At 55.9% G+C, this 915,852-nt stretch carries 870 protein-coding genes, 13 tRNA genes, 9 pseudogenes and 2 riboswitches (2 of these 894 cut by a window edge); of the genes and pseudogenes, 412 read left to right on the top strand and 480 right to left on the bottom strand.

Annotated elements, in window-relative coordinates:
* The 6 genes from ACR3EJ_RS13425 to purC all read right to left on the bottom strand — a co-directional run.
* A protein-coding gene (locus ACR3EJ_RS13425; protein ID WP_170539492.1) for a ribonuclease E/G crosses the window boundary here: on the bottom strand, nt 1-2,346 show its 5' portion. The gene continues 447 nt to the left of window position 1, outside the view; only the first 2,346 of its 2,793 coding nucleotides appear in the window; it begins with the start codon at nt 2,344-2,346; its stop codon lies beyond the left edge, outside the window.
* 510 nt (nt 2,347-2,856) lie between these two features.
* Complete coding sequence (locus ACR3EJ_RS13430) at nt 2,857-4,191, bottom strand: sigma-54-dependent transcriptional regulator (protein ID WP_010439922.1); 1,335 nt, start codon at nt 4,189-4,191, stop codon at nt 2,857-2,859.
* A gap of 11 nt (nt 4,192-4,202) precedes the next feature.
* Complete coding sequence (locus tag ACR3EJ_RS13435) at nt 4,203-5,981, bottom strand: sensor histidine kinase (RefSeq protein ID WP_480422974.1); 1,779 nt, start codon at nt 5,979-5,981, stop codon at nt 4,203-4,205.
* Nucleotides 5,982-6,017: 36 nt separating this feature from the next.
* Nucleotides 6,018-6,686 (bottom strand): phosphoribosylformylglycinamidine synthase subunit PurQ, encoded by a 669-nt coding sequence (gene purQ / locus ACR3EJ_RS13440; protein WP_010439918.1) that lies wholly within the window; start codon nt 6,684-6,686, stop codon nt 6,018-6,020.
* Nucleotides 6,687-6,712: 26 nt separating this feature from the next.
* On the bottom strand, nt 6,713-6,943 hold the full coding sequence (purS, locus tag ACR3EJ_RS13445) for a phosphoribosylformylglycinamidine synthase subunit PurS (RefSeq protein WP_170539489.1): 231 nt from the start codon (nt 6,941-6,943) through the stop codon (nt 6,713-6,715).
* Between the two features lie 101 nt (nt 6,944-7,044).
* On the bottom strand, nt 7,045-7,800 hold the full coding sequence (gene purC, locus ACR3EJ_RS13450) for a phosphoribosylaminoimidazolesuccinocarboxamide synthase (RefSeq protein ID WP_010439911.1): 756 nt from the start codon (nt 7,798-7,800) through the stop codon (nt 7,045-7,047).
* A 187-nt stretch (nt 7,801-7,987) separates the two neighbouring features.
* Between purC and ACR3EJ_RS13455 the strand changes: the two genes are divergently transcribed.
* A complete protein-coding gene (locus ACR3EJ_RS13455; RefSeq protein ID WP_170469973.1) occupies nt 7,988-8,308 on the top strand; it encodes a DUF1476 domain-containing protein in 321 nt (106 codons plus the stop codon).
* A 122-nt stretch (nt 8,309-8,430) separates the two neighbouring features.
* Entirely contained in the window at nt 8,431-9,444 is a 1,014-nt protein-coding gene (gene bmt / locus ACR3EJ_RS13460; RefSeq protein ID WP_170539486.1) for a betaine--homocysteine S-methyltransferase, read from the top strand.
* 8 nt (nt 9,445-9,452) lie between these two features.
* On the opposite strand, the gene ACR3EJ_RS13465 is transcribed toward bmt, so the two are convergent.
* The 10 genes and pseudogenes from ACR3EJ_RS13465 to ACR3EJ_RS13510 form a co-directional block, all read right to left on the bottom strand.
* Nucleotides 9,453-10,229: an enoyl-CoA hydratase-related protein gene (locus ACR3EJ_RS13465; protein WP_170469967.1), complete on the bottom strand. Its 777-nt coding sequence runs from the start codon at nt 10,227-10,229 to the stop codon at nt 9,453-9,455.
* Between the two features lie 73 nt (nt 10,230-10,302).
* Nucleotides 10,303-10,758: a cytochrome c-type biogenesis protein gene (locus ACR3EJ_RS13470; protein ID WP_170539483.1), complete on the bottom strand. Its 456-nt coding sequence runs from the start codon at nt 10,756-10,758 to the stop codon at nt 10,303-10,305.
* Nucleotides 10,755-12,719: a heme lyase CcmF/NrfE family subunit gene (locus ACR3EJ_RS13475; RefSeq protein ID WP_170540399.1), complete on the bottom strand. Its 1,965-nt coding sequence runs from the start codon at nt 12,717-12,719 to the stop codon at nt 10,755-10,757. Before ACR3EJ_RS13475 ends, ACR3EJ_RS13470 begins: the two co-directional genes overlap by 4 nt.
* Nucleotides 12,720-12,793: 74 nt before the next feature.
* Nucleotides 12,794-13,371, bottom strand: a pseudogene (locus ACR3EJ_RS13480) (holin family protein).
* Nucleotides 13,362-13,973: a holin-associated N-acetylmuramidase gene (locus tag ACR3EJ_RS13485; protein WP_170539480.1), complete on the bottom strand. Its 612-nt coding sequence runs from the start codon at nt 13,971-13,973 to the stop codon at nt 13,362-13,364. Before ACR3EJ_RS13485 ends, ACR3EJ_RS13480 begins: the two are co-directional and overlap by 10 nt.
* 123 nt (nt 13,974-14,096) lie before the next feature.
* A complete protein-coding gene (gene ccmE / locus ACR3EJ_RS13490) occupies nt 14,097-14,543 on the bottom strand; it encodes a cytochrome c maturation protein CcmE (RefSeq protein WP_010439882.1) in 447 nt (148 codons plus the stop codon).
* Nucleotides 14,544-14,550: 7 nt separating this feature from the next.
* The gene (gene argC, locus ACR3EJ_RS13495) at nt 14,551-15,579 is read right to left on the bottom strand and encodes an N-acetyl-gamma-glutamyl-phosphate reductase (protein WP_170539477.1); all 1,029 of its coding nucleotides are present in this window, start codon (nt 15,577-15,579) and stop codon (nt 14,551-14,553) included.
* Between the two features lie 94 nt (nt 15,580-15,673).
* A complete protein-coding gene (locus ACR3EJ_RS13500; RefSeq protein WP_170539474.1) occupies nt 15,674-16,483 on the bottom strand; it encodes a glutamate racemase in 810 nt (269 codons plus the stop codon).
* An 8-nt stretch (nt 16,484-16,491) separates the two neighbouring features.
* The gene (locus tag ACR3EJ_RS13505) at nt 16,492-17,370 is read right to left on the bottom strand and encodes a lysophospholipid acyltransferase family protein (RefSeq protein WP_170539471.1); all 879 of its coding nucleotides are present in this window, start codon (nt 17,368-17,370) and stop codon (nt 16,492-16,494) included.
* Nucleotides 17,371-17,469: 99 nt separating this feature from the next.
* The gene (locus ACR3EJ_RS13510) at nt 17,470-20,889 is read right to left on the bottom strand and encodes an indolepyruvate ferredoxin oxidoreductase family protein (protein ID WP_170539468.1); all 3,420 of its coding nucleotides are present in this window, start codon (nt 20,887-20,889) and stop codon (nt 17,470-17,472) included.
* Nucleotides 20,890-21,058: 169 nt separating this feature from the next.
* Here ACR3EJ_RS13510 and ACR3EJ_RS13515 point away from each other — a divergent pair, with 169 nt between their 5' ends.
* The 5 genes from ACR3EJ_RS13515 to grxD all read left to right on the top strand — a co-directional run bounded on the left by ACR3EJ_RS13515 (nt 21,059) and on the right by grxD (nt 27,821).
* Complete coding sequence (locus ACR3EJ_RS13515; RefSeq protein WP_170539465.1) at nt 21,059-21,967, top strand: LysR family transcriptional regulator; 909 nt, start codon at nt 21,059-21,061, stop codon at nt 21,965-21,967.
* Nucleotides 21,968-22,236: 269 nt separating this feature from the next.
* Nucleotides 22,237-24,480: a mechanosensitive ion channel domain-containing protein gene (locus ACR3EJ_RS13520; RefSeq protein WP_170539462.1), complete on the top strand. Its 2,244-nt coding sequence runs from the start codon at nt 22,237-22,239 to the stop codon at nt 24,478-24,480.
* 190 nt (nt 24,481-24,670) lie between these two features.
* Nucleotides 24,671-26,830 (top strand): phosphoribosylformylglycinamidine synthase subunit PurL, encoded by a 2,160-nt coding sequence (gene purL, locus ACR3EJ_RS13525; RefSeq protein ID WP_170469940.1) that lies wholly within the window; start codon nt 24,671-24,673, stop codon nt 26,828-26,830.
* 142 nt (nt 26,831-26,972) lie between these two features.
* A complete protein-coding gene (locus ACR3EJ_RS13530; RefSeq protein ID WP_010439863.1) occupies nt 26,973-27,209 on the top strand; it encodes a BolA family protein in 237 nt (78 codons plus the stop codon).
* 249 nt (nt 27,210-27,458) lie between these two features.
* The gene (grxD, locus tag ACR3EJ_RS13535) at nt 27,459-27,821 is read left to right on the top strand and encodes a Grx4 family monothiol glutaredoxin (protein WP_170539459.1); all 363 of its coding nucleotides are present in this window, start codon (nt 27,459-27,461) and stop codon (nt 27,819-27,821) included.
* Between the two features lies 1 nt (nt 27,822).
* Here the strand turns inward: grxD and ACR3EJ_RS13540 are convergent, their stop codons facing one another.
* The 3 genes from ACR3EJ_RS13540 to ACR3EJ_RS13550 are packed head-to-tail and all read right to left on the bottom strand — an operon-like array spanning nt 27,823 to nt 29,398.
* Complete coding sequence (locus ACR3EJ_RS13540) at nt 27,823-28,173, bottom strand: MliC family protein (RefSeq protein WP_170539456.1); 351 nt, start codon at nt 28,171-28,173, stop codon at nt 27,823-27,825.
* The gene (locus tag ACR3EJ_RS13545) at nt 28,173-28,565 is read right to left on the bottom strand and encodes a cell division protein ZapA (RefSeq protein WP_170469928.1); all 393 of its coding nucleotides are present in this window, start codon (nt 28,563-28,565) and stop codon (nt 28,173-28,175) included. The genes ACR3EJ_RS13540 and ACR3EJ_RS13545 overlap by 1 nt, the downstream gene beginning before the upstream one ends.
* On the bottom strand, nt 28,565-29,398 hold the full coding sequence (locus ACR3EJ_RS13550; RefSeq protein WP_170539452.1) for a hypothetical protein: 834 nt from the start codon (nt 29,396-29,398) through the stop codon (nt 28,565-28,567). The genes ACR3EJ_RS13545 and ACR3EJ_RS13550 overlap by 1 nt, the downstream gene beginning before the upstream one ends.
* 235 nt (nt 29,399-29,633) lie before the next feature.
* Between ACR3EJ_RS13550 and tkt the strand changes: the two genes are divergently transcribed.
* Nucleotides 29,634-31,658 (top strand): transketolase, encoded by a 2,025-nt coding sequence (gene tkt, locus ACR3EJ_RS13555; protein WP_170539449.1) that lies wholly within the window; start codon nt 29,634-29,636, stop codon nt 31,656-31,658.
* Between the two features lie 54 nt (nt 31,659-31,712).
* Here tkt and ACR3EJ_RS13560 read toward each other — a convergent pair whose 3' ends face one another.
* The gene (locus ACR3EJ_RS13560; RefSeq protein ID WP_170539446.1) at nt 31,713-32,000 is read right to left on the bottom strand and encodes a hypothetical protein; all 288 of its coding nucleotides are present in this window, start codon (nt 31,998-32,000) and stop codon (nt 31,713-31,715) included.
* Nucleotides 32,001-32,129: 129 nt separating this feature from the next.
* The gene (locus tag ACR3EJ_RS13565; protein WP_010439850.1) at nt 32,130-33,101 is read right to left on the bottom strand and encodes a DUF808 domain-containing protein; all 972 of its coding nucleotides are present in this window, start codon (nt 33,099-33,101) and stop codon (nt 32,130-32,132) included.
* 180 nt (nt 33,102-33,281) lie between these two features.
* Here ACR3EJ_RS13565 and gap (ACR3EJ_RS13570) point away from each other — a divergent pair, with 180 nt between their 5' ends.
* From gap (ACR3EJ_RS13570) to gap (ACR3EJ_RS13580), 3 genes are all read left to right on the top strand, one after another.
* Nucleotides 33,282-34,283, top strand: a complete 1,002-nt coding sequence (gene gap / locus ACR3EJ_RS13570) for a type I glyceraldehyde-3-phosphate dehydrogenase (protein WP_170539443.1) — start codon at nt 33,282-33,284, stop codon at nt 34,281-34,283.
* Between the two features lie 73 nt (nt 34,284-34,356).
* Nucleotides 34,357-34,500: a hypothetical protein gene (locus ACR3EJ_RS13575; RefSeq protein ID WP_008757368.1), complete on the top strand. Its 144-nt coding sequence runs from the start codon at nt 34,357-34,359 to the stop codon at nt 34,498-34,500.
* Between the two features lie 81 nt (nt 34,501-34,581).
* The gene (gene gap, locus ACR3EJ_RS13580) at nt 34,582-35,586 is read left to right on the top strand and encodes a type I glyceraldehyde-3-phosphate dehydrogenase (RefSeq protein ID WP_170539440.1); all 1,005 of its coding nucleotides are present in this window, start codon (nt 34,582-34,584) and stop codon (nt 35,584-35,586) included.
* Here gap (ACR3EJ_RS13580) and coaD read toward each other — a convergent pair.
* From coaD to ACR3EJ_RS13595, 3 genes are all read right to left on the bottom strand, one after another.
* Entirely contained in the window at nt 35,578-36,069 is a 492-nt protein-coding gene (gene coaD / locus ACR3EJ_RS13585) for a pantetheine-phosphate adenylyltransferase (RefSeq protein WP_170539437.1), read from the bottom strand. The two genes, gap (ACR3EJ_RS13580) and coaD, sit on opposite strands and share 9 nt — an antisense overlap.
* Nucleotides 36,070-36,151: 82 nt before the next feature.
* Nucleotides 36,152-36,589 (bottom strand): CBS domain-containing protein, encoded by a 438-nt coding sequence (locus ACR3EJ_RS13590; protein WP_010439840.1) that lies wholly within the window; start codon nt 36,587-36,589, stop codon nt 36,152-36,154.
* A gap of 60 nt (nt 36,590-36,649) precedes the next feature.
* Nucleotides 36,650-37,552, bottom strand: coding sequence for a LysR family transcriptional regulator (locus ACR3EJ_RS13595; protein ID WP_010439839.1), 903 nt, complete (start codon nt 37,550-37,552; stop codon nt 36,650-36,652).
* 104 nt (nt 37,553-37,656) lie between these two features.
* Between ACR3EJ_RS13595 and ACR3EJ_RS13600 the strand changes: the two genes are divergently transcribed.
* Together ACR3EJ_RS13600 and ACR3EJ_RS13605 are read left to right on the top strand one after the other, a co-directional pair.
* Nucleotides 37,657-39,156 (top strand): CoA-acylating methylmalonate-semialdehyde dehydrogenase, encoded by a 1,500-nt coding sequence (locus ACR3EJ_RS13600; protein WP_039535334.1) that lies wholly within the window; start codon nt 37,657-37,659, stop codon nt 39,154-39,156.
* 188 nt (nt 39,157-39,344) lie between these two features.
* On the top strand, nt 39,345-39,944 hold the full coding sequence (locus tag ACR3EJ_RS13605; protein WP_170539434.1) for a L,D-transpeptidase: 600 nt from the start codon (nt 39,345-39,347) through the stop codon (nt 39,942-39,944).
* A 78-nt stretch (nt 39,945-40,022) separates the two neighbouring features.
* Here ACR3EJ_RS13605 and ACR3EJ_RS13610 read toward each other — a convergent pair whose 3' ends face one another.
* The gene (locus ACR3EJ_RS13610) at nt 40,023-40,499 is read right to left on the bottom strand and encodes a fasciclin domain-containing protein (protein WP_170539431.1); all 477 of its coding nucleotides are present in this window, start codon (nt 40,497-40,499) and stop codon (nt 40,023-40,025) included.
* Nucleotides 40,500-40,570: 71 nt separating this feature from the next.
* The gene (locus tag ACR3EJ_RS13615) at nt 40,571-41,422 is read right to left on the bottom strand and encodes a class I SAM-dependent methyltransferase (protein ID WP_170469896.1); all 852 of its coding nucleotides are present in this window, start codon (nt 41,420-41,422) and stop codon (nt 40,571-40,573) included.
* Nucleotides 41,423-41,556: 134 nt separating this feature from the next.
* Between ACR3EJ_RS13615 and ACR3EJ_RS13620 the strand changes: the two genes are divergently transcribed.
* Complete coding sequence (locus tag ACR3EJ_RS13620) at nt 41,557-42,672, top strand: carboxylate-amine ligase (RefSeq protein WP_170539428.1); 1,116 nt, start codon at nt 41,557-41,559, stop codon at nt 42,670-42,672.
* A 2-nt stretch (nt 42,673-42,674) separates the two neighbouring features.
* On the opposite strand, the gene ACR3EJ_RS13625 is transcribed toward ACR3EJ_RS13620, so the two are convergent.
* Nucleotides 42,675-43,535, bottom strand: coding sequence for a hypothetical protein (locus ACR3EJ_RS13625; RefSeq protein ID WP_010439825.1), 861 nt, complete (start codon nt 43,533-43,535; stop codon nt 42,675-42,677).
* A gap of 160 nt (nt 43,536-43,695) precedes the next feature.
* On the opposite strand from ACR3EJ_RS13625, the gene ACR3EJ_RS13630 reads away from it, so the two are divergent.
* From ACR3EJ_RS13630 to ACR3EJ_RS13645, 4 genes are all read left to right on the top strand, one after another.
* A complete protein-coding gene (locus tag ACR3EJ_RS13630; protein ID WP_170539425.1) occupies nt 43,696-44,838 on the top strand; it encodes an acyl-CoA dehydrogenase family protein in 1,143 nt (380 codons plus the stop codon).
* A gap of 7 nt (nt 44,839-44,845) precedes the next feature.
* Nucleotides 44,846-45,886 (top strand): enoyl-CoA hydratase/isomerase family protein, encoded by a 1,041-nt coding sequence (locus ACR3EJ_RS13635; RefSeq protein ID WP_170539423.1) that lies wholly within the window; start codon nt 44,846-44,848, stop codon nt 45,884-45,886.
* 3 nt (nt 45,887-45,889) lie between these two features.
* Nucleotides 45,890-46,762, top strand: coding sequence for a 3-hydroxyisobutyrate dehydrogenase (gene mmsB / locus ACR3EJ_RS13640; protein WP_170539420.1), 873 nt, complete (start codon nt 45,890-45,892; stop codon nt 46,760-46,762).
* A 108-nt stretch (nt 46,763-46,870) separates the two neighbouring features.
* Entirely contained in the window at nt 46,871-47,263 is a 393-nt protein-coding gene (locus ACR3EJ_RS13645; protein ID WP_170539417.1) for a hypothetical protein, read from the top strand.
* 6 nt (nt 47,264-47,269) lie between these two features.
* On the opposite strand, the gene uvrA is transcribed toward ACR3EJ_RS13645, so the two are convergent.
* The 4 genes from uvrA to ACR3EJ_RS13665 form a co-directional block, all read right to left on the bottom strand.
* A complete protein-coding gene (gene uvrA / locus ACR3EJ_RS13650) occupies nt 47,270-50,128 on the bottom strand; it encodes an excinuclease ABC subunit UvrA (protein ID WP_170539414.1) in 2,859 nt (952 codons plus the stop codon).
* 107 nt (nt 50,129-50,235) lie between these two features.
* Nucleotides 50,236-50,802: a methyltransferase domain-containing protein gene (locus ACR3EJ_RS13655; protein WP_170539411.1), complete on the bottom strand. Its 567-nt coding sequence runs from the start codon at nt 50,800-50,802 to the stop codon at nt 50,236-50,238.
* Nucleotides 50,803-50,908: 106 nt separating this feature from the next.
* Nucleotides 50,909-50,985, bottom strand: a tRNA-Asp gene (locus ACR3EJ_RS13660).
* 52 nt (nt 50,986-51,037) lie between these two features.
* Nucleotides 51,038-51,114, bottom strand: a tRNA-Asp gene (locus ACR3EJ_RS13665).
* A 213-nt stretch (nt 51,115-51,327) separates the two neighbouring features.
* Here ACR3EJ_RS13665 and ACR3EJ_RS13670 point away from each other — a divergent pair.
* A tRNA-Val gene (locus ACR3EJ_RS13670) sits at nt 51,328-51,402 on the top strand.
* Between the two features lie 73 nt (nt 51,403-51,475).
* Here ACR3EJ_RS13670 and ACR3EJ_RS13675 read toward each other — a convergent pair.
* A complete protein-coding gene (locus ACR3EJ_RS13675; protein WP_170469869.1) occupies nt 51,476-51,703 on the bottom strand; it encodes a hypothetical protein in 228 nt (75 codons plus the stop codon).
* 248 nt (nt 51,704-51,951) lie between these two features.
* On the opposite strand from ACR3EJ_RS13675, the gene ACR3EJ_RS13680 reads away from it, so the two are divergent.
* Nucleotides 51,952-53,538 carry an APC family permease gene (locus tag ACR3EJ_RS13680; protein WP_170539408.1) on the top strand — a complete coding sequence of 529 codons (1,587 nt, stop codon included), beginning with the start codon at nt 51,952-51,954 and terminating at the stop codon, nt 53,536-53,538.
* 47 nt (nt 53,539-53,585) lie between these two features.
* On the opposite strand, the gene lon is transcribed toward ACR3EJ_RS13680, so the two are convergent.
* The 4 genes from lon to ACR3EJ_RS13700 form a co-directional block, all read right to left on the bottom strand.
* On the bottom strand, nt 53,586-55,994 hold the full coding sequence (gene lon / locus ACR3EJ_RS13685; protein WP_010439805.1) for an endopeptidase La: 2,409 nt from the start codon (nt 55,992-55,994) through the stop codon (nt 53,586-53,588).
* A 234-nt stretch (nt 55,995-56,228) separates the two neighbouring features.
* On the bottom strand, nt 56,229-56,639 hold the full coding sequence (locus tag ACR3EJ_RS13690) for a DUF6636 domain-containing protein (protein ID WP_170539405.1): 411 nt from the start codon (nt 56,637-56,639) through the stop codon (nt 56,229-56,231).
* Nucleotides 56,640-56,731: 92 nt separating this feature from the next.
* On the bottom strand, nt 56,732-57,862 hold the full coding sequence (gene tgt / locus ACR3EJ_RS13695) for a tRNA guanosine(34) transglycosylase Tgt (RefSeq protein WP_170539402.1): 1,131 nt from the start codon (nt 57,860-57,862) through the stop codon (nt 56,732-56,734).
* 63 nt (nt 57,863-57,925) lie between these two features.
* A complete protein-coding gene (locus ACR3EJ_RS13700; protein ID WP_170539399.1) occupies nt 57,926-58,837 on the bottom strand; it encodes a nucleoside hydrolase in 912 nt (303 codons plus the stop codon).
* Nucleotides 58,838-59,012: 175 nt separating this feature from the next.
* On the opposite strand from ACR3EJ_RS13700, the gene ACR3EJ_RS13705 reads away from it, so the two are divergent.
* From ACR3EJ_RS13705 to ACR3EJ_RS13715, 3 genes are all read left to right on the top strand, one after another.
* Nucleotides 59,013-59,903, top strand: coding sequence for an SPFH domain-containing protein (locus tag ACR3EJ_RS13705; protein ID WP_010439798.1), 891 nt, complete (start codon nt 59,013-59,015; stop codon nt 59,901-59,903).
* Entirely contained in the window at nt 59,903-60,181 is a 279-nt protein-coding gene (locus ACR3EJ_RS13710; RefSeq protein ID WP_170469854.1) for an NfeD family protein, read from the top strand. Before ACR3EJ_RS13705 ends, ACR3EJ_RS13710 begins: the two co-directional genes overlap by 1 nt.
* A gap of 96 nt (nt 60,182-60,277) precedes the next feature.
* The gene (locus ACR3EJ_RS13715) at nt 60,278-60,640 is read left to right on the top strand and encodes an SUF system Fe-S cluster assembly protein (protein ID WP_010439793.1); all 363 of its coding nucleotides are present in this window, start codon (nt 60,278-60,280) and stop codon (nt 60,638-60,640) included.
* 220 nt (nt 60,641-60,860) lie between these two features.
* On the opposite strand, the gene ACR3EJ_RS13720 is transcribed toward ACR3EJ_RS13715, so the two are convergent.
* A complete protein-coding gene (locus ACR3EJ_RS13720) occupies nt 60,861-61,193 on the bottom strand; it encodes a hypothetical protein (protein WP_170539396.1) in 333 nt (110 codons plus the stop codon).
* Between the two features lie 176 nt (nt 61,194-61,369).
* Between ACR3EJ_RS13720 and ACR3EJ_RS13725 the strand changes: the two genes are divergently transcribed.
* Complete coding sequence (locus tag ACR3EJ_RS13725) at nt 61,370-61,735, top strand: HesB/IscA family protein (RefSeq protein ID WP_170469848.1); 366 nt, start codon at nt 61,370-61,372, stop codon at nt 61,733-61,735.
* Here ACR3EJ_RS13725 and ACR3EJ_RS13730 read toward each other — a convergent pair.
* Entirely contained in the window at nt 61,732-62,646 is a 915-nt protein-coding gene (locus tag ACR3EJ_RS13730; RefSeq protein WP_170539393.1) for an isopenicillin N synthase family dioxygenase, read from the bottom strand. The two genes, ACR3EJ_RS13725 and ACR3EJ_RS13730, sit on opposite strands and share 4 nt — an antisense overlap.
* 121 nt (nt 62,647-62,767) lie before the next feature.
* On the opposite strand from ACR3EJ_RS13730, the gene tpiA reads away from it, so the two are divergent.
* Nucleotides 62,768-63,517 carry a triose-phosphate isomerase gene (gene tpiA, locus ACR3EJ_RS13735; protein ID WP_170539390.1) on the top strand — a complete coding sequence of 250 codons (750 nt, stop codon included), beginning with the start codon at nt 62,768-62,770 and terminating at the stop codon, nt 63,515-63,517.
* A 6-nt stretch (nt 63,518-63,523) separates the two neighbouring features.
* Here the strand turns inward: tpiA and ACR3EJ_RS13740 are convergent, their stop codons facing one another.
* From ACR3EJ_RS13740 to ACR3EJ_RS13765, 6 genes are all read right to left on the bottom strand, one after another.
* On the bottom strand, nt 63,524-63,835 hold the full coding sequence (locus ACR3EJ_RS13740) for a DMT family transporter (RefSeq protein WP_170539385.1): 312 nt from the start codon (nt 63,833-63,835) through the stop codon (nt 63,524-63,526).
* Between the two features lie 157 nt (nt 63,836-63,992).
* The gene (locus ACR3EJ_RS13745) at nt 63,993-65,369 is read right to left on the bottom strand and encodes a TRAP transporter large permease (RefSeq protein WP_170469835.1); all 1,377 of its coding nucleotides are present in this window, start codon (nt 65,367-65,369) and stop codon (nt 63,993-63,995) included.
* Entirely contained in the window at nt 65,369-66,046 is a 678-nt protein-coding gene (locus ACR3EJ_RS13750) for a TRAP transporter small permease (protein ID WP_170539382.1), read from the bottom strand. Before ACR3EJ_RS13750 ends, ACR3EJ_RS13745 begins: the two co-directional genes overlap by 1 nt.
* Before the next feature lie 116 nt (nt 66,047-66,162).
* Nucleotides 66,163-67,164, bottom strand: a complete 1,002-nt coding sequence (locus tag ACR3EJ_RS13755; protein WP_311201786.1) for a DctP family TRAP transporter solute-binding subunit — start codon at nt 67,162-67,164, stop codon at nt 66,163-66,165.
* Between the two features lie 368 nt (nt 67,165-67,532).
* Nucleotides 67,533-68,762 (bottom strand): sigma-54-dependent transcriptional regulator, encoded by a 1,230-nt coding sequence (locus tag ACR3EJ_RS13760; protein WP_170539378.1) that lies wholly within the window; start codon nt 68,760-68,762, stop codon nt 67,533-67,535.
* A complete protein-coding gene (locus tag ACR3EJ_RS13765) occupies nt 68,759-70,540 on the bottom strand; it encodes a sensor histidine kinase (protein WP_480422989.1) in 1,782 nt (593 codons plus the stop codon). The genes ACR3EJ_RS13760 and ACR3EJ_RS13765 overlap by 4 nt, the downstream gene beginning before the upstream one ends.
* Here ACR3EJ_RS13765 and ACR3EJ_RS13770 point away from each other — a divergent pair.
* Nucleotides 70,539-71,720, top strand: a complete 1,182-nt coding sequence (locus ACR3EJ_RS13770) for a cytochrome P450 (protein WP_170539375.1) — start codon at nt 70,539-70,541, stop codon at nt 71,718-71,720. The genes ACR3EJ_RS13765 and ACR3EJ_RS13770 overlap by 2 nt on opposite strands.
* A 125-nt stretch (nt 71,721-71,845) precedes the next feature.
* Here the strand turns inward: ACR3EJ_RS13770 and ACR3EJ_RS13775 are convergent, their stop codons facing one another.
* Nucleotides 71,846-72,319: an Lrp/AsnC family transcriptional regulator gene (locus ACR3EJ_RS13775; RefSeq protein WP_170539370.1), complete on the bottom strand. Its 474-nt coding sequence runs from the start codon at nt 72,317-72,319 to the stop codon at nt 71,846-71,848.
* Between the two features lie 245 nt (nt 72,320-72,564).
* Between ACR3EJ_RS13775 and ACR3EJ_RS13780 the strand changes: the two genes are divergently transcribed.
* The 6 genes from ACR3EJ_RS13780 (at nt 72,565) to infC (ending at nt 77,412) form a co-directional block, all read left to right on the top strand.
* Complete coding sequence (locus tag ACR3EJ_RS13780) at nt 72,565-72,879, top strand: DUF2849 domain-containing protein (protein ID WP_170469818.1); 315 nt, start codon at nt 72,565-72,567, stop codon at nt 72,877-72,879.
* Between the two features lie 65 nt (nt 72,880-72,944).
* Nucleotides 72,945-74,609 (top strand): nitrite/sulfite reductase, encoded by a 1,665-nt coding sequence (locus ACR3EJ_RS13785; RefSeq protein ID WP_170539367.1) that lies wholly within the window; start codon nt 72,945-72,947, stop codon nt 74,607-74,609.
* Complete coding sequence (locus tag ACR3EJ_RS13790; protein ID WP_170539364.1) at nt 74,599-75,360, top strand: phosphoadenylyl-sulfate reductase; 762 nt, start codon at nt 74,599-74,601, stop codon at nt 75,358-75,360. The genes ACR3EJ_RS13785 and ACR3EJ_RS13790 overlap by 11 nt, the downstream gene beginning before the upstream one ends.
* On the top strand, nt 75,357-75,764 hold the full coding sequence (locus ACR3EJ_RS13795; RefSeq protein ID WP_170469810.1) for a DUF934 domain-containing protein: 408 nt from the start codon (nt 75,357-75,359) through the stop codon (nt 75,762-75,764). Before ACR3EJ_RS13790 ends, ACR3EJ_RS13795 begins: the two co-directional genes overlap by 4 nt.
* Before the next feature lie 107 nt (nt 75,765-75,871).
* Nucleotides 75,872-76,705, top strand: a complete 834-nt coding sequence (locus ACR3EJ_RS13800) for a ferredoxin--NADP reductase (protein ID WP_170539361.1) — start codon at nt 75,872-75,874, stop codon at nt 76,703-76,705.
* 245 nt (nt 76,706-76,950) lie between these two features.
* Nucleotides 76,951-77,412, top strand: a complete 462-nt coding sequence (gene infC / locus ACR3EJ_RS13805; RefSeq protein WP_260026346.1) for a translation initiation factor IF-3 — start codon at nt 76,951-76,953, stop codon at nt 77,410-77,412.
* Nucleotides 77,413-77,544: 132 nt separating this feature from the next.
* Here the strand turns inward: infC and ACR3EJ_RS13810 are convergent, their stop codons facing one another.
* Together ACR3EJ_RS13810 and ACR3EJ_RS13815 are read right to left on the bottom strand one after the other, a co-directional pair.
* Nucleotides 77,545-78,861, bottom strand: coding sequence for an aspartate aminotransferase family protein (locus ACR3EJ_RS13810; RefSeq protein ID WP_170539359.1), 1,317 nt, complete (start codon nt 78,859-78,861; stop codon nt 77,545-77,547).
* Entirely contained in the window at nt 78,858-79,619 is a 762-nt protein-coding gene (locus ACR3EJ_RS13815) for a beta-keto acid cleavage family enzyme (RefSeq protein ID WP_480422993.1), read from the bottom strand. Before ACR3EJ_RS13815 ends, ACR3EJ_RS13810 begins: the two co-directional genes overlap by 4 nt.
* A gap of 108 nt (nt 79,620-79,727) precedes the next feature.
* On the opposite strand from ACR3EJ_RS13815, the gene ACR3EJ_RS13820 reads away from it, so the two are divergent.
* A complete protein-coding gene (locus ACR3EJ_RS13820) occupies nt 79,728-80,627 on the top strand; it encodes a MurR/RpiR family transcriptional regulator (protein ID WP_170539355.1) in 900 nt (299 codons plus the stop codon).
* A gap of 45 nt (nt 80,628-80,672) precedes the next feature.
* Here ACR3EJ_RS13820 and ACR3EJ_RS13825 read toward each other — a convergent pair whose 3' ends face one another.
* The 5 genes from ACR3EJ_RS13825 to ACR3EJ_RS13845 all read right to left on the bottom strand — a co-directional run bounded on the left by ACR3EJ_RS13825 (nt 80,673) and on the right by ACR3EJ_RS13845 (nt 86,578).
* Nucleotides 80,673-81,464: an FAD binding domain-containing protein gene (locus ACR3EJ_RS13825; protein ID WP_170539353.1), complete on the bottom strand. Its 792-nt coding sequence runs from the start codon at nt 81,462-81,464 to the stop codon at nt 80,673-80,675.
* A gap of 95 nt (nt 81,465-81,559) precedes the next feature.
* The gene (locus ACR3EJ_RS13830; RefSeq protein ID WP_170539352.1) at nt 81,560-83,920 is read right to left on the bottom strand and encodes a xanthine dehydrogenase family protein molybdopterin-binding subunit; all 2,361 of its coding nucleotides are present in this window, start codon (nt 83,918-83,920) and stop codon (nt 81,560-81,562) included.
* Nucleotides 83,921-83,971: 51 nt separating this feature from the next.
* The gene (locus ACR3EJ_RS13835) at nt 83,972-84,457 is read right to left on the bottom strand and encodes a (2Fe-2S)-binding protein (RefSeq protein ID WP_010439719.1); all 486 of its coding nucleotides are present in this window, start codon (nt 84,455-84,457) and stop codon (nt 83,972-83,974) included.
* Between the two features lie 154 nt (nt 84,458-84,611).
* Nucleotides 84,612-85,613, bottom strand: coding sequence for a molybdopterin-binding protein (locus tag ACR3EJ_RS13840; protein ID WP_170539351.1), 1,002 nt, complete (start codon nt 85,611-85,613; stop codon nt 84,612-84,614).
* Entirely contained in the window at nt 85,610-86,578 is a 969-nt protein-coding gene (locus tag ACR3EJ_RS13845; protein WP_170539350.1) for an XdhC family protein, read from the bottom strand. The genes ACR3EJ_RS13840 and ACR3EJ_RS13845 overlap by 4 nt, the downstream gene beginning before the upstream one ends.
* A 206-nt stretch (nt 86,579-86,784) precedes the next feature.
* On the opposite strand from ACR3EJ_RS13845, the gene ACR3EJ_RS13850 reads away from it, so the two are divergent.
* Nucleotides 86,785-87,285 carry a hypothetical protein gene (locus ACR3EJ_RS13850; protein ID WP_010439711.1) on the top strand — a complete coding sequence of 167 codons (501 nt, stop codon included), beginning with the start codon at nt 86,785-86,787 and terminating at the stop codon, nt 87,283-87,285.
* Nucleotides 87,286-87,288: 3 nt separating this feature from the next.
* On the opposite strand, the gene ACR3EJ_RS13855 is transcribed toward ACR3EJ_RS13850, so the two are convergent.
* Nucleotides 87,289-88,545 carry a vWA domain-containing protein gene (locus ACR3EJ_RS13855; RefSeq protein ID WP_170539348.1) on the bottom strand — a complete coding sequence of 419 codons (1,257 nt, stop codon included), beginning with the start codon at nt 88,543-88,545 and terminating at the stop codon, nt 87,289-87,291.
* Between the two features lie 34 nt (nt 88,546-88,579).
* Nucleotides 88,580-89,488 (bottom strand): AAA family ATPase, encoded by a 909-nt coding sequence (locus ACR3EJ_RS13860; RefSeq protein ID WP_170703246.1) that lies wholly within the window; start codon nt 89,486-89,488, stop codon nt 88,580-88,582.
* A 146-nt stretch (nt 89,489-89,634) separates the two neighbouring features.
* Here ACR3EJ_RS13860 and pyrC point away from each other — a divergent pair, with 146 nt between their 5' ends.
* Nucleotides 89,635-90,672: a dihydroorotase gene (gene pyrC / locus ACR3EJ_RS13865; RefSeq protein WP_170539344.1), complete on the top strand. Its 1,038-nt coding sequence runs from the start codon at nt 89,635-89,637 to the stop codon at nt 90,670-90,672.
* On the opposite strand, the gene ACR3EJ_RS13870 is transcribed toward pyrC, so the two are convergent.
* Both ACR3EJ_RS13870 and ACR3EJ_RS13875 read right to left on the bottom strand, forming a co-directional pair.
* Entirely contained in the window at nt 90,669-91,964 is a 1,296-nt protein-coding gene (locus ACR3EJ_RS13870) for an MmgE/PrpD family protein (RefSeq protein ID WP_170539342.1), read from the bottom strand. The two genes, pyrC and ACR3EJ_RS13870, sit on opposite strands and share 4 nt — an antisense overlap.
* Before the next feature lie 38 nt (nt 91,965-92,002).
* On the bottom strand, nt 92,003-92,446 hold the full coding sequence (locus tag ACR3EJ_RS13875; protein ID WP_170539340.1) for a type II toxin-antitoxin system RatA family toxin: 444 nt from the start codon (nt 92,444-92,446) through the stop codon (nt 92,003-92,005).
* Nucleotides 92,447-92,518: 72 nt separating this feature from the next.
* Between ACR3EJ_RS13875 and hpt the strand changes: the two genes are divergently transcribed.
* Nucleotides 92,519-93,067 carry a hypoxanthine phosphoribosyltransferase gene (gene hpt, locus ACR3EJ_RS13880; RefSeq protein WP_010439696.1) on the top strand — a complete coding sequence of 183 codons (549 nt, stop codon included), beginning with the start codon at nt 92,519-92,521 and terminating at the stop codon, nt 93,065-93,067.
* 162 nt (nt 93,068-93,229) lie between these two features.
* On the opposite strand, the gene ACR3EJ_RS13885 is transcribed toward hpt, so the two are convergent.
* Both ACR3EJ_RS13885 and lipA read right to left on the bottom strand, forming a co-directional pair.
* Nucleotides 93,230-94,375, bottom strand: coding sequence for an amidohydrolase (locus tag ACR3EJ_RS13885; RefSeq protein WP_170539338.1), 1,146 nt, complete (start codon nt 94,373-94,375; stop codon nt 93,230-93,232).
* A complete protein-coding gene (gene lipA / locus ACR3EJ_RS13890) occupies nt 94,372-95,322 on the bottom strand; it encodes a lipoyl synthase (RefSeq protein WP_170539336.1) in 951 nt (316 codons plus the stop codon). The genes ACR3EJ_RS13885 and lipA overlap by 4 nt, the downstream gene beginning before the upstream one ends.
* 264 nt (nt 95,323-95,586) lie before the next feature.
* Between lipA and ACR3EJ_RS13895 the strand changes: the two genes are divergently transcribed.
* Nucleotides 95,587-96,135, top strand: coding sequence for a peroxiredoxin (locus ACR3EJ_RS13895; RefSeq protein WP_010439686.1), 549 nt, complete (start codon nt 95,587-95,589; stop codon nt 96,133-96,135).
* A gap of 51 nt (nt 96,136-96,186) precedes the next feature.
* Here ACR3EJ_RS13895 and ACR3EJ_RS13900 read toward each other — a convergent pair whose 3' ends face one another.
* Nucleotides 96,187-97,110 (bottom strand): hydrogen peroxide-inducible genes activator, encoded by a 924-nt coding sequence (locus ACR3EJ_RS13900; RefSeq protein WP_170539334.1) that lies wholly within the window; start codon nt 97,108-97,110, stop codon nt 96,187-96,189.
* 52 nt (nt 97,111-97,162) lie between these two features.
* On the bottom strand, nt 97,163-98,260 hold the full coding sequence (locus tag ACR3EJ_RS13905) for a DUF6456 domain-containing protein (RefSeq protein ID WP_170539332.1): 1,098 nt from the start codon (nt 98,258-98,260) through the stop codon (nt 97,163-97,165).
* 252 nt (nt 98,261-98,512) lie between these two features.
* On the opposite strand from ACR3EJ_RS13905, the pseudogene ACR3EJ_RS13910 reads away from it, so the two are divergent.
* A pseudogene (locus ACR3EJ_RS13910) lies at nt 98,513-98,799 on the top strand (DUF6477 family protein).
* On the opposite strand, the gene ACR3EJ_RS13915 reads toward ACR3EJ_RS13910, so the two are convergent.
* Both ACR3EJ_RS13915 and ACR3EJ_RS13920 read right to left on the bottom strand, forming a co-directional pair.
* Entirely contained in the window at nt 98,800-100,344 is a 1,545-nt protein-coding gene (locus ACR3EJ_RS13915; RefSeq protein ID WP_170469757.1) for a trimethylamine methyltransferase family protein, read from the bottom strand.
* A 135-nt stretch (nt 100,345-100,479) separates the two neighbouring features.
* Entirely contained in the window at nt 100,480-100,920 is a 441-nt protein-coding gene (locus tag ACR3EJ_RS13920) for a GNAT family N-acetyltransferase (RefSeq protein WP_170539330.1), read from the bottom strand.
* Between the two features lie 70 nt (nt 100,921-100,990).
* On the opposite strand from ACR3EJ_RS13920, the gene guaA reads away from it, so the two are divergent.
* The 8 genes from guaA to ACR3EJ_RS13960 all read left to right on the top strand — a co-directional run bounded on the left by guaA (nt 100,991) and on the right by ACR3EJ_RS13960 (nt 109,448).
* A complete protein-coding gene (gene guaA, locus ACR3EJ_RS13925; protein ID WP_170539328.1) occupies nt 100,991-102,550 on the top strand; it encodes a glutamine-hydrolyzing GMP synthase in 1,560 nt (519 codons plus the stop codon).
* A 109-nt stretch (nt 102,551-102,659) separates the two neighbouring features.
* The gene (locus ACR3EJ_RS13930) at nt 102,660-103,565 is read left to right on the top strand and encodes a DMT family transporter (RefSeq protein WP_260025889.1); all 906 of its coding nucleotides are present in this window, start codon (nt 102,660-102,662) and stop codon (nt 103,563-103,565) included.
* Nucleotides 103,566-103,682: 117 nt separating this feature from the next.
* Nucleotides 103,683-104,909, top strand: a complete 1,227-nt coding sequence (locus ACR3EJ_RS13935; RefSeq protein ID WP_170539326.1) for an outer membrane protein transport protein — start codon at nt 103,683-103,685, stop codon at nt 104,907-104,909.
* Between the two features lie 150 nt (nt 104,910-105,059).
* The gene (locus tag ACR3EJ_RS13940; RefSeq protein ID WP_170539324.1) at nt 105,060-105,932 is read left to right on the top strand and encodes an ATPase; all 873 of its coding nucleotides are present in this window, start codon (nt 105,060-105,062) and stop codon (nt 105,930-105,932) included.
* Between the two features lie 38 nt (nt 105,933-105,970).
* Nucleotides 105,971-106,888 carry a homoserine O-acetyltransferase MetA gene (metA, locus tag ACR3EJ_RS13945; protein ID WP_170539322.1) on the top strand — a complete coding sequence of 306 codons (918 nt, stop codon included), beginning with the start codon at nt 105,971-105,973 and terminating at the stop codon, nt 106,886-106,888.
* Nucleotides 106,878-107,831 (top strand): alpha/beta fold hydrolase, encoded by a 954-nt coding sequence (locus tag ACR3EJ_RS13950; protein WP_170539320.1) that lies wholly within the window; start codon nt 106,878-106,880, stop codon nt 107,829-107,831. The genes metA and ACR3EJ_RS13950 overlap by 11 nt, the downstream gene beginning before the upstream one ends.
* A 49-nt stretch (nt 107,832-107,880) precedes the next feature.
* Nucleotides 107,881-108,750: a polyphosphate kinase 2 gene (gene ppk2 / locus ACR3EJ_RS13955; RefSeq protein WP_170539318.1), complete on the top strand. Its 870-nt coding sequence runs from the start codon at nt 107,881-107,883 to the stop codon at nt 108,748-108,750.
* Between the two features lie 83 nt (nt 108,751-108,833).
* Entirely contained in the window at nt 108,834-109,448 is a 615-nt protein-coding gene (locus tag ACR3EJ_RS13960; RefSeq protein WP_010439657.1) for a TetR/AcrR family transcriptional regulator, read from the top strand.
* 24 nt (nt 109,449-109,472) lie between these two features.
* Here the strand turns inward: ACR3EJ_RS13960 and ACR3EJ_RS13965 are convergent, their stop codons facing one another.
* Nucleotides 109,473-110,690 carry a tetratricopeptide repeat protein gene (locus tag ACR3EJ_RS13965; RefSeq protein ID WP_260025882.1) on the bottom strand — a complete coding sequence of 406 codons (1,218 nt, stop codon included), beginning with the start codon at nt 110,688-110,690 and terminating at the stop codon, nt 109,473-109,475.
* A 165-nt stretch (nt 110,691-110,855) separates the two neighbouring features.
* Here ACR3EJ_RS13965 and ACR3EJ_RS13970 point away from each other — a divergent pair, with 165 nt between their 5' ends.
* The 5 genes from ACR3EJ_RS13970 to ACR3EJ_RS13990 all read left to right on the top strand — a co-directional run bounded on the left by ACR3EJ_RS13970 (nt 110,856) and on the right by ACR3EJ_RS13990 (nt 116,732).
* Nucleotides 110,856-111,203 carry a hypothetical protein gene (locus tag ACR3EJ_RS13970; RefSeq protein WP_170539314.1) on the top strand — a complete coding sequence of 116 codons (348 nt, stop codon included), beginning with the start codon at nt 110,856-110,858 and terminating at the stop codon, nt 111,201-111,203.
* A gap of 1 nt (nt 111,204) precedes the next feature.
* Nucleotides 111,205-112,845, top strand: a complete 1,641-nt coding sequence (locus ACR3EJ_RS13975; RefSeq protein WP_170539312.1) for a sulfatase-like hydrolase/transferase — start codon at nt 111,205-111,207, stop codon at nt 112,843-112,845.
* 99 nt (nt 112,846-112,944) lie between these two features.
* Complete coding sequence (locus ACR3EJ_RS13980; protein ID WP_170539310.1) at nt 112,945-114,612, top strand: sulfatase-like hydrolase/transferase; 1,668 nt, start codon at nt 112,945-112,947, stop codon at nt 114,610-114,612.
* A 45-nt stretch (nt 114,613-114,657) separates the two neighbouring features.
* On the top strand, nt 114,658-115,902 hold the full coding sequence (locus ACR3EJ_RS13985) for a DUF3179 domain-containing (seleno)protein (protein WP_170539308.1): 1,245 nt from the start codon (nt 114,658-114,660) through the stop codon (nt 115,900-115,902).
* Nucleotides 115,903-115,979: 77 nt separating this feature from the next.
* Nucleotides 115,980-116,732, top strand: a complete 753-nt coding sequence (locus tag ACR3EJ_RS13990; RefSeq protein ID WP_480423003.1) for an outer membrane protein — start codon at nt 115,980-115,982, stop codon at nt 116,730-116,732.
* 85 nt (nt 116,733-116,817) lie between these two features.
* On the opposite strand, the gene ACR3EJ_RS13995 is transcribed toward ACR3EJ_RS13990, so the two are convergent.
* Nucleotides 116,818-118,125: an aminotransferase class I/II-fold pyridoxal phosphate-dependent enzyme gene (locus ACR3EJ_RS13995; RefSeq protein WP_170539306.1), complete on the bottom strand. Its 1,308-nt coding sequence runs from the start codon at nt 118,123-118,125 to the stop codon at nt 116,818-116,820.
* 97 nt (nt 118,126-118,222) lie between these two features.
* Between ACR3EJ_RS13995 and ACR3EJ_RS14000 the strand changes: the two genes are divergently transcribed.
* Entirely contained in the window at nt 118,223-119,101 is an 879-nt protein-coding gene (locus ACR3EJ_RS14000) for a LysR family transcriptional regulator (RefSeq protein ID WP_170539303.1), read from the top strand.
* A 50-nt stretch (nt 119,102-119,151) separates the two neighbouring features.
* Here ACR3EJ_RS14000 and ACR3EJ_RS14005 read toward each other — a convergent pair.
* From ACR3EJ_RS14005 to pyrH, 10 genes are all read right to left on the bottom strand, one after another.
* Nucleotides 119,152-119,241 (bottom strand) — tRNA-Ser (locus ACR3EJ_RS14005).
* A gap of 64 nt (nt 119,242-119,305) precedes the next feature.
* Nucleotides 119,306-120,133: an exonuclease/endonuclease/phosphatase family protein gene (locus ACR3EJ_RS14010; RefSeq protein ID WP_170539301.1), complete on the bottom strand. Its 828-nt coding sequence runs from the start codon at nt 120,131-120,133 to the stop codon at nt 119,306-119,308.
* An 87-nt stretch (nt 120,134-120,220) separates the two neighbouring features.
* Complete coding sequence (locus ACR3EJ_RS14015) at nt 120,221-122,668, bottom strand: DUF3772 domain-containing protein (protein ID WP_170539299.1); 2,448 nt, start codon at nt 122,666-122,668, stop codon at nt 120,221-120,223.
* Nucleotides 122,668-123,702, bottom strand: a complete 1,035-nt coding sequence (locus tag ACR3EJ_RS14020; RefSeq protein WP_170539297.1) for a cysteine synthase A — start codon at nt 123,700-123,702, stop codon at nt 122,668-122,670. The genes ACR3EJ_RS14015 and ACR3EJ_RS14020 overlap by 1 nt, the downstream gene beginning before the upstream one ends.
* A 69-nt stretch (nt 123,703-123,771) precedes the next feature.
* Nucleotides 123,772-124,887 (bottom strand): NUDIX domain-containing protein, encoded by a 1,116-nt coding sequence (locus tag ACR3EJ_RS14025; RefSeq protein ID WP_170539294.1) that lies wholly within the window; start codon nt 124,885-124,887, stop codon nt 123,772-123,774.
* A gap of 29 nt (nt 124,888-124,916) precedes the next feature.
* Nucleotides 124,917-125,357: a TrgA family protein gene (locus tag ACR3EJ_RS14030; protein WP_170539292.1), complete on the bottom strand. Its 441-nt coding sequence runs from the start codon at nt 125,355-125,357 to the stop codon at nt 124,917-124,919.
* Between the two features lie 15 nt (nt 125,358-125,372).
* Entirely contained in the window at nt 125,373-126,581 is a 1,209-nt protein-coding gene (locus ACR3EJ_RS14035; RefSeq protein WP_170539290.1) for an SAM-dependent methyltransferase, read from the bottom strand.
* 61 nt (nt 126,582-126,642) lie between these two features.
* Nucleotides 126,643-128,076 (bottom strand): cryptochrome/photolyase family protein, encoded by a 1,434-nt coding sequence (locus ACR3EJ_RS14040; RefSeq protein WP_170539288.1) that lies wholly within the window; start codon nt 128,074-128,076, stop codon nt 126,643-126,645.
* Nucleotides 128,077-128,123: 47 nt separating this feature from the next.
* Nucleotides 128,124-129,350 (bottom strand): aminotransferase class V-fold PLP-dependent enzyme, encoded by a 1,227-nt coding sequence (locus ACR3EJ_RS14045; protein ID WP_170539285.1) that lies wholly within the window; start codon nt 129,348-129,350, stop codon nt 128,124-128,126.
* 277 nt (nt 129,351-129,627) lie between these two features.
* Complete coding sequence (gene pyrH / locus ACR3EJ_RS14050; RefSeq protein ID WP_010439624.1) at nt 129,628-130,380, bottom strand: UMP kinase; 753 nt, start codon at nt 130,378-130,380, stop codon at nt 129,628-129,630.
* Nucleotides 130,381-130,477: 97 nt separating this feature from the next.
* Between pyrH and miaA the strand changes: the two genes are divergently transcribed.
* The 5 genes from miaA (at nt 130,478) to ACR3EJ_RS14075 (ending at nt 138,239) form a co-directional block, all read left to right on the top strand.
* A complete protein-coding gene (gene miaA / locus ACR3EJ_RS14055) occupies nt 130,478-131,377 on the top strand; it encodes a tRNA (adenosine(37)-N6)-dimethylallyltransferase MiaA (protein WP_170539283.1) in 900 nt (299 codons plus the stop codon).
* A 366-nt stretch (nt 131,378-131,743) separates the two neighbouring features.
* On the top strand, nt 131,744-133,414 hold the full coding sequence (locus ACR3EJ_RS14060; protein ID WP_170539281.1) for an ABC transporter substrate-binding protein: 1,671 nt from the start codon (nt 131,744-131,746) through the stop codon (nt 133,412-133,414).
* Nucleotides 133,415-133,533: 119 nt separating this feature from the next.
* Nucleotides 133,534-134,580: an ABC transporter permease gene (locus tag ACR3EJ_RS14065; RefSeq protein WP_010439620.1), complete on the top strand. Its 1,047-nt coding sequence runs from the start codon at nt 133,534-133,536 to the stop codon at nt 134,578-134,580.
* 13 nt (nt 134,581-134,593) lie between these two features.
* Entirely contained in the window at nt 134,594-136,057 is a 1,464-nt protein-coding gene (locus ACR3EJ_RS14070) for an ABC transporter permease (protein WP_170539278.1), read from the top strand.
* Nucleotides 136,058-136,151: 94 nt separating this feature from the next.
* A complete protein-coding gene (locus tag ACR3EJ_RS14075; protein WP_480423008.1) occupies nt 136,152-138,239 on the top strand; it encodes a dipeptide ABC transporter ATP-binding protein in 2,088 nt (695 codons plus the stop codon).
* 116 nt (nt 138,240-138,355) lie between these two features.
* Here the strand turns inward: ACR3EJ_RS14075 and ACR3EJ_RS14080 are convergent, their stop codons facing one another.
* The 3 genes from ACR3EJ_RS14080 to ACR3EJ_RS14090 all read right to left on the bottom strand — a co-directional run bounded on the left by ACR3EJ_RS14080 (nt 138,356) and on the right by ACR3EJ_RS14090 (nt 141,108).
* Nucleotides 138,356-139,342, bottom strand: a complete 987-nt coding sequence (locus ACR3EJ_RS14080) for an MBL fold metallo-hydrolase (RefSeq protein ID WP_170539276.1) — start codon at nt 139,340-139,342, stop codon at nt 138,356-138,358.
* 128 nt (nt 139,343-139,470) lie between these two features.
* The gene (locus tag ACR3EJ_RS14085) at nt 139,471-140,433 is read right to left on the bottom strand and encodes a LuxR C-terminal-related transcriptional regulator (protein WP_170539274.1); all 963 of its coding nucleotides are present in this window, start codon (nt 140,431-140,433) and stop codon (nt 139,471-139,473) included.
* A 96-nt stretch (nt 140,434-140,529) separates the two neighbouring features.
* Nucleotides 140,530-141,108 (bottom strand): lytic transglycosylase domain-containing protein, encoded by a 579-nt coding sequence (locus ACR3EJ_RS14090; protein WP_010439608.1) that lies wholly within the window; start codon nt 141,106-141,108, stop codon nt 140,530-140,532.
* 207 nt (nt 141,109-141,315) lie between these two features.
* Between ACR3EJ_RS14090 and ssb the strand changes: the two genes are divergently transcribed.
* Nucleotides 141,316-141,801, top strand: coding sequence for a single-stranded DNA-binding protein (gene ssb, locus ACR3EJ_RS14095; RefSeq protein ID WP_010439606.1), 486 nt, complete (start codon nt 141,316-141,318; stop codon nt 141,799-141,801).
* Nucleotides 141,802-141,819: 18 nt separating this feature from the next.
* Complete coding sequence (locus tag ACR3EJ_RS14100) at nt 141,820-142,890, top strand: site-2 protease family protein (protein WP_170539272.1); 1,071 nt, start codon at nt 141,820-141,822, stop codon at nt 142,888-142,890.
* A gap of 7 nt (nt 142,891-142,897) precedes the next feature.
* Here ACR3EJ_RS14100 and aroB read toward each other — a convergent pair whose 3' ends face one another.
* Together aroB and ACR3EJ_RS14110 are read right to left on the bottom strand one after the other, a co-directional pair.
* Nucleotides 142,898-144,007 (bottom strand): 3-dehydroquinate synthase, encoded by a 1,110-nt coding sequence (gene aroB, locus ACR3EJ_RS14105; RefSeq protein WP_170539270.1) that lies wholly within the window; start codon nt 144,005-144,007, stop codon nt 142,898-142,900.
* Nucleotides 144,007-144,594: a shikimate kinase gene (locus tag ACR3EJ_RS14110; RefSeq protein WP_170539268.1), complete on the bottom strand. Its 588-nt coding sequence runs from the start codon at nt 144,592-144,594 to the stop codon at nt 144,007-144,009. The genes aroB and ACR3EJ_RS14110 overlap by 1 nt, the downstream gene beginning before the upstream one ends.
* 79 nt (nt 144,595-144,673) lie before the next feature.
* Here ACR3EJ_RS14110 and ACR3EJ_RS14115 point away from each other — a divergent pair, with 79 nt between their 5' ends.
* From ACR3EJ_RS14115 to ACR3EJ_RS14155, 9 genes are all read left to right on the top strand, one after another.
* Nucleotides 144,674-144,823: a hypothetical protein gene (locus ACR3EJ_RS14115; RefSeq protein WP_010439599.1), complete on the top strand. Its 150-nt coding sequence runs from the start codon at nt 144,674-144,676 to the stop codon at nt 144,821-144,823.
* Nucleotides 144,813-146,339, top strand: coding sequence for a hypothetical protein (locus ACR3EJ_RS14120; protein WP_170539266.1), 1,527 nt, complete (start codon nt 144,813-144,815; stop codon nt 146,337-146,339). The genes ACR3EJ_RS14115 and ACR3EJ_RS14120 overlap by 11 nt, the downstream gene beginning before the upstream one ends.
* Nucleotides 146,340-146,341: 2 nt before the next feature.
* A complete protein-coding gene (locus tag ACR3EJ_RS14125) occupies nt 146,342-147,298 on the top strand; it encodes a tyrosine recombinase (RefSeq protein WP_170539264.1) in 957 nt (318 codons plus the stop codon).
* Nucleotides 147,299-147,361: 63 nt separating this feature from the next.
* Complete coding sequence (locus tag ACR3EJ_RS14130; RefSeq protein WP_170539261.1) at nt 147,362-148,669, top strand: HlyC/CorC family transporter; 1,308 nt, start codon at nt 147,362-147,364, stop codon at nt 148,667-148,669.
* Between the two features lie 105 nt (nt 148,670-148,774).
* Nucleotides 148,775-151,192, top strand: coding sequence for a GcvT family protein (locus tag ACR3EJ_RS14135; RefSeq protein WP_170539259.1), 2,418 nt, complete (start codon nt 148,775-148,777; stop codon nt 151,190-151,192).
* A gap of 31 nt (nt 151,193-151,223) precedes the next feature.
* Complete coding sequence (locus ACR3EJ_RS14140) at nt 151,224-151,838, top strand: nucleotidyltransferase family protein (RefSeq protein ID WP_170539257.1); 615 nt, start codon at nt 151,224-151,226, stop codon at nt 151,836-151,838.
* Between the two features lie 746 nt (nt 151,839-152,584).
* Nucleotides 152,585-154,021 (top strand): Do family serine endopeptidase, encoded by a 1,437-nt coding sequence (locus ACR3EJ_RS14145; protein ID WP_170539255.1) that lies wholly within the window; start codon nt 152,585-152,587, stop codon nt 154,019-154,021.
* A gap of 164 nt (nt 154,022-154,185) precedes the next feature.
* Nucleotides 154,186-154,866, top strand: coding sequence for a response regulator transcription factor (locus ACR3EJ_RS14150; RefSeq protein ID WP_010439589.1), 681 nt, complete (start codon nt 154,186-154,188; stop codon nt 154,864-154,866).
* A complete protein-coding gene (locus ACR3EJ_RS14155) occupies nt 154,823-156,229 on the top strand; it encodes a sensor histidine kinase (protein ID WP_260025827.1) in 1,407 nt (468 codons plus the stop codon). Before ACR3EJ_RS14150 ends, ACR3EJ_RS14155 begins: the two co-directional genes overlap by 44 nt.
* A gap of 36 nt (nt 156,230-156,265) precedes the next feature.
* Here the strand turns inward: ACR3EJ_RS14155 and ACR3EJ_RS14160 are convergent, their stop codons facing one another.
* Entirely contained in the window at nt 156,266-157,489 is a 1,224-nt protein-coding gene (locus ACR3EJ_RS14160) for a cytochrome P450 (RefSeq protein WP_170539253.1), read from the bottom strand.
* A 91-nt stretch (nt 157,490-157,580) separates the two neighbouring features.
* Here ACR3EJ_RS14160 and ACR3EJ_RS14165 point away from each other — a divergent pair, with 91 nt between their 5' ends.
* Entirely contained in the window at nt 157,581-157,928 is a 348-nt protein-coding gene (locus ACR3EJ_RS14165; RefSeq protein ID WP_170539251.1) for a TfoX/Sxy family protein, read from the top strand.
* 59 nt (nt 157,929-157,987) lie between these two features.
* Here the strand turns inward: ACR3EJ_RS14165 and ndk are convergent, their stop codons facing one another.
* Together ndk and ACR3EJ_RS14175 are read right to left on the bottom strand one after the other, a co-directional pair.
* On the bottom strand, nt 157,988-158,410 hold the full coding sequence (gene ndk, locus ACR3EJ_RS14170) for a nucleoside-diphosphate kinase (RefSeq protein ID WP_008757405.1): 423 nt from the start codon (nt 158,408-158,410) through the stop codon (nt 157,988-157,990).
* Between the two features lie 104 nt (nt 158,411-158,514).
* Nucleotides 158,515-159,717: a multidrug effflux MFS transporter gene (locus tag ACR3EJ_RS14175; protein WP_170539249.1), complete on the bottom strand. Its 1,203-nt coding sequence runs from the start codon at nt 159,715-159,717 to the stop codon at nt 158,515-158,517.
* A 105-nt stretch (nt 159,718-159,822) separates the two neighbouring features.
* On the opposite strand from ACR3EJ_RS14175, the gene ACR3EJ_RS14180 reads away from it, so the two are divergent.
* The 11 genes from ACR3EJ_RS14180 (at nt 159,823) to ACR3EJ_RS14230 (ending at nt 173,567) form a co-directional block, all read left to right on the top strand.
* The gene (locus tag ACR3EJ_RS14180) at nt 159,823-161,673 is read left to right on the top strand and encodes an ABC-F family ATP-binding cassette domain-containing protein (protein ID WP_170539247.1); all 1,851 of its coding nucleotides are present in this window, start codon (nt 159,823-159,825) and stop codon (nt 161,671-161,673) included.
* The gene (locus ACR3EJ_RS14185; RefSeq protein ID WP_170539245.1) at nt 161,673-162,062 is read left to right on the top strand and encodes an ACT domain-containing protein; all 390 of its coding nucleotides are present in this window, start codon (nt 161,673-161,675) and stop codon (nt 162,060-162,062) included. Before ACR3EJ_RS14180 ends, ACR3EJ_RS14185 begins: the two co-directional genes overlap by 1 nt.
* Nucleotides 162,059-162,679, top strand: a complete 621-nt coding sequence (locus ACR3EJ_RS14190) for a MarC family protein (RefSeq protein ID WP_170539242.1) — start codon at nt 162,059-162,061, stop codon at nt 162,677-162,679. The genes ACR3EJ_RS14185 and ACR3EJ_RS14190 overlap by 4 nt, the downstream gene beginning before the upstream one ends.
* Before the next feature lie 41 nt (nt 162,680-162,720).
* A complete protein-coding gene (locus ACR3EJ_RS14195; RefSeq protein ID WP_170539240.1) occupies nt 162,721-163,302 on the top strand; it encodes a retropepsin-like aspartic protease family protein in 582 nt (193 codons plus the stop codon).
* A gap of 49 nt (nt 163,303-163,351) precedes the next feature.
* Nucleotides 163,352-163,978, top strand: a complete 627-nt coding sequence (locus tag ACR3EJ_RS14200; RefSeq protein ID WP_170539238.1) for an ImuA family protein — start codon at nt 163,352-163,354, stop codon at nt 163,976-163,978.
* 43 nt (nt 163,979-164,021) lie between these two features.
* The gene (locus tag ACR3EJ_RS14205) at nt 164,022-165,236 is read left to right on the top strand and encodes an MFS transporter (RefSeq protein ID WP_170703274.1); all 1,215 of its coding nucleotides are present in this window, start codon (nt 164,022-164,024) and stop codon (nt 165,234-165,236) included.
* On the top strand, nt 165,233-165,829 hold the full coding sequence (locus tag ACR3EJ_RS14210) for a YceI family protein (protein ID WP_170539234.1): 597 nt from the start codon (nt 165,233-165,235) through the stop codon (nt 165,827-165,829). The genes ACR3EJ_RS14205 and ACR3EJ_RS14210 overlap by 4 nt, the downstream gene beginning before the upstream one ends.
* A gap of 80 nt (nt 165,830-165,909) precedes the next feature.
* Nucleotides 165,910-167,133, top strand: coding sequence for an MFS transporter (locus ACR3EJ_RS14215; RefSeq protein WP_010439558.1), 1,224 nt, complete (start codon nt 165,910-165,912; stop codon nt 167,131-167,133).
* A 102-nt stretch (nt 167,134-167,235) separates the two neighbouring features.
* Entirely contained in the window at nt 167,236-168,954 is a 1,719-nt protein-coding gene (gene metG, locus ACR3EJ_RS14220) for a methionine--tRNA ligase (RefSeq protein ID WP_170539232.1), read from the top strand.
* A gap of 293 nt (nt 168,955-169,247) precedes the next feature.
* Nucleotides 169,248-170,426: an efflux RND transporter periplasmic adaptor subunit gene (locus tag ACR3EJ_RS14225; protein ID WP_170539230.1), complete on the top strand. Its 1,179-nt coding sequence runs from the start codon at nt 169,248-169,250 to the stop codon at nt 170,424-170,426.
* Nucleotides 170,427-170,429: 3 nt separating this feature from the next.
* On the top strand, nt 170,430-173,567 hold the full coding sequence (locus ACR3EJ_RS14230) for an efflux RND transporter permease subunit (protein ID WP_170539227.1): 3,138 nt from the start codon (nt 170,430-170,432) through the stop codon (nt 173,565-173,567).
* Between the two features lie 72 nt (nt 173,568-173,639).
* Here ACR3EJ_RS14230 and glpD read toward each other — a convergent pair whose 3' ends face one another.
* Entirely contained in the window at nt 173,640-175,208 is a 1,569-nt protein-coding gene (gene glpD, locus ACR3EJ_RS14235) for a glycerol-3-phosphate dehydrogenase (RefSeq protein ID WP_170540381.1), read from the bottom strand.
* Between the two features lie 191 nt (nt 175,209-175,399).
* On the opposite strand from glpD, the gene ACR3EJ_RS14240 reads away from it, so the two are divergent.
* From ACR3EJ_RS14240 to ACR3EJ_RS14265, 6 genes are all read left to right on the top strand, one after another.
* Nucleotides 175,400-176,161 (top strand): DeoR/GlpR family DNA-binding transcription regulator, encoded by a 762-nt coding sequence (locus ACR3EJ_RS14240; RefSeq protein WP_170539225.1) that lies wholly within the window; start codon nt 175,400-175,402, stop codon nt 176,159-176,161.
* 101 nt (nt 176,162-176,262) lie between these two features.
* Entirely contained in the window at nt 176,263-176,418 is a 156-nt protein-coding gene (locus tag ACR3EJ_RS14245) for a DUF5993 family protein (protein WP_170539223.1), read from the top strand.
* A gap of 11 nt (nt 176,419-176,429) precedes the next feature.
* Nucleotides 176,430-176,999, top strand: a complete 570-nt coding sequence (locus tag ACR3EJ_RS14250; RefSeq protein WP_170539221.1) for a disulfide bond formation protein B — start codon at nt 176,430-176,432, stop codon at nt 176,997-176,999.
* A gap of 34 nt (nt 177,000-177,033) precedes the next feature.
* Nucleotides 177,034-177,396, top strand: coding sequence for a DUF3302 domain-containing protein (locus tag ACR3EJ_RS14255; protein ID WP_170539219.1), 363 nt, complete (start codon nt 177,034-177,036; stop codon nt 177,394-177,396).
* Between the two features lie 21 nt (nt 177,397-177,417).
* Nucleotides 177,418-178,563, top strand: a complete 1,146-nt coding sequence (locus ACR3EJ_RS14260) for an HlyD family secretion protein (protein ID WP_170539217.1) — start codon at nt 177,418-177,420, stop codon at nt 178,561-178,563.
* A gap of 11 nt (nt 178,564-178,574) precedes the next feature.
* On the top strand, nt 178,575-180,125 hold the full coding sequence (locus tag ACR3EJ_RS14265) for an efflux transporter outer membrane subunit (protein WP_480423015.1): 1,551 nt from the start codon (nt 178,575-178,577) through the stop codon (nt 180,123-180,125).
* A 3-nt stretch (nt 180,126-180,128) separates the two neighbouring features.
* Here ACR3EJ_RS14265 and mprF read toward each other — a convergent pair whose 3' ends face one another.
* Nucleotides 180,129-182,735 (bottom strand): bifunctional lysylphosphatidylglycerol flippase/synthetase MprF, encoded by a 2,607-nt coding sequence (gene mprF, locus ACR3EJ_RS14270; protein WP_170539213.1) that lies wholly within the window; start codon nt 182,733-182,735, stop codon nt 180,129-180,131.
* A gap of 91 nt (nt 182,736-182,826) precedes the next feature.
* Nucleotides 182,827-183,255, bottom strand: coding sequence for an Lrp/AsnC family transcriptional regulator (locus tag ACR3EJ_RS14275; RefSeq protein ID WP_010439529.1), 429 nt, complete (start codon nt 183,253-183,255; stop codon nt 182,827-182,829).
* An 86-nt stretch (nt 183,256-183,341) separates the two neighbouring features.
* Here ACR3EJ_RS14275 and rocF point away from each other — a divergent pair, with 86 nt between their 5' ends.
* From rocF to ACR3EJ_RS14290, 3 genes are read left to right on the top strand one after another with little or no spacing between them, the layout of a single operon-like run.
* Entirely contained in the window at nt 183,342-184,262 is a 921-nt protein-coding gene (gene rocF, locus ACR3EJ_RS14280) for an arginase (RefSeq protein ID WP_170539211.1), read from the top strand.
* Nucleotides 184,262-185,182, top strand: a complete 921-nt coding sequence (gene ctlX, locus ACR3EJ_RS14285) for a citrulline utilization hydrolase CtlX (RefSeq protein ID WP_170539209.1) — start codon at nt 184,262-184,264, stop codon at nt 185,180-185,182. Before rocF ends, ctlX begins: the two co-directional genes overlap by 1 nt.
* A gap of 6 nt (nt 185,183-185,188) precedes the next feature.
* Nucleotides 185,189-186,232 (top strand): ornithine cyclodeaminase, encoded by a 1,044-nt coding sequence (locus tag ACR3EJ_RS14290; protein ID WP_170539207.1) that lies wholly within the window; start codon nt 185,189-185,191, stop codon nt 186,230-186,232.
* A 50-nt stretch (nt 186,233-186,282) separates the two neighbouring features.
* Here the strand turns inward: ACR3EJ_RS14290 and ACR3EJ_RS14295 are convergent, their stop codons facing one another.
* From ACR3EJ_RS14295 to ACR3EJ_RS14305, 3 genes are read right to left on the bottom strand one after another with little or no spacing between them, the layout of a single operon-like run.
* Complete coding sequence (locus ACR3EJ_RS14295) at nt 186,283-187,686, bottom strand: TRAP transporter large permease (RefSeq protein ID WP_010439523.1); 1,404 nt, start codon at nt 187,684-187,686, stop codon at nt 186,283-186,285.
* A gap of 3 nt (nt 187,687-187,689) precedes the next feature.
* The gene (locus ACR3EJ_RS14300; protein WP_170539205.1) at nt 187,690-188,319 is read right to left on the bottom strand and encodes a TRAP transporter small permease subunit; all 630 of its coding nucleotides are present in this window, start codon (nt 188,317-188,319) and stop codon (nt 187,690-187,692) included.
* A 60-nt stretch (nt 188,320-188,379) separates the two neighbouring features.
* Nucleotides 188,380-189,396, bottom strand: coding sequence for a C4-dicarboxylate TRAP transporter substrate-binding protein (locus ACR3EJ_RS14305; RefSeq protein WP_170539203.1), 1,017 nt, complete (start codon nt 189,394-189,396; stop codon nt 188,380-188,382).
* Between the two features lie 408 nt (nt 189,397-189,804).
* On the opposite strand from ACR3EJ_RS14305, the gene acs reads away from it, so the two are divergent.
* The 8 genes from acs to ACR3EJ_RS14345 all read left to right on the top strand — a co-directional run bounded on the left by acs (nt 189,805) and on the right by ACR3EJ_RS14345 (nt 199,198).
* Nucleotides 189,805-191,769, top strand: coding sequence for an acetate--CoA ligase (gene acs, locus ACR3EJ_RS14310; protein ID WP_170539201.1), 1,965 nt, complete (start codon nt 189,805-189,807; stop codon nt 191,767-191,769).
* Between the two features lie 7 nt (nt 191,770-191,776).
* Nucleotides 191,777-192,460, top strand: coding sequence for an adenylate kinase (locus tag ACR3EJ_RS14315; protein WP_170539199.1), 684 nt, complete (start codon nt 191,777-191,779; stop codon nt 192,458-192,460).
* 183 nt (nt 192,461-192,643) lie between these two features.
* Nucleotides 192,644-192,928 carry a DUF4212 domain-containing protein gene (locus ACR3EJ_RS14320; protein ID WP_010439512.1) on the top strand — a complete coding sequence of 95 codons (285 nt, stop codon included), beginning with the start codon at nt 192,644-192,646 and terminating at the stop codon, nt 192,926-192,928.
* Nucleotides 192,929-192,933: 5 nt separating this feature from the next.
* Nucleotides 192,934-194,718 carry a sodium:solute symporter family protein gene (locus ACR3EJ_RS14325; protein ID WP_170539197.1) on the top strand — a complete coding sequence of 595 codons (1,785 nt, stop codon included), beginning with the start codon at nt 192,934-192,936 and terminating at the stop codon, nt 194,716-194,718.
* A gap of 107 nt (nt 194,719-194,825) precedes the next feature.
* Nucleotides 194,826-196,649 (top strand): DUF294 nucleotidyltransferase-like domain-containing protein, encoded by a 1,824-nt coding sequence (locus tag ACR3EJ_RS14330; RefSeq protein WP_170539195.1) that lies wholly within the window; start codon nt 194,826-194,828, stop codon nt 196,647-196,649.
* Nucleotides 196,650-196,676: 27 nt separating this feature from the next.
* Entirely contained in the window at nt 196,677-197,195 is a 519-nt protein-coding gene (locus tag ACR3EJ_RS14335) for a hypothetical protein (RefSeq protein ID WP_170469566.1), read from the top strand.
* 2 nt (nt 197,196-197,197) lie between these two features.
* On the top strand, nt 197,198-198,610 hold the full coding sequence (locus ACR3EJ_RS14340; protein ID WP_170539192.1) for a 3'-5' exonuclease: 1,413 nt from the start codon (nt 197,198-197,200) through the stop codon (nt 198,608-198,610).
* Nucleotides 198,611-198,697: 87 nt separating this feature from the next.
* A complete protein-coding gene (locus ACR3EJ_RS14345; protein WP_170469560.1) occupies nt 198,698-199,198 on the top strand; it encodes a flavin reductase family protein in 501 nt (166 codons plus the stop codon).
* Here the strand turns inward: ACR3EJ_RS14345 and ACR3EJ_RS14350 are convergent.
* From ACR3EJ_RS14350 to ACR3EJ_RS14360, 3 genes are read right to left on the bottom strand one after another with little or no spacing between them, the layout of a single operon-like run.
* On the bottom strand, nt 199,195-199,674 hold the full coding sequence (locus ACR3EJ_RS14350) for a DUF6505 family protein (protein WP_170539189.1): 480 nt from the start codon (nt 199,672-199,674) through the stop codon (nt 199,195-199,197). The two genes, ACR3EJ_RS14345 and ACR3EJ_RS14350, sit on opposite strands and share 4 nt — an antisense overlap.
* On the bottom strand, nt 199,674-200,369 hold the full coding sequence (locus tag ACR3EJ_RS14355) for a biotin/lipoate--protein ligase family protein (protein ID WP_170539187.1): 696 nt from the start codon (nt 200,367-200,369) through the stop codon (nt 199,674-199,676). Before ACR3EJ_RS14355 ends, ACR3EJ_RS14350 begins: the two co-directional genes overlap by 1 nt.
* Complete coding sequence (locus tag ACR3EJ_RS14360) at nt 200,366-201,427, bottom strand: Mrp/NBP35 family ATP-binding protein (RefSeq protein ID WP_170539185.1); 1,062 nt, start codon at nt 201,425-201,427, stop codon at nt 200,366-200,368. Before ACR3EJ_RS14360 ends, ACR3EJ_RS14355 begins: the two co-directional genes overlap by 4 nt.
* Nucleotides 201,428-201,559: 132 nt before the next feature.
* On the opposite strand from ACR3EJ_RS14360, the gene ACR3EJ_RS14365 reads away from it, so the two are divergent.
* Nucleotides 201,560-202,288: a cytochrome c family protein gene (locus ACR3EJ_RS14365; protein ID WP_170539183.1), complete on the top strand. Its 729-nt coding sequence runs from the start codon at nt 201,560-201,562 to the stop codon at nt 202,286-202,288.
* Here the strand turns inward: ACR3EJ_RS14365 and ACR3EJ_RS14370 are convergent.
* Nucleotides 202,282-204,237 (bottom strand): 4Fe-4S binding protein, encoded by a 1,956-nt coding sequence (locus ACR3EJ_RS14370; RefSeq protein ID WP_170539181.1) that lies wholly within the window; start codon nt 204,235-204,237, stop codon nt 202,282-202,284. The two genes, ACR3EJ_RS14365 and ACR3EJ_RS14370, sit on opposite strands and share 7 nt — an antisense overlap.
* A gap of 258 nt (nt 204,238-204,495) precedes the next feature.
* Here ACR3EJ_RS14370 and ACR3EJ_RS14375 point away from each other — a divergent pair, with 258 nt between their 5' ends.
* From ACR3EJ_RS14375 to ACR3EJ_RS14420, 10 genes are all read left to right on the top strand, one after another.
* Entirely contained in the window at nt 204,496-205,050 is a 555-nt protein-coding gene (locus ACR3EJ_RS14375; RefSeq protein WP_170539179.1) for a DUF3305 domain-containing protein, read from the top strand.
* Entirely contained in the window at nt 205,047-205,628 is a 582-nt protein-coding gene (locus ACR3EJ_RS14380; protein WP_170539177.1) for a DUF3306 domain-containing protein, read from the top strand. The genes ACR3EJ_RS14375 and ACR3EJ_RS14380 overlap by 4 nt, the downstream gene beginning before the upstream one ends.
* 4 nt (nt 205,629-205,632) lie before the next feature.
* Nucleotides 205,633-206,244 carry a molecular chaperone TorD family protein gene (locus ACR3EJ_RS14385; protein ID WP_170539175.1) on the top strand — a complete coding sequence of 204 codons (612 nt, stop codon included), beginning with the start codon at nt 205,633-205,635 and terminating at the stop codon, nt 206,242-206,244.
* A 56-nt stretch (nt 206,245-206,300) separates the two neighbouring features.
* Entirely contained in the window at nt 206,301-206,489 is a 189-nt protein-coding gene (locus ACR3EJ_RS14390) for a ubiquinol-cytochrome c reductase iron-sulfur subunit N-terminal domain-containing protein (protein ID WP_170469532.1), read from the top strand.
* A 105-nt stretch (nt 206,490-206,594) separates the two neighbouring features.
* Entirely contained in the window at nt 206,595-209,489 is a 2,895-nt protein-coding gene (locus ACR3EJ_RS14395) for a formate dehydrogenase subunit alpha (RefSeq protein ID WP_170539173.1), read from the top strand.
* An 11-nt stretch (nt 209,490-209,500) separates the two neighbouring features.
* Nucleotides 209,501-210,094 carry a formate dehydrogenase FDH3 subunit beta gene (gene fdh3B / locus ACR3EJ_RS14400; protein WP_010439472.1) on the top strand — a complete coding sequence of 198 codons (594 nt, stop codon included), beginning with the start codon at nt 209,501-209,503 and terminating at the stop codon, nt 210,092-210,094.
* A 73-nt stretch (nt 210,095-210,167) separates the two neighbouring features.
* Nucleotides 210,168-211,376 carry a formate dehydrogenase subunit gamma gene (locus tag ACR3EJ_RS14405; RefSeq protein WP_170539171.1) on the top strand — a complete coding sequence of 403 codons (1,209 nt, stop codon included), beginning with the start codon at nt 210,168-210,170 and terminating at the stop codon, nt 211,374-211,376.
* The gene (locus ACR3EJ_RS14410; RefSeq protein WP_170539168.1) at nt 211,377-212,639 is read left to right on the top strand and encodes a c-type cytochrome; all 1,263 of its coding nucleotides are present in this window, start codon (nt 211,377-211,379) and stop codon (nt 212,637-212,639) included. It begins immediately after the preceding gene.
* A gap of 13 nt (nt 212,640-212,652) precedes the next feature.
* The gene (locus tag ACR3EJ_RS14415) at nt 212,653-212,778 is read left to right on the top strand and encodes a hypothetical protein (RefSeq protein ID WP_480423021.1); all 126 of its coding nucleotides are present in this window, start codon (nt 212,653-212,655) and stop codon (nt 212,776-212,778) included.
* On the top strand, nt 212,779-213,651 hold the full coding sequence (locus tag ACR3EJ_RS14420; RefSeq protein WP_170539166.1) for a helix-turn-helix transcriptional regulator: 873 nt from the start codon (nt 212,779-212,781) through the stop codon (nt 213,649-213,651).
* A gap of 39 nt (nt 213,652-213,690) precedes the next feature.
* Here ACR3EJ_RS14420 and ACR3EJ_RS14425 read toward each other — a convergent pair whose 3' ends face one another.
* From ACR3EJ_RS14425 to ACR3EJ_RS14470, 10 genes are all read right to left on the bottom strand, one after another.
* Nucleotides 213,691-214,506, bottom strand: a complete 816-nt coding sequence (locus tag ACR3EJ_RS14425; RefSeq protein WP_170539164.1) for an extracellular solute-binding protein — start codon at nt 214,504-214,506, stop codon at nt 213,691-213,693.
* A gap of 22 nt (nt 214,507-214,528) precedes the next feature.
* Nucleotides 214,529-215,263 (bottom strand): ATP-binding cassette domain-containing protein, encoded by a 735-nt coding sequence (locus tag ACR3EJ_RS14430; protein ID WP_170539162.1) that lies wholly within the window; start codon nt 215,261-215,263, stop codon nt 214,529-214,531.
* Nucleotides 215,256-215,969 carry an ABC transporter permease gene (locus ACR3EJ_RS14435; protein ID WP_170539160.1) on the bottom strand — a complete coding sequence of 238 codons (714 nt, stop codon included), beginning with the start codon at nt 215,967-215,969 and terminating at the stop codon, nt 215,256-215,258. Before ACR3EJ_RS14435 ends, ACR3EJ_RS14430 begins: the two co-directional genes overlap by 8 nt.
* Nucleotides 215,970-216,124: 155 nt before the next feature.
* A complete protein-coding gene (locus ACR3EJ_RS14440; protein WP_010439453.1) occupies nt 216,125-217,114 on the bottom strand; it encodes an ABC transporter substrate-binding protein in 990 nt (329 codons plus the stop codon).
* Nucleotides 217,115-217,174: 60 nt separating this feature from the next.
* Nucleotides 217,175-218,020 (bottom strand): ABC transporter permease, encoded by an 846-nt coding sequence (locus ACR3EJ_RS14445; RefSeq protein WP_170539158.1) that lies wholly within the window; start codon nt 218,018-218,020, stop codon nt 217,175-217,177.
* On the bottom strand, nt 218,017-218,934 hold the full coding sequence (locus tag ACR3EJ_RS14450) for an ABC transporter permease (protein WP_170539156.1): 918 nt from the start codon (nt 218,932-218,934) through the stop codon (nt 218,017-218,019). The genes ACR3EJ_RS14445 and ACR3EJ_RS14450 overlap by 4 nt, the downstream gene beginning before the upstream one ends.
* Complete coding sequence (locus ACR3EJ_RS14455) at nt 218,931-219,362, bottom strand: GNAT family N-acetyltransferase (protein ID WP_170539154.1); 432 nt, start codon at nt 219,360-219,362, stop codon at nt 218,931-218,933. Before ACR3EJ_RS14455 ends, ACR3EJ_RS14450 begins: the two co-directional genes overlap by 4 nt.
* Complete coding sequence (locus ACR3EJ_RS14460; RefSeq protein WP_170539153.1) at nt 219,362-220,159, bottom strand: ABC transporter ATP-binding protein; 798 nt, start codon at nt 220,157-220,159, stop codon at nt 219,362-219,364. Before ACR3EJ_RS14460 ends, ACR3EJ_RS14455 begins: the two co-directional genes overlap by 1 nt.
* Nucleotides 220,160-220,214: 55 nt before the next feature.
* Nucleotides 220,215-221,669, bottom strand: coding sequence for a dihydropyrimidinase (gene hydA / locus ACR3EJ_RS14465; RefSeq protein ID WP_170539150.1), 1,455 nt, complete (start codon nt 221,667-221,669; stop codon nt 220,215-220,217).
* A 93-nt stretch (nt 221,670-221,762) separates the two neighbouring features.
* The gene (locus ACR3EJ_RS14470; RefSeq protein ID WP_170539148.1) at nt 221,763-223,013 is read right to left on the bottom strand and encodes a Zn-dependent hydrolase; all 1,251 of its coding nucleotides are present in this window, start codon (nt 223,011-223,013) and stop codon (nt 221,763-221,765) included.
* A 169-nt stretch (nt 223,014-223,182) separates the two neighbouring features.
* Here ACR3EJ_RS14470 and ACR3EJ_RS14475 point away from each other — a divergent pair, with 169 nt between their 5' ends.
* On the top strand, nt 223,183-223,791 hold the full coding sequence (locus tag ACR3EJ_RS14475; protein ID WP_170539146.1) for a TetR family transcriptional regulator C-terminal domain-containing protein: 609 nt from the start codon (nt 223,183-223,185) through the stop codon (nt 223,789-223,791).
* A gap of 3 nt (nt 223,792-223,794) precedes the next feature.
* Here the strand turns inward: ACR3EJ_RS14475 and ACR3EJ_RS14480 are convergent, their stop codons facing one another.
* From ACR3EJ_RS14480 to ACR3EJ_RS14495, 4 genes are all read right to left on the bottom strand, one after another.
* Nucleotides 223,795-224,274 carry a hypothetical protein gene (locus ACR3EJ_RS14480; protein WP_010439437.1) on the bottom strand — a complete coding sequence of 160 codons (480 nt, stop codon included), beginning with the start codon at nt 224,272-224,274 and terminating at the stop codon, nt 223,795-223,797.
* 73 nt (nt 224,275-224,347) lie between these two features.
* The gene (gene preA, locus ACR3EJ_RS14485; RefSeq protein WP_170539144.1) at nt 224,348-225,652 is read right to left on the bottom strand and encodes an NAD-dependent dihydropyrimidine dehydrogenase subunit PreA; all 1,305 of its coding nucleotides are present in this window, start codon (nt 225,650-225,652) and stop codon (nt 224,348-224,350) included.
* A 45-nt stretch (nt 225,653-225,697) separates the two neighbouring features.
* On the bottom strand, nt 225,698-227,032 hold the full coding sequence (locus ACR3EJ_RS14490) for an NAD(P)-dependent oxidoreductase (protein WP_170539142.1): 1,335 nt from the start codon (nt 227,030-227,032) through the stop codon (nt 225,698-225,700).
* A gap of 159 nt (nt 227,033-227,191) precedes the next feature.
* The gene (locus tag ACR3EJ_RS14495) at nt 227,192-227,824 is read right to left on the bottom strand and encodes a cupin domain-containing protein (protein ID WP_170539140.1); all 633 of its coding nucleotides are present in this window, start codon (nt 227,822-227,824) and stop codon (nt 227,192-227,194) included.
* A 152-nt stretch (nt 227,825-227,976) separates the two neighbouring features.
* On the opposite strand from ACR3EJ_RS14495, the gene ACR3EJ_RS14500 reads away from it, so the two are divergent.
* The 3 genes from ACR3EJ_RS14500 (at nt 227,977) to ACR3EJ_RS14510 (ending at nt 231,052) form a co-directional block, all read left to right on the top strand.
* Nucleotides 227,977-228,972: a hypothetical protein gene (locus ACR3EJ_RS14500; protein WP_170539138.1), complete on the top strand. Its 996-nt coding sequence runs from the start codon at nt 227,977-227,979 to the stop codon at nt 228,970-228,972.
* 72 nt (nt 228,973-229,044) lie between these two features.
* The gene (locus ACR3EJ_RS14505; protein WP_010439425.1) at nt 229,045-230,337 is read left to right on the top strand and encodes an O-acetylhomoserine aminocarboxypropyltransferase/cysteine synthase family protein; all 1,293 of its coding nucleotides are present in this window, start codon (nt 229,045-229,047) and stop codon (nt 230,335-230,337) included.
* A gap of 4 nt (nt 230,338-230,341) precedes the next feature.
* Complete coding sequence (locus ACR3EJ_RS14510; protein WP_170539136.1) at nt 230,342-231,052, top strand: GNAT family N-acetyltransferase; 711 nt, start codon at nt 230,342-230,344, stop codon at nt 231,050-231,052.
* Between the two features lies 1 nt (nt 231,053).
* Here the strand turns inward: ACR3EJ_RS14510 and ACR3EJ_RS14515 are convergent, their stop codons facing one another.
* Nucleotides 231,054-231,749 (bottom strand): SIMPL domain-containing protein, encoded by a 696-nt coding sequence (locus ACR3EJ_RS14515; RefSeq protein WP_170539134.1) that lies wholly within the window; start codon nt 231,747-231,749, stop codon nt 231,054-231,056.
* Nucleotides 231,750-231,913: 164 nt separating this feature from the next.
* Here ACR3EJ_RS14515 and ACR3EJ_RS14520 point away from each other — a divergent pair, with 164 nt between their 5' ends.
* Nucleotides 231,914-233,839: a hypothetical protein gene (locus ACR3EJ_RS14520; RefSeq protein ID WP_170539132.1), complete on the top strand. Its 1,926-nt coding sequence runs from the start codon at nt 231,914-231,916 to the stop codon at nt 233,837-233,839.
* 56 nt (nt 233,840-233,895) lie between these two features.
* Here ACR3EJ_RS14520 and hppD read toward each other — a convergent pair whose 3' ends face one another.
* A complete protein-coding gene (hppD, locus tag ACR3EJ_RS14525; RefSeq protein WP_170539129.1) occupies nt 233,896-234,993 on the bottom strand; it encodes a 4-hydroxyphenylpyruvate dioxygenase in 1,098 nt (365 codons plus the stop codon).
* A 147-nt stretch (nt 234,994-235,140) separates the two neighbouring features.
* Here hppD and ACR3EJ_RS14530 point away from each other — a divergent pair, with 147 nt between their 5' ends.
* Nucleotides 235,141-235,596, top strand: coding sequence for an Lrp/AsnC family transcriptional regulator (locus tag ACR3EJ_RS14530; protein WP_170469462.1), 456 nt, complete (start codon nt 235,141-235,143; stop codon nt 235,594-235,596).
* A gap of 20 nt (nt 235,597-235,616) precedes the next feature.
* Nucleotides 235,617-237,500, top strand: a complete 1,884-nt coding sequence (locus ACR3EJ_RS14535) for a monovalent cation:proton antiporter-2 (CPA2) family protein (protein ID WP_170539127.1) — start codon at nt 235,617-235,619, stop codon at nt 237,498-237,500.
* Here the strand turns inward: ACR3EJ_RS14535 and cobT are convergent.
* Entirely contained in the window at nt 237,497-238,507 is a 1,011-nt protein-coding gene (gene cobT, locus ACR3EJ_RS14540) for a nicotinate-nucleotide--dimethylbenzimidazole phosphoribosyltransferase (RefSeq protein ID WP_170539125.1), read from the bottom strand. The two genes, ACR3EJ_RS14535 and cobT, sit on opposite strands and share 4 nt — an antisense overlap.
* A gap of 79 nt (nt 238,508-238,586) precedes the next feature.
* On the opposite strand from cobT, the gene cobS reads away from it, so the two are divergent.
* Entirely contained in the window at nt 238,587-239,351 is a 765-nt protein-coding gene (gene cobS, locus ACR3EJ_RS14545) for an adenosylcobinamide-GDP ribazoletransferase (RefSeq protein WP_170539123.1), read from the top strand.
* Here cobS and ACR3EJ_RS14550 read toward each other — a convergent pair.
* The 6 genes from ACR3EJ_RS14550 to ACR3EJ_RS14575 all read right to left on the bottom strand — a co-directional run bounded on the left by ACR3EJ_RS14550 (nt 239,348) and on the right by ACR3EJ_RS14575 (nt 245,243).
* On the bottom strand, nt 239,348-240,109 hold the full coding sequence (locus ACR3EJ_RS14550) for an ion channel (protein ID WP_170469450.1): 762 nt from the start codon (nt 240,107-240,109) through the stop codon (nt 239,348-239,350). The two genes, cobS and ACR3EJ_RS14550, sit on opposite strands and share 4 nt — an antisense overlap.
* Nucleotides 240,110-240,233: 124 nt before the next feature.
* Nucleotides 240,234-240,743, bottom strand: a complete 510-nt coding sequence (locus ACR3EJ_RS14555; protein WP_010439402.1) for a CarD family transcriptional regulator — start codon at nt 240,741-240,743, stop codon at nt 240,234-240,236.
* Nucleotides 240,744-241,027: 284 nt separating this feature from the next.
* Nucleotides 241,028-241,366 carry a ferredoxin FdxA gene (fdxA, locus tag ACR3EJ_RS14560; RefSeq protein ID WP_010439399.1) on the bottom strand — a complete coding sequence of 113 codons (339 nt, stop codon included), beginning with the start codon at nt 241,364-241,366 and terminating at the stop codon, nt 241,028-241,030.
* A gap of 65 nt (nt 241,367-241,431) precedes the next feature.
* Nucleotides 241,432-241,797 carry an RNA-binding S4 domain-containing protein gene (locus tag ACR3EJ_RS14565; RefSeq protein ID WP_170539121.1) on the bottom strand — a complete coding sequence of 122 codons (366 nt, stop codon included), beginning with the start codon at nt 241,795-241,797 and terminating at the stop codon, nt 241,432-241,434.
* 6 nt (nt 241,798-241,803) lie between these two features.
* A complete protein-coding gene (locus tag ACR3EJ_RS14570; protein WP_170539119.1) occupies nt 241,804-244,611 on the bottom strand; it encodes a helicase-related protein in 2,808 nt (935 codons plus the stop codon).
* A 23-nt stretch (nt 244,612-244,634) separates the two neighbouring features.
* A complete protein-coding gene (locus tag ACR3EJ_RS14575; protein ID WP_170539118.1) occupies nt 244,635-245,243 on the bottom strand; it encodes a tetratricopeptide repeat protein in 609 nt (202 codons plus the stop codon).
* A 30-nt stretch (nt 245,244-245,273) separates the two neighbouring features.
* Between ACR3EJ_RS14575 and ACR3EJ_RS14580 the strand changes: the two genes are divergently transcribed.
* The 3 genes from ACR3EJ_RS14580 (at nt 245,274) to ACR3EJ_RS14590 (ending at nt 248,436) form a co-directional block, all read left to right on the top strand.
* On the top strand, nt 245,274-245,564 hold the full coding sequence (locus tag ACR3EJ_RS14580) for an SCP2 sterol-binding domain-containing protein (protein ID WP_010439389.1): 291 nt from the start codon (nt 245,274-245,276) through the stop codon (nt 245,562-245,564).
* A complete protein-coding gene (locus tag ACR3EJ_RS14585) occupies nt 245,564-246,535 on the top strand; it encodes an alpha/beta hydrolase (protein ID WP_170539116.1) in 972 nt (323 codons plus the stop codon). The genes ACR3EJ_RS14580 and ACR3EJ_RS14585 overlap by 1 nt, the downstream gene beginning before the upstream one ends.
* Nucleotides 246,536-246,615: 80 nt before the next feature.
* Nucleotides 246,616-248,436 (top strand): M3 family oligoendopeptidase, encoded by a 1,821-nt coding sequence (locus tag ACR3EJ_RS14590; RefSeq protein ID WP_170539114.1) that lies wholly within the window; start codon nt 246,616-246,618, stop codon nt 248,434-248,436.
* A gap of 28 nt (nt 248,437-248,464) precedes the next feature.
* Here the strand turns inward: ACR3EJ_RS14590 and ACR3EJ_RS14595 are convergent, their stop codons facing one another.
* The 5 genes from ACR3EJ_RS14595 to ACR3EJ_RS14615 all read right to left on the bottom strand — a co-directional run bounded on the left by ACR3EJ_RS14595 (nt 248,465) and on the right by ACR3EJ_RS14615 (nt 252,883).
* A complete protein-coding gene (locus ACR3EJ_RS14595; protein ID WP_170539112.1) occupies nt 248,465-249,358 on the bottom strand; it encodes a DMT family transporter in 894 nt (297 codons plus the stop codon).
* Nucleotides 249,359-249,373: 15 nt separating this feature from the next.
* On the bottom strand, nt 249,374-249,643 hold the full coding sequence (locus ACR3EJ_RS14600) for a DksA/TraR family C4-type zinc finger protein (protein WP_010439380.1): 270 nt from the start codon (nt 249,641-249,643) through the stop codon (nt 249,374-249,376).
* 56 nt (nt 249,644-249,699) lie between these two features.
* Entirely contained in the window at nt 249,700-250,674 is a 975-nt protein-coding gene (locus ACR3EJ_RS14605; protein ID WP_170539110.1) for a Gfo/Idh/MocA family protein, read from the bottom strand.
* A gap of 130 nt (nt 250,675-250,804) precedes the next feature.
* Entirely contained in the window at nt 250,805-251,701 is an 897-nt protein-coding gene (gene rpoH / locus ACR3EJ_RS14610) for an RNA polymerase sigma factor RpoH (protein WP_170539108.1), read from the bottom strand.
* Between the two features lie 147 nt (nt 251,702-251,848).
* The gene (locus ACR3EJ_RS14615; RefSeq protein WP_170539106.1) at nt 251,849-252,883 is read right to left on the bottom strand and encodes an RluA family pseudouridine synthase; all 1,035 of its coding nucleotides are present in this window, start codon (nt 252,881-252,883) and stop codon (nt 251,849-251,851) included.
* Here ACR3EJ_RS14615 and ACR3EJ_RS14620 point away from each other — a divergent pair.
* Entirely contained in the window at nt 252,882-253,184 is a 303-nt protein-coding gene (locus tag ACR3EJ_RS14620) for a DUF6476 family protein (protein ID WP_010439370.1), read from the top strand. The two genes, ACR3EJ_RS14615 and ACR3EJ_RS14620, sit on opposite strands and share 2 nt — an antisense overlap.
* A gap of 8 nt (nt 253,185-253,192) precedes the next feature.
* On the opposite strand, the gene ACR3EJ_RS14625 is transcribed toward ACR3EJ_RS14620, so the two are convergent.
* From ACR3EJ_RS14625 to ACR3EJ_RS14645, 5 genes are all read right to left on the bottom strand, one after another.
* Nucleotides 253,193-255,187, bottom strand: a complete 1,995-nt coding sequence (locus tag ACR3EJ_RS14625) for a hypothetical protein (protein ID WP_480423028.1) — start codon at nt 255,185-255,187, stop codon at nt 253,193-253,195.
* Between the two features lie 155 nt (nt 255,188-255,342).
* Nucleotides 255,343-256,479 carry an N-acetylglucosamine-6-phosphate deacetylase gene (gene nagA, locus ACR3EJ_RS14630; RefSeq protein ID WP_170539102.1) on the bottom strand — a complete coding sequence of 379 codons (1,137 nt, stop codon included), beginning with the start codon at nt 256,477-256,479 and terminating at the stop codon, nt 255,343-255,345.
* Entirely contained in the window at nt 256,476-257,504 is a 1,029-nt protein-coding gene (locus ACR3EJ_RS14635; RefSeq protein WP_170539100.1) for an SIS domain-containing protein, read from the bottom strand. Before ACR3EJ_RS14635 ends, nagA begins: the two co-directional genes overlap by 4 nt.
* Before the next feature lie 12 nt (nt 257,505-257,516).
* Nucleotides 257,517-258,272 carry a GntR family transcriptional regulator gene (locus tag ACR3EJ_RS14640; RefSeq protein WP_170469405.1) on the bottom strand — a complete coding sequence of 252 codons (756 nt, stop codon included), beginning with the start codon at nt 258,270-258,272 and terminating at the stop codon, nt 257,517-257,519.
* Nucleotides 258,259-259,146 (bottom strand): BadF/BadG/BcrA/BcrD ATPase family protein, encoded by an 888-nt coding sequence (locus tag ACR3EJ_RS14645; RefSeq protein WP_170539098.1) that lies wholly within the window; start codon nt 259,144-259,146, stop codon nt 258,259-258,261. Before ACR3EJ_RS14645 ends, ACR3EJ_RS14640 begins: the two co-directional genes overlap by 14 nt.
* A gap of 158 nt (nt 259,147-259,304) precedes the next feature.
* Between ACR3EJ_RS14645 and ACR3EJ_RS14650 the strand changes: the two genes are divergently transcribed.
* The 6 genes from ACR3EJ_RS14650 to ACR3EJ_RS14675 all read left to right on the top strand — a co-directional run bounded on the left by ACR3EJ_RS14650 (nt 259,305) and on the right by ACR3EJ_RS14675 (nt 265,330).
* Nucleotides 259,305-260,228, top strand: a complete 924-nt coding sequence (locus ACR3EJ_RS14650; protein ID WP_170539096.1) for an N-acetylmuramic acid 6-phosphate etherase — start codon at nt 259,305-259,307, stop codon at nt 260,226-260,228.
* Nucleotides 260,225-261,475: an ABC transporter substrate-binding protein gene (locus tag ACR3EJ_RS14655; protein WP_170539094.1), complete on the top strand. Its 1,251-nt coding sequence runs from the start codon at nt 260,225-260,227 to the stop codon at nt 261,473-261,475. Before ACR3EJ_RS14650 ends, ACR3EJ_RS14655 begins: the two co-directional genes overlap by 4 nt.
* A 67-nt stretch (nt 261,476-261,542) precedes the next feature.
* Nucleotides 261,543-262,457 carry a carbohydrate ABC transporter permease gene (locus tag ACR3EJ_RS14660; protein ID WP_039534942.1) on the top strand — a complete coding sequence of 305 codons (915 nt, stop codon included), beginning with the start codon at nt 261,543-261,545 and terminating at the stop codon, nt 262,455-262,457.
* A 10-nt stretch (nt 262,458-262,467) separates the two neighbouring features.
* The gene (locus ACR3EJ_RS14665; RefSeq protein ID WP_170539092.1) at nt 262,468-263,307 is read left to right on the top strand and encodes a carbohydrate ABC transporter permease; all 840 of its coding nucleotides are present in this window, start codon (nt 262,468-262,470) and stop codon (nt 263,305-263,307) included.
* A complete protein-coding gene (locus tag ACR3EJ_RS14670) occupies nt 263,304-264,338 on the top strand; it encodes a Gfo/Idh/MocA family protein (RefSeq protein WP_170539090.1) in 1,035 nt (344 codons plus the stop codon). Before ACR3EJ_RS14665 ends, ACR3EJ_RS14670 begins: the two co-directional genes overlap by 4 nt.
* The gene (locus tag ACR3EJ_RS14675) at nt 264,335-265,330 is read left to right on the top strand and encodes an ABC transporter ATP-binding protein (protein WP_170539088.1); all 996 of its coding nucleotides are present in this window, start codon (nt 264,335-264,337) and stop codon (nt 265,328-265,330) included. The genes ACR3EJ_RS14670 and ACR3EJ_RS14675 overlap by 4 nt, the downstream gene beginning before the upstream one ends.
* A gap of 761 nt (nt 265,331-266,091) precedes the next feature.
* Here ACR3EJ_RS14675 and ACR3EJ_RS14680 read toward each other — a convergent pair.
* Nucleotides 266,092-267,033, bottom strand: a complete 942-nt coding sequence (locus ACR3EJ_RS14680) for a response regulator (protein ID WP_170539086.1) — start codon at nt 267,031-267,033, stop codon at nt 266,092-266,094.
* A gap of 718 nt (nt 267,034-267,751) precedes the next feature.
* Here ACR3EJ_RS14680 and ACR3EJ_RS14685 point away from each other — a divergent pair.
* Nucleotides 267,752-268,354: an acyl-homoserine-lactone synthase gene (locus ACR3EJ_RS14685; RefSeq protein WP_170469386.1), complete on the top strand. Its 603-nt coding sequence runs from the start codon at nt 267,752-267,754 to the stop codon at nt 268,352-268,354.
* Nucleotides 268,355-268,759: 405 nt separating this feature from the next.
* Nucleotides 268,760-269,896 (top strand): response regulator, encoded by a 1,137-nt coding sequence (locus ACR3EJ_RS14690; protein WP_170539084.1) that lies wholly within the window; start codon nt 268,760-268,762, stop codon nt 269,894-269,896.
* A 63-nt stretch (nt 269,897-269,959) separates the two neighbouring features.
* On the opposite strand, the gene ACR3EJ_RS14695 is transcribed toward ACR3EJ_RS14690, so the two are convergent.
* Complete coding sequence (locus ACR3EJ_RS14695) at nt 269,960-271,324, bottom strand: cytochrome P450 (protein ID WP_170539082.1); 1,365 nt, start codon at nt 271,322-271,324, stop codon at nt 269,960-269,962.
* Between the two features lie 271 nt (nt 271,325-271,595).
* Between ACR3EJ_RS14695 and ACR3EJ_RS14700 the strand changes: the two genes are divergently transcribed.
* From ACR3EJ_RS14700 to ACR3EJ_RS14710, 3 genes are all read left to right on the top strand, one after another.
* A complete protein-coding gene (locus ACR3EJ_RS14700) occupies nt 271,596-273,029 on the top strand; it encodes a sensor histidine kinase (protein ID WP_170539080.1) in 1,434 nt (477 codons plus the stop codon).
* Between the two features lie 1,793 nt (nt 273,030-274,822).
* Complete coding sequence (locus ACR3EJ_RS14705) at nt 274,823-275,275, top strand: hypothetical protein (RefSeq protein ID WP_170539077.1); 453 nt, start codon at nt 274,823-274,825, stop codon at nt 275,273-275,275.
* Nucleotides 275,272-275,514, top strand: a complete 243-nt coding sequence (locus ACR3EJ_RS14710) for a helix-turn-helix domain-containing protein (RefSeq protein ID WP_170539075.1) — start codon at nt 275,272-275,274, stop codon at nt 275,512-275,514. The genes ACR3EJ_RS14705 and ACR3EJ_RS14710 overlap by 4 nt, the downstream gene beginning before the upstream one ends.
* Before the next feature lie 92 nt (nt 275,515-275,606).
* Here ACR3EJ_RS14710 and ACR3EJ_RS14715 read toward each other — a convergent pair.
* Nucleotides 275,607-275,693 (bottom strand) — tRNA-Leu (locus ACR3EJ_RS14715).
* A gap of 130 nt (nt 275,694-275,823) precedes the next feature.
* Between ACR3EJ_RS14715 and ACR3EJ_RS14720 the strand changes: the two genes are divergently transcribed.
* Both ACR3EJ_RS14720 and lipB read left to right on the top strand, forming a co-directional pair.
* Entirely contained in the window at nt 275,824-276,483 is a 660-nt protein-coding gene (locus ACR3EJ_RS14720) for a DsbA family oxidoreductase (RefSeq protein WP_170539073.1), read from the top strand.
* Nucleotides 276,484-276,522: 39 nt separating this feature from the next.
* Nucleotides 276,523-277,179 (top strand): lipoyl(octanoyl) transferase LipB, encoded by a 657-nt coding sequence (gene lipB / locus ACR3EJ_RS14725; protein ID WP_170539071.1) that lies wholly within the window; start codon nt 276,523-276,525, stop codon nt 277,177-277,179.
* 396 nt (nt 277,180-277,575) lie between these two features.
* Here the strand turns inward: lipB and ACR3EJ_RS14730 are convergent, their stop codons facing one another.
* The gene (locus ACR3EJ_RS14730; protein ID WP_170539070.1) at nt 277,576-277,995 is read right to left on the bottom strand and encodes an HIT family protein; all 420 of its coding nucleotides are present in this window, start codon (nt 277,993-277,995) and stop codon (nt 277,576-277,578) included.
* 280 nt (nt 277,996-278,275) lie between these two features.
* Here ACR3EJ_RS14730 and ctaD point away from each other — a divergent pair, with 280 nt between their 5' ends.
* From ctaD to ACR3EJ_RS14745, 3 genes are all read left to right on the top strand, one after another.
* Nucleotides 278,276-279,934 carry a cytochrome c oxidase subunit I gene (gene ctaD / locus ACR3EJ_RS14735; protein ID WP_010439338.1) on the top strand — a complete coding sequence of 553 codons (1,659 nt, stop codon included), beginning with the start codon at nt 278,276-278,278 and terminating at the stop codon, nt 279,932-279,934.
* Nucleotides 279,935-280,082: 148 nt separating this feature from the next.
* Nucleotides 280,083-280,682: a 2-hydroxychromene-2-carboxylate isomerase gene (locus ACR3EJ_RS14740; protein ID WP_170539067.1), complete on the top strand. Its 600-nt coding sequence runs from the start codon at nt 280,083-280,085 to the stop codon at nt 280,680-280,682.
* A 45-nt stretch (nt 280,683-280,727) separates the two neighbouring features.
* Nucleotides 280,728-281,213: a DUF2244 domain-containing protein gene (locus ACR3EJ_RS14745; protein ID WP_170539065.1), complete on the top strand. Its 486-nt coding sequence runs from the start codon at nt 280,728-280,730 to the stop codon at nt 281,211-281,213.
* Here the strand turns inward: ACR3EJ_RS14745 and ACR3EJ_RS14750 are convergent, their stop codons facing one another.
* Complete coding sequence (locus tag ACR3EJ_RS14750) at nt 281,214-281,696, bottom strand: GatB/YqeY domain-containing protein (protein ID WP_170539063.1); 483 nt, start codon at nt 281,694-281,696, stop codon at nt 281,214-281,216.
* Nucleotides 281,697-281,879: 183 nt separating this feature from the next.
* Here ACR3EJ_RS14750 and carA point away from each other — a divergent pair, with 183 nt between their 5' ends.
* Nucleotides 281,880-283,046: a glutamine-hydrolyzing carbamoyl-phosphate synthase small subunit gene (gene carA, locus ACR3EJ_RS14755; protein WP_170539061.1), complete on the top strand. Its 1,167-nt coding sequence runs from the start codon at nt 281,880-281,882 to the stop codon at nt 283,044-283,046.
* Between the two features lie 79 nt (nt 283,047-283,125).
* The gene (locus ACR3EJ_RS14760) at nt 283,126-285,030 is read left to right on the top strand and encodes a glycosyltransferase family 2 protein (protein ID WP_170539051.1); all 1,905 of its coding nucleotides are present in this window, start codon (nt 283,126-283,128) and stop codon (nt 285,028-285,030) included.
* Here ACR3EJ_RS14760 and ACR3EJ_RS14765 read toward each other — a convergent pair.
* Entirely contained in the window at nt 284,987-285,634 is a 648-nt protein-coding gene (locus ACR3EJ_RS14765; protein WP_170469329.1) for a GntR family transcriptional regulator, read from the bottom strand. The genes ACR3EJ_RS14760 and ACR3EJ_RS14765 overlap by 44 nt on opposite strands.
* Nucleotides 285,635-285,734: 100 nt before the next feature.
* Here ACR3EJ_RS14765 and ACR3EJ_RS14770 point away from each other — a divergent pair, with 100 nt between their 5' ends.
* The 3 genes from ACR3EJ_RS14770 (at nt 285,735) to ACR3EJ_RS14780 (ending at nt 287,984) form a co-directional block, all read left to right on the top strand.
* Complete coding sequence (locus ACR3EJ_RS14770) at nt 285,735-286,379, top strand: pyrimidine 5'-nucleotidase (protein ID WP_170469326.1); 645 nt, start codon at nt 285,735-285,737, stop codon at nt 286,377-286,379.
* Between the two features lie 87 nt (nt 286,380-286,466).
* Entirely contained in the window at nt 286,467-286,715 is a 249-nt protein-coding gene (locus tag ACR3EJ_RS14775) for a hypothetical protein (RefSeq protein ID WP_170539049.1), read from the top strand.
* Nucleotides 286,716-286,787: 72 nt separating this feature from the next.
* Entirely contained in the window at nt 286,788-287,984 is a 1,197-nt protein-coding gene (locus ACR3EJ_RS14780; RefSeq protein ID WP_170539047.1) for a UbiH/UbiF family hydroxylase, read from the top strand.
* A 32-nt stretch (nt 287,985-288,016) separates the two neighbouring features.
* Here the strand turns inward: ACR3EJ_RS14780 and ACR3EJ_RS14785 are convergent, their stop codons facing one another.
* Nucleotides 288,017-289,144 (bottom strand): aminotransferase class V-fold PLP-dependent enzyme, encoded by a 1,128-nt coding sequence (locus tag ACR3EJ_RS14785; RefSeq protein ID WP_170540378.1) that lies wholly within the window; start codon nt 289,142-289,144, stop codon nt 288,017-288,019.
* Nucleotides 289,145-289,375: 231 nt separating this feature from the next.
* Between ACR3EJ_RS14785 and ACR3EJ_RS14790 the strand changes: the two genes are divergently transcribed.
* Nucleotides 289,376-290,077 carry a GntR family transcriptional regulator gene (locus ACR3EJ_RS14790; protein ID WP_170469317.1) on the top strand — a complete coding sequence of 234 codons (702 nt, stop codon included), beginning with the start codon at nt 289,376-289,378 and terminating at the stop codon, nt 290,075-290,077.
* Here ACR3EJ_RS14790 and ACR3EJ_RS14795 read toward each other — a convergent pair.
* A complete protein-coding gene (locus ACR3EJ_RS14795; protein WP_170539046.1) occupies nt 290,074-290,532 on the bottom strand; it encodes an Lrp/AsnC family transcriptional regulator in 459 nt (152 codons plus the stop codon). The genes ACR3EJ_RS14790 and ACR3EJ_RS14795 overlap by 4 nt on opposite strands.
* Entirely contained in the window at nt 290,529-290,984 is a 456-nt protein-coding gene (locus tag ACR3EJ_RS14800) for an Lrp/AsnC family transcriptional regulator (protein ID WP_170539044.1), read from the bottom strand. The genes ACR3EJ_RS14795 and ACR3EJ_RS14800 overlap by 4 nt, the downstream gene beginning before the upstream one ends.
* Nucleotides 290,985-291,116: 132 nt before the next feature.
* Here ACR3EJ_RS14800 and ilvC point away from each other — a divergent pair, with 132 nt between their 5' ends.
* On the top strand, nt 291,117-292,139 hold the full coding sequence (gene ilvC / locus ACR3EJ_RS14805) for a ketol-acid reductoisomerase (RefSeq protein WP_170469311.1): 1,023 nt from the start codon (nt 291,117-291,119) through the stop codon (nt 292,137-292,139).
* Between the two features lie 45 nt (nt 292,140-292,184).
* Here the strand turns inward: ilvC and ACR3EJ_RS14810 are convergent, their stop codons facing one another.
* Entirely contained in the window at nt 292,185-292,640 is a 456-nt protein-coding gene (locus ACR3EJ_RS14810; protein ID WP_170539042.1) for an SRPBCC domain-containing protein, read from the bottom strand.
* Complete coding sequence (locus tag ACR3EJ_RS14815; protein WP_170539040.1) at nt 292,637-292,948, bottom strand: ArsR/SmtB family transcription factor; 312 nt, start codon at nt 292,946-292,948, stop codon at nt 292,637-292,639. Before ACR3EJ_RS14815 ends, ACR3EJ_RS14810 begins: the two co-directional genes overlap by 4 nt.
* 78 nt (nt 292,949-293,026) lie before the next feature.
* On the opposite strand from ACR3EJ_RS14815, the gene ACR3EJ_RS14820 reads away from it, so the two are divergent.
* A complete protein-coding gene (locus ACR3EJ_RS14820; RefSeq protein WP_170539037.1) occupies nt 293,027-293,929 on the top strand; it encodes a DMT family transporter in 903 nt (300 codons plus the stop codon).
* On the opposite strand, the gene glmM is transcribed toward ACR3EJ_RS14820, so the two are convergent.
* From glmM to ACR3EJ_RS14865, 9 genes are all read right to left on the bottom strand, one after another.
* Nucleotides 293,926-295,269, bottom strand: coding sequence for a phosphoglucosamine mutase (gene glmM, locus ACR3EJ_RS14825; protein WP_170539035.1), 1,344 nt, complete (start codon nt 295,267-295,269; stop codon nt 293,926-293,928). The genes ACR3EJ_RS14820 and glmM overlap by 4 nt on opposite strands.
* Nucleotides 295,270-295,301: 32 nt before the next feature.
* Entirely contained in the window at nt 295,302-296,300 is a 999-nt protein-coding gene (gene folP / locus ACR3EJ_RS14830) for a dihydropteroate synthase (protein ID WP_480423039.1), read from the bottom strand.
* Nucleotides 296,297-297,217, bottom strand: coding sequence for a dihydroneopterin aldolase (locus ACR3EJ_RS14835; protein WP_170540372.1), 921 nt, complete (start codon nt 297,215-297,217; stop codon nt 296,297-296,299). Before ACR3EJ_RS14835 ends, folP begins: the two co-directional genes overlap by 4 nt.
* A gap of 102 nt (nt 297,218-297,319) precedes the next feature.
* Complete coding sequence (locus ACR3EJ_RS14840; RefSeq protein WP_170539033.1) at nt 297,320-298,693, bottom strand: multicopper oxidase family protein; 1,374 nt, start codon at nt 298,691-298,693, stop codon at nt 297,320-297,322.
* 73 nt (nt 298,694-298,766) lie between these two features.
* On the bottom strand, nt 298,767-299,405 hold the full coding sequence (locus ACR3EJ_RS14845) for a cell wall hydrolase (protein WP_170539031.1): 639 nt from the start codon (nt 299,403-299,405) through the stop codon (nt 298,767-298,769).
* A 186-nt stretch (nt 299,406-299,591) separates the two neighbouring features.
* Nucleotides 299,592-302,177 (bottom strand): putative PEP-binding protein, encoded by a 2,586-nt coding sequence (locus ACR3EJ_RS14850; protein WP_480423041.1) that lies wholly within the window; start codon nt 302,175-302,177, stop codon nt 299,592-299,594.
* 12 nt (nt 302,178-302,189) lie between these two features.
* On the bottom strand, nt 302,190-304,409 hold the full coding sequence (glyS, locus tag ACR3EJ_RS14855) for a glycine--tRNA ligase subunit beta (RefSeq protein WP_170539029.1): 2,220 nt from the start codon (nt 304,407-304,409) through the stop codon (nt 302,190-302,192).
* 9 nt (nt 304,410-304,418) lie between these two features.
* Nucleotides 304,419-305,657, bottom strand: a complete 1,239-nt coding sequence (gltS, locus tag ACR3EJ_RS14860; RefSeq protein ID WP_480423042.1) for a sodium/glutamate symporter — start codon at nt 305,655-305,657, stop codon at nt 304,419-304,421.
* Nucleotides 305,633-306,154 (bottom strand): DUF6446 family protein, encoded by a 522-nt coding sequence (locus ACR3EJ_RS14865; protein WP_170539027.1) that lies wholly within the window; start codon nt 306,152-306,154, stop codon nt 305,633-305,635. Before ACR3EJ_RS14865 ends, gltS begins: the two co-directional genes overlap by 25 nt.
* Nucleotides 306,155-306,232: 78 nt before the next feature.
* Here ACR3EJ_RS14865 and ACR3EJ_RS14870 point away from each other — a divergent pair, with 78 nt between their 5' ends.
* Entirely contained in the window at nt 306,233-306,865 is a 633-nt protein-coding gene (locus tag ACR3EJ_RS14870; RefSeq protein ID WP_170539025.1) for a MarC family protein, read from the top strand.
* A gap of 8 nt (nt 306,866-306,873) precedes the next feature.
* On the opposite strand, the gene ACR3EJ_RS14875 is transcribed toward ACR3EJ_RS14870, so the two are convergent.
* Nucleotides 306,874-307,803 carry a glycine--tRNA ligase subunit alpha gene (locus ACR3EJ_RS14875; RefSeq protein WP_170539023.1) on the bottom strand — a complete coding sequence of 310 codons (930 nt, stop codon included), beginning with the start codon at nt 307,801-307,803 and terminating at the stop codon, nt 306,874-306,876.
* Between the two features lie 207 nt (nt 307,804-308,010).
* On the opposite strand from ACR3EJ_RS14875, the gene ACR3EJ_RS14880 reads away from it, so the two are divergent.
* Nucleotides 308,011-309,750, top strand: a complete 1,740-nt coding sequence (locus ACR3EJ_RS14880) for a serine protease (protein WP_170539021.1) — start codon at nt 308,011-308,013, stop codon at nt 309,748-309,750.
* A gap of 56 nt (nt 309,751-309,806) precedes the next feature.
* Here ACR3EJ_RS14880 and ACR3EJ_RS14885 read toward each other — a convergent pair whose 3' ends face one another.
* From ACR3EJ_RS14885 to metZ, 5 genes are all read right to left on the bottom strand, one after another.
* On the bottom strand, nt 309,807-311,381 hold the full coding sequence (locus ACR3EJ_RS14885; protein WP_170539019.1) for a thiamine pyrophosphate-binding protein: 1,575 nt from the start codon (nt 311,379-311,381) through the stop codon (nt 309,807-309,809).
* Nucleotides 311,381-312,829, bottom strand: a complete 1,449-nt coding sequence (locus tag ACR3EJ_RS14890) for a TrkH family potassium uptake protein (RefSeq protein WP_170539017.1) — start codon at nt 312,827-312,829, stop codon at nt 311,381-311,383. Before ACR3EJ_RS14890 ends, ACR3EJ_RS14885 begins: the two co-directional genes overlap by 1 nt.
* 51 nt (nt 312,830-312,880) lie before the next feature.
* On the bottom strand, nt 312,881-313,648 hold the full coding sequence (locus ACR3EJ_RS14895; RefSeq protein ID WP_170539016.1) for a hypothetical protein: 768 nt from the start codon (nt 313,646-313,648) through the stop codon (nt 312,881-312,883).
* A gap of 281 nt (nt 313,649-313,929) precedes the next feature.
* Nucleotides 313,930-315,033: a GTP cyclohydrolase FolE2 gene (gene folE2, locus ACR3EJ_RS14900; protein ID WP_170539014.1), complete on the bottom strand. Its 1,104-nt coding sequence runs from the start codon at nt 315,031-315,033 to the stop codon at nt 313,930-313,932.
* A 181-nt stretch (nt 315,034-315,214) separates the two neighbouring features.
* Nucleotides 315,215-316,405: an O-succinylhomoserine sulfhydrylase gene (gene metZ / locus ACR3EJ_RS14905; protein ID WP_170539012.1), complete on the bottom strand. Its 1,191-nt coding sequence runs from the start codon at nt 316,403-316,405 to the stop codon at nt 315,215-315,217.
* 62 nt (nt 316,406-316,467) lie between these two features.
* Nucleotides 316,468-316,545, bottom strand: a riboswitch (SAM riboswitch).
* A 130-nt stretch (nt 316,546-316,675) separates the two neighbouring features.
* Between metZ and ACR3EJ_RS14910 the strand changes: the two genes are divergently transcribed.
* Nucleotides 316,676-317,365: a glutathione S-transferase N-terminal domain-containing protein gene (locus ACR3EJ_RS14910; RefSeq protein ID WP_170539010.1), complete on the top strand. Its 690-nt coding sequence runs from the start codon at nt 316,676-316,678 to the stop codon at nt 317,363-317,365.
* A gap of 141 nt (nt 317,366-317,506) precedes the next feature.
* Here ACR3EJ_RS14910 and ACR3EJ_RS14915 read toward each other — a convergent pair whose 3' ends face one another.
* A complete protein-coding gene (locus ACR3EJ_RS14915; RefSeq protein WP_170539008.1) occupies nt 317,507-317,770 on the bottom strand; it encodes a hypothetical protein in 264 nt (87 codons plus the stop codon).
* A gap of 503 nt (nt 317,771-318,273) precedes the next feature.
* Between ACR3EJ_RS14915 and ACR3EJ_RS14920 the strand changes: the two genes are divergently transcribed.
* Together ACR3EJ_RS14920 and ACR3EJ_RS14925 are read left to right on the top strand one after the other, a co-directional pair.
* Nucleotides 318,274-318,597 (top strand): 2Fe-2S iron-sulfur cluster-binding protein, encoded by a 324-nt coding sequence (locus ACR3EJ_RS14920; protein WP_010439247.1) that lies wholly within the window; start codon nt 318,274-318,276, stop codon nt 318,595-318,597.
* Entirely contained in the window at nt 318,597-319,319 is a 723-nt protein-coding gene (locus ACR3EJ_RS14925; RefSeq protein ID WP_170539005.1) for an FG-GAP repeat domain-containing protein, read from the top strand. The genes ACR3EJ_RS14920 and ACR3EJ_RS14925 overlap by 1 nt, the downstream gene beginning before the upstream one ends.
* Nucleotides 319,320-319,425: 106 nt before the next feature.
* Here the strand turns inward: ACR3EJ_RS14925 and purD are convergent, their stop codons facing one another.
* Nucleotides 319,426-320,688 (bottom strand): phosphoribosylamine--glycine ligase, encoded by a 1,263-nt coding sequence (purD, locus tag ACR3EJ_RS14930; RefSeq protein ID WP_170539003.1) that lies wholly within the window; start codon nt 320,686-320,688, stop codon nt 319,426-319,428.
* 74 nt (nt 320,689-320,762) lie between these two features.
* Between purD and xseA the strand changes: the two genes are divergently transcribed.
* Nucleotides 320,763-322,247, top strand: a complete 1,485-nt coding sequence (gene xseA / locus ACR3EJ_RS14935; protein WP_170539001.1) for an exodeoxyribonuclease VII large subunit — start codon at nt 320,763-320,765, stop codon at nt 322,245-322,247.
* 3 nt (nt 322,248-322,250) lie between these two features.
* A complete protein-coding gene (locus ACR3EJ_RS14940; RefSeq protein WP_170538999.1) occupies nt 322,251-322,898 on the top strand; it encodes a glutathione S-transferase family protein in 648 nt (215 codons plus the stop codon).
* 2 nt (nt 322,899-322,900) lie between these two features.
* On the opposite strand, the gene ACR3EJ_RS14945 is transcribed toward ACR3EJ_RS14940, so the two are convergent.
* The gene (locus ACR3EJ_RS14945) at nt 322,901-323,296 is read right to left on the bottom strand and encodes a hypothetical protein (protein WP_260025401.1); all 396 of its coding nucleotides are present in this window, start codon (nt 323,294-323,296) and stop codon (nt 322,901-322,903) included.
* 141 nt (nt 323,297-323,437) lie between these two features.
* On the opposite strand from ACR3EJ_RS14945, the gene ACR3EJ_RS14950 reads away from it, so the two are divergent.
* From ACR3EJ_RS14950 to ACR3EJ_RS14970, 5 genes are all read left to right on the top strand, one after another.
* On the top strand, nt 323,438-324,076 hold the full coding sequence (locus tag ACR3EJ_RS14950; RefSeq protein WP_010439232.1) for a lysoplasmalogenase: 639 nt from the start codon (nt 323,438-323,440) through the stop codon (nt 324,074-324,076).
* Nucleotides 324,077-324,134: 58 nt separating this feature from the next.
* Nucleotides 324,135-325,274 carry a signal recognition particle-docking protein FtsY gene (ftsY, locus tag ACR3EJ_RS14955; RefSeq protein ID WP_170538996.1) on the top strand — a complete coding sequence of 380 codons (1,140 nt, stop codon included), beginning with the start codon at nt 324,135-324,137 and terminating at the stop codon, nt 325,272-325,274.
* Between the two features lie 88 nt (nt 325,275-325,362).
* Nucleotides 325,363-326,265, top strand: a complete 903-nt coding sequence (locus ACR3EJ_RS14960) for an EamA family transporter (protein WP_170538994.1) — start codon at nt 325,363-325,365, stop codon at nt 326,263-326,265.
* Nucleotides 326,266-326,281: 16 nt separating this feature from the next.
* The gene (locus ACR3EJ_RS14965; protein ID WP_170538992.1) at nt 326,282-326,884 is read left to right on the top strand and encodes an inner membrane-spanning protein YciB; all 603 of its coding nucleotides are present in this window, start codon (nt 326,282-326,284) and stop codon (nt 326,882-326,884) included.
* Nucleotides 326,885-326,995: 111 nt separating this feature from the next.
* Entirely contained in the window at nt 326,996-327,664 is a 669-nt protein-coding gene (locus tag ACR3EJ_RS14970; RefSeq protein ID WP_170538990.1) for a Crp/Fnr family transcriptional regulator, read from the top strand.
* Nucleotides 327,665-327,896: 232 nt separating this feature from the next.
* Here the strand turns inward: ACR3EJ_RS14970 and ACR3EJ_RS14975 are convergent, their stop codons facing one another.
* From ACR3EJ_RS14975 to rpiA, 6 genes are all read right to left on the bottom strand, one after another.
* Nucleotides 327,897-329,345 carry a Do family serine endopeptidase gene (locus ACR3EJ_RS14975; RefSeq protein ID WP_480423350.1) on the bottom strand — a complete coding sequence of 483 codons (1,449 nt, stop codon included), beginning with the start codon at nt 329,343-329,345 and terminating at the stop codon, nt 327,897-327,899.
* A 176-nt stretch (nt 329,346-329,521) separates the two neighbouring features.
* Nucleotides 329,522-329,716, bottom strand: a complete 195-nt coding sequence (locus ACR3EJ_RS14980) for a DUF2065 domain-containing protein (protein ID WP_010439218.1) — start codon at nt 329,714-329,716, stop codon at nt 329,522-329,524.
* The gene (gene hflC / locus ACR3EJ_RS14985) at nt 329,716-330,612 is read right to left on the bottom strand and encodes a protease modulator HflC (protein ID WP_010439217.1); all 897 of its coding nucleotides are present in this window, start codon (nt 330,610-330,612) and stop codon (nt 329,716-329,718) included. Before hflC ends, ACR3EJ_RS14980 begins: the two co-directional genes overlap by 1 nt.
* The gene (gene hflK / locus ACR3EJ_RS14990) at nt 330,612-331,754 is read right to left on the bottom strand and encodes an FtsH protease activity modulator HflK (protein WP_170538986.1); all 1,143 of its coding nucleotides are present in this window, start codon (nt 331,752-331,754) and stop codon (nt 330,612-330,614) included. Before hflK ends, hflC begins: the two co-directional genes overlap by 1 nt.
* Before the next feature lie 72 nt (nt 331,755-331,826).
* Nucleotides 331,827-333,185 carry a glutathione-disulfide reductase gene (gene gor / locus ACR3EJ_RS14995; RefSeq protein WP_170538984.1) on the bottom strand — a complete coding sequence of 453 codons (1,359 nt, stop codon included), beginning with the start codon at nt 333,183-333,185 and terminating at the stop codon, nt 331,827-331,829.
* A 130-nt stretch (nt 333,186-333,315) separates the two neighbouring features.
* On the bottom strand, nt 333,316-334,101 hold the full coding sequence (rpiA, locus tag ACR3EJ_RS15000) for a ribose-5-phosphate isomerase RpiA (protein ID WP_170538982.1): 786 nt from the start codon (nt 334,099-334,101) through the stop codon (nt 333,316-333,318).
* 167 nt (nt 334,102-334,268) lie between these two features.
* Here rpiA and ACR3EJ_RS15005 point away from each other — a divergent pair, with 167 nt between their 5' ends.
* From ACR3EJ_RS15005 to ACR3EJ_RS15020, 4 genes are read left to right on the top strand one after another with little or no spacing between them, the layout of a single operon-like run.
* Complete coding sequence (locus ACR3EJ_RS15005) at nt 334,269-334,970, top strand: glutathione S-transferase family protein (RefSeq protein ID WP_170538981.1); 702 nt, start codon at nt 334,269-334,271, stop codon at nt 334,968-334,970.
* Nucleotide 334,971: 1 nt separating this feature from the next.
* Entirely contained in the window at nt 334,972-336,345 is a 1,374-nt protein-coding gene (locus ACR3EJ_RS15010; RefSeq protein WP_010439206.1) for an L-serine ammonia-lyase, read from the top strand.
* Nucleotides 336,346-336,371: 26 nt separating this feature from the next.
* The gene (locus ACR3EJ_RS15015) at nt 336,372-336,788 is read left to right on the top strand and encodes a GFA family protein (protein WP_170469215.1); all 417 of its coding nucleotides are present in this window, start codon (nt 336,372-336,374) and stop codon (nt 336,786-336,788) included.
* A gap of 45 nt (nt 336,789-336,833) precedes the next feature.
* A complete protein-coding gene (locus tag ACR3EJ_RS15020; RefSeq protein WP_170538978.1) occupies nt 336,834-337,748 on the top strand; it encodes a DMT family transporter in 915 nt (304 codons plus the stop codon).
* Here the strand turns inward: ACR3EJ_RS15020 and ACR3EJ_RS15025 are convergent.
* Nucleotides 337,693-338,400 (bottom strand): thiamine diphosphokinase, encoded by a 708-nt coding sequence (locus ACR3EJ_RS15025; protein WP_170538976.1) that lies wholly within the window; start codon nt 338,398-338,400, stop codon nt 337,693-337,695. The two genes, ACR3EJ_RS15020 and ACR3EJ_RS15025, sit on opposite strands and share 56 nt — an antisense overlap.
* Nucleotides 338,401-338,520: 120 nt before the next feature.
* Between ACR3EJ_RS15025 and ACR3EJ_RS15030 the strand changes: the two genes are divergently transcribed.
* On the top strand, nt 338,521-340,233 hold the full coding sequence (locus tag ACR3EJ_RS15030) for a hypothetical protein (RefSeq protein ID WP_480423050.1): 1,713 nt from the start codon (nt 338,521-338,523) through the stop codon (nt 340,231-340,233).
* 249 nt (nt 340,234-340,482) lie between these two features.
* Here ACR3EJ_RS15030 and ACR3EJ_RS15035 read toward each other — a convergent pair whose 3' ends face one another.
* The 7 genes from ACR3EJ_RS15035 to nthA all read right to left on the bottom strand — a co-directional run bounded on the left by ACR3EJ_RS15035 (nt 340,483) and on the right by nthA (nt 344,489).
* Nucleotides 340,483-340,728, bottom strand: coding sequence for a hypothetical protein (locus ACR3EJ_RS15035; RefSeq protein ID WP_170538972.1), 246 nt, complete (start codon nt 340,726-340,728; stop codon nt 340,483-340,485).
* Nucleotides 340,729-340,743: 15 nt separating this feature from the next.
* A complete protein-coding gene (locus tag ACR3EJ_RS15040; protein WP_170538970.1) occupies nt 340,744-341,040 on the bottom strand; it encodes a hypothetical protein in 297 nt (98 codons plus the stop codon).
* 79 nt (nt 341,041-341,119) lie between these two features.
* Nucleotides 341,120-341,362 (bottom strand): DUF2842 domain-containing protein, encoded by a 243-nt coding sequence (locus ACR3EJ_RS15045; protein WP_170538968.1) that lies wholly within the window; start codon nt 341,360-341,362, stop codon nt 341,120-341,122.
* Nucleotides 341,362-342,654, bottom strand: a complete 1,293-nt coding sequence (locus ACR3EJ_RS15050; RefSeq protein ID WP_010439192.1) for an adenylosuccinate synthase — start codon at nt 342,652-342,654, stop codon at nt 341,362-341,364. The genes ACR3EJ_RS15045 and ACR3EJ_RS15050 overlap by 1 nt, the downstream gene beginning before the upstream one ends.
* A gap of 220 nt (nt 342,655-342,874) precedes the next feature.
* A complete protein-coding gene (locus ACR3EJ_RS15055; RefSeq protein ID WP_170538966.1) occupies nt 342,875-343,204 on the bottom strand; it encodes a nitrile hydratase accessory protein in 330 nt (109 codons plus the stop codon).
* On the bottom strand, nt 343,201-343,878 hold the full coding sequence (gene nthB / locus ACR3EJ_RS15060; RefSeq protein ID WP_170538964.1) for a nitrile hydratase subunit beta: 678 nt from the start codon (nt 343,876-343,878) through the stop codon (nt 343,201-343,203). Before nthB ends, ACR3EJ_RS15055 begins: the two co-directional genes overlap by 4 nt.
* Nucleotides 343,875-344,489, bottom strand: coding sequence for a nitrile hydratase subunit alpha (nthA, locus tag ACR3EJ_RS15065; RefSeq protein ID WP_170538961.1), 615 nt, complete (start codon nt 344,487-344,489; stop codon nt 343,875-343,877). Before nthA ends, nthB begins: the two co-directional genes overlap by 4 nt.
* Nucleotides 344,490-344,640: 151 nt before the next feature.
* Here nthA and secG point away from each other — a divergent pair, with 151 nt between their 5' ends.
* From secG to ACR3EJ_RS15120, 11 genes are all read left to right on the top strand, one after another.
* Nucleotides 344,641-345,009, top strand: coding sequence for a preprotein translocase subunit SecG (gene secG, locus ACR3EJ_RS15070; RefSeq protein WP_170469190.1), 369 nt, complete (start codon nt 344,641-344,643; stop codon nt 345,007-345,009).
* 160 nt (nt 345,010-345,169) lie between these two features.
* Nucleotides 345,170-346,813 (top strand): CTP synthase, encoded by a 1,644-nt coding sequence (locus ACR3EJ_RS15075; RefSeq protein ID WP_170538959.1) that lies wholly within the window; start codon nt 345,170-345,172, stop codon nt 346,811-346,813.
* 102 nt (nt 346,814-346,915) lie between these two features.
* On the top strand, nt 346,916-347,692 hold the full coding sequence (locus tag ACR3EJ_RS15080) for an isocitrate lyase/PEP mutase family protein (protein WP_170538957.1): 777 nt from the start codon (nt 346,916-346,918) through the stop codon (nt 347,690-347,692).
* A 71-nt stretch (nt 347,693-347,763) separates the two neighbouring features.
* Nucleotides 347,764-348,057 carry a DUF1330 domain-containing protein gene (locus ACR3EJ_RS15085; RefSeq protein ID WP_170469182.1) on the top strand — a complete coding sequence of 98 codons (294 nt, stop codon included), beginning with the start codon at nt 347,764-347,766 and terminating at the stop codon, nt 348,055-348,057.
* 41 nt (nt 348,058-348,098) lie between these two features.
* The gene (locus tag ACR3EJ_RS15090) at nt 348,099-348,548 is read left to right on the top strand and encodes a tellurite resistance TerB family protein (protein WP_170469179.1); all 450 of its coding nucleotides are present in this window, start codon (nt 348,099-348,101) and stop codon (nt 348,546-348,548) included.
* 21 nt (nt 348,549-348,569) lie between these two features.
* On the top strand, nt 348,570-349,007 hold the full coding sequence (locus ACR3EJ_RS15095) for a tellurite resistance TerB family protein (RefSeq protein WP_170469177.1): 438 nt from the start codon (nt 348,570-348,572) through the stop codon (nt 349,005-349,007).
* 132 nt (nt 349,008-349,139) lie between these two features.
* Nucleotides 349,140-350,315 carry a S41 family peptidase gene (locus tag ACR3EJ_RS15100; RefSeq protein WP_170538955.1) on the top strand — a complete coding sequence of 392 codons (1,176 nt, stop codon included), beginning with the start codon at nt 349,140-349,142 and terminating at the stop codon, nt 350,313-350,315.
* A gap of 269 nt (nt 350,316-350,584) precedes the next feature.
* Complete coding sequence (locus ACR3EJ_RS15105; RefSeq protein WP_010439167.1) at nt 350,585-351,361, top strand: ABC transporter ATP-binding protein; 777 nt, start codon at nt 350,585-350,587, stop codon at nt 351,359-351,361.
* Nucleotides 351,362-351,392: 31 nt separating this feature from the next.
* Nucleotides 351,393-352,106, top strand: coding sequence for a transporter substrate-binding domain-containing protein (locus ACR3EJ_RS15110; RefSeq protein ID WP_010439165.1), 714 nt, complete (start codon nt 351,393-351,395; stop codon nt 352,104-352,106).
* Between the two features lie 75 nt (nt 352,107-352,181).
* Complete coding sequence (locus ACR3EJ_RS15115; RefSeq protein ID WP_029621742.1) at nt 352,182-353,069, top strand: ABC transporter permease; 888 nt, start codon at nt 352,182-352,184, stop codon at nt 353,067-353,069.
* Nucleotides 353,066-353,872 (top strand): ABC transporter permease, encoded by an 807-nt coding sequence (locus ACR3EJ_RS15120; protein WP_010439160.1) that lies wholly within the window; start codon nt 353,066-353,068, stop codon nt 353,870-353,872. Before ACR3EJ_RS15115 ends, ACR3EJ_RS15120 begins: the two co-directional genes overlap by 4 nt.
* Here the strand turns inward: ACR3EJ_RS15120 and ACR3EJ_RS15125 are convergent.
* On the bottom strand, nt 353,869-354,678 hold the full coding sequence (locus tag ACR3EJ_RS15125; RefSeq protein ID WP_170538953.1) for a M90 family metallopeptidase: 810 nt from the start codon (nt 354,676-354,678) through the stop codon (nt 353,869-353,871). The two genes, ACR3EJ_RS15120 and ACR3EJ_RS15125, sit on opposite strands and share 4 nt — an antisense overlap.
* Nucleotides 354,679-354,889: 211 nt before the next feature.
* Between ACR3EJ_RS15125 and ACR3EJ_RS15130 the strand changes: the two genes are divergently transcribed.
* From ACR3EJ_RS15130 to ACR3EJ_RS15150, 5 genes are all read left to right on the top strand, one after another.
* Nucleotides 354,890-356,209: a glutamine synthetase family protein gene (locus ACR3EJ_RS15130; RefSeq protein WP_170538951.1), complete on the top strand. Its 1,320-nt coding sequence runs from the start codon at nt 354,890-354,892 to the stop codon at nt 356,207-356,209.
* Nucleotides 356,210-356,267: 58 nt separating this feature from the next.
* A complete protein-coding gene (locus ACR3EJ_RS15135; protein WP_170538949.1) occupies nt 356,268-356,948 on the top strand; it encodes a type 1 glutamine amidotransferase in 681 nt (226 codons plus the stop codon).
* The gene (locus ACR3EJ_RS15140; protein WP_170538947.1) at nt 356,948-358,306 is read left to right on the top strand and encodes a glutamine synthetase family protein; all 1,359 of its coding nucleotides are present in this window, start codon (nt 356,948-356,950) and stop codon (nt 358,304-358,306) included. The genes ACR3EJ_RS15135 and ACR3EJ_RS15140 overlap by 1 nt, the downstream gene beginning before the upstream one ends.
* Nucleotides 358,307-358,318: 12 nt before the next feature.
* Nucleotides 358,319-359,623 (top strand): NAD(P)/FAD-dependent oxidoreductase, encoded by a 1,305-nt coding sequence (locus tag ACR3EJ_RS15145; RefSeq protein WP_170538945.1) that lies wholly within the window; start codon nt 358,319-358,321, stop codon nt 359,621-359,623.
* A gap of 112 nt (nt 359,624-359,735) precedes the next feature.
* Nucleotides 359,736-360,935, top strand: coding sequence for a DegT/DnrJ/EryC1/StrS family aminotransferase (locus tag ACR3EJ_RS15150; protein WP_170538943.1), 1,200 nt, complete (start codon nt 359,736-359,738; stop codon nt 360,933-360,935).
* Between the two features lie 2 nt (nt 360,936-360,937).
* On the opposite strand, the gene ACR3EJ_RS15155 is transcribed toward ACR3EJ_RS15150, so the two are convergent.
* The 4 genes from ACR3EJ_RS15155 to ACR3EJ_RS15170 all read right to left on the bottom strand — a co-directional run bounded on the left by ACR3EJ_RS15155 (nt 360,938) and on the right by ACR3EJ_RS15170 (nt 364,780).
* Nucleotides 360,938-361,699, bottom strand: a complete 762-nt coding sequence (locus ACR3EJ_RS15155; RefSeq protein ID WP_170538941.1) for a trypsin-like serine protease — start codon at nt 361,697-361,699, stop codon at nt 360,938-360,940.
* Between the two features lie 8 nt (nt 361,700-361,707).
* Complete coding sequence (gene phaR, locus ACR3EJ_RS15160) at nt 361,708-362,262, bottom strand: polyhydroxyalkanoate synthesis repressor PhaR (protein ID WP_170538939.1); 555 nt, start codon at nt 362,260-362,262, stop codon at nt 361,708-361,710.
* A 136-nt stretch (nt 362,263-362,398) separates the two neighbouring features.
* Nucleotides 362,399-362,845 (bottom strand): phasin family protein, encoded by a 447-nt coding sequence (locus ACR3EJ_RS15165; protein ID WP_029621740.1) that lies wholly within the window; start codon nt 362,843-362,845, stop codon nt 362,399-362,401.
* A 132-nt stretch (nt 362,846-362,977) separates the two neighbouring features.
* Nucleotides 362,978-364,780, bottom strand: coding sequence for a PHA/PHB synthase family protein (locus ACR3EJ_RS15170; protein WP_170538937.1), 1,803 nt, complete (start codon nt 364,778-364,780; stop codon nt 362,978-362,980).
* Nucleotides 364,781-364,891: 111 nt separating this feature from the next.
* On the opposite strand from ACR3EJ_RS15170, the gene phaZ reads away from it, so the two are divergent.
* Together phaZ and ACR3EJ_RS15180 are read left to right on the top strand one after the other, a co-directional pair.
* Nucleotides 364,892-366,163 (top strand): polyhydroxyalkanoate depolymerase, encoded by a 1,272-nt coding sequence (gene phaZ, locus ACR3EJ_RS15175; protein ID WP_170469145.1) that lies wholly within the window; start codon nt 364,892-364,894, stop codon nt 366,161-366,163.
* Entirely contained in the window at nt 366,160-366,744 is a 585-nt protein-coding gene (locus ACR3EJ_RS15180; RefSeq protein WP_170538935.1) for a DUF6151 family protein, read from the top strand. Before phaZ ends, ACR3EJ_RS15180 begins: the two co-directional genes overlap by 4 nt.
* Here ACR3EJ_RS15180 and ACR3EJ_RS15185 read toward each other — a convergent pair.
* The 6 genes from ACR3EJ_RS15185 to ACR3EJ_RS15210 form a co-directional block, all read right to left on the bottom strand.
* A complete protein-coding gene (locus ACR3EJ_RS15185; RefSeq protein ID WP_480423059.1) occupies nt 366,741-366,983 on the bottom strand; it encodes an alpha/beta fold hydrolase in 243 nt (80 codons plus the stop codon). The two genes, ACR3EJ_RS15180 and ACR3EJ_RS15185, sit on opposite strands and share 4 nt — an antisense overlap.
* Nucleotides 366,984-367,005: 22 nt before the next feature.
* The gene (locus tag ACR3EJ_RS15190; RefSeq protein WP_480423060.1) at nt 367,006-367,440 is read right to left on the bottom strand and encodes an alpha/beta fold hydrolase; all 435 of its coding nucleotides are present in this window, start codon (nt 367,438-367,440) and stop codon (nt 367,006-367,008) included.
* Between the two features lie 86 nt (nt 367,441-367,526).
* Nucleotides 367,527-368,141: a hypothetical protein gene (locus ACR3EJ_RS15195; RefSeq protein WP_170540364.1), complete on the bottom strand. Its 615-nt coding sequence runs from the start codon at nt 368,139-368,141 to the stop codon at nt 367,527-367,529.
* Between the two features lie 20 nt (nt 368,142-368,161).
* Nucleotides 368,162-368,587 (bottom strand): VOC family protein, encoded by a 426-nt coding sequence (locus ACR3EJ_RS15200; protein ID WP_170540362.1) that lies wholly within the window; start codon nt 368,585-368,587, stop codon nt 368,162-368,164.
* Complete coding sequence (locus ACR3EJ_RS15205; protein WP_170538934.1) at nt 368,587-369,579, bottom strand: alpha/beta fold hydrolase; 993 nt, start codon at nt 369,577-369,579, stop codon at nt 368,587-368,589. The genes ACR3EJ_RS15200 and ACR3EJ_RS15205 overlap by 1 nt, the downstream gene beginning before the upstream one ends.
* Entirely contained in the window at nt 369,579-370,328 is a 750-nt protein-coding gene (locus tag ACR3EJ_RS15210; RefSeq protein ID WP_170538932.1) for an alpha/beta fold hydrolase, read from the bottom strand. Before ACR3EJ_RS15210 ends, ACR3EJ_RS15205 begins: the two co-directional genes overlap by 1 nt.
* A 216-nt stretch (nt 370,329-370,544) precedes the next feature.
* On the opposite strand from ACR3EJ_RS15210, the gene thrS reads away from it, so the two are divergent.
* From thrS to ACR3EJ_RS15235, 5 genes are all read left to right on the top strand, one after another.
* Nucleotides 370,545-372,503 carry a threonine--tRNA ligase gene (gene thrS, locus ACR3EJ_RS15215; protein ID WP_170538929.1) on the top strand — a complete coding sequence of 653 codons (1,959 nt, stop codon included), beginning with the start codon at nt 370,545-370,547 and terminating at the stop codon, nt 372,501-372,503.
* Nucleotides 372,504-372,725: 222 nt separating this feature from the next.
* On the top strand, nt 372,726-373,028 hold the full coding sequence (locus tag ACR3EJ_RS15220; protein WP_010439128.1) for a BufA1 family periplasmic bufferin-type metallophore: 303 nt from the start codon (nt 372,726-372,728) through the stop codon (nt 373,026-373,028).
* 71 nt (nt 373,029-373,099) lie between these two features.
* On the top strand, nt 373,100-373,957 hold the full coding sequence (gene bufB, locus ACR3EJ_RS15225; RefSeq protein WP_170538927.1) for an MNIO family bufferin maturase: 858 nt from the start codon (nt 373,100-373,102) through the stop codon (nt 373,955-373,957).
* Entirely contained in the window at nt 373,954-374,715 is a 762-nt protein-coding gene (locus tag ACR3EJ_RS15230; protein WP_170538916.1) for an HvfC/BufC N-terminal domain-containing protein, read from the top strand. Before bufB ends, ACR3EJ_RS15230 begins: the two co-directional genes overlap by 4 nt.
* Entirely contained in the window at nt 374,712-375,230 is a 519-nt protein-coding gene (locus ACR3EJ_RS15235; RefSeq protein WP_010439120.1) for a DoxX family membrane protein, read from the top strand. Before ACR3EJ_RS15230 ends, ACR3EJ_RS15235 begins: the two co-directional genes overlap by 4 nt.
* 1 nt (nt 375,231) lies before the next feature.
* Here ACR3EJ_RS15235 and ACR3EJ_RS15240 read toward each other — a convergent pair whose 3' ends face one another.
* Both ACR3EJ_RS15240 and ACR3EJ_RS15245 read right to left on the bottom strand, forming a co-directional pair.
* Nucleotides 375,232-375,600, bottom strand: coding sequence for a hypothetical protein (locus tag ACR3EJ_RS15240; protein WP_170469113.1), 369 nt, complete (start codon nt 375,598-375,600; stop codon nt 375,232-375,234).
* Nucleotides 375,601-375,642: 42 nt separating this feature from the next.
* A complete protein-coding gene (locus ACR3EJ_RS15245) occupies nt 375,643-375,960 on the bottom strand; it encodes an ArsC/Spx/MgsR family protein (protein WP_170538913.1) in 318 nt (105 codons plus the stop codon).
* Between the two features lie 214 nt (nt 375,961-376,174).
* On the opposite strand from ACR3EJ_RS15245, the gene ACR3EJ_RS15250 reads away from it, so the two are divergent.
* Nucleotides 376,175-376,381: a cold-shock protein gene (locus ACR3EJ_RS15250; protein WP_010439113.1), complete on the top strand. Its 207-nt coding sequence runs from the start codon at nt 376,175-376,177 to the stop codon at nt 376,379-376,381.
* Between the two features lie 123 nt (nt 376,382-376,504).
* Here the strand turns inward: ACR3EJ_RS15250 and thyX are convergent, their stop codons facing one another.
* Nucleotides 376,505-377,416: an FAD-dependent thymidylate synthase gene (gene thyX / locus ACR3EJ_RS15255; RefSeq protein ID WP_170538911.1), complete on the bottom strand. Its 912-nt coding sequence runs from the start codon at nt 377,414-377,416 to the stop codon at nt 376,505-376,507.
* Nucleotides 377,417-377,594: 178 nt separating this feature from the next.
* Between thyX and ACR3EJ_RS15260 the strand changes: the two genes are divergently transcribed.
* Both ACR3EJ_RS15260 and ACR3EJ_RS15265 read left to right on the top strand, forming a co-directional pair.
* Nucleotides 377,595-378,023, top strand: coding sequence for a VOC family protein (locus ACR3EJ_RS15260; protein WP_170538909.1), 429 nt, complete (start codon nt 377,595-377,597; stop codon nt 378,021-378,023).
* Nucleotides 378,017-378,712 (top strand): DUF1194 domain-containing protein, encoded by a 696-nt coding sequence (locus ACR3EJ_RS15265; RefSeq protein ID WP_480423352.1) that lies wholly within the window; start codon nt 378,017-378,019, stop codon nt 378,710-378,712. Before ACR3EJ_RS15260 ends, ACR3EJ_RS15265 begins: the two co-directional genes overlap by 7 nt.
* Nucleotides 378,713-378,792: 80 nt before the next feature.
* On the opposite strand, the gene ACR3EJ_RS15270 is transcribed toward ACR3EJ_RS15265, so the two are convergent.
* From ACR3EJ_RS15270 to ACR3EJ_RS15280, 3 genes are all read right to left on the bottom strand, one after another.
* Complete coding sequence (locus ACR3EJ_RS15270; RefSeq protein ID WP_170538906.1) at nt 378,793-379,290, bottom strand: MarR family winged helix-turn-helix transcriptional regulator; 498 nt, start codon at nt 379,288-379,290, stop codon at nt 378,793-378,795.
* 77 nt (nt 379,291-379,367) lie between these two features.
* The gene (locus ACR3EJ_RS15275; RefSeq protein ID WP_170469099.1) at nt 379,368-379,625 is read right to left on the bottom strand and encodes a succinate dehydrogenase assembly factor 2; all 258 of its coding nucleotides are present in this window, start codon (nt 379,623-379,625) and stop codon (nt 379,368-379,370) included.
* Nucleotides 379,622-380,014, bottom strand: a complete 393-nt coding sequence (locus tag ACR3EJ_RS15280; protein WP_170538904.1) for a helix-turn-helix domain-containing protein — start codon at nt 380,012-380,014, stop codon at nt 379,622-379,624. Before ACR3EJ_RS15280 ends, ACR3EJ_RS15275 begins: the two co-directional genes overlap by 4 nt.
* A gap of 92 nt (nt 380,015-380,106) precedes the next feature.
* Here ACR3EJ_RS15280 and ACR3EJ_RS15285 point away from each other — a divergent pair, with 92 nt between their 5' ends.
* Together ACR3EJ_RS15285 and ACR3EJ_RS15290 are read left to right on the top strand one after the other, a co-directional pair.
* The gene (locus tag ACR3EJ_RS15285) at nt 380,107-381,309 is read left to right on the top strand and encodes a pyridoxal phosphate-dependent aminotransferase (protein WP_170538902.1); all 1,203 of its coding nucleotides are present in this window, start codon (nt 380,107-380,109) and stop codon (nt 381,307-381,309) included.
* Between the two features lie 7 nt (nt 381,310-381,316).
* The gene (locus tag ACR3EJ_RS15290) at nt 381,317-381,718 is read left to right on the top strand and encodes a hypothetical protein (RefSeq protein ID WP_170538901.1); all 402 of its coding nucleotides are present in this window, start codon (nt 381,317-381,319) and stop codon (nt 381,716-381,718) included.
* 4 nt (nt 381,719-381,722) lie between these two features.
* On the opposite strand, the gene ACR3EJ_RS15295 is transcribed toward ACR3EJ_RS15290, so the two are convergent.
* The 4 genes from ACR3EJ_RS15295 to ACR3EJ_RS15310 form a co-directional block, all read right to left on the bottom strand.
* Complete coding sequence (locus ACR3EJ_RS15295) at nt 381,723-383,087, bottom strand: MATE family efflux transporter (protein ID WP_170538898.1); 1,365 nt, start codon at nt 383,085-383,087, stop codon at nt 381,723-381,725.
* A 120-nt stretch (nt 383,088-383,207) separates the two neighbouring features.
* Entirely contained in the window at nt 383,208-384,137 is a 930-nt protein-coding gene (ppk2, locus tag ACR3EJ_RS15300; RefSeq protein WP_170538896.1) for a polyphosphate kinase 2, read from the bottom strand.
* Between the two features lie 180 nt (nt 384,138-384,317).
* Nucleotides 384,318-384,926 (bottom strand): peroxidase-related enzyme, encoded by a 609-nt coding sequence (locus ACR3EJ_RS15305; RefSeq protein ID WP_170538894.1) that lies wholly within the window; start codon nt 384,924-384,926, stop codon nt 384,318-384,320.
* A 113-nt stretch (nt 384,927-385,039) separates the two neighbouring features.
* Entirely contained in the window at nt 385,040-385,723 is a 684-nt protein-coding gene (locus ACR3EJ_RS15310) for a TIGR02466 family protein (RefSeq protein WP_139056595.1), read from the bottom strand.
* Between the two features lie 215 nt (nt 385,724-385,938).
* Here ACR3EJ_RS15310 and ACR3EJ_RS15315 point away from each other — a divergent pair, with 215 nt between their 5' ends.
* The 5 genes from ACR3EJ_RS15315 to ACR3EJ_RS15335 all read left to right on the top strand — a co-directional run bounded on the left by ACR3EJ_RS15315 (nt 385,939) and on the right by ACR3EJ_RS15335 (nt 390,562).
* Nucleotides 385,939-386,517 carry a hypothetical protein gene (locus ACR3EJ_RS15315; RefSeq protein WP_170538892.1) on the top strand — a complete coding sequence of 193 codons (579 nt, stop codon included), beginning with the start codon at nt 385,939-385,941 and terminating at the stop codon, nt 386,515-386,517.
* A 36-nt stretch (nt 386,518-386,553) separates the two neighbouring features.
* Nucleotides 386,554-387,054, top strand: a complete 501-nt coding sequence (locus ACR3EJ_RS15320; RefSeq protein ID WP_480423066.1) for a helix-turn-helix transcriptional regulator — start codon at nt 386,554-386,556, stop codon at nt 387,052-387,054.
* Between the two features lie 270 nt (nt 387,055-387,324).
* The gene (gene parE / locus ACR3EJ_RS15325) at nt 387,325-389,283 is read left to right on the top strand and encodes a DNA topoisomerase IV subunit B (protein ID WP_170538891.1); all 1,959 of its coding nucleotides are present in this window, start codon (nt 387,325-387,327) and stop codon (nt 389,281-389,283) included.
* Complete coding sequence (locus ACR3EJ_RS15330; RefSeq protein ID WP_170538888.1) at nt 389,280-389,957, top strand: DUF2971 domain-containing protein; 678 nt, start codon at nt 389,280-389,282, stop codon at nt 389,955-389,957. Before parE ends, ACR3EJ_RS15330 begins: the two co-directional genes overlap by 4 nt.
* A 323-nt stretch (nt 389,958-390,280) precedes the next feature.
* Nucleotides 390,281-390,562 (top strand): hypothetical protein, encoded by a 282-nt coding sequence (locus ACR3EJ_RS15335; protein WP_170538886.1) that lies wholly within the window; start codon nt 390,281-390,283, stop codon nt 390,560-390,562.
* 59 nt (nt 390,563-390,621) lie between these two features.
* Here ACR3EJ_RS15335 and ACR3EJ_RS15340 read toward each other — a convergent pair whose 3' ends face one another.
* The 5 genes from ACR3EJ_RS15340 to ACR3EJ_RS15360 all read right to left on the bottom strand — a co-directional run bounded on the left by ACR3EJ_RS15340 (nt 390,622) and on the right by ACR3EJ_RS15360 (nt 395,434).
* Nucleotides 390,622-391,392 carry an alpha/beta fold hydrolase gene (locus ACR3EJ_RS15340; protein WP_170538884.1) on the bottom strand — a complete coding sequence of 257 codons (771 nt, stop codon included), beginning with the start codon at nt 391,390-391,392 and terminating at the stop codon, nt 390,622-390,624.
* Nucleotides 391,393-391,659: 267 nt separating this feature from the next.
* A complete protein-coding gene (locus ACR3EJ_RS15345; protein ID WP_010439065.1) occupies nt 391,660-392,694 on the bottom strand; it encodes a TRAP transporter substrate-binding protein in 1,035 nt (344 codons plus the stop codon).
* A 51-nt stretch (nt 392,695-392,745) separates the two neighbouring features.
* Complete coding sequence (locus ACR3EJ_RS15350; RefSeq protein ID WP_010439063.1) at nt 392,746-394,065, bottom strand: TRAP transporter large permease; 1,320 nt, start codon at nt 394,063-394,065, stop codon at nt 392,746-392,748.
* Nucleotides 394,062-394,643, bottom strand: a complete 582-nt coding sequence (locus ACR3EJ_RS15355) for a TRAP transporter small permease subunit (RefSeq protein WP_170538882.1) — start codon at nt 394,641-394,643, stop codon at nt 394,062-394,064. Before ACR3EJ_RS15355 ends, ACR3EJ_RS15350 begins: the two co-directional genes overlap by 4 nt.
* Entirely contained in the window at nt 394,640-395,434 is a 795-nt protein-coding gene (locus ACR3EJ_RS15360; protein WP_170538879.1) for an N-formylglutamate amidohydrolase, read from the bottom strand. The genes ACR3EJ_RS15355 and ACR3EJ_RS15360 overlap by 4 nt, the downstream gene beginning before the upstream one ends.
* Before the next feature lie 123 nt (nt 395,435-395,557).
* Between ACR3EJ_RS15360 and ACR3EJ_RS15365 the strand changes: the two genes are divergently transcribed.
* Nucleotides 395,558-396,427, top strand: a complete 870-nt coding sequence (locus tag ACR3EJ_RS15365; protein WP_029621737.1) for a MurR/RpiR family transcriptional regulator — start codon at nt 395,558-395,560, stop codon at nt 396,425-396,427.
* Nucleotides 396,428-396,508: 81 nt separating this feature from the next.
* Nucleotides 396,509-397,264 (top strand): annotated as a pseudogene (locus ACR3EJ_RS15370) (hypothetical protein); the annotation flags it as partial.
* Nucleotides 397,265-397,271: 7 nt separating this feature from the next.
* On the opposite strand, the gene ACR3EJ_RS15375 reads toward ACR3EJ_RS15370, so the two are convergent.
* Nucleotides 397,272-397,946 carry a TIGR04283 family arsenosugar biosynthesis glycosyltransferase gene (locus ACR3EJ_RS15375; protein ID WP_029621734.1) on the bottom strand — a complete coding sequence of 225 codons (675 nt, stop codon included), beginning with the start codon at nt 397,944-397,946 and terminating at the stop codon, nt 397,272-397,274.
* Between the two features lie 73 nt (nt 397,947-398,019).
* Here ACR3EJ_RS15375 and ygfZ point away from each other — a divergent pair, with 73 nt between their 5' ends.
* Nucleotides 398,020-398,757, top strand: a complete 738-nt coding sequence (gene ygfZ / locus ACR3EJ_RS15380) for a CAF17-like 4Fe-4S cluster assembly/insertion protein YgfZ (RefSeq protein ID WP_170538877.1) — start codon at nt 398,020-398,022, stop codon at nt 398,755-398,757.
* Nucleotides 398,758-398,847: 90 nt separating this feature from the next.
* A complete protein-coding gene (locus ACR3EJ_RS15385) occupies nt 398,848-399,801 on the top strand; it encodes an ABC transporter transmembrane domain-containing protein (protein ID WP_170538875.1) in 954 nt (317 codons plus the stop codon).
* A gap of 34 nt (nt 399,802-399,835) precedes the next feature.
* On the opposite strand, the gene efp is transcribed toward ACR3EJ_RS15385, so the two are convergent.
* Nucleotides 399,836-400,399 (bottom strand): elongation factor P, encoded by a 564-nt coding sequence (gene efp, locus ACR3EJ_RS15390; RefSeq protein ID WP_010439041.1) that lies wholly within the window; start codon nt 400,397-400,399, stop codon nt 399,836-399,838.
* A gap of 219 nt (nt 400,400-400,618) precedes the next feature.
* On the opposite strand from efp, the gene ACR3EJ_RS15395 reads away from it, so the two are divergent.
* Complete coding sequence (locus ACR3EJ_RS15395) at nt 400,619-400,939, top strand: DUF6280 family protein (RefSeq protein WP_008757056.1); 321 nt, start codon at nt 400,619-400,621, stop codon at nt 400,937-400,939.
* Between the two features lie 64 nt (nt 400,940-401,003).
* Here the strand turns inward: ACR3EJ_RS15395 and ACR3EJ_RS15400 are convergent, their stop codons facing one another.
* Nucleotides 401,004-401,573, bottom strand: coding sequence for a cobalamin biosynthesis protein CobQ (locus ACR3EJ_RS15400; RefSeq protein WP_170538873.1), 570 nt, complete (start codon nt 401,571-401,573; stop codon nt 401,004-401,006).
* A 60-nt stretch (nt 401,574-401,633) separates the two neighbouring features.
* Here ACR3EJ_RS15400 and ACR3EJ_RS15405 point away from each other — a divergent pair, with 60 nt between their 5' ends.
* Nucleotides 401,634-403,091, top strand: coding sequence for a cobyric acid synthase (locus tag ACR3EJ_RS15405; protein ID WP_170538870.1), 1,458 nt, complete (start codon nt 401,634-401,636; stop codon nt 403,089-403,091).
* A 3-nt stretch (nt 403,092-403,094) separates the two neighbouring features.
* On the opposite strand, the gene ACR3EJ_RS15410 is transcribed toward ACR3EJ_RS15405, so the two are convergent.
* The 3 genes from ACR3EJ_RS15410 to ACR3EJ_RS15420 form a co-directional block, all read right to left on the bottom strand.
* Nucleotides 403,095-403,844: a hypothetical protein gene (locus tag ACR3EJ_RS15410; protein ID WP_170538868.1), complete on the bottom strand. Its 750-nt coding sequence runs from the start codon at nt 403,842-403,844 to the stop codon at nt 403,095-403,097.
* A 73-nt stretch (nt 403,845-403,917) separates the two neighbouring features.
* Nucleotides 403,918-405,336 carry a TolC family outer membrane protein gene (locus ACR3EJ_RS15415; RefSeq protein WP_170538866.1) on the bottom strand — a complete coding sequence of 473 codons (1,419 nt, stop codon included), beginning with the start codon at nt 405,334-405,336 and terminating at the stop codon, nt 403,918-403,920.
* Nucleotides 405,337-405,431: 95 nt separating this feature from the next.
* Nucleotides 405,432-406,085, bottom strand: a complete 654-nt coding sequence (locus ACR3EJ_RS15420) for a protein-L-isoaspartate O-methyltransferase family protein (RefSeq protein WP_170538864.1) — start codon at nt 406,083-406,085, stop codon at nt 405,432-405,434.
* Between the two features lie 225 nt (nt 406,086-406,310).
* Here ACR3EJ_RS15420 and ACR3EJ_RS15425 point away from each other — a divergent pair.
* A tRNA-Cys gene (locus ACR3EJ_RS15425) sits at nt 406,311-406,384 on the top strand.
* Nucleotides 406,385-406,588: 204 nt separating this feature from the next.
* Here the strand turns inward: ACR3EJ_RS15425 and ACR3EJ_RS15430 are convergent.
* Nucleotides 406,589-406,999: a very short patch repair endonuclease gene (locus ACR3EJ_RS15430; RefSeq protein WP_480423071.1), complete on the bottom strand. Its 411-nt coding sequence runs from the start codon at nt 406,997-406,999 to the stop codon at nt 406,589-406,591.
* Nucleotides 407,000-407,162: 163 nt separating this feature from the next.
* On the opposite strand from ACR3EJ_RS15430, the gene ACR3EJ_RS15435 reads away from it, so the two are divergent.
* From ACR3EJ_RS15435 to ACR3EJ_RS15445, 3 genes are all read left to right on the top strand, one after another.
* The gene (locus ACR3EJ_RS15435; protein WP_480423073.1) at nt 407,163-408,431 is read left to right on the top strand and encodes a DNA cytosine methyltransferase; all 1,269 of its coding nucleotides are present in this window, start codon (nt 407,163-407,165) and stop codon (nt 408,429-408,431) included.
* A gap of 54 nt (nt 408,432-408,485) precedes the next feature.
* Nucleotides 408,486-409,451: a hypothetical protein gene (locus tag ACR3EJ_RS15440; protein ID WP_480423075.1), complete on the top strand. Its 966-nt coding sequence runs from the start codon at nt 408,486-408,488 to the stop codon at nt 409,449-409,451.
* Between the two features lie 272 nt (nt 409,452-409,723).
* Nucleotides 409,724-410,992, top strand: coding sequence for a hypothetical protein (locus tag ACR3EJ_RS15445; protein WP_480423076.1), 1,269 nt, complete (start codon nt 409,724-409,726; stop codon nt 410,990-410,992).
* 346 nt (nt 410,993-411,338) lie between these two features.
* Here ACR3EJ_RS15445 and ACR3EJ_RS15450 read toward each other — a convergent pair whose 3' ends face one another.
* The 5 genes from ACR3EJ_RS15450 to ACR3EJ_RS15470 are packed head-to-tail and all read right to left on the bottom strand — an operon-like array spanning nt 411,339 to nt 421,020.
* Nucleotides 411,339-412,934: a type III secretion system chaperone family protein gene (locus ACR3EJ_RS15450; RefSeq protein ID WP_480423078.1), complete on the bottom strand. Its 1,596-nt coding sequence runs from the start codon at nt 412,932-412,934 to the stop codon at nt 411,339-411,341.
* A complete protein-coding gene (locus ACR3EJ_RS15455) occupies nt 412,935-414,224 on the bottom strand; it encodes an AAA family ATPase (RefSeq protein ID WP_480423080.1) in 1,290 nt (429 codons plus the stop codon).
* A gap of 3 nt (nt 414,225-414,227) precedes the next feature.
* Nucleotides 414,228-416,087: a DrmB family protein gene (gene drmB / locus ACR3EJ_RS15460; RefSeq protein ID WP_480423081.1), complete on the bottom strand. Its 1,860-nt coding sequence runs from the start codon at nt 416,085-416,087 to the stop codon at nt 414,228-414,230.
* A 4-nt stretch (nt 416,088-416,091) separates the two neighbouring features.
* Nucleotides 416,092-419,355 (bottom strand): helicase-related protein, encoded by a 3,264-nt coding sequence (locus tag ACR3EJ_RS15465; RefSeq protein ID WP_480423083.1) that lies wholly within the window; start codon nt 419,353-419,355, stop codon nt 416,092-416,094.
* A gap of 3 nt (nt 419,356-419,358) precedes the next feature.
* Nucleotides 419,359-421,020: a nuclease-related domain-containing DEAD/DEAH box helicase gene (locus ACR3EJ_RS15470; RefSeq protein ID WP_480423084.1), complete on the bottom strand. Its 1,662-nt coding sequence runs from the start codon at nt 421,018-421,020 to the stop codon at nt 419,359-419,361.
* Nucleotides 421,021-421,567: 547 nt separating this feature from the next.
* Here ACR3EJ_RS15470 and ACR3EJ_RS15475 point away from each other — a divergent pair.
* Nucleotides 421,568-422,209: a hypothetical protein gene (locus tag ACR3EJ_RS15475; protein WP_480423085.1), complete on the top strand. Its 642-nt coding sequence runs from the start codon at nt 421,568-421,570 to the stop codon at nt 422,207-422,209.
* 560 nt (nt 422,210-422,769) lie between these two features.
* Here the strand turns inward: ACR3EJ_RS15475 and ACR3EJ_RS15480 are convergent.
* The 20 genes from ACR3EJ_RS15480 to ACR3EJ_RS15575 all read right to left on the bottom strand — a co-directional run bounded on the left by ACR3EJ_RS15480 (nt 422,770) and on the right by ACR3EJ_RS15575 (nt 445,958).
* Nucleotides 422,770-424,290, bottom strand: a complete 1,521-nt coding sequence (locus tag ACR3EJ_RS15480; protein WP_480423087.1) for a YfjI family protein — start codon at nt 424,288-424,290, stop codon at nt 422,770-422,772.
* A gap of 135 nt (nt 424,291-424,425) precedes the next feature.
* Nucleotides 424,426-424,611: a helix-turn-helix transcriptional regulator gene (locus ACR3EJ_RS15485; protein WP_480423088.1), complete on the bottom strand. Its 186-nt coding sequence runs from the start codon at nt 424,609-424,611 to the stop codon at nt 424,426-424,428.
* Nucleotides 424,612-424,694: 83 nt separating this feature from the next.
* The gene (locus ACR3EJ_RS15490) at nt 424,695-425,372 is read right to left on the bottom strand and encodes a hypothetical protein (protein ID WP_480423089.1); all 678 of its coding nucleotides are present in this window, start codon (nt 425,370-425,372) and stop codon (nt 424,695-424,697) included.
* Entirely contained in the window at nt 425,365-426,594 is a 1,230-nt protein-coding gene (locus tag ACR3EJ_RS15495) for a tyrosine-type recombinase/integrase (RefSeq protein ID WP_480423354.1), read from the bottom strand. Before ACR3EJ_RS15495 ends, ACR3EJ_RS15490 begins: the two co-directional genes overlap by 8 nt.
* A 692-nt stretch (nt 426,595-427,286) precedes the next feature.
* Nucleotides 427,287-428,255 carry a sugar-binding transcriptional regulator gene (locus tag ACR3EJ_RS15500; protein ID WP_170538862.1) on the bottom strand — a complete coding sequence of 323 codons (969 nt, stop codon included), beginning with the start codon at nt 428,253-428,255 and terminating at the stop codon, nt 427,287-427,289.
* Nucleotides 428,252-429,274, bottom strand: a complete 1,023-nt coding sequence (locus tag ACR3EJ_RS15505; RefSeq protein WP_170538860.1) for an ABC transporter permease — start codon at nt 429,272-429,274, stop codon at nt 428,252-428,254. The genes ACR3EJ_RS15500 and ACR3EJ_RS15505 overlap by 4 nt, the downstream gene beginning before the upstream one ends.
* Nucleotides 429,271-430,302 carry an ABC transporter permease gene (locus tag ACR3EJ_RS15510; RefSeq protein ID WP_170538859.1) on the bottom strand — a complete coding sequence of 344 codons (1,032 nt, stop codon included), beginning with the start codon at nt 430,300-430,302 and terminating at the stop codon, nt 429,271-429,273. The genes ACR3EJ_RS15505 and ACR3EJ_RS15510 overlap by 4 nt, the downstream gene beginning before the upstream one ends.
* Complete coding sequence (locus ACR3EJ_RS15515; protein ID WP_480423091.1) at nt 430,299-431,819, bottom strand: sugar ABC transporter ATP-binding protein; 1,521 nt, start codon at nt 431,817-431,819, stop codon at nt 430,299-430,301. Before ACR3EJ_RS15515 ends, ACR3EJ_RS15510 begins: the two co-directional genes overlap by 4 nt.
* A 144-nt stretch (nt 431,820-431,963) precedes the next feature.
* Nucleotides 431,964-432,980, bottom strand: coding sequence for a substrate-binding domain-containing protein (locus ACR3EJ_RS15520; protein WP_170538855.1), 1,017 nt, complete (start codon nt 432,978-432,980; stop codon nt 431,964-431,966).
* A 356-nt stretch (nt 432,981-433,336) separates the two neighbouring features.
* Nucleotides 433,337-433,621, bottom strand: coding sequence for a putative quinol monooxygenase (locus tag ACR3EJ_RS15525; protein WP_480423093.1), 285 nt, complete (start codon nt 433,619-433,621; stop codon nt 433,337-433,339).
* Between the two features lie 3 nt (nt 433,622-433,624).
* Entirely contained in the window at nt 433,625-435,238 is a 1,614-nt protein-coding gene (locus tag ACR3EJ_RS15530) for a GMC family oxidoreductase N-terminal domain-containing protein (RefSeq protein WP_170538851.1), read from the bottom strand.
* Nucleotides 435,239-435,257: 19 nt separating this feature from the next.
* Entirely contained in the window at nt 435,258-436,268 is a 1,011-nt protein-coding gene (locus tag ACR3EJ_RS15535) for a zinc-binding alcohol dehydrogenase family protein (RefSeq protein ID WP_170538849.1), read from the bottom strand.
* Nucleotides 436,269-436,272: 4 nt separating this feature from the next.
* Nucleotides 436,273-437,784, bottom strand: a complete 1,512-nt coding sequence (locus ACR3EJ_RS15540) for an FGGY-family carbohydrate kinase (protein ID WP_480423096.1) — start codon at nt 437,782-437,784, stop codon at nt 436,273-436,275.
* Nucleotides 437,777-438,619: a class I fructose-bisphosphate aldolase gene (locus ACR3EJ_RS15545; protein ID WP_170538843.1), complete on the bottom strand. Its 843-nt coding sequence runs from the start codon at nt 438,617-438,619 to the stop codon at nt 437,777-437,779. The genes ACR3EJ_RS15540 and ACR3EJ_RS15545 overlap by 8 nt, the downstream gene beginning before the upstream one ends.
* Entirely contained in the window at nt 438,610-440,331 is a 1,722-nt protein-coding gene (locus tag ACR3EJ_RS15550) for a glycerol-3-phosphate dehydrogenase/oxidase (RefSeq protein WP_170538841.1), read from the bottom strand. Before ACR3EJ_RS15550 ends, ACR3EJ_RS15545 begins: the two co-directional genes overlap by 10 nt.
* A 30-nt stretch (nt 440,332-440,361) precedes the next feature.
* Nucleotides 440,362-441,357, bottom strand: a complete 996-nt coding sequence (locus ACR3EJ_RS15555; protein ID WP_170538839.1) for an aldo/keto reductase — start codon at nt 441,355-441,357, stop codon at nt 440,362-440,364.
* The gene (locus tag ACR3EJ_RS15560) at nt 441,347-442,327 is read right to left on the bottom strand and encodes a sugar-binding transcriptional regulator (RefSeq protein WP_170538837.1); all 981 of its coding nucleotides are present in this window, start codon (nt 442,325-442,327) and stop codon (nt 441,347-441,349) included. The genes ACR3EJ_RS15555 and ACR3EJ_RS15560 overlap by 11 nt, the downstream gene beginning before the upstream one ends.
* Nucleotides 442,327-443,322: an ABC transporter permease gene (locus tag ACR3EJ_RS15565; protein ID WP_170538835.1), complete on the bottom strand. Its 996-nt coding sequence runs from the start codon at nt 443,320-443,322 to the stop codon at nt 442,327-442,329. The genes ACR3EJ_RS15560 and ACR3EJ_RS15565 overlap by 1 nt, the downstream gene beginning before the upstream one ends.
* Nucleotides 443,323-443,345: 23 nt before the next feature.
* Complete coding sequence (locus ACR3EJ_RS15570; RefSeq protein WP_170538833.1) at nt 443,346-444,851, bottom strand: sugar ABC transporter ATP-binding protein; 1,506 nt, start codon at nt 444,849-444,851, stop codon at nt 443,346-443,348.
* 90 nt (nt 444,852-444,941) lie between these two features.
* A complete protein-coding gene (locus ACR3EJ_RS15575) occupies nt 444,942-445,958 on the bottom strand; it encodes a substrate-binding domain-containing protein (protein WP_170538832.1) in 1,017 nt (338 codons plus the stop codon).
* A gap of 477 nt (nt 445,959-446,435) precedes the next feature.
* Between ACR3EJ_RS15575 and ACR3EJ_RS15580 the strand changes: the two genes are divergently transcribed.
* A complete protein-coding gene (locus ACR3EJ_RS15580; RefSeq protein WP_170538830.1) occupies nt 446,436-446,879 on the top strand; it encodes an adenylate/guanylate cyclase domain-containing protein in 444 nt (147 codons plus the stop codon).
* Nucleotides 446,880-447,004: 125 nt separating this feature from the next.
* Here the strand turns inward: ACR3EJ_RS15580 and ACR3EJ_RS15585 are convergent, their stop codons facing one another.
* From ACR3EJ_RS15585 to ACR3EJ_RS15595, 3 genes are all read right to left on the bottom strand, one after another.
* Nucleotides 447,005-447,412, bottom strand: coding sequence for a universal stress protein (locus ACR3EJ_RS15585; RefSeq protein ID WP_170468943.1), 408 nt, complete (start codon nt 447,410-447,412; stop codon nt 447,005-447,007).
* A 60-nt stretch (nt 447,413-447,472) separates the two neighbouring features.
* Nucleotides 447,473-447,946, bottom strand: a complete 474-nt coding sequence (locus tag ACR3EJ_RS15590; RefSeq protein ID WP_480423098.1) for a phasin family protein — start codon at nt 447,944-447,946, stop codon at nt 447,473-447,475.
* 109 nt (nt 447,947-448,055) lie between these two features.
* Nucleotides 448,056-448,526: a cytochrome c family protein gene (locus ACR3EJ_RS15595; protein WP_170468940.1), complete on the bottom strand. Its 471-nt coding sequence runs from the start codon at nt 448,524-448,526 to the stop codon at nt 448,056-448,058.
* A gap of 264 nt (nt 448,527-448,790) precedes the next feature.
* On the opposite strand from ACR3EJ_RS15595, the gene ACR3EJ_RS15600 reads away from it, so the two are divergent.
* Nucleotides 448,791-450,011 carry an amino acid permease gene (locus ACR3EJ_RS15600; protein WP_170538828.1) on the top strand — a complete coding sequence of 407 codons (1,221 nt, stop codon included), beginning with the start codon at nt 448,791-448,793 and terminating at the stop codon, nt 450,009-450,011.
* Between the two features lie 48 nt (nt 450,012-450,059).
* Nucleotides 450,060-451,676 carry an MFS transporter gene (locus ACR3EJ_RS15605; RefSeq protein ID WP_170538826.1) on the top strand — a complete coding sequence of 539 codons (1,617 nt, stop codon included), beginning with the start codon at nt 450,060-450,062 and terminating at the stop codon, nt 451,674-451,676.
* Nucleotides 451,677-451,685: 9 nt separating this feature from the next.
* Here the strand turns inward: ACR3EJ_RS15605 and ACR3EJ_RS15610 are convergent, their stop codons facing one another.
* The 3 genes from ACR3EJ_RS15610 to ACR3EJ_RS15620 form a co-directional block, all read right to left on the bottom strand.
* Complete coding sequence (locus ACR3EJ_RS15610; RefSeq protein WP_170538824.1) at nt 451,686-453,260, bottom strand: trypsin-like peptidase domain-containing protein; 1,575 nt, start codon at nt 453,258-453,260, stop codon at nt 451,686-451,688.
* A gap of 150 nt (nt 453,261-453,410) precedes the next feature.
* A complete protein-coding gene (locus tag ACR3EJ_RS15615; RefSeq protein WP_170468929.1) occupies nt 453,411-453,914 on the bottom strand; it encodes an Hsp20/alpha crystallin family protein in 504 nt (167 codons plus the stop codon).
* A 294-nt stretch (nt 453,915-454,208) separates the two neighbouring features.
* Nucleotides 454,209-454,586, bottom strand: a complete 378-nt coding sequence (locus tag ACR3EJ_RS15620) for a nuclear transport factor 2 family protein (RefSeq protein WP_170538822.1) — start codon at nt 454,584-454,586, stop codon at nt 454,209-454,211.
* A 587-nt stretch (nt 454,587-455,173) separates the two neighbouring features.
* Here ACR3EJ_RS15620 and ACR3EJ_RS15625 point away from each other — a divergent pair.
* The gene (locus tag ACR3EJ_RS15625; protein WP_170538820.1) at nt 455,174-455,797 is read left to right on the top strand and encodes a hypothetical protein; all 624 of its coding nucleotides are present in this window, start codon (nt 455,174-455,176) and stop codon (nt 455,795-455,797) included.
* 293 nt (nt 455,798-456,090) lie between these two features.
* On the opposite strand, the gene ACR3EJ_RS15630 is transcribed toward ACR3EJ_RS15625, so the two are convergent.
* The 5 genes from ACR3EJ_RS15630 to ACR3EJ_RS15650 all read right to left on the bottom strand — a co-directional run bounded on the left by ACR3EJ_RS15630 (nt 456,091) and on the right by ACR3EJ_RS15650 (nt 461,029).
* Nucleotides 456,091-457,089, bottom strand: coding sequence for a glycosyltransferase family 2 protein (locus ACR3EJ_RS15630; protein ID WP_170538818.1), 999 nt, complete (start codon nt 457,087-457,089; stop codon nt 456,091-456,093).
* 94 nt (nt 457,090-457,183) lie between these two features.
* A complete protein-coding gene (locus tag ACR3EJ_RS15635) occupies nt 457,184-457,795 on the bottom strand; it encodes a class I SAM-dependent methyltransferase (RefSeq protein ID WP_170468912.1) in 612 nt (203 codons plus the stop codon).
* A complete protein-coding gene (locus tag ACR3EJ_RS15640) occupies nt 457,788-458,795 on the bottom strand; it encodes a glycosyltransferase family 2 protein (protein ID WP_480423101.1) in 1,008 nt (335 codons plus the stop codon). Before ACR3EJ_RS15640 ends, ACR3EJ_RS15635 begins: the two co-directional genes overlap by 8 nt.
* 46 nt (nt 458,796-458,841) lie before the next feature.
* Nucleotides 458,842-459,771, bottom strand: coding sequence for a hypothetical protein (locus ACR3EJ_RS15645; RefSeq protein ID WP_170538816.1), 930 nt, complete (start codon nt 459,769-459,771; stop codon nt 458,842-458,844).
* A gap of 301 nt (nt 459,772-460,072) precedes the next feature.
* Complete coding sequence (locus ACR3EJ_RS15650; RefSeq protein WP_170538814.1) at nt 460,073-461,029, bottom strand: NAD(P)-dependent oxidoreductase; 957 nt, start codon at nt 461,027-461,029, stop codon at nt 460,073-460,075.
* A 145-nt stretch (nt 461,030-461,174) separates the two neighbouring features.
* Nucleotides 461,175-461,377: riboswitch (cobalamin riboswitch) on the top strand.
* Nucleotides 461,378-461,462: 85 nt separating this feature from the next.
* Here ACR3EJ_RS15650 and ACR3EJ_RS15655 point away from each other — a divergent pair.
* The 7 genes from ACR3EJ_RS15655 to cobJ are packed head-to-tail and all read left to right on the top strand — an operon-like array spanning nt 461,463 to nt 469,445.
* The gene (locus ACR3EJ_RS15655; protein WP_170468906.1) at nt 461,463-461,843 is read left to right on the top strand and encodes a DUF1636 family protein; all 381 of its coding nucleotides are present in this window, start codon (nt 461,463-461,465) and stop codon (nt 461,841-461,843) included.
* Nucleotides 461,840-462,895 carry a cobalamin biosynthesis protein CobW gene (gene cobW / locus ACR3EJ_RS15660; RefSeq protein WP_170538812.1) on the top strand — a complete coding sequence of 352 codons (1,056 nt, stop codon included), beginning with the start codon at nt 461,840-461,842 and terminating at the stop codon, nt 462,893-462,895. The genes ACR3EJ_RS15655 and cobW overlap by 4 nt, the downstream gene beginning before the upstream one ends.
* Nucleotides 462,896-462,900: 5 nt before the next feature.
* Nucleotides 462,901-466,194 (top strand): cobaltochelatase subunit CobN, encoded by a 3,294-nt coding sequence (gene cobN, locus ACR3EJ_RS15665; protein ID WP_170538810.1) that lies wholly within the window; start codon nt 462,901-462,903, stop codon nt 466,192-466,194.
* Entirely contained in the window at nt 466,191-467,330 is a 1,140-nt protein-coding gene (locus ACR3EJ_RS15670; RefSeq protein WP_170538808.1) for a cobalamin biosynthesis protein CobG, read from the top strand. The genes cobN and ACR3EJ_RS15670 overlap by 4 nt, the downstream gene beginning before the upstream one ends.
* A complete protein-coding gene (locus ACR3EJ_RS15675) occupies nt 467,330-467,959 on the top strand; it encodes a precorrin-8X methylmutase (RefSeq protein WP_170703495.1) in 630 nt (209 codons plus the stop codon). The genes ACR3EJ_RS15670 and ACR3EJ_RS15675 overlap by 1 nt, the downstream gene beginning before the upstream one ends.
* Entirely contained in the window at nt 467,956-468,684 is a 729-nt protein-coding gene (gene cobI, locus ACR3EJ_RS15680; RefSeq protein WP_170468891.1) for a precorrin-2 C(20)-methyltransferase, read from the top strand. Before ACR3EJ_RS15675 ends, cobI begins: the two co-directional genes overlap by 4 nt.
* On the top strand, nt 468,681-469,445 hold the full coding sequence (gene cobJ, locus ACR3EJ_RS15685) for a precorrin-3B C(17)-methyltransferase (RefSeq protein WP_170468888.1): 765 nt from the start codon (nt 468,681-468,683) through the stop codon (nt 469,443-469,445). Before cobI ends, cobJ begins: the two co-directional genes overlap by 4 nt.
* Here cobJ and ACR3EJ_RS15690 read toward each other — a convergent pair.
* Nucleotides 469,436-470,167 carry a cobalt-precorrin-6A reductase gene (locus tag ACR3EJ_RS15690; protein WP_170538804.1) on the bottom strand — a complete coding sequence of 244 codons (732 nt, stop codon included), beginning with the start codon at nt 470,165-470,167 and terminating at the stop codon, nt 469,436-469,438. The two genes, cobJ and ACR3EJ_RS15690, sit on opposite strands and share 10 nt — an antisense overlap.
* Between ACR3EJ_RS15690 and cbiE the strand changes: the two genes are divergently transcribed.
* The 13 genes from cbiE to mdoH all read left to right on the top strand — a co-directional run bounded on the left by cbiE (nt 470,166) and on the right by mdoH (nt 484,870).
* Nucleotides 470,166-471,365, top strand: a complete 1,200-nt coding sequence (gene cbiE / locus ACR3EJ_RS15695; RefSeq protein WP_480423105.1) for a precorrin-6y C5,15-methyltransferase (decarboxylating) subunit CbiE — start codon at nt 470,166-470,168, stop codon at nt 471,363-471,365. The two genes, ACR3EJ_RS15690 and cbiE, sit on opposite strands and share 2 nt — an antisense overlap.
* A complete protein-coding gene (locus ACR3EJ_RS15700) occupies nt 471,362-471,730 on the top strand; it encodes a cobalamin biosynthesis protein (RefSeq protein ID WP_170538800.1) in 369 nt (122 codons plus the stop codon). The genes cbiE and ACR3EJ_RS15700 overlap by 4 nt, the downstream gene beginning before the upstream one ends.
* Nucleotides 471,727-472,521, top strand: coding sequence for a precorrin-4 C(11)-methyltransferase (cobM, locus tag ACR3EJ_RS15705; RefSeq protein WP_170538798.1), 795 nt, complete (start codon nt 471,727-471,729; stop codon nt 472,519-472,521). The genes ACR3EJ_RS15700 and cobM overlap by 4 nt, the downstream gene beginning before the upstream one ends.
* Nucleotides 472,514-473,830, top strand: coding sequence for a cobyrinic acid a,c-diamide synthase CobB (locus ACR3EJ_RS15710; RefSeq protein ID WP_170538796.1), 1,317 nt, complete (start codon nt 472,514-472,516; stop codon nt 473,828-473,830). Before cobM ends, ACR3EJ_RS15710 begins: the two co-directional genes overlap by 8 nt.
* Nucleotides 473,827-474,555: a uroporphyrinogen-III C-methyltransferase gene (gene cobA / locus ACR3EJ_RS15715; protein ID WP_170538794.1), complete on the top strand. Its 729-nt coding sequence runs from the start codon at nt 473,827-473,829 to the stop codon at nt 474,553-474,555. Before ACR3EJ_RS15710 ends, cobA begins: the two co-directional genes overlap by 4 nt.
* A complete protein-coding gene (cobF, locus tag ACR3EJ_RS15720; RefSeq protein WP_170538791.1) occupies nt 474,548-475,291 on the top strand; it encodes a precorrin-6A synthase (deacetylating) in 744 nt (247 codons plus the stop codon). Before cobA ends, cobF begins: the two co-directional genes overlap by 8 nt.
* A 76-nt stretch (nt 475,292-475,367) precedes the next feature.
* On the top strand, nt 475,368-475,832 hold the full coding sequence (locus ACR3EJ_RS15725; RefSeq protein WP_170538789.1) for a DUF302 domain-containing protein: 465 nt from the start codon (nt 475,368-475,370) through the stop codon (nt 475,830-475,832).
* 79 nt (nt 475,833-475,911) lie between these two features.
* Nucleotides 475,912-477,531, top strand: a complete 1,620-nt coding sequence (locus ACR3EJ_RS15730; RefSeq protein ID WP_170538787.1) for a thiamine pyrophosphate-binding protein — start codon at nt 475,912-475,914, stop codon at nt 477,529-477,531.
* The gene (locus tag ACR3EJ_RS15735) at nt 477,518-478,702 is read left to right on the top strand and encodes a CoA transferase (protein WP_170538785.1); all 1,185 of its coding nucleotides are present in this window, start codon (nt 477,518-477,520) and stop codon (nt 478,700-478,702) included. The genes ACR3EJ_RS15730 and ACR3EJ_RS15735 overlap by 14 nt, the downstream gene beginning before the upstream one ends.
* A gap of 180 nt (nt 478,703-478,882) precedes the next feature.
* On the top strand, nt 478,883-480,253 hold the full coding sequence (locus ACR3EJ_RS15740; RefSeq protein ID WP_170538783.1) for a tetratricopeptide repeat protein: 1,371 nt from the start codon (nt 478,883-478,885) through the stop codon (nt 480,251-480,253).
* 35 nt (nt 480,254-480,288) lie between these two features.
* The gene (locus tag ACR3EJ_RS15745; RefSeq protein WP_170703496.1) at nt 480,289-481,506 is read left to right on the top strand and encodes an OpgC domain-containing protein; all 1,218 of its coding nucleotides are present in this window, start codon (nt 480,289-480,291) and stop codon (nt 481,504-481,506) included.
* On the top strand, nt 481,503-483,002 hold the full coding sequence (locus ACR3EJ_RS15750; RefSeq protein ID WP_170538779.1) for a glucan biosynthesis protein G: 1,500 nt from the start codon (nt 481,503-481,505) through the stop codon (nt 483,000-483,002). The genes ACR3EJ_RS15745 and ACR3EJ_RS15750 overlap by 4 nt, the downstream gene beginning before the upstream one ends.
* On the top strand, nt 482,999-484,870 hold the full coding sequence (gene mdoH / locus ACR3EJ_RS15755; protein WP_170538777.1) for a glucans biosynthesis glucosyltransferase MdoH: 1,872 nt from the start codon (nt 482,999-483,001) through the stop codon (nt 484,868-484,870). The genes ACR3EJ_RS15750 and mdoH overlap by 4 nt, the downstream gene beginning before the upstream one ends.
* Here mdoH and ACR3EJ_RS15760 read toward each other — a convergent pair whose 3' ends face one another.
* Entirely contained in the window at nt 484,871-485,686 is an 816-nt protein-coding gene (locus tag ACR3EJ_RS15760; RefSeq protein WP_170538775.1) for a CE1 family esterase, read from the bottom strand. It lies immediately after the preceding gene.
* The gene (locus ACR3EJ_RS15765; protein ID WP_480423109.1) at nt 485,686-486,156 is read right to left on the bottom strand and encodes a rhodanese-like domain-containing protein; all 471 of its coding nucleotides are present in this window, start codon (nt 486,154-486,156) and stop codon (nt 485,686-485,688) included. Before ACR3EJ_RS15765 ends, ACR3EJ_RS15760 begins: the two co-directional genes overlap by 1 nt.
* Before the next feature lie 212 nt (nt 486,157-486,368).
* Between ACR3EJ_RS15765 and ACR3EJ_RS15770 the strand changes: the two genes are divergently transcribed.
* Genes ACR3EJ_RS15770 through selD form a run of 7 tightly spaced genes read left to right on the top strand, consistent with a single transcriptional unit; the run spans nt 486,369 to nt 494,464 of the window.
* Entirely contained in the window at nt 486,369-489,239 is a 2,871-nt protein-coding gene (locus ACR3EJ_RS15770) for a monovalent cation/H+ antiporter subunit A (protein WP_170538770.1), read from the top strand.
* Nucleotides 489,239-489,598 carry a Na+/H+ antiporter subunit C gene (locus ACR3EJ_RS15775; protein WP_010438934.1) on the top strand — a complete coding sequence of 120 codons (360 nt, stop codon included), beginning with the start codon at nt 489,239-489,241 and terminating at the stop codon, nt 489,596-489,598. The genes ACR3EJ_RS15770 and ACR3EJ_RS15775 overlap by 1 nt, the downstream gene beginning before the upstream one ends.
* Nucleotides 489,595-491,142 (top strand): monovalent cation/H+ antiporter subunit D, encoded by a 1,548-nt coding sequence (locus ACR3EJ_RS15780; RefSeq protein ID WP_170538769.1) that lies wholly within the window; start codon nt 489,595-489,597, stop codon nt 491,140-491,142. Before ACR3EJ_RS15775 ends, ACR3EJ_RS15780 begins: the two co-directional genes overlap by 4 nt.
* Nucleotides 491,142-491,639, top strand: a complete 498-nt coding sequence (locus ACR3EJ_RS15785) for a Na+/H+ antiporter subunit E (RefSeq protein WP_170540348.1) — start codon at nt 491,142-491,144, stop codon at nt 491,637-491,639. Before ACR3EJ_RS15780 ends, ACR3EJ_RS15785 begins: the two co-directional genes overlap by 1 nt.
* On the top strand, nt 491,636-491,905 hold the full coding sequence (locus ACR3EJ_RS15790) for a K+/H+ antiporter subunit F (protein ID WP_010438928.1): 270 nt from the start codon (nt 491,636-491,638) through the stop codon (nt 491,903-491,905). The genes ACR3EJ_RS15785 and ACR3EJ_RS15790 overlap by 4 nt, the downstream gene beginning before the upstream one ends.
* Before the next feature lie 7 nt (nt 491,906-491,912).
* Nucleotides 491,913-492,299: a Na+/H+ antiporter subunit G gene (locus ACR3EJ_RS15795; RefSeq protein ID WP_010438925.1), complete on the top strand. Its 387-nt coding sequence runs from the start codon at nt 491,913-491,915 to the stop codon at nt 492,297-492,299.
* Between the two features lie 5 nt (nt 492,300-492,304).
* Complete coding sequence (gene selD, locus ACR3EJ_RS15800) at nt 492,305-494,464, top strand: selenide, water dikinase SelD (protein ID WP_170538767.1); 2,160 nt, start codon at nt 492,305-492,307, stop codon at nt 494,462-494,464.
* Here selD and mnmH read toward each other — a convergent pair.
* Nucleotides 494,455-495,507, bottom strand: coding sequence for a tRNA 2-selenouridine(34) synthase MnmH (mnmH, locus tag ACR3EJ_RS15805; protein WP_170538765.1), 1,053 nt, complete (start codon nt 495,505-495,507; stop codon nt 494,455-494,457). The genes selD and mnmH overlap by 10 nt on opposite strands.
* 146 nt (nt 495,508-495,653) lie before the next feature.
* On the opposite strand from mnmH, the gene ACR3EJ_RS15810 reads away from it, so the two are divergent.
* The gene (locus ACR3EJ_RS15810) at nt 495,654-497,306 is read left to right on the top strand and encodes a tetratricopeptide repeat-containing sulfotransferase family protein (protein WP_170538763.1); all 1,653 of its coding nucleotides are present in this window, start codon (nt 495,654-495,656) and stop codon (nt 497,304-497,306) included.
* A 50-nt stretch (nt 497,307-497,356) separates the two neighbouring features.
* Here the strand turns inward: ACR3EJ_RS15810 and ACR3EJ_RS15815 are convergent, their stop codons facing one another.
* Nucleotides 497,357-498,940, bottom strand: a complete 1,584-nt coding sequence (locus ACR3EJ_RS15815) for a bifunctional metallophosphatase/5'-nucleotidase (RefSeq protein ID WP_170538761.1) — start codon at nt 498,938-498,940, stop codon at nt 497,357-497,359.
* Nucleotides 498,941-499,049: 109 nt separating this feature from the next.
* On the opposite strand from ACR3EJ_RS15815, the gene ACR3EJ_RS15820 reads away from it, so the two are divergent.
* Genes ACR3EJ_RS15820 through arsC form a run of 4 tightly spaced genes read left to right on the top strand, consistent with a single transcriptional unit; the run spans nt 499,050 to nt 501,209 of the window.
* Entirely contained in the window at nt 499,050-499,388 is a 339-nt protein-coding gene (locus ACR3EJ_RS15820) for a DUF952 domain-containing protein (RefSeq protein WP_170538759.1), read from the top strand.
* A complete protein-coding gene (locus tag ACR3EJ_RS15825) occupies nt 499,385-499,816 on the top strand; it encodes a DUF1330 domain-containing protein (protein ID WP_170538757.1) in 432 nt (143 codons plus the stop codon). The genes ACR3EJ_RS15820 and ACR3EJ_RS15825 overlap by 4 nt, the downstream gene beginning before the upstream one ends.
* Entirely contained in the window at nt 499,813-500,871 is a 1,059-nt protein-coding gene (locus tag ACR3EJ_RS15830) for a quinone-dependent dihydroorotate dehydrogenase (RefSeq protein WP_170538755.1), read from the top strand. Before ACR3EJ_RS15825 ends, ACR3EJ_RS15830 begins: the two co-directional genes overlap by 4 nt.
* The gene (arsC, locus tag ACR3EJ_RS15835; RefSeq protein ID WP_170538753.1) at nt 500,868-501,209 is read left to right on the top strand and encodes an arsenate reductase (glutaredoxin); all 342 of its coding nucleotides are present in this window, start codon (nt 500,868-500,870) and stop codon (nt 501,207-501,209) included. The genes ACR3EJ_RS15830 and arsC overlap by 4 nt, the downstream gene beginning before the upstream one ends.
* Here the strand turns inward: arsC and ACR3EJ_RS15840 are convergent.
* Genes ACR3EJ_RS15840 through ACR3EJ_RS15850 form a run of 3 tightly spaced genes read right to left on the bottom strand, consistent with a single transcriptional unit; the run spans nt 501,206 to nt 503,461 of the window.
* Nucleotides 501,206-502,522, bottom strand: coding sequence for an MATE family efflux transporter (locus ACR3EJ_RS15840; protein ID WP_170540345.1), 1,317 nt, complete (start codon nt 502,520-502,522; stop codon nt 501,206-501,208). The two genes, arsC and ACR3EJ_RS15840, sit on opposite strands and share 4 nt — an antisense overlap.
* 2 nt (nt 502,523-502,524) lie before the next feature.
* Nucleotides 502,525-503,040, bottom strand: coding sequence for a PaaI family thioesterase (locus ACR3EJ_RS15845; protein WP_010438904.1), 516 nt, complete (start codon nt 503,038-503,040; stop codon nt 502,525-502,527).
* 1 nt (nt 503,041) lies between these two features.
* Nucleotides 503,042-503,461 carry a PaaI family thioesterase gene (locus tag ACR3EJ_RS15850; protein WP_010438901.1) on the bottom strand — a complete coding sequence of 140 codons (420 nt, stop codon included), beginning with the start codon at nt 503,459-503,461 and terminating at the stop codon, nt 503,042-503,044.
* Nucleotides 503,462-503,578: 117 nt separating this feature from the next.
* Here ACR3EJ_RS15850 and ACR3EJ_RS15855 point away from each other — a divergent pair, with 117 nt between their 5' ends.
* From ACR3EJ_RS15855 to ACR3EJ_RS15890, 8 genes are all read left to right on the top strand, one after another.
* Nucleotides 503,579-503,947, top strand: coding sequence for a MerR family transcriptional regulator (locus ACR3EJ_RS15855; protein WP_170468808.1), 369 nt, complete (start codon nt 503,579-503,581; stop codon nt 503,945-503,947).
* Between the two features lie 173 nt (nt 503,948-504,120).
* Nucleotides 504,121-504,522 (top strand): MerR family transcriptional regulator, encoded by a 402-nt coding sequence (locus tag ACR3EJ_RS15860; protein WP_039536426.1) that lies wholly within the window; start codon nt 504,121-504,123, stop codon nt 504,520-504,522.
* A gap of 36 nt (nt 504,523-504,558) precedes the next feature.
* Nucleotides 504,559-506,340 carry an acyl-CoA dehydrogenase C-terminal domain-containing protein gene (locus ACR3EJ_RS15865; RefSeq protein WP_170538751.1) on the top strand — a complete coding sequence of 594 codons (1,782 nt, stop codon included), beginning with the start codon at nt 504,559-504,561 and terminating at the stop codon, nt 506,338-506,340.
* Nucleotides 506,341-506,393: 53 nt separating this feature from the next.
* Nucleotides 506,394-506,606 carry a hypothetical protein gene (locus ACR3EJ_RS15870; RefSeq protein WP_010438892.1) on the top strand — a complete coding sequence of 71 codons (213 nt, stop codon included), beginning with the start codon at nt 506,394-506,396 and terminating at the stop codon, nt 506,604-506,606.
* Nucleotides 506,607-506,672: 66 nt separating this feature from the next.
* The gene (locus ACR3EJ_RS15875) at nt 506,673-507,311 is read left to right on the top strand and encodes a glutathione S-transferase (protein WP_170538749.1); all 639 of its coding nucleotides are present in this window, start codon (nt 506,673-506,675) and stop codon (nt 507,309-507,311) included.
* 12 nt (nt 507,312-507,323) lie between these two features.
* A complete protein-coding gene (locus ACR3EJ_RS15880) occupies nt 507,324-508,535 on the top strand; it encodes an acetyl-CoA C-acetyltransferase (RefSeq protein WP_170538747.1) in 1,212 nt (403 codons plus the stop codon).
* A complete protein-coding gene (locus tag ACR3EJ_RS15885; protein ID WP_170538745.1) occupies nt 508,535-509,023 on the top strand; it encodes a cupin domain-containing protein in 489 nt (162 codons plus the stop codon). The genes ACR3EJ_RS15880 and ACR3EJ_RS15885 overlap by 1 nt, the downstream gene beginning before the upstream one ends.
* Nucleotides 509,016-511,217 carry a 3-hydroxyacyl-CoA dehydrogenase NAD-binding domain-containing protein gene (locus ACR3EJ_RS15890; protein ID WP_170538743.1) on the top strand — a complete coding sequence of 734 codons (2,202 nt, stop codon included), beginning with the start codon at nt 509,016-509,018 and terminating at the stop codon, nt 511,215-511,217. The genes ACR3EJ_RS15885 and ACR3EJ_RS15890 overlap by 8 nt, the downstream gene beginning before the upstream one ends.
* A gap of 44 nt (nt 511,218-511,261) precedes the next feature.
* Here ACR3EJ_RS15890 and ACR3EJ_RS15895 read toward each other — a convergent pair whose 3' ends face one another.
* Both ACR3EJ_RS15895 and ACR3EJ_RS15900 read right to left on the bottom strand, forming a co-directional pair.
* Nucleotides 511,262-512,020 (bottom strand): Hint domain-containing protein, encoded by a 759-nt coding sequence (locus tag ACR3EJ_RS15895; RefSeq protein ID WP_480423116.1) that lies wholly within the window; start codon nt 512,018-512,020, stop codon nt 511,262-511,264.
* Nucleotides 512,021-512,235: 215 nt separating this feature from the next.
* Nucleotides 512,236-513,180 carry a DMT family transporter gene (locus ACR3EJ_RS15900; RefSeq protein WP_170538741.1) on the bottom strand — a complete coding sequence of 315 codons (945 nt, stop codon included), beginning with the start codon at nt 513,178-513,180 and terminating at the stop codon, nt 512,236-512,238.
* Nucleotides 513,181-513,328: 148 nt separating this feature from the next.
* Between ACR3EJ_RS15900 and ACR3EJ_RS15905 the strand changes: the two genes are divergently transcribed.
* On the top strand, nt 513,329-514,342 hold the full coding sequence (locus ACR3EJ_RS15905; protein WP_170538739.1) for a hypothetical protein: 1,014 nt from the start codon (nt 513,329-513,331) through the stop codon (nt 514,340-514,342).
* A 3-nt stretch (nt 514,343-514,345) separates the two neighbouring features.
* Here ACR3EJ_RS15905 and upp read toward each other — a convergent pair whose 3' ends face one another.
* The 7 genes from upp to ACR3EJ_RS15940 all read right to left on the bottom strand — a co-directional run bounded on the left by upp (nt 514,346) and on the right by ACR3EJ_RS15940 (nt 520,738).
* Entirely contained in the window at nt 514,346-514,978 is a 633-nt protein-coding gene (gene upp, locus ACR3EJ_RS15910) for a uracil phosphoribosyltransferase (RefSeq protein WP_010438870.1), read from the bottom strand.
* Nucleotides 514,975-515,961, bottom strand: a complete 987-nt coding sequence (locus tag ACR3EJ_RS15915) for an adenosine deaminase (protein WP_170538737.1) — start codon at nt 515,959-515,961, stop codon at nt 514,975-514,977. The genes upp and ACR3EJ_RS15915 overlap by 4 nt, the downstream gene beginning before the upstream one ends.
* Entirely contained in the window at nt 515,958-517,169 is a 1,212-nt protein-coding gene (locus ACR3EJ_RS15920; protein WP_170538735.1) for a phosphopentomutase, read from the bottom strand. The genes ACR3EJ_RS15915 and ACR3EJ_RS15920 overlap by 4 nt, the downstream gene beginning before the upstream one ends.
* Nucleotides 517,166-518,473 (bottom strand): thymidine phosphorylase, encoded by a 1,308-nt coding sequence (locus ACR3EJ_RS15925; protein WP_170540340.1) that lies wholly within the window; start codon nt 518,471-518,473, stop codon nt 517,166-517,168. The genes ACR3EJ_RS15920 and ACR3EJ_RS15925 overlap by 4 nt, the downstream gene beginning before the upstream one ends.
* Before the next feature lie 4 nt (nt 518,474-518,477).
* Nucleotides 518,478-518,870, bottom strand: a complete 393-nt coding sequence (locus tag ACR3EJ_RS15930; RefSeq protein WP_170538733.1) for a cytidine deaminase — start codon at nt 518,868-518,870, stop codon at nt 518,478-518,480.
* 97 nt (nt 518,871-518,967) lie between these two features.
* Complete coding sequence (locus ACR3EJ_RS15935; protein WP_170538731.1) at nt 518,968-520,071, bottom strand: cupin domain-containing protein; 1,104 nt, start codon at nt 520,069-520,071, stop codon at nt 518,968-518,970.
* The gene (locus tag ACR3EJ_RS15940; protein ID WP_170538728.1) at nt 520,034-520,738 is read right to left on the bottom strand and encodes a hypothetical protein; all 705 of its coding nucleotides are present in this window, start codon (nt 520,736-520,738) and stop codon (nt 520,034-520,036) included. The genes ACR3EJ_RS15935 and ACR3EJ_RS15940 overlap by 38 nt, the downstream gene beginning before the upstream one ends.
* A 196-nt stretch (nt 520,739-520,934) precedes the next feature.
* On the opposite strand from ACR3EJ_RS15940, the gene ACR3EJ_RS15945 reads away from it, so the two are divergent.
* The 3 genes from ACR3EJ_RS15945 to ACR3EJ_RS15955 all read left to right on the top strand — a co-directional run bounded on the left by ACR3EJ_RS15945 (nt 520,935) and on the right by ACR3EJ_RS15955 (nt 527,000).
* Nucleotides 520,935-523,208, top strand: a complete 2,274-nt coding sequence (locus ACR3EJ_RS15945; protein WP_170538726.1) for an NADP-dependent malic enzyme — start codon at nt 520,935-520,937, stop codon at nt 523,206-523,208.
* A 287-nt stretch (nt 523,209-523,495) separates the two neighbouring features.
* Entirely contained in the window at nt 523,496-525,385 is a 1,890-nt protein-coding gene (gene prpE, locus ACR3EJ_RS15950) for a propionate-CoA ligase PrpE (protein WP_170538724.1), read from the top strand.
* 181 nt (nt 525,386-525,566) lie between these two features.
* The gene (locus tag ACR3EJ_RS15955; protein WP_170538722.1) at nt 525,567-527,000 is read left to right on the top strand and encodes an amidase family protein; all 1,434 of its coding nucleotides are present in this window, start codon (nt 525,567-525,569) and stop codon (nt 526,998-527,000) included.
* A gap of 280 nt (nt 527,001-527,280) precedes the next feature.
* Here the strand turns inward: ACR3EJ_RS15955 and ACR3EJ_RS15960 are convergent, their stop codons facing one another.
* The gene (locus ACR3EJ_RS15960) at nt 527,281-528,042 is read right to left on the bottom strand and encodes an NAD kinase (RefSeq protein ID WP_170468759.1); all 762 of its coding nucleotides are present in this window, start codon (nt 528,040-528,042) and stop codon (nt 527,281-527,283) included.
* Nucleotides 528,043-528,210: 168 nt separating this feature from the next.
* Between ACR3EJ_RS15960 and glyA the strand changes: the two genes are divergently transcribed.
* On the top strand, nt 528,211-529,506 hold the full coding sequence (gene glyA / locus ACR3EJ_RS15965; RefSeq protein ID WP_480423120.1) for a serine hydroxymethyltransferase: 1,296 nt from the start codon (nt 528,211-528,213) through the stop codon (nt 529,504-529,506).
* Nucleotides 529,507-529,777: 271 nt separating this feature from the next.
* Here glyA and ACR3EJ_RS15970 read toward each other — a convergent pair whose 3' ends face one another.
* Entirely contained in the window at nt 529,778-530,152 is a 375-nt protein-coding gene (locus tag ACR3EJ_RS15970) for a hypothetical protein (RefSeq protein WP_170543664.1), read from the bottom strand.
* Nucleotides 530,153-530,241: 89 nt separating this feature from the next.
* On the opposite strand from ACR3EJ_RS15970, the gene ACR3EJ_RS15975 reads away from it, so the two are divergent.
* A complete protein-coding gene (locus ACR3EJ_RS15975) occupies nt 530,242-531,000 on the top strand; it encodes an alpha/beta fold hydrolase (RefSeq protein WP_170543662.1) in 759 nt (252 codons plus the stop codon).
* Here ACR3EJ_RS15975 and ACR3EJ_RS15980 read toward each other — a convergent pair whose 3' ends face one another.
* The 6 genes from ACR3EJ_RS15980 to ACR3EJ_RS16005 form a co-directional block, all read right to left on the bottom strand.
* The gene (locus ACR3EJ_RS15980; RefSeq protein WP_170543660.1) at nt 531,001-531,186 is read right to left on the bottom strand and encodes a hypothetical protein; all 186 of its coding nucleotides are present in this window, start codon (nt 531,184-531,186) and stop codon (nt 531,001-531,003) included.
* A gap of 85 nt (nt 531,187-531,271) precedes the next feature.
* Entirely contained in the window at nt 531,272-531,664 is a 393-nt protein-coding gene (locus ACR3EJ_RS15985) for a rhodanese-like domain-containing protein (RefSeq protein ID WP_170543658.1), read from the bottom strand.
* A gap of 72 nt (nt 531,665-531,736) precedes the next feature.
* Nucleotides 531,737-533,077, bottom strand: a complete 1,341-nt coding sequence (locus ACR3EJ_RS15990) for an HlyD family type I secretion periplasmic adaptor subunit (protein WP_170543656.1) — start codon at nt 533,075-533,077, stop codon at nt 531,737-531,739.
* A gap of 3 nt (nt 533,078-533,080) precedes the next feature.
* Nucleotides 533,081-535,372: a type I secretion system permease/ATPase gene (locus ACR3EJ_RS15995; RefSeq protein WP_170543654.1), complete on the bottom strand. Its 2,292-nt coding sequence runs from the start codon at nt 535,370-535,372 to the stop codon at nt 533,081-533,083.
* Nucleotides 535,373-535,408: 36 nt separating this feature from the next.
* Nucleotides 535,409-537,352: a type I secretion protein gene (locus ACR3EJ_RS16000; protein WP_170543652.1), complete on the bottom strand. Its 1,944-nt coding sequence runs from the start codon at nt 537,350-537,352 to the stop codon at nt 535,409-535,411.
* A gap of 131 nt (nt 537,353-537,483) precedes the next feature.
* The gene (locus ACR3EJ_RS16005; RefSeq protein WP_170543650.1) at nt 537,484-539,895 is read right to left on the bottom strand and encodes an MSCRAMM family protein; all 2,412 of its coding nucleotides are present in this window, start codon (nt 539,893-539,895) and stop codon (nt 537,484-537,486) included.
* A 612-nt stretch (nt 539,896-540,507) separates the two neighbouring features.
* Here ACR3EJ_RS16005 and ACR3EJ_RS16010 point away from each other — a divergent pair.
* Together ACR3EJ_RS16010 and ACR3EJ_RS16015 are read left to right on the top strand one after the other, a co-directional pair.
* Nucleotides 540,508-541,269: a response regulator transcription factor gene (locus ACR3EJ_RS16010; RefSeq protein ID WP_170543648.1), complete on the top strand. Its 762-nt coding sequence runs from the start codon at nt 540,508-540,510 to the stop codon at nt 541,267-541,269.
* Nucleotides 541,262-541,759, top strand: coding sequence for a hypothetical protein (locus tag ACR3EJ_RS16015; protein ID WP_170543646.1), 498 nt, complete (start codon nt 541,262-541,264; stop codon nt 541,757-541,759). Before ACR3EJ_RS16010 ends, ACR3EJ_RS16015 begins: the two co-directional genes overlap by 8 nt.
* An 8-nt stretch (nt 541,760-541,767) precedes the next feature.
* Here the strand turns inward: ACR3EJ_RS16015 and ACR3EJ_RS16020 are convergent.
* A tRNA-Leu gene (locus tag ACR3EJ_RS16020) sits at nt 541,768-541,853 on the bottom strand.
* A 215-nt stretch (nt 541,854-542,068) separates the two neighbouring features.
* On the opposite strand from ACR3EJ_RS16020, the gene ACR3EJ_RS16025 reads away from it, so the two are divergent.
* The 10 genes from ACR3EJ_RS16025 to ACR3EJ_RS16070 all read left to right on the top strand — a co-directional run bounded on the left by ACR3EJ_RS16025 (nt 542,069) and on the right by ACR3EJ_RS16070 (nt 552,200).
* On the top strand, nt 542,069-543,112 hold the full coding sequence (locus ACR3EJ_RS16025) for a pyridoxal-phosphate dependent enzyme (RefSeq protein WP_170543644.1): 1,044 nt from the start codon (nt 542,069-542,071) through the stop codon (nt 543,110-543,112).
* A complete protein-coding gene (locus tag ACR3EJ_RS16030; RefSeq protein WP_170543642.1) occupies nt 543,109-544,254 on the top strand; it encodes a M24 family metallopeptidase in 1,146 nt (381 codons plus the stop codon). Before ACR3EJ_RS16025 ends, ACR3EJ_RS16030 begins: the two co-directional genes overlap by 4 nt.
* A complete protein-coding gene (locus ACR3EJ_RS16035; protein ID WP_170476910.1) occupies nt 544,251-544,964 on the top strand; it encodes an aspartate racemase/maleate isomerase family protein in 714 nt (237 codons plus the stop codon). Before ACR3EJ_RS16030 ends, ACR3EJ_RS16035 begins: the two co-directional genes overlap by 4 nt.
* A gap of 132 nt (nt 544,965-545,096) precedes the next feature.
* Nucleotides 545,097-546,197 carry an ABC transporter ATP-binding protein gene (locus tag ACR3EJ_RS16040; protein ID WP_010442565.1) on the top strand — a complete coding sequence of 367 codons (1,101 nt, stop codon included), beginning with the start codon at nt 545,097-545,099 and terminating at the stop codon, nt 546,195-546,197.
* A gap of 102 nt (nt 546,198-546,299) precedes the next feature.
* Nucleotides 546,300-547,391: an extracellular solute-binding protein gene (locus ACR3EJ_RS16045; protein WP_170476914.1), complete on the top strand. Its 1,092-nt coding sequence runs from the start codon at nt 546,300-546,302 to the stop codon at nt 547,389-547,391.
* A 70-nt stretch (nt 547,392-547,461) separates the two neighbouring features.
* Entirely contained in the window at nt 547,462-548,736 is a 1,275-nt protein-coding gene (locus tag ACR3EJ_RS16050; protein ID WP_170476917.1) for an ABC transporter permease, read from the top strand.
* A 5-nt stretch (nt 548,737-548,741) separates the two neighbouring features.
* On the top strand, nt 548,742-549,953 hold the full coding sequence (locus ACR3EJ_RS16055) for an ABC transporter permease (protein ID WP_010442568.1): 1,212 nt from the start codon (nt 548,742-548,744) through the stop codon (nt 549,951-549,953).
* A 160-nt stretch (nt 549,954-550,113) separates the two neighbouring features.
* Entirely contained in the window at nt 550,114-551,334 is a 1,221-nt protein-coding gene (locus ACR3EJ_RS16060) for an aminopeptidase P family protein (protein WP_170543640.1), read from the top strand.
* A gap of 165 nt (nt 551,335-551,499) precedes the next feature.
* Nucleotides 551,500-551,814, top strand: coding sequence for an ArsR/SmtB family transcription factor (locus ACR3EJ_RS16065; protein WP_170543638.1), 315 nt, complete (start codon nt 551,500-551,502; stop codon nt 551,812-551,814).
* Nucleotides 551,811-552,200: a VOC family protein gene (locus ACR3EJ_RS16070; protein ID WP_170543636.1), complete on the top strand. Its 390-nt coding sequence runs from the start codon at nt 551,811-551,813 to the stop codon at nt 552,198-552,200. The genes ACR3EJ_RS16065 and ACR3EJ_RS16070 overlap by 4 nt, the downstream gene beginning before the upstream one ends.
* A 212-nt stretch (nt 552,201-552,412) precedes the next feature.
* Here the strand turns inward: ACR3EJ_RS16070 and speB are convergent, their stop codons facing one another.
* Entirely contained in the window at nt 552,413-553,384 is a 972-nt protein-coding gene (speB, locus tag ACR3EJ_RS16075) for an agmatinase (RefSeq protein WP_170543634.1), read from the bottom strand.
* 316 nt (nt 553,385-553,700) lie between these two features.
* On the opposite strand from speB, the gene ACR3EJ_RS16080 reads away from it, so the two are divergent.
* Nucleotides 553,701-555,071, top strand: a complete 1,371-nt coding sequence (locus tag ACR3EJ_RS16080; protein WP_170543632.1) for a DUF3179 domain-containing protein — start codon at nt 553,701-553,703, stop codon at nt 555,069-555,071.
* Here the strand turns inward: ACR3EJ_RS16080 and ACR3EJ_RS16085 are convergent.
* From ACR3EJ_RS16085 to ACR3EJ_RS16165, 17 genes and pseudogenes are all read right to left on the bottom strand, one after another.
* Nucleotides 555,072-556,758 (bottom strand): annotated as a pseudogene (locus ACR3EJ_RS16085) (chloride channel protein).
* A 104-nt stretch (nt 556,759-556,862) separates the two neighbouring features.
* On the bottom strand, nt 556,863-558,512 hold the full coding sequence (gene recN / locus ACR3EJ_RS16090; protein ID WP_170543630.1) for a DNA repair protein RecN: 1,650 nt from the start codon (nt 558,510-558,512) through the stop codon (nt 556,863-556,865).
* Between the two features lie 35 nt (nt 558,513-558,547).
* A complete protein-coding gene (locus tag ACR3EJ_RS16095; protein WP_170476932.1) occupies nt 558,548-559,408 on the bottom strand; it encodes an outer membrane protein assembly factor BamD in 861 nt (286 codons plus the stop codon).
* Between the two features lie 126 nt (nt 559,409-559,534).
* A complete protein-coding gene (gene lpxC, locus ACR3EJ_RS16100) occupies nt 559,535-560,455 on the bottom strand; it encodes a UDP-3-O-acyl-N-acetylglucosamine deacetylase (protein ID WP_170476934.1) in 921 nt (306 codons plus the stop codon).
* A gap of 214 nt (nt 560,456-560,669) precedes the next feature.
* Nucleotides 560,670-562,271, bottom strand: coding sequence for a cell division protein FtsZ (ftsZ, locus tag ACR3EJ_RS16105; protein WP_170543628.1), 1,602 nt, complete (start codon nt 562,269-562,271; stop codon nt 560,670-560,672).
* Between the two features lie 348 nt (nt 562,272-562,619).
* Nucleotides 562,620-563,039: a hypothetical protein gene (locus ACR3EJ_RS16110; protein ID WP_260025015.1), complete on the bottom strand. Its 420-nt coding sequence runs from the start codon at nt 563,037-563,039 to the stop codon at nt 562,620-562,622.
* A complete protein-coding gene (gene ftsA, locus ACR3EJ_RS16115) occupies nt 563,026-564,360 on the bottom strand; it encodes a cell division protein FtsA (RefSeq protein ID WP_010442579.1) in 1,335 nt (444 codons plus the stop codon). The genes ACR3EJ_RS16110 and ftsA overlap by 14 nt, the downstream gene beginning before the upstream one ends.
* Before the next feature lie 8 nt (nt 564,361-564,368).
* Nucleotides 564,369-565,373 carry a cell division protein FtsQ/DivIB gene (locus ACR3EJ_RS16120; protein WP_170543626.1) on the bottom strand — a complete coding sequence of 335 codons (1,005 nt, stop codon included), beginning with the start codon at nt 565,371-565,373 and terminating at the stop codon, nt 564,369-564,371.
* A complete protein-coding gene (locus ACR3EJ_RS16125; RefSeq protein ID WP_170543624.1) occupies nt 565,361-566,278 on the bottom strand; it encodes a D-alanine--D-alanine ligase in 918 nt (305 codons plus the stop codon). Before ACR3EJ_RS16125 ends, ACR3EJ_RS16120 begins: the two co-directional genes overlap by 13 nt.
* A gap of 111 nt (nt 566,279-566,389) precedes the next feature.
* Entirely contained in the window at nt 566,390-567,313 is a 924-nt protein-coding gene (murB, locus tag ACR3EJ_RS16130; RefSeq protein ID WP_170543623.1) for a UDP-N-acetylmuramate dehydrogenase, read from the bottom strand.
* Entirely contained in the window at nt 567,310-567,603 is a 294-nt protein-coding gene (locus ACR3EJ_RS16135) for a hypothetical protein (protein WP_170543621.1), read from the bottom strand. Before ACR3EJ_RS16135 ends, murB begins: the two co-directional genes overlap by 4 nt.
* 22 nt (nt 567,604-567,625) lie before the next feature.
* The gene (locus ACR3EJ_RS16140) at nt 567,626-567,892 is read right to left on the bottom strand and encodes a DUF2484 family protein (RefSeq protein ID WP_170476949.1); all 267 of its coding nucleotides are present in this window, start codon (nt 567,890-567,892) and stop codon (nt 567,626-567,628) included.
* Nucleotides 567,889-568,137: a DUF2484 family protein gene (locus ACR3EJ_RS16145; RefSeq protein ID WP_170543619.1), complete on the bottom strand. Its 249-nt coding sequence runs from the start codon at nt 568,135-568,137 to the stop codon at nt 567,889-567,891. The genes ACR3EJ_RS16140 and ACR3EJ_RS16145 overlap by 4 nt, the downstream gene beginning before the upstream one ends.
* Before the next feature lie 4 nt (nt 568,138-568,141).
* A complete protein-coding gene (murC, locus tag ACR3EJ_RS16150; protein WP_010442586.1) occupies nt 568,142-569,548 on the bottom strand; it encodes a UDP-N-acetylmuramate--L-alanine ligase in 1,407 nt (468 codons plus the stop codon).
* The gene (locus ACR3EJ_RS16155) at nt 569,545-570,636 is read right to left on the bottom strand and encodes a UDP-N-acetylglucosamine--N-acetylmuramyl-(pentapeptide) pyrophosphoryl-undecaprenol N-acetylglucosamine transferase (protein ID WP_170543618.1); all 1,092 of its coding nucleotides are present in this window, start codon (nt 570,634-570,636) and stop codon (nt 569,545-569,547) included. Before ACR3EJ_RS16155 ends, murC begins: the two co-directional genes overlap by 4 nt.
* A complete protein-coding gene (gene ftsW / locus ACR3EJ_RS16160) occupies nt 570,636-571,799 on the bottom strand; it encodes a putative lipid II flippase FtsW (RefSeq protein ID WP_170476957.1) in 1,164 nt (387 codons plus the stop codon). The genes ACR3EJ_RS16155 and ftsW overlap by 1 nt, the downstream gene beginning before the upstream one ends.
* Nucleotides 571,800-571,969: 170 nt before the next feature.
* A complete protein-coding gene (locus ACR3EJ_RS16165; RefSeq protein WP_170543616.1) occupies nt 571,970-573,016 on the bottom strand; it encodes a Hint domain-containing protein in 1,047 nt (348 codons plus the stop codon).
* Between the two features lie 241 nt (nt 573,017-573,257).
* On the opposite strand from ACR3EJ_RS16165, the gene ACR3EJ_RS16170 reads away from it, so the two are divergent.
* Nucleotides 573,258-574,436: a BaiN/RdsA family NAD(P)/FAD-dependent oxidoreductase gene (locus tag ACR3EJ_RS16170; RefSeq protein ID WP_170543614.1), complete on the top strand. Its 1,179-nt coding sequence runs from the start codon at nt 573,258-573,260 to the stop codon at nt 574,434-574,436.
* Here the strand turns inward: ACR3EJ_RS16170 and ACR3EJ_RS16175 are convergent.
* The 9 genes from ACR3EJ_RS16175 to mraZ form a co-directional block, all read right to left on the bottom strand.
* The gene (locus ACR3EJ_RS16175; RefSeq protein WP_259462652.1) at nt 574,433-574,807 is read right to left on the bottom strand and encodes a glycine zipper family protein; all 375 of its coding nucleotides are present in this window, start codon (nt 574,805-574,807) and stop codon (nt 574,433-574,435) included. The genes ACR3EJ_RS16170 and ACR3EJ_RS16175 overlap by 4 nt on opposite strands.
* A gap of 112 nt (nt 574,808-574,919) precedes the next feature.
* Nucleotides 574,920-576,314 (bottom strand): UDP-N-acetylmuramoyl-L-alanine--D-glutamate ligase, encoded by a 1,395-nt coding sequence (gene murD / locus ACR3EJ_RS16180; RefSeq protein WP_170543613.1) that lies wholly within the window; start codon nt 576,312-576,314, stop codon nt 574,920-574,922.
* A 150-nt stretch (nt 576,315-576,464) separates the two neighbouring features.
* Entirely contained in the window at nt 576,465-577,547 is a 1,083-nt protein-coding gene (gene mraY / locus ACR3EJ_RS16185; protein ID WP_010442593.1) for a phospho-N-acetylmuramoyl-pentapeptide-transferase, read from the bottom strand.
* Nucleotides 577,548-577,581: 34 nt separating this feature from the next.
* The gene (locus ACR3EJ_RS16190; RefSeq protein WP_170543611.1) at nt 577,582-578,976 is read right to left on the bottom strand and encodes a UDP-N-acetylmuramoyl-tripeptide--D-alanyl-D-alanine ligase; all 1,395 of its coding nucleotides are present in this window, start codon (nt 578,974-578,976) and stop codon (nt 577,582-577,584) included.
* The gene (locus ACR3EJ_RS16195; RefSeq protein ID WP_170543609.1) at nt 578,973-580,454 is read right to left on the bottom strand and encodes a UDP-N-acetylmuramoyl-L-alanyl-D-glutamate--2,6-diaminopimelate ligase; all 1,482 of its coding nucleotides are present in this window, start codon (nt 580,452-580,454) and stop codon (nt 578,973-578,975) included. The genes ACR3EJ_RS16190 and ACR3EJ_RS16195 overlap by 4 nt, the downstream gene beginning before the upstream one ends.
* Before the next feature lie 22 nt (nt 580,455-580,476).
* The gene (locus ACR3EJ_RS16200) at nt 580,477-582,264 is read right to left on the bottom strand and encodes a peptidoglycan D,D-transpeptidase FtsI family protein (protein WP_170476974.1); all 1,788 of its coding nucleotides are present in this window, start codon (nt 582,262-582,264) and stop codon (nt 580,477-580,479) included.
* Nucleotides 582,261-582,629 (bottom strand): cell division protein FtsL, encoded by a 369-nt coding sequence (ftsL, locus tag ACR3EJ_RS16205; protein ID WP_170476976.1) that lies wholly within the window; start codon nt 582,627-582,629, stop codon nt 582,261-582,263. Before ftsL ends, ACR3EJ_RS16200 begins: the two co-directional genes overlap by 4 nt.
* A complete protein-coding gene (gene rsmH / locus ACR3EJ_RS16210) occupies nt 582,626-583,618 on the bottom strand; it encodes a 16S rRNA (cytosine(1402)-N(4))-methyltransferase RsmH (RefSeq protein WP_170543607.1) in 993 nt (330 codons plus the stop codon). Before rsmH ends, ftsL begins: the two co-directional genes overlap by 4 nt.
* A gap of 4 nt (nt 583,619-583,622) precedes the next feature.
* Nucleotides 583,623-584,126, bottom strand: a complete 504-nt coding sequence (mraZ, locus tag ACR3EJ_RS16215) for a division/cell wall cluster transcriptional repressor MraZ (RefSeq protein WP_170543605.1) — start codon at nt 584,124-584,126, stop codon at nt 583,623-583,625.
* Between the two features lie 901 nt (nt 584,127-585,027).
* On the opposite strand from mraZ, the gene ACR3EJ_RS16220 reads away from it, so the two are divergent.
* A complete protein-coding gene (locus ACR3EJ_RS16220) occupies nt 585,028-585,252 on the top strand; it encodes a DUF1127 domain-containing protein (protein ID WP_170543603.1) in 225 nt (74 codons plus the stop codon).
* 370 nt (nt 585,253-585,622) lie between these two features.
* Nucleotides 585,623-585,913, top strand: coding sequence for a DUF1330 domain-containing protein (locus tag ACR3EJ_RS16225; protein WP_010442602.1), 291 nt, complete (start codon nt 585,623-585,625; stop codon nt 585,911-585,913).
* Between the two features lie 3 nt (nt 585,914-585,916).
* Here ACR3EJ_RS16225 and ACR3EJ_RS16230 read toward each other — a convergent pair whose 3' ends face one another.
* Entirely contained in the window at nt 585,917-588,313 is a 2,397-nt protein-coding gene (locus ACR3EJ_RS16230) for a UvrD-helicase domain-containing protein (RefSeq protein ID WP_170543601.1), read from the bottom strand.
* 168 nt (nt 588,314-588,481) lie between these two features.
* Here ACR3EJ_RS16230 and ACR3EJ_RS16235 point away from each other — a divergent pair, with 168 nt between their 5' ends.
* From ACR3EJ_RS16235 to ACR3EJ_RS16245, 3 genes are all read left to right on the top strand, one after another.
* On the top strand, nt 588,482-590,272 hold the full coding sequence (locus ACR3EJ_RS16235) for a sensor domain-containing diguanylate cyclase (RefSeq protein WP_480423131.1): 1,791 nt from the start codon (nt 588,482-588,484) through the stop codon (nt 590,270-590,272).
* A gap of 324 nt (nt 590,273-590,596) precedes the next feature.
* Nucleotides 590,597-594,034 (top strand): pyruvate carboxylase, encoded by a 3,438-nt coding sequence (locus ACR3EJ_RS16240; protein ID WP_170543598.1) that lies wholly within the window; start codon nt 590,597-590,599, stop codon nt 594,032-594,034.
* Nucleotides 594,035-594,105: 71 nt separating this feature from the next.
* Nucleotides 594,106-594,489 carry an MAPEG family protein gene (locus ACR3EJ_RS16245; RefSeq protein WP_170543597.1) on the top strand — a complete coding sequence of 128 codons (384 nt, stop codon included), beginning with the start codon at nt 594,106-594,108 and terminating at the stop codon, nt 594,487-594,489.
* Between the two features lie 15 nt (nt 594,490-594,504).
* Here ACR3EJ_RS16245 and ACR3EJ_RS16250 read toward each other — a convergent pair whose 3' ends face one another.
* Entirely contained in the window at nt 594,505-594,660 is a 156-nt protein-coding gene (locus ACR3EJ_RS16250; protein WP_170543596.1) for a hypothetical protein, read from the bottom strand.
* A 146-nt stretch (nt 594,661-594,806) separates the two neighbouring features.
* Between ACR3EJ_RS16250 and ACR3EJ_RS16255 the strand changes: the two genes are divergently transcribed.
* The 4 genes from ACR3EJ_RS16255 (at nt 594,807) to ACR3EJ_RS16270 (ending at nt 597,290) form a co-directional block, all read left to right on the top strand.
* Nucleotides 594,807-594,881 (top strand) — tRNA-Gly (locus ACR3EJ_RS16255).
* A gap of 34 nt (nt 594,882-594,915) precedes the next feature.
* Nucleotides 594,916-594,990 (top strand) — tRNA-Gly (locus tag ACR3EJ_RS16260).
* A gap of 112 nt (nt 594,991-595,102) precedes the next feature.
* Nucleotides 595,103-596,320, top strand: a complete 1,218-nt coding sequence (locus tag ACR3EJ_RS16265) for a RidA family protein (protein WP_170543594.1) — start codon at nt 595,103-595,105, stop codon at nt 596,318-596,320.
* Nucleotides 596,321-596,942: 622 nt separating this feature from the next.
* The gene (locus tag ACR3EJ_RS16270) at nt 596,943-597,290 is read left to right on the top strand and encodes a GNAT family N-acetyltransferase (protein ID WP_170543880.1); all 348 of its coding nucleotides are present in this window, start codon (nt 596,943-596,945) and stop codon (nt 597,288-597,290) included.
* Here ACR3EJ_RS16270 and ACR3EJ_RS16275 read toward each other — a convergent pair.
* Nucleotides 597,287-597,526, bottom strand: coding sequence for an Lrp/AsnC ligand binding domain-containing protein (locus ACR3EJ_RS16275; RefSeq protein ID WP_170543593.1), 240 nt, complete (start codon nt 597,524-597,526; stop codon nt 597,287-597,289). The two genes, ACR3EJ_RS16270 and ACR3EJ_RS16275, sit on opposite strands and share 4 nt — an antisense overlap.
* Before the next feature lie 154 nt (nt 597,527-597,680).
* On the opposite strand from ACR3EJ_RS16275, the gene hisB reads away from it, so the two are divergent.
* Together hisB and hisH are read left to right on the top strand one after the other, a co-directional pair.
* Nucleotides 597,681-598,268 carry an imidazoleglycerol-phosphate dehydratase HisB gene (gene hisB / locus ACR3EJ_RS16280; protein ID WP_170543591.1) on the top strand — a complete coding sequence of 196 codons (588 nt, stop codon included), beginning with the start codon at nt 597,681-597,683 and terminating at the stop codon, nt 598,266-598,268.
* Nucleotides 598,269-598,907 (top strand): imidazole glycerol phosphate synthase subunit HisH, encoded by a 639-nt coding sequence (hisH, locus tag ACR3EJ_RS16285; protein ID WP_170543589.1) that lies wholly within the window; start codon nt 598,269-598,271, stop codon nt 598,905-598,907.
* A gap of 4 nt (nt 598,908-598,911) precedes the next feature.
* On the opposite strand, the gene ACR3EJ_RS16290 is transcribed toward hisH, so the two are convergent.
* A complete protein-coding gene (locus ACR3EJ_RS16290) occupies nt 598,912-599,313 on the bottom strand; it encodes a DUF2147 domain-containing protein (RefSeq protein ID WP_170543587.1) in 402 nt (133 codons plus the stop codon).
* A gap of 133 nt (nt 599,314-599,446) precedes the next feature.
* Here ACR3EJ_RS16290 and hisA point away from each other — a divergent pair, with 133 nt between their 5' ends.
* Nucleotides 599,447-600,169, top strand: a complete 723-nt coding sequence (hisA, locus tag ACR3EJ_RS16295; protein ID WP_170543585.1) for a 1-(5-phosphoribosyl)-5-[(5-phosphoribosylamino)methylideneamino]imidazole-4-carboxamide isomerase — start codon at nt 599,447-599,449, stop codon at nt 600,167-600,169.
* A 4-nt stretch (nt 600,170-600,173) separates the two neighbouring features.
* Entirely contained in the window at nt 600,174-600,638 is a 465-nt protein-coding gene (locus ACR3EJ_RS16300) for a DUF2867 domain-containing protein (protein WP_170543583.1), read from the top strand.
* A gap of 12 nt (nt 600,639-600,650) precedes the next feature.
* On the opposite strand, the gene ACR3EJ_RS16305 is transcribed toward ACR3EJ_RS16300, so the two are convergent.
* The gene (locus ACR3EJ_RS16305; RefSeq protein WP_260024968.1) at nt 600,651-601,097 is read right to left on the bottom strand and encodes a DUF302 domain-containing protein; all 447 of its coding nucleotides are present in this window, start codon (nt 601,095-601,097) and stop codon (nt 600,651-600,653) included.
* A 120-nt stretch (nt 601,098-601,217) separates the two neighbouring features.
* On the opposite strand from ACR3EJ_RS16305, the gene hisF reads away from it, so the two are divergent.
* The 4 genes from hisF to ACR3EJ_RS16325 all read left to right on the top strand — a co-directional run bounded on the left by hisF (nt 601,218) and on the right by ACR3EJ_RS16325 (nt 603,712).
* Entirely contained in the window at nt 601,218-601,979 is a 762-nt protein-coding gene (gene hisF / locus ACR3EJ_RS16310; RefSeq protein ID WP_170543581.1) for an imidazole glycerol phosphate synthase subunit HisF, read from the top strand.
* Nucleotides 601,976-602,293, top strand: a complete 318-nt coding sequence (locus ACR3EJ_RS16315) for a phosphoribosyl-ATP diphosphatase (RefSeq protein ID WP_170543579.1) — start codon at nt 601,976-601,978, stop codon at nt 602,291-602,293. The genes hisF and ACR3EJ_RS16315 overlap by 4 nt, the downstream gene beginning before the upstream one ends.
* Nucleotides 602,294-602,362: 69 nt before the next feature.
* Complete coding sequence (locus tag ACR3EJ_RS16320) at nt 602,363-602,929, top strand: hypothetical protein (RefSeq protein ID WP_170543578.1); 567 nt, start codon at nt 602,363-602,365, stop codon at nt 602,927-602,929.
* Between the two features lie 186 nt (nt 602,930-603,115).
* Entirely contained in the window at nt 603,116-603,712 is a 597-nt protein-coding gene (locus ACR3EJ_RS16325; RefSeq protein ID WP_170543577.1) for a LysE family translocator, read from the top strand.
* Nucleotides 603,713-603,826: 114 nt separating this feature from the next.
* Here ACR3EJ_RS16325 and ACR3EJ_RS16330 read toward each other — a convergent pair whose 3' ends face one another.
* From ACR3EJ_RS16330 to rlmB, 4 genes are all read right to left on the bottom strand, one after another.
* Nucleotides 603,827-604,297 (bottom strand): CoA-binding protein, encoded by a 471-nt coding sequence (locus ACR3EJ_RS16330; RefSeq protein WP_170477018.1) that lies wholly within the window; start codon nt 604,295-604,297, stop codon nt 603,827-603,829.
* Nucleotides 604,298-604,498: 201 nt separating this feature from the next.
* On the bottom strand, nt 604,499-604,870 hold the full coding sequence (locus tag ACR3EJ_RS16335) for a YHS domain-containing (seleno)protein (RefSeq protein WP_170543575.1): 372 nt from the start codon (nt 604,868-604,870) through the stop codon (nt 604,499-604,501).
* 175 nt (nt 604,871-605,045) lie between these two features.
* Entirely contained in the window at nt 605,046-605,318 is a 273-nt protein-coding gene (locus ACR3EJ_RS16340; protein ID WP_260026327.1) for a hypothetical protein, read from the bottom strand.
* Nucleotides 605,319-605,330: 12 nt separating this feature from the next.
* Nucleotides 605,331-606,104 carry a 23S rRNA (guanosine(2251)-2'-O)-methyltransferase RlmB gene (rlmB, locus tag ACR3EJ_RS16345; RefSeq protein ID WP_170543573.1) on the bottom strand — a complete coding sequence of 258 codons (774 nt, stop codon included), beginning with the start codon at nt 606,102-606,104 and terminating at the stop codon, nt 605,331-605,333.
* Between the two features lie 116 nt (nt 606,105-606,220).
* Here rlmB and ACR3EJ_RS16350 point away from each other — a divergent pair.
* Nucleotides 606,221-606,304, top strand: a tRNA-Tyr gene (locus tag ACR3EJ_RS16350).
* 203 nt (nt 606,305-606,507) lie between these two features.
* On the opposite strand, the gene ACR3EJ_RS16355 is transcribed toward ACR3EJ_RS16350, so the two are convergent.
* Complete coding sequence (locus tag ACR3EJ_RS16355) at nt 606,508-607,353, bottom strand: LysR family transcriptional regulator (RefSeq protein ID WP_170543572.1); 846 nt, start codon at nt 607,351-607,353, stop codon at nt 606,508-606,510.
* A gap of 106 nt (nt 607,354-607,459) precedes the next feature.
* Here ACR3EJ_RS16355 and ACR3EJ_RS16360 point away from each other — a divergent pair, with 106 nt between their 5' ends.
* The 5 genes from ACR3EJ_RS16360 to ACR3EJ_RS16380 are packed head-to-tail and all read left to right on the top strand — an operon-like array spanning nt 607,460 to nt 612,254.
* The gene (locus ACR3EJ_RS16360) at nt 607,460-608,059 is read left to right on the top strand and encodes an amino acid synthesis family protein (RefSeq protein ID WP_170477060.1); all 600 of its coding nucleotides are present in this window, start codon (nt 607,460-607,462) and stop codon (nt 608,057-608,059) included.
* Nucleotides 608,031-608,819 carry an alpha/beta fold hydrolase gene (locus ACR3EJ_RS16365; RefSeq protein WP_170543570.1) on the top strand — a complete coding sequence of 263 codons (789 nt, stop codon included), beginning with the start codon at nt 608,031-608,033 and terminating at the stop codon, nt 608,817-608,819. Before ACR3EJ_RS16360 ends, ACR3EJ_RS16365 begins: the two co-directional genes overlap by 29 nt.
* Nucleotides 608,806-609,729 carry a flavin reductase family protein gene (locus tag ACR3EJ_RS16370; RefSeq protein ID WP_170543568.1) on the top strand — a complete coding sequence of 308 codons (924 nt, stop codon included), beginning with the start codon at nt 608,806-608,808 and terminating at the stop codon, nt 609,727-609,729. The genes ACR3EJ_RS16365 and ACR3EJ_RS16370 overlap by 14 nt, the downstream gene beginning before the upstream one ends.
* A 3-nt stretch (nt 609,730-609,732) precedes the next feature.
* Nucleotides 609,733-610,767 (top strand): LLM class flavin-dependent oxidoreductase, encoded by a 1,035-nt coding sequence (locus tag ACR3EJ_RS16375; protein ID WP_170543566.1) that lies wholly within the window; start codon nt 609,733-609,735, stop codon nt 610,765-610,767.
* Nucleotides 610,768-610,775: 8 nt separating this feature from the next.
* Complete coding sequence (locus ACR3EJ_RS16380; RefSeq protein ID WP_170543564.1) at nt 610,776-612,254, top strand: aldehyde dehydrogenase; 1,479 nt, start codon at nt 610,776-610,778, stop codon at nt 612,252-612,254.
* A gap of 126 nt (nt 612,255-612,380) precedes the next feature.
* Here the strand turns inward: ACR3EJ_RS16380 and ACR3EJ_RS16385 are convergent, their stop codons facing one another.
* The 6 genes from ACR3EJ_RS16385 to ACR3EJ_RS16410 all read right to left on the bottom strand — a co-directional run bounded on the left by ACR3EJ_RS16385 (nt 612,381) and on the right by ACR3EJ_RS16410 (nt 618,439).
* On the bottom strand, nt 612,381-613,076 hold the full coding sequence (locus ACR3EJ_RS16385; RefSeq protein WP_170543561.1) for an ABC transporter ATP-binding protein: 696 nt from the start codon (nt 613,074-613,076) through the stop codon (nt 612,381-612,383).
* Nucleotides 613,069-613,800: an ABC transporter ATP-binding protein gene (locus tag ACR3EJ_RS16390; protein WP_170543559.1), complete on the bottom strand. Its 732-nt coding sequence runs from the start codon at nt 613,798-613,800 to the stop codon at nt 613,069-613,071. The genes ACR3EJ_RS16385 and ACR3EJ_RS16390 overlap by 8 nt, the downstream gene beginning before the upstream one ends.
* Nucleotides 613,788-614,729, bottom strand: coding sequence for a branched-chain amino acid ABC transporter permease (locus ACR3EJ_RS16395; protein ID WP_170543557.1), 942 nt, complete (start codon nt 614,727-614,729; stop codon nt 613,788-613,790). The genes ACR3EJ_RS16390 and ACR3EJ_RS16395 overlap by 13 nt, the downstream gene beginning before the upstream one ends.
* A complete protein-coding gene (locus ACR3EJ_RS16400; RefSeq protein ID WP_170477078.1) occupies nt 614,729-615,655 on the bottom strand; it encodes a branched-chain amino acid ABC transporter permease in 927 nt (308 codons plus the stop codon). Before ACR3EJ_RS16400 ends, ACR3EJ_RS16395 begins: the two co-directional genes overlap by 1 nt.
* Nucleotides 615,656-615,685: 30 nt before the next feature.
* Nucleotides 615,686-616,978: an ABC transporter substrate-binding protein gene (locus tag ACR3EJ_RS16405; RefSeq protein ID WP_010442637.1), complete on the bottom strand. Its 1,293-nt coding sequence runs from the start codon at nt 616,976-616,978 to the stop codon at nt 615,686-615,688.
* 90 nt (nt 616,979-617,068) lie between these two features.
* On the bottom strand, nt 617,069-618,439 hold the full coding sequence (locus ACR3EJ_RS16410) for a hypothetical protein (RefSeq protein ID WP_170543555.1): 1,371 nt from the start codon (nt 618,437-618,439) through the stop codon (nt 617,069-617,071).
* A 54-nt stretch (nt 618,440-618,493) separates the two neighbouring features.
* On the opposite strand from ACR3EJ_RS16410, the gene ACR3EJ_RS16415 reads away from it, so the two are divergent.
* Nucleotides 618,494-619,261 carry a copper chaperone PCu(A)C gene (locus ACR3EJ_RS16415; RefSeq protein ID WP_170543553.1) on the top strand — a complete coding sequence of 256 codons (768 nt, stop codon included), beginning with the start codon at nt 618,494-618,496 and terminating at the stop codon, nt 619,259-619,261.
* A 69-nt stretch (nt 619,262-619,330) separates the two neighbouring features.
* Here ACR3EJ_RS16415 and ACR3EJ_RS16420 read toward each other — a convergent pair whose 3' ends face one another.
* Nucleotides 619,331-620,134, bottom strand: coding sequence for a ferredoxin--NADP reductase (locus tag ACR3EJ_RS16420; RefSeq protein WP_170543551.1), 804 nt, complete (start codon nt 620,132-620,134; stop codon nt 619,331-619,333).
* A gap of 225 nt (nt 620,135-620,359) precedes the next feature.
* On the opposite strand from ACR3EJ_RS16420, the gene ACR3EJ_RS16425 reads away from it, so the two are divergent.
* A complete protein-coding gene (locus tag ACR3EJ_RS16425; protein WP_170543549.1) occupies nt 620,360-621,526 on the top strand; it encodes an amidohydrolase family protein in 1,167 nt (388 codons plus the stop codon).
* A 61-nt stretch (nt 621,527-621,587) separates the two neighbouring features.
* On the opposite strand, the gene ACR3EJ_RS16430 is transcribed toward ACR3EJ_RS16425, so the two are convergent.
* From ACR3EJ_RS16430 to ACR3EJ_RS16460, 7 genes are read right to left on the bottom strand one after another with little or no spacing between them, the layout of a single operon-like run.
* Nucleotides 621,588-622,013, bottom strand: coding sequence for a MarR family winged helix-turn-helix transcriptional regulator (locus tag ACR3EJ_RS16430; RefSeq protein WP_170543547.1), 426 nt, complete (start codon nt 622,011-622,013; stop codon nt 621,588-621,590).
* An 8-nt stretch (nt 622,014-622,021) separates the two neighbouring features.
* Complete coding sequence (locus ACR3EJ_RS16435; protein ID WP_170543545.1) at nt 622,022-622,606, bottom strand: amino acid synthesis family protein; 585 nt, start codon at nt 622,604-622,606, stop codon at nt 622,022-622,024.
* Nucleotides 622,603-623,184: an amino acid synthesis family protein gene (locus ACR3EJ_RS16440; RefSeq protein WP_170543543.1), complete on the bottom strand. Its 582-nt coding sequence runs from the start codon at nt 623,182-623,184 to the stop codon at nt 622,603-622,605. The genes ACR3EJ_RS16435 and ACR3EJ_RS16440 overlap by 4 nt, the downstream gene beginning before the upstream one ends.
* A complete protein-coding gene (locus ACR3EJ_RS16445; protein ID WP_480423138.1) occupies nt 623,171-624,034 on the bottom strand; it encodes a UPF0280 family protein in 864 nt (287 codons plus the stop codon). Before ACR3EJ_RS16445 ends, ACR3EJ_RS16440 begins: the two co-directional genes overlap by 14 nt.
* Complete coding sequence (locus ACR3EJ_RS16450) at nt 624,031-625,515, bottom strand: 6-hydroxynicotinate reductase (protein ID WP_170543540.1); 1,485 nt, start codon at nt 625,513-625,515, stop codon at nt 624,031-624,033. The genes ACR3EJ_RS16445 and ACR3EJ_RS16450 overlap by 4 nt, the downstream gene beginning before the upstream one ends.
* Complete coding sequence (locus ACR3EJ_RS16455) at nt 625,515-628,250, bottom strand: molybdopterin cofactor-binding domain-containing protein (RefSeq protein ID WP_170543538.1); 2,736 nt, start codon at nt 628,248-628,250, stop codon at nt 625,515-625,517. Before ACR3EJ_RS16455 ends, ACR3EJ_RS16450 begins: the two co-directional genes overlap by 1 nt.
* On the bottom strand, nt 628,250-629,077 hold the full coding sequence (locus ACR3EJ_RS16460) for an FAD binding domain-containing protein (RefSeq protein WP_170543536.1): 828 nt from the start codon (nt 629,075-629,077) through the stop codon (nt 628,250-628,252). The genes ACR3EJ_RS16455 and ACR3EJ_RS16460 overlap by 1 nt, the downstream gene beginning before the upstream one ends.
* Before the next feature lie 172 nt (nt 629,078-629,249).
* On the opposite strand from ACR3EJ_RS16460, the gene ACR3EJ_RS16465 reads away from it, so the two are divergent.
* From ACR3EJ_RS16465 to ACR3EJ_RS16495, 7 genes are read left to right on the top strand one after another with little or no spacing between them, the layout of a single operon-like run.
* The gene (locus ACR3EJ_RS16465; protein WP_170543534.1) at nt 629,250-629,981 is read left to right on the top strand and encodes a GntR family transcriptional regulator; all 732 of its coding nucleotides are present in this window, start codon (nt 629,250-629,252) and stop codon (nt 629,979-629,981) included.
* Between the two features lie 5 nt (nt 629,982-629,986).
* Entirely contained in the window at nt 629,987-631,012 is a 1,026-nt protein-coding gene (locus ACR3EJ_RS16470; protein WP_170543532.1) for an ADP-ribosylglycohydrolase family protein, read from the top strand.
* Nucleotides 631,009-631,941 (top strand): PfkB family carbohydrate kinase, encoded by a 933-nt coding sequence (locus ACR3EJ_RS16475; protein WP_170543530.1) that lies wholly within the window; start codon nt 631,009-631,011, stop codon nt 631,939-631,941. Before ACR3EJ_RS16470 ends, ACR3EJ_RS16475 begins: the two co-directional genes overlap by 4 nt.
* A 41-nt stretch (nt 631,942-631,982) precedes the next feature.
* Entirely contained in the window at nt 631,983-633,023 is a 1,041-nt protein-coding gene (locus ACR3EJ_RS16480; protein WP_170543528.1) for an extracellular solute-binding protein, read from the top strand.
* Nucleotides 633,024-633,051: 28 nt separating this feature from the next.
* A complete protein-coding gene (locus ACR3EJ_RS16485; RefSeq protein ID WP_170703596.1) occupies nt 633,052-633,915 on the top strand; it encodes an ABC transporter permease in 864 nt (287 codons plus the stop codon).
* The gene (locus tag ACR3EJ_RS16490; protein WP_170477118.1) at nt 633,912-634,697 is read left to right on the top strand and encodes an ABC transporter permease; all 786 of its coding nucleotides are present in this window, start codon (nt 633,912-633,914) and stop codon (nt 634,695-634,697) included. The genes ACR3EJ_RS16485 and ACR3EJ_RS16490 overlap by 4 nt, the downstream gene beginning before the upstream one ends.
* Nucleotides 634,697-635,761: an ABC transporter ATP-binding protein gene (locus ACR3EJ_RS16495; RefSeq protein WP_170543524.1), complete on the top strand. Its 1,065-nt coding sequence runs from the start codon at nt 634,697-634,699 to the stop codon at nt 635,759-635,761. The genes ACR3EJ_RS16490 and ACR3EJ_RS16495 overlap by 1 nt, the downstream gene beginning before the upstream one ends.
* A gap of 419 nt (nt 635,762-636,180) precedes the next feature.
* Here ACR3EJ_RS16495 and ACR3EJ_RS16500 read toward each other — a convergent pair whose 3' ends face one another.
* The 4 genes from ACR3EJ_RS16500 to ACR3EJ_RS16515 all read right to left on the bottom strand — a co-directional run bounded on the left by ACR3EJ_RS16500 (nt 636,181) and on the right by ACR3EJ_RS16515 (nt 642,148).
* Nucleotides 636,181-637,698: an ABC transporter permease gene (locus tag ACR3EJ_RS16500; protein WP_170703597.1), complete on the bottom strand. Its 1,518-nt coding sequence runs from the start codon at nt 637,696-637,698 to the stop codon at nt 636,181-636,183.
* A 10-nt stretch (nt 637,699-637,708) separates the two neighbouring features.
* Entirely contained in the window at nt 637,709-638,758 is a 1,050-nt protein-coding gene (locus ACR3EJ_RS16505; protein ID WP_170543520.1) for a quaternary amine ABC transporter ATP-binding protein, read from the bottom strand.
* Nucleotides 638,759-638,822: 64 nt separating this feature from the next.
* A complete protein-coding gene (locus ACR3EJ_RS16510; protein WP_170543518.1) occupies nt 638,823-639,791 on the bottom strand; it encodes an ABC transporter substrate-binding protein in 969 nt (322 codons plus the stop codon).
* A 35-nt stretch (nt 639,792-639,826) separates the two neighbouring features.
* Nucleotides 639,827-642,148 carry a DUF1989 domain-containing protein gene (locus ACR3EJ_RS16515; protein ID WP_170543516.1) on the bottom strand — a complete coding sequence of 774 codons (2,322 nt, stop codon included), beginning with the start codon at nt 642,146-642,148 and terminating at the stop codon, nt 639,827-639,829.
* A 104-nt stretch (nt 642,149-642,252) separates the two neighbouring features.
* Here ACR3EJ_RS16515 and ACR3EJ_RS16520 point away from each other — a divergent pair, with 104 nt between their 5' ends.
* Entirely contained in the window at nt 642,253-643,266 is a 1,014-nt protein-coding gene (locus tag ACR3EJ_RS16520) for a LacI family DNA-binding transcriptional regulator (protein WP_170543514.1), read from the top strand.
* A 104-nt stretch (nt 643,267-643,370) separates the two neighbouring features.
* Here ACR3EJ_RS16520 and ACR3EJ_RS16525 read toward each other — a convergent pair whose 3' ends face one another.
* A complete protein-coding gene (locus tag ACR3EJ_RS16525) occupies nt 643,371-643,724 on the bottom strand; it encodes a winged helix-turn-helix transcriptional regulator (RefSeq protein ID WP_170543512.1) in 354 nt (117 codons plus the stop codon).
* 41 nt (nt 643,725-643,765) lie between these two features.
* On the opposite strand from ACR3EJ_RS16525, the gene ACR3EJ_RS16530 reads away from it, so the two are divergent.
* Together ACR3EJ_RS16530 and ACR3EJ_RS16535 are read left to right on the top strand one after the other, a co-directional pair.
* Nucleotides 643,766-644,887, top strand: a complete 1,122-nt coding sequence (locus ACR3EJ_RS16530) for an NAD(P)/FAD-dependent oxidoreductase (protein WP_480423357.1) — start codon at nt 643,766-643,768, stop codon at nt 644,885-644,887.
* Between the two features lie 58 nt (nt 644,888-644,945).
* Nucleotides 644,946-645,701: a globin domain-containing protein gene (locus ACR3EJ_RS16535; protein WP_170543508.1), complete on the top strand. Its 756-nt coding sequence runs from the start codon at nt 644,946-644,948 to the stop codon at nt 645,699-645,701.
* A gap of 220 nt (nt 645,702-645,921) precedes the next feature.
* Here ACR3EJ_RS16535 and ACR3EJ_RS16540 read toward each other — a convergent pair whose 3' ends face one another.
* From ACR3EJ_RS16540 to ACR3EJ_RS16615, 16 genes and pseudogenes are all read right to left on the bottom strand, one after another.
* Nucleotides 645,922-646,890, bottom strand: coding sequence for a D-2-hydroxyacid dehydrogenase (locus ACR3EJ_RS16540; RefSeq protein WP_170543507.1), 969 nt, complete (start codon nt 646,888-646,890; stop codon nt 645,922-645,924).
* A gap of 53 nt (nt 646,891-646,943) precedes the next feature.
* Nucleotides 646,944-647,147: a hypothetical protein gene (locus tag ACR3EJ_RS16545; RefSeq protein WP_170543505.1), complete on the bottom strand. Its 204-nt coding sequence runs from the start codon at nt 647,145-647,147 to the stop codon at nt 646,944-646,946.
* Nucleotides 647,144-647,887, bottom strand: a complete 744-nt coding sequence (locus ACR3EJ_RS16550) for an aspartate racemase/maleate isomerase family protein (protein ID WP_170543503.1) — start codon at nt 647,885-647,887, stop codon at nt 647,144-647,146. Before ACR3EJ_RS16550 ends, ACR3EJ_RS16545 begins: the two co-directional genes overlap by 4 nt.
* Complete coding sequence (locus ACR3EJ_RS16555) at nt 647,884-648,966, bottom strand: aminotransferase class I/II-fold pyridoxal phosphate-dependent enzyme (protein ID WP_170543501.1); 1,083 nt, start codon at nt 648,964-648,966, stop codon at nt 647,884-647,886. The genes ACR3EJ_RS16550 and ACR3EJ_RS16555 overlap by 4 nt, the downstream gene beginning before the upstream one ends.
* A complete protein-coding gene (locus ACR3EJ_RS16560; protein ID WP_170543499.1) occupies nt 648,963-650,612 on the bottom strand; it encodes a hydantoinase B/oxoprolinase family protein in 1,650 nt (549 codons plus the stop codon). Before ACR3EJ_RS16560 ends, ACR3EJ_RS16555 begins: the two co-directional genes overlap by 4 nt.
* Complete coding sequence (locus ACR3EJ_RS16565) at nt 650,609-652,708, bottom strand: hydantoinase/oxoprolinase family protein (protein WP_170543498.1); 2,100 nt, start codon at nt 652,706-652,708, stop codon at nt 650,609-650,611. The genes ACR3EJ_RS16560 and ACR3EJ_RS16565 overlap by 4 nt, the downstream gene beginning before the upstream one ends.
* Nucleotides 652,709-653,107: 399 nt before the next feature.
* Nucleotides 653,108-653,712, bottom strand: a pseudogene (locus tag ACR3EJ_RS16570) (IS6 family transposase); the annotation flags it as partial.
* A gap of 61 nt (nt 653,713-653,773) precedes the next feature.
* Nucleotides 653,774-654,766 (bottom strand): C45 family autoproteolytic acyltransferase/hydrolase, encoded by a 993-nt coding sequence (locus ACR3EJ_RS16575; RefSeq protein WP_170543496.1) that lies wholly within the window; start codon nt 654,764-654,766, stop codon nt 653,774-653,776.
* Nucleotides 654,767-654,774: 8 nt separating this feature from the next.
* Complete coding sequence (locus ACR3EJ_RS16580) at nt 654,775-656,223, bottom strand: biotin carboxylase (protein WP_170543494.1); 1,449 nt, start codon at nt 656,221-656,223, stop codon at nt 654,775-654,777.
* A gap of 17 nt (nt 656,224-656,240) precedes the next feature.
* Entirely contained in the window at nt 656,241-658,973 is a 2,733-nt protein-coding gene (locus ACR3EJ_RS16585) for an aminotransferase class I/II-fold pyridoxal phosphate-dependent enzyme (RefSeq protein WP_170543492.1), read from the bottom strand.
* Between the two features lie 42 nt (nt 658,974-659,015).
* Nucleotides 659,016-659,984 (bottom strand): carbon-nitrogen hydrolase family protein, encoded by a 969-nt coding sequence (locus tag ACR3EJ_RS16590; RefSeq protein WP_170543491.1) that lies wholly within the window; start codon nt 659,982-659,984, stop codon nt 659,016-659,018.
* Between the two features lie 130 nt (nt 659,985-660,114).
* Nucleotides 660,115-660,465 (bottom strand): hypothetical protein, encoded by a 351-nt coding sequence (locus ACR3EJ_RS16595; protein ID WP_170543489.1) that lies wholly within the window; start codon nt 660,463-660,465, stop codon nt 660,115-660,117.
* Nucleotides 660,462-660,935: a VOC family protein gene (locus ACR3EJ_RS16600; protein ID WP_480423145.1), complete on the bottom strand. Its 474-nt coding sequence runs from the start codon at nt 660,933-660,935 to the stop codon at nt 660,462-660,464. Before ACR3EJ_RS16600 ends, ACR3EJ_RS16595 begins: the two co-directional genes overlap by 4 nt.
* Before the next feature lie 155 nt (nt 660,936-661,090).
* Nucleotides 661,091-661,402, bottom strand: coding sequence for a cupin domain-containing protein (locus ACR3EJ_RS16605; protein WP_480423146.1), 312 nt, complete (start codon nt 661,400-661,402; stop codon nt 661,091-661,093).
* A gap of 107 nt (nt 661,403-661,509) precedes the next feature.
* Nucleotides 661,510-662,218: pseudogene (locus tag ACR3EJ_RS16610) on the bottom strand (IS6 family transposase).
* A gap of 339 nt (nt 662,219-662,557) precedes the next feature.
* A tRNA-Ser gene (locus ACR3EJ_RS16615) sits at nt 662,558-662,647 on the bottom strand.
* Nucleotides 662,648-662,851: 204 nt separating this feature from the next.
* Here ACR3EJ_RS16615 and ACR3EJ_RS16620 point away from each other — a divergent pair.
* From ACR3EJ_RS16620 to ACR3EJ_RS16655, 8 genes are all read left to right on the top strand, one after another.
* A complete protein-coding gene (locus ACR3EJ_RS16620; RefSeq protein WP_170543486.1) occupies nt 662,852-664,153 on the top strand; it encodes an SPOR domain-containing protein in 1,302 nt (433 codons plus the stop codon).
* A 19-nt stretch (nt 664,154-664,172) separates the two neighbouring features.
* Nucleotides 664,173-665,339 carry a D-alanyl-D-alanine carboxypeptidase family protein gene (locus ACR3EJ_RS16625; RefSeq protein ID WP_170543484.1) on the top strand — a complete coding sequence of 389 codons (1,167 nt, stop codon included), beginning with the start codon at nt 664,173-664,175 and terminating at the stop codon, nt 665,337-665,339.
* Entirely contained in the window at nt 665,336-665,962 is a 627-nt protein-coding gene (gene tmk / locus ACR3EJ_RS16630; protein WP_170543482.1) for a dTMP kinase, read from the top strand. The genes ACR3EJ_RS16625 and tmk overlap by 4 nt, the downstream gene beginning before the upstream one ends.
* Before the next feature lie 7 nt (nt 665,963-665,969).
* On the top strand, nt 665,970-667,091 hold the full coding sequence (locus tag ACR3EJ_RS16635) for a DNA polymerase III subunit delta' (protein ID WP_170543480.1): 1,122 nt from the start codon (nt 665,970-665,972) through the stop codon (nt 667,089-667,091).
* Entirely contained in the window at nt 667,088-667,894 is an 807-nt protein-coding gene (locus ACR3EJ_RS16640) for a TatD family hydrolase (protein WP_170543478.1), read from the top strand. The genes ACR3EJ_RS16635 and ACR3EJ_RS16640 overlap by 4 nt, the downstream gene beginning before the upstream one ends.
* A complete protein-coding gene (locus tag ACR3EJ_RS16645; RefSeq protein WP_170543476.1) occupies nt 667,891-668,688 on the top strand; it encodes an MBL fold metallo-hydrolase in 798 nt (265 codons plus the stop codon). Before ACR3EJ_RS16640 ends, ACR3EJ_RS16645 begins: the two co-directional genes overlap by 4 nt.
* A 44-nt stretch (nt 668,689-668,732) precedes the next feature.
* Complete coding sequence (locus tag ACR3EJ_RS16650; protein WP_170543474.1) at nt 668,733-669,665, top strand: AEC family transporter; 933 nt, start codon at nt 668,733-668,735, stop codon at nt 669,663-669,665.
* Between the two features lie 72 nt (nt 669,666-669,737).
* Nucleotides 669,738-670,424 (top strand): CbiX/SirB N-terminal domain-containing protein, encoded by a 687-nt coding sequence (locus ACR3EJ_RS16655; RefSeq protein ID WP_170543472.1) that lies wholly within the window; start codon nt 669,738-669,740, stop codon nt 670,422-670,424.
* Between the two features lie 11 nt (nt 670,425-670,435).
* Here the strand turns inward: ACR3EJ_RS16655 and ACR3EJ_RS16660 are convergent, their stop codons facing one another.
* The 5 genes from ACR3EJ_RS16660 to ACR3EJ_RS16680 all read right to left on the bottom strand — a co-directional run bounded on the left by ACR3EJ_RS16660 (nt 670,436) and on the right by ACR3EJ_RS16680 (nt 674,817).
* Complete coding sequence (locus ACR3EJ_RS16660; protein ID WP_170543470.1) at nt 670,436-671,434, bottom strand: GGDEF domain-containing protein; 999 nt, start codon at nt 671,432-671,434, stop codon at nt 670,436-670,438.
* Entirely contained in the window at nt 671,431-672,018 is a 588-nt protein-coding gene (locus tag ACR3EJ_RS16665) for a heme NO-binding domain-containing protein (RefSeq protein ID WP_170543468.1), read from the bottom strand. Before ACR3EJ_RS16665 ends, ACR3EJ_RS16660 begins: the two co-directional genes overlap by 4 nt.
* Nucleotides 672,019-672,140: 122 nt before the next feature.
* Complete coding sequence (locus ACR3EJ_RS16670) at nt 672,141-673,700, bottom strand: trimethylamine methyltransferase family protein (protein WP_170476496.1); 1,560 nt, start codon at nt 673,698-673,700, stop codon at nt 672,141-672,143.
* Nucleotides 673,701-673,820: 120 nt separating this feature from the next.
* On the bottom strand, nt 673,821-674,513 hold the full coding sequence (locus ACR3EJ_RS16675; RefSeq protein ID WP_170543466.1) for an HAD family hydrolase: 693 nt from the start codon (nt 674,511-674,513) through the stop codon (nt 673,821-673,823).
* A 19-nt stretch (nt 674,514-674,532) separates the two neighbouring features.
* Nucleotides 674,533-674,817, bottom strand: coding sequence for a DUF3572 domain-containing protein (locus tag ACR3EJ_RS16680; RefSeq protein WP_170543465.1), 285 nt, complete (start codon nt 674,815-674,817; stop codon nt 674,533-674,535).
* Between the two features lie 89 nt (nt 674,818-674,906).
* On the opposite strand from ACR3EJ_RS16680, the gene ACR3EJ_RS16685 reads away from it, so the two are divergent.
* Nucleotides 674,907-676,307, top strand: coding sequence for a diguanylate cyclase (locus tag ACR3EJ_RS16685; protein WP_170543463.1), 1,401 nt, complete (start codon nt 674,907-674,909; stop codon nt 676,305-676,307).
* Nucleotides 676,308-676,311: 4 nt separating this feature from the next.
* Here the strand turns inward: ACR3EJ_RS16685 and ACR3EJ_RS16690 are convergent, their stop codons facing one another.
* Genes ACR3EJ_RS16690 through ACR3EJ_RS16705 form a run of 4 tightly spaced genes read right to left on the bottom strand, consistent with a single transcriptional unit; the run spans nt 676,312 to nt 678,195 of the window.
* Nucleotides 676,312-676,785 (bottom strand): periplasmic heavy metal sensor, encoded by a 474-nt coding sequence (locus tag ACR3EJ_RS16690; RefSeq protein WP_170543462.1) that lies wholly within the window; start codon nt 676,783-676,785, stop codon nt 676,312-676,314.
* The gene (locus ACR3EJ_RS16695; protein WP_170543451.1) at nt 676,782-677,126 is read right to left on the bottom strand and encodes a hypothetical protein; all 345 of its coding nucleotides are present in this window, start codon (nt 677,124-677,126) and stop codon (nt 676,782-676,784) included. The genes ACR3EJ_RS16690 and ACR3EJ_RS16695 overlap by 4 nt, the downstream gene beginning before the upstream one ends.
* A complete protein-coding gene (locus ACR3EJ_RS16700) occupies nt 677,119-677,733 on the bottom strand; it encodes an RNA polymerase sigma factor (protein ID WP_170543449.1) in 615 nt (204 codons plus the stop codon). The genes ACR3EJ_RS16695 and ACR3EJ_RS16700 overlap by 8 nt, the downstream gene beginning before the upstream one ends.
* Nucleotides 677,734-677,739: 6 nt before the next feature.
* Nucleotides 677,740-678,195: an EF-hand domain-containing protein gene (locus ACR3EJ_RS16705; RefSeq protein ID WP_170543447.1), complete on the bottom strand. Its 456-nt coding sequence runs from the start codon at nt 678,193-678,195 to the stop codon at nt 677,740-677,742.
* A gap of 221 nt (nt 678,196-678,416) precedes the next feature.
* On the opposite strand from ACR3EJ_RS16705, the gene ACR3EJ_RS16710 reads away from it, so the two are divergent.
* Both ACR3EJ_RS16710 and ACR3EJ_RS16715 read left to right on the top strand, forming a co-directional pair.
* Complete coding sequence (locus tag ACR3EJ_RS16710; RefSeq protein WP_170543446.1) at nt 678,417-678,815, top strand: DUF983 domain-containing protein; 399 nt, start codon at nt 678,417-678,419, stop codon at nt 678,813-678,815.
* Nucleotides 678,812-679,513, top strand: coding sequence for an NUDIX hydrolase (locus ACR3EJ_RS16715; protein ID WP_170543444.1), 702 nt, complete (start codon nt 678,812-678,814; stop codon nt 679,511-679,513). Before ACR3EJ_RS16710 ends, ACR3EJ_RS16715 begins: the two co-directional genes overlap by 4 nt.
* Here the strand turns inward: ACR3EJ_RS16715 and ACR3EJ_RS16720 are convergent.
* The 33 genes from ACR3EJ_RS16720 to ACR3EJ_RS16880 all read right to left on the bottom strand — a co-directional run bounded on the left by ACR3EJ_RS16720 (nt 679,510) and on the right by ACR3EJ_RS16880 (nt 708,422).
* Nucleotides 679,510-681,177 (bottom strand): ribonuclease J, encoded by a 1,668-nt coding sequence (locus ACR3EJ_RS16720; RefSeq protein ID WP_170543442.1) that lies wholly within the window; start codon nt 681,175-681,177, stop codon nt 679,510-679,512. The two genes, ACR3EJ_RS16715 and ACR3EJ_RS16720, sit on opposite strands and share 4 nt — an antisense overlap.
* Entirely contained in the window at nt 681,174-681,953 is a 780-nt protein-coding gene (locus ACR3EJ_RS16725) for a type III pantothenate kinase (protein ID WP_010442755.1), read from the bottom strand. The genes ACR3EJ_RS16720 and ACR3EJ_RS16725 overlap by 4 nt, the downstream gene beginning before the upstream one ends.
* 11 nt (nt 681,954-681,964) lie before the next feature.
* A complete protein-coding gene (locus tag ACR3EJ_RS16730) occupies nt 681,965-682,714 on the bottom strand; it encodes a biotin--[acetyl-CoA-carboxylase] ligase (RefSeq protein WP_170543440.1) in 750 nt (249 codons plus the stop codon).
* Nucleotides 682,715-682,768: 54 nt separating this feature from the next.
* On the bottom strand, nt 682,769-684,211 hold the full coding sequence (gene nuoN, locus ACR3EJ_RS16735; RefSeq protein WP_170543438.1) for an NADH-quinone oxidoreductase subunit NuoN: 1,443 nt from the start codon (nt 684,209-684,211) through the stop codon (nt 682,769-682,771).
* 15 nt (nt 684,212-684,226) lie between these two features.
* A complete protein-coding gene (locus tag ACR3EJ_RS16740) occupies nt 684,227-685,771 on the bottom strand; it encodes an NADH-quinone oxidoreductase subunit M (protein WP_170543436.1) in 1,545 nt (514 codons plus the stop codon).
* Nucleotides 685,771-687,933 (bottom strand): NADH-quinone oxidoreductase subunit L, encoded by a 2,163-nt coding sequence (gene nuoL / locus ACR3EJ_RS16745; protein WP_170543435.1) that lies wholly within the window; start codon nt 687,931-687,933, stop codon nt 685,771-685,773. The genes ACR3EJ_RS16740 and nuoL overlap by 1 nt, the downstream gene beginning before the upstream one ends.
* A gap of 6 nt (nt 687,934-687,939) precedes the next feature.
* Nucleotides 687,940-688,245, bottom strand: coding sequence for an NADH-quinone oxidoreductase subunit NuoK (gene nuoK / locus ACR3EJ_RS16750; protein ID WP_005984024.1), 306 nt, complete (start codon nt 688,243-688,245; stop codon nt 687,940-687,942).
* Nucleotides 688,246-688,249: 4 nt separating this feature from the next.
* Complete coding sequence (locus tag ACR3EJ_RS16755) at nt 688,250-688,852, bottom strand: NADH-quinone oxidoreductase subunit J (RefSeq protein WP_170543433.1); 603 nt, start codon at nt 688,850-688,852, stop codon at nt 688,250-688,252.
* Nucleotides 688,849-689,259, bottom strand: coding sequence for a carboxymuconolactone decarboxylase family protein (locus ACR3EJ_RS16760; RefSeq protein WP_010442761.1), 411 nt, complete (start codon nt 689,257-689,259; stop codon nt 688,849-688,851). The genes ACR3EJ_RS16755 and ACR3EJ_RS16760 overlap by 4 nt, the downstream gene beginning before the upstream one ends.
* Nucleotides 689,256-689,750 carry an NADH-quinone oxidoreductase subunit NuoI gene (nuoI, locus tag ACR3EJ_RS16765; RefSeq protein WP_170543431.1) on the bottom strand — a complete coding sequence of 165 codons (495 nt, stop codon included), beginning with the start codon at nt 689,748-689,750 and terminating at the stop codon, nt 689,256-689,258. Before nuoI ends, ACR3EJ_RS16760 begins: the two co-directional genes overlap by 4 nt.
* Before the next feature lies 1 nt (nt 689,751).
* Entirely contained in the window at nt 689,752-690,789 is a 1,038-nt protein-coding gene (nuoH, locus tag ACR3EJ_RS16770; RefSeq protein WP_170543429.1) for an NADH-quinone oxidoreductase subunit NuoH, read from the bottom strand.
* Nucleotides 690,782-690,997: a hypothetical protein gene (locus tag ACR3EJ_RS16775; RefSeq protein ID WP_170476535.1), complete on the bottom strand. Its 216-nt coding sequence runs from the start codon at nt 690,995-690,997 to the stop codon at nt 690,782-690,784. The genes nuoH and ACR3EJ_RS16775 overlap by 8 nt, the downstream gene beginning before the upstream one ends.
* Nucleotides 690,994-693,015, bottom strand: a complete 2,022-nt coding sequence (gene nuoG, locus ACR3EJ_RS16780; protein ID WP_170543427.1) for an NADH-quinone oxidoreductase subunit NuoG — start codon at nt 693,013-693,015, stop codon at nt 690,994-690,996. The genes ACR3EJ_RS16775 and nuoG overlap by 4 nt, the downstream gene beginning before the upstream one ends.
* Before the next feature lie 3 nt (nt 693,016-693,018).
* Nucleotides 693,019-693,423 carry a DUF5333 domain-containing protein gene (locus ACR3EJ_RS16785; RefSeq protein WP_170543425.1) on the bottom strand — a complete coding sequence of 135 codons (405 nt, stop codon included), beginning with the start codon at nt 693,421-693,423 and terminating at the stop codon, nt 693,019-693,021.
* 98 nt (nt 693,424-693,521) lie between these two features.
* Nucleotides 693,522-693,878: a hypothetical protein gene (locus tag ACR3EJ_RS16790; protein ID WP_010442767.1), complete on the bottom strand. Its 357-nt coding sequence runs from the start codon at nt 693,876-693,878 to the stop codon at nt 693,522-693,524.
* 75 nt (nt 693,879-693,953) lie between these two features.
* Nucleotides 693,954-694,457 carry a DUF3291 domain-containing protein gene (locus tag ACR3EJ_RS16795; protein ID WP_170543424.1) on the bottom strand — a complete coding sequence of 168 codons (504 nt, stop codon included), beginning with the start codon at nt 694,455-694,457 and terminating at the stop codon, nt 693,954-693,956.
* On the bottom strand, nt 694,454-694,870 hold the full coding sequence (locus ACR3EJ_RS16800) for an MAPEG family protein (RefSeq protein WP_010442769.1): 417 nt from the start codon (nt 694,868-694,870) through the stop codon (nt 694,454-694,456). The genes ACR3EJ_RS16795 and ACR3EJ_RS16800 overlap by 4 nt, the downstream gene beginning before the upstream one ends.
* Nucleotides 694,871-694,875: 5 nt before the next feature.
* A complete protein-coding gene (gene nuoF, locus ACR3EJ_RS16805) occupies nt 694,876-696,174 on the bottom strand; it encodes an NADH-quinone oxidoreductase subunit NuoF (RefSeq protein WP_010442770.1) in 1,299 nt (432 codons plus the stop codon).
* Nucleotides 696,175-696,186: 12 nt separating this feature from the next.
* Nucleotides 696,187-696,408, bottom strand: coding sequence for a DUF5337 domain-containing protein (locus ACR3EJ_RS16810; protein ID WP_010442771.1), 222 nt, complete (start codon nt 696,406-696,408; stop codon nt 696,187-696,189).
* 30 nt (nt 696,409-696,438) lie between these two features.
* Nucleotides 696,439-697,539, bottom strand: coding sequence for an NADH-quinone oxidoreductase subunit NuoE (gene nuoE / locus ACR3EJ_RS16815; RefSeq protein ID WP_170543422.1), 1,101 nt, complete (start codon nt 697,537-697,539; stop codon nt 696,439-696,441).
* Nucleotides 697,539-698,762, bottom strand: coding sequence for an NADH-quinone oxidoreductase subunit D (locus ACR3EJ_RS16820; RefSeq protein WP_170543420.1), 1,224 nt, complete (start codon nt 698,760-698,762; stop codon nt 697,539-697,541). The genes nuoE and ACR3EJ_RS16820 overlap by 1 nt, the downstream gene beginning before the upstream one ends.
* Entirely contained in the window at nt 698,762-698,887 is a 126-nt protein-coding gene (locus ACR3EJ_RS16825; RefSeq protein WP_010442774.1) for a hypothetical protein, read from the bottom strand. Before ACR3EJ_RS16825 ends, ACR3EJ_RS16820 begins: the two co-directional genes overlap by 1 nt.
* Nucleotides 698,887-699,060: a hypothetical protein gene (locus tag ACR3EJ_RS16830; protein WP_010442775.1), complete on the bottom strand. Its 174-nt coding sequence runs from the start codon at nt 699,058-699,060 to the stop codon at nt 698,887-698,889. The genes ACR3EJ_RS16825 and ACR3EJ_RS16830 overlap by 1 nt, the downstream gene beginning before the upstream one ends.
* Nucleotides 699,060-699,665, bottom strand: a complete 606-nt coding sequence (locus tag ACR3EJ_RS16835) for an NADH-quinone oxidoreductase subunit C (protein WP_170476545.1) — start codon at nt 699,663-699,665, stop codon at nt 699,060-699,062. The genes ACR3EJ_RS16830 and ACR3EJ_RS16835 overlap by 1 nt, the downstream gene beginning before the upstream one ends.
* A gap of 12 nt (nt 699,666-699,677) precedes the next feature.
* Complete coding sequence (locus tag ACR3EJ_RS16840; RefSeq protein WP_010442777.1) at nt 699,678-700,211, bottom strand: NuoB/complex I 20 kDa subunit family protein; 534 nt, start codon at nt 700,209-700,211, stop codon at nt 699,678-699,680.
* Nucleotides 700,202-700,567 (bottom strand): NADH-quinone oxidoreductase subunit A, encoded by a 366-nt coding sequence (locus ACR3EJ_RS16845; RefSeq protein WP_010442778.1) that lies wholly within the window; start codon nt 700,565-700,567, stop codon nt 700,202-700,204. The genes ACR3EJ_RS16840 and ACR3EJ_RS16845 overlap by 10 nt, the downstream gene beginning before the upstream one ends.
* A gap of 182 nt (nt 700,568-700,749) precedes the next feature.
* Nucleotides 700,750-701,532, bottom strand: coding sequence for a crotonase/enoyl-CoA hydratase family protein (locus ACR3EJ_RS16850; RefSeq protein ID WP_170543418.1), 783 nt, complete (start codon nt 701,530-701,532; stop codon nt 700,750-700,752).
* Between the two features lie 2 nt (nt 701,533-701,534).
* Complete coding sequence (locus ACR3EJ_RS16855) at nt 701,535-702,389, bottom strand: hydroxymethylglutaryl-CoA lyase (RefSeq protein ID WP_170543416.1); 855 nt, start codon at nt 702,387-702,389, stop codon at nt 701,535-701,537.
* Between the two features lie 79 nt (nt 702,390-702,468).
* Entirely contained in the window at nt 702,469-704,400 is a 1,932-nt protein-coding gene (locus ACR3EJ_RS16860; protein ID WP_170543414.1) for an acetyl-CoA carboxylase biotin carboxylase subunit, read from the bottom strand.
* A gap of 3 nt (nt 704,401-704,403) precedes the next feature.
* Entirely contained in the window at nt 704,404-704,829 is a 426-nt protein-coding gene (locus ACR3EJ_RS16865; RefSeq protein ID WP_170543412.1) for an ASCH domain-containing protein, read from the bottom strand.
* Nucleotide 704,830: 1 nt separating this feature from the next.
* Nucleotides 704,831-706,438, bottom strand: a complete 1,608-nt coding sequence (locus ACR3EJ_RS16870) for a carboxyl transferase domain-containing protein (protein WP_170543410.1) — start codon at nt 706,436-706,438, stop codon at nt 704,831-704,833.
* Nucleotides 706,435-706,899, bottom strand: a complete 465-nt coding sequence (locus tag ACR3EJ_RS16875; RefSeq protein WP_170543408.1) for a lysozyme inhibitor LprI family protein — start codon at nt 706,897-706,899, stop codon at nt 706,435-706,437. Before ACR3EJ_RS16875 ends, ACR3EJ_RS16870 begins: the two co-directional genes overlap by 4 nt.
* Nucleotides 706,896-708,422: an AMP-binding protein gene (locus ACR3EJ_RS16880; protein WP_170543406.1), complete on the bottom strand. Its 1,527-nt coding sequence runs from the start codon at nt 708,420-708,422 to the stop codon at nt 706,896-706,898. The genes ACR3EJ_RS16875 and ACR3EJ_RS16880 overlap by 4 nt, the downstream gene beginning before the upstream one ends.
* A 136-nt stretch (nt 708,423-708,558) precedes the next feature.
* On the opposite strand from ACR3EJ_RS16880, the gene ACR3EJ_RS16885 reads away from it, so the two are divergent.
* Nucleotides 708,559-709,164 (top strand): OmpW family outer membrane protein, encoded by a 606-nt coding sequence (locus ACR3EJ_RS16885; RefSeq protein WP_170543404.1) that lies wholly within the window; start codon nt 708,559-708,561, stop codon nt 709,162-709,164.
* A 46-nt stretch (nt 709,165-709,210) separates the two neighbouring features.
* Here the strand turns inward: ACR3EJ_RS16885 and ACR3EJ_RS16890 are convergent, their stop codons facing one another.
* The 3 genes from ACR3EJ_RS16890 to ACR3EJ_RS16900 form a co-directional block, all read right to left on the bottom strand.
* The gene (locus ACR3EJ_RS16890; RefSeq protein ID WP_170543402.1) at nt 709,211-710,374 is read right to left on the bottom strand and encodes an isovaleryl-CoA dehydrogenase; all 1,164 of its coding nucleotides are present in this window, start codon (nt 710,372-710,374) and stop codon (nt 709,211-709,213) included.
* Nucleotides 710,375-710,537: 163 nt separating this feature from the next.
* The gene (locus ACR3EJ_RS16895; protein WP_170543400.1) at nt 710,538-711,728 is read right to left on the bottom strand and encodes an aminotransferase class I/II-fold pyridoxal phosphate-dependent enzyme; all 1,191 of its coding nucleotides are present in this window, start codon (nt 711,726-711,728) and stop codon (nt 710,538-710,540) included.
* 39 nt (nt 711,729-711,767) lie between these two features.
* A complete protein-coding gene (locus tag ACR3EJ_RS16900) occupies nt 711,768-712,439 on the bottom strand; it encodes an HAD-IA family hydrolase (protein ID WP_170543398.1) in 672 nt (223 codons plus the stop codon).
* A 134-nt stretch (nt 712,440-712,573) separates the two neighbouring features.
* Here ACR3EJ_RS16900 and glmU point away from each other — a divergent pair, with 134 nt between their 5' ends.
* Genes glmU through ACR3EJ_RS16915 form a run of 3 tightly spaced genes read left to right on the top strand, consistent with a single transcriptional unit; the run spans nt 712,574 to nt 716,443 of the window.
* Nucleotides 712,574-713,926 (top strand): bifunctional UDP-N-acetylglucosamine diphosphorylase/glucosamine-1-phosphate N-acetyltransferase GlmU, encoded by a 1,353-nt coding sequence (gene glmU / locus ACR3EJ_RS16905; protein ID WP_170543396.1) that lies wholly within the window; start codon nt 712,574-712,576, stop codon nt 713,924-713,926.
* A gap of 3 nt (nt 713,927-713,929) precedes the next feature.
* Nucleotides 713,930-715,753: a glutamine--fructose-6-phosphate transaminase (isomerizing) gene (gene glmS / locus ACR3EJ_RS16910; protein ID WP_170543394.1), complete on the top strand. Its 1,824-nt coding sequence runs from the start codon at nt 713,930-713,932 to the stop codon at nt 715,751-715,753.
* 6 nt (nt 715,754-715,759) lie between these two features.
* Nucleotides 715,760-716,443, top strand: coding sequence for a DNA alkylation repair protein (locus ACR3EJ_RS16915; RefSeq protein ID WP_170543392.1), 684 nt, complete (start codon nt 715,760-715,762; stop codon nt 716,441-716,443).
* Here the strand turns inward: ACR3EJ_RS16915 and ACR3EJ_RS16920 are convergent.
* Complete coding sequence (locus ACR3EJ_RS16920; protein ID WP_170543390.1) at nt 716,431-716,847, bottom strand: hypothetical protein; 417 nt, start codon at nt 716,845-716,847, stop codon at nt 716,431-716,433. The genes ACR3EJ_RS16915 and ACR3EJ_RS16920 overlap by 13 nt on opposite strands.
* Nucleotides 716,848-716,938: 91 nt before the next feature.
* Between ACR3EJ_RS16920 and moaA the strand changes: the two genes are divergently transcribed.
* Nucleotides 716,939-717,946, top strand: a complete 1,008-nt coding sequence (gene moaA, locus ACR3EJ_RS16925; RefSeq protein WP_170543388.1) for a GTP 3',8-cyclase MoaA — start codon at nt 716,939-716,941, stop codon at nt 717,944-717,946.
* 1 nt (nt 717,947) lies between these two features.
* Nucleotides 717,948-719,243, top strand: a complete 1,296-nt coding sequence (locus tag ACR3EJ_RS16930; protein WP_170543386.1) for a 3-deoxy-D-manno-octulosonic acid transferase — start codon at nt 717,948-717,950, stop codon at nt 719,241-719,243.
* A 77-nt stretch (nt 719,244-719,320) separates the two neighbouring features.
* Here ACR3EJ_RS16930 and ACR3EJ_RS16935 read toward each other — a convergent pair whose 3' ends face one another.
* From ACR3EJ_RS16935 to ACR3EJ_RS16955, 5 genes are read right to left on the bottom strand one after another with little or no spacing between them, the layout of a single operon-like run.
* Nucleotides 719,321-720,484 (bottom strand): M20 aminoacylase family protein, encoded by a 1,164-nt coding sequence (locus ACR3EJ_RS16935; RefSeq protein ID WP_170543384.1) that lies wholly within the window; start codon nt 720,482-720,484, stop codon nt 719,321-719,323.
* 17 nt (nt 720,485-720,501) lie between these two features.
* Entirely contained in the window at nt 720,502-721,665 is a 1,164-nt protein-coding gene (locus ACR3EJ_RS16940) for a M20 aminoacylase family protein (RefSeq protein WP_170543382.1), read from the bottom strand.
* 14 nt (nt 721,666-721,679) lie between these two features.
* Nucleotides 721,680-722,846 carry a M20 aminoacylase family protein gene (locus ACR3EJ_RS16945; protein ID WP_170543380.1) on the bottom strand — a complete coding sequence of 389 codons (1,167 nt, stop codon included), beginning with the start codon at nt 722,844-722,846 and terminating at the stop codon, nt 721,680-721,682.
* 20 nt (nt 722,847-722,866) lie between these two features.
* Nucleotides 722,867-724,033 carry an acetylornithine deacetylase gene (gene argE, locus ACR3EJ_RS16950; protein WP_170476590.1) on the bottom strand — a complete coding sequence of 389 codons (1,167 nt, stop codon included), beginning with the start codon at nt 724,031-724,033 and terminating at the stop codon, nt 722,867-722,869.
* A 5-nt stretch (nt 724,034-724,038) separates the two neighbouring features.
* Nucleotides 724,039-725,859, bottom strand: a complete 1,821-nt coding sequence (locus ACR3EJ_RS16955; RefSeq protein ID WP_170543378.1) for an ABC transporter ATP-binding protein — start codon at nt 725,857-725,859, stop codon at nt 724,039-724,041.
* Between the two features lie 285 nt (nt 725,860-726,144).
* Between ACR3EJ_RS16955 and ACR3EJ_RS16960 the strand changes: the two genes are divergently transcribed.
* The 3 genes from ACR3EJ_RS16960 (at nt 726,145) to ACR3EJ_RS16970 (ending at nt 729,926) form a co-directional block, all read left to right on the top strand.
* Nucleotides 726,145-727,851 carry a peptide ABC transporter substrate-binding protein gene (locus tag ACR3EJ_RS16960; RefSeq protein ID WP_010442802.1) on the top strand — a complete coding sequence of 569 codons (1,707 nt, stop codon included), beginning with the start codon at nt 726,145-726,147 and terminating at the stop codon, nt 727,849-727,851.
* Nucleotides 727,852-727,945: 94 nt separating this feature from the next.
* The gene (locus ACR3EJ_RS16965; protein ID WP_010442803.1) at nt 727,946-728,953 is read left to right on the top strand and encodes an ABC transporter permease; all 1,008 of its coding nucleotides are present in this window, start codon (nt 727,946-727,948) and stop codon (nt 728,951-728,953) included.
* Complete coding sequence (locus ACR3EJ_RS16970) at nt 728,946-729,926, top strand: ABC transporter permease (protein ID WP_170543376.1); 981 nt, start codon at nt 728,946-728,948, stop codon at nt 729,924-729,926. The genes ACR3EJ_RS16965 and ACR3EJ_RS16970 overlap by 8 nt, the downstream gene beginning before the upstream one ends.
* Before the next feature lie 6 nt (nt 729,927-729,932).
* Here ACR3EJ_RS16970 and ACR3EJ_RS16975 read toward each other — a convergent pair whose 3' ends face one another.
* From ACR3EJ_RS16975 to ACR3EJ_RS17000, 6 genes are all read right to left on the bottom strand, one after another.
* Nucleotides 729,933-731,069, bottom strand: coding sequence for an MFS transporter (locus ACR3EJ_RS16975; protein WP_170543375.1), 1,137 nt, complete (start codon nt 731,067-731,069; stop codon nt 729,933-729,935).
* A gap of 69 nt (nt 731,070-731,138) precedes the next feature.
* Entirely contained in the window at nt 731,139-732,416 is a 1,278-nt protein-coding gene (locus ACR3EJ_RS16980; RefSeq protein WP_170543373.1) for a DUF3422 domain-containing protein, read from the bottom strand.
* A 106-nt stretch (nt 732,417-732,522) separates the two neighbouring features.
* Nucleotides 732,523-732,879, bottom strand: coding sequence for a VOC family protein (locus ACR3EJ_RS16985; RefSeq protein ID WP_170543371.1), 357 nt, complete (start codon nt 732,877-732,879; stop codon nt 732,523-732,525).
* Between the two features lie 160 nt (nt 732,880-733,039).
* On the bottom strand, nt 733,040-734,494 hold the full coding sequence (locus ACR3EJ_RS16990; RefSeq protein ID WP_170476605.1) for an NAD(P)(+) transhydrogenase (Re/Si-specific) subunit beta: 1,455 nt from the start codon (nt 734,492-734,494) through the stop codon (nt 733,040-733,042).
* A gap of 13 nt (nt 734,495-734,507) precedes the next feature.
* Nucleotides 734,508-736,079: a Re/Si-specific NAD(P)(+) transhydrogenase subunit alpha gene (locus ACR3EJ_RS16995; RefSeq protein ID WP_170543369.1), complete on the bottom strand. Its 1,572-nt coding sequence runs from the start codon at nt 736,077-736,079 to the stop codon at nt 734,508-734,510.
* A gap of 132 nt (nt 736,080-736,211) precedes the next feature.
* A complete protein-coding gene (locus tag ACR3EJ_RS17000; RefSeq protein ID WP_170543367.1) occupies nt 736,212-736,661 on the bottom strand; it encodes a methyltransferase family protein in 450 nt (149 codons plus the stop codon).
* A gap of 218 nt (nt 736,662-736,879) precedes the next feature.
* Here ACR3EJ_RS17000 and kynU point away from each other — a divergent pair, with 218 nt between their 5' ends.
* Nucleotides 736,880-738,073 carry a kynureninase gene (gene kynU, locus ACR3EJ_RS17005; RefSeq protein WP_170543365.1) on the top strand — a complete coding sequence of 398 codons (1,194 nt, stop codon included), beginning with the start codon at nt 736,880-736,882 and terminating at the stop codon, nt 738,071-738,073.
* On the opposite strand, the gene ACR3EJ_RS17010 is transcribed toward kynU, so the two are convergent.
* On the bottom strand, nt 738,066-738,644 hold the full coding sequence (locus tag ACR3EJ_RS17010; RefSeq protein WP_170543364.1) for a TetR/AcrR family transcriptional regulator: 579 nt from the start codon (nt 738,642-738,644) through the stop codon (nt 738,066-738,068). The two genes, kynU and ACR3EJ_RS17010, sit on opposite strands and share 8 nt — an antisense overlap.
* A gap of 99 nt (nt 738,645-738,743) precedes the next feature.
* On the opposite strand from ACR3EJ_RS17010, the gene ACR3EJ_RS17015 reads away from it, so the two are divergent.
* Nucleotides 738,744-739,208, top strand: coding sequence for a (2Fe-2S)-binding protein (locus tag ACR3EJ_RS17015; protein WP_170543363.1), 465 nt, complete (start codon nt 738,744-738,746; stop codon nt 739,206-739,208).
* A 3-nt stretch (nt 739,209-739,211) separates the two neighbouring features.
* Nucleotides 739,212-741,452 (top strand): molybdopterin cofactor-binding domain-containing protein, encoded by a 2,241-nt coding sequence (locus tag ACR3EJ_RS17020; RefSeq protein ID WP_170543361.1) that lies wholly within the window; start codon nt 739,212-739,214, stop codon nt 741,450-741,452.
* Between the two features lie 39 nt (nt 741,453-741,491).
* On the opposite strand, the gene ACR3EJ_RS17025 is transcribed toward ACR3EJ_RS17020, so the two are convergent.
* From ACR3EJ_RS17025 to ACR3EJ_RS17035, 3 genes are all read right to left on the bottom strand, one after another.
* On the bottom strand, nt 741,492-742,271 hold the full coding sequence (locus tag ACR3EJ_RS17025; protein WP_170543359.1) for a gamma-glutamyl-gamma-aminobutyrate hydrolase family protein: 780 nt from the start codon (nt 742,269-742,271) through the stop codon (nt 741,492-741,494).
* Nucleotides 742,272-742,404: 133 nt separating this feature from the next.
* A complete protein-coding gene (locus ACR3EJ_RS17030; RefSeq protein WP_010442816.1) occupies nt 742,405-742,830 on the bottom strand; it encodes a GlcG/HbpS family heme-binding protein in 426 nt (141 codons plus the stop codon).
* 81 nt (nt 742,831-742,911) lie between these two features.
* Nucleotides 742,912-745,086: a malate synthase G gene (locus ACR3EJ_RS17035; protein ID WP_170543357.1), complete on the bottom strand. Its 2,175-nt coding sequence runs from the start codon at nt 745,084-745,086 to the stop codon at nt 742,912-742,914.
* A 205-nt stretch (nt 745,087-745,291) separates the two neighbouring features.
* Here ACR3EJ_RS17035 and pepN point away from each other — a divergent pair, with 205 nt between their 5' ends.
* The 6 genes from pepN (at nt 745,292) to ACR3EJ_RS17065 (ending at nt 753,159) form a co-directional block, all read left to right on the top strand.
* Entirely contained in the window at nt 745,292-747,844 is a 2,553-nt protein-coding gene (gene pepN / locus ACR3EJ_RS17040; protein WP_170543355.1) for an aminopeptidase N, read from the top strand.
* A 38-nt stretch (nt 747,845-747,882) separates the two neighbouring features.
* Nucleotides 747,883-748,269, top strand: coding sequence for a hypothetical protein (locus ACR3EJ_RS17045; RefSeq protein WP_260022846.1), 387 nt, complete (start codon nt 747,883-747,885; stop codon nt 748,267-748,269).
* Between the two features lie 126 nt (nt 748,270-748,395).
* A complete protein-coding gene (locus tag ACR3EJ_RS17050) occupies nt 748,396-749,649 on the top strand; it encodes a hypothetical protein (RefSeq protein ID WP_170543351.1) in 1,254 nt (417 codons plus the stop codon).
* Between the two features lie 77 nt (nt 749,650-749,726).
* Nucleotides 749,727-751,238, top strand: coding sequence for an Asp-tRNA(Asn)/Glu-tRNA(Gln) amidotransferase subunit GatB (gene gatB / locus ACR3EJ_RS17055; RefSeq protein WP_170543348.1), 1,512 nt, complete (start codon nt 749,727-749,729; stop codon nt 751,236-751,238).
* Nucleotides 751,239-751,390: 152 nt separating this feature from the next.
* On the top strand, nt 751,391-752,629 hold the full coding sequence (gene pepT / locus ACR3EJ_RS17060) for a peptidase T (RefSeq protein ID WP_170543346.1): 1,239 nt from the start codon (nt 751,391-751,393) through the stop codon (nt 752,627-752,629).
* 98 nt (nt 752,630-752,727) lie between these two features.
* The gene (locus tag ACR3EJ_RS17065; protein ID WP_170543344.1) at nt 752,728-753,159 is read left to right on the top strand and encodes a DUF4177 domain-containing protein; all 432 of its coding nucleotides are present in this window, start codon (nt 752,728-752,730) and stop codon (nt 753,157-753,159) included.
* 273 nt (nt 753,160-753,432) lie between these two features.
* Here the strand turns inward: ACR3EJ_RS17065 and ACR3EJ_RS17070 are convergent, their stop codons facing one another.
* The gene (locus ACR3EJ_RS17070; RefSeq protein ID WP_170543342.1) at nt 753,433-753,867 is read right to left on the bottom strand and encodes a hypothetical protein; all 435 of its coding nucleotides are present in this window, start codon (nt 753,865-753,867) and stop codon (nt 753,433-753,435) included.
* A gap of 278 nt (nt 753,868-754,145) precedes the next feature.
* On the opposite strand from ACR3EJ_RS17070, the gene ACR3EJ_RS17075 reads away from it, so the two are divergent.
* Nucleotides 754,146-754,646 carry a hypothetical protein gene (locus ACR3EJ_RS17075; protein ID WP_170543340.1) on the top strand — a complete coding sequence of 167 codons (501 nt, stop codon included), beginning with the start codon at nt 754,146-754,148 and terminating at the stop codon, nt 754,644-754,646.
* A 1,417-nt stretch (nt 754,647-756,063) separates the two neighbouring features.
* On the opposite strand, the gene ACR3EJ_RS17080 is transcribed toward ACR3EJ_RS17075, so the two are convergent.
* Complete coding sequence (locus ACR3EJ_RS17080) at nt 756,064-757,608, bottom strand: ShlB/FhaC/HecB family hemolysin secretion/activation protein (protein ID WP_170543338.1); 1,545 nt, start codon at nt 757,606-757,608, stop codon at nt 756,064-756,066.
* Between the two features lie 124 nt (nt 757,609-757,732).
* Entirely contained in the window at nt 757,733-758,032 is a 300-nt protein-coding gene (locus tag ACR3EJ_RS17085) for a hypothetical protein (RefSeq protein WP_170513675.1), read from the bottom strand.
* 568 nt (nt 758,033-758,600) lie between these two features.
* Here ACR3EJ_RS17085 and ACR3EJ_RS17090 point away from each other — a divergent pair.
* The 4 genes from ACR3EJ_RS17090 (at nt 758,601) to ACR3EJ_RS17105 (ending at nt 761,294) form a co-directional block, all read left to right on the top strand.
* Entirely contained in the window at nt 758,601-759,116 is a 516-nt protein-coding gene (locus ACR3EJ_RS17090; RefSeq protein WP_170547684.1) for a DUF805 domain-containing protein, read from the top strand.
* Nucleotides 759,117-759,190: 74 nt separating this feature from the next.
* Nucleotides 759,191-759,961 (top strand): hypothetical protein, encoded by a 771-nt coding sequence (locus ACR3EJ_RS17095; protein WP_480423165.1) that lies wholly within the window; start codon nt 759,191-759,193, stop codon nt 759,959-759,961.
* A gap of 37 nt (nt 759,962-759,998) precedes the next feature.
* Nucleotides 759,999-760,481: a hypothetical protein gene (locus ACR3EJ_RS17100; protein ID WP_480423166.1), complete on the top strand. Its 483-nt coding sequence runs from the start codon at nt 759,999-760,001 to the stop codon at nt 760,479-760,481.
* 612 nt (nt 760,482-761,093) lie between these two features.
* The gene (locus tag ACR3EJ_RS17105) at nt 761,094-761,294 is read left to right on the top strand and encodes a hypothetical protein (RefSeq protein WP_170547390.1); all 201 of its coding nucleotides are present in this window, start codon (nt 761,094-761,096) and stop codon (nt 761,292-761,294) included.
* A gap of 74 nt (nt 761,295-761,368) precedes the next feature.
* Here the strand turns inward: ACR3EJ_RS17105 and ACR3EJ_RS17110 are convergent, their stop codons facing one another.
* Nucleotides 761,369-761,836 (bottom strand): P-loop NTPase family protein, encoded by a 468-nt coding sequence (locus ACR3EJ_RS17110; RefSeq protein WP_170703751.1) that lies wholly within the window; start codon nt 761,834-761,836, stop codon nt 761,369-761,371.
* A gap of 269 nt (nt 761,837-762,105) precedes the next feature.
* Nucleotides 762,106-763,371, bottom strand: coding sequence for a hypothetical protein (locus tag ACR3EJ_RS17115; RefSeq protein WP_170703750.1), 1,266 nt, complete (start codon nt 763,369-763,371; stop codon nt 762,106-762,108).
* Nucleotides 763,372-763,523: 152 nt separating this feature from the next.
* Between ACR3EJ_RS17115 and ACR3EJ_RS17120 the strand changes: the two genes are divergently transcribed.
* From ACR3EJ_RS17120 to ACR3EJ_RS17140, 5 genes are all read left to right on the top strand, one after another.
* Nucleotides 763,524-763,811 (top strand): transposase, encoded by a 288-nt coding sequence (locus ACR3EJ_RS17120; RefSeq protein ID WP_170703282.1) that lies wholly within the window; start codon nt 763,524-763,526, stop codon nt 763,809-763,811.
* A gap of 26 nt (nt 763,812-763,837) precedes the next feature.
* A complete protein-coding gene (locus tag ACR3EJ_RS17125; RefSeq protein ID WP_480423359.1) occupies nt 763,838-764,653 on the top strand; it encodes an IS3 family transposase in 816 nt (271 codons plus the stop codon).
* Nucleotides 764,654-764,734: 81 nt separating this feature from the next.
* Complete coding sequence (locus tag ACR3EJ_RS17130) at nt 764,735-764,908, top strand: site-specific integrase (RefSeq protein WP_170547383.1); 174 nt, start codon at nt 764,735-764,737, stop codon at nt 764,906-764,908.
* Between the two features lie 3 nt (nt 764,909-764,911).
* Nucleotides 764,912-765,085 (top strand): hypothetical protein, encoded by a 174-nt coding sequence (locus ACR3EJ_RS17135; RefSeq protein WP_170547381.1) that lies wholly within the window; start codon nt 764,912-764,914, stop codon nt 765,083-765,085.
* Complete coding sequence (locus ACR3EJ_RS17140; protein WP_170547379.1) at nt 765,085-765,225, top strand: hypothetical protein; 141 nt, start codon at nt 765,085-765,087, stop codon at nt 765,223-765,225. The genes ACR3EJ_RS17135 and ACR3EJ_RS17140 overlap by 1 nt, the downstream gene beginning before the upstream one ends.
* A gap of 771 nt (nt 765,226-765,996) precedes the next feature.
* On the opposite strand, the pseudogene ACR3EJ_RS17145 reads toward ACR3EJ_RS17140, so the two are convergent.
* From ACR3EJ_RS17145 to ACR3EJ_RS17180, 8 genes and pseudogenes are all read right to left on the bottom strand, one after another.
* A pseudogene (locus ACR3EJ_RS17145) lies at nt 765,997-766,206 on the bottom strand (IS6 family transposase); the annotation flags it as partial.
* Between the two features lie 72 nt (nt 766,207-766,278).
* Nucleotides 766,279-767,940: a Na/Pi cotransporter family protein gene (locus ACR3EJ_RS17150; protein ID WP_480423168.1), complete on the bottom strand. Its 1,662-nt coding sequence runs from the start codon at nt 767,938-767,940 to the stop codon at nt 766,279-766,281.
* A 36-nt stretch (nt 767,941-767,976) separates the two neighbouring features.
* On the bottom strand, nt 767,977-768,771 hold the full coding sequence (locus ACR3EJ_RS17155) for a metallophosphoesterase (protein WP_170547375.1): 795 nt from the start codon (nt 768,769-768,771) through the stop codon (nt 767,977-767,979).
* A gap of 2 nt (nt 768,772-768,773) precedes the next feature.
* Nucleotides 768,774-769,583: a carbohydrate ABC transporter permease gene (locus ACR3EJ_RS17160; RefSeq protein ID WP_170352096.1), complete on the bottom strand. Its 810-nt coding sequence runs from the start codon at nt 769,581-769,583 to the stop codon at nt 768,774-768,776.
* Nucleotides 769,580-770,473, bottom strand: coding sequence for a carbohydrate ABC transporter permease (locus ACR3EJ_RS17165; RefSeq protein WP_117872581.1), 894 nt, complete (start codon nt 770,471-770,473; stop codon nt 769,580-769,582). Before ACR3EJ_RS17165 ends, ACR3EJ_RS17160 begins: the two co-directional genes overlap by 4 nt.
* 59 nt (nt 770,474-770,532) lie before the next feature.
* Nucleotides 770,533-771,789, bottom strand: coding sequence for an ABC transporter substrate-binding protein (locus ACR3EJ_RS17170; RefSeq protein ID WP_170547373.1), 1,257 nt, complete (start codon nt 771,787-771,789; stop codon nt 770,533-770,535).
* Nucleotides 771,790-771,845: 56 nt separating this feature from the next.
* Complete coding sequence (locus ACR3EJ_RS17175) at nt 771,846-772,862, bottom strand: ABC transporter ATP-binding protein (protein ID WP_170547371.1); 1,017 nt, start codon at nt 772,860-772,862, stop codon at nt 771,846-771,848.
* A 2-nt stretch (nt 772,863-772,864) separates the two neighbouring features.
* Nucleotides 772,865-773,641, bottom strand: coding sequence for a DeoR/GlpR family DNA-binding transcription regulator (locus ACR3EJ_RS17180; protein WP_170547369.1), 777 nt, complete (start codon nt 773,639-773,641; stop codon nt 772,865-772,867).
* Between the two features lie 270 nt (nt 773,642-773,911).
* Here ACR3EJ_RS17180 and ACR3EJ_RS17185 point away from each other — a divergent pair, with 270 nt between their 5' ends.
* Entirely contained in the window at nt 773,912-774,796 is an 885-nt protein-coding gene (locus ACR3EJ_RS17185; RefSeq protein ID WP_170547367.1) for an HAD-IIA family hydrolase, read from the top strand.
* A 163-nt stretch (nt 774,797-774,959) separates the two neighbouring features.
* On the opposite strand, the gene ACR3EJ_RS17190 is transcribed toward ACR3EJ_RS17185, so the two are convergent.
* Together ACR3EJ_RS17190 and ACR3EJ_RS17195 are read right to left on the bottom strand one after the other, a co-directional pair.
* Complete coding sequence (locus tag ACR3EJ_RS17190) at nt 774,960-775,127, bottom strand: hypothetical protein (RefSeq protein ID WP_170547365.1); 168 nt, start codon at nt 775,125-775,127, stop codon at nt 774,960-774,962.
* 108 nt (nt 775,128-775,235) lie between these two features.
* Nucleotides 775,236-775,595 (bottom strand): winged helix-turn-helix transcriptional regulator, encoded by a 360-nt coding sequence (locus tag ACR3EJ_RS17195; RefSeq protein ID WP_170547363.1) that lies wholly within the window; start codon nt 775,593-775,595, stop codon nt 775,236-775,238.
* 111 nt (nt 775,596-775,706) lie between these two features.
* Between ACR3EJ_RS17195 and ACR3EJ_RS17200 the strand changes: the two genes are divergently transcribed.
* Nucleotides 775,707-776,363 (top strand): nitroreductase family protein, encoded by a 657-nt coding sequence (locus ACR3EJ_RS17200; RefSeq protein ID WP_170547361.1) that lies wholly within the window; start codon nt 775,707-775,709, stop codon nt 776,361-776,363.
* 16 nt (nt 776,364-776,379) lie between these two features.
* Nucleotides 776,380-777,240 (top strand): glyoxalase III HchA, encoded by an 861-nt coding sequence (gene hchA, locus ACR3EJ_RS17205; protein ID WP_170547359.1) that lies wholly within the window; start codon nt 776,380-776,382, stop codon nt 777,238-777,240.
* Nucleotides 777,241-777,324: 84 nt separating this feature from the next.
* Here the strand turns inward: hchA and ACR3EJ_RS17210 are convergent, their stop codons facing one another.
* Genes ACR3EJ_RS17210 through ACR3EJ_RS17225 form a run of 4 tightly spaced genes read right to left on the bottom strand, consistent with a single transcriptional unit; the run spans nt 777,325 to nt 781,540 of the window.
* Nucleotides 777,325-778,107 carry an arginine deiminase family protein gene (locus ACR3EJ_RS17210; RefSeq protein ID WP_058276078.1) on the bottom strand — a complete coding sequence of 261 codons (783 nt, stop codon included), beginning with the start codon at nt 778,105-778,107 and terminating at the stop codon, nt 777,325-777,327.
* A 3-nt stretch (nt 778,108-778,110) separates the two neighbouring features.
* A complete protein-coding gene (locus tag ACR3EJ_RS17215) occupies nt 778,111-779,715 on the bottom strand; it encodes a 5-guanidino-2-oxopentanoate decarboxylase (protein WP_170547355.1) in 1,605 nt (534 codons plus the stop codon).
* The gene (locus ACR3EJ_RS17220) at nt 779,712-780,896 is read right to left on the bottom strand and encodes a pyridoxal phosphate-dependent aminotransferase (protein WP_170547352.1); all 1,185 of its coding nucleotides are present in this window, start codon (nt 780,894-780,896) and stop codon (nt 779,712-779,714) included. Before ACR3EJ_RS17220 ends, ACR3EJ_RS17215 begins: the two co-directional genes overlap by 4 nt.
* Nucleotides 780,893-781,540, bottom strand: a complete 648-nt coding sequence (locus ACR3EJ_RS17225; RefSeq protein ID WP_480423172.1) for a TetR/AcrR family transcriptional regulator — start codon at nt 781,538-781,540, stop codon at nt 780,893-780,895. The genes ACR3EJ_RS17220 and ACR3EJ_RS17225 overlap by 4 nt, the downstream gene beginning before the upstream one ends.
* 93 nt (nt 781,541-781,633) lie before the next feature.
* On the opposite strand from ACR3EJ_RS17225, the gene ACR3EJ_RS17230 reads away from it, so the two are divergent.
* Genes ACR3EJ_RS17230 through ACR3EJ_RS17245 form a run of 4 tightly spaced genes read left to right on the top strand, consistent with a single transcriptional unit; the run spans nt 781,634 to nt 784,748 of the window.
* A complete protein-coding gene (locus tag ACR3EJ_RS17230; RefSeq protein WP_170547340.1) occupies nt 781,634-782,431 on the top strand; it encodes an ATP-binding cassette domain-containing protein in 798 nt (265 codons plus the stop codon).
* A 38-nt stretch (nt 782,432-782,469) separates the two neighbouring features.
* Nucleotides 782,470-783,234 carry a transporter substrate-binding domain-containing protein gene (locus ACR3EJ_RS17235; RefSeq protein WP_170547337.1) on the top strand — a complete coding sequence of 255 codons (765 nt, stop codon included), beginning with the start codon at nt 782,470-782,472 and terminating at the stop codon, nt 783,232-783,234.
* Between the two features lie 9 nt (nt 783,235-783,243).
* Nucleotides 783,244-783,990: an ABC transporter permease subunit gene (locus ACR3EJ_RS17240; RefSeq protein WP_170547334.1), complete on the top strand. Its 747-nt coding sequence runs from the start codon at nt 783,244-783,246 to the stop codon at nt 783,988-783,990.
* Nucleotides 783,987-784,748, top strand: a complete 762-nt coding sequence (locus ACR3EJ_RS17245) for an ABC transporter permease subunit (RefSeq protein ID WP_170547330.1) — start codon at nt 783,987-783,989, stop codon at nt 784,746-784,748. The genes ACR3EJ_RS17240 and ACR3EJ_RS17245 overlap by 4 nt, the downstream gene beginning before the upstream one ends.
* 55 nt (nt 784,749-784,803) lie before the next feature.
* Here the strand turns inward: ACR3EJ_RS17245 and ACR3EJ_RS17250 are convergent, their stop codons facing one another.
* Nucleotides 784,804-785,511, bottom strand: coding sequence for an IS6 family transposase (locus ACR3EJ_RS17250; protein ID WP_170547326.1), 708 nt, complete (start codon nt 785,509-785,511; stop codon nt 784,804-784,806).
* A gap of 446 nt (nt 785,512-785,957) precedes the next feature.
* The gene (locus tag ACR3EJ_RS17255) at nt 785,958-787,397 is read right to left on the bottom strand and encodes an IS1182 family transposase (RefSeq protein WP_480423175.1); all 1,440 of its coding nucleotides are present in this window, start codon (nt 787,395-787,397) and stop codon (nt 785,958-785,960) included.
* Between the two features lie 199 nt (nt 787,398-787,596).
* Between ACR3EJ_RS17255 and ACR3EJ_RS17260 the strand changes: the two genes are divergently transcribed.
* Entirely contained in the window at nt 787,597-788,013 is a 417-nt protein-coding gene (locus ACR3EJ_RS17260) for an Hsp20/alpha crystallin family protein (protein WP_170547320.1), read from the top strand.
* 248 nt (nt 788,014-788,261) lie between these two features.
* Nucleotides 788,262-789,107: a universal stress protein gene (locus tag ACR3EJ_RS17265; protein ID WP_480423176.1), complete on the top strand. Its 846-nt coding sequence runs from the start codon at nt 788,262-788,264 to the stop codon at nt 789,105-789,107.
* Between the two features lie 177 nt (nt 789,108-789,284).
* On the opposite strand, the gene ACR3EJ_RS17270 is transcribed toward ACR3EJ_RS17265, so the two are convergent.
* The 3 genes from ACR3EJ_RS17270 to ACR3EJ_RS17280 all read right to left on the bottom strand — a co-directional run bounded on the left by ACR3EJ_RS17270 (nt 789,285) and on the right by ACR3EJ_RS17280 (nt 793,384).
* A complete protein-coding gene (locus ACR3EJ_RS17270) occupies nt 789,285-790,802 on the bottom strand; it encodes a bifunctional aminoglycoside phosphotransferase/ATP-binding protein (protein ID WP_170547317.1) in 1,518 nt (505 codons plus the stop codon).
* A gap of 43 nt (nt 790,803-790,845) precedes the next feature.
* Nucleotides 790,846-791,325, bottom strand: a complete 480-nt coding sequence (locus ACR3EJ_RS17275; RefSeq protein ID WP_170547315.1) for a c-type cytochrome — start codon at nt 791,323-791,325, stop codon at nt 790,846-790,848.
* A gap of 274 nt (nt 791,326-791,599) precedes the next feature.
* Nucleotides 791,600-793,384, bottom strand: a complete 1,785-nt coding sequence (locus ACR3EJ_RS17280; RefSeq protein WP_170547312.1) for an AMP-dependent synthetase/ligase — start codon at nt 793,382-793,384, stop codon at nt 791,600-791,602.
* 133 nt (nt 793,385-793,517) lie between these two features.
* Between ACR3EJ_RS17280 and ACR3EJ_RS17285 the strand changes: the two genes are divergently transcribed.
* Together ACR3EJ_RS17285 and ACR3EJ_RS17290 are read left to right on the top strand one after the other, a co-directional pair.
* Nucleotides 793,518-794,783, top strand: coding sequence for an aminotransferase class I/II-fold pyridoxal phosphate-dependent enzyme (locus ACR3EJ_RS17285; protein ID WP_170547310.1), 1,266 nt, complete (start codon nt 793,518-793,520; stop codon nt 794,781-794,783).
* A 12-nt stretch (nt 794,784-794,795) separates the two neighbouring features.
* Nucleotides 794,796-795,578, top strand: coding sequence for an SDR family NAD(P)-dependent oxidoreductase (locus ACR3EJ_RS17290; protein WP_170547307.1), 783 nt, complete (start codon nt 794,796-794,798; stop codon nt 795,576-795,578).
* Between the two features lie 4 nt (nt 795,579-795,582).
* Here the strand turns inward: ACR3EJ_RS17290 and ACR3EJ_RS17295 are convergent, their stop codons facing one another.
* The 5 genes and pseudogenes from ACR3EJ_RS17295 to ACR3EJ_RS17315 all read right to left on the bottom strand — a co-directional run bounded on the left by ACR3EJ_RS17295 (nt 795,583) and on the right by ACR3EJ_RS17315 (nt 799,579).
* The gene (locus ACR3EJ_RS17295; protein ID WP_170470355.1) at nt 795,583-796,641 is read right to left on the bottom strand and encodes a hypothetical protein; all 1,059 of its coding nucleotides are present in this window, start codon (nt 796,639-796,641) and stop codon (nt 795,583-795,585) included.
* Nucleotides 796,631-798,121, bottom strand: a complete 1,491-nt coding sequence (locus tag ACR3EJ_RS17300) for a GH3 family acyl-acid amido synthetase (protein ID WP_170547304.1) — start codon at nt 798,119-798,121, stop codon at nt 796,631-796,633. The genes ACR3EJ_RS17295 and ACR3EJ_RS17300 overlap by 11 nt, the downstream gene beginning before the upstream one ends.
* A 607-nt stretch (nt 798,122-798,728) precedes the next feature.
* Entirely contained in the window at nt 798,729-798,980 is a 252-nt protein-coding gene (locus ACR3EJ_RS17305) for a DDE-type integrase/transposase/recombinase (RefSeq protein WP_480423180.1), read from the bottom strand.
* 19 nt (nt 798,981-798,999) lie between these two features.
* Nucleotides 799,000-799,152: pseudogene (locus tag ACR3EJ_RS17310) on the bottom strand (IS6 family transposase); the annotation flags it as partial.
* Between the two features lie 109 nt (nt 799,153-799,261).
* Nucleotides 799,262-799,579 (bottom strand): hypothetical protein, encoded by a 318-nt coding sequence (locus ACR3EJ_RS17315; protein WP_480423181.1) that lies wholly within the window; start codon nt 799,577-799,579, stop codon nt 799,262-799,264.
* A gap of 331 nt (nt 799,580-799,910) precedes the next feature.
* Here ACR3EJ_RS17315 and ACR3EJ_RS17320 point away from each other — a divergent pair, with 331 nt between their 5' ends.
* On the top strand, nt 799,911-801,083 hold the full coding sequence (locus tag ACR3EJ_RS17320; protein WP_170547301.1) for a cation:proton antiporter domain-containing protein: 1,173 nt from the start codon (nt 799,911-799,913) through the stop codon (nt 801,081-801,083).
* Here the strand turns inward: ACR3EJ_RS17320 and ACR3EJ_RS17325 are convergent, their stop codons facing one another.
* From ACR3EJ_RS17325 to ACR3EJ_RS17335, 3 genes are all read right to left on the bottom strand, one after another.
* Nucleotides 801,084-801,335, bottom strand: coding sequence for a hypothetical protein (locus ACR3EJ_RS17325; RefSeq protein ID WP_170468756.1), 252 nt, complete (start codon nt 801,333-801,335; stop codon nt 801,084-801,086).
* Nucleotides 801,336-801,479: 144 nt separating this feature from the next.
* On the bottom strand, nt 801,480-801,728 hold the full coding sequence (locus ACR3EJ_RS17330; protein WP_170514567.1) for a hypothetical protein: 249 nt from the start codon (nt 801,726-801,728) through the stop codon (nt 801,480-801,482).
* A 39-nt stretch (nt 801,729-801,767) separates the two neighbouring features.
* Nucleotides 801,768-803,627, bottom strand: coding sequence for a Na/Pi symporter (locus ACR3EJ_RS17335; protein WP_170547298.1), 1,860 nt, complete (start codon nt 803,625-803,627; stop codon nt 801,768-801,770).
* Between the two features lie 261 nt (nt 803,628-803,888).
* Between ACR3EJ_RS17335 and ACR3EJ_RS17340 the strand changes: the two genes are divergently transcribed.
* Entirely contained in the window at nt 803,889-804,059 is a 171-nt protein-coding gene (locus ACR3EJ_RS17340) for a hypothetical protein (RefSeq protein WP_170547296.1), read from the top strand.
* Nucleotides 804,060-804,315: 256 nt separating this feature from the next.
* Here the strand turns inward: ACR3EJ_RS17340 and ACR3EJ_RS17345 are convergent, their stop codons facing one another.
* Nucleotides 804,316-804,678: a nuclear transport factor 2 family protein gene (locus ACR3EJ_RS17345; RefSeq protein WP_170547292.1), complete on the bottom strand. Its 363-nt coding sequence runs from the start codon at nt 804,676-804,678 to the stop codon at nt 804,316-804,318.
* 669 nt (nt 804,679-805,347) lie between these two features.
* Here ACR3EJ_RS17345 and ACR3EJ_RS17350 point away from each other — a divergent pair.
* The gene (locus ACR3EJ_RS17350) at nt 805,348-807,228 is read left to right on the top strand and encodes an adenylate/guanylate cyclase domain-containing protein (protein ID WP_480423184.1); all 1,881 of its coding nucleotides are present in this window, start codon (nt 805,348-805,350) and stop codon (nt 807,226-807,228) included.
* Between the two features lie 301 nt (nt 807,229-807,529).
* Here ACR3EJ_RS17350 and ACR3EJ_RS17355 read toward each other — a convergent pair whose 3' ends face one another.
* On the bottom strand, nt 807,530-808,069 hold the full coding sequence (locus ACR3EJ_RS17355; RefSeq protein ID WP_480423185.1) for a nuclear transport factor 2 family protein: 540 nt from the start codon (nt 808,067-808,069) through the stop codon (nt 807,530-807,532).
* Between the two features lie 306 nt (nt 808,070-808,375).
* On the opposite strand from ACR3EJ_RS17355, the gene ACR3EJ_RS17360 reads away from it, so the two are divergent.
* Nucleotides 808,376-809,491 (top strand): adenylate/guanylate cyclase domain-containing protein, encoded by a 1,116-nt coding sequence (locus ACR3EJ_RS17360; RefSeq protein ID WP_170543302.1) that lies wholly within the window; start codon nt 808,376-808,378, stop codon nt 809,489-809,491.
* Between the two features lie 136 nt (nt 809,492-809,627).
* Nucleotides 809,628-810,146 (top strand): RNA 2',3'-cyclic phosphodiesterase, encoded by a 519-nt coding sequence (thpR, locus tag ACR3EJ_RS17365; protein WP_170543300.1) that lies wholly within the window; start codon nt 809,628-809,630, stop codon nt 810,144-810,146.
* Nucleotides 810,147-810,626: 480 nt separating this feature from the next.
* Here thpR and ACR3EJ_RS17370 read toward each other — a convergent pair.
* Nucleotides 810,627-810,702, bottom strand: a tRNA-Thr gene (locus tag ACR3EJ_RS17370).
* 179 nt (nt 810,703-810,881) lie between these two features.
* On the opposite strand from ACR3EJ_RS17370, the gene ACR3EJ_RS17375 reads away from it, so the two are divergent.
* Nucleotides 810,882-811,757, top strand: a complete 876-nt coding sequence (locus ACR3EJ_RS17375) for a hypothetical protein (RefSeq protein ID WP_170543297.1) — start codon at nt 810,882-810,884, stop codon at nt 811,755-811,757.
* A gap of 10 nt (nt 811,758-811,767) precedes the next feature.
* On the opposite strand, the pseudogene ACR3EJ_RS17380 reads toward ACR3EJ_RS17375, so the two are convergent.
* The 8 genes and pseudogenes from ACR3EJ_RS17380 to ACR3EJ_RS17415 all read right to left on the bottom strand — a co-directional run.
* Nucleotides 811,768-811,878, bottom strand: a pseudogene (locus ACR3EJ_RS17380) (GapR family DNA-binding domain-containing protein); the annotation flags it as partial.
* A 252-nt stretch (nt 811,879-812,130) separates the two neighbouring features.
* Nucleotides 812,131-812,529: a RidA family protein gene (locus tag ACR3EJ_RS17385; RefSeq protein ID WP_170543292.1), complete on the bottom strand. Its 399-nt coding sequence runs from the start codon at nt 812,527-812,529 to the stop codon at nt 812,131-812,133.
* Complete coding sequence (locus tag ACR3EJ_RS17390; protein WP_170543290.1) at nt 812,522-813,436, bottom strand: sugar kinase; 915 nt, start codon at nt 813,434-813,436, stop codon at nt 812,522-812,524. The genes ACR3EJ_RS17385 and ACR3EJ_RS17390 overlap by 8 nt, the downstream gene beginning before the upstream one ends.
* Nucleotides 813,437-813,491: 55 nt before the next feature.
* Complete coding sequence (locus tag ACR3EJ_RS17395) at nt 813,492-814,547, bottom strand: D-TA family PLP-dependent enzyme (RefSeq protein WP_170543288.1); 1,056 nt, start codon at nt 814,545-814,547, stop codon at nt 813,492-813,494.
* The gene (locus ACR3EJ_RS17400; protein WP_170543286.1) at nt 814,544-816,010 is read right to left on the bottom strand and encodes a M81 family metallopeptidase; all 1,467 of its coding nucleotides are present in this window, start codon (nt 816,008-816,010) and stop codon (nt 814,544-814,546) included. The genes ACR3EJ_RS17395 and ACR3EJ_RS17400 overlap by 4 nt, the downstream gene beginning before the upstream one ends.
* A gap of 88 nt (nt 816,011-816,098) precedes the next feature.
* Nucleotides 816,099-817,139, bottom strand: coding sequence for a TRAP transporter substrate-binding protein (locus ACR3EJ_RS17405; protein ID WP_170543284.1), 1,041 nt, complete (start codon nt 817,137-817,139; stop codon nt 816,099-816,101).
* A 36-nt stretch (nt 817,140-817,175) separates the two neighbouring features.
* A complete protein-coding gene (locus tag ACR3EJ_RS17410) occupies nt 817,176-818,459 on the bottom strand; it encodes a TRAP transporter large permease (protein ID WP_010443244.1) in 1,284 nt (427 codons plus the stop codon).
* Nucleotides 818,456-818,974 carry a TRAP transporter small permease subunit gene (locus tag ACR3EJ_RS17415; RefSeq protein ID WP_170543282.1) on the bottom strand — a complete coding sequence of 173 codons (519 nt, stop codon included), beginning with the start codon at nt 818,972-818,974 and terminating at the stop codon, nt 818,456-818,458. Before ACR3EJ_RS17415 ends, ACR3EJ_RS17410 begins: the two co-directional genes overlap by 4 nt.
* A 201-nt stretch (nt 818,975-819,175) precedes the next feature.
* On the opposite strand from ACR3EJ_RS17415, the gene ACR3EJ_RS17420 reads away from it, so the two are divergent.
* Nucleotides 819,176-820,111 carry a MurR/RpiR family transcriptional regulator gene (locus ACR3EJ_RS17420; protein ID WP_170543280.1) on the top strand — a complete coding sequence of 312 codons (936 nt, stop codon included), beginning with the start codon at nt 819,176-819,178 and terminating at the stop codon, nt 820,109-820,111.
* A 333-nt stretch (nt 820,112-820,444) separates the two neighbouring features.
* Here ACR3EJ_RS17420 and ACR3EJ_RS17425 read toward each other — a convergent pair whose 3' ends face one another.
* Nucleotides 820,445-820,915 carry a nucleoside deaminase gene (locus tag ACR3EJ_RS17425; protein WP_170543278.1) on the bottom strand — a complete coding sequence of 157 codons (471 nt, stop codon included), beginning with the start codon at nt 820,913-820,915 and terminating at the stop codon, nt 820,445-820,447.
* Nucleotides 820,916-820,996: 81 nt separating this feature from the next.
* The gene (locus ACR3EJ_RS17430) at nt 820,997-822,367 is read right to left on the bottom strand and encodes an amidohydrolase (RefSeq protein WP_170543276.1); all 1,371 of its coding nucleotides are present in this window, start codon (nt 822,365-822,367) and stop codon (nt 820,997-820,999) included.
* A gap of 100 nt (nt 822,368-822,467) precedes the next feature.
* Between ACR3EJ_RS17430 and ACR3EJ_RS17435 the strand changes: the two genes are divergently transcribed.
* Nucleotides 822,468-823,388 carry a LysR family transcriptional regulator gene (locus ACR3EJ_RS17435; RefSeq protein WP_170703712.1) on the top strand — a complete coding sequence of 307 codons (921 nt, stop codon included), beginning with the start codon at nt 822,468-822,470 and terminating at the stop codon, nt 823,386-823,388.
* A 336-nt stretch (nt 823,389-823,724) separates the two neighbouring features.
* Nucleotides 823,725-824,819 (top strand): BMP family ABC transporter substrate-binding protein, encoded by a 1,095-nt coding sequence (locus ACR3EJ_RS17440; RefSeq protein ID WP_480423191.1) that lies wholly within the window; start codon nt 823,725-823,727, stop codon nt 824,817-824,819.
* 350 nt (nt 824,820-825,169) lie between these two features.
* On the opposite strand, the gene ACR3EJ_RS17445 is transcribed toward ACR3EJ_RS17440, so the two are convergent.
* Nucleotides 825,170-825,439: a DUF2312 domain-containing protein gene (locus ACR3EJ_RS17445; RefSeq protein ID WP_010443248.1), complete on the bottom strand. Its 270-nt coding sequence runs from the start codon at nt 825,437-825,439 to the stop codon at nt 825,170-825,172.
* Nucleotides 825,440-825,586: 147 nt separating this feature from the next.
* Between ACR3EJ_RS17445 and ACR3EJ_RS17450 the strand changes: the two genes are divergently transcribed.
* Nucleotides 825,587-825,805, top strand: a complete 219-nt coding sequence (locus ACR3EJ_RS17450; protein ID WP_170543270.1) for a hypothetical protein — start codon at nt 825,587-825,589, stop codon at nt 825,803-825,805.
* 9 nt (nt 825,806-825,814) lie between these two features.
* Here the strand turns inward: ACR3EJ_RS17450 and ACR3EJ_RS17455 are convergent, their stop codons facing one another.
* Nucleotides 825,815-826,030: a hypothetical protein gene (locus ACR3EJ_RS17455; RefSeq protein WP_010443250.1), complete on the bottom strand. Its 216-nt coding sequence runs from the start codon at nt 826,028-826,030 to the stop codon at nt 825,815-825,817.
* 242 nt (nt 826,031-826,272) lie between these two features.
* Here ACR3EJ_RS17455 and ACR3EJ_RS17460 point away from each other — a divergent pair, with 242 nt between their 5' ends.
* Genes ACR3EJ_RS17460 through ACR3EJ_RS17475 form a run of 4 tightly spaced genes read left to right on the top strand, consistent with a single transcriptional unit; the run spans nt 826,273 to nt 828,461 of the window.
* On the top strand, nt 826,273-827,136 hold the full coding sequence (locus tag ACR3EJ_RS17460) for an MBL fold metallo-hydrolase (RefSeq protein WP_170543268.1): 864 nt from the start codon (nt 826,273-826,275) through the stop codon (nt 827,134-827,136).
* Between the two features lie 27 nt (nt 827,137-827,163).
* Complete coding sequence (locus tag ACR3EJ_RS17465; RefSeq protein WP_170543266.1) at nt 827,164-827,592, top strand: YeeE/YedE family protein; 429 nt, start codon at nt 827,164-827,166, stop codon at nt 827,590-827,592.
* The gene (locus tag ACR3EJ_RS17470) at nt 827,592-828,023 is read left to right on the top strand and encodes a DUF6691 family protein (protein WP_010443253.1); all 432 of its coding nucleotides are present in this window, start codon (nt 827,592-827,594) and stop codon (nt 828,021-828,023) included. The genes ACR3EJ_RS17465 and ACR3EJ_RS17470 overlap by 1 nt, the downstream gene beginning before the upstream one ends.
* A 9-nt stretch (nt 828,024-828,032) precedes the next feature.
* Complete coding sequence (locus ACR3EJ_RS17475; RefSeq protein ID WP_170543264.1) at nt 828,033-828,461, top strand: TIGR01244 family sulfur transferase; 429 nt, start codon at nt 828,033-828,035, stop codon at nt 828,459-828,461.
* A 5-nt stretch (nt 828,462-828,466) separates the two neighbouring features.
* Here ACR3EJ_RS17475 and ACR3EJ_RS17480 read toward each other — a convergent pair whose 3' ends face one another.
* From ACR3EJ_RS17480 to ACR3EJ_RS17500, 5 genes are all read right to left on the bottom strand, one after another.
* A complete protein-coding gene (locus ACR3EJ_RS17480) occupies nt 828,467-829,561 on the bottom strand; it encodes a flagellar motor switch protein FliM (RefSeq protein WP_170543262.1) in 1,095 nt (364 codons plus the stop codon).
* Nucleotides 829,562-829,638: 77 nt separating this feature from the next.
* A complete protein-coding gene (locus ACR3EJ_RS17485; RefSeq protein ID WP_170543260.1) occupies nt 829,639-832,320 on the bottom strand; it encodes an ATP-binding protein in 2,682 nt (893 codons plus the stop codon).
* Nucleotides 832,308-832,628 carry a hypothetical protein gene (locus tag ACR3EJ_RS17490; RefSeq protein ID WP_170543258.1) on the bottom strand — a complete coding sequence of 107 codons (321 nt, stop codon included), beginning with the start codon at nt 832,626-832,628 and terminating at the stop codon, nt 832,308-832,310. The genes ACR3EJ_RS17485 and ACR3EJ_RS17490 overlap by 13 nt, the downstream gene beginning before the upstream one ends.
* A complete protein-coding gene (locus tag ACR3EJ_RS17495) occupies nt 832,625-833,005 on the bottom strand; it encodes a response regulator transcription factor (RefSeq protein ID WP_170543256.1) in 381 nt (126 codons plus the stop codon). The genes ACR3EJ_RS17490 and ACR3EJ_RS17495 overlap by 4 nt, the downstream gene beginning before the upstream one ends.
* 78 nt (nt 833,006-833,083) lie before the next feature.
* Nucleotides 833,084-834,379, bottom strand: coding sequence for a helix-turn-helix transcriptional regulator (locus tag ACR3EJ_RS17500; RefSeq protein ID WP_170543255.1), 1,296 nt, complete (start codon nt 834,377-834,379; stop codon nt 833,084-833,086).
* A 176-nt stretch (nt 834,380-834,555) separates the two neighbouring features.
* On the opposite strand from ACR3EJ_RS17500, the gene ACR3EJ_RS17505 reads away from it, so the two are divergent.
* The 4 genes from ACR3EJ_RS17505 to aat all read left to right on the top strand — a co-directional run bounded on the left by ACR3EJ_RS17505 (nt 834,556) and on the right by aat (nt 837,780).
* The gene (locus ACR3EJ_RS17505; RefSeq protein WP_010443260.1) at nt 834,556-835,092 is read left to right on the top strand and encodes a helix-turn-helix domain-containing protein; all 537 of its coding nucleotides are present in this window, start codon (nt 834,556-834,558) and stop codon (nt 835,090-835,092) included.
* Between the two features lie 150 nt (nt 835,093-835,242).
* A complete protein-coding gene (accB, locus tag ACR3EJ_RS17510) occupies nt 835,243-835,740 on the top strand; it encodes an acetyl-CoA carboxylase biotin carboxyl carrier protein (RefSeq protein ID WP_170543253.1) in 498 nt (165 codons plus the stop codon).
* Between the two features lie 9 nt (nt 835,741-835,749).
* Nucleotides 835,750-837,099, top strand: a complete 1,350-nt coding sequence (gene accC / locus ACR3EJ_RS17515; RefSeq protein ID WP_039534085.1) for an acetyl-CoA carboxylase biotin carboxylase subunit — start codon at nt 835,750-835,752, stop codon at nt 837,097-837,099.
* 48 nt (nt 837,100-837,147) lie between these two features.
* Nucleotides 837,148-837,780, top strand: coding sequence for a leucyl/phenylalanyl-tRNA--protein transferase (gene aat, locus ACR3EJ_RS17520; protein ID WP_170543251.1), 633 nt, complete (start codon nt 837,148-837,150; stop codon nt 837,778-837,780).
* On the opposite strand, the gene ACR3EJ_RS17525 is transcribed toward aat, so the two are convergent.
* The 6 genes from ACR3EJ_RS17525 to ACR3EJ_RS17550 all read right to left on the bottom strand — a co-directional run bounded on the left by ACR3EJ_RS17525 (nt 837,744) and on the right by ACR3EJ_RS17550 (nt 841,606).
* Entirely contained in the window at nt 837,744-838,103 is a 360-nt protein-coding gene (locus ACR3EJ_RS17525; protein WP_170543249.1) for a DUF2155 domain-containing protein, read from the bottom strand. The two genes, aat and ACR3EJ_RS17525, sit on opposite strands and share 37 nt — an antisense overlap.
* Nucleotides 838,100-838,552: an outer membrane lipid asymmetry maintenance protein MlaD gene (gene mlaD / locus ACR3EJ_RS17530; protein WP_010443265.1), complete on the bottom strand. Its 453-nt coding sequence runs from the start codon at nt 838,550-838,552 to the stop codon at nt 838,100-838,102. Before mlaD ends, ACR3EJ_RS17525 begins: the two co-directional genes overlap by 4 nt.
* Nucleotides 838,553-838,555: 3 nt before the next feature.
* A complete protein-coding gene (locus ACR3EJ_RS17535; RefSeq protein WP_170543247.1) occupies nt 838,556-838,939 on the bottom strand; it encodes an NADH:ubiquinone oxidoreductase subunit NDUFA12 in 384 nt (127 codons plus the stop codon).
* 79 nt (nt 838,940-839,018) lie between these two features.
* Nucleotides 839,019-839,381 carry a RidA family protein gene (locus tag ACR3EJ_RS17540; RefSeq protein WP_170543245.1) on the bottom strand — a complete coding sequence of 121 codons (363 nt, stop codon included), beginning with the start codon at nt 839,379-839,381 and terminating at the stop codon, nt 839,019-839,021.
* A gap of 191 nt (nt 839,382-839,572) precedes the next feature.
* Entirely contained in the window at nt 839,573-840,838 is a 1,266-nt protein-coding gene (clpX, locus tag ACR3EJ_RS17545; protein ID WP_010443268.1) for an ATP-dependent Clp protease ATP-binding subunit ClpX, read from the bottom strand.
* A 135-nt stretch (nt 840,839-840,973) separates the two neighbouring features.
* On the bottom strand, nt 840,974-841,606 hold the full coding sequence (locus ACR3EJ_RS17550; RefSeq protein ID WP_010443269.1) for an ATP-dependent Clp protease proteolytic subunit: 633 nt from the start codon (nt 841,604-841,606) through the stop codon (nt 840,974-840,976).
* 295 nt (nt 841,607-841,901) lie between these two features.
* On the opposite strand from ACR3EJ_RS17550, the gene ACR3EJ_RS17555 reads away from it, so the two are divergent.
* Together ACR3EJ_RS17555 and ACR3EJ_RS17560 are read left to right on the top strand one after the other, a co-directional pair.
* Complete coding sequence (locus ACR3EJ_RS17555) at nt 841,902-842,243, top strand: ArsR/SmtB family transcription factor (protein ID WP_480423194.1); 342 nt, start codon at nt 841,902-841,904, stop codon at nt 842,241-842,243.
* Between the two features lie 188 nt (nt 842,244-842,431).
* The gene (locus ACR3EJ_RS17560) at nt 842,432-842,569 is read left to right on the top strand and encodes an entericidin A/B family lipoprotein (protein ID WP_010443271.1); all 138 of its coding nucleotides are present in this window, start codon (nt 842,432-842,434) and stop codon (nt 842,567-842,569) included.
* A gap of 1,417 nt (nt 842,570-843,986) precedes the next feature.
* Here ACR3EJ_RS17560 and ACR3EJ_RS17565 read toward each other — a convergent pair.
* A complete protein-coding gene (locus ACR3EJ_RS17565) occupies nt 843,987-846,269 on the bottom strand; it encodes an adenosylcobalamin-dependent ribonucleoside-diphosphate reductase (protein ID WP_170543242.1) in 2,283 nt (760 codons plus the stop codon).
* A gap of 114 nt (nt 846,270-846,383) precedes the next feature.
* On the opposite strand from ACR3EJ_RS17565, the gene ACR3EJ_RS17570 reads away from it, so the two are divergent.
* The gene (locus tag ACR3EJ_RS17570) at nt 846,384-846,815 is read left to right on the top strand and encodes a DUF1489 family protein (RefSeq protein ID WP_170543240.1); all 432 of its coding nucleotides are present in this window, start codon (nt 846,384-846,386) and stop codon (nt 846,813-846,815) included.
* On the opposite strand, the gene hisG is transcribed toward ACR3EJ_RS17570, so the two are convergent.
* From hisG to hisS, 3 genes are read right to left on the bottom strand one after another with little or no spacing between them, the layout of a single operon-like run.
* Complete coding sequence (hisG, locus tag ACR3EJ_RS17575) at nt 846,812-847,501, bottom strand: ATP phosphoribosyltransferase (protein ID WP_170543238.1); 690 nt, start codon at nt 847,499-847,501, stop codon at nt 846,812-846,814. The genes ACR3EJ_RS17570 and hisG overlap by 4 nt on opposite strands.
* Nucleotides 847,498-848,586, bottom strand: coding sequence for an ATP phosphoribosyltransferase regulatory subunit (locus ACR3EJ_RS17580; RefSeq protein WP_170543235.1), 1,089 nt, complete (start codon nt 848,584-848,586; stop codon nt 847,498-847,500). Before ACR3EJ_RS17580 ends, hisG begins: the two co-directional genes overlap by 4 nt.
* Nucleotides 848,587-848,589: 3 nt before the next feature.
* The gene (gene hisS / locus ACR3EJ_RS17585) at nt 848,590-850,077 is read right to left on the bottom strand and encodes a histidine--tRNA ligase (protein ID WP_170543233.1); all 1,488 of its coding nucleotides are present in this window, start codon (nt 850,075-850,077) and stop codon (nt 848,590-848,592) included.
* A gap of 125 nt (nt 850,078-850,202) precedes the next feature.
* On the opposite strand from hisS, the gene ACR3EJ_RS17590 reads away from it, so the two are divergent.
* Complete coding sequence (locus ACR3EJ_RS17590) at nt 850,203-850,397, top strand: SlyX family protein (RefSeq protein ID WP_010443294.1); 195 nt, start codon at nt 850,203-850,205, stop codon at nt 850,395-850,397.
* Between the two features lie 4 nt (nt 850,398-850,401).
* Here ACR3EJ_RS17590 and ACR3EJ_RS17595 read toward each other — a convergent pair whose 3' ends face one another.
* From ACR3EJ_RS17595 to dnaE, 3 genes are all read right to left on the bottom strand, one after another.
* On the bottom strand, nt 850,402-850,773 hold the full coding sequence (locus tag ACR3EJ_RS17595) for a hypothetical protein (RefSeq protein ID WP_170543231.1): 372 nt from the start codon (nt 850,771-850,773) through the stop codon (nt 850,402-850,404).
* 2 nt (nt 850,774-850,775) lie between these two features.
* Complete coding sequence (locus ACR3EJ_RS17600; RefSeq protein ID WP_170543230.1) at nt 850,776-850,985, bottom strand: YMGG-like glycine zipper-containing protein; 210 nt, start codon at nt 850,983-850,985, stop codon at nt 850,776-850,778.
* An 86-nt stretch (nt 850,986-851,071) separates the two neighbouring features.
* Nucleotides 851,072-854,572, bottom strand: a complete 3,501-nt coding sequence (gene dnaE / locus ACR3EJ_RS17605; protein ID WP_170543228.1) for a DNA polymerase III subunit alpha — start codon at nt 854,570-854,572, stop codon at nt 851,072-851,074.
* A gap of 344 nt (nt 854,573-854,916) precedes the next feature.
* Between dnaE and xdhA the strand changes: the two genes are divergently transcribed.
* The 7 genes from xdhA (at nt 854,917) to ACR3EJ_RS17640 (ending at nt 864,327) form a co-directional block, all read left to right on the top strand.
* Entirely contained in the window at nt 854,917-856,278 is a 1,362-nt protein-coding gene (xdhA, locus tag ACR3EJ_RS17610) for a xanthine dehydrogenase small subunit (RefSeq protein WP_170543226.1), read from the top strand.
* On the top strand, nt 856,275-858,677 hold the full coding sequence (xdhB, locus tag ACR3EJ_RS17615; protein ID WP_170543224.1) for a xanthine dehydrogenase molybdopterin binding subunit: 2,403 nt from the start codon (nt 856,275-856,277) through the stop codon (nt 858,675-858,677). Before xdhA ends, xdhB begins: the two co-directional genes overlap by 4 nt.
* Nucleotides 858,677-859,642 (top strand): xanthine dehydrogenase accessory protein XdhC, encoded by a 966-nt coding sequence (xdhC, locus tag ACR3EJ_RS17620; RefSeq protein ID WP_480423197.1) that lies wholly within the window; start codon nt 858,677-858,679, stop codon nt 859,640-859,642. Before xdhB ends, xdhC begins: the two co-directional genes overlap by 1 nt.
* Nucleotides 859,639-861,156 (top strand): ABC transporter ATP-binding protein, encoded by a 1,518-nt coding sequence (locus ACR3EJ_RS17625; RefSeq protein ID WP_170476697.1) that lies wholly within the window; start codon nt 859,639-859,641, stop codon nt 861,154-861,156. Before xdhC ends, ACR3EJ_RS17625 begins: the two co-directional genes overlap by 4 nt.
* Nucleotides 861,157-861,219: 63 nt before the next feature.
* On the top strand, nt 861,220-862,302 hold the full coding sequence (locus tag ACR3EJ_RS17630; protein WP_010443302.1) for an ABC transporter permease: 1,083 nt from the start codon (nt 861,220-861,222) through the stop codon (nt 862,300-862,302).
* On the top strand, nt 862,302-863,222 hold the full coding sequence (locus tag ACR3EJ_RS17635; protein WP_170476699.1) for an ABC transporter permease: 921 nt from the start codon (nt 862,302-862,304) through the stop codon (nt 863,220-863,222). The genes ACR3EJ_RS17630 and ACR3EJ_RS17635 overlap by 1 nt, the downstream gene beginning before the upstream one ends.
* Nucleotides 863,223-863,253: 31 nt before the next feature.
* A complete protein-coding gene (locus tag ACR3EJ_RS17640; protein ID WP_170476701.1) occupies nt 863,254-864,327 on the top strand; it encodes a BMP family ABC transporter substrate-binding protein in 1,074 nt (357 codons plus the stop codon).
* A gap of 65 nt (nt 864,328-864,392) precedes the next feature.
* Here the strand turns inward: ACR3EJ_RS17640 and ACR3EJ_RS17645 are convergent, their stop codons facing one another.
* The 3 genes from ACR3EJ_RS17645 to ACR3EJ_RS17655 all read right to left on the bottom strand — a co-directional run bounded on the left by ACR3EJ_RS17645 (nt 864,393) and on the right by ACR3EJ_RS17655 (nt 866,998).
* Entirely contained in the window at nt 864,393-865,199 is an 807-nt protein-coding gene (locus ACR3EJ_RS17645) for a class I SAM-dependent methyltransferase (RefSeq protein ID WP_170543220.1), read from the bottom strand.
* Nucleotides 865,200-865,360: 161 nt separating this feature from the next.
* Nucleotides 865,361-866,593: an HlyD family secretion protein gene (locus ACR3EJ_RS17650; protein ID WP_170543218.1), complete on the bottom strand. Its 1,233-nt coding sequence runs from the start codon at nt 866,591-866,593 to the stop codon at nt 865,361-865,363.
* A gap of 3 nt (nt 866,594-866,596) precedes the next feature.
* Nucleotides 866,597-866,998 carry a hypothetical protein gene (locus ACR3EJ_RS17655; protein WP_170543335.1) on the bottom strand — a complete coding sequence of 134 codons (402 nt, stop codon included), beginning with the start codon at nt 866,996-866,998 and terminating at the stop codon, nt 866,597-866,599.
* A 203-nt stretch (nt 866,999-867,201) separates the two neighbouring features.
* On the opposite strand from ACR3EJ_RS17655, the gene ACR3EJ_RS17660 reads away from it, so the two are divergent.
* The 3 genes from ACR3EJ_RS17660 to ACR3EJ_RS17670 all read left to right on the top strand — a co-directional run bounded on the left by ACR3EJ_RS17660 (nt 867,202) and on the right by ACR3EJ_RS17670 (nt 869,326).
* Nucleotides 867,202-868,269, top strand: a complete 1,068-nt coding sequence (locus ACR3EJ_RS17660; protein ID WP_170543216.1) for an NAD(P)/FAD-dependent oxidoreductase — start codon at nt 867,202-867,204, stop codon at nt 868,267-868,269.
* The gene (locus ACR3EJ_RS17665; RefSeq protein ID WP_170543214.1) at nt 868,266-868,919 is read left to right on the top strand and encodes a DUF938 domain-containing protein; all 654 of its coding nucleotides are present in this window, start codon (nt 868,266-868,268) and stop codon (nt 868,917-868,919) included. Before ACR3EJ_RS17660 ends, ACR3EJ_RS17665 begins: the two co-directional genes overlap by 4 nt.
* 71 nt (nt 868,920-868,990) lie before the next feature.
* Nucleotides 868,991-869,326, top strand: coding sequence for a carboxymuconolactone decarboxylase family protein (locus tag ACR3EJ_RS17670; protein ID WP_170543213.1), 336 nt, complete (start codon nt 868,991-868,993; stop codon nt 869,324-869,326).
* 66 nt (nt 869,327-869,392) lie between these two features.
* Here the strand turns inward: ACR3EJ_RS17670 and ACR3EJ_RS17675 are convergent, their stop codons facing one another.
* The 4 genes from ACR3EJ_RS17675 to ACR3EJ_RS17690 all read right to left on the bottom strand — a co-directional run bounded on the left by ACR3EJ_RS17675 (nt 869,393) and on the right by ACR3EJ_RS17690 (nt 875,806).
* Nucleotides 869,393-871,900 carry a GcvT family protein gene (locus ACR3EJ_RS17675; protein ID WP_170543211.1) on the bottom strand — a complete coding sequence of 836 codons (2,508 nt, stop codon included), beginning with the start codon at nt 871,898-871,900 and terminating at the stop codon, nt 869,393-869,395.
* 138 nt (nt 871,901-872,038) lie between these two features.
* Nucleotides 872,039-873,283 (bottom strand): hypothetical protein, encoded by a 1,245-nt coding sequence (locus ACR3EJ_RS17680; protein WP_170543210.1) that lies wholly within the window; start codon nt 873,281-873,283, stop codon nt 872,039-872,041.
* A gap of 111 nt (nt 873,284-873,394) precedes the next feature.
* Entirely contained in the window at nt 873,395-874,792 is a 1,398-nt protein-coding gene (locus ACR3EJ_RS17685; protein ID WP_170543208.1) for an FAD-linked oxidase C-terminal domain-containing protein, read from the bottom strand.
* 27 nt (nt 874,793-874,819) lie between these two features.
* A complete protein-coding gene (locus tag ACR3EJ_RS17690; protein WP_170543206.1) occupies nt 874,820-875,806 on the bottom strand; it encodes a 2-hydroxyacid dehydrogenase in 987 nt (328 codons plus the stop codon).
* 136 nt (nt 875,807-875,942) lie between these two features.
* Between ACR3EJ_RS17690 and ACR3EJ_RS17695 the strand changes: the two genes are divergently transcribed.
* Nucleotides 875,943-876,464, top strand: a complete 522-nt coding sequence (locus ACR3EJ_RS17695) for an SH3 domain-containing protein (protein ID WP_411353642.1) — start codon at nt 875,943-875,945, stop codon at nt 876,462-876,464.
* 28 nt (nt 876,465-876,492) lie between these two features.
* Here ACR3EJ_RS17695 and ACR3EJ_RS17700 read toward each other — a convergent pair whose 3' ends face one another.
* Nucleotides 876,493-877,002: a ferritin gene (locus tag ACR3EJ_RS17700; RefSeq protein WP_170543204.1), complete on the bottom strand. Its 510-nt coding sequence runs from the start codon at nt 877,000-877,002 to the stop codon at nt 876,493-876,495.
* Nucleotides 877,003-877,366: 364 nt separating this feature from the next.
* Here ACR3EJ_RS17700 and ACR3EJ_RS17705 point away from each other — a divergent pair.
* Together ACR3EJ_RS17705 and ACR3EJ_RS17710 are read left to right on the top strand one after the other, a co-directional pair.
* A tRNA-Gln gene (locus ACR3EJ_RS17705) sits at nt 877,367-877,441 on the top strand.
* A gap of 330 nt (nt 877,442-877,771) precedes the next feature.
* Nucleotides 877,772-878,104, top strand: a complete 333-nt coding sequence (locus ACR3EJ_RS17710) for a hypothetical protein (RefSeq protein WP_170543202.1) — start codon at nt 877,772-877,774, stop codon at nt 878,102-878,104.
* A gap of 180 nt (nt 878,105-878,284) precedes the next feature.
* Here ACR3EJ_RS17710 and ACR3EJ_RS17715 read toward each other — a convergent pair whose 3' ends face one another.
* From ACR3EJ_RS17715 to ACR3EJ_RS17730, 4 genes are read right to left on the bottom strand one after another with little or no spacing between them, the layout of a single operon-like run.
* Nucleotides 878,285-879,229 (bottom strand): ABC transporter substrate-binding protein, encoded by a 945-nt coding sequence (locus ACR3EJ_RS17715; protein WP_170543200.1) that lies wholly within the window; start codon nt 879,227-879,229, stop codon nt 878,285-878,287.
* 48 nt (nt 879,230-879,277) lie between these two features.
* Entirely contained in the window at nt 879,278-880,285 is a 1,008-nt protein-coding gene (locus ACR3EJ_RS17720) for an ABC transporter permease (protein WP_170543199.1), read from the bottom strand.
* Nucleotides 880,282-881,808: a sugar ABC transporter ATP-binding protein gene (locus ACR3EJ_RS17725; protein ID WP_170543197.1), complete on the bottom strand. Its 1,527-nt coding sequence runs from the start codon at nt 881,806-881,808 to the stop codon at nt 880,282-880,284. Before ACR3EJ_RS17725 ends, ACR3EJ_RS17720 begins: the two co-directional genes overlap by 4 nt.
* Nucleotides 881,809-881,849: 41 nt before the next feature.
* The gene (locus ACR3EJ_RS17730; RefSeq protein ID WP_170543195.1) at nt 881,850-883,403 is read right to left on the bottom strand and encodes an altronate dehydratase family protein; all 1,554 of its coding nucleotides are present in this window, start codon (nt 883,401-883,403) and stop codon (nt 881,850-881,852) included.
* An 84-nt stretch (nt 883,404-883,487) separates the two neighbouring features.
* On the opposite strand from ACR3EJ_RS17730, the gene ACR3EJ_RS17735 reads away from it, so the two are divergent.
* The 8 genes from ACR3EJ_RS17735 to ACR3EJ_RS17770 are packed head-to-tail and all read left to right on the top strand — an operon-like array spanning nt 883,488 to nt 890,773.
* Nucleotides 883,488-884,225, top strand: coding sequence for a GntR family transcriptional regulator (locus ACR3EJ_RS17735; RefSeq protein ID WP_170543193.1), 738 nt, complete (start codon nt 883,488-883,490; stop codon nt 884,223-884,225).
* Nucleotides 884,222-885,274 carry an aldo/keto reductase gene (locus ACR3EJ_RS17740; protein WP_170543191.1) on the top strand — a complete coding sequence of 351 codons (1,053 nt, stop codon included), beginning with the start codon at nt 884,222-884,224 and terminating at the stop codon, nt 885,272-885,274. Before ACR3EJ_RS17735 ends, ACR3EJ_RS17740 begins: the two co-directional genes overlap by 4 nt.
* Nucleotides 885,264-885,692 carry an RbsD/FucU domain-containing protein gene (locus tag ACR3EJ_RS17745; protein WP_170476771.1) on the top strand — a complete coding sequence of 143 codons (429 nt, stop codon included), beginning with the start codon at nt 885,264-885,266 and terminating at the stop codon, nt 885,690-885,692. Before ACR3EJ_RS17740 ends, ACR3EJ_RS17745 begins: the two co-directional genes overlap by 11 nt.
* Complete coding sequence (locus ACR3EJ_RS17750; RefSeq protein ID WP_170543189.1) at nt 885,689-886,519, top strand: amidohydrolase family protein; 831 nt, start codon at nt 885,689-885,691, stop codon at nt 886,517-886,519. Before ACR3EJ_RS17745 ends, ACR3EJ_RS17750 begins: the two co-directional genes overlap by 4 nt.
* Before the next feature lies 1 nt (nt 886,520).
* Nucleotides 886,521-887,633, top strand: a complete 1,113-nt coding sequence (locus tag ACR3EJ_RS17755) for a fumarylacetoacetate hydrolase family protein (RefSeq protein WP_170543187.1) — start codon at nt 886,521-886,523, stop codon at nt 887,631-887,633.
* A 12-nt stretch (nt 887,634-887,645) separates the two neighbouring features.
* Nucleotides 887,646-889,148: an aldehyde dehydrogenase (NADP(+)) gene (locus tag ACR3EJ_RS17760; RefSeq protein ID WP_170543185.1), complete on the top strand. Its 1,503-nt coding sequence runs from the start codon at nt 887,646-887,648 to the stop codon at nt 889,146-889,148.
* A gap of 8 nt (nt 889,149-889,156) precedes the next feature.
* Entirely contained in the window at nt 889,157-889,912 is a 756-nt protein-coding gene (locus tag ACR3EJ_RS17765) for an SDR family oxidoreductase (RefSeq protein ID WP_170543183.1), read from the top strand.
* A gap of 18 nt (nt 889,913-889,930) precedes the next feature.
* A complete protein-coding gene (locus tag ACR3EJ_RS17770) occupies nt 889,931-890,773 on the top strand; it encodes a fumarylacetoacetate hydrolase family protein (protein WP_170543182.1) in 843 nt (280 codons plus the stop codon).
* A gap of 688 nt (nt 890,774-891,461) precedes the next feature.
* On the opposite strand, the gene ACR3EJ_RS17775 is transcribed toward ACR3EJ_RS17770, so the two are convergent.
* The gene (locus tag ACR3EJ_RS17775) at nt 891,462-892,235 is read right to left on the bottom strand and encodes an FGGY family carbohydrate kinase (RefSeq protein ID WP_170543180.1); all 774 of its coding nucleotides are present in this window, start codon (nt 892,233-892,235) and stop codon (nt 891,462-891,464) included.
* 121 nt (nt 892,236-892,356) lie between these two features.
* Between ACR3EJ_RS17775 and ACR3EJ_RS17780 the strand changes: the two genes are divergently transcribed.
* From ACR3EJ_RS17780 to ACR3EJ_RS17810, 7 genes are all read left to right on the top strand, one after another.
* Nucleotides 892,357-893,382, top strand: coding sequence for a LacI family DNA-binding transcriptional regulator (locus ACR3EJ_RS17780; RefSeq protein WP_170543178.1), 1,026 nt, complete (start codon nt 892,357-892,359; stop codon nt 893,380-893,382).
* 94 nt (nt 893,383-893,476) lie between these two features.
* A complete protein-coding gene (locus tag ACR3EJ_RS17785; protein WP_170543176.1) occupies nt 893,477-894,781 on the top strand; it encodes an ABC transporter substrate-binding protein in 1,305 nt (434 codons plus the stop codon).
* Between the two features lie 107 nt (nt 894,782-894,888).
* Nucleotides 894,889-895,755, top strand: a complete 867-nt coding sequence (locus ACR3EJ_RS17790) for a carbohydrate ABC transporter permease (protein WP_010443327.1) — start codon at nt 894,889-894,891, stop codon at nt 895,753-895,755.
* Between the two features lie 12 nt (nt 895,756-895,767).
* Nucleotides 895,768-896,598, top strand: a complete 831-nt coding sequence (locus ACR3EJ_RS17795) for a carbohydrate ABC transporter permease (protein ID WP_170543174.1) — start codon at nt 895,768-895,770, stop codon at nt 896,596-896,598.
* Nucleotides 896,599-896,610: 12 nt separating this feature from the next.
* Nucleotides 896,611-897,615 carry an ABC transporter ATP-binding protein gene (locus ACR3EJ_RS17800; RefSeq protein WP_170543172.1) on the top strand — a complete coding sequence of 335 codons (1,005 nt, stop codon included), beginning with the start codon at nt 896,611-896,613 and terminating at the stop codon, nt 897,613-897,615.
* Nucleotides 897,612-898,385, top strand: a complete 774-nt coding sequence (locus tag ACR3EJ_RS17805; RefSeq protein WP_170543170.1) for an L-iditol 2-dehydrogenase — start codon at nt 897,612-897,614, stop codon at nt 898,383-898,385. Before ACR3EJ_RS17800 ends, ACR3EJ_RS17805 begins: the two co-directional genes overlap by 4 nt.
* Complete coding sequence (locus ACR3EJ_RS17810) at nt 898,385-899,896, top strand: mannitol dehydrogenase family protein (protein ID WP_170543168.1); 1,512 nt, start codon at nt 898,385-898,387, stop codon at nt 899,894-899,896. Before ACR3EJ_RS17805 ends, ACR3EJ_RS17810 begins: the two co-directional genes overlap by 1 nt.
* A 666-nt stretch (nt 899,897-900,562) precedes the next feature.
* Here ACR3EJ_RS17810 and ACR3EJ_RS17815 read toward each other — a convergent pair.
* From ACR3EJ_RS17815 to ACR3EJ_RS17835, 5 genes are all read right to left on the bottom strand, one after another.
* Nucleotides 900,563-901,645, bottom strand: coding sequence for an ABC transporter ATP-binding protein (locus ACR3EJ_RS17815; protein ID WP_170543167.1), 1,083 nt, complete (start codon nt 901,643-901,645; stop codon nt 900,563-900,565).
* 3 nt (nt 901,646-901,648) lie between these two features.
* Nucleotides 901,649-903,304, bottom strand: coding sequence for an alpha-glucosidase (locus ACR3EJ_RS17820; RefSeq protein WP_170543165.1), 1,656 nt, complete (start codon nt 903,302-903,304; stop codon nt 901,649-901,651).
* A 9-nt stretch (nt 903,305-903,313) separates the two neighbouring features.
* Complete coding sequence (locus tag ACR3EJ_RS17825) at nt 903,314-904,462, bottom strand: carbohydrate ABC transporter permease (protein ID WP_010443334.1); 1,149 nt, start codon at nt 904,460-904,462, stop codon at nt 903,314-903,316.
* A 12-nt stretch (nt 904,463-904,474) separates the two neighbouring features.
* The gene (locus ACR3EJ_RS17830) at nt 904,475-905,482 is read right to left on the bottom strand and encodes a carbohydrate ABC transporter permease (protein ID WP_170543163.1); all 1,008 of its coding nucleotides are present in this window, start codon (nt 905,480-905,482) and stop codon (nt 904,475-904,477) included.
* Nucleotides 905,483-905,547: 65 nt separating this feature from the next.
* On the bottom strand, nt 905,548-906,903 hold the full coding sequence (locus ACR3EJ_RS17835) for an ABC transporter substrate-binding protein (RefSeq protein WP_170543161.1): 1,356 nt from the start codon (nt 906,901-906,903) through the stop codon (nt 905,548-905,550).
* Nucleotides 906,904-907,116: 213 nt separating this feature from the next.
* On the opposite strand from ACR3EJ_RS17835, the gene ACR3EJ_RS17840 reads away from it, so the two are divergent.
* Nucleotides 907,117-908,148, top strand: a complete 1,032-nt coding sequence (locus tag ACR3EJ_RS17840; RefSeq protein WP_170543158.1) for a substrate-binding domain-containing protein — start codon at nt 907,117-907,119, stop codon at nt 908,146-908,148.
* Nucleotide 908,149: 1 nt separating this feature from the next.
* Nucleotides 908,150-909,460, top strand: a complete 1,311-nt coding sequence (locus ACR3EJ_RS17845; protein ID WP_170543156.1) for a GH1 family beta-glucosidase — start codon at nt 908,150-908,152, stop codon at nt 909,458-909,460.
* 6 nt (nt 909,461-909,466) lie between these two features.
* Here the strand turns inward: ACR3EJ_RS17845 and ACR3EJ_RS17850 are convergent, their stop codons facing one another.
* Nucleotides 909,467-910,036, bottom strand: a complete 570-nt coding sequence (locus tag ACR3EJ_RS17850; protein ID WP_480423204.1) for a ZrgA family zinc uptake protein — start codon at nt 910,034-910,036, stop codon at nt 909,467-909,469.
* Nucleotides 910,037-910,233: 197 nt separating this feature from the next.
* Between ACR3EJ_RS17850 and ACR3EJ_RS17855 the strand changes: the two genes are divergently transcribed.
* The 6 genes from ACR3EJ_RS17855 to ACR3EJ_RS17880 form a co-directional block, all read left to right on the top strand.
* A complete protein-coding gene (locus ACR3EJ_RS17855; RefSeq protein ID WP_170543153.1) occupies nt 910,234-911,502 on the top strand; it encodes an imelysin family protein in 1,269 nt (422 codons plus the stop codon).
* Between the two features lie 128 nt (nt 911,503-911,630).
* Nucleotides 911,631-911,924: a (2Fe-2S)-binding protein gene (locus ACR3EJ_RS17860; protein ID WP_170476823.1), complete on the top strand. Its 294-nt coding sequence runs from the start codon at nt 911,631-911,633 to the stop codon at nt 911,922-911,924.
* Entirely contained in the window at nt 911,872-912,357 is a 486-nt protein-coding gene (gene bfr / locus ACR3EJ_RS17865; protein WP_010443342.1) for a bacterioferritin, read from the top strand. The genes ACR3EJ_RS17860 and bfr overlap by 53 nt, the downstream gene beginning before the upstream one ends.
* Complete coding sequence (locus tag ACR3EJ_RS17870) at nt 912,317-913,864, top strand: di-heme oxidoredictase family protein (protein ID WP_170543151.1); 1,548 nt, start codon at nt 912,317-912,319, stop codon at nt 913,862-913,864. Before bfr ends, ACR3EJ_RS17870 begins: the two co-directional genes overlap by 41 nt.
* Before the next feature lie 3 nt (nt 913,865-913,867).
* Complete coding sequence (locus ACR3EJ_RS17875; protein WP_170543149.1) at nt 913,868-914,878, top strand: imelysin family protein; 1,011 nt, start codon at nt 913,868-913,870, stop codon at nt 914,876-914,878.
* 3 nt (nt 914,879-914,881) lie between these two features.
* Nucleotides 914,882-915,852: the 5' portion of a DUF1513 domain-containing protein gene (locus ACR3EJ_RS17880; RefSeq protein WP_170543147.1), read on the top strand. 115 nt of this gene lie beyond the right edge of the window; 971 of the gene's 1,086 nt are visible here — the first part of the coding sequence; the start codon lies at nt 914,882-914,884; the stop codon falls past the right edge of the window.

Consider the following 915,852-nt stretch of genomic DNA (forward strand, 5'->3'; position numbering starts at 1 on the left):
CTCGGTCTCAACAGTTTCAGCCCGTTCAGCCGCCTCAGCGTTATTCTCGGCCTCAGTTTCGTCAGTATCACTATCAGACGCCTCTGAACCGCCCGCGTTCTTTTTGCGCCGACGCCGACGACGCTTGCGCTTGGGCTTGGCATCTTCCTCGTTCTGTAGTGTGACTTCTTCTTCGCTTTCTTCCTCGTCGGTGGCGTCGACCAAATCCATCAGGGACGCATCCACCGATACCACCGGGGCAGTAGCCTCGGGAACAACGCGACTGGCGGTTTTGAACTTCTCCATCGAGAAATCAGGGCTAACCAGATGCACATCCCCTTCGATGCGCACCGACAAACCATACCGCGCCTCGATCTGAGCGATATGTTCACGTTTCTGGTTCATCAGGAAGTTGGCGATGCTGACCGGACACCTCACCAGAACCTCGCGCGAACGGCGGCGAGTGCCTTCTTCTTCGATCTGGCGCAAGATCGACAGCGCCATATTGTCATCCGATCGGATCAGACCGGTGCCATGGCAAGATGGGCACGGCTGTGTCGTCGCTTCAAGCATACCGGGCCGCAGACGTTGGCGGCTCATCTCAAGCAGACCAAAGCCCGAAATCCGGCCCACCTGAATACGGGCGCGATCTGTTTTCAGCTTATCCTTCAAGCGTTTTTCAACAGCCGAGTTGTTCTTACGCTCGTCCATATCAATGAAATCGATGACGATCAGGCCTGCAAGATCGCGCAGACGCAATTGGCGTGCCACCTCTTCTGCGGCCTCTAGGTTCGTTTTCAGCGCAGTTTCCTCGATCGAGCCTTCTTTGGTCGCCCGACCCGAGTTCACGTCGATTGCCACCAGGGCTTCGGTCACGCCGATTACGATGTAGCCACCCGATTTCAACTGAACCGTCGGGTTGAACATCCCCGCCAGATAGCTCTCCACTTGATAACGCGCGAACAGTGGCAGCGCATCCTCATACCGTTTCACGTTTTTGGCATGGGACGGCATGATCATCTTCATGAAGTCTTTGGCGATGCGATACCCGCCCTCACCTTCAACCAGAACTTCATCGATATCACGATTATAGAGATCGCGGATCGATCGTTTGATCAGGTCGCCTTCTTCGTAAATCTTTGCCGGCGCGATGGATTGCAGTGTCAGTTCGCGGATCTGCTCCCACATACGTTGCAAGTATTCATAGTCGCGCTTGATCTCTGACTTGGTGCGCTTGGCCCCTGCCGTGCGCACGATCAGACCCGCACCTGTTGGTACGTCGATCTCCGAGGCGATGTCCTTCAATTTCTTCCGGTCAGCCGCGTTGGTGATCTTGCGGCTGATCCCTCCACCGCGCGCCGTGTTTGGCATCAGCACGCAATAACGACCGGCCAACGAAAGATATGTGGTCAGCGCCGCACCCTTGTTGCCACGTTCTTCCTTGACCACCTGCACCAGCAGAACCTGGCGCACCTTGATGACTTCCTGAATCTTGTACCGGCGTGGGCGCGGTTTACGCGGAGGACGGATGTCCTCGCTATCATCCTCATCCGCTACGGATTCGATCGAGTCGTCTTTCGAGGCAGCGTCCGGCGCCTTGGCCTCCTCGCTCTCGTCCACGTCTTGATCAGCCTCCTCCGAGGTCTCCGCGTCAACAGAGCCCTCAACGGCTTCTTCCTGAGCCACATGCTCGGCAGTCTCTTCGGATGCTCCTTCCGTGACATCCTCTGCAACAGCTTCGGAATGCTCCTCAGAGGTATCTTCCGCGCTGGGTGCCTCTTGCTCGGCAACCTTCTCAATCGCGGTCTCTTCCGGCTGGTCAACTGCTTCGTCGGCCGGTTCCTCTACAGGGGTCTCGGCAACCGTTTCCATGGGCGAAGTCCCCTCGGGAACCGATAGATCGGTCTCCTCAGTTTCATCTCCCAGATCGATGGTTTCCATACCGGTGGGTTCGGACGAAACTTCGAGGGTTTCGACCGGATCATCCGTTTTCACATCTGCCGCCTTGCTTCGTGAGCGCGAGCGACGTTTTTTGGGTTTGGATTCCTCTGCTTCATCCCGCGCCCTCATGGCTTCGGCATAAGCGCGCTCTTCTTCCATCAGCGCTTCGCGGTCGGCGACCGGGATCTGATAATAATCCGGATGAATCTCAGAAAACGCCAGAAACCCGTGCCGGTTCCCGCCATAATCCACAAAGGCCGCCTGAAGCGACGGCTCAACCCTCGTTACTTTTGCAAGATAGATGTTGCCAGCAAGCTGGCGTTTGTTTTCGGATTCAAAGTCAAATTCCTCAACCTTGTTTCCATCGACCACCACAACGCGGGTTTCCTCCGCGTGGGTGGCATCGATAAGCATTTTCTTAGCCATGTGTCCTTGGTGCACCGCGCCAAACGCGTTGTCCTGACCCGTCCAGGCGGACAGGCGCTTTTGGGGAGGTGTCTTGTACGGGCGATTTCAGACGGCGCGCGGCAGGGTGCGGCGCTGTGGCCCCCTGCCCGTATACTCAATCGTTGCGCGCGCGTCATCGCGGTTCTTCTCCGACAGGCGCGGGATAGGGCCGCGGCCTGCCCATTATTCCTTTCACCCGCCAGAACGGGTTCAGGTACTCAGTTGCCCCGGCTGGGGCACAATCGGCCTGCTGAACTGCGTGGAAATGATCCTCAGCAGCAGATCAGCAGCGAAACTCAATGATTCGGGACTTCTGGGCGTCAAATCGCCCGGCCCGTCCGAACACAATAAAAGCAGTCCTGTGGAAAAGACAATGGGCAAACTGAATAACACCCACAGATCACGGCACAGGATCTCTTCATCTGGCTGAAAATATCTCGGGGGTGAATTGAGCCTAAGGCTCAAGAGGGGGCTGGCCCCCTCTCCGACCTACAGGTAATCCGAGCGCTGCAATCCATACTTTGCCATCTTTTCATTCAAAGTTCGGCGCGGCAGGCAAAGCTCTTCCATCACGGATGCGATCGAACCTTTATGGCGGCGCATCGTATTGTCGATCAGCATCCGTTCGAAAGCTTCGACATATTCCTTTAGCGGCTTGCCCTCGGTGGTCATTACGGGCTGCATCTCTTCATGATCTGACATCAGCAGCGACGCAATCGTCCCTGATCCGCGTCGCGATTGAAGCACTGCGCGCTCGGCAATATTGATCAACTGCCGAACATTCCCCGGCCAAGGGGCTTGCAATAGCTGCGCCGCTTCTTGTGCGCTGACTTGGGGTGCATCGCAACCATATTCCTCGGCAAACTGTTCGCTCAAGCGCGTAAACAGGGTCAGGATATCCTCGCCGCGCTGACGCAGCGGCGGCATCGTGATGCGCAAGGCCGCAAGCCGGTAGAACAGGTCAGGCCGCAAAACATCCTCGGATGTCTTGCCGGCCTCCTGCAGATTCGAGATCGCAACGATCCGCGTTTCCGCAGGCGTCCCCTGTTCGTTCATAACACTCAGCAAACGCGCCTGCAGCGTATCGCTCAGCGCTTCGACATCTTCCAAAACCAATGTCCCGCCTCGTGCTTCTTCGATGGCAGGCAACTGAGTATCCTCTGGCAGCATCGGGCCAAACAAGCGCTTCGACAGCGCTTCCTCCTCCAACGCGGCACAAGAAACCAGAACAAACTTTTTGCCCGCCCGGCTCCCGACGGCGTGCAAGGCATGCGCCACCAAAGTCTTCCCGGTCCCCGTTTCACCATCGATCAGAACGTGACCATCGGCCTGCCCCAGATCAAGAATATCCTCGCGCAAGCGTTCCATGACGGGGCTGGCACCAATCAGCTTATTCATGATCTGAGTGCCACCCGACAATTCGCGGCGCAGCGCCCGGTTGTCCAGTGTCAAACGTCGTGCGTTGCTGGCCCTCTTGGCCAGTTCAGACATCTTGTCAGGATTGAACGGTTTCTCAAGAAAATCAAAAGCACCCACCCGCATGGCTTCGACGGCCATTGGAACATCGCCGTGACCCGTGATCATGATCACCGGCAATGTGCTATCCGCGCCCATCAATTTCTTTAGAAGCTGAATGCCATCCATGCCCGGCATCTTGATGTCAGAGATCACGATCCCCGGATATTCAGGACCAAGCACCTTGAGCGCATCTTCGGCGCTGGCGAATGTTTCCGTGTCATACCCCGACAGAGCCAGCCACTGGCTAATCGACTGGCGCATGTCCTGTTCATCATCCACGATGGCGATTTTCATGGCCTGTGCCATAGTCACTTCCTTTATTCCGCGGCCTCAAGGCCGTCGCTTCCCAGAATGGGCAATTGCATCTCAAACACCGCGCCGCCCTGTTGGCCGTTTCGTGCAGTCAAACGTCCGCCATGGTCGTTCACGATCCCGGACGAGATGGCAAGCCCTAGACCCACACCGTCTCCGGGGCGTTTGGTCGTATAAAACGGCTCAAACAGGTTTTCGATATCTTCGATCCCGTGGCCATTATCACGTACGGTCAGTACAGCAGTATCTCCTGCGGCCAGGATAATCTCGACATCAGGTTCAGCTACAGATTTGGTGGCATCCAGCGCATTGCGCAAGAGATTGACCATAACCTGTTCAATCCGCATCCGATCCCCCATCACTATAACAGGGACTTCGGGTAAAATCTGGGTTATCTTAACGTGCCTTTGACGGAGCTGCGGCTCCATCATCGACAGGCTCGATGCCAGCGCTTCGCCTAGATTTACAGGCGAAAACGCATCCGCGCCCTTGCGGGCATACGACTTTAGCTGGCGCGTGATCGCACCCATCCGTTCAATCAAACCATCAATGCGACCAAAACTTGCCAGAGCTTCTTCGGGTCGGTTCCGACGCAACAGCAAACGCGCGCCTGCCAGATAGGTTTTCATAGCGGCCAGCGGCTGGTTCAACTCGTGGCTCACCGCTGCCGACATCTCACCCAGCGCCGCCAGTTTCGAGCTTTGAGCAAGCGTTTGCTCGGCAACTTCCAGCGTCTTTTCAACCCTTTCTCGCTCAGCGATTTCCCGCTGCAGCCTGGCGTTCAATGCGCGAAGCTCCGCCGACTCTCGCTGGAACAAAGTCATGCGCGAGGTGGCCCTGCGACTGAGCGCATAGAAGGTCAGTGCCAGAAGAATCGCAAATGCCATGATTTCAAGCGCGAGGACGCTGTTCACACGTTCCCGGATTGACGAATAGGTGGTGAACGATGTCATCTGCCAACCCCGGAACGGTATGCGAGTTTCCATTCGCATCACAGCTTCGCCTTGCAAGTAAGCATCCGGCGGCAGCGCATTCCAGTCGGCCGTCGCGCGGATCGCACGTTGAATGGCACTTTGAGGGGGCTGGCGCAGAATAGCACTTCCTTCTTCCAGGCCGCGCCATTGTGGTTCAGTCGACAGAATGATCGCACCGGTGCTGTCTGTCACCATCACTGCATCAGAAATCCCGGCCCAGGCGCGCTCGAATTTTTGCAAATCGACCTCGACCACAATCACCCCGAGTATCTCTGCATTGGCTTCAATTCTGCGTGAATAGACAAAGCTGTATCCCCCAGCCTCGCGCGGGATGACCGAGAATATCGTAGCATTCGATCGCATCGCATCAATGAAGTAGGGAGAGCTACGATGCCCCTCACCCAATCGATTGCGATCGGTTGCCGCCACCGTAAGCCCATCTCCGTCCAACAGAACCAGCGACGCCGCTCCAATTTCTTCTACAAAAGAGATCAGCCGCTGAGTCGACAGCGTATAGTCACTGGACTGCAAGGCCGAGATCAGTGTTGGGTCTCTGGAAAGAAGTTGCGGAACGATGGAATTGCGGCGCAGTTCACTGAGCAAGTTACCGGAATACAGCGCCAGACGCAGTTCAGCCCGGTTGCGGGTGGATTCTGTGAAACGGCTGGTCAGAAGACTGTTGGTAATCCAGACCGTGGCAACCGTTACAAGCAGCAGCACGAACACAGCAAGACGCAGCCGCCAGCCCATTGGCGAGCCACGCAGTCGGTTCAGGAACCCGTTGCGGTCTGATTGATCTTGGGCAGTCATGTTCTGACGCTACGCGTCCCGACTGATGACCTCAAGTCACGCTGGCGCCAACACCCCGGCCAATGCGCGGAAGAGCGCCGTTCCATCAGTGCCTCCGTGGCCTGAATCCGCCGCCCGCTCGGGGTGGGGCATCATGCCTAACACGCGGCGGTTGTGTGATAAAATGCCTGCAATATCGTCGCGCGAACCGTTGGGATTCTCGGCGTAAGTGAAGGCAATGCGATCCTGATCCTTAAGTTCAGAAATGGTCGCGTCGTCGGCGAAATAGTTACCATCATGATGGGCAATCGGGATATCGATCACATCACCGGCATTATACCCTTCGGTAAATGCACTGTCGCTGGTTTCGACTTTTAGTCCGATAGTTTTGCAGATGTATTTCAGACCAGCATTTCGCAGCAGTGCGCCGGGCAGAATTCCGGTTTCGGTCAAAACTTGAAACCCGTTGCAGATACCGACGGCGTAACCACCACGCTCGGTATGCGAAGCCAGCGCTTTGCAAATCGGTGACTGCGCCGCAATCGCGCCACAGCGCAGATAGTCGCCGTAGGAAAATCCACCCGGAACACCAACGATATCGATACCCTCGGGCAGCGCGGCATCCTTGTGCCAGACCATATCGACGGAAAAACCGGCCTGTTCGAAGGCGACAGCGAGATCGCGATCGCAGTTGGAACCGGGGAAAACGATGACGGCTGCGCGCATGGCGGACCCTCCTAGGTCGGAAAAACTCAGAGCAGTTCGATCTCGAAGCGTTCGATGACCGTGTTGGCCAACAGCTTTTCGCACATTTTAGTTACGTCCGCTTCGGTCGCGCCGTTGGTCAGTTCCAAATCGATCACTTTGCCCTGACGGACACCTTCGACCTGATCAAAACCCATCGCACCCAATGCGTGACGCACAGCCTCACCCTGCGGGTCCAGAACCCCGTTCTTGAGCATCACATGCACACGTGCCTTCATTTTTCGAAAACTCCACTGGTGGACCGCTCTACGATCCGTTTCGTTGCGCGCGGGATACCCCGCTTGGTCGTGTCGGACAACCCTGCCCGTCTGGGGCAAGATCAGTTGATCAGCGTTGGCTTGGTCACATTACTTTTGGGCAAGACGCCAAGGCGTCTGGCGACTTCCGAATACGCATCCGTCAGGCTTCCCAGATCGCGGCGGAACACATCCTTGTCCAGCTTCTGACCGGTTTCGATATCCCAAAGACGGCAACTGTCGGGGCTGATCTCGTCCGCAATGATCAGGCGTTGGAAATCACCTTCGAACACGCGCCCGATCTCAATCTTGAAATCGACCAGTCGAATGCCGACAGCCAGCATTACACCGCTCATGAAATCATTCACACGCAGTGCAAGGCTCAGGATATCGTCCATGTCCTGCTGGCTAGCCCAGCCGAATGCCGCGATGTGCTCTTCAGTCACCAGCGGATCACCCAGCGCATCGTCCTTGTAGCAGTATTCAACAATCGGGCGCGGCAGCTGAGTCCCCTCGGCGATACCAAGACGTTTGGACATCGTTCCGGCGGCATAGTTGCGCACGATGACTTCCAGCGGCACGATCTCGCAATTCCGCACCAGTTGTTCGCGCATATTCAGGCGTCGGATGAAGTGCGTTGGCACCCCGATCTGGGCCAGACCGGTCATAAAGAATTCACTCAGACGATTGTTCAGAACACCCTTGCCGTCGATGACATCTTTTTTCTCGGCGTTGAAAGCGGTGGCGTCGTCCTTAAAATACTGCACGATGGTCCCCGGTTCCGGGCCTTCATACAGAATTTTGGCTTTACCTTCGTAAATCTTCTTGCGACGCGCCATGAGCGACCTTTCCAGGCTGGGGAAAGGGAATGAGTCCCCTTACGTTGGCGCCCTCATAGTGCAAGCCCCGCCTTCCCGCAAGTTCGCGACCCCGAGAGGCTTTGACGCAGCGCAAATACCTTGCGCCCGAGGCGTCGTATAGTCATATCATCAGGAAAGAGAATTCAAGCCAAGGGGTCCCGAACCAATGACCACATTCGACGAACGCGAAGCCGCATTTGAAAGCAAATTCGCTCATGACGAAAAGATGCAGTTCATCGCGCGGATGCGCCGTAACCGGTTTATGGCTGTCTGGGCATCGGCACTGAAGGGCGAAACCGTAGAGCAAGCTCGGAAATATGGCCAGGAACTGGTCCATACCGATCTGCAGAATGTCAGCGAGGACGATGTCGTCGAGGCGGTTAAAGGCTATCTTGGCGATCTTGCAGACGAGGCCAAGATTCGTGCGAAAATGGCGGAACTGCTGGTTGAAGCCAAAGAACAGGTTATGGCGGAAGCCGAAGATTGATTGCGTAAAATGCAAAACTCATGATCTTCATGAGTTTTATGAATTTGATTTGACGCCCCGGTCATGAGACACGGGGCGTCTCATATTTTGACGGGCCACGGCCTTATTCTTGGAATACCTCAATGACAAACGCGCTCAGCACTCTACTTGAAACCGTCGACGTCATTCTTGCGGATGGTGCGACGGGCACGAACCTGTTCAACATGGGCCTGCAATCTGGTGATGCACCTGAGTTGTGGAACGTCGATGCTCCCGACAAGATTCGCGCGCTGTATCAGGGCTCGGTCGATGCCGGTAGCGATCTGTTTCTCACCAACACATTCGGCGGAACCTCAGCACGTCTGAAACTGCATGATGCCCAGAACCGTGTGACCGAATTGAACCGTATCGGGGCAGAGCTGGGTCGTGAAGTTGCAGACAATGCAGGCCGCCCAATTGTTGTGGCAGGTTCTGTTGGCCCGACCGGTGAAATCATGGAGCCCGTTGGCAGCCTTTCGCATGCTGAAGCCGTCGAGATGTTTCATGAGCAGGCAGAGGCGTTGAAAGCCGGAGGCGCAGACGTTCTGTGGCTTGAGACCATCAGCGCCCCAGAAGAGTTCCGCGCCGCAGCCGAGGCCTTTGCTCTGGCCGACATGCCCTGGTGCGGCACCATGAGCTTTGACACCGCGGGCCGGACCATGATGGGTGTTACATCCTCTGATCTGGCGATGATTGTCGAAACCCTACCCAATCCCCCTGTGGCCTTTGGGGCCAATTGCGGTACGGGTGCGTCCGACATTTTGCGTACGGTGCTTGGTTTCGCTGCCCAGGGCAGCGAACGTCCTCTGATTTCCAAGGGAAACGCGGGCATTCCGAAATACGTGGACGGACATATCCACTACGACGGAACGCCCGAACTGATGGGCCAATACGCCGCCATGGCCCGAGATGCAGGTGCGACAATTATTGGCGGGTGCTGCGGCACCATGCCTGCGCATCTGCGCAAGATGCGGGAAGCACTGGATAGCGGCCAACGCGGAGATCGCCCGACCCTGGATCAGATTACATCGGCGCTTGGTCCGTTTACCTCAGCCTCAGATGGCACCGGCGACGAGGCGGTGCCTGAACGACGCACGCGACGTCGCCGCCGCGCCTGAATGATCTCTCAGCGCCCCTCGAATTTCGGGGGGCGCTTTTCCAGAAATGCCACCACACCTTCGGCAAAGTCACGGGTTCTACCGCATTCGCCTTGCAGGTGCGCCTCGGCGGCAAGCTGTTTCGGCAATGTTCTATCGTAGGTCCCCCGGATCGCCTGTTTGATTGCCCGGAACCCGGCAGTTGGGCCATTAGCCAGATAGGCGGCCCGTTCGCGCCAATGCGCGTCGAACTGATCGTCAGAGACTGCTTCCCAGATCAACCCCCAGTCGTCCGCCTGACGCGCGCTGATCTTGTCTGCAAACAAAGCAGCCCCCATCGCTTTGGCAAATCCCATCTGACGCGGCATGAACCAAGTTCCGCCAGCATCAGGCAGCAATCCGATCCGAGCAAAGGCCTGCAGGAAATAGGCGCTCTCGGTTGCGATTACGACATCGGCACAGAGTGCAAGATTCGCCCCTGCCCCTGCTGCCGCCCCGTTAACGGCCGCGATCGTTGGCACCGGGCAGTCGTAAACCGCCTCGAGCATAGGCTCATATTCATCCCGTAATGCTCTTTCGAGATCGATCTTTCCTGTGCTCGACGCGTCCCCTAGATCCTGGCCAGAACAGAACGCAGGCCCGGCCCCTGTCAAAACAATTGCCCTGGCATGGCGAGCCGCTTCTTTCATCGCATAGGTGATCTCGGCCCGCATCTGCGTCGTCAGCGCATTCATCTTGTCTGGTCGATTCAATGTCAAAACCGCCAAATCATCGGTAATATCCAGAAGGACCGCTTCGTATTCCATGTACAACCTCACCTGCGCAGTGTTTCGCAAAACCCTGACGCAAATGTGGAAAAAGGAAAAGCAGAACCGCGCGTCAGTCTTCCAAGATTTGGCGCAAGCGTTCCTGTTCTTCATCGGTCAGCGCATCAGAATGCGCCGCTTGTTGGTGCCGCGAACGCTTCCGCAAAAAGCTCCAGCCCATGCCCGCCGCGATCAGCAACATGATCGGGCCTGCCAACCAAAGCATCAGATTGGCTCCGGTCGTGGTTGGTTTCAGAAGAACGTATTCGCCATAGCGATCAACGATAAATTCGACTGCCTCTTGGTCCGTATCGCCCGCAACAAGACGTTCCCGCAGCAGAATGCGCAAATCACGCGCAAGCTCGGCATTACTTTCATCAATGCTTTCGTTCCGACAGACCAGACAGCGCAAGCCCGTGCTGATATCCCTCGCCCGCGCTTCAAGCGCCGGGTCGTCCAGAACTTCGTCCGGCTGAACAGCCAAGACCGGTGACGCGATCAGTAGCAGTATCAAAAGTAAACGTTTCATTCGGCCGGCACCCCACCTGCAGGCGTCTTACGCGCGCCAGCTGCGACCCGGAAACGGCGGTCCGACAGGCTGAGTGCACCACCCAGAGCCATTAAGATACATCCGCCCCAAATCCAGTTGGCGAGAGGTTTGATGTAGGTTCGCATCACCCAGCCGCCATCCGCCTGTTGATCACCGATCACAACATAAAGATCACGCAGGAACCGATAGTCAATTGCGGCTTCTGTCGTCGGCATGCGGGCCACGGGGTAGTCGCGCTTTTCGGGGTTAAGCGTCGTGACAAAACGCCCATCCTGTTCCACCCTCACATCCGCCATCGTCGAGAAATAGTTCGGTCCCTGGACCCGGCGCACATCCTGCAATGTCAACGTGAACTGCCCAACTTCGTATGGCTGACCGGGTTGGGCGACTCGAATATCTTCGACTTCCCACGCTGTCAGCCCCGCGATGGCAAACATTGTGACACCCAAGCCAGTATGGGCGACGGCTTTACCCCAATCAGCACCCGGAAGGCGGAACAGGCGTGCAAGGTTGCCTTTGCGGCCTGTTCGGCTCCAAAGATCGACAAGAGCGCCGAACGTAATCCAAGCGCCAAGGAACAGACCAACAGGCCCTAAAGCGCTGCGCCCTGTCTGCATCACCCAGACCAGTATCGCCAACGCTACTGCAAGAATGAATGCATAGCGCAGAGACCACGCCGCGCGACCCAACCTGCCACGCTTCCAGGGCAGCATAGCGCCAACAGGCAGCACGATCCCTAGGGCAATCATGAATGGTGTGAAGGCCGCATTAAAGAATGGCGCTCCGACCGAGAGTTTCCGGTCAAATGCCATCTCAGCCACCATGGGCCACAGCGTACCAAAGAACACGACGAAACAACTGACTGCCAGCAGGATATTGTTCAGAATCAGCGCGCTTTCCCGGCTGACCATCCCGAACACTCCCTTTGCTTCCATCGCCTGCGCACGGGCCGCAAACAGGGTCAGTGCGCCGCCGATGAAAATCACCAGAATGAACAGGATGAATACCCCCCGTTCGGGATCATTTGCGAAGGCATGGACCGAGGTCAAAAGCCCCGAGCGCACGATAAAAGTCCCGATCAGCGAGAACCCGAAGGCGATGATCGCCAGCAAAATAGTCCAGCTTTTTAGCGCCTCGCGCTTTTCGACAACGATGGCCGAATGCAGCAGCGCTGCGGCCAGCAGCCATGGCATAAAGCTGGCATTTTCGACCGGATCCCAGAACCAGAAACCACCCCAACCCAATTCGTAGTAGGCCCACCAAGACCCCAGTGCGATACCAATGGTCAGGAAAATCCACGCTGCAAGCGTCCAAGGTCGCACCCAACGGCCCCATGCCGCGTCCACGCGGCCTTCGATCAGGGCCGCGACAGCAAAGCTGAAGGCCATGCTCAGGCCGACATAACCCAGATAAAGAAACGGTGGGTGAAACGCTAGGCCCGGGTCCTGCAACAGTGGGTTCAGGTCCCGACCGTCGAAAGGTGGAACTGGCAAGCGATCAAACGGGTTAGATGTGAACAGAATGAACGCAAAAAACGCAACAGCGATGGCCGACTGCACCGACAGAACCCGTGCTTTGAGCGTCGGGGGCAATCCGCCGCCAAAGATCGCAGCCATTGCCCCGAAAATTGTGACGATAAGGACCCATAGCAGCATGGAGCCCTCGTGGTTTCCCCAAGTCCCACTGATCTTGTACAGCATCGGCTTGGCGGAATGGCTGTTCTCAACCACAATCCGCAACGAAAAGTCGGACGCCACGAAAGCCCAGACCAGTGCTCCAAAAGAAAACGCGGTCAGCAAAAACTGAGCGATGGCCGCAGGTTCTGCGAAAACCATCCATCCGTTCCAACGTTTGGCAGCCCCGACCTGAGGCACCACAGTCTGAACAATGGCGACCAGGAAGGCTAGGATCAGTGCGAAATGGCCAAGCTCTGTAATCATGACGCGCTTATACTGCGGCAGGTCGGCATGTGCCATTAACATTCGTCAAGTATCACCGCACATAGTGTCGCGCCTCAGGCTGCGCGCAGCCGTCGCCAATCTTCTAGTGCAGGGTTGAAATCGGCCTGTATTACTGCTTCGGTCAGGGCCGCGTCCGACCGGGTATCCGCGATGCCGGGACTGTCCTCGCGAAGTTCACGGATTTTCGCTATGTTGGCCAATACTTCTGGCGCTCGCAGCACCGTTTGATTGATCTCGCGCTGAAAATCCTGCGCTTTGATCTGATGCCTTGCGCCAAAGTAGAATGACACGACCACACCCAACAGCCACCACAGCGGTTCCGGCACCAGTGCAATGCCCTGCATGCGCGCCGCAAACCAGTGCGGGTCGATCATAGCGGCAAGGAACAGGCACAAGGTGCCCAACGCCAGAGCCGGGCGCGGCAGTCGATTTAGCCCGTCCATGAATCGATCAAACCCCCTTGTCGGGGCACTTGGAACTCGGCCCCGAACTGTGCCATCGCCGCACTGCGTAACGTTGTGCTCCGCTGCGCCGCGCTTTCAGCATTTTCTCGAAATATCTCGGTAGTTTCACGAACCACATTGCGGCCTCCACCGAACAACAGGGCTAAAAGGCCAGAGATCAAACCCATCCTGAAATCCTCCTCTGAAAGTCTGCTTCCGTCAGGTGATACTGAGGAGACAAAAACTCTTCAGCGCGCTTGATCCAACCGCCTTTGCCCCCGGCCCGGGTTCGGGCATATTTACGTAGTGAAACCCTCCGATCTGCTAACCGGAAATAATAGTTACGCCGTGCGACGCCATAGACCTCTGTTAGGGCCTGAGGTTTTGGTTTGGCAGCAGCATTTGTTGCACGCGCGGTTTGGGCCCCGATCACGCCATCAACCGTGACCTCAAACCCCATTTGGCACAGCAGGTTTTGCAATATTCTGACTGCCTGCGAACCCGCATTGACGTACATGTCAAACACCGAGGCCTGTACAGCCAGGGGTAGCAACTCAAGGCGAGGCCTTTCAAAATAGTGGTCGACAAAGATGTCTATGGCCTGCGCCCTGGTCAGAACTTTCACATCCCGATGTGTCACAGCACCGTCGCGATCCAGATCAAGACCCAAACGCTGCATGGTGTGGATCGTCACACCAAATTTTGTCACTCCACCGGGATCGTCGGGATCGTCGACAAAGCCACCTTCCCGCGCCACGATTTCATCTGCGATCTGTCGAACCGTCCTCATGCCCGCCCCCTTTGCTGTGGTCAGGCAAACGGTCCAGCAAATAAGTTAATCCGACGATAGAACAAAGGGCGCTGCGTGTACCTTGCACGCAACGCCCCCAAGATTTGAAAACGTTGAAATTGATCAGCTGTCGCCGGCTTCTTTGTAAACACCTTGCTCTTTCAATGCGTCCACAACCTCTTTCGGCATATAGGTTTCATCGTGTTTCGCAAGGATTTCAGTGGCTTCGAAGACACCGTTCACATAGCTACCTGTACCGACCATACCTTGATTTTCTGAAAACAGATCAGGCAGGACACCCGTGAAAGCGACTTTGACGCTTTCACCGCCATCGGTGACGACGAAATACACAGTTTCACCCTGCCCACGTATGATCGAGCCCTCTTCGACAAGCCCACCGATGCGGAACACTTCGGACGGCTTAGGCGGCTCGGCGATCACTTGACTGGGTGAGCGGAAGAAGTTGATGCCATCTTTCATGGCCACCCCAATCAACGCCGTCGATAAGGCAAGGGCCACCGCGGCTAGCACAATGATCTGTATTCGACGACGTTTCTTGAGCGTTTTCATACCGTCCTCACGGGAACAGAGGGGCCATCATCAGCCCTTGGGTTTCATCCTCACCTAACATCAGGTTGGCGTTCTGCAAGGCTTGCCCGCTGCTACCTTTTGTCAGGTTATCCAAAGCTGCCACAACGATTGCGCGGCGTTCGATCCGATCACCAACGACACCGATATGGCAAAAGTTCGACCCCCGTACATGGTGGGTTGAAGGTGTTTCTCCGAAGGGCAGCACCTCGACGAACGGCTCATCCTCATAGGCCGATTGCAAAGTCTCATAGACGCTCTGCGGATCGCCCTTCACGTAAGAGGTCGCCAGAATACCCCGATTGGCCGGGATCAGATGTGGCGTGAATTGAATATGAACGGTTCGACCGGCAAGCTCAGAAAACTCCTGATCGAACTCACCCAGATGCCGATGTGTCCCACCTACTGCATAGGCATTTGCTCCTTCGCTGAGCTCTGCGTGCAGAAGGTTTTCTTTCAGTGCCCTACCTGCGCCTGAAACTGCGCATTTCAAGTCTAGAATGATGTCATCCAGATCAATAACGCCCGCTGATATCAATGGCCGCAGCACATATTGCCCGGTCGCTGCGTTACAACCTGTGCCAGCGACGAGCCGCGCAGAACTGATATCATCACGATAGAATTCAGTTAGGCCATAAACGGCTTCTTCCTGATGTCCCAACGCGGCGTGCGGGTTGCCGTACCATTTCTGATATTCGTCTCCGCCCCGAAGCCGGAAATCAGCCGAAAGGTCAACGATTTTCAATGTGTTGGGTAGATCACGGATGACTTCCTGGCTGGTCTTATGCGGCAGGGCACAAAAGCACAGGTCGATCTGGGAAAAGTCGATCTCGGAAATCTTGCAAAGCACTGGTAAATCCATATGCCGCAGATGCGGGAACACTTGCGCCATTGTCTGCCCGGCCTTGCGCTCGGCGGCCAGAGCCTTGATCTCCATATTCGGGTGCCCAGCGATCAGCCGTACCAGTTCCGCGCCGGTATAGCCGGAAGCACCTAGAATTGCGATATTATGGGTCATGTCAGACCTCTTTCATTCATGTGTCACATGGGGTGACCGCCGATGCGACGGTCAACGAATTACAAAATCAGAAAAGCGCCGTCCTTGACCAAAATCAGGCGGCTTCAAAGGTGATTTGTCGTCGGAGGAATTGCGTTGCGCGATCCGACACTGTGCTGGGCTTGCCGGTGGTCATGAACCCACCTGCACCTTCGCCGAGCATGTTTGGGTGACGTTTCAGGTAGTCTGCAAGGCTTTCAGCCACCAAGTCTCCTTGGCTATAGACCCTCACATCAGGGCCTAATGCATTCTGAAATGTTTCCGCCATCAACGGGTAATGGGTGCAACCCAGAATAGCTGCTTGCGGTTCCGGCATCTTGCGTTTCAGCGCATCCACATGGCTGCGCACCAAGGCTTCGGCCAAGATCATATCGCCATCCTCAATGGCGTCGACCACACCACCACAGGCCTGCGCCTCTACATCCACGCCAATCGCCCGAAACGCCAGTTCTCTCTGAAACGCCCTGCTAGACACAGTCGCGGGTGTCGCAAACAGCGCGACATGTTGCACTTCGACCTCTCGCGGAGGTGAATTGTCACCCCATTGCCGCTCGGTCAGCGCTTCGATCAAAGGAACGAACACGCCCAGTACCCGCTTACCATCGGGCACACCCGCCTCCTGCATCCGGCGCAAAGCGGCAGCACTGGCTGTGTTGCAGGCCAGAATCACCAGATTGCAGCCGCGATCCCAAAGATCATGAACGGCAGTGCGGGTCAGGTTGTAGATGTCTTCGGCATCGCGAACGCCGTAAGGCGCATGCGCGCTGTCCGCAAAATACAGGAAATCCACGTCCGGCAGATGTTTCTGCGCGGCGTTCAGGACGGTTAGACCGCCCAACCCGGAATCAAAGATACCTACTGCCATTTGCCCCTTCAGGCGCGATGCCGTTCCTCAAATTCATAGCCGTAGTCATAAGACTTTAATGGCTCTGGAGACAGCTCATACGTCGCTTTGCGCAGGAAATCCATCATCTTGCGCGTATCCTTGCCCAATGGGTCCAGAATGTCGCGCCCGATGGGGTCTCCAACAACCACGCGCACTGGAGTATCAACACGTTTCTTGAACTCTTTGATTAGAAGACCCATGCGCAACGTGTTGTGCAGATGGCTAGCAATCTGGAACAATCGCGAGGTGTGTCCATCAAAAAACACTGGCACAACAGTCGCATCAGATTTGGCCACCATCCGAGCGGTAAATCCGCGCCACCCCGGGTCCATCGGATGCGCAAATGGCTTCGCAGCCGTGCTGACGGTGCCACCCGGAAATATCCCGATTGCCCCGCCGTCGCTTAAATAGCTCAGAGCAGTCTTGCGGGTCTCAAGGTTCAACCGCATCGCCTCTTTGGTGGCATCAAAAGAGATTGGCAGGACGATCCGATCCAAATCTTCAGCTTTGCGGAAGACATGGTTGGCAAGAATACGAAAATCTCCGCGCGTCTGAGACAGGATATGACCCATCATCAGCCCGTCCAGAATGCCGTATGGATGGTTCGCAATCAAAATCAGCGGGCCATCTTTAGGAATTTTCGATAACGCGCCACCGACCACATCCAATGTCAGCCCATAGCGTCCCACCATCACCGACCAGAAATCACGTCCCTGTGCAACTTCCTGATCGTAGCCATCTGCGCGACGGATAAGACGCAGGCGGCCCGTTGTGTTTTCCATCAACTTGATCACCATACGCCCACCCCGCGTTTCTGCGGAATGAGCGTAGGATATGTCACGAGCGACGTGATGATGCGTCGGCATTGGCTACTCCGGTTTGCTACCGACTAAATATGACGAGGTAACCAATTTGCCTAGGTTTGTAACCAATTTGCCTAGGTTTTATGACAGGATTGTAAAGCCTCACTCTGCCGCAGCTTGCATTTCAGGCCCGCCATTGCGGATAACAGCCAGTAATTCTTCGCGCCGTTTCGCGGCCTTGGCCTCATTCGCGACCAGAACCGGACCAAATCCACGAATCTCCAAAGGCAGAGCGGCAAGCGCCGTAATTGCATCGCCAGTCTCGGGTGTCAGCTTGGGCAGAACCTCTTTCAAATCCTTTTCATACTGACGGATCAAAGCACGCTCCATTTTGCGCTCCGCCGTGTAGCCGAACAAATCCAGAGGAGTGCCACGCAGAACTTTCAGTTTTGCAAGCACTTTCAGAGGGCCAAGAAACCACTCGCCAAAGGCTTTCTTGGCCGGACGTCCATTATCGCCCTTTTTGCCCAAAGTTGGCGGTGCAAGATGGAAGGTCATTTTGAAGTCGCCGTCAAACTCGGCCTCTGCCTTCTGGCGACTGTCGAGCAGCAACCGTGCGACCTCATATTCATCCTTATAGGACAAGAGCTTATGGTAGCCTTTGGCGATTGCTTCTCGGACCTTCTGATCATCGACGCTTTCGACCAGATTACGATAGCGTTTGGCCAATCGCTTGCTCTGATAGTCGATCAGATGTGCCACGCGGAAATCGATCACCTGATCCAACGATTTAGGTAATTCGGCCACGTTCGGGCTTAGGATTTTGTTGACCTCTTCGGGATGGGTCACAGCCCAGCGGCCAAGTTCGAAGGCACGTTTGTTGCGTTCGACCGCCGCACCGTTCAGTTCAATCGCTTCCATGATCGCCTGATGGCTGATCGGTAGCAGGCCACGCTGCCAGGTGGCGCCAAATACCATCATGTTGGAATAGATCGAATCCCCCATCACCGCGCGGGCCAGATCGGTTGCATCGAATAGTGCTACCCTATCCTTTAGCCGTGCTTGCAGGGCAAGCTGCAGCTGATCGCTTGGAATGGTAAACTCGGTATCCCGAGTGAAATCACCGGTAATGATCTCATGGCTGTTCACAACTGCCCCGGTACGACCAGTCTGCGTTAGACCCAGCGTTTTTGCCCCTGCCGAGACCACCAGATCACCGCCGATCAGTGCGTGCGCTTCACCAGTGGCGACACGGATCGCGCTGATATCTTCCGGATGGTTTGCAAGCCGGCAGTGGATATGAACGGCACCGCCCTTTTGTGCGAGGCCCGCCATCTCCATCATGCCTGCCCCTTTACCGTCGATCTGTGCAGCCTGTGCCAGCACCGCACCTATCGTGACGACGCCTGTGCCGCCAACACCCGTGATTACGACATTATGGGTTCCATCGATCTGCGGCAGCTCAGGTTCCGGCAGGTCAGGTAAATCAAGCTCAGTGGTGGCTTCTTTGCGGATTTTCGCGCCTTCTACCGTCACGAAGGAAGGGCAGAACCCATTCAAGCATGAGAAGTCCTTGTTGCAGCTGGATTGATCAATAGCACGTTTGCGCCCGAGCTCGGTTTCTTTCGGGACAATTGAGACACAGTTCGACTGGACACCGCAGTCTCCGCAACCTTCACAGATATCAGTATTGATGAACACACGCTTGTCCGGGTCCGGGAACGTGCCCCGCTTGCGCCGCCTGCGCTTTTCGGCAGCGCAGGTCTGGACATAAACAATGACTGATACGCCCTCGATTTCGCGGAACTTTTCCTGAACCTTCATCAGTTTGGCACGCTCAAAGGTCTCGACGCCCGAGGGTAGCGCCCCGAAGTTCACATCTTCTTTTTCGTCATAGACGACGGCAACGTTGCTGACACCCATCGCGCTGACCTCAGCAACGATACGCTCAGCACTCAGACCACCTTCGTTCTCTTGCCCACCAGTCATGGCAACGGCATCGTTGTATAGAATTTTGAAGGTTATATTAGTGCCAGCCGCCAACGCGGCCCGGATCGCTTGAACGCCCGAGTGATTATAGGTTCCGTCGCCAAGATTCTGAAACACGTGCTTGGTGGTCGAGAACGGAGCCTCGCCAATCCAGTTCGCCCCTTCACCGCCCATCTGGGTGAATCCGGTGGTCTCGCGATCCATCCATTGCACCATGTAATGACAGCCAATCCCGGCATAGGCACGGCTGCCTTCCGGCAACTTGGTCGAGCTATTATGCGGGCATCCTGAACAAAAGTAGGGCAATCTTGCTGCGATTTCCTGAGCATTATCAGCGCGGCGCGCCTCGTCCAGTTTTGCAAGACCTGCGCGAACGCCATCGGTATCATGGCCTTCCTCAACCAGAATCTGCCCAAGTTTTTCAGCAATCATGATTGGATCAAGCGCCCCTCTGGTCGGGAACAGCTCTTCGCGGTGCAACGTCCCTGCCCCGCCTTTGTACCAGCCGTAAACGCGACGACCACGCCGATCGTCGAAGATCGCCTCCTTGACCTGAACCTCAATCAGCTTGCGCTTTTCCTCGACGATCACAATCAGGTCGAGACCTTCCGCCCAATCGTGGAAACCCCTCATATCCAGAGGGAACGTCTGTCCGATCTTGTAAGTTGTAATACCAAGTCGCTCTGCCTCGTCCGCATCAATGTTCAGCAGTGACATTGAGTGCATCAGATCAAGCCAGTTCTTGCCCGCGGCAACAAACCCGATCTTGGCACCGGGTTTTCCCCAGACCCGTTTGTCCAGTTTGTTCGCATGCGAGAACGTCTCAGCCGCAAAACGTTTATAGTCAATGACCCGCGCTTCCTGTAGATGCGGCGTGTCTCCCAGCCGAATGTTCAGCCCTCCTTCGGGCATATCGAACTGTGGGATAGTTATCTGCATCCGATCGGGGCTACCATCCACGACCGAAGTGACCTCGATCGTGTCCTTCATCGTTTTCAACCCGACCCAAACCCCGGCAAATCGGCTCAGCGCAAATCCGTAGACGCCGTAATCCAGGATTTCCTGAACTCCGGCCGGACTGACGACTGGCATATACATATCGACCAAAGACCATTCAGACTGATGCAGAACGGTCGAGCTTTCGCCCGTATGGTCGTCGCCCATGGCCATCAAGACGCCGCCTTGTTGCGCAGTACCGGCCATGTTGGCATGACGCATCACATCTCCGGACCGGTCGACCCCAGGGCCTTTGCCATACCAAAGGCCAAATACACCATCGAACTTGCCGTCGCCACGTAACCCGGCTTGCTGACTGCCCCACAATGCGGTGGCGGCAAGATCTTCATTCAGACCGTATTGAAACGTCACATCGCTTTCGGCCAATTGCTTTTCAGCGCGCGACATCTGCAAATCGACAGCCCCAAGGGGTGATCCTCGATATCCCGTAACCAGACCCGCAGTATTAAATCCCGTCGCGCGGTCACGCTCTTTCTGCATTAACATCAGACGCACCAACGCCTGCGTTCCGTTCAAAAGAACCGGGCTTTTGGATAGATCAAACCGATCATTTAACGTGATCTTCGGCTGACTCATCTGACGTCTCCCCTCGTCGGATTAGTGTGCTGTATCTTTAGGTATTTTAGGTCATAATTGCTGACCTGTATAGTAATTTTCTCCTTTGCCGTAACGATTTCCCGGTTTGAATGTGGAATTTGTTACGTGTTTCATATAGGGCTGCCGAAAGATAACGAAAGTTGCGGCGATGGATTGGGACAAGCTCAGAATATTTCACGCGGTTGCGGATGCAGGCAGCCTCACACATGCAGGGGACAAGCTCAATTTGTCTCAATCTGCTGTGAGCCGTCAAATTCGCGCTCTCGAAGAATCACTGGATGCGACCTTATTCCACCGCCATGCCCGCGGCCTGATTCTAACTGAACAAGGCGAATTGCTGTTCGACGCGACTTCGGCAATGTCCAAACGTCTGGACACTGCGGCTGCAAGAATTCGGGACAGCGAGGACGAGGTGTTCGGTGTTTTGCGTGTTACCACCACGTTTGGTTTCGGCACGCTCTGGCTCGCACCTCGACTGCCAAAGCTTTACGAAAGATATCCCGATCTCAATATTGATCTGATGTTGGAAGAACGCGTTCTTGACCTGCCGATGCGCGAAGCAGACGTCGCCATCCGCATGAAAGAGCCCAGTCAGGCGGATTTGGTGCGCAAGCGCCTGATGACAGTGCAAATGATGCTCTATGCCACCAAAGCCTATCTGGACAGCCACGGCGGCAAACCTGAGTCACTGGAAGAAATTGCCAAGCACAGATTGATCTGCCAGACACCATCTGCTCCTCAGGTCGGGGCCGGCGCATCGATGGTAAAGCACCTAATGACCTATAATCCTGGATCGTTATTAACCGTGAACAACTATTTTGGCGTTCTGCAAGGTGTACTCCACGATCTTGGAATTGGTGTCCTGCCCGACTACGTGACCGAGGACTTTCCCGATCTGGTTCCGATCCTTTCGGACATTGAAACTGCTGATGTACCGGTTTACCTCGCCTATCCCGAAGAGCTTCGCCATTCCAAGCGGATCGCTGCCTTTCGGGATTTCGTGCAAGACGAAATCATAGCCCACCGCAAACATCTGAGGCAGATGGGGAAACTCTAGCCATGCACTCAGGACATAGCGGGCATGACGATCTTATCTCCTATTAAACCTTGATCGTTAACAAACTGATCCCTAAATGAGCAATTGAAGGCGATGATGCTGTAACGCTCATCATCTTCATACCTCCCTGTTGGACTACGGCCGAGCTTAGTGCTCGGCCTTTTTTTTTGGCCTTACGTTCGGCAATTCTCAGGAAAGCACTGGGAAAATTGAATACACGAGCCTATGATCCCGAAAAAACACTTAAAATCGTGTTCGAGGGCTAATTCATGTTCCATTCATTGCGCCTATTGTTGGCGATGATTTCAGTTTTGTTTCTGGCGGTGCCGCTGCACGCACAAGACACAAGCACAACTTCTACGGTTACGATCCCCCAGGATCTAACGCCTGAGCAAGTCGATGATCTGGTTGCGCGTATGTCTGATGACCAAGTACGGGCGATCTTGCTTGAACGCCTTGATGCAGTTGCCGAAAAACATGCCGCAGAGAAGGAAGGTCACGAAGATCCGCTGACTGAACTGAACGAGATCTGGGCGGAAATGGTTACCTCTTGGACGCAAGTATTAACGACAGTTCCCAATATCGTCAGTGCGCAAATAAAATCGTTCAGCAATTTTGCGGATAAATTCAACGAAACCGGAGTCTTTACCCTGATCGGGCTAGTGCTATCGGTCCTACTGGTTGGATATGTAGCAGAAAAGCTGTTCAGCATACTAACCCGTCGCTGGTCAAAGGCATCCGAAGTCGGAGATGAAGCTGACCTTTGGGGAGCCGTGCAGTACCTATTCCGCCGGTTTTGCCGCGAAATTGCCGGTCTCATCGTATTTTACGTGGTTATCCGCGCGCTTGGTCGCGCATTACTAACCCCCGAACAAATCACGTTTGCCGCGCCATTCGTATTCTTCTTGATTTGGGTCCCACGTCTTGGGGCGGCTGTTTCGCGATTTGTACTCGCACCGCAAAAACCTCAATACCGATTGGTGAATATTGATGACCACTGGGCTAAATACCTGCACAGAAATCTGATTGGCCTTCTGATCCTGATCGGATTCACGCTGTTTGTTGTCCGCTTCAATGCGCTCAACGGAATTACTCCAAACGAGACGCGCATCGGCTTTTGGCTGAATGCGGCAATCCACATATATATCGGTGTAATCGCCTGGACTGCACGCGAAGGACTGTCGCAGATGATGCTGGGCACAGACCCGGATCGCACCAAGTTTGATGAGGAGGTCGCGCATTATTACCCCTACTTCGCCATTGGCGTGTCGGTGGTGATCTGGTTGCTCGTTGAATTCCTCGTAGCACAGCGTAATCCGGCAATCTTGCGCGTGATTGGAACCGGGGCGCATTTCACCACTATGTTCTGGCTGTTGATCGCACCAGCGCTCGATACGTTGATACGTGGATTGGTGCGCCATCTGCAGCCACCGCTATCGGGTGAAGGACCTTTGGCGGAACGCGCCTATCGCTCGGCCAAGCGCAGTTATATCCGGATTGGGCGGGTTATTGCGGGGCTGTTCGTGGTCCTGATGATATCGCGTGCCTGGCAACTTGACCTTCGCCATGTCGCATCAGCTGGCATCGGAGCAGAAGTCGGTGGCGCGGTCATCCAGTTCCTGCTGATCATCGCAGTCGGCTACATCTTGAACGAGATTGTCTCGCTCTGGATCAATCGTCGTCTGGCGAAAGAACAAACTGCTGCGGAAGAGCTGGATGAAGAAGCTGGCGGCGAAGGTGGCGGTGCTGGTGGTTCGCGTCTGGCAACGGTTCTGCCTTTGCTGCGGATCACTGCACAGGTCACAATCTGCGTCATCTTCGGCCTGCTGGCGTTGAGTGCGCTTGGGATCAACATTACACCACTACTAGCCGGTGCTGGTGTTCTGGGTCTGGCTATTGGATTTGGCGCGCAAAAACTGGTGGCCGATATCGTTGGTGGTATTTTCTTCCTGATCGATGACGCCTTCCGTGTCGGCGAATATGTCGATGTCGGCGGTACGATGGGAACGGTCGAAAAGATCTCGATCCGATCCATGCAATTGCGCCACCATCGCGGGCCCGTTCACACGATACCATATGGCGAGATTCAAAAGCTGACCAATTTCAGCCGCGATTGGGTCATCATGAAGCTCAAGTTCACTGTGCCTTTCGATACCGATCCCAATAAGGTCAAAAAGATCTTCAAGAAGATCGGTGCCGAGATGATGCAGGACGAAACTCATAAAGATGGGTTCCTGCAGCCGTTCAAATCTCAGGGTGTGTTCGACTTTGATGATGTCGGTATGATCATCCGAGGCAAGTTCATGGCCAAGCCGGGCAAGCAGTTCACGCTGCGTAAGGAAATCTTCAATCGCGTGAAAGCAGAGTTCAACGCCAATGGCATCGACTTCGCCCGCCGAGAGGTGCGCGTTGCGATACCTGGCAGCGAGAATATGACTGAAGAACAAAAAGCAGCCGCCGGTGCAGCTGCAGCTGCAGCTGATGCCGTCAACAAAGGTCAGAACCCGGCCTAAATCGGTAGGATTGGCGCTGGGATTTTACAGCGCCAATCTATAAGCCAACCTCCAGATGTGCGGAATCGGCGGCATTGTCGGTTCCGCATTTTCTTTTCTAAATGGCCCTGCGGTGACTTGACCCTTCCCACGGAAGCGCCCTTGCCCTAAAAGGCCCGCAATCTCGGCCACTATGGACACAGGACAGAAGATGCAAGAGCCCGCCATCACCCCGGATCTGATTGCTGCACACGGGCTCAAGCCCGAGGAATACGACATGATCCTCGAGATCATCGGGCGCGAGCCAACATTCACCGAACTAGGCATTTTCTCGGCTATGTGGAACGAGCATTGTTCATATAAGTCCTCGAAGAAATGGCTACGCACGCTGCCCACCTCTGGCCCACAAGTTATCTGCGGCCCGGGTGAGAACGCAGGCGTGGTTGATATTGGTGACGGCCAGGCCGTGGTGTTCAAAATGGAAAGCCACAACCACCCCTCCTACATTGAGCCCTATCAGGGTGCCGCGACCGGCGTTGGTGGCATTTTGCGGGATGTCTTCACCATGGGGGCCCGCCCAATTGCCTCGATGAACGCTTTGTCCTTTGGCGAACCGGGCCACCACAAAACCCGTCAGCTTGTAAATGGTGTGGTCGAAGGCATCGGCGGCTATGGCAACTGTTTCGGCGTACCTTGCGTTGGCGGTGAGGTCCGTTTTCATCCTGCATACAATGGCAACTGCCTTGTAAATGCTTTTGCCGCAGGTCTGGCCGACAGTGACAAGATTTTCTACTCGGCCGCGTCGGGCGTGGGTATGCCGGTTGTTTATTTGGGCGCTAAAACTGGCCGTGATGGCGTTGGCGGTGCGACTATGGCTTCGGCGGAATTCGACGACACCATCGAAGAAAAACGGCCCACTGTTCAGGTCGGCGACCCCTTCACCGAGAAACGCTTGATGGAAGCCACGCTGGAACTGATGCAGACCGGCGCCGTGATCTCGATTCAAGATATGGGTGCGGCAGGGCTGACCTGTTCGGCCGTTGAGATGGGAGACAAGGGTGGCCTAGGCGTTCGCCTTGATCTGGAGAATGTCCCTCAGCGCGAAGAGAACATGACCGCGTACGAAATGATGTTGTCTGAATCTCAGGAGCGGATGCTGATGGTCCTCAAACCTGAGCTTGAAGCCGAAGCCCGTGCGGTTTTCGAGAAATGGGATCTGGATTTCGCCATTGTCGGTGAAACTATCGCCGAAGACCGGTTCCTGATCATGCATAACGGCGAAGTCAAAGCAGACCTCGTCCTTTCCAAACTGTCTTCAACGGCACCCGAGTACGACCGCCCATGGGAACCAACGCCCAACGCGGAAGAGCTGACAGATGTGCCCCAAATCGACCCTGTTGATGGCCTTCGCGCCCTGCTCTCTTCGCCGAACTACGCAGGCAAGCAATGGGTGTACGAACAGTATGACACCATGGTCATGGCCGACAGCTCCCGCACGCCTGGTCTGGGTGCTGGAATGGTGCGTGTGCACGGAACTGACAAGGTGCTGGCGTTCACCAGCGACGTGACCCCGCGCTATGTCCGCGCAAACCCTGTTGAGGGCGGCAAACAGGCCGTAGCCGAAGCCTACCGCAACCTGACTGCCGTGGGCGCCAAGCCGCTGGCCACAACTGACAATCTGAATTTCGGCAATCCCGAAAAGCCTGAGATCATGGGCCAGTTTGTAGGGGCAATCCAAGGCATCGGAGCCGCAGTCGGAGCCTTGGACATGCCCATCGTTTCCGGCAACGTGTCGCTATATAACGAGACTGATGGGCAGGCGATCCTGCCAACTCCCACGATTGGGGCCGTGGGCCTGCTGCAAACTGCCGATGAAATCATCGGCAACGAGGTTCGTGAAGGCCATGTCGCTCTGGTTATCGGCGAAACCCAAGGCCATCTGGGCCAGTCGGCCCTGCTGGCCGAAGTCTTCAACCGCGAAGACGGGGACGCCCCACATGTCGATCTGGACGCTGAACAGCGCAACGGAGAGTTCATTCGCGCCAATCGTGAAATGATCAAAGCCTGCACCGATCTGGGTGACGGTGGCCTTGCCCTAGCCGCTTTTGAACTAGCCGAGGCTGCTGGTGTCGGCGTTTGCCTCGACGATGCCTCGACCGAGTTCCTGTTCGGAGAAGATCAGGCGCGCTATCTGGTCGCCTGTAACTTTGATCAGGCCGAAGCATTGATGATCGCAGCTGGTCAGGCCGGTGTTCCCCTAGTGTCAGTCGGACGTTTCAGTGGGGATAGTGTCAAAATCGGCAGCTCCGAAGTCTCGCTTGCCGAGCTGGCGGATACGTTCCGCAGCAGCTTTGCCGAAGCCGTTGCCTAGTCATTCTCTGTTCTGGTGCGATCAAACAGATTTCTTGCGCGTGTCAGCGCGCAGGAATTGTTGTTGAACGCAACCGGCCCCATCTTGCACGCCCCGTCTCATCGCTCTACATCTTGGGAAAGACCTTCAGGAGTAAACCTACATGCCGATGAGCGCCCACGAAATTGAAACTCTGCTACGCGAGAGCTTTCCAGATGCGGAAATCCAGGTTGGTGGCAGCGATGGCGTGCACATGTCTGCCATGGTCGTGGATGAAAGCTTTCGCGGTAAGAACCGCGTTCAGCAACAACGTGCTGTTTATGCCGCGTTGAAAGGCAAGATGGATGGCCCGGATGGAGAGTTGCACGCGCTGGCGCTGACCACGAAAGTACCGGAGTAATATGGAGCACGCGATTGTAATCTCAATTACATTCACCGTCTTTGTTGTGTTGATCGCGCTCATAGCTTGGAACCATTCAAAGGCGGGACGTAATACAAGACGAGGATCGCCACCTGGACAGGGAGAACACCTCCTGCATTCCTCCTACAATTCACATGACGGTGCAATTAGCTCGGCGCAGACCCATATTCCGAAGAATCCTCAAGACCACGCCAAAGCAATAATGCCGAAGAGCAAAGGAAACACCAAATGACCGACGTGAAAACCCAGATCGACGAAACCGTCAAAGCCAATGACGTGGTGCTGTATATGAAAGGTACCAAAGAGATGCCGCAGTGCGGGTTCTCGTCGCGCGTCGCTGGTGTATTGAACTACATGGGTGTCGAATATACCGACGTGAATGTTTTGGCGGACGACTCTGTCCGTCAGGGCATCAAGGATTATTCAGACTGGCCAACTGTGCCCCAGCTTTTCGTCAAAGGCGAGTTTGTCGGCGGCTGCGACATCATCACCGAGATGACCCTTTCGGGAGAGCTGGATACTTTGTTTGAAGAAAACAATGTCGGCTACGACAAAGATGCAGCCGACAAAATCCGTGAAGCAAACGCCTAATTCACCGGCTAGAGCAGTCCTTGAACAAGACACGTTCGGGGGCTGTGCTGCCTTGGGCCTGATGGCTGATCGTAGCTTCCCAGCCTTTGGATCGAAGGGTGTATGTCCCTGCCCCGTCTACAGATTCGTAGCGAATACCTGATCCGCTTTGAACCTGTTTCAGCGCAATTAACTGGTCCTCAATCAGCATCGCGGCAGCACCTGATCCATCTACGGCATTGAAATAGGACACTGGCACCTGCGTGTTGTTCTCGCAGTTAAATGTCACAGACAGTATGTCGATCTCGGCCAAACCTGCCGTAGCGTACAAAGACAATACCGCGGTCCCTGCTGCCGTTCGAACAAAGCCCATCAGGCGTTCCTTTCCTCGATCACCGCAGCCAGCGCTTCTGCACGCGCGGCCATCTCCGCCAATGTGTCTGTTACCGAAGGCGGCACCACTGCAACTTCAATTCGCTCGGGCTCGGGCAGAGGTTGACTACGCAGGCGATTTAACTCGGCTTCGGCTTCCACAAGCTTTGCCTCGGCCAGCTTCAGGCGATCTTCGTGCGCTGCAGCTTTGTCGGCCAACATTAGTCCGGCCATCAACAACATGCGCGATTCAGGCATGCGTCCAATCTGGTCCGACAATACCTGTGCTTCATCATCCAAAAGCTTGGCCGCGGCCTGCAGAAAGGGTTCTTCACCGTCCTGGCACGAGACATCAAATCCTCGTCCACCGATATGAATGGTCACCTCGGGCATTATTCAACCTCTCCTTCAGCCAGATTGGCATGGGTCAACAACGGTTCGAGCCGGGCCAGAACCGCGTGTGCTTCGGCCGCGTCCGAGGCTCTTGCGGCACGCGTTGCCTCCAACTCTGCAGCAGTTGCGCGATTCAGCATGTCTGCATCGGTCACACCCTCTTCTGCAGCGGCGCGCAATTCATCCACTGTTCCACGCAACTGTTCGTTTGCCTTGCGCAACCGTTGCAAATCGTCATCCAGTCGCGACATCGCCGCGCCATGGCTGGCACGCTCGGCACGCAGCATTTCAAGCTCGGCGTTCAATTCGGTCAGCCGCTCGCTATCGACCAATTCAGCGCGCAGACGGGACAGCTCTGCCTCCATCTCTTCGGCGCGATCTGCGATGGGGGTCAATTGCTCGACCTCGGCCCGCAACGACTCGGCTTCTTCTGCGGCATTTTCCATGGATCGCAGGGTTTCGATTTCGGCTTTCAGCGAATTTACTTCGTCGCTGTTATCCAGAGCGGCCTTGGCCTCGGCTAACTCTGCGCGCGCGGCCTCGACCGTCGCAAGCTTTGCGGTCGCCTCGGCCAATTGATCACGCAATGCAGCAACTTCTTCTCCTGATCCCGCCTGCTCCCGGAGGGCATCAATCTCAAGAGCGTGCCTTTCTATGAGCGACTTCAGCCGCTCTTCCAACTGCGCATTGGCCAACCGCTCTTCTTCAAGTTCTGATCGTAATGCAGCACCATTATCGACCGCGGGCTCAGCGTCCTGCAGTGCCTCGACTCCGGTGCCGATCCGCTCCATCGCAGTAATGATACGGCGTTGTAATTCTTCGATCTGACTCATGCCCCTGTCACCTCTTTATCAAGGTTCGTTCTGCTATACGCCTGTCCGAATCAAAAGCGGCGGCTCTCTGTACTAGTCTAACGGAATGTAACAGAAAATACCCACTGTTTGGTTTCAATCACTTGCACACCGCTCTTGAAGCGCCAGTTCGGCGCAGAACCCGGTTCTGCTTGCACTTTGTCAGACGGATGGTATTCAGCGCTAAATCTGCCCGTAACCCAAAGGAATAACGCCCGTGGACCTGACTGCGCTGCGCAATGCCAACCCCGAACACTGGGACAAGGCTGCGGCCATCCGCACCCTGACCCTCGACGCTGTCGCCGCCGCCAATTCCGGCCATTCCGGTATGCCAATGGGCATGGCCGATGTTGCGACTGTATTGTTCGAAAAGCACCTGAAATTTGACGCCTCTGCCCCGAATTGGCCGGATCGTGACCGGTTCATCCTGTCGGCGGGTCACGGTTCGATGCTGGTCTATTCGCTGCTTTACCTAACTGGTCATGGCGACGTTACGCTGGAAGAAATCAAAAACTTCCGCCAGTTGGGTGCCAAAACAGCCGGCCACCCCGAGAACTTCCTGATAGACGGTGTCGAAACCACCACTGGCCCTCTGGGTCAGGGCATCTCGAACGCTGTGGGCTTTGCCATGGCTGAGGAAATCCAGCGCGCGCATTACGGCAAGAAGATCGTTGATCACTACACTTATGTGATTGCGGGCGACGGCTGCCTGATGGAAGGCGTTAGCCAAGAGGCGATCACCCTGGCTGGCCGACACGAACTGAGCAAGCTGATCGTCTTCTGGGACAACAACAACATCACCATCGACGGCACCGTTGATATCGCCGATCGCACCGATCAGGTGCGCCGTTTTGCGGCTTCGGGCTGGCATGTGCTTGAGATTGACGGTCATGACCCCAAGGCCATCGACGACGCCATCGTGCGGGCGAAAAAGTCGAACAAGCCGACAATGATCGCCTGCGAGAGCCACATCGCACTTGGCCACGCGGCGCAGGATACTTCGAAAGGCCACGGCGCACTGACCGATCAGGATCAGTTGAAGGCGGCCAAAGACGGCTATGGCTGGCCGCATGATGCGTTTGTCATCCCCACAGAGGTCAAAGCCGCATGGGAAGCTATCGGTACACGTGGTGCTGCCGAGCGCACGGCATGGCAAGAGCGTTTCGCGCAAATCTCCGACCGTAAGCAGGCGGAATTCAACCGTGCCTATGCGTTTGAAGCGCCGAAGAAACTGGCTGGTGCCATTCGTTCGTTCAAAAAGCAGATGTCCGAGGATCAGCCGAAACTGGCAACCCGAGCCTCGTCCGAAAAGGTTCTGAACGTGGTGAACCCGATCATGCCAGAAACCATTGGTGGTTCGGCTGACCTGACCGGTTCAAACAACACCAAATCGGCGGATATGGGCGTGTTCCTACCGGAAAACCGCAAGGGCCGCTATATCCACTATGGTATCCGTGAACACGGCATGGCCGCTGCGATGAACGGTATGGCTCTGCACGGGGGCATCCGCCCCTATGGCGGCACCTTCATGGCTTTCACTGACTATGCCCGCCCTTCCATGCGTTTGGCTGCCTTGATGAAGGTGCCTACGGTCTTTGTGATGACACATGACTCGATTGGTCTGGGCGAAGACGGCCCGACCCACCAGCCGGTGGAACATCTGGCGATTTCGCGCGCAACGCCAAACACCTATGTCTTCCGCCCCGCTGACACTGTTGAGACTGCCGAAGCTTGGGAACTGGCACTTACCTTCAAAGACAGCCCCTCGGTCCTGTCGCTGACCCGTCAGGGCGTGCCAACAGTGCGGACCGAGCACAAAGGTAAAAACCTGACCTCACAAGGCGCATATGTGCTCGCTGACGCAGAAGCCAAACGTCAGGCAATCCTGATCGCTACCGGATCCGAGGTCTCGCTGGCCATGGAAGCCAAAGCGATGCTGGAGGCCGAGGGCATCGGCACCCGCGTCGTATCAATGCCCTGCATGGAGTTGTTTGCCGAACAGGATGAATCCTATCGCAAACGCGTCCTACCTGCCGGTGCCGTCCGCGTTGGCATCGAGGCCGCCGTACGCGCTGGCGGATGGGACCGCTGGTTGCTGGGTGAACGTGGCCGCGAAGCCAAAGCTGGGTTTATTGGCATGTCGAGCTTTGGTGCATCAGCCCCGGCAGGTGAGCTTTACAAACACTTTGGCATTACCGCAGAAGCGACCGTCGCGAAGGTAAAAGAACTGCTGGGGCTGTAAGCACACGGCTCAACAGTTGTAGATACAAAGGGCGGCTTTCTCGGCCGCCCTTTCTTATTTTGGCTGGCCCAATTTCGCCCTTAACGCCTCATATGCCAATTTCGCAAAGTCCAATCGCAGTTCGTGCCGTTCCGCTGGCACGATCCCTCCGGGTACGTTTTGCCCTGCCCAAGACAAAACTTGCCGCACATGCGTTCCATAAAGCGGAATGAAGTGCGCAGATTGACCCGTAAGCAGGTTGAACATTCGCCCGCCTGCCCACTTGGCACGTTCGGCAGCTTTGTCCGCCGTATCGATCCGAAAATGCAGAACCCGATACAGTGCGTTCGGTTCAAACGGCATTTGTTCCCATGGCAGCCAATGCCGCTGCTTTACGTTTGGCAGCGAGCCCCCTCAACTTAAACCGAGTGCGGACTTGAACCGGTCGAAAGGCTGGTAAATGACTAAGATCCATCACCTCACGCCTTCGATTCAATGAACTCCAGGCTTATTTGAAAACTTCCCGATCATCGGCGCTATCACCTTTGTCGCCAGCGGTATCAGTACAAACCCCCAAGCCAAGCCAAACACCCCATCCATTGTCGCTTTTGCGATCCATTCGGCGGCTTTTTCCCATTGGGCAGGCACGGCGTGTCCTACCGCATAAGCCCAGTCATGAATATGATGGCCCAACCAGCCAAAGCCCAGAACCTCCATCCCGTGGATGATAATCGATCCTCCGACCCAGAGCATCGCGGCAGTTCCAACGATTGAAAGTGTCTTCATCACGCCGGGCATGGCTTTGACCAAGCCCCGACCAAGACCTCGGCCTACGGGCGTCGGTGCGTTCTTAGCCAGATATAACCCGACATCATCCATCTTCACGATCAGCGCAACCGAGCCGTAAACCGCCAGAGTCACACCCAACCCAACCACCGCAAGCGTCGCAGCCTGCATCCAGATGTTGGGCGCTTCGATAGCCGCCAATGCGATGGTCATGATCTCGGCGGACAGAATGAAATCGGTCTTGATTGCCCCCTTGACCTTCTGCTCTTCCAAATGCCCTGGGTCGCGGTTTTTCATGTCTTCTTCGATGACGTGACTGCCATGCGGGAATAAGACATGAAAGATCTTCTCGGCACCCTCAAAACACAGATACGAGCCGCCTATCATCAACAAAGGCGTAATCAGCCATGGCGCAAAGTTCGCCAACAGCAGTGCCACGGGCAACAGCAAGACAATCTTGTTGAAAACTGATCCGCGAGCGATGCGCCAGATGATGGGTAATTCTCGTGCCGGCGCGAACCCCTGCACGTATTTAGGAGTTACCGCCGCGTCGTCGATTATTACACCGGCAGTCTTGGCCCCGGCCTTGCCAGCCGCTGCTACGACATCGTCCACTGATGACGCTGCAACCTTTGCAATGCCTGCCACATCATCCAACAGGGCCAACAGACCACTCATCGCGCATCCTCTTGTTTATCCGCTGTTGCCGACACTACCTGATCCAACCCTTAGCGCAAGCGTTAGCGCAACCGGCACAGGTTTGCGCTAACACCTTAAAAATATGCCATTTTTGCCCTTTTGAGATTCGGTTTTCACGGCTATATGGCCAGCAACACAAGCGCAGTTTGGAGACGTCGGATGACCATCAAGGTCGGTATCAATGGTTTTGGCCGCATCGGCCGCTGTACACTGTCGCACATCGCCGCATCGGCGCGTAACGACATCGAAGTGATCAAGGTCAACGCCACTGGCCCGCTGGAAACATCAGCACATCTGCTGAAATATGACAGCATTCACGGCCGTTTCCCGCGCGAAGTGTCTGTCGAAGGCAACACCATGGATCTGGGCCGTGGCCCGATGGAAATGTTCTCGACCTATGACATGACCGAGCTTGACTGGGAAGGCTGCGATGTCGTCCTGGAATGTACTGGCAAGTTCAATGACGGGCTAAAGGCAAAGACGCACCTAGATCGCGGCGCTGGTAAGGTGCTGCTTTCGGCACCAGGTAAGAATGTCAATAAGACAATTGTGTTTGGCGTAAACCACAACACCCTGACTGCAAACGATAATATGGTGTCCAACGGCTCCTGCACGACCAACTGCCTTGCCCCGCTTGCCAAAGTTCTGGATGAAGGCATCGGTATCGAGCATGGCATCATGACCACGATCCACGCTTATACCGGCGACCAGCCCACTCTGGACCGTCGTCACAGCGACCTGTATCGCGCGCGCGCAGCGGCGATGTCGATGATCCCGACCACAACCGGTGCTGCGGCAGCGCTAGGTGAAGTCCTGCCTAACCTCAAGGGCCGCTTGGACGGTTCCGCGATCCGTGTACCTACCCCAAATGTCTCGGCCGTCGACCTGTCGTTCCGCGCATCGCGCGACGTGAACGTAGAAGAGGTTAACGCGATCGTTGAAGAAGCCGCCAAGGGCCCGATGCAGCGGGTCCTGGGCTATGAGCCTGCGCCTCTGGTCTCGACCGATTTCAACCACACCGAGGAAAGCTCGATCTTCGCTCCAGACCAGACCCGCGTCGTTGACAACCGTATGGTGCGTGTACTGGCATGGTATGACAACGAATGGGGCTTCTCGGTGCGTATGGCGGATGTCGCCGTTGCGATGGGCCGCCTTAACTGACCCTTCGCACATCGCTTGTACCTTGATGCCCGCTCAGGTTATCTGAGCGGGCATTTTCGTTCAGGGCGCAGCAATGACAAATCAAATCGCCATCTGGCTTGGAGTCCTGATCCTGGGTGGGCTGATGCTGGACGTTGCACTGTTCGGCACCGAACACCTGCTGTTCCTTGGTAAGAAACTCTACGATTTCCTGGATTGGCTCGCCTTCTGGCGATGACAGAGGTTTTGCTTGACTTTCGCGCCAATCTAGCTTTGTTAGCGCTAACCATCAATCGACCGAATTCTGACGGAGCGCATTATGACACTCAAGCTGGCAATCAACGGATTTGGACGGATCGGGCGTGGCGTTCTGCGAGCCGTCATGGAGTCCGGACGTACTGATGTTGAAATCATCGCAATCAACGATCTGGCAAAGCCCGAAATGAACGCACATTTGTTCGAGTTCGACAGTGTGCATGGCCGCTATCCCAGACCTGTCACACTGACTGACGCCGGTCTGGATGTTGGTGCCGGACCGATCCGGTTGACCAGCGAGCGAGACCCCGAAGCACTGGACTGGTCTGATGTGGATGTGGTTCTGGAATGTACCGGCGTCTTTCGTACCCGCGAAGCAGCCGAGCGGCATCTGAAAAACGGATCAAAGAAAATACTGATCTCCGCCCCTGCCCGCGGCGATGGCGGTGTGAAGACCGTCGTCTTTGGCGTAAACGATCATGAGCTGACCGCTGACGATATCGTTGTCTCGAACGCCTCGTGCACAACCAACTGCCTGTCGCCCGTGGCCGCAGCACTGGACGCAGGGCTTGGCATCAAGCACGGCAATATGACAACCGTTCATGCCTACACGGCGAGCCAACCGGTTCATGACACAGCTGGGAAAGACCCCTACCTGTCGCGCGCAGCAGCACTGTCGATGATTCCCACGACAACCGGCGCGGCGTCTGCAGTGGGTCTGGTTTTGCCACAACTGGCCGGAAAGTTGACCGGGCAAGCCATTCGCGTGCCTACGCCCAATGTCTCAGTTGTTGACCTGGTCGCCGAAGTATCACGCCCAACAACCGAAGAGGAGGTCAATGCCCTCTTCGTAGAAGCCGCCGCGAAAGTCCCCGGCGTTTTGGCAGCCGAGAATCGCCCGCTGGTATCGATCGATTTCAACCACGACCCACACAGCTCGACCGTTTCGCTGGCTGAAACCAAAGTAACCGACGGCACGCTGGTGCGCGTCCTCGCTTGGTACGACAATGAGTGGGGCTTCTCGAACCGAATGCTGGACACGGCCGCCGCGATGGGTGCCCTAGCCTAAACGCTCACGAAGAGCTTCATTGACGCGGGGCGTGACGAATTTCGACACGTCCCCGTTTAATCTGGCGATTTCTTTGACCAGTTTCGAGGCAATCGCCTGATGCCGAGCCTCGGCCATTAGGAAGACCGTTTCAATCGAGTCGTCCAGCGCGCGGTTCATGCCAACCATCTGGAATTCATACTCGAAATCCGCGACCGCGCGCAGACCGCGCACAATGATTTGCGCCCCGGCATCTCGTGCACAATCGATCAGCAGGTTTTCAAATGGGTGCGCTACGATTTCGGTTCCGGTCTGTTCGGTGAGATGCGCACACTCGGCTTCGATCATCGCGACTCGTTCTTCCAAAGAAAACAGAGGGCCCTTGTCGCGGTTGATAGCGACGCCAATCACAAGCTTATCCACCAATGCAGCGGCACGGCGAATGATGTCGATATGGCCCAATGTGATTGGGTCAAAGGTACCGGGATATAATCCAACCCGCATAGGGCTCTCCAGCGCAACAAAATTTCTGCGCAAGCAAACATAACTTTGCCGCAGGTGCAAGAGGCTGAAACAGCCCCCGCGCTCAGTGGCCCATGATCATGCCTTCAAGCGCGTCTTTTTCCATAGCAAGTTCAGCCAGTTGCGCCTTGACCGCATCGCCCAGCGTTACGATCCCGACCAGTTTGCCCTCTTCCAGAACAGGCATATGGCGAAATCGACCTTCCGTCATTTGTGATAGGATGGATTCGACCGAGTCCTGCTGGCTGGCTGTTACAAGCTTCTTGGTCATGTAGGTACTGACCGGCTTGTCCAGACACCCGCTACCACTGGCCGCCAGCTCGCGCACGATATCACGTTCGGACAGGATGCCCGAAGCCGTCTGCCCGCCATCTTCGGAAACGATCACAGTACCGATCCGATTCTCCGCCAGAATTGCGGCGGCCTGCGAGACCGACGCCGATGGTTCGACCGTCACTACGCCGCTGCCAGCTTTGGACTTGAGAATGGCCTGAACGAGCATCTGCAAAAACCTCCGGAATAACGTACTGTTTTCTAAGCGTTGCCGGAATGTCTGAAGGTGTCAAGGTGAAGCTTCGGCTTCCAGCCGCGCTACTTCGTCCCGCAGGCCACGTGTCAGTGCTTCGGCAAACCGATTCAACCGCTCATTGCGCTGGTCACCCTGATGGCGGACCAGATAGAACCCCCGGGTCAGACTTACCTGATCCGTCAGTATTTTTTGCAATCCCCGGTGGAACGGCAATGTAAAATCATGCGCAACACAAACCCCGGTGCCCAGCGACACCTGCCGCAACTGAACTGAGACCGAGTTTGATGCAAGCGCGACACGCTCAACACCAATATCGTTGAGGTAGTCAAGTTCCCGATCGAAGATCATGTCCGGGATATAGCCGATCATTCTGTGCCCTTTCAGATCCTCAATGGATCTAATTTCAGCGTGGCGATTCAGGTAATCTTTCGTGGCGACCATGTGCAGCCGATAATCGGATATCTTTTGAACCAGCAATTGCCCGGCAGTGGGCGCACTGACAGTGACCGCCATATCGGCCTCTCGCCGGGATAGGTTGATAATGCGCGGCAACGCCAAAATCTGAATATCGAGGTCAGGATTCGCATCGCTGATCTTGGCGCAGACCTGCGGCAAAAGGTAATTGGCACTTCCATCCGGCGCACCAATTCTGATCTGACCACTCAGCGACTTGGCGGAACCCGACATGACACCTGTCGCCGCGCGCATAGCCTCTTCTGCCTGTAGACCATGCTCCATGAGACGCTGCCCTGCAGTCGTCAACACATAGCCCTGCTGTGATTTCGTGAACAACACAGCGTCCAAAGCCGCTTCCAATCGCGCGATTCTGCGACCGACAGTCGCCGGGTCTATCTTAAGAACCCGTCCCGCTCCCGAAAGGCTTTCGTCGCGAGCAACTGCTAGGAAAACCCGCAAATCATCCCAATTCGGTGTCATGCCTCGCCCTTTGCATTTTTGCAAAACTGATTTGAAATATTGCCTCTGTTCAGGTGATTTTCGCAAGTCTATTCTGCGCGCAACCTAATCCGGAGGAATTTGCCATGCAGAACCTGACCCATTTCATCAACGGCGAACATGTCGCCGGTACATCTGGCCGCTTTGACGATGTGTTCAACCCGGCAACGGGCGAAGTGCAGTATCAATGCCCGATGGCAAGTGTTGCCGAGACCACCGCAGCGATTGAGGACGCCGCCGCAGCTCAGGTCGCTTGGGGCGCGACCAACCCGCAGAAACGCGCGCGCGTCATGATGGCGATGGTTGGCTTGATGAACCGCGACATGGACAAACTGGCCGAGGCGCTCAGCCGTGAACATGGCAAGACCATTCCCGATGCGAAGGGTGACTTGCAGCGTGGTCTGGAAGTGATCGAATATTGCATTGGCGCGCCCCAGATGCTGAAAGGTGAATTCACCGACAGCGCGGGCCCGGGCATCGATATGTATTCGATGCGTCAGCCGCTGGGTGTGGTCGCCTCGATCATGCCGTTCAACTTCCCGGCCATGATGCCGCTGTGGCATGTCGGCCCTGCTCTGGCCTGCGGCAACGCAGTTGTTCTGAAACCGTCCGAGCGTGACCCATCTGTTCCATTGATGCTGGCTGAACTGTTTGTCGAAGCTGGTCTGCCCAAAGGCGTGTTCCAGGTTGTAAACGGCGACAAAGAGGCCGTGGACACCCTGCTCGACAGTGAAATCATTCAGGGCGTGTCGTTCGTGGGTTCGACCCCGATCGCGCAGTACATCTATGCTCGTGCAACCGCCAACGGCAAACGCGCGCAGTGTTTCGGTGGCGCTAAGAACCACATGATCGTTATGCCTGACGCCGATCTGGATCAGGCCGCGGACGCGCTGGTCGGTGCTGGCTTCGGCGCAGCTGGCGAACGCTGCATGGCAATCTCGGTCGCTGTACCGGTTGGCGAAGAAACCGCAGACGCACTGATCGAAAAACTGATCCCGCGTGTCGAAAAGCTGAAAGTCGGCCCCTACACAGCAGGTGACGACGTTGACATGGGTCCGGTGGTCACTGCCGCTGCAAAAGAACGTATCCTTGGCCTGATCAACTCGGGCGTTGAGCAAGGCGCGAAGCTGGTTGTCGACAACCGCGATTTTAGCCTGCAGGGTTATGAGGACGGTTTCTTTGTCGGCCCGCACCTGTTCGACAACGTCACACCTGACATGGACATCTACAAGCAAGAGATCTTTGGCCCGGTCCTGTCGACCGTACGCGCAGGTTCCTACGAAGAGGCGCTGAAGCTGGCGATGGATCATGAATACGGCAACGGCACAGCGATCTTTACCCGTGACGGTGATACCGCGCGTGATTTTGCTAGCCGGATCAATATCGGCATGGTTGGCATCAACGTCCCGATCCCGGTTCCGCTGGCCTATCACACCTTCGGAGGATGGAAGAAGTCCATGTTCGGTGACCTGAACCAGCACGGCCCGGACAGCTTCAAGTTCTACTCGCGCACCAAGACTGTCACATCGCGCTGGCCGTCGGGTATCAAAGAAGGCGGCGAGTTCAACTTCAAAGCCATGGACTGATCTGTTAGTTCATTGATCGGGAAGCCCGGCCTAACGCAGGCCGGGCTTCTTTCGTTTTGGGCCTGTTCCCGCTGGTTCAGCCACTTCACAAGAAATTCAGAGACCCACCTCTGGAAAAATCAGGCAATAACCAATATTTTATCGGCGATTCAACTAATCGAGCAGTTCGTATCTTTCCGGAGGCAACCTTGTCCCAAAATCGTTTGACCCGTCGCCATGCCCTGTTGGCCGCCGCATCTCTGATTGCGACACCGGCCATCCTACGCGCCCAAAGCATCGATGCTTTCCCGCAGGATGAAGAAGCGATCAGCACACAATTACCCGTCCGTCGCAATGTTTCGTCATTCTCGCAGCAGAATTGGCAGGATCACTTTGACGAACTGGGCGTCGGTGCGTTGCTGGCCGATATCACCAGCCGGGCTGTGCATTACTGGGGACCCGATGGGACCTATAAACTCTATCCCAGCTCTGTCCCGATGAGCGAAGAGCTCACCAAGCGCGGATATACCAAAGTCACGCGCAAGTCGGAAAACCCAAGCTGGACTCCAACTGCATCAATGCGCGAACGCGATCCGTCGTTGCCGGTTCGCATGGAGGGTGGCGAACCCGGGAACCCGTTGGGGACCCGCGCTATGTATCTTGGCTGGCCTGCCTATTTGGTTCATGGCACCCACGATACCCGCAAGATCGGTCGTCAAAGCTCGTCCGGCTGTATCGGTCTTTATAACCAACATGTGGAAGAGCTGTATCCGCTGGTGAAGGTCGGTACTCAGGTACGTTTGGTATAAACGGCAGATTTCTACTCGGAACTCAAAAAAGCCCCGTCCATCAGGAACGGGGCTTTTACGTTTGTGGAAGTGGTAGATTTATTCGGGGATAATCACTTCATCTACAACGTGAATGACGCCGTTACTGGCTTCGATATCAGCCTGCACAACTTCGGCGCCGTTAACTTTCACACCATTCTTTGCGTTCACGCTTAGACGATCACCTTGTACGGTCAGAACCTTTGCTCGTTTCCCAGCGATGTCACCAGACATCACTTTGGCTGGCACAACATGATAGGTCAGGATCGCTACCAGTTGGTCCTTGTTTTCTGGAAGAAGAAGAGTTTCAACCGTTCCTTCGGGCAGAGCGGCAAAAGCCTCGTCTGTGGGTGCAAAGACAGTGAAAGGCCCATCGCTTTTCAACGTTTCAACCAAGCCAGCGGCCTGAACGGCAGCGACCAGAGTGTTGAACGACCCGGCGGCGACTGCCGTATCGACGATATCTGCTGCCTGTGCTTTGACGGGTAGTGCAAGTGCAAATGCGGCGGCAGCGCCCATGAATGTGCGACGGAACATGGCTGTTAACTCCTCTCCAGCTTGTTATGCAGAGGATTACGAGCCTTTTAGCAAACCGGATCACATGTTGATCATTTTTCTTTGAGCTGCACCCATATGCTCTGCGCGCGACCGTCTTTCAGAAACGGCAATGCCTCCACCGCGTCGGGGCGTTCCTGTTGCAAATAATATCCGGGCCAAAGCATTGAATAGAAGCCAGATTGCAGCAAGGCGTGCAGCATATATTGCTCGCCCCAACCCGGACAATCATAGAAGAACCGCTTAGGATATTCGTAAGGCAGAAAAACATCGTGGACGTGGATGACAACGCCCGGTTTCAGCGCCGGAATGATCCGACAGAATAAATGAGCCACGTCATTGCTTATCCGAACCACGTGGCTTGAATCGATGAAAAGAACGTCTCCGGCTTCAAGCTGTCCGAATACTGTGGGATCGACCTCTTCCAGTCGCTTTTGTTCGAACTGATCGACGACATGAGCGATATCGGCACGCGGATACGGATCAATTGCGGTGATGGTCGTATCCAAGCCTCCGTCGATTATCGCTTGGCGCGTCACGCGGGTCGAGTTTCCGCAGCCGACCTCGATCACGCGTTTTGGCTGAAAGCGGCGGATCATCAGATAAAGCGCATCCGCATCCGGGCTGTCATAGTACCCATTGTTGGTTACATAACCTGTCTGATTCCGCGCAGGATCTTTTAGCGCCGCAAGATCGTCGGCGTGTCGCGTGTACGCGTCCACCAACTGTGTGATATCGAACTCTTCCATCCCCGGTGACAGGGCATATGCAGGGCGGGTCAGCCCCCCTGCCCGCTCAAAGGCTTCAAGCCGCGCCCGTTCATCCTGTTCCGTGACCTTGTCGATCAGCTTCACTCCTAACTCGTCCAGAGCAGCGTTGATCTGTGGAAATTTTCTGGGTTTCACGAGGATGGCTCCAATCTACGTTGCGCCTTTCCTTACCTTTGCTCGCGGCACCTCTGCAAGAACCCTTGAGCCAAACCCTTGGCAAAAGAGAAAATTCCGTATTCACTGATTGGAATTGAACGACGAGGACCGCCATGCAGCAGGAATTCACGTTAGGCATCGAGGAAGAGTATCTGCTGGTTGATCGCGACAGCATGCAGCTTGCGCATGCCCCGACCGCGTTGATCGAAGCTTGTCAGAATGATTTCGAAGGTCAGGTCAGCCCCGAATTTCTGCAATGCCAGATCGAGGTCGGAACCCGCCCGCACGCCACCATCAAATCCGCCCGAGAAGACCTAAAGCGGTTGCGGTCCTGTGTCTCAAAGCGCGCGGCTGAATACAATATGGCACCAATCGCGGTTTCCTGCCATCCATTCGCAAACTGGAAAGATCAGCATCATACAAGAAGAGAGCGCTATGACGCATTGCAGCACGCTCTTGGCGGCGTTGCACGCCGAATGCTGATCTGCGGGATGCACGTGCATGTGGGGATCGAAAACCAGGCCCTGCGCGCCGATCTGATGCCACAGCTGTCTTACTTTCTGCCGCATCTCCTGGCTTTGTCTACTTCGTCACCTTACTGGAACGGCGAGGATACGGGCCTATCCTCCTATCGGTTGACCGTATTCGATAACTTGCCCAGAACCGGTTTACCTCCGGTATTCAGTAGTTGGGGCGAATATGAACGTACAACCGGAGTTTTGGTCGAACTCGGGGTAATCGAAGATACCTCAAAAATCTGGTGGGACCTGCGCCCTTCGCATCGCTTTCCAACGCTCGAAACCCGGATCATGGATGTCCAGCCCCGGCTGGAACACACATTGTCTTTGGCGGCTTTGGCGCAAGCCTTGACCCGGATGTTATGCCGTCTGAAAGCGCGCAATCTACGTTGGCGGCAATATGACAAGTTCCTGATCGGCGAAAATCGCTGGAGAGCGCAACGCTATGGCGTTGGCGAAGGGCTGATTGATTTCGGGGATCGCTCGATCAAGCCGATGGCCGAGCTGATGGGTGAACTCATGGGTATGCTGGCTGAAGATACGGAAGCGCTCGGCACGATGACCGAGATTGCACGTCTAAGGCACATTGCCGAGACAGGCACTTCTTCAACCCGCCAACGTCGCGTCCATGCCGAGGCTGTCGCGCGCGGAGATGATCCGGGGAAAGCCGTGGTTAGCCATCTGATCGAAGAGTTTCACGCTGATTTGTAGTTTCAGACTGCGGCCAGAATATCCTTAATCCGTTCTGCCACCGGTTCGTACAGGTCCCGGTCTGTCCAATATCCGTTGTGCGAGAACGGGTTCCATGACGTAAATATTTTGCCCGCATTGATTGGTTTGTCTTTCAAGGCTCTGCTTTGTGCCAGCTGCGCATAGCTCGGCGCGCTTTTGCCCAACGGAAACCCAAGAACATCGTGACGATCATAGTAGTTGTGCCACCATGTCGTAAACCGGAGCGCGGGTGGAAGCTCGCGATTAGGAGCCATAATCGGGAATATCTCATTCTCGGGATACGCGAACAAGAAGATCGGAATATTGCATCCGAAGGTCACGATCCCCGCGACTGTTTTCATGTTTTCTACATGTGTCGGATGAACCGGCGATCCACCCTGCCGCAGATGCCTCTGCATGTCGTAGATATAGTTGGACATTATGTGCCCGCCCAGTGAATGGGCCAGTATCAGGACGGGGCCGTCATGGCCTACCTGATGTTTGACCACACCCATCACATTCTCGATTTTCTTGTGGATCGCATCATAGATTTTGTCACCGTCATCCGGCGTCGGGCGATACGAGGCAGCATCGGACAAGTTACACACAACAAACTCGCGCAGCTTGTCATAGCCCAAACTACGGTTGATCTTGCGCAGATAATCTTTCTGCCGCCCCTGCAGGATTTGCGCCCAAACAACCTCATGCCAGATCACATGGCTCATATCGGCTCCGATCCGGTTCGCGACGCGACGCTTCAGTCCTTTCGAAAATGTTGGGGTTGTCGATGCAGGTTGCCCTTGGGGTCTGTATTGGCTTCCCATTCCGTGAATGGCGATCACGGCCATTTTGTGAGACGGCATCAGAATACTCCATAAAATCGATCTTTTGAATTTCCTCAGTATAGCGCAGGCAAGTAATTCTCCCAAACCCGTCCGCAACGTTTGCCGCCGCTGAAAAATTTCTGTAAGGATTGAAGAATAAAACGCTTGTTCAATTCTGCAGTTTACAGGGACCACCGCCATGGATTTCGCGTTGACCGAAGAACAGACGGCCATTTTTGATATGGCCTATGCCTTTGGCCAGGAACATATCGCCCCATTCGCGCGCCAATGGGAAGCTGACGGCACGATACCGAAAGATCTTTGGCCCCAGATTGGCGAACTTGGTTTTGGCGCCCTCTACGTCTCGGAAGAAAGTGGCGGATCAGGCCTGAGCCGCCTTGATGCGACGCTGGTGTTCGAAGCCCTGTCGATGGCCTGCCCCTCGGTCGCGGCTTTCCTGTCGATCCACAACATGTGCGCCAAAATGCTGGACAGCTTTGCCAGTGATGATCTGAAATCGCGCATCATGCCTGACATTCTCAGCCTTAAGACGTTGCTCAGCTATTGCCTGACGGAACCTGGTTCCGGCTCAGACGCTGCCGCTTTGAAAACCCGGGCTGAACGCACGAACGAGGGATACACCCTGAACGGCTCTAAGGCCTTCATCTCGGGCGGCGGTTATTCGGATGCCTATGTCTGCATGGTCCGCACGGGTGAGGATGGTCCCAAGGGAATTTCGACAGTCTATGTCGAAGACGGGACCCCCGGCCTTAGCTTTGGCGCTCTGGAGCAGAAAATGGGCTGGAAAAGCCAGCCCACCGCGCAGGTCCAGTTTGATGACTGTAAGATCCCCGCGGGAAACTTGGTCGGTGCAGAAGGCGACGGATTCAAATACGCCATGATGGGGTTGGATGGCGGACGCCTGAACATCGCTTCATGCTCATTAGGTGCAGCGCAGAATGGATTGGATTTGACGCTGCAATACATGTCCGAGCGCAAAGCATTCGGCCAATCCATCGATCAGTTCCAAGCGCTGCAGTTCCGCCTCGCCGATATGGAGATCGAATTGCAGGCCGCCCGCACCTTCCTACGGCAAGCTGCGTGGAAACTGGATCAAGGTGCGCCTGATGCCACCAAATTCTGCGCCATGGCCAAGAAATTCGTCACCGAAACCGGATCGAAGGTGGTTGACCAGTGCCTGCAATTGCATGGCGGCTACGGTTATCTGGCCGACTATGGCATCGAAAAGCTTGTGCGCGATCTGCGCGTGCACCAGATACTTGAAGGCACCAACGAGATTATGCGCGTCATCGTTGCACGGCAAATGCTGGCGAACCGCTGAGGGTCCAATGGCTGACATCGATTTACGTACCGTAGGGCGCGCCGGGCGCATCACGTTAACTCGCCCAAAGGCCCTGAATGCACTTAGCTATGAGATGTGCATGGCCATCGACACCGCTCTCCGGAGTTGGCGTGAGGATGATGCAGTCGATTTGATCATTTTTGACGCCGAGGGTGAAAAGGCTTTTTGTGCCGGTGGCGACATTGCAGAGCTTTACGCAACTGGCACCAATGGCGATTACGATTATGGCCGTACCTTCTGGCGCGACGAATATCGGCTGAATGCTAGAATCTTTGAATACCCCAAACCTGTTATCAGCTTCCTGCAAGGCTTTACCATGGGCGGCGGTGTTGGCATCGGCTGCCATGGCAGTCATCGCATCGTTGGCGAAAGCTCGCAGATTGCTATGCCGGAGTGTTCGATCGGTCTGGTCCCTGATGTGGGCGGAACACTGATGTTGGCGCTGGCGCCAGGGCGTCTAGGCGAGTATTTGGGATTAACCGGCTACCGAATGGGCCCCGATGACGCAATCTTTGCTGGCTTCGCGGATCATTTCATTCCGCAAGACCGCTGGGCGGGCCTTATCGAAATGCTGGAAGCTTCCGGTCGTGCAGAATTTGTTGAAGAGCACACTGAAACTCTCCCGAAAGGCAAACTGGCCGAGCTCCAACCACAGATCGACGCGTTTTTCGGCGGAGAAAGCCTGACCGATATCCTGAACATCCTGCGTAGCGACGGCCTAGAGTTTTCTTCGGAAACTCTCAATGGCCTCAAACGAAATGCTCCGATTTCGATGGCCTGTTGCATCGAAATGCTGCATCGGTTGCGCGGACCAAATCTGACCCTGCGCAAGGCATTGGAGATGGAGTATCGCTTTACCTATCGCGCGATGGAACACGGAGATTTTCTGGAAGGCATTCGTGCACAGATTATAGACAAGGATCGCAATCCAAACTGGCAATTTGCAGATATGAACGTACCTGCGGCAGCAGTCTCGAATATGTTGCAACCATTAGGTGAGAAGGCGCTGACCTTTTCAGAGGAGTAAGGGATGAAAATCGCATTCATTGGACTGGGCAACATGGGCGCCCCAATGGCAGCCAATTTGGCAGCGGCCGGTCATGAAGTGGTCGGCCATGACATGGCAGACATATCGATCGATGGTGTGACGATGGCCGCGTCAGGGGCCCAAGCCGTTTCTGGCGCAGAGGCGGTCATCACCATGCTTCCCAATGGCCAGATACTGCGCACCGTGGCCAATGAGGTTATTCCTGCGATGCAGAACGGTGCGGTTCTGATCGACTGTTCGACCGTAGATGTCGACAGCGCCCGCGTCGTAGCCCAGCAAGCCACAGACGCCGGTCTGCTCTCGGTGGATGCACCGGTTTCAGGTGGAATTGGCGGCGCCGCAGCCGGCACGCTGACCTTTATGGCTGGTGGCTCTGACACCGCTTTTGCCAAAGCCGCGCCGTTGTTTGAAATCATGGGCCAGAAAGCGGTTCACTGCGGCGAGGCGGGCGCTGGTCAAGCCGCCAAAATCTGCAACAACATGATCCTCGGCGTCACCATGATTGCCACCTGCGAGGCATTTGCACTGGCTGACAAGCTAGGGTTGGACCGCCAAAAAATGTTTGATGTGGTTAGCACTTCTTCTGGCTACAGTTGGACGATGAATGCATATTGCCCTGCGCCGGGTGTTGGCCCCGAAAGCCCTTCTGACAATGATTATATCCCTGGCTTTGCCGCCGAGCTGATGCTGAAAGATCTACGCCTCAGCCAACAGGCTGCAGAAAGCGCTGATGCCGATACTCCCATGGGAGAAATCGCAACGAAGCTTTATGAACAGTTTGTCGAACACGAAAATGGCTTAGGTCGCGATTTCAGCGCCATGTTGCCACGGTTCGAGACGCGCGGCCGAAGCTAACACTCTAGCAGCGGAAAACCGCACAGGGCTGGAATACAAGGAGGCGCGCTCCTACGTGATTGGGTATTGTACAAGCAAATACAAACACCCACGCCGGAGTGCGCCTCGATGAAAATTATGACCTGCCTTTCAATGATCGCCCTGATTGCGCTGAGCCCAGCCGTAGCGTTGGCCGGGAATGGCAATGGTAAAGGTAAGAACAAGTCCAAGTTGCAGGTCGAACGAGTCGCTCCGCAATCTGGTCTGGTGCTTAGCAATGCTGGCCATTGCCCTCCGGGGCTTGCGAAAAAGGCTGTGCCTTGCGTGCCACCCGGGCAGGTCAAAAAGCTCTACCGAAAGGGTGATCGGCTTGATGACTACATCTGGATTGACGACCCTTATCGCTATGGATTGCGGCGCGGTGGCAACTATGTGCGTGCCGGTGACTATGTCTATTCAATCGACCCGGACACGCGCAAAGTGTTGAACCTCATCGGCGCAGTTGCCGATATCCTCTACTAGAGTTCGCTATTCAGCGGCCACACGTTCAGTATTGAGCATCGGTTTTAGGTAGCGTCCGGTATGACTGCTCTCGCATTCCGCGACATCTTCAGGTGTGCCCTCTGCCACGATCTGGCCGCCTCCGTCGCCTCCCTCGGGACCGATGTCGATAATCCAGTCAGCGGTTTTCACCACATCCAGATTGTGTTCGATCACCACAACCGTATTTCCCTGATCCACCAGTTCGTGCAGCACTTCTAGGAGCTTACGAACATCTTCGAAGTGCAGACCGGTTGTCGGCTCATCAAGGATATATAGTGTTCGCCCGGTCGAACGTTTGCTGAGCTCTTTCGACAGCTTCACGCGCTGCGCTTCACCACCAGACAGCGTTGTTGCTTGCTGACCGACCTTGATATAGCCCAGCCCGACGCGCGCAAGGGCATCCATCTTGTCTCGGATCGAAGGCACGGCCTTAAAGAACTCCTGCGCATCTTCGACAGTCATATCAAGCACATCCGCGATGGACTTACCCTTGAATTTGATCTCAAGCGTCTCGCGATTATAGCGCGCGCCCTTACAGGTTTCACAAGTCACATAGACATCGGGCAGGAAGTGCATCTCGATCTTGATCACACCGTCACCCTGACAGGCCTCGCAGCGTCCACCTTTAACATTGAAGCTGAAGCGACCGGGTTTGTAGCCACGCGCCTTGGCCTCGGGCAGGCCCGCAAACCAGTCGCGGATCGGGGTGAAGGCCCCGGTGTAAGTCGCTGGATTTGAACGTGGAGTCCGGCCTATCGGACGCTGATCGATATCAATCACCTTATCCAAATGCTCTAGACCTTTAATCGTCTCGCAAGGCGCCGGTGTCTGACGCGCACCATTCAGCCGCATCGAGGCGGTTTTGAACAAAGTCTCAATCGTCAGGGTGGATTTACCGCCTCCTGAGACCCCAGTAACACAGACGAACTTGCCCAGCGGAAAGTCTGCCGTGACATTTTTCAGGTTGTTTCCGGTGGCCTTGACCACGCTCACCTTCTGCTTCTTACCTTTTCGCCTCTCTGCAGGTACCGCAATTTCACGCGTCCCAGACAGGTACTGACCGGTAATCGAAGCCGCATCACCAGCGATGTGTTCGGGCGTGCCATGGCTGACGACCTGCCCACCGTGAACACCAGCCCCGGGTCCAATATCGAAGACATAGTCAGCCTCGCGAATGGCCTCTTCGTCGTGCTCTACGACGATAACGGTGTTGCCCTGATCGCGCAGGTTCTTGAGTGTCCCCAACAGCCGGTCATTGTCGCGTTGATGCAGACCGATCGAAGGTTCATCAAGTACATACAATACCCCGGTCAGGCCCGATCCGATTTGGCTGGCCAAACGAATGCGCTGGCTCTCGCCACCGGACAAAGTGCCACTTGAACGTGACAGTGTAAGATATTCCAAACCCACATTATTCAAAAAGCCGAGCCGTTCGCGGATTTCCTTCAGAATGGCCCGAGCGATTTCGTTCTTTTGCGCAGTCAGATGGTTCGGCGCATCCTCAATCCAGGCCAATGCCTCTCGGATCGACATCTGGACCACCTGCCCCACATGCAGTCCTGCAATTTTTACAGCCAGCGCTTCTGCGCGCAGACGATATCCCTCGCAGGTGCCGCAGGGACGATTGTTCTGATAACGCTCGAATTCTTCGCGAATCCAGGCGCTGTCAGTCTCGCGATATCGGCGCTCCATGTTGGGTATGACGCCCTCGAAGCTGCGCGTGACCTGATAAACGCGACCACCTTCGTCATAGCGGAACTGGATTTCCTCATCGCCAGAACCACGCAGGAAGACCTGCTGAACTTTATCGGGCAAATCCTTCCACGGCGTGTTTTTGTCGAACTCATAGTGCCGCGCGATGGCTTCGATGGTTTGCAGGAAATACGGGGATTTCCCCTTCCGCCACGGCGCCAAAGCCCCATCATACAGCTTCAGCGTCTGGTCCGGCACAACGAGGCGTTCATCAAAGAACAGTTCAACCCCCAGACCGTCGCAATCGGGGCATGCTCCGAAAGGCGCGTTGAATGAAAACAGACGGGGTTCGATCTCGGGGATCGTGAACCCACTGACCGGGCAGGCAAAATTCTCACTGAACGTGATCCGCTCGGGGTCGCCCTCTTTCGGTGCGGTTTCGAGAATTGCAATCCCATCGGCAAGATCTAGCGCTGTCCGCAGGCTGTCAGCCAAGCGCGTTTCCATCCCTTCACGTACAACCAAACGATCAACCACGACGTCGATATCATGTCGGAATTTCTTATCCAGCGTTGGCGGTTCATCCAACTCGTAGAACTCGCCATCGACCTTGACGCGCTGGAACCCTTGTTTGCGAAGTTCCAGGAATTCCTTTTTGTACTCGCCCTTCCGGTCCCGCACGATTGGGGCCAGCAAATAGCCACGGGTGCCCTCCTCCATGGTCATGATCCGGTCGACCATGTCTTGCACTTGCTGCGCCTCGATAGGCAGCCCTGTGGCCGGACTGTAGGGCGTTCCAGCACGAGCAAACAACAGACGCAAATAGTCGTAAATCTCGGTCACGGTCCCCACGGTTGAGCGGGGATTCTTGGACGTCGTCTTCTGTTCGATCGAAATAGCAGGGCTCAGGCCGCTGATGTGATCTACATCGGGCTTTTCCATCATATCCAGAAACTGCCGCGCATAAGCCGACAAGCTTTCGACATAGCGGCGCTGACCTTCGGCGTAGATAGTATCAAACGCCAGCGAGGACTTGCCCGAGCCAGAAAGACCGGTGATCACCACCAGCTGATCACGCGGAATGTCGACATCAATGCTTTTGAGGTTATGCTCGCGCGCGCCGCGCACCTCGATATTCTTCAGCTCAGCCATTCTGGCCCCCAACAGATACGTCTTTCAGAGATAAGCGAGCAGCGCCGAGTCTCCAATCGAAAAGTTAGAACAAAGCAAGAACTAGCGGATTTTCTCCGGCTTACCAACTACTGAATCGATTTCCGGGCCAATGCCCATGCGCAAATTGGGAAATCCGGGTCATTTTCCAAATCGTCGGTCTCGGGATCGTAGGTCGGTGGCCAATCCAGTTCCAGATTTCGTTGGGCTGCAGGGCGATTGCCCCACTGCTCTGCTTTGATGCCAGTCGGATCAAATCCGCACTCACCTAGCAAATTCTTCAAACCTCGCGCAGTCCACCGAGAACAATCCTGCGGAGCTGCGTGAAACGGAATGAAAAAAGGCACTGCGAGCCAGAAGTAACCGCCAGGTCGCAACATCTCCAACACATTCAAAGTCGCCTCATAAGGTCGATCAAGATGTTCCCAGACCTGATTGGCCAGGATCAGGTCAAATTGCCGGACTTGTCCGTGTTCATCCAGCAATGGTCCGCAGCAGAGATCAAGCTGACGCTGCCAGGCTTGCGTATAGCTTCGAAAGGCGAATTGCTTGCCCCAGGAACCTGAAATCTCGAAAGCCTCCAGCTTCTGCGGATTGAGCACATGAATCCACTGACGGCTGCGGCAGGCCATCACGACCCGGTTCAAGCTTGTCATGAGCACCCTCTCGGACAGAACTAAGTCGGACGGAAACGTCATGCCAGACCTCAAGACACCCTGCAATGCGATAGCGTGGGTATGGGTGTCTGATTTCAAAGGAAAATGGCGCGGTTGACGGGGCTCGAACCCGCGACCCCCGGCGTGACAGGCCGGTACTCTAACCAACTGAGCTACAACCGCGCATTTTGGGTCTATGTGTGATCCGTTTGCCCGGATCAAAGGCTGACAGTGATGGCGCGGTTGACGGGGCTCGAACCCGCGACCCCCGGCGTGACAGGCCGGTACTCTAACCAACTGAGCTACAACCGCCCACTGCCCGTTCATCTCTGAACGTTGGGGTGTATTATGGCCACCGCTGTGCAGCGTCAAGCGGCGTTTTCAAGTTTTTTGCTTAATCACGGATTTTTCCAATGCGAGTAACTTTGAACAATGCTAACGCATCGTGAAAACCCTGCTCCACGGCCAACGGATAACGATTTCAGCTTGCGAATATTTCTTGGTTTCCTTATTTGAGCCCGCCAAGGGTGATTAGCTCAGTGGTAGAGCGCTTCGTTCACATCGAAGATGTCAGGAGTTCAAATCTCTTATCACCCACCATGTTTTCAATAACTTATTAGCTGCAAGTAAAGTGCTGGGATCCTTTCAGATCAAACGCGCAGCACACCCTGCACTAACCACCGACATACACGCCGGACTTCGGGCGATAGAATATCTTCTGGTCATGTAGCCTGCCGAGTAATTCGTGTGCTTTGCGCACAAAGTTCTCGCGGGCCTCTCTGTCCTCATTGCCTTCATCAACAAGTGCGACGGACCTGGCCGAAATCGCATGGCGCATTGCCTCTTCAATCAATTCCATATCTTCCACCGAAAGTTCGAACAGATCGTTGTACCGAGGCATCCTGGGGTCTCCTACAATGGCGCGGGCTCTCAGCGTGCTTGATATTCCAACCCGCGTCCAGCGTTATGATACCCTGAAGATAGACACTCGTGGCAGAAAGTGCTCGACACAACTGGAAAACTTTCCAATTCGTTGCTTTAGGCACTGAGATTCTTGCATGATTATAGAGACTTGCCATGTTTCCTACGGCCTGCTTATCCTGAAATAGTGGTCTTTAGAACCAACGGATTTCCTGGGTGGGTTAACAAATGGCGAAACTAAAGCGGGAAATCGGCCTCGTTGGTCTTACGTTCATTTCAGTCGGCGGCATCATCGGATCGGGCTGGCTATTCGGCCCACTGCTCGCCGTGCAGCATGCCGGCCCTGCCGCTATTCTTTCCTGGATCATCGGCGCGGTTGCGATGTTCATTCTGGCGATCACATTTGCCGAAATCTCGGCGATGCTGCCTATCCCCGGCGGGATCGCACGAGTCCCGCAGTTTTCACACGGCAATATCGTGTCGATGGCTATGGGCTGGACGGCTTGGATTGGCTACAACACGACCGCCCCAATCGAGGTTGAGGCCATGCTTAAATACCTCGCGCCATACGCGTCTTGGCTCCATACGGCAGAAACTGGAGAACTGACCGGGGCCGGTGTCTCTGTTGCACTGCTATTCATGCTGTTATTCGTCGCGGTAAACGCGCTTGGGGTTAAATTTTTCACCCAGGTAAATGCGACACTGACCTGGGCTAAAGTTGCGATCCCAGTTGTCTTGTCAGTTCTGTTGATCGTATCAAGATTTGAAACGCAAAACTTTACGACGCCAGATGGATTCGCCCCCTATGGTCTTAAGGGTATCATGGCGGCCGTATCTACTGGCGGGGTGATTTTTTCCTTCATTGGATTCCGACATGTGGTTGATATGGCTGGGGAAGTTCGCAATCCGAAATTTGCTATACCGGCTGCATTGGTTCTTTCCATTGTGCTGTGTGCACTGATCTACCTCGGACTACAGGTTGCCTTTATAGGAGCACTGGACCCCACAATGATCAGCCAAGGCTGGGCGCACCTGAGCTTTGGCGGTCAAGGGCCATTGGATGGTGTCATCATGTCAGTTGGGCTGTTGTGGTTTCTCAGCCTTTTGAACGTCGGTTCGATTATCGGCCCGTTTGGCAATGGGCTTGTAGCAACAGGTTCAAATGCAAGGATCGCAATGGCCCTGTCACAAAATGGATTCCTGCCGAAGCGGTTGCAGATGCTCTCATCCTTTGGCGTCCCTTTGTGGGCGCTGGCGCTGAACTTTCTGATCGGCACGCTGTTCTTGCTCACCGTACCGTTCACCACCGTCATCGCCTTGAACGGGGCCGCAATCGTCCTCTCATTTGCGGTCGGCCCCATCGCCGTGGTGTGCCTGCGCGATCTGCTACCTGATCAACCCCGCTCGATCCGTATCCCCGCGGTCAAACTTGTCGCGATCACAGCCTTCGCCATTTCAACGTTGATCGTTTATTGGAGCGGCTGGGACACGGTCTGGAGGCTTGGTATTGCCTTGCTTATTGGCATGGCGCTGCTGCTGATCCGCTTTCACAACCGGCTTGATGAGATGGACGCGACAGAAGCCCTTTGGCTGATGCCATATTTCTGCGGCCTGGGGCTGATATCTTACATGGGGCAATTTGGAGACGGTGCGCAGAAACAAATCCCATTCGGTTGGGATATTTTGCTTTGTGTCGTATTTTCGATGGTGATCTTCACACTCGCTGTACGTTCGTCCCTGTCGGATAAAAAGTTTCAGGCTTACATCGCTGATGAAGAAGTGCTCGATCCGTCCAAACCGGTCATCGGCCTTTAAACAAAAAAAGGCGGGGATGACCCCGCCTCTTAACTTTATCAGCAGTCTTAGTGAGCTGTCGCAGACGGTCCGGCACCTTCGGCCGCTTTTGCAGCCGCCGCGGCAGCCTCTTCCGCAGCCTCGTCCCAATCAATCGACTCAGGCGCACGGATAAGTGCCTGCTCAAGGACTTCCGAAACGTGCTTGACCGCGATGATTTCCAGTCCTTCCTTCACGTTATCCGGAATATCTGCCAGATCCTTTTCGTTCTCTTCAGGGATCAGAACAGTTTTGATCCCACCACGAAGAGCAGCCAGCAGTTTTTCCTTCAACCCACCGATTGGCATCGCGTTGCCGCGCAGCGAGACCTCGCCTGTCATGGCGATGTCCTTACGCACCGGAATACCTGTCAGGACCGAAACAATCGAGGTCACCATCGCCAAGCCCGCTGACGGCCCATCCTTGGGAGTCGCACCATCGGGCACGTGGACGTGGATGTCGATCTTGTCGAACTTCGGCGGCTTCACCCCGATCTGAGGCGAAATCGACCGAACGTACGACGATGCTGCGTCGATGGATTCTTTCATCACATCGCCCAGCTTCCCAGTGGTCTTCATCCGACCCTTACCGGGCAGTTTTAGCGCCTCGATATGCAGCAAGTCGCCCCCGACCGAGGTCCAGGCCAAGCCGGTGACAACGCCGACCTGATCGTCCTGTTCTGCAAGGCCGTAGCGGAACTTAGGCACGCCTAGAAAGTCATCCAGATTTTCCGGCGTCACCGTCACGGTTTCCGCTTCTTTCTTGATGATCTTGGTCAGCGATTTTCGCGCCACTTTGGCGATTTCACGTTCAAGGTTCCGTACACCCGCCTCACGCGTATAGGTGCGGATGATCGATTGCAGTGCCTCATCGGTAAGTTCGAACTCTTTGTCCTTCAGACCATGGTTCTTGACCTGCTTACCGATCAGGTGCTGCTTGGCGATCTCGCTCTTTTCGTCTTCGGTATAACCTGCCAGCGGGATGATCTCCATCCGATCCAGTAGAGGCCCGGGCATATTGTAGCTGTTCGACGTGGTCAGGAACATCACGTTGGACAGGTCATATTCGACCTCCAAGTAGTGATCCATGAACGTGTTGTTCTGTTCTGGATCCAGCACCTCCAGCATCGCTGAGGCCGGGTCGCCACGGAAGTCCTGCCCCATCTTGTCAATCTCGTCGAGCAGGATGAGCGGGTTCGTGGTTTTCGCCTTTTTCAGCGCCTGAATGATTTTACCCGGCATCGAACCAATATAAGTCCGACGGTGACCCCTGATCTCGGATTCGTCGCGCACGCCACCCAGCGAGATGCGAATAAACTCGCGCCCCGTGGCTTTGGCGACGGACTTACCCAGTGAGGTCTTACCCACGCCCGGAGGGCCAACGAGGCACAAGATCGGGCCTTTGAGCTTCTTCGAACGCTGTTGAACTGCGAGGTATTCAACAATCCGTTCCTTGACCTTTTCAAGACCATAGTGATCAGCGTCCAGAATGTCCTGTGCACGGCCCAGATCCTTTTTGACACGGGATTTGGTGCCCCATGGCAGAGCAAGGATCCAGTCCAGATAGTTGCGCACAACAGTGGCCTCGGCCGACATCGGCGACATGTTCTTGAGCTTTTTCAGCTCACCCTCGGCCTTCTCGCGCGCTTCTTTCGAAAGCTTGGTCTCGTTGATTTTGGCTTCCAGTTCAGCGACTTCGTTGCTGCCGTCCTCACCATCGCCGAGCTCTTTCTGAATGGCCTTCATCTGCTCATTCAGATAGTACTCGCGCTGCGTCTTCTCCATCTGAGATTTGACGCGGGTCTTGATTTTCTTCTCGACCTGCAGAACAGACATTTCGCCCTGCATCAGGCCATAGACCTTCTCAAGCCGCTCGCTGACGCTGAGGGTTTCCAGAAGTTCCTGCTTCTGTTCGACCTCAATGCCCAGATGACCTGACACAAGGTCGGCCAGTTTCGCAGGCTCAGTGGTTTCGCCGACTGCAGCCAGTGCTTCTTCGGGAATGTTCTTGCGCACTTTGGCATAGCGCTCAAACTCATCCGCGACAGTGCGCAAAAGCGCCTCAGTCGTGGTGACATCGCCGGGAATTTCGGTCAGATACTCGGCACGCGCTTCAAAAAACTGATCGTTTTCAAGGAATTCTGTGATCTGCACACGTGCCTGCCCTTCGACCAGCACTTTAACGGTGCCATCGGGCAGCTTCAGCAGCTGCAGCACGTTGGCCAGAACGCCCGAACGGTAGATACCGTCGATCTCCGGATCATCCTCACCAGGATCAATCTGGCTCGACAACAGAATTTGCTTGTCATCCTGCATCACCTCTTCCAGTGCGCGGACCGATTTGTCTCGGCCCACGAAAAGCGGCACGATCATATGTGGGAATACCACGATGTCGCGCAGCGGCAGGACGGGGTATGAGGAATTCAGAGGCTCTTGCATGCTCTATCCTTATCATTGGCAAGACGGCGCTGGTCCCTGGATCAGGCAACCATTGGCTGTCTCCTGTCTTGGACGATAAAGGTGGGGCACCTGTTCCCCCATTTCAACCTCATCGCCGTTTGTCGTGATGCAGCATGACCCGATGAATTGGGGACTTCAAGGCGTCCGGCAGACATATCCACCGATTTTGGCCCGGCGCGCTGACAAAACCTCCAATAAATTGTCAGTTGGGGATTAAAATATCCGCTGCTTGGCGCGAGATAAAAAGAACCCGTGGCCGACTTCATTCCTGCATTCCAAACCCTTTTTCGAGGAATGGCAGATAAATCCACCAAACGTCCCGGTAACGCCATATTCTGCGCGATCATAACCGTTGCGGTTTTGATTGACGGGTTGGCACAGCATGCGGACAGCGCCTTTATCGGTCATGAAAAATTCATGTCCCCAATCAGACTGACAATCCGCAGGTCGTGGCAAAGCAGGCGCGCCGCTACGCTCAATTATAGTGCAAGACAAATCCGAGGTTCCGGCATCCTGCCCGACAACACATTGGATGTTTTCAGACGGGGTTTCAAAGGTCCAGACATCTGCGTGGGCCAAGGATGCACAAAGAACGATTGCTATAGAAACAAGTAAGCGAGGCATGGAATCCTCCTTAACAAAACAATGAAATTGATGAAACAAACTGAGAACAGTATAGCAAACAGGGCGATGTTTGTCACCGCATGAGACGAAATCTAGAGTGGTTCTATATCGCCCTGCTCTCGTTTTGCATGAAACTGCGCCTGCCACTGCGCAAATGTTCCGTTGGAAATCGCGCCACGCATGCCCTGCATGATTTCCTGAAAGTAGTGAAGGTTATGCCAGGTCAGCAGCATTCCCGAGATCATCTCATTTGACCGGAATACATGGTGCAGATAGGCGCGGGAATAATTTGAGCACGCAGGGCACGTACAATGCTCATCCAGAGGACGCGGGTCGTCAGCATGGCGGGCGTTCTTGATGTTGACCACACCGTAGCGCGTAAACACCTGCCCGGTACGTCCGGACCGCGAAGGCAGCACGCAATCCATCATGTCGATACCGCGTGCCACGGCACCCACGATGTCGTCGGGTTTGCCCACACCCATCAGGTAGCGCGGCTTATCCTCAGGCAGGAATTCTGGTGCGTAGTCGAGGCAGCTGAACATGGCCTCTTGCCCCTCGCCCACCGCGAGCCCACCAACCGCATAGCCTTCAAAACCGATCTGTTTTAGCGCTTCTGCGCTTTCTTCACGCAGGTCTTGTTCCAACCCGCCCTGCATGATCCCGAACAAGGCATGTCCGGGGCGATCACCGAACGCATCCCGAGACCGTTCGGCCCATCGCATCGACAATCGCATCGACTCGGCGATGCGGTCCCGATCCGAAGGCAATGCCGGGCATTCGTCGAAACACATCACGATGTCCGATCCCAAAAGGCGCTGGATCTCCATCGAACGTTCAGGTGTCAATTCGTGCTTTGACCCATCGATATGAGATTTGAAGGTCACGCCCTTCTCAGTCAGCTTGCGCAAGCCAGCCAGCGACATGACCTGAAACCCGCCCGAGTCTGTCAGGATCGGGCGTTCCCAGTTCATGAACTTGTGCAAACCACCCAGGCGGTCGATCCGCTCGGCCGTAGGACGCAGCATCAGGTGGTAAGTGTTGCCCAGCAAGATATCCGCACCGGTTGCGCGGACGCTTTCGGGCATCATTGCCTTAACCGTCGCCGCAGTCCCAACGGGCATGAATGCAGGCGTCCGCACCTCGCCGCGAGGCGTGTTGATCACGCCAGTGCGGGCCTTGCCATCTGTGGCTTTCAGGTCAAACGAGAAACGGTCGGTCATGTTGGGGCCTCGGGTCGCGGAACCGGGCAGGCTTTGCCCGATCTGCTGGTTCAATGCAACCCGTCAGGGCAGAGATGCAACACGTTCGGTAAACAGTTGTACAACCCCTGCCCCGTCCACATTCCGGCATACGCGTACTGCAGGCCGCGAAGGGTTAATACGTGTGGCCCCGATGTCAGGTCCTTCGAGCGACACCTGCAAACCAGTTTCAACTACATCGAACATTGGCTCATGCGTGCAAGCGATTACTGCCGTTGAATCGTGCAGGCCACAACCTTCAAGCCCGCCAACCTCTTTGTAGAACTTCAAATAGAACCGCGAGATGTCGCGCAGAAAACCACCCATATCGGGGGATTTCTGAGCCAACCCTTCGAAGTCGGCAGTTTCATAAAGCGTTTTCAAGGTCACATCCAAGCCAACCAGCACGGTCGGCAGAGACGCTGCGAACACTTCATCGGCAGCCTTGGCATCATGGTAAATATTCGCTTCGGCATACTCGGTGATGTTACCCGGGCAGTAAACCGCGCCACCCATGATCACCAGCTTGGCCACATTGTCGGCAAAATCCGGGTCAAGCTTGATTGCATCCGCAATATTGGTAAGCGGGCCAACAGCACAAACGACCAATTCACCGCGATGCGCGCGCGCCATTTCAACCAGGAACTCTGCGCCTGTCAGCGCGTGGTTCTCGCCAATATGCGGGATATCGGTAAAATCACCGAACCCTTCAGGCCCGTGTACATGCTCGGACGGCGCGTGGCGGTCTTCACCACGTGCAAATGGCGCCCCTTCAGCTACTGGAATATTCAATCCAAGTTTATCAACCAGATAGCGCGCATTGCGACTGGATTGATGCACGTGAGTATTACCAAAGACGGTCGTCAGGCCAACCAACTCTATTTCCGGTGCTGCAGCGGCATAGGCGATGGCCATCGCATCATCGATGCCGGGATCAGTATCAATTATCAGTTTCATCCCCGCCCGATACCGCAAACACAGGTAGGATGCAAAGCGGTCACAGGCAAAGAATTCGCACCGCATTAACTGTTTCAAAGATTTGCATTTGGGCGCACTCAATCCATACCAGAGTTGAAATCGGGCGACTCAATCCCCAAATGTATACTATAGTACACAATAAATGAGGACAGATATGACAGAAGACCAGATTATCGGACTGCTTACTTCGAACATTATTTATCTGCTGGCGGCAGCGCTAATTGCACTTGTCATCTTCAAGGGCATCAAGATCGTGCCTCAATCCGAGAAATACGTGGTTGAACGGTTCGGCCGCTTGCGCTCGGTTCTTGGGCCCGGAATCAACTTTATCGTTCCTTTTCTTGATGTTGCACGTCATAAGATATCCATCCTTGAGCGTCAGTTGCCCAACGCAACTCAAGACGCGATCACCAAGGACAATGTTCTGGTGCAGATCGATACCTCGGTGTTCTACCGTATTCTGGAACCTGAAAAGACTGTATACCGTATCCGTGACGTAGACGGTGCGATTGCCACAACCGTGGCCGGCATCGTCCGTGCGGAGATTGGTAAGATGGACTTGGATGAAGTTCAGTCGAACCGCGCGCAACTGATTGAACGCATTCAGGAAAGTGTCGAAACCGCTGTTGACGATTGGGGTATCGAAGTGACCCGCGCCGAGATTCTGGACGTAAACCTCGACCAGGCCACCCGTGACGCAATGCTGCAGCAGCTGAATGCCGAGCGCGCGCGCCGCGCACAGGTAACAGAGGCCGAAGGTCAGAAGCGTGCCGTTGAGCTGCAAGCCGATGCCGAGCTTTATGCCGCTGAACAGACCGCCAAAGCCCGCCGTATCCAGGCCGAGGCCGAAGCCTACGCGACTCAGGTTGTTGCCAAGGCGATTCAAGATAATGGATTGGAAGCTGCGCAATACCAGGTCGCCTTGAAGCAAGTGGAATCACTGAACGCTTTGGGTAATGGCAGCGGCTCGCAGACAATTGTGGTACCGGCAAATGCTATTGAAGCGTTTGGGAATGCCTTTAACATGCTGAAAGGAGGAAAATAATGGCTGAACCTTTCTGGCTTACTTGGTGGGTCTGGCTGGCCGCAGCGCTCGCTTTGGCCATCCTTGAGGTCGCCCTGCCAGGCTTCATCTTTCTTGGCTTTGCCATCGGAGCAGCCATCACAGGATTGCTGTTGCTGATACCAGGGCTGGTGCCTTCCCTGCCCGTTCTATTGCTGATCTTTGCGGTTCTTTCGCTGGTATCCTGGCTCGCATTACGCCGCATGTTCGCACTGCCTCACGGACAGGTCAAAACCTTCAATCACGATATCAACGAGTGATTTTGTACTGGCGCCCATTCCGGGCGCCACTGCCCCTCTGGACGCTGGTCGGCGGTTTCCCTATATAATTTCTCAGGTAACAGACCCGAGGCATCAATGACCCACCCCAGCGAACAGTTTGAAGGCAGCCCGCTCATTGCGCCTTCGACCATCGAACATCCTTTGTACGACGCGATAGTGGACGCGTGCCGAACAGTTTTTGACCCTGAAATTCCGGTCAATATCTATGATCTGGGTCTCATCTATACCATCGACATCACCAATGAAAACGCGGTCAAAGTCATTATGACTCTAACGGCCCCCGGCTGCCCAGTCGCCGGCGAGATGCCCGGTTGGATCGTGGAAGCCATTGAACCCGTTGCGGGCGTCAAGGAAGTTGACGTCGAACTGACTTGGGAGCCGCCTTGGGGTATGGAGATGATGTCAGATGAAGCGCGGCTTGAGCTGGGGTTCATGTAACACCGGTCTCTCATCAGGTTTTACCGTTTGTCGTGAAACGGTTATGCGCCTGTTACAAATGCGTAGACATTGTGACACAATAAGCCGGTACTTTTCGGTTGTTGGCGCAGTGATACATATTGTGCCGGCACACCGGGTCGCAAACCTGTCTGCTGTCCCCAAATTGACCTAGCCCGGATATTGACCGCCCTTGCCCGAGGGCGGTCTTTTCCGGTTGCTACTAGTTGATTCCACAGGTCGATTTGATTTCCGCGGCTCTCGCATCCAACTGTTCGACGTAATCGCCAGAAAGCATCTTTAGGTGTTTGTTCTCGGTCCCGGTTATCAAACCCAATAAAGCTCCGGCTGGTAGGATCGAGACAACGCTTTCCGCTTGTTGTTCCTCCGCATGCTTCTTTTCTGCCGCGATCGCACGAAGATCACCCGGTGCTGTGGCACAATTGACCGGGTGCCGTTTGTCCTCACCAGCGGCGAATGTCGGATAAGCCAGTGCAATGCAAACCAACCCAGTGGAAATACTTCGACCAAACAACTGCTTTGCACTTAATGCCATCTTACTTCGCCTCTGTCAGAACAATAAATCCACGTCATCCGACCATATCCCGCGCGATATTGCCAACCCGAATTCCCGATCAACGCGCCAAATGTGTGGGAATTGTGCCCTCCCTCTCTTGAGCCCGACGAGCGTCGGCCTTAGATTGGAGATAACGCGCGAAGACGGAGCCCATCATGTTTGGCATTCCCGGCAAACAAGCCGTGACCATGACACCCAAAGCCGCTGAACAGATTGTTCGGCTGATGAATTCTGGCGGTCACGCCGGTCTGCGCATTGGCGTCAAGAAAGGCGGCTGTGCTGGTATGGAATATACCATGGACTATGTCGATGAAGCCGACCCAAACGATGAGGTGGTCGAACAGGATGGCGCCTGCGTGATGATCGCGCCAATGGCACAGATGTTCCTGTTTGGGACCGAGATCGACTATGAGGTTTCACTGCTCGAATCCGGCTTTAAGTTCCGCAACCCGAACGTGGTCGATGCTTGCGGCTGCGGGGAATCGATCAAGTTCGACGATACTCTGGCGACGCAGCGTTAAGACGCTGCCTGCAGGTGCACGTAAGTTTCATTAAATCGCTGCGTCAAGTGCTCTCCAGCCCGAATTATCTTGCCTGAATCCGGTGGGGCGACATTGGTGTCATAAGAGGGATTGAAGAACAGCGGGACCGAGATTCGCTCGTCTGAACTCCCTTTGACTCTATGTTCGGTTGCCGTGACTTCACCGTCTGTCCAGAACTCCAACATTTCGCCAAAATTGATAATGAACTGACCTGGTGCGGCGTTTACGGCCTGCCAATCGCCATCAGGCATACGCACCTCTAGCCCCGGAGTACCATCGGTGGCCAACAATGTCAGGCAGCCATAGTCAGTGTGAGCAGCGATCCCAAAATCGTTCTCTCCTGCCCAATCAGGACGTTGCGGATAGAAGTTACCGCGCAGCAAGGCCATGGGCGTATCAAAGGCGGCATCAAATCTGTTCGCATCCCGACCGATGGCAACGGCAATGGCACGCAGAACACGCATGGCAATGGCACAAGCGTCCGAATAGTAGACTTGGATTATTGTCCGGAACTCGCCGGAAAATTCCGGCCAGAGGTTGGGGGCATATACGCTCAGTTCTCGCTCTGCATAAGGATCATTGGCGGACAGTTCATAGCCGCAGTCAAAGACTTCTTTAAAATCAGGGTTCGCCACAGGATCGACTTGCTCAGAACGAGGTGCACCCCAGCCGCGGTTGGCACCGGTGGTGGCCATGTCTACAGTCCGCTTGATCTGTTCAGGTTGCCGAAAAAAGTTGCGATATTCGCTAATCACCTGATGAACGCGCTCAGCACAGAGTCCGGTATTGAAAATCGTCAGAAATCCGACCCGGCCAATGGCATGTCTCAGCTTATCCATCTCCGCCGGCTCGCGCTGGTCCAGCTTTGCAAGGTCTAGGTTGTCTATCATGCTGCCCTCTGCATTTACGCGTGCAATCTGTCCACACAATTCGCGGGCCGCAACCGGAATTGTCAGCGCTGCTTGCCAGTGATATCCGGAATGCAGAACGCACAAAACCGGAGGGATCGCAATGCGGCGTAAGTTGGCGGCAGGCAATTGGAAAATGAATGGAACCGGCGTTGCGCTGAACGAATTGAAAGAGTTGAGTGCGTCACATCCCTCTTCCCCCGTCGAAATCCTGATCTGCCCGCCTGCCACATTGCTTCATCGCGCTGGAACAACTGTCGAAGGCTCGGGAATCACTATCGGCGGACAGGATTGTCACTCCGCGACTTCGGGTGCGCATACCGGGGATCTAAGCGCCGAGATGCTGCTTGATGCAGGGGCAGACGCGGTAATACTCGGCCATTCCGAACGTCGAGAGGACCATGGCGAACAGAACGAAGACATTCGCGCCAAGGCCCGCACAGCGATGGACGCGGGCCTAAAAGCGATAATCTGCGTTGGCGAAAGCCTTGAACAGCGTGAAGCGGCGAACACACTGGACATCATTGGAGGTCAGATGTCGGGATCAATCCCGGATCAGGCGACCGGCGAAAACCTCATCGTTGCCTATGAACCCATCTGGGCGATTGGGACCGGCAAAGTGCCAACCCTGGAAGAGATCGGCGAAGTGCACGATTTCATCCGCGCCCGGCTGGAACGCCGCTTTGGTGAAGGCGTGGGCCGCTCGGTCCGGTTGCTCTATGGTGGGTCGGTAAAACCCAGCAACGCCGCCGAGATTTTTGGAGTATCAAATGTCGACGGGGCACTTGTGGGTGGCGCTAGCCTGAAAGCCCAAGATTTCTCGGGCATCATTCGCGCGCTTGAAAAGGCCTAAGTAGAATTAGGCCAGTTTCATTATTACCAAACCGGTAACAATCAGAACCGCCGCACCGATCCGCATCGGTGTCAGCGCTTCGCCCAGAAACAAGATGCCAACGGTGAACGCACCGACGGCGCCGATTCCGGTCCAGATGGTATAGGCCGTTCCAAGCGGCAATTCCCGCATGGCCATCGCAAGCAGACCAAATGACCCGATCATTGCGACACCCATGATTGCTGTCGGCCACAAGCGTGTAAAACCTGCGGTCTGCTTCATTGCGACGGCCCAGACAATCTCAAGCAGGCCAGCGAACAACAGTAATATCCAGGGCATAAGAACACCTCACTTTCCGAGTTCGGGTCGTCCCGAATGATCATCCATGATGGTGAGGTCGTCCTCTGACGCTCAGATATGTGCTTAGACTTCAGTTTCAAGACACAAAAAACCGGGCGGATTACGCCGCCCGGTTCAAATGATCGGTGTATTTGATCTAGTTGGTTATGATCTCTGGCCCCATGAAAGTGTTGGGCAGGAAGGTCGAAATCCACGGGATATACGTCACCATGATCAGGAAGACGAAGAGCACGGCCAAAAACGGCAGCGCCGCGCGCACAACACTCATCATTGGCATACCCGCGACGCCTGAAGTTACGAAAAGGTTCAAACCAACCGGCGGCGTGATCATCCCAATCTCCATATTCACCACCATGATGATGCCCAGATGAATCGGGTCGATGCCCAACTCAATCGCAATCGGAAAGACTAGAGGCGCCACGATGACCAAGAGGCCTGAGGGTTCCATGAACTGACCGCCGATCAGCAAGATCACGTTAACCACAATCAGGAACGTTACCGGCCCCAGTCCCGCGGACAGCATAGCGCTTGCGATATGCTGCGGGACCTGTTCATCGGTCAGAACATGCTTCAATATCAGCGCGTTGGCGATAACAAACAGCAGCGTGACGGTCAGCTTGCCAGCTTCGAACAGCGTATGCTTGGTGTCGGGGTGCACAAAGGCCGTGACCAGAGCATATGGCTTTTTCAACAGCGAGATGTTCTGAGCATCGCCTTCGGTGCTGAGTGGCCCCATGTCCTTGTAGACAAAGCTCGCGATCAGGAAGGCGTAGACAGCTGCAACCGCAGCGGCCTCGGTCGGAGTAAAGATACCTCCGTAGATACCACCGAGGATGATGACGATCAGGAACAAGCCCCAACCGGCCTCGCGCGCCGAGGTGAAGACTTCTCCCCAACCTTTCCAGTCTCCTTTGGGCAAGTTCTTGACCTTGGCCATAACGTAGATGGTGATCATCAACATCAGACCTGCCATCAGACCTGGAATGACACCTGCAAGGAACATCCGCCCGACCGAAACTTCGACGGCGGCAGCATAGACAACCATCACGATGGACGGAGGGATCAGGATGCCCAAAGTACCAGCGTTACAGATCACACCAGCGGCGAATTCCTTGGAATAACCAACCTGACGCATCCCTGCGATGACGATCGATCCGATGGCCACGACGGTAGCTGGCGATGAACCCGAAAGCGCGGCGAACAACATACAGGCGAACACGCCCGCAATTGCCAACCCGCCCGGCAGATGCCCCACACAGGCAATCGAAAACCGAATGATCCGGCGTGCAACGCCGCCTGTCGTCATGAAGGACGACGCCAGGATAAAGAAAGGGATCGCGAGCAACGTAAAGTGCCCTTCGAACGCCTCAAACAGCGTGCCCGCGACCGAGGCCAGCGAACTGTCGGAATAGATCAGCAGGAAGAGGGTCGAGCTGAGGCCCAGCGAGACCGCAATCGGAACACCGATCAGCAGCAGACCAATGACCATCGAGAAGAGAAGAACAACATCCATCAGTCATGCTCCCCCTGCTGCGCGCGAACCTCTTCGATCTCGTCCTCAACCTCGTGGCTAGCAACAAGGCGGTCTGTTTCGCCGCGCCAGATTTGGACCGCGACCTGTGCGAAGCGGATCACCAGCAACAGCATCGACAAGGGCAGAACGAAATACGGAACCACCTTGGGCAGTTTCTCGTAATACTCACCGTAGTTGATCATATCTTCGAGAAACCGCAGCGGTGCGACCATCGGGATATCATCAACTTCATAGAAGCTCTGGCTACGCGCACTCATGTCAAAGCCGGTCGGAAACCAGCGACCCGAAGTTGGCGGCAGATCGGCAAACACCGCCCAGTAGTCATACGACCCCTTGAGCAAGAGCAGCGAAAACACCAGACAGCACGCAACCGCTATCAGCGCCAAAACCCGGCGCGGCGCAGGGGCCAGCATGTTCAGGATCGCATCTACACCCAGATGCGCGTGTTTTTTCACGGCATAAGACGCACCTAGAAGGACAAGCCAACCAAATGTGAATACCGTCAGCTCTAGTGCCCATAGGATATTGGAATTAAACACAAACCGAGCGATCACATTGGCAAAAGTGACGATCGTCATCACGCCCAACAGACATGCAATCATGGTTTCTTCGATATGGTCGACCAGCCCGCCTTGGCCGGATTTCGCACCAGACATCTCTCTGTCCCCGCATTTTTTTGATGAGAGTGGAGGGAGTGTGGCGGGCCATCACGGCCCGCCTGACCTACGCGTCCATAACTCCCCAGTTCCCGGACACGCGGCTTGATCCGGGATCAGAACCCGGCGTTGATCGCCTGTGCAGCGTCGATCTTGTCCTGACCTACGTCGTCAGCGAATTTGTCCCACACGGGCTTCATCGCATCGACCCAAGCCTGACGCTGCTCAGGGTCCAGATCACGAATAATACCGCCTGCGTCAGTGATCGAGGCCTTAGCCGCTTCGTTCACCGCAAAGGCTTCCTTGTTCCGGGTCTCCGTCACTTCGGTTAGAATTGTCAGGAACTGATCACGGACTTCGGGGTCCAAGCTGTCCAGCCAGTCCACAGAAGTGACCACAAGATAGTCGATGATACCGTGATTGGTCTCGGTGATACCATCCTGCACTTCAAAGAACTTCTTGCCGTAAATGTTCGACCAGGTGTTCTCCTGCCCGTCCACAACACCCTGCTGCAGTGCGCCATAGACTTCCGAGAATGCCATTTTCTGAGGGCTACCACCGATGGCTTCCATCTGTGCCACCAGAACATCCGAGGACTGCACGCGGAACTTGAGGCCGTCAGCATCCGACGGATCAACCAAAGGTTTGTTCGCGGACATCTGTTTCATGCCGTTATGCCAGAATGCCAGCCCTTGCAGGCCACGACGCTGCATGCTGTCTTTCATCGCCTGACCATCAGCCGAGGCCTGGAATGCATCAACGGCATCGATGTTCTTGAACATGAACGGAAGGTCGAACAGGCGGAACTGTTTGGTGAACTTCTCGAACTTCGACAGCGATGGCGCGGCCAGCTGCACGTCGCCCTGCAGCATCGCCTCAAGCACTTTATCGTCATTGTAGAGGGTCGAGTTCGGATAGACCTCCATGCACATAACGCCGTTCATTTCGTCATTGACGCGCTGCTCCAACAGCGAGGCGGCAATACCCTTGGGATGTTTGTCAGTATTGGTCACATGGGCAAACTTGACCACGATCTCACCGTCATCACAGGCCGCCATCCCGGCCGTCGCAGTGACAGAAAGTGCAATTGCAGTTGCTGCCGTTGTTAGGAATTTCATCAGTCTTTTCCTCCCAGATTTCCCTAAAACTTCGATCAAGCGCTCAGTCCGCGCCGTATGAAGCGGAGTGAAGCGAATCAATCTCTCCCTCTCAACGGTTTGTTCCGTTACTAACCAAATTAATAATTATTGTTTATTATCAATACGTTTAATGTCCTTTTTCGCAAATCAAGAAAGCTACCGCAATGCTCTGTGCGAAATTTCGCACAGAGCAACCACGTCGAGTGCGAGTTTTCGCACAAAATCAAATCAACCCGACCGAATCGATTCGTCTGGGCAATGTGCGACCGCAGCCCGCATATGCGGGCTGCCCGGCCCAACAGTTTTGCTGGTATGTTAATACTGGCAAAATAGGCGGGAGGATCTGCCTACCGACGATAATCTTCTGGTCGTATTTCGTAGCGAGCCAACTTGTCATAGAACGTCTTGCGCGGCAGTTTCAGAGCCTTGGCCGCGTCAGAAGCCTTGCCATTGTGGCGCCCTAGTGCGGCGACCAACAATGATTTCTCGACCCGCGCCATTTGTTCGCTCAACCCTAGGTCCGCAGCCTGCCCGACCTCTTCTGGCATTCCCAACACAAATCGCATGGCGGCGGACATCAAAGAACGCGCATTTCCCGGCCAATCCTGCGCCATGAGAGTGGCCAGATGTTCAGGTGTTATCTCAGGCTCGGCGATACCAGCCTGTTCCGCCGCCTGTGCCACATAATGGCGAAAAATGATCGGAATATCCTCTGGGCGCTCGGATAATGCAGGAATGCGAACCCGCATGACATCAAGGCGATAGAACAGATCGACGTTGAACCGCCCCTGTCCAGAAAGCTGTGACAAGTCGGATGTTGTGCCTGCTATTATTCGCGCATCTGTCCCTTGCTCGATCAGTTCCAACGCTGCGTATTGAGTGGAATCCGGCATTGCGGAAACCTCATCAAGAAACAGCGACCCGCCAGCCGCGTCCCCACAGACCGTTAACAAATCTTCGGGCGTCAGGCTGGCGGCCGGGCGCTTGACAAAAGGTCCCTGCCCGACCGGAGACATCAGATGCACAACCTCCGCGACTTTGGATATACCGCTGCCCGCCGGTCCAGTGACCAAGACTTCGGCGTGTGTCGGTGCCACGCTCCGCACGCGCTCTCGCAAGGCTTCGGCTTGCTCTGACAAACCGAATAGCATTCGGGCTGCTGGATCGCCTCGCTCTAACTCGCGCTTGAGCTCACGCTCACGCAACACCTCTGACCGCGCGGCAATCGCACGCTCCAGAACCGCCAGAAGATCTGCTGCCGCACAGGGCTTTTCAAGAAAATCGAAAGCGCCTTGTCCCATGGCCTGCACAGCCATTGGAATATCCCCTTCGCCGGTCAGCAAAACAACTGGTAGTTCAGGATCAACCTCGCGCGCGAAGTTCAGTAGGTGGAACCCATCGCGGCCAGGCATCCGAATATCTGAGATTATCACACCGTCAAATTCGCTATGAATATGATCTTTCGCCGCAACAAATGATCCCGCTGTAACCGGTTCATATTCTGCCAATTCAAGCGTCTGTGCCAAAGCTTCACGAACAGCGGCATCGTCGTCGACCAAAAGCACTTTGCGGATCATGCAGCCTTATCCTCGCTGAAGGGTTCCAGTTCGACGGTAAATTCAGCACCGTCGTCGGTATTTGCGCCGCGAATGTCCCCTCCGAAACTTTGAACCAAACCGTAGGAGATGGATAGCCCCAGACCCATCCCTTCAGATGAACCCACTGTCTTCGTGGTGTAGAACGGTTCAAACACGCGATCTGGGTCTTCGATACCCGGCCCGGTATCTCTGACCGAAACACGAATGGGCTGCCCCTCCGTCAAAGTGATCGAGATTTTGCGGGCTGCCCGATCAGCCATGGCGTCTGCGCCATTATTGATCAGGTTGACGAAAACCTGCACCAAACGCACTTCACCTCCCCAGGCGTAAACCGCCGAATTTGGCGGCTCCCAACTCAATTCGACGCCTTCGTCTCGTAAACGAGACTCAGTCAATTCGGCAGCCGTATTCAAAACTTCAACCAAGTCGACGCGCCCCATCGGCTCGCTCTCGTTTCTAGCAAATGCGCGCAGGTTTTTTATGATCCGGGCCATACGCGCAGCCATGTCGGAAATCCGGCTCAGGTTTTCACCGGTTTTTTTTTCTTTACCGCGTTCCAGAAATGCTGACCCGTTATCAGCGAATTGCTGGATAGCCATCAACGGTTGGTTCAGCTCGTGGCTGATCCCCGCTGACATCTTGCCCAATGCGCTCAGCTTACCTGCTTGAACCAGTTCGGTCTGAGCTTGCTTAAGCGCCGCCTCGGCTTCTTCACGCTCAGCGACTTCACGGCGCAAAGCCGAGTTTGCCGCTGTCAGCGCTCGCGTGCGCTGGGCCACCCTGCTTTCCAATACAGTATTGGCATCCGCTAATGTTCGCCGACGTTCTGAGGCCAGAAACAACAACGCTCCAAACGCGAAACAGATCGCTGCAACCGCTGCGGCTTGTAATCCTGCCAAACGACGAGCAGGCGCGACATCAACCAGCATCTCGGCAGTCATCGCAATCACCGGCAGGTCGAGAGTCAGGTGCAACGCGCGGCGAGGAAGATAACGCCCCCAATTCAGTTTCCAAACTTCATGCCCGGCAACTCGTGACGACGCAAATTCAACATTCTCACCTGCTGGTGACATCAAACCCTGCTGGCCTTGCGCACGGTGCCAAAGCAACAGGTCCGAGCGGTTCGAAATAAAAACGACCCCATCCGCATCAACAAAGAACACCGCATCCGTACTTCCACGCCATGTCTGCTCGACATCCTGCACGTCGGCCAGAACCATCAGTGCACCCTTTATTTGCCCTGAATCTCCAAACGCTGGCGCTGCATACGAATATATCCGATCCCCACTCTCGTCTTCGACTCCATGCGCGCTCCCTAACGCGCCTTGCATGGCGCGTTCAAAAGCCGGGTGCTCAGACATATCGCGCTGCGCCACGGGCTGTGCCGCCGCCAGAGCCTGCCCATCTGTGTCCAGGTAGATCACATTAACCGCAGCGGTCTTGTCAGCCACATCCAGCAACACTTTTCGTGCTGCTTGCTGCTGCGCCCCGGCACCAAGCGCCTGTAATGCAGGATGGTCCGCCATCAACGCAGCCACTTCCTGATATACTTGCATTTGTGTGCTCAACCGGTCCGCCGCCAGCTCCAGATCCGCCTCGGCCTTTTCGCTCAGCTGCGACAAGGCCTGACGATAGCCATATGTCCAGACCCCAGCCGACAACGAACCAACTGCGCACAAAAAACCTACAATGATCCAAATCCGTTGCATATCTAGGGTCTTGCATTCAGCGACGCCCATGGCAAGTGTGCAGCGCATGAAGACGCTCTACCAATCCCCGACTGACCGGGCATTCGTGCAAAACCCCTACCCGTTCTATGACACTGCGCGTCAATTCGGCGATCTGTTCTATTGGGAGGAGTATGGCTTGGTTGCAGCCGCTTCGTACAAGGCTGTGCATACATTGTTGCGTGATCGGCGCTTTGGGCGCGAAATACCAACGGAATTTGCAAAACCCGGCCCAAGCCACCTTGCCCCGTGGCTTGAGGTTGAGTCGCATTCAATGTTGGAACTCGAACCACCCAGGCACACAAGGCTGCGATCGTTAGTCCTGCGGGCCTTTACATCCCGCGCCATTGCCGCGTTGGAGCCCGCCATAGAAGAATTATGCAACGATTTGATCGAGAGATTTCCCGATGGCCCCTTCGATCTATTGCAGGCCTATTGCACACAGGTTCCTGTCATTACGATCTGCCGCCTACTGGGCGTTCCCGAACAGATGGCACCAAAATTCCTGCATTGGTCCCACGCGATGGTGTCCATGTATCAGGCAAACCGAACCCGCGAAATCGAGGATGATGCTGTTCAGGCCACGCAAGAGTTTACGGCCTATCTTGAAGACTACATCGAACTGCGACGTCGAGACCCGCGCGATGACCTGATCACGCGGTTGATCGCAGCGGAAGAAGACGGCGAAAAACTCTCACGCGATGAATTGATAACAACCTGCATCCTATTGCTGAATGCCGGTCACGAAGCGACGGTGCATGCCATCGGCAATGGCGTGAAAACCCTACTGACAACACGCACCCAGCAGCTTCTCCTGTCACCCAACTCCATTGATGGGGTCGTCGAGGAAATTCTGCGATATGATCCGCCCCTCCATATGTTCACACGCTATGCCTATGAAGAAATAGAGCTATTTGGGCACCGCTTTTCCCGCGGAGATCAGGTCGCATTGCTTCTGGGGGCCGCCAATCGTGACCCATCGGTCTGGCACCAACCCGATACGTTCGATCCAACACGAGACATAAGCGCCAACACCAGTTTTGGCGGAGGTCTCCATTTCTGCGTCGGCGCCCCTCTGGCACGATTGGAAATGCGTATCGCGCTTCCAATCCTGTTCAACAGACATCCCAACTTGCGGCTTGCAGATGACCCTGGATACTCGAACAGTTATCATTTCCATGGGCTAACCAAACTGATGGTGGAAACGTGAATCCCAGACGCGCATAAAGCATCAACCGGTCTATCGATCCCGGATCCGTTCTTCATCTGGCCAAAAATATCCCCGGGGAGTCGCCCTTGGGCGACGGGGCAGCGCCCCCAATCACCCGCCTTAATTCAACCGACAGATTTCAATGGCAGCATGGTGGTAGATTTGATCTCTTCCATCGACAACAAAGCCGTAACGTTGTGCACTCGAACCTCTGATATCAGCGCCTGGTAAAATGCATCATAGGCACGCGCATTCCTGACCCTTACCTTCAGGATGTAGTCGATGTCGCCGGCCAGCCGATGTGCTTCCTGCACCTCAGGACGGTCTCGCAAAGCTTTCAGGAACTTCTGCTGCCATTCCGCTTCGTGTTCCGACGTACGGATCAGCACAAAGAAAGTGGCCTCGAATCCAAGCGCCTCGGCATCCAGCAGAACCGTCTGTTGACCAATGACCCCTGCACCCTTCAGCTTGCGAATACGATTCCAAACTGGCGTCTTCGAACTGCCGACGCGGGCCGCGATTTCGTCCAGCGACTGGCTCGCGTCCCGTTGCAGCTCGGCTAGAATTTTCCGATCCGTGTCGTCTATCCGCACCGACATTCCAAATTTCCTTCCAATTCAGGACAAAGGTTCCGCCTGCAGCCAGTAAAAGAACATGTGTCCTTATTTGTTGGCGCATATGGCGATTTGCCGGGAATATTTCCTATATTGCCATTCAAGTCAATTCAGTCACGAGATGATCCGATGCAGGTCAAACAGTCAGATGAACGCATGAACATGCCCGGCTTATCCCAAGCCGTGTTCGGCCTGCACCTGATCTCGGTTTTTCATAAGGAGTTTGCCTGATGGCCCGCGCTTTTACCCCTAAAGTCGTCACCGCCAACGACCTATTGGAAGGCGATGTGATTTACCAGACCGAAGATGACCGCTGGTCGCGCGATCTATCCGAGGCCGAGCTGATCACCGATGAAGCCCATGCACAGGTTCGATTGCTGGATGCCGCGCGTCAGGCAAACAAGATCGTTGGCGCGTATCTCGCCGATGCGATCGCCGGTGACAAAGGACCTGAACCTACCCATTTCCGGGAGGACTTCCGCCGGACTGGTCCGTCCAACTATGCCCACGGCAAACAGGAAACCTCCCCGCAGCCCCGGGTCTGATTTCAGGCTCTTCTCTCTCCCCTTCAAGGCCCCAGGTCCGGGGCTGCAACTAAGGACAGCTAAACATGTATCGCTACTCCGAGTTCGACACAGCATTTTTGGCAGAACGCAACGCACAGTTCCGCGCGCAAGTTGAGCGCCGCATAGACGGTTCGCTGACCGAAGACGAATTTAAGCCCCTGCGCCTGATGAATGGCCTGTATCTGCAGTTGCACGCCTATATGCTGCGCGTTGCGATACCGTACGGAACTCTGTCCAGTGCACAGATGCGTCAGTTGGCGTTACTGGCCGAGAAGTGGGACAAGGGATATGGCCATTTCACCACCCGTCAGAACATCCAGTACAACTGGCCGAAGCTGAACGACGTGCCGGATATGCTAGACGCGCTGGCCGAGGTTGGTATGCACGCCATCCAGACTTCAGGCAACACCATCCGTAACGTGACAGCCGACCACTTCGCCGGTGCTGCCGCGGATGAGATCGCCGACCCGCGCCCCTATGCTGAACTGCTACGTCAGTGGTCGACCGACCACCCGGAATTCCAATTCATGCCGCGTAAGTTCAAGATCGCCATCACCGGCAGTGAAAACGACCGCGCCGTGATCAAGGCGCATGACATCGGCCTGCAACTGGTCGAGCGTGACGGCGTTCTTGGCGCCCGCGTCATCGTGGGTGGTGGTCTGGGTCGCACGCCGATGATCGGCAAAGAACTGTCCGAATTTGTCGCCTTTGACGACCTGTTGGCATATCTCGAAGCGACTGTTTCGGTGTGGAACCAGATTGGCCGCCGCGACAACAAGTACAAAGCCCGTATCAAGATTACGGTGCATGAACATGGCATTGACGCCATCCGCGCCAAGGTAAACGAGCGCTTCCTGCAGGTCCGCCCGCAGTTCAAAGGTGCTGACATGAACCTGCTGGAAGAAATCAAAGGTCACTTTGCGCCTCCGACCTTCCGCGAAGCATCCGTCGCCTCGTTTGAAAGCACCTATACCAACGATCCGGTTTTCCGTTCGTGGGTCGACACCAACATCGCGCCGCACAAAAACGCGGACCACGCGATCGTTACGATCTCGATCAAGAAGCACGGCCAGACGCCGGGCGACGCAACTGCCGAGCAAATGCGCGTTATGGCCGATCTGGCCGAAGAGTTCGCATATGACGAGCTGCGCATCAGCCATGAGCAGAACGTGATCCTGCCGCATGTCCACAAATCAGACCTGCCTGCGATTCACGCCAAGCTGAAAGAGCACGAACTGGCCACTGCCAATATCGGCCTGATCAGCGACATCATCGCCTGCCCCGGCATGGATTACTGCGCGCTGGCCACAGCCCGCTCGATTCCGGTTGCGCAAGAGATCGCGACTCGGTTCGAAGACCTGAAGCTGGAGCATGATATTGGCCACCTGAAGATCAAGATCTCGGGCTGCATCAACGCATGTGGGCACCACCACGTCGGTCACATCGGCATTCTGGGCCTGGATCGCGCAGGCGTCGAGAACTATCAGATCACGCTGGGTGGTGACGCGACTGAAACGGCAGCCGTCGGTGATCGCACGGGTCCGGGTTTTGCCTATGATGAGATCGTTCCTGCCGTTGAACGCATCGTCGAAGCCTATCTGGACCTGCGTGATAGCGCCGAGGAAACTTTCCTCGAAACCTATCGCCGCGTTGGAATGGCTCCGTTCAAAGCTGTGCTTTACCCTGAGGCGCGGGCTAATGCCGCTTGACCTGATCCAGACGGAACTGGGTTCCAACAGACGCGAACTGACCGAAAAGGTCGACGCGCTGAATACCCGGTTCCGTCATCATAGTGCTCATGACGTGATGCACGGCGCGATTGAAGAGATCGAAGAACTTGCGCTCGTTTCCAGCTTTGGGGCGGAATCAGTCGTGCTGTTGCACATGGCGGCAGTGGTCGACAAAGCCACACCGGTATTGTTCATCGACACGCAGATGCTGTTTACGGAAACGCTCGAGTATCAGCACGAGGTTAGTGAACGTCTGGGGCTGACCAACGTGAAAATCATCCAAGCGGATAAGGACGATGTTGAGCATGACGACCCTTATGGGGCACTACATCTAAGTGACACTGACGCTTGCTGCAATTTGCGAAAGACTTTCCCGCTGCAACGGGCGCTATCTGGATATTGCGGCTGGATATCCGGGCGCAAACGGTTTCAATCAGGAACCCGCGCGGCGCTCGAATTCTTCGAAGTCGAAGACGGCACCGGACGGATCAAAGTCAATCCATTGGCCCATTGGGCGCCCGAAGATGTGCGCGCCTATATGACTGAGAACAACCTGCCCCGGCACCCGCTGGTGGCCAAAGGATACCCATCGATCGGCTGTGCACCCTGCACATCGCCGGTCAAAGAGGGCGAAGACCCCCGCGCCGGACGCTGGCGTAACAGAGAAAAAGAAGAATGCGGCATCCATTTTGTCGACGGCAAGATGGTGCGTGTTGGAGAGAAAACATGAACGTAATCGTGAATGACCAAGGCTTTTCGCCTGAGGACTGGACCGATGGCTTCGTTACTTTGGACGATGCAGCCAACGATGTTGTAGCACTCGACGTCAGCTCGGACACGGATCCGGATGAACTGATTGACCGTTTGGGCAGCGCTCAGATGGTGCGCGTCGACTTCCCGTCATCAGCAGACGGGCGCGGCTTTACGATCGCACGCGTGCTGCGGTTGAAAGGGTATACCGGTCGCCTTCGTGCAAAAGGCCATGTATTGGCGGATCAATACGCAATGGCACGTCGCAGCGGGTTTGATGAGGTCGAAATCGATCACAGCCTAGCCGCACGTCAGCCCGAAGATCAGTGGTTGGCGCGTGCCAACTGGCAAGAGAACAATTATCAGGCCCGCCTGCGCGGCTGAAACCCGCCATCGCCAGCTTGTGACACGAAAGGGGCAATCTGCCCCTTTTCCTGACTTGGATCAAAGATTAAACGGAGATACCGGTTTAGCAGATCGGTGGTGAAATTATGACAGAGATGAAGCCCGTGAGTGAAGCAACCGCCGTAAAGGCCCCCGTCCTGCCCGACGCTCAGACCGTGACCGAGGTCAAGCACTGGACCGACCGCCTGTTCTCGTTCAAGGTGTCGCGCCCGGCGTCCCTGCGTTTCCGATCGGGCGAGTTCGTGATGATTGGTCTGCTGGGTGACAATGGCAAACCTCTGCTACGCGCTTATTCAATCGCTTCGCCTTCGTGGGACGAAGAGTTGGAGTTTTATTCGATCAAGGTGCAGGATGGCCCGCTGACCTCGAAACTACAGCACATCCAGCCTGGCGATCAGATCATCCTGCGGCCCAAACCGGTTGGAACGCTGGTCCATGACGCGCTGCTGCCCGGCAAGCGCATCTGGTTCTTTGCAACTGGAACCGGCTTTGCCCCCTTCGCATCGTTGCTGCGCGAACCTCAGACATATGAGGATTATGACGAGGTCATCATAACTCATACCTGCCGCGATGTGGCCGAGCTGGATTATGGTCGCGAGCTGATCGAGAACATCCGTCAGGACGAGTTGCTGGCTGAACTGATCGGTGAAGGTTTCGCCGATAAGATCCGCTACTACCCGACCACCACGCGAGAAGAGAGCCCCAAAATGGGCCGCATCACCGAATTGCTGAAAGACGGCTCGGTGTTTGCCGATCTGGGCATCGAAGGTGGTATCAAAGCGGACACCGACCGTGCCATGGTCTGTGGCAGCCTTGCGTTCAACCATGACATCAAAGCAATTTTGGAAGAGTTCGGCCTGCGCGAAGGCGCGAATTCCGAACCCAAGGAATTCGTGATCGAAAAGGCCTTTGTGGGCTAAACGGGTTTGCCGGTCGGGTTGTCGACAGCCTAAACCGGCAAAAACACTCGAATTTCATCGAAAATTCATGCGGCTTGCAATTTATGCCGCTTGAAACACCTCTCAGCCCGGTCTAAATTCCGGGCTCGAAATTCTGCAATCATCAAAGGAATGAACCCATAGCCCGCAGACCTCACAACGCGCCGCCACAGCGAGATACCGGCCCGCGCGTCAATGACAAGATCCGAGCTCCCGAAATTCGCCTGATTGGCGCCGAAGGTGAAAATGTCGGGGTGGTTCATCCCGCAAAAGCCATGCAGATGGCCTCCGATGTTGGCCTCGATCTGGTTGAGATTTCGCCCAACGCGAACCCGCCGGTCTGCAAAATCATGGATTTCGGCAAGTTCAAGTACGAACAGCAGAAACGCGAAAGCGAAGCCCGCAAGAAGCAAAAGATCATCGAGGTGAAAGAGGTCAAGTTCCGGCCCAACACCGATACGCATGACTATGACGTCAAGATGCGCAACGTGTTCAAGTTTCTTGAGAACGGCGACAAGGTCAAAGTCACCCTGCGTTTCCGTGGTCGCGAGATGGCACACCAAAATCTGGGCCGTGAGCTGCTAGAGCGGGTGGCCGAGGACGTCAAGGATCTGGGCAAGATCGAGAACATGCCCAAGATGGAAGGCCGTCAGATGATCATGATGATCGGCCCTCTGCCGCAGAAGTAACCGCGCTTCAGGACGTGTTCAAAGGCTCCGCCAGTCTGGTCGGAGCCTTTTTTCATGCCTGGCTCTTATCGAATCCGCTCTGCAGATTTTCAACGTGCCGCGAACTATTTGAGAAGACAGCTTTCAGTTTTGTCAGATCACGTTTGAGATCGCGCGATCCAACTTGGTGACCAACTCATCGATCTGTGTGCTTTCTATAATGAATGGAGGCGCCAGAAGGATATGATCCCCATGTTGACCATCGCGTGTTCCGGACATCGGATAACAAATCAATCCTTCCGCAAACGCCGCCTTCTTGATCTTGCCCGCAACTCCAAGTGCTGGATCAAACGGCGTTTTGGTCTCGCGATTTGCCACAAGTTCGATCCCCCGGAACAAACCACGCCCGCGGATATCGCCAACATGGGGATGCTGACCAAACGCAGTGGTCATGGCTGACTGCAGTTTCTCGCCCATCAGCGCCGCCCTCAATGGCAGATCGTTCTGCGTAAGTTCCGTCACGACCGCCAATGCGGCAGCTGTTGCAACCGGGTGACCAATATAGGTGTGACCGTGTTGGAAGAATCCCGATCCGTTTTGGATTGCGTCGTAGATCCGAGCCGAACACAGCATCGCCCCGATTGGCTGATACCCAGCCCCCAACCCCTTGGCTATACACAAAATATCCGGTGCCACGCCGTCATGATCACAAGCAAACAGATGGCCGGTACGCCCCATGCCACACATCACTTCATCAAGGATCAGCAGAACACCATATTGATCACAAATCTCACGAATACGTTTGAAATATCCTTCAACCGCAGGAACGGCCCCTAAAGTCGCGCCGACCACGGGTTCTGCCATGAAGGCCATCACCGTATCGGGCCCCAGACGCAATATTTCGGCCTCCAATTCATTAGCCACACGCTGCCCGTAGTCGTAGCTGCTCTCGCGCTCAGGCTTTTCAGCGTATTCATAACAGGGTGCGATATGGGTCATCTCGATCAGCATCGGCGCAAACTGAGCCCGTCGCCATTCGTTGCCCCCCGCCGACAGTGCCCCCAGTGTGTTACCGTGATAGCTTTGCCGACGTGCAATGACATGACGGCGCTCAGGCTGACCTGATTCCAGATAGTACTGCCGTGCCAACTTGATCGCAGCCTCGGTCGCCTCGGACCCGCCCGACACGAAATACACGCGGTCCAAATCACCCGGAGCATGTTCGATCAACAAATCAGCAAGCGCCTCAGCCGGTTCCGAGGTCATGAAGCCGGTATGGGCAAACGCGATCTGCTCTACCTGCTGCTGCACCGCTTTGACCACAGTATCATTGGAATGACCAAGACACGAAACCGCTGCATCCCCGCAATCCAGATAGCGGCGACCGGTTGAATCAATCAGATAACAACCCTCACCACCTGCAGCGACCGGCAATTCAGACTTAGTGTGGCGCGGAAAAACGTGACTCATTTCGAAGTCCTTTTCAAAAGATCAATCAGAGCGGCAACGGATGCGGCGTTATCAGCCCAGGCCTGACCATCAAAGCCCGTAATACTGTTTTCAAACCCCACGCGCACATCACCACCAAGCTGTACAGCTTTTTGCAGGCACGCATGCTCTTGCCCGCCAAAGGCACAGACCATCCATGGGTCTGTCGTAGCCGGGAAGGCATCCAGATCTTCCGGTGTCGATTCCTGCGTTGTCGAGTAGCGGCCAAGTACAAACAGACGTTCGACCTGATGGGGTTTAACAACTCCATCCTTCTGCCAGCGGACCAACAACTCAACGTCGGTAGCGTCATAGAGAATGTGTTGAACGCGCGTCCCCTGTTCCGCGCACAGCGCATAAACATTTGGCGCAAGCTCCGGCGACCTAGCAATCTCGCGTACCGAAATCGAAGCCCAATCCGGGTGGACGTTCTTCAGGCAATCGAACTGGGTCTGAACGTCAAAAATTCCAGCAGCCTCTGTGGTAATCTGGATGTCCATCTGCGGTACGGCGTGGTGCAATTCCGCAAGCGTCTCTCGATACAAACCTGCATCCAGAGAATGCTGACCCGCCTGATCACGGACATGCAGATGCAATCCATTGGCACCTGCCAGGCTGCAGGCTTTCGCCGTTTCGACGATTTCTTCCATTGTGACGGGCAAGCCAGGGTGATCCCGGTGCCCTCTGCGCGCTCCATTTGGCGCGACCAATATGTAAGGCAGGGCTTCGCTTACCGACATCCCGGAACCACCTTCTGACATTTCCAAACGGCTTAATCTGATCCCGAAATATATGCAGCCCTAGTGTTTTCAATTTGCATTCTCCATAACATTTGTTTTTCTATAACCATGCAAAACAAACCAGCCCAACTGACCGAGCAGCTGCGCGCTGATATCGAAACCCTGCCCCAACAGATGCAGGCCGCAGCAAAATACATCATCGATCATCCCGGGGATTTTGGGCTCGACCCGGTCCGCGTTACGGCTGAGAAAATCGGTGTAAGCTCAAATGTCCTCGTGCGTCTGGCGTACCGTCTGGGCTTCGACAGTTTCGAGGCTTTTCGAAAACCATTTCGGCAGACCCTTGTCACCGATCGCGAGGATCGGTTGGGCCAAGATTGGTTGGGCCTCATGCGGTCAGGTGATGACTTCAGCGCGGCTCAAGCAGGGTTCGCGCAAAATGAGCTGAATGTCGTAACCCGCTCCCTGCGTCTGGCTGATCCCGCGTTGGTAAAGCAGGTCACGGACCACATGTTGTCAGCAAAACGCTGCTATATCACAGCAACCCGAGCCAGCTATGCTTTGGCCTATTATTTTCACTATGCCGGTCGGATGGCACACCCCGGATTTCAATTGGTCCCCCGGCACATGGGGTCAGCCGTCGATGATCTGCTCGAGGCCGATGCAGCGGACTGCTTGTTCGCCATCACCGTTCATCCCTATTCCTCGGACACTATCCAATCCATGCGTTTTGCGCGTAAACGCGGGATGCGGATCGTCTTATTGTCGGATAGCGAGGTCATTGCACCTGGTGTTGACCCGGATGTCGTGCTGCCGGTCAGCACCCGCACTCAACATCACTTTTCCAGCTTCTCCGGGGCCATGGCCGTGCTTGAATGCCTGATCGGTCACCTTGTTGCTGCAGGTGGGTCGGCAGCGCGCGATCGCGTCGAACGGTATCAGACGGCCCGAGAAGACACTGGCGCATATTGGCGACCGGCCAAGCCGCCTCGGGTCAGAAAAAAGTAAAGCCCCGGCTTTCACCGGGGCTTATCGATTTGGCTGCGAACCTGCTTAGCTGCAGGCTTCGACGGCCCGTTTTGTCATTACGCTGACCAGATGCGCCCGGTATTCTTTGCTGCCATGCAAATCTCCGATCATGTTCATCGGATTGATGTGCAGATCCATCAAAGCATCGGTACGGAACTCTTTGTTCAAGGCCTCCTCGGCCTCGGACCAACGGAACACTCCATCTTCGCTGGCGCCGGTTACGGCAACCCGCACGCCATCCGCAAACCGGGCAATATAGACCCCGACCAATGCAAAACGGGACGCCGGTTGCAAAAACTTCTGATAGCTCGCAGCTTGCGGCACCGGAAAACGCACCGAGGTGATAATTTCACCCTCTTCCAGCGCAGTCGTAAACATGCCTTGAAAGAAGTCATCTGCCGCAATCTGTCGCGTATTAGTGACAACGGTCGCCCCTGAACCCAGCACTCCCGCCGGATAACAGGCCGCCGGATCATTGTTGGCGACAGAGCCACCAATGGTGCCGCGATTACGCACCGCCGGATCTCCGATCTGACCAGCCAAGGCCGCCAGCGCCGGATAGCTGCTCGCTGCATCCGCCGCTACATTTGCGTGGGTCGTGGCACCACCAATGGCAACTGAACCATCATCCTCGACACAGACGCCCTTCATCTCAGCAATCCCACTGACTGAAACCAGCGTTGATGGCGCCGCCAATCGTTGCTTCAACGTGGGGATCAGGGTCTGACCACCCCCCAACGCCTGCGCATCCTCACCCGCCAACGCGGCAACCGCGTCAGCAATGGTCGAGGGCTTCTCAAACTCGAAATTGTACATTTCGTTCTTCCTTTCCGAAAGGCGCGGATCCGCCCTTCATCTGGCTATAAATATCTCGGGGAGCGCAAGGGGCTAGCCCCTCGCACCCCAATCTTTCAACCATGCATTGCCGTCCAAACACGCGACGGGCTCATCGGCATGTCAATGTGATCAACAGCCTTTCCACCCGAATTCAGCGCATCCAAAACCGCGTTGACAACGGCAGGTGGCGAACCGATTGCTCCGGCCTCGCCACAGCCCTTCACACCCAACGGGTTGTGTGTACACGGCGTCTGGCTCGAATGGTCGACCTCATAGAATGGCAGATCATCCGCGCGTGGCATCGCGTAGTCCATGAAGGACGCGCTCAGCAGTTGGCCGTTCTCGTCATAGGCGCAGTTCTCTAACAGCGCCTGACCGATGCCCTGACCAATACCACCATGTACCTGACCATCCACGATCATCGGATTGACGATGTTGCCAAAGTCATCTGCGGCGGTGAATTTCTCGATGCTGACCTGACCGGTCTCGGCGTCCACCTCGACCTCGCAGGCATAGGCGCCAGCCGGGAAGGTAAAGTTGGCCGGGTCATAAAACGCGGTCTCCTCCAACCCCGGCTCAACCTCCAATGGGAAATTGTGCGGCACATAAGCCGTCAGTGTCACATCACCCCAGGCCACCGACTTGTCAGTGCCCGCGACGCTGAACTGACCGTCCTTCAACTCGATATCGGCCTCAGACGCTTCCAACAGGTGAGCTGCGATCTTCTTGGCCTTGTCGATCACCTTCTCAGTCGCCTTGACCATGGCCGAACCGCAAACCGCAAGCGAGCGTGAGCCATAGGTGCCCATCCCGAACGGGATCTTCGAGGTATCGCCATGCACAATCTCGACCATCGACTCATCGATACCGATCATGTCGGCCACAACCTGCGGGAAGGCCGTCTCATGCCCCTGCCCGTGGCTGTGAGCGCCAACCATGACGCTGATCGAACCGGTTGCGTTTACCCGCACCGTGGCAGCATCATATAGACCCGCCCGGGCGCCCAACATGCCAACGATGTTTGATGGCGCGATGCCACAGGCCTCGATATAGCAATTAACACCCAAGCCGCGAAGCTTGCCATTGGCCTCACTCTGCGCGCGCCGTGCGGCAAAGCCAGACAAATCAGCGGCGGCCTCAAGCTTGTCCATCGTCCCGTTGTAATCTCCGGTGTCATAGGTCAGTGCGACCGGCGTGTCATACGGGAATTGGGTAATAAAGTTCTGACGACGCAGCGCAATCGGATCAACGCCCAACTCTCGCGCGGCCTTGTCGATGACCCGCTCCAACTGGAATGTTGCCTCAGGCCGGCCCGCGCCGCGATAGGCATCCACCGGCACCGTATTGGTGAACATCGCCCGCACATTCACCTGAATGACTGGTGTCTTGTAGTTCCCCGCCATCAGCGTGCCGTGCAACCAGGTCGGAACCGAACTGGAGAAGGTCGATAGATAAGCACCCAGATTGGCATGAGTGTTGGTGCGCAAACCGGTGAAGTTGTTCTCCGCATCCAACGCCAGCTCAATCGTGGTTACATGGTCGCGACCATGGGCATCCGACACGAACGCCTCGGACCGGCTGGATGTCCACTTGACCGGGCGGTTGCAGGCCTTGGCAGCGAAGGTGCAGAATGCCTCCTCCGCATAGTGGAAAATCTTGGTTCCAAAGCCACCGCCCACATCCGGGGCGACCACCCGCACCTTGTGCTCGGGTAGGCCCAGAACAAACGCGCACATCAGCAAACGGATCACGTGCGGGTTCTGCGAGGTGGTGTAGAGCGTGTACTCATCCGTGCCTCGGCTGTACTCGGCCACGGCCACGCGCGGCTCCATCGGGTTGGCAACCAGTCGGTTGTTGACCAGATCCAGCGTGGTGACGTGGGCCGCATCGGCAAAGACCGCGTTGACCTTGTCATTGTCTTCTTCGCCCAAGTGCCAGTCATAGCAGATGTTGTTCTTCAGATCGTCGTGGACAAGCGTCGCGCCATCCTGCGCCGCAGCCTTCATATCCAGAACCGCGGGCAGTTCCTCAATCTCCACCTCGATCGCCTCAGCCGCATCGCGGGCTTGCTCGAGGCTATCGGCCACAACAGCGGCAATCGGATCGCCTACATGGCGGACCTTACCCTGTGCCAGAATGGGGTGCGGGGGTTCCTGCATCGGGGCGCCGTGCCGGTCGGTGACTTCCCAGCCGCAGGGCATTCCGCCCACACCTTCAAAATCCTTGCCGGTGAAAACCTTCACCACACCTGGCATACCCTCGGCAGCAGATGTGTCGATATTGGTGATCCGGCCATGTGCGATGTCGGACCGTAGAAAATGTACATAGGCCTGGCCATGTACGTTGATGTCGTCGGTGTAATTGCCTGCTCCGGTCAGAAAGCGTACGTCCTCACGCCGCTTGGAACTGGCTCCGATGCCACTGTCTTTGGGCATTGCTTGTTCTCCTCCCTGGAAAAGAATTTTCGTCGAAAATTCTTACCCGCCTTATTCGGCGGCGATGCTGGAAACGTCCTGGCCCGAAGCGGCCATGATCGCCTTGACGATGTTGTGATAGCCTGTGCACCGGCACAGATTACCCTCAAGGTACTTCCGGATTTCCCCTTCGGTCGGGCGCGGATTATCCTTGAGCAGTGCCGCAGCGCTCATCACCATGCCAGGAGTACAAAACCCGCATTGCAGCCCATGATGATCCTGAAAGGCCTGCTGAATGACATTCAGCGAACCATCCTCTGCAGCCTGCCCTTCGATCGTACCCACATCGGCACCATCCGCTTCCAGGGCCAGCATATTGCAGGATTTGACCGCCTCACCATTCACATGCACGACGCACGCACCACATTGTGCCGTGTCACATCCGACATGTGTTCCGGTCAGCGACAGATGATCACGCAAAAAGCTGGACAGAAGCGTCCGGCCTTCAACGTCACCACTAACGGCTTTCCCGTTCACGGTCATTGAGACCTGTGTCATGAGATCCTCCCAATTTATTGTTTTTCCTTAGTCCCGAGTTAAACACGGGAAATTTTGTTTGAGAACAAAAATATTTGCCCGATTTTTCCGCAACTTCTTTGCTCATCTCACTAATCATGAGGCGTACGATCGAAACGGCAAAAATGCCGTTACGTCACTTTTGTTTGGCAGCGCGAGGTTGCGGCCGTGTGGGGATTTCCTTCAGTAGCCCTCCGACACCCATCGCTGCGATGTCAGCACCCGTCGTCTCGATCCCGCAAGCGACTCGAGACAGCACCCAGTCCGCCCCGTTCAGTGCAGGCGAACGGGCGCATCCAGGCAGACCGATGATTGGGCGACCACCTAAAGACCCCAGAAACAACAGGTTTCCCGGATCAACCGGCATCCCAAATCGGTCGACTGCGCCTCCGGCTTCTCGAACAGAGGCCGGTGCCACATCATTTTCATCCGACGTGGCCGATCCGGTCAGAATCATGACGATCTCGCCGCGAACGGACTTCAGCGAGGCTGTTAAATCACCCTGTCTATGCGGAACAACTTTAACATCGCATAGGTCCATCCCCAATGCCTCAACCCGTCCGCGAATGGCGGCAATACCTTTTTCGTTCGAAGGTCCGCCGGCAATATCGGTGATGACGAGCCCGGCGTTCTTGTATTTCGGCACCGAAAGTCGAATGGAGTTCTGCGCCTGTTCGGCTGCACGGCGAACGCCGGTTTGCTGCACCGCATACGATATGACTTTGATCGTCGCGACCATGCCGCCTGCCGTCATCTGTTGGTACTGCGGTACGGTTGCGACCGTGATCATCGGATTGACCCGATTGAAGTTTTGCAATGCATCAGTGTCCAAAATTGCCACGCCTGGACCATCAGCCAGCAAGTTGACCCGCCCTGTAAAGGCGTCGGTCACGCGTAGGTTAGCCTTTGCAGGGTCCGGCACTAGGGCTGCAGACAGCATTGCCGCCGCCTCATTCTCATGACAATCGCCGGGCTCAAGCTTGGCGACCGTTACCTCAGTCAGACCAGCCTGCTGCAATTCAGCGATATGCTGGGGCGTCAGCGTGATGCCTTTGCGCAGCCTCTGGTCACCTGCCTTGACGGAATGAGCCAGAATCGCGCCGCTGGCGTCGGCAACCGCTACCGGACCAAACTTCACGCCTTGCCCCGCAGAACTGCTGTCATTTGTGCAAGGATGGCCACGGCGATCTCGGAAGGGCTGGCCGCACCGATATCCAGCCCGATCGGTCCGTGAATCCTTGAAATCTGCTCGTCTGTAAACCCGGATTGTTTCATCCGATCGATACGCTTGGCGTGGGTGCGCTTGGACCCAAGTGCTCCGATGTAAAACACATCGGCTGACAATGCGGCCTGAAGCGCTGGGTCGTCTAGCTTGGGATCGTGGGTCAGCAGAACAAGCGCCGTTCTTGTGTCCAGCCCCAGTTTCGACACCGCCTCATCCGGCCAGTCTGTCAGGATGGTCTCTCCGGGAAATCGGGCGTCCGAGGCAAAAGCTTCGCGTGGATCAACAATCGCTGGATCGTAGCCAGCGAGGCGTGCCATCGGCACAAGTGCTTGGGCAATATGCACAGCTCCAATCACGATCAATCGCAAAGGAGGATTGTGAACCGCAACAAAGGTTTGACCATCTTCTTCGAACCCAGACCTATCCATGCGCAATCGTTCGGTATAGGCGTTTCGACGCAATGCTCGGTGGCCGGTTTCAGTGTTTACCTCATACGCCAAAGGTTCACGCCGCGCCCGTGCGGCGACCAGTTCAGCCAGCATCGGTTCGGGCAGGACTTTTCCAACCGGTTCGACGAGAACCCTGATCGTCCCACCGCAGGCCAAGCCGACGGCAAATGCGTCATCATCGCTGACCCCAAATTCCAGCAGCCGGGCCTCACCTTCTTCGATGGCCTCCAACGCCTCGACAATCACTGCGCCCTCTACGCAGCCGCCTGAAACCGAACCTTCGATCCGACCGTCGCCTGCAATAACGAGCTGCGCACCGACGCGGCGCGGTGCGCTGCCCCAGGTCTCGACTACAGTCGCCAGAGCCGCGCCCTTACCGGCGCGATACCATTCCAATGCGGTTTCCGGGCTGCTATCGAATCGTTCCATTGAGACCTCCGACCGTGCTCGGCTTCAACATAGTCAGCTTTGTAACAATGAAAAGCGTTCCGAGGTCTAAGTTACCGGCGCTAACAGGCCGGTTTTGAACTCACATTCATAAAAGATTGATTGTCACCTGACCGCACTCTAGCTTGGACGCAGTTTCGGGTACTTCCCGAAATCACCCCTGCATATTTCAAAGCGGAGACAAACAGTTGAAACGTATTCTTACACTGGGAACGGCGCTTGGCATGATGGCTGCCAGCGCCGGATGGGCTGATACATTTTTGAAGTACGGTGAGGTTGAAGGCTGGAAAGTCTTCATCGATCAAGACAAGAAATCCTGCCTGATCGAAGCGGTGGATGACTCGGAAAATGTCGTGCAGATGGGGCTGACCGAAGATCGCGGTGTCGGCTATGTGGGCGTTTTCACCAAGGCCAAAACCAATATCAAGAAGGGCGAGAAAGAAGCCGTCGCCATCCTCATCGGAGACAACATTTATGTTGGTGAGGCCACTGGCATGAAAGGGAATATCACCAAGGGCTATTCAGGCGGGTATGTTCTGTCAGACGATCCTCAGTTCGCAGACGACCTTGCCAAGAAGAAGGTGATGGTCGTGTTTCCGGAAAAAGAGTTCGCCTTCACAGTCGATCTGACCGGCACTTACAAAGCCATGGAGATGGCGCGAAAGTGCAATGAAGAACAGCTGTCTTAATATCTAGTCAGAAAGCGCGGCCATCAGCCGCGCTTTCTGACCCTGATCGTCAGGCTGAGATATCACGGCGGCCAGATCTTCCAGCGACGCAATCGAATGCCCGGCGCGGAAGCTGTCGACATGTGGAAGCATTGTCGCAACGCCCTGAGCCTTTGGCGCGAACCCATCCCAGCGCAGCAATGGGTTCAGCCAGATCAAGCGTCGCGACGACAGGTGCAAACGCTCGATTTCCTTTTCCAGCATCTCGGGATCGCCCCGTTCCAAACCGTCGGTGATCAACAACACGACCGCCCCCTGCCCCATGACACGCCGCGACCAGTCGCGGTTGAACTGATGCAGGCATTCTCCGATCCGTGTTCCGCCTTCCCAGTCCTGCGCCTCGGCCCCGGCAGCGGCCAGAGCTGCATCGACATCACGTTGATGCAGATGGCGGGTGATGTTGGTCAGGCGTGTGCCAAACGTGAATGCGTGCACTTTGGCCCAACCTGCGCCTTTGGCATTCGAAACCGCGTGAAGAAAGTGCAGAATGATCCGACTGTACTGGCTCATCGATCCGGAAATGTCGCAGAGCGCTACCAAATTCGGCCAGCGAGGTTTTGGTTGCAGGCGCGCGATATCCCGTAGCTCGCCGCCTTGCCGCATGGCTGACCTCAGGGTGCGTGCGCGATCGATGCGGTGACCGAGATGACTGGCCTGACCACGCCGAGACTCGATGGGTTTGACCGGTAGGTTCAGGCGCGACAGCATGCGTTTGGCCTGGGCGATCTCGGATGTGCTCATCTGTTCGAAATCGAGGTTGCGCAAGCGTTCTTCGGAGGACGCGGTTTGGGTCGCGTCGATCTCGATCTCACTTCCTTCTTCCTGCTCCGTCGTTTCCGGCAAGTCGCGTTCGACGCCATCCAATAACGCCTCAGCCGCGCGCTTTTCAGCCGCATCCGCTTTGCGCTCCTCCTGCACACCGCGAATGGCGGGCAGCATCATGGACATCATATGTTCGAGATAGCGCGGATCGCGCCAATACAGGCGGAAGACCTGCGCAAAAACCGTGCGGTGTTCAGGCCGGCTCACGAAACACGCATGTAGCGTCCAGTAGAAATCTTTTTTCTCGGTGAAACCCGCAGCCTGCACTGCACGGATCGCATCAACCACACGTCCGGTTCCAATCGGCAGCCCGGCCTTACGCAATGCGCGCGCAAAATGGGTGATGTTCTGGGCCAGCTTGGGGTTGTCCGGGATATCGAGTGGGAGTTGTTCGGCCATCACACCCCCGAAATATTTGCAAGCGGATGAAGCATCAGGCCGGTTCGAGGTCGGCCTTGGCCTGATCGAGAATGCGCTTGGCCTCGGAACCTTGCAGCTTTTGGATGTCGTCCTGGTATTTCAGGATCGCCCCCAACGTATCGCCAATCACCTCGGGGCTGAGGTTGATGACGTCCAGCGCCAGCAGACATTTAGCCCAATCGATGGTCTCGGCCACCCCCGGTTTCTTGAACAAATCTTCAGTGCGTAGGCGCTGAACAAAGGCGACAACCTCGCGGCTCAGCGCCTCAGCCGCTTCAGGCGCTCGGGCGTGCAGGATTTCGATCTCTCGGTCAAAGTCCGGATAATCCACCCAGTGATACAAGCAGCGGCGTTTCAACGCGTCATGCACCTCTCGCGTGCGGTTCGAAGTGACGATCACGATAGGCGGTTCAGGCGCGTTGACAGTGCCAAGCTCGGGGATCGTGACCTGAAAGTCACTGAGGGCTTCCAGCAGGAACGCCTCAAATGGTTCGTCGGTCCGGTCCAATTCGTCAATTAGCAACACAGGCGCCCCGTTTTCATCCGGTCGCATGGCCTGTAGCAACGGGCGTTCGATCAGATAGTCATCCGAAAACAACTCGGTCTGTAGCGCGCCCCGATCCGCACCGCCCGACGCTTCGGCGGTACGGATCGCCACCATCTGGGCGGGGAAATTCCATTCATACACAGCGGAGGAGGCATCAAGGCCTTCGTAACACTGCAACCTGATCAAGCGACGCCCCAATCCCGCGGCCAGCGCTTTGGCAATTTCGGTTTTGCCGACGCCCGCCTCACCTTCCAGAAACAGAGGCCGACCAAGCTTCAGCGAAAGAAACACAACCGTCGCCAAAGCCCGGCCACAGACATAGCCCTCAGAGCCCAAAAGGTCCTGCACGGCATCGATGGAGTTTGGCTGTGTCATGAGTTCCCCTTTTTCCTGCGCCCCAACAGGTCATGACCGCAACCAGAGGTCAAGACCACCATCCGTCAGAGACTTACGACGATCTGCCTCACCGGCAAGGGCAACAGGGTCTTTCGCCACCCAAGCGGCTGTGCTAGCCGGGGGCCATGACCCATTCCCTGACGATCCGCCGCCCCGATGACTGGCATCTGCATCTGCGCGATGGCGCGATGCTGCAAGCCGTCCTGCCTGAAACCGCGCGCCATTTTGCCCGTGCCATCATCATGCCAAATCTGGTTCCGCCCGTTGTGACCGGCGATCATGCGGCCGCTTACAGAGAGCGTATTCTGGCTGCTTTGCCCGATGATATGACGTTTGAGCCACTGATGACTCTCTACCTGACCGAAGACACGGACCCTGCCGATGTCGCAGCGGCGCATGCGACGGGATTGATCAAGGCGGTCAAGCTTTACCCGGCTGGGGCAACAACCAACTCTTCTTCGGGCGTTCGCGATTTCGACAAGGTGCGCCCGGTGCTGGAGAAGATGGCCGAGATCGGTCTGCCGCTGTGTGTGCACGGCGAAGTCACGGATGCCGAAATCGATATCTTCGATCGCGAAGCCGTGTTCATCGACCGCGTTCTTGATCCAATTCGCAAAACAACACCTGGGTTGCGTGTGGTGATGGAGCACATCACGACGTCAAACGGCGTGGATTACGTCAAGGCGAACGAGAAAGATTTGGGTGCGACGATTACAACGCATCACCTGATCATCAACCGCAACCACATACTGGTCGGCGGCATCAAGCCGCATTACTACTGCCTACCGGTCGCCAAACGCGAAGAGCATCGGCTGGCGCTGTTGACCGCCGCGACCTCAGGCGACGCGCGCTTCTTCCTTGGCACAGACAGCGCGCCGCATACGGATGCGAACAAGGAAATGGCCTGTGGCTGTGCTGGGTGTTTCACAGCAACCAATACGATGTCACTGCTGGCTGAAATGTTCGAGCGCGCTGATGCGTTGGAAAAGCTGGAAGCGTTTACCTCGCTTAACGGCCCGGCCTTTTATCGTTTACCTGCGAACGAAGAGACCATCACGCTGACCAAGGGGGACGAGGTCGTCTATCCCGCCAAAATCGAGAGCGGCGACGGCCCCGTGACCGTATTCGATCCGGGCTTTCCGCTGCATTGGCGCGTCGCTTAATCAGTTAGCCTTTCAGCCAAATCCGCTGCGCGCCCACCGGTGCGCAGCATCGACCAGACCGCATCTGCTTCATCCCCACCGATCAGTTTTGATGCTTTGTCCCTAACCCGATCTTCGCGGTCCGAAAGTGATATCGGGGCGAGCAGATCATGTTTGGCCTCGCGGCGGGCGCCATCGCGGCGCAAGAGGGACAGATGGGCTTGGGTCTCGGACAAGCTTTCATCTGCCTCTACACTAATCCGATCCCGCAGGGATTGAAGCCTCGGGTCTGCACAAATCTTGGCAGTATAGCTGCCCGGTAGTGCCGTATCGTACCCCATCGATTGCATTGCGATCACTGTGCGATAAGAAAACTTCGCACCCAACGCGCTTGTCGGCTGCAGTTGATTGCAAACGCTCATCCAGCGGGGGTGCGTTTTAACCTTGATCTCGGCCACCTCTGGTTCGGCAATGTCAAGATCGCGCGCGGCCTCAAGCGCCGCGTGCAGGCCATGGCAGCAGGCGTGGAACTTGTGGCTTACGTTTTCGAACAACCATTCATCACCCAACCCATCGAGCGCTGCATTGATATCGTCTGCCCCCAGATGTGTCGCCCCAAACCCAAACGGACCTTCCAACGCATCAGAACCAGGTTGAAATCCATTGCGGATCAACTGAGCCGCCTCAACGCCATTCGAAGCCGCAAGCCCGGCATTATAGGGTTTGCCCATGGTTCCGAACTGTGACTTCTGTCCGGATGCTCTTGTTGCGGTCAGTCCCAACAGATCACGCATCTGCTTGGCATCGAAGGACATGATGCGCCCCGCAGCTACCGCAGCCCCAAACGCGCCCGCCGTGGCGGTCTGGTGAAAGCCTGCCTGATAGTGACCGCGGCCCAACCACAGTCCAACGCGGATCGACAATTCCATCCCAACAAGCGCTGCTTCGAGCAAATCGACCAGCGGTCGATCCTCCCACGCCGCAAGCGCAAGGGCTGCCGGAAACACAGCAACCGATGGATGACCGATATGGGAAAAATGGGTGTCATCGTAATCAAGCGCGTGGGAAACGGTACCATTTACCAGCGCCGCAGCGCGTAAAGGGGCTTCACCACCCCCGAATAGGCGTGCTTGTGCTGCACCGCTTTCGGAAAAAACCATCTGGCGGACGATGCGGGAAACAGGCTCTTCCGCACCCGCCCGCCCCACGGCGAGCCAGTCCAACGCGGAAAGCGATGTCACGATTCGAGCCTGTGAAGTGGTCGACACAGGACCAGCGGCGAATTCGGCAAGGGCGGATGTGAGATCGGTCATGGCGCGCAGTCTAGCGCGCGCGTCACGCGCGTAAAGCCTTAGCCGTAGAGGACGGCAGCACGTTGTTCGAATGCGCGCACGATACGGTGCATGGCCTCGTTGAACACGACACCGATGATCCCTTGCAGGACCGCATTTTTGAACTCGAAGTCAACGTGAAACGAGACGTTGCAGCCGTCATCCGTATCTTCGAACTCCCAATCGGAACGCATGTATTTGAACGGACCGTCCAGATACTCGGTATCGATCCGTTTATGAGCATCAAACAACGTAACCCGGCTGCCAAAGCGTTCGCGGAACACCTTGAATGAAATAACAAGATCCGCTTCCATCACCTTGCCTTCGCCCGCGGTATAGGTCCGACGGATACGGGCCGCGGCGCACCAGGGCAAAAACTCAGGGTATTTTGCAACATCCGCGACCAGATCATACATCTGCTGAGCGGTGTAAGGCAGCGGGCGGGTCTCGGAGTGGGTTGGCATGATATCCGGGATTAACTGGTGACAATGGCGCGTGATTTCGTATGTTGCGCGCCAAAGATCAAGGGGGCAGCGATGAGCCAACGCGCATATGTGATAGATGAGATGATCTCGGCCAAGGCAATTGCCGCCCGGATCGAAGAGCTTTGCCGCGAAATCACGGCTGAGTTCGGCGGCACCGATAAACTGGTCGTTGTCGGCCTGCTGCGGGGTAGTTTCGTCTTTATCGCTGACCTGGTGCGTGAGCTAGACCTGCCCATCGAGGTCGATTTTCTTGAGGCATCGTCCTACGGAGATTCGATGGAAAGCAGCCGGGAAGTTCGCATTCTCAAAGACTTACGCGGCGCAATTGAAGGGCGTGATGTGCTGGTGGTCGAGGATATCGTGGACACCGGCCATACCCTGAACCACGTCTCCAAGCTGCTCCGCACCCGTAAACCACACCGGTTGAAATCCATCGCCCTTCTGGACAAACCCAGCCGGCGCGAGGTCGATTTCCGCTCGGATTGGATCGGGTTCGAAATCCCTGATGAATTTGTCGTGGGCTATGGGATCGACTATGCGCAACGCAATCGCAATTTGCCGTTTATTGGCAAGGTTCGATTTGTCGAAGATCAAGATTGATGAATTTGCGCCACTTCCTTCGCATGTCGCAATGGGGGCGAAATCCGCCCTCGGAACGGCGGGTGAAACTGGTGTTCGGCGCAATCCTTGTCTGTCTGGTAATTGCCGGTGTTGAATATATGGGGTGGTGGCCGGAATGGGCAGGAAGCCAACCCAGAAAACTCAAGCCTTGAGCGTTTGCTCGATCGCTGCAAGAAAAATGTCGGTCCCGATCGGGATCAAGGCATCTGGAAAATCGTAGTCGGGGTTGTGCAGTTGCGGGTGATCCCGGCCTGCTCCAAGCCAGAACATCGCGGTCTTCGCGACCTTGCCGAATTGCCCGAAATCTTCCGAGAACCTCTGCGGCGTCGGCACTAATTTGCAGGGTATTTCGCGTGTTTGGCAGGCATCTGACAGGATAAGAACGGCTTCGTCCGTATTTACACAAGCCTCAAACACATCGTCATAGCTGATTTCGACACCCAGCCCATGCGCTTGAGCGCTTGCGCTCACAAGCTGCTCCGCCTCGCGGATCAAACCGGTCATTCGCGTATCTGATACCGTCCGCAGAGTAACCCAAAGCTCTGCCATGCCAGGTGCAACCCCGAACGTGGTCTCGCCCAGCCGCGCATGGGTTACGGTCGTCAGAGCGTAATCTGCATCCAACGCCCCTCCGTGTCCCAATGCGGCCAATGCAGGTATAAGCTCAGCCAAGGCTCCAGCCGGTGAAAGCCCGTCTTGCGGTGCGGCTGCATGCGAGGTTTTACCTGTCAGCACGATCCGCATCCCGCGGGAGGCGCAATTGGCCGGGCCCGAACACAGCTCGACCGCCCCCAATTCCAGACCCGGAAGATTGTGCAAAGAATACACGTAATCCGGTGCAATATTGGCGAACTTGGGGTCGGCGCGAAAGGCTACAGCACCCCGCCCAGTTTCCTCAGCAGGCTGAAAAATCAGAACGACGCGTCCTTTTTCTGGGCGCTTATCACCAAGAACAAAAGCCACACCCAAAACCATTGCCATGTGACCATCATGCCCACACAGATGCCCCTTGCCCGGATGTTGCGACGCGTATCGCGCGCTAGATATTTCCTGGATCGGCAAACCATCCAATTCGCATCGGATACCTATCGTTGGCCCCGGCTGGCCGCTTTCATAAACTGCCGCAACGCCATGACCACCGATTCCGGTCAAAACCGCATCGGGGCCGCAAGCCAGCAGAAGATTGGAAATACTTGCGGCGGTTCCGCGCTCCTCGCCCGAAATCTCCGGGACCTGATGCAGCTCATGCCGTTTTTCAGTGAGCCAGGATTGAAGCTCGGGTTTCACACCTGATTCAACTTCTTTTGCCGGGCCTCACGCAAGCGAGCAAAATCATCACCCGCATGGTATGACGACCGGGTCAATGGGGTTGCCGAAACCATCAGGAAGCCCTTGCCAAAAGCAGCCTTTTCATAGGCCGCGAATTCTTCGGGTGTGACAAAACGATCAATGCCATGGTGCTTGGGCGTTGGCTGCAGATACTGGCCTATTGTCAGAAAATCGATATCTGCCGCACGCATGTCATCCATGACCTGACGGACCTGTTGCTCGTCCTCGCCAAGCCCGACCATGATTCCGGATTTGGTGAAAATCGACGGATCCATTTCTTTCACCCGCTGCAGTAAGCGCAATGAATGGAAATAACGCGCACCGGGGCGAACTTCAGGGTATAGCCCTGGTACTGTTTCGAGGTTGTGGTTGAACACATCCGGCTTGGCTTCGACGACGACCTCTAGAACCGAAGAATCACATTTCAGGAAGTCCGGCGTTAGAATCTCGATCGTTGTCTTGGGTGACCGGTGTCGCACCGCGCGGATGGTCTGAGCAAAGTGATCTGCGCCGCCATCCAGCAGGTCATCCCGGTCAACCGACGTGATAACAACATGATTCAAGCCCAGCTTTTGCACCGCGTGCGCCACGCGCCCTGGCTCGAACGCATCCAGCGTATCCGGCTTACCCGTCGCAATATTGCAGAAGGTACAACCACGCGTACAAATCTCACCCATGATCATCATGGTGGCGTGGCCCTGGCTCCAGCATTCGCCCACGTTCGGGCATCCGGCCTCTTCGCAGACGGTGACCAGATTGTTGTCACGCATGATCTTGTGCGTTTCAGCATACCCTTTGCCACCTGGCGCTTTGACACGAATCCACGTAGGCTTGCGCGGCGCTGCATTATCTGGCCGATGCGCTTTTTCGGGGTGTCTTTGTTCGGGTATTTTCAGATCACGCACGGCTGGATTTCCTGACTTCGGGTCAATTTGCTTGGTGCTTAACATAAACTGACTTTGTTGGTTACACCAGCGGCGCATAGCCGCTATGCAGACCGCATTCGCGACTGCAGCAAAAGTCTTAATTCAGCTACATATTATTACCTGTTTTCAGTCAAATGGCCTGCGAATAAGATATATCGCAAGTGCAGCATATCTAATGTTGAAGCCGCTCTGGAATCGTTCTAACCCTCACGTTAATCACATGTGAATCACAGGAGTTTGATGATGAAAACCGGTGCAAAACTGCCTGACGTAACTTTCCACACCCGCGTCCGCGACGAGGCAATCGAAGGCCCCAATCCCTTCCGCTGGGAAGACAAGACAACCGCAGATTATTTTGCAGGCAAGCGCGTCATCCTGTTCTCGCTGCCGGGTGCGTTCACCCCGACCTGCTCGACCTATCAGTTGCCCGGTTTTGAAAAAGGTCATGCTGATTTCGCAGCCAAAGGCGTCGACGCAATCTACTGCATGTCCGTCAACGACAGCTTTGTCATGAACAAATGGGCTGCGGATCAGGGTCTGGAAAATGTCAAAGTCATTCCTGACGGATCCGGAGAATTCACCCGCAAGATGGGTATGTTGGTCGATAAGGACAATCTGGGCTTTGGTATGCGCTCGTGGCGCTATGCGGCCATCGTCAATGACGGTGTGGTTGAGGCATGGTTTGAAGAGCCCGGCCTGATGGATAACTGCCCCGAAGACCCTTATGGCGTGTCGTCGCCAGAGAATCTGATGAAACATCTGGACGAGGCCCGCGAACCAGCGCTGGCATAATCCGATCAGTTAAACCGCTACCAGGCTCGCCATATCGGCGAGCCTTTTTTGTCAGGTACGGGTTCCCGAGACCACGTCTTCCCCAACCTCACGGATCACCCGCGCCAACCGATTGAACCACTCCTCTGCACCAGTCGAAACGCGACGCACCAAACCGATGGTTCTGGCTGGCTGCGGGGTGCCAAACCGGAGCAACCGCAGGCCAGGCACCGCATCTGTCTCGGCCTGCGCTGCGAGTTCTGGCATCAAGGTCATACCGAATCCTTCCGCGACCAACCGAGACAATGTCGCAAGCGATGACGCGCCCATATTTATCTGACCGCTGGTGCGATCCTGCCCGCAAACTTCAAGTGCCTGATCAGTCAAGCAATGCCCGTCTTCAAGCAGCATCAACTGAGCCGTCTTAAGGTCCACCGGCCGCAACGCCTCGGGGCTGATTGTCAGCCGGTCCAGCCGGGCTTGACTTCCTGCAAGCAAAAAGCGGTCTTCGAATAATGGTTCTTCGTGGAAGGCTTCGCTGCCCAGCGGAAGCGCCAGAATAGCCGCATCAATTTCACCTGAGCGCAGCATTGAAAGAAGTCGCTCAGTGCGGGCCTCACGAATTTGCACTTTTAACGAGACATCTGACGCGCGCAACGCAGCCAGCACGCCCGGCAGAAGGTACGGGGCAACGGTCGGAATTATTCCAATCGATAGGGAACGATGCCCACCAGAATGATCACGCGCGAATTGATCCAAACGCGTTGCCGCATTCAGTACATCCTGTGTGTATTCCAGAACATCTCGCCCAAGTGGGGTTAGCAAAATATCCCGCGCCTGCCGTTCAAACAGTGGCCCGCCCATCGCGTCTTCCAGCGCCTTGATCTGAACTGACAGCGCAGGCTGCGATACATTGCAGACCTGCGCACCGCGACCAAAGTTTCGTTGTTCCGCGACAGCCCGGAAATACTGCAATTGTCGAATGGTAAAATTCATAGTCTCTGACTATCATTTGCAGCCCGTTACTCAAGACCATCCTAATAGGACATCAGCCGATCATGCGGTCTTGCTCGGCCTGATCCTGATAGTGTCGCTTTAGCCGCTGCAAAGCGATACGCAGAACGATCTTGCCCGACCGCGCCGACCAGCCCATGCGCTTTTCCGCCAACTCCAACCCTTCAAGGTAGCAGCAACAACGCAAGGCAACGTCGCTCAAACCCGGCCCTAAATCTGAAAGCGCCTTTGTCACACGGTCCCTGGCACTGGAATGGCCTTGCCCGATATGGGCATCTGAAACGAAATCTCCGCGCCCTCCACAGGTCAGAAAGCGATCCCAGTTCTGCGTGATCTGAGGGCCTATCTGTGCAAGTTCAAAATCCTCACGCAAACGCTCACCCGCGCCGACCAATGTCTCATCAAGGAACGGCTTACCACTCTTGTCCCGTCGACGCGCCAATGCGATCAGGGGGCTCTCGACCGTGTTATAACGAACCTTGGGTTGATTTGAGGTATATGTACCCGAGTTTGCGGGCGTGAATGAAGTCTGAGATTCGGCCAAGCCAAATTCATTCTGAGTGCGCGCCCGGTTTTCCACTTCGGCAATCAAATGACTCAATGCCGTGCGTCCCGCACTTGAAATACGATATCGTGAAATCCGACCGGGATTGTCGCACGATATCCAGTCATTTAACGCCAGCGCCTGCGCTGTTCGGCAATCCACAACTGCTGTTTTGGTTGTCCCGCCTTCACCGTTGTCCCGAACCACTACGGCCTTATCCATGTCTTCGGCCACTGCAAGCACAGCACCGGATTCACACAAACGTCTCAGAACACGCAGCGCTTCTCGTTCGAACTCTGCGTTTTGAGATCCTGGTCGGTTCTCTTCGGATGTTACGACTGCAAACGCAGGATTTTTAAATTCCGTGAGTGAAAAATGCGATTGGGCCAGCGATTGTAACGCGGCGTCCACCAAAGGATCATCGCGACGCATCTCGACCCTGCGGATCTGTCGCAATATGGTCGAGGCATGGCATCCAGCCGACCGCGCGATATCCCGTATCGACCGCCCAGATTCTGTATGGTCAAGATATCGTTGTGCTCCTTCGGGAACCCATGCCGGAACGGTGAAAGCCACGCTGTTTTCCATATTTCTTCGCCCTTGTCGACAAAACAAACTGACAGTTTTAGCCGTCGGAATCTTAGTTAACCAAATCTAACTAGAGGTGCTTTCGTTACTCGTTCGTTAATCACAGACGGCTCAGAGCAGAATTGATTCAAAAAGATAAACAGTAGTGAAACCATAGTTCGGGGCGAATTATATCAAGGCAACACCCGCTCAGGTTGTGTCACATTTCAGACAGTGAAACTGAACGAAAAGGATACTGCCGTGCAGGACCTGATGACCTTGATTACTTCACTCCGCCGCCCGCGACTGCTGGCTCGTGCTGCCAAGATCGGGGCGCAGGACTATAATCGCGATCGTCATCTGCAACGTCTTCTGGGTTATGGATCGATTCCGGGACCGGCGCTGCGTTGATGCGCCTGCTAGAGCTGGAACGCGAAGTGAATGCACAGCGGATAGAAGAAGACGCGGCCTATTCTTTGGTGCGTCATCTGGATTTGCTGATCGCATTGAATGGCGAGGCGCAACTGTATCAAACCAGTCGCGCCGCGCAATTTCAGTGATTAGGTGAAGGCATCCGGCATGGATGCTTTCTTTTCGGCAACGTATGCGTCCAGTGCCGCATTAATCTCAGGATCAAGTTGTGGCTGCTGATAATTGGCCAAAAGATGTTCAACCCGTGCCGATGCCAGCGTCCGTGTGTCACGCGCGCCTTCTTCTTCCCAGGTTTCGAACGGCTTGTAGTCCAGCAAATCGGTTTTCCAAAACGCTTCCTTGAAGTTTGCCTGCGTGTGGGCGCACCCAAGGTAGTGCCCGCCCGGACCAACTTCGCGGATCGCATCCATGGCCTGAGCATTTTCGTCATATGCGACGCCTTTGGCCAGACCGTGGAGAACACCCAACTGATCGGCATCCATGACGAACTTCTCGAAGTCGGCAACCAGACCACCCTCAAGCCAGCCACATGAGTGCAACATGAAGTTCACGCCTGACATCAGACCCATATTCAGTGAATTTGCGGTCTCGTATGCCGCCTGCGCATCGGGCAGCTTCGAGCCGCAGAAAGAACCTGCAGACCGGAACGGCAGCCCCAAGCGACGCGCTAGCTGACCCGCACCATAGGTCACGTGAGATGCTTCAGGAGTACCAAAAGTCGGCGCGCCCGAGTTCATGTCGATCGATGAAACAAAAGCCCCAAAAATCGCCGGAGCCCCCGGACGGATGATTTGGCTATATGCGACCCCGGCCATAACTTCTGCAAGTACCTGCGTCAGCGTACCAGCGACCGATACCGGTGCCATTGCGCCACCGACGATGAAGGGCGAGATAATGCAGGCTTGGTTGTTAGCAGCGTAAACCTCAAGCGAACCCATCATCACATCGTCAAATGTCATCGGCGAATTGATGTTGGTTAGCGAGGTCATAACCGTGTTGTTCTGCACGAACTCTTTGCCGAACAGAATTTCGCACATTTCGACCGAATCCTGCGCTCGCGAAGGATCGGTGACCGAGCCCATGAACGGTTTGTCCGACAAGGTCATGTGGGCCATCAACATGTCCAGGTGACGCTTGTTCACTGGAATATCCGTCGGCTCACACACGGTGCCGCCCGAGTGGTGCAGCCATTTGGACATATAGGCCAATTTCACAAACTTGTTAAAATCGTCCATGGTCGCATAGCGACGGCCGCCTTGCGCATCGCGCACGAACGGAGGGCCATAGACCGGCGCCAGAACAAGATTCCGACCGCCAATGACGACTGACTTCTCAGGGTTGCGCGCATGTTGAGTAAATTCGCTGGGTGCGGATTTGATCAATTCACGCGCCAGACCGCGCGGCAGACGCACGCGTTCACCATCGACATCGGCACCAGCCTCGCGCCAACGTTCCAATGCCGCCGGATTGTCAACAAAATTGACACCGATTTCGGCCAGCACAGTTTCCGCGTTGGTTTCGATGATCTCAAGCGCTTCTTCATTGAGGACTTCGAAATTGGGAATGTTACGTTCGATGTATTTTGCGGTTTCGATCTTTACCGCCGTGCGCTCGGCCCGGCGGGCGGCGCCACCGCCACCTCGTGCTCTGCGCCGGGTGCTTGCCTCTGTCATGAGAAAATCCCGTTTATTGGTTGGTTCGATAAGTGTGTTACATCAACGAACCACGATGCCAGAGGTAGTTTACGGCGCAATAGAGGTAAAAGCGACATGAACTGGCAGCATCGCTATTTCCGACACATTTGCACGTCACGTCACGTTCTTCTTCATCATGACCGAGTTCCCGGTCACCTCGACCTCGTGCCAGCCAAGATGTGTATACATGGCGCGGGTTTCCCCCATAAGTCGATGCGTTCTTAGACAAAGCACGGACAACCCCGCTGTCAGCGCATCGGCTTCAGCAGCAGCAAGCAATTTTCTTGCGAGGCCCCGCCCCTGAGCTTGAGGCACAACCGCGAGATTGAAGACCATCATCACGCCAGCCTTTAGACCATAAATTATGACACCCAAAAGTTGCCCACCTTCTTCTGCGACAAGGACATTTCGGTTGGCAATATCGCCCTCGATTCCGCTTGCCACATCCGGGATATCGGCAAATTTCCTGATCGCATCGGCGTATGCGCTTGTAATACAGATTTCTATCGCATTTACGTCGCCTGGTTCCGCAGTTCTGAGAATTAGGTCAGTCATCTGAGTGCCTCCGCCACCAATTGACGTCATTGCGCTTGCACAAGCAAGGCTTGCAACCTAATAGCCAGTCATGACCCAAGCATCCCACGACCGCCTTCTGATCATCGACTTCGGCAGCCAGGTGACGCAGCTAATCGCCCGTCGCCTGCGCGAACTGAATGTCTATTGCGAAATTCATCCTTATCAGAACGTCACGATGGACTTTGTCCGACAGATGGCCCCCAAAGCTGTCATTTTCTCGGGCGGTCCGGACAGCGTTACACGAGAGGGTTCGCCCCGTGCGCCACAGGAAATTTTTGACTATGGCGTACCGATCTTAGGCATCTGCTATGGTCAGCAGGTGATGATGCAGCAACTGGGCGGCCAGGTCGAAAGCGGTCACGGCACCGCCGAATTCGGGCGTGCTTTCGTGACGCCTCAGAACCAGTTGGACATTCTTGATGGCTGGTTCGCAGAGGGTGATGAGCAGGTCTGGATGAGCCACGGCGACCACGTCAGTGAAATCGCGCCTGGCTTTGAAGTCTTTGGCACCTCACCCAACGCGCCCTTTGCCATAACGGCAGACCCGTCGCGTCATTTCTATGCCGTGCAATTCCACCCGGAAGTGCACCACACTCCCAAGGGTGCCAAACTATATGAGAATTTCGTCAAACTGGCAGGATTCTCGGGTGACTGGACCATGGGCGCATATCGCGAGCAAATGATCGCGAAAATCCGCGAGCAGGTCGGAGACAAAAAAGTCATTTGCGGCCTCTCAGGTGGCGTCGACAGTTCGGTCGCGGCAATCCTGATCCACGAGGCAATCGGTGATCAGTTGACTTGTGTCTTCGTTGACCATGGCCTTTTGCGCAAGAACGAAGCGACCGAAGTCGTCGGAATGTTCCGCGACAATTACAATATCCAGCTGATCCATGCTGACGAGAGCGAGCTGTTTCTGGGCGAGCTGGACGGGCAAAGCGATCCTGAAACCAAACGAAAAATCATCGGCAAACTGTTCATCGATGTTTTCCAGAAACACGCCGACACTATTGATGGTGCCGAGTTTCTGGCACAAGGCACCCTGTATCCCGATGTGATTGAATCTGTTTCGTTCTCTGGTGGTCCCTCGGTCACTATTAAATCGCACCACAATGTGGGCGGGTTGCCCGAGAAGATGGGCCTGAAGCTTGTCGAACCCCTGCGAGAACTGTTCAAAGATGAAGTTCGCGCCTTGGGTCGAGAGTTGGGTCTGCCCGACAGTTTCATCGGTCGCCACCCCTTCCCCGGCCCCGGCCTTGCAATCCGCTGCCCTGGAGAAATCACTCGCGAAAAGCTCGACATTCTGCGCGAAGCCGACGCGATCTATATCGATCAAATCCGCAAACATGGGCTATACGACGATATCTGGCAGGCCTTTGTCGCCATTCTTCCGGTGCGAACAGTCGGTGTGATGGGTGATGGACGGACATATGATTATGCCTGCGCACTGCGCGCGGTGACATCGGTCGACGGCATGACCGCTGATTACTATCCGTTCAGTCACGAGTTCCTGGGTGAAACGGCAACACGCATCATCAACGAAGTCAAAGGCATCAACCGATGCACGTACGACATCACTTCGAAACCGCCCGGTACCATCGAGTGGGAATAAACGCTCACACGTAAAGCACAAAAATTCTGACACGGCTATTATTCGTTGCGTTGCCTCGTGAAACACCATTAAGTCGGCCTGCCATACGTCGGGACGTAAACCAAGTTTCATGAGCAGCAACTCAATGCAGATCGGCAAGGCCGCGCTCTGGATGACCGGAGCAATTGCCTCGTTTTCATCGATGGCAATTGCCGGGCGCGAGCTTAGCGTAACTCATGATACTTTTGAGATTATGTTCTATCGCAGCCTCGTCGGGATCTGCATTGTCGCTTTTTTTCTGACGATATCGCGCAAATGGCATCAAGTCTCGACACGGCGATTAGATTTGCATGGCGTTCGAAATGTACTGCATTTTACGGGGCAAAACCTCTGGTTCTACGCGGTGACGGTCATCCCTCTTGCGCAGGTCTTCGCGCTGGAGTTTACCCAACCGATCTGGGTGATACTCCTCTCACCATTGCTGTTGAAAGAAAGGTTGACTGCGCTTCGGTTGACCTCAGCACTAATCGGATTTGCCGGAATACTCATTGTGGCACGTCCTGGCGCGGCCTCGATCAGCCCAGGAGTGATTGCTGCAGCATTGTCCGCTTTGTTCTTTGCTCTGACGACGATATCGACGAAAACCCTTACTCGGTTCGCGAGCATCGGTTGCATCATGTTTTGGCTGACTCTGATTCAGGCGGGCCTTGGATTCATCGCATCGGCCTATGACGGACAGATCTCATTACCTAGCGCAAATACAGCGCCGTTTCTTCTGCTGGTCGGCGTGGCTGGTCTATTTGCGCATTATTGTATCACCAATGCTCTCGCGATCGCTCCAGCAACAATCGTGGTACCCTTTGATTTTGCACGCCTTCCGACCATCGCGATAGTGGGCATGATCCTTTATCATGAACCGCTGGACCAATGGACGCTCCTGGGTGCGGCAGTCATCTTTGCGGGGATTTTCCTGAACGTCTGGTCAGAAAATCGTAACAAATCCGCAACACCCGTGCAGCGTGCGCACACCGAGTAACGTTCCGTCACCAATTGACCAAAATTTAAAGTTTAAGACAGTAAAAGCCGGTAACAAGGCCGGGTGCGTTTGATGGGATGAGCATTACAGGCCGCAGGACAGTGTAGGGAGAAGTATATGAAACGATCGTTGTTTCACGCATGCGCGTTGTGCATCGGGGCAACCAGTGTGCAGGCAGGTGGCCTAGATCGTAGCGGTCAGGGCGTTAACATTCTGTTTGAAGAAGGATCTGCCGTTCAGTTTCGACTGGGCTATACCAAGCCTGATGTCAGTGGCTCGATGGAAGACCAGATCCCAGGCAGCCCTACATTTGGTCAACAAGTCGACTCTGGCAATGTCTCGAACAGCTTCTTCACGCCACATCTGGCCTACAAGACTTCGTTAACAGAGAAACTCGACTTCGCTTTGGTCTATGATCAGCCCTTCGGTGCAGATATCGATTATTCGGCGGATTATCCGCTATCCCAGAACGTATTGGCGCTTGCGGGTCTTCCCGGCACCACCACCGACGTTCTTCGCGCCGAGGCTGATACAGACGCGATTACAGCGCTGCTGCGTTACAAATTGGACAATGGTTTTAGCGTAATTGGTGGCGTGAGGGCACAGCGCCTGAAAGCAAGTGTTTCAGTACCAATCGCTGGCGCAGGTGCCACGCCCACAGCTGGTGCATACCGTGTTGAAACAGACGCAGAGATTGACTTTGGATATGTTGTTGGCGTCGCTTGGGAGCGTCCGGATATCGCCGCGCGCGTAGCTCTGACTTACAACTCGAAGATTACTCACGATCTTTCACAGACTGAATCGAACGACGTAATAAATGGGTTCATCTTTCCACCGGGCATCCCAACTGTAGGTCGTGTAAGCGCTGACTCATCGACCGAAGTCATAACACCTCAATCCGTCAATCTGGACTTCCAGACAGGTGTCGCGCCTAAAACACTGCTGTTCGGCTCGGTGCGCTGGGTTGACTGGCCACAAACCGTTTACGCACCACCCGTTTATACCGGCCTGACAGGTATAAACCTCGTCGATTATGAAGAAGCAACTTGGACCTACTCGCTTGGTTTGGGCTACCAGTTCACCGACGAATTCTCGGGTGCCGTAACTCTCGGTTACGAAAGTTCGCAAGGGAATTCGGTTTCCAACCTCGGACCGACAGATGGTTTCTGGAGCATCGGTCTGGGTGGCACCTATTCGCTTGAGAAAGCCAAAATCTCCGGCGGTGTGCGCTATACCGACATCGGTGATGCCACGGCAAACGGCACCGGTCCCGACAACCGCGCCACTTTCACCGGCAACAGTGCATGGAGCGTCGGCATTCAGGTGACTTACGCCCTGGATTGATCCCAGCGGCAGCAAACACATCGGAAAGCCCCGCCTTGGTATGGTGGGGCTTTTCCAATTACACGCCTTCTTTTCATTGCGGAACACAGCAGCACAATTGACGCCGCGATCAGCCCGATTTAGCTAATGCAAAACAAGGGATGGTGGCGCATGATCTACAACTCGGCAAAGGACTGGCGCGACGCCGCGCGAAAGAAAGTACTGTTCTTCGGTATGTCCGGGTTGGGGAAATCCTATGTCTCGAACACTCTTCGGGATGCGGGTGATTGGTTCCACTACTCGATCGATTACCGGATCGGGACACGCTACATGGGCGAATACATCGCCGACAACGCCAAGGCCGAAGCGATGAAAGTGCCCTTTCTGCGCGAGCTTCTCCTATCGGATTCGATCTATATCGGATCGAACATCACGTTCGAAAACCTGACCCCCGTCTCCGCCTATCTGGGCAAACCCGGCAATCCCGCGCTTGGTGGACTTGAAATCTCGGAATACCGGCTTCGCCAGGAACAGTTCCGGCTAGCAGAGATTCACGCCCTGTTGGATACCAAGTATTTTATCGACCGAGCCGAGCGCCTGTACAGCTATCCGCATTTTATCTGCGATACCGGTGGCTCTATCTGCGAGTGGGTCGAGCCCGAAGATCCGAACGACCAGGTCCTGTCCGAGCTATCGCGCCAGACGCTGATGATCTGGATCAAGGGCGACGAGGCCCATACAGAGGAATTGGTAAAACGTTTCGACAAGGCCCCAAAGCCCATGTCTTACCAAGCCGAGTTCCTGCAGCGGGTCTGGGATGAATACCTTGCCCTTAGCAACTGCCAAGCCTCCGCGGTCGATCCGGACGCGTTCATACGCTGGACCTATGCGCAAGCGCTGGCGCACCGACAACCGAGATATGAAGCGATGGCGCGAAACTGGGGCGTCACAATAGCCGCCGACGATATCGCCAAGGTCCGCGACAGCAGTGATTTCGATGTGTTGATCGAACGCACCCTTGAGGCCCGCGCCAACCCCGCCTAAGTTCCAGACTTCTTTCGCAGTTTCAACAGCGTGACCAAATGCCGATTAAAATTCCTTCCGACCTGCCCGCCTTTGACGTCCTGACCAATGAGGGTGTAATGGTCATGGCCGAAGATCAGGCCGCACGGCAGGATATTCGCCCCTTGCGGATCGGCCTGTTGAATTTGATGCCCAAGAAAATTCAGACCGAAAACCAGTTTGCGCGTCTGATCGGGGCGACACCTTTGCAGATCGAACTTTCGCTGATCCGTATGACCGAGCATCAGACCAAAAACACCGCTGCCGAGCATATGGCCGAATTCTACCATCCTTTTCAGGAGGTAAAGGACCAGAAATTTGATGGGTTGATCATTACGGGTGCCCCAATCGAGCACCTTGATTTCGCGGATGTCACCTATTGGGACGAAATCCGTGAAGTGTTCGAGTGGACGCAAACCAATGTGCATTCCACCTTCGGCGTCTGTTGGGGTGGCATGGCCATGATCAACCATTTTCACGATGTCAAAAAACATATGCTGGATGCAAAGGCCTTCGGGTGTTTCCGGCATCGAAATCTTGCGCCAGCATCGCCATTTTTACGTGGTTTTTCTGACGATTGCGTGATCCCAGTAAGCCGCTGGACCGAGATGCGGCAGTATGAAATCGACGCCGTACCTGATCTGATCACACTGCTTGGCAGCGATGATGTGGGCCCCTGCCTGATCGAAGATCCAGCACATCGGGCACTCTATATCTTCAACCATTTCGAGTATGACAGCGACACGCTCAAGCAAGAATATGACCGGGACGTTGCCAACGGTACACCGATCAATGTCCCAATAAATTACTATCCAGACGATGATCCAAGCCAGCATCCGCAGAACCGCTGGCGCAGTCACGCACATCTGCTTTATGGCAACTGGATCAATTCCATCTATCAGACAACCCCCTTTGATTTGGAAAAAATTGGCCAGTAAACTCTTGATAACAATTGGCATTGCGCTAGCAGCCGTTGCCATAGTCACTGCCTGGCGTGGTACGCAACGCGAAGGCAGTGCCGAAGCTTCGTTTCCTCCTGAAGGTCAGATCCTGGATGTCGATGGTATCTCTGTACATGCCGTCGTCATGGGCGAAGGTCCAGATGTCGTGCTGATCCACGGTTCCAGCGGGAATACGCGCGATATGACATTTGCGTTGGCACCGATCTTAGCAGAAAGCTATCGGGTCATCGTTTTCGATCGCCCTGGGCTAGGTTATTCTGAAAGCTTTAACCCAGACGGAGAAACCGTTGTTGAACAAGCAGAAATCCTACAGAAAGCTGCCTCAGAACTTGGTGCTGAAAAACCCGTTGTTGCTGGGCAAAGCTATGGCGGGTCAGTCGCACTTGCCTGGGCAGTCACACGGCCTGACAATATCGCCGCTCTCGTTTTGATCGCTCCTGCAGCTATCCCCTGGGAGACGCCATTGGACGCATTCAACACAATGGGCGCAACAACCATCGGCAACGCACTTGGCCTGCCGTTGGTCAGCGCCTTCGTTCCTGACTGGTTCGTTTCGAAAGCACTGGATCAGGTTTTTGCGCCGCAAGTAGCCCCCGAAGGTTATGCGGAACATTTCGGCCCCGGTCTGACCATGCGCCGCGCATCGATGCATGCAAATGCCAAACAGCGAGCAAATCTGCTGGACGAAATCACCGAACTTCAACCCCGCTATAACGAGATTACGGTTCCAACTGAAATAGTCCACGGCACCGCCGATACGACCGTTGGGCTGGATTGGCATTCTGAGCGCCTGATAGAGCAAATACCAGGTGCGGAGCTGGTCGAACTGGACGGTGTCGGTCACATGCCTCAGGTAGTTGCCGCCCCAGAGGTCGCAGCCGCAATCGACCGTGCCGCCGCACGTGCGGGTTTGCGTTAACCCCATTCGTAATCCATAGTAAGTTATGGATTTTATGGCGAGGCCGCACATGACCAAATCAGAACCGGGCGCTATCGAGAGCTATTTTCGCAATGACGCGCCCAAGACTGTTCAATCGGTCATTGAGCAGGCCAAAAAAGGAGAAATTCTGAACCCGACCTACCCTTACCCGAAAAAGATTAAGGGCAAGGAATATGACCAACAGATGCAGGGTTTGCAGATCGAGCTGGTCAAGATGCAGCGGTGGGTCAAGAACACTGATCAGCGCGTCGCCATCGTGTTCGAAGGACGCGATGCAGCGGGGAAAGGTGGGACAATCAAAAGGTTCCGCGAAAACCTTAATCCACGGGGCGCGCGCAATGTTGCACTTAGCAAACCATCAGATGCTGAACGCAGCCAGTGGTATTTTCAACGCTATATTTCACATTTGCCCTCTGCCGGAGAAATCGTGTTCTTTGATCGCAGCTGGTATAACCGGGGCGTCGTTGAAAACGTCTTTGGTTTTTGCACAACAGATGAGCGTGAGCGGTTCTTCAGACAGGTTCTGCCTCTGGAAATGGGGTTCAAGAATGACGGGATCCACATGTTCAAGTTCTGGCTGAATGTAGGTCGCTCAGAACAGCTGAACCGCTTTCTTGCCCGCGAAACCGACCCTTTGAAGCAATGGAAACTCAGCCCAATCGACATAGCTGGCCTGCACAAGTGGAACGAATACAGCCAATCAATTTCCGAAACGCTGACCCGCAGCCATTCCGAAGATTGTCCTTGGACGATCATTCGGTCCGATGACAAAAAACGCGCTCGGCTGGCTGCAATTCGCACAGTGCTCAGCGGGCTGGATTATGATGGCAAAGATGCTGACGTGGTTGGTGAGCCAGACAAAACGATCAGTGGTGGACCGGAAATCTGGGATGCCTGAACTTGGTATGGGGCAATACACGAACTGCGCTGGATTAGGTCATGACCTGTGCATATATACCCGTATAAGCACTTGAGGACGGGATGACAAAGCGCGGATATCACCACGGAAATCTGAAGCAGGCCCTGATCGAGGCTGCCTTGTCTCTGATTGAACAAAAAGGTCCGACCGGATTTACGCTGTCCGAGGCCGCCAAGACGGCTGGGGTGACGCCCGCAGCGGTCTATCGACATTACGAGGGGCGCGAAGATCTAATTGCTGAGGCCGCGCGACAAGGCTTTGAGATGTTCGCTGACCTGATGCAATTTGCCTATGACAAGGGGCAACCGTCGGCACTGGCAGCGTTTGAAGCCACTGGGCGCGCCTATCTAGCCTTTGCGCGCAAGCACCCAGGCCACTACATCGCGATGTTCGAAAGCGGTATATCCCTAAACCGAACGCCCGAATTGGCCCTCGCCGCCAATCGCGCAAAGAATGTGCTGGAAAAAGCTGCTGGCGATTTGTCTCAACACATACCGCCAGAGAAAAGACCCCCTGCGTCAATGTTCAGTGCTCACATTTGGGCGATGAGTCACGGTGTCGTTGAACTTTATGCGCGCAATACCGGTGCAAGCTCTCCCTTCCCTCCTGAAGACCTGCTCGAAAGTGGGATCGGTATCTACTTACGCGGTTTGGGGCTGGTCGCGCAGGACGAATGACAAAGCTTCCAATTCCAGAGCAGGTCAGTCTGCTGTAAGAGGCGCATGGTTCCGCTCCATAACTACTCCAGCGGCTTTCATCGCTTCGACAAGTGCGTCGACCGGTTGTGACTGTTGGAAAACCCGCCGCTTTAAGGCTTCCAGTGGAAAATCGGGCCAGGTCTTTTGGTAAACACTTGCGAGCCGACGCGCCTCGGTCTGCTCTCCGTTGTTCCAGCGCGCCGCCATCAAATATGCCGCAGAAATTGGGCCGAAGGGGCCACCACGTGCGATAGTTTCTTCGTAGGTTCGGATCGCGGTTGCAAAATCACCAGAATGAAATTGAGCTGACCCGAGCACATTCCCGAACACAAGCCCACCACTGCTTTCTGCCAGTTTCTCATATCGCTCTGATTGCGAAATTATATACGTGAAGTTCATAGTATAAAGCGAGATTAGCGCATCAAATTCAGCTATATGTGGATCACTTGGTGCAAGATCGACCGCCCTACGAGACAACGCTGTAGCCTTGTCGTAGTTCCCCAATCCAAATTCCAACCAGGCGCGCGATGAAAGTGCCCATGCCGCATCCGGCTCGATCTCTAGCGCATGAGCACTGTTTTCGTCCGCCACAGCAAGCATATCAGCGGCTGCAGGATCAGAAGACTGAAGAATGGCAAGCATGGTTTCGACCTGAGCTGCTCCCGCGTACCCGCAGAAATAGAGCGGATCACGCTCAATCGCGGTTTCAAAGATCAACAACGCGGGTTTCAGGCGCGGCAAATTAACAACCGGAAACATCACATCCTGTCCGGCACTACACAGGTTCATCGCTTCGACCCGCGCCGGAGACACATCATAGATCGCGGTCTGCTCGGCTTTGACGTCGCTAGAAGACCATTGCTTTGTAAGGATGGTGGCACCGACACCGCCAAGCGCAACAAGGGTGATGGCCATCGCCGACATCACACTTATGCGCCACAGATTTGTTAACTTTCGGTACTGGCCCGTGCCCGGTCTGAACTCAGGTGCGTAACGACCAACGGGCAGCGATATCATGATAGGATCAGACGCGCCGGCGCCACCGTAATAGGCCTTCAACTTTCGTCGCACCCGACCAGCATCTACCCGCACAACGCCTTCGCGTTTTGTCAGCTCGTCGGCGCCGTAGCCATAAACATCCATCGCGATCGTTTTTGCGCGAATTTCATCGGTCCGTCCGGCAAGAGCCTCGTCGACGACATAGGTCAAGAAAGACCGCATCCGGGCCGATCCCTTAAATCCTGCCGAGTCTAAAACACGCGCTAGCGCAGAACGTACATCTTCAGAAGAGAAGTTACGCCTGTTGTCGTGTTGCCTTCCATCCCCCGTGCCGGTCAAGAACTATCCTTTCATGATAAGAACTTGTGGCTACCTTGCTACCGTAGCATGCGGCTTATTACGTTCAAGAAAATTCCTGCTGAGCGCATGCTGACCGAGCAACCAGCTTCGAAAGTGCTGCCGATGGTCGAGAGTGATTTCATTGAGGAACAGTTCCCTGAACACGCTGATCTTCTGCAAAGTTTACGCACCGAGGACAGTGAATTTGACCGGATATGTCTGGATTACCAAGAGATCTTTACTGAAATCGCTCTTTTGCAGCACTCAAACACGCCTCAGCAATCTCGGTTCCTAGCCGACTTGGCCGAAACCCTCACTGATCTGCGCTGCAGTATCGAAACCAGAATAGTTGAAGCTCAAAACATGCCTCAGAATTGCGGCAAACCCGGAGATTAATATGAAACTGATAGGCATCCTGTCCTCGTTACTTCTGTCCACCGGAACGGCATTTGCCCAGCAGTCTCCTATCATTCACGACGGCGAGTTCAACTATCTGCGCGTTCAATTCGGCGATGCGTGGGACGCACAGGATGCCGAGATCGACGCAAAGTTAGCCGAAATTCGCGAGGCGAATGGCGGTAATCCACCCAATTTTCTGTACATTCTGATCGATGACATCAGCTTTGGTCAGATGGGTGACCGCAAGATGAACTACGTGATGGGCATTGAGACACCCAGTATCAACCAGTTCGCCACCGAAGGCCTATCGTTGATGCGCATGTATACCGAGCCATCCTGCACACCGACGCGGACTGCCATGCTTACAGGTCGCCACCCTGTCCGCGCCGGGGTAACAGAAGTCAAAGTTGCGTTGGTGGGCGAAGGCCTGCCTGCCAGTGAAGTAACCCTGCCCGAGATATTGAAGGAAGTTGGCTACAACACCGTACATGTTGGCAAATGGCATCAAGGCGATATCGAACAGGCCTACCCGCACAATCAAGGCTTCGACTGGGCAGCGTTTCCCCTGCATCAACAGGTTCAACTAAGCCTTATGACCCCCGAGGCGATGCGCGCAAATAACATGCTCGGATTCGTACCCGAAGGGCAAAACAACCAGTTTCTTCTGGACGAACGTTTCAAGCCATACGGTTTGGTGACCGGGGTTGAGGCCGTGGTAGGCGGCACTGCCCGTGAGGTGGACATGTCACCGGGCGAGGTTTGGACCCAAGCCAAATACGATGAGATGAACGAACGCTATCAACGTCAGGCCCTTGAGCAGCTAGAACGTGCTGCAGCCGAAGAAGAACCGTTTTTCCTGCAATATTGGCCTCTCTACCCCCTTAATTTCGTCTATGCGGATGAGGCGCTCTCTCGCAATGGTGGCTTTCACGCCGACAAACTGCAGCTATTGGATGGATGGATCGGTGATCTTCTGACCAAGCTTGAAGAGACCGGAGAAGCCGACAATACGATTGTGGTACTGATGGCCGACAATGGGCTGATGTACCACTACGAGGGGACCTCGGGCCTTAATCAGTTGATCTATCGCGGTGGTAAGACCCAGCATCTAGAAGGCGGCGTACGCACGGACGCGTTCATACGTTGGCCCGGCGTGATCGAAGCGGACAGCGCAGCCGGTGATATCTTTCACGTGTCGGACATCTACACCACCATGGCGCGGATTGCAGGTGCGACTGATCATATCCCACGTGACCGCATCATCGACGGGATCGATCAGACGGCGCTGTTGCTGAATGGTGAAGGTCATGGTCGACGCGACTATGTGTATGTCTACGAAGGCCCTGTTTTGCGCTCAGTGGTTAAGCAGGAATTCAAGATGCACCTGCCCGCGCCCGGCCAACCCGGTGCGGCAGCCCCGACCTTCAACATCTATCGCGATCCACGTGAACTGCACCCGTTGGTTGGGTACTCGCTGTGGGCCGGAGCTTCGTTTCAGGACATGATCAAACGCCATCAAAAAATGATAGCCAAACATCCGCATTCCGAGATCGGTCGCGGCATCCCCTATGAGGGCATCGACAACCTGCGCCCGGAATCAGAATTGACCCGTGATGTGTTCATGGGTTGGCAAAATTGAAATCTACAGAAATTCTTGTTTACATATGATAATGTTTAAATGTGAAGGCAACTGCAAAAGCGTTTGCCTTCCACCAAGCAGATGACCGGGGAATATGGGATGAAGATTTCAGGGGTATTGGCTTTGTCTGTCAGTCTTGCAGCACAGGCCGCGCTGGCACAAGACAATCCAATTCAACACGACGCCGAGTTTTACATTCTGCAGGCACAACACGCAGAACAATGGGCACAGGATGATACCGCTGTTGATGATGCTCTGGCCGCTTTTAGCGACAGCAACAATGGGCAGCCCCCGAACATAGTCAGCGTTCTGATCGACGATATGGGCTTCGGCGATATGGGAATTCCCGAGCTCAACGCAGTGCGAGGTTATGGGACTCCGAATATCAACGACTTTTCGGATCAGGCCATGCGAATGGTGCGCATGTATACTGAACCTTCATGCACGCCGACTCGGGTTGCGCAGATGACCGGGCGGTTGCCCGTGCGCATGGGTATGGGCGATACAACGGTGGACATTGCCGGGTTTGGCTTGCCGGAAAACGAAGTCACCCTGGCCGAGATTCTGAAGCAGGCGGGTTACGCGACCAGCCATGTCGGCAAATGGCACATGGGTGATATCGCCGAAAGTTGGGCGATGAATCAGGGATTTGACTATGCCCAGCACGCCATCCACCAACAAGGCCAGCTGACGATCTTCAATGATGATGCGATCAAAGAACAGGTCTCGGTCGCAATCCGGGACTATGACGACAAATACACGCTAGACGGCTGGTTCCGGCCGGACTCGGCCGCGATGATGACGGTCATCGAAGGGGAAACCGGCGGGCCTATCCGCGAAATTCGTATGGAAACCGGAGAGCGCTGGAACGCTGCAAAATACGATGAGATGAACCAGGCATTTCAAGACAAGACGATGGAAGAACTGGATCGCCTCGCAAGTGGGGAAGACCCGTTTTTCCTGCAATACTGGCCGATGATCCCGCTGGACAACACCCGGGCCGGGCGATCAGGACCAGAGAGCGTGAATGGTGGTCTGTATGTCGACAAGATGCAGTTACTGGATCAGTGGCTGGGCGACTTGTTTGCGCGCATCGAAGAACTGGGCTTAACGGAAAACACCGTGGTTGTGGTCATGGGGGATAACGGCCACTTCACCAAATACGCGCCGCAATCCGGGTTCACCCCGCTGATCTATGCGGGCGGCAAAGGCGATACGACCGAGGGCGGTATCCGAGTCGACGCCTTCATCCGCTGGCCCGGCATGATCGAGGCTGACGGGTTGCTCAACAGCATCATCCATGTCTCGGACCTCTATACAACGCTGTCGCGCTTTGCCGGGGCAGATCAGTATATTCCGCGGGATCGTCTGGTGGATGGCGTGGACCAATCTGCCGCCCTGTTGTTTGCTGACGAATCCAAGGCCCGACGCGATCACGTCATCGTCTATTCCGTGAACAAACCTGAGGCGATCGTGAAGGACCAGCTTAAGCTGAAACTGCCGGGACCTGGCGAAAGCGCTATTTTGGCAAAGTTCTTTGATCTCTACCGGGACACGCGCGAGGAATATTCAGTCTCAACCGAGGTTGGCGCCTGGGGAGGGCAGGAATTCGCACGCATTCTTGGCCGACATATGGCCCGCAAAGAGAAATTCCCCGACACCACGCCAGCCTATGGCGTGCCCTATGAGGGGATCGAGAACATACGCCCCGAAACCCAGCAAGCGGTCGAGGCTTTCCTGATCAAACGCCAATCCCCGCAGCAATAACACCGTGCAACGGAAATCACGCGCTCAAGACTTTAGGATCATGACATGATTGGACTACTTCTTTTTGCACTGGGTTTGATTGGATCACTCGGGATCGGGTTCATCTATTTCCGAGACCTTGGCGATGTGTCCCAGATGCTGCTGAAAGTGAAGCGCGAGAATATGGTGCGCTTCATTCGTCATGAATATCGCCTGATCGCCATTGGGTTGGGTGCATTTGCGGTCGCAACACTTGTACATTTCATACTTGGTGCAGGTCCGTTCTGGCTGTGGCTGGTGTCGGCAGTGCTGGTCCTTTTCTTCTATGGGTTCCCATACGTCTGGGTTCATCTGGGGCTGAGAAACCAACTAAATACCGCGCAGTACTTCCCCATTGACGAGGCCCGTAAATACGTGGGGCCGACCGCGCCCGTGATGGTGATCGACAACAACGGCCACGCTCGTGCACACCCCGACGCGCAGATCATGCGACCGCATCTTGCCGGTAATGAAAAAGGGCTTGGTGGAGAGGACGTCGTCATGACGTATTGTGCCATGGCCAATCTCGGTCAGGGGTACACTCCAAGAATAGAGGGTAAGCGCCTGAATCTCGAGGTTCTCGCCCAGCACGGCAATAACCTGATCCTGCGCGACAACGAAAGCGGCGAGCCGATTCAGCAGATATATGGCTTTCGTGAAGCGGACCAGAACCCAAACACAGATGGCCTCGCATGCCCTCTCCGGCCCGAGGCCCAGATGAAGCCGTGGCCTACCTACCGGATGACATTTCGCGGCTTTCAGAAAGCCTACCCGGATGGAGAGGTTTTCCTGAATGAACCTTCCCCGAACCCATTGCTGCGCCTGCTTGATATGATGACCGAAATCACCTTTGGGTGGGGGATTGGCCGTCAACATCAGGAAGACGCTCCGGTGATGGACAACATGGATCGTTCAGACGACCGGTTGCCGAATAAAACCTATGTCTGGGGGATTGCCATTGGGCAGGATGCCACCTGCTGGACCGATGATTTCGTCGTCGACAACGATTGGATCGTTAACGCAACAGTCGGAGGTCGGGATGTCGTCGTCAGCCTTGATCCGAAATATGAGAGTTTAGGCGTCTGGTACAATGACAGTGGGCAACCCGTGACCAAATGCGACTTTTGGGGAATGTCTGATCAAGGGCAACTACAGCGGGTCGAAACTCTGCGTGCAGGCATATTCTGGCATGTCTGGTCCGAGTTCTTTCCGAGCACTGATGTCAATCGTGTTGGCGTTGGTTCAGGCAAAACCGACGACGCGGTAGCCTGACCGCAAGTCAAAACTGCGCAGATTCTCGCTGCACAGTAACGAAAATTCGAAACAAGACCTTTAACGGGAGAGCAATAATGGGTGCGACACGAAATTGCAGAGGACCACTCCTTGGAATCTCATTGGCGGGCGCAATGGCGTCAATGGCCTCGGCCCAACAGTCTGACTGGTCATACGAGGCCTCAATCTACCTGTTCATGCCGGAAACAGAAACGTCGCTGGATACCCCGCTGGGCACATTAGATGGCACGCTAAGCTTTTCCGACGCGTTGGAGAATTTGGACTTTGCCTTTATGGCTGCATTCGGAGCGACCAATGGGCGTTGGTCATTCCTGGCAGACTACAATTATACAAATCTGTCTTTCAGCAGCGACACACCTGGCCCGGCGAGCTCGGGCTTGGACACCTCTTTCACCACTCAGTTTCTGAGCGGATATGCAGGATATCGGGTCTATGACGATCAAGACGCATATGTTGATATCGTCGGCGGCTTTAGGTGGTTCAGCACTGAAACTGAATTCGACCTGCAACCCGGTGCTGCCCCTGGGCGCCGAACAACGGTCGATGCAAGCTGGACTGATCCTGTGATTGGTGCCCGCGCACGTGTCAGGTTCTCTGACAAATGGTCTGGTACCGGGTTTATTGATTATGGCGGTTTCCGGAGCGGGAGCGAAACATGGCAAGTTCTTCTAACTGCCGACTACGCAATCAATGACCGTTGGCTGATCCGGGGTGGGTATCGCTATATCTCATTTGACCACGACATCGATGGTAACGACTTTAAGTTTGATCAATCCGGTCCGCTGTTGGGTGCTACCTACCGTTTTTGATCTGCGATAGGCAGTTTGCATTGGCTCAACCAACAAAGATTGGCGTGGCCGACAATGTTCAGCGACATAGTCGGCCATCCTGTTCTCAGTTCACATAATGCAGCGTGTCAAATTCGCGACGCCATGCGGATACCTCTGACAGGATTTGTTCCCCACCCAGGCCACGCTTTATCAAATCAGCCAAACACTCGGCATCCCCAGAGGTCATGCCCCACCGCACCAGTTCTGGTGTGCCGATACGAAGACCGTTCATATCGCCTTCCACTAACTCCACCGGCAATCCAATACCGCAAGCGAGGAACCCGCATTTGCGAAGCTGCTTAGATGCGGCCTGACCTCCTCCATATGGGGCAGCCAATACCGCGAACTGGTGAGAGTTGGTGAAGCCCTGTGTTCCAGAAAAGACGGGAACACCCTTTATATCTAATGAGTTGGAGAGAGCTTTGGCCATCGCAATCATCTCGTTCGCATAGGCAGAACCATACGCTTTCCAGTCCAACATCGTGACAGCAAGCGCCGCAGTTTTGGCCGCATCGAAATTGGCGGTCATGCCAGGGAAAGCGATTGCATCCAGCGCTTTTGCGATTTCTTCGTCATCCGTTACGATCAGACCCCCAGCCGGTCCTCCGAGGCTTTTGTAAGTGCTCATGGTCATGAAATGTGCACCCTCTTTCAACGGGTTGGACCAAGCGCGCCCCGCGATGATGCCGCATTGATGGGCCGCATCGAACATAACCTTGGCACCGATTTCATCAGCTATCGCACGCACTTCGGCGACGGGATGTTCAAACAGGTTAAGACTGCCACCGATGGTGATCAGCCTTGGTCGTTCGGTTTTTGCCAACGCTCTCAACTGATCCAGATCGACGGTATAGCCATCAGCGTTAACAGGAGCTTCGACGGTATGCAGGCCGAAGAGACCCGCGCAACCCGCCAGATGATGTGTTACATGCCCCCCAATTGATCCAGGTGGGGCTATGATAGTGTCGCCAGCTTTGCAGGTCGCCATAAAGCCATAGAGGTTGGCAATCGCCCCAGAGGGCACCCGGACCTCAGCGAACCTAGCATCAAAAACCTCGGCGCAAAGCTCTGCAGCGACAACCTCAATCTGTTCGATTGCTTCGAGACCCATTTCATATTTATCACCGGGATAGCCCAGCGAGGGCCGCGACCCAATCCCCGAAGACAAAAGCGCCTCGGCCTTTGGGTTCATGACATTTGTGGCAGGGTTCAGGTTAAAGCACTCTTGCTCGTGTATGCGGCGGTTTTCATGTGCAAGATGCTCGATCCGCGCCATCAGGTCATCTGAAGATGCCGATGCCGCCTTTTTTGCGATATCCTGAACCAGTGCTTCGCTTGCAGTGGGCACCCAGTCTCTTTGTGCAAGTGTCATCTGACATCCTCCTAGTTTTTGCCACTTTGGCGGCAGTCGCGTGACACCGCAAAGCAGAAATGATATTTCTTGGTGTAGAAAAACTAAGGCTTGTGTAATGAGTGTTGCCCCCAAGCGCCCCAAAGGCCCTCCATTGAATGCGATGCGGGCCTTTGAAGCGGCGGCTAGAAACGTCAGCTTTGTTGCTGCAGCTGAAGAATTGAACGTCACGCCCGGGGCGATCTCGCAGCATATCAAGGCACTGGAAGGCTGGGCCGGTACACCGCTGTTTCGACGCAACGCGCAAGGAGTTGAACTCACGCCTGAGGGGCAATCGCTTGTCCCGGTTTTCTCCGCTGCCTTTGATCAAATGGCTGATGCAGCACGTGCCCTGCGCGACCTTAAACCAAACGCTGATTTTCATATCGCTGCCCTGCCCGCCGTTGCCCAGCTCTGGCTTCCAAAACGATTGCGACGGATCCGAGAAGAATTGCCGGAGATCAATTTCTCTGTCACCGCTATGGAAACTCCGCCCAGTCTCTCGCGAGAGATGTTTGATCTGTCGATATTTTTCGCAGTTCCGGACGGATCGTCAAACCAAATTGCCTTGGCACAAGACGTAATCGCGCCAGTTTGCGCCCCTACACTTCTGGACCGAGCGCACTGTTCAAACGGTTTCCGAGAGATACCGATTTTGCACGACCAGACCTGGAACGACGATTGGTTCACGTGGTCCCGAAATGTGGGCTTTGATTTGCAAATTGACGCAAGCGGCCCGCAGTTCTCACTCTATAGCCTTGCTGTAGAAGAAGCCAAAGCATCGGCTGGTTTGCTGATGGGGCATCTGTGTCTGATCGAAGACGCACTGGAATCCAAAACGCTTCTGTTTGCGCATTCGCGCTCTTGTCCGACAGGTCGATCTCTTGTTGTTTCATTGCCTTCGAAGACGCGACAAAGATCTGAAACAAGTCAAGTCGTTGCGTTGTTATCAAACTAATGAAGACCAACTGGGCAGCTGAGCACCCGCGAAAATTTGGCTTGAAATAGTGGCGGAGAGACAGGGATTCGAACCCTGGAGACGGTTTCCCGCCTACACACTTTCCAGGCGTGCGCCTTCGACCACTCGGCCACCTCTCCGGTAGAGGTGACTTATGCGAATTTCTGAACCGAGCGCAAGGCCCCATTCTCAAAAACAGGTGGCTCAAAATATACGAAAGCTGGCGACAAATGGCAGATGGTCTGAAACCTCGTCTTTGAACGCCTCGCGCCCCATATTCATTGTCCAATGCATCGGAAATAACCGCAGGCTGCCGCGGACATAGTCGGTGGAATAGGTTCGCGAAACAGCGAACCCGTCCAGCAGGTTGGCGCGACCCTTTTCCAGAATATGCGAGAACCGGTCTTGCAAATCCCAGCACGAAACAAAGTCCATCATGTCATCCCCACCAAGATGGTGGAAATTGCTGACGTCCTGACCGGGGATCATGTTGAAATCGCCCATCAGCAGGATCGTGCGCTGAGTCAGGCCCGGTGTCGCTCGGATTTCGGCGATCTTGGCACCGATGATCTTACATTGGCTATCACGTATCTGTTGTTCAGGCCGATCACGGCCGGATTTCAGGTGCACCGCGATCAGTTTGGCTTTGAACTTGCCGACCTGCACATCGGCGATAAGGGCCTGACGCCCGCCGGAATCATTACCTTCCGAACCGTCAATCAACTCTAGCTCCGTCAACGAAACCCCTGGTTTGTGGAGAAATCCAATGTGGATGTTGCCGTTGGGTTGCTGCAGGATCTTGACCTGATAGTCCAAGCCCTTGTCCGCCAAACCCGCTGCCAACCGGTTGATATGTTCTATTGGGCTAACCTCGACCAGCGTGATCAACTCGGCATCAAGCAGAGCCAAGCCTTCAATCTGGTGGATGACCCGCTCACTATTGGCCGGTATGCCCAGACTTGTGTTAACCGGGTTGAAACCTGCAAGGTTCCAAACTGCAATACGCACGAGGCTGTGTGAGAAAGTTACCATCGAAATTCCTCCTTCAAATAAAAATCAGACTACATCGAAATGTAACAATCCGATAATCACTTGGGAAAAATGCTTGATGTGTCGCGTTTAGCGACCGTCGCCATCCGCGTCTGCATCTGCGTCTCCTGCAGAGTCCAGATCATCAGCTGTCAAATCGGCAGGCTTTGCGGAAGGGGCAGCAGTAGATAGGTCTTCGTCGGGCTTAGCCTCCTCAGATTGGCCCGTCAGCACCTCAGGATTTCGCAGCCACAGATCGCGCTGAGCGAACGGAATCTCGATACCCTCTTTAACAAATCTGCGGTTGATCTCATGGTTCATGTCGGATTTGACCGATAGCACCCAGTTCACATCGCGCAGTATTGCCCGAATTTCAAAATCCAGTGAATCCGCACCAAATCCTTGAAACACCACACTCGGCGCTGGGTTGGCCAGAACCATCGGATGCCCATTGGCGATCTCACCCAAAATGGTTTCGACTTTTCGGGTGTCAGTACCGTAAGCCACGCCGACAGGAACGATCACCCGGCCAATGGTGTTGCCGCGGGTATAGTTGGTGACCACTCCGCTGATCAGGTCTGAGTTGGGAACGATCACATCCGTCCGATCAAAAGTCTCGATCCGCGTGGACCTGACCGAGATATCACGAACATATCCCATCATGCCGTTGACATCGATCCAGTCGCCTTTTGAGATCGGGCGTTCGACCAGCAGGATGATCCCTGAAACAAAGTTCGACACGATGGTTTGCAGACCGAAACCGATACCAACCGACAAAGCACCAGCCACGATCGCCAAGGAGGAAAGATCAAATCCAGCAACAACAATGGCGACCAACGCCGCCAGGAATATTCCGACATAGCCGGTTCCCGATACGATGGCATTCTGCCCGCCGGGATCGATACTGGTTTTTGGCAGCAATGAGTTGCGCAACCCGCTTTGCAGAAGGCGGGTCAATGTGTATCCGATGGCAAAAACTGCAACGAAGGTGAGGAAATTACTGGGTGAAATCGTGACGCCGCCGATATCGAATCCCAGCAGCAATCGTGACCAGGCCTCAAGCAGGTCTGTCTCGCGTGCACCCCAATACAGCGCCAGAATAGGCAGCGACAATATCGCCAGCGCAAACCCAACAAGAACCGAAAACAGAGAATCGCGCGCGGCCTCCCCCTGCCCCGATAACCAACCGTAAATCGTGGTGATAAACCGTCGTATGATCACAAGAGCCGCGATCAGTACCAGTGTTTTCACGGCTGGGAAAACGATTGCTTCGGCGGCATTGATATACCCCAACGCGGCCAGTATCGGTGTTGCAATCCCAAGTATGAACAAAGCGCGCCGCAGCAATTCAACCAACTGACTAAAACCAGCCGCTCTGCGAGACGTTTCTGAATCGGCTTGCTCTTCCGGTGGTTCTGATTGGCGGACCTGACGCACACGTAGCAGCAGCAGCGCCGTAACCAATACGATCGGGAAACCAACAACTGCTCGTGTTGCGTCCGAAATATTCTCAATCTGCTCAAATAGCAAAACCAGATCATGCAAAATGAGCATAACGGCCAGTAGATCGATATAGACCCGCAGTTCTCGAATTCTGCCTGCCGACAATCGTTTGAAATTCTGAGAGGCCCCCATCAGGTAGACCTGTCGACCGATCCAGTCAAAGTAGAAGATGATGGCAGCCCAATAAGGAATATTCTGAATCAGCAACGTACCGCGCAAGCCCAGAACACCAGTCTGCACGATCGCCGTGACCAATGCCAGAACGCCCAACCAAGGCAGCAGTATGCGCAGCAGAGAGACGACGAAGGTCCAGACTCCACTTCCGCGCCCCCCCAGAGAACGCAGAAAAGCGCCCCCTTTTTCGGACCACTTGCGACCAAATAGCAGCAATACCGCAGATATGGCCAACAGAACGAAAATGCCGAGACCACGCTCACGAATGCGCTCATGAACGATGTCAGACCGCATATTCGTGACGGTTTCATTGATCAGGCTCTGCGCCGCTTCCTTGACGTCGATCCAGGCTGGGCCCCAGTAAACGGGGTTGAAAGGCGATGGCCCGCGTTCCAGCATCTCTTTTTTCTGACGGTCACGAATGATCCGGTCGATTTCGCTGATTAATCCGTTGGCCCGGCTGAAAGCCTCTTCCGAGATTATGCGCGGCACTCGCAAACTGTTAAGTTGCTCTTCAAGATGTGTGCGTAGCTTTGCAATATCTTCAGGCTCGGTCTCGCCATCTGCCGGCTTCGCGCCAAGCGCCTTAAGCTGGCCCTCAAGCGTCTGAATACGATCCGTGTTTGCGCCGCGCGCCATGTTAAAGTCTTCGCGGTAACCGTTTATTTCTGAGCGCAAATTCTCTAACGCGGCATTCGATGCCCGGTTCGCGCGAATCACAGATTCCGCCCGATCCGCCGTACTGACCCAGCCCTGGTAATATTCACTCTGCCGGTCAGTGAGCTGGGCAGATGCGATCCCACCCAGCCCGATCAGGCAGAATAAACTTAGAAACAGAAACAGGCGGACCTGTCGCAGCATCACACGTCCTCGAACACGCCGGGAATGCTGCGCGGTGCTTCGGTCATCCAATCCGGAACAGGCAGTTCCTTTTCCCGCAGGAAGTCAGGATTGTACAATTTGGATTGGTAGCGCGTTCCAAAGTCACACAATACGGTCACGATGGTGTGCCCCGGCCCCATCTCTTTCGCGAGACGTACAGCGCCCGCGATATTGATCGCGGTTGATCCGCCCATCACCAGACCTTCTTCGCGAAGCAGATCAAAGATGTAGGGCAACGCGTCATTGTCGGTGATCTGCCAGGAATGATCAGGGGTGAACCCCTCTAGGTTCTTCGTTATCCGAACCTGTCCGATGCCTTCGGCGATGGAGCCGCCCTCCATCGCGATCTCACCCGTAGTGTAATAAGAATAAAGGCCTGCCCCCATTGGATCAGCCAGTCCGATTTTTACGCCTTTGGGCTGCAAAACCTCGGCGACACCCGCTAGGGTTCCACCCGAGCCGACCGCACTGACGAAGCCATCAACTTTGCCACCGGTTTGGTCCCAGATTTCTGGGCCGGTGGTTTCCACATGCGCCTGCCGGTTGGCGACATTGTCGAACTGGTTCGCCCAGATGGCACCATTGGGCTCGGTCTGGGCAAGTTCCTCAGCCAAGCGGCGGGAATAGTGCACAAAATTGTTGGGATTGCGGTAAGGCGCAGCAGGCACCTGCACAAGCTGAGCTCCGGCAAGTCGGAGCATGTCCTTCTTCTCTTCCGATTGAGTCTCAGGAATGACGATCACCGTCTTGAAACCCATTGAGGCCCCGACCAATGCCAGACCAATACCAGTATTACCCGCCGTACCCTCGACAATTGTGCCGCCGGGCTTTAGGTCTCCGCGCGCAATTGCATCGCGGATAATGAACAACGCCGCACGGTCTTTGACGGATTGACCCGGATTCATGAACTCGGCTTTGCCGAGGATCTCACAGCCTGTCTCTTCGCTGACGCGACGCAACCGGATCAAGGGTGTTTTACCGACCGCGTCGGCAAGGTCTTTCGCAATGCGCATGGCGTCCTCTTGTCATATGGTATTGCAGCAGATTTACAGGCGCCCTGACTTGATCACAAGCCGGGATAGTTATGCGCGCAGACGTTCGCGATTTCGCGCTAGCCAATGTGCCAACGAAAGAAGCGGTAAGTCCTTGAAAACATGGGTATCAACCATGTACATGAATTCGTCAAACGGTAGAATTTTACTCCGAATATCTTCCCCTTCCGTGGCAAGACCACCACTTTCAACGGTCGTCGTCAGATCACCCAGCCCGACATAGAGGTAGACGTATTCGGTTGACGATCCACTGGATGTATAGGCACCGCCTGCATATTCCAGCCGAGACAGAGAAACATGCGCCTCTTCCTGTGTCTCACGATACGCTGCCTGCTCGGGTGTTTCGCCGGGGTCAATCATACCGGCGACCGGTTCCCACATCCATGGTTCGGGGTCGTCGATCAAGAACACAGGTGCGCGAAACTGCTCGACCAGCAAAACCGTATCGCGCCTAGGGTCGTAAGGCAGGACGATGACTGCAGATCCTTGCATCAAGCCGCTGCGGTGCAATACAGGCCCCATCTTGCCATCATACTGACGGTGCTGCAGCTCTATCTCATCGATACCGAAATAGCTGACATAAGGGTGGTTGCGTTGGTGGATTACGACATCATAGTTGGTATCCCGGGCATCTCCGGTGCTTCGCTGACGCGCTGCGAGTCTGGCCCATGCCCGTATGCGGATCGCAGGGAAACTATTTGAAATCGTCGAGGCGTCAACACACCCATACTGGGCCATAACCTCTTGCGCCGCCAGCATCGACAAAGCGCTCCAATCATTTTTCCATGCCTCAAAATCCCAGAGAGTGTCGGTCTTCCATGCCTCCGATTCGGGAAAGAACACCAATGCCTGATGATTCCCATCTTCGCTGGTTTCGATCGTTTGCTGGCGCAGATCATATTCGAAGCCGCCTTCATAAAAGGCCAATCGGGCAAGCTCGTCCTTACCCAATCCTTGCACCAATACGCCATCTGCCGTTGCGCCTTTTTCAGCAACGATCATTGGAAAAGGCTGGCCTTTTACTGAATACACCGCGTGATCCGCTAAGATTGCCGGTTTCGCCGACAATTCGTCCGCAGATTGACCCATCACGAGTTCCAGCAAAGGCGCATGGCGCAAAGTGCCGTAGAAAAACAGGTTAGACAAAGTAGGAGCCCTGACTTGGCAGATCCGTTTTAACGCCAGCGTCGAAAGGCGATTTCGGTAAGTATCCCACTGACCACCGCACCAATACCAAGCGTAATCAAAATTTCACTGGGCAGCAGTTGTTCACCATAGGCCACTCCGATCTTGAAGATTTCCAGCAAGGCTTCAAATGGGCCGCCATACCGATGGCGCATCGCCTGGCTGAACATCTCGTAGGTGCCTTGAACGAACAATCCCCAGAAAACCAGCGCGGCAACACCAGTCAGACCATTGTTAACTGCAGCCGTCCAACCCCGGCCTGCCCGCTTGCCCATGATAACCCAACCACAGGCCACCGCTAACAACATGTTCACATATGTGAACCAGCCATAGCTTTTGCCCTCTTCACCATTGTTGATGATCATACTTGAAACAAGGAAGGCAATGACCAGCAGACACAACGCGGCGACGAGGCGGGAAGCTGTAGGCATTCGTAGTTCCGTTCTTCAACTTGGCTTAGCTATAGTGATCTGTGTCACATCACAATTGCCGGTGTCAAAGGCTGCGCCGCATGCAGTTAAATAATAATTCCACATGCGGCGAAAACGCTCATCAAACCCTAGCTCTGAGATCTGGTCCCACTTGGCGTTGAAGGTGTCGTACCAGCGGCGCAGTGTCAGATCATAACTTTGGCCAAATTCCTTTGAGCGTACCACTTGAAGCCCCGCCTGATCTATCTGCTCTTTCAGGATGGACGGGGCGGGAAGCATGCCACCCGGAAATATGTATTTCTGTATGAAATCAACACCATTCTTGTAAACTTCCCAGCGGTGATCCGCGACTGTTATGATCTGTAATGTCGCTTGCGCACCGGGCTTCAACCGGTCACGAACAGTGTTAAAATATGCTGGCCAGTATTTTCGACCAACCGCTTCGAACATCTCGATTGATGCAATACCGTCATATTGTCCCTGTTCATCGCGATAATCCTGTAATTTAAAATCTACAAGATCCGATAGCCCAGCCTTTTCAATGCGTTCCTTCGCGAACTTCAACTGTTCCTGACTGATCGTCAATCCAGTGACTCGGAGCCCGCGCTCTTTGGCGGCATATTCGGCGAAGCCGCCCCAACCGCACCCGATCTCAAGGATATGATCCCCAGGTTTGGCCCCCATTTCATCCACCAAACTGGCATATTTCGCGGTCTGCGCATTCTCGAGGCTTTCCTGCCCGGTCTCAAAAATGGCGCTGGAATAAGTCATCGTGTCATCCAGCCACATGCCATAGAAATCATTTCCAAGATCATAGTGATACGAGATGTTCTTCTTCGCCTGCGTCCGATTATTGCGGTGCAACCAGAACCTCAGACGCTCGTAGGCGCGAACCAGGAACTTGCCCGTGAAATCGTCATAAACGGTTTCAGTTCCCAAGTGTACCAAGTCCATAAAGCTGCGCAGATCAGGTGTGCTCCAGTCGCCTTCCAGATAGCCGTCCGAAAACCCCAGTTCTCCTTCTCGTAGCAGCCTGGCAAATACGTCGGGATCATGGATATCCACATGGGCAACTGGACCGGCTTTAGGTGCATCCGCCCGAAACACCCGACCATCCGGCAGAGCGATATCAAGGCGGCCGCTTTCCATGCGGCTCAGCATCTTGAAGACTTGTGCAAAATATCTTGGCAGGTCCTCCTGCCCTTCGGTGCTCGTCAGGAACATCCGCTCTCCCCTCTGCGGTTGCAGAATAAAGCTAGGACGGGATTCGGTTTATGGCAAGTTTTCAGTTCCTTACCGGAACTTTTCTGGTTTCATACGCGTCCAATGCTCGGATGCGACCTTCTTTCAGCCCTACCACTGGAGCGCTGTAGCTGTCTTCGTGAGAAAGCCCCCAAGACCGCGGTATGGCACTAAAATAGGCGCGTGCGGTTGGGGACGGGTCAGACCGACCCTCAGCAATCCAACGATTCAGATAATCCGAATGTGGATCAAATCGCTCGCGCTGTGTTTCTGGGTTGAAAATACGGAAATACGGGGCTGCGTCTGGCCCGGAACCCGCCACCCACTGCCATCCCATTGCGTTTGCGGCTGGGTCCCAATCAATCAGGCAATCGGCAAACCAATCAGCACCAATTTTCCAGTGCGTCATCAGATGCTTGGTTAGATAACTCGCCACAATCATCCGTGCACGATTATGCATCCGCCCGGTCACGTACATCTGCCTTAGCCCCGCATCGACAAGTGGCACCCCAGTTCTGGCCAACTTCCACGCGCGGACTTCAGGCGTGTCGGGATCAGTATTCCACGGAAACGCATCCCATTCAGGTTTCCAATTGTCGGTCAGGAGATGCGGCCAATGGTACATCAGGTGATAAGCGAACTCACGCCACACAAGCTGCCGTAGAAAGGCCTCGCCCCCGCGCGAACCAGTGCGATCCGCGTTTTGCACCCGGTGCCATATTGTGCGCGGCCCGATTTCGCCTAACGAGAGGTATTCTGAAAGATCAGACGTACCAACCTGATCCAATCGATCTCGCGCTTCCTGATATTGATCAATATTTTCCAGAAACCTATCCAACTGATCCAAAGCCGCAGCCTCTCCAGGACGGACAAACGGTCGTACGATCGTCGCGCCACGCTGCATCTCCTGATCCAGATTCCAATCGGACAGCCGATCAGAAGCAGGCCAAAGATCTGGCTTGGCAATTCGTGCAGCAGTCGGTGCTGGCATCGCAACATCTCGTCCGCTCACCGACCTCCACATCGGAGTAAATACACGAAACGGTTGCCCCGCTTTGGTCGCAATCGTCCAAGGTTCGAACAAAAGATGCCCTGCAAAGGATCGCACCTCGATCCCCTGTTCGTTCAAGCTCGCCTTGATATGCATGTCCCTGTTGATCGCCTTCGGGTCATACTCTCGCGACCAAAATACAGCTCCTGCTCCGGTTTCGTGTATCAGACCTTGCAGGACTTTCAGCGCAGTCCCCCGGCGCAGGATCAGATTGCTGCCGATCTGATCAAGGGTCATTGCAAAAGCCTCAAGACCCAAACCCAGACGCCATTTGGGCGCTGCGCCCAATGCTTGAACCTGATCGTCCAGAATAAATACGGGTACAATCGGGCGACCCGACCGCACCGCCGCCGTCAACGCCGGATGATCACTTAATCGCAGATCGCGCCTGAACCATAAAATGATCGGAGAACGCCCGGAATCCATATCCGCCTCTTGTTTTTAGAAGAATACGAACCGGTACGAATATTGGATCACAAAACGCGGTCAAGCGCCTGCAAAAGCTGATCAATTTCCTGATGACTTGTATAGTGCGTGAAGCTGAGCCGCAGAACCCCCTGATCTGGATCAACACCCATGGCCTGCAGAGGGCGATGCGCATAGAAATCGCCACCACCTGCCATGATCCCGTGTTTGGAAAGCTCAGCTGCAACAGCCTCGGCTTTTTTGTTTAGGCTTAACGCCACCGTCGGTGCGCGCTGTTCGGCCTTGGACGGCCCAATCAAACGCAAAGTGTTTCTATCTTTGACTGCATCGAGCAGTGGCTGCAGCAACGCAATTTCGTGCTGGCGCATCAGGTCATGAACAAATCCACCGCGCGCAGACGCCCCGGTTTCCGGCCCGCCGTGATGATCGCAAAGCAGACCGATATAATCCGCCATGCCAGCACTCGCGGCGATCTGCGCATGATCAGGGCCGGCTGGTGTAAACCGTTTATAGAGCGTGCCACCGTTGAAATAGTGGGCCTGGTTCGGAAGCATCTCACCCAAAGGGCGTCGAATAACCATGCAGCCTTGGTGCGGGCCATAGGTTTTGTAGGCTGAGAACAAATAGATGTCGGGCCCGAGATCACCGACGTTCGGCAGGCCATGTGGCGCATAGGAAACTCCGTCGACACAGACAAACGCACCCGCGGCATGCGCTATCGCCGTGATTTCGGTCACTGGATTAATCTCGCCGACGACATTTGAGCAATGTGGGAAGCAAACGAGGCGGACTTTCTCGTCCAACAGGTTTTCCAGATCCTGTGGGTTTAGCGATCCACTGTCCGGATCAATCTGCCATTCGCGGATTTCGATACCGTCTTCTTCCAATCGACGCCAGGGGCCGGTATTGGCCTCGTGGTCCTGATTGGTCACAACGATGGCATCACCCTGCCGCATCCACTGACGAAAGGCCTGCGACAGAACATAGGTATTCTGAGTCGTTGAGGGGCCAAAGCTCAGCTCATCCGTATCCACGCCCATGATCGCGGCCAACCGCATCCGCGCTTCATCCATTTCTTCGCCGCCCAGACGGCTGGCTTCGTATGGCGCATAAGGTTGGACCTTGCGCTGTGTATAAAACCGGTTCAGGCGATCAATCACCGGCTTACAGGTATAAGATCCACCAGCGTTTTCAAAGAAGGCCTGCCCGTTCAGGCTGGGTTCAGAAAAGGCCGGGAATTGCGCCCTAACGAAATCGATATCAAGTGTGCCCATCACACGTCTCTCCCTGATCGCATGCCTCATTTCGGAAATCCGCCCGCGCAAGGTCTGGGCACTTCCAAAACAACCAAGGCATTACTGTCCGGCCGCCATCCCCATCAGAGGACATGCTATGGCAGCAGTCCTTCTGATGGCAGCTTGCTGCAAACAAACAGGAACAGATAGTCAGACGGAAAAGATTAGGTCAAGTCACTGTGCTGATAACATTTTTCATATCTAGCGCCAAAAAAGAACCGGGCTGCTAGACCCGGTCTATGTGCTAATTGATGCGCTATCCCTGGACTTTGGTATAGGTGCCCTCACCCGCCAAAATACCGCGGAACCCGCCGGGCTCATCCAGACCAAAAACGATCAGCGGCAGATTGTTGTCACGTGCCAAGGCGATGGCCGATGCATCCATCACTCGCAGGCGTTTAGCCAGCACATCGTCATACGAAACATTGTCATAACGTACCGCGTCCGAGTGTTCTTTTGGGTCCTTGTCATAAACGCCATCGACACCATTCTTACCCATGAAGATCGCTTGGCAGGCCATCTCGTTCGCGCGCAATGTGGCGGCGGTGTCAGTGGTGAAATAGGGGTTCCCGGTTCCCGCCGCAAAGATGCAGACCCGTTTTTTCTCAAGGTGGCGTACAGCGCGGCGGCGAATATATGGCTCACACACTTCGTCCATCCGAATGGCCGAAATGACACGGGTGAAGACCCCGGCCGCCTCAAGCGCGGATTGCATTGCGAGCGCGTTCATGACCGTTGCCAGCATGCCCATGTAATCGGCGGTCGTACGCTCCATCCCCTGTGCCGAGCCGGAAAGCCCCCGGAAGATGTTGCCACCACCGATGACCATACAGATTTCGACACCCAGATCGTGTACCGATTTCACCTCTTGTGCGATGCGCTGGACGGTTGGCGGATGAAGTCCGAATCCCTGATCCCCCATCAGGGCCTCGCCCGAAATCTTCAACATGACGCGGTCATACGTTGTTTTCGGGGTCTCAGTGGTCTCGTCAGAAGGGGAAAGGCTCATGTTGCGCTCCGGGCTGGCACGGGTTTATTTTCCGGCGCAAAATGAAGCAAAACCTCCGCAGGTTCAATGCGGATAGTCAGGGATGAGGCAATCAGCGATGGCCGATACAAATGAGAACCGGCTTTGGGCGCAGTTGCCTCCGATTCCTGATGACAAACCGGTGCTGATCGCTGGGCCTACGGCTTCGGGAAAGTCAGCGCTGGCGCTTTTGGTCGCGGAGCGCTGCGGTGGTGTGATCGTCAATGCCGACGCAAGTCAGGTTTATGATTGCTGGCGCATCATATCTGCACGTCCCTCGATCGAAGAAGAAAAACGTGCCCCACATCTGCTGTACGGGCATGTCGCATATGATCAGACCTATTCCACCGGACATTGGCTTCGCGACGTCACGCCTTTGCTAAGACAAAAACAGCGCCCTATCATTGTGGGGGGTACAGGTCTGTATTTCACTGCGCTGACCGAAGGGATGGCCGAGATACCTGCAACCCCTCCTGAAATTCGGGCCGAGGCGGACGCATTATCACTAAGAAAGCTGATCGAAGGTCTTGATCTTCAAACGCTGCAGAAGATCGACACCCAGAATCGAGCCCGTGTTCAACGCGCGTGGGAGGTTCAGACCGCAACCGGCCGCTCGCTTGCTGATTGGCAGGCTGATACACCCGCCCCGATTGTGGATCTGGGGAATACAGTTCCGATTGTATTCGACGTCGAAAAAAGCTGGTTACTGGATCGTATTAATCGTCGTTTCGATCAGATGTTGGATCAAGGCGCCATGGCCGAAGTGGCCGCGATGCAGAACCGATTTGACCCTTCTCTACCAGCCTTCAAGGCCATTGGCGTGCCTGAATTGATGGCATGCCTAGAAGGCCGCATGTCCCAGGAAGAAGCCAGGGATCGGGCAACAATAGCTACACGTCAATTTGCCAAACGACAACGAACTTGGTTTCGCGCCCGCATGAAATCCTGGCACCACATTGATGCCGCGTCTCATCAGTAAGGGGCATTCCTCGGGCATTGGAAGCAGTTGGATTTCTTAGTTTTCTCCCCAAAAAAACGACCGAATGTGTTGCAGCGTGACTGTCAATTCTATCCGCGGTGCTTTCGGCTAGTTGTGCGAACGCACCACGAAATAATCCTGAATGGCTTACTTTTCCGCCTGATGTCGTTTTTGTACCATCAATGACGATTTCCGACATTGACGCCGCAATGAAACTGGTGCCGAATGGAGGTCATGGGGATGTTCAATAGTCAAGAAAACAAGCCAGCGGCCCGGTCAATCGATCCAATTCGTTGGCCGTAGCGCCCGTTTCAATCAATCACAACGCGAACTTTACCTAATAACTAGTGTCACAGGGAGACATCTATGAAAAACCAGACAATCAATGGAAAGCCGATGCACTGGGCGGCAGAGATGCATGCTCAAGAGTATCGCGACGGCAATCTGAGTCGGCGCGAGTTCATGGCGCGGGTAACCGCACTTGGCGTCGCCGTTCCGGTGGCATATGGCATGATCGGTCTGCAATCACCTGCTGCAGCGCAGGAGCCCCAGAAAGGCGGCACCATTCGCTACCAGATGGAAGTGCGCGCATTGAAAGATCCTCGCACCTATGACTGGACGCAAATTGCGACCTTCACTGCGGGCTGGCTTGAATACCTTGTCGAATACAACAACGACGGTTCATTCAAGCCGATGTTGCTGGAAAGCTGGGAAGCCAATGATGACGCCACAGAATACACACTGAACGTCCGCAAAGGTGTGAAGTGGAACAATGGTGACGATTTCACTGCCGAAGACGTGGCGCGCAACATTGCTGGCTGGTGTGACTCGTCTCTCGAGGGTAACTCGATGGCATCGCGCATGGCGTCACTGGTCGACGAGTCAACGCAGAAAGCAGCCGACGGTGCCATCACCGTTGTTGACTCGCACACCGTAAAACTGAAATGCAACGCGCCCGACATCACAATCATCCCCGGCATGGCCGACTATCCGGGCGCCATCGTTCACAGCAGTTTTGACGCGAACGACATGCTCTCCAACCCCGTTGGTACGGGCTTCATGATCCCGGAAAGCCACGAAGTGGGTGTTAAGGGTGTATTGGTTCGCAACGAAGGCTTTGACTGGTGGGGCTATGAGGCCGGCAAGGGCGGCTATATCGACCGGATCGAGTTCATCGACTACGGCACCGACCCGGCAGCCTTCCTGGCAGCCTATGAGGCCGAAGAGATCGACATGAACTGGGAGTCGGTCGGCGAATTTGTCGACATCTTCGACGGCATCGGCCTCGTCCGCTCGGAAATTCCATCAGGCTTTACCATCGTTATCCGCCCGAACCAGTTGGCTGAAGATGCGAATGGCAACAAGATCTATGGCGACAAGCGCGTGCGTCAGGCTCTGGCTATGGCCGTTGATAACGAAGTGTGTTTGGAACTGGGCATGTCAGGCTACGGCATCCCCGCCGATAACTGTCATGTCGGCCCGATGCATCCGGAGTATGATTCAGCTGTGACACGCATTCCGTATGATCCAGCGGGGGCGAAGGCCCTGATGGACGAAGCCGGAATGGGTGATTTCGAACACGAAGTTCAGTCGATTGACGATGACTGGCGTCGTAACACCACCGCTGCGGTGGTCGCGCAGTTGAACGACGCGGGCATCAAGGCCAAGCATACGGTTCTGCCGGGCTCAACCTTCTGGAACGACTGGACGAAATACGCCTTCTCGTCGACCAACTGGAACCACCGCCCGTTGGGCACTCAGGTTCTGGCACTGGCCTATAAGTCAGGCGTCGCGTGGAATGAATCCGGTTTTGCCAATGAAGAATTCGATACTCTGCTGGCCGAGGCAAACTCGATCGCAGATGTCGACAGACGTCGCGAAGTGATGGCGAAACTGCAGGCGATCATGATTGACGAGGGTGTGACCATCCAGCCCTATTGGCGGACGGCGATGCGCCACCATCGTGACAACATGGTGGGTGTTGAAAAACACATCGCCGACCTGCCGCAGCTATATAAGTTCGGCATCATCTCCTAACCAAACCACAAAGGCCGCGCCGCTCTGGCGCGGCCTTTTCGTCCTGAACACGGCGACCATAATAACAGCGATGCATGAAGCCGTTTGGCATTCATGCTGGCCGACCAACAGGGGCTAATATGGGACTTTTCATTCTAAGGCGCGTCGGCATCATGCTGGTGACTGCACTGTGCCTGACATTCCTGGTCTTCTTTTTGACCAACCTCTACCCGAACCTCGAAAAGCTTGCGAAAACGCAGGGCAACTTCCGTATGTCGGATGAGCAAGTTGAGAGCTATTTGCAGAAAAACGGTTACCTCCAATCCACTCCGATCAAATACGGTGAATGGTTGGGGGTCTTGCCTTCGTATCGGCATACGAACGAAGATGGAACTGTTCAGGGCCGATGCATTCTGCCCGGGAAAACTGCTGAAGAGTCACCCAGTTTCTGTGGTATCCTGCAGGGGTATTGGGGTTATTCGACCGTCTTCAAGGAAGAGGTTTCAACCGTAGTTGGAAACAGGCTGGCATTAACCGGGCGGTTGATGTTCTGGGTTATGCTGCTGATGGTCCCTTCGGCACTTATCCTGGGTGTTTTGGCCGGAATGAAAGAAGGTTCAGCAACCGACAGGACGCTTTCGACCTTTGCCATCACCACAACCGCAACCCCAGAATATGTTTCTGGTGTTATCTTCATAGCGATTTTCACTTCGTCCGCTGTCGGCTTGAAGTGGTTTAAGGGTACTGCCACACAAGCGATGGAGAACCCGACATTCGAGAACTTCTTCCTCCCGGTTTTGACGATTGCGCTTTACGGAATGGGCTATATCGCCCGGATGACCCGCGCCTCGATGACCGAGGTAATGACGGCGCAGTACATCCGGACGGCGCGCCTGAAAGGTGTATCGTTCTCGAACATCGTCATGAAACATGCGCTACGCAATGCGCTGATCGCGCCTTTTACAGTCATCATGTTGCAGTTCCCATGGCTGCTGAACGGCGTGGTGATCGTCGAGACCCTGTTCAACTACAAAGGGTTTGGTTGGGCGCTGGTGCAGGCGGCAGGCAATAACGACATCCAGTTGCTGCTGGCGATTTCGGTCGTGTCGGTCTTTGTGGTGCTGGTGACGCAGCTGATTTCGGATATCGGCTATGTCTACCTCAACCCGCGCATTCGCATTTCTTAAGGAGGGTTAGATCATGGAACCACTTACCTGGACCGGCTCTATCGCCTTCCTCAACCCGCTACTGTTGCTGGCACTTGGGCTTTTGGCCTTGTCCATCGTTGTCTGGATGCTGGCAAGTATCGTTCTGCCCGAAGACCAAATGACAGTGAATCCAGACGGAACGCTGAGTTCGAGCTCGGGTCTTCGCAATCTAATACAAGCCGCGCTGCGCTATAGTTTCCTAGCTATTGTGGGTCTCGCAGTTGCTTATATCGTGTTGGGTATTCTGATGGGCACCAGCGCCGGTATCATTGGCGCCATATCCCAGCAGTTCCTGCCGGTTTGGCTGTCGCTGATCATCCTTTATGCGATGTCGATTGCGTTCAAACGCAAGCTTGGACTTTACGGCAAACTTTTCGACAGCCCCATTGGCATGATCGGCTTTGGCCTTGTTATGTTCTGGGTTTTCACCGGGATTTTCGGCGCGCTCGACCTGATCGTCACCCATGACCCATTGGCTCAGCTCTCAGGCATGAAAAACAAGGTGCCGGGTACGCCTCTGGCCAGTGTGGAAGAGGGTCAATACGCCTGGTACCTACTGGGTGGCGATAACCTTGCACGCGACGTCTTCAGTCGCATGGTCAAGGGTGCCTGGATTGTTGTTCAAATCGCACCTCTGGCGACCATGTTTGCCTTCATGGTTGGTATCACTCTTGGTCTACCTGCGGGTTACTATGGCGGGCGGCTGGATACGCTTCTGTCGTTTCTTGCGAACCTGATCCTGGCCTTCCCAGTGATCTTGCTATTCTACCTGCTGGTCACACCCGAGATCGTTGCGACCGGCGTTCCTAACTATATGGCCGCCGTATTGTTCGTATTCCCAATCATCTTCCTGGGTGTTCTGCTGAATTCGCGGTACTACACACGGCCAAACTTTCGGACTCCGCTATTGATCGGAGTACTGGGCGTTGCGCTCTGGTTGTATCTCTCGTTGATTTCAACCAGCGGCTACATCATCAACACTGACAGCTACCGTATCTGGGGACTGCCGACCTATCTGGATCTCTTTGATATTCCAGGTGGTATTCTGGTGGTATTTGTCTCGGTGGTCTTCGTGAACTCACCTACGGTGTTCCGCATCGTACGTGGCTTGGCGCTGGACATCAAAACCCGAGACTACGTGGCTGCGGCCCAGACCCGAGGTGAAGGCCCGTGGTACATCATGCTGTGGGAGATTCTGCCCAATGCGCGCGGCCCGCTGATCGTCGATTTCTGTCTGCGCATCGGCTACACCACCATCCTTCTGGGGACCTTGGGTTTCTTCGGGTTGGGTCTTCCGCCGGAAAGCCCCGATTGGGGGTCTACGATCAACGAGGGGCGTAAACTCTTGTCGATCTATCTGCACCCAGCCCTTCCGCCTGCGCTGGCCCTGTTGTCGCTGGTTCTTGGTTTGAACCTGCTGGCGGATGGTCTGCGCGAAGAAAGTCTGAAGGACTGATGTGATCGAGGCCGGGGGGCCAGCCCCCCGGACCCCCCGAGATATTTTTAGCCAGATGAAGGGGATCCCCCGGACTCTCGCGAGGAGATACAAGATGAACAAACTGGCGGATTATGACGGGCCCATCCTGGAGATCGACAAGCTGTCGATCTCGTTCTTTACCCGTCTGCGGGAAATTCCGGCTGTGATGGATTTTTCGGTTAGCGTGCAACCTGGTGAGGCCGTCGGACTGGTTGGTGAATCCGGGTGCGGTAAATCGACCGTTGCCTTGGGCGTAATGCAAGACCTGGGCAAGAACGGCCGCATAGTCGGTGGTTCGATCAAGTTCAAAGGCCGCGATCTGAGCGAAATGTCCACAGAAGAGCTGCGCGACATTCGCGGCAATGAAATCGCAATGATCTATCAGGAGCCGATGGCCTCTTTGAATCCGGCGATGAAGATCGGCAAGCAACTGATGGAAGTTCCGATGATCCACGAAGGCGTCGGTGCGGAAGAAGCTTATTCACGCGCGCTTGAGGTGGTAACAGACGTGCGTCTTCCTGACCCCGAAAGGATGCTGAATTCGTTTCCACACCAGCTTTCCGGTGGCCAGCAGCAGCGGATCGTGATTGCGATGGCGCTGATGTCGAAACCGGCGTTGTTGATCCTAGATGAACCAACGACCGCTTTGGATGTGACCGTAGAGGCCGCAGTAGTCGAACTGGTCAAGGATCTTGGCAAGAAATACGGCACCTCGATGCTGTTTATCTCGCACAACCTCGGGCTCGTGCTGGAAACCTGCGATCGGCTTTGCGTGATGTATTCCGGTGAAGCGGTCGAGCGTGGTTCGATCAAGGATGTTTTCGACGAGATGCAACACCCCTATACGCAAGCACTGTTCCGGTCGATCCCGTTGCCCGGAGCTGACAAGAACTCGCGCCCGCTGGTGGCGATTCCGGGGAACTTCCCCCTGCCCCACGAGCGGCCCCCAGGCTGTAACTTTGGCCCGCGCTGCGACTATTTCGAAGAAGGTCGCTGTGATGCCAAAGACATACTGATGGAAGCAGTGCCGGGAAATGACAGACACCATACGCGTTGTCTGAAATTCCAGGAGATTGATTGGAATGCGCCAATCACAGTGGGTGAGCAAAAAGAGAAAGGTGAAATCGGCCGGACTGTCCTGAAAATGGACAACCTCAAGAAATATTATGAGGTGGCTGCGAATGCCTTGTTCGGTGGTGGTGAGACTAAAGTGGTCAAGGCCAACGAAACCCTGAGTTTTGAGGCGCATGAATCTGAAACGCTGGCCATTGTTGGTGAATCCGGTTGTGGCAAGTCCACTTTTGCAAAGGTTTTGATGGGCCTGGAAACTGCAACCGACGGGCAAATTTTGCTGGACAATCGCAACATCGAACAGGTGCCTATCGAAGAGCGGGACGCGAAGACCGTGAGCGAGGTTCAAATGGTTTTTCAGAACCCCTTCGATACGCTGAACCCGTCGATGACTGTCGGGCGTCAGATCATTCGGGCCCTAGAGATATTTGGCGTCGGTAATTCAGAGGCTGAGCGGAAAAAGCGGATGCTTGAGCTGTTGGACCTTGTCAAACTGCCGAGGGCATTTGCCGATCGCATGCCGCGCCAGCTGTCAGGTGGTCAGAAGCAACGCGTGGGAATCGCGCGCGCCTTCGCCGGAGACGCGAGGATCGTTGTCGCGGACGAACCGGTTTCGGCGCTGGATGTTTCGGTACAAGCAGCGGTGACCGATCTGTTGATGGAAATTCAGCGAGAACACAAAACCACTCTGCTGTTCATCAGCCATGACCTGTCAATCGTGCGTTACCTCAGTGACCGTGTAATGGTGATGTATCTGGGCCATGTGGTGGAACTGGGCACGACCGACCAAGTCTTTGCTCCACCATACCACCCTTATACCGAGGCGTTGTTGAGCGCGGTTCCGATCGCGGACACGTCAGTTGAGAAACAGCATATCGTTCTTGAAGGCGACATCCCTTCTGCCATGAACCCGCCGCCGGGCTGTCCGTTCCAGACACGCTGCCGCTGGAAGTCCGAAGTGCCAGATGGGCGGTGTGAGTCCCATGTACCCCCGGTTCAGACGCTTGCGGATGGACATCAGGTCAAATGTCACCTTGCCGAAGATATTCTGGCTAAAATGGAGCCTGTCATCAAAATTGCGGCCGAATAATTCCTCGTAAAAGAATGAAGAAGGGCCAGTCCTCGACCGGCCCTTTCGATTTGCGTCACGATTGGTGGGGGGACAGGAGACGCAGGTCGTGGGTGAGTGGCAGTTTCAGTTTGCAATCAACCCGTCATCACGTTGTTGCCGAAGTGCATGAACTCCTGATTCATGCCCGCTACATCCCCGGCTTCCAGCTTTAAGCTGGCGCTGTCGAGCATCTTGTAACTCTGCTGGCTTTTGACCCAATCGTCTGCCGCCTGCAGCGTCGTCAGCGTGTACGACGTAACCTCATTGAGGTAGTGTGTCGGGATGATGATTTTGGGCTTGAGCTTGGCTACAATATCATTTCCCTGATCGAAGCTTAGGATATGTTCCGACCCATCGACAGGCAAAGTCAGTACATCGACCTGCCCGATCGCATCCCAGAACTCCTGAGGCGGATTGTGACGGTTGTCACCCCAGATCAAAGTGCGAATGCCGCCGGTTTCGACTAGGTAGACCACCATATCCATGTGGCCCACGTTGTTGGGCGGGCAAGCTTCGGCACCAAATTCGGCCAATGCGTTGGTCCATTCGTACCATCCCGGCGCAACGCAGGCATGTTTGTCAGCAAAGCCCGTGATCTTTAGGTCGGCAAACTCAAAATTCCCCGCCATCCTGTCCAAAACCATTGTGGAGCTAGGCCGTTCGATAGCATCATGGTCAAAATGAGCATGAGTGGACATGGTTATATCAACGGGGATCTGCGGAAATTCGTTGCGGAACCATAACCCCCATGCGCCCGAGGGATCATCCCGCCAAGGGTCGAATAACGCGGTCGCTCCGTTTGGCGAGGTGATCTTGATGGCACAGTGACCGTAGTAGTCGATCCCAACAGTTCCCGTGCTGGCTTGCCCAGTCGAGCCTTGCAAATCAATCACATGGTTGTTGTTGCCCGGCTGCAGCCAAGCTTGAGATTGTGCTTCGGCTGGTTTGCCACCCAGAAACGAAGCCCCTGCCCCAACGCCCGCAGCACCAGCCGCCATAAAAAATGACCGGCGTGAAAGACCAGTTGCCAGAGTGTCACGTTCCCCGTTCAGTATTGTCGGCTTTAGATCTTTGCGATCCATCTTGATCCTCCCGATTGAGCGGGTGCGGCTGTATCCGCACCCTTCTGATCAGGTTAACAAGGTCATCGTGGAAGGCTCAGATCAGAAAAATCTGGGGGGAATATGGGGGTAATCCCCATATTGCCAGATCACGAAATTGACAAAAGATGGCTGCGCAGGTTCTGATCCCGCCCTTCGAGTCCCAGTTTCCGGCGAATATTATTGCGATGGAAATCAATCGTTGATGTCTCGCGCGACATGGCCCGGGCTATATCTTTGGTGGTTTTACCGGACATGACCAGTTGCGCGATTTCGATTTCCGTCGGCGTCATAACCGAAAACGCATCCGAGAGTTTGTCGGAAATCATCGTGGTGATATCTTGCAGATTTCTCAATGCCAGTTCCAGATAAACTTGCGAGGCGTCGCCTTCGGTCATTTGGCTATGCAACTTGTCCAGATACGGCAAGACCATCGAACGAACCCGTTCAACAATGTCCTGATCGCGTTCTTTCCGGTCGTCGTCCAGACTTGTCAGCAATACCCGAAGTGCAGTGTTGGTTTCTTGTAACTCACGTGTCCTCAACTCGACGCGATTTTCCAACTGGGCCAGTGTTTCATTCAGCTTTTCCTCTAGCGCGCGCCGCAGATAAACCTCTTGAATCAAAGCCAAATCCGACTCGACCATACGTGCAAACTGCGCTAGACCCTCACGGAATAGCAAAGCGCGGCGATTGCGATGGCGATCCAGAACGCAGATGGTTCCGAAAACTGAACCATCCGGCCATTTCAGCGGAAAACCGATGTAAAAGGACATGCCGTGCTCCATGTCCTCATTGTCACTCCAGGCTGGATCGCAAGTAGCATCTTCGACAACAAATTCGCCATCTCGTTCAAGGACACCCTGGCAATAAAGCTTGGGATTCAGGCGAAAATTCATGCCGACAGGGTACGGATTTTCCGGATGATCCGAGGTGATCAGGACCGCATGATCGGGTGCTTCGGTCTTCATGATCAATGTCGCTGGCACATCTGCGAGTTGTGAAACTAGATCAACCAGGTTTTGCCAGTTGGCCATCGTTTCGGCTGGTATATCCGGTCGATCCTTGATCATTACAAACCGCACAAGTCTGAGAGCTATCTACCCAGACTAAGGCAGCGCTCTGTATTTGATCAAGAAACAGCCTCTCTGCGCCGCAGCACCGGGTTTTTAGCCACCCCAGATCACTTTCACATAGTTCTGGGTCTCTTTGTAAGGTGGTATGCCGCCATGCTTTTCGACCGCTTTGGGGCCAGCATTGTACGCTGCCAAAGCAAGCCGCCAGGATTTGAACTTGCGATACTGCCACGACAGATAACGCGCGCCCCCTTCCAGGTTTTGGATGGGGTCATACGGATTGACACCCAGCAACCTAGCTGTCTGTGGCATCAATTGCGCAAGACCTAGCGCACCCTTGTGCGATTCAGCATGTGGGTTCCATCCGCTTTCCTGTTGGACAAGTCGCAAGAACAGCTCTTCTGGCACATTATGCTTTCGGGCCGCATTCCGGGCGTGATTCAGATATTGGCCCCGATAATTTCCGGTGTATCGCTTGGCAAACTTCCCGTTCTCAGTTTTAGGTCTAAGCCGATCTGAATCGCGATACTGGCTTGCGGCGCGACCGTCCAATACCTTGGATTGCTTGAGGAAAAGCGCCTTTCGATTCTTTGTTGAAAGGGTTTCCGCCTGCGCCGAAAAGGACACAAGGCAAACACCTAAAACAGAAATACCACCGATCAGAAACCGCATTAAAGCCAATCCTGCACCCTCAATAACCAGCCGAATTATAGTTAAATCAACCGGAAATGAAAGCTTGGTTAAAGTTGGCCTAATATTTTCCCATTCACCGTTGCAGCATCAATCATGTTTTAACCAAGTCCCAGCCCGTATAGGGTCAGCAGCAGAACACAGCGCCAGATTCGGGCGCCATCCAGTCAGAGTAAAACGAGGGAATAAATGGCGGGTTCAGTCAACAAGGTCATTCTGGTCGGCAATCTGGGCCGCGATCCTGAAGTGCGGACATTTCAAAACGGTGGTAAAGTATGCAACCTGCGCATTGCCACCTCGGAAACCTGGAAGGACCGCAATACCGGAGAGCGCCGTGAACGGACAGAATGGCACTCGGTCGCCATATTCAACGAAGGCCTTGTACGCGTGGCTGAACAGTATCTGCGCAAGGGTTCAAAAATTTACGTCGAGGGACAATTGCAGACCCGTAAGTGGCAGGATCAGTCCGGTCAGGATCGTTATTCGACCGAGGTGGTGCTGCAGGGCTTCGGCTCGACGCTGGTAATGCTCGACGCCCGCGGTGAAGGCGGCGGCGGTGGAGGCGGCTATGGCGGCGGACAAGCCGGCGGCGGATATGGCGACCCATATGGCGGCCCCTCCAGCGCACCAGCCCCTGCGTCTGGCGGAATCGACGATGACGAGATTCCGTTCTAAACCAAGCGGAGACTAAATATGGCATGGTCCTTCTCACTTGGCCGATTACTCGGCTCGGAACTGAGGGTCCATGTCACCTTCTTTTTGCTGCTCGCCTGGGTTGGTTTTGCGGCCTATTCCAGCGGCGGCTTGCCTGCGGCGATTGACAATGTCGTATTCGTACTCGCCTTGTTTGCCTGTGTTGTGGCGCATGAGTTCGGCCACGCGCTGATGGCGCGGAGATATGGCATCCGTACCCCTGACATCACTCTGTTACCGATTGGTGGGCTGGCGCGCCTTGAGCGAATGCCAGAAAAACCGATGCAAGAGGTCTGGGTCGCCCTCGCTGGACCCGCCGTAAACATCGCGATTTGGGCAATTCTTGTTGTCTTGGGGGCAAGCATACAGCTTGGTTCACTCGACCAGATTGACTCGGCCGCAACCGGCCTGCTCAGCCGTTTGGCCTATGTGAACCTGCTGTTGGCGGCCTTTAACATGATCCCGGCTTTCCCGATGGATGGAGGACGCGTCTTCCGCGCCTTGCTGTGCATGAAAATGGAACGCGCCAAGGCAACCCGCATTGCTGCACTCGGTGGTCAGATCGTTGCTGTTGGGCTTGGATTTCTGGGGCTGACCTCGGGCAACCCGATACTGGTTCTGATCGCCGTCTTTGTTTTCATCGCCGCCAATGCAGAAAATCAGGACGTCGCGCTGCGCTCGGTTGCGCGGCGTGTCATGGCGCGGGATGCCATGATTACCGAATTCAAAGCTCTGTCACCGGACGACACGCTGGCAACGGCAGCGCAGGCAGTCATTCACACAACTCAGCATGAGTTTCCGGTTATAGATCAGAATGGTGGACTTATGGGGTTTGTCACCCGCGACCGCCTGTTTACTGCATTGGCGGGTGACCATCCCCGCTCGGAATCGGCGGTCTCGATTATGGGTACTAATATTCCGCAGGTCGAGCTGACCAGTGGATTGGACAAAGTCCTGAATGGCCTACACAAAGGTGCGCCCGCGATTGCCGTATGCACCAAATCGGGGCACATGGTCGGCTATATCACGCGCGAAAATATCGGCGAGTTGATGGTGATCCAGGGGCGCTAAGCCTCAATCACACCTCCAACGCGTCCTTTAGTACAGAAACCACCGTCTCGCGGGGCACATCCGGTGTGACGAAAGCTTGCCCGATCCCTCGTGCCATAATGAACCGCAACTGACCGTCCATGACCTTTTTGTCCTGCGCCATCAGATCGACCAGCGTTTCTGCATCCGGCAATTCACCCGGGATATCGGCCAGATCGGTCTTCATCCCCATCGCACGCAAATGCGCCCTGACGCGGCTCGGGTCTTCTTGCGAACACAGGCCCAACCGAGAAGAGGTCTCAAACGCCAGCGCACACCCGATGGCGACACCTTCGCCGTGCAACAGACGATTTGAATAGCCCGTTGCAGCCTCAAGCGCGTGGCAGAAGGTATGACCCAGATTGAGCAGCGCCCGGTCGCCCTGCTCGGTCTCGTCGCGTGCCACGATATCGGCCTTCATCTGAACCGAACGCTTGACGGCCTGCACTCGCGCTGCCATGTCGCCGGATGCCAACAGAGGCCCGTTATCTTCTAGCCACTCAAAGAACTGGGCATCACCCAACAGTCCGTATTTGACGACCTCACCATATCCAGCGAGAAAGTCTCGCGTCTGTAACGTGCCCAGCACATCAGTATCGGCCAATACCAGTGACGGCTGGTGAAACGCTCCGATCAGGTTCTTACCCTGTGGCGCATTGATCCCGGTCTTGCCGCCAACCGAGCTGTCGACCTGCGCCAGTAGCGAGGTCGGTATCTGAACAAAGCGCACTCCGCGCCGCATCACCGCAGCAGCAAAACCCGCCAGATCGCCGATCACCCCGCCACCAAGCGCAACGACAATGTCGCTCCGTTCAACCTTTTCCGCCAGCAACCATTCCACCGCGCGCTCAAAATGCGGCCAGCTTTTGGTCGCCTCACCGGCTGGAAGCGCCAGCGCGGTCATCTCGATCCCGGCTGAGGCCAATCCATCACGCAGGGCATCCAGATGCATTCCAGCGACCGTTTCATCGGTCAGAACCGCGACACGGGGACGCTTTAACAGCGGGGCAATCCGTTCCCCGGATTGCACCAAAAGTCCGGGGCCGATTTCAACATCATAAGAACGCTCGGCCAGATCAACATGTACGGTTTGATGCATTAATTTCGTTCCAAAATATCTGGGCGTGTCACCAAGGCGGCGATGACCCGATCCACCATATCTTCGATTGCGGTCTCACCATCCGAGTCCGCCACCAGATCAGATTGTTCATAGATCGGCACCCGCGCTTCGTACAAGTCGCGCAGCGTCGCATAGGGGTTCGCTGTACGCAGCAGAGGCCGCGTATCCTTGTGTTTGACACGATTCCACAGCACGTCCAAATCAGCCTTTAACCAAACCGAGGCACCACGATCCGAGATCATTTTGCGATTACCTTCGGCAAGGAACGCACCACCACCTGTCGACAGGATACCTCTTTCTTCGTCCAAAAGCCGCCCGATAATCTGACTTTCCTTGCTGCGAAAGAACGCTTCTCCATCCCGTGCGAAGATTTCGGGGATGGTCATGTTGGCTGCCGATTCGATTTCGGTATCGCTGTCAAGAAAAGGAACACCCAGCCGGGCAGCCAGCGCACGACCCACGGCTGTTTTGCCTGCCCCCATCATTCCAACCAAAACGACGGTTTTGTGCAGTCGAAACTGCGTCGCTGTGTCAGAAGGCACCGTGTTATACTTAATTTCGCTCATTTCGTCGTGAATGACGTGATCTTAGGGAAAATGCTAGTTATAACTTGGCCAAAAGCAAAAATTGAGGCAGCGTTCACCCATGGGCCGTTTGATCAAGTTCCTGATATACATCATTTGCCTGTGTTTCATCGGGCTGGTTGGGTATGCCTATATCGGGCCGTATTTCGGCGCGGACTTCTCCGCCCCGAAAAATGAAATTCGCGAGCCGGTCATCCTGAATGCAGACTAAAGGCACCTTACTGGCGCTTTTTCTGGCCGGAACCGCACAGGCGCAAACGCAAGAGCCATTGTCAGTCATCGACTGGCTAACTGACCCGCCAGAAAACCTGCCGGGCACGGTGCTGATGGAACCCCCTGTGACGCAGACGGGACTGCAACCCGAGGTGCAGGTCACCCCGTTGGAGGCGCTGTCCCCTCCTCTGGGGTTGGTTGCGTCTTCAGTCACTGGTCTGCCGGTGGACCTGTGGCGCAGCAGCGATGCTGATCGGCTCGCGGATTTGATCTCGAAGGTACAGGTCAAGTCCAACCCAGCGATGCAACGATTGTTGTTTACGTTGCTCTTGTCCGAAGCCCGCGCCCCAGCGGATGGGCAGGCGGAAGATACATTGCTGATGGCGCGACTGGACCGTCTTATGCAATTGGGCGCATCCGATCCGGTGCAATCCTTGGTTCAACTGGCCGGTCCGACCGATACGCAAGACCGCTTTAGACGTTGGTTCGATGCCACATTGCTGACCGGTGACGAAGATCGAAGTTGCACAGCCCTGATCGCTCAGCCGAATTTATCGAGGAACTACGCCGCTCAGATATTCTGTAAGGCGCGCCGAGGGGATTGGGCCTCGGCAGCGCTTACACTTGAAGCAGCACATGCGTTGCAGGTCTTACCCGACGATCAGCTTGCCCTGCTCGATCGCTTTCTCAGCCCTGAATTGTTCGAAGGGGCCGAGTATCTTCCGCAACCCGAAGATCCCGACCCTCTCACCTTCCGAATGTTCGAAGCGATTGGTGAACGCCTGCCCACGGCATCTCTACCTCGGGCCTTTGCAAACGCTGATTTGCGGGACGTGGCGGGGTGGAAAGCTCAGATCGAAGCTGCCGAACGGTTGACGCGGATTGGTGCTCTGACGCCAAACCAGTTGCTTGGCCTTTATACCGAACGCTCCCCTGCAGCCTCAGGTGCGGTATGGGATCGTGTCTCAGCCATACAAAAGTTCGAAGCCGCGCTCGAAACTGGCAAGCCAGGGCCAGTTTCAAATGCGTTAACAGCTGTTTGGGCACAGATGAAATCGGTCGGCCTGGAAGTGCCCTTTGCCGAATTGTTTGCGCCACGTCTGGCATCGATGAAGTTACCCGATCAGACTGCAGAAAACCTCCGTTGGCGTATTCTGCTTTTGTCCGAACTATATGAAGACGCGGCACGCACGATGCCTGACGAGTCGGACGCCAACAAGTTTTTGTCTGCCCTTGCACAAGGCGATCCGCAGCGCGCGCCCTCTCCTACCCCACTCGCTGATGCCATTTCACAAGGTTTTACCTGGTCTGCACCTGTCCCTTCGGACATAAACACCATGCTGCTCAATGATCAGTTGGGAGAGGCCATTCTGGAAACGATGCAGTTGTTCGCCCATGGCGCGCGCGGCAATCTGGTGGATCTGACAGCCGCGATTGCCACGTTCCGACGTGTCGGGCTCGAAGATACCGCGCGCCGAGCTGCATTACAGCTCATGATCCTGAACGGGGCCTGAGGATGACCGCACCCTCGTCTCAGGATCTATGGGTTTCCACCTTCCTCGAAGCGCAAGCCGCTGAACTTGGGGCTGCAACCAATACCTTGCTTGCATACGGACGCGACCTTAAGGATTTCTCAGACTGGCTGGTACGACGAAAGTCTGGCTTTGCCGAGGCTGACCGAGACAGGATCGAAGGCTACTTGATCGACTGCGATGCGCAGGGCCTGTCCCGCGCCACCCGCGCACGGCGGTTGTCTGCGATCAAGCAGTTGTATCGATTTGCGTTCGAGGAGGGATGGCGTGACAGCAACCCCGCGATCCAGATCAAAGGCCCCGGACGTGCGAAACGACTGCCCAAAACGCTGGATGTGCCTGAGGTTGACCGCCTGCTTGCCGCAGCACGCCGAACGGGTCGGTCCGATGCCGACAGAATACGCAACACCTGTTTGATGGAGCTTCTTTACGCAACAGGGATGCGGGTGACTGAACTTGTGTCGTTGCCAGTAAGCTCTGCCAGAGGCGACCCCCGGATGCTGTTAGTTCTTGGCAAAGGTGGCAAAGAGCGGATGGTTCCACTGTCCCCTCCCGCCCGCGAAGCGTTAAGCGGATGGCTCATAGTCCGCGATGCGGCTGAAGAGCAAACGATAAAAAAAGGTGTACAGGCATCGCGTTTTCTGTTTCCTTCGCGCGGGAAATCAGGGCATTTGACGCGGCATCGCTTCTTCCTTCTGGTCAAAGAACTGGCCGTCGAGGGCGGCGTTTCACCCCAGAAGGTCACCCCGCACACACTGCGCCATGCGTTTGCGACGCATCTGCTAGCCAATGGTGCGGATTTACGCTCGATCCAGACACTTCTGGGCCATGCGGATGTCGCCACAACCGAGATTTATACTCATGTTCTGGATGAACGCTTGTCGGAATTGGTGCTGGAACACCACCCGCTTGCCAAGGATGACACCACAGATCAAGGCTAACCCCTTGATCGGACGAGGTCGCAGCCCCATAACGGATGCAGCAACAAGAATAGCCTAGGACCGATGGAACCCACCTCTTCTTTGCTCGACAGTGCATTCTGGATCACGACTGGATCCATTCTTCTTCTCCTTGTGCTATCGGGCTTTTTCTCTGGCTCGGAAACCGCCCTGACTGCGTCATCACGCGGAAAGCTAAGGGCGCAGGCTGACAAAGGTTCACGCGGGGCGCAGAAGGCGCTGGATATTACCGACGACAACGAACGCCTGATCGGCTCGGTCCTGTTGGGCAATAACCTTGTCAACATCCTTGCGGCTTCGCTGGCCACAGCACTGTTTACGCGGCTATTCGGCGAAAGCGGAGTGGCATTGGCGACGCTGGTGATGACCTTGCTGGTGTTGATCTTTGCCGAAGTGCTGCCCAAGACCTACGCTATTACAAACGCTGAAAAGGCCGCCGCATGGGTCGCGCCTGTTATCGGTGTTGTCGTGACGGTGTTTTCGCCCGTCGTAGCCGCCGTCCGTCTTCTCGTGCGCGGAGTGATGCGCTTGTTTGGCGTAAAGATCGACCCTGACAGCAACATCCTCGCGGTGCGGGAAGAAATCGCTGGCGCGCTGCAACTGGGCCATTCCGAAGGAGTTGTCGAAAAGGAAGATCGAGACCGTATTCTGGGTGCGCTGGATCTTGGTGATCGCGCGGTGGAAGAGATAATGCTCCATCGCTCGAATATTGAGATGATCGATGCCGATGATGAGCCCGAGGCGATCCTCAAACAATGTCTGGAAAGCCCCCATACCCGCCTGCCGGTTTTCCGGGAGGAACAGGAAAACATCGTGGGTGTGGTCCACGCCAAGGACTTGTTTCGCGCGATGTACGCCCAAGTCGGCGGTGCAGATGGCGATCCGGAGCGGCTTAAGAATTTCGACATCGCAAAGGTGGCTAACGATCCTTATTTCGTTCCTGAAACCACCACTCTGGACGACCAGATGCGCGAGTTTCTTAGGATGCACAGCCATTTCGCGCTTGTTGTGGATGAGTACGGATCGCTGCGCGGGTTGATCACGCTCGAGGATATTCTGGAAGAAATTGTGGGTGAGATCGCCGACGAGTTCGACATCGACGAAGAAGTACCCGTCACCCGCACCGATGATGGCCAATTCCTCGTCGAAGGTGCAATGACCATCCGCGACGTCAATCGCGCCCTCGACTGGGCCCTGCCGGACGAAGAAGCCAACACTTTGGCTGGTCTTGTCATTCACGAAGCACAGATGATCCCGATCGTCGGTCAGGTGTTTTCATTCCACGGCTTTCGGTTCGAAGTCACCGCACGCGACGGCAACCGGATCACGGCCCTCAAAGTGCGACCTCTTTAAGTTCGGCAGCGTTCGCAATTGACAAGCGACGCGCAGTGTCGCGAACTGAATAGTATTGCGCCAGAGCCCTCGGCAGGCTCGGCCAAAAGCCGAGGGAGATGCATCGTGAAAACCACCACCCGTGTTGTAGTGATTGGCGGGGGCGTCGTCGGATGTTCGGTCCTCTATCATCTGACCAAACTTGGCTGGTCGGATGTGATGCTCCTGGAACGGTCCGAGCTCACCAGCGGCTCGACATGGCACGCGGCAGGTGGATTCCACACGCTGAACGGCGACACTAACATGGCCGCCCTGCAGGGCTATACCATACGGTTGTATAAAGAGCTGGAAGAGATCACGGGCATGTCTTGCGGCCTGCACCATGTGGGTGGCGTCACTCTGGCCGACGATCAGGATCGCTTCGACATGCTACTGGCCGAGCGTGCCAAACACCGGTTCATGGGCCTTGAGACCGAGATTGTCGGGCCAGAAGAGATCAAGAGGATCGCTCCGATCACCAACACCGATGGAATACTTGGCGCGCTTTATGACCCCCTAGACGGGCATTTAGACCCTTCGGGCACCACCCATGCCTATGCCAAGGCGGCGCGGATGGGCGGCGCCACGATCGAAACCCATTGCATGGTGCGCGAGACCAACCAGCGACCGGACGGAACATGGGATGTGGTGACCGACAAGGGTACGATTCACGCCGAGCATATCGTCAATGCTGGTGGTTTGTGGGCGCGCGAGGTCGGCGCAATGGCCGGCATCTATTTCCCGCTTCATCCGATGGAGCACCAATATCTGGTCACCGATTCCATTCCTGAGATCGAGGCCATTATCGACGCAGGTGGCGAGCATCCGCATGTGATGGACCCCGCTGGCGAAAGCTATCTGCGGCAGGAAGGGCGTGGACTGTGCATCGGCTTCTACGAACAGCCCTGCAAGCCCTGGGCTGTCGACGGCACCCCGTGGGAGTTTGGCCACGAACTGCTGCCCGATGACTTCGACAAGATCACCGATAGCATCGAATTCGCCTACAAACGCTTCCCTGTTCTCGCTGAGGCGGGTGTCAAATCCGTCATCCATGGGCCGTTTACGTTCGCCCCTGACGGCAACCCTCTGGTCGGGCCTGTGCCTGGCGTGCGGAACTACTGGTCGGCCTGCGGTGTCATGGCCGGTTTTAGCCAGGGCGGAGGGGTTGGCCTGACCCTCGCACAATGGATGATCGCAGGCGAACCTGAACGCGATGTGTTTGCGATGGATGTGGCCCGGTTCGGTGACTGGATCAGCCCCGGTTACACACGCCCCAAAGTGATTGAGAACTATCAGAAACGGTTCAGCGTCGCATATCCGAACGAAGAGCTGCCTGCCGCACGCCCAAACCGAACCACGCCGATGTATGACATCTTCAGCGATCTCGGTGCCGTATGGGGGCAGCAGTACGGGTTGGAGGTTCCGAACTACTTTGCCAAAGGGGATGAACCAGATTTCGAAACACCCTCTTTCCGCCGCTCCAACGCTTTTGAGGCCACTGGCCGAGAAGTCCGCGCCGTACGCGAAGGAGTGGGGATCAACGAGGTTCACAATTTTGGTAAATACCGCATCACAGGTGCCGGTGCCCGCGCATGGCTGGATCGCATCATGGCAGGCCGAATTCCGAAACCGGGTCGTGTTTCGTTAACGCCCATGTTGTCGCCCAATGGCAAATTGATCGGGGATTTCACCGTGTCGTGTCTGAGCGAAAATGAGTTTCGCGTCACGGCCTCATATGGCAGCCAGGCGTTTCACATGCGCTGGTTCCTGCAAAATCAGGACGAAGGCGTAAACATCGAAAACATCAGTGACCGGCTGAACGGCTTTCAGATTGCTGGCCCCAAGGCCACCGAGGTCCTGTCGGCCTGTACCCGGGATGATGTTAGTTCACTTAGGTTCCTTGGCGTGCGCGAGATGACCATCGGCATGACAGACTGCATCGTTCAACGCGTCAGCTATACCGGTGACCTGGGATATGAGATCTATTGTGATCCGATGGCACAGCGGCAGCTTTGGTGGACCTTATGGCAGGCAGGCCAACCTCATGGCATCGCACCATTTGGCATGCGTGCGATGATGAGCCTGCGTTTGGACAAGTTCTTTGGGTCGTGGATGCGCGAGTTTTCGCCGGACTATACCGCCGCGGAAACCGGTCTGGATCGGTTCATCTCATTCGCAAAAAACAGCAACTTCATTGGCCGCGCAGCTGTCGAGGCCGAACGCGCTGCTGGCACCAATCGCCGTTTGGTTGCGTTCGAGGTCGATGCAGCCGATGCCGATGTTAACGCGTATGAACCGATATGGATTGATGGTTCAGTTGTCGGCTTCTGCACGTCAGGCGGGTATTCCCACTATGCACGCAAATCGATAGCAATGGGATTCCTGCCAACCGAACAAGCAACCGAAGGTTGCGAGGTCGCGATTGAGATACTGGGCAGGATGCGCGCGGCCCGTGTGATCACCACGCCTCTGTTTGATGCCGACGGTGCAAGAATGCGGGGATGACACAATCTGACCTTAGCGGCATGGTGGCGAGATGAAAGAGATTCCCATCATACTGCTCGCCGCTGGCCAATCCAGCCGTATGGGTGGGACCGATAAGCTGATGCAGCCAGTGGGTGGCGTGCCGCTGCTGCGCCGTGTCGCGCAAAGAGCGATTGCCGTTGGTCCTGTTTTCGTTGCCCTGCCCCCGATGCCTCATCCACGCTATACGGTGTTGAATGATCTCGATGTGCTGCCCGTCGAAATCCCGGACGCACGGGAAGGTATCAATGCCAGTCTAAAAGGGGCAATGGCGGCAATCCCAGCCCATGCGAAGGCCGTGATGATCCTCTTGTCCGACTTGCCGGACCTTACGACTGCAGATCTACGCAATGTCCTGAAATCGGTCAAAACCCATCCTGCCAATCGAATTTGGCGCGGTGCAACCAACCAGGGCGTCCCTGGGCACCCGGTGATCTTTGATCGCTCTCTCTTTGCAGAACTGACAGACCTGACCGGTGACAGTGGCGCGCAATCTGTCGTACGGCGTCACAAGGATGCAGTTCACCTTCATCGCCTGCCCAGCCAAAATGCACTGTTGGATCTAGATACACCAGAGGATTGGGCAGAGTGGGTAGCCCGCCAACCTTCTGGGCTTCACCCGAAATAAACACGGCCCGGTCGTTTTCGACCGGGCCGTATGCCCAAAACAGGACTACCACTTTCACCAATCTCTAAAGCACTATCAGATCGCCAATCAGGCTGTCCGACTTTGAGCTGCAGAACCTAAACAAGACCCCCTCGTTAACATGCCGCTCAGCGCTGTGGAGACTGAGATGTGCCTTTGACACCCCCTAGTGTCTCAGGCCCCCCTCACTTGGGCATAACCAATGTCGCCGATCAGATGCGTTCAAACAATGTAAAATTGGAAGAAATGGTAAATTTGAGCGAAGACGGTTTGGCTTTTGCGCAACAATACAACACTCAAGACTCCACCAGTGGTTGCAGTTCCTTAACTCTAATCGGAACAAATACAGCGTTAATAGTTCATCGATACGCCCATTGCGCCTATTTCATAGACACCTACACACGCACTCAAAGATTAGATTGATTGCGCGATACAACTTTAAGGGGAGTAATTCGACGGGCCGTCCACGCGCCGGTTCTTTGTTAACAAAAATGATTCAATTCAATACTTTTCCGAAATTATCGACTTCGTCGGCAACAATCCACCGATTCGCCTCGATTCTCCCAAGCTGATTCTCGCTGTTAAGCCCTTTCGAACAGAGTCATTAAAGCGGCGAAACGTGGCGAAATTAAGGTTTCTTAATTTTTCTCTCAGGATATCCCAAGGTTGCTGGGGCATCTCCTGTCTGAATGCGCGGGATCAACCGCCAAACACAGACAGGAGTCAAAATGAGCATCCGGAAATCCTCACTGCTTCTTCCAAGCACATCCAGCTGGATGGGGGCTGGCGCACTGGGCGCGGCAATGCTGGCCACAACCGTTCTGCCCGCAATGGCAGACGAGGCGCTGGCTGATCTGGTCGAAACGGTTTCACCCTCGGTGGTGACAATCATCGCCAAACAAGACGCAACGCCAAAACAGGCGCAGGGGCAGGACTTCAATTTCGAAGGTCACCCCTTTGGTGAATTCTTTGAACGCTTTGGAGGCCCGGAAGGGTTCGACATGCCACAGCGCGGTCCAAGCCAGGGTTTGGGCTCTGGATTCGTGCTGGACGAGGCGGGTTACATCGTGACCAATCACCACGTTGTCGACAACGCAACCGAAGTGACCGTCCGCCTGAGCGATGACCGTACGTTCCAAGCTGAAGTCATAGGCACTGATCCGCTAACGGATATTGCTGTACTCAAGATCGATGCCGGTGAAGACTTGCAGGCCGTCGAAATGGGTGACAGCGATGTCATCCGCGTCGGCGAAGACGTGGTGGCCATCGGCAACCCGTTCGGTCTGAACGCGACTGTTACGACTGGCATCGTATCGGCGAAGGGCCGCAATATTTCGGAAGGTCCGTACGCCGAATTCATCCAGACTGATGCCGCCATCAACAAGGGTAACTCGGGTGGACCGCTGTTCAATATGGAAGGCGAAGTAATCGGGGTGAACTCGGCAATCTATTCGCCAAGCGGAGGCTCGGTAGGACTGGGTTTTGCGGTCACATCCAATATTGTCGACCACATCACTGCCGATTTGCTGGATGACGGTGAAGTCAGCCGCGGTTGGTTGGGTGTTTCGATTCAGAATGTGAGCCCCGAATTGGCGGCAGCAATGGGAATTGATGTCGCTACCGGCGCCCTGGTATCCGATGTTGTCCCGGACAGCCCCGCCGATGGCGTGCTGCAGCAAGGCGACGTGATCCTGACTTTCAACGACGATGCCGTTGAATCCAGTAATGAACTTCCCGTTCTGGTTGGAACCACCAAGGTTGGCACCGACAGCACATTGACAGTTCTGCGCAACGGCAAGGAAGAACAGATCAAGCTGACGATCGGCCAACATCAGGCAGCATCGGCGGCCACCGACAGCGTAGCGGAAGACAAGTTCGAAGGCACCAAACTTGGCGTTATCGTGGCTCCTCTGACTGAAAGCGCCCGTGCAGAAGTTGGCGTCGCGGAATCTGTCGATGGCGTTGTTGTCACCGATCTCCAGCCTGAAAGCCCTGCGGCCAAAGCTGGTTTGCAACGCGGCGATGTTATCGTCCGGCTAGGCAATCTGGATACGGTTTCGCCGGATGCGCTGAAGGAAGCACTGGAAAGCGAAAAGACCGATCCAGCGTTGGTTCTTATCAACCGTGGCGGCAACCAAATATTTGTCGCGGTCGAAATCGTCTGACCCCACACCTAAGCGCGCCACATGATGGGGAAATCTGGTGCGCTTATTTCTGGCCGACGCGGATTGTCCACGCGCCGCCGGAACAGCCGGGTGCGGCATCGCACCCGGCATGTTTTTTTCAAACAGTATGTGTGTTTAAATCCCGATGTGAAGGAGCCCTGATTATGAGTAGACGCCTGTTAATCGTTGAAGATGACCAAGACACACGGGACTTCATTGCCAAAGGGTTTGGCGAAGAAGGGTACGTTGTCGAAGTTGCATCAGACGGCCGCGAAGGGTTGTACCACGCCACCGATGGCGGATTTGACGCAGTCGTGCTGGATCGAATGTTGCCAGGCTTGGACGGGTTGTCGCTGATCAAATCAATGCGTGCGGCTGGGGTAAAAACACCTGTGCTGATGCTAACCGCCATGAGCGCGGTCGACGAACGCGTCAAAGGCCTGCGTGCAGGTGCTGATGACTATCTAGTCAAACCATTTTCGTTCCAGGAGCTCCACGCCCGGATCGAGGCGCTGCTGCGCCGTCCACAAGAGTCAGAAGAAACCCCTTCCCTCGCCTGCCGCGATCTTGAGATGGATTTGTTGACCCGCAAAGTCACGCGCAGTGGCCGGGAAATCACTCTAACCCCGCGCGAATTTCAGATTCTGGAGTTCTTTCTGCGGCGCAAGAACCGAGTCGTCTCGCGCACCATGTTGCTAGAAGGGGTGTGGGATTATCACTTTGATCCGAACACCAATGTAGTCGACGTGCATATCTCGAAGCTTCGCCGCCAACTCGATGAAGACGGAGCCGACCCGATTATTGAAACGGTCCGAGGGGCCGGTTACATGGTTTCGGATGGATAACCTGCGCCTGTCGCTCAAAAATTCACGTACGCGGCTGGTTCTGGCCAGTATGGTTCTCAGCACGTTGCTAACAGCGGCAGTGCTTGCGATGGTCTATGTGACTGCCAACCGCACGATTACGGGCGAAACGCGCTCGGTCGTGTCGGCTGAGCTCACCGGATTGGCGGATGAATATGAACGGCACGGCATGATCGGTTTGATCACTGCGATCGAGAGGCGATTGCCAACAGCGGCCGAGCGCGATGCGTTGTATCTGTTAACCGGTCGGCAGGGTACAAAGCTGGCGGGAAATTTATCTCATTGGCCCCAAGGAATCACAGCGGGCAGCGGGTGGGTCGACCTGCAGTTGCGCAAAGGGGATACCGATCAACACGTTCCGATTTCTGCTGCTTCCATCAGATTGCCGGGTGGTGAAAGATTGCTGGTTGGGCGAGATGCGCTGGCAAGACAGCAATTTGATCGTGTTCTTCTTCGCTCGGTTGCTCTGGCACTGGCGACCGCGCTTGCGCTTAGCCTGTTGACCGGTTGGTTGCTAACTCGGCTTGTGTTCTCGCGGCTAAAGGATATTGCCGACACCGCCGACAATATCGTTTCAGGCGATCTGGCCCTGCGCATGCCCTTGCGCGGAACAGGTGACGAATTCGACCAAGTTGCAGGCACTTTGAACAACATGCTTGATCGCATCGAAGAGCTGATCAGCAACCTGCGCACAACTTCCAACTCAATCGCCCATGACCTGCGCTCACCCCTGTCGCGACTTCGTCAGCGCGTCGAGTCTCTTGCCGAACCCGGGAAAAGCGAACAGGACCGTGATATCGACTTGGCCCGTGCGACTGGGGAAATTGATCACCTGCTGCGCGTCCTCAGCCAATTGACCGAGATCTCGCGGGCAGAAGCCGGTTTGGGGCGCGAGCAGTTCGAGCCGGTTAATTTGCCGCAACTGGTCGGTGATGTGGTTGAATTGTATGAACCTGTCGCTTCTGATCAGAATATCCGTCTTGAAGTTGTTGGTAACGCCGAACCGATCCAGGGTCACCGCCCACTTCTCTCTCAGGCATTGTCAAACCTGCTCGAAAACGCGATGCGCTATGCGCCTCCCGGTACTGCGATCACCATCGAAATCCGGGAAGATGAGGATTATGCATTGCTCAGCGTCCGTGATCGGGGCCCCGGTGTTCCGGAAAACGATCTGTCACGGTTGCAGATGCCCTTCGTCACCCTTGATCCCGCACGGACTGAACGCAACGCGGGGCTAGGTCTCGCACTTGTAGCGGCCATCTCGCATATGCACGGGGGCAGCTTTCAGGCCCGGAACCGCAAGCCCGGTCTGGAGACGACTCTGAGGCTTTCACGCAAGTTTTGATAATTGAAATTCAAGCCGCAAGGCATTGTGAAATAACTAAAGAATCGCAGGGAGAGAGGCGTACCCATGAAAGCGAATGCGGCCACCTCGCACCCTAGGTTCCTGAACTTGGTAATCCGGAAACCGGTTCAGCAATCGCCCTAACGCCACGCGACCTTCAAGCCGCGCAAGGGTCAGGCCAACGCAGACATGCGGACCGCCTGCGAATGCCAGATGCCGGTTTGGCTTGCGTGTGATGTCAAAACGCGTGGCGTCGGGAAATACCTCAGGATCGCGGTTCGCCGCACCGATACAGAGGTGCAGGTTCGTTCCTTTGGCGATCTGATGTCCCCCGATCTCAACCTCTGCCGTGGTTTCCCTGTTGCCAAACTGATTGGGGGACCGAAAGCGCAAGACCTCCTCGACGGTCGAAGCGATCAGGTCAGGATTATCCAGCAGGCGTTTGCGTTGTTCCGGGTGGTCGTTCAGCAATGCCAACCCATTGCCGATAAGATTGGTAGTGGTCTCGTGACCCGCGTTCAGGATGAAGATGCAATTCTGTAACAGCTCAATTTCGCTTAATTTTTCATCTGCACCCTCACCTCGGATCAGGCGGGTCAAAACATCAATCTCAGGATCACCCGGTATTGCACGGCGACGGGCAACGAGGTCCTGAAGGTAGGCTTTGAACTCACGTACCGCGCTGTGGCCTATTTCCAGCTGAGTGTCTGTCAAAGCGGGTTCTAAAGCACCAAGAATAGCTAAAGACCAATCCCTTAGCGGTGCACGTTCATCCATAGGGACGTCCAGCAGATTACCAATAATCTGGATCGGAATCGTCGATGCAAAATCCTCAATCAGATCCACCTGTGCTTTGCCTTCCATGTCGTCGAGCAATACATCAACAGTTTCGATCAAACCCGGCTCCATCCGCGCAATTGCGCGCGGGGTCAGGGCCGAGGTCATGATTTTGCGCACCCGTGTGTGGAGCGGCGGGTCAGAGAACACCAGCGACGTTGTGTGATGCTCGAACAACGGCGAGCCAACTCCAAATTTCGGACCAAACGCTGCCTCTTTGTCCGAAGAATAGAGCGTCGTGTTGCGATAAATCGCATCCAGATCTGCATGACGAGAAAACAGTACGGAACCATCTGGTTGACGCAGTATCGGTGCGTATTCGAGCAAAGCATCGTAAAAGGGAAATGGGTCATCGACAAACCCCTCGGGCGGGTTTGTTAGGTCTAGATTTTGCGCAAGATTCTTTAGGCTTATGTCGTTCATGCTTCGCTCCCCTGACGTTTGGGTAGCGGAATAGACTGCAGCAAACAACCTTGTCGGATGACAGGCCACGTCGGACCGGATAAGACAAGGCATGTCTGACCCGATTTCATCAATCCGCAATCTTGGCCCAGCGTTCGAACAGGCCTGCGCACGGGCGGGAATTATGACAGCTCAGGAGTTGCGCGATCTTGGTGCTGATGAGGCATATGCTCGCCTGTTGCAGGCTGGAACCCGCCCGCATTTCATCGGCTATTATGTCTTAGTCATGGGCTTGCAAGGGCGCCCATGGAATGACTGTAAAGGCGAGGAAAAGAAGGCATTGCGTGAACGGTTCGATGCGATCAAGGCCAGCATCAGTCGGGCGCCTGAAAGCCAGTTGATTTCAGATCTGGATGCCGTTGGCGTGCGTGTATCGGCAAGTGACCTCAAACCTGTCTAAGCAACAAAAAAGGCCGCGCCCAACAAGGGCACGGCCAAAAACTTTGATCTGACGAAAGATTAGCCGACCAGTTCGATGCCCGAGAAGAAGTAGGCGATCTCAACCGCAGCAGTTTCCGGTGCGTCCGAACCGTGGACCGAGTTTTCGCCAACCGACTCTGCGAACTCGGCGCGGATGGTGCCGGGGGCCGCGTCAGCGGGGTTGGTCGCACCCATAACTTCACGGTTCTTCGCAATGGCGCCTTCGCCTTCCAGAACCTGGACAACAACCGGTGCCGACGACATGAATTCGCACAGTTCGTCATAGAACGGACGCTCAGCATGGACGTCGTAGAACTTGCCTGCTTGGGCTTTGGTCATGTGGATGCGCTTTTGCGCAACGATGCGCAGGCCAGCTTCTTCGAACTTGGCATTGATCTTGCCAGTCAGATTGCGGCGGGTTGCATCGGGCTTGATGATCGAGAATGTGCGTTCCAGTGCCATGGTGGCCTCTCCTTAACTTTAGGGCGCGCGACCCGCGCCGAAATCCATCGCGCGCCGCCTAGCATGGTATTTGCCTTATGAAAAGCGTTATGATCGTTTATCGTTCAGATCGCCTCAGGCAGTGGGTCGGTACGATCCAACCGTCGGACATAGAGCACTGCCAGCAATCCAACAAAGCTGCTGCCGCACATCATGCTCAATACAAGAAAAGGCCCGTTTTCGGGGCTCACAAAAGTCCCGGTCATCATGGTCAAGACTGCACCCAGTGCCACGATCAGTGCGCCTGACAGGCCGGCAGCACTGCCTGCCAGTTTCGGGCGCACCGACATCACCCCGGCCGAGGCATTTGCATTGGTCAGACCATTTCCGAAACCAACGCAGATGGCGGAACCGAAAAACACCCAGACCGAGCCCATGTTGCCGATGAATAGCAGCAAGCCGCAAAACGGCCCGACCGACGCCACGATCCGACCGAATAGGATCATTGTGGTGAGTTGAGTGCGCTTTGCGATGCGCCCGGTGACAAAATTGCCGACCATAAAACCGCCCGTGATAATCCCGATCCCAAGGCCCAGCATTGCGGGGCTCAGATCGAACCAGGCCGCAGCGACTAGCGGTGCGCCGGTGATGAAACTGAAAAAACCACCGATGGAGAACGCAGCGCATAAGGCATAGCCCCAGAACCTGCGTGCGCGAAACAGATGCGGGTATTCGCGCATCTGCGCCGCGAAAGTCGACGAGCGATTGGTGTTGGTTTCACCCATGTCGACCCACAACAGCAGTAGTACCCCTGCCCCAAGCAGCGAATACATTACGAACCCGGCGCGCCAACCGAACAGCATGTCCAGCGCGCCGCCCAGCATCGGTCCAAGCATCGGTGCCAGAGCCATCGCCATCGCGACATACCCCAGTTTGCTGGCTGCTTCATTTGGGGGATATCGGTCGCGGATCGAAGCGCTCGACAGAACCGGCCCGGCCACCACCGCCGCCTGAACCATCCGAAATGTAAGGAATGCCCAGATCGAGTCTGCCAGCACGCATCCAATCGATGCAGCTACAAATATGGCCATCGCGATCAGCAATACCGGCCTGCGTCCGTAGCGATCCGATAGCGGTCCGACGATCAATTGCAAGACCGCCGAGACACATAGATACCCGGCCACGGATACGTTCATCAGGCCATAATCCACGCCGAAATCTTCGCTCATATGCGCCAGCGACGGCAGGAACATGTTCAATGTCAGAACTGATAGCGCCGTCGCAAAAATCAGCGTTATCAGGGTCGGAGGAGTTTGAGCCGGACGCATATCGAAACCGTTTGGAAGACGAACCGGAACAGCGCTAACACATTGCTTCTGGCTTGAACATGGTGACCTCTGGCGGCGTCTTGGATGCTCTGATAAGAGCGCGTCATGCTACGGATTGAGAACATAAATTATGCCGTTGAAGGTCGTCCCCTGTTCGACGGGGCCAGTGCGACCATTCCCGACGGCCACAAGGTCGGCCTTGTCGGGCGCAATGGTACCGGAAAGACGACGCTCTTCCGGTTGATCCGTGGTGAGCTGTCGCTGGAATCAGGCAATATCTCGTTACCGAAACGCGCGCGGATCGGCGGCGTGGCGCAGGAGGTGCCGTCGTCGGATGTCTCGCTGATCAACACCGTTCTGGCAGCGGATGTCGAACGAAGTTCATTGATGGCCGAAGCTGACAACGCGACCGACCCGGATCGGATTGCTGAAATCCAGACCCGGCTGACTGATATCGACGCTTGGTCGGCTGAAGCGCGCGCGGCCTCGATCCTCAAAGGACTGGGCTTTGACGATGAAGATCAGCTGAAGCCCTGTTCGGATTTCTCGGGTGGGTGGCGCATGCGGGTGGCGCTGGCCGCGGTGCTATTTTCGCAGCCAGATCTGCTGCTGCTGGACGAACCGACCAACTATCTGGACCTCGAAGGTGCGCTGTGGCTGGAAAGCTATCTGGCGAAATACCCACATACTGTCATCATCATCAGCCACGACCGTGGGCTTCTAAATCGTGCGGTGGGCTCAATTCTGCATCTCGAAGACCGCAAGCTGACCTATTACGCGGTTCCCTACGACAAGTTTGCCGAACGCCGCGCCGAACGTCTGGCGCAAGCCGAATCCGAAAATGCCAAAGCCAAGGCACGCATCGCACATCTGCAAAGTTTCGTGGATCGTTTCCGTTACAAAGCGTCAAAGGCCGTACAGGCCCAATCTCGCCTCAAAATGATTGAGCGCATCCAGCTGGTCTCAACCCCACAAGAGGCAGCTTTGCGCGCCTTTTCCTTCCCCGAGCCGGAAGAGCTGTCGCCCCCGATCATCCAGCTTGAAGGAGGCGTGACCGGTTATGGTGAGACCGAGGTTCTGCGACGACTGAACCTACGCATTGATCAGGACGATCGCATCGCTTTGCTGGGCAAGAACGGTCAAGGCAAGTCGACCCTTTCGAAACTGCTGTCCGACCGACTGCCCCTGATGGCGGGAAAAATGACCCGCAGTTCCAAGCTGCGCATCGGCTATTTCGCACAGCATCAGGTGGATGAGCTGCATGTGGACGAAACGCCTTTGGATCACCTGCGCCGCCTGCGCCCGAATGAGGCACCCGGCAAGTGGCGCTCGCGCCTGGCAGGGTTCGGGTTGAATTCGGATCAGGCGGAAACGCTGGTCGGTCGTCTGTCGGGTGGGCAAAAGGCGCGTCTGTCACTGCTGATTGCTACGATAGATGCGCCGCATATGCTGATCCTCGACGAACCGACCAACCACTTGGACATCGAAAGCCGCGAGGCGTTGGTTGAGGCGCTGACAGCCTATTCCGGCGCGGTTATCTTGGTCAGCCACGACATGCATCTACTGTCGCTTGTCGCTGACCGGCTATGGCTGGTCTCGGATGGCACCGTGAAGCCCTTCGACGGCGATCTTGAGGCCTATCGCTCCCTTCTGTTGTCCCGCGAAAAATCGGTCAAAGAGAAGCCACAGACCGCCAAACCCAAACGTGCATCACGCGAGACGGTATTGGCGCTGCGCGCAGATCTGCGCAAATGTGAAGATCGGGTCGAGAAACTCACGGATATGCACGACAAGCTATCGGCCAAGCTGGCGGATCCGGCGCTCTATGAAGACGACCGGATCAACGATTTGGAAACCTGGAACCGCAAGTTCACCGAGGTGGTCGAGGCCATGCAAAAGGCTGAGGCCCTTTGGGTTGCCGCCGCAGAACGCTTGGAACAGGCAGAAAGTTCGTGATGAAACCCGTCTCTGAAACCAACGCAATGATCGCAGGCATGCGCCCCGAGCTTCAGCCAGGTGTCTTCGCCTTTGTTATCTGGCCAACACAGAAAGAATGGCCCGAGAACACACGGGCGAGTTGTGTTGAGGCCGAAGGCTTGTCACTGATCGTTCCCATCGAGGTCGCCCCGTCTGATGCAGTAAGTATGCGCTGTATCACCTTGCAGGTTCATTCGTCGCTGGAAGGTGTAGGTCTTACTGCCGCTGTCTCTGCCGCGCTTGCGAAATACAACATTCCGACGAACATGGTGGCCGGATATCACCATGATCATGTGTATGTCCCATTTGATATGGCAGACGAGGCCCTTGCCATTTTGATCAACCTTCAGAAAGGGGCTGAGGAATGATTGATATGGCCTTCTTTATAACGGCATTCACCACGATGTTCGTGGTGATCGACCCGTTCGGCACTACGCCGGTCTTTGTTGCTTTGACACAGGACATGGATGCCGCAACGCGCCGTAAGATTGCCATTCGCAGTTGCTTGACCGCCGTTTTCATCCTGATCGCCTTTGCCGCGTTTGGTGAGGCGGTTCTGGGCTTTATTGGTATCTCGATGCCTGCGTTCAAAGTGGCCGGCGGCGCATTGTTGTTCCTGACCGCGCTCGACATGCTGTTCGAGCGGCGCAACAAGCGGCGCGAGAACCGTGCGGAAGAGGAAGAGCATCCTGACCCGTCGGTGTTCCCGTTGGCCATTCCACTGATCGCCGGACCAGGCTCAATCGCAACTATCATTCTGTTGGCCGGACAGAACCCCGGCATTCAAGGGATCGCAGCCGCCTGTGCCGTCATGCTGGGCGTCATGCTGGTTGTTTTTGTGTTCTTTCTGGCCGGAGGTCTGATTGCTCGCATCTTGGGCAAAACCGGGTTGAACGTACTGACACGGCTGCTGGGTATGCTGCTGGCCGCACTATCGGTTCAGTTCATTCTAGATGGCCTTAAAGCCTTTGGTTTCGCCTCCTGAGGCACCATATTGGCATCAGACAACTGTATTCGGGTGATTGAATGGACGGCGAAGATTTTGGGCGATTGACCTATCTGGTTCTGCTGGGAGCCGCCCTGTTGATGTGGTTTTTCACTCAGAACCGCCAGTCATTGGGCAAAACCATGCAGCAGGTCGCGGCTTGGGTGTTTATCTTTATCGGCGTCATCGCCGTCGTCGGGCTGTGGGATGACATCCGCTCGACCGTCAGCCCTACCCCACAACTGACCGTGACCGATCAGAGGATCGAAGTGCCCCGCTCGTATGATGGACACTACTATTTGCCGATGCTTGTGAATGGCAAAGCCGTGACCTTTCTGGTCGATACCGGGGCCAGCAATATCGTCATTAGTCCGAAAGATGCCGAACGAATTGGAATCGATACGGATCAATTGAACTATCTGGGCCGCGCTTCGACGGCCAATGGCATCGTGCGTACGGCTCCGATTCGGCTGGACAACCTGTCTCTGGGCCCGATCACGGATCGCAATATCCCGGCCTCGGTCAATGAGGGCGACCTGGATCAATCCCTGCTGGGGATGGAATATCTGCATCGGTTCTCGAATATCCAGTTTGCTGACGGACGCCTGATTTTGTCGCGCTGACGGCAATCCTCAATTGAGAACAAATTGGGAACATGCTAGTTTGATAAGCATGTCCACCCATCTTCTTGGCCGCAAGCCCGCGCGCACCCCGCCCGGGGTGGCCCTGCACCCACAGATCAGCCTGCAACTGGCCCGTGTGCACGAGGCCTGCGGCCCTGCCCGGCGCAGTTTTGCCCTGTGGGTGGCGGGGCAAACTCAGGGTCCGGTAATGTGGATTGCCCCGGCGTGGGAGGTCGCCCAGCTGCATCCCGAAGGCATGTTACCTTTTGCTGACCCGTCCCGGTTTCTGCTGATCCGCCCTGATAAACCCGAAGACCTATTGTGGTGCATGGAAGAAGCCTTGCGCAGTGGTGCCGCGCCCCTGGTTATCGGCGACCTGCCCGGCCCGCCGGGTCTGACCCCTGTTCGGCGGTTGCATCTGGCCGCCGAACAGGGTGGCACATCGGGTCAGGTCCCTCTGGGACTGTTGCTGACACCTGACGATGGCGGCGCGCAGGGGATCGAGACGCGCTGGCATATGGAGCCGACTTATCGGGACGAGGCCTGCAGTTGGCGCCTGACCCGCCGCCGTGCCCGCGCCCTGCCCCCGGCCAGTTGGCACGTGACGCGGACGGCCCCACATTTCGGCCTGCAGTTACAACAGATCAAAACCGAAGACGCACCCACGTTCACATAACTTGTGACTGGTCAAAGCAGGACTTGCACCCTAGCGTGCCCGCATGACACATCCGATCCATGACAGCCGATACTCCTGGCTTCGCCTGCTGATCACTCTGGCGATCGCAACGGTGGTCAATGTGGGTATGTGGGCTGTGGTTGTCGTGATGCCCGCCATCGAGGCCGAATTTGGAGCAGGCAGAGCTGCCGCATCGATGCCCTATACGCTCACCATGATCGGTTTTGCCTTTGGCAACATGTGGCTTGGCAAGCTGGTGGATAATCTGGGCGTGACAAAGGCTCTGATCGGGGCCGCCCTCTTAAGCGCATTAAGCTATTTGCTGGCCACGCTTGCACCAAACATTGCCCTCCTTTCAGTCGCGCATCTGTTGCTGGGTCTTGGAACATCGATCGGGTTTGGCCCACTGATCGCCGATATCTCGCATTGGTTCATGCGCAGGCGCGGGATTGCCGTGGCGCTGGTGGCCAGCGGCAACTATCTGTCAGGTGCAATCTGGCCTACGCTGTTATCGGGCATTCTGCAGCGCGAAGGATGGCAACAGGTTTACCTGAGCCTCGCCCTCATCACATTGGTCGTTGTCATACCCCTGTCCCTGCTCCTACGTCGCCAAGTTCCGGTCGACGCGCACAGCACCGCAGCTGCCGCAGCAGAGATCAAAGCACAAAGCGTCGGCTTTTCACCCCGCACCCTGCAATACATCCTCGGGCTGGCTGGTATCGGATGTTGCGTGGCCATGTCGATGCCGCAGGTCCATATCGTGTCTTATTGCGTCGGCCTTGGCTACGGTCCGACGGTTGGAGCTGAAATGTTATCATTGATGCTGCTGGGGGGCGTTGTCAGCCGGGTGATTTCAGGGCTGGTCGCGGATCAATTGGGAGGGCTTACCACCCTTTTGATCGGCTCGGTCCTTCAGTGCATCGCTCTGTTCCTGTTTCTGCCTTACGACGGTATGGTGTCCCTGTACGTTGTCAGCATGCTGTTTGGATTGGCGCAGGGTGGTATCGTTCCAAGCTATGCTTTGGTTGTGCGCGAATACATGCCGCCACAAGAGGCCGGAGCGCGTGTGGGTTTTGTCATGATGATGACCATTCTGGGCATGGCGCTGGGCGGCTGGATGTCCGGCTGGATCTACGATGTAACCGGCAACTATCAACTCGCCTTTATCAACGGCATCGTTTGGAATGGCATGAACATCGCCATCCTGCTGATGCTCTTGAAACGCTCAAGGCCACGCGGCGACACAGCATTGGCATGACCGACCTCACGCGCCGCACACTCATCGCTGGCCTTGCGGCTCTACCGTTCGCGCGCGACGCTCATGCAGCACTCACCCCGTACGTTCTGGCAACGGCGCGCAGCTCGGTTGAATTTACCTACACTCTGTCTGGCACAGCACAAACAGGTACGATGCCAGTTCAGACGGCGCAGATTCTAATCGACACGAGACGCCTTCAAAACAGTAGGGTCGATGTTGTGATGGACGTGGCCCGAGCTCGTACGAAATTGCCCTTTGCGCGCGGTCCAATGCTAGGCAGCAGCGTGTTGAACGCCGCTCGATATCCAACCATTCGGTTCGTCACGACTAAAATTCAACTTGGACCCACGGGTCGCATCTCGGAAGGCGCGACAGTAACGGGGGATCTGACAGTGCGTGATGTAACCCGTCCCGTAACGCTGAATGCTGATCTTTATCGAAGACCAGGCAGCGCAGTGGATGATCTGGACATCCTGTTCATAAGGTTGGTGGGCGCGCTTAATCGGCACGAATTTGGTGCCTCAGGCTATCCTGATCTGGTACAGCCAATGATTGGTTTAAACATCCGAGCCGAAATCATTCGACAGGATTAACCAAGGAACGCCAAAAAACGACGCTAAGGTGTCGAATAGATACGCGCAATTCGTGACAACAAAGACAAGCTGCCCCCATCATGCGTACTATCATTTCATTTGCCGCACTTTTTCTTTCGGTCATACTATTGCAACTGTCGACCGGTGGTGTTGGGCCATTGGATGCGATCTCGGGCCTGACATTGAACTTTTCGACAGAACAGATCGGTCTGTTGGGGTCTTCGCATTTCCTTGGCTTTTTCATTGGCTGCTGGTGGGCACCGCGCCTGATGGGAAGCGTCGGACACTCGCGCGCATTTGCCGTTTGCACCGCCTTGGGTGCGATGGGGCTGTTGGGACACACGCTGACTGAGAACCCCTATGTTTGGGCCATCCTACGGATCGCGTCGGGCACTTGCGTTGCCGGGTGCTACACGGTGATTGAGGCGTGGCTAAATGCAAAGGTCACAAATGAATCACGTGGACGTGTGATGGGAAGCTATCGCATCGCAGATCTGGGCGCCTCGCTTTGCGCGCAGTTGATCATCGCGGTTCTGCCTCCGGCATCCTATGTTTCATATAATCTTCTGGCCATCTTATGCTGCGCATCGCTACTGCCTTTGACGCTAACACGCGCGAGCCAACCCAAAACCCCGGACGCACCACGCTTACGGCCCCGGCTGGCGTGGCAAAACTCACCGCTTGCAGTGGCCGGGGTCATCGTCGCAGCCCTAAGCTCGGCCTCATTTCGAATGGTCGGCCCGGTTTACGGTCAGGAGGTGGGGCTGGCCGTCGATCAGATTGCGTTCTTTCTGGCCTCATTCGTTCTGGGCGGCGCACTGGCGCAGTACCCGCTGGGCTGGCTGGCCGACAAATATGACCGACGCTGGGTGTTGATCTGGTTATCGGCCGCAGCGGTCTTAAGTTGCGGCATCACAATGTTGGCCAGCGGAACCGGCACAGTCGGCGTCATGCTGACAGCGGGCTTTTTCGGCCTGACCACATTCCCGATCTTCTCGGTTTCATCAGCCCATGCAAATGACTTTGCCACCACCGAACAACGCGTGGAACTGGCCGCAGCGCTGATGTTTTGGTACGCGCTGGGGGCGATTGCCTCACCATACATCTCATCCACGTTGATCCAGCAGTTCGGCCCTGGCGCCCTATTTGCCTTCGTGGCTCTGGGTCATGCATTCCTGATCGTGTTCGGCCTTGCCCGCATGCGCTCTCGCCCAACGCCCGACGAACGGACAAATTACGTCTATGCGCCGCGTACTTCGTTTACGATTGGCAGATTGCTGAAAGGTTCGCGTGAAAAGCACTAAGCGCGATTTCAGTGTGAAATACACAGAGTCTCAAAACCCGGCCTTTTGCTAACCGCCGACATACTGTAGACGGGCGCGCAGACAGTTATCTGGAAACGCAAAATGGCTCGGATTCTAATCACCTCGGCGATCCCTTATATCAACGGGATCAAACACCTCGGCAATCTGATCGGCTCGCAGTTGCCCGCCGATCTATACGCGCGCTATCTGCGTGGTCGGGGGAATGAGGTCATGTTCCTGTGCGCAACTGACGAACACGGCACCCCTGCGGAACTGGCTGCGGCGAAAGCGGGCAAACCCGTCGCGGAATACTGCGCCGATATGTATGCGGTGCAAGCAGACATCGCCAAACGCTTCGGTCTGAGTTTTGACCACTTTGGCCGTTCATCCAGCGATCAGAACCGTAACCTGACCCAGCACTTCGCAGGCAAACTGGATGAGGCCGGGCTGATCCGCGAGGTCAGCGAGAAGCAGGTTTATTCAAACGCCGACGGCAGATTTCTACCTGACCGTTATATCGAGGGTACATGCCCCAATTGCGGCTATGATCGCGCGCGTGGTGATCAGTGCGAGAATTGCACCAAGCAATTGGACCCGACCGACCTGATCGAGCCCCGCTCAGCGATTTCCGGTTCGACGGATTTAGAGGTGCGCGAGACCAAACATCTCTATCTGCGCCAATCCGCTATGAAGGATCAGTTGGATGCGTGGATTGACAGCAAGTCAGACTGGCCGATCCTGACCACCTCGATTGCCAAGAAATGGTTGCATGATGGCGACGGTCTGCAGGACCGCGGCATCACCCGCGATCTGGATTGGGGTGTGCCGGTTAAGAAAGGCGATCAGGACTGGCCTGGAATGGAAGGCAAGGTCTTCTACGTCTGGTTCGACGCGCCCATCGAATACATCGCCTGCGCAAAGGAATGGGCGGATGCCAACCGTAAGTCCGATGCCGAGTGGGAGCGATGGTGGCGCACCGACAAAGGCGCGGATGACGTGCGGTACGTCCAGTTCATGGGCAAAGACAATGTGCCGTTCCACACGCTCAGCTTCCCTGCTACCATTCTGGGATCGGGCGAGCCGTGGAAGATGGTCGATCACCTGAAATCTTTCAACTATCTGAACTATGACGGCGGCCAGTTCTCGACCTCACAAGGGCGCGGCGTGTTCATGGATCAGGCGCTGGAGCTTCTGCCTGCCGACTACTGGCGCTGGTGGCTGCTAAGCCATGCGCCGGAAAGCAGCGACAGCGAATTCACCTGGGAAAACTTCCAGCAATCGGTCAACAAGGACCTCGCTGACGTTCTGGGCAACTTTGTCAGCCGGATCACCAAGTTCTGCCGCTCCAAGTTCGGTGAGGCCGTTCCGGGTGATGGTGAATATGGTGAGCATGAGCAAACGCTTATCGCAGAACTGACCCGACGCATCCGCGCCTATGAAGGCCACATGGAAGCAATGGAAGTGCGTAAATCTGCGCAGGAGTTGCGGGCGATCTGGGTCGCAGGCAACGAATACCTGCAGGCCGCGGCCCCCTGGTCAACTTTCAAGGAAGACCCGGCGCTGGCTGCGGTTCAAGTCAGGCTGGGGCTGAACTTGATCCGACTCTATGCGGTTCTGAGCGCGCCGTTTATTCCTGAAACTTCGGCAAAAATGCTTAGCGCGATGAACACGCTGGACACCAGCTGGCCTGATGACGTCGACGCCGCACTGCGTGCCCTACCCGCAGGCCACGACTTCACGGTTCCCGATGTGCTGTTCGCCAAGGTGACCGATGAGCAACGTGAAGACTGGCAGAATCGCTTCGCCGGGACGCGTAAGTAACAATAAATCTTCATCTGTGAACGCAGCGGCAGAGGGCTGAGCAATCCTCTGTCGTGTTTTATTCAGGGGACCCACCGGCCCTAAAAAGATGCCCTTTCCTCTGCAAATCTGCTGTGGACGCAAGCTAAGTCCGCCAATTGGAAAGAAATTTTTTACCATCTGAACTTCGCAGGAAGTCTCAACATGCTTGAGAAACTGCGCCAAACCCGCCATCCTGCCTGAAACATCACTCGACTCGTCCGCGCATATCTGATGCCCGGGCGCATTATCTTTAGTTTGAACGAGGCGCCATCATGTCCTTTGCATTTAAAAAGCCCACATACCGCCGCCGCGGATATTTCAGGACAATAGGCGCATCTCTCGCTGTAATCGCATGGTCCATCCTTCCACATTCAGTTATGGCACAGGATCAGTCAGACGCCCCCGCGCCAAAGGTCTCGATCGCGGCGGCCTATACAGAAGAGATTACTGATCAGGCGACGTTTATTGGGCGGGCCGAGGCCATCGACAAGGTCGACATCGTCGCGCGCGTCAGCGGATTTCTGGACAGTCAGAACGTAGATGACGGCGCCCCCGTGTCTAAAGATGACCTGCTGTTCACGATCGAACCAGACCTTTACCAAGCAACTCTGGAGGCGCGCAAAGCTGATCTTGACCGCGCTCAGGCCAACCTTGAACTGGCCAAAGTCGATCTGGCACGTAAGGAAGAACTGTACAAGCGAGACGCCACACCCGAGTCCGAACGTGATATCGCACGTGCCAACGAATTGGTTGCGGAAGCCGAAGTAAAAGCTGCGAATGCGGCCATCCAGCAGGCTGAGCTTGATCTCAGCTACACCCAGATTCACGCGCCATTTTCTGGTCGGATCGGTCGGGTCGAAATTAGTGTTGGCGACGTCGTCGGCCCCAATAATCCGCCCCTCGTCACGCTAGTTAGCGAAGCCCCCATCTACGTGAATTTTTCATTGAACGAGAAACAGTTCACCTCGGTTCTTGAACAAATTGGTGAAGATCCAGCGACCCTGGCAGAAAGCAACAAAAGTCCAAACGTCCATGTGACCTTGCCGAACGGAACCGTACTGGATGAGACAGGCGAAATCATTTTTGTAGATAACCGCATTGACCCGTTGACCGGTGCGATCACCCTCACAGCTCAGTTCGAAAATGCCAAACGTCTGCTTGTCGATGGCGCGTTCGTAAACGTCCAGATCGAAGCGTTGGAGCCAACGCTGCAGGTCTTAATCCCTCAAGCAGCCCTGCAACGTGACCAACGCGGGGAATTCGTATTGGTCGTCAATGACAAACAGATGGTCGAGCAGCGCTACATCACAACCGGAGACCCCGTCGACTCGGCCATTATCGTAACGGATGGTCTGCGTGAGGGCGAAAGTGTGATCGTCGAAGGCCTGCAGCGCGTTCGTCCCGGCGTCGCCGTCGATGCCGTTGTCGCCTCTGAGCAGCCAGGAGAATAACAGATGTTCTCTGCCCTGTTCATCAGCCGGCCCAAGCTGGCGCTTGTAATTTCGCTGGTCCTTACCATTTTGGGCGGGATCGGTTATATGGTCCTGCCGGTTGCGCAATTCCCTGATATCACGCCTCCAGTTGTCAGTGTAACGACCACCTATACCGGCGCGAATGCCGAAACTGTCGAGAACACTGTAGCCGCGCCAATCGAGGCGCAGGTCAACGGCGTGGACGACATGATCTATATGACGTCAACTTCGTCAGATAACGGTTCTTATTCTCTGAATGTAACGTTTGAAGTTGGCACCGATCCCGATATTGCATCGGTCAACGTGCAGAACCGCGTCGCGCAGGCCATGGCCTCGTTGCCGAGCGAAGTGACCTCATCGGGCGTGGTAACCCAAAAAGCGTCAACAAACATGCTGTTGCTGGTCACGCTGACCTCGCCCAATGGCACGTATGACAGTGTGTTTCTTTCGAACTATGCCTCGATCAACCTGAAAGATGCGCTGGCACGCGTTCAGGGCGTAGGTAAGGCGGATGTTCTAACCAACCTGGAATACGCGATGCGGATATGGATGGACCCGGATAAGATGGCCGCGCTGTCGATCGCTCCGGGTGATGTCATAAACGCAATCCGCGAGCAGAATATCGAAGTCTCTGCAGGGTCAATAGGGTCTCCTCCGGTCCCGGAAGGGCAAACCTTTCAATACACGATCAAGACCAAAGGCCGCCTGACCTCTGCTGATGAGTTCGGAGATATCGTTATCCGCACCGGTGATGCAGGCGCGATTGTACGTGTCAAAGACATCGCACGCACAGAACTTGGTGCGCAGTTTTATTCAGCTTCGGGTTACTTTCAAAGCGTTCCAGCAACGGTTATCGGCATCTATCAGGCCCCCGGCGCGAACGCGCTTGCGGTTTCCGAACGTGTTGAAGCCGAGCTAGACCGTCTGTCCCGTGCCTTTCCGTCGGATGTAGAATATGCCGTTCCGTTCAACACGACAGACTTTGTGGAACAATCGCTCAATGACGTGGTGTCAACACTGATCCTGACATTCATACTCGTGATTACGGTGGTGTTCATTTTCCTTGGCAGTTGGCGCGCGACTATTATTCCCGCGGTGGCAATTCCCGTCTCACTGATTGGAACATTCGCTTTCCTTCTGGCATTCGGCATGTCGCTCAACACGATCTCACTATTTGCGCTTGTCCTAGCCATCGGCATCGTGGTGGATGACGCCATTGTCGTAGTTGAAAATGTCGAGCGTATCATCGCGGATGAAGGGCTGACCCCTGCCGAAGCGACGCGCAAGGCGATGGGCCAAATCACTGGTCCGGTGATTGCGACAACCCTGGTTTTGCTGGCAGTATTCGTACCCGTCACTTTTATGCCTGGTATTTCAGGGCGGCTTTATTCTCAGTTCGCGGTCACGATCTCGACCGCTGTCGTGATCTCATCGATCAACGCCCTGACATTGTCTCCGGCCTTGTGTGGGTTGGTTCTAAAGGCACGCTCCGGCCCCCCAACCGGACTGCTGGCTGTGTTCGAAGGGTTCATCGGTACGATGCGCAACGGATATACCGCAATCGTACGAAAATTGCTGATCCTGCCGGTGATTTCACTGGGCATCATCGCGGCCTTCGCTGCCGGTACAGGGTCCATCATGGGCACCACCTCGAAAGGGTTTATTCCGCTTGAGGATAATGGCTATCTGTTTGTCGACATCCAACTGCCCGACGCGGCAACGCTGGAACGCACCGAAACTGTCTCGGCACGTCTGGATGCGCAGATTCAAGAAATCCCCGGTGTCGCGAGCACCGTTCTGGTGAACGGGTTCTCGCTGCTGAACGGCACGACGACAAACGGAGCGGCCATTTTCGTCAACCTCACTAACTGGGAGGAGCGGCAAGAACCTGATCTGGGCGCCGATGCCATTCTGGGCAAGGTTCTGGCGATTGCAAACCAGGAATCCGCAGCGTCGATTGTGGCCTTCAACCCGCCACCCATTCAGGGCTTGGGCATGTCCGCTGGTGTGGAAATGGAGGTACAGCAAACCGGAGGCGGATCGCCGCAGGATCTGGCCTCGGCTGTTGGCTCATATGTTTATGCCGCGAACCAGCGGCCTGAAATCGCACAGGCCTACACCACTTTCCGCGCAAACGTCCCGCAGCTTTTCGTTGATCTGGACCGGGAAAAAGCCAAGACGCTGCAGGTCTCGGTGGCCGAGATCTTCCAGACCATGCAGGCGCAGCTTGGTTCATATTACGTAAACGACTTCAACCTGTTTGGTCGTGTTTACCGCGTCATGATCCAGGCCGAAGGCTCGTACCGGAACAAGGTCGAGGATATCTCGGACCTCTATGTACGTTCCACCAAAGGCGAGATGGTGCCGTTGGGCACATTGATCGACGTCGAGAACGTACTGGGCCCGGTTCTGCTGAAACGGCACAATCTGTTCCGTTCTGCGACTGTGACCGCAGTTCCAGCGGCCGGACTGTCAACCGGTGACGCCATCACCGCTATGACCGAAGAATCGGCGACCGCCCTGCCCCCCGGTTATGCCTATGAATGGACCGGAACGGCGCAGCAGCAACTGGCCTCGGGCGGTCTGGTCGTTGTGATCCTTGGGTTGGCGATCCTGTTTGGGTACCTGTTCCTTGTCGGCCAATATGAAAGTTGGACGATGCCCGTTTCGATCCTGATGTCGGTGACCGTTGCCTTGTTCGGTGCCGTCGCAGCGGTGGCAATCGTGGGCAGCGACATCAACCTCTACACGCAGATCGGGATGATCATGCTGGTCGGGCTTGCGTCAAAGAACGGGATTCTCATCGTCGAATTTGCGATGGAACAAAGGGCCAAGGGGCTGTCCGTCAAAGACGCCGCGGTCGAGGCTGCTTTCCAGCGGTTCCGCGCCGTGATGATGACCGCATTGTCCTTCCTGTTGGGCGTGGTTCCATTGCTGGCAGCGAACGGTGCCGGAGCGGCCAGCCAGAAGGCCATCGGTGTGGCCGTGTTTGGCGGTATGCTTGCTGCGACACTGTTCGGCGTCATTCTGGTTCCCGTCCTTTATGCCGTTATGCAAAGCATGCGAGAGTGGATCAAAGGGAGCAAGAATGATCCAGGACCGTCAGAGGAAACCGCGTAATAACGGCACCAAAACGAAAACGCCCCGCAAAACAGCGGGGCGTTTTTTCGTGTGAAGCGACTGGTTGTTGCGTTACCGATTTGTCATCCAGTCATCGAGCCGATCAATCTGCTCGGGGCTTAGTCGTAGACCCAACTTATTGCGGCGCCATACAACGTCCTCGGCGGTGCGCGCGTATTCCTTGTCCATCAACCAAACAAGTTCGGTCTCGGTCAGCGTCGCCCCAAAATCCTCGCCCAAATCGGTCTGATCTTTGGCCGCCCCCAGAATGTCCCAAGCTTCGGTGCCGTAGGCCCGGACCAGCCTATGCGCCCATGCTCTTGTAAGGAAAGGATAGTCCGTTTGCACCTGCCGAACTAAATCCGGCGCACCATCAACGGGGAAATCTCCTCCGGGCAGCGATACTCCGGCAGTCCACGGCCCTGCAAGATCTGGGAAATACTCTCCGATCTTCTCCAGCGCGCTTTCCGCGAGGCGCCGGTATGTGGTGATTTTGCCGCCAAAGACATTCAGAACCGGAGCGCCGCCTGTGGCATCAACCTTCAGCGTATAGTCTCGGGTCGCTGCGGTGGCACTGCTTGCGCCGTCGTCATAAAGTGGACGCACGCCAGAATAGGTCCAGACGATATCAGCACGAGTCACCGGTTTCTTAAAATACTTCGTGGCAAATGCGCATAAGTACTCCTGCTCGGCCTCGGTGCAAACTGGCCGCTCCGATGGATCAGAATGATCCTGATCTGTGGTGCCAATTAGGGTGAAGTCTTGCTCGTAGGGAATGGCAAAGATGATGCGCCCATCCTCACCCTGAAAGAAGTAGCATTTGTCGTGATCAAACAGCTTGGGCGTCACGATATGACTGCCCCGCACCAACCGGACCCCCTCGCGTGAATTTATGTGGATCTTGGTCTGAATGATATCGCCCACCCACGGGCCACCCGCATTGATCAACATCCTTGCCAGAATTGTCTCAGTCTCACCGCTCTGCTGATCGCGGATCGTGATATGCCACAAGTCATCAACACGCCTGGCCGCAAGAACCTCGGTCCGGACCCTGATCTTCGCGCCCCTTGCTTCAGCGTCTCGGGCGTTCAGAACCACCAGCCGAGAATCTTCGACCCAGCAATCCGAGTATTCGTAGGCTGTTTCGAACTTGTTTTGCAAAGGCGCGCCCTCAGGCACAGAGCGCAGGTTTAACGCGCGCGTTCCCGGCAGAATTTTGCGGCCGCCAAGATTATCGTACAAAAACAAGCCCAACCGGATCAGCCAGGCCGGGCGCCGCCCACGCATCCATGGCATCACCGTACTCAGCAATCGCGAGGTTGGCGTCTCAGAATCAAAACGCATATCGGCGTGATATGGTAGCACAAAACGCATCGGCCAACTGATATGCGGCATCGCGCGCAGCAGCGTTTCCCGCTCGATCAGAGCTTCGCGGACCAAACGGAACTCAAAAAATTCCAAATACCTTAGCCCACCATGGAACAGTTTGGTCGACGCCGAGGATGTGGCAGACGCCAGATCGTTCATCTCTGCCAAAGTGACAGACAATCCCCGCCCCGCAGCGTCCCTTGCAATTCCGCACCCGTTGATGCCGCCACCGATTATGAAAAGATCGGTTACCTGACTGCTGTCTGATGACATATCCAAACGATTCCCCAAAAGTGGCAGTTTCGATGGCATTAGCATCACAACACTTCGTATCGTCAACATAACTTTTCGCAAATGTTCGCTTGCGGTCAAAATTCGCATAATTTTTTAATTACTGCTCAATAAGTCTTGCCAGTTTCAAAAAATAGAACAAAAACGAACTATCCCAAGCGCAGAGCTGAGCTATGTCTTTATCCTTCCGTCAATCAGACATTCTTGAAATCGCCAATGAAGAGGGTCGCGTTACCGTCGACGAACTGGCCGAACGCTTTCAGGTGACGGTTCAGACCATCCGCCGCGACCTGTCCGAGCTATCCGATGCAGGAAAACTGGACAGGGTGCACGGAGGGGCCGTCCTGCGGTCGGGCGTGTCAAATATTGGTTACGAAGACCGGCGTGCCCTGAACCATGAGGCCAAGATTCGCATAGCCGAACGCTGCGCAGCAGATATTCCGGAAGGCAGCTCGATCTTTATGAATATCGGCACCTCGACCGAGGCCGTCGCACGACAGTTGCTCGACCACAAGAATCTGATGGTCGTAACCAACAACATGAACGTGGCCAATATCCTTATAGAGAACCCGGATTGTCAGATTGTCGTTGCAGGTGGTGTTCTGCGTCGAACGGATAGCGGGCTGGTAGGCAATCTGGCAGTTTCAACCATCCGACAATTCAAATTTGATCACGCCATAATTGGATGCTCGGCCTTAGATTTGGACGGAGACTTGATGGATTTTGACCTACAGGAAGTACTGGTCAGCCAAACAATCATTGAACAGGCACGGCAGATCAGCCTCGTCGCTGACAATTCCAAGTTCCGCAGAACCGCACCTGCGCGCATAGCGTCGCTGGCGGATATTGATACGGTTTATACAGATTCTGACTTTCCTGAAACGCTGGCCCGGAAATGCAATGACTGGCAAACGCAAATTATGGAATGCAAATAGCCCTCTACTGCGCCTTTCGGTTGTCTTTGCTTGCCAGACCACAATCCAGATGACAAAGTCGTGATCAATTGCAATTGGCGCAAGGGGGGCGGCAGCGGACCATGATCGCGCTTTTATTTTCGTTACTTACAGTCACAATGGGATTAAATTACTTTGGCCGGACAAGCGCCGGAATGGCACTTTTTCTGATTACTCTGGCGTTGAGCGTCTATTGGCTGAAATTCCACGCCACCAGCACGCTGACCATTCAGTTGTAGGGAGCGATTCAATGACACCTGAACTGTCTCGTACCCTGAATGCCGTTGGCGCGTTTGCTGTCAGCCTCGTACTGGTATTGGCCTACGCCTATCAGTTTTCGCTGAACGAGTTGCCCTGCCCGCTTTGTTTGTTGCAGAGGGTCGGCTTTGTCGCCGTCGGCGTTGGACTTGGGCTGAACCTGCTTTACGGAGCGCGCGCACGTCACTATGCGCTGATGCTGCTTGCCGCACTTTACGGAGGCAGCGTTTCGATCCGTCAAATCCTGCTGCATATCGTACCAGGCACAGGCCACTACGGCTCTCCCGTATTAGGGCTGCACTACTACACCTGGGCCGCCATCTGCTTTTTTCTGGTCCTTCTGGGAACTGCGATCATGCTGATGTTTGACAGGCAATATGTCAGTGACGCTCAACAAGGCCCGCGTTTCGGAGGAAGCGGGATGGCCAAGGCTGCATTTTTTACGTTGTTGGCTCTGGCGGGGCTAAACGCGATCTCGACCCTGATCGAATGCGGCCCAACCATTTGTGCGGACCCGCCGACCAGTTACAAATTGATTGACGAACTGGGCAACAACAACTGAGGATGGCACAACCTTCCCAACAGGAGGCGCGAGCATGGGACTTTTGGGGCAGCCGCTAGGCTACTATGACTATCTGACATTCGTGGGGCTTATTCTGCTGTTGGCAGCGGTGATGGCGTTGTTTCTGTTCCTCATGGGCCTACCCGGACGGATTGCGATCAAACGCAACCACCCGCACGCCGAAGCCGTCAAGATCATGGGATGGATGGGTTTTTTGGCTATTGTCCCGTGGGTGCATGCCTTTATCTGGGCGTTCCATGACGGAGTGACAGTCGACATGCGCCGTGGCCCTGATGAAGAACGCAAAGCGATCCGGGATGAGATCAAGCGTCTGGGCGGCACCGTTAAACCGGAATACCAAGACCCGCTGGACACCGACGAAACCAAGCAAGCCTAACGCCAAAGGAATTCAGCACTCATGTTTGTCGCCCTTGGCATCACGCTGTTCTACATCATTTTTGTCTGGTTCATCTTCTTCAAGATGGAATGGCTGAAATTCAACATCATGTGGGGGATCGTCTCGTTCTGGGTCGGCGCTCATCTGCTGCTGATCTTTTTGGTTGCGCTGCGGTTCTTTCAGCCCTTCTCAGTCGACAGTCACGTCGTGCGGTCCACGATCCAGATCGTACCGCGTCTGACACAGCCCACAATCCTGTCCGAGGTTCTGGTAGAGCCCAACACATGGGTCACGAAGGGAGATCCGCTGTATAAGTTCGACGACACGGTGTTTTCGCTGGCCGTGGACAAGGCAAATGCGCAACTGGTGGCGGCGCAGCAAAACGCAAAAATTCTCGAACAGGACGTCATCGCTGCAAGCGAAGCGGTTGAGCGTGCAAATGCGCAATTGGCGTATGCCCAAACGGAACAGGCGCGTTACGAAAACCTCGTTCCGGCTGGTGGAGCACGTCAGGACGAACTAGACCGCTGGAACGAACAGGTCGCGGAAGATCAGGCTAAAATCAAAGAGGCTCAGGCCAATCTGGAAAAGGCCAACCTCGCGCTGGATTCACAGATCGACGGGGTGAATACCGGCATTTTGGAGGCTGAGGCACAGCTGGCCGAAGCCGAGTATTTTCTGGACAACACAACGATCTATGCCCCCGAAAATGGCATGATCGTTTCACAACAGGCGCGTCCTGGTATGGTCGTGGGGGAAATTCGTCTGGGTGCCATTGCCAGCTTTGTCGCCGAAGAAGACCCCTATATTCTAGCCACCTTCCGCCAGCAGAACCTGAAATTCGTCGAGGTCGGCCAACCGGTAGAAGTTGCGCTGGACCTTTACCCCGGAGAAATTCTAACCGGCAAGGTCGAAGCCGTCTGGTGGGCCACACGTCAAGGCCAATACCTGCCCTCAGGCCGCCTGCCCGGCTTTGAGCTGCCGAAGCTTCCCGGTCGGATCGCTGTTCAAATCTCAGTCGATGTGCCTGAGGGGCACACCTTCCCCGCTGGTGGCCATGCGGCCGTGGCAATCTACACGGGCATGGGTCAAAGTTTTGAGTTTCTGAGGCGCATCAATATCCGCCTCTACTCCTTTGCCAACTTCATCCGGCCGCTGGATATCTGAGGATGCGTAATATGACTCTCCGCCGGTTGTTGGGCACCGCCCTTTGCGCTGCCGCTCTCGCCGCCTGTACGCCGGTGGGGCCTGATTTCGTGCGTCCCAACTCTCCAGTGGTGAAGCAATGGATGGAGGTTAACAACCCCAGCGCGGGTCAAAGCGGCCTGACCTCGCGCAGCGCCCCCGTTGTGCGCTGGTGGGAGACTTTCAACGATCCGACGCTGAACAAACTAATCGCAGAAGCCTATGCGCAAAACCTGACCTTGCAGGTTGCGGGCGCCCGAGTACTTCAGGCTCGTGCGCAACTTGGTATCGCATTTGGAGAGCTGTACCCGCAGTCGCAGGCCGTGGGCGGCTCGCTGCAACGCCGACAGATCAGCGACAACCTTGGGCCGATTTCGGATATCCGGCGTATCATCCCTTTGGACACCGAATTCTCAACCTCGCAAGTGGGTTTTGATGCGCAATGGGAGCTAGACGTTTGGGGCCAACAACGTCGCGGCGTACAGGCCGCACGGTCTAACCTTGCACTACAGGTCGCCAATTATGACGACGCTCTGGTCACGCTTACCGGGGACGTTGCAGCGCTCTATATCAACATCCGCTCCTTGCAGGAGGCTCTGCGCATCGCGCGGGAGAACATCACGATCCAGCAGGAATCGGCAGACCTCACCCAGTTACGATTTAACAACGGCGTGACGACCGAGCTGGATGTGCAGGAATCAACTGCTCTGCTCAACAACACGAAGGCGCTAGTGCCCGAGTTGGAAAGCGATATCCAACAGGCCAAGAACGCGCTGGCAGTTCTTTTGGGCAAAACCCCTTCCCAGATGGCGGGCCTGATTGGAAACTCGGGACGTATTCCGACAGGGCGCAGCAACGTGGCCGTGGGCGTGCCTGCTGAATTGCTACGGCGGCGGCCCGACGTCCGCGCCGCCGAACTTGCGGCAGCCACCCAGTCGGCGCAGGTGGGGATCGCTTTGGCTGATCTCTATCCGCAATTCATCCTGTCTGGGTCGATCGGATTGCAGGCTTCGGGCGGGCGTGATCTGTTCAGCACCAATAGTGCCACAGGATTGGCCAGTGCAGGCGTTGTCTGGAATGTTCTGAACTATGGACGGATCAAGAACAATGTCCGCGCACAGGACGCCGCCTATCAGGCGTTGATCGCAAATTACCAGAACACTGTGCTGACCGCCTATTCAGAGGTTGAAAGTGCGATGGTCGCCTATGCACAGGCGCGCAAACAGGTCACCTTTTATCAGCGTAGCGTTGAAGCATCGCGCAAAGCTGCTGACATAGCTGTTGATCAATACCGCGACGGCATCGCCAGCTACTCCCGTATCTTGAATACACAGACTGCCCTGCTCCGTTCACAAGCAAACTTGATCGAGGCGCGGCAAGAAGTCTCGTCCAATCTGATCGCGATCTACAAAGGTTTGGGTGGCGGCTGGCAGATCCGTCAAAATCAGGAGTTCCTACCCGAGACTGTTCTGGCCGAAATGGCCTATCGCACCGATTGGGGCGATCTGCTTGAGAAAACGCCAACACGCGCCAGCCTGAACTAAACGCTATTTCGTCAACCCGCGCAGGCCACCCGAGATCAGGATGTTAACTTCGTAGAGGATACGTGGCGCCGCCAATCCGCCCGGGCTGGCCAGATAGTTGGGGCTCCATTCCGGATCGAATTTCTGCTTGAAGGCGCGCAGGCCTTCGAAGTGGTAGAACTGCTCGCCATGTTCATAAACGAACCCACCGATCCGATTCCAAAGCGAGGCCAACTGCCGGTTCTCAATCCCTGAGAACGGAGCAGCGCCCAGCGAGAACCAGTGGAATCCCTGCTCGGAACCCCAGACCATCATCTCGGCGAACAGTGCGTCCATGACAAAACTGGGACTGTCGGGTTCGTAACGCATCAGGTCCAGAGACAATTCGGATTTGTTTCCGCCTTGAAATAGGTTGGCGAAAGCCATGATCTTGCCTGTCACATCCCGCAGAACGGCGTGGTCGAAATAGGACAGGTAGGCATCATCAAAGCCGCCCAGTGCAAAACCTTTTTCCTCACCCGCCTTTTGCGCCAACCAGTCGTCCGAGATCTGACGAAGCTCGGGCAACACCGGAGCAAGCTGTTCCTTGGGGATGATTTCAAACTTGTACCCTTCACGTTCAGCCCTGTTCTTGGCCTGCCGGAACCGTTTGCGCGGCTTTCCATCCAGAGAGAAATCCTGCAGCGGCACGCGGGCCACTTCTCCGATCTTCAAAATCGACAGACCGAGGTCCAGGAACGTCGGCAAATACTTGGTCGAGACACTGTAAAAGGCACAAAGCTTGCCTTCGCGATCGGCCATTTCTCGCAATTGCCAGATCAGTTGTTGCCCTGCCTTTTCATCTCCCACCGGCTCACCCTTGGTGATGAGCGCGTTGCCAGTATCGGCATAAGCGAGGAATGCGGTTTCGTCGGGTGAAATCAGGAATTGCTTGTCGCCCGTAAGCGAAATCTGAGACTCGGTGTCTTCGCTTTCCATCACAAGCCGTTCAACGACTTCGGGAATTTCAGTGCGAACCGGAGCCGGAATTTCTCTCCCAAACAGAGAGTTCACCGCCACAATGCCAAGGATCACAGCGACAACAAGGCTTGAGCGTAGGAAACGTGAGGCATCGCCGCTCCAGGCAAAATCCCACCACAAGGCGTTCTCGTATTCAACATGGGAATAAGCGAACAACCCGATCCAGAAAATGACTGCCAGCAATGCAACTACGCTGACCAGCCATGGGATATTCAGCCGAAAGATCGACGCACCACTAACCCGGTAGAAAGCCCCCCGAAACATCGCCAGAAGGCCAATCGTAAACAGCAAGGACAGGGCTTCGTGTGTATCCAGCCCCTTGGCGAGCGAGGCAAAGAAACCAGCCGCCATCAACAACATGGCCACCACCCATGCGCGATAGAGTTTGCGGAATAGTCCACGCGATACCAACAGCAGTAAAACGCCCACTGCGCTGCCTGCGAGGTGTGAGGCCTCGACAAACGACAAAGGTAGCACTGCACGCAGTACGCCAAGGTTTTGGGAACTGGAGGGTAAGGCACCCGAGACCAGCAAGATCACCCCGGCCACTGCCGCAACGCCTGCAGCCACCATCGGGACAATGGGGCGGATTGCGCGATAAACCCAGGTCATCGCGCCCCCGATGCGTCGGCGCTGAGTCATTGCCGATGCGACCGCAATCGACAGGCTGGCAATGGCAAATGGCAAAAAAGTATAGATCAGCCGGTACAGCAGAAGTGCAGCAATGACATCAGACCGGCCCGATGCCCCGAGGCCTGCAATCAGAGTCGCTTCGAACACGCCTATTCCGCCCGGTGCATGGCTGAGGATACCCACCGCGATTGCACCGATATAGACCGCGAAGAAATATGGATAGCCAACACCCAGATCGTCAGGCATCAATACCCATAGCGCCATGGACGCGCCGAACAGATCGCCAACTGCAGCGACTGTCAGCAAGCTGGCCAGCTTACCACCCGGCAGGTTGAACCCGAAGCCGCCATACGCCAATCGCCGCCCACCGCTTGAAAGCCAGACAAACAGAACAATCAGCCCCGCAAGCATGCAGAGACCTATCACAGTTTCCATTGTCTCACTGATCGGCAGGACCTTGGAAATACCGTCAGGATGGATGGTAAGCAGCAGCCCCAGAAGCAGAACCAGCCCCATCCAGAACGCCACCCACGAGGTCGCGATCACCCCCGCAACGCGCCCCAAATCCAGCCCGAGCGAGGCATAGATCCGATATCGGATCGCGGTGCCGGTGATGTAAGAGAATCCAAGGCAATTCGACACCGCGTAACCGCTCGCCCCAGCCATTCCGGCAACGGGCAAAGGCACCTTTCCACCAGCCACACTCTGCACGGCAAGGACATCATAGAATGATAGAGACAGAAAACTAAACGCCGTCCAACACAGCGCGAAGAACATGAACTTTCCAGGCTTCGCCGCGATATCACTTTGGATATCTGACCATTTCACATGTGCAGACAGGTCGTGCAGAACCGCGAGTGCTATTCCGGTGATCAGCAGCGGAACCGCAATCTTGACCAATGGCTTTTCCAGCAACCCTGCTACGCGCTCGGCCAAATTTTCCACGCGCGTCTCATTGGTGCTCGCCTCTGTGGTCATACCGTACGTCCCTGCCCTATGATCTTCAGATCAGTGTTAATTCAAAGCTTTGCACGATTCTCGAATCCGTCAAAGTGGCTTGAACAGCCTGTCACGAACGGCCCTTGCGCGTAGAAAGCAACAGGTTTGTCTCGGACCGCGTGATGCCTTCCATCCGCCTGATCTGGAACAACACTTCATCAAGCTCGTCCAGAGTATCTGTGCCGATCTCGGCTATCAGATCCCAACTGCCATTGGTCGAGTGTACTGCCCGAACTTGCCGCATCGCTGCCAGCCGGGACCGGATCCGCTCGGTCCCGCGACCTTCGATTCCAAGCATCATCAATCCACGTACGGGGCTTTCCGACACACCCTGCCGGGTCACCACAGTGAACCCCACGATTTCGCCAGATTGCTTAAGTCGCTGCAGTCGGCTGCGCACAGTCGTTCGTGTTACGCCAAGCAATTCGGCCAATTCTGACAGCGATGCGCGTGCGTCCCTATGCAGGGCATTCAGCAACCTATTATCCAGTTCGTCCATACTTAATTACCAAATAGAATTTTGTTGATCCAGTTTGATCAATTTGCCCTCTTCTCTCAACTCATATTGTATCGATAGATAGACTTATGAGCAAACAGAACATCATTCTCGCCGGGATTCCGATGGATGCTGGCAAACATCGTCAGGGCTGTCGAATGGGCCCCGACGCCTACCGTGTTGCCGGGCTTGAACAAGCGCTGTCTGACCTGGGCCATACTGTAACCGACATCGGCGATACTCACCCGGATCAGGTAGATGTGCCAGAAGACGCCCATCTGTTCTCGCTTCCGGAATGCGTGGGCTGGACACAGGCGTTGAGCCGGACTGCGAATGAAGTCGCAGAGCAAGGTTTGCCAATCTTCATGGGCGGCGATCACGCGCTGTCGATGGGTACGGTGACAGGGATGGCGGCACACGCGGATGAAATCGGGCGCCCGCTCTTTGTTCTTTGGTTGGATGCACACAGTGATTTTCATACACCGAGCAGCACAGATAGCGGGAATTTACATGGAACACCCGTTGCCTATTTCACCGGTCAACCGGGGTTTGAACCCTTTCCTCCTGTAACCACTCCAATCCCAACCAATCGCGTTGGGATGATAGGATTGCGCTCGGTTGATCCAGCCGAACGCGCGGCGCTGGAAAAGGATGACGCGATGCTGGCCGATATGCGCAGCATCGATGAACACGGCATCAAGACCCCACTTCTGGCCTTTCTCGACAAAGTACGCGAGGCCAACGGCATCCTGCATGTCTCGTTGGATGTGGATTTTCTTGACCCCTCGATCGCACCAGCCGTCGGCACCACTGTCCCCGGCGGTGCCACCGAGCGTGAGGCGCATCTGGTCATGGAACTCCTGCACGAAAGCGGCCTCGTTTGTTCCCTGGACCTTGTCGAGTTGAACCCGTTCCTTGATGAGCGCGGCCGGACCGCAAAACTGATGGTCGATCTCGCGGCCTCGCTGATGGGTCGTCGCATCTTCGATCGCCCAACCCGGAGCTTCTGATGATATCTCTTCAATCGCCTTCGGCTGTAGTGATGGTGCGCCCCCATGCATTCGCGTCGAATCCAGAAACCCGAGACGACAATGCGTTTCAAACGCTGGCAAATCGATCTGCCGCAGCGACTTCAGCTGCTGCGCGGGATGAGCATGACAAAGCAGTAGAACGGCTTCACGCTGCTGGTGTAACCGTTCATGTGTTTGACGATGAAGGTGAGCGCGATACACCCGACAGCGTGTTCCCAAACAACTGGTTTTCGACCCATCCGGGCGGTCATGTCGCCATATATCCGATGTTCGTACCATCGCGCCGACGCGAAAGACGCTCAGATGTGATTGAGATGCTAAAGCATGAATATCGTGTTCAGGACATCATCGATTATTCCGGCTTCGAACAGGACGACCTCGCGCTTGAGGGTACGGGCGCAATGGTTCTGGATCACGTGGGCCGTATTGCCTACACCGTTCGATCCAACCGCGCTGATCCGGTGTTGTTGGAACGTTTCTGTACGCATTTCAACTATGAGCCGATCGCGTTCGATGCAAAGGATGCCGAAGGACGCGATGTCTATCACACCAATGTTCTGATGGGGATCGGGACGCACTACGCGCTGATCTGTTTGGACATGATTTCCGACCCAGAACGTCGGGCAACAGTTCGGGCACGGCTTGAGGAGTCTGGTCGTACTGTCATCGATCTGTCTCATGAACAGATCGCAGATTTTGCAGGAAACGCGATTGAGCTTAGCGGCAACGATGGTCTGGTTTTGGCGCTGTCCAGCCGTGCGCTAATGGCTCTTACGCCCGCTCAAGTCGCGGTTATCGAAGCCAGCGCAACTCCGCTGCCGCTCTCGGTTCCCACAATTGAAACAGCCGGTGGATCCGTACGTTGTATGATCGCTGGTATCCATCTTTCCCGCCGATAGGAGTCTTTGATGCAACCCTCTGATAAGGCCCTCGTGCCGTTTGTATCCGTCGACAACATGATGCGTCTGGTTCACCACGTCGGGGTCGAACAGATGATCACACAGATTGCTGCGCAGATCGAAGCTGATTTCAAACGCTGGGAGAGTTTTGATAAAACGCCCCGCATCCCGGCTCACTCACCACACGGCGTAATCGAACTGATGCCAACCTCGGATGGTGAGGCTTACGGGTTCAAATACGTAAACGGTCACCCCAAGAACACGTCTGAGGGCCTGCAAACCGTGACAGCGTTTGGCCTGCTGGCTGATGTTTATACCGGCTACCCGACATTATTGACCGAAATGACTATGCTGACCGCTCTGCGGACGGCAGCAACTTCGGCGCTGGTTGGCAATTACCTCGCACCCAAATCGGCGACGACGATGGCGATGATCGGAAACGGAGCGCAATCCGAGTTCCAGTGTCTCGCATTCAAAGCCATGTGCGGGATCGATACTGTCCGGCTCTACGACACCGATACGAACGCGACGGCGAAATGTGCTGCCAATCTGCAGGGCAAAGGGCTGACGGTCGTGCCCTGTAAAACGCCGGAGGACGCAATCGAAGGCGCTCAGATCATAACGACCTGCACCGCTGACAAGAAATACGCTACCATCCTGACAGACAATATGGTCGGCCCCGGCGTCCACATCAACGCGATTGGCGGCGATTGCCCCGGCAAAACCGAACTGCACCGCGATATCCTTCTGCGCTCGGATATCTTTGTAGAATACCCCGAGCAAACGCGGATCGAAGGTGAAATACAGGCTCTGGAGGATGATCACCCGGTCACCGAGATGTGGGAAGTGATGACCGGACAGGCCAAAGGCCGCACCGACGATCGACAGATCACGTTGTTTGACAGTGTAGGTTTCGCAATCGAAGATTTTTCGGCACTACGATACATCAAAAGTGCAATTGAAGGCACTGATTTCTATGAAGCATTGGATATGCTCGCAGACCCTGACGACCCAAGGGACTTGTTTGGGATGTTGATGCGGGCAGGATAAAGAACCCGCACATCAATAACTGTGCCCCGGCCTTTGGCCGGGGCTTTTTCTTATCCGGCCAGCGATGGTAAGTATAGAACGATCCCCGGAAAAGCCACCAGCAGCGCGATGGTCAGAGCATCTGCAATGAAGAAAGGCGTCACCCCCTTGAACACATCCTGAACACTAAGGTCAGGCCGCACCCCGGCAACGACAAAGCAATTCAGGCCAATGGGTGGTGTGATCAGGCAGAACTCGGCCATTTTCACCACAAGAATACCAAACCAGATCGCACACATCGGCCCGGACATGCCAAAGGCGCTGTCTGCGGCGCTAACGGCCTCGCCCCCATTCAGGGCCATAACGGCGGGATACACGACAGGCAGTGTCAATAGCAGCATGCCGATTGCATCCATGAACATGCCCAGCACTGCATAGGCCAGCAGGATGCAGATCAGGATCAGCATCGGCGACATCTCGAGCGAGGTGATCCAGTCGGAAAACGCTCCGGGCAGATCAGCGAATCCCAAAAAGCGGACATAAATCAGAACGCCCCAGATGATCGCAAAGATCATGGCGGTCAGTTTGGCGGTTTCAAGCAAGGCCGACTTGAACTCTGGCCAGCGCATCCCATGGATCAGGGCAAAGCAGAACACGATGAAGGCCCCGATGGCTCCTCCCTCAGTTGGGGTGCCCCAGGCCTTGTCGCCAAACGGGTTATAGACGAAGCAGATGATGATGAGGATCACTGCCACGATGGGCAACGCGCCGGGAAGCGCCGCAAATCGTTGTTTCCAGGTAAATCCTGTCACAGGCGGCCCGACGGATTTGAAAATCACGGCGATGCCAACGATCAACAACCCATAAATCACCGCCGAGAACGCACCGGGAATAAAACCCGCAAGCAACAGTTTTCCCACGTCCTGCTCGACAATTATGGCGTAGATCACAAGGATCGCAGACGGCGGAATAAGAGAAGCCAAGGTCCCACCAGCGGCGACCACCCCGGCGGCGAAACGTTTGTTATACCCTACGGACAGCATCTCGGGGATGGCGATGCGCGCAAAGACAGCTGATGTGGCGACCGAGGCACCTGAGACCGCTGCAAAACCGGCGGTCGCAAAGATTGTTGAAACGGCCAAACCGCCAGGCACCCAAGCCACCCAGCGTTTTGCCGCCTCAAACAAGGCGCGGGTCAGGCCAGCGTAATAAGCAAGATAGCCAATCAGTATGAATGTTGGGATCAGGCTGAGTGTATGCGATGCCACCTTAGAGTGCGGCACCTGCCCGGCTGTTTTGACTGCGACCGTCAGCGCTTTGCCAAATCGCCCAGGATCATACCCAAATTTGGCCCAGAATATCCAAATAAGGCCAATCAAGCCTGCCAAACCAGCGGCGAATGCCACCCGCATGCCCGTGACGACCAGGATCAGCAGACCGGCAGTGACCCAAAGGCCGATATCAATCGTATCCATGGGTCAGTTACGTCCTTCGAATTGTTCGGCCTCGGCTGCAGCCTGTGCAGCGGCATCCTGTATCAACGGGACGGCAACCGGGGTTTCGAGCCCCAGCAAGAACGCGCGTCCATAGCCCCAGACCTGCAGGACCAGCCGAGCACAAAGAACCGAAAAAGCAACGGGCGCCAGCAGCTTGGCTGGCCAAATAGGAATCCCGATGTCAATCGAGCTGTCTCGGCTCCACATCGGGGCGCCAAAATCAAAGGAGCGGTCGAAATGGGACCAACTGCCCCAAACCAGCGCCAGCATCAGCAGTAGGATCAACAGGACCGAGATCAGTTCGAACAACCACAACGCCCGCCCTTTCAGGCGCGAGATCACGATATCCATTCGAATGTGCCCGCCATCGCGTTGCACAAACGAAATGCCCAGAAATGCGATCAGGGGCATCGCCTGTTCGATCCAGTCAACATAGCCGGGCAACGGCGCGTTCAAGGCGTTTCGGCCGCTGACTGACACAACAGCCAGCACCATCAGTCCGAAGACCGCAAATCCACTGATCAGCGCCATAAAGCGCTCCAGTCGCAACAATCGATGATCCAGCCGACTTAGAAGACTGCCATCCTCAAGCACCGTGGCATGTCCTGCCATCTCCGCAATCCTTTGATTGAAGGAAAGGCCGGGTGCCCAATGACACCCGGCGAAGGGCGATTAGTTACCGCCGCGTTGCTGTTGCAGTGTTGCCTGCACCAGATCGTAGAGATCCTGCGCTGGCAGACCCTGAGCCGTCATGTCTTCGATCCATTTTGCGCGGATTGGATCGGCGGCCTTGGCGCGGAACTCTTCAAGAACTGCGCCGTCAATCTCGACCTTTTCAACGCCCTTTTCTTCCAGAACGCCGTCCCACTTTTCAAGCAGTCCACCGTAGTTGGCCAAATAATGTGCGATCGCCTCATCAATCGAGCTATCAAGCGCCTCACGGTGTTCCGCTGGCAGGGCTTCATAGGCGTCTATATTTACCACAACTGGGCAATTCACGGTTCCCGGATTGAGGTTAGCCGTCCACCAGTCGGCTTCGTTGATGGTTCCAAACGACAGATGCGCATGCTGAGCGAAGGCCACTGTATCGACCACGCCCGATTCCATCGCATTGTAAGCTTCTGTCGCGGGCACGGACGTAGGTACTCCGCCAACCGCTTCAAATGCTTGCCCCAATCCACCGGTGGCACGAACACGCATCCCGTCGAATTCGGCAAGTTCATCACGAGGGTCACCGGTGCCAACAAGGTTATATTGAGGCATCGGCGAGGTCATGATGATACGCGCGTTCCATTGCGCCATCTCATCCTTGACCGCCGGGTGATCATAAACCGCGTGGCTGACGGCCACTTCTTCATCCAGCGTGTTCACACCCAGGAAGGGCAGTTCCAGAACAGTGATCGTGCGGTTCTTGTCGCGGTGGTAGCCCGCGCAAAACTGCGCCATCTCAAACGCACCAATCTCGATCCCATCCAGATTTTCCTTGGGCTTCGACAGGCCACCATAGCTGACATTGATGGTGAAATCGCCGCCGGTTTTCTCGTTCACCAGTTCAGCCAGTTTTTCAACATGTTCGGTAAAAGCACGACGTTTACCCCAGACCGAGGCATTCCATTCGGTCGCGGCTGCCTCGGTGACAAACGCCACGCTCAGGGCGGCAAAGGCCGCACCACTCAGTATCTTATTCATTGTGATCTCTCCCATAGATGCGCCCCCTATCGAGGCGCTTGAAAGAGAAGCTAGCGCCTAGTCTGGAATCTGCCAACCCCTGCTTGGATAAGCGGTGTTACCGCCATCAATTCAGCTCAACAAAATGGGGCTATATACTAATATTCTAGAACCGATCCGGTGAGCTTTTTGTACGTTACAGTCATATTATTGTTATTATTTAATAATTACTGGTAATTTCATATTTGTTTACAAGTATCACGATTATTCTGAAACTTATTTACAAAGAAGTTCAAGGATTATCGTAATTTATTTATTTCTTTTCTGATCTCCGTATTATTCGACTCGGGGAGGAAATGGATCGACATTGTCTGATCGGCTGGCAATATCGGTCCCATGCAATCCAGTCCAGAGGGAGGAGCCTCAAAAATGACCACCGCTGCCCAGGCAGATGCCAAGACATATCCGCCATCCGCAGAAACCGTCGCCCGTGCGCATGTCGACGCCGACAAATACGCAGATATGTATGCTGCGTCGATCAATAACCCTGAGGCGTTTTGGGATGAGCAAGGCAAGCGCGTTGACTGGATCAAGCCCTATACTCAGGTCAAAGACGTCAGCTATGAATTTGGTTCGGTTGGCATAAATTGGTATGCGGACGGTACGCTGAACGTCTCAGCCAACTGCTTGGACCGTCATTTGAAGACGCGTGGCGATCAGACGGCCATTATCTGGGAGCCAGATGATCCAAACGACACGGCTCAGTATATTACATATGCCGAACTGCACCGTCGCACCTGCCGGATGGCCAACATCCTTGAGTCGATGGGTGTACGCAAAGGCGACCGCGTTGTCATCTATCTGCCAATGATCCCCGAAGCAGCTTACGCGATGCTGGCTTGTGCACGGATCGGAGCGATTCATTCGATTGTATTTGCCGGATTTTCACCCGACGCGTTGGCGGCACGTATCAACGGTTGCGACGCCAAAGTCGTCATCACTGCCGATGAGGCGCCCCGTGGTGGCCGCAAGACCCCGCTGAAGTCGAACGCAGACGCTGCATTGCTGCACTGTAAGGACACCGTAAAATGCTTGGTCGTTAAACGCACTGGCGGGCAAACCACGTGGATTGACGGTCGTGACTACGATTACAACGAAATGGCGCTTGAGGCGGACGACTATTGTGCACCCGCTGAGATGAACGCGGAAGACCCGCTGTTCATCCTCTATACCTCCGGTTCGACAGGTCAGCCCAAGGGCGTTGTTCATACGACCGGCGGCTACTTGGTCTATGCGGCCATGACGCATGAGATCACGTTCGATTATCACGAAGGCGACATTTACTGGTGCACGGCGGATGTGGGCTGGGTCACTGGGCACAGCTATATCGTCTATGGCCCATTGGCCAACGGCGCGACCACGCTGATGTTCGAAGGTGTGCCAACCTATCCGGATGCTTCGCGCTTCTGGCAGGTGTGCGAGAAGCACAAGGTGAACCAATTCTACACCGCACCCACAGCGCTGCGCGCTCTGATGGGGCAAGGCAACGAGTGGGTCGAGAAGTGCGACTTGAGCGACCTACGCACGTTGGGCACGGTCGGCGAGCCGATCAATCCGGAGGCCTGGAACTGGTATAACGAAGTGGTTGGCGGTGGACGTTGCCCGATCGTTGACACTTGGTGGCAGACCGAAACCGGTGGCCATCTGATGACCCCCCTACCCGGGGCTCATGCGATGAAGCCCGGTTCGGCGATGAAGCCCTTCTTTGGCATTCAACCTGTGGTTCTGGACCCTCAGTCCGGTGTTGAGATCGAAGGCAATGGTGTCGAAGGCGTTCTGTGCATCAAGGACAGCTGGCCCGGTCAGATGCGCACCGTTTGGGGCGATCATGAGCGGTTCGAAAAAACCTATTTCTCGGATTACAAAGGCTACTACTTCACAGGCGACGGCTGCCGTCGCGATGAGGATGGCGATTACTGGATCACCGGCCGCGTCGATGATGTGATCAACGTCTCGGGTCACCGGATGGGTACTGCCGAAGTGGAAAGCGCACTGGTGGCACATGCCGCCGTGGCCGAGGCCGCCGTTGTCGGATATCCACATGAAATCAAAGGACAAGGCATCTATTGCTATGTCACATTGATGAATGATCGCGAGCCTTCGGATGATCTACTGAAGGAATTGCGCACTTGGGTCCGGACCGAGATCGGCCCGATCGCCAGCCCGGATGTGATCCAGTGGGCTCCTGGCCTGCCTAAGACCCGCTCGGGCAAGATCATGCGCCGCATCCTGCGCAAGATTGCCGAGAACGATTTTGGCTCGCTTGGGGATACTTCCACACTGGCCGATCCTTCGGTGGTCGAAGACCTGATCGAAAACCGCGCGAACAAGTGAGGATGTGATGGACGCTGCCACGACCATATCCCCCGCCGTTCTGATCCTTCTCGGCCCTCCGGGCGCCGGGAAGGGCACGCAGGCCCGTATGTTGGAAGAGAAGTTCGGGCTTGTACAACTCAGCACCGGTGATCTGCTGCGCGACGCGGTTGCCGCAGGCACTGATGCCGGTAATGCGGCCAAAGCGGTAATGGAGGCCGGTGATCTTGTCAGCGACGGTATCGTCATCGCTATCCTGCGCGACCGCATGGCGGAACCGGACTGCGCCAAGGGCGTCATTCTTGATGGATTCCCGCGCACTACCGTTCAGGCCGAAGCGCTTGATGGTTTACTCGCGTCGTCAGATCAGAAGATCAACGCGGCCATCAGCCTTGAGGTTGAAGACGCCGAAATGGTTACGCGGATTTCGGGTCGCTACACGTGCGCCGGATGCGGTGAAGGCTATCACGACACCTACAAGCAGCCCGTAGAAGACGGCAAATGTGACAAGTGCGGCCACACCGAATTCAAGCGCCGCGCTGATGACAATGCCGAGACGGTCGCCTCGCGGCTCACCGCCTATCACGCGCAAACCGCACCATTGATTGACTACTATCAAGCCCAGGGCGTGCTGAAAGGCATCGATGCCATGGGTCAGATCGACGACATCGCGCGAGACCTTCACGGGATTGTCGGCGAAGTCATGGACTAAGGGGAGCAGATAAGCCCTAGGGCCTTGATCCAAAAAACAGAATACTTCAATGGAACTGCCTCGGCAGACCGGAGAAGCTATGCCTGACGCCATCCGGCATCTGGCAATTTCGAGAAGCGGCCCACGGCACTGGAGGAGTTGGGCAACGGGCCGCCAATGAGGGAAGCGAAGGAGGAACCCGCGATGGCGGATCATTCAACAAACTCCGCGCAGACTGCCGAAGCCGACAAGGGCTATTGGCAGGCCAACCTGCGCCTCATCTACATCAGCCTCGCGATTTGGGCGCTGGTGTCGTTTGGATTCGGCATTCTGCTGCGTCCGCTGCTGTCTGGCATCGCTGTTGGCGGTACAGATCTGGGCTTTTGGTTCGCTCAGCAAGGATCGATCCTGGTCTTTCTGGTGCTGATCTTCAACTACGCCTGGCGCATGAACAAGCTCGACGCTGAACACGGCGTGGACGAGGAGTAAGAGCCATGGATCAGTTTACCATCAACCTGCTGTTTGTGGGCGCGTCCTTTGCGCTTTACATCGGCATCGCAATCTGGGCCCGTGCGGGTTCCACATCCGAATTCTATGCCGCCGGTCGCGGCATTCACCCGGTCACCAACGGTATGGCGACAGCGGCAGACTGGATGTCTGCGGCCTCGTTTATCTCGATGGCGGGTCTGATTGCCTTTACCGGCTATGACAACTCAACCTTTCTGATGGGTTGGACCGGTGGCTACGTGCTGCTGGCTCTGCTGCTTGCGCCTTATCTGCGTAAGTTCGGCAAATACACCGTGTCGGAATTCATCGGCGACCGCTTCTACAGCCAGACAGCTCGCATCGTTGCCGTGATTTGCCTGATCGTTGCCTCGGTGACCTATGTGATTGGTCAGATGACTGGCGTGGGCGTGGCGTTCGGCCGCTTCCTCGAAGTGTCCAACACCTCGGGTCTGCTAATCGGTGCCGCTGTTGTGTTTGCCTACGCGGTGTTTGGCGGGATGAAGGGCGTGACCTACACTCAGGTCGCTCAGTACTGCGTGCTGATCACCGCCTATACTATCCCGGCCATCTTCATCTCGTTGCAGCTGACCGGTACGCCGGTTCCGGCGCTGGGTCTGTTTGGTGACACCGCAAGCGGTGAACCCTTGCTGACCAAGCTGGACGCTATCGTGACCGAGCTGGGCTTCAATGAGTACACGGCCCACCACTCGAACACGCTGAACATGGTGCTGTTCACCCTATCGCTGATGATCGGTACAGCGGGTCTGCCGCACGTCATCATGCGCTTCTTTACCGTTCCCAAGGTATCTGACGCACGTTGGTCGGCTGGCTGGGCATTGGTCTTCATCGCTCTGCTGTACCTGACCGCCCCTGCGGTTGGTGCCATGGCGCGTCTGAACATCAGTGACATGATGTGGCCCAATGGCGGCATCGAAGGTGGCGCTGTCTCGGTCGAAGATATCGACAACGATCCGCGCTATGATTGGATGGCTACTTGGCAGAAAACCGGTCTGTTGGATTGGGAAGACAAGAACGGCGACGGCAAGATTCAGTACTACAACGACAAGAATGCCGACTTGCAGGCGCTTGCCGAAGAAAAAGGCTGGGTCGGAAACGAGCTGACCAAGTTCAACCGCGACATCCTGGTTCTGGCCAACCCCGAAATCGCCAACCTTCCAGGTTGGGTGATCGGTCTGGTCGCTGCCGGTGGTCTTGCGGCTGCTCTGTCTACCGCTGCGGGTCTGCTGCTGGCGATCTCGTCGGCCGTGTCCCACGACCTCGTCAAAGGCGCAATCAACCCGTCGATCTCTGAAAAGGGTGAACTTCTGGCGGCGCGGATTGCCATGGCTGTAGCCATCGTTGTTGCAACCTATCTGGGTCTCAACCCTCCGGGCTTTGCGGCGCAGACGGTTGCATTGGCTTTCGGTCTGGCGGCTGCCTCGATCTTCCCGGCGCTGATGATGGGGATCTTCTCGACCCGCATCAACAACACCGGTGCGGTCGCAGGTATGCTGGCTGGTCTGACCGTAACTCTGGTCTACATCTTCCTGCATAAGGGCTGGCTGTTTATTCCGGGCACCAACTCGTTCACCGATGCTGACCCGCTTCTGGGTCCGATCAAGTCGACCTCGTTCGGCGCCATCGGTGCGATGATCAACTTTGCGGTCGCCTACTTTGTAGCAGGCGCAACCAAAGAGACTCCGCAGGAGATCAAAGATATGGTCGAAAGCATTCGCATTCCCCGTGGTGCGGGCGCAGCTCAGGATCACTGAGTGTGATGCGGTCGACGGCTCTTGTCTTCGATCGCGTCTTTCGACTTACTGTTCCCGCCCGGCACACCACTGGGCGGGATTTTTATTCGGAACTCCGGAGAGCGTAAATGCCCCTGTCCCATGACGAAATCACCCGGTTTCTGAAATCTGTGCACCCCTATGACGCCCTGCCCCACGATGCGCTGGACGAGTTGGCCCAGCAGATCGAAGTGCGCGAGGTCGATGCCGATGGCAGTATTTACCAGTTGGGCAACGCCCTGCCCGGTGTCTTTGTGATCTACGAAGGACAGGTGGAGATTACCGATGAGAACGGCGCTGTCGTCTCGCATCTGGGATTGCGCAATTCGTTTGGTGAACGCGGATTGCTGAAGGACGGCAAGGCTGCAACCCATGCGCGGGCCCACACGCCGACGGTGCTGATCGTGCTGCCACCAGATTTGGTGAAAAACCTGATCGACGGGCACGACGTGGTGTCCAAATTCTTCAACCGCACACGCGGTGGACGCAGCGGGCCGCAAAGTCTGGCCACCAGTGCAATTGACATTTTGATGGCGCGCGACCCTGCCACTTGCCCGCCCGATACTCCGGTTCAAAACGCCGCGCAGATCATGCGCGACCGACATATCTCATCACTCTGCGTGACCGAGGGTGAAGAGTTGCTGGGCATAGCGACCCTGCGCGATATCTCGGGCAAATTCGTCGCCGAGTCGATGCCAGCAGACACTGCGGTTTCAGCCATCATGACCACCAACCCGATCACGCTGTCCCCCACCGATATCGGCTCGGACGTGCTGCATGTGATGATGGAACGTGGTATCGGGCATATCCCAATTTCCGAGGCCGGGCGGTTGGTTGGCATTGTCACTCAAACCGACCTCACCCGTTATCAGGCGGTCAATTCTGCCGAGTTGGTGGGCCGGATCGCCCGCGCCAATACTGCCGATGAGATGGCGACAGTCACTGCCGAGATACCCCAACTGCTGGTTCAACTCGTCGCAAGCGGCAACCGGCACGAGATCGTGACACGACTGATCACCGACATTGCTGACACCGCAACACGGCGCTTGCTGGCACTGGCCGAGGCCGAGCTTGGGGCACCTCCCGTGCCATACCTGTGGCTGGCCTGCGGCTCGCAAGGACGGCAGGAGCAGACCAGTGTTTCGGATCAGGACAATTGCCTGATGCTGGATGACAGCGTATCCGAAGACGACATGGCGTACTTCGCCGATCTGGCCAAGTTCGTATCGGACGGGCTTGACACCTGCGGGTATTTCTATTGCCCCGGCGACATGATGGCGACAAATCCACGTTGGTGCCAACCAGTCAGGGTCTGGCGCGATTACTTCAAAGGATGGATCGACAGGCCGAACCCTGAGGCACAGATGCTGGCCTCAGTCATGTTCGATCTGCGCCCGATCGGGGGCGATTTCGACCTATTCACTGATCTGCAGTCCGAGACTTTGGCTAATGCCAGCGCAAACTCGATCTTCGTGGCGCACATGATCTCGAATTCGCTGAAACACACGCCACCATTGGGGCTGCTGCGCGGTTTTGCAACGATCCGGTCGGGTGAACACCGCAATACGCTGGACCTCAAGCACAATGGCGTCGTGCCTGTGGTTGATCTGGCACGCATCTACAGCCTTCAGGGTCAGTTAACCGAGGCCAACACACGCGCCCGTCTGACCGCTGCCCAGGCAGCAGATGTCCTGAGTGCATCCGGTGCGCGCGATCTTTTGGACGCCTATGATCTGATTGCCGAGACGCGGCTGGAACATCAGGTCAGATTAGTGAAATCCGGTGACGCGCCGGACAATTATCTGCCCCCAACCGCCCTTTCGGACTTTGAGCGAAGTCATCTTCGCGATGCCTTCGTCGTGGTAAAAACGATGCAATCGGCGGTTGGTCATGGCAAAGGTATGCTGGGCTAATTCAGGCCTGAATAACGGAGAGACAATATGTTTCTGGAATTGATAGGCACGGTCTTTGCAGGTTTTGCCTTTGCCGGCGTTGTCATGGTGCTGAACAAACTAACCGGTGGCCGGTTGCCAAAATGGGCTGCACCGGTCGCGGCAGGCGTTGGGATGATCGCCATGACGATCTCAAGCGAATATTCCTGGTATGATCGCACGCGTGGTCAACTGCCCGATGGGCTGGCAATTGTCGAAGAGATCGAAAGCCGCGCGATTTATAGACCTTGGACATATGCGGTGCCCTTCGTCGATCGCTTCGCCGCTATCGATACCGTATCTGTCCGCACAAACGAAAGTGTCCCTGATCAACGTCTTGTGGATCTCTACTTCTTCGGCCGCTGGGCACCGGTTTCAAAACTGCCGATTGCAGTCAATTGTGCCGAGAATAGTCGCGCCAATTTGGTTGACGGTGCAGAATTTGCAACCGATGGCAGCCTGACGAACGCAACATGGTTCAAGGCCGAGACCGGAGATCCGATCATCGAGGCGACTTGCGGAGTCTGACCATGTTGCACAAGCTAAGCCTACGCCTGCGCATCTTCCTGTTTTTTTGTCTGCTGGCCTTGGGCGGGATACTAGTTAGCACGGTGGTCTTGTGGATTAGCTATGAACGTGCGGCCGACCCGGCACTGATCAATGCATTTATTTTCGCGGATGCATTGATCGCCTTCGGTTTGCTCGGACTGGTCGCAGGTGTCTGGCTGTTGTTCGATGATAACGTGGCTAAACCGATCGAACGTCTTTCCGCGCAACTTCGGGCCCGCGCCCATGCAGGGGTCAGCACAGATCTCGATTTGCAAGCTGCGCGGTATCTGGGTGATCTTGCCCCAGCGGCCGCGGGGCTGGCAGAGCAGCTGGCCGAAAACGCCATGACCACTGCCCAGGCCGTCGCAGCGGAAACCGCCCATCTGGCGGCTGAGAAAAAACGCCTCACCGCCCTGCTGACCGAGATACCCGTCGCCATGCTTCTGGCAAGCCCAAAGCATCAGATCGTTCTGTATGACGCGCAGGCCGCCGGGGTATTGGCCCAGATCGCCCACCCCCGCCTGAACGCATCTTTGTTTGACTATCTCGAAAGCACTGGCCTCACCGATGCCTACAAAGAGATGTGCAAGACCGGCATGGATGTCTATTGCACTTTGTCCAGCGTTGATGGGCGGCAAACCTATACCGCGCGGATGAAACCGCTGGGTGACGCTCCGGGTTATATGCTGGTCTTTGAAGGCAGCATTGCCCGCATTCCGCCCGAGGATGCCCGCCCTCTGGTCTATGATTTCGAGCTGCTCGACACACCCGGGGATGACGTCTTTGAGGAACGCAGCCTGTCGGACCTGTGTTTCGTGGTCTTTGACACTGAAACGACTGGCTTGTTGCCTCATAAAGACGAGATCGTTCAGATTGGAGCCGTGCGGGTGGTAAAGGGCAAGATTGTCGAGGGTGAGAAGTTCGACACGCTTGTCGATCCGGGTATACCGATCCCGCCAGCCTCGACCAAAGTCCATAAGGTTAACGACAGGATGGTGCAGGGTGCGCCCGACATCGCCGGGGCCGGGCAAAGCTTTCACCAATTCGCCCGTGACGCTGTGATTGTCGCCCATAACGCACCATTCGACATGGCTTTCCTACGCCGTCATGCCGACCGTATGGAGGTAGACTGGTCCCACCCCATTCTTGACACTGTTTTGCTGTCGGCTGTTCTTTTCGGAGCAAGCGAAACCCACACACTGGATGCGGTTTGTGATCGGCTGGGTGTAACCATACCTGAAACCCTACGCCATACTGCTCTGGGCGATGCGGTTGCCACTGCCGAGGCTCTGGTCCGAATGTTGCCAATGCTTAAGGCACGCGGCATGACAACCTTTGGCGACGTAATCGCGGAAACCCGCAAACACGGGCGGTTGCTGGAGGATCTGAACTAGCCGGAAAATCCTCAATTCACCGCAGCTTTTCGTGGACAATCCCTGCGCCACATGGCACCTGAGACAGGCCCCTTGAACGAGCGCGTGATGACGGAAAAAACATTCATTCCTGGCCCTGAGGACAATCTTGCCTTTCGCGAGGCGTTGGGCTGTTTCGGCACCGGAGTCACCGTTGTCACTACCAGCACCGCCGAAGGACCCGCCGCGATCACGGTGAACTCGTTCGCATCCGTATCTCTGGACCCACCTTTGGTTTTATGGTGCCTCGACCGGAACTCGAACCGGTATGACGCCTTCAGCACCTGCGAGCATTACGCGATACATGTGATGGCGCAGGACCAGCACGATCAGGCGTTGCAATTTGCGCGTAACGGGTTCGATTTTTCTCATGCCGACTGGCAGGAAGATGATGCAGGGCGTCCCCGTCTTGCTGAATGTCTAGCCCGCTTCGACTGTCGCTTGTCGGCGCGTCACGCGGCAGGTGATCACCTGATTCTTGTTGGCCATGTCGAGAAAGTCATGCACCGCCCCGGTCAAGGATTGATCTTTAAACGCGGCCAGTTTGGTGGTTTCGCAGATTTGATCTAGTCGTCCAGCGATCCGTGGACGGCCAATGCTTCAAGCTGCGTTTCTTGCGGCGTGATCACGCGAAACGCCTCGTGCACCCCCGCCCCTGTCAATTCCCGGGCCACAATCAGCAACGTGTTCGGGGAATGATCCTCGCACATCTCGGTCATATGAGCGATTTCGGTCTGCGCGACATCCATCGCCGCCTCGACCGATGGTGCACCGTATAACTGCACAAAATGCTCAGCCAGATTCTGTGTCAGTTGGTCAATTTCGGCCTGCTCAATTTGCGTAACCGCAACAAATGTCACACGCCCAAACGTCTCAAGCCCCAGCCAACCATTGGCAAAGGCCTGACGTGCCTTGCCTTCCAAGTCGGCCTCTCCCCAATTCGAAAACTCGAATCCACCCGGGATGCACCACTCACCGGTTCGTGCAGGTGAATGGAACACGTTCATGTCGCTTTCATCAAAATGGATTGCGCGGGCGAGTTTCATCAGACGGTCTCCAACAGTTCTGTCAGCGGGCGTATTTGGGTGTCTGCGCCCTCGCGGATCAGCATGCCAAACCGTTCGTCGGTGCCGAGAAATACACCGGAGTCCGCGATGGGTTCTCCAACCCCTCGCAGTAGCCCCATCCATTCGGCATGGAGCGGCGCGTTGCCCTCTTCTTGCCAGCGGTTGAGCCATGTCAGCATGTGGCGCGACCAGCTTTCGACCAGTTGCGTCGCCGACACGTCAGCACAACCTTCATCATAAAGCGCAGTTACATCCGGCGTTTCCCCGGGGTCGTCGCTGGTCGACAGCAATGCAAGCTCCCAACCGACGACAAGCCAATTAGGAATCTCGCCTGCCTCGGCAGACGAGGCTGCAACCTTCATCGTCCCGCATGTTGCGCCATTCACGCAGATTACGCCGTCCCAGCCTAGATGCACAGCAACTTCTGGAGGAGCCAGTGCGCCCAGGGCGTTCTGGAAACCGACGGCACATAGCGGCAACATTGCTATTGCATCCTGCAGCGGCACCTCGGGGGCAAAGACGATGGCAACGCGCAGACGATCCGCCTGAATACTATAGACCACGGTTCCCCCATCACAGCCTAGCGCCGCCATGGCCTGAGCCTTTTCGAACGGATCCTCTCCGGCCTTGGCAGGATGCCCGCTGAGCAATGGGGGAAACACCGGGTGGCTCATGCATTCCCCTTGGCAATCATGTCGCGAGCGATCTTGCGGAAGGCTTCTGCTTGTGGACTGTCGGGTTTGCTGACTACGATCGGCGCCCCCCCGTCTGCTGCCACGCGGATATCTAGATGCAGTGGTATCTCACCCAGCAGCGGCACGCCCAATGCCTCGGCTTCTGACGCCACACCGCCATGACCGAACACGTGCTCTTCGTGTCCACAATTCGAACAGATATGAGTCGACATATTTTCAATCATCCCAACGATGGGTGTTTTGAGCTGATTAAACATGTCGATCCCCTTGCGAGCATCGATCAAAGCCACGTCTTGTGGGGTTGAAACAACGATGGCGCCATCCACCTTAAACTTCTGGCTCAACGTAAGCTGCACATCACCCGTGCCAGGAGGCAGGTCAACGATCAGCACATCGAGCGCCCCCCATTGTACCTGACCCATCATCTGCTGCAATGCGCCCATCAGCATCGGGCCACGCCAGACAACCGCCTGTCCTTCGTTGGTCATCAGCCCCATCGACATCATGGTAACACCGTGATTGCGCAAAGGCAGAATCGTCTTGCCATCAGGGCTGGCCGGACGACCCGAGACGCCCAGCATCCGGGGTTGCGACGGCCCGTAGACATCTGCATCCAAAAGACCCACGCGACGTCCTTCTGCGGCTAGCGCGCAGGCAAGGTTGGCCGACACGGTGGACTTGCCGACGCCCCCTTTACCAGACGCCACCGCGATGATCCGGTCCACACCCGGAACCGCCTGCGGACCGGTTTGCGAAGGCTTAGGCTTGGGCTTCAAATCGGGGGGGGCCTTGTCTGAATGCGCGGTCATCATGGCCGAGACGTTGGACACGCCGTCCACCATCTGCGCCGCTTTCTCGGCTGTGGCCCGCACGGGTTCCATTTTCTCGGCCTGTTTGGGATCGATCTCAAGTACAAAGCGCACCGTATCCCCCTCGACATTCAGTGCGCGCACAATACCTGCGCTGACAATATCCTGCCCGGAAACAGGATCAGTGATCTTCTTTAGGTTCGCCAGTACGGCGTCACGGATGCTCATGCGATCACCTCCGTTGCCCGCCCTTCGATTAGGGTCTTGCGTGTCGACTGATTGCGGTCGCCGCTCATTGCATGATACTCCGTCTCTTTTCGTTCATTTGACGCAATTGGCCTGACACCGCTAGGTTTGGCTATGCGCTTTGTCCTGTTGTGCCTGAGCCTGACGCTCACCGCCACCCCCTCTTGGTCACAAGAGGCAATTGGACTCGCAGCGCCAGATGAAATTTCAAACTCGGGTCTTCTGCAACATATCCTTCCGCGCTTCTCTCTCAAGACCGGGGTTCGCGTTGTCGCAGACGACGATGGTGTAATGGCTCTTGCTCCGGCGCCTCCTGGCGATCCGGTTTTTGCCCGTGACGAAACAGTCTATCACCTGCGCATTAATGCCAGCGCAAAGGAAATCAAGTTCCGAGACTGGCTGTTGTCCGAGATTGGGAAACGTACGATCGAAAGCTTTGTTCCCGCTGAAGGTAGGCCCTTTAGCGCGAACTTCGAAATCGCAGATGTTGTCGAAGACGCTAAAATCGACGGAAATGCTGCATTGGGTCAGGATTTGTCGTTTACTCACTGTGGTCGGTGCCATGTGATCGGGCCGCAAAACCGCATGAACGGATTGGGTTCCACGCCGTCTTTCGCCGTCCTGCGCGCGATGCCTGATTGGTCCGAGCGGTTTCAGGCCTTTTTTGCCCTGAACCCACATCCCGCCTTCACCCAGATTGAAGGCGTAACCGAGCCCTTCCCGCCCGAGCGTCCATCGCCGATCCATCCGGTGGAAATAAGTCTGGATGATCTCGAAGCCATTTTGGCCTTTGTCGCCGCCATCAGCGCCGCCGATCTGGGCGCACCGCTGCAACTTCAGTGATCCTTACGCTTTGAAAAATAATCGTCCGTCGTCACGACACGGGGTCTAGGAGACGACTGGAACGGATTGTCGGTGCTGTGGAACTGAGCATTTACCCTGCAATCATCACACATCTGGATCAGCCTTGCCTGATCCGAAGTTGCAAACATCGGATGTGTTCCCGACAGTTTGTCCATTATGCGCTCGATCGTCGATCTGACGCCAAAGGCCGCACCACATTCGATGCATTCGAACGGCTCTTCCTCGTTAAGAACCTGCTGCGACAGGGCCTTGTCGCTTAGGTCAAGCTGCGGCACCAGATCAATGGCGTGCTCAGGACAGATCGTGCGACAGATACCGCATTGCAGGCAGGCATCCTGCTGAAAGTTCAACTGCGGCTTGTCTGGATTGTCGATCAGCGCACCTGAGGGGCACAAAGATACACAACTGAGGCACAAGGTGCAGGTGTCAGTGTTTACTACGACGGCGCCATATGGCGCGCCATCGGGCAAAGCCAACGGTGATTCGGTCTTGGCATTCAGCGCTTGTGCCGCCAGTCGGGTGATTTGTCGCCGGTTCCCCAATGGAAGAACCGGATCGGTCAATGGTAGCGGCACCTCTTGCGCATAAAGCAGATCAGCAAACGCATCCGGGTCAACTTCGTCAATCAGGCTCAGAGCACCCTGCCCCGCGATGGCCTGCGCCAAGTCCAGTTCCCGATCCAGAGCGTCCCGTTCGACTTTGGGCCCCAACAGGACGTCGACGCGGGCGAAGCCGTGTGCCAACCCGGCCAGCATCTCGGCATGACCAAAACCTGAAACCACGTGCAATTCTAGTGGAATGACATCCGCTGGAAGACCTCGGCCAAACCGGGCAACCATTCGGATCATCTGCGCCCCGTGGGCATCGTGTACCAGCAAACGCGGCGCAGTACCCCCTGCCCGACGAAAAGTTCGCGCTAGCATGTGCATCCTAGAGAGAATGGCAGATACCGGCGGATCCTCGTAAGTAATGGCTGTAGACGGGCATAGGGCAGAGCACTCACCACACCCGGCGCAAATCATGGGGTCGATTGCCACATGATCTGTCGCTGATGTGATAGCACCGGTCGGACATATGTCCAAACAGTTCGAACACCCGGTCTGTCCTGCGCGTGAATGGGCACAAAGTGCTTCATCCAGTCGCACGTAAAGCGGTTTTTCAAAGGTACCGACCAGTTGCACCGCATCGAAGGCTAGGCGCGCAACTGCCACCGCATCACGAGGATCGGCGCGCAGGTAGCCTTCGCGCTTATCCGGGGCCGCAACTAAAGCCGTACCTCCAGTCAGATCAACGACAATATCACAGCGCGATGTGGCCCGATCCCTCGGCGCGCTCCACGCGAAATCACAACGCCCGCCGGGTTCTAGTTGTTGCACTTGATCCAGATGCCACGTGAACCCACCCAGTGCGCCCGACAAGTTCCGCACCTTGGCACGAATAACATCAAAAGCACGGCTCAGCGGTTGAACCTCATCTGTGACCAAAACCGTTACGGCCAAGCTGTCCGATAATTGTTCAGCCAGATCATAAGCGATCTCGCCCGACCCGATGATACAACAAGTGCCTTCGCTGATAACATCAACTGCAGAAGTGATCGGCTGCGGCAACATCGCTTCAGCTGCCAACGCTGCCATTTTAGGCGCTGCATTTTGGCCCTGTTCCGACCAGCCAGCACGGTCTCTGAGGTCAACGCATCCCGGCTGATCCACACCCAGATCATCTGCAAGGTCAGAAAACACGACAGTCTCTTGCCCGCAGGCAATCACCACCTGATCGTCGGTCTGAAGCATTTCAGCCACCACGCCAAGTTCTCGGGTACAAAGCGCAGTATGTACCTTTGAACAGCTCAGTTCACAGGCCGAAGATATGCGATCTGCGTCAATTGATTGCGTCCCCTCGCAATCACACAACAAAAGCTTGCTGGTCATGTCTTCTCCCGGACTGTTTGCTGCCCCTATCCACACTAGACCTAATCCGCACCGTGGCAATGCGGTACCGGGCAGAATGGCAGATTTGTGCACTATTTTTCATCGAGCCCCAAGCCATCCACGAGCCACTGAGGCCAATAACGAATAAATTATCGAAGAAAACGACCTGATCAATGCAAGTGGACTTGGCACAGCGCCAATTTATGTACCATAGTACATCATAGGGAAGGCAGGGGAGAGCCTTCCGGGGAGGAGCCAGTGGCCAAGGCCGCAAGCCAGATTGAAATGCCGGTTGGCGTCATCGTGCGCAAAACACCCGGGGTCACTCGTTGGGCCCGCTGGAGCTGGCGCGCAGTCGCTTTGTTGCCTGGCGCCGGACCTGCGGATTGGCAAGAGCTGCGCCGCGAAGGTGAAACCGTCGAATATCACGCTGCCACACTGCCTCTATCACTCTGGGCTGACGAGACAGAGGCCTATATGGTGAACCTGTCGGACGTACAGCCCTCGCTTTACCTGGTGCTTCGGGATGAGTTGAAAGGTGAAACTCCCTTGAATGCAGTGCTGATCACGGCCTCTCCGTTTGAAGGTCAGGATTACGCTGATACCGGCGAGGAGATTGTCGAGAAGATCCCGATGACAGAAGGTCTAATCGCTTGGGTGCGCGATTTCACGCTGCAGCATCATCGGGACGAAGTGTTCGTAAAGCGCCGTCGGGATAAGAAGCGCATAGATTTGGTTGAGGACGGAAAAGGCGACGCTCGCATCCGTCAGGACACAGATGTCTACCGCGCACCGCGTCGGGTGCTGCAATGACCCAAGCGCGCGATTTCTGGTCCCGCCGCAAGGCCGCCGTTCAGGCCGAGACCGAAGCAGAAGCTTTGGCCGCAGAGGAACAGATCATCACGACACGGCAAGCTGAGCTGGAAGAAAAAAGCGACGCCGAAATTCTGTCCGAGTTTGATCTGCCCGATCCCGATACGCTGCAAGCAGGCGATGATGTCTCGGGCTTCATGGCCAAAGCCGTGCCTGACCGCCTGCGCCGCCGCGCTTTGCGGCGCCTATGGCGGCTGAACCCTGTTCTGGCCAATGTCGACGGGCTGGTCGACTACGGCGAGGACTACACCGACGCAGCCTGCGTGATTGAGAACCTTCAGACCGCGTATCAGGTAGGCAAGGGCATGTTGGCTCATGTCGAAGCGCTCGCTGCCGAGGTTGAAGAGCAAGAATGCGATCCAGAGACAGATACGCTTGATGATATCGAGGCGCGTGAAGAACCGGCCAAGGCCGAAGAACCTGCGCCGGAACCCATGATCGTGGCTGATGTGGAAGAACCAGATGAGCTTGAAGTCCCCCCTGCTCCGCGCCGCATGAAATTTGAATTCGAAGGATAACTCTATGACCGCAGACAACGCGCAAACCATTGATATCTCGGCCGAGGATCGTCTGCGCGCGGATTTCTACAATTTTCTGGGTTTGCTTCTGGCCGGTCCGCCCGATCAGTTGCTACTGGACCAGATGGCAGGGCTAAGCGGTGACGCCTCTGATCTGGGTCAGGCCGTAGAGGCGATGGCGCGTGTGGCAAAGGTCACTAAGCCCGCCGCTGCCGAGCGTGAGTTCAATGCGCTTTTCATCGGATTGGGGCGTGGTGAATTGTTGCCTTATGCCAGCTTCTATCTGACCGGTTTTCTGAACGAAAAACCGCTGGCCCAGCTGCGCAATGACATGGCCGCGCGCGGAATCACTCGGGCGCAGAATGTTTATGAACCCGAAGACAACATTGCCTCTCTGATGGAGATGATGGCGGGCATGATCGTCGGGCGTTTCGGCGCGCCTGCCTCGCTGGAGGACCAGAAGGCGTTCTGGAGTAAACACATCGGCCCATGGGCTGCACATTTCTATTCGGATTTGGAAGGCGCTGAGAACTCGGTTCTCTATGCCTCGGTCGGCACCGCCGGTCGGGTGTTCATGGAGATCGAGCGCGAAGCCTTCCGAATGACGGCGGATTAGTCCGCCACTCGCCGGTGCTTTGCAGCGCCAAACCGCAATTGGGACAGGAGGAGCCCATGAGCAAGACAAAGGAAGAAGGCGCAACCCGCCGCGACTTCCTGAAACTGGCCGGAACCGCAGCCCCTGCTGCTGTTGCCGCAGCCAGCCTGACCGGACAGGCCGAAGCAGCCGAGCTGCCGACGGACGAAACCCGGATGCAGGATACCGCGCATACGCGCGCATACATCGAAAGCACCCGGTTCTAAGACTGGACGTTTTCATACCTGACAGACGGTTGCGATTGGCCCTGACGTCAGGATCAGCAGTACCAAGCCAGCCGTGGCTTACACGGCGCGCAAGGGAGGAAAGAAATGCTTAGGAAAAAGACCAACGGGGTTGCGAGACGCCCCCAGCGGACAAGTATCCTGTCCCAGGTCGGCGAGAAAACCGTCGATCGCCGCGCATTCCTGCGTGGCTCGGGCCTGACGATCGGCGGCCTTGCCGCGATCAGCGCCACGGGTGGAACCGTGACGCCTGCCAGCGCCCAGACAGCGGCAAACACCGCCGTTGAGAATATCAAATCCGTATGCACTCACTGCTCGGTCGGCTGCACGGTCGTAGCCGAGGTACAGAACGGCGTCTGGATCGGGCAGGAACCCGGCTGGGACAGCCCGTTCAATTTGGGCGCACACTGCGCCAAGGGGGCCTCGGTCCGCGAGCACGCCCATGGCGAGCGCCGCCTCAAGTATCCGATGAAAAAGGAAGGCGGCGAGTGGAAGCGCATCAGCTGGGAAGAGGCGATCAACGAGATCGGCGACGGCATGATGAGCATCCGCGAGGAATCCGGGCCAGACAGCGTGTATTGGCTGGGTTCTGCAAAGCATAACAACGAACAGGCCTATCTGTTCCGCAAGTTCGCTGCCTACTGGGGCACGAACAACGTGGATCACCAGGCCCGTATCTGCCACTCAACCACTGTTGCGGGTGTTGCGAATACATGGGGCTACGGCGCCATGACCAATTCGTACAATGACATGCACAACAGCAAGGCGATCTTCATCATCGGCGGCAACCCGGCCGAGGCACACCCTGTCTCACTGCTGCATATTCTGCGCGCAAAAGAGCAGAATAACGCCCCGCTGATCGTCTGCGATCCGCGCTTTACACGCACGGCAGCGCATGCGGATGAGTATGTCCGCTTCCGCCCCGGCACAGACGTGGCGCTGATCTGGGGTATCCTGTGGCACATCTTCGACAACGGTTGGGAAGACAAAGAGTTCATCCGCACCCGTGTCTGGGGCATGGACCAGATTCGCGAAGAGGTTGCTAATTGGAACCCGGATGAGGTGGAACGCGTTACTGGAACTCCGGGATCGCAATTGAAGCGCGTTGCCCGCACAATGGCGAACAACCGTCCAGGTACAGTCGTCTGGTGCATGGGTGGTACTCAGCATACCAACGGCAACAACAACACCCGCGCCTACTGTGTGCTTCAGCTGGCACTTGGAAACATGGGCACCACGGGTGGTGGCACCAACATCTTCCGTGGCCATGACAACGTGCAAGGCGCGACGGACCTTGGTGTTCTGTCCCACACCCTGCCCGGCTACTATGGTCTGTCGAAAGGCGCATGGGGTCACTGGGCGCGCGTTTGGGGTGAAGAGCCCGAATGGCTCGCAGGCCAATTCGCCACGATCAAGGACAAGGAAGGCAAGGATAAACCGCTTCAGAATGAGCGCGGCATCCCGGTCTCTCGTTGGATCGACGGCGTTCTGGAAGACCCGGCCAACATGGACCAGGACAACAATGTCCGCGCCATGGTTCTGTGGGGACACGCGCCCAATTCACAGACCCGGATGACGGAAATGAAGACGGCGATGGAGAAGCTGGACATGCTGGTCGTGATCGACCCGTATCCAACAGTTTCGGCCGTTCTGCACGACCGTACTGACGGCGTCTATCTGTTGCCTGCTTGTACGCAGTTCGAAACCCGTGGCTCGGTCACGGCATCGAACCGGTCGTTGCAGTGGCGCGACAAGGTGGTTGATCCGTTGTTCGAAAGCCTGCCGGACGAGGTCATCATGGCCAAGTTCGCCAACAAGTTTGGCTGGGCAGACCGGTTCTTCCGCAATATCGAGATGGAAGATCCCGAAACCCCGAATGTTGAAAGCATCACGCGTGAGTTCAACTCGGGTCTCTGGACCATCGGCTATACCGGTCAGTCGCCGGAACGTCTGAAAAGCCATATGGCCAACCAGCACACCTTCGACAGGACCACGCTGCAAGCCATTGGTGGACCAAACGACGGTGAGTATTACGGTCTACCGTGGCCCTGCTGGGGTACCGCTGAGATGGGTCATACAGGGACACCAAACCTCTATGACATGTCCAAACCGGTGGCCGAAGGCGGCCTGACCTTCCGCGCCAGATTCGGCGTGGAACGTGACGGCGACAACCTGCTGGCCGAAGGGGTCTATAGCGTTGGATCGGAAATTCAGGATGGTTATCCCGAATTTACGATGCAGATGCTGATGGATCTTGGCTGGGACGGCGATCTAACCGCAGAAGAACGCGCGGCCATTGACGCTGTTGCGGGCGAGAAAACCAACTGGAAGACCGACCTTAGCGGCGGTATCCAGCGGGTTGCAATCGCCCATGGCTGTGCGCCCTTCGGGAACGCCAAAGCCCGCGCGGTTGTCTGGACCTTCCCGGATCCGATCCCACTGCATCGCGAGCCGCTTTACACGCCGCGTCGCGATCTGGTGGCGGACTATCCGACCTACGAGGACCGGCATGCATATCGCCTGCCCACGCTTTATGCTTCGATCCAAAAGAACGACTTTTCAAAGGATTACCCGATAATCCTAACGTCAGGTCGTCTGGTCGAATATGAAGGCGGCGGTGATGAAACGCGGTCGAACCCGTGGCTGGCCGAGCTTCAGCAGGACATGTTCGTCGAGATCAATCCGCGCGATGCCAACAACCTTGGTATTCGGGACGGATCACAGGTCTGGGTCGAAGGTCCTGAGGGTGGCAAGGTCAAGGTGATGGCGATGCTGACCAACAGGGTTGGTGCCGGTGTCGCCTTCATGCCATTCCACTTTGGCGGCCATTTCCAGGGCGAAGACCAGCGGCACAAATATCCCGCCGGTGCAGACCCCTATGTGCTGGGTGAAAGTACCAACACCGCCCAGACCTATGGCTATGATTCAGTGACCCAGATGCAAGAGACCAAGTGTACTCTCTGCAAAATCTGGGCAGCGTAAGGAGGACGATAATGGCTAGAGCAAAGTTTCTCTGCGACGCTGAACGCTGCATCGAGTGCAACGCCTGCGTAACCGCGTGTAAGAACGAGCACGAAGTGCCATGGGGTATCAACCGCCGCAGGGTGGTAACGATCAATGATGGTAACCCGGGCGAACGCTCGATCTCGGTGGCCTGTATGCATTGTTCGGATGCGCCTTGCATGGCGGTGTGCCCGGTCGACTGCTTCTATCAGAACGAAGAAGGGGTCGTCCTGCACTCCAAAGACCTGTGCATTGGCTGCGGCTATTGCTTCTACGCGTGCCCCTTCGGCGCGCCGCAATATCCGCAGGCGGGCAACTTCGGATCGCGCGGCAAGATGGACAAATGTACCTTCTGTGCTGGCGGCCCCGAGGAAACGCACTCGACCGCGGAGTTCGCCAAATACGGTCGCAACCGGATCGCCGAAGGCAAACTGCCGATCTGCGCCGAGATGTGTTCCACCAAAGCCCTGCTTGCCGGTGACGGCGACGTGGTGTCTGCCGTTTACCGCGAACGCGTAGTGGCGCGCGGATTCGGCTCGGGCGCTTGGGGTTGGGGTACAGCCTACGACCAGAAAGACGGATAACTCCGCTTTCATGAACCAAACAGGCGACCCGCATCCGTGGGTCGCCTGATCAGGGATTTTGACCGAGGTTCAGATGTTCCGCTTATTCTTCGCATTGCTGTTCACCATCGGGCTGGTCCACGCTTCCGTTGCCCAAACCAACGATGCTGAGGCACCCGCAACCACGAATGAACGCGCTTCGACCGGCGGAGCGACAACGCTTGAGGACATTCTGGCCCGACAGCGCGGCGAGAAGGTCGACAACAGCTATCGGTTGGAAAATACCGGACAGGGCAATGTGGAAGGTCTGCTCGGGCAAATTGGCACGCGCGGCGTCGCCTCAGACAGCGATGTCTATCGCGCGCTGCGCTATGGATCGGCAGATGTAACCGTTTCATCCCATGGACCAGCAGACAGCGTTTTGATTCAAGATGGCGGTATGTGGTGGCTGAGTTTCCGTACCGGGCCATTGCGCGAATACGGTACATACATCATCGCGGGAATGATTGCGGTCATCGTTCTGTTCTTCCTGATCCGCGGAAAAATCCGCATTGATGGCGAAAAGACCGGGCGCAAGGTCCTGCGGTTCAATAGTTTCGAACGGTTCGGACATTGGTTATTTGCCGGTTCATTCCTGATCCTTGGCATCACCGGCCTACTGGCGCTTTATGGCCGTGACTTCCTGATCCCGATCTTCGGCAAGGAAGGATTCGCCACCATCGCTCAGGGGGGTAAATGGCTACATAACAACCTCGCCTGGGCCTTCATGCTTGGTCTGATCATCGTCACCTTGAACTGGATTTCACATAACATACCCAACAAGACAGACCTGAAGTGGCTCGCAGCCGGAGGTGGTTTGTTCACCAAAAACAGCCACCCGCCCGCAAAGAAGTTCAACGCAGGTCAAAAGGTGATTTTCTGGGCCTGCATACTACTCGGCGCCTCGATCAGCTTGTCGGGCCTTTCGTTGCTGTTCCCGTTTGAGCTGCCGATGTTCGCAAAGACATTCCAAATCGCCAACGCAACCGGCATTCCGCAGATGCTGGGCTTGAATCTGCCCGTACAGATGTCGCCACAGGAAGAGATGCAATATGCTCAGGTTTGGCACGTCATGGTGGCATATGTGTTCATCGCGATCATCATAGCCCATATCTACCTCGGCTCAGTCGGCATGGAAGGTGCTTTTGACGCCATGGGCACTGGTGAAGTCGAAGAGCAATGGGCGCGCGAGCATCACTCGCTGTGGCTGGAAGAGGTGCAGGAAAAAGAGGCCAGCAAAGCGGCGGCCTCACCCGCTGAATAAATGCGCTGGCTGGTTCTGACGCTTGGCTTGATCCCCCTGCCCGCTTGGTCCGAGTTCTTCACGCTCAAAGGCCATGGCGGGCCGATCATGGGGATCGCAATCGCACAAGACGGGCGCATTGCAACGGCGAGTTTTGACAATTCGGTTGGCCTGTGGACCGGACAGACCCCGGAATGGCTGGAAGGCCATGAAGCTGCCGTCAACACTGTCGTGTTTAACGGTACCGCAATCTATTCAGCTGGTGATGATTTTACGCTACGCCGTTGGCCCGGAGGCGAAATCGTTGGACGACACAAAGGAAAGATCGTCGGGCTCGCTGCATCAAAAACTCATGTCGCTACGGCAAGCTGGGACGGAATGATCGGGCTTTGGCCGGTCGATGGGTCAGAACCTATGTTGCTCGGGCCAACGGGCAGCGGGGTAAACGCCGTGGAATTCACTGCTGATGGGTCACAGCTTTATTCGGCGGGTGTCGATGGTTCAGTCCGCCTCTGGGATGTCGCGAGCGGTCAGGAGGTGGATCGCCTTATCGAGCACGGGTTCGGCGTGAACAGGTTGGTCTTGAATTCTATCGACAACTGGATCGCATACGGTGCCGTCGATGGCGTCACCCGCATCCTTGACCTGGCAACCGGCGAGGAACGCGATTTCACCCTGGACCGAAGGCCGATACTGGCGCTTGCCCTCAGCCCTGATCGAAGCCTTCTCGCTGTCGGTGATGGTGAAGGTTTTATCATGGTCATCGACACCCTGAACTGGCGTATCTCGCAAGATTTCAGGGCTACGCTACGCGGGCCTGTCTGGGCTCTGGCTTTTTCGAACGATGGGCAAAATATTCATGCTGGCGGAATTGACGAAGCGATGTATAGCTGGCCGATCGCGGCCTCGGAAGACCGCGAGCAGATGGCGGCGGCCGAACCCAGTTTCCTGAAGAACCCGAACGAGATGGGAAACGGGGAACGCCAATTTGCCCGCAAATGCTCAATCTGTCATAGCCTTTCACCGGATGACCAGCGGCGCGCGGGTCCAACCCTGTATGGGGTGTTTGGACGCAAAGCAGGGACAGTACCGGACTATCTTTATTCAGATACACTGCAAACTTCTGATATCATTTGGGATGAAGAGACGATAAACGCTCTTTTCGACAAGGGCCCGGATCATTACATTCCGGGATCAAAGATGCCAATGCAGCGGATTAGCGGGTCGCAAGACCGCATTGATCTGGTCACCTTTCTACGACACGCCACGGCACCCGAAAACTGAGCCGGAGGAAACAATGAAAGCCTTCCTTTCCGCCGTCGTTGCGATGATCGTCATTACCGCAGCCGCGCCGATCGTGCTGGACAAGATCGGATTCAGCGCTGCAGCGTCGGGTTCCGGCTCTTCTGTGCGCCTAGACTGAATGTCGCAATACCTGACAACCCGCGAATTGGCGGATCTGCTGCGCATTGGTGAGCGGAAAGCCTATGATCTGGCATCCTCTGGTGAAATCCCTTGCGTGCGGGCAATGGGAAAACTGCTGTTCCCTAAGGCTGAGATCATCGCGTGGCTCAATGCTTCGCGCTCTGGTCCGCAGGTGGCGGAACCGCCTCTGCCCCCCATCGTCGCCGGCAGCCATGATCCGCTGCTGGATTGGGCGCTGAGGGAAAGTGGCTCGGGGCTGGCCACCTACTATGACGGTTCATTTGACGGGCTGAACCGCCTATCCGACCGCACAGCACAAGCGGCTGCGCTGCATATCCATGAACCCGAAGGCTTTAACACCAAGTCTTTGCGCGACAAAATGGGCAACGCTCCGGTGATCCTCTACCAAATCGCGCATCGGCAGCGCGGCCTGCTGCTTGCGACTGGCACACCTGAAATCTCTGGTATTCAGGACTTGAAAGGCCGCCGCGTCATCCTGCGACAGGACAGTGCCGCCAGTCAGCATCTGTTCGACGCAGAGCTTGGCAAGCATGGGCTCGGCCGAGAGGATCTGAATGCCCTCCCGATCTGCGCCCGCACTGAAGAAGAACTGGCGATTGCCGTACGGGATGGCAAAGCAGAAGCCGGGTTCGGCCTCGGTGCACTTGCGGGTCCTTATGGGCTGAGCTTTGTGCCCACTCACTCTGAACGGTTAGATCTTGCCATCTGGCGACGCGCTTTCTTTGAGCCGCCGATGCAGACTTTGATCCAGTTCCTGCAATCCGAGCGTTTCTCTGAACGCGCTACCGACCTGGGCGGATATGACCTCAGGTATCTGGGCCAGATTCACCACAACGGCGCAAGTGGCTGATCTTTCCATTTTTCCAATGACAATTGCCAAAGATGAAATTCATTTTGCGTTCGGAAAGAACATCTGCTGCCCATCCAACTCATAGGATTCAATCGCCGCCTGACCATCAGGGCCAATCAACCAATCAATGAACCTCTGCCCCGAAGTTGCACGAACTTTTGAGTGCTTCTCTGGGTTCACCAGTATCACACCATATTGGTTGAACATTCGAGGATCGCCTTCAACCAGGATTTCCAAATCACCTCGATTTCCAAACGAAAGCCATGTTGCGCGATCCGTCAGGATATAAGCGCCCATTCCGCTAGCGATATTCAGCGATGCGCCCATGCCCGCTCCGGCCTCGCGATACCATGTTCCCGACGCAACTGTCGGATCGATATCTGTCACCATCCAAAAACGCATCTCGGCCTTGTGGGTTCCGCTGTCGTCGCCGCGCGAAACGAAGGGCGCTTTGGAGCTGGCCACTGCCGCAAGGGCTGCGATGATATCGGTATCGCCCTTGACCTCGACCGGGTCAGATTTCGGGCCGACGAGAACAAAGTCATTATACATGACATCGAACCTCTCAACCCCCCAACCATCAGCAACGAACTGCTCTTCGGCTGTTTTGGAATGAACCAACAGGACATCACCATCCCCGTTGATTGCATTTCGGATCGCTTGACCAGTTCCAACAGCCACAACCCGCACGTCAATACCGGTTTCGGCTTCAAACCCGGGCAAGATATAATCCAGCAAACCCGAGTTTTGAGTAGAGGTCGTTGACTGCACGATAATAAAGGGTTCTTCCGCTAAACTTGCGCCAGCGGTTAGCCCAAGCGCAACAATTGATGCCCGAATGAAATCAGGGATCATCCCATTTCTCCATCTGTATAAATCAGGTAACGAGGCCGCCGGCCAGATACCGGCGCGACTCGTCGCTTTCTGGTGCTTCCAGAACCTGCATTGCTTTACCGTGTTCAACAACTCGCCCTGCTTGCATCATCACTATGTCAGACGCCAACCGGCGTGCTTGTCCAATGTCATGCGTCACCATAACGATGCGTACGCTCCGCTCAGAAGCGCGCAGGATCATCCGTTCGATAATCTGCGTTGCACTGGGATCCAGTGCGCTGGTGGGTTCATCCAAAAACAACGTCTCGGGGTCCAAGGCCAATGCGCGCAATATTGCGAGCCTTTGCGCCTCACCACCGGAAAGCGAACGCGCGGGTTGGCGTGCCTTGCCACCTAACCCGCCCTCGTCCAGCAAGGCTTCGATACGATGCTTCCTTTCCGCGCGCGGCATGGATCGCCGTTTCAGAACAAAGTCCAGATTGGCAGCAACAGAACGGCGCAGCAAAACAGGGCTTTGAAATACCATCGCCTGTCGTGCCTTGTGGCGGGCATTCAACACAGCACCGTTCTGACAAACCCGTCCCCGATCTGGTTGTATCAGTCCGTGCAGGCAACGCAGCAGCAGACTTTTACCCGCCCCATTCGGTCCAAGAATAAGGGTCGGGCCCGGACCATCCAGACAAAGGTGCGCGACGTCCAGCAATGCCTTGCCATTACGTGCAATACTCAGGCCGCTCACGTCCAGAATACCCAGCGCCCCGGTCACGACATCACGCATGGCGCAGCCCTTCCCGCTCGGCACGAAGTGTCAGCGCACTGACCATCGCGTTTACCGCCACGGCCAAGCCGATCAGGATCACCCCCAAGGCCAGCGCCAGCGCAAGGTTACCTTTGGAGGTTTCAAGAGCGATCGTGGTCGTCATCACGCGTGTGACGTGATTGATGTTTCCACCCACTATGATCACCGCGCCAACCTCGGCAATCGCCCGGCCAAACCCAGCCAACAAAGCGGTAACCAGCGCCAACCGTGCGTCCCACAATAACACCGGAACCGAGGCAAACCGCGATACCCCAAGCGAGCGGAGCTGTTCGGAATATTCCTCGGCCAGCATTTCAACCACCTGACGGGTAAGCGCGGCCATGATCGGTGTCACCAGAACCACTTGCGCTATGATCATGGCGGTAGGTGTGTAGAGCAGTTCCAGCACACCCAATGGGCCAGATCGGGACAACATCAAGTAAACCAGCAATCCGACCACAACCGGTGGCAATCCCATCAGAGCGTTCATCAAAATGATAAGCGCGCGCCGCCCTGGAAATCGGGCGACTGCCAATGCCGCCCCGACAGGCATTCCAATGACTGCCGAAATCAACACCGCAAATACCGAAACACGCAGCGACAACAGAACAATCGCCCACAACTCGGCATCCCCATTCAGGATCAACGAGATCGCTTGATTGAATTCTGACGCAAAATTCTGCATTTTTTACCTGGTGTATTTTACGGCGTCACTAAATGCCGGTATTTTCTGTGAAATACTATACGTTTCAAGCAGTAAGTACAGGCACGAATCTGGCATCTACAATAGAAAACGCGGCCCCAATGGGACCGCGTTTAGAGTTGCGCGTGTCGCTGAACTTAGTTCAGCGCAGCATCCGTGATCTGGTGTGTCCAAGCACCATCAGGCTGCTTGGTGATAACCGGATCGGAACCACCAGCCAGCAGCGTCTCAACCGTACGATTGAAATCTGCCGGGTCCAGAGCACCATTCGACCCTGCGGTCAGCTTGGCAATCTCACCCATCATGCGTTTCTGATGCTCTTCGGTCTGGGCACCGGTTGCATCATTTTCAAGCACGATCTCAGCAGCCTCATCCGGATTCTCTTCAGCGTATTTCCAGCCTTTCATTGAGGCACGGACAAAACGCTCCATCTTGTCGGCAAAGGCCGCATCGCTCAGGTTTTCCTCAAGCACATAGAGGCCATCCTCAAGCGTGGCGACGCCTTGATCTTCATATTTGAAGGTCACCAGTTCCTCGGGCGTGACACCGGCATCGATGACCTGCCAGTACTCATTGTAGGTCATAGTGCTAATGCAATCGGCCTGGCGCTGGAGCAACGGATCGACGTTAAAGCCTTGCTTAAGAACTTCGACACCGCTGTCGCTTTTGCCATCGGTGCTGATACCCAGCTGGCTCATCCAGCTCATGAACGGGAATTCGTTGCCAAAGAACCAAACACCCAAAGTACGGTTCTTCAGGTCCTCGGGAGCAGCAATTCCAGCATCCTTCCAGCAAGTGAGCATCATACCAGAGCTTTTGAAGGGCTGTGCGATGTTTACCAGAGGTAGACCCTTTTCACGCGCGGCCAGCGCGGCTGGCATCCATTCAACCGTCACGTCTGCACCACCGCCTGCAATCACCTGAGTGGGTGCAATGTCGGGACCACCGGGTAGAATTGTAACGTCCAGCCCCTCTTCTTCATAGAACCCCTTGTCCTTCGCCACATAGTAGCCTGCAAACTGGGCCTGCGTGACCCACTTCAATTGCAGCGTCACCTCATCCGCAGCAAGTGCCGCACTGGCTGCCAGGCTAAAGGCGGCAACCGCCCCGCTGAGTAGCTTCTTCATCATCATATCTCCTAGTTGCTTATGTTTGCCCCGTTTGTGGGGTCTGTTGAATTACTCCATTTATCCTCTCTGCGAGGGATGCCAAAAGGTCACCGCCTTTTCGATCATCGCCACAAGGCCATAGAAAGCCGTCCCTGCCAGCGCCGCGACCACGATCTCGGCCCACACCATATCCAGCGACAATTGCCCAACGCTGGTGGATATCCGAAAGCCCATGCCCAAGGTGGGTGAGCCAAAGAACTCAGCCACGATAGCGCCGATCAGGGCGAGTGTGGTAGAAATCTTTAATCCGTTGAATATGAATGGCATCGCGGCAGGCAGGCGCAGTTTAAGAAAGCTTTGCCAATAGGTGGCCGCATAGGTCTCCATCAAATCCCTCTGCATCGCAGTGGCTTCGCGCAGCCCCGCGACTGTGTTCACCAGCATTGGGAAGAACACCATCACTACGACAACGGCCGCCTTAGAATGCCAGTCGAAGCCGAACCACATTACCAGAATAGGCGCTGTGCCCACGATCGGCAGTGCTGCGACGAAGTTTCCGACAGGAAGCAGCCCGAGGCGCAGGAAATCCCATCGATCCACGGCAATCGCCATCAGGAAGGCCGAGCCACATCCGATGAGATATCCACTCAAAGCGCCCTTGATGATCGTTTGCACAAAGTCTGCCCAAAGTGTGGGCAGGCTGTCCCAGAAGCGAACCCAGATGACAGACGGAGCTGGTAAGATGACCAATGGCACCTCAAGGCCGCGCACGACCAGCTCCCAGATGCCAATGACCGTTAGGCCGAAGATCAAAGGCGCAAGAAACCGCACCATCCGTGTGTCGGAATAGGGTCCACTGGCCAGACGGCTATTCAACCACCAGCCCAATAACCAGACACCGATTGCTCCAAGAATAGGTATCATTGTGCCATCCCCATCCGTTTCAGGACCGTCCGCTCGATAAGACCCAGCAGCCCGACCAGACAGGCGGCGAGAATTGCCGCGGCAAACAGCGCCGACCAGATCTGCACCGTCTGCCCATAGTAGCTTCCCGCCAACAGACGTGCTCCCAACCCGGCAACGGCCCCGGTTGGCAATTCTCCAACGATAGCCCCTACCAAAGACGCAGCGACGCCAATTTTCAGCGATGTAAACAGATAGGGCATCGAGGCCGGCAGACGCAGTTTCCAGAACCCCTGCGAGCGGTTGGCATTGTAGGTTCGCAGCAAATCCAACTGCATGGCATCAGGGCTACGCAGCCCTTTCACCATGCCGACGACGACAGGGAAGAAACTCAGGTAAGCCGAAATAATGGCCTTGGGAATGATCCCCTGAACGCCAACCGAATACAGAACTACGATGATCATCGGTGCCAGCGCGATGATCGGGATGGTCTGGCTAACAATCGCCCAAGGCATCACCGACAAGTCCATCACCCGGCTGTGCACAATTCCAACGGCAAGCAGAATGCCCAGCCCGGTCCCGATAACGAAACCTAGCATTGTGGCACTTAACGTGACCCAACCATGATAGATCAGCGAGCGTTTTGAGGTGATTTTCTTCTGAACCGTGGTCTCCCACATTTCAATCGCGACCTGATGGGGCGCTGGAAGGCGCGGACGCTCTTGCTCCCATGTCGCTGGTATGGCGAAAGAGTTATTCAAGGCCAGACCGATCTCACCCATGTCTCGGCGATCTTTGGCTGAGGGCGGCTGGACTTCGGCCCCCGCACGCTCCTGTTCAGTCAGAACCCCTTTGATATTCATCGGGATACAGGCCGCGTACCACACGATAACAATGGCCGCGAGGACAGTGAGGACTGCAATAAATTGCTTCATGCCTGCCACTCCATCCGAATGACAGGTACCGTGTCAGGCGGCACCGGAGGCTCCCGTCCCGTCTCGATAAACCCTTCGCGACGATAGAACCGCTGCGCGTCCACATTGGGCTCATGCGTCGTTAGCCAAAGATGGTCGCGCCCTTCCTTCGCCTTATCCAACAACCGTTTGCCGACACCCCGTCCCGTCCGCAGACAATAAAGCGCGCCCACTTTGTTCTCGACCGGATCAACCGACATGTAACAATCAGGCGGATCTCCGGCGACCCAGACGTCCCGGTTGGGAAACGCCTCACGGATCAGGCCCGCCAGTTCCTCTTGCGGCATTTCATCGGGCATCCAGCCCGTCTGCTTCGCCCAGGTCCAAATGATCCGCGCGCAATCTTTCACATCATCCAAAGATGCCCGTCTGATGCCGTCACCCGCCATCAAACATCATCCCCATGACCGGCCCTCAGCCCCTCGCGCACGCGATGAGCAACTTCGATAAACTCGGGCGTATCGCGGATATCCAATGGCCGCTCTTTCGGCAGAGGACTATCGATTACATCCGTGATCCGACCAGGCCGCGGACTCATAACCACGATCTTGGTGCTGAGATACACCGCCTCGGGAATCGAGTGGGTCACGAAGCCGATGGTCTTCTCGGTCCGAGCCCACAGCGCCAAGAGCTGTTCGTTCAGATGGTCGCGCACAATCTCATCCAAAGCACCGAACGGTTCATCCATCAGCAAGATGTCTGCATCAAAGGCCAGGGCTCGCGCAATGCTGGCCCGCTGCTGCATGCCTCCTGATAGCTGCCAGGGGAATTTGCCCCCAAACCCTTCAAGATCAACAAGTTCCAAGACCTTTTTAACCCGTTCATCCTGCTCAGAAGACGAATAACCCATAATCTCAAGCGGCAGCTTGATATTCTTCGCAATCGTTCGCCATGGATACAGCCCCGCCGCCTGAAACACATACCCGTAAGCCCGGTTTCTCCGCGCCTCATCCGGGGCCATACCATTTACGGTCAAAGACCCGCCCGTCGGTGTCTCAAGCGCCGCGATGCAGCGCAGGAAAGTGGTTTTGCCACAGCCGGAAGGGCCGATGAAACTGACAAACTCCCCCTTGCCAATCGACAAGTTCACATCTTTCAGCGCATGAATAGGCCCATCATTCGTCTGAAATGTAAGATCCAGCTGCCTTGCCTCAATAACGGGCTGAGTAGTATTTTCTGTATTCATTCCATTGCCTTGAAGAAGCTCAGACCCGGGCCGCCGGAAAGGCGACCCAAGGGATTTACACACCCGTTGCCGGTATACCTGTCCGCTCAACAGGCCGGGGCGCTGTCAACTCTTTCCAGGTGCTCAGCGCCTTGTTCACATGGGTATTGGACTCACGCGCCACGAACTTCCCGTGCCCTTCCTGAGTCTGAATCTCACCATCATGTACGGCCACCGCACCGCGGGTCAGCGTGAACCGCGGCAACCCGCGCACCTCTTTGCCCTCGAAGACGTTGTAGTCGATGGAGGATTGCTGTGTCTCGGCCGAGATTACCTTGGCCTTGTCCGGGTCCCAAACAACCAAATCAGCATCCGCGCCCACAAGAATTGCGCCTTTTTTCGGGTAGCAATTCAATATCTTGGCGATGTTAGTTGAAGTAACAGCCACGAACTCATTCGGCGTCAGACGCCCGGTATTCACCCCATGGGTCCATAGCATCGGCATCCGATCTTCCAACCCTCCGGTCCCGTTCGGGATTTTGGTGAAATCGCCCACGCCATATCGTTTCTGCTCAGTCGTAAACGCACAATGGTCCGTGGCCACAACGCTCAACGTTCCAGACTGTAGACCATTCCAAAGGCTGTCCTGATGCTGCTTGTTCCGGAACGGAGGGCTCATAACCCGACGTGCCGCATGTTCCCAATCGTGGTGGAAGTACTCGCTTTCATCCAATGTCAGGTGTTGGATCAACGGCTCGCCCCATACACGCTTGCCCTGCATCTTGGCGCGCCGAATGGCCTCATGCGCCTCTTCGCAGGAGGTATGCACCACATAGAGCGGCACACCTGCCATATCTGCGATCATGATCGCCCGGTTGGTTGCCTCGCCTTCCACCTGCGGTGGACGGGAATAGGCATGCGCTTCTGGCCCTGTATTTCCTTCGGCCAACAACTTCGCACTCAGCTCAGCAACCACATCGCCATTCTCGGCATGGACCATCGCAGTGCCACCTAGCTCCGCAAGACGTTTGAACGAGGCAAAAAGTTCATCATCGTTCACCATCAGCGCGCCTTTATAGGCCATAAAGTGCTTGAAGGTGTTGATGCCGCGGGTCTCGATGACAGTTTTGATGTCATCAAACACCTGCTCACCCCACCAGGTCACCGCCATGTGGAACGAATAATCACAGTTTGCACGCGTTGACTTGTTGTCCCAGCGTTTCAGCGCGTCCAACAAGCTTTCACCCGGATTGGGCAGCGCAAAATCCACCACCATCGTGGTCCCGCCTGCCAGCGCTGCGCGCGTCCCGCTTTCGAAATCATCGCTGGAATAGGTCCCCATGAACGGCATCTCAAGATGCGTATGAGGATCGATTCCACCCGGCATCACATAACAGCCCGACGCATCCAGCTCCTTATCACCTCGCAGGTCCGGCCCAATCTCAGTAATCACGCCACCTTCAACCTTCACGTCCGCCTTATAGGTCAGATCAGCGGTCACAACGGTTCCGTTCTTGATCACAGTGCTCATGTTAAACTCCCTGATGCGGTCTGCGCCGCTTGCTTCATCTGGCTAAAAATATCCCGGGGGAGTCGCCCATCGGGCGACGGGGGCAGAGCCCCCCTACTCCACGATCCCAGCCGTCTCGACGACCGCATGCAACAGAACATCCGCCCCGGCTGCAGCCCAATCCTTACTGATCTCTTCGGCTTCGTTGTGGCTCAACCCATCCACGCAGGGGCACATCACCATCGCTGTCGGGGCAACTCGATTGATCCAGCAGGCATCATGTCCCGCGCCTGAAATGATATCCGTATGGGAATAACCCAACCGTTCAGCCGCGTCGCGCACCGCCGCCACACAACCTTCATCAAACTTCACCGGATCAAAACCGCCAACCTTCTCGAATTCGATCTGCAGTCCCATCTCATTGACGATATCCTCTGCCGCGACACGCAGCCGGTTCTCCATATCGGTGATTACATCCAATTCGGGTGATCTGAAATCGACCGTAAACACCGCCTTTCCCGGGATCACATTGCGCGAGTTCGGGTACACGTCGATATGACCCGCCGCACCAACGGCATGAGGCGCATGTGACCACGCAATCTCATCCACTTTCTCAAGAATACGTGCCATTGCCAGCCCGGCATTCTTACGCATCGGCATCGGAGTAGACCCGGTATGCGCATCCTTGCCAGTCACTGTGACTTGGGTCCAGCTTAGCCCCTGGCCATGCGTGACAACACCGATATCCTTGCCCTCGGCTTCCAGTATGGGGCCCTGTTCGATGTGCAGCTCGAAGAACGCGTGCATCTTGCGCGCACCCACCTCTTCATCACCGCGCCAGCCGATGCGGTTCAACTCATCCCCGAATTTTTTGCCCTCGGCATCCTCACGATCATAGGCCCAATCCTGCGTGTGCATTCCGGCGAATACGCCCGAAGACAACATCGCGGGGGCGTATCGCGTCCCCTCTTCGTTGGTCCAGTTGGTCGCGACAATGGGGTGCTTGGTCTTGATGCCTAGATCGTTCAGGGTTCGAATGATCTCCAACCCGCCAAGCACGCCCAAAACACCATCATACTTGCCGCCAGTCGGCTGCGTATCCAGATGCGACCCAACATATACCGGCAACGCTTCAGGATCAGCGCCTTCTCGATGGGCAAACATGTTACCCATCTGATCCAATCCCATGGTGCAACCCGCGTCCTCGCACCACTTTTGAAACAATGCGCGTCCTTCGGCATCCTCATCAGTCAACGTCTGGCGATTATTGCCACCCGCCACACCGGGCCCGATCTTGGCCATCTCCATCAGGCTGTCCCATAGCCTGTCGCCATTGATCCTGAGATTCTGCGCCGGAGCTGCCATCTTGTTCTTCCCTGTTGCTTGCGATTTAGCTCGCTTTTGGTGTCTTGATTTGACCATCTGGTCAAACTCACGCTATCACGGGTTCGACATCAGTCAAGAAAATGCATGGTATTGCCGAAATTTTCGACATATCCGCCACGCAGAAAACCAAAAATAGGCACAGGGAAACATGCCCAAGGACCGCGCGCCAACACGGATTCAGCAAAAAAACCGAGCAGCGATTCTGGACGCTGCCCTGAATGTGTTCTCTGCACATGGATATCGCGGGGCCACCGTTGACCAAATCGCCGCCGAGGCGGGATTGAGCAAACCCAATCTACTCTATTACTTCCCGTCAAAAGAAGCGATTCACAACGCCCTTCTAACTGGCTTACTTGAGGTATGGTTGGCACCTTTGTACGAGCTTGACGAAAACGGAGAGCCGCTGGAAGAGATCTTATCTTACGTCCGCCGAAAGCTTGAGATGAGTCGCGACCTCCCCCGCGAAAGCCGCCTGTTTGCAAATGAACTGGTTCAGGGAGCGCCCCGCATTCACAATGCTTTATCCAGCGATCTCAAGAAGCTGGTCGATGAAAAAACCGCCATCCTTACCCGTTGGATGGATCAGGGAAAGATTGCGCGCCTGCATCCCTATCATTTGATTTTCTCAGTCTGGGCGCTGACTCAGCATTATGCAGATTTTGACGTGCAGGTTCGCGCAATCTTGGGCGACGAAGATCCTTTTGAAGGCGCTGAGACTTTCGTTGATACACTCTATCGCAAACTTCTAACGCCGTAGACGTTACTTCGCCGGTTTCAGGGCCAGAATACGCTTCAAAATCACGATGGTCATGGCCAGAATTATGGTCAAGTCGCCCATTGTATTGACTGTATTGATTTTGGGTACTTTTCCGGCATCCCGTACAATTGCGGTGTACATCTTGGGCTGCTGAACACCTACCGAATGCTCACGTTCGGATGCTTTGATGAATGTGCTAAAGTCCTTAAGAGATTTAACCTTTTTCGTAACTTGGTTCAGAAATCTCTGATCCAGTTGCCGGTCCTCTTTCAGCTTCTTGAGCATCTCTTCGATCGAGCGCCGAAGTTTGATCAGTTGTTCCAGATCCTTTTTGACCTGCTTTTGATGTTTCACGAAATTTTTTGCCGCAAGCGCGTCGCGCTGTTTCGCTTTGGAAAGGGCGACATTCTTCTTGGATGTATCCCGATCAAGCTTTGTGACCCGGTTGCCACCCTTGTTCCGACCCATTGGTGCCGCTGACATGACATGCTCCTTTGATCCTGTCCGTCAGCGGCAGTGTATCACCGAACCGGTTGTAGCGGGATTCCGGTATCTCTTACTCGGCGGCCTTGGCCATCGGATTGTTCGGATGCGTTGTCCAGTTGGCATATTCGGGATTAACCACTTTGCCCGTGCGCGGATCAACCTCTCCGGCCGCCATTGGCTCCATCGAGATACAGCCTTCGACCGGGCAGACATCTACACACAAGTTGCAGGCAACGCATTCTTCATCGATGACTTCGAATACCCGATCTGCCGACATCGAAATCGCCTGATGGCTGGTGTCTTCGCAGGCGGCATAGCAGCGGCCACACTTTATACACTGGTCCTGATCAATTTTCGCTTTTGCGATGTAGTTGAGATTCAAATATTGCCAGTCAGTGACATTGGGCACCGCGCGGCCGATCACCTGATCGATGCTGGTATAGCCTTTCTCGTCCATCCATTCTGACAAGCCTGCAGTCAGTTCGTCGATGATCTTAAAGCCATAGGTCATTGCTGCGGTGCAGACCTGAACATTACCACAACCAAGCGAGATAAACTCGGCAGCGTCGCGCCAAGTGGTCACGCCGCCGATGCCCGAGATCGGCAGGCCACGCGTGGTTTCGGCACGCGCAATCTCGGACACCATGGACAAGGCAATCGGCTTCACCGCCGGACCACAATAGCCACCATGGCTGCCTTTGCCGTCAATCGATGGTTCGGGGCTGAACGTATCTAGATTTACACTGGTAATCGAGTTGATCGTGTTGATCAGCGACACCGCATCCGCACCGCCGTTCCTAGCTGCCGCTGCGGGTTTGCGGATATCGGTTATGTTCGGCGTCAGTTTCACAATAACTGGGCGGTCGTAATACTGTTTGCACCACCGGGTCACCATTTCGATGTATTCCGGCACCTGTCCTACGGCCGAACCCATGCCGCGCTCGCTCATCCCATGTGGGCAACCGAAATTCAGCTCGATCCCATCCGCGCCAGTTTCAGCCACGCGCGGCAGAATGGCCTTCCAAGCGGCCTCTTCACAGGGCACCATGATCGAGGCGATCAGGGCGCGATCTGGGTAGTCGGCCTTAACACGGGCCATTTCCTCAAGGTTCACCTCAAGTGGCCGGTCGGTGATCAGTTCAATGTTGTTGAGCCCCAACAACCGGCGGTCCGCCCCGTAGATCGCGCCATAACGCGGCCCATTTACGTTCACGACCGGAGGGCCTTCGGACCCCAAAGTCTTCCATACCACACCGCCCCAACCGGCCTCGAAAGCGCGGCGAACATTGTATTCCTTATCCGTCGGTGGCGCGGAGGCCAACCAATAAGGGTTTGGACTTGAAATTCCCAGAAAGTTTGATGTTAAATCAGCCATTTATCCGGCCTCCCTGATGCAGTTCTGCACCTTTGTCTTTGAGTTTCACGCGCTCAGAGCAGCATGGATATCCATCGCTGCATCGCGGCCCTCGGCCACTGCGGTAACGGTCAGGTCTTCGCCACCTGCTGCACAGTCTCCGCCAGCCCACACACCGGTAATCGAGGTGCGTCCTGCCCCGGTTACAGCAATCTTATTGCCATCCAGCGTTAGCCCTTCCGGCGCACCGTCAAGCGTCTGACCGATGGCCTTAAAAACCTGATCGGCAGGAACACGAACGGTTTCTCCTGTACCGGTCAGTCGACCATCATGACTAGCAGTATACTCCAATTCGATCTCAGCCGCGGCTCCATTTCCGTGAATGGCCACAGGTTGAACGTTGCACAGAATACGAACACCGTGCGACGCCGCCAAATCCTGTTCGTACCGGCTGGCACCCATTGCGTCGCGACCTCGGCGATAGGCGATGGTGACATGCTCTGCCCCCAGCAGCTTCGATTTCACTGCCGCGTCTACTGCTGTCATGCCGCCGCCAATCACAACGACATTCCGACCGACTGGGAGATCAGCCAGGTCGCTGGCCTGCCGCACATCCGAGATAAAGTCGACCGCCGGGCGCACCCCGTCTTTATCTACCCCATCTGCACGTAGCGCATTCACCCCTGCCAGTCCGATCGACAGGAACACAGCGTCATAGTTCTGTTGCAGCCCTTCTAGTGAAATCGTCTCACCCAGAACTGAGTCGGTCTCAATCGCGATCCCACCGATTTTCAGCAGCCAGTCGACCTCGGCCTGCGCAAAGTCGTTGGTCGATTTGTACGCCGCAATGCCGTATTCGTTCAGCCCGCCCGGCTTGGGCTTGCCTTCGTGGATCACCACATCATGCCCCAGCATCGCCAGACGGTGGGCACAGGCCAGACCAGCGGGCCCTGCCCCGACCACGGCGACCGTCTTGCCCGTTGGTTCTGCACGCGCGAACGGATGAACGCCCGAGGCCATCACATCGTCGGTTGCATAACGCTGCAGGCGTCCAATCTCGACTGGCTTGCCTTCGGCCGTCTCACGCACGCAAGCCTCTTCACAAAGAGACTCGGTCGGACAAACCCGAGCACACATGCCGCCTAGGATATTCTGTTCCAGAATGGTCTGTCCGGCCGCAGCTGGTTGTCCGGCCTGAATTTGGCGGATGAACAACGGAATATCGATATCCGTCGGACAGGCCGTCACACATGGTGCGTCATAGCAGAAATAGCAACGATCTGCTGCCACGGCTGCCTCATGCGGAGCCAGAGGCGGATGCAGATCGGTGAAATTCGAGGTCAGCTCATCGCTGGAAAGCCGCCCGGAGACGATCCCGGGTGCCATCTGGCCCTGTGCCATCACTCTACTCCCTGTAGATATGTTTGTTATGAGCTTCAGCTTGCCACATTCTGATTTTTTATCAATTGGTAAATTTACCAAATGGTCAAAAAAATAGAAATCCGGGAAAAATGACCCGGATTTCCTTAATAATTGCCCACATTGTTAGCACGTTTGGTGTCAGATCATCCCACTTAGGTGGCCGGATTTGATCCAAACACGGGCTCCACTCTCTCCTGCGATGGCTGTCGAGCGTGATCCAGGTGGTAATCGCAGCCAATCCCAAACACCAAATTCTTCGCCTGTCTCGATAAAGCTGCCTTCGAGAACGAAGACCTCAAGCCCCTTGCCAGAGTCCAGTTCAATTTGCTCACCAGCAGCCCAGCATTGCACCTGAACATCCTCATGCGCATCCTTGAACAAATCGATATCTCCGCCCCCGTTGATGGAACGACGCACTTCGGTGCGGTCTTTGGGGTCGAACTGGTGAAGCTTGACGAGGATCGTCGCGCCTTCGTTGGCCGAAGGAGTGTGGGATGAAGTCGGAGGATTACGCACATAGCTGCCGACCGGAAAATTTCCGGTTTCATCCTGAAACACACCATCCAGCACCAGATATTCCTCGCCTCCGTCATGGGTGTGCGCCGAAAATGCGCTGCCAGGGGCAAAACGCACGATGGTTGTGGCCCGCGCCACTTCCTCGCCAATGCGGTCCAGCATCTTGCGTTCAACGCCGGCAGCCGGTGACGCGACCCATGCGGTTTGATCAAAGTGGACAGCGACCCGCTGTGTGAAATCTGCATTGACGCGCATCTGCAATCCTCCTGCGTTGCTGTCACATTAGATGGGAGCACGAGCCGGATTTGCAAACCGGTCATGTTTGGGGTTTTGACGCCCTTCACAGCTTGTTGTACTTCCGGTCGAGACCGGTGCCCAATTCCGGCCCGTTTAGAAAGCGCGAAAAGATGCAGGCAAGCCCAACGACGTTCAACATCCTCATCATCGGGCAAAACAACCGTCTGCAATACGAGGCACTATTGTTTGCGGCATCGCTGCGCCATAGCTCACCCGGATTTACCGGACGTTTAATTGTTGGCGTTCCTCAGAAAGGCCCCTTGTGGTCCCAAGACCCGAGCATTCAGGATGAGGACGTGTTGCAAGCCTTGCGGCAATTGGGTGCTGAGATCCTGCCCTTCGAATCGCAAATCTTTGGAGCAAGCTATCCCCACGGCAACAAGATCGAAGCGCTACTGGCGATGCCGAAAGGCGAGCCATTTGTCTTCTTCGACACCGATACATTGATCACCGGTGAAATTGCCGATGTACCATTTGATTTCAACCGGCCCGGCGCCTCGCTCCGTGTCGAGGGCACATGGCCGAAGCCCACACTTTATGGCCCCGGTTATGACGGCATCTGGCGCGCGCTTTATGACCGCTTCGGGCTGGATTTCGAAAGCTCGCTCGATTCCAGACAGCCACCGGGATATTGGCGACACTACCTGTATTTCAATGCGGGATACTTCTTCTACAAATGCCCTCACCAGTTTGGTCGGCGGTATCTTGATTACGCCCGTACCATTCGGGACGAAGGTATCCCCGAACTCACCGGGCAGGTCCTAGACCCCTGGCTGGATCAGGTGGCATTGCCGCTGGTCATCCACTCGTTCGGCGGTGGTCGGGATGCGCTGCCAAAAGGTCTGCTGGATGGGTCAGTCAGCTGCCATTATCACCTGTTTCCGATGCTCTATGCACGAGAAAGCGATCATGTGGTCGAGGTGCTAGAGACCGTTGTGGCACCCAACAAGATCAAGAAGGTGCTCAAAGGCTATGATCCGATGAAGAAATTGGTGATCCAGCGCAAAGGCGCAAAAATCCGGGCAATGTTCGACAGAAACAACCTACCAGCTCGCGAACAGGTCATACGCAAGACCATCAAGGCCAAGGGACTTTGGCTGCGGTGACGTGGACGTTGTGTGGTGCAAAGCAATGTCCTAGAGATTTACCAACGCACATTCCAACAGGAGATTTCGAAGATGTCTGATGGCCCCACCTATGGTTTCGACACGTTGCAGATTCACGCCGGGGCCCGCCCCGACCCCGCTACCGGCGCGCGTCAGACACCGATCTACCAGACTACGGCCTATGTGTTTCGCGATGCCGACCATGCTGCTGCATTGTTCAACTTGCAGGAAGTGGGGTTCATCTATTCGCGACTGACCAACCCGACCGTCGCCGTTTTGCAGGAACGCGTGGCAACGCTTGAGGGCGGCGTCGGCGCTGTCTGCTGTTCCTCGGGTCACGCGGCGCAGATCATGGCGCTATTCCCACTGATGGGTCCGGGCTGCAACGTGGTCGCCTCAACCCGCCTGTACGGGGGTACGGTCACGCAGTTTAGCCAGACCATCAAACGTTTCGGCTGGTCAGCCAAATTCGTCGACACCGACGATCTGGACGCCGTAAAAGCCGCCATCGACGAAAACACCCGCGCGGTGTTCTGCGAATCCATCGCCAACCCTGGCGGTTATGTCACTGACATCCGCGCGCTTGCGGACGTCGCAGACGCGGCTGGCATCCCGCTGATCGTCGACAACACCTCGGCCACGCCCTACCTGTGCCGTCCGATCGAGCATGGCGCGACTCTGGTCGTGCATTCAACCACCAAGTACCTGACCGGTAACGGCACGGTCACCGGCGGCTGCATCGTGGATTCGGGTAAGTTTGACTGGTCTGCGAATGACAAATTCCCCTCGCTCAGCGAGCCCGAGACTGCGTATCACGGGCTGAAATTCCACGAGACTTTCGGCCCGCTGGCCTTCACTTTCCACGGCATTGCAATCGGTCTGCGCGATCTGGGTATGACCATGAACCCGCAGGCAGCACATTATACCCTTATGGGGATCGAGACACTCTCACTGCGGATGGAGCGCCATGTCGAAAACGCCCAGAAGATCGCCGCCTGGCTGGAAGCGGATGATCGCGTGGACTACGTGACCTATGCAGGCCTTCCCTCGTCGCCTTATCATGATCGGGTCAAAGCGCATTACCCGCGCGGGGCCGGTGCGCTGTTCACATTTGCGGTCAAGGGCGGATATGACGCCTGCATCAAGCTGGTCAACGCGTTGGAAATCTTCAGTCATGTGGCCAACTTGGGCGATGCGCGCTCGCTGATCATCCACTCTGCCTCGACGACCCATCGTCAGTTGACGCCTGAGCAGCAGGAAGCTGCAGGCGCAGGCCCGGGAGTCGTGCGCGTCTCCATCGGCATCGAAGACGCAGACGATCTGATCGCCGATCTGGATCAAGCGCTGTCCAAGGCGAGCGCCTGAACAGATGGCAGGGCACAACACAAATGAACTGGGCCAGCCTATTGGCTTGCCGGTCACAGGCGAGTTTCCTCGCCCCACCCCGCCTTACACGCCGATGCAGGGCCGGTTCTGTTCTGTTGTGCCGCTAGATGTGAACCGGCATGCGCCCGGATTGTACCGGGCGTTTGCCAGTGACACGGATGGCCATAACTGGACCTATCTGCCTTATGGCCCCTTCGCCTCTGAGGCTGATTTCACCAACTGGGCGCAGAACAACTGCATGGACGCCGATCCCATGTTCCATACGGTGTTGGATGCCGACGAAACGCCGGTGGGTATGGCCTCGTATTTGCGTGTCGAACCAGCAGCGGGTGCCATCGAGGTGGGCCATATCCATTTCTCACCCCTGCTCCAACGCAAACCGCAATCAACCGAAGTGATGTATCTGATGATGCGACGGGTGTTCGATGAGCTTGGCTATCGCCGTTACGAATGGAAATGCGACGCTTTGAACGCACCCTCAAAGCGCGCGGCCGAACGCTTGGGATTTACGTTCGAAGGTATTTTCCGACAAGCGACCCATTACAAAGGGCGTAACCGGGATACCGCTTGGTTCTCGATTATCGACAGCGAATGGCCGCGCATTCGCGCAGCATTCGAGAATTGGCTTGCGCCGGGAAATTTCGATGCGGCGGGCCAGCAGCGACAACCGCTGCAAGCCCGCGTTGGAGCGTAGCTTAGTCCGCGATTTCGAACTCCATAGCGATATTGACCGATACAGAAATCTCTCCGCCCGCTACCGGAACGCCACCGGCGTCGGACATCGCCATTTCGCGCATCTGGGCCATCGGGCGAACGCCCCCACCGTGATCGTTTATCGAAATCACCGGACCCAAAGTCACGCCTGAGGCCTCGGCCAATTGTTGCGCCTTATCGGTTGCGTCTGCGACCGCTTTCGCGCGCGCTTCGGCCTCAAGCGGCTTAGGCTCCTGTACACTGAAGCTCAAGCCGCCAAAATCATTGGCCCCGTCCTTGATGACGGCGTCCATAATCTGACCCAGTTTATCCAAATCCCGAACCCGAACAGAAACGCGGTTTGAGGCTGTAAATCCGGTGATCCTGGGTGCTTCGTCGCTTGAGTTCCGGTGCCCAGACCAGACTGGTGACAACGACAGATCGCGGGTCTGCACATCACGTGATTCCAAGCCCATCTCATCCAACCGTTTTAGAATCTGTGTCACAGCGTCAGAGGTCGCCTGCATCGCAACCGATGCCTGGGCGTCCTGGTTCGTCACGCCAAGCGTGATGGTTGCCATATCTGGCGCAGCCAAGGCCGTTCCGGTTCCACTGACGGTGATGCGACGTTCTTCCGCATGGGCAGGCAACGCCGCGACGGCTGCGGTCATGGCAGCCAGAAAAGCAAGTGTCTTCAAGGTGATCTCTCCTTATGACTTGTCGCTAAGATGGGTGTCATACTCCGTACACGGCAAGGGGGAAACGCGCCTTTTTCTTTCCCTCGGCGAGTTCCTGCTCTAATCTCGTCGGGCAGACATCCAAGCGTTTGCATTGAAGCTGACAATTATGGTTCATCGCGATCATGAAACCCGCCTTTGTGCTGTCATTTTCTGAAAACGGTATTTCCTTGCATCACCAGTCGGATGGAGACTGGTACTGCATTGGCACGATCCCGTTGGATGCACCGGATTTCTCTGATCAGATCCGGACCCTGCGCGATCAGGGATTCGCACTAGAAAACAACCTAAGCTGCAAGCTCGTGATTCCTTCGGATCAGGTACGTCTTTTGACGGTCGATACCGATGGAATGGATACCGAAGCGGCAACGCAGAAAGTTGAAGAAACTTTAGCCTCAGCAACGCCATACCAGTTGTCCGAGCTGACCTTTGTCGCAACTCCGAACGGTTCAGACATTCACGTCGCGGCAGTCGCGCAGCAAACTTTGAAAGAAGCGCACTCATTTGCGGTGGAACATGGATTTATCCCAGAAGGGTTCTGGCTTAGTGCCAATGGTAAAGACGTTCTATCAGGGTCCGTTTACGAAGTGCCTGCGTCTGAGGTGGACTCCCAGTCAAATGAAATCAGCACTGCGCCCGTGGCCAAATCGCCGGAAGCCGCGCCTGAAGAGGCATCGAGTATTCCCATTCATCCCATCGCGGATACCGCTGATCCGACCGCTTTCCGTTCCGCTCAAAGCGCTGAATCGCCCACGATCTCTTCGTCGGTAGAGGTGAAAAAATATGTTATTCCGGCGGTTGCTGCATCCGTTCTATTGGGCATGGTACTTGGTCTCTGGTCACTGAACAGCGATGAACCTACAATCGATGCCCCAGAACCAGTCGTGGCAGAGGCGCCCGTTTTAGTTCCAGAGCCACAGCAAGATGTCCCGACAACCGTTGAACCCAGCGCACCAGATGTTGCGGAACTCGCAATTGAACCTGAACCCGCCGAGCCGAACACCGGTGATGAAACTGATCTGTCTGCAACTGATGAGGCCATTCTCGAAGCTTTGAAGGTTGCACCCGAACCGGTTGAAGAAATTGCTGGCCTGCCAGACTTCGGGGCAGAGTTTCATGACTTCACCGGGACCGCGCCTGTCGAACCGAACCCGTTGGCCGAACCACCGCTGGAACAGCTTGCTGATGTCTATCTAACTTCGGTTGATCGCGCTGATCTGTCGACCGACACCGTTGCCCTGCCACCACATGAAAGCCTCGAAACTGACGAAGCTTTTGAGTTGACTGCCCTGCCCGGCGCCGCGGGTCAGAGGTTTGAGTTGGACGAACGTGGTCTGGTGACGCCGACCGCAGAGGGCACTCTGAATCCAGCCGGTGTGATGGTCTACCTGGGCCGCCCTTCATCGGTGCCTCCGGAATCCCCTACACGGTTTGAGACAGAGCCCGTTGTTGTTGAAGAGGTTGACGAAAGGCTCGCATCAATCCGACCCCGCCCAAGGCCCGACAACCTTGTTGATCAATTCGAAAGACAACAATTGGGTGGCCGGTCTCGCCAGGAATTGGCTTCGGTGCGACCAAAACTGCGTCCGGAAAGCCTGCAATCCAAGCCCGAGGTTGACGAAACACCAACCGCTCTGGCGGTGGTTCGCGTTCCACGCCCCAAGCCACGCCCTGCGAATATCGCCGCATTGGTTGCCAAGAAACCCAGCACCCAAAGTGCTTCGCTGGGATCAACCGCGAATGTGGCAACCAGCAGTGATGAAGCCGGTTCTTTCCAGCCCAGGGCTGTTAAACCCAAGATACCAACAACCGCCTCGGTTGCGCGACAGGCAACCATCGATAATGCCATCAACCTACGCAAACTCAACCTGATCGGTGTATATGGCACCCCGGCCAATCGCCGTGCTCTGGTGCGCCTGCCCAGCGGACGCTATAAGAAGTTGAAAGTGGGTGATCGTATCGATGGTGGGAATGTCGTGGCCATTGGAGATAGCGAATTGCGCTATCAGAAACGCGGTAAGAACATCACCCTCAAGATGCCACGCGGATAAAAGAAGAGCGCCCTGTTTGGTAAACAGAGCGCTCAGTTATTTTCATTGATCTCAGATCAGGCGGCCGAAATCTCACCTGATTCAATCTGCTCGCGTTCAATCGATTCAAACAGGGCTTTGAAGTTACCCTCACCAAACCCGTCGTCGCCCTTGCGCTGAATGAATTCAAAGAAGATCGGGCCGATTACGGTTTTAGAGAAGATCTGAAGCAGGATCTTGGTCTCACCCCCATCAACAACGCCTTCGCCGTCGATCAGAATACCGTGCTTCATCATTCGATGCTTGGGCTCATCATGGCCAGACACACGGTCGTAAGACATGTCATAATATGTCTCGTTCGGGCCAGGCATGAACTTCAACCCCTTCTCGGCAATCGCATCGGTCGAGCCATAGATATCATCGCTACCCACCGCGATATGCTGGATACCCTCGCCATTGTATTTCTTTAGGTAAGAGACGATCTGCCCGGTTTCACCCCGGTCCTCATTGATCGGTATGCGGATGCGACCGCAAGGAGAAGTCAGCGCTCGGCTGAAAAGACCTGTATGTTTGCCCTGAATGTCAAAGAAGCGAATTTCGCGGAAGTTGAACAGGTCGCCGTAGAATTTGAACCACTTGTCCATGTTACCCTTGAATACGTTGTGGGTCAGGTGATCGAGGTAATAGAACCCATCACCGCGCGGTTTCGATTGCTCCAGCCACTCAAACTCCTCGTTATAGGGCGAGGTGTCATAATACTGATCGATGAAATAGATCAGCGAGCCACCGATACCTTTGATCGCCGGGACATTCATGGTCTTGTCGGCACCGTCATAGGGCTCGGCCCCTTTTGCAATCGCGTGCTCATAAGCCGTCTGCGCATCCACAACACGCCAGCCCATCGCAGGAGCGCAAGGACCATGCTCGGCGACGAATTTCGCGGCAAAGCTGTCGGGGTCCGCGTTCAGGATGTAGGTGACATCGCCCTGCTGCCACAGCTCGACCTTGGGGGTGTCGCGGTGGTAGCCGACATATTCGAACCCCATCCGCGCGAACAGATCGCGCAGTTCCTGCGGTTCGGGATGGGCGAATTCAACGAACTCAAACCCATCGGTGCCGGCGGGGTTTTCTTCGCTGATGACAGATTTCGGGGCGTTATGCGGGAAAGGACCCATGGCGCGTCTCCTTGGAAAACAGGAATTTCTTTGCTGATTCAAAAATACGCCTTATTCGGTGCTGTTTCTGCGCATTGTTTTCATGTAGACTGAATTTTAACGCGGAACATCCGCACGAAACGCACAAAAACCGGAGAATCACCGCACATGCTGGATGCAACAGACACACGACTGTTGTCAGCTTTGCAAAAAGATGCGCACCTGACGGCACATCAATTGGGTGAGATGTTAAACCTGTCGGCCAGTCAGGCGGGCCGCCGCCGACAGCGCCTTGAGGCTGAGGGCTATATCACCGGATATACGGCACGGCTGGATCCGCTGATGCTGGGATTGCAGGTTCAAGGGTTCATTCAGGTGCATCTGGGCACACATGGCCCCGAACAATCCGCCAGCTTCGCCCGCATGGTCGACACGCGCCCCGAGATCACGAGTGCCTGGACGATGACGGGTGAGGCAGATTACCTGCTTCACGTCTATTGTGACGACTTATCCGCACTCAATAGCTTGCTTCACGAAGTCATCCTGCCGCATCCTGCAGTGGCACGTGTGCAAAGCCAGATCGTGATGGACCAATTGAAACGCGACGCGCCGCTCCCAACCTGAGCGGATTTAAGAGGACAATAATGGACGAGTTCCTTTATCAGGCATCGATCTATTTGGCAGCAGCGGTGATCGCCGTTCCGTTATCCGCGCGTCTGGGCCTGGGTTCGGTGCTGGGATATCTGGCCGCCGGAATTGCAATCGGACCGATTCTGGGCCTTGTAGGCGCAGAAACAGAAAGCCTTCAACACGTCGCCGAGTTTGGCGTTGTCATGATGCTGTTCCTGATCGGGCTAGAGCTTGAGCCCCGCGCCCTATGGGACATGCGCGACAAGTTGTTGGGGCTGGGCGGGCTGCAGGTTGGCCTGTCCACCGCCGCGATCGCAGCTGTGGCGTTCTACGCGGGCCATCAATGGTCGGTGGCGCTGGCTGTAGGCCTTACGTTGTCACTGTCTTCCACCGCTATCGTTCTGCAAACCTTGTCCGAAAAGGGGTTGATGCAGACCAATGGCGGGCGAGCCACATTTTCGGTTCTGTTGACGCAAGATATCGCCGTCATACCTATTTTGGCCTTTCTGCCCCTTCTTGCACTGCCTGCCAGCGTCCACATAGAAGACGATGGCTCGATCAATCGAGGTGTGGATTCCGCCCACGGAGCCGATCATCACGCCACACTTTCGCTGGTCGAGGGTTTGCCCGGTTGGGCCGTCACGCTGGTTACAATCGGAGTGGTCGCCTTTGTCGTGTTGGCGGGAATCTACCTGACCCGCCCCCTTTTCCGTTTCATCCACGCCACCCGCCTGCGCGAGATGTACACAGCACTGGCGTTGATGATCGTGGTTGGCATCTCGTTCTTGATGACTCTGGTGGGCCTTTCCCCCGCCCTTGGCGCGTTTCTTGCGGGCGTTGTTCTGGCCAGTTCGGAATTCCGGCATGAGATGGAAAGCGACCTTGAGCCCTTCAAAGGTCTGCTGCTGGGTCTGTTCTTCATCACCGTTGGTGCCGGGATCGATGTGGGCTATTTCTTCGCCGATCCATTTGATCTGATCGGGCTGGCGCTACTTGTGATCTTGGCCAAAGGTATCATTCTGTTCATCGTTGGGCGTGCTTTCAAACTACGTGGACGTGATCACTGGCTGTTTACTTTGGGATTGGCCCAGGCTGGCGAGTTTGGGTTTGTACTGCTGGCATTCTCGACACAGCAAAACGTGATCCCTCCGGGCTTATCGCAAAAACTGCTTATGATCATCGCCCTGACCATGCTGATCACCCCTCTGCTGTTTATCCTCTACGATCTGCTTTCTCGCTATATCGGCGAGAGCAAGCCAAAGGTCGAACCAGATGAGATTGATGAGAGAGGGCCTGTCATAATTGCCGGGATCGGTCGCTTTGGCCAGATCGTGAATCGCCTGGTACAGGCAAGCGGATTCAAGACCGTGGTTCTAGATCACGACATTGAAACCATCCAGCTTATGCGCCGGTTTGGCGTCAAAGGATTCTTGGGCGATCCGACGCGTCCCGAACTGCTGCGCGCCGCCGGAATTGAAAAAGCCTCGGTTTTGGTCGCGGCCATGGATGATTACAAACAGGTCACTCGTCTGGTCGGATATGCGCGCCGCCAGCGGCCTGACCTGCACATCATCGCTCGGGCGCGAGATCGCACTCATGTTTACGAACTCTATCAAGCCGGGGCCAATGACATCGTGCGCGAAATGTTCGATGGGTCACTACGTGCGGGTCGCTATGTTCTCGAGAATATCGGCCTTAGTGAATATGAAGCCGCGCAAGCAGAACAAACTTTCTATCACCACGACCGAGGATCGGTGCGCGAGTTGGCAGAGCTGTGGATACCCGGCATGCCCACGGCAGAAAACAAAAAATATATCGAGCGTGCGCGGCAACTTGAAAAAGATCTGGAAACCGCGCTGCTGGAACTGGCTGAGGAACACGCCAAGAAGTCGGCTTAACCGTCTGTAACTCCGGCCTCGGCAAACGTTGCCATGCCGGAATGACAGGCCACGGCGCTTTTAAGAATGTTGATCGCCAGTGCCCCGCCCGAACCTTCGCCCAAGCGCAAGCCAAGGCTTAGCAACGGTTCCTTACCTAGCTTGTTCAGCATTGCGGAATGTGCACCTTCGGCACTTTGATGGCCCGCAACAGTGTGATCCAGCGCAGTGTCCGAAAGTTGCGCCAAACAGGCCGCCGCTGCCGTACAGATGAATCCGTCCAGAATGACTGGAATGCGCAATACACGTGCAGCGGCAATCGCCCCTGCCATGGCCGCAATCTCGCGCCCGCCTAGGCATTGAAGGATATGCAGACCGTCGCCATGACCGTGCAGGGCGACGCCTTCGGCAACAACGCGTGTTTTGTTCACCAACCCTGCATCATCTACGCCTGTGCCGCGCCCGGTCCAGTCAGATGCATCTCCGCCAAACAGTGCGCAGGCGATGGCGGCTGCAGGGGTGGTGTTGCCGATACCCATCTCTCCCACAACCAGCAGATCAGCCTGTGGATCGACGGCTTGCCAGCCTGTGCGCAGCGCGCGCAGCAATTCATCTTCGCTCATCGCGGGGGCTTGGGTGAAATCTGCGGTCGGACAGTCAAGATCCAACGCATGCACATCCATTTTCGCGCCAGCGGCCTTGGCCAGTTGATTAATCGCAGCACCGCCGTGTTCGAAATTCATGACCATCTGAACAGTGACCTCAGATGGAAACGCTGAAACACCCTGCGCCGTCACGCCGTGGTTGCCAGCAAACACGATGACCTGAGGCGCGTTGATCTGTGGCTGCGCATCCCCACGCCAGCCCGCATACCATATCGCCAAATCCTCAAGCCGTCCCAAGGCTCCGGGTGGTTTGGTTAGTTGGCCGTTGCGCTCTTGCGCGCCCTGCACGGCAGAAGTATCCGGACCGGCCGCACCGGTTAGCGCGTCGCGGAAACTGTTCAAATCGTCGAGTTCAGGCAGCATTGAAAGCCTCGTTGCATCAGAGTGGTCCTGTGTGTTTAACCAAACCTGACAAAGCAACAAGACCCTGAAAGGCCTGGGAGTGACCAAAAACGACACCGCCCTATTTTCCATTCTGGATATCAACGTGGCTTTGATCCTGTTGACACGGCTGCCATGGCCCAGCCCACCCAAAGATGCGTTCGCCCGACAGTCACGCGCCGTCTGGGCATTTCCGCTTGCAGGGCTGATCGTTGGTGCCCTTGCGTGTGGTATCGGGTGGATCGCAATCTGGGCGCAGTTGCCCGTTTTTGCTGTCGCAGGCCTGATTGTTGCCACGCTGATTGCAACCACGGGCGCGATGCACGAAGACGGGTTGGCCGATACGTTCGATGGCCTTTGGGGAGGGTTCACGCCCGAGCGGCGGCTCGAGATCATGAAGGACAGCCATATCGGCACCTACGGCGTGCTGGCACTGCTGCTATTTCAGATTCTACGTATTACAGCCATTGCAGCCCTTGTTGGCGCCGAGATGATGACAGGCGTGCTGGTTGCATGTGTGTTTTCCCGGTCTCTCATGCCCGCCTTGATGACTTTTCTAAAAAATGCACGGCACTCAGGGCTAAGCCATTCAGTCGGCTCGCCACCGGTATCGACGGTTTTGGCGGGGTTGGCAGTGGCAGCATTGTTGGCATTGGGTTTATTAGGCGCTCTGGCGTTGATCCCAATGCTTTTTGCGATGATCGCCAGCCTGATTGTGGCGAAGATCGCCAAGGCCAAGATCGGAGGTCAGACCGGCGACATTCTGGGGGCGACGCAGCAGATAACCGAGATCACATTCCTGCTGACGCTGATCGCTTTGATCTAACTGGCACCCCCCGTCGCGATCCGCAGCGTCGCGCCGCAGTGCTTGCAATGCACAGCGTCCGGGTCGTGGCGAAACAGACCACAGCTGGGGCATTTGTAACGCACTTTCTGCGGCATGAAGATCGCCTGCGCCAGACGCACGAACAGGGCCACACCAACAACCATGATGAAAACCGAAAACAGCTTACCGCCCGGCGTCGACAACGTGATGTCACCAAACCCAGTTGTCGTCAGTGTGGCCATCGTGAAATACAACGCGTCAATATAGGGCGTCTGGGTGTCTTCCGGCACAAAAAAGACCAATACAGCGGTCGAAGTCGCAAAGACAAAGACCAGCAAATTGATTGCAGCGATCACCGCGTCTTCATGGGTTCGGAAAAACCTGCTGTCACGCCGCAAATCCCTGAGCAAATGGTATGAATGAATCAAACGCAAGGCGCGCAGAATGCGCAGAAACGCCAGGTTGCCGGTCAGAAACGGATCAAGGAAAAGCGAAACGATAACAACAATATCCGCCAGCGTGTAAATCTGACGCAGTAGCTTCCAACGATCTTTCGATATCCAAAGCCGGGCTGAAAAATCCATGAGAATGAGCACACCGACACCAATACTTGCTGCGGTGATTCCCGGACCGTGCGGAATATGCGCGGTCGCAACAAAGAACACGATCGTTGCGATGTCGAACAGGATCAGACCATATCGAAACCAGACCGAAATCGGGTCGTGGCTGATGTATAGAAACTTCACAGCCTGCTTCATCTTTACCCCGTATCAGCCTAATATTCAGAGAAAAATACCCTGAAACGACTACAGCACCAAGCGACGGTTCATAAAAAAAGCCGCCCCGATACCGGAGCGGCTTTGAAATGGGTGGTGCCTTTGATCAGGCAGCGCGCGAGGTCAGCACCTCATCCACCTGCTTGGCGGCCGAGATTTCATCTGCACCAGACACTGCAGCAACTTCGCGGGTCAGACGCTCAAGCGCGGCCTCATAAAGCTGACGTTCGGAATAGCTCTGCTCGCGTTGGTCGTCGGTGCGGTGCAGGTCACGGACCACCTCAGCGATCGAGATCAGATCACCCGAGTTGATCTTTTGCTCATACTCCTGCGCCCGACGCGACCACATGGCGCGCTTGACCTTGGCCTTGCCTTTAAGCGTTTTCATGGCCTGACTGATCACATCAGGTGAGCTGAGCGAGCGCAGGCCGGATTCGGTGACCTTGTTGGTTGGCACGCGCAGCGTCATCTTGTCTTTTTCAAAGGAGATTACGAACAGCTCAAGCGAGAAGCCTGCAACCTCCTGCTCTTCGATCGATACGATCTGACCTACACCGTGAGCCGGGTAGACGACATAATCGTTCGGGCGGAACTCAAGCTTTTTCGATTTCGACATTCAGATTTATCCTTCATTACTGATCGGGATATGAGACGACAAAAAGACCACAGCCGAGGCCCTAAACGGCCCCGTCAGGCGGCTTTTTTGTCATAAAATCAGAACTCCAAAGCGAGCATACTTACGGAGCACATCCCAATCACAGTCATCATTTGACCCCAAGTATATCACAAAATTGCGACACTCAAAAGACCGACCTGTGGCAAATGGGAGATTCCCTTTTTACCTCAATGTATTATAGCGTAGATTGTTGTCTAACGTACGGTTAGGGGCCGCCGAATCGGTTAACCACCTTCGCCGGGTGCTTCCGAGAAATATTTCTCCATCTTGCCTTCTTCGCCGTCGCGTTCCTCGGCCTCGGGCAAGGGGTCTTTCTTAGTCACAATCACCGGCCACATTTCCGAGTATTTCCGGTTGAACTCGACCCACTGCTCCATCCCCGGCTCGGTATCGGGGCGAATTGCGTCGGCGGGGCATTCGGGTTCGCAAACACCGCAGTCGATGCATTCGTCGGGGTGAATGACCAGTGTATTCTCACCTTCGTAGAAACAATCCACCGGACATACCTCGACACAGTCGGTGTATTTGCAGCCAATGCAGTTTTCGGTGACAACGTAGGTCATTTTGGAATTCCCGTTTGCGCTTTGGCGACTAGCTAATCCAGTCTGACCGCCTCTTCAAGGTCAGATCACCCCTTTGGGGTGCGAGAAAGATCAAGCGCGCGCCTTTCCTTCTTGGTTGGACGACCTTTTCCTTCAAATCCGGGATTCTTGGGCGGTGCATCCTGCTTTTCGGTCATATCGAAGTACAAACCTTGCGCCTCGGGGGCCGGGCCGCGGCGCTCTCCGAGCGCTTCGATACGCACAACGCGGACGATCCGCCCCTGGGCAAAGGTTAGGACGTCCCCGGGTGCCACGGCCTGCGCCGGTTTCAGCACCCGGTTTCCGTTTAGTCTAACATGGCCGCAGCTGACCTGTTTGGCGGCCAGGCTACGGGTCTTGAAGAACCGCGCCTGCCACAACCATTTGTCGATCCGCAGCTTGGCCTCGGCCATCGCGGATCAGTTACCGTCCTTCAGACCCATCAGCGCTGCTGCGAACGGGTTGTCGGGATCGATGGCCTTTTCCTTCTTGGGCGGCCGAGACGAGAAGGACTTGGCACCCTGAGGTTTGCCACCTTTCTTACCATGCGGCTTGCGACCATCTTGCGGCTTACCACGCGGCTTGCCTTTACCCTGCCCCTGCTCGCGACGTGGGCCACGGTTTTGCTGGCGCTGGCGACCCCAGGTGAAGGTATAGAACACCTCGACCTCGGGTTCGTCCGCAGCAGATGTCTCGTCTGCCGTCTCGGTGCTGTCGGTGGTCTCGGCTGACGCCTCGGCGGGTGTCGCGACGTCTTCGGTCGGCGCATCTGGCGCAGAGTTATCTTCAGCGACAGGTTGCTCGGGCGCGTCTGTCGTAGTTTCGGGTGCGATTTCGACCGGTACTGGCTTCACTTTCTCACGTTCGCCACGTTCAGCCTTGTAGCCCAGCCCCTGCATCAGGTCGGCAAACTGATCCAACGTCATACCAGTGATCGACAGCATATCAGGCTTGGCTTCGAAACCACCCCGGCTGTCCTCGGACCGCAACATGTCGGCCAAACGTTCCAGCATGTCGATCCGGATCGAGCGTTCGCCGGCATCACGATAACCGCACATGGTGTCATAGCCCTGCGGCGCATCCTTTGCGACGGGCACGGTGACCAACCCCGGAGGCGGCGCTTCGGGGAACTCCTGCAGACCGCTCGACAGCGCCCAAAGCACCAGACGCAGACGCGTCGGCGCAGGTTTCAACAGCAGTGGCATGAAGATGGTGAATTGACCAAAACGGATGCCGTGCTTGCGCAGCGCGCCGCGCGCGTCCTGATCCAGATCCTTGACCTCTTGCGCGACCTGCGCACGGGGCAGCACGCCAAGCGCCTCAACCATGCGGAATGCAAAGCCTTTGGCAAGACCGGTCAGTTCCTCGTCGCGCGACAGATTCAGCAGCGGCTCAAACAGCGCCGCCACTTTGCGGTCGATGAAATGCTGCAACCGGCGCTGCACTTTCTGTTCGACGTCCGGGCCTGCAGCCTCATCGACAAAAACTTCGACCACTGGCTTGAGAGGCTCGGCTCCGGCAACCAGCTTGCCGACAGCATATTCGCCCCACATCAGTCCGCCCTGATCGGTGAAATCTATTTCGGTATCGGGCGCGTTGTAGAAGCGATCGGCACGCAGATGGAATTGCGGCGCGAGTGCTTGCAAAGAGGCCGATTTCAAAGCTTTCGCCTCGGTTCCTTGCGCGCTTTTGTCCGGTGAAAACCGGAACCCTTCCAGACGACCGACGAATTCGCCTTCGACGGTCACTTCACCCTTGTCATTTACTTCGGCCAAAAGGGCCTCCTTCTGTTTGAGCCGGCGCAGCAAAACAGATGTACGCCGGTCCACAAATCGTTGGGTCAGACGGTCATGCAGAGCGTCCGACAGCCTGTCTTCTACAGTGCGCGTCTCATCACGCCAATGGGATTCGTCACGCACCCATCCGTTTCGTTGCGCAACATATGTCCAAGTGCGAATATATGCCAACCTTTTGGACAGCGCATCAATATCCCCATCCGTACGGTCGATCCGGCGGATTTGCCGCGCCATGAAATCGTCAGGGATGGATCCGCGCTCATGCAGGTGGCCATAGATCACCTCGAGCAGGCTGGCGTGTTCCGCATGGCTGATACCGCGAAAATCAGGAATTCGGCATACATCCCACAGCAAGCGTACCGATGGTCCATCGCTGGCACGGGCGACAACTTCGGTGACTTGGGACAAAGATTTCAGAACGTTCAGGTCGTCGGCGGGCCGCGCCTTGATCAGGTGCTCATTGTCGGGGCTGACCTCAAGCGAGTCGATCAATGCCTCGATCGTGCCAAACCGCAAGGCGGCATTCCGCCAGTTCAGCTTCTTCATCGGCGTGAACCGGCTGTCCATAATGGCTTGGGCCACGCCTTCATCCAGCGGAGGAGCCTCACCGGTCACGCCAAAAGTGCCATCTGACATTCCACGCCCGGCCCGTCCTGCGATCTGGGCCAGTTCATTGGGCGCCAAAGGCCGCATTCGGCGGCCATCGAACTTGGTCAGGGATGAGAACGCCACATGGTTTACATCCAGGTTCAAACCCATGCCGATGGCATCGGTGGCCACCAGATAATCAACCTCGCCGTTCTGGTAGAGGTCAACCTGCGCATTCCGCGTGCGAGGGCTGAGCGCCCCCATGACCACCGCCGCCCCGCCCTTCTGACGACGCAGCAATTCCGCGATGGCGTAGACATTGTCGACCGAGAACCCGACAATCGCGCTGCGCGAGGGCATTCGGCTGATCTTTTTGCTTCCAGAATAGACCAGTTGAGACATCCGCTCGCGCCGGACAAACTGCGCCTCGGGAACAAGCTCGGCAATCGCACCCCGCATGGTGTCAGAGCCGAGGAACAACGTCTCATTCGTTCCACGCGAGCGCAGCAGACGGTCGGTAAAAACATGACCGCGTTCAGGGTCGGCACAGAGCTGGATTTCGTCGATAGCAACGAAATCGGCGCCCATTCCTTCGGGCATCGCCTCGACCGTGCAGACCCAATATTGCGCCCGCGGCGGCACGATACGTTCCTCGCCCGTGACCAGCGCAACGACGGAGGGTCCGCGAATGGCGACGATCTTGTCATAAACCTCGCGTGCCAACAGACGCAGGGGCAAGCCGATCACACCTGTCCGGTACCCCAGCATACGTTCAATCGCGTAATGGGTTTTACCTGTGTTCGTTGGGCCAAGTACGGCCACGATTCGGGATGACCCGCTCACCTTCGCCCCCTGCGCCCTGAGACTTACAGCGCCTTGCCTTCAACCTGAGGCTTCAGCCGATTCACGGCATTGGTTACTTCTTCATGATGGGGATGTATAGCCAATGCGCGCGAATAGGCCTCGAACGCCTGCTCGGGCTTACCTACAATCTCGAAGATCAGCCCAAGGCCATAGATAGCCTCATAATTGTTTGGGTTAAGGGTCAAAGCGTGTTCGAGATCCGCAGCTGCCATACCAAACCGTTCAATGCCGAAAAAAGCCGATGCACGCACGTGCCAGCCTTCGGCGAATCCAGGTGCGTGATCAGTGAGCGCTGTCAGATGGTCTAGAGCAGCCTCGACATCGCCATCATCCAACGCCTCTCGCCCGCGCTCAAGCAGCAAATCAGCCGAGGCCGAACCGGATTGTGACCACAGCGCCTGCAATTGCCGATCCAAACCAATGGCCTGCTCGGGCGTCGATTGCGCCAGTTGCTGCAACAGCTCCGCCTCGTCGCGCGAATCCGCCTCTTGCGCAGTACAAGTGGTGGAAAACGTGACTATGACGGCAAGTGCCGCGACGGTACGTTTGAGATTGGTGATTGCAATACCCATAACAATGGTCAGTGTAGCGTTGCGACCGGGGATGTCCATTCACGGCGCATGAACAATATGAGGAAGACCATGAGCGATATTCTGGAAAAAGCCGCGGCGGCGTTGAATGAGAAGCTGTCGGGCGGCGATTTCGACGCGTCGGCCAAGTTTGCCATCGCCGATCTGGGATCTATCATCCTTGATGCAAGCGGTGCGCGCGTCAGCGACGACGAGGCTGATGTGACCCTCAGCGCCGATGCGGACACCTTTGAACAAATCCTCAGCGGCGACCTTAACCCAACCGGTGCATTCATGTCCGGCAAGCTGAGCGTTGACGGAGACATGGGAATTGCAATGAAACTCGCCTCAGTGCTGGCCTGATGGAGTTTTCGCCGGCCCCCTTATTCGAAGACGTGGCCGGCGGCCCTGCTGGTGGAGTGGCCCATTGGCTGACCACCGAAGACGGCAAACGCATCCGCGTGGCACATTGGCTGCCCGAAGGCGATGCGCGCGGCACGGTGATGCTGTTCCCCGGTCGTACGGAATATATCGAAAAATACGGTGATACCGCCAAAGAATTCGTGAGCCGGGGATTTGCCTGTCTTTCTGTTGACTGGCGCGGACAAGGTCTAGCGGATCGTTTGCTGGATGATCCGAGAATCGGTCATGTAGAACAATTCACTGATTATCAGCATGACGTTCGATCCACCCTGGCACTCGCCACGCAACTGGAATTGCCCAAACCCTGGTTTGTGATCGGTCACTCGATGGGTGGTGCCATTGGGTTGCGCGCGGTTCTGGAAGGAGATGACTTCGCTGCTTGTGCCTTCACAGGGCCGATGTGGGGTATTTTCTTTACACCGATCATGAAGCCTCTCAGCCAGTTGACCGCCTATTGGGGGCCGCGCCTGGGGTTGGGAGAGAAAAAGCCGCCCACAACTTCGCTGGAAAGCTATGTGGTGTCGCAACCTTTCGAAGGAAACGTGCTGACGCGCGATCCGGCGATGTACCGAATGATGCAAGACCAGCTGGCCGCGCATCCCGAGCTGGCTTTGGGGGCACCATCCACCATCTGGCTGCGCGAGGCGCTGGATGAATGCACCTGGCTGATGGAACAGGCTGCGCCCGACATCCCTGCCCTGACCTTCTTGGGCAGTCACGAACAGATTGTGGATCGCAAAGCGATCCGAGCCCGGATGGCCGACTGGCCTAGCGGTACTCTGGTCGAGATTCCCAACGGCGAACACGAGGTTCTGATGGAGGCACCCGAGGTGCGCGGTCCGGTCTTTGATCAGCTGGCGGCACATTTCGCGGCCGCTGCGGCGAAATCAAAACCCGAACCCTGCCTATAGGGCGCGCGCCGAACTGGTTGCTTGTGATCCGGACACTCCGCGCCTAAATGTTTGCCAACGCTGTTTATTCGAGGTGATCCATGCGCGACCTTCCCTTTCCCATCCGTGATGCAAATGCAGGCGGCGGTGCCGATGATCTGGGCAATTTGCCGGAATGGGACCTGACGGACCTCTACGCTTCGGAAGATGCACCTGAATTGGCCCGCGATCTGGACTGGCTGGAAGGCGAATGTGCGTCCTTTGCCGCAGATTATGAGGGCAAGCTGGCCGAACTGGACGCCGCTGGCCTGCTGACCTGCGTGCTGCGCAACGAAAAGATCAACGCCATCGCCGGGCGGATTATGTCTTTCGCCGGTCTGCGCTATTACCAGCTGACCACCGATGCGGATCGCGCCAAGTTCCTCTCGGACATGCAGGAGAAGATCACCGTATTCACCACTCCGCTGGTATTTTTCACGTTGGAACTGAACCGCATCGACGACGACGTGCTGGCCGCGCATTTCGCCGCCAATGCCGATCTGGCACGATACGAGCCCGTGTTCCGTCGCATCCGTGCGATGAAGCCCTATCAACTGTCTGACGAGTTGGAAAAATTCCTGCACGACCTCGGAGTTGTTGGCGACGCGTGGGAACGTCTGTTCGACGAAACCATCGCGGGCCTGACATTCACCGTCGATGGAGAAGAGCTGAATATCGAAGGCACGCTGAACCTGCTGACCGAGCAGGATCGCACCAAGCGTGAGGCCGCTGCGCGTGAGTTGGCCACCGTTTTCCAAACCAATATCAAAACGTTCGCCCGCGTTCATAACACGCAGACCAAAGAAAAAGAGATCGTTGATCGCTGGCGTAACATGCCAACGGCGCAGACAGGTCGCCACCTGTCGAACGATGTAGAACCCGAAGTGGTCGAAGCCCTGCGCGAGGCCGTTGTGGCCGCCTACCCCAAGCTGAGCCATCGCTACTACGAACTGAAACGCAAGTGGCTGGGTCTGGACGTGATGCAAGTGTGGGATCGTAACGCGCCGCTGCCGATGGAAGACACCCGGATCGTTGACTGGGCCGAGGCCGAAAAGACGGTGATGGATGCCTATAACGCCTTTGATCCTCGGATGGGTGAGATCGCAGCCCCCTTCTTCTCGAAGGGTTGGATCGACGCGGCGGTGAAGCCCGGCAAAGCGCCCGGCGCTTTTGCGCATCCCACCGTGACCGAGGTTCATCCCTACGTGATGCTCAACTATCTGGGCAAACCGCGCGATGTGATGACCTTGGCGCATGAATTGGGCCACGGCGTACATCAGGTATTGGCCGCCGATCAGGGTGAGATGCTGTCTTCGACTCCACTGACCTTGGCCGAAACCGCCTCGGTCTTTGGTGAAATGCTCACTTTCCGCAAGATGCTGGATCAAGCCGAGACCCCAGAACAGCGCAAAGTGCTGCTGGCCGGTAAAGTCGAAGACATGATCAACACGGTCGTCCGTCAGATCGCCTTCTACGACTTCGAATGCAAGCTGCACGACGCCCGCCGCGAAGGTGAACTGACCCCGGACGACATCAACGCTCTTTGGATGAGCGTTCAGGCCGAAAGCCTTGGCCCCGCATTCGAATTCATGGACGGGTACGAGACCTTCTGGGCCTATATCCCGCACTTCGTCCACTCGCCATTCTATGTCTACGCCTATGCCTTCGGCGACGGCCTCGTGAACGCGCTCTATTCGGTCTACGAAAGCGGTGCGGACGGGTTCGAAGACAAATATTTCGAAATGCTGCGTGCCGGTGGCTCGAAGCACCATAAAGAGCTTCTTGCCCCGTTCGGACTGGACGCCAGCGATCCCGAGTTCTGGGACAAAGGCCTGTCGATGATCTCAAGCTTTATTGACGAACTGGAAGCGATGGAAAGCTAAATCTAAGGGGCAGCCTGCAAGGGCTGCCTCATTTCTCTTTGGTTGATTTCATCGTCGTCACGAAAATGGCCGTCACGATCAAAACCGCGCCGACAATCGCAAGCGGTGTGATCGTTGCGCCCAGAAACAGCGCCGAATTGACAAAGGTAAACACAACCGACGCAGCGAATAGCAGCGTTGCCGTCAATGTCGACACGCGCGCGGCGGCTTCGTACCAAAGATAATAGGCAAGCGCGGTGGGCAAAACGCCCAGAAGGATCAAGAAGATCACATCATTTGCGGTTGGCATCTGGAACGAGAAAGCCGCCAGTGGCATCAACAAGACGCCCGAACACAAAAAGATGCCAAACAGGAAGTTCAACCTTTCGGCGGTAGTTTCCGAGGTCTGCATCGCGCGGCTGCTGGAAATCAGGAACACCGCCCAGCTGAACCCCGCCCCGATTTCCATCAGATCGCCCAACAGGGGCTCTCCCCCGCCCTGAAAATCCCGGTAGACGGTCAGAAACACACCGAGGATCGCCAGCAGCGTCGCCAATACATCAGCGCGGCCAACGGCGGTATCCGCGAAGAAATATAGGAAAATCAACACGAAGAACGGCGCGGTATTCTCAAGCACCATCGCATTAGCAGCACCTGTATGTTCCAAGCCTATGTGGAACAGAATATAGTTCACCAACGTCGACAACACCGCCAGCCGGAAGTTCCAATCCCTGTACTGGACCGAGACCCGTGCGCCCATAAACCGCAACATGCAGAAGATCGCAAATGCGGCTATGAACAAGCGCGATACGGCAATCTGTAACCCGCCGAGATCACTGGTCAGGTACCGCACGATAACGCTGTGCGTGCCCCATAGAAACGCGGCGAGGAACCCAAGAACCAACCCGTTTTGCAGCAATGATCTCTGCGGCTGATCCTTCACCGGGTGCTCCTCGCGTTATTTCAGCTGACTGTCTTTCGAACCCCGCCGATTGATCCCGCCGCGGGTCTTGAAGCTGCTGTCACGCTCTTGCTGGCAGTCCAGGCACAGCTTTACGCCGGGCAAAGCAAGGCGGCGTTTTTCGGGGATCGGTTCCTCGCATTCGGCGCAATGGGTCAGGCTTTCGCCCACAGGTCGCTTTTGCGCCTGCATCCGCGCCAGCTCATCCGAAATCGACGCTTCGATCTGTTCACTCACCGCGCCATCGCGCGCCCAACCGCCCGCCATTTGACCCTCCTGATCCGGTCGGGACAGGATACGCGAGACACCAAGGGCGTGGCAAGCTAGAGCGATACAGCTGTATCAAAGACCTGATCGATAACCTCTTGCGTGCCCCGCACGAATTCCAACGGACAGGGGTAGTCAGCCCGATCGCGGACTGAGCGGCAGAATGCCTCGACCTGCAACTTATAGTGATCGTCCCCTGGAAAGCGCGTCACCTGTACCTCAAGCCCAGGGCGGTGCAACTCGACCCTTGCTTCACCAAATACACGCGCATTGAAAGGCGCGGTCAAGCGGATCACGCCACCTTCACCGTGAAACACCATCTCCTGATGCGGATGCATTCGGGTCGAGACGTAGGCGGAGTAGGTAAAGTCGGGAAACTGCGCGCGAATTTCGGTGAATACGTCCACGTCATTCTCCCATCTGATCGCACCGCTGACCGAGATCGGCTCTTGCCCCGTCGCATAGCAAGCGCTGCCGATCACATACACACCGATATCGCGCAGCCCACCCCCGCCGGTTTCTGCGCGGTTGCGAATGTTGGCAGTATCCGCCCGGTTGTCATAGCTGAACGCGCCGGTGACATGGACCAGCTTCCCGATTGCTCCGTCGGCGATCATATTGCGGGTTAATTGCCACTGCGGATGGTGCACGATCATGTAAGCTTCGGCGGCCAGCAATCCGGTTTGATCCCGCTTGGCAATCAGAGTTTCAAATTCATCAGCCCGCATGGTCATCGGCTTTTCGCATAAAACATGCTTGCCCGCATCCAGCGCCCTCAGGCTCCATTCGACATGCAGATGATTTGGTAATGGGATGTAGACAGCTTCGATCCCCGGATCAGCCAGCAGCGCGTCATAGCTATGGAAAACGCTGATATCAGGGCAAAACTGTTGAAATGGCGCTGCTTTGGTCGGATCGGACGTGGCCAGCCCAGCAAGGCGAGCACCATCGGCGGCGTGGATAGCTGGCCCCATGTGCTGAAGCGCAAATTTCGAAGCCCCTAATATGCCCCATTGAACCGGCTTTTGCATGATCACCATCTCCTCGCGATGTTAGCGCCACCAATCATTAGCAGCGAAGGACAGGACTGTCATACCCCTTGGGCAAGAAAAAACCGGCCTGACGTGGATCAGACCGGTTGGCGCTTCGAATGCGAGCGGCTCAGCTTGAACTCAACATGCCCTTCTCGCGCGCAAGCTCTCGCATCTTCTTCTGCAACTTCTCAAACGCGCGCACTTCGATCTGACGAATGCGTTCACGGCTTACATTGTATTGCGTGCTCAATTCCTCAAGCGTGACAGCCTGATCCATCAGCCGGCGCTGGGTCAAAATATCTTTTTCACGATCATTCAAGACGTCCAACGCAGCGGCAAGCAGCTCGCGCCGGGCTTCCAGTTCATCGCGCGCCTCATAGTCGCCAGCCTGATCAGCATCTTCATCCTCTAGCCAATCCTGCCATTGCATTGTGCCTTCGCCTTCGGACCCGACGGTCGCGTTCAGCGAGGCATCACCACCGGACATCCGACGGTTCATGCTGATCACTTCATCTTCTGTCACACCGAGGTCTTCAGCGATCTTGGTCACGTTTTCAGGACGCAGATCGCCCTCTTCCAACGCGCCTATGCGGGCCTTCGCCTTACGCAGGTTAAAGAACAGCTTTTTCTGCGCCGAAGTTGTGCCCAGCTTCACCATCGACCACGACCGCAGGACATATTCCTGAATCGAAGCGCGGATCCACCACATAGCATAGGTCGCCAAGCGGAATCCCTTTTCAGGGTCGAATTTCTTGACCGCCTGCATCAGGCCCACATTGGCCTCGGAAATCACCTCGGCCTGCGGCAAACCATAGCCGCGATATCCCATCGCGATCTTGGCCGCCAAACGCAGGTGTGACGTGACCATCTTATGTGCGGCCTCGGTATCCTGTTCCTCGACCCACCGCTTGGCCAGCATGTACTCTTCCTCTGGCTCCAGCAGAGGAAACTTACGAATCTCCTGCATATAGCGGTTCAGTCCACCTTCAGGTGTCGGTGCTGGAAGATTTGAATAATTTGCCATTTATTTCTGCCCCTTGGACAAATGTTTAAGCCCTTAACATGGGATATGGGTACCAGACCCGATACATTCAAGAGGATCTAATACAAGTCTGGAATTAACCCTATGTAAAGGAAAGCTGAAATTGCGAATTTCACAAGCCTTTGCAGATTATTTCAGCGGCTTTCTCAGGTTTTCCAAAAGCATTGACATATCCTGCGGCAACGGCGCCTCAAATCGCAGCATTTCGCTGGAAACTGGGTGTTCGAACCCAAGCACCGCTGCGTGCAGCGCTTGACGTGGGAATGCTCGCACAGCTTCAATCGCCTCGGGCGCGAACGCACGCGCTGCCAATTTGCGTTTGCCACCATAAACCGGGTCTCCGACAAGGCCATGGCCAGCGTGTGCCATATGGACACGGATTTGATGTGTCCTGCCCGTCTCGAGCCAGCATTCGACTAATGATAGGCCACCGGGCGAACCGAATACCTCGACAATCCGCGCTCGTGTCACTGCATGCCGACCACCGTGAAACAGCACGGCCTGCTTTTGCCGATCCGTTTTGTGTCGCGCCAGCTGAGTCGTCAGACGCATAATGTTGCCGGGCTCAAAGCTAACGCCCTTTATCCCACGCAATCGGGGATCGTTGGCGTCGGGCACGCCATAACAAATGGCGCGGTAGTAGCGCTCGACGCTATGCGCCTCGAACTGGGCCGCCAGCCCATGATGCGCCACATCCGATTTGGCCACGACCAACAGGCCACTGGTTTCCTTGTCGATCCGATGTACGATTCCTGGGCGTTTGACACCGCCGACTCCTGATAGATCTTCGCCGCAATGATGAAGCAGAGCATTGACCAGCGTGCCGTTCGGAGAGCCCGGTGCCGGATGCACCACCATACCAGCGGCCTTGTTGATCACGATCAGATCGTCATCCTCATAGACAACTTCCAGAGGGATATCCTCTGGGCCGATATGGCTGTCTTCGGCCTCAGCCACTGTAATCCCGATCTGTGCATCTTCGGAAATTTTGGCCTTGGGGTCTTTAATGACCGCCCCATCGACGGTCACTGCCCCCTCGCTGATCAATCGTGTCAGTCGGGTGCGCGACAGGTTCTCTTCCGCTGGCACATCCCGCGCAAGCGCCTTATCAAGGCGGGGCGGCGGAGCGGCCGCGATGTGAAACTCTATCAGGCGGGTGCCCATGACTGTCCCTTCCGAACCTCAGGAACCGCAGGAAACACCGCAGCTTCGACTGCTGCGGCGTATGGTCATGCTGTTGACCGCGGTTATGATTGGCGGGGTTCTAGTTACATTCGCCCTGATTGTCATCCGCCTATCCGATCGCACACCCAAGCTGCCCGATCAGATCGAGTTACCGGACGGAGCAAAAGCCCAAGCATTGACCATCGGCAACAACTGGTATGCGGTCGTGACCGAGGACAACCGTATTATGATCTTTGACAAGACAACCGGAAAACTGCGGCAAGAGATTGCACTGGATTAGGGCCGCGTCTACCCCGAAAGCCTGTTCAACTGATTGGTAAACCGCTTGTAGGGCGGATAAAGATCGCGCGCTTTCTCAAGATACGGCCGCGCCTTTTTCTTGTTTCCACGCCGCATGTGGATCTGACCCGCCATACCCTGAATAGCGACACTGACTTCATCCTGATCAGCGGCTTGCAAGATCAGCTTCTCGCCCTGCCCGATCTGGCCCGTCCGCTCCAGCAAAAGGCCCATTGCGTACAGAAGAAATGGGCTTTCGGGGTCGCAGGCCAGCGCCTCGGCCATTGTTTTTTGGGCGGCGTCGGTATCGCCCTCCGCTTCATAAAGCTCGGCCAGTCGTTTCTGATAAAGTGTATTTTCCGGCACTTCGGCTACTATCCGACGTGTTCTGTCGATGGCCTGGGCGCCGGAAACCTCGCCCAGATGCTTTTGCAGTACCACCTGCGCGCTCTGCAATCGCGGGTCGTCTGCTGGCACGTCAGGCAGATCGTCCAAGGCTGAACTCAATGCTTCCAGCCTCTTACGCTGATCAAACAGACGTCTTGCGCGTTGATCCAGCGCCAGATCCGCCCAATCCAGCAGAACGAAATCAAAGTTGCACGGCCGCCATGATACCACCTTGTGCTGAACCAGATACAGGTTGTTGAACGGTGGAAAACGGCGCTGACGCACCGTGCGCTGTAACGACCAGTCAACCGGCGGCAGCAGTCGATGTGCCAGATGTGACCGGTACAACATTCTGGAACCCAGCACTACAACATCCGGCCGTAATGGCTTGGCCCAGAACGCTTTTGCGAAATGCCGTGTCGCCGCCCAGCGTTTGCCCTGCACACCCAGAATGGCGCCACGCAAAGCGCACATGACAGCATAATCTTCGGGCCAGAGATGCGGATTCTCCAACCCCTCACGGGCAAGCGTCTCGCTTTCCTGCCACTTGGACAGGTAAAAACAATTCAGTGATTGCAGCAACGGCATAAAGGCATTGTCAGCCCCGGTGTCCAGGATGGGTTTCGCACTTTCATAAGCCTCTTCACAGCGATCCTGAGCCGATAGATATTGCGCCGCTTTTGCATAGATATGCGCAGCCTCCGAAGGGTTCAGAAACTCTGCTGGTCCTTGCGCGACCCGCTCGATGACGCGCTCATTCGCCCCTTGCAATTCCTCCTCAGTCAATACATCGCGAAACACCTTGCGCTGCTGTCCCGATATCCGCGCCGCTGCCATCGAAAAGGCCGAAATATATGGTGCAATCACCTGATCCGCCCGCGACATTGCGTAGAGTTCCAGAAAGTCTCGTTGCGCTCGAGTCAGACCCGACAGATCGGCAATGTCCGACATTTGCATAAGCTGCGGAAACCGCTGCTTAAACCGTACGATCAACTCGGGCTGATCTGAGAACATGATCGCCGTCTGGCCCCTGGATTTTTCCAGATGGACCTCATAAAACTCTTCGGGCTCGATCTTGGCGGGCCAGGTTGAGTGTTTCCACGGCAATCCATTCAAGATATCGCCACGACGGATGTGATAGGCAGAAACCCCCTGCCCTGAAAGTTTTTCATCCGCCCGATCCATGATCTGACGAACCTTATCGACGAACCCAACACCGCGGATGAAATCACGATAACGGGGGCGGATGGCTTCGATATCCTCCCAAGGGAACGCCAGCACCTCGAACCCTTCTTCGACCAGTACCGAACGGCCCGAGGCTAAATGGTCCATCAACCGCTCTGGCGATGGGTCGTTCTGGAAAGCCCAAATCGGCAGAGCGGTCTCATTCAGTGCGTCGAACTCTGGCTGATTAAGAAAATGCGCATCCATCCAATCAGTAGTGAACAGCTCCTCGGGCTGATCCAGTTCCGGTGCGTCCGCGCCCTGTGGGAACCAGCTCACGCGGTAGTCGGTCTCAAAATCTTCAGCCAGACGGATGCAGGTCAGGATCATCAACAGGCGCGCACCCATACGATCCTTGCGCTGCCCAATGAAAACGCCTCGCTTCTGGGTCATGGCAAAATCTGGGCAGCCGCCCTCATGTCGATTTTGCCAATATCTTGAAACATTAGGACATTCCCAAACTGTGTTTGCCTAACGTCTTACACAACCGCAGCGGCTGCGGCGAGATGCGAAATCTGTGGTGTCATGAGTTTCGCCAAAAATGGCGTTCAACCTGCAACAACCGGTCGAGCCTCTGACATATCCGGGGAAATTCGAATGGCCTGCGTGAGCGTGCTCAGATCAGAGATGGCTCTTTGCGAGATGATATCTCCGGGAATGCGCGTTGCCGCTGCCAAGGCATCGGGCAGTGATATTCCAACTTTGGTCGTCAACACACGCAAGGCAGTGGTCAGATCAAGATCAGCCCCAGCCAGTGTTCCGTCCTGCAAGGTTAGCCTGCCGTTTTCTCGTTGGATGATACGCCCTTCCAACTTGAACTCTGTCAAGTCTGTCCCAGCGACGGCCATCGCATCACTGACCAGAAACAGGCGGCCCGGCCCCTGCTTGGCGGCGAAGGCCGCGCGCATTGTCTCTGGGTGAACATGAATCGCGTCTGCAATCAGACCTGCGGACATTGCACCTTGGGCAAGGACGGCGCCAACGAGGCCGGGTTCGCGGTTGCCCAATTGGCTCATGGCGTTGAACAGATGCGTCGCACAATGCGCGCCTGCCTTAACGTACGCCACACAGGTTTCAAACGCAGCATCACTGTGCCCCATTGAGACGATGACTCCCGCTTTGGTAAGCGTTTCGACCTGAGCCGTCGTGACACTTTCGGGTGCAATCGTGACCATAAGCGCAGGCAGCACCTTTGCCGCATCTAACAGTTGCTGAAGATCGGCACCTTCCATGGGCCTGATCAGTGCAGCGTCATGCGCGCCTTTGCGACGCACGGACAGGTGCGGGCCCTCGAGGTGCAGTCCTGCAATCCCGTGCACCCCCTGTTTGATGGCCTGCGTTGCGGCCGCAATCGCGGCTCTGGTCTTTTCAGGTGTATCCGTAATCAACGTCGGCAAGATCGATGTCGCCCCAAGTTGGCGATGTGCCCCTGCGATACGCCGCAGTGTTTCGACTGACGGATCATCATTGAACATGACAGATCCGCCGCCATTGACCTGCAAATCTACGTAACCGGGGCTGAGAATGTCACCCGACAGGTTCTCGATCACTTCACCCGCAGACAGCTGAGATTCGGGCAAGATGCAATCCAACCTCCCGTCGACGAAGCGGGCCGCGTGCCCTTCTACCAGCATTTTGCCGTCGAAAATCGGCCCTCCGGCGAAGGTGATCGTCGCAGCCGTCATACCGTTTCCGTCACTTTCCGCAGGTGGCGTGGTGCATCAGGGTTGATACCGCGCCGCGTGGCTACTGCCTCGACCATACCGTAGAAAGACGCAATCGAGGCAACCGGGTCCGTCATCCAGTGCGATGTGCGCACATGCGGCAGCGACACAGCATCAGCAACCTTGTTGGTTGTCGCAAAGACCTTTGCCCCTTTGCCCGCAAGCGCATCCGCAACCTCGGCAATATTGGCCTCGGCCGCATCACCTGAGGCGAAGGCAATCACTGGAAACCCCTGATCGACAATCGAAACCGGACCATGCAATACCTCGGCCGAGGAATAGCTTTCCGCGTGAATCTGGCAGGTTTCCTTGAATTTCAGAGCCGCCTCATTCGAAATTGCCCAGGACATGCCACGCCCAAGCGTGAACAGTGATTGGCCATCAACGGCGTCTACGACAGCGCCCCAATCGCATGTGATGGCGCGCGACAAAACGTCCGGCAGTTTGTGGATCGAAGACAGCAATTCCTCATCGCGCTTGACCTCGGCCAACAACCAAAATCCGGCAACCAGAGAGGTGACGAAAGTTTTGGTGGCAGCCACGCTCAGTTCAGCGCCTGCGTGGATCGACAGAGCCGAAGAGGCGACCTTGGCCAGGGCCGATCCTGTATCATTGGTAATTGCAACCGAGTATGATCCGCCTTCAGTCAGGGATTTTGTCAATTGAACGATATCCGGGCTTTGGCCCGATTGTGACACCGAGATACACAGAGCGCCGGGGCAGCGCATGTCTACCCCGTAAATCGATTTGACGCTCGGCCCGACCGACGCCATGGGCAGGCCCAGCAGCAGTTCAGACGCGTATTTCAGATAGCTGCAGGCATGATCCGACGATCCGCGTGCGACTGAGATCAGGAAATTAGGATCATGCTCGCGGATCGCGCCAGCAGTGGCGGAGATCGCCCTGGCACCTTCGGTTAAAAGTCGATCAACGGCGAAGGGTATCTCGTTGATTTCCCGCCGCATTTGAGTTGTTTCGGTGGACATATGTCCCGCCTTTCAGGTTGATAAACGCAGCTCTGCCACAAAATCGTAGGCATCGCCGTGATAGATGGATCGGGTGAGTTCGGCGACGCGCCCGCTTTCGAGGTATGAGGTACGCTGAATGCGCAGCCCCGCTGTGCCCTCTGCAACATCAAGCAAGCGTGCCTCGGTGGCTTCAAGGTTGATGGCCGAGATCTTTTGGATAGCGCGCACCGGACGGTTCCCGGATCTTTCCAGGAAGGCATACAAGGACCCAGTGACTTCGGTCGGGTTGGGCAGGATATCCAGCGGCAAAGCTGCGCGCTCTAACGCCATTGGCCGTCCTCCGGCAGCGCGCAAACGATGAATTCGGGCGACCTGATCATTGGTCGATAGCCCTAGTGCCAACATCTCGTCCGGAGAAGGCAGAAACACCCCGCGCTCCAACCAGGTCGAGGTTGTTTCAAAACCACGTCGCTCCATATCCTCGGTAAATGAGGTCAAGTGAGACAATGATTGCTCAACTCGTGCAACAGGCTGACGCACGAATGAGCCTGAACCCTGCCTCTGTTCGATCGCGCCTTTGCGCACCAGTTCCTGAATCGCCTTTCGCACCGTGACGCGCGACAGATCCGTGAGCTCAGCGATCTCGCGTTCGGGTGGAAGTGAACTGTTCGGGGCTAGAATGCCCTCTTCTATCCCCTGCTCCAACCGATGGCGCAATTGCACATAACGCGGACCAGCGGTCTGACCCAGCCATCCTTCGGGTTTCAGGAAGTCAGCAACGCTCATGTTCGATCTCCTCATGAAACGCACGGGCCAGCGCGATTGCACCGGCCAATGGATCGCCCAGTGGTTCAGTCAGGTCCTGCTGCATGATCTCTGAGAGGTAAGGCGCGTATTGCGGACCGATCCCTCCGGTCAGACAAATCGATAGACCGGGCTTCCAGCCCATCGCCTCGATCTGATCCGCCAGATATCGTGCACCGGCCTCCATGATAGCGCGCGCAAGCGCATCCCCCTGCTCAGCGCTAAGCGTGGCTACAGGGGCCAGCGCACCAAACTCGGTGGGCGTCATCATGGATGCAGCCCCTACAATCCCGGCAGCACCATCAAAGCGTGCCAGAAGACCATTCGCCATCCCGGAGGTCGGCGCGATGCCATCGACACAATCGAGAGTGCGCGCCAAAGCCTGTCGGCCAACCCATTGCGCCGAAGCTTGATCCCCTAATACCGGTCCCCAGCCACCGGCCAAGCGAATCTGACCATTTCTCTGTGACGCGAGAAACGACCCCGTACCACAATGCGCCACGAAACCATCTTTCGACCCAAGCGCACCCCTCAATGCGGAGGGCCTGTCATCTTCAATTCGGGCGCGTTCGAACGGCAGCCTTGCTGCGAGTCGCTCTACCAGCGTTTTGCCCGTGATCCCAGCCAACCCCAAATAGGCCGACGTCCCTGCAACCTGTGCGCCATTCAATCCGGCTTGCTTGGCCAGATCCGCAATGCCGCGATTCAGCTCGGCACAAGCTGCTTCGAAATCGGTCGAGACGTTCGCGGCCCCCACCTCAACTTGGCGAGCAACGTAACCATCAGAAACAGCGATACGACAACGCGTACCACCGCCATCTACAGCGAGCACTATGGTATCAGTAAGACGACTCATGAAAATACCTTTATAATACCTATTGAAGTTTTTGAAGACCCAATAGCGACCAAATTACAGAATTACGGCTAAAATTCTGAAACATATCGACACAAAAAGAAAATGGTAGACTAATGGTATCTAAAAGGTATGATATCCAGAACTGAGGGGAGAATCACGTGGCCACGCCAGTAACGGAACAACTGCACAAGGATGCGATCGGGCTAGACGCGCGCCCTTTGGCCGAAGTTGCCGAGTTGCTGGCCCAATCCCAGTCTGAGGCCGCGACAACCCCGCTCACCTCGCTCACCCCCATTTGCACCGGAGCAAAAGCAATGGCGCAAACGATCCGCACGGGCGGGGCCTTGCATTATCTCGCGGCGGGGTCATCTGGCCTGATGGCCGCTTCGGATGCGCTGGAACTCGGCGGAACATATTCAATACCTCCAAGCCAAATACGCATTCATATGGCAGGTGGTATGCCAACGGGTGTCGAGATGCCCGGAGATACGGAAGATGCGACGAGCACTCTTGCTCGTGATCTTGTGGATCTGTCCCCCAAAGACACTTTGATCACTGTTTCTGCCAGCGGTACGACGCCGTATACCGTTGCCGCAGCCCAGATCGCGCGCGACAAGGGTGCCTCTATCGTCGGGATCGCGAATAACGGCGATACCGAACTGTTGCGGCTGTCTGATCACCCCATTCTGCTTTCCACACCGCCTGAGTTGGTATCGGGTTCAACCCGCATGGGGGCAGGCACGGCACAAAAAATCGCGCTGAACATGCTGTCGACCCTGATGGCAATGGAGTTGGGGCATATTCAGGACGGCATGATGATCAATCTGCGTGCTGATAATGATAAGCTCCGCGCCCGCGCCAAAGGGATTGTTTGTCAACTGGCCGGAGTTGACCCCGAACAAGCCGAAACAGCATTGATGACGGCCAGCGGCAATCTGAAATGCGCCGCCTTGCTTGCAGCAGGGGTCCCGACACTGAGCGAGGCACAGGCCATGTTGCACGACGCGAATGATCACCTCCGCCCCGCCCTAGAGCGGATTAAGCAAAACCAAGAAACCATCAACCTGGGAGAAACCAAATGACACGCAACGTTCTGAGCCTTGCTCTGATGAGTACGGCGTTGGTCACAAGCGCCTATGCGCAGGAGGCCACCCTGACAATCGAAAGCTGGCGCAATGACGATCTGGCTCTGTGGCAGGAAAAAATCATTCCGGCTTTTGAAGCCGAGCACCCCGACATCAAAGTGATTTTCTCGCCCTCTGCCCCTGCGGAATACAACGCCGTTCTGAATTCGAAGCTCGAGGCCGGATCGGCTGGTGATCTAATCACCTGCCGTCCGTTTGATGCGTCGCTCGCGCTTTATGAAGACGGCCACCTGACGGATTTGTCCGATCTGGACGCTATGGGCAATTTCTCGGACGTGGCTAAATCTGCCTGGCAAACCGATGATGGATCGGCCAGCTTCTGCGTCCCGATGGCGTCGGTGATTCACGGCTTCATCTACAACAAGGATGCGTTCAACGAGCTGGGCATCGAAGTTCCTACCACCGAGGCTGAATTCTTTGCCGCCCTCGACAAGATCAAGGAAGACGGCACCTATATCCCGATGGCGATGGGCACCAATGATCAGTGGGAAGCCGCCACAATGGGCTATAACAACATCGGCCCGAACTACTGGAAAGGTGAAGAAGGCCGTCAAGCGCTGATCAAAGGCGAGCAAAAGCTGACCGATCCCCAGTGGGTTGCCCCATATGCGACGCTGGCCAAATGGGCGGACTATCTGGGCGACGGGTATGAAGCGCAAACCTATCCCGACAGCCAGAACCTGTTCACGCTGGGTCGTGCAGCGGTCTATCCAGCAGGCAGCTGGGAAATCTCGGGCTTCAACACGCAGGCCGATTTTGAAATGGGCGCCTTTAAGCCGCCGGTCCAGAACGCAGGCGACACTTGCTATATTTCGGACCACACCGATATCGGCATCGGCATGAACGCGGCGAGCGAAAACCAAGAAGCTGCGCGCACCTTCCTGGCTTGGGTCGCAAGCCCCGAGTTTGCCAGCATATTCGGTAACGCCCTACCCGGTTTCTTCCCGTTATCCAGCACTCCGGTCGAGCTGGAAGATCCACTGGCCAAAGAAATCGTAGGCTGGCGCGAAGAGTGCGAAAGCACGATCCGATCGACCTACCAAATCCTGTCTCGCGGCACGCCGAACCTCGAAAACGAGACTTGGGGTGCATCCGTTGCAGCCATCAAGGGTGCCGAGACCCCCGAAGCGCTGGGTCAGCAGCTGCAAGACGGTCTGGCCAGCTGGTACGCACCGCATAAGTAACACCTAGGCCACTCACACCGGACGCGACCGCCGCGTCGCGTCCGGACCTTTTTCCCCGGAGATTCCCATGCAGACCCGCCGCATACGCTGGCACATTGCCGTTTTCCTCGCCCCTGCGGTGTTGGTCTATACGGCGGTGATGATCTTCCCCTTGTTCAACACTCTGCGCCTCGCACTGTTCACCGAGGTCGATCAGACACGTATCTACGTGGGCCTGCAGAATTTCCGCACCCTGTTCTTCGATCCGATCTGGTCCGAGCAGTTCTGGAACGCTTTGGGCAACAACTTCTGGTTCTTCCTGATCCACATGCTGGTGCAGAACCCAATCGGTATCGCTCTGGCGGCACTACTTTCGCATCCCCGCCTGCGGTTTGCGGCGCTCTACCGGTCCGCGATTTTCATTCCGACCATTCTGAGCTTTGTCATTGTCGGATTCGCGTGGAAATTAATCTTGTCCCCGCTTTGGGGCATTGCACCTTCGATGCTGGACGCCGTTGGTCTTAAGTCTCTGTTTGCACCATGGCTGGGCAAGGAAGAATACGCGCTGACGACACTGGCACTTGTCTCGGTCTGGCAATTCGTCGGCATCCCGATGATGTTGATCTATGCCGCCCTGCTGTCGATCCCCGAAGAGATCCTTGAGGCCGGCGAAATAGACGGCATCACCGGAGCCTCGGCATTCTGGAAGATCAAACTGCCGTTGATCATTCCTTCAATCGGGATCATCTCAATCCTGACTTTCGTAGGCAATTTCAACGCATTCGACCTGATCTACGTCTCGCAAGGCGCACTGGCAGGGCCGGATTTCTCAACCGATATCCTAGGCACCTTCATGTACCGCACCTTCTTTGGCTTCCAGCTGCAACTGGGCGACCCGCATATGGGCTCCGCCATCGCTGGCGCCATGTTTGCCATCATCCTTGTGGGTGTCTGTATCTACCTCTTCGGCATCCAGACCCGGATGCGCCGGTATCAGCTGTGAGGATCGCCGGATGAACAAAGCACGCCATAACCCGCTGAATACGGCCGTCATGCATGGGGCGCTGATCCTCTACACATTGATCGCCCTCTTCCCGGTCTTCGTGATCATCATCAACAGCTTCAAAACGCGCCGCTCGATTTTCCGCGAGCCACTCGCCCTGCCCGATGCCGAAAGCTTCTCGCTGATCGGTTACCAGACGGTGATGAAACAAGGGGATTTCTTCCTTTATTTCCAGAACTCGTTGATCGTAACCGTGGTTTCGCTGGCCTTCGTTCTGCTGTTCGGCGCCATGGCCGCTTTTGCCCTGAGCGAGTACAAGTTCAAGGGCAATACCCTGATGGGCCTCTATCTGGCGCTTGGGATCATGATCCCGATCCGCATCGGCACCGTTGCAATACTTGAGATGATGGTCGCAACCGGGTTGGTGAACACCCTCTGGGCGCTGATCCTTGTCTATACCGCTCAAGGTCTGCCGCTGGCTGTGTTCATCCTGTCCGAGTTCATGCGGCAGGTTTCGGACGATCTGAAAAACGCAGGTCGCGTCGACGGGTTGTCAGAATACACGATCTTCTTCCGATTGGTCCTGCCTCTGGTACGCCCTGCTATGGCGACCGTGGCCGTGTTCAACATGATCCCGATCTGGAACGACCTCTGGTTCCCACTGATCCTCGCCCCAGCTGAGGAAACAAAAACACTGACACTGGGCAGCCAAGTCTTCATCGGCCAGTTCGTCACCGACTGGAACGCGGTTCTGTCGGCACTCAGCATGGCGATCCTGCCGGTGCTGGTGCTCTATGTCATCTTCTCACGCCAGTTAATCCGCGGCATCACTTCAGGAGCTGTCAAATGACCAAAGTTCTGATCGCCGGCCTTGGTAATATGGGCTTCAGCCACGCGCTGGCCCACCACCACCACCCAGATGCGCAGATTGTTGGGTTGGTGAACCGATCCGGTCGCGTCGACCATCCTGACCTGTCAGGCTATCCGGCTTATTCAGATTTTCAGGCAGCTCTGACTGAGACCAACCCGGATCTGGTGGTCGTCGCCACCTATTCTGACAGCCATGCTGATTACGCCTGCACTGCGATGGAGGCCGGAGCGCATGTCTTCGTTGAAAAACCACTAGCGACCACTGTGGCTGATGCCAAGCGCGTCGTTGCGAAAGCCATTGAAACCAAAAGCAAACTGGTCATCGGCTATATACTGCGCCATCACCCCTCATGGATGCGCCTGATTTCTGAGGCGCGCGACCTGGGCGGGCCTTATGTCTTCCGCCTAAACCTCAACCAGCAAAGCAGCGGGGCTGAGTGGGAGACGCATAAGGCCCTGATGCAGACCACTTCCCCCATCGTCGATTGCGGCGTTCACTATGTCGACGTGATGTGCCAGATCACGGACTCAGACCCGGTGCGCGTCCACGGCATGGGCCTGCGCCTAAGCGATGAGATAGCCGAAGGCATGTATAATTACGGCCAGTTTCAGGTGATCTTCGAGGATGGCTCCGTCGGTTGGTACGAAGCCGGTTGGGGCCCGATGATGTCTGAAACCGCATTCTTCGTGAAAGACATTGTCTCACCGAACGGTTCCGTCTCGATCACCGATGGCAACAAGGGGGCGTCAGCCGATATCGACGGCCACACCAAAGTCGGCGGCCTTCTGGTCCATCGCCCCGAAGGCGACCAGACAATCGACATGCCGGATGAACCCGGCCATCAGGAGCTCTGCGATGCCGAACAAGCCTATATGCTGCGCGCGATTGCTGAAGACATCGACCTGACCCGCCACATGAACGACGCCGTGCAATCGCTGGCCATCTGTCTGGCTGCCGATACAAGTATCCGCACCGGCCAACCAATTTCGCTGAAAGAGGCAAACACATGACCGCCCTGACGCTAACGAACGTGAACAAGTCCTTCGGCTCCGTCGAAGTCCTTAAGGATATCAACATCGAAGTCGAAGACGGAGAATTCGTCGTCTTCGTTGGACCTTCGGGCTGTGGCAAATCCACTCTTCTGCGCGTGATTGCGGGGCTCGAAGATGTGACCTCGGGCGAGGTTCGCATCGGCGGAGAACTTATGAACCTAACCCCGCCCTCCAAACGCGGCATCGCGATGGTGTTCCAAAGCTATGCGCTCTACCCCCATCTAAACGTGCGCAAAAATATGTCTTTGGCGCTGAAACAGGAAGGTCAGAGCAAGCAGGTCATCGAAGAACGGGTCACCAAGGCCAGCAAGATGCTGAACCTTGAGCCCTATATCGACCGTTACCCCTCTGAGCTATCCGGCGGACAACGCCAACGCGTCGCTATCGGCCGCGCCATTGTGCGCGAACCCAAACTGTTCCTGTTCGACGAGCCTTTGTCCAATTTGGACGCCGCCCTGCGCATGAATACGCGGCTTGAGATCGCCAATCTGCATCAGCAGCTTGATGCTTCAATGATCTACGTCACCCACGACCAGACGGAGGCGATGACCCTAGCGGATAAGATCGTCGTCCTACGCGACGGGCGCGTTGAGCAAGTCGGCAGCCCAATGGAGCTGTACAACAATCCCGCCAACCAGTTCGTCGCAGGTTTCCTCGGCGCGCCCTCGATGAATTTCTTCCCTGCCAGCGTGATCGGCGACAGCGCGGACACGACACTGGGTATACGCCCCGAAGACCTTTACCTGACCGACGAGGGCCCCCTGACCGCGAACGTGACTCATGTCGAGCATCTGGGCGGAGACACCAACGTGATCGCGATGATGCAAGACCATCAGATCACCGCGCGCTTATTCGGCCAACATCAGGTTAATGCAGGTGAATCCGTACATTTCGGCTATGCTCAGGATCGAACCTATCGCTTCAACCCACAGGGCGCCCGTCTCACCTGACAATATCGGGTAACGATTTTAGGATTTTGGTGCGGTCGAGATGCATTGAAAACTTAAACACGCCTGTTTCCGGACTCCTCGAAAAACCAGAGGAATAATTTTAAAACAACATAATGAGGCTTCCAGTAGTCTCTAGATGGATCACTGTGTCTCACAGTAAAAGTTGGACCTTGGGGTGGACCAATTATAGCAGTCAACAAGCTGTTATCTTTGCAAGTGAAGAACACTCAAACCGGCTAGTACTTGGATGGCGAGAACCTCTGGCTGCCAAAAAGGACGGTGATGCTGGCAAGTAGTTGCTTCGGGTCCATGTCTACAGGTGTCGCAGAGAGATGGGTTTGGGCGCTCTGTCAGCCATAACTCTGAAGATTCACGCCAAGAAGCAGAGAAATGGCGACCCATAACCCGTCAAGGCAAAGACCCGATCAAAGAACAAGAACGGATACGCCGGGAAGCTGCTTAGACCGATCACGCTTTGACCGTGGTCGCGAAAGAAACCTTCAGGAAATTAGAGAGAGGCGAATACGCCAGATCTCGCATCAGATCAGATCTCGAGAAGAAGCTTACGGGATCTTTCTCCGAGTTGTTGCTGCCGGGTAGGCACTGAGATCGGACAAAGTAGACCAAAAGCACAAAGGTTGAACGTCTGATGAACGAGCGCGCGGATCTATTTCAACCAGCAAAATGAAAAACTCAGGGCGTTCTAATGTATTTTTTACACCAACAGCCTGATCTTAATTATCATCCATATATGCAGTTTTTCAACCGATATTCGCCGCTCGACCCTCCGACATTTCTGCCATTTCGACGGCCTTGTCTATCAAGAACAACGCCTCCATCTTGGTTTTGGCTTTAAGCATAACTTCTTCGCTAACTTGGAAGCCAATTGGCCGACCTGAAGTGGTGTCACCGGAAATTTCTTTCAATGCCTCCGGAAGCGGAGCACCCAACTGGTCCACACTCAAATCAATTTGATTGTCATAGATCATCAAGAATACGCCATTTCCCCAATAGGTCGCTACTTTGCGCCCTTGCTGATTGGCTGTCAAAAGCGCGGTACCAGCTAAAGTCATGGCACTACGGAATTCACTGACCGTGCTCGTCTCATAGATTTGTTCGGCGCCTATGCATTTCACCGCCACAAGCTTTGCAGCCATGGAGTGCATCGTTGAAAGCTGAATTACGTAGTTCTCAAATTCAGCTAACCCAATGCAACCGGGCAAATCTCCGAAACATTGCGGATCACTTAAGCGAACGTCCGGACTATTACCAAAACACAACTCAGATTCCGCTTCAGCTTCCAGCACTTCGATTGCGGCTCTGCGTTCCGCTGCCATTCTATAGGCGTCAGACAACCTCTGCTTCAGATCCGAGAACTCAAAAGGCTTTGTAACGTAGTCCGTTGCCCCAACTCCGAATGCTTCGTCGATGTACTCTTTTTGCACCATGGCGGTCACCATGATAATGGGCGTGTACGTGTATTCTGGTAATTTTCGCACTTCTTCGCAAAGAGTTATGCCGTTCATTTGCGGCATCTGCACATCAAGCAATAAGCAGTCGAACGCTTCATTTGGTCTCGACAGTATTTCAAGGGCCTCCCGACCACTTCTGGCGGTAACGACATCTTTGTACCCGAACGATTCAAGAACTTTATCTAGCAACTCCAGGATGCTAGGATCGTCGTCTACAGCAAGTATACGCATAACTTTTCACCAACCTCTTACACCACTCCAACCGTTGGGCATTGCAGACTTTAAGGCAACGGCTAGCTGGCGCATAAAACACTCAGGGATTACTCATCCTCTCTTATTTTCTTTTACGAAGGTGGCAAAACGGTGACATTAGGCAGACTTCCTTATGTCTGCACATTTTTTTCAATCTGTACAAATTTCTCAGCCCGAGGACGCAATTAGAAAAGTAACTCCCTCCAAATTTGGATGTCATCTTGATGGCTGCTTCTATCAGCAGTCAGGGCTGCCTTGAATTTTCATCAGACACCGAGACGGCACTTGATCCAGCGTAAGTTCTAATAGGTAATTTCCAATCGAAAGAGCAAAAAAAACTTTTTTTTCAAAATGTTGCTGCACACGCAGAAATGAATGAAGCCTACGGGTGAAAAGAAAAGTTAAAAAAATCTTGCGTAATTGATCTGTCAGCGAACTCAACCATTGGGAGAGAGGAGATTTGGACACACCCATTCATCAATTCGGTTAACTACCGCATAGGTTGGTGGACTTGCCGAGCTGAATCTTGTCATAAGTGCGTCAATAATATGAGCAAAATATGGACCGTCCACTCAGGTTTAAGCAGACATACTCGGTCCCGGAGGGATTTCCGGAACTGACACCCGCTAACGCCACTTCAAGCGCTCCGAGTAAATCGGCGCGGATAGAAGTTTTCGCGGTTAGAAGTAGCCAGCCAATGCCACGTAGTGACGTTGGCAATATTCGTGCGACTACGCTTAGCTTTCGCAATATTCACGAGTATGGCCCACTGTTGGCAAAATACCTCGAAACCAGAAAGTCAATTTTCATAGATCAGCTAAAGTGGCAAGTCGGCGAAGCTGACGGGATGGAATTCGACCAATACGACACGCCAGCCTGTCGATGGGTTGTGTTGCACGAGTTTGGTGAAATTTTGGCAGGTGTGCGACTTCTGCCCACGACCGCACAATGCGGGGTATACAGTTATATGCTGCGCGACGCACAAAGAGGTATCCTTAAAGATATCCCATCTGACGTTCTGTTTGTTGAAGCCCCGGTAAAGCAATCTGTCTGGGAAGCATCCCGTTTCTTCGTGACAAAAGATGTAGCTTCATCACGCAGGCAGCAGGTTCAACAAGAGTTGTTTCACCAGATGACTACTGTCGCGATGGAAGGTGGTGCATCCAGCATACTGGGCATCGTTCCTTCAGTCTGGGCACGGTGGTCACGGCGACTGGGTATCAATGCCTCACCTGTCGGCGCAAAGTTCTCTATCGATGGCACCGTCAGTCAGTCAGTTTTGTTCAACATCTACAAGTAAATTGAACAACCCCGCTGCTGGATCGTCTATTATACTTTTTAACGCCCGACGCTGACTTCATTGCGACTAGGGTTTATTTTCAGGCTATTGGGAAACCGTGGCTTTTATGCATGTTAGCAGCGTTACCAGAATTGATGCTTAAATTCCCAATCGCATTTCAATTCCGTTGTTTTGAGATCGTGAATTGTTCTTAGACGCGAACATATTGCCGAATAAATAGCATCAAAAAAAGCGCCACGGCCGCTCAAAATAAGAAACAGACAACTCGTCGCTGAGGCCGTTGGCGCCAAACAAAGGTCAAGAAAAAACCCCTTTCTACGAAGAATCTCTCAATTTTTGCCGCGGTTTCGACCCACTCACCTCATAGGTTCAACCCGTTATGAGGATATCGGCGGTTCACCAGTTATGAGACATTCCACATTTGGCAGTGATCGGTTCCAAAGAAATTTAGAGCATCGAGCACAAAGAAAGACCGCACTTACTGTACTGGCGGTCGATGATGATCCTGACATTTTGAAATTGCTCCAGTCAGCGCTTCCTGAACTCGAAAACTGCAACGTGGCTGCTGCCAGTTCAGCTGATGAAGCGCTTGGGATGATAGAAGCAGCAGAATCCCCGTTCGACTGTCTGCTTATTGACATTCAGATGCCTGGAACCTCAGGGATAGAGTTGCTTTCACAAATCCGAAACCTGCCGGAAAATCTGGAAACACCTGTTATAATGCTGACCGCACTGGATGACAGGCAGAATATCGAGAAGGCATTTTTAGAAGGCGCGTTTGATTATGTAACTAAACCCTTCGACTTCTTTGAACTGCGCAGCCGTATGAACGCTGCTCACCTTCTGATGATGGAGAGAAAGAAAACCCAATCCTCATCGGCGTCGATAGAAAATCTTCGCAGTGAATTGGATTTCAACCAGAAATTCAATTTCAAGGATCCTTTGTCTATCGACGAGCAGGAACAATGCTTGGGGTATGTCGAATTCGACAACTATGTCGAACAGCTTTCACGGAGGCGTCGATTTGACACCTGGGTCACCGCAATCAAATATCGTGATGCCGAGTATCACTTTGATCTGGGGAATTTTGGTGATTTTCGGCGATCTGTTTCCGACATCGGATCCTGCATTGAAAGAACAACACAGGCTGCTGGAGGAATCTATTCCTATCGCGGGAGTGGCACATTTCTAGTTGTTACACATGGGCGGGAACGCACCCAGAATATTCCGACCGAAGCTTTCCTAAACCAAGAACTAGGGACTGTTCTCAGCAACCGCTGCGCATCTGTCCATCTTAAAGTGGTGAAAGGTACACCGGTATCGCTTCGTTCTTTTACGAAGGTTGGAGCATTCGCCTCTTTGGACATGGCTATCAAAAAAGTGAATCATCGTGAGGCCAATCTCAGAAAGGGCCTGGTTACAACCTCTTCCACATTTTCAGAGCCCACACCGCATCGCAAAGAAATGGTCAACGATAGATTGTTTGATGTAGTCTTGCGTGAGCTGTACGGCGATAACACTTACCTCACTCGCCGGCAGTAAGCTAATTCTATCGCCAGACCTGACGTCGATCAAAGGTCAGGTACTGGAGTTTAGATATCAACTTTATTCGCGAACCCGTTCGGCATTGAGGATGAGTGGGCCACTGGTACGCATGGTGAAGGTCAAAACTGGTTCCGGCATTTCAGACTCAGTAATCGAAAAATTTATTCGACGGAGCACCGAAGCCATAAGTACCATGATTTCAGTTTCAGCGTACTGAGCACCTATGCAGATTCTGGGGCCATCTCCAAATGGAATGTACTGGCCTCGAGGCAGTGTAGACCCCAAGAACCGTTCCGGTCGATAGTGGTCAGGAGCATCCCATAGTTTTTCGTTTCTGTGCAAAGAGTAAACTGGGAAGAACAGCGCGTCACCATTTGCAATCTTTACCCCTTTGATTTCAAGGTCGGCAGATGCGTCTCTAGCAAAGAACGCGGCTGATGGGTAAAGCCGCAGCGTTTCTTTTACATGGGCGCGCAGGAGTGGCATTGCCTCCAGGTCCGAGAATTCCACTAGGCCTTTTGGGCGAACGGACCGAATTTCCTGTCTAACCCTAGCTTGCATATCTTGGTGCAAGGCCAGCAAATAATATCCCCAAGCCAAAGCGTTGGCGGAAGTTTCATGACCAGCGACGACAAAAGTCAAAAGGTTGTCAACGGTAGTCGCTTCATCCTCGAAATCGGTTTTCAACGCCTCAATCATGAAATCGAGGAAATCCTGTGGCTCGCTGCGGCATTCGGAGCGACGCTGATCAATAACCTGTCTGGCAAGGTTCCGCATATTGGTGACCGGGGCCAGGCTGCGTAGCCAATTCTTGCGCGGCACCCACTTTGGCAAACCCATTAAATCGAAAAGAGACAGATCAGAAATGTACTCAAAATACTTGATCAGCCCCACGCGTATCTGCTCTGAACTGACTTTCTTGTTACCCGAAAAAATCACCCTGGAAATATTCGTCAACGTTGATGCAGGCGCAATTTGTGCAACATCGACGGGGCCTTCGTGTTCCGCCAATGAATCTGCAATCTCGACACCAGTCTCTGCAAAATGCCGGGCTAGAACCGGGAGGTTCCTGGCGGCGAATAGTGGAGAATATCTACGTCTCTGTTGACGCCATTTTTCCCCTTCAGAGAGTATCAACCCGTTGCCTACAGCCGATCCAATAATGTCTTTAGTGAACTTGGCCTTGGGAAACGAACGGCCCTGCCCGACAAGTAACTCGGTTATTATTTCAGGATCGCAGATATAGTGTATGTTCAAAGGCCCACGAACATAAGTTTCACGCAGAGTTTCGGCCGGGATGACTTCAAACATGTTTCGACCAGCGGACCTTGCAAACTGAAGCAGTGTCACCGGCTTTTTTGCAAGCCTAGCCGAAACAGGAGCGACAGCGCTCTGCCCCAACTTCGTAAATTCAACTGCAGTCAAACCCCAACCCTTTTAGATTTTCTCCGTCTTTCTGGCACATTAAGATAAAAAAAAATGTACTTAGCAACGAGATCGTCAAATTTGGGCGCCCCACACTGCATTTGCGCAACAAAAATTTTTCAACCTCTCACACCAGAATCTTGCGTGAAACCCCAACAATCCCGGTGGCCTTCAAAGGATTAGCGCCAAACTGTGAACCCAATTCAGACCAACTAAGTCCTCATTGTGCCGGTAATGGTATTTTCCAAGCGCGAAAAACGAAGACATCTGGATGACAGCCATCGACGCCAATCTGCCGGACCGGGACGCCGGTGAAACGGAAAACCGGCTTCTGCAAAACATCATAGATTATACTGCCATGAGCTTTGCGCTTCTGTGGCAGCGGCAGGCTATTTATCTGGCCACGACCATTTTAACTGCGTTCTTCTTCGATCCCATTAACGCCATGCTGTTCTACGGGACAATCCTCATTTGCGAAGCGCAAGATTTATTGCTGGCCAAACGCGTACCACGCTTGAAGCCAGATCAGCACAAAGCAATTAGTATGATGGTTGTTTGGATTCTGTTGAACACGATCCTCAGCGCGGCCGCAATCTGCCTGTATGCTGTTTCAGTTGCTTTCGCACAGCCCGCCGGTGGTCACTTTACTCCAATGTTCTTCTTGTTTGCTGCGGCGTTGTTTGCAGCAATGAACAACCATCAGTTTCTGTGGGCAATGATTATCCGTCTGACCATGTACGGCGTATCGTTCATGTTGATTGTCGTCAAGGATATCTGGATCGAACGCCCCGAGCTTTCATCTGAACTCTGGCTGCACTTCTTCACCGTTATCTTTGTAATGTACTTTCTGATTGACTGTTCGATGGTGTTTCTGAAGCTCTACCGCAGGAATTTGGAACAACTCGAAAAGCTCAAAGCAGAGCACGAAAGAACAAAAGCGGCCTACATTGCGAAAACTCAGTTCATATCGACAGTTAGCCATGAACTGCGTACGCCTCTCACTTCGATCAAGGGATCACTTGACCTAATCAACACAGGCGCATTGGGTGAAGCTCCAGAATCAATGCAAAGCCTCATTCATTTAGCAGGTAAAAATTGCGAACGGCTCGCATCCCTAATCAATGATGTGCTGGACATTCAAAAAATGGAAGCGGGCGAGATGAACTACCGTGAAGGAACTGTTGATGTACATGCGCTGATTCAGGAAGCGATCGCCTGTAACATGGGATACACCAGTGCTCACAACGTAGAAATTGTAGAAGACTTAAGGGGAAACAATGATCTGTACGTTAAAGGTGATCCCTCCCGCCTGCTTCAGGTGTTGGCCAACATTATCTCCAACGCAGCTAAATTCTCCCTTGATGGAGGCGAGATAACCGTCGGATGCGAGAAAGTGGGCGGGAATATTCGCCTCTTCGTCAAAGACCATGGCATCGGGATACCTGAGGGGTGCCATGACAAAGTTTTCGATCGATTTTCCCAGATAGACTCCTCCGATGAACGTCACGCAGGCGGTACAGGGCTCGGGATGCACATTTCAAAGGAAATTGTAGAGCATTTTGGCGGAACAATAGACTACAGAAGCAAACTTGGTGAAGGCACAGAGTTTTTCATTAAATTGCCTGCGATAAGCGGACATGAAGTAGGTTCCACCGGAGAAGAGCACACCTCACTACCCTGCGCCACGCAACCGGAGCAACGATAACGAATTCCTGCCAAGCAATTTCGATGGCACATCACTTTGCATCTCTGAAGCAATCCCGTGATTCAGTAGCGGATTTTCAGTGGTGAAGTTATCCCTATGATCACAAGACCTCGTGCCACACTCGAGATCGTCAGTTGTAAAATGAAGGAGTCTGTGTATTGCCAAAGCAACTCCAAAAAGAAAATGCTGTCCCGATCATACGATCGAAACAGCACACTCGTTACCAAATACACTTCCGAAGATGCAGTAGATTTACAACTTTCGGCAAATAGGCCTACTGCTTGCAGGCCGCGATATTACTACGAACATCATAAGGGATGAACTGTCCAAGCACCGAGAAATTCTCGTGTTTTGTTCGTTTTAGTTGTTCTAACTGATGTAAACCGGAAACAAAAAAGCCAATGACCGCCGGACTGTCAACATATTCAGCTTTTTCATCGATTGGGCGCACTCTATTTGAATTAATTCACTCAAGTTTTGACGCCCAACTCTGATTGTATGGTCGTCACAGTTCTTAAGCCCGTATTGCACGTTTATCTCAATATTCGCGGCTAATCAGCCTTCACAAGTGCGGCAGCTAATTTCGTTGACGCACTCATACAGCCTTTTAACCAGCAGTGGAGATCCATCCTCGATAAACAGTAATTGGTGGAAGCCATTTATGCACTTGATCGGTTGTCGGGCACTCTACTCGACGATCGGAGGCATCAGGCCCTCAACATGCGCCCACCAGTCCCCGAAACTCTAGTCCGAGATGGCCCAGAACACGGGGGCTAGACAATCTAATCTTCCCTTTTGAATCTTCCGGCAGTTATCTCCGCCTCCAAGCCAATTCGCACAAGTTCGCGGATTGCCGCCGAACGCCCATAAATCTGATTCTGGTGGGTGTATGCCTTGATGTCCGACAACTCCTCGTCCGTCATCAGAATTTGCAGTCTTTGAGGGGGGTGTTCACCAAGCTTTTTCATAAAATAAGGGTATCACTATACACATAGTGCGTCAAATGCTTGACACCTCAGCACCTTTACTATACACACTATACACACAATAAGTTAGATGCGATTTTCCACCTTGGGGAGTTTGGATCATGATCCACTTTTTTCAGCTTCAGTTCCATCGCGCACATGAAATCTGCGTTGTCTTTCATGTCTGCTATGTTGTGTATGAGTTTGCGTACAAAGCGCATGTGATTTAGCGAAACTCATCCAACTTACGGTGCTAAGTCGCTTCGTTGCCTACGCTTGAAATAATGTAAGGTAAGACGACGGTTCAGTCCCAGCTCTAATCGGACTGAACCGAGTTACCTGCCTTCGAAAGCCGACAGACTGCAAATCACTGTTTTCTCCGATTGCTGAACTTCGGGCAAACCGACAGATCAATTCAGGCTCTCGCTTTTTATAGCCAAGTGTCGCGCAACATTTTCTAACCATGTTGCACCCAAAGCACTCTGTTTAACACGGGCCTCATCCATCCGTACTCAGTTGGCTAAAACGCCTGGATTTCACCTCGGCGCCTATTCTTGGGTTGAGGCCTGACTATTCTTGAGGGGGTCGAAAACTATTCTTGAACTGCCTATGGCTATTCTTGCAGCACTCAAGAACAGTAAAAAAATATTAAAAGTCAATATCTTAAATCCACCCAAACACCACACCAGCCCCAAATTGGAAATAATATTTTGCACGGATTTACTCCATTCGCTCTTCGCAAATAGCCTTCGAGCACCAAAGCGCCAATCCTAGCCTGAACATGAATTTAGGCACGGCGCGGAACCTGAAACCAGAATAGGAAGAAGAATGGAAGCAGAGCTAAACACCAATACGTCTGAGACGCCTTGCCCCCTTGAGGTTACGTACGTTGACTACCTTAACCTCCTACCAAATTTGGATCTGGCTCGCGAGCTGCTTGATTTGTACCGAGCCTGCAACCGAGATGCAGAAACGCTTCCTTTTGGACTTTCCCAAGACGTTCGAAGGGGACTGGCACTAGAAGCTTATATGTACAGGGCCGTCAAACGTCGCGAAATCGAAGACGAGAAGGAGATGTGCAATCAAAGTGAGATGAAATCAGTAATTGCGACCATTCGCGATGTGGCCTCCTGCCTGCCCCTTGAAGAACTAGCGTACTGTCTGCGGCTTCACTTCTACCTGAAGGGAAAAGAACCTGATTCAGATCTATCAATTGTTCAGAACATGCTGTCGGAGCTTGTTCTTAGAGCGAAGGTTTCGGAGGGAGCAGCACTTAAATGAATGTGCAAAAACCCGCTAGCTTCTGTGGAGGAGCCAATTCGGGCCTTCATGAGATTGCCGCGTCACCACCTGACTTGGCCCCCATCTATGTCCCTTTAAATGAATCAGCCAAGTGGTTCGGCGTTTCGCGTGACACGATTTACCGAGCTAGGAAACGCGGCCACCTCAAAATCTACAAAGCAGGGAGCCGATCAGTCTTGAAGGTTTCCGAAGTGAAATACTGGATCGAACATCGTTGATGTATCGCTTCCAGTGTGTGGGGCCGGTTGTGGGGCCGGCTCAACTCAACCCCACACTTCTACTATAAAAACAATATCTTGGGGGTTGACATTGGTGCGGTCGAGAAGACTCGAACTTCCACGGGTGTTACCCCACAGCGACCTCAACGCTGCGCGTCTACCAATTCCGCCACGACCGCACTGCCAATGACTTGGTAGAGGGGCGTATAGACGCTGTGCCACGCGATGTGAAGAGGCAAAAACACAGCCGATTGAATTCGCGCGCTTTAGCAATATCTAAACGCGACACAATGCAATCTGGAGCAGCCCATGCCCTCGCCCGATCCCCGCCCTACCGTGCAGATTGATGTCGTCTCGGATGTGGTCTGTCCGTGGTGTATCGTAGGTTTTCTTCAACTCGATGCCGCGCTGAAGCAAGAGAATGTGCTGGCCCGATTGCGCTGGCATCCGTTCGAATTGAACCCCAGCATGGGGCCCGAGGGGCAGAACCTGCGAGAGCATATTGCCGAAAAATATGGCTCGACACCCGAACAAAGCCAGCAGGCGCGCGCGCGGTTGACCGCGTTAGGGGCTGAACTTGGATTTACCTTCAATTTCACCGATGACAGTAGAATTGTGAACACCTTTGCCGCGCATCAACTGCTTGATTGGGCGGAAACGCAGGGACGTCAGCATCCGCTTAAACTGGCCTTGTTCGACGCCTATTTCACCATGCAGCAGGATGTCTCTGACGTCGACGTGTTGTTGGGCGCGGTCGAAACGGCGGGGCTCGACCCGAATGCGGCACGCGCGGCGCTTGAGTCGGGTGCACACGCCCAGCCGGTGCGTGAGAAACAACAATTCTGGACCAGCCGAGGCATTTCGGGCGTGCCTTCGATGGTATTTGGCGGGAAATATCTGCTGACTGGCGCGCAAGGCGCCGACACCTATGCGCAGGTGTTGCAGCGTTGTCTGGCCGAGGCCGCCTGACCCCTTCCCCCTGCCCCGCAGACGGTCTAAGGAACGAGCATGGAATGGAAAACCACCGATGGGCTGATCGACTACGACGAAGCCACTGCCTTTATGGAGGCGCGCGTTGCCGCGATTGCGGCAGGTGAAGCCGATGAATGCATCTGGCTGTTGGAACATCCACCGCTCTATACCGCTGGGACTTCCGCCAAGCGTGAAGATCTGACCGATCCGGATCGCTTTCCGGTCTATGAGAGCAAGCGCGGCGGTCAGTACACCTATCACGGCCCCGGTCAGCGCGTCGTTTACGTCATGCTGGACGTGGGTAAACGCGGCCGTGATGTTCGCCGCTTTGTGCAGCAGCTTGAAGCATGGGTGATTGCAGCCCTGGCCGAATTCAACGTAACCGGTGAGATACGGGAAGGCCGCGTGGGCGTCTGGGTTCAGCGGCAGGACAAGCCGCTTTCGATAGCGGGACAGACCGCCGAGGATAAAATTGCAGCCATCGGAATACGCCTGAGGAAGTGGGTTAGTTTCCACGGAATATCAATCAATGTTGAACCAGATCTGTCTCATTTCGGTGGGATTGTACCTTGCGGCATACAGGAACACGGTGTGACATCTTTGGTCGACCTCGGGCTTCCCGTAACGATGGATGACGTCGACGTGGCACTAAAAAAGACCTTTGATGATGTGTTCGCCTCCGAAGGCGTTTGAAAACTAGGTGATTCCACGTACTCGGAACGATCCGGAAACATTACCCAAACAACAATGCTGAATTTCGATGCGTTCTGTTTCGAAAATCATAGTGGCTTGTCCTTCAAATCGCCCCAATTCGCCTCAAATTCAGGGATTCTTCACATCCACTCCTTACAAACGCCATTTGACCACGTAGTATGTAATGACCGTTCATGAGTGAGTGGTGTGTTAACCGGTGATCGCAGGGCTGCCCAGCGAAATCCGTGAAAGTGTTTGGTTACGAGTCTGCCGTTCCGACCCCATAATCGGAACGGCAATTCTCGTTTTAGGGCCTCGGTATTGTATGAATCCCTTGCCTTTGCGGCCTTTCGTGCAGCTTATCGACCCCACGTGCCAGCGGAACTTTCTTGGAATTCAACCCAATGCTGCGCGGATTTTGTCAGCGTGTTTGGCAATCAGATCAAAATCACCCATCTTGCCCGGTGGACGCATCGATACGCCTTCGTAACGGGGCAGGACATGGAAATGTAGATGAAACACCTCCTGCCCGCCCGCAGCTTCGTTGAACTGCTGAACAGTTACACCATCAGCTTCAAACGCGACCTTCACGGCCTGTGCTAATTTCTGAACCGTCGCTATCACTGCCGCAAGTTCTACGGACGACGCGTCCAGCATGTTGCGGCACAGTGATTTTGGGATGACCAACACATGCCCATCAGAGCGCGGCATGATGTCCATCAAGGCGACTGTTTCATCATCTTCATAAACTCGGTTCGACGGGATTTCCCCACGTAAGATCTTGGCAAAGACGTTTTCGGGATCATATTCAGTCATCACGGGCCTCCGGTATTGCGCTTCTTTGCTTTTCTGTGCCGCCCCCCCGATGCGGGTCAAGCGGGATTCCCCAATCACCACTTGAATTCGTGGACTGCCCCCCCAAATCGCTAGTATCAGAGGTTGAAATGCCGGGCTGCATGGGCTGCCCGCGACAATTAATCTTGATCCAGATCAAACTCGGCCATTGAAGGTCGCCCCCTTGCAATCTAAAACCAGCAGGAATCCCGCGCGTTGGAGAGGTCCGACTGCGCGGTGTAGTTGCAACAGGAGGCACCTAATGGCAGACGCAGCCATTCATGGTCACGAGCATGAAGACCAGCGTGGGTTCTTTACCCGTTGGTTCATGTCGACCAACCACAAGGATATCGGGATTCTGTACCTGATCGTATCGGCGCTGGCCGGTTTGATTTCGGTTCTGATGACTGTCTACATGCGGCTCGAACTGATGCACCCCGGTGTTCAGTACATGTGCCTCGAAGGTTTCATGGCCGATCCATGTACCCCCAACGGACACCTGTGGAACGTCATGATCACCTATCACGGTGTCCTGATGATGTTCTTCGTGGTTATCCCGGCCCTCTTCGGCGGATTTGGCAACTATTTCATGCCGTTGCAAATCGGTGCGCCGGATATGGCGTTCCCGCGGATGAACAACCTGTCCTTCTGGCTGTACGTCGCCGGGACCTCGCTGGGCGTCGCCTCGCTGCTGAGCCCCGGTGGTAACGATCAGCTCGGTTCGGGCGTCGGCTGGGTTCTGTATCCACCGCTGTCCACGACCGAGGGCGGCATGTCCATGGACCTTGCGATCTTTGCTGTGCACGTATCGGGCGCCTCCTCGATCCTCGGCGCGATCAATATGATCACCACCTTCCTGAACATGCGTGCCCCGGGCATGACCCTGTTCAAGGTGCCGCTATTCAGCTGGTCGATCTTTGTCACCGCGTGGCTGATTCTGCTGTCACTGCCGGTTCTGGCGGGCGCGATCACCATGCTGCTGATGGACCGCAACTTCGGCTTCACCTTCTTTGATCCGGCCGGTGGCGGCGATCCGATCCTGTATCAGCACATCCTGTGGTTCTTTGGCCACCCCGAAGTGTATATCGTGATCCTGCCGGGCTTTGGCCTTATCAGCCACGTGATCGCGACCTTCGCGCGCAAACCAATCTTCGGTTACCTGCCGATGGTCTGGGCGATTATCGCGATCGGTGTTCTGGGCTTCGTCGTGTGGGCGCACCACATGTACACCGTTGGCATGTCGCTGCGTCAGCAAGCCTACTTCATGCTGGCCACGATGGTCATCGCGGTTCCGACCGGCGTTAAGGTCTTCTCGTGGATTGCGACCATGTGGGGCGGCTCGATCGAGTTCAAAACCCCAATGCTGTTCGCCTTCGGCTTTCTGTTCCTGTTCACCGTTGGTGGTGTGACCGGCGTTGTGCTGTCGCAGGCAGGTGTAGACCGTGCTTATCATGACACTTACTACGTCGTGGCGCATTTCCACTATGTGATGAGCTTGGGTGCAGTCTTCGCGATCTTCGCTGGCGTATACTTCTACTTCTCGAAGATGACAGGTCGTCAGTATTCCGAGTTCTGGGGCAAGGTTCATTTCTGGCTGTTCTTCATCGGCGCCAACCTGACCTTCTTCCCGCAGCACTTCCTGGGTCGTCAGGGCATGCCACGTCGCTACATCGACTATCCCGAAGCGTTCGCGCAGTGGAACTTTGTTTCGTCGATTGGTGCATTCATCTCGTTCGCTTCGTTCCTGCTGTTCTTTGGCATCGTGATCTACGCCCTGCTGCGCGGCGCGAAAGAGACGCGGCCGAACCCGTGGAACGAATACGCAGATACGCTGGAATGGACCTTGCCAACGCCGCCGCCTGAACACACGTTCGAGCAGCTGCCGAAGCAGGAGGATTGGGATAAAGGCCACGCGCACTGATCCCGACCTGAATGACAAGAAAACCCCGCCCATTTAGGCGGGGTTTTTTGTTCCTGCCTGACCTGTGTAAGCGGGGCAGTCGCCAGAACAGCAAAAATAGAGTATTCTGGTCCGGGCAAAGTACCCGGCCAACCGAAAGGGGTTTACGATGCCCGAGATCGACTTTTGGTTCTCAATTGGTAGCACCTACAGCTTCCTGACGATCAAACGCCTGGACGATTGGAGTGCCGAACACGATGCCACCGTGAACTGGCGGCCGTTCAATGTGCGGACCGTGATGTCAGAACAGCAGAACATCCCCTTCGCCGGCAAACCGATTAAATCCGCTTACATGTGGCGGGATATCGAACGCCGGGCGGCCAAGTATCATATTCACGCCAACTTGCCTGCGCCCTACCCAATCTCGGACCTCGCATTGGCTAATCAGGTCGCCCTACTGGGAATGACAGAAGGCTGGGGAAAGACGTATACACAATCGCTCTATGCTCTCTGGTTTGAAGACGGCATAGAAGCCGGGTCCGAGACAGCCATCACCGAAGCCCTGCATCGTTGTCAGCAGGACCCCCGCCTAGCCCTCGCACGTGCGCGCAGTCCGGACATTGTGCAATCTCTCGAAAACGAGACCAACACTGCCATCCAACTGGGTGTGTTTGGCGCACCCAGCTTTGTCGTGCGCGGCGAGGTGTTTTGGGGTGATGACCGGCTGGACGACGCGTTGTCATGGGTGCGTGTTGGACACGTTGTGTGACAGATTGCACTTCGACTCAGGCAGTTGCTGCGCTAGGTTTCAACCATGCCTTATCGATGGACCAAGAATTCAGATACAGAGCAGGAGTTGCGCCTCTGGCCGCATAACTCCTTACCACCGCGTGGCGCGATGGGGGTTGTTCTCGCTGTCTTTCTGTTCGGCCTGATTCCGCTGTTTGCGGTGCTGGGATCTGTTCTGCTGTGGGGCTTGCTGCCCTTCTTGTTGCTGACCGTACTAGGTCTCTGGCTGGCATTTGAGATGAACTATCGCGCACGCAGCGTGTTCGAGGTTCTCACGTTGGATAAAACGCAGGCGCGCCTCGTGCACCGCAATCCACGCAAAGACGATCTGGAATGGTCCTGCAATCGATATTGGGCGCGCCCCGAAATGTACGCGAGCGGTGGTCCGGTGCCCCATTACGTGACACTGGTCGGAGACGGCCGGGAGGTCGAAATTGGTGCATTCCTCACTGAAGAGGAACGGATCGCGCTGTTCGATGACTTAACCCGGAAACTGCGCGATTCTGCTTGATTAACCGCCGTTTGATGCGGCGCAAAGGTGATCTTTGACCATTGGCCCGACCTTGCCGAAATCCATCTGACCGGTATAGCGCGTTTTCAATTCGCCCATCACCTTGCCCATATCGCGGATTGACCCCGCGCCGGTGGCCGTGATGGCCGTCTGAATAGCTTTGCTGACCTCGTCATCATCCAGCTGCTTGGGCAGGAATTCCTCGATCACTTCGACTTCGCGCAGCTCACGCTCGGCCAAATCCAGGCGCCCACCCTCTTCATAGGCGCGCGCGCTTTCCTTGCGCTGCTTGGTCATTTTTCCAAGGATCTCAAGCACCTCGGCATCGCCACAGCCTTTGGCCTCTTCATTTACGGATGCGCGCGAAGCAATGTCACGATCCTTGATCGCGGCATTGATCAGGCGCAGCGTCGATAGGCGCTCGGCTTCTTTGTCTTTCATTGCTTGCTTCAGGGCGGCATTCACCCGTGATCGCATATCCATATGGTCTGTCCATCCCCATGGCAAAGGAACCTCGACCATATCGAAACAAAAAGGCGGGCACAACAGGGGCGATACTTTACTAAGTTATTGATTTTAAACAATAGCCTAAAATTTGAACAGGCTTGACCCGACGCGCTAACCCCCTTAGGTATGCGTCCGTTTACCTTGCAGGAGAGTCGCGCCATGGCCCAGAACGCCCCGTCCAAGCCCACCGCATGTCTGGCATTGGCCGATGGAACGCTGTTCTACGGTATTGGCTTTGGCGCCACCGGCCAGACGGTGGCCGAGCTGTGCTTCAACACCGCCATGACCGGCTATCAGGAAATCATGACAGACCCCTCCTACGCGGGCCAGATCGTGACATTTACCTTCCCGCATATCGGTAATGTTGGCGTGAACCCGGAGGATGATGAAACTGGCGATCCAGTTGCCGCGGGTATGGTTGTCAAATGGGACCCGACCGAGCCTTCAAACTGGCGCTCTGCCGAAGAGCTAAAAGCATGGCTGACCCGTCGCGGCCGCATTGCGATTGGGGGCGTCGACACCCGCCGCCTGACCCGCGCTATCCGTCAGCAAGGTGCACCGCATGTAGCGCTGGCGCATGACCCCGAAGGTAACTTCGACATCGAAGCTTTGATCGCGGCTGCACGCGGGTTTGCCGGACTTGAGGGCATGGATCTGGCTAAGGACGTTACCTGCGCACAAAGCTATCGTTGGGATGAGATGCGTTGGGCCTGGCCTGACGGCTACCAGCGACAGGAAGCTCCGTCACATAAGGTGGTCGCTATCGACTATGGTGCCAAGCGAAACATCCTACGCTGCCTGGCATCGGCAGGCTGTGACGTGACCGTATTGCCTGCGACCGCGACAGCAGCGGATGTTCTTGCCCATAAGCCCGACGGTGTCTTTCTGTCCAACGGCCCGGGCGACCCGGCGGCCACTGGTGAATACGCCGTGCCGATGATCAAAGAAGTGTTGGAAACCACTAACCTGCCGGTCTTTGGCATCTGCCTTGGCCATCAGATGCTCGCGCTGGCTTTGGGCGGGCAGACCGTCAAAATGAACCACGGCCACCACGGCGCGAACCATCCCGTCAAGGATATGGAAACCGGCAAGGTCGAAATCACCTCGATGAACCACGGCTTTGCCGTAGATGCTCAATCCCTGCCCGATGGCGTGATCGAGACGCATCGTTCACTGTTTGACGGCTCAAACTGCGGCATCCGCATGACGGGTCGTCCAGTCTATTCGGTGCAACATCACCCCGAAGCCTCACCCGGACCACAAGACAGTTTCTACCTGTTCGAACGCTTCGCTACTGCAATGGCCGATCAAAAAACACAGGCCTAAGAGCGATTTAGTCGAGTTAACTCGGCGTTAACCCTGTTTGAGCAACCCTGCCGTCCGTGAACCGCGGCAGGGTATTCTTATGGTTAAACTGAATCTGAAACGCCAGATACTGGCGGAACCGGTTCCCGGCCCCCATTCACGCAAACCTCTTGGGGCCTGCCTGCGGGATCAAGGCGTGATATCAGAGGCTCAGCTCCAACAGGCGTTGCATTTACAAACCCGCCAGAATGCCCCGTTGGGGGAAATCCTTGTTGGTGAAGATTGGGCCAGTCGGGCCGAAGTTCTCTCTGCCTTGTCCGAACAAACAGGCTTGCAAATTGCCGATCTGGAACAATCTCCGCCTCCCGAAGAGCTTTGCGCACTGAAACCATTGGAGTTTTGGCTAACCCACAACGTTCTGCCTTGGATGCGAGTTGGACCAATTCTGCTGATTGCAACGGCGCGGCCTGACCGGTTCGATACGGTTTCAACTGCGTTAAGTGATACAGGCTATACGATCGTCCCGGTTCTAGCCGGGGCCGAACAGATTGATACCGCAATTGCGCGCCGTTTTGCCGCCGATCTGACGGAGGCGGCTGAAACGCGCGTCGATTTGCAACAAAGCTGTCGCAACTGGTCGGCAACGGCTCGGGCCAGACCTATCACGTTGGTCGTTCTGCTAATCATTTTATGCAGCTTATTCCCAATGCTGGGTCTCACCGCTCTACTTTGGACAACGCTTGCGACTTTGGCGTTGTTCCTCTTCCTTCGTGTCTCGGGGCTGATTGCCCATTTGACACTTCGAAACACTCGTCTTGTCACAGCAGATCCGATCCGCCTGCCCTGTGTGTCGATACTGGTGCCGCTTTTTGAAGAAAAAGAAATCGCAGAAATCCTGATCGCCCGTCTGCGACGGTTGACTTACCCAAAGGCGCTGCTCGACGTCATATTGGTGCTTGAAGAGCATGATAATGTCACCAAAGCTGCACTGCATGGCATCGAGCTTCCCAGCTGGGTACGGGTAATTGAGGTGCCGAAGCGGGGTAAACTCACGACCAAGCCTCGCGCGATGAACTATGCGCTGGATTTCTGCCGCGGGGATATATTGGGTGTCTGGGATGCCGAAGACGCCCCGATGCCAGATCAGATCGAATCCGTTGTCCGGCATTTTGCGGCCGCGCCCGAAGATGTTGTCTGCCTGCAAGGCGTTCTGGACTATTATAACCCGCGCACCAACTGGCGGTCACGGTGCTTTACCATCGAATACAGCGGTTGGTTTCGGGTGATTCTCAGCGGCATCGCCCGATTGGGCCTTGTGGTTCCGCTGGGTGGCACCACATTCTTTTTTCGTCGAGACAAGCTGGTCGAGCTGGGCGGATGGGATGCCCATAATGTTACTGAAGACGCAGATTTGGGCGTTCGTCTCTGCCGGGCTGGCTACAAGACTGAAATCGTCAGCACCGCCACCTATGAAGAGGCTAATTTTCGGGCCTGGCCCTGGGTCAAACAGCGCTCGCGTTGGCTGAAGGGATTCATGGTTACATATCTGGTCCATATGCGCGCGCCGTTAAGGTTGCTGCGCGATCTGGGACCGCTCCGTTTTCTGGGCTTTCAGGCCTTTTTTCTTGGAACGCTCGGGCAGTTTCTACTTGCCCCGGTGTTATGGGTATTCTGGCTGACCTTTCTCGATCTGCCGCACCCCTATCAGCACATCACAACACCTGATTTTCTGCGAAACTGCATTTACTTATTGCTCGCTGCAGAGGCTGCAAATCTTTTGGTTGGCATGCTGGGCGTCATCGCGGGCAACAGGCGCTTTCTGTTGCCATGGGTTCCGATGATGGTCCTCTATTTTCCACTGGGTGTTCTGGCGGCCTATAAGGGCTTATGGGAACTAGCGGTACGGCCATTCTTCTGGGACAAAACCCAGCACGGTCATGCGGTCGAGGAAAGCGAGGCTGCTATTTCTCGCGCCGGATCGCATCCTGTTTCAGCCGGGTCATGAACGCGACCGAAATATGGTCCTGCAGGGCTTGTTGGGCCCCTGCCTCATCGCGGGCAGCAATCGCGTCGACGATGTTTTTGTGCTCATTCTGCGCGATTTCACCGCGCCCCTCAGCCGCAAGGGATGTAGTCGCCATCAACGCCATGGTCCTGTGCACCAGATCAAGCTGTTGCACCAGATAGCGATTGTGCGAGGCCAGATGGATCTGCTCGTGAAACCTGCGGTTGGCACGCGAAAGCGCAGACGGGTCATTCACCAGCGCATCATCGGCATCTACCATATCTTGAAGGACCCGGATTTCTTCTTCGGTCGCATGCTTGGCCGCCAGCCTTGCGGCGAGCCCCTCCAATTCGCGTCGCACGACATATAGTTCTGCCATCTGGTTGTGGTCCAGCGACGCCACAATCAGAGACCGCCCGTCCCGTTCCAGCAGCGATTGCGTCTCTAACCGCTGCAACGCTTCGCGGATCGGTGTACGCGAAACGCCAAAACGCTCGGCCAGCTCGCTTTCCACCAACCGGTCGCCCGGCTTGTAGACGCCCACATCGATTGCTTCGAGTATCAGGCTATAGGCATCCGTATTGGACTGTTTGGATTGGGGCATCGGCTATTATGTCTCCTGGTTCGGACATGTCTAGCCGCCTCACACCCCGGCAATCAAGTGCGGCATTGAAAACCGTCGTTCATCGCCCTAAACCCAAACCATGGTCAAACCTGCCTTTACCCACGTCACCCAATGGGTGTTCGACCTCGACAACACGCTATACCCGCCGCATATGCGCCTGTTCGATCAGATTGAGGTGCTGATGACGGATTACGTGGTGCAAGCGATCGGCGTCGACCGACCCGAGGCCGATCGGCTCCGTTCACACTATTGGCGTGAATACGGTACCACGCTTGCCGGCCTGATGGCCGAACACGATCTGGACCCAGATCCCTATCTGCATGCGGTGCATCAGGTGGATATGAGCCATATGGAGCCCGACGCAGCATTGGCCGATCACATCCGCGCGCTGCCGGGCCGACGCATCGTCTATACCAATGGGTCAGCACCTTACGCACAGCGTGTTTTGGCTGCACGTGGGCTGGATGGGCTATTCGATGCGATCTACGGAATTGAGCATGCAGGCTATCGCCCTAAACCGCAAAAGGCTGCATTCCAAGCCATCTTTGCTCAGGACGGAATCGAAGCCACACAAGCAGCCATGTTCGAGGATGATCCACGCAACCTGGCTGCGCCGCATGAGATGGGAATGCGTACTGTTCACGTCGCCCCTGATCCACACGATGCAGATCACATTCACCATCACACGGACGATCTGACCGGATTTCTGGGCCGCCTGCGATAGGCTGTCACACTGCGACGATCTGTGCGTTTCGCAGTCGCAGCATTAGCCCCATATGCAGCTCAGCGACGAACAGAATCGGAGATCCCAATGACCGCGCTCGATATGCCGGCGCGCCCGCCTTTGTGGCAGCGCCTGTTGTTTGCAATCCCGCTTTTTGGCTGGATGGCCCGGGATGTGGCCAATGCCGAAGCCGAAGACCTGTACTACACCGCCGCGGCACTTGTCAGCATGTGGGGCTGTTCTATCCTGCTGTTCGGCCTGCCAGGCCTCTACATCCCGGCCTTGATGATGGTGCCGACGATGTTTCTTATCCTGATTTTGATCTCTCGCGGATAAGGCACGAGACAGGATGTCACTTGGCACCCGCCTCGCAACAGCACTAGTGTCTGCGGCAACGGAGACATATTCATGACCGACAGCTGTGATATCCTGATTTCTGGCGGCGGAATCGCCGGATTGACCGCCGCCGCCGCTTTTGGTGCTGCCGGGTTTGACGTGATTTGCGTCGACCCTTCACCGCCGATCACAGAACGCGACGTGGATGGCTCGGATCTGCGCACCACCGCCTTTTTGCAGCCCGCCCATGGGTTGCTGGAGCAGTGCGGACTCTGGGCGCGTTTGGATGCACATGCTGCCCCTCTGCAGATCATGCGCATTGTGGACGCGGGCGGCGATGTGCCCGAACCCCGCGTGGTGCGCGATTTCAACGCCGCCGATATCTCGGATCAACCGTTCGGCTGGAACCTGCCCAACTGGCTGCTGCGGCGTGAGATGGTGGCACGGCTGTCAGAATTGCCAAACGTCGATTTCCGACCCGGCACCGGCACGGCCAGCCTGTTCACCCGCACCAATGAAGCACGTGTCGGTCTGAGCGATGGCAGCCGCGTCCGCTGCAAGCTTGTCATCGCCGCAGACGGTCGAAACTCGCCGATGCGGGAAGCCGCCGGAATTAGCGTGCATACTACCCGCTACGGCCAGAAAGCTCTGGCCTTCGCCGTTACGCACCCGATCCCGCACGACAATGTTTCGACCGAAATCCATCGTTCCGGTGGACCCTTCACCTTGGTCCCCCTGCCCGATTGGCAGGATCAGCCGTCGTCTGCGATTGTCTGGATGGAACGCGGCCCACGCGCGGTCGAATTGCTGAACCTCGAAGCCGAGACATTCGAGGTCGAGATGACTGAACGCTCCTGCGGACTGTTCGGGCCGCTGAAACTCGCTTCGCGCCGGACAATCTGGCCAATCATCAGCCAGTCGGCGGAACGTCTGGCTGGTGAACGCATTGCCCTGATGGCCGAAGCCGCACACGTGGTCCCCCCTATCGGCGCGCAGGGGCTGAACATGTCGCTCGGCGATCTTCGTAGTTTGATGGAACTAGCGCTGGCCTGGCCCGAAGGCTTGGGTGACACGCAAATGCTGGATGCCTATCATAAGGCCCGCCATACTGAGATCGGACTGCGCGTCAAAGGTATCGATCTGCTGAACCGCGCCTCGATGATCGAGGCGCGACCGCTGCGTGATGCAAGGGCGATGGGGCTAAATGCGCTCTATTCCCTACCAACGGTGCGGAAGACGCTGATGCAAATGGGCCTCGGCGTCCGCTGATCCGTCAGGCGGGCTTCTGCCCGCCTTGCCGGTTACAATACCTGATCCAAAACGCGTGTCAGTCGCGAAATCGTGCCGTCGACATCATAGAGCTTGTCCAAGCCAAACAGCCCCAGACGGAATGTGCTGAACCCAGCCGGTTCATCACATTGAAGCGGTACACCTGCCGCGATCTGCATGCCCAAAGCCGCGAACTTCTTGCCGTTTTGAATCTCGGGGTCGGCAGTGTAACTGACGACCACGCCGGGCGCGCCGAAACCTTCGGCTGCCACCGACATCACGCCTTTATTCTTCAGATAAGCCCGCACGCCATCCCCCAGAGCCCACTGCGCCGCACGCAACTTTTCGAATCCATACTCACGTGTTTCAAGCATGGTATCGCGAAAGGCACGCAGGGAATCCGTGGGCATAGTGGCGTGATAGGCATGACCGCCATTTTCATAGGCCTGCATGATCTGTCGCCATTTCTTCAGATCAATCGCAAAACTGTCAGATATGGTTTCGGTCAACCGTGCTTCGGCCCGCTCGGACAACATGACAAGACCGGCACAGGGCGTCGCACTCCACCCCTTTTGCGGGGCCGAAATCAGCACATCCACACCGGTTGCCTTCATATCGACCCAAGCACAGCCCGACGCGATGCAATCTAGTACCATAAGCGCACCCACCTCATGCGCGGCGGTTGCCATTGCGTTTACATAGTCATCAGGCAAAATCACCCCAGCAGAGGTCTCGACATGCGGGGCAAAAACGACATCCGGGCGTTTCTCATGGATTGTCGAGACAACTTCTTCTATCGGAGCAGGTGCAAAGGGCGAAGGGCTGGCATTCCCGGTCTCTCGGGCTTTCAAAACCGTCGTCGAACCGGTCAACTCACCTGATTCTATGATCTGGCTCCAGCGATAGGAAAACCAGCCGTTGCGGACCACGAGAACATTTGCCCCGCGTGCAATTTGTCGCGCAACCGCCTCCATCCCGAACGTCCCGCCTCCAGGAACAATGGCGACACCTTCAGCATTGTATACCTCTCGCAACATATCAGAGATATCGCGCATAACCTGTTGAAAGTTTGCAGACATATGGTTGAGCGAGCGATCAGTAAATACGACCGAGAACTCTTCAAGGCCATTGGGATCAACGGTTCCAAGTAATGCAGGCATCATGCGTCCTTTCCTATCGCCACTTGTTTCTGCCTTTTCCTTGCCTCGGGGTAAAGCTTCAAAGCGCCAAGATTGGTTGACCTTAAGTAACCCGCAACCTTAAGTTTTACTTTGAGATTTAACATGCAACAATTAGCAGAAATGACGCCAACTAGTGTCACCATCTCTTTACACCCTGACGTGTTTCTGACCAGATACACTCACTTTGAACAAGAATGGAATTTTGAGCTCGTGACTGCGCAAAAGCGGATCAATTTTCAGGTCGTCCGGGACGAAGTTAAACGGCGGATTGAATCACGTATTTGGCCACAGGGCTCACTTCTGCCCACCGAAACCCAACTTGCGGAAGAGTTCAATTGCGCCCGCGCTACAGTCAACCGGGCGTTGCGGGAACTTGCAGAACAGGGCTTTGTCGAGCGTAAGCGCAAAAGCGGAACGCGTGTTAAAAAAGAACCGCGCAAACAAGCCAAACTTGAGATTTCGCTGGCACGTCAGGCAGTTGAGAATCAGAATTCAGCCTATCGCTACGCACTGGTGGAACGTAAGGTGGTCTACAGCCCCGGCTGGCTGACCTCTCAATTGAATGTCGAGCCGGATGCGCGTGTCTTGCATGTGATTTGTATGCACTATGCTGACAATCGTCCCTTCCAGCTTGAAGAGCGCTGGATCAATATTGAAGCCGTTCCCGAGGTTGAACACGCCGATCTGAACAAAAGCGGCCCTCATGAATGGTTGCTGAACGCAGCACCTTTTACCGAAGCTGAGATCGCCTTTTGCGCCATCTCTGCAGATGGGCGCTTAGCTGATTTCATGGGCACCACGACTGGGACATCGATGATCCAGCTCGAGCGGACCACATGGAAAAACGGCCGCCCCATGACTTTTGCCCGCATGACCCATCATCCGGGATTTCGAATCCGCTCAAAGTACTAACCAATCGGTCCTGGAAGGCGCTCTTCGCTTAGCAATACGTTGGCCTCGACTTCCCCGGCCCCGGGCAGAGTCATAACGCGTCTCCGCAAGACTCTCTCGAAATCAGCCAGGTCCCGCGCCACAACCCGCAAGCGATAATCGTAGAGCCCTAGCACATGCTCGACCGTCTGCACCTCTGGGATGGCACTGACGACGCGTTCAAAATCCTCAAGGCTAACCTGACCTTTTCGCGCTAGTTTCACACCCAAAAACACCGTCACCCCGAACCCGAGCGCTTCGGCGTTCAGACGCAACCGTCGACCTTTGATCACACCCGCGTCTTCCAGCCGCTTAATTCGGCGCCAGGTTGCGGGCTGAGACAACCCGAATTTGCGCCCCAATGCGCCTGCGCTTTGGGTGGCATCCTGCCTCAAAGCACGCAAAATCCTTCGATCGATTTCGTCCAATTCGATCATATCGGCAATGCCTCATCCTGTTTGACTCGGGCAATGTGCATCAACGCTTCAATATCTGCGATATGCGGCAGTGTCAGGATTCGATCCCGATAGACCTGTTGGTAATGGCTCATGTCCTGCGCCAGCACTGAAAGGCGCACATCGACCCGCCCCAGAAAGGTCTGAAGTTCGATCACCTCGGCCACTTCACGGGCAGCCTCGGTAAATTCATCAAAGGCCCGTGCCTGCGTCTTGTCCAAGGTCACGCGCAGCGACACTTCTACCGCATATCCCAGAGCGGTCCAATCGATTACTGCCTCCTGCCCTTCGATGATACCCGCCGCCTGCATCTTTTCGATCCGTCGCCCGCAAACTCCCTGCGTGCTGCGGCAACGTTCGGCCAGTTCCGCACCGGACAAGCTCGGCTCGGCCTGCAGATGGCGTAATATTCGGCGATCCAGATCATCTAGCATGAATTTCACAAGAATAGCATTTTTCAAGAATAGACAAGGCATTTATTCTTGATTTTCCAAGGATAGAACCATCGCTATCCTTGGAAATACAAAGTAAAAACCACCGCAATCGAAACAGAAAGGACCGGCAAAATGCGCGTCTATTACGATCGCGATTGCGACATCAACCTGATCAAAGACAAGAAAGTGGCCATTCTGGGCTACGGCTCGCAAGGTCACGCCCACGCTCTGAACCTACGTGACTCGGGCGCCAAGAACCTTGTCGTAGCGCTGCGCGAAGGTTCGCCTTCAGCGAAGAAAGCCGAAGCTGAAGGTTTGGAAGTGATGGGCATCGCTGAAGCCGCCGCTTGGTGCGACGTCATCATGTTCACCATGCCCGACGAACTGCAGGCCGAGACGTACAAGAAATACGTGCATGACAACATCAAGCCGGGTGCTGCCATCGCATTTGCCCACGGCCTGAACGTGCACTTCGGCTTGATCGAGCCGAAAGAAGGCGTCGACGTCATCATGATGGCCCCTAAAGGCCCCGGCCACACTGTGCGCGGTGAATACACCAAAGGCGGTGGTGTTCCTTGCCTCGTCGCTGTCGACAACGATGCGACCGGCAAAGCGCTGGAAATCGGCCTGTCCTATTGCTCAGCCATCGGTGGCGGGCGTTCGGGCATCATCGAAACCAACTTCCGCGAAGAATGTGAGACCGACCTGTTCGGCGAACAGGCCGTTCTGTGTGGTGGTCTGGTCGAACTGATCCGCTGTGGTTTTGAAACCCTGGTCGAAGCTGGCTACGCGCCCGAGATGGCCTATTTCGAGTGTCTGCACGAGGTCAAGCTGATCGTTGACCTGATCTATGAAGGCGGCATCGCCAACATGGATTACTCGATCTCGAACACGGCCGAATACGGCCAGTACGTCACCGGCCCGCGTATCCTGAAATACGACGAGACCAAAGCACGAATGAAAGAGGTTCTGAACGACATCCAGCAGGGCAAATTCGTTCGTGACTTCATGCTGGAAAACGCCGTTGGTCAGCCGACCATCAAAGCGGCCCGCCGCGCCAATGACGAGCACATGATCGAAGAAACCGGTGCCAAACTGCGTGGTATGATGCCTTGGATCTCGGCCGGTAAAATGGTCGACAAAGAAAAGAACTAGGCCTGACGTCTGTTAGTGAAAGGGCGGCCCATGTGGCCGCCCTTTTCATTTGCTCACCGCATCGGCAAAACAGGTCGCAAATACATAATCCCAGCCACTGTTATAGCCATCTCGCTTGGTTTGCGCCTCAGCGGCCCAGACCTCCCAACCAGAATGGGTCAACGTAACTTTGGTTTGTCCCTGCCCATGTTCCTCGAACTTCACCTCGACGCGGGTCTGTTTGTCTGGATCAGTGCCCGGATGCCAACTCATGGCAAAGTGGCGACCAACCTCATAATCCAGAACCTCACCCCATTTGGCCCGTGCCCCATCATGCATCACTTCATAGACTGCGCCGCCAACTTCAGTTTCAATCACGACACCCAAAGCCGCCTTGCCCGCCCCTGCTGATACCGCGTGCCGTTCCAGTGGCCACCATGATGCCGTGCGCTTGACGAATATGTCGAAAGCCTGCTGTGGCGCTGCATTTACAACCACAGTTTTGATGATGGGATCCGTCATATGTCCCGCCCCCCTTCATTTACCTCAATTGCAAAGCTTTCCAGAACATCAGACCAGTAGCGCTCTAACCACGCCCGCATTTCATTCAGCCCGCCGGGCCGCGCCGCATAAATCCTTCGAGTGCCTTCAGCGCGGCATTCGACCAAACCGGCGTCGGAAAGCACTTTCAGATGCTGGGATACTGCAGGGCGACTAACGGGCAATTCACCTGCCAGTTCACCTACTGCACGGGGCTTGTCAGCTACCGCTTCGAACACCTGCCGACGGGTCGGATCACCTAATGCATAGAACGTATCTTGGTAAGTCATAACTAACGGTAAGCAAATACTTACATAAAGTCAAGATCGCGTCGTGACACGGACCTGATCGCAGGATAAGGGGATGGAATGGTTCAACAACCCGACCACCGCGACTGGAGCGGCATCGCAGCACTCGGCCTCATCTGGGGGGCCACTTTCATGGTCGTGGCCATAGCTCTTGAAGGCTATGGCCCCATTACTGTGGCCACCGCGCGCACAACTCTGGGCGCGGTCTCACTGCTGCTGTTGATGTGGATCACACGGCGCAAAATGCCCGCGATGAGTGCTCAACTTTGGTGGTTCGTCACTGTTATCGGAGTGCTTTCTACTGCCCTGCCCTTTGTGTTGCTGAGTTGGGGCCAGCAATATGTGCCATCGGCATTTGCGGGCCTGTCGATGGCCGCGGTTCCGCTCATGGTGCTGCCATTGGCACATTTCTTTTCGGATGAGCCGATGAACCTGCGCCGCTTGGTCGGGGTATCGCTGGGATTTTCCGGTGCGCTTGTTCTGATCGGCCCCGGCCTGGCACAGCTGGGCCAAGGGGCCGAGCCACTGGCACAGCTTGCCTGTATCGGCGCCGCATTCTGCTATGCCAGTTCATCCGTTATCACTCGCCGCTGCCCGCCAATTGACCCGATAACGTTGTCTGCACTGACACTGGTCGTTGGCGCAGTGATCTTGTTACCGATCATGCTGATGACTGAAGGAACACCCACATGGCAAGGCACGCGCTCAGGACTTGCCATCATAATTCTGGGGCTGATACCAACAGCCTTCGCCACACTGCTTCGCGTGTCGATCATCCGTAGCGCCGGATCGGTTTTTATGACCTTGGTGAATTATCAGGTGCCCATCTGGTCAATGGTCTTCGGAGCGTGGATTCTGTCCGAGGCTTTGCCTCTGCGCTTCTACGTCGCTCTACTCATGATTCTATCCGGTTTGGCGATCAGCCAATGGTTCAGCCTGCGCAAAATGCTGATCGGGCGTTAGCCAGTGGCGGCCTCGACCTCGGCCACAATCCCATCAACAACCTGGTTCAGCAGGGCGGAATCTTCGCATTCAGCCATGACCCGGATCAAAGGTTCGGTTCCCGATTTGCGGATTAACAGGCGCCCCTGACCGTTCAGGCGTGCTTCGGCATCGGAAATAGCACTTTGGACGCTGGCGGCCTCAAGCGGCGCCTGACCGGAACTAAAACGCACATTTTTCAGCAGTTGCGGCACCGTCTCAAACTGGCGCGACAGTTCCGAGGCCTTCTTTCCGGTCTGTACCATCTCGGCCAGAAAATGGAGCCCGGCCATAAGCCCGTCGCCGGTTGTGGCATAATCGCTCATAACAATATGGCCCGATTGTTCACCGCCCAGATTGAAGCCACCTTCGCGCATCCGTTCGACTACATACCGGTCACCAACGGCAGTGCGCTCTAACCGCAGCCCTTGTCCCGCCAGATACCGTTCCAGCCCGAGGTTTGACATCACCGTTGCCACCAGTGCGCCACCTTTGAGCTGGCCCGCTCGAGACCAGGATGACGCCAATAGAGCCATCAGCTGGTCCCCATCAGCTACGGCGCCGGTTTCGTCGATCACAACCACCCGGTCGGCGTCACCATCCAGACAGATGCCGACATCGGCGCCATGCGACACCACGGTCTCGGCCGCAACGCGCGGCTGTGTCGAGCCGCAATCGAGGTTGATATTCTTGCCGTCAGGTGCAGTCCCAACCGGGATCACATCCGCACCCAGCTCCCACAGAACCTCGGGCGCTGTCCGATGCGCCGCCCCATTTGCGCAGTCGATCACGACCTTCAGCCCGTCCAGACGCAGATCGCGCGGCAACGAGGATTTCACCCGCTCTCCGTAACGAAAGCGCGCATCATCGACACGACGCGCACGGCCGATATTCTGTGCCCGCGCGGGGCTCACACCCTCTTCGATCAACCGTTCGATCTCGATCTCAGCCTGATCCGACAACTTAAAGCCATCCGGCCCGAAGAACTTGATCCCATTATCGATGGCGGGGTTGTGGCTGGCCGAGATCATCACGCCCAAATCTGCACGCATCGAACGAGTCATCAACCCGACTGCGGGCGTCGGCACCGGCCCCAGCAACAGCACATTCATGCCCGTAGAGGTCAGGCCCGCCGTCAACGCGTTTTCCAGCATATAGCCAGACAGCCTTGTGTCCTTACCAATGACCACCCGATGCACGCCTGACGCATCCCGGCGAAAATACCGACCCACAGCTGCACCGATACGCAATGCCATTTCCGCCGTCATCGGGTGCGTGTTGGCGGTGCCCCGCACTCCGTCGGTTCCAAACAGCTTGCGCATAAGTCGTTCTCCTGAAATTCCTTGTGTCCGGATTACCGGACGGCGGCCCATAGACGCAAGGCCTGAGCTGTCTCGGCCACGTCATGTACCCGCACAATCTGCACGCCCTGTGATATTCCCGCCAGAGCAACCGCGATTGATCCCGGCGCGCGGGAATCCTTGCGCGACTCTTTGCCGATCTCGCCAATGAACCCTTTGCGCGATACGCCTAACAGAATTGGGCAGCCCAACCCGTGGAACAGGCTGAGATTACGCAAAAGGGTTAGGTTGTGGTCTGTGTTTTTGCCAAACCCGATGCCGGGATCGACGATAATCAGATCGCGGTTCAGGCCTTGCCGTTCCAATTCAGTGATTTGCCCATCTAGGAAATCGTAAACGTCCAATAAAACGTCGTCATATTGCGGGTCATCCTGCATCGTGGCCGGATCACCCTGCATATGCATTACGCAGACCGGAGCCTCGATCTGTGCGCAAAATGGCGCAAGTTGCGGGTCGAAAGTGAACCCAGACACATCATTGATCAACCCCGCGCCAGCCTGATGCGCAACTTTGGCAACGCTGGCTTTACGAGTATCGATCGAGATTAACGCATCGGTTTCGGAGCGGATCGCCTCGATCAGGGGGCGCGTTCGCGCAATTTCTTCGTCCTCCGGCACGAAATCAGCTCCGGGGCGTGTGGATTCGCCGCCGATATCCAGAATGCTTGCACCATGCGCCACCATCTCGACCGCAGCGGTGCGCGCTGTGTCAATCGAGTTATGCACCCCTCCATCCGAGAAGCTATCGGGCGTCGCGTTCAGAATGCCCATGATCTGAGGCTGCGCCATATCAAGCCCGGCTATCGCGGTGCGCGGGCGGACAAATCGAACCAGATGTTCCTCTGGAATATCAGAGACATCCACGACCTTCTTGATTTTCCCGCGTTCGATCTTTTCGGCTTGTGTAAACCACAGCTTCTGACCTGCCAATGACATCGCTCCGTCAGGACGAAGGTCACCGTGCTGAACCAAAGGACGGTAGTAGACGGTCACAGTTGCGCCTGTTCGACCGGAATTGCACGCAACGGCGTTTTAGGGGCCTCGGGAAGGTCTCCGCCGATCACCAGCATTTCGCTGGCTTCAAATGTTGCCGCGAACCACGCAGCCAGCGCCACTGCATCCGACGGTGCCGCAGACGGGCCATCTACCGCATCCAACACTACTTTCGACGGCGCCCAAACGCATATCTGACCGTTTTTCATCGCCCAATCCAACTCGGTCCGTGTCGAGACGACTACGCAACGGAAATCCCTTGCGGCCAACACCCAGGCGTTCTGCTCGATCGCCAGCAGATCAATCCTGCGTTGCGTCATGGCATGGCCAGTCTGCGGCACCGCCAGATCAGAGGCACCAACACACAAGATCAGCGGGCGTTGCCGGTTCTCGAGCTGATCGATCCAACCAGCCAGGTTTTCGGATTCAATCGCGGCATTTGACAGGAAAACAAGCCGTGGATGAGGCCGCTCTTCTTCGGTCACGTCGTGATGCACCGCATCCTTTCCGCGCACGATCTCGACTCCCAACGCACCGGGGCCACGATCCAATTTTTCAATTCGAACAAAGGCTCTTACGGCCTGAGGCTCATGCAAAATTCGCTCAGCCACGCGGTCAGCCAGTGTTTCCAGAAGATTCAACCGCTCAGCCGCCAGCTCGAACGCTATTGCTTCGGTCACTCTGTCGTATGACAGGATGCGATCCACATCATCATCAATAGGATCGCTCAGCGGACGCACTTCAACGACGATGTTGAAACAGATACGTTGGGTTGTGCCGCGTTCAGCCTGAAAGGCACCGATCTCAACTTCGACAATGTGATCCCGCAAAGAAATACGATCCAAAGGGCCGCGAGGTGCGGTTGCCTCGGACCGCTCAGAGGGATGCGCGAAGGCAAGGCGGATTTCAGAGCTCATACGTCGGACCTTTTCGGGCTCGGTGGACTGATCAGCCCACTTTAGGCGTTTCGCGGGCGTATAGCACCGTAACATGCGCCTTTCCAGCTATCGATTGCGGCGTTACGTGACCCGAAACCAGCTCATCATTCCCGATGCCGCATGGCCTAGCATGTGACAATGCAACAGCCAGTTGCCTGGATTGTCGGCGACAAGCGCCACCTGCCGCACCTGCCCACGTTCGACCAGAACAGTGTCACGCCACGGCCCCAGCGTACCGTCCTGCAAGATTATGCGGAAATGGTGGCCATGCAGATGCATGGCATGTGGAAATGCCGTTTCATTTGCAAATTCAATCCGATGAACCGATCCTAATCGCATATCCAGAAACGGATCATCCGGCCGCTCTGCATATCCGTTCAATGCCCAGAATCGCCCAAGCTGTGCCAACTCACGACCTGAAAGCTCCGTATCGCCCAAGTTGGCGCTCTCCAGCCAGCGCATTGCCCCACCTTGCATCGTCATACGATGCACCGGAGAGTCCTTCAGTGTAATTTCGGGCATACGATTTGCCGGTAACGGATCAATTTTAGTGCGCGCAACACGTGAGGGAACTCCTGACACTTCAAACTTGGCCAATCCGTATGCGCCATCCCGCTCCACGCTAACAATGCTAGCCGCCTGGCCCGAGTTCGCCAAAACATCAACGATCAGGTCGGCTCGCTGCGCGGGTGCCAATGGGAAACTGTTTTTAACCCGCAATGGAACCTCAAGCGGCATACCGTCAAGCGCCACGATCCAGCCGGCGAGCCCGTCGAGCGTGACGTCGAATACCCGGGCATTCGCCGCATTGATCAGCCGTAAGCGTAATCGTTCAGACGTCTGTACCGGATAAGAAGGGTCAAACTTTCCATTCACCGTTACAAGGTTGCCCAGCCGACCCGCATGGCTAAGATCATGACCATTGTCGAAATCGTCTGAAATCTCTGCGCTTTCGGGGTCAAGGCGCCAATCGTCCAGCATCAGGGTCAGGTCTTGATCAACATCGGGTCCGCTGGCCTCTTCGACGATCAAAGGGCCATAAAGCCCTCGCGCGACCTGTTCCATAGATTGATTATGCGCGTGGTACCAATAGGTCCCTGCATCAGGCACCTCGAAATCATAGTTAAAACTAGCCTTCGGCTGCACAACCTCCTGCGTCAGACCGGGCACTCCATCCATCGCATTGTCAATCCGGATGCCATGCCAGTGAACAGTCGTTGGTTGGGGCAGCCTGTTAACAAGCTTGCGACGCACCCGGGCGCCCTGTGGAACACGGATTTCGCTACCCGGAACACCACCGCCGTAACTCCAGATCGGAGTTTCCGGATACCCTTGGGGCGCGATCTGCTGCATGGAAGTCTGTGCCACCAACTCTGAGTCTGATGCCATCGCCACGCGTGGCATCATCGACAAGGCCAAGGTCGAATGTAGAAACTGTCGGCGTGATATGGTCATTACGAGCCTCCTGGCTCGCAACATAGTCGGTAAAACGCCTGGGGCCAGCACCCTTCCAGCGCTGGTGCGTCAATCAGTTGCTGGCAGTGCGATAGTTGTGCTTGTAGAAAATATGCACACCAATCCGCGCAGTTTCCTTGTAAACCCGTGACCAGGACGGGCGAACTGCCTTGGTGTGATAGTGTGTAGCACCCGCTGTCATCTCTTCAGCAACGCCATCAATCGCCGCACGGGCAACCTTGGCGACACGCTCGTAAGCACGCTTTTCGTGGATGACCTCTTTGTGGCCATCGCAGGTGTAAGTAAACTGGCACTGATACTTCTTACCGGTTCCCTGCTTGATCACACCACAAAGCGAATCCGGAAAGCGGCCACTTTCGACGCGGTTCATGATCACTTCGGCTACTGCAAATTGTCCGCGTACACTTTCACCACGGGCTTCGAAATACAGCGCCTCGGCAAGACAACGGAAATGTTCATCTCCGTTTGCGCTGGGCTGCTGATCCAACCAACCTTTGGTGTAAGAGATTTCAACCTTTTCCGGTGCCTTACGCGGCTTGAACAGCGTAAGATAGTCGCGAAAGTTCTGCGCTGGCAGCTCGTTCCGGGCAACCAGTTCAACAGGTTTTTCATCGTTCTGCCGTTCGGCGAACAACAAACTTGGCAGCACGGCTGCGGCCCCCACGGCGACAGCCATTATGTAGCGTCTCATCAGATAACCTCGCACAGGCACAAACGCGCCATACCCTCCCCCGGCGGGCGCGACGAGGCACATACCCCACTTCGAGGCAGACGTCCAGTTTTCAAGTAGATGCAAGTAAAAAATCGCCTACGCCACCGATTTTCATCGACAGCGAGGCAATTACTTCGCCACTATTTCTAGGTAGTGGACAGTTAGTCAACCCCCAAGTTTGGACGAAATCGCCAGTTGAGCGGCAGACAGCCTAGCGACCGGAACTCGGAAGGGGGAGCAGGACACATAGTCAAACCCCAAAGCTCGGCAGATGGCGATTGATTCGGGGTTACCACCATGTTCACCACATACTGAAAGCGTAACGTCTGGCTGAGCTTCCCGACCACGTTCGGCCCCAAGCTTCAGCAATTCGCCAACCCCGTCCCCATCAAGAACGTGGAACGGATCTTCATTGAAGACCCCCAAATTCACGTAAGCCGACATGAACCGCCCCGCATCGTCGCGCGACAATCCATAGGTCATCTGAGTCAAATCGTTGGTCCCAAAGCTGAGAAAGGCGGAATGCGGGGCAATCTCATTCGCGCGCAGACAGGCCCGGGGCGTTTCCACCATCACGCCCAGCCGATAGTCGAATTCCTGACCTTGCTCCGAGGCAACCTCGGCCGCGACCGTATCGATCCGGGTTTTAACCAGCTCGACCTCGCGCTTGGCCGAAACCAGCGGGATCATCACCTCGGGCACCACGGGTGCGCCTTCCTTGCTGGCCTCCAACGTTGCTTCGAAGATCGCGCGCGCCTGCATGTCGTAGATTTCGGGTACAGTCACGCCCAGACGTACGCCACGCAGCCCCAGCATGGGGTTGTATTCGCTCATCGCCTCGACCCGACGCTCGACATCAGAAACGGGCAGGTCCAGCGCCTCGGCGAGTTCTCTCTGTCCGCTACGAGTTGTGGGCAGGAATTCATGCAATGGCGGATCGAACAGGCGGATGCAAACCGGCTGCCCCTCCATGATACGAAACAGCTGTACAAAATCCTGCCGCTGCATCGGCAGCAGACGTTCCAACACCGCAGCGCGCCCCGAGGGCGTTTGCGCAAAAATCATCTCGCGCATCACGGTCAGACGACCCGGATCAAAGAACATGTGCTCCGTCCGGCAAAGCCCGATCCCTTCTGCTTGAAAATTCCGCGCAGTCTGTGCATCGGCAGGCGTATCGGCATTCGCGCGGATCGCAATGTCCCGCTCGGCGTCGGCCCACCCCATCAAGGTTTGAAAGCAATCATCCAACGCTGCCTCAAGCATCTCGGGCTGGCCTGCCAGAACCTGCCCGGATGTGCCGTCGATGGTCAGAATGTCACCTGTTTTGAACACCCGCCCATCCGGAGCGTTCAGCAGCTTTTTCTTGGTTTGAAACCGCATTTCGGACGCGCCGACAATACAAGGCAGCCCCAAACCTCGGCCGATCACTGCCGCATGGCTGGTAATCCCGCCCTTTTCGGTCAACACCGCAACCGAGGCATGCATTCCCCGCACATCCTCGGGCGAAGTTTCACGGCGCACAAGAATACAAGGTTCACCCCGCGCAGCGCTGGCCTGCGCTTCGGCTGCGGTAAATACAATCCGACCTGTCGCAGCGCCCGGGCTTGCGGCGATGGCCGTGGCCAGAACATCACGTTCAGCGTCTGGGTGAACCTGACGGTGCAGCAGTTCATTCAGCGAGTGCGGGTCGATGCGCATCACAGCCTCTTGCGGCGGGATGATCCCGTCCTCCGCCAAACGCACCGCAATCCGCATGCCTGCTCGCGATCCGCGTGGCACCCGGACACCATCCAGAATATGTACCTGCCCGTTCTGAACGACAAACTCGACCTGCATCTCTTCGCGCAGCTTCTCTCGCATTAAGGCAGCATTGGCTTTGAGATCCGCGAAAGCTTCGGGAGCCACGTCTTCCAGCGATGGTCCGCGCTCATCCTTCTCAAGATACAGCGCAGCAACGCCTTCGCCGAGCGCATCGCGCCCCTGGCTCTGGCTCAGATACCGCCCAGTGATCTGAGGCATACCCGTTGCCGGATCAATCAGTTGCAGTACACCCGAGCCACATTCGCCTTGCCCCACGCCCGGGATCATTTCCTGAATCACCAGTCCAAGCCCGGCATCTGCGGGTGCCCCTTTGGCCTGTCGCAGCAACCGGGCCGAGGTTCCATCCCACGCCCGTGCCATCGACCGCAAGACACCGATCAACTGCTCACCCCGATCCTGGGGGAAGACCTCGTCGGTCTCATCTTCATACGCGCGCAGAGACAAGCTCAGCCCTTCGCGACCATCCGTCTCGATATCATCGAATACATCCGGGTCCAGACGGGCCACATGCAACGCGTAGCTCTGCACGAACCGAAGATAGAGCGCCGCCGCCGCATCTGCGCCCATATCCGCCGATCGGTCGAGATAACGTGCATCATTCATACCGATGTTCAGCACTGCGCCCGGGCCACCCCAATCGGGGTCTTCTGAACTAGGCCGTACGCACAGCAGCGCCTCGGCATCGAATTGTTCCAGAATGGCGGCGATGTCAGGAACTTGACCTTCCGCGATGCGCTGCACCGCGTCAAAAGACAGCGCCACCGTGCGCGGCACCGGCATGTCCAGCCGAACCAGTCGTTGCAGGCACTTCGCCCGGCCGCCATGGGTATTGGCGGCAACGGGCGCTTTCGGAGTGATAAGCGTGGTATGCGGATTATTCTGCACTGCGGCACCTTTTGATTTGCCCGCAGCATAAGGCCCTGCGCCCATGGCGCAAGGGCGTTATCCTTCGATCCGGGTCAGATCAGCGACGCTGGAACAGACCTTGCGGATCTGGCTCAGCAGGTTCAGACGATTGCGGCGCAGGATGTCATTGTCGGTGTTGACCTGCACATCCTCAAAGAACGCATCCACCGGCCCGCGCAGTTCGGCCATTGCCGCCATCGCTGCCGGGAAATCTTCCGCCTTCAGCGCAGGATCGATCTTAGCCTCCGCTGCGTCGAGTGCTGCAAACAGAGCCTTCTCGCTGTCGGTTTCGGCAAATTTCACATCCGCACCGTAGGAGTATTCCACCCCATCCTTCTCTTCCGCCTGAGACAAGATATTGTTGGCCCGCTTGAACCCCTGCACGAGGTTCTCTCCATCCTCGGTCGCAATCACCGCGTTCAGAGCACGCGCACGTTTGACCAACAGGTTGAGGTCGTCATTCCCCTCCATCGCGATACAGGCGTCGATGACATCATGGCGGATGCCTTCGTCTCGGAGGAAGACTTTGAGGCGGTCGTGGAAGAAAGACAGAAGATCGTCAGACGCGTCGGGAACCTTTTTCTCAAGCTCAAGAAATGCTGTTGCGGGCAGTCCTTCAAGCTTTTCTTTGACTGTCTGGAATGAAGCACCAAAGACACCATGTTCTGCGATTTCTTCCAAGAGATCGCGGACATTCGTTTCGGGCAAGGCGTCATTGATAGCGCTTTCTGCTCGAACCAGTTGACTATCGAAGAAACGGTCCAACCGAAGACGCAGATCGTTATTCACAATTAGTCGAATTACCCCTAACGCCGAACGACGCAACGCAAACGGATCTTTCGAGCCAGTCGGCTTCTCATCAATCGCCCAGAATCCGGTCAGCGTGTCCAACTTGTCGGCCAGTGCCACGGTCACCGACAGCGGCGCGGTTGGCACATCGTCCGATGGCCCCAGCGGCGAATAATGTTCCTGCGCCACGGTGGCCACTGCGGCATCCTCGCCTGCCGCTTCGATGTAATACCGCCCCATAAGCCCCTGAAGTTCAGGGAATTCATAGACCATTTCGGAGTTCAAATCAGCCTTGGCCAAACGCGCGGCTTTCTCAGCCTGATCGGCATCCGCTCCGGTTACCGGAGCCAGTTCGCGGGCCAGTGCGGCGATGCGGTCGATCCGCTCGGCCTGTGTACCCAGCTTGTTTTGGAAGGTCACATTCTCCAGCGCGCGGGTCCATTGGGTGATGTCCGATTTGGCGATGCGCAAGTCGTTCTCCCAGAAGAACTTGGCATCCGCCAGACGCGCCGACAGCACCTTCTGGTTCCCTGCCAGAATGGTCGCACCATTGTCGGCGGTTTCGCGGTTGGCAACGGTGATAAACCGTTCGATCCGCCCCGTCTTGGGGTTCTTCACGGAAAAGAACTTCTGGTGTTCCTTCATCGAGGTCCGCAGAACCTCGGGCGGCAATTCGAGGAATTCCTCGTCAATCTGCCCCATCAGCACCACCGGCCATTCGACCAGCCCGGCAACCTCCGCCAGCAGGCCCTTGTCCTCGACCACTTCGAGACCTGCGGCAAAGGCCATGTTCTGAGCGTCGTTCCAGATATGCTCGGCACGTTCCTCGGGCGACAGAACCACAAAGGCACGCTTCAGCTTGGCGGCGTAGTCCTCGAACGAGGTGACAGAAAACCGGTTCGGAGCCATGAAACGGTGACCCTCAGTCGTATCACCGGACGTGATCCCGTCGACCTCAAGCGGCACGACCTGCGCACCTGCTTCATCGGTCAGGATACACAGGATCGAGTGCAAAGGCCGTACCCACCGCATCGATCCAGCCCCCCAGCGCATCGATTTGGGCCAGGGGAAGTTTCGAATGGTCGCTTCCAGCACCTCGGCGATGATTTCAGCCGCCGGGCGACCCGCCTTTTCGATGGTGGCGAAATAGACTGCGCCCTTGGGCGTGTCGCGCTCTTCCAACTGATCTCGGGTCAGACCAGCGCCGCGCAGGAATCCTTCGATGGCTTTGTCAGGCGCGCCGACCTTGGGGCCTTTGCGCTCTTCGCGGATCGTGGGGCTTTCCGCAAGCAGGCCCTCAATAGCCAGCGTCAGGCGACGCGGCGTCGTCAGTGCAGCGGCAGAGGCATATGTCAAACCAGCCTCGACCAAACCGTCCGTGATCCGCTTTTTTAGATCATCACCGGCGCGGGCTTGCATCCGCGCGGGGATCTCTTCGGAGAACAGTTCGATCAGCAGGTCGGGCATAGTCGGTCCTTAGAAATTGACAATCGTCTGGATGACGATGGCATTGGCGATATCCACAAAGAATGCGGATACAAGGGGCAGCACGATAAAGGCAATAGGCGAAGGGCCATATCGCTTGGTTACGGCGGTCATATTCGCGATAGCGGTCGGTGTCGCACCCAGAGCGAAACCTCCGAACCCGGCGGCCAGAACGGCGGCGCGGTAATTTGATCCCATCAGCGGGAACAGTGCCCAGATAACGAACACGACTGCAAACAGCGTCTGAGCGGTCATGATCACCGCGATCGCAAGGCCCAGCTCAGCGATGGTCCACAGTTGCAAGCTCATCAAGGACATCGCCAGAAACGCCCCCAGCGCAAATTCCGAGATCAGCGCCAGCGAGGGCGTACGCGACACCGGCGGTGCATTCGGAGCAAGCGCGGAGCGCAGGTTTGCAATGACAATGCCCATGATCAGGCAGGGCACGAACAAGGGCAACTTTAACCCGGCGGCGGTGATCGCCTCACTCAGGATGTAACCCGAGATGATCGCAAGGTTTAGGTGCAGAAGCACGCGCATGATTGTCAGATGATCAATCTCGGACTTCGGGTCGACCTCATTGGGCAGGCCCACCGTATGCTCTTCCCCCGGCCGTTCGGGGCTGAGCTTGCGCCCTTCGATCAGCAGTCGCGCAATCGGCCCACCGACCAAGGCGGCCAGCACCAGGCCCAATGTGGCCACTGCAACCCCCAACTCGGTTGCGCCACTCAAACCAGTGGCGTCCGCAACTTCGGGAGCCCAGGCGATCGCGGTCCCGTGCCCCCCGATCAGCGCAGCAGACCCGAACAGTACCCCGGCTTGCGCCGGATATCCGAACATCACGGCCCCCGCAGCGCCGATCACATTCTGCGCAACGATGGTTAGAAGCGTCAAAATCAGAAGCAATAGCAATGGCTTGCCGCCCGCGATCAAATCGGACAGACGGGCGTTCAGACCAATCCCAGCAAAGAACAGAACCAATAGGAAATCTCGCGCGGTCAAGCCAAAGGACAGTTCAATGCCGAAACCAAGATACAAGGCCAGCACCACGAGCGAGGCCAAAAGGCCCCCGGTCACCGGCTCGGGGATGTTGAAGCTGCGCAACGGCGCAACGCGGGCGTTAATCTCGGCCCCCAACAGGTAAACCGCAAAGCCCAGTGTTGCGGTCAGGAACTCCGGAATTTCAACAACCGTACCCATCTGCGTCAGCCCTCGAGTCTGGGTGGGCATTCCTCGCCCACGACCGTGCCGTCATAGGCTTTTTCGCCGCAATTGTTCAGCGCGTGCCAGATGTACCCTTTACCATCTTGTGTAATTGCGACGATCCGATCGACTCCATAATGGATGTTCTTGGCGCCCATGAAGGCCTGCGCCTGCCCTGTTTTCAACGCATCGGCAAGCGCAACCGCGTCGTAGCAGTCAAACCATCCCGGCGCAGTCAATGGCTCGGGGTTCTCGACAGGGATGAAATCCACCATCTGATCCGGCATCATCTCAGTTTCGAAACAGGCCCTATACCGGATCGGAGAGCTGTCGGCGTCAATGGCCTTGAAACCAGTATATGCGATGGGTTCAGGAGCCTCCGCCCCTCGCGCCAGCAATACCACATCCTGGCCCGGGCGCGGCTCGACCTCATAATAGAACCCATAGACCTGCAGATAATACATCCCTGCCCCTGCCAGAACGGCAGAAATCACAAGGATCAGCGCAAGCAGTTTTCCAGTCATCGTTTACGCCGCCTCTTTCAAGTTCACAGAAAATAGGACAGGTTTCAAATCAGTACGAGCAGAAACGAGGCTACACGCATGGAAACCACCCTTGCCGTCGGATTTTTCGGCGCGCTGTTCGCGATCATGAATCCGATTACCAACCTGCCTGTGTTCCTGAGTGTTACGCAAGACCTGCCCGTTTCGGATCAACGCAAAGTGGCTGTGAAAACCGCGCTCTACTGCTTGATCCTTGGTGGAGCCTTCGCTGCGATTGGCAGTCAGGTGCTTGGGCTGTTCGGCATCAGCGTCGATGACCTGCGTGTCGCCGGTGGCCTTGTCGTCCTGATGATCGGGCTGAACATGCTGAACGGAAACGAAAGCAGCTCGCACCACGGGACCGACGGAGAAAAGAAATCCTACCCAGCCCCCGAGACGGTTGCCTTCTATCCCTTGGCTTTTCCGATACTGGTCGGCCCCGGCACGATCACGACCATGATCCTCTACACGCATCATATCAAGACGCCGGTCGAAGCCATTGTCTATGCAGGCGTATTTCTGTTTGTCGTCGCTTTGCTTCTGGGCACGTTCTGGAACGCATCGGCGCTGGCCAAACGGCTGTCCGACAATGCCCGTGTGATCATGAGCCGCTTCATGGGCATGATCCTTGCGGCCATCGCAATCAGCATGATCGCAGACGGCCTGAAGGCGTTGTTGCCCGGTCTGGCCTAGACGCTGCATCAAACCTTGAACCCGGCGGCCTCGGTCTGCACGAACGCATCGGCGCATTGCTTGGCCAAAGCGCGAACGCGACCGATATAGGCCTGTCGTTCGGTCACCGAGATCACGCCTCGCGCGTCAAGCAGATTGAAGATGTGGCTGGCCTTGATGCACTGATCGTATGCAGGATGCGCCATGATGATGCGCTTGCCCGTCTTCGGGTCATCATGTTCCTGCGCCAGAATGGACGCGCATTCGGCCTCGGCCTCTTCGAAGTGGCGCAGCAGGACCTCGGTATTGGCCACATCAAAGTTCCAGCGGGCGTATTCCTCTTCGGTCTGCTTGAAGATGTCGCCATAAGATAGCGGGCTGGGTGATTGCGGATCGTTGAACGGCATATCCATCACGTGATCGATGCCCAGTACATACATCGCCAGACGCTCCAGCCCATAGGTCAACTCGCCCGAAACCGGCGTGCAGTCGTGGCCCCCGACCTGCTGGAAATAGGTGAACTGGCTGACTTCCATACCATCACACCAAACTTCCCAACCCAGTCCCCACGCACCTAGCGTAGGGCTTTCCCAGTCATCCTCGACGAACCTGATATCATGCAGGTCCATGTCGATGCCGATCGCCTCAAGGCTGCCCAGATACAGCTCTTGCAGATCCGGCGGGCTGGGTTTGATCAGCACCTGATACTGATAGTAATGCTGCAACCGGTTTGGGTTTTCGCCATAGCGCCCGTCCGTCGGGCGGCGTGAGGGCTGAACGTAGGCCGCGGCCCAAGCCTTGGATCCCAGCGCGCGCAGGGTGGTTGCCGGATGGAACGTACCCGCGCCAACCTCCATGTCATAGGGCTGCAGGATCGCACAGCCTTTCGACGCCCAATAGGTCTGAAGCCGCAGGATAATCTCCTGAAATGAACGAGGAGCGCTTTTGGGTTCGGTCATGACATTTCCCTTGGACGCCATTTGCGCCCTGTTTCAGTGGGTTTGGCCCTTCCTATGCAAGCCACCAAGGGGCGTCAACGGGCCAAACGGCACTGGCTGTCGCTGAGCAGCCACACCCAGAATTCCCCGTATTCCGGGCATGGCCATCGGGTCGCGATTCCGCGTACTCTGCGGCAAAGTGAAAACACTGCATAAAACGGGCAGACAATGACACGCGTATTTACGGTAATTACATTCTTTCTCTTCTTCGGTCTTCGCGCCGCTTTCGCCCAACAAGACGCCGGCGTTTGGATCCAGATTGAGGCACAGCCCTCGCTTCGCGAAGCGCAGGAGCGTGCTCAGGCTTACGCAAACGCCCTGCCAGATGTGAACGGGTTTCGCCTGAACTCGGGCTGGTATGCCATTGTAATCGGGCCATATATTCGCGATGACGCCGAACAGGTATTGCGGGTCTACCGGGCTGAACGCCAGATACCGTCAGACAGTTTCATCGCTTTTTCCAATGCGCTGGCTCAGCAGTTCTGGCCTGTTGGAGCCAACATTCTTGAACGGGGTGTGATCAACGCACCCGTACAGCCGGAACAGCAACCAGAACAGCCAGCGATTGGTTTGAGCTTGCAGGACGCAGACGAAACGCGTTCGGAAGCCCTGCAGGGTGAACGCCTGCTGACTGCTCAGGAACGCAAGGACCTGCAGACTGCGCTGCAGGCGGCCGGGTTCTACAACTCGACCATCGACGGTGCGTTTGGTCAGGGTACTCGTCGCTCGATGAGCGATTGGCAAAGCTTCAACGGGTTTGAGGCAACTGGCGTTCTGACAACATTGCAGCGCAAGACGCTGATGGACGACTACAACGCACCGCTGATCAGCGTCGGCATGGCGCGATATTCCGACGTTCAAGCCGGGATCGAGTTGGACATGCCTCTGGGCGTGTTAGCATTTGACCGCTATGAAGCCCCCTTTGCGCATTTCAAACCCGCCTCGGATCTGGACGCTCAAGCGCTGTTGATCAGCCAGGAAGGTTCACCCGCCACCCTTCGGGCGCTGTATCAGGTGATGCAATCGCTTGAGATTGTTCCGCTTGATGGCAAACGCGCCTTACGCGGGAACAGTTTTACGATAGAGGGGCGCGGCCAGGGAATAACCTCGTACACTCAGGCGGCCTTGAAGGACGGGAAGATCAAGGGGTTCACTCTGGTTTGGCCTGAAGGCGATGAAGCGCGACGCGCCCGCGTTCTGGCCGCAATGCGCGCTAGCTTCACCCCAACGGATGCGGTGCTCGATGCCAGTGCCGGGGCAGAGGCCGAACAACGCATTGATCTGGTCTCGGGTCTTCAGGTCCGCAAACCGCGACTGTCGCGATCCGGCTTCTACGCCGATAGCAACGGGACAGTCCTGACTGTTTCGGAGGCTTCCGACAGCTGTAACCGCATCACTCTGGACGGTGGCCAGGAGGTTCAGGTCGCATGGCAAGACGCTGATCTTGGCGTTTCCGTTTTGCGCCCCAGCCAGACACTGGCCCCAATCAGCGTCGCCGAATTCCAATCAGACCAACCCCGTATTCAGTCTCAGGTCGCCGTTTCGGGCTTTTCTTACGAAGGCGCTTTGGGTGCCCCCACCCTGACCTTTGGCGAGATCGCCGATCTTCGCGGCTTGAACGGCGAAGATGGCGTCAAACGTTTAGCGCTGGCCGCGCAGCCCGGGGATGCGGGCGGGCCGGTCTTTGATGACAGCGGCAACGTGGTCGGCATGCTGCTACCCACCCCATCTGAGGGACGCACCCTGCCCGACTCGGTTAGCCTTGCGGCAAATGTCGATCGCCTGACAGAAGTCCTCAACAAGGCGGGTGTTTCCGGCCAAACCGCACAAAACTCGACCCAGATCTCACCAAACGAGCTAAGCCGCCGGGCCAGTGGAATGACTGTATTAGTTCATTGCTGGGACTGAATATCTGACATCACTGAAAAGGCGCTGGACCGAGGTGCAGCGCCTTTTTTCATGCCTCACAGAATTTCCGGCGTAATTCTGATCAGAGTTGGGCCGTTAGCAGTAAACGCCTTGCGAACTGCCGCCTGCATCTCATCCAGATTACCCGGTTCTGCCGATCGGGCCCCGAAGGCCTCGGCCAGTTTGCAGAAATCCGGATTGCGCGCGATCACCGCGTTGGGCGCGATCTGACTGCGCACCATGCTATCTTCGATCGCTTTCAGCTTGCCATTGTCCCACAGAATAATGGGCAGAGGCAGGCCCAACTCCACTGCGACGCCAAGCTCTTGCATCGTGTAGTGGAAACCATAGTCGCCCGCGACCACCGCTGTGGGTTTTCCACGTCGCGCCATGGCTCCACCGATGCCTGCGGGCAGAGCATATCCCAGTGTGCCGAACCCAGTTGGGTGATGCCAGTGATAAGGATAAGGCATGTCCCAGATCTCTTTCGAGACATAAGCGAACTGCGTCATATCCGAATAGATCATCGTCTCGACCGGCATCGCCCCGCGCAGCGCGTCGGACACCTGAACGATGCCCGGTAGTTCGGCGTTGATTTCCGCACGCCAGCGCGCGCGTGCCTCACTTACTTCATCCTGGGACCATCCGCCTGCCGGTTGAACCTTTTCGACGGATTGCCACAACGCATATGCGAAGCTTTCGCCATCAGCCTGAATCTTGACTGTCGCCCTATGGTGGTCGGACAACACTTCGGGGTCGAGATCAACGCGCACCAGCTGGGCGGAATGGCCCAATCGATCACGCCACAAATCAACCTCTCCCAGCTCTGCCCCGACAACAACAACAAGATCGGCCGAGGCGATCACCTCGGCGCTGCCCGGACGAGGCAACATCGATCCGAAATCCAGCGGATAGTTGGCCCCAACAAGCCCTCGTCCGGCAAATGTGGTGAAACAGGCAGCACCTAGCTCCGTCAGGATCTGCCGCCACAGGTTGGAGCGGCTACCACCGCCTAGAATGAACAATGGCCGCTGCGCAATATTGAGCAAAGACAAAACAGGAGCGACATCGGGCGGCAACGCCTTGGTACGCAAGGCGGGTTGGTTCGGGAATGGTGCCGGCTCAGCTTCAGCTTCCAGCTGAGCAATTGGGATCTGGATATGCTTGGGCCGTGGTCGCGACAACTCAAAGTCTTCGAACGCTCGTTCAACCAACCGATATGCGGCCTGCGCATCGTCTGCCTGGCAGGACCAGTCTGCCACGGTGTCCGCTGCGCCGCGTTGATCTTTCATCTGGTGCAACTGTCCACTCCGTGACTGAACATCGTCAAGGCAAGAGGACAACACCAGCATTGGAACTGAATCCGAATAGGCCTGGCCCATTGGCGTCATGATGTTGCACAGGCCGGGACCGGTGATCACATAAGCCACACCAGGCTTGCCAGAAGCGCGCGCGTATCCATCGGCCATGAACCCAGCGCCTTGTTCGTGGCGCGCCAGAACATGCGTTATGCCAGCTTCTTCGATACCACGGTACATTTCCTGATTATGAACGCCGGGAATTCCAAAAATCACATCAACGCCGCGATCTTTTAACATGTGCGATATCTGCGCACCAAGCGGTCGCTTCATTAGTCTCTCCAGAATTGAACAGTAAATATTGCGTAAACGGCAAGCAGCTCTAGCCGCCCAACCAACATACCTACAATCAGCATCCATTTCGCGCTGTCGTTGAGTCCGGCAAAGTTTCCTGCAGGGCCGATCTGATCACCCAACCCAGGACCCACATTGGCCAGTGCAGTTGCGGCACCCGAAACCGAGGTGATAAAGTCCAGTCCAGTCAGTGCCAGAGCCCAGGACAGCACCCCCATCGAAAGTGCGAAGAACATAAAATAGCTCATGACCGAGGTCAGAACATCGCGCCCTATGGGTCGCCCGTCATATCGCGGCACGAACACACCATGCGGAGACCGGATGCGGCTGATCTGCGTTTTGATCGAGGCAAACAGCAACTGATAGCGGAACACCTTGATCGAACATGCGGTAGACCCCGCACAACCGCCAATTAGGCCGATCAGGAAGAACAGCATGATCGGGAAGCTGCCCCAGCCCATATAATCAACGCTGGCATAGCCGGTACCCGAGATGATCGAAGTGATATTGAACAGCGACTCGCGGAACGCTTGTTCCCAATGGTGTGGAAAGACCGATGTCAGGAATATCGACATGAGAACCACAAGAACCGCAATCGTTGCCAGAAACGCCCTGATCTGACTGTCTTGCCAAAGCGAACTCGTATTGCCGTTGGCAAATTGGACATAGCGTACGAATGGCAAGGCCGCGAGGATCATGAAAACGGCGGCGGCGTATTCAGCAGGTCCCGAAAAAGTCCCGAATGATGCATCATAGTTGGAGAACCCGCCGGTGGAAATCGTGGTCAGCGCATGGACCAGAGCGTCAAAGAAGCTCATCCCAAGACCGGCATATACGAGAATGCAGACCGCTGTGAGAACGACATAGATCAGGGAAATCTGACCTGCAATTTCTTGCGCACGAGGAAGGATCTTCCCCATGGTTTCAAATCCTTCCGAGCGGAAGATCTGCATTCCGCCTACGCGCAGTTCGGGTAGGAAAACCATTGCGACAACGATGATGCCAATGCCACCCAGCCATTGCAGGACCCCCCGCCACAACAACAGGCCACGCGGCAGATCATCCAGCCCCGAGATCACAGTCGACCCGGTGGTGGTCAGCCCCGACATCGCCTCGAAATATGCATCAACAAAGCGGAGCTCGGTCTCGCCGAACACAAAGGGTATGGCGCCAAAAACCGGCAGTGCGACCCAGACACCCGAGGTCAACAAAAAGGTCTGACGGATGGTCAGACCCTCGCCCACCCCGTTCGAACAACTCATCGCAAGAACACTGCCAGTCAACAGCGTGATGACCGCGCTTTCAAAGAAAACATGCCACTCGCCCCGCCCCTCGATCATGTCGACAAGCATGGGCAGCAGCATGGTCGCCCCTAGAATGGCGACCAGCAGGCCAATCACATATCCGACCGGGCGAAGATCCATCATGACGGGCAGCGTTGGCGCGCCAACCCGACGGTGTCAAGCAGATGATCGGCGTTAACTGTCGGATTTTGCCTCAGAGCCCGGCATCGCGGGTGGCTTCGACGGGGCGCGTGCACGACGCTGCGCTGGTTTGGCCTGCTCAGCCGACGCAGCTGCGGGTTTCTGCGGCGCAGGCTTTGCCGCGGCAGGTTTCGGGGCCACTGTGACCTGAGGCGCAGCTTTTGCAGGCGCGGGCTTTACGGGAGCAGGCTTAGCTGCCGCAGGTGCCTTGAGCCCAGCTTTTGCCGTTTTTGCCGATGCTTTCGGCGCTGCGGCAGCCGGTTGTGCCTTGGCCTGCGCGGAGGATTTGAACTCCGCGACCGCCTTGGCCGCCGTTGATACTGGCTTGGCCGATTTCGAGGCGGGTTTCGCAGGTACCTTGGCCTTGGCCCGTGCTGTTTTCACAGCCGGTTTGGCCGCAGGGGTCGCCATAGGTGCAGCGGCCGCAACCTTAGGAGCCGCCGCTTTCGGCACTGGTACCACCGCGGACTTAGCCGCCGCCTTTGGCTTAGGTGCCGCTTTGGTTTTCGGCTCAGCTTTATGCTTTGCTGCAACCTTGGTTTTAGCAGCCGGCCTGGCTGGCTTTCGTGTTGCTGGTGTCGCCGCTTTGCGGGCAACCGGAGCGGGTGCCTCGGCTGTCTTCAGTCCGTGAAGAGGTGTCATCGGCAGATCAAAAGCCGCGCGGGTCATGATCTGCATGATCTCAATCTGACTGGCCATTGCGTAACCGGCCATCCGGATGGCCGCTGCCTGAAACTCAAGCGGTTGAGTAATCGGATTCATTGCATGTCTCTCCTGATAAAACCGAGGCAGCGGGAAAATGAGTAAAAGACCCCACCCGCCCCAATCGTCCGGGCGGATTTGCAGGTTGGCGGTCCAAGGCGTTGCACGTCCCGGCTTCCTTTCGGGCTGCACCATCCGGATTTTGCGGAGGTGCAGCAGCTGCACTCAGGTGCAACCTATCGCAAATTGAGGTGCAGATGCAGCATTATTTGCTGCATTGCGGCAAAAAAGCGCCCATGCGGGATTTATGATCGTTTTTCCAGTAGCTTCCGTGGGGTCAATCAGCCCACATGAAACAGCGTCGTGAACAAACGCGGGTCCAGGCTAGCAGTTTCGAACGTTGGACCTTCGGTCAAAATCGAGACCGCATCATGGCTGTGCAGGCTTTCCTGATGGCTGGCAATCACGCGGAAATCGCCGACATGATGATCGGCCTGCAACTCGGCGCAGAACAGACGCGCGGCATCTTCAACGAAAATGGGGTTGGCCGCATTCAGCTCAGCAAATGCCTGTTCATCCTCGCGCTTGACCATCACCTGCGTTTCGGTCGGCACCGCACGGCGACAGAGCGCGATCAGGTCCTCGAACCACAGGCAATCCGCGTTGCAATCTACCACGACCGAAATGCGCGCGACTGAGCGCTGCGAGTGCGGCGTTGCCAACTGCCCGCGTGTGGCGCGTGCGTGTTCGCTAAGTTCCAGTGAACAGGGGCATGTGGACGAATAGACATAGTCGAGATGCATGATCTTTAGACGCTCTCCGCCCCGATCAACCAGTTCCAGCGCGATGTCGTAATACTGGTAACCGGACAATCCCGAACGCAGGCTCTCGATCCGGTCGGGATAGGAAAACCGCATCTGAATCCGCGCATCCAAACTGTCCAGATCGGACAGATAGTCGTTCAGCGCTGCCTCCATCACCTCAAAACTAAAGGTGCGCTCGGCGTGCTTGTAGAAAGACCGCATGATCCGGGACATGTTGATGCCCTTCTTTTCGGCCTCAAGGCTGACAGATCCGGTGACCGAGGTCTCAAGTGTCAGCTCGGCACCGCTTTTGCGGTGGAACCGGATCGGCAGGCGAAAATTCGAGATGCCGACATGCTGGATCTGCTGCTTCGACCCCCGGATCAGGCTGGACGGCCCGTTCTGCAAATCGGGCAAGGTGGCCCTGTAGGCTACATCTGCCTCAAAGCTTTCGGGATAGTCGCGCGACAAAGCAGGATATTCCGCCTGAGATAGCCCCGGAACAAGCTGCGCCACCGCCGGATCAAGCTGGCTGATTTCGGCCGCCGAGGCCGATTTCGCCCATTCCCGCAGTACCTTTAGCGCTGCGGCGGCCTGATCGTGATCGGGTGTCTCGTTGATGTCGCGCGGATGAATGTTCATTGGCACGGATCCCTTGCTAGGCCGACGGTTATATACCACCGAGGTTTAATTACCAGTCCTGAACGATACGCGCGGGATAGCAGCCCGGATCGAAATTCGAGGCGAGAAATCGTCACATTACAACCAAAAGCGCCGGATCAGACGGTTCACACCCGCCTGACCATGAATTCCCGGCGCGGCGCTAGCCCTGAGATACCTCCAGCGCGCGCTGGATATCCGCCAGCAGATCCCCGGCTTCCTCAAGCCCGACCGACAGGCGGATCAGGCCCGGCGCAATTCCCAACTCATCGCGTTGTTCTTCGCTCAGGCGCTGATGCGTGGTGGTGGCCGGGTGCGTCGCGATCGACTTGGCGTCACCCAAATTGTTCGAGATCACCGGGATCGTGAGCGCATTCAGGAACGCAAACGCTGCGGCTTTGCCGCCCTTGATATCCAGCGACAGAACCGTGCCGCCTTTGCCGCCCAACTGATCCTGGACCAATGCGTTCTGCGGGTGCGTCTTAAGGCCGGGGAACAGTGTCCTCTCTAGTGCGGGATGCCCTTCAAGCGCCTCAGCAATCTTCTGGGCGCTGTCTGCCTGCGCATTCACGCGCAGCGCCATGGTTTCAAGACCTTTGACCATGATCCAGGCGTTAAACGGACTAAGTGCACCGCCGGTGTGTTTCATATAGGGTTCGACCGTGCCACGGATGAAATCCTTGGTGCCAATGATCACACCGCCCAGCGCGCGGCCCTGCCCGTCAATATGCTTGGTTGCCGAATAGACAACCACATCCGCGCCCTGCTCAATCGCACGCGAGAACACCGGCGTCGAGAATACGTTGTCTACGATTACAACGGCACCAACCGCGTGGGCCAGTTTCGACACACCGGCGATATCGATCACCTCAAGCGTCGGGTTCGACATGGATTCGAAGAATACCGCCTTGGTGTCAGGTCGGAGCGCAGCCTCCCATGCGACCAGATCGGTACCGTCCACAAACGTCACCTCAACACCGAACCGAGTCAGGATGTTTTCAAGGATATACAGGCAGGACCCAAACAGAGCTTTGGCTGAAACCACATGGTCGCCAGCTTTCAACATCGAAGTCAGCGCACCGTTCACAGCCGCCATACCCGAGGCGGTGGCAAAGGCGTCCTCGCCCCCTTCCAGCGCCGCAATGCGCTGTTCAAACATTGAAACGGTGGGATTGCCATAACGAGCATAGATGAACTCATCCGGGCCGCTTTCGATAAACCGGGCCTCGGCCTGCTCAGCGTTTTCGTAGACAAACCCTTGTGTCAGAAAGATCGCCTCGGAAACCTCATTGTACTGACTGCGACGGATGCCGCCATGGACGGCTTGGGTGCGTTTGTTCCAGCTCTCGCTCATCTCATTCCTTTCAGCCCCGCTTGGGAGGCAAACAAAAAACCCCAGACGCGGCCAAGCGAAAGGGGTCTTTCATCCTGACCTTTTAGCGGTGTTGTTTAACGTGGCCCGCAATCCGGTAACAAATCGCCACATGAATGAAGATGCCTTTACGCCCCGCCCCGGAACACGTCAAGCCCGACCGGTCACCGGTCACGCTTTCGTAACACGGCTGAGCGCCCTCTTGCCGTTTGTGCAGAAAACTTCATGATCGCCCCAAACTAGGGAGGCCCTATGATCGATCTGTATTTCTGGCCCACGCCCAACGGCTGGAAAGTGTCCATCGCTTTGGAAGAGATGGAGCTGCCCTACGAAACCCACTTGATCAACATCGGCAAGGGCGATCAGTTCGATCCCGAATTCCTGAAGATCTCACCCAACAACCGAATGCCTGCTATCGTCGACCCGGACGGCCCTGACGGTGCACCGGTATCCGTCTTTGAAAGCGGTGCAATCCTGATGTACCTCGCCCGCAAGACTGGGCGGTTCTACGGCAAAACCGAGCGTGACCGGATCGCCGTCGAAGAATGGCTGATGTGGCAAATGGGTGGCGTCGGCCCCATGGCCGGACAGGCGCATCACTTCCTGAAATACGCCCCGAAACTGGAGCCGCCGCAAGACCTGCCCTATCCAAAAGACCGCTATCGCTCCGAGGTCGGGCGTCTATACGGCGTTCTGGACCGGCGTCTGGCCGAAAATGAATTTGTTGCGGGCGATTTCTACTCGATCGCCGACATGTCGATCTGGGGCTGGGCGAGCTTGTGGGAGGGTCAGCAGCAGGTACTGGAGGACAAACCGCACTTCAGCCGCTGGCTTGATATGATGAGCGTCCGCGCCGGCGTTCAGGCAGGTCGCGCGCTGCATGCCGAGCTAAGGGGGGATCATCGGGACAGGTCAGCTCAGGGCGTTTTGTTCAAACGATAAGCTTTATTGACTGCGGCCGCTTTGAAACCAAAGTCTGGCAAAAGAGCTCAGAACGAAGAAGGAAGTTTTGCGCCTTTCCGTTGACAGCGCAAAACGCCACCAAGCTGCACCCCAATCCGGGTATGGCATGAGCCTTGCGGTTTACTGTAGATCAGGACTAGCTGCTTCAGACTTTTGGAACACCAGCAAGGTTATGAAAAGACCGGCTATTAGCATTGTGTGAGCTGCAGCCGTTACGCCAATAACAAAATAGCTGCCTACCATGAGCGAAAAGATAGCACTCCACATCCAGGCCAGCATTTGCATAAGCAAATGGGCAGTGGGAAGGGACTGATTTTTCAAAGGATTCTTAGTTTCATTCATTACTGAATCCCACGTCGATTTAACATTCGATACATTAGTCATGTTTCTACTCCCATACAGAAACCACTAGAGCCCACGGGAAACGCATGGGCGTATCTGGGACCCGCGCTGCCGATAGGTAGAGGTATGGGCCGACAACGCGAGCCGCCGTGAGTGGTAGTACAAAAGATACGCGCCAGCTGCGCTAGCGGACCAATATTGGCTCAGCGCCGCAAAAAGGGTTTAGCGCATTCGAAGTTCTATAACACCTAAGCCGTCCTCATCCCAACGGCAGTTTTGAGCGCCAATCCGCCCGCCACTTCCAACGCTCTTTGGAGATTTGCGGCTACCTGCTCCTCTTCGCCTGCCGCTGGATTGTCCATCAAATTTGCGCCCTGTTCATTGTCTTGAACTTGCAGTGCCTCGAATTCTCGTAACTCGGACAGAACCCGGAATAAATGTAGCGAATCTCCACGCGCGACATGCAGAGTCGCAATTCCCACTGGAAAGACTTAACTCGCTTCACTAAGGAAGAATTCGAACATCGCAAAAGGAAGACGCACGCAATGGCAAAGATCACCTATGTCGAGCATGGCGGTACCGAACATACAGTCGAGGTCGCCAACGGACTGACAGTCATGGAAGGGGCCCGTGACAACAATATCCCCGGCATCGAGGCCGATTGCGGTGGCGCCTGCGCCTGCTCGACCTGCCATGTCTATGTTCACCCTGACTGGGTCGAGAAAATCCCAGCCAAGGACGACATGGAAGAAGACATGCTGGACTTTGCCTATGAGCCCGACACTGAGCGCTCGCGCCTGACCTGCCAGATCAAGGTCACCGATGCGCTGGACGGGCTGGTTGTCCAGATGCCCGAAAAACAAATCTGATGCCTTCCTGGTCGGTCATGGCCCTAGCAATCGCGCTGGGGATTTGTCCGATCAAAGCTCAGTCACAGCAACCATGGCAGTATGAGCCATTGGAATCGGCGGAATACGCCGAACCCACCGCTCGATACCCGCACGGCGTGCTCGGTGATCAGATCGAATATGGCGCGCTTGTATTGCAATACGCACCCAATTCGGTGCGATACACAATCCGCCTGCCCAAGGAACGGGTCTTTGAAGATATTAAGCCGCGTCTTGTCGACATAGACAATGACGGCCGTCGCGAAGCGCTAGTGGTTGAAAGCCATCGTGACAAAGGTGCCCGGCTCGCAATCTACAACGGCGGCGGTCTGATCGCCGCCACCCCCTATATCGGAACCCGGAATCGCTGGCTTGCCCCTATCGGTGCCGCCGACCTCGATGGTGACGGCAATATCGAGATCGCCTATGTCGACCGCCCACACCTCGCTAAAACCCTGCGCATCTGGCGCTTTGAAAACGGCGTCCTGACCGAAATCCAGTCGATCCCCAGCCTCACCAATCACAAAATCGGAGAGGACTTCATCTCGGGCGGCCTACGTCAATGCGACGGTGCCCCAGAGTTAATCGTTGCAAACGCGAACTGGACGCGCATCATCAGCGTCTCATACCAAAACGGCTGGCAAACCGCTGATCTCGGCCCGCTCAATAAACGCGATGACTTGACCGCAGCGCTAAAGTGCTGATCCCGTTTTCATCTGGCCACAAATATCCTGGGGGTGAGGCCAAAGGCCGAGTGGGCAATGCCCCCTACTCGCAATCAATGAAGTCGGGCATAGCCCGGCAATCAGATCACAGTGCGCGCCAACCGATATCACGGCGATAGAAGCCTTCGGGCCAATCCACGCCTTCTACCATCGCATAAGCCCGGTCCCGCGCCTCTTGCAGTGTTTCCCCGCGTGCGGTCACGTTAAGAACCCGACCGCCTGTTGCCTGAACCTGTCCCTCAGCCACCTTAGTACCCGCATGGAAGACCATGTTCCGGCTGTCCTCGGGCAGGTCCTCCAATCCCTTGATTGCAGTGCCTTTCTCGTAGGTGCCGGGATATCCTTTTGCGGCCATCACGACGGTGATCGCGTGGTCCTCGGCCCAGTTCACGCGCGTCTCACCCAGCCGCCCTTCGGCCGCAGCGTGCATAAGATCCATCGCCTGCGCGCCCAGCCGCATCATCAATACCTGACATTCCGGATCGCCAAAACGCACGTTGTATTCCACCAGCTTGGGCTGACCATCCTTGATCATCAGCCCTGCATAAAGCACACCCTGAAATGGCGTCCCCCGCCGCATCATCTCAGCCACGGTTGGGCGCACGATCTGATCCATCGCACGGGCCTCAATCTCGGCACTCAAAACCGGGGCCGGAGAATACGCACCCATGCCGCCGGTGTTCAGTCCGGTATCCCCCTCGCCCACACGCTTGTGATCCTGAGCCGTGCCAATCGACAGGATATCCTCACCATCACAGAGAACGAAAAGCGAAGCCTCCTCGCCCTCCATGAATTCTTCGATCACAACTTCAGCCCCCGCGCCACCGAAGGCACCGCCGAACATGTCATCAATGGCGTCCAGCGCGGTTTGCTCATCCATTGCAACGATCACGCCCTTCCCGGCAGCCAGACCATCGGCCTTGACCACGATCGGGGCACCCTGCGCGCGGATATAAGCCTTGGCTGGTTCTGCTTCCGTGAACCGGGCATAGCCCGCTGTCGGCGCGCCAGATGCGTCACAGATTTCCTTGGTGAAACTTTTTGAGGCCTCCAACCGTGCCGCTTCGGCTGACGGACCAAAGACCAGAACGCCTGCTTCACGCAACCGATCAGCAACCCCCGCCGCCAAAGGAGCCTCAGGGCCGACAATTACGAAATCAATCGCGTTTTCTTCGGCAAAACTGACGACTGCCCCACCATTCTCGATATCCAGCGCAGCACAATCTGCGATCTGCGCGATCCCGGCGTTACCCGGCGCCACAATCAGGCGATCACATTTAGGGTTCTGCATCACCGCCCAGGCAAGGCTGTGTTCGCGCCCGCCGCTGCCGAGAATGAGGATATTCATGAAACGCTCCGATCTGCTTGGCCTTGCCTGCGCGGCGTTCTAAGCTGCGCAGAGATTTGACACAAGGCGCTGAAATGTCCGACCTGCTTGATGACCCGTTTCCGGGCCAAAACACCCCCGAATACACCGTCTCGGACATCTCGGGTGAGGTGAAGCGCACGCTCGAAGGCACGTTTGGCCGAATCCGTGTACGCGGCGAGGTTGGGCGGGTGTTCAAGGCGCGCTCAGGGCATCTCTATTACGACATTAAGGACGACCGGAATGTTCTGGCCTGCACCACGTGGAAAGGGCAGATATCAGGTTTGTCGGTTGTTCCCGAGGAAGGTCTTGAAGTTGTCGTCACCGGACGTCTCACAGCTTTCGGAGCCCAGTCGAAATACAATCTGAACGTCGATGAGGTCGCCGTCGCCGGCCAAGGCGCACTAATGGCATTGCTGGAAAAGCGCAAGAAACAGCTCGAAGCCGAAGGCCTGTTTGCGCCCGAACGCAAGAAACCGCTGCCCTACCTGCCGCAAATCATCGGCGTCGTCACTTCGCCCTCCGGTGCGGTGATCCGAGACATCTTGCATCGGCTGCGCGATCGTTTCCCGCGCAAAGTTCTGATCTGGCCCGTCGCGGTTCAGGGGGCAAACTGCGCCCCTGAAGTGACCCGCGCCATCGAAGGCTTCAATCAACTCACACCGGGCGGGGCCCTCCCGCGACCCGACCTGATTATCGTCGCGCGCGGGGGCGGATCAATCGAGGACCTCTGGGGCTTCAACGAAGAAAGCGTAGCACGCGCGACTGCCGCCTCAGAAATCCCTTTGATCTCGGCCGTGGGGCACGAGACCGACACCACCCTGATCGACTATGTCTCGGACCGCCGCGCGCCCACGCCAACCGCCGCTGCCGAACTTGCCGTACCGGTCCGCATGGAACTGCTGGCTTGGACCGGAGAACAAGGGGCCCGCCTGTCACGCGCGGCAACGGACGCCGTGCAACGACGCAGCCAGCGGCTGCGCGACCTGTCCCGCGCCCTGCCGCGCCCCGATACGCTGCTGGAAAGCCCGCGCCAAAGGCTCGACCAAATATCCGAGCGCCTGCCCAACGCGCTGATCCGGGGAGTTCAGAACCGCCGCGTCAAGCTGCTGGACAGCGCGGCGCGTCTGCGCCCCTCGACCCTGCGCAGTTTCGTGGAAACCCGCCGCGATCGCTGGCGCAATCTGTCTTCGCGCTTGTCTCTGCGCCCGATCCAGCGAGAACTGGAGACGCGACGCGAGACCCTGAACCGTCTGACTGACCGCCTGAACACAGCGCAGACCACAAGGCTTGATCGCCTGCGCCAGCAAATGGAGGCCACTGACCGCCTGCGCGAAACGCTGAGCTACAAGGCGACGCTCGGGCGTGGCTACGCCGTCGTGCGCGCCGACGGGGAAGTCATCACAACCAAAGCACAGGCCGCCGGTCACACGGCACTTGAGATCGAGTTCGCCGATGGTCGCCTCCAAACCGGAACACAGGGCAAAGCATCGACCAAAAAAACCAAACAGGCACCGCCTGATCAGGGATCGTTGTTCTGATCCATGCTGACGATCTGGGGCCGTAAAACATCATCCAATGTTCAGGCGCTCATGTGGTGTGTCGGCGAACTCGATCTGGAGTACCAGCGCCACGATCTGGGTCATCGCTTTGGCGGATTGGACAGCGCGGCGTTTCAGGCACTGAACCCAAACCGAACCATTCCGGTTCTAAGAGATGGTGACGGCGCACCGCTCTGGGAGACCGGTGCCATCCTGCGGTATCTTGCTACCAGATATGGGAACGAAACTTTCTGGCCATCAGATCCCATTCAGCGCGCACAGATCGACAAATGGGCGGAATGGGCGAAACTAAACGTCGCAATGGCGTTTACCGCCCCGGTATTCTGGCAAGTGGTTCGCACCCCTGCAAAACAGCGGGACGATCAGACAATCCGACAGGCTGTCATCGATCTGGAGATCAAGCTCACCATAGCGGATACTCTGCTTGCCGACTCACCCTATCTGGCGGGCGATACGTTCACATTGGCCGATATCCAACTCGGCCACGTGCTCTACCGCTACTACGATATCGAAATAGACCGCGCGACGCTCCCGCATCTTAGCAGATACTACGACACGTTAACCGAAAGACCTGCGTATAAAAGACATATCATGATTGGCTACGAAGAGCTAAGGCCACCCGACGCTTGACATCATACCCCGACATCCGGCCCGTAACACAGCATCTCTTCGCCAATATCCTCGGCCTCGTACAGCTCCGTCGCAGTCGGATCACCTTCGAATTGCGCGATCAGCCCGCCGCCGAACTCCGTGAACACCCAGCATTGCGGCGCCAGCTGATCCTCATAGATAAAGCAGATCTGATCTTCCTGCTCGTACCAGACCCCTTCCATGCATTTGCCATCCAGAAATGACCAGATCACACGACGATTAGGAAGATACCGCTCGACCCCATAGGCTTGCCCACCGAACCCGTAAAACAACGTCTTCCCACGGGTATACGCATCGAACTCAGTCGCAGTCAGAGGCGACTGCGCTACAACGGAATGCGCCACGAAGGTCAGCAGAATCATAATAGCTCTGAACATGTCTTCAGTCTGTCAGATGCTGCCACCGAGTGCCATTCAACCTTTCCGGCTCTGCCAAATCGGCAAGATAACTCAACGTCACGCCTTGATGCACCGCGGTGATCATGGCGATGATTGCCTCAAAAACATCGGGGATGCACCATGACGACACTTCTGTTTTGGATCGCGGGGGCCTGCGCGCTGGCCTACCTGCCACTAACCCCGCGCCCTGCCAGCGCCCTGCGCAGCACGCTGAAAACAGCGTCGGTCGCCCTGCTGGCCGGAATCGCCCTACTGGCAAATGCACCATGGCTTCTGATCCTTGCGCTCACCCTCTGCGCCATCGGGGATGCCCTTCTGTCACGCGAAACCGACAGCACATTCATGGCAGGCATCGGCACATTTGCGGCTGGCCATCTGGCTTATATTGCTCTGTTCCTGACCCATCCCGATAGCAACCTGGAACTGATCTTCGACCACCCCGCGACCTTCTGGTCCCTGATCATTCTTGGCATCGTTATGGCCACGCTGCTCGCCCCCCGCGCCGGAGACCTCAAGATCCCCGTCCTCGCCTATATCCCGATCATCCTGGGCATGGGCATAACCGTTCTGTCCCTTCCTGATACTGGTGTATTACGCTGGGCCTTGCCCGCCGCTATGGCCTTCATCGCCTCGGACCTGACCCTTGCGACTGAAAAGTTTCTGCTGCCCGCCAAGCACCCGGCCCTGAAGCTTACTCCCTATCTGGTCTGGCCGCTCTATTGGGGGGCGCAGGCCGGGTTTCTGATCACCTTCACCTGACCCTTTGCAACTGCCTTCAATCCGCATTAGGTGAGGGGAACACCTGCGGAGACCAAAAATGGCGTTTTTCTCAAAGCTCAAGGACAAGCTGTTCAAATCCTCATCGCGCCTCGAAGAGGGGCTGGATGCGATTGTCGAGGATGGCGGCGAGGAAACCCCAAATCCTGATCCGGTAATCCCTGAACCAGAGCCCGAACCGCAACCGGTTCCCGAAGTTCCGGAACCCACGCCCGCGCCGCAACCGGTCGAGCCCCCTGCTCCGATCCCAACTGATCCTACACCGGCGCCTCCACCCCCAGAGGTTCCAGAATCCAAGGGTTTGTTGGGTCGCCTTTTCGGCCGAAATGAATCCAAGACCGTCGTCCGCCGCACGTTGGACGACGACATGCTGGAACAGCTCGAAGAGCTTCTGATCGCCTCGGACATGGGCGTCGACACCGCCCTGCGCGTTACGTCCAACATGGCAGAGGGGCGCTTTGGCCGCAAACTCTCGACCCAGGAAATCAAACAGCTGCTGGCGCAGGAAGTCGCGCGTGTGATGGACCCTGTGGCCAAACCAATGCCAATCTACCCCAAGCGCCCACAAGTGGTGTTGGTCGTAGGCGTGAACGGCTCGGGCAAAACCACGACCATCGGCAAGCTCGCCAGCCAGTTCAAAGCCGCAGGCAAAAAGGTCGTCATCGCCGCCGGAGACACCTTCCGCGCCGCCGCCGTCGAGCAGTTGCAGGTCTGGGGAGACCGCGCAGGTGTGCCGGTTCTGACCGCCCCCGAAGGCTCCGACCCCGCTTCGCTGGCCTTCGATGCCCTGACCAAAGCGCAAAACGAAGGTGCCGACCTTCTGATGATTGATACAGCAGGCCGCCTGCAAAACCGCGCTGACCTGATGGAGGAACTGGCCAAGATCGTCCGCGTCATCCGCAAGGTCGACGACACGGCCCCGCACAACACCCTGCTGGTACTGGACGCCACCACCGGCCAGAACGCCCTTAGCCAGGTCGAAACCTTCCGCAACCTCGCCGATGTCTCGGGCCTCGTGATGACCAAGCTCGATGGCACAGCCAAAGGCGGCGTATTGGTCGCCCTCGCCGACAAGTTCGGTCTGCCGATCCACGCGATTGGCGTCGGTGAGCAGATTGACGACCTCGCCCCCTTCGACCCCGAAGAATTCGCCGCCGCCCTCACCGGCCTGCAAACCTGATCCGCCCCTTCATCTGGCCAATAATACCTTCGGGGGGCGTGGGGGGCAGACAGCCAGCCACTCTCTCCGCCCAAGCGAAAGCCCCGATTTGAGCGACTGGCTAATCTCCCTCGAAGGCACCGAAGCAGGCCACCACCTCGCCCTCGCCCTCGCGCTCATGGCGGCCTTCCTGCATGCAGTCTTCGGCGCGCTGCAAAAGGGGCGCCATGACCCGTGGATGTCGCGTGGGGCGATCGATGCCTGCTATTGCCTTATGGCGATGCCCTTCGCTTTTTTCGTCGTCCCATGGCCCGAACCATATATGTGGCCCATCTTTGGCGTCGTTTGGGTGATCCATATCGGCTACAAGGTCCTGCAGGCGATGGCCTATTCCAAAGGCTCCTATACGGTTGTCTATCCGGTCGTGCGTGGCACTGGTCCGCTCTTTACCGTAATCGGGGCCTATATTCTGTTTGGCGAGACGTTCACAGGTGTTCAATGGCTGGGTGTGGCCACTTTGCTGGCAGGTATCTTCGGACTCGCCGCCTATAACCTGCGCTATCTTGAGACCAATCGTGACACGCTACATATCGCGCTGTTACTGGCGCTTGCCACTGGCCTCTTTGTCGCGCTCTATACGACCTATGACGCCTACGGCATACGCGCTACAGCCGACCCGTTTACCTTCCTCGCGTGGTTCTTCATGATCGACGGAGCCGCCATGCCGATTTACGCCGCGCTTCGATACCGTGCCATGATTCACCGACCAGCACTCGGCCCTCTGATGCTACGCGGTTTTGTCGGCGGTATCGTCGCACCGCTGTCTTTTGGTGCGGTCATGTTGGCCACGCGGCTCGACAAGGTCGGAGAAGCCGCCGTCCTGCGCGAAACCTCAACCGTCTTCGCCGCGCTCATCGGGTGGCTGGTGCTAAAAGAAACCGTCGGCCCCAGGCGCATTGCGTTAATGGCATTGATTGCACTCGGCGCCGTAATAGTTGAAATGGGCGGGTAAGCAGTAGGTTGGAATCATGGCAGAGAAAAAAGACATCAACCCTTTCCTCAAACAGGTACTGGAACTTGGGCCTCCGCTTGCCTTCTTTTTCATCTACCTGCGCCTGCGTGATGACAATTTCGTGATCGGCGGCACCGAGTATTCGGGCTTTATCGTCGCCACCATCCTGTTTGTGCCTCTGATGCTGGCAGCCATGGGCATCCTCTGGTACCTGACCGGCAAGCTCAGCCGCATGCAGATTTTCACTGCGTTCATGGTGATTTTCTTCGGTGGCCTTACCGCCTGGTTCAATGACGAGCGGTTCTTCAAGATGAAAACCACGCTGGTCTATGGCTTCTTTTCTGCGATCCTTGGGATCGGTCTTTTGCATGGAAAGTCCTACCTGGCTTACGTTCTGGACGAAATGCTGCCCATGCGTGACGAAGGCTGGATGATCCTGACGCGCCGACTGTGTGCCTGTTTTGCGGTGCTTGCGGTCGCCAATGAACTTGTCTGGAGAACAATGTCGACCGACCTTTGGGTCAAGATCGAAACCTTCGGCTTTCCCATCGCGCTGATGGCGTTCCTGATGATGCAGTTCAGCATGCTACAACGCTATATGGATGACCCGGATCAGTAACCGGTCGGATCACTCAGCGTTAATATCTGATGAATTTTCTTGGCTTAGAACGCAAGCTGTGGAAAGCTGGGGCACCACCCGCACCACTCAACTCCGGAGACAATCGCCCGCATGATGGCTTTCCCCAATAGCGGATTCCTATCCGAAGCCTCTGAAGAGCTGCGCACAATGCTGGCGGCCCAGGCCACAGAATTGACGCTCGACCGGGGCGATGTACTGTTCGAACAAGGCGACCCAGGAGAAGCCCTTTATGCAATCCTGTCCGGCAAGCTCGAGGTATCCTTTTTGGCCATGAGTGGACGTAAACTGTCGCTTAGGCTGATGCGCGCTGGCGAAGTGTTCGGCGAGATTGCTCTGTTCGACAGCGGTCCCCGGACCGCCACTGTCACCGCAGCAGAGCCTGCCAAAGTCCTTCGCGTTCGTCACAAGGATGTCATGGAACAGATCCGAAAGAACCCCGATCTCGCGGTCGACTTGATCCGCCTCGCGGGTGTGCGCATGCGTTGGATGGGCGATCAGTTGAACGAGCAGGTGTTCCTGCCAATGCCGATCAGACTGGCGCGCAAGCTGTTGCATTTGGCAGGTCAACAAGACAAACCGACGGCTCGGATCACGCTGTCACAAAGCGAGCTGGCTGAATTCGTCGGTGCAACGCGTGAAGCGGTGTCAAAAACCATATCGACTTGGAAACGCGACAATGTGGTCGAAGCCTCGCGTGGAGGTCTGCAAATCCACGATTTCGACGCACTACGGCAACTTGCCGAATCTGATCTGATCTAAATTTGCACGGATGTGATCCGCTTCACATACGCGGCATCAAGATTGCCCTAAGGTCAATCCTGTTACCGTAGGAGGTCGGTTTTATCATCCCCGATATCTGTCCACCGACCTCTCCCTGTACAAGAGCCATATGCCTTCCCCGGCATATGGCTTCTTTCTTAACAAAGTATGAATAAATGAAGAAAGGCCGGGATATTCACCCGGCGTTCATAAATTTTGATTGGAATGCTGTTTACGGTGCCAGGCTCAGCGCCACAAAGCGAGGCTCTCCCCCACGCCGTACCAACAGCAACAGCGATTTGCGCCCAGCCTCTCGCGCCTCTTCCATGCGGGCCTCAAGATCAGCAATTGAAGTCACCTTTTGCTGCCCCGCCTCGGTGATCAGATCGCCGGTGCGCAGGCCTTTCTCAAAGGCTTCCGAAGCTTCATCCACATTGGTGACCAACAGGCCCTCGGCATCGGCGTCCAGCCCCAATTCCTCGCGCTGGCTGTCGCCCAACGGAGCGATGGTCAGGCCAAGAATATTCTTGTCCTCTTCGGTGGGCGCTTCGGCTTCTGGCTCACCACCTTCCTCAGCGCGCTCGGCATCCTCGCGGCGGCCAAGAGTTACCAACACGGTCTGAGTGCCGCCATCGCGGTGCACGACTACGCGTACCGATTTGCCCACGGTGGTCTCACCCACCTGCCGCACAAGGCCGCGCGTATCTTCGACCTCGACACCATCAAAACTGATGATCACATCTCCGGCCAGCAGTCCGGCTTCCTTCGCGGGACCTTCGGGCACATCGCTGATCAGCGCGCCGCCGGGTTTGTCCAGACCCATTGCCTCGGCCATATCCTCGGTCACGTCCTGAATGCGCACGCCCAGCCAGCCGCGGCGGGTTTCACCAAACTCGCGCAACTGATCGACAACCTTGATCACCACGTTCGAGGCCATCGAGAACCCGATCCCGATCGAGCCGCCATTGGGCGACAGGATCGCTGTGTTCACACCGATCACTTCGCCATTCATGTTGAACAACGGACCGCCCGAGTTCCCGCGGTTGATCGCCGCGTCTGTCTGGATATAGTCGTCATACGACCCGCTCAGCGCCCGGTTTCGCGCCGACACGATCCCGGCCGAGACCGAAAATCCCTGCCCAAGCGGATTGCCCATCGCAATCACCCAATCCCCGACGCGCGCTGTATCGCTGTCTCCGAATTGGACATATTTCAACGGCCCTTCGGCTTCGACCTTCAGCAGCGCGATATCGGTTTTTTCGTCCCTGCCGATCACCTTAGCAACCAGCTCTTCTGCAGGCTGACCATCACCAGGAAAGAACTCGACTAGAATTTCATCGGCTTCGGCGATGACGTGGTTGTTGGTGACGATATACCCGTCTTCCGAAATCACGAACCCCGAGCCCAGCGCGTTGCTGCGGCGCGGGCGGTTTTCGTCATCCCCGCCATTGCGGTCCTGAAACTCGCGGAAAAAATCCTCGAACGGAGAGCCTTCGGGCACGATCCCCTGCGGACCGGTCTGACCTTCGATCAGGGTCGAGGTGGTAATATTGACCACCGCGGGGCTGATCTTTTCAGCAAGCGGTGCCAGACTGTCACCGCGCGACTGCGCGGCCACTGACTGTGCAAGAACCAGCAGCATCCCCAAAAAGGCCAGCCACATAAGCCGCATCATTACCATAACATCGTCCCGCCGGACGGACACACTGCGCGCTTTCGCCTGCACTTGGGGTCTCCTTGTCGACACTTCTTTTGCGGGCAATCAAAGATCACCCTTCTTAGCAACCAATGTAGTCAGTTTGGCCAAGCCCGCAACTCGGGATCGCGGGGAAATCACCGGTGCGTGAAACCATCGCATCAAAAACCGACCTGATATGCGCCCCACAACAGGATCAAACCGCTGACGACACATAGCAATCCAGCCAAACGCCGCGCCTGTTCAGGCAGAGTTCTCAGCGCCTCAAGCATGCGCTCAATAAGCGAAGGGGCCAGCGCATATGCCAGCCCCTCAACGATCAACACCAGCCCAAAGGCCAGAAGGATCATACCCATTACTCGGAAGCCGCAGCGGCGGGCGCCCGACGTCCAGTCGGCGAAGCAAGGTAGTTGAAGAACTCTGAATCCGGGCTCAGGATCAACGAACTGTTGCCGCCTTGTAGGGCGTTCTCGTAAGCTGTCAGCGAGCGATAGAATTCAAAGAATTCCGGGTCTGCGCCATAAGCTTCGGCAAAGATCGAGTTCCGTTCGGCATCAGCTTCACCGCGAATGATTTCAGCCTCGCGATTTGCGTCGGACACCAGTTCAACCACGGTTCGGTCGGCCTGCGCGCGTACACGCTGCGCCGCCTCGTTACCACGGGCACGTTCGTCAGTGGCTTCGCGTTCACGTTCGGCCTTCATCCGGTCAAACGTCGCTTCGAGGTTCGCCTGCGGCAGATCGGTGGCTTTCAGACGCACGTCGATCACGTTAACGCCCAGCGCCTGCGCTTCGGCAATCGCACTGTTGCGGATTCGCAGCATCAGCGCAGCACGGTCCGAGCTGAGAATATCACGGGACGATACCGAACCCAGAACCTCACGCGTTTCAGCGCGCAGGATACGGTCAAGGCGATCCTCGGCAACCGGGATGCCACCGACACCGACAGCCTGACGGAACTGGTTCAGGTCCGAAATCCGGTAGCGCGCGAAGGCGTCAACCACGAGACGGCGATCGTCCAAAGGCGTAACTTCCAGCGGCTGCACATCGATCGACAGGATGCGGTCATCATAGCGCACCACTTCCTGAATCAACGGGATTTTGAACGCCAAGCCCGGCTCTTCCTTCACTGCAACAACGCGGCCAAATTGCAGAACCAGCGCGCGCTCGCGCTCATCCACGATGAAGATCGAGGACAGGATGCCGACGATTGCGACGAATACGATCGGCAGAATGATTGTCGATTTACGCATTAGTTGCTCTCCCCTGCAGGGCTACGGCGCAGTTCATTCAGCGGCAGATACGGGACGACGCCCTGCCCTGATCCTGTGGAGTTTTCATCCAGAATGATCTTGTCAACATCGCCCAGAACCTGCTCCATCCGCTCCAGGTACAGACGTTTGCGGGTTACATCCGGCGCTTTGGAGTACTCTTCCAAAACCGCGCTGAAACGACTGGCCTCACCCATTGCGCTGTTGATCTGTTGGGCACGATAGGCCTCAGCCTCTTCCAGAACCTGAGCGGCTTCACCCCGCGCTTCGGCCAGAACGCGGTTGGCATAAGCATCCGCCACGTTCTGCAACCGGTCGCGTTCCTGCGCGGCGGCCTGAACATCACGGAACGCGGCAATCACGTCCTGCGGCGGGTCGGCTTTGTCGAAGTTCACACGGACGATGTTCACACCTGAATCATAGCTGTCCATTGTCGCCTGAATCAGTTCCTGCAAACGGTCGGCAATAATGCCACGATCCCGGTTCAGGATTGGTGCCAGCTCGCTTTGCGCAATGATCTCACGCATGGCCGATTCCGAAACGGCACGGATCGTCTGCCGCGGATCGCGCAGGTTAAACAGATATTTGGCCGGGTCGTTAATGTTCCAGACGACCTGATAGTCGATATCGACCACATTTTCGTCCCCGGTCAGCATCAGACCATCGTCGCTGCCGCGGGCACCACCCATGTCTTCGTTTTGTTCGCGGGTGACCGGAATCACCTCTGCGGTGACAAGAGGCCAAGGCGCGAAATTCAGGCCTGGATTTCCAACAGCCGAGAATTCGCCCAGAAACAGCTCAACAGACTGTTCTTCGGGCTTAACGGTGTAGAAGCTTGCCGCAGCCCAAAGACCTGCTGCCACCAGCACACCAATTGCAATTGTGCCCTTGGTAAATGCCGGACCACCGCCGCCGCCTTTGCCATTGGTCCCACGGCCACCGCCGCCGCGACCGCCCATGAGGACGCGCAGCTGCTCCTGGCCTTTTTTCATCAGCTCGTCGATCTCGGGGATCTGCGGGCCGTCGCCTTCGGGGGGCTTGCGCCCGTCCCCGTTGTTACCCCGATTTCCTCCGCCTCCAGATGAGCCTCCGCCCCCCCAGGGGCCGCCGCTGTTGCCCGCCATTTGTATCTTTTCCCTTATATTGGACCGTGTGATCACGGGTTCCCTTGTAACGTGTGTGCGCGCGCTTGCAAATCAAGCCGTGCGCACAGGTTGCCGCATTGTCACCAGTTCTTCGGCCATGACTGGGTGAACTGCAACAGTGCGGTCGAAATCTTCTTTGGTGGCCCCCATCTTCACGGCAATTCCAGCCAGTTGGATCATCTCGCCCGCGCCCGGAGCCACAATGTGACAGCCCAACACCTTGCGGGTGGTCTGCGACACGATCAGCTTCATCAGAACCTTCTGCGAGCCACCTGCAAATGACTTCTGCATGGGCTTGAACGAAGTCGCATAAACCTCGATCGATTCCTGCGCAGCCGCCTCTTCTTCGCTGAGGCCTACTGTGCCCATTTCTGGCTGCGTGAAGATCGCGGTCGGGATCAGTTCGTGATCCACTGGGGTCGGGTTGCCCTTGAAAACCGTCTCGACAAAGGCCATGCCTTCCCGGATCGCAACCGGAGTCAGGTTCACCCGATCCGTCACATCGCCAATGGCGTAGATCGATGGCACGCCGGTCTGGCTGTATTCATCCACGATGATCTCGCCCTTGCGGCCGCGTTCGACACCCAACGCCTCGAGCCCAAGATCATCTGCATTGGGTGCGCGGCCGGTGGCATACATCACCACATCGAACTGATCTTCACTGCCATCGGTGGCTTTGGCACGGATCTTGTCGCCAGCTTTGGTCATTTCGACCACGTTGGTTTCCAGACGCACATCAATGCCGTTCTGGCGCATCTCGTCGCAGATCAGGCCGCGCGCTTCTTCGTCGAAGCCGCGCAAAATCTGAGGTCCACGATAGAACTGGGTAGTCTTCACCCCTAATCCGTTCATGATGCCGGCAAACTCACTTGCGATATAGCCGCCACCCACAATCAGGATGTTTTCGGGTAATTTTTCCAGATGGAATATCTCGTTTGAGGTGATCACCAGATCCGAGCCGGGAAACTCGGGCACAACCGGACGCCCACCCGTGGCGATCAGGATGTGCTTGGCGGTCTTGCGCGTCCCGTCAGCCAGTTCAACCGTATGCGGATCGACCACACGGGCCCTCTGATCAAAGCTTTCGACACCGTTGTTTTTAAGGATGTTGCGATAGACGCCCTCCAAACGGTCCAACTCAGTCACCAACTTGCCATGGAATAAGTTCCAGTCGAACTCACCGGGCCGAATATCCCAACCGAATGCCTGAGCATCTCCGACCATCCCAGAAAATTCGCTGGCAAAAACCATCAATTTCTTAGGCACACAGCCGCGGATCACGCAGGTTCCGCCGTAACGATCCTCTTCTGCCAGCGCCACTTTGGCACCGGTCTCACCCGCAGCTACACGCGCCGCGCGTACACCACCCGAACCACCTCCGATGACGAACAGATCATAGTCAAAGCTCATACATGCGTTCCTTTGCTTGCCGCGTGGCTAAAATTCAGTGGATATCTGGGCGCAAAATTCAAACTGCCAACCCCTGAGCGCTGAAATATCAAGATTTCATCAGATACCCGCCGCGCTATCTGACCCGACCTTAATCTGCCAGATCGGAGAACAGGTTGTCCCCACCCTCGCCCAGCATGTTGGTCAGCACAGTGCCTTCATTGAGGTCGCGCAGTTCAACGCGCCCGTCACCATGGCCGACGATCACCTTATCGCAAATGTCAATGAACAACCCGTTCTCAACCACGCCGGGGATCTGGTTCATCACCAGCGCCAACTGCCGCGCATTTCCGATCCGTTTGAGGTGCAGGTCCAAGATGTGATTGCCCTCATCCGTGACCTTGGGGGCCTCGCCATTCATCCGCAAAGTAACTGAGGTGCCCAGCACATCCATCGTGTCCAGCGCCTCTTCGATCAGCGTGCGGGTGGTCTGCCAGCCGAATGGGATCACCTCAACCGGCAAGGGGAACGCGCCTAGCGTCTCGACCTCTTTGCCGGCATCGGCGATCACCACCATCTGGTCGCTGGCCGTGGCCACGATCTTTTCCTGCAGCAGCGCAGCACCGCCGCCCTTGATCAGATTGAATTCACCATCGAATTCATCCGCGCCGTCTATGGTCAGGTCCAACCATCCAGCCTGATCCAGCGAGATAACCTCGATCCCCTTTTCCCGCGCCAATTGCGCGGTCGCGGTCGAGGTTGGAACGCCTTTGATCGACAGACCTTCGTCGCGCACCCTCTCGCCTAGACGGCGGACCAGCCACGCGGCGGTCGACCCGGTCCCCAGGCCCACGCGCATTCCACTTTGGACAAGATCGGCGGCACGGCAGGCCGCAACATATTTTGCTTTGTCGATGGGCGACAAATCCTTGATCATGGCAGCTTCCCCTCAGAATATTGACGGACTTATAGGGAATGCCCCGCGCAACTGCGAGAGGCAATTCACTCGATCGCAGCGCTAACTTAACACTTAACGACGAGTTTCCTATAGGAAACGTCGTAATCGATCACTATACTGGTCGCCAGACACTCTAGAAAGACGTCATGGAATCGACTTATCGCCTTCACTATGCCCCCGACAATGCCTCACTGATAATCCGATTGGCATTGGAAGAGATGGGCTTGACGTATGAGACGGCGCTGGTCGATCGCACACGTAACGCACAAGACAGTGCCGCTTATCGAGCACTGAATCCCAATGGGCTGATTCCCGTATTGGAAACACCACAAGGGCCAATTTTCGAGACTGCCGCAATCCTGTTGTGGCTGGCCGACACGCACCAACAGATGGCCCCCGCGCCCGAAAGCGCCGATCGGGCGGCGTTTCTGAAATGGCTGTTCTTTGCTTCAAACACGTTGCATGCCGATCTGCGCATCCTGTTCTACGCTGAGAAATACATTGACGCAGCACAGGCTGAAGCGTTGCGTGCCGGTATTCGCCCCAGATTGCGCCAGCATCTGAAGCGGCTGGATGATTTGGCCCAAGGCGCGCCCGATTGGTTCAACACGCAGGTGCCCTCGGCCCTGACCGTCTATGTCGCCTGCATGATGCGCTGGATGGCGCTTTATCCCGCCAAGGCTGACCGCAGTTGGTATCAGCTGGCCGACACACCCTATTTGCAAAAGATACTGCATCAACTCGAATTTCGCCCGGCAACCCGATCGGTCATCGCTGCCGAGGGTTTGGGGGCGACGCCGTTCACATCTCCAACCTACGCCACCCCTCCAGAAGGCTCAGCTACCTGATATGTTTCTCTCAGTTTTCGATATGTTCAAAGTGGGCATTGGCCCATCGTCGTCACACACCATGGGCCCTATGGTCGCCGCCGCACGGTTTCTTGATCTGATGCGTGCATCACCGTTTGAATTTGCGGGTTTGCGCGGCTCATTGCATGGATCGCTTGCTTTCACCGGCGTCGGCCACGCGACTGACCGCGCTACGATCCTTGGTCTCGCCGGGTTCGTGCCCGACACGTATGACAACGATAAGGCCGAGGCCGCGCTGACGCAGATTTCCGATACGCATACGGTAACCCCAGAAGGGTTGCCTACGCTAAGCTTCGATCCTAAGGCCGATCTGATATTTGACTACGACAACAATCTGCCCGGCCACGCCAACGGCATGATCCTGATGGCCACCGACGCACAAGGCGATGTCATATTGCGTCAGGTCTATTATTCCATTGGTGGCGGCTTTGTCCTGACCGAAGAAGAACTGGCTGAAGGCAAGGCAACCGACGAAGGTGCGCCTGTGCCTTTCCCGTTCAAATCCGCGGCGGAAATGCTGCAGATGGCCAAGGACAACGGCAAAAGCATCGCTCAGATGAAGCGCGAAAATGAAATCGCGCGCGGTTGCGCGGATAGCTTTGCCAAAGGCACGGCACGTCTTTGGCAGGTCATGAATGACTGTATCGAGCGCGGCTTGAAAACCGATGGCATCCTGCCCGGTGGCCTTAGCGTGCGCCGCCGCGCCAAGGGGATCCACGATGCCCTACTGGCCGAACGCGGCATGAACTTGAACGCGCCGCATACGATCAACGACTGGATGAGCGTCTATGCGATGGCCGTGAACGAGGAAAACGCCGCCGGAGGTCAGGTCGTCACCGCCCCCACCAATGGCGCGGCAGGCGTGCTGCCTTCAGTCTTGCGTTATTACCTCGATCATGTCCCCGGCGCGTCCGAAAGCCATGTCGAGGATTTCCTGCTCACCGCGGCCGCCATCGGCGGTCTGGTCAAGTTCAACGCCTCGATCTCGGGCGCCGAGGCGGGCTGTCAGGCAGAGGTCGGAAGCGCCTCGGCAATGGCTGCCGCCGGCATGTGCGCTGTGATGGGTGGTACGCCCGAGCAGGTGGAAAACGCCGCCGAGATCGCGCTCGAACATCACCTCGGCATGACATGCGACCCGGTCGCGGGCTTGGTGCAGGTGCCTTGTATCGAACGCAATGGCCTTGGCGCGATCAAGGCCGTTTCGGCAGCGTCACTCGCGCTGCGCGGTGACGGTAAGCACTTCATGCCCCTGGACGCGGCCATTGAAACCATGCGCCAGACCGGCGAGGATATGCACGCGAAGTACAAGGAAACCTCATTGGGTGGGCTGGCCGTCAACGTGCCGAACTGCTGATCTGACAGCAAGAAAGAGCGGGTGACATGCGCGGACATTGCCTATGCGGCAAGATCGGATACGAGGTTGACCCTCCGGTTCTGTCCTGTGTCACCTGCCATTGCGATAGCTGCCGTCGCCAATGTGCGGCCCCGATGACCACCTACTTCGGGGTGCGCGACGGCAATTGGCGCTGGACCGGAGAACAGCCGACAAGGTTTAACTCCTCCCCCGGGGTCGAGCGCAGTTTTTGCCCCCATTGCGGTACGCCTATATCCTTTCGGTCTACCGTGATGTCGGATGTGATGCACCTCTATGTGGCAACGCTAGAAAACCCCGAAGCGCTGACCCCGACCTTGCATGTCGCGCACGAGGAAAAGCTAAGCTGGCTGCAGCTTGGTGATGGCCTGCCCACCTGCATCGGCCCGGATTACACCAAAGTCCAACCCCTGTCCGACACCTGAGATCAGAGCTTCCCCCTCTGCCGCGAAAACGCTAGCGTCGCGCACATGACTCAGGATCGTCCCGTTTTTGGCATCGTATTGATGCTCGGCTTTTGCGTGCTCGCTCCGCTTGGTGACGGGATGGCGAAGCTGTTGGGCGAAACCATTGCTCTGGGTTTGTTGGTTCTGGTGCGGTTCGGCGTGCAAGCGATGATCCTGATCCCACTCATCGCTGTGACCGGCAAGCCGTGGCGGATGACATCAATGGTCCTGCGTCTGACGATGGTCCGTACGCTGCTGCACATTGTTGGGATCGCGGCGATGTTTACCGCGCTGCAATATATGCCGCTGGCCGATACTGTCGCCATTGCTTTTGTGATGCCGTTTATCATGCTGCTGCTGGGCAAGTACGTTCTTGGCGAACAAGTCGGCCCGCGCCGCCTGATTGCCTGTGTCGTGGGTTTCATCGGCACTTTGCTCGTCATCCAACCTAGCTTTGCGCAGGTTGGCGCTCCTGCGTTACTGCCTTTGATCGTCGCCGTGGTCTTTGCCCTGTTCATGCTGGTCACACGCCAGATTGCCAAAGAAACAGACCCGGTTGCGCTGCAAGCGGTTTCGGGGGCTATGGCGACAGCTCTCTTGTTGCCGATCGTCTATGTGGGCTCTCAGGCTGACCTGCCCGCCATGTCATTGACGATGCCCAAGGGTGAAACGCTTTGGCTGCTGCTGGGCATCGGCGTGCTGGGCACTGTGGCACATCTTCTGATGACGTGGTCGCTGCGCTATGCACCGTCCGCGACCCTCGCCCCGATGCAATATCTTGAAATTCCCGTCGCCACACTGATTGGCTGGTTGATTTTCCACGACCTGCCCAACGGCCTTGCCGCGCTTGGCATCGGCATCACTATCGCTGCCGGGCTTTATGTCATCCTGCACGAGCGGGCCAATGCCCGGTCTGGCCCGACAGAAACGCCTGCATGACCTGATCCAACGCGGAGCGGGGCAGGATCGCCAGCAGACCAGGCGCGTCCACCTCAAGTGCAAGTGCACCTAGCGCCCGGTTCGAGGTTCCGACCCGCCCGTCCGGTTCAAGCACCAGATCGTTGATCGGCCATTCAAGCCCATCGCTGCGCCCGGTCACCCGTCGCAAAGGGAACAGAGAAACGGTATCTCCAGCCGTCAATTCCAGCCGGATCTGGGGCGGCGCGTGAAACACTATTTCGCGTGCCCCTAACAGGATACAGGGCCGGTCCTGCAAACGAACGAGCGTATTGAAGGCGACCAACTGGTGATCAACCCGAGCGCCCAGAAATCCCGCTGCCAGGACGACCGGGGCACTGACATTTCGAAGGGCTTTGTCGAAATCGGTGCTGTTCTGTTCGGATATTGGATGCAACCGATCAGCCGGTATCTGCGCGCGATGGCTGGATGAAAGCGAATCGAAATCGCCGATCACCGCATCCGGTATCCGGCCCGAATCAATCAACGCGGCAGCGCCCCCATCCGCTGCAACAGCGCTTTTGACGCGATTCAGGACCAGACTCACATCTTCAGATGTGATTTCCCCCCCGCCAAACAGACCGATTGGCATTTCAGCCTGAACAATCACACCAGATTCCACAAGATTGACCATAATTCCCGGTTTTGGACATAATGAAACCACAAAATGGTAGCTTCATGACTAGAGTTTCGAGTCGATTGCTGCTGCTGTGTCTGGCGATCGGCCTGGTAGTTTGTAAAGGACATGCGTCTGATGGTACAGAACAACAAGGTACTTACCGTTTCCTACGGAACCTTTTCATGCACGCTCGAAGGCTTCGACGATTCATTTGAAACGATGAAAGCCATAGCCGAGTATTTCCGGGATCTCGCGGCGGACGACCGCTATTTTGGTTCTGAGCCCCCTCAGCCCGATGCCGAGATGCTGACCCGCATCGCCCAGCGCGATGTCGCACGAAAGGTAGAAGCCAGTCAGAACGACACCGGTCTGCTGCTACGCGCGACCGAGACCGACGCCCCTGCAGTACCGACCCCCGCTGCAGTCGCGAGTGCGCCTGAGCCTGCACCTGTACAGACCACCGATGTCGTTCCCCCCGCCTCTGCGCCCGTCGCGGCACATTCCGCTCCTGCAGCGGACAGCCCTGCGGCGGACAGTATTGCGGCCAAACTCCAGCGCATCCGGGCTGTGGTTTCGCATTCCGAAGAAGTCTCCCCCGGCTATTCAGAGGACGAAGACTCCAGCTATCTTCAGCCTGTGAAGCCAAAGGTTGATGCCATCTCTGCCGCCTTTGAAGCAGGCGCATTGGATCCCGCCGACTTGCAGGAAACAGAAGAAGATACCTTCCCTGCGCCCGAGCCCGAGCTGACTGCCGAACCGGAACACATCGAAGAGTTAGCCGAAGCACAGGCCGACAAGGCGGCTCATGTTTCGGAACCAGAAAGCTCAGATGAATTGGTTGAAGAGACCTCAGATGAAACGGTTGAGGAGACCTCCGACGATCTAAGTGCATTGGTCGCTACCGCGGAATCGGCGAATGAAGCTGAAGAAATCGAAGCGTCGGAACCTGCCACAGCTGATGTAACGGAAAAAGACGTTCTGTTTTCTGATCTGGATGATGAGGCGCCTGAAGTCGAGGAAGAAAACCCATCAAACATTCTAGGCGATGAAGCCAGCAGCGTTGCCTCTGAGGCATTGACCGGAATCGAGCACGGCATCATCTCGGTCGAGGAAGAAGCGCTTTTGTTGGATGAGATCGCGCTTGTTGAATCCGAACTCGAAGCAAATGCTGAAGCCGACGTGCCCAGTATTTCCGGACCAGATGAAGACGTCTCGCGCCTGATGGACGAAGCAGATGTTCAGCTGGACGATCCCGCTACCAGCGATCAGCGTGAAACCTACTCGCACTTGCGCGCTGCGGTCGCCGCGACCGAGGCCGAACGCGAAGCCGTAAGCGACAAGACAAAGACACCCGAAGATGATTTTCGCGGCGATCTGGCATCAGTCGTCAATCCACGTCGTCCCGCGGTTGAAGTCACCAGCCAGCGCCCGACCCCAGAATCGGCTGCCCCCTTGAAGCTGGTTGCCGAACAGCGCATCGATACCGAGAACGCCGATACTGGCCCTGTTACGCCGCGCCGGATCACTTCAACTGATGAAGACACGGGTGAAGAAGAAGGCGGATTTGCCACTTTCGCACAGGAACAGGGCGCCCAGTCGCTGCCTGATCTGCTTGAAGCTGCAGCTGCCTATCTGTCCTTTATCGAAGGTCAAGAGCAGTTCTCGCGCCCGCAACTTATGAACAAGGTCCGCTCGCTTAAGCAAGATGCGTTTAATCGCGAAGAAAGCTTGCGCTCCTTCGGTCAGTTGCTTCGCGATGGCAAGATCGAGAAAGCCGGAGGTGGTCGTTTCGCCGCCTCAACCGAAATCGGCTTCCGCCCCAATGACGACGAACGCGCTGCGGGCTAGGTCCCAGCGTATCCATTACCCCCCTCGAGTCGTAGTAGGGCCAGAGGATACTCTGGCCCTAATTCTCTTAATAGCGCGGCTTCGGCGCGACCAACCAGATTAGAATAATAAGGCCAACGCCACGTAGGGGCCGGTCAGGATCAGATCGATCACTTCACGTCCATCTTGAAACACAACATCCAGATGGCGGCACCCACCGGCGACGCTGATGCCAGGTCGCCATTTCTAGCTGGCTTGTACCAGCGCATCTCACTGTAACTCTGAACAATAACCAAAGCCGCCAATGTTTCCCATCGCGGTGACACTCCATCGATCGTTCAGAGCACAACTGTAGCGCGCTCCAACCAATGGGTCAGTCCAACTTTGATCCATGCTGAATGTGCGATCCAGCACCGTGGTTGAAACATCAAGATTCCAATGGCGCAGCCCGGCAATCGCTTCCAGCCGCGACTGATTATCTTCATAAACCGCGAAACCGGCCCCCAGCGATGTCATGGTGCCCTCAAGCTCTCAACTGGATGCGTTGTCAAATAGTCCGATGGAAACATCGTCTCCAAGGTTCAGGTAGTTGAACTCGCATCCAATGGACCATCGGCCATTTCGGGCCTCGCCTGCAATCAGAAAGGACCCCTTTAGAATACTGAAGATCGAGGTGTCCCCGTTCACCGGCGGGTTCGGCCCCATATCAAGGGAGGTCCTGAATTCTGGTCCCCAATCATAGGGTGCAACCGTGTAGTTCCAGTCTCCAGCCTGAGCGCCATATGCGGCACAAGACACGGCGAACGCCGCGAAAAGCCCTTTGTTCATACCCTAACCGCCCTTACCTGCAACGCGTTTACGCTGCAGTCAGCGTGCCTCGCGAATGACGCACCAGCAGTCGGAAAGTCTAATTTTGATCCTGATCTGGGTCTTCTTTACCCACACCACGAAAGACAAACTTGAAGGGTAATGCCCATAGAATGCCCAACGCGACATAGACCAAAAGCTCCAGCCAGATTGGCGGGCGGTCCAGCCAGTTCACGATAGTCACAACCGCAACGATATAGACTGGCAACCCGACCAGCAGCAGTACCAGAGACCAGCGCCGCCGTGCTTTGTAGCTGAGGCCGGGTTTTTCGCCGCCGCTCATCAGTCTGCAAACGGGTCGGTCACCAAAATGGTATCCTCCCGCTCCGGGCTGGTGGACAATAGGGCAACCGGGCAATCGATCAGTTCCTCGACCCGGCGCACATATTTGATCGCGTTGGCCGGCAGATCAGCCCAGCTGCGTGCACCTTCTGTCGATTCGCTCCACCCCGGCATCTCTTCGTAGATCGGCGTGCAGCGCGCCTGTTGATCGGCGGCTGTCGGCAGATAGTCCAGACGTTTGCCATCCAGCTCGTATCCAACGCAGATTTTCAACGTCTCGAACCCATCCAGAACATCCAATTTGGTCAGCGATATGCCGTTCACACCGCTGGTCGCACAGGTTTGGCGTACCAGACAGGCGTCGAACCACCCGCAGCGTCGCTTGCGACCCGTCGTCGTGCCGAACTCATGTCCCCGTTCGCCCAGACGCTGGCCATCTGCATCATCCAACTCGGTGGGGAATGGCCCCTCACCCACGCGGGTCGTGTAAGCCTTGACGATGCCCAGAACGAAGTCGATCGAGCCCGGTCCGATTCCGACGCCCGTTGAGGCCTGGCCGGCAATCACATTTGACGATGTCACAAACGGATAGGTCCCGAAATCAATATCCAGCAACGCGCCCTGCGCGCCTTCGAACAGGATACGCTTGCCCGCCTTGCGCTTCTCATTCAGCACCTTCCACACCGGTGCTGCGAAAGGCAAAATCTGCGGCGCGATCTCTTTCAGCTGCGCGATCAACGCATCCCGATCAATCGGATCAAGCCCCAAACCATTGCGCAGCGCGTTGTGATGGACCAGCGCCCGATCCACCCGCAGCGCCAGCGTTGCGTCATCGGCCAGGTCAGCCACGCGGATCACGCGACGCCCGACCTTGTCCTCATAACACGGACCGATCCCGCGACCGGTCGTTCCGATCTTGGCGACCGAATTCTGGCTCTCGCGCGCACGATCCAACTCGCCATGGAACGGGAGGATCAGTGGGGTGTTTTCAGCAATCATCAGCGTCTCAGGCGTGATATCGACGCCTTGTGCACGGATTGTTCCGATCTCTTTGATCAGGTGCCAAGGATCAAGAACAACACCATTGCCGATCACACTCAGCTTGCCGCCGCGCACCACGCCCGAAGGCAGCGCGTGCAGTTTGTATACCTCGCCCTCAATGACCAGTGTGTGCCCGGCATTATGTCCACCCTGAAAACGCGCGATCACGTCTGCACGCTCGCTGAGCCAGTCGACGATCTTGCCTTTTCCTTCGTCACCCCACTGGGCGCCGACAACAACCACGTTGGCCATATCCGGTCCTTTTGCGCTGAATAATCAAACCCAGCTCATATAGCGGGGCACAGACGGCAGGGAAACCGATATTTCGCCGCAGTTGAAAATCGCTCTGCGCGCGATGCCTCCGGCGGAGGTGTTTTGGGCCAGATGAAAAACGGATCCCCTGCTTCATCTGGCCAAAAGTACCTCGGGGGAGCCGCCCGAACGGGCGGCGGGGGCAGCGCCCCTTCTGCTTTTAGCGCAAGTGTACGGGGTGACCGTGGGGTGTTGTCAGATAGGCCTCTTCCCATGCATTGCGAAAATCTTGGACATCATCAGTGGGTGCTTCTCCCTGCTCAGCCAGCAGCGCCTCCAAGGTCTCCAACCAAGCGTGAAAGTAATCATCACCACCATCCAGTTCTTTTTTGAGGCCGTTCCGTTTCAAAGTATTGGAAAACCGCTCTGCCCAGTCCGACCAATCAAACCGGCCCGCTTCGTTCAAAGCTACGGTGACCGCAAAAACCTGCGCGTGCCAGGGCTCGGCGAAAATCGGCTCCGGGGCCGAATGGGTGATACAATCGCTCATGCCGGTTCCAGATAAGATTGCCACAGATCCAATACGACCTCGTCTGACGGATGCTCAGGATTTGCCCAAAGCTCCGAGGCGGAAAACGCGACGGCGTAAAGCGGCTCAGGGGCCTCACCCAATCCATGGGCGTTGGAATCCGGCAGCACATGGGTGCCATGCAGCCTAACGACGCGCCCGGTCGCGCCCGCGGCATAGGCGGGCAAACGGGTGTGACCGCCCTCAGCCAAACGGTTGGCCGAGCGTCGCAAAGTCCGCACCGCGTCGCCCGCCTGAAACCGAACGGCAATGTCCGACGGGCGTTCTGAGGGTCCGCCCTTGGCCAACGCACTTGCTACCTCTTCCGCCTTTAAGGCTCGTTCGGCCAAAGGGTGCGTAGTTTCCCGTTCCACTCCACGCAGGTCATCCAATGTCAGTACGCCTTTATCAACCAGCATGTCCGCCAACGCAGATATCCATTTCTCATAATAAGAGAAACGGCTGTAGTCTTGGGGTAACAAGCATTCTCGAGCATGGCGTTTGATATCGATGTTCCACTGACCTAGAAAATCTGAAGCCACTGTCACGGCCAAAGCCCGACCGTGCCAGTCTTTCGCAAAGATCGGAGCGTCCTCAGCCTCCGGCACAACCGCGCCATCGCCAAAACGCCCTCCCATGTCATGAACCCGCGTCATGATGGCACCTTGGGCAGCCCGGTGCCGATCATACTGTCGCGGGTTACCAGCGCGGCGAGTTCTTCCTCGCTCAGCCTTTCGCTACCCTCGGGGCGCATCGGCAGGACAAGATAGCGAATCTCGGCAGTCGAGTCCCACACCCGTACGGAGGTATCTTCGGGCAGCGTCACGCCAAATTCGGCCAGAACCTTGCGTGGTTCGCGTACGGCGCGGGCGCGGTAGGCGTCGGATTTGTACCAGCCGGGGGGGATACCCAGCAGCGGCCACGGATAACAGCTGCACAAAGTGCATACGACCATGTTGTGCTGCTCGGGCGTGTTTTCCACCACAACCAAGTGTTCACCCTGCCGACCGTAATACCCCAGATCAGCCACGACCAAAGTGGCATCTTCCAGCAACGCGGCCTTGAAATCAGGATCGCTCCAGGCCTTGGCAACGACTCGCGCGCCGTTTTGCGGGCCGATCTTGTTTTGATAGGTATCAATGATCTCATCCAAAGCGGCCGGATCGATCAGGCCTTTGCGGGTCAGAATCGTTTCAAGCGCCTTGACGCGAAGCGCGGGTTCAGGGGGCAACAGGGCGTGCGGGTGGTCGTGATCATCATGTGGCATGGGGCGCAGCCTGCGCGACAGAACCGCACCCTGTCCAGTCTCTTTGGTGTGATATGAAACATCACTGCTCGTGATGCCAACTCGTGACTTGCCCCCGCTGGCAAACTTGCATAAGTACCACGCGATACACGCCACGCTGTACAGGACCACCATGGAAAACGTTGTTCTCATCATCCACCTTCTTCTGGCATTGGGCCTGATTGTCGTTGTGCTGATGCAACGTTCCGAAGGCGGTGGCCTTGGCATGGGGGGCGGTGGCGGCGGGGCCATGACGGGCCGCGCGGCAGCGACCGCTCTGGGCAAGCTGACCTGGATCCTGGCTGCGTGTTTCATCGTAACCTCGATCACGCTGACGATTCTGGCCGCTCAGAAATCTTCGGGCAGCTCAGTAATTGATCGTTTGGGCGTACCTGCTCCGGCACCGGCTGAGGAAAGCGCTCCGGCGGTTCCATCTGCGGATGAACTGCTGCCGCCAGCACAAGGCGACGACGCTCCGCTGATCCCGCAGGCTGCCGACTAAGCCACAAAACCTAGAAATTCATAAGGGAACTGCAACAGCATCTTGCGGTTCTCTTGCGCTATGTGCGCGAATCCTTTATATGTGAAGTCCCGTGATGCAGCGGTTTTTTGTAAGCCGCCGGGCAGCTGATAATGACGTCTCACGGGAGCAGCCGAACAACATGGCGCGTTTTATATTCATCACTGGTGGTGTGGTTTCATCCTTGGGCAAAGGACTGGCTTCGGCGGCTTTGGGCGCGCTGTTACAGGCCCGAGGGTATTCGGTGCGTCTGCGCAAGCTGGACCCCTACCTGAACGTTGATCCGGGCACCATGTCACCGTTTGAACATGGCGAGGTATTCGTCACCGATGACGGGGCCGAGACCGATCTGGACCTTGGCCACTATGAGCGATTCACCGGCGTGGCCGCACGTAAAACCGACTCGGTCAGCTCGGGCCGGATTTATTCCAACGTGCTCGAGAAAGAGCGGCGCGGGGATTACCTCGGCAAAACCATTCAGGTGATCCCGCACGTCACCAATGAGATCAAGGATTTCATCGCCATTGGTGAGGATGAGGTCGATTTCATGCTCTGTGAGATCGGCGGCACTGTGGGCGACATCGAAGGTCTGCCCTTCTTTGAAGCCATCCGCCAGTTCAGCCAAGACAAGCCGCGCGGGCAATGCCTGTTCATGCACTTGACCCTGCTGCCCTACATCAAGGCCTCGGGCGAGTTGAAAACCAAGCCGACCCAGCACTCTGTGAAAGAGCTGCGCTCGATCGGTCTGGCCCCCGATATTCTGGTGTGTCGCTCGGAAGGCCCAATCCCAAAGAAAGAGCGCGAAAAGCTGGCCCTGTTCTGCAACGTCCGCCCCGATAGCGTAATCGCGGCGCAGGACCTCAGCACCATCTATGATGCCCCGCTGGCCTATCACCGTGAAGGCCTTGATCAGGCGGTTCTGGACGCGTTCCAGATCAGCCCGGCCCCCAAGCCCGATCTGGCCAAGTGGGAGGATGTCAGCGACCGCATCCACAACGCCGAAGGCGAGGTGAAAGTGGCCATCGTCGGCAAATACACCCAGTTGGAAGACGCTTATAAGTCGATCGCCGAGGCCCTGACCCATGGCGGCATGGCCAATCGGGTCAAGGTCAAGGTCGAATGGGTCGATGCCGAGGTGTTTGACAACGAAGACGCCGCACCTCATCTGGAAGGCTTCCACGCCATCCTGGTCCCCGGCGGCTTTGGCGAGCGTGGGACAGAAGGCAAGATCAAGGCCGCTCAATATGCGCGTGAACACAAAGTGCCCTATCTGGGCATCTGTCTGGGCATGCAGATGGCCGTGATCGAAGCCGCACGCAACGCGGCGGGAATCACCGAGGCCGGGTCCGAGGAATTCGACCACGAGGCCGGTAAAAAGCGTTTTGAGCCAGTGGTTTACCACCTCAAGGAATGGGTGCAGGGCAACCACAAGGTCGAACGCAAAGTCGGTGATGACAAGGGCGGCACCATGCGCCTAGGCGCCTATAACGCCGTCCTGGCCGAAGGCTCGAAAGTCGCAGATGTCTATGGCAGCACCCAGATCGAGGAGCGCCACCGACACCGCTATGAAGTTGACATCAAGTACCGCGACAAGCTGGAAAAAGCGGGCCTGAACTTCTCGGGCATGTCGCCGGATGGCCGTTTGCCGGAAATCGTCGAATGGTCGGATCACCCATGGTTCATCGGTGTTCAGTACCACCCGGAACTGAAATCCAAACCCTTCGACCCGCACCCTCTGTTCCGCGATTTCGTGCGCGCCGCGAAAGACACCTCGCGCCTGGTCTGATCACGGACCGATAACAGTATTGTACCGCTCGGCGCGAAATATCTTTACGCGCCGACCAGTTACACGGTTAACTGCCGCCATAGCAGCGACAGGAGACCGGCCATGACCAACCAGATTACCCAAGCAGAAACCTTTGCCGCCCTGCATAAGAAGGGCGATCCGGTCATCCTTTACAATATCTGGGACCCCGGCAGCGCCGCCGCTGTGCGCGATGCGGGGGCCAAGGCACTAGCGACCGGCAGTGCTCCGGTCGCGATGGCACAGGGGTTTTCGGATGGGCAGAACATCCCCTTTGATGCGGCGCTGGACAACGCCCGCCGCATTGTTGAGGCGGTCGATATCCCGGTTACGATGGACCTTGAAGGCGCCTATGCCGAAGATACTTTTGGCATATCGGCCAATGTCAAACGCGCGCTGGAAACCGGCGTAGTCGGCTTCAATTTCGAAGACCAAATTGTTGGTACTAAAGAGCTTTATGACATTGAAACCCAAGCCGCGCGTGTCGCCGCCATGCGCGAATCTTGCGATGTTGCGGGTGTGCCTGCTTTCATCAACGCGCGCACCGATATTTTCCTCAAGGCGGCTCCGGAAACGCATGACCAGGCGATGCTGGATGATGCCATGGCCCGCGCCAAAGCCTATGCCGATGCTGGGGCCAGCGGCTTCTTTGCGCCGGGCCTGAAAAACGAAGCGATGATTGGCCAGCTTTGCGAGGCCACCGACCTGCCCGTCAACATCATCGCCCTGCCCGGCACGCCGGATACGCCAACGCTTGCAAAACTCGGCGTGGCGCGGATCAGCTATGGCCCGGTGCCTTATCGGCAAATGATCGCTTGGCTGCAGGACAAAGCGCGCGAGGCGCTGCAGACAGGCGGTTGATCCACTTTTAAGGGATTGCATTTTATGCGGTTCCTCCGCACCTTGCATCAGATACCAGCGGAGGAATTGCCGTGGCCAGAGGTTATTGGGTCGCCCATGTCGATGTAGACGACATCGAAACCTACAAATCGTATGTCGCTGCCAACGCGGCCCCTTTTGCCGAATATGGCGGCAAATTTCTGGTGCGTGGCGGTGAAAGAACCGAGGTCGAGGGCAAAGCCCGCGCCCGTACAGTCGTGATCGAGTTTCCCAGCTATGAACAGGCCCTGGCCTGTTATGAAAGTGCAGGATATCAGGCCGCCAAAGCCCTTCGTGATCCGGTATCAACCGCCGATCTTGTGATTATTCAGGGCTATGAGGGCTAGCACCGCTTGGCGCGCCTCGAATTACGGAATATCTTGACCTCATGTTGAAAAAATTCTTCCAGGCCTTCCGGCCTCCGCAACATGACAAGTTGCCCGATCCTGATGCCGAACTGGCTTTGGGGGCGCTGCTGGTGCGCGTGGCACAGGCCGATCGCGACTATAAGCTGGAAGAGATCAGCCTGATCGACCGCATCCTTGCGCGTCTCTACCAGCACAACGCGATTGAGGCCGCCAAGGTCCGCGCCACTTGTGAGAAGCTGCACGCAGCCGCCCCCGAAACCGACACGTTCGGCAAGCTGATCCGCGAAACCACCAATCTGAACGAACGTCTGGCCGCTCTGGACGCGCTTTGGGAGGTGGTGCTAGCCGACGGCAATACGGATGAAGGAGAAGTCAAGATCGTCGAAGAAGCCCGCATTGCCATGGGTCTCAGCTTCAACGACAGTAAGGCCGCACGCGAACGGATACAAAGCCGCTTGGAAGCGACTTGAGCAGCCTCTATATGTTTGACCATGTTCAGTGATTTCCTGTCCCGGCTCACGCAGCCGCAGCCCGACCCGCTTGTAGAAGATGACGCCCGTCTGGCCCTCACCGCCCTGTTGGTGCGCATTGCGCGGTCCGACAATGATTATGCCGATACCGAAATGGTCCGGATCGACCGCATCTCGGCTGAACGTTTTGGCCTGTCCCCATTCGAAGCCGCCGCCTTGCGCGCCCGTGCCGAAGATCTTGAGGCCGAAGCCCCCGACACCGTCCGCTTTACCCGCGCCATCAAAGAGGCCATCGTCTATGATGATCGCCTAGCCGTGGTGCAGGCAATGTGGTCGGTTGCATTGGCAGATGGACACCGCAGCGGAGAAGAGGATTCGCTGCTACGTCTCGTCGTAAGCCTGTTGGGTGTCAGCGACGTGGATTCGGCACTGGCACGGCAAAAAGCAGCAAAGGCCTGAGCCAATTGCAGCACAGCCAAGCGAAAAGCCCAACTACGAAGCTGCTGGATAATTTTGCCTGAGCTGAGAAAGGTTGATGTCGGCTTCGAGCCCAATCTAGACATTGACGATTGGCTATGCGCACTGTGAATCATGGCGCTGACGGAAGACCTGAAGCAAATTCTAGAAACTGCTCTGCCAACCGATCCCAGTTTTCGTCGGATCGATAAGGCCGTAATAGACAGCTGCCTTAGTGAAACCCGGAGATACGCCTCGGAGGGCTGCATCGAAGCCTTCTTGATGTCCGCGATGCGCCTATTGGCACTCCCCCAAAATGGGCACACAAGGCTGATCCCGAATGATGCGATCTCGGTGCTGCCGCTGAGGTTTGTGAGCGTGGGGCGTTCAGTGCAAGTCATGGGGGCGGCACCAGGGGTAATTGCACCGCGAGGAAAGTTGATCGCAATCAACGGTGCGGCTTTGAGCCAAATTGAAGCCACGGCAGAGAATTTTCTGGCGGGAACGTGCCAGAGGAAAAGGGTCATCTGTCCGATCCTTTTTGCGTGGCCGTACGCTTTGGCACATTTGGGTTTTTCGTCAAACGGCAAAGTGACCGAATATCGTGTGCAGGACGAAAATGGGCAGATAGCGAATCTGAAATTGGCAAATGAACAGACGGTTCCCGGATCGATGCTCTACCCGAGAAACGAGCACGGCAAGGCTGATCCAGCTTGGGAACCCGAGATTTTTGTGGAAATACAGGACTGGCAAGAGCTTGGGCTATCAATAGTGTTACCAAGCTTCTTTGATCCGAACGAAAGTGCGCTACCCAAAGCCATCTCAGCCGCAGTGGAACATGTGCGCGCCGGCTCGACCAAGACACTTCTGATTGACGTTCGCGGAAATACTGGTGGCGACTTTCTTTTAACGATGCCCTTGATCGACGCGATCTCGGAAAGCGCAATCAAGCAGGTTGTTGTGCTTGTCGATAAATTCACGTTTTCCGCAGCGATAGTGTTTGTAGCCATCCTTAGACATCGATTGGGAAACAGGCTCAAACTCATCGGGGAAGAGATGGGTGACGGATTGACGTTCTTTGCCGAGGGCGGGTTGCTCGATTTGCCGGTTAGCGGAGCGGTCGTTCGATACTCATCAGCCTTTCACGACTGGAAGAATGGAACGTCTGACGAAACCACACCGCCCGATATCGCGCGGCAAATCGTACCCGCAGGAGCACTGAGTTTGGATTTGGTATGGGTCGCACGGCCTATTGGTGAGCATGGAAACGTCGCGTTCTATCAACAAATTCTCAAAAGCGTGAACGATTAGACGAACGGCCGATAAGTCCCGCAATGTTGGCATTGGATATCGTACATATGATGGTGGTGTCGATAGCCCGAGAACCGTCACTGCAAATCTCATAAGCTTACCTGTCTGTTCGCCCTAACGGCACGCAAATCGCCCAACCAACTGACAATTCTGACAGCGTCATTGGCCAAATTGGCTATTTCTCAGCGTGAACTTGTTATTTGCGCATTGCATTAGCCCGATTTTTCAGCCCTATTACCGCACCAACACCAATCATATCTGGACAGCCCGTGACAGACGCCGCTCCCGTCATCGAGATCAAGAACCTTCACAAAAGCTTTGGCCAACTTGAGGTGCTCAAGGGCGTGGATATCACCGCGCATCGCGGCGACGTTGTCTCGCTGATCGGGTCTTCAGGCTCGGGGAAATCCACCCTATTACGCTGCTGCAACCTGTTGGAAGACAGCCAAGAAGGCGAGATTCTGTTCAAAGGCGAACCAGTCCGCTGGACCGGCAGCCACAATCACCGTCGTCCAGCCGACCCCAAACAGGTGCTACGCATCCGCACCAATCTGTCGATGGTGTTTCAGCAGTTTAATCTGTGGGCGCATATGACCATCCTGCAAAACGTGATGGAGGCCCCCGTCACCGTTCTGGGCCGAGATCGATCCGAGGTTGAGGACAGCGCTCGCAGGTATCTGGAAAAGGTCGGCATCGGCGACAAATGCGATGTTTATCCGGCGCAGCTGTCGGGCGGACAGCAACAGCGCGCCGCCATAGCGCGGGGGCTGTGCATGGAACCGCAGGCGCTGCTGTTCGATGAACCGACCTCGGCGCTCGATCCCGAACTGGAACAGGAAGTGATCAAGGTGATCAAGGATCTGGCCGCGGAAGGTCGCACCATGATCATCGTGACCCACGACATGAAGATGGCTGCGGATATCTCGAGCCACGTCGTCTTCCTGCATCAGGGCCTGATTGAAGAAGAGGGCCTGCCAGAAGATCTATTCACCACCCCTGAATCCGAACGGCTTCAGGGCTTTCTCTCCGCCACTCAGGCGGCTTAATCAACGGACAGAACCAATAAGGGGAGTAACAATGAAAAACCTGATTCTGACCACTGCAGCACTGGCGCTGACCGCCGGTATCGCCATGGCCGATACCGTGCGCATGGGCACCGAGGGCGCCTATGCGCCTTGGAACTTCATCAACGACGCGGGCGAGATCGACGGTTTCGAACGTGAACTGGGCGATGAGCTGTGCAAGCGCGCGAATCTGGAATGCGAATGGGTCAAGAACGACTGGGATTCGATCATTCCGAACCTGGTGTCGGGCAACTATGACGTGATCATCGCAGGTATGTCGATCACCGACGAGCGCGACGAAGTCATCGACTTCACCCAGAACTATACGCCACCGGATCCGTCTGCCTATGTTGCGCTGTCCGATGACGTTGACGTCGCTGGTGGCGTTGTCGCAGCTCAGACCGGAACAATTCAGGCAGGTTACATTGCTGAATCCGGTGCAACTCTGGTCGAATTCGCCAGCCCTGAAGAAACCATCGCAGCCGTCCGCAACGGCGAAGCCGATGCTGTGCTGGCTGACAAATCCTTCCTCGCACCGATCGTCGAAGAAGACGGTGAGCTGAAATTTGTTGCCGATGACGTACCGCTGGGCGGTGGCGTCGGCATGGGCATCCGTGAATCGGACGGTGAACTGAAAGAAAAGTTCAACGCAGCGATCCAATCCATGAAGGATGATGGCAGCTTGAACGAGCTGATCACCAAGTGGGAAGTGTCCTCGACCTTCTAATCTAATGATCCAAGTGGCGCGCCCTGAACGCTGGGCGCGTCGCTGCAGCGCCCTTGCCAGTCTAAGAGGCCCGCCATTTTCTCGTACTGCTCCGATCCCGATACGCTGGGTACATTCCGTTGGTTCTCATGCTACCTGACCAACGGCGTCCACTGGTCGTTCTACGCCTCATTCCTCAAGGTGCTGGCCTTGCTGGCGGTCACCGCCCCGGTTGCATTGGGTTTTGGCTTTGTCGGAGCCATGGCAGCGCGCTCGCATATCCCGCCGGTTAGCTGGTTGGGCAAAGGGTATATCGCGATTGTACGCGGCGTGCCCGATATTGCTTTTTTTATGTTCTTCGTGATCGCTCTGGATCAGGGTTTTGAGTGGGTAAGACACAAGATTCTCTGCCCCGACTGGACCGATCCGATCCGTCAGGGCAACGATTTCCTCGTCTGCCAGGCCGCCAAACTACCACTGGGCAGCGCCCCTGAATGGGTGCACGAAACCTACGGCTTTTTCCTCGCGGTCATCACATTTTCCATTGTGTTCGGCGCTTTCGCTGCCAACGTCTTGTTCGGCGGCATGCGCGCCGTGCCGCATGCGCAGCTGGAAACGGCAGAAGCCTACGGCATGACCCGACGCCAGACATTCTGGAAAATCCTTGTTCCTCAAATGTGGGTTTATGCCCTGCCCGGTCTGTCCAACCTGTGGATGGTGTTGATCAAGGCGACCCCCCTGCTGTTCCTGCTGGGAGTCGAAGATATCGTTTATTGGGCCCGCGAATTGGGCGGCACAAAAACTTCGAAATTCACGCAGTACCCCCATGGCGATTGGCGCATGTGGTACTTCCTTGGATTGCTGATCTTCTACCTTGGCATGACGCGTTTCTCGGAACTCGGGCTTGAAAAACTGATGCGTCGCCTGTCCCACGGTCAGGCCACATCAGGCGGCGAGCTTCTGCGTAAGGAGACCACCGCATGAGCTGCATCCAGACCATACAGGATTATGGCCTCCGTTCGCTTGGCTTCGGTGAACGCCTTCTGCCCAAGACCGATTTCACATTGTGTGAGCAGTTTACCCTGATCGGCTCGGGTATGATCTGGAACGTCTATTTCGGCGCGATGGCGCTGGCGACCGGGTTCTTTTTGGCCACTGCGCTAGCCGTTGGAAAAGCATCCACCAACAAATGGCTGCGCAAACCGTCCGAGTGGTTCATCTTCCTGTTCCGGGGGTCGCCGCTCTTCATTCAGTTCTTCTTTGCATATTTCTTCTTCTTATCGCTGAAGAAAACTTACCCGATGTTCGACGCTCTGACCTCGGCTTGGCTGGGCGCCCTGATTGTGCTGTTCCTGAACACAGCCGCCTATTCGGGCGAGATCTTTTATGGCGCCCTACGCTCGATCCCCAAGGGAGACATCGAAGCGGCAGATGCCTACGGCATGTCGGGCTGGTCCCGGTTCCGCCGCATCGTCTGGCCCACCATGCTGCGGCTGGCATGGCCCGCCTATACGAACGAGGCGATCTTTCTGTTCCACGCAACTACGCTGGTCTTCTTCTCGGCCTTCCCGGCCTGGCAGCAAAGGGGCGATGCGCTGTACTACGCCAGCTATTTCGCGGACAAGACGTTCAACCCGTTCATCCCCTACCCGATTCTGGCATTCTATTTCATCCTGTTGACGCTGGTGATCGTTTGGGGGTTTGGCATGATCAACAAACGCCTGAACCGCCACCTGCCAGCCGAGCGAAAAGCAAAGATGCGGTTCCGCCTGAACCTTGCCCGCTAAGCCCAGTCCACTGGATTGAGTCGGAACAGTTTCGAAAGCTGCTCGTAGACTTCTGGCACCTCGTACTTCAACGTACGGGGGCGCTCGAAGAATACTTCGACCGAGACCGCAAAGAACTCTTCATGCCCCGTCGCACCATAGGGGTCGATTACCGTACGCCGCCCGCTTTCAACAGCGTGGACATGCGCGTCATAGGCGGTCAGGAAAACCTTTTCCCATTCGGCAAAACTCTGCCCTTCGCTCAGGATCGGCACACCATTCGTACCTCCGGACAGATCATCAATCTGATGCGCAAATTCATGTAGCACCACATTCTGCCCATCGCGATCATCCAGCGCGCCCTGCCGGCTGTGTGCCCATGACAAAATGACCGGCCCGCGATCCCAGCTTTCTCCGGTTCGTACGATCTCTTTCTCCGAGACTACATAACCCGAGCGTCGCTGCTGCTTTGACTTGAACGCATTGGGATAGATCAGAATGGTCGTCAGATTGTCATACCAAAGATCGCTGTTGATCACGAGAAGACAGGCCTGCGCCGCAATCGACAGCTCCATCTCTTCGGTCACTTCAAGCCCGTCGCAGCCATAAAAGCTGACCTGATCCAGAAACAGATTCACTTTGCCATCCAGGTGGCTGCGCAATGAGGCGGGTAGTCGCCGGATGATGGGCACCTGTTGTTCGATGATGTCACCCTGATGCGAGGTCAGATGGGTCGCCAGCAGTGCCGCGCGGGCCTGCTTTTTGGACCAGAAGTAATAGCCGATCCCGCCTGCGACCAGTAACGCAATAGTAAGAAAGATGAACATACCCGAGACTATAGGGATCACCGCGCCAGGCACAATCAGGTGCCTGAATGTTGTACAACTCGGAAGAAAGCGGTTTTGATCCCTGTACAAGTTGGAAGATATCCAGCTTCGGCCCTTATCGCAAAAAGCGTTGACTCATAATTTGATCAAATTTAGTGACAAGGCGCTAATCCTGATTTAAACCTCTCGTGACAAGACCACGGAGCCCCCAATGGACCTGAGCGCCCTGCACACATTTCGCGTCGCCGCCTGTGACCTGAACGGACAGATGCGCGGCAAACGCGTGCCGCCCTCCTATGCCAACAAGCTGGATAAGGGGGCTGTTCGAATGCCGTTCTCAGCGCTCAATGTCGATCTTTGGGGAGCCGATATTGATGGCAGCCCGCTGGTCTTCGAAAGCGGAGATGCCGATGGCGTCCTGCGTCCGACAGGGCGTGGCCCAGTGCCGGTGCCCTGGCTCGACACAGCCACTGCCCTAGTGCCCATGTGCCTTTATCATGATGATGGAACTCCCTTTGCGGGCGATCCCCGGCACGCGCTATCTGCGGTACTGGGCCGCTATGCAGAACGAGGCTGGTCGGTTGTTGCCGCCACTGAGCTGGAATTCACTCTGCTCGACGCTTCAGGCGACCAACCGCAAGCTCCTATCAACCCGGTCACCGGCCGCAGGCTGCAGGACGAGGCCGTTCTATCGATGGCCGAGATGGATGCCTTTGATGCGTTCTTCACCGATCTTTACGATGGCTGCACCGCAATGGGCATCCCGGCCCAAACCGCCATTTCTGAGAGCGGGATTGGCCAATTTGAGATCAACCTGAATCATCAGGACGCCTTGCGTTGCGCCGATGATACATGGCTTTTCAAAGGCTTGACGCGTGGTCTTGCACGCAAACACGGATTCACTGCGTCCTTCATGGCCAAGCCTTACGCCGAGGATGCTGGCAACGGGATGCATGTGCACTTCTCGGTTATCGACGCTGATGGCCAAAATATCTTTGACGACGGTGGGCCCAAAGGCACCGAATTGCTGCGCTCAGCAGTTGCGGGATGTCTGGCCGCGATGTCCGGCTCAACCCTGATCTTCGCGCCGCACGGAAACTCTTACACACGGCTTGTACCCGGCGCGCACGCCCCCACTGGTGCCAGTTGGGCCTATGAGAACCGCACAGCCGCCCTGCGCATTCCGGGCGGAGCCCCTGCCGCCCGACGGATCGAACATCGCGTCGCTGGGGGAGACATCAACCCCTATCTCATGCTGGCCGCCGTGCTAGGTGCCGCGCTGCTTGGTATAGAGGACGGCTTGCAGCCACCTGCTCCGATATCCGGAAATGCTTATGAGGTTGCAGACCTCCCGCAGCTTGCTCCCGACTGGTCCTCGGCAATTTCCGCATTTGAGACAGACCCGTTGGTTGCGCGCATCTTCCCTGCTGACCTGATCCGCAACATGGCGATGACAAAACGGCAGGAAATCGCGCGCTTCGCAGAGCGGCCCCCAGAAAGCCACTGGCTTAGCTATCTTGAGAGCGTATGAGCCTCTTGCCCGCCTCGTTCTGCTCCGCTAGAATAAATTTGATCAAATTTGGTGAACTATGAAAATCGGCATCCTTGTAACCGGCCACCCACCCGACGAATTGTATGATCAATTCGGGGAATATGATGGAATGTTTCGTGCATTGCTGGGCGGCAACGGCTTCGAATTCCAGACATATGCAGTCGTCGATGGAGAGTTTCCTGAGGACGAACATCAGGCGGATGGATGGGTCATCACGGGCTCACGCCATGGTGCTTACGAAGATCACCCGTGGATACCACCGCTCGAACAATTGATCCGGGACATTCAGAAAACCGGAAACCCGCTGATCGGTGTCTGCTTTGGTCACCAGATCATCGCGCAAGCCCTTGGTGGAAAAGTGGAAAAGTTCAAAGATGGTTGGGCCATTGGACGCACCGATTATCGTTTTGGCGATCAAACTGTCACCCTAAACGCATGGCATCAGGATCAGGTGACCCAACTGCCCGAAGGTGCTGTGGTCACTGGCACGAATGACTTTTGCCAAAACGCCATGGTCACTTATGGCGATACGATCTGGACCGTGCAGGCCCATCCTGAATATGGAAATGACTTCATTCAGGGCTTGATGGAGACCCGAGGCAAAGGCGTGGTTCCTGATGCGTTGATGCAGGAGGCCGCGAACCGGCATGATGCCCCGGATGACAATGCCGAATTCGGTCGCCACATGGCAGAATTCCTAAAGAAAGCGAGGGCCTGATGGCCGACTGGACAGATCAGCTGCCTGAAGCGGCGCGCACCTATTTCGAAGGCAAACGGCTGGATGAAGTTGAATGCATCATCTCTGACCTGCCCGGCATCGCCCGCGGCAAGGCGGTCCCGGCGTCAAAATTCGCAAAGCAATCTTATTTTCACCTACCCGACAGTATTTTCTACCAAACTATTACTGGGGATTGGGGCGAAGCCGCAGGTGAAGATGGTTTCATTGAACGCGACATGATCCTGAAGCCTGATTTCTCAACTGCGTCGGCCGCACCCTGGACGGGTGACTGGACGTTGCAGGTGATTCACGACGCGTTCGACCGGGATGGGGAACCGATCCCCTTCAGCCCGCGCAATGTGCTTAAACGCGTTGTGAAGATGTACCATGAAAAGGGTTGGAAGCCGGTTGTCGCCCCTGAGATGGAATTTTTCCTTGTCGCGCCGAATGTAGACCCGGCGCAAGGGATCAAGCCGATGATGGGCCGCTCGGGCCGTCCGGCGGCGGCGCGGCAGGCCTATTCGATGACGGCGGTCGATGAATTCGGGCCGGTGATCGACGACATCTACGACTTTGCCGAGTTTCAGGGGTTTGAAATCGACGGGATCACGCAAGAAGGCGGGGCCGGTCAATTAGAGATCAATCTGCGTCATGGCGATCCTGTAAAACTGGCCGATGAGGTATTCTACTTCAAACGTCTGATCCGCGAAGCCGCGCTGCGTCACAACTGCTTTGCGACGTTCATGGCGAAACCGATCGAAGATGAGCCGGGCTCGGCCATGCACATCCATCACTCGATTATCGATATGGAATCGGGTCAAAATATTTTCTCGGGCCCTCAGGGCGGAGAAACGGACGCCTTCTACAACTTCATCGCCGGCTTGCAAAACCACCTGCCCGCAGGGCTTGCGGTGATGGCGCCGTATGTGAATTCTTATCGCCGCTACGTCAAAGACCACGCGGCTCCGATCAATCTGGAGTGGGCGCGCGACAACCGCACAACCGGCATTCGCGTACCTCTGTCCGGCCCCGAGGCGCGACGGGTCGAGAATCGCATCGCAGGCATGGACTGCAACCCTTATCTGGGCATCGCATTGTCACTGGCCTGCGGCTATTTGGGGCTGATTCAGCAAGAACGCCCACGCCGCCAATTCTACGGTGACGCCTATGAAGGCGACGGCGATATCCCTCAGATCATGGGTGAAGCCCTGGACTTGTTTGATGAAGCAACAGCCCTGCACGAAGTTCTGGGTCCTGAATTCGCCCGCGTCTACGGCATCGTAAAGCGTGCTGAGTACGAAGAGTTCTTGCAGGTCATTTCCCCGTGGGAACGCGAGCATCTGCTGATGAACGTCTAAGGCAACGACGCGATGAACCTGCTGTATTCCAATGATCGCAAGGCGGAGTACCCGCCGAGCTGGTACGCCGCGACTGCGCATCCATTCGACCGCTATCCGGCACTTGAAGGCGACCACACCGCAGACGTCTGCATTGTCGGGGGCGGATATACGGGCCTTTCGGCCGCTTTGCATTTAGCTGAGGCCGGGTTCGATGTTGTCCTGCTCGAAGCTCACCGCGCGGGCTTTGGCGCTTCGGGTCGCAACGGAGGCCAACTGGGCAGCGCACAGCGGATGGACCAGGAGGATCTTGAGCGGCTCGTTGGCGATGACGACGCCTTAAAGCTTTGGGAACTGGCCGAAGATGCAAAGGATCTGGTCAAATCACTGATCTCAAAGCATCAGATCGACTGCGATCTGAAGCCAGGAATTGCGGTTCTGGGCTTCAACGACTCGGAGCGCGCTGAGCTACATGATCACGCGGCGCATCTGTCGGGCAGATACAAATACCACCAAATCGAAGCCCTGGATGCCGATGCTGCGCGCGGGCTTTGTCCCTCACCTGCCTATGCGGGTGGGTATCTGGACAATGGTGCGGCGCATTTGCATCCGTTGAACTATGCGCTTGGCCTTGCGCGCGCCGCGGTCGGAGCGGGGTTACGACTGCATGAAGACACCGAGGTTCTTGGCATCGATCAAGGCGCTCGCGTGACTGTGCGCACGGAAAAAGGCAAGATCACCGCAGATAACGTTATTCTGGCCTGCAACGGATATCTCGGCGATCTGAACCGGCAAGTTGCATCGCGTGTGATGCCCATCAACAATTTCATCGCGGCAACCGAGCCATTGGGCGCCGAGGCGCAAAAGGTATTGGCCAAGGATATCGCGGTCGCGGATACAAAATTTGTGGTAAACTATTTCCGGCTAAGCGCGGATGGAAGGCTGCTGTTTGGGGGTGGCGAAAGCTATGGCTATCGTTTCCCTGAGGACATCGCTGCCAAGGTGCGCAAACCGATGACCGAGATTTACCCGCATCTGCGAGACGTCAAGATTGACTATGCTTGGGGTGGAACCCTCGGTATCACCATGCGGCGTATGCCCTACCTCACCCGGATCGCACCGAATATCCTGTCCGCCTCGGGTTATTCCGGTCACGGCGTTGGCACTGCGACCCATGCGGGGCAACTAATGGCACTGGCTATTCAGGGACAGGCTGAGGGATTCGATACCATGGCCCGCGTTCCTGCACTGCCTTTCCCTGGTGGACCCGCATTGCGAACGCCCCTGTTGATCTTGGCGATGACTTGGTACGCGATGCGCGACAGGCTGGGTATCTGAACACATTCCATACGACGAATTGGTGAAATCTCGCTGACGATGCGAATTGGGACTTGGCTTGTCTGTGTATCGAATTTATATTTCCCAAAGATAAAATTCGGGAAATCCAAATATGACGCTTGTACCCAACGTTCATGAAGCCGAACCTATCCCCGCAGCCGCAAGAGATGTCATTGACGCCCTGATGAAGTCAGGCGATTTGTTCCGCTATACCGCACCGCAGGATGCGCCTGTCGCCTTGCTGGAAACAGAGTTCGCAGAACTACTCGGCACGAAATACGCGCTCGCTGTTTCGTCCTGTTCCGCAGCACTATTTCTGTCGCTCAAAGCGTTGGGCTTACCCCGCGATGCGCGGGTTCTGATTCCCGGATTTACCTTTGCGGCCGTGCCGTCTTCAATTGTGCACGCGGATTGCATTCCGGTTCTGTGCGAGGTCGGCGACAATTATCGCGTCGATATGGCCGACTTCGCCGCCAAGCTCGACAGCGTGCAGGCGGTGATCATCAGCCACATGCGCGGTCATACTTCGGATATGGACGCCATCATGGAGCTGTGTGACGCACGCGATATCCCGGTGATCGAAGATGCAGCCCACTCATTGGGTACCACATGGCATGGGCGCAATATTGGCACCATCGGCAAGGTCGGCTGCTTCTCGTTCCAATCCTACAAGATGATCAACGCCGGTGAAGGTGGCATTCTGGTCAGCGATGATGCTGATCTGGTTGCTCAGGCGGTCATCATGTCGGGTGCGTACGAGCATAACTGGAAAAAGCACTCAGGTTCGCCCGAGCTGGAACAGGCCTTTGCCCGCTGGCAGAACCGGTTGCCACTGTACAATCTGCGCATGAGCAACCTCAGCGCCGCAGTGATCCGTCCTCAGCTTCCCGAACTGGCGCGCCGCGTGCGGGACGGCCTGGCGAACCATGACTACGTGGCCGATCGCCTGAACACCTCACCCTATATCAATGTCCCTGCCCCGCTTGCACCCGAGCAGCGCGCACCGGATTCAATCCAGTTCAATCTAGTTGACCTTAACGACGAAGAAATTCGCGCCTTCTCCGCTGCTGCCGAAGCGCGTGGTGTCAAAGTGCAGGTGTTTGGCATGAGTCAGGACAATGCCCGCGCCTTCTGGAACTGGCAGTTCCTGCCCGAGCAGTTTGATCTGCCGCAGACCCGCGCGATGTTGATGAAGGCCTGTGATGTGCGCCTGCCTGTGCGCCTGACACGCGAAGAGCTGGACATCATTGCCGACATCCTACTGGCCTCGATCGGTGAAGTTGTTGGTCCGATGCCGGTTTATGGCACCTAACTCTAACGCCTGCCCAGATCGAACTCCTGTATAGACAGAAACAATGCATCAATCCCATCGGGGGTTGGTGCAATACGCGATAGTATTCCTGCAACGGCGAGGCCCGCATCGGTTTGTACGAGGAACGGTGCACCAGAATCTCCCATCATGACCGGGCAAATCCCATGGAAAAGCCCATCACCTGAGGGGTTCGGGGCACATGAGCCCGTTTGACTCAGCACATGCGGGCGCAATCCGGGATACCCTACGACCGAACCGCCCCTCTCAGGGGTCTGGGAAATTGGGAAAAAGCCCAACTGGGCTCCAATCGGTTGGTCCAGTTCCAATACGGCCCAATCCAGATCAGCGCGATTGTTGAAACGACCTCCAACACCCTGCTCTGCATCAAGCCTATATGCTGTGACGGATGAGACAGCGGCGGCTTCACCGCGTTGATACCCCGCTGCAAAGCGGATGCTGCCAGGAGGGATCCAGCGCTGACGGGCAGCGTTGAACAGACAATGCGCTGCGGTCAGAACCAAATGTTCAGCGACAAGAACACCCGTGCAGTGCGACCGTTGGCTACGACTGGCAAAGTTGACGCGCCCTATCGCGCGCCAGGGTTCAGTCGAGGCGTCCAGAATTTCGCGAGCGCGGATATCATCGCAGCCCGCAGCGGAATCCTGTCCTAATGTGCAGACAGGTTCCCAGATCGACGTGAACTGCCCTTGTGCTGCAGCCTGGGATGCCCAAAACACCGCGCACAGCACAAACAGCCAGCGCATCGGTAAAATCAGCTCAGCTTTGAAAGCTTCTGCTGCAAATCGGCAAGCTGCTTCTTGATGTCGTCCAGATCTTCTTTCGGCTCGGACGGTGCCTCAGCCTCTTGTTCGGGGCTGGACCAATTACCAGCCAGCCCCCCGGTCATGGCCTTCAGGAAAGCCTTTTGCTGCGCCTGCATCGCGTCGAAACCCGGCATCTGTGACATCGGGTTCATCGCATTCATGTTTTCCATCATCTTGGACTGGCTTTCGCGCAGCATCTCGAACGAGCTCTGCAAGAATTGTGGCATCATACCCCCGCCCGGCACCATGTAGCTACGGACCAGATCATTCAGGACGTTAACCGGCAGCACATTCTCGCCACGGCTTTCATGTTCAGCAATGATTTGCAGCAGATATTGCCGGGTCAGGTCATCGCCGGTTTTCAGGTCAATAATCTGCACTTCGCGCCCGTCACGGATGAAGCCCGCGATATCTTCAAGCGTCACATAATCGCTGGTCTCAGTGTTATACAGCCGACGGCTGGCATAACGCTTGATCAGCAGAGGTTTTTCTTGTTCCGACACCCTGTACCCTCCCCAAGGATGATGCGTTGCAGCAGAGGTTATGCGACTGCAGAACAAAAAGAAAGGGCAGGTCAAGCGACCTGCCCGCAGCGATTGCACCATTTGGGAGGAATGGGTGCTAAGTCGCAGTCTTATCTTACTTTGCAGTTGCTGCTTTCTTTGCTGCAGCAGTCACCTCGTTGGTGGCTTTTTTGACAGCTGCGGTTGCATCTTCTGCAGCGTCTTTGCCAGCCGCCATCAGCAGCTCAACGGTTTCGGTCTGAACTTTTTTCGCAATCTCAGCGAAAGCAGCCAGGTTTTCAGCAGCAACTTCAGCCGACGCGCTTGCGAAGTCGGTTGCAGCTTTTGCGTAATCTGCAGGCTCGGTTTTTGCTTTCGACATCTCGGTCAGTTTGGCCAGAGTTTCTTTGGTCCATTTGTTCGAGATTTCAGCCGATTTCTCAGCTGCGTCCAGAGCAACGCCCGACAGCTTTTCGTTCAGCGAAGCAGTCGATTTGAATGCGTCTTCCAGAGCGGTTGTGTCAACCGGGAACGCGCCCATCATGTCTTTCAGGGTCGCGGTAAAGTCTTGGGTCTTTGCCATTGTCCTAAATCCTTCTAGCCGTTCCGGGCCCGCCCCGGTTCTCATCAGCTTGAAGGCAATATGATTGCTGCATCGCAGCATTGCAAGTTTTTTCTTGCTGCAATGCAGAATATTTTTAGTTTCAGAATGATATCAGCGGTTTGCCTTGACCAAAACATAGGTCCCCGGAGCCGGACATAAGCGCGGATGATCCGAATCGCCGGTATCCCGGGCCGGAACCTGCTTGCCTGACCGCTTCTTCAACCACGCTTCCCACATCGGCCACCACGAACCTTCGTGGAAGTCAGCCTCTTTCAGCCAGGTCTCAGCATCCGCTTTAAGATCAGGATTGGTGTAGTGACCATATTTCTTCTTGCTCGGCGGGTTCACGATGCCAGCGATGTGGCCGGACTCGGACACTACAAAGGTCTTTGACTTCGAACCCATCTGCTGCACCCCGCGATAGCAATCCTTCCACGCGGCGATATGGTCTGTTTCACAGGTAATCGCCATCAGCGGTACATCCACATCTTTGATATGCAGCTTCTGCCCCAGCAATTCGAACCCGTCCGTCACGAAACCATTACTCTGACATAAACCGCGCAGATACTGGATCGCCATCTTACCGGGCAGATTGGCCCCATCCCCGTTCCAGTAAAGCAGATCAAAGGCGGGCGGCGTCTCTCCCATCATGTAGCTGCGGATCGCCGGTGTGTAGATCAGATCCCGTGATCGCAGGAAGGACATCGTCCGGCCAATGATCCAGGCCTTCAGCACGCCGTCTTTTGAAACCTGATCTTCGATCCCATCTACGAAATCGTTTTGCAGGAACGGCGTAAATTCACCCTGCTCTCCAAAGTCCGTCAAGGTTGTGAAGAAGGTAGCCGATTTGACAGATTTGTCGCCACGTTGCTTCATCAGCGAAAGGGTTAGGCTGAGTGTCGTTCCAGCAATGCAGTAGCCTACCGCGTTGACCTGCTTGACCTTGCAGATTTTCTTGACCTCTTCGATGGCAGTCAGAAACCCTTCCTGAATATAGTCTTCCATCCCGATATCAGCATGAGAGCTGTCGGCATTGACCCAGCTGACCACAAACAGAGTATAGCCCTGCTCGGTCACCCACTTGATCAAGCTGTTCTGAGCTTTCAGGTCGAGGATATAGAATTTGTTAATCCAGGGCGGGAACAGAACGATGGGGGTTTCATGCACCGTCTCGGTCACCGGTTTATATTGGATCAGTTCCATCATCCGGTTGCGGTAAACGACGTCTCCGGGCGTTGTCGCGATATTGCCACCGATCTCAAAGGCGCTTTCGTCGGCGAGCCGAACAACCATCTCGCCGTCATTGGCCTCAAGATCGGATACGAGGTTTTCAAGCCCTTGTATTAATGATTGACCTTCAGTCTCGACGGCTTTCTCCAGGGCATCGGGGTTGGTGGCCAGAAAATTGGTCGGTGCCATCATATCGATGATCTGTTGCGAGAAATAACGCAGGCGCTGCTTGTCTTTGGTGTCTAGGTCATCAACAGATGCGACAGCCTGAGCGATCGCATCAGCATTGGTCTGGTATTGCTGGCGGATCAAGCGGAAATAGGGGTTGGTGTCCCACATCGGGTTGGAAAACCGCTTATCTTTGACTGGGGCGTCCGGCTCTTCGCTTTCGCCAGAAGTCATCGCTTTCTGCGCTTCGGCAAAGTTGAGTACTGACTTTCCCCAATACTCGATCTGTTGTTCCAGCAGCTTTGAAGGGTTTTGCATAACATCAGCCCAATAGGCTGTTGCTGCTTTTGCAAAAAGCTCTTGATTCGGGCCGTCTAACGCAGGGGTATGCGGCGTTTTTCCCGCCATGACTTCGACGAGGCGTTTGGACAATTCTTCGACTTTGCCCATATTTTCTTTAAGTCGTTCAATATGTTCTTCAGTCAATTCTGGCGTCTGGTCGTCGGTAGTTGTCATTTTAACAATTCCCCCCTAGTCTCGCTGCTGTGCAGAATAACGTCGTAGGCGTCGGGGGGCAAAGCGGCGAATGGTCCGAATTCTCAGGCTGATACTCAGGAGGCACATTCGATGCGCTACATGATGACTTACGACCTGATGGAAACCATGCGTAACACCAACCAATGGCTTGGTGCAACCGCAAGCGCGATGGCGTCCTATCCCCTGTTTTCGATGACACCCAATCCGGCCTTCAACTGGATGGCAGCCTGGGGTGAAGTAACCGAGCGAACATTCCAACGTATGATCGTCAAACCCGATTGGGGTATTCGCACCTTCACCTGCGAAGATGGCAAGGACCATTTGGTCGATGTCACAACAGTGCTTGAGCGCCCGTTCGGCGATCTGATCCACTTCCGCGTCAACGGGCGCGAAGAGCAGCCTCGCAAAGTTCTGCTGGTGGCACCCATGTCGGGCCATTATGCAACGCTGCTGCGCTCGACCGTCAAAAGCTTGTTGGTCAATTGTGAAGTTTACATCACTGATTGGCATAATGCGCGCGATATCCCCGTGTCCGAAGGCAAATTCGATGTTGAGGATTACACCCTCTACCTTGTCGATTTTATGAAAGAGCTCGGGCCCGACACACATGTTGTCGCTGTTTGCCAGCCCGCCCCTCTGACATTGGCGGCAACGGCCTATCTGGCCGAAGTCGAACCAAAGGCGCAGCCCAGTACACTGACCCTGATCGGAGGGCCGGTCGATCCCGATGCGACACCAACCGAGGTCACGGATTTTGGTCGCCGCGTTACAATGGGCCAACTGGAAGAAACCATGATCCAGCGCGTTGGTTTCAAATACAAAGGGGTCGGTCGCATGGTCTATCCCGGCCTGCTGCAACTTGCCTCGTTCATGTCGATGAATGCCGAACGTCACAGCAAGGCGTTTTCGGACCAAATCCAGCGGGTGATCCGGGATGAAGCTTCGGATCACGATGCCCACAACCGGTTCTATGATGAATATCTTGCCGTGATGGACATGACGGCCGAGTTCTACCTTTCAACCGTCGAACGGGTCTTTAAGAACCGCGAGATTGCGCGGAACGAATTTGTTGTCGCCGGACACAAGGTGGATATCGGCAAGATTACCGATGTCGCAGTGAAATCGGTTGAAGGCGCGAACGACGATATCTCGGCACCCGGTCAGTGCATTGCAGCGCTTGATTTGTGCACCGGCCTGCCGGACAGCAAAAAAGCAAGCCATGTCGAACCTGGCGCTGGCCACTATGGTATTTTCGCGGGCCGCAGCTGGCGTGACAATATCCGCCCGCTAGTGATTGATTTCATGAATGAAAATAGCCGTAAGCCACGCCGTCGCGCCGCCAATAGCAACAAAGTGGCATGAGCGGCACCGCAGCTAAGGAACTCTCCTTCAGCTGCGACTGCGGCGCGCTTTCTGGCCGCATCACAGAGCGCGGCGTCAAATCAGGCACCCATGTCGTCTGCTTCTGCCATGATTGTCGCGCAGCCCAACTGTATTTCAAACAGCCAGACCCGGCCCCCGGCCCAGTCGATATTTTTCAGATGGCCCCGGAAGAAATCGAGATTAACCGAGGAGCCGAGCACTTGGCTGTGATGCAGCTTAGTCCCAAGGGCATGTTGCGGTGGTATGCCAAATGCTGCAACGCGCCATTGGCAACAACGCCAATGACCCCCAAATTTCCATTCGCGGGGGTTATTGTGAAACGCATCCCCGACAGCAACAGTCTTGGTCCCGTTACCACACGCGGATTTGTGCCCGGGCCTGATGGCAAACAATCTCATGAAAAAATTCGCTATGCGGCCATGGGATTGCTGAAGCGGGTTCTAAAATCGCGCCTGTCGGGAAGCTGGAAGAAAACACCGTTTTTCGATTCCGAGACGGGCACCCCCGTTGCTCCACCGACCATTTTAACAAAAGAAGAACGCGCAGCTTTCTACGACTAGGTCAGCCGTAGCGGAGTTTGAATCCAGTCCAGCAGCGTTTCAGTTACTGTGTTAGGAGCTTCCAGTGTTGGGAAATGTCCAGCTCCATCAATTACATGCAGCACCGCATCCGGAATGAGATCTGCCATGAAAGTGTGTTTCTGCGCCGTGTTTTCGGCATCATGAGCACCGCACATGATCACGGTCGGCGTCTTGATCCGTCTCAACGTGCCTTGCTGATCCGGACGCCGCTGCAACATTCGCATCTGTCGCACAAACACTTCAGGCCCCAACGCCCTGGCCATCTGCAATACACCGTCGAGAATCGGAATTCGTTGCGGTCCTTGGGGCCAACATGTCTGAACCGATCACTCTGCGCATGACGTCGTCCAACCGTCCCGCCTGCGCCCCTATGATCAATTCTTCGCGGTCTGCAGCGATTTGAGGCGTGTCCGCTTGCACCGCTGCCGTGATCAGACATAATCGTGTCACCCTCTCAGGCGCGCGTCGCACAATTTCAAGCGCGATGCTTCCACCCAGACCAAACCCGCACAATGCGAACCGATGCGGTAGTTGATTCAGCAGACCCGACGCGATCTCTTTTATCCGCTCGCCACCGGTGATTGGTGCAACTGTGACCGCACGATCATGCGACATCGTTGTGAATTGCGCCTGAAACAACCGCGCGTCACACATCAATCCGGGCAGCAAAACCAATGGCTAGATCGCCCTGGCACCCTCCGGTCGTTGTTTGTTGTTTTGTTACAGGATGAGAAGTTTGCCAGTGGCGGGCAAGCAAAACCTCAGGGATAAACGATCGCTCTGAATGGCGGAAAATCCGCGTACCGCGCTTGCCTTTGTGCCAGCGTTTCTTCCGGATCGGCCCCGGCCTGCAACAAGCAGCCACGCGGCGCAATATAGCTGTCGATCCGCCTTACAGGCTTGGGCCGCCATACCAGATTGAACGCGCAGAGTTTCGGAAAGAACCAGATTTCAGAGTAATCCAGATGGTCATGCATCCACCACGCAAGATCCCGCCAATCGCGTCCCTGCTCATACCGGTCGGCAAACCATGGTATAACGACCGAAGCACCCGCGACACGTGCTTCGCCTTCGCCCCAGTCCCAGATGTGGCACTCTAACGGGTTGTCATTGCGGGCGCAGTTCAACCTGTTCTCGTTCCCGAACCGGTTCAAGGACCGCGAACGATAGCCCGAGCGTACAGCGACCCGCCCAAAGGTCTCTTCCAGTGGATCCATCAGTGTTTCACAAAACGCACGCCCCGTTTCGATCGCAAGTTGGGGGTTGTCAGGTACGTTCTGTATCTCGTGAAAGTTTCCAATTTCGGAATAAAGGAAATCCCGCATGAAGAAATGCCGGGAAAGGCGCACACGACCCAGGTTCTCGAGGCTCCACATGCTGCCCGGCCGACGCACGATCAGTACCCGTTCCAGCGAAAGGAACCGTCCACTGCCAAGGTCGAGAACGGGTTGAACGCAATTTCCCAGATCGTCTGGTCCGGAGCGCGAAAATACCCGTGATGTCCGCCCCAGAAGACGTCCGATGCAGGCTTGAGCACCTCCGCTCCGGCACGTTCCGCCTGATCAATCAGCGCCGCCACGTCATCTTTCGCACGGCAGTTATGGCTTAACGTCATCGCCCCATGTCCCAGAGTTGCGACGTCCACTCCCATTTCGTCAGCCAGAGCGGCAAGTGGATAGAGGCCCAGCGTTTGCCCGATCAGATCAAACGCAATCACCCCATCCGGACTTTCAACACGTTGCCATCCCAGTTTTTCATAGAAAACTGCGGCCGTTTCCAAGTCTTCCACGCCGATCGTGATCAGACTTACACGCTGCTCCATCATTCAATCCCCTGCTCCGATAGCCACTCCAACATACCTACGACCGTTGCATCCGTCTGACCGGGCGACATCAACCGCCCCGCCACAACGTGCGAGGCTGGATCATCCCCGGGGCCAATGGTCACCAATGCAACCGAGGCCGGGCCTCCCCATGCCTTTGCCACCTCATGCGTTCTGTCCGGCCGCACGACTTGATCCTCATCCGAGAACCAAAATAGCGCGGGGATCCGTGCACCTGAAAAGTCCAACCCATAGACTGCATCTACGATGACAGACATCGGCACAACTGCCTCCCATGGGTAGATAGTTGTCCAATACCTATTCTTTTCAGCATCAGAACTGGATACATCCCGCTCGGCCCCCATCAAAAGAGGCAACCAATCTCGCGCCCATGGCAATGTTGGCACCCAGGCCGCAGCCATGTTCACTCCGAAGTTCGGCGAGAAAAAAATCAACGCGGCCACATCCGCACTCAGTTCGGTATCCAGCGCAGCAGCTGCCGCCAGAGTTCCGCCAGTAGATGTCGAGATTACAACTACCTGCTCTCCGACTGCCCGGGCTGCTGCCAACCCCTCGGCCGCATCTCGCATCCAGCCCGAGGCCGTCCCTTCGACCATCGCTTCACCATCACGCCCATGCCCTTGAAGCCGGGTATAAACAAGGTTGGCGCCCAGCGCCTCGGCCACTCGATCGGGCACCGGCCTGATCTCTTCTGACGAGGCCGAGAACCCATGGATATAAAGTACCGCATACGGTGTTCGCTGCTCGTAAAACCCATCCTGCCAGATCACACGCCTTTCAACGCCCGGCACGATGTCGTCATAGGCAGTTTCGATGCTTTCAAAATAGACCTGAACGCCTTCACCAAATTTGCGTGGATCGAAACGGGGATGCAGGTCTACCGGCTCACGGGGCCCAAATACGTAGACCAACCCACCAATCAGGGCCAATCCCAGCAGCAGACGCCCCAAAATCCAGCCAAAGCGCTGCATCAGGTGCCTCCTATTACATCCCGAACGGCCTGCTCGATCAAACCAAGGCACGGTCCGTCCGAGAATCGGTGATCTGCGTCTTTGACTAGCAGTAGCTGCATGTCTTGACCCGACGCGTGGTTAAGCAAGCCTACTGCTGTTTCAGTGGATACCGCGGTATCTGCCGTTCCCTGCAGGAAACGCACCGGAAAGGGCAATTCAAGTGGCGTACGCAAAACCAGACGCTGCCGCCCATCTTCAATCATCCGCTTGGTAATGACGTAGGGCTCCATATAGTCCGAAGGCAGCTCAACATGCCCAACGATCTCCAGATCAGATTTCTGCTGATCTGAAAACGAAGCCCAATACCCTTCCTCGGTAAAATCCGGTGCTGCAGCGATCGTTACCATACCCGCAATCCGCTCGGGCATGACCCGCGCAAGCAACAACGCCTGCCATCCGCCCATGGATGATCCCACAATAATCAACGGGCCCGCGGTCAACCGAGAGACTGCAGCTAACGTATCCTCGTGCCAGTCCCCAATGCACCCGTCGGTAAACTCACCGGAACTTTCACCATGCCCCGAATAATCGAAGCGTAAGAAAGACTGCCCTCGCGCCTTGGCCCATGCCTCAAGATGCACAGCCTTGGTGCCTTCCATGTCCGATTTCAATCCGCCCAGAAAAACGATGGTTGGCCCCGTTCCTTCAGACTTGTGATAGGCTAGCCGTCGCCCCTGCGCTGTCTCAAGAAATTTCGTCTCTGCCATGAAATCCTCTTTTCTTTTCCCGCATCATGCACGTCATCACGCGCTTCGCAATTCCCCGATCCCTTTTCATCCGGCCCAAAATATCCCGGGGTGCGCGAGGGGCAGCGCCCCTCGTTCCCACCCTTGACACGCGCATCCCCACCTGCCACATGAGCCGAACACACATAACCCGCAACCGGGCGTTCAGTGGGCGCCAAACCGACGAGGAGAGCCGATATGGCCTTGGACTCACAGTCAGTCTCCCTTACCTTTCCCGATGGCAATTCCCGATCCTTCGATGCAGGCGTCACGCCCGCTCAGGTCGCTGCCGGCATCTCGACCTCGCTGGCCAAAAAAGCCATCTCTGCCACGGTGAACGGCCAGCATTGGGACTTGCAATGGCCCATCGAAGCCGACGCGCAAATCGCCATTCACACCATGAAGGACGAGGCGCAAGCCAATGAGCTGATCCGCCACGATCTGGCGCATGTCATGGCGCGCGCCGTGCAGGAGATTTGGCCCGCTACCAAAGTCACCATCGGCCCCGTCATCGAAAACGGCTGGTACTATGACTTTGACCGCGAGGAGCCGTTTACGCCCGAAGATCTCGGCCTAATCGAGAAAAAGATGAAAGAGATCATCAACAAGCGTGATCCGGTGACCACCGAGGTTTGGGACCGTGACCGCGCGATCGAGTTCTACAAGGCCAACAATGAGCCCTATAAAGTTGAGCTGATCGAATCCATCCCGGGTGATGAGCCGCTGCGCATGTATTGGCACGGCCACTGGCAGGATCTCTGCCGTGGCCCACACTTGCAGCACACTGGTCAACTGCCGGGTGATGCGTTCAAACTGATGTCCATCGCCGGTGCCTACTGGCGCGGCGACAGCGACCGCGCCATGCTTCAACGCATCTATGGCGTGGCTTTCACCGGCAAGGAAAAGCTCAAGGCGCATCTTCACATGCTTGAAGAAGCCGCCAAGCGCGACCACCGCAAACTGGGCCGCGAGATGGACCTGTTCCACATGCAAGAAGAAGCTCCGGGGCAGATTTTCTGGCACCCCAATGGTTGGACCGTCTACACCCAACTTCAGGACTATATGCGCCGTCAGCAGCGCAAGGGCGGTTATGTCGAGGTTAACACGCCTCAGGTTGTCGACCGCAAGCTGTGGGAAGCCTCGGGTCACTGGGACAAATATCAGGAAAACATGTTCATCGTCGAGGTCGACGAGGAACATGCGCGGGAAAAGGCTATTAACGCCCTGAAACCGATGAACTGTCCCTGTCACGTGCAGATATTCAACCAAGGCCTGAAATCCTATCGCGATTTGCCTTTGCGTATGGCCGAATTCGGATCGTGCAATCGGTACGAACCCTCGGGTGCTCTGCACGGTATCATGCGCGTACGCGGCTTTACCCAGGATGACGGGCACATCTTCTGCACCGAAGACCAGATCGAATCTGAAACCGCCGAGTTCATTCGGTTCCTGTCCGAGATCTACAAAGACCTCGGGTTCGAAAACTTCTCGGTCAAGTTCTCGGATCGCCCCGAAAAGCGGTCTGGCTCTGACGAGGTATGGGACAAGGCTGAGGCCGCCCTGCTCAGTGCGACTCGTGCTGCGGGGATCGAACCGGAACTTAACCCGGGTGAAGGGGCGTTCTATGGCCCGAAGCTGGAGTTCGTTCTAACCGATGCGATTGGTCGGGACTGGCAGTGCGGCACCCATCAGGTAGATTTTGTTCTGCCAGAACGTCTGGACGCCACATATATCGGCGCCGATGGCGGCAAACACCGTCCGGTCATGCTGCACCGCGCGACACTGGGTTCGTTCGAGCGGTTTATCGGCATCTTGATTGAAGAACACGCAGGCAAACTACCCTTCTGGCTTGCGCCGCGTCAGGTCGTGGTCGCCTCGATCACGTCCGAGGCAGATGCGTATGTGGCCGAAGTGGTCGAAGCCTTGCGCGCCGCTGGTGTTCGGGCCGAAGCTGATATTCGTAACGAGAAAATCAACTACAAGGTCCGCGAGCATTCGGTTGGCAAAGTCCCGATCATTCTGGCCGTCGGTCACCGCGAAGTTGATGAGCGCACGGTCAGTGTCCGCCGTCTCGGTGAAAAACAGACACAAGTTCAGTCGCTTGAATCTGTAACAAAAGAGCTGGGTCAGGCCGCAACGCCGCCAGATCTGCTGTAACATTCGGTGCCAAATTGCCGAAAATCCGGCCCTGATTTTAGGGCCGGATTGAAACAAATACCATTTTTCAATTCAAAAACAGTTTGTTAACCTTCAAGGGGCCATGACGGTCTTTGACGGGGTTGTGAGACACGGGCTCGTGAATTCAACTCTGAGCATCAAGCTACTACCTTTGTCATTGTCACAAGCAGACACGTAAAGTCAGCAAAAGGAAAATCCGAGATGTCGAACACCGCAAAAACACTGGTTATCGCAAGCGCAGTTGCCGCCGCCGTTTCCGGCGCTGCAACAACGGCGACCGCTCAGGCCAAAGAGAAATGCTATGGCGTTTCGCTGGCCGGTCAAAACGACTGCGCGGCTGGCCCCGGCACGACCTGCGCGGGCACGTCGACTGTAGATTATCAGGGTAATGCATGGACTCTGGTTGACGCAGGCACCTGCGCCGACATTGAGCTGCCAAAAACAGCAGATGGTGCGGACCGCAAAGGCTCGCTCGAGCCGCTGGAACGCGATCTGCCTGCATAAGTCTGCCCGAATGAACCGGAAAGGGCGGGCACCATCGCCCGCCCTTTCTGTGATGATCAAGGGATTTGCACATGTTAGACAATGCTCTCAGATCAAATCGATTGCCCGCCGCCCCAGGCGTCGGATACAAACCGCAGCATTTCTCGCAAATCCTTGAGCATGCGAAGCCAGTAGAATGGCTTGAGATTCATGCTGAAAACTATATGGGCGATGGTGGACGTCCATTGGCACAATTGCGCCATCTATCCGAACAATTCCCCATATCCGTTCACGGCGTTGGCCTCTCCATTGGTGGTGAAACACCGCTGGACCTAGATCACCTCGCACGCCTGAAACACTTGGTTGGTTGGCTGAACCCAGCAAGCTTCTCTGAACATCTGGCATGGTCAACTCATGACAGTCACTTCCTGAATGATCTGCTGCCGCTGCCCTATACCGATACCACTCTGACCCGCGTGTGCGATCATATTGATCAGGTGCAAGGGGTCGTTGGACGGCAAATGCTGTTGGAAAATCCTTCCAGCTATTTGGCTTTCGAAGAAAGCACCTGGTCCGAGCCTGATTTCCTGCGCGAAATAACGCGCCGTACCGGATGTGGTTTGCTGTTGGATGTGAACAACGTCTTTGTTTCTGCCACTAATCTGGATTTCTCGCCTCAGGGCTATATCGACGCCTACCCGCTGGATCAGGTGGGTGAGATTCACTTGGGCGGTCACGACGAAGACGAAGACGATCATGGCCACCCCTTGCTGATCGATAGCCACGGGCGCGAGGTGGTTGATCCGGTCTGGGCATTGCTGGACTACGTTTTGGAAAAATCGGGACCGAAGCCGGTGCTGATCGAATGGGATACCGACGTACCGGACTGGCCAATCCTGAGAGCCGAAGCCGAACGTGCCCAATCTGCTTTGGACAAGATTCCGGCATGAACGTATCGCAGACCACCTTCCATGAGGCTTTGCTGGACGCCAACAAATCGATTCCGGGTGGTTTGGTGGATGCACAAGCAAACGCGGCGGGCCGTCGTTTCAGCGTGTATCGCAACAATGTCGCCGTTTCATTAACCGAGGCAATGCATCAGGCTTTTCCAATTGTTGCTAAGTTGCTGGGATCACAGAACATGGATGGGCTTGCCGGGATTTTCCTGCGCCAGCACCCGCCTACCTCACCACTTATGATGTTTTACGGTGATGAATTCCCTGCCTTTTTGGAAGTTATGGAGCAATTGTCGCATCTGGGATACCTGCCAGATGTAGCGCGGCTGGAGCTGGCGTTGCGGCGGGCCTATCACGCCGCCGATTGCCAGCCCATTGACCCTGAGGCTCTGAACGTTCCACCAGAAGACTTGATGCGCGCCAAATTGTCTCTTGCTCCGGCAACAACCGTGTTAAGATCAGAGTGGCCTGTGCACGCGATCTGGTTGTTCAACACTGAAGACAGAGCCCCGAAACCTGAAGCTGGCGCTCAGGATGTTCTGATTACACGTCCCGAATACGATCCTGCCCCGCAACCGCTGCCACAAGGCGGCGCGGCATGGATCGCACGCATTCGAAACGGGCAAAGCATCGGCGAAGCATTTGAAGCCACAGTCGCGGAAACGCCCGAATTTGACCTTGGAACCACTCTGGCACTGCTTTTGCAGGGCGGTGCAATAACTTCTGTGACTATCGAAAGGCTGGACACATGACTGCCCTGATCTCTACCTACAATGACACGATGGACAAAGTGGCGAACACGTCCGGCTGGCTGACGCCTACCCTCGCTCGGGTTGTCTTTATCGCTGTCCTGTTCGTGTATTATTGGAACTCGGCAACACTGAAGATTGACGGCTCAATATTTTCGCCATCCGCCGGGGCATTTGGGCAAATCTTCCCCAAGGCAGCCGAAGCCGTCCTGTATGACGTCAGCCAGATGACTTTCTTCCAGCGAATTGTCATCTTCTTTGGAACCGTGGCTGAGTTTGTATTGCCCGTACTACTGCTGGTCGGCTTGCTGACCCGTCTTGCCGCACTTGGCATGATTGGATTTGTCTGGGTGCAGACCCTCACCGATGTTACCGGACATGGTGTCAAACTAGGTGGCTTGTTTGACAACGCAATCACGCTGATGGATCAGCGCGTGATGTGGACATTCCTATTGCTGGTGATCGTGATCAACGGCGCAGGCCCGCTTTCGCTGGATCGGTTGCTGCGCCTGAAATGACCTAGAAATGCGCCTTGGGCTCGTCCGGTTTTCCAGCCGCGAGCCCAAGCACTCCTGCTACGCCGGCAAAGGCTATTGGGAACATCGTAAAAACGCCAAAGCCAAAGGCGTAGTACATGCCCGCCGCAGAAATAAGCAGTAATATGCCCGCGACCAGAGCACGTGAATGGGCCATTGCTCCACCCACTATCGCCAATAGCGGTGCCACAATCGAAGCGGTCTGGATCAGTTCCGGGTTATCGACCTGCTCGGCAATCCCTTCGATCTCACCAAATTGGTCGATCAGTTCCACAAATCCATAGCCGAAAAATCCGACGACCATTCCGATTAGCCCGGCAATCACACCCAGTATCATGGCAGCGTTCCGCATTCACAGGTCTCCGCTTGTTGCCCATGTCACATAGGCAATTGATTAGGCAACACCAAGGGCCTGACGCGTTTCAGGCGTCCAGCCCAAATACATCCGGCCATCAGTTTCGATCAATGGGCGCTTCATCAAGGTCGGGTGATCAGCCAACAGCTCAAGCACCGGCCGATTTCGTGTATCCTCATCCAATCCGCGCCAGGTTGTTGATCGCGTATTGAGCAAGGCTTTGCCGAAAGTCTCATACGCCTCCGACAGGATATTTTCGGGAACACCTTGCCCCCGCACGTCGACAAACTCCGCATTCGGAAGCGATTTCAATGCCTTGCGACATGTGTCGCAATTCTTCAACCCATAGAGGCGCATAGTTTGATTGATCCTGTCTTCGCTGCAAAATCGGGCAATTCCATTGGCATGGCCCAGTTATTCTTGATTTTTTACTTCACCGTGCAATGTTGAAAAAGGCGAAACACGCAACCCGGGCTGTATCGTGTGGGCGAACAGTGATGTGTTGCGGTATTGCCAACCACTACCCCCACCAATTTGTGGGATAACGTGTAAGTAGAAGGAGACACGGGAAATGCCAACTGGCACCGTGAAATGGTTTAATACAACCAAAGGCTATGGTTTTATTGCGCCCGATGAGGGTGGCAAAGATGTGTTTGTACATATCTCGGCCGTAGAACGATCCGGCCTGACCGGACTCGCTGACAATCAGAAGGTCTCGTACGAGCTGGAAGACGGACGTGATGGCCGACAGATGGCGTCTGATTTGAAGCCGCTGTAAGGCAAGGCCCGCCCCGGCGGGAAAGACAAACAAGGTTGGCGGCCAATTTCCGGCCGTTAACCGTTAGCTACCCCAAAAAACGCGCCCACCTCGGGACGCGCTATTTTCTTTTTTCCTGACTATTCAGCTTTCGCGGATAACGCCTTCGAACTCGCGCCACTCCCGCGCTGTCATGCCCGAATTTTCCTGAGTAATATTCTCACCGCTCAACATCCGACGCAGGCAGGTCACCATCTGAGCCGAGAGGTTGACAGCACCTAAGCGATAATCCTCGAACGCGCGATAGGCAAACGGCACCCAGTCAGCGACGATCTTGCACATGGTATCAGCATAAACGCGAATTTCGTACTGCGCATGAGGGTCAGCGCGTAGACGCAAGAAGTGGAACAGGTTGTGCAGATCCACCTTCCAATACCATTGCGTATAGATATTGGCTGGCAAGTTCATCCGCGCCAGTTCTCGTGCCAACCCTTGCTGGCCATCCTGACCAATCATAGCTTCGTAGTTGTCATAGCATCGCGCGCTGTCGGCCTTCAAAATCTCCAACACTCGTGCAGCCTCTTCGCCCTGCAACGTGTCGCCACGGCCCTGATTGTTCACCTCAGACTGTGCGGCCACATGTTCGGGCGCGGGGATGTAGAATTCCCGATCCAGAATCGAGTAACGGGCCGAGTATTCGTTCACATTAGCAGTCCGGTGGCGAATCCACTGGCGGGCGACAAAAACCGGCAGTTTGACATGCAGTTTGATCTCGCACATTTCAAATGGGGTCGAATGCCAATGCCGCATCAGATAGCGGATCAGGCCTTCGTCATTCTGCACCGATTTGGTGCCTTTGCCGTAGGATACCCGCGCGGCCTGACAGATCGCGGCGTCATCGCCCATATAGTCTATGACCCGGACAAACCCGTGATCCAGAACCTGATGCGCCGTGTACAGGTGATCTTCCATACCTTCGGCAACGACGCGGCGGGTCGGGCTCGATTGTGCGCGTTGCGCTTCAATCTCGGCCAGTTGGTCGGAAGACAGAGGCATGAAATTATCCTTTCCAGCAATGAGTCGCCCACCACTATATATCGGCTTTTTAACCACCGGAACCGCGATATGTGCGGCGTAGCGCGCAATTTGCGAATTGTGTCATTCCTTCCCTCTCGACACCGCATCGCGGCGCGCTAAGGTGCTGGGCATCACAATCAATGTAAGGAAAGTCGCGATGGGGCTGACATACCTCCACACTATGGTCCGCGTGAAGGATCTTGAGAAATCCATGGCATTTTATGAGCTTCTTGGCCTGAAAGAGACCCGCCGCTACGACAGTGAAGCAGGTCGATTCACACTGGTTTTCCTCGCCCCTCCTGGTCAGGAAGACGCCCCGATCGAACTGACCTATAACTGGGATGGCGACGATAAACTGCCCAGCGACAGCCGCCATTTTGGTCACCTCGCCTATGGTGTCGACAATATTTATGAGACCTGCCAGCACCTTCAGGACAACGGGATCGTAATCAACCGCCCACCCCGCGACGGGCGAATGGCGTTTGTGCGCTCGCCCGACAACATCTCTGTCGAATTACTACAAAACGGAGAGGCACTGGAACCGGCGGAACCGTGGACAAGCATGGAAAGCACCGGTCACTGGTGATCCGCCGGATAACATCTCTGGGGTTGCTCGTTTCAGGCGGCCCCGTTTGGGCCGAGCAATGTCGCCTTGCACTTGCCCTTGCTATGGACATCTCAACTTCGGTCGATGCCGTCGAAGATGCATTGCAGCGCAAAGGGTTGGCCGCCGCCCTGATCGCACCAGAAGTGCAAGAGGCTTTTTTTAGGTCTCCGCAGCCGGTTGCACTGGCGGTCTACGAATGGTCCGGCAGTTTCAACCAGAAACTTCTTTTGGATTGGCTCTTGATCGAGGCGCCTGCAGACCTGCTTGCTGCCGCACACAGCATCGGCGATTCCGAGAGGTCTGCCAATGATTATCCAACAGCAATGGGACATGCTTTGGCATACGGTGCAACGCTCATGCAACGCGCGCCCCGCTGCCTGTTCCAAACCATCGACATTTCAGGTGACGGGAAAAACAACGATGGTTACGGACCTCAAATCGCCTACAAGCATTTTCCGTTCCAGAACACGACCGTGAATGGTCTGGTCATTAACGCTGGCGACTTTGAGGGCGAAATCGACCTGATCCCGTTTTTTCAGTCCAACGTCCTGCACGGCCCCGGAGCTTTCGTTGAAATCGCAAATGGATTTGAAGACTTTGAAAACGCAATGCGACGCAAGCTGGAACGAGAATTGAAGGGTTTTGAACTTACCGAGCTGCACCCCTGATGAATGTTTCATATCTGCAGGCATAAGGTGCCGCTTCATTGGACAGTCCAATGAAATTTGGTCTCTGACCGCTTAAACAGCTAGTAAATATAGCGGATTTGATCTGTCCAGTACCGCTCGACCCGTCGCAATGAACCCGATATCTCTTCAATTCCATCCGCACCAATCACGCCACGATTTTGCAGCCCTTCTGCATGACGGGCAAATAGATCAGATACTATATCGCGAATCTCTCGCCCGCGTTGGGTCAATCGCACTCTGACAGAACGCCGGTCAATTTCGCATCTCTGATGGTGCATATACCCCATCTCGACCAGCTTCTTGAGGTTGTAGCTGACATTGCTGCCTTGATAGTAGCCTCGGCTCTTCAACTCTCCGGCAGTCACTTCATGATCGCCTATGTTAAACAATAACAAGGCCTGCACGGCGTTGATTTCCAACACACCGACACGTTCAAATTCATCCTTGATGACATCAAGAAGCAAGCGGTGCAGACGCTCAACCAGCGCCAGTGCTTCAAGATAGCCCGTCATGAATCCTTTGGTCCCTGGCGCGGCGACCTGTAACTCCATACTCATCCGATCCTCCGATTCATCGCGCTGTTTCTGAAAACATGACGCGAATTTCCGAAAAATCGGTTAAGTTGAATTATCTCTTATTTCTGAAAGGTTTGCGCAATGTCCGCGATCAAATCTGACAGCTCAGTCGGAGGGCTGGCCTGACCGGTGACCCACTGATACAAATCCTGATCATTTTCGTGCAGCAGCGCGTCATAGGTATTCAGCCCATCGTCATCCATAAATGACAGGTTGCGATCAGCATAGGCTGTCAGGATCAAATCCATCTCTTTGATACCTCGTCGCATCGAGCGCATTTTCATGCGCTTGATCCGAGTTTCGCGGGATTCGGTCATTGGGTGCGTTCCAGCTTCAGGCGCAGCGACTTTTCCACTCTGGCCAAGCGCTCTGAACTCGCGCGCATCTCACCCCTGATTGTACGCAGTTCTGCCACCAGATCGCGCAGCTCCGAGTCCACATCGCCGTTCAGGCTGGTCTCATCCATGCCGTCGCCTTCGCCGGTCAAAAGCCACATGATCGAGACATTCAACAGCCCGGCCATCATCGACAGCTTGTTAGCACGGGGTTCGGACAGATCATCTTCCCACGAAATTATCGTCGCCTTTTTAACCCCTAGACGACGGGCCAATTGTGTCTGGGTCATACCCGCAACCTCGCGCGCGCCCGCGACGCGATCTCCAAAGGTTGCAGTGTCCGGTCCGAACCAGTCCGTTTCGTCGTTCATTGGGGTCTCCAATAGGTGAGGTTCAATTGGCTTGATCGATATTTCGGCGCACCCTATGACAGTCAGGCTGAACATACAAACTGAGGCCCCCCATGAGTTTCCTGTCTGCGACATTGTCACGCGTAAAACCCTCGCCCACCATCGCCATGACAGCCAAAGCGGCCGAGCTGAAAGCCGCTGGGCGCGATGTCATTGGGCTGAGTGCTGGTGAGCCGGATTTTGACACACCGCAGAACATCAAGGACGCCGCTGTTGCCGCCATAGCCGCAGGCAAAACGAAATACACAGCGCCAGATGGTATCCCCGAGCTGAAACAGGCGGTCTGCGCCAAGATGAAGCGTGACCACGGGTTGGATTATGCGCCTGCTCAGATCTCGGTCGGGACCGGTGGCAAGCAGACGCTTTACAACGCTTTAATGGCAACACTGAACGAGGGCGATGAAGTCGTCATTCCCGCGCCCTATTGGGTCAGCTATCCGGATATGGTGTTGCTGGCAGGCGGGACACCGGTGATTACTGAAACCTCACTTCAAACCAACTTTAAACTGACGGCCGATCAGTTAGAAGCAGCGATTACGCCCAAGACCAAATGGTTCATCTTCAATTCTCCGTCCAATCCAACCGGTGCGGGCTACAGCCGCGCAGAACTGAAAGAGCTGACTGACGTGCTGATGCGGCACCCGCATGTCTGGGTGATGACAGACGATATGTATGAGCATCTGGCCTATGACGGATTCGAATTCTGCACGCCTGCACAAGTGGAACCGGGGCTTTACGACCGGACGCTAACCTGCAACGGCGTCTCCAAAGCCTATGCCATGACCGGCTGGCGCATCGGATATGCTGCGGGCCCGGGCGAGCTGATCGCGGCAATGCGTAAAGTGCAGTCGCAGTCCACGTCGAATCCCTGCTCGGTCAGCCAATGGGCTGCGGTCGAAGCGTTGAATGGGACTCAGGCGTTTCTTGCGCCAAATAACGAGATATTCAAACGCCGTCGCGATCTGGTGGTCGATATGCTCAGCCAGATCGATGGCATCTCTTGCCCAACACCCGAAGGCGCATTCTATGTCTACCCGTCCATCGCTGGCCTGATTGGAAAGACCACCCCGGCAGGGACGGTGATTGACTCGGACGAAGCATTTGCGACTGCCCTGCTGGAAGAAGCCGACGTTGCGGTGGTGTTTGGCGCGGCGTTTGGTCTGTCTCCCAATTTCCGGGTCAGCTACGCGACATCCGATGAAGCGCTGACCGAGGCCTGCACCCGTATCCAACGCTTCTGCGCGTCCCTGACCTGAGGTTTCCATGTCCACAACCCCGCCCGAATATTACTTCCGCGTACGCGAGAATGGCGCAGCAGTGTTCAAGATCGATACGGAAAACCGCCAACGCCGGATCGAAATGGATCAGATCGCAGTGGTCAACATCCGCAATGGTGAGGTCAAACCGCAGGGTCAACGTAATCTGTCCGATGCGGACAAAGCCGAAATCACGCGCTGGATGGAAGAGCGGAAAGCGCTGCTATCCCGCCGCGACTTGGATGATATTCATCGCGCTGTCGACCATCTAAATCTGACGACGCAATGGGCGCAGTCCAAGGCCACGGATGAGCAGTTGGAGGACGTCACGGATCGGCTATTGATGGCTATGCACGATCTGCGCTCGGTGCTTGTGCGCAAAAAATCAGATCGGATCAGCAAAGGTTGATCCCTTAGGCCGGAACTTCGCCAACTTCGCGCACAGACCGCAGCCAGAATCGCGACATCAAAAGCACAGCGGCACAGGCAAGGCCCAGCACCAGGCCAAGCCACACTCCGATCCCTTCCATGCCCTGAACGAAGCCGAAGTAATACGATGCAGGGATCCCGATCACCCAATAACTGAGTGCGGCCATCACCATCGGCACTTTGGCATCCTGTAATCCGCGCAAAAGACCCAGTGCGATCACCTGAGCGCCATCGACCAGTTGAAACAACGCAGCCATTGCAAGCAGCCCGGTGCCAATCAACAGAATTTCCGGCCGTTGCGGATCATCAAATTCCATAAACAAGGAAATGAGAGGCTCGGCACAGGTCAAGAACAGAATGATGGTCAAGACTGAAACCACCAGCGACATTCCGGTGACTGTGATGGCGCCTTTTTCAAGATGTGCACGATCTCGACGACCCAATGCATTTCCCGCGCGGATTGTTGCTACATTTGACAGTCCCAGATGCACCATGAATGTCGCAGACGCGAGATTCAGAGCAATACCATGCGCCGCCAGTGGCACCGGGCCCAGCCAGCCCATCATCACCGCTGAAATAGCGAACAAAGACACCTCTGCCAGTGTCGTCAGGCCGATCGGAACGCCCAAGCGTAGAACGCTCATAAACATTTCCCAATCCGGACGCCAAAAACGTTGGAACAGACTGTGTTCCGGCAACGCCTTCACCGCATAGATCACCACCGCCACCAGTGACACGATCTGCGTCACGACCGAAGCAATGGCTGCACCCATAACTCCCAACTCAGGCGCACCCCAATTGCCGAAAATCAACGCATAGTTCGTCAATCCATTCACAACAGCAGCAACAACCGTGATCCAGAGCACAATCTGCGTTCGTTCAAGTGCGGCCAAATAGGACTTGAGGGTCATCACCAACAATGCCGGGAACAGTCCCCACCCTGCCACACGCAGGTAAATCGCTGCGGTTTCAGCAACTTGCGGTTCTTGCTTTAAAGCAATTAGTATGGGTTGTGACCACCACAGAAGGGGCATCATCACCGTCGCATAGATCAAAGACAGCCACAGGCCCATGCGAGTCGACCGGCGTATGCTGGTCTCATTCTCTTCAGCCGCAGCGGTCGCCACCATCGGCATAACGGCCAAGCCAAACCCTGCGCCAAATAGGAAAAGAACAAAGAAATAGCTGCTGGCCAATGTCACTGCGGCCAGTGCCTCGACCCCGTACCATCCCAGCATGATGGTGTCGGTCAGACCGATCGCATATTGTGCCAAATGCCCACCAATCAATGGCAGGCCCAGCACTGTAATTGCCCGCAAATGGCCGGGATATGTCATCACCTTGTTCATCCCGCCAGCCTTAGGCTTGCCCGCAGCGCAAGACAAGAGCAGAACAGGTTTATTTCAATGTGAGACTTACTTGACTTGTACCAAGTGGGCCATCACCCTGTCTGGTGATGACCCGGCCCGTTAGCCAATTTTCGCATCCGGATGCAGTGCCGTTCCAAGAATATGGTCCGAGCGATGGATCACATGATGCGCCTGCCCAACGATCAGAGGGTCAGGTTCAACAACGATCTCGTGATCCTTGTCAGGATAATCCAACGTCGACAAAAAGTGACGCATGCAATTCAGACGCGCGCGTTTTTTGTCATTGGATTTTACAATGGTCCAGGGCGCGTCGGCCGTGTCGGTGTAGAAGAACATCGCCTCTTTCGCCTCGGTATAGTCATCCCATTTGCTCAGGCTGGCTTTGTCGATCGGCGATAGTTTCCATTGTTTCAATGGGTCGGTTTCACGGCTCCGAAAGCGCCGTTGCTGTTCTTCCTGCGTGACCGAGAACCAGTATTTGTAAAGCTGAATGCCCGAGCGTACCAACATCCGCTCCAACTCAGGAGTCTGGCGCATGAATTCCAAGTACTCGTTGGGAGAACAGAACCCCATAACCCGTTCGACACCCGCGCGATTGTACCAAGACCGGTCATAAAACACCATCTCACCCAAGGTCGGCAGCTGTTGCACGTACCGCTGGTAATACCACTGCCCTTTCTCTTCATCCGTTGGCTTGTTCAACGCAACGACGCGCGCCTGACGCGGATTCAAGTGTTCCATGAACCGCTTGATTGTGCCGCCCTTCCCGGCCGCATCGCGCCCCTCGAACAACAGCACAAACCGCTGGCCTGTCTCCTGGGCCCACAACTGAACTTTCAGCAACTCAGCCTGCAACTCGGCCTTCTGCGCCTCATAATCCTTGCGCGCCATCTTTCGGACATAGGGATAGTTACCGCTTTCAAAAGCTTGCCGAATTTTTTCCAGTGTCGGCGCCGAGGCCTCCGCATTCGGGGCAGTTGCCGAATTAATATGAGGTGATTTCTGACTGAGCTGGGGCGTTGCATCCATACATTCTCTCCTCGGTTTCACTGTCGAAGAGAAATCTAGCAGTTCGGCATGTTCAGCACTTTGATTGGTGTCAAACAGACTTGTGTTTTAACTGAGCCTCCGGGCAGGCGCGCCGATCCGCCCTTCATCTGCCCAAAAATATCTCGGGGAGCGCGAGGGGCTGTCCCCTCGCTCCTGCCCTCACCGATGGCCCCAATCATCCGGGTTTTCCGAGTTGTTCGGCGACAGTCCCAGAACGTCCCCATCCGTCGAGCACCCTAACCCTAGTACGGTTCGGTTCGCATAGGAAAAGTACGAGCATACCTGATTGATCTCAAGAATCTCTCCATCATCCCAACCAGCGGAACGCAAACGCTCAACATCGACTTCAGTCGAATCCGCCGGAGCTTCGGTCAGTAGGCGTGCATAATACATCGCAGCGACCTGCGCCGCGTCCAAAGGCGCCTGCCCCGGCTCGCCTGCCTCGATCGCCGCCCGGATCGCGTTCCCTCGTGCTTCATCCTGCAACAACCGCTGCAGACCCGCGAAATGATGCTCGACACAGTACCCGCATCGGTTCAGAGAGCTGACCCACACGCCCAGCACCTCAAGAAACCACTTCGGGATCGCGTTGCCTGAATGATGCAGTACAGCCTTGTACATCGCCATATGGCCTTCCATCGAGTGCGGGCGCAGGCTGTGCGCCATCATGATGTTGTCCACATTGTTGTCCGGGCCGGTGACCCGGTCATAGAGTTTGCGCAGCCTGCCCGTCGCCTCGGCATAGGGTATGGTCTTGATCCAGCTCATTTGGGTTCCTGTTGTCGTAACTGATTAATGTCCACAGACTAGGAGTGCTTTGAGCAGGTGGCGAGACGAATTCGACATGTATCCGTTAGATATCGTTTACGCAGAATGAAATACTACTTGCTTCCTGACGTTTTCAGCGTGCCTGACTTAGGGCGACGAAAAGTTGCGTTAAACGCAACGGTTACACGGCTGTCCTCGCTTTGATTTGGGTGGACCCAATGGGTCAGATAGGATGGAAACAGGATCATTTCACCCGGAGATGGGCGCAGCTTCTTTTTGTTCCGAAATGCACTCGCCTCAAGTATCCGCCAGTGAGGCAACTCATTCCGAGGGTCGAGAAATTCAATCATTCCAGACGAACCTTCTTCGACCTCGGGTTGAGAGACATAGTATACACCTGACCAATGCGCTCCGGGGTGCGTATGTGGTGCATTGTAACCGCCGGAGGGATTGGCGTTCATCCAGCCGAACAGTTTCAGACGAAGTTCGTCCGGTTTAACCTTGTCCGAGACCTTTCGTGTCATCTGGAAAACCGCATCTTTTGCTGCGTCGCGCAAAGTTTGAATGGCCGGCGCATCGCGTTCAAATAGATTCCCTCGTGAGTGCCAACCCCCGCGATTGGACTTTGAGACGCCTTCATCTTCCTCACGCATCTTTTCTGCCTCAAACAACAACGCCGCATTTAATGCTGCGCTGTTGGGCACTTGGAATCGCATCATTGGAGTGGAGAAAAGCTTCTCGAATTTCTTGGCTTCGGGCATGTCCTTGGCGTTACCTTCAACTAAACTGTTGGTCAAAATATTCAGATCACCCCGAGCGCACCTGCAAGAGTCTTCCTTGCCAGATCTACTAGGGCTTTCCAAACCCACACCTTAATACTTTACGTGCGTTACCCCCTATCGTTGAGGAAATAGATCTTTGGTTCAAGTATGGCGAAACCATCCAAAGTTATATTCCCAGCTTCAGCGGCGAGTGCTCTAAATTAATCAGCAAAATCGTTGAGGATAGGAACATGAACAAGAAAACTATGGGTCTTACGACAACCTTTGTTTTGATGGCTACAACAGCACTCTCGCAAACCACCAAACAAGACGTCATCGACGAGCTTACTGAACAAGGTTTCCAGAGAATTGAAATAACAAACACGCTTTTTGGGAATCTCCGCTTTGAGGCAACTGGGCCTGGGATCGAGAGAGAAGTGGTATTGGGAAAAGATGGAACCATCGTCCGCGATCGATCTGAGCGTGACGATGAGTACGATGACGAAGAAGACGACGACAGAGATTTTGACGATGAAGATGATGATGAAGGATTTGATGACGAAGAAGATGACGGCGAAGGTGATGATAGCGAACGTGACGACGAAGGCGATGATGGCGAGCGTGACGACGGCGGCGAAAGCGACGGCGAAGGCGACGACGGTGGCGAAAGTGATGGCGAAGGCGACGACGGCGGCGAAAGCGATGGCGAAGGCGACGACGGTGGCGAAAGCGATGGCGAAGGCGACGACGGCGGCGAAAGCGATGGCGAAGGCGACGACGGTGGCGAAAGCGATGGCGAAGGTGACGATGGTGAGGGAGATGATGACTAAGGTGTATTTCCGCTTGCCCGCAAGTGAGTCTCAAGTTTGAACAATTGGTTTAACAAGGACGCCATGTTCAAGGCGGGGATCGCTATATATGCGATCTCCGCATTTGCGTTTGCGGCTGAATTGGTTGGCGAAATCACCGGATATTATCTTTTCTCTGCGAGCTGGGTGGTGCACGAAATCACCGCGCTCATCACCCTGTTCGGCTTTCTTATTGGGGGGGTGTTGATCTGGCAGAGCCACAAACTTTTTTTGCGGCGACATCAGGAGATCAAGCATAGTCTTCAGATGGCTCAAGGTGAGTTTTTCCGGATGCTGGAGCTGCAATTCGACCGCTGGAATCTAAGCGCTGCGGAGCGAGATGTTGCGCTACTCACTGTGAAGGGTTTGTCTGTCGCAGAGATAGCTAAATTGCGTGAGACCAGTGAGGGCACAATTAAGTCGCAGAACAACTCCATCTACAGAAAGGCCAATGTTAAATCGAGAACGCAACTTTTGTGTGTTCTGATTGAAGAGCTATTGATTGAAGAGAAAGAGTGAACTCCTCAGTCCTTCGAATCTAGTTTCTTAAGTGTTCTGAAAGCCCGTCCGGAAATCGCCTAAAAGCAAACGTTCAAGAGCGTTTAAAGCGGAAGCCAAGCGTGCTTACAAAGTCCCGTTCTCGCGTAACGCAACAAGCGGTTGATTCAATGCCGCAAAAACTGCTCAGACCAATCGCAGCCCAAAACACCCACAACACCTCGCGCCCCTCTTCCCCCGGACCACATCACCTGCCATAATGGGGGAAACTCAAAAACAAGAGCAGCACCCATGCCCGACGATCTGTTGACACCAGAAGCGACCACAACTTATGACGCCTCGTCCATTGAGGTGCTCGAAGGGCTGGAACCGGTTCGAAAACGGCCCGGCATGTATATCGGTGGTACCGATGAGCGTGCCTTGCACCATATGGTGGCTGAAATCCTAGACAACTCGATGGACGAAGCCGTAGCGGGCCACGCCAACCGGATCGAGGTCGAACTGCATTCCGATTACGCACTGACCGTACGCGATAACGGGCGTGGCATTCCGATCGACCCGCACCCCAAGTTCCCCGACAAATCGGCGCTTGAAGTCATCCTTTGCACCCTGCACGCGGGCGGAAAATTCTCGGGCAAGGCTTATCAGACCTCGGGCGGTCTGCACGGCGTGGGCGCGTCGGTGGTCAATGCATTGTCGGATTCTATGGTCGTTCAAGTGGCGCGCGACAAACAGCTGTACGAGCAACGCTTTTCACGTGGTATCCCGCTGGGTCCCGTGGAAAAGGTCGGCGCGGCCCCCAACCGGCGCGGCACCACCGTTACCTTCCATGCGGACGCCGAGATTTTCGGCCATCACAAGTTCAAACCGGCGCGGCTGTTCAAATCCATCCGCTCCAAGGCCTACCTGTTCTCGGGCGTCGAAATCCGCTGGAAATCTGCCATCGATGACGGTGAAACGCCAACCGAGGCCACATTCCACTTCCCCGGCGGGCTCTCTGACTATCTGAAAGAAACCATGAACGGCTCGTCCACCTATGCCGAGCAACCCTTTGCTGGCACCGTGGACTTTCAGGAAAAATTCGGCACCCCCGGCAAGGTCGAATGGGCGATCAACTGGACACCCTCGCGCGACGGGTTCATCCAGTCCTACTGTAACACCGTCCCCACCCCCGAAGGCGGAACGCACGTGGCCGGGTTCTGGGCTGCGGTCCTCAAAGGCATCAAAGCCTATGGCGAGCTGATCAACAATAAAAAAGCCGGTCAGATCACCCGTGACGACCTGATCACCGGCGGCTGTGCGCTGGTGTCCTGCTTTATCTCGGAACCAGAATTCGTCGGCCAAACCAAAGACCGTCTGGCAACGGTCGAGGCGCAGCGGCTGGTCGAAAACTCGGTCCGCGACCATTTCGACAACTGGCTGGCGGCTGACACGAAATCCGCAGGCGCAATCCTCGACTTCCTCATTCTGAGGGCCGAAGAACGCCTGCGCCGACGGGCCGAGAAGGAAACACAACGCAAGTCCGCCACTAAGAAACTTCGTCTCCCCGGCAAGTTGGTGGACTGTTCCAGTTCAACACGCGACGGCACGGAATTATTCATCGTCGAGGGCGACTCGGCGGGCGGTTCCGCCAAAATGGGCCGTGATCGTAAGACACAGGCCCTGCTGCCCTTGCGCGGCAAGATCCTGAACGTGCTGGGCGCGGCCAGTTCGAAACTGGGCACCAATGCCGAGATCAACGACCTGACCCAAGCGCTGGGCGTGGGGCTTGGCACCAAGTTCAACGTCGACGACCTGCGCTATGACAAGATCATCATCATGACCGACGCGGATGTGGACGGGGCACATATCGCCTCGCTGCTGATGACGTTCTTCTTCACCCAGATGCGCCCGATGATCGATGCGGGCCACCTGTATCTGGCCTGCCCTCCCCTCTATCGCCTGACCCAAGGCGCCAAACGCGTATATTGTCTGGACGAGGCCGAGCGCGACGAATGGCTTGAGAAAGGTCTGGGCGGCAAAGGCAAGATCGACGTCTCGCGCTTCAAAGGTCTTGGAGAAATGGACGCCAAAGACCTGAAAGAGACCACGATGGACCCGTCATCTCGCAAACTGATCCGCGTCACCATCGACGAGGACGAACCCGGCGAGACCGGCGACCTGGTCGAGCGCCTGATGGGCAAAAAACCCGAACTGCGGTTCCAGTATATTCAGGAGAACGCGCGGTTCGTGGAGGAGTTGGATGTTTGAGTGAACCCAAACGTCTTTACTATTTCACCGGCCCAGATCATGCCATTGATAACGTTGTAAGGCGTCGCCTCAAACTATCCTTCCCCAACGAAGTGAATGATATCTTCGAGATGAAGCCATTCGACTTTGGTGACAACCGTGAAGCGCGAATAGGATGGGGCCAGACCATCGATCGATTCTCGCAGGAACGCGGATTCATCTCGTTTAGTAGCGAGTGGTGCCTCCCGACTATGTGGGGCCACTATGCTCGAAATCACAAAGTGGTTTGTTTTGGATTTGATGTCTCAGGCGACGTTAACCAAATGGATTACACAGACTGCTTCGTTAAATTTGATCCAGAAGTCCTTAAGGACTTCGATGCACTAGAGCAATTCGTTGCTTACGCTCGAGACACTAAGAGCAAGCATTGGGAATACGAAAACGAATGGAGAGCATACGTCGAACTGACGAGCGAAGAAAAAGAGCTGAAAGCACGTGGCGCAAACTTGTTCTTCCATCCATTTGGAGATGAACTGAGGTTGCGTGAGATTATCATCGGCGCCAACTCAAATCTAACTTCCGCTCAATTTAGGACTGCTTTGAAAGGCTATGTTGGCGTCAAAGTAAAAACTGCCAGACCATCGTTTCGTGGCTTTAAAATCGTAGAACAGCGGTCCGTTAGATTGCAAAAGTAGCATCCGATTTATCATTGGATGAGACAAGTACTTCCGTGCATTTTGAGAACCTCACGCCCTGCCCGAGGATGGGTGCAGAAAGCGCCCGCCATGGGGGGGGCGGGTCGCGAGCTTGATGCTTTGCATCAAGCATGGGATGGATAATGCGGGACAGTCCAACACCCCGTAGGCCGGGCTTCAGCCCGGCACACCGCAACCCCCTTGCCTAACCCGTTGATCTCGTTCACACTTAACCTCAAACCGTCATCCAAGAACGACATTTGAGGTTCCGAGCGTCCAAGACCCAAATAAACAACCAACAATTTTCCGAACGGGAGGACGACATGAAAACACTAACCCTCGGGCTTGCCCTGACCCTGTTGGCCACGGCAGCCCCCGCGCAGCAGATGCTCAGCACCGCATCGCCCATTCCGGACGGCGCCGAGACGCGGTTTTGCTATTATGACGGCATGGCCTATTCGCCCGACGCCTTCATCCTGCTGACCGGCGACAATACCGTCACCTCAACCATCAGCACGCGCGAGGAAAGGTTGCTGCGGTGTCATCGCAATGACGATGGCTCTCTGGTCTGGAAACCGCAGAGCACATTTCAAACCAACAACTAACGTAGGATGGGTTTCCAACCCATCAAAGCGTACCGGGAGCGATGGGGTGAAACCCCATCCTACCCCAATTTCTGGTCCAGCCAATTGGCGATCTGTCCGGCTGGGCCTTCCCAGCCCGGTTCCATGAACAGAAAATGCGCGTGGTTTTCGACTGGCAGAAATGTCGCGCGATCTCCGTAAAGCTTCGCCAGTGCGCGGCAGGTGTTGGGGTTCACGGCCCGGTCCTCGGTGCCAGAAACGATCAGCACCGGACAGTCGACCTTGTCGATATCCACCTTCATGGCGTGGTGATCGTCGAACATCCAAAAGAACATCTCGAACATCACCCGCCCGCTTTCCGGGCCAAGCTGGTCGAACACCTCATGCTGCTGCGCCTCGGGCATCTTGTTCAGCGCAAAGGGGGCCATAAGGTCGAAATCGACGCGCATGGGCTGTTTCCAGAACGCCCCGCCTTCCATCAACGCGCGCGGCACGGCGCGTTCGTCGTCGGTTTCGGGCAATGTTCCCCAGGCTGCGTTCGGGTTAATCAGGACAATGCCGCTGGCCAAACCGCGAGTGGCCACCTGTTGTGCTACTACGCCCGCGATGGCATGGCCCAGCAGCACCGGTTTGCTGTCCAAACCCTGAACGAATTCAGCTATGTCATTGGCGTAATCCAAGACGCTGGTTTCGGTTAGGCCCGGATCGGGTTCGGCGTTAGGGTCGCCGCCATGATACCGCAACGCAGGCGTGTGTACCGACCAGCCGCGTGCGCGAAAGAACTCCGCGTAATCTTGCATGCACCACGGCCCGGCAAAAGCTCCGTGGATCAGAACAATCTCTTTTGTCATGAAAAACTCCCTCACCTGTGACCAATATGTGAGGTGAAGGACGAGGTCTGCAAGTCCGTTAATGCACTGCATTCAAAGGACTGGGGTATTGGAAACACTTGGATGAATGCGTCTCGCAGGCCCATATTGGTAGATTGTGTGCCTGACAAAGCGTCGCGCCTGGTGTCACAGGATCAAAAAATTCGTCCAGTCTGATCTAGAAAATTCGACGAAAATTTTTTGCGCAGTTGCGACCGGCCCGCTCGCTCGCGGACCGGTCGAGTTGGGTCAGCCGTAGCGATAGGGCCGACCGGCCTTTTGCATTTCGGCGTTATATTTCTTAAAGATTTCAACAACCTTGGCCTTGGTCTCGGATTCAGCTGCAATCTCATCCCAGAATTTGACAGCCGCTTCTTCGACTTGCGCCCATTCGGCATCTGGAATTGTGGTCAGTTGCATCTTGGTGCCATTGACGCGAAGGTTGGCTTCACCACCCCAATACCACCACTGGCGATAATAGTGCGACTGATCACAGCAAGCGCGGAACAACGTCTGCAAGTCTTCGGGCAGTTCGTTCCAACGGTCCATATTGGCAAAGAAGTGACCCGCCCAGGCGCCTGATACGTTATTGGTCAGGAAGTAGTTGGTCACATCGGCCCAACCGACGGTGTAGTCTTCGGTAATGCCTGACCACGCGATGCCGTCCAGCTCTCCGGTTTGCACCGCGACTTCGATGTCTTCCCACGGCAGGGTCACAGGAACCACGCCGAACTGCGACAGGAACCGGCCCGCCGTCGGGAAGGTGAAGATGCGCTTGCCCTTCATATCCTCCAAAGAGTTGATCGGATCCTTAGTGGCAAAGTGGCAGGGGTCCCACGCGCCGGCACTGATATGTTTCACGCCGACCTTGGAATATTCCTCATCCCAGATCTCGTTCAGGCCCCACTGGTTAAACAGAACCGGTACATCCAGCGAATAGCGCGAGGCAAATGGGAAATAGCCGCCGAAAACAGTGACCTCGGTGGGTGAAGCCATCGAGTCATCATCCGACTGCACCGCATCGATGGTGCCCTTCTGCATGGCACGGAACAGCTCTCCGGTGGGCACAAGCTGATCGGCGTAGAACAACTCGATCTGCATTCGGTCACCGGCGATCTTGTTGAACATCTCGATGGCTGGATCGATCACATGGGCCGCAAGCGCTGGCCCTGCATAGGTCTGCATTCGCCATGTAATCGTACTTTGCGCAAGCGCCGGTGCGGCCAAAGGTGCAGCTGCAACCCCCACCCCGGCAGTTTTGAGAAACTTACGTCTTGTCGTCATGTCAATTTCCTCTCCGTTAAAGTTCAAGTGCCCGTTTGCCGGGCCTTCTGGTTAATTTCCGTAAACATATCCGGGCAGCCAAAGCGCTATTTCCGGGAAGATCATGATTATCGCGAGCGCCAGAACCATTACGCCCACAAAAGGAAAGATCGAGCGATAGATATCGCGAAGCGTAATCTCGGGCGGGGCCATCGCTCGCATCAGGAACAGATTGTAGCCGAATGGCGGCGTCATATAGGCGATCTGGGTCGTGATCGTATAAAGCACGCCGTACCAGATCAGATCAAAACCCAATGCCCCCACCAGCGGTACATATAGCGGAGCAACGATGACGAGCATCGCGGTATCATCGAGGAACGTGCCCATTACGATAAAGCTGAGCTGCATCAGGATCAGGATCATCCATGGTGAAAGATTGAGTTGTTCGGTGAACAGATTGTCGATGGCCTTAACCGCACCCAATCCATCAAATACGGCTCCAAATCCCAGTGCGGCCAGAATGATCCACATGAACATGCAGGATATGGCCAGCGTTTGCTTGGTGCAGTCTTCAAAGATTTTCCACGTCATCCGGCGTTTGAGAACCGAGGCCGCTAAAGCCGCCAGCGCCCCGATCGCTGAACTTTCAACAAGCGAGGTCCAGCCATTGACGAAGGGGATCATCATGGACGCGAAGATAATCAGCGGCAGAGCGCCTGCCCCCAACAACCGGATTTTTTCGGCCCGAGGCACTTCGTGCGCGTCCTCCATCGCTGGGCCGAGCTGAGGTTGAATGCGACAGCGTATCCATATGTAGAGGATGAACATTGACGCCATCAGCAGCCCGGGCACAATACCGGCCAACCACAGTTGACCCACAGGTTGCCGCGCGATCATGGCATAGAGCACTAGAACCACGGAAGGCGGCACGAGAATCCCCAGGCTCGATCCGGCTTGAATGACCCCGGTCACCATAGTCTTGTCGTATCCGCGCCGCAAAAGCTCGGGCAAAGCAATTGTCGCCCCAATGGCCATTCCGGCGACACTGAGGCCGTTCATAGCAGAAACCAGAACCATCAGCCCGATTGTACCGATCGCAAGGCCTCCGTTCACCGGCCCCATCCAAACGTGAAACATGCGATAGAGGTCGTCAGCCAGGCGGCTTTCGCTCAGAACATAACCCATGAAGATAAACATCGGCAGCGTGAGCAGCGGATACCACTTCATCAGTTTCATCGCGGCCGAAAAGGGGATATCCTGCCCGCCTGTTCCCCACAGTGCCAGCGCCGCAATCGCCGAAACTGCGCCGATGGCCCCGAAAACGCGCTGACCTGTAAACAGCATCAGCATCATTGAGGCAAACATGAAAATGGCGATATATTCCTGACTCATGCCCGGCTGACCCCGATTTCCTGCCCGTTGATCCGTGCGATGTCTTTGAAGAGTTCAGAAATTGCTTGCAGCAGCATAAGAAAGAAGCCGAACACCATAATTGCCTTGACTGGCCAGATATAGGGCCTCCATGCAGTCGATGAGCGTTCAAGTCTCCCGATCTCTTCACTGCCGGTCAGAAGGCCTGTGAAATAGGAAACCGGTTCATCGCCCCAATAGCCGAGGCTGTAGGCGGTCGAACCAAGTCCACCATAGAACAGCACGCCAAGATATAGGATCAGTAACAACACCGTGCAGGCGTCGAACCAAGCTTTCCGGCGCGGGCTCCAATTGTGATAAAACAGATCCATCCGGACGTTCGAACCCAATTGGATCGAGTACGGACCTCCTATGATGTAGTAGGTCACCATTGCAAACTGCGCCATTTCCAGCGTCCAGAGCGATGGCAGAAAGAACGTTTTCGAGATCGAGGACCACAGCAAAATACCCATCATCACAAACAGGCCCCACATCATGACCCGCCCGATCCGATAGTTCACCGCATCAACGATGTGCACATATGCGGCCATCATTTTCATTGCCGCGCGCCCTCGCTTTGGATCGCGCTCATCGTGTTTTCGATCCAGTGCACCAGATCATCAGCAATCGCTTGTTGTTGCTCAGGCGTCTCGATCAGATCATTGCGAATTTCGATCATGACGTTCAGCAAACCTCTTGGTTTCGCGTGAACATCCAGCGTATGTGCTACGCCGTCGCGGGCTGAGTATGGCTCATTGAGGCGCGTCTTCAGCGGCAGGTCTGCAGGGGTCTTTTCCAGCATTTTCAACGCAAAGCGCTCGTCTTCGCCATGCAATAAGCCCAATTCGACAGTCCGTTTCTGTCCCCGATACACGGGCGTAAAGCTATGTATTGTCACCATCAACTCAAGCGTTTCGCGATGACGATCCAACATTCCTGCAAGTTCCAAACAAAATGGCTTATAGACCTCTTCGACTCTGGCCTTGCGATCAGCGTCAGACAGGGAGGCGTTGCCTGGAATGGCGAAATCCTCGCTGTTAGCACGCATCGCATCGTCGGCTTCAGGTGGCCGATTACAGTCATAAACAAGCCGCGAAACGCCTCCGTAGATCAATGAAGCAGACATTTGTCGTGCCATAGCCTGCGCGACAGGCAAAGCACCCGGATCCCATGCGATATGGCTGCGCAAAGCATCCGCGTTTAGACCCAAGTCCCTCAATTCTTTGGGAATCCGGCACGATGCATGTTCACAAACCACGATGACCGATGGGCTGTCCGCCGGTTCGCGTGCGTGAACAACTGATCCAAAATCCAGATGCCCGATCGGCGAAAGGTTGTTGTGCGATTCCATGGGGAAAAATTTCTACACCCAGCCTTAACCTGTCAATAATTTTCCTGTAAAATATCCCACACAACCGTTTCAGATGTCAAATATTGCACATTAGATGATGGATAACCAAAGAGGATGTAATCCGTGCGCGTAACTGAAAGACTCCTTGCCCATCGCGAAACGATGACCCCATCGGAGCGGCAATTGGTGAATGTGCTGCTGGATGATTATCCAATGGCAGGTCTTGGCAGCATTACGGAACTTGCAAGCATCGCCTCGGTTTCAACCACGACAGTCGCGCGTATGCTGCAGAAAACCGGATTTGTCGGCTATCCTCAGTTTCAGGCCGCTATCCGCAGCGAAGTGAAAGAGATGATCTCGGGTCCCGTTGCCAAGCGGGATGTCTGGCAAAATGATCTGCCAGAGGAACATATCCTAAACCGCTATTCCCGGCAGGCGTTGGACAACCAACGGCGTTCAATCGACGAGGTGGCTCCGGAAGAATTCGACAGCTTTTGCCGCCTATTGTGCGATCCGGATCGACGCATTTTCATAACCGGAGGACGCATTACCGGGACGCTGGCGCAGTATCTATATCTGCACCTGCAAATGATACGGCCCGACGTGAAACTGCTATCAGATGCGGCCTCCTGGACCCATGATCTGCTTGAGGTGCGTGAAGGGGACGTGTTGGTGGCCTTGGATGTGCGGCGGTACGAAAACACCACGCTGCTGATCGGACAGCTTTGCCATGAACGAGGCGCCGAGGTCGTGCTGCTGACGGATCAATGGCGTTCGCCGATCCATCGGCTGGCAAAGCACACATTTGCAGCGCGTATCGCGGTTCCGTCTGCGTGGGATTCCATGGCCTCGATCCTGGTACTGTTGGAATGTGTGATCGCCGAAATGCAAGAACGTCTGTGGGACAGCGTGAAAGAACGTACGGAAGAGCTTGAGCAGGCATTCGACAGGACCAAACTGTTCCGCAAATTCGGTCAAAGCTCGGGATCCTGACGCCTTTTTCGTGGTGTCATGAGATACAACTGCGCGTGAACACTATTGTCTGAACGACCTCAGACCGTACATTCTGTACACATGACATTTATTGCCGACAATCAACTACCGTTGCTTATTCTTTCGTTTCTGATCGGCCTATTGGGAACCGGCTTCTTATTCCGGAAGCCAGCGGGACACCGAGCCTGGAAACTGGCAGATCTTGTCTGGGTGGTTTTGGGCGGGATCGGCGCATTGGTCGCCGTACTGGCGGGGCTCTATACATCAGACAGCTCAAGATTGGATCGGCAAATTGACGTAGCTTATGCTGCAACTCTGGCCTTCGACCGCGACGCAGCACGCTTTCGACTGCGGTTTTGCGACCCGGCATATGATCCCGATACCGCCGTTTTGTGTGAAAAGGTGGAATTCTTGTCTGCCTCGACCGCCAGCAATGCCGATTTACCGCTCTTTATTGCGGTCACAAACGAAGTTGCACCGCTGCAAGGGCTGCATTTCCTGTTTGGCCGGACATCAAAGGACGAGATGGAAGAGGCTCGCGATATGGCCGCTAAGGCCGATGCTTTTGATATCCAGCAGTTTCTAGTGTTCACCTCTCTGGATGAAACCACGCAAGCCGCCGTTGACAACATGCGCCGCAAAGTACCTGCCATCGCAGGCGACTACCTGATCCTAGCCCAGAGCTATGACGATCTGATTGATCAGGTGGGCAAATTGAAGGAGGAATGGGAATATCTGCAGGCCAATGCGCATATTCTAGTCTTACAGATCATCGCCCTATGTCTGGTCAGTTTTGCGGCCCCGTTTCGCCTAGGGAAGTCCATTGTTGAACTGCGCACCGCCTTTATCCCCGATAGGCCTTCGCCAACTTCGCCGGATCAGCCCCAAGAAAATAGCGCGCCAATGTCCAGAGATTCCGCGCACCACGCCGAAACCAGCCCTGACGGATATAGCGTTCCGCATTCGTAACCGCATTCGCTTTTAACAGCACCGAGCGCGGCAGGGCGCGAACCAGGGCGACATCTTCCATCAATGGCTGATCCGGATACCCACCCGCCGACAGATAGGTCTGGCGCTGGACCAACAGTCCCTGATCGCCGTAAGGCAACCCGAACAGGCGGCTGCGCAAATTCGCCCAGCCAGCAACCCAGAGTGGGGCCACGCCCTTGGCGCGGAACCGCAAACGAAAGGCCGCAGGTTGGCCTGTGTTCAGATGCTCTGCAACCGCTGCGGTCCAGCCCGGTTGCAACTCGGTATCCGCGTGCAGGATCAGCAACCAGTCAGCCTTGGCCTCAGCGCATCCCCTCCGCAATTGCCCGCCGCGTGATGGGGCGCCTGACACGATCCTGGCCCCTGCCTCATCAGCGATCTCTAGCGTGTGATCATCCGAACCAGCATCGCTGACGATCAACTCGCGGATCAGTCCCTGTTGCAGACCTTCCATCAGCGATTGCAGTGTACTTGGCAGCTCCTGCCCTGCATTCAATGTCGGGATCACGATGCTGATTGGGGCGGACACGTCTGATACCCTCTGGTCATGGCGGCGCGTTCTCCTATATCACGAGGCCAGACCAAATGACGAGGATCAACCCATGCCCAATCGCCGCATTCTGCGCCTGACCGGCAAGGATACTGACAGCTTTCTGCAAGGGCTGATCACAAATGACGTACAGCGGATGAATGAGGGGTTGGTCTACGCTGCCCTGCTGACCCCGCAGGGCAAGTATCTGGCTGATTTCTTTTTGAAACGGGACGGATCATCGATTCTGCTGGACCTGGCAGAGGATCTGGCCGACGCGCTGAATAAGCGCCTGACGATGTACAAGCTGCGTGCTGATGTTGCGATCGAAGCGACCGACCTCAATCTGCAGCGCGGCACAGGCCCCGCACCAGAAGGCGCCCTGCCCGATCCGAGGCATCCCGATCTTGGCTGGCGCGGCTATTCTTCGGCACCGGAAGACGAAGATGGTACAGACTGGGATGCGATCCGCGTCCGTCATTGCATTCCAGAGACAAATATCGAACTAACGCCAGACAGCTACATACTTGAAGCCGGTTTCGAAGCCCTGAATGGCCTCGACTTCAAAAAAGGTTGCTATGTTGGCCAGGAAGTCACCGCGCGCATGAAGCACAAAACCGAACTGCGCAAAGGCTTGCGTGTTGTTGAAATTACGGGCGCTGCACCGATCGGAACCGAGATACAGTCTGGTGGAAAGCCCGCCGGAACTTTGTTTACGCAATCCAATGGCAAAGCAATTGCCTATTTGCGCCTTGACCGCGCCCAAGGGGACATGCTGGCGGGTGATGCGATTGTGCGTTTGACCGACTAACCCCACGGGTAACCTCGCGCCACGTTTTCGCTGGAACCCATCGCGCTGCGCGGTAACACTGGCGCCGGAACTGCAAGAGGGATGTAAAAGATGTTCCGGCTGTATCGGGCAATCTGGCGGGCCAGTGCGGGCCGGCAAGTAATACTTATCCTGCTGTCATTGGCAGTCGCAGCGCTAGCTGCAGTTCCGCTGGAATTTCAGCGCGACATCATCAACCATCTGACTTCGGCAGATGTCGGGGTCGAGCGATTGTTGACATTAGGCGCTGGCATGATGGCTGTCATTTTGCTTAGCCTTGCCCTGAAATGGGTGCTGGGCTACCGGGCGGGCACTTTGGGTGAGGACCTGATCCGCCTGATCCGTCAACGCCTGTTGGTGCGCGCAGCTGACCTCAACCAAACCGGAGGATCCTTTCGCAAGGGAACCATGAGCACTGCCGTCTCTGCCGAGGCTGAAGAGCTTGGTAAATTTGCAGGCGGCGCCTTTTCCGACCCCGTTGTTCAGATCGGAACGTTGATCAGTGTGATTGGCTATATCTCATCCACACAACCCGGCCTGGGTCTGATCGCGTTTTCGATGATCCTTCCACAAATCATCATTGTTCTGGTCTCGCAACGGCGCGTGAACGTCTTTGTCGCCGAACGGGTCCGTATCCTGCGCAATTCGACCGACCGTTTGACTACCGAGGATATCGAGGCTGTATCTACAGATATCGACGCACTGTTTGATGAAATTTACGAAACACGCCGTCGCATGTTCATCTGGAAATTGTCTGCCAAATTCTTGCTGAGCGTTATCAACGGTGCCGGGACGGTTGGAATCTTGATGCTTGGCGGATGGCTGGTTTTGCATGGGCGTACGGACGTCGGCACCGTGGTTGCTGCCACCAGCGGGCTAACACGCATACAAGGTCCAACCGCATTCCTAATCGCATTCTATCGCCAAGTCAGCGCCAATCGCATCAAGTTCGAATTGATGCTTGAACTGTTCGGTCCGGACCCCGAGCGATACCGGCGACCGCGCAAAAAAAAGGACCGCACCTGAAGGATGCGGTCTTTCGAATGTGGTTGGAACAAGCTTAGGCGCGTTCAGAATATTCCATGGTTTCCGTATTCACGATGATCATTTCATCCTGACCAATAAACGGCGGAACCATGACCTTAACGCCATTATCCAAGATTGCAGGTTTGAACGAGTTTGCAGCGGTTTGCCCTTTGACGACCGGTTCGGTCTCGACAATCTTGCAGGTCACCTTTTGCGGCAGCGTCGCATTCAATGCCTCGCTCTCGTAGAATTCGACAACAATGGTCATGCCGTCCTGCAGAAACGGGCGGCGCTCGCCCAGCAATTCCGACGGCAGCTCGATCTGTTCGTATGTCTCAGAATCCATGAACACCAACATGCCATCGGATTCGTACAGGAATTGCTGATCTTTTTGCTCAAGCCGTACGCGCTCAACCTTGTCGGCGGAACGAAAGCGTTCGTTCAATTTTGAGCCATTACGCAAGTTGCGCAGTTCGACCTGCGCAAAAGCACCGCCTTTACCGGGCTTTACGTGATCCACCTTAACAGCCGCCCACAGCCCATCGTTATGCTCAAGCACATTGCCGGGGCGAATTTCGTTCCCATTTATCTTGGGCATGACTTAAATCCTTCACAAACGGTTGATGCGTCAGTTGTTGTCCCTATATCTGGCGTGACCACACCTGACAAGACAACGAAACCTAGTGCTGCACATGCAGCGAGCCATGCAAATGACGCAACGTAGTTATGCGATTTAGGTGTATCCGAATCGCATGTAATAGGTCATAAGGACCGTCACGCCGAAAATTGCAAGAGCAAGAAAAACAGGAAAAACGAGATGAGAGATTTCGTTGACGGCACTGCCTTCAATAACGAACAAGGCAATCGTGCACGCAAACTTTTCGCAGCCGTTGTACTGGCTGCTCTGGATGATGCCATCGCTGACGACAAGAAATATGGCAATGGGCCAGAACAAATTGCCCGCTGGGCTCGTTCGCGCGATGGTCGCGAAGTACTGTCCTGCGCCGGTATCGACCCCAATGAGCGGGTTGTTGGTGGATTGATGGAATTTGTCGGTCGCGGCGTCCGGACTTCGGTGGCTCTGTCACGCGAAGAAAGCGAACGCCGGAATGCGGCTCAGCAGGCCGAAGCGGCCTGATTGAACCCCGCATCCGATTGAAAAAACGCGCCCTGACGACGGGGCGCGTTTTTCATTGATCAGACTAAAAGTACATTTTCCAATGCCTTGCAACCCAGAGCTCGGCCGCAAGAAAAACAGCAAAAAAGAGCTTAGCCCCTATCGAAAGGCCGCGTTGCCACAACACCGCATAGGCCGCCAAACACACCGCCATGGATATGGGCGCGACCCAAATGGCATGATGCGTACTGTCCCAATAGCTGATGGGGCTTTCGAAGACCCAAGAACTGAGCGGCCAGAATTGTGGCCGACCATCTCCTGCGTGTAAAATGAAATCCATCACCAAGTGCAGCAGCCCTGCGGACGCACCTATGGTCAATAAGTGCCAACGTCGCCACAGCCCTAGGCCAAGCGCGGTTCCCCATACAAAGAACGAGTTGTCGACGGCAAACACCGTTTGCCAGGCTGGCGAAAAGTAAAGCTGGTCGAATACAACCTGTGCCGGGATGTTCAGAATATACAGCGAGGCACTTGCCATCACATATAACGATAAATCCGGCAACACCGATCCAAGTAACGCTGCCCATAATGCGGCTCCTTGGGCTGGGCGTGCAAAAGTGGCGGCGCCGATCAAAAGATGCGCAGGTGTGTTCATAGGGGGCTTTTCCTTTGCCCTTAAATCAGGTCATCTGCGCGTCAACATAGGAGACAGGCCATGGCGTGGTCCATCATGATTCAAGGCACCGGCAGCAATGTCGGAAAATCGGTTTTGGTGGCCGGACTGGCACGCGCATATACCCGACGCGGGCTGAGGGTTGCTCCGTTCAAACCGCAGAACATGTCAAACAACGCCGCTGTTACTGAAAACGGTGGAGAAATCGGGCGTGCGCAGGCCCTGCAGGCGCGGGCGGCGAAACGGCCGACGCATACCGACATGAACCCGATCCTGTTAAAACCAGAAACCGACACAGGCGCGCAAATCATCCTTCAGGGCAAGCGCGCGGGCACAATGAAAGCGGGCGACTATCGCAAAGATAAATCCAAGCTTCTGGGTGCGGCTTTGGAAAGCTTCGGCCGGCTGTGCAGCGATGCCGATTTGGTGCTGATCGAGGGCGCAGGCAGCCCAGCTGAGACCAATTTGCGCATAGGCGATATTGCCAATATGGGATTTGCGTGTGCCGCTGACGTTCCGGTTGTTCTGGTCGGCGATATCCATCGTGGCGGAGTGATCGCCCAAATCGTTGGAACACAGGCAGTCCTGGACGCAAGGGATCTCGAGATGATCCGAGGCTTTGCCATAAATCGGTTCAAAGGTGACGTGTCCCTATTTGACGAAGGTCGCGATGACATCGCGGCCCGGACCGGTTGGCCCTGCATCGGCGTGGTGCCGTGGTTTCACGATGCATGGAAGCTGCCTGCCGAGGATATGATGGACATTCGCTCTCACGCGGGCGGTGCGTGCAAGATCGTTGTGCCTCAGCTAGAGCGGATGGCCAATTTTGATGATCTTGACCCACTTTCGGCAGAACCCGGTGTGACGGTCGAGATCATTCCTGCCGGCCGCCCCCTGCCCGGCGATGCCGATCTGGTGTTGCTGCCCGGCAGCAAATCCACGATTGGCGATCTGGCCTATTTCCGGGCGCAAGGCTGGGACATAGACCTGTATGCCCATGTCCGTCGGGGAGGACACGTTCTGGGCCTTTGCGGAGGATATCAGATGCTGGGAAAAACCATCGCGGACCCGGATGGCGTAGACGGTCGCCCGGGTCACGTCGAAGGTTTGGGGCTGCTGGATGTCACCACTACTATGGCCGGTGAAAAGCAGGTTACATTGCGATCAGCGACCGCCCTACCCGGTAAGGAACCCGTCAGCGGTTATGAAATCCATATGGGTAGGACCGAAGGTCTGGATTGCGTCCGCGCGTGGCTGCAGGTCGAGGGGAGGCCAGAAGGTGCCGCCAGCGCCAATGGACGCATACGCGGCAGTTATTTGCACGGGATTTTCACATCAGACGAATTTCGCGCCAGCTATCTGTCCGAATTTGGCGTTGTATCAGAAAACGCCTATGAAGACGGCGTCGAACAGGTCCTTGACGACCTTGCCGACCATCTTGAGCGGCACATGGATTTAGACCTGCTTCTCTCGATGGCGCAGACAGCAAATCGGGACTGAGGATTAGTCTCGATCCCCAGCGGCCAACGCCCGCACAATTTCGCGCCGAACCATCTTGCGCAGGTTCTTAGTAATCCGCTCGCCCAATGCGCCTTGCAGCTCTTCTCGGACGATCTGCGCAACAAGCTCGCGCAACTGCTGCTCCTCAAACACCGCACCGGTGGGCTTTGGTGTCGGATCCGCTTTTACCGAAGGATCGCGTATGAACACGGCCTCTGTTTTGGGCTCTGTGTCAGGTTGTGCGACCTTAGACTGCGCAAATCCCTTGTCCACTGGCCACTCGACAGCCTTTGTCTTTGTACCAGAGTACTCATCGTCGCTTTCACCATCCGGTTCCCACTGATCTTCAGTCCGGGCGATCGCGGCCTCCAAGGCTTCGATTTTTGCGCTCAAACTCCCCGCAAGGTCACGCTTTGGTTCCTCGGTGCTGACCTCCGCATCTTTGGCAGGCACAACATCGTTGGGCTGCAAACGCATCGGTTCGTCTGGGTTGTCAGGCGTATTCGCGGCCTGTCTTTCTGCCTCATCGCCCGCGCTGCTATGAGGCATCAACTTCAGAGGTGCCCGCTTCTTAGCAATCAGCGGTTCCTCGCTGACACGCAGGGCGTCGGTCAAAACCAGCCGCCCAGGCTTGGACGCCGGGGGCGAAGGGACAAAGATAAATTCCGATTCGCCACTGGCGTCTTCGTCGACCATTCGTTTAACCGACGAGAGAACGTCCTGAATATTGGCGTTTACAACACGATCCGACATATTTTTCTACCGCTCTAACCTTGGTTCGATTGTAGCCAATCAAAACCATCGCCACAACAGGTAGCGATACTGTTTAATCCCGGCGCAATGCCTTGAGCACCCGATCCAAATCGCGGCTTTGCTTGCTAACCTGCGATGGCGCCTTTTTGACGAGGTTGTAATACAAGGTTGGGTCATAAATCTGCACCGCCAGCCCCAAGCGCTCTGCCGTCAACAAACCCTGTGCCTGCAGCAACTCATACGCAGCACGAGACCGCTCAGTCCGAGACGCAACTTCAGCCAACTGTGCATCCAGCAAATCCTGCTGGGCGTTCAAAACATCCAAAGTTGTACGCGCACCTAGCGTCGCTTCTTCGCGGATACCGTCAAAGGCAACTTGCGAGGCGCGAACACGCTCGGTCGAAGCCCGCAGGCTGGCCGTTGCGGCCTGAAATGCCGCATAGCGATCCGCAACTCCTTGCGTGATGTTTTTCTGTACATTCAGCAAATTCGCGCGAGACGCGTCACGCGTTGCCATCGCCCGACGCACCGCAGCCGCCAGACCACCGCCAGCATAGATCGGCTGATTGAAATTCAACGAGATTGTTGCATCGTTGATGTAGTCGTCGTTGTCATAGCTCTCGGTAATACCTGCATCAGCATTCAAGCTGACATTCGGTCCAAGATTAGCTCGTTGTTGCTGTACGATCAGATCCAGCGCGCGAACCTGATGTTGCGCCGAAAGGATAGCCGGGTGGTTACGCTGCGCCAGATTGACAGCATCGGATTCCGAACGCGGCAGATTTGGCAACCTCGGCTGGCCAGCCGTCCTTCCGGGCGTTTTGCCAACTGCATTTACGTATTCAGCCTGCGCAATGCTCAGGTTCCCACGGGCAACGGCCAAATCCGCTTGCGAACTGGCCAACTGTGCCTCGGACAGCGCGACGTCGGTACGTGTCACTTCACCAACCTCGAAACGGTCTTGCGAGGCACGGAGTTCCTCGGCGGACACTTCCACGTTGTTTTGGCGGATCGCGACAGTTTCTTCCTGCAGCAATACACCTAAATAAGCATTCGCTGCACGAATTAGGATTTGCTGTTCGATATCGATCAAAGACTGACGTGTGGAAAGAACGGTTTCCTGCGCCGATTGCTTGCCCAGAACCGAAGCGCCACCGTCATAGATCAACTGGCTAAGCGTAAGGCCCGAGAAAAAATTGGAGGGTTCTGTCGTGTTGATTAGGCTGCTTGTATTGGTCCGCGTGTAGTCGCGGCTAACACGCACCGTCCAGTTGATGATGGGACGTAATGCAGACAGCGCAATTGCGACGTCTTCATCCGCTGCCCGCAGCAATGCACGGTTCTGTTCGAGCAGACCGCTGGTATTATACGCACCGATAAACGCATCTGTCAGATTGTCAGCCCAAACTGACCGTCCGGGTATTGCACTAAACGCAATACCAGCAGCCAAAGTGAGACCTTTGAGCAGCTTTCCTGTCGTCGTCCCGCGCATTACCAAATCCTCTCAAATCGAAATTACGCAACCACCGGAGCAGTTTGCGCCGGTGTTTTCAAGTAATCAAGGCATCAAAATACTTCTATTGCCAACTATAGCGAAAATGCACACTCAGCGCAAAACGCGGGCAAAACCGGAGCGCTGGCATTAAACGCATAGCGCCACGAAATCCGGCCTGCAGCCTTAATACCTACCCGCACAGTCCCAAGACTGCCCTCCATGAAAAGGCAGACGATCCGTCCACCATCCTTGAGCTGATCCAGCAGCGTGGCGGGCAACTGCTCCACACCGCCCTGAACCAAGATCACATCATAAGGGCCATGCTCAACGGCCCCCATTTCGAGAGGACCTGTGTGAACAATTGCATTATCTGCATCGGCTTCCATCAGAAGTGTCTGCGCTTCTGCCGCCAAATCGTCTTCGGATTCCACAGCCACGACCAACTCAGCCATTTGCGCCACTATCGCAGTCGAATAGCCCAATCCAGGTGCAATATCCAAAACCACTTCATCGTTGGAAATATTCACTACATCCAACATCTTGGCCAAAGTTCTGGGCTCCAGCAGGCAACGCCCGCCTCCCAATTCAATCAGATCACCGACATAGGCTGCCTCGCGCAGCGAATCCGGCACGAAATTTTCACGTGCCACTGATAGCATCGCATCAATGATCGGGAATTTTGTCACATCCGAGGGCCTGACTTGAGTATCAACCATCGTAAGACGCCGGGCTGCGAAATCTGTCATTTGATCGCTCAATCCTTGTCGTTCTGCTTATTGGCTTGTGCCACATCCGTCTGCCAGCAGCAACGGCTCAGACGGCAAATACGGGCGCGGCAAAATGATCTTATCAGAGCGCTTCGGAATTTGGTACAACAGCAGAAACAATCGCACTCAAAGCTCTGGACGTTCACTCAGAAAGCTGTTAGAACGCCGACCACACCACAGCAAGTACTTGATATTGCTTGAAAAGGCGAGTTGGCGGAGTGGTGACGCAGCGGATTGCAAATCCGTGTACACCGGTTCGATTCCGGTACTCGCCTCCAAAATTATATCGGAAAACGTTATATTTCAATGATTTGATGGGAGAGACGGGAAAGATAAACTCCATCTACCCACCCAAATTAAGTACATACAGAGCCCGAACGAACTTTCTCGATCGGATCGTGAACAAGCTAAAGCTTCTTTCGCGACAGCTGATGCCGTTCGATTTTAAAGCCAATGTCTCTACCAACTTACTTTGACGTAAACTAGTCCATCCGTTCTATTTGGTTAATCCGCGCCCTAAGTATGTCCGCGTCCTTGGTTTCGCACTCCCAAATTGTAACGACTCTCCAACCCATCTCATGCAAAGCTTTGTCGTTTTTCTTATCGCGTTCAACGTTTCTGCTTAGCTTTTCTGTCCAAAATGAAATGTTGCTTTTGGGCATCCTCCCTTCCTTGCAGTTGTGTTGGTGCCAAAAGCACCCATGCACTTGAACCACTGTTTTGTATTTTGGGAGCACGATATCTGGACAGCCGGGAAGGTCTTTTCGATGGAGCCGGAAGCGAAAACCAAGCCTATGCAACATTTTGCGCACAATAATTTCAGGCCTCGTGTCCTTTGACTTAACTCCCCGCATGATCTTTCGCCGATTTTCTCTCGAGACAAAGTCAACCATGCGCTTCTGCCTATCAACCGTGAATCCGACCTTGCCAATACCAGTCGCAAAATGTTCTATATCTAGTAGGGCGAGACACCCACCCGACTATCAGCAGTACAAAAAACTCCTGGACTTCGTCTTGAAGGCGTTGTACCAAACTTATCCGAACAGGAGTACGAAAATGGAAGAGTTGAACGGAAAGCCAACGGTAATCGATCTATTCGCAGGCTGCGGAGGGTTGTCACTGGGCCTAGAAAAGGCAGGTTTTTTTCCACTCTATGTAAACGAGCTTAATGACGACGCCCGCGAAACATATCTTCGCAATCGAGACGTTTCACACCCACACCTGAGAAAAACCTTTCACAGCGGGGATATAAAAAAAGTCGTAGGTGACGAGTACTTTTTTGATGGCCTAGGCTCTTCACTAAGGGATACGTTCAACAGAGAATTCGGACCCAAATCGATTGATCTTGTGGTTGGTGGGCCGCCCTGCCAAGGCTTCAGTGGCATCGGACTGCGACGCTCCTACTCCGTCGAAAAAAAACAATTGCCATCAAACCACCTGTATCAGGATATGGCATACTTCGTTCACAAAGTTCAGCCTAAGGCCTTTCTTTTTGAGAATGTTGAAGGTTTGCTTCGCGCGAAATGGACAAAAGATGGAACTAAAGGAGAAATCTTTAACGACGTTCTAAACACGTTTAAGGGAATTGAAGGCTACAATGTTCGCTTCAAACTAGTTCACGCCAAGCAATACGGGGTGCCCCAAAACCGACCGCGGGTTTTGGTAGTTGGGGTCCACGAAGATGTTGCAGCGCCAAAATCGGATAATGTGGATGCTATAGAGGCAGGTTTTTTGCCAAACGGTCAGGCGGACTTCGGCGATCTTATCGATGTGCTTGGTGACTTGGTTGATCCTGAATTCCAGTACGGCGGGTCTACTGGGCGATATGTTAATCCCGCCAAAGGTGATTGGTCTCGGTATTTCAGAACTCGAGTTGATGGAAGACTTATGGGAAAAAGCTCGGTGTTAACTGAGCAGGACTATAGTAAACATAGTCCGCACGTCCAACGGCGCTTTCAAGAGATGATTGACAACAATGGTGAGATTCCAGCGCAACTCAAAACAAAGAAATTTGCCCAAAGGCTTCTGCCAAAAAAGTGGGGCGAACAGGGCCCAACCATAACGGCTACCTCACTACCTGACGATTTTGTCCACTTCTCACAAGCCAGAACACCCACAGTACGTGAGTGGGCCAGACTACAAACCTTCCCCGACTGGTATCAGTTCGCCGGAAAGCGAACTACCGGCGGGCTGAGGCGAGCTGGTAATCCGCGTGAAAATATCTTTGACCGAGAAGTGCCGAAGTATACGCAGATAGGTAACGCAGTGCCGGTCAAGATGGCGGAAGAAATTGGGAAGCATCTAAAATCAATCGTTCAATCTTAAGGCGAAACTTGATGACTTGAAAATTTCTCTGCCGTGTGCTCCTGAATCGGGCACATGGCAAAGGAGATTCGAGTGTTAACTGCCAGTGACCTGAGCGATCTATCAACCGATAACTACCCAAAAGTACTGGAAAAAATTGAGCCCCGCCTGACGGAGGAGTTGTACGGCGAAAACGGAGTAATTGCCCTCTATAGAGCACCTTTAGAGAACAAGAGACGGGAGGATTTGAAAGCTGCCAGCCAAATTCCCGTATTAAATGATCTGAACTCCTTGGACGATCGCATCGAAAAGATGACTGATGACTTTCTGCGGATTAACATGGTTGTATTCGGACCTCTTCTTTATGATCCGATAGAAATCTTCAACAAACTAGATTTGTCCGAACATCCGACAACGCACGATTTAATCGAACAAATTAGATACCCTAACAACGGAAATTTACTTCGTGAGAGACTGTCGGCGCTGCTGTCCAAAACAATAATATCTTCTGTAATAAACTCTATTAAATCAAACGCCGGTATTGCAGGTGAAACATTTGCAGAGGCAATATTGGGCAGTATTGGGCTAGAGAAAGATGTACACTACCGCTGTCAGTATAAGTCAGTCGCTGGCTCAAATACAGACATAGTGCTTCCGTGTGTTGCGGACAAAAACGATCGCAAAGTTAATGCATTCATTGCGGTGCAAATGAGCAGCAACGACAGAATTCGACTAACAAATAGCGAACTTAAGCATGGTGCGAACGCATTTGTAATTACTGGCGGAGGTATGGGCGCGTCTTCCAAAGGTTTAAAGCACATCGGTCAGCAAAACTTGGCAAAGATGCAAAACACAAACATCACCCTTGTTTGCAACAAAACTGCACTAGAAAGAGAGATAGCTCGTTGTGAAAGTGAGCGTGACAATACAAAGGGAAAATTAAAAAAAGAGAAATTCGGTTCCAGAGTCGAGTTTTTCAAAAACAACGCAATTTCATTTGCAGAGTTTGCTGAAGATATGCGCCGGCTGTACGTTAGATAAATAATTAGAAAAAGGTCTGCTAGTATCTCCGCGTCCGTATTATTTGATAAAATAATGCGGACGTGGACGATTGTCGCCGTTAAACTTATTCGAACTGAGACATCGAAGACCCCTACGGATCGCTTAGACTCCTCAGCCAGTTCGCTTTTCAAGTACTGAAATCATAGTTTGGACTGCTTCAACGGTCGTTGCGCGCTTTGAAAAAAGACTATCAGATACTATCCACGGCACCATACGCAAGCTTGCGCCTCTGAAGCTGGGAAGGACCGACTATGAACGAAAAATTCGACAAAGACTATCTATCCGAACTCATTGAAGCGTCATATGCCCTTGAAGATGAATGGTACGAGATAATAGAGGACTTGTCCGAAGGTTTCCCCGATGCAAGTGAAGAAGAAGATAACAGTAGAAAGACAGAGTACGAGCGACGGAAGCTAGAGCTTTCCATCAAATTCCAAAAGCTCGCGGACTATCTCCACAACTCAGAGGCGTTTGATGAAAGAACCGAAGCAAGAAAATCGATTACCATCGACGCCAATCGTAGGAGGGATTTCCTCGGGCCCGATGGGGTTGTTCCAGATGATGGTCAACTAAATCCTGAACACGAAGTCGACGGGTTGCTAGCGCTAATTGAGGGACGCCAGTATTTCTTTCAAGTACCTGTGGCTAAAAAATGCGGAACGGCGTTTGGGGAACGAGAGGGAAATCTTGAGATCCAGTTTTCCCGGAACCAACTGGAGTTACGTTCCCTTTCAAGACTTGAGGCCAAGATCACCAGTGACTTCTCTACTCTTAGAGACTTCCACTCCAATGGACCATTCAATCAAATATTATACGCTGATACCGGACTACAAGCACCTGAAGGGTGGATCTGGGTGGAAGGAGTCGTTTACGGAAAAAACTTCAATAGAGTCAAACTGTTTGTAGAGACACTCTGTCAAGAAATACAGGGGATGCTATTGGCCTTTCGACTTGCAAAGTTCCGTTCAACTCATTTGATTTCGCCACCTAGCATGGTGATCGGAAGCGGCAAAACTTATAATACCGGATCCTATACCAACTCCGTCGTAGCTAGCTGCGCGTTTTCTGTCGGCTTTGATCCTGATCTGAAACCTGAAAGTGAGCTAGACGAAAAACACGGAAACTCTGGTTCCGTGGTTCGCCGCGCCCGTCTGGTTGAGAGACTTTTCAAAAGTGAAGACCAACGGGCACTAGCGATTAGGCAGGCTTTGAGAATTTATCTAAGAGCCTGTTCTGCCTGGAGCGAAGGTGAGAAAGCTATGTTTTTAGCTACCTTGTTAGAGGGAATACTACTGGACAGGCGCAAAGAAGACCTCTCTGCAAGACTACAGGATGCAGTGTCTTACTGGGTCGGAACAACTGCGGAAAACCGCAATGAAATAAAGCAGAAAATTAAAAACTTATACAATGCTCGGTCCAGTTTCGTGCACAACGGGGAGCTTCATCCCAGCAACTTTGATTCTCAAGGGGTTTTCCAATTGGCACAAGAAGTGATTAGCAAAGAAATTCTTTATATTTAGACGCAATTGTTTTTTGGGCTATTCCAGAGTCGTTCTACGAAGATGTTGTCGAAGTGGATGCTCCAGCCCCCCATCGAGATTGGCACGCAGGTACGGCGTAACTGGGCGGTCTAGTTGAACGACGTGAACATGCTATTCTCTCTGGTCAGTTTTTATGATCTCAGGTGTAACGAACCCATGGATCGCCTCGTTTGGCGCCTCTCACCTGTTGGCGTCATCCAGCGTATTCGACATGGCTCCAGACTAACGACTGTGCAAAACCTAAATCAGTACTTTTACCTAACTCAAAGCCCTTTTTTCTTTAGCTATCGACACTTAACAGATAGCAATTCCTTGCCGACCGCACTTACATGGATACGGCCATCCTTCCAATGTTCTCAACATGCGCATCGAATTCGTCCCTGTCCAACGTATTGGTCAGCTGGGTAACAAACGCACACAAGTGTTGACTGCCGTCGAAAGTGTGAACACCCAGGGCACAACCTGTCTCCCATGACCTCTCTAGAAGTTTTCTTACTTCGCCGGCATTTGGCTTTTTTGCCTTCATTTCAACAAGGGGTGCCCAGAACCTGACAACGGGCTGGCCGCGTCTTGACGACGGGTCCTCATCAATGAAGATTTTCAAACTGTTTGCTCCAGGCGTTTCCACGAACAAGAGCCCAAGTTTTTCATCAACCAGAAGCTCCATACGAGCTTCTAAAGCTCTCGCACGCAGCATGAGCCTATAGGGTGAAATGTCACGCTCGCGTTCAACAATAGCTTTTCCATTTAGATAGAAGATGTCTCGCTCATTCATCTGGAGATCTAAGTGACCAATATCGGCACAGAATTCTTTCACGTCTCCTGCTTCTAGTGCTTCCGCTATGGTCAAAACTGTGTCCATCCTTGAAACCGGCCGTTTAAAACTGACGTCTGCACGGGCGAACCCTTGGTAGGCGAGTGCAAGCAAGGAAACGAGAGCCGACACTCTTGGACCGGCTTCTAAGTAGCCAATGGCTTCAGGTTCGTGGGCAAGCAAGAATGCAAGGCTTGCCCTTTGCCCCACTGAGCCTTCGTCATTCAAAGGCGTTGGATCACGGCGAGCAGAAACAACATCGCGAGCAACTTCGAGCCAAGTTTCAACGCCTTCGCTCTTTTCTCCGAGAGATGTGATGTGATTTTCAATTTGATCAATCAAGTCTAGGCGATCGAACCCGTGCCGGCCCCTTGTTTTGGTCAGTACTAGGACCAATGCAGTCCAGATTGTCCGATCTACAGTCTTTGCGTCTGGGTAAAACGCTTCCAACAAGGCATCTGCATGAAATTCAACAGGGATGTTGGTTCCTTGATCACGAAGTAACAGAAAAAAATTTTCAACTTCGTCATCAAATTTTCCAGCTTCCAAGAGCTGCAATAATCCTGCACTCAAGCCACAGAAAAAGTCACGTGAGCTCGCGTCAATATCATCCGGGGGCCTTGTCGCAATTGAGTGTGCGACATGTTCAGTACCATCGAATAGGTCGACAGGTTCTAAAAACACAAGGGCTTCGACAAGGTCCGTTGGAACATCGGGGAACGCGGAGTAGGACGCAAAAAAGTTCTCAATATCGGCTTGGCTCGAAAACCTTACTTGCTCAACTCGCGATACTCTTAGCAAGCCGGGAATAAAGACTGGCTCCTTTTCAGTCACATTGTCTATTCCAGTTACGGAAATAACTAGAACAACCATCGCACCAGGTTCTTCGCATTGCATCGCCCAGGCCGGAGGGCCGGATGCAAAACCAACTACTCCTCCGGGATTCTTCACTTGGATATCCCTGACTGCATCAGCAGTCGGAGGAATGCCCAAGTAGCCTCTAGAAAGCGCCAGCGCCCAGTTCTCGCTGTGCATTGGCACAAATAAGGAGATCGAGTTAGCTGTTTTTTTAGAGGAATCTTGCGATTTGGAATCTCGTGCAGGCATCTAGGCAACCTCCTCCCAATACGGCGAACCATGCTCAGGCTCGCGCCAGTCGATTTTTCTCAAGTACTCGAGGAGGTCATCTCTGCTTAAATCTCCAAAACCCTCGAAGCGGCTCAATTCTCGACCCGGACTTGGTAGTAGTTTCAATCCATCCGGCTGGCGTTCGGAGAAATCCAGTCCGGTTAGACTCACGCGCAACTCCTCCCTTGCCCGGCTTGCCATAACATAGATCGCCATTCTTTCGTTCATCCCACCAGAAGCATCCATGTCGATTTTCTCAAGTCCGACGTAAAAAACTAGGTCGAACTCTAAACCTTTTGCCGAGTTCTGGTGTAAAACCGTGACCATATTTTTTGCGTCGAAATCTAGCTCGTCCACCCTCTTCCATAACTTGCTGGTATACGTTTGCACGCTCCAGTTTGTGTCCTTAAGTCGAGTTTCCAGTTGGTTTGTTGCCCTTGCTACATCTCGTTGAGCACCGTTAACGATTACGCCCACTTGTTTACCGGCCGAGATCTTGAGCTTGCGGACGATGAATTCCGAGCGCTCTTTGTCGTCAGCAAAAAAGTCTATGCTTGGGACTTCGCCGCTGCTCGTCGGCAACTTGGCCGCGCCGCTCGTTTTCCCAACCTGAAAGTATTGAGCGAACTTGGCAACTTCCAGTGTGTTCCGGTAGTTCTTTCCCAAATAGAATTTGCGATTCTTATTTTGAGCAATTCCCAGACAATTTGCGATGTTCTCGACCGTACAATTCAACTCAGCCTGCAGCCGTTGATTGTCGTCCGCAAAAACAGTGATTTGTGTGCTTTGTCCATTGCGAACCAAGTGTCCTAGTATTTTCCCTAGAACCATATACATCGCTTCCGGAAAATCCTGACCTTCATCAATTATCAGGTGACCCCAGTTCAGCTTCGCTAGTTTTTCTTTGTCCTGACCGACGGCAAGCACGCTATTAAGTACTTCCAGCCAATCAATGGTCCACTTGTCAATCTTTGGGATCGCTCCCATACCCGCATCTCGCCACCATTTACCGGCCCAGCTAAGCATTGTTGTGACGTTTATGCTTTCATCGACCTTTGCCCAGGCGCTTGAATACCTTCGCAAGACTCTATTAAACATAATCACCTGCGGAGATTGACGGAGCTGTATGCACTTGTGTGCTCTGTGCATGGCCATGACTGTCTTACCGGTACCGGGAGGTCCGATCACAAGGATAGCACCGTCATTTGGTGCATTTCCGTATACGCGCCTTTGTTCTCGATCTAGGTCGTTCAGAGAAGGAAACTTCATGCCTTAATCCCCTCTTATCACCGGCAAGAAAAAGCCGGAGGGTTCGACTTTGCCACGACCGTTCGTTCTTCCGTCACCGGAAACCAAAACCCTGTTGAGAAGGATATTAGAAAAGGTACAACTTGTTTCCGCTACCAGCGAACAGGCGTGGCAAGCCGCTCGGTTCATGCCGCCGAGACCTTGGCTCTCGAGCTCTCGGCAAACCGGATCGCCAGAGCACCATTCGCTACGGGATACAGCTCTGTAAACTACTTCCGCAATGTTCTCATTGCTGCCCATCTCCACAAGCCCCCCCATTGACCCCTCCGCATCAGAGTCCGCCGTATAAATGAGAACGCCAGCGTGCAAGTCATCCAAAGGCCCGCAATAGATCCTCTCTCGCAACGAAGTTGAAGAATAGCCGCAGTCGAACGACAGCTGGTTAATCAAAAGGTGCGCAAAAGTATGCACCATTATGAAGACTGGGTTTGCATTGAACCCCATCCGCGTGGGTAACCCATCTCGCTCTGAAGCTTCGAGCTGAGAACGAGAGAATTCCCGGATCGCCTCGTCGTTTTGAGACAACCACTCTTTGAGCGCGCTCTTCTTGAACTCGATGAAGATGCCTTCTCCCGAGACCTCTACCGCTGGAAGCCAATTGGTACCTCCGACACCGAGATCTGGAGGCACCAACGCGTTTTCCTTCTTTACGTCACGTCTTTGGAACCCACGAAAAACTCTCACTTCTCTAAGTTTCTCCACCTGGACAACGCGTTCAAAAAGATCCTTCAAAGAGAACAGGTTCGGTGGTGGATTTGCGACGCAACGCAACGAAACACCGTCGAATCCGGAAGGCGACGCTAGGACCGGAAACTCATTGCCCAAGACGTCCCCTTGGTTGAAAGTGTCGTCCGCTTCTTCATTTTCGTCATCCACTTCAGCGGTTGTTACGAGCTCGACAAATGCTTCCCAGCATTCGTTCGGATCGACTTCGTTTTGATCCGCAAAGCTTCGGACATTGTCTTCGTAAAATATTTCGAGTTGATCCACTTCCAACAAATTCTTCTCGACTTGGCTCCTTGCCATTTTTAGGAAGCTTGAAAGAATCGAATCCGTTAAAATTAGATCTGAAAGACTGTTCGTTGCTCCTTTCTGCGCGATATCCAGTGCAGAAATGACGGATGCATAGTGGAGAGCGCTTGACCCCCTAGGCTCCATCCACATCTTAGAAGAACTCTCGCCACTAGCATGACCTGCACAACCCTGTGGCCCCTCGCCTGGGAAATAACCTCTGCACTTTTGAGGTAATGCTCGGTCGCTTATCCCCTCCAACGAGCGTTTTGCGCCACATTGGCACGCAATGTGCATACTTTTGAAATCACCGCCACTCTTGCCGCTGACTAAGAATTTGAGCTTGGCAGTTTTGCGATCACATTGACCAGTTTCAGCAGTATTTTTTCCCCTGTGTGCCCAGAAATACCAGTCAATTTCGTCTATGTGGCCTTGATCGCAAACGGCAATGAACCTCATGGGAACCAGCTGGCGTTTCTTGCACTTCGCCTTCTCGCACTCAGGTACAGGCAGCGGATCTTTTTCGTCCTCGCGCTTATCCTTTTGGTAAGTCCAATTCACCATTTCCCTGCAATTCGGACAGAAATACCAGCGCGGGAAACGGTCGGCCGAAACAAAATACTCAGGCTTCTTGAGAGATTGTATACCCGGTAGCTTTGCAACTAAGGACGGAATGTCAATTTCAGATAGGTTCTTTCCTGCTGGCCATCTTGCAGTACTCTTAATAAAGAATGATTGACCATCTACTTCGCACAAGGCTCCTACTCCGAAAGGAGAGACGAGCTGGGCGCGGCGCAAGCTAATTTTTCCCATCAGTTTAAACCTTTAAGTCTATTTCTGTATCGACATGGCGCATCGATTGAAGTGTATGCCAACCGATATCCGCCCATTTCTTGTCTTCGAATCTCACGAGCAAAGCAGCTTGCTGTTGTCCTTTTTGCGCAACGTAACGTACCCTCTCCCTGCCATCGCACCAGGTTTGCCATTCCCGTACCCGCTCCTCTAATCGATCAGAGAGCCTTCTGCGGACTCGCGTGTTTCCGGTTTCGGGGTAAGCTCGATTGAGCCTTTCTCCTAGCTGTTGAATTACGCTGGCAACTCTATGGGATGAAGGATCGAACTTGTTTGCGCTCTCAACCCTTGCGAGCCCAGCTCCATGCCTGACCACCGTAACCAACGCGGCATGCAGAGCGCGTTCGATCGCCGGTATAGAACCTGGGGTGACACTTGTGGGCTCCACGAAACTATAGAATTTTTCGTGAAAACCTCTGAAGGCTTCGTAGTGGGACCGGTCCCGAGGTTTGCTAGGTGAGAAGCAAGTTACTACTAAGCCCGGGGTTTCACCGCGACCCACCCGGCTCGATGCCTGTATATATTCTGCGGTAAGTTTTGGCTGGCCGTTGATAAGCATCAGTCCAAGCCGGTCGATATCCACGCCCACTGAGATAATGTTAGTACAAGGCACGATATCGACAGCGTTTTGAAAACTTGTATGCCTTCTTGTTAGCTGCTGCCTCGCCACTGGAATCGGCGTGTCCGAATGCGCCTTCAATTCGAGGACTTCGAAGCTAGTGCCTCTCTCAGAATCCTCAGAAGTTGCATACACTTTTAGCCGAGATGGGATTTCGTCGCGTGTCGCGTTTGAAATCCGCCCAAGTTCCCTTTTGCTGTTGTGGTAGGCCACCAAGGTCCAGTAGCTGTCCAGCTCTGCATCAGAAAGTTCGCCATCTAGTTCAAGCTCCTTCACACCTTGTAGGATCGCAGACATTACCCAGCTCACAGCAACTGTTGACCGTAAGCCTTGACCCATTACCCCAACATAGAGGCGCGACCTATCCTTGTTGCCTGCATCCATCTTGGAGAAGAACGAGTCGTCGGCATTAACTCCAGGCGATGGGAACACGATGCCTTTTCGCCCATAAATTCGCTGGCATTGCGTTGCGGCGTTTCTAATCGTTGCCGTTGCCGCGATAACCTTTGGCCCTCGCGGAGAGACCTTTCTCATCACAGTTTCGAAGGCCGCCTCGTAAATGCCTGCCAACGTCCCCAAAGGTCCTGAGATAAGGTGCAGTTCGTCCTGAATAATAAGAGATGGTGCCTCGAAGCCTTTGCCGACTCCGAAGAGCCTGCCGCCTTCCTCTTTCCAAGGGATCATCGCAAACTTGTCGATTGTTCCCAGAAGAAAAGAGGGCGGGTTTTCAAAAAGCGCCTCGTCAACTAAGTAGGTCGGCAAACTTTCATGAAAATCACAGTCCTCTTCTGGGCAATTGGTGGAAAAGCTGTTTTGCGTACTCCTAAAACCATAGAAATCCCTGTCTACGCTTCCATCGGACAAACGCATTTCTTTGTTCGGCACTAGCAACGTGCCGCAACAAGGGCAGCTCTCGATTGGAAACGGGTTATCTGCGCGAGGCGTTTTGGATTCCTCGATCTGCAATCGCCATTGATGTGCACCGCCGCTACCGTGGGTCGTTGAAAAACGGTTGGGTGAAACTTCTCCACCCGCGAATAACCCGATGGAAAACTCCGTTGAACCAAGGCTTTGATCTCCTTCTTTTGAAAGCTTACGCCGAAGAAGTTCGAGTGCACATATCATACCTGCTGTTCGTTGAAATTGGTCTGAGGTCAGGAACCTGTAGGTATAGCGATTAATAATGCCTGTTCCGGCTCCCGCCTCGCCATTGACAAGTCGCCGACGCACCAGCTCGAAAGCAGAGGCCAGAAGGTAAGCTTCTGTCTTGCCGCCGCCCGTCGCAAACCAAATGACGTCAACAAGCTTTCGATCGGGATGCTCTTCGTTGGAAAACGACGGGATCAGGAGAAGTAAAAAAGCCAACTGGAACGGGCGCCAATTTGCTTTTCTGTTGGCCTCGTAGTCTATTTCGTCGGTTTCGGCCATGCCGAGCTCGAAAGGGCCTTGAAGTCCATCATCGCGGTTTTTTCCAATGGCCCTGGCGTGATGACACATGGACATAAGCATGGCCTTGTTCGCCAATTGGAAGGAACGCAACGCGACAGGATCTTTTTCCAATATCGAAACCCCTTCGAGCATTCTCGAGGAACTTTTCCGACATCTCTTGATGATCCTGTCAGCGTCTTCCATAAATTCCGGTTCAACCGGAATACTGGCCTGAGAGACTATCCACTGCTCATAGAACTTGACGAAATTCCGGAGGCGCTTGACCAGATCGGTTACTTCTAGGTCTTCTGAACCAAGAAAGGAAACTTGGAACAGTTCGTTGTCGTCGAAGTGTTCGGTTCCTTCGCCTTCACCGATCTTTAAGCTATCAAATAGTGGGCGCCAAACGTGCGCAGTTGGAATGGCAGAAGTGCTAACCTTAGAACAAACCCCAAAATCGTCCACGTCCCAATTGCACGATACCCCATGCCCGACTGCGAACTCTCTCTGCTGGCCATAAATGACTCGCAGCTCGCGCTCTTCCTCAGTTGGAGGGCGGTAGCTTGATGCAGGGTATCTCACAATTCGACCTGTCACCGGAACCGCAGATAAGCTGACTTGATACAACGTCTTTGCAGGGTTAGGGTGCTTGTCCTCGGCGTTATTGCTTAAGCTTACCGTAATTAGAGAATTGCCGTCGTGTAAGCGCCGAGTAAGGACGGATAGCTTTGCGCGCTGATCGAACAAGAATATGTCATCACGCTGTTCATCGACTTGAACTCGCACTTTCTCGGTTTCAAGCGGAACGCGTTGCCAAGCCTCTTCATCACTCTCTTCCAATTTCTGATACATCGCGGCGTTTACGGTAATTTCGGCAGAGCCCTCGTCTTCAAGGCAAAACGTGAGGCCCATAGAAGCTGGCAGTAACTCGCTAGCCATGCCCAGAGGATCATCGGCATCTGCGAAGTCCCCTGCTTCGTGGTCAACTTCCTGCCCTTCGTCTCCCCCCGTATCTTCCTCTGCAACAGCTTGACGCGGGTAAAGCATGCCTTGCATGTAAGCAAGACTCATCCTTCCCTCGATTGTTTCACGTTCGAAGCCATCTTCGTCATGGGGAATTCCAAGACCCGGCCCCACGAGCTTGTCCTCCAAGTATGAAACAAGTTTTTCCCTTGCCTGCATCTGCTACTCCTTTTCCCCCAGCTCAAGGACCCGTCTCTTTTCGAGTTCGATCATTGTTTGAGCCTCTTGTTCCAAGCATACGTAAGCAAGCGTGTGGTTCGCCCTTGAAAATGCCGCGTATGCCATCAGCGAGAAGCGCGTTTCATTGTCCGACGCGTTAAGCCCGGCAACACAAATTACTGGCTTCTCGAGCCCCTTGAATTCGTCGATCGTTGCAACGAGCACACAGTTTCGCCGGCGGCCGCCAAGAGCTCGCTTGGACAACCTCTCCGCCCGGATGCGGCTGGGCTTTAGAGCGTCCAAGATTTCACCGCAGCGTGCTTCGTCCGGGCACAAAACTGCCACGTCGGATCGGTCTACGTTTTTTTCAGGGGATGTAATCCAACTCGAAACGACGTTTCGCACCTTTCCCGATATATCCCCTGCATTTTGAACCCTGTGGACGATCACCTCGCTTCCCAGACCACGCGATCTTGGTTTGCCAACGTCAACGGGGGCAATCTTATGCAAGGTTTCAACTATAGGAGGGGCATTTCGAATGTTCTCCGAAAGCTTCCTTTGAAACGAAAGCCCTTTAAGAAAGTCCAGTGCATCTTGGTCAAATTTGTGGGTCGAGGAAATCTGGTTATTGGGGTCGCCAAACCAACGCCAACGCCCTTTTTCCCAACCTCCACTCACTGTTTTGTCGAGCATGTCAAGGGTTTCCATCTGGCACATGTCTTGACCTTCGTCGACGATCAAAGTGTCCCACGGCTCATTTTCCGCAAGAGCTGCATCTAATGCCCCCAGACTACTTATCGTTACGTTGTCGGGAAGCGGATGTGAATTGAGCGTTTCTGCGAGAAACGGGCTTCGCGTCACGAAAAGAACGTTTTGACCGTTTGCCGCATCGTACCTAGCCGCTGCCATAGCAAGAAAAGTCTTGCCTGACCCCGCACCTCCAAGAAGCATAATGCGGTCATTATCCTGAACCTCGTCCAACCGATCGCACTGCTCTTCAGTCAATGTGCTCAGCTCGCTGTGAAACTCGTTCAACTGGCTATTAAGTGGAGGTACCTGCTCAAAATTGGGTCGCAAAAAAGAAACTATTTCCGAAACCATGTGACTTGGCAACGTTCGTGGCTGTCCGCGCAGATTTTCTCGCCAGTGATCAAACAACCTTACAAAGTAGGCGCGAAGCGTGTTGTGGCCGGCACAATCAACCCGATAGCCCGTGATCTCGTCGGGCAATTCTGGGAGTGCTGACGACCCTGGAGTGACCACTCTTTCGATACCCTCGAATAGGACTCCCCATCCCATCGGAACTCCGTTCAGGTCCTGCCGAAATCGAGGGCGTAAGTAGTTTTTTTCCAGCGAAAAAAAGGCCGACCCCGCTTGGGCTGCTGGACTTTCGCGCTTTCGCGTAATCTTACCTTCACGATTCTTAAACTCCCATACGCCGTTCTTGCATGCTACGCGCCCACCCTTCACCTCCAGGAGCAATAACCCTTTTGTGGAAACGATAACGAAATCGGATTCGCCCCACCGCTTGTATTCGTGGTTCCCGAGGTTAAGCGAATGCAAGGCAACATCGTGTGGGCCAAGGTTTACCTGCTTCAGCAATTCGAAAACCCGCTTTTCCGCCGCGCTTTGTGAGTTCAGGATCGTGCTCGGTACTAATTTCATTTTTTGTCTTGTCGTTTCAAAGTTTTTGTTTGCCCACTACAGTGAAGCTATTTGCTCGAACCTTAGCTTAGCGTAGAAACCCCATGCACTTTACAGAGGGCGTTTCCACAATAGTTTGATCTCGCTCAATTCTTTACTCAAATTCAACCCAGAAATGATAAGAACACCGTTTCTTCGCTTCAGGATTAAGGTAGCCAAATCGCAGGCCGCATATTGGTACAAATCGCAATACCTCTGAAGGCTGTCGCGAAGTCTGTGACAATACACCATCTCACACTCTTCAGTTGGTTGTACTTTTTCGGAAAAGCTTGGGATTTTTTGCCACTCTCTTGTTACATTGTGTCAATTTCCGGACTCTACCGGTACGATTTGTGGAATAGGCCCTACTTCGACTTGCCCCTTCAGGCCGCTAAACTTGGCCGCGACTACTTATCAGGCAACAATAACAACCCAAATCTCAACGACTTCCTGCTCCGTCACACTTGGAAACCATGCGGCGCAAATTACCCGCATGCTTTCACTTGTCAGGGAGGACCCAGATGCCTGAGTGGAATCCTTCAAATTGAGCTTGTTACTATTACGATCACCCGATACCTACAGCGCTGAAAGGGCTGAAAAAAAGCCCTGTCTGGAATTCAAGCCATGCATCGACCAGGGGCAAATAGGTAACAAAATGCCGCCATTCGAAATTGAAGAAGTAGACCTTGGTATGAAGCTTGCAGACGCACATGGCCTGACTCTCCAGCTTGTCGTCGCCTTAGGTGGGACCTATCGGTACAAAAAAAACCTCATCATGATGCTACGAGAACTGCAATTTTCGCTGGAAAGTCTTAAGTCCCACATGCCGAAGGTCCGAAAGGAACCAGATCGACGAGATGGCAACGTACTCGTGTATGACCCGTACTACCCGACCCGGGAGCAAGGATTTGTTCGCACGGAGATAAGCATCCAACTGACCCCTAAAGAAATGATTAGTGGCAAAACCCGGCTATCGGCCGATGAAATCGACGCCGCACTGGAATACCTCTCGAATATCGAGAATTGCCTCGAACTCTGTTCAGCAATGGTTGCAAGTCTTGCGAACAATCCAAGTTCCAGCGAGGTAAACGCTGACATTGACCGGGCGTTCGCCTTTAGCCACAAGGCCAAAGAGCTGCTTGAGATGATAAGGCCCGCAACAACGAGTTAATTTCTCTGCGAACACTGAGACTAGAATGCGACAACATGCTGTGGACACAGGGTTTTTGACTGCACTTCTTTTTTGAGGCCGCGAAAGGGGAATAGTTATCTGATCAAGACTTGCGTTTTGCAGAAGAACCCTTAAGCCCAAACGGTGATATTAGTTCTCTCAATGGCTTAATACTCCCACCGCCACTCTTGCGGGCCACGACAACTACTTGACCACCCAATCACGGTCTTGGAGGCAATTGACGCCGATTACCAAAGCGCGCCTCGAGATCCTCAGCTTTAGCCTTTATGGTTCGCACGCACGAGCAGCAAGAAACTCCGCCAATGCACGTGGTAGGCCACCATCATACTCAATGATGGCGGCCCGCTCCTCGAACCAATCCTCCTCAAATGGCGGACGATTGACTACAGGTGAGCTCTCGTGCGGCAATTGCGGCAATTGCGACAAAAATTGTCTCTGGTTCATCAGTTTTAGGGGCTGTGACTCGGTGGGATCGCCAGTGGGAAGGATCTCAACCATGTTTTCGAAACAAGCCCGGACGAGTGCGTATCTTGGGTCGCTCACCTGCCCACTTCCTCGCGCGATACACGCCAAAATGTTTTGCTAGTAGTCCCGTCGACAACCTGCTTGCCATTCCCTCGAGCCAGCCAACCATGCGCTTCGAGCTCTTGGATGCAACGTGAAAGCGTGTTGCCGTCACGCAAGTGCCCTGGTCCTTTTTTCATCAGCGTGCGCTTGTCTATGAACTCCTCGGCCCAGTTTTCCTTGAGCCAAAGGCGGATGACTTCAGCTTCACACAGGGCCTGATCGGGCCTCCCGGTGTCAGTAATCCGCAGCACCTCCGACAGGTACCATTCCATCATTGAGATACCGTTTCCCATCGCTTCGGCTGAGACTTCACGCACCTCCTCATCGGAAAACACGCACTGGATGCCGGCGATACGCGCCGCCATTTCGGGGGATTTCGCCGCGAAGCCGGACATGTACTCAAACGCGCGCCCTTTTCCCGACGCGACTTCGACCCTGTTGTAGAATGCCTCGAGCAGGTTCTGGGCCCCGCTGGAGAGCGCGAGGCGTCTTGGGTTTAACTCGGCCCGGGTCCCGTCGTGCAAAGGAATATCAAGCCGCAACAACTCGGAAACGCGCGCGTGAAACTCTTCCAAATAAAGTTTCGCCAAGTCTCTCAATTCTTGGTGCACGATCCCCTTTTCGATGATCCGCGAGCCGATCTTGCTACTTGGCCAAGCGATCAACACGCGAGAGAGGAACCCTTGGTCCTTCATTGTCGGGTCACCGATCACCTGTTGAGCGACACCGGGCTGGATCATCAGGTGAAGCGAAACGCGTTTCCCGCAGAGCCAAGTGGGCTCAGCAGATGCCCGGCTCCTGCTCAAGGGCGCTCCATCCCAAAGCTTCGAGAAACCAGCGGCGGTCTTCAGGGCATTCTCGCGTTTCATGCTATGTCCGCCAAAAAACTGCCCACCTTCGTCGGTCATTACCGCTACGGACGGACACCCGTTCTCGAGTTGGCGAAACAGCCCCTCGATCGTCGGGTCACTGATCCTGATAGCCGGGAACAGCGGAGGTTCAGGAGGCAGGTCCATGTCCTCGGCATCAAGATCAGTTTCTATGACGTCAAAGTCGCTAGGAGCAGACCGGCGACGTCGCCTCTGGTACTCCAGTTTCCTGGCCTCGAATTCTCGTTTTTCACGTTGATACAGGCGTACACGCTCTTGGTCGAACTGGTCGATCATGGCCGTTGCCAATGAATCGCAGGCCGACTTCCGCTCCCCGGATTGGGCCACGGTCAAGAAGAAACAACTCGTTGGGACATACCCGTGGAGTGTTTGCACATCTACATGCGCCTGCGTGGCGACACTAGCAACTGTCAAGACGCTCTGCATGGCGATGGGTTCGGGCGCCTGCGTGAGCATTGCGATTGCTTGAACAGCATTTGCCAATGGCCCTAGTGCCTGCCGGGGAACGGGAACCGGATCCCTCAATTCCCCAAACAGGGGAGTTGGGTCGACTTGCTTTGCATGGGCATGCCTTTCCCATTTGCTCGACTGTGAAGTCAGCATTACTACTCTCCAAATTTAACTAAAAGGCGAGCCACCTTTTTTGGCTCGACAACTTACGATCTCACCGAGCAACAACTTACGGCGAAGGGTTCCTTGCTTTAGTGAGCGACAGTTTAGGATTTTCGCGGGGCGGAGTTAGGCGGCTTCGGCGAGCCCCTTCTCCCAAGTCTCGATGTCCGAGAGTTTCCAGCGCGTACACCCGGGTGACAGGCTTACCGCGCGGGGAAAGCCCAAATTTGCCCTGTGCCAGCGCCACACAGTCTGCCGTGTCACACCGAAACGCACGGCGAGATCGGTGTCGGAAAGAAACGTTTCGTTCATTGGTTTCACCCTTTGTTACTGCTGAAACCAAGATGTCGATCACGCGCACGTGCTGCAAAGCAAATGAATAGACATGAAAAAAATTACCTCAACTTCTGGCGTTCGCGGTAAAAACTCGCGAGTCTTTTCGCTCGGCTGTGTTCCCGACCAGAAGCCTCCGTCTCGGCAACTTTTTCCGAGGCCGCCTTGACGCTCAGGCCACCGTTCACCAAGATTAACATCTCGTCGAGCGCCGCGGTATCGTTTCGCCATTTCGGGATCGCGATAGGCTTTCTACCGGGTTTCTTCCTTGTCATGGCAGGCTCGAGAACCGCGACGAGGTCCACAATCTCTCGTGGTGTCTTCGGACCGAGCCCAGCGGTTTCGTAGAACCTTTTGAACCTCTCTGACTGGTCCGCGTCCGTGCTGTCCATGCCCTCTCTTAAATTGGACCAGTTTTTGAGAAAACCGGAGTCGTCCCTTAAAACTTTCTTTATCGCCCTTTCGGGTGTTCGGCTTAGCCCCATGATTTCCGGCAGCTGCCGCAAGCGTGTTTTCTCCGCATTGAGGCGACCATTGACTTTCAACTTGTCAATCTCCGTTAGCGCTTCACGCATTACACTCGCAACAGGATCCTCCTTTTTTTGCGCGGCACTGTTTTCCAACCGGCGCAACAGCGCCGCCTCGATGTCGAGCTCATCCATCCAAGCGACATAGTATTCTCTGTTTTTCAGGTGCTCGTGATTGCCAAGCATCACACTCGGAAGCAGAGATTTATCCATGTCGGGCACGCCCCTTCGCCTGCCCCCTTGTTAAGAAGTCACTCCATGCCGCCATCATCTTTCTTCGCTTCTCTAGTTGGTCTGAGCGATCGTAAGCCTGTTGAACCTTCGTTCCCACCTTGTGGGCTAATGCTATCTCGGCCATGTCGCCGTCGAACCGGGTTCGTTCCGCTACCCATGTTCGAAACGTTGACCGAAGCCCGTGCGGTACAGCGGGCTTATCGATCCGGGCATCGAGATACCCTTTCCCTCCTGCGCGCAAGTCTGTTTCGTGGAGCTTACGCATGACGGCTGCAATCGACGCATCGGAGAATACCCCGCCGCGTGGCGCCCAGAAGACTAGTGCGTTTCCCTTGGCGCGAGGCAATGCGGCAAGGAGATCCATCGCGCTGCTTGGCATCGGCACCCGGTGTGGCCGGCCCGAGGGCGGGATCTTCGAAAACTGCCTCCCGGGTTGGATCGTCCAAATACCGCGGTCCAAGTCGAACTCATCCCAAGTTGCGAAGCGGACGGCCCCGGTTCTGGCGACGGTCAGGGCTTGGAATTCCAAGGCCCGGGCGCTGTTGCCTGATCGAACACGGAGCGCGGCGAACCATCTCGCCGTGTCGTCGAGCCTCAAGGCTGGGTAGTTTCGCCCCCCGGTGAGCTTGGTTGGCGCGGGCAAGACCATGTCAAGGTTCCCGCGCCAGCGCGCGGGGTTCTCACCGCTTCGGTGCCCGGCCACTGTCGTATAATCAAGTACGCGCTCGATACGCTGCCGGACCTTGGAGGCCGTCTCGGTTTTCTCGAGCCAGATCGGCCGGAGCACCGCGAGCACATCCTGAAGCGAAATATCTACAACAGCCATGTCGCCGAGAACCGGGACGGCGTACTTTTCGAGTGATGCACGCCATTGCTTGCGATGCAGGGCACTGTTGAACTCGACGGTTTTTTCCGCGTCGTAGGCTTCCACGGCCTCGTAAAACGTCAGGAGCCTGCGATTAGCAGCCTGCCTTTCCGCGATGGGGTCCCGGCTTTGCCTGAGCAGGTCCCGGGCCTCGCGCGCATACTCGCGGGCCTTGGCCAATGGGACGTCTGGATACGGCCCAAGGCCAGCCTCGCGACGTCGTCCGTTGTACCGGTAACGAAACACCCAGGAACGCGCACCGGTGGCCGTCACCTGCAGCGCCAGACCGGCAACGCCACCCACGGCATGCACCCCAGGCTTGGCGAGGCGTTTCACTTCCAATGGGCCCAGTTCCTTGGCTCGCTTAGGCACGGGAAGTCCACCTGTTCAAACTGGAAATCGAACTCGGTGATTTACGGGGCCTCAAAACTCTATCCCTCTCCTACCCATCCAAGAAAAAGTGACACAGTGCTATTTCATGCGACGAGAGCGGACAAGAGGTCTTAGACAAGTTTCTGAAATTAAACGAAATGCGACGAAATGCGACGACGGTCACCTTGTGGTACTCGCCTCCATTTTTTGTTAAATCTTTGTATTTTATAAGTTTTTCCGTCCAGCGCACAACTTATAGATCATCTACCCACCCAAATCTCATGGGGCTGTTCGCTCAAAATGTCTAAATGCATCAGTACTTTAGCCGCCCACCTGCACCCTGAGAGTTACTTTCTATAATCAATTGAGCATCAGGATTAACAGATCGAGCAAGTACGTGCTAAATTGAGGCACCCCCTAGGTTCGGGCGACCAAACAACGGCGTCGCGTTGAAACGTGCAAAAAGGTTATATATTGCACCGCTTTTTTTGAAGTTTCTCGAGGAAATTGAGAGAGGCAAAGCGGATCCGTTGCCCAAGCATCTGCACCAGCGCATCTCACGCGTCTGCGATCTAGAGCTGTTAGGTCTTATAAACCCAGTCAGATCTGCCTAAGAGCAATACAGTCACTCAGAAGAGCTGGGTGAAGCAGAGATGCTATCCATTCTTCACACTATCCAATGCTGATTGGGCCGTTACCTCATCAACCACCAAAGTGTTAATATGTTGGCCATTTAATGCAGCTAAGATCGGTTCAACTTTCTCTTTACCGCTCGCTACGCCAATTCGTATCGGAACCAACTTGGCGTCTAAAAGCGGTAGGCTGACAAGTCTGGAGTTAAGCGCACTACTGCACAACTCTCCTTCACAATCGACCAGATGCCCGAGCAGTTCAGCCCTAACTCCGCTGTTGTACAGCTTTACCCGTTCCTCTTCAGACAACGGATGAGCTTTGTAGTAGGTCGCGTCCTCATCGGTTACTGCACCCAGCCCCAATAACGAGACATTTGCGTTCCGTGCCTGATTGAGCACATCGCTGACCGCACGGACCGACAGGAGCATGTCGCGCTCTTCCTTGGTATCTGCGTGCAATGGTATGTGGATAAGAGTTGCCGTACCGCCAAGCCCATCTGCAATGCGCGTTGCCAGATGGTTTACGTCTGTATAGTGCTGTCCCTGAACACCGCCCGTCATTGGTATGACAATGTTCGACGTAGCTCCTTGAGGTTGGAGGTGATTGGCAACAACGCTCAGGGCTTTGCCTCCCGAAATTGCGATGACATCGTCCTCTTTCACGATGTCCTGAAGATGCTGAGCTGCCGCCTTACCGACCAAATCCAGCGTGGTACCCGCATTCTCGGTGACGGTATCGACCACAAGAAATTCAACACCGGACCATCGCTGTTTCAGTTGGTTTTCCAGATTGAACAACCGCTGAAACGGGCTGTGAATACGAAATTCGACCATACCCATTTCGCGGCCCTGCTTGATAAGCCGGTTAACTTTTGCAGTCGACAACCTTAGATTTTTTGCGATCTCGGCCTGCAATTGACCTTCTTGAAAATGCAGGGTCAGGACACGTGCGATCAGGCGCAGGGTTTTTGGGTCAGGTCCGCTTGCGTTCAACTTTCACTGTCCTTTCTGCTCACCAAATGGTTCGACGCCGCTGCCAGCAACAACGCGGCTCCCACTACAAGAGTTTGGAAATAGGCGGGCACCAGTGTCAACATTCCGACGGTTAGCGACATAATTATCAGAGCCCCAATAAAGGACTTCAGAACACGCCCTTCACCGCCACTGAAGGCAGTACCACCCAACAGAACTACAAGTATAGCGGTTAGCTCCATTCCGTCACCTGACAATGGATCGCCCAGCGACATAAAGCTGGACCGTGCGATCCCAGCCAATGCAGCGCAGATGCCAACCAGCACGTAAAGGATGATCACGGTCCGCGCTGTATCGATGCCCGACAATTTCGCCGCCATTGGATTGCCCCCAGTCGCTGCCGCGTATTTCCCCAACTTCATCCGATCCTGCGCGACGATCATTGCGATCGTGACCAAAATGGCGACCCAGAATGCCCAAGGCAGACCCAAAAAGACGCCATCGCGACCATAGTCGTTAAACCAACCCGGCATTTTCAACCCTCCGCCGGATTTGATGGCCGAAACGCCATCTTCGACCAACAATAGTGCGATACCTTTATAGAGACTCAGTGTGATCAGCGTGGCGATCACCGGCGTAATCTTTAATCGGATCACAAGAAAGCCGTTGATCGCACCCAACAGAACACCGACCAAAACTGTTGCCAGAAAGGCAGGCACAAAGGGTACACCGTTGATGGCCAACAGGGCATAGACCACCGCGCTTAGGCTCATGGCGCTACCCACGGAAAGGTCAATATAGCCCGAGATCATCAGCAGCGTGAACGCCCCTGCAAGCGTCAGGATCGGGGCCGAAACGCGCAGGATGTTGATGATATTGCGCTCACTCAGGAAGTTGCCGCGCTCGAACAGCGGGAACTTGTCCAGATTGGCGGTGCTGAGCACTACGACCACAAGGATCAGGACCAAATAGATGTAGTAGTCTTTCAGGAACCGTTTTAGCCGGTCACCGGAATGTGGGGATTGGGTCAAATCAGTCATCCCGCGTGCCTCCGGGCCAAGGCCCAAGTCTGGGCCATGATCGCGATGAACACGGCGATGGCTTTTAGAGTGAATTGCCAGTCTGGCGACAGCACCAACCCAGTGGCCGCCGAGGTCACTGTCGCAAGAATGATCGCGCCAAAGAACATTCCGATGACAGAGCCGAACCCACCCGCGATTGCAACACCGCCCAGCAATGAGATCACCAGCGCGTCAAACTCCATCAATGTGCCGCGGTTCGAGAACCCGGATTTGAACTCGGACGCCAGCAGGATACCCACCCCCCCAGCCATCACAGCGCTGAACAGGTATAGCTTGACGACATGGCGCGCATTGTCGACCCCCGACAGGCGCGAGGCGACGGGGTTGGCGCCGATCAGATAGGTTAGCCGCCCGAAGACGGTCTTACGTTCGACAAACACCGCCACAAGGATCAGGGTCGCCATTAGCACCACCGGCAGTTTGATCGAGGTGCCGAACATGGTCATGTTCCCCAATGTCCCGAAATCCGCCGGCAGGTTGGTGTTGCGTTGCGAACCTTGCGTGACCACCTGAGCGATCCCGCGCGCCAGCATCATCGTGCCCAGCGTGACAATGATCGACGGCACCCGCAGCGCGACCACAAAGGCGGCGTTGACGGCTCCGATCGACATCGCGCCGATCAGCGCGCAGACCATTGCCAGCCACGTGGGCATTCCCCAGCCCGAAGACAGCGCGTTGGCCCCATCCGTCGCCTGCGCGAACCACACAGCCAGCACGCCGGACAGCGCCACGATACCTCCGACCGACAGGTCGAAATTGCCCGAGACCAGCAGGAACGTGACCCCAACGCCCAGCGAGATCACCGCCCAGTTGTTTGTCACCAGATTCACAACATTCTGAAACTGAAAGAAATTCGGCACCAGAATGGACGCCAGCAGGAACAACGCCACAGCGGCCCCGGCCACCAGAGACGTGATGAACATCTCATCGCTCAGCCTGTTGTCCTGTTTGGCCAGCCTGCGGCCTGCAACTGCCTGATCGGTCATTTGTTTTCACCGCCCCCGCCGGTTACAACATTCAGGATATGCTGGATGTCGACCTCTGTCCCGTTCTTGATTTCAGCCTGGATGCGCCCGTCGTACATCAGGAATACCCGGTCGCAGATACCCAGCACCTCTTCGAGTTCGGATGAAAAGATGCAGATCGCTCGGCCATTGTTGGCCAGATCGCGGATCAGGTCGTAGATTTCGGATTTCGCGCCCACATCGACGCCGCGTGTGGGTTCGTCGAGCAACAGCATATCCGCATCTGCAAACAGGCATTTCGACAGGACCACCTTTTGCTGGTTCCCGCCCGAGAGTTTCTCGGCATATTTCTCAATCGAATTCGTTGCGATCCCCAGCTTGCCGACATATTCGCGGGCGACTTCTTTCTCACGCTCATCCTGAAAAACGCCGAAACTGGCCAGTTTACGGATGTTCATGATCGGAATGTTGCGCCGGATCGTGAGTTCGGTGAACAGACCCTGCGTACGCCTCTCCTCGGGCACCAGAGCGATGCCTGTGGCGATAGCCTCCTTGGGAGAAGCCGCACGTTTGCGGCCCTTGAAATCGATCTGCCCGTCGGCTTTGTCGGCCCCATAGATGGCACGCGCAACCTCGGTCTTACCTGCGCCGACCAGACCGTAAAAGCCGACGATCTCACCCCCTTTCACGTGAAAAGACACGTCTTTCAGCAGGTGGTTGGTCAGCCCCTTGACCGTCAAAACCGGTTTACCCGCGATCTCACCACGCGGTTCATATTCGTGGGTAATCGCACGGCCGACCATCATCTCGATCAACTCTGGGCGACCATTCACGTCTGCCAGAGGTTTTGTAGCGATGTGCTTGCCATCGCGCAGGACGGTAACGTTATCGCCCAGCTCAAAAATCTCATCCAATTTATGCGAGATATAGATGACCGTCACATCCGAGTCCCGCAGGCGGCGGATGACCCCAAAAAGCCGTTCAACCTCGCGCTCCGACAAGGCAGCGGTGGGTTCATCCATAATGATAATACTAGCCCCGGAAGAGGCCGCGCGGGCAATCTCGACAATCTGTTTCTGCGCCACACTCAGCGATGAAACACGCGCTTTGGGGTCAATCGTCGGTTCTATCGCGGCAAGGGTTTCGACGACACGATCTTCAAGGTTGGACTTGACTAAAAAGCCAAACCGGCTGGCCTCCATCCCCAAGGTCAGGTTCTCAAGAACGGTCAGCTGATCGACCACATGCAGTTCCTGAAACAGCGTCCCCACACCGCTTTCGCGGGCGTCCTGCGTGCTGTTCGGCTCAAAACTCTGACCCAGAATGGCCATCGAACCGCTGGTCGGGGCCAGCGCGCCGGTCAGCATCTTTACAATGGTCGATTTTCCGGCCCCGTTCTCGCCGACAAGGCAATGCACGGTGTTGCGTTCAATGTCGAAAGACACGGTATCCACAGCCCGCACGCCAGGATAGTCCTTGGTCAACTCTCTGACAGATAGTGCTTTTTCCTGCGCGTTTTCGGCAAAAGCATTCTGCACGATCATCCCCTTTTTGCCCGCGCCGTTCCAGAAGGCGCAAAATGGCCGCGCCTTGATGTCAGCTTATCCAAGTTTGATTGTTTTGCCACCAACACCGGGACCCATACGCAGATCCCGATGTTGGACGAATGACAGATCAGCCGGTCAGCTGCCGAACTGATCTTTCAACCACTGTTCGGCCTCTTCTTTCGGCATCGACCAGTAGGACACGGTGTAGGCCTTGTAGAAGAATTCTTCAGCAGTGTCCGAGGTTGGCTGAACCTTACCATCAAGCACATCCATGATCAGGTCAATGCGGCCTTGTGCGGTTTCAACCGGCGGCAGACCCATCGAGACTTTGAGGCTGGAATTCGGGTCATAGACCTGGTCGAACTCGACCGAGTCAAAGTCGACGCTCGCCACGATTTCGGTCAGAGGCTTTCCGTTGTCGAACTTACCGCGCCCTAGTTGCGCCAGACCGGCCATTGTGCCAACGGTCAAGTTAGAGGCCTCAGAGTAAATCAAGTTTACTTCGGGCCGCTGCGTCAGCAGGTCCACGATGATCTGTTTCGCAGCTTCCTGACCCTTGCTCGAATCCAGCGCGCCCAGATTTTCCGCATCCGGGTCAACCGACAGTACTCCTTCGGCAAAAGGCGCGGTCCGGCCCGAATTCACCTCGGTATGGTTCGGCCAACCCAACTGCACCATCACGATGGGCTTGTCGGGATGCGCCTCTTTCCAAGCTTTCGCCATCTGCGCGCCCATCTCGAAAGACACCGCCGCCTCGTCACTGCGCGCGGTCGGGATGCCGGTATCGGTAATTGGGCTGAAGAACGAAGTCATCACGACATCATCGGCCAGCGCGTCTTCAACGCCGGGCGTCGCGGCCTCGGCATCCCAAATATGCAATGTGGCGGCATCGAAACCACCCGCAACAACCTGATCGACATTCTGGGTCATCACGGCAGAATCCGCCTGCCCGTCAAACACCACAACCTCGGCCCCGTATTTTTCCTTGGCATAGCGCTCTGCTTCAGCCGCCTGAGACTGGTGAAACACGTTCGACAAGTCAGACACAAAGAACGCGATCCGCTTGCCATCCTCGGCAAATGCCCCTGCCCCACCTACAAACGTCAGTGTCGTTGCCAGCAGGCCCGCCTTTAGTACATTCCTCCGCTGCATATTTCTCTCTTCCCTTTTGTTTTCTCCAGAGTGCGGTCGATCCGGAGCGGTGCGCTACGGAGCCGCGATCCCAGCCAGCACCTCTCCTCAGGAACCGAGACTGAAATTTATTGCAGTAAGTGTTATTATTATCACTTCCTCTTGCTGAGTCAACTTTCTTGACGACTCTTCAATGAAAAAAATTGACGTTCTAGATCAGCCTAATGATCCCGCAATACACTGATAATAATAAATATTTTATCCAAGTGAACTCAAGCACTCGGCAGACGAACGGACTCTCTGAAATCCGGTTAGAAAAAGAGAGAAAAACCTTTCTGAAACTCTGCGAAAAATCGAAAACACGAATCCCGCAGCGCTTAAAGCTTCGCCAACTTTTGAACGGAAATTTGGGCCTTTCCGTTTACGGCCTCCTTGAACCGGACCATGTGTGACATGCGCCCGTGATTGATGATCGCCTGAGCGCCAGACCAAATCTCGCGGATCAGAAACTCTGACCTTCGGTAGGGTGAAACGAACACATCATTGCCTTTGTTGCCTGCCTCCTCACGGCTGGCAAATGCCAATTCCTCGATGGCGGCTCGCACTAAATCTGACTGACCGTCCTCCGGAATGATGCGTGCGATGATTACAATCTCGTTCATATTTCAAGCTCTCTTGCGGATCATATCCGCCGCTTTTTCAGCGATCATCACAACAGGTGAGGCCGTATTGCCCGAGACAATCTTGGGCATGATCGACGCATCAACCACACGCAATCCATCAAGCCCATGCACCCGAAGGTCTATTCCCACTACGGCTGAGGCATCCGAGCCCATCTTGCAGGTGCCGACGGGGTGGAAAATCGTGGTGGCAATATCCCCCACGCCTTTCACCAAATCCTCCTCGGATTCCATCGCCGGACCCGGCAGGATTTCTTCGGGCTGATAGGGTTCCAGCGCCTTTGCCGTCATGATCATCCGCGCCTGTCGCACGGATTTCGCGGCGACCTGCTTGTCATTGTCGGTCGACAGGTAGTTCAGGCGAATATGGGGCTGAACCTTGGTCTCCGCCCCCTGAATATGGCAGGTTCCGATGCTTTCAGGGCGCAGATTGCAGACCGAGACGGTGATGGCCGGGAAAGGATGCAGCGGGTCGCCCAGTTTGTCCGTCGACAGGGGCTGTACGTGATATTCCAGATCGGGCGTGGCCAGATCAGGGTTCGATTTTGTGAACATTCCGAACTGACTGGGGGCCATCGACATGGGCCCTGATTGCGTCAACCCGTACTGCAGTGCGATCTTGGCTTTGCCAACCAACGAGTTCGCCATAGTATTCAACGTCTTTGCGTTTTGGACCTTGAAAACTGTTCGGATCTGCAGATGGTCTTGCAGGTTCTCACCGACGCCAGGGCTTTCGTGGTGCAAAGCGATGCCATGTTCGGCCAGCACATCGCCGCGTCCCACACCCGACAGTTCCAAAATCTTGGGTGAGTTGATTGCCCCAGCCGCCAGCAAAACCTCGGCGCCGGCAAAAGCATCATACCGCGTGCCCTTACGAACATAACGCACGCCCGTAACCTGTTTGCCGTCAAATAGCAGAGTTTCGGTTTCCGCGTGGGTCAACACCCGCAGATTTGGACGTTTCATCGCCGGTCGCAGGAAGCCTTTGGTCGTGTTCCAGCGCACACCGTTTTGCTGGTTGACTTCAAAAAACCCTGTACCCTCGTTGCTGCCGTCGTTGAAATCCGCGCGCGGCAGGATGCCGAACTCCTTGGCCCCTTCTTGGACCGCTTTCAGGATGTCCCATTGAAGCCGCTGCTTTGAAACCTTCCATTCGCCTCCGCTACCGTGCATGTCACTGTCACCGGCGTGGTGGTCCTCTGACTTCAGGAAATAGGGTAACACGTCATCCCAACCCCAGCCTGTATTCCCCAGCTGCCGCCAGTGATCGTAATCCGCCGCCTGCCCGCGCATGTAGATCATGCCGTTGACCGAGGTGCATCCGCCCAGAACCTTGCCCCTTGGATACACCAGAGAGCGCCCGTTCAGCCCCGGCTCAGGCGCGGTTTTCATCATCCAGTCCGTGCGCGGATTGCCAATGCAATAGAGGTAGCCCACCGGAATATGAACCCAGTGGTAGTTGTCGGATCCGCCGGCCTCAAGCAGCAGGACCCGCGTCTTGGGATCCTCGGTCAGGCGATTAGCCAGAACGCAACCCGCGGTGCCCGCGCCAACGATGACATAGTCGTAATCCCCATCAAGTTTCCGCGCGTCGGTCATGAATTCCTGGTCTTTCTGGTTAGTACGCGACGACAAGCTTGCCGATCATGCGACCGGTTTCAATGATCGCATGTGCCTTTTTCAACGTAGCCGCAGACAAGCCGTGCAGCGTTTTCTGCTCGGTCGTGCGGATGATCCCGTCATCGACCAGGCGGGCAACCCGGGCCAATATCTGCCCCTGCCGCGCCATATCCGCGGTACTGAACAGAGATCGGGTGAACATCAATTCCCACATCAGCGCAGCAGACTTTCCTTGCAGGGCTGAAATGTCCAGCTTTTCAGGGGTCTCGACGATGGTGCCAATCCGGCCCTGCGGCGCGATCAACTCGCACATGGCGTCCCAATGCTGCGCCGTGTCGGCATATTGAGTGATATAGCTTACGGTTTCGTGTCCCGCCGCCCGTACCTCGGCAATCAGATCGCGGTGGTTGACCACCTGATGCGCGCCCATATCCCGGCACCAGTCTTCCGTTTCCTGGCGCGAGGCGGTTGCGATCAGATGCAGACCGGTCAGCTTGCGCGCCAGTTGCATGGTGATCGATCCGACCCCTCCGGCCCCGCCGATTACCAACAGACTGGAAGGCGCCTCGTTTGTCGGCACTTGCAGCCGGTCAAACAGCATCTCCCACGCGGTCAGCGAGACCAAGGGCAATGACGCCGCTGCCGCCGGGCTGACCGAGGACGGCGCATGTGACGCTATCCGATGATCGACCGCCTGAAACGCAGCATAGGACCCGGCGCGATTGGCATCGCCTGCATACCAAACCCGGTCGCCCTTGGTGAAACCCGTAACTTCGGGCCCTTTATCGCGAACAATGCCAACAGCGTCATATCCCAGAATGAACGGCTCCGCATGGTCCTGCTCCGCTGCGGTGCGGATGCGGCGTTTGGCATCTGCGGGGTTGACCGAGATCGCCTCAATCTCCACCAGAAGATCGTTGGGCAGCACCTCCGGTTCGGGAAGGTCCACATCCAACAGGCTATCCTGTGCTTCAATTGGTAGTGATTTCAAAAAACCCACAGCTTTCATTTGCTTACCTTTCGATTGCTGCCTGAGCAGAGTCCCAAAACCCGCGCATCGCCTTGATCAGCGCGAGATACTGCGCATACCGGGCGTCGTAGTGCGCTTGCATTTCGGTGTCCGGCTGGAACTCGGACTTGCGGCGGGTCATTTGGGTGATGGCCTCTTCGTACGATCCGTAGGTGCCTGTGGCGACCGAAACCCCGATGGCCGCACCCAAGGCTCCGGTTTCCTGCGCTTCGGCCACGTAAATCGGAACGCCGAGGCAATCGGCGAACATCTGCGGCCAGACCGGGCTGCGCGATCCGCCACCGGACAGAACCGCCCGATCGAAACTGACCTCTGCGGATTTCAGAACTTCGATGTGTCGGCGATGCTCGAAAAGCACGCCTTCGAACAAGGCCCGCAGTATATGACCTTCGCCATGCCAGCCGGCAACGCCATAGAACCCGCCCCGGAATGACGCCCCCTGCCCCGAGCCATAGAGGAACGGGTGGAAAAACGGATCATCCGCTGCGGGCGTGACCTCGGCCACTTTGACATTGCAATATCCGAACGGGTCATCGTGATGCGCGCCGCGTTCGACAAATTCACGCACATACCATTCTAGATTAGCCGCCGAGGTGGCGCTGGCCTCGATATTCACGAAGCGGTCTGGTCCGAAGCCCGAGACCATGAACAGATCGTCATTAACCGCCGGCGTATCCGAGAAAACCTGATTGATGCTCCACGTCCCTGCGATGATCGAGGCCTCTCCGGAGCGGACAACGCCTGACCCCATTGCGCTGGAAACTACGTCGAAATAGCCGCCGATCACAGGCGTACCTGCGGTCAGACCGGTTGCGTTCGCGGCCTCGGCGCTGACGGTTCCGGCAATCTCCGCCGGGTCGATCAGGCGCGGCAGCATATCGCGCGCATCGCCAAGGCCGTAGAGCGCCAGCAACCCGTCATCATAGGTACAATCCGGCATTTGCGTCAGGCCACAACCGGACATGTCTGAGATCTCACTGACCCGTTCACCCGTCAGTTTGTAGGTGATGAAATCCTTGCACAGCATGACCTTGCCGGTTTGCGCATAGACATCGGGCCGGTGGCGTTTGATCCAGGCCAGTAAGACTGGCGTCTGGGACGGCCACGGTTTCTGCAGGCACCGCGCATGCAGCGCGTCGCCTGCGGCTTCGGACAGTTCCTCGGCTAATCCGGCGGCGCGGGTATCCAGAGACTGGATGCCCACCAAAGGTTTGCCTGCCTTGTCCAGCAGATAAAGCCCGTTGCCATGGCCCGCGCAGCCCACACCGATGATCTGATCGGGCGCAACCCCGGCCTTTCCGATGCATCCGGCGATCACCTGCCGGGCATTGGACCATAGCTCATTCAGGTCGCGTTCCACATGCCCAGGCTGAGGGGTCGAGGATTGACCGTCGAGCGCCTGCATCGCCACGGGGCGGCCCTGCAGATCGAAGAGCACGGCCTTGATGACCGTATTCCCCGCATCCAGCCCCAGAATATACCCGTCCTTAGCCACGGTTATAGATATCCCACGCTTCTTCGCCACTGGCGCCATTGTGGATCATCGCCATCAGCGCCGCCACAACCGCCTTGGGGTTGTCGTGCTGATAGATATTGCGGCCATAAACCATCCCCTGCGCGCCTTGTGCCATAAGGGCCGCGGACTTCATTAGCACGTTCTTGAGATCTTCCTTGCCACCGCCACGGACCAGAACCGGCACGCGCGCGGCCTCGATCACGCGATGAAAGTCCTCGGGGTTTTCTGTGGGGTCGGCCTTGATGATGTCCGCCCCCATTTCCGAGGCCAGTCGCACCAGCGTCACGATCTTTTCAGCATTGCCATCCACCTGATAACCGCCACGCACATCATTGGGCAGCATGACCAGAGGTTCGATCATCAGCGGCATGCCATATTTGTGGCAGGCCGCGCGCACCTTGCTGATGTTTTCGACGCATTGACGGAACAGCTCGGGCTCATCAGGTAGCATGAACAGGTTCACCACTACGGCGGCCGCATCCATCTCAAGCGCGCCGATGATCGGCTCGTCGGCGTTTTGCAGCATCGACCACATGACCCGATGGCGCTGATCGTTATAGGGGTTGCCCATGTCGATCCGCATGACCAGCGCGGGCTTGTCCTTTTCGGGCCGCGATTGCAGCAGATCCGCCTGCCCATAGGCGCACTGGATCGCGTCCGGCTTGGCCACTATGAGCGTGTCCATGACACTGGCCATATCCTCAAGCCCAACCATGAAGCTGGGCTCATTACAGACCCCGTGGTCAATCGCCACGTCCAGACAGCCCCCATTGGTAAACATCCGGTTCATCCGGGCCTTGGTGCTTACACGCATTCTGTTCTCCGTTTCTTGTTTCGTGCGGCCAGAGCCTCGGCGGTGACGCCATAGAACTCGGACAATTCGTTAATAAGTGCTTGTTTTTGATCGTTGGTTTCTTGCGGGCTAAGGCCGCGCTCATGGGCAAAGACATCGGCAAGCTGTGCCAGCAACGCGTTCGAGATTTGCCCCGTGATAGCCAACGCGGTCCGACGCAGTACGATGTCGGACAGGGTCTCGACATATTCGGTGCGCGTCAGCCAGATGATTTCGGCGCGTGTATAGAGGCATCCTTGCGTGAGCGGTGCGTCCTGAACCGACTGGCAGAACTGCGCCACGTCATCCGCTTGTGTCCCATAGTGCTCCATCAGGTGATGTGCGCGCTCGGGTGCGATGCGAAAATCCGCAACCAGACGGGATTTCAAGCTCTTACGATCATCAGGGAATTGCGCACCGCCGCCAATGGGCAGCCCAAGGGTCGAGGCCCGGCGTGCGTGCTCCAACTCAGCCATGACCTCATCTGCGGTTTGTTCACCAAAGGCGCGGAACGTGGTCCATTTGCCGCCGACCATGCAGAATTGCGGCACATCCCCGTCCAGCCGCCGCGTATCATGCCCGCGCGAGATGCGCCCGGTGAAATCCTGATCACTGCGCGGCAGCGGGCGGATGCCGCTATAGCTAAACACCACCTGATCCGGGGAAATCTCGACCCCCGGAAACACCAGGCGCAGCGAACCGAAGATATAGTCGAACTCCTCAGGCTCACACCGCACCCGCGCAGCCTTGTCGACGCGGATATCGGTTGATCCGGCAAGGACCTTGCCCTGATAGGGAAAGACGATGCAGACGCGCCCGTCGGTGTTTTCAAAATAGACCATATGACCGCCAAGCGCCTGGTGCAGCGCTGGGTTGTCGATGATCAGGTGCGATCCCTTGGTGCCCGAGACCATCCGTTCATTGACCCGGCCACCCAGCCCATTGACCGTGTCATCAAGCCACGCTCCGGTGGCGTTGACGATCACTTTCGGCATCACTGGCACAGTGGCACCGCTGCGCCGGTCGGTGACGGAATAGCTGTCGTCATCCCGCGTCATTTCCGCATAGTTCAACGCGATGCAGTCCGAGGCCTCGGCCGCGACATCGCGGATCATCTCAACGCACAGCCGCTCAGGATGGGTGATCTGTGCATCATAATACACCGCCGAGCGTGTGGCCTTTGGGGTCAAAGCGGGCCAGTCTTTGCGGGTCTGGCCGGCGCTGTTGAAATGATGCCTGGGCAGGATGCGCCGCTTGCGCGTTACCCAATCATAAAGCGACAGGCCCAGTTTGATCGGCACTGCGCCCCGGCTCGAAGGCTTGCCCTGCCAGCCAACAAAGCTGGCCGCTGCGTTGAACATACCCGAAAACACCGAGGTGATTGGAATGACCGTCGGCAAGGGCCGCACCATATGCGGTGCGTTCAGAAGTAGGGCATCGCGTTCCTGCAGGGATTCCCGCACCAGATCGAACTCACCATTCTCCAGATAACGAAGCCCTCCGTGGATCATCCGCGAGGGCGCAGCACTACAGCCCGAGGCAAAGTCATTCCGTTCAACCAGAAGCACCCGAAGGCCCTGCAGGGCCAGCTCGCGGTAGACCCCAATGCCGTTGACCCCCCCGCCGACAACCACCACGTCAAACGCGGCGTTTTTGCGCAGATTTGCCAGGTTTTGTTGTCGTTGTTCTGACATGGTGATCCTGTTTCTCGCGGGGTTCAGGGCTTAGCTGTCCAGATCGCTCAGATGCGCGCGGGCCTGGGTGTCGATTTCGGCAATCTCGGCCTCGGTCAGACGCAACTGACCGGCCTTTGCATTCTCGACCGCCTGAGCCGCATCGCGCGCGCCGCATAGTGAGAAGGTGATCCCCGGCTGCTGCACCGTCCACGCAATGACCGTCTGCGCCAGCGTCGCGCCATGCGCTTCGGCAATGGGTGCGATGGTCTGCATCAGATCCGCCACTTTCTGCCGGTTCGACATGGAGAAACGTGGATTGTCCTTACGCTGATCGTCACCCGTAAACTCTCGATCCGGCCCGATCTTGCCGCTGAGCAGGCCCAAGGCCAGCGAGGAGTAACTGAGAACCGACACGCCATTCTCACGACATACGGGCAGCAGCGTGCCTTCGATGTCGCGTTTGACCATCGAATACTCTTCCTGAATCGCATCCAGCTGACCGGCGGTCACATAAGCTTTGACCTCGTCTGCCGAGGTGTTGCTGGCCCCTATGGACCGGATCTTGCCCTGCTGTTTCAGGGTCTCCAGTGCCTCCATAGTCTCAGCGATGGGGGTGGTCGGGTCCTGCCAGTGGGTGATGTAGTGGTCGATATAGTCGGTGCCCAGACGGGTCAGGCTTTGTTCGACCTCATAGATAATTGCGTCCTTGCCCAGATAGCGATGCACCGGCTTGCCGTCATAGTCGAAGAAATGGTTGCCCTTTTGCGTGTGCCAAACCAGCCCGCATTTGGTGGCCAGCACCACCTTGTCGCGGCGGCTTTTCAGCGCCTTGCCCACAATATCCTCGGCCACACCCTGCCCATAGGCAGGCGCCGTGTCGATGAGTGTCACGCCCGCATCGACCGAGGCCTGAATGGCGGCGATGGATTTGACCTCATCCGTGCCGCCCCACATCCAGCCACCGATGGCCCATGTGCCCAGCCCGATGACCGAGGCTTCGATCCCGGATGCTCCGATTTCGCGAGTCAGCATCTCATGCGACATCTCGTGTTCCTTCCATTTCCTGTATGACTGCAGTCGCTGTATCTTCGTCCAGGATCAGCGAATTGAGAAACTTTCCGTTCAGCACCGCCTTGATCGGCAATACTTTTTGTGCCCCCGCACTAACACCGATCACTCGTGTGCATGGGGTCAGATCGGTCGGCGCAACCGAGACCAACCGCGAATTCAGCGCATAATTCGACACAGATCCGTCGATATGGATCAGATGAGCAAGGAACTCTCCGATCACGCCCATGCCCATCAGCATCTTGCGGTCTGCCTCGGGCACTGGATGCAAGTCGTAGTAGCTGGAACCTTCGGGCTCGATGGACCCGACACCCACCAGCGCCACATTGGCGCGACGGGCGAGGTCCAGCACTTCGCGGATCGAGGACACCTGTTCCAGCATATCCCGCTGATCGCGGCTTTCGGCGAACAGCGGCGCGTGCAGCAGCATGGATTTACCGCCCAGCCGATCCGCCATCTGCGTCGCCAGATGGTTAACGTCTGTATAGTGCTTGCCCTGAATTCCACCCGTCAGCGGTACAACGGTCACGTCAAAGGCACGCTCAGCCTGCAGCACCTCAACTGTGGCACTGACCGCTTTACCCCCGGTGATCGCAATGACATCCCCATCACGCAATGTCTCAAGCAGGTGGTTTGCGGCTGCGCGACCGACTTGCTGCAGAGTTGTTTCCGCACTGCCCGCAACCGATGGCGTCACGATAACTTCTGAAAGGCTGGTCGAGCCGGTCAAGCCACGCTCGATATCCATCAGCGTCTCGAACGGGCTCTCGATGTCGATCTTGACCATGCCCATCTTGCGGCCCTGAGTGATCAGGCGATTGACCTTGGAATTCGACAGGTTCAGGTCGCGCGCGATATCGGCCTGTTTCTTGCCCTCAAGGTAATGCAGGACCAGGACAGTGTGGATCTGCCGGATCAGTTCAAAGTCATTCTTCTTGTCGACCATCACCCGCGCCTTTTGTTCAGGTAGTGGTCGATGGTCACCGCCGCCAGCAGGATCGAACCGCGGATGATGTCCTGCCAGTAGACCGACACGTCCAGCAGCGCCAGCGAACTGGACACCAATGACAGAAGGATCACGCCGAGGATTGCACCCAGGATAGACCCCGAGCCGCCGTTCAGGCTGGCCCCGCCGATGACGGCTGCGGCGATGATGGTCAGCTCCAGCCCTAACCCGAACGTGGGCTGGGCCGAGCCAAACCGGGCCATGTAGATGATGCCCGCGATACCGCACAGCGTCGAACACAGGGTAGTGGTCAGGAAGATCACCTTTTTGGTGCGAATGCCGGAATAGGCGGCGGCTTTCTCGTTGCTGCCGGTGTAGAACACTTTGCGGAACATGGTCGTCCGGCGCAGCATGAAGTCGAAGGCGATTACGAAGACTAGAAAGATCACGATCACGATCGGGATCGGGCCGATGGTGCCCTGCCCGATGAATTTGAACTCGGGCGGCAGGGTATAAAGGCCCAGTGGTCGCCCTCCGGTGAATAGCAGGCAAGCGCCCCGCGCGATCACCATGATCGCGAGCGACACGATGAAATGGTGCAGCCCTACCTTGGTCACGAAGAACCCCATAAAAGCTCCGATCCCCGTACACAGCGCAATCGCCATGGCCGAGGCGACCCAAGGGTCAATTCCGCTGAGGAACAGCCACCCCGCGATCACCATCGCCAGTGCCGTCACTGACCCCACCGACAGATCGATCCCGCCCGAAATCAGCAGGATCGTCATCCCAATCACCAGCAGGCCATCGACGGCAAATGCCATCGACATGGCGCGCATATTGGCCCAGGTCAGAAAATAGGGCGAAGCAAAGGACATAATCAGGAACAGCGCCAGAATGATGACGATCAGCCCGGTCTCGCGCATCCGAAACAGGCGTTTCAGCAGAGGCGTGTTGTCGGTTGCACCCGCTTGGGCCAGATTTACGGTGTTGTCCATATTCGTCTCTCCGCTCATGCGACCTAGGCCTGCGCGTCCATGACCGAGGCTAGGTGCATGATGTTTTCTTCTGTCATCTCATCGCCCGTGACTTGCCCGCTGATACGCCCTTCGCGCACCACCAACACCCGGTCGCAGACACCGATCAGTTCGGGCAACTCGGACGAAATCACCACGATTCCCACGCCGTCCTCGGCCAAATCACGCAGAATGCGGTGGATCTCGGATTTCGCGCCCACATCGACCCCTCGGGTCGGTTCATCAAGAAAGATCAGGCGTGGATTGACGGATAGCATCTTGGCCAGCGCCACCTTTTGCTGATTTCCCCCCGACAGAGATGAAACCGGATCACTCAACGACCCGCACTTGAGGTTCAGCTTGCGCCCCAACGCCTCGGCCTGCGCTTCCTCGGAATCCGACTGGATCAAACCGATCCCGTTGGCCACCTGTTCCAACTTCAGAGCCGAGACGTTGGCGGCAATCGGCAGGTCCAAGAACACCCCATCCCCTTTGCGATCCTCGGACAAATACACCATCCCCTTGGCGATACTGTCCTGGTAATTGCGCAGGTTCAGTTCTTCACCGTTCAGCCAGATTTGTCCGGTCACCTCGCCCTCAAGCTGGCAGATGCCCTTGACGATCTCGCTGCGACCAGCGCCGATCAGACCCGCAATACCCAGAATTTCAACCTTATTCAGCGTGAATGACACATCACGAAACCGCGTCGCTTCGGTCAGGCTGCGCACGTCGAGGATGACCTGATCTGAGGGCACCTCCTGTTTGTTGGGGTAGAGATTATCGATCACCCGCCCGACCATCGCGTTGACCACATCGCTGGGCTGAACATCGGCCACATTGTTCGTGACGATATGCTGACCGTCCCGGAACACCGACACCCGGTCGCAATTGTCGAATATCTCGACCATACGGTGCGAAATATAGATGATCGAGATCCCCTGATCCGCCAGATTGCGCATGATCCCAAAAAGGGTCTGAGCCTCGGTTTCCGTGAGTGCGGCTGTAGGTTCATCCAGGATCAGAATGCGGCAATCAAGCGTCAAGGCCTTTGCAATCTCAACCAGTTGCTGGTTCGAGATCGAGAGGTTTTTCACCAGAACCGATGGGTCGATATCGCTGAGCTGGCGAAACACATCCACGGCGTCATGTTCCAGTTTGCAATAATCCATCAGCCAGGACCGGCTGACATTGGTCTTGGCCATGAAGATATTCTCGGCCACCGACACATCCGGACACAGGGCGATTTCCTGATGAACGAAACCGATACCCAGTTGCTGCGCCATCGTTGGTGACGAGATTTTGACTGCTTTGCCGTTCAGAACGATCTGCCCACTGTCCGGCTGCAAAATCCCGTCGATCACGTTCATCAGGGTCGACTTGCCTGCACCGTTTTCGCCTGCAATCGCGTGGATTTCCCCCTTGCGGAGTTCAAAATCGATCCCTCGCAGCGCCTTGACCGGGCCAAAGGACTTGCTGAGGTTCGATATCTGAAGGATCACGTCATCTTGCATGGCAGCACCTTCTGGGGTGTCTCTTATTTGTCGCTGGAACCGCCCGTGAAAATCGGAACTGCACGGGCGGCTCACTGGGGAGTTACCCGATCAGGCCGGATCGCGGCCTTCCATGTAGACGTTCAGATCAAAGCTGTCGGCATTGTCTTTAGTGATGACCGCAAAGCCATTGTCCATGAACGGGATCTGAACCGGGTTGAAGCCGCTGGTTCTCCAGTCATTGAACGGATCGAATACATCCGACCGGTTTGCCAGATGCACTGCCATGAAGCCCATGAAGCCCTGCACGCCCTGGTTGGGGTTCAGAGACATGTGGATGTTGCCCGCGCGAATATGCTCCAAGGTTGTGGGTGTCACGTCCGCATGCATAATCAAGATATCGGAATTGGCTTCCAGCTTGGCTGCAACCGCACCTTCCGCCGAGCCGGCTTCGGGGATCCAGATCGCCGCCACATTCGGGTTGGCCTGAATGATCGAAGCCGTCGCACGATAGGCCGCATTGCTGTCCTGGTTCGTGGCCTGACGACCGACCAGCTTCATGTTTGGATAGTTCGCCTCCATATACGCGATCAGAGCCGTCACGCGCAGGTCATGGTTCGACTGGCCCGGGTTCTCAAGAACCGCATATTCGGCGCTGTCACCCACTTGTTTGACAATCTCTTCGGCAGCGAACTTCGCTTCGGCATGGTTGTCCGACGTGATATAACCGGTACGCTTGGAATTCGGGCTGTCGGCGGCGAATGTCACAATCTCAGTGCCGCCGTCGATGGCGCGATTGATTGGCTCGATGAAAGGATCGGATTGCATCGGATGCAGCAAAACACCCGCTGGCGACTTTACCAGATCCTGCTCGAACGAGGCGATCTGCTTGGTGATGTCATAGTCAGGCGTTCCTGAGAACACAGTATCGCAACCAAACGCATCTGCCGCTTGCTTGAAGCCCTGATAGACCGGAACCCAATAGGGGTGGCCCGAAACCATGACGTTCATAACATAAGTCTCGCCGGGCTCACACATGATGCTTTCGGCCTGCGTCGACTCGGCAGTGATTCCAGCAACTGCCAATGCGGCGGATGCGAAGAATGTGTTTAATCCACTGTACTTCATAGATTTCCTCCCTGCAGAAAGCTCTTGCTGTTGAGGTGCCTTGTTCCTCCCCAACTTAATCGCAAGATATTTCACTAGTTGATGTTTATTGCACACCCACTTTTAAGGTCGCCGCAAAGGAGGCGTCAAATACTTTCGGTATAAATTTTGATATTTGAAATTTATTTCATACACGAGATTTGATTTGCATGTGATTTATTCCCGTTTCAACGAGAACGGGCCAATACCCAGAGGAAATCTTGATTTCGATTTAGGTGACCTCGCTGAACCTAAGCCACGAGTTTAGTTGGTCTTGTCTTGCTTCAGGTCCGACAACCCGGCCGAGGCGTGCGACTTGTTTGTAGATGAAAGATTTGTCGAACGACTTTTGAGGTTCCGAGTTTGCATCGAGCCCCCTGACACCAGCACCCTCCCATTGCCGTTCTTCGTCGCGGGCCTCAATCAGTACTGGCATCAATTTCAAGTGCCGCGCGGTCTATGAAGCTTCCAACCCATGACATGCTTGAGACATTGAGCATCTGGAACCGTAACAGGAGTGCCGAAGGGCTTCCTCCGGCGCGCATTGGGATTGGCATCCACTTCGGTCCCGTTATCTCAGGTGACATCGGAAACCGACGCCGTCTTGAATACAGTGTCATCGGCGATACCGTGAACGTCGCAAGCAGGCTTGAGCAGCTGTCCCGGAAACCAAAAGCCTCTTTGGTGGTTAGCGATTTGTTGATCGAAGCAATAGATACGACGGACGAGGTCGGGCAATCTTTAATCAAAAGATTGATTCCCGCCGGAGTGCGAGATTTGAGAGGAAGACGCGGAAAGATCGGCGTTTGGACCTACACAGCAAAATTGCAGGTGTTTGTTCATGGCTATGCCATTCCCCTGAATTCAACTTTCGCAGCCCATTCAGTCGGGCCCACTCATTGAGCCTATCAACGCCTTCCATTTCCACATGGTCATGCAGTGGTCTGATGATCGTAAAATAACTCGGGTCTGGAAAGTCGACTCATCCACGACGTTAAATCGACATGCGGCATTTACCAGAAACCGGTTCAGCGGATCACATGGACTGAGCATTTGGCGTGGTGAACGACCCGGTTCGCAGTCGACCCAATAAATAAGTTTTCGATTCCCGGCTTGTGTGAGGCCAGCACTATGCAATCGATGTCGTTTTCATTTGCGAAATCAACGATCGCTCGGCCAGCGCTCCCCGAGATAAGCCGCGGTTTCGCACCCGGTAGCTCTGCAGCGTTCCGATGTAGGCCTTCCTGAAGCTCTTTTCGCGTGTTTGCCAGAACTTCCTCGGGTATCTGGGATGCCACATATGCAGGGATCGGTTCCTGCACATGGAGCACTGTGAATTCCGCATTTGCATTCGCCAGCAAACGAGCAGCTTCAAATGAAGCCTGTGTATCATGATCTTTGTCCAGCGCGACCGGTACCAGAATGTTTTTATACATATTAGCTACCTTCCATTGCTCCAGCTACGATCTATCTGGCCTCCGCAGTGATGCGGCACTCTAAACCGGTTCTGATTTCGAAGACTTACCCGCTTTCTTTGCTGTGCTTGCAACATCATCTATCGTCTTTTCTACTGCTTCGGCTTCGGTTTCCGCTGCATATCCTGCACATCGGGCAACTGTTTCGAACCATTCCTGTGCGTCAGCTACAAGGCGTTCGGCTGAATGCTTCTGCCACTCTGCTATGGTTTGCAGTGCTTTCGCCGGATCAGTCGGGTCTGCGGCAGACGCCGAACGCGCAGCTTCCAGTGCGGTTCGAACAGCCTCGTGACGCCTCTCAAACCAATGTTGAGCAAAGGCCTCTGCCTCTTTAAGTGATTTTTCCTGCGTGTCCCAGAATTGCTCAAGCTGAGCGCCTAAAAACGGATTGGCCGTGGTAGTCGGCTGCATCTGCTTAAAAACATCGACAAGTGGGTTGGAGTAACATGATTTTGGCTTCTCTTCAGGCATTGGAGATTCCTCCTCATCTTCCAAATGCTGAATGTTACCAGATCTCGCAAAAAACAACCTTAATGTAGATCAACCAGTGTCACCAAACTTAGGCAGTGGTGCTCTACAATCTAATGGCGGCATTTGTACCATCCTACTCGATTTGAATAGACTCCAGATAATAAATTACATTTGCCAACGGAACACCTGCGAACATCGGCTGGCCGTCAGGCATGGTCAGCGCAACTTTTTGATCCGAATCCAAAGCTGGTCCGAAAATGGGCATTTCTCCGCCATGCGCGAGCAATGGTGCGCGACCATCAATTTGACGCGCCACCGCCTCAATCGGAAAAACGCCGTCGTTTTGGGCCGCGAGCCTCGTCAGATCAGGTGTCCTTATTGCCAGCATCTCCGCCATTGGACCATCTCCTGTGGCCTCGAAACCATGGCATTGCCAACAATAAGTTCGGTAGAGATCGTGCCCATTTTGAAGGTCTATGTCCTGCGCCAGTGCAGCGCTTGCAGTAAAAATTGACAAAAGAAGTGTGCGACAAACTAGCATCTGTTCCTCCGACAAGTTCAGCATTTCGAGTTGAGAATACGCGATATCGAATGAATGTTTCATTGATCTCGCTCATATTCAGCCTTTGAGTACCAACTGAGAAAAACCATCACGAAAGGACGATCGTAGCAGTCGAATCCGCCTCGCTGATCGGGTCTTAGCGCCTAATGATATAGATCAATGCCAAATGAAGCATTACATATCAAAGTATGAATGTTTTAGCGGAAGCTCGGCATGAGTGGTGACGAGCCCTTGATTTATGATTGGGGTGCTTGTTTGCGGCACTGCTTCGGCACCCAGGCAATTGTCCATCAAGGAGTGAGGTGAATGCATACAGTTGATCCACCGGCACCTAAACTCCGGCGTTCTCTTACCACCCCGTTGCTTACACTATATGGGCTCGGTGTTACCGTCGGTGCGGGAATTTATGTGCTGGTCGGCGCCACCGCCGAGGCCGCGGGCCCTTATGCAGCAATTTCGTTTCTTGTTGCTGCTCTCGTCGTTTCGCTGACGGCTTTGTCATACGCCGAACTCGCGACACGCTTTCCCGTAAGCGCGGGAGAAGCGGCATACGTTGAAGCGGGATTTCAAAGGGGCTGGATGGCGGTTCTAATCGGTCTTGCTGTTGCTGCGTCTGGGATTATTTCAGCCTCCGCTGTTGCGATCGGGGCGGCCTCATACCTTCACACCCTGACGGGGCTTGGCACCGCGTTGCTTACGATCGGCGTTGTGTCGGTCATGGGTCTGATTGCACTCTGGGGCATTACACAATCGGTATTTGTGGCAGCCGTGATCACGGTCATCGAGATTGCGGGGCTTCTTTTTGTGATTGGCTGGGGCATGTCCGTGCAGGAAGCGCAAGGCTATGAAATTAGTGAGATGGTGCCGGGACTCGAGCTCAATACCTGGCGCGGTATTATGGCGGCATCTCTGCTGGCCTTTTTTGCCTTTGTCGGGTTTGAGGACATGGCAAACGTCGCCGAAGAAGTAAAAGACCCAACCCACACAATTCCAAAGGCTATCCTTTTGACTCTCGTTCTGGCGACGGGTCTTTATCTGGCGACCTCAATGACGGTTCTGCTTGTTGTTCCTATCGATGCCTTGTCAGCTTCGGCAGCCCCGCTTACTCTGGTTTTTTCGAACGCACCCGAAGTGATCAAACAGGGGTTCGCCGCAGTCGCGGTTGTTGCGACAGTCAACGGCGTCCTGATCCAGATGATCATGGCGTCGCGAGTGATCTATGGCCTTGCCGACCGGGACCACCTGCCGAAAATACTGGCGACTGTCCCGCAGGTAACCCAAACACCGGTCGTCGCAACACTGTTGGTTGTTGCGATAATCCTTCTGCTGACGCAAACTCTGCCAATCGGAATACTGGCGGAACGCACATCCCAGATCGTTTTGGGAGTGTTTGTTTTGGTCAACATCTCGCTGATATTGCTGAAGTCCCGGCCTGGGTCAACTCGGGAACATTTCCGCGTACCTCTTGTTGTACCAATCCTTGGGGTGCTGACCAGCGCCCTGCTTTTTGGTGCCGGATTTCTCTGAGAGGAAAACCGACAGCACGGGGTCACCAGAACGGGGTCCGACTGACGCATGAACACTGACCGATCAACACTTGGAAGGCGGATTTCAGGCTGGTGGCACCGGACCTTTGTTGATCTGATCGAGCAATTGCAATGGTCTTACCTACCACCATTGATGGTTTACTTTGCGGCCGGGGTTTCGGGACTAACATCCGTCGTCGGTGCGTTTTTTCTTAAGGAATATCTGAATCTATCCGCCGCTTTTGTTGCGGGATTGGCATTCTGGGCCGGGTTACCGTGGATTCTAAAAATGCCGCTGGGTCATCTAGTTGATCTGTTCTGGCGCTGGAAATCCCTGCTGATTGTCGTTGGCGCAACCCTTATCACGGCGTCATTGCTCATCATGTACAGGCTTGTGGCTGCGCCTGACCATATGGCCGGCATTATGCCACTAGAGGATTGGTACGTCGTTGCTTTGATGTTGGCTCCTTCAGGTTATGCCATTCAGGATGTCGTTGCTGACGCCATGACAGTAGAAGCGGTGCCGCAATCGGACCGCGACGGACGCGCTTTTGCGCCGGAAGAAGTTCGTGCACGGCACACCACAATGCAGACCCTCGGCAGGATCGCGATCATATCCGGGTTTGCAGGAGTCGCAGCGGTTAACATCTGGATTTTTTCGGGGGCAGAAGATCTGGAGAAAGGCGATCGTTTGGTTCTCTACGGTCAGGTCTATCTTGTCGCTCTGGTTATCCCCTTGCTTTCGATCAGCGGAGTGGTTCTTCACGCTCTGATACAGCGTCGCCTCGTTCGTCAAGGACACCTTCCGCACAGACCCGATCAAACCACCGAAGTCAGGTGGCCCATTCTGCTGGGTGGCTTTGCGTTTGTTGTTCTCAGCATAGTGTTGGGAACCGCAAATTTTGCCTTCGCGCAAGAGACCGTTTTTGCGGTGTCGCTGACGGTCATTCTCTACCTCATGTCGCGTTTGCTGAGAGAGCTGGAGTCGAAACAGGCCAAAGTCCTGATCGGGACAGCAACTATCATTTTCGTTTTTCGAGCAGTTCCCTTGCCAGGACCGGGCCTGACTTGGTTCGAGATCGACGAGCTTGGGTTTGACGAACAGTTCCTGGCCATTCTAGCGCTTCTGACCTCACTACTTGCTCTGCTTGGCCTGATTATCCTCAGGCCGATTATGGCAAGTCATTCGATTGCGCAGGTTGTAGTGTTACTCACGATTGCCGCAGGAGTGCTGGCCCTGCCAAACCTTGCCTTGTACTACGGGGTGCATGAATGGACGGCCGCGCGCACTGGTGGTGTCGTGGATGCAAGGTTTATCGCCATACTCGACACAGCAGTCGAGTCACCGCTGGGTCAGATCGCGATGGTCCCAATGTTGGCCTGGATCGCGCGCAACGCCCCAACACATCTGAAAGCTACCTTTTTCGCAGTCATGGCGTCGTTCACCAACATGGCATTGTCAGCAAGCAGCCTCGGTACAAAATACCTGAATCAGATCTTTACCGTTACCCGCGCGGTTACCGATCCCAGAACGGGTACCGTTGCCTCCGTCGCTGACTATAGCCACTTGGGGAACTTGCTGATTACCGTGGCCTTGATCTCTGTTATCGTTCCTCTGGCTGTGGTTTTTCTTGTGCAAAACTCATCTTATCAGACACGCGATTAAATATGCGGATCAATCGCTTTCATCGAGAAGTGTCTTGAGGTGTGACACCGGAACGCCAATATTCGAGCCGCCAAATTCCGGTAAGATCGCGGCATTGATGGCAACCACCTCGCCGTTTCGGTTCAGGGCAGGTCCGCCGCTTCCGCCGGTTGTGGTTTCCGCATCATAAACGACCGCATCAGGGCTGGTCTGGGCGACGATCCCCCGGCTGGCCAGAGGCCGGATCTTGTTCTGCTCTGAAAGGTGTTTTGCAATCGTCCAGAAATCGACGGTGCCATCGCTCTCAAGCGTTTTCAGAAAGTCCGGCCCGGCCTGCACAATCAAGGCCTTAAGGCCAGTCGGAAATCCAAGCAGGAAAACTTCTTCACCTGCCCGCGGCGGGTCAGGTGCCAGTGAAAGCCCGAGCCCTTGAACCCGGCTCGCATCAACAGACAGAAGCGCCAGATCGGCCGTTTTGCTTGCCCTAAGCAATACCGCTTCCATTGGCTTGGATTGCTCTGGCAGATAAGCCAGCAGACTAAGTATCTCGGCCTCAAGCCCTGCGGCCTTCAGGGCCTGCGCCCGATCCCCGGTAGTCCAGGGCAAGGCGACATGACGGTTGGTCACCAACAGAGAGGTGCCATGCAGCAGAAACCCGGTTCCGGTGAACTGAAACTCTGCCGGCGCGCCTGTTGCATCCGGTTCAATCCATGGTTTCCCGAATGGAGTTTTTAGTTTCTCCCCGTCCGGGCCAAGCACATGCCGCAGCAATTTACCGCTTTCGGTTTGTCGCAATCCGTAGGCCCCTTGGATAAAGGCAATGGATCGCGTCGAGGCCGTGACTACCCGCCTGGACGCACCTGCACGGTCTTCCAATGTCCCAAGGCGCTGCTCGGTGGAAATTACCTGGTTGTCAAACGCCTCTCTGAGCGCGACCAGATCATCCGCCGTCAATGCATCTTCTCGTGTCTGCGCGAGCATCACGGCAACCGCCTCGATCTTGAGAGATTCCTGTTTAAGGCTGTCCGCCAGCTTCCGGTCGTTCTGAAAAAGCAAATAGCCAAAGGCAAAGATCAGAAGAAGCACACCGATAACGGCAACCCTGAATAAAACCGTGGTTTGTGATGTCAGCCGACGCCCGCCTTCGCGCAGCGCACCGGACATTTTTCTGGCGAAGGGTCGTCGGCTGGAGCGCGTATACACATAAGCGTCACTTATTATGTCTTCGACCGTGTGATGTGCAGGGAATGAGTGGTCACACATCCTGTAGCGCGACATGGGGCCCTCTTCACCGAATTCAATCATGTCGCCATGCCCTAGAATTGTAGAAGCGGTTTTTTGACCGTTGACCCAGATATCCCGGCCGGGCAACGCGTTTAGCGTGTAACCGCCTTGCGACCACTGAATGGTCGCCACGTCTTCGTCATGCGGGGGCAAATCCTCTTTCCGCCTGAACTTCAGGATACGATCAGGACCCACCGAAGCAGCCAAAGCGTTGCCGACAAGCCAGGTAACGGTTCCGCGGGACGGCCCCGTCAAGCTCTCCAGAAATGCACGGACATCGCCCGTTTCACTTTCCACATCGCTTTTGTCAGGCGTCCGCATCGTCCATCTCAGTTCTCCAGCGCTATTGACACATTATCATGCCCAGCAGTGAAACCGCTATGGTGGGCAATTATGTGCTCGTTTTAAGAACACCAAGGGTCCGCGCATGCTGCCCGGACCATGATGGTTGCGCGTGCGCCCCCATCGCGCCTATTTCGATGAGACCTTAATCTTTCGGCTGGGATCCTGAGGTTCGGTTTTCGGCATCGTGACGTGCAGGACCCCTTTGTCGAACGCAGCAGAAATCTCCTCGATATCGACTGCATCAGGCAGCGTCATTGTCCGGGTAAAACTACCATAGCTTCTCTCACTAACGCGCAGATCGCCCGTGTCATCATGCGTGACCTTCTTCTGGCCTCGTAGGGTCAATCTGCGGTCCTTGATTTCGACTTCGACATCGTCTTCTTCGAGGCCCGGCAATTCAGCGGTGAGAATTATCGCCGCATCCGTCTCGTGGATGTCAATCGCCGGCGAAATCGCACCCGTCATGTCCAACGACGGGAAGCCCGTGCGTTGCGCGGCTGTTTCCAGTGGCAGGAATGGCGCTGCGCCCCCGAAAAAGCGTGACATCATGGATTCCATTTCGCGTCGAAAATTATCAGATAGCGGATGTGTTCCAGCAAACAGTTGCGGGTTTTTTTTGTCTTCAAGCATTTTCTGATCCTCCTCCTTTGGTGCGATTGGGGTGAGGCAGCATTATCGCAAAAAATGCATCTAATTACCTTGATCTTGCGCAACCAAGCGTCCTCGGTATCGCGTCAAAAGACATCCCGGTCGTATCGGCATTGCGAATGAAACAAGGCGCATTACCGGTCAGACGTCCAGGCCAAGCATCACGCGGTAGAAACAAATGCCCAATTGTCCATCCATCGCGTCAAAGCACTTACAAGCCACACTTCCAGCGTGCGGATGAAACCAACACTACGTCAGTATTGCGGGTTGCCGCTCCTACTTCGGCAACATGAAGAACTCTTCCAATACAATCTTTCCGTCTGCTACAGAATAAACAGCAATCTCGCTCAGGGCGATACGTTGCCCAGTCTCCTTCTGCGTTACCTTAGCCATGTATCGCACACTGAAGCGGTTTGGGGGATGAACATAGGGGCCATCGACTTCGAGTTCGATGATTTCATGAGCTGCCAGCCAATCCTCTCTTTTCCCTTTGATAGCATCACGGCCTTTGGTAATGCGAAACTGTCGAACCGGAGGCACAACCGCTTCTATGGATTGAGCGTTCTCGGCATACATTTCATCAACATTTGCAAGGCCCCTGCGATCACGCATTGCCTGAACAAATGTTCTTCCAATCTCGACTAATTCTTTCATGATAGCCCCCATTTTTGGCATCAACTGTATCACATCATACCTTTTCCAATCTTGACGAGGATCAATGAATTTAGATGTTGGCGAAGAATCCAGTTCGGGAACGAGAGGGCAACTAGTGCAGTGGCAACGAGCGGCCCAATTCCCGGTGCCGGCATCAGCCAGTGCGCCATCTCCTTGCCTCGTGGTCGGTGAGTTACCTCCGCATCCAACTCTCATATCTGACTGATCAACCGACCCGCATCCCAATCAGCGGACTTAGGCAAGCCTGTGCCGCTTCCCCTCGTGTTGCACCATCATGCGACAATCGATATCGACCGCGAAGACAAGCCAATGAACAATTTAAACCAACAATCCCGCAACATTCACAAACCCACGTACCGCCAACATTTCACTAAAAAATTGTTATTTATTAAGAAATAGAGTTCCTTTACGCGGGTTCGAAATTGGTACTCGCCTCCAAAAGAATTCAATAGCTTACACGACCTTCCCAGACCGAGCGATACAAATGCTTGTTCTTTGGGGTCACATAGGAGAAATGTAGCCCGATTTGGGCTTTTATCGCGCCGCAAGACTTGCCGTGTGATTCCATGCGCAATGCCCATTTTCTTCTACAATTGGGCGACTCGATTTCAGACCAAGTCCCGCAAATTGAGATATTGTCTCGTTGTGTGATAGTCTCGTTTCATTCTGGTTTGCTTAAGGTGATGTATGTGTGGGTAGTGCGTGCGAGATGGTTGTTGATTGGTGCAATACTGTTTGTGTTGGCCTTTTCCGTATGGAGTCTTCTTCCGCGAAATAGCGAGCAAGAAGTGTTCTCCCTGCTTACTCCAGATGAAATGGCAGAACTCGACAATCAACCTAAAATTACTGAGTCTCTAGACCGAGGATTGACCGTTACTCAATCCGATGGCCCCTTCGTAAATTTCAATTCGCCCAAAAAGGATATTGTCCAGTCGCCTGTCAATATTGATGTAGACATTAGCCCGAGAGGAGATACGGCAGTTGATTTGTCGTCAATTCGGATCGACTATCGTATGGGTCCAGCATGGATCAATGTGACCAAACGAATAATGAAGCACGCCTCAGTCGAAGGTTCGCGCCTGCTCGCACGTTCGGCTGAACTGCCGGTTGGGCGGCACACGATGCGACTCTCCATACAGGACGAGGATAAAAGGCGGACGAGGGTTACTGTGTCGTTTGTCGTGCAGTGAATTGTTAGAAGAAGCAACTACTCGCGATATTACTCAGCCGGCCACTCAACCCTGCGCAACTACCAACGGCGGCTCCTTCGGAAACGGACTGATATCGGACCACTTGAAACATTTTTCTGTCAGGATTGCGCTTGTCTCCCATGTGTTGGAACGCTCCCGCTGTTCGGTGCCGTATTGCATCCCTGATCGATAGACCCCAAGAGCGCTAACGCTGGCGACAGTGCGGCCAATAAGCTGTGCCTCAGCGTCTTTGAATGGTGCCCCGTCAAGACTTCTTACGGCCCTGAGATGCGTCAGCGACCGGGGCCCATGGTCTTGTACCGGTGCAAAAACTCTCGGAATTCCACCCAATCCGGTCTTTGATTTAGCTCGACAATTTTCTGCGCGTGCCAAGAGCACGCGGCGGCATGCAAGGACGCCAGTTGGTCATCAGACATCAAACGTTCCCGCTCTACCGCAGCCTTTTCCCAAAGCGGCAAGATCGACCGGTCCTCAACCAAATTCGCGTTCATATTGTTCCAATAGGATTCGGCCTGATCATCGTGAATATGATTGGTTTTACCCCGATCCCGTTTAACCATGAACGACCCGATTGAACGCGTCACATAGTGATGGATACGCGCAAAATCATGGCGGTAGTTGGATGTGGCACGCCAGGTCACAGCTTCGGGGTCAAGTAGTTGCCCGCCACCATCAACCCATCTGATCTCGGACGTGCGCTCAGGCGCAACTCCTTTGGGGCGATGCGGACCATATCGGGTGAATAACCCGTTGTTGCGCGTTATACTCTTCAGCCCACCCGCAACACCCGAATATAAGCCCTGCTCAGTATCGCAAAGAAAGAACTGCTCAGCCACTGGAATATCGCTGAAGTCTTCGACGCCACCGCAACCGAATAGCTTCCAGGCAAAAGAGGCAACATCAAAAGGCTCTCCTGCGGTTTCCTGCAACTTTTCCAGCAACTTGTGCATAGAGGGATCAGGAAGGCGGATGTTCAGATATTCATCAACGTCCAGCGAAAAGGTCCAGTCCGCATCAAGAAACCTCGGATGTGAACGAACTCGCCTGAGCATCGTGTTCTGCGGGCTTTGCTTTGGCTTGACCGAATTATCAACATGAGTTGCAATGCCCAGATCCCCGAGCCGTTCTGCAATCAGATCGGTGCCGTCATCACAATCGTTGGTGTAAATGAGGAAATGGTCAATGCCGAGTGACAGGTAGTAGGACACCCAATCAATCATGAACGGGCCTTCGTTCTTCATTGTCGTGTAGACAACGATCCTGTCAGTCATTGCAAGTCCTGCGGTTGAACCAAAGTGGCGCCATCTTCTGTAGGTCCTTCTCGGGTGCCAACATCCCCAATTCGATATGAAATTGGTTCATTGACTATAGCTTTTGAACCGCGACCTGAGCGCCTTTGATCGCCTTGAGACGCAAGCCCGCCGAGTTTGCGCCCAAAAACTCGTGGAATGCACGCATCACACCATCTTTCCACCATCCCCTCCGATGGTAGTCGTCCAACATGATGACACCGCCTTCGATCATCTTCGGCAATACCGCATCCAGATCCGCTTTGACCCCTTCATATGAATGGTCTCCATCAAGATAGGCGAAACCGATACTCTGATCTTCGAACAGGCGCAGTGCAGGAACCGAAAAATCGCGAATTACCGAAACTTGACCCTTCGCTATCTCAGAGGCGTATGTGTTTTTCACCGCTTCATAGATGCGGTCCATATCGTTTTGGCTACGCGCTCCGGCCAAAGATGCGCCACCATCTGCGTCGGGCTGCACGCCCCATGGGTCGATGAGGCACAGCTTAGAAGGCTTCAATTCATCGAGTAATATCCGCGAAAACTCGCCCCGCCAGACGCCGATTTCGATGCTGAGCTTTCCGTGCGGCATTGTCCTGAGCATTTCGCGCCTCAGCGCATCTTTCCGCTCGCGCTGCAGGGCTTGTTTCTTGCGGCGGTCCTCGGCGGATACGGTTTCAGCCATGGGCGCCTTCTCCGATATGAGAATTCTGCAAGGCCTCAACCAAATCGAGCCAATCAGGTCTGGCCTTCAACTCTGCGGCTTTTGCACTATGCCATTCGCAGGCTTTGTGGTGAAGCTCGGCCAACTGAGGATCAGCCATCATCTCGGCTTTGATGTCATGCATGGCAGGCATGCGGCCCAAGATCGAGCGATCTTCGACGTCGTTGTGATTCATTACAAGCCAGTATTTCAGACCTTGGTCCTGGCCAACATGGTTAGTCCGGCCCCGTTCACGTTTGACAAGAAAGCTATCGGTACTTCGTACTGCATAGTGGTGAATACGCGCGAATTCATGGCTGAATCCTCGCCACGCTTTCCATTTCACCTGATCTGCCGGGTAGAGGTTTCCGCCTGCATCTCTCCACAACACCCCTTCGTACGGTGCGTCGGGATTTGGGGCGTCCTCTGGATTGATCCGAGGACGGTGGGCGCGAAACCGGCTAAACTTGCCGTTATTTCGGAATAGCGTTTTGAAACCTTTTGTCCGGTGATGGGGGTAGCTGTCTTCGGTGGCCGCCTGAAAGAATGTCTCAGGGACAGGTTGATCGACAAAGTCGTTTAAGCCGGCATTTCCGAACATACGCCAACAGATCGATATTGCATCAGCTTCACCGCTTGCCTCTACAAGTGACTGAACATTGCCTTCAGGCAAACGGATATTGATGTATTCATCCACATCCAGGCTCATAATCCAATTTGCGGACTGATAGCTTGGATGACTGCGAGATCGGGTAAAAGCCCGGTTCTGGGGCGCAGCGCGTGGTCCGACCTTGTTGCGCTCATGATGCGCCCAGCCTAAGGTCTGCATCCGATCACCGATGACATCTGTGCCATCAGAACAGTCGTTGGTGTAGATCAGGATATCATTGAACCCGATTGCGCGGTTGTAAGCCACCCAATCGATCATAAATGGCCCTTCGTTCTTCATCGTCGTCACGATGAGAAAGGTCTCGTTTGCCATAAGTTAAACTCTTGCCTGTGCCATTCTCGGACTATTGTTGATCTAATTAGAATAGCCTTAGGATTTTGTCCAATTCGCCGGTGACTTCTGCGGGTGCTACTTGCCGGGCCAAATCAGACATTCGGGCCTGCGCTATTCGCCATTGCTCTCCACCAAATTCTGCGGACGCACGCTCAACTCCTTCGACAATAGCCGCGCTGTCAGTGCTTTTCACAAAGTAAGGGTAATCTGCACCCAGATAATATTCGGCATCGTGAACCTGCCGATTTACCAACACATTTGCCCCAATAACAGCTGCGTTGAAACCCTTAGTGAAGGGCTTAGAGGACAACACTCCGCGAGTGAGAACAGGGCTCGGGTCACGCGTGCAAATGTGAAAGTTTGCCTCTGATAGTCTTGCGATGAAGGCCTCCACATCACCTTTACCGTTATAACCGGGCACTACTGACTGCTCTGCCAGAGCGGGCGGCAAGACAACGTTATCAAGCAGTCCGAAATAACCCAAATTGAATTCCGCCTTGGGTGCAGATTCCGGAACGAGTCGCGGATCCGCATGATGCCTCAGATGGCGCACCTGAACACCCGGAGTCGGATCAAGCGCGGGCAATCCCTGGCACAAGCTACGCTCACCCTGATACGAAGCAGCGATATGGACGTCCACAAAACCGGCTTCCAGTTGCCCGGCAATGACATCCAGATGATCAACGCAAATGCCTGCCGCGACTTTCTTCAAGGACGCTCTAAACTCCTGCCCCAAATTTGATGCAGCACTTTTGTGAAAAATCACAATTGCGTCCCTGCAGGAGTCTACAAATCGCTGACACGCATGTACCCGAGAGGCTTTGGGAGCCAACACGACTTCGAATGTGTATCGCTCCGATAAATGCGCGCGCGCCATTGCAGCCAACTGGTCAACACGCATCGCCTTGCCACCCATTGTTTTCTGGCCGATGCGATATGCAAAGATCACTTTCATGTCCGAGTTGCTAAGCTATGCATAGCGCAACGTTCCTCCGAAGCGGGGCCAACTCTCTGAAACTGCATCGCAAATTGAATCGGGTTCGTGGCCTCTGGATCAATTGTCAGAGTGTTATCCATCTGATCAATGAAAGCTACTTCCAAGTCGAGTGGTTCCCAATCCAAAACCGATCGCTGCAACCAGGCAATCAACTCCAATTAATGTGCTTAATTCTTGCAACGCCAGAGCTCAACACATCACAAAGAACCAAAGAGTTGAAGGGCCTTCATCAAAATCAAGTAATCTCTTTATCTTGACCTCAAGCACTCCGTCGATATTGCGGGATCACCTCATAGCCCGGCTTTTCTGGCTCATCGTCCAGCATCTCGGCTGGAAATCCCGGTGCCCGAATCTCAAGCCCGGTCGCATCCTCCAGCCGCCTGATGATGTTGGGAGATAGCTCTCTCTCTCCATAGCGAGAGATCCCGTCCTCAAAAATCTTGATCATCACCGGGTTTATCTCCAGCGGCACCCCGGCGCGGTCGGCGACCTCCTGAAACAGACCGATGTCCTTTTTGACCAGATCCATGGTGAATGAAATATCGCGGGACCCATTCAGAATCACTTGGCTTTCCGTTTCGTGCACAAATGATGTGCCCGACGAAATTTTGATCGCCTCATAGGTCGTGCCAAGATCCATCCCTGCGGCCTTTGCGGTCACCAAAGCCTCGGCGCAAGTGATCAGATTTGCGGTTGCCAAATAGTTTGTCAGCACCTTCAACACTGAGGCCGATCCCAAATCGCCTGTGTGCAAAACGCGGCGCCCCATCGTCGTCAGGAACGGCAGAATGCGCTCAAATGTTTCTCGATCGCAGCCTGCGAAGATCGAAATATTGCCCGTAGCCGCCCGATGACATCCGCCCGATACCGGGCAATCGACTGCAGCCCCCCCACGTTCGATCACCGAAGCACCCAATCGTTTTACTTCCGCTTCGTCGGTGGTGGACATTTCCATCCAGATCTTACCGGATGTCACTTCGGACAGCATCTCCTGCATTACCGCGTCCGAGGCGGCAGGAGATGGCAGACAGGTAATCACGGCGTCACAATCACGCATCAATTGGGCGGGGCTTTCAGCTGCCTTCGCACCCTGCGCGACAAAACCAGACACAAGATCAGGGTTGAGGTCATGAACGGTCAGGTCAATCCCATTGCGCAGCAGCGAGCCCGACAATTTTCCGCCCACGTTTCCCAGCCCGATGAAGCCTACTTTCATATGACGCTCTCCCTGTTCGTCTTTCGATGCACATGCGAACACGCCTGTTGACCTAAGTCATGCCGTCCAGCGACCCTCAGAGGTCGCTTTTTTGCCCCTGTACGCACAGTTGAGCGAGACTCGCTTGACAAGGGGGGTGATGCTGTCCCAAGAGCCAAGTGTTGGTGTCTGCAGCAGCAGATGAAAAGGGAATGCGTCAGCGGATTTTCCGTCAAACGCAGCCGCCCCCGCGACCGTGACCGGAGAGGGTGCCCAAGCCACTGGCGAATGCCGGGAAGGCGGGACATCCGACAGAGCACCGCTCTGACATCCGCAAGCCGGGAGACCTGCCAACGCCCGAAGATGAAACCGGACGGGGTGTTCCGGTGTGGGGCTTTAATCAGCCCGCATGAAACCCCGTCCCCCACGAAGAGGATTTGGGGGGATGAGAGACATGACCGACACCACACCGGTCGAACTGCTGGTCTGCACCACCTGTCGTCGCGGCCTACCCGTCGAAGACGACGCCCAACGCCCCGGCACATTGCTGCACAAAGCGCTTGAACAGGCCACCCTGCCCGAGGGCATCACCTTGAAAGCAGTAGAATGCCTTTCAAACTGCGATGAGGGCTGTTCTATCGTGCTGCGTGGTGGACCTGATCGATGGACATTCGTCTATGAGCATCTGAGCGAAACCGATCACGTCGAAACCATCATTGAAGGTGCCACCAAGTACCTTCAGACCGAGGACGGGCTGGTCAAATGGCGTGAACGCCCCGAACACTTCCGCAAGAATTGCGCGGCCCGTATTCCCCCGATTGGAGCGCTGAAATGAGCAATCTCGAAAAACTGCCCGTCACCGTGATCACCGGCTTTCTGGGCTCGGGCAAAACGACGCTGGTCAAGCATTTGATGCAGAACCCGCAAGGCAAGCGCTTGGCTGTTGTAGTCAATGAGTTCGGCGATGTGGGTGTCGATGGCGATATCCTGAAATCCTGCGCAATCCCGGATTGCCCAGCAGAAAACATCATGGAACTGGCCAATGGCTGCATCTGCTGCACTGTGGCCGACGATTTCATTCCCACGATCGAAGCGCTTATGGCCTTGGAGCCGCGCCCCGATCACATTCTGATCGAAACCTCGGGCCTGGCTCTGCCTAAGCCGCTGCTCAAAGCGTTCGACTGGCCAGACATTCGCTCGAAAATCACAGTCGACGGCGTGATCGCTTTGGCCGATGCCGAAGCGGTTGCCGCTGGTCGGTTTGCACCCAATGTCGAAGCGGTAGATGCCCAGCGCCTTGCCGATGAGTCGATCGACCACGAGACTCCACTATCGGAGGTGTTTGAAGATCAGATCTCTTGCGCCGACATCATCCTGCTGACCAAGCCGGATCTGGCCGGTCCCGAAGGTGTCGCCAAAGCCAAAGAGGTCATCGCGGCCGAAGCCCCTCGCCCCCTACCCGTCGTCGAAGTCGCCGAAGGTGTCGTGGACGTGCGCGTTGTCTTGGGCCTTGAAGCTGCCGCCGAGGACGACATGGAAGCGCGTCCCAGCCATCATGATGGTCATCACGATCACGAGCATGACGATTTTGAAAGCATCATCCTCGAACTGCCGGAACAGACTGATCCGCTGGATCTGGTCGCCAAGATCGAACGCCTGGCAAAGGAACTGAACATCCTGCGCGTCAAAGGCTATGCCGCGGTTCAGGGCAAGCCCATGCGCCTGCTGGTACAGGCCGTCGGCTCGCGGGTACGTCATCAGTATGACCGCCCGTGGGAACCTGGTGAAGAGCGCCGCTCGCGCCTTGTGGTCATCGCCGAGCATGATGATATCAAAGAGGCCGAAATCCGTGATATCCTTGTGGGTGTGACCGAGGCCGCCGAGTAAGATTCATGCACGTCGTCTTCCGCGAAAGCCACGGGTTAGAGGAAACCGAGACCCCAACCGATCTGGGCCAGAGCCCGGCGGACTTGGTGGTGCTGTCATTTTCTGACAGTGACCTTGGCGCTTTCGCGGCGGGCTGGCATCGCGGTGGCGGGCCAGACGGGCGCATGCCAACCCTGCGGTTGGCCAACCTGACAGCTCTAAAACATCCCCTGTCAGTCGACACATATGTTGAACAGACGCTCGAGGGGGCCAAAGGCATCTTGATCCGCCTGATTGGCGGCGTGCCATATTGGTCTTACGGCTTGCAGCAGGTTCTGGCACTGGCACAGGCCAAGGGGATCGCATTGGCTGTCCTGCCTGCGGACGGGCGCGAGGATACGCGGCTGGATGAGTACTCCACCCTGCCCGTCTCAACCCTGCGGCGCTTGGCGCATCTGTGTGATACCGGCGGAGAGGTTGCGGCACAGGCCGCGCTCGCACAGATGGCGCTGGCGGCGGGACTATATGCCGGTCCGGTGATGGGGGCAAAGACCATACCGGATTACGGCGCCTGGTGCCCGGATCGTGGCGTGATACCGGCGGACACAGCTTTTTCGGGCGATGCAAAACGCATTATTGTCACGTTTTATCGGGCCTACCTGACCTCTGCCGACACTGCCCCGATCGCGGCTTTGATCCGCAGTGTGAGATCGCGTGGATTCGAGGCCATTGGCCTGTTCGCCCCGTCGCTCAAAGCGCCAACCGCCGCTGACTGGTTGCGTGAGACGATCGTGGCGCTGAAACCTTCAGCGATCATCAATGCCACCTCCTTTTCGGGCAAGGGCGCATCAGGCACTTCACCCTTGGATGCTGCCAATGTGCCCGTCTTTCAGGTCGCCCTCGCGACCTCGCGCCGCAAAGCCTGGGCAGAAGCGGAACGCGGGCTTTCGCCTGCTGACCTCGCCATGCATGTGGTGCTGCCCGAGGTCGACGGGCGGATTAACGCGGGCATCGTGTCGTTCAAAGAACCGGGCAAGCGCGATCCTTATCTGGAATATTCGCGTTTTGCCCACCAGCCCGAACCTGACCGGATCGAAGCTGTCATCGATCGGGTCTCTGGCTGGCTGGACCTGCACGAAAAGCCCAGTTCGGATCAAATACCGGCGCTGGTTCTGTCGACTTACCCGGGTAAGGACTGGCAGATGGCGCATGCAGTTGGCCTTGATGCGCTTGCTTCAGCCGAAGCGATGCTGACCGATCTTCAGAATGAGGGATATGCAACCGCACCGGCCGAGCCGATTGCCGAAACCCTGCTGGGCGCCCGGATTTCATGGTCATTGCAGGACTACCTGATTGCGCATGCAGAGCTACCCGATCAATTGCGCGCCGATCTGCAGGCGGTCTGGGGAGACCCCGAGGACGATCCAGCGTTCGCAGATGGAGCATTCCATTTCACGGCCCTTCGGCGTGGCAACGCTGTGGTTGCGCTGCAGCCAGAACGCGGCATGCCAGAACTGCGCGAGGATGACTATCATGACCTTTCGCGCACCCCTCGGCACAGCTACGTCGCCTTTTACCTTTGGCTACGCAAAGGGATAGGCGCGGATGCTTTGATCCATATTGGTGCCCATGGCACGCTGGAATGGCTGCCAGGTAAATCGGTCGCTTTATGCAATGAATGCTGGCCCGAGGCGTTGATCGGTAAACTCCCGGTGATCTACCCGTTCATCGTCAATGACCCCGGCGAAGCTGCGCAGGCCAAGCGCCGGATCGGTGCAGTTACGCTGGGCCATATCCCGCCCCCGATGAAAGAAAGTGGTACGCCGGATCGCATGGTTCGGCTGGAAGCACTGCTGGATGAGTTCTCGAACGCGGACGGTCTGGACCCCAAGCGCCGTGACCGGTTACAGGAAGATATCCGCGACGAGGCCCAGGCCATTGGGCTGGCAAGCGACCTTGGCCTCGATCAGGCCACCTGCATCGCCGAGGCGATCACGCGCATTGATCGATTTGTCTGCGATATCAAGGAAAGTCAGTTCGGCGACGGCCTGCACATCTTTGGACGGGTTCCAGATGTGACGGGTGATTTCAACCCCGCGCCTTCTGCCCAAGCTGAGCGCAATGCTCTGGTCGATGCGCTAGCTGGCAAACGAATCGAAGCCGGACCTTCAGGCTCTCCCTATCGCGGGCGCTCAGACGTGCTGCCTACTGGGCGGAATCTTTATACCACCGACCCGCGTTCTGTGCCCACGCGTGCGGCCTATACTCAAGGCGTCAAGCTGGCAGAGGAGTTGGTGCGTCGACACCTGCAGGAAGAAGGCGACTATCCTAAGGGGCTGATCGTCGACCTGTGGGGCTCGGCCACGATGCGCACCGCAGGCGAGGAATTTGCCATGGCGCTGCACTTGCTGGGTGTGAAACCGGTTTGGGACAAAGGCTCGGAGCGTGTTTCGGGCATCGAAGTGCTGCCGATCACCGACCTCAGCCGTCCGCGTCTGGACGTGACCTTACGGGTCTCGGGCCTGTTCCGTGATGTGTTCCCAACGCTTTCGGCGCTTTTTGGTCAGGCCGTACGGGCACTATCTGAACGGGATGAGGCGCCCGATTGGAACCCTTATGCCGGTCAGGAACCGGCAGCACGGGTCTTTGGACCGGCCCCCGGCAGCTATGGCGTCAACATGACCCAACTATCCGAAATCTACACCGATGATGCCCGCTCAAAGGCGGGTGAGGCGTGGTTAGATGCCAGTTCCTTTGCACTGGAAGGTGAGCACATCACGAAGGACGTCGATGGCATTACGCGGCGTGTCGCCAATGCTGACAGCTTTGTACACCTCCAGGACCTGACCGAGACCGACCTGCTATTGGCGAATGACTATGCCACGCATGAGGCCGGGTTTGCTGCCGCCAAGAAAATCACCGGTGGTAACGCTCAGCTCTATCACCTGGACAATACCAACCCGGAAAATCCACGCGCCCGTACCTTGCCCGAAGAGATTAGCCGCGTGGTTCATGCGCGCGCCGCCAATCCAGGATGGATAGCGGGGATGCAGCGGCATGGTTTTCGAGGCGCGGCCGAGATTGCAGCGACGCTTGATCACATGGCCTCGTTTGCACATTTGTCTGGCACCGTCGCGCCGCATCTGTTCGATCTTTATCATGAAGCCACGCTTGGCGACGAAGGCGTCGATGCCTTTCTACAAGAGGCGAACCCGCGTGCGCATCAAGCGATGCAAGACCGTTTCCGCGCCTTGTTGGATGCTGGATTATGGAATACGCGCCGAAACTCGATCCGTGCCGGTTTGGAAGGTCTGGGATGAGCGCTCTCACCGACAAACCTGTCGTCCAAGGCTGGTGCCCCGGCGCCCATCGCCCGATGATGTCCGGCGATGGGCTGGTCGTGCGCGTACGCCCGCGGTTGGCGCGGCTTAGCGCTCAGCAGGCTTTGGGTCTGTGCGAATTGGCCGACCGTTTCGGCAATGGCACTATTGACCTGACCAACCGTGCGAACCTGCAACTGCGCGGCGTCAAGGAAGCCGACCACCAGCCGCTATTGGCCGAGCTGTCTGATCTGAACCTTCTCGATGCCGAGCCCGGCATCGAGATCAGACGGAATATTTTGGTCACACCGCTCTACCGTGCAGGTGATCTGACAGCGCGACTAACGCAGCATCTGATTGACCGCCTAGCAGAGTTGCCCTCGCTGCCCGCCAAGTTCGGATTTGCAATTGATACTGGACCCGAGCGCCTATTAGCCGGAGACTCGGCTGACATTCGCGTGGAAACCGGCGAAAACGACCTGATTCTGCGTGCTGACGGTGCTGAGACCGGGCGGTCTGTTTCTGAAGCCGATGCCATCGATCGACTGATCGAACTGGCAAAGTGGTTCTCTGAAACCTATACGCCCGAGACACGCCGAATGGCCCGCGTGATCTCTGCGCAAGACCTTCCGCTCGAATGGCAAGGCAGCCCGCCCGGCCCAATAGGTACCCTGCTACAGCCTGGCGCTTGCGAGTTGGGAACACTGTTGGGCGCGACGTTTGGGCAATTGCCCGCAGGCCCGCTCTCGAAACTGATCGAGAGCAGCGGTGCATCTGCCCTGCGAGTTACACCGTGGCGGTTGATCCTGCTGGAAGGCGGAGCAGATACTCCCGCACCAGCCTTCGTCACAGACGGTACTGACCCGCTGATGACCACCGACGCCTGCCCTGGCACGCCGTTCTGTCCGCAGGCGCAAGTGGAAACGCGAGAGATCGCGCGCGTTTTGGCGGCTCGAGTGCCCGGATCTCTGCATGTCTCGGGGTGTGCAAAGGGCTGCGCCCGGATGGGCACTGCAGATGTCACCTTAGTGGGATGCAATGGACGATTTGATCTTGTCAAACAAGGTCGTGCAGGGGATGAGCCCTGCCAACGCGGCCTGACCGAAGAAACACTTATGACCATGGACTTCACCTGATGCCCTATGAATACGAAACCAACGGCGCGGCGATTTACAAACAGAGCTTTGCCACGATACGCTCTGAGGCCGATCTCGCTCGGTTCGATGCCGATGAAGAGCAAGTGGCCGTGCGCATGATCCATGCCGCTGGAATGGTTGGGCTGGAGGAGTTCGTGCATTTCTCGCCCGGCTTCGTCACAGCTGCCCGCACCACGCTGGAAAATGGCGCACCGATCCTGTGCGACGCGCGCATGGTCAGCGAAGGTGTGACCCGCTTCCGCCTGCCTGCGGATAATGAGGTAATCTGCACTCTGCATGACGAACGCGTGCGCCCATTGGCCGTTGAGATGTGTAACACGCGCTCTGCCGCTGCGCTAGAGTTGTGGCGTCCGCATCTTGGCGGCGCGCTGGTCGCGATCGGTAACGCTCCGACTGCGCTATTCCATCTGCTAAACATGCTGGAAGACCCAGATTGTCCGCGCCCGGCCGCTATCATCGGCTGCCCTGTGGGCTTTGTCGGCGCAGTCGAATCCAAGGACGCCTTGTGGGAAGCGCAGCCCGTACCCTCCTGCATTGTCAAAGGTCGCTTGGGCGGCAGTGCAATCACCGTTGCTGCCATCAACGCCATCGCGAGTCGCGCGGAATGAGCGGGGGCAAGATCTACGGCGTGGGCCTTGGCCCTGGTGACCCGGATCTCATGAGCGTCCGTGCAGACCGCCTGTTGCGCAATGCGCGCCACGTAGCGTTCTTCCGCAAGCCGGGCCGCACGGGGCAGGCCCGCAAGATCGTCAATGGAATGATCCCCGGCGACGCTATCGAGTTTGCGATGGAGTATCCCGTAACAACCGAAATCCCGGTGACGGACCCGAGGTACAACGAGCTGCTTTCCGTGTTTTACGAGGATTGCGCCGCGCACCTGAAGTCGTTGACAGAGAATGGTGAGGATGTCGTGGTCCTGTGCGAAGGAGACCCTTTCTTCTACGGGTCATTCATGCATCTTTACAATCGATTACGGGATATATCTAAGGTCGAGGTCGTACCAGCCATTACCGGAATGTCGGGTGCCTGGACCGCTACCGGCGATCCAATAACCTGGGGTGATGACGTCCTGACGGTTCTGGTCGGTACATTGTCCGAGGACACGCTGACCGAACGCATGACCCAAACCGATGCGTTGGTGGTCATGAAGATCGGTCGCAACTTTGACAAGGTAAAACGCGCCTTGAAACGGGCCGATCTATATGACCGTGCATGGATCGTCGAATACGCCCAGATGCCCAACCAGCGGGTTTGCAAACTCTCGGACAATTGCGAGGGTATCACCCCCTATTTCTCGATCATCCTGGTTCACGGTCAGGGCCGTCGCCCATGAGTGGCTGGGTCAAAATAGCTGGCCTCGGACCGGGAGACGAAGCTCTGGTCACGCCCGAGGTTACCGCTGCTCTGGCCGAGGCGACGGATGTTGTTGGATACATCCCCTACGTCGCGCGCGTTGCTGAGCGTGAAGGGTTGACCCTACATGCCAGTGACAACCGGGTCGAGATCGACCGCTCGCAGCACGCATTACGGATGGCGGCCGAGGGCAAGCGTGTCGTGGTTGTTTCCTCCGGAGACCCAGGCGTGTTCGCGATGGCCGCTGCCGTGTTCGAGGCCTTGGAGAATGGTCCCGCTGAATGGCGAAGCATTCAGATCGACGTACTGCCGGGGATCACTGCGATGCTGGCCGCTTCCGCCCGTGCGGGCGCGCCGATGGGGCACGATTTCTGCGCCATCAACCTCAGCGACAATCTGAAACCGTGGTCCTTGATCGAAAAGCGCCTGCGTCTCGCCGCACAGGGGGATTTCGCGATGGCATTCTACAATCCACGCTCGAAGTCACGCCCAGAAGGCTTTGTAAAAACACTGGAAATCCTTCGCGAGGAATGTGAGCCAGAACGCCTGATCCTGTTCGCTCGCGCAGTGTCGCGTTCGGATGAAGAGTTGCGGATTTCAACATTGGCCGAGGCCACGCCAGACATGGCGGACATGCAGACCGTCGTGATCGTCGGCTCGTCATTGACCCGCGTGATCGAGCGCGACGGCAAACCGATCGTTTACACGCCGAGATTCACGCCTGACAAGGATCAGGTATGAACCAGCCAGTCCAAGACCTGCGAAACCTTTTCGAACTCAGTCCGCTGCGGCAACAGCGGACGGTCGATCATCAGAACCGGAAGACCCAGCGCCCGTGCGGCCTCCAGCTTTGCGCGCGCCCCGATGCCACCCGCGTTCTTGGACACAACCAACTGCGTCCCGTGACGCTCCATCAGCCCCCGGTCTTCAATTTTAGTAAACGGACCGCGCGAAATAATGACGTCTCTATTAGGAAACGGCACGGTTTCAGGCTCATCCACCAGCCGCAAAAGATAGTGATGCTGAGGCTGTGCTGCAAAGTCCTGAAGATGCATGCGACCAACGGCAAGGAACACGCGCCGAGCGGGACCGGAAAGCGCGTCGACGGCACCGTCGATGTCCGGAACATGCTGCCAACTGTCGCCATCTTGAGCGACCCAGGCAGGCCGCGTCAGCGCCGCCAGCGGAGTGGCGGTCGAGGCGCAGGCTTCCACAGCGTTTCGGCTCATCAGCGCGGCAAAGGGGTGGGTAGCATCTACGATGTGGCTGATCTCATGATCGCGGATGTAGCGCGCCAGCCCCTCCGTTCCTCCGAAACCGCCCACGCGTGTTGGAACGGGCTGCGGGCGTGGCGTGTCGACACGGCCCGCGTAGGAATACGTGGCCGGAATACCTTGTTCGGAAACGGATTTTGCCAGAGCATTTGCCTCGGTCGTCCCGCCAAGAATCAGGAGGTTGGGCATGTCTGAAACTCCGTGGCTAACCGTATTGGGTTTGGGTGAAGATGGACTGGATGGCCTTTCCGCCGCAAGCCGTCAAGTGCTGGATCGTGCCGAGATCGTCATGGGTCCGTCTCGCCACCTATCTTTGATTCCCAAAAGCAACGCCGAACAGGTTGAATGGCCAGCTCCATTTGCCGATGGTCTTCCGATACTGACCGGATTACGCGGTCGGCAAACTGTTGTTCTGGCCTCGGGCGATCCGTTCTGGTTCGGGGCCGGTTCCGTCATCGCGCGAAATTTCGATGTGAGCGAATGGACCGCCCTACCTGGCCAATCGACCTTTTCGCTAGCGGCTGCGCGGCTTGGTTGGCCGCTTGAAAACACGTTGACCTTCGGACTGCATGCCGCGCCTCTGACACGCCTTCGCCCTCACTTGGCACCCAGCCTGCGCGCCATCCTTTTGCTGCGCGACGGGAAAGCTGTGGCTGAGCTTGCGACCTATCTGGGCGAAACCGATTTTGCCGATTGTACTCTGCACGTTATGGAAGCGCTTGGCGGTCCCCGTGAACGGGCGCGCAGCGTGTCGCTGACCGAAGCGTTGCTGGGGACATTCGAACACCCGGTCTGTGTCGGGTTGGACGTCGCGGGTGCCGGGCGCGCCTTTCCCAAGGCATCGGGCAAGCCCGATGACATCTTTGAAACCGACGGCCAGATCACCAAGCGACCCATTCGCGCACTGACCCTGTCGGCCCTTGCGCCGCAAAGGGGCGAGCATCTGTGGGATATCGGCGGTGGCACCGGTTCGATCAGCATCGAATGGCTGATGTGCGATCCGACGCTAATCGCAACGACCATCGAGCCGCGTGCTGATCGGGCCGAACGCATTCGCCGCAATGCCAATACGTTAGGACAGGATCGGCTGTGCGTGGTGCATGGCTCGGCACCAGAGTCGTTGGCTGATCTTGACCGACCCGATGTGGTGTTTATCGGTGGCGGTCTAAGTGCGGATCTGCTGAACTGGCTACACGCCAATCTTCGGGCTGGCACGCGGCTGATCGCCAACGCGGTGACATTGGAAAGCGAAGCGTTGCTGGCTGAATGGCACGACAAGCTGGGCGGAGACCTGCTGCGCATCGAACTGGCGCAGGCTGCTGCGCTTGGTCCACGGCGAGGCTGGAAATCTGCCTATCCTGTGGTGCAATGGAGCCTCACGTTATGATCGTCGCCGGGCTCGGATTCTCGTCTTCTGCTACGCTGGCCAGTCTGCGCGCTGCCTTTGATCTGGCGTCGACAGGAAAAACTGTCGATGCCCTGGCAACCGTTGCAGACAAGAACGGGCATGCCGCACTTGCCGCGCTTGCAGAAGCAACTGAGCTGCCGGTTCATTTCGTCCCGGCTGTTGATCTTGCCGGGCAACGTACCCTCACCTGCTCGCCCCGCAGTCGTGCCACATACGGCACCGGCAGCGTGGCCGAAGCATCCGCTCTTGCTGCCGCCGGGCATGGTGCGCGGCTGATTTCACCCAGACAAATCTCGGACGACCGGCTTGCAACCTGCGCCGTCGCCATCGGAGGACAACAATGACCGTTCATTTCATCGGCGCCGGACCGGGTGCTGCCGATCTGCTAACCCTGCGCGGGCGCGATATCATCACCTCCTGCCCTGTGTGCCTCTATGCAGGCTCATTGGTTCCCGAGGAGATTCTGAGCCACTGCCCCGACGGCGCAAAGATCGTGAACACGGCTCCGATGGATCTGGATCAGATCATGGCCGAGATCGAAATAGCGCACAAAGCCGGGCAAGACGTGGCGCGGCTGCATTCCGGGGACCTCTCTGTCTGGTCCGCGATGGGAGAGCAAATCAGACGTCTGAAAGAGATGGGAATCCCGGTCAGCGTCACGCCCGGTGTCCCGTCTTTTGCCGCCGCAGCTGCTGCTCTAGGAACTGAACTCACCCTTCCGGGACTGGCGCAATCGGTGGTGTTGACCCGGACGCCTGGGCGCGCGTCCTCGATGCCTGAAGGTGAGACGCTGAAAAACTTTGCTAAAACAGGTGCTACTCTGGCCATTCACCTGTCGATCGGAAATCTGGACAATGTCATCGCCGACCTGACCCCTGCCTATGGTGCGGACTGCCCGGTCGCCGTTGTCTACCGCGCCAGCTGGCCGGATGAACGGATCATCCGCGCGACTCTGGCCACGCTGAAAGAGGCGCTGGACGAAAGCATCTCGCGCACCGCACTGATAATGGTTGGTCCGGCGCTCGCAGGTGAAGGGTTTGACGAAAGCTGCCTGTATTCTAAAACCTACGACCGTCGCTATCGCCCTCAAAGCGCCGATAGCCCGTGGTCGAGCTGGAGCCACGGCGATGACTAACCCCCCGGGATTACTGATTTCCGCACCGTCATCGGGCACGGGCAAAACCACGGTCATGCTGGGGTTGCTCCGGGCGCTGGCTGAGGACGGATTGACCGTGCAGCCGTTCAAAAGCGGGCCCGACTACATAGACCCGGCCTTTCACCGCGCTGCGGCAGGCCGCGCTTCGTTCAATCTGGATAGCTGGGCGATGGGAGATCCGCTGCTAAGCGCGATATCCGCGCAAGCCGAGGGTGCCGACATCGTAGTGGCCGAGGGTTCGATGGGTTTGTTTGATGGCGTCGCCAAACCCGGAGAACTGGGACATGGATCAAGCGCTGAAACGGCGCTGCGTATGGGATGGCCGGTCGTCTTGGTTCTGGATGTCGGAGGACAGGCGCAATCAGCGGCGGCGACTGCACTTGGGTTTCGGATGTATAACCCCGATTTGCCTTTTGCCGGTGTCATCCTGAACCGCTGTGCTAGCCCTCGCCACGAACGACTGACCCGTTTGGGCATGGAGCGCGCCGGACTACCGGTTCTGGGGGTACTTCCACGCCGAGGCGATCTTACCTTGCCCGAACGGCATCTAGGCTTAATCCAAGCGGTTGAACACCCTGATCTGGAAACCGCAATTGCCGGTTACGCCGCGTTCCTGCGTGAACATGTTGATCTGGAAGCGATCAAAAAGGCGGCCTCCTCGGGCCCCGTTGGGCCATCGTCGGCCGCGCTGCCGCGCCCCCCGGCGCAGCGGATCGCTCTGGCCCGAGATGCAGCGTTTTCGTTTACCTATCCGCATCTTCTGGAAGGGTGGAGCAGCGCGGGTGCAGAGATACAGCCCTTTTCACCTCTGGCCGATGAAGCGCCAGACGCTGATGCCGATCTGGTCTGGTTGCCGGGGGGGTATCCTGAGCTGCATGCGGGAACAATAGCTGCGGCCGATACCTTCTTGACCGGGCTGCGGAAACACGCGGAAACGCGGCCCGTACATGGTGAATGCGGGGGGTACATGGCATTGGGGAAAGTGCTGGTCGACAAAGATGGCACCCCACATCAGATGGCGGGATTGTTGGGTCTGCAAACCTCATACCAAAAGCGCAAATTCAACCTTGGCTATCGTAGGGCTGAACTTTTGGCTCCGATGCCCGGCTTTGCGACAGGTACCGCGCTGCGCGGACATGAGTTCCATTATTCCTCGATCATCGAGCAACCTGACGCTCCTCTTGCGCGGGTCTTCGATGCCGAAGGGGCTGAAGGCCCTCAGACAGGATCGCGACGCGGCAATGTCACCGGTACGTTCTTTCACCTGATCGCGGAGGCAACGGTATGACCGGGTTTGTCTCATTCATCGGCTCCGGTCCGGGTGATCCGGAGCTGCTAACGCTCAAGGCCGTGGACCGGATGCAGAAGGCCGATGCGGTGCTGTTTGATGATCTCAGCAGTGGCCCGATCTTGACCCATGCACGTGACGACGCTGATCTGGTGGGCGTAGGTAAACGCGCCGGTCGCCCCTCGCCCAAGCAGGATCACGTCAGCCGATTATTGGTGGAGTATGCGCAGACCGGCCAGCATGTCGTACGGCTGAAATCCGGTGATGGAGGATTGTTCGGCCGACTGGAGGAAGAATTGGTCGCGTTGCAGGCCGCCGGTATCAAATACGAGATCATTCCCGGCATCCCTTCGGCAGTCGCGGCGGCTGCGGCTGCGGGAATTCCTCTGACCCGGCGCCTGACTGCGCGTCGTGTTCAATTCGTCACCGGGCATGACGCGAGTGGCAAATTGCCTGCCGATCTGAATCTTCCCGCCCTAGCCGATGCTGGCGCGACAACGGTCGTATTCATGGGCAAGCGCACTTTTCCATTGCTTGTCGAAGCGCTGAAAGCGCATGGCCTGCCGCTGGACACACCTGCCTTGATGGCCGAATCCGTTTCAACCCCCGAGCAATCCTTACATCGCTCCACCATCGGAGAGCTTTCCGACAGACTGCGCACCGAGATAGGCACTGCTCCCGCCTTGATCCTGTACGGCCCGCTGGTGGAGTTCGAAGATGTATGATCTCACACTGATCGGGATCGGCACCGGCAATCCCGACCACCTGACCTTTCAGGGCGCGCAGGCGATCAGGTCTGCAGACCTGATCCTGATCCCGCGTAAGGGAGAGAACAAAGCTGATCTGGCCGGTTTGCGCGAAGACATCATCGCGCAGGTCACCGAAAAATCTCCGCGGATCGCCTATTTCGACGTTCCCAAACGTCGGGCAGATGACGGCTATCTGCGAGGTGTCGACGAATGGCACGACGCAATTGCCCTGCGCTGGCATGAGGCGATTTCAGCCCACCCCGACGCGCAGAAGGTCGCGTTGCTGATCTGGGGTGATCCGTCGCTGTATGACAGTTCGCTCAGGATCGCCGCTCGACTGGACCCGCAGCCACAAGTCCAGGTTGTCCCGGGCGTCACCGCGTTGCAGGCGTTAACTGCGGCCCATGCGATCCCGATCAATGATCTGGGCGCACCCTATATCGTGACTACCGGCCGCCGCATACGCGATGAGGGATGGCCTGAAACGGCATCAAAAGTGGCTGTTATGCTGGATGGCGAATGCTCGTTCCAAAGCCTAAAAATGGCCGATTATGACATCTGGTGGGGGGCATATGTGGGCATGAAAGAAGAGATTCTGATCAAAGGCCCGTTGGCGGATGTGGCGCAAGACATTCTGGACGCGCGCGCGCAAGCCCGTTCTGATCACGGCTGGATCATGGATATCTATCTGCTGAAGAAACGTACTGCCTGACGTGCGCACAGGATTGTGAGCCCCGTTTCAGCGGTTTTCTGTCATCTATTCTCCAATCAACAGGAAGGGATAGAACATGAGGGCGCTTTGTGCTGCGATCTGCCTGCTGGCCATGCCTGCTTGGGCCGACGGCATCGAACCTCTTGCCGGATGGGCGGTCTACTCCAGCGGAAAAGGCTATGAGAGCCTCGTGGAAGACACAAAGGCCGCGGTAAAAGAGAACGGCCTGATCGTGGTCACACAGGCCGGGCCGACCAAAGCAGCGGCATCGCGCGGCATTACCATTCCGGGCAATCGGGTGATCGGCGCATTCAACAACGACTACGCGGTTCGGGTCCTTGAAACCTCGACCAATGCGATGATCGAAGCGCCTATCCGGTTCTATGTGACCGAGGAAAGGGATGGCACTGCTACCCTGTCCTACAAAACCCCGAGTTTTGTCTTCGCCCCATATACGGATGAAGGCGGTGAGGCGCTGCGCGGGATTGCCACCGAATTAGACGAAAAGTTTCAGGCCGTGGCGGAAAGCGCCGTCAATTAGTCACACTGATGTGAAGCTGCTTGCGTCCGGGCGCGTCCTCCGCAATCTGCTGAAAGATAAACTTGTCGGAGCTTGATTGATGCAGGACCTGTCCCCCCGCGCTGCGGATCTGTTGGCACAACGCCTTTTCGAGGCCGGATGCCGCCACGCGTTCGGAATGCCCGGTGGCGAGGTTCTGACATTGGTGGATGCGCTGGAAAGCGCAGGTATCACCTTTCATCTGACCAAACATGAAAACGCAGCCGGTTTCATGGCCGAAGCCGTTCATCATCGCGATGGCGCGCCTGCGATTCTGGTGGCCACGCTTGGCCCGGGCGCAATGAATGGGATCAACGTGGTCGCGAACGCATTGCAGGATCGCGTTCCGATGATCGTGTTGACCGGATGCGTCGATGCGGACGAAGCGCTGACCTACACTCATCAGGTGATGGATCACTCGCAAGTCTACCGCTCGATCACCAAGGGCACATTCATGCTAACTGCTGACGGGGCCGATATCATCGCCGACAAGGCGGTATCGTTTGCGAACCAGCCGCGCCCCGGTCCGGTGCACATCGATGTGCCAATCTCGGTGGCCGATACGCGCGTATCGGGGGTTAAACGCCGTCGTCTCGCGAAAGTCGCACCCGTCGCACCTGGCGCTGAGTGTCTGGAAAAGGCCCGCCGTTGGGTGGCCGAGGCCGAACGCCCCTTGGCGATCATTGGCCTCGATGTTCTTTATGACGACTCGCGCTGTGTCGTGCGGGCGTTTTTGGAGCATTTCAACATTCCCTTCGTCACGACCTACAAGGCCAAGGGGGTGGTGCCCGAGGATCATCCGCTATGTCTGGGTGGGGCGGGTCTTTCGCCGCTGGCCGACAAGCATCTGATCCCGTTGGTGGAACAAGCTGATCTGGTGCTATGCCTGGGCTATGACCCCATAGAAATGCGCCCTGGCTGGCGCGAGATTTGGGACCCGGAAGACAAGCGAGTGATCGACATTGCTGCAGTAGTGAACGATCACTATATGCATCAGGCCGGATTAAATTTGGTGGCGGACACCAGCGCAACGCTTGAGGCCATCGCCAAGGGCAACCCTGCCCGCAAGACTTGGCCGAATGGTGAACCGGATCAAGTCAAGACAGCACTGGCAGAAGCCTTCCCAACCGATGAAGACTGGGGACCGGCGGCGATCATCGCGGAAACCCGTGCAGTGCTACCAACTGAGTCACTCGCCACCGCCGACAGTGGCGCCCATCGCATTCTGCTCAGCCAGATGTGGGAGTGTTCAGAGGAGCGTGGGCTGATCCAGTCTTCGGCGCTATGCACAATGGGGTGCGCTGTTCCAATGGCGATTGGCCTGAAACTGGCAGAACCGGACCGCCCCGTGATCAGCTTCTCGGGCGACGCCGGGTTTCTGATGGTCGCCGGAGAGCTTTCGACTGCCGCTGAAATGGGCGGAAACCCGATCTTTCTTGTGTTTGTCGATGCCAGCCTTGCCCTGATCGAATTGAAGCAACGCCAACGCCAGATGGGCAATCGAGGTGTCGATTTCGACCGCCATGACTTTGCCGCCATGGGGCGCGCCTTTGGCGGGTACGGTCATACGGTGCGCAACCGCGACGAATTGCGGGCAGCGCTGGATCAGGCGTTGAAAGCCGACAAATTCACTGTCATTGCTGCGGAAATCGACCGTGGAGGATATGATGGCCGCATCTGAAGGACCCCTGAAGGGCGTCAAGGTACTGGATCTGTCGCGCATTCTGGCTGGTCCGACCTGCACGCAACTGCTGGGTGATTTGGGAGCCACCGTCATCAAGATCGAAAACCCCGCGACCGGAGGTGACGACACGCGGCAATGGGGCCCTCCCTACGTCGAAGATGCGGATGGCAACCGCTCGGATCTGAGCGCCTATTTCATGTCATCCAATCGAAACAAGAAATCGGTCGCTTTGGATATCGCCTCGGCGGAAGGACAAGCGGAAATCCGGCGGCTGGCGTCTCATGCGGATATCCTGATCGAGAACTTCAAGCCAGGCGGACTGGCGAAATACGGGCTCGACTACGCCACCCTGTCCAAAGAGTTTCCCAGCCTCGTCTATTGCTCGATCTCGGGTTACGGGCAGACCGGTCCGAACGCATCGAAACCCGGTTATGACCTGATGGCACAAGGCTATGGCGGGGTTATGTCACTGACTGGAGATCCCGAAGGCGCACCAATGAAGGTGGGTGTTGGCATCGCCGATGTGATGTGCGGCATGTATGCCTGCGTCGGTATTCTGGCCGCTCTGCGACATCGCGATCTGACTGATGAGGGCCAGCAAGTCGACCTTGCGCTAGTCGATTCGCAAGTGGCTTGGCTGATCAATGAGGGGGTGAACTACCTGACCTCGGGCAATGTGCCTCAACGGCGCGGCAACGGGCATCCAAACATTGTCCCTTACGACGTATATGCAACCAGCGACGGGCACGTGATTCTTGCGGTCGGAAACGACAGCCAGTTCAAAAGATTCTGCAGTTTCATCCAACACCCAGAGCTTGCTGACGATCCGCGATTTGCCACCAATCCTGCCCGTCTTGAAAATCGTGACGCATTGAATGCAATCGTTCGCCCTGCCGTACAGGCGCTGGATACCAGCCGCGTTATTGCAGGACTGGAAGAATTGAAAGTACCGGTTGGTCCTGTGCAAACACTTGATCAGGTCTTTGCCTCTGATCAAGTTGCTGCCCGGCAGATGCAGGTCACCATGCAAGCCGACCCCGGTGAGGTGCAATTGATCGGAAACCCTCTGAACCTGTCCCGTACACCTGTAACATATCGCAGTGCACCTCCAGTCTGTGGCGCTGACACACAAGCTGTTCTAAACGCAGAAAATCCCTTCGAAGATTGAAACACTCTGCCTGATTAGGCGGCAAGTTGCTGAAACATGCCCTTGAATCGGCGGTTTTTTTCGCGTTTTCCACACACGCGTTTTCACCAATTCGAGAGCAGGGTCGATACTGTTACGACCCCGCGGCACACTCTGTTACATCAAACACTACAGAATGCCGCAATCAGATTGGACCCGAGCATGAAACAAGACGTCTTTGGACAGATGAACACCCTGACCCAGCCCGCAAGCGTCGAGGCGTGGGATGGTGTTCTCCTTGGGTTCATGGCGCACGCAGCCGTAACGCCGCAGCATCTGGGCAAGGTGCTGGAGCTTGAGCCGGACTTTGCCCTGGGTCACGCGATCAAAGGTCTGTTCATGGTCCTGCTGGGTCGCCGCGAGATGATCGCGGTCGCGGCCGAAGCGCTGACCGCAGCCAATGCAGCGATGGAGCGTCAGCCGGTTTCGGACCGTGAAAAGCTGTATGTCGAGGCACTGGCGATGTATATGGCTGACCTCCCCACGCAAGCGATACAGAAATTCGAAGAGATCCTTCGGGCGCACCCCACGGACACCCTGGCGATGAAACTCAGCCACGCCACTCGGTTCGTTTTGGGAGATTCGCAAGGTATGCGCCGTTCGATTGAGCGCGTGATGCCCGCTTACGAACCCGACCACGCCGGGCGTGGATATCTGCTGGGCTGCCATTCATTTGCTCTTGAGGAAACGGGTGCCTACGAGAAAGCCGAGATCGCCGGGCGTCAGGCTCTTTGGATGGTTTCCGACGATGCTTGGGGATTGCACGCCGTCGCGCATGTGCATGAGATGACGGGAAATGCTCAGTTGGGCCTTGACTGGCTTGCGGGGCGCGAGGATGCCTGGGCGCATTGCAACAATTTCCGCTATCATGTGTGGTGGCACAAGGCGCTGATGCATCTGGATCTGGGTCAGGTCGATCAAGTGATGGCTTTGTATGATCACCACATCCGTCAGGACAAGACCGACGATTACCGCGATATCTCGAATGCGACTTCGCTGCTGTCCCGGCTAGAGCTTGAAGGGGTGGATGTCGGCAACCGCTGGGAAGAACTGGCCGATCTCAGCGCTGCCCGAACCGAAGACGGCTGCCTGATCTTTGCCGACCTGCATTACTTGCTGGCCCTGACTGGCGACAACCGTTCGGATGCGACCAGCAAAATACTGCACCGCATCCAGAGCGATGCCCAGCGTAACCAGGGCGATACGCCGATCCGCATGTCTGATCCCGGCGTCGCTGCGGCCAAGGGGCTTGAGGCCTTTGGCGAAGGCCTCTATGGCCAAGCCTTTGACTTTTTGTCAGACGCACGTGGTGGAATGCAGCTGGCTGGTGGCAGCCACGCCCAACGTGATGTATTCGAGCGCATCACAATTGATTCAGGCCTGCGCGCCGGCCGTCTGGATGCTGTCGAGCGCATTCTTGACGACCGCCGCGCCAAGCGCTCCGGTGGCGAAGACAACTATGCCCTCGCCCGCCGCGCATTGATCGAGGCCGCACGCGACAATGGCGACGCACAAAGCGTCCCCGCCGAATAAGAACAACAAAAAAGACCAAGAAGGACAGAAACCGTATGGCGACTGCATCGCCCGCTTCTGATTTTGCTCCGGTGGCGTCTCAAAGCGCTGCCCCTGCCCGCACGCGCGACCCGCGCCTCGATTTCTATCGCGGGATCGCGATGTTCATCATACTGATTGCCCATATCCCTAACGATCCTTGGGCTAAGTGGATTCCCGCTCGGTTCGGGTTTTCGGATGCAACCGAAATCTTTGTTTTCTGCTCCGGCATGGCCTCGGCCATCGCCTTTGGCGGAGCGTTCATGCGCAAGGGCTGGTTGTTGGGCACCGCGCGCGTCTCGTTCCGTATCTGGCAGGTCTATTGGGCCCATATTTGTCTGTTTTTCTTCGTCGCTATGACCATGGCAGCGCTGAACCAAAGCGGGCTGTTCGAGAAAAACTATATCTCGTCGCTGAACCTGCAGCATTTCTTCAATGACCCTGCACCGCAGATCGTGGGACTGTTCACTCTGACCTATGTGCCCAACTATTTTGACATCCTACCGATGTATCTGGTGGTGCTTGCGATGATGCCGCTGTTCATGTGGCTCTATCGCGTCGGATTCTGGGCAGTCGCGCTGGCATCGGTCACGATCTGGCTGATCGCGCAATACGATTACCTTGATCTGCCTGCAGAGCCCTGGTCGGACCGGCAATGGTTCTTCAACCCGTTTGGCTGGCAATTGCTGTTCTTCACTGGCTTCGCGTTCATGCGCGGCTGGATTCCCGCCCCGCCGGTTTCAAAAACGTTGATCTGGGCGGCCTCATTATTCCTGATCTTCTCGATGCCGTTTGGTTCGTGGAAGGTTTTTACCTGGATAAATGCCGCAGCACCCGATCTCGCTGATGAAATCCGTAAAGTCTGGCCGGTTACCAAAGAGTTCCGCAACAAGACAGACTTTGGCCTTTTCCGATATTTGCATTTCCTCTCACTGGCCTATCTGGGCTGGGTTGTTGCCGGTGAGCATGGCCACCGCCTGATCGTCACCGGTCAGGGAGCCGCAGCGAAGGTTTGGCAGTTCCTGCTGAGTGTCATCACCAAAGTCGGACAGCAGTCGCTTGCGGTCTTTGTATTTTCCATGGCTGCAGCGCGACTTATCGGCGTCGGATTGGACCTTAGTGGGCGGGATGTTGCCAGTGTCTTTGTCGCCAACATGATTGGCTTTGCCATGATCATCGGCGTGGCCTATCTGGCCGCGTGGTTTAAGTCACACCCTTGGAAGACTAAGAAATGAATTTTACACGCCGCGCTTTCCTCGCCTCATCAACGGCATTGATCCTCGCTCCGGCAGCTCATGCGACCGGCGGTGAGGTCGCCTTTGACCGCAACACAGTTATCGAAATGGCGCGCGATCTGGCCAGCCGCCCTTATGTAGAACGCGAGATGGTGCCGCAAGAATGGCAGGATCTGAACTATGAGCAATATCGCTCGATCCGTTTCCAGTTGGAAAAAGGCCTTTGGTACAACACCAAGTCACCGTTCGAAGTCGATTTCTTCGCACCCGGACTTTACTTCCCTCGCGCAGTGCAAATTTCAACCGTCGACCATGGTCATGTGACACCTGTTGCCTTTGATCTGGACATGTTCACAAAAAGCGAAGACGTTCCCGCTTTGCCTGCGGATGAAACACTGGGCTTTTCGGGGTTCCGACTGCGTGCCGAGATGCATCGGCCCGGGTTGACCGACGAGTTCTGCGTCTTTCAGGGTGCCAGCTATTTCCGCGCGATCGGTTTACACGAAGCCTATGGTTTGTCAGCACGCGGTTTGGCGCTGAAAACCGGCGATCCCGATGGGGAGGAATTTCCCGATTTCATTCGCTTCTGGCTCGAAAAGCCCGCATCAGGACAGCGGAACATGGTGGTCCACGCCCTGATGGACAGCCCCAGCGTCAGCGGTGCGTACCGGTTTGAAATCACACCAGGCGACGACACCGTCATGGACGTCAGCGCAACGCTGTTTCCACGCACCGAACTGACCCATGTCGGCATCGCACCAGGCACATCCATGTTCCTGTTCGATCAGACCAATCACAGCCGGTTCGATGATTTTCGCCCCGCAGTTCACGACAGCGACGGGTTGCTGATCCGGAATGGTGCGGGCGAAGTCCTATGGCGGCCATTGGCCAATCCAACCCGCCTGCAGATCGCCTCCTTTGTGGATATGAATCCACGTGGCTTTGGCCTGATGCAGCGTAAGCGCGAATTCTCGGACTACGCTGATCTTGAGGCCAACTATCACAAGCGCCCCAGCCTGTGGGTCGAGCCCAATGGGGACTGGGGCAAGGGGTCTGTCACGCTGGTAGAAATACCCGCAGATCAGGAAATCTATGACAATATCGTCGCCTATTGGCGACCAATGGAGCCGTACGCAGCAGGCAGCCAGGTTGATATGTCCTATCGCCTGATCTGGGGCGAAGAGCCTCAGCGCACACCCGTTGCGCGGGTCATCAATACGGCCATGGGCGATAACACCTTTGGCGAAGGACGGTTGGCCGTGATCGACTTTGAACCAAGCGATCTGTTTGACGACCCCGAGGAGATGACTGTTTTTGTCGACTCGCCTCATGCTGAGACGTCGGACGGGGTGTTGCAGCGTAATCCAGATACAGGTGGATTACGACTGGCGTTCTCGTTTGAACCTGGTGAACGCAACCATGTCGAATTGCGCGCGCAATTGCTGAAAGACAAACAGCCGGCCTCTGAAGTCTGGCTATACCGTTGGACCTCATGAGCCGCGATCTTCATATCATGCCGCCCGAGGCCTCTCTGGCGATGCCTGCGCAGAACTTTGCGCAGGGGTTCCGCGATGCGCAGGCCCCGACTGGCGGCCGGAGACCATCAGCCGGATTCTGGCGTGCGCTGGCCTTTTCACCAGCAATGGCCGCGACGTTGGGCCTGCTCTGGGTCATGTCTGAATGGTTCAGCGCCGAGGGGATCAACCTTGTCGAAGGTATCCTGCTAACGTTGATCTCTTTCAACTTCTTCTGGATTTCTTTCACGGTCTGTACCGTGTTGCTGGGCATGGTTTCGCTGTCCCGTCAGGAGCAGCCCAAACGCGAAGGCCGACCGCAGCCGCTGCGCGTGGCGCTGTTGACGCCGGTCTACAACGAGGTACCCTGGAACGTTCTGGGCAATGCTCGCACAATGCTTGAAGACCTGCAGCAACGCGGCGGTCAGCACCATTATGCAATGTTCATCCTGTCCGACACGGGCGAACCCGAGATCGCCGCGCAGGAACAGGCCAGCGTTGAGGCGTTGCGGACAACCTTGGCACCAGGTTTGGAGCTTTACTATCGCCGCCGCCCTACAAACACGGATCGCAAGGTCGGGAACATTGCCGATTGGGTCAGCCGCTGGGGCGCGGATTGGGATGCGATGCTGGTGCTGGATGCCGACAGCTTGATGACAGGTCGCGCGATCAGCCGTTTGACCGACGCGCTGGCGCGTGATCCGGGTGCAGGCCTGATCCAGAGCTATCCGCAACTGATCGGCGCGCAGTCGGTTTTCGCCCGGATGCAGCAATTTGCCAATGGTGTCTATGGTATCGCATTTGCCGAAGGTCTGGCCCGCTGGTGCGGGCAAGAAGGCAATTACTGGGGCCATAACGCCATCATCCGCACAAGCGCTTTTGCCTCCAGCGCGGGCTTGCCGAAGCTGAAATCTCTCAATGGGCAGGACAAGCTGATCATGAGCCACGATTTCGTCGAGGCCGGACTGCTGCGTCGCGCCGGATGGGCCGTGCGCTTTTTGCCACGCATTCGCGGATCGTATGAAGAAACACCACCCACCCTCATCGACCACGCCATGCGCGACCGCCGTTGGTGTCAGGGCAACCTGCAGCATCTGAAACTGCTTGGTTCGACGGGGTTCCGTGCAGTCTCACGCTTCCATATGTTTCACGGTGCGGTCGGATATCTGATGTCGCCGCTATGGTTTGCACTTTTGGTGATGTGGGCTTTGATCGGCCAGGGCAAGGATGCCTCGGTTCTGCATTACTTCAGCCCCGAAAATCCGCTTTTCCCGCAATGGCCTGAGATGTCCGAAACACGCCACGTACTGATCATTTTGGTGATGTACGCAATGCTGCTGGCCCCCAAGGTTTTGGGCGTAGCCGCCCTGCCCCTCAGCGGCGTACGCTATTCCGATTTCGGCGGCACCCGTAAGTTCTTTACCTCATTCCTGTCCGAGGTTGTTTTGTCCGTTCTCTATGCTCCGATCTTGATGGTGCAGCAGATGATCGCGGTTTTCCGGACCACCCTGGGCATTCAAAAAGGCTGGTCACCGCAGGCCCGCGATGGCGGCAGCTATGGGCTGCGGACCTTGATCTTGTGTCACGCGCTTGAAACCGTAAGCGGTGTGGCATTGAGCGTTGGTATTCTTGCTGGTCTCGTTTCAGTTTGGTTGGCCCCAATCGCGATCAGTCTTGCGCTGGCAATCCCGCTTTCGGCGCTCAGCGGCGTATCAGCGGGCGCTGCGCGTCGTATGGTCGGGATGCGCGAAGACGTCAGCGAGCCTGCTATCACCCGGTCAGCACGGCGCTATCGTGATGAGTTGAAGCGCCTGATCGAAGGCAAGGGCATCGTCACCCCGGCAGAGTAATCAACTGCCGGGTAAGCCCTCGTACCAATCCACCATCATATCGGCCCAACCTTTGGGCACTGTATGTCCACCTGGAAACAGCGCGAATTCCAGCGCGCTTCCTTCAGCGCATCCCATCCAGTTCCGACGCATGAACTGGCCAGTGGTTGAAAACCCGCTGGGTTTGGTATCGACGCATTCATTGGCAACGCGCCAAATTTCGAGACCAGCAAAGATATCACCTTGATGGAACCGGCCTCCGCCCAGTATGCGCCCTTCCAACGGAACCACATTGTCTGTCCAACCGTGGGTGTGGAACAGACGGACCGGTCCTTCGCAAGTCTCCGGATGCGGCCTCCAGAAACCGCCTGAAACCGGTGCATAGGCCGAGAACGTTTCCGGCGCCGCGCAGGCAAGGTAATAAACCATAAATGCACCCGCTGAAAAACCGCTTAGCACTACCCGACCGGGGTCGATGTCAAACCGATTGGCCGCATCCTGAACGGATTCGGTCAAAAATGCGGCCTCATCACGCCCGTCCCAACCAGGGAAGAAGTTCCAGCTTTGACGACCATTCCGCTCGGAACCTTCGGGGGCCATCACGGCGTAGCCTCGTTTCAGCAGCGGTTCGACCATTGCCCTGTTCTTGAGTGTCCCAGTACCCGTGCCACCATAGCCATGCATGAATACGACTAGCGGCGGATTGTCATCCGCCGGCAACTCGATCTGATACGCGCCTGCATCTGTCTTGCAAACCCCATCTTGATCACCGCAAACGGCCAGAGCGGTTTCCCCCGTGAAGGCAAGGCCCAAAGCCAGCCATAATCTCGCTCGCATTACGTATCCTCTTTGTAATCATTGACTGGCAGACCAGCACGAACCCAACCTGGTCCGGCGGCCGACCCCAGCATACCCTCAGGCACATCGATGACATTGGTGAAACCCGCTTCGGTCAGTTGGTTGCTTAACCGGGCAGAACGTACACCACGCGCGCAAATCAATGCCACCGGCGCAGTGCGATCGCCCTTGAGCAATTGATCCAAAACGGGCACAAAATCTTCGCGTCGCATGTCGAGCGGATAGGCACCTTCACCGATCCCCGTTGCGCGCCATTCGCGAGGGGTACGGATGTCGATCAGAACAATATCCCCCTGCCGCACGTGCTGGTGGGCAGTGGAAACCGCGATCTGATGTCCTGCGTAATCCTGTGGAATCAAACGGTATTCCCGGAGCGCCAAGCCTCCCGCTATCACCGTTCCTGCTCCAAGCAAGAACCATCGACGGGTTTTGATCGCGTGTTCTGCCAAATTGCGCCTCCTGATGTAAATTTGGGTCATATCACAAGCACGCCACCATTTCGCGCCCCTGTTCGCGCGCGTTGTTCAAGATATCGTCATCGCCCCCCGAACAACTTTGCAATGGTCAATCTCTTCGAAAAAACAGCCCAATCTCTGGACAGTTCGGAATTTTTCCCTACAAAATCAGGACTAACTTGACCGCACAGACCGGAGTATCGCACTTGTCCCTATTCCTTATCGCGGCCCTTCCCTTCCTCGGAGCTGTTTTTCCAGCCCTCTTGATCCGGGCAGGACGAAACGCAGCAGCTTCCGCGGCAGGGCTGACCACATTCCTCGCCCTCATGGGACTATTGATCCATATTCCCAGCGTCATGCGCGGCGAGGTGGTGACTGCGCGATTTGACTGGATACCGGGGCTGGGGCTGAACGCGAATTTCATGCTCGACGGGCTGGGTTTTCTGTTTGCGCTGCTGATCTTAGGGATCGGCTTGCTGATAATCCTGTATGCGCGGTTTTACCTGTCACGCGAAGATCCGATGGGGCAGTTCTATACCTATCTACTGTTGTTTCAGGGCGCGATGGTCGGTATCGTTCTATCTGACAACATACTGCTTCTTCTTATTTTTTGGGAACTTACGTCCCTAAGCTCATTCCTTTTGATCGGCTATTGGAGGCATCTGCCCGAAGGGCGGCAAGGTGCCCGGATGGCGCTGGCTGTCACCGGCTCAGGCGGGCTGGCGATGATCGCCGGGATGCTGATCCTGGGCAACATCGTTGGCTCCTACGATCTAAGCGTCATCCTGCAGAACAAAGAACTGATACAGGCGTCGCCCTACTACCTGCCCGCGCTGATCCTGATACTGCTGGGCTGTTTCACCAAGTCGGCACAATTCCCGTTTCATTTCTGGCTACCGCACGCCATGGCTGCACCGACACCAGTTTCAGCCTATCTGCACTCTGCCACGATGGTAAAAGCCGGTCTGTTCTTGATGGCCCGGATGTGGCCGGTTCTGGCTGGGACGGATGCGTGGTTCTATATCGTCGCCACCACCGGGCTGATCACCATGCTGCTGGGTGCAGTGATTGCGCTGTTCAAGGACGATCTCAAGGCACTGCTTGCATTTTCGACAGTCTCACACCTTGGATTGGTGACCATGCTGCTGGGTTTTGGCACCAAGATCGCGGCTGTGGCAGCCATCTTCCACATCATCAACCACGCTACATTCAAGGCCGCTCTGTTCATGACCGCTGGTATCATTGACCACGAAACCGGCACACGAGACATCAAGCGCTTGGGTGGATTGCGTCACCTGATGCCGATCACCTTTACCATCGGTACCATTGCAGCGCTGTCGATGGCTGGTCTGCCTCCGCTAAATGGTTTCTTGTCGAAAGAGATGATGCTGGAAGAGACGGTGCACACAACCTGGCTGAACTCGCATTATCTGGTTCCCGGTTTGGCGCTATTGGCCGCGCTGTTCTCTGCCGCTTATTCCTTCCGCTTTGTCGCGCATGTTTTCCTGGGTGCTGAACGCAAAGATTATCCAGCTCACCCGCATGACCCCCCTATCGGGTTGTGGCTGGCGCCTGCGTTCCTTGTGGTTCTGGTGGTCCTTATTGGCCTCTATTCCGCGGCGATCGTCGGCCCTCTGGTCGCGGTTGTCTCCAGCGCCGTGATTGGTGGTGAGAAGCTGCCCTATTATTCGCTGAAACTGTGGCATGGTTTCACGCCCGCGCTTTACATGTCAGCGGTAGCAACACTGGGTGGTTTATTCCTGCTGTCCCTGCATCGCAGGGGTGAGCAGATCTGGAATGCGCTGCCCCGACCCGAGGCCAAGGTGATCTTCGAAGCAGTCATCAGCGTGTTGACCCGCCTTAGCCAGTGGATCACGGATGAGCTGCACAACGGCGTGATCAGCCGCTATGCCATCATCCTGATCGCCTTCACGGTCGGCATCGGTTACTACGCCTTTGCAACTGGCACGATAGGCATAGAAACCAGGGTGCCGCTCCCGGCCCAGATCATTCCCATCATCGGTTGGATTTGCCTTGTCGCGGCGACACTTGCGATCATGTGGTTTCACCGCAACCGCCTGCTCTCGCTGGTGTTGATTGGGGTTGTCGGTCTGATCGTATCCATGGCGTTCAACTATCTCTCGGCCCCCGATCTGGCACTGACGCAGATCTCAGTTGAAGTTGTAACCATGATCCTGTTGTTGCTGTCGCTGAACTTCCTGCCCACCGAAACGCCTTGGGACAGCAGCGCCGCACGGCGCTGGCGCGATGCAGCGATTTCGGTTGTGGCCGGGATCGGCTCGGGCGCGTTGATCTACGCGCTGATGATGCGGGATTTCGCCTTTCCGACGATTTCAGATTTCCATCTTGCGAATTCCTACAAAGGCGGTGGCGGCACCAATGTGGTGAACGTAATCCTCGTCGACTTCCGGGGATTTGATACGTTTGGCGAAATCATCGTGCTGGGTATTGCCGCCCTGATCATCTTTGCCCTGACCGAAGCGGTTCTGAGCACCAACGTGCGCGGCTATTTGCTGAACCGCAAACCGCACTGGCCGCAGTCGGGTGACTCGCATCCTCTGATGATGGTTGTTGCCACACGGGTAATGATGCCAATTGCCTTGATGGTTGGTGCCTACATCTTCTTCCGTGGCCATAACCAGCCCGGAGGTGGCTTTATCGCAGGCCTCATCGTCGCCATCGCATATCTGATGCAATACATGGCCAGCGGATACACATGGGCCATCGAACGGCAACGGTTCTATTACCACGGCACGATCGGCTGGGGCGTCCTGATTGCCGCCGCAACCGGTTTGGGCGCGTGGTTTAATGAGCGCCCGTTCCTGACAAGTGATTTCGGTTATATCCACTGGCCACCTCTGGAAGAGTTCGAATGGGCCACTGCAATTCTGTTCGATACCGGAGTGTTCCTCGCCGTATTGGGGGCGGTGATGCTGGCGCTCGACAGCCTGTCGCGGTTCGCCTGGCAGCCGGGCATGGCGCAGGAGTTTCCGATGGATATCAATCCGTTGCGGGACAATCCTCCGGAAGATGAAAATGAGAAGGAGCAGGCCTGATGGAAGCGCTCGTAGCCTCTGCCGTAGGTGTCATGACCGCCGCCGGGATTTTCCTGATCCTGCGCCGCCGAACCTTCCCGGTTATTCTGGGCCTGTCTCTGATCACCTATGCCGTGAACGTATTCCTGTTCGCCACAGGACGTTTGGCGCTGGACGCCCCGGCCGTTCTGAACAAATACGAAGATGTGCCCTATACCGATCCGCTGCCGCAAGCGCTGGTTCTGACGGCAATCGTGATCTCGTTCGGAATGACCGCGGTGATCGTGATGATCGCCCTGTCTGCCTATCTGTCCTCGAAGGATGACCATATTGACATGAGTGCGAGCGACAGCGTGGATGCACCGGGAGAAGACGCATGAACCACTGGATCGTTGCGCCGATCGTCCTGCCCGCGATCCTGGCCCCGTTCATCATCATGGTCCTGCGATATCATCTGGATTTGCAACGCATATTCTCGGTCGCGGGGGTAGTCGGGCTGCTGGGGATCGCACTGACCATCACAGCGCAAGCCACAACCGGGGAAATCCAGGTCTATGAGCTGGGCGATTGGCCTGCGCCATTCGGCATCGTGCTGGTATTGGACCGGATGTCGGCCATGATGGTGCTGCTTACTGCGTTGCTGGCCCTGCCCATCGTTCTTTACGCCATCGGATCAGGGTGGGATGATAGGGGCAAGCATTTCCACGCCCTTTTCCATTTCCAGCTCATGGGTGTTTGCGGGGCCTTTCTGACCGGGGACGCCTTTAACCTTTTTGTGTTTTTCGAGGTCCTTCTGATCGCTTCGTACGGGCTCATGACACACGGAGGCGGAGCGGTCCGGCTGAAGGCAGGGGTGCAATACGTCACCTACAACCTGCTGGGTTCAACCCTTTTCCTGTTTGCGCTTGGAACTATCTACGCCGTCACCGGTACGCTCAACATGGCTGATCTGGCTGTTCGGGTCGCAGAAATTCCACCCGCGGATACCGCCCTGCTACGGGTTGGGGCCGTTCTGCTGCTGTTGGTGTTCTGTATCAAGGCTGCCGTGCTGCCGCTGCATTTCTGGCTTCCTGCAAGTTATGCCAATGCGCCTCTACCTGTGGCCGCCCTGTTTGCAATCATGACAAAGGTCGGTGCCTACTCTATCCTGCGGGTGTATACTCTGGTCTTCGGGCCGGACGTTGCCGCAACCGAAGGCCTGGTTGGTGCGTGGTTGCAACCTGCAGCATTGGTCACCTTGGCGGTTGGTGCCGTAGGCATTCTGGGCTCACAGCATATCGCACGGATGGTTGCCTTCTGCGCCATTACTTCGATGGGAACATTGCTCATCGCTATCTCACTATTCAGCGAGGTCGCAACGGCGGCAGCGCTATATTACGTCTTCCATTCGACACTGGCGACCGCTTTGCTATTCCTGGTGGCGGATATGGTGATGGAACGTCGTGGAGGTGCCATCACGCCGACTAAACCGATGCCGCAAACCGGGCTGATCTCGGCCCTCTTCTTTGTTGGTGCCATTGCGATGGCAGGCATGCCCCCACTATCCGGCTTCATCGGCAAATTGCTTGTTCTTGACGCCTCGCGCGGGGCGCCGGATGCCAATGCGGTCTGGGCTGTGATCTTGATTGGATCATTCGTGACCATTGTCGGATTGGCCCGTGCCGGCACACTCATTTTCTGGAAGTGCCACGACGTACAGGCAATCCCGCCAACTGAACCAGATTCAGAAGAAGAATCAGTTGCCACCGCAATTGCGCCCGAACCACACGCAGCCCTTGCGTTTACCTCAGTCTTTGGCGCGGTTCTTGGTCTGGTACTGCTCACACTATTTGCTGGCCCGGCACTGCAGTACACCAGTAAAACCGCAGAACAGTTGTTTACCCCCGAGAACTACATCTCGGCCGTGCTGGGGAGGGAAGAATGATTAAGCTGCTACGCCGGATATTCCCTCACCCTCATCTGACCGTATTGCTGACGATCGTCTGGATTTTACTGGCGAATTCGCCGTCGCTGAATTCGCTTGTGTTCGGCTTGTTGCTGGGGATCATTATTCCGTTCATCACGCAACCCTATTGGCCTGACCGTCCCAAGCTGCGCAATTGGCCAATGGTCGTGGAGTACATGCTGGTCGTGCTGTGGGATATCGTGATGGCCAATATCGCAGTCGCTCGAATTATCCTGTTTAAAAAGGATGCCGACCGCCAACCTAGTTTCGTTTGTGTCCCGCTCGAACTGCGTACGCCAGAAGCGATCACAGTACTTGCTGGAACTATCACCATGACACCCGGTACCGTTAGCTGTGATCTGTCCGCGCAAGGGCACAATCTGCTGGTACACTGCTTGGATGCGCCAAACCCCGAGGAAGTGCGCGACCAGATCAAAAGCCGCTACGAGCGCCGCCTTAAGGAGATTTTCGAATGATCGAATATGCGATATATTTTGCATTCGCCTGTTTCGGAGCGGCGATCATGATGTGCCTTTGGCGGATCATCACTGCAGATGGCGTGGGCACCCGTGTACTGGCACTGGATACAATGGTGATTAACACCATCGCATTGCTGATACTGTATGGGCTGAGCATCGAAACCGAGATTTTCTTTGAGGCCGCGATGATCATCGCCATGCTGGGCTTTGTCTCAACCGTGGCCTACGCGCGCTTCATGCTGCGCGGCAACATCATCGAATGAGGGCGGCATGACATTTATCTTCGAACTGCTCATTGCCTTCTTCCTGATCGTCTCGGGCATATTCGGCTTTGTCGGCTCGTTTGGCATGATTAAGCTGAAAGACCCGATGTCGCGATTGCACGCACCAACCAAAGCGACAACGCTGGGTGTGGGAGGTGTACTCCTGGCTTCGATCGCACATTCAGTACTGCTTGAGGGCAAACTTTCACTGCATGAGCTGTTGATTACGCTGTTCCTTTTCCTGACGGCACCGATCACGGCCCTGTTCATTGCCAAATGGCACATTCATCGACATGAAAAGCCCAGTGATTTGCCTGATGCGGGCGAGGATGAGCTTTGGGCCACCCACGCCGTTGAGCAGGTTGAAGACGTCCCGGATCACAGCGCGAACTAGTTACAATGCACACACCACCGCTGCCCCTGACCCGCGATCTGGTTCTGATTGGCGGAGGTCACACCCATGCGCTACTGCTACGCAAATGGGGGATGAACCCGTTGCCGGGTGCGCGTATTACGGTGATCAATCCCGGCCCGACCGCGCCCTATTCGGGAATGTTGCCGGGCTTTGTTGCTGGCCATTATCAGCGTTGGGAACTTGATATCGATCTGGTCCGTCTCGCCCGCTTTGCAGGGGCTCGGGTAATATTGGGCACAGTTGAGGGGATCGATCCGGACAGACGTCAAATCCATGTTCCCGGACGCGCGCAGGTGGAGTTTGATGTTGCCTCGGTCAACGTGGGGATCACGTCAGATATGCCTGCCTTGCCTGGGTTTTCTGACCATGCGGTCCCCGCCAAACCCCTTGGCCGCTTCGCCGCACAATGGGAGGAGTATCTTTCAAAGACAGGTCCCGCCTCGGTCGCTGTGATCGGTGGCGGTGTTGCGGGTGCTGAATTGGTCATGGCAATGGCCCATGCCCTGCGTGCCAAGGGGCGCACGGCAAAGCTCACTTTGATCGATAATGCAACCGCCCTGTCCGCAACAGTTCCAAAAGCCTCAGCAACCATCCGTCAGGCCATGAAGCAATTAGGGATCGAGGTTCTTGAGCACGCTACCATTCAACAAATTTCAAAGGAGCGAATTGATCTGTCAGACGGTCATCAGGTCGCTGCCGAATTCATCACCGGAGCGGCAGGCGCACGGCCATATGATTGGATTTCCAACAGCAGCCTCGCGCTTCAAGATGGCTTTATCCAGGTGAACGCGTTCCTGCAATCCAGCGATCCTGCGATCTTTGCCGCCGGTGATTGTGCGCACCTCTCAGATAACCCGCGTCCCAAAGCCGGGGTATACGCGGTGCGCGAGGCACCGATCTTGTATGACAATCTGCGCGCGACGCTGGGTGCCGGGAAGATGAGGCGGTATGCGCCTCAAAAGGATTACCTGAAGCTCATCTCGCTTGGCCAAAAATCTGCGCTGGCCGAACGATTGGGAACCTCGTTCAGCGGACCGCTCATGTGGAAGTGGAAGAACCGCATCGATCAGCGTTTCATGAACAGATTTCGTAAACTGCCCCAAATGCCCGCCCCCCCTCTGCCTCGGTATCACACTGCTGGGATGCAAGAGGCACTGGGAGAAAAGCCGATGTGCGGTGGATGCGGTGCCAAAATCGGTCGAAGAGCGCTGCAAACCGCGCTGGCCGAACTGCCGCGGCTTGAAAAGCCTGACATCACTCACCTGCCCGGCGACGACGCGGCATTGCTGAAGACCGGTGGTGTACGACAGGTTATAACTTCGGATCATCTGCGCAGCTTCACCAATGATCCGACATTGATGACCCGGATTGCCGCCGTTCACGCACTTGGTGATGTTTGGGCGATGGGCGCGCAGCCACAGGCCGCGACGGCCACAATCATCCTGCCCCGCATGTCCGCTGAACTCCAGCAACGCACGATGGCCGAAATCATGCAGGTTGCCAGCACCGTCATGCATCAGGCCGGTGCTGAAATAGTTGGTGGGCACAGTTCGATGGGCAATGAATTGACCATTGGCTTCACGTTGACAGGTCTTTACGAAGCCGAACCCATCACGCTAGGCGGTGCGAAATCCGGTGATGCCTTGATCCTGACAAAGCCACTAGGCAGCGGTGTGTTGATGGCTGCTGAAATGGCCGGGCAAGCAAAAGGAGATTGGGTCGTTTCCGCTTTCGAGCACTTGATTCAGCCGCAAGGCGAGGCATCCCACATCTTAAGAGGCGCCCACGCGATGACCGATGTCACAGGATTCGGTCTGGCAGGTCACCTGCAGGGCATGTGTAAGGCTTCGGGATGTGGCGCGACCCTGTCTCTGGCGCAGGTCCCGGTTATGAAAGGTGCAGTTGAACTAAGTGATCAGGGCATCCGATCCACAATCTACGCCGATAACCGCGCCATAACCCCTGAACTTCCAACCGGAGGCAAAGCTGACCTGTTGTTCGACCCCCAAACAGCCGGAGGCCTGTTGGCAGCTGTTGCATCCGAGGAGGCTGAACATCTATGTGCCCAACTGCAGGCCGTCGGCTATCCTGCTGCTCTGATCGGCCACCTGAACACGACACCGGGCCTGCACCTTCACAACTGATCAAGTATCCTTACGATCTGTTCCGCTGTCGCTGACAACCCCTTGCCATCAAGTGACGGGGCAACAATCCGGGCGATTACCTCAGCGTGTTGTGCTTTGCGGGATTTGGCGTAAGCCGGATCATAGTGTTGCTCCATCAGTGCCTGAGTCAGAGCCCTTTTGTCCCCCGCGTCAATCAAATCCAACCAGCCATCGACAACATCATGGCCACGATGAAACCGCAGCGGGGACAACCGGTCTCGTAACCTTTCGCCGTCCGACAGGATGTCGTCATAGGCTGAGACCAGATACGCCGTGCGCGCCTCGATCGGCGCATTGATCTGAATTCTAGGTGCCGAACACAGGGCAGACCAAAGGCTGGGTGGCAAGATCAGGCTTCCGATTTTCGACGATTCCGCCTCAACCACTATGGGCCGCGTCTCGTCCAATTCAACCAGAGCTTCGGTCAAAGCGGATTCAAACGCTTTCTGACTGGGTTGGCTGCCGGGCATTTCGCCCAACAATGATCCTCGGTGATTGGCCAACCCTTCCAGATCAACCACCTGAACACCTAGTGTCCGCAAGTGCGCCAGCAGGTCAGTTTTGGCCGTCCCGGTGTATCCGTCCAGCGCGACTAGCCGATAGGGCAGCGCATCATCATAAAGATATTGCTTCACCATCCGGCGGTAGGACCGGTATCCGCCTTCAACCACCTCGGCACGCCAGCCAATCTGTTGCAGCATCCAGCCGAAGGACCCGGATCGCTGACCACCACGCCAGCAATAAACCAAGGGTTTCCAGTCTCCCTCATGGTGGCTAAGTCGGTTCTCAATGTGACCCGCTGCACTGCGAAACACCAGTGCCGCACCCAACTTGCGGGCCAGAAACGGGCTTTGCTGGACATACATGGTGCCAACCCGCGCACGCTCTTCATCATTCAGAACGGGAAGGTTGATGGCGCCGGGCATGTGATCCTCGGCGAACTCAGCTGGGCTTCGCACGTCGATGACCGTATCAAACTCGTGGCTGTAAAGCTGTGCCAGACTGGAGAATTTCAATGTCATGCCAACGGTCTATCGCGCCTATCGGCAGAAGAAAAGCAAGCGGCCATCAGTGACACCGGAACGCCGCATTGATGAGCCATTGCAATACGCGTGCGCTTGGGTAATGAACTTTCTAAATAGATTTCATTCATGGGACCTGCGCTCGAATGGCACAACAGACCCCGAACTCTCTCAAAAGCAAAGCACTAAGTGACCTTGAGGCGGGAAAGCTGCCTCAGGCACTGAAAAAGGCGCAACTGGGCATCAAGAAATTCCCTAAGGATTCAGATTATCAAGCCATTGCTGGTTTTGTGCTCACCGAGATGAAGCGGTACAAGCAAGCCATTCCCCATTTCGCCGAAGCATCGCGCATGAAGCCAGACGATGTGCAATTTGTTGAAAATCTGGCAAATGCGCTGATGCAAACAGGGCAAATCCCACGCGCGCTTACGTATGCCGAACAAAAGCTGGCGCGTTTCCCCAACAGCAAAGAACTGGTTCGTGTCATCGACGAAATCCAGCTCAAAGGGCAGAACTGGCGCTTGATCATCGAACATGCCACGCAAAAATTAGCGACTGATCCTGATAACGCTGATCTGCTATCATCGCGTGCCCGGGCCTATGGGCAGATCGGCTTTGCGCAACAAAGCACCGAAGATATTTCACGCGCCTTTGAGATAGCACCTGAAAAAGAAGACATCGCCATCCGAAAAGCAGTGAACCTGCATCAGGCCGGCGACAAGGACGGGTCAAGGCAGATCTTGCTCTCTGTTCTTGCGGCAAATCCTGTTTCAGCTGCGGCGCTATACCAAATGTCCATGGTCGCGGATGAAAAGCAAGCAGACGAACTTGCCGACACCATTGAAACCGCGATTTCACAAAGCGATCACGACGATTCATTGCTTGGCTTTGCAAAGGCAAACGTGACTTTGGCACGCAAAGGGTTGCATGTGGCGTTGCATCTATTCGCGCGCGCCAATGCGGCACAACATGCGACAAACCCGTATGACTTTGCAATTGAAGAGAAAAAGCAAAGCGAAATTTGCAGCCTGTTCACCGATGATATGTCTTCAATTGGTTCGATGCCTGACGGCGAGCCAAGACCGATTTTTGTGGTGGGGCAGCCCCGGTCGGGCACGACATTGATGGAAATGATGTTGAGTTCCCTACCCGGTGTTGTTGGCTGCGGAGAGCTTATGCTGGGGGCTGATCTTTCAAATTCCTATCTGGATTCGAACACGCCTTTTGACGCGAAAGCAGCCGCAGACTTTGCACAGGAATTCCGCAGACTAATGCCACCGCCCCCCAAGGGTTCAACTGCATTTGTCGACAAGATGCCCCACAATTATCAGCGGATTGGATTTTTATTAGCGGCTTTCCCTGAAGCCCGGGTTATCAACATGATCCGCGATCCGCGGGATGTGGGCCTATCCAAATGGATCAGGCGTTTTCCTGAACCGGGGCTGCGCTATGCGTCTGATCTTAAGGCAATTGCGCATTCAGCCAACCTGTACAGGTGCTATATGGCGCACTGGAACAACATCTTCGGGGACCGTATCCTGTCGGTATCTTACGAAGAGCTGGTCGCCGATCCTGAAACTCATAGCAAGAACATTACAGCGTTTTGCGGCATCGGATGGGACGAACAGATGATGCACCCTGAAAGAAACACACAGCAAGTGCGCACTGCCAGTGTCGATCAGGTACGCCAGAGAATCTCGACCCGTTCCATAGGCGGCTGGCGTGACGTCACAGACCACATTCAACCTATGTTAGACGGCTTCGACCAAGCGCTTTGGCCTGAGTACAAGTTCGACTGAATCAAAAAGGCCGCCTGTAGTGGGCGGCCTCTCCGTTTGTTGTGCGAGCCTTACTTTTGTTTGATACGACCGTCCAGATAGGGCTGGTATGGGGCGTTTTCGGCAAGGTATTCGGCTGTTACATCCGCCAAATCGGGGCCAAAGTCATAAGCGTTCTTGTCATCGCCCGAGAATACGCTGTACCCGTCACCACCATTGCGGACATAGTTGTTTGTGACAACCAGATATGTCGCCGCCGGATCGATAGGCGCAAAGCCGTCACCGTCGGCGACCATGACCTCGACAATCCGGCCTTCATTCGGTGCGACCGATGGATCCCAGGTAAAGGTCATGCCCGCCACCTGCGGGAAGCGACCTTTGACCTCTTCAACCTGGCTCACGCCATTCTCAAGTGCGTCGATGACACCCTGGCCGCTGATCTCAAAGGTCGAGAGCGTATTCTGGAACGGCAGAACCGTCAGAACTTCGCCCATGGTCACTTCGCCTTCATCGATTGAAGCACGCAGCCCACCAGCGTTGGCGATAGCGATCTGAGTACCCTGATCTGCCACGCGCGCAAGCATCGCGTCCGCAACCAGATTGCCCATCTCGCATTCCTGCACACGGCAAACATCACGAGAGCCTTCGATGGTCGCGCCAGAATTGGCAACAACACGCTGCTTCATCTCTTCAATCGGGGCGCCCATTTCCGCGACACGCGCCGCGATATCCGCGTCTGGTGTGACCGAGGCATCCAGCAGGATCGGCTCACCTTCTGCCGAAATCAGGTTGCCGTCATCGTCAAATGTCAGCACGATCTCACCCAGATATTTCGAATACGCATAGGCCTGAACCACCGGGACGTCGCCCACCATTGTCGGGTAGGCGCCTGCGGCGTCTTCATTTGTGTTCGACAGTAACGTGTGCGAGTGACCGCCAACTACGAGGTCCAAACCCGGTACTTTCTCGGCGATCTCGATATCTTTGGGCAGCCCCACATGGGTCAGCGCGATAATAATGTTCACACCCTCGTCCTGCAGGGCAGCGACATCGGCCTGAAGGCTTTCAATTTCGTCTTGAAAAACGACGTCTTTGCCCGGGCTCGAAGTTTCAACGGTATCCGTTGCGAGGGCTGAGATGATGCCTACTTTCTGGCCGCCGACGTCCAGTACAACGTGGTTATCCACCTTGCCCTTCAGTTCAGCCGAAGAAGACAGGTCCAGGTTGCCCGAAATCACAGGGAAACTGACAGTATCTACGAAAGCGGCCAAGCCCGCAGGGCCATCATCGAACTCGTGGTTGCCAACCGCCATCACATCGTAACCGATGGCTTCCATGAATTCCGCTTCGGCAGCACCTTTGTAGGTCGTATAGAACAGTGAACCCTGAAACGGATCGCCCGCATCCAGCAGCAGGACATTTTCGTCCGCCAATTCGCCACGCTTGGCATCCACAATTGTCTTCAGGCGCGCAACGCCACCAAAGCATTTGCCTTCGGCCTCACCCTCGGCGTCACAGGTCGAATCGTATTTGTTAATGGATTCGATGCGGCTGTGAATGTCATTCGTATGCAGAATCGTAAGCTTGTATTCGGCCGCTGCCATACCGGCTGTCAGGCCCAATACAGCGACCGAAGTTAAAAATCGGGTGAACATCTCAAAACTCCCTATCGTTGTTTTGTCGTGATCGTGCGCGTTGCGCAGCAAAGAGTCAAAGGGGGAAATCCAGCTTGATTCCATCAGCCGCGCAAGGCATCAGACCGATATGCTGATTTACAAGATTTTCCGGGCCGACGAGTGGGCCGACTTGCAGGCACACGGAGCCTCGAACGGGGCTCCGATTGATGTGACAGATGGGTTCGTCCATTTCTCAACCGCAGAGCAGGCTGAGGAGACTGCCGCCAAGCACTTCGCTGGTATCGTGGGGTTAACACTTCTGGCATGTAATGCGGATGCAATGGGCGACGATCTGAAATGGGAGGTCTCGCGCGGCGGCGCGCTGTTTCCTCACCTTTATCGTCAAATTCGAATGTCGGACGTGATTTGGTCGCAAGACCTGCCCTTTGATGGTCAAGCCCACCGGTTCCCGGAGGGGATGGAATGACCCGCTTCATCGACCCGGATCGGGAACAGTTTGAGGCATTCAAAGACCTCAACCGTGACCATCCGATCGAGATGCTCAACCTAGTGAAGTTCCGCAAGACAGCACAGTATCCGTCGGATCATCCGCTGGCTAATGCTGGGTTGACCGGAGCGCAAGCCTACCGCAACTACGGGGCAGGGACTGCCCCAATCATCGCCCGCATAGGTGCAACGATCCTTTGGCGCGGTACGTTTCAGACTACGCTTATCGGGCCGCAGGATGAAGAATGGGACGAAGTGTTCATCGCCCGTTATCCCACCGCCCATGCGTTTCTTGAGATGGTGACCGACCCAGCTTATCGCGCTGCCGTGATGCACCGGCAAGCCGCCGTTGAAACCTCGCGCCTGATCCGTTGTGCGCCGACAGAAGGTGGAGATTCCTTCGGATGAAAATGACTGAGAAACTGGGGTTGGCCGCCCTGCACCGCCTTGACCCTGAAATCGCGCATGGGCTTTCGATCAAGGCCCTGACCTCGGGGCTGGCACCAACGCCCGGGCCGGTCACATCGGATCGGCTTAAAACCCGTGTTGCAGGCCTGGAATTGCCAAACCCCGTTGGACTAGCTGCGGGGTTTGACAAAAATGGTGAGGCACTGGCACCACTTTCGCGTGCTGGATTCGGGTTTATTGAAGTGGGCGCGGTGACACCCCGCCCACAGCCCGGCAATCCAAAACCGCGCCTGTTTCGCCTGACCGAAGATCGAGCCGCCATCAACCGCTTTGGGTTCAATAACGAAGGGATGGATGTCATGGCCGAGCGTCTGGCGCAGCGCCCCAAGGACGCGGTGATCGGGCTGAACCTTGGGGCCAACAAAGACAGTGATGATCGGCCCGGAGACTTCGCCAAAGTGCTAGCCCATTGCGCTGCGCATCTGGACTATGCCACCGTCAACGTGTCTTCGCCCAATACCGAAAAGCTGCGGGACTTGCAGGGCAAAGCGGCGCTATCTGCGCTACTGAGTGATGTGATCGAAACCCGAAATGCCCTGCCTCGCCCGATCCCGATCTTCTTGAAAATCGCCCCAGACCTGACCGAGGCCGAATTGCAGGATATCGCCGATGTCGCCCGTGAAACCGGCGTGGACGCGGTGATCGCCACTAACACCACGCTGTCGCGCGATGGCCTGCGCAGTGCACACAAGGATCAGGCCGGTGGCCTATCCGGCGCGCCCTTGTTCGAGAAATCGACGCGAGTGCTGGCGCAGCTCAGCCAGTTGACGGGCGCAGAAATCCCGCTGATCGGGGTTGGCGGCATCAGCACGGCAGAACAGGCCTATGCCAAGATCTGCGCCGGAGCGTCCGCGGTGCAGTTCTACACAGCGATGGTCTATAGCGGGATTTCTCTGGCCGCTGAAATCGCGCAGGGGTTGGATGACCTGCTGGCACGCGACGGATACACTTCGGTCGCGCAGGCGGTGGGCAGCAAACGAGAGGACTGGCTATGATCGAATATTGGCACAACCCGCGCTGCTCCAAGTCCCGCGCGGGGTTGGCATTGCTGCAGGAAAACGGTGCACAGCCTGAGGTGCGCAAATATCTTGAAGACGCGCCCTCGGCTGATGAAATCCGGACAGTTCTGGCCAAGCTGAATATCCCGGCGATCAGCATGATGCGCACCGGAGAGAAGACGTTCAAAGAGCTGGGTCTGAACAAGACCTCGCCCGATGAGGTGCTTATTCAGGCCATGGTCGACCACCCGATCCTGATCGAGCGACCATTGGCCATCGCAGGCGACAAAGCCGCAATCGGACGCCCGCCCGAGAACCTGCTGGACTTGCTTTAGGCGATCTGTGCCTCAAGTCGAGGATAGCGCCAACCAAGCGTAAGGCCGCGCGCGATGTTCAAGACCATCAGCGCGGCCCACAGGCCATGATTGCCCATCGTCGGCACCAGCACGAACAACGCCACCACGTACAACGCGACCGACTGGATCATCGCGTTGCGCATATCGCGGGTCCAGGTGGCGCCGATATAGATACCATCGAACATCCAGCTTGCCACCCCGATGACCGGTGCCAGAGCAGCCCAGAACAGATATTCGCGTGCCGTCGCCCGAACCTCGGGCGATGTTGACATCAGATCGATCAACGCCGGCCCTGCCAAATAAAACACCAGCCCAAGCCCGACGGCCCCGCCAACGCCCCATTGCGAAGCCATGACCGACGCGCGCCGGACCTTGCGGCGGTCGCGTGCGCCGACAGCTCCTCCGACAAGAGCTTCAGCCGAAAAGGCAAAGCCGTCCAAAGCAAAGGCAGTGATTTCGAGAAACTGCAACAGCACCTGATTGGCCGCCAAATTCACGTCGCCCAGATCGGAACCGACAAATAGAAACGTTGTGAATGCCCCGGTCAACAAAACCGAGCGCACCATAATATCACCGTTTACCTGCATCATCCGACGCAAACGCATTGGGTCAAAAATTCGCGGCCAATCCCGCCACTGGTTGCCGCCAAACGCCTCTCGGCACAGCCATAAGCCCAGCGCAAGGCCTGTCCATTCGGCGATCAGAGTGGCAATGGCAACGCCTTCGACACCCCATCCAAGGCCAAGCACGAACCATAGATCCAGTACGATATTCAGCCCGTTCATCCAGATCTGCAGGATGAATACACCTCGCGTGCGTTCAACTGCGATCAACCAGCCTGTTACTGCATAGAGTGCAATGGTGGCCGGAGCCCCCCATATGCGAATCTCGAGATAAGCGCGCGTCAGAGACTCAACCTCGGCGCTGGCTGGAGACAGTGCAAAGGCCCCAAGGAACACCCAGACTTGCGCCGCAATGAAGACCAACCCAGCCGTTCCGCCCAGCAACAGACCCCGCATCAGCAGAGCTCCGGTTTCTGCTGTGTCACCCGCACCGCGTGCCTGCGCGGCCAACCCGGTGGTACCCATCCGCAGAAAGCCGAATATCCAGTAGATCGCCGACAGGATCACCGCGCCCATACCCACAGCCCCGATAGGTGCTGCCAGCCCCATCTGACCGACAACGCCGGTATCGACCGCGCCAAGGATCGGCACGGTCGCGTTCGACAGCACGATCGGCATCGCGATTTTCAAGACGCGCCGATGGGTGATGGGCGCGTTGGCCTCCTCCAAGCTCACGGCTTTGTCGGAGGCTGCGGCATTAAGAAATGCCCGGTGCCTTGCGCAAAGAGTTTGGCGTGGTTGTCCTGCCAAGCCTCGACCCGGACAGAAGCATAACGTCGACCCGATCGGTTGATGAATGCGCGTGCATAAGCGTCTCGCGGCAAGCCAGACCGCAGGTAATCGACCGTGAAGTCGATGGTTTTGGGAAAGCGGATATTCTCGTCGGTCAAGATATCTTCGGCACCGATCTCACCGCTTTCAATCCTGGGGAACATATGCTCCCAACTCAGCGTGATAACGGCAGTGACTTCCAGGAACGCCGCCGTCACACCGCCGTGGATGGCAGGCAGAAAGGGATTGCCGATCAACTTCTCATCGAAATTCAGTACACCTGTCAGTTCGTCCCCACGCCGGTCGAATGTAATGTTGAGGAACCGAATATACGGCACACCTTCGACCAAAGCGGTCAGAGCGGCATCACGGCGTTGCTTGACTACCTGCATGGGTTCGGGGCGAGGTCTTGCCATCTCAGCGCCCCTCCACGGTGAATGCGCCCGAGGCAGTAGCAACCGGTCGGTCGCTGTCATCATCCGTCGCCGTCGCACGAACAAAGGCCACATTGCGCGTGATGTGATAGCAGGTCGCCCGCGTCCGGATACTTTGACCGGGCGTCGCGGCCCGCATGTAGTCAATACGAAGATCGATTGTAGCGGTTCCTCCGGGGGCCGATGGGTGGCTCATCACCGCAGCACCACAGCAAGTATCAAGCATGGCAGAAACCGCGCCACCATGGATTACTCCGGTTCTGGGGTCGCCGATTAATTGCTCGTTGTAGGGCATCGAGATTTCGGCCTCACCCTCTCCGATATGGGTCAAATCAAGCCCCAGGGCTTTTGCATGCGGAATCGCCTCGATGAACTGCCGCGCTAAAACTGTCTTATCGACCATGGGGTTGGGTCCTATCCTTATAGCCGCCCCTTTATGGGCCTGCGTTTACGCCAAGGGCAAGCCCACCTGTTGCGCTTGCCGCAACGACGCCCTAGGTTGCAGCCGAGGAGACCCAGAATGTCCGACACCCGTTTGTCATTCAAAGAGATGTGCGCCGAGTTCGACGTGACCCCGCGCACCCTGCGCTATTACGAGTATATCGAGTTGCTGCAACCGGACCGCGAAGGTCGGTCGCGGTTCTATGGTGCTCGTGAATGCGCAAGAATGAAACTGATCCTACGTGGTCGCAAGTTTGGATTTCCTCTGGAAGAGATTCGCCAGTGGTTGCTGATCTACGAAGATCAGGGCGATCAGGCCCAGATGGCGACCTTCATCGAGATGGCAGATCGACAAATGGAAGAGCTACGTCAGCAACGCGCGCAGTTGGATGAGGCGATGGATGCGTTGCAGCAATTGCGCGATCAGACTGTCGAATTGCTGAAATAGCCCCCTTCCCTTACGGCAACAAAATTGCCGAAACCCCTGTTTACGCGACCGGATGTTACGTCAACTTATTTGTGACGCAGCGTCCGCATTACGTAAACGTCACTTGTGTGTTGTAAAACGCTCATCGACTGCGCAACTCAGGTTGCATGACGCCAGTGATGAGAGTTTGAACCATGACCGAAGATCTGCTGACCATCCGCGAAATGTGCGAGACATATGATGTCACGCCCCGCACATTGCGGTTCTACGAGGCCAAAGAGCTTTTGTTTCCGATCCGCGAGGGCCAAAAACGCCTGTTCACCAAACGGGATCGTGCACGCCTGAAACTGATCCTGCGCGGCAAGCGGTTTGGCTTCAGCCTCGAAGAAATCCGCCAGCTTCTGGACCTGTATCACGTGGGTGACCAACAGCTGACACAGATGTCCCGCACATATGAAATCGCGTGCGAGCGCCTTGCTGACATGGAATCGCGCCGCGAAGAGCTGACACAGGCCATCGACGAGTTGAAAGAGCAGTTGCGCTGGGGCGAGAAGGTTATCGCCTCGATGAAACAGGAAAAGAAGGCGGCTGAATAAACCCGCCTCCGGACATATGAATTAAGGGAGCTTCACATGCCCGTCTACAACGCGCCAACCAAAGACACGCAGTTCATCCTGCACGACGTTTTGAAAATCTCACAGTCGGATATCCCCGGCTATGACGAACTGGAAGCCGAGTTTACCGGCGCGGTTCTGGAAGAGGCTGGCAAGGTTGCCTCCAACGTATTGCACCCGCTGAACGTGGTGGGCGACACCGAAGGGTGCCGGTTGGAAAACGGTATTGTGTACACCCCCACAGGTTTCAAAGACGCCTTTGAGCAGATGAAAGAAGGTGGTTGGACGGGCCTCGACATGCCGGAAGAGTATGGCGGCCAGAACATGCCTTACGTGATGGGCACAGCGGTGGGTGAGATGTTCTCGGGTGCGAACCAGGCGTTTGTGATGTATCAGGGCCTGACCCACGGCGCGGCCTCAGCCATTCTGGCGCACGGCACTGACGAGCAGAAGAACAAGTACCTGCCCAATATGGTCAGCTGCGAATGGACTGGCACCATGAACCTGACCGAGCCGCATTGCGGTACCGATCTGGGCCTGATGCGCACCAAGGCGGAACCGCAGGACGATGGCAGCTATAAGATTTCCGGCCAGAAGATCTTTATCTCGGCTGGCGATCACGACATGGCTGAGAACATCATCCATCTGGTGCTGGCCAAAATCCCTGGCGGTCCCGAAGGCATCAAGGGCGTATCGCTATTCATCGTCCCCAAATTCATCGTGAACGAAGACGGTTCGCTGGGCGAGCGCAACGGTGTTTCGGTCGGCAAAATCGAAGAGAAGATGGGCATCCACGGCAACTCGACCTGCGTCATGAACTATGACGAGGCAACCGGCTGGCTGCTGGGCGAAGTGCACAAAGGTATGCGCGCCATGTTCACCATGATGAACGAAGCGCGTCTAGGTGTGGGCATGCAAGGCCTGTCTCAGGCCGAAGCGGCCTATCAAAACGCCTTGGAATACGCAAAAGATCGCCTGCAAGGCCGCGATGTAACAGGCGTGAAAAACCCGGACGGCCCCGCCGATCCGCTGATCGTACACCCCGACATTCGCCGCAACCTGATGGATCAGAAAAGCTTCACCGAGGGTGCGCGTGCGTTCATCCTGTGGGGCGCGACCATGATCGACAAGGCGCACCGCTCGGGAGACAAAGACGCGGACGGGCTGATCTCACTGCTGACGCCAGTCATCAAAGGCTTCCTGACTGACGAAGGCTACGACATGACTGTTCAGGCGCAGCAGGTCTATGGCGGCCATGGCTACATCGAAGAATGGGGCATGTCGCAATACACCCGCGATGCCCGCATCGCGATGATCTACGAAGGCGCGAACGGCGTTCAAGCGCTGGACCTCGTGGGTCGGAAGCTGGCCCAGGACGGTGGCAAGCATGTCATGGCCTTCTTCGAGATGGTCAAAAGCTTCTGCAAGGAAAACGGCGGCAAGGACGAAGCTTACGATAAAGCCTTCATCGAACCGCTGAAGGCCGCTTCCAAGGACCTGCAGGCCGCTGGCATGTATTTCATGCAGGAAGGCATGAAGAACCCCAACAACGCTCTGTCCGGGTCATATGACTTCATGCACATGTTCGGCCATGTCTGCCTGGGCCTGATGTGGGCGCAGATGGCAAAGGCCGCTCAGGACGCACTGGACGGCGGTGCCTCGGATAAAGAGTTCTACGAGACCAAGATCAATACCGGTCGCTTCTATATGGCCCGCCGCCTGCCCGCGACAGCCATGCATCTGGCCCGCATCCAGACCGGAGCGGACACGGTAATGGCGCTGGACGCGGCGAACTTCTGATCTCAGTGTGGGCTCGGGCGTCGTAACCCGAACCCACCCCTGGAGGAGACAAGATGCCAAAACGCTTTCGCCTGACCCGCCGATTTCCGGTCGCGATGACCGAGGACGGTTACCGTAAGCTCCGCGGTTTCGCACGAGAGGCGGGATTGGATGAAGGTGAGGCTTTGTCGTTCCTTTTTGAGAACTTCAACAGCGTGATCGATCACGAAAACCTGACGCATAGGCTGCGCATATTTAATTCAGAGCTGGAAGCTCGAAAACGTTAAAACTTCGTGCTGGCCACTGAAGGTAGCACAGAAAACATATCTTTATGCCTTGGGAGGGGCGCGTTCATGACCATTCAACTGCATTGCTTTGGTGAAAGCGGAAACAGCTACAAAGCCGCGCTTGCGTTGGAAATGTCCGGTCTGGACTGGGAGCCGGTCTTTGTTGATTTCTTCGGGGGTGTGACGCGCACACCTGAATTTCGGGCAGAAGTGAATGAGATGGGTGAAGCCCCCGTGATGGTAGACGGTGATTTTCGCACCAGTCAGTCCGGCGCGATTCAGGCTTATGTGGCTGAAAAATCAGGAAAATTCGGCGGCAAAGATCGTGATGAAAATTACGAGATCTTCAGATGGGTTCTGTGGGATAACCACAAGCTCAGCTCGATGGCCGGGCTGACCCGTTTCCTGATCAACTTCTTGCCCGAAAAGCACCGCAACCCGGATGTTATCGCGTTCAACCAGGGCCGCCTCAAGGCAGCTTATCAGACGCTGAACGCCCATCTTGACGGTCGTGACTGGATCGTTGGCAACGGCGTGACCAATGCTGACATCAGCTGCTGCGGCTACCTTTATTACCCCGAACCATTCGGCTTTGATCGTGCTGACTGGCCCAACATTGACGCCTGGCTGACGCGCCTCAGCGAACAGCCCGGCTGGAAACACCCCTACGACCTGATGCCCGGCAACCCGTCGGATCGAGCTTAAGGAGAAGACCCCATGACCGAAGCCTATATCTATGACGCCCTGCGCACTCCGCGCGGCAAGGGCCGCAAGGATGGCAGCCTGCACGAGGTAACCTCGGTGCGCCTGTCGGCCCTGACCCTGAACGCAATGAAAGAGCGCAATAATCTGGAAGGTCACGCCGTCGAGGATGTGATCTGGGGCAACGTCACGCAGGTGATGGAGCAAGGTGGCTGTCTGGCACGCTCGGCAGTTCTGGCTTCGGATCTGGATGAATCGATCCCCGGCCTGGCGATCAACCGTTTCTGTGCCTCGGGCATGGAGGCCGTGAACTTGGCCGCAAACCAGGTCAAAGGCGGCGCAGGTGAAGCCTATATCGCAGGCGGTGTCGAGATGATGGGCCGGGTGGCCATGGGCAGCGATGGTGCGGCGATTGCCGTTGATCCGTCTTTGGCGATGGAAACCTATTTTGTGCCGCAAGGTATCTCGGCCGACATTATCGCAACCGAATATGGGTTCAGCCGCGACGATGCGGATGCGCTGGCCGTTGAATCTCAGAAACGCGCGGCTGCTGCGTGGGAAGACAACCGCTTTGATAAGTCGGTGATCTCGATCAAGGATCAGAACGGCCTGACCATTCTGGACCGCGATGAGTACATGCGCCCCGGCACAGACATGCAGAGCCTCGGCGCGCTGAACCCATCCTTCCAGATGATGGGCGAGCAAATGCCGGGCTTCGACAAGGTTGCGATGATCAAGTACCCGCATCTTGAGCGCATCAATCACATCCACCACGCCGGCAACAGCTCGGGCATCGTGGATGGAGCGGCGGCTGTACTGATCGGCAACAAGGAGTTCGGCGAGAAATACGGCCTGAAGCCGCGCGCGCGCATCAAGGCGACCGCAAAAATCGGCACCGACCCGACCATCATGCTGACCGGCCCGGTTCCTGTGACCGAGAAGATTCTGGCCGACAATGGCATGAAGATCGGCGATCTGGACCTGTTTGAGGTGAACGAAGCCTTCGCCTCGGTCGTACTGCGGTTCCAGCAGGCGTTTGATGTCGATCCTGCGCTGGTGAACGTCAATGGCGGCTCGATCGCGATGGGTCACCCGCTGGGTGCGACTGGTGCGATGATCATCGGTACGCTGCTGGACGAGCTGGAGCGCCAAGACAAAGAAACCGGTCTGGCCACACTCTGCATCGCGTCCGGCATGGGTGCGGCAACCATTATCGAGCGTGTCTGATGCCTAAAATTGATCTTTCCAAAATACCGTTTCGGAACGGTTCGGGCTATCCCGGCAAACTGGCAAGAGCGGGCGATGACCGCTACGTCCAACCCTTGGGCGATGCGAACGGTCTGACGCAATTTGGGGTCAACATCGTACGGCTGGAACCGAACGGCCTGTCCTCGCTGCGCCATTACCACATGGAGCAGGACGAGTTTGCCATCATGCTCGGCGGCAAATGTGTGCTGATCGATGATGATGGCGAGCATGAGATGCTGCCCGGTGACTGCGCCGCCTGGCCTGCAGGTGACGCCAATGGCCATCACCTTGTGAACAAAACCGACGCGCCCGCATCCTTTCTGGTGGTGGGCACACGGACCCCGACCGAGACCGGCTATTACAGCGACATAGACATGATGGTGAAGTTCGAGGGCGACGACTTTCGCTTTACCCGCAAAGACGGCAGCCCGCTGACGGCTGACCAGATTGGAGATGACAATGACTGATTTCACCCTCAGCAAAGACGCCGACGGCGTTGCCTTCATCACCTGGGACGTTCCGGGCAAATCCATGAATGTCCTGAGCCGAGAGGCTTTCACTTTGGTCGGTAAACTGATCGATCAGGCGCTGGCAGATGATGAGATCAAAGGGATTGTTATCACCAGCGGTAAGGAAGGGTCGTTTGCGGGCGGCATGGATCTGAGCACACTTGCCACGATCCGTCAGGAAGCAGGAGACGAGCCGGCTCAGGCTTTGTTCGACTTTGTCATGAGCGGCCACAACATCCTGCGTCGGTTGGAGCTGGCAGGCATGGACCCCAAGTCCAAAAAGGGCGGCAAACCAGTGGCTTGCGCTATCAACGGCACCTGTGCCGGGATCGGGACCGAGATCGCATTGGCCTGCCATCACCGCGTGATGACCAGCAATCCCAAAGCTAAAATCGGCTTACCTGAAATCCTTCTGGGCATCTTCCCCGGCGGCGGCGGCACCATGCGCTACAGCCGGATGGTTGGTGCAATGGCGGCGGCTCCGGTGCTGCTGGAAGGCAAGATGATGGACTCAAAAAAGGCCAAAGGCGCGCAACTGATCGACGCCGTGGCGGACGATCCGGTTGCCGTGGCCAAGGAATGGGTTCTGAACGCCAAGGATGCCGATCTGGTCAAACCATGGGATGCGAAAGGCTACAAAATGCCCGGCGGTGCGCCCTATCACCCTGCAGGCTTCATGACCTTCGTCGGCGCAAGCGCAATGGTGAACGGCAAGACCCAAGGTGCATTCCCCGCCGCCAAGGCTCTGCTGAGTTCAATCTACGAAGGCGCTTTGGTTGACTTTGACACCGCCCTGAAGATTGAGGCGCGTTGGTTTACAAACGTCCTGATGAACCCGTCCTCGTCGGCGATGATCCGGTCGCTGTTCCTGAACAAGGAAGCACTGGAAAAAGGCGCTGTGCGGCCCAAGGATGTGCCCGATCAGAGGGTCAAGAAGGTCGGCGTTCTGGGTGCCGGCATGATGGGCGCAGGCATTGCTCTGGTCTCGGCTCAAGCGGGCATGGAAGTTGTTCTGATCGACCGTGATCAGGAAGCAGCCGACAAAGGCAAAGCCTACTCCGAGGCCTATTTGGACAAGGGCATCAAGCGCGGCAAGGTTACGGCTGAGAAGAAAGAGGCCATGCTGTGCCAGATCACCGCGACCCCCGATCTAGAGAACCTCAAAGGCTGCGATCTGATTATCGAAGCCGTGTTCGAAGACCCGGGCATCAAGGCCGAGATGACCAAGAAGGTCGAAGCGATCATCCCTGAGGATTGCATCTTTGCCTCGAATACCTCGACTCTGCCGATTACCGATCTGGCCAAGGCGAGTGTGCGGCCTGAGCAGTTCATCGGCATCCACTTCTTCTCACCAGTTGAGAAGATGTTCCTGGTTGAGATCATCAAGGGCAAGGAAACTGGCGATCGGGCAGTGGCAAAAGCACTGGATTACGTGCGTCAGATCCGCAAAACGCCGATCGTGGTCAACGACGCACGCTTCTTCTACGCCAACCGCTGCATCATCCCCTATATCAACGAGGGTGCTCGGATGATCACCGAGGGCGTCAGTCCGATCTTGATAGATAATGCCGCGCGGCAGTTGGGTTTCCCGGTAGGACCGATCCAGTTGACGGACGAAACCTCAATCGATCTCGGGGCCAAGATCGCACGGGCCACGAAAGCAGCGATGGGCGATGCCTATTCTGATAGCCCCTCGGACGATCTGATCTTCTGGATGGAGGAACAGGGGCGTCTAGGCCGCAAGGCCAATGCTGGATTCTTCGACTATGACGACAAGGGTAAGCGCGTCGAGTACTGGAAGGGTTTGCAGGACAAATACCCGCTGGCTGCCGAACAACCCGACCTGATCGAAGTGCAGGAACGCCTGATGTTCGCGCAGGTTTTGGAAGCGGTTCGCGCGTTGGAAGAAGGTGTTCTGGAAGACATCCGCGAAGGCGACGTGGGTGCGATCCTTGGATGGGGTTTTGCCCCTTGGTCCGGTGGTCCGCTCAGTTGGCTGGACATCATCGGCACGCCCTATGCGGCTGAGCGTTGCGACCAACTGACCGAGGCCTATGGCGAGCGTTTTGCGTGCCCACCGCTCCTGCGCGAAATGGCCGAGAAAGGTCAGAGTTTCTATGGTCGCTTCAACCCAGCGGCCAAAGCTGCTTGATATTGAACTGCTGGCGCAACCTGTATTGCGCCAGCAGATTAAGTTCAGGTGCGCCAGTCCGATCGCAGAAACAAGATCGCGGCATTAGGCCGCCCTGGCCGCCCTGGCCGACGCATGCCCTTGGAGGGACGAATAGGGAATATTGGTTCTTGCGAGATGGGCGCAGGCAGCGCACCCAATGGGTTTGCAAAAACCGATATGTCGCCTTTCATGACCACCGCTTCGATCAACAGATCAGCATCTTCTTCGTCGGCAACTTCGTACGTGCAAACCGATCCCATACCTCCCACAGGACAGTAGGCTTGGAATCCTCCCTCGATAAAGACAATCTCATCCTGATCAAAATACAACGACGTCACATCAAAGGTTTGCGCCGGAGTATTTGATCTGAGATTGCCAACACCGTTAAGCATCCGCGCAGGGACAATTGAGAGCCCCTCAATTCCCAGATCCAGTTTAGTCTGATCCAGCGCCATTCCCTGCTCTGGCATCAGCCAAACCGGCCGCCCATTATACGCGGCGCGAGCCGGGACAAGGACCGGCAGATACTCTGGCCTGCGTTCCCCCCCTGGAACCACAACGCTATCGGCGCAGACACGGCGCAATTCTCTAAACCCGTGATCCAGCGTTCGCACCAGTTCGCCAGTAACCAGATTTTCAACCGGCTTCCAGCCACTGGTTGTTGCAACCCTGGTCCCATGCAGCAATCCACCGCGGCGCACTGAAACGGCTGACTCTTGAACAGATTGCGGGCCTTGACCCTCACGTTTCGAATACCCCGAAACACTCACTAACTCTAACACTTGCGCCCCCCTCTTGGCACTTCGACATAGTTCAGATTGACCATGCTAATGTGCCACGAGCTGGCTAAGTTGTGCCACAATTGCGGCGAAATAAGGACCTTTTGGTCATGTTTCACGTGACGTTCCGGAACAATATGGGCAGCAAAGTTCGCTTTGCACGACACCTGGAAACTATAGGCGATATGCAAGTAACTTTGCTTTATCTACACACGCTCTCAATTTGGCAGAGCTTTGGGCAGCTTTCCGGCAGCGCGCTTCTCTCTCCATGCCAATAAAATTCCTGCAGTTGCGATCATGCCAATACCGACGATCTGCATCAATCCTACCGATTGTCCAAAGGCGATCCATGCAAAGAAGGGTCCGAATATCATGACCGAATACTCGAATACGGCAACGTAGGAAGGCTCTCCTAATTGGTAAGCTTTGATCAGCATGAAAACGGCGATCGTAGACCCAATCGCCTGCAGCACCACCCAAGGCAGGGCTTCATGTATCGGCCAGACCCAACCGCGCATGGCAAACCCCTCTGGGCCTTCAGGCACATCAACCGGAAACACAGCCAGCCATATCAGACCAATCAACCCTGCCAATCCCAGAGTTACCACCATCGCAGCCAGCAGGGCGACGGTGCTTTCATCACGGCAATGCGTGCGGGTTACGACGGCGCTGAGAGCATAGAAAAAACCTCCAGCTACTGGGATCAGCGTCTTGAGATCAAATGAATTGGGGTCAGGCTGCAGAACACTGAGTATTCCGGCAAAGCCCAAAAGAACGGCCACGATCCGCCAGGGGCCGATATGCTGCTTCAGAAAAAGCGCGGAAATCAGCAGCACAAAAATCGGTGAGGTAAACAGCCCTGCCAACGCCTGCGCAATCGGCATCAGAGCCAGAGCTGTAAAATAAAAAAGCATCGCCATGGTTATCAATACGCTACGCACCGCGACGATGCCGTAACGGCGCGGTTTCAAACCGCCCAAGCCAAGAACCGAAAGAAGTGCAATCAGGGGTAACATCAACGTCGCGCGGCTTAGATGAAACTGCCATAGCCCAATGCTTTCGGCGACCCGGATCACAAAGTTATCGATGACGCCGATAATGGCCATCGAGGCGACCATCAGTAAAGAGGCCAGCATCGAATGGGATTGTTGTTGTGACTGCATTCCCGCCTCTGCGCTTGATTAGCCAGTGCTGGCCAGAAAACTACCCGCTACAATCAGCACATTTCACAAACCTGACGCAACAGGTTTGCGCCGCTGGTTTTTGCCATGCTAAGCTTAGTGCAAAATAATACTCGAGCAGCATTAACCGATGACCGCACTCAAACAGTACCAGCGGATCGAAGCCACCGGTTTGTGGCGCCCTTCGCCCGATGAACAGCGGCGTGAGGTTGTGGTTTCGATTGGCGAAGCCACTCTGACGATCTCGGATTTCAATGACAGCGCGCTCACGCATTGGTCTTTGGCTGCGTTAGAGCGTCAAAACCCGGGTGCGTATCCCGCCATCTATTGTCCCGACGGCGATCCTGGCGAAACGCTGGAGCTTGCAGAAACGGAAACCACGATGATCGAGGCCATCGATCGTCTGCAACGTGCTATCGACCGCGCCAGACCGCACCCCGGTCGTCTGCGCTGGCTCAGCGTTGCGGGGGTGGCGCTGGCCGTTGTGGCAGTTCTTTTGCTGTGGTTGCCCGGCGCTTTGCAGCGTCATGTCGTTTCAGTCGTGCCAAAGATCAAACAGCAAGAGATCGGCGATACGATCCTGCAGCGCATTGAAAGGGTGTCAGGCAAGGCATGCAGTTCACCCGAAGCGCAGGACTCATTGGATCGGCTGGCAAAACGAACTGGTGTTCGACAGATCGTGATTCTGCCCGCAGGTTTGTCCAACAGCCTAAGCCTGCCGGGGGGGACTGTACTGCTGAATCGCGCGCTGGTGGAGGATCATGAAGACCCCGCCGTTGCCGCGGGGTATGTCATCGCCGCGCGCGCTCGCGCCGCACAACACGCACCCTTGGACGATCTGCTGGACCGCACTGGCCCGACAACTGCTTTTCGGCTTCTGACGACTGGCGAGTTGACCACCGAAATTGTAGATACCTACACCGAAGAAATCCTGGCTGAAACTCAAACACAGATTAGTGATGATGATCTGCTGGCAATGTTCGCTCAGGCCGCCCTTCCCTCAACACCATACGCATATGCTGTTGACATCACAGGCGAGTCCGTTCTCGGGTTGATCGAGGCAGATCCCATGGCAGGTCGAACTTTGGAACAGGTATTGCCGGACCGCGATTGGGTCCGGCTGCAGAATATCTGCGGGCAATAGCGCCTATTTGGTGCCGAACATCCGATCCCCGGCATCGCCCAGGCCCGGCATGATGTAGCCCTTGGAGTTCAACTCACGATCCAGCGCCGCGGTCACGATTTTGACATCCGGATGTGCCTCTTTCATGCGTGCCACGCCTTCGGGCGCAGCCAAAAGACAAAGGAAACGGATATCTGCGGCCCCCTGCTCTTTCAGTAGATCGATGGCCGCGGCCGAGCTGTTGCCAGTTGCCAACATCGGATCAACCGCAATGACAAGACGGTCCTTCAGCCCTTCGGGGGCTTTGAAATAGTACTGTACAGGTTTGAGCGTCTCTTCATCGCGATAGAGACCCACAAAGCCGACCCGCGCCGAGGGGATCAGCTCCAACACCCCGTCCAGCATCCCGTTTCCGGCTCTCAGGATCGAAACCAGCGCAAGCTTCTTGCCCGCCAAAATGGGTGCGTCCATCTCTTCCATCGGGGTTTCGATGTGGCGCGTCGTCAACGACATCTCGCGGGTGACTTCATAGGCCAACAGCAACGTGATCTCGCGCAACAACTGCCGGAACACGGCGGTCGAGGTGCCCTTGTCCCGCATGAGCGTCAGTTTGTGTTGCACCAGCGGGTGGTCGACGACGGTCAGGTGATCGCTCATGATGTCTCCAGTCTTTTCTTGACCCGCGCGCGGGTCTCTTCATCACAAAAGGCCGCATTAAGGGCCGTTACATTAAGGGCGGCAAAATCCTCGGCTTGCCAGCCGAATGCTGCACCCAACATCTCATATTCGCGCCGCATCGTGGTATGAAAAAATGGCGGGTCGTCGGTAGACACCGTGACCTTGACTCCTGCGTCGCGCAGCTTCGCAATTGGGTGTGCTGCGAAATCGGGGAATAGGCCAAGAACCACGTTCGAGCCCGGACACACTTCCAATGTGATATCCCGGTCGATCAATTCATGCACAAGGTCCGGGTCTTCGATGGCGCAGACGCCATGGCCCACACGCTCGACCCCCAGATCGCGAATTGCATCCCGAACGCTTTCGGGGCCGCCAAATTCGCCAGCATGTGTGGTCAACTGCAGCCCTGCCTCGCGCGCGCACTCAAAGGACCATTTGAATTCACCCTGAGTTCCCACAGTTTCATTGCCGCCCATGCCAAATCCGGTGATCCAGTTACCAGCAGTTTCGGCCGCACAATGTGCACTGCGCTTGGCTTGCTCGGGTCCGAAATGGCGCACACAGGTCACGACACCGCGCAGCGTAATCCCGAATTTGCGCTCGGCCTCATCAGCGGCATCCTGGATCGCGGTCAAATAGTCCTTCCATGCATGCAAATCTCCTCCACCGCAAAAATCGGGGCTAAGGAAAGTTTCAGAATACGCCACCCCATTGGCTGCGCTTTCTTCGAGAATAGCCAACGTCAATCGGCGAAAATCCTCTGGCGATTTCAGAACCTCGCAGGCAGCCTCGTAGACACTGAGGAAATGTGCAAAGTCGCGAAAATCATACGAACCATCTGGCTTGAAGATCCCGCTCAGATCCACGCGTTTTTCATGCGCCAACTGGCGAATAAAGGCGGGCGGTGCTGCACCTTCGTGATGCAGGTGAAGTTCGATCTTGGGTTGGTCAGCCACAGTCATAGAAAACTCCGCCCCGGACCTTGCGCCGGGATATTCAGGTGATGCGCGATACTGGCAGCGACATCGGCAAAGTTGATCCGGCCGATTTCACCTGTGCCATGTCCGGCAATCAATACCGGCACTTGTTCGCGCGTGTGATCGGTTCCGATCCAGCTGGGATCATTGCCATGATCAGCGGTCAGCAGCATCAGGTCACCCGGGCGCAGTTTTTGCAGGATGACCCCGACCTCGCGGTCAAACCACTCCAACGCGCGGGCATAGCCGCTAATATCCCTACGGTGGCCATAGATGCTGTCGAATTCGACAAAGTTGGCAAATGTCAGGCTGCCATCTTCGGCTTTGTCCACCAGATCAGAAAGATGGGTCATCAGTTCGGCATCCGAACCTTTGCGCAACGTATCGATCCCCTGCATCGAGAAGATGTCGCCGATCTTACCAACTGCATACACGTGCCGACCCGCGTCCTGCGCCCAGTTTGTCAGCACCGGGCTTGGGGGTACGATGGCAAAATCCTTGCGGTTGGTGGTGCGGGTAAATCCAGTTTCCGGTGTTCCGATGAATGGCCGAGCTATCACACGGCCAACTTTCATTTCGTGAAGCTGCGGCGCAAGCACCTTGCAAAAATCCAGCAAACGGTCGAGGCCAAAGCTCTCCTCATGCGCGGCAATCTGGAACACACTGTCGGCAGATGTATAACAGATCGGCCAGCCGGTTCGCATATGCTCGGCCCCCAATTCAGCGATGATCGCCGTGCCAGAAGCGTGACAATCGCCCAGAATGCCCTCGGTACCTGCAGCCTGAGCCGCTGCCCGGCTCAGCTCGGCGGGAAAGGCAGGTGTCGTATCCGGGAAATAGTGCCAGTCCCACGGCACCGGAACGCCTGCCAATTCCCAATGGCCAGAAGGCGTGTCCTTGCCCGGCGAATACTCTCGCGCGCATCCCCAGAGACCTGCTGGTGTGGCTTCTAACCCCGGCGTGACATCATTTGAGGCCAGTCGCGTTGCAGCGCCCAGTCCCAGAGCGTCGAGATTTGGCAAATGTAATGGGCCGGAGCGTCCTTCTTCTGCGCGCCCTTCGGCACAGGCTTGCGCAATATGAGCCACCGTGTTCGCACCCGTATCGGGCGTGGTGCCGTTGTAGAACTGATCGGCATCTGGCGCGCCGCCGATACCAACCGAATCCATAACAACAAGGAAAGCGCGGCTCATGCGCTGATCCTTTCGTGTACATGCGGAGGTTGTTCTACTGGCGCATCGCCAAGCGTTACCGCATTCAATACCGCCTCGGACGCAAGTCGCGCTGCATCTTCTCGGGCTGCGTGGACCACGGCCAATGGCGCGCCCTTCTGAACGTGCTGACCCAACCGCAAGATATCCGACAATCCAACCGCCGGGTCGATCTCATCACTCTCAACCTGGCGTCCACCACCCAGGGCAACCACCGCCAGTCCTAGTGCCTCACCATCTATCGCAGAGATGTAGCCATCGCGGGGCGCAGGCACCTCTTGGATCACGTTTGCTTCGGGCAGGAATCGCGCCCAGGTATCGACGAAGTGCACAGGTCCTCCGACAGCGGCCATCATGCGGCCAAACCGTTCGGCGGCGCGCCCGACACGTATTACTTCTGCGATCCGCGCCCGGCCCTCTTCCGCCGATGCGCACATACCCGCATCTGCCATCAACACGCCACCCAGTTCAGCAGAAATTTCGGCCAAGGGTGAGGTTTGCCCGCTGGTCATGACCTTCATCACTTCGGCAACTTCCAGCGCGTTGCCAAGTGCTGGAGCAAGCGGTTGATTCATGTCGGTGATCACCGCTGAGGTCCGGCACCCCGCGGTATTTGCCGTTTCGGTCAACGCCCGAGCAAGCTTGCGCGCCTCATCCAGCGTCTTCATGAACGCCCCGCTGCCCACCTTGACATCCAGCACCAGCGCATCCGGGCTGGCGGCCAGCTTCTTTGACAGGATCGACGCAGTGATCAGATCAAGACTTTCCACCGTCGCCGTCACATCGCGGATCGCATATAGCCGTTTATCCGCCGGTGCGATCTGCCCCGTAGCGCCGACAATCACAGCGCCGGTCTCATTCAGTATCTGCGCCAGCCTTGTCTGGCCGATCTGCGTTGTCACGCCGGGGATTGCTTCGAGTTTGTCCAAAGTGCCGCCGGTGTGGCCCAGCCCCCGGCCCGAGATCATCGGTACATAGGCCCCGCATTCGGCTAGGGCCGGGGCGAGAACCAGGCTGACGCAATCCCCGACTCCACCTGTCGAGTGTTTGTCGATCACCGGACCATCAACATCCCAGTTCAGCACCTCACCGCTGTCACGCATGGCAACCGTCAAATCTGCCCTGCCCTGAGCCCCCAGCCCACCCATGCAGACCGCCATTGCAAAGGCTCCCGCCTGCGCGTCACTTACGCCGCCGTCGGCCAACCCCTGTGCGAACCACTGCAATTCGGCTGATGTCGGTATCTCGTTACGGCGAAGCTTGGCGATAATCGAACGCGCATCCATCTGATCAGGTGTCCCCCATATGCGCGGCACCAAATGCACCCGGCAACAGATCAGCTATTGTGGTTTTGGTTTCCAGACCATCGGTAGTCGCCATGGTGACCACCACATCGCCTTTTCCGAATTCAGCCAGTTTCTGACGGCATCCGCCGCAGGGTGGCACCGGATGCGGACTGCTGGCAACCACGTAAACTTCGGTCAGTTCTTTGTCACCTGCGGCGATCATCGCGGCAATCGCCCCGGCCTCGGCGCAGGTGCCTTCTGGGTAGGCTACGTTTTCGACATTGCAGCCGATGTAAATCGTGCCTGAACCTGCCCGGATCGCCGCCCCGACCTTGAAATTCGAATAAGGCGCGTGCGCATTTTCACGAACAGCCAAAGCAGCATCTTTCAAAGACATGACGATTCCCAATTTTTGATCACTTGGTCAGAATGTCATACCCTAAATGAAAGCACCGGGGAATTTGAAGCCCCCGAGCGCGGATAATCACAAGCATTTAGCCCAAGGTCGTGTTGAATGTGCCGGGCAGCGTTACTTCCAACAATTCGACATCGTCAGTTGGATCAGACAAACGAGTTCTCATGCCAGGTGGAATGACGAAGGCGTCGCCCTGTTCCAGCCGATAGGGTTCGCGCCCCTCACCCTCAAGTGTGACCTCGCCATTCATCACAAAGGTAAAGTGGATATCAGTATCGTGGCTGGCCCACTTTGGCTGACCTTGCCCGCGACGGACGACCTGCACACCCGCGACACCCTTGGTGTTTTCGGCAATGGTTGTGTCGCGACAGACATATCCGGGCAGACGGAAAGGTATCCACTCCGCGTCTTTGGCCTGATTATAAACAAACCGTTGGCCCTGCCATTCCCGGTCCGGTCGGAAGTGTGGTGTTGGCAGGTCCATCTCGTGGTCGATCTCGGTCACATGTTCAGCCGGTACACCAATCTCGATCACCTGCACGTTGTCCGATGCCTCAAGCACTCGGTGACGGATTTCGGGCGGTTGAATAAAGCAATCACCCGCTGACAGGCGCATTTTCTCACCCTGATCCTCGTAAACCACATCCACCCAACCGTGGATGCAGAAGATAAGCTGAAACCCTACCTTGTGAAAATGCACCATGTCCGGCACCGGGCCGCCATCGGGAATGCGGATATGACTGGCGATGATCGAACCGCCCAACCTGTCAGGCACCAGATCGCGATAATGCATCCCTGCCCGCCCAATGATCCAAGGCGCCTGATCTTTGAGACGGCGAACAACAAATGAATGAACCGTTACCGGCATAACCAGTGGTGGATCCAGTTCCTCTATTTCGATCCGGGTGCCATTTGGTGCGACAAGATTGCGCTGGCCGTCAGCAAACCTGTCGGGGTCAGACGTCAAAATGCGCAAGGTCCCAGGAGACTCGGGTGCGTCTTTCTCAATCCGCAAACGCAAACCATGTCCGGAAAACACAGCGGTATTTGGATCGTCGGCTGGATAGATCATGTCCAACCGCATCCCCAGCACCTTGGTGTAGAACGGAATATCGTTGCGGAGTTCCTGCGTCGGCAGGCGGATTTCAGCGCACGTCTGGAAGTCTTTCGGATCGCTTGTCATTCTGTATCTCTTCGGATCTGATTTTTGGCCATCCGATCAGAACAGCGGCCAAAATGCCAATTGAAAAGTACATTTCAAGCGTTTCTTCCAGCACGAACAGGCGTGTAGCCATCGTGACCGAAAGGCTTTCCGTGAAAAATCCACTGACTTCTTCGAGTATCTGCGCCAGTACCGCAACACTTCCGGCTAGGATAAATACCGTCAGAAATGGTGCGCGGATCTTAAGTGCCTGTACTCCGTTTGGTATCCCGTGCCAAAGCAAGCCACCAATGACAATCACGCCCAAAGCGATCCGGACTGCGGTCGCATCAAGCAATAAATCCAGCCATTCTAGCACGACGAAAAGTACGCTGCCTTCGGTGTAGACCTCTGCTTCCAGCTCGCGCTCGGCCAACAGTAGGCAGACAAGTGCAATATATAAGCGTGAGAGGCCTGGAAAACGCACCAGCGCGACCAGCCCGGCAGCCAGCAACGCAGTGGCTGAAATTGTCTCGATCAAGCCGCCCTCTTGGTTGAATGCTGCAGTCTGCAAAGGCCAGATCATGATCACGCAAAGCAGAGCAACAGCCAAAGAAATCGAACCAACCAAAGCACCCCCTTTGGTGCCAAGCCTGTCAAAAGCGGTGGTCATTTGCGCGTCAGCACAAGCTTTGTTTTTATTGCGCATGATCAGATCCGTCGCTTCTGAGGCCCGTTAGATTGTCGGGAATTGACTGTACATAAAAGCAAAGCATCAAATCTCAACCAGCGACCCCTTAAAGTATCCGTGAGACCTTATTTCGACAGCAATCCGAGGCGACATAGCCAAGCGTTGAGAAATGGTTTAACCATCAAACGAATATTGGAACGGAGTTGAATTGCCGATGTCTGACACACCGAACCTGCGACAGGCTGCGCTTGAATATCATGCCCATCCAAAGCCCGGAAAACTTGAGATCAAGGCCACGAAGCCGATGGCAAACGGCCGGGACCTTGCACGCGCCTATTCGCCAGGTGTGGCCGAAGCCAGCCTCGAGATCAAAAGCGACGCAGCCAATGCCGAAAAATATACTGCGCGCGGCAATCTGGTGGCGGTTGTTTCGAACGGCACCGCGGTTTTGGGGCTCGGCGACATCGGTGCTCTGGCATCAAAGCCGGTGATGGAAGGCAAGGCGGTCCTATTCAAAAAATTCGCTGGCATCGACTGTTTTGATATCGAAGTGGATCAGCCGGACCCCGAAAAGCTGGCGGATATCGTCTGCGCATTGGAACCGACTTTTGGCGCGATCAACCTTGAAGACATCAAGGCACCGGATTGTTTCATTGTTGAAAAACTGTGCAGAGAGCGGATGAATATCCCCGTCTTTCACGACGACCAGCACGGCACCGCGATCGTTGTTGGGGCCGCTGCCAAGAACGCCCTGCATGTGGCAGGCAAGAAGTTTGAGGATATCAAAGTTGTCTCAACCGGTGGTGGCGCCGCAGGGATCGCCTGCCTCAGCATGTTGGTGAAGCTTGGGGTGAAACGCGAGAATATCTGGCTGTGCGACATTCACGGTCTGGTCTATGAGGGCCGCGCCGAGGATATGAACCCGCACAAGGACCAGTTTGCCCAAAAAACCGATCTGCGCACTCTGGATGATGTGATCCCGGATGCCGATCTGTTCCTGGGGCTGAGTGGACCGAACGTGTTGAAGCCCGAGATGGTTGAAAAGATGGCCAAAACCCCGATCATCTTTGCATTGGCCAACCCAACTCCGGAAATCCTGCCACAAGCGGCACGCGAAGTTGCGCCAGATGCGATCATTGCAACCGGCCGCAGCGATTTCCCGAACCAGGTGAACAATGTCTTGTGCTTCCCGTTCATCTTCCGGGGTGCCCTGGATGTTGGTGCGACTGAAATCAATGACGAGATGCAAATCGCCTGCGTCGACGGAATTGCCGACATGGCCCGTGCGACAACCAGCGCTGAAGCTGCGGCAGCCTACAAGGGAGAGCAGTTGACCTTTGGGCCGGATTATCTGATCCCCAAACCTTTCGACCCGCGCCTCGTCGGAGTCGTTTCGTCATCTGTTGCGCAAGCAGCCATGAAAAGTGGGGTCGCAAAACGGCCCATTGATGACCTCGAAGCCTATAAAGAACGGCTAAATCAGACTGTGTTCAAATCGGCTCTTCTGATGCGGCCAGTATTTGAAGCCGCAGCAGTTGCTTCCCGGCGGATCGTTTTTGCGGAAGGCGAGGACGAGCGGGTATTGCGTGCAGCTCAGGCTATTTTGGAAGAAACCACGGAAACCCCGATCCTGATTGGTCGCCCGGACGTAATCGACGCGCGATGCGAACGACTGGGGCTGACGGTTCGTCCTGGGCAGGATTTCCAGATCGTGAACCCGCAGGACGATCCGCGCTACTACGACTACTGGAACTCATATCACCAGATCATGCAGCGGCGGGGGGTCACTCCGGACCTCGCAAAAGCCATCATGCGCACCAACAATACTGCAATTGCTGCGATCATGGTGCATCGCGGCGAGGCTGACAGCATGATCTGCGGTACATTCGGTGAATACCGCTGGCATCTCAATTATGTTGAGCAAGTTCTGGATAATGGCGATTTACGCCCGCACGGCGCGCTGTCACTTATGATTCTGGAAGACGGCCCCCTATTCATCGCCGACACGCATGTACGGCAACTGCCCACCCCCGAGGAACTGGCCGAAACAACCATCGGCGCAGCCCGTCACGTGCGGCGGTTCGGGCTGGAGCCGAAGATTGCATTCTGTTCGCAATCGCAATTCGGCAATCAGGCAGAGGGATCGGGCAAGCGCCTTCGGGCGGGCCTTGAAATCCTCGATTCTGAGCCGCGCGATTTCAGCTATGAGGGCGAGATGAACTTGGACCTGGCCCTTGATCCTGAATTGCGTGCACGTATTTTCCCGAACTCGCGTATGGATGGCGCTGCGAATGTCCTGATTTTCGCACACGCGGATGCAGCAAGCGGGGTGCGTAACATCCTCAAGATGAAAGCGGACGGGCTAGAGGTGGGGCCGATATTGATGGGGATGGGAAACAAAGCCCATATCGTAACGCCATCAATCACTGCCCGGGGGCTGTTGAACATGGCGGCCATCGCCGGAACCCCAGTGGCACATTACGGGTAAGCCGGGCGCGGCGGTAAGAGGATATACACGACCGGGCTCCGGATCAGTTGCCCAAGTTGATTCTATTGGCACTGTTGCTTTTGCAGCGCTGAGTTTGCAGATTTGCAAAACCTCATATGGGTCAACTAGAAGGTCATAAATATCAGAGAATTTGCAAAACTTTGCAGTCCAATCTGAAAGGTTCTGCAAAGATTTTGCGATAAACTGACGCGCCGCATTCCGCGTCGCTTGCCCGAGGCACCTTCGGCGCCTAACACAAAACGCGAGGAATATGGGAGGAGGCCATCATGGCATATCAGGACGTCTACGAGAGCTGGAAGAACGACCCCGAAGCATTCTGGATGGATGCCGCAAAAGGGATCGACTGGGTTCAAGAGCCCAGCAAAGCTCTGTTCGACGACAATGCGCCTCTCTATGAATGGTTCAGCGATGCCAAGGTAAATACGTGCTGGAACGCAGTCGACCGGCATGTGGAAAACGGTCGTGGCGAGCAGACCGCAATCATCTATGACAGTCCCATCACACATACCAAACGCGAAATCTCCTACGTCGAGCTGCGCAACAGGGTCGCTAATCTGGCCGGTGCGCTCCGCGCGAAAGGCGTTGAGAAAGGGGACCGGGTCATCATCTATATGCCGATGATCCCCGAAGCGTTGGAAGCCATGCTGGCCTGCGCCCGCCTTGGAGCGGTGCACTCGGTGGTGTTCGGCGGCTTTGCCAGCAACGAGTTGGCCGTGCGTATCGATGATGCGAAACCCAAGGCGATCATCGCCGCTTCATGCGGGATGGAACCGGGTCGTGTCGTGCACTACAAACCGCTGTTGGATGGCGCGATCGATCTTGCTAGCCACAAGCCCGAGTTCTGCGTAATCTTCCAGCGTGAACAGGAGGTTGCACAACTTATCGAAGGGCGCGATGTCAATTGGCATGGGTTCCAATACGGAACTGAACCCGCAGAATGTGTGCCTGTAAACGGCAACGATCCGGCGTATATCCTGTATACCTCGGGCACCACCGGAGCTCCAAAAGGTGTCGTGCGCCCGACCGCTGGCCATCTGGTCGCGCTGAATTGGACGATGAAGAACATCTACAACGTTGATCCAGGTGACGTATTCTGGGCAGCCTCAGATGTGGGCTGGGTCGTGGGGCATTCCTATATTTGCTACGCTCCGCTAATCCATGGCAATACGACCATTGTGTTCGAAGGCAAACCCGTTGGCACGCCAGACGCTGGCACCTTCTGGCGCGTGATCTCCGAACATAAGGTCAAAAGTTTTTTCACGGCCCCTACAGCCATTCGCGCCGTCAAACGCGAAGACCCCAATGGGGAGTTGATGTCGAAATACGACCTCTCGCAACTGAAGGCGCTATATCTTGCAGGTGAGAGGGCCGACCCGGACACCATCATCTGGGCGCAGGATGCGTTGAATGTCCCGGTCATCGATCATTGGTGGCAAACCGAAACCGGATGGACAATCGCGGGTAATCCACTTGGTATCGAGGAACTTCCGATCAAATTGGGTTCACCTGCCAAGCCCATGCCAGGCTATGACGTTCAAATTCTGGACGAAGGTGGCCATCCCATGAAACCAGGTGAACTGGGAGCTATCGCGGTCAAGCTGCCATTGCCCCCAGGTACGCTGCCGACCCTATGGAACGCCGAGGCGCGGTTCAAGAAGTCGTATCTGGAGCATTTCCCAGGTTACTACGAGACCGGTGACGCAGGCATGATCGACGAAGACGGTTATCTTTATATCATGGCGCGCACCGATGATGTCATCAACGTTGCTGGCCATCGTTTGTCGACCGGCGGGATGGAAGAGGTGCTGGCTGCGCACCCCGATGTGGCAGAATGTGCCGTGATTGGCGTGTCGGACCAACTAAAAGGGCAAATGCCGGTTGGATTCCTGTGCCTCAATGCCGGATCTGAACGGAACCACCAGGATGTGGTGGCGGATGTGGTCAAGATGGTCCGGGACAAAATCGGGCCTGTCGCTGCGTTCAAGAATGCGGTGGTGGTAGATCGCCTACCCAAGACGCGTTCGGGCAAGATCCTGCGAGGCACGATGGTATCGATTGCGGATGGCAATGAATACAAAATGCCTGCCACCATCGATGATCCAGTCATTCTGGACGAGATCAAATCGGCCCTGAAAACCATCGGTTACGCGCAGTAACTTTGCAAAGGAATCAATCAGTTCACCAAGAAGGCGCACTTAATTTGCGCTAAAGCGCGAATGCGAGTCTCTGCCTCGCGCTCCGGGATATTTTCGGCCTGATGAAGGGCAGATCCGTTTTGTCTTACTGGGGCTTGTCATTGGTCGCGCCTCCCCTCAGGTTGAGGTGAGGAGGACGAGCATGACAAACGGCGAGATCTGGCGTCTGAGTGCGACCGAACTGACTGTTCTGACAAAAAAGGGCGATCTGAGCGCGGAGGAAGTCGTCAAGGATGCATTGGCGCGTATGCATCAAGTGAACCCCGAGTTGAATGCAGTTGTGGAAGATCTTGGTGCGGAGGCGATGGAGCGTGCATCCGCTCTTGACCGTGCCCGTCGTGATGGTGCTTTGGCTGGTCCCCTGCATGGTGTTCCGGTTACGATCAAGGTGAATGTAGATCAGAAAGATCATGCAACCACCAATGGCGTGGTGGCCCTGAAGGATGTCATTGCACCAGATGATGCTCCTGTGGTCTCAAATTTGCATAGAGCAGGTGCGATTGTCATCGGGCGGACCAATACCCCCGAATTTTCATTCCGTGCTGATACGGACAACCCGCTTCATGGGCGCACGCATAATCCCTGGGGTCGCCATATCTCACCCGGCGGATCGTCTGGTGGCGCCGGTGCGGCCGTTATGGCGGGAATAGGCGCTTTGGGTCATGGCAACGATATCGGTGGTAGCCTGCGTTTTCCCGCCGCAGCCAATGGTGCGGTGACGGTGAAGCCGGGGCTTGGCCGCGTGCCCGCGTGGAACCCAAGCCAAAAGGCCGAGCGGGGAATGCTGGCGCAGTCGATGTCGGTTCAGGGGGTGATTACTCGAACGGCCGCAGATTTACACCTGTCTATGCCAAGCCTGATTGAACCAGACCTTCGGGATCCCTTTCACGTACACCTGCCCTGGCGCGGCAATATGCAAGACGGACCGATCAAGGTCGCCTTCACAAAAAACACGTTCGGCTACGCATTGCATCCAGAAGTAGACAAGGCGCTGGATACGGCACGGGATGCTTTAATCGATGCCGGATATCTGGTTGAAGAGATTGATCCGCCAGATGTGTTCGAATGCGGCAGGTTGGGCTACCGCGCGCTGATGGGTGAAGTGCTGACCCTGATGAAAGGTGATATCGAAGCTGCCGGATCGCAAACCATCCGCGACATTTTTGAAGTTTATTTCCAAGAGTTTCCCCCGATTGTCGGAGACGATCTGATTAAGGCCCTTGCGCAGCGCAGCCACCATGCGCGCGAATGGTCATTGTTCCTGCAGGATTATCCGTTAGTCCTGTCTCCATTTCTGCCGCAGCCATTTTTCAAGCCTGATCGAGACACCGAAGGCGCGGAGGGTGTTCATGAGGTGCTGGGCTGTGCAGTATATTCTTATGCGATGAACTTTCTGGGGTTGCCCGCTGCCAGCGTTCCCGCACGCCTTGCGGAATTGCCGAATGGCCCCCAACCGATCAACATTCAGATCACCGCCCGGCGCTGGCGCGAAGACATGGCCGTAGATGCCGCAGCCGCCATCGAAGAGCGCGTTGGGCAGATGGCCCCGATTTTATGGGAGCAAATGAGCAATTAGTTCCAACTTGTGCCTACATAGCAGCTTGCTACAAAAAATAGACCCCGGGGTTTTGTGCCCGGGGTCCGCATAATAAAATATGCCCGGATTTCAGAAGACGAGCGTAGCACCACCCACCCTCGCCAGCGCAAAAACTGCGCAATATTCGAAAACACCGTCAGATGGCCACTCACTTCCACCTTGGCGTGTTCTCCGGGCAAGTTGAAGTTAACAAACCATTATCGGTGTGCATGTGAACTGGTTCACACAAATGACAGGAAATTTATCAATTCGCTCACATTTATGTGAACTGCTCGGAAATCAGTCGCTCCTCCAATCCATGCCCCGGATCAAAAAGTATCCGGTGTTGGATGCTCGTTTCAGACCTAATTTCGACCCAGTCGATATCTGGAAAAGATATTGAATCAGCCGCAACGATAACAGGTCGCTTGTCAGCATCGATCACGTCGAACCTGACTTTTGCCATCTTCGGCAGCAAAGCACCGCGCCACCTTCGCGGGCGAAATGCCGCGATGGGTGTCAGCGCCAACACGTCTGCGCCAATCGGAACAATAGGTCCATGCGCGGAGTAGTTATAAGCCGTTGAACCCGCAGGCGTGGCGAGTAATGCGCCATCACACACAAGCTCGGCCATGCGAACACGCCCATCCACACTAATCCTGAGTTGCGCTGCTTGCGGTCCTGCACGCAACAGCGACACCTCGTTGATCGCCAGCGCTTCGTGTTTTTGACCCGACTGATCCATCGCGGTCATTGCCAATGGGTTGACGACCTCTTCCTCTGCCTCGGCAAGCCGAGCCATCAGATCGGTCTCGGCATATTCGTTCATCAGAAACCCGATGGTCCCGCGGTTCATGCCGTAGACTGGTGTATTCAGATGCTGGATACCCTGCAGCGTTTGCAGCATGAAGCCATCCCCGCCCAGCGCGACAACCACATCCGCATCCCTGGGTGCGGCATTTCCATAGCACGCCACAAGAGAGTCTCGGGCAGTTTGCGCCACTTTGGCATCGCTGGCCAGAAAGGCGATTCTCTTGGTCATGTTTTATGGTTTCCAGTGCTGCACATTTGGTTCCGAAACAAACATACCTTTCCGCAATAGGCCAGACTTGACGCCATAGCGGGCCAATTCGTCGCTTTACAGCCTTTCTGAATTCTATCGTTTCCGATAGGAAATCCGCCAGATAAACCCCAGCCCTGTGGAGCCATTATGAACGCCAATCTTCGTGATACCGGTTTCTTCACCCAATCCCTTGCCGATCGTGACCCCGAGCTATTTGGCTCGATCACATCCGAATTGGGCCGCCAGCGCGATGAAATCGAGCTGATCGCATCGGAAAACATCGTCTCTGCCGCTGTCATGGAAGCGCAGGGCTCGGTGATGACCAATAAATATGCCGAAGGTTATCCGGGTCGCCGTTACTATGGCGGATGCCAATTCGTCGATGTCGCCGAAAACCTGGCTATCGATCGGGCCAAGCAGCTGTTCGGCTGCGAGTTCGCCAATGTCCAACCGAATTCGGGGTCGCAGGCGAACCAAGGTGTCTTTCAGGCGCTGATCAAACCTGGCGACACGATTCTGGGTATGAGCCTGGATGCCGGCGGTCACCTGACCCACGGTGCAGCTCCGAACCAATCGGGCAAATGGTTCAATGCAGTCCACTATGGCGTGCGCAAGCAAGACAATCTGATCGACTATGATCAGATCGAAGCGCTGGCCAAAGAACACCAGCCCAAGCTGATCATCGCGGGCGGTTCGGCCATTCCGCGTATTATCGATTTTGCCCGCATGCGCGAGATCGCCGATATGGTTGGTGCGTACCTGCACGTGGATATGGCCCATATCGCAGGACTGATTGCGGCGGGTGAGCACCCCTCACCCTTCCCGCACGCGCACGTCGCGACAACCACCACGCACAAGACGCTGCGCGGCCCCCGCGGCGGCATGATCCTGACCAACGACGAAGCAATCGCGAAAAAGGTAAACTCGGCAATCTTCCCCGGTATTCAGGGTGGTCCGCTGATGCATGTGATTGCTGGCAAAGCAGTAGCGTTTGGCGAGGCGCTGCGGCCCTCGTTCAAGGACTACATCAAGCAGGTTATCGTGAACGCTCAGGCCCTTTCAGATCAACTGATCAAGGGCGGTCTCGACACCGTGACCCATGGCACCGACACTCATGTTGTTCTGGTCGACCTGCGCCCCAAAGGCGTTAAGGGCAACGCAACCGAGAAAGCACTGGGTCGTGCGCATATCACCTGCAACAAGAACGGCGTTCCGTTTGACCCCGAAAAGCCAACTATCACCAGCGGCATCCGCCTTGGTTCTCCTGCTGGCACGACACGAGGTTTTGGAGAAGTCGAGTTCCGTCAAATCGCAGATTGGATCATCGAAGTTGTCGATGGTCTGGCCGCCAATGGCGAAGAAGGCAATGCCGCAGTCGAAGCAAAGGTCAAAGCCGAGGTCGCTGAGCTTTGCGCCAAGTTTCCGATCTATCCGAACCTGTAATACGAAGGACTTTGATCATTAAAAGCGGCGTCCTGCGGGCGCCGCTTCGCTATATAGATTGACGTGCACGTGAGAAATCAGTGGCGCCTGATGCATCCAGCGTCGTTGGCAAAATCTGCTGAGCGCACATCAGATAAACAGATACGGGCAATACAAGCCTCAACCGCCTCAAAATATTGTTCTCGGAGGTGTGACGTCTGATCTGGGCTTTAGCCGACCGGAGGCTATTTGCATGAGCCTCGCATTTGCGCGATCGCGCCTGAATTGCGAATCAGATCAAGCCGCGCGACCTAAGGATAAAGATCGACACGGCGGTCAAAACCAGCAAGCCCAAAGCAAGCGACCCCAGAAAGCTTAGAAACCACCCCCAGCGCCGGTCAGCAAGGTTGATAGCATTCAGATGGCTTTGCACATCCTCCGAGGCCTGCTCAAGTTTGGGTGTATCAAGCAACAGCCGTAGCTTTGGATGAACTGCCATCTTCTCGGCCTGCGCAAGCACTAGTGCCTGCTTATAGACCTTACGCGGCAATCTACGTCTCGCGCGGCGAACCGATGCTGTCAGGGTTTTGTCCCGCACACCAAGCTTTTTACGCAGCAGTAAGATGGTCTGCGCGATTTGGGTCTGTATATCGAATTCCTGCGACATTCACGTCTCCTGACGGGGCAATCTAACCGCGCTCAATGCTGACGACAATGGGGCTGGTTGTTCCATGTGGTGGCAGGTATCACATAGCCATGTTGAACACGATCATCCATGGCGACCCGACCGACCAACCTCCTTTGTTGATTGCGCATGGCCTATATGGCTCGGCGCGAAACTGGGGTGTGATTGCGCGGCGCTTGTCAGACGAGCGGCAGGTGATCGCAGCCGATATGCGCAATCATGCCTACAGCTTTTGGAATGATCAGCATGGATACTCCGAATTGGCGCAGGATTTGGCCGAAGTGATCGATAGCATAGGCGGTGCCGCAGATGTCGTCGGGCATTCTATGGGCGGAAAGGCCGCAATGGTGCTAGCCCTAAAGCACGGAAACAAGGTTCGCAAACTGGTGGTCGCCGACATTGCTCCGGTTTCCTACGGACATAGCCAGATCAAATACATTGAAGCGATGCGCGCTGTTGATATGTCACATGTTGAACGACGATCTGATGCAGAATCGCAGCTGGCGGATCAGGGAGTTGAAAAAGCACTTCAGAGCTTCTTCACGCAATCTCTGGATGTCGAGAACAAGAAATGGCGTTTGAATCTTGATGTTCTGGCTCATGAAATGCCCAAAATTATGGGTTTTCCAGAGGTGTCTGGCAATTGGGATGGTCCGACTCTTTTTCTTTCTGGTGCCGCATCGGATTATGTCTTGCCCGAATATCGCGACCAAGTCCGTCAGATGTTTCCCGCTGCACGCTTTGCCAAAATTCCCGGCGCGGGCCATTGGCTGCACGCCGAGAAACCTCGTGAATTCGAAGCGGCCGTCAGAACCTTTCTGAACGCGTGATCATGCACCTTGATAGAGACGCTTGGCCACGAGCCATGACGCGGGTGCGGCAACAACAGCACCTGCAGCGGCCGCGGAAATGATCGCCACCGAACTGACCATCCCGGTGGCCAGAACGGCGATTACAGCACTACCTGCAATTGCGGTAGCGATCAGAGAATATAGCATGGCTGCAAGGCGTATCATGGCCAGTCGTCCTGTCGTTTGGTTTCTGGCCAAGACATTACACCCCTAGTATATTCGTGGCATTGATTTGGGTCAGAATTCGTCGCTACATTCCGCGATCCATCGGACCGATGGTTTCTCCGCCACCCTCAACCCAATCTGAGTACCCACCCAGATTATAGACATGAGAAAATCCCATATCCTTAAGCAGTTTTCCTGCCAGCGCTGCCCGGCCTCCTGACGCGCAATGCAGGATGATCACCCTGTCCTTGCGCAATTCAGGATCATGAGATGGCAAATCTTGATCAGCCCGAAATTCCAACATTCCGCGTGGGATATGGTGCGAACCAACGGCGCGACCTGTACGTTCCAGTTCTGGTGCGTCGCGAATATCCAAAAGTAATGCCCCCTGTCCCAGCAATTCCTGCGCCTTGCTGGCACCAATACGCTCAACCGCGGCGTTCGCTGCTTGCATCATGTCCTTGACCGTCAGTGCCATCTTCGTCTCTCCTGCTCGTTGATCTGCTAAAGGCTAACATGCAGAAAATTGAAGGTGTAGAGGTTCAGGCAATCAATGTTCCCTGAAGGCACGTGACATACTGTCGACAACCGGTTTGGCGATATAAGCGGCAAATGTGCGCTCTTCGGTTTGGATCATGATCTCGGCAGGCATTCCGGGCGTGGGAACAAACCCCCGTACGCGGCTCATCTCATCGGCGGTCAACGAGATGCGCGCCAGATACACCTCTTGCGGCATGCCAGCAGAATCTTCGACAAGCGAGTCGGCCGAGACGTAGAACACCTGACCTTCCAGAACAGGCGTCGTACGCTGGTTGAGGGCCACGAGCCGAACCGTCGCAGTCTGTCCAGTTATGACGCTGTCGATCTCGGTTCTCGGGATTTGCGCTTCGATAATCAACGGCGCGTCAGCGGGTAAGATCTCGGCGATCTGTTCGCCTGTTTCGATAACGCCACCGGGCGTGTGATGGTGTAACCTTACGACGGTTCCTGTGACCGGCGCCCGCACCACAGCGCGGTCAAGAACACTGCGGGCCTGGCGCGCCTTTTCGCGCACACTTTCCAGATCGGCTTCGATAACGCCCAATTCGTCCAGAGCGGCCTCACGATAAGCTGATCGTGTCCGCAGAATCTGTTCTTCGTATTTTAGCAACATCTGATTGACCTCGGCAGTCTCTGCCCGCAGGCGTGCCAATTGACCCTCGGCCTCGGCCTGTACCCGGCGGATCGTGTTCAGATCGCCCTTGCGTACAAGCCCTTTCTCAAACAGTGAAAGCTTGGTGTCATATTCTTCCTTCAATATGTCCGAGCGGCGCTCCATACTGGTCAACTGCGCTTCAAACCCCGAGGCACGGATTTTCAATGCCTCCATATTACGCTGAAGCAGGGCGATGTCGTTCAGTAAAGTCTTGCGCGAAACATCAAAGCTGAGTTTCTGATTGTCGAGGATCGTCATGACCTCAACGTCGTCTGACGCTTCGATCAGCGCTGGCGAAAACACCAGGTTTTCCTGTTCGCTGTGCTCGGCCAGAAGCCGCTCAGTCATCGCTTGAAGGCGGATCTTGCGGATGAACAACTCGCGCTCATTGGCCTCGGCCGAGGTCTGGTCCAATGTCATCATGATCTGTCCGGCCTGAACGGATTCTCCTTCAGCGACCAGAATGTTCTCGATGATCCCACCTTCCAGGTGCTGCACGATTTTATTACGACCGGTGGCGACAAAGCTGCCTTGCGCGATGACCGCAGCCGCCAGAGGTGCGCGGAATGACCAGACGCCGAAGCCACCAAAACAGATGATCAGCATGGCTAACCCAATCACTATGAACTTGGTGATCGAGCGCGGAACCTCGGCATACCAAAGCCCGGATTCGTCGGTGCGTGCCACTTCGTTCATCGCTTAATCCCCCTTGCCCTGAATTTCGGGTGGTTGCTGGCGCGGCCCGTTGAGCTTTTCCAGCACCTGTTCGCGTTGCCCGAACAGCGCCACACGTCCGTCAGTCAGCAGCATGATCTTGTCGACCACATTCAGTAGCGTTGGTTTTTGTGTGATGACGACCACGGTGATCTTGCTTTCCTTGGCCTGTTCAATCGCCCGTGCCAGCGCCTTGTCGCCCGCCACATCGAGGTTCGAGTTCGGTTCATCCAGAACAACCAGTCGCGGGTTTCCGAAGAAAGCCCGTGCCAAAGCGATACGTTGCTTTTGCCCGCCAGAAAGGGGCGAACCGTCTGCGGCCACCACGGTTTCATAACCTTGTGGCAGCGTCGCGATCATGTTGTGTACGTCTGCCAGAACGGCGGCATCGTGGATCTGCTCATCTGTGGCGTCCGCACGCATCCGGCCGATGTTGTCCTTGATGGTACCTGGGAACAGCTGCACGTCCTGCGGAAGATAGCCAATATTCTCGCCAAACTGGCGTCGATCCCAATTGCGGATATCCATCAGATCCAACCGGACGCTTCCCGAGGTCGGAAGAATCGAACCCACCAGCGTTTTGCCCAGCGTCGTTTTCCCCGCGCCTGAATTCCCGATGACTGCCAAAGTTTCCCCGGGGTTCAGTGCAAAGGTAATCCCGTTTAGAACGACACTCTTGGTTCCACCCGGGACATAGAGCAGACGCTCTACATCCAGCCGTCCCTCGGGCCGCGGCAGGCGTAATTTTTCGTATTGCAGAGCCGAACTCGACAGCAGAGCCTTGATCCGGCCAAAAGCACCTCGCGTCAGCAGGAATGTATTCCAGCCCTCAATCGATCCCTCAATCGGAGCGAAGGCCCGGCCCGCGATGATCGAAGCGGCGATGACCATTCCTCCGGTGATCTCTCCCTGCAGGGCCAAAAAGGCGCCCCACCCCAAAATGCTGATTTGTGTCAGCAAGCGAACGGCACGGGAAATAGCAGCGAAGATGACGTTGCGGTCCTGCGCTTTGACCTGCCAGGTCAGCGATTGTGCTGTGTCACGACCCCAGATGCGCACCGCCTCGGGGATCATCGCTAACGCGTTGATGATCTGACTGTTGCGCGACATCGAATCCAAATGCTGGTTGGCCAAAGATTGCGCCTGATTGGCCTTGGCAAAGGGCTTGGCCGTCATCTTCTGGTTGATCAGCGCGATCACCATCAGGATAAGAGCCGTCGTCACGACAATCATCCCCAATTGCGGGTGGACCAGAAAGATCATCAGGATGAAGAGCGGCGCAAACGGAACATCGAGAAACGAAATCAATGTGCCAGAAACCAGAAAGCCCCGCACCTGCTGCAGATCACCCAAGGTCTGATATTCACGTCCATTACCATGCAGAGAAGCGTGTGCAGCGGCACTCAAAACCGGAGCACCAAGACGCGCGGCCACTTCCACCGCTGTGCGCATCAACATGAAACGCCTAACCGCATCAAAGGCTGATTGAAAAATGACCGCCCCGGCGACGATAGCGGTCAGCATGATAAGCGTATCCAGCGACCGGCTGGTCAGAACTCGGTCACTGATTTGAAACAGGTAAATTGGGATCGCAAGGATCAGAACGTTAGTTGCGCAAGTCAGAACCAGCACGAAAGCCAGATTACGCCAAATTGCCCGCAGCGATGTGCGCAGCGTCTTCTGGAAATCTTCAGGCGGGGTGCGTTTGTGAAAAGTTTGGGGTGGCCCGTTCCCGTCGCCGCCTCCCGTTTCCAGGCGCATCAACGGTTCATTTGCCTTAGCCTCGATCGTGGTGCCCATGCGATTTTTGCCGTCCGACGGCACAGAGGGGGTCATGCGCGCAGTCGATTGATCGGCGGCGTCACGATCAGGGGCTTCCGCATCGGCCACCCCAGCGTCGCCACCCACAGGATCCTTGTCTTTTTTGGGCCGCGACCGCGTGCGCCGAAGGGGAGAGCCAGCGCACGATTTTGAATTTGCATTCTGCTGCTCTGCCCGTGCTTCTGCCTGCGTCGGTCTGTATGTTTTTTGCGCCGTACGAGGCAATTCTTCTGGATCTTTGGGATGCGCCGCAGCTTCTGCAGCTGCCGTTCCAACGCAAGGCTCAGGCATCCGCATTTCAGGGGTCAACCGCAATCGTGCCTCTGTTTTCGACAAAGAATTCCCGTTTGACTTGGCCACGCGATCACGGGTTTTGAGGGTCAGCGGACCCCCTCCTCCGTGCCGGTCCAATGGGCTAGCAAAACGGGTGCGGCGCGACGAAAAAACGATCGACATAAACTAACCTTCCGGTCACTCGTTAATCAGGGAAAATCAGGCCAGCATGGTTTGCAGGCCATCAGAGGAATTCGCCAATTCGCTGGGCGTGAGATCGTTGCCCTGAGGGCCAATACCGCCTTCATAACCGGGCATACCTGCCTCTTCCATAATGGCGGCGATCGCCTCATTGGTCATCTCGGCGATGTCCTCGTTCGTCGGCATATCAATCAGGCTTGCTTGATGTAGCAATAGATCAGAAAAGGCCCCGTCCTGAGCCATGACGACTGAATCCACACCCGCCTTGGTGACATGGGCGGCATTGAGCATCGCATTACTGCCCGCCACCACTTCGGTCTCATCGGCGTTTGGGCCATGCAGATGTACGTCATCCTGATCAGCAAGCATGGTCGATTGCTCGGCGACATTGACCTGCACCAGCGATCCGTCGACCTTGAGCACACGCATCTGTTCCATCCCGGCGAACATTGGATCGTTCATCAGCGCCTCTTCCAAGGACGCCATGTCGTCTTCGCCAAAGGCCATCGCTTCGGCCATTGAACTATGCATCTCTTGATGCGTGTCTTCGCCTTCTTTCGTCAGCGCGACTTCGTTCATGACGAGGTTCTCATCCGATCCATCAATCGGGCCCGGCAAGCCGCCCGTGATCACATCATCATCTATCAAGACATGGGTCTGTATAAAGGCATCGACCGTAATCATGTCGCCTTCGATCATGATCAGATCGTAGTAGCTGCCAAGCTGGAGGATATTGGTGACATCCACCAACTCATTGTCGCCCAGTGCATAGAGCGTCGTCGTCGCGTTGATCTCGGTATCAATGTGATCGATATCTGTCGCATCAATGTTCTGCTTCACAAAATTAGCGACGATCAGGTCAGTGGTGATCCAATCAACATGTATGAATGCCGGAGCGTCGTCGTTTGCCCCCTGCATCAACCAAGGTGCGGAATTACCTTCGACCTCGATTGTCGAAGAGTGCACCACGTTGGTGCCCGAGTCACCATTCGTGCCTTTGTCCGTGTCCGATACAACAGCAACTTGGCTGATCATGGCCAACTCGATCGATTTACCACCCACGGCGATGTAGGGCGCGTCGACCCACGCTACAGTTGCGTTCACTTCGTTGATCGCAAGATTGCCGCCTGCAATCACCGTGTGGCCGTCTGCAAATTCAGAATCCTCATCCTGATCCCATTCCGCGGGCATCGCATCAGGCGTTTCATCCTCTTCCTCTTCGTCGGGCCTGTGATGCTCGGGCAAAAGGTCCTCCCAAACCGGGGCTTCGTCCACATACTCACCATTGACGATTACACCGATGGCGTCTTCACCGTGGAACTGATAAACAACCGCACCTTCAACTTCGACATTGATCGGTGCAAGCATCTCTGCGGCCAATGCCTCCACATACTCGATAGACAGATAGTCGGAGATCGAGAATGAAGGTACGGCAAACCCATGCATCGAGGCCGCAACCTGCGCTGCTGCTTCTGCCTGGGCGATAAGTTGGTCGACGTCGCGAAAGTCCCCTTCGCCCACGACATCATTGTCGCGTAGGAAAATGTTTTGGAATGTATAGGTTACTGCCGAACCGATAAGTTCGGTCACAATTTCAAGCTTCTGTTCGATTATAAACGTTGCGCCGATGCCGGTGGTCGTCTCAGGCAACGGTGGACCGTCAGTGAGTGGTGGCGCTAGTGTGATGGCCGTTTGAATATCCGGTCCGTCAACCAGTGGTGGAAGTTCAGGAGTGGCCGGGGGGTTGTTGAACCCATAGGGTAGCGGGCCAAATTTGCCCGGGTCTAATTCAAGATCTGCTTTGACCCGGATTTTTGCGGGCTCTTCCAGTTCGTCGAGTTCCGCCTTGCGTCTGACGGCGGTGAACTCTTCGTACTGATCCCTCAGCCGGGCTTTTTCAATCGTGAGATCAAAAGTTCCAATAAAGTGTGCAATCTTTTCTGTAACACTATCGAATGACATTTCGATGATCCCTTACGCCCTTACCGGCCCAAAAATTTCCGGTTCGGGATATGTTGGGCCGAGGCCGCTCGACGCGGCCTCAGCGGTTTCAATGAACGGGGACCGATAATGCGGCCCCCGCGAATAGGTTCTTAGACCTCGGTGTCGTCGCTCGAATAAGTCGAGGTCATCGAACCGCCAACCATGGTCGTGTCGACCGAGTTACCAAGCACGTTGGCACCCATGACGATCGATTGGTTGAAGGCAGATGTGTCAACTACCGCAGCTGCGGATGCATAAGACTCACCGTTGACGATACCGTCGCCACCGTTGTCCGAGCCCCACATACCGCCGTCACCGCCAGCACCGCCAGCGCCAGAGTAGGCACCAGACGCTTCGCCACCGGTATTCGTTGCACCCGTGGTTGCACCACCAGTCGACGAGCCCATGACATCACCACTGGTTCCTCCGGTCGATGCCGCGGCACCGCCTGCACCACCGGCGCCAGACGTCGCGGTACCGGTTGCGTCACCCGAAGCCGACGAGTCTGCATCATTGTCAGATGACGCGTCACCACCGTATCCGGCAATCGCTTCGGCAAGGCTTTCTGCATAACCGTCATTGGCTGCATCGGACCACGCTTCGGAATCGCCACCGTTTCCGGCTTCGTTGGTTGCGTCAGCAGAACCTGCGCCGCTTGCCGCCGAGCTTGACTCGGGGTTGGCTGTTCCGCCTGCACCACCAGTACCTTCGGCGGTTGCCATACCATCACCGCTGGCGTCAGCAGATCCATTGGTTGTGTTGGTTCCACCGTTACCACCGGAACCATCAACGTCCTGATCGTTATCGGCCGAGCCGTCGACGTCACCGGGTGACTGCGTGATTACCGGACCAGCGGCATCTTGGTCACCAACGCCTTGCGCTGCCGCATCCGTGTCTACGTAACCGCCACCTGCGCCTCCGGTTCCTGTACCACCAGTACCTGTACCACCAGTACCCGTACCACCGGTACCCGTACCACCGGTACCAGTACCGCCAGTACCCGTACCACCGGTACCAGTACCACCAGTACCACCGTCACCGCCGGTACCGTTCGAGTTACCAGCTGCAGCTTCTTCTTCACCGTCTGGATCTTCCTCTTCGACAAGGAGTACCGGGAATGGGAAGGCTTCTTCTACAGAGCCCGAATCTCCACCGGTACCATCACCACCGTTGGCGTTGCCACCAGTGCCGGAACCGCCTGTGCCTTCGCCACCAGAGCCTTCGCCGCCTGAGCCTTCGCCGCCAGAGCCTTCACCACCTGATCCTTCGCCGCCAGAACCGCTACCGCCATCGGCATCGTTCAGGCCAAGTGCACCCGCACCCGCCAGACCCAGACCAATATTACCACCAGAGGAAGATTCGTTAGCTTCGTTGGTTCCTTCGCTGGAGTTGTCAGCCGAACCGTCATTTTCAGCGTCACCATCTCCACCATCAGCATCTCCGGTTGACGAGTCGTTGCCTGCTAGGCCGAGACCAGCAGCCAGCGCGCCTGAGGTGTTATCACCACCATCTGCATCGCCATCAGCGTTCGAACCGGACAGAGCAAGGCCGAGACCAAGACCAAACGATTCAGCGTTACCACCGTCGCCACCGGTCGAGTCGCTGTCTGCGCTTGCTTCACCGTAGTTATCCGCATTGGACTCGCTATCGGCGTCACCGCCATCGCCACCGGTGCTGTCACCGCTGGAGTGCGCACCGGAAAGACCAAGACCAAGGCTTGCGTTATAGGCATCACCCGAAGATGCGCCATCACCACCAGACGCCGAACTATCAGCGTTTCCAGAATGACCACCGAGTGCAAACGAATGGCTGCCGCTGGTGTCGCCATCGGCATCACCTCCATAGCTCTCTCCGCCATCACCCGAGTCGCCACCATCGTTATTTACGTCGATACCGTCTTCCGCGTAGGCCTCACCTCCATGAGCGTTGCCACTTTGGCTAAAGTCACCTGAATTTGATACCGATGCGTTATCTAGTGAGTCGTTATCCTCTAGGCTCGCGTACTGGCTGTTGATGGATGCGAAGTCGTTTCCTGGGCCATCTTGTGAGATATCAATGTTGATATCATCACCGGGATCATAATCCAGGTCGTCACCTGCGGTGATTACGTCGCCTACATCGCCATCAATATCTTCGATATCGACATCTACTTTGTCGTCATCGCGCGGAATCCACTCGCCACCACCGAAGTCGATGTTCACTTCGTTGTGGTTCGAGTTGTCATTGTCGTTATTGTCTTCTCCACCGTTGGTGTTTTGCTGGTTCTGATTTTGGTTTTGGCGCTGATCCTGATCGTTGTCATTATCATTTCTTGAGCGTTGTGATTGATCTTGGTCCTGTGAGTCAGAATTGTTCGCAGAATTATCAACATCTTGCTCTTGTTGCTGTTGTTGAGCGTTGATGTCCGCTTCGATATTTGCTTCGTCTACCGCGATATCAGTATCAAAATCGGCGTCCAGATCGTCGATTTGGACTTCATCAACTGTTGTTACGGTTGTCGTTTGATTAGGCTGGCGTCTCATAATAAATTCCACTTTTACGGAAGCACCCGACCGCCATTCATCTACAAAGCGGTTACTGGCGCGGTTAAAACAAACGTCGCGCACAGAGCGTCAAACTGGACACTCGCGCGGCAGTGAAGGTCTTCTGTTTGGTTTGCCCCCCTTTCTCGGCTAAGCCGATTCCATGACCACGGGGATTTCGCTGAAATACGCGGACCGCAGGCACGTCAGGTTCAAGATCACTTCACAAATTGAAGCCCGGGCATGGTCGCAGCCATAGCGCGGTGTGAATAGCTGGTCGAAAGCATTGTTTTGCGTAACAACTTGTTTCTGTTGTATTTTTTTTATAAATCTGACTTATTTCGCGCTAAAATTGGCGTGGAAACAATCATGAAAAGCAAATAGGATTATTACCGCTTTTATTTCATAAAGTTACGCCAAAAGCAGACGTGCAAAACCTGATCAAAGGTTCTAGTACACGGCCTTGCAGAACGCGCCTTTGGTTGCTGAAACACATACTTTCAGCTATGATAAAGTACTATTTGAGTTCAAAGTTTATGTTTCGCGTCACCCAATTCTGTAACCAATTTTAAGATTCAGAGGGCGGCGTTTGTATTAGTGGGGGGAAGATCAATGAATATTTCATTGCAAGAAGACGCCCGTGACCAGATTGAATATCCCGAAGAACTGTCGATCATTTTTATCGGCAAGGAACTGTTCTATTCAAACCAAACTCTAAGAAGTGTTCAAAACGAGTTCGGCGTTCGTGCATCAAGATATGATAGCCTTGATGATCTACTGGCCGAGAATGAGAACTCCGCCCCGTCTGAGCGCATCATTGTCGTGGATCAGATGATGCTCGAAGATCTGTTGGCGCGGCCTGCCGACTACTCGCGTGTTACAGGAAACGGCTGCCTTGCTTTCGCCTATCGCAAGAAAAGCCCCGCTCGGATATTGTTCGAACACTGGGACCGCACGAGTTTTGGCAACATCGGATTTCTGCCGATGAACGTCGCTCCGGATGTGTGGCGGGCGATATTGCGGCTTCTCATGCATGAGGAACTGCACCTGCCTTGTTTTCTGGCCGACATTATGGCGGCATCGCCAGGCGCAGCGGACGTACCAATCGAAAAACAGCCTGCGACCAGGACTCGGTCACCCGACAAACTACTGCAATACGCAAAGCTTACACGCCGGGAAAAACAAGTTTTGAGGCTTGTTTCCAAGGGCCAAAGCAACAAAACGATTGCGACCAGGCTGGGCATTACTGAACATACAGTCAAACTGCACATGCATAATGTTTCGGGCAAAATCGATGTGAGCAACCGGACCGAGGCCGCTCATTTCTATTTCGAGGTCGCGCCGAACGAAGCGCGTAGCGCAGCCGTTGGATGAGGCTTTCGAAACCCGATTTGACCGGCTCATCCTTCTGGTGGGTCGCCTCAATTACATGTGGACAAATACCGAAAGCCTTCTGATCCACCTCATTGCTGGGCTAACCGAGGCCAACAAAGATGTAGCAGTGATCATTTTCCTGACTTTGAACACGACGCGAGCCCGCATCGATCTGGTCGAGCGTCTTGCGAAGATGGAAGGTCGCGCGCCTGAAATCCGTGATCAGATCCTTGAACACACCCAGCGATTGTCTCGCTTGTCCTCCATCCGGAATAAGTACAACCACTGCATTTACTCCTTTGATCAGGAAAGCGGAAATCCCAAGACCATCCTGATGAGAATCGCGGATCGCAAAACTGATATTAAATTAGGGCGGGAAGATACGGTGGATGACAAAGCGATGAAAGAAATCGAGGATGTCGTCTCTCAGCTTTCGGACGCGAACAAAGACATCTGGAAACTGATATCCCGGCTGGGTTTCCCGGTCTGAAGCTCAACTGGTGCGGGCGGTGGGACTCGAACCCACACGGCACTAAGGCCTTCGGATTTTAAGTCCGATATGTCTACCATTCCATCACGCCCGCATATCACCTGAGCGATAAATTCAAACCACACTGATGACCTAGGCAATCTCTTACAAGCAACCAAAACGATTGAAAAGATACTCAATGGATTGATCCATAAATTCGAATGTCGGTGCGATCAAAATTCAGGACCGGACGTGTCAAGGAAACGCTTTACTTGACAGGGTTCGGGCAATTCGTTCACGTCTGCGCATAAACCGGTCAGGGAGCGAAGAATGAAGATAATCAGCAACCCGTTTCGAAACGGATCTAAGCTTGCAGATCAGGCCCCCTACCCGTCAGTCGAAACCGTTCGACTGGGGCGGCACCGTTCGTTCTGCCCGGATTTTGAGCCAACGCCCTTGGTTGATGCATCAGCGATTGCACCGGTCGCAAGCCTCTGGGTCAAAGATGAACGGCCCCGCATGGGTCTGGGATCGTTCAAGGCTCTGGGCGCTGCTTATGTTATTGCCTGTCAGGCGAACGAGGCTTCGGACAAACCAGGCAGCGACACCCTCAAAGGGCGTACATATGTCACGGCAAGCGCGGGCAATCACGGGATGAGTATGGCCGCCGGTGCTCGTGTCTTCGGGGCCGATGCGGTGGTTTACATTGCGGAAACCGTTCCCGAGAGCTTTGCCGAACGTCTGCGCGCGCAAAACGCACAGGTGGTTCGGGCTGGGGTGGACTACGCAGCAAGCATGGAGGCCGCCAACCTTGCCGCGCAAGAAAATGGATGGACCCTGCTCTCGGATAGTTCTTGGAACGGGTACACCGAACTCCCACATCTTTTGATGGAAGGGTATCTACAAATGGCTGTCGAAGCAGCCGAGCAATGCCCCGAAGCGCCCACGCATATTCTGCTGCAAGCCGGTGTCGGGGGCATGGCTGGCGCTGTTGCCGCCTATGCACGCGTGGTTTGGGGTGACGAACCACAGATCATTGTTGTGGAGCCGACGTCCGCCCCCGCGCTTCAGGCCAGCATCGAGGCCGGGCACTGCGTTTTTGCAGATGGGCCAGACAGCATCATGGGTCGGTTGGATTGCAAAGAACCGTCGCTTATTGCTTTGAATGGGCTTGCGCGGGATGCTGATGCATTTCTTACCATCAGCGACACTGACGTAGCAGCCCAATTACCTGTCATGGCAGAGGCAGGGTTGGAAACCAGTGCCTCGGGAGGCGCTGGAATTGCCGCTGTCTTGAACGACGCCAGCCGCACCGGTTTGGAAATTGGCCCCGATGCAAAGGTTCTGTGCATGTTGACTGAGCAACCGGCATGATTGGGTTCGCTCCGGCAGAGTTCGAGGCTCGGGTTGCGCGCGCTCAAACGCGGATGCAGCAGTCAGGTCTTGCAGCCCTTTTGCTGACAACGGAGCCCGAACTACGATACTTCACCGGCTATCTCACTCGGTTCTGGGAAAGCCCGACCCGACCCTGGTTTCTGATTGTACCTGCCACCGGTAAACCGGTTGCAGTAATTCCCTCCATTGGTGCCGCGCTCATGGCGCAGACTTGGATTGATGACATTCGCACCTGGAGTGCACCCGATCTAATAGATGACGGGGTATCTTTGCTAGCGGATACGCTGAGCGAATTGACGGCCGAGGGCGATGAAATCGGCTGCCCCGATGGGCATGAGACTCATCTGCGCATGCCTCTGGCCGATTTAAGACGCCTCCAATCAGCTATAGGAAGGCGCAAGATTGTCGGGGACCATGGCATCCTAAGGGGGCTGCGCATGGCGAAATCGGATGCCGAAGTCGCCAAGATCCGAGCAGCCTGTCAAATCAGCGCGCGCGCGTTTGCACGGGTGCCGGAAATTGCCTCGGCCGGTACACCGCTCGATCAGGTTTTTCGACATTTTCAGATGCTTTGCCTTGAGGAAGGCGCGGACTGGGTTCCCTATCTGGCCGGCGGTGCCGAGCAAGGCGGGTACACAGACGTGATCTCCCCTGCCAGTCAAACGCCACTTAGGTCGGGTGATGTTCTGATGCTGGATACAGGCCTCGTACGCGATGGATATTTCTGTGATTATGATCGCAACTGGTCGGTCGGTCCGGCAAGCGCGCCCGTTCGTGCGGCGCATTCGCGGCTGATCGAAGCATCGGACGCCGCCTTTGAACAAGCTCGTCCCGGTGCCACCGCGTCGCAATTGTTTCATGCCATGAATGCAATCTTGACTGACGGAGGTGTTGGTACGGATGCTGGTCGACTGGGCCACGGGTTGGGGATGTCACTGACTGAATGGCCCTCGCTTATCCCTGATGACCATACAGAATTGGAGGCCGGGATGGTGTTAACTCTGGAGCCAGGCATCGCCGTGAACGACAAGATCCTCGTTCATGAAGAAAACATCCTGATCACCGATGGCGCGCCTGAATTCCTAAGCCCGCGCATCGGACCGGAGATCCCTGAGCTATGAGCACCTTGCCCTATATCCTAGATGCGGATGATCCCTCAGCGGTGCCAATGGGCCTGATCGTGCTACAGACGGATGAGACAATCGAGCCTGAGTTTCGTACAATTTTCGCCAATGACAAAAGCCCACTCTATGTCAGCCGCATACCCAGTGGGAATGAGGTTAACACTGATACTCTAGCGCAGATGGAAACCGACCTGCCAGCAGCGGCCGATTTGCTGCCCAAGGCACGGCGATATCGGGTTGTGGGATATGGCTGTACATCCGCCAGCTCAGTCATCGGGTCGGATCAGGTTGAGAAAATGGTCAAGCAGACCTGTGATGTTCAAACGGTAACGAATCCTTTGCGCGCCGCGACAGCTTGCGCCGAGGATCGAGGGGTATCGAAGTTTGCGTTGCTCTCCCCGTACATAGAAGAAGTGAACACCCCGCTGCGTCGCGCATTTGCGGATCAGGGAATCACGATGGATGTATTCGGCACTTTTGGCGAGGCAGAAGAAGCCAAGGTGGTGCGTATATCAACCGAATCTGTGGTTGAAGCCGCAATCCGTCTGGGCTCTGATTCAGCCGTCGATGCGGTGTTCTTGAGCTGTACGAACCTGCGAACCCTTGCTGCGATTCCCCGGATCGAAAAGGTGATCCGCAAACCGGTTCTTTCAAGCAATCAAAGCTTAGCCTGGCATATGAAGAAGCTGAACATGTCGCAAAACTAGGCAAAAGCGACGTTATCAGTAATCCATTTGCTTTACGGGCTTGCGACCATTTGTTAGCCTCGGGTTTAATACACGAGAAGATCAATGAAATCCGGACCAACCGGATAGTCAATTGACGCAACAGGGGGTCTTGTGACCGACACAAATAGCGACGCTGCGTTTGTCGAATTTCAACGCGTGCAAAAGTCTTATGACGGCGAGAATCTCGTCGTTAAAGATCTCAACCTGGCACTGCCAAAGGGCGAATTCCTGACTATGCTCGGGCCGTCCGGTTCAGGCAAAACAACCTGCTTGATGATGCTTGCCGGATTCGAAACCGCCACACATGGCGAAATTCTTCTGGATGGGAAACCTATCAACAACATTCCGCCGCACAAACGCGGTATCGGGATGGTGTTCCAGAACTATGCTTTGTTTCCGCACATGACCGTAGCCGAGAACCTCTCGTTCCCGCTTGAGGTTCGCAAGCTTGGCAAGTCTGAGCGTGAAGAGAAAGTTAAACGGGCTCTGGATATGGTCCAGATGGGCGCCTTTGGCGGCCGCCGTCCAGCGCAGCTTTCTGGTGGTCAGCAACAGCGGATCGCCCTGGCCCGAGCACTGGTGTTCGAGCCCGAATTGGTTCTGATGGATGAACCGCTGGGCGCGCTCGACAAGCAACTGCGTGAGCATATGCAGTTCGAAATTACCCGTCTGGCGCATGAGTTGGGTATCACAACCGTTTACGTGACCCATGACCAGACCGAAGCCCTGACCATGTCCGACCGCGTGGCGGTATTCGACGATGGCCGCATTCAACAACTGGCGCCACCGGATCAACTATACGAAGAACCTGAAAACAGCTTCGTTGCACAATTTATCGGTGAAAACAACACACTAGAAGGCGTTGTTAAATCGATAGACGGTGACACTTGTCTTGTGCAGTTGGATGACGGATCGGAAATCGATGCAGTTCCGATCAACGTGCATAATCCGGGTGAACGGACCAAGGTCTCGATTCGGCCCGAACGTGTGGAATTCAACAAAGACCGACTGCATGCAGACGCACATACGCTAAAGGCCACAGTCAAAGAGTTCATCTATATGGGTGACGTGTTCCGCTTCCGCATGTCGGTGGCCGGGAATGACGAGTTCATCGTCAAGACGCGCAACGCCCCCGATGCCGTTCGCCTACAGCCCGGTCAAGAGATCGATATCGGCTGGTTGGCCAAGGATTGTCGTGCGCTCGACGCATAGACCAAACCGCGCGGCACAAGCGCGGTTTCACCGAGGGACCGGCTGGCGAAAACCCGTGCGTCAGCTGACACTATGATAAACGGGAAGTACTGGGAGTAACACATGAAACCAACCAAAACACTGCTGACCGCAGCAGCGCTGGCGACAGCGGCTGGCGGGGTGTCTGCTGAAGAGATGACAATCGTTTCTTGGGGCGGAGCCTATTCCAAATCGCAGCTGAAGGCTTATCACGAGCCCTATTCAGAAAAAACCGGCGTCACCATCCTGAACGATGACAGTTCAGCCGAAGCGGTTGCCAAACTGCGCGCGATGAACGAAGCGGGCAACATCACTTGGGACGTGGTTGACGTGGTTGCGGCGGACGCGATCCGTCTATGCGACGAAGGTCTGGCGATGGAAATCGACCCTGACACCATGCTGGCCCCTGCACCCGATGGCACCTCGGCTGCGGACGACTTCGGCGACCTGCTTGTGAGCGACTGCTTTATTCCTCAGATCGTTTATTCGACCACGTTCGGCTATCGTACCGATCTGGTAGGGGACAACCCGCCCAGCGATATCTGCGCTGTTTTCGATCTTGAAAACTACCCGGGCAAGCGTTCGCTAGAAAAGCGTCCGATCAACAACATGGAATGGGCCCTGCTCTGCGATGGCGTCGCCAAGGATGACGTCTATGACGTGCTCGCAACTCCGGAAGGTCAGGAGCAAGCGCTGGCCAAGCTGGGCACTATCAAGGACAACGTAGTCTGGTGGTCTGCCGGTGCGGACACACCGCAGTTGCTGGCTGATGGTGAAGTCGTCATGGGTTCGACCTATAACGGCCGCCTGTTCAGCGTGATCGAAGAGCAGAAGCAGCCCGTAGCGATGCTGTGGGACGCACAAGTGTTCGATCTGGACGGCTGGATCATTCCTGCTGGCCTAAGCGATGAGCGTAAGCAGCGCGCGCTGGACTACATCATGTTCGCGACCGACACTCAGCGTCTGGCTGATCAGGCCAAGTACATCTCGTACGGTCCGGCCCGTGCTTCGTCGGCACCGCTGGTGGGTCAGCACGCCGAACTGGGCATCGACATGGCACCGCACATGCCAACCGATCCGGAAAACGCGAAGAACACGTTCCTGTATAACTACGAGTTCTGGGCGGACTACCGCGACGACATCGACGCCAAATTCCAGGCGTGGTTGGCGCAATAAGCGGCTAATTTCCTGACACAGTCGGGGGCGGTGCGCCGCCCCCGGACCAAAGAAAACCCAAGGGGCACCGATGACTGACGCTAGCCAAAACGCCGGACCTATGCTGGCAGCGGACGGAACACCGCTCAAGCAATCGCTTGCACGTTCTTTGCGGCGGCAAAAGCTGCGCGCTTTGATGCTGGTGGCCCCTTTGCTGCTGTTTGTTTTGTTCTCGTTCATCGTGCCGATTGCTTCGATGCTGTTCCGTTCGGTTGAAAATAGCATCGTGCAGGAAACGCTGCCTCTTACGGTTGAGGCACTGAAGAACTGGGATGAGACCAGCGGCGAACTGCCGGACGAGGCAGTATATGATGCGTTCGTCCGTGACATGGTCGTGGCCGTAGACAACAAGACACATACCCGATTGGGCTCGCGTTTGAACTACGAAGAGACAGGCATGTCTTCAATGTTCCGCCGCTCAGGCCGGAAGCTAGGCAAGATGGACCCCGAAACCGATGGCCCATTCAAGGACCAGGTGATTGAGGTTCATGACGGTTGGGGCGAACCGCAGACCTGGGCGGTGATCAAGACGCACTCTCCTGCTGTCACCAACGGTTATTTCCTCAACGCGGTCGACATGCGCCGCACGCCTGAAGGGGCGCAGTCTCAACCCGAAGACAAACAAATCCTGATCAAGCTGTTCGGCAGAACACTTTTCATGTCGCTGGTGATTACCGGAGCCTGTATCCTGCTGGCATACCCAGTTAGCTATTTGCTGGCGACACTTCCGATGCGGGTTTCGAACCTGCTGATGATCCTTGTCCTGCTCCCCTTTTGGACTTCGCTGCTGGTACGGACATCAGCCTGGAAGGTGATGCTGCAGCAACAAGGCGTGATCAACGAAACGCTAGTCTGGCTTGGGCTGGTGGCTGATGACGCGCGACTAGTGATCATCAACAACCAATTCGGCACGATAATTGCGATGACGCATATCCTGCTGCCGTTCATGATCCTGCCAATGTATTCGGTGATGCAGACCATTCCGCCCTATTATACCCGTGCTGCAAAATCCATGGGCGCAACCAACTGGACGACCTTCTGGCGCATCTATTTCCCGCAATCCATTCCGGGCATCGGCGCCGGCTCGATCCTCGTGTTCATTCTGGCGATTGGCTACTATATCACGCCCGAAATCGTCGGCGGCACCAAGGGTGTCTTCATCTCGAACCGGATCGCTTACCACATCTCGTCCTCGCTGAACTGGGGATTGGCAGCGGCACTGGGGACGATCCTTCTGGCGGTCGTTATGCTGCTCTACTGGTGCTACGACAAGATCGTCGGCATTGATAACGTGAAACTGGGATAATCGACATGGCCGCACTTACTCCGATATCCCGCAAACCACTTTCAATGGTCCTACCCAGCGTCGCGCTGGCTGGAGCCTTCGCCGGTATCTTTGTCGGCGCGGGCAATGGGTCGATACTGCTCGGCATAATAGGTGGGGCTGCTCTGATCGCAGCCGTGGCCTGGATCTACATCACAGTCCTCAAGAATGAGAAATTGGCCCGCTGGATTAACATTCTGGGCTTTGGCATTATCGGTTTTCTGTTCTCTGGCGCGATGGGTGGCGTTCTTGGCCTGCTGGGCGGATGGTTCTTCGTCTGGTTTATCTATTGGCTGTACGAAGGCCGTTATCGTCAGAAATTGTTGCCGTACCTGACTCCGAAACAAGTGTTCTATCACTACCTGTTCCGGGTGATCTGCGGTGCGATTTTTGTCTTCCTGATCACCCCGATTCTCGTGGTGCTGCCGCTGTCGTTCAACGCGCAGGACTTCTTTACCTTCACGCCGGAAATGTTGCGTCTGGACCCCGAAGGGTATTCGCTGAAGCATTATCGCGACTTCTTTACCAACAATGAATGGCAGCGCAGCTTCAAGAACTCGCTGATCATCGCCCCGATTGCGACAATCATCTCGGTTTCGTTGGGTACGTTGGCAGCCATCGGCCTCAGCCAGAGCCATGTTCCCGGCCGGCGCGCCATCATGGGCATTCTAATCTCACCCATGATCGTGCCACTGATCATCTCGGCCACCGGCATGTTCTTTTTTTACAGCGATATCGGTCGCTTCATGGAGGGCACGCTGGGCATGAACAAGAACTTCGTTGGCTATGTGAAAGTCATCCTTGCCCACGCCGTTCTGGGAATTCCATTCGTGATTATCACCGTGACCGCGACGCTGGTCGGTTTCGACCGCTCACTGACGCGGGCGGCAGCGAATATGGGCGCAGGTCCGGTGCGGACGTTCTTCAAGATCCAGATGCCCTTGATCCTGCCGGGCGTGATCTCGGGCGGTTTGTTTGCCTTCATTACTTCGTTTGACGAAGTGGTTGTTGTGCTATTTGTCGGCTCGGCCAGCCAGAAGACCCTGCCTTGGCAGATGTTCACCGGCCTGCGTGAACAGATCAGTCCGACCATTCTGGCTGTGGCGACAATCCTTGTTGTGATCTCGATCGCGCTGTTGACCACAGTTGAATTGCTGCGCCGCCGGTCCGAGCGTCTGCGGGGGCTTTCCCCGTCTTGACGCAGGCCCGCGCGTGATCTAACGATTCACCCGTTCATCCCAGCCGCGATGGCGTCGCGGACGCACTGGGATGATCGGCTCTCGGAACCCGAGACCGCCTGTCCTGAACGCCGGGACAAGTGGCCGGGTTTGCCGCCCGGCAAAGATGAGAGACCTTGTGATGACAGACACAACAAAACGCCCCGAATTCTTCACTTGCCACAATGGCGACAAAGCCCCCCTTCCGTTCAGCAAGGGCGAATACGACCGTCGCCTTGGCGCCCTGCGCTCCATTATGGCCAAGCATGGCATCCCGGCAGTCCTGCTGACCTCGATGCAGAACATCGCCTATTATTCTGGTTTTCTGTACTGCTCCTTTGGCCGCCCTTACGGTTGTGTGGTGACGCAAGACGCCTGCACCACCGTCTCGGCCAATATCGATGCGGGCCAGCCGTGGCGGCGCTCGGTCGAAGACAATGTCATCTATACCGACTGGAAGCGTGACAATTACTGGCGTGCCGTGGCCAGCCTGATCGACGGGGCCAAACGAATTGGGATTGAAGGCGACCACATGACTTTGGCGGCGCGCAACACGGCGCTGGACATGCTCGGTCAGCCGGAACTGATCGACATCGCACCTGACACAATGTTCGCCCGCATGGTGAAATCCGCAGAAGAGATCGAGTTGATCAAAGGCGGCGCGCGTACCGCTGACGTCGGCGGGGCTGCCATCCATGCGGCCATCCGCGAAGGCGCGACCGAGATCGAGATCGCCATGGCCGGTCGCGACGCGATGGAAGAGGAAATCGCCCGCGCCTACCCGGACGCCGAGTATCGCGATACTTGGGTTTGGTTCCAGTCCGGCCTCAACACCGACGGTGCCCACAACCCAGTGACCAAACGTGCGCTGCAAAAGGGCGATATACTGTCGCTGAACACCTTCCCGATGATCTCGGGCTACTACACCGCGCTGGAGCGCACCTTGTTCCTCGGTGAACCCGATGCAGACAGCCTGCGCCTGTGGAAAGCCAATGTAGCCGCGCATGAGCTGGGCCTAAGCCTGATCAAACCCGGCGCGACATGCGCGGGCATCACCGCTGAGATCAACCGTTTCTTCGCAGATGAGGGCCTGCTGCAGTACCGCTCGTTCGGTTACGGCCATTCCTTCGGCATCCTCAGCCATTACTACGGGCGCGAGGCCGGTCTGGAACTGCGCGAGGATATCGACACGGTGCTGGAGCCCGGCATGGTTGTTTCAATCGAGCCGATGCTTTGGATTCCCGAAGGTCAGCCCGGCGCAGGCGGATATCGTGAACACGATATCCTCGTGGTCGGTGAGGACGGGGCCGAAAACATCACCGGTTTCCCCTACGGCCCCGGCCACAACATCATCGGCGCGTAAGGAAACAGGTGGGGTGCAATAGCAGCCCATTACCTAAAATAGCGCAGACAAACGACAAAAAGGCTCGGAGCGCATTGTTCGCTCCGAGCCGAACTTAAACAATGCTGCAATTTTCACGAACGCAGGTTCGATTTGACATGCAACAATTTTGTTGCATTATGCGGCATGAGCGTTCAATTCGACCCGCAGCTAAGCATTCTTTTCAGCGCCCTCGGTGACACAACGCGCTTGTTGATCCTTGATGAGTTGAGAAAACGAGAGCACCAGACGCTTTTCGAGCTCTGCGCAAGACTGTTCGAAGAGCATTCAGTCACAATATCCAGACAAGGCATCACAAGACATCTGAACACTTTGGAGCAGGCTGGTCTCATCGCCACGACCTGGCGAGGGCGCACCAAGATTCACACGCTTGTATCAGCGCCAATTTCGGATGCAATCAACCCCTGGGTGGAACTATATTCTCAAGGAGACACTAGATGAGAATGTATATGAAAAGCATCGCTGTTGATGATCAGTCCAAGGCTCTCGATTTCTACACCAACAAACTTGGGTTTGTTGTGAAGCATGATATTCCCCTCGGAGAATATCGTTGGCTGACATTGGTCTCCGACGACGATTCAGATGGGGTGGAGTTGGGCCTTGAACCGAATGCACATCCTGCTTCGCGCGCCTATCAGGAAGCACTTATGGCTGACGGCATTCCCGTTTCAGCGTTCAGCGTTGAAGATATCGATGCAGAAGTTGCCAAACTGGAATCTAAAGGTGTCGAGTTCACACAACCTCCTGTGAAGGCTGGCGGTGCGACCATGGCTGTATTTGATGACACCTGCGGAAACCTTATCCAATTGGTTGAACTACATGTTTGAACGGCAAGCATAAGATATCCATCAATCCATGAACTGGGCATTTGTTGAGCCCGTATCATCGGTGGCAAAGCACAGCGCTGCGGACATTCAACATAGTTAGCTCCCGAAGAAGCCTTCGGGAGCTTCTGTTCGAAGCGGCTTTATTAAGAGCAAGGCGTTTCGCCCGAACATGCACCACGAAATGCAAAGGACGAAGTGACAAGCCGTATCTTCTATCGCTGTGCGCGTTCGTGAAAGATGAAACCAAGAAAATTCAGCAACAACTGCGCCGCCAGAATCTGGGTGCTTTCGGTGGGATCATAGGCAGGCGCGACTTCGACCAAATCGATGCCAACAACATTTCCGCGCTTGGCCAGTCCCTGCAGAATCTCCAGCACGTCATAATATAGAAATCCGCCGTGGCTGGGCGTGCCGGTGCCTGAGGCTATCGAAGGGCAAAACGCATCGATATCGATCGTCACATAATACCGCGCCCCTTCTGGAATGCGTGCTAACACGGCCTCGGTTCCCAGGTTACGTACCTGCCTTACCGACAAGATGTCCGAACCACGTGCACGGGCGTCCTCGTACCCTTCCTTCGCGGTGGAGGATACATTGCGAATACCAAGCTGCGTCATGCCCGAAACATAATCTTTCTCAATCGCGCGCCGCATCGGGTTACCGTGTCCGGCGATAACGCCGTGACGTTCATCCACGAAATCCAAGTGGGCATCGATCTGAACCACATGTATTGGCCCATTCTGTGCACAATCCTGGGCAAAGGCGTTGATGCATGGGATGTTGATCGAATGATCGCCGCCAATGGTCACGGGCATAGCCTTCGCCTGCAGGATTTTACCTACGCCATAAGCGATATTTGCATGGCTCTCTTCGGTCTTGGTGTGGATAATATCTGCGTCCCCAAGATCAACCATCCGCACCGCGCTATCCAAATAGGTCGCATCGTCCTCGTGGTCATAAGCGCCGGCATGACCAAAACTGAACAGGGTCGAGGCCTCGCGCACGGCCCGCGGACCAAACCGCGCGCCGGGCCGCCACTGGGTCCCGAAGTCGAACGGCGCCCCCAATATCGCAACATCTGCATCGATAGCATTCCAATCCGCGACGTATGGTGATTTTGCGAAGCTAGAAATACCAACAAACGGTAGATTCAATCTGCCAGATTCATAGCCATGATCCTGCATGGTGTGTTTTCCTTTTTGTATTTCCCGGCAACAGTTATCGAAAAAAATCCGATACCCAGAGCTTTGTCGAGCATCATGTGCAGAGAAACGCACGATGTCGAGCCAACGAAACCTGCCAACATCCAAATTACGTTTCGGGGGTTCATAATAATAAGTCGCTACGAATGTCAGGTCGCGGCACGTAAGAAATAATTGGCTTCATAGTACCAACAACCGACCTCTTTAACTCGGGATGTTACGAACGCCTCACGCGGGTGTTTCGTGTATGTGAAGAGGTTTGCAGGCAGAATGGGCGCGAACGAAACCGGAGGATGCCATGTCGATCTCTCGCCGAGGCTTTGCGGGACTTCTTAGCGCTGGGATGGTCTTGCCCACAACGCTGTGGGCACAGGAAGACCCTGTATATGAGGCCGCGCGTTCAACCGTGTTTGGAGATAATGCGGAATTCGAAGCCGGTATGGAGTTTCTGACCGAGAGAGATAACCCCGATGTTGTCCCAGCGCTTTTGACTTCGATGCGGTTCAGCGGACGTCGCGTACGCGACATCGCCAAAGTCATGGAAGCTTTGACCGGAGAAAACCACGGCACGGATTGGTTCGAATGGATGCTATGGCAGGAACGGAACGCACAGATTGTTCCCCATCCGTCACTCGCGCCCTTCAAACGCGAAGTTCTATTGGGGATTGATCAGAATTTTGACCTGTTTCTGCGACCTGAGTATCTGAAACGCGACAAAATGAAGATCCGACTGGAAGAGATATCCTGGGGTGGCGTGGTCAAGGATGGCATCCCGTCACTGGATAATCCCAAACTGATTTCAGCAACGCAGGCAGATTATCTGAAAGACGATGATTTGGTCTTTGGCGTTTCGATCAACGAAGACGAGCGCGCTTATCCTCTGCGGATCATGGGCTGGCATGAGATGTTCAATGATGTGATCGGCGGCGTTCCGGTTGCGCTGGCTTACTGCACACTTTGCGGTTCGGGAATCTTGTTTGAAACGCAGGTCGCAGGGCGACGAAAACCCTTTATCTTTGGTTCATCCGGTTTCCTTTATCGTTCAAACAAGTTGATGTTCGATCGTGAAACGCATTCGCTCTGGAACCAGTATACCGGCAAACCTGTTGTAGGCCCGCTGGCAGAAAGTGGGATCAAGCTTAGGCAGCGCCCGGTGGTGATTACACGTTGGGATAGCTGGAAAGCCTCACATCCCAATACCCGGGTGCTGTCGCTGAACACTGGTTATCGACGCAACTATGGATCAGGTGTCGTGTATCGTGACTATTTTGCCTCGCCTGATCTGATGTTCCCTGCGCTGGTCGATCAATCCAAGCATCGACAAAAAGACTATGTGTTTGCCGTTCGCCAATTTGGCGCAGCGCGGGCCTGGCCTCTGGATGCGTTTAAGGGCAAACCGGTCATCAATGATGCCATCGGCGGTCGGAACCTGATGCTGATGGGCGATCCAGACAAACGCAGCGTGCGCGCGTACGAACGTGGTCCGCATCAGTTCCGTGCAACACCGAACGGCGGGCTGCTCGACGAAGCAGGGACCAAATGGACCGTCACCGAAGAGGCGCTGGTCTCCCCGAATGGTACGCAATTGCCGCGGGTGGCCGGGCATATTTCCTACTGGTTTGCCTGGGATAACTATCTGGGTGATGCAGCCAGCGTTTATGACGGCTGATCAAGAGTGTTCTTCGGCCGCTGTCGCGGCCAGTGCGCGGTTATACGCCTTGAGTGCGTCGACGTGATAGAGCGCTCCGACGGGATCCTCACACCCCTCTTCGTCGACTATGACAACCGGGATACAGGGGATGTCGTCGCGATCAAAATAGGGCATGGCAGCCTCGAGCGTGGCGCTGGCCTTGACGCAAAGCCCTTGTTCGATCAGCGCCTGCGCTTCTTCTTTCGTTATTGAGCGGGTGCCACCAAGCGGTCGCATCACGGTGCCCGCCCGCAGCATGGCCAGCAAATAGGCCTGAGGCCCGGCGGCCAGATGCACATTGCGACGTTCCAACTGTGTCAGGAAGAACGACCGGTCCACCAGACGCGAGGCCAGTGCTGTGGACATCGAGACCGAAACCATCACAGCGAGGCCGATCTGCCAATCTCCGGTCAATTCAAAGACGATAAGCGTTGTCGAGATCGGAGCACCCAAAACCGCCGCAGCAACGGCACCCATCCCGGCAAAGGCATAAAGCGTATGAGTTCCCGATACGTCGGGTAGCAGGCCGGTGGCGATCAGACCAAAAGCCAACCCGGTCAGCGCCCCAATCATCAGTGAAGGGGAAAAGACTCCCCCCCCCCATGCGCCCACCCATGGTGATGGCAACTGCAACTGTTTTCACAACAGCCAGCACGATTGCCGCTGTTAGCACTATGTCACCTGTCAGGGCGCGTATTGTCGTTTCATAACCCACGCCGATGATATGGGGGAACCAGATCGCCAATAGACCCAGCATCGCACCAGACACTGCCGGGCGCAGCCAGCCTGGTAGCGATAATCGATTTTGGATGTGTGTGCCGATATCTTCAGCAAAAAAAATCGAGCGCATCAGCAGCAACGATACCAACCCACAGATCAGTCCGAGGATCAGAAAGGCAGGCAATTCGACATAAAACTGCAGCGAACCGGGCGTGTCCAATGTAAACTCGGTCACGTCGCCATATGCCAGACGGTTGATCACTGTACCTGCGACCGATGCGATAACGATAGGGGCAAAGGCATGCACGGCGAAATGGCGCAGCACAACTTCAAGCGCGAACAGCGCTCCTGCAATTGGGGCATTAAAGCTGGCTGAGACAGCGGCAGCCACAGCACAGCCTAAAAGATCACGCCCCGTGATCCCATCTGCGCGAATGCGGTCGCTGACCCAGGTCGAAATAACCCCTGCCATATGCACGACTGGCCCCTCTCGGCCCGTCGAGCCACCCGAGCTTAGCGTGATCAACGAGGCAATGAATGATGCGATACCGGCCTTTTTCTCGACGCGCCCATCAGTTATGGCCGATCCCTCAATCACATCCGCGACTGAACGTACCCGTCCATCATCTGTAAATCGGTTTAATAGAACCCCGACAACCAATCCGCCTATGACGGGTGTGATGAATATCCAGAACCAGTGCAGTTTCTCAGCATGGCTATGAAGGAAAAGAATGTTGTCAGTGCTATAGAGATAGGCTTGCAGCGACGCGATGGACATGCGGAACCCCAGCGCCATGAAACCAGCAGCGATCCCGATGATCAGCGCGATAAACCAGAATTGTATCTGGCTGGGACCACGATGGAGCATCACGCGCCAAGCATCCTTCAGGGCCGACAGCGCCTGATTGAATTGATTACGCAGCACAGTGCGGGTGGACTGGGTCATTGGCCCTCATGGGGATCGCGTAAGAATGGTCGCTGACCTTTAGTAAGCGACGTGGAGCGCAGAGAAAAGTCGGTTCACGGTGGTTTGTTTACAGGCGTTGCGCGTTAAGCTTCAAGCAGGGCACGGGCTGCAGCGCGCGCCTCATCCGTAATTGTGTCGCCCGCGACCATGCGCGCAATCTCATCAATGCGATCAGGATCGGACAATGGGGTCACGGTTGACAGGGTCTGATCCCCTGCCACCTGCTTCTGCACCCGCCAATGATGTGCTGCGCGGGCAGCGACCTGCGGCGAATGCGTCACCACCAGCACCTGCCCACCCCGTCCCAGCGACGACAGACGCCGCCCGACCGCATCAGCGGTGGCTCCGCCAACGCCCCGGTCGATCTCATCAAAGATCATTGTGCGGGCGCTATCCTCGCCGGTCAGGCAAACCTTGAGTGCCAGCAGAAAGCGGCTGAGTTCCCCGCCCGAAGCGATCTTGTTAAGTGGCCCTGAGGGCGCCCCGGGATTCGTGGCGACGGTAAAGGCTACTGCATCGATGCCCTCGGGACCGGGATCGCCAGGCGCAATCTCGGTCTGGAAAACCGCGCGTTCCATTTTCAACGGCGCAAGTTCCTCCATGACCGCTTTGTCGAGCGCTCTGGCTGCAGATTGCCTTAAAGAACTAAGAGCTTCAGCTGCCTTGTCATAAGTCGCCTGTGCAGCGGCAACGGCAGCGCGCTTATCGCTGATATCTGCATCGCTGGCGTCTAACCGGTTTAGACGGTCGCGCAGAATATCAGCGAAGGGACCCAATTCGTCTGGTGCCACATCGTGTTTTCGGGCCAATGCGCGGATCGCAAAGAGACGCTCTTCGATCTGCTCCAGCTCCGAGGGGTTAAACTCAAGCGCTTGCAGGCAGGAATTCACACCATCCTGCGCCTCACCCAATTCGATTAGGGCACGGCCAAGCGCAGCGATGGGTTCTTCTAACTGCCCCTCCGCATGGTCCGAGACACCTTCCAGCCAGCGCACTGCGTCAGCCAAGGCGCCTTCGGCCCCATCTCCGCCCATCAACGCAAAAGCGCGGGCTACGTCATCGCGGATGCGCTCGGCCCCCTGCATCATACGGCGGCGAGCGTCGAGGTCGGCATCTTCACCCGGCTGCGGATCTAGCTTGTCCAACTCAGCCACGGAATGACGCAAGAACTCTTCCTCCGCGCGCATGGAGGTCAGCGCAGCTTCGGTCTGAGCCAACACTTTTCGAGCGGTGGACATTTGACCCCAGGCGGAGCGAACAGCAGCAAGTTTGTCCTCTGCCTCTGCATACGCATCCAGCATTGCGCGATGGCCACGCGGATTCAGCAAGCCCCGGTCATCATGTTGGCCATGCAACTCGATCAGGGTTTCTGACAAAGCCCGCAACACCTCACCCGTACAACGACGATCGTTGACCCAAGCAGTCTTACGTCCCTCAGCCGTATTGACCCGACGCAGGATCAATTCCTCGCCCCCAGGCAAACCGGCGTCTGCCAACACGGCATGGGCAGGATGGCCTTCAGATAACTCGAACTCAGCGACAACCTCGCCTTGTTCAGCGCCTTGACGGACCAGTTCAGCCCGCCCGCGCCAACCCAACACAAAACCCAAAGAGTCCAGTAGGATCGACTTGCCTGCCCCGGTTTCACCGGTCAAAGCGTTCAAGCCCGGCTGGAACGTCAGCTCCAACCGGTCGATGATCAGCATGTCGCGGATATCAAGGGCGCGCAGCATCGGGTCTTAGCGTCCCACGCCTTTAGCCATCGCGTTTACAACCACTCACCTTTGATGGTCTGGCGATAGATCGTGCTGAGCCAGTTATTGCCTCGGCTCTTCAGATCCAGCCCGCGTGAGGTCAACAGTGTGTAACCTGCATCGTACCATTCAGAGGATTGATAGTTGTAACCCAGAATTGCGCCGGCGGATTGCGCCTCATCTACCAGACCCAGTGCCAAGTAAGCCTCGATCAGACGATACAGCGCCTCAGCCGTGTGCGAGGTGGTTTGGAAGTCTTCAACCACAACACGGAATCGGTTGATGGCCGCAGTAAAGTGGTCCTGACGCAGGTAATAGCGCCCGATCTCCATTTCTTTTCCGGCCAAATGGTCAAAGGCCAAATCAAATTTGAGAACCGCTGAGGTGGCATATTCGCTATCAGGGTAGACTTCGATCACCGTACGTAGGGCCTGCAGCGCTTGAAAGGTCAGGCCCTGATCGCGACCAACTTCGTCGATCTGATCATAGTAGCTGAGCGCCAGAAGATATTGCGCATACGCCGCATCTTCGTCGGTTGGATAAAAATCGATGTATCTCTGCGCAGCGGCGCGGCTTTCTTCGTAGTTTTGATCCGAATGAAAGGAAAACGCCTGCATGATCAGCGCTCGCTTGGCCCAGTCGGAATAGGGATAAAGCCGCTCGACCTCAGAGAAATACCACGCCGCGTCGTCAGAACGGTTCTGAGACAGCTCATATTCACCACGGGTATAAATCTGTTCTGGCGTGAAACTTTCGAGGTTCTGGTTGCGGTCAGCGCCCTTTTTTCTGAAAAGGCCTCCGTCCCCGCACGCCGTCAAAGATGCTGCCAGAAGAATCGCCGCTGCGAATCTGACTGCCGCTTTGGTGCCAACCATTCCGCCCATCCTTGTCGTTAACTTAGCGGGATTTATCCCTGATCGGACCTCGGTCTAGCACATAAAATTCCAGTGCAAAACGCCTTATCCACCCTATTGACGCAAATGTCGCCAGAGTTGACCAGGTCACGCGACTTGTGGAATTTCACTCCGCACCAGACCCTGACCCGGCAAGCGTGCGGCTTGTTCAGGCGTACATAGGATCGGGCGCACCGCACCAGGTGTCTCGAACAGCTTGCGCAGCAGCGTGTTGGTCATAGCATGACCCGACTTTTCACCGGTAAAGCGACCCAGGATCGGACCGCCTGCCAGATAAAGATCACCCAAGGCATCTAGCATCTTGTGACGCACGGCCTCATCAGCGTGGCGGAAACCACCCGGTGTCAGAACTTCGTCACCTTGCACAACGACCGCGTTTTCCAGCGTTCCACCCAACGCCAGACCATTCTCGCGCATCGCCTCAACATCCGTACGGCGGCAGAAGGTGCGGCTGTCGCACAATTCTCTCGCAAAGGATCCATTGCGCATATCGAGAACTTTGGTCTGACTGCCAATAGCGTGATCTTCAAAATCAATGTGGAATTCGATCTCAAGCCCTTCGGCAGGAACGATCGACGCGCTTGCGCCCTCGCGCGAAACGGTGATCGGTTTGAGAACTTCGTAGGCCAGCACAGGGCTCGCCTGACGACGCACACCTTTAGCCATGATACCGCGAACGAACTCGACCGACGAGCCATCCATGATCGGAACCTCGGGGCCGTCAATCTCGATCAGAGCGTTATGTATGCCGCACCCGGCGAGTGCCGCCATGATATGCTCAACCGTCGAAACCGAAACATCCGCTTCGTTTACGAGACGGGTGCAAAGCGGCGTGCGTTCGACAACATCGTAGATTGCGGGAATCATCGCATTGCCCAGCTCGATATCAATCCGTTTGAACCAGATTCCATGACCTGCTGCCGCAGGCTTCAGAACCATCGTCGCAGGCTTGCCGCTATGCAGCCCAGTGCCCGTAAACGTGACTGAAGATTTGAGCGTATGTTGCAATGTGAGCCTCGATGAATTGTGTCCAGCCTGCCGGGGGCTGTGTTGCACCCTCAACTAAGGAAGGGGGCGTCAAGGCTCAACTCACTCTTTGTAACCGAATGAAACATGATTGTGACACATCGGCAAATCCCTGCTTACATGGGTTTAATGCCTTGTGTTTCAATAGGAAAGGGCCGCACGTTTGCGACCCTTTCAAACGATTTTGTTACCGCGATCAGTTCGCTTGACGCCGCAGGAAGGCCGGAATTTCGATGCGCTCCTGGTCTGGATCAACCTCATCCTGCGCAGGTGCCGTAGCGTCAACCGACCGCATTGCAGGCTGTTGGCGCACCGGTTGCGCAGGCGTATCGGCCGCATGACCAGTCATACGATCGATCAGTCGGTTAAATCCAAAACGCGGACGATCCTCGGCTGCCTGCTGCGGCTGTGGGGCAGGTTCACGAGGGGCTTCAGCCGTTGGACGTAGCCGGTTATGCGGTACCTTCTGTACGGCTGCCTGCAATCGCTGCATCGCTTCTGGCGACGGAGTGCCGGGGGTCGGAGCACGCTGATCGACGTAAGCCTCGGGGGTTTCTTCCACTTCTGGCTGCGGCTCGAATTGTGCCACTTGTGGCCGATAGGCAGGCGGAGGCAGTCCGTCATCATCCTGTTCAGCCGCGGGTTGTTCGTCTTGCCAGCCCTCGTTGAACTCAACGTCTTCGATGGATTCAAACAGCGTCGGAGCAATGTTGTCCTCTTCTGCTGTCGGGGCGCCGGCAACCGGCTCCTGCGACTGCTCTTCCGCTGAAACCGTGCGGGTCAGCGGAGCCGACATCGAACGGCGTGCGACTGGCACGTCGTCGGTTTTTTCGCTGGCATCGATACCCGTCGCAACAACAGACACGCGCATGCCACCTTCCATCTCGGTATCGAGGGTCGAACCGACGATGATATTGGCCTCGGGATCCACTTCCTCGCGGATGCGGTTGGCGGCCTCGTCCAATTCGAACAGAGTCAGGTCGTGCGAACCAGTGATGTTGATCAGCACGCCCTTCGCGCCCTTGAGGCTAATTTCGTCCAGCAGCGGGTTGGCAATCGCCTTCTCAGCAGCCTGAATGGCGCGGTCTTCACCAGTGGCTTCACCCGTACCCATCATCGCCTTGCCCATCTCATCCATCACAGCGCGGACGTCGGCAAAGTCGAGGTTGATCAGACCCGGACGCACCATCAGGTCGGTCACGCCCTTGACGCCCTGATACAGAACGTCATCCGCCATCGAGAACGCTTCAGTGAACGTGGTCTTTTCATTGGCCAGACGGAACAGATTCTGGTTCGGGATGATGATCAGTGTGTCGACAACTTGCTGCAATGCGTCAACGCCGTCTTCGGCCTGACGCATCCGCTTGGCCCCTTCAAACTGGAAGGGTTTGGTTACAACACCAACGGTCAGAACACCGAGTTCCCGCGCAGCCTGTGCGATGATCGGGGCCGCACCAGTTCCGGTGCCGCCGCCCATACCAGCAGTGATAAAGCACATATGTGCCCCTGCCAGATGGTCAACGATCTGTTCGATGCTTTCTTCGGCAGCCGCGGCTCCCACGGTCGGGCGCGCCCCCGCACCCAGCCCTTCTGTGACTTTGACACCCAGTTGCACCCGCGCTGATGAGCGGCTTTGCTGCAACGCCTGCGCGTCTGTATTGGCGACGACAAATTCAACGCCGTCCAACTGCTTTTCAATCATATTGTCGACAGCATTGCCCCCAGCGCCGCCAACGCCAAATACGGTAATCCGAGGCTTGAGTTCGTCGTGCCCGGGCATCGAAAGATTTAATGTCATGCTCTGTCCGCCTGTTTTATATGTTGCCGCAAAATGCGGTTTATTCCGACCTATCCACAATTGATTTTACTGTGTCATTTCGGAAACGTCACCAGAAAAATCGCCAGATTCCACAAAATATGGAGGAAATAAGGCAATGAACTGCCGCATTTCGCTGCAACCGCGATATGTTGCGGCGAATGGCTCATGTACCACTACGTACGGAAAACCACACCCGCCCTACGGGGGTGCGAAACTCGTTGATCATTCAATATGGCCGCGGAAAACTGCTCAACGTCCTGCCGCTAGGCCTCTTTCGGGCCTTGCAGATATCTTGCGGGATTCTGGCACGGGCTGCAACCGATTTCTTTAGCCTACAGGAGCACTTGGACAGTTTAGACTGTCGTCTGTAACACTTCGGACCTCTTGCGTTTCGCTCCCTACAAAACGCGCGAGACGCACCATTAACCGGTCATCATGAAGGAAGGGCCACCAGCAAACAGGTACGCCATCGGGCGCATCATCATAGAGAAAGCAAATCTGGCCGTTTGGCGTGGTGATCTGGCCATAAACGCATCCCCGCCCCTCCATCCGCCAGACAGAGAGAGTCGGGCTCAGGAACTCTTCGGTTCCGACCAGCATACCGCTGCGGATTTCGTGAAAGGTGATCGTTTTACCGACAACAGCGTTCAGAAACGCCTCAGGCGTGATCAGTGTCTGGGTCTCTGCGACGGTGGGTAAGAACACCGCGCCGAGGGCGACCCGGCGCAGTTGTTTACCAATTGTCACGGAACCAACGCACAGCACGTTTGAACGGGCGCGCAGCGTAGGTGTCGACCGGTATTTCAAAGTCCCACCATTCGTCCTGTGGATGCGCAGCAAACAGGCTAAGCCCCACCGCCGAGGAAAAACCCGGCCCCGTCGCCGATTGCGGCAGACCATGGACGCGCAGCGGGCGACCCAAACGAACACGCTGGCCCAGAATACGACTGGCCAACCCGTCGAGTCCCATGATCTGGCTGCCACCGCCAGTCAGAACGATTTGCTGGCTGGGCAGGTGATCAAATCCCGCGGCATCCAGGCGGGTACGGACTTCTTCGAGGATTTCTTCGACGCGTGGTCGCATAATGCCGATTAATTCGGCACGGCTGACGGTGCGACGGTCATGCTCCCAATCACCGGTATCGCCGCCAATATCGATCAGGTCACGATCATCAGCCCCGGTGGCATGGACGCCGCCGTTAAAGGTCTTGATCCGTTCGGCCACTGCTGCGGGCACTCCAAGGCCCATGGAGATATCGCTGGTCACGTGATCGCCGCCCATGCGCACGCAATCGGCATAGATCATATGTTTTTTCATGAAGATTGAGATGCTGGTCGTACCGCCGCCCATGTCGATACAGGCTGCACCCAGCTCTTGTTCGTCCTCGACCAATGCGGAAATGCCCGAAACGTAGGCTGAGTTCGCAATCCCTGCCAGTTCCAGATCGCAGCGCTTGATACAGCGGACGATGTTCTGGATCGCAACCGCATCGACGGTCAGCATGTGCATATCCACTGCAAGGCTTTGACCTAACTGTCCACGCGGGTCGATCAGACCCGAACGGTTGTCCAGTGCGAAATTCACCGGCTGGGCATGCAACACTTCGCGTCCTTCGCCATAATCCGGCACATCACAGGCGTTCAGCACGCGCCCCACTTCGGCCTCGGTGACCAGCTGGCCTTCCAGATCGACCTGTGCGTCCAGACCGTATGAGCGCGGATTGGCTCCTGAGAAGGACGCGATGACGTGATCAACACGGATATCGGCCATTTTCTGCGCTGCCTGCAGGGCGGTGCGGATGGCGCGCTCGGTCTCCTGCATCGCGGTAACTTCGCCGAACTGCACCCCGCGCGAGCGAGTGGTCGCGGCACCAATCACCCGAAACCCGGTCTGACCCGCCATGGAGCCAATCGAATTGTCCTCGGACAACCGCCCCGTCCCGTCGAAGCGCAGGACGAGGCAGGCGATTTTGGAGCTGCCCACATCCAAAATGGCGACAACACCGCGTTGCATTGCCTGCCGGCGCATCTGCCGCATGGCCCGTTGGGACTGATAAAGATCGGTCATCATGGTCGTTACTGCCCGTTACTCACATCTACTTTTGTGTTCCACCAGTCTTCGCTGGCTGTTTTGTTCATTCGGATGGTTGGTCGCTGGCCAAGGCGCATATCAACCGCAGCCACGTCGCGTTCCAAAAGGTCCTGTACCTCGTTTACGGCCAGCACGCGTTCCAGTGCACGCGCGGGTCGCTCGGTTGGCAACATGATGCGCTGGTTGCGATCCAACACCAGATCCCAGCGGCGTTCACCAACACGCACGAGCCCCCGGACCCGCTCGCCCAAACTGCGGGCGGTTGTCAGAATCTGCAGCGCTTCGGGCACATGCTTGTCCGCGCCTTTCCCGGCAATCAAAGGCAAGTTTGCGTGATCAGCACGCGCCGCAATCATATCCACGTGGGCACCGGTTTCATCCAGTAACTCGATCCCGTCACGGGTTCGCCAGACGATGACCGGCTGACGTTCAACTACATCTACCTGCAAGATACCGCCGGGGCGAATGCGCACAGTTGCCGATTTCACCGGATCGAGCCCAGTGATGGTGTCGCGGATCATCTCGACATCCAGGTCCCAGGAACTGAGCGGGAAATCGAGAGGCACAACCTCGCGGATATCTTCCGATAGCGCGGTCCCCGCGCCGTCGATGGCCATCAGGTTGACCATGAATTCCGGACGTTCCTGAATCGAGGTCTTGATGCCGGTGACATAGGCGCTGACGGCCTCGCGGCGTTCTTCAGCGGCAAAGAAGCCTCCGACCAATCCGACGACCGCCAGAATCGGTAGACCAATCTTCACTCCGCGCCGGATGCCGGGGGTGAGCATCCAGCGCTGAAAACGGTAGCTGAGGCGCGAAGGCGCAGGATCAGACAAGCGTCCGCGACCAAAGAATCGGGTGTCTCGCAAGCGCAGTTTGGGTTCAGCTTCGGATTCCGACTTTTGAGCAGCACCAAAATCCGCATCTGGCCCCGCCAGCGGTTTGGTCCGGTGGATCACAGGCGTGCGGGTGGCGGTCAGCGGTCGCATGAGGCGTCCTCCACCATCCAGGCGCAAAGCTGGCCGAACGTCATGCCCAGATGCGCGGCCTGCTCTGGCGCTAGCGAAGTTGGTGTCATGCCGGGCTGCGTATTGGTCTCCAGCAGGAACAGGCCATCCGCACCCATGCTGTCATCCCATCGGTAATCAGTACGAGATACGCCGCGACATCCCAAAGCGTCGTGAGCTTTCACCGCATAGTTCATGCAGCGGTCAAAAATATCTTGCGGGATATCGGCGGGCAGCACGTGCCACGATCCGCCGGGTTTGTACTTGGCATCGTAGTCGTACCAGCCACCATCGGTCATGATTTCGGTTACCGTCAAGGCGCGGTCGCCCATCACCGTCACGGTCAGTTCACGGCCTGCGACGTATTTCTCAACCATAACCTGATCGGGCATCGCCGCGTCCAGTTGCGGCGGGCCGTTGGCATTTTCGTGCACGATATAAATGCCGACGCTAGAACCTTCGTTGTTGGGCTTGGCCACATAGGGTGGTTCCATCACGTGGACTTCGACCACTTCGACCTTGGGCACGATCACGCTGGGCACAACAGGCAGACCCTCGGCCTGATAAACCTCTTTACTGCGCTGTTTGTCCATCGCCAAAGCCGAGGCCAGCACGCCGGAATGCGTGTAGGGAATGCGCATCCACTCCAGTAGACCCTGCACACAGCCATCCTCGCCCCAGCGGCCATGCAAGGCGTTGAAAACTACATCTGGCTTGATCTCCAGAAGGCGCGCGTAGAGGTCGGGACCCGCGTCCAGTTCGACCACTTCAAAGCCTTCTCCCACAAGGGCGGCTGCGCATTCGCGCCCAGAGCTGAGAGACACCTCGCGTTCCGCCGAGGGGCCGCCCATCAATACCGCCACTTTGGGGTTTGTCCTGCTCGACATACCCAATGTGCGCCTCAATGTCCCCGGACCTTATGTAGTGGTCCGTATTGCGTTTATGCCTTTGATCCGTCGCCTGAATTTGCCTGTTTTGGTCTGACGGTTGGGGCTATTTTATTTCAGCGGATCACCGACCCGCATGATTTCCCACTCTAGCGTGATGCCGCTTGTTTCGTAAACCTTTTTTCTGACCTCTTCGCCCAGTCCCTCGAGGTCAGCCGCAGTCGCGTCACCGGTATTGATCAGGAAATTCGAGTGCTTGGGGCTCATTTGTGCGCCGCCTTTGGTGGCGCCGCGCATGCCCGCGTTGTCGATCACCTTCCACGCCTTGAGGTCGTGCACATCATCTTCGCGCCCGGTCGAAGAAAACCCAGCCGGGTTGCGGAAGGTCGAACCAGCGCTTCTGTCCTTGGTGGGCTGCGTTTCGTCGCGCTTCTTAAGCTGCGCTTCCATGCGGGCGTGCAACTCGGACGGATTGCCCGAGGGGGCTTGGAAGGTGGCTGAAACCAGCACCGCACCTTCGGGCAGATCAGATTGACGGTAGCGGAATTTGAGGTTATCGGGGCTGAGTTCGACAAATTCGCCCTGCCGTGTGACGATGGTGGCTTTTTGCAGCACATCCGCCGTGTAGCTGCCATAGCAACCCGCGTTCATGCGCACCGCCCCGCCGATAGAGCCGGGGATCGTGCGCAGAAATGTCAGGTCAACGCCTGCATCCGCTGCCTTGCGCGCCACATGCGCATCCAGTGCCGCCGCGCCTGCTGTAACGGTATTTCCGTCGACTGAGATACCGTTGAACCCGCGCCCCAAACGGATCACCACGGCCCGCAGGCCGCCATCCCGTACAATTATGTTTGATCCGACACCCATGGGAAAAACCGGAACGTCCGCGGGCAGGTCGCGCAAAAAGGCCTGCAGGTCTTCGATATCAGCGGGCTGAAACAAATAATCAGCAGGTCCACCAACGCGAAGCCAAGTCAAATCATTGAGCGCACGCGCCTCGGTCAGGCGACCTCGGACCACGGGTAGATCGGTCATGCATTTGTCCTAGCTGACAGGCTGCGTCCGCCGACGCCCCCCATGATGACGGCAAACAGGAAAGGTAGGACACCACCTGTGAGCCAAACAAATGGGCCAAATGCATTTTCCTCTTCGCCTGCTTCAACACCAGCCAACATCACGATCAGCACCAATGCCACAGCCGAAGTCAAACCGATCAGCCAAAGCAGCGCTTTGATACCGATCCAGCGTCCGGCAACAAAACCAGATACGGCGCCGAAGATGAGAGAGATCAATGGCAGATAAGCAAAGGTGGCAATGTCGACCATGGGGGCCTCCTAATATGGTCGGTTACTTGTTGACCGCCTTCATGCCCTGCAATTTCGCCTTTGTCCAACGGGTCAGGTATATCACCGGCCAGCGCAAGATCGACATACCCGCAGCCAGCACCACAAGCCCGATCCAAGGACCGCTTTCATAGGTGACATAACCAAGAATTGGAATTCCTACGGCGATCAAGAAATATGCCCGTTTCCAGTGATTATCTTTGCTTGGAAGCATTGCCAATATATTGGCAACAACTCCCCAAAGACCGGCAAGCGCAAGCGACCAATTCACTCTGATACCTCTTTGTCCGTCCATTTACGCCAGTAATAGCGGATCGGATTACGAAACATCGAAGCAAAGGCGGCTAAAGCCAATACCCCAATCAACCATCCATAATCATGTCCAAGCCAAAAAATCAGTACGGGTGCGCTAACCAGCAGCACAACACCCGGTGGAAATTGCAGACGCATCGGTAGCATTGCGACGATGGTTGAGGCAAAAACCCAGGCGCAGGCGATGATGAGCGAAAGCGACACGAGCCTAACTCGCCTTCGCAATCAATTGGTCAGGCAATCCATTGGCCCAGGCGCTGATGGTCCCGGCACCGAGGCATACAACCATATCCCCCGGTCGGGCCTGTTCACGGACGAGCCGCACTAGGTCACTTTCATCCAGAATGGCCCGCGCATGGCGGTGGCCATGACGGATCAGCCCTTCGACCAGTGCGTCACGGTCGGCCCCTTCGATCGGGTCTTCGCCCGCAGCAAAGACCTCGGCGATGGCGACCACATCGGCATCGTTGAAGCAGGTGCAAAAATCATCAAACAGATCAGACAATCGCGAATAGCGGTGCGGCTGGTGGACGGCGATGACGCGGCCCTCGGTAGCTTGGCGCGCAGCCTTGAGGACAGCTGCGATTTCAACAGGGTGGTGGCCATAATCGTCGATGATGGTGACACCGTTGATCTCTCCGACCTTGGTAAAGCGGCGGTTAACGCCACCGAAATTGGCCAGCGCGTCGCGAATTTCCGAAGCTTTCATCCCCAGATGACGGGCAACAGCCACTGCGGACAGAGCATTCGATACGTTATGATCGCCGGGCATCGGCAGGGTGCAGCCTTCGATCACCTTGTCTTCGTAGCGCAAATGGATGTCGAAATGGGCAACGCCACCTTTATAGGTCAGGTTCTCGGCCCGTACATCGGCCTGTGCGTTGAAACCATAGGTGCGCACACGACGGTCCGAGATGCGGCCAACCAGAGCTTGCACCTCGGCATGATCCGTGCAGCACACGGCCAGACCGTAGAACGGCAGGTTCGAGACGAATTCGTAAAACCCATCGCGCAGTTGGTCGAAATCGCCCCAGTGCTCCATATGCTCCGGGTCGATATTGGTGACGATGGCGATGGTTGCAGGCAGGCGATTGAATGAGCCGTCGCTCTCATCCGCTTCAACCACCATCCATTCACCCTGCCCCATCCGTGCATTCGAGCCATAGGCGTGGATGATGCCGCCATTGATGACGGTGGGATCGAAATCGCCCGCGACCATCAGTTCCGCCATCATCGTGGTCGTGGTGGTTTTTCCGTGGGTTCCGGCGATGGCGATGTTCGAACGCAGGCGCATAAGCTCGGCCAGCATATCGGCGCGACGGACGACGGGCAGGCCCTGCGCGCGTGCCTCGTCCAGTTCCGGGTTCCCCGGTTTGATAGCGGTCGAGACCACGACCACGGCGGCGTTCTGCAGGTTCTCGGCACGCTGGCCTTCGAAAATCTCGGCGCCGAGCCCAGCCAGTCGGTCAGTAATCTTCGAGGTTTTCAGATCCGAACCTTGTACCTGGTAGCCAAGGTTCAAAAGCACCTCGGCGATGCCTGACATCCCGATCCCGCCGATACCCACGAAATGGATCGGTCCAACGTCCTGCGGCAGTTTGGTTGCTGGATTCATGAGGTCTCCTTCTGCGCCAGTTGCTCGACAAGGGCGACCAGACGCTCGGTTGCGTCCGGAGCCCCGACCGATAGCGCGGCATGGGCCATTTGCTGTGCGGCTTCGGGGTTGGTGAGAACCGTGGTCATCTGCTCTGTCAGCGCGGGAACGTCAAGGGCGTTTTCCGGGATCATGATCGCCCCACCCGCCTGAACCAACCCGCGCGCATTGGCGGTTTGGTGGTCACCAGCGGCGGTAGCAAGCGGGATCAATATCGACGGACGGCCAATCACCGAGATGTCGGCGATGCTGGAGGCACCCGAGCGGCTGACAACCAGCTGCGCATCAGACATGCGACGCGGCACATCGTCAAAAAATGGCTGCACATCGGCGCGGATGCCGTGATCGGAGTAAAAGGCTTTGACCCGCTCGCTATCCTCGTTGCGGGCTTGATGCGAGACGCGGATATGGTCGCGTACGGCTTCGGGCAACGCCGCAATCGCACCGGGGACCACATCGCTGAGAATACGCGCGCCTTGCGAGCCGCCCATTACAAGCACCGACATCGGGTAATCTCCGGGCGGAATAAAGGGCGCTCCTTCGCGTTCCAGTACTGCGCCGCGCACCGGGTTGCCGGTGTGGATACCGTTGGCCCCGTCCGGCAGATCGGTGGGCCAGACACCGCAGGCCACCTGTGCGACCCGAGTTGCAAACACTTTATTCACGCGACCCAGAACGCCGTTCTGTTCATGGATCATACGCGGGATTTTCAACAGCGTTGCCGCGCCCAGCGCCGGGATCGACGGATAGCCTCCAAATCCCACCACAACGTCCGGCTTGTCGCGCATCATCTGCGCCGCCATACCGGTCACACCAGCAGCAATCTTGGGCCCGACCAGCACTTTGGCGGCCAGACCGCCGCGGGCAAAGGTTGCCGAGGATGCCTCGACAATTTCAACACCTTCGGGGAACGCACCGGTATAGCGCGCGCCTCGCGGATCGGTGGACAAGCGCACGCGCCAGCCTTTGGCCAGCATCGCCTCTGCCAGTGCCTGCGCCGGGAACATGTGTCCTCCAGTGCCACCTGCTGCGATCAGAAGATACGGCATCATCCTCGCCCGCGCAAAATATCACCCAGTTCGCCTTGCGGGCGGGTTCGGGTGAAGGCCAGCAACATGCCGACCGCGATGCCGCCTGCGATCAGCGACGAGCCGCCATAGCTGACGAAAGGCAACGTCATGCCTTTGGCAGGCAACAGACGTACAGCAACGCCCATGTTGATCATCGCCTGTACACCGAACATGCAGGCCAGCCCGGTACCGGCCAGGCGAATGAACATGTCGCGTTCGCGCATCAGTCGCAGCAGCGAACGCACGACGATCAACGAATAGAGTGCGATGATGATCAGAACGAGGATCAGACCATACTCCTCTGCCGCCACTGCGATGATGAAATCAGTATGCGCGTCAGGCAGCGACCATTTCACCTGTCCCTCGCCCACGCCAACACCGAACAACCCACCCTCGCGGATTGCGTTCGTCGCGTAGCCAAGCTGAGTGGTCGGGTCGAGTTCCTGATTTAGAAAACCATCGATACGGCGCGCAAAGTGCTCTGAGTTGGAATAGGCAAACATTCCGCCCAAAACCACGGCCCCCGCCATGCCAACCAACAGCAACATCGGAGCGCCCGCCACGAAATACATTACCCCCCAACCAAAGAGGATCAGGCAGGCCTGTCCAAAATCGGGTTGCATCACCAGCATCGCAACAATGGCCATACACAGCGCGAATGACCATAACCGCCCCGGAGGGCCATTGATTTCCTGCGAAGCAGCCAACAGCCACGCTGCCACGACGACAAATCCGGGCTTGAGAAATTCTGATGGTTGCAGCGAGGCAAAGCCCAGCGAATACCAGCGCACTGCGCCTTTGCCAAAATCCGTGCCAAAGATCGGTAGAAATGCCAGCGCGACGAACGAGACAAGAAAGCCCAAGATCGCCAGACGCCGCACCAGCGTGGGTGACATCATCGAGGTCAGAAGCATCGCAACCAGTGCGAGCCCTCCAAACAGCGCCTGCCGCTCGACATAGTGGAAGGGATCAAATCCGTTGCGCCCCGCGAGCGGCGGCGAAGAAGCCAGCCCAAGCAGAAGCCCTATGACAAACAGTATCAAAACGCAGGACATCGTCCAGCGGTCAATCGTCCGCCACCACTTCGGTAGAATCGGTTCTCCGCGCTGGTCCTGGACCGCGCCATACACCATCTCAGTCATGAGATACCGCCACTATCTGCCTCGTCAACGTCCCGTTTTCGGGATCTGTTCGGGAGTCTACAGTGATTTTTGTTTTCAGACCAGAGGAATGACGGAATAGATTTTCAAAACACTTTTCCCGACATGACGACATCATTGTCAAAGCCAGCGCCGCACGCTGGGACCATCTGTCAGGACAACAACGGCTTGTCGTTTTTCACGTGACGCTGGATCAGAGATTGCATCTTCCGACCCTGTTGCGGCACGAGGCGCGCCACCTGAGGCTCGTAGTCTTTGGCGACAATTTCGGGAAACAACTCGGTGATTTCCACCAGGGCGTCTTTCCCAACGCTTTTTAGTGCTTCGGGCCCGGTTAACAGGCTTTCCGATGGTGCGCCTTCTGCGAAGACCACCTCGTGCCTGTCAAAGAGGATGTGAACATATGTTACGCTCTGCGCCTCCTGATCCACCGAAACCCCCGGCAGGCCCATAAGTTTAATCGCTGGAACCAGGATCTCGTGACTGGAAAACATGCGTTCAGCAATGGCTGAGCGCAGCAGCATCCGATGTTGCGGAGAAACGCGTAATGTGCGTTCGGGCAGACCTTCGCCCAACGCACCCTTGGCAATTCTGACGGGGCGCAACTTGGGTTTAATATTCAGGTCAATACTGTCCAGAGTGCGCCTTCCGATCCAACGGATGGCCTGAGGTCCATTGTCGAGTGTCAGAACAAAATCACCTGCTTCGAGGGTTTCAACCGGTCTCGGGCCAGACGGGGTATCGATCTTAGTCCCCAAAGTGAAACATGGTACAACGGTATCTACATCAATGCTGGGTCCATTATCGACGATCGCCGTGATCGTCAGCGTCGTATTTAACTGCGGAATAGACCCTCCGATAAATGCCATGAAATATCCGTCTTCGCTGTCAACTCCGATCGAGTCACCATCGCCGTTGATATCATAGTCAAACAGGCCGATCTGGTAGGTGTTGGTGCCATCTGTCACCGTAACCGTAAAATCCCAGAATATGATCTCACCGTTGTAAGTCTGCGTCGGATCGTTCGAGACTTCGTTGGAAATGCTGTCACCGCTGTAAATCGTACCGTCGGCACCATCTTCGATGGTGATTTGATCATATGCAAAAATCTGGAAAGTTGATCCCACGACGGTTGTTGAAGCGCCTGCGTCCGACAACGTGGTGTTGCTGCGAAACGCACCATAGATATTCGTCGGCATCGGGCGTAACTCCACAACATTTCAAAACACACGCACATATCCAGTATATGTGCCATTTTTTGCTAGAGCTTGGTTTACGATGGGTCAAGCTGAGCTCACGGGATATTTCACCCCTGTGGCGCGTGCGCACTGCTCCAATACTGGACCATGAGGCTTGTAGAACAAGTTCAATCCGCCCCACTTTAACGCGCGTGGTTCGGTGGCCCTTGCCATCTGGTGGATAACAGGCCAATGGCCATACATGAATTACGATACAATCATCCTTGGTGCCGGGGCGGCTGGCATGATGTGCGCGACCCATTGCGGTGGACGCGCGCTGGTGATCGATCACGCAAAAGCGCCCGGCGAAAAGATCCGTATATCCGGCGGTGGGCGGTGCAATTTCACCAATTTGCATACGGGGCCAGGAAATTTCCTGTCGCAGAACCCCCATTTTAGCAAATCGGCTTTGGCGCGGTACACACAATGGGATTTCATCGATCTGGTAGAACGTCACCAAATTGCTTGGCATGAGAAGACTCTGGGGCAGTTGTTTTGTGACGGTTCGTCAAAACAGATTATCCAAATGTTGCTGGACGAAATGGCACGTGTCGGGGCCGAGCTGTGGGTACAGACTACCTTCCACTCGCTGCGCAAGACCGAGAGCGGGTTCTCGCTGGAGGTCGAGCGAGAAGGCAATCGCATTTCCCTGACATGCCGCAATCTGGTTTTGGCCACGGGCGGCAAGTCGATCCCCAAGATGGGTGCAACAGGGTTGGCCTACGACATTGCGCGCCAATTCGGGCTAAAGGTGACCGAAACCCGGGCAGCGCTGGTGCCATTTACCTTTTCAGATGGACGGTTCAAAGACCTATCCGGTGTCTCGCTGCCCGTGCGGCTGTCAAATCAACGCACCAGTTTCGATGAGGCCCTGCTGTTCACCCATCGCGGGCTGAGCGGCCCTTCTGTACTGCAACTATCTTCGTATTGGCGCGAGGGCGAGGTCATTCGGGTGAATCTGATCCCGGATCTAGGGCTGTTCGAGCTGTTGCGGGATCAGCGGCAGGCGGGTGGACGCAAGGCGCTGACCACAGAGCTTGCACGCCATTTACCTTCGCGTCTGGTGGACTACCTCAAGCACCATTTCCAGATGCAAGGCAATCTGGCGGATCAATCCGATGCTGCGCTGACCGACCTGGTCACGGCTCTGTCGGACTGGCACCTCACCCCTGCTGGCACTGAAGGTTATCGCACGGCCGAGGTAACGCTCGGTGGAATCGATACTCAAGGGTTGTCGTCCAAAACGATGGAGGCCAGGGAAGTCCCCGGCCTCTATGCTATTGGTGAAGCGGTGGATGTCACCGGTTGGCTGGGTGGTTACAACTTCCAATGGGCGTGGTCTTCGGGTCACGCTGCAGGAAGTGCCATCGCAGGCCGTTAACCAACGACGTTATAGCCTCGTCCGCGCATGCAATTGCGCACCAGCACTTCCTTGTTCTGGTTCTTGTTGATCACGTCCGCGCCTGCCCCAACCAGAGCGCCGGCAACGGCTGCGCGACCCAGATTGTCGCTGCTGTCCTGAACGATGCCCGTTACGGCAGCTGCGCCTACCGCGCCGATGGCCGCATTGCCAGCAGTGGACCCATCAACGCTGGCCTGTGAGGCCGCCAGTTGCTGGCATTGCTGCAGATCGACATTGTAGTTCGGGCCTACAGGACCATCGATCACGGGCTGATAGTTGGCACCGGTATTGGTGCATGCCCCCGCCACAAGCAGAGCGGGAACGATCAATAGAAACTTACGGTTTGGCATTTTCATAACCTCGTGTTGAATTTCCTGAAGGCAAAAACCAATGCAGATTGCGCGTCAAGCAGATAGGCGCTCAGCTTCGCCGAACCGGCAAACAATTGCAAACGCCTTGCTTTCAGAGGCGTTTTTTCACCTCGGCGGTGAAGTCATCACCGCGCTGTTCGAAATTGTCATATTGGTCGAAACTGGCCGCTGCAGGGGCCAACAAGACCACCTCGCCCGGCTGCGCGTCTGCCATGGCCTGTTCAACAGCGGCAGCCATGGTGGTGCAAACCTGAGCATCCGCAGTTAGCTGCATGGCAAAACCCGCAGCTTCGCGTCCAATGACATAGGCCTTGATCACGTGACCTTCGGCCCCGTTCAGCGCCTCAAGCCCACCCTCTTTCTCAAGCCCGCCACAGATCCAGCGAACCTTTTTGAAGGCGCTCAGCGCTTTCAAGGCGCTGTCCACATTGGTGGCCTTAGAGTCGTTCACGAAGGTCACCCCATCCGCTTCGGCAATGATTTGACTGCGATGCGGCAGACCAGGAAAACTATGCAGCGCGTCTTCGATCACGCGGGGGGCCAAGCCCAGAGAACGGCAGGCAGCATAGGCAGCACAAGCGTTCTGGTGGTTATGCGCGCCTGGCAAGCCCTTGATGTCGCGCAGATCAATTGATCCCGTCTGACGTCCCTTGCGGTATTCAGACAAGTATCCCTTGCGTGCAAAAACCTGCCAGCCCGGTCCAGTCAGTTTACGCGCAACCGAAATGCGGATCACCCGATCATCAGATGGCCCCTCGGCCAGCTGACCAGCCAAAAACGCGCCTTCAGCCTCATCGATCCCGATCACGGCGCGATCCGGCCCGCCTTCGGCAAAGAGGCGGCGTTTGGCTGCGAAATAGCCACCCTTACCTCCATGCCGGTCAAGATGATCAGGTGAGAGATTGGTGAAAACCGCCACATCTGGCGTCAAGGCGCGGGCCAGTTCAATTTGATAACTGGACAGCTCTAACACCACCACCGAGCCATCACCGCCCGGATCGATATCCAGAACACCGCGCCCAATATTGCCCGCCAACTGCGAGTCGCGCCCGGCCTCGGTCAGGATATGGTGGATCAGGGCTGCAGTGGTTGATTTGCCGTTCGATCCCGTCACTGCGATGACACGCGGTGGGGTGTCATAGTTGTGCCATTCAGGCCCGGCGAAGGAGCGAAAGAACAAGCCAATATCATTGTCTACCGGGACGCCAGCATCCGTTGCAGCAGCCACGACCGGATTGGGCATGGGATAAAGATGCGGAATACCAGGTGAAACAATCAGGGTAGCAATATTTTCGAACGCTCCATGTCGGCGCAGATCAGAGCAGACCAGCCCCGCTCCTTCAGCCGCCTCACGCGCGGCCGGGTTGTCATCCCAGCACACCGGTTCGGCACCGCCCGCCTGCAATGCACGAGCCGTGGCCAAACCAGACCGCCCTAGCCCCAGAACCGCAACTTTTTTCCCTGAAAACCCTTTGACCGGGATCATCTGCTGTCCACCTTCATCGCATAGAAATTTGCGCCACACTGCACCGAAGGATTTCCCAAAGGCAAGGGGGCGCTCAGGCTCGCGCGGCAGCGCGAGCCGGGCCCAACGGGTGGCAGGCGGGCCACAGGCCCTCCGAACCCGGCGGGTGTCCTACCGCACTTTCAACGTCGCCAGACCAATCATCGCCAGGATCAGCGAGATGATCCAGAAGCGGATCACAATCGTCGGCTCAGCCCAGCCCTTTTTCTCATAGTGATGATGGATTGGGGCCATCAGGAATACACGTTTACCAGTGCGCTTGTAGTAAAGCACTTGAATGATCACGCTCAGCGCTTCGACCACGAATAGGCCACCCACAATGGCCAACACCAGTTCGTGCTTGGTTGCAACAGCGATTGCGCCAAGTGCACCGCCCAGAGCCAACGATCCTGTATCCCCCATGAACACTGCTGCCGGAGGGGCGTTGTACCATAAGAAGCCAAGCCCCGCTCCAAAAAGCGCCGAGGTGAATATGAAGATTTCACCTGTGCCGGGCACATAATGCACGTCAAGGTATTCGGTGAAGTCGACCCGCCCCACCGCATAGGCAATCACGCCCAGCGTCGAGGCGGCGATCATCGCGGGCATGATGGCCAACCCGTCCAAACCATCGGTCAGATTTACCGCATTGGCAGCCCCAACGATCACAATGACCGCGAATGGGATATAAAATAGGCCCAGATTGATCAGCGTATCCTTGAACACCGGCATAGCCAGTTGATTTTGCAAATCGGCAGGATGGTGCAATCCTGCCCAAAAAGACGCCAGAACCGCAATCAGAACTCCCAAAGCCAAACGCATCTTGCTCGAAACGCCTTTGGTATTCTGTTTTGATACTTTGGCGTAGTCGTCAGCGAATCCAATGGCCGCATAAGACAGTGTTACGAAAAGTACCATCCACACATAGGGATTGTCCCAACGCGCCCAGACCAGCGTTGAAGTTACCAGTGCGCCAACAATCAAAAGGCCACCCATAGTAGGGGTTCCGGCTTTGGACAGGTGCGCTTCGGGGCCATCATCCCGGATTGGCTGGCCCTTGCCCTGCTTGCGACGCAGTACGTTAATCAGAGGTTTTCCGAAGAGAAATCCAAAGATCAGTGCCGTCAGAAAGGCTCCACCTGCCCGGAACGTAATGTAGCGAAAGAGGTTCCAGAAATCCCCTCCGTCCGACAGGGCGGTCAACCAATAGAGCATACCAAAACCTTTCTCACACGGGCATCACGGGCGCTTACGGCTCAAGCGCGCCCCCTTGCCCCATTTTCCGCAGACCGTCAACAATCTGTGCCAATGCCATGCTGAGCGAACCCTTTGCCAGCACCGCATCGCCGTTACGGATCAACTCGGGCAGTTGCCCGACCATCTCGGCGCTGGTCTCAGTCCAAAGCCCACGCTTGCCCTCCGGCAAGGCCTGATGCAGCGCCTGCATCAGTGGACCGATGCAGTGAACCTGATCGACCTGAGCCATCGCGGCCACATCGGCCATGGCCGCGTGCATCGCGTGTTCCTGCGCACCCAGCTCTTTCATGTCGCCCAGAAAGGCAATCTTGCGATTACCTTGCGATGCGGCCAGCACGTCCAATGCGGCCTCCATCGAGGTTGGATTGGCGTTGTAACTGTCATCCAGCAGCTCGATCTGATCGCCGCTAGGCAGCGCGATAACCTCACGCACCCCGCGCCCTTTGACCGGGGACCAGCGGCGCAAGCCAGCAACGGCCTGATCCAGATCGACGCCCAGCTCGACACAAGCCGCCAGAGCGCCCAGCGCGTTCATGGCAAAATGCGTACCTGCCGATTGGACGTTGAACGAGATAGTGTTTTCGTCAACCTTACCCTGCGCCTGAAGACTGTTGGCGCCCTGCTCCACCTCGGTCAGAGCGTAATCATGGGCCGTTCGACCAAAATCGACAATCTTCGCGCCCTGCGCCTGCGCACAGCTGCGCAGGATGTCGGCGTGTTCGATATCGGCGTTCACGATGGCGGCCCCGCCCTTGGTCAACCCGTCGAAAATCGCGGCCTTCTCATGGGCGATCCCCGCGACCGAGTCGAACGCTTCGAGATGCACCGCAGCCACCGTCGTCACCAACCCCACATGCGGCTGCGCCTGACGCGCCAGAGGTGCGATTTCGCCCGGATGATTCATGCCGATCTCGATCACGGCAAACTCGGTATCGCGCGGCATCCGCGCCAGTGTCAGCGGGACACCCCAATGGTTGTTGTAGCTGGCGACGCTTGCATGGGTTTTCCCTTGCGTTTCCAATATGCTGACCAGCATTTCCTTGGTCGAGGTTTTGCCCACACTGCCGGTCACACCCACCACGCGCGCCGCCGTCCGGGCACGGGCCGCCTGCCCCAACGCTTCCAGACCGGTTTGCACGTCATCAACGATCAAGAGCGGCGCATCTTCGGATACGTCTTCAGGAATGCGGGATACCAGCGCGGCACCTGCCCTTTTATCCAGCGCTTGCGCGACGAAATCATGGCCGTCGCGGGCAGCTTTGAGCGCGACGAACAGGTCTCCGGGTTGCAAGGTGCGGGTGTCGATCGAGACCCCACTCACCTGCCAATCGGTGGTGGCGTGTCCATCGGTGGCCTCGGCGGCCTCGGCTGCGGTCCAGAGCGTCATGCGACCCTCCCGTCCAACGCGGCGACCGAGATACTGGCCTGTTCCACGTCATCAAAGGGCAGAACCTGATCGCCAACGATCTGGCCGGTTTCGTGGCCTTTGCCCGCGATCAACAGGGCGTCACCCGGTTGCAGCGCGTCGATGCCACGCAGGATCGCTTCGGCCCGATCGCCGACTTCAGTCGCTTCAGGCGCACCCAACATGACAGCGGCACGGATGATCGCCGGGTCTTCGCTGCGGGGGTTATCGTCGGTAACCAAGACCAGATCTGCATTCTCTGTGGCCGCCTGCCCCATGAGAGGGCGTTTAGTGGCATCCCGATCCCCACCTGCGCCAACAATGGCGATCAGACGACCCATCACATGAGGGCGCATCGCTTTCAGCGCTGTAACAACCGCATCCGGCGTATGCGCGTAATCGACAAACACCGCCGCGCCGTTGTTGCGGGTGGCGGCCAGTTGCATTCGGCCCCGGACGGTGGTCAGGTGCGGCAGGGTTTCGAAAACGCGGTCGGGGTCCTCTCCTGCCGCGATAACCAGACCGCAGGCCAGCAGAACGTTTTCAGCTTGGAATCCACCGATCAGGTTCAAACGGGTTTGATAGGTCTTGCCTTTCCACGAAAAACGCAGGTCCTGCCCGGTTGCGTCAAAGCGTTGGTTCAACAGGCAAAGATCAGAGCCTTCAGGTCCTACGGTGATAATATTTTGCCCCCGCGCCTCGGCGATCTTGTACATCTCGGCGCCCTTTGGGTCGCTGAGGTTGATTACCGCGATCCCGTCTTCCGGCAGCACACGGTCAAACAGCCCCGCCTTGGCGGCGAAATAGGCCTCGAACGTATCGTGATAGTCCAGATGGTCCTGCGTGAAATTCGAGAACCCGGCGGCGGCCAACTGCACACCATCCAAACGACGTTGTTCAAGGCCGTGAGATGAGGCCTCCATCGCCGCGTGGGTCACACCATTCTCGGCGGCCTCGGCCAGACAGCGGTGCAGCGTGATCGGTTCGGGCGTGGTATGTGCCAAAGGCGCGGTCCATGCGCCCTCGACCCCGGTGGTGCCCAGGTTGACGGCGGCGAGGTCCAGCTCGGACCAGATTTGACGGACGAAGCTCGCCACGGATGTTTTACCGTTAGTGCCAGTGACCGCCACGATAGTTTGCGGTTGCGCACCGAACCACAGCGCCGCCGCCCCGGCCAAGGCCTGGCGTGGATCTTCGGTCACGATCAGCGCAGCGTCGGATGCGGTCAGTTCTTTGGCAGCGAGCTCAGCCCCTTCTGCGTCTGTGAGAATGGCGGCTGCCCCCATACGCAGGGCGTATTGGATAAACTCTCCGCCATGAACGCGAGTGCCTGGAAGGGCAGCAAAAAGGAAGCCGTCTTTCACCTCACGGCTGTCGACGGCCAGTCCGGTGATGTCGGGATTCGCCCCGCCCCGCGCGGTCAGGGCCAGTTGGCTAAGTTTCTTTGACCGATTGCCCATGACCCACCTCTTGTCCGACGGCCTAATTTGAGGTCAGCGTTATAGCAGCGCGCGCCTCAGGCTCAAGCCGGGGTCTGAGCCCCAAGAGCGGTGCCACGCGCCCGATCAGTTCAGCGGCAACCGGAACAGCAGTCCAGCCTGCGGTGCGGCGCTTTTCGCCATAGGCGACAATCGAGGGCTCATCCAGCGTGACGATCAGCACATATTTCGGATCATAAGCCGGGAAGATGGTGGCGAAAGTGGCGATAACCTTGTCGTCGTAATACCCGCCGCGTGGCTTGGGCTTGTCGGCAGTGCCGGTCTTGCCGGCTACGTCATAGCCTTTGACATCCCCAAAGCTGGCGGTGCCATCCGTGACCACTTTGCGCAGCATATTCTGCGCTTGTTTGGCCGTGTTTTCGGACATCACGCGTGGGCCGTATTGCGGACCATTGCGGCGCAGGATGGTCGGGCTGACATAGTGCCCGCCATTGGCAACCGCAGCGTACCCAGCGGCCAGATGCATTGGGCTGGTCGACAAGCCGTGGCCATAGGAGATGGTCACAGTGCTCAACTCGCCCCATTTCTTGGGCTTGAGAGGCTGACCGCCTTTGGCTTCGACGATTTCAAATGGGGTTGGGTCGAACATTCCCAATGCGTTCAGGAAGTCCTGCTGCCGCTTGGCCCCAATTTGCAAGGCCAGGCGACCGGTGCCCCGGTTTGAGCTATGGACGATCACATCGGCCACGCTGATCTCGCCATAGTTCTTGCCGTTGAATTCGCCGATCGGGAAACGCCCGATTTTCATCGGGCCGGATGTGTCGATGATCGTGTTCGAATTGACCAGACCCAACTGAACGGCCTGTGCGGCGGTGAAGATTTTGAAGACTGAGCCCAACTCATACACACCCTGCACATAGCGGTTAAACAACGGGCTGTCCGAGGGGTCAAAGCCCGACGTCGGCGGGCGTGGACGATCATTGGGGTCGAATGACGGCAGTGAAGCGGCCGAGACAACCTCACCCGTATGGGCGTTCATCAGTACCGCCGATGCCCCCTTTGCATTCATGATCTTCATGCCACCATAGAGCACTTGTTCAACGGCTGCCTGAACGGTCAGGTCCAGCGACAGTTGCAGGGGTTTGTTGCCATTGGCCGGATCGCGCAGATAATCGTCGAATTGTTTTTCGACGCCCGCAACGCCGATCACTTCAGCTGCACTGACACCTTCACGACCAAATCCCGAGCCACCCAGAATGTGCGCCGCCAGCCGGCCATTGGGATATAGCCGCATTTCACGTGGTCCGAACAGGATACCTGGATCACCAATGTCATGCACGGCCTGCTTCTGCTCGGGCGAGATGCGTTTCTTGATCCATAGGAACTTACGCTTGCCGGTGAAGTCCTTGACCAGCCGCTCTTTTTCGAGATCGGGAAAAATCGCCACCAATTGATCCGCGGCGGCAATCGGGTCAATCATCAGCGGCGGCTGGGCGTAGACGGAATAGGTGTCGAGATTGGTCGCGAGAATGCGTCCCTCGCGATCAACTATGTTCGCGCGTTGCATCGCGATGGTAGCACCCGGCGCACTGGCCAGTGGTTCCTGTGCTTCAGACGTGGCCAAAACGCCCATGCGGAAACCCACCACCGAGAAAGCGCAGAAGAAGAACAGACCCAATACCAGCAGGCGGCCTTCGGCGCGCGCACGGGCGCGGTCTTTCATGTCTTCGTGACGTTTGCGAATATTCTCCCGCTCGATCGTCTTCGGGTTCTCGCCCTTGGCACGGGCGTCGAGGATTCGGGCCAGCGGACGGAGCGGTGTTCGGGTCATGGGAACTGCACCTCACCAAGTGCCTGCGTCTCGGCAATCGCCTGCAGTTCAAGCGGGTCGACTATGGGCAGGTCCGGATCTTCACCATAAGAAATCTGGTCCGCGCGGCCAAACTGTTCAGCGCGCAGAGGCAGCAGCCCGAGACGCTCGAAATTCAGGTCTGCTAGTTCACGTAGACGATCCGGCCGGTTCAGATAGGCCCATTCAGCGTTCAGCACCGCCAGTCGTGCCTGCGCCATACCGATCTGGCCCTGCAATGACTGAGTTTCCTTCACCACCTGTTGGGTGCGGTAGTTTTCCTGATAGGCCCAGAGCGCCAGCCCAAAGACAGAAAGGGCCGTCAACATATACAAAATACTCTTCATCTTGCCCTTCCCCCCAGTTCCGGCATCCCGATGGCCCGAGCCTCAATTTCACCCGCCGGAGCATCTGTACGAATGGCGACACGCAACTTAGCCGAGCGTGCGCGTGGATTTTCCCGCAGCTCCTGCTCATCCGGTCCTACTGCTTTACGGGTTTTGAGGGTGAATTGCGGCTGTTCCTGCGCCATCTCGGGTGCATAGCGGTTCGCGCGGCCTGTCTTGCCCGCGCGCGATTGGAAGAACCGCTTGACCATCCGGTCCTCAATAGAATGGAAAGTGACCACAGCCAGTTGCCCGCCCGGCTTCAAAGCGCGTTCTGCTGCCATAAGACCTTGAAACAGCTCTTCATATTCCGCATTCACAGCAATCCGCAGTCCTTGAAAGCTGCGCGTCGCCGGGTGCGACTGACCGGGTTTCGGGCGCGGCACGCAGGATTCGATAATCTCGACCAACCGCAAGGTCGTTGTGATCGGTTCATCGGTCCGTGCCTTCACGATGGCTTTGGCAATGCGACGGCTGGCGCGTTCTTCACCGAAATGAAACAGGATGTCGGCCAGTTGCGCCTCGGATGCCGTATTCACCAGATCAGCGGCACTCTCACCCTCTTGGCTCATGCGCATGTCGAGCGGGCCGTCTTTCATGAAGGAGAAGCCACGTTCTGCCTGATCCAATTGCATTGAAGAAACACCGAGGTCCAACACGACGCCGTCCAGATTTTGCGCATATTCATCCATGCGCGAAAACACACCCTGCTGCATCACCAACCGATCACCGTATTTACTGGCCCAATCCGCGGCCATTTCAAAGGCCAGTGGATCGCGATCCACACCAATAACCTTCTCGGCCCCGACTTCGAGCAGACCGCGCGTGTATCCACCTGCACCAAAGGTTCCGTCCAGCCAAATGCCGGACACAGGCGCCACTGCAGCCAGCAACGGGCGTAGTAAAACAGGGATGTGAGGTTTGTCCGATGAGCTTTGAGCGCCGGCCATGCCGTCACCCGTCCCCAATGCCGTCGAGATACTGCATCGGATCGAAATCCTCTGGCAGATCGTCAAGCCATTCCTCGGTCGTGGCCAGTTCCTCGGCCTCGTATGTCTCGGGCTTCCAGATCTGAAAGGTATCACCAGCGGCGATAAAGAATGCCTCGTTCTCAAGATCGATCTTGTTACGCAACTTGGCGGGCAGAACCAGACGGCCAGTTTCGTCCACATTGGTCGGAAAGGACTGACCGTGGAACATCCGCTGCAGCATCCGACGCTGCATCGAGCCACGCGGCAGCGCGTCGATCTTGGCATCTACCTCGTCGATCGCTTCCATCGTATAGCATTCAAGGTATTTGCGGCGGTGGTCGCCATAAACGATCACAAGCTCAGGATTGTCACCGGGCTGCCAGTTGGGATCGGACGCTTCAAGCACACGGCGAAACGAGGCCGGGATCGAGACCCTGCCTTTCGCATCCACCTTATGGTGGCTTTCACCTCTAAACCTGCGCGCCAAGACGACTGTCCCTTTCGCTTGCGCCCCACCTCAAAATTCACGTTCCCCCCGGATGAAAAACGGCGGGTTGATCTGCTGCCACTGATCAACCCGCCGCATTGACCCGCTTTGCGGGATGTCCAGCTGCGCGCGCCACCTGGGGGGATGTCTGCTCGCCCGCGCGCCGGATCTGTTGATTGATGAAAGCGAGATGCCTGTATGAAACCTGTTTTTGTATTTTTGGTTCGGGGTCGTTTGGTGCCCCTTAACTGTCCTCGCCCTCATCGGGTAAACAAGGGATGCCATGGGAAATCATGGAAATCAACAGGAATTTTGCAAGAAGAGAACTGATTCTGGCTTCAGAGTAAGGTTAAAGCAATCGAAATCAGGGTTAAATGCACCATAAATTGTGATTTTTGTATCCGCCAACACCACATATGCGCAACCCAGCGTTGAAAAATTTTTTCCCACGAATTCCCATTAAACTTCCTAATTGGCGATAAATCCGGTGCAAGCCCCCATGAAATCCAACCAAACAGGACGAATCGCGATCGCTTAGGAGGCCATTCCCATAGTCGACCCATGCTTTCCCATGGCACCGTCACACCACGAGCCGGATCAGAGGCGAACAGCTCTACCCCCTCTTGATCTGACACAACATGCCCAAACAAATGCCAATCCCGCTTAAGGGATAAGCACCTTTAATCACGGCACCTGAACTGGTAAAAAGCCAACCGCATGCGAAAACCTATATTTTAAAGGCAATTATTGGGGTAGCCCGGTTTATCCCGACAATCCATGCGTTTGCTGCATAGCAGCATTGACGGCGCGAGCTATTGTGCAATCGCAGCATTTGCCTATCTTCAGTCTCAAGCAAGCGCCGGACGATGCCGGCAGCAACAAGAATGAACGGATGATGAAGATGGCAGTCGCAAGCACACAAACAGGTCTGAAAGGCGCTCCAGTATTTGGAGTCGCAGCACTGATTGAAACCGTAAAGACCCGCGTTGCGCGCTACCGCCTGTACCGCCAGACGGTAAACGAACTGTCGGCACTGTCGGATCGCGAGCTGGCCGATCTGGGCCTGCACCGTTCGATGATCCGTCGACTGGCCCAGCAGGCCACCGAAGAGCAAATCGCGCAGTAAGCGCGACACAGATACTGAGATCAGGCCCATCCTCCTCCCTTTTGGGTCTGTAATCAGCGGCAACGTCTCTCCTCCTCCCTGACGTTGCCGCACCTAATACCGGCCCTGACTGCCGGAAGCCGATACATCGGGGCTCTCCTCCTCCCTGCCTCGATGTTGAAAGCGCGCGGCGACGCCTTCCTCCTCCCTGACGTCGCCGCGTCTTCCTCATACCGGGATCAAACCCGGGCTCGGATACATCGGGGCTTCCTCCTCCCTGCCTTGATGTAGAAAAGAACGGCGGTTCCCCTCCTCCCTGGGAACCGCCGTTTTTCGTTTTTTGGCGCACAAGATGTAAGCTGGGGCTGTGAACGATTTTCAGGAGTGTCCCATGGCCGCCTATTTCATCGCCCAGATTTCCATTCATGACCCGGATGGATACCAGAAATACCTTGAAGGCTTCATGCCGATCTTTGACCGGCATGGCGGGCGCCTGCTGACCATATCCTCAAAGCCCGTTGAAGTGATCGAAGGCAGTTGGGCAGAAGACGGGATCGTGCTGATGGAGTTTCCGGACATGGCTGCCGCAAACGCGTGGAAGGACGATCCGGACTATGTTGAGCTGGCCAAGATCAGGCAACAAACGGCGACAGCGAATCTGGTGCTGGTCGAAGGGCTGTAAGCGTCAGAACGGCACGTCATCCTTCGCGGTCAGAAAGCGCGAGACGACCTTTTTCGTTCCGGCCTTGTCAAAATCGACCTCAACCTTGTCGCCCTCGATGCCGATTACTGCCCCATAACCGAACTTCTGGTGAAACACCCGCTCACCCAGAGTAAAGCTGGCGACCGCTGTGGCGTCGATCACCGTGTTCCGGCTTTCTTTCGGTTGAGACATTCCATACTGTCCCTGCCGCGCCTGCATCCGTTTCCATCCCGGCGAGTTATAGACATTCGCCTCGGCCGCGCGGGTTTCGATCCCGGTAGTGGTCTGACCACCACCATACAGACCTGGCGGCGTCAGCACTTCCACATGATCTTCGGGTAACTCATCAATGAACCGGGACGGCATCGAGTTCTGCCATTGTCCGAACACCCGTCGGTTGGCTGCAAATGAAATCGTACAGACCTCTTCTGCCCGGGTGATGCCGACATAGGCCAGCCTCCGTTCTTCTTCGAGGCCTTTGAGACCGGATTCGTCCATCGAACGCTGCGAGGGGAATAACCCATCCTCCCAACCCGGTAGGAACACGGCGGGGAATTCCAAGCCCTTCGCCGCGTGCAGGGTCATGATCGAGACCTTGGCCCCGTCGCTGTCCTGTTCGTTGTCCATCACCAAACTGACATGCTCCAGAAACCCTTGCAGGTTCTCGAAATTGTCCAACTGATTGACCAGTTCTTTAAGGTTTTCCAACCGCCCCGGCGCCTCGGGTGTCTTTTCGTTCTGCCAATGGGCGGTATAGCCGGATTCGTCTAACACGATCTGTGCCAGTTCGATATGCGTGTGCTCGGGTTCGCCATAGCGGATGGGTGAGACGCCATCGTCAATGACCGTCTCATCATCGACCTCGATCCGAGGCCCGCGCGTCATCGCATTCCACCGCGCCAGCCCGTCGATCAATTCGCGCAGCGCCTTGGCCCCTTTGCCTTTGATCAGAGCATTGTCGACCGCGATCCGCGCGCCCTCGACCAAGGACACGCCGTTTTCCCGCGCAACTATCTGAATCGTCTGTTGCGCCTTGTCGCCGAGGCCGCGTTTGGGTGTGTTCACGATCCGCTCAAAGGCGAGATCATCCTCGGGGCTGACCACCAGCCGGAAATAGGCCATGGCATCGCGAATCTCCATACGCTCATAGAACCGAGGGCCGCCGATCACCTTGTAAGGCAGACCGATGGTCAGAAACCGATCCTCAAACGCCCGCATCTGGTGCGAGGCACGCACAAGGATGGCCATTTCATCCAGGTTCATCGGCCGCACGCCCCGTGTTCCGCCCTGCATGGCGTCGATTTCCTCGCCGATCCAGCGCGCCTCTTCTTCGCCATCCCAATGGCCGATCAGACGAACTTTTTCGCCTTCTTCGCGGTCGGTCCAAAGTTCTTTACCCAAGCGGCTTTCATTGCCACGAATGACGTTGGACGCAGCGGCCAGAATATGCGGGGTTGAACGGTAGTTCTGCTCCAACCGCACCACGAATGCGCCGGGAAAATCCTTCTCAAACCGCAGGATGTTGCCCACCTCGGCCCCACGCCAGCCATAGATCGACTGGTCGTCATCGCCAACACAGCAGATATTCTTGTGTCCACCGGCCAGCAGGCGCAACCAGAGATATTGGGCGACGTTGGTGTCCTGATACTCGTCCACAAGGATGTAGCGGAACCAGCGCTGGTATTGCTCCAGCACGTCCGGATGGGTCTGGAAAATCGTGACCATGTGCAGCAGCAGGTCGCCGAAATCCACCGCGTTCAGCTCGCGCAGGCGAGTCTGGTATTGGGCATAGAGTTCGATGCCCTTGTGATTATAGGCCCCTGCATCTGCGGCGGGCACCTTGTCGGGCGTCAGAGCGCGGTTTTTCCAATCGTCGATGATTCCGGCTAGCATCCGCGCGGGCCAGCGTTTGTCGTCAATATTGGCGGCCTGCGTCAGCTGTTTCAGCAACCTCTTCTGATCATCCGTATCCAGAATGGTAAAGTTCGACTTTAGCCCGACCAGTTCCGTATGGCGGCGCAGCAGCTTGACACAAATCGCATGAAAAGTGCCCAACCAAGGCATTCCCTCTGCCGGTCGACCCAGCATCCGGCCCACGCGCTCCTTCATCTCGCGCGCGGCCTTGTTGGTGAAGGTGACCGCCAGAATCTCATTCTCGCGCACGCGGTGGGTTCTAAGCAGATGCGTGATCCGCGCGGTCAGCGCTTTGGTCTTGCCTGTTCCCGCACCCGCCAGCATCAACACCGGACCATCCAGCCGCTCAACAGCTTCGCGCTGCGCCGGATTGAGATCATTGAGATACTCTGCCGAGGGCACAGGCATCGCCCGCGCCGACAGTGAGGCGCCCTCGAAGGCGTCCATTTCATCAAAACTGCTCATGAATTCAAACTACGCTGGATGCGCGCCAAGGGAAAGGGTTTGTTCACGCCTTGTTCACAAGGATTTTTGCAGCCACATCCACTAAATTCTAAACAATCACCCACCGTCGTTAACCCCCTGTCAAACCTTGGCAATGATGCTTGGTCCAATGCAGTGGGAGTGCGGAATATGAAATTGAACGGTCGGCAACCGCTTGGCCATCGCCTGAAATGGGCGGGAATCACCATTCTGCTTATAGTGCTTGCTGCGACCGCGGGATGGAGCATTTATGCGCTGCCCGCTCCGGTCGTAGACCGTATGCTCAGAACCGATATTCTTAAACAGGCCGAGCTTTGGAAGCGCCGGGTTGTGTTGCATCTAGAGGATCCAGAAAACGCCCTGCGCACAGGGCAAATCGATCATCATGATGCCGAGTTTCTTTCGACAATGCCCGAGGCTTCGGATGTTTATCGCTTCAAACTATTCGACACGTCCGGGCGGGTGGTCTGGTCGACCCGCCCCGAGGAAATCGGTACCTCGGAACCGCGAAACTTTTTTCGCAGTGACGTGGCGCGAGGCATGACACACTACATTCAGGAAACTGTTCCTTTATCCGAGATTGACGGGCTTGATCTGCACACGGGAAACACCAGCAACACCACCCAGCATCACGTGGCTGAGGTGTTCATGCCGGTCACCAAGAACGGCCGCTTCATAGGCGCGATCGAGTTCTTTACGGATTTTACCGACCTGCGCAGTACATTCGTTTACCGATTGCGGGTTTCTCTGGCCATTCTAAGCGGGATTGCCCTGTTTGCGTTGAGTGCGGTGAGTCTGGTGACCTATCGCACCAACCGGTATCAGCTTCAGTCGCTGAAAAACAGGTCAGACAAGGAACGCGAGCTAATGGATGATCAACTGCGCCTCGCGCGCGAGGTGCGCCTGCTGGGTGAGTTGAATGAATGGCTGCAATCCAGCCGGTCATTGGATGAGCTCTTCGATATGGTATCGCGTTTCATGACCCACATTCTGCCTGAGGCCGAGGGCAGCGTATATGTCTACTCAAACTCGCGCGATGTGCTGGATGGCTGTGCCAGCTGGAATGGTGGCTCGCACAAAGCCCACATTCATCCCGAGGGGTGCTGGGGTCTGCGACGTGGACGGACTTATGAATTCGGTGCCTCCGAGGTCGATTTTGTCTGCGAACATGCCGAACCTCATGACGGGCGGCCCTATTTCTGCTTTCCCATTCTTGCGCATGGCGAGACAGTGGGTTTGCTGCATCTGCGCGCTCACGAAGGCAGCGGAGAGGCGTTCCATGACAGCAAGAAGCTGGCACAGCTGTGTGCAGAGCAAATCAGCATGGCCATCGCGAATGTCAGAATGCGGGATCAGTTGCATGATCAGTCCGTCCGCGATCCGCTGACCGGATTGTTCAATCGCCGCCACATGACTGAGACATTGCGAAAAGCCATCAGTCGCAGTCAGCAAACCGGCTCTCCGCTGAGCCTGATCGCGGTGGACGTGGATCATTTCAAAAAGTTTAACGATACGCATGGACATGACGCAGGTGACATGGTGCTGCGCGCGGTTGGATCGGCCCTTGAAACTGGGTGTGATCGGGATGAAGTGGCCTGCCGGATCGGCGGCGAGGAATTCATGCTGATCCTACCGGACAATACGCCGGATGATGCGATGACCCGTGCGGAACAGATCCGGCAGGCGGTCGAAGCGATCACGGTTCGGTACGGCGAGAAATCACTGCCGCGCATCACCATCTCAGTTGGGGTTGCACATTATCCGACCCACGGTGTGATGCCGCAGGATCTGATGCGTGTTGCTGATGATGCGCTGTATGCGGCAAAGGACAAAGGTCGCAATCAGGTGCAGGTTGGAAAATCCAATCAGACCGTCACGGACATTGCCGACCGAAAAAGGCCGGTGGCTTCAGGTTCCTCGACCTCTCTTGCTAAGCCTTGAGCCCATGCCAGTCATTGCCTGCTTGCGACCGGCATGGCGTCTAGGACTTCGTTGATCTGGAAATCTTGGCCCTGTGCGCTTCCGAATCACTCGGATTGAGACGGATTTCAGAAGTGAAATCCACAGCCCTAAGCACTTAGGGCACAGAAAATCTGACATCATAGATACAGTATTTGATGCTGCGGCGCAGCGCGTGTAAAGAAAAGCGGTAATAGGCGGCGATTGCGAGCGTTAACATGCCGGTTCTACCCAGAACTACATATGTACGTGGCTGTATTGTCCGCCTATTCACAAGGCCACACCTAGTAAAGACCGGGACCTGCAATGACAGACTTCAAGAAAATCCTGATCGCCAACCGCGGCGAGATTGCCATTCGCGTGATGCGCGCTGCCAACGAGATGGGCAAACGGACCGTCGCGGTTTTTGCCGAGGAAGACAAGTTGGGGCTGCATCGTTTCAAGGCGGATGAGGCATATCGTATTGGTGCGGATCTGGGACCGGTCGCGGCCTATCTGTCGATCGACGAGATTATCCGAGTGGCTAAGGAATGTGGTGCGGATGCAATCCATCCCGGTTACGGCTTGCTGTCCGAGAACCCGGATTTCGTAGATGCCTGTGTTCAAAATGGCATTACCTTTATTGGTCCCAAGGCCGAAACCATGCGCGCATTGGGCGATAAGGCCAGCGCCCGGAAAGTGGCGATTGCGGCTGACGTTCCAGTCATCCCGGCAACTGAAGTATTGGGCGACGACATGGCCGCCATCAAAACTGAAGCGGCCGAGATTGGATACCCATTGATGCTGAAAGCCAGCTGGGGCGGCGGCGGGCGCGGAATGCGTCCGATCCTGTCCGAAGATGAGCTGGAAGAGAAGGTTCTGGAAGGTCGTCGCGAGGCCGAAGCGGCGTTTGGCAATGGCGAGGGTTATCTGGAGAAGATGATCACCCGCGCCCGCCATGTCGAGGTTCAGATTCTCGGCGACAAGCATGGTGAGATCTATCACCTCTATGAACGTGACTGCTCGGTCCAGCGCCGCAACCAGAAAGTCGTTGAACGCGCCCCTGCCCCTTACCTGACCGATGAACAGCGCGCCGAAATATGCGAGCTGGGCCGCCGCATCTGCGCCCATGTGAACTATGAATGCGCGGGCACGGTTGAATTCCTGATGGATATGAACACCGGTAAGTTCTACTTCATCGAGGTCAATCCGCGCGTGCAAGTCGAGCACACTGTCACCGAAGAGGTAACGGGCATCGACATCGTGCAGGCACAAATCCTGATTGCCGAGGGCAAGACGCTGGCTGAGGCTACCGGCAAAACCAGCCAGGACGAGATCCGCCTGAACGGTCACGCCCTGCAAACCCGTGTGACTACCGAAGACCCGCTGAACAACTTCATCCCCGACTATGGCCGCATCACCGCCTATCGCTCGGCCACCGGCATGGGCATCCGTCTGGACGGCGGCACCGCTTATGCGGGCGGGGTGATCACTCGGTTTTACGATTCATTGCTGACCAAGGTCACCGCCTGGGCGCCTACCCCCGAGAAAGCGATCGCCCGGATGGACCGCGCCCTGCGCGAATTCCGGGTGCGTGGCGTTTCCACCAACATCGCTTTTGTCGAGAACCTGCTGAAGCACCCGACCTTCCTGTCGAATGAATACACGACCAAGTTCATCGATGAGACACCGGATCTGTTTCAGTTCAAGAAGCGTCGCGACCGCGGCACCAAGGTTCTGAACTATATCGCGGACATCACCGTGAACGGGCATCCCGAAACCAAGGATCGCCCCGAACCACGCGCCGACCTGAAAGAGGCCAAGCCCCCCGCGCCCAAGGCCGAGCCCCAAATGGGCACACGCAACCTGCTGGAGCAAAAAGGCCCGCAGGCGGTTGCCGACTGGATGAAGGCGCAGCGGCAACTGCTGATCACTGACACCACCATGCGTGACGGGCACCAGTCCCTGCTGGCCACCCGGATGCGCTCGATCGACATGATCAAGGTGGCGCCAAGTTATGCGGCGAATCTCCCCCAGTTGTTCAGCGTTGAATGTTGGGGTGGCGCGACGTTTGATGTGGCCTATCGCTTCCTACAGGAATGCCCGTGGCAGCGTCTGCGCGACCTGCGCGAGGCAATGCCGAACCTGATGACCCAGATGTTGCTGCGTGGTGCAAACGGGGTTGGCTATACAAACTACCCCGACAATGTGGTGCAGGAGTTCGTGCGGCAAGCCTCGCAGAATATCGATGTGTTCCGCGTTTTCGACTCGCTGAACTGGGTCGAGAACATGCGCGTCGCCATGGATGCAGTGATCGAGAACGGTAAGATCTGTGAAGGTACAGTCTGTTATACCGGTGATATCCTCGACCCGGATCGCGCCAAGTATGACCTGAAATATTATGTTGGTATGGCAAAAGAGCTGCGCGATGCAGGCGCACATGTTCTTGGCCTGAAAGACATGGCGGGCTTGTTGAAACCAGCCTCGGCACGCATTCTGATCCGCGCGCTTAAGGAAGAGGTCGGCCTGCCGATCCACTTCCACACCCACGACACTGCCGGTATCGCCAGCGCCACCATTCTTGCGGCCTCTGAGGCGGGCGTGGACGCGGTGGATTGCGCGATGGACAGCTTCTCCGGCAACACCAGCCAAGCAACGTTGGGCACCGTGGTCGAAGCGCTGCGCCATACCGAGCGTGACACCGGGCTGGACATCAAGGCCATCCGCGAGATCAGCGACTATTTCGAGGCCGTTCGGGGCCAATACGCGGCCTTCGAATCCAGCCTGCAAGCCCCGGCCTCCGAGGTCTATCTGCACGAAATGCCCGGCGGTCAGTTTACCAACCTAAAGGCACAAGCGCGTTCGCTGGGTCTGGAGGAGCGTTGGCACGAGGTCGCCCAGATGTACGCTGATGTGAACCAGATGTTCGGTGATATCGTCAAGGTGACTCCGTCGTCCAAAGTGGTCGGTGACATGGCACTAATGATGGTAAGTCAGAACATGACGCGCGAACAAGTCGAAGACCCTGACACCGACGTCGCCTTCCCCGACTCGGTCGTGGACATGATGCGCGGCAATCTGGGTCAACCTCCGGGCGGGTTCCCTAACACGATCATCACCAAGGTACTAAAAGACGAAGTACCGAATACGGAACGCCCCGGCAAAAATGTCGAGGCCGTCGATCTGGAAGCCACCCGCGCCGATCTGTCCAAACAGCTTGAAGGCAAAGAGGTCGATGACGAGGACCTGAACGGCTATCTGATGTATCCCAAGGTGTTCCTGGATTACATGGGCCGCCACCGGACCTATGGCCCGGTCCGTACCCTGCCCACGCGCACCTTCTTCTACGGCATGGAACCCGGCGAAGAAATTACTGCCGAGATTGACCCCGGCAAAACGCTGGAAATTCGCTGTCAGGCCATCGGCGAGACCGACGAAAACGGCGAAGTACGCGTGTTCTTTGAACTCAATGGCCAGCCACGTGTGATCCGCGTGCCGAACCGGATGGTCAAAGCCACTACCGCGCAGCGGCCCAAAGCCGAATTTGGGAATCCCGACCATATTGGCGCGCCGATGCCGGGCGTTGTGGCCACCGTTGCCGTCTCGGCAGGTCAAGAAGTACACGAAGGCGATCTGCTGCTGACCATCGAAGCGATGAAGATGGAAACCGGCATCCACGCCGAGCGAGACGCAACGGTCAAGGCCGTCCACGTCCAACCTGGCGGCCAGATTGACGCCAAGGACCTGCTGGTCGAACTGGAATAAGCCAGTTATCACATTGGGGCATACAGGGCCGCGCAGTTCTCTGCGCGGCCTTTTCGATATCAGGAGCTGTCATGCTGTCCATCACCCCGATCTACGCTGCACTGATTGCATTTCTGTTCATTGCGCTCAGCGTGAACGTCATCCTGCAGCGTCGCAAAGGTAAAATCTCGGTCGGAGACCACGGCGACAAGGCCATGATCAAAGCCATGCGGACGCAGGCCAACTGTGCCGAATATGCTCCTTTCGCATTGCTGCTGATCGCCATGGTTGAGTTGCAGGGCGCTGAAGCATGGCTTGTTAATCTGCTGGGTCTGATGTTGCTGGCCGGACGGCTGTCGCACGCCTACGGCTTCGGAAAGACGCCACAAACAATCATCTTGCGACAGATCGGAATGTTACTGACATTCTCGGCGATTTTAGTCGCGGCCAGCGCGGGTCTTATTCTGGTGCTTTGAAGCACCTGATCGCTGCTATCCGATAGGATCGTGCCAACCAGGCTGAGCGCCGCTAAATCGGTGCGAGACTTCGGATTCCATGCGCTCGCTGTCAAATTTCGAAACCATGATCACTAGAATGATCATGACACCCAACGCTATGGCTTTCAAATCTGAGACATCGATCATCATAACACCTTCCCGCGCAACTTATTTTGCTTTCCATTTGCTCTTGAACGCGTGAGGGGAAGGCATTCCGTCGAAATAATTTTCCAACGGCCCCATTTTCCTCTTGCAGCCACGTGTGGGAATTAATACATCCCTCCTCACTCAACGGCGCGGGCGTAGCTCAGGGGTAGAGCATAACCTTGCCAAGGTTAGGGTCGGGCGTTCGAATCGCCTCGCCCGCTCCATTGAGAGGTCTTCGGACCGACATAAGTATCTGATGCGGGCGTAGCTCAGGGGTAGAGCATAACCTTGCCAAGGTTAGGGTCGGGCGTTCGAATCGCCTCGCCCGCTCCAGATACCAGACCTTCGACACCTGTTTGAATGTGATGCTGTTCGGAACACGTTTCTGTTTTGACATCGTATTAGCTTCCATCCAACAGTTGCCAAATCAGGCGCGGAGGTTGGATTGACCAGACGATACAGTTTTCCTGACGGGCATTGGGATTGGCCCGTCAAATTGACTCATCACCACGCCGTCCGTGCCGGGGACATGATTTTCACTGGCGGGCAAGTCGATCTGGATGCGCAAGGCAATGTGCGCAACATTGGCGATCTGACAGCGCAATGCAGAAACTCTATGGCCTATATGGCCAACCTGTTCTCTGATTTGGGTGTCGATTTCGATGATCTGGTGCGCTTGGTCGTCTATTACGTAGGGGATGCGAATGACGAAGGCCACTTACAGGAGCTTCTAAGCCAGATCATTGGCGACACGGCCCGCCCCGTGATCAGCATGATCAACATGCCAGAGCTATGTTATCCGGACATGCTCACAGAAATCGAAGGCGTTGCCATGCGGCGTCCAGACGGTGCCAGAATACCAAAACAATGCCATCGACTCGAGGACATGCCGTATTTGCCAGACGGGTTTTCACATGTGGTTCGTTCCGAGGATATGGTTTTTACCAGCGAGATGTCTGCCCTGACACCACATGGAACGGTTGAGGCCCCAGACAATATTCCAGCGCAAACTGCCAAAACCATGGAGCGTTTGACACGGGCGCTGTCGACGGTCGACGCGGACTTGCACGACATCGTCAAGCTCAACACATTTTATCAAGATGATCTACATGGCAGTAGCTGGAAGAAAGCCGCAAGTCTAAGAGCTTCGTATTTCTCTGATCCCGGACCTGCAGCGACGGGGATCCCGGTTTCCAACTTTGCGCACGAAGGTCTGACGACCAAAATTGCGGCAACGGCAATTTGCTCGTCGGCGACTGATGAACCCAAAAATTTTGCATGGCCAGACGGGCATTGGAATTGGACCACACCGCTTCCGTACAAACAGGGTAACAGGTGTGGCAATGTCATCCACATTGGCGGGCAAGTAGCCCTGGATCATCAGGCGCAAGTCCTTCAGCCCGGAGATATGGTCGCGCAAACCAAGATCGCAATGGATAACCTATCCAAAGTTCTAGCCGAGTTTGGTGCGACACTGGACGACGTCGTAAAAGTCACGACCTTCTATCAGGGAAGTGCTTCAGCGGAAGCGCTGCATGAAAACCTGCTGATACGCTCGAATTCTTACACGGCGCCGGGGCCTGCTACGACTGGCATACCCGTGCCCGCGCTTATCTATGAAGGAATGATGATCGAAATCGAAGCGATCGCAATTTTGGATTAAGCAGTGCTGCTCTGGACACGCGCGCGCGCCGAGCCAGCAAGGGGTTGGTTCTTTTCGGCGGGCTAGGCCACTCTGACCAATACAGCCATAAAACAGGGGCCTGACCATACCGTGCTATGACAAACGCCCTCTCACCGAAGCCGAGGTTCGGCACGCCGTGGATTGGGCCGGGCACGAAGGTTGGAACCCGGGTGTAAATGATGCCGAGTGCTTTCGCCCGACAGACCCTGATGGGTTTCTAGTGGGTTTCTGGATGGCGAGATGATCTCATCTGTTTCAGCAGTGAATTACGTCGACAGATTTTCTTTTTTGAGGTTCTACATCGTAAAGCCCGAGCTCAGGCACCACGGCCACGGGCTTGAAATCGCACAGCATGCGCTGAGCCATTGTACGGGCCGAAACATGGGCCTGGATGGCGTGGTCGAACAGCAGGAAAACTATCGTAAGACTGGCTTTTCTTTTGCTTATACAACAGTCGTTTCGCAGGGACAAAACAATGGATTCTGGCCAAGTTAGAGGCTGAGCCGAACAGCCATATATCGGATCTGAAACAAGCGTCTGATTAATTGAAGGTATATGATCGCGCTCTGTTCCCCGCACCACGCGATCTGTTTCTGGAAAGCTGCCTTGGTGCTTTCAGCCACGTTTTAAAGCTTTATACCGAGAACGGCAGGATCAGGGCTATGCAACACTGCGCCCTTGTCTAACGGGTTATAAGATCGGCCCCCTATTTGCAAACACTGCAGAAATCGCGAGGGCGTTGCTGGCCGCTGTTCTCCCGTCGATTCCCGAGGTTCATAACGCACACGAAGTGTTCATCGATATGCCACAGCCAAATGTATCGGCGTTCGCGTTGGCCGAAGAGCTTGGGGTGGAGAAGGTCTTTGAGACCGCCCGGATGTATTCCGACCACGAACCCGAGATTGACCTGAACCGAATCTTCGGCGTGACGACGTTTGAACTGGGCTAGAAAGCCTTGAACGTCATCGTGGTCAGCGAGCGTTCGATATTGGGAATCTCCAGCAGGTTTTCGTTGATGTAATGGCCCACATCATCGGTTTCGGGGATGTAGAGTTTCAGCAGCAGGTCATATTCGCCGCTAGTGGAATACAGTTCCGAGTGGATTTCGCGGAGGGCAATCTCTTCGGCTACCTTGTAGGTGGTGCCGGGTTTACAGCGGATCTGGATAAAAACGCAGGTGGACATGGGCCGGGCCTTGTTGGTTCGTGTTGACCGCAGGCTGGCACGGGCCGCGCCCGGGTGCAATCCCCTGCAACAGTTTGCACCGAAGGCTCAAAGCGGTCTGGATAGGCTGCTCTTCCGGGTCTATAAGCGCCCCAGAAGCAAAAGGAATTCGCCCATGCGCAGCGCTAAGATCAGCCGTCAGACCGCCGAAACCGAGATCTCGGTCGAGGTCAATCTGGACGGCACCGGCCAGTATGACAACCAGACTGGTGTTGGGTTCTTCGACCACCTGCTGGACCAACTGGCGCGCCATTCGCTGATCGACATGACGATCCGCGCCAAGGGTGATTACCACATCGACGACCACCACACGGTGGAGGATACCGGGATTGCTCTGGGTCAGGCGCTGTCGCAGGCATTAGGGGACAAGAAGGGTATTCGCCGTTATGGCGAATGTCACCTGCCCATGGATGATGCACAGGTGCGCTGTGCGCTGGACCTGTCCGCCCGCCCTTTCCTGATCTGGAATGTGGACCTGCCGACATCCAAAATCGGTACGTTCGATACAGAGTTGGTGCGCGAGTTCTTTCAAGCGCTCAGCACCCATGGCGGCATAACCCTGCATGTCGACCAAATACACGGCTTCAACAGCCACCACATTGCCGAGGCCGCCTTCAAGGCCGTCGCCCGCGCGCTGCGGGATGCGGTCGAGACCGATCCGCGCAAGGCGGATGCGATTCCGTCCACCAAGGGCGCGCTGTAGATGCTGACCGCCATCATTGACTACGAGAGCGGTAACCTGCACTCGGCAGAGAAGGCGTTTCAACGCATGGCGCGCGAGCTGGATGCTGGCGAAGTCGTCGTGACCTCGGACGCTGACATTGTTGCGCGGGCGGATCGATTGGTCCTGCCCGGAGATGGAGCCTTTCCAGCTTGCGCCACCGAGTTGCGCGGCCACAAGGGCATCTATGACGCGATGGTCGAGGCGGTGGAACAGAAGGGCCGCCCGTTTCTGGGCATCTGCGTTGGTATGCAGCTGATGGCGACCAAGGGGCACGAATACTCCGAGACCGCCGGTCTGGGTTGGGTTGCCGGTGATGTCGTGAAGATCGAACCCTCGGACAGTACCCTGAAGGTTCCGCATATGGGCTGGAACGATCTGGTTTTGGAAAGCGACCACCCGGTTTTTGACGGAGTGAAATCAGGTGATCACACCTATTTTGTCCACTCCTACCACTTTCGGGTGACTAATCCGGTCCAACGATTGGCATATGTGGATTATGGGCAAGAGGTCACGGCCGTGATTGGCCGTGACACCATGGTCGGGATGCAGTTTCACCCTGAGAAAAGCCAGGACGTAGGCCTGCGCATGATCGGGAATTTCCTGACCTGGACTCCGTGATCGGTTATTGAACTCGGGTCCAATCCTGTCCACGGCAGATCAAACCACCCGCGACACAGCCTTTCACCGTGAGTTTGTTCTGCCCGTTCAGCGACATTTTTGAGTTGTAGGTCTTATCGCGATCCGGTGCCCAGATTTTGCCGCCGCTATAGGCACCGGCACCATCTGGCACCATGTCCCAGATGATCTGCTTCCCAAGGTTCTCGTATTCCAGTTGCTGATTGCCTTCAGCGTCAAACGCGCTGTCGATGGTACCGCAAATGGCACTGCCGCATTCGGATATCGTCACATGCAGATAACCGCCCGTATCTCCTGGGGCAGTCTTCCACAAACCGTCCACCGGATCGGCGGCAAAGGCGGTTGTGGCCATCACAGCGAATATAGCTGCAAGAGTATATGTCTTCATTGTTGTCTCCCTGTTTTGCAGACAGTCTGACCTGCCGGTCGGTACCCCGCAAGATTGACTTTGCGTCGCGTTGCGCCCCTGCCCCGCCTGTGCGATATCCCGCGCGTGTAACAAAGATATAGGGCCGCCTGACATGATCCTCTACCCCGCTATCGACCTCAAAGACGGCAATGCTGTGCGCTTGCTGCGCGGTGAAATGGACAAGGCGACGGTCTTTAATGAAGACCCCGCCGCGCAAGCCCGCGCCTTTGTAGAAGCTGGCTGTGAATGGCTGCACTTGGTTGACTTGAACGGTGCTTTTGCCGGTGAACCGGTAAACGCAGCCCCGGTTGAGGCTATTCTGAGGGAGTGCAATGTTCCAGCTCAGTTAGGTGGCGGCATTCGTGACATGGCGACAATCGAGGCCTGGATCGAGAAAGGTCTAGCGCGAGTGATTCTGGGCACTGTTGCGGTCGAGAATCCCGATCTGGTACGCGATGCAGCTAAAGCCTTTCCTGGCAAAGTCGCCGTCGGAATCGACGCCCGCAACGGCATGGTTGCCACCAAAGGATGGGCTGAAGAGACCAATGTTCAGGTCCCCGATCTGGCGCGCAGTTTCGAGGATGCTGGCGTCGCTGCAATCATCTACACCGACATCAACCGGGATGGTGCGATGCAGGGACCAAATATCGAAGCCACTGCTGACCTAGCCAAAGCTGTCGACATCCCGGTCATTGCCTCGGGTGGTGTGTCTTCTATTTCCGACTTGATTGCCCTGCGCGATTGTGGCGCAGATTTGAATGGTGCGATCTCAGGGCGCGCGCTTTACGATGGCGCCATCGATCTGAAAGAGGCTCTGACAACACTCAGAGAATAGTCCGATGCTCAAATCACGCGTAAAGCGATCCGAACTGCCAACCAAGAGTCTGCTGCATAGCCGACTGGAAGATGGCGATTTTCTGGATTGTTTCAGCGTGGTTTCTGATCTTTCGCCGCGTCAGGCGGCAGAGGTTATCACCAATTTCCCTTCGTGGGCCAAGGCGCTGGTTCGACTGCGCGGCATCCTGGTCGCCCCGTTTGGGCTTGATAATACAGGACCAGAAGCAACTGATAAGGTGGGTATTTTTCCGGTTGAGCACGATGACGCGAGCGAGGTGATCGCTGGCTTCGATGACCGTCACCTCGATTTCCGCGTGTCTGTCTTTTCCGAAGACGGTCGTATTTCCCTCGCGACCTGGGTTCATCGACACAATCTGGGTGGGCGACTATATCTGGCGATTATTTTGCCTTTCCACATCCTGATTGCGCGCAACGCGCTTGCACGGGTGAGCCGCGCAAGCGCCTGACACGAAGCCATATTAGCCCGCGGCGGCTGTGGTCAGCTTTTTCAATGCGCCACGCATCTTTTCGATGACAGGTGACTTTTCGACATCATCGAGTTCATCCATGGTCTCTTTTGGGTCTTCGTAAGCCAGCCATACCTGACCATTCGCGTCCTCATAGGCCTGCACCTTCAGAGGCAGAAATAACCCGGCGCGCGGATCGATCAGCATCGCAGGCGTGCCCAGTGCTGGGTTGCCGAAGATAAGCACCTGATTGGCTGCAATCGGAGTACCGACCTTTTCTGCCCCAGCCGCGTGATCGATACGGGCAAATACAGTTGCGCCTGCATTGCCTACCGCAGCTTCGAGGGCGTCCAGCGCCTCGGCCACTGTTTTATTGGTTTGTACTTTGATGATGTCGTCAGCCATGGCGGACAGGGCGCCTCCGAATGTGATTATTGAAGCCAAAATAAGATGTCGCATCTGGATAATCCTTTTCATGAATTTCATCTCTAATTTCCATGGCTTCTCGGTAGATCACAATCACAAGTCTGGCATCGGCGAGGCTTTGCCGGTAGAGGTGCCGGCAACAGAGGATACCCAATGCTAAAAACCCGTATCATTCCCTGTCTGGATGTCGCTGATGGCCGCGTGGTCAAAGGTGTGAATTTCGTGGGCCTACGCGATGCGGGTGATCCGGTGGAGTCCGCCAAGGCCTATGATGCCGCTGGAGCCGACGAAATCTGCTTTCTCGACATCCATGCAACCTACGAAAATCGCGGCACCATGTTTGATGTCGTCCAACGCACGGCAGAACAATGCTTTGTCCCCCTGACCGTGGGTGGCGGAGTTCGCACCAAGGATGATGTACGTGCCCTGCTGTTGGCAGGAGCCGATAAGGTCAGCTTTAACTCGGCCGCTGTGGCCAACCCGGATGTGATTGCTGAGGCGGCGGACCAGTTCGGCAGCCAGTGTATCGTCTGCGCCATCGACGCCAAAACCGTTAGCCCCGGCAAGTGGGAGATTTTCACCCATGGCGGTCGCAAGCCCACCGGTATCGACGCGGTTGAGTTCGCCAAGACCGTTGTCGCCAAAGGCGCGGGAGAGATCCTGCTGACCTCGATGGATCGCGATGGCACCAAGGCCGGATTCAACCTGCCCCTGACCCGCGCGATTTCAGATGCCGTCGATGTGCCTGTGATCGCAAGTGGTGGCGTAGGCAATCTGGACCATCTGGTCGAAGGCGTCACAAAGGGCGGGGCCAGCGCCGTTCTGGCGGCCTCGATCTTCCATTTCGGCGAACACACCATCCAAGAGGCCAAAGAACATATGGCCGCCGCCGGCATTCCAATGAGGCTGACATGAGTATTCTACACGATTTGGCCGCAACCATTGAGGCCCGCAAAGGGGCGGATCCTGACAGCAGCTGGACCGCCAAGCTGTTGTCCAAAGGCCCTGAGAAATGTGCTGAGAAATTTGGTGAAGAGGCTATCGAAGCGATCATAGAGGCAGCCAAGGGCGACAACAAAAAGCTGACCTCCGAGGCGGCGGATGTGCTTTACCACTTGCTAGTCATGCTGGCCGCGCGCGATGTAGAACTGGACGATGTGTTGGCCGAACTGGCTCAACGCCAGGGCACCAGTGGCATCACGGAAAAGGCATCCCGGCCAAAAGGCTAAGCGGGTTTCGTGCGATAACCCGGCCCGCTATACTCCGGGTTCGGGTGCATTGAGGCAAAGGGCGCGCAGATGATCAGAGCTTTGGTGTTCGCAGCAGCACTTGCCACCCTCGCGGCCTGCGCCACCCCTCCCCCTTCCTCTGGAGATGAGGTGCAGCGGCTGGCCGCCGAAATCCAAAGCCTCGGCCCCGATATCGATCCGGAAGAAGCCACCCGCGCCGCCCGCATCGCCTATGCCTATACTGCGCAACTGGTGCAGGAATACGAAATCACCGACCCTCCGCTTATCCATAACGCCAAGGTCAACAAGGGTCTGCGTCCGCGTGGCCTGTGCTGGCATTGGGCTGAGGATATCGAGCGCCGTCTGGATCAGGAACAATTCCATACGCTCGAGTTGCACCGCGCTATCGCCAATGCGGATAATCCGTTCCGTATCGACCACAGCACCGCCATCATCAGCCGCAAAGGCGAGAGCATGTATGACGGCGTCGTCCTGGACCCCTGGCGCTATGGTGGAGTGTTATTCTGGTCGCCCTTGGTTGAGGACACCCGTTACGAGTGGGTTCCACGCGAAGTGGTTCTGGAAAAGCGTCGTAAGGAACAGGCGGGGCATATAACGTCATTGCCTGCGAATTAAACCCTGCTGGATGCCTGCTGGCTGGGGTATTCCCCATTCAACCAACCGAGAACCGGTAAGGTCGCCCAGATGGCGACCTCAAAGTCAAGTCTAAGGCATCGGCCTGGAAAATTACGCATGAAACGGGTCGCTCTGAGAGGGACAAACCGCCTAAGCCTGAAATTCCATTCATCATGGAATTTCGGAATGTATCAGACCACACTAACGCTTATCTTGTTCTTGCTTCCGCTCGCTTACAGCCCCGGGCCCGGAAACATGTTTTTTGCGGCCAATGGTGCGCGGTTCGGGTTCCGCGCTACCGTCCCCGCGAACGCCGGATACCACATCGCGACTTGGTTCGTGACAGCTGCAATCGGCTTTGGATTTCTGGCGACCATTGAGCGTTTTCCTCAACTATTTACGATCCTGAAAATCGCGGGTTCGCTCTATGTTCTTAGGATTGCATGGAAAATGCTGCGAGCGGGAACGCTTCAAGGTGCAGAGGACGCGAAGCCGGCCACGTTTATGGACGGTTCAATTCTGCTTCTGCTCAATCCAAAAGCATATGTCATCATAGCTTTGATGTTTACGCAGTTTCTGAGACCAGAAAGCCCGAGCAATTTCGCCCCTGTCATTCTGATCACGACCGTCTTTACACTTAACAACCTAATAGCATTCGTGGTGTGGACATTGGTTGGAGACTGGATCGCAAGCTTCTACCGGTGCCCAGAAAGCGCCCAAAAACTCAACCGACTTTTTGGGTCTGTTTTAGCAGCAGTGGCGATCTGGATGTTACTATCGTAAGTTCGCTTGTTACGCGAAACTGTCCTGAGTGAAGAACCATACCAGGCGAGAAGTGTAGAACCTCACGCCAAGGTGTATATCACTTAATAGCAATGCCCCTAAGTATTCTGCCCTCTACAACTTAGATGAAATCACCCCGGTGGCGAACCCACCCATCCGCAGTTCACCAAACAAACGCTGATATTCGATTTTGGGGCAGCGGTTCATGACCACGTCAATATCGCGGGCCTGCGCTTTGGCAGCGGCCTCGGCATGTTCTACGCCGATCTGCATCCAGATCGTGCGTAGATTCGGCAACTCGGCCAAAGCCTCGTCAACGATAGGCGGAACGGCTTCAGAGCGTCGAAAAATATCAACCATGTCTACCGCTTCAGAGATCTCGGATAACGACGCCCTGACCGTCTGACCAAAGAGAGGTTTACCGGCATGCCCCGGGTTCACCGGAATCACCGTATAGCCTTTGAGCGACAAGTAACGCGCAACGTAGTAGCTGGGCCTTACCGGATTCATCGACACGCCAACAACGGCAACAACCTTGGTACGTTTCAACACTGTGGTCAGGAACTGGTCAGAGTAATCAGTCATGATGGCACCCCAGACGCCATGCCAAAAAGAAAAAAGCGCTCAGGTCTTGCCTGAGCGCCAGTTGTTGGAACGAGGGACAGTGAAATGACCCGCGGCAGTTCCATTCCGCGGTCACTGTGACATTTAAGCCTAAGTTTGTGAAAAAAAAGAGGGCGCGCGCATTTTTGTGATGACAGGTCACAATTGGCGGAGATTTGCCGATCAGTTATACAGAACTTGAGGCCAATGCCCCTCGGCCTCGCGAATGTTCTGCGACACGTTCTGTTTCCAGATACGCTCAATCGCTTCCGAATGGGTCAAGTACAACTTTCCGTCAACGATCTGCCATGCTTGCGGGTCAGTGCTGCTGAGCATCCCCTGCACCATCGCATACGCACAATATCCACCAAACTGAGGAGCAAAAGCCCGTGGGTTGCGCTCGAATCTGTCACGATTTTCTTCCGATGTGAACTGCCACACGGCCCCCTTCCACATCAGGGAAAAATCAGATTTCCCCAGCGCAGGCGTTCCGATCCTGAAGTATGAGACCGCATCATAACCAGAAACAGCCAATCCGCCGTCCGAATAGAACATCGGCTTTTCCTGCGCTCTTACTGAAGGTGCTACGGCAAGACATGCGAGACTGGTTAAAAAGGAACGTCGGGACAGCATCACTGATTCATCGATTGATTTTGAGAGGGTTTTAAGTTGCACAATTCATCTGGTCACGAAAACCCCCATGACGCCCTTGTGAACACGCGTGCGGTCTTCAATCGAAAACGTCTTCAATAGCATCCCAGGCTTCGTCCAATACGCGCGAAAACAGGCCCTTTTTCTTCTTTGCCTTTTTCTTATTGTAATGGGCCGGCCTAGATTTTTGTACCGGACGATCAACAAGCTTGACCTTTGGAACCATCTTGAGGTTATGCAAAGGCGCACCACAGCTTGAGCAACTTAGTTCATGTTGCTTTTTCCCCCTAAGAACCAGCGCGGCGCGGGTTCCACAATAACAGCAGGTGGCGATTTTGTGCGGCGTGGAAATGTGAACCTCCTGTCATCTGGGCTGTGACGCATATAGTGCAATTGCGGCAGCATTTGAGACATTGAGTGACCCAAATCCGCCCGCCGCGTCAATCTTGACCAGCTGGTCCACAGTTTCTTTGGTCTTTTGACGCAGGCCCGGTCCCTCGGCCCCCAATACTAACGCTACTGGCTGCGTTCGTTTGCCCTCTAATACGGTTTCGATGGTTTCGTCTGCCTCACCATCCAGACCCAGAACCAGAAAGCCCATATCCTGCAGCGCATTGATCGTGTCAGCCAGGTTACGGACACGCAGATACGGTTGCCGTTCCAACGCCCCGCTGGCAGTTTTCGCCAGTGCGCCCGTTTCAGGGGCCGAATGGTGCCGCGTGCCAATTACCGCACTTGCGCCCAATACTTCCGCTGAACGGAGAATCGCACCTACGTTATGCGGATCTGTGACCCGGTCCAAAAGCAACACACGCGGGATATCCTGCCCGATACAATTCTCGGCAAGCCCACCCCAGTCCAGTGGCTTGACCTCAAGCGCAGCCCCCTGATGAACAGAGCCCGGATCAATCGGAGCCGTGAATTTCCGTGGATCAACTACCTCGGCCTCAATTCCGGAAAAATCAATGGATTCCGCTAACTTATCGCGGGCGTTTCGCGTCACGATCAAGCGTAACTTCTGCCGTTTCGGGTTCATCAAGGCATCACGAACAGCATGTAATCCAAACAGCCATACGGTTTCGGCAGCAGCAGCTTTTCGCGCCTGTTCTTTCTCGACGACCCACTTTGGTTTCTTCATTTTACGGGCCTCCGGGCCGGGAATTCGGTTTCCTGCGTCAAAGCGTTATTTTCCTGTTGACGCCCTTTAGACGCGCTAGTAATCACGCCTCCACGTCAGGTGCAACGCCTGACAGTGGGCGACAGGCCGCAAGGTGTGGCAGGGGACTGTAACTCCCTCGCGGAGACGCACGCCTGGTTCGATTCCAGGGTCGCCCACCATTCAGCTTCTCAGTCTTTGGGTCGGTAAATGCCATTTATGGTGTTCCAATAAGCGTTGCGTCCGCTTCGGTCGATTGTTTGTTTGTTGCAAAGTGGGAATCTAGACTAATGCGAATGGCCCACATCCATTAACTGGAAATTTGTCTCTGGTATCAGATAGGGCAAACCACTCGTAGATTGGTGTTTTCGAGACATTGATCTCTTTATTGTTGTGGTAATTGCTCCAACAGCCAGCCCTGAAATTGCCTTGCAAATTCATTCTCTTCGTTGCTCGACAGGTAATATCCTTCGTTACTTTCGACGGTTGCCGGATGCGCCCTTTCAAGCACGCCAGAATTGATCGCGTGCTTGATCAGAAGTTCGCTCACAAGCGCAATTCCATTGCCGTGGGCAGCAAAGTGTAAGGCCACACCGTACGAATCCGCAAAAATCTGAGGCTCCGGAACAGGCTCAACCTTTGCGGACCATTCTTTCCAACCGCTGGATGTGCCGACCGCTTCGATCAACGGCAAATCACTTACCCCGCCTTCAAGGCCCGGTGATTTAAGGGCAGTGAGTCGGTTAGGTGTGAGCAATCTGGCATTTCTTCCCACCTGTTTTTCCGATCCGAAGCGGATTTCCACATCTGCGCGTGCAGAACTGAACTCGTCCGGCCAGACCGCACTTAGAAGACGAACGCGGATATTCGGATGCCTCTTCCTAAATTCAGCAAGGTTTGGCGCGATAATCCACTGGGCAACACTGACTGACGATGCGATGGTCAAAAGGTTCTCTGACGGGCCAGTATCAAATGTATCTGTCGCTGCAGACAACACCCCCAGTGCCGCCCCGACCTGAGGCAGCAGTTTGCGCCCTTCGTCGGTCAGCGACAATCCACGCGCATGGCGCGTAAACAAAGCTGCACGCAGCCGTGTTTCAAGGGATTTTACCTGTTGGCTGACCGCAGATTGGGTCAGGCCGATCTCTTCACCGGCAGCGGTAAAACTCAGATGGCGCGCAGCGGCCTCGAACGCGCGAAACCAGGTCAGCGGGGGCAGCGATTTTTTCATGGGTCAAGTAAGCCATTAGTCTTTTTAATACATAAGCCCTTAAATCAATCGTTTGTCAAAATCGGTGTAATTTCTGAATTTCTCGGGTAGCGAACAGGAGAAATTTATGCGCCCCGAGATACGGAAGATCGTGACCTATGATGAAGAGGTTCTCATCGAAGGTTTCAAAGAAACACAACAACCTTGGCGCATGTTCGCTGTTGCCGCTGTTGTCAAAAACCCGTGGGCGGGGCGGTTTGTTGAAGACCTGAAACCCGAAATACAGGCCTATGGCCCTGTTTTGGGAGAGATGATGACCAACCGGATGATCACCCTGGCCGGCGGCGGAGATGCAATCGAAGCTTATGGCAAAGCCGCCGTGGTTGGTCTGAACGGCGAGGTCGAACATGCCTCGGGGCTAATTCATACGCTGCGCTTCGGCAATTTTTATCGTGAGGCGGTCGGCGCCAAATCTTATCTGGCATTTACCAATACACGCGGAACGGCCAATGCACCGATCATGGTTCCGCTGATGGACAAAAACGATGCAGGCCGGCGATCACACTACCTTACCATCCAATTCTCGATCCCAGATGCTCCGCGGGATGACGAGATCGTGGTGGTGCTGGGAGCAGCTACCGGTGGACGCCCGCATCATAGGATTGGAGATCGCTATCAGGATTTGAAGGATTTGGGCCATGATCTGGACAACCCGGCCGCGGTCTGATTTCGGACGCCTCCGCGCGATCCGCCAAGGTGACGGTCCTGCGGTTCTGTTGATACATGGTGTCGGGCTTCGGGCCGAAGCATGGAACGCGCAACTGGACACCTTGTCGTCAATGTTCCGTGTCACCGCAGTGGACATGCCGGGCCATGGCGCGAGCGCCTTGCCAGCCGGAGCAAAAGACCTCCGGGGTTATACAGATACGATTGCATCCGGCCTGGATACCCCGGCAATCGTCATTGGTCATTCCATGGGGGCCATGATCGCACTGGATCTGGCTGCGCGACATAAGGGAAAGGTGCTGGGTGTGGCGGCACTGAATGCCATATACAATCGAAGTGATACAGCCGCCAAAGCCGTAAAAGCCCGCGCATCTCTTTTGGACACAGAAACAGGTGCTGACCCGACGCCTACCCTGGCCCGTTGGTTCGGTGATGCAGATGTCATCGAGAAAGAGATTTGCAGAAATTGGCTCACAAACGTCGACCCAATGGCCTACCGCAGAGCCTACAGCATATTTGCGCATGAAAATGGCCCAGGTATCGACACGCTCTCTGCGCTGACGTGCCCCGCACTTTTCCTGACGGGGAGCGCCGAACCCAATTCGACTCCCGAGATGTCTGAAACCATGGCCTCGCTTACCCCGAAAGGAAAAGCCCAAATTATCAAAGGTGCTGCGCACATGATGCCCATGACACATGCAGCCGAAGTCAATTCTGCACTGCTGGAATTTGCTAGAAAGTCAGCTCATGACAGAGATTGATCCCCGCACCCTACGCAGCGCGTTTGGCCGTTTCATGACCGGCGTGACCGTGGTGACCTGCCGCGCAAATGACGGAACGCTTTGCGGTTTCACCGCCAATTCCTTTTCGTCGGTCTCGCTTGACCCGCCTCTGCTTCTGGTTTGTCCGGGTCGGTTTCTGTCGACCTTTGACCAGTTCTCGAACTGCAGTCACTTCGCCATTAGTATTCTGGCCGAGGGGCAGCAAGAAGTATCCACTACATTCGCCAGTTTCACCGGAGATCGTTTCGCCGCGGTCCCCCATACGCTCGATCTGAACGGCATTCCGTTGATCGATGGGGCTATTGCTCAGTTTTCTTGCAGCACATGGCAATCCTTGCCTGCAGGGGACCACCAAATCCTGATCGGAGAAGTGCAAGCGTTCACTGAATCCGACGCCCTTGGGCTTGGATATACCGGCGGGCAGTATTTCAGCCTTGGCCTCGAACGCGCCGCGATGGACCGGAATGGTGGAACAACAACTTGTGGCGCAATTATTAACTCAAACGACTGCGTTTTGCTGGAACTCACTGACGATGGATACCGACCGCCTCAGATCAGCCTAAGCGACATTGGCAATCTGCGGCAGGACCTGACCGACGCCCTCGCATTGCAGGGAAGCCCCGTCGAGCTTGGCCCGGTTTATTCTGTCTATGACGATGCGCAAAGCCAGACCCACCATGTTTACTTTCTGGCCCAAAGTGGCGTGCAAACCGGACAATCTTCGTTGCAACCCATCCCAACCGCTACCCTGCCGACCCTCTCATACACGACCTCCGCGATTGCCGACATGATGCAGCGGTATGCGCTCGAATCCCGTACGAACAGCTTTGGGTTTTACCTTGGAAATGCGGATCGCGGCGATGTTCATAGCTTGATTGAAAGGAACTGATCCATGGATTTTTCGCTTTTTGCGCACATGGAACGCATGACCCCTGATCAAAGCCAGGAAAATCTTCACAGCGATTTCATCGAGCTATGCAAAATGGCCGATGATGCCAGAATGCGTGCAGTCTGGACGGGTGAGCATCATGGAATGGATTTCACCATTTCCCCTAACCCTTTGTTGGAACTGGTCAACCTCGCCAATCACACCAACCATGTGAAACTTGGGACCGGTACAGTCATCGCCCCTTTCTGGCACCCCATCAAACTGGCAGGCGAAGCTGCATCGGCGGACCTGATTACAGGTGGCCGGATCGAGCTTGGCATCGCGCGCGGTGCTTACTCTTATGAATACGAACGTCTCATGCCGGGTATGGACGCGTGGGAGGCCGGGCAACGTATGCGCGAGTTGGTGCCTCTGATCCCCAAACTATGGGCTGGCGATTGTGCACATGAAGGAGAGTTCTTTCAGTTTCCCGCAACGACCTCTGCGCCGAAACCTGTTCAGAAAGACGGGCCTCCGATCTGGATCGCCGCGCGTGATCCCAACAGCCATGAATTTGGCGTTCACAACGGATTTAACATCCAGGTCACCCCACTCTGGCAAGGGATGGAAGAGATTGAGAGTCTGGTCGGCCGTTTCAATGACGCTTGCGAAGGGTATGCTGGGCCACGCCCCAAAATCATGCTCTTGCACCACACATATGTCGGAAAAGATGCAGCCGATGTAGATTTAGCTGCACAAGAGTTGTCGCGGTTTTATTGCTATTTTGGTGCATGGTTCCAGAACAAGCGGCCGGTGAAACAAGGTTTGATCCAACAACTGACCACAAAAGAAATGGCTGCCAACACGCTGATGGCCCCGGAAAACCTGCGGCGTGATCTGACGGTCGGAACCGCAACTGAGGTGATTGATCAGATCAAACGCTACGAAGATTTAGGGTATGATGAGTTTTCATTCTGGATCGACAGCGGCATGAGTTTTGAGCGTAAGCGCGCCTCGCTTGCCCGCTTTATCGACGACGTCATGCCAGCATTCCAGTGAGGGAAGAGATGGACCAGAAACCACATTACCAGCTTTTCATCGACGGGGAATTTACCGACGGTGCCCAAGGGCAAACCATGTCCTCGGAAAACCCCGCCACCGGAACACATTGGGCCACCTTTGCCTGTGCGGCACCCGACGATGTTGATTGCGCGATCAGTGCCGCTCGCAGGGCCCTCAACGACCCTGCATGGCGCGACATGACCCAAACTCAGCGTGGCAAGCTGTTGTATCGTCTGGCAGAATTGATCGAGGAGCATGCCGAACAGATCGGCCGCATCGAAACTACCGACAGCGGCAAGCTGCTGGCTGAGACTGCGGCGCAATCCGCCTATGTCGGGGATTACTATCGCTATTATGCGGGACTGGCAGACAAGATCGAAGGTGCAGTTCTGCCCATTGATAAACCCGACATGCATGCGTTTACCCAGCGCGAACCAATCGGCGTTGTGGTCGCGATCGTCCCCTGGAACGCACAGATGTTCCTGACCGCAACCAAGTTGGGACCGGCGCTGGCTGCGGGCTGTGCTGTTGTACTAAAAGCCTCAGAAATCGCTCCTGCGCCTCTGCTTGAGTTTGCCCGTCTCATTGAAAAAGCCGGGTTTCCGCCTGGCGTTGTATCGGTCCTCACTGGTGATGCCGAAAACTGCGCCATACCCTTGACGCGCCATCCGGATGTAGACCGTATCGCCTTTACCGGCGGGCCGGAAACTGCGCGTCATGTCGTTCGCAACTCGGCCGAAAATTTCGCGGTTACCTCGCTTGAGCTTGGGGGAAAATCCCCGATGGTCGTTTTTGATGACGCTGATCTCGATGGTGCCGCGAATGGATTGATTGCAGGAAATTTTGGCGCATCAGGGCAAAGCTGTGTGGCTGGTAGTCGTGGGCTTGTCCACCGCCCGGTATTTGAAAAGATCGTATCTCTGATTGAATCCAAAATGGAGGGCGTCACTGTCGGCGATCCTCTTGCGCCCGATACGCAAATCGGACCTCTTTGTACGTCAGCGCAGATACAGAAAATAGAGGCCGCGCTAAATGCCGCCCGTTCCGCGGGCGCGCGTATCCGTTTTGGTGGAAGCAGGTTGGAGCGCGCTGGCAACTATATGGCGCCGACGCTTGTGGAATGCCCCAATACCGACATCGAGACCCTGAAGGTTGAGATGTTTGGCCCGGTTATGTCCTTGATCCCGTTTGATACGGAAGAGGAAGCCATCGCAATCGCCAATGAAACGCCATATGGACTCGGCGCGGGGGTATTCACCCAAAACGTCGCCCGTGCACATCGTGTGTCAGGACGGCTCAAAGCAGGGATTTGCTGGGTGAACACGTATCGCGCAGTCTCTCCCATTGCCCCATTTGGTGGGTTTAATCAGTCCGGCTATGGGCGAGAGGCCGGGATTGACGTGGTTTATGACTACACGAGAACCAAAACCACCTGGATCAATACGTCAGATGCGGCAATGGCCAATCCATTCACCATGCGCTGACATTCATATGAACTGGAAATTTTTGAACCAACTTCTGACGGTTTGGTGACGGAATAGGCACCGCTTACAGCGATGATTTCGACCCAAATCCAGAAAAACTACAGATGCTTAACTGGGTCGACGCTGTTAGACACCGAGGTAACGAGTAAGGATCGTCTGATCTTCAGCGACATCTGCGGGTTGGACAGTCACACGATCTTGGCCGTTTTCAATAAAGGTTATCCGGTCAGCAATCGACAAAACCGCATCGATACGCTGTTCCACAAGGACGATAGCGTAGCCCTCTGCTTTCATTTTGACCACGACTTGCCGAATCTGTTCGATCATTGAAGGCTGCAAGCCTTCGGTCGGTTCGTCCAAAAGCAATACCTTGGGGCGCAGGCATAACGCTCGGGCTGTGGCCAACATCTGCTGTTCGCCTCCTGAAAGTGTACCAGCGACTTGGCTCAAACGTTCCTTGAGCCGGGGAAAGAGTTCAAGCACCCAATCTCGTGTATCTGCACCTTCACCCCGCGCCAAAAGGCCCATTTCGATGTTCTCTGAAACCGTAAGCTCAGGAAAAAGCCGCCGTCCCTGCGGGATATAGCCGATCCCACGTTGTGGCACGAGGTGTGCAGGCAGGCCGCTGAGGCGTTCGCCATCCAAGATGACCTCACCTTGGCTCAGGGGTAGTTGCCCCATGATTGCTTTCAGCAATGTCGTTTTACCCGCCCCGTTGCGGCCCATCAGGCAATGAATTTCCCCTGCACTGACGGTCAACGATACGCCAAACAGCACTTTTACCTTGCCATAGCCGGTGTGGATATTCTGGACCTCAAACATCGGCGGGCGCCCCCAAATAGGCGGATTGCACGGCAGCGTTCGCGCGAATTTCGTCAAAGGTACCTGATGCCAGAAGGCGCCCCTGATCCAGCACCGCAACATGATCAGCGGTTTCGGCAACCACCCGCATATTGTGCTCGATCAGCAGGATCGTAGTTTCTTCGGCCATCGTCCGCATGAGCGCCACAAACGCTTCAACTTCACCTTCGGCCAGACCTTGGGTCGGCTCGTCAAGGATGAAAAGCTTGGGATCCTGCGCCAGACCCATGGCAATTTCCAACACCCTTTGGTGACCATAACTGAGGTCCGAGGCGACCTGGCCAGCGCGATCCTTCAATCCAATTCTATCCAGCACAGCAGCCGTCTTTTCAGCATGGGCTACTTTGTCATGCGCAAGCCTGCGGCCGGCAGCAAGGGCGACGTTGTCTTCAACCGTCAGTCCGGGAAAGATCGAAGTGATTTGGAACGTATAGGCCATGCCGAGTTGCATGCGTTTATGTGCGGGCAGTTGGCTGATGTCCCGGCCTTCGAATGAAACGCTGCCGCGGGTTGGTGGAGTCCGCCCGCTAACCATTCCAACAAATGTCGACTTGCCCGCGCCGTTTGGCCCTATCAACGCTGTAATTGCATTCCTTCGCAGAGAGAAATCTATGTCAGTATTGGCCTGGAGCCCGCCATAGATCTTAGTCAGGCCTTTGGTCTCAAGGATATTTACGGCAACCATGACACAGCCCTCTTGCGTATTGTGCCCGCAATACCTTGGGGGGCGAACAGGGTCAGCAGAACCAAAGCAACACCGGCAACAAGCATATATGCGTTGGTGAAACTGCTAGAAATGTCGATCAGATAGAACATGAAGATGACACCGATGAGAGGACCGATCGTAGTTCCGGCCCCTCCCAGCAAAACCCACAGCAGCGGGAAGATGGAATAATGCACCGCAGCAAAGCTTGCACCGACATAGCCGAACAGCATCGCGTAGGCGGCGCCTGCGACGCCTGAAAACAGGCCAGATACAACCAGCGCAGCAAGTTTGAGCCGCCCTACGTCATATCCCAACATCCGGGCTCGCTCTTCGTTTTCCCGTATGGCAACCAGTCGCTTTCCAAATGGGCTTTGCACCAAACGCGCCATGGCCAGAAAGCAGATGGCGAAAAGGGTAAATGCAGCGAAGTAACGTGCCGTTTCCGTTGTCAGGTCAATCCCAGCGAGGTTGCGTTGGGCCTGTTGAATGATGAAGCCTTCGTCACCGCGCGTGTATTCTCCAAAATACAGGATCACGAGATAGAAGGTTTGAGCAAACATCAGCGTCACGATCATGAACGCGACACCGATGGTACGCAGCGCCAATAAGCCAACGCCCAGCGCCAACAACCCCGCAGCAAGTACGCCAACTGCAAAAGCTGGCAGCACTGACAATCCGCCGAAATTCATGCTCAGCCCAAACCCGTACATTCCGGCGGCAAAGAACATGGCGTGGCCGAGGCTCAGCAGGCCGGTATAGCCAAACAGCAGATTGAACCCGATGGCATAAATCGCAAGCACCATGATCCGCGAGAAGACTCCGACGTGATAGGCGGGCAGCACGAAGAACAATGCGATAAGCACAAGTAAGGTGCCGACATGCAAAGCGTTTGTTTTGGACACCGTCATTAGGCCGCCACCCGCCCCATCAAGCCTTGCGGCCGAAACACAAGCACCATTGCGACAAGGAAGGTCGCGATGATTTTGGCCAGAGTCGGCGAGAAAAAGACCGAGATAATGCCGTCGCTCATTCCGATCAGCACCGCTGCAATCACAGTGCCGGGCAAACTTCCGAGACCGCCGATGATTACCACGATAAACGCCAGCAACAATGGATCTCCGCCCATCAGATAATGGGCCTGCTGAATTGGAACCACTAACACGGCACCGAGAGCAGCCAGCCCTGCACCAAGGCCAAAAACCCAAGAGTACACACGATTGACCGGCACCCCAAAGGCCTGAGCCATCTCGCGATCCTGCTGCGTTGCACGCATGATCAATCCGATCTTGGTGCGCGTCAGAACAAACCAAAGCACCCCCAACACGGAAATCGCCGCAACTATCACGAACAGCTTGTAGGTCGTCACGCTTAGCCCCCAGGGCCAGATCAATTGGAATCCATCTGCACCAAATTCGAACCACGGCAGTGCCAGGCGAGTGTTGAATGGTGGCGCGACGGGCCGCGCCTCGGGTCCATACAGCATCAGCGTCGATTGCTGCACAATATAAAGTACGCCAATCGTGGCTACGATGGTCCGGTCCACGTCATAGTCGATCCGCTTTAGGATCAGCTGATCGACCCCCGCCGCAATGCAGCCGACCAAAACCGGCACTATAAGCAGGGCAGCCACGAAACCGAAACCAGCATGACCGCCGATCATCGTGCTTACCGCCCAGGCAAATACCGCACCCAGCATGAAGAACTCGCCATGGGCGACATTCACAACGCGCATGACGCCGAACACAATGCTGAGCCCCATTGCCGTCAGCACAAGAATAGCCGAAATGACCGCCCCCTCGATGGAGGCGAGCATCAGGTGAGGCCCGAAGTCCATACCCAGTCTCGCTTTTGCCTAATGTCGGGATCAGAAGGATTGCGTGGTGTAATCCACCTCATCTTCATAAAGGCCATCCTCGATTGACGCGGTATGCACCACATCAAGACGGCCATCACCAACCTTTGAGATGTACTGTTTGCCAAAGGTCTGATGGGTCTTGCCGTTAAAGACTTTTTCACCCTGCGGATGTTCGATGGATTCCGGCATGTCAGTCATCGCCTCGACCGCTTCGATCAGTTTGGAGCGATCTGCAGGCCCTTGGTAGTCCGCTGCTTCCATACCAGCTTTGATGATATGCATCGTTTCCCAACACCCGAACATATGAGCGTAAGTGGCAACATTGGCCGGGTCATCGATCGCAGCGCCACTGTCATTCACGCCAACTGCCGCACGATAGGCTGAGGCCGCCTCCGATTCGTTGGCTTGCTTATAGCGCGGCATGCCTTCCCAGAAATATGTGCCTTCGAGGAACTCAAGCCCGGGGCTTTGTATATCAACCGCTTCAAGGCTGTCGATAAAGCCAAAAATCTCGGGTCGGCTGGGCCCGAAGAACTCGCCCATTTCTTTGACGAATGTCAGCACTGCCGGGCCCACCATCACATGATAGATCACTTCGGTTTCGCGCGGGATGCTTGGGAAATAGCGGGTGAAGGTTGTCTCGGTGGGCGGGATCGCAATCTTCGCAACAACTTCGCCCCCCTGCGCCTCAATCGCTTGCGAGAAAAAGTCGCGATGATCATGGCCGAAAGCAAAGTCAGGATAAATCATCGTGACCTTCTTACCCAGATTGTCGGCGACGAAGGGTGCCATCGAAATAACCTGACTTTTCACATCAGTGATACCTGGTTGCAGCGTATAGCGATTCAGCATGCCGCTGGCGACATGGTGACCTTCGGAGACAACAAAATAAGGCAGTTTCAACTCGCCCGCGCGGGGCGCAGAGCCAATTACCACGTGGCTGAACAAGGTACCGAAAGCGACGTCTACCTCGTGTTGGTTGGCAAATTTCTCAAGCACTTCGGCCCCACGCCCGGGATCGGTTGCGTCGTCTTCTGTGATGATCTCGACCGGACGGCCATTGATGCCGCCCATTTCGTTGATGCGCGCAGCAGCGGCGTTGGTCGCCACGTCATACCAGCGGCCATATGCAGCGCCAATGCCAGTCGCGTGCTTTTGGAATCCGATCTTGATCGGTGCCGAGCTTTGCGCTTGCGCAAAACCAAGAGAACCGGGCAACACCCCACCCGCGGCCAGAGCACTTGCACCGGCCCCGAGACCAAGCAGTGTACTACGGCGACTGATCTTTGAAGTCTTTGTCATGGCGTTCATCTCCTCTGTTGTTTTTAGGGCGATGTTTCGCCTCTCTTTTTTGATCAGTTTGTATGTATACTAACGAGTTGTCTACATTTTTTAGGCTCCGCGCGGGCTGGAAAGCAGCCACAGCCCGAAAATCGTATAGAAAATCATCAAGATAGACAGACCCAATTGCAACAGCAGAATGTCCCTTCGGGATGTGCAAAGAGCCTCAGCTGTCCTGTGGCACAAGATGACCGCTAAAACATGCGACAATACAACGACACCCGCCTGGGTGAGCCAGATGGTCTTCACAGTTTCTGGAACCGTCAGAAACCCGACCCTGACGGGGCGGCTGCCTAGCCCGAACAGATTCCAGCCAAGCGCGAAAGGATCGGCCAGTGTTGCGACTACAACCTGAATTTGAACCAGAAACGTCACGAAGTAGTGGGCAAAATGATAGCCGATCGCAATCGGCAGCAAGGTGATGGAAAAGCGGATGAATGCTATTTTGAAGGAAACGGTCTCGTGCACCAGTACCGTTCCCAAGTAAACGGCGAGCGCAAAAACACACGTCAGCAGTAGCATACTGGTGTAGAGGCCAAGCGTCGTCGGCCAGATCATCGCGGTTCGCCCCGGATACTCCAAGGGATTGACCCCTAACTGATCCAGCCACCAGAAGGTCTCGTAGAGGCCATCGAAACTGCCGGATGCGAGAATAATTATTACAAAGGCCGCATGGCTTAGATCAAACTGATTACCGTGAAAGACTTGCCATCCCGGCACGCCAAATGCTGCCCCGCGCACCGATCTGATTGTACCGATCAGTGCGAACAAGACCGAAAAGCACTCGACCTGACCAAGCCAGGATTTGCGCCCAAAAAGGGTCATACCCAGTACTGTAAAACCCCAGTATCCAAGCGCGAAACTCGCAAGCCTGCCCGGATCGTTTGGTGCTGCATCGGCAAGAACAAAGCCCTGAAACGCCGCCATAAGAACAACAGCCGGCCAAATCGAAAGTTTTTTTGCAAGTGTCAGAGGTGCTTTGTGATCTGGGGCCAACAGACGGTGCAAGCCCGGCCAGGGATTAACCCATTTCCAGACATCGAAGATCAGCGCTTGCACCATGAAAAGCAACATCCACCATATGGTCCACAGCACCAAAGGCATGAGGTTCGCTTGCGGGTCCGTTGGGCCCCTTAGACCAATCAGGATCAACAACATCAGACAAAGGGAGGCTGCGATCTGACCCCAGTTGCACCATCGGCCTCGACCGCGCTTGAGAGGCAATGTAATGGGCCGCAGTATAACCTCAATCTGCCCTGGTCTCAGGCAAACAAGCAGCAGGATTGTCGCAGCCACAGTCGCAGTACCACCAGTGATGTAGGCGGTGGTGGGCAAAAGAAGCACAAAACCCTGATCGGCGGCATGGGCAAAGGCTGGTCCAGCAACCATAGTGGCGCAAATTAACGCTAGAAATGACTTCACAATCAACTTCACTTCGTTAGCATACACACAAATTCTTGCAAGGAGGCAAGTCAGATGAGCAAACGCTGGTTCGCTGTGGCAGGTATCGCGGCCGCGTTGGGTTTCGCCTACATATTCGCAGGTACGCCGCAAACTTCTGTAAAGGTCAGCGACGGGCGCGCCGCGCCGATGGGGGCGTCGGGATCGCTGTTCATGGTCACTCTCAAGCTGCAAAATGACGGTGACCCTCGCATTCTTCAAAGCGTCACGTCACCATCTGGAGCCCACACGTCATTAATGAACCCTGGCCATGACAAACCACTTGTAGTGCCTGGCGGCGATCCGGCGCAACTGGCAATGGACGGGGCCCATATCATGTTGCAAGTGCCCGACGGAAGCTTTCCCGAAGGCACTTATCATTCGCTGGCGCTCACGTTTGACGATGGCAGCGAGGTAGTGGCTCGCATCCTGAATCCAGAGGCGACCGGCAGTATGACGTCAATGGACCACAGCAATGCCAACGGCATCGAAATCTCCCCTAGCCCAACGATCGCGCTGGCTCAGGATCCGCAGGTCAGTACTAACGGATTTGCCGTTCAAATCAGCGTCAAAAACTTCGAATTTGTCCTTGTCGAGGACGGCACACCGCATATCGACGGTCAGGGTCACGCCCACATCTATCTGAACGGCCTGAAGCTTGGCCGACTTTACGAAAACAGCTTTCAGGTCGGAGCGCTGAAGCCCGGCGATTATGAATTAACTGTTGCGCTGAACTCTAACGACCACCGCCCTTACATGTCCAATGGCGCCCCCATCTCGGTAACCTACAGATTTACACTATGATGCGGATTGCTTTTGGCAAGTGACAAGCCTTCAGCGATTCACAGAAATACAGAACACAAGCAGTTGTTTTTAATCGACAAAAGCACGCTCAACAACAAACGTGTCTGGCTTACTGTTCGACCCCTCGACCAGACCAAACCCCTCGAGTAGAGCCTTGGTATCTTTGAGCATATTCATTGAGCCGCAGATCATGCCCCGGTCGGTATCTGGCGAAATTGGGGGAACCTCTAGGTCTCTAAACAGCTTGCCATTGGTCATTAGATCGGTAGTGCGGCCCATGAACGGATAGTCTTCGCGTGTGGTGGTCGCATAAAGGCGCAGACCATGCGCAAACTCTCCGCACAACGGATCGTCTTTCACAGACGCAACCAGGTTCTTGCAATAGGTGAGTTCAGCAACTTCGCGGCAGGTGTGGGTGACGATGACTTCGTCAAACTTCTCATAGGTCTCGGGGTCTCGGATCAAACTGGCAAAGGGCGCAAATCCGGTACCTGTAGAAAACATCCAAAGCCGTTTGCCGGGCAACAACGCATCGTTCACCAAGGTGCCCGTTGGTTTTCTGCGCATTAAAATAGTGTCACCTTCCTTGATCTTTTGCAGATGCTCGGTAAGTGGGCCATCCGGAACTTTGATCGAATAAAACTCCAACTCCTCATCCCAACTGGGAGACGCCACAGAGTAGGCCCGGAACACAGGCTTCTCGGCATTTGGCAGGCCAATCATCACAAATTCACCGGACCGGAAGCGGAAAGATGCAGGCCGCGTCATACGGAACCGAAACAGCCGATCAGTATAGTGCTGCACTTCAGTTACGGTCTGGGCAAATACACCCGCCGGGATCGGGAACTTTGTCTCTTTGGAATCGAGCGCCATCAGATCACCTCCTCTTGCCACCAAGAAAGCGGCCAGATGCCCTAACCATGAGGCATTCTTTGTCAGCCACCTTTGTCAGGCCATTCATTTCATTAGTATACTAATGATTATGGGGCAATGGAGTATCCTGTCAATTGATTTGTGAAGAATGCCTCTCGTCCCAGAATTATCTTGACGCATGCCCGCTAATTATATTCGTATACTAATGAATAGTGGGAGGATCTTATGGAAAAACTTGTCATAAAGAACATCGGCATGATCCTGTCAGGAAAAATGGAAGAACCGATTTTTGATGGCGATTGTCTGATTGCCATAGATGGTAAGATAGACGCATGGGGCAATGAAAAGGACCTCGATACCGACGACGCAACCAGCATCGTAGACGCCCATGGTGTGACGCTTGCCCCCGGTCTGATCGACAGCCATGTGCACCCGGTGGTAGGTGACTACACGCCCCGTCAGCAACAACTCCACTGGATCGACTCCACTCTGAACGGCGGCGTGACCACAATGATCTCGGCCGGAGAGGTTCATATGCCGGGGCGACCCAAAGATGTGATCGGCCTCAAGGCGATGTCGATCGCGGCACAACGCTGGTATGAAAATTTTCGCCCCTCCGGTGTCAAGGTCCATGCCGGCGCCCCTGTCATCGAACATGGCATGGTCGAGGAGGATTTCGCCGAACTGGCCAACGCCGGAGTGAAATATCTGGGCGAAGTCGGCTTGGGTTCGGTCAAGGACGGCAAAACCGCAAACCAGATGGTCGAATGGGCCAGAAAACATGGGATTCAGTCCACGATCCACACGGGAGGCCCATCCATCCCCGGGTCCGGCCTCATCGACGCGGATATGGTGATCGAGACGGGTACCGACGTGATCGGGCACATTAACGGTGGTCACTCGGCACTGCCGGATGATCAGATCATCTGCCTTTGTGAAACCTGCACCAAGCAAGCCTTTGAAATCGTTCATAACGGCAATGAACGCGCCGCGGTGCTTACGGTGAATACCGCGCGCGAGTTAGGCAAGCTGGATCAAGTGATCTTGGGTACCGACGGGCCAGCAGGGTCAGGTGTGCAACCGCTTGGAATCTTGCGGATGATTGCCATGCTGTCGGCCTTCGGAAACGTCCCCGCCGAGATTGCCTTTTGCTTTGGCAATGGGAACACCGCACGGCAGCGTGATCTGGATGTTGGTCTTATTGAAAAGGGGCGTTGCGCCGATTTCGTCCTGCTGGACCAAGCGCAGCACGCGCCCGGAAAAAACATGCTTGAAAGCGTCGCGCAGGGGAACCTGCCGGGTGTTGGCATGACGATCATTGACGGCGTGATCTGCTCGGAACGTTCTCGCAACACACCGCCCGCACAACGCCTGCCGGAACGTATTCTGTAAACTCGAATTTCAATGACTTGGGTTGTTTGACGCAAACTGCGGGCTACGCGATCTTTGAAGGTCAGGTGATCTTTTTGAGCAATGCCAGAAGGGTCTTTTGCTCGGACTTCTTGAGAGGTGCGAGGGTTTCTTGCGAAATCCCAAACCCGTCGGCGTAAAGCTGTTCCATCAACTCAGCGCCCGCCTCGGTCAATGAGATGATGGATCGGCGCTTGTCACCGGGATCGGCGGTCGCGCGCAAAAGCCCCTTGGCTTTCAGACGGTCAACCACCCCTTTGATCGTCGCAATATCCATTGCTGCAAGTCGGCCCAGCTGATTTTGCGACACCTCTTTCTTCTCGGCCACCCGGATCAGCGTGGCAAACTGCGTCGGCGTCAGGTCTTTGGAAATTCGGTTCTGAAAGATGATCGAATGGCGCTGGCTGGCCAGCCGCAAAAGATATCCGACCTGGTCTTCAAGATGGTAGGGATCGACGCTGTTTGACATAAGTGCTCCTAACGAAGCCCGTCTTTGCCTTCTGCTTCATCGTGGGTCAAGCCACCGACACGGGGTAATGGCCGCCCGCTGTCGGTCACGGCCACGGCCACCATGATTTCATTTGCACGTGGCGCATCGTTCAGCCGTACTTCGATGCCGTCAAAGTGGCTGCGCACATAGGCTGCGTCCTTGTGCCCAAGCGGTACATCAAGCACCTGACCAGGCGAACCCATCTTTTTCGAAGACGGCACCAAGGCGGCCCCTTTTTCCACTTCTTTACGCAACGGCGCGCCCAACTTGGGATGGAGGATCGCAGCGGCATGTTCCAACTCGCCATTTTCGCCGACCATGGCCGACTTGCCATAGCTCTCTGCCTGCTCTGGTGTGATGCCAAGGGCTTCTACGCATTTGCGACCCAACAGCGTGCCCAGCTCTGCACCGATCTCCATCAATGCGCTTAAGTCCTGAGTATAGGTGCCCGCAAACGGGTTCTCGATTACTGCAACGGCGACGGCCTTGCGGGTGGCCGGGTCGATCTTTCGTCCGATTTCGGAATGCGTTTCTTCGATGTTTACAGCGATCTTACGAATCTTAGCGCTCATCTCAGGCCGTCCTCTCCTTTGATATCCTTGGCTGCCAGGCCGCCAGCGCGGTCGTGGATGCGTGGTCCCGTGCTCATGACCAGAATGGCGGCCATTTCATGAGCTTTGGGCGCGTCGTTCAGGCCGACCTCCATACTGTCAAAGTGGCTTCGAACGTAAGAGGCATTTATATGGGTGATCGGCACATCGAGCCGCCCGCCAACGCCCGTGACTTTCTTGGTAGAGGGTACGATCGCGTTGGAATCATTGAGAAGTTCGCGCATCGCGTAACCTCCCGGAGCGTGCCACAGGGCGCCATGTTCCAGCTCACCCGCCTCACCTATCAATGCGCCTTTGCCATAGCCTTCAATCTTGTCCGCCCCATCCAGCATCTCGACCAATCGCTTCGCCATCTGCAAACCAAGTGGCTTGAGGTCCTCCATGAACCACTGAATATCAGGCTCGTAACGCCCGGCAAATGGGTTCTCGATGATCGCAATCGCCGCCGCCCGGCGCAGGGGGCTCGCCGGGGCCGGACCACCTTCGTGGAAAATCTCTTCGACAGAATAGGCTGTTTTCCGGACATTAAGCTGGGACATGTTGTATCTCTTGTTGGAACGAAAATGCGTGTGCACCGGTTGTGACAGATCGGCCCCGGAGGAACAAACCCGCAGACGCGATCCGTCCCAGGGCCTGAAACGATGTCGCGCGGTTGAGACCTCGGGCCAAAGCGCGTTCACAATCCTCGGCTGACAAAGCACCACAGCTAACAGTGACCGGCAAATCCCCCAAATCACTGCTCTCGTCGATATCGCAAGCGGCGCGACGTGTGATCGATGGATGACCCGGCAGGTCCACCGCATTGGCGATGAGTGTTGCCGCAACGTCAGCCTCAGCGGCCGATGAGGCGAGCACCGTCACGCTGTCCGCGATGCCCAGAGACAGGCTGCGCCCGTGGCGACCAGAGGTCGCAATACCCCTGATACGATCCTTGTCCGTAACTTCAATCCGACCCAATTCGCCGCCGTCATGGGCTTGGATCGAGGTATTGAAGCTCGTTCCTGGGGTCAGATATAGAGCAATATCTCCACCGTTGTTGACATAAGCGCGCGTGATATTCGCGCTTTGGGTCATTGCCGCAAGCACCTCATCCGCGATGCTTCCAGCCACGGCGGCCATCCGTGTGACGTACCCCACATCGGTCAACGGCAGACACGCGTCATGCATTCGACGCGCAACTGTGCCGTTGGGACGTTTTGTTAGCGGAGACAGCATTGCCCGGTGGTCCGGCAGTTCCTCAACAATCTCGGCGATGATCGTTTCGAAACGCTTTGCTGCGGCCCGGTACGCCTGATCCCGATCCCCTTCCACCCAAACAATCAGATCACTGGGGCCATGCTGCAGATGCAGCCGTTGGCCATCGGGCAACAGGCGCGCGCGCGGCCTCATTCTGCGTCCGCCTTCCAATTGTAATTTCCAAGATCCATAGGATCCCCGGCATTAGGTTTTTGTCGTACGTGGCGAGCCTGTTCCGAATTGATGTCACTGACGCGTCGCATGTGGTCCACATGTCCGCCCAGGGCAGCGTAATCTCTAACACGCAAGGTAAATTCGATGGGGGCGACAAGCGCGGGAGTTGGAACATAGCCAAAAGAATTCGTGGGCATATCCAACACATCTACCATTACAGTGATCCCGCCTCCGGGCCACACATAGGCATCTGCACCACCGCAAGACACGTGGGTCAGCGCGTCCTTGACCGATTTGGTCAGGCGTACGGGGTTCTCAGTAACGCCTGCGCGCAGCGATCCCCCTGCCCCACCCATGAACAGCACTGAACAAACCGAAGGTTCGCAGTTTTCCGCAATCAGCGCAGCTGAAGCCGCCAGTTTCGCGGGTACGTCCCGCAGTTGCGGGACAAGATCGGCGTCGAGTTCATAGTATGAAAACTGCTCACCCGTTGTGGACACCATAAATAGCCGCAGGCCTTCCCACGCTGTTTTGGGGTTGAAGGGGCCAAGGATCGCAAGAGGGTCCTCGATATCTGTCCCCCCCCAACCTGTACCGGGTTCAGCCACTTGAAAGTATCGCCCAGGCGTCGAGCGCCGTCCTTTGATCTTGATCCCCGTTGCCGGGACATCAAGCTGCTTGCCTGTCTCGTGCTCGCTGAGCACTCCAGTGATGTGGTCATCCACCACCACGACGTCGTCGACATGACCGATCCACTGTTTCGGGAACATGCCTATCGTGGCAGAACCGCAGCCTACGCGCATCAAGCTTTCAGTCACGCCATTGATGATAGGCGGTTTTCCCGCTTCAACCACAACTTCGGTGGAGTGATTCTCTTCGCCAATGACCATCGTGACAGGTTCTCGGTTACACAGCCGCAGCAGGGCGTCACATGTAACTCGGCCTTCTTTCTTGCTACCACCCGTGAGGTGCTCGACACCACCCAAAGACAGCATTTTCGAGCCGTATTCCGAAGTCATGACATGGCCGATCGGTTCCCCGTCGACGCGCACCACGTCTCGCTCATGGCCGATATGACGGTCAGTGTCGATCTTCACCTTCACACCGCAATAGCTAAAGATGCCCTCGGTCACGACCGTGACCATATCGACACCTTCAACTTCTTGGCTGGCGATAAAAGGCGCAGGCTTGTAGTCGGGATAAGTGGTTCCCGCTCCTACAGCTGTCACAAACTGACGCTCACCTTTGAAGATATCGCCATCCCATTCCTCTGTCGCGCCCTCGCCCATGAACGGAACGAGGTCTTGGCCGCTTTGGATGATTGTCAACGGATCAAGGCGAACCAGTTCGCCGCCGTGGTTTGCATAGCGGTCGCAGGCACCGGAATTGCCTTCTGCGATATAGCACATCACCGGGCAGGCGTCGCAGCGGATCTTTTCTGGCTTCGCAACTTCTGGCATTAGGATAGACTCTTCTTGAGGGCCGCATGGACGACGCTGGGGATTGCAGGTCCCTTGAACAGTCGTACCCCTGTTGCATGTTTGATTGCGTTCAGGATGGCCGGTGCCGTTGGGATCAACACATGCTCTCCCAGTCCCTTGGCGCCATACGGGCCATGCGCGTCGGTTTCTTCGATGATAATGGTCTCAATCGGGGGGATGTCACCGATTGTCGGGATCAGATAGTCATGCAGGTTCTCGGTCCGTCCCGGGATGTATTCCTCCATTAGCGCCATCCCCAGACCCTGAGCAATGCCGCCATGGACCTGCCCTTCGACTAGCATCGGGTTGATGGCCTGACCGACATCATGAGCCGCAATGAATTTCACTGGCGTGACTGTGCCCAGCGCGGTATCCACTTCGACAACAGCCAGATGCGCGGCATAACCGAATTGGGCGTAAGGATGCCCCTGCCCATTTTTATCCAAGGGCTTTGTCGGCGGATCATAGCTTTCTTCAGCGCGAAGAACATACCCATCCGAGTCCGCTTCTAGAGCCGAAAGATCCAGCACACGAGCCCCCCCGGCATCAGTCGCCTGAATTTCCCCGGCGCTGAACTCCAAGGCAGCATCTTCGGCAACGTTCAGACGTTCCAGTATCATGGCCCGCAATGCCTCACCCGAGAGCCGCGCCGCATTGCCCGAGACAAAAGTCTGGCGCGAGGCCGAGGTTTTGCCCGCATCCGGTGTCACATCCGTATCCGCTCCGACAAGCGTAATCTGACCCACCTCGGCCCCAAGTGCGGTAGCAAAAATCTGGGTAATGACGGTATTGGCCCCCTGACCGATATCCATCGCGCCTTGATGCAGCACCACCGTGCCATCAGCTCGAATGCCGCATTTGATGGCCGATGGATTGGGCAAAGACGTATTGCCACAGCCATACCATCCGCTGGCGATACCCACACCGCGTTTTACAGTGTCATTTTGTGCATTGAATGCCTCAACACCTGCACGCTCTTCCGTCCAGGCAAACCGCAACGCCTCAAGGCAGGCCTTGATCCCGACACCCTGGTCAAATACCTGTCCGCACACGGTCGGCACACCATTATCCAATGCGTTGAGAATACGGAACTCCAGCGCATCCATTCCCAGCTTCTCGGCCAGATCGTCGAAAAGACATTCTTGTGCAATGGCTGCCTGAGGCACACCAAAGCCGCGAAACGCCCCCGATGGCGGGTTGTTGGTATGCACACCCTTGGCCTGCGCGATGTAGTCCGCCACGCGGTACGGTCCCGAAGCATGGACTGGCACCCTGTTCGCCACCGTCGGTCCCCAACTGGCATAAGCCCCCGTGTCAAAGCGGCCACGAAAGTCAAAGCCACAGAGCTTGCCCGTCTTATCAGCACCGATCCTAAGCGTGATGTCTGAGGGGTGCCGCTTGGTCGAACATTGCATGGATTCAGTACGCGTGTAGCAAAGCCGCGCAGGTTTGCCCGTCTTCAGCGCCGCGAGTGCCAGGTAGGGCTGTACGCTCATATCCAACTTGGAACCGAAACCGCCCCCGGTGGCCGTTGGCACAACACGTATGTCCGAGCGGTCAAGCCCCAGAACACGCTCGAGCCCTTCGAGATCCATAACCGGGGCTTGCGTGCAGGCATGCACCTCAACGCGACCGTTTACGACTTCGGCGAAACCCGCTTCAGGTTCAATATAGGCATGCTCGACAAAGCCGCTTTCAAACCGGCCTTCCACGATTACATGCGCGCGTGCCAGGGCCGCATTTGGATCGCCACAGGTCACAAAACCAGCACACATCACATTGTTGTCCCGGCCATCATGTAGTTGATCGGCTCTTTCACCTTGGGCTGCGTCCATGTCTTGTAAGGCAGGCAGTTCGGTCCAAGTAATCGGTACCATTTCTGGATCGATGGCGCGAAGCACATCCCGAGCACCAATCAGTGCCGCGACAGCCTCTCCCCTGAAACGCGCTTCCCGCTCGGCAAAGACAGGCTGGTCTTCAAATCCGGGTATCACGCCAAAGTTGTTCTGGCCCTTCACGTCTTCCGCAGTCAGTACCGCGTCCAGTCCAGCCGCCTGCGCGAACCCTTCGAGGTCACCGATTTCAAAGACCGCCCGGGCATGGGGGGAGCGAATGACCAAAATCTCAAGGCACCCCACTGGTGCAATATCATCGCCGTACTTGATGGTAGCCGAAACTTTTTCGATCCCATCCAAATGCTTAACCGCATCGCCCACCTTACCCGCTTTCGCAATAGCAACCGAGGGCGCACCCATCACCGCGTCGATGATTTTGCGATAACCTGTACAGCGACATAGCACACCCCCTAAAGCATCCTGCACTTGCGCCTCGGTGGGCTCGGGCACGTCCCGCAGCAGCGCAACGGCAGATACCATCATGCCGGGCGTACAGATCCCGCATTGCGCCGCGCCATGATCCAGAAAGCTCTGCGCCAGCTTGGCTGCCACGGGGTCATTGGCATGTAATCCTTGCACAGTTTCGACCTCGCGCCCCGCAACCTGATGTGCTGGGGTCAGACAGGCGCAAACGGGCTCGCCCTCAAGCAGTACAGTACACGCGCCGCAATCCCCCGCATCGCAGCCAATCTTCACATCGCGTTGCCCCAAACCCTCGCGCAGAACTTCGGACAGTCGTTGGCCAGGGAAAAGCAATGGGGCCGCTTCACGTCCATTCAAACGAAATGGGGTCGGGGTGCCTGAAAGCGCTTTGTTCATCACGAAACCGCCTTGTGAATTGCACGCTGAATTTGATGACGCACTGCATCAAGCCGATACGAACTTGTCCCTCGGACATCATCGATCGGCGTTAATGCTGCGACATCAATCGGAGAAATCCTGACATCAGCGGGATCCTGACCGATCAGGCTCGCCTCTAACGCCGTAAGCCGTTGCGCTACAGCGGAACAGGACCCTACTGCGATGCGAGCCTCGGCTATTCTTCCCTTTGCATCCAAAAGAACATTTGCCGCTGTCATGGCGATGGAAATGACCAAATAGCGACGGCTCCCTAATTTTTCAAAACCAGACGTCATGCCAGCATGGGGTTTCGGCACGATGATCGCTGTCACCAACTCGTCATCCATCAACGCTGTTTGCCGCACACCGCTGATAAATGCCTCGAGGGGAAGAACACGCTTTCCCTTTGCTGCACTGGCCAGTTCAACCTCAGCGTTCAATGCAAGCAGAGGTGGAACACCATCGGCGGCGGGAGAGGCATTGCAAATGTTTCCGACAACCGTACCTGCATTTTGGATTTGCAGGCTTCCGACCTCGCGCGCCGCCTGTTTCAAGGCATCAAAGGCCCGAGGAAGATCAGTTCTAACAACATCCGACCATGTGACGGCTGCACCAATTCTTGTGCCCCCTTCAGATTGCGTGATGTCCGAAAACCCACCTATTCTTGTTACATCTAACAGACTTTCGGGATGCCGGCCTGCTTTCAAGGCCGGATAGAAATCTGTCCCACCCGCAACAACGCGGACCCCAGCCTGCTTAAGAATGCCCAGCGCATCAGGCAACAAGCTTGGTTGTGAGTAGGCCATGCACATATCCACTTTCATTAGCACACTAATGATAAGTGTGGACGTTTGCCAGAGTCAACAGAACTGTCCTGAGAACACATCCAATCCGACAGGGGCCGCAGTTTGAGCCAAGTGGGCCTCCGTATACCCAAGTTGACAGATTATCGAATCCGGATAAGGTACAAGCATGAACATGTCTGAACAAGAATCAACAAGCACTGACCGGATCGGAGCACCAAAATCTGTCAGGATCGCACTCATGCTGGAGGAAGAGATCCGGTCAGGTGGGTTGGATACAGGCGCACCGCTGGCCAGTGAGAATGCTCTGGTCAAACGGTTCTCGGTTAGCAGAAATACTATACGGAAAAGCCTCGATATCCTCAGCCGCAAGGGCCTGATCACGACCCGGCGCGGCATCGGATCATTTGTAACCTTCGGGGGAAAAACGATCGACGACCGCAAGGGATGGAGCGTTGCACTATCCTCGGGTGAAACCGAACTTGCGACGCGGATTCTTCGCCTGACACGCGGTAAAATGGATTTAGCAGACGCACCCGAAAGTGTCGGCACCGATGTCTTGATGGTCGATCGTTTACGTTTTCGTGTGAACACCGGTCAGGGAGTGTCGCTAGAACGCAGCCGTGTCCCATGGCGTTCAGAGTTTTCCGAAATAATTGAGACCGGCCTAGAAAACGGCTCTTTGACGGAAACGCTTCGCAGTCGCGGGTTGGCAGTCAACGGTGGTAGCGAATGGGCGCGTGTGTTGCCCGCGCTCAGCGCGGAAGACGCGGCTGTCATGGGGCGCGTGTCAGGAGAACCGATGTTGCGGCTGTGCCGGTTAACCCGTTCAGCCGACGGGGACTCCCTGGAATTTGTCGAGAGCATTCTGGACCCAGACCTGTTTGGTCTGCACATGGAGTTTTGACGGCTATGGCCACTGCAGAACTGGCTTTCAGTCGCGCTTGCGGCGCTCTTGCCGGAATGGCCATCGGGGATGCGTTGGGTATGCCCTCACAAACGCTGTCGCGCTCAGAAATAGCGCAACATTATGGCGAGATCACAACTTATGTCGCCCCCTACCCCGACCATCCGGTCTCTCATGGCCTACAGGCGGCGCAGGTGACGGATGACACCGAACAGGCATTTTTGTTGGCTCAACGTCTTGTGAAAGATGGCGAAGGGTTTGACGAGGCGCTTTGGGCGCAAGACCTGCTGGATTGGGAGGGTGACGTCCGAGCCCGTGGTTTGCGCGACCTGCTGGGTCCATCTTCCAAAGCGGCTCTTGCAGCGATGCTGAACGGAGAACCAGCCAGCGAAACGGGGCGCAACGGAACGACAAACGGCGCTGCGATGCGAATTGCACCGGTTGGGATCGCCACGCATTTCTCGCCAACGCAGAATTTCTTGGACCGCGTGGAACTGGCCTGCCGTATGACGCATAACACGGGCGAAGCCATCGCCGCTGCTGCTGCTGTTGCCACTGTCGTCAGCTGTGGTGTGGATGGTCTTGATTTCGACTCAGCACTCGACGCAGCGCTGGACGCCGCAGAGCAAGGGCAGAAACGCGGCCATCGGTTTGGCGAAGCAAACATGCGCCGTCGGATTTCAAACGCACTTGATCTCGCTGATCAGGGCCTGACCGATGTAGAATTCGCGCAAATCGTCGGAACTTCTGTCTCTTCGTATGAATCTGTCCCGGCGGCCTTTGGCATCGTAAGGATGGCGTCGGGGGATGTTTGGAAGGCCACCCGAATTGCCGCGAATATCGGGGACGACACAGATACAATCGGCGCTATTGCCGGAGCGATGGCCGGGGCATGCGCCGGAATTGAAGCCGTCGCGCCCGCTGTACTCGACCCTGTTCGTGCTGCCAACAACTTACCCATCGAAGTAATAGCGGAACAGTTGCTTTCTCTTCGCCATACGTCTGACGCAAAGACGGAGGCCGAAAGATGACCAATCGTCTTCTTCAGATGTCAGGTGTTGTGGCCGATCTGCTCTATCAGGTCGAAGCTGTTCCAGCGGTTGGTGAAGAAGCTATCGTCAAGGGTTTCTCCATCGCACCTGGTGGCGGGTTCAACGCCATGGTGGCCGCGAAACGCGCAGGTATGATGGTATTCTATGGAGGCTCTATCGGATCTGGCCCATTTGCCAATATTATTCGCGAAGGTCTTAACACCGAAGGTATCCCGTTCCTGCGGGCACAAGACCTAACACGCGATCAGGGCTGCTGTACCGTGATGATCGACCCTCAGGGTGAGCGGACCTTTGTGGCAAGCGACGGTGCTGAGGGGCACGTGACTGCCGAGGACTTAACGCAGATCAGCTTTGCCGAATTCGACTGGACCCTTTTGTCTGGCTACGCTCTGCACTACACGGGCTCGCGTGATGCGCTGCACCAGAGGTTATCTTCGGTTGCCCGCATCAATAACCTGGTGTTCGATCCTTCGCCCATCATCGCTTCTCTCCCACATGAGGTGCTGCAGACGGTGTTGAGACGGGCCAGATGGATCAGTGCAAATGCGCGCGAAGCTGCGGTTCTGACTGGTCACACGGACCCTGTTGCTGCTGCCAGAGCACTTGCTGAAACCCGCCCTGATGACGGTGGAACTGTTGTGCGACTGGGGGAAGACGGCTGCATTCTGGCCCGGCCTGATGCTCTTCACCATATCCCAGCTTACCGCGTTCAAGCGGTGGACACCAACGGCGCTGGTGACACCCATGTTGGCAGTTTCATCGCGCGAATGGCGCGCGGTGATACCCCGAAGGAAGCAGCCATTTACGCAAATGTCGCTGCGGCGTTGTCAACCACACAACAAGGGCCCGCAACGGCGCCGACCCAAGCGGTCGTGGCGGACGCCCTAAACAAGAAAGAGGCGGGTTGATCGAGAACCAAAGCTAAAGACCATTCAATCGGGAGATCACAATGAACAAACGTATCCTATTAGCAACCACAGTTGCTTTGACAACAACGGGCGCGGCCGTTCTGGCCGATGAGATCCGAGTTCTCAATTGGCAAGGGTATGGAACCGACGAAGACTGGGCCATTTCTGCCTTTACCGAGGCAACGGGCCACACCGTCGTTCATGAATACTTCAATTCTGAACAAGAGATGTTGACCAAGCTTCGGACCAACCCCGGTGCCTATGACGTCGTGCTGATCAACGCGGCCTTTACGCCACAGGCGCAGGCCGAGGGGCTGATAGGGCCAGTGGACAGCTCGATGGTCGCGAATTTTAGCGACGTGCCCGAAAATCTGGCCGCCAATCCGGACCTCAACGCCGGAGGTGCGCTGCATGGAATGCCTTGGACCTGGGGCCTGACATCCTTTGCTGTGAACACCAATGAATTCAACGAGATGCCAACGTCGATCGAGGTATTTTGGGACACGGCGCACGAAGGCAAAGTCTCGATCCGCGATGACGCGTTGGAAGCCGTACAATTCGCAGCTATCGCAACGGGCCAGGATATCAACGACATCCAGGATCTCGATGCCATCGAGGCCAAACTTGCCGAGTTGATGCCTCAGATCAAAACCTATTGGGGTTCGGAGAACGACTGGAACCAGTTCATGGCCGCGGGCGATCTGGATGTGGCGACCTTCTGGTCAGGTTCTGCGAGCCGCTCGATGGCTTCCGGACTACCGGTTCAATTCATCGTGCCGGACGAGGGTGCAATCGGCTGGTTGGATGGTCTGTCGATCCCAACATCATCGACCAAGAAAGAGGCTGCACACGCCTTTATCAATTGGATGATCGACCCTGAGTTCTACGTCATATGGGCCGAAAGCGGTGCCCCAGCTTCGGCCAATGCCAAGGCCGCCGCTGCGTTGCCTGATGACGCCTTCAACAAACGCGTTCTGGGCGACCCCGCAGTCGTGGCACGCGTCCAGTTCCAGCGTCCGGTCTCGGATGAAAATCGCGAGAGATACCTTGAGCTCTGGCAAGGGTTGAAAGCCGCCCAATAAGCCCAGGCACGCTAAGGAGAAAGCAGACATGTCAACGGTTCTCGCCCGACAAAACAGGCTCAAGATCGTCAGCCTGCTTTCTCCGGCTTATGTTTGGCTGACGGTGGCAATATTTTTGCCGCTGTCGGCGATGTTGTATTTCAGCTTTTTGTCCGATGTGCCTTTTGGCGATGCCGAATGGCACTACACATCTGAAAACTATCAGGCCTTCTTCCAGACCTCGACTTACGCAACGCTGCTGTGGAAATCCATAAAGCTGGGCCTGACTGTAACGGTGATTTCCGTGCTGGTTGGCTTTCCCTGCGCCTATGTTCTGGCCAAGGCGATTAAGGGTAAGTCGCGCGAGGCACTATTCCTTCTAGTCATCCTGCCCTTCTGGTCGAATTCGCTGGTCCGGATATTTTCCTGGGCCATCGTTCTGCGCGGAAATGGAGTGCTAGAGCTCGGCCTCAACGCGATCCTGCCGTTCGAGGTCGATGTGAACCTGATGTTCTCGACCCCTGCGATCGTTATCGGCCTGGTCCACTCTTACCTGCCTTACGTTATCTTGACTTCGTATCTGGCCTTACAGGCCATCGACGACAATCTGATCGATGCCGCGCGGTCAATGGGGGCGAACAAACTGACCATCCTATGGCGTGTCATCCTGCCTTTGTCCCTGCCCGGGCTGCTGGCCGGTGCCGTACTGATTTTTGTACCTGTCGTCGGCTCATTTATGGAGCCACGCATATTAGGTGGTCGTGTCGGAACTTATTTTGGCACCGTGATCGAGGATCAGTTCGTGGCCGTGTTCAATTGGCCCTTAGGGGCTGCCTTGTCCTTTATCCTGCTTGCGGTGGTTTTGGTGATCCTGGCAACCGCCAGCCCGGCGTTGCGGAGGGCACAGACATGAAGAACACCTATCTGGTCTGGGCAGGTAAGGTTTGGCTTGGCCTGATCCTGTTCTTTCTTTACGCCCCGATCATCGTCATGGCGTTCATGTCCTTCAACGCGTCACAGTATTATCAACTGCCCTTTGAGTTTTCGCTGAAATGGTACGAAAAACTGGGCCAGAACACCGAAATTCTGAATGCCGCGACCCGCTCAATTCTGATCGCGCTGGCTACAACAGTGATTGCCACCATCTTGGGCACAGCCGCCTCGCTGGCCCTGTTCCGGTTCGAGTTCCGTGGCAAGCGCTTCCTGCAGGTGATGCTGTTCCCGCCGATCGCGATTCCATGGCTGATCACCGGCACGGCGATGCTGATCTTTTTCTATGGCGTCGGTCTTGGCCGCGGCACACCCTCGGTTCTGATTGGCCATGTCGCCCTGGCCTTGCCTTACGTGATCGTCGTCGTCAGCGCCCGTTTGGCGACATTTGATCCCACACTGGAAGAGGCCGCACGGTCCATGGGCGCCGACAGTTGGACCGTGACCCGCCGCGTCACCCTGCCCTGGATCGCTTCGGGGATCATTGCCGGTGCTCTGTTCGCTTTTGCGGTCAGCTTTGATCAGTTCGTTGTGTCGTACTTCCTCTCCGAGCCCGGAGACAGCACGCTGCCAGTTTTGATCTACACCTCGATCCGCAAAGGCTTCACGCCGGAAATCAATGCAATCTCGACAATCATTATCGTAATCTCGATGGCCGTGATGCTGTTTGCAGCCCGGTTCTCAAATTTCGGAGGAGAACGCTGATGGCCGATGTTTCTGTCCAAAACGTCACCAAAACATTCGGGTCACTCAAAGCTTTGAATGACGTCACCATGCACTTTCCGGATGGTGGTTTTTTTGCCCTGCTCGGCCCGTCAGGCAGCGGTAAGACGACGTTGCTGCGTGCTATTGCCGGGTTAATCTTTGCGGACAGTGGTTCGATCCATATCGGTGATCAGTCGGTCGAGCACATTCCCGTCGAAAAGCGCGACATCGGAATGATGTTCCAGAACTATGCTCTGTTTCCCAATATGACCGTCGCCGACAATGTGGGTTTTGGATTGCGTGTACGCAAAGTAGGTGCAGCCGAGGAACGCCGCCGCGTGGGTGAAGCGCTGGAACTGGTACAGCTTGGGCAACTGGGCGACCGCAAACCTCATCAGTTGTCTGGTGGTCAACGACAGCGCGTGGCATTGGCACGGGCTATTGTCACTAATCCAAAGGTGCTTCTATTGGACGAGCCGCTGTCGGCCTTGGACAAATCCTTGCGCGTCGACATGCAGATAGAATTGAAGCGTATTCAGCGTGAGATTGGCATTACAACGATCTTTGTGACCCATGATCAGGAAGAAGCCCTTACTTTGTCAGACAAGATCGGCATCCTCAGACAGGGAACGATGATACAGGCTGGCCCGCCACGCGAGGTTTATAACAATCCTGTCGACGTGTTTACCGCCGAATTTCTGGGCGAAGCCAATATTCTTACAGGTCAAAGCGGCTTGGCTCTGAATTCTGGCGGTGCGGATATCAAATTACCACGTAGCGCGACACCGCAGTCGACGCTGGCCGTCAGACCCGAGAACATGAGCATATCTATCTCAGAGCCTGACGGCGACGAGATCTCAAAACTCCCCGCCACGCTGGTCCGTCGCATCTTCGCCGGAGCGATGGCGACCTGCGTCCTGAAACACAACGACAACACCTTCAAAGTCATTGCGCGCGATCAGGACATCCCGGATTTGCCCGAAGGTGGCGAAATATGGCTGAGCTGGAAACCTGAGCACACGATTGTCGTTCCAGACGGATCAGTTGGGTTCGACCCCAATTGACACGAACCAGATCAAGATCGAAAACCTTCGTGCATGGCGCTACGACAAACACGGCCTGACGTGCGTTGACCTCGTGATAAACGAAGTGACTGCACGCGACCGGATCAGCCTACTAATTGAATGACGCCTCACTGGGTGGCGAATGCGATTATTAGTCCGACGATCTGGGTTCAAACATCAATCCAACGTACGCGGCACTGGATCTGCGCTGCCACCGGGTTGGAAAACAATTCAAACCAGCTTCAATCAGATTGGTAGAACAACATAGCCTGCCACCTTGTAGGTGCCTGCGCTGCCCACGTGCCCGGGCCAGTGAGCTTGCTCAAACTAAGGGTTCAAACGAGACCGTGACATCTGCGAACAAATCTGCATCCCCCACCTCGAAATACTGTCGAGTGATCGTGCGCTTGACGTATTCGTCATTTTCTTCCAGCCACAATCCGATCCAGGATGAGCGCGCAGAACAGGATCGCCAATCCAGCCAAAATTCCTTGTCCTGCAGCGGCATATTGAAGTGCCTCCAGCACGTCCTCGCCCAAGCCTTTTGCACCGATCAGCGAGGCGACGACCACCATCGCAAGAGACATCAGGATAGTCTGATTCACACCCGCCATGATAGTCTTGTGCGCCAGGGGCAGATCTACCCTCCATAGCAGATACCGGGGCGTCGCTCCGAAGGCTAATGCGGCCTCCCGCACGGTTTCGGGGACTTGCTGCAGGCCAAGAACGGTAAAACGGATCACCGGGGGGCTGCCAAAGATCATTGTAGCGACCACGCCCGCTGGCTTGCCTGATCCGATAAAGGCCACGACCGGGATCAAGTAGACGAAGGACGGCATCGACTGCATGAAATCCAAAATCGGTCGCACGATTGCAAACGCCCGCGGGCGGCGCGCACAATAGATGCCAAGCGGGATACCTAGAGTGATCGAGATTAGCGCCGCCGCGCCCAGCAGGGCAATCGTGGTCATCGCTTTTTCCCAGAAATCCAATAGACCCAGATAGGCCAGCGCTGCACCGGTGAAGATTGCCACGCGCGGTCCGGCAGAGAGATAGGCCAGCATGATAATCACCAGTGCCACGACGGGCCACGGCGTATCGACCAGTACTACCTCAATCCAGTCCAACAGGGTGCGCATCCCATAGGTCAGCCCATCGAAGAAGCCGCGCCCGGCGGTTTTGGTCCATTCAAACACTGCTTGTACGCCATCGCCGACGTTTAAACGCCAGTCCCGGTTGGTTGGGAAAGTTTTGAGTACTGCTAGCGCATCCGGTTGCGCAAACTTGATCATCGACAAGATTACTACCACGGCAGTCAGCGCCGTCGCGACGACTACTCGAGGCAGCGACCAGCCATGCGCTACACTCGGGTCCGAACGCCAGCGCGCGAACTGCCCTTCAAGCGTCCAATTGGCCAACGAGGCGGCCAGGAACTTAAACGCCAGCAGAAGGACGATCCCGATAACCAGATAGGTGAATCCTGTCGAATCCGCCGAACGTGCGGCCTCCTGCGCGCCTGCCAAAGCACCCTCAAGCGATTCCGCGGCGCGCTTCAATGACTCCAAAGTGGTTGAACCGGATTGCTCTGCCGCTGCAATTTGCTGGCGGCGCAGCTCCAATGTCTGCTCAATCTGTTCCGCGCGTTCCCGAAACTCACGGCCCAGATCACCGAACAAGCCCAGACCGATTTGGATAAAGGCAAGCGTTTCCAACACCAAAAACCCAAGGAACCACGACCACAGCCCCCGCGCCCCGAACCATATCGGACCCAAAATTGCAGCAGCTTTGTTCAGCGTAAAGCGGTAGCCGGGCGCCTGCATAATGTAGGCAAAGGTCTTTTGGTAATAGGACTGCCCCTGTCCCACAAAATCTCCGATCAAGCCATTCAGGCGGTCGGCGGTTTCCGGTTGGATCTGTTGTGTATCAACATGTTTCATAGCGGTCCCCCTAGGCTTGACTGTCCTGAATCGCGCGGATCAGACCCGCTCGGTTGATAACACCCACGGTCTTGCCATCCTGAGTGACGGCTACAACTCCATGACCATCAACGCAGAGGTTCATCAGATCGGACAAATCCATGTCCGGATGCGCCTCTTTGGCATCTTCGGGCACTTCGCCGTGATGCGCCTCGAACTCTTCAACCGGTTTCATCACCGCATGGGCGAAGATCATGTTGAGTTTGGAAATCCCTGCCACAAAGTCGGCCACATAGTCATCGGCGGGGTTGAGGATGATCTCTTCCGGCGTACCGATCTGCACAATGCGCCCATCCTTCATGATCGCGATACGATGGCCGATGCGGATCGCTTCATCTAGATCGTGGGTGATGAACATCGTGGTTTTGTTCAGCTTGTGGCTGAGGTCCATGAACTGGTCCTGCAACTGCTTTCGGATCAGCGGGTCGAGGGCCGAGAACGGCTCGTCCATCAGCAATATCTCGGGGTCGGCGGCGATGGCACGGGCCAGACCCACACGTTGCTGCATACCGCCCGACAGCTCATGCGCATATTTGTCTTCCCAACCGTTGAGCTCGACCAGTTCCAGCACCCGGTCCGCTTCTTCCCAGCGGCGCGCCTTGCCGGTGCCTCGGATTTCCAGCGGCATCGCTACGTTGTCGCGGACAGTACGGTGGGGCATCAGGCCGAAGTTCTGGAACACCATCGCGACGCGCCGGTTGCGCAGGTCGCGCAGGCCCTCATCATTCAAGCCCATCACGTCCTCGCCATCCAGATAGATATGGCCGTCAGTGGGTTCCAACAGGCGATTCACATGGCGCACAAGGGTCGACTTGCCCGAACCCGACAAGCCCATGACGCAGAACAACTCACCCCGCTCGATTTCGAAACTTGCATCGGCGACGCCGACAACGCAGTTGAAGCGCTCCAGCACTTCGGCTTTGCTCAGACCTTCGTCGTGGATGGCCTGCAATGCTTCCTGCGACCGCGCACCAAAAACCTTCCAAACGCCTTTTGCGTCGATTGCGATATCCGCTGTCATACTGACCCCACCGCAGTTGAATGAATCGAGCAACGCCCCCGAAATCATTGGGGGCGCACAGGTTTTAGTTGGTGGTCAGACCAAGCCAGCTGTCGACGGTATCGCCATTGGCGGCGATCCACTCGGCCACGATCTCGTCTGTGTCACGCCCTTTGACCACGACCTCGTAAGTCAGGCCGCTTAGCTCACCGGCATCCATGTCGATATTGGCCAGAAAGGACGCCGCTGCAGGGTTGCGCTGCTCAAGCGATTTGGAATGGGCGACGGTCACGGTCTTGACCGGTTCACCGGTGCTGATATGGGACTTGTTGAACCAATCCGCGTCCTGATCGGGCTGCACCATCTTGTAGGTGGTCGCATCATGATCGGGTTCTTCCAGAATTGTCACATCATACAAAGCATGCACGTAATGCGGCGCATAGCAGTAGAACGCCGCACCCTTCTGTTGGTCAACCTGGTCCTTCAAGCGTGAATAGAACACGGTTTCATCCTCGGTCGTTGGTGTCAGGAAGGTCTCGATCCCATAGTCCCGCACCCGCACTTTGAATGTGTTGGTTGAAGCCCAGCCCGAAGCACCAACCCAAACCTCACCCATGCCGTCACCATCCGAGTCGAAGAGCTCTTGCGCCATTGGGGTGGCCAGATCGTAGATCGAGCGGATGTTGTGATCCTCAACCATATAGTTCGGCACGCAGATCCCGGCGCGCCCCTCGTAGCTGCCAGAAGACAGCGCGACGGTGCCCTTCTGATCGACATACTCGTCAGTGAACGAAGACTGGTTCGGCAGCCAGACATCCGGGTGCACGTCGATATCACCACGCCCGCCATCCATCGCTGCAAAGATCACCGCATTGGCGCCAGGCGCATAGCCAACCTCGCCGCCTAGACGTGTTTCGATAACCTGACCAATGACGCGGCTCATAATCTTGGCACCGGGCCAGCTGGGTTCACCGACCATCACTTTGTCCTGCGCGATCGCGGTTGTCGCGCCCAAAGTCAGGGTCAATGCTGCTGTTAGCATTCCTTTTTTCATATTAATTCTCCCGTTTCGTTGAGTTGCATGCGCCATCAGGCGCGCGCCCGCTTGCGTTGCGGGTCTATGAATGGAATGTCCGAGACCGCCGCGCACAGGCGTTTCATCCGTCCGTCGAGCTGTCCGATCTCCAATTGAGTGCCGTTTTCCGCCTGCTCGACCGACAATCGGGCCATCGCAATCGCATGCTCCAGCATCGGTGAACGTATAGCCGAGGTCACCACACCCACCTGCCGTTCTCCCGCGTAGACCGGGGCACCGTGGGCTGGCACGTCATCGCAACCGATCAGCAGCCCTTTGAGCACCCGGCGCGGGTCGCGTGCGTTGCGTTGCAGAGCCGACTTGCCGGTGAAGTCAGACTTGGTCAGATCGACCGCAAAGCCCAATCCAGCCTCGAACGCATCGACGCCCGGTGCGAATTCGGCGTTTGCGGCGGCCAGACCTGCCTCAATCCGGATGATGTCTAGTGCGGCTGAACCCATTGGGGCGATCCCGAACTCTTCGCCGGCTGCCATTACCGCATCCCAGATCGCGACAGCATCGGATTTTGAGCAGAAAACTTCATACCCTGATTCGCCGGTATAGCCCGATCGCGACAGCATGAACGGCGCACCTTCGCGATCGTTCAGCCGTGCGACGGTGACACCGAACCATTTTAGATGATCCAGGCTGGGTACATGCGGTTGGGTAAAAGCGATCTTGCGTAGCAAGTCGCGCGATTTCGGCCCTTGAATAGCCAGGTTTGGCATCGTTCCGCGCAATGCGTGGACCCGCACTTGCAAGCCGCGCGCGTCTGCCAGTTCCTGCAACACCCGCCCGCTTTCCTCGGACCCACAGCACCAACGGAAAATCTCGGGCGCCAGACGGAACAAGGTGCCATCGTCAATGACCGATCCACTTTCGTCGCACATCAGCGTGTAAGATCCACGCCAAACCGGCAGTTTCGCCACGTTTCGAGTGGTGGCCAGTTGCAGCAGCGCCTCGGCATCCGGGCCGACGATGTCGAATTTGCGCAGACCGCTCATGTCCTGCACTGTCACAGCCTCGCGGCAGGCCCAATATTCACCCAAAGTACCATGGGCCGGGTAACTGACCGGTACCCATAGATCACGCGCTGGCGCGAAATGCTGGGTCAGCGGGGCCAGACGGTCATGAAAAGCGGACTCCTGGCTGATCGACATGAGGGCGTCTTCCTTTTCGCGATAGGCAACCGCACGGCGGATCGGTGTTTCAGGGCGATAGATACGTACATGCACATCCGTCGGGTTCCAGCCGTTGATCGGATCAATATCGTCTGGACAGGCGGTCGAGGTGCAGACCAGATCCTCCAACGCTCGCATGGCAACATAATCACCAGGGCGTGAACGGGATTCTTCAGTCAGGATATGATGCGAAGCCGGGTCAACCCACGTGCTCCAGAAGAAGTTGATTGCGGGCCAAGCGGTCCGCTTTTTGACACCGTAGGGCACCAGAGCATTGGTCATGTTGTCGGAACAGTTTAGATGGCCGGGAAAGCCTCTCTCTTCGTAACCACGAGCGGTGCACGCCAGACCGAATGTATCGTGTTGACCACAAGTGTCCTGAACCACATTCAGTAACGGGCGCATATCGCGATCAAAGAATTTATCCAGCAAACCGGGACCGGGAAAAGCCCGTCTAACCATGGACCGAGTGGCAGTGGAGTCGATCATCCATTCCTCGCCACGGTCCAGGCCATCAGCCCGCAACGCCATGAAATCGGAACATTGCTGGCCTTCAACATCGATGATTTGAACGAATTCGCCAGCTTTTAGCGCATACGCCATGGCGCTGCCGCGAGGGACGGTGAATTCGTCTCGTGTATCACCCAGCAAAGGCGGCAATCGCACATCACGTTTGGCTGCGGGTTTGTGCAGAACCGTCACATTTCCGGCGCCTGACCCTTCGATTAGCCCGGCAACTCCGACGGGTCGGATCAACCAGACTGTCATCGTCTGACTGGCACGTATAATCACTGGCTCGGATGATTGATCAAATCTGTAACAGGGAACCCGCTGATCCCCATCCCGCGCTGCTATCCAACCCGAGAACTGGGCACTGTCAAAACCGTCCCATTCAACTAACCCGGTTTGGCTCAGCCCAAGTGCCGCAAGCATCGGCTGCCCACCCTCTGCCAAAGCAGCAAGATCCAATGGCTGCATTGAACCAGCCCCTTCTACTGACAGCAAATCTCCGGGGTTGATCGACAGATTCACCGCCTCGCGCGGACACAGGACATGCGTGCGTGTGTCAGAGGTGTTTGAGAAGCCCGGGAACCGACGACCGGGGCCGTCGTGCCCGGTGTTAGTAAAAGTATGTAATACCGTAGATCCGTGCATGGCGCAGCCAGATTCCCAAAATGTAACTAGTTACAGAGCTTGATGAAACCAGTTACATATGTCAACTCTTTACTTATAAATCGGCAAGACGGGCCCTAAAATCAGTGACGCAGAAAACCCCCGAGCCTAAAAAACGCTCAAATCTCAGAGATGTAGCAAAAGCAGCGGGCGTGTCTGTCGCAACGGTGTCCAGGGTGCTTAATGAACCGACCGTGGTAAAAAAGGAAACGCTCGAAAAAGTTCAGACCGCGATTGCCGAGCTAAAATTCGTTCCTAGCGCGGCTGCCAGGGCAATCAATTCTGGTCGCACCCGCTTTGTTGGGGCTTTGGTCCCTACGCTGGACAATGCGATCTTTGCCCGATTCCTTGCTGCTCTGGAGCGTAAGCTATCAGACCATCAGTTGTCTCTGATCGTTGCGACAACCGAGGCGAGCCTAGAGATTGAAGCCGAGAAAGCCAAAAGCCTGCTGGATATCGGGGCAGAAGGGCTGATCATCACTGGCATTACGCACAGCCCGGCGTTTCACGAACTGATCGGACGGGCGTCGTTGCCAACGATCGTCACGTCTTTCTTTAATCCGGAAAATCCGCTGCCGACCATCGGGTATGATAACGCGGCTGCGGCGCAACTTGCCCTAAAACACCTTGTTGAACTCGGACACCGAGACATTGCGGTCGTGCATGGCCCCGTTAACGATAATGACCGTACCCGAGCGCGCCTAACCGGCCTCAAAGCCTTTCCCTTTGACGGAAAGCTCTCAACCTTCGAGACCGAGATCAGCCATCAGGGCGGCGCAGACGCTGCAAAACACTTGGGCAATCTAAGCACCAGGCCAACGGCAATTCTATGTCTATCCGATGTCGTCGCCCTGGGGGTTTTGCTTGGTCTTCAGGTGCAAAATATCATCGTCCCGGACCAAATTTCCATGGTCGGGGTTGACGATCTTCCAACTTCGTCTGTGACCGTTCCGCCACTGACAAGCGTACATTTACCGGTCTCTCAAATGGGTGAACGCGCAGCGGACGCGCTTGCCAACTGGATCACATCTCATCAGGCGCCCAAATCCGAAGAGCTGTTTACACAACTCGTTGTTCGCAACTCAACAAAACGTTGTTGAGGCAAGTGGTCCAGACCAGACATTGGCCGACGCGTTCGACATCGGGCTTCAGTGTCCCGAAAGCAACCGTTGGAAGGATGCAATTACTGCCGGCACGTACGCAACTAAATGCGCTCCTTGTTGTCTTTCGGATGTGCCATTTTACCCGCGTTTGTGGCCGCCCATTCATGCATGGCCTGCAACAAAGGGACCAAGCTTTGCCCCAATGATGTCAGACTGTATTCCACATGTGGAGGGATAGTCCGAAAGTCCTTGCGGGACACAAAGCCAGCATCCTGCAGCTCAACAAGTTGTCGGGTAAGCGTGCGGTGGGTGATGCTACCGAGGTTGCGCTGAAGCTGATTAAACCGTGAGGTTTCCTGCGCCAGCCAATAGATGATCAAGAGTTTCCACTTACCCGAGATCGCCTCGATCAGTGGCTCAATCAGACAGTTTTCATCTGGTTCGAGCGTTGCCATAGCGGTATCCTATATGACCGTACTTGTCGTTTTGATCTTGTATTTTTAACTACGCCTCAGACTTACGGAACGCAACGAGGAAGAAGATGACCCAGAAGAAAGTCGTGATTGTCGGCGGTGGATATGTTGGCTTTGAGGTCGCCAAAGCATTGGATGGATTCGCTGATGTTACGCTGATCGAGCAGCGCGAAGCCTTTGTGCAGCCGCCAGCGACCATTCGTGCACTTTTGCAGCCCGAATTGTTGGATCAGATCATTCTGCCCTATGATCGTTTGCTGATGCGCGGACGCGTCATTCGCGGTCGGGCCTCAAGGGTTACACAATCCGAAATTACGTTAGAAGACGGAACCATCTATACCGCCGATTACATCGTCCTGGCGACAGGTTCGTCCTATGCCGCGCCTTTCAAGCCCGAAGGGAACAGCATTAAGGATTTTCGCGAGGCGAGTGCTGAGGTTAGTTTGCAATTGGCGTCAGCAAAGTCGGTTGTCATCATCGGAGCAGGTGCGGTCGGCACCGAGTTGGCAGGGGAAATCGCCGCAGCTCAACCCGACAAGGACATAACATTGGTTTCTTCAGATAACACTTTGTTTCCAATGTACCCGGCAAAGTTGGGCGCGCAGTTGAAACGCAAGCTGGAACGCGCAGGCGTGAACATCGTTCTGGGCCAAAGAGCGGAAAACTTGCTACGCTTGGACAGACCCTATGCCGGGTCGGTCAAATTGACCGATGGCCGGGTGATTAGTGCTGATCTGGTGTTTCCTGTGATCGGATCCAGGCCAAATACGGCTTTGGCGCAAACGCTTTCCGGGGTCGCCACGGCACCTTCTGGCCGGATACAAACCGACAAATGGTTACGTCCTTCCAAGCACCCGAACGTCTTCATCGCAGGGGACATTGCCGATATCGGTGACGGTATGACCATTGTGGCAATATCCCGACAGAATCCGTGGCTAATCAAAACCTTGAAACAAGCACTGAAAGGCCAGGCGATCGAGGATCTAAAGCCATATGTGCCATGGAAAAAAGCCCCGATCTTACTGCCCCTTGGTCCCAAAATCGGGAACAGCTGGCTATTTGCGACTGTTGGCGATTGGGTCACGCGCCAAATGAAGGGAAAAGACCTTTTTATTTCGAAGTATCGCAAGGCATTCGGGCGATAGGATGGGCTGAATGCCCCACAATTCACCTCCCGACAAGAGACTGCCAGGACATAAACTGATGACACGTGTCGACCTTCCGAAATTTCCAACCAGTCACGGGTATATGAGTGAGCGCGTTCAGCAGGCATATATCACAGCTGCGATCGAAAATGGACTGCTGCCCGCTGACGCCCAACGCATGGCAGAGGTTGTTTCGCTAACTGCACCGGGCGACATCTCAAAGCCGATTCAGTTCTGGCAGCTATTCTCTGTCCTGGGACAAGATGCAATTGTTGGCGTAATCACCAGATTCTATGAACGCGTGTTTGCCGATGAGCCCTGGTTCACATCCGTCTTCGAAAGGGTTGGGGGATTGCACCACCATGTTGCGACCCAGGCCTCCATGTGGATCGATGTCATGGGGGGTGGTCCCTATTACCACGGCGCTGAGTTCCGGTTGAACTTTCATCACGCGCATAACGCTATGGCACTGATGAATGACAAGGGGGCAGAAAGATGGGCCACCCTGATGCGACAGACGTTGGATGCCTCTGCGGACCTGCTCACAGATGATCCACGCGTGCGGATCAGCCTCAACACGTTCCTGTCATACTTCATGACAAAATACGCCGAAGAATTCGCTTTCCAAGATCGGCACATTTTTGGTGAAACGAACGGACAGCTAAAGCGCCGGATAAACTTCCTGAGAATGACGACCGCAGCAATCGAAAATTTGAGCACGCAAGAGCTAAGCGACGCGCTGGCTGAGCACGGTGTGGACGTGTCCCAATATCCGGACAAACAGGCACTTGTTGAAAAAGCGTTGATGATGTGACACCTGCAATCCAATCCAGACACCATATCACCCAGCCGAAACAGCTGGCAGCATAACAATCACTTATGTTGAAGCTGCCAGATCGGTTCCGATGATTGTCCCTTGTGCCGTGCAGAAACCGCGCCGCTTGGCAAGAGCCGCTATTTAGCTTGGCTTGAAATTTGATCCGGAAGAAAACATGCGCTCCGAACCAAACAGGCTACAGGTCAGGTCATTTTCTTTAGTATCCACGCACAGGGTTCACGATATTGACCAATCTCTCGCCGCGTATCCAGCGATCCAGGTTCTGAATAAACAGCTCAAAAGAAGCCTGTTCCCATTCGGCATAAACCGATGAACAATGCGGTGAGATGACCACGTTCTCAAGAGCCCAGAGCGGGCTTGTTTCAGGAAGAGGCTCGGTTTCGAACACGTCCAGTACCGCCGCCGCCACATGACCTGCACTCAGTGCTACGTGAAGGGCAGCTTGATCCACTACACCGCCGCGTGAAACATCCGCGAGGATGACGCCTTGCTTCATCGCCGCAATCTCTCGCGCACCGATCAAGCCACGTGTCGCTGGAATTAGTGGGGTCGAGACTGCAATGAAATCCGCAAATGGCAGAAGGTCATGCAGTTCATCCGCTGCGTGCACCTCATCGACATTTTTCATCGGCTTGGGGCGGGCACGGGTTCCCAGGACTTTCATTCCAAAGGCCTTGGCGCGCGCCGCCACCGCCTGACCGGTATGACCCAGCCCGATGATCAGGAGTGTTTTGCCCGCTAACGGCCTGACCGTACGCGCGTTCCAGTGCCGCGCAGCCTTGTCTTTCTGCAGACCAGGCACATCCAGGGTAAAATGCAAAAACCCGCCAAAGATATATTCCGCCATCATCCCAGCGGCCACACCTGCAGCATTGGTCACGATAGTCCTTTGAGGGTCCCACTGGCCGAAATGATCAGTACCCGCCCCACCATTGGCAATCCAACTTGGGCCTTGCGGGCCAAACAGCGCGTCGCGCGGATAGCCAGGCGTGCCCGCGAAACGAACCGAATAGACGACCTCGGGCTTATAGCTGTCGATCAGCGTAGGAAGACCCTCATAGCTGTTGCATTCACGATAATCTGCTTTTGGGAATGCGGCGCACAAGCTTTCGGCAAGCGGTGCCGTGTCGCTGTTGTGCAGAATGATACGCGGGGTGTCAGACATGGTTTTCCTCCACGAGAGCACGGACATGCTGTTCCAATTCACTAAATTTGGTCTCAGGCCGCATCAACCGCCCTGGCATCTTTCGCGGTGCCGCGAGTGGCAAAGGCACAATCCACAGTGACTCGCCCTGCCATCACACCTGTTGCAGCGGCTACCATGCGAACCGTGTCGATCAGCAGCGCTACGCCCAAGTTGAGAGCACCTCGCAGCGTGTCCTGGCATGCGAGCGAGAACTCAGCGACCCGGTCAAAACTCATAGCCGCTCTCTTTCCAAAAGCTGACCGAACCCCGGCAAGGCTTCGCCGATTCCAGCAAGCTGCATCGCACGGAAAGCCATTGCTTGATTAGACGTGATTACTGGCTTGCCCACTGCTTGCTCTAAATGGGCGATGATCTCGACGCTGCGCATGTCAGTGCAAGACAGCACAATCGCATCGGCCTCGGGATGGTTGGCGGCAAGGCCCAGATCGAACACCGCCTGTGGGTCCAGTTCGCCCTGTCCGTAGTTGTCCAAATCACTGTCCACCTCTGAGCGGATCAAAGTTTCAACACCCATTTGTGCCAGAAATTCGACGGCCATGTCATTGATCGCGGGCACATAGGGCGAGGCAAAGCCGATACGCACCACCCCCAGTGTGGTCAGCGCGTGTACCAAAGCGCCTGCTGCTGTCACAGTTTGGGCGCCACTCGTGGCTTTGATCCGTTCAGCAAGCCCTCGGTCAAATACCGGGCCGTGCGTAAGCGTAGCCGAGGTACAGCCATAAAGGATCACATCCGGACGTACACCCTGCAACAGATGCAGCGACTCGTCCAAATCCGCTGCGCCCAGCCCGTGCATCTGGTCTGCATCGGGGACCTTGTCCTGATCATAGCCCCCCATACGGGCGAAATGCATCGACACGCCATCGGGGCGCAACAGTGTCATGTCGGGTTCGAGATTTGTATTGGTGAAAGGCACCAGAACACCAAATCGGGCACGCCCACGAGAATTCGTCATGATAATCCCTCCTTTACCAGGCGCTCCAGAAGGCTCGCTGCAATTTCGATTTGATCCGCGACACTGATGGTTACACGTAGGCAATCGGCAAGCCCAGCTCCGGCTTGCGGGCGCAAAAACACGCCCTCTGCGCGAAGGGCATGATCGGCGTGGTGCGCCGCTTCAGGGCTTTCCAAATGGATCAGGACGAAATTGGTAAAACTTTCAGGCACGTTTAGCCCGGCCTGAAGCAGCCGTTGGCGCAATCCGTCGCGCAATCTCGCCGTTTCCCGACAGGTTTCGCGCATGTAGCCTTGATCCAAGAGCGCAGCTTTTGCAGCCGCCTGGCCGGCTATCGTGATGTTGTTGGGGTTCATCACCTTGCGAAGCTCTCGGGCGATTTCAAGTGGAAACAAGCCCCAACCTACGCGCATCCCGGCCAGACCATACGCCTTAGAGAAGGTACGCAGAACCACCGTATCGCCGCGTTCGACCAGATCGAACACGGGCTCTCTTATATGATCTGTGAACTCGGCATATGCTTCGTCGACCACCAGTAGGGTATCGCGCGGCAAGCCTTCGCGCAGACGTACCAGTTCGGCGCGCGGGATGCGGGTGCCAGTAGGATTGCCGGGATTGGCAACGAAGACGATACGGGTGTCGTCCCGGATAGCTGCAAGCAACGCATCGACTGAAACGCGCTTGTCTTCTTCCGGAGCGTCGTCATAGCGCGCTCGTGCTATCTGCGCGGCAGTTCGGAAAAACGGGTAGGCATGCGCTGGGGCCAGTACCGAATTGTGCTCATCCGCAAAAGCTTGTGTGATGCATGAAATCAGCTCCATCGATCCACAGCCACACAGGATGCCGTTAGCAGGGATACCATGGAGCCTCGACAACGCTGCGCGAAGCTCCCCCCAGTCTGGGTCGGGGTAGAGATTTCCGGCTTCCAGCGCTTTTGCGGCCGCGTCAATCGCGAGGGGACTGGGAGGGCGTAGGCTTTCATTTTGAGAGAGCGAAATCAGGGGCTTCCCCTTCGGTGCATCAAGCTGAGCCAGCGCATAAGGTGACATCGCGGATATATGCCCAACCGAACGGATCATGGTTTGTACCCATAGATATCGCGCGCAGCTTCTTGACTGATCAGTCCTTCGTCCAGATCGCGGCGAACATCGTTCCGACTACGCTCATGCGGATCTCCAAAACCGCCACCACCCGGTGTTTCGAAAAGCAAGGTTTCTCCTGCCTTCACCCGAACCTCACCTTTTCCAGGCAGATCTGGTCCGTCATGGCCGATGCGGATGCGCCCCGGTGCGCCAGGACCCCCTCCCTGACGCCCGCGCGCAGGGTTTAAGACACGCTCGACCGAAAGAAACACCATGAATTCTTCGTCCTGCGACGAGCGTACTTCGATATGTTGACCTAAGCCGCCGCGTGTTCGCCCGGGTCCGCCGCTGTCCGGAATGAGCTCGCGCCGTGTGATCAGGACAGGCGCGACCGCTTCGGTCGTTTCCACCTGACTTCCCCAGACACCCGACGGAAAGGCGGTAGCCGAGAGCCCATCCAGATCAGGCCGCGCCCCGGTTCCACCGCTGAAAACAAGCTCCAGCGCAAACTGCTCATCCCCGCGAGACACCGCCTCGGGTGTATGGCGCAGCGGCAGGTCATACATGCATGATGCCCCCTCGGCCGGGACAGAATCCGGCAGCGCCTGCGACAGGCAGCCATAGACCAAATCGGGTGTCATCTGCCCCAGTGTATGGCGCATGGCGACCGGTGCGGGTGCTTGGGCGTTCAGAATACAGTTCTTTGGCCCCGTAACGTGGAATGGCTCAAGCGAGCCCGCATTGTTGGGAATGTCCGACCCGATAATACAGCGAAGGGCAAACACCGAATAAGCGGTGGCGTAATTGAGCGGCACGTTGATACCCTTATTTGACAGGCCGGAAGTGCCGCTGAAATCCAGATTAACGTAATCTTCACCGATGGTCAGGGTCGCATGAAGATCAATCTCCTGCTCATACCCGTCTACCTTCAGCACAGTGCGCCACGTCCCTTCGGGAAGTTCGGCAATGGCCTCAACGGTGCCACGATATGAAGTATCGATGATGTAGTCGGCTAGTTCGTCCAGATGGTCGATACCGAACTCATCCATCATGCCGGCAAGTCGCGCGGCACCAGTCTCGCAACACGCGATCAGCGCATAGATATCGCCTTCATTGGCGACGGGTTCGCGAGAGTTGGCTTTGACTATCTCCATCAGAAGTGTGTTTAGATTGCCCGTATCCACTAGCTTACAAGGTGGGATGAGCAGCCCCTCGTCAAAGATGTCAGCGCCCTCTGGCCCCATTCCCAGCCCGCCCAGATCGACTAAATGCGAGGTGCAGGAGGTAAACCCGACCACCTGATCCCGAAAAAACACCGGCATCATCAACAGGAAATCGTTCAGGTGCCCAGAGGCTATCCACGGATCATTCGTTAAGTAAATGTCGCCGGGCCTCATATCCTGAAGCTGAAAGCGGCCGCGCAGTGCTTTGACTGCTTCAGCCATGGTGTTGATATGGCCTGGCGTGCCGGTCACGGCCTGGGCCAGCATTCGGCCCTGTAGATCGAATATGCCAGCGGAAATGTCACCGCATTCGCGCACGATGGGGCTGAAAGCTGCGCGTATCAGCGCCTGACCCTGCTCCTCTACCACGGCCAATAGCCGATTCCACATGACCTGCAGGCGAGTATTCGACGTGCTCATCGGTTGCCCTCCCGTTTGCGTATGAGCCAAATGTTACTGCCGCCATCCAAATGGGCTGAGAAATCTACACTGACGAATGTCGTGGTCTGCGGCTCGACAATCAGGGCAGGCCCGCTCACTTGGTCGCCGGGCCTGAGCGCTGCGCGCTCGTGGATCTCCGCCTCGCGCCACTCACCGGTGACATCACACAGGATGCGCCGCAGCCAATCTGGCCGCGCAGGCTTTTTCTCAAGCGTCTCGGGGTAATGCTCCAGCGCGGGTGGCTCTGACGTGACCTCCAGCGCCCAATTCAGAACTTCGATAGTCATGCCTGGCACTGCGCGGCTGAATTGGCGGCTGTATTCCTCCTCGAACGTCTTGCGAAGCGCAGGAATATCCGCCTCTTTCAAAGCCCGGTCAGGTAGCGTGATTTCAATCTCATGCCCTTGCCCATGATAGCGCATGAAAGCCTGCCTTTGCCGGGTTAGTCGCCCTTCTGGTGCGCCAGCCCTCACAACGGCCTCAGCCTCACTGATCATTGCGTCGAAGAAGGCATTAAGCCCCTCAAAGTCGAGCGCCTCAAGGGTGCTATAGCGCGAGCGGATGATTTCAAACGAGACCGGAGCAAATAGGAACCCCACCGCCGAACCTACCCCTGGATCACGCGGGATCAGAATGCGATCGACTTGTGCACGCCGCGCCACCCTTGTGGCGTGCAGGGGGCCATTGCCACCAAATGCGATCATCAACCGAGCGCCCAGATCCTTGCCAGATTCCACCGCATGCATCCGCCCTGCGGCAGCCATGTTCTCATCCACGATCTCGCTGACCCCATGGGCGACCTGTGCGCTGTTTAGCTCCAGCGCCTGCCCGATCCCCGATGCAAGCGCAGTTTCAGCCGCGTCCGTATCGATCCCAAGCCGTCCCTCAGCAAAACGCCCGGGTTCAATCAGCCCCTGCACCACATCGGCATCTGTTACCGTCGGATTGGTTCCACCCTTGGCAAAGGCGGCGGGTCCGGGCTCGGATCCCGCACTTTCGGGCCCGACCTGCAAGCGGCCTAACCGATCCACATGCGCGATCGAACCGCCACCTGCTCCAATCTCGATCATTTCGATCACCGGAATGCGTACAGGCATACCTGAACCCTTGATGAAACGCGCCGCACGCGCGATTTCGAATTTTCGGGCTGTCTGCGGGCGATATTGGTCGATCAGGCACAGCTTGGCAGTCGTACCGCCCATGTCGAAACTCAGCACTTCGCGCTCGCCGGTCTCGGCGGCGATGCGCGCAGCCAGAATGGCGCCCCCTGCAGGACCGGATTCTACAAGTCGGATCGGCAGGCGCGCGGCGGTTTGCATCGTGGTCATACCCCCACCCGCAGTCATCATCAGGATCGGGCATTGCAACCCCTCATCGCTAAACCGCGCTTGGAAATCGGCCAGGTAGCTTTCCATCTGAGGCTGGATATAAGCGTTGGCTATGGTAGTTGAGAGCCGGTCGAACTCGCGCGCCTCGGGGCTGACCTCGTGCGATAGCGAAATCGTTAGATCGGGTAGCGCCGCCAGCAGAAGTTCTCGCAGTCGCAACTCATGTGTCGGGTTGGCATAGGCATGCATAAGGCAAATGGCCACGGCCTCAGCGCCGCAAGTAGAGAGCTTTTCAGCCAGTCGGGAAACAGCCTCTTCATCGAATGGCTGCAACTCCTGCCCGCGCGCTTCCATTCGGCCTTTAATCGTAAAGGCGCGCGCGCGCGGCACGATCAGATCAGGTTTAACAAGATTGATCTCATATTGGTTGTAGCGGCGCTCATAGGCGATCTCGAGAATGTCACGAAACCCTTCGCTCGTCACAGTCGCCACAACTGCTCCGCGGCGCTCGATCAACGCATTGGTGGCCAGTGTCGTGCCATGGATAAAGCCGCTGATCTGAGGCCAGTCCGCCCCGGTTTTATCCAACACGTACTTAGCACCCGCAAGCGCCCCAAGTGTCGGGTTTTTCGGGGTGGTCGGTGTTTTGGCAGTGGCAAGGATATGACCTTGCTCATCGACCAAAACCGTATCGGTAAATGTACCGCCAATATCAACGGCAAGGCGCAACGCGTTCTTGTTGTGCATCTAGAAAAACCAGAAAATCAGGAGAGGCAAAAGAGATGAGGATGCCCGGTCTAGCAAAAGCCAAATCGGTTCATGACCAGCGTCAGTTTAGACGACCAGATCACAGCCGGTTTCCCGGCGTCCCAGTTTTGCAATCATGATTTGCGCCATGTTTGGCCGCTCTTGCTCTTTTCCTTGCCCAAAACGCTGCCCGAGCACAGGACTTGCTGTCAACAAAAATGTGGACATGTCCTGCAAGCATGCGGGTGCTGTCAGACGAATTTGAACCAGTCTCAGCTAGGCCAGTAGAGCTGTCCATTGAAAAACGCGAAGATCGCGCGATCTGGATGAACGGCCGTGCGCGTCAATTTGAGTACACCCCCAGTTGGCTAGCGATCTTTCCTAATTGATGTAGTTCTAGACAAAGGAATGAACGGCAGCGAACTTCTGTCGATTTTGCATGCGCCTGAAACGCTGCATCGCGCGTTCGCGTCGCCGGAACGGCAGGTGCGAGTTCTCAACCCGGTTATTGAGCCACCTGCCCGTCTGCTGTTTTTCGGTAGCACCAAGCTCTCTGAGAGCAGCCCGATACGATGCGAAGCGATCCGTGATTACGGTTTTCGCTTTTCCGTGACGCTTCATCAGTTTCCTGAGAAATTTCAGTGCTCTAGCTTTATTTTTGCGTTTGGTGACAACGGCTTCCAGCACCTCACCTCGTGATCAACAGCCCGCCAAATATAATGCCGCTTGCCATTTAGCTTCACGAAAACCTCGTCCACATGCCACGTCCATTTGGAGAAGGCGCGCAGCTGCTGAACACGCTTCCGCCGTATCTCAGCAGCAAACATCGGGCCAAACCATTTCCACCAATATCGGACAGTTTCGTGGCTCACGTCGACGCCTCGCTCGTGCAGCAGATCTTCGACATTCCGAAGCGAGAGCGGGAAACGGATGTACAGCAACACTGCAAGGCGGATAATCTCGGGACTGGTTTTAAAGTATTTGAAAGAGGCTGGTCTGGTCATGGGCAAAAGCTACGCAACCACCCTGCCCCGCTCAAGCAAAGTTCTTCTGACAAGACCCGGGCTAGTATGAGACCTCAGCCTCCGCCTTCGGCAACATCAGGCTGACCTTTCCTTCGCTGAAGTTACCAAACGACAGATCCCAGCTCGTCCCAGGCCATACCAGTTGCAATTGCTTTGTTGCTGGTCGGTAGACAGCAGTATAGAGCGTTCCGAACCCCGAGCTGAATGCCGTGGAATAGAGAGGCGGACGCAGGAAAGCGTCGATGAACCGCTTTTCGCTTTCGGGGTGCTGGTTGAGACGGTTCAGCAGGAACCGTTCCCGCTCAAGCGTAGCGGTAAAGCGTGCATGTTTCGACCATTCCACCTGGCCCTGGTGGTTGGTCGCCACCGGCACGTCAGAGATTTGCGGATGCCGGTCGGGGGCCAGAAACACCGTGCCATGATTGTACTTTGCGTCCAATACGGTGACGTTATAGCTCATGTGACAGGGAATACGACTTAGGCATTCAATCGCTTCAGCGGTTGTTTCGCAGGTTTGCAGAACATAGCGCAGGATCAGTGGAACGCCGAACCCATCACCCACCTCGCGCCGTCCGCCAAACGTCAGCGACACCGTCAGACCGGCATCGTTTATACCGTCGAGCAGGCCAAGTACGCCATCACTCATCCCGATCACGCCACGCTCACCCCAGCGGGTTCTAAGCAAGGCGGCATCGAAGGTCTTGGGGTGGTAATCATAGTTTCGCACCAGAATAGGTGTCTTGCCGCGCCAGACCGCCTGACTGCACCCCGACAGGTATTTCGGCGGGCAGTAAAAGCTGAGAAACCGAGCTTGGCTGTCGCTGCCGCCGACCAGTTCAACTACCTCTTCATACAGCGGCATGATCTCGGGCATATGTTTTTGCAGGGCGCGCAGGCACTCACGATAGGTGGGGCGGGCCGAATACCCCTCTTGCGCCCACCATTTGCGGTAGGCAGGCCAGTACTCGGCAAACAGCCCGGCCAGCTTGGGACCGGGCTGCGCCTCGTCGATGGAACGAAAAACAAGCGTCATAGGACTTTCTACATGATTTTGAACGCGGGGTCTTCCATCGGTTGCGCCGCGGGCAGAGGTTCAGCCGTATAAGCCGAAGTGATCCCATGGATCCACTTTTTCGACTTGTCAGTCAGTTTGAAACCTTTGGTCATCGACCGCCCGCGCGTCACCAGAATGCCCAGATCAGCCCCTTCATAGCGGTAATCACCAACATTCGAGATGCGCAGGAAAAACGCCTCATTCTCGCCCACAGCGCGGCGGTGATAGTCGAACCGGTCAAACACCACACGCCCGTCTTCCAGCATCTTGTAGATCCCCGATTGCGGGGCCTGCGTGATGCGGTCGACACTGTCATCGGTATGTTTGATCACCATCTGTGACCAACTGTCGATCATGTCCGGGTCAGCCCAGCGGGCATTCAGTTCCTCGACATCCAGTTCGAACGGTTTCTTCGAAAACTCCAGCAGGTGGAACAGGAACAGTGGCGCATCGGCATGAGCAAAGGCTGCGTGGTTGGTCATCGAACTGGCTCCGGTGATGCGGGGGTTCAATTCGCCTAGCCAAAGCTCGTCGGTTTTCTTGTCGATCAGGAAGTCGAGCTCGAAATACCCGCGATAACCGGATTTGCGCAGTTCTTCCCCGAACTGGAAGGTCAACTGCCGCGCCTGTTCGCGGGCCTTGGGTGGGAAGGCGGTCGAGAAAATCTCATTCCCGCACCAGCCGCCGCGATAGGGGGTGAGTTCCTTAAAGCCCACAAGCTCGGTCATCAGCGGGCCGACGATGGTGCCTTCGGACGTCGCGCAGGCCTCGATCGCCGCACCACGACAATCGATCCGTTTCATGATCTTGATCTCGCCTTCCCCGACGATCTCGTGCTCATGCTTTTTGAAATCGGTCTCGGACTTGATGAAAAAAGTCGTGTGGCCACTGTCGCCAAAGGCCGATTGCAGCACCAGATCGTGGCCCAGACCCGCCTTGTCGCAGATTTTCTGCAGGTGATCGTAGCTTTTGACCACACTCAGGGTGTTTGGCACCGAAGGTACACCCGCCTTATTGCCGATGCGAACTGTTTCGATCTTGTTGTCGCATTTGGTGCGCAGCTTTGCCTTAGGAAACCATAGCTGGCCACCCAACTCCTTAACCAGCGCCTCGGTGGTTTCGTCAAACATCAAGAAGACAAACTTGGGCTTGCCGCCGCGCCGTTTGATCAGATCAATGACCTCTTTGTGCTGCAACAGATAGTTATTGATGTCTTCGATCGACTGGAATTCGTCATGCGGCATCTCGGAAGGCACGAACACGTTCGGGTGTCGACCGTCGAAGCAATCCATGTAGCAGATATAGGTAAAGTTCATCACCCATTCATCCAGCCCCAACAAGTTGAAATTGGTCGCCGATACAAAATAGATCGGGTCCTTGTTGGTATGAAAATACCGGCGGATTTCCGAGATGTTTTTCAGCACCTTCTTTGGCATATGGTCCTCCCAGTCCCTTATGATTTCTTGATTGTTTTCAAAGCGTCTTCGGTAAATATGCGCAGGCCCAGATCGGCGCGGAATCCATGGATTTCCGAGACGTCCAGTTCCTGCATGAATTTAAGGATTTCAGGACTGATCACCTGCCCCGGCACAAGAATGGGAAAGCCCGGCGGATAAGGGATCACAAATGTGGCCGAGACCATCTCTTCCCCTGTTTCAAGCCGGTCCAACATGTCTTTGTCGGGCTCGACATAGTCGCAGTTGTCTTCGTCATAAGACAAGAAAAACGCTGTGCGAATGTCGCCTGCCTCAGTGCCTTTTTCACAGCGGAACGCATCGTGGAACCGGCTGAAATCGGGCAGCGGTGGGACGTGTTCGCTCAGGTTTCTGACGCGCTTTTCAAAGGCGCGCTTTTCCATCTTGGACGCATCGTCCATCAGATCGTCCAGTTCCTTGGCGATCTCGACCAGCACTTCGATCAGATAGGCGACCGAGCTGCGCGTGGTGCCGATATTGGTCATGAACAGCACAGTGTTGCGCGAGGTCTTGTTGATCTGGATGCCGTATTTGTCCATCAGGATCTTGGTCTTGAACGTATCGCCATCCCAGCCGGTCGCGCCCACATGCAGGGTGATCCGCGTCGCATCGAGAACGAATTCATCCTTAGCCCAGCAATCCCAGACATCGGCCCAGCCCTGATCGGGATCGAAATAGCTGGTCATGCCGCTTTCGCGGTACTGTTCGGGGATCATGTCGCCTGCGGTGACCAGCCGGAAGTATTTCTTGAGCAATGGATGCGTCGTCACCGCCCGGCGGATTGCCATGGCGCTTTCGACCTGCCGCTGGACGAACTCATACCCTTCGATCTCGACCTGCCTGCGGCCCACGTCCAGCGATGCAATAATCTGGTAGTTGGGCGAGGTCGAGGTGTGGGTCATGTAAGCCTCATGAAAGGCTTCTTCGACAGCACCTTTGAACTGTTGGTCGTTGACGTGGATCATCGAGCCCTGCCGCAGCGCGGTCAGCGTTTTATGCGTTGATTGCGTGGCATAGACCCGCACCCGTGCGTCCGGTGGTGCGATCAGGCGCGTATCGAGCCACGCGTCATCTCCCTTGCCCTCCAGTTCCTTTTGCTGTGCCGCATAGGCCTCGGTGTGTTCGGTGGTGCGGAACTCTTCTCGCAGAATATTGGCCGAACGCATCGCGGTGCGTACGCGGGTATTGGGCGCAAAGCGGGCGTAACCAAACCACGCCTCATCCCACAGGAACACAAGGTCTTTCTTGATCGCCAGACATTCCTGCATCACCCGCTGGACGTTATAGACGATGCCGTCAAAGGTGCAGTTGGTCAGCAGCACCATGCGCACCCGGTCCAGTTTGCCTTCAGCGCGCAGGGCCAGCAGTTTATGTTTGATTTCACGGATCGGTACCGCACCGTACATCGAGTAATCGTGCAGCGGATAGCTGTCCATGTAGACCACGCTCGCCCCCGCCAGCACCATACCGTAATGGTGTGATTTATGGCAGTCACGGTCGACCAGCACGATGTCACCGGGCCGGACCAGCGCCTGCACCACGATCTTGTTGCAGGTCGATGTTCCGTTGGTGGCAAAGAAGGTCTGTTTAGATCCAAATGCGCGAGCGGCGGCTTCTTGCGCCTCCTTTATCGGACCTTTGGGTTCCAGCAGCGAATCCAGCCCACCCGAGGTGGCAGAAGTTTCAGCCATGAAGATGTTCGATCCGTAGAACGCCCCCATGTCCTGAATCCAATGGCTGCGGCTGATGGATTTACCCCGGCTAATTGGCATTGCGTGAAACACGCCTGTGGGCTGTTTGGAATATTCCTTGAGCGCTGTGAAGAACGGCGTCTTGTACCTTCGTTGCACCCCCCGCAGGATGTTCAGGTGCAGTTCCAGAAAGTCTTCCTGATTGTAGAACACCCGCCGGCACAGGCCGAGATCAAGACCGGCGATATCTTCCGCCGAGCGGTCGGTGATCAAATAGGCATCCAGCTCGGGACGAAGCATGCCGATCCGGCGACAGGTTTCAGGACCGTATTCCGAGGGTGACAGCGCATCAAGATCGGCGCCCTCGCCATAGAGACTGATATAGCGACCCAAAACATTGGTTTCGTTCTTGGATTTCAGGCTCAGGCCCGGGCGGACGATCACAGCCTGAACGTTCTGGTTGAACAGAACCCCGATCAACGCGTCCTCGACACTAGGAACCACGACGGTTTCATATATGAACTGGTCTTCGCTGCGGCGCATCCGTTGCAGGCTGGATTGCAGGAACCGTTCTTGATGCTCGTTGACATTATCGACGATCATCACTTCGAAGTAAGGCCGACCCAGTGCACGGGCTTCGTGGCTTTGGGCCGCTTCGTCCTCGAACTCATCCCCTTCGGTTTCATCCGCGATCAGGGGGATCGAGCGGCGACGATACGCCCCCGATGTAAGCGCACGCGACACCCGGCGCACGGCGGTTGAAAAATCGCCAAAGTTGCCATGATCCAACAACCGGCGCAGATAATCGAATGCAGAACCGCCCGGAAACGCAAAATACACTTCGATCGGGGCCAGCGCCTGCAACAATTGCCGTGCCCGGTCTCGATCCTTGTCGCTCGCACTCTGATCCAGAGATTCGGCCGTTTCCCGCAGCGCGCTCCATCGGTCTGCTCTCAGCTGTGAGGCGCTGTAGTAGTCCGAGATAGTGTGGAGCTTTTCGCTATCGGAAATGCCGTGCATGAAATTTTTCCTTTCTGCCGATACCGAAAAGTTGGGCTGGTATCAGTCTGTGCCGGAGCGCCCTTTGTAGAGATACAGATTGTCGGGCTTGGTCGCGGCGTCTTCGTTATATCCCAGCGCCGTTCTGGGGTCGGATGCAGCGACACCCGCGACGTCGCCTTTCTGCGGAATACGCAGTGGGCCCAGCGTATGCAGATAAGCATCCGCCCCGCTGGTACGGTCATAAACCGGGAAGTCCGCCTCGCGGTCACGGAAACTCTTGAGAACCTGCCCCAGACCTTTCAGTCCAACTTCACGTTGGCGACGGACCTGATCGAGATCGATCTCGATGGGGAAGATGTCCTCTTGCCCTGCCGATTGGTGCAGCACAGTGGCCGATGGGTCGACGACCAACGAGCGGCCAACGCCCCCAGCGGCCAGCCCGTTCACATCGAACACATAGCATTGGAACTGCGCGGCGGTCGCCTTGGCAATCGATAGCTCGGCCTCGCGGTCGGTTGTGCCGGTCAGGACCGGATGCAAAAGAACCTCAGCCCCCTGAGAAGTCAGGTGCCGTGTTGTTTCGGGAAACCAGATATCATAGCAGATCGACAGGCCAAACCGGCCCACTTCCGGCACGTCGAATATGCAGAACTCTGTGCCTGAGGCGATGTTTTGTTCATAAGGCTTGAACGGGAACATCTTGGAGTATTTCGAAACGATCTCACCATCCGGGTTGATCACCACGGAAGTGTTATAAATCCGCCCATCCTCGCGTTTCTCGAACATCGAGCCAGGGACCAGCCAGATCCCGTAACGCCGCGCCGCGTCCTGAAAGCGCGACAGGTCGTCATTGGGAAAGGGTTGGGCAAACCGGTCGAGCGGACCGTGAGGCGCCAGCTCGCTGAACAAGGCCATCTGGGTCCAGGGGAACCGAGCCATCATGATGTCGATCCGATGCAACATAGCGTCGACGTTCGACTGCAGCGCGCCGACATGCATCTGGATTCCGGTTATCGCAAAGGGGGTCATATTTCGTTTCTTCTCATTTTCTCGCCGATTGCGACCGCCGCTATGATCCGGCGCTCTTCATCGGAACACAAAATCGTGTATTCACGCAAGCCTGCTGTCCTCAGGCCAATTGTTTTGGAAGATTCCGGCGTCATTGTGCCTCTTCCTCGGCTGCATCATCTGTTAGAGTTTCCACAAAATCGATATCGTTGCGGACCCAGAAGAAACGGAAGCCACAACTGCGCAGCCATTTTTCAAGGCGGTCCAGGCTGGACCATTCCCGCCGCAGACCGCGGGTGGATTCGACCAACGCCCATTGGCCATCGACCAGAAAATACACCGTCCAGGTGTTGGGATGCGTCGAGTGGTTGGCAAAGCCGCCGCTGACCACCTCGCGCGCCGTGCGCACGGCGACAGGGTAATCTCCGATGCGGTTTTCAGCCGCAAGAATCGCCAGATCGTTTTGACGGATAGTGAATGTTGGGAACGGTGCGACGCTCATGCAGCCTCGGTCTGTACGGCGTCGAGCAGCGCCTTGCGCCGTTCACTGATCTCCGCCGGTTTGAGGTTTTCGATACGGGTCGCAAGCGTCCAGACATGGCCGAAGGGATCGGCGATTGTAGAGCAGCGTTCACCCCAATAGGTATCGGTCGCCTCGGCAATCAGGCGGGCGCCATTTTCCAGCGCGGTCGCGAGGGTCGCGTCAGTGTCTTCGACATACATGTGATGTCCAACCGGTGTGACCGTGCCCGAAACGGCGGGACCATGCGCACCCCAACCGGCGGTGACAAACAGCATCGAATTGCCGATCTTGATGACGGCAAATCCCGGAGCCTCTTCCACATCACAGGCCTGGACCTTCGCGCCAAAGGCGCTTTCGTAGAACTGCAGCGCTGCGGGTACGTCACCAACGGCAAGCGACGCGGTGCAGGTACGATAGCCACGGGGCATAGTGGCAGGCTTCTTCATCATTCCGGTCCTCTCCGAATTGGGCGACGGTCGCCCTAAGTGACATGCAGGAATTTCCCGCACTATGCATCATACTGTGGCTCATTCCGGCGGGGCCTGCAACACTATGATGCATAGTGCTTATTTTTCACTCCAAATGCTCAGAAAGTTGGCGGTGTTCAGGCGCTGATGATCCGGCAGACTACGGGGCCGACCTGCCGGAACCGTTGCGGCGTGCGACTGTTGAAGTAATAGGCATCGACCGGCCCCAGAACCTTGCGTTGATCGCCCACCGTCACCTCGACCCGGCCCGAGATCACGGCGCCGCCCTCTTCCACCTCATGGCCATACATCACCCGCCCTGTGTCGGCGCCAAGATCATAGGTCTCCTGCAAGATCATCATAGCGCGCGCATGCAGGTTTGATCCCACCTGCCGCAGCGACAGCCCGTCCTTGCCGATCTTGGTCAGTTCTTCAGCAGCGTAGAACACTGTCTGCTCACTTTCGATCTCGAACGGGAAAAAAGTGCGACATGCTGATCGGGTGGCGCTGTCAGACGAGTTCGAACCAGTCTCAGTTTGCCTGAGAAACCGCGAACCTATCCGGAACAAAGTTGACGCCATTCGCTAAGAGCAACGGCGCGTGTCAGCTTGAAGGTGTCCCGGCTGGTGAGCGATCTTTCCAGGTTGAAGTGGTTGTAGACGGAGGAATGGACGGACGCAAATTTCTGCAAACTTCGCATGCGCCTGAAACGTTGCATCGCGCGTTCGCGTCGTCGAAACTGCAGGTGCGAGTTCTCGACGCGGTTGTTGAGCCACCTGCCCGTCTGTTGTTTTTCATTGGCGCCCAGCTCTCTGAGCGCGGTTCTGTATGAGGCGAAGTGATCCGTGACGACGTTTTCCGCATTACCGTGGCGCTTCATCAATTTCCTGAGGAATTTCAATGCCGCCTGCTTGTTTCGACGTTTGGTAACGATTGCTTCCAGCACTTCGCCCTCATGATCGACGGCCCGCCAGAGGTAGTGTCTCTTGCCATTCACCTTCACGAAAACCTCGTCCACGTGCCACTTGCATTTCGAGAATGCGCGCAGTCGCTGAACACGCTTTTTGTCTGATTTCGGAGTCAAACATCGGGCCAAACCTGTCCCACCAATATCGGACAGTTTCGTGGCTCACGTCGATGCCTCGCTCGTGCAGGAGATCTTCGACATTCCAAAGCGAGAGCGGGAAACGGATGTACAACATCACTGCATTGCGGATGATCTCAGGGCTGGTTTTGAAGTATTTGAAAGAGGCAGGTCTGGTCATGGACAAAAGCTACGCAACCGCCCTGCCCGCCTCAACTCAAGTTCTTCCGACAAGACCATTTAGGGAATTTGCAGCATAAGCCTCTCAAAAACATACAGTTCTGATAGGAGAAATGACGAAAATCAGTCCCGGTTTGCGAAAATTCCCTGTAAATTGCCGGGTATCAGAGAAATCCAGCCCAAAGCGACCCCGCTAAAATGCGACACTGAGACTGGCGCCTGAATTGTCCTCTGAATGTACAGTCTGCTCCGTCTCTGATTGAAAGCGCATGCGCCAACGCGCGGGAATTGCGGAACAATTCCGAGTCAGAAAGTACAACTGAAGTGAGACAGGTATGAGTGGCGGGGAGACAGGGATTCGAACCCTGGGAACGCTCTCACGTTCAACGGTTTTCAAGACCGCCGCATTCGACCACTCTGCCACCTCCCCGCGTGCCGCAGGGTCTAAGCTGTGTTTCAGGCAGAGGCAAGCCATAAAGCGGGAAATCTTGCCTAAGCTTAAGCAGCAGTCTTTCCTTAGCCCCGTGCCCGCGTTATCATTCGCGGACAAGACCGCTAGAGACTGGCAAGAAGAACCAGCAATCACGCGGTGGGGCGCGGCCAATATGGCTTTGTCAGGCAAGGGATTGAGACAATGGAGCGAGCTACGGGCACACGCTTTGGGCCACAACGGCTGGCAATTCTGGTCGTGGGTTTGGCCGCTTTGGCCGGGTGCGAAGAAGGGTTCAGCCTGCAAGGGGCCCCGGAAGAGGAAGTTGCGACCGAAGAGGCGGACAATACCAACAGGTTCGAGTTGTTCCCAGACGCAGCACCTGCGAACCAGCGTGATGTTGAGGCACCCGATGTATTTCAGGTGACCGAAGCCGGACTTTGGGATGGACGCCCCTCTCTGGGTGGAATTTGGGTGGCACACCCTGATGTTACTCAACCCGAGCGGGTACGGATCAAGAACACATCCAACAACAAGACAGTTACGGGCGCATTGTTCCGCCGCGAACGGGCTTTACCTGGACCTGCGTTACAGGTCTCTTCCTCGGCCGCAGAACAGCTTGGTATGCTGGCGGGGGCCCCAACCAAGGTTCAAGTTGTGGCGCTGCGCCGTGAGGCGATTGAAGTGCCCCCTGCCCCTGAAGAGACAGAGGCGACCGAGGATGGAGAAGTTGCAGAAGGTACCGAAGCGGCGACGGAAACAGCTGAAGGCGAAGCAGTCGAACAGCCCGTTAAACGTAAGTGGTGGCAGAAAAAACCAGCCGATGACACGAATGCTGGCGCTGCAGTCGTTGCTGGGGCAGCCGCTGGCGCCGTTGTCACATCTTCGGACGATGAGTCGGCCCCTGCCGAAGTGCAAAGCACCGAAGTTGCCGATGCAGATCCACAAGCGACTGAGCAACCAGTCAAACGCAAATGGTGGCAGAAAAAACCAACGGATGAAGCCAACGCTGCGGCAGCAGGCGCAGCTGCTGCCGCCGTCACAGAGGCTGATGCCGCCCCGACCGAGGTGCAGTCGGCGGCATTGTCAGACCCAGAGATAACACCGCCAACTGAGAAGCCCACTAAGCGCAAGTGGTGGCAAAAGAAAAACCCTAACGAGATCACGGAAACGCCATTGGACCCGATCGCAGGTGCTGCGGCAGCAATTGAAGCGTCCGAACCGACCGCTGCGGCGGCACCGGTGGCAGCAAGCACGACAACGACAGGAGGCTTATCCAAGCCGTATGTTCAGGCTGGAACCTTTGGCGTTGAATCCAATGCCAAGAGCGCAGCGGAAAAGATACGTCGGAATGGGATGAATGCCGACGTGTTTGAACTGAAAGGTGAAGACAAATCAGTATGGCGCGTTCTGGTTGGACCTGTTGCAACACGCAGCGAACGCCGGGCATTGTTGAATGACGTCAAAGACCTTGGGTTTACTGATGCCTTCACGGCCAGGAACTGACAGAACTAGGAGGCGAATGATGCTTTCCGCTTTACGATCAACCTCACTTGCCATCGGGCTGGCACTAATGGCGCTGCCGGCCTATGCGTTCGACACCACCGCGCGCGCTGCTTATGTGATCGATCAGAAAACCGGCACTGTGCTGTTGTCGAAAGACGCTGATCAGCCTCTGCCCCCGGCTTCTATGTCGAAACTCATGACGCTTTATGTCGCGTTTGAAGCGCTGCGCGATGGTCGCCTTACGCTGGACGAAACTCTGCCCGTATCTGAACACGCCATGAGCTATGGTGGCTCGACCATGTTCCTGAACACGCAGGACCGTGTGCGGGTCGAAGACCTTCTACGCGGGATCATTGTGCTATCTGGAAACGACGCCTGCGTCGTGATTGCCGAGGCATTGAGCCCCGACGGGACCGAAGCCGGGTTTGCCCGCTTTATGACCCAGCGCGGGCAACAGATGGGTATGAACAACTCAAACTTTGCCAATTCTAATGGCTGGCCTGCTGCGGGGCACATGATGTCTGTGCATGATCTGGCAGTTTTGGCCGATCGATTGATCACTGATTTCCCTGAATACTATCCCCTCTTTGCGGAAGAGGTTTTCGAATTCGACGGTCGTGCCCCGTCGAACGCACGCAACCGTAATCCTCTACTGAAACTGGATATCGGGGCCGACGGTCTCAAGACCGGTCACACGCAAGAAGCAGGATATGGTCTGGTTGGTTCGGCCAAACAAGGGGATCGCCGGGTTGTCTTTGTGCTCTCCGGGCTCGACAGCGTCGGCAAACGGGCAGAGGAGGCTGAGGCCGTGGTTAACTGGTCGTTTCGAAATTTTGTCGAGAGGACAGTTGCCAAATCGGAAGAACCGGTAGCGCAGGCCAAGCTTTGGATGGGTGCGGAAAAAACTGTGGGTTTGGTGCCTGAAGGTGATCTGACCCTGCTGTTTCCAGTCCTGGGCAACAAGGACATTCAGGCCGAAGTCGTCTACGAAGGCCCGATCAATGCGCCGGTCAGCAAAGGCCAACAGCTGGCTGAGTTGGTGATCAAACCCGAAGGCCTGCCGGAAATCCGCCGCCCGTTGGTGGCAGACAGGGATGTACCCCTCGGCGGGTTTGTCGTCCGCATGATGACAGTGGGCGGCATCGTTCTAAAAGACGTGATCAACAATCCGCTGGAGCAAATGTGACGGCGCGCGGCACGTTTCTTACCTTCGAAGGCATTGACGGATCAGGCAAGTCTACACAGGCCCGTCTGCTGGCCGATCACCTGCGACGTGAAGGCCGCGATGTCATTCTGACTCGGGAACCGGGTGGGTCTGCCGGCGCCGAAGAAATTCGCAATCTGGTTTTACAGGGCGACCCGGATCGTTGGTCGGCCGAAACGGAAATTCTGCTATTCACTGCAGCCCGGCGTGACCATCTGGAACGCACAATCGAACCCGCACTGGCCGCTGGAAAAGTGGTCATCTGCGACCGATTTGCCGACAGCACTCGCATGTATCAGGGGATGTCGCGTGGCGATCTTCGCAGCCTCGTGGATCAGCTGCACAATTTGATGATCGGGCGCGAGCCTGACCTGACACTACTGATCGATATGGATCCGGAAACCGGTCTATCACGCGCTAAGGGTCGGCAAGGAGCCGAAGAACGGTTCGAAGATTTCGGTGTCGATCTTCAACTGCAGATTCGTGCAGGTTTTCTCGCTCTGGCGGACGAATTCCAGGATCGTTTTCGAGTGGTGAACGGCAATAGGGACATGGACAGCGTCGCGCAGGATGTGACAGACATTGTTATGACTTCTCTGCGATAGACCAGACATGAGCGACGACACCCCAACTCCGGATCAGGCCCCTGGCGCACCACATCCGCGAGAAACCACCCGGCTTATCGGGCAGGACGCAGCACAACAGGCCTTTCTGACCGCGTACAATTCGGATCGATTGCACCATGGCTGGTTGCTGACTGGTCCTCGTGGAGTGGGCAAAGCAACACTAGCATGGCGGATCGCGCAGTTCTTGCTGGCCACGCCGCCATCTGATGATGGCGGGCTGTTCGGCGCTCCACCTCCGCCTGACACTCTGGACATCGACCCGGAACACCCGGTCGCCCATCGCATTCTTGCCGGGGCCGAACCCGGCCTTGCCGCAATTACCCGCTCTGTCAACGATCAGGGACGGCTGCGCAATGAAATCGTTGTTGATGACGTCCGCAAACTTGGGCGGTTCTTCGGCTTGTCCTCTGCTGATGGGGGTCGGCGGGTTGTCATCGTGGACTCGGCGGATGAAATGAACGTTAGCGCTGCAAACGCGCTGCTGAAAATGCTCGAAGAGCCCCCCGCGCGCACAACTCTGCTGCTGATTTCGCACCAACCCTCGCGCCTGCTGCCGACCATCCGGTCGCGTTGCCGCACACTGCGGCTATCCCCTCTCTCGCCTGACGACATGCAGGCTGCGCTGTCGCAAACCGATACGGAAATTCCTAGCCAGACTGACCATCTCGCAGCGCTCGCCGCCGGATCAGTGGGTGACGCCGTTCGCTTAATAAACCTCGGCGGGCTGGAACTTTATGCCGAACTGATTGCAATTTTGGGAACGCTGCCCCGGCTTGACCGCCAGCGCGCTCTGAAACTGTCCGAAACGGCTGCGCAGCGGGGGGCGGCCGAACGGTTCGATCTGCTGCTTTCACTGATAGACGTGGCGCTCTCGCGCCTGGCTCTGACTGGTGCGACCAGCACCGCACTGATGCCCGAGGCCGCCCCGAATGAGGCCGAAACTTTATCGCGTCTCTCCAGCTCACCGCAAAAGGCCCGCCAATGGGCCGAAATCGCCGCCCCCATCACGGCGCGTGCGCGGCATGGGCAGGCGGTGAACCTTGACCCTGCCTCGCTTGTCCTAGATACGCTGTTCAAGATACAGGAAACCGCCGGTCACGACAGATGAGCCCCACTCCCGAAATTACCGACAGCCATTGCCATCTGGATTTCCCGGATTTTGACGGTCAGTTGGAAGAAATCGTTTCACGCGCTGCCGACGCTGGCGTGACACGCATGGTGACCATCTGCACACGGTTGCGTAACGAGCCCACGGTACGCGCCATCGCCGAGGCTCATGCCCCTGTCTTTTATGCCGCAGGCACCCACCCGATGAGCGCCGCTGACGAGCCGATGGCAACAGTCGATGAACTGCTCGCATTCGCCAAGCATCCGAAATTCGTGGGCATTGGGGAAAGCGGGCTTGATTATCACTACACGGCTGAGTCGGCGGACGTTCAAAAGCGTTCGCTGCGTATCCATATCGAAGCGGCGCAGCGGACCGGATTACCCCTGATTATCCATGCACGTGCCGCGGATGAGGACATGGCACGTATCTTGGCGGATGAGCATAGAAACGCTCCGTATTCCTGTGTCATGCATTGCTTTTCTTCCTCAGCCGAGCTGGCCCGAGCCGCCCTTGAACTTGGCTTCTATCTGTCCATGTCCGGCATTGCAGCATTCCCCAAAAGTCAGGAGCTGCGTGATATCTTCGCCACCGCGCCCATCGATCGTATCCTGGTTGAAACCGACGCGCCCTATCTGGCGCCACCGCCCTATCGCGGCAAACGAAACGAACCGGCCTACACCGCGCATACAGCGCGCAAAGGGGCCGAAGTGTTCGGTTTGGAGTACGCCGATTTCGCAGCCCAAATACAGGCCAATTTTGACCGGCTGTTCACCAAAGCCGCTAGCTACAAGGCCGCTGCATGAGCGAGCTGCGCTTCACAATACTTGGCTGCGGTTCGTCCGGAGGTGTACCGCGACTTGGGGGGCATTGGGGCGAATGCGATCCGGAGAACCCCAAAAACATCCGGCGTCGCTGCTCACTGTTGGTCGAACGCGATGGGCCAGAGGGTACCACCTCGGTATTGATCGATACGTCTCCTGATATGCGCAGCCAATTGCTTGGCACCGGAACGGGGCGTTTGGATGGCGTGATTTACACCCATTCCCATGCCGATCACACCAATGGCATCGACGATCTGCGGATGATTGTTTTCAACATGAAAACCCGCGTGCCTGTATGGGCGGACGGCGATACCCAGAACGATCTACTCGGTCGCTTTGGTTATGCGTTTGTTCAACCCGAAGGCTCACCCTATCCGCCCATCCTGGACCTAAAGACAATCAATGGCCCGTTTGAGATTTCCGGCCCCGGCGGCCTGATCCCCTTTCGACCATTCCGTGTGAACCATGGGTCGATTGATGCCCTTGGCTTCAAGATGGGAAATCTCGTTTATCTGCCTGATGTTGCGGAACTTTATGATGAGAGCATGGCTGAGCTTTCAGACCTCGACTGCCTTATCATTGATGCCCTACGCCGATCCCCGCATCCAACCCATGCCCATCTGGAGAAGACGCTGGGCTGGATTGAGCAATTGAAACCAAAACGTGCCGTTCTAACCAACATGCATATCGATCTGGATTATGCCACGGTTGATGCGGAAACACCGGATCATATTACGCCTGCTTTTGACGGCATGGTGATCCGGCAAACCCTGTAGGGCAAGACGCTGTTCGCGCGCGCGATACCGTCGATGGCAGCGACATGTTCCAAAGCCTGATCGATGTCATCCTGCCGGTGTTTTTGGTCATCGGCGCCGGGTATACGGCAACCCGGTTCGGATATTTCCGCGAAGATCATATCGACGGGTTGATGAAATTCACGCAGGGCTTCGCCATTCCCTGTTTGTTGTTTCTGGCCATCGCCAATCTCGATCTCAGCGCAAGCTTCGACCCCAGACTATTAACCAGTTTCTATTCGGCAGCTGGCCTCTGTTTTGTCGCCGGAATGGTTGGCGCTCGCCTCATATTCGGACGCGAGTGGGAGGACTCGATCGCGATTGGCTTTTGCTGCTTGTTCTCAAATTCAGTGCTTTTAGGGCTGCCCATCACGGAACGTGCCTACGGACCGGACAATTTGACGGGAAATTTTGCAATCATCGCCTTCCATTCACCGTTCTGCTATTGTGTTGGTATCACCGTGATGGAGATCTTTCGAAACCGTGGCCATGGTGGGACACGGATGGTGAAATCCGTGTTGTCCGCAATGTTCAAGAATGCGTTGATACTGGGCATCTCATTGGGCTTTATTGTCAATCTTACCGGATTTGTAATACCGGGCGTGGTTGATGACGCGTTGAACCTGATTACGCGCGCGGCCCTACCCGGCGCACTGTTCGCATTAGGGGGCGTACTGGTCAAGTACCGACCCGAAGGCGATTTGCGCGCCATTATCTTCGTCTGTTGCATCTCGCTGTTGCTACATCCAAGCCTTGTATGGCTTTTCGGAACATCATTGGCGCTACCGCAAGATCTGTTTCGCTCAGGTGTTCTTACCGCTGCGATGGCTCCGGGCTTCAACGCCTATATCTTTGCAAATATGTATGGGCGTGCCAAACGGGTTGCTGCATCTTCAGTTTTGATCGGCACCGCATCATCCATACTGACTGTCTGGCTTTGGTTGACTCTACTTGGATAGCCAGATCAAAAATCCTGCATTGACTCTTCGAACAAGCAGGACATCTTTCGCAGCACCATCTCGGAGCACCGCATGCCACACGCCGTTATCGTCGCACATGGACAACCGTCAAATCCGGCACCTGCCGAGGCGGCGCTGGCGCGCTTTGCCAGGCAAATAGATTCACTGTGTCATCGGGTCTCGGTTCATTCCGCCACTTTGGCTGCACCTGACACGCTTGAGACGTGCCTTGACGAATTGCCCGGCGACATAGCGATCTATCCGTTGTTCATGGCGAAGGGTTGGTTTGTGACCAAGGCTTTACCTAAGCGACTTGGTTCTCGGTCGGTCAGAATTCTGGATCCTCTGGGTATCGACCCGCAGATGCCATTTTTGGTTAAAAGCGCCCTGCATCAAAAACTTGAAAATCTAGGATGGTCAGCCCCTGACACTGATCTGGTAATTGCAGCCCATGGTTCAGGGCGCAGCAATAACCCGGCAACGGTGGCCCATGGGTTTGCAGATACGCTGGGCCAATTGGTCACATTCAAAAGCACCCGAACCGGCTTTGTTGAGCAATCTCCAAGCATTGCCGCAGCAGCATCAGGATGTGGTGAAAAGGCGCTTTGCCTGCCCTTCTTTGCCTGCACCGGAGGCCATGTGCTCGAAGATGTGCCGCAAGAATTGGCCCGCGCAAACTTCGCCGGCCAAGTTATGCCAGTCATTTCTGAACTACCCCAAGTCGAACAACATATCGCTGCGATATTGGACGCCATTTAGGCAAGCGCATTCTATCCGGATTGTTGTGCATTCGAAAACTCACAGTAGAACCGGTGGCAAGATCGTCCGTTTCGTTTTGCGGCGTATAGCGCTAGGTCAGCGGCATGCAGTACATCCTGCGCTTTTGGCATTTCGAACTGGGTCGACAAAGCAGTACCAACGCTCGCTGATACACTGCAGGCCGCTCCCTCGAATTTCATCGGCTGGCAAAGTTGCGCGATCAGGCGTCGGGCAATGCTGTCGAGTTTTTTACGGTCGGTCATCCCTTTGATAATCAAGACAAACTCGTCCCCGCCGACACGAGCAACCGTATCATCACTCCGCGTTTCATCAAGCATGATCATTGCGGCTTGCTGCAGCACAAAATCCCCTGCGGCATGGCCCAGACGATCGTTGACCGATTTAAAAAAATCCAAATCCAGATGCATTAATGCAAATGACGATTTCGTTGATATCAAATGCCCGAGTATATGGTCCATTGCACGCCGGTTTTTTAGCCCGGTCAGCGTGTCTGTATAGGCCTGCTCCTCAGCCGCCAGCTTTGCACCTTGCAGACGCAGGTTCAATGATCTGGAAGCCTCCATCGCGGCAGATTTAGCTTCGACCAAATACAGCAATTCGATCGCCAAATCGGTGCCTGAGAAATCTGCGCTTGTCAGTGCATAGTCTCGCACCGCATCCAATATTGAAATTCCGAATGACAGGTTAACAACCGATGCACCCTTTCCAGAAAGTGGCGCGATCAGGCCCTTAAAGGCTGTTTGCGGTTGATCTTGGAAACGAAGACGTAACCGCGCGCCTGGCGTCGAAAGCAACGTTGGAAACTCAGTGACAGAACGCGGGCGCTGCAACTCAAACACGTCAAGAAAACGCCGCCCTGCCATGGGTTGCTCCGGGCGCAGTTTCTGCACTGTGGGGCCCACTTGAACAATTCGCCCCTCATCATTGATAAGAACATACATGGGGCACAAAGTATCGAGAAGGGAACCTAGATCTTCGGTTTCGATCATGATTTCCGCGCCCCAAGCTCAAAATGACGCCCTTCGGCAAAGGCGCTTTCGATCAGTGTAATCGAAATGAGCTCTGACCCATTTCGACGCTCTTCGTTCGAAAGAACAACAAGTGCGCCGTAGTCATCCGCCATAGCCCGCAAAACACCAGTCATAACACTGGAAAATCCCGGCAGCCCGGGAGAGCAATATAGTTGGTATTCCGCTGATGAATGTTCCTGCAATTCAAGGTCCGGCAGCGTGAGATCCGAAACAGCAAGGCGCACTCGATCAGACAAATCATCTAGCGAGTGCAAAAACTCGACATACGTTACGCCCCCGAAACGCAGCAGTCGCCTTAGGTCCTCCATATTCGCATGTGATACGAGGTAGGTTCCCAAGTCCTCAAGAAACTCGGATTTTCGACGGTTCAATACGGTACAAAGCACGTCCAGCACACGATCTGAAACCTCTGCCTCATAGATCAGCATCGCCTCGAATTCGACGAAATCCAATCCTGCGGCTTGGGTCGCCTGCAGCCAGCATTGGCGCCCATAAGTGGCACAAACGAATGATTGGATCGCCCTGTTAATCAGCCCATGCATGAAACAACTCGAATTGGATATCTGCTTCAGGTGACCCCAGAAAACTTAACAAACACCCAATATCCTGGCCGAGATCATGAGAATGTTAGACATTCATGACTAATCTGCGTGGTTCGGCTAGGTCAGAAATCTGTCGGCGCGCCCCCTTCAGCCTTGCGGCGGGCAACAAAGTCTTCAAGCTCTTCGCGGATCGCCTCGTCCAATGCCGGCGCTTCAAAATTGTTAACGATTTCTTTGAACATTCGATGGGCCCGTTCCGCAGTCCAGATACCGCCAGCGACTTCCCAGGCCTCAAAGTTTTTCCAATCGCTCAGAAACGGCTGATAAAACGCCGTGGTATAGCGATCCTGTGTGTGTTGAATGCCAAAGAAATGCCCGTCATTTCCCACTGAACGGATTGCTTCAAGGGCGATCTCGTCCGGTCCTGTTGCTGTTAATTCCGGCTGCATATATCGCTGAATCTGTTGCAGGATTTCGCAATCCATGATGAATTTTTCAGGACTCGCGATCAGACCACCTTCCAGCCAACCAGCCGCGTGATAGACCATGTTTGTTCCAGATTGAACAGCGGCCCACAGTGAATTTGATGTCTCCCAAATGGCCTGGCCATCTGGCACATTCGCAGCGCACACACCCGAAGAGCGCATCGGCAATCCATAGAACCGCGCCATTTGTCCGGTCATCTGCGTCGAGCGCATGTATTCCGGCGTCCCGAACGCGGGCGCTCCGGACTTCATATCAACATTCGAGGTGAACGTCCCGATCACGCATGGAATGCCGGGCCGGACATATTGGAACAGCGCAATCGCACACAATGCCTCGGCCAGCGATTGGGCGACCGCACCCGCCATCGTCACAGGGGCCATTGCACCTGCCAGAGTAAACGGAGTTACCACAATCGCTTGTCCACGCCGCGCCAACCTTAGACAACCATCGATCATCGGATGGTCGTGCTTGAGCGGTGAGGTCGAGTTGATGTTGGTATACATCCGAGGCGATGCCTCAAACTCTTCGTGACTCAAACCGCCTGCGATGCGGACCATTTCCATCACATCTTCGACACGTTCCTTACCCAGTGAGTAGGCGTGCATCGCCTTGTCAGTCAGCGTGAGCTTGTCGTAAAGCACATCAAGATGTCGGACGCTGGCATGGATATCGACAGGTTCAACCGGATAACCTCCGGCAAAATGGATGCAGTTGAAATACTGCGTCAGTTTCAGCAAATCCTGACACATCCGTCGGGTGCCGGGCACTTTTTTACCAATTTCCATGTCCCAATAGTTCGGCGGTGAAGAAACATTGCCGAACAACATGGTTTTGCCTCCAACCTCGATCTGACGGTCCAAATTGCGTGGCGTAATAGTGAATGAGTTGGGGGCTTTGCGCACCATTTCCATGACAAAGTCCCGCCCCATACGGACGTTATCGCCAGAGATTGTACAGCCAGCTTCGCGCAAAATGCCAAGAGCTTCCTGATTATAGAACTCGATACCGATCTCTTCGAGGATGCGCATAGCTCCTTCGTGGATCGCCTCAATCCCCTCTGACCCCAACGGTTCTGTTGGCCGGTCTAAGTTCACAGGTGGATTCCACGGCATCTGATCGATGACTTCGCTACCGCGACGGGTGGCTGCACCAGCGCGGCCACCGCTGCGGCGTCTGCGTGTCCTGCTGTCTTCCATAGCTGTCCTCCTGGCGCTCTCTTTCTCAAGAAAGCCCCGAAGATTTAGCTCTGGCCGCTCTATCTGCGACAAGTGGTGTCGGTTTTGTCGTTCAAACCGGCGTTTCAGAACACCAAACAATCAGATTTCTGACAACCAGCCGGGAATATGGCCGATGTCGGGTAAAACTACATCTGCCAAGGGTTCGAGCGTTTCTGTTGTGGCAAGCCCAGTAAGAACACCAATCGTCACCATGCCTGCGGCACGACCCGCTTCAAGATCATGAAGACTGTCACCAACCATGGCGACGCGCGACGGATCAACATCGACATGTTTGGCAAATGCCAAAAGCTGTCCTGGACCGGGTTTGAAGCCGTGGCCACTGTCATACCCTGCAACAAAATCGAAGTGGCCCCGAATTCCGACCGATTCGAGATGACGCAGCGCCGGTATCTCGGCGTCATTGGTCGCTACACCCAGTTTAAGCCCGGTCTTTCGCATATTTTCAAGAAAAGGTGCGAGAGGAACGGCAGGCATTTGCTCTGCCGCTGCGGATGCGTCATTGAGAGTTTCGACGATTTGATGCTGAGCGATGCCAGTCAAGTGCGGCGTCAGGGCACGCGCAATTTCATCGACGGTTCCTGCAATAACGATACTGTCAGGGCTATACCTCTCCTCGGCATAATCAAAACCGATGACCTGGCCAAGTTCAGCCGCGCGCTTTGTATCACCGTCGGATAGGCGTTCAAGCGCGATACGTCCGAACGCACCCCATGTAGACGCAAAGTCAAAAAGCGTGCCGTCCTTGTCGAAGACGAGGGCGTCAATGTTCATGAATTTAGGCTCCTATTGGTCAGGTCCAGTGCATATCAGAAGTGCCGGATAACACAGCGCGGGCGCGGCCGGGTTCTTCGTAGGGCACGGAATGGGCGTCACAAAAGGCGATCACCCAGGAATCGTCAAGCACCAGAAAGTCCAGTACCGATCCCAGAAACTCGCCTTCTCCTGCCCGAGCACGCAAATCCTCTATGGAAGCGCCGGTTGCACCCAAAAAAACTGGGAGCAACTCATCATTTCCCACCAACCAATTCAGCACCCTCAGGGCCAATGTTTCAGCAGAATGGACAGAGATTGGCATTATCTGGCCTCGACGACGCTCTTGGAAAGGGTTTGTTAACCAGACTCATAAACACTTTGGTAGCGCATGCAATCTAACGGTGAACGGCAATGTCTGTACAGGGTACCATACTGGTCCTCGACGGGGTCTCGACCAATCGCATTATGCTTAAGGTCCAGCTCACCGCGGCATGGTATCATGTTGTACAAGGGGAAAAGCTGGCCGGGTTGGGTGCTTTACTAAGGCGCACGCGTCCTGACTTGGTTTTGACCGCCCAAACCTTGCCCGACGGGACCGCCTCGGATGTTAAGAAGTTAATGGCGGTTGATCCCACTTTGGCTGATGTACCGATTGTTGCCATCACGCCGCAAAATGATAGGGCGGCGCGATTAAAGGCCTTATCGGATGGTTTAGACGACGTGCTGGGTTACCCATTTAAGGATACTTTGCTTCTCGCGCGTGTTCGCAGCCTGTTGCGCTCACGTGCCGATCGGCAGGAACTGAGCCTTGGGGACACCAGCCAATCCAATGGTTTTGGTGAGGCGGCACAGATACCGCTTGCGCCACCTGCGATCGTGCAGATTGCGTTGTTGACCCAGACCCCACGCGCCGGAGCGTTATGGGGCAGTGCGTTGGCGCAGCAAACACGACGCCGCTTGTCCAATTACACGCTGCCCGATCTGCACGGCGTTTTCTCTGAACCTGCTCCTGATGCCATTGTCGTCGAGATTGCGCCCGGCGGATCTGGAGGGCACATCCTGGCCGATCTAAAATCCCGCAGCGCCACCCGAAACACCGTATTAATCGGCGTTTTGTCAAACGAGGATGCAACCCTCGCCGCCGAAGCTTTGGATAAAGGGGCGGATGCAATTTGTATGGGAGGGTTCCACCCGGACGAAATCTCGCTCCGACTCGACACCCAGATCGCCCGCAAAACCCGCGACGACAAATTGCGCGCGTCGATACGTAAAGATCTATCCGAATCGCTGACCGATCCTCTGACAGGGTTACACAATCGTCGATTCGCCATGAGGGCACTTGATCAGATCGCCCACCAGGCCTTGGAAACAGGGCGTGGGTTTGCACTGATGCTGGCGGATTTAGATCACTTCAAGGCGATTAATGATCGTTTTGGTCATTCTGGCGGTGACATCGTTCTGACAGAAACAGCGCGCAGGCTTCAAGCAGCAACAGGAAAGGCCGGCTTTGTCGCACGCATCGGCGGAGAGGAATTCATGATTGGGCTTCCTCATTGCTCGGCAGAGCAGGCGTTAAAGCACGCGGACATGATCTGCGGAAGCATTTGCAACAAACCGTTTTGCCTGCCCGACGAATCCGTATTGACCTCGGTCACGATCAGCGTAGGCGTAAAATGGTGTTCCTCACCTGATCTGAATATTGCAGATCGCAGAAATGCCGCCGGTCAGTTGATCCGTTCAGCCGACCAAGCTTTGTATGCGGCGAAAAATGCGGGTCGCAATCAGGTGCATATCCGTAGTTCAGCAGCCTGACGAGTTAGTTTCGTTTCTTGTGTTTACCTAGGCCGCGTCTGACGACCTCCTCCAGCCGATCTGCATATTTGACCCGCTCTTCCGCGCTCATTTGCGTGACTTGCGCAAGCCATTGCTGGTGCAGCGCTGTCTGCAGCTCTGCCGTTGCCTGCGCCTGCTTCTCAAGCAAATCTTCAACCGCAGACGGATCAAATGGCACGGCTCGCAAGGCCTGGCTAAGCGCACCAAAATCCTGTTTGCGTCGATGCGATCCTTTGCCCCGCAGATCTGACAACTCACCTTTGAGAGCTTTGCGATCAGATTTGGGCAGGGCATAGTACAATGCTGGGCCAAATCCTGGCGGTATGGAGGCGCGATCACTGCCTTTGAAACGCAAGGCTGTACCCAAGACGACTCCTGCAATTAGCAGGTTCAGAGCAAGCGAAGCGATCAGCAGAATCGGCATCCATTTACGTTTGGGTGCAGGATTATCGCTCATTCCGCGTCCTCCAGATAGTTTTCATCTAAGTTGAGATCAGCCATCAGATAGGTTGCATCCTGCGAGACAAAATAGTCTGCAGGGTCAGGTAGAAAAGCAGGCGCAGAAAACCCGATCCAGATGCCAGCTGCACTTGCGGCCACAAGGCCACTTACCCCATGCCATCCGCCGATGACATTCATCCGGTCCCGCCATGTTCGACGCCGTTTGCGTGCGGATCGAGCCAACCGAACCGCCTCTGCATCGGTTTCAATTCGGACGGCAAGATCGTCCGGGAACACATCCCGAGCGTCGCGCGCTAGCGCAAACAGGTGTTCAAGTTCTTTGTCATGATCAGCCATGTTCGTACCCCAATTCATCCCGACGCCCCGCAAGTAGTGCGGCCAGTGATCGTTTTCCACGCGCAGTCAGGCTTTCAACCGCCTCAACCGAGATATCCATAATCCCTGCGATTTCAGGGTTGGACAACTCTTCGATATGCCGCAGAACCACCGCTTGCCGTTGCCGATCCGGCAATTGATCCAATGCCGCCTGCAACGCATCCTTACGCTCGGTATCTTGCATCCGATCAACCACGCTGGCGGATTCGTCTTCTGGCTCGGCAACATTTTCGAGCGCATCAGGCCGATTTCTTCGGCGCAGATCCAGGCACAGGTTCAATGTCACACGATAAAGCCAGGTCGAAATCTGCGCCTGTCCCGGCACCCAGTCGGGCGCCATTTTCCAAAGACGCATCATCGCCTCTTGTGTCACATCTTCGGCTTCCGCCTGATTTCCCAACATTCGCAAGGCCACGGAATAGCTGCGCGGTCCAAGCCGCCCGGTCAGCAGACGGGCAGCAGCCGCATTGCCATCAGCAAACCGGCCCAGCAACTCCTCGTCGCTGAGCTCGGGCACGGCAGAAAAACCGCCGTGCGCCTCGTTTGGGTAAGAGGTCAGATCCTCCATCCCGTATCAGTTGTTGTCTGTGTCCGACTTCTGGTGCCGCTTGTGTTTCCGACCCATCCTGTCTTTCGCATCCGCATATTCCTGTTCTGATATCGATCCGTTCCCATCGGCGTCGATACGCTCGAACATCTTGGAGGCACGGCGCGGTTTCGGCAATTCATCTTCGCTGAGGAAACCATCGGAGTTAGCATCGTGCTTCTCAAACATCTTAGAGACACGCTCGCCGGCTTTCGCCTGTGCTGCTGCCTGCATTTCCTCAACGCTCAGCTGCCCGTCTCCGTCAGTGTCAGCAGCCGTGAATTTCTGGTTGCGATGCGCCGCGATCTCGGCCCGCGTTACCTGCCCGTCTCCGTCGGCATCCAGTTCCTGAAACGTCGGACGCGGCCCTTTGGCCAGTGCTGAGCTGCCGGATACTGCAACTGCCGCAAGAACGATGGCGGAGATGAAAGTTTTGGTTTTCATTACAAAGTTCCCTGAATTTAGCGGCACCTTGCCGCTGTTGATACTTCTTAAAACGCAGCCCGGGCAGCTTTCCGTCGCATCGCGCACAACTTTTTTCGTCATGTTTGAAATTCGATCAGTTGCTGATACGCTGTAAGCAATCGCCACAAAGCGACGCACCCCCCTTTTCCGACGGGTTCGAAACGGCCTATATCGCCCGAATAGAAACGCGCGAGATTTAAATGACTGATCAGACTATCGACACTGCGGTCGAGGACGACCGCCCGACCAAACCCGCACTGATCCGTGGGTTTCGTTGCAAATGCCCGAATTGCGGGGAAGGCAAACTGTTGCACAGCTATCTCAAGGTGAATGATAGTTGCTCGGAATGCGGTCAGGAATTGTTTCACCACCGTGCCGATGATGGCCCGGCCTATCTTACCATTTTGATCGTCGGGCACCTTCTGGCACCTGCGCTGCACGTCTCATACGTACACTGGCGGCCTGACCCTTGGGTCATGGCAATTGGCTTCTCGATCGCCTGCGTTGCCCTCTCGCTGTACCTTCTGCCCCGCTTGAAAGGGGCTGTGGTCGCATATCAATGGGCGCGTCGGATGCACGGGTTCGGCAAATCTGTATGAGCGCGGACAAAACCGCCATTCGCAATGCCGCGACCGTCATCGTTCTGCGCGACAGGCTCAGCGACCCCTCGATCCTGATGGGGCAGCGTGGTGCGAAAGCCGCGTTTATGCCAAACAAATTTGTCTTTCCCGGCGGTGCAGTCGACCCTGATGACGCTCACGTTCCACTGAGCACTCAGTTACCCGATCTCTGCTCCGAACGTCTGTCACAGCGATCCGAACTAGGGTTGCAGAATGCGCTGGCGGCTGCCGCGATCCGGGAATTGTGGGAAGAAACCGGATTGATCCTTGGGCAACCGGGCGAATGGCAGGGTACGGCCCCGAACGACTGGCAGAGCTTTGCGGCTATGGGCTATCAACCTTCCGCAGAAGCGCTGCAATTCGTGTTCCGGGCGGTCACGCCACCCGGTCGCTCACGCCGGTTTGATGCCCGGTTCTTTTTGGTCGATGCAAACGCAATTCAAGGCGATCTGGATGACTTCACTCATGCCTCGGACGAGTTATCGCATTTGCAGTGGGTCAAAATCAGCCAGGCGCGCGAATTCGATCTGCCTTTCATCACCGAAGTTGTTCTGGCCGAAATCGCCGCGCGCGCTGCAGACCCAAGCCCGCCGGACACAGTGCCTTTTTTCCTCAACAATGAAGAAGCCAGCTTGTTCCTGCAATTGCGCGGCTTTCCAATGCCCTACACGAGCTAACGCATCCGGCTGACGACTACCGTCACCTCGGGTTTTTTGCCGATCTCAGCCTGGGCGGTCTGGCGCGCAATCCGGCGCAACCCCTCTTCCAGCTTGTCGTCATCGCGCAGCGTTTTTGCGCCAGCGCGCATCAGGAACTGGTTCAAATCTTCTTCCAACACCTCGACCAGACCGGCACGGGACGATCCGATCTGGGGCAGTCCCATCGTGTCGCACCATGGCTCGCCCAACGGTTCGTCTTCTTCGTCCAGAATGACTGTGATTGTGATATGGCCATTCAATGCCATGCGGATACGGTCACGCACAACACCATCCAATGCGCCAATCTTGACCGTACCATCCAGATAGGTCCGGCCCGTCTCGATGTAGTCTACCACTTTCGGAGCATTTCCGGTCAGGTCCAACATGGTGCCATTCACGGCCAAAATTCCGGTCCTGCCACCCGCCTCGGCCAGTTTGGCATGTTCACGCAGATGGCGGTGCTCGCCGTGCATCGGGATGACCATCTGCGGATCAACCAGAGCATGAACCTTTTCCAGATCAGGCCGGTTCGCGTGACCCGAGACGTGATACAGTCCCGAGCTGTCATCGACCACATCTACGCCCTTTTCACTGAGCTGGTTCATAATGCGGATCACGCCGCGTTCGTTTCCAGGGATAGTCTTGGACGAGAACAGGAACAGATCCCCATCTTTCACCTCAAGCCCGCGATACTTACTGCGCGCCAGTTGGGCGCTGGCCGCACGACGTTCTCCCTGACTGCCAGTCACAATCAGCATCAGGTTTGCGCGCGGGACATCCAGCGCCTCTTCCGCGCTTATGACTTTCGGGAAGTCGCTGAGAATGCCCGTTTCAGTCGCCGCCTCGATCATCCGGCGCATCGCACGGCCCAGCAATACGACCGAACGCCCAGCCTTCTGGCCAGCCTCGGCAAGCGTTTTCACGCGCGCCACGTTCGATGCAAATGTAGTTGCGATAACCATGCCATTGGCATCCCGCACCAGCTGCGTGATTTCAGGCCCGACCTCGGATTCCGAGCGGCCGGGGTGGGATGAAAAGACGTTTGTACTGTCACACACCAACGCTTTGACACCCGACTTGGCCACCTCGGACCACAAGTCAGGATCAAACGGTTCACCCACAATTGGATTGGCATCCAGCTTGAAATCACCAGTGTGCACAACGCGTCCAGCCGGAGTGTCGATGACCAGCCCTGCACTTTCCGGGATCGAATGCGATACCGGCAAGAAACCAACTGTGAATGGTCCGGCATTGATCTGTTCGGGCCACGGAGATGCGGTTCGCACCGTCTCGGTCGGATGGCCATGCTCCTCCATCTTGCGGCGCGCAATATTCGCCGTGAAGGCACGCGCATAAACGGGTGCACCCAGTGACTCATAGCAATGCGCGACCGCTCCGACGTGGTCCTCATGCGCATGAGTGATAAAGACCGCTTCAAGCTGATCGGCACGCTCCTTTAGCCATGTGATATCGGCAAAGATAAGATCAACGCCGGGCGAGGTATCCATGTCCGGGAAAGCAACCCCGAGGTCCACAAGAATCAATCGCTCTTGACCTGGTTTCCCGTAGCCATAGACATAGGCATTCATGCCGATTTCGCCTGCACCGCCCAGCGGCAGATAGATCAGTCGTTCACTGCTCATGTTGAGCCATTTTCCTTGTTATAGCGATGGATCACGGTCAGGCCGTGCATCGTCAGATCATCTTCAAACTCGTCGAACAGGTCAGCGGCTTGCTGAAACAGGGGCGCAAGACCCCCGGTCGAGATTACTTTCATAGGCACCCCCGCCTCGGCTTTAATACGCTCACAGATCTCGCGCACCAGGCCGACATAGCCCCAGAAGACACCGGATTGAATGCACTCTACCGTGTGGGTCCCGATCACCTTTTGTGGCTTCGATATGTCTACATGTGGCAGCGCGGCTGCTGCGAGGTGCAGTGCCTCAAGGCTAAGATTGACGCCAGGCGCGATAACTCCGCCGACATATGCACCGTCATGAGCGACGACATCAAATGTCGTTGCCGTACCGAAATCCACCACGACCAGATCGCCGCCAAAGCGGTCAAAGGCCCCTGCTGTGTTAACCAGACGGTCCGGTCCGACTTGCGTGCCTTCGTCGACACGAGGGTTGGCGGGCAGCAGGCAGTCGGGTTTACCAACGACCAGAGGGCGACATCCGAAGAAACGGTCTGCAAAGACCCGCAGGTTGAAAACAACACGTGGCACCGTCGATGAGATGATTACATCTGTAATGTCCACCTCAATTCCGTAGTGCTTTACCAATGTCGAATACCACGTGAAATACGCATCCGCAGTTCGCGCGTGGTGGGTGGAGGTGCGCAGGGTGCACAGAAATTTCTCGCCATCCCAGATCGAGAAAACGGTGTTGGTATTGCCGCAATCAATCGCCAGAAGCATTTGTGCCCCCTTTAGAAATAGACGTCCGCGGCAGGAATGCTGACACGGCCCTTGGCGGTGTTTAGGACAAGGCTGCCACCCGCGTCTACCGTTTCGAAGGTTCCTACCGTCTCGGACGCTGCGGTACGCGCGGTAATTACCTCACCCAGCCGAGCTGCGCGAGAGAGCCACGCGGTGCGGATCGGATCGAAACCATACGTCATAAACTGGGTTTCATAGTGGGCATAGGCCGAAGCCAGTTCTGCCAGAAAATCCTCAGGCGTGACATGGGAACCGGTTTCCGACAGCAACGACACCGGCCGCACGGCGCCGGGTTCGACGCTGTCAGCGCTGGGAGCCTCGGACAGATTGACGCCAATGCCGATTGCCAGATGCGAAACACCTCGTCCCTGCCCAGTGCTTTCCAGCAAGATACCAGCCAGCTTGCCACCGTTGAGCAACACATCGTTAGGCCACTTCAGTGACAAACCTGCCGCTCGACCGGTCACCGCGACGCAGGCATCGTAAAGTGCGAGGGCCGCGACGAAACTGCGAAGCGCGGCTTGTTCCGGATCTCCAGGCGGTCGCATCAGCAAGGTCGCAGCCAGATTGCCCTTAGGGTTGGTCCAGGCACGACCACGCCGACCGCGCGCTGCGGTCTGGCGATGCGCCAAAATCCAGACGGGTCCCGAGGCGGTCGGTGCGAGTCGCGCGGCTTCGTTTAGGGTGCTGTCCACCTCCTGCAGTACATGCAGCCCGTATCCTTGCGGCCAATCACTCATGTCAAAAAGGCCCGGTCCTGTGACCGAGCCCCTTTTATCTCTACGAAACCAAGATCAGTTGACAAGCGTTGTCGCCGCTGCAGCTGCAGCGCCTTCGATTCCGAACTGATAGAACACACCAATCAGCATCAGCGCGGCAGACCCCATCAGAGCGCCCCACAGAACTGGTGACGATCGCGTTTCGATCGGGTCCTCGTTCTCAGTCCCGAAATACATGTAGAACACGATCCGCAAGTAATAGAACGCACCGATGACCGAAGCGATGGCCGAGGCAATAACCAGACCGGTCAACCCGGCCTCTACACCAGCTTGCCAGACGCCAAACTTGGCGAAAAAGCCCAGCATCGGGGGCACGCCCGCAAGGCTGAACATCAGGATCAGAACAGCCAGAGCTTTCCCGGGATCACGTTTTGAATACTGACGCAATGCATCGATATCCGTCACTGGCTTGCCATCACGCTCCATCATCAAGATGAAGGCGAATGTGCCGATGTTCATCGTCACATAGATTGCCAGATACATCAGCATGGCCTTGACGCCCATCTCGGTACCAGCGGCCAGACCAATCAGGGCATAGCCCATATGTGCAATCGAAGAGAACGCCATCAGGCGCTTGATGTCACGCTGCCCAATCGCCGCGACCGCACCCAGCAGCATCGACAGAACTGACAACAGAACGATCACCTGCTGCCAGTCTTTGACAACCCCGCCAAAGGCATCGTGCAAAACACGCGCGAACAGGGCCATCGCGGCCACTTTCGGGGCAGTGGCGAAGAACGCGGTAATGGGTGTCGGTGAGCCTTCATACACATCCGGTGTCCACATGTGGAACGGCACGGCAGAGACTTTGAATGCAAGGCCCGATATCAGCAAAACAAGGCCAAATAGCAGGCCGAGTGATACGTCGTCGTGATGCACGGTCTGGATGATGCCCGAGAACAAAGTCGTTCCGGTAAAGCCATAGACCAGCGACGCGCCGTAAAGCAGCAGGCCAGAACTGAGCGCGCCCAGAACAAAATACTTCAGTCCCGCCTCGGTCGATTTGGCACTGTCCCGACGCAGCGCGGCTACAACGTAAAGTGACAGCGATTGCAACTCGAGGCCCATATAAAGCGACATCAGATCGCCCGCGCTGACCATCATCATCATGCCAACAGCGGCCAGAGCCACCAGAAGCGGATATTCAAAACGCAACAGACCACGGCGTGCCATGTAATCCTGACTCATCAGCAGGACTGCGGCTGCAGAGAGAAGGATTGCAACTTTGGCAAACCGGGCAAATCCGTCATCCACGAACATGCCGTTGAAAGCAACATTCGTGCCATCGCCATTGGTCGCGATCCAGATCGCCAGCAACGCCATAAGCCCTGCCGTTGACCAGACCAATACCGGTGCCAGCCCATCCTTTGTCGTGTAAACAGCCCCGATCAGCGCCGCCATCGCATAGATCGCCAAAACGATTTCCGGCAGGATAATTGTCAGATCAGCCTGGATCATGTCTCCAAAGCCTCCTTAATGCGATGCGGCTGACTGGGTCGCGGTCTCAGCCGCGGCCAGAGCCGTGTCGTAGTTCGAAATCAACGCAGCCGTCGAGTTGCCGATCACATCGGTCACCAGCGAAGGATAAACACCCAGCAGAATGGTCATCACGATCAGAGGCGCAAAGATCAGCCGCTCGCGCGAGCTCATGTCGGTAATGGCTTTCAGGCTTTCCTTGATCAGGTCGCCAAATACCACACGGCGGTACAGCCAAAGCGCATAGCCGGCCGAGAAGATCACACCGGTCGCGGCCACAGCCGTTACCCATGTGTTGACCTGGAAGGCGCCCATCAGGGTCAGGAATTCTCCGATGAACCCGGACGTACCCGGCAAGCCAACATTTGCCATGGTGAACAACATGAACACCAGCGCATAGGCGGGCATCCGGATTACCAAACCGCCATACGCCTCAATATCGCGGGTGTGCATCCGATCATAGATCACGCCGACGCATAGGAAGAGCGCGGCCGAGATAAACCCGTGGCTCAACATCTGGAAGATCGCTCCATCGATACCCTGCTGGTTCGCAGCAAAGATACCCATGGTCACAAAGCCCATATGCGCGACCGAGGAATATGCGATCAGCTTCTTCATATCCTCCTGCACCAGCGCGACCAGAGAGGTGTAGACAACCGCAATCGCCGACATCCATAGCACGACGTCCGTCATCACCGCCGAGCCCACAGGGAACATCGGCAGACTGAACCGCAGGAAGCCATAGCCGCCCATCTTCAACAGGATCGCCGCCAGAACAACCGAACCCGCCGTCGGCGCCTGCACGTGCGCATCCGGCAGCCACGTGTGCACCGGCCACATCGGCATCTTCACCGCGAACGACGCGAAGAAGGCCAGAAACATCAGCGTCTGCATGCCGCCGACGATATACACGCCCAGAACGCTGAACCCTTCGGACGAGAACTGATGGCTCATCAGCGCCTCGATATCCGTGGTGCCCGCATCCGCGTACATCGCGACCATCGCCACCAGCATCAGCACCGAGCCAAGGAAAGTGTAGAGAAAGAACTTGAAGCTGGCATAAATCCGGTCTTTGCCACCCCAGATACCAATGATCAGAAACATCGGGATCAGGCCCGCCTCGAAGAACAGGTAGAAAAGCACCAGATCCAGCGCCATGAACACGCCCAGCATCAGCGTTTCCAGCAGCAGGAAGGCGATCATGTATTCTTTGACACGATCCGTGACGTTCCAGCTGGCAAGAATGGTCAGTGGCATGATGAAGGTGGTCAGCAGCACAAACAAAACGCTGATCCCATCCACACCCATCTTGTATTTCAGACCCAGCAGCCACTCGCCCTCTTCCACCATCTGGAAGCCGGTGTTGGACGGATCAAAGCCTGTGTAGATGCCGATCGAGACCAAGAAAGTCACGGATGTGGCAACAAGCGCCACCCATTTGGCGTTGCGTTGCGCGGCTACGTCCTCACCATGCAGGAACAGGGCCAGAATGCCTGCAGCGATGGCGGGGATGAAGGTGACAATAGATAGGATATTGTCCATTAGTGTGCGCCTCCGCCGATAGACATCCAGGTGACAAGGGCGGCGATGCCCAAGACCATCCAGAAGGCGTAAGTAAAGATGTAACCGGTCTGAGCTTTCCCGGCGAGGCGGGTGAAGAAGGGCACAACGCCCATCGCAACCCCGTTCAGGAAGCCGTCAATCGTGTTGCCGTCGCCGCGCTTCCACAGGAACCGGCCAAGCGCCACGGTGGGCTTGACGAAGATCGCGTCGTAGATCTCGTCAAAGTACCATTTGTTCAACAGGAACAGGTAGAGCGGACGCTGGTTCGCGGCCAAACGTGCAGGCAGCGAGGTGTTCGCGATGTAGAACCAGTAAGCCACGATGAACCCAAGCAACATCGCTACAAAGGGTGAGACCTTAACCCATTTCGGGGCTGCGTGCGCATCGTCCAGCACATGGTTGTCGGGTGCCATATAAAGCGCACCTTCACCCGGTTCTCCGGCAAAGACATAGTGGTGATCGCCGCCATGCGCGTCCTTCTCACCATGCCCGTCATCCGCATGGGCGGTATCGGCATGGCCATCGTCTGCTTGGCTGTCGTTCGCGTGGCTATCTTCGCCATGCGAATCCGCTTTGCTGTGATCGCCCGCCTCTGCATGCTCTGATGCCTCGGCCACCGGAATTCCGTAGAACTTGCCCACCTTGTCCGCATGGCCAAAGAAATTGCCGTACCAGATCATCCCGGCAAACACTGCACCCAGCGACAGCACGCCCAGCGGTACCAACATGGTCATTGGGCTTTCATGCGCATGTTCATGGGTATGCTTGTCGCCACGCTCCTCACCAAAGAAGGTCAGGAAGATCAGGCGCCAGCTGTAGAACGATGTGAACATCGCAGCGATGACCAGCATCCAGAAGGCATATCCAGTGCCACCGGCATACGCGCTTTCGATAATTGCGTCTTTCGACAGGAAACCGGCGAAGCCGAAAGTGGTCAGCGGAATACCCACGCCAGTAATCGCCAGAGTGCCGATCATCATCGCCCAGAACGTATAAGGTATCTTCTTCCGCAGGCCACCATATTCGGTCATTTCCTGCTCGTGATGCATCGCATGGATGACCGAGCCCGCGCCAAGGAACAGCAGCGCCTTGAAGAACGCGTGGGTCAGTAGGTGGAACATAGCTGCGGAATACATGCCAACGCCAGCGGCCACGAACATGTATCCCAGCTGAGAACAGGTCGAATAGGCGATGACACGCTTGATGTCGGTCTGAACCAGACCCACAGTCGCAGCGAAGAACGCGGTCGATGCACCAAGGAAAGTGATGAACCCGGTCGCGCCCGGAGCGAACTCCATCAGCGGCGACATACGGCAAACCAGGAACACACCCGCAGTCACCATGGTCGCCGCGTGGATCAGCGCCGATACAGGCGTTGGGCCTTCCATCGCGTCGGGCAACCAGGTGTGAAGGATCAACTGCGCCGATTTACCCATCGCGCCGATGAACAGCAGGACGCAGATCACTTCAATCGCGGTCCACTCACCCCACAGGAAGTGCAGCTTTTCTTCTGCCAGCGCGGGCGCCGACGCGAAGATGTCGGAAAAGTTGATGCTGTCCGTCAGGAAGAACAGCGCGAAAATCCCCAGTGCAAAGCCAAAGTCACCGACACGGTTGACGATGAACGCTTTCATCGCCGCGGCATTGGCCGACGGCTTACGATAATAGAAGCCGATCAGAAGATACGAGGCAACGCCCACGCCTTCCCAGCCAAAGAACATCTGAACCAGATTATCCGCCGTCACCAGCATCAGCATGGCGAAGGTGAAGAAGGACAGATAGGCAAAGAAACGCGGCTTATAGCTTTCGCCTTCGCGCCACTGCGGATCATGATCCATGTAGCCGAAGGAATAGAGGTGAACCAGCGCCGAAACAGTCGTCACCACGATCAGCATGATCGCGGTCAGACGATCCAGCCGAATAGCCCAGCTTGTCGACAAAGATCCGCTCTCGATCCAGCGCATGATCTCGATCTGTTGCGTAACCCCGTCGAACGCGAAGAATACGATCCACGACAGCAGACAGGCCAGAAACAGCAGGCCCGTTGCGGTCCACATGGCGGCTTTCTCGCCGATAAAGCGCCAGCCAAACCCGCAAAGCAGCGCGCCCACCAGCGGGGCAAAGAGGATGGTGGTTTCCATGTTCTCTTACCCCTTCATCATATTGACGTCTTCAACCGCGATGGTGCCGCGGTTGCGGAAGAAGCAGACCAGAATGGCCAGCCCGATCGCTGCCTCGGCCGCCGCCACGGTCAGAACGAACAGTGTAAACACCTGCCCGACCAGATCGCCGAGGAAACTGGAAAATGCCACAAGGTTGATATTCACCGCCAGCAGCATCAGTTCGATGCTCATCAGTAGGATGATGACGTTTTTGCGGTTCAGGAAGAGACCGAAGATGCCGATGACAAACAGCGTCGCCGCGACCGTAAGATAGTGTTCAAGTCCGATCATCGTCTTATAGCCCCTGCCCCGGTTTCACGTCCTTTAACTCCATCGCTTTGGCCGGGTCGCGCATCATCTGGCCGATGATGTCCTGACGCTTGATGTCCTGACGGTGGCGCAGCGTCAGCACAATTGCGCCGATCATGGCCACCAGCAGGATCAGGCCCGCCAATTGGAACAGAAGGAAGTATTGATCATAGAGGATGACACCCAGCGCCTCGGTGTTGTGGCGGTCGATCGGGACCGGCTGCGCCAGATTGGCCGCCGCGCCCTGAGCGCTATCCCATGCGCCAAAGGCCATGACGAACTGCATCAGAATGACCAGACCGATCAGCAAGGCCAACGGCATATAGCGCGCCATCTCGGCCTTGAGTTCGGCAAAGTCCACGTCCAGCATCATAACCACGAACAGGAACAGCACCGCGACCGCGCCCACGTAGACGATGATCAGCAGCATCGCCACGAACTCGGCCCCTAACAGCACGAACAGCCCAGCCGAGGACAGGAAGGACAGGATCAGCCAAAGCACCGAGTGCACCGGCTGACGGCTGATCACAGTGAACAGTCCGCCGGTGATGGCGCTGATGGCAAACAGATAGAAGGCAAAGACGGTCATTGATCCTCATCCTCGTTGTCGCCCATGACCTCTTGCGCCAGATCCAGCGCACGGGTCATGGCCGGGATGCCGGCAAAGACCGACATCTGACCGATCGTTTCTACGATCTCTTGTTTCTTTGCGCCCGCTTCCAAAGCGTGGCGCACGGTCTGGCGCACCGCCGAATCCGCCTGAGCGCCCTGACAGGTCAGCCCGGCCAGCGTCAGCAGCAGGCGGGTCTTGGCATCCAGACCGTCCTTGTTGACGGTGTTGCCGAACATCATCTCCATGACCTCTTTCGGCATGGTCGGCCAGAGCGCCTCGAACCCTTTGGGCGAGAAATTCTCCATCGCCGGGTTCATTGCCTTGGCCATGTCCTGAGCCTGCTTCATCATCAGCTCGAACGGATTTGTCGGGCTGTCGCTCATCGGTACGGCGCGTCCATTTCCAAATTGCGGGAGATCTCGGCCTCCCAGCGTTCGCCGTTCGACAGGAGTTTTTCTTTGTCATAGAACAGCTCTTCGCGGGTTTCCGTGGCGAATTCAAAATTCGGGCCTTCGACGATGGCATCGACCGGGCAGGCTTCCTGACAGAAGCCGCAATAGATACATTTGGTCATGTCGATGTCATATCGCGTTGTGCGGCGGCTGCCGTCTTCGCGTGGCTCGGCGTCGATGGTGATGGCTTGAGCCGGGCAGATCGCCTCGCAGAGTTTGCAGGCGATGCAGCGTTCCTCGCCATTCGGATAGCGGCGCAGGGCGTGTTCACCACGGAAACGCGGCGACAGAGGTCCTTTTTCGTGCGGATAGTTCACGGTGGCTTTGGGGGCGAAGAAATACTTTAGCCCCAGCTTCATGCCGACCCAGAAGTCCTGCAGAAGGAAGTATTTGGCAGCGCGGGTGTAGTCGATTTGGGTCATATCAGCCTCCTACGCTCCAGCGGGCAAACGCGCCCCAGAACCAGTCGAATTTCGCCGCGAAGGCTACAAATACCACCCAAACCAGGCTGAACGGCAGGAACACTTTCCAACCCAGACGCATCAACTGGTCATAGCGGTAGCGGGGCGTGATCGCCTTGACCATCGCGAAGATGAAGAAGAAGAACGCCATCTTAGCGACCATCCACAACACGCCATCGGGCAAGCCCGGGATCGGCGACAGCCAGCCGCCGAAGAACAGCAGCGTGGTCAGGGCGCACATCAGGAAGATGGCGATGTATTCACCGGCCATGAACAGCAGGAAAGGCGTGGCCGAGTATTCGACCTGATAGCCGGCGACCAGTTCTGATTCCGCTTCGGGAAGGTCGAAAGGTGGCCGGTTGGTCTCGGCCAGCGCCGAGATGAAGAACAGGAAGACCATCGGGAAATGCGGCAACCAGTACCAACTGAAGAAGCCAAACGAGCCATCCTGCGCGCGAACGATATCACCGAAGTTCATCGATCCGGTCGAGATGATGATGCCAATGATGATCAAGCCGATCGACACTTCGTAGGAAATCATCTGCGCGGCCGAACGCAGCGATCCCAGGAATGGGTACTTTGAGTTCGACGCCCAACCGCCCATGATCACGCCATAAACTTCCAGCGAGGACACGGCAAAGACATAGAGTATGGCGACATTGATATCCGACAGAACCCAGCCATCGTTGAACGGGATCACCGCCCAGGCGATCATCGCCAGAACAAAACTGGTCAATGGTGCGAGGATAAACACCGTGCGGTCGGCACCGGCGGGTATAACAACTTCTTTGACCACATATTTTAGGGCATCTGCCACCGATTGCAGCAATCCGTAGACGCCCACCACGTTGGGTCCACGGCGCATCTGGACCGCTGCCCAGATCTTGCGGTCGCCGTAAACGAGGAACAACAGCGAGATCATCACAAAGGCCACAACTGCAAGCACTTGCGCCAGAATAATGATGGCTATTCCGCCTGGGGTGTTAAAGAATTCAGCCATTGGTCCTCACACCGTGGGTATTCCGTTTTCCGCGTGCGATGCAAAGGCCAGTTGCCTGCGCAATCTGCGGCTGGGTCGGCGCGTTGGTGTAAACAGCATCTGCCGTCATTACGCCACCCTTAATCTTCGATTTCACACGCAATTCCGGCGCGGCTATCTGCCACCCGGGCACCGTGTTGGTCTGCGATATGAAACGTGTCTGGTTCATTCCGCCGCAATCTTCTCAGTCTTGCGGGCCTGCGCTTGCGCCGAAAGCTCGGCCATCAGTTGCGAGGCGCGTGCTATCGGATTGGTTAGATAGAAATCTTTGACGGCATATCGGAATGTCGCCTTGCCCAACGGGCCTGCGTCCAGAGCCCGAACGTCACTCTCGATCACTTCATCGACACGCGCCAGATGCGGAACCGCTTCGATCAGTGCAGTGCGCAGTTGCGCGAGAGAGTCGTAGGGCAGTGTTGCACCAAGCTCGGCAGAAAGGGCACGCAGGATGGCCCAGTTCTCCTTGGCCTCACCCGGGGCGAACCCTGCACGCATCGCGAGTTGAGGTCGACCTTCCGTGTTTACGAACAGGCCGTTTTCTTCTGTGTAAGCCGCACCCGGCAGTATCACATCGGCGCGGTGCGCTCCACGATCGCCGTGACTGCCCTGATAGATCACAAAGGCGCCATCGCCGATCTCGACCTCATCGGCGCCGAGATTATAGATCACATCGGCTGCGCTGACCGCATCCATGCCGCCTTCGCTAGTGGCATCCACATCCATGGCTCCCACGCGCGATGCTGCGGTGTGCAGAACGATAAGCCCACTTTCGGTATTGCTTGCAATGGTTTGCGCGGCGGCCAGAACGGCAGAGCCATCAGCCTCTTGCAGCGCGCCTTGCCCGACGATGACCAGAGAGCGCTTGCCCTTGATCTCATCATCGCCACCCATATCAACGACGGTTTGCAGCGCAGCACGGTCGTCGCCTACATGGTGATACTCATAGGTCAGATCGACGGCGGGCCCGACCAAAGCTACCTCGGCACCGTGTGCCCATGCCTTGCGGATGCGGGCGTTCAGAACCGGCGCTTCATCACGTGGATTGGTGCCAACCAGAAGGATACGCTCGGCGCTGTCGATATCTTCAATCGCGGCTGTACCGGCATATGCCCCACGGTTACCCGCCGGCAGCTTGGCACCATCGGTGCGACATTCGACAACACCGCCCTGCCCTTCAATCATCTGTTTCAGCGCGAATACGGCCTCGACCGGGGCCAGATCACCCACGATGCCCGCAGGTTTATCAGCCCCTTTCAACGCCTCTGCGGCCTTGTTCAGTGCCTCTGGCCACGACGCCGGACGCAGTTTGCCGTTTTCCCGCACGTAAGGCCGATCCAGGCGCTGACGGCGCAGACCATCCCAGACAAAGCGGGTCTTGTCGCTGATCCATTCCTCGTTCACACCATCATGATTGCGCGGCAAGAAGCGCATCACTTCGCGACCTTTGGTATCCACGCGGATGTTCGAGCCCATGGCATCCATGACATCGATGCTTTCAGTCTTGGTCAGTTCCCAAGGGCGGGCGGTGAAGGCATACGGCTTCGAAGTCAACGCCCCGACAGGGCACAGATCGATGATGTTGCCCTGCAAGTTCGAGTCTAGAGTCTGGTTCAGATACGACGTGATCTCGGCGTCCTCACCCCGCCCGGTCTGACCCATCTGGGTGATCCCCGCGACCTCGGTCGTAAAGCGCACGCAACGGGTACAACTGATGCAGCGCGTCATTGCGGTGCCAACCAGAGGACCAAGGTCCAGATCATCCACGGCACGCTTGGCTTCTTTGAAGCGCGTGCCTGACAGACCATATGCCATCGCCTGATCCTGCAGGTCACACTCACCGCCCTGATCGCAGATCGGGCAATCCAGCGGGTGGTTGATTAGCAGAAACTCCATCACCCCTTCGCGGGCCTTCTTGACCATGGGTGAGTTTGTCTTGACCACAGGTGCCTGCCCTTCCGGACCCGGACGCAAGTCGCGTACCTGCATCGCGCAGGAGGCCGCAGGTTTCGGCGGGCCGCCAACGACCTCGACCAGACACATCCGGCAGTTCCCGGCAATCGACAGACGCTCGTGATAGCAAAAGCGCGGCACCTCGACCCCGGCCTGCTCACAGGCTTGGATCAGTGTCATCGCGCCATCGACTTCGATTTCCTGTCCGTCGATATTGACTTTGCGGAGGTCAGACATGGTCTAGTTCGCCCTCAAATACACGCCGATGGCGCTGTTTCTTTCAATTTCCTTCTTGCCCAACGCGCAGAAGGTTTTGGGATTTTCGTAAGATACGCCGTTCTGCGCCAGATAGCTCTCGCCCTTGGCGCGCATACGATCTTTTTCAGAATCCGAATCCACATAAGCCCGGATTTCCTTGTCCGAATATCCAAGTTTGTTTGCTTTCGAGCGCAAATCCCACATGACACCAATCGCCTTGAGCCGACGCCCGCTTATTGACGGGCAATACTCCGAAATCTCGTTTGCGATCGCGATGTAATAGAGTTCGTTGTCGATCTCTTTGACTTCGCGCAAGGGTGGCTTCGCCTCAGCCAGAACCGGGATAGATATTACGCAAATCGCGGCGACCAGTCGTATCAAAGACATAACATTTCCTTTCGTCTTGGGAATCCCAAGACGATGGTCGGCACGCTTGCTATGCAATAACAAGCCACCGGTCCTGCCGTGATATGCGATACGGTTGCTCATGGTCGTTGGCAGCGTCCGGCAAAGGTCAGTTTATCGTTTTCAATACGCAGGTTTTGCGGTTCCGTATCCGGTCCAACCTTCCAGGCAATCCTGGAAGAGCCAAAATTCTGAACGCAGAACTTGGTGGCTTCGTAGCGGCCAGCTTCACGCGCACCGTCGAACGATTGCGAAACGCCGTTTACTGTCACGGTAAACTCGGAAGGTGTGGTTCTCTTGTCCACGTGTTTCGCGCTGGCCCTGAAATAAATGCCGTCAAACGCAACCCGCGTCGCCTGTGATGGCGCCTCTCCGCAGGCGGAGAGCAGTGCCCCCACCAAAACCGACATCACCAAAATTCCTCGTTTCGCCATCATGACCACTCCTGCATCGTGGCTGGCGCATGCGGTATCTGCCGGTGCGTCTGGGATATCGTGTCCATCACCATCCCCTTACTCTGCCGCGACCTGAACGCAACGGTGGTCGCGCCACTTGCTGGCCTGTTTCAATTCTGCCCATCCAAAGGCACTTTCGCTCGCACCTTTTGTGCGCAACGTCTCTAGTCGTTCCAGCGCTTCTTCCAAACTAGGCTGGTGACCTTTGGGCACCCACCACATGACAAAATGTTGCTCGCCGAGTATTTCGAACCATTCTTGCCGACGTTCGTAGAACTGCTTGTGGATGGTACCCCAAACAAATTTCTCAAGACTGGCCACATCTTCCCAGACTGTCAGATTTGCGACGAACTGCGGATCGCTTCCGATGCTGTTTTCGGTATTTCCGGTTCCTGGTTCACCTGAACCTTCCATCATCCAGACAAAGCCCGGCATCCGCTTGCCGAGTCCGTTAACGCGGTCCAGGTTGGCCATGAATTCGGCCACGCGTGGATCGTCGGTAGGTGCCAACAGACGACCAACATTCAATTCGGCCAAGTGATATCCGTCGGGCTGGATCAAAACGCAGCCACCAATGCCATAAGGCCGAGAACGGCCATGCAGGCCCACCCAACTACATAAGACACAGAGCGAACCCCGCTATGCGGTTTGCCGATCCCGCGCAGGTGGATCACCAGCATGACCACCCGCGCTAACAGCGCGACCGAGGCCAGCAGGTTCACCCAGAACGGGCTGACACCCAGCAGAATTGCCGCCACTGTAACGGTCAAAAACGCAGGCAGCGTTTCAGTACCGTTCAGATACGCGCGGTTTAAACGATAAGCCTTGTCAGAATAGTCCTGATCCGGGGTCGCCCCTGGTGCCAGCCCCTTGCCGGCTTTTGCGAGCGCCGAAAACGGCGACATGAACAATACGATCAGGGTGAAAATCACCAATGACGCAATTGCGTGGGAATATTCGGCGTAGGCTTCCATCAGGTTTACTCCGCTGCCATCGCACCCATACGGCCCGATTTCTGAGCCTTGATGCGGTCTTCGATCTCTTCCCGGAAATTACGGATAAGGCCTTGGATTGGCCAAGCGGCGGCATCGCCAAGCGCGCAGATTGTGTGGCCCTCGACCTGTTTGGTGACGTCGAAGAGCATATCGATCTCCTCCAGCTCGGCTTCGCCACGTACAAGACGATCCATCACACGCATCATCCAGCCAGTGCCTTCACGGCAAGGAGTGCACTGACCACAGCTTTCGTGCTTGTAGAACTTCGACAACCGCCAGATCGCTTTGATGATATCCGTGGACTTGTCCATCACAATCACAGCGGCTGTACCCAGACCCGAACCCAACTCTCCGCGCAGATAATCGAAATCCATGATCGCATCGCGCATGTTTTCACCGCGCACGCACGGCACCGACGAGCCACCGGGGATCACCGCCAGCAGATTGTCCCAGCCGCCGCGAATACCGCCGCAATGGGTTTCAATCAGTTCTTCGAAGGAAATCGACATCGCTTCTTCGACGACACAGGGGTTGTTCACATGGCCCGAGATCGCAAACAGCTTTGTGCCCGCGTTGTTCTGACGGCCAAAGCCTGCGAACCAGTCGGCGCCACGCCGCAGGATGGTCGGCACAACGGCAATCGATTCCACATTGTTCACCGTGGTCGGGCAGCCATAAAGGCCCGCGCCAGCCGGGAACGGAGGCTTCATCCGCGGCATGCCCTTCTTGCCCTCGAGGCTTTCAATCAGAGCTGTTTCCTCGCCGCAGATATACGCGCCCGCCCCGTGATGCAGGAACAAGTCGAAATCCCAGCCGGAACCAGCGGCATTCTTGCCAAGCAGACCCGCGTCATAGGCTTCGTCAATCGCGGCCTGCAGAGCCTCACGCTCGCGGATGTATTCGCCGCGCAGGTAGATATAGCAGGTATGCGCGTTCATCGCGAAAGAGGCGATCAGGCACCCCTCGATCAGCGTGTGCGGATCATGACGCATAATCTCGCGGTCTTTGCAGGTGCCCGGCTCGGATTCATCTGCGTTCACAACCAGATAGGCCGGACGTCCGTCGCTTTCTTTGGGCATGAACGACCATTTCAAGCCGGTAGGGAAGCCCGCCCCGCCGCGACCGCGCAGCCCCGAATCCTTCATTGTCTGGATGATCCAGTCACGGCCATTTTTGATCAGGCCAGCTGTGCCGTCCCAATGCCCGCGGGCTTGCGCGCCTTTCAGCGTGCGCTCATGCATCCCGTAGATGTTGGTAAAGATCCGGTCCTGATCCTTCAGCATCATGTCTTACCTTCAGCTGTCCTGACGCATGCGCCAGAGTTGAAATATGTTCACACCTGCATAGATGAATCCCGCAAGAGCAGCGAAATCAAACAGCAGCGCATAGCGCCCCGGCAAACCCATTGCGGGGCCTATGAACAAGGTCATGCCAAGCCAAAGCACCATCGTCACGGCGATGACGATGCCTATGTGACGACCCTTGCGGGCTATGGCGTGTTCCCTGTCTTTATCCATCTCGTCCTGGTGCCCCGCACGGGCACCCGTTTAGTCTTCGTATGTGCCGTCTTCCTTGGCACGTTTAGCGAATTCGGTTTCCTCACCAGCTGCCAGTTTTGCAGCCTGTTCGATCCATCCGTCCCGTTCGATCCGGCCTTTGAACTTCAGGCGCGCATCGACCCAGGCCACATGCTCTGATGTCCATGCGGCAATCTGATCGAAGTGGAAAAAGCCCAGCTCGTTCAGGGTTTCTTCCAGCTTTGGACCTACGCCCTTCAGCATTTTCAGATCATCAGGCTTGCCATCCCGCGCACCAGACAGCGTTTCGGGCTGTTCCTCTTTCGCCGCTTTCGCCTCAGCGGCCTGTTTCACTGCAGGTTTCGCCGGGGCAGGCGGTTTTGGCGGTTTCGGAGCAGCTTTGGTTGCAGCAGCTTTGCCATCCTTGCCCAGCCACGGGGTTAGGATTGGAACCTCGGTTCCATCGATACGCTTGACGGTATCGCCCAGTTCGCGCGCAAGCTGAACACTCGCGTTGTATTGCGTCCGGCCACTGTCATACTCCGTCAGGCTGGTCAGCCCTTTCAGAGGTTCCGCCGCATACCGACCATTTTGCGGACCCGGAGTTGGCACTTTGCCCGAAACCAGATCATCAAGTATCTTGCCAAAACTCTCAGTGGTCAGGTCTTCGTAGTAATCCTTGCCGATCTGAGCCATCGGCGCGTTGGTGCAGGAACCGAGGCATTCCACCTCTTCCCAGCTCAGCTTGCCGTCAGCAGACAGCTCATGCGGCTTTGCAGCGATCTTTTCCTTGCAGACCGCAATCAGATCTTCGGCTCCGCAGATCATGCAGGAGGTCGTGCCACACACCTGAATATGCGCCACCGATCCAACCGGCTGCAGCTGGAACATGAAATAGAACGAGGCGACCTCAAGCACGCGGATATAGGCCATACCCAGCATGTCGGCGACGGATTCAATCGCCGGACGGCTCAGCCACCCCTCCTGCTCTTGCGCGCGCCACAGTAGCGGGATCACCGCACTGGCCTGGCGGCCCTCGGGGTATTTCGTAACCTGCGCTTCGGCCCATTGCTGGTTGGCAGCGGTGAAGGCAAAGCTATCGGGTTGTTCGGCGTGAAGACGGCGGAGCATTAGCGGTCAATCTCTCCAAATACGACATCCATGGTGCCGATAATCGCGGCGACGTCGGCCAGTTGGTGGCCTCCGGCAACGTGGTCCATGGCTTGTAGATGCAAGAACCCCGGCGCGCGCAATTTAGCGCGATAGGGTTTGTTGGTGCCGTCGGCGACCAGATAGACGCCGAACTCGCCCTTAGGGGCTTCAACGGCGGCATAGACCTCGCCAGCGGGGACGTGGAAGCCTTCGGTATAAAGCTTGAAGTGATGGATCAGGCTTTCCATCGAAGTCTTCATGTCAGACCGTTTCGGCGGAGTAATCTTGCCGCGTGCCAGAACGTCGCCTGGGCAATCGCGGATTTTGGCGATGGCCTGACGGATGATCAGCAGCGATTGGCGCATCTCTTCCATGCGCACCAGATAGCGGTCATAGCAGTCACCGTTCTTGCCGACGGGGATCTGAAACTCGAACTCGTCATAGCATTCATAGGGCTGCGCGCGACGCAGGTCCCATGCAAGACCCGAGCCACGGACCATCACGCCCGAGAAGCCGTATTTTTGAATGTCATCCTCGGTCACCACACCGATATCGGCATTACGCTGTTTGAAGATGCGGTTTTCGGTCAGCAGCCCGTCGATATCATCGAGAACAGCGGGGAAGTCGTGGCTCCACGCCTCGATATCGTCCAGCAGTTCTGGCGGCAGGTCCTGATGAACGCCACCGGGGCGGAAATAGGCGGCGTGCAGACGGGCACCGCAGGCACGCTCATAGAACACCATCAGCTTTTCGCGCTCTTCAAAGCCCCAAAGCGGTGGGGTCAGCGCGCCCACGTCCATTGCTTGAGTGGTCACGTTCAGCAGGTGGTTCAGGATGCGACCAATCTCGGAATAGAGCACCCGGATCAGAGAACCGCGACGCGGCACTTCAACCCCGGTCAGCTTTTCGATGGCCAGACACCACGCATGCTCCTGGTTCATCGGCGCCACGTAATCCAGCCGGTCGAAATACGGCAGGTTCTGCAGATACGTCCGGCTTTCCATCAGCTTTTCGGTGCCACGGTGCAGCAGGCCGATATGCGGATCACAACGCTCGACGATCTCGCCGTCCAGCTCAAGCACTAGACGCAGAACTCCGTGCGCCGCAGGGTGTTGCGGGCCGAAGTTGATGTTGAAGTTGCGGATCTTCTGTTCCCCGCTCAGCGCGTCCGTGCTGCCGTCATCGTATCTTGAGCCGTCCATCAACGCCCTCGTTTCTTCTTCGCTTCGGCCCGAACCCGGACCTTTTCCGCCTCAGCCGCCTTAGCAGCAGCCCCGGCCAGCAGAACCCCCAGCGCCCCCAACGCGATCAGCTCCCCCAGACCCATCAGCGACGCTCCAGCTCTTGCAGTTTAAGCCCGACCCACCACAGCAACGCGATCGTGCCAAAGGGAACCAGACAGAGCAGGCACCAGTATTTGTTGATCCCGAAAAACGGCAATATCTTCACCATCGGAATGATGGTCAGTGCAGACAGGATCAGCCACCAGATGCCACCCATTATTCAGTCTCCTGTTTTTCATCCCCCGGAAGAATGTAGTTCGCACCTTCCCACGGGGACATGAAATCAAACTGACGGTATTCCTGCACCAGCGACACAGGTTCATAGACCACGCGCTTTTGCGCCTCGTCGTAGCGAACTTCGGTATAACCGGTGGTCGGAAAATCCTTGCGCAGCGGATAGCCGCGGAACCCATAGTCAGTCAGGATGCGCCGCAAATCGGGATGACCCGAGAACAAGATGCCGAACATGTCGAACACCTCACGCTCGAACCAGTTGGCCGAGGGGTGAACGTCGACAATTGAAGGCACCATATCTTCTTCACGGATCGACACCCGCAGGCGGATGCGCTGGTTCTGGTACATCGACAGAAAGTGATAAACCACATCAAACCGCTTGGCGCGTTCGGGGTAGTCGACACCGGTAATGTCCACCAGCGTTGAGAACTGGCAACTGCGGTCAGACTTCAGGAATTCGATGAATTCCACAAGATTCGACGGGGCCACATCGACGTTCAGCTCACCATGCGTCACGTCCCAGGACAGAACGCAATCGGTTCGTTTTAGCTCCAACTGCGCGCCGAGTTCTTTGAGTGCTTCGCTCATCTGCCCTCTCCCTCAGCGAACAATCGTGCCGGTGCGGCGGATTTTGCGTTGCAGCTGCATCAACCCATAAAGTAGCGCCTCTGCGGTCGGAGGGCAGCCGGGCACATAGATGTCCACGGGCACAACCCGGTCACAACCGCGCACGACAGAATAGGAATAGTGGTAATAACCACCGCCATTCGCACAGGAGCCCATTGAGATCACATAGCGCGGTTCGGGCATCTGGTCGTAGACCTTGCGCAGCGCAGGGGCCATCTTGTTGGTCAGGGTTCCGGCCACGATCATCACATCCGACTGACGCGGGGACGCGCGGGGCGCAATACCAAACCGTTCCGCATCGTAGCGCGGCATCGACGTGTGCATCATCTCAACCGCGCAGCAGGCCAGACCAAAGGTCATCCAGTGCAAGCTACCGGTACGGGCCCAGTTGATGATGTCTTCGGTCGAGGTCAGCAGGAAACCTTTGTCCTGCAGCTCGGCATTCAGGGCCTGGGTGGCGACTTCTTTGTCGACGCCCGCGGTGTTTGCGCCCGTCATCACTCCCATTCCAGGGCCCCTTTCTTCCATTCATAGGCAAAGCCGATGGTCAGCACCGCCAGGAACACCATCATGGACCAAAACCCAACATCGCTGATGTCTTTGAAGCCAACGGCCCAGGGAAACAGGAAGGCGATTTCCAGATCGAAGATGATGAAGAGAATCGCGACCAGATAGAATCGGACGTCGAATTTCATCCGCGCATCGTCGAATGCGTTAAAGCCACATTCATATGCACTGACTTTTTCAGGGTCTGGATTGCGGACGGCAAGCACTACAGCAGCGAGAATCAAGACGATTCCAAGGCCTACAGCGACGGCCAGAAACACCAGGATCGGGAGGTACTCCCGCAACAGGTCTTCCACGTATAGCTCCTTTCCTGCGCATGTCCCAAAAGGGTGCGCCGTCAATTGGCGAGTTGACTGGACATTCTCTATCCCTGTGGGGTCAGAGGGTCAACCGAACAGAAACGCGCAGATGGGCAATATTACAATCGCCCAGCAGGCTATGGCTTAGAATACCTTGCAACGGCCCGACGCGGCTAAACCTACCTATTCCATGCAGGTTTTCGTTTATCGAAGAAGGCCCTGATTCCCTCTTGCGCCTCGTCGGTTTCCCAACGCGTTACCAACTGTCGAATGGTGTGGTCGATCACAGCATCGTCAATGCGTGGTCCCAACGATTGGATCAATTGCTTTGCCGAAGAAACAGCGCCTGGCGCGCAGGACAGATAGGGACGCACTTCGGCCTCGACCGCCTCTGCCAAGGCATCAGCGGGCACCGCGCGCGCCAACAAGCCCAGCTCGACAGCCTCTGCTGCATCAAAGAGACGTGCGGACATGAAGACCCGCCGCGACCTTGCCTCACCCATACGAGCAATAACATAGGGGCCAATCGTGGCCGGGATCAGGCCAAGTCGCGTTTCGGTCAGGCCCATCTTCAGGCTATCCACCCCGATCGCCACATCACAGACCGAGGCCATTCCCACTCCACCACCAAACGCATTGCCCTGCAATGCGCCAATCAGAGGCTTGGGCAGCGTATTCAGGGCATTCAGCATCTCGGCCAGCTTGCGCGCCTCGGTGAAGCGCGTATCGGGATCGGCGGCCATCTGCGCCTGCATCCAACCCAGATCACCCCCGGCGCAAAAGCTTTTGCCTGACGCGGCCAGAATCACCACCCGGACAGCTTCATCACTGGCCAGTTGCCCGGCGGCTTGTGTCAGTTCAGCAATCATCTGCGCCGACAGCGCATTGTGCTTCTCTGGTCGATCCAGCGTTAACGTGGCTACGCCGCGACCATCTGTCTTTAAAGTTATCGTTTCGTACATTTCTATTCCGCTCGCATAGCCCGCGCCATGTCTGCAGCTTCTTCCAGCACAGACGCGTCCAACCCGGTTTCATATCCCAACCGTTCCAGATGCGCGGCCACCGCTTCGGTTGCCACATTACCCGCTGCACCTGGCGCATAGGGGCAACCCCCAAGCCCGCCCACGGCGGCATCAAACACCCGTACGCCCAGCGCCAGCGAGGCATCGATATTATCGATCGCCCGCCCGTTGGTGTCATGGAAATGGCCCGCAAGCCGGGTGACCGGGACCCGTTCGCGCACGGCCAACAGCATATGCGCGATCTTGTCCGGAGTCCCCTGCCCAATCGTATCGCCCAGCGAAATCTCGTAGCAGCCATGCGCGAACAATGCGTCCGCCACCTCGGCCACCTTTTCGGGCGGGGTCGGGCCGTCATAGGGGCAATCAGTCACGCAGGACACATAACCACGCACGGGCAAATCGATATGCCGCGCGGCCTCAAGGATCGGCACGAACCGTTCGATGGATTCGGCGATGGTCGCGTTAATATTTGCCTTCGAAAATCCTTCGGAGGCCGAGGCAAACACTGCAATCTCATCCGCCTTGGCCGCCAACGCGTCCTCATACCCACGCATGTTCGGCGTCAGAGCCGCATAACGAACGCCTTCTGCCCGCTTGATCCCGGCCAAAACCTCACCGCTGCCTGCCATTTGCGGCACCCATCTCGGTGAGACAAAGCTTGCAACCTCAATCCGGTTGAACCCGCCACGGCTGAGGCAATCGATCAAGGCGACTTTCTCGGCCACCGGGATCTCGCGCTGTTCGTTCTGCAGGCCATCCCGCGGACCGACCTCGAAAATCTCGACCCGTTCTTTCATCAGCGCATCCCTTCCCGGTTTCTTATCGTTTCAATTACGGATGGCCCGACTGTGCCACGCAATCCACAGGCCGAACAGATCAATCCTCGGCCAACCGAACCAGCGCTGCCCCGGCCTCGACCTGTGCTCCCGCTTCGGCCAGCACTTCTGCGACCACGCCATCGCGGGCGGCCAACAGTGAATGCTCCATCTTCATCGCTTCCAGAATGGCCAGCCGGTCGCCTTCTTTTACCGCCTGCCCCGCTGAGGCAAAGACGGCTTTGACCAGACCTGGCATCGGCGCCTCGATCACATTGGTGTCACCCGCCGCGCTTGCGTCGCGGTCCAGAGGGTCAACAACCTCAAACGCCTGCCCATAGTCGTCGAATACAGTGACCTGGGACCCAGCCATGACAACATTGGGCATGGGTGTCCCATTGATGGTCCAGCCAGCGCCACGGCGCTGCGCGATTAGCTGCGCGCCTTCGATCTCCCAAATCTGCCGATCTGTACCTTCGACCTGGACATCCAGATCAACAACCTCTCCATCGCGCAGCAATTGCACAGCGCGATGTAACGGCGCCCATAGCGTAAAGCCCGTTTCTGAGGCCGTCTCGGCCAGACCCAACGCCGTCATCGCTGCAGCCACAGCTGATGCGTTGCTTGCACCAGCTTCGTGCACCAGATCGTCAAGATCCCGTCCGATCAGCCCGGTATCCACGTCGCCCGACGCAAACCCGCTGTGCCGCGTCAGAGCACCAAGGAAGGCGAGGTTTGTGACAGTCCCGGCGACCTCGGTCTGGCGCAGGACGCGGTGCAGGCTTTCCAAAGCAACCGCACGCGTCGGGCCATGCACCACGACCTTGGCGATCATGGGATCGTACCAAGGGCTGATCGTATCTCCGGCCCGGACGCCACTATCGGCACGACACTCTTGCGGAAACTGCAGATGGGTCAGCGTACCCGTCGCAGGCAAAAAACCCTTGGGTACATCTTCGGCATAAAGCCGCGCCTCGAATGAATGTCCGTTGATCGACAAATCACCCTGCTGTTTCGGCAGGCTTTCGCCCGTTGCTACGCGCAACTGCCATTCGACCAGATCGACATCCGTAATTGCCTCGGTCACCGGATGTTCGACTTGCAGGCGCGTGTTCATCTCCATGAACCAGAACCGATCGGGCCGCAGCCCGTCCGAGGCATCGACGATGAACTCGACCGTTCCTGCGCCCTTGTATCCAATCGCTTCTGCCGCGCGCACGCCCGCCTGCCCCATGGCATCGCGCATTTCAACGGTCATGCCTGGGGCCGGAGCCTCTTCGATCACCTTCTGGTGCCGCCGCTGCAACGAGCAGTCCCGTTCAAACAGATGCACCGCATGGGTGCCATCGCCGAAGACCTGCACTTCAATATGGCGGGGTTTGGCGACAAATTTCTCGACCAGCACAGCATCATTGCCAAAGGCCGTCTTGGCCTCACCACGCGCGCTGTCCAAAGCAGCCGAGAATTCCTCGGGCTTCTCAACCAACCGCATCCCCTTGCCGCCGCCACCTGCAACGGCCTTGATCAGAACAGGATAACCAATGGTATCCGCCGCGCCTGCCAGGTGTTCGGGGTCTTGATTGTCGCCATGATAACCGGGCACAACCGGAACGCCTGCATTCTCCATCAACACCTTGGCCGCGTCCTTAAGGCCCATCTTTCGGATTGCGTCCGCCGATGGGCCGATGAAGGTCAGGCCTGCTGCCTCAACCGCATCCACGAAGTCTGGATTTTCGGACAGAAAGCCATAGCCCGGATGGATCGCCTGCGCGCCTGTATCCAGCGCCACCTGAATGATCACATCACCTTTCAGATAGCTCTCAGCCGGGGCCGCGCCGCCGATATGAACAGCCTCATCGGCTATTTGCACATGCTTGGCCGAGGCATCGGCATCCGAATAAACTGCCACGCAGGATACGCCCATCTTCTGAGCAGTTTCCATCACACGGCAAGCAATCTCGCCTCGGTTGGCAATCAGGATTTTGTTGAACATAACTTACCCCTCAGCCGCCAGATCTTCGACAAGGCGAAACCGTTCGCACAGCAACCCCATCTCAGGGTCAAACCCGCCATTTCGTTTAAAATACCGGCGATGATCCTCGCGCCAGCCCTCAAGCGTTTCATTCTCACCCTCGGCCAACGCGAAGTCTTCGGTCACATCGCAATAACGGCAGATCGATACCTCGACCGTTTCGATCACCAAGGCCGGGCGATCATCCCATTCCAGCGCAATATCCTGCCGCCCAACAATGGGGGTATCAGCACTGCCTTCAGGGTAGTCTCTCAACGCACCACAGGTTGCCGTTTTTCGGCCTGATCGCACCAACGCCAGCAACTCAGCACTCAGCGATGCGTTATCACCAAACTTGAAAGTCTGGGCACCCGGATAGCGGGCCATGACGTCATTCAATGAAACGCTCATCTTACATCCTGAACACGCCGAAACGTGTCTCCTCAATCGGGGCGTTCAGCGCAGCACTCAGCGACAAGGCCAACACGTCGCGGCTTTTGCGCGGATCGATGATGCCGTCATCCCACAGGCGGGCCGAAGCATATAACGGGTGGGATTGTTCCTCGAACATGTCCAGCGTAGGACGTTTGAACTCGGCTTCCTCTTCAGCCGACCACGTGCCGCCCTGCCGTTCGATTCCATCGCGTTTGACGGTTGCCAGGACACCTGCAGCCTGCTCGCCCCCCATCACAGAAATGCGCGAATTCGGCCAGGTCCACAGGAACCGAGGCTGATAGGCGCGTCCTGCCATGCCATAGTTTCCAGCCCCGAACGAGCCGCCAACCAGCATGGTGATCTTCGGAACGCTCGTCGTCGCCACCGCCGTCACCATCTTGGCCCCGTGCCGCGCGATGCCTTCGTTCTCGTATTTTCGACCAACCATGAAGCCGGTGATGTTCTGCAGGAAGACCAGTGGTGTTTTGCGCTGCGAACACAGCTCGACAAAATGCGCGCCCTTCTGCGCAGCCTCCGAGAACAACACGCCATTGTTGGCGATGATCCCAACCGGGCAGCCTTTGACGTGGGCGAAACCGGTCACCAGCGTCTCACCAAAACGCGGCTTGAACTCATCAAACCGAGAGCCATCGACCAGACGCGCAATCACCTCCCGAATGTCATAGGGGGTTCTCAGATCAGCAGGGACAACGCCAAGTACCTCTTCTGGGTCGTAATCTGGCTCCTCGGATGCTTCAAACTGTAGGCCGGGCTTCAGCCCGGCACCGCCTAACGACCCCACCGCGCGACGGGCCAAGGCCAGTGCATGCGCATCATCCTCGGCCAAATAGTCCGCCACACCCGACAGGCGGGTATGCACATCGCCGCCGCCCAAATCCTCGGCGCTGACGACCTCTCCTGTCGCTGCCTTGACCAGAGGCGGCCCGGCCAGAAAGATTGTCCCCTGCTCTTTCACGATGATCGTCACATCAGACATCGCAGGCACATACGCCCCGCCCGCCGTGCACGACCCCATGACAACCGCGATTTGAGGGATGCCCTTCGCGCTCATCCTCGCCTGATTATAGAAAATGCGGCCAAAGTGATCGCGGTCGGGAAAGACCTCATCCTGATTGGGCAGGTTCGCACCGCCGCTATCGACCAGATAGATGCAGGGCAGATGGTTTTCCTCGGCGATCTCCTGCGCCCGAAGATGTTTCTTGACGGTCATTGGATAATATGTGCCGCCCTTCACGGTGGCATCGTTGCACACCACCATGACCTCGCGCCCCTGCACCCTGCCAATCCCGGCGATCACCCCGGCACAAGGCGCGGCGTCCCCGTACATCCCATGCGCCGCCGTCGCGCCGATTTCAAGAAACGGAGAGCCCGGATCAAGCAGGTTCGCTACCCGACGTCTGGGCAGCATCTTGCCCCGTGATTCATGCCGCGCGCGGGATTTCTCACCGCCACCCATGCGGGCGGCTTCGGCGGCCTCAGAGATATGTGCCAGCGCATCCAGATGTGCAGCTCGGTTCGCCTTGAACCCCTCGGAGGTTGGTATGGCTTTGGATTTTAGTTTCATTCCATCTTCCCCAAGTCGCGCAATTCCACAGCGCGTTCAGCAGTTTCGGTCAGCAAGCAATTTGCGGCTACAATCGAGCGTATCGTTCCACCAGACCATATGCCGTAGGCCAGAGCGCATTCAGCGTCCCGAAACCCGATCCATGCGCGCTGAGCATCTCGCAACTGGTCCGAAAGTTCGGGACTTTGTTCAGCCAGTTCCGCTCTACGCAGTTTATACTGTTCGTTCAGAAATGAATCCCAAACTTGGGTTTCGGCTTGAATACACTCGGTGACGCCAATGGTTGTTTCATTTCCCGGTATCGTTTGGCAGGTATTGGCAGCTGCGCCGAGACATGAGGACAAGCTATCGCCCTGCTGCGACTGGGAAAAACACTGTTGAATGTACGACTGGTCTACCCAAGCGCCCTGAGCGGAAACAAGCGATGGAACCAGTATCGCAGCAACTGCAATTCGCATCATGTAATTGCCTCCCCTGCAGCCCGCGCCTTCAGTTCCTTCCGGATCACCTTCCCCGTCACCGTCATCGGCAACTCGTCCAGAAACGCCACCTCGCGCGGATAGGAGTACTGAGCCAGACGGTCCTTGACCCAATCCTGCAACTCCTGCTCCGCAGCCTCAGCGCCCGGTTTCAACACCACATAGGCCTTCACGATCTCGGTCCGCAGCGGATCAGGCTTACCGACCACGCCCACGGTTGCCACTGCCGGATGGGTCAGCAGGCAATCCTCGATCTCAGCGGGTCCGATGCGGTATCCGGCCGACGTGATCACGTCATCATCGCGACCGACAAAGCGCAGATAGTCGCCCTCCCACACGCCACGGTCTCCGGTGATCAGCCAGCCACCCCGGAATTTCTCAGCGGTCGCATCGGGCCGGTTCCAGTATTCCAGCATCATCGAGGCCGAGCCACGCCGGATAGCGACGTCGCCCTCTTCTTTGGTTGGCCGGCCGTCGCCATCAATCACCGCAACTTCATGCCCGGGCACCGGCTTGCCGATACAGCCGGGGTGCACCGGGAAATCCTCAGCGCAGGAGGACACGACCATATTGCATTCGGTCTGGCCGTAAAATTCGTTGATCGTCAGGCCAAACGCCTTTTTACCCCAGGCCAACATCTCGGCCCCCAGAGGCTCCCCTCCGGACGCGACCGAGCGCAAACCGGGGATCGTCTGGTCCGCAGCTTTCAACATGCGAAGGGCGGTCGGCGGGAAGAACACATTCCGTACCCCGCCACGCATGACGAGATCAGTGCAGGCCTCGGGAGTGAACTTATCCAACCTCGCCGCAACGACCGGTACACCCAGCGCTAGACCGGGCATCAGCACATCGAACAGACCGCCGATCCAAGCCCAGTCTGCCGGTGTCCACAGACAATCCCCCTGACGCAGATGATTGTGGCTGATCGATACGCCCGGCAGGTGACCCGTCAGCACCCGGTGCCCGTGCAGTGCCCCCTTTGGGCTACCGGTGGTGCCTGAGGTGTAGATCAATACTGCAGGGTCCTCGGGTCTGGTGTCGGCAAACGGGACAGGTGGTCCCTCTTGCCCGATCTGATCGGCAAGAACTGGTTTGGCCAGATCACCAACAAGCGCGGCCCCTTCGGGATCTGTCAGAACAATTTCTAAGCCCGCGTCGCCGACACGCGATGATAGCGCATCGTGTTTGAACAACTTGAACAGGGGTACCGAAATCGCTCCAATTTTCCAGATCGCCAAATGTGCCGCCGCACACCAAGGCGACTGGCTCAGCAACACGCCCACTCGGTCGCCGGGTCGGACGTCGTTGATCAGAGCACGCGCAATACCATCTACCATTTCACCCAAATCGCCGAACGTAACTTCACGCGGATCAGAGGCCGTCAGGTCCAGTATCGCAACCTGTTCTGTCGGCTGAAAAAGGCACTGTCGCGCCATATTCAATCGATCCGGTATGGCCCAGCTTTGATCACTGCGCAGACCCGGTATGACCCTAGCAGGAGACACTCAGATTCTCCCTTATTTTACTGACAGTTGATCCATGCTTCATCGGCGCAATTTCAATGCGAAATTGATGCAGATCAGAGTTTGGCGGCATCGGGCCATCCACAAGGTCCATATAGACGCAACTAAAGGCATGAATATGACAAAGAAACTCGCCGCTTTGACCCTTTCCACCGCGCTTGTCGCGCTGGCTGCTCCGGTGTTCGCCCAATCTCAGGGAGATTGGACTGTTGGTGTAGGTGTCGGTTATCTGGATCCCAAATCCGACAACGGCTCGCTCGCTGGGTTTGACGCCGACGTTGACTCGGACACGCGCCCCATCTTCACCGTCGAGTACTTCGTTCAGGACAACCTCGGGATCGAACTGTTGGCCTCGACCCCCTACAAACATGACGTCACTCTTGGTGGCAGCGTTGATGCCGGAAGCGTCAAACACCTGCCGCCCACCCTTTCGCTGAACTATCATTTCCCGACCAATAGCGCATGGAAACCCTATGTCGGAGCGGGTCTGAACTACACCATCTTCTTCGAAGAGGACTCGCCCCTGGGCGATTTGGACCTGGACAATTCCTTCGGCGTCTCGCTGCAGGCCGGTCTGGACTACATGGTCACCGACAAAGGCGCTGTGCGTCTGAACGTGCGTTGGTTCGACATCGACTCGGACGTCACTTTGGACGGCAACGACATCGGCAAAGCCGAAATCGACCCGTTCCTGATTGGCCTGTCCTACGTCCATACGTTCTGATCCAATCACCAAAGCCCCGGAGTTCGTAAAACTGCGGGGCCTTCCCTCACAGCATTTCGTTCATCATCTCACGGCCGATCAGCATCCGACGGATTTCGCTGGTACCGGCACCGATTTCCATCAGCTTGGCATCGCGGAATATCCGACTGACCGGCGCATCTGAAAGGAAACCGGCCCCGCCCAGCGCTTGCACCGCTTGATGCGCCTGCACCATCGCCTGTTCCGAGGCATATAGGCAGCACGCTGCCGCATCCTGTCGGGTCACATCTCCCCGATCACAGGCCTTAGCGACTTCGTAGACATAAGCCCGCGCCGAATTCATCGCGGTGTACATATCTGCGATCTTACCCTGCATCAGTTGGAAGCTGCCGATCGGCTTGCCGAACTGTTTGCGCTCGGCCAGATAGGGCATGACCTCGTCCAGACAGGCCGCCATGATACCTGTCCCGATCCCAGCCAGCACAACGCGTTCGTAATCCAGACCGGACATCAGAACGGCAACGCCCCTGCCCTCTTCACCCAGAACATTCTCGAACGGCACTTCGACATCATCAAAAATCAGCTCAGCCGTGTTTGAACCACGCATCCCCAGCTTGTCGAAATGAGGCGAGGTCGAAAATCCCTTCATCTCTTTCTCGATCAAAAAGGCCGTGATCCCTTTCGATCCGGCCTCGGGGTCCGTCTTGGCATAAACGACCAGAGTATCCGCGTCCGGCCCATTGGTGATCCAATATTTGCTGCCATTCAGACGATAGTGATCATTCCGCTTTTCCGCTCGCAGCTTCATCGACACCACATCCGACCCAGCTGACGGTTCAGACATGGCCAGCGCGCCCACATGATCGCCCGAAATCAGGCGCGGCAGATATTTCCGTTTCTGCTCATCCGTCCCATTCAGCTTGATCTGGTTCACGCACAGATTCGAATGTGCCCCATATGACAACGAGACTGAGGCCGAGGCGCGCGCCACCTCTTCCACTGCAATGGTATGCGCCAGATACGACATTCCCGCCCCACCATACTCTTCTGGCACTGTGACGCCCAGCAGGCCAAGGTCGCCCATCTCTTTCCACAGTTCATTCGGAAAGGCGTTCGAGGCATCAATCTCGGCCGCCATCGGCTTGACCCGTTCCTGCGCCCAACGGTGGACCATCTCACGCAGGGCGTTCACGTCCTCGCCCAGATCGAATTGCATTGTGGCCATAAACATGCAGGGCTCCTCCGATTGCATTAATGAACAAGTGTTCAATAATCAAATAGCAGCGATTCCCCCTTCGGTCAACGACGACGCGCAGGCCAACGCAAAACGCCGCCCGGCAAGGGACGGCGTATTCAAATAAATCGAGCGTGCGCTGAAAGCGCACTCCGCTGGATTACGACTGATAGACCGCGCTGACCTCAGCCCGGATAATGCGCGCGATTTGGCTACAATCCTCTAGCGAGAAGGTCAGCGGAACGCGCATATCCATGATCCCGGCCAATATCCGATCACTGACCGGAATAGGGGTACTATCGGCATAGCGCCAACTGTCATAGCGTGAGGTAAAGCCCGACGGCTCGGCCCCTCCGAACCACTTCAGTTCAACCCCGCGCGCGGCGCAGCGCTGGATGACCTCGGCAATACGCTCGGGCGTCCAGTCCAGCAACAGGAATTGGATCGACGAACCGACATAGGTCTCAGCATCGGGCCGCTCTACGATTTTCAAACCGGGTGTTCCCCGCAGACCATGCTCGATTTCATCATATCGTTCATTCCAGCGCTGCACCTGCCGGTCCAGATCGCGCAACTGCGGACGTAAGATCGCCGCACGCAAATTGTCCATCCGGCCCGAGACATTGGGGGTGGTGTATTTGATCTGCTCGAAAACCTCCGGCCCGGGCGCTGCCAGATGGCGTTCATAAAGCATGTAAGACCCGGACAACATCGTAGCCTTGGCGGCCAGTTCCGGATCATCCGTGATCAGCAACCCGCCCTCGCCCGAATTGACATGTTTATAGGTCTGGCACGAGTAACACCCGATGGCCCCCTGCCGCCCAGACAACTGCCCGCGCCACGCGGCACCCATAGTATGCGCGCAATCTTCGATCACGATCACACCCGCAGCATCACACATCTGCATCAGACGATCCATATCGCATAGATGCCCTCGCATGTGGCTCAGCATCAACACCTTCGCCTGATCCAGCTTGGCCTCAAGATCATCCAGATCGATGGTCAGGGCTTCCGTCACACCAACAAAGACCGGCTTTGCGCCTACCGAGGCAATCGCCCCCGGCACCGGGGCCAGAGTGAATGCGTTGGTCAGAACCGGATCGCCCGGCTTTACGCCAACTGCCCGCAACGCTGTGGCCAGAGCGTAGCCTCCCGATGAGACCGCCAGACAGTATTTCGCCCCCATCTGGGCGGCGAATTCCTGTTCCAACAGCGCAGTTTCGCTCAACTCGCCAGGTGCAACGTTGTAACGATGCAACCGACCATGGCGCAGGACGGCCACGGCAGCCTCGATGGCGTCTTCGGGGATGGGCTCTTGCTGGGTGAAATTACCCGTGAATGTCTCGTTCATAGTTCTGTTTTGGTGCTGTGTGTGTGGCAGGTCAAGGGATCACGCGGCCGCTCCGATCAAATCGGAGACCAGTTTCGGTAAATCATCAAAATGATGCAGCAACGCCTCGGGCTCCAGCGCGGCCATTTCATCGCCTGACGGGCCGAAAGTCACCAGAACCGAAGGCACGCCTGCAGCCCGCGCCGTGTTCCGGTCGGTATCCGAGTCGCCGATCAGCACGCAATGATCGGGATGCCCCCCGGCGCGGCGCGCTGCTTCACGCAAAGGCTCAGGATCAGGCTTGCGCACCGGCAACGTATCGGCCCCTACCAGCGAAGCGAAACGATCGCGCGCGCCCATCCGGGACAGCAGCAGATCAGCAAGGCCTTCTGGCTTGTTGGTGCAGATACCCACGCCATAACCAGCGCACTTCAGGGCTTCGACAGCTTCAAGCGCACCGGGATAGAAATAGGTATGCGTATCGATCGCTTGCCCATAGACGTCCAGAAAGACCGGATAATAGGCTTCGACGACGTCCGCGTCATAGGCGCCGACCCGCTTCAATCCATGGGACAACATCAAGCGTGCACCGCGTACCGAAACCGCCGCATCAAGCTCGGGCATCAGTACATCCCCATGACCCATCTCGCGAAAACAGTGGTTTGCAGCGGCCAGTAAATCACCGGATGTATCCGCCAAAGTTCCATCCAGATCAAAGATTACCGTACGCATGTTTATCTCCTGAACCGGCGGGTTTCCGCCATGTCGTGTTGCAAACGGCAATCTTCTTTGATGGCTGAACCGCTTGCGCCTTTGCCCACAGCGGATAAAACGGGCGGCGACAAAACAAAAGAGAAAACGATTTCATGAGCACTGCCCTTGTCATTCTTGCCGCCGGAAAAGGCACAAGGATGAACTCTGATATTCCCAAAGTCCTGCATCCGATTGCCCAGGTGCCGATGCTGGTTCATGCCATGCGTGCCGGTGCTGTCCTGTCTCCCGAGCGCACCGTGATTGTTACCGGCCACGGCGCGGAAGCCGTTGCACGCGTCGCTGAAGCCGAAGATGAAAACGCCAGCATTGCGGTGCAGGAAGAGCAGCTTGGCACCGCCCATGCAGTTGCGCAGGCGCGTGCAGCGCTGGATGGTTTTCAGGGGGATGTGGTTGTCCTCTATGGCGATACCCCGTTTCTGCAGCCCGACACTCTCCAGCAAATGATTGAAGCGCGCACAAAAAACGATCTGGTCATTCTTGGATTCGAAGCTGCAGATCCCGCCCGCTATGGTCGCTTGGTCATGGATGGTGACTCGCTCGAGCGGATTGTTGAATTCAAGGATGCCACTGACGAACAACGCGCCATAACCTTCTGTAACTCAGGCCTTTTGGCGTGTGACGCTGAAACCCTTTTCTCACTGATCGATGCGGTTGGAAACGACAATACCTCGGGTGAATATTATTTGACCGACGTCGTTGAGATAGCCCGCGACAAGGGTCTGAACGTAACTGCCGTGGCCTGCGATGAAGCGCAGACATTGGGTGTGAACTCCCGCGCGGATCTGGCGGCAGCGGATGCAGTGTTCCAAGAACAGGCGCGCTCCGAACTGCTTGATCTGGGGGTCACTTTGATGGCACCTGATACGGTGTATCTGGCAGCAGATACCGTGATTGGTCGCGACACTGTCATTGAACCAAATGTGGTTTTTGGCCCCGGTGTAACCGTGGAAAGCGGCGCAACGATCCGGGCGTTTTCGCATCTCGAAGGCTGCCATGTCAGCCGAGGTTCCGTGGTCGGACCTTATACCCGCCTACGCCCGGGTGCAGAGCTGGCTGAAAACACGAAAATCGGCAACTTTGTTGAGATCAAGAACGCCGAGATCGCAGAAGGCGCAAAGGTGAATCACCTCAGCTATATCGGCGACGCTTCGGTTGGGGCGGCTACAAATATCGGTGCTGGAACCATCACCTGCAACTATGACGGCGTGATGAAGCACAAAACGACCATCGGGGAAAACGTGTTCATCGGATCGAACACGATGCTGGTGGCCCCGGTCACTCTGGGTGACGGCGCGATGACTGCCACGGGGACCGTAGTGACCAAGGATGTTGAGCCAGACGCATTGGCGGTGGCGCGTGCCAAGCAAGAGAATAAGCCCGGCTACGCGCGCAAATTGTTTGAAATGTTGAAGGCGAAGAAGGCTCGCCGCGACAAAGGAGCCTGAATTATGTGTGGAATTGTTGGTGTTCTGGGCAGCCACGAAGCCGCCCCTATTCTGGTCGAAGCACTGAAGCGACTTGAGTATCGCGGCTATGACAGTGCTGGTATCGCTACAGTTAATGATGGCGCGCTTGGGCGTCGTCGGGCTGTCGGCAAGCTGGTGAACCTGAGCGACCTTTTGGTGCATGAGCCATTGGCCGGGAAATCCGGCATCGGTCATACCCGCTGGGCGACCCATGGGGCGCCATCAGTGAACAACGCGCATCCGCATAGGGCGGGACCTGTCGCTGTTGTGCACAATGGTATCGTTGAAAACTATCGCGAACTGCGGGCTGAGTTGGCCGAACATGGTGTTGACTTCGTCACGGACACTGACACCGAGACCGTTGCCTTGATGACAGAGCGGTACATGTCCCAAGGACAATCGCCGATTGACGCTGCGTTCAATACCATCGACCGGCTCAAAGGCGCATTCGCGCTCGCCTTCCTATTCGACGGGCAAGAAGATCTGATCGTCGCTGCGCGTAAGGGCTCGCCTCTGGCGATAGGTCATGGCGATGGTGAGATGTTTGTCGGCTCGGACGCTATCGCATTGGCCCCGCTGACCGATCGCATCACCTATCTTGAAGAAGGCGATCGGGCGGTACTGACCCGCACTTCGCTGGAGATTCGAACCGAAACCGGTGAGCTTGCCAACCGCGAAGTCCGGCAAATTCAAATCGATCAGACCCGTGCCGACAAAGGCGGTCACAAGCACTATATGGCCAAGGAAATTGCCGAGCAGCCTGTTGTGGTGGCCGAAGCCATCCGCTCGTATCTTCCGACCGGAGGCGATCATGTGGTGTTGCCCGGTGACGATCTGGATTTCACCAAGCTGGACCGTCTGACCATGGTGGCCTGCGGTACTGCATTCTATGCCTGCCTGACGGCGAAATACTGGTTCGAACAACTGGCCAAGATACCAGTTGAAGTCGATATCGCCAGCGAGTTCCGCTATCGCGAGCCTCCGATCTCGGACCGGACGCTTGCGCTGTTTGTCAGCCAGTCAGGCGAAACCGCCGACACGCTTGCTGCCCTGCGCTATTGCGAAGGTAAGGCAGACAAGATCGTCTCGGTCGTCAATGTCGCCGAAAGCTCGATTGCGCGCGAAAGCGATATGGCGTTACCAATCCATGCGGGTGTTGAGATCGGTGTTGCCTCGACCAAGGCGTTCACCTGTCAGCTTAGCGTGTTGCTGATGCTTGCCCTCAAAGCCGCTGCAGATCGAGGCACGCTGAACGACGAAGAGATCGCCGATCACGCGGCCGCCCTTCGCGGCTTGCCGACAGTTCTGAATGCAGCGCTGGATCAGAACGACGCTATTCGCCAATCTGCCCAACGTCTGTCCGAGGCGCGCGATGTGCTGTTCCTGGGCCGTGGCCTCATGTACCCTCTGGCCATGGAAGGTGCGTTGAAGCTCAAGGAAATTAGCTACATCCACGCCGAAGGTTACGCTTCGGGCGAGTTGAAACACGGCCCCATCGCCCTGATCGACAAGCATATGCCGGTTGTTGTCATGGCCCCGCGCGACGCAGTTTTCGACAAGACAGTTTCGAACATGCAGGAGGTGATGGCGCGTAAGGGCAAGGTTATCCTTGTCTCGGATGATGATGGTATCGCAGAGGCTGAAGATGGGGTTTGGAGTACGATCCGTATGCCACATGTGCACACCAGCCTTGCCCCGATCCTCTATTCGGTGCCCGCGCAACTGCTGGCCTACCACACGGCGGTGGCTAAAGGTACGGATGTGGATCAGCCGCGCAATCTGGCAAAATCCGTCACGGTCGAGTGACGGCACATGCAGGCCTATCTCGATCAGATCAAAGCCCATGCCGATCCTGAACGGGCAGAACAGGTGGCGGCCTATCACAAGGTTGACCGTCCGTATCTGGGTGTTCCGAATCCGGTGCTCAACGATCTGACCAAGGAGTGGCGGCGTAAACTCGAAATCACTGACCGCATCGCCGTCGCCGACAGTTTGTGGCAGACCAACATCCATGAAGCACGGGTCGCTGCGGCAAAGCTGTTGACCCAAGCCCGAATCCACCCCGATGACGCGGTATGGGATCTGTTGCAAAGCTGGCTGCCAGAATTCGACGCCTGGGCAGTGGCCGACCATGCCAGCATGGCAATGCAAAAGCGCCTGAAAGCCGATCCGACGCGGCTGGATCAAGTCGAACAGTGGACCAAATCAAATCATATGTGGACTAAGCGTGCCGCGCTGGTCGCCACCTTGCCCTGGACCAAACAAAACCACCCCAAACCGAAAGAGTTGGAGTGCCGCGACCGTATTCTTGGTTGGGCTGCAAGCTATGTCCTTGACCGGGAATGGTTCATCCAGAAAGCCATCGCATGGTGGCTGCGCGAATTGTCAAAGCACGATTCACAGCGCGTCGTCGCATTTCTCGAAACGCACGGCGCAAACATGAAGCCATTTGCCCGCAAAGAAGCGGGCAAATACCTGCGCGCTCAGTCGGAATAGACTTCCAGTTCTACCAGCTCATCAAACGGCACAAGCAATGCGCGCATTGCCTCTAGTGACAAACGGCTTCCACCGCCTTCAGGCCCCGGCGCGGGGATAAGCGCAACATAGGCCTGCGCGCCTGTACGCGGTACAACGATACGACCATTGATTTCGGTCTTAACCAGGGGCGTTTGCAGCCAACGTCCCGGCGTATTCGGATCGCCAAGTCCTGCGACCGTCGTTTTTGCACCCGCCCAACCGACCGTAGCGACGACAGGTTCGGGCACCTCCTCAACGGTCTCTGGTGCGGCAGGCGCGGTCACAGGCGCGGTGGATGACCCACTAAACACTCGGTCCGTGGCGGACCGAACGGCATCGCAGCCAGCGACAAAAACACAAACCAAAACCAAAGCATATTTCATACTGAAAACCCTATTCTTCTAAGCTTGACTGTTCCAGCCCAAAACGCAGTTCGCCCTTGCCGCGGCCGGGCCTCCGCTTTACCTATGAGCCATGACAACTCCGCTAATCGACCCATTTGCCCGCGCCATCACCTATCTCCGCGTCTCCGTCACGGACCGCTGTGATTTTCGCTGCGTCTATTGCATGTCCGAGGATATGAAGTTCCTCCCCAAAAAGGACCTTCTGACGCTGGAAGAACTGGACCGCATGTGCACCACGTTCGTGAACCTGGGCGTCGAAAAGCTGCGCATCACCGGAGGAGAGCCTCTGGTGCGCCGGAACATCATGTCTTTCTTCAACAGCATGACACGGCATCTGGATAGCGGCGCCCTGAAAGAGCTGACACTGACAACCAATGGTTCACAGCTGCATCGTTTCGCCGAAGAACTTTATGCGGCGGGTGTGCGACGTGTGAATGTATCGCTGGATACTCTGGACGAGGACAAATTCGCTAAGGTCACCCGCTGGGGCCGCCTCAAACAGGTACTGAACGGCATCGACGCGGCGCAAAAGGCCGGGCTGCGTGTCAAGATCAACGCTGTTGCGCTTAAAGGTTTCAACGAACCGGAACTGCCCAAGATCACTGACTGGTGTGCCGAGCGCAACATGGACCTTACCTGGATCGAGGTCATGCCCATGGGCGATATCGGCAACGAGGACCGCCTAGATCAATATTGGTCGCTCAAAGACGTCCGCAAGGAATACGAAAACCACTATGCCGTCACCGATCTGGCTGAACGCACCGGCGGTCCGGCGCGCTATGTGAGACTAGAGGAAACGGGTCAGAAAATAGGGTTCATCACACCCCTTTCGCATAATTTCTGCGAAAGCTGCAATCGCGTGCGCCTGACCTGCACGGGCGAGCTGTATATGTGCCTGGGTCAAGAAGACATGGCGGATCTGCGCGGTCCTCTGCGCGACCATCCCGATACGGAGCAACCGCTTGAAAAGGCGATCCGGGCTGCTATTAACCTCAAGCCCAAGGGTCATGACTTCGATTACTCAAGGCAGTCTATCGACGGCCAAATGAGCCGTCATATGAGCCATACAGGCGGCTGAAATGCCCGAAAGCCCACAGCCTACTCTGCTGTACAAATTGTACTGCGGCCTGATGACGACCGCCGAACCGCTGGTCTGGCGTAAAGTCCGTGGAAAACTGCAGGCTGCAGGCGTCTCCAATACTCGCCAGCAGGAACGGCTGGGCCATGCCAGTCTGCCTCGCCCGCAAGGGCAACTGATCTGGTTCCACGCCGCCAGTGTAGGTGAAAGCCTTTCGGTTCTAAGCCTGATCAATCGATTGGGAAATCGCTTGCCGGAAGCCGAATTTCTGATCACCTCAGGTACCCCGACTTCCGCGGAACTGATCGGGAAACGCCTTCCTGCGCGCACCCGCCATCAATACCCACCGCTGGACAGCGCGGCTCCGGTGCGCCGGTTTCTGTACCATTGGCAGCCCAGTGCAGGCATCTTCGTTGAAAGCGAAATCTGGCCACGATTGATTGTTGAAGCCACCAACAATGGCGCGCCACTGGCACTGCTCAATGCCCGTCTGTCAGACAAATCAGCCACCGGATGGAAAAATCGCCCCAAAACCGCGCGCTTCATTCTGGATCAGTTCAAGCTGTTTCTAACTCAAAACACCAAAACAGCCGACAACCTGATTGCCATGGGCGCTGATGCTGATCGCGTCCAACCCGGCACAAACCTCAAAGCCATGTCTGATCCGCTGCCCGTCCACCAGGAAACACTAGACGCGATCAAGTCACAGATCGCCGGACGCCCAATGTGGATCGCCAGTTCGACGCATTCAGGTGAGGAAGAAATCGTTCTGGCGGCTCATAGGTTGTTGTTGCAGCGTTGGCCTGATCTTCTGCTGCTGCTGATCCCGCGCCACCCTGAACGTAGGGATGAGGTCATTAAACTCGCAGGCGATGCCGGCCTGTCGACTGCTCAACGCAGCACGGATCAGCCGATCAGGTCAGACACTCAGGTTTATGTCGCAGATACATTAGGCGAAACCGGAACCTGGTACGCACTTTGCCCGATCGTTTTCCTGGGTGGCTCGCTGAAGGAGATCGGAGGCCACAACCCTTTTGAACCTGCGCAAGCCGGGGCCGCGGTAATCACAGGTCCGGGCTTCTTCAATTTTGCCGAAACATTTGCACCCTTGATCGAAACCGGCGGCGCGGTCTTGGTCAATTCTGCCAGTGACCTTTCAGATTCGGTCGCCCTATGGCTGTCGGAAAAGGATGTTCTTGCCGCAGCGCAAACCGCAGCCCAAGCTTGCGTCAACACGCAAAAATCCGCGTTGGACGAGGTGATCGACACGCTGTGCAACCGCCTTTCACTCCACTGACCTTGGGCACCGATCCCGCTTCTTCTGGCTAAAAATATCCCGAGGAGCGCGAGGGGCTGGCCCCTCGCCTCTCATCTTCAAGCCGCAGGCATCCGTTGTTCAACAATCTCTGCCCACCAGCTGCATCCTGCAGGAATGGCTTCGTCGTTGAAATTGTACTCCGGGTGGTGAACCATCGCCGTGTCGCCATTGCCCACCAGGATATAAGCGCCCGGACGTTCTTCGAGCATAAACGCGAAATCCTCACCACCCATAACCAGAGGGGCCTCATCACAGCTTCCCGAGACCGACTTCGCCACCTCGGCAGCAAAATCCGTCTGTTCGTCGCTGTTCACCATGACCGGATACCCGCGAATATAGGTCACATCTACCTTTCCACCGAACGTTGCCGCGACACCATTGCAAATCTCATTGATCCGCTTTTCCGCCAAATCACGCATCTCTTTGCTCATGGTACGCACGGTACCTTTGATCTGCACCGTTTGCGGAATGACATTGAACGCCTTCGAAGACGTCTCGAACGACGTCACTGACACCACAACCTGATCGATCGGGTCCGCATTGCGCGAAGCAATCGTCTGCAACGCCAGAACCGCCTGAGCGGTCATGACGGTCGTGTCGATGGTCTCCTGTGGCTTCGCGGCATGGCCACCGCGGCCCTCAAAGGTAATGTCAAACTGATCAGTCGCAGCAAAGAACGAACCCGGACGGATGGCGAAACTGCCCACCGGACGGCCCGGCCAGTTGTGCATGCCGTAGACCTCTTGGATATTCCATCGCTCCATCATGCCGTCTTCGCACATCTCACGACCGCCGCCGCCACCTTCTTCGGCAGGTTGGAAAATCACAACGACTGTGCCGTCGAAATTGCGCGTCTCTGACAGATATTTCGCTGCACCAAGCAGCATTGCTGTATGACCATCATGACCACAGGCATGCATCGCGCCATCGGTTTTTGAGGCATAATCCAGCCCCGTCGCCTCAAGAATCGGCAGCGCATCCATATCAGCACGCAGGCCGATGACCTTTCCGTTGGAATCAGATTTGCCCTTAATCACACCAACTACACCGGTGCGCCCGATCCCAGTGACGACCTCGTCACAGCCAAACTCATTTAGCTTTTCCGCGACCAGGGCGCTGGTGCGGTGAGTTTCAAACAGAATCTCAGGGTTTTCATGAATATCACGTCGCCATTCGGTGATTTCGGCCTGCAATTCGGCAAAGCGATTCTTAACTGGCATGTCTTTTCTCTCCTAACTCAAGCCGCCGGCATCCGGCGCTCGACCATTTCGGCAAACCATGAGCATCCCATCGGGATGATCTCATCGTTGAAATTGTATTCGGGGTGGTGCAGCCCGGCGCTGTCGCCATTGCCCAACACGATGAAGGCTCCTGGGCGTTCTTCCAGCATGAACGAGAAATCCTCGCCCCCCATTACCATCGGTGCTTCACCACAGTTGCCGCCTACGGAAATAGCGGCCTCAGTGGCATAGCCCGTCTGTTCCTCGGCGTTGATCGTTACCGGAACCCCGCGCGTATAGGTGACTTTGACTGTGCCCCCGAAGATCTCGGCGATCCCTTGGCTGACCTCGGTCAAACGCTGCTCGATCAGATCGCGCATTTCGTTTGAATGGGTTCGCACGGTGCCCTTCACCTCCGCCGATTGCGGGATCACGTTGAACGCCTTGGATGAGGTCTCGACCGAGGTCACAGACAGAACCGCCTGCAAGGTCGGGTCTGCGTTGCGCGATACTATGGTTTGCAGCGCCACAATCAGCTGCGACAACATCACTGTCGTATCAATGGTTTCATGGGGTTTAGCCGCGTGTCCGCCCCGGCCTTCCAGACGAATGTCGAACTCATCCGCAGCCGCCAGCAGCGGGCCGGACCGGATGGCAAATTGCCCCGTCGGCAGACCGGGCACATTATGCATGGCATAGACTTCCTGAATGCCGAAACGGTCCATCAGACCATCCTTGCACATCGCCTCAGCCCCGTTTCCGCCCTCTTCGGCGGGTTGGAAAATCACGATTGCCGTCCCGTCGAAATTGCGCGTCTCGGACAAGTATTTCGCCGCCCCCAGAACCATCGCGGTATGGCCATCATGCCCACAGGCATGCATGGCGCCATCAGTCTTCGACGCATAGTCGAGACCAGTCTGTTCTTGCATTGGCAGCGCATCCATATCGGCGCGCAACCCGATCACGCGGCCCTGCGTGTCGGTTTTACCTTTGATCACGCCAACAACACCGGTCCGGCCAATGCCGGTCACGACCTCATCGCAACCGAACTCTTTCAGCTTTTCGGCCACCAAGGCGCTGGTGCGATGAGTGTCATAGAGGATCTCGGGATGTTGATGGATATCCCGCCGCCAACCGGTGATTTCTTCGTGCATTTCGGCAAGTCGGTTCTTGATTGGCATCTGATCCTCCCAAATCAGGCGACGGGCATTCGTCGTTCCACCAGTTCTGCAAACCAACTGCAGCCGGCGGGTATGGCGTCGTCGTCAAAATTGTATTCTGGGTGATGGCACATGGCCGTGTCCCCATTCCCGATAAAGATGTAGGCTCCGGGCCGTTCTTCAAGCATGTAAGCGAAATCTTCTGATGGCATGATCGGATCGGTACTGTCGTTGACCTTACCTGAGACCGCCTCTGCGGCTTCAACAGCAAAAACCGTTTCAGCCTCCGAGTTCACGGTCACCGGATACCCTGGTGTCCATGTCATTTTCGCGGTTGCCCCAAAGGCCGAGGCCGTATCTTCAGCGATCCGTCGCACGCGCTCTTCCGCGATCTTGCGATATTCGGGATCAAGCGTACGAACCGTGCCTTGCAGACGTACCGTATGGGCGATCACATTCGAAGCAGCGCTGTCGGTTTCAAATGTTCCGACGGTCAGCACGACACGTTTGATCGGATCGACGGTACGCGACACAACCGATTGCAGTGCAACGACAATATGCGATGCAACCAGCGTCGTATCCACCGCATCATGCGGGGCAGCAGCATGACCGCCTTTGCCAGTCACCACAATTTCGAACTCGTCTGATGAGGCCAGCAATGCACCTGGGCGGATGGCGAATTCCCCAACCGGCATCCCGGGCATATTGTGCATCCCATAGACTTCTTGGATGCCCCAACGGTCCATCAGTCCGTCCTGGCACATCGCCAGACCACCTGCCCCGCCTTCCTCGGCAGGTTGAAAGATCAGAACCACGGTGCCATCGAAATTCCGCGTCTCAGCGAGATATTGCGCCGCCCCCAGCAGCATCGAGGTATGACCGTCATGCCCGCAGGCATGCATCTTGCCCGAAACGGTCGAGGCATAGTCAAGCCCGGTCGCCTCTTCGATCGGCAGAGCATCCATATCGGCACGCAGTCCGATAACCCGACCCTTCGTATTTTCGCGCCCTTTGATCACCGCGACAACACCAGTTTTGCCGATGCCAGGCGTGATGTCATCGACTCCGATCTCGCGTAGACGATCAACGACAAAACCCGCCGTTTCTTCGACATCGTACAGCAACTCAGGGTGCATATGCAGATGGCGGCGCCACTTGGTGATTTCACCATGCATTTCGGCAAGCCGGTTCTTGACGGGCATCTTAGATCTCCCTTCAGGTGTTATTTGCAGAGACGCTGGACCAGACGCTCCATGAACTTGTGACCCGCATCGAACTGCGAAACTTCTATGAATTCATTAGGTTGATGCGCTTGGGCTATATCGCCGGGGCCGCAAATTACCGCCGAGTACCCGGCCTCTTGGAATTGTCCCGCCTCTGTGCCGTAGCTGACAACATGAGTCGCGTTGTCGCCAGTCAGAGAGCGTACAAGTATCTCAGCCTCACCTTCGGTTTCAGGCACCAACGCAGGCACAGCGAAATGATCGGACACGTCTATGCGGGCTTCGGGATGAACGGCTTGAATCTGCACCTCAGCCTGCCGAACCTGATCAAGATAGGCGTCGCGCCATTGTGCAGCTTGTTCGCCGGGCACAACCCGGAAATCCATCATGAACCGGCAATCCTTTGCGGTGATGTTATGCGCCGTGCCACCTTCGATCATGCCGACATGACATGTCGTCCATGGCGGGTCGAATACGGCGGCAATGTCTGATGGTTCCGCCGCCATATTTTCAGCGTTACGCTGATTGGCCCAATCGATCAGCGGTGCGGCCGCCATAATCGCATTAACACCGGTATGCATGATCGAGCTGTGAACTTCGAACCCCACCACATGTGTGTCGTAGCCGAACCCGCCTTTGTGTCCGGTAACGGCCTGCATCGTTGACGGCTCGCCCACGATCACTGCCGAGCCCTTGGGTAAGACCTTCTGCATAGCCTGAATCATCGGCGGCGCACCTGTGCATCCCACCTCTTCATCAAAGCTCAGCGCCAGTTGCAGGGGGCGTTTCACATCAGCGTATTGCGCCTCAACCAGAGCCCAAATCGCCAGTGCGTCAAAGCCCTTCATATCGCAAGTGCCACGCCCGTAATACTTACCGTCTTTCTCGGTTACAACAAAAGGATCTGTATCCCAGGGTTGGCCATCGACCGGTACAACATCAGTGTGCCCCGACAGCACGATAGCACCCTCTTCCCAAGGGCCGACATGCGCGAAAATTGCCGCCTTGTGCGGCTGGTCCGGATCCGGCCAGCGATGGGAGTCGATTCCATGGCTTTGCAGATACCCCTCGACCCAATCCACCAGCGGAAGGTTTGTGTCGCGGCTGACTGTTGGGAACGAAATCAGCCGGGCCATGATTTCAAGCGGCGTCAGGCGTTCGGCCATGGGAATTAATATCCGCTGTCAGTCGTCAACACGAAGTGACCGGGCTCAACCTCATTGTACTCCGATGGCTCCGGCTCGTAACCGATTGGATGAATCGGGGACGGAATAGGCTTGAAGTTCAGATCTTTTTCAGACTTGCGCTTGTTCGGGTCCGCAATCGGAACCGCTTTCATCAAGGCTTGCGTATATGCATGCTGCGGGTTTTCGAATACGCGGGCACGCGGACCCAGTTCGACAATACGCCCCAGATACATCACACCGACATGGTGACTGACTCGCTCGACCACTGCCATATCGTGGCTGATGAACAGATAGCTAAGGCTAAGTTCGGATTGCAGCTCCATCATCAGATTCAGCACCTGTGCCTGAACCGAGACGTCCAGTGCCGATACAGCCTCATCCGCGATGATCAATTTGGGGTTCAGCGCCAGTGCGCGGGCGATCGCGATCCGTTGCCGCTGACCACCGGACATCTCATGCGGGAAGCGGCGCATGAAGCTGCGCGGTAGCTGCACTTTATCGAAAAGTTGCGCCACGCGGTCCTGCAATTCGGATCCTGACGCAACGCCATAGTTGCGCATCGGCTCGGCCACCTGATCGACCAACTGCATCTGCGGATTGAGCGAGGCGAACGGATCCTGAAAGATCATCTGCATGTCCAGCCGCGCCTTGCGCAGACCAGCCTGATCCAGCTTCATGATGTCGACACCGTCTAGATCGACCTCGCCCGCCATCGGTTCGACCAGCCGCAGGATCGAGCGCCCTGCCGACGACTTGCCGCACCCAGATTCGCCCACGAGGCTGAGGGTCTGCCCCCGGTTCAGCGTGAACGAGACATCTTCGACCGCATGCACGTTCGAGATGGTCCGGCGCAGCAATCCGCCTTTCACCGCAAAGCGCGTGGTCAGGTTCTTGACCGTCAGCAGAACCTCGTTGGTGCCCGGGATCGGCGCGATGGACTGGCCTTCCTCACCCAGCAGTTTCATTGGCTCAGGTGCGGCTTTGCCTTGCATCTCACCCAGTTTCGGAACCGCCGCCAACAGTGCCTTGGTGTAGTCGTGCTGCGGGTTCTCGAAGATTTCTTTGACCGTGCCTTCCTCGACCTTGTTGCCGCGGAACATGACCACAACACGATCCGCCATCTGTGCAACCACAGCCATATCGTGCGTGATGAACATCACCGCTGTGCCGGTTTCGCGCTTGAGGCGATCCATCAGCGCCAAAATCTCGGCCTGAATGGTCACGTCCAGTGCCGTTGTGGGCTCGTCCGCGATCAGAAGGCGCGGCTCACATGCCATGGCCATGGCGATTACCACGCGTTGGCGCATACCGCCGGACAGTTCATGCGGATATTGTTTCAGGCGCCGTTCGGGTTCGGGGATTCTCACCTGCCGCAGCAGCTCCAACGCGCGGTCCTCAGCCTGCGCTTTGTTCATGTCCTTGTGGATTCGCAATCCTTCGGTCAATTGCCGTCCAACGGTGAACACCGGGTTCAAGGCCGTCATCGGCTCCTGAAAGATCATTCCGATCTCGTTTCCGCGAATCTGTTTCATCAGATCCTGATCGGCACCGGCCAAATTCATCTCTTCGCCATCTCGGCGGTCGAACAGCAACTGCCCGCCTGCAATTTCACCTCCGCCGAACTCGACCAGGCGCATCAACGACAAGGATGAGACCGACTTGCCCGACCCCGATTCGCCTACGATACAGACGGTTTCGCCCGGATTGACCTCGAACGAGACATCCTCGACGCCCACCACCGGGCCATCTTTTGTTTGGAATTCGACCCGTAGTTTTTTGATCTGGGCAATTGGCTGATCCAGCACGCGCGCTCTCCCCTTGGCGGCTTTTCGGATTGAGTGCCAAACGCTAAGGCCGAGGGATGTGAAAAGTCAAACCGATTGGTCAAAATTCGCACGGCAAGGCTTGCAATTTTCCAAAACTCTGTTTCGATACGCCGCGTAACCGTTTTGGGGAGAGGACGGAAAACTCGTGGGCGAAACTACCGTTTTCGTTTGATTCCATGTTCTTACCCCCTTTGACGGCAACGCCAAATCCGCGGGCATCGCGGAGATAATCGAGACACGTATGTGTCCAACATGGAGTGTATGATGAAAATCAAAACCCTTTTGCTTGGTGCGATTGCAAGCACGGCAATGGCCCCGATGGCCATGGCCGAGCGTGGATCGGACGGCAATGTCAGCATCATTTATTGGCAGGCCCCGTCGATCCTGAACCCGTTTTTGTCGGGTGGCACCAAGGATGTGGAATCAGCTTCGTTGGTGATTGAGCCCCTGGCCCGGTACAATCAAGACGGCGAGATGGTTCCGTTCCTGGCATCCGAGATCCCAACGGTTGCAAATGGTGGCGTCAGCGAAGACCTGACCTCAATCACCTGGAAAATCGCGCCGGGAATCACTTGGTCAGACGGCACACCGTTCACCTCAGCTGACGTTGTTTTTACTGCAAACTATTGCATGGACCCAGAAGGCGGTTGTGCGCAGGTGACCAAATTTGAAGGCGTCACCAATGTCGAGGCTGTCGACGATCTGACTGTCAAAGTCACATTCGATGCGCCGACTCCGTTCCCCTATGGCCCGTTCGTGGGTGGCGAAAGCCCGATCATCCAGGCGGCCCAGTTCGCGGATTGCATGGGGGCCAAAGCACCCGAATGCACCGAGCAGAACTTTAACCCGATCGGCACCGGCCCATTTGTTGTCACCGAATTCAAGCCCAATGACGTGATCACCTTCAAGGCTAACGACAACTATCGCGACCCGGCAAAACCAGCCTTTGCAACCGTGACCTTCAAAGGCGGCGGCGACGCGACAGCAGCTGGCCGTGCGGTGATGGAAACCGGCGAGTTTGACTATGCCTGGAACCTGCAGCTGGCACCTGAAGTCATTGCGCAAATGCAGGAAGGCGGCAAAGGTACTCCGGTAGCAGGCTTTGGTCCGCTGGTTGAACGCATCATGCTGAACCAGACCAACCCGTCGCCAGATCTGCCGGAAGGCGAGCGTTCAACTGCAACGCATCCGCATCCGTTCCTGCAGGACCCGGCCGTATATAAGGCGATGTCGCTGGCCATCGACCGGCCACTGCTGGTTGAAATCGGATACGGTCAGGCCGGTAAGGTCACCTGTAACTGGGTTCCCGCGCCTGCGGCGGTGAATTCCGACACCTTCAGCTGCGACACGCAGGACATAGAAGGCGCGAAAAAGCTGCTGGATGATGCGGGCATCGTCGATTCCGATGGCGATGGCGTTCGTGAAAAAGACGGCGTGCCACTGAAAGTGGTCTATCAGACCTCGACCAACGCCGTCCGTCAGGACTTCCAGGCGCTGATCAAAGAGTGGTGGAGCCAGATCGGCATCGAAACCGAGCTGCGCAATATCAACGCATCTGTCTTCTTCGGCGGTGATCCGGGCTCGCCCGATACCTTCCAGAAGTTCTACGCGGACGTTGAGATGTATGCGAACACCTTCAATGGCACCGATCCGCAGTCCTATCTGGGCAACGGCCTGTGCGATAAGGCACCCAAGCCGGAAAGCCAGTGGCAGGGTGAAAACATCAGCCGTTTCTGCAACGCGGACTATGACAAGCTGCACGCACAGCTGGCCGAAACCGCTGGTGCGGATGAGCGCGCGCAGATCGCGCGTCAGTTGAATGACATCATGGTCGAAAACGGCGGTATGATCCCGCTGGTTCACCGCGGTCGTCTGTCGGCGCACGCAAACACTCTGGGTGGTGTTGTCCTGAATGTTTGGGACAGCGAGCTGTGGAACATTGCGGACTGGTACCGCAAGACAGGTTCCTAAGCGTTAGCCTTGCAAAACCGCGCCCCGATCCCTATCGGGGCGCGGTCATTTGCAGACCACTCCAACAAGAAGACGCATATAAAGGCGCCTCTTAATGCTTAACTTTACCATTCGACGACTGGTGCTGGCGGTTCCGACGCTTCTTTTCATCAGCCTCGTCATCTTCCTGCTCCTCGAACTCGCACCTGGCGACCCGATGGCGCAGGTCCCGCTCACCGTTCCCCCTGAAGTCAAAGAGAAGATGCGTGAGGCGCTTGGCCTCGGTCAGCCGATGCATATCCGGTTCTGGAAATGGATCGTGCAATTCTTCTGGATTGAACCGCAGGTGCTAATCGATGCGATGTTTGGCACGACCTTTTCCGAAGGTGATCTGCGTGTGATTTCGTGGCAGACTCGTTCGCCCGTTATGGACATCGTCGTTCAGCGTATCCCGCAGACCCTGTGGGTTGTTGGCACCGCATATGTGGTCGCCATACTGATCGCCCTGCCCATCGGCATCTATTCCGCGTACCGCCAGTATTCCTGGTTCGACCAAATGGGTACATTCGTGTCGATGGTCGGTTTCTCGGTTCCGCCCTTCTTCTCGGGCGTGCTGGTGATCGTGATCTTCTCGGTTCAGCTCGGCTGGTTTCCGTCTATTTACGATACCACCCTGGTGGTGAACAGTTGGGACAGTTTCATGTTGCAGCTGAAACAGATGATCATGCCGGTCATGGTTTTGGCGCTGCAGATCACTGCGCAGTTGAGCCGCTTCATGCGCGCTTCGATGCTGGACAATCTCAATCAGGATTACGTCCGTACCGCGCGTGCCAAGGGCCTCAGCGAGTACACCGTGGTCATGGTCCATGTCCTGCGCAACTCGATGATCCCGGTGGTCACCGTGATTGCACTGGGTATCCCGGCCATCTTCGGCGGCGCCATCATCACCGAGCAGGTGTTCAAGGTGAACGGTATCGGCCAATTGCTGATCGGGGCCATCCAGGCCAATGATCTGCCGATGGTGCAGACGCTAACCTTCATCTTTGCGGTGCTGATCGTGCTGTTTAACCTGATCGCCGATGTGCTCTACGGCATTCTGGACCCGAGGATTCGCTATGACTGATCATGATCGTACCGATACGCTGGTCCCGGACGAAGGACTTGCGCCCGCCTCGACCGCTCTGCCAACCACTGACGTTATGGAAGAGCTGACTACGCCACCCCGCAGCCAGTGGCGCGATGTCTGGGACCAGTTCAAAACCCACAAAGGTGCGATGATCGGAGCAATCCTGTTCACCTTCATCGTCGCTGGGGTTTATCTGGGCCCATTTCTTTGGAGCATTGATCCGACGCAAATCGACATTCGCGCGCGGAACCAAGGCCCCAGTTGGGCACATCCCTTCGGGACCGACCAATTGGGCCGCGATATTCTGGCGCGGATGATGTCGGGCGGGCAGACCTCGGTTTCAGTGGGCATCACCGCGATGCTGCTGGCGCTGTTCCTTGGATCGTTGATTGGGGTTGTTGCCGGATTCTTCAAACGCCTTGATGGGCCGCTGATGCGCCTGACCGATTTGTTCCTGGCCCTGCCTCTGTTGCCCTTGTTGCTGGTGATGATGCTGCTGTTCCGCGAGCCTTTGTCCGCTGCATTCGGACTGGAACGCGGGATCTTCATCCTGATCGTCTGTGCGATTGGTATCACCTCATGGATGCCCACCGCCCGGATCGTGCGCGGCGATGTGTTGGCAATCAAGGAACGTGAGTTCGTTCTGGCTGCCCGGTCCATCGGCACCAGCAACACGCAGATCATTACGCGGCATATCCTGCCGAACGTGTTGTCTCCAATCATGGTGTCTGCAACCTTGGGTATCGCGACCGCGATCATCACAGAAAGCGCTCTATCCTTCCTCGGCCTCGGCTTCCCGCCGGACTTCCCGACATGGGGTCGCCTGCTGTTCGACGGAGTCGACTATTTGCAGCAATACCCTGAGCGCGTATTCTGGCCCGGACTGGCAATTTCGCTGACCGTGTTGAGCGTGAACTATCTAGGCGACGGACTACGCGACGCGCTCGATCCGCGTATTCGCGGACGCTAAGCAATCTCAGTCGGCGCGCTTCAGCGCGCCGGCTAGCACAATGATCAGGACGGCCAGCGGCAACAGAACCGCAAACGCCAATCTCAAGGTCATCAATTCCGCCAAGAACCCGATCAGGGGTGGCCCGATCAACAACCCTCCGTACCCCAAAGTCGCAACACTGGCGATCGCCTGACCCGGTGGGACAAGCGGATCATTTGCGGCACGACTAAACGCCAAAGGCATGATCACAGCATAGCCGAGCCCCATCAGGGCGAACCCTGCCAGAGCGAGCCCTGCCTCACTGGCTGATACCACGGTGTACACACCCAGTGCAGCGCAGATGCCGCCAAAACGTGCCGTCGCCACGGGTCCAAATCGGGAAATTACAAAACCGCCCGCTAATCTAAACAGCACCATTGTTACCGAGAAAACAGCATAGCCTAGCGCTGCAATGCTCTCAGCGGCGCCTGTCACGTCACGCAGGAAGATCGCACTCCAATCTGCCACCGCGCCCTCACCCAAAGCTCCACAGAGTGCCGTAAATCCAACCAGCACCAAAGCACCGGAAGGCAATGCAAAAACCGATCCTTTCTTGGCATCCGACCGGCGAGACTTCCATTGCACCCAGGACAAAGCCAATGCCAGCCCCACAACGATGCTGCCTGCCAGCAGGAAATGCTGAACCACGCTCAGCCCCATTTGAACCGCAGTATAGCCGCTGAGAGCCCCTAGCCCTGCGCCGAGGCTCCACATTGCATGGAACGATGACATGACTGGTTTGTCATAAGCCTGCTCAACTTCGGCGGCCCAAGCGTTCATGGCTACGTCCATCGAACCGTGAAATGCACCAAATACGAACAGGAACGCGGCCAGCGCCCAGAACCCATTCGCAAACGCCAGCATGATCAGCGAGGCAGTATAAAGAACCGCGATGATCCGCGTGATCGCCACAGCCCCGAACCGATCCGTCAGTTTCCCGGTGATAGGAAAAGAACAAACCGCTCCTGCTGCCATAAACAGTAGGCCATACCCTAGTGCCTCGTGACTTAGTTCCAGCCGGTCGCGTACCGCTGGAATGCGCGAGGCCCAAATGCCAAACAAAGCACCATTTAGGATGAACATGGCGGCGACTGCGCGCCATGCGGCCAATATACCAATCACGGATTACCCTCGAGAATTTTGCCAAATTATGACGGTTCTACAGGTCCTCCGGCATTTGGCAAATACCGTCTATTCCAACCGCTTGCGAATTTGACGTATGGCAAGCCAAACTCCCAGTACGACCGGGACTGTCACCACTGCTGTCAGCATCCCCTTGCTGATCCCGATCTTCGTCAGTGGATACAGAAAGTAGCTAACAAGCGAAACCGCATAATAGCTGATTGCCACCACTGAAAGCCCTTCGACGGTGTGCTGCAACCGCAACGCCAGATCGGCGCGTCGGTCCATGCTTTCCAGCAAGGCCTGGTTCTGCGCGCTACGCTCAACATCCACCCGGGTCCGCAACAGCTCACCCGCCCGAATGGCGCGGTCGGATAAGGCTTGCAGGCGACGTTCGGTGGCTTTCACAGTTCGGATCGCAGGGTCATACCTGCGCATCATGAAGTCAGCAAAGTTCTGACGACCCTGAAACCGTTCCTCGCGCAGAACCGTTATCCTCTGGTTGACGATCGCCTCATAGGCTCCGGTCGCCCCAAAACGGAACGAACTGCGCGCGGAAATAGTTTCCAACTCGGTCGAGGTTGACAGCAATTGCAACAACAGATCGTCGGGGGCTGCGGATTCATCGGTCATCTGGACCATCAGATCAGACAGTTTCTTATCAAGTTCACCGATGCGCGGCATCAGGTCTTTGACGCGGGCGAAGCCAAGCATGGACATCGCTTTATAGGTTTCGATTTCGCAAAGACGCTGGAGAATTCGACCTGTTCTGCGTTGACCGGCAAATTTCGAAACAAACAGCGCAAACCGCATGTGACCGGCCGGGTCGATACGAAAATCGCTGGCGCAAATCGCCGAGTCATCCAGAACGCTAGCCACAGCCAGGCTTTCAGGCTCGAACCAGTCCGACAGCGCTTGCGTGACCAGGGCATCCTCTGACCGCTCGACCACACGCATCATGATCGAGGTGATCCGCCGCCCCGTGCTAGCCATCAGCCAATCGGGCGGGAACACTTCGAAATCCGCGGGATTAAAAGCCCGATCACTGACATTCTGCGCAATGGCCGTGTATGTCACAAACTCGGTATGCTGTTCCCATTTCAGCCAATGGCGCCCGATTTGACCAGCATAATGCGTCGCGCCTGGCTGCGGGTGCTGCGCACCGTGGCGATTCAGCAAGTCGATCAGATGCGCCATATCCAGATTGCGATCCCGGGCCGCTGCGGCATCCGTTTTCTTGATCGCCAGAAATACCACGGTGCAGGGTGCTGAAGCCACCGGAAAGGGTCGCGCATGCAGTTCATTGGCCAGCGCATAGCGCAGCGGATGGTCATCTATCGGAGTCATGGATCATTCCCCAAGGCTTCCGGCACTATACGCAGCTTGAACAATACATCAATTATCTTTTTATTTCATATAGTTACGAGGATACAATGGTATACAACCCGCTATGTCATTGATTTGGCTGCCAGAGCTCGATGGGGTTCCCCTCGGGATCGTGAATGCGTGCGAATTTGCCAACCTCGCTATCCCAATCAGGATGCGTATCAACCGTGATTCCGGCGCTCTTTAGCTGAGCAATCATGGCATCCAAATCATCGACACGAAAATTGATCATCCATTGCTGATCAGCCCTGCCGAAATAGTCGGTATCCTGCGCAAACGGCGCAAACACGGTATAGCCTTCACGCTGTTTCCAGGGGACGGGGTCGTAGTGATTAACTCCCAGATGCTCCTCATACCACGAACTCAGAGCCTCCGGATCTTTAGCGCGAAAAAACACGCCCCCTATGCCATTCACTTTCTGCATCTGAATCCTCCCAACAATCGCCCAACGTCACCGTGATACCATATCCGCTTGCTTCATCTGGCCCCAAATACTCCAGGGGGTCCAAGGGGGCAAAGCCCCCTCAATCAAAAAAGAAAAGGGCGCCCCAAGGCGCCCTTTGCAATTTGGTCATGTCCCGTGATCAATCGATCATTGGCAACAGCTTGTCCAAGGACGCCTTTGCATCGCCATAGAACATGCGGGTGTTTTCCTTGAAGAACAGCGGGTTTTCGATTCCAGAATATCCGGTACCCTGACCGCGTTTCGACACAAACACCTGTTTCGCCTTCCAGCATTCCAGAACCGGCATCCCGGCGATCGGGCTGTTGGGGTCCTCCTGCGCCGCAGGGTTTACAATGTCGTTCGAGCCGATGACGATGGCGACATCCGTGTCCGGGAAGTCATCATTGATTTCGTCCATCTCCAGAACGATATCATACGGCACCTTTGCCTCGGCCAGCAGAACGTTCATATGGCCGGGCAGACGACCTGCAACTGGGTGGATCGCAAAGCGCACGTTCTTGCCTTTGGCACGCAGCTTACGGACCAACTCGCTGACCGATTGCTGCGCCTGTGCCACGGCCATGCCGTAACCGGGGATGATAACGATGCTATCGGCGTCGTTCAGAGCCGCAGCCACGCCGTCAGCTTCAATCGCTACCTGCTCGCCTTCAACAGCCATCTGTTCACCCTGCGGGCCGCCAAAGCCGCCCAAGATCACGCTCACAAAGTGACGGTTCATCGCCTTGCACATGATGTAAGACAGGATCGCACCAGACGAGCCCACCAGCGCACCAACCACAATCAGCAGGTCGTTGCCCAGCGAGAAACCAATGGCCGCCGCTGCCCAGCCCGAATACGAGTTCAGCATCGACACAACCACCGGCATGTCGGCACCACCGATGCCCATGATCAGGTGATAGCCGATAAACAGCGCCGCCAGCGTCATCAGGAACAACGGGAAGAAGCCACCGGTCGAGGTGTACCACACCAGGCAGATCAGCGAGAGACCCGCAGCCGCCGCGTTCAGCGCGTGGCCGCCGGGTAGCTTGGTCGCAGCCGAAGTCACCTTCCCGGCCAGCTTGCCATAAGCCACGACTGAGCCAGTAAAGGTGATCGCACCGATAAAGATGCCCAAGAACAGTTCTACGTGCAGGATCGCCAGCTCGGCCGATGTTTTCTTAGCAATCAGCTTGGCAAAGGCGCCCAGATTGGACAGGTCCGCTTCTTTCGCGCTGTCAGCAATAGCCATGACTTGCGCCACGTTGCCAATCTCAAAATGCGCATTGAAACCCACGAACACAGCCGCCAGACCGACCAGCGAGTGCATCGCGGCCACAAGCTGCGGCATCTCGGTCATCTGGACGCGCTGCGCCACGTACTGACCGATCAGACCGCCGCCGACGATCAGCAGCAGCGACAGCAACCACAGGCCGGAACCCGGGCCAACCAGTGTGGCAAAGACCGCCAGCGCCATACCGACGATGCCGTACCAAACCGCGCGCTTAGCGCTTTCTTGGTTCGACAGACCGCCGAGGGAAAGGATGAACAGAACAGCCGCAACAACGTAGGCGGCAGTAGTGAAGCCAAATTCCATTTGCCCGGCCTCCTTAAGATTTCTGGAACATGGCGAGCATGCGCCGGGTTACGAGGAAGCCGCCGAAGATGTTGATCCCGGCCATGAAGACGCTAAGCGCTGCCAGCAGAATGACCAGGAATGACCCCGATCCGATCTGCATCAAGGCCCCGACGATGATGATCGACGAGATCGCGTTAGTGATCGCCATCAGCGGAGTGTGTAAGCTGTGTGAGACGTTCCAGATCACTTGGAAGCCCACGAAGATCGCCAGAACAAAGACAATGAAGTGCTGCATGAAGCTGGCCGGAGCAACCAGCCCGACCAGCAGCATCAGCGCGCCACCGACTCCAAGCAGAGTGAACTGCTGCTTGGTTTGCGCCTTGAAGGCCGCGATTTCCTGCGCTTTTTTCTCTTCAGGGGTCAGTTCTTTGACTTCAGGCTTTTTCTGCGCCGCAATCGCCTGCACCTTGGGCGGTGGCGGAGGGAAGGTGATCTCACCCTCGTGGGTCACGGTCGCGCCGCGGATCACGTCATCTTCCATGTCGTGATTGACTTTGCCGTCCTTCTCGGGCGTCAGGTCGGTCATCATGTGTCGGATGTTGGTCGCATACAGCGAAGAAGACTGCGCTGCCATCCGGCTGGGGAAGTCAGTATAGCCGATGATGGTCACGCCGTTGTCGGTCACGATCTTCTCATCCGGCACGGTGAGCTTACAGTTGCCGCCCTTTTCTGCAGCCAAATCAACGATGACCGAACCCGGCTTCATCGCCTCGACCATGTCCTTGGTCCAAAGCTCGGGTGCTTCGCGGTTTGGGATCAGCGCAGTGGTTATGACGATATCCATTTCCGGAGCAAGCTCGCGGAACTTGGCCAGTTGTGCCTCGCGGAATTCTTCAGACTGGACCGAGGCGTAACCACCGGTCGCCGCTCCGTCTTGCTGTTCTTCATCGAAGTCAAGATAGACGAACTCGGCCCCCATGGATTCGACCTGCTCGGCCACTTCCGGGCGCACATCAAACGCATAGGTGATCGCACCTAACGAAGTCGACGTCCCGATCGCCGCCAGCCCCGCCACGCCAGCGCCTACGATCAGCACCTTGGCAGGCGGAACTTTACCGGCCGCCGTCACCTGACCGGTAAAGAATCGGCCAAAGTTGTTGCCCGCCTCGATCACCGCGCGGTAACCGGCGATATTGGCCATCGAAGACAGCGCGTCCATCTTCTGCGCGCGCGAAATACGCGGCACCATCTCCATCGCGATGACAGTCGCGCCCTTGGACTTTGCGGCCTCCATTCCCTCTTCGTTCCCGGCAGGGTTGAAGAAAGAAATCAGGGTCTTGTCCTTGTTCAGCCGCTTCAGCTCGGTGGCATCAGGCTGACGAACCTTGGCAATGATATCTGCCGCCTTCCAAAGCGAGGCTGCGGTCTTCATGACCTCAACGCCAGCAGCTTCATAAGCGGCATCCGAAAACCCCGCAGCCGCGCCCGCGCCTTTTTCGATCAGGCATTCAAAACCCAGTTTCTGCAACTGCACGGCCGAGTCCGGAGTCATCGCGACCCGGTTCTCGCCCTTATACGTTTCCTTTGGCGTCCCAATTTTCACCAGTCGGTTCCCCCTAATTTTAGATTCAGGCCAGGTGGGTGTTCAGCATAGAATGACAAGCAGACATGTATCCTGCGCAAGATTATTTCGCAAGCGCAGCAATTGTAGTGCTGTGTCATGATGACCACACCCTTAAATCCATCGCCGTGTTTTGCGTTCGTAGCGCGCGAAATCGGCGCGGAATGTGCGGCGCAACCGGTCTTCCTCGGGAATGATAAAACGGCGCTCCAAAAGCCAGACAAAGATCGGAAGCAACACCAATGACAACACCGCGTCGAAGCGCAAGATCAATCCCGCCAATATCAGCACATCGCCCAAATAAATCGGGTTGCGGCTGCGTTTATAGATACCTGATTGAACCATCGTTGACGGCGTTTCATGCGGAAGAACAGTGGTGCGGTGACGGCGGAATTCGACCACAGCCATGATCGCAAGAATAATGCCGCCTCCGACAAGAATGCCGCTGAGCAAATCCGTCACCGCCCCGTTCAAAGACAGCCCCATCGGCAGCACGCGCGCTTGCACCCAAGCCAACGCGGCAAAACCCACAAGCCAAACAGGTGGAAGATCGATCCAGCGCATGGCCTTCCCCAAAGCGGTGACACACACCCACGCATGTCGTTTCTGGGCGCTGTGTTATCGCTTTCTGACTTTGAAGGCAAAAGCAAAGGTTGTCGCATCCTGAAAAGTAGGCGCACGTTCAAGCCAGCAAGGCACGAGGTGCCAAGAATGGACAGGTTGGTTCAGATCAGATAGGCCAAAGTCAAACATCCGAACCAAAGCTGTAGAAAAGAAAATCCATGACCGATTTCGCCACAACCAAATCCATGTTCAATCTACCCGAAGGCGTGTTGTATCTGGACGGCAACTCCCTGGGTCCTTTGCCGAAATCAGCGGCGAACCGCGTCGAGAGCATGTTGAAGGATGAGTGGGGGCAGATGCTCATCACCGGGTGGAACAAGGCCGGATGGATGGGTATGCCGACCGGACTGGGCGACAGGATCGGACGGCTGATCGGTGCTGAGCCCGGCAGCGTTGTGGTGGGCGATACTCTGTCGATCAAGGTGTATCAGGCGGTTGCCTCAGCGCTAGAACTGAACCCTACTCGCAGAGTAGTCCTGTCTGACAACGGCAATTTCCCGTCTGACTTATACATGGCCGACGGTCTGCTGCGGTCACTGGGGCCCGACTATGAATTGCGCGTGGTCGACCCTCAGGATGTTGCCGAGCATATCACCGAAGAGGTTGCGGTTCTGATGCTGACCGAAGTCGACTACCGCTCGGGTCGTATGCATGACATGAAAGCACTGACCGAACTCGCCCATGCCAATGGCGTCGTGACGGTTTGGGATCTGGCACACTCTGCGGGGGCCGTCCCGGTTGATCTGTCCGGCTGCAATGCGGATTTCGCTGTTGGCTGCACGTACAAATATCTCAACGGTGGCCCGGGTGCGCCCGCCTTTATCTATGTGGCCCCACGCTTGTCTGGAAAAGTGCGACCGGCGCTTTCAGGCTGGTTGGGGCATGAAGCCCCCTTTGCTTTCGATCTCGACTATCGCCCCGGTGCCGGGATCGAGCGGATGCGAGTCGGCACCCCACCGGTCATCCAGATGACCGCCTTGTCGGCGGCGATGGATATCTGGGATATGGCCGAAATGGCCGATGTGCGTGCCAAATCCATCGAATTGACCGAGTTGTTCATCGCTCGCGTCGAAGCCACCTGCCCCGACCTATCCCTCGCGAGCCCCCGTGATCCTGCCCAGCGCGGCAGTCAGGTCTCGTTTCATTTTGATGAAGGTTACGCTGCCATGCAGGCCTTGATCGTGCGTGGCGTGATCGGTGATTTCCGAGCGCCCGACATCATGCGTTTCGGCTTCACGCCGTTGTATATCGATGAAGGTGATGTGGAACAGGCCGCCCAAATTCTTGCCGACATCATCACCAACAAATTGTGGGACAAGCCGGAATACAAGATCCGTCAGCGCGTTACCTGATCTCCAGTGCCGCGCCCAACAATGTGGCCAATTGCGAAATGCCCTGCTCGAATTCTTCAGCGCTGGAGGCCGTCATTTTGATGCCCTTCAGCGATGTTGTTATCGTTTTTGCGGCCTCATCCGGGCCAACCGGCAAATGCGCACGACCAGCAGAATTTTCACGACGCAACCAATCCGCGTAAAGACGCGTTAGTTTAGCCTCACCCTCCTGAACGATGTCGGTCGACATGGACTTTGTTGCATCGAGCATTTCAAGCCCATGGGGCGATGCCAAAATCTCGGCCATCCCTTGGGATTGTGCTTGGACGGCGCCTGCAAGAATTTCCGGCAAAGAGCCTTCACCGGCCAATGCCTCAGCCACCAGTATGACTTTTTCGTCGTAGTAATACTGAGTCAGCTCGCGGACGATGGCCTCTTTATTTTTGTAGTGCAGATATACCGCGGGCCGCGACATCCCTGCCCCTTTGGCGATGTCATCCATGGACGTCTTGCGAAACCCATAAGCTGCGAAGGCTCGAAAAGCCGAACTCAGAATGGCCGCAGTCTTGGATTCTTCATTTGCACTCGTCATGAGAGAACCTCTGACATTTCTTGTATATTTTGTCAATTGACAAGCTGACACTTTCCATTAAATATGTCAGAGACCAGCCAAAGCTAAGAGAGGTGCGCCATGGCGACGGCCCTAAAGATCAACGGAAAGACCCATCAGGTTGATCTGCCTGATGATGTGCCCTTGCTGTGGGTGCTGCGAGATGAGGTTGGACTGACCGGCACTAAGTTCGGTTGCGGCGTGGCCGCCTGCGGTGCCTGCACAGTTCATATTGATGGTGAGGCCGTGCGGTCCTGCCAGGTGGCACTTTCGGATGTTTGGGGAGATGTCACCACGATCGAAGAGCTTGGTACGCCTGACGCCATGGCAACGATCCAGAAGGCCTGGGTTGATCACCAAGTGGCCCAATGCGGCTATTGCCAATCGGGCCAGATCATGCAGGCCGCGGCTTTGCTGGCCGAAAATTCAGCGCCAACTGACGCTGATATCGACGACGCTATGCAGGGCAACCTGTGCCGCTGCGGCACCTATCCCCGCATCCGCGCCGCCATCCACGACGCCGCATCCAAGCTGAAGGAGGCCTGATCCATGGCAAGCATCGGAAAAATCCTGCGCCGCACCTTCCTGATCGGATCAGCCGCCATTGTCGGTGGCGTGGCCTTTGGCGCCTATTATGTCACTCGTCCTGCCGCGAATCCGCTGAAGCCGCGTGAAGGTGAAACCGCGCTCAGCCCCTTTGTTCTGATCGACCAGCAGGGCGTGACCCTGTTCGCGCCGCGTGCTGAGATGGGTCAGGGCGTGATGACCACCTGGGCGGCGCTGATCGCCGAAGAATTGGATGTCGAACTGGACGATATCCGCGTGCTGCACGGTCCCGCTGCTGCGGCCTATTACAACCACGCCCTCATGGGAGAAAGCCTGCCAAACAAAGGTTATGACGTCTCGGATTTCCAGCACAATCTGGGTGAGGCACTGGGTGTTTTGGGCCGAACACTCAGCCTGCAGGTCACCGGTGGCTCGACATCGATGAAAGACGGATTCGAACGGATGCGGATGGCTGGAGCCACCGCGCGCGAGACGTTGAAACAGGCCGCAGCGGACCAGCTGGGCATTGATCGCGACCAGCTCAAGACCGAAAATGGCGCTGTGATCGCGCCAGACGACACCCGCATACCCTATACCAAATTAGCAGAAGCCGCAGGCCTGATTGAACTACCTGTGGTCTCCCTGCGCGACCCGTCCGAGTGGCGTTTGATCGGCAAGGCCCTCCCGCGCGTTGATATTCCGGGAAAGTCCACTGGCACCGCAACCTTTGGTATCGACGTACGGCCTGAGGGGTTGAAATTCGCCTCGGTCCGCATGAACCCCAAACTGGGCGGCACCATGAACGGCTTTGACGCCAGCGCGGCCGAAACCATGCCCGGGGTCGAAAAAATCGTTGATCTCGGCACAGGCGTTGCAGTGATAGCCAACAATACATGGCTTGCCATTCAGGCGGTCGAGGCGATCGACGTAGATTGGGGCGATGCCCCCTATCCTCCCGAAACCGATGCATTGTTTGAACAGATCGCCAAAGCGTTTGATGACGCTCCGAACTCGACCATGCGCGATGATGGAGATGTAGATGTTCTGCCCGAAGGGGCCACCGAAATCACGGCGGACTACACTGTTCCTTATCTGGCCCACGCCACGATGGAGCCGATGAACGCCACCGCGCTTTATACCGGCAGCAAGTTGGACCTGTGGTGCGGCAATCAGGCCCCGACGCTGATCCAGATGCGGGTGGCCAACACCGCCGGGCTTGAGACCGAGGCAGTTGAGATTCACACCACTTATCTGGGTGGAGGCTTCGGCCGCCGGGGCGAGCTGGATTTCGGCGAGATCGCAACAAAAATCGCCATGGCGATGCCCGGCACCCCGGTTCAGACCACCTGGAGCCGTGAAGAGGATATGCGCCACGATTACTACCGTCCAGGTGCCATGGCCCGGATGCGTGGTGCGGTGAAGGACGGCAAAGCCGTTCTGATCGACGGCAAGGTCGCCTCCCAATCCCCAACCCAGCAAGCCGTGAAGCGATATACCGGCTTTTCCGGCGGGGGACCCGACAAAGTCCTTGTCGAAGGTTTCTTCAACCAACCTTACGCCGTTCCGAATTATCGCATGAGCGGCCACATCGCTGATCTGGCCGTACCGGTTGGTTTCTGGCGCTCGGTCGGCAACAGCCACAATGGTTTCTTTCACGAGACCTTTTTGGACGAGATGGCCCATGCCGCCGGGCGTGACCCGCTGGACTTTCGGATTGAACTGACCAAGACCGAATTCGCCCCAGCTGCGGGATGTCTTGAAGCCGTCAAGGAGATGTCAGGTTGGACCGGCAAGACCCCAAATGGTGTCGGACGTGGCGTGGCGATGACTTACAGCTTTGGGACCCCGGTCGCGCAGGTGATCGAGGTGGTGGACGAGGATGGAACCATCCGCATCCGCAAGGCCTGGATCGCCTGCGATGTCGGCCTCGCGCTCGATCCGGCAACAGTTGAGGCGCAGATGATTGGCGGCATGATCTATGGCCTTTCGGCCGCGACCACAGGCGAGATCACCTTCTCGGATGGTGAAGTCGAACAACTGAACTTCCCGGACTATGACGGGCTGCGGATGCACAGCACTCCGATAACAGAAGTCCGGGTACTCGAAACCCAGAAACATCTGGGTGGTGTCGGTGAGCCGGGTACTCCGCCCTCGATGCCCGCTTTGGGGAACGCGTTGTTTGATCTGACCGGAGAGCGCGCGCGCAGCCTGCCGCTGAACAAACAGTTCAACTTGATGGTCTAAGAACGATTTGGTCCGGCGCCGCGTCGGGCCAATTCACCTTCAGGCCGTGCGCTGGAAACGGGTCGCCTCATTCCCTTCGGCCCAAGCGTGTACAGCGTGTCCGAACGCCTGGAACAGCGGCCGTGAGACCGGGTCATTCGCCGCATCCCACTCTGGATGCCACTGGACCGACAGGGTAAATCCGGGCGCGTCCTTGACATAAATTGCCTCGGGCGTTCCATCAGGGGCGTGGCCGTCAATCACCACATTCTCGCCCAATGTTTTGATCCCCTGCCCGTGCAGTGTGTTGGTCATCACTTCAGCCGCACCCAACAAGCGGTGGAAAACTCCACCTTCGGTCATCTTCACGACGTGCCGCAGGGCAAACTTTTCCTCCAACGTGCCATCGGGTGGCATGCGGTGGTTCTGGCGCCCAGGAAGATCGCGAATTTCAGGATAAAGCGTGCCACCCAAGGCGACGTTCACTTCCTGAAATCCTCGGCAGATCCCAAAAAACGGCTGCCCCCGCTCGGCACAAGCCCGGACCAGAGGCAGCGTGATCGCATCCCGTGCGCGGTCGAACTCACCATGCGCTTCGGTTGCGGGCTCGCCATATTCCTCAGGATGAACATTGGGGCGCCCGCCTGTCAGCAAAAAACCGTCGCAAGCCTCTAGCAATTCGTCGACCGATACATAGCGCGGATCAGCAGGTATCAGCAAAGGCAGACAATCCGATACGTTGGACACCGCATCAGAATTCATCGTCCCGCCCGCATGCGTCGGGTACTGATCATTCATCAAGTAAGAGTTGCCGATAATTCCAACAACGGGGCGCGTCATTCCAAGTCCTTTGTTTCGCAGGTATTCTGCAAAACCTATCGGCAGCCCGAGCCGCGCGCAACGACACAGACCCTGCATGGCAGCGCAAGCGCGTGTTCAGCCGCGCACATCACCTGTAAAATCGATCCGAAGGTTAGATCTCGCCCACGAGCCCGGCACCCTCAATGCCAACTAGCGCGGCTTGGGCGTCATTGTCGGACGTGTCGCCAGTGACACCCACGGCACCAATCACTGCACCCTTGCGGTCACGCACCAGAACTCCGCCTGGGACTGGTACAACCTGACCGCCGTAAACCCCGTTCACCGCCGCCATGAAATAGGCCTGCCCTTCGGCGCGCTGCATCTGCGCAGTACCCGCCATGCCCAGCATCACCGATCCGTATGCTTTGCCATGCGCGATTGCAAATCGCCCGGGCGCGGCACCGTCTTCGCGTTCAAAAGCGATCACGTGACCGCCCGCATCCAGAACTACAACCGAGAGGGGCTTCAGCTCCATCTCACGCCCTTTTTCCAGCGCTTTTCGAATAATGGTCCGCGCTTTGCGCAATGAAATAACCATGCCCGATCCCTTTCATCTGGCCCAAAATATCCTCGGGGGAGCACGAGGGGGCAGACAGCCCCCTCGTTCCCGCCCCTACCCTTAGCGCAAGCTTGCCTTCAGTTCTAACCGGCGCGCGTGCAGCACCGGTTCAGTATATCCTGAGGGCTGCACTCGCCCACGGAATACCAGATCACACGCCGCCTGAAAGGCGATCCCGTCAAAACCCGGCGCCATCGGCTTATAGGACGGATCATCCGCATTCTGCCGATCCACTACAGCAGCCATTTTCTGCAGCGCTGCCATCACCTGCTCCTGACTGATCAGATCATGATGCAACCAGTTCGCCAACGCCTGAGACGAAATCCGGCAGGTCGCGCGGTCTTCCATCAGACCAATGTCGTTGATATCCGGCACTTTCGAGCAGCCGACGCCTTGATCGACCCAGCGCACAACATAACCCAATATGCCCTGAGCATTGTTCTCGATCTCACGGGTAATCTCCTCAGCGCTGAGATTGCGACCACCCAACAGTGGCACCGTCAACAGATCATCCAGCGTCCCCCGAGCAGCGCCAGCGGCTAACTCGTCCTGACGCGCCAGCACATCGACCTTGTGGTAATGCGTTGCGTGCAAGGTTGCGGCAGTGGGCGAAGGCACCCAGGCGCAGGTTGCGCCCGCTTGAGGGTGACCGATCTTGGCCGCCAGCATATCCTCCATTCGATCCGGCATTGCCCACATGCCTTTTCCGATCTGTGCCTTACCCTTGAGGCCACAGGCCAATCCGATATCGACGTTGCGATCCTCGTAGGACGCAATCCAAGGCGTCTCCTTGATATCGCCCTTGGGCAGCATCGGTCCCGCCTCCATCGAGGTGTGAATTTCATCCCCTGTGCGATCAAGAAAGCCAGTATTGATGAATGCGACGCGTGATTTCGCGGCGCGGATGCATTCCTTGAGGTTGGCCGAGGTGCGACGTTCCTCATCCATGATGCCAAGCTTTACGGTATTTCGTGGCAGGCCCAGAATGTCCTCGACCATGTCAAAAATCTCGACCGCGAACGCGACCTCTTCGGGGCCGTGCATCTTGGGTTTGACCACATAGACCGAGCCGGTGACCGAGTTGCCGCCCTCACGCTTCAGATCATGCATGGCGATCAGCGTGGTGCAGAGCGCGTCCATCAGACCCTCACCAATCTCGCGCCCTTCGGCATCCAGAACGGCGGGGTTGGTCATCAGGTGGCCCACATTTCGCACCAGCATCAGCGAGCGGCCTTTCAGCACGGCTTGATCGCCGCTGGCAGTGGTGTAGCCCACATCACCCGCCAATTTGCGGGTGAAGGTGTTGCCGCCCTTGGTGACCTCTTCGGTCAGGTCACCTTTCATCAAGCCCAGCCAGTTGCCGTAGGCCACAACCTTGTCCTCGGCATCGACACAAGCGACTGAGTCTTCGCAGTCCATGATCGTCGACAGGGCGGATTCCAATCGTACATCCGCGATGCCCGCAGGGTCAGACGCACCAATGATACTGGACGGGTCGATCACTATTTCAGCGTGGAGGCCATTCTTCTCTAACAAGATCGACGACGGCGAATCCGGGTCGCCTTTGTAGCCTACAAAACGCCCCGCCCCATGCTTTTGCGATCCATATATGTACGCTCTTTCATCATCGTCCATTGTGACGACTAGGTCCCCCTCCTCGACGGAAAAACCTACAACACTTGACCAATCGTCAATCGCTGGCGTGCAGAATAAGCCAAGATGGTGTTTGGCCCACGCAATCACCCTTGCGCCACGTTCTGCGTCATAGCCTTTGCCAGCAGGCAGATCGCCCAACGCATCTGTACCATAAAGCGCATCATACAGACTGCCCCAACGGGCATTCGCCGCGTTCAGCGCAAAGCGTGCATTGGTGATCGGCACAACCAACTGCGGGCCTGGTGTCAGAGCGATTTCGGGATCGACATTGGCGGTTTCGATTTTGAAATCCTCGCCTTCATCAACCAGATACCCAATCTCACGCAGAAAAGACTGGTACTCGCCAGCATTGATGGGCAGGCCGCGCCGCGCCGCATGCCAACCGTCGATGCGCCCCTGAATGTCAGCACGCTTTTCCAACAGCGCGCGGTTCCTCGGTCCCAGCTCATTCACCAAACGCTCCAGTCCCGACCAGAACTGATCAGCCGTGACCTTTGTGCCCGGCAGTGCCTTCTGTTCGATGAAGTCCACCAGAACCGGGTCGATCTGCAGTCCGCTGCGGATCTCTCTGCTGCTCATGTTCCGAATCCCCTACGATTGTGTGCCATTGTATGCGCCCATCAATTAGGTGGTTTGTTTCCGATAGGCAACTTGTGCCCATAGGTTCAGTTTTTTCGGCCAAACACGAAACTGTTTCAAATCTATCTGGACAATTGCCCATTGGTTGCAGCGCCAGCGCGAAGCCCCTAACGTCACGCCAGATTCCCAGATGATGAGGCCCCCGATGCGCGACGCCGCCCCCACCACGATCTATCTGAAAGACTACACCCCGTTTGGTTACCTGGTGGACAGTGTGCATCTGACTTTTGATCTGGCCCCAAATGCCACGCGCGTGACCTCTCGGATAAGATTCCGTCCGAATCCCGAAGCCACGGACCGCACATTCTTTCTGCACGGGGAAGAATTGAACCTGATCCGAGCTGCGATTGATGGCGAAGTGATTACGCCCAAGATCACCGCAGAAGGCCTCACCGCTACAGTGCCTGACGCGCCTTTCATCTGGGAGGCCGTGGTCGAGATTGATCCCGCTAACAACACCGCGCTTGAAGGTCTCTACATGTCGAACGGCATGTACTGCACCCAATGCGAGGCCGAAGGCTTTCGCAAGATCACCTATTACCCTGACCGCCCGGATGTGATGTCCACCTTTACGGTGCGCATCAACGGAGACCTGCCGGTGCTGCTGTCCAACGGCAACCCCTCGGACAAAGGAGAAGGCTGGGCGGAATGGGTCGATCCGTGGCCCAAACCCGCCTATCTGTTCGCGCTCGTCGCCGGGGAGCTGATTGCCCACCCTGGCCAGTTCACCACCAAATCCGGTCGCGACGTTGAATTGAACCTATGGGTTCGTCCTGGAGATGAAGGCAAATGCGCCTTTGGCATGGAAGCGTTGAAGAAATCCATGAAATGGGACGAGGATGTCTATGGCCGCGAATACGATTTGGACGTGTTCAACATCGTCGCGGTCGACGATTTCAACATGGGCGCGATGGAGAATAAAGGGCTGAACATCTTCAACTCCTCCGCCGTTCTGGCAAGCCCAGAAACCTCGACCGATGTGAATTTCGAACGGATCGAGGCGATTATCGCGCATGAGTATTTCCACAACTGGACCGGCAACCGCATCACCTGCCGTGACTGGTTCCAGCTGTGTCTGAAAGAGGGGCTGACGGTGTTCCGCGACGCGCAGTTCACCTCGGACATGCGCTCGGCCCCGGTAAAACGTATTCACGACGCCATCGACCTGCGCGCGCGACAGTTCCCCGAGGACAACGGGCCTTTGTCGCACCCGGTGCGGCCCGAGAGTTTTCAGGAAATCAACAACTTCTACACCTCAACCGTATATGAGAAAGGCGCTGAGGTAATCGGTATGCTGAAATGTCTGGTGGGTGACGAGGCCTACTCAGAGGCGCTGGACCTCTATTTCGACCGCCATGACGGACAGGCCTGCACGATCGAGGACTGGCTGCAAGTGTTCGAAGAGACCACTGGTCGCGATCTAAGCCAGTTCAAGCGCTGGTACAGTCAATCGGGAACGCCAAGGGTCTCGGTCGCTGAAGATTGGGCCGATGGCACCTACACCCTGACCCTCAGCCAACGCACCGAACCGACGCCGGGACAGGAGGACAAGCAGCCTCAGGTCATTCCTGTCGCCGTGGGTCTGCTCGGCCCGAACGGCGATGAGGTACGCGTAACCGAAGTGTTGGAACTGACCGAAGCCGAACAGACCTTTAAGTTCACCGGTCTCGCCGCGAAACCTGTGCCTTCGATCTTGCGGGGTTTCTCGGCTCCGGTGATCCTGGAACACGATTCAACGAATGCAGAACGCGCATTCCTACTTGCCCATGACACCGACCCGTTCAACCGCTGGCAAGCGGGAAGGTCGCTGGCCGAAGACACCCTTCTGCGCATGATCACCGAGGAAGCAACACCAGAGGCCGACTACCTCGACGGTTTGTTGTCAGTCCTTCGCGATGAAACGCTGGACCCTGCTTACCGGGCGCTCATGTTGGGTCTGCCAACGCAATCAGAACTGGCTGCGGCGCTGCATGAAAAGGGGATCACCCCCAATCCGATGGCGATCTGGAGGGCAGTTGAAACCTTGCGTCAAGCCACGGCGCAACATGTACAAGACCTGCTGCCCCGGCTTCACAGTGAAACGCTGGTGGATGCGCCCTACCAACCGGACGCCGAACAATCTGGAAAGCGCGCCTTGGGCAGCGCAGCGCTGGCTCTGACTTCGCGGCTAGATGGAGGTATCAAGGCGGCCGAGGAGTATTCGCGCGCCAACAACATGACCCAGCAACTCACCTCTTTGTCCTGTCTGTTACGCGCGGGTAAAGGTGAGGCTGAATTGGCCGCATTCTATGATCAATGGCGACATGATCGGTTGGTGATGGACAAATGGTTCGCCCTGCAGGTTTCGATGGCCGGTCCAGAAACTACGGTCGAAACCGCGCGCAAACTGACTGAGCACCCGGATTTCAATTGGAAAAACCCCAACCGCTTCCGAGCGTTGATGGGATCTCTGGTCGGAAACCATGCGGGGTTCCATCAGACCGATGGCGCAGGTTATGCATTGCTGGCAGACTGGTTGATCCGACTCGACCCGGTGAACCCGCAAACCACCGCCCGGATGTGCAGCGCGTTCCAGACCTGGAAACGCTATGACGCGAACCGTCAGGCCCTGATCCGAAAACAACTGAACCGCATCGCCGAAACTCCAGGCCTGTCTCGGGACTCAACCGAAATGGTCTCGCGCATCCTGGGCGCATGACCGCTTTCACATTCACACGACAGAACCGAAATCCGCGCATGGTTTTGATTCTAATCGGCATCTATGCGGTTCTGACCGGGCTGATCGTCCTGTTCGATGCGGTCTGGTGGCTGATAGGCCTGCTGGCCCTGACTACTCTGCCCGCGCTTTGGGATGTACTCCAAGATACCAGCGCGGGGATGGAACTGTCAGATGGCACCTTACGCTGGCATACAGGTCAGCGTCGGGGCACGCTAGATCTTTCTACAGTGAAACGCTTTCGGTTCGACACGCGATGGGACTTTTCGGTGCGGGTCTCTGCGATACTGAAATCCGAAAAACGACTGCGTCTGCCAGATGAATCACTTCCTCCGCACAAACAGCTTGAAGAGGTTCTGCAGCAGGCGGGAATCGCCGTTGAACGTCACCATTTTAGAGTATTTTGAAACGATTCATCGAATCTGAACACGATTGGTGCCTGAAATACCGGCTTGAGGTAGTGTCTCTTTGAATTGAACACAATTTTTGGCAAACTGAACGCGTTACTAATTTGTTCCAGTTCGAGTTCTGCCATGTTTTGGTCTATCAAGGCTTTTGCCGCCCGTTTTTTCGGTTCCTCCCCTTCAACGCCCCTGCCTGCGTCAGTCGCTGATGCCACCGCCTGGCTTGTCGCATCGGGCCAATTGAATGTCCCTATCGTCGAAACGGACGAACAGGATGCAAACGGACATCAGGTGATTGAACGCGGTCGCTATCTGGCGCGGCAGGATATGTGGGCCGAACTTTCGCAAGAGATGCGCGCTGCGGATCAGGCACGCAAATCCACGCCCTGCGGACAGCCCATAGCAGACCTCTTGGCCTTTGGCGCCCGTTCAGATGTCGTGCTGGCTGTCGAGCACGCGCTGTCAGATGGCAAGGCGATGTCAGACTACGATCTGCTGGGTGGAATTTTCGAGCTGGAAGGCGAGATCCAAAACCATCCCAACGATCCGATGATCACGCTGGTCGTTGCACTGGCCCATATTGATCTTGCCTGGGCATGGCGCGGCGATGCGCATCCAGAGGCGCTGCCTTCATTGCATCAATCTCGCTGTGCGGCGCATTTCGACCGTGCGGCAGCATTGCTGCCACTTTGCCGTTCTGCAATGCCAGACAGCCCTGCGATTGCCGCAGCCGATTGCGCTTTGCTGGCAGGTCACGTCGATCCGCGCACCCGTGTGGCAGATAAGTATGAACACTTGATCACTCTAGACATTCAGAACCATCGCCATATGCGCGCGATGGGCAGCCACCTGCTGCCGCGCTGGTTCGGGAGCTATGAAGAGCTTGAAGTTCAAGCATTGCGCAACGCGGCGCGGACCCAGAAAACATGGGGCGCAGGCGGATACACCTGGGTACAGTTCGACGCCATCGCATTGGATGACGAGGCCTGCGCACGGGTGGATGTGGAGTATTTCCTTGAGGGTCTGCGGGATATCGTAGCGCGTCGCCCGGATCAGCAAACTATCAACTTACTCGCGGCCTATTGCGCGATCACCCAGCAGAACCGAATGGGTCAAAACCCTCAGGCGGATATCGCCCGCAAACAGATTTGTGAGGCTGCCAATTGGCTGATCCGCGACCACCTGACCGAACTGCACCCTCTGATTTGGGCCCATGCAGCAAACGGGTTCAACAATAGCCTTCGCGTCAACTCATCCGAGCGATTTGCTGCACGCGGTCGCCGCGATGCGTTAAAGGCCATCGCCAACCTGTTACGCGAAGAACTGCGCAGCGGGCAAAGTGTGACGTTCACTCCGTCAGGGCTGCAGTTCTCGGGGAACTAAACCGCCATTGCCCCTTGCCCCTTTGGCGCGCCGGGCCTAATACGCAGGCTTAGACTTCTGCGGAAATGAGGCGCGCCATGCTCGACCTGACATACGAAATGCCCAAACCCAAAACCATTGCCGGGGCCAAGCACGATTGGGAACTGGTGATCGGGATGGAGGTGCACGCTCAGGTCTCATCCAATGCCAAGCTGTTCTCGGGCGCGTCGACCCAATTCGGGGCCGAGCCGAATTCGAACGTGGCGTTTGTGGACGCCGCGATGCCGGGGATGCTGCCGGTGATCAACGAGTATTGCGTTGAACAGGCCGTGCGCACCGGGCTGGGATTGAAAGCGGATATCAACCTGAAATCGGCCTTTGACCGTAAGAACTATTTCTATCCTGACCTGCCGCAAGGGTACCAAATTTCCCAGCTTTATCAGCCTATTGTGGGTGAAGGGGAAGTTCTGGTCGAGATGGGTGACGGCACTGCGCGTATGGTACGGATCGAACGCATCCACATGGAGCAGGACGCGGGCAAATCGATCCACGACATGGATCCGCATATGTCCTTTGTCGACCTGAACCGAACCGGTGTCTGCCTGATGGAGATCGTTTCGCGTCCCGATATTCGCGGACCGGAAGAGGCTGCCGCCTACATCGCCAAGTTACGTCAGATCATGCGTTATCTCGGCACTTGCGACGGTAACATGCAGAACGGCAATTTGCGGGCGGACGTGAACGTCTCGATCTGTTTGCCGGGTGCGTATGAGAAGTATCAGGAAACACAGGACTTTTCGCATCTAGGCACACGCTGCGAGATCAAGAACATGAACTCGATGCGCTTTATCCAGCAAGCGATTGAGGTCGAAGCACGTCGTCAGATCGCAATCGTCGAAGGCGGCGGCACGATTGATCAGGAAACACGCTTGTATGATCCGGATAAGGGTGAGACACGCTCGATGCGGTCTAAGGAAGAAGCGCATGACTATCGCTATTTCCCCGATCCTGACTTGCTACCGCTGGAGATCGAACAAGCGTGGGTCGACGACATCGCTGCCAGGCTACCGGAGCTGCCTGACGATAAGAAATCTCGTTTTATCAGCGAGTTCGGCCTGACCGACTACGACGCTTCGGTCTTGACCGCTGAGGTGGAATCAGCGGCCTATTTCGAAGAGGTCGCCAAGGGGCGCAGCGGCAAGCTGGCTGCAAACTGGGTGATCAACGAGCTGTTTGGCCGGTTGAAGAAAGAAGACCATGACATCACCGAGTCTCCGGTGTCTCCCGCTCAGTTGGCGGGAATCATTGATCTGATTTCGTCGGATGCAATCTCGGGCAAGATCGCCAAGGATCTGTTCGAGATTGTCTATACCGAAGGCGGCGATCCAGCGCAGATCGTCGAAGAGCGCGGTATGAAACAGGTGACCGATACCGGCGCCATCGAGGCTGCTTTGGACGAGATCATCGCCGCCAATCCGGCGCAAGTTGAGAAGGCCAAGGTGAACCCTAAATTGGCGGGCTGGTTCGTCGGTCAGGTGATGAAGGCCACCGGCGGCAAGGCCAATCCGAAGGCCGTTAACGAATTGGTCAGCAAGAAGCTGGGTTCGTAAATCTTCCGAGTTGAACAAACCCCGCACAGGGGTTTGTTCAACTTGTACATAACGAAAAGTTAATTTCAGGCTGCTCAAAACGGGCAGGCCTTCAGCTTGACTCCCCGACCGAATGGGCATTCTTCTTCCCGCAACGCGGAGAGGAAGCAGACATGAAAAATCGGTTTGATCAGGAACTGGAAACCCGGCTGGTGCGCTATGCCGCCATCGACAGCCAGAGCGACGAGACCTCCCCCTCGACCCCCAGCACCGAGATTCAGTTCGACATGCTGAACCTGCTGCGGCAAGAGCTGACCGAGATCGGTGCGCAGGATGTCGAGATGACCGGTGACAGCGTTGTCGTGGCAACCATCCCCGGCACGGCCGACGGACCGACGATCGGTTTTCTCGCGCATGTGGACACCGCGCCCCAGTTCAACGCAACCGGGGTCAAGCCGCGGGTGATCAAAGGGTATAATGGTGGCGAGATTACCTTCCCCGATGATCCCGATCTGGTGCTGTCACCCGAAGAACATCCTTATCTGGCCGAGAAGATCGGGCATGATCTGATCACCGCCTCTGGCACCACCCTGTTGGGGGCTGATGATAAGGCAGGCGTTTCGATCCTGATGACGATGGCGAGGCACTTGCTGGAGAACAATGACATCCCCCATGGTCCGATTCGCATCGCCTTTACCCCGGATGAAGAAATCGGGCGCGGCGTTACCGAACAGCTACCCAAGGATCTGGGCGCGGATTTTGCCTATACGCTGGACGGACAGGAACTGGGTGAGATCGAATACGAAAGCTTCTCGGCGGACCGAGCCGTGATCAAGATCACCGGCGTGTCGATCCACCCCGGTTTGGCCAGGGACAAAATGGTAAACGCGGCGCATCTGGCGGCAAAGATCGTGCAGACACTGCCTCAGGCGACGATGACACCCGAGGTGACGGATGGGCGTCAGGGGTTCATCCATGTCACCGACATGAATGGCGGTTCGTCCGAGATGGAGATCAAGCTGATCCTGCGCGATTTCGAAATGGATGCGTTGGAAGCCCAGCGCGAAATTGTCCGTCAGGTCTGTGCTGCCGTTCAGGCCACCGAACCACGCGCGACCATCACCTGCGACATCTCCCATCAATACCGCAACATGCGCTATTGGCTGGAAAAGGACATGACCCCTGTCGATCTGGCGCGCGAGGCCTGCCGTGAACAAGGGATCGAGCCCGTTTCAGTGCCGATCCGAGGTGGCACCGATGGCTCGCGCCTAACCGAATTCGGCACACCCACGCCCAACATATTTACGGGCATGCAGTGTATTCATGGTCCGCTGGAGTGGATCTCGGTGCAGGACATGGCGATCGCAACCGAAACCTGTCTGTCGCTTGTGGGCAAAGCCGCGCGGAGCTAAAGCCACAGTGCGGGCCGAAATTCGCCAATGCGTGATCTTGGCTTTCACCCGCCTGTCAAAATGTTAATTTGCCCGGGTTACGCAATTAGGACCAATTGATGCAGCGCTACGAATATAAAGTTGTCCCCGCTCCGCAAAAGGGAACCAAGGCGAAGGGCGTAAAAACGCTCGAGGGCCGGTTCGCCACCTCAATTGAGCAGTTGTTGAACCAACTGGGCCAAGAGGGTTGGGAATATCAGCGCGCAGAATTGCTGCCCAGCGAGGAACGCACAGGTTTGACGGGTTCAACCACCAACTGGCGAAATGTGCTGGTATTTCGCAGGGCGCTTGCAACGGATGAGCCGGTTTCGAAAAAACCGGTTGAAGAAGGCGCCACCCCGACCGCGCGCCCGGTTCCCGGACCTGACGATGGACTGACAGAACCTCCGGCCGCCCCTGCCCCGATCTCAGAAGAGCCGGAAGACCCGCCATTGTCGCTGAAGCCCTCGGATGAAACGGCAGAAAAAGACCAGACCGGGCCCTCGCGCTAGCGTGACTTCGAGAGTTCTAATTAGTCAGCTTGCGTTGAATGTGACCAGTAGCACCAATGATACTCGCGTGTGATCAGGATAATTCCTCATCAACCCTGACACATCGCGATACCGACCTCTTGCGATGAGCCCCAATCGGATGCTCGAAACTGTCTGAATTCGTACGAACAAACGAAGCGGTGGATGTGGTCGCACCTAGGTTTGAATGGTGCCCCCACATTGATTAAATCCACCTACCGATATCACATACCCTCTCACGAGCGGTTGTAGCTTTTAGTGTGCCTCTGCCGTTGCCTCTTCATCCATGCGATCAATACACTCGAAAAAGGGAGGCACGGCTTCTGGGGTCAGTTTACCTATCAGCCTAGCCAGAAACCCCATGTCCTCAGGTAAGGGCCTCTTTTCACCATCGGCAAACATTGAACCCACTACGTTCATCGTTTCCACATCATAGCTTGCGCTAACGTAGAGAGCTTCAGAGGTAACCACCAAATCGTACTGGCAGTGGAACACCTTGTAGGTTCCGAAGTCTATCGTCTGCCCCATGAGGTTTGGCATAACATCCAGATTATCTGGGATGTTCGACCACTCGTATTGAATCGAATATTTTGGATCAGCCTGTGACTGCGCGTTGGCAGAACTGGGTAGCAGCCACGCAGCAGGTAAAGCCAACATGACAGCAGCGTTTAGTTTGTTTCTTAGTTTCATGGGTTGGCTACTTCACATGCACTCAAGCCCATTAGGAACAGGCCAACCATTGCGTACTTCTTCATCTTCTAACACGTATTGAGGTTTTCATTAGCGAACAGAGAACTCATTACGGGGCCAAAAGGATAAAGTCTTGCTTCAAGTTCAATCTTAAAAGTTCACCCCGCCTCTCGAAGTGTCATAATGTGACCAAGAAGCAGCATGATGTGCTTCAAACTAGCGTTCTCTAAACTATCCGTTGGAAGGAATCGTTTATCTACATGACTAACCTATGACCGGTGGACCCGGCTGACATCGTCGAGCAACTGCAAGCAGAGCACGATCTAATAGTCGCCTTCAAAGAGCAACAACAGCGCGAGGCAGAGCTGAAGGCGATACCACGGCGACTCCGATACAAAGCCAATAATCGCGGCCTAATGCATCACGAAATAGCGACGCAACGCGCAGAATCGCTCAACGCGGTACCGCCGTTGCCAACGGATGAGCAACGCACACAAATTCTTGCGAAGTACGACTTGGCGGCAGCAAAGCAACAGGCGGCCGGAATGGAATATCACGTTCATCACATCGTAACTTTGGTCGGCAAGTGTTCAGATACGGGCCGCCATGTGGTGTGTGGCCTGCACGTTCCTTGGAACCTGAAAATCACTACCAAGAAGCGCAATCTTGAACTTGGTGACCGTTTCGACTGTGATTTGCCCTGCGGCCCCGGTTGCCAATACGGCGAAGCGCATGGCGAAAACGGCAATGGCGACTTCGACGATCTGGGAGATTTCTAGGCGTCGGGTGTAGTCGATGTCTCAGAGACGTTGCAGAAAACCCAACCAAAACAAAGGCCCGTCGCACGATAGGCCTTTAACCACTTGATCTCTAAGTGTTTGAATGGTGCCCCCACACGGCGTTTTCGGAACTTATATAGCCTCCTAACTGTATGAAAATAAATCGTATTTCAATACGTCCTTTCTACTTGCGTCGTTCTTTGTGTCACCTTGCCTTAAGGGCAATACGAAATCCAATTATCCAGATGACAATTGAAGAACTTTTCGTCGATTAATCTCATTGTCCGAGCAAAACCTACCAAGTGAGCTTCAGCGCTGCTTTCGTTTAACCGAAATAATGCATCCGGAGTGTTTTGGATGCCGTGCAGGGACATCTCTTGCCATAGCGTCCACGTTTCCGAGGTGCCGCAACGCTCCGTTGTTGAGCAATACGCCTCGCCCAGCATCATACCGGCGCTGTCCGAATCCGCTGGCAACACATTCCCAGTTTTCCTTGGCCGCCACGCTGCGGAATCTCGGTAGGTCGTGCGGGTCATGCCGTCCCGGTGTCGCTGCGACGTGATCGTGTTTCTTTGAATTGCTTTGGTGATTTAGATGGTGGGTAACTTGTGTTGAGCCAGTTTGCTGAACAGTAACTGTTGTTGGCCTCGGCCTAGGGCGCATGATTGTCACGACACCTTGTGGATTCTTATATCCTGGGACGGCGACGTGAGTTGTCGTAGGCCTTGGTGTCAACTGTGGAACCTGGCCAGGAACCGCTATGGGAACCTGATTGGGTGTCGCGGTTGGGACGAGCGGTGGCACAGCAGTTTGACCGGAAGGCTGAGGCGGGACCTGACCAGGAACGGCGACTGGTATTTGGTTGGGTGTCGCGGTTGGCACAAGGGGCGGCACATTAGGCTGAGGCGGCACCTGGCCAGGGACAGCTATCGGAACTTGATTAGGAGTCGCAGTCGGAACTTGCGGCGGCACAGTAGCCAATGGCGGAACCTGATTGGGAATGGCTGTCGGAACCCGGTTTGGTGTCGGATTTGGCACCAAAGGTGGAGCTAGGGTTGGTGCTACGATCGGCGTTGGAACTTGACCGGGAACCGCTATTGGCGTTGCGATAGGAACCCGACCGGGAATTGCGTTCGGGACCGCGCCCGGCGCAAGGACAGGCACAACAACGGACGTGGGCGTTTGCGGCGTTCCCCTTGGTGGCAACTGATTTGCCACCGGCTGCGTTGGGCCGGTAATTTGATTGCCTACCCCTTGCCCACCGGCCTGCCCACACCCTTGGCTCGACTGGTGCGGATTCCCCACGCCACGGCACCACCCGAAATGATTTCCCTGCGCGAAGACCTGCGTAGCGGCCAGTTCTGCAAACAAACAAGCTGCTGCAAGCAAAGCAATGCGGTTCCGTTTCATAACATCCTCACCAACTTGTTGTCAGAGCAAGATACGCGCCAGGATCGCCAGAGTCGGTCAAAGGGCCGTCTCTCAAAGGGACACCGACATATCCGGACAGGAATAGGTTTCGGTTAAACTCAATGTCCAAACCCAGACCTGTTGAGGCTAGTGTAGCATTATCAACTTCAAAACTCGCAGGGTCGTTGTTCGAGATGTAACCCACGTCGAAAAAGACAAATGGCGTTAAGCGATGAATGCTTTGCGAGCTCGGAAAGTAGGAGTGAGACACTTCGAAAGTCGCGGAAATCCCGGAATCACCGTCCACTTCGTCAAACCGATATCCGCGCAAAGCATAACGATCACCAAGGAAATACTCTTCGACAGATGGCAATCTGTCCGTCGTGTACTGCCCCCATATTTCTGTCCGCCACGCAGTGTTGGGCGATAAGGCTGTTAATGGGCTTTCGTATCCGACGCCGCCTCGAAGATGCCAGAAAGAAGAGTCCCCGTCGTCAAAGCTTGCGTCTGTGGTGTCGTTTTCATTATCGCCAAAAGACAGCGTTAACCCTGCTTCCAGAGCTTGTCCTTTTGGATAGTTTTGCCCGTAAAGATATGTAAGGCCAACGACACTCGCGTCACTAGACAATGGAACGCCGCCACTGACTGAGTCCGCTTCGGAAAGGCGATAATCCAGCAGCAGATAGCCGTAGCGGGCCACATCTCGGATCACGGGGTAACCCAACGAGACGGTGAAGTTCTCACCATCAATATCTGTTCTTGCAAAATCACCCGAGAGGTCACGTTTTGCGTTTATGTTCCCGTAGAAAATCTCACCATAGAGACCATTGCTGTGCAGCGGTGTGCGATAGGTAACAGCGCCCCATAAAGAGTGTTCGTCGTCTTTGTCCCAATTGTAGTTACCTGACCCCTCAAATCGCAGCAAATCCCCGACGGTCAGCATCGAATAAAACTCTTGTACGACATAGAAGCTGAGCGCTTCTCCAAGCTCACGCGGAGGGTTGTCGAGTGTCGCGCTGCCGGCTTGTTTGCGCAGAGGCTCTCCCAATACTCTCAGCCGAGCACCAGCCTGATCCGGGTAGTCAAGTTCGGTCGACAATTCCAAGTCAGGTATGTCCTCGGCCAGCATTACTGCCCGCTCAAATCGTTTCAGCGTTATGGGATAGGAGGTGGTGAGGGGCTGAAAAATCTTCTCTAGTGTTTGGAACGTGCGAGTATCTACGCCTTCAATTTCGATGGTTTGAATGCGCCCTTCATCAACAATTATGCTCTGCCCATCGGGACCGGGCCAGGCCTCAGCCAAGAAATAACCGTCTTCTCGGTAGATCTGAGTGATCGTTGATGCGACCTCCACCGCTGTGATGCGCCCCGACCGATTGAAGGCCAACTGACCGGCAAACGTTAACAGCTCATCAGTTTCATACACCGTTACGCCGCTGACAGAGTGGTGTGATGCTATGTCCCAAGTTTGTGCAATGCTGTATTTTGGCACTGAAACAATGACCACAAAAGTGCAAATGATCGCAATTACAACCGAGTTGGTTACGGGCATTTTCTACAACCTTAGCGTGATTGAGCATGTTAAAACCCAATCCTATTACGAGGTTTGAATGTCTGAGCTTGCCGTTATTCAAATTTGATCACGACTGGTGCTTTCGAGATACACAGCAAACAGACTACAATGCGCCTTCGTCGCCCAGGAACTCGATACCAGCTGTCGCGCCATCACTGTAGGCAATGCAATTCCAAGGAGCACGATCCTCACCAACGCCGACTGTGACCTGTGTTCCCGCCTCGCTAAATGCCGATGAGAGCACCACGACTTGTGAATTGTTCGTCGTGTTGGCTACATCTCGCAAACACGCCTGCTGAGCGGGTGTGAGTTCGGCGGACGCACTGGATGTACTCGTGTCGTCACAGGCCGCAAGCATTGCGAAACAAGTTGCGCCTGAAATCATCACCATCTTGTTGGTCATTTTCTTCTCCCTCTGGGTCCGTTGAAATTAGTGAAATTGGATGCGTTTATTTGAAGCTCTCGCGTCTGCGCAGCCAATAGAACTTACCTCGATCCTGTGACTACCTTTCCCAAAACTTGCCGCGTGGGGCTTGGTCGGCGGAACAACATTTCGTTGACTATCGGGGCCGCCAACAACGTGTGAAGGCCGAATGACGACACTGGCAGAAGCTAGAGCAAACTCTGGAAAGAGGGGGAGTACGATAAGTTTCAGCATCGCGTCCTCCCAATGCTTGATCCTTGTAAGAGGACTTCCGACCGCTAACACTCACTCCAGCGGCCGGAAGGGCCCGACAAATCGGGCGACAGCGACAACAACGGAGGTAAAATAAAGTTGCGTCAAATTCGCATGTTTGAATCTAATTTTTAATAAATCAATATTTTTTCCGCGCGTAAAGTTCTTTACGCTCTCCTGCGATAGGCTTCTGCTTTCAAACAAAAAGGTAAGAGGGAGCATCCTTAGGGGCGAGTGCGTTCTCCAGAGCGGCGAAGCGTTTGAGGCCGCAAAGAAAGTAAGAATGGAGTGAAATATGGGATTTGGCGAAGCAGTTAAAACGTGTTTCTCGAAATACTTCCAGTTCTCCGGTCGGGCTATACGCTCAGAATACTGGTGGTTCTTCTTGTTTGTGGTTCTCGTGAGTGCTGCCTTAGCTGTGCTGGATACGATCATATTCGGGACCAACCCCGAAACAGGCCAGGGATCTCGGGTCCTGTCCTCTGTTTTCCAGCTGGCTGTTCTTATACCTATGCTGGCCGCCGGTTGGCGAAGGCTGCATGATACAGGACGACCTGGCTGGTATTTGCTGCTGCCGATGGCGCTCAGCATTACAACGCTATTTGTTATGCTGGGTGGGGTGGCGTTCTTCTCGGTATTGGAGCAAGGGACCGAAAACCCCGATGCATTACGAGGACCCGCGGCAGTACTGGGCGTGACCGGTATTGTTGTTGTCTCAATTCTTCAATTGGTTCTGTCTATCCTGATGATCTGGTGGCTGACACGACCTTCCCAAGAAGGCGCAAACGAATACGGCGAACCTGTTTCCTGATCTGGCTGTCCGGGCAATTGGCTGGAACTTCTGCTGAACCACAGTGCGAACCGTAACTCAATGGAGAGAAAAAAATGAGCTGCAAAACCATTTCCATTGGAATGCTACTGATGGCAGTGGCGACCACAGCATCAGCGGAGTGGTCGTTCAGTTCCGGACCCAATCCCATTGCATTTATTCAGACCGGAAACATGACGCTGGAACTACAGTGTAACCGTATCCGCTTTGCTCCGGCTGGGTACGAGGACAGTCAGGACATTGTAGAGAAGCAAGGGCTCTCCATTCGTTTTTTGAAGAACGGCACCACCGAAGTTGGGGCATTTCAGGTTGGCGCAGAAAACGCTGCCGTGCAGATCGTCGACAATTATCCTGTCGAGGTTAGTTTCAATAGCCAGCAGGACTATGGTTTTGTGCTGGACCAGCTTGCGGCCAATGCATCGGTTAATTTGTCGATGATTGATCAAGATGTCAGCTACGGAATCTTTGACTTGAAAGGTTCCAGCGCGGCAATTCGGTCCCTTCGTTCTGCGTGCGTTTCAGAATTTAGCCAAGAGACCTCCTACGAAGTGCCCGAAGGCATCGTCTATTGTGGTGGCGGGGCGATGGAGCGCGTGATCGAACCCGTAATTTTGGACAATCCAGAGGAGGAGTGGGACGCGAGAGTAACGGTCAACGGTGAGTCGATCAGAGCCATGACGGCCTACAGTTACTTCGGGAACTCTGAGCCGCCCGCTGGATTTGTCGTCGCCCTGCTTGGGGAGGACAGGTCGGAGTTTCTGATTTTTAGCGAAGGCTCGGCAAACTGGCTGGAACATGGGGACTACAGGTATGATCAGTGCAATTGATACCTCCTTCCAACCAGCTTCCCAAATAGCGCGTCAGATGAAATGTTTGGTCGCCGGGGTTATGCTTGCTTCGGGCCTTGTTTGGACCTCACCAGCTGTCGCGGCTGATGTATCGCAACTTCCGCCCGGTTTGCAGGCGAAGGTTGATCTGGCGGCACGAGCCTGCACGGAGTTCAACGACGGTCAGTTTGACATAGCCTGGGGCGCGGTTGAAAGGGTCGATCTCGACGGAGATCTACAACGCGACTGGGTTCTGAATGAGTCTGGTTTTGCGTGTTCGAGCGCCGCATCTCTTTACTGCGGAACTGGCGGATGCATGTCGCACTTTTGGGTTAGCGAAGAGGTGCACTCCTTGCTCAACCAAGGCTGGACGGTCGTTGATTTTGGGAGTCGACGCGTTGTCGTAGCAGATATTCATGGATCCAATTGCGACGGAACAAACCCAACGCCATGCGTCAGCGCCAGTGTTTGGGATGGCGAAGCCGACATTTGGCGCTCGTCTGCTGGCGATTGGGAATAAGTTGCATTTAGGCACCGCAGATAAGCCTGAGAGCCTGTTTGTCCGATAAGTTATCTGCAGCATGCAAACTTTTTGGGCGAAATTTCAGTATTTTATTTAATAAAACCAATGTTATACATGTAGAAGTTTAAACGCACCTACACCTAGTCTCGGACATTGCAAAAACCGCTAAACTTGTCGTACACCTTCAAGAAGGCGGAAAAGTAAGCCCTCCTATGATCATTCATAGTGCCGGTAGTCTTCTCGTTGCCGGAGGTTATCACAGGCTTGGATGGGCCATCCACGTGGAGCAGCAAGAGTTACCCATACTCATGCGGAGCGGTGATCGGCCATCAATAATGAAACTACTTTGATTCTAGTCCACTGTGGTGAACTCTCGTAGGGTCGGATGCCCTGATACTTCTAAGCGATTTAATTCGGGTGGACAAAAAGGGGGATGAAAATAAGGTTTCCCACCTTATCCATATGTTTTATTTACATTTTTTGAATTTATGGTGCCCCCACACGACTTCAAGCAAAATTTGGCTGAAAATTTAAATAATTACCTTTCAAGGACTTAGGCGCATTTCGATCGTCTGATCACTAAAGAATGTGTCCTATTGGCAGGTGGCGATGTGTACTAATTTCGTGAGCCATAAGGCGTTCGACCGACTGTTCAAGCTCATGGTCGCGCAAGAAGAGGTGAAAGTTCTGCACAGCAAGGAACTAGGTCGGGTGTCCGGCCTGATGCTGGTCCCACTGATGTCGGCAACAGACTGGGAAGCCGAAGCCATGCGTTCGCAAACTGCGCTGAAACATCACGCAAGGCACTGACACATTCAATTCAATGCAACTCGAAGCTTCACCAAGAAAATGGGGGGCCAATGGCCCCCCATGGAATGATTAGGTTAGCTTTGCAGCTCGGACATGCGATCTGCTTCAACGGCCAAATCCACCACATGATGCCAAAGAAACGCTTCAATTAGCGAAAGAGCATACTCGCTGTCGATAGGCAACATGTCTTCACTTAAGTGGTGATTGTCGACATAGTCAGCCACATCCCAAAGCTCTCTGGTTTTCTTCGGATTATTGGGCTCGATCCGCTTAAAGGCCATTTCGAATGTAGAGTTTGCGAGTTCGATGGCTTCGGCTCGGTACTCGGCACTAAACGGCAAGCTTTCAATTGGATATCCAGTTCTCGGCCCAACCAATGGCTTCGGCTTTTGATCTTCAAATTTTCGGATCAGTAGGCTCCAATTGGGGTGCCCCTCCTCTCGAGCGATACGATCCAAGGCTTGGTTGTGAGGTATACCAGATTCGCGCCGAAGGGCCTTGGCCCTGCGTTTCAGTTCATAGATTGGTGCTGACAGTTCCATAAGAGGTTCTCCTATTTCGAGCTATTAACACAATCCCTCCTTATGTGAGTGCTCGAACAGAAAAATCTCTAGCTCATACCCTACATGCTAAATGCTTTCCCGTTGGAGGGAGGAGGCGCGGGCGCAAACCTCCTTCTAAAACAGGCAAAGCAACCTCCGGATTCAAGAACAATCCAACATTAGTTGGCCCTTGAGTTAGCTCCTAAGTACCTGAGCCCTTGCATAAACTGTCGGTCTATTCGGCCGACTCATCTGCATGAGCAGAAATGCTACTCAAAGCGTTGCTCGCCTTCGCGATCCCGGTTTGCCTCTCGATCCCTTTCTTCGTTTTCAACGATCCGAAGGCGCTTTAATGCATCTTGAAGATGTTCTCTCAATTCGTCTGATATGGCTGTGTCCAGTTTTTCTAAAGCCGCAATACGTGCTGCTATAATATCTGCCCTGCTGCCCGACCAACTCGTTGGGGTTATTGCACTGACATATACGTTCAGTACACTTCGTGGTTCAGGCGCAGCTGTAAGGATTACCAAAGCTTGTTCGGAATTTTCTGGGTTCGTATTATCGCGAGAGGAACCAAATGGAGCAATCGCGTTTGCTATCAACTCCCAAGCTTTCTCGTCGCCAACGGAATTGCACCAATCCACTAGTTTCTTTGGGCTAACGTGTTCGAGCGGATTCGTAAAATGCGTTCCGCCATCAAAGGCCCGAAAGCGCAAATAGTCCTCTGTGTCGCCGTTGAGCAATGCTCGTGTCAGGAAAGGAGCAGTGAGGTGTTTTACAACCACCGCGACTGCATCATCGTATCGATAGAGAAACCTAACTGCGCCGCGATCTTCATCAAACAATGCATCAAGCACCATGGTCTTCTCTTCATCACAGTCATTGCGGGCTAAGCAATGATCAAGAATTTTCGTCAGGCGATAATCTCCACCTCCGCCGGGATTCGGGTCGTCTTTATTGAGGTGTGAAGCGGCAGCAACAAGCGCTATTCGACATAGCTCCTCATCCATTGGAGATGCATCTACAGGTTTTCCGTGTAGGCGCATTGAGAACGCGTCGATAAGCAGGAAATCTCCGTGGTCTCTGTCGAGAATCTTCTTAGCGAGTGCAACTAACTTGCATAGGGCAACACATTGATACCCATCTCGCCAAAGTAGTTCACTAAATCCTCTAACATTCTCTTCAAGAAGATCGAACGCTGTCATGCAACGATCAAAGTCTTCCTCATCAAAGTCGACATAAGGATGCAATCCCACGATGTTGCGCCTGAGAAGATCGTCCGAGACAGCCTCATCTAGCAATGTTCTTGAGAGTACACGATTTGATTTCGAGAGTTGGTCTTGTGCACCGCACAAGACACTATTATCGAAAGATTTGGTTTCGAGAGAACGCAGCGCTTCTGTCAAAGTTGTCCATGTGGCCCGAGGATTGTCTGAGCCACTAATCAGGCCTTCTCCGAACGCCATTCGATATGGTGCATGATTGCTATCAAACAGCTTTTTGGCAAGGTCACCCAGCAATCCAGGTGTTCTCACCGCTCTTTCCCCAAGCAACCGAGCTTTGTCGTTTAGCCTTCGTTCCGCTTCCGAAAATTTGTCCGGGCTCTCATCATCAAAATCGTCATCTAAAGCCTGTCTTTGCCCCCTAAACTTGGGCCACTACTTTGGCCGAGAAGGGGGAACAAGGGATGGCTCGGAAGCGATACTCGGACGAAGATATTCTGAAGCTGCTGCGTGAGATTGAACTGAAGCTGGCAGATGGCGACGATGTTCGGACAGCCTGTCGTGGTGTCGGTGTCAGCGATGCGACCTACTACAATTGGCGGCGTCGGTTCGGTGGCATGGGCAAGTCGCAACTGTCGGAGTTGCGCAGCCTGGAGAAAGAAAATACCCGGCTGAAGAAGATCGTGGCCGAACTGGAACTGGACAAGCTGATCCTCAAAGAAAGTCTGAACTACCTAAAACCGAGGGCCTGACGACGAGCCAACTTCGTCAGGCCGTCATTCATGCTCGCCAGAAGCTTGGCACATCAGAGCGTCGCACCTGCAAGGTGGTCGGCCTTGCACGCAGCTCCATGCAATACCAGACCGTAGAGAAGAACGATGATGCTCTTCGACTGGCCATGATCCGTCTGGCCAAGAGCTATGGCCGGTATGGCTACCGTAAGGTGGCGCAGCTACTTCGGGTCGAGGGCTGGCGTGTCAATCACAAGAAGGTAGAACGGCTGTGGCGGGAGGAAGGTCTGCAACTCCCGCAGCGGCACAAGAAGAAGCGTCGCCTGTACCACAAGGACAGCTCGATCATTCGACTCCGACCGACGCATCCTAACCATGTCTGGAGCGTCGATTTCGTTCACGACAAGCTGAGCAATGGGCGGAGCTACAAGATGCTCACGGTTTTGGATGAATACACCCGCCAGGCGCTCGCAGTGGAAGTTCGGACCCGCATGGGTTCTGAAGATGTGCTGGAGGTTCTCTACGGGCTGTTCCTGCGCCACAGAAAGCCTGATTTCGTTCGAAGCGATAACGGCCCAGAGTTCTCTTCACGGGCAACCCAGAGTTGGCTCGAGAAGGTCGGTGTGAACCCGATCCGGATCTACCCGGGCTCTCCCTGGGAGAACGGATACAACGAGAGGTTCAATGGAACGCTCCGCCGCGAGGTTCTCAATTCCGAATGGTTCACAACGACCAAGCAGGCACAGATCGTGATCAATTGCTGGCTCAGGCAATACAACCACACCCGACCGCATCAGGCCCTCAACATGCGCCCACCAGTCCCCGAAACTCTAGTCCGAGATGGCCCAGAACACGGGGGCTAGACAGGTTGGACGCACTGGACACCGCACGAGCTGCGGCACACGGCTTACACCGGCTTTGCGCGTCTGGGCATCAGCAAGGAGGTGATCAAGCTGATCACCAATCACGTCAGCGGCGACGAGATGGACGACACCTACAACCACTACCGGATGGAGAAGGCCAAACGCGACGCGGTCGAGAAGTGGGAGGCACGCGTGCTCAAGATCGCCGCGTCCGGTGGCGGCGAGTTCGTCGGCTTCAAGAAGCGGGAGGCCTGATAGATGAGCAAGGTGACCCGCAACATCTTCGACATGCAGCCCGGCGACATCTTCGACACCGCCTACTGGGACGAGTACGACCCGCCCGCTGAGAAGTGCTGCCCACCGATGCGCGACCCTGACTGGAAGCCTTCTACACCGCGCAGGCTGGGCCACCGTTGGACGGAAACCAAGTGATGACCAAGGTGGAGCGATGCCTCGCGCCGGCGCGTCAGATGGAGCGCTGGCGCGATCTCGCCCTCAAGCGAGGTGATACCGGCAAGGCCGAAGAGTTCGCTGCGCACGCCGCCAAGCTGCGCCGGGCAGAGCTGCACTGATGAGGTAGTGACGACCCTCAACTCGTGCCGATGCGCGAAGCGTCTTTGCTCTTTGAACCACCCGCTTAACTAAAGGATTAGAGCGTTTTAGCCACCAAGCAGACCTTCGCTGCGGTTGCGGCACCGGGCATTGCTAATGGCAGCAACGTGCAGAAATGGGCACTTGTATCGGCATCTATTGTCGTTGCCGTAGTTATCGTCGGCCGTGCCCTTGACTGTGCTCGATATTCTGGTGGACGGTGCCGGTATTTGAAGTCGCCCTCCGCGCGGTCACGTTTCAAGCGGGCTGGGTATTGTCGTAAAAGAGCGTGTTCAGGTCCTCAAGGCAACCGAACCAGGCGCACGAAATCCAATATAAGGCGTGCAGGGTGTTGAATTTGTGCTGGATTGTTGAAGGAATTTCGTGGGTTAACAGCTTAGATGGACTATTAGCCGATGTGGCTAAGTCGTTTCTGTCAATTTTCTTAGGAGCTTGGTTCTCAATTCGCTTCGCGCTGAAGCGGTTTGTTACTGAGAAATGGTGGGAGCGCCGTGCAGATGCCTATGAGGCTGTCATCACAGCCACCTATCATGCATTTCGGAATGTCGACGAAACTTTGCACGCCGAAATGTCAGGCCGCACGATAAGGGCTCTTTACCTCCAATCGATGCCCTCTGCAGAGAATGACAGCACTGAGCCCACAACGACAAATGCTGCACTTGGCACGAGTTACTGTGAAGCGGACAAACCAGTAATTCGCTTTCACGGCTGCAATGACTGCAACCAGCCCAAACCCGTTTTCTTCGGATCTCTGATGCAAACATCGGGCCGAACCTGTTCCACCAGTATCGGACAGTTTCGTGGCTCTCGTCGATGCCTCGCTCGTGCAACAAATCTTCGACATTCCGAAGCGAGAGTGGAAACCGAATATACAGCATTACCGCAAGACGGATGATTTCGGGACTGGTTTTGAAGTACTTGAAGGAGGCAGGATTGGTCATGGGCAAAAGCTACGCAATACCCCTACCCCGCTCAATCAAAGTTCTTCTGACAAGACCATTCTATGAAACCGTCTATTCATTTGCCAATCGGCTTTCCAACAACTGTCCACTCTCTTTCAAAAGCGGATAGGCGATCATCGCGAATGCCGTGTTTAACATTTTCAGGGCGCGCAACAGATCAAGGTGAATTGCACTGGTTTCGATGGTTTCGGACACCCCAGCACGCAGCCGGGTAAGATGTGCGCGCTCCAGCTTTCTCTCGATCTCGCGGATCATTTCTTTTTGCTGCACCAGCTCCCGTGCTGCCCCGGCATCCTCGGTCATCAGTACTGCGATTCCGTGCTGAACGTTGCGCAACACACGGTCATAGAAATCGGTCAGTTCCTGCCAGCCCTCTTCCGAAAAGTCCACGTTTTCCGCACTCTTGCGCTTGGCCAATTCGACTATTTTCCGTGCAATCGTATCCGCCCCGGCCTCAAGGTTCACCGCCACGCCGGACAGATCAAATGCCCGCGTACCGGTGTCCTCTTTCGGATTGTCGCTTTTGACTCCAGACAAATAAACCCGCAGGTCGAGCGACATTCGGTCAATGTCGACCTTTTCCCTCTTCAGTTGTTGAGCAATGGCATCATCGTAATTGTCAAAAAGTGACATTGAATCCCGCACCATGATCTCGATCCTATTGCCCATTTCGACCAACTCACGATGCGCACAGGCAAAGGCGCGCGACGGCTGGTTCTGAACCGAAGGATCCAGGGCCGTACGTACGTTGGTCTTGGCGCTGTTTTTATTGTCATCAGCGAATATACTCACCGCCAATCGCATTATCGGTCCAAGAAACGGAATACAGACAACAAGAAGCGCGAAGTTGAACAGAAAATGCAGGTTCAAAACCTGCTGAACGGGGCTGGCACCGGGAACAAGGTCAACACCGTCAAGCCGGTAGAGCAAAAACAGCACCAGCCCCGCCCCACCGCCACGCAGGAACAAGTTGCTAGACACGACCCGCCGCACCGAGACATCGGCCTGCAAGGTCAGAACAAACGCAATAAAGGCACCGCCCAGATTGGCCCCAAGGACCATGGCAAAAGCCGCTGATAGGGGTAGAACGCCCTGAGCCGCAAGGGTTGCAAACAACAATATCGCTGCAACGCTGGAATGCACCAGCCAGGCAAAAAACGCCGCGAGCAAAAAGGCCGTCAACGGGTCAGCAGAAAGGTAAATCAAGGCCCCCGAAGCGGCCTCGCTGTTTGCAAGCGGCGCGCTGGCATCGCGAATAAGGTCAAGCGACAGAAAAATCAGGGCCAACCCAATCAAGATCCGACCAACTTGGCGCACGCTGCGCCGGGAACTGCGCAGGAAAATCAGCACCCCGATCAAAAGTAGTAAGGGCGTCAGCAAAGCAATCCGGGAATTCATGATCTGGGCTACGATGGCAGAGCCAAGGTCTGCCCCCAGAATAATGGCCAAACCGGCGGTGCCGCCAACCGAACCCGCGGCCATGAATCCGGCAAGCAGCATTGCGACGGCAGTGGAGCTTTGCAGCAGGATCGCGGTCAGCGTGCCGGTTGCCGTAGCGGCAAACCGGTTTCCCGTCGACCGACGCAACCAAAGCCGCAGCTGGCTTCCAAAGGCTCTCTCAAAACCGGTGCGCACAAGGCGAACAGCCCAGATCAGAAGGGCCGCCGCAGCAGCCAAATTCAAAACAATAATTATGGGTGAGCTATCCATCATCACCGAGTCATTGGTTTCCTGGCCAATCCGGCCACTTCAGAATGAATACGGTCCCTCGGCAGCGTCAAGCGAAACAGCGCTCCATATACCGCTCTTTCCGGTCTCGAGAACTGCGCAGCCCGTAGGTCCAGAAAAAAAACCAACTGGAGCCACCGCGCGTCGGTCCAGTGCAAATCCGCTGCAAAGGCCCGGCGCTGTCATGGCAACGTGACCGCCAACGCGACCAATGTGAACGCCGTGGACATGCCCAGCCAAAACCGTGATCTCTCCAGAGTGCACTGCAAGAATTTCTGCCAGATCGGAATGGTTCTCCAATCCGATAACATCCATGAAATCAATTCCGGTGCTAAATGGCGGATGATGCAACATAACGACAATCGGCCCGTCAGACCCAGAAAGCTCCCGCTCCAAAAAATTAAGACTTTCCGCGCGCAGCCTGCCACCGCCCTGTCCTTCAACCAGCGTGTCAAGCCCGATAACACGGGTATCGCCCACTGTGTCCGCCCAATCAATAAGCCCGTCTGTCGGCATGATGTCCAAACCTGAAAAGGCCTTTTGCATTGGCTTGCGCGCATCATGATTTCCAGGAACAACATAAATCGGCAGGTCAAACCGCTCCAGTTGCGCGCGCGCGAAATCATAACTGTCCGGGTTGCCATCTTCGCTGACGTCACCAGTGACCAGAACCGCGTCGAGCGGGCCAAGAGCTTCGCCTTTTTCGATCAATCGGTCGATGACCCCAATCAGGATCGCGCGGGTATCAAGCACGCCTGAACACAAATCGCCGCGCGATACCGCGTGCAAGTCACTTAGATGAAGAAATGTCGCCACGACTATTTAATCCCCGCGCGCAGGAAGGCCTGAACGAATTGACGCTGGAACACGAGGAACGCGATCAACAATGGCGCAACGGACATCATCGTTGCTGCCGAAATGACGCTTATGTCCACACCATTTTCCGGTGCGCCAAAGATCGACAGGCCAACCGTCAGCGGTCGTGTGTCGGGCGAGTTGGTCACGATGAGCGGCCAGAGGAAGTTGTTCCAGTGGGTCGATACCGACACCAACGCATAAGCAAGATATGTCGGGCGCGCCAAGGGCACATAGACTCGCCAAAGAATTCCGAACCAGCCGCAGCCTTCGACGCGCGCTGCCTCATGCAGTTCAATAGGAACGCCCTTAAACGCCTGCCGCATTAGGAAAATGCCAAAGGCAGAGGCCATATAGGGCATTCCGACGCCAAGAATTGTGTCAAACAATCCGAGGCGTGACACCATTGCATAGTTTTCCACGATCAACACTTCGGGCAGAATGAAAAGTTGCATCAACACGAGGATGAACACGAAATCCCGACCCGGAAACTGGACCTGGGCAAAGGCAAATCCTGCCAGCGTCGTGACAAAGAACTGACCAATAAGGATCACCGTCACTAAAAGGAAGGTGTTAAGGAAATAGCGTAGCCACGGCGCCCCCTCCCAAGCGGTGCGGAAATTGTCCAGCGTCCATGGCGACGTGATGTTAAAGTTGACCGCGTCAGAGGTGCTGTGGAAAGCCGCCCAAAAGGCAAAGACCAGCGGGGAAATCCAGATCACGGCCAACAACAGTGCGCCAAAGGATTCGATATGCCTGGAAAATCCGCTCATTGGTAATGGGTCCGTTTGTCGAGAATGGTGAATTTGACGCCCGCAACCACGCCAAGCACGACAAGCACCAGGATGGTCATTGCCGCTGCGTGGGGCGCATCAAAGAAGGCAAAGGCCATTTCCCAGATGTAATAAAGGATAAGCTTGGAGGCGTCGTTGGGCCCGCCCTTGGTCAGGATGAACAAATGATCGATCAATTTCACAGAGTTGATCAACGCATTGACCATGATAAATAGCGTCGTCGGCATCAACAACGGCAGCACGATCCGGCGCGTATAGGTCCAGCGGCTGGCGCCTTCAATGTCGGCAGCTTCCTTGAGGTCCTCAGGGATCGTCTGCAAGGCCGCCAGATAGAAGATCATGAAAAACCCAGCCTCTTTCCAGATCGTCACGATGATTACAGCCCACAGCGCAGTTTCAGGCTGTCCCAGCCAGTTGATTGAGGGAAGGCCAAACAGACCGCCGATCTGGTCAAGCACACCCAATCCGGGAGTATAAAAAAACAGCCAAAGATTTGCCGCTGCGATCATTGGCAGGACCGTGGGCGTGAAATAGGCGGTGCGTACAAACCCGCGAGCCGGGATCTTTGAGTTCGCCCAAAGCGCCATCGAAAGCGCAATTGCAATAGAAATAGGGATGGTCGCGCCCGCATAGATTAAGTTGTTCACAACAACTTTCCAAAAGGTTGGGTCGGCAAACAGGTCAGCATAGTTCTCACCGCCGACAAATTCGCTGGGGCGTCTTCTGGTTTCTCGGCTGAACAAGCTCGACCACAAGGTCGCAAGCGAAGGATAAAATGCAAACGTCGTCAGCAGAATTGCCGCTGGTGACAACAGGATCCAACCGTAGATGGCCTGTCGACGACGCTCGATGTTCACATGCTCTGCCATATAGCGACCCTCAAGGTTGGGTGCGTCGGGCATCTCTGCCCGACGCCAGGGAGTTGAGGTTACTGGTAATCACGCAGCAGGCGCACAGCCGCGGTCTGGGCTTCCCCCAGCGCGTCTTCAGCCGATTTTGTGCCGGTCAAAGCCGCCTGAATTGCGTTGTTCAGACCCTCACGCACGCGTGCGGTTTCAAAGGTCGAGAATTCGGCAACAGCGTTTTCCAGTTGGTTTCGGGCAACGAGAGCGGGTGGGAACTCTTCTGTATAGGATTTAAGCGCCTCGGTTTCATACGCTGCCGGAGACACGCCCATATAGCCGGTCGCGATGGACCACGCTGCCGCTTGCTCGGGCGAGGTCATGAATTCGATCAGCTTCATGGCCGCCGCGCGCTCTTCGTCCGATGTCTCCTTGAAAACATAGAAGTTGCCGCCGCCGGTAGGCGAACCCAGCCGCACATTGGCCGGAAGCTCGGCGACGCCAAAGTCAAAACTGGCGTTGTTCTTAACAGCCGTAAGGTTGCCGGTCGAATGCCACATCATCGAGGTCTGACCTTCGAGGAACGCCTGCCGCAGGGTACCCCATTCAACGGTGCCAGTGGGCATGATGCCATGCTCCTGCGACAGCGACTGCCAGAATTCCAACGTATCGACAACGGTTTCGTCATCGAAATAAGTGGTCAGGCCGTCATCGGACATCACCTCCTTGCCGTTCTGGATCGCCAACGCCTGGAACATCCAATAGGGATAGCCTGTCGATGGGATCATCAGGCCATAGGTTTCGTCGTTGGTCAGTGCCTTGCCCATGCTGATCAGCTCGTCCCAGGTCTTGGGCGGCGCCTCAGGGTCAAGACCTGCCGCACGAAACTGGTCCTTGTTGTAATAGGCAACGATAGTTGAACGCTGGAAAGGAATGCCCCAGGTTTTGCCCTCGATCCGGCCATTGGCCATCAATGCCGGATAAAAGCTGTCTAGCCAGTCCGGGTTAACCCCGTCGATATCTTCGTAGGCAACGATCAGATCCTGCTCGATCAGATCATAGGCATCGATCGAGAACATCACCGCCAGCTGAGCCGGTTCACCCGATGCAAGTGCGGACAAGGCACGCACGCGCGTGTCGTCATAGTTGCCTGAATAGATCGCGTTGACCTTGATGTCAGGGTTGGCAGCTTCAAAATCGGCAACGATGCCATCCACTACCTCGGTCAGCGCGCCGCCAACCGCGATAGGATAATACATTGTTAGTTCCGTCTCTGCCGCCGCCGCTGATGCCAGCGCGGTGGCCGAGACGACAGCTAAACTTATCTTCTTAATAACGTTCATTTTTTCCTCCCAGTGATGACAGTTATTCTTGTCTTTCCAAAGTTCAGTTGCTTGACCTACCCGGCCAGTCGCTTGCCCATGTCGTCAAAGAAATGCAGGTCTTCATCGGCAAAGCTGATCTCCAAATCTTCTCCTGGCGGAATATGTTTCAGTCCCGGCATGGACACGGTCAAACCATTGGCAGCAGGATGTGACAGACCAATGAATGTCTCGGAACCTAGGAATTCGCATTCCGATACTTTACAAGTCAGCCTGCCCTTGCCCGATTCCACCACCTTCACCGCTTCGGCGCGAAGGCCAATTGTCGTGGCGCGCTCAAATCCCGGTACACCTTCGGACTTGATCAGCGCCATGGGTGGCGCACCGACAAACTCGGCGACAAAGGTGTTAGCAGGCTTGTAGTAAAGTTCTTCCGGTGAACCTGTCTGCTGGATATGGCCGTCTTTCATTAGCACGACCATATCGGCCATGCTCATCGCTTCGGTCTGGTCATGCGTGACGTAAACCACGGTGATGCCCAAATCGACCTGAAGTTTCTTGATGTCCTTGCGCACCGAAGCGCGCAGCTTGGCATCAAGGTTCGAAAGCGGCTCATCCATCAGGCACAGCGGCTGGTTTGCCACGATCGCACGTGCAAGCGCCACGCGCTGGCGCTGACCACCCGACAATTCCCCCGGCTTTCGTTGCTCATAGCCCAGTAAGCCAGTGATCTCGAGCGCCCGGGTAAGTTTCTCGCGCCGTTCCGCCGCGCCGACTTTTCGCACCTTGAGGCCAAAGACAACGTTTTCCGCAACACTCAGATGCGGGAACAAAGCATAAGACTGGAACACCATCGACAGATTGCGTTCTGCAGGGGCAGAAGTTGTGATGTCGCGCCCGTCAATGACGATCCGCCCCTCATCCGGCAATTCCAGTCCGGACAGCAATCTCAGCGTCGTTGATTTGCCACAGCCCGAAGGCCCAAGCAGCGCTACGAACGAACCACGCGGGATCGAAAGATTAATATTCTCGACGCCAAGCTGCCCATTCCAGCGCTTAGCAATATTGTCGACATGAACAAACGGTTCTGCCATATTCAGCGCTCTCCTTGTGAGTAAGTAATGGCTTCGCCCAAACTGTCTGCGAGATCGGAAAATTCAGGAGCCGGAGGACGGTCGCATGCGACTACGTCGACATCCGAGATGTTGCCGCCCAATGCCGGCGCAATGCGACCAAATTTACTACTGTCAATTACGAGAATCGATTTGGCTGCGTGCTGCTGCATTTTCATTCTCACCCGAACCTCAGCTGGATGAAATTCTAACAACCCACCATCATGCGCCACACCGGCAACGCCAAATATTGCGAACTCGGCACGAAACCTGTCAAAGAAATCGGTTGCTTCTTCGCCGATAAAATCACGATCGGGCAGGCGCAGCTCGCCTCCTGGCAAAAGGATACGGTTTGAGATTTCATTACTCAGCGCCATCGCGGCACTCAGGTTGTTCGTGATGACCGTTAACTCCTGGTGGCCGGACAGTGCCTTGGCCACTTCGAGCGGGGTCGATCCGATCGATAGGAACACATTTGCTCCGTTGGGGATCATGCTCGCAACAAGTTCGGAAACCGACCGTTTGCCACGTAAGTTCGTTCCGGCTCTCTGATCAAACGGGGTATTCAAACGGCTTTCAGCCAACTCGATCCGCCCGTGTGCGCGTCGCAGGTTTTCACCGTCGCACAAAATGTCCAAATCACGGCGGATGGTTTGCGTCGAGACCCCTAGCATTTCCGCTAAGGCCCCCACACTGACACCGCCACGCTCTTGCACGACCTGCTGGATTAAATCCCTCCGTCTGATCTTTTTCGACGCCATTTATCCCCCTTCAAGTTGCCAAAACCATATCACCAAAAAACAACAAAACAACATTTTTTAGTCAAGACCACATAGAACCTTAAAGGGCACCTTGGCTGCAGGCTTAGTAAAAATTATATTAATCAGTATTTTGCGCATGAAATCTCGAAACTCCTTAGCAACGATTTCCCAAAAATGTTGTTTTTTCTTCCATTTTGTTTTGTTGATGTTACATTCCGGATTGCGTCAAACCTGTCGAGGGCGCCCATCAAAAAAAGGACATTTGGACACATGCTTGACGCCAACTCGATATTTTCGCGTTATCAGTCCATACGTCCCAGGCTCCCAAAAGCAACATTCACCGCAGCCACTCTGGATATCGAGTCACTTCTGGAAATTGGCAACGAAGTAGACGCGTTTGTTTTTGATGCTTTTGGCGTTCTAAATGTTGGGGAAACTCCGATTCCCGGCGCGGCAGCTCGTTTGAAAGAGCTCAGGGAGGGCGGACACCAGATTCGCATTCTTTCTAATGCTGCCAGCTATAATCACCAGGGTGCGACTGCAAAATTTCAGAAGCTCGGAATGCAGGTTGATGCAGATGAGATTGTAACCAGCCGCGACGCAGCCTTGGCAAACTTGAACGACGGTCTGTGGGGCTGCATCGCCTCGCCGTCTGACGACCTGACGGACATCTTATCCGAGACGATCAGGCTTGAGGCAGACCAGGCAGACTTTGACCGGGCTGACAGTTTCTTATTTCTCTCGACCGAAATCTGGCAACAATCTCAACAATCCATGCTTTGCGACAGCTTGTTGGTCAACCCGCGCCCAGTGGTGATCGCAAATGCTGATCTGGCAGCGCCACGAGACTCCGGGTTCTCTTTGGAGCCCGGTCACTACGGGCATTTGCTGGCAGATGAGGGTCTTCAAGACATCAGGTTCTTTGGCAAGCCATTTCCGGAAGTATTTGAAATGGTCGAAGCCACGCTTCCAGGAATTCCGCCCGAACGCATCGCGATGTGCGGTGACACTCTTCACACCGATATCCTCGGTGCAGCAGCACGAGGTTGGCGCACAGTCCTTGTCGCGCAAGACGGAGTGTTTTCGGGGCTGGATACTCGTACTTTTTGCGAGCAATCCAGCTTGACACCGAGCTGGCGCCTACTTCGCATATAGAAAACATCGTGGCGCTCCCACTTTGGCGAAGTATCAGACCGAAAACTAGCCTTGGTTCGAACGGTGACTAAGTGCCTATTCTCACGATTTCGCAAAGCTGGTTTACTGCGCGCTGCCGACATTGATGCACGTGGCAGCAATTTGCACTTTGGGCTCATAGCGCTCATTCACTGCACTCGGCATGAGCATCCGCTTTGCGAACTTTGCCGTTCCAGGTGTTTGCTAACGCAGCATCCACTCGCAGGTGCGGCGCACCCATCGCTGCGTCGCACTCGACGTCGCTGGACCGGTCAGTGAAAGCCAGTCTGAGGGCGGAATTCAGACCGTCCATTCGCGGCAACCGGGGTCGGCCATTGAGGTGCGGATAAAGGGGCAATTCGCTGCGGGAGCTTTAATGTCTCCTATCAAAAAACAGTGGTTCTCGGGAAATTGTCTGGCTTTAGTCAGACTTGTCATACGCTTCCCGTGCGGCATCAATCTCGCTCAAGTGCTCCAATGCCCAATAGCCTAAGGCGCTGACCGGCTCGCGAAACGACTGCCCCATCTGAGTCAGATTATATTCGACCTTGGGCGGGATCGTTGGATATTGGGTCCGGTTCACAAGCCCATCACGTTCCAACTCCTTCAGCGTCAAGCTCAGCATACGCTGCGAAATGCCTAGGTTTCGCTTGATCTCGTTGAAGCGCATGGTTCCGTATTGAGCCAGCGAGATGACCACCAGAACGCTCCAACGGTCGCCCACTCGTGACAGGACCTCGTTGATACGCTTGCAATCGGGGCATTGTTTGTCGTCCAACATGGCAGTTCCCAATTTGTGACCAAGGGTCAAAAATGTGCCTTCTTGCGGCAAATATTAGTTCTCATTAGTTAGTCAGTCACAAATATATACTGATCATCTCGGGCTCTGACAATGGGATCAACCACCGTGACCGCAAAAACACTGAACGACCACCTGAACTGGCGCTACGCCACCAAGAAAATGGAAGCTGGCAAACCCGTTCCACAAGACAAGGTCGATGCCATCGTCGAAGCTGTTCGCATGGCGCCGACGTCAAGCGGCACACAACCATTTGAGCTGATTGTGGTCACAAACTCCGATATCCGGGCAAAGATCGCCGAAGCGGCGTCAGGTCAGGCACAGATCAAAGATGGGTCGCACCTCTTGGTGTTTGCCGCTTGGGACAATTACACCGAAGACCGTATTGATACAGTCAAGCAATTGAATGTTGCGGCCCGAGGCGACCTGCCTCTGATACATGGCTACTACGACAATCTGAAAGCCAACTATTTGCCGCGCGAGGCCGAGTTGAACTATGCCCATGCAGCGCGTCAGGCTTATATCGCATTGGGCATTGCCCTCATTGCAGCCGCAGAACAAGAGGTCGACAGCACGCCGATGGAAGGGTTTGACCCCGATGCTGTTGACGAAATTCTTGGTCTTAGGGAACGTGGTCTTCGTTCCGTCGTTTTGATGCCATTGGGTTATCGCGAAGAGGCCAGCGATTGGCTGCTGCCGATGCCAAAGGTCCGCAAGTCGCGCGATGCAATCGTGACAGAAATCAAATGAGCCCGGACGGAATCACATGAGCTTTCTAAGAAATCTGTTCAAAGCAGCCCCTACGCCCACAGGGGACGGCGCCTTTCAGCCGTCACCCCTTGCCTTGAAACTCGCGACGGCATCCAAGACGGATTATGATGGCGGGGCCTATGACAACCCTTACAGAGGCGGTGACAAGCGCGTGCTTATGATCTGCACCGAAGAGCGCAACATGACCATGGCCAATGGCAAGAAATTTTCGACCGGGAACCACCCGGTCGAAATGGGCCTGCCGATGTTGCACCTGCTGGCCGCTGGTTTCCAGATCGACATTGTCACACCCACGGGCGCCCCTGCCATTATCGAAGACTGGGCCATGCCGCGCGAGGACGAAGCCGTTATGAAGCTGTATCGCGACTATGCCGATGCCTTTGCCAACCCCGGCAGCCTCGCCGATTTCGTGGCGAATACGATGACTGATGATGCACCTTACGTCGGGGTCTATCTGCCGGGTGGCCACGGGGCCATGTTGGGCCTGCCAGAGAACGAAGACTTGGGAAAACTTCTCCGGTGGGCGCACAAACAGGACCTTTTCACGCTGGCGATCTGCCACGGACCGGCCGCCCTGCTTGCTGCGGGCGATGGCCCATCGTTCATCTACAACGGTTACAAGATCGCGGCCTTTCCTGATGCGGTCGACAAACAAACGCCGATGATCGGCTACATGCCGGGCCATATGCCGTGGAAGTTCGGCGAAAAGCTGAACGCTCTGGGTGTGGAAATCATCAATTCCAAGGCCGACGCCACATGCCACATCGACCGCCGTCTCGTTTCGGGCGCAAGCCCCAAAGCGGCGAACGCATTTGGACGGTTGGCGGCAGAAGCGCTGTTGGAGGACGTGTGGTAGATGGAAACCGGTGCGGTGCGCATGCGGACAGCCTCGGCACTCCAGCTGAACTCGGTTATTATGCCTGATGATCCTTCGTTGCCATCAAAACCTCAGAGACAGGCATGACATGCCGCCATCCAACTTGGCGCAATCGGTGTTGTCGATTTGGACGACCTCATACCCAGCCTTGTCCAAAACATCTGCAGTGCGCGGGAAACCGGCCGCCATGAGCACCAGATTGTTGAAACGTATTGCATTGGCGGCCGCTTCTTCACCGTCGGCTACATGCAGAACCCGGTAACCTTTAAAGCACCCGGACGCATCCAATCGCTTGGTTGAAAGGATGGTCTCGGCATCCATCAGCGAACAATCTGTCTTGAAATGCAACACGCCTTCAGGCGTAAATACCTCGCGCAAAGCATGGCCCCACTCATTGGCGATTTCCGCCAGCTCGGCCACTCCTGCAGCGTCGGTTCGATCCGAGCGGCCGACCAGAATCTCCTTTCCGGTCACCAGGATGTCGCCTCCTTCGATATGGCCGGGACCTTTGATCTCGCGGACGTCGTTGTAACAGGCACGGATCGTCGACGATATCTCTGCCACCTCGCCTAGGCGGGAGGGCGCGCCAGGTCGCATCAGTATAGCACTTTGCGGTAGGCACAGCGCAGTGTCCTCGACGAACTGGGCGTCCGGGTACGCTTCAAGTGGATCAAGCTCGATGACTTCTGCTCCGGTGCTACGCAGAGCGCTTACATAGGCCGCATGCGCAGCCAGCATACCGTCCAGGCTAGGACTGCCGATGTCCTCGGCACGCAGGCCTTCTGCAACAGTCGAGGCGGGCTTGCGAGTTATGGCACGGGTAAATTCAAAGGTGGGATTTCGCATGATTCACTCCTGATCCGGACGGCGCCCGGCAATATCAATTTCCAGAATCGAGGGGCCATCTTGGGCATTGGCTTCCGTCAATGCAGCTGCAACAGCTATTGGGTTTTGCCGAACGCGCTTGTAGGGGACGCCAAACGAGGCAGCAGTGGCCGCAAAGTCAGGTGGGGTTGGGTCGCAACCGATCACCTCGACGCCCACGTCTTCCATGGAAGTAGCGATTTCGCCATAGCCATGATTGTTCCAAAGAACAAAGGTAATGCGCAGGTTTTGGTCCACTGCGGCCATGATCTCGGGCAGTGAGAATTGGGCACCTCCGTCTCCAGCGATGCAAATCACTGACGCCTCAGGGTCGGCAATCGCGGCACCGATGGCGGCCGGAATACCATAGCCAAGCGCTCCGTATCCAGTGGCCGCATTGAACCAACCGCCGGGACGGTCGTGGTCATAGTAGAGGTTGCCTGCATAAATCGGCTGAGTAGAGTCTCCTACAATAAGCGCATTCGGGACTGCTGCGCGTATGGCCACCAGAATCCCGACTTGAGCGCGGTAGTCCAAACCTATCTCTTCGAACGCCGCAGCGCGGGTTCTTTTCGCGCGGTCCATTCCATCTCGCTGGTTGGATTTTCCGGGCAATGCCGACAGCAACGACGAAATAGCCTGATCGGTGTCACCCTCTATGGCTATTGCGGCTTCGTGACGGGTCAGTTGATCCGGGCAAATATCCACTCGTATGAGCCCCGACATAGATGCCATACCTCCCGTGGCATACATATCATAGTCCGTTGGGCCCAACTCGGTTCCCAAGGCGAGGACGCAATCGGCATCTTCGATCAATGTCCGGACCGCTTTTAAGCTCGGACTAGCGGGGACGGTCAGTGGGTGCCCATGCATCAAACCGCGCGCATTTACGGTTTGTACGACAGGTGCATCGAGCCGCTCTGCCAGAGTTTGTAGATCTTCTCTGGTCATTTTCGCTCCGCCACCGGCCAAGATGACGACTTTTCGCGCGGCCGACAGCCGGTCAACAGCTTGTTGGACTAAGTCACTGTCCAGTGCCTGATGAGGATGATCTTTCGAAGGCAGCGCGCTTTCAGCGGCTAACCCTGCTATATCCAATGGGACTTGGATATGGGTGGGGCCCGGGCGTCCAGCGGAATAGGGTGCAAACGAGCGATCCAATGCAGCGGTCAGATCACCGGGCTGGTCCACATGTTCGGACACCAGCGCAACAGTCTTGGCGAGCGTGTGTTGGTTGGGCAGTTCATGCAAGTGTCCAAGACCCTTGTTTAGCGTGCTCTTCTCGTTGACGCCGGAAACCACCAGCATCGGAACGGAATCCGCCCGGGCCTGCGCCATCGGCGTCAGTGTATTTGTAAGGCCGGGTCCTGTAATCACAAAGGCAACGCCCGGCTTGCCTGAGACACGCGCATAGCCGTCAGCCATAAAACCTGCACCTTGCTCGTGCCTTGGGGTCACATGCTGAATGCCCGAGGCAGCAAGACCGCGGTAGAGCTCAACGGTGTGCACGCCGGGAATGCCAAACACACAAGACACGCCCCTTTGCTTCAACTCGGCGACCAGTGCCTCGCCCACTGTTTGGTTGGTCATGCGACATCCCGTTTGTTGAGGTTTGCATGGGCGACGATACGGTCTAGCGCAGTCGCGAAATGGCTGTCGTCGATGGTGAGGGCGACCCGAACCCAGTCCTTGAGGCTTTCACCAAAGGCAGAGCCAGGCATCACCGAAACGCCGTATTCCAGTAGGTCCCAGGCATAGGCGTCACCATTCATTCCGATGCCCGACACGTTGACCAGTGCGAACATGCCGGCATCCGGTTGGTGGACGGTCAGTGGCGTTTCACTATGAAGACGGTGCACCAGAACAGAGGCACGGGCTGAAAAACGGGACGCCATACCTGCAGCAACCGAAGATCCGTCTCGCACAGCTTTTTCAGTCATGTCTGCGATGAAGGGCTGGTTGCCAAACAGCATCGTTTCCGAGACCGGCAGCAACGCTCTGCAAAACGCGGCGGGACCTACGCACCAACCGCTGCGAAACCCAGGGGCCGCGTGAGATTTGGAAATCGACGAGACCGCGATGACCCTATCGACCAGTTCAGGCTCCGAGAGCGGGGAAACAAATTTTGCCCCTTCAAACACCAGATGCTCATACACTTCGTCTGAGATGATCCAGAGGTCGTGCTTGATCGCAAGTTCGCCGATTTGCCGCACTTCTTCCGCAGTCAGGATTGCACCCGTAGGATTGTGCGGAGTTGTCAGAAGTATGGCGCGGCTGCGCGATGTGATACGGGCGGCGATGTCCTTGGCCTGCAATCGAAAGCCGTTTTCCGGGCGGAGCGGCACCGTTACTGGCTCGGCGCCGGATGCTCGGATAACGCCCTCGTATGTGGCATACATCGGGTCACCGACCAACACTTCGGAACCTGCTTCGGCAACGCCTTGCATCACCGTAAAAAGCGCGGTCTGCGTGCCGGGAAAACAGAGAATGTTCTCAGGCAAAAACTGCCGCCCGCGGCTTTGGGTGTACGATTCGGCTAAGGCTTCGCAAAGCCTGGCCTCTCCGCGGCCGTTGGAATATCCTGTACGGCCCGATTGCATCGCCAATGCTGCAGCGTCGCAGAGTTCTGACGGCGTTCTTACGTCTGGTTCGCCGATCGTCATTTCCACCAGATCTGCGCCTGCCTCGACCATTCCGCGCGCCTTCAGGTGTACTTCCCACTTGCCGCCGCCCAATCCGGCCAGCCGTTCGGTAATTGCTGTCAGCCTCATTGGGGCTCGCTCTCCTGTGTTAGATCAACATCGATAATGGCGGAAACGGATTGCAGCCCTATTCCCACCAGTTCACCTTGCTCAAAAGCATCGGGTAATGCGCCGCCCTCCAGCCACAGGCCGTCGATGACCGCGTTGCAAGCAATAGCCAATTGCCGCAACTGGACAGGGGCTGCCGAGCGGTTCGCTTCTTTCAGCGAGGCAGCGATCAGCCCTTCAAGCTGGTCCCGAAAGTAAGCGTATGTCCGTTCGTGCGTCGCCTTCATCTGCTGGTCCTGCTGCACCTTGTTCAGAAAACTGGCCCAAAGAGCGATAGCGCGGGGGTCGACAACCGGGGGCATCAACGACGCCTTCACGAAAGTTGCTAATCTGGCTTGGGCACTGGCCGCAGCATCGTTTGCAGGTGCGAATGTTTGATCGGTCATCGTGTTCATGTGGTGCTCATACGCGGCGACGATCAGCTCCTCCTTGGAGTTGAAATAATGTCGGATCAGCCCCTGCGTAACATCTGCGCGGTCTGCGATTCCCCGGACAGTGGCACCACGCACGCCTTGTTCGGCCACCAAATCAAGCGTCGCGAGAATCAGTGCATGCTGCCGGGATTCGGCCGACTCACGCTTAAATTTCTTGCGGTCTTCGCTCACGATCGGTCCTTTTTTGCGGATGCCATAATTATACACTTGCATAATTACTGTGCTCGCGGCTTACTGCAATCAGAAAGTTGGGGTCAAAGAAAAATGGACACAGCCGCCGCTGACGCAGTTGTTCAACTACCGGATACGCGCCGAGAGGCGATCCAAGTTGAAGATTTGCACAAGTCTTTTGGAAATCTCGAGGTGCTGAAAGGCGTGGACCTCACCGCGCATAAAGGTGATGTCGTGGCGATCATTGGTGGCTCGGGGTCTGGAAAATCGACCATGCTACGGTGCATCAACTTCCTTGAGACACCGACCTCCGGCAAAATCATAATCGGTGGCGAGGAAGTGGCGATGCGGGCAGATGGCAGCCCGGCGAGCCAGAAGCAGATCGAGCGAATTCGGACAAAACTGGCGATGGTGTTCCAACAGTTCAACCTATGGACCCACCGAACGCTTTTGGAGAATGTGATCGAGGTTCCGGTACATGTGTTGAAGGTACCAAAACCCGAGGCGATCGAACGAGCGCGCGAATTGCTGGTCAGAGTAGGTTTGGGCGGTAAAGAGGACACGTTTCCCGCTTATCTGTCCGGTGGCCAACAGCAGAGGGCAGCTATCGCCCGAGCGCTAGCGGTAGATCCTTCTGCCATGCTCTTTGACGAACCAACATCCGCTCTGGATCCAGAACTTGTGGGCGAAGTGCTGACGGTGATCCGCGATCTGGCTGCCGAAGGGCGTACTATGCTATTGGTCACCCATGAGATGAAGTTCGCGCGCGAAGTGGCGAACCATGTCGTCTACCTCTACCAAGGGCGTATTGAAGAGCAGGGACCACCTGCAGACCTCTTTGGAAATCCGCAATCAGAACGACTGAAGCAATTCCTCAGATCAGTCGGATAGCACCAATAAACTAAATAAAACCAACCGGGAGAACCCTAATGAAAGTGAAAGCACTTTTGACTGCAGCGACTGCCGCAGCCGTCCTAACTGCAAGCGCGGCCGCAGCTGAACAAGTTAAGATCGGCATCGCCGCCGAACCTTATCCTCCATTTGCGTCACCGGACAGCTCGGGCAATTGGGTCGGATGGGAGATCGAGGTGATCAATGCCGTCTGCGCCGCAGCCGAGCTTGACTGCGTAATCACCCCTGTTGCCTGGGACGGTATCATTCCGTCGCTGACAGGCCAGCAGATCGACGCGATCATGGCTTCGATGTCGATCACCGAAGAGCGGCTGAAAACTATCAACTTCAGCGACGCATATTACAACACACCCGCAGTGATCGTGGCTGACAAGTCGATGGATATCGAGCCCACCGCAGAGTCCCTTGCTGGTAAGATCATCGGGATCCAAGCCTCGACCATCCACCAGGCCTATGCCCAGGAATACTTCAAAGATTCAGAGCTAAAAGTCTATCAGACTCAGGATGAGGCCAACCAAGACCTTTTCGCGGGTCGCATCGATGCTACTCAGGCGGACAGCATTGCCATGGCGGATTTTGTGAATTCGGACAATGGCAGCTGTTGCGAAATCAAAGGTGCTGTCGCGGATGATCCGGCAATCTTGGGCCGTGGCGTCGGTGCAGGCGTGCGCAAGGGCGACACCGAACTTCTTGAAGCGCTTAACAAAGGGATCGCAGCGATCCTTGCCGATGGGACCCACGAGAAAATCACCGCGGGTTATTTCACCACCAGCATCTACTAAGGCTTTGCTGTGACCGGACTGTTAGAGACACTGGGCCTTGGCACCAGCATGGAGTTGCTGTCGCTGTCAAGCTGGGGTGGCAACCTGTTACGCGGGCTTGCCAATTCCCTGCAAATCGCCTTCGGCGCATTTGGAATGGGGCTGGTTATCGGGCTGTTCGGTGCCTATGGAAAACTCTACGGCGGGAAGGTCACGCGTGACCTTCTTGCCATCTACACAACAGTGATCAGGGCGGTGCCTGAACTGGTGCTGATCTTGATCCTGTATTATGTCGGCAGTGATATCATCAACAAAATCTCTGAGGCGGTCGGAGGCGGTCGGGTTGAGATCAACGGTGTAGCCGCCGGTATTTGGGTGCTGGGCGTTGTACAAGGGGCCTATGCCACCGAGGTTCTGCGAGGAGCCATAAAGGCGGTGCCGGTCGGGCAGATCGAGGCGGCAAAATCCTATGGAATGCCCGCTTTCATGATCATGCGTCGGGTGACCATTCCAGCAATGATGGGATTTGCGGTGCCGGGGCTGGCCAATCTGTGGCTTATCGCCACCAAAGACACAGCATTGCTCGCTGTCGTCGGGTTCAGTGAGTTGACACTGGAAACACGGCAGGCGGCAAGCAGTACTCGTGCCTACTTCACCTTCTTTTTGGCCGCAGGCTTCTTATACCTGATGGTCACCCTTTTTTCAGGGGTCGTTTTTGCGCGCATCGAGAAATGGGCGCGGCGTGGTCAACCTTCGTTGAAGGGGGACTCGGCATGATCACCGTGAAAGCCCTTATGCAACCGCACCGTATCGTCATGATGCTGCTGTTTGCAGCGTTGGTGATCTGGTGTGCGTTCTCGCTGCGTTGGGATTGGATACCAAAATATGCCCCTTTGGCGTTGCAGGGTCTCTGGACAACAACCTGGCTCTTGGTGGTCACAACCGTATTAGGCTTTCTAATGGCTGTGCCTCTGGGATTGGCGCAGGCGGTGGGCCCATGGTACTTGGCCATGCCCGCCCGCGTGTTCTGCACGATAATTCGAGGCACACCGCTGCTGTTGCAGATCTGGTTGCTATACTACGGGCTTGGTTCGTTATTTCCGCAGTTTCCCTGGATACGGTCGTCTGAGCTTTGGCCCTACCTGCGTCAGGCTTGGCCCTACGCCGCCCTAGCGCTGACACTGTCCTTTGCAGGATACGAGGGCGAGGTCATGCGTGGCGCGTTCTCAGGTGTGGCAAAGGGCCAGTTGGAGGCTGCAAAATCTTTCGGGATGCCACGTTTCACAATGTTCCGCCGGATCTGGCTGCCCCAAGCCGTACGTAATGTTCTGCCAACACTAGGTGGAGAAACCATCTTGCAACTCAAAGCGACGCCACTCGTAGCAACGATCACAGTGGTCGAGATATATGCGGTTTCGTCCCGGGTTCGAGCAGACACATTTATTGTCTATGAGCCCCTGCTATTGCTGGCATTGGTTTACATGGTCATTGCCGGTTTGATTGCATTGGCCTTCCGACGATTTGAGGAAGTTTGAAAGGTGCTGTCAGACGAACTCGAACTCGTCTCTGTTAGGCCAGTGAGGCTGTCCTTTATCCCGCGCCAAGTTCGCGCCACTCGGCAAGAGCGGCGGATCGTGTCAGCTTGAAGGTGTCTCGGCTGGCGAGCGATCTTTCCTGGTTGAAGTGGTTATAGACAGAGGAATGGACGGAGGCGAATTTCTGCAAACTTCGCATACGCCTGAAACGCTGCATGGCGCGTTCTCTTCGTCGGAACGGCAGATGAGAATTCTTAACGTGGTTGTTGAGCCATCTGCCCGTCATTTGCTTTTCCAACGCACCCATTTCTCTGAGCGCAGCCTTGTAGGATGCGAAGCGATCTGTGACTACTTCTTCAGCTTTGCCGTGCCGCTTCATTAATTTCCTGAGGAATTTCAGTGCTGCAGCTTTGTTTCGGCGTTTGGTGACAACGGCTTCCAGCACCTCGCCTTCGTGATCAACAGCCCGCCACAGATAATGTCGCTTGCCATTTACCTTCACGAAAACCTCGTCGACGTGCCACTTCCATTTCGAGTATGCACGAAGTTGCTGAACACGCTTTCTTCGGATCTCTGCAGCAAACATCGGACCGAAGCGGTTCCACCAGTAGCGGACGGTTTCATGGCTGACATCGATCCCGCGCTCGTGCAGCAGATCTTCGACATTCCGAAGCGAGAGCGGAAACCGAATATACAGCATTACCGCCAGGCGGATGATCTCAGGACTGGTTTTGAAGTACTTGAAGGAGGCAGGTTTGGTCATTCCTAAATGCTATGCACCCGCCCTGCCCCGCTCAAGCAAAGTTCTTCTGACAAGACCGTATCCAGAACAGTAAAGGATCTGGTGGCCGGGTCCGGGCTGGATTTCCAAAGCCTGGGGACAAGGGAACTGAAGGGGCTATCTGAAGACTGGCAAGTCTACAAAGCTATCTAGTGACGCTTCCAACCATTTCTTTTCCAGCATGGAGCAGTCATAAACCAATACCTAATGTTGACTGCTGGACAGATTTTCGCCTGGTCAATATGAACGGCAGCTTTGGGCTGAGGCTGTGTGGAAACCCCTTTGGTTTTCTGCTTCAAAGGATTTCTGCTGGTTTCGTCTGGGGTTTTCGGTTTCTGGACCAATTTGGGACTTATTGCGTTGGAGCGGGGTGGAAACTGAGCCTGTACGGCGTTTCCCACCGTACAATTTGAACGGTTCGCCCCAGTTTAGGCCGGAATGGCGGTCAGAAGCCCACGTACTCCGATCAGGGCGATCATCCGTTTGATGTTATAGGCGAGGACATGGAAGGCCATTTCGGTGCGGACGTTCTTCAGTCGCCGCATCCGGAAGTGCGTCGCCCCCATCCAGCTCTTGATTGTGCCGAATGGGTGCTCGACGGTCGAGCGGCGGAGGCCCATCAAGGCCGGATCGCTGCTCAAACGGACGTGCATCTCGTCGACCAGATGCTCGTGCTCCCATCGGGTGATACGACGCTCCTTGCCGGTCGTGCAGCGCGCCTTGGCAGGGCAGGTCTGACAGGCGTTGGTCCAGTATCGCCGCACCACCAGACCACCGTCTTCGGTCGTGTAGCGGTAAGTCAGCGTCTCTCCTGCTGGGCATCGGTATACATCCGCATCCGCGTCATAGGCAAAGTCGGCCTTCACATACCTGCCCTTCTTACGGTTGCCGGATGTCTCGGGTCGGGGGAGGGTTGTGGTGATGCCATCCTCGTGACAGGCCAGAATCTCCCGACCGCTGAAATAACCCTTGTCCGCCACCACGCTCATTTCGTCGCATCCGAGAGCGGCCTTCGCCGCCTTGGCCATCGGCGACAGTTGTTCACGGTCATGCCCAGCATTGATCACGTCATGTGTGACAATCAGATGGGTCTCGGTATCCACGGCCGACTGGGCGTTGTAGCCCACAAAACCGCTGCCTCTGGCGCTGGTGGCCATGGAGCGGGCATCCGGATCAGTCAGGGAGATCTGTCTGTCCGGGCTCGCCTTGAGCGCCTCGCCCATGTCCACCAAACGCGCGATCTCCTGCCGGATGCGCTCGCAGCGTTGCGCTAGGTTGGCAATCTTCTCTGCCCGGACCTCACTCTCTTCCTGACGGTCGATCCGGACCATTTCATCAAGGTAGCGCTCGATGCTCGCAACCAGATGGGCGGTGCGGCTGGCGATCTTGCCTTTGGTGAAGTTCTTGTCTCGGTTGTTGTCCGCCTTGAACTTGGATCCGTCGATGGCGACACAATCTCCCTTCAGCACCCCGATCCGGCGACAGAGTTCGACGAACTGCGCACAGGTTCGCCGAATGGCGGGGCCGTTATCGCGGCGAAAATCGGCGATTGTCTTGTGGTCCGGGGCCAACCGCCCGGTCAGCCACATCACCTCGACATTGCGACAAGCCTCCCGCTCCAGTGCGCGGCTGGAGGGCACGCGGTTCAGATAGCCGTAGATGAAGAGCTTCAACAGGATTGAGGGGTGATAACCAGGCCGCCCTGTCCGTGCCGGTGCTGTCCGCAGAAAACCGATCTCCTCAAGATCAATCTCATCCACAAAGAGGTCAATCACGCGAACCGGGTTATCCTCATCGATCCAATCTTCAAGCCGATCCGGAAAAAGCGTCGTCTGACTTCGCTCCGCGCCCTCGATATACCCCGACATGCCCGCCTCCAGTCTTTGCCAAAAAGCATACAGCATCCGGAGTTTTCACACAGCCTCGGCTCAGAGCAGCCGTTCGCTGGGTTCTGTCTGAGTGACCGCTACGCGGACTTTGCAGCCATTTCCTTTTGATCCGCATCAAGGACGTTGAACGGCGACCAGCTCAATATCTCTTCACCCTATCAGAGAGGAGAACGTGGAAATGGTTGAGAAATCTCACACCAGCGGCTTCTGGCCTTCGCTTTATGAACCCCTTCGGCAAGTGGGGACGCGTGTATCCGAATGGTTGGCCCCCGCATCGGAGGCGTCAGGTTCGGATGACACTTACCGTATCAGCGTCGAACTGCCAGGGGTGGCTGAAGAAGACATCGACTTGAGTGTTCATGACGGTGTTGTAACGCTGAAGGGCGAAAAGCAGACCGAGCGCGAAGAGAAAGGCGAGACATGGTTCTTCTCCGAGCGTCAGTATGGCTCTTTCAGCCGGTCTTTTCGGCTGCCGCCGGACGCGGATGCCGGCAGTGTCGATGCACACCTGAAGGATGGAGTGTTGACCATCACTATTCCTAAGGTCGCACCAGCAAAGTCGGAAGATACCAAGGTGCAGATCCGCAAATCCTAGGGCTATACAACTTGAACGTTACATTATGTGGGACGTCTGCTTCGTGAGCTAGCAGACGCTGGGAAAAATATGGTCATGACCTCAACGCGGACAATGCTGCCGCCTTCCGTATCGGCTCCTCCCGCCTGAAGATTATGCAAGAATTGACAGGTTCGAATTCTATAGACGATGAATGGTGAGTGACCGGTGTATAGTTCATTAGACAGTTGCGGGCCTCTGACCAGCACCAAACTTCAATGGAGACACATATGGAACGCCGCACCACACTTTTCGTTATGAATGTTCAAACCGAAGATCGCGAGATCGGTGAGGTTGCGGAAATGGCCGCAAGAGAGGACCATCATTTGCTTTGTCTTATGCTTGATACGGCCCCTGCCTTGCCTGCTTATTCCTACTCGGTTCCGCCATATGGCGGGCTGAATATTCCGGACGATTGGAAGGAGGCCCTAGCCTCCACGCAAGCTAATATCAAATCCAGATGTGATACCATTGAACAACTGCTCGCACAAAGAAATGCGTCGGGGGAGGTTCAGGCCGTCCTTACTGCAAGCATGGATGCCAAACATGTCGTTGCGCGATTTGCCCGTGTGAGCGATGAGGCGATCTTTTCTCAAAGTCTCCGGGAGACCCGCGATCTGATGACCGAAGCGGCATCCGGCGTTTTGTTCCACTCACCGATTGGATTTCGGATAAATGCCAACCTAGCACGAAATCCCGAATGCATATTTGTCGCCTGGGACAGCAGCGAGGCCGCGTCGGCGGCAGTTCACGCCGCCCTACCGCATATGCTGGACGCGCGCGAGGTGATTATAGGATGTATCGACCCTGTGACCACGGTTAACCGTGACGGGCAGGATCCCGGAACCGATGTGGCCGCATGGCTCAGCCATCATGGATGCTTGGTAACCTTGTCACAGTATCCCAGCGGTGGACGCTCCATCGCCGATGTTATTCAGGGCCGCGCGGCGGAGGCCGGCTCAGATCTGATTGTGATGGGCGCATACGGTCACGCCCGGATGATCCAGACTGTTTTGGGCGGAACGACCCTTTCGATGGTCGAGCAGACAAGGTTGCCAGTCTTCCTAGCCCACTAAAAAGACCTCAGCAGGATCAACTTTTTAAAACGAGCACTCTGTGGACAAACCTGCTGGTTGACGGTCAAACGAATAATCTCGTGGCTGGATTTGTTGTACTTTAAAGGCGATCTTTAATTCATAAGCTGAGGCTATGAAAGCCCCCTGCTCAGCTCAAGCAAAGTTCTTCTGACAATTTCAGACCAACGACTTCAAAATCTTCAACCGCGTTTCTTCTATTGTACAAGAGGTCTTAATATAGTTCCAATCAATCGGACCCAAGTGCTTTTGCAACTGACTTTCAAGCACTCTCGGAGTCGCATCAGAAGCTGATTTAGGCCGTGTCTGAACGCGTCGTTTGAGTTCTCCCGGCGCCGCAGTTAACCAGATGCCGTCGAAGCGAACGCAAGCTTCTCGCGCGACCAGTTCGACTTCCTTCCTTCGGCTAGGGCGATCGTAAACGGCGTCGACCACCACCGCGCTTCCACCGCTTAAAAGTGAGCCGGCTCGCTGCGCCATTGAACCATACACCCTATCCGAAACCTCAGGCACATAGGCATGGTCCGGCAACTTGGTGTGTGGATCGCACCCAAACATTGCTTTGCGAGTCCTGTCACTTTCTATCACTCTTGCACCCGGCGCAGATCCGATGGCAGGAGCGATTGCACTCGACATAGTCGACTTGCCGCTGCCACTGAAGCCGCCGATCGCGACTAAGCGTGGCTTCGAGGCACCCAAGATAGACATTGCCAGATCGTAGTAACTGCGGGCGTCTTGCCGCTTGTCGTTTGCGTCTTCGACATGTGGGTCTTCGGATTGGGTCGCAAGGACATGCGCTCGGACCGCTGCTCGAAGAGCAATAAAAAACGGCAAACAAGGGTAACCGTCTTCTTCCTCTGTAATATCTAGATAGTGATTTACGACGAGGTTCGCGAACTGTCGTAAATCCCTGTGCCAAAGGTCCATAGCTAGGAAGGCGAGATCATAGAGAACGTCAACAGTCGCCAGCTGGTCATTGAAATCAATACAGTCGAAGAGTCTTGGGCGACCGCCGAAAAGGCAAATGTTTCGAAGATGAAGGTCGCCATGACAAAGTCTAACGCAACCACGCGTGGCGCGTTTGTTGAGGATAGGTGCCCTCTGCTTCAAATCCGCGTGAAAAGCCCCGTCTAATAGGTCAACTTCAGCCTTGGAAAACACCGAACTTTGCTGAAACCCCGCATGATTAATATCTAGAACGGCTTCGATATTTTCACGCCCATTGGCTTGGACCTTTTTTGCCAACTGATGAGCTTTGGCGATCGTCTTGGCCAGGACACTCATCACGTCCGCAGTCAACTCTCCACGCACAGCCATTTGGTCCAGAATTGCATCTTGATCGAAGCGTACCATCTCAACAACTGCGTCAACAAACTCGCCCTGCCCGTCCAAATTCAACCCTGAGCCGCTTCGAGTAATGTGCCGCACGCCGAGATAGATTTCGGGCGAAGTGATTTTGTTAAGTTGCAACTCCTTTGCGCATGCCTCTGACCGAATTTCAGAAGTTGAGAAGTCTGCATAAGGCAAATAGACCGCCTTCTTCAGCTTGTATGCTCGACTTCCGGCAAGAAAAACGATTGAAATATGTGTTTCGATAACATCGACTTTATTATTGATGCCGTACGTGGCTGGGTCCGACAGGAAAGCCACTACTTCGCTTTGGTCTTCAACAATCATCTTTGCCTCCGGCGACCAAGAAAAGTCTTTTTCGGCTCGGTGTTCACGGCACGTAACCAAGCGGCTTGGGAGATTGAATGCTCTCCAGATACTCGGTCAACGCGATGAGTTTGGCAGGAACTTCTGCTACCAAGCCATTTCCCGTATCAAATTCGACCTTGGAGCCTTCGGTTAGCTCGGCGATAACGGGCATGTCCTCACGTGGGTTCGTTGTTTTTAGATAGCCATCCAAGATCGACATCACTTCTAGCATTGGCCAAACCCCGCTTCTTCGGTCGGCAATCTTGGTCAAATCCGGAGGTTGTGTTTTCACGGCTGTCGCCGCAGGCCCATTTCCCTGTGCATCAACGCCGTGGCATTTGGCGCAGTGTGCAATGAATAGATCTTCGCCTTGTGTCGGAACTGATTCCGCCAAACTCTGAAACGGATAAAACACGGAGCCAACCAGGATTACTGCCGTCAGTTTTTTCATAGTCGCAAGCTCACTAAAATTGAGTTTTTTACCCTTCAAGATTTGGAGCAAGTCAGCGTCCTTAGGGGTGCCAACTCCACTTGTTTTCGTTGACTTCGGAAACGGCTATTGGAGCAGGCAGCAAAAAGCGAAAAACAGCTTAACCACTTAACAATCCAATCTTAGCATTCGAAACCCGTCCAACTCCTTGATGTGGGTCAGATGACCAAGGATTGGATTCGTTTGAAAGTTCACACCGTTTTCGTATTTGTCACCCGCTGGCATACAAAAAGACCCTGCATTGCGCGTGCGCCAACGGTGGTTAGGCGCAACAAGAAATATGTATTCAGAGGTAAAGATCTGAGAGTGCTTTCTCATACCTTGCTAGAACTCTAGCTCGCTTAGGCTTTAGTGTCGGCGTGATTAGACCGTTTTCTAGAGCCCAGGGTTCAGTCTCGATGACAATGTCGCGGATGCGGGCAAAGGGCGGGATATCTTCCAATCTATTTGTTAGATATTCAACCAGATTCCGTCGAACTTCTTCGGACATTGGGTTAGCTAAGGAAACATCCGTCTTTTCGCACCAAGCTTGGAATTTCGGTGCATTTACAACAACAACCGCCGAGCACCATGGCTTGCTATCACCCAACACACAGACCTGTTCGATCAGAGGATCGGCAGCCAGAGCTGCTTCTATAGGCGTTGGATTGACGTTTTCCCCGGTCGATAGCACGAGGATGTCCTTTATTCTTCCCCTTATATAAACACGCTCATCGATTATCTCGGCCGCATCGCCTGTACGAAGCCAATGATCTTGATCGAAGGCATCGTTTGTCGCGTCTGGGTTATTCCAGTAGCCGATCATAGCGCTCGGTGAGTGGATCAACAGTTCTTGCCGATCACCTATTTTTAGTTCGGTGCCCGGAAGCGTAAAACCGACGCTGTCACAGCGACGATCATCAATTGTCGACCCGGTTACTGCAGGTCCAGCCTCTGTGAGTCCGTACCCCTGAAGCAGCGGGATTTCCATTGCTGCGAAAAAACGAGACGTATCTGCGGACAAAGGCGCACCACCGCAAACCAGCATTCTAATTTCCCCCCCGAAAGCTTCGTGCACACGCCTGCTGACACGTCTACCGATCAGGGTCCAATAAAGGTTAGCCACAATAGAAGGAGGCGGCAGTAAATTTTCAACAACTTGCCGACGGCGCCAGCCGATTGCCTCTGTCCAAGCTAACAGCCTGCTGGCTATTACCGAACCTTCTGCTTCCGAAATCACTTTGTCATGGACCCTCTCGAAGAGTCTCGGCACCGCAAGCATGACGGTCGGATGCAGAGCCCGCATGTCTTCAGCCAAGTCTTGAATGGAGCGTGCGAAAGCCACCGGGCTGTTCGCAAGCATGGGACAGATATAGCCCAGGGTTCTCTCGAATGCGTGGGCCAAAGGAAGGACGGACAGGAATAAGTCCTTTTCGGAAATTGGATTGATTTCGCCCACAGTCGCCGCGTTCCAGAGGAGCGCTTTGTAAGTTAGCATCACACCCTTAGGAGGCCCCGTAGTGCCGGAGGTGTAAATAAGTGTCGCCAAATCATCTGGCGAACCAAATTCACCTCGATCTTCTTTGTAACTTCCGATCTCTATGTCGGGGCAAACCATCGCTCGACCTTTATTCGGCCCTTCCCCACTGACCAGCCAAACTTGTTTCAATACGGTCAAGGACTTACGTTCAGACCCCAAATCTTCCCATCTATCGATACTGTCGGTCACACATAAAACTGCACCGCTGTGGCGCAGAACGTGGCAAATATTGGCTACACTATCCCGCGTGTAGACCGGAACAGTTACCAACCCCTCGCTCATGGCCGCCAGATCAGTGACTATCCAATCGACACAGTTCGGTAAGAAAATCCCGATCCGATCCCCGGCGCGCAAATCAGCTTGCGCGAAGGCTGCACGGCGCTTGACAACCCGTTCATTCACCATGCGCCAAGTCAGTGTCTGCCAGGCACCGTTCACGAATTGAATATAGGCGGGGCTATTGGGCGTATCGTTGACCCTTGCTTCGAATGCTTCGGGAATCGTCTGGCACAGCGCTACATCCACCCCGCTGGTTGGCGACTTCTCAAACATGTTCCATCTTCTGAGATCGCGTTCAAAACCTCCATGATTCAAATCAATTTCAATCAACGTTGGGCGGGTTAACCTGTCGGAGTGCGTCTTGAGTTGCTCGACAATTCGAGGCTTGGAAAGAGAGGTTCGACTGATGGCAGGAACTACTTCTTCACCAGCCGCACGAATAAAGTCTTTGACGAAACTCGTGCAAAACTCAGGGCTGTACCCAAACAACCCTATCGTAAACAGCGCGACGACCGAGCCTGTGATATGGGTCGACGGTCGAGATCATCTGCTGTTTTGCTCCAACAACCTTCTTGGCCTTTCGAACCACCCAGATGTCAAAGCAACTGCCCAGAAAGCGCTGGAGCGCTATGGGCTGGGTTCCGGTGGATCACGACAGATGGCAGCGAACATCGATGTTCATAGAGCGCTTGAGCAGCGTATAGCCGAATTCGTTGGCCAAGCAGACGCTATTTGTTTTGCGGCAGGGTACATGGCTAACGTCGGGGTGATCCCAGCGCTTATGAAAGTAGACTTTCTCCAGTCTTTGGCCGAGACCCATCTTGGCCATCGCGGCCAAGGCAAGCTTGGAGAAAATGACGCCGTTGGTTGGGAAGTATTTAGTGAAGAACTGAACCACGCAAGCGTCGTAGACGGTGTCCGCCTCGCAAAGGCGAAGATCAGCAGGTTCCCACACAAGAATATGAAACACCTCGCTGAGGCAATTGGCGAGTCGAAAATGCCATCTAAATTTATCGTAAGCGACGGTGTGTTTAGCATGGATGGAGACATAGCACCAATCCCGGCGATGGCTGATTTGGCTCGCGAGCATAACGCCATGCTGATGATCGATGACGCACACGGGGTCGGCATGCTCGGGGCTAATGGTCGGGGTAGCCTAGAACACCACGGGGTCGCTTCAACCGACGTGGACTTGCAAATGGGTACACTTACAAAGGCTTTTGGAGGCGTAGGTGGATATGTTTCCGGGGATCAGGAAGTAATCGACTTTTTGCGTATTTCTGCACGGACATACATCTTCTCCGCACCATTGCCGCCAGCCATCGCAGCCGGGGTAACCGAAGCTATCGACATTGCTGAACGCGAACCCTGGAGACGCGAAAAAGCGCTTGAGAATGCATTTTACTTCAGACGTGAAGTGGAATCCCGTGGGTATGAAACTCTTGGCAGCGAAGCACACATTGTCCCAACCTTGATTGGCGACGAACTAAAAGCGGCCGAGGTTACCCGCCTGCTTAGACATCGCGGTATCGTCGCACCACATGCTCGTTACCCCGCTGTTGCGCTCGGCCAGGCTCGCATCAGGTTTGTAATGACCTGTCAACACGAACGCGAGCAGATTGACTTCCTGCTGGGTTGTCTTGCCGAAATGCGTGAGACCCTGAACCTTTAGGAGCACGTGACGTTGGAACCGCTAGACAACAGAACGGCGCTCATTACAGGAGCATCTTCGGGGATTGGGCGGGCATTTGCGGAAGAATACGCATCCGAAGGCGTCAATTTACTCATCGTCGCACGTCGGAATGATCCCTTACAATTGTTGGCGTCACAACTGCGATCAAAATACGGAATAGACGTCCAAGTTTGGGTTGGAGACCTTGCTATCCCTGAGACGCCTCAAAGTTTGTTCGATTATCTGATTGAGCAAAACATCCAAGTGGACATCCTTGTGAACAATGCCGGGTTCGGCGTTCCTGGAAATCTGTGTGAGGTGGAATGGGACAGGCATCGAGAAACCATCGAAGTCATGGGCGCGGCTCCAGTGCGACTATGCTATCTTATTGCTCCTGCAATGCAGGAAAAAAGATCAGGGCGGATCATTAACGTATCCTCGCTGGCGGCATTTGTTCCACCTCACGCAGGAGGAACACTGTACTACCCTTTGAAATCGTACCTTGCTCAGTTCTCAATCGCATTGCGGGCGGAAATGAAACCAAGCGGCGTGCACGTTACCGCTTTGTGCCCCGGCTTCACACGCACGGGATTTCAGGCCGCAGCAGGTGGAACAGTAGAATCCGTCACGATCCCAAAGTGGATGTGGAGCGAGCCGAATGATGTCGCGGCTACCGCGATACGCGCCGTAGAAAAAAACCAACCAATCTGTATCCCGGGTTTTTTCAATAAGGCTGTGGCATTGTTCTTCAAGATCATGCCCGGTTCGCTGGGACGCAAGATAGTTGGCGAGTGACCGATCAGAAGACGTCACCAGCACTCACCATTACAGGACCGTTTCGCAACTTCGCGATCATGTCCTCGCCCATTCCGACTACGTCGATCCTCAATTTAGCTGAGCCTGACATGGCATGAGATAAGAGGCCCATTTTTCCACATTCTCGAATGCGACGTAAAACGCCGCTTCGTTCATCAAGCATTATCAGGCCAATCTTGGCTTGGTAATGATGCAAGCAGGCTTCCAATAGCTTAAAGAACACCGCTTCCTGTCCCTCTTTCACGACCAGATTTCCAAATCTGACGACCCTAAGATCCTGCAAACAGAAAACGCCATTTAGCCCAGGCAAATATGGGAGAACCCTAAGAAAAAATGCCCCCTGGATTCCGGGCATCGAGACGATCGACCACCTCAACAGTTCTGCCTGAGCAAGCGCTATTATCGCGTCTCCTTCTCTTACAGCAAAACACTCATCCGATTTGAATGAAGAGCGGAAGTCGGTCAATTCGTGGTCTTGATAAGCCTGCTCCAACTCGGCCAGAACCTGTTCCGCTTCCTCGGGATGGACCATGCCCACTTTTGAATCCTTGCGCGGAAAAAACCGCGAAAAAAGAGCCAGAGGTATGTTGGCCTCAACCGTATGACCAATCTGATCCGATAGGTGGAGCGAGTATTCGGTCGTTTCTTCGACATAGGCAAATCCAAACCCCGGTGAACCGACGGTCGAGGTGCAATAATTCCGAACATGCTCAATCAGCTGCCCTGCAAGTCCTTCGTGCTGTCTATCAGGCCTAGTCGAGGCCATTACAAAGTGGAAACCATGGCACCTTTTCCCCGCCAACAATTTCAGACACTTATCCAGAACGAAAACGCAAAGCTCTTGCCCGGCATCAGACAAAACGAAAAAACTTGGGTCACGCAATCGAGCCAACTTATTTGGGACATCAATAATGCGGTACTTCGTGGATCGGCTCCCCCAGACTGTATGTCCGAGCAATTCAACGGTTGCCGCCGAAGGTTCATCCGATCGCGTGATCAGTCTCAGTAAGCTGGGGTCTTGCCAAATCACCTCAACCGTCATGAGTTTGACCTTCGTTTGACCGGCTCAAAATCGCCTTGCGCATGTCATCGAACAAACTGGCATCTGTCACGATCCTGGGAACCTTATACTGACCGCCCAAGCCACGACGAGATTTCATCCATCTGAGGAACCCTCCCGAGGAAACGAAATTCACCACTGGTGCCGTAAGGGCGAGACCTCTTGCACGTAACTCGGAATAATCTTCATTTCGGCTGCACAAGACTTTGTCGACTTTTGAAGCGAACGTTTCCGCAGCATTCGGATGAGGTTCTCCCTCTACTTCGACGAGATAGAGATGGCGATTGCGCTGGTCTTCGCAAACTGCACCCACGCTATAGTCGACAACGGAGAGTCCTGTGTTCGATGCGGCCACAGCTACTGCCTCCGCGATTTCCGCTTCAATCAGATGTTCACCGAAGACGGACAGCCCGTTTTCCACTCGCCCGACCACCAACAAGCGCGGTGGCGAGAGATCCAAGAAGCGCACAATATCCCCTACAATATACGACCACAGTCCGGCGGCTGTTGAAATTGCCAAGGCGTAATCAACTCCGGTTTCAATGTTTCCAACCCAGTACCTTTCGGGATTTTTGGAATGGAGTTGTTCCGCCGGAATAAACTCAAAAAACACGTGACCATTCAGGTGCAGGCGCATACCCTCCCCGTCGCCTCGGTCGGCGTAGGCAAATACGCCCTCGCTGGCAGAGTACATTTCTCGTGTTTCTGCGTGGCCTCCCTGCATCAGCGCCACAAACCGCTGCCGGTACGGAGCGAAATTTACGCCACCGTGAACGATAAGCTCTAGGTTTGGATACCAATCGACTAGTTTTACTCCCGAAGTGTCCCGATTTTTTGCGAGTTCGTCCAAAAAGATAAGCAACCAGTTTGGTGAACCACCCAAAAAACGCACATCTCTCTGCAAAGATAGGGGTGCCAGACGGCGGATCTTTTCCTCCCAATCTGCGATCCCGGCAATATCGGGGGTTGGCAACACTCGACCCTCAAACCAGTTTGGCATTGCACCAGCAGTGATGGCACTGACGGAACCCACATCCACCTCTGGAGTGGCGTGCCGCAAGTCAGTTGGGCCGGTCAAACCAAGTACAGAGCCCCCCAGCACCCTGCTGCCCGGTCGATTGACAAAGTGGTGACACAAAAGATCTAGAAATCCGCGCGCCGCAGAACGCCGCATCTCGGTCGAATATGGAATGTATTTAGAGCGACCCGTTGTTGTCCCGGAGGTCATTGCAAAATGCGGTATTCGCCCCGGCCAAGTTTGGTCGATGAGATCGGGGTATCTTACCTGCCACCACTCCTGCCAGAACTCGGCGTATTGGCGGATAGGCACTCGCTGCTGGTAGTCTCTGAGTTTGGAGATTTGGTCAAAGCCATGGGCTTGTCCGAACTTCGTTTTAGACGCGCGGCGAACAAGCCTAGTCAACAGCTTCGATTGAACAACAGAGGGGTTCTGTCGATTCAAACTCCAAACCCTAGCCTTCGCGTACCGACGAGCCAATGGGCTAAAGTCGATCATGCGACGGGATCGGCTAATTGCCCGTGTCGATTGCGGTTTGTTCATCGCCTTGGCCGCCCAGTTCACAAGGTTAATTTGCGAAAACGATTACTTCTCCAGTGTTTCACACTTGCCATTGACTGTCGGCTAGACTCTCCTTTGTAAAATTCGCATAGCGCGGCGCCATATACAGCAAAATGCCCGTTTTCCACGAGTACGTTGGTCTCAGCCTGCGCAACTGCGGACAGATTTCGGTACATTCAATCGAAATCTTTTTGGCCTCCCAACTTGAGAACCGTAGCTATTCAAGTGGTGCACAACATTGATTTGGCTCAAGCACCGTCGGCCCGACTTTGCTGTCTGCACCGAACCAAGGAAGTTGGGCATTTGCCGCGTGGCCAGCGAACACAGCGGTTGAAAATCTTCGTATCAGTTATGCGGAACCACCGGTATTTTGGTCACCGAGCTCCGATTTTGCCGCGGCTGCTCAATTGTACGTTCTGGATCCAAGCAGGTCTGAAGGTGCGGTCAGACTAATTCGAACCAGTCTCAGTTTGCCGCGGAAACCGCGAACCTATCTGGAACAAAGTTGACGCCACTCGCTAAGAGCGGCGGCGCGGGTCAGCTTGAAGGTATCTCTGCTTGCGAGCGATCTTTCCTGGTTGAAGTGGTTGTAGACGGAGGAGCGGACCGAGAAGAATTTCTGCAAACTTCGCATACGCCTGAAACACTGCATTGCGCGTTCTCGTCGTCGGAACGGGAGGTGTGAGTTCTCGACGCGGTTGTTTAGCCATCTGCCCGTCCTTTGTTTTTCGAGAGCACCCAATTGTCTGAGCGCAGCCTTACCGGACAGTTTCGTGGCTCACGTCGATGCCTCGCTCGTGCAACAGATCTTCGACATTCCGAGGCGAGAGCGGGAAGCCGATGTACAGCATCACTGCAAGGCGGATGATCACGGGACTGGTTTTGAAGTACTTGAAAGAGGCAGGTCTGGTCATGGGCAAATGCTACGCAACACCCCTTCACCTCTCAAGCAAAGTTCTTCAGACAAGACCCTCCTATCTACTGCTCCGATGATTTCAGTTTGGTTTTTCGGAAGCAGGAACCCTACACAGGGTTAGGTTTTGAAGATTTCTCCGCGCTCTTTGTAGAGGCTGCAAAATCACCAACTGTTTTCTCAACAGCTTCAGCTTCGGTTTCAGCAACATAAGATGCGCAACGGGACACGGTTTCGAACCATTCCTGCGCGTCAGCAACCAACCGCTCAGCCGAATGGCGCTGCCATTCCGCCATGCTCTGAAGGGCTTTCGATGGATCGGACGGGTTCGCGGAAGACACATTGCGTGCAGCTTGTAGAGCTGTCCGGACGGCCTCATGACGCCGTTCGAACCAATGCTGCGCAAAGGCCTCTGTTTCTTCGAGCAATTTTCCTATGCGTCCCAAAATTGTTCGATCTGGGCATCGAAGGCCGGATTGCCAGACATGGGCGGCTGCATTTGTTTGAAAACATCCAAAAGTGACGTCGGAATATTTGTGTTAGATTCCTTTGTCGGCATCGAAAGTTTCTCTTCATTTCCTGAATGAGTTATTGTGTCAAGTGCAGCGCGCTTTCGCCTTAATACAGATCAATATCCCTTTTTTTAGGGATCTTCGGCCTAAGCTGCGACGGGACACTCGCATTTTCTCCGTCATCGGTTCCTAGCAGGCAGGGTTGGGGTTAGAGTAGTCTAGACAAGAACTTAACGCTTGGTTTTCTATGCACATTGCCGGCTTTCTGATTACCCTTGGTGTGCTCTTCCTTGCCGGATTGGCGGCCGACCAACTCGGCCGGGCCACGCATCTTCCTCGTGTTACCACCTTGCTTTTCCTTGGATTGATCGCAGGGAATGCCGGAATGGGGTTGATCCCACTCGACGTTGCAATGTGGTTCGATGAGGTATCCATCGTGGCATTGACGATGGTCGCATTTCTTCTTGGAGGATCATTGACCCGCGAGAATCTGGTTCGGCATGGCCGAGCCATTCTGACGATTTCGATTTCAATCGTGGTTGCAACCCTTGTTATTGTGTCTGCTGGACTGGCCGCTATTGGCGTGCCCTTCGGGTTGGCGCTGGTGCTGGCGGCAATTGCTACGGCTACAGCTCCGGCCGCCATGACAGACGTGATAAAACAATCTGGGGTGTCCAACAGCTTCACCGAGACATTAAAGGGCATAGTCGCAATTGATGACGCTTGGGGTCTGATCGTTTTCAGCGTCGCATTGGTTCTGGCCGGTCATTCGGACGGTTGGGCTACCATCACGACCACAGCGATGTGGGATTTCGGAGGGGCTATTTTGTTGGGTTCTGCACTAGGCGTGCCATCCGCTTACCTGACCGGTCGCTTGAAACCGGGAGAGCCAATGCAGGCAGAAGCAGTGGGCATAGTCTTTCTTACAGCGGGCCTCGCGCTTTGGCTGGAGGTTTCATTCTTGGTAGCAGGCATGGTTGCGGGCGCAGTTATCGGGAATCTTGCCCGCCATCACGAGCGTGCTTTCCATGAGATCGAGCACATTCAGTGGCCATTCATGATCCTGTTCTTCCTGTTGGCTGGCGCCACGTTGGATATTGAAGCCTTCGGCTTGATGGGCTGGGCTGGTGCTCTTTTCCTATTCTTGCGCGCTGTCGCCCGCCTCGTCGGGGGTTATTGCGGAGCGAGACTTGGCGGCCTGCCTAGCCGTCAGACCCGCTGGTACGGTCCAGCTTTGTTACCACAGGCCGGTGTCGCGGTAGGAATGGCCCTTGTCGCCGGAGAGCAATTTCCACATTGGGCCGCGTCGATCATGGCTTTTACTCTAGTCAGTACTGTGGCCTTCGAGGTGTTGGGGCCGCCGTTGACTCTCATGTCAATCAGACGAACGGCTGACACGGATGAGCAGATTGGTCAGTGACTATTCAGACTGGATCGATTCAAGAAAGGTGAGCAAATTCGCCAACGGCAGGCCTACCATCATTCGTTGCCCATTGGGCAAAGCCACCGCGATTTGTTGGTCTGTCTCAAACACCGCGCCAAAAATTGGATTTCGCCACCAAATGCAAACCTCGCGGATCGCATCTACACGCATCATTCCCTGGCCGACAAGCACATCAACTTGCCGCAGCTTCTGAACTATTTCTTCCGGCTTATGTCTCTTGTTAGCCATTCTCGGTCCTCCGTTTCTCAGACATAACGGTGGTCCAAATCAAATCGGGCACTCCAGTTGCTTAGGTGTGTTGGCATCAGGTTCAAAATGGCCACGAAGGCACTCGTCACGAGTCCTCAAATTTCTAAAGCCTGAACCAGAGTATTAGTCAATTTCGCTCAACAGCCACTCAGCCCGTTTGACACTCTCGTGCGCTGTTCCGAGTTTTCGAACCAGTCTGGCTTTCCTGTCAGAATTTTTCTCCAAATGAATTTCGGCTTCAAGATCTGCCACCTTCTTGCGCAGCTTTTTGAGTACCTTCTGAACATGGCTGGATTTAATTTTCTTCGCTTTGCCTGCCTCAAGACGCGAGTTGTACTCGACCATTTTTTCGGCAAGTTTTTTCAATCCCATCTTAATACCCCCCGCAGATCGTCGCACAATTTCAGCATGCTATTTGCTTTCTACGACTTTACTGTGATGTTTTTCGGATTCTTCTTCCTTAGAGAGCGCATCGGTTTCAATCTTATACTCACCGAGTTCTTCTTCTTCTAAAGCCAACAAACGTTCGACTTCGGCCATGGCGCTGTCTCGTTCGATGTAAAAGGTTCTCGCTGCTTCGATCAGCTTACGCGTCGCGCTATAGGCATAATCCGAGTCGTTGAGAAATGAAGTTGCGGCATCGGGAGTGAGTTGGTTTTTTCGAATGAGCTGTTCTACACGGCGCGCAGCGGTCCGAGCATCTTCTTCTATTTGCGCACGTTCCTGATCAAGCCAGAGCGCACTACGCTCACCCGGTTCTGCGTCTTCAAGTTTTTGAATCTCAATGAGTATTCTGGCAATTTCAGTACGGAGGTCATCATACAGTTCGGTTGCACTCCCGGAAAACCGTACAGTGTGACGCAAGATATTCTTTCGCAGGTGTTTGACCGACTTAACCGCTTGAACGATGTCGCCAGCGACATCTCTCAGGGCATAAACTCGTTCCGCTACATCTGGTTCGACACGTTTTTCTCCGACGCGCGTCGAGAATTCGACAATGGCGGAATAGAGTGTCTTGATCTTGCGCCGATAGCTTTCCTCAATATCCATGTCGGTAGGTGTTCGACTGCTTCGAACCACCTCTGCAACGCTGTTCGCGCTAAGCACATCCTTCCTATGCAAATTCAGGCCATGCAAGATCAACGTCATCGCGTTTTCGTATAGGTGCATGACCTCCTTTCGAAGTGCAATCTCAAGAGTTTGTGGGAAATCATCGGCCGCATCGTTCAGGTAACGCGGTTGACTAACATCCGGGATTGGTTCGATAATACTGCGTTCTAGAAAGGAGATCAGTCCCCGCATCAATGGTAACATGAGCAAGACGCCGAGCACGTTAAAGATAGTATGGAACACTGCCAACTTCAGAGCAAAATCTTCCGCACCGATACCCACGGCACCACTGATCAGGTCAACCATCTCACGTAGCGGGACTATGAAAACCAAAGCTACCGCCGCAGTTATTGTATTGAAGATCAGGTGCGCCAATGCCAGTCGCTTGCCCTGAAAATTGGCGCTGATCGAGCCAATAATCGCCGTAATCGTGGTTCCAATATTAGCCCCGATCGCGAGAGCCAGCGCGTTTTCATAGCTAATTTGTGAAGCGGCAAGCGCAGTGAGAGTAAGCACCATCGTCGCGTGGCTCGACTGCATAATCACGGTTGCGGCAGTCCCCAACAAACAATAGACCACCAGCCCCCAAAATCCCGACAAAGCAAATCGCATCAGATCGACCTGGTCCTTGAACGCGTCGAAACCCTCTTTCATGTAATGAATGCCTAGGAACAGAAAACCCAGTCCGCCAAGGGCGTAACCAATCCCACGGAGCACCTTCGGCTTCTGAAACACAAGGATTATGCTAAGGCCGATAATTGGCATGGCATAGGTTGCGATATTCACCTTCAATCCTAGCCCGGCAACCAACCACGCACCCGTCGTCGTTCCGATATTGGCCCCAAAGATTATCCCCACCCCACCGACCAGAGAAATGAGGTCAGCACTTAAAAATGAAATCGTTATGACCGAAACCAGTGAGCTGGACTGCAACAACGCAGTAGAGACGAAACCGAATAATAGAGATCGCGAAACGGATTTTGTCGCCCGCTGAAGCATTCGTTCTAGTGTTCCGCCTCCAAGCAGCTTGAAGCCGTCTTCAAGCATAAGCATGCCAAACAAAAAGATAGCGATCCCAGCTGCAACCACCTGCGCGTCAGGACTTACCCAGAAGGCAATTAGTAGCGCGCCAATTGCGACCGGTAGGTAGTACTTGATCATTCAATTAGTCCAAATTTTTTGGATCGAAAAACACCGAATGGCGCGAATTTCGACCTACAGGAAGATCGCACGCTAACCTCGACCAACTCTCCTGCAGCGCCAAGATTTTCAACAGATATTACATCCCAAACCTGCGTGCTTTCTGACCTCGATGTTTCTACTACTGCAACGTGCATGTCTCATTGATTCAAATCATGGCGTAGGAACTCTACTTGCCCAACTGTTTGAACTGACTTGCTACATGAGACCGATGGACCAAAAATGTTGAGAACTGACAGAGTAGAAAAAGCAGTTCGTTTAAACCGCGAAGAACTGTTCCGGTTTGGTACGGCTCTGCTCTTCATCGTCGGCATCATGCTGGTAGCAATGGCCAGATCGGAAGGCGGAACAGTCGGAGTGCTCTTGATCGTCGCCGCAATGATCGGTGGATAGCCATTCTGCAACAAACCCAGACAGACTACGGCTTCTCGTTTGACAGGTTTCAATCGCCGCGGGCTTTGGTACTAACTTTTAACGATTGCGACCGTCTGCTTTGGGCTCACAGCAGACATTCGAGAGTTCACTATAGGGAGCGAACGTCGGTTGTGCGGACAAAGCGAACACCAAAATATTCGCAATGAATGTGGACGTGGGATTTTTAAGAAATTACTGGACTTCCAGTTGAGGTCCAGCGTCGCCGCTTAAGAAATCAGGCGTCAAAGTTCCAAATGTCGTGAACCATTTTCCAGCCCTCGTCGGTTTTCCTGCCGGTTACGATATACTTCCCTGTAAGCGCGGCATCTCCCATCTTGCCCGACAGCGTTCCGACTGAAATTGAACTGTCACCGTTAATATCGACGGAGCTGGCGACAATACTGACATCACTAAGGCCAGCATCAATGGCGGCTTGCCAATAACCCTGAATTGCATCCTTGCCATCAATACGACCTGCACCGGGTGGATGGATTGAAGCGTCATCGGCGTAATATTTCGCAGTGCCGGCGCCATCGCCTGCATTGATTGCTGCAGCCATACCGCTGTCGAATTCCTTTATCTGGTCTATGCCAGACATCTCTCACCCCATTTGTCTTAGTGTCTAATCAGAATTGCACAGAATTGGCATATTGACAAAAATTACGCCCTTCGCCGGTTTGTCCACAGGTCGACCAAGGACCAATCGCGTGATCGCTCGCTATCCCAAGCGCTTATGAAAGCGTTTGATGTGGGTTCCGCTATGGGCTCTCAACAGCCATTCGCAGCACTTAGCTGGAGCGCCCGCTCTGCCCCAAGCCGCCAGCACCAGCGCCCGACCGTCAGCACCCGGAACATCTCGTCAGCGGGTCGTCAGCGCCGGGGGACGGTCCTCTAGCGGTCTCGTCGGCACCTGCTGGCACCCTCTAACGGCCTCTCTAGCGGTCAGAAATGCCCCCGCAACCGCCCCAGTTCCGGTCACCGGTTGGAAAAGCCGAGTCTAATCATCGGACGGCAAGGATTCCTACCACCCCAGCCAGACCATCAGAACATGGAACGACAAATGGCTCTTGGGGCTAAACCCTCCAAGAAATGCCCCCGTTTATGCCCCAGTGGTTTCGGGTGTTACGGGTGCGAAGGGTGGGCCCTCAGAGGTCTTTGAAGGCCCATGCCACGGCTGCATCCAACAAGCAAATCTTTTAAAAACTTAAGAAGTTGAATATAATCTGACGAATTACACCAATCGATGGTCTCGTTCACGGGGCATGTCATGGGGGAGCAAAAAGGAAATACTTCCCAAGGGAATGGCAGCGAATGGCATGCTTCTATGTCAGTCGCTTTGGCGCTTGGGCTGGGTTTCTTTGTTCTCACTTCAGTCGCGGGTGTATTGGGCGTCGGGTTGGTCGTTGGCTATCGTAATACCTCGGAATTGCTTACCCAAAAGGCTCAACTCATAATTGGTACGCAACGACAACAGGTGGAGCGCTATCTAACTGCAGCTTCAGATCAAATCGATTTTATCGCGAGCAAAATCACCTTAGGGGAAGTTGAACCAGACGGCTCAGAAGAGTTCGTTAGCCTGTTGCTTGGCGCCATTTCAGCAACCCCTCAGATTCTGAGGATACAGTATATTGACAGACTACAAATCCTGACAGGTGTTGAGCGCACGGAAGACGAAACGCTTCCCATATTCTCGAAACTCGGAGACGATGTTGACCTGCGCGACCTCATCGACAAGACAATTGATACTGGAAAAGCTCGTTGGGGAAAAATTCTTTGGCGTGAGGAATACGGCCAATCTGTGTTGAGTTACCAAAGGCCGGTTATTCAGCAAGGAACGATAGTCGGCGTCCTGTCAGCTTGGGTTTCGGTTATAAAGCTATCTGAATTTTTGGCCGATCAGGAAATGGAATTCGGTGCAAACGTCTTCATTCTATACGGTAGGAACGCTGTTTTAGCCCATCCACTCATGGCGTTTGGGTACGCTGGTTTAAACCGCGCGGTACCGCTTCCTCAACAAGACCGTTTTTCCGATCCAATTGTTTCAGCGATGTGGCAACCGAATGACCGCTTTAGTGTCGCGAAGTACTTTCTAACCGGAGCGAACACCCGTTTCGTTGCCTACGCCGATTGGGAGTTTGTCATATTTTTTGAAGAGTTATCCGACTATGGCGCTCAACCACTTACCGTTGCCACTTATTTTGAAGCCCACGATATCATTGCGGAGGCGGCGCGGTTGAAGTGGGCGATCATTTTCTGCCTTGTTATGGCTGTTGTTTCGGCCGGTGTGGCTGCTTTGATTGGTCAGGAAATTGCCAAGCCAGTGCGCCGCCTGTCCGATAGCGCAAAGCGAGTGCATGATCTCGACATTTCGAAGGTCGATGAAATCGAAGGATCCTTTTTTCGGGAATTGGATGAGGCGGCACGCTCGTACAATTTCATGCTCGAAGGTCTTCGCTGGTTTGAACTTTATGTACCGAAACGTCTGGTCCGCCAATTGATGCGCCGAAACGCAGGGAAGCAGATCAAATCTTCCCACCGGGACGTGGTCATAATGTTCACGGATATTGTTGAGTTTACGACACTATCGGAGCATCTTACGGCTCCCCAAACGGCACTGTTCCTAAATGACCACTTTGCAGGGCTAGCCGACTGTATCCAGAATAACCACGGTACCATCGACAAGTTCATCGGAGACTCTGTGATGGCCATCTGGGGTGCTCTGGAACATCAAGATGATGCGGCCGACCTAGCTTGCCACGCGGCGATCGAGATCGCTAAGTGGATAGCGGATTACAATCAACATGAAAGGGTAGATGCGGGCTTAGCATATTCAGTTAGGCTGCGCATTGGTATCCACATCGGTCGTGTGGTCGTTGGGAATATCGGCAGCGAAGGGAGGCTCAGCTACACGGTGGTCGGAGATGCGGTGAATGTCGCGCAACGGCTGGAGGAAGCCGGAAGAGTTCTGGGTAGTACCCGAAGTGAAGTGAATATTCTTGTTTCCAGTTCTGTACGTAGCGCGTTGGTCAAGCCAATAGAATTTGAGCGCATCGGCGCACACAAGCTTCGAGGAAGAGAGGAACTAGTTGAAATATATTCGCTAGTAATAGACCAACCACTAAATCTGGAGTTTAGTGAAACCGATTAGCTAGAAACGAAGCAATAGGGAAACATAGGGCGATTGCCAATCAATGTTTTTAAAAGGCGCAGGTTCGTTTCATATGGATGCTGGCTCTTGGATGAAGGGACTGTGTGTCAACTTTGTCCGCAAAGTAGACCTTCAAGCAAGCTGCAGCGAACGACCGGTTTGAGCCCAATGCGGACGCACTATTATTCTAATCCTCGCAATCACAACATTTGATACATCGCTTTATTACCATGAGGCCATCGTCTTGGCGCACCTTCATTGACGTCAGCTAGCTTTGCGCTTCCCAACGAGCGCCGGTCGGTCAAGAAGATGTCGCCAGGCGATCAATCAATTGATTTGCGGGCGCGGTTGAGTCAATCAACCGGTCTTTTTGCTGCGCCCCGAGGATCGGGAGGTCCTCGCCAATCAGGCCAAGTTGACGAAGAACGGTGGCTTGATCCCAGTAAATGTGTTCGGACGCGATTAAACCGTCCTCAAAATGAATGATGCCTACGTGCGGCACAGCAAGACGCAGGCCTGTGGCTTCGACACCGGGGACAAACCAATCCATGCGCAATGAATGTGTCAGATGGAGGATGAATTCATCCACAATACGGTTTTGTCCGACCGTTCTCGTGATGACCTCTAGTTCCGCATCTTCCGGAAGCTGCGGTATGAATACTTCGGCATAGAATTTCCTCAAAGCTTCGCGGCCAGTTGCTCCCGTGTTCACTGGAACATGTATTAGAACAGGATTGTCAGTCATGGTTGCGATTGCTTTGTCGGCGTCCTTGTGGGCGAATTCGCTTGCGGTATGGGCTTCCCAAACATCAATCAGCGCTTGGTCGTCTTTGGTGAACATCTCAATCTCCATTTGCGGCGCCAATCGCGCTAAATCATTAAACTACTAAAAACAGTTTGGTTTACATCTGCAACGTCGATACTGCAGTAAATTATCCAAACCTATTTCAGCGGCCAATACACTCAGGTCGTCTCACTGAAATGCAGCGCGATTGTAGACGCAATTGATGAAGCCTTGGCGTGTTTGAAAGTAAGCAACTAACCTTTGGTCAGTCATGTTGCCAATCCGAGTGATTTGCCTCAATTCGGCTAAAACTATCTAATTCAATAAATGACTTAAACGGCAGCTTCGTCCGCAAAGCGGACATTGGAGCAAGCTGCAACGAACGTCTGCTCTGCGGACAAGTTGCCCTTTGAGTTGCAAGGCAATTCCGGTATTTATTTAGGTAAGAAGCTTTTGCTAAACCGCTGCAACAGCGATAACCAGCGGCGGCCTGCCTGGAAAAAACTTGTGATCAAGCCTTCTTCAGAATTGCTTGCTGTATCGCGCCGCTGGAGCATGAACACCAGCAGTGGTGATCAGATAGCTTTGCCCAATTTTCTGTCCAACAGCGAAAACCTTCGCTTTCTCGGGTCCGCGAGTGGCGAGAACTGGTGCGGACAGGAAGTAAGAGACGCGGTTGTCGCGTATTTCCAAGATAAGCCTGATATTCTGCACATGGAGGAGCTTTTCGCTGAAGCCTTTGAAGCAGGCGACATCGGATGGGCCACCATCATTAACAAGGTCACTTTAGTGGGCAGGTCCGAAAAACCGTTCGAATTTCGCGATACGCTGATATTCGCGCTGGAGCAAGGGAGCTGGAAAATCATCAGTCGGCACGGCTCTGTGCCAACACCCAATCAAGTCATCATGGGGATGGAGCAGACGTCAATGTCTCAACTGGCCGAGGCAGCGCGTGAGAGTATGTCGTTGGGCCAAACCGAGGGACTTGCTTCCGTCATGTTTACGGATGTTGTGGCATCCTCCGTCATCGCAAACACACTGGGAGACCGTGCGTGGTCTGCGAAGATCAATGCTCATTTTGCGGCAGTAAAACAGGTCATTGAAGCGAATGGAGGCCAATTCGTCAAAACACTTGGCGATGGCACGATGTCGTCTTTTGCGTCAGCTCGATCTGCAATGTCGGCAGCAGGTAAAATTCAGCGTGATCTGGCGAACGAAATTGCCGAGCCCCGGCTCGCCGTCAGAATTGGAGTTCACACTGGCGATGTAGTGCAGTCCCATGAGGATTTCTTTGGCTCGGTTGTCAATATTGCCGCTCGTATCGCGGCTGTTGCGGGTCGAGGCGAGGTTCTTGTGTCTGACGTGACGCGTGCATTGGTTGGTGATGATCCAAACCAGAAGTTTGAACTTTTGGGTGAATTTGAATTGCCGGGTCAACAAGGTACAAGCATTTTGCATGCCATGAATTGGCGTTCTTGACCGTCTGAAGTGATGGTCCGTTTAGGGCTCAAACGACCCGTCCGGAATCGCCGCGGACAAGTGGCAACCATACACAGCTTTGTGGAAATTCTGGCATGATACACACTTAACTCAAGAGGAGAAATAATAGGACTCCATGCGGTCTTTCATAGCGATATCGCTCAACGACGACGTAAAAGCCGCTTTTGCGCCCATGCAACGCGCGCTGCCGGTCGGCCGACTGGTATCGTCGGACAACATGCATTTGTCGCTAGCTTTTCTGGATGATCAGACCGAGGAGGCGTTAGAGGAATTGCATGAAGAGCTTTTGATACTTTCAGCTCCACCCTTCGGTGTCACCTTTTCAAGGATCGAAAGTTTTGGGCAGGTTCTGGCTGTCGTGGTGGAGGATTGCCCAGCACTCATAGCTTTGCACCGAAAAGTCCAGAACGCCGTGCGGCGAGCCGAGATCGTGCTGCCCCGTCGGCGCTTTCGCCCGCATGTGACGATTGCTCGCTTCAAACCAGGACAACACGAGGCGGTTCAACTCGTCCAACGTCCTTGCACTATGAGTGCCTTGCCAAAGATGCCGGTGACCGGCTTCACCCTATACCAATCGACCTTGCGTCCCGAAGGTGCCCGACACGAAGCCTTGGCGCATTATATCCTCAGGTGACGGGCTGCCGTTGCAGCCAAACCGGCCAGCGCTTTGCATACATATGCGACAAAAAAACGATCACTGTTGATCGCCCGCCCAAATCGCTCATTGGTGCGGATGCAGCGATTACTCAGTTTGTCCGCCACCCTGCCTTTACGCGCCAGCACTCCAAACGGCCCGGATCAGGGGGCTGAGTCACCGCCTAGGGTAAATACCTCCGGACAAATCTACACTCCGCAGCGGAATCGCAGATCAGACAGCCGTCAGGAAGGTGGGGTTGCCGCCCCGCTTACGCTTTTACCGATTCAAGGAGCTTTTTGAGCAAGGTGGCGAAGAAGCCCTAATGGACCTTAACCGCCTACTCCCTCAGCAGGCAATCAACTGTGGAATCGAATGAAGAATTGCGAACACCAGAGCCACATAGATGGATATTAAGGTGGATACGATACGCTCTCAATCTGGATTCTACATGAATTTCAGATAATTGCAAAGACTGAATGGTGCCCCCACACGGACTCGAACCGCGGACCTACTGATTACAAATCAGTTGCTCTACCAGCTGAGCTATAGGGGCACTGGGTGTCGATTAATCGCTCGGAACAGGGACTGCAAGCCCGAATTTTCGCGTCGCCTTAACTTTGTGATGGTTTGCCTTAGGATAACCTAATAATTAGGCCTCATCCAAATTTGACTGCGCCGGGGACAGGTTGTAACCCAAGCGATAATTTCGCCCGAGGCAAGGACAATTCCAATATGCAGATGGTCATCCAAGCCGGAGCACACTTTACCGACCACGACCCGCTGCTCAATCTGCTTCAGGCGAACGTCCAGCTTGTCGCTGAGAGACATGCGGCATTTTGGGGGATGCGTCCGTTCAGAAAGATCTTTCGGCCAGCACTGAAGCCTGCGGCTGACCGCCCTTCGCACCAAGATACGCGGGCAAGGTTTCAGAAATTAATGCCTCAGGGGCAACAGGTTGATCGAGCGATCCTGTCAAGTGCGCTGTATCTTGGTGAACGGGCATCAATCATCATGGATGGGCAGTTCTATGCGAATGCGGGTCAAAGGATGTCCTATATGGACCACCTGTTCAGCGATTCGTCTGTCGAACTGTTTGTGGGGCTGCGCAATCCCGGCAGCTTTATTCCGAAGGTATTGATGTTGCTATCGGCCCCCGAGCGCGAACATATAGTTGCGACGACCGATCTGAGTTGCCTGAGTTGGCTTGCGATGATTGAGGACATTCGCGATCTTGCTCCAGACGTCAAGATCACCTTGTGGAGTAACGAGGATTCTCCTCTGATCCTTGGTGACATTGCACGCGCACTTGTCGGACTACCCGCGGACACGCAGCTTGATCAGGAATACGCGCTGCTGTCCTCGCTGATCTCGGATCTGGGTAAGCAGGAGCTGAAGGGGTTGAGGGAACAACAACGCCCACCCGACGATCCCATTTTCAGAGGAAGGTTAGCACAGATTTTTCAGCAGCATGCGCTGACAGAGGCGATCGAGGAGGAGGTGGAACTGCCCGGCTGGAGCGAAGACATTATCGCGGCGTTTACCGAGCTTTATGAGCAGGATCTGGCGCGGCTTCGGACCATGCCAGATCTCCGTTTTTTGAACCCGTAAGCGGCTGAAGTTACATCCCCAGCGCTTCTTTGTACATTTCCAGCACGGCTTCTTCTTTGGCGATAACGTCCTTGTCGCGCTTGCGCAGGGCGACGACGTTGCACATCACTTTGGTATCGTAGCATATTTACGAAATTAATTTGTCTTTAATATCGGGCAAGCTCGTCCGTTCACAGCCCAAAGCGAACTTTCACAAATGGACTCTGCAAACCCCAGAAGTGCAACCATCCGGTCTAAGCCTTATCAACAATAAATGTCCGTATTACTCGCGGTGCGTTACAAAACGTCCTTCCAAATGGTGCTCTATAATATTTCAAGAAGATAGGCTGGCAAAAAGTGCCAGCTCAATTCAATTGGAAAGAGTATCTTGGAGCTAGCCCAGCGGTTTGTATGCGACCGCGTCAATCTCGACCTTGGCGTCCACCATGATTTGCGAACGGACGGTTGAGCGCGCCGGGCCGCCATTTGGGAAGTAGCTTGCGTAGACCCGGTTGAACGTCCAAAAATCTCGAGGATCGTCCAGCCAGACGCCCACTTTCGCTACATCATCCAGAGTGCAATCAGCCAGCGCCAAAGCTGCGATCAGATTTTCCATCGTTTTTCGGGTTTGTGACTCGATGCCTCCCGCTTCTATTTCCCCATTTTCTTTCATTGCCACCTGCCCGGATATGAACACAAAGTCGCCGGCTCTTACAGCTGGAGCAAAAGGTAGCGGTTGACCACCTGCACCGGTCCTGTCATCGCCCAAGCGCTCGATCTTTTTCTCAGTCATTGAAGTGATTTCCTTCTGTTAGGTCTTTTCCGTAAGGAATGGGGTCCACGGCACCAAAGCCCGTAGTCGAAAGGGCCGCGCCGCGGTTCGCGAGTTCAGCAGACTTCAAGGCATCCTTGTTTTTCAGGTAAGCGGACAGGAAAATTCCGTTAAAACAGTCTCCCGCGCCTGTAGCGTCGACCGCCGGGACTGTTACTCCGGGAATTGTGAGAATGCCTTGCCCGTCGGATATGGATACACCGTCCGCACCAAGCGACAGCGCCACAACTTCAGCGCCCAGATTGTGGTAGAAGTCAATTATGTCCTCGGGGCTGTGAAGGCTCGTCAATTGACGGGCGTCATCGAGCCCTGGCAGCACGATATTGCAGCGCCGCATTGCATCGTGAGTAACCTGCCGGGCCTTGTCTAACGGCCAAAGAGCTGTCCGCAAATTGGGATCGAAAGCAATTGATACGCCAGACTGCCGCGCTGTGTGGATTGCTTCCTGAGTTGTTGATTGTAGCTCTGGACTTACCCCAAGACTGATCCCGGAAGTATAAAACATCCTAGCATTGGAGATTGCATCGCCTGGAATTTGTTCCGGTAACATCCGACTGGCGGCGGAGCCCTTTCGACGGTAAACGAAATGGTGCCCGTCTCCATCGTGAAAGACGAAATAGAGCCCCGTGTCCTCACCCGAGGCAGATAACACGTGCTCGTGGTTCACACCTTCTCGGGACCACAAACCCCGAAGCTTCTCGCCAAATTGGTCGTCTCCGACGCGCGAAATCAAAGCGACGTCAATCCCCTGTCTGGCAGCAGCGACAGCGACGTTGGAAACATCTCCGCCGAATCCCCCTTTGAACAGTCCATCCTGGCATGCGTTTAATTCGAACAGGGGTTCCCCTAAACATATGAGGTCAGCCATGTTTCACCTTATTGATGCCCGACGCAGGCTACGTCTTTGGGCTACGGTTTTGCCGTTACTGAACTTTGCCTCGCGCCACGACTGGAACAGGCCCTAGCGAATGATCCTCGCGAATGGTCTCAATCTGATCAACCATGTTGGTCACAACACAGGCATGGTTTGGAATAATCCGGATGCGCTCGCCAACCTTCAGATTGATCTTATCGGCCTTCAGAACGCCATGTTCCTCTGACAGACCCTGAACCACAATGTCCGGGCGACCTATCACGTATCCGTGGCCTTCCAGTCCCAACAGATCTGAGGTCAACACTTTAGATCCCGCATCAATCACAGCCCGATTGTCTGCAGGGACTGAGATCACCGTTGCGAGGACGCTCAGCGCACAGTCCTCCCACGTGCAGACGCCCTGTGCATGAAGGGAGCGGTCGTTATAGATATAGGTGCCTATCCGATATTCAGTTGCAACTGGAACATCCTGCGCCTGCCACATTCCTGGTGAGCCGCCATTTGACACGACGGGCACCGGCAACCCGATCTCTTCAATTTCTCGTTTGGCTCTGGTGAGCCATTCTTGAACAGCAACCTCTTGGCCCGCCGGCGGATAGGTCATTAGACCGAGGAATGTAACACCTGGCTGGCTATCGATATAACGTGCCAGATCTCGCGCCTGCTCAGGGGTGGTTACGCCACAACGCGCCGCGCCGGTGTCGCACTCTACTAGTACACCCAGTGGTGTCGCAGCATCAGCAAAAAATCTCGACAAACCGTCAACGGTTTCGGTGTTGTCCGCGACAACAGACAATCTCACTTTCTCTGACAGGGCACGCAACCGCGCCAACTTGGCGTCACCGAGGATATTAAAGGTTATCAGCACATCGTCGATACCACCCTCAGCAATCATTGCCTCGGCCTCACTCACTTTCTGGCAGGTTATGCCAATGGCACCGGCCTCTATCTGCCGTTTGGCCAGCATAGGTAGTTTATGGGTTTTGATGTGCGGGCGGACGGCGAGTCCGTGTTTCGCACAATGCCCCTGAAAGCGGTCGATGTTCGCTTCGGCGATATCCAGGTCGACCAGGACAGCCGGTGTGTCGATATTAGGAAAAATCATTCTACAATTTCCTCGTGAGGGTTTTTGACGATAGGCCAAATTGGGCGTGTCAGATTATTGTAGCGTGTTTTGGTGGGATCATTCGGATAGGGGCCTTCGACGGCTGCATAGATAATTTCGGTAGCGACGTCGGAGAAGGCACCATGGAAATGGTTTGTAGATTTGACGACCAGTATCTTTTTTTCTGTGACATCGATGCCGAGGTTGGTGAACAGGTCTGGCGAGAAGGCCTGACTTCGGTTTGAGTTCAAAACGACCTCTATCCCACCCAAACGAATGACCGAGCAATCCCCCATGGGGACGATAGATGCACCAAAGCTTTGAACTGCATTGCGTTGATTGCGGACAACTGTGACCGTGGCGTCAATTGGGTTACCTGCGAGAGCCGACGTTTTGCCCCCGAAGCGTAGATCAAATACTGCGCCCTCTCCAGCCGCATGGCATAAGCGAACAGCCATGGGATCCCATATCGTGCCGAATGCGACAGATTTAAGGTTTTGAGCAATGGCCTCTTCAAGGATCAGGGTTGAATCCCCTGCGACTCCTCCGCCCGGGTTATCCCACACATCCGCTACGACTACGGGTCCATGCGTGGCTTTCTGAGCCTTTTTCAATGCTTCAACCGGAGACAGGTAGTCTGGCTTTGTCTGTCCTCGGAACGAAAACAGCTCCGTCCCCAAATTCCGGGCTATATTGTCGGCTTTGGCCTGATCATCATCTGTCAAAACGACGATTTTGGCGCCGACATCTGGGGAATCGCCGGCCATAAACCCGTGAATGACAGAAACTGAAAGAACTTCCTCCTTTGCCTCCATCTGGTTCAACTGATCGACAAATCCGCGCATGGGTTCTTGGCTGGTTGGCAGGACATCCAACATACGAACGTCAAAAACTGAGATAACGGGCCGAATGTCTCCTTTGATCGTGCGCAGTGTCAGATCGACACAGGCTTCTCCTGCTTCAACAAAATCAGTATGCGGAAATTCTTTGAACACAGTGATTATGTCAGCATTCGATACACGTTTCTGGCTGAGATGACTGTGCGGGTCGAAACTGGCTCCGATAACCGTCTTAGGGCCGACAATAGCACGAACGGCTTCGATCAAATCACCTTCGCAATCCACACACCCTTCGGCAATCATCGCGCCGTGCAGGCCAAGAACAACGCCGTCCAAAGGCAAAGCAGAGGTCACCTGATCCAGGACCTCATGTTTCAGCCGCGCCCATGTTTCACGGTTTAGCAACCCGCCCGGTTCCGCCCATGTGGCGGTGCCCTCGATCAACTCCAGCTCGTTCGCCTGCGCCCGTTTTCTCAGTGCCGGAAACACAGCGCTGCACAACGTGGGGGTAATGGGATGTTCGCCGGGTGGTGCGTAAAAGCTCTGCTCGAAATCGGAAAAATCCGTGCGCAGGGGGGAAAACGTGTTTGTTTCGGTCGCAATGGAGGCACAGAAAACCCGCATGTCTAATCCAATTCGTTGTTTGGGTCGGAGACCAGAAACTGATCTCCGACAAGAGGTGCTGCCGGTTGGTTCCGGCAGTCAGGGAGGATCAATCGAGGTAAGACGCGTTGTTGGCGTTCTCTACTGCAGCCTTGAAACTTGCCAAAAGCTCGGCCGCTTTCTCATCCAGATTTTCCTGTACATGCGCTTCAAAAGCAGGCTGCGTTGCAGCCGCCATGGAACTGCGTTGCTCGTCAGTCAGGGCCGTTACTTCAATCTGATCCATGAGGCCCGCAAGACCTCTATCTGAGGATTCGATGATCCGTGACAGACCGCGGCTTGCAGTTACGCAGTTTTCTGCAGCCGTACGGATCGTGGCCTGCTCGGCTTCGGACAGGCCCTCAAAGAAGGCGCGGTTGATCATGAAGGTGTAGGGTGAAAACAAATGGTTGGTCAGCGTCAGATACTGCTGAACTTCGGCAAAATTGGCGAAGGAGATGATCGGGACCGGATTCATCTGGCCGTCAATCACGCCAGTTTGAAGGCCGGAATACACCTCGCCCCACGAGAGGGGATAGGCTTCGGCGCCCAAGGCTTGCACGATCTTCTGATGCGACGGCAATGTCATTGTGCGGATGCGAATGCCATCAAAGTCCTTTAGGTCCGCAATAGGTCTCTGAGAGTTGGTGACCGCAAAGAACCCGCCCGTATCAGGGAAGCCCAGCACCACAACATCACCCAGTTCTGCTTCGATATCTGCGGCCAAGGCTTCGCCGAACTCGCCGTCAAAGACTTCGTAGGTCGATGCGTTGCCACTAAATGCAAATGGTAGATTCAGCACATCAATCCGCGGGTAGTAGCTTGCCAAGGCGCCAGTCGATGTCAGGGTTGCCTGAATGATGCCGTCCCGCACCTGCTGCACATGCTCGGCGGCGGAGCCCAGTTGGTTTGATCCAAACACTTCGACCGTGACGCTGCCATTGGTGCCGGAATTCACGAGGTTGGAGAACACGGCCGTACAGGCGTGCGCCGGATTCTCAAATGGATCTGTTTTGTTGTCGTGCCCGAATTTGATGACGCCACCTTCGGCCAGCGCACTGGTCGCAAGCATGGTTGCGGTAAGCGCCGCACCTGTCAGAATAGTCTTCATTGTTCTTCTCCTGTTGGTTTGGATTTCTTGGGGAATTTACTGAGCAAAGCCCAACATCCGGGGCAGCCAAAGGGCTGCGTCCTCCCAAAATGCAAAGGCAAATAAGATAGCGATTTCGGCAATCAGAAACGGGAACAGCTTGATGGAAATCCGCTCCAGCTTTTCGCCGGTGACGGACGACAGAACAAACAGACAAGCGCCCACCGGCGGGGTCATCAACGATATGTTTAGGGCCAGAACAAAGATGATCCCGGCGTGAATAGGTTCCAGGCCAACCTGCTGTGTGAGCGGAACCAACACCGGCGCAAGGATGATCAGGATGGCGGTGATATCCATAACCATACCAACAATCAGCAGCAATCCGATGATGATCGCGATAACGGCATACCGGTTATCTGAAAGGCCAAGAACGGTTTCCGCAATCAGTTGAGGAATGCGCTCAAAGCTCATCCACCAGCCGAGAATGCCAGCGAAGGCGATAATCACAAAGATAACGCCAGTAATACGCGCCGTACGGACAAGCATCGCATAGAAGCCTTTGAACGTCAGCGACCGATAGACAAAAATCCCGATGAACATCGCGTAGGCCACAGCAATCGACGCAGCCTCTGTCGGGGTGACGATCCCACCCAGAATGCCCCCCAGGATAATTACAGGCATCGCCAACGCGGTCAGTGAGGAAACAAATGTATCCCAGACCTCGCGAGGGCTCGCGCCGCGCAGTGCTTTTGGAAGGTTTTCTCGCTTACCGCCGATGGCTATGACCGCCATGCAGACGATACAAATCACTAGGCCTGGCAGAACGCCTGCGGCGAACAGGCCTGCAATGGAGACACCCATTAGTGACCCGTAGACGACCATTAGCCCCGAGGGCGGAATGGTTGGGCCGATTATGGATCCCGCTGCAGTGACCGCACAGGCATAATCACGTTTGTAGCCTTCTTTTACCATTGCAGGCACAAGTGTCCGACCAAAGGCCGCCGCGTCCGCAGTCGCCGAGCCGGTTAGTCCAGCGAAGAAAACCGAAGCCAGCATATTGGTATGGGCCAGCCCACCACGGAACCGTCCAACCAGAACCTGAGCCAGTTTCACAAGACGACTGGTGATCCCGATGTCATTCATGATCTCACCGGCCAGAATGAAGAACGGCATGGCAAGAAAGGGAAAGATATTGAGGCCGTTAAATATCTTGCTGGGACCAATCGCCAAGAACTGCGTTCCGCCCATGTCAATCAGACCCACGACGCCGGCAAGGCCAATGGCAAACCCAATCGGCATCCCAAACAGGATAAGGGCGACAAAAACGATTGCGACGATCACAGCGTTTCCTCCGCCTCAGTGGCAAAGGGTGGCTGGTCAATATGCGACCCCATATCCCGAAACAGGACCAGCACCAGCTGTACGGATGACAGTGCCGCCGCGACGGGAATGGCTGCGTAAAACGGAGCAAGGCTGGCGCCAAAAATCATCGCTTGGCGGGGAGCTCCACTTTCGGCGAAGCTGATCCCAAAAAACGCGACGTATAAGAACAAAGCCAGCGCCAAAACGTCCATCGCAACCAACAGAGTACGGCGCAAACCGACAGGAAGTATCATGATGAATGCGGTCAATCCGATGTGGTCCCTGCGCGCGATTCCGGAAGAAACGGCGAGCAATGCGGCCCAGATCATCAGGTAGCGGGCCAGTACCTCGGGCCACGGGAGTTGCCAGTGAAAATAGTAGCGGTCGACTACGCCAAGCCAGACATCCAGCACCAAGGACAACATCAACGCGGCGACGATACCCTCGACGACTGAATTTATCTTTGCGCTTGCGCTGGCAAACCAGTCTGACATTCGCACTCCTCCCCAGGACCCGAATCTGTAACTTGGTTACACCTTGCGCGATCAGGGTCGATTTTTCAACGAGAAAATGTAACTTAGTTTCTTTATAGCTGCCAAAATTAGGGAAACTTCGCGAATATCGGTGAATATCTTGCTCACTCACAGCGATGCATGTAACTAAGTTTCATGAGTGACTAGGAGAAAATCACGCACATGCCGAACCAACCGCGCCCTGTCTCAGATGAAAACGCGCCCCCGCATAAGGGCCGCATTGGCGCTGTGGATCTAATCCCGGCACTGCATAATACGCAGACCAAACTGGCAGTTCAGGAGCAGAAAGTCGCTGATTATGTAAAGGACCACCTCAACGAAATCAGCTCGATGACTATCGGGGATCTCGCGGAACGTTGTTCAGTCAGCAAGCCAACGGTGGTGCGGTTCTGCCGTAGCCTCGGCTGTGAAGGCTTTCGGGACTTCAAGCTTCGCCTGGCCCAGAACGTCGCCGTCAGCGCTCAGTACTTATACAGAAATGCCGGTGAAGAAAGCTCTGACGCGAATTCAGCGATTGACCAAGTCCTGGGGGCCTTGTTCGCGACCCTGGATGTCATGCGCGGTCAAATCGATACGGAGAGACTTGAAGAAGCAAGGGATGCCTGCCTGGACCGACGGCAGATCCTTTTTGCGGGAATAGGAGGAGGATCCTCTCTTGTCGCTCAGGAAGCATCCAATCGCTTTTTCAGGCTCGGGATTCCATCGTTCTTCGTCAATGATAGCTATGTCCTACAAATGCGCGCGGCCGCGCTTGGGCCCGAAGACGTTCTCTTCCTTGTTTCGGCGAGCGGTGAAGCCGACGCCATCGTTAGTGCGGCGGAAGTCGCTAATGGTTACGGCGCGACCACAATCAGCATCACCAAGCCCAACACCCGACTATCAGACATATCCAAAATTGCCCTGCTCACGGAATTGCCTGAAGACAGCGACATCTACAAACCTACGGCCTCGCGATATGCCCACCTCGCTATTGTTGATGCATTGGCCATGACCGTGGCGCAGGAGATGACCGATGAAACAAAGGAGAATCTTCGTCGAATTCGTGCGTCCTTGACGGCTTACCACGGAAGAACTGGCCCACAGCCCTTGGGCGACTAACCAAGGAACGAACAGATTAGTTTGTCTCAGCGCCGCTGATCAATATTAGTTCTGACCTGCACGGCAATCTCCGGCAACTGTGAGCCATTGAATTGGAACGCTTTTGCGAGTTTGGAAGCTTAGTGCGCGCCGTAGACCCAGATATAGATCGCAGTATTGGAAATGATGTGCTTACGACCATCGTTCACTGCAACTCGCATAGGCGACGAGTCGCGGCCCAAACCGGACATTCATAAAAAGGCTTTGAAGTTTCTGGGATGTGCATCAAATTCGACGCTTCAATTTGGGAATATAAGGCTCATTTGGCAAATTGTTCTCCGAGCTGAAATCCAACTACCAGAAACCCGTATGACCCTCGGTAACTTCATCTTCGATTTCGGCAAATGGCCCGCGGGTTTCTACTTTTCGTTGCCCGGCCGCAAATACGGTTTCGCAAGGCAGATCCAGCGTCAGGTTCTCTTCATTGTCGCCGGTGAGTACAGCCAATCGCTTCTCTGTCATCCCGTAGACGACTACCCCGATCCCAGCCCAGTAACATGCACCAGCGCACATACAACAAGGTTCCACCGAAGTATAAAGCGTACATCTTTCCAAATAATCCGGTTGATACTTTCTGCTTGCCGCTCGGGCAACGTTCAACTCTGCATGTCCAATCCCTTTTTCATACGAATAGGTATTTCCAGCGCGGAGCAGAATATCACCTTGGGGACCGACTAGGATGGCTCCAAATGGATGATTGCCGGATTCCCGGCTCTCTTTGGCTATCCTGATGGTTTCGCGCAGATATTTTAGATCATTCAGCATTTATTTTCCAATTCCAATTGCAAGTTTGTCTAGCGCGATTTTCCATTGTTTAACGTTCTGCACCAAGATTGGTGCCACTGTTCACACGGGGCTGACCGCCCCATCCACATTATCGGCCAGAAAAGCCGCGCGGCGCTCAAACAGCCCAGGAAGCACAGTATGAACCTCACCGATCAGATCAGACATTTCAGCGGTCACAAGCCGTCCATCGCTAACAATCGGATTTCCGTCTACCATTGTCATGACTACGTCCGAGCCCCGCGCTGAATGCACAAGATTGTAATGGAGGTTAAAGAATTCACCCTCGCCAATCAAAGGCGTCATCCGCGGCGTATCGGTTCGTACCGCAATGATGTCAGCTTTCTTGCCGACCTCCAACGAGCCGATCTCATCCTCAAGACCGACGCTTCTTGCGCCGTCGATTGTGCCCATTCGCAGGACCTCCCACGCGTCCAAAGCACTGGCGTCCAGATTGTTCAGCTTTCCAAGAAGAGATGTGCACTTCATGTCGTCGAACATATCGAGGTTGTTGTTCTCTTTTTCACCATCTGTGCCGATTCCGACTGCAACACCCGCCCTGAGCAGCTTTTCAACCGGTGCAATGCCACTTGCCAGCTTCATATTACTGACCGGGTTGTGGGCAACGCCAACGCCATTTTCGGCAATGACCTCGATCTCGGAATCGTCCAACCAGACACAATGGGCCAGCAGTGTATTTCGAGGCTCAAAGAAGCCCAGATCCTTGAGAACGTGAACTGAGCGCTTGCCGTAACGGCGATCCATTTCCCGTAATTCTATCTCGGCTTCATTACTATGCGTGTGGAAGCCGGTATCGTACTTCAGCGCAAGATCAATGAAGTCCCGGTGCTTTTCGGGTGACGCATAGAACAAGTGTTCCAGGCCCACCCAGACATTGATCCGACCCTCCGCCCTTCGATGCCAGTCACCCAGAAGCTTTTCGTTGGATGCGAGAGTCTCAAAATAGTTGTAGTCCGGATGCTCACCAACATACGGCACAAGCACAGCACGTGTGCCGATTTTATCGGCGGCCTTCGCACTGCCATGCATGTACCGCCACATGTCCACGATTGTCGTCGACCCGGAAAGGGCTGATTCCGCATAACAAAGCCATGAGGCAGCTTCTGCCTCACGCGCATTGAGCACCCGGTGCATCGGGTCGATATACATGCGGAGCCAATCCCAGACGGGCAATCCCTCGGCAGTTCCGCGCAAAATGCCCGAATGGCAATGCGCATTGACGAGGCCGGGCATTAACAAGCAGTTGCGAAACTCCTGAATTTCGGCTTGCGGGTTTTCGCGGACCAGCTGATCTTGCGACCCAACAGCGGCGATTTCATGTCCACTCACGAGCACCGCTGCATCGTTCAAGACGGTATTTTGCGCATCCATTGTCAGTACGTGCGGTGCGCACAGCAGGACATCACGTGTCATCTCTCTACCCTTTTTAGAATTTAGTTAAGGCTAGGAGGATGTGGTGTTCCAATCTATGATAATAAACTGCACAAGATGATCGAAAAATTAGGACGCTACCATGCCGCTGCTTACTCAGGCCGCCCACGTTCTTGAAATTGTTGCTAGTTCAGGCTCGATCCGGAAGGCATCGGAAAGAGTGAACCTGGCCCCTTCCGCGATAAACCGGCATGTGCTGAACCTCGAGCGGGAACTGGGCACCCCACTATTCCTTCGCCATGCCAAAGGAATGAATTTGACCGAAGCTGGAAAGCTCGTCGTTGACTACATACGGGAATTCCAAATCCAGGATCAGACCCTGCGAAGTGAAATCGAAGTCCTGAAAGGGCGTGTCGGCCACGTACGTTTGGGAATTATGGAATGCTTTGCCGAAGGCTTTCTGGCGACGGTGTACGATGAGGTGAGACAAAAACACGGTTCCGTGGCCATTGATGTCGTCGTGGCCGGGACATCCCAACTGGTTCAGCAAATGCTTGCAGGCGAACTTGATCTAGTTGTTGCATTTAACATGCCCGGAGATCTTGGTTTCCGTTGTCACTATGAATCAAGGCTGGATATCGGAGCTGTCATGAAACCTACACCAGAGCTTCGATCAAAGGGTGTGGTTGGAAAAGACGAACTACAAGGACAGCAATTGGTGCTTCCGGATCGTTCCTTGTCATTGAACGCAACGGTGAAATCCATGATCCAGCGTATGGGCCTGAATTCGCAGGCGATAGCTAAATCCAACTCCGTAAGCGCGATAAAACAGCTTGTCATTCAGGGTGCTGGCATCAGCTTTTTGACCTGGGCGGATGTGCGCGATGAAGTGACCAGAGGCGACTTGCTCTTCTGCCAGATTGAAGGCCAGAACATATACGAACTTCTGACCCTCAGTGGTCGCAACCCCGCGCAGATGTCTGAGACCACGCAAGCCCTCGCGCAAATATGCGTGCAGACCTTGGAGAAGATTGAAGCTGGGGCAAAAACCACGGCTGCGTGACAGGTTTTTTTGTTGGGGGCGGCTTGCCGCGGCAGGTCACAAGTCGTGTGTTTCCGCGAAATGCGGCTCGAAGGTATTTTATATGCCATTGAAGATGGAACAGCCCGTTATGGCGTTCTGATTTTGCGTACGCATCAAGCGAATGTATGCGCTTGATTGCATCGGCAACTGATCAATAATTTTCCTCACCAAGTCCAAACAAGAAGCCGAAACAGTGTCAGGCTTCGTGCAACGTCGCAATGCGTGTTGTCACCCGATGCTTGCAGCAAATCGCGAGCACGGTGTCACGACCACCTTGGATCGTTGCATCCGGTGGATGAACAAGGAGGAAATTCAATGGAAAACTGGCTCAAATTGAAAACCCTAGCAGCAAGCGGGTTTTGCATTGCCGCTTCAATAGTGCTGGGTTCAGGACCAGGTTTTGCTCAAGAAAAACTGAAAGTTGGATTTGTTTACCCAAGTCCGATTGGCGACAACGGCTGGTCCTATCGCCATGAGGTCGGACGGCAGGACGTCATTGCTCATTTTGGCGACCAGATCGAAACTACATTTGTTGAAAGCGTACCCGAAGGTCCTGATGCCACCCGCGTCATCACCCAGCTTGCCTTAACCGGCCACGAGCTGATTTTTACCGCTTCATTTGGCTTTATGGAGCCGACGCTGCAAGTAGCCTCAAAGTTTCCGGACGTCCATTTTGAAAACAACACCGGCTTCAAGACCGCACCCAATGTCAGCGTGTACAATGCGCGTTTCCACGAAGGTCGGGTTGTCTTTGGAACAATCGCCGGGATGATGACCGAAACAAATACAGTGGGCTATATCGCTTCTTTCCCGATCCCCGAAGTCATCATGGGGATCAACGCCTTTACGCTGGCCGCACAAAAGGTAAACCCGGATGTCGAGGTTAAGGTGGTCTGGGTCAACACGTGGTACAACCCGGCATTGGAAGCAGATGCCGCGCAGGTTTTGCTCGACCAGGGCGCTGACTTTATCACTCAACACACAAACAGCCCGGCCCCCTGCCAGAGAGCCGAAGAGGCAGGTGTTTTCTGCTTCGGACAGGATGCGGACATGTCACAATTCGCTCAAAGGGCGCACCTTACAGGTATCGTGAACAATTGGGGACCTTACTACATTCAACGGGTTCAGGATGTCCTGGACGGCACGTGGGAAACCGATCACACTTGGGATGGTATCAGTGGGGGACTGGTCATGTTGGCGCCATATGACGACGCGTTGCCAGATGACGTGAGAACTGCCGCGACCAATGTCGAGCAAGCGCTGAAAGATGGAACATTGAACCCGTTTGCTGGCCCCATCACCAACGCAAATGGTGAAACGGTGATCGAAGAAGGCGAAGCGCTGACCGACAAGCAAGTTCATGAGATGAACTGGTTTGTGCAAGGTGTCGATGGCGAGCTGCCAACCTGACGAAAGTTGCGATCTAGCAAAAACGCGTGTTGCTGAACGTCTCCTGAGGCAAGCTTCTCCCCGCTTCAAGAAAGGAGAGTGCCGTAACCGCCAGGTGAGCGCGTCGAAACCGGCGCGCTCACTCATTCTACTGTGTCGTTCACATACCGCACCCTTTGGGCCAAGAAGGTGTTTGATAGGCAAACCCGCTCAATTCACTTCTCAATCCAGCTGATCTTTGTTCCCTGAAGACTGGTTCGTGCCATAAGCCCCAGACGTCGGTGCTATGTTCCGCTTTGTGCGTTCGTAATCCCGACACCAAGCAGTATTCAAGAAACCTTAGGCTGCGGAGCTGGTTCATTGGCTCGGTTTTAGGTCATACCAAGCGCTTCTTTGTACATTTCAAGAACCGCTTCTTCTTCGGCGATATCGTCCTTGTCGCGCTTGCGCAAGGCGACGACCTTGCGCATGACTTTGGTATCGTAGCCACGGGCTTTGGCCTCGGCCATGACTTCTTTCTGCTGGTCGGCAATATCTTTCTTTTCGGCTTCAAGACGCTCGAAACGCTCGATGAACTGGCGCAGCTCGCCTGCGGTCACTCGGTAATTTGCTGCGGCCTGATCTTCAGTGATGTCTTCCATCTGCGTCTCTCCCAAGGGCTGAAAATAAGCAGCCGGATACATCGGCACCGACCCGATCGCAAGCAGACAATCCATACGACGGGCTTGTCTGAATGGTATCGATCCGCTAAGCGCAACGACGGGTTCAACGGGTGAGCGTAAACAACTATGTTCGACATTATCGTCTGGGGCGGTGCCGCCCTGTCCATGGCCGGGCTGATCGGTCTGGTCTGGTGCATCTTGCGGGTGATAAAAGCGCGCAAAGCTAACCTGACCGATGAAGAACTCCGCGCTGCAGTTCAGGGCGTATTACCCTGGAATCTTGCATCCCTTTTCCTGTCGGTTCTGGGGCTAATGATGGTTATCCTCGGAATTTCTTTTAGTTAACCGAACAGATCACACGGGCATATTGTCGAACCGCGCCTCTAGCGCATCTTCGCACAGCGCTGCATCCAGCCGCCGCAAGCGCGAAGGTATCTGAACACGCTGCGCGCGCATTTTATCCAGAACCTGACTGACACGGGGCTGAAGAGCCAGCCGAGTCTCCAAGCATGCACCATGTAGCCTTTCTTCCAGCCGTTCCGCCTCTGTATAAAGATCCTGAGCAGTCATTTGCATCCTCCCATACAATGCCAGTCTGCCTGATATTGGTAACAAGATTAAGACCAGCACGAGACCGGGCCAAAACACCGCGGAATCTTGCCTGTGAGGGCCAAATTCCGTCAATATGACCTTGGTCGCCCAAAACATATGCTCAATTCGCGGCATTTGCTTTGACAGACATCAATTCGTGATTTGGCACTTTAATCACATTCCAGTATTGATATATGAGTTAGAGCCGAACGGAGGATCCCATGACGCCCATAGTGAAAGCTTTTTTTGACCCTCAGACCTTCACAGTCTCATATTTGGTGCAGGAGCCCGAAGGACAGGCCTGCGCCATCATCGACAGCGTTTTGGATTTTGATCACGCCTCGGGTCGCACTGACACCAGTTCGGCCGATCAGATTGTCGAATATGTGACCGACAACGGGTTGAAGGTGGAATGGATACTGGAAAGCCATGTCCATGCCGATCACTTGTCAGCAGCACCCTATCTGCAGGAAAAGCTGGGTGGAAAAATCGGGATCGGTGAGAATATCGTAGTTGTGCAGGACACATTCGGCAAAGTGTTCAACGAAGGGACCGAGTTCCAGCGTGATGGCAGCCAATTCGATGCTCTGTTTACGGAAGGGGCCAGCTTTCACATCGGCCAAATGCGCGGGGACGTCCTGCATACGCCGGGTCATACTCCGGCCTGCATGACCTATGTGATCGGCGACGCAGCATTCGTTGGCGATACATTGTTCATGCCGGATTTTGGAACCGCACGCTGCGATTTCCCGGGCGGATCTTCGGAGGATCTATTTGCCTCAATCCAAAAGATTTTAGCATTGCCCGACGAAACACGGGTATTCGTAGGGCATGACTATAAGGCACCCGGACGAGATGAATTTGCCTGGGAAACGACGGTAGGCGAACAGAAGGCGTTGAATGTCCATATCGGACAAGGCCGAAGCGTTGAGGAATTTGTCGAGATGCGCGATGCGCGGGATGCGACCTTGGCAATGCCACGTCTGATTTTACCCTCTCTGCAGGTCAATATGCGGGCCGGTCAGATGCCACCGGCGGATGAACAAGGTGATGTTTTCATGAAAATTCCGGTCAACAAGCTTTGACACGGAATATCGGGTGAGGATCTAGAAATGAATGTGGAGTGGATGTGGGGTCTTGCGGGTGGCCTGCTGATCGGGCTGGGTGCCGCTGTATATCTTCTGTGCAATGGTCGGATCATGGGAGCCAGTGGCATTCTTGGCGGATTGGTTGAGCGCAGCGACCGCAGTGCAATGACGGAACGCTTAGCCTTTGTTATTGGGCTGATCGGGATACCTTTCTTGCTACGCCCCTTGATTGCACCACAGACTCAGACTCATCTGACCGCGGATTTAGCAATTGTGATCCTGGCCGGGTTATTGGTCGGTGTGGGCACGCGGATTGCAAATGGGTGCACCTCGGGTCACGGCGTCTGCGGGATTTCTCGCTTCTCCCTGCGCGGGATTGTCGCCACGGTTTTCTATATCCTTGCTGGCGGGTTAACGGTTGTTCTGTTTCGCCAAGTTCTGGGGGTGATCTGATGCGCTCAGTATTTGCTTTTCTCGCCGGAGGTTTGTTTGGCACCGGGCTGTTGATCTCGGGCATGACCAACACCACCAAGGTGCAGGGATGGCTGGATGTGTTCGGCAACTGGGACCCGACGCTGGCCTTTGTCATGGGCGGGGCGATCCTGCCCATGTTGGTGGCGTGGCAAATGACCCGGAACCGAACGCCGCTGGTAGGTGGCAAATTTCCTGCTCCACCTCGTGTTGAGCTGGATCGTCGGCTGATCGTTGGTTCGGTTCTGTTCGGGGTTGGCTGGGGGTTGGCAGGTCTGTGCCCGGGCCCGGCGATGGCCTCGCTCAGTTATGGTGGTGTTGGCGGAATTGTGTTCCTAATCGCAATGATTGCGGGCATGTTGGCCGCGCCAAAGCTGGGTGCACAACTGGACAGGATGGCTGACGCGGCCTAATCAGTTGTCATGGAGATTCGACCGATTACCCCCCGCTATGCCGTCTCACCCCAGATCACGGTTGAGGATGTGCCAGCCATCGCCAAGGCAGGTTTCGTCAAGGTGATTTGCAACCGTCCTAATACCGAGGTGCCGCCAGATCAGCAGTCTGATGCCATCGGGCAGGCCGTGCGCGAGGCCGGAATGGAATACGAGGTATTGGAGCTGACGCACCAGACTATGACGCCAGAGAATGTCGCCCTGCAGCGCGATCTGGCCGAAAGCTGCAGCGGGCCTGTCCTGGCCTATTGCGCATCCGGTACCCGTTGCTCGGTTGTTTGGGCGCTGGGACAGTGCAACCGGCTAAGCACGGATGAAATTCTGGACGCGACGGGTAAGGCTGGCTATGCGCTCGACGGGCTTCGCCCAGCGCTGGAGCAATTGCGCGCACAGGACTAAGCCACCTAGTACGGCCCATCGCCCTCAGGCGCTGGCAGTCCAGCAAGATGTGAAATCTCGGCAACGCGTTGGTCAGGATTCGATGGCAAAATATCATCCGGGTTAAGCAGAGTATCATTCATTTCCTGTTCGCTGGTCACAATTTTTTCGTCCGGCAACGCTGACTTTTCGTCATCGTCCAGTTTGGAAACTGGGCCAGACTTGCGAGCCAGAAAGGACTGTTCGTCCTTCGTTGGCAATGTCGCGACCGGATTGTGTTCATTTATCCGAACCGCGCGCATCCCACCGCATTGCCCCAACCGACCAATCGCCATACGGGCACGGTCGATTGACAGAACTTCAACCCGATCCACACGCGCGCCTTGCAACGGAATTACGTCGCCAACAGTCAACTCTGACAGAGCAGTCAACGGCAGTGAAATACGGCTGATTACAGCGTTCAGTTCAGCGCGCATCACGCCGGATGCCTGATCGAGGTTCTTACCCGCGAGACTGTTTTCCGCCTCCTGCTCCGCATCAGATAGAGGTCGGTCAGGCAACAACACGCAAACCTCCCCCTGTCGGCTACCGCCAGCCAACTCGACTGTCAGATCGAATACACGATATGCCTCATCCATCAGCGCCAGTGTCAGGCTGCGCCGATCTTCAGCCCGCGATGTAAACTCAAACCCCGACAGGCTGGCCATATCCGCCGGGGATTCGACCAGCTTCTGCGCCCGGCCCAGCATATCCTCGATTAAAGGGGCGACCATGGCGGCGTCAGTGTCCGTAAACATTCGCTCCGACGGTGGATCAGAGGTGACAATTGCGATCGTCTGCTGCTGAATCACGGCCGACACGCATCCCGGGTCCAGACACACTGCCGCCACGCTACCGTGATCCGAGCCAAAAAGCAGTATCAACCAACCCTGTTTCAATCGCGCGGTCACATCCTCCTGCGCACGCAACGCCTGTTTGGCCCCGATGACTGCCAGCGCAAGCCCCATGCCATCACCTGCCGCCCGCGCCAAACCAAGCCGCAGGGCACGTAGAATTGAACGGGGTGTATCAACTCCACCCTGCCTCGCCGATAGTTTGCGTGCCAATGCTGATTTGGTCATCGCCCCGCTCTGCCCTCTTAGAATACACCTAGAAATTGTGTAACCCGCAGATCGTTACAAATATCTTTATGACATCCTCATTGCGCGGCCTGCCGATAAGCAAGTGGCAGACTGACACGGAAGGCGGCTCCTGCCTGCCCAGGCAAATAGGCGACTTCGCCCCCTAGGCGCTGCATGATCTCGCGACAAATCGCCAAACCCAACCCGGCCCCACCCGCCTTGTCCGAGCCAACGCGGGCAAATTTCTCGAACACCAGCGATTGCGCCTCAGTCGGGATGCCGTCGCCATTGTCGATGAAATCAATCACCACCTGCCCGCCAACGTCATGCGCCGATATCGTCAGCACCGGTTCATCAGCGTCGCAGTATTTCTGAGCATTCGAGATCAAATTTATGAAGACCTGCCCCAGCCGATCCAGATCAGTGTAGAGCGGGATGCGTTCGTTGGCGCGCACCCGCCGGACACCAATCTTGCGATCACTGCCTGCCAGAGCGCTTGAGACAGCGCGATCCAATACCTCGTTCAGCGTTGCGTCATCCATATTCAGGCTGACCTGCCCGCTTTCCAGGACGCTCAAATCCAGCAGATCGTCCAGCAGCCGGGTCAGACGCAGCGACTCGTCATGAATGATCGCAGCATAGCGGGTCTGCTCATCTGCGCTCAGGCCCTCGGCGTCGCGCAGGATTTCGGAAAAAGCGCGGATCGAGGTCATCGGCGTGCGCAATTCGTGGCTGACCTGACTGAGAAAGGCGTCTTTCTGCTTTGATACTTGGGTGAGCTTGGCGTTGGCCTCCCTTAACTGGCGCGCAGTGCGGCTGAGTTCAGCCGATTTCGCTTCGAGCTGGCTGGAATATTCCAGCATCTGAGCGGATTCGTCGGCTACGGCCAGCAGGTCCTCGACCGAAACAGACGCACCACCCACGATCTGACCAATCATCGCATGGGCGGTTGCGGCACCTACCGAACCGCTGAGTTCACGTTCCAGCCGTTCCAGAAACTGCGGAGTTGGTTCGGGAAGACGTCCAGGCCGGCCATTCTGCCGTTCCGCTTCGGCCTGAAAGAATTCCTGCGCGGGTATGGTGCCCAAAATCCGCTGGGTCATGATCATCAGATCTTCGCTTTGCGCGACTGACCCGGTCCAGCCGCGCGCCGAAACCGAGTGGTCGAAGACATTGACGAATTGTGCACCCTGCAGGCGTTCCAGCGGGCTTGGAAAGCTGAGCATCGAAGCGACGCAGAAGGCGATTGTGTTCAGTGACAGCGACCACATGACTGTATGCACCATCGGATCAATTCCTTCGATCCCAAAGAGCGCTTGCGGGCGTAGCCAGCCCCAGCCGAAAGGTCCGTTTTCGATCACCGACGCCGGGATGATACCACCTTCCATGCCGGGCAGCAGCAGAGTATAAATCCACAGGAAGAACCCAACACTGAGCCCCACCAACGCCCCGGTTCTGGTCGCACCGCGCCAGAACAAACCACCCACCAGAGCGGGCAGGATCTGAGAGATCCCGGCAAAGGCCACCAGACCGATAGAAGCCAGTGCAGCCCCGCCACCTGACAAGCTGTAGTAGAAATAGCCCAGTGCCATGATCACAGCGATCGAGACACGGCGGGCCATCAGAACGATGGTCCGGACATCACCGGATACCGACGCGGTGCCTTCCTGCGTATTCAGCCAGATCGGCATGACCAAGTGGTTCGAGACCATGGTCGACAGCGCCATGGCCGTGACGATCACCATCGACGTAGCCGAGGAGAACCCGCCGATGAAGGACAGCATCGCCAGCCAGTCATTGCCCTGCGACAGCGGCACGGTCAGCACAAACAGGTCCGGGTTCGATCCCTCAGGCATCAGGTCCAGCCCGACCACCGCGATCGGCACCACAAATAGGCTCATAAGCAGCAGATAAAGCGGAAAAGCCCAGGCTGCAGTGCGCAGATGGCCTTCGTCATCATTCTCGACCACCATGACCTGAAACATCCTTGGAAGGCAGACAAAAGCCGCTGCCGAGAGGAAGATGAAAGTGGTCCAGCGCCCGGCATCCACATGCCACTGACCAATCTCAGACGCGTCGATCTGGTCCATCATCGGCCCCAGCCCCCCCGCGACGCCCCAGACGACAAAGATACCAACCGCCAGCAGAGCAAAGAGTTTAACAACTGATTCCAAGGCAATAGCCGTGACAACGCCGTGGTGGCGCTCGTTTGCGTCCAGATTGCGAGTGCCGAAGAGGATCGCAAAGACCGCCAGACCGGCAGCGACCCAGAATACGCTGGATCCCTCGCGGTAAAGGCCGGTTGGATCAGCCTCGGCAAAGATCGAAAAGGACAGCGTGATCGACTGCAATTGCAGCGCGATATACGGCGTGCCACCCAGCACCGCCAAGATCGTCACGCAAACCGCCAGGGTGTTGGACTTGCCGTAACGCGACGAGATCAAGTCAGCGATGGAGGTTACGCGCTGGCTGCGTCCGATACGAACCAACTTGCGCAGGCCCCACCACCAGCTGATCATTACCAGAGTTGGACCCAAATAGATGGTCACAAATTCCAGCCCAGAACGCGCGGCGTTGCCGACCGCGCCATAGAATGTCCAGGCGGTGCAATAGATCGACAGAGAGAGCGTATAGATCAGCGGGGACCGAAGCCATTTCCCACCTCCGCGTGCCGCAACCCGATCAGCAGCAAAGGCCACGCCGAATAGCAGCACCACGTAGCCCAGACAGACCAAGATCAGGACATTCAGCGTCGCCATGACTCGGCCCCGGGCTCGGCGTTCTCGCGTGCTGCCATACGCCTGGCAGCAATGCCAAAGACCACACTGATCAGAATCAGAACCCCCCAGCAGGCAAAGATGTAGAACATGGCTGAGGAAAGCGACAACGCCTCGGCACTTTCACTTTCATCAGGCCACAGAAGCGGTAGCGCAAGCAGGGCGGCCCCCAGAAATGGCAGCAGTCGCGCCGCATCCGCCAGTCTTCGCCGACGATAACCCTGCCGCTCGAGAAACAGAGATGGTCGGGCCGGCGAGGGCCGGCCTTTACCGTCGTCCGGGGAATTCATGACTGTGACGCCTGCGCATGCAGGTCACGCACCGCCGTCAAAACCTCGGCATTCGAGAACGGCTTGGTCATGAAACGACTGACCCCGGCCTGTTCGGCCATCTCCCGGTCACGGGATTGCCCGCGCGCAGTCAGCATCAGGACGGGCAATGCCTTCATCTCCTCATACTCGCGCAGATCACGCAGCACATCCATTCCGCTTTTACCCGGCAACATCACATCCAGAATCACCAAATCGGGCTGAGCGGACAGGATTATCTGCACCGCGTCCGTTCCCTCGGCATGCGTTTCAACCTGCCACCCTTCACGCGTCAGCAAAAAACGGATCGCCTCGGTGATATTGGGTTCATCCTCGATCAACAGAACCTTACGGCTCATATTTGTACTTCCTCCCCAGGACCGGTTGCACGTCCGGCCACCTGTCCAGACCAGCTTAAGCGCAGCGTCACGAAACTGTCAAAACCCTTCGCTCAAGATCGACGGTTCCCGACGTGCGCCGCAATCTCGTTTGGGGCAAATCCGACAACTGACCCCGACTTGCGCCGCGTTCTCCGTCGGCCGCACGGTGTCTTCAACCGGCAGCACCAACATGACCGAACGGTAGACCGGCTCGGCTCCGAACGCCTCGGCCGGTTGGGGGGAGGCGATGGCGAAACATTCAAACTGGGCGGCGGTGCGGCCAAGCTGCACGACGCGCTTGCGGATCGGCACCAGAGGACGGTTCAGCGCCGTGAACAAAGGCCAGAGCGGGCACGCCTCGCCATGGCGCGGCAGGGCAAAGCCCGGCGCAGGCTTATAGAAAAGAACGCTGCCCGAGGCGTCGCAGATCACCAGCCCTGCAGGACGTGCCAGCGTGCCTTCGGGCAGAAAGGCCAACCGTCGCAGCACCGTAACCAAATCCACCGAAAATGCTGCCGCCAGGGCCAGCGGGTCAGGATCTGTTGTATCAAGTGCGGAGCGCACCTGATCCAACGGCATGGCCAGCGCATCGGCTGCGTAAAGGTTCAGCAAGCCCGAGGCTACGGCGTTGGCGGCGGAGGACTCAAACCCATCCAGCAGCACATCGGTTAATTCCCCTCCAGCTTCGAGTTCCGGGAAATGATATCCCTGTTCAGCAAAAAAGGCCTCGACCGCATCAAGGGGGATGCCACGCAGATCGCGTTGCCCGTCACTGTCATCAAGATAGGCCACAAGCGCTTTGGAGCTTTCAGCGAGCCGCTCGGCATCCTGATGCAGATTGCGATGGAAGCGGTCGCGCCATTCGGCCTCGATCTCTCCGGGTTCGGCCAGAATCGCGGCAGTTGAACGAATGGCGGCAGCGGTCGACAGCACCTCATGCATCGAAGCGGCCAGATGTGGGTCATGGGTCAAACGATCCGAAAGGGTTTCGACTGTACGTTCCAAAGTCACTACGCGGCGATGCATCTGTGCCAGAACGCCAGACCAGCCGGGAAAGCGTCCGGCGAATTCTTCGAGCCCGTCGACCTCGGCCTTCTGACCAACCGCATCTGCCGCCGCCTCGCGCAGGGCTGAGATGAGCGTATCTTCTATCCCTTGCGTCAGCAGCGATGGTTCCACTGACAATGCCGCCGCAATATCAATCAGAAGCTTGCCACCAATGCGGCGGCGATTGTGTTCGATCAGGTTCAGATACGATGCCGAAATCCCCACCTGCCGCGCCAGTTCCGCCTGTCGCAACCCCGAGATTTGCCGCCTTTCGCGTATCCGGCTGCCGGTAAGGGTATCTCGCATCTTGTTTGTATCCTTGACGACTGCAATCTGATTTGCAGAATAACTGCATGATTTTTAACCCTTGGCGAAGAATTATCAAAGAAGATTTACAACTTTGACAGCGACAACAGAAAGAAAGAAACCCTTTCCCGCCACCTGCTCTTCTAATTCAACGCAATACCCGTCACGATAAGTACATGAGCGATCCCGCCTTCGAATACGCCCCTATCGGCCTTGTTGAGCTTGAGAACCGGATCATCCGGCGGTGCAATTTGCAATTTGCGCGGACCTTTGGCGGGGATGAAGCTGATTACCGCAACATGCCCTTGCTACATCTTTATCCCTCGGTTGCCGACTGGGAGCGGATTGGAGCACGCAGCCTGCAAGTGATGCGCGACACCGGGTACTATACGGATGAACGAGTTATGCGGAGGCGCGACGGGGACCTGTTTTGGTGCCGCGCACGAGGGCGGTCCCTTACGCCCGACGATCCGTTTCGTCACGGGATATGGAGCTTTTCGGATATCTCGGAAGAACGCCCACTTGTGCAATTGACCACCCGCGAACGCGAAGTCGCCATCCTGTCCTGCCGCGGCCTGTCTGCAAAAGAAATCGGAGTGGAGTTGGGGCTGAGTTATCGCACAATCGAGGCCTATCGCGCTCGTCTTCTAGAGAAATATGGCGCTCGAAAGCTGCCCGAGTTGGTGGCAAAACTGTCAGGGACGCCGCTGTAATTGCAGCGCCCCTCGAACTTGAAGCGGAAACCCCTATTTAACGGGCTCAGTCGACGCTTTTCATGGGCGTCTGCATAGCTTATAACCCTGCGTAATCAGACCAAGCCCGCAGGGAACAGACGGGCCATAGGGGAACCTTCGAGGACACTCATGACAGATACCAAACACGAAGCGGATGTCGCGTTTATCAAGGCACTGGCCGAACTGCTGCGCGAAAACGACCTGACCGAACTGCAGGTCAAACGCGAATATGGCGATGACGACAGCCTGAATGTCCGCGTCAGCCGTATGTCGCAGACTGTTGCCGCTCCGGTTCAGGTGGCGGTTCCTGCGGCAGCACCCGCAGCCGTACCTGCTGCTGCACCCGCACCAGCCGCAGAGGCGCCTGCTGCGATGGACGATCCCGCCAGCCACCCCGGCGCAGTGACTTCGCCCATGGTCGGCACCGTTTACATGCAGCCCGAACCGGGCGCGCCTGCATTTATCTCGATTGGTGCGTCGGTATCCGAAGGCGACACGCTGCTGATCGTCGAAGCCATGAAGACTATGAACCACATCCACGCACCCAAGTCGGGCACCATCAAGCGCATTCTGGTCGGCGATGGTGATGCCGTGGAATTCGGCACGCCTCTGGTCATCGTTGAGTAAGGCGGGCCCATGTTCGACAAAATCCTGATTGCCAACCGAGGCGAGATCGCCCTGCGCGTGATCCGTGCTGCCCGCGAGATGGGGATCAAGACGGTCGCCGTGCATTCAACCGCCGACAGCGACGCGATGCATGTGCGTATGGCCGACGAATCGGTCTGCATTGGCCCACCGCCCAGCCCGCAAAGCTATCTGTCCGTGCCCGCGATCATCTCGGCCTGTGAAATCACCGGCGCGCAGGCGATCCATCCTGGCTATGGCTTCCTGTCCGAGAATGCCGAATTTGTGCAGATCGTCGAAGATCACGGCATCACCTTCATCGGACCCACCGCGGAACATATTCGCGTCATGGGCGATAAGATTACCGCCAAGGACACGATGAAGGAACTGGGCGTGCCTTGCGTTCCCGGCTCCGATGGCGGCGTTCCCACACTGGAAGATGCCAAGCGCATCGGCGAAGAGTTCGGCTATCCCGTCATCATCAAAGCCACCGCCGGCGGCGGCGGTCGCGGCATGAAAGTCGCAATGACCGCAGATGAGATGGAAAGCGCCTTCATGACCGCGCGCGCCGAAGGCAAAGCCGCCTTTGGCAATGACGAGGTCTATATCGAGAAATACCTGACGACGCCGCGCCACATCGAGATTCAAGTTTTCGGTGACGGCAAGGGCAAGGCGGTTCATCTGGGCGAGCGCGACTGCTCGCTGCAGCGTCGTCACCAGAAAGTGTTCGAAGAGGCCCCCGGCCCATGCATCACCCCTGAAGAACGCGCCAAGATCGGTAAGGTTTGCGCCGACGCGGTGGCCAAGATCAACTATATCGGCGCTGGCACCATCGAGTTCCTCTATGAGAATGGCGAGTTCTACTTCATCGAGATGAATACCCGTCTGCAGGTGGAACATCCGGTGACCGAAGGCATCTTTGGCGTCGATCTGGTACGAGAGCAGATCCTTGTCGCCGCTGGTGAGGACATGTCGTTCGGTCAGGACGATTTGGAGATCAATGGCCACGCCATTGAGGTTCGTATCAACGCGGAAAAACTGCCGAACTTCTCGCCTTGCCCCGGTAAGATCACGGCCTATCACGCGCCGGGTGGTCTGGGTGTGCGGATGGATTCGGCGCTCTATGATGGCTACTCGATCCCACCGTATTACGACTCGCTGATCGCAAAGCTGATCGTGCAAGGCCGCGACCGAGCTGAAGCATTGGCCCGTCTGGAACGCGCATTGGGAGAGCTAATCGTCGACGGCATCGACACTACCGTGCCGCTGTTTCATGCGCTGTTACAGGAACCTGACCTGCATAGCGGTGACTACAACATCCACTGGCTGGAGCACTGGCTTGCGGAGAACATGGCCCAATAGGAAAACGGGATCAGAGGGCTACGGCCCTCTGGTCCCGGGGCACCCGGCATGAGCCTTTCCCCTGAACTTCTGCTGCATGGCTACTCCATCGGCATCTTTCCGATGGCCGAGCACCGCGATGACCCCGAGCTGTTCTGGGTCGATCCCAAGTTTCGGGGTGTTTTTCCGCTGGACGGGTTCCACATCTCGCGCAGTCTGGCGCGCCGCATCCGGACCTGCGGGTTTACGGTAAGCATCAATCAGGACTTTGTGGGCGTGGTGGATGGCTGCGCCGACCGCTCGGATACATGGATCAATCCCGAACTGCGCCGCCTGTATCAGGAACTACATCGGGCCGGCCGCGCGCATTCCCTCGAAGTCTGGGAGGGTGCTTCGCTGATTGGCGGGGTTTATGGCGTGGTTCTGGGCGCAGCCTTTTTTGGCGAAAGCATGTTTTCGCGCCGCTCGGACGCATCGAAGATCGCACTTGCTTATCTGGTGGATCGGTTGCGCCAAACCGGGTTCACGCTGTTCGATACGCAGTTTCTAACCGCGCATCTGGCCTCATTGGGCGCGATCGAAATCCCGCGTGCAGTTTATCACAGCGAGTTGAAACAAGCGATTGATCTAAAAGCGGATTTCACCACTGATCTGCAGCAGACGCCTCAGGGTGTGATACAGCGGATCACCCAGACATCGTAACGCGCATGGTCCAGCGCATTCAGCGCGGGTGAGGTCGCGATCATCCAGCCATCAAATAACTGCTGCGCCTTGCCCTGTTCCCAGATCGTCAGATAGGCAAAGGCGTCGCCTGTGGGGTTGTCAGCCGGGTAGCGGCAATCGCCCAGTGCAACGTCCAAGCCGAACACGTTCGCCGTCTGTCCGTTCTGAACCTCAATATCCAAGGTCTGCCCGCTAACCTTATCCAGCCCGCGCAGCATGGCGCCCGGACCGGATTCTACCTTTTGCTGTGCAGCCGCAGCAGTCACGGTGACCAGCAGCGCAGCGAGGGCCGCACGGATCATTCGCTGCCGTCCCCTGCAACAAACTTGACCAACAATGAGATCAGGCTGACCGCGCCCTGCGTGTCCTCGATCTCATCACCCGGCTCAAAATAGAACGGAGAGCCGCCGGGCATCACCTCAACAAAATTGCCTCCCAGCAACCCTTCTGAGGAAATTACAACTGCGCTGTCATCCGGGATCAGAATGCCATCCGCCACAGAAAATTGTGTATCGGCACGGTAGGTGTCAGAATTCAGTGTAACGCCCGTTACTGTACCGATTTTCACACCGGCTAGGCGCACATCGGTTCCAACGCCGACACCTTCAAGAGAACGAAAAGACGCGCCCAGCTCGTATCCTGCGCTGGACTGGGACAGGCCAGTGGACTGGCTGGCATAGACGCCAAAAGCAATGGCGCAGGCTAGAACGGCACCGCCGACAATAACTTCGGTCTTGGTATGAGCTGACATTGCTTATTCCGGGCTCCACGCCTCGTAGTCCGTGCGCTCTACCGGATCAGCACGACGCAGCGACCCTGCCGGAGCATAGGCCAGCGCGGTTCCCGTCAGGTTTTCCTGATGCGGTTTCTCCCAGGATTTGTGGGCCAGAGGTTTGTCGGTTGGCGGTTCATCCCAAGTGCGATGCAGCCATCCATGCCAATCAGGGTCAATCCGGCTGGCCTCGGCCTCACCATTGAAGATCACCCAACGTTTGCTGTCGTCTGCGTTACGATAGAACACGTTGCCTTCATCGTCTTCACCGACCTTGATCCCTTTGCGCGCAGTGTAGAACTGCGTGTTCAGGGTGGCTCCGTTCCACCAGGTCACGGCCCGCAATAGACTGTTCAGGATTCCCATCGGCTGCCTCCGGCATTTCTGTCCCCGAAGATATGGACCAAAGGCACGCTGAGGTCCAGTGCCACCGGGCTCGCCTGCGTCATTCCGGCAGAATAGCGGTAACCTCAATTTCAATCCGATATTTCGGATCGATCAACCCGCATTCAATCATCGTGGCTGCAGGAGGGTTCGCGCCAAACCTCTCGGCCAAAACAGGCCAGCAAGGTTCGAACTCGGTGCGATCCGGCAACATATAAGTGACACGCACAATGTCCGAGAGCGATGCGCCTGCCTCGATAAGTGCATGTTCGATAATCGACAGAGCTGAGCGACATTGGTCAACCACCGTGTCCCCCTGACCTACAGTCCCCGCGACATGAACCCAGCCTCTAGTGACAACTGCGCGGCAATAGCCGGCCTTGGCCTCGAATTCGCCGCCAGAAGATATCCGTTTGATTGCCATGGTCGCCTACTAAAATTGCCTCAATGACCTCAAAGCCGATTCAATGCGAGGCTCTGCCTCACGCTCCGAAGCATCAATAGCCAGATGAAGAGCGGACCCCTGCTTCATCTGGCTATAAATACTTCGGGGGAGACGCCCAATGGCGACGGGGCAGAGCCCCCTAACCAGTGCCGCGGGCAATCAGCCTCGGCTCAACCAGCGGAAGCAGATTCAGCTGTATCAGCGTAGATGATTAGTGGTTGCGAATCCGACGTTACCGCTTCCTCATTGACTACGACTTCGGTTACGTTCTTCATGCCCGGCAGTTCGAACATTGTATCCAGCAGGATGTCTTCGAGGATCGAACGCAGACCACGCGCACCGGTTTTGCGCTCGATCGCTTTTTTCGCAATCGCTTTCAGCGCGTCATCGGTAAAGCCCAGTTCGGCGTCTTCCAATTCGAACAGGCGCTGGTATTGCTTGACCAAAGCGTTCTTGGGGCTGGTCAGGATGGTAACCAGCGCATCTTCGTCCAGATCTTCGAGCGTTGCCAGAACCGGCAGACGGCCAACAAATTCAGGGATCAGGCCAAACTTCAGCAGATCCTCGGGTTCAAGATCCTTGAAGATCTCGCCCACACCGCGTTCGTCATTGTCGCGGACATCAGCCCCAAAGCCCATAGCCGAGCCCTTGCCGCGCTGCGCAATGATCTTGTCGAGGCCTGCAAAGGCACCACCACAGATAAACAGGATATTTGTGGTATCCACCTGCAAGAATTCCTGCTGAGGATGCTTACGGCCACCCTGCGGCGGAACGCTGGCCACGGTGCCTTCCATCAGCTTCAGCAGCGCCTGCTGAACACCCTCACCCGAGACATCGCGAGTGATCGATGGATTCTCGGACTTACGAGTGATCTTGTCGACTTCGTCGATATAGACGATGCCGCGTTGTGCGCGTTCGACATTGTATTCGCTGGCTTGAAGCAGCTTAAGAATGATGTTTTCGACATCCTCACCCACGTAGCCGGCTTCCGTCAGCGTGGTTGCGTCCGCCATCGTAAACGGCACATCCAGAATCCGTGCCAGCGTTTGCGCCAGCAAGGTCTTTCCGCAACCGGTGGGACCGATCAACAGGATGTTGGATTTGGCAAGCTCGATATCACTGCCCGCTTTCTGGGCGTGATTCAGACGCTTGTAGTGGTTGTGTACCGCAACCGATAGAACCCGCTTGGCGGTGGCTTGACCGATCACGTAATCATCCAACACTTCGCAGATATCCTTGGGCGTTGGCACGCCGTCCGAGGATTTCAGGCCGCTGGCCTTTGTCTCTTCACGGATGATGTCCATGCACAGCTCGACACATTCGTCGCAGATGAACACTGTCGGGCCTGCGATCAGCTTACGCACCTCATGCTGGCTTTTGCCGCAAAAGCTGCAATAGAGCGTGTTCTTGCCGTCACCGCCTGAATTCGTTGCCATGCTTTACCCCTCGGGCTCCGTCTCAGCAGCCCGTCTCAGGACCGCGCTTGCCGTATATGCCTGCAGCTTAGGCCAGCCCTCTGGCAGCTACAATCTCAAAATCAATCCTCACGCCTTACGCGCGCGGATTTGAACCTAGGCGTCGTCGCCGTCCATTTTGGCGCGGTTCTCGACGATCTCGTCGATGTGACCCCACTCCTTGGCCTCTTCCGGGCTCATGAAATTGTCGCGATCCAGAGCCTTTTCAACCGCCTTTTTTGTCTGACCCGTATGACGAACATAGATATCATACAGGCGATCCTTCAGCTTTTGGGTCTCTGCTGCGTGAATCATAATGTCGCTGGCTTGACCCTGATATCCACCGCTGGGCTGATGCACCATGATCCGGCTGTTGGGCAGAGAAAACCGCATTCCCTTCTCGCCACCAGCCAAAAGAACGGACCCCATCGAAGCCGCCTGACCGATCACCAATGTAGAACATTTCGGCTTGATATACTGCATTGTGTCGTAAATCGACAAACCGCTGGTGACCACGCCACCGGGCGAATTGATGTAAATCGAGATTTCCTTGTTCGGGTTTTCCGCCTCAAGATGCAGCAGCTGAGCGACGACCAGATGGCTCATTCCATCGTGGATCGGTCCGTTGATGAAAATAATTCGCTCTTTCAGAAGGCGAGAGAAAATATCATACGCGCGTTCGCCCCGGCTGGTCTGCTCGACGACCATGGGGACGAGAGTGTTCATATATGTTTCAACTGGATCGAACATTCGGAACCTGCCTGCTTTGCGATGGATCGGGACTTTACCCGAAGAAGAGTTACCCGAGTCTTAGTGCTGCTGTTAGGGGGCTGCAAGGGGGGCTGAGCGTTCCGAGGAATTCCTTCGGTTTCCGAAACTCCTCCACGAGAGGTCTGGCAAACCGACAGGAATATACCATATAACATCACGTTATTTTGATCCGTGCATATAGTGATACATGCCGAGTAGTTGTACCAATTGCACTTTCAACCTAGTAACTTCAGACAATCTCGAACTTGGGCGAATATAATCGAGGAACACGATCATGGCTTTGCCGCAAATGACCGAAGATAAGTCACAGTCCGAACTTGAGCGGATGGTTGAAAACGCAACCCGTGCGTCGAATTTTCTCAAGGCGATCAGCCACGAAGGGCGTTTAATGATCCTGTGCCACCTTGTTTCCGGCGAGAAATCCGTGACCGAGTTAGAGCGGCTGCTGTCGGCCCGGCAGGCGGCCGTCTCACAGCAATTGTCACGCCTCAGATTGGAGGGGCTTGTCGTTCCCAGACGGGAGGGCAAGACAATCTACTACCGATTAGCGGACGAAAGGCCCGTGCGGATACTTGAGGTGGTGTACGAGCTGTTCTGTAGTCCGGAAGCAGGCTAATCCCTGTAAATCTGGCTAAAATCCAAGGTGTGACTGGAAACGGGCCCAAGGCCTTCTCCGTAGTCTTAAGGTCGTATTTACGCGCCGTTCGCTATACGAGCGATGTAAGCGAAGGAGCCTTTAAAATCTGTGGCTCTGATACATAAAAGCTGCTACCCAATTCGAAACAATCACTTATGGAGCAATCGATGATCCGAGCAATTCTAATTGGCCTGGCCCTATTCACACTTACCGCTTGCGAAACCGCAAAGGGTGCGGGCAAAGACATCGAAAATGCAGGCGATGCTATCCAGAACGCGGCTGAGGACGTTCAGGAAAACATCTGATTACGACGGGATGTTGCGGTTTAGCAACGCCTAATCCGCAATATGTAGTTGCCAGACCCAAACAACAGGCGTAGTGTCGTCCGCACAGGTGCATAGACGCGGCATTGCATTTCTGACACTTCTACGGGGTTCTTTTGCGCAAGCAAAAGAACCCCGTTCCGTTCCGGAGGTTTGTGCGTGGTAGCCTGTATGAACCTTAAGTTCTAAAAAAGGAAAAGGCGCCAGGTGCTCAGACGCGGTCTTTGCATGCATCCTTACGGACACTCCTGACGCCTTGCCGGTTCGAACCGCCCGAGGGGCGTCCCGATCCAGTTGCCTCTGCCCCCGAAGAGGCATTGGCGACTGCCACACGCGCTATGTCGCGTCGCAGCCCGCGCAGACCTTCTGAGAAGCCGACCACCTAATCCGAACCGAAGCCCAGTTTATCTGATCCACTACCGGTAAACCATTGCAACCAAGAACAAATCCTAAAACCTGCCTTTGTCGCCGTGGCCCCCTTGGCCTTTGCGTCCAGCCCCTGTTCCGAAGATCAGAAGCCGTATCCAGACTTTTGCATCAGGACCCTGTTCGGGCAAGAAAATAGCACTGCAGCATGAAAATTAGACGGGGATAAACTGTTGATATCCGGCGGGAGATAATTGTGGATAACCCGAGAATTTGCGTCATGACACAGGCTTGGACGCAGACAAATTAAAAAGCGTGCTACGAGCCAGATATCACCCAGTTTCTGCACTTGCGAAGGTTCTGAGCGTTGTTCTTAGGGTGCAGTACCAAAGGAATCGGTATTCTGAACCCCGATTTTTCGAATCGAAGAACCAATGATTCCCTAGCGCACGTGACAATTCCATTCACTTGCGATCCTCAGGACTAGTTGGCATGCCGGATTAACGTAACCCCATCTGATTGCGCGCAAACGCATTGGTAAAATCACCTCTTCCGAAATCGGCCAAGTGTTCATCATTTCTAATGCGCTTTAGGGCAGCGCCGTATTGCGCAAGTACTTTTTGTATTCTGTAAACTGATGCGCATGGCAACTGTTTCGCATTGGGATCCGAGACGAGTAGGAATTTGGTGATCTTCAAGGCTACTCCTTCATCTATCTAGCCAGACGAACCGACCAATACAAACGCAAAAGAAGACGACAGATGAGTAGCCGAAGATCTGCCCTAACAAGGGCAGATCAAAAAAACCGTATGAGAAAGATATGCTGCGAAGTCGTCAGAGTATTAACTAGCGCTTCTACGGAGCGCGTTAACAGCTTCGATCATTTGGCCCCGACAGGCAGAGCGTTCTAGTAGAAATATCAAGCGCTTTCTCGTCACTATGTATACGAGGGAATATTGATACTCGGGTGAAAAAAGTCGATTTGAGCCTCAATCGCTTGGCGGGTCACGTGGCTCAACCATGTACACTGAATCTAACCGCATTTCGAATGGCCGCAACTTCTGCAGGTCATGCAGCCTTCGATCATCACCATGTCGAATTGCCCACAGGACGGGCATGATTTGCCGCGTGGAGTGTCGATATTGACAACTTGCGCCTGGGGGTCCGACTTTAGGCCCATTCCTTCACCTTCGAGAAATCCGATTACAACCATATGCTGCTCGATCACGCCACCGATTGCAGCAAGAATTGAGGGGATGTACTTGCCCTTGACCCAAGCCCCGCCGCGTGGATCAAAGACGGCTTTCAGTTCCTCCACAACAAACGAAACATCTCCGCCCCGGCGGAACACAGCGGAAATCATCCGCGTCAGGGCCAGCGTCCAGGCATAGTGCTCCATGTTCTTCGAATTGATGAATACTTCGAACGGTCTACGACGACCACTGATGACAATGTCGTTGATCGTCAGATAGATCGCGTGTTCACTGTCGGGCCATTTCAGCTTGTATGTCGACCCTTCCAGAGATTGCGGACGATCCAGCGGCTCTGACATATAGACTACTTCGCCGCCATCAACCTCCTGCGGCGCAGCGGCACTTTCACCTGGTGCTGTATCTGTACTCTCTGAGACGGTCAGAACAGAACCCGTCACATCGTTGGGGCGATAGGTCGTACAGCCTTTGCAGCCTTGATCCCAAGCCTGCATGTAGACATCCTTGAAGGCGTCAAAGCTGATGTCCTCGGGACAGTTGATCGTCTTCGAAATCGAGCTGTCGATCCACTTCTGCGCCGCGGCCTGCATCTTGACGTGATCAGACGGCGACAGCGTTTGTGCGTTGACGAAAAAGTCTGGCAGCTCCGTATCCCCGAACTTATCGCGCCACATCTGGACGGCATAGTCGACTACTTCTTCTTCAGTGCGCGAACCGTCTTTCTGCAGCACCTTGCGTGTGTAAGCATAAGCAAAGACTGGCTCGATCCCTGATGAGACGTTCCCGGCATAAAGCGAGATCGTCCCCGTCGGCGCGATCGACGTCAGCAGAGCGTTGCGGATGCCGTGTTCGCGGATCGCATCGCGCACATCGTCATCCATCTGTTGCATCGTGCCACTGGCCAAATATTTCTCAGCATCGAACAAAGGAAACGCGCCTTTCTCCTTTGCCAAGTCCACCGACGCCAGATACGCAGCGCGGGCAATCGCGTGCAGCCAGCGCTCGGTTTGACGCGCCGCCTCGTCCGAGCCATAGCGCAGGCCCAACATCAGCAGTGCATCCGCCAGACCCGTCACGCCGAGCCCGATACGGCGTTTGTCTTGAGCTTCCGCCTCTTGTTCAACCAGCGGGAATTTCGACGCGTCGACCACGTTATCCATCATACGAACGGCGGTGGCGACCAGCTCTTGCAAAGCGTCCTCATCCAGATGCGCCGCATCCTCAAAGGGCTCGGCCACCAACCGTGCCAGATTGATCGAGCCCAACAGGCAAGCACCATAAGGTGGCAACGGCTGTTCGCCGCATGGATTGGTCGCAGCAATCGTCTCGACGTAGCTGAGGTTGTTGGCCGTGTTGATGCGGTCGATGAAGATCACACCTGGCTCGGCATAGTCATAGGTCGCCTGCATGATCTTGTTCCACAGATCACGGGCCTGAACGGTGTGATAGACTTTACCGTCAAACACCAGATCCCACGGGCCATCGGCTTTGACCGCTTCCATGAACGGATCCGTCACCAGAACCGACATGTTGAACATGCGTAGCCGTGCCGGGTCGGATTTGGCGGTGATGAACTGTTCGATATCCGGGTGGTCACAGCGCATGGTCGCCATCATCGCCCCACGGCGCGAGCCCGCGGACATGATGGTGCGACACATGGCATCCCAGACATCCATAAAGCTCAGCGGGCCAGATGCGTCTGCAGCAACCCCTTTGACGTCCGCGCCGCGTGGACGGATGGTCGAGAAATCGTAACCGATCCCCCCACCCTGCTGCATGGTCAGAGCGGCCTCCTTCAGCATATCGAAGATACCGCCCATGCTGTCGGGGATCGTGCCCATCACAAAGCAGTTGAACAGGGTCACCTGACGTGCGGTGCCCGCCCCAGCAGTGATGCGACCAGCAGGGAGGTATTTGAAATCCTCAAGCGCGGTGTAGAACTTTTCTTCCCAACGCGCCGGGTCCTGTTCCACCCGCGCCAGATCACGTGCAATTCGCCGCCAACTGTCCTCGACCGTCTGATCGATGGGTGTGCCATCCGCCTGTTTGAAGCGGTATTTCATGTCCCAGATCTGCTCGGCGATGGGGGCGGCAAAGCGGCTCATTGGTGATTCCCTGTGCTGAAAGAGGTATTCAGACTATCATCCACAATACCTTGATGACAATCGCGCATGAGCTACAATGGATAGATAGTCGATGAACGACTCTGTGGGAAAGCTGTGGATAAGTACGTAAACCTCATCAAACTTTCGGTCGGATCAGAAAGCGTCGACACGCTGATCGCATGGCAGGACAGCCGAAAACCTCTCTATGAGGACGGATGCCCGCGCCATGTCACACGCATGTGGCCCAAACGTGAATCCGAGATTTTGAATGGCGGATCAATCTATTGGGTGATCAAAGGAGTCGTCCAATGCCGTCAGCAGATTCTACGGCTAGACGAGGTGCGCGGTGAAGATGGAATCCGCCGATGTGCCATCGTTCTCGACCCCGAGGTGCATCGCACGCAAAACGCTCTGAAACGCCCGTTCCAAGGCTGGCGCTATCTGAAACCCGAGGATACTCCGGCCGACTTGCCCAGAGGACGCGAGCAAGACGATGCCCTACCGGACGACCTGAACCGTGCCCTGGCGGATATCGGCGTGCTTTAGCGCAACCGATCCAGCAGGTCGTTCAGAATCGTCTTCTCGGATGTGTTATAGGTTGCCACCCGGCTGCGCCACAAAGTCGCTTGCGACTGCAAGATCAACCCATCTGATAGGATTTTCAGGTGGTTGGCCCTCAGAGTCTCGCCAGTTGACGTAATATCAGCAATCGCCTCGGCGGTTTCGTTCACCACCGTGCCCTCAGTCGCGCCCTGACTATCGACCAGCGTGTAGTCGGCCACACCCGCGTCGGTCAGAAATTCGCGAACCAAACGGTGGTACTTGGTGGCGATACGCAGCCGGTGCCCGTGCACCTTGCGGAAACTCGCAGCTGCCGCGTCCAGATCGTCCAACGTATCCACATCGACCCAGCAGGCAGGTGTTGCGATGATCAAGTCAGCCTTGCCGAACCCAAGCGGGGCGACCTCTTCGACCTGCTGTTCCCACCGCGGCAGTTTCTCTTGCACCAGATCAATCCCGGTCACACCCAGATGAACGCGCCCAGCGGCAAGCTCGCGCGGTATCTCCCCGGCGGATAGCAGGATCAGCGAGACGCCATCAATCCCCTCAACTTTGCCTGCATATTCCCGGTCCGATCCGCTGCGCGAAAGGGTGATGCCGCGCTTTTCAAACCACGCAAAGGTCTTGTCCATCAATCGGCCCTTCGAGGGCACGCCCAGTTTCAGGCTCATTGCGCGGCCTCCTCGATTTCGAGCATCAGGTCCGGGCGGATCACGCCACCAATAGCCGGAATCTCGGCCCCACCTCCCAATTGCCGGGTCAGTGCATCATAGCGTCCACCGGTTGCGACCGGTGGCAGATCAGGGCGGCCTTCGGCGTAAAAACCGAATACAAAACCGTCGTAATACTCCATCGAGGTTCTGCCATAAGACGCCTCAAAATCCAGTGTATTCACGTCCACGCCCCGCGCCTGCAGGGCTGCGATACGCGCTTCCAAACGATCCAGCGCGGGCGTGATCTGCGGCAGGTCAACCGCCACGTCGCGCAATTGTTCCAGCGCAAAAGGCATGGTTTCGCGCACATTCAGCAGTGTCTCCAAACCGGCCAGTTCATTGTCCGAGATCGGCGGCGCGGCGCGGTCTTCGCGTAGGGCTTCAATCCGGTCGAGGATTTCGGGCGCGCGGCGTTTACCGATCATGGGCACGTCAATCGCCAATGGGTCAGCTGCGTCAAGCAGAGCATCGCGACCCTCAAGGCCCGCTTTACGCCCGGCGTATCGGTCCAGCAGAACGCGGAACCGGCGAGGCCGCCAGAGATGCCGCATCAGCGCGGCCTTGCGGCGGTCAGTTGTCTTCAGTCCCGCGACAGCGGCGATCAGAACGCCGATATCACCTGTCGCTGCCCGCAAGGGTAGCCCGCGTAGTTGCAGGGCAAACAGCGAAAAAACCTCCGCATCTGCCCCAGCTGGGTCTTCGCGATCAAAAACCTCGTAGCCGACCTGGATATACTCATTGGCCCGGTCCGGATCGTGTTCCTGACGGCGGAACACTTCGCCAGAATAGGTGTATCTTGCAGGTTCAGCCCCTTCGGACATGTGCATCTGCACCACTGGCAAGGTGAAGTCCGGGCGCAGCATCTGCTCACCCCGCAGCGCGTCCGAGGTCACATAGGCGCGCGCGCGGATATCTTCACCGTAGAGGTCCAGCAGCGTACCCGCAGGTTGCAACAAAGGTGTGTCCACCACATGCGCACCCGCGGCCTCGAACCGGACGCGCATCATTGCGGCGCGGGCCTGTATCTGAGAACGATTGGGCATGGGTCAGTCCTGACTGTCCAAAATTTCGCGCACCTTGGCGACCAGATCTCCGCGTAGCACTTCAAACTGGCTGGGTCGTTCTTTCCATTCCTCAAGCGTGGCGCTTTCGGCAATCTTGGCGCCAAGAATCAGGTCCTTAATTTGCACAATTCCCTTGTCTTTTTCGTCACCACCTTCGATCACAGCGATCGGAGAGTTCCGCTTGTCCGCGTATTTCAGTTGGTTGCCAAAGTTTTTGGGGTTGCCCAGATACACCTCGGCCCGGATACCTGCATTGCGCAGCTCGGTTACCATGGCCTGATAGTCGGCCATCCGATCCCGATCCATGACGGTGACGACCACCGGACCGGTGGCTTGCGCTGCGATCCGACCCTTTTCGCGGAGCGCGGCCAGTAAACGATCAACACCGATCGAAATACCCGTCGCAGGCACTTCCTGTCCGGTAAAACGCTTGACCAGATCGTCATAGCGACCACCGCCTGAGACCGACCCGAATTGCCGCTTGCGGCCTTTCTCGTCGAATATCTCGAAGGTCAGTTCGGCCTCATAAACCGGCCCAGTGTAGTAGCCGAGGCCACGGACAACCGAAGGATCAATCTCGATCCGGTCCGATCCATAACCACCCGCATCCAACAGGGCACCGATCTGCTCCAGCTCGGCAATGCCATCCGCGCCGATCTTGCTGTCGCCCACGGCGGCGCGCAGGTTGGCCAGCGTACCAGCGGTGTCGGTAGCTTTCGAGGTCAGGAACGCTATCACAGGTTCGGCCTGATCATCGCCGAGACCAACACCATCAATGAACGCCCCAGATGCATCCAGCCGGCCATTGGTCAGTAGCTCTCGCACACCGGCCTCCCCGACCTTATCGAACTTATCGATAGTGCGCAGAACATTATCGCGGGCGGCCAAGTCTTCGCCCAGCCCCATCGCCTCAAGCACACCATTCAGGACCTTGCGGTTATTGACGCGCACAAGATAGTCACCGCGCGGGATGCCAACGGTTTCCAGCGTGTCCGACAGCATCGCGCAAATCTCGGCATCCGCAGCCATCGAGGCCGTGCCCACCGTATCCGCATCACATTGATAAAACTGGCGATACCGCCCCGGCCCCGGCTTCTCGTTCCGCCAGACCGGACCCATCGCATAACGACGGTAGGGCGTCGGCAAATCGTTGCGGTGCTGCGCATAGACGCGGGCCAGAGGCGCAGTTAGGTCATAGCGCAGGGCCATCCAATCGCCATTGCCGCCCTCGTCGAATTCCTGCCATGCAAACACGCCTTCGTTTGGACGATCTACATCTGGAAGGAACTTGCCCAGCGCTTCGACGGTCTCAACCGCGCTGCTTTCCAAGGCATCGAACCCGTAACGATGATAGACGCCCGCAATCGTCCGCAGCATTTCGGTGCGCTGCGTGACTTCCTCGCCGAAATAGTCACGGAACCCTTTCGGCGTTACGGCCTTGGGGCGGGGCTGTTTCTTGGGCTTGGCCATGTGGGGCGTCCTTGGGATTTAGTGTTCCGCGCGCGGTCTATCCCATGGCCCGCATCGGAGCAAGGCGGGGTTTCACTGGTCATGGGCTGCCGGGGTCGCTAATAGACGAGTGTAAGGAGTGCCCCATGCAGCATCTGGAAGAGCAGATCGCCCATCTGACCCGCACGGTTGAAGAGCTGAACTCGGTCGTCACAAACCAACAGAGCGAGATCGACCGCCTGACCCGCCGCGTCGAGATGTTACTGCAGCGCGAGGCCGAACGGGCGCAGGAAGGCTCAGGCGGCGTTGTGTTCGGCGACGAACGTCCGCCGCATTATTGAGTGATCACAATCCCAGTGTCGATTTCACCGCATTGTCGACCACCCCGCCCAGAAGGGCGTTCTTGTCTGCGGCACAGCCCTCGGACAGAGCGGCAATGAAGGCTTCGCGCAGTTGGGTTTTTTCCTCGTCAGTGGCTGCATGATCCTCGATATTGATCTGGCGGTTGTAAAGCGACAGGGCAGTCATCTTTCCAACCACAGCCACGACAAATTCTTCGTCGCCATCAGCCTCTTCCGCGATCGATGCGCATGTATAGTGCATCACGGGCAAGGCATCCTGCACCAATTGCTCTGCAGAATCGTCAGCCACAGCAAATGTCGGAAGGACAAAAAGCGCGGCACAGGCGGTGGATTTGATGGAATTTTTCAGCATCATGATCACTTCCAATTATGTCCGATAATCGCCCCGGCGACACCGCCGACCGCGGCCCCCTTGCCGTCGCCAACCAGCGCACCAACACCTGCGCCAACCAAGGCACCGGTGAGAGTATTTTTCTTCTTATCATCTGCCTGAACCGCAGTAGCCAATGCCAGTGAACATGCCACCGCTAGTGTAAATATCTTGAAAACATTACCTGAACTTGCCATTTCGGACCCCTCCTGTGAAATGAGCCTTGAGGATATATGTCCAGCCTAGCGAGGACCATCGCGTGTGGCAACATCGCGGTGCGAGCTCAAACTTCCTCGATCTCCGAGATTCCCTCAAGCGATTTGAGGGCACCTTTGATCTGGGGATTGATCGCATAGTTTCGTCCCAGATCCAATTCGACCTCACCCGGCAAACCGGGATCAAGCAGGCAGACGTAAACTGGGCCTTTGGCAGCCCTTTTGGCGTTGCTATCTGCGTCTTCCAACACTTTCGCCATGCTTGGCAAAACCTTTGAATCTTCCACAAATACACGCAGGCCTGTGGCCCCAGCCTCGGCGACCACCACGTCGACCGGACCAACTGACCGACCCAACAGCTTGAGCTGATCCGCCTCCATCGTGGCTTCGGCGGTTAATACGACCTGCGCGCCGGTTTCCAGAAACTCTCGGGATTTCTCTAGTGTTTCTGAGAATAGCGTGACCTCGAATGCTCCGGTGGGGTCAGAGAGCTGAGCAAATGCGAACCGATTGCCACGCGCCGACTTTCGCTCTTGCCGTCCGGCGACGACACCGGCCATCTTTGCTATGAACGGACCAGAGCGCGCCTTTTCGGTCACCTGATCCATTGTCAGCACCTGCTTGCGCCTCAATGCAGGCATATAATCATCCAGCGGATGGCCGGACAGATAGAACCCGATGGCCTTGAATTCTTCGCTCAATCTCTCAGCGGGCAGCCAGTCTGGTGCGGGTGACAGCCGAGGTTCGGGCAGGTCATCTCCTGCCTCACCAAACAGCGACACCTGGTTTGAGATTTTCTGATCGTGGATGGCGGCTGAATATTGCACCAGCGAGTCCAGGCTTTCAAACACGCGACGGCGGTTCTTGTCGAGTTCATCGAACGCACCGGCACGCGCCAGCATCTCTAGCGGGCGCTTGCCGACTTTTTTCAGATCAACACGGCGAGCAAAATCGAAGAGGTTCACAAATGGCTTGTCCGCGCGCCCATCGACGACGAGGTTCATCGCCTCAACACCCACGTTTTTCAGCGCACCCAGCGCATAGACCAGATGCCCTTCAACCACGTCAAACGTCGCCTGAGATCGGTTCACGCAGGGCGGCACATAGGGCAGTTCCAGCCCCTTTCGGACCTCTTCAAAATAGACAGCCAGCTTGTCGGTCAGATGGATATCGCAGTTCATGACGCCTGCCATGAACTCGACCGGATGGTTGGCCTTCAGCCAACCGGTCTGGTAGCTGACGACCGCATAGGCGGCAGCGTGGGATTTGTTGAAACCGTAGTTGGCGAACTTTTCCAGCAGGTCGAAGACCTCGGAGGCCTTCTTGGCATCCACGCCATTCTCACCTGCGCCCTTTTCGAATTTGGGGCGTTCGGCATCCATCGCCTCTTTAATCTTCTTGCCCATAGCGCGGCGCAGCAGGTCGGCACCGCCTAGGCTGTACCCTGCCATGACCTGCGCGATCTGCATCACCTGTTCCTGATAGACGATGATGCCTTGGGTTTCCTCAAGGATATGGTCGATCAGAGGATGCACGGATTCGATCTTCCGCAGCCCGTTCTTGACCTCGCAATAGGTCGGGATGTTCTCCATCGGGCCGGGACGATAGAGCGCCACAAGGGCCACGATGTCCTCAATACAGGTGGGTTTCATGCGCTTGAGCGCATCCATCATGCCCGAGGATTCCACCTGGAACACCGCCACGGTCTTGGCCGCCGAGTAGAGTTTGTATGTCACCTCGTCATCCAGCGGGATGGCATTGATCTGGTTCTCGGCCCCTTCGGCGGGTTCATAGAGTTCCGTGCCATCGGCAGCGATGTGCAAATCACGCCCGGATTTGAATATCAGATCCATCGCATTTTGGATCACCGTCAGAGTCTTCAGGCCCAGAAAGTCGAATTTTACTAACCCGGCCTGTTCTACCCATTTCATGTTGAACTGGGTCGCGGGCATGTCCGAGCGCGGATCCTGATAGATCGGCACCAGTGCATCCAACGGACGGTCGCCAATCACCACACCAGCCGCGTGAGTTGAGGCGTTGCGCAGCAATCCTTCGACCTGCTGGCCGTAAGTTAAAAGGCGGTCGACAACTTCTTCGCTGCGTGCCTCTTCCCGTAGGCGCGGTTCATCCTTCAGTGCCTTTTCAATGGAAACGGGTTTAACGCCTTCGACCGGGATCATCTTGGAAAGTCGATCCACCTGCCCGTAGGGCATTTGCAGGACCCGCCCGATATCACGCACGGCAGCTTTCGACAGGAGTGCACCGAAGGTGATAATCTGACCTACCTTGTCACGGCCGTATTTCTGCTGCACATAGCGGATCACCTCTTCGCGGCGGTCCATGCAGAAATCGATATCAAAGTCTGGCATCGAGACCCGCTCGGGGTTCAGGAACCGTTCGAACAGCAGCGAATAACGTAGTGGGTCAAGGTCGGTGATCGTTAGCGCATAGGCCACCAGCGAGCCCGCACCCGAGCCACGTCCCGGGCCAACCGGGATGTCTTCATCCTTTGCCCATTGGATAAAGTCGGCAACGATCAGGAAATAACCCGGAAAGCCCATTCCTTCGATGATGTCGAGTTCGAAATCCAGACGCTCTTGATATTCTTCCGGTGTCACCGCATGCGGGATCACCGCCAGACGCTTCTGCAAGCCCTCATTCGCAATGCGGCGCAATTCTGCCACTTCGTCATCAGCAAATTTTGGCAGGATCGGATCGCGGCGATAGGCCATAAACGCGCAGCGCTTGGCGATCTCAATCGTGTTTTCAATCGCCTCGGGCAGATCGGCAAACAAGGTCACCATCTCTTGCTGCGACTTGAAATAGTGCTGTGCGGTCAGGCGGCGGCGGCCTTCCTGCTGGTCAACATAGGCACCTTCGGCGATGCAGATCAGCGCGTCATGCGCCTCGTACATGTCCGTGGTCGAGAAATAGACATCGTTTGTGGCGACCAGCGGCAGGTTCTTGGCATAAGCCATCTCGACATGGCCGCGCTCGGTCAGGCGTTCGGCCTCGGGCTGACCATCTTCACCTGGGTGTCGCTGAAGTTCGACATAAAGCCTGTCTGGGAACATCGCGGCCAGTCGATCCATCAGAGCCTCGGCCGCTGGGCGCTGGCCTTGTTGCAACAACATCCCAACCGGCCCATCCGGCCCACCCGTCAAGCAGATCAAGCCGTCCGAGTGCTTTGACAATTCGTCTAATGTAACCTGCGGCAACTGCCCGCCCTTGTCCACGTAAAGGCACGAGCTGAGCTTCATCAGGTTTTCATAACCGACCTCGGATTGTGCCAGAAGAACCAAGGGCGCAGGCGCCTTCGGCTTCTCACCCGGCTGTGCTTGTACGTAGGTCAGATCAACTTGACAGCCCATAATCGGCTGAATGCCCGCCCCGCTGGCGGTCACGGCGAACTCCAGCGCCGAGAACATGGAATTGGTGTCGGTCACCGCAACGGCGGGCATTTCCATCTTCTCGCAAAGACCCGGCAGCTTTTTTAGCCGCACGGCACCTTCCAGCAGAGAATATTCGGTGTGAACGCGGAGGTGAATGAATCGGGGATGGCTACTCATTCCTGCAAGCTATCCCAGCAAACAGGGATGCAAAAGCAGGAACCCACCCCATGGATTCGGCAAAATAATCGCGCGGATTATTCGGATATTTCTGAAGGTGCTTCTGAACTCCCGCGAGCCCGATCCAAGAAAATACTTTAATTTCAGAGCACTGAACGATAGATAGATGCGGCAATTGACCACAATTCGCGCCATATGATGTATCACAGAGACAGTTTTTCTTGCCAGATCGCACAGCCTGTTTCTAACATCAGATGGCAAGCTACACGCCCGCCACTCTTTCTACGTCGCATCGAAGGAGAGCATCCAAAGGGCGCAACTAGGTAACGCGACGGGTTTCACTCATGAATATCACGTTTCTTCTGAACGGAGAGACAGTGGAGCTGGAGGATATCGATCCGACGGCGACCTTGCTGGATTGGTTGCGCGAGGATCGCGGCCTTACTGGCACCAAAGAGGGCTGCAACGAAGGTGATTGCGGAGCCTGCACTGTCATGGTGACCGATGAGGACGGTGCCAAGGCGGTAAATTCCTGCATCATGTTCCTGCCGCAACTTCACGGTAAAGCGGTGCGCACTGTCGAAGGCGCGAGCGGCCCAGACGGAGACGCTCACCCGGTTCAGAAGACAATGGTGGATCTGCATGGCTCGCAATGCGGGTTCTGTACGCCTGGTTTTGTGATGTCGATGGTGGCAAGTCACACCAATGGCGCGACGGATCACGACAATCAACTGGCCGGAAACCTGTGTCGCTGCACGGGCTATGCACCAATCATCCGGGCGGCTGAGGCCGCCGAAGCACATCCAGTTCCCGTGTGGGTCAAAGATAAGCCGGTGTCTATCCAGTCGACCCCTGCCAGGTTGCCTGGTTCGTCGGATGAACTCGCCAAGATTTACTCTGAAAATCCAAATGCTACTTTAGTTGCCGGGGCAACGGATGTCGGACTTTGGGTCACGAAGCAGCTGCGCGACCTTGATCCCGTAATCTTTCTTAATCGTTGTGAAGATCTGAAAAAGATCACGATCACCGATGAAGAAATCCGCTTTGGCGCAATGGTCGACATGAACCGCATGGGCGATGCGCTTGCCGATCTGCATCCGTCTTATGCAGAAATGGTTCGGCGCTATGCCAGCGTTCAGGTCCGAAACGCGGCAACAGTTGGTGGCAACATCGCCAATGGCTCGCCCATCGGAGATAACCCTCCTGCCCTTATTGCTTTGGGAGCAACACTGCACCTGCGCAAGGGTGACGCCCGCCGGTCAATCCTTTTGGAAGAGTTCTTCATTGACTACGGCAAACAAGATCGCGCGCCGGGCGAGTTTGTCGAGGCCGTCAGCTTCCCGCGTCAGGCTGATCGGTTGAAGTGCTACAAACTCAGCAAACGGTTCGATCAGGATATCTCGGCCGTTTGTGGGTGTTTCAACATCACCGTAACCAACGGCACAGTCGAACAGGTTCGCGTTGCTTTTGGCGGCATGGCTGGAACTCCAAAACGTGCAACGGCAGTCGAGGCTGCGCTAACCGGCCAGCCATGGACGCGCGAAACAATTAACGCCGCATTGCCTGCTTTTGCGGAAGATTACGCGCCGATGACCGATATGCGGGCCTCGGCCACGTATCGTCTGGAAACAGCCAAGGCGATGCTTGTCAGATACTACAACGAGGATCAGGGCAAACTGTCCAATGTACTGGAGGTGTCGGCATGAGTGTCGCCAAATCCCTTCCGCACGACACCGGACCACTGCATGTGGCCGGCACAGCGCGCTATGTCGACGACATCCCGACACCAAAGGGATCGTTGCATCTTGCGTTTGGACTAAGCCCGATCGCCAAAGGTAAAATCAGCGCCATGGATCTGTCTGCCGTAAAGGCTGCTGACGGTGTGGAGACGGTGATCACCGCTGATGACCTGCCCTTTGCGAACGACGTATCCCCATCAATCCATGATGAGCCGCTTTTGTCGGATGGAACGGTGCACTATATCGGTCAACCGGTATTTCTGGTCGTCGCCACCAGCCATCTGGCTGCCAGAAAAGCGGCCCGGCTGGGCAAGATCGACTATGCCGAGGAAGCACCGATTCTGACAGTCGAGGAGGCCCTGGCCGCTGACAGCCGATTCGAGGACGGCCCGCGTATCTACGCCAAGGGCGATGCAGAGGCCGCCATCGCAGGTGCGGCTCATATCGTCGAAGATACGTTTGCGATCGGTGGGCAGGAACATTTCTATCTGGAAAGTCAGGCAGCCCTGGCAGTGCCGAATGAAGGCGCGGATATGCTAGTGCATAGTTCGACTCAGCACCCGTCCGAGATACAGCACAAGGTAGCCGATGCACTGGGTGTTCCCATGCACGCAGTCCGGGTTGAAACACGGCGGATGGGCGGAGGTTTTGGCGGCAAGGAAAGCCAGGGCAACGCTTTGGCCGTCGCCTGCGCCATCGCCGCACGTGCGACTGGCAAGGCCTGCAAGATGCGCTACGACCGTGATGACGATATGACGATCACAGGCAAGCGCCATGGCTTCCGGATTTCGTATAAAGCCGGGTTCGATGAAAACGGACATATTCAGGGCGTCTCGTTTGTTCACTATGCCCTGTGCGGTTGGGCGCAGGATCTGTCTCTTCCGGTAGCAGATCGCGCCATGCTGCATGCGGACAATTCCTATTTGCTGCCAAATGCCCGGATCGAAAGCCATCGGCTGAAGACCAACATCCAGTCTGCCACTGCCTATCGTGGGTTTGGCGGTCCGCAAGGGATCGTTGGGATTGAACGGGTAATGGACCACGCGGCGCATGTTATGGGGCTGGACCCGATCGAGCTGCGCCGCCGGAACTACTATGAACCGGCGCATGAGGTGGCCGATCCCCCGGTTGCTCAGAAACCTCTGGGCCATCCTGACCCGCATGAGGACCTCACCAGCCGAGGCGCGGTTGAGATGGGCGATGCACCGGTTCGCCCGGTGCCCGCAGGCGGCAACACCACGCCTTATGGGATGGAAGTCAGCGATTGCGAACTGCATGGCATGACAACAGCTTTGCTGAAGTCTAGCGACTATGCAGCCCGCAAGCAGGCGGTTGACGCATGGAATGCCGAGAATAGCGTGATCAAGAAGGGAATCGGTTTTTCCCCGGTGAAATTTGGCATTTCCTTTACACTGACCCACCTGAACCAAGCCGGTGCGCTGGTGCATGTATATCAGGACGGCTCGGTCCACCTGAACCACGGTGGCACCGAGATGGGCCAGGGGTTGTTCCAGAAGGTCGCTCAGGTTGCAGCGTCGCGTTTTGGCATACCACTTGAGCTGGTGAAAATTACCGCCACCGATACGGCCAAGGTACCGAATACATCCGCCACCGCGGCCTCGTCAGGAAGTGACCTGAACGGCATGGCGGTCAAAGCAGCCTGCGACACCATCCGTGACCGGATGGCGGATTATCTGGCGGAACGACATCAGGCCGACCCCACGACCGTGACATTTGCGGACGGGCAAGTTTCAGTAGGCGAAGAAAGCTATAGCTTCGCTGAAGCCGCAGCGTTGGCCTATCAGGGGCGCATCAGCCTTTCCGCAACCGGATTCTATAAAACTCCAAAGGTCGAATGGGACCGGATCAAAGGCCATGGGCGCCCCTTCTTTTACTTTGCCTATGGCGCAGCCATCACTGAGGTGGCTGTCGATACACTGACCGGTGAAAACCGTATCTTGCGCACCGATATCCTGCATGATGCGGGCGCGTCCCTGAACCCGGCGTTGGATATCGGGCAGGTCGAGGGTGCTTATGTTCAGGGCGCTGGCTGGCTGACGACAGAAGAACTGGTCTGGGACGGCAAAGGCAGTCTACGCACGCACGCACCATCCACCTACAAGATACCGGCCTGTTCTGACCGACCCGATATTTTCAATGTCGCGCTTTGGGATGGAGAGAATCGTGAGGACACGATCTATCGTTCAAAAGCGGTTGGCGAGCCACCCTTCAATCTTGGCATATCAGCTTGGTTGGCCCTATCGAACGCGGTGGCCGCATGTGGAACCAGCTATCCCGCGCTGAATGCGCCTGCCACCGCAGAAGAAGTCTGGCGTGGAATTCAAAGGGTAAAGGGAGATACCTGATGGGATTTGACAGGGAGGCTTTGAGGGAGGCGGTCAAAACCCACGGCAAGGTGGTTCGGGTCGTCATTGCCGGGATCAAGGGATCATCACCGCGCGAAGTTGGCGCTTCGATGCTGGTATGGAAAGACGGGCAAAGCGGCACCATCGGCGGTGGCACGCTGGAATTTCAAGCCGCTGAAGCTGCGCGTCACCAAACCAAGCCGTCACGGCTGAGCCAGCATGCACTTGGTCCTGATTTGGGCCAATGCTGCGGCGGAGCGGTTTCGCTACTTTCGGAGATGTATGACAACGCTTCTTTAACGCATATTGAAGGTACGGTCGTCTCACGACCTGTGACCCAGGAATGCGAAAAAGAGGACCCGCTGGATACTCAGGTTCAGCCTATGGCGGTTAAACGCGTATTAGCGCGGTCTCGCGCTCAAGGCGTCGCACCCGAGCCACAGCTGATCGAGGGATGGATGATCGAGCCCATCCACGAACCCACCCGCAACCTCTGGATTTGGGGTGCAGGGCATGTTGGCCGTGCGTTGGTGGATGTTCTTTCCCCCCTGCCCGATCTTGCAATCACATGGGTTGATACCGGTCCCGAGCGTTTTCCCAGCAGCATTCCGTCGGGAGTGACTGCCGTGCCGGCGGCCAAGCCTGCAGAACTGGTGCGACATGCACCGCCTGAGGCCGAGCATTTGGTGCTTACTTATTCACACAATCTGGATCTGGAACTGTGCAACAGGTTGCTTTTGCACGATTTCCGTTTTGTCGGGCTGATTGGTTCAGCTACTAAATGGGCGCGATTCCGGTCGCGACTGGCGGCGCTTGGACATCCGCCCGCACGTATAGGCCGGATTACCTGCCCGATTGGCGACCCCAATCTGGGCAAACACCCGCAGATGATCGCCGTTGGGGTCGCAGCGCAACTTCTGCGCCCGGCCCGGCAGAATGAACTGAAGAAGGACCTGAGCGCGTGACCACTCCACTTCTAAGTCTTCAAGGGCTGACCAAAGCCTATCCCGGCGTCGTGGCCAATGATCAGGTGTCTTTCGACATCGGAGAGGGCGAGGTTCACGCCTTGCTGGGCGAGAACGGCGCGGGCAAATCAACGCTGGTCAAGATGATCTATGGCCTGGTGAAGCCCGACAGCGGTTCGATGCTACTGCGTGGCCAGTCTTTTGCACCGCCTGAACCTCGGGCAGCGCGCTCTGATGGGATAGCGATGGTGTTCCAGCACTTTTCATTATTCGATGCCCTGAACGTCGCTGAAAACATCGCGCTTGGTATGGAAAACCCTCCTGCCATGGGTGATCTAGCGTCCCGCATCCGCGAGGTGTCGGAAACTTATGGCCTGCCGCTGGATCCGTATCGCACAGTGGGCGACCTGTCTGCGGGAGAGCGTCAGCGGGTCGAGATCATCCGTTGCCTGCTGCAAGACCCCAAGCTGTTGATCATGGATGAACCAACATCGGTTCTGACCCCTCAGGAAGTCGATATCCTTTTTGAAACGCTGAACAAATTGCGCTCCGAAGGCACCTCGATCCTGTATATCTCACACAAGCTTGAAGAAATCAGAACGCTGTGTGACCACGCCACGATCCTACGTCTGGGCAAGAATGTAGGCGAGTGTGTGCCCGCCGAAACCTCCGCCCGTGACATGGCCGAAATGATGGTCGGCTCGACGTTGCAAACGCCAGAACGATCCGGTCGGGAGTTTGGCGAAGTCGCGCTGGATGTAAGTGGCCTATCGGTGCCATCGCCTTCGGAATTTGGCACAGCGTTGCGCAATGTTCACATGACCGTCCGCAAGGGCGAAGTTCTGGGCATCGGTGGCGTTGCCGGAAACGGTCAGGACGAATTGCTGGGTGTGCTGTCAGGAGAGATTCCAACTGCTGCGGATGCGATCAAGTTCAATGGTCAAGCGATTGGCAAGCTCGGTCCGACGGCCCGGCGGAAACTTGGTGTGCTGACCGCCCCCGAAGAACGGCTGGGCCACGCAGCTGCCCCTGATATGAGTCTGACTGAAAATGCCCTGCTCACCGGATCGATCCGCGAAGGGTTGGAAAGCAACGGCTTTCTAAAGTGGAACGAAACCAAAGAGTTCGCCGAGAAAATCATCAGCGCTTTCGACGTTCGGACACCCGGACCTGAGAATGCAGCACGCTCGCTTTCGGGTGGGAACCTGCAGAAATTTGTGATCGGGCGCGAGGTGTTACAGAATCCCGATGTGTTGGTGGTGAACCAGCCAACCTGGGGCGTGGACGCTGCTGCTGCTGCCTCGATCAGACAGGCGATCCTGGATCTTGCGGCCAAGGGAACGGCAGTGATCTGTATTTCCCAAGACCTTGATGAGCTCATGGAAATCTCGGACAGCTTTGCCGCGTTAAACGAAGGGCGTCTGAGTGCGCCGCGTGAGACCACCGGCCTGACGGTTGATGAGATTGGCCTGATGATGGGCGGAGCACATGGCATGGAGGTGGCGCATGTCTGACGTGTTGAACTGCCTTCTACGAGAATATTTTCAAAAAGATGAAGAAAGCGGGGGGATAATCGGGTGATTGTGCTGGAGAAACGACCTCAGCCATCCAAGGCTTGGTCATATGCGACCCCCTTGGTGGCGGTGTTGGCCACGATGGTTTTTGGCGGATTGCTGTTCGCTATACTGGGCAAAAATCCGGTTGAGGCGATCGGAACAATTTTCTGGGAACCGCTGTTTGGCGAGTTCGCATTCTACTACCGCCCTCAACTGTTGGTCAAAGGTGCGCCTTTGGTGCTGATTGCGATTGGCCTGTCTTTGGGTTTTCGCGCAGGTATCTGGAATATCGGTGCTGAGGGTCAATATATCATGGGAGCCATCTTCGGGGCGGGTGCTGGACTGGCATTCTATCCGATGGATGCGTTCTTCATCTTTCCCATCATGGTGATCGCAGGCGCGTTTGGCGGCTGGCTGTGGGCAATGATTCCGGCCTTTCTTAAGGTTCGGTTCGGAACCAACGAAATCCTCGTCTCTCTGATGCTGGTCTATGTGGCCGAGCAGTTTTTGGCCTCGGTTTCGCTGGGTCTGCTCAAGAACCCCGAAGGGTTTGGCTTTCCCGGATCGCGCAACCTGCAAAGTTATGAAAGTGCACACAATGCGGAGCTGATCGCAGGTTCAGGTATGCACTGGGGTGTGGTTGCGGCATTTATCGCAGTGATTTTCTCATATGTTCTGCTGAACCGGCACATGCTGGGCTTTCACATTCGTCTGACGGGTGAGGCGCCTCGTGCAGCCAAATTTGCAGGCGTGAACCCAGCACGTTTGATCCTGTTCTGTCTTGGCCTGTCAGGTGCACTTGCCGGTCTGGCAGGTATGTTCGAGGTCTCAGGCCCGTCGGGCGTGGTTAGCATCGACTTTAATGTCGGCTATGGCTTCACCGCGATCATCGTGGCCTTTCTGGGCCGTCTGCACCCGGTAGGTATCCTGCTGGCAGGCGGGCTGATGGCACTGACCTATATCGGTGGTGAAATTGCGCAGTCTCAACTAGGCCTGCCTGCCGCCGCGATACAGGTGTTTCAGGGAATGCTGCTGTTCTTCTTGTTGGCATTCGATCTTTTGACAAATTACCGCATCCGTGCGGCACGTAGCGAGGTGGCATAATGGACCTTGGTGAGATTAACCCCGTCCTTCTGGTCGCTTCGCTGATGGTAGCGGCAACGCCACTGCTTCTGGCCGCGATTGGTGAACTGGTCGTCGAAAAGGCGGGCGTTCTGAACCTCGGCGTCGAGGGTATGATGATCGTAGGCGCGATCAGTGGTTTTGCGATCTCGGTTGAGACCGGTTCACCCTGGCTGGGCTTTATCGCGGCAGCGATCGGAGGCGCGGTGCTATCGCTGCTATTCGTGCTGTTGACGCAGTTTGCGCTGGCCAATCAGGTTGCCAGCGGTCTTGCCCTGACCCTGTTCGGATTGGGCTTCAGCGCGCTCATGGGGCAGAGCTATGTGGGCATCAAACCCCCCAGCATGGGCGACATACATATCCCGCTGCTCAGCGACATTCCGGTCGTCGGTCCGATCCTGTTCCAACACGATCCGATCCTCTATGTCGGCATCGCGATAATCGCCGCCGTCTGGGCCACGCTCAAATACACCCGTGTTGGACTTATCCTGCGTGCTGTGGGTGAAAACCATGACGCCGCCCACGCGCTTGGCTACAAAGTCATAAAGATCCGCATCATGGCGATCCTGTTTGGCGGGGCCTGCGCAGGACTTGGCGGTGCCTATATCAGCCTGATCCGAGTCCCTCAGTGGACCGAGGGTATGACCGCCGGTGTTGGTTGGATCGCTCTTGCACTGGTGGTGTTCGCCAGTTGGAAACCATGGCGTGTTCTGCTGGGTGCCTATTTGTTCGGCGGAATCACTGTGTTGCAACTGAATTTACAGGCGGCGGGCGTTGCCATCCCGGTCGAGTATCTGGCAATGTCGCCCTACATTATCACGATCCTTGTGCTTGTGATCCTTTCGGCCGACAAGAGCAGCGCACCTGCCTCACTGGGCCGTACATTCCATGCCTCGCTCTAGGGGCTAACTAAACCAACTTGGGGAGTAACACATGAAATTCACTACACTTTTGGCAAGCGCCGCCATGGCGCTGGGTCTGGCCACCGGTGCCATGGCCCAAGACAAGACCAAAGTCGGGTTCGTCTATGTCGGCCCGGTGGGCGACGGTGGCTGGACCTATGAACACAACAAGGGTCGCCTTGCAGTCGAGGAAGAGTTCGGCGACAAGGTTGAGACTGTGTTTGTTGAATCGGTCCCCGAAGGCCCAGACGCCGAGCGCGTGATGACTCAGATGGCGTTGGAAGGTGCTGACCTTATCTTCACCACCTCATTCGGATACATGGACCCGACAATCAATGTCGCCAAGAAATTCCCGAATGTGAAGTTCGAGCACGCGACCGGCTACAAAACCGCAGACAACGTTTCGGTCTACTCGGCCCGTTTCTACGAAGGACGCGCGGTGCAAGGGCACATTGCGGGCAACATGACTAAGTCCAATGTCATTGGCTACATCGGGTCGTACCCTATCCCCGAAGTGATCCGTGGTATCAATTCAGCCTATTTGCACGCCAAAAAGGTGAACCCGGATGTCGAGTTCAAAATCGTCTGGGCCTACACATGGTTTGATCCCGCTAAAGAGGCTGACGCCGCCAAGGTTCTGATCGAACAGGGCGCGGACGTTATTCTGCAGCACACCGACTCGACCGCACCGCAAGCTGCTGCGCAGGAAGCTGGCAATGTGGTAACCTTCGGTCAGGCCTCTGACATGAGCGAATACGCCCCCTTCCCGCGTGTGTCATCGATCATCGATGATTGGGCACCCTACTACATTGCGCGGACACAGGCGGTCATGGATGGCACCTGGGAGAGTGTAAATACCTGGGACGGCATCCGGGAAGGAATGGTCGCAATCGGTGAGATTTCCGACGCGGTACCAGCTGATGTCAAAGAAGAGGCGCTGGCCCTGAAAGCCGCGATGGCGGCAGGTGAATATCACCCCTTCACCGGCCCGATCAACAAACAAGACGGCAGCGCCTGGCTGGCTGAAGGCGAAGTTGCTGATGACGGCACGCTGGCCGGGATGAACTTTTACATCGAGGGGCTGGAAGGCGACATTCCGCAGTAAAGTCTAACCCAGTAAGATAAGATCAAGGCTCGCAGAATTCTGCGGGCCTTTTTTTGGTCATCCGTTCAAGGGGACACCATCTGGAAGAAATGGGCTTTCAGCGGTATCGCCGACGGCTCTGAACCAAAACGTGCACGCATATTGTGTGCGAGATCACTGGCAATTTCACCATGGTCTCCATCGCGTTCGAGAACCTCAAAATAGGCTGGGCTGCCAAGCATCAGGCCCAGCGCAAAATTATCAAAACTCGCAACAGTTGAGGCATGTTCGACGTATTCGTGGCGTGGCTCGACAAACCCTGCTTGCGCAACCTCATCCAGAATCGCGGCAGCATCGTATAGCGAGAACGGGACTTTCATGAAACCGGGAGGATGACCATCAAATGCAGCGGATAATGTTTCGATAACCAGTTCGGAATATGGGTTCTCGGCGTTCGTGCCCCAGGTCGAAAACAAATAAATGCCACCCGGTTTCAATACCCGGAGCGCTTCGGCGTAGGCTTTGGCACGATCAGGGAAGAACATATGACCGAACTGGCAGATGACCGCGTCGAAACTTGCGTCATCGAATGGAAGCTCCTGCGCATCTGCAGTTTGAAAGCTCACGTTATCCGTCTCGCTGAACTTAGTGCGTGCGATATCAAGCATCGGTTCGTTGAGGTCTGTGACCACAATATGCCCATCTTCCAACGCACTAGACACGTGCCGGGTCACGATCCCTGTGCCTGCAGCGAGTTCTAACACCTGTCTGGGCGAAACGGCCGCTGTTTTCTGCGCCATAATGCGGGCCATATGATCGAATATCACCGGCCCCATCTCTCGATCGTAATTTCCCGGGATATCTCCTACAAATGCAGAATTTGTATCAACCATCGTAACCTCCATGCACCGAAAAATCCCCAGCCGATCATGGCCAGCTGAGGATATGCTGAGGCATGGTAGCACAGACTGCGCAAGTTCAGCGACACAACCACGTTGAACACATGGCTGCCAGGGACCGGGTCAAACACCAAGTAATGGATTAGGAGCCGGTTTTAGTGTCCAGTCAAAACCAGAGTGTTCACCGGCATCAGGATCAACCGCAACCGCAAGCCCGCAGCGTGGACAACGCCGATGGTGTCGACCACATGCAGGAATGACTTTTCCCAGAACCCAAGGTTTTCGTCTTCCAGCTTGGCGTGGTTATCCGTGTAGACATTGGCCAGACAGTTGCTTCCCGGCGGCACATCATCGACCATGCTTTCATAAAGCGGCTCGAGATAGACGAGGATCGAGCCTGGCTTGGTATTGGTCTGGACGTCACGTAATTCATCGGTTGGCCTGATCTGACCTGAAGGGATCACATCCTGTACCTCGACGACGACGACAGGGATCACTGTGAAGGGTTTTGTCATGCACCCGATTTCACCGATCATGCCTGATTTGATCACTTGCGCTGAAAGCTGGTTGAACGCAGCCTGAAACCGGTCGTGCCCCGAAGAAGACGGCACAAGGATGCCTGCCGGCCGCAATAACGGGCTCACGTAATCGCCGACCTGCAGCCCAAATTGTTCGATGCGACCGGTGACACCTGCGCTGATTATGGTCTTGTCCAGCTCGGTCAATGCCGCGTCAAGCTGAGCATTCGCGCTGGCAAGCTGGGCAGGGATCAGTTCCTCGATCTGCTGCACCACTGCAGCGCGCTTGGAAGTGGCAGCCGTGACTTGCGCCTCACGCTCGGCGACCAAATTTTCAAGCCGGTCGATCTCGGCCAGGCGCACGGCACTGGACCCTTCGTCGCGCAATGTTGTATTCCGCTCGAGATCTTCAAGCGCCTGATCCAAAGCCGCGCGTGCACCCGCTATGCCTGCCTCGGCCTCAGCCAGATCGGTTTCCGCCACTTTTAATGAGGCTTGAACCTGCGCGATTTGCGCATGAGCAGCTTCAACCTGTGCTGTTTGCGTGAAATCCTCAATCCGGAAAATCGGCTGCCCTGCTGTCACCTGCTCATTGTTGCGCACATAAACTTCGGAAACGCGGCCGCCGAGTTGTGGAAGGATCGTGACCGTCCGGAAGTACGAGGCTGCCGTTTTGCTGGCCGGATGGAAATAAAACAAAGTGGTGATCACCGTCAGTGCCAGAATAGCGCAGGTCGTTAACCCCCAACGCAGTTCATACCACATGGTGAACAGAGTAATCTCATGTCCGATCCGTTTACCCTGAACAAAGCGGCGGAACAGATAGTCGGGAAGCACAGTGATCAGTGCGCACAGCATCGTCTCAATCATGGTTTAGTGCCCCTGCGCTGCCGGTTCTGAGGTTTCGGGCTCAATATCCGGTTCGGGTGGATCAGGCACCACGGCTTTATCCTGCCCCGGTGCCAGGGATCGGATGGCATCTGCAATCGACCGCAACGGAGCAGCAAAATCGGGGAACTGAAAACCCGCGACAAGAATTGCCGCAATCCAGAATATTCCGTTGTGGGTAAACAAAGCCAACAGCGCGAGTATTCCAACCAGCTGAAATTGTGGATGGTTATTCTCATGCGCCATTTTTTCCGGGATCGAATGCAGCGTAAAATACGCAACCCCGATCAGAACCACCAAACCGACGGTGAAAATGACCATAAAGGTAAAGAGGTAGTCGCTACCGTCCGCCTGCGTTACATAAGAGGGTATATGCCCCGTTGCCATCGGGTGAATGTCTGCCGAGTTCACGTCCGCCTCCGAATCTCGCTTTGATTGCACTAAGAGCAGGCTGATCGCTTGCGATCAAGTTTCCTGTGCATGGTGCTTGCGTCTTTTCGTTTGAAGGCACGCGTGCCATGGTCCGCATAGGTCACGGGTTTATTATGCGTCACACTGATCATCCCGCGGCCGGAAGCGAAAGAACACGTATGATTGATTTCCTGATTATCGGCGGCGGTATCGCCGGGTTAAGTGCGGGTGCCCGCCTGTCCAAGCACGGCACCGTAACTGTGTTAGAAGCAGAGGATGCGTTGGGCTATCACACCTCAGGTCGGTCCGCCGCCCTGTTTGAAAAGGGATATGGGCCGCCTTCCGTCAAAGCTCTGAACGAAAAGAGCGCTGCTTTCTTTGAAGTCAATGAATACCTGACACCGCGTGGATTGATGCTGGTGGGTGCCAAGGATCAACAAGAGTTGTTCCTGAAGGAAGCTCAAGACCTTGGAGTTCAGCAAATTTCTCTGGACGAGGCTACAAAGCAAATCCCGATCCTGAATGCCGACACCGTAGGACATGTTGCCATCAGCAATACTGCCTTTGACATAGATACGGACCGGATGTTGCAGGATTATGCACGGATCATCCGACGCAACGGTGGATCAGTCCTGACCCGAGAGAAGGTCGGCAGCATTCGCAAGTCCGGTCACTGGGTCGTTGAAGCCTCTGACACCTTTGAAGCCCGCAACTTGGTAAATGCCGCTGGCGCATGGGTGGACGAAGTGGCGCAAATGGCAGAAATCCAGCCAATCGGTATTACTCCATTTCGTCGGTCCATGGCCCGCCTACCATCGCCTGGAGGGCATGATGTGAAAAACTGGCCCATGATGCTGGGGGTCGCTGAGACCTGGTATGCCAAACCCGATGCCGGAAAGTTACTCGTTTCACCTTGCGAGACTGACCCGACCTCACCCCATGATGCCTATGCCGACGACATGGTTCTGGCAGAAGGTTTGGCACGGTACGAGGCCATGGTGACAGAACCGGTGACACGTGTTGAAACAAACTGGGCCGGGCTGCGCAGTTTTGTATCGGACGGCACTTTGGTTCTGGGGCCAGATCCCACAGACCGAACCTTTATCTGGTCTGCCGCGCAGGGCGGATACGGGTTTCAGACTGCCCCGGCAGCCTCGCAACTTGTGGCAGATCTTGTAACAGGTACTGAACCATCACTTGATGCCACAACTGTGCAAATGCTGAAGCCCGAAAGGTTGCGCAGATGACGCCGCGCAAACTGCCCCCCAATGCAAGCGTCGCCACAGAAGGTGATGACGGCATGCTTGTCGCCCCAGCAGCAAGCCGAAACGCGGCGGTGCTTTGTGATCTGATTGCGCGTGTTGCCCCATCATCGGGCCGCGCGTTGGAACTGGCCAGTGGCACAGGTCAGCATGTATCGGCCTTTGCCCGGCGGATGCCCGGACTTCATTGGCAACCCAGCGAAGTCACCTTGGAACGGCGCGCCAGTATTGATGCCTATTCGACAGGGCTGGGAAACACTTCCCCTGCACTTCATCTGGATGCAACCGCGGCAGGTTGGCACAAAACCATAGCAAGGCAAGATTTGGTTGTGCTGGTCAACCTCTTACATCTGATCAGCTTACCCGAGGTTGAAACCTTGATGACCGAATCCGCGCGCGTTTTGAACTTGGGCGGGCGTTTGGTGCTATATGGCCCTTTCAAACGTGATGGGCGCTTGACCAGCGAAGGCGACCAGAGATTTCACGACGCATTGGTTCAACAGGACCCCGAGATTGGGTATAAGGATGACACCCAGATAATGGCGCTGTTCTCTGAAAATGACCTCGAACTGGTCGAGGTCGTTCAGATGCCCGCGAACAACTTGGCATTCATAGGCCAAAAGGCAGCAATCTGATCAGGATCAAAGCCGGTCCTCTTCTTATGCATCATATGCAATTTATCATATGTTTTAAGAAGGATGTTGTAATGAGCTGGCACGAAGCACTGGACGGGACCCGCATAAGCCTGCGCAATCTCAACGGCGCCATTCCCGATACCGCCCGAGCCTTTGGCGCATTGGGGAAATCGGTCAAAGAAGCTGGGATCCTGGACTACAAAACCAAGGAATTCATCGCGTTAGGCATGTCGATCGCCGTTCGGTGCGAACCTTGCATCACCCTGCATACCGAGGCGTTGATCAAAGCAGGCGCCACTCGCGACGAGGTATCGGATGTGTTGGCGATGGCGGTGCAGATGGGTGGCGGGCCATCTATGATGTATGCGGCGAAAGCCCTAGACTGCTTTGATGAGTTGAACGCATAATAAAAGCCCACCAGAGGCGGGCTTTTTGGGGAAGGCGGTACAGGTTTGTGCCGCCTTTCTAAGTTACTAGCCGTCCTTACGTATGGTTTCATTCTTCGGATCGTAGGGGCTGTCGCATGTGACGACCGCATCCCACAGTTTGTCCTGAATTTTGACCTGAAGCTTAGTACCTTCGACCGCCAGTTCGGGCTTCAAATAGCCCATGCCGATGGACTTCTCGAAGGCCACCGAATAGCCACCCGAGGTCAGACGACCGACGCGCTCGCCTTCCGGCGTGTACAGCGCCTCGCGGCCCCATGGATCGGCATCGTCCGGCCCGTCGATCAGCAGAGTGCAGCATTTCACGCGTACGCCGGTCTCTTCCAGCTTGGCCTTGCCGTAGAAGTCTTTCGACAGGTCAACAAAGCGTGGCAGGTCAGCTTCCAGTGGGGTCGCGTCACGGCCCAATTCTGTACCAAACGCGCGATAGGATTTCTCCTGGCGCAGCCAGTTTTGTGCACGTGCACCGACCAGCTTCATACCGTGCTTCTCACCGGCTTTTTCCAGCAGGTCGAACAGGTAGTTCTGCATCTCGATCGGGTGGTGCAGTTCCCAACCCAACTCGCCGGTATAGGCCACGCGGATCGCGTTGATCGGGCACATGCCCAGTTCGATCTGACGGGCCGACAGCCATGGGAAGCGTTTGTTGGACAGAGCGGTTTCCGGGTCGGCGTCCTTGATCACCTCTTTCAGCACGTCACGCGACTTGGGTCCGGCGATGGCGAATACGCCCCACTGGGTGGTCACGTCCTGGATCTCGATATAACCGAACTCCTCCATCTTGTCCTCAGCCGCCTTACGCAGGTAGTCGGCGTCGTACTCGGTCCAGGCACCGGCAGAGACGATGTAGTAGTTGTTCTCGCCGTTGCGGACGATGGTGTATTCGGTGCGGGTGGTGCCGTGCGAAGTCAGCGCGTAGGTCAGGTTGATGCGACCAACCTTGGGCAGCTTGTTGCAGGTGAACCAGTCCAGGAACTGGGTCGCACCGGGGCCTTTGACGACATGCTTGGTAAAGGCCGACGCGTCGATCAGGCCAACGCCTTCTCGGATCGCTTTGGCTTCTTCGACGGCATACTGCCACCAGCCACCACGACGGAACGAGCGGCTTTCCTTGTCGAAGTTGTCTGGCGCGTCGAGCGGGCCGAAATAGTTCGGACGTTCCCAGCCGTTGACCCAGCCAAACTGAGCGCCACGGGCTTTCTGCCGGTTATAAGCCGGAACAGTACGCAATGGACGGCAGGCTTCACGCTCTTCATCCGGGTGGTGCAGGATGTAGACGTGCTCATAGCACTCTTCGTTCTTGCGCGCCGCAAATTCGGTGGTCATCCAGTTGGACGAGTAACGCTTGGGGTCCAGCGAAGCCATGTCGATCTCGGCTTCGCCATCGACCATCATCTGTGCCAGATAATAGCCGGTGCCACCTGCAGCGGTGATGCCGAACGAGAAACCCTCGGCCAGCCACATGTTGCGCAGGCCCGGAGCCGGACCAACCAGCGGGTTGCCGTCAGGGGTGTAGCAGATTGGACCATTGAAATCGTCTTTCAAACCGGATTCGGCGCAGGAGGGAACACGCTCTGCCATCGCCATGTACTGATCGGCAATCCGGTCCAGATCCAGCGGGAACAGGTCAGCGCGAAAGCTGTCCGGCACGCCATGTTCGAACTGCGCAGGAGCGCCATGTTCGTAGATACCCAGTATCCAGCCGCCACGTTCTTCGCGTGCGTAGGATTCGTTGTCGGCATCGCGGACAACAGGGTGTTCGGGGTTGCCCGCTTCGCGCCATTTGACCAGTTCGGGGTCTTTGTCCATGACGATGAAGGTATGCTCGACCGGGATGGCAGGCATCTTGATGCCCAACATCTTGGCAGTGCGCTGCGCGTGGTTGCCTGATGCGGTCACCACATGCTCGGCAGTGATCACAACCTGCTCATCTGAAGGAACGAGGTTGCCACCCTTCTCGACCATCTTGGTGCAGGTGACTTCCCAGTGGGTGCCGTTCCAATGGAACGCATCGGCCTGCATCTTGCGAACAATGTCGACGCCGCGTTGACGAGCACCCTTGGCCATCGCCTGCGTTACGTCGGCAGGGTTAATATAGCCGTCCTCAGTGTGATAAATTGCACCCTTCAGGTCCGAGGTTTCGATCAGCGGCCAGCGCTCTTTGATTTGGTCAGGGGTAAGCCATTCGTAGGCAACATCACAGGTCTCGGCTGTGGACGCATAGAGCATGTATTCGTCCATACGCTCTTGCGTCTGTGCCATGCGCAGGTTGCCCACCACAGCGAAACCGGCATTTAGCCCGGTTTCTTCCTCAAGCGTCTTGTAGAAATCGACCGAGTATTTGTGGATGTGGGTCGTCGCATAGGACATGTTGAACAACGGCAACAGGCCCGCTGCGTGCCAGGTGGAACCGGATGTCAGTTCGTCCCGCTCGATCAGCATCACATCATCCCAGCCTGCCTTGGCCAGGTGATAGGCAATCGAGGTTCCGACGGCGCCGCCGCCGACAACCAGTGCTTTGACTTGGGTTTTCATAGCCGGGTGTCTCCCCTTGGAATCTGTTGACACCATATGGCGCATTTGTGGCGCCCGGCGCGACATTCATCCGACCAGTGATAATAGAAAAACGACCCGCAATTGATGCAGGTTCGTTATTCGGGCGTGACAATCCGATCAGTTTTTACCGAAGGTGCAGCGTTTAGAGCTTCCACTCATTGCGCAGGAAGATCCTTCGTTTCCCTTTCGAACACGGACGTCTGAGCGTCCTGCGTTTGCTGCAGTGGCGACGGCGCCGCCGCCAAATGCCCCAAAACCGGGGATTTTCTGTAGCAATCCATTGATAAAACCGCCACCCGTGTCAGTCGGGCTGGCGTCGGCTTGACGTTGATCCGAATGCAAAATCAACTCAAGCGCCTTTCCATAGGCCATCTGCAAATTGTCCTGATTTTCAAAGACTTTGCCGCCAGTGATATCGGCCAGACCTTCTGCGTTGAAATCCGTCGCTGTGAGCGTGTTCAACATCACAGCTCCGATATCCATGTTCTCGAGTTTCTGCTGTGTCACCTTGTCCTGCATAGCCACCATTTTGCCATAGAGGTTCAGCATTTTTCCTGCCATTTCAGGCTGTTCCTCCAGTGGAACATAAATACCCTGCCCTGTCGCAACCGAGGGAAATTCCAACAGTGCATTCAGCCCGGCCAAATCGACTGAATTCAAAAACTGCCGGATCGTGGCATCGCTTGCATTGGTGTGTAGACGCAACACAACTTCTTCATCAAATCCGATGCGACCTTTGATCTTACGGATGTCGCTTTCTTGAACCTCGCCAGAAAGACCCTCGGTCACTTCCGCAAACGCCACGCCATCAATGACGGCATATCCGTTAGAAAACTGCATCGCGTTCATAAAGTCGGCCTGTCGCCCCAGTGCCAGACCAACCAGAGTATTGCGTGCTTTCTTAGGCTTCAAAGTGATGTCGAACCAGACGATTTCACCATCTTTTTCATAAACATAACCCGCCTCTACCAGCTTACGTATCAGACCCTCGCGCCCCTCATTCGTGAGGCGCTGTAATTCAGCCTGACCGGGAATAGAGCTGATCATGGGCGAGATTTCATACCCCGACAGAACCGCCTGAACCGGCTTGCTATCGGCATCCATCAGATCATAGCGGCTCCAACCCTCGGGGGGAGATGGCAAAAAGGATTTTGCACCCGCATCCCAGCTTTTCTTGCGCTCACGTTCGGCCTGCTTGGCGGCCTGCTCGGCCTTATACAAGCCGAAACGATCATTGATCGTTTCGACATAATCTGCAAAGGACAATGTATCGTCGTGCTTTTTATCCTGCTGGTAATAGTCAAGACCCGCGACAACAATCGCCGCGATCAGCAAAAATCCAATGAACCGCAAGGCGCCCATAAATCAACCTCAGAATCAATTAGTGCTCTGAAGAGATTCAATCCTATGAAATTTGGGCGTGGATATGACCGATCCTTGGAATTATCTGTCCGTCGACATACAGCTTATATACTAAAGAATCTTCCCCGGATTCATGATGTTATCAGGATCCAGCGCCGATTTTATCGCCGCCATATAGGCCGTGGCTGCACCCAGTTCTTTCACCAGATAAGGGCGTTTTCCTTGCCCTATTCCGTGCTCCCCAGTGCAGGTGCCTTCCATCGAAATGGCCATATCGTTCAGCCATCCAACGAAATCCTCAGCGCTTGCGACTTCAGTCGGGTTGTCCATATCGATCAACAACAGAGTATGGAAGTTTCCGTCTCCGACATGACCCACAATCGGGGCCAGCAATCCCAACTCGGCGGCTTTTTCCTGTGCGGCTGTCACACAATCGGCCAGACGCGAGATCGGAACGCAAACATCCGTTGAAATCCCCTGCGCGCCCGGTCGCAATTGCAGGCTGGCCCAGTACATGTCGTGCCGAGCTTGCCACAGCTTGTTGCGCTCTTCGGTTGTCGAGGTGGTGGTGATATCGCTGCCACCGAATTCTTCCGCGATTTGCCCAAAGGTCTCGGCCTGCTCAGCCGCTCCGCTGTCCGAGCCGTGAAACTCCAACAGCAACAGTGGCGCTTCAGGCAAATCAAGTCCTGAATAGGCGTTTGCCGCTTTGACAGACATCTGATCCAGCAGTTCGATCCGGGCAACAGGGATGCCATATTGAATGGTCAGCATCACAGCTTGGCATGCCGCATCCACTGTTGGAAATGAACAACGCGCTGAACTGATGGCCTCGGGTATACCATGCAGACGCAAAGTGATCTCAGTGATGATGCCCAACGTCCCCTCGGCACCAATCAACAGACGCGTCAAATCATACCCGGCCGAGGACTTGCGGGCCCGATGTCCAGTGCGGATCACTTGCCCGTCAGGCATCACGGCCTCAAGGCTAAGCACGTTGTCTTTCATCGTCCCATAACGCACTGCGTTGGTGCCAGACGCGCGCGTTGCGGCCATGCCACCCAGAGACGCATTCGCGCCGGGATCAATGGGGAAAAACAGCCCCTGATCCCGCAGATGGGTGTTCAGATCGGCGCGGGTGACACCCGGCTGTACCACGCAATCCAGATCACCGACGTTGACTGCCAGTATCTTGTCCATCTGGCTCAGATCGACGGAAATCCCACCGGCAGGCGCATTCACATGCCCCTCAAGCGAAGTGCCTGTACCGAAAGGGATTACCGGCACTTTATGCGCGGCACAGACCTTAACGATATTCGCAACTTCTTCGGTAGAGTGCGGAAAGACCACCGCATCAGGGCTCTGGTTCTCGATCCAGGTCGTAGTGTGCCCGTGCTGCTCACGGATCGCAGCACCGGTCTGCAGCCGGTCCCCAAATCTTTGTTTCAGAACTCCGACAGCGGTTTCTATTCCGGATTCATTTCGCTGCAAAGCGGCTGCCTGCACCATTGCGTTCCCTTTCCTTCAGGCCGCGGCCTATAGCATTGCAGGCACAACCTGATCAGGCGGCCGATGGCCGTCCTCGAATGTCTTGATGTTAATGATGACCTTCTCACCCATCTCGATCCGACCTTCGAGCGTGGCAGAGCCCATATGAGGTAACAAAACTACATTTGGCAGCTGCCGAAGGCGAGGATTAACGTCCGTGCCCTGTTCATAAACATCCAAGCCCGCGCCTGCAATTTCCCCCGCACGGATCATCCGGGTCAACGCGTTTTCGTCTACGACTTCACCGCGTGAAGTATTCACGATCACAGCCGAGGGTTTCATCAATTTCAATCGCCGCGCGTTCATTAGGTGAAATGTCGAAGGCGTTGACGGGCAATTGACCGAAATGACATCCATGCGCGCAACCATCTGATCCAGGCTTTCCCAGTAGGTCGCTTCCAACTCTTGCTCAATCTCTGGGCGCAGGCGGCGGCGATTGTGGTAGTGCACCTGCATTCCAAAGGCACTGGCACGGCGGGCAACCGCCTGCCCGATCCGGCCCATGCCAAGAATACCCAACCGGCGTCCACCAACTCTGCCACCCAGCAAGGCAGTCGGAGCCCACCCGGCCCAATCGCCTTTTTGCATTACGCCCAGCCCCTCAGGGATACGCCGGGTCACCGCCAGGATCAGTGCCATCGTCATATCTGCGGTATCGTCGGTCAGTACGCCTGGAGTATTCGAAACAAGAATGCCCCGCTGCCGCGCTGTCGCCACATCTATATTGTCAACACCCGCACCGTAGTTCGCAATCAAGCGCAAATTCTCTCCTGCCTGCCCCAAAATACCGCCATCAATGGTATCGGTGATGGTTGGGACCAGCACATCTGCTTCTTTCACTGCGGCAGTCAGTTCTTCGCGTGTCATGGGATCATCGTTGTCCCGCAGCTTTACATCGAAAAGCTCGCTCAACCGGGTTTCCACCGCTTCGGGTAACCGTCGCGTAACGACAACACTCAGACGTTCTCTTGGCACCTTAGCCCTCCTACCGCTTTGCAAACAGCCGCGCGCCATGGCATCGTGGCGCAGGATTACACGGGGCACAAGAACCCCTTGGGCATCGTCTCAACCTTTTTTACGCACGATCGACAGGCATAAGAGCAGACAGGCAGTGAGTGCTAGTTTTTCAGTGAATCGCCATTTTGTGGCGTTGATCTCGGTGTTTCTTCTCGCGTTTGGCGCTGTGGCCGCGTCTGCGCAGGAAAAACGTGGCCAAGTCACGAATCTGCCTCTACCCCGATATGTCTCAATGAAAGCGGCCGAGGGTAATGTGCGCCGCGGCCCATCTCTGACCCACCGAATCGACTGGGTGTTCAAGCGACGCGGCATGCCGCTGCAGATCACGGCTGAATACGGAAACTGGCGCAAAGTGCAGGACCACGACGGCGCGGGGGGTTGGGTTCACTACGCTCTGCTTTCAGGCGTGCGGACTGTTCTCATAGAATCCGACTTGCTGCCGGTTTACACCCTGCCCGACCAAAATTCGCAGGTGAACGCGCATTTCGAAACCGGGGTTGTCGCCCGACTAGAGCAATGTACACCGGATTGGTGCCGCATTTCGGCCGGAGGCTATCGTGGCTGGACCCTCAAGAACAATCTTTGGGGGGTCGATCCCTCTGAAATTCGGGAATAACCACCCCTTATCCTGAGTTCTGCGTTGGTTAACCCTCGACTTGCCCGTTGCCGCGCTTGGCCAGTTCCTGATCCAGCAGCAATAGATTCCAGCGATCTCCGTTGGCCGCCTTTGCCTTATCCAATATCGAAGTGAACAAATCCTCTTCCTCGATCTGCTCTGCCAGAAACCAGTTCAGCATATTCTGCGTACTGAATTCCTTGACCTCGTGCGCCAGCTCGAACAACGCATTGATCTGCCCGGTTACTGTCTGTTCCTGCACCAGAGCCTGTTCGAGCACATCAACAGGCGATTCATATTCCTTTTGCGGCTTGGCGATCCCCTCCAGGTTGATCCGGCCACCCCGTTTGGCGATAAAGTCGAAAATACGCATTGCATGAGTATCTTCTTCTGCGGAATGCCCCCGGAACCAACTGGCGAAACCTGGCAGGTCCTGCGCCTCGAAATAGGCCGACATCGCCAGATAGGTATACGAAGCATGAAGCTCATTATTTATTTGCTTGTTCAATGCCTCTGCAACTTGCAAGTTCAGCTTCATAATAGGCTCCTTTTTTGGATAGCGGACAATAATCACCTAGGTGAGTGATCGGAAATTTTCAATCGTCATATTTTTATTTTAACACAATATTTCAACATGTTAATAGGCGCATCACGCAATTGAAACGCAGTCGCAGGTTGAAGTTCACATACATAAACCAAAATCTGCGCCTTTGCCAAGAAATCCAAGAAACACTCACCTGAACCAATCGTTGGAATTCACCATCTTTCAATACTTCGAGCAGTTTCCCAAGAGCGGTAGACATCACCAAACCGCTGTCAGAAAAATTTGCAGATCGATATGATATTTGTCCAAAAAAGCCCTTGAACCCCGAAAGCAACAGTCGTAGATAGCCGCTCACCGTTGGGGTGTAGCCAAGTGGTAAGGCAGCGGTTTTTGGTACCGTGTATCGTAGGTTCGAATCCTACCACCCCAGCCACATTTTCCAGAAAAGCCAGGAAAATAAGGGGCGACAGAGCCTCCGGAATATCCGATGTCTCACAGCATTCGGAAACTGTGACACTTGCTGTGACACAGCCAGCCAGAAATCGACCCGACGGTCGGCCGCGCAAACCCCGTTACCATACCGGCCCCTACCTCATGCGCCGTGGCCGTATTTTCTATTTCCGAAAACGCCTGCCAAAAAAAACTGTCAAACCAGGTCCCAAACCAGTTTCTCTGCCTGTCGCTGCGAACCGACCTCCCGCTCGACGCTGTGAAGCGCGCAGCCGCGCTGTTCACCGTCCTCGAGCAGATGGAGAAAACACACGTGGACGCACTGACTAAAAATTCGCTGAACCCCGAGACCGCCCAAGCCGCCTTGACTGAGATGCTACGCTCAGCACTTGAGGGCATGCTACAAGAACAAAACCAAGGCACTGCCTTGAGCGCTGGCGAGGACGACCAGAGGATCGAAGCGCTACAGGAAGAAAACCGACGGCTCCGGCACTCCGCAAGGAACAGACAATGGACCGACATCGAGCCTTTGCTGCGCGCCGCCGGAGACCGCGTTTCCCTAAATGTTCCAACGCCGATTTCAAACGATTTGGGCAAACGTGCGACGGCTTTGCAACGTCGGCTCAACATTTCGCTTCCGCCCTGATCGACAACCGGCGCGAATTTGTCATTGATGTGCCAATAAGGACGGCAGCTCAGTCGCAGGCCAGCGCAGCAACCCGAATGCCCCTGCCCCGCACGCCTCGGTATCAGTTCACCGGACGATCTTCAGATGAAACCATCCGGCCCGCCTGAAAGGCAGACCGGACAGTGTGAGTGGTTGCACTTAGTCGTACAGAACGGCCGTGATCTTCGGGTCGTCAATGTTCGAGGCATCGTAGTAGTAGAAGCCTGTATCGATCAGACCTGGAACCTCTTCACCGTTCAAAGCCGCAACCGCTGCCTTCACCGTCTCATAGCCAATGCCCACAGGGTTTTGCGTGATAGCGCCCGCCATCAGACCGCTCTTGATTGCGTCTTTCTGAGCCTTGCCGCTGTCGTAACCGATGATGACCAGACCCTCGGTACCCAGCTCCTGAACGCCATTTACAACACCGATGGCCGAGCCTTCGTTTGTGCCGAAGATCCCATTCAGATCGGGGTTTGCTGTCAGGATCGCCTTGGTGACTTCGGTCGATTTCAAGTGGTCGCCCTGACCGTACTGAACCGTGACAACTTCGATATCCGGGTATTTCTCAGCCATACGGTTCACGAAACCGTCGCGACGATCGATGCCGGTGCGGCTGGTCTGGTCATGCGCGACAACTGCGACTTTGCCTTTGCCACCAATTTTTTCTGCCATTTTGTCGGCTGCAAGCCCGGCTGCTGCCAAGTTATCCGTTGTCGCGGTTGAAAGCGGAATGTCACTGTCAACGCCGCTGTCGAAAGCGATGATCGGAATGCCCTTTTCATTGGCCTGCTTCAAAAGCGGAATTGCAGCTTGGCTATCCAAAGCGGCAAAACCAATGGCTTTGGGGTTGTTGGCCAGAGCGGCAGCCAGCATGTCAATCTGACGGTCGACCATTGTCTCATTATCCGGACCTTCAAATGTGATGGTGACATCAAACTCGTCAGCCGCCTGCTCCGCACCCGACTTCACGGCCTGCCAGAACTGATGCTGGAAGCCTTTGGATACCAGCGGGATATAAATTTCTTCGGCTGCGGCCATCGAGGCAGGTCCTGCCAGGGTGGCTGCGCTCAGCGCACCCAGAATGAAACGACGTGAAAACATGTTATTCTCCTCCAGTTGGTCGTTTTGGTCTTTAATTTAGTTGCTTAGTCATCCCGATTTCTTGCGCCGCGCCATATCGGCATAGACGGCCAGGATGATGATTGCGCCAGTCACAACGGTCTGCCATTCCTGCGCGACGGACAGCACGCGCAAGCCATTGGTCAACACGGCCATGATCAGGGCACCAATCAGCGTGCCCAGAATGGTGCCCCGTCCGCCGGACAAGGACGTGCCGCCGATCACCACGGCGGCGATCGCTTCCAACTCGTAACCCAGTCCCAAGGCCGGTTGTGCAGAATTCAGGCGCGAGGCGATGAGGATACCGGCGATGCCGCAAATCGCGCCAGCAAGCGCGTAAATGCGCATCTTCCACATGTCGGTGTTCACGCCGGACAATCGCACCGCTTCTTCATTTGAGCCAAGCGCAAAGGTGTATCGGCCCAGAACCGTGCGCCCCAGAATGTACGAGGCCACGATGGCCACGAGGAACAGGATCAACACCCCGTTGGGGATGGGTAGCGCTGGGAAAATCTCTCCAATCAGTGACCCGCGCGATATCAGGTCAAAGCCCGGCGTATCGTTGAAGTAGATCGGCCGCGTCCCTGAGATCACCAGCGACAGGCCTTTGAGGATCAACATCATGCCAAGCGTCGCAATGAACGGTGGGATTTTCATCTTGGCGACGAAAGTGCCTGAGCAAAGCCCGCAGAATGCCCCAGCCGCAATGGCTGCAGCGACGCCCAACAATAGTGGCATGCCGAGATATGTCAGGACCACGCCAGCGATCACTGCGCAGAAGGTCATCAGCGTGCCGACCGACAGGTCGATCCCACCCGTAATAATGACCAGCGTAGCCGCGACGGCCAGAACGCCATTCACCGATGTCGCCTGCAGAATGGCGATCATGTTCGATGTCTGCATGAAATTCGGCGACGCAATGGAAAAGCCGATCAGCAGCACGATCAAACTGGCAAAGGCCAACAACTTTTGATACGCGCCACTGTCCGCAAGGCCCGAGAGTGGCTTTTTCTTTTCAATATCGGTTGCTGTTGTCATTGGACTGTCCCTGTTACCTGCATCGCCGCCGCACGTCGCGTGGCCAGATGCATGATGTCTTCTTGAGTGGTGTCTTTGCCGCCGGGCAGAATGCCGGTCAGTCGCCCTTCGCACATCACGGCGATGCGATGGCTGAGGCGCAGGATTTCGGGTAGTTCGGAAGAGATCACGATGATCGTCTTGCCCTGCCCCGCCAGTTCTTCCAACAGCTTGTAGATCTCGGATTTTGCGCCGACGTCGATGCCTCGGGTGGGCTCATCGAAAATCAGAATATCGCAGTCACGTAGCAGCCATTTGGCGATAACAACCTTCTGTTGGTTGCCGCCTGATAGCAGGCGAACCTCCTGCACATCCGATGGTGTTCGAATGCCCAATTGCTGGATGAAGCTTTTGGCGATGTCGCTGAGTTCACCATCGTGCAGAACCCCGCCTGCGCCGGTGAATAGGTCCATCGAGGCAAGCGCGATGTTGTCGCGTACATTCATGCCAGTGGCGAGGCCGAAATGCTTTCGGTCCTCGGACAGGTATCCAATCCCCGCTTTGACGGCGTCAGTGGGTGATTTGATCGACACCACCTGACCATGTACCCGGATTTCGCCGCTATCCTTGGGATCGGCCCCGAAGATAGCACGTGCAACCTCTGTACGGCCTGCGCCCATCAGACCGGCAAAGCCCAGAATTTCGCCCTTTTGGACCGAGAAGCTCACGTCCTGAATTTCGTTACTCCGGCTCAGCCCGGTGACCTGCAGAGACATCTCAGCATCACCCAGATCGGGCACGTCCAGCGGTTCTTCGTTGACCTCGCGGCCGACCATCATGGCGATGATCTGGCTGATCGGGGTTTCGGCGGCCCCTACTGTTCCGACATATTCCCCATCGCGCATAACCGTCACGCGATCTGAGATCTGCTTGAGCTCGTCCATCTTGTGGCTGATGTAAACGATACCCACGCCTTCAGCTTTGAGGCGGCGGATGATCACGAACAGCTCGGCAATCTCGGTATCATTCAGGGCTGCAGTGGGCTCGTCCATGATCAGCACCTTGGACCGAAAGGACAGTGCTTTGGCGATCTCGACCATTTGCTGTTTCGCGATGGTCAGGCTGCCCACCAGCGCCTTGGGATCAAGGTTGAGGTTCATCGAAGCAAAAATATCGGCCGTCTGCGCATTCAGCGCCGCTTCGTCTAAACGACCAAAGCTCTTGCGCGGTTCACGCCCGATAAAGATATTCTGAGCGACAGTCAGGTCGTTCATCAGGCTCAATTCCTGATGGATGATCCCGATGCCCAGATCCTGCGCCTCGCGCGGGGTTGTCGGGCTGACTTCACGCCCTTCGATCTTCAGGATCCCGCCATCGCGCTGATAAATACCCGACAGGATCTTCATCAACGTGCTCTTACCGGCGCCGTTCTCACCCATCAGCGCGTGAACTTCGCCCGGTTCAAGATCGAACTGCACGGATTTCAGCGCGTGCACACCGGGGAAGAACTTATCGATCCCCGTCATTTCGACCAACTTATTCATTTTCCCTCCCATGTGCCCCTTTCCCTTGGGCCCGACGCGGATCACATCACCGCGCCGATTTGCCAGGGGACGAATTCAACGCCCCCAAAGCCAAGTTCCTCGCTTTTGGTCTTTTCTCCCGACGCAACGCGGATGAGCATTTCAAACAGCTCTTCTCCCTTGGCCTCGATGCTGATCCCGTTGGTCACGATGTCACCGCAGTTCAGGTCCATGTCGTCGGCCATGCGCGCAAACATCTCGGAATTGGTGGCCAGCTTGATACAAGGCGTCGGCTGGTACCCCGAAACCGAGCCGCGCCCGGTGGTAAACACGATCAGGTTTGAACCCGACGCCACTTGTCCGGTGACAGAACACGGATCGAATCCCGGGCTGTCCATGAAAACAAAGCCGTGCTTGTCGACCATCTCACCGAATTTGTAGACGTCGCGCAGAGGAGCTGTGCCTCCTTTGGCAACGGCTCCCAGCGATTTTTCCAGAATGGTCGTGAGGCCACCGCGCTTGTTGCCGGGGCTTGGGTTGTTGTCCATCTCACCGCCGTTGCGGGCGGTGTAATCCTCCCACCAGTGAATGCGTTCGATCAGCTTTTCGCCAACCTCGACCGTTTCGGCCCGCCGCGTCAGCAAGTGTTCAGCGCCGTAGATTTCCGAAGTTTCCGACAGGATCGTCGTGCCCCCGTGGCGCACCAGCAGATCCGAGGCATATCCCAAAGCCGGGTTCGCCGTGATCCCTGAATACCCGTCAGAGCCGCCGCATTGCATGCCGACCGTAATGGCACTGATCGAAGCGGGGGCGCGTTCGACCTGATTGGCCAACTCTGCGATGCCACGCAACTCTCCCAGCCCTCGTTCGATGGTGCGCCGGGTTCCGCCCTCGTTCTGAATGGTCATATAGCGCAGGGCACCGTCAGCGCGGATTGGTCGTCCGCCGACAAGGTCTGCGACCTGCATGACCTCGCACCCCAGACCAATCAGCAGGATACCCCCGAAATTCGGATGCTGGGCGTACCCGGACAGGGTTCGAAACAGGGTGGCATAACCCTCATCCTTGCCAGACATTCCGCAGCCGGTCCCGTGCACAATCGGCACCACACCGTCCAAATTTGGGAAGCTGTCCAGCAGCCCGGATTTTTCTGCCGCCTCAGCGATAAAACGAGCCACGGACCCCGAACAATTAACGGTGGTTAGAATTCCGATGTAGTTTCGGGTACCCACCTTGCCGTCGGTACGATGGTATCCATCGAAAGTCCGCTCTTCAGTAAGAGTGGGTAGTGGCGCGTTCGCGCTGGCATGTGCGTAGTCCTGCTGATGCGCCCCCATTCCGAGGTTGTGAACGTGGATATGTTCGCCCGGCGCGATATCGCATTTGGCCTGTCCAATGATCTGGCCATAGCGAACAACGTTTTCGCCAGTCTTGATGGGTGACACCGCAATTTTGTGACCGCGGGAAACAGGTGCAGCCAAGGGCACCGGAACATGCGCCGGTTGTTCGCCCGCCTGCAGGTCGCGCAAAGCAATGACGATATTGTCCTGCGGATTAAGCTTCACGACGTCGCGCGTCGCCTTTTCCAAAACATCTATGCCGCCGTGTGCTTGCATCTCTTCCCCGCTTGCTTGGCCAATGTTGCTAAATCCAATATCGCCACTTGTCAACTAACATGTTAGAATGCTAAATTGCCAAGCATGAGCAAACACCAAGATATTGATGCCGCGCTGCTGCCCGAGATCACGACTATCGAAGGGCCGCTGACTCAACGGGTTCACTACTCATTAAAGCAGGCGATTCTCTCGCTTGATTTCCCACCCGGAGCGAATCTCCGGAAAGCTCCCGTATGCGAACGATTGGGCGTATCTCGCGCGCCTGTTGCCGACGCCATCGCGCGTCTGGCCTCTGAAGGGCTGGTGGATGTAGTGCCGCAATCCGGCACCCGCGTGTCTTACTTTTCGATGGACGAAATCCGCGAAGGTGCTTTCCTGCGCGAGGCGCTTGAGCTTGCAACTGTTGCGAAGGTTGCGCGCGATCTGACCGACGATCAGCGCAAGCGATTGAGCCGCAACATGCGCCTGCAGGAACTGTTGATCGAGGATGAGGACATCCCCGGCTTTTATCTGGCAGACGAAGAATTCCACGGTCTGCTGATGGAGTTTACCGGCTTCCGCCGCCTCGCGGATGTCGCCCAGACCGTTTCATTGCAAGTCAGCCGCGCCCGAATGCTGTTGCTGCCCACCCCTGGCCGGATCGCTGAAACATTGGCGGAGCACAGGGCCATTTTCGAAGCGATCAGCAATCGCAACGAACAGGCTGCGCAGGACGCTATGCGTACTCACCTTGGGCAGTTGATGCCGCGCATCGAACAACTTGAAAAGCAAAACCCCGAATTGTTCAACTTCACCCCACAGCTGAATAGCGAGGCAGGATGACCGTGTCCCAGACAGAACTACTGAACAACCGGACCAAACGGCCCGTTCCCCTGACCCGCATGGGGTTCGGCGGGGCACCGTTGGGCAATCTGTACCGCAAAGTCTCGGACGAGGATGCGCAGGCTGCATTGCAAGCCGCCTATGACGCAGGCATCCGTTTTTTCGACACCGCGCCGCAATACGGGCTTGGCCGGTCAGAGCATCGGTTTGGGCAGGCGATCGGTCGGTTCGGTCGCGAGAACATTCAGCTTTCGACCAAGATTGGTCGCCTGTTGCTGGATTGCGAACCGCATGAGGTGACCCCTGAAGCCTTCGTCGATGTACCGCAGAAAAGAATCGTCTTCGACTATACCTATGACGGGGTGATGCGATCTTACGAGGCCAGCCGCGACAGGATCGGTGTGGCGAACTCTGACATTCTTCTGGTCCATGATGTCTGTGTCTTCAGTCAAGGCAGTCAAGAGGTTTCGGACGCCAAGGTACGCGAGCTTTTTGATGGCGGGGGTTACAAGGCTATGATCGAATTGCGCGATGCGGGTGAAATCGCTGCAATTGGGGCGGGCGTAAACGAATGGCAGGTTTGCGAAAGGCTTCTTGGGCTGGGGGATTTCGACGGGTTCCTGCTGGCCGGACGCTATACGCTGCTGGAGCAGGAAGCGCTCGACAGTTTCCTGCCACTTTGTGAGCAGCGCGATGTCGGGATCATCCTTGGGGGGCCTTACAATTCAGGTATTCTCGCCACCGGAGCTGTACCCGGCGCCAAGTACAATTATGCAGACGCACCAGAAGACATTTTGGAACGGGTCCGTAAGATCGAAGCGGTTTGCGCGGCCCACAACACTCCGCTGATTGCGGCGGCGCTGCAATTTCTTCTGGGTCATCCCTGCGTCAAAACAGTGGTGCCCGGGGCCGTCAACGCATCCGAGGTGCAGTCCAATGTAGCATTGATGGAGCGCGACATTCCTCTGGGTCTGTGGTCGGACCTGCGATCCGAAGGCCTGATCCGACTCGACGCGCCTCTGCCAAGTGAGGCTGCAGATGCTGCGTAACATCAACCCGATCCTGTCGCCGGAGCTTCTGTATACCCTCAGGGCGATGGGCCACGGGGATGAAATCGTCATCGCAGATGCAAACTTCCCAGGCACCAGCAGCGGGCCGGGCTGCATCCGGGCGGATGGGTCTTCAGCCAGTGAAGTGTTGCAAGCTGTGTTGTCGGTGATGCCGTTGGACACATTCGTTTCTGATCCGGCGTTGACCATGCAGGTTGTCGGCGACCCAGAGGCAGTTCCAGACGCCGTCGCGGACTTTCAGCGCATCATTGACTCCACTGCCGACAACCCCGCCAAGGCGCAGGGCTTAGAAAGGTTTGCATTCTACGACCGTGCTGCCAACGCTTTTGCTATCGTTCAGACCGGCGAACGCAGGCTTTATGGCAACATCATCCTGAAAAAGGGTGTGATCGAATGAGGATCGACGCACATCAGCATTTCTGGGATTTGGCGCGTGGCGACTATGGCTGGCTGACGCCCGATCTGGAGACGATCTACCGGGATTTCACACCGGACGATCTAATACCCCTGCTTAAGGCTGCCGGAATCGATGGCACGGTCCTTGTCCAGGCGGCACCCACCGTGGCTGAGACCGAATACATGCTCTCGCTGGCCGACCAGAATGCGTTCATCAAAGGTGTTGTCGGCTGGGTTGATTTTGAGGCCGATGATGTTGGCGCACAGATTTCTGCGTTAGACGCCCATCCGGCACTGGTCGGTCTTCGCCCGATGATACAGGATATCGCTGACCCTCTGTGGATGCTCGGCGACACGCTGCCTCCAGCTTTCGAGGCTGTTCAACGGCATGACCTGACATTCGATGCATTGACCTTGCCCCAACACTTGGGCCCGCTCAGACAACTTCTGGGGCGCCACCCCGATATGCGTGTGGTCATCGACCATGGATCGAAACCATTTATCAAAGACGCGATCTTGGGCGGCTGGTCCGAAGACATGTCGACATTGGCCCGAGAGACCAGTGCGTGGTGCAAGCTGTCCGGTCTTGCGACTGAGGCAGCCGCTCACTGGTCGATCGAAGACCTTCGCCCCTATGTGGATCACCTGCTGAACACTTTCGGCCCGTCGCGTTTGATCTGGGGCAGCGATTGGCCGGTTTGCACTTTGGCCAGCAGCTACGAACGCTGGTGTGAAAGCACCGACGCTCTGCTGAACCAGCTGAGCAACGCAGAACGTCAGGCGATCATGGGTGGGAATGCCGCCCGCGCCTATAACCTCAGGGATTGAAATGACCATACATACATTGGAACCAAACGGGCTGTGGCTCGGCCGTGTCGAGCGTGCCGGGGTTGGACCCAGCGTGGTAACCCTGCGCAATGGGCAGGTTGTCGATATTACATCAAAAACGGCACCAACAGTCCGGGACATCCTGGAACGCGAAGACGCAACGGAATACGTGCTCAACGCCCAAGGGGAAGATATTGGCCTATCGGACGCCGCCCACCAATGGCTTGCGCCGTGCGATCTGCAGGCGGTTAAGGCCTGCGGGGTCACATTTGCCGGTTCCATGGTCGAGCGCGCGATCGAGGAACAGGCCGCAGGCGATCCTGCCAAGGCCGATGCGATCCGGGCGCGCATCGGGGACCGGATCGGCGACAGCCTCACGAACATCGTGCCGGGATCGAACGCGGCCGCAGAGGTCAAAGAAACACTGATCACCGAAGGTCTCTGGAGCCAGTATCTGGAAGTCGGGATCGGACCCGATGCCGAGGTGTTTTCAAAGGCGCAAGTCCTTTCATCCGTTGGTTTCGGCGCAGATATCGGGCTGCACCCGATCTCAACCTGGAACAACCCCGAGCCCGAAGTTGTTCTTGCCGTGACCTCAAGTGGCCAAATCAAGGGCGCAACGCTAGGCAACGATGTGAACCTGCGCGATGTCGAGGGGCGTTCGGCTCTGTTACTGAGCAAAGCCAAGGACAATAACGCCTCCTGCGCAATCGGACCGATGATCCGGTTGTTCGATGATGTGTTTACACTGGACGATGTACGCCAGGCTGAACTGACGCTGACCGTCACCGGACCAGATGGATTTATCCTGAACGGCAGCTCATCGATGTCTCAGATCAGTCGTGATCCTGCCGATCTTGTGAAGCAGACAATCGGACGCCACCACCAATATCCTGACGGCCTGATGCTATTTCTTGGCACGCTCTTCGCCCCCACCCAGGACCGGGATACCCTAGGCGGTGGATTCACACACAAACTTGGCGACGTCGTCACCATCGCCAATGCACAACTTGGGGCACTTACAAACACAGTGCGCCTGTCGACGGAATGCCCTGAGTGGACGTTTGGGGCGTCACACCTGATGCGAAACCTCGCCCATCGCGGCCTGCTGTAAGTGAGAACGAATATGTTGACTGGAAAACACCTGATCGCCGGCGAATGGGTCGGCGCAGATGCGACTTTTGCATCCGATCCTGCGCATGGACCAAGCCATAACTTTTTTGTGGGGACAGCGACATTGGTCGATAACGCAGTAGAAGCGGCCGAGGCAGCGTTTGCCACTTTCGGGTGGTCCTCGCGCGCCGAGCGCGCCACGCTGCTGCGTAAAATCGCGGAAGAGATTGACGCGCGCGGGGATGACATCACTGAGATTGGCACTCAGGAAACCGGCTTGCCCGAGGCGCGCCTGCAGGGGGAACGTGGCCGTACGGTCGGCCAGCTGCGCCTCTTTGCCGATCACATCGAAGCGGGTGATTATCTGGACATGCGCTACGACCCGGCTATACCGGATCGCGCACCCCTGCCCCGCCCCAACTTGCGCATGATCCAGCGCCCGCTGGGTCCCATTGCGGTGTTCGGCGCGTCAAATTTCCCGTTGGCTTTCTCGGTTGCCGGGGGCGATACCGCGGCGGCACTGGCCGCGGGATGTCCCGTCGTCGTCAAAGGCCATTCGGCCCATCCCGGCACGGGCGAGATCGTGGCGCAGGCCATCGATGCCGCCATCAAGGCGACTGGAACTCATCCCGGAGTTTTTTCACTGGTCCAGGGCGGCAAACGGGACGTGGGCACGCGTCTGGTGCAACATTCTCTGATCCGGGCGGTGGGTTTTACCGGCAGTCTGGCGGGCGGGCGGGCCCTATTTGACCTGTGCGCGCAGCGGGACGAACCCATTCCGTTCTTTGGCGAGCTGGGCTCGGTCAATCCAATGTTTATCTTGCCGCAAGCTGCAGCCACGCGCGGGGCTGAGATTGGCGCGGGCTGGGCGACTTCGCTAACGATGGGCACCGGTCAGTTCTGCACCAATCCCGGCATTACCGTGATCATTGACGGACCCAACGCCGATGCATTTCAGGCGGCAGCTGAGGTCGGCCTATCCGCCGTAGCCGAACAGACTATGCTGACCGATGGGATTGCGGCGGCGTATCGGGACGGCGTTTCGCGCGTCGCCGCGGGAACAGGTGTTTCCAAGATCATGGGCACCAGTTGCGAGACACGCGATGCCGCGCCTTACCTGTTCGCAGTTTCCGGCGATGACTGGCTGGCCGATCACAAGCTGCAGGAAGAGGTTTTCGGACCGTTGGGTATTATCGTTCGCGTGAAAGACGCCTCACAAATGCAACAGATCGCGCGCGCCATCGAAGGGCAGCTAACCTGTACCCTGCATCTGGACGCACGCGACAAACCAGAGGCTCAGGCGCTGCTTCCGCTGCTTGAACGAAAGGCGGGGCGCCTACTGGCCAACAGTTTCCCGACCGGCGTTGAAGTGTGCGACAGCATGGTTCACGGCGGTCCCTACCCCGCCTCAACCAACTTTGGCGCAACATCCGTGGGCACATTGTCGATCCGCCGTTTCTTGCGGCCGGTTTGCTATCAGGACATTCCAACCGACCTTTTGCCCGAGAAACTGTGAGGCAACCAATGACGACATTCGAACCATCCAACCGGCTTGCGGGCAAAACCGCTCTGATCACAGCTGCCGGGCAAGGCATTGGCCGAGCAACCGCTGAATTGTTTGTAGCCGAAGGCGCACGCGTGATCGCCAGCGACATCAACGATGTTTCGCTTGCAGAATTAGGCGGTATCGCGGGTATCGAGCCGCTCAAGCTGGACGTAACAGACAATGAGGCTGTGACCGCCGCTGTGGTCGACCTGCCGAAACTGGACGTTCTGTTTAACTGTGCGGGCTATGTTGCGGGAGGCTCAATCCTTGAGTGCAGCGAAAACGACTGGGACTTCAGTTTCGGCCTCAACGTCAAAGCCATGTTCAGACTGATCCGCCTGACCCTTCCGGGAATGCTGGAAGCAGGCGGTGGATCAATCATCAACATGTCGTCGGTCGCATCATCCATGAAGGGCGTGCCGAACCGATTTGCATATTGCGCATCAAAGGCAGCGGTCATTGGCCTGACCAAATCCGTCGCGGCCGATTTCGTAACTCAAGGCATCCGATGCAACGCGATTTGTCCCGGAACCGTCGACAGCCCCAGCTTGCATGACAGGCTGCGCGCCACTGGTGACTATGAACAAGCAATGACAGATTTCATTGCCCGTCAACCGATGGGTCGTATTGGTACAACGGAAGAAATCGCAGAACTGGCTCTGTATTTGGCCAGTGATGCAAGCAAATTCACATCGGGTCAGCCTTTTGCCATTGATGGCGGCTGGACGATCTGAGCAGGAAGGAACCTTACAATGAAACTGCTACGTTATGGCGCCAAGGGCGCTGAAAAACCCGGTATTTTGTCGTCGGACGGCTCAGTTCGTGACCTTTCCGGTGTTGTCGATGACATCTCGGGCGACACGCTTGGAGACGCCGTTCTTGAGAAACTGCGGGCAACAGATGTGGACAGCCTGCCAGTGGTAGATGGAGATCAACGCATTGGTCCTTGCGTTGGCAATGTCGGAAAATTCATCTGCATAGGCCTGAACTATGCGGATCACGCGGCGGAAAGCGGCATGGACCTACCTGCTGAGCCAGTGATTTTCTTCAAAGCCACCTCGGCCATCATCGGTCCCAACGACACGGTCGAAATCCCGCGCGGGTCGGTCAAAACCGACTGGGAGGTAGAGCTCGGCGTTGTCATAGGCAAAGAGGCCAAATACGTATCTGAGGCCGAAGCCATGGATCATGTCGCCGGATATTGCGTAGTAAACGACCTGTCAGAGCGTGACTTTCAACTTCACCGCTCGGGCCAATGGGTCAAGGGAAAGTCCGCCGATACGTTTGGCCCAATCGGCCCCTGGCTGGTGACAAGAGACGAGGTTCCAGACCCGCAAAACCTGCCCATGTATCTTAAGGTAAACGGGCACCGCTATCAGGATGGGTCAACCAAAACGATGCATTTTGGGGTGGCAACCGTCATATCGCATCTGTCGCAGTTTATGTCGCTGCAACCCGGGGACGTGATTTCGACAGGAACACCGCCTGGCGTGGGTATGGGGCAAGAACCTCAGACTTATCTGAAGCCAGGCGATACAATGGAACTGGGGATTGAGGGGCTGGGCGTACAGCGACAGGATGTCATCGCTGGATAGTGGAACCTCAGCCATTGCCCGATGTATCTCGACGCCACAGGTTACGGCAGCGACAACCGAAGTAAATTCGACAAGAGCACCATTCCGCGTCAACTTGACGAGTCGCCCTTGATGTTTTGCAATTGCGGGATCCAAATCTCTGAACGCAGAGCTTAGAGAACGGAAATACCCTTGCTTCGTCGCTGCCCATCAACGACGAATACTCGACGACATCGGCAGCTATAATAGCGGCGCGTCGACGCTGCACAGGACCCGCCTGCTTGCAGTCTAACGGATGTCACGAAATCTCGACCATGCATGTCCTTCTGTTAGTCCAACTAATTTGGCTGCCATGGCACAGACTAAATTTCTGCTTCTCCTCGACGACTCCTACTGTTTGCAGACGCAGCTAACGTCTGCTTTCCGCCCGATACCGCGCCAGTCGTATGACCAGCGAACTCGCTAACGACCAAAAAGTCAAAAAACAGAAAAGTGAGGCACAATATTGGACACAAACCAATTTCTGAACACTACCCATTGACCACATTTCCTTTATTTTGTTAATTTTCAATATGTTGACAAAAATCCTACCACCCCAGCCACATTTTCCCTACATGTGCTGTCCGGAATGAATCGCGACTTGTCCAGTTGGAAAAGCGTGCACATAGCGTTCGGGGTTGGGCTTTTACTTACGATCCGCCACGATCAACTACTCCGACGTCCCAAGGGAGACGAAGCCCCGTCCCGGTTCCGTCGCACCAAGAGATATCGCCCCAATCGCCGCATCCCCTCCTCCGGCCACAACGGGCACGCCAGGCTTCAACCCGGTCGCTTCTGCAGCCTGTGACGTCACAGTCCCAACCACACTGTGGCCGTCAAACACTTGCGGCAGCCAGTCGAGCGCTACACCAGTGGCTTCCGCGATCCCGATATGCCAGTTGCGCGATGCCTGATCGAGCCACATTGTTCCCGCAGCATCGGACGCATCGGTTGCCAGTTCACCATGCAGGCGTGGACCGATGTAGTCCTTGGGCAGCAGGATATGGGCAAGCTGGGCATAGTGACCGGGTTCATTCTGTTTCAGCCATGAAATTTTGGGGGCAGTAAAACCGGGCAACGGAAGAACACCCGCGATATGACCAATCTGCGGCAGCGCTACGCGCAGTTCATCGCATTCGATTGCGGTCCTGCTGTCATTCCACAGGATTGCCGGGCGGATTGGGCACAGCGTACGGTCCAGCAAAACGGCCCCGTGCATCTGTCCGGACAAATCGATGGCCTTCGCCTCTGACAGTGGGATTTGCTCTGCAAGCTGCTTCAACGCGTCACGCGTCGCCTGCCACCAAAGTTCTGGGTTCTGCTCTGACCAACCGGGTTGTGGCGAGGACGTCTCGATCCCTGCAGAAGATATCGCAAGAATACGATCAGTATCCGCGCAGACAATCTTGACCGCCGACGTTCCGATATCAATCCCGAGATACATTTTTATCCGTCGACCTGCACAAACGTCCGGAACTTGTCTGACTCTTGATTTTTTGTCGCGCGTAAAGAATATGTAAAAATAGGATAAGATCAAGACGGCTATGATCCGCAGGCAGACTGGCATGACCAAGATTAAGAATATGGAAGAGTTCGCGGCCCTCAGCGGCATCTCGCGGCCCACGGTATCCAAATACTTCCACGATCCCGACAGCGTTCGCCCAACGACAAGGGCGCGTATCGAAGAGGCGCTCGAACGGTTTGACTATCGCCCGAATATCTATGCTGTAAACCAGAACCGGAAGCTGACCAAGAATATCGGCATCGTCGTGCCCTATCTGGCCGATCCGTTCTTTGCCGAAATCGCGCGCTATCTGGAGCAAAGCTGTATTGCGGCAGGCTATCGCCCTTCCCTCTTTAGCGCCCACGGAGAACAAAAGCTGGAAAACGAAATTCTGGATGGGCTGCAATCCATGAAGCCCGCCGGAGTTTTGTTGGCACCCCTGGGCCGGATTTCAGACCGATCGGCGATTGAGAAGTTCTGCGCCAACGTACCGACTGTTCTGTTTGACAGTAACCTTGATGGGCTGGGTGCCGCGTTTATCGGATCGGACAATTTCAGCTTTGTGTCACAGACCGTTGAATACATGACCCGGACGGGCGAGCCTCCATCATTTTTTGAAATGCGCACACCCGCGAACCCAAACGCCAACAAACGAAGGAAGGCTTATGTCGCCATGATGGAGCGCCACGGGTTCGAGCCGCATATCATCAAAGTCGACGGGAAAGGATGGGCTTTCGAAGAGATTGGGCACAGAGGCGCGCTGAAAGTTCTTGAAGAGCGTGAATTGAGAACGAACTCCGTTCTGTGCAGCAATGACCGGCTGGCTATTGGCTTTCTTGCGGCCTGCTATGAACAGGGGATTCGGGTCGGTCGGAAGGAGGGCTGCACGCTGCGCGTGGCCTCAAATGACGATCATCCGTTCGCAAAGTTTACCTGCCCTTCTCTCACAACAGCCGCACACGACTATGACAACGTGGCCAGCCGAAGCGTCGAGACTTTGTTCGAAATTATTGAAAACGGTGGGAAATTTGAATCGCGAACTGAGACACTTTTCCCCGCTCGACTTGTTTTAAGGGACTCTGCATAAGCCACAATCTTAACGCGCGTAAAGTTTTTATTGACTGCGCGACAACTTTCACTCTACGCTCCCTGCACGACATCCAAGCTCAGGGAGGACAGGGATGTATCTGAAGCACGCACTTCGCGCGGCGACTGCATTGACATTCGTCGCCACGGCAGCAGCCCACGCGCAATCCATCACGATCGCCACAGTGAATAATGGCGACATGATCCGGATGCAGGGCTACACCGACAAATTTACCGAAGCGACCGGCATTGATGTTGAGTGGGTGACACTGGAGGAAAACGTGCTGCGTCAGCGCGTCACCACCGACATCACCACCAAAGGCGGTCAGTTCGATATCATGACCATTGGTATGTACGAGACACCGATCTGGGGGGCGAATGGTTGGCTGGTGCCGCTGGATGGTCTGTCTGCTGAATATGATGTGGACGACATCTTGCCTGCCATGCGCAACGGGCTCAGCAATGACGGCACGCTCTATGCCGCCCCGTTCTACGGCGAAAGTTCGATGGTAATGTATCGTACCGACCTGATGGAAAAGGCCGGGCTTGAGATGCCCGACGCGCCTACATGGCAGTTCATCCGCGAAGCCGCTGCGGCGATGACTGACCGGGACAACGACATCAACGGTATCTGCCTGCGCGGTAAAGCTGGTTGGGGCGAAGGTGGTGCCTTCATCACAGTGACCGGGAATTCCTTTGGCGCCCGTTGGTTCGACGAAGAATGGAAACCGCAGTTCGATCAGCCTCAGTGGAAAGAGGCTCTGACCTTCTTTGTCGATATGATGAACGAGTCAGGCCCTGCAGGGTATGCAACCAACGGCTTCAACGAAAACCTGTCACTGTTCCAGCAGGGCAAGTGCGGCATGTGGATCGACGCCACTGTTGCGGCGTCCTTCGTGACGAACCCGGACGACTCGACCGTGGCCGATCAGGTTGGCTTTGCGCTGGCACCAAACTCTGAAGGTGTCGACAAACGCGCCAATTGGCTCTGGGCTTGGGCTCTGGCCATCCCTGCGGGCACGCAGCAAGAAGATGCAGCCAAGCAGTTCATCGAATGGGCCACATCCAAGGATTACATCGAACTGGTGGCCGAGAACGAAGGCTGGGCCAATGTGCCTCCGGGCGCGCGAACTTCGCTGTATGAGAACCCCGAATACCAGAAGGTTCCTTTCGCCCAGAAAACGCTGGATTCGATTCTTGCAGCCGACCCGGATAACTGCTGCGCGCAACCGACGCCCTATGTTGGCATCCAGTTCGTCGCGATCCCGGAATTTGCAGGTATCGCCACGCAGGTAAGCCAGGAGTTCTCGGCAGTCTATGCCGGACAGCAATCCGTGGATGAAGCGCTGGCCAAAGCGCAGGCCTTCACCGCAGAAGAAATGGAAGCCGCAGGTTACTGAGGCATCCCTCCCCGCGGGCGGGCAGAGGTCTGCCCCCCGCTCCGCCCTTCCACAACTCGCGTTTTTCTCGCAGGCTGGGTTACGCCTGAACAGAGAGGGTTTGCGTTATGGCTACTCAACATTCCCGATCCGTTGCTCGCCTGATGATGGCACCTGCAGTGGTCCTGCTACTTGGCTGGATGCTCGTGCCGCTGACGATGACGCTGTATTTTTCCTTCAAGAAATACCTACCGCTGCGCGGTGGGGATCTGGGCTGGGTCGGGTTCGACAACTATGTCCGGTTCGTCTCGTCCAGCTCCTTCTGGCCCGCTGTGCAGGCGACGCTGGTGATCGTAGGCGGTGTGCTGGTGATCACAGTGGTGCTGGGCATCCTTCTGGCGATGCTGCTGGACCAGCCCATGTGGGGTCAGGGCGTTGTCCGCATCCTCGTAATCGCACCGTTCTTCGTCATGCCCACCGTGTCCGCGCTGGTCTGGAAGAACATGTTCATGGACCCGGTCAATGGCTTGCTCGCACACCTGTGGCGCTTTTTCGGGGCCGAGCCAATCTCATGGCTCTCCGAGGCGTCGATGACGTCGATTATCATGATCGTCTCATGGCAGTGGCTGCCCTTCGCGACGCTGATCCTGCTGACCGCAATTCAGTCGCTGGACAGTGAGCAGCTCGAAGCAGCCGAAATGGATGGTGCCCCGGTGCTGAAGCGGTTCTATCACATCGTTCTGCCGCACCTCAGCCGCGCGATAACCATCGTGATCCTGATCCAGACGATCTTTCTTCTGTCGATCTTCGCCGAGATCTTCGTGACCACCGGCGGTGCATTCGGCACCCGCACCCTCACCTACCTGATCTTCCAGCGCGTGCTGGAAAGCCAGAATGTCGGCCTTGGATCAGCCGGAGGTGTCTACGCCATCATCCTTGCCAACATCGTCGCCATCTTTCTGATGCGCATCGTCGGCAAAAACCTGGACGCGTGAGGAGGAACGACCATGGCCCGCGCCGTCACAACCCGTCGCAAATCGCTGAACACCGCCCTTGCCTGGGCCGTTGGTCTGCTGATCTTTTTCCCGATCCTCTGGACGATCCTGACCAGCTTCAAGACCGAAGCGCAGGCCATCGCAAGCCCCCCGCTGTTTCTGAACTTCGATTGGACGCTAGAGAACTATGCCATCGTACAGGAACGTTCCGACTACATGCGGTTCCTGTGGAATTCGGTGATCATCGCAGGTGGATCAACCATTCTTGGCGTGATCATCGCAGTCCCCGCAGCCTGGGCGATGGCTTTCGTCCCGTCCAAGCGGACCAAGGACATCCTGCTGTGGATGCTGTCCACCAAGATGCTACCTGCAGTGGGCGTGCTGTACCCGATCTATCTGCTGTTCATCCGGTTGGGTCTACTGGACACGCGCGGGGGGCTGGTCGTGGTGCTGATGCTGATCAACCTGCCGATCATCGTCTGGATGCTTTACACCTATTTCCGTGAAATTCCCGGTGAGATTCTGGAGGCCGCCCGGATGGATGGTGCCACGCTGAAAGAGGAAATCCTCTATGTGCTGACGCCGATGGCCGTGCCCGGCATCGCCTCGACGGTTTTGCTGAACTTTATCCTTGCATGGAATGAGGCGTTTTGGACGCTCAACCTGACGGCCGTTGACGCGGCCCCGCTGACCGCCTTCATCGCCAGCTATTCCAGCCCCGAAGGCCTGTTCTTCGCCAAGCTCAGCGCGGCATCGACCATGGCGATTGCACCAATCCTCATTCTTGGCTGGTTCAGCCAGAAACAACTTGTCCGCGGCCTGACTTTCGGCGCTGTGAAATAAGGAAGACGACTTATGGGACGTATTCAACTCAAGTCAGTGACCAAAAGCTTCGGCGACGTTGAGGTCATTCCACCGCTGGACTTGACCATAGGAGACGGAGAATTCACCGTCTTCGTCGGCCCCTCGGGTTGCGGCAAGTCCACTCTGCTGCGGCTCATTGCAGGGCTGGAGGATATCACGTCGGGCTCCATCGACATTGATGGCGCGGATGCAACAGACGTGCCGCCCGCCAAACGTGGTCTGGCCATGGTGTTCCAGTCTTATGCTCTGTACCCGCATATGACGGTGCGCAAAAACATCGCCTTTCCCCTGCGCATGGCCAAGCTGGATCAGGCCGAAATCGACAAACGTGTTGAAGGTGCCGCGAGCGTCCTAAACCTGACCGATTATCTGGACCGGCGCCCGGGGCAATTGTCGGGTGGGCAGCGTCAGCGCGTTGCTATAGGCCGGGCTATCGTACGCGAACCCGCCGCGTTCCTGTTCGATGAACCTCTCTCGAACCTCGACGCAGCCTTGCGCGTTGGCATGCGGTTGGAGATCAGCGAACTTCACGAACGCCTGGCGACCACGATGATCTACGTGACCCACGATCAGGTTGAGGCGATGACAATGGCCGACAAGATCGTCGTTCTTCAGGCCGGTGTGATCGAACAGGTCGGCAGCCCGCTTGAGCTGTACCGGACGCCGCGCAACCTGTTTGTTGCAGGGTTCATCGGCTCGCCTAAAATGAACTTCATCGAAGGCCCCGAGGCGGCAAAGCACGGCGCTCAAACCATCGGCATCCGTCCTGAACACATCACCGTTTCCGAAACCGAAGGTGAATGGTCAGGAGTGGTCAGCGTCTCTGAGCACCTTGGTTCGGACACCTTCTTTCACGTCCACGAGACCGGCCTGGCTGAGACAATCACAGTCCGTGCAGATGGCGAAGTGGGCTTCCGCCACGGGGATCGCATTCATATGACACCGCGGGCTGACGTAATCCACCGGTTCGACGCGAAAGGCTTGCGGATCGAATGACACGCTTGGCTGGCAAAACCGCCCTGATCACCGGGGCTGCGCGTGGCATCGGATTGGCCTTTGCCAAAGCTTACGTCACCGAGGGCGCGCGTGTTGCCATCGCCGACATCGACATCCAGCGCGCGAGAGACGCAGCTTCTGAGATCGGTGAGGCTGCTTTGGCTATCGAGATGGATGTGACCAACCAGCAGAGCATAGATGAGGCGGTGGCAAAAACAGCTGCCCATTTCGGTCTCATTGATATCTTGATAAACAACGCAGCCATCTTCACCGCCGCACCAATCGTTGAGATCGAGCGCATGGATTATGACCGCGTTTTTGACATCAACGTTGCTGGCACCTTGTTCACCATGCAAGCCGTCGCGCGCCACATGATTGAAAAAGGGACCAGAGGCCGGATCATCAATATGGCGTCACAGGCCGGGCGAAGAGGTGAACCTTTGGTCGCTATCTACTGCGCCAGCAAGGCGGCAATCATTTCTCTGACTCAATCGGCGGGGCTGAACCTGATATCTCACGGTATCAACGTGAACGCGATTGCCCCTGGTGTCGTCGATGGCGAACACTGGGACGGCGTAGATGCGTTCTTCGCAAAACACGAAGGCAAACCCCCCGGCCAAAAGAAACGCGAAGTCGCCGCAACCGTCCCTTATGGTCGCATGGGCCGGGCAGATGACCTGACCGGGATGGCGGTATTCCTGGCTTCTGACGATGCCAATTACATCGTCGCACAAACCTACAATGTAGACGGCGGAAACTGGATGAGCTGATGGATCCTGCAGCGAATGCAAAAACTCCGGTGCGACTGCGACTCGACAGCCTTGCAGACCTGCCCGATAACGTCAGGCACCCTGCCTATCAGCGGTCGGACCTGACGCCGGGCATCGTCCATATCGGGCTTGGTAATTTTCACCGTGCGCATCAAGCGTGGTACATTCACCAGTTAATGCAGCAAGGCCAAGCCCATGATTGGGCGATCATCGGGGCCGGCATGCGAAACTACGATGCGGAGATGAGAGAACGCCTGCTGGCACAGGACTGTCTGACCACGTTGATTGAACTAGACCCCACAAGGACATCCGCCGAAGTCATTGGTCCGATGGTTGACTATTTACCGATTGAGGCAGGTAATGTTGCCTTAATCCGGAAGATGGCCGACCCTGCCATTCGTATTGTTTCTCTCACAGTTACCGAAGGCGGGTACTATCTCATCTCCAATACCGGTGCGCTTAACACCGATCACCAAGATATCCGCTACGATGCCGCAAACCCCAACCTGCCCCGAACGGCCTTTGGCTCCATAGTCGCGGCACTCAAACAGCGCCGAGCAAATGGCCTCAAACCCTTCACCGCGCTAAGCTGCGACAACCTTCTGGGCAACGGCACAATCCTGCGAAACTGCGTAGTTGGCTTGGCGCGCATGTCTGATCCTGATCTGGCCAACTGGATTGATCAAAACAGCGCGTTTCCCAACTCGATGGTAGATTGCATCGTGCCAGCAACGACTGACGAGATGGTATCGCAATGCCAAATCCTTGGTGTGGATGACCGCGCTCCTGTCTCGCACGAGAACTTTCGTCAATGGGTGATCGAGGATGAATTCTGCGCCGGGCGACCACCCCTCGAGCAGGTCGGGGTAACGCTGACCCAGAATGTTCACAGCTATGAGTCAATGAAACTCCGCATTTTGAACGGAGGCCACCAACTTCTCGCAAACGTTGGGGAAATTTTGAATGTCCCGACGATTTCATCCTGCATGCAGGATCCGGACATCCTGGCATTCTTCAGAACGGTTCAGACCGAAGAGATTCTGCCACATGTCGAAGCTGTCCCCGAAACGACAGCGAAAGAGTACCTTGAGTTGGTTGAGAGGCGATTTGCAAACACAGCGATTCATGACACAACGCGCAGGGTCGCGTTCGACGGATCGGCGCGGCATCCGGGATTTCTACTGCCATCGCTACGCGATGCACTTGCATCGGGCTCTTCAGTAATCGGGCTTGCGCTGGCCGAAGCATTCTGGTGCCGGATGTGTGCGGGGGTTCGTGAAGACGGTTCCGAAATCGCCCCGAATGATCCCCTTTGGGAAAATCTATGTGAAACCGCGTTGGCTGCCAGAACCGATCCAGGACTGTGGCTCGAACAACGTCTGTACAGCGGTGACTTTGACCGCGGCACACAATTTTCCAACGCCTTTGCCTCGTGGCTAACCAAGATCTGGCAGCGTGGTAGCCGAGCAGTATTAGCTGAGTATGTCGCGACCAATTCATTGTCGCACTAACTTCGCGTTACTTCGATCAATGGGTCGCGGACACATATTGTTGTTTTAGGATGGAACGGCAATGTCCGCCTCAGACACTCGGCTTTCGAAAAATACTGTTACAGCCACAGCCTGCTTCCCTCCGATCCCGCAAAACATCGAATGACCGACAAGGCACCAAATACCAAAGTGATCAAAAGCAGAAATGTGCGACACGAAACTCGACTCAAACCGACTTACGAGCACTGCCAATTGAGCAAAATTCCTTTATATTGTTAAATTTCAATATGTTGACAATAGACCCTGCCACTCCAGCCACGAATTCACGAAAACCAATGAAACCTAGGGGCAAAATCTATGCCTGGCACGCAGTGTGTACCAGTCCTCAGTCACTGTAGATTAGAGTGCAACGCACCCCAATGCGCGAAAGCTCGCTGACACGTCCGGTCAATATCTAATCACAGCTCTGATCTTTGAATCCGTCGAGCGGCCGGTCGAAATGGCACCGGAGAGAGAAATCGTGCTCGTTCGGTCCAGCATGTGAGGACGCGGAGTTGAATTGGCAACTTGATGCGCCGCTGAGAACCGAGGTTTCAAGCACCAGACAAACTCAAATCTTAAGTCACGATCACGCCAGGCGAATTGAATCTTACCTGACTGGGCCAAGCCCCATCCGACCGCGTGCAGTTAGCGACGCATCGATTGTCCGTTGTGGAACAGGTGCACCTTTTCCGGAGGGGCAGTGACGGATACGTTTTGCCCTCGCAGATTGCGCTGAACTCCCGGCAGTTTAGCGATCACTGCCTCTCGTCCCTCGGGCGCTGCAAAGTAAAGCAATGTAACCTCACCCAGAGCTTCGGTGAAATCCACAACACCTGAGTAGATTGCGCCGGCCTCTGTCATCTCCAGATCTTCGGGCCGAACGCCGATATTGACCTGTTTGCCTTCATCCGCTGCCTCTGTTTGGATGGATGAGACCGCAACACCGCCGTCGTCCAGTGTTACGGTCGTCGTCTCTCCGGTCGAAGTGATAGTACCCGGCAACAGGTTCATTGCAGGCGAGCCAATGAACTGCGCGACGAATTCATTGTCAGGCGTCTCATACAATTCCAGCGGAGTACCAACCTGCGCAATTCCTTTGTTGGCCAGAACGACGATGCGGCTGGCGAGCGTCATCGCCTCGACCTGATCGTGGGTAACGTAGATCATCGTGCTGTCAGGCATCGCTTCTTTCAGCCGAGCGATCTCGATCCGCGTGGCCACACGTAGAGCGGCATCCAAGTTCGAAAGCGGCTCGTCAAACAGATAGACCTTCGGATCGCGAACGATGGCACGACCGATGGCTACGCGTTGGCGCTGACCGCCGGACAACGCCTTGGGCAGGCGATCTAACAAGGGCTCAAGCTGCAAGATCTGCGCCGCACGCTCCACTGCGGCATCGACCTCGGCACTGGGCAACTTGGCGATCTTGAGCGCGAAGGCCATGTTTTCGCGCACCGTCATATGCGGATAAAGCGCATAGGACTGGAACACCATCGCGATGCCTCGCTGTGCGGGCGGTACGTCATTGACCACCTGCCCTTCGATCTCAAGCGTTCCGCCCGTGATCTTTTCAAGGCCCGCGATCATCCGCAGCAGAGTAGACTTGCCGCAACCTGATGGGCCGACGAAGACAATCAATTCGCCTTGCTCGATCTCGAGATCGATATGTTTCAGAACATCGACCGGCCCATAGGATTTGGCCACATCTGTAAGCTTGAGTTCCGACATGGTTTACCTCTTTTCCCGAGCCAATAGACAGAATTGAGCGGCGTTCAGCATCAACGTGCCTTCCCCGCAAACGCCGCCCAACATCTCCCCGATTACTTTCCAGTCGCCTTCCGGCAGTGTCACGTCCACCGGATCGTCACCCAGATTGAAGGCGCAGAAAACCTGCTCTGCTTCATCCTCGCGGGTGAAGGTCAAGATCGTACCGATTTGTGACATCTCTGTCTGCTTGCCGGACATCAGTGCCGAGTGCGCATGACGCAAAGCAATCGCATGGCGGTAGTGGTGTAGCATCGACGCCGGGTCTTGTTCCAACCGGTCCACCGCCCGCTCAGCTTGAGTGGCACTGACCGGCAACCAGGGGCGACCCGCGCTGAACCCGGATTGTTCGTCCTGCGCGGCCCAGACCATTGGTGTGCGACATCCGTCACGGCCTTTGAATTCAGGCCAGAATTCGATGCCATAGGGGTCTTGCAAATCCTCGAACGCAACATCCGCCTCGGGAAGACCCAGTTCTTCTCCCTGATACAGGCAGGCCGAGCCACGAAGGCACATCATGAGAACGGCGTGCTGCCGGACAGCTGCATCGTCCAAACCCCAACGCGAAGCATGGCGTTGCACGTCGTGGTTCGAGAAGGCCCAACAGGGCCATGCATCACCTGCCTTGTCCTCTAGCTGGTCAAAAACCTGCTTTGCGTAAGCCGCCGTCAAAGCCCGCTTTTCGAGGAACTCGAAGGCATAGCACATGTGCATCCGCTTATCACCACTGGTGTATTCCCCCATGATCTCCAACCCGCGCTGTGCGTCACCGACCTCACCCAGACAGGCGCGGCCTTCATATTCGTCAGTCAGGGCGCGCAGCCGTTCTAGGAAGGCGATATTCTCGGGCTGGCTTTTGGAAAAGAGGTGGTCCTGATGGTTATACGGGTTCACCATCGGGGCAATTGACGCGTTGCGTTGATCCATCGGCAGGCCGGGATTGTCGCGCAGCTGGGCATCGTGGAAATAGAAGTTGATCGTGTCCAGACGAAACCCATCAACTCCCAAATCCAACCAGAACCGGGCGACATCCAGCAGGGCATCCTGAACATCTTTGCAATGGAAATTCAGATCGGGCTGTGACGTGAGGAAGTTGTGCAGATAATACTGCAGACGCCTCGCATCCCACTGCCAGGCCGAGCCGCCAAAGATCGAAAGCCAGTTATTCGGAGGTGTCCCGTCCGGCTTGGGATCAGCCCAGACATACCAATCGGATTTCGGGTTCTCGCGGCTGGCGCGGCTTTCACTGAACCATGGATGCTGATCCGACGTATGCGAAAGCACGAGGTCGATCATCACCTTCAGCCCATGCGCATGAGCCTGATCCAAAAGTTCTTTGAAATCCGCCATGGTGCCGAACATCGGATCGACATTGCGGTAGTCGCTGACGTCATAACCGAAATCCTTCATCGGAGATTTGAAGAACGGCGATATCCAGATCGCATCAACCCCCAGTGAGGCGATATAGCCAAGCCGCTGTGTGATGCCCTTGAGGTCTCCGATCCCGTCGCCATTGCTGTCCTGAAAGCTGCGCGGATAGATCTGATAGATCACCCCGCCCCGCCACCAGTCTGACGCCGCTTTGGTTGCTTCAAATGCTCTCGCGTTGGTCTGCACGTTCATCACACGCCCTTATTTTACGGAACCGGCCAGCAAGCCGCGAACCAGATATTTCTGCATTGCAAAGAAGACGGCCAGCGGCACCGCGATTGAGACAAACGCCGCCGTGGCCAGGATTTCCCAGTTACCACCCCGCGTGCCCAACAGCTCGACGATACGGTTGGTCATTACCGTGGTCTGGCCACTGGCATCGATCAGGAACACTTTGGCGACCAGCAGATCGTTCCATGTCCACAGGAACTGGAAGATCGCAAAGGATGCCAGTGCCGGGAAGCTGAGCGGTAGGATAAGCTTGGTGAATATCTGAAACTCAGTCGCACCATCGACCCGCGCGTTCTCGATCAGATCACGCGGCAGCCCGGCCATGTAGTTCCGCAACAGATAGATCGCCAGCGGCATCCCGAACCCGGTATGGGCCATCCAGACACCCAGATATCCTTTGCCTATGCCGATATTGAGATGCAGCTTCAGCAAAGGGATCAGTGCCAATTGCAACGGCACCACCAACAGGCCAACCACCGCAGCAATCAGAAGCGCCCGCCCAGGGAAATCCATCCAGGCCAGCGCATAGGCCGCAAAAGCCGCAACAAGGATCGGGATGATCGTCGCCGGGATCGTTACCGTCAGAGTATTAAAGAAGGCCTTGCCCATACTGTCTGAACTATTTGCGTTGAACAGAACATGGGCATAGTTCTCGAAGGTGAATTCTGGTGGCAGAGTTGTGGTCACAAAGACCCGGGGGCCGCGCTTACCCGAAAACTCTTCGGTGTTTTCCATGCGATAGTCGCCATTGGCCTGAACCGTGATCGTCCCGCCGCGACGCAGCTCGGCTTTTTCACCCGGAGCAAAGGCATCAATCGCGCGCGAATTCACACCCCATCGCGAAATGTCCGAGGCCCGTTCACCATCGAAGATATTGCCTTCGATCACATAGAGACCATCCTGCAAAACTTGCGTTTCAGGTGCAGCAGCACGCAGAGTCAGGTTTTGTTCAGACGGGAACAGTGCCCGCCACCAACCGCTACTGGCAATTTGATCCCCTGTTCTGAAGGACGAAATCAACAAACCCAGCGTAGGGAATACCCAAAGTACGACCAGCAATACAACCGAGGCGTGTACGACCCATCTGAGGGCCGGACGGGTTCCTGCAATATCGCTCATATCCCCAACCTCCTACTGCATTTCTTTGCGCGCATTGCGCACGTTCCAGATCAGGATCGGTGTCACCAGCAACATGATCACCATGGCGGATGCCGACCCCACGCCCCAGTCATTGGCGCGGAACATCTTGTCGTACATGTAATTGGCCAGAACCTGCGTCTCCCACTGGCCATTGGTCATGGCAAAGACGATGTCAAAGACCTTGAGCACAACGATTGTAATGGTGGTCCAAACCACCATGATCGTGGTCTTGATCTGTGGCACTTTGATCTTAAAGAATATCTGAAACGGGTTGGCCCCGTCCAAAATGGCGGCCTCAATGGTCTCTTCCGGGATACCGCGCAAGGCAGCAGACAAGATGACCATGGCAAAGCCGGTTTGAATCCAGACCAGCACAATCATCAGGAAAAAATTGTTCCAGAATGGAAGCGTCAGCCAAGTATGCGTCTCGGTTCCACCAAAGAAGATATAGATCGCGTTCAGAACGCCGATCTGATCCTGATCGGGTGGGCGCGCGTCATAGACCAATTTCCAGATCACCGAGGCACCCACGAAGGAAATCGCCATCGGCATAAAGATCAGCGACTTAGCGACATTGCCCCAACGAATGCGATCCGTGAGCTGCGCGACTAACAGGCCAAAGGCAGTGGACATCGCAGGCACAACAATCAGCCACAGCATGTTGTTGCGCATTGCCTCCCAGAATTTGGGCTCGGCGAGCATTTGGGAGTAGTTATCGAAACCCGCCCATTCGTATCCGCCACCGGCTACGCGATCGGTCAGCGAAAGGCGCAGTGTTTCGAATACCGGATAGGCAAGATAGACCCCAAGCGCGAGGATCGCGGGAAGCAGGAACAACCAGGGCCGGATCATGTTCGCGCGGTTGATATTACGCCCCGCATTAGGACCACGCGCAGGAAACAGGACCTTATCCAAGAACTGGTTGGACAGATAGAAATAGCCCACGCATCCCGACACACCGAATACGATTGTTAGCAGGCCCTGAATTGCCGGATTCATGGCGTCCTCTCCCTTGCTAGGGTTCCGGGCAACCTGAATGATAGGTTGCCCAAAGGTTCAGTGGTTTACTTGAGTGCGTCCCAGGACGACTGGATTTCGCTGGTGACATCTTCGGCGGATTTACCTCCGGTGTAGTCGACCATCCCGGTCCAGAATGTACCCGCGCCCACGGCGCCCGGCATCAGGTCAGATCCATCAAAGCGGAAGGTCGTCGCACCCAACAGAATGTCACCCAGACCACGCAGAGTATCGTCCTTGTAGGCTTCGGTGTTAACGCCTTTATGCGGGGTCAGGAAACCTGTTTGCGCCATCATCACCTCATGCGCGATTGGCTCTTTCAGGAACTCCATGAACGCGCTAGTCGCATCCGAGGGATTACTGACGGCCATCAGCGTACCACCGCCTAGAACCGGGTTACCCAAGTCTTTGTCGGCGAAAGACGGCATGTAGAAGAAGTCTGCATCGAGACCGAACTCAACATCTTCGGGGAAAAAGGCCGGAACGAACGAGGCCTGACGGTGCATGTAGCATTGCGGCGGCGATGAGAACATGCCTTTGGGACTGTCGCGGAAGTCAGTCGAGGCCACGGCTCCTGCCCCACCAGAAACCTTCGCGTCATCGCGTGCAAACCAGCCGAATTCTTCGATTGCGGCGATCACGCGTGGATCATCAAACGGTATCTCATTTGTCACCCACTGGTCATAAACTTCAGGCGGCTGCGTCCGCAGCATCATGTCTTCCACCCAGTCAGTCGCTGGCCAGCCCGTGGCGGCACCCGATCCTAGACCAATGCACCAAGGTGTCTCACCGTCAGCGACGATCTGTTCAGTCAGTGCTTTCAGTTCCTCCATGGTCGTTGGCACTTCGTACCCGGCATCCTCGAAGTTCTCCGGGTTGTACCAAACCAGAGACTTGACGTTCACGTTGTAGAAGAAGCCGTACATCTGGTCATTGCCATCGGCATCTTTATAGGTGCCTAGGTCAACCCATGAATTTCCGGCCGCATAGTTGTCGCCAACCCAACTGGCCATGTCTTCACCCAAAGGCGTTAGTTGCCCTTTGGAGGCCATGATCGCCGCCAGTCCGGGCTGAGGGAATACGGCGATGTTCGGGGCGGAACCCGCTTCGGCATCGATAACGATCTGCTGCTCGAAACTGTCAGAGCCAGTGTAGATCACATCCGCGCCGGTCGCCGCCTCGAAATAGGCGGTCATGTTGTTGAAATAACCATCTTCCGGCGTCAACCAAGGACCAGCGATAGTGACGGTCTGACCGCTCAGATCAGGCGCACTTTCAGCCCAGGCATTATAGCTATCCCAGTTGAACGGCCCTTCACCAGGTGTGAAGGCCAAGTCTTCGGCATACGCGGTCCCTGCCAGCAGAGCGGTCACTGCCGCACCTGCATAAAGCGAGCGTTTCATGAATTTTCCTCCCAGACTTTACGGCGCAAACGAGATTCGTTTTCAAAGCGCTTTGGATAGATAACTTTATCCGCTAACATTCCGAGTCTGTCAACATCTCGCAAATAGTTGCTGTAATATTGAGTTATTAGACTCAAATATCAAAACGGGTTGACGGAACCTGAAATTCCCAACAAAACAATAGGACCGCAACTTGAAAGCGCTTTGAATACTATGAACCTAAAGAAACTCTCGGAGATTCTTGGTCTTTCACAGACAACCGTCAGCCGAGCGCTGAACGGTTATCCCGAAGTGAATGAGGAAACGCGTATCCGGGTTCAGGCTGCCGCTACAAAACACGGATACCGCCCAAATAGCCGCGCCAAAGGACTGGCGACAGGGCGATCCATGGTAATTGGGCACGTGATCCCGTTCTCTTCTCAGCACGAGATGGTCAACCCGATATTTGGTGATTTCGTTGCAGGTGCTGCGCGCACTTACGCACAGAATAACTATGATATGATGTTCACGCACGCGCCTGACACCTCAGTCGAAGACTCCTATCGAAGCCTGTTCAACAGAGGGGTTGTGGACGGCGTCGTGCTTCAAGGCCCCAAAGTCAACGAGCCGCGGATATCCGTCCTGTCGCAAATGGGGGTGCCGTTCATTGTACATGGTCGTTCTACGGGTGCCGACGTTCCTTACGACTGGATCGACGTGAACAATCAGCGCTCATTCGAGAGGGCGACACAATTTTTAATTGATCTCGGCCACCGGCGCATTGCACTGATCAACGGGCTGGAAGAGATGGACTTTGCTCAGCGCCGTCGGAATGGATACGTCTCAGCATTAAAACACTCAGGAATTGAGATTGCGCCGGAGCTGTTGCGCAGCGCCGAGATGACAGAAATTTACGGGCATCAAGCCGCCTGCGACATGCTGGATCTGAACGATCCTCCGACGGCCATTCTGGCCTCGTCAATCATCTCAGCCGTTGGTGTCCGGAGGGCTCTGGAAAATCGCGGCCTGAAGATGGGGCGGGATATTTCAGTCATCGCGCACGATGACGAACTGTCCTACATGCGCAACGGCATAGATGTACCGATATTCACCGCCACGCGGTCCTCGGTCAGACATGCCGGAGAGTTGGCTGCTGAAATGCTGATTGGACGGATCAACGCCCCCAACGACCCACCCAAAACGCGCCTGTTAGAGGCCGAGCTTGTTGTTGGCAGCTCAACCGGTCCAGCTCCACAAAGGATATGAAATGAAACACAAACGCTCGGATTTTCCGGTCGATTTTCAGTTTGGCGTTGCAACGTCGGCCTACCAGATTGAGGGTCATGCTCAGGGTGGCGCAGGAAAGACCCATTGGGACAGTTTCGCGGCCACTCCGGGAAACGTCGTAAACGCTGAAAACGGCGATTTGGCCTGCGACCACTACAATCGATATGAACAGGATTTGGATCTGATCCAGGACGCTGGGTTCGACTGCTATCGTTTCTCGACCAGCTGGGCTCGAATCTTGCCCGAGGGACGCGGGCCAGCCAATCAACAAGGCCTTGATTTCTATGATCGTTTAGTTGACGCCCTACTTGAACGTGGCATCAAACCCTGCGCAACGCTGTATCACTGGGAACTCCCCTCGCCGCTTGCTGACTTAGGCGGCTGGCGAAACCGAGATATCGCAAATTGGTTCGCTGATTTTACAGAAATCATCATGGGCCGTATCGGCGATCGCATGTTCAGCGTGGCATCCATCAACGAGCCGTGGTGCGTAAGCTGGCTCAGTCATTTCGAGGGCCAACATGCCCCCGGCCTGCGCGATATCCGCGCCACCGCCCGTGCCATGCATCATGTCTTGCTTGCCCATGGTCGCGCAATCGAGGTTATGCGTGGATTGGGCATGTCCAATCTGGGTGCGGTGTTCAATCTGGAATGGTCGGAACCTGCCGATGATAGCACCGAAGCACATTCTGCGGCGGCCCTATATGACGGGATCTACAACCGGTTCTTCTTGAGCGGGGTCTTTAACAAATCCTACCCCGAGAATGTTCTGGAGGGTTTAGCACCGCACCTACCCAAAGGTTGGCAGGACGATTTTGAGACCATCGGCAGTCCGGTCGATTGGTGTGGGCTGAATTTCTATACGCGCAAGCTAATTACACACTCTGACTCGGCCTGGCCCGCTTTAAAAGAGGTTCCAGGCCCGCTGCCCAAAACGCAGATGGGGTGGGAAATTGATCCTGCGGCGCTTTCGCGATTTCTGATCCGAACTGCACGCGATTACACGGGCGATCTATCGATATATGTCACTGAAAACGGTATGGCGAGCGCTGAGCGCCAACAGGATGAAGACCGAATTGATTATCTGGATCAACATCTGGCTGAAGTACGCCGGGCTTTGGATCACGGTGTGCCGATCAAAGGATATTTTGTCTGGTCGTTGCTGGACAATTACGAATGGGCGCTGGGGTATGAAAAACGCTTCGGACTGGTCGATGTTGATTTCAAAACGTTGGAGAGAACACCCAAAGCATCATATTTTGCCTTGAAAAACGCGTTGACGCAAAGCTAACGCACTCTAGTCCTGCAGGGTCAGCACCGGCTGATCGCGATACACCGTATAGCTGAAGGCACCTTCGACCGAAATCAAACTGACGTCCAGTTTCTGAGCGTCGGGAAATAATTCAAAATAGGTGAACCGGATCGACGTCACCAAATCTATTTCCTCGCATTCCAACACATAGTCCGCTTGAAATTCGGCGTGTTCCCTGGTGTGATTTTCGGTTTTGTCATCCACTTGCCCAAAACCAACCCCAACAAGGGCCACATTCGCAGACGCGGTTTCGCATCCAGCTTCTGATGGCAAATTGAACAACCTCAACGGTTCTGAGAGATCCGAGATCGCGGCCGCAACTTCTGCCCGTTCTTCGTCGTTTTCTGCTGAGTGCTCAAAGCCCACAACATCCATGCCCGGGGCCGCAAGAATCACGGTGAACTCATTACTATCCATTGATATTGCCACTCGCCCAACACCGTGGGTATGCGCTTCGACCGCAGCCAACTTTTGAGCCATTGGTATGGTTGGCAAGAGCATTAACAGTACTGCCGCGCATTTCATCTCAAACACCATTAAACAAACAAATCTCATGATATTTTAGTCTAATTACCCTCCTGCGCAATTGGCTTACATGCATTTCAACCCCACCAGATATGGGGAGGCAAATTCAGACTTTATATCCGACAATAAAAGTCAGGTTGACTTTGTTGACTAATTAACTCAGATATTTCCGCGTCCACCCCGTTACTGTGCGGGAACCGAACCCGTTGAGAAGGAATGAATTCCAAATGACCAAATTATTCACTGCGACCAGCGCCCTTACGTTGAGCATCGCAAGTGCAGCTGTCGCCGACGCCCCGTCTAAAGCAGATATTCTGAGCACCTATGCCAACATCGCGGAAGCAAAATATGACGACAGCCTGATTGCGGCAAAGACGCTGCAGACTGCCGTTAATGCGCTGCTTGCCGATCCGTCGGACGCAACGCTGACCGCAGCACGCGCTGCATGGGTCGCCGCGCGTGTGCCTTATCAGCAGACCGAGGTTTATCGCTTTGGCAACGCTATCGTCGACGACTGGGAAGGCAAAGTGAATGCTTGGCCCTTGGACGAAGGCCTGATCGACTATGTGGACGCGTCGTACGGAGGCCCGAGCGATGAGAACGAGTTCGCCGTGCTGAACGTCATCGCCAACCCTAGCTTTGAATTGTCTGGTGAAACCATCGACGCAAGCGAAATCACCCCTGCTCTTTTGTCGGATACGTTGCACGAGGCTGACGGGATCGAGGCCAACGTCGCCACCGGCTATCACGCCATTGAATTCCTGCTGTGGGGTCAGGACCTGAATGGCCATGGCGCTGGCGCAGGAAATCGTCCTTATACCGACTATGTAGACGGTGACGGCTGCACTGGCGGTAATTGCGATCGTCGGGCCCAGTATCTGAGCGCCGCAACCGATCTGCTGATCAGCGATCTGGAATGGATAACCGCCCAGTGGGCCGAAGGTGGCGAAGCGCGCGCCGCTCTTGCCTCGGACGAGACTGCCGGTGTCAGCGCGATCCTGACCGGCATGGGCTCACTATCCTATGGTGAACAGGCGGGTGAACGCATGCGCTTGGGCCTGATGCTGAACGATCCCGAAGAAGAGCATGATTGCTTTGCCGACAACACCCATAACAGCCACTATTACGATGGTCTGGGCATCCAGAACGTGTATCTGGGAAGCTACACCCGTATCGATGGCACTCCGGTATCGGGTGCATCGTTGTCCGATCTGGTTGTCGCAACCGATCCGTCTTTGGATGCAGAGATGAAAGCCAAGCTCGCGAGCACCATGAAAGCTTTGGGCAACATCAAGTCGACCGCCGAGGCTGGTTTTGCTTATGACCAGATGCTGGAGCGCGGTAACGAAGGCGGTGAAGCTCTGATTATGGGTGGCGTGAATGGACTGATCGACCAAACCAAAACCATCGAACGTATCGTGACCCTGCTGGAACTTGACCAGATCGATTTCGAAGGTTCGGACAGTCTGGACAATCCCGACGCGGTATTCCACTAAACGCTATGGCCGGGCGCGATGGAATTGCGCTCGGCCTTTTCTACGAAAGGGGTGTGGCGTCTTGACACTGGACGCAAAACAAAAAACCTACTATTTCACTAAGAATAACGAAATCAGGCTGAGTCGCCATGATTGTATGCCACTGTACCAATATCTCAGACCACGACATCCGCGCGGCGATCAGCTGGATGCGCACCGCAGACCCGCAGACCATAATCACCCCTGGCAAGATCTATCATGCCCTTGGTAAATCAGCAGATTGCGGCGGATGCATGCCTCTTTTCCTAGACACAATGCGTTCTGACGATAATCTGGAAGTCCCCATGCAGCTTCGGACATTGCGGTCCGGAGCATCACAGGAGAAGTCACATGAAAGGCGATCCCAAGGTTATCGAATATCTCAACAAATCACTGCGGCATGAACTGACGGCTGTTAGCCAATACTGGTTGCACTATAGGCTTCAGGAAGATTGGGGCCTTGGCCATATGGCCAAGAAAAGCCGCGAAGAATCCATCGAAGAGATGGAGCACGCGGATAAACTGATCGAACGCATTATTTTTCTCGAAGGTCACCCCAACCTGCAAAAACTTGATCCCTTGCGGATCGGCCAGACACCCAAGGAAACTCTTGAATGCGATCTGGCAGCCGAAATTGATGCAAGAGCTCTTTATAAGGAAGCGCGCGAGTATTGCCGGGATGCCGGCGACTACGTGTCGATGTCTCTGTTTGAGAAATTGATGTCCGATGAAGAGGACCATATCGACTTTCTCGAAACGCAGCTCGACCTCTATGAAAGGATTGGCGAAGCCAACTATGCGCAACTCAACGCATCAACCATGGACGAGGGCGAGTAGGCTCGCCCTGGCATCGGTGGCCGCACTGTCGGCCACCCCCTCCCTCGCGACCGAGCTACGGGACCCACATCTAAACTTCATTCCCAGAACAGACGAAGAGCGTGCGCGGATTGCTGCGGTGACAGCCTCACCCGAAAAGTTCAGTGCACCCCAGCGGTTCGAAGAATTATCCGCTGGCGCGGCGACTGTACGCGTTCGTACCGATGCCGATGCGTTTTCTCAGCCCTCCGCCAACATCAGTTTCGAACAGGAACTGGATTTCAAAGTAGGCAATGGATTGTTCAAGAAGATCTGGGTCTCATCGCCCTCCTCAACACTGGCTTCAGATGGGTTGGGCCCGCTTTATAACGCCCGCTCGTGCCAGCGGTGCCACATCAAGGATGGGCGCGGCCATACACCTAATGGACCGGATGACAACGCCGTCTCGATGTTTCTACGGGTCTCAATCCCCGGCAACCCAGAGGATGCTCCTGCCGAGATTGAGGACTATATCGCCACCTTGCCCGACCCGAATTATGGCGGGCAGATGCAGGATTTCGCACTGGCCGGCCATCCGGCAGAATATCGGTTGAGCATCACATACGAAGAAGTCCCAATCGAGATGTCCGAAGGTGAAATTGCTTCGCTTCGCCGCCCGACCTACCATGCGGCCGACTTGGGGTATGGCCCATTGCATCCCGACGCCATGCTCAGCCCCCGAGTCGCGCCACAGATGATCGGCTTGGGATTGCTCGAATCCATCCCGGTTGAGGACCTGTTGGCACAGGCCGATCCTGATGATGAAGATGGCGACGGGATATCGGGACGACCGAACATCGTGTGGTCGTTAGAATTTGGCGAACCGATGATGGGCCGCTTTGGCCACAAAGCCGGAATGCCTACGGTGATGGAGCAATCATCGGCGGCCTTTGCGGGTGATATCGGCATTTCTAGCCCGCTTTACCCTGCCCCCTTCGGCGATTGCACCGAGCTGCAGACCAACTGCATAGATGCCCCGCACGGTGACACTGATGTGCGCGGGTTTGAGATTGACCAAATCGGCATGGATCTCGTCGCTTTTTACAGCCGCAATTTGGGTGTCCCCGCCCGGCGTGAGACTGATGATCCACAGGTATTGCGCGGTAAAGAAGTGTTCCACACATCTGGCTGTGCCTCCTGTCACACACCTGCTTATGTCACCCATCGAATGCCCGATCGACCCGAACACAGTTTTCAATTGATCTGGCCCTACACTGACCTGCTGCTGCACGACATGGGCGAAGGACTGGCCGATAACCGCCCCGAGGCCCGCGCCACGGGCCGTGAATGGCGTACTCCGCCGCTGTGGGGGATTGGATTGACAGAACGTGTCTCGGGCCACACCCAATACCTGCACGACGGTCGGGCACGCTCTCTGCTCGAGGCTGTCTTATGGCATGGCGGAGAGGCCCAAGCCGCTCGCGACACGGTGGTATCAATGCCCAAGTCTGACCGTGATGCGCTGATCCAATTTCTAGAGAGCCTATAGTTGATGCGAAGCCTTACCCTATTTACCGCTTTGTTGATCCCATTCGGCGCTTATGCGCAGGATCGCGCGCCGATTCTGATGGATGTGACTGAAACTCATATCCTGCCGCGCTTTGCGCAATTGGCGGATGCGACTGACACCTTGGCCACCACCGTGCAGGCCGATTGTGAACCACAATCGGATACCCTGCGCGCAGCCTATTCTGCAGCATTCGATAGCTGGATCTCAGCCAGTCATTTGCGGTTCGGTCCGACCGAGACGGATGACCGGGCCTTTGCCATGGCCTTCTGGCCCGACACCAAAGGTTTCACACCAAAAACCCTTTCCCGGCACATCAAAGACGAAGACACAGCTGTCGAGTCGCCCGCCGCATATGCCGAAACGTCGATTGCCGGCCGCGGTTTTCTGGCGCTTGAACGAATGCTGTACGATCCGACCATGGCCGAACAAGGCAACGTCGCCTATCGCTGCGCGCTGATCCGCGCTATCGCCACCGACATTGATCGGAATGCAGATGGAATGAACGCCGATTGGCAGAGTTTCGCACCAAATCTAACCCAGCCGGGTGACGACAGCCCCTATCGCACGGGCGATGAGGCGATGCAGGAACTGTACCGGGCGCTGACAACAGGCCTCGAATTCACCGCTGATACACGGCTCGGTCGCCCCTTGGGCACATTCGAACGTCCTCGTCCAAACCGCGCCGAAGCGCGTCGGTCAAAGCGATCATTGCGCCATGTGGAGCTATCAATGATCGCGCTACGCGATATGGCCGCCCGCCTGTCCTTCGACCACCCCGAAATCGCAGCTGATCTTGATACAGCCTTTGCACAGGCAATAGATCGGGCTCAGTCGCTGGATGACCCCGCCTTTGCCAAGGTCGACACACCACAGGGCCGCATCCGGGTCGAAGCATTGCAACAATCGATCCACAAGATTCGCGAGATCGCCTCAACCGAGCTTGGTCCAACGCTCGGCATCAGTGCTGGGTTCAACTCACTGGACGGAGACTGAGCTTTGACCAACCGGCGCAATTTCCTTACAGGTCTCGCCGCTGCCAGCCTGACGCCCGCATCCGGCTGGTCATCAGTGGGCGCGCCTGTTTATCTTGCCGCCGGGCTATTCCCCGATGGCAGCTATCGGCTTTCCGGGCTGGACAACGCAGGCGCCATCTTGTTCTCGATCCCTCTGCCATCACGAGGCCATGCTGCGGCTGCCCATCCGTCCAAGGCGCAAGCCGTCGCCTTCGCACGCCGTCCGGGCACGTTCGCCATTGTGATCGATTGCAATAGTGGTGATGTCATCAAACGACTGACAGCCCCAAAGGGCCGCCACTTCTACGGGCACGGCACATTCTCGGCCGATGGCACGCGGTTCTTCACGACCGAGAACAAATATGAAGCCGCAGAAGGCGTCATAGGCGTTTGGGACGCCAACAGCTTTGTTCGGCTCGGAGAGTTCGCCTCGGGCGGCGTTGGTCCCCACGACATAAGGCTTATGCCCGGCGTTGACATGCTTGTTATTGCCAATGGCGGTATCGAAACCCACCCCGATACCGGCCGAACAAAGCTTAACTTGCCTACAATGTTACCCAATCTCGCCTATGTCCACCTATCGGGTTCGGCATTGGCAAAAGTGGAGCTAACCGGCGCGCAGCACAAAAACTCAATCCGTCATCTTGCTGTGCGTGGCGATGGTCTTGTGGGTTTCGCGATGCAATGGCAGGGCAATCAGACCAAGCACCCACCCTTGTTGGGCTTGCACAAACTTGGCGAAAACCCTCGCCTGCTTTCCGCCCCTGAAACACAGCAAAGCGTGTTGCAAGGGTATGCCGGTAGCATCGCGTTTTCCACCAATGGACATTCAGTTGCAATTACCTGCCCCAGAGGCAACGCGCTACATCGCTTCGATGTGACGAGCGGTGCTTTAATGAATGCCTACACGCTTGAGGACGTCTGCGGATTAGGCGCTGGCGCAGAAGATTTGGT

Source organism: Ruegeria sp. AB11, assembly GCF_056536325.1.

Excerpts from the sequence above, each read along its gene's own strand:
- ACR3EJ_RS13430 (WP_010439922.1), bottom strand. The coding sequence starts at position 4,191 with ATGGCACAGGCCATGAAAATCGCCATCGTGGATGATGAACAGGACATG.
- ACR3EJ_RS13435 (WP_480422974.1), bottom strand. The coding sequence starts at position 5,981 with ATGACTGCCCAAGATCAATCAGACCGCAACGGGTTCCTGAACCGACTG.
- purQ (WP_010439918.1), bottom strand. The coding sequence starts at position 6,686 with ATGCGCGCAGCCGTCATCGTTTTCCCCGGTTCCAACTGCGATCGCGAT.
- purS (WP_170539489.1), bottom strand. The coding sequence starts at position 6,943 with ATGAAGGCACGTGTGCATGTGATGCTCAAGAACGGGGTTCTGGACCCG.
- purC (WP_010439911.1), bottom strand. The coding sequence starts at position 7,800 with ATGGCGCGTCGCAAGAAGATTTACGAAGGTAAAGCCAAAATTCTGTAT.
- ACR3EJ_RS13455 (WP_170469973.1), top strand. The coding sequence starts at position 7,988 with ATGACCACATTCGACGAACGCGAAGCCGCATTTGAAAGCAAATTCGCT.
- bmt (WP_170539486.1), top strand. The coding sequence starts at position 8,431 with ATGACAAACGCGCTCAGCACTCTACTTGAAACCGTCGACGTCATTCTT.
- ACR3EJ_RS13465 (WP_170469967.1), bottom strand. The coding sequence starts at position 10,229 with ATGGAATACGAAGCGGTCCTTCTGGATATTACCGATGATTTGGCGGTT.
- ACR3EJ_RS13470 (WP_170539483.1), bottom strand. The coding sequence starts at position 10,758 with ATGAAACGTTTACTTTTGATACTGCTACTGATCGCGTCACCGGTCTTG.
- ACR3EJ_RS13475 (WP_170540399.1), bottom strand. The coding sequence starts at position 12,719 with ATGATTACAGAGCTTGGCCATTTCGCACTGATCCTAGCCTTCCTGGTC.
- ACR3EJ_RS13485 (WP_170539480.1), bottom strand. The coding sequence starts at position 13,973 with ATGAGGACGGTTCGACAGATCGCAGATGAAATCGTGGCGCGGGAAGGT.
- ccmE (WP_010439882.1), bottom strand. The coding sequence starts at position 14,543 with ATGAAAACGCTCAAGAAACGTCGTCGAATACAGATCATTGTGCTAGCC.
- argC (WP_170539477.1), bottom strand. The coding sequence starts at position 15,579 with ATGACCCATAATATCGCAATTCTAGGTGCTTCCGGCTATACCGGCGCG.
- ACR3EJ_RS13500 (WP_170539474.1), bottom strand. The coding sequence starts at position 16,483 with ATGGCAGTAGGTATCTTTGATTCCGGGTTGGGCGGTCTAACCGTCCTG.
- ACR3EJ_RS13505 (WP_170539471.1), bottom strand. The coding sequence starts at position 17,370 with ATGCCGACGCATCATCACGTCGCTCGTGACATATCCTACGCTCATTCC.
- ACR3EJ_RS13510 (WP_170539468.1), bottom strand. The coding sequence starts at position 20,889 with ATGAGTCAGCCGAAGATCACGTTAAATGATCGGTTTGATCTATCCAAA.
- ACR3EJ_RS13515 (WP_170539465.1), top strand. The coding sequence starts at position 21,059 with ATGGATTGGGACAAGCTCAGAATATTTCACGCGGTTGCGGATGCAGGC.
- ACR3EJ_RS13520 (WP_170539462.1), top strand. The coding sequence starts at position 22,237 with ATGTTCCATTCATTGCGCCTATTGTTGGCGATGATTTCAGTTTTGTTT.
- purL (WP_170469940.1), top strand. The coding sequence starts at position 24,671 with ATGCAAGAGCCCGCCATCACCCCGGATCTGATTGCTGCACACGGGCTC.
- ACR3EJ_RS13530 (WP_010439863.1), top strand. The coding sequence starts at position 26,973 with ATGCCGATGAGCGCCCACGAAATTGAAACTCTGCTACGCGAGAGCTTT.
- grxD (WP_170539459.1), top strand. The coding sequence starts at position 27,459 with ATGACCGACGTGAAAACCCAGATCGACGAAACCGTCAAAGCCAATGAC.
- ACR3EJ_RS13540 (WP_170539456.1), bottom strand. The coding sequence starts at position 28,173 with ATGGGCTTTGTTCGAACGGCAGCAGGGACCGCGGTATTGTCTTTGTAC.
- ACR3EJ_RS13545 (WP_170469928.1), bottom strand. The coding sequence starts at position 28,565 with ATGCCCGAGGTGACCATTCATATCGGTGGACGAGGATTTGATGTCTCG.
- ACR3EJ_RS13550 (WP_170539452.1), bottom strand. The coding sequence starts at position 29,398 with ATGAGTCAGATCGAAGAATTACAACGCCGTATCATTACTGCGATGGAG.
- ACR3EJ_RS13560 (WP_170539446.1), bottom strand. The coding sequence starts at position 32,000 with ATGCCGTTTGAACCGAACGCACTGTATCGGGTTCTGCATTTTCGGATC.
- ACR3EJ_RS13565 (WP_010439850.1), bottom strand. The coding sequence starts at position 33,101 with ATGAGTGGTCTGTTGGCCCTGTTGGATGATGTGGCAGGCATTGCAAAG.
- gap (WP_170539443.1), top strand. The coding sequence starts at position 33,282 with ATGACCATCAAGGTCGGTATCAATGGTTTTGGCCGCATCGGCCGCTGT.
- ACR3EJ_RS13575 (WP_008757368.1), top strand. The coding sequence starts at position 34,357 with ATGACAAATCAAATCGCCATCTGGCTTGGAGTCCTGATCCTGGGTGGG.
- gap (WP_170539440.1), top strand. The coding sequence starts at position 34,582 with ATGACACTCAAGCTGGCAATCAACGGATTTGGACGGATCGGGCGTGGC.
- coaD (WP_170539437.1), bottom strand. The coding sequence starts at position 36,069 with ATGCGGGTTGGATTATATCCCGGTACCTTTGACCCAATCACATTGGGC.
- ACR3EJ_RS13590 (WP_010439840.1), bottom strand. The coding sequence starts at position 36,589 with ATGCTCGTTCAGGCCATTCTCAAGTCCAAAGCTGGCAGCGGCGTAGTG.
- ACR3EJ_RS13595 (WP_010439839.1), bottom strand. The coding sequence starts at position 37,552 with ATGACACCGAATTGGGATGATTTGCGGGTTTTCCTAGCAGTTGCTCGC.
- ACR3EJ_RS13600 (WP_039535334.1), top strand. The coding sequence starts at position 37,657 with ATGCAGAACCTGACCCATTTCATCAACGGCGAACATGTCGCCGGTACA.
- ACR3EJ_RS13610 (WP_170539431.1), bottom strand. The coding sequence starts at position 40,499 with ATGTTCCGTCGCACATTCATGGGCGCTGCCGCCGCATTTGCACTTGCA.
- ACR3EJ_RS13620 (WP_170539428.1), top strand. The coding sequence starts at position 41,557 with ATGCAGCAGGAATTCACGTTAGGCATCGAGGAAGAGTATCTGCTGGTT.
- ACR3EJ_RS13625 (WP_010439825.1), bottom strand. The coding sequence starts at position 43,535 with ATGCCGTCTCACAAAATGGCCGTGATCGCCATTCACGGAATGGGAAGC.
- ACR3EJ_RS13630 (WP_170539425.1), top strand. The coding sequence starts at position 43,696 with ATGGATTTCGCGTTGACCGAAGAACAGACGGCCATTTTTGATATGGCC.
- ACR3EJ_RS13635 (WP_170539423.1), top strand. The coding sequence starts at position 44,846 with ATGGCTGACATCGATTTACGTACCGTAGGGCGCGCCGGGCGCATCACG.
- mmsB (WP_170539420.1), top strand. The coding sequence starts at position 45,890 with ATGAAAATCGCATTCATTGGACTGGGCAACATGGGCGCCCCAATGGCA.
- ACR3EJ_RS13645 (WP_170539417.1), top strand. The coding sequence starts at position 46,871 with ATGAAAATTATGACCTGCCTTTCAATGATCGCCCTGATTGCGCTGAGC.
- uvrA (WP_170539414.1), bottom strand. The coding sequence starts at position 50,128 with ATGGCTGAGCTGAAGAATATCGAGGTGCGCGGCGCGCGCGAGCATAAC.
- ACR3EJ_RS13655 (WP_170539411.1), bottom strand. The coding sequence starts at position 50,802 with ATGACAAGCTTGAACCGGGTCGTGATGGCCTGCCGCAGCCGTCAGTGG.
- ACR3EJ_RS13675 (WP_170469869.1), bottom strand. The coding sequence starts at position 51,703 with ATGCCTCGGTACAACGATCTGTTCGAACTTTCGGTGGAAGATATGGAA.
- ACR3EJ_RS13680 (WP_170539408.1), top strand. The coding sequence starts at position 51,952 with ATGGCGAAACTAAAGCGGGAAATCGGCCTCGTTGGTCTTACGTTCATT.
- lon (WP_010439805.1), bottom strand. The coding sequence starts at position 55,994 with ATGCAAGAGCCTCTGAATTCCTCATACCCCGTCCTGCCGCTGCGCGAC.
- ACR3EJ_RS13690 (WP_170539405.1), bottom strand. The coding sequence starts at position 56,639 with ATGCCTCGCTTACTTGTTTCTATAGCAATCGTTCTTTGTGCATCCTTG.
- tgt (WP_170539402.1), bottom strand. The coding sequence starts at position 57,862 with ATGACCGACCGTTTCTCGTTTGACCTGAAAGCCACAGATGGCAAGGCC.
- ACR3EJ_RS13700 (WP_170539399.1), bottom strand. The coding sequence starts at position 58,837 with ATGAAACTGATAATTGATACTGATCCCGGCATCGATGATGCGATGGCC.
- ACR3EJ_RS13705 (WP_010439798.1), top strand. The coding sequence starts at position 59,013 with ATGACAGAAGACCAGATTATCGGACTGCTTACTTCGAACATTATTTAT.
- ACR3EJ_RS13710 (WP_170469854.1), top strand. The coding sequence starts at position 59,903 with ATGGCTGAACCTTTCTGGCTTACTTGGTGGGTCTGGCTGGCCGCAGCG.
- ACR3EJ_RS13715 (WP_010439793.1), top strand. The coding sequence starts at position 60,278 with ATGACCCACCCCAGCGAACAGTTTGAAGGCAGCCCGCTCATTGCGCCT.
- ACR3EJ_RS13720 (WP_170539396.1), bottom strand. The coding sequence starts at position 61,193 with ATGGCATTAAGTGCAAAGCAGTTGTTTGGTCGAAGTATTTCCACTGGG.
- ACR3EJ_RS13725 (WP_170469848.1), top strand. The coding sequence starts at position 61,370 with ATGTTTGGCATTCCCGGCAAACAAGCCGTGACCATGACACCCAAAGCC.
- ACR3EJ_RS13730 (WP_170539393.1), bottom strand. The coding sequence starts at position 62,646 with ATGATAGACAACCTAGACCTTGCAAAGCTGGACCAGCGCGAGCCGGCG.
- tpiA (WP_170539390.1), top strand. The coding sequence starts at position 62,768 with ATGCGGCGTAAGTTGGCGGCAGGCAATTGGAAAATGAATGGAACCGGC.
- ACR3EJ_RS13740 (WP_170539385.1), bottom strand. The coding sequence starts at position 63,835 with ATGCCCTGGATATTACTGTTGTTCGCTGGCCTGCTTGAGATTGTCTGG.
- ACR3EJ_RS13745 (WP_170469835.1), bottom strand. The coding sequence starts at position 65,369 with ATGGATGTTGTTCTTCTCTTCTCGATGGTCATTGGTCTGCTGCTGATC.
- ACR3EJ_RS13750 (WP_170539382.1), bottom strand. The coding sequence starts at position 66,046 with ATGTCTGGTGCGAAATCCGGCCAAGGCGGGCTGGTCGACCATATCGAA.
- ACR3EJ_RS13755 (WP_311201786.1), bottom strand. The coding sequence starts at position 67,164 with ATGAAATTCCTAACAACGGCAGCAACTGCAATTGCACTTTCTGTCACT.
- ACR3EJ_RS13760 (WP_170539378.1), bottom strand. The coding sequence starts at position 68,762 with ATGATCCGCAAAGTGCTTTTGGTCGACGACGATGCCGCTGTTCGTGAA.
- ACR3EJ_RS13770 (WP_170539375.1), top strand. The coding sequence starts at position 70,539 with ATGAAGACGCTCTACCAATCCCCGACTGACCGGGCATTCGTGCAAAAC.
- ACR3EJ_RS13765 (WP_480422989.1), bottom strand. The coding sequence starts at position 70,540 with ATGCGCTGCACACTTGCCATGGGCGTCGCTGAATGCAAGACCCTAGAT.
- ACR3EJ_RS13775 (WP_170539370.1), bottom strand. The coding sequence starts at position 72,319 with ATGTCGGTGCGGATAGACGACACGGATCGGAAAATTCTAGCCGAGCTG.
- ACR3EJ_RS13780 (WP_170469818.1), top strand. The coding sequence starts at position 72,565 with ATGGCCCGCGCTTTTACCCCTAAAGTCGTCACCGCCAACGACCTATTG.
- ACR3EJ_RS13785 (WP_170539367.1), top strand. The coding sequence starts at position 72,945 with ATGTATCGCTACTCCGAGTTCGACACAGCATTTTTGGCAGAACGCAAC.
- ACR3EJ_RS13790 (WP_170539364.1), top strand. The coding sequence starts at position 74,599 with ATGCCGCTTGACCTGATCCAGACGGAACTGGGTTCCAACAGACGCGAA.
- ACR3EJ_RS13795 (WP_170469810.1), top strand. The coding sequence starts at position 75,357 with ATGAACGTAATCGTGAATGACCAAGGCTTTTCGCCTGAGGACTGGACC.
- ACR3EJ_RS13800 (WP_170539361.1), top strand. The coding sequence starts at position 75,872 with ATGACAGAGATGAAGCCCGTGAGTGAAGCAACCGCCGTAAAGGCCCCC.
- ACR3EJ_RS13810 (WP_170539359.1), bottom strand. The coding sequence starts at position 78,861 with ATGAGTCACGTTTTTCCGCGCCACACTAAGTCTGAATTGCCGGTCGCT.
- ACR3EJ_RS13815 (WP_480422993.1), bottom strand. The coding sequence starts at position 79,619 with ATGTCGGTAAGCGAAGCCCTGCCTTACATATTGGTCGCGCCAAATGGA.
- ACR3EJ_RS13820 (WP_170539355.1), top strand. The coding sequence starts at position 79,728 with ATGCAAAACAAACCAGCCCAACTGACCGAGCAGCTGCGCGCTGATATC.
- ACR3EJ_RS13825 (WP_170539353.1), bottom strand. The coding sequence starts at position 81,464 with ATGTACAATTTCGAGTTTGAGAAGCCCTCGACCATTGCTGACGCGGTT.
- ACR3EJ_RS13830 (WP_170539352.1), bottom strand. The coding sequence starts at position 83,920 with ATGCCCAAAGACAGTGGCATCGGAGCCAGTTCCAAGCGGCGTGAGGAC.
- ACR3EJ_RS13835 (WP_010439719.1), bottom strand. The coding sequence starts at position 84,457 with ATGACACAGGTCTCAATGACCGTGAACGGGAAAGCCGTTAGTGGTGAC.
- ACR3EJ_RS13845 (WP_170539350.1), bottom strand. The coding sequence starts at position 86,578 with ATGGAACGATTCGATAGCAGCCCGGAAACCGCATTGGAATGGTATCGC.
- ACR3EJ_RS13855 (WP_170539348.1), bottom strand. The coding sequence starts at position 88,545 with ATGGCCGAACAACTCCCACTCGATATCCCGGACAACCCCAAGCTGGCC.
- ACR3EJ_RS13860 (WP_170703246.1), bottom strand. The coding sequence starts at position 89,488 with ATGACACAGCCAAACTCCATCGATGCCGTGCAGGACCTTTTGGGCTCT.
- pyrC (WP_170539344.1), top strand. The coding sequence starts at position 89,635 with ATGACCCATTCCCTGACGATCCGCCGCCCCGATGACTGGCATCTGCAT.
- ACR3EJ_RS13870 (WP_170539342.1), bottom strand. The coding sequence starts at position 91,964 with ATGACCGATCTCACATCCGCCCTTGCCGAATTCGCCGCTGGTCCTGTG.
- ACR3EJ_RS13875 (WP_170539340.1), bottom strand. The coding sequence starts at position 92,446 with ATGCCAACCCACTCCGAGACCCGCCCGCTGCCTTACACCGCTCAGCAG.
- hpt (WP_010439696.1), top strand. The coding sequence starts at position 92,519 with ATGAGCCAACGCGCATATGTGATAGATGAGATGATCTCGGCCAAGGCA.
- ACR3EJ_RS13895 (WP_010439686.1), top strand. The coding sequence starts at position 95,587 with ATGAAAACCGGTGCAAAACTGCCTGACGTAACTTTCCACACCCGCGTC.
- ACR3EJ_RS13900 (WP_170539334.1), bottom strand. The coding sequence starts at position 97,110 with ATGAATTTTACCATTCGACAATTGCAGTATTTCCGGGCTGTCGCGGAA.
- ACR3EJ_RS13905 (WP_170539332.1), bottom strand. The coding sequence starts at position 98,260 with ATGGAAAACAGCGTGGCTTTCACCGTTCCGGCATGGGTTCCCGAAGGA.
- ACR3EJ_RS13915 (WP_170469757.1), bottom strand. The coding sequence starts at position 100,344 with ATGACAGAGGCAAGCACCCGGCGCAGAGCACGAGGTGGCGGTGGCGCC.
- ACR3EJ_RS13920 (WP_170539330.1), bottom strand. The coding sequence starts at position 100,920 with ATGACTGACCTAATTCTCAGAACTGCGGAACCAGGCGACGTAAATGCG.
- guaA (WP_170539328.1), top strand. The coding sequence starts at position 100,991 with ATGACCCAAGCATCCCACGACCGCCTTCTGATCATCGACTTCGGCAGC.
- ACR3EJ_RS13930 (WP_260025889.1), top strand. The coding sequence starts at position 102,660 with ATGAGCAGCAACTCAATGCAGATCGGCAAGGCCGCGCTCTGGATGACC.
- ACR3EJ_RS13935 (WP_170539326.1), top strand. The coding sequence starts at position 103,683 with ATGAAACGATCGTTGTTTCACGCATGCGCGTTGTGCATCGGGGCAACC.
- ACR3EJ_RS13940 (WP_170539324.1), top strand. The coding sequence starts at position 105,060 with ATGATCTACAACTCGGCAAAGGACTGGCGCGACGCCGCGCGAAAGAAA.
- metA (WP_170539322.1), top strand. The coding sequence starts at position 105,971 with ATGCCGATTAAAATTCCTTCCGACCTGCCCGCCTTTGACGTCCTGACC.
- ppk2 (WP_170539318.1), top strand. The coding sequence starts at position 107,881 with ATGACCAAATCAGAACCGGGCGCTATCGAGAGCTATTTTCGCAATGAC.
- ACR3EJ_RS13960 (WP_010439657.1), top strand. The coding sequence starts at position 108,834 with ATGACAAAGCGCGGATATCACCACGGAAATCTGAAGCAGGCCCTGATC.
- ACR3EJ_RS13965 (WP_260025882.1), bottom strand. The coding sequence starts at position 110,690 with ATGCGGTCTTTCTTGACCTATGTCGTCGACGAGGCTCTTGCCGGACGG.
- ACR3EJ_RS13970 (WP_170539314.1), top strand. The coding sequence starts at position 110,856 with ATGCGGCTTATTACGTTCAAGAAAATTCCTGCTGAGCGCATGCTGACC.
- ACR3EJ_RS13975 (WP_170539312.1), top strand. The coding sequence starts at position 111,205 with ATGAAACTGATAGGCATCCTGTCCTCGTTACTTCTGTCCACCGGAACG.
- ACR3EJ_RS13980 (WP_170539310.1), top strand. The coding sequence starts at position 112,945 with ATGAAGATTTCAGGGGTATTGGCTTTGTCTGTCAGTCTTGCAGCACAG.
- ACR3EJ_RS13985 (WP_170539308.1), top strand. The coding sequence starts at position 114,658 with ATGATTGGACTACTTCTTTTTGCACTGGGTTTGATTGGATCACTCGGG.
- ACR3EJ_RS13990 (WP_480423003.1), top strand. The coding sequence starts at position 115,980 with ATGGGTGCGACACGAAATTGCAGAGGACCACTCCTTGGAATCTCATTG.
- ACR3EJ_RS13995 (WP_170539306.1), bottom strand. The coding sequence starts at position 118,125 with ATGACACTTGCACAAAGAGACTGGGTGCCCACTGCAAGCGAAGCACTG.
- ACR3EJ_RS14000 (WP_170539303.1), top strand. The coding sequence starts at position 118,223 with ATGAGTGTTGCCCCCAAGCGCCCCAAAGGCCCTCCATTGAATGCGATG.
- ACR3EJ_RS14010 (WP_170539301.1), bottom strand. The coding sequence starts at position 120,133 with ATGGTAACTTTCTCACACAGCCTCGTGCGTATTGCAGTTTGGAACCTT.
- ACR3EJ_RS14015 (WP_170539299.1), bottom strand. The coding sequence starts at position 122,668 with ATGCTGCGACAGGTCCGCCTGTTTCTGTTTCTAAGTTTATTCTGCCTG.
- ACR3EJ_RS14020 (WP_170539297.1), bottom strand. The coding sequence starts at position 123,702 with ATGCGCATTGCGAAAGACCTTGCCGACGCGGTCGGTAAAACACCCTTG.
- ACR3EJ_RS14030 (WP_170539292.1), bottom strand. The coding sequence starts at position 125,357 with ATGCCTACAGCTTCCCGCCTCGTCGCCGCGTTGTGTCTGCTGGTCATT.
- ACR3EJ_RS14035 (WP_170539290.1), bottom strand. The coding sequence starts at position 126,581 with ATGTTCCTGACGAGCACCGAAGGGCAGGAGGACCTGCCAAGATATTTT.
- ACR3EJ_RS14040 (WP_170539288.1), bottom strand. The coding sequence starts at position 128,076 with ATGGATTCCGGGCGTTCTCCGATCATTTTATGGTTCAGGCGCGATCTG.
- ACR3EJ_RS14045 (WP_170539285.1), bottom strand. The coding sequence starts at position 129,350 with ATGGGCACACTTGATATCGATTTCGTTAGGGCGCAATTCCCGGCCTTT.
- pyrH (WP_010439624.1), bottom strand. The coding sequence starts at position 130,380 with ATGAGCCTTTCCCCTTCTGACGAGACCACTGAGACCCCGAAAACAACG.
- miaA (WP_170539283.1), top strand. The coding sequence starts at position 130,478 with ATGGCCGATACAAATGAGAACCGGCTTTGGGCGCAGTTGCCTCCGATT.
- ACR3EJ_RS14060 (WP_170539281.1), top strand. The coding sequence starts at position 131,744 with ATGAAAAACCAGACAATCAATGGAAAGCCGATGCACTGGGCGGCAGAG.
- ACR3EJ_RS14065 (WP_010439620.1), top strand. The coding sequence starts at position 133,534 with ATGGGACTTTTCATTCTAAGGCGCGTCGGCATCATGCTGGTGACTGCA.
- ACR3EJ_RS14070 (WP_170539278.1), top strand. The coding sequence starts at position 134,594 with ATGGAACCACTTACCTGGACCGGCTCTATCGCCTTCCTCAACCCGCTA.
- ACR3EJ_RS14075 (WP_480423008.1), top strand. The coding sequence starts at position 136,152 with ATGAACAAACTGGCGGATTATGACGGGCCCATCCTGGAGATCGACAAG.
- ACR3EJ_RS14080 (WP_170539276.1), bottom strand. The coding sequence starts at position 139,342 with ATGGATCGCAAAGATCTAAAGCCGACAATACTGAACGGGGAACGTGAC.
- ACR3EJ_RS14085 (WP_170539274.1), bottom strand. The coding sequence starts at position 140,433 with ATGATCAAGGATCGACCGGATATACCAGCCGAAACGATGGCCAACTGG.
- ACR3EJ_RS14090 (WP_010439608.1), bottom strand. The coding sequence starts at position 141,108 with ATGCGGTTTCTGATCGGTGGTATTTCTGTTTTAGGTGTTTGCCTTGTG.
- ssb (WP_010439606.1), top strand. The coding sequence starts at position 141,316 with ATGGCGGGTTCAGTCAACAAGGTCATTCTGGTCGGCAATCTGGGCCGC.
- ACR3EJ_RS14100 (WP_170539272.1), top strand. The coding sequence starts at position 141,820 with ATGGCATGGTCCTTCTCACTTGGCCGATTACTCGGCTCGGAACTGAGG.
- aroB (WP_170539270.1), bottom strand. The coding sequence starts at position 144,007 with ATGCATCAAACCGTACATGTTGATCTGGCCGAGCGTTCTTATGATGTT.
- ACR3EJ_RS14110 (WP_170539268.1), bottom strand. The coding sequence starts at position 144,594 with ATGAGCGAAATTAAGTATAACACGGTGCCTTCTGACACAGCGACGCAG.
- ACR3EJ_RS14115 (WP_010439599.1), top strand. The coding sequence starts at position 144,674 with ATGGGCCGTTTGATCAAGTTCCTGATATACATCATTTGCCTGTGTTTC.
- ACR3EJ_RS14120 (WP_170539266.1), top strand. The coding sequence starts at position 144,813 with ATGCAGACTAAAGGCACCTTACTGGCGCTTTTTCTGGCCGGAACCGCA.
- ACR3EJ_RS14125 (WP_170539264.1), top strand. The coding sequence starts at position 146,342 with ATGACCGCACCCTCGTCTCAGGATCTATGGGTTTCCACCTTCCTCGAA.
- ACR3EJ_RS14130 (WP_170539261.1), top strand. The coding sequence starts at position 147,362 with ATGGAACCCACCTCTTCTTTGCTCGACAGTGCATTCTGGATCACGACT.
- ACR3EJ_RS14140 (WP_170539257.1), top strand. The coding sequence starts at position 151,224 with ATGAAAGAGATTCCCATCATACTGCTCGCCGCTGGCCAATCCAGCCGT.
- ACR3EJ_RS14145 (WP_170539255.1), top strand. The coding sequence starts at position 152,585 with ATGAGCATCCGGAAATCCTCACTGCTTCTTCCAAGCACATCCAGCTGG.
- ACR3EJ_RS14150 (WP_010439589.1), top strand. The coding sequence starts at position 154,186 with ATGAGTAGACGCCTGTTAATCGTTGAAGATGACCAAGACACACGGGAC.
- ACR3EJ_RS14160 (WP_170539253.1), bottom strand. The coding sequence starts at position 157,489 with ATGAACGACATAAGCCTAAAGAATCTTGCGCAAAATCTAGACCTAACA.
- ACR3EJ_RS14165 (WP_170539251.1), top strand. The coding sequence starts at position 157,581 with ATGTCTGACCCGATTTCATCAATCCGCAATCTTGGCCCAGCGTTCGAA.
- ndk (WP_008757405.1), bottom strand. The coding sequence starts at position 158,410 with ATGGCACTGGAACGCACATTCTCGATCATCAAGCCCGATGCAACCCGC.
- ACR3EJ_RS14175 (WP_170539249.1), bottom strand. The coding sequence starts at position 159,717 with ATGCGTCCGGCTCAAACTCCTCCGACCCTGATAACGCTGATTTTTGCG.
- ACR3EJ_RS14180 (WP_170539247.1), top strand. The coding sequence starts at position 159,823 with ATGCTACGGATTGAGAACATAAATTATGCCGTTGAAGGTCGTCCCCTG.
- ACR3EJ_RS14185 (WP_170539245.1), top strand. The coding sequence starts at position 161,673 with ATGAAACCCGTCTCTGAAACCAACGCAATGATCGCAGGCATGCGCCCC.
- ACR3EJ_RS14190 (WP_170539242.1), top strand. The coding sequence starts at position 162,059 with ATGATTGATATGGCCTTCTTTATAACGGCATTCACCACGATGTTCGTG.
- ACR3EJ_RS14195 (WP_170539240.1), top strand. The coding sequence starts at position 162,721 with ATGGACGGCGAAGATTTTGGGCGATTGACCTATCTGGTTCTGCTGGGA.
- ACR3EJ_RS14200 (WP_170539238.1), top strand. The coding sequence starts at position 163,352 with ATGTCCACCCATCTTCTTGGCCGCAAGCCCGCGCGCACCCCGCCCGGG.
- ACR3EJ_RS14205 (WP_170703274.1), top strand. The coding sequence starts at position 164,022 with ATGACACATCCGATCCATGACAGCCGATACTCCTGGCTTCGCCTGCTG.
- ACR3EJ_RS14210 (WP_170539234.1), top strand. The coding sequence starts at position 165,233 with ATGACCGACCTCACGCGCCGCACACTCATCGCTGGCCTTGCGGCTCTA.
- ACR3EJ_RS14215 (WP_010439558.1), top strand. The coding sequence starts at position 165,910 with ATGCGTACTATCATTTCATTTGCCGCACTTTTTCTTTCGGTCATACTA.
- metG (WP_170539232.1), top strand. The coding sequence starts at position 167,236 with ATGGCTCGGATTCTAATCACCTCGGCGATCCCTTATATCAACGGGATC.
- ACR3EJ_RS14225 (WP_170539230.1), top strand. The coding sequence starts at position 169,248 with ATGTCCTTTGCATTTAAAAAGCCCACATACCGCCGCCGCGGATATTTC.
- ACR3EJ_RS14230 (WP_170539227.1), top strand. The coding sequence starts at position 170,430 with ATGTTCTCTGCCCTGTTCATCAGCCGGCCCAAGCTGGCGCTTGTAATT.
- glpD (WP_170540381.1), bottom strand. The coding sequence starts at position 175,208 with ATGTCATCAGACAGCAGTCAGGTAACCGATCTTTTCATAATCGGTGGC.
- ACR3EJ_RS14240 (WP_170539225.1), top strand. The coding sequence starts at position 175,400 with ATGTCTTTATCCTTCCGTCAATCAGACATTCTTGAAATCGCCAATGAA.
- ACR3EJ_RS14245 (WP_170539223.1), top strand. The coding sequence starts at position 176,263 with ATGATCGCGCTTTTATTTTCGTTACTTACAGTCACAATGGGATTAAAT.
- ACR3EJ_RS14250 (WP_170539221.1), top strand. The coding sequence starts at position 176,430 with ATGACACCTGAACTGTCTCGTACCCTGAATGCCGTTGGCGCGTTTGCT.
- ACR3EJ_RS14255 (WP_170539219.1), top strand. The coding sequence starts at position 177,034 with ATGGGACTTTTGGGGCAGCCGCTAGGCTACTATGACTATCTGACATTC.
- ACR3EJ_RS14260 (WP_170539217.1), top strand. The coding sequence starts at position 177,418 with ATGTTTGTCGCCCTTGGCATCACGCTGTTCTACATCATTTTTGTCTGG.
- ACR3EJ_RS14265 (WP_480423015.1), top strand. The coding sequence starts at position 178,575 with ATGACTCTCCGCCGGTTGTTGGGCACCGCCCTTTGCGCTGCCGCTCTC.
- mprF (WP_170539213.1), bottom strand. The coding sequence starts at position 182,735 with ATGACCACAGAGGCGAGCACCAATGAGACGCGCGTGGAAAATTTGGCC.
- ACR3EJ_RS14275 (WP_010439529.1), bottom strand. The coding sequence starts at position 183,255 with ATGGACGAACTGGATAATAGGTTGCTGAATGCCCTGCATAGGGACGCA.
- rocF (WP_170539211.1), top strand. The coding sequence starts at position 183,342 with ATGAGCAAACAGAACATCATTCTCGCCGGGATTCCGATGGATGCTGGC.
- ctlX (WP_170539209.1), top strand. The coding sequence starts at position 184,262 with ATGATATCTCTTCAATCGCCTTCGGCTGTAGTGATGGTGCGCCCCCAT.
- ACR3EJ_RS14295 (WP_010439523.1), bottom strand. The coding sequence starts at position 187,686 with ATGGATACGATTGATATCGGCCTTTGGGTCACTGCCGGTCTGCTGATC.
- ACR3EJ_RS14300 (WP_170539205.1), bottom strand. The coding sequence starts at position 188,319 with ATGGCAGGACATGCCACGGTGCTTGAGGATGGCAGTCTTCTAAGTCGG.
- ACR3EJ_RS14305 (WP_170539203.1), bottom strand. The coding sequence starts at position 189,396 with ATGAATAAGATACTGAGTGGTGCGGCCTTTGCCGCCCTGAGCGTGGCG.
- acs (WP_170539201.1), top strand. The coding sequence starts at position 189,805 with ATGACCACCGCTGCCCAGGCAGATGCCAAGACATATCCGCCATCCGCA.
- ACR3EJ_RS14315 (WP_170539199.1), top strand. The coding sequence starts at position 191,777 with ATGGACGCTGCCACGACCATATCCCCCGCCGTTCTGATCCTTCTCGGC.
- ACR3EJ_RS14320 (WP_010439512.1), top strand. The coding sequence starts at position 192,644 with ATGGCGGATCATTCAACAAACTCCGCGCAGACTGCCGAAGCCGACAAG.
- ACR3EJ_RS14325 (WP_170539197.1), top strand. The coding sequence starts at position 192,934 with ATGGATCAGTTTACCATCAACCTGCTGTTTGTGGGCGCGTCCTTTGCG.
- ACR3EJ_RS14330 (WP_170539195.1), top strand. The coding sequence starts at position 194,826 with ATGCCCCTGTCCCATGACGAAATCACCCGGTTTCTGAAATCTGTGCAC.
- ACR3EJ_RS14335 (WP_170469566.1), top strand. The coding sequence starts at position 196,677 with ATGTTTCTGGAATTGATAGGCACGGTCTTTGCAGGTTTTGCCTTTGCC.
- ACR3EJ_RS14340 (WP_170539192.1), top strand. The coding sequence starts at position 197,198 with ATGTTGCACAAGCTAAGCCTACGCCTGCGCATCTTCCTGTTTTTTTGT.
- ACR3EJ_RS14345 (WP_170469560.1), top strand. The coding sequence starts at position 198,698 with ATGACGGAAAAAACATTCATTCCTGGCCCTGAGGACAATCTTGCCTTT.
- ACR3EJ_RS14350 (WP_170539189.1), bottom strand. The coding sequence starts at position 199,674 with ATGAAACTCGCCCGCGCAATCCATTTTGATGAAAGCGACATGAACGTG.
- ACR3EJ_RS14355 (WP_170539187.1), bottom strand. The coding sequence starts at position 200,369 with ATGAGCCACCCGGTGTTTCCCCCATTGCTCAGCGGGCATCCTGCCAAG.
- ACR3EJ_RS14360 (WP_170539185.1), bottom strand. The coding sequence starts at position 201,427 with ATGAGCATCCGTGACGCCGTACTGGCGAACCTAAAGAAGATCACTGAT.
- ACR3EJ_RS14365 (WP_170539183.1), top strand. The coding sequence starts at position 201,560 with ATGCGCTTTGTCCTGTTGTGCCTGAGCCTGACGCTCACCGCCACCCCC.
- ACR3EJ_RS14370 (WP_170539181.1), bottom strand. The coding sequence starts at position 204,237 with ATGACCAGCAAGCTTTTGTTGTGTGATTGCGAGGGGACGCAATCAATT.
- ACR3EJ_RS14380 (WP_170539177.1), top strand. The coding sequence starts at position 205,047 with ATGACCCAAGCGCGCGATTTCTGGTCCCGCCGCAAGGCCGCCGTTCAG.
- ACR3EJ_RS14385 (WP_170539175.1), top strand. The coding sequence starts at position 205,633 with ATGACCGCAGACAACGCGCAAACCATTGATATCTCGGCCGAGGATCGT.
- ACR3EJ_RS14390 (WP_170469532.1), top strand. The coding sequence starts at position 206,301 with ATGAGCAAGACAAAGGAAGAAGGCGCAACCCGCCGCGACTTCCTGAAA.
- ACR3EJ_RS14395 (WP_170539173.1), top strand. The coding sequence starts at position 206,595 with ATGCTTAGGAAAAAGACCAACGGGGTTGCGAGACGCCCCCAGCGGACA.
- fdh3B (WP_010439472.1), top strand. The coding sequence starts at position 209,501 with ATGGCTAGAGCAAAGTTTCTCTGCGACGCTGAACGCTGCATCGAGTGC.
- ACR3EJ_RS14405 (WP_170539171.1), top strand. The coding sequence starts at position 210,168 with ATGTTCCGCTTATTCTTCGCATTGCTGTTCACCATCGGGCTGGTCCAC.
- ACR3EJ_RS14410 (WP_170539168.1), top strand. The coding sequence starts at position 211,377 with ATGCGCTGGCTGGTTCTGACGCTTGGCTTGATCCCCCTGCCCGCTTGG.
- ACR3EJ_RS14415 (WP_480423021.1), top strand. The coding sequence starts at position 212,653 with ATGAAAGCCTTCCTTTCCGCCGTCGTTGCGATGATCGTCATTACCGCA.
- ACR3EJ_RS14420 (WP_170539166.1), top strand. The coding sequence starts at position 212,779 with ATGTCGCAATACCTGACAACCCGCGAATTGGCGGATCTGCTGCGCATT.
- ACR3EJ_RS14425 (WP_170539164.1), bottom strand. The coding sequence starts at position 214,506 with ATGATCCCTGATTTCATTCGGGCATCAATTGTTGCGCTTGGGCTAACC.
- ACR3EJ_RS14430 (WP_170539162.1), bottom strand. The coding sequence starts at position 215,263 with ATGCGTGATGTCGTGACCGGGGCGCTGGGTATTCTGGACGTGAGCGGC.
- ACR3EJ_RS14435 (WP_170539160.1), bottom strand. The coding sequence starts at position 215,969 with ATGCAGAATTTTGCGTCAGAATTCAATCAAGCGATCTCGTTGATCCTG.
- ACR3EJ_RS14440 (WP_010439453.1), bottom strand. The coding sequence starts at position 217,114 with ATGAAGAAGCTACTCAGCGGGGCGGTTGCCGCCTTTAGCCTGGCAGCC.
- ACR3EJ_RS14445 (WP_170539158.1), bottom strand. The coding sequence starts at position 218,020 with ATGATACCTATTCTTGGAGCAATCGGTGTCTGGTTATTGGGCTGGTGG.
- ACR3EJ_RS14450 (WP_170539156.1), bottom strand. The coding sequence starts at position 218,934 with ATGAAGCAATTTATTGCAGTCCTCACTGTCCTCGCGGCCATTGTTATC.
- ACR3EJ_RS14455 (WP_170539154.1), bottom strand. The coding sequence starts at position 219,362 with ATGGCGGGTGACGGCATCAGACGGGCATCTTTGGATGATGTGAAAGAT.
- ACR3EJ_RS14460 (WP_170539153.1), bottom strand. The coding sequence starts at position 220,159 with ATGAATACAGAAAATACTACTCAGCCCGTTATTGAGGCAAGGCAGCTG.
- hydA (WP_170539150.1), bottom strand. The coding sequence starts at position 221,669 with ATGAGCACTGTGATCAAGAACGGAACCGTTGTGACCGCTGATCTGACC.
- ACR3EJ_RS14470 (WP_170539148.1), bottom strand. The coding sequence starts at position 223,013 with ATGGCAGCTCCGGCGCAGAATCTCAGGATCAATGGCGACAGGCTATGG.
- ACR3EJ_RS14475 (WP_170539146.1), top strand. The coding sequence starts at position 223,183 with ATGCCCAAGGACCGCGCGCCAACACGGATTCAGCAAAAAAACCGAGCA.
- ACR3EJ_RS14480 (WP_010439437.1), bottom strand. The coding sequence starts at position 224,274 with ATGTCAGCGGCACCAATGGGTCGGAACAAGGGTGGCAACCGGGTCACA.
- preA (WP_170539144.1), bottom strand. The coding sequence starts at position 225,652 with ATGGCTGATTTAACATCAAACTTTCTGGGAATTTCAAGTCCAAACCCT.
- ACR3EJ_RS14490 (WP_170539142.1), bottom strand. The coding sequence starts at position 227,032 with ATGGCACAGGGCCAGATGGCACCCGGGATCGTCTCCGGGCGGCTTTCC.
- ACR3EJ_RS14495 (WP_170539140.1), bottom strand. The coding sequence starts at position 227,824 with ATGCGCGTCAATGCAGATTTCACACAGCGGGTCGCTGTCCACTTTGAT.
- ACR3EJ_RS14500 (WP_170539138.1), top strand. The coding sequence starts at position 227,977 with ATGCAGGCAAGCCCAACGACGTTCAACATCCTCATCATCGGGCAAAAC.
- ACR3EJ_RS14505 (WP_010439425.1), top strand. The coding sequence starts at position 229,045 with ATGTCTGATGGCCCCACCTATGGTTTCGACACGTTGCAGATTCACGCC.
- ACR3EJ_RS14510 (WP_170539136.1), top strand. The coding sequence starts at position 230,342 with ATGGCAGGGCACAACACAAATGAACTGGGCCAGCCTATTGGCTTGCCG.
- ACR3EJ_RS14520 (WP_170539132.1), top strand. The coding sequence starts at position 231,914 with ATGAAACCCGCCTTTGTGCTGTCATTTTCTGAAAACGGTATTTCCTTG.
- hppD (WP_170539129.1), bottom strand. The coding sequence starts at position 234,993 with ATGGGTCCTTTCCCGCATAACGCCCCGAAATCTGTCATCAGCGAAGAA.
- ACR3EJ_RS14530 (WP_170469462.1), top strand. The coding sequence starts at position 235,141 with ATGCTGGATGCAACAGACACACGACTGTTGTCAGCTTTGCAAAAAGAT.
- ACR3EJ_RS14535 (WP_170539127.1), top strand. The coding sequence starts at position 235,617 with ATGGACGAGTTCCTTTATCAGGCATCGATCTATTTGGCAGCAGCGGTG.
- cobT (WP_170539125.1), bottom strand. The coding sequence starts at position 238,507 with ATGCTGCCTGAACTCGACGATTTGAACAGTTTCCGCGACGCGCTAACC.
- ACR3EJ_RS14550 (WP_170469450.1), bottom strand. The coding sequence starts at position 240,109 with ATGAAGCAGGCTGTGAAGTTTCTATACATCAGCCACGACCCGATTTCG.
- ACR3EJ_RS14555 (WP_010439402.1), bottom strand. The coding sequence starts at position 240,743 with ATGTCGAAATCGAAAAAGCTTGAGTTCCGCCCGAACGATTATGTCGTC.
- fdxA (WP_010439399.1), bottom strand. The coding sequence starts at position 241,366 with ATGACCTACGTTGTCACCGAAAACTGCATTGGCTGCAAATACACCGAC.
- ACR3EJ_RS14565 (WP_170539121.1), bottom strand. The coding sequence starts at position 241,797 with ATGGCCGAGGCCAAGCTGCGGATCGACAAATGGTTGTGGCAGGCGCGG.
- ACR3EJ_RS14575 (WP_170539118.1), bottom strand. The coding sequence starts at position 245,243 with ATGGACATCCCCGGTCGCAACGCTACACTGACCATTGTTATGGGTATT.
- ACR3EJ_RS14580 (WP_010439389.1), top strand. The coding sequence starts at position 245,274 with ATGAGCGATATTCTGGAAAAAGCCGCGGCGGCGTTGAATGAGAAGCTG.
- ACR3EJ_RS14585 (WP_170539116.1), top strand. The coding sequence starts at position 245,564 with ATGGAGTTTTCGCCGGCCCCCTTATTCGAAGACGTGGCCGGCGGCCCT.
- ACR3EJ_RS14590 (WP_170539114.1), top strand. The coding sequence starts at position 246,616 with ATGCGCGACCTTCCCTTTCCCATCCGTGATGCAAATGCAGGCGGCGGT.
- ACR3EJ_RS14600 (WP_010439380.1), bottom strand. The coding sequence starts at position 249,643 with ATGGCGGGCGGTTGGGCGCGCGATGGCGCGGTGAGTGAACAGATCGAA.
- ACR3EJ_RS14605 (WP_170539110.1), bottom strand. The coding sequence starts at position 250,674 with ATGCAAAAGCCGGTTCAATGGGGCATATTAGGGGCTTCGAAATTTGCG.
- rpoH (WP_170539108.1), bottom strand. The coding sequence starts at position 251,701 with ATGGCAAATTATTCAAATCTTCCAGCACCGACACCTGAAGGTGGACTG.
- ACR3EJ_RS14620 (WP_010439370.1), top strand. The coding sequence starts at position 252,882 with ATGACTGTCCCTTCCGAACCTCAGGAACCGCAGGAAACACCGCAGCTT.
- ACR3EJ_RS14615 (WP_170539106.1), bottom strand. The coding sequence starts at position 252,883 with ATGGGCACCCGCCTGATAGAGTTTCACATCGCGGCCGCTCCGCCGCCC.
- ACR3EJ_RS14625 (WP_480423028.1), bottom strand. The coding sequence starts at position 255,187 with ATGACCCAGAAGCGAGGCGTTTTCATTGGGCAGCGCAAGGATCGTATG.
- nagA (WP_170539102.1), bottom strand. The coding sequence starts at position 256,479 with ATGACGGCTGCGACGATCACCTTCGCCGGAGGGCCGATTTTCGACGGC.
- ACR3EJ_RS14635 (WP_170539100.1), bottom strand. The coding sequence starts at position 257,504 with ATGTCCACCGAAACAACTCAAATGCGGCGGGAAATCAACGAGATACCC.
- ACR3EJ_RS14640 (WP_170469405.1), bottom strand. The coding sequence starts at position 258,272 with ATGAGCGTTGCTGACTTCCTGAAACCCGAAGGATGGCTGGGTCAGACC.
- ACR3EJ_RS14645 (WP_170539098.1), bottom strand. The coding sequence starts at position 259,146 with ATGAGTCGTCTTACTGATACCATAGTGCTCGCTGTAGATGGCGGTGGT.
- ACR3EJ_RS14655 (WP_170539094.1), top strand. The coding sequence starts at position 260,225 with ATGACACGCAACGTTCTGAGCCTTGCTCTGATGAGTACGGCGTTGGTC.
- ACR3EJ_RS14660 (WP_039534942.1), top strand. The coding sequence starts at position 261,543 with ATGCAGACCCGCCGCATACGCTGGCACATTGCCGTTTTCCTCGCCCCT.
- ACR3EJ_RS14665 (WP_170539092.1), top strand. The coding sequence starts at position 262,468 with ATGAACAAAGCACGCCATAACCCGCTGAATACGGCCGTCATGCATGGG.
- ACR3EJ_RS14670 (WP_170539090.1), top strand. The coding sequence starts at position 263,304 with ATGACCAAAGTTCTGATCGCCGGCCTTGGTAATATGGGCTTCAGCCAC.
- ACR3EJ_RS14675 (WP_170539088.1), top strand. The coding sequence starts at position 264,335 with ATGACCGCCCTGACGCTAACGAACGTGAACAAGTCCTTCGGCTCCGTC.
- ACR3EJ_RS14680 (WP_170539086.1), bottom strand. The coding sequence starts at position 267,033 with ATGCGTATACTTGCTGTAGACGACGATCCTAGCATCCTGGAGTTGCTA.
- ACR3EJ_RS14685 (WP_170469386.1), top strand. The coding sequence starts at position 267,752 with ATGCCACGTAGTGACGTTGGCAATATTCGTGCGACTACGCTTAGCTTT.
- ACR3EJ_RS14690 (WP_170539084.1), top strand. The coding sequence starts at position 268,760 with ATGAGACATTCCACATTTGGCAGTGATCGGTTCCAAAGAAATTTAGAG.
- ACR3EJ_RS14700 (WP_170539080.1), top strand. The coding sequence starts at position 271,596 with ATGACAGCCATCGACGCCAATCTGCCGGACCGGGACGCCGGTGAAACG.
- ACR3EJ_RS14705 (WP_170539077.1), top strand. The coding sequence starts at position 274,823 with ATGGAAGCAGAGCTAAACACCAATACGTCTGAGACGCCTTGCCCCCTT.
- ACR3EJ_RS14710 (WP_170539075.1), top strand. The coding sequence starts at position 275,272 with ATGAATGTGCAAAAACCCGCTAGCTTCTGTGGAGGAGCCAATTCGGGC.
- ACR3EJ_RS14720 (WP_170539073.1), top strand. The coding sequence starts at position 275,824 with ATGCCCTCGCCCGATCCCCGCCCTACCGTGCAGATTGATGTCGTCTCG.
- lipB (WP_170539071.1), top strand. The coding sequence starts at position 276,523 with ATGGAATGGAAAACCACCGATGGGCTGATCGACTACGACGAAGCCACT.
- ACR3EJ_RS14730 (WP_170539070.1), bottom strand. The coding sequence starts at position 277,995 with ATGACTGAATATGATCCCGAAAACGTCTTTGCCAAGATCTTACGTGGG.
- ctaD (WP_010439338.1), top strand. The coding sequence starts at position 278,276 with ATGGCAGACGCAGCCATTCATGGTCACGAGCATGAAGACCAGCGTGGG.
- ACR3EJ_RS14740 (WP_170539067.1), top strand. The coding sequence starts at position 280,083 with ATGCCCGAGATCGACTTTTGGTTCTCAATTGGTAGCACCTACAGCTTC.
- ACR3EJ_RS14745 (WP_170539065.1), top strand. The coding sequence starts at position 280,728 with ATGCCTTATCGATGGACCAAGAATTCAGATACAGAGCAGGAGTTGCGC.
- ACR3EJ_RS14750 (WP_170539063.1), bottom strand. The coding sequence starts at position 281,696 with ATGGATATGCGATCACGGGTGAATGCCGCCCTGAAGCAAGCAATGAAA.
- carA (WP_170539061.1), top strand. The coding sequence starts at position 281,880 with ATGGCCCAGAACGCCCCGTCCAAGCCCACCGCATGTCTGGCATTGGCC.
- ACR3EJ_RS14760 (WP_170539051.1), top strand. The coding sequence starts at position 283,126 with ATGGTTAAACTGAATCTGAAACGCCAGATACTGGCGGAACCGGTTCCC.
- ACR3EJ_RS14765 (WP_170469329.1), bottom strand. The coding sequence starts at position 285,634 with ATGCCCCAATCCAAACAGTCCAATACGGATGCCTATAGCCTGATACTC.
- ACR3EJ_RS14770 (WP_170469326.1), top strand. The coding sequence starts at position 285,735 with ATGGTCAAACCTGCCTTTACCCACGTCACCCAATGGGTGTTCGACCTC.
- ACR3EJ_RS14775 (WP_170539049.1), top strand. The coding sequence starts at position 286,467 with ATGACCGCGCTCGATATGCCGGCGCGCCCGCCTTTGTGGCAGCGCCTG.
- ACR3EJ_RS14780 (WP_170539047.1), top strand. The coding sequence starts at position 286,788 with ATGACCGACAGCTGTGATATCCTGATTTCTGGCGGCGGAATCGCCGGA.
- ACR3EJ_RS14785 (WP_170540378.1), bottom strand. The coding sequence starts at position 289,144 with ATGCCTGCATTACTTGGAACCGTTGATCCCAATGGCCTTGAAGAGTTC.
- ACR3EJ_RS14795 (WP_170539046.1), bottom strand. The coding sequence starts at position 290,532 with ATGATCGAATTGGACGAAATCGATCGAAGGATTTTGCGTGCTTTGAGG.
- ACR3EJ_RS14800 (WP_170539044.1), bottom strand. The coding sequence starts at position 290,984 with ATGCTAGATGATCTGGATCGCCGAATATTACGCCATCTGCAGGCCGAG.
- ilvC (WP_170469311.1), top strand. The coding sequence starts at position 291,117 with ATGCGCGTCTATTACGATCGCGATTGCGACATCAACCTGATCAAAGAC.
- ACR3EJ_RS14810 (WP_170539042.1), bottom strand. The coding sequence starts at position 292,640 with ATGACGGATCCCATCATCAAAACTGTGGTTGTAAATGCAGCGCCACAG.
- ACR3EJ_RS14815 (WP_170539040.1), bottom strand. The coding sequence starts at position 292,948 with ATGACTTACCAAGATACGTTCTATGCATTAGGTGATCCGACCCGTCGG.
- ACR3EJ_RS14820 (WP_170539037.1), top strand. The coding sequence starts at position 293,027 with ATGGTTCAACAACCCGACCACCGCGACTGGAGCGGCATCGCAGCACTC.
- glmM (WP_170539035.1), bottom strand. The coding sequence starts at position 295,269 with ATGCGCAAGCTGTTTGGAACCGACGGAGTGCGGGGCACCGCCAACACG.
- ACR3EJ_RS14835 (WP_170540372.1), bottom strand. The coding sequence starts at position 297,217 with ATGAGCTCTGAAATCCGCCTTGCCTTCGCGCATCCCTCTGAGCGGTCC.
- ACR3EJ_RS14840 (WP_170539033.1), bottom strand. The coding sequence starts at position 298,693 with ATGACCATATCACGCCGACAGTTTCTACATTCGACCTTGGCCTTGTCG.
- ACR3EJ_RS14845 (WP_170539031.1), bottom strand. The coding sequence starts at position 299,405 with ATGAGACGCTACATAATGGCTGTCGCCGTGGGGGCCGCAGCCGTGCTG.
- ACR3EJ_RS14850 (WP_480423041.1), bottom strand. The coding sequence starts at position 302,177 with ATGGGCGCAGGGCCTTATGCTGCGGGCAAATCAAAAGGTGCCGCAGTG.
- glyS (WP_170539029.1), bottom strand. The coding sequence starts at position 304,409 with ATGCCCGACCTGCTGATCGAACTGTTCTCCGAAGAGATCCCCGCGCGG.
- gltS (WP_480423042.1), bottom strand. The coding sequence starts at position 305,657 with ATGCCCACCCAGACTCGAGGGCTGACGCAGATGGGTACGGTTGTTGAA.
- ACR3EJ_RS14865 (WP_170539027.1), bottom strand. The coding sequence starts at position 306,154 with ATGACTGGAAAACTGCTTGCGCTGATCCTTGTGATTTCTGCCGTTCTG.
- ACR3EJ_RS14870 (WP_170539025.1), top strand. The coding sequence starts at position 306,233 with ATGGAAACCACCCTTGCCGTCGGATTTTTCGGCGCGCTGTTCGCGATC.
- ACR3EJ_RS14875 (WP_170539023.1), bottom strand. The coding sequence starts at position 307,803 with ATGACCGAACCCAAAAGCGCTCCTCGTTCATTTCAGGAGATTATCCTG.
- ACR3EJ_RS14880 (WP_170539021.1), top strand. The coding sequence starts at position 308,011 with ATGACACGCGTATTTACGGTAATTACATTCTTTCTCTTCTTCGGTCTT.
- ACR3EJ_RS14885 (WP_170539019.1), bottom strand. The coding sequence starts at position 311,381 with ATGAAGCGACCGCTTGGTGCGCAGATATCGCACATGTTAAAAGATCGC.
- ACR3EJ_RS14890 (WP_170539017.1), bottom strand. The coding sequence starts at position 312,829 with ATGATGGATCTTCGCCCGGTCGGATATGTGATTGGCCTGCTGGTCGCC.
- ACR3EJ_RS14895 (WP_170539016.1), bottom strand. The coding sequence starts at position 313,648 with ATGAATCCGATTACTCAACCGCTTGAGTTTCAGGCAGCGGCCATCCGG.
- folE2 (WP_170539014.1), bottom strand. The coding sequence starts at position 315,033 with ATGAACATTCATCCGCGCGACATCAACGAGACACCCGATCACGATCAG.
- metZ (WP_170539012.1), bottom strand. The coding sequence starts at position 316,405 with ATGAGCGAGAGCTGGAACAAACGCACCCAAGCCGTCCATGGCGGCATC.
- ACR3EJ_RS14910 (WP_170539010.1), top strand. The coding sequence starts at position 316,676 with ATGATCGATCTGTATTTCTGGCCCACGCCCAACGGCTGGAAAGTGTCC.
- ACR3EJ_RS14915 (WP_170539008.1), bottom strand. The coding sequence starts at position 317,770 with ATGACTAATGTATCGAATGTTAAATCGACGTGGGATTCAGTAATGAAT.
- ACR3EJ_RS14920 (WP_010439247.1), top strand. The coding sequence starts at position 318,274 with ATGGCAAAGATCACCTATGTCGAGCATGGCGGTACCGAACATACAGTC.
- ACR3EJ_RS14925 (WP_170539005.1), top strand. The coding sequence starts at position 318,597 with ATGCCTTCCTGGTCGGTCATGGCCCTAGCAATCGCGCTGGGGATTTGT.
- purD (WP_170539003.1), bottom strand. The coding sequence starts at position 320,688 with ATGAATATCCTCATTCTCGGCAGCGGCGGGCGCGAACACAGCCTTGCC.
- xseA (WP_170539001.1), top strand. The coding sequence starts at position 320,763 with ATGTCCGACCTGCTTGATGACCCGTTTCCGGGCCAAAACACCCCCGAA.
- ACR3EJ_RS14940 (WP_170538999.1), top strand. The coding sequence starts at position 322,251 with ATGCTGACGATCTGGGGCCGTAAAACATCATCCAATGTTCAGGCGCTC.
- ACR3EJ_RS14945 (WP_260025401.1), bottom strand. The coding sequence starts at position 323,296 with ATGTTCAGAGCTATTATGATTCTGCTGACCTTCGTGGCGCATTCCGTT.
- ACR3EJ_RS14950 (WP_010439232.1), top strand. The coding sequence starts at position 323,438 with ATGACGACACTTCTGTTTTGGATCGCGGGGGCCTGCGCGCTGGCCTAC.
- ftsY (WP_170538996.1), top strand. The coding sequence starts at position 324,135 with ATGGCGTTTTTCTCAAAGCTCAAGGACAAGCTGTTCAAATCCTCATCG.
- ACR3EJ_RS14965 (WP_170538992.1), top strand. The coding sequence starts at position 326,282 with ATGGCAGAGAAAAAAGACATCAACCCTTTCCTCAAACAGGTACTGGAA.
- ACR3EJ_RS14970 (WP_170538990.1), top strand. The coding sequence starts at position 326,996 with ATGATGGCTTTCCCCAATAGCGGATTCCTATCCGAAGCCTCTGAAGAG.
- ACR3EJ_RS14975 (WP_480423350.1), bottom strand. The coding sequence starts at position 329,345 with ATGGTAATGATGCGGCTTATGTGGCTGGCCTTTTTGGGGATGCTGCTG.
- ACR3EJ_RS14980 (WP_010439218.1), bottom strand. The coding sequence starts at position 329,716 with ATGGGTATGATCCTTCTGGCCTTTGGGCTGGTGTTGATCGTTGAGGGG.
- hflC (WP_010439217.1), bottom strand. The coding sequence starts at position 330,612 with ATGCGTAAATCGACAATCATTCTGCCGATCGTATTCGTCGCAATCGTC.
- hflK (WP_170538986.1), bottom strand. The coding sequence starts at position 331,754 with ATGGCGGGCAACAGCGGCGGCCCCTGGGGGGGCGGAGGCTCATCTGGA.
- gor (WP_170538984.1), bottom strand. The coding sequence starts at position 333,185 with ATGAGCTTTGACTATGATCTGTTCGTCATCGGAGGTGGTTCGGGTGGT.
- rpiA (WP_170538982.1), bottom strand. The coding sequence starts at position 334,101 with ATGATCAAGGATTTGTCGCCCATCGACAAAGCAAAATATGTTGCGGCC.
- ACR3EJ_RS15005 (WP_170538981.1), top strand. The coding sequence starts at position 334,269 with ATGGAATCGACTTATCGCCTTCACTATGCCCCCGACAATGCCTCACTG.
- ACR3EJ_RS15010 (WP_010439206.1), top strand. The coding sequence starts at position 334,972 with ATGTTTCTCTCAGTTTTCGATATGTTCAAAGTGGGCATTGGCCCATCG.
- ACR3EJ_RS15015 (WP_170469215.1), top strand. The coding sequence starts at position 336,372 with ATGCGCGGACATTGCCTATGCGGCAAGATCGGATACGAGGTTGACCCT.
- ACR3EJ_RS15020 (WP_170538978.1), top strand. The coding sequence starts at position 336,834 with ATGACTCAGGATCGTCCCGTTTTTGGCATCGTATTGATGCTCGGCTTT.
- ACR3EJ_RS15025 (WP_170538976.1), bottom strand. The coding sequence starts at position 338,400 with ATGGTCAATCTTGTGGAATCTGGTGTGATTGTTCAGGCTGAAATGCCA.
- ACR3EJ_RS15030 (WP_480423050.1), top strand. The coding sequence starts at position 338,521 with ATGGTACAGAACAACAAGGTACTTACCGTTTCCTACGGAACCTTTTCA.
- ACR3EJ_RS15035 (WP_170538972.1), bottom strand. The coding sequence starts at position 340,728 with ATGACATCGCTGGGGGCCGGTTTCGCGGTTTATGAAGATAATCAGTCG.
- ACR3EJ_RS15040 (WP_170538970.1), bottom strand. The coding sequence starts at position 341,040 with ATGAACAAAGGGCTTTTCGCGGCGTTCGCCGTGTCTTGTGCCGCATAT.
- ACR3EJ_RS15045 (WP_170538968.1), bottom strand. The coding sequence starts at position 341,362 with ATGAGCGGCGGCGAAAAACCCGGCCTCAGCTACAAAGCACGGCGGCGC.
- ACR3EJ_RS15050 (WP_010439192.1), bottom strand. The coding sequence starts at position 342,654 with ATGGCCAACGTGGTTGTTGTCGGCGCCCAGTGGGGTGACGAAGGAAAA.
- ACR3EJ_RS15055 (WP_170538966.1), bottom strand. The coding sequence starts at position 343,204 with ATGAGCGATTGTATCACCCATTCGGCCCCGGAGCCGATTTTCGCCGAG.
- nthB (WP_170538964.1), bottom strand. The coding sequence starts at position 343,878 with ATGACGCGGGTTCATGACATGGGAGGGCGTTTTGGCGATGGCGCGGTT.
- nthA (WP_170538961.1), bottom strand. The coding sequence starts at position 344,489 with ATGCCACATGATGATCACGACCACCCGCACGCCCTGTTGCCCCCTGAA.
- secG (WP_170469190.1), top strand. The coding sequence starts at position 344,641 with ATGGAAAACGTTGTTCTCATCATCCACCTTCTTCTGGCATTGGGCCTG.
- ACR3EJ_RS15075 (WP_170538959.1), top strand. The coding sequence starts at position 345,170 with ATGGCGCGTTTTATATTCATCACTGGTGGTGTGGTTTCATCCTTGGGC.
- ACR3EJ_RS15080 (WP_170538957.1), top strand. The coding sequence starts at position 346,916 with ATGACCAACCAGATTACCCAAGCAGAAACCTTTGCCGCCCTGCATAAG.
- ACR3EJ_RS15090 (WP_170469179.1), top strand. The coding sequence starts at position 348,099 with ATGTTGAAAAAATTCTTCCAGGCCTTCCGGCCTCCGCAACATGACAAG.
- ACR3EJ_RS15095 (WP_170469177.1), top strand. The coding sequence starts at position 348,570 with ATGTTCAGTGATTTCCTGTCCCGGCTCACGCAGCCGCAGCCCGACCCG.
- ACR3EJ_RS15100 (WP_170538955.1), top strand. The coding sequence starts at position 349,140 with ATGGCGCTGACGGAAGACCTGAAGCAAATTCTAGAAACTGCTCTGCCA.
- ACR3EJ_RS15110 (WP_010439165.1), top strand. The coding sequence starts at position 351,393 with ATGAAAAACCTGATTCTGACCACTGCAGCACTGGCGCTGACCGCCGGT.
- ACR3EJ_RS15120 (WP_010439160.1), top strand. The coding sequence starts at position 353,066 with ATGAGCTGCATCCAGACCATACAGGATTATGGCCTCCGTTCGCTTGGC.
- ACR3EJ_RS15125 (WP_170538953.1), bottom strand. The coding sequence starts at position 354,678 with ATGTTCATCTTTCTTACTATTGCGTTACTGGTCGCAGGCGGGATCGGC.
- ACR3EJ_RS15130 (WP_170538951.1), top strand. The coding sequence starts at position 354,890 with ATGGACCTGAGCGCCCTGCACACATTTCGCGTCGCCGCCTGTGACCTG.
- ACR3EJ_RS15135 (WP_170538949.1), top strand. The coding sequence starts at position 356,268 with ATGAAAATCGGCATCCTTGTAACCGGCCACCCACCCGACGAATTGTAT.
- ACR3EJ_RS15140 (WP_170538947.1), top strand. The coding sequence starts at position 356,948 with ATGGCCGACTGGACAGATCAGCTGCCTGAAGCGGCGCGCACCTATTTC.
- ACR3EJ_RS15145 (WP_170538945.1), top strand. The coding sequence starts at position 358,319 with ATGAACCTGCTGTATTCCAATGATCGCAAGGCGGAGTACCCGCCGAGC.
- ACR3EJ_RS15150 (WP_170538943.1), top strand. The coding sequence starts at position 359,736 with ATGACGCTTGTACCCAACGTTCATGAAGCCGAACCTATCCCCGCAGCC.
- ACR3EJ_RS15155 (WP_170538941.1), bottom strand. The coding sequence starts at position 361,699 with ATGCGCTGGCTGTTTGTGCTGTGCGCGGTGTTTTGGGCATCCCAGGCT.
- ACR3EJ_RS15165 (WP_029621740.1), bottom strand. The coding sequence starts at position 362,845 with ATGGCAAAGACCCAAGACTTTACCGCGACCCTGAAAGACATGATGGGC.
- ACR3EJ_RS15170 (WP_170538937.1), bottom strand. The coding sequence starts at position 364,780 with ATGACAACTACCGACGACCAGACGCCAGAATTGACTGAAGAACATATT.
- phaZ (WP_170469145.1), top strand. The coding sequence starts at position 364,892 with ATGCGCTACATGATGACTTACGACCTGATGGAAACCATGCGTAACACC.
- ACR3EJ_RS15180 (WP_170538935.1), top strand. The coding sequence starts at position 366,160 with ATGAGCGGCACCGCAGCTAAGGAACTCTCCTTCAGCTGCGACTGCGGC.
- ACR3EJ_RS15185 (WP_480423059.1), bottom strand. The coding sequence starts at position 366,983 with ATGTTGCAGCGGCGTCCGGATCAGCAAGGCACGTTGAGACGGATCAAG.
- ACR3EJ_RS15195 (WP_170540364.1), bottom strand. The coding sequence starts at position 368,141 with ATGTGGAGCCTCGAGAACCTGGGTCGTGTGCGCCTTTCCCGGCATTTC.
- ACR3EJ_RS15200 (WP_170540362.1), bottom strand. The coding sequence starts at position 368,587 with ATGGAGCAGCGTGTAAGTCTGATCACGATCGGCGTGGAAGACTTGGAA.
- ACR3EJ_RS15205 (WP_170538934.1), bottom strand. The coding sequence starts at position 369,579 with ATGCAGCGCTTTGGCTGGATTTTGGGGCGTCTGCTGCTGGGATTGGCC.
- ACR3EJ_RS15210 (WP_170538932.1), bottom strand. The coding sequence starts at position 370,328 with ATGGCAGAGACGAAATTTCTTGAGACAGCGCAGGGGCGACGGCTAGCC.
- thrS (WP_170538929.1), top strand. The coding sequence starts at position 370,545 with ATGGCCTTGGACTCACAGTCAGTCTCCCTTACCTTTCCCGATGGCAAT.
- ACR3EJ_RS15220 (WP_010439128.1), top strand. The coding sequence starts at position 372,726 with ATGTCGAACACCGCAAAAACACTGGTTATCGCAAGCGCAGTTGCCGCC.
- bufB (WP_170538927.1), top strand. The coding sequence starts at position 373,100 with ATGTTAGACAATGCTCTCAGATCAAATCGATTGCCCGCCGCCCCAGGC.
- ACR3EJ_RS15230 (WP_170538916.1), top strand. The coding sequence starts at position 373,954 with ATGAACGTATCGCAGACCACCTTCCATGAGGCTTTGCTGGACGCCAAC.
- ACR3EJ_RS15235 (WP_010439120.1), top strand. The coding sequence starts at position 374,712 with ATGACTGCCCTGATCTCTACCTACAATGACACGATGGACAAAGTGGCG.
- ACR3EJ_RS15240 (WP_170469113.1), bottom strand. The coding sequence starts at position 375,600 with ATGCGGAACGCTGCCATGATACTGGGTGTGATTGCCGGGCTAATCGGA.
- ACR3EJ_RS15245 (WP_170538913.1), bottom strand. The coding sequence starts at position 375,960 with ATGCGCCTCTATGGGTTGAAGAATTGCGACACATGTCGCAAGGCATTG.
- ACR3EJ_RS15250 (WP_010439113.1), top strand. The coding sequence starts at position 376,175 with ATGCCAACTGGCACCGTGAAATGGTTTAATACAACCAAAGGCTATGGT.
- thyX (WP_170538911.1), bottom strand. The coding sequence starts at position 377,416 with ATGCCTCTGTCTTCCGACCAACTGGCCGAGATTGAAGCGCAACGCGCA.
- ACR3EJ_RS15260 (WP_170538909.1), top strand. The coding sequence starts at position 377,595 with ATGGGGCTGACATACCTCCACACTATGGTCCGCGTGAAGGATCTTGAG.
- ACR3EJ_RS15270 (WP_170538906.1), bottom strand. The coding sequence starts at position 379,290 with ATGAGTATGGAGTTACAGGTCGCCGCGCCAGGGACCAAAGGATTCATG.
- ACR3EJ_RS15275 (WP_170469099.1), bottom strand. The coding sequence starts at position 379,625 with ATGACCGAATCCCGCGAAACTCGGATCAAGCGCATGAAAATGCGCTCG.
- ACR3EJ_RS15280 (WP_170538904.1), bottom strand. The coding sequence starts at position 380,014 with ATGAACGACGAAACGGACTGGTTCGGACCGGACACTGCAACCTTTGGA.
- ACR3EJ_RS15285 (WP_170538902.1), top strand. The coding sequence starts at position 380,107 with ATGAGTTTCCTGTCTGCGACATTGTCACGCGTAAAACCCTCGCCCACC.
- ACR3EJ_RS15290 (WP_170538901.1), top strand. The coding sequence starts at position 381,317 with ATGTCCACAACCCCGCCCGAATATTACTTCCGCGTACGCGAGAATGGC.
- ACR3EJ_RS15295 (WP_170538898.1), bottom strand. The coding sequence starts at position 383,087 with ATGAACAAGGTGATGACATATCCCGGCCATTTGCGGGCAATTACAGTG.
- ppk2 (WP_170538896.1), bottom strand. The coding sequence starts at position 384,137 with ATGGATGCAACGCCCCAGCTCAGTCAGAAATCACCTCATATTAATTCG.
- ACR3EJ_RS15305 (WP_170538894.1), bottom strand. The coding sequence starts at position 384,926 with ATGAGCTGGATCAAGACCATACCCTATGCCGAGGCGACGGGCAGGCTG.
- ACR3EJ_RS15315 (WP_170538892.1), top strand. The coding sequence starts at position 385,939 with ATGAACAAGAAAACTATGGGTCTTACGACAACCTTTGTTTTGATGGCT.
- parE (WP_170538891.1), top strand. The coding sequence starts at position 387,325 with ATGCCCGACGATCTGTTGACACCAGAAGCGACCACAACTTATGACGCC.
- ACR3EJ_RS15335 (WP_170538886.1), top strand. The coding sequence starts at position 390,281 with ATGAAAACACTAACCCTCGGGCTTGCCCTGACCCTGTTGGCCACGGCA.
- ACR3EJ_RS15340 (WP_170538884.1), bottom strand. The coding sequence starts at position 391,392 with ATGACAAAAGAGATTGTTCTGATCCACGGAGCTTTTGCCGGGCCGTGG.
- ACR3EJ_RS15345 (WP_010439065.1), bottom strand. The coding sequence starts at position 392,694 with ATGACGACAAGACGTAAGTTTCTCAAAACTGCCGGGGTGGGGGTTGCA.
- ACR3EJ_RS15350 (WP_010439063.1), bottom strand. The coding sequence starts at position 394,065 with ATGAGTCAGGAATATATCGCCATTTTCATGTTTGCCTCAATGATGCTG.
- ACR3EJ_RS15355 (WP_170538882.1), bottom strand. The coding sequence starts at position 394,643 with ATGAAAATGATGGCCGCATATGTGCACATCGTTGATGCGGTGAACTAT.
- ACR3EJ_RS15360 (WP_170538879.1), bottom strand. The coding sequence starts at position 395,434 with ATGGAATCGCACAACAACCTTTCGCCGATCGGGCATCTGGATTTTGGA.
- ygfZ (WP_170538877.1), top strand. The coding sequence starts at position 398,020 with ATGCCCAATCGCCGCATTCTGCGCCTGACCGGCAAGGATACTGACAGC.
- ACR3EJ_RS15385 (WP_170538875.1), top strand. The coding sequence starts at position 398,848 with ATGTTCCGGCTGTATCGGGCAATCTGGCGGGCCAGTGCGGGCCGGCAA.
- efp (WP_010439041.1), bottom strand. The coding sequence starts at position 400,399 with ATGCCCAAGATAAATGGGAACGAAATTCGCCCCGGCAATGTGCTTGAG.
- ACR3EJ_RS15395 (WP_008757056.1), top strand. The coding sequence starts at position 400,619 with ATGAGAGATTTCGTTGACGGCACTGCCTTCAATAACGAACAAGGCAAT.
- ACR3EJ_RS15400 (WP_170538873.1), bottom strand. The coding sequence starts at position 401,573 with ATGAACACACCTGCGCATCTTTTGATCGGCGCCGCCACTTTTGCACGC.
- ACR3EJ_RS15405 (WP_170538870.1), top strand. The coding sequence starts at position 401,634 with ATGGCGTGGTCCATCATGATTCAAGGCACCGGCAGCAATGTCGGAAAA.
- ACR3EJ_RS15410 (WP_170538868.1), bottom strand. The coding sequence starts at position 403,844 with ATGTCGGATCGTGTTGTAAACGCCAATATTCAGGACGTTCTCTCGTCG.
- ACR3EJ_RS15415 (WP_170538866.1), bottom strand. The coding sequence starts at position 405,336 with ATGCGCGGGACGACGACAGGAAAGCTGCTCAAAGGTCTCACTTTGGCT.
- ACR3EJ_RS15420 (WP_170538864.1), bottom strand. The coding sequence starts at position 406,085 with ATGACAGATTTCGCAGCCCGGCGTCTTACGATGGTTGATACTCAAGTC.
- ACR3EJ_RS15430 (WP_480423071.1), bottom strand. The coding sequence starts at position 406,999 with ATGGTTGACTTTGTCTCGAGAGAAAATCGGCGAAAGATCATGCGGGGA.
- ACR3EJ_RS15435 (WP_480423073.1), top strand. The coding sequence starts at position 407,163 with ATGGAAGAGTTGAACGGAAAGCCAACGGTAATCGATCTATTCGCAGGC.
- ACR3EJ_RS15440 (WP_480423075.1), top strand. The coding sequence starts at position 408,486 with ATGGCAAAGGAGATTCGAGTGTTAACTGCCAGTGACCTGAGCGATCTA.
- ACR3EJ_RS15445 (WP_480423076.1), top strand. The coding sequence starts at position 409,724 with ATGAACGAAAAATTCGACAAAGACTATCTATCCGAACTCATTGAAGCG.
- ACR3EJ_RS15450 (WP_480423078.1), bottom strand. The coding sequence starts at position 412,934 with ATGCCTGCACGAGATTCCAAATCGCAAGATTCCTCTAAAAAAACAGCT.
- ACR3EJ_RS15455 (WP_480423080.1), bottom strand. The coding sequence starts at position 414,224 with ATGAAGTTTCCTTCTCTGAACGACCTAGATCGAGAACAAAGGCGCGTA.
- drmB (WP_480423081.1), bottom strand. The coding sequence starts at position 416,087 with ATGGGAAAAATTAGCTTGCGCCGCGCCCAGCTCGTCTCTCCTTTCGGA.
- ACR3EJ_RS15465 (WP_480423083.1), bottom strand. The coding sequence starts at position 419,355 with ATGCAGGCAAGGGAAAAACTTGTTTCATACTTGGAGGACAAGCTCGTG.
- ACR3EJ_RS15470 (WP_480423084.1), bottom strand. The coding sequence starts at position 421,020 with ATGAAATTAGTACCGAGCACGATCCTGAACTCACAAAGCGCGGCGGAA.
- ACR3EJ_RS15480 (WP_480423087.1), bottom strand. The coding sequence starts at position 424,290 with ATGCTGACTTCACAGTCGAGCAAATGGGAAAGGCATGCCCATGCAAAG.
- ACR3EJ_RS15485 (WP_480423088.1), bottom strand. The coding sequence starts at position 424,611 with ATGAACGAAACGTTTCTTTCCGACACCGATCTCGCCGTGCGTTTCGGT.
- ACR3EJ_RS15490 (WP_480423089.1), bottom strand. The coding sequence starts at position 425,372 with ATGGATAAATCTCTGCTTCCGAGTGTGATGCTTGGCAATCACGAGCAC.
- ACR3EJ_RS15505 (WP_170538860.1), bottom strand. The coding sequence starts at position 429,274 with ATGACTGATTTGACCCAATCCCCACATTCCGGTGACCGGCTAAAACGG.
- ACR3EJ_RS15510 (WP_170538859.1), bottom strand. The coding sequence starts at position 430,302 with ATGACCGATCAGGCAGTTGCAGGCCGCAGGCTGGCCAAACAGGACAAC.
- ACR3EJ_RS15520 (WP_170538855.1), bottom strand. The coding sequence starts at position 432,980 with ATGCAGCGGAGGAATGTACTAAAGGCGGGCCTGCTGGCAACGACACTG.
- ACR3EJ_RS15525 (WP_480423093.1), bottom strand. The coding sequence starts at position 433,621 with ATGAACGAGATTGTAATCATCGCACGCATCATTCCGGAGGACGGTCAG.
- ACR3EJ_RS15530 (WP_170538851.1), bottom strand. The coding sequence starts at position 435,238 with ATGACCGACGCGCGGAAACTTGATGGGGATTACGACTATGTCATCGTT.
- ACR3EJ_RS15535 (WP_170538849.1), bottom strand. The coding sequence starts at position 436,268 with ATGAAAGCTGTGGGTTTTTTGAAATCACTACCAATTGAAGCACAGGAT.
- ACR3EJ_RS15545 (WP_170538843.1), bottom strand. The coding sequence starts at position 438,619 with ATGCGTGTAAGCACCAAGGCCCGGATGAACCGGATGTTTACCAATGGG.
- ACR3EJ_RS15550 (WP_170538841.1), bottom strand. The coding sequence starts at position 440,331 with ATGTCAGAACAACGACAACAAAACCTGGCAAATCTGCGCAAAAACGCC.
- ACR3EJ_RS15555 (WP_170538839.1), bottom strand. The coding sequence starts at position 441,357 with ATGTCGCATGAGATGCTGACTCGCGAAATCGGAGCATCCGGGATCGAA.
- ACR3EJ_RS15560 (WP_170538837.1), bottom strand. The coding sequence starts at position 442,327 with ATGGTCGACAAGAAGAATGACTTTGAACTGATCCGGCAGATCCACACT.
- ACR3EJ_RS15565 (WP_170538835.1), bottom strand. The coding sequence starts at position 443,322 with ATGGACAACACCGTAAATCTGGCCCAAGCGGGTGCAACCGACAACACG.
- ACR3EJ_RS15570 (WP_170538833.1), bottom strand. The coding sequence starts at position 444,851 with ATGCAAGATGACGTGATCCTTCAGATATCGAACCTCAGCAAGTCCTTT.
- ACR3EJ_RS15575 (WP_170538832.1), bottom strand. The coding sequence starts at position 445,958 with ATGAAGTACAGTGGATTAAACACATTCTTCGCATCCGCCGCATTGGCA.
- ACR3EJ_RS15580 (WP_170538830.1), top strand. The coding sequence starts at position 446,436 with ATGAAGCTTCCAACCCATGACATGCTTGAGACATTGAGCATCTGGAAC.
- ACR3EJ_RS15585 (WP_170468943.1), bottom strand. The coding sequence starts at position 447,412 with ATGTATAAAAACATTCTGGTACCGGTCGCGCTGGACAAAGATCATGAT.
- ACR3EJ_RS15595 (WP_170468940.1), bottom strand. The coding sequence starts at position 448,526 with ATGAAACATTCATTCGATATCGCGTATTCTCAACTCGAAATGCTGAAC.
- ACR3EJ_RS15600 (WP_170538828.1), top strand. The coding sequence starts at position 448,791 with ATGCATACAGTTGATCCACCGGCACCTAAACTCCGGCGTTCTCTTACC.
- ACR3EJ_RS15605 (WP_170538826.1), top strand. The coding sequence starts at position 450,060 with ATGAACACTGACCGATCAACACTTGGAAGGCGGATTTCAGGCTGGTGG.
- ACR3EJ_RS15610 (WP_170538824.1), bottom strand. The coding sequence starts at position 453,260 with ATGCGGACGCCTGACAAAAGCGATGTGGAAAGTGAAACGGGCGATGTC.
- ACR3EJ_RS15615 (WP_170468929.1), bottom strand. The coding sequence starts at position 453,914 with ATGCTTGAAGACAAAAAAAACCCGCAACTGTTTGCTGGAACACATCCG.
- ACR3EJ_RS15620 (WP_170538822.1), bottom strand. The coding sequence starts at position 454,586 with ATGAAAGAATTAGTCGAGATTGGAAGAACATTTGTTCAGGCAATGCGT.
- ACR3EJ_RS15625 (WP_170538820.1), top strand. The coding sequence starts at position 455,174 with ATGCGCAATGCCCATTTTCTTCTACAATTGGGCGACTCGATTTCAGAC.
- ACR3EJ_RS15630 (WP_170538818.1), bottom strand. The coding sequence starts at position 457,089 with ATGACTGACAGGATCGTTGTCTACACGACAATGAAGAACGAAGGCCCG.
- ACR3EJ_RS15635 (WP_170468912.1), bottom strand. The coding sequence starts at position 457,795 with ATGGCTGAAACCGTATCCGCCGAGGACCGCCGCAAGAAACAAGCCCTG.
- ACR3EJ_RS15640 (WP_480423101.1), bottom strand. The coding sequence starts at position 458,795 with ATGGCAAACGAGACCTTTCTCATCGTGACGACGATGAAGAACGAAGGG.
- ACR3EJ_RS15645 (WP_170538816.1), bottom strand. The coding sequence starts at position 459,771 with ATGAAAGTGATCTTTGCATATCGCATCGGCCAGAAAACAATGGGTGGC.
- ACR3EJ_RS15650 (WP_170538814.1), bottom strand. The coding sequence starts at position 461,029 with ATGAAAGTAGGCTTCATCGGGCTGGGAAACGTGGGCGGAAAATTGTCG.
- ACR3EJ_RS15655 (WP_170468906.1), top strand. The coding sequence starts at position 461,463 with ATGACCGACACCACACCGGTCGAACTGCTGGTCTGCACCACCTGTCGT.
- cobW (WP_170538812.1), top strand. The coding sequence starts at position 461,840 with ATGAGCAATCTCGAAAAACTGCCCGTCACCGTGATCACCGGCTTTCTG.
- cobN (WP_170538810.1), top strand. The coding sequence starts at position 462,901 with ATGCACGTCGTCTTCCGCGAAAGCCACGGGTTAGAGGAAACCGAGACC.
- ACR3EJ_RS15670 (WP_170538808.1), top strand. The coding sequence starts at position 466,191 with ATGAGCGCTCTCACCGACAAACCTGTCGTCCAAGGCTGGTGCCCCGGC.
- ACR3EJ_RS15675 (WP_170703495.1), top strand. The coding sequence starts at position 467,330 with ATGCCCTATGAATACGAAACCAACGGCGCGGCGATTTACAAACAGAGC.
- cobI (WP_170468891.1), top strand. The coding sequence starts at position 467,956 with ATGAGCGGGGGCAAGATCTACGGCGTGGGCCTTGGCCCTGGTGACCCG.
- cobJ (WP_170468888.1), top strand. The coding sequence starts at position 468,681 with ATGAGTGGCTGGGTCAAAATAGCTGGCCTCGGACCGGGAGACGAAGCT.
- cbiE (WP_480423105.1), top strand. The coding sequence starts at position 470,166 with ATGTCTGAAACTCCGTGGCTAACCGTATTGGGTTTGGGTGAAGATGGA.
- ACR3EJ_RS15690 (WP_170538804.1), bottom strand. The coding sequence starts at position 470,167 with ATGCCCAACCTCCTGATTCTTGGCGGGACGACCGAGGCAAATGCTCTG.
- ACR3EJ_RS15700 (WP_170538800.1), top strand. The coding sequence starts at position 471,362 with ATGATCGTCGCCGGGCTCGGATTCTCGTCTTCTGCTACGCTGGCCAGT.
- cobM (WP_170538798.1), top strand. The coding sequence starts at position 471,727 with ATGACCGTTCATTTCATCGGCGCCGGACCGGGTGCTGCCGATCTGCTA.
- ACR3EJ_RS15710 (WP_170538796.1), top strand. The coding sequence starts at position 472,514 with ATGACTAACCCCCCGGGATTACTGATTTCCGCACCGTCATCGGGCACG.
- cobA (WP_170538794.1), top strand. The coding sequence starts at position 473,827 with ATGACCGGGTTTGTCTCATTCATCGGCTCCGGTCCGGGTGATCCGGAG.
- cobF (WP_170538791.1), top strand. The coding sequence starts at position 474,548 with ATGTATGATCTCACACTGATCGGGATCGGCACCGGCAATCCCGACCAC.
- ACR3EJ_RS15725 (WP_170538789.1), top strand. The coding sequence starts at position 475,368 with ATGAGGGCGCTTTGTGCTGCGATCTGCCTGCTGGCCATGCCTGCTTGG.
- ACR3EJ_RS15730 (WP_170538787.1), top strand. The coding sequence starts at position 475,912 with ATGCAGGACCTGTCCCCCCGCGCTGCGGATCTGTTGGCACAACGCCTT.
- ACR3EJ_RS15735 (WP_170538785.1), top strand. The coding sequence starts at position 477,518 with ATGGCCGCATCTGAAGGACCCCTGAAGGGCGTCAAGGTACTGGATCTG.
- ACR3EJ_RS15740 (WP_170538783.1), top strand. The coding sequence starts at position 478,883 with ATGAAACAAGACGTCTTTGGACAGATGAACACCCTGACCCAGCCCGCA.
- ACR3EJ_RS15745 (WP_170703496.1), top strand. The coding sequence starts at position 480,289 with ATGGCGACTGCATCGCCCGCTTCTGATTTTGCTCCGGTGGCGTCTCAA.
- ACR3EJ_RS15750 (WP_170538779.1), top strand. The coding sequence starts at position 481,503 with ATGAATTTTACACGCCGCGCTTTCCTCGCCTCATCAACGGCATTGATC.
- mdoH (WP_170538777.1), top strand. The coding sequence starts at position 482,999 with ATGAGCCGCGATCTTCATATCATGCCGCCCGAGGCCTCTCTGGCGATG.
- ACR3EJ_RS15760 (WP_170538775.1), bottom strand. The coding sequence starts at position 485,686 with ATGCGAGCGAGATTATGGCTGGCTTTGGGCCTTGCCTTCACGGGGGAA.
- ACR3EJ_RS15775 (WP_010438934.1), top strand. The coding sequence starts at position 489,239 with ATGGAAGCGCTCGTAGCCTCTGCCGTAGGTGTCATGACCGCCGCCGGG.
- ACR3EJ_RS15780 (WP_170538769.1), top strand. The coding sequence starts at position 489,595 with ATGAACCACTGGATCGTTGCGCCGATCGTCCTGCCCGCGATCCTGGCC.
- ACR3EJ_RS15790 (WP_010438928.1), top strand. The coding sequence starts at position 491,636 with ATGATCGAATATGCGATATATTTTGCATTCGCCTGTTTCGGAGCGGCG.
- ACR3EJ_RS15795 (WP_010438925.1), top strand. The coding sequence starts at position 491,913 with ATGACATTTATCTTCGAACTGCTCATTGCCTTCTTCCTGATCGTCTCG.
- selD (WP_170538767.1), top strand. The coding sequence starts at position 492,305 with ATGCACACACCACCGCTGCCCCTGACCCGCGATCTGGTTCTGATTGGC.
- mnmH (WP_170538765.1), bottom strand. The coding sequence starts at position 495,507 with ATGACATTGAAATTCTCCAGTCTGGCACAGCTTTACAGCCACGAGTTT.
- ACR3EJ_RS15810 (WP_170538763.1), top strand. The coding sequence starts at position 495,654 with ATGGCACAACAGACCCCGAACTCTCTCAAAAGCAAAGCACTAAGTGAC.
- ACR3EJ_RS15815 (WP_170538761.1), bottom strand. The coding sequence starts at position 498,940 with ATGTTCACCCGATTTTTAACTTCGGTCGCTGTATTGGGCCTGACAGCC.
- ACR3EJ_RS15820 (WP_170538759.1), top strand. The coding sequence starts at position 499,050 with ATGCTGATTTACAAGATTTTCCGGGCCGACGAGTGGGCCGACTTGCAG.
- ACR3EJ_RS15825 (WP_170538757.1), top strand. The coding sequence starts at position 499,385 with ATGACCCGCTTCATCGACCCGGATCGGGAACAGTTTGAGGCATTCAAA.
- ACR3EJ_RS15830 (WP_170538755.1), top strand. The coding sequence starts at position 499,813 with ATGAAAATGACTGAGAAACTGGGGTTGGCCGCCCTGCACCGCCTTGAC.
- arsC (WP_170538753.1), top strand. The coding sequence starts at position 500,868 with ATGATCGAATATTGGCACAACCCGCGCTGCTCCAAGTCCCGCGCGGGG.
- ACR3EJ_RS15845 (WP_010438904.1), bottom strand. The coding sequence starts at position 503,040 with ATGGCAAGACCTCGCCCCGAACCCATGCAGGTAGTCAAGCAACGCCGT.
- ACR3EJ_RS15850 (WP_010438901.1), bottom strand. The coding sequence starts at position 503,461 with ATGGTCGATAAGACAGTTTTAGCGCGGCAGTTCATCGAGGCGATTCCG.
- ACR3EJ_RS15855 (WP_170468808.1), top strand. The coding sequence starts at position 503,579 with ATGTCCGACACCCGTTTGTCATTCAAAGAGATGTGCGCCGAGTTCGAC.
- ACR3EJ_RS15860 (WP_039536426.1), top strand. The coding sequence starts at position 504,121 with ATGACCGAAGATCTGCTGACCATCCGCGAAATGTGCGAGACATATGAT.
- ACR3EJ_RS15865 (WP_170538751.1), top strand. The coding sequence starts at position 504,559 with ATGCCCGTCTACAACGCGCCAACCAAAGACACGCAGTTCATCCTGCAC.
- ACR3EJ_RS15870 (WP_010438892.1), top strand. The coding sequence starts at position 506,394 with ATGCCAAAACGCTTTCGCCTGACCCGCCGATTTCCGGTCGCGATGACC.
- ACR3EJ_RS15875 (WP_170538749.1), top strand. The coding sequence starts at position 506,673 with ATGACCATTCAACTGCATTGCTTTGGTGAAAGCGGAAACAGCTACAAA.
- ACR3EJ_RS15880 (WP_170538747.1), top strand. The coding sequence starts at position 507,324 with ATGACCGAAGCCTATATCTATGACGCCCTGCGCACTCCGCGCGGCAAG.
- ACR3EJ_RS15885 (WP_170538745.1), top strand. The coding sequence starts at position 508,535 with ATGCCTAAAATTGATCTTTCCAAAATACCGTTTCGGAACGGTTCGGGC.
- ACR3EJ_RS15890 (WP_170538743.1), top strand. The coding sequence starts at position 509,016 with ATGACTGATTTCACCCTCAGCAAAGACGCCGACGGCGTTGCCTTCATC.
- ACR3EJ_RS15900 (WP_170538741.1), bottom strand. The coding sequence starts at position 513,180 with ATGCAGTCACAACAACAATCCCATTCGATGCTGGCCTCTTTACTGATG.
- ACR3EJ_RS15905 (WP_170538739.1), top strand. The coding sequence starts at position 513,329 with ATGACCGCACTCAAACAGTACCAGCGGATCGAAGCCACCGGTTTGTGG.
- upp (WP_010438870.1), bottom strand. The coding sequence starts at position 514,978 with ATGAGCGATCACCTGACCGTCGTCGACCACCCGCTGGTGCAACACAAA.
- ACR3EJ_RS15915 (WP_170538737.1), bottom strand. The coding sequence starts at position 515,961 with ATGACTGTGGCTGACCAACCCAAGATCGAACTTCACCTGCATCACGAA.
- ACR3EJ_RS15920 (WP_170538735.1), bottom strand. The coding sequence starts at position 517,169 with ATGAGCCGCGCTTTCCTTGTTGTTATGGATTCGGTTGGTATCGGCGGC.
- ACR3EJ_RS15925 (WP_170540340.1), bottom strand. The coding sequence starts at position 518,473 with ATGGATGCGCGTTCGATTATCGCCAAGCTTCGCCGTAACGAGATACCG.
- ACR3EJ_RS15930 (WP_170538733.1), bottom strand. The coding sequence starts at position 518,870 with ATGTCTTTGAAAGATGCTGCTTTGGCTGTTCGTGAAAATGCGCACGCG.
- ACR3EJ_RS15935 (WP_170538731.1), bottom strand. The coding sequence starts at position 520,071 with ATGACAAGCGATCCGAAAGACTTCCAGACGTGCGCTGAAATCCGCCTG.
- ACR3EJ_RS15940 (WP_170538728.1), bottom strand. The coding sequence starts at position 520,738 with ATGCGCAATAAAAACAAAGCTTGTGCTGACGCGCAAATGACCACCGCT.
- ACR3EJ_RS15945 (WP_170538726.1), top strand. The coding sequence starts at position 520,935 with ATGTCTGACACACCGAACCTGCGACAGGCTGCGCTTGAATATCATGCC.
- prpE (WP_170538724.1), top strand. The coding sequence starts at position 523,496 with ATGGCATATCAGGACGTCTACGAGAGCTGGAAGAACGACCCCGAAGCA.
- ACR3EJ_RS15955 (WP_170538722.1), top strand. The coding sequence starts at position 525,567 with ATGACAAACGGCGAGATCTGGCGTCTGAGTGCGACCGAACTGACTGTT.
- ACR3EJ_RS15960 (WP_170468759.1), bottom strand. The coding sequence starts at position 528,042 with ATGACCAAGAGAATCGCCTTTCTGGCCAGCGATGCCAAAGTGGCGCAA.
- glyA (WP_480423120.1), top strand. The coding sequence starts at position 528,211 with ATGAACGCCAATCTTCGTGATACCGGTTTCTTCACCCAATCCCTTGCC.
- ACR3EJ_RS15970 (WP_170543664.1), bottom strand. The coding sequence starts at position 530,152 with ATGTCGCAGGAATTCGATATACAGACCCAAATCGCGCAGACCATCTTA.
- ACR3EJ_RS15975 (WP_170543662.1), top strand. The coding sequence starts at position 530,242 with ATGTTGAACACGATCATCCATGGCGACCCGACCGACCAACCTCCTTTG.
- ACR3EJ_RS15980 (WP_170543660.1), bottom strand. The coding sequence starts at position 531,186 with ATGATACGCCTTGCAGCCATGCTATATTCTCTGATCGCTACCGCAATT.
- ACR3EJ_RS15985 (WP_170543658.1), bottom strand. The coding sequence starts at position 531,664 with ATGGCACTGACGGTCAAGGACATGATGCAAGCAGCGAACGCCGCGGTT.
- ACR3EJ_RS15990 (WP_170543656.1), bottom strand. The coding sequence starts at position 533,077 with ATGAACGAAGTGGCACGCACCGACGAATCCGGGCTTTGGTATGCCGAG.
- ACR3EJ_RS15995 (WP_170543654.1), bottom strand. The coding sequence starts at position 535,372 with ATGTCGATCGTTTTTTCGTCGCGCCGCACCCGTTTTGCTAGCCCATTG.
- ACR3EJ_RS16000 (WP_170543652.1), bottom strand. The coding sequence starts at position 537,352 with ATGTCATTCGATAGTGTTACAGAAAAGATTGCACACTTTATTGGAACT.
- ACR3EJ_RS16005 (WP_170543650.1), bottom strand. The coding sequence starts at position 539,895 with ATGAGACGCCAGCCTAATCAAACGACAACCGTAACAACAGTTGATGAA.
- ACR3EJ_RS16010 (WP_170543648.1), top strand. The coding sequence starts at position 540,508 with ATGAATATTTCATTGCAAGAAGACGCCCGTGACCAGATTGAATATCCC.
- ACR3EJ_RS16025 (WP_170543644.1), top strand. The coding sequence starts at position 542,069 with ATGAAGATAATCAGCAACCCGTTTCGAAACGGATCTAAGCTTGCAGAT.
- ACR3EJ_RS16030 (WP_170543642.1), top strand. The coding sequence starts at position 543,109 with ATGATTGGGTTCGCTCCGGCAGAGTTCGAGGCTCGGGTTGCGCGCGCT.
- ACR3EJ_RS16035 (WP_170476910.1), top strand. The coding sequence starts at position 544,251 with ATGAGCACCTTGCCCTATATCCTAGATGCGGATGATCCCTCAGCGGTG.
- ACR3EJ_RS16045 (WP_170476914.1), top strand. The coding sequence starts at position 546,300 with ATGAAACCAACCAAAACACTGCTGACCGCAGCAGCGCTGGCGACAGCG.
- ACR3EJ_RS16050 (WP_170476917.1), top strand. The coding sequence starts at position 547,462 with ATGACTGACGCTAGCCAAAACGCCGGACCTATGCTGGCAGCGGACGGA.
- ACR3EJ_RS16055 (WP_010442568.1), top strand. The coding sequence starts at position 548,742 with ATGGCCGCACTTACTCCGATATCCCGCAAACCACTTTCAATGGTCCTA.
- ACR3EJ_RS16060 (WP_170543640.1), top strand. The coding sequence starts at position 550,114 with ATGACAGACACAACAAAACGCCCCGAATTCTTCACTTGCCACAATGGC.
- ACR3EJ_RS16065 (WP_170543638.1), top strand. The coding sequence starts at position 551,500 with ATGAGCGTTCAATTCGACCCGCAGCTAAGCATTCTTTTCAGCGCCCTC.
- ACR3EJ_RS16070 (WP_170543636.1), top strand. The coding sequence starts at position 551,811 with ATGAGAATGTATATGAAAAGCATCGCTGTTGATGATCAGTCCAAGGCT.
- speB (WP_170543634.1), bottom strand. The coding sequence starts at position 553,384 with ATGCAGGATCATGGCTATGAATCTGGCAGATTGAATCTACCGTTTGTT.
- ACR3EJ_RS16080 (WP_170543632.1), top strand. The coding sequence starts at position 553,701 with ATGTCGATCTCTCGCCGAGGCTTTGCGGGACTTCTTAGCGCTGGGATG.
- recN (WP_170543630.1), bottom strand. The coding sequence starts at position 558,512 with ATGCTGCGCGCCCTTGATATCCGCGACATGCTGATCATCGACCGGTTG.
- ACR3EJ_RS16095 (WP_170476932.1), bottom strand. The coding sequence starts at position 559,408 with ATGGTTGGCACCAAAGCGGCAGTCAGATTCGCAGCGGCGATTCTTCTG.
- ftsZ (WP_170543628.1), bottom strand. The coding sequence starts at position 562,271 with ATGACATTAAATCTTTCGATGCCCGGGCACGACGAACTCAAGCCTCGG.
- ftsA (WP_010442579.1), bottom strand. The coding sequence starts at position 564,360 with ATGACCGATCTTTATCAGTCCCAACGGGCCATGCGGCAGATGCGCCGG.
- ACR3EJ_RS16120 (WP_170543626.1), bottom strand. The coding sequence starts at position 565,373 with ATGCGACCGCTGACCGCCACCCGCACGCCTGTGATCCACCGGACCAAA.
- ACR3EJ_RS16125 (WP_170543624.1), bottom strand. The coding sequence starts at position 566,278 with ATGTCGAGCAGGACAAACCCCAAAGTGGCGGTATTGATGGGCGGCCCC.
- murB (WP_170543623.1), bottom strand. The coding sequence starts at position 567,313 with ATGACCGATCTACCCGTGGTCCGAGGTCGCCTGACCGAGGCGCGTGCG.
- ACR3EJ_RS16135 (WP_170543621.1), bottom strand. The coding sequence starts at position 567,603 with ATGGTCGACATTGCCACCTTTGCTTATCTGCCATTGATCTCTCTCATC.
- murC (WP_010442586.1), bottom strand. The coding sequence starts at position 569,548 with ATGAATCCAGCAACCAAACTGCCGCAGGACGTTGGACCGATCCATTTC.
- ACR3EJ_RS16155 (WP_170543618.1), bottom strand. The coding sequence starts at position 570,636 with ATGCCGTATCTTCTGATCGCAGCAGGTGGCACTGGAGGACACATGTTC.
- ftsW (WP_170476957.1), bottom strand. The coding sequence starts at position 571,799 with ATGACTGAGATGGTGTATGGCGCGGTCCAGGACCAGCGCGGAGAACCG.
- ACR3EJ_RS16165 (WP_170543616.1), bottom strand. The coding sequence starts at position 573,016 with ATGCCGACGAATATCTATGGTGCGTTTCGCAGCAACACCACGTTGTCG.
- ACR3EJ_RS16170 (WP_170543614.1), top strand. The coding sequence starts at position 573,258 with ATGAATTACGATACAATCATCCTTGGTGCCGGGGCGGCTGGCATGATG.
- ACR3EJ_RS16175 (WP_259462652.1), bottom strand. The coding sequence starts at position 574,807 with ATGCCAAACCGTAAGTTTCTATTGATCGTTCCCGCTCTGCTTGTGGCG.
- murD (WP_170543613.1), bottom strand. The coding sequence starts at position 576,314 with ATGATCCCGGTCAAAGGGTTTTCAGGGAAAAAAGTTGCGGTTCTGGGG.
- mraY (WP_010442593.1), bottom strand. The coding sequence starts at position 577,547 with ATGCTCTATTGGTTGACCGCCCTGTCGGACGGAGGGGATTTCTGGAAC.
- ACR3EJ_RS16190 (WP_170543611.1), bottom strand. The coding sequence starts at position 578,976 with ATGACGCTCTGGACCGCAGCCGAGGCCGCCGAGGCCACCGATGGACAC.
- ACR3EJ_RS16195 (WP_170543609.1), bottom strand. The coding sequence starts at position 580,454 with ATGGGCAATCGGTCAAAGAAACTTAGCCAACTGGCCCTGACCGCGCGG.
- ACR3EJ_RS16200 (WP_170476974.1), bottom strand. The coding sequence starts at position 582,264 with ATGACCCGAACACCGCTCCGTCCGCTGGCCCGAATCCTCGACGCCCGT.
- ftsL (WP_170476976.1), bottom strand. The coding sequence starts at position 582,629 with ATGAAGAGTATTTTGTATATGTTGACGGCCCTTTCTGTCTTTGGGCTG.
- rsmH (WP_170543607.1), bottom strand. The coding sequence starts at position 583,618 with ATGGCCGGCGCTCAAAGCTCATCGGACAAACCTCACATCCCTGTTTTA.
- ACR3EJ_RS16220 (WP_170543603.1), top strand. The coding sequence starts at position 585,028 with ATGGCAGTCGCAAGCACACAAACAGGTCTGAAAGGCGCTCCAGTATTT.
- ACR3EJ_RS16225 (WP_010442602.1), top strand. The coding sequence starts at position 585,623 with ATGGCCGCCTATTTCATCGCCCAGATTTCCATTCATGACCCGGATGGA.
- ACR3EJ_RS16230 (WP_170543601.1), bottom strand. The coding sequence starts at position 588,313 with ATGAGCAGTTTTGATGAAATGGACGCCTTCGAGGGCGCCTCACTGTCG.
- ACR3EJ_RS16235 (WP_480423131.1), top strand. The coding sequence starts at position 588,482 with ATGAAATTGAACGGTCGGCAACCGCTTGGCCATCGCCTGAAATGGGCG.
- ACR3EJ_RS16240 (WP_170543598.1), top strand. The coding sequence starts at position 590,597 with ATGACAGACTTCAAGAAAATCCTGATCGCCAACCGCGGCGAGATTGCC.
- ACR3EJ_RS16245 (WP_170543597.1), top strand. The coding sequence starts at position 594,106 with ATGCTGTCCATCACCCCGATCTACGCTGCACTGATTGCATTTCTGTTC.
- ACR3EJ_RS16250 (WP_170543596.1), bottom strand. The coding sequence starts at position 594,660 with ATGATGATCGATGTCTCAGATTTGAAAGCCATAGCGTTGGGTGTCATG.
- ACR3EJ_RS16275 (WP_170543593.1), bottom strand. The coding sequence starts at position 597,526 with ATGTCCACCTGCGTTTTTATCCAGATCCGCTGTAAACCCGGCACCACC.
- hisB (WP_170543591.1), top strand. The coding sequence starts at position 597,681 with ATGCGCAGCGCTAAGATCAGCCGTCAGACCGCCGAAACCGAGATCTCG.
- hisH (WP_170543589.1), top strand. The coding sequence starts at position 598,269 with ATGCTGACCGCCATCATTGACTACGAGAGCGGTAACCTGCACTCGGCA.
- ACR3EJ_RS16290 (WP_170543587.1), bottom strand. The coding sequence starts at position 599,313 with ATGAAGACATATACTCTTGCAGCTATATTCGCTGTGATGGCCACAACC.
- hisA (WP_170543585.1), top strand. The coding sequence starts at position 599,447 with ATGATCCTCTACCCCGCTATCGACCTCAAAGACGGCAATGCTGTGCGC.
- ACR3EJ_RS16300 (WP_170543583.1), top strand. The coding sequence starts at position 600,174 with ATGCTCAAATCACGCGTAAAGCGATCCGAACTGCCAACCAAGAGTCTG.
- ACR3EJ_RS16305 (WP_260024968.1), bottom strand. The coding sequence starts at position 601,097 with ATGCGACATCTTATTTTGGCTTCAATAATCACATTCGGAGGCGCCCTG.
- hisF (WP_170543581.1), top strand. The coding sequence starts at position 601,218 with ATGCTAAAAACCCGTATCATTCCCTGTCTGGATGTCGCTGATGGCCGC.
- ACR3EJ_RS16315 (WP_170543579.1), top strand. The coding sequence starts at position 601,976 with ATGAGTATTCTACACGATTTGGCCGCAACCATTGAGGCCCGCAAAGGG.
- ACR3EJ_RS16320 (WP_170543578.1), top strand. The coding sequence starts at position 602,363 with ATGATCAGAGCTTTGGTGTTCGCAGCAGCACTTGCCACCCTCGCGGCC.
- ACR3EJ_RS16325 (WP_170543577.1), top strand. The coding sequence starts at position 603,116 with ATGTATCAGACCACACTAACGCTTATCTTGTTCTTGCTTCCGCTCGCT.
- ACR3EJ_RS16330 (WP_170477018.1), bottom strand. The coding sequence starts at position 604,297 with ATGACTGATTACTCTGACCAGTTCCTGACCACAGTGTTGAAACGTACC.
- ACR3EJ_RS16335 (WP_170543575.1), bottom strand. The coding sequence starts at position 604,870 with ATGTTCTATTCGGACGGCGGATTGGCTGTTTCTGGTTATGATGCGGTC.
- rlmB (WP_170543573.1), bottom strand. The coding sequence starts at position 606,104 with ATGAAGAAACCAAAGTGGGTCGTCGAGAAAGAACAGGCGCGAAAAGCT.
- ACR3EJ_RS16355 (WP_170543572.1), bottom strand. The coding sequence starts at position 607,353 with ATGAAAAAATCGCTGCCCCCGCTGACCTGGTTTCGCGCGTTCGAGGCC.
- ACR3EJ_RS16360 (WP_170477060.1), top strand. The coding sequence starts at position 607,460 with ATGCGCCCCGAGATACGGAAGATCGTGACCTATGATGAAGAGGTTCTC.
- ACR3EJ_RS16365 (WP_170543570.1), top strand. The coding sequence starts at position 608,031 with ATGATCTGGACAACCCGGCCGCGGTCTGATTTCGGACGCCTCCGCGCG.
- ACR3EJ_RS16370 (WP_170543568.1), top strand. The coding sequence starts at position 608,806 with ATGACAGAGATTGATCCCCGCACCCTACGCAGCGCGTTTGGCCGTTTC.
- ACR3EJ_RS16375 (WP_170543566.1), top strand. The coding sequence starts at position 609,733 with ATGGATTTTTCGCTTTTTGCGCACATGGAACGCATGACCCCTGATCAA.
- ACR3EJ_RS16380 (WP_170543564.1), top strand. The coding sequence starts at position 610,776 with ATGGACCAGAAACCACATTACCAGCTTTTCATCGACGGGGAATTTACC.
- ACR3EJ_RS16385 (WP_170543561.1), bottom strand. The coding sequence starts at position 613,076 with ATGTTTGAGGTCCAGAATATCCACACCGGCTATGGCAAGGTAAAAGTG.
- ACR3EJ_RS16390 (WP_170543559.1), bottom strand. The coding sequence starts at position 613,800 with ATGGTTGCCGTAAATATCCTTGAGACCAAAGGCCTGACTAAGATCTAT.
- ACR3EJ_RS16395 (WP_170543557.1), bottom strand. The coding sequence starts at position 614,729 with ATGACGGTGTCCAAAACAAACGCTTTGCATGTCGGCACCTTACTTGTG.
- ACR3EJ_RS16400 (WP_170477078.1), bottom strand. The coding sequence starts at position 615,655 with ATGGACTTCGGGCCTCACCTGATGCTCGCCTCCATCGAGGGGGCGGTC.
- ACR3EJ_RS16405 (WP_010442637.1), bottom strand. The coding sequence starts at position 616,978 with ATGACAAAGACTTCAAAGATCAGTCGCCGTAGTACACTGCTTGGTCTC.
- ACR3EJ_RS16415 (WP_170543553.1), top strand. The coding sequence starts at position 618,494 with ATGAGCAAACGCTGGTTCGCTGTGGCAGGTATCGCGGCCGCGTTGGGT.
- ACR3EJ_RS16420 (WP_170543551.1), bottom strand. The coding sequence starts at position 620,134 with ATGGCGCTCGATTCCAAAGAGACAAAGTTCCCGATCCCGGCGGGTGTA.
- ACR3EJ_RS16425 (WP_170543549.1), top strand. The coding sequence starts at position 620,360 with ATGGAAAAACTTGTCATAAAGAACATCGGCATGATCCTGTCAGGAAAA.
- ACR3EJ_RS16430 (WP_170543547.1), bottom strand. The coding sequence starts at position 622,013 with ATGTCAAACAGCGTCGATCCCTACCATCTTGAAGACCAGGTCGGATAT.
- ACR3EJ_RS16435 (WP_170543545.1), bottom strand. The coding sequence starts at position 622,606 with ATGAGCGCTAAGATTCGTAAGATCGCTGTAAACATCGAAGAAACGCAT.
- ACR3EJ_RS16440 (WP_170543543.1), bottom strand. The coding sequence starts at position 623,184 with ATGTCCCAGCTTAATGTCCGGAAAACAGCCTATTCTGTCGAAGAGATT.
- ACR3EJ_RS16445 (WP_480423138.1), bottom strand. The coding sequence starts at position 624,034 with ATGAGGCCGCGCGCGCGCCTGTTGCCCGATGGCCAACGGCTGCATCTG.
- ACR3EJ_RS16450 (WP_170543540.1), bottom strand. The coding sequence starts at position 625,515 with ATGCCAGAAGTTGCGAAGCCAGAAAAGATCCGCTGCGACGCCTGCCCG.
- ACR3EJ_RS16455 (WP_170543538.1), bottom strand. The coding sequence starts at position 628,250 with ATGAACAAAGCGCTTTCAGGCACCCCGACCCCATTTCGTTTGAATGGA.
- ACR3EJ_RS16460 (WP_170543536.1), bottom strand. The coding sequence starts at position 629,077 with ATGGCCTACTCACAACCAAGCTTGTTGCCTGATGCGCTGGGCATTCTT.
- ACR3EJ_RS16465 (WP_170543534.1), top strand. The coding sequence starts at position 629,250 with ATGTCTGAACAAGAATCAACAAGCACTGACCGGATCGGAGCACCAAAA.
- ACR3EJ_RS16470 (WP_170543532.1), top strand. The coding sequence starts at position 629,987 with ATGGCCACTGCAGAACTGGCTTTCAGTCGCGCTTGCGGCGCTCTTGCC.
- ACR3EJ_RS16475 (WP_170543530.1), top strand. The coding sequence starts at position 631,009 with ATGACCAATCGTCTTCTTCAGATGTCAGGTGTTGTGGCCGATCTGCTC.
- ACR3EJ_RS16480 (WP_170543528.1), top strand. The coding sequence starts at position 631,983 with ATGAACAAACGTATCCTATTAGCAACCACAGTTGCTTTGACAACAACG.
- ACR3EJ_RS16485 (WP_170703596.1), top strand. The coding sequence starts at position 633,052 with ATGTCAACGGTTCTCGCCCGACAAAACAGGCTCAAGATCGTCAGCCTG.
- ACR3EJ_RS16490 (WP_170477118.1), top strand. The coding sequence starts at position 633,912 with ATGAAGAACACCTATCTGGTCTGGGCAGGTAAGGTTTGGCTTGGCCTG.
- ACR3EJ_RS16495 (WP_170543524.1), top strand. The coding sequence starts at position 634,697 with ATGGCCGATGTTTCTGTCCAAAACGTCACCAAAACATTCGGGTCACTC.
- ACR3EJ_RS16500 (WP_170703597.1), bottom strand. The coding sequence starts at position 637,698 with ATGAAACATGTTGATACACAACAGATCCAACCGGAAACCGCCGACCGC.
- ACR3EJ_RS16505 (WP_170543520.1), bottom strand. The coding sequence starts at position 638,758 with ATGACAGCGGATATCGCAATCGACGCAAAAGGCGTTTGGAAGGTTTTT.
- ACR3EJ_RS16510 (WP_170543518.1), bottom strand. The coding sequence starts at position 639,791 with ATGAAAAAAGGAATGCTAACAGCAGCATTGACCCTGACTTTGGGCGCG.
- ACR3EJ_RS16515 (WP_170543516.1), bottom strand. The coding sequence starts at position 642,148 with ATGCACGGATCTACGGTATTACATACTTTTACTAACACCGGGCACGAC.
- ACR3EJ_RS16525 (WP_170543512.1), bottom strand. The coding sequence starts at position 643,724 with ATGGCAACGCTCGAACCAGATGAAAACTGTCTGATTGAGCCACTGATC.
- ACR3EJ_RS16535 (WP_170543508.1), top strand. The coding sequence starts at position 644,946 with ATGACACGTGTCGACCTTCCGAAATTTCCAACCAGTCACGGGTATATG.
- ACR3EJ_RS16540 (WP_170543507.1), bottom strand. The coding sequence starts at position 646,890 with ATGTCTGACACCCCGCGTATCATTCTGCACAACAGCGACACGGCACCG.
- ACR3EJ_RS16545 (WP_170543505.1), bottom strand. The coding sequence starts at position 647,147 with ATGAGTTTTGACCGGGTCGCTGAGTTCTCGCTCGCATGCCAGGACACG.
- ACR3EJ_RS16550 (WP_170543503.1), bottom strand. The coding sequence starts at position 647,887 with ATGACGAATTCTCGTGGGCGTGCCCGATTTGGTGTTCTGGTGCCTTTC.
- ACR3EJ_RS16555 (WP_170543501.1), bottom strand. The coding sequence starts at position 648,966 with ATGATCCGTTCGGTTGGGCATATATCCGCGATGTCACCTTATGCGCTG.
- ACR3EJ_RS16560 (WP_170543499.1), bottom strand. The coding sequence starts at position 650,612 with ATGAGCACGTCGAATACTCGCCTGCAGGTCATGTGGAATCGGCTATTG.
- ACR3EJ_RS16565 (WP_170543498.1), bottom strand. The coding sequence starts at position 652,708 with ATGCACAACAAGAACGCGTTGCGCCTTGCCGTTGATATTGGCGGTACA.
- ACR3EJ_RS16575 (WP_170543496.1), bottom strand. The coding sequence starts at position 654,766 with ATGACGCTTGTTTTTCGTTCCATCGACGAGGCGCAGCCCGGTCCCAAG.
- ACR3EJ_RS16580 (WP_170543494.1), bottom strand. The coding sequence starts at position 656,223 with ATGCCAAAGAAGGTGCTGAAAAACATCTCGGAAATCCGCCGGTATTTT.
- ACR3EJ_RS16585 (WP_170543492.1), bottom strand. The coding sequence starts at position 658,973 with ATGCACGGCATTTCCGATAGCGAAAAGCTCCACACTATCTCGGACTAC.
- ACR3EJ_RS16590 (WP_170543491.1), bottom strand. The coding sequence starts at position 659,984 with ATGACCCCCTTTGCGATAACCGGAATCCAGATGCATGTCGGCGCGCTG.
- ACR3EJ_RS16595 (WP_170543489.1), bottom strand. The coding sequence starts at position 660,465 with ATGAGCGTCGCACCGTTCCCAACATTCACTATCCGTCAAAACGATCTG.
- ACR3EJ_RS16600 (WP_480423145.1), bottom strand. The coding sequence starts at position 660,935 with ATGATGAAGAAGCCTGCCACTATGCCCCGTGGCTATCGTACCTGCACC.
- ACR3EJ_RS16620 (WP_170543486.1), top strand. The coding sequence starts at position 662,852 with ATGGAGCGAGCTACGGGCACACGCTTTGGGCCACAACGGCTGGCAATT.
- ACR3EJ_RS16625 (WP_170543484.1), top strand. The coding sequence starts at position 664,173 with ATGCTTTCCGCTTTACGATCAACCTCACTTGCCATCGGGCTGGCACTA.
- ACR3EJ_RS16635 (WP_170543480.1), top strand. The coding sequence starts at position 665,970 with ATGAGCGACGACACCCCAACTCCGGATCAGGCCCCTGGCGCACCACAT.
- ACR3EJ_RS16640 (WP_170543478.1), top strand. The coding sequence starts at position 667,088 with ATGAGCCCCACTCCCGAAATTACCGACAGCCATTGCCATCTGGATTTC.
- ACR3EJ_RS16645 (WP_170543476.1), top strand. The coding sequence starts at position 667,891 with ATGAGCGAGCTGCGCTTCACAATACTTGGCTGCGGTTCGTCCGGAGGT.
- ACR3EJ_RS16650 (WP_170543474.1), top strand. The coding sequence starts at position 668,733 with ATGTTCCAAAGCCTGATCGATGTCATCCTGCCGGTGTTTTTGGTCATC.
- ACR3EJ_RS16655 (WP_170543472.1), top strand. The coding sequence starts at position 669,738 with ATGCCACACGCCGTTATCGTCGCACATGGACAACCGTCAAATCCGGCA.
- ACR3EJ_RS16660 (WP_170543470.1), bottom strand. The coding sequence starts at position 671,434 with ATGATCGAAACCGAAGATCTAGGTTCCCTTCTCGATACTTTGTGCCCC.
- ACR3EJ_RS16665 (WP_170543468.1), bottom strand. The coding sequence starts at position 672,018 with ATGCATGGGCTGATTAACAGGGCGATCCAATCATTCGTTTGTGCCACT.
- ACR3EJ_RS16670 (WP_170476496.1), bottom strand. The coding sequence starts at position 673,700 with ATGGAAGACAGCAGGACACGCAGACGCCGCAGCGGTGGCCGCGCTGGT.
- ACR3EJ_RS16675 (WP_170543466.1), bottom strand. The coding sequence starts at position 674,513 with ATGAACATTGACGCCCTCGTCTTCGACAAGGACGGCACGCTTTTTGAC.
- ACR3EJ_RS16680 (WP_170543465.1), bottom strand. The coding sequence starts at position 674,817 with ATGCCAATCTCTGTCCATTCTGCTGAAACATTGGCCCTGAGGGTGCTG.
- ACR3EJ_RS16685 (WP_170543463.1), top strand. The coding sequence starts at position 674,907 with ATGTCTGTACAGGGTACCATACTGGTCCTCGACGGGGTCTCGACCAAT.
- ACR3EJ_RS16690 (WP_170543462.1), bottom strand. The coding sequence starts at position 676,785 with ATGAGCGATAATCCTGCACCCAAACGTAAATGGATGCCGATTCTGCTG.
- ACR3EJ_RS16695 (WP_170543451.1), bottom strand. The coding sequence starts at position 677,126 with ATGGCTGATCATGACAAAGAACTTGAACACCTGTTTGCGCTAGCGCGC.
- ACR3EJ_RS16700 (WP_170543449.1), bottom strand. The coding sequence starts at position 677,733 with ATGGAGGATCTGACCTCTTACCCAAACGAGGCGCACGGCGGTTTTTCT.
- ACR3EJ_RS16705 (WP_170543447.1), bottom strand. The coding sequence starts at position 678,195 with ATGAAAACCAAAACTTTCATCTCCGCCATCGTTCTTGCGGCAGTTGCA.
- ACR3EJ_RS16710 (WP_170543446.1), top strand. The coding sequence starts at position 678,417 with ATGACTGATCAGACTATCGACACTGCGGTCGAGGACGACCGCCCGACC.
- ACR3EJ_RS16715 (WP_170543444.1), top strand. The coding sequence starts at position 678,812 with ATGAGCGCGGACAAAACCGCCATTCGCAATGCCGCGACCGTCATCGTT.
- ACR3EJ_RS16720 (WP_170543442.1), bottom strand. The coding sequence starts at position 681,177 with ATGAGCAGTGAACGACTGATCTATCTGCCGCTGGGCGGTGCAGGCGAA.
- ACR3EJ_RS16725 (WP_010442755.1), bottom strand. The coding sequence starts at position 681,953 with ATGCTTCTGGCGATTGATTGCGGCAATACCAACACCGTTTTCTCGATC.
- ACR3EJ_RS16730 (WP_170543440.1), bottom strand. The coding sequence starts at position 682,714 with ATGAGTGATTGGCCGCAAGGATACGGGCTGCATGTACTGCAGGAGGTG.
- nuoN (WP_170543438.1), bottom strand. The coding sequence starts at position 684,211 with ATGATCCAGGCTGATCTGACAATTATCCTGCCGGAAATCGTTTTGGCG.
- ACR3EJ_RS16740 (WP_170543436.1), bottom strand. The coding sequence starts at position 685,771 with ATGGACAATATCCTATCTATTGTCACCTTCATCCCCGCCATCGCTGCA.
- nuoL (WP_170543435.1), bottom strand. The coding sequence starts at position 687,933 with ATGGAAACCACCATCCTCTTTGCCCCGCTGGTGGGCGCGCTGCTTTGC.
- nuoK (WP_005984024.1), bottom strand. The coding sequence starts at position 688,245 with ATGATCGGACTTGAACACTATCTTACGGTCGCGGCGACGCTGTTTGTC.
- ACR3EJ_RS16755 (WP_170543433.1), bottom strand. The coding sequence starts at position 688,852 with ATGACCGTCTTTGCCTTCTATCTGTTTGCCATCAGCGCCATCACCGGC.
- ACR3EJ_RS16760 (WP_010442761.1), bottom strand. The coding sequence starts at position 689,259 with ATGAGCGACAGCCCGACAAATCCGTTCGAGCTGATGATGAAGCAGGCT.
- nuoI (WP_170543431.1), bottom strand. The coding sequence starts at position 689,750 with ATGACCCAAATCGACTACACCCGCGCTGCCAAATACTTCCTTCTGCAG.
- nuoH (WP_170543429.1), bottom strand. The coding sequence starts at position 690,789 with ATGGCTGAATTCTTTAACACCCCAGGCGGAATAGCCATCATTATTCTG.
- ACR3EJ_RS16775 (WP_170476535.1), bottom strand. The coding sequence starts at position 690,997 with ATGAACCAGACACGTTTCATATCGCAGACCAACACGGTGCCCGGGTGG.
- nuoG (WP_170543427.1), bottom strand. The coding sequence starts at position 693,015 with ATGTCTGACCTCCGCAAAGTCAATATCGACGGACAGGAAATCGAAGTC.
- ACR3EJ_RS16785 (WP_170543425.1), bottom strand. The coding sequence starts at position 693,423 with ATGTCTTTGATACGACTGGTCGCCGCGATTTGCGTAATATCTATCCCG.
- ACR3EJ_RS16790 (WP_010442767.1), bottom strand. The coding sequence starts at position 693,878 with ATGATGGCGAAACGAGGAATTTTGGTGATGTCGGTTTTGGTGGGGGCA.
- ACR3EJ_RS16800 (WP_010442769.1), bottom strand. The coding sequence starts at position 694,870 with ATGGAAGCCTACGCCGAATATTCCCACGCAATTGCGTCATTGGTGATT.
- nuoF (WP_010442770.1), bottom strand. The coding sequence starts at position 696,174 with ATGCTGAAGGATCAGGACCGGATCTTTACCAACATCTACGGGATGCAT.
- ACR3EJ_RS16810 (WP_010442771.1), bottom strand. The coding sequence starts at position 696,408 with ATGGATAAAGACAGGGAACACGCCATAGCCCGCAAGGGTCGTCACATA.
- nuoE (WP_170543422.1), bottom strand. The coding sequence starts at position 697,539 with ATGCTCCGCCGTCTTCACGCCGAACAACCCGATAGCTTTGCCTTCACC.
- ACR3EJ_RS16820 (WP_170543420.1), bottom strand. The coding sequence starts at position 698,762 with ATGGACGGCTCAAGATACGATGACGGCAGCACGGACGCGCTGAGCGGG.
- ACR3EJ_RS16825 (WP_010442774.1), bottom strand. The coding sequence starts at position 698,887 with ATGGGTCTGGGGGAGCTGATCGCGTTGGGGGCGCTGGGGGTTCTGCTG.
- ACR3EJ_RS16830 (WP_010442775.1), bottom strand. The coding sequence starts at position 699,060 with ATGGGTGGCATCTGGTGGCTGATCCTGTCTGCACTGACCATCATTCCG.
- ACR3EJ_RS16835 (WP_170476545.1), bottom strand. The coding sequence starts at position 699,665 with ATGAGCGAAGCACTCAAAGAACTCGGCGCGCAGTTGGAGCTAAAACGA.
- ACR3EJ_RS16840 (WP_010442777.1), bottom strand. The coding sequence starts at position 700,211 with ATGGGAGTGATGACGGGCGCAAACACCGCGGGCGTCGACAAAGAAGTC.
- ACR3EJ_RS16850 (WP_170543418.1), bottom strand. The coding sequence starts at position 701,532 with ATGTACGAAACGATAACTTTAAAGACAGATGGTCGCGGCGTAGCCACG.
- ACR3EJ_RS16855 (WP_170543416.1), bottom strand. The coding sequence starts at position 702,389 with ATGAAAGAACGGGTCGAGATTTTCGAGGTCGGTCCGCGGGATGGCCTG.
- ACR3EJ_RS16860 (WP_170543414.1), bottom strand. The coding sequence starts at position 704,400 with ATGTTCAACAAAATCCTGATTGCCAACCGAGGCGAGATTGCTTGCCGT.
- ACR3EJ_RS16865 (WP_170543412.1), bottom strand. The coding sequence starts at position 704,829 with ATGAGCGTTTCATTGAATGACGTCATGGCCCGCTATCCGGGTGCCCAG.
- ACR3EJ_RS16870 (WP_170543410.1), bottom strand. The coding sequence starts at position 706,438 with ATGAAACTAAAATCCAAAGCCATACCAACCTCCGAGGGGTTCAAGGCG.
- ACR3EJ_RS16875 (WP_170543408.1), bottom strand. The coding sequence starts at position 706,899 with ATGATGCGAATTGCAGTTGCTGCGATACTGGTTCCATCGCTTGTTTCC.
- ACR3EJ_RS16885 (WP_170543404.1), top strand. The coding sequence starts at position 708,559 with ATGACAAAGAAACTCGCCGCTTTGACCCTTTCCACCGCGCTTGTCGCG.
- ACR3EJ_RS16890 (WP_170543402.1), bottom strand. The coding sequence starts at position 710,374 with ATGTTTATGGCCACAATGCAATTCGATCTGGGCGAGGACGTGAACGCC.
- ACR3EJ_RS16895 (WP_170543400.1), bottom strand. The coding sequence starts at position 711,728 with ATGAACGAGACATTCACGGGTAATTTCACCCAGCAAGAGCCCATCCCC.
- ACR3EJ_RS16900 (WP_170543398.1), bottom strand. The coding sequence starts at position 712,439 with ATGCGTACGGTAATCTTTGATCTGGATGGAACTTTGGCGGATACATCC.
- glmU (WP_170543396.1), top strand. The coding sequence starts at position 712,574 with ATGAGCACTGCCCTTGTCATTCTTGCCGCCGGAAAAGGCACAAGGATG.
- glmS (WP_170543394.1), top strand. The coding sequence starts at position 713,930 with ATGTGTGGAATTGTTGGTGTTCTGGGCAGCCACGAAGCCGCCCCTATT.
- ACR3EJ_RS16915 (WP_170543392.1), top strand. The coding sequence starts at position 715,760 with ATGCAGGCCTATCTCGATCAGATCAAAGCCCATGCCGATCCTGAACGG.
- ACR3EJ_RS16920 (WP_170543390.1), bottom strand. The coding sequence starts at position 716,847 with ATGAAATATGCTTTGGTTTTGGTTTGTGTTTTTGTCGCTGGCTGCGAT.
- moaA (WP_170543388.1), top strand. The coding sequence starts at position 716,939 with ATGACAACTCCGCTAATCGACCCATTTGCCCGCGCCATCACCTATCTC.
- ACR3EJ_RS16930 (WP_170543386.1), top strand. The coding sequence starts at position 717,948 with ATGCCCGAAAGCCCACAGCCTACTCTGCTGTACAAATTGTACTGCGGC.
- ACR3EJ_RS16935 (WP_170543384.1), bottom strand. The coding sequence starts at position 720,484 with ATGCCAGTTAAGAATCGCTTTGCCGAATTGCAGGCCGAAATCACCGAA.
- ACR3EJ_RS16940 (WP_170543382.1), bottom strand. The coding sequence starts at position 721,665 with ATGCCAATCAAGAACCGACTTGCCGAAATGCACGAAGAAATCACCGGT.
- ACR3EJ_RS16945 (WP_170543380.1), bottom strand. The coding sequence starts at position 722,846 with ATGCCCGTCAAGAACCGGCTTGCCGAAATGCATGGTGAAATCACCAAG.
- argE (WP_170476590.1), bottom strand. The coding sequence starts at position 724,033 with ATGGCCGAACGCCTGACGCCGCTTGAAATCATGGCCCGGCTGATTTCG.
- ACR3EJ_RS16960 (WP_010442802.1), top strand. The coding sequence starts at position 726,145 with ATGAAAATCAAAACCCTTTTGCTTGGTGCGATTGCAAGCACGGCAATG.
- ACR3EJ_RS16965 (WP_010442803.1), top strand. The coding sequence starts at position 727,946 with ATGCTTAACTTTACCATTCGACGACTGGTGCTGGCGGTTCCGACGCTT.
- ACR3EJ_RS16970 (WP_170543376.1), top strand. The coding sequence starts at position 728,946 with ATGACTGATCATGATCGTACCGATACGCTGGTCCCGGACGAAGGACTT.
- ACR3EJ_RS16980 (WP_170543373.1), bottom strand. The coding sequence starts at position 732,416 with ATGACTCCGATAGATGACCATCCGCTGCGCTATGCGCTGGCCAATGAA.
- ACR3EJ_RS16985 (WP_170543371.1), bottom strand. The coding sequence starts at position 732,879 with ATGCAGAAAGTGAATGGCATAGGGGGCGTGTTTTTTCGCGCTAAAGAT.
- ACR3EJ_RS16990 (WP_170476605.1), bottom strand. The coding sequence starts at position 734,494 with ATGGAATTTGGCTTCACTACTGCCGCCTACGTTGTTGCGGCTGTTCTG.
- ACR3EJ_RS17000 (WP_170543367.1), bottom strand. The coding sequence starts at position 736,661 with ATGCGCTGGATCGATCTTCCACCTGTTTGGCTTGTGGGTTTTGCCGCG.
- kynU (WP_170543365.1), top strand. The coding sequence starts at position 736,880 with ATGACCGATTTCGCCACAACCAAATCCATGTTCAATCTACCCGAAGGC.
- ACR3EJ_RS17010 (WP_170543364.1), bottom strand. The coding sequence starts at position 738,644 with ATGACGAGTGCAAATGAAGAATCCAAGACTGCGGCCATTCTGAGTTCG.
- ACR3EJ_RS17015 (WP_170543363.1), top strand. The coding sequence starts at position 738,744 with ATGGCGACGGCCCTAAAGATCAACGGAAAGACCCATCAGGTTGATCTG.
- ACR3EJ_RS17020 (WP_170543361.1), top strand. The coding sequence starts at position 739,212 with ATGGCAAGCATCGGAAAAATCCTGCGCCGCACCTTCCTGATCGGATCA.
- ACR3EJ_RS17025 (WP_170543359.1), bottom strand. The coding sequence starts at position 742,271 with ATGACGCGCCCCGTTGTTGGAATTATCGGCAACTCTTACTTGATGAAT.
- ACR3EJ_RS17030 (WP_010442816.1), bottom strand. The coding sequence starts at position 742,830 with ATGGTTATTTCATTGCGCAAAGCGCGGACCATTATTCGAAAAGCGCTG.
- ACR3EJ_RS17035 (WP_170543357.1), bottom strand. The coding sequence starts at position 745,086 with ATGAGCAGCAGAGAGATCCGCAGCGGACTGCAGATCGACCCGGTTCTG.
- pepN (WP_170543355.1), top strand. The coding sequence starts at position 745,292 with ATGCGCGACGCCGCCCCCACCACGATCTATCTGAAAGACTACACCCCG.
- ACR3EJ_RS17045 (WP_260022846.1), top strand. The coding sequence starts at position 747,883 with ATGGTTTTGATTCTAATCGGCATCTATGCGGTTCTGACCGGGCTGATC.
- ACR3EJ_RS17050 (WP_170543351.1), top strand. The coding sequence starts at position 748,396 with ATGTTTTGGTCTATCAAGGCTTTTGCCGCCCGTTTTTTCGGTTCCTCC.
- gatB (WP_170543348.1), top strand. The coding sequence starts at position 749,727 with ATGCTCGACCTGACATACGAAATGCCCAAACCCAAAACCATTGCCGGG.
- pepT (WP_170543346.1), top strand. The coding sequence starts at position 751,391 with ATGAAAAATCGGTTTGATCAGGAACTGGAAACCCGGCTGGTGCGCTAT.
- ACR3EJ_RS17065 (WP_170543344.1), top strand. The coding sequence starts at position 752,728 with ATGCAGCGCTACGAATATAAAGTTGTCCCCGCTCCGCAAAAGGGAACC.
- ACR3EJ_RS17070 (WP_170543342.1), bottom strand. The coding sequence starts at position 753,867 with ATGAAACTAAGAAACAAACTAAACGCTGCTGTCATGTTGGCTTTACCT.
- ACR3EJ_RS17080 (WP_170543338.1), bottom strand. The coding sequence starts at position 757,608 with ATGCCCGTAACCAACTCGGTTGTAATTGCGATCATTTGCACTTTTGTG.
- ACR3EJ_RS17085 (WP_170513675.1), bottom strand. The coding sequence starts at position 758,032 with ATGACCAACAAGATGGTGATGATTTCAGGCGCAACTTGTTTCGCAATG.
- ACR3EJ_RS17090 (WP_170547684.1), top strand. The coding sequence starts at position 758,601 with ATGGGATTTGGCGAAGCAGTTAAAACGTGTTTCTCGAAATACTTCCAG.
- ACR3EJ_RS17095 (WP_480423165.1), top strand. The coding sequence starts at position 759,191 with ATGAGCTGCAAAACCATTTCCATTGGAATGCTACTGATGGCAGTGGCG.
- ACR3EJ_RS17100 (WP_480423166.1), top strand. The coding sequence starts at position 759,999 with ATGAAATGTTTGGTCGCCGGGGTTATGCTTGCTTCGGGCCTTGTTTGG.
- ACR3EJ_RS17105 (WP_170547390.1), top strand. The coding sequence starts at position 761,094 with ATGTGTACTAATTTCGTGAGCCATAAGGCGTTCGACCGACTGTTCAAG.
- ACR3EJ_RS17110 (WP_170703751.1), bottom strand. The coding sequence starts at position 761,836 with ATGGAACTGTCAGCACCAATCTATGAACTGAAACGCAGGGCCAAGGCC.
- ACR3EJ_RS17120 (WP_170703282.1), top strand. The coding sequence starts at position 763,524 with ATGGCTCGGAAGCGATACTCGGACGAAGATATTCTGAAGCTGCTGCGT.
- ACR3EJ_RS17135 (WP_170547381.1), top strand. The coding sequence starts at position 764,912 with ATGAGCAAGGTGACCCGCAACATCTTCGACATGCAGCCCGGCGACATC.
- ACR3EJ_RS17140 (WP_170547379.1), top strand. The coding sequence starts at position 765,085 with ATGACCAAGGTGGAGCGATGCCTCGCGCCGGCGCGTCAGATGGAGCGC.
- ACR3EJ_RS17150 (WP_480423168.1), bottom strand. The coding sequence starts at position 767,940 with ATGATGGATAGCTCACCCATAATTATTGTTTTGAATTTGGCTGCTGCG.
- ACR3EJ_RS17160 (WP_170352096.1), bottom strand. The coding sequence starts at position 769,583 with ATGAGCGGATTTTCCAGGCATATCGAATCCTTTGGCGCACTGTTGTTG.
- ACR3EJ_RS17165 (WP_117872581.1), bottom strand. The coding sequence starts at position 770,473 with ATGGCAGAGCATGTGAACATCGAGCGTCGTCGACAGGCCATCTACGGT.
- ACR3EJ_RS17170 (WP_170547373.1), bottom strand. The coding sequence starts at position 771,789 with ATGAACGTTATTAAGAAGATAAGTTTAGCTGTCGTCTCGGCCACCGCG.
- ACR3EJ_RS17175 (WP_170547371.1), bottom strand. The coding sequence starts at position 772,862 with ATGGCAGAACCGTTTGTTCATGTCGACAATATTGCTAAGCGCTGGAAT.
- ACR3EJ_RS17180 (WP_170547369.1), bottom strand. The coding sequence starts at position 773,641 with ATGGCGTCGAAAAAGATCAGACGGAGGGATTTAATCCAGCAGGTCGTG.
- ACR3EJ_RS17185 (WP_170547367.1), top strand. The coding sequence starts at position 773,912 with ATGCTTGACGCCAACTCGATATTTTCGCGTTATCAGTCCATACGTCCC.
- ACR3EJ_RS17190 (WP_170547365.1), bottom strand. The coding sequence starts at position 775,127 with ATGGACGGTCTGAATTCCGCCCTCAGACTGGCTTTCACTGACCGGTCC.
- ACR3EJ_RS17195 (WP_170547363.1), bottom strand. The coding sequence starts at position 775,595 with ATGTTGGACGACAAACAATGCCCCGATTGCAAGCGTATCAACGAGGTC.
- ACR3EJ_RS17200 (WP_170547361.1), top strand. The coding sequence starts at position 775,707 with ATGGGATCAACCACCGTGACCGCAAAAACACTGAACGACCACCTGAAC.
- hchA (WP_170547359.1), top strand. The coding sequence starts at position 776,380 with ATGAGCTTTCTAAGAAATCTGTTCAAAGCAGCCCCTACGCCCACAGGG.
- ACR3EJ_RS17210 (WP_058276078.1), bottom strand. The coding sequence starts at position 778,107 with ATGCGAAATCCCACCTTTGAATTTACCCGTGCCATAACTCGCAAGCCC.
- ACR3EJ_RS17215 (WP_170547355.1), bottom strand. The coding sequence starts at position 779,715 with ATGACCAACCAAACAGTGGGCGAGGCACTGGTCGCCGAGTTGAAGCAA.
- ACR3EJ_RS17220 (WP_170547352.1), bottom strand. The coding sequence starts at position 780,896 with ATGAGGCTGACAGCAATTACCGAACGGCTGGCCGGATTGGGCGGCGGC.
- ACR3EJ_RS17230 (WP_170547340.1), top strand. The coding sequence starts at position 781,634 with ATGGACACAGCCGCCGCTGACGCAGTTGTTCAACTACCGGATACGCGC.
- ACR3EJ_RS17235 (WP_170547337.1), top strand. The coding sequence starts at position 782,470 with ATGAAAGTGAAAGCACTTTTGACTGCAGCGACTGCCGCAGCCGTCCTA.
- ACR3EJ_RS17245 (WP_170547330.1), top strand. The coding sequence starts at position 783,987 with ATGATCACCGTGAAAGCCCTTATGCAACCGCACCGTATCGTCATGATG.
- ACR3EJ_RS17250 (WP_170547326.1), bottom strand. The coding sequence starts at position 785,511 with ATGACCAAACCTGCCTCCTTCAAGTACTTCAAAACCAGTCCTGAGATC.
- ACR3EJ_RS17255 (WP_480423175.1), bottom strand. The coding sequence starts at position 787,397 with ATGTCGGGGTATATCGAGGGCGCGGAGCGAAGTCAGACGACGCTTTTT.
- ACR3EJ_RS17260 (WP_170547320.1), top strand. The coding sequence starts at position 787,597 with ATGGTTGAGAAATCTCACACCAGCGGCTTCTGGCCTTCGCTTTATGAA.
- ACR3EJ_RS17265 (WP_480423176.1), top strand. The coding sequence starts at position 788,262 with ATGGAACGCCGCACCACACTTTTCGTTATGAATGTTCAAACCGAAGAT.
- ACR3EJ_RS17270 (WP_170547317.1), bottom strand. The coding sequence starts at position 790,802 with ATGATTGTTGAAGACCAAAGCGAAGTAGTGGCTTTCCTGTCGGACCCA.
- ACR3EJ_RS17280 (WP_170547312.1), bottom strand. The coding sequence starts at position 793,384 with ATGTTTGAGAAGTCGCCAACCAGCGGGGTGGATGTAGCGCTGTGCCAG.
- ACR3EJ_RS17285 (WP_170547310.1), top strand. The coding sequence starts at position 793,518 with ATGGCAGGAACTACTTCTTCACCAGCCGCACGAATAAAGTCTTTGACG.
- ACR3EJ_RS17295 (WP_170470355.1), bottom strand. The coding sequence starts at position 796,641 with ATGACGGTTGAGGTGATTTGGCAAGACCCCAGCTTACTGAGACTGATC.
- ACR3EJ_RS17320 (WP_170547301.1), top strand. The coding sequence starts at position 799,911 with ATGCACATTGCCGGCTTTCTGATTACCCTTGGTGTGCTCTTCCTTGCC.
- ACR3EJ_RS17325 (WP_170468756.1), bottom strand. The coding sequence starts at position 801,335 with ATGGCTAACAAGAGACATAAGCCGGAAGAAATAGTTCAGAAGCTGCGG.
- ACR3EJ_RS17330 (WP_170514567.1), bottom strand. The coding sequence starts at position 801,728 with ATGGGATTGAAAAAACTTGCCGAAAAAATGGTCGAGTACAACTCGCGT.
- ACR3EJ_RS17335 (WP_170547298.1), bottom strand. The coding sequence starts at position 803,627 with ATGATCAAGTACTACCTACCGGTCGCAATTGGCGCGCTACTAATTGCC.
- ACR3EJ_RS17340 (WP_170547296.1), top strand. The coding sequence starts at position 803,889 with ATGTTGAGAACTGACAGAGTAGAAAAAGCAGTTCGTTTAAACCGCGAA.
- ACR3EJ_RS17345 (WP_170547292.1), bottom strand. The coding sequence starts at position 804,678 with ATGTCTGGCATAGACCAGATAAAGGAATTCGACAGCGGTATGGCTGCA.
- ACR3EJ_RS17350 (WP_480423184.1), top strand. The coding sequence starts at position 805,348 with ATGGGGGAGCAAAAAGGAAATACTTCCCAAGGGAATGGCAGCGAATGG.
- ACR3EJ_RS17355 (WP_480423185.1), bottom strand. The coding sequence starts at position 808,069 with ATGTTCACCAAAGACGACCAAGCGCTGATTGATGTTTGGGAAGCCCAT.
- thpR (WP_170543300.1), top strand. The coding sequence starts at position 809,628 with ATGCGGTCTTTCATAGCGATATCGCTCAACGACGACGTAAAAGCCGCT.
- ACR3EJ_RS17375 (WP_170543297.1), top strand. The coding sequence starts at position 810,882 with ATGCAGATGGTCATCCAAGCCGGAGCACACTTTACCGACCACGACCCG.
- ACR3EJ_RS17385 (WP_170543292.1), bottom strand. The coding sequence starts at position 812,529 with ATGACTGAGAAAAAGATCGAGCGCTTGGGCGATGACAGGACCGGTGCA.
- ACR3EJ_RS17390 (WP_170543290.1), bottom strand. The coding sequence starts at position 813,436 with ATGGCTGACCTCATATGTTTAGGGGAACCCCTGTTCGAATTAAACGCA.
- ACR3EJ_RS17395 (WP_170543288.1), bottom strand. The coding sequence starts at position 814,547 with ATGATTTTTCCTAATATCGACACACCGGCTGTCCTGGTCGACCTGGAT.
- ACR3EJ_RS17400 (WP_170543286.1), bottom strand. The coding sequence starts at position 816,010 with ATGCGGGTTTTCTGTGCCTCCATTGCGACCGAAACAAACACGTTTTCC.
- ACR3EJ_RS17405 (WP_170543284.1), bottom strand. The coding sequence starts at position 817,139 with ATGAAGACTATTCTGACAGGTGCGGCGCTTACCGCAACCATGCTTGCG.
- ACR3EJ_RS17415 (WP_170543282.1), bottom strand. The coding sequence starts at position 818,974 with ATGTCAGACTGGTTTGCCAGCGCAAGCGCAAAGATAAATTCAGTCGTC.
- ACR3EJ_RS17420 (WP_170543280.1), top strand. The coding sequence starts at position 819,176 with ATGCCGAACCAACCGCGCCCTGTCTCAGATGAAAACGCGCCCCCGCAT.
- ACR3EJ_RS17425 (WP_170543278.1), bottom strand. The coding sequence starts at position 820,915 with ATGCTGAATGATCTAAAATATCTGCGCGAAACCATCAGGATAGCCAAA.
- ACR3EJ_RS17430 (WP_170543276.1), bottom strand. The coding sequence starts at position 822,367 with ATGACACGTGATGTCCTGCTGTGCGCACCGCACGTACTGACAATGGAT.
- ACR3EJ_RS17435 (WP_170703712.1), top strand. The coding sequence starts at position 822,468 with ATGCCGCTGCTTACTCAGGCCGCCCACGTTCTTGAAATTGTTGCTAGT.
- ACR3EJ_RS17440 (WP_480423191.1), top strand. The coding sequence starts at position 823,725 with ATGGAAAACTGGCTCAAATTGAAAACCCTAGCAGCAAGCGGGTTTTGC.
- ACR3EJ_RS17445 (WP_010443248.1), bottom strand. The coding sequence starts at position 825,439 with ATGGAAGACATCACTGAAGATCAGGCCGCAGCAAATTACCGAGTGACC.
- ACR3EJ_RS17450 (WP_170543270.1), top strand. The coding sequence starts at position 825,587 with ATGTTCGACATTATCGTCTGGGGCGGTGCCGCCCTGTCCATGGCCGGG.
- ACR3EJ_RS17455 (WP_010443250.1), bottom strand. The coding sequence starts at position 826,030 with ATGACTGCTCAGGATCTTTATACAGAGGCGGAACGGCTGGAAGAAAGG.
- ACR3EJ_RS17460 (WP_170543268.1), top strand. The coding sequence starts at position 826,273 with ATGACGCCCATAGTGAAAGCTTTTTTTGACCCTCAGACCTTCACAGTC.
- ACR3EJ_RS17465 (WP_170543266.1), top strand. The coding sequence starts at position 827,164 with ATGAATGTGGAGTGGATGTGGGGTCTTGCGGGTGGCCTGCTGATCGGG.
- ACR3EJ_RS17470 (WP_010443253.1), top strand. The coding sequence starts at position 827,592 with ATGCGCTCAGTATTTGCTTTTCTCGCCGGAGGTTTGTTTGGCACCGGG.
- ACR3EJ_RS17475 (WP_170543264.1), top strand. The coding sequence starts at position 828,033 with ATGGAGATTCGACCGATTACCCCCCGCTATGCCGTCTCACCCCAGATC.
- ACR3EJ_RS17480 (WP_170543262.1), bottom strand. The coding sequence starts at position 829,561 with ATGACCAAATCAGCATTGGCACGCAAACTATCGGCGAGGCAGGGTGGA.
- ACR3EJ_RS17485 (WP_170543260.1), bottom strand. The coding sequence starts at position 832,320 with ATGGCGACGCTGAATGTCCTGATCTTGGTCTGTCTGGGCTACGTGGTG.
- ACR3EJ_RS17490 (WP_170543258.1), bottom strand. The coding sequence starts at position 832,628 with ATGAATTCCCCGGACGACGGTAAAGGCCGGCCCTCGCCGGCCCGACCA.
- ACR3EJ_RS17495 (WP_170543256.1), bottom strand. The coding sequence starts at position 833,005 with ATGAGCCGTAAGGTTCTGTTGATCGAGGATGAACCCAATATCACCGAG.
- ACR3EJ_RS17500 (WP_170543255.1), bottom strand. The coding sequence starts at position 834,379 with ATGCGAGATACCCTTACCGGCAGCCGGATACGCGAAAGGCGGCAAATC.
- ACR3EJ_RS17505 (WP_010443260.1), top strand. The coding sequence starts at position 834,556 with ATGAGCGATCCCGCCTTCGAATACGCCCCTATCGGCCTTGTTGAGCTT.
- accB (WP_170543253.1), top strand. The coding sequence starts at position 835,243 with ATGACAGATACCAAACACGAAGCGGATGTCGCGTTTATCAAGGCACTG.
- accC (WP_039534085.1), top strand. The coding sequence starts at position 835,750 with ATGTTCGACAAAATCCTGATTGCCAACCGAGGCGAGATCGCCCTGCGC.
- aat (WP_170543251.1), top strand. The coding sequence starts at position 837,148 with ATGAGCCTTTCCCCTGAACTTCTGCTGCATGGCTACTCCATCGGCATC.
- ACR3EJ_RS17525 (WP_170543249.1), bottom strand. The coding sequence starts at position 838,103 with ATGATCCGTGCGGCCCTCGCTGCGCTGCTGGTCACCGTGACTGCTGCG.
- mlaD (WP_010443265.1), bottom strand. The coding sequence starts at position 838,552 with ATGTCAGCTCATACCAAGACCGAAGTTATTGTCGGCGGTGCCGTTCTA.
- ACR3EJ_RS17535 (WP_170543247.1), bottom strand. The coding sequence starts at position 838,939 with ATGGGAATCCTGAACAGTCTATTGCGGGCCGTGACCTGGTGGAACGGA.
- ACR3EJ_RS17540 (WP_170543245.1), bottom strand. The coding sequence starts at position 839,381 with ATGGCAATCAAACGGATATCTTCTGGCGGCGAATTCGAGGCCAAGGCC.
- clpX (WP_010443268.1), bottom strand. The coding sequence starts at position 840,838 with ATGGCAACGAATTCAGGCGGTGACGGCAAGAACACGCTCTATTGCAGC.
- ACR3EJ_RS17550 (WP_010443269.1), bottom strand. The coding sequence starts at position 841,606 with ATGTTCGATCCAGTTGAAACATATATGAACACTCTCGTCCCCATGGTC.
- ACR3EJ_RS17555 (WP_480423194.1), top strand. The coding sequence starts at position 841,902 with ATGGCTTTGCCGCAAATGACCGAAGATAAGTCACAGTCCGAACTTGAG.
- ACR3EJ_RS17560 (WP_010443271.1), top strand. The coding sequence starts at position 842,432 with ATGATCCGAGCAATTCTAATTGGCCTGGCCCTATTCACACTTACCGCT.
- ACR3EJ_RS17565 (WP_170543242.1), bottom strand. The coding sequence starts at position 846,269 with ATGAGCCGCTTTGCCGCCCCCATCGCCGAGCAGATCTGGGACATGAAA.
- hisG (WP_170543238.1), bottom strand. The coding sequence starts at position 847,501 with ATGAGCCTGAAACTGGGCGTGCCCTCGAAGGGCCGATTGATGGACAAG.
- ACR3EJ_RS17580 (WP_170543235.1), bottom strand. The coding sequence starts at position 848,586 with ATGCCCAATCGTTCTCAGATACAGGCCCGCGCCGCAATGATGCGCGTC.
- hisS (WP_170543233.1), bottom strand. The coding sequence starts at position 850,077 with ATGGCCAAGCCCAAGAAACAGCCCCGCCCCAAGGCCGTAACGCCGAAA.
- ACR3EJ_RS17590 (WP_010443294.1), top strand. The coding sequence starts at position 850,203 with ATGCAGCATCTGGAAGAGCAGATCGCCCATCTGACCCGCACGGTTGAA.
- ACR3EJ_RS17595 (WP_170543231.1), bottom strand. The coding sequence starts at position 850,773 with ATGATGCTGAAAAATTCCATCAAATCCACCGCCTGTGCCGCGCTTTTT.
- ACR3EJ_RS17600 (WP_170543230.1), bottom strand. The coding sequence starts at position 850,985 with ATGGCAAGTTCAGGTAATGTTTTCAAGATATTTACACTAGCGGTGGCA.
- dnaE (WP_170543228.1), bottom strand. The coding sequence starts at position 854,572 with ATGAGTAGCCATCCCCGATTCATTCACCTCCGCGTTCACACCGAATAT.
- xdhA (WP_170543226.1), top strand. The coding sequence starts at position 854,917 with ATGAATATCACGTTTCTTCTGAACGGAGAGACAGTGGAGCTGGAGGAT.
- xdhB (WP_170543224.1), top strand. The coding sequence starts at position 856,275 with ATGAGTGTCGCCAAATCCCTTCCGCACGACACCGGACCACTGCATGTG.
- xdhC (WP_480423197.1), top strand. The coding sequence starts at position 858,677 with ATGGGATTTGACAGGGAGGCTTTGAGGGAGGCGGTCAAAACCCACGGC.
- ACR3EJ_RS17635 (WP_170476699.1), top strand. The coding sequence starts at position 862,302 with ATGGACCTTGGTGAGATTAACCCCGTCCTTCTGGTCGCTTCGCTGATG.
- ACR3EJ_RS17640 (WP_170476701.1), top strand. The coding sequence starts at position 863,254 with ATGAAATTCACTACACTTTTGGCAAGCGCCGCCATGGCGCTGGGTCTG.
- ACR3EJ_RS17645 (WP_170543220.1), bottom strand. The coding sequence starts at position 865,199 with ATGGTTGATACAAATTCTGCATTTGTAGGAGATATCCCGGGAAATTAC.
- ACR3EJ_RS17650 (WP_170543218.1), bottom strand. The coding sequence starts at position 866,593 with ATGATTGAGACGATGCTGTGCGCACTGATCACTGTGCTTCCCGACTAT.
- ACR3EJ_RS17655 (WP_170543335.1), bottom strand. The coding sequence starts at position 866,998 with ATGGCAACGGGGCATATACCCTCTTATGTAACGCAGGCGGACGGTAGC.
- ACR3EJ_RS17660 (WP_170543216.1), top strand. The coding sequence starts at position 867,202 with ATGATTGATTTCCTGATTATCGGCGGCGGTATCGCCGGGTTAAGTGCG.
- ACR3EJ_RS17665 (WP_170543214.1), top strand. The coding sequence starts at position 868,266 with ATGACGCCGCGCAAACTGCCCCCCAATGCAAGCGTCGCCACAGAAGGT.
- ACR3EJ_RS17670 (WP_170543213.1), top strand. The coding sequence starts at position 868,991 with ATGAGCTGGCACGAAGCACTGGACGGGACCCGCATAAGCCTGCGCAAT.
- ACR3EJ_RS17675 (WP_170543211.1), bottom strand. The coding sequence starts at position 871,900 with ATGAAAACCCAAGTCAAAGCACTGGTTGTCGGCGGCGGCGCCGTCGGA.
- ACR3EJ_RS17680 (WP_170543210.1), bottom strand. The coding sequence starts at position 873,283 with ATGGGCGCCTTGCGGTTCATTGGATTTTTGCTGATCGCGGCGATTGTT.
- ACR3EJ_RS17685 (WP_170543208.1), bottom strand. The coding sequence starts at position 874,792 with ATGGTGCAGGCAGCCGCTTTGCAGCGAAATGAATCCGGAATAGAAACC.
- ACR3EJ_RS17700 (WP_170543204.1), bottom strand. The coding sequence starts at position 877,002 with ATGAAGCTGAACTTGCAAGTTGCAGAGGCATTGAACAAGCAAATAAAT.
- ACR3EJ_RS17715 (WP_170543200.1), bottom strand. The coding sequence starts at position 879,229 with ATGTTTTCACGTCGTTTCATTCTGGGTGCGCTGAGCGCAGCCACCCTG.
- ACR3EJ_RS17720 (WP_170543199.1), bottom strand. The coding sequence starts at position 880,285 with ATGACAACAGCAACCGATATTGAAAAGAAAAAGCCACTCTCGGGCCTT.
- ACR3EJ_RS17725 (WP_170543197.1), bottom strand. The coding sequence starts at position 881,808 with ATGAATAAGTTGGTCGAAATGACGGGGATCGATAAGTTCTTCCCCGGT.
- ACR3EJ_RS17730 (WP_170543195.1), bottom strand. The coding sequence starts at position 883,403 with ATGCAAGCACACGGCGGCATAGATGTTTTGGAAAAGGCGACGCGCGAC.
- ACR3EJ_RS17735 (WP_170543193.1), top strand. The coding sequence starts at position 883,488 with ATGAGCAAACACCAAGATATTGATGCCGCGCTGCTGCCCGAGATCACG.
- ACR3EJ_RS17740 (WP_170543191.1), top strand. The coding sequence starts at position 884,222 with ATGACCGTGTCCCAGACAGAACTACTGAACAACCGGACCAAACGGCCC.
- ACR3EJ_RS17745 (WP_170476771.1), top strand. The coding sequence starts at position 885,264 with ATGCTGCGTAACATCAACCCGATCCTGTCGCCGGAGCTTCTGTATACC.
- ACR3EJ_RS17750 (WP_170543189.1), top strand. The coding sequence starts at position 885,689 with ATGAGGATCGACGCACATCAGCATTTCTGGGATTTGGCGCGTGGCGAC.
- ACR3EJ_RS17755 (WP_170543187.1), top strand. The coding sequence starts at position 886,521 with ATGACCATACATACATTGGAACCAAACGGGCTGTGGCTCGGCCGTGTC.
- ACR3EJ_RS17760 (WP_170543185.1), top strand. The coding sequence starts at position 887,646 with ATGTTGACTGGAAAACACCTGATCGCCGGCGAATGGGTCGGCGCAGAT.
- ACR3EJ_RS17765 (WP_170543183.1), top strand. The coding sequence starts at position 889,157 with ATGACGACATTCGAACCATCCAACCGGCTTGCGGGCAAAACCGCTCTG.
- ACR3EJ_RS17770 (WP_170543182.1), top strand. The coding sequence starts at position 889,931 with ATGAAACTGCTACGTTATGGCGCCAAGGGCGCTGAAAAACCCGGTATT.
- ACR3EJ_RS17775 (WP_170543180.1), bottom strand. The coding sequence starts at position 892,235 with ATGTATCTCGGGATTGATATCGGAACGTCGGCGGTCAAGATTGTCTGC.
- ACR3EJ_RS17780 (WP_170543178.1), top strand. The coding sequence starts at position 892,357 with ATGACCAAGATTAAGAATATGGAAGAGTTCGCGGCCCTCAGCGGCATC.
- ACR3EJ_RS17785 (WP_170543176.1), top strand. The coding sequence starts at position 893,477 with ATGTATCTGAAGCACGCACTTCGCGCGGCGACTGCATTGACATTCGTC.
- ACR3EJ_RS17790 (WP_010443327.1), top strand. The coding sequence starts at position 894,889 with ATGGCTACTCAACATTCCCGATCCGTTGCTCGCCTGATGATGGCACCT.
- ACR3EJ_RS17795 (WP_170543174.1), top strand. The coding sequence starts at position 895,768 with ATGGCCCGCGCCGTCACAACCCGTCGCAAATCGCTGAACACCGCCCTT.
- ACR3EJ_RS17800 (WP_170543172.1), top strand. The coding sequence starts at position 896,611 with ATGGGACGTATTCAACTCAAGTCAGTGACCAAAAGCTTCGGCGACGTT.
- ACR3EJ_RS17805 (WP_170543170.1), top strand. The coding sequence starts at position 897,612 with ATGACACGCTTGGCTGGCAAAACCGCCCTGATCACCGGGGCTGCGCGT.
- ACR3EJ_RS17810 (WP_170543168.1), top strand. The coding sequence starts at position 898,385 with ATGGATCCTGCAGCGAATGCAAAAACTCCGGTGCGACTGCGACTCGAC.
- ACR3EJ_RS17815 (WP_170543167.1), bottom strand. The coding sequence starts at position 901,645 with ATGTCGGAACTCAAGCTTACAGATGTGGCCAAATCCTATGGGCCGGTC.
- ACR3EJ_RS17820 (WP_170543165.1), bottom strand. The coding sequence starts at position 903,304 with ATGAACGTGCAGACCAACGCGAGAGCATTTGAAGCAACCAAAGCGGCG.
- ACR3EJ_RS17825 (WP_010443334.1), bottom strand. The coding sequence starts at position 904,462 with ATGAGCGATATTGCAGGAACCCGTCCGGCCCTCAGATGGGTCGTACAC.
- ACR3EJ_RS17830 (WP_170543163.1), bottom strand. The coding sequence starts at position 905,482 with ATGAATCCGGCAATTCAGGGCCTGCTAACAATCGTATTCGGTGTGTCG.
- ACR3EJ_RS17835 (WP_170543161.1), bottom strand. The coding sequence starts at position 906,903 with ATGAAACGCTCGCTTTATGCAGGTGCGGCAGTGACCGCTCTGCTGGCA.
- ACR3EJ_RS17840 (WP_170543158.1), top strand. The coding sequence starts at position 907,117 with ATGAACCTAAAGAAACTCTCGGAGATTCTTGGTCTTTCACAGACAACC.
- ACR3EJ_RS17845 (WP_170543156.1), top strand. The coding sequence starts at position 908,150 with ATGAAACACAAACGCTCGGATTTTCCGGTCGATTTTCAGTTTGGCGTT.
- ACR3EJ_RS17850 (WP_480423204.1), bottom strand. The coding sequence starts at position 910,036 with ATGAGATTTGTTTGTTTAATGGTGTTTGAGATGAAATGCGCGGCAGTA.
- ACR3EJ_RS17855 (WP_170543153.1), top strand. The coding sequence starts at position 910,234 with ATGACCAAATTATTCACTGCGACCAGCGCCCTTACGTTGAGCATCGCA.
- ACR3EJ_RS17860 (WP_170476823.1), top strand. The coding sequence starts at position 911,631 with ATGATTGTATGCCACTGTACCAATATCTCAGACCACGACATCCGCGCG.
- bfr (WP_010443342.1), top strand. The coding sequence starts at position 911,872 with ATGAAAGGCGATCCCAAGGTTATCGAATATCTCAACAAATCACTGCGG.
- ACR3EJ_RS17870 (WP_170543151.1), top strand. The coding sequence starts at position 912,317 with ATGCGCAACTCAACGCATCAACCATGGACGAGGGCGAGTAGGCTCGCC.
- ACR3EJ_RS17875 (WP_170543149.1), top strand. The coding sequence starts at position 913,868 with ATGCGAAGCCTTACCCTATTTACCGCTTTGTTGATCCCATTCGGCGCT.